829 protein-coding genes, 5 tRNA genes, 5 other RNA genes, 69 pseudogenes and 7 riboswitches (2 of these 915 cut by a window edge) are annotated in these 922,746 nt (G+C 37.6%); of the genes and pseudogenes, 721 read left to right on the top strand and 187 right to left on the bottom strand.

The genetic code is table 11. The features are described 5' to 3' along the window. From QF028_RS15170 to QF028_RS15160, 3 genes and pseudogenes are all read left to right on the top strand, one after another. Positions 1-156: the 3' portion of a hypothetical protein gene (locus QF028_RS15170; protein ID WP_429466601.1), read on the top strand. 870 nt of this gene lie to the left of the window's left edge; only the last 156 of its 1,026 coding nucleotides appear in the window; the start codon falls outside the window, past its left edge; its stop codon occupies positions 154-156. Positions 157-165: 9 nt separating this feature from the next. After that, positions 166-2,738: pseudogene (locus QF028_RS15165) on the top strand (DUF5724 domain-containing protein); the annotation flags it as partial. 57 nt (positions 2,739-2,795) lie between these two features. Then, on the top strand, positions 2,796-4,022 hold the full coding sequence (locus tag QF028_RS15160) for a DUF4132 domain-containing protein (protein WP_429472363.1): 1,227 nt from the start codon (positions 2,796-2,798) through the stop codon (positions 4,020-4,022). A gap of 54 nt (positions 4,023-4,076) precedes the next feature. Here the strand turns inward: QF028_RS15160 and QF028_RS15155 are convergent, their stop codons facing one another. Further along, positions 4,077-4,805 (bottom strand): protein-glutamine gamma-glutamyltransferase, encoded by a 729-nt coding sequence (locus tag QF028_RS15155; RefSeq protein WP_429466599.1) that lies wholly within the window; start codon positions 4,803-4,805, stop codon positions 4,077-4,079. A 2,307-nt stretch (positions 4,806-7,112) separates the two neighbouring features. Between QF028_RS15155 and QF028_RS15150 the strand changes: the two genes are divergently transcribed. The 8 genes from QF028_RS15150 to QF028_RS15115 all read left to right on the top strand — a co-directional run bounded on the left by QF028_RS15150 (position 7,113) and on the right by QF028_RS15115 (position 10,942). Beyond that, entirely contained in the window at positions 7,113-7,622 is a 510-nt protein-coding gene (locus QF028_RS15150; protein WP_429466597.1) for a hypothetical protein, read from the top strand. 17 nt (positions 7,623-7,639) lie between these two features. Continuing rightward, positions 7,640-8,053 (top strand): hypothetical protein, encoded by a 414-nt coding sequence (locus tag QF028_RS15145; RefSeq protein ID WP_429466595.1) that lies wholly within the window; start codon positions 7,640-7,642, stop codon positions 8,051-8,053. A 571-nt stretch (positions 8,054-8,624) separates the two neighbouring features. Next, the gene (locus QF028_RS15140; RefSeq protein ID WP_429466593.1) at positions 8,625-8,774 is read left to right on the top strand and encodes a hypothetical protein; all 150 of its coding nucleotides are present in this window, start codon (positions 8,625-8,627) and stop codon (positions 8,772-8,774) included. A gap of 27 nt (positions 8,775-8,801) precedes the next feature. After that, on the top strand, positions 8,802-8,975 hold the full coding sequence (locus tag QF028_RS15135; RefSeq protein ID WP_429466591.1) for a hypothetical protein: 174 nt from the start codon (positions 8,802-8,804) through the stop codon (positions 8,973-8,975). A 2-nt stretch (positions 8,976-8,977) separates the two neighbouring features. After that, a complete protein-coding gene (locus QF028_RS15130) occupies positions 8,978-9,619 on the top strand; it encodes a hypothetical protein (protein WP_429466589.1) in 642 nt (213 codons plus the stop codon). Beyond that, positions 9,619-9,888, top strand: a complete 270-nt coding sequence (locus tag QF028_RS15125) for a hypothetical protein (protein WP_429466587.1) — start codon at positions 9,619-9,621, stop codon at positions 9,886-9,888. Before QF028_RS15130 ends, QF028_RS15125 begins: the two co-directional genes overlap by 1 nt. 78 nt (positions 9,889-9,966) lie before the next feature. Next, entirely contained in the window at positions 9,967-10,500 is a 534-nt protein-coding gene (locus tag QF028_RS15120; protein WP_429466585.1) for a hypothetical protein, read from the top strand. A gap of 1 nt (position 10,501) precedes the next feature. Continuing rightward, positions 10,502-10,942, top strand: coding sequence for a hypothetical protein (locus tag QF028_RS15115; protein ID WP_429466583.1), 441 nt, complete (start codon positions 10,502-10,504; stop codon positions 10,940-10,942). Between the two features lie 127 nt (positions 10,943-11,069). Here the strand turns inward: QF028_RS15115 and QF028_RS15110 are convergent, their stop codons facing one another. The 5 genes from QF028_RS15110 to QF028_RS15090 all read right to left on the bottom strand — a co-directional run bounded on the left by QF028_RS15110 (position 11,070) and on the right by QF028_RS15090 (position 15,229). After that, positions 11,070-11,627 carry a CBO0543 family protein gene (locus tag QF028_RS15110; RefSeq protein WP_429466581.1) on the bottom strand — a complete coding sequence of 186 codons (558 nt, stop codon included), beginning with the start codon at positions 11,625-11,627 and terminating at the stop codon, positions 11,070-11,072. A 391-nt stretch (positions 11,628-12,018) separates the two neighbouring features. Further along, positions 12,019-13,170, bottom strand: coding sequence for a hypothetical protein (locus tag QF028_RS15105; protein WP_429466579.1), 1,152 nt, complete (start codon positions 13,168-13,170; stop codon positions 12,019-12,021). 187 nt (positions 13,171-13,357) lie between these two features. Then, positions 13,358-14,245, bottom strand: a complete 888-nt coding sequence (locus QF028_RS15100; protein ID WP_429466577.1) for a tyrosine-type recombinase/integrase — start codon at positions 14,243-14,245, stop codon at positions 13,358-13,360. A gap of 108 nt (positions 14,246-14,353) precedes the next feature. Continuing rightward, a complete protein-coding gene (locus QF028_RS15095) occupies positions 14,354-14,539 on the bottom strand; it encodes a hypothetical protein (RefSeq protein WP_429466575.1) in 186 nt (61 codons plus the stop codon). Between the two features lie 162 nt (positions 14,540-14,701). After that, the gene (locus tag QF028_RS15090; protein WP_429472361.1) at positions 14,702-15,229 is read right to left on the bottom strand and encodes an MFS transporter; all 528 of its coding nucleotides are present in this window, start codon (positions 15,227-15,229) and stop codon (positions 14,702-14,704) included. Positions 15,230-15,788: 559 nt separating this feature from the next. Between QF028_RS15090 and QF028_RS15085 the strand changes: the two genes are divergently transcribed. The 6 genes from QF028_RS15085 (at position 15,789) to QF028_RS15060 (ending at position 22,427) form a co-directional block, all read left to right on the top strand. After that, on the top strand, positions 15,789-15,989 hold the full coding sequence (locus QF028_RS15085; protein WP_066253749.1) for a cold-shock protein: 201 nt from the start codon (positions 15,789-15,791) through the stop codon (positions 15,987-15,989). A gap of 179 nt (positions 15,990-16,168) precedes the next feature. Continuing rightward, positions 16,169-16,999 (top strand): hypothetical protein, encoded by an 831-nt coding sequence (locus QF028_RS15080; RefSeq protein WP_429466573.1) that lies wholly within the window; start codon positions 16,169-16,171, stop codon positions 16,997-16,999. A gap of 138 nt (positions 17,000-17,137) precedes the next feature. Next, positions 17,138-18,157, top strand: coding sequence for an MBL fold metallo-hydrolase (locus QF028_RS15075; RefSeq protein ID WP_429472359.1), 1,020 nt, complete (start codon positions 17,138-17,140; stop codon positions 18,155-18,157). Between the two features lie 370 nt (positions 18,158-18,527). Next, positions 18,528-20,006: a SulP family inorganic anion transporter gene (locus QF028_RS15070; protein ID WP_429466571.1), complete on the top strand. Its 1,479-nt coding sequence runs from the start codon at positions 18,528-18,530 to the stop codon at positions 20,004-20,006. 280 nt (positions 20,007-20,286) lie between these two features. Then, on the top strand, positions 20,287-21,645 hold the full coding sequence (locus QF028_RS15065; protein WP_429466569.1) for an MATE family efflux transporter: 1,359 nt from the start codon (positions 20,287-20,289) through the stop codon (positions 21,643-21,645). 413 nt (positions 21,646-22,058) lie between these two features. Then, the gene (locus QF028_RS15060) at positions 22,059-22,427 is read left to right on the top strand and encodes a hypothetical protein (RefSeq protein ID WP_429466567.1); all 369 of its coding nucleotides are present in this window, start codon (positions 22,059-22,061) and stop codon (positions 22,425-22,427) included. A gap of 44 nt (positions 22,428-22,471) precedes the next feature. Here the strand turns inward: QF028_RS15060 and QF028_RS15055 are convergent, their stop codons facing one another. Further along, complete coding sequence (locus QF028_RS15055; RefSeq protein ID WP_429466565.1) at positions 22,472-22,660, bottom strand: hypothetical protein; 189 nt, start codon at positions 22,658-22,660, stop codon at positions 22,472-22,474. 134 nt (positions 22,661-22,794) lie between these two features. After that, positions 22,795-22,992: a hypothetical protein gene (locus QF028_RS15050; protein WP_066253763.1), complete on the bottom strand. Its 198-nt coding sequence runs from the start codon at positions 22,990-22,992 to the stop codon at positions 22,795-22,797. Between the two features lie 197 nt (positions 22,993-23,189). Between QF028_RS15050 and QF028_RS15045 the strand changes: the two genes are divergently transcribed. The 9 genes and pseudogenes from QF028_RS15045 (at position 23,190) to QF028_RS15005 (ending at position 30,698) form a co-directional block, all read left to right on the top strand. Beyond that, positions 23,190-24,176: a LacI family DNA-binding transcriptional regulator gene (locus tag QF028_RS15045; RefSeq protein ID WP_429466563.1), complete on the top strand. Its 987-nt coding sequence runs from the start codon at positions 23,190-23,192 to the stop codon at positions 24,174-24,176. Between the two features lie 156 nt (positions 24,177-24,332). Then, positions 24,333-25,766 carry a sucrose-specific PTS transporter subunit IIBC gene (locus tag QF028_RS15040; RefSeq protein ID WP_429466561.1) on the top strand — a complete coding sequence of 478 codons (1,434 nt, stop codon included), beginning with the start codon at positions 24,333-24,335 and terminating at the stop codon, positions 25,764-25,766. 67 nt (positions 25,767-25,833) lie between these two features. Then, positions 25,834-27,306: a sucrose-6-phosphate hydrolase gene (locus QF028_RS15035; protein ID WP_429466559.1), complete on the top strand. Its 1,473-nt coding sequence runs from the start codon at positions 25,834-25,836 to the stop codon at positions 27,304-27,306. Between the two features lie 190 nt (positions 27,307-27,496). After that, a complete protein-coding gene (locus QF028_RS15030) occupies positions 27,497-28,219 on the top strand; it encodes a sigma-70 family RNA polymerase sigma factor (RefSeq protein WP_429466557.1) in 723 nt (240 codons plus the stop codon). A gap of 27 nt (positions 28,220-28,246) precedes the next feature. Next, positions 28,247-28,828, top strand: coding sequence for an ATP-dependent Clp endopeptidase proteolytic subunit ClpP (clpP, locus tag QF028_RS15025; protein ID WP_088087025.1), 582 nt, complete (start codon positions 28,247-28,249; stop codon positions 28,826-28,828). 184 nt (positions 28,829-29,012) lie between these two features. Beyond that, positions 29,013-29,222, top strand: a complete 210-nt coding sequence (locus QF028_RS15020; RefSeq protein ID WP_429466555.1) for a hypothetical protein — start codon at positions 29,013-29,015, stop codon at positions 29,220-29,222. Positions 29,223-29,273: 51 nt separating this feature from the next. Further along, on the top strand, positions 29,274-29,492 hold the full coding sequence (locus QF028_RS15015; RefSeq protein ID WP_429466553.1) for a COG4315 family predicted lipoprotein: 219 nt from the start codon (positions 29,274-29,276) through the stop codon (positions 29,490-29,492). A 343-nt stretch (positions 29,493-29,835) separates the two neighbouring features. After that, positions 29,836-30,291 carry a GNAT family N-acetyltransferase gene (locus tag QF028_RS15010; protein WP_429466551.1) on the top strand — a complete coding sequence of 152 codons (456 nt, stop codon included), beginning with the start codon at positions 29,836-29,838 and terminating at the stop codon, positions 30,289-30,291. 22 nt (positions 30,292-30,313) lie between these two features. Beyond that, positions 30,314-30,698 (top strand): annotated as a pseudogene (locus QF028_RS15005) (YybH family protein). A gap of 298 nt (positions 30,699-30,996) precedes the next feature. On the opposite strand, the gene QF028_RS15000 reads toward QF028_RS15005, so the two are convergent. After that, positions 30,997-31,215 (bottom strand): hypothetical protein, encoded by a 219-nt coding sequence (locus QF028_RS15000; protein ID WP_168243338.1) that lies wholly within the window; start codon positions 31,213-31,215, stop codon positions 30,997-30,999. 227 nt (positions 31,216-31,442) lie between these two features. Here QF028_RS15000 and QF028_RS14995 point away from each other — a divergent pair, with 227 nt between their 5' ends. After that, positions 31,443-32,264 (top strand): GNAT family N-acetyltransferase, encoded by an 822-nt coding sequence (locus QF028_RS14995; RefSeq protein ID WP_429466549.1) that lies wholly within the window; start codon positions 31,443-31,445, stop codon positions 32,262-32,264. 46 nt (positions 32,265-32,310) lie between these two features. Here the strand turns inward: QF028_RS14995 and QF028_RS14990 are convergent, their stop codons facing one another. Together QF028_RS14990 and QF028_RS14985 are read right to left on the bottom strand one after the other, a co-directional pair. After that, positions 32,311-32,532: a hypothetical protein gene (locus QF028_RS14990; RefSeq protein WP_088087032.1), complete on the bottom strand. Its 222-nt coding sequence runs from the start codon at positions 32,530-32,532 to the stop codon at positions 32,311-32,313. A gap of 136 nt (positions 32,533-32,668) precedes the next feature. Next, positions 32,669-32,986, bottom strand: a complete 318-nt coding sequence (locus QF028_RS14985) for a hypothetical protein (protein WP_088087033.1) — start codon at positions 32,984-32,986, stop codon at positions 32,669-32,671. Positions 32,987-33,222: 236 nt separating this feature from the next. Here QF028_RS14985 and QF028_RS14980 point away from each other — a divergent pair, with 236 nt between their 5' ends. Beyond that, complete coding sequence (locus tag QF028_RS14980; protein ID WP_429466546.1) at positions 33,223-33,816, top strand: DeoR family transcriptional regulator; 594 nt, start codon at positions 33,223-33,225, stop codon at positions 33,814-33,816. 58 nt (positions 33,817-33,874) lie between these two features. Continuing rightward, the gene (locus QF028_RS14975; RefSeq protein WP_410883318.1) at positions 33,875-34,528 is read left to right on the top strand and encodes a YcnI family protein; all 654 of its coding nucleotides are present in this window, start codon (positions 33,875-33,877) and stop codon (positions 34,526-34,528) included. Positions 34,529-34,662: 134 nt separating this feature from the next. On the opposite strand, the gene QF028_RS14970 is transcribed toward QF028_RS14975, so the two are convergent. Both QF028_RS14970 and QF028_RS14965 read right to left on the bottom strand, forming a co-directional pair. Beyond that, complete coding sequence (locus QF028_RS14970; RefSeq protein ID WP_429466544.1) at positions 34,663-35,400, bottom strand: metallophosphoesterase family protein; 738 nt, start codon at positions 35,398-35,400, stop codon at positions 34,663-34,665. Between the two features lie 72 nt (positions 35,401-35,472). Next, a complete protein-coding gene (locus tag QF028_RS14965; RefSeq protein WP_429466542.1) occupies positions 35,473-36,570 on the bottom strand; it encodes an AbrB family transcriptional regulator in 1,098 nt (365 codons plus the stop codon). A 213-nt stretch (positions 36,571-36,783) separates the two neighbouring features. Here QF028_RS14965 and QF028_RS14960 point away from each other — a divergent pair, with 213 nt between their 5' ends. Then, the gene (locus QF028_RS14960; protein ID WP_410882934.1) at positions 36,784-37,296 is read left to right on the top strand and encodes a hypothetical protein; all 513 of its coding nucleotides are present in this window, start codon (positions 36,784-36,786) and stop codon (positions 37,294-37,296) included. Between the two features lie 61 nt (positions 37,297-37,357). Here QF028_RS14960 and QF028_RS14955 read toward each other — a convergent pair whose 3' ends face one another. Next, complete coding sequence (locus QF028_RS14955; protein ID WP_429466539.1) at positions 37,358-38,620, bottom strand: MFS transporter; 1,263 nt, start codon at positions 38,618-38,620, stop codon at positions 37,358-37,360. A gap of 236 nt (positions 38,621-38,856) precedes the next feature. Between QF028_RS14955 and QF028_RS14950 the strand changes: the two genes are divergently transcribed. From QF028_RS14950 to QF028_RS14935, 4 genes are all read left to right on the top strand, one after another. Continuing rightward, positions 38,857-39,663 carry an HAD family hydrolase gene (locus tag QF028_RS14950; RefSeq protein WP_429466537.1) on the top strand — a complete coding sequence of 269 codons (807 nt, stop codon included), beginning with the start codon at positions 38,857-38,859 and terminating at the stop codon, positions 39,661-39,663. Positions 39,664-39,807: 144 nt separating this feature from the next. Next, the gene (locus QF028_RS14945) at positions 39,808-40,371 is read left to right on the top strand and encodes a DUF2062 domain-containing protein (RefSeq protein ID WP_168243346.1); all 564 of its coding nucleotides are present in this window, start codon (positions 39,808-39,810) and stop codon (positions 40,369-40,371) included. A gap of 128 nt (positions 40,372-40,499) precedes the next feature. Further along, the gene (locus QF028_RS14940) at positions 40,500-41,318 is read left to right on the top strand and encodes a histidinol-phosphatase (protein ID WP_429472357.1); all 819 of its coding nucleotides are present in this window, start codon (positions 40,500-40,502) and stop codon (positions 41,316-41,318) included. A gap of 65 nt (positions 41,319-41,383) precedes the next feature. Continuing rightward, positions 41,384-41,563, top strand: a complete 180-nt coding sequence (locus tag QF028_RS14935; protein ID WP_214716784.1) for a hypothetical protein — start codon at positions 41,384-41,386, stop codon at positions 41,561-41,563. Positions 41,564-41,696: 133 nt separating this feature from the next. On the opposite strand, the gene QF028_RS14930 is transcribed toward QF028_RS14935, so the two are convergent. The 3 genes from QF028_RS14930 to QF028_RS14920 all read right to left on the bottom strand — a co-directional run bounded on the left by QF028_RS14930 (position 41,697) and on the right by QF028_RS14920 (position 44,499). After that, a complete protein-coding gene (locus tag QF028_RS14930) occupies positions 41,697-42,518 on the bottom strand; it encodes an SGNH/GDSL hydrolase family protein (protein WP_429466534.1) in 822 nt (273 codons plus the stop codon). A 284-nt stretch (positions 42,519-42,802) separates the two neighbouring features. After that, positions 42,803-43,483, bottom strand: a complete 681-nt coding sequence (locus QF028_RS14925) for a YhcN/YlaJ family sporulation lipoprotein (RefSeq protein WP_429466533.1) — start codon at positions 43,481-43,483, stop codon at positions 42,803-42,805. A 107-nt stretch (positions 43,484-43,590) separates the two neighbouring features. After that, entirely contained in the window at positions 43,591-44,499 is a 909-nt protein-coding gene (locus QF028_RS14920) for an MBL fold metallo-hydrolase (protein ID WP_429466531.1), read from the bottom strand. 249 nt (positions 44,500-44,748) lie between these two features. On the opposite strand from QF028_RS14920, the gene QF028_RS14915 reads away from it, so the two are divergent. From QF028_RS14915 to QF028_RS14895, 5 genes are all read left to right on the top strand, one after another. Then, entirely contained in the window at positions 44,749-46,299 is a 1,551-nt protein-coding gene (locus QF028_RS14915) for an amino acid permease (protein ID WP_429466529.1), read from the top strand. 519 nt (positions 46,300-46,818) lie between these two features. Continuing rightward, a complete protein-coding gene (locus tag QF028_RS14910; protein ID WP_429466527.1) occupies positions 46,819-48,507 on the top strand; it encodes a DUF6044 family protein in 1,689 nt (562 codons plus the stop codon). Positions 48,508-48,530: 23 nt separating this feature from the next. After that, positions 48,531-49,523 (top strand): glycosyltransferase family 2 protein, encoded by a 993-nt coding sequence (locus tag QF028_RS14905; RefSeq protein ID WP_429466525.1) that lies wholly within the window; start codon positions 48,531-48,533, stop codon positions 49,521-49,523. A 9-nt stretch (positions 49,524-49,532) separates the two neighbouring features. Continuing rightward, on the top strand, positions 49,533-49,964 hold the full coding sequence (locus QF028_RS14900; protein WP_410882912.1) for a GtrA family protein: 432 nt from the start codon (positions 49,533-49,535) through the stop codon (positions 49,962-49,964). Positions 49,965-49,988: 24 nt separating this feature from the next. Continuing rightward, complete coding sequence (locus QF028_RS14895; RefSeq protein ID WP_429466522.1) at positions 49,989-50,783, top strand: COG4705 family protein; 795 nt, start codon at positions 49,989-49,991, stop codon at positions 50,781-50,783. Positions 50,784-51,080: 297 nt separating this feature from the next. Here QF028_RS14895 and QF028_RS14890 read toward each other — a convergent pair whose 3' ends face one another. Together QF028_RS14890 and QF028_RS14885 are read right to left on the bottom strand one after the other, a co-directional pair. Beyond that, complete coding sequence (locus QF028_RS14890) at positions 51,081-51,236, bottom strand: hypothetical protein (RefSeq protein WP_429466520.1); 156 nt, start codon at positions 51,234-51,236, stop codon at positions 51,081-51,083. A gap of 142 nt (positions 51,237-51,378) precedes the next feature. After that, positions 51,379-51,564, bottom strand: coding sequence for a hypothetical protein (locus QF028_RS14885; RefSeq protein ID WP_168243354.1), 186 nt, complete (start codon positions 51,562-51,564; stop codon positions 51,379-51,381). Between the two features lie 409 nt (positions 51,565-51,973). Between QF028_RS14885 and QF028_RS14880 the strand changes: the two genes are divergently transcribed. The 3 genes from QF028_RS14880 (at position 51,974) to QF028_RS14870 (ending at position 55,792) form a co-directional block, all read left to right on the top strand. Then, positions 51,974-52,231 (top strand): hypothetical protein, encoded by a 258-nt coding sequence (locus QF028_RS14880; RefSeq protein WP_429466518.1) that lies wholly within the window; start codon positions 51,974-51,976, stop codon positions 52,229-52,231. Between the two features lie 232 nt (positions 52,232-52,463). Continuing rightward, a complete protein-coding gene (htpG, locus tag QF028_RS14875; RefSeq protein WP_429466516.1) occupies positions 52,464-54,344 on the top strand; it encodes a molecular chaperone HtpG in 1,881 nt (626 codons plus the stop codon). Between the two features lie 464 nt (positions 54,345-54,808). Continuing rightward, positions 54,809-55,792, top strand: coding sequence for an aldo/keto reductase (locus tag QF028_RS14870; RefSeq protein WP_429472355.1), 984 nt, complete (start codon positions 54,809-54,811; stop codon positions 55,790-55,792). A gap of 106 nt (positions 55,793-55,898) precedes the next feature. Here the strand turns inward: QF028_RS14870 and QF028_RS14865 are convergent. Continuing rightward, positions 55,899-57,288, bottom strand: a pseudogene (locus QF028_RS14865) (PLP-dependent aminotransferase family protein). A 220-nt stretch (positions 57,289-57,508) separates the two neighbouring features. Here QF028_RS14865 and azlC point away from each other — a divergent pair. The 11 genes and pseudogenes from azlC to QF028_RS14810 all read left to right on the top strand — a co-directional run bounded on the left by azlC (position 57,509) and on the right by QF028_RS14810 (position 65,786). Next, positions 57,509-58,252, top strand: coding sequence for an azaleucine resistance protein AzlC (azlC, locus tag QF028_RS14860; RefSeq protein ID WP_429472353.1), 744 nt, complete (start codon positions 57,509-57,511; stop codon positions 58,250-58,252). Beyond that, positions 58,249-58,581, top strand: a complete 333-nt coding sequence (locus tag QF028_RS14855) for a branched-chain amino acid transporter permease (RefSeq protein WP_098933906.1) — start codon at positions 58,249-58,251, stop codon at positions 58,579-58,581. The genes azlC and QF028_RS14855 overlap by 4 nt, the downstream gene beginning before the upstream one ends. 70 nt (positions 58,582-58,651) lie before the next feature. Continuing rightward, positions 58,652-59,107, top strand: coding sequence for a PaaI family thioesterase (locus tag QF028_RS14850; RefSeq protein WP_429466513.1), 456 nt, complete (start codon positions 58,652-58,654; stop codon positions 59,105-59,107). Between the two features lie 107 nt (positions 59,108-59,214). After that, positions 59,215-59,472, top strand: a pseudogene (locus tag QF028_RS14845) (TrmB family transcriptional regulator); the annotation flags it as partial. A 514-nt stretch (positions 59,473-59,986) separates the two neighbouring features. Beyond that, positions 59,987-60,901 carry a VOC family protein gene (locus QF028_RS14840; RefSeq protein ID WP_429466511.1) on the top strand — a complete coding sequence of 305 codons (915 nt, stop codon included), beginning with the start codon at positions 59,987-59,989 and terminating at the stop codon, positions 60,899-60,901. Between the two features lie 365 nt (positions 60,902-61,266). Further along, positions 61,267-62,292 (top strand): threonine aldolase family protein, encoded by a 1,026-nt coding sequence (locus tag QF028_RS14835; RefSeq protein ID WP_429466509.1) that lies wholly within the window; start codon positions 61,267-61,269, stop codon positions 62,290-62,292. Positions 62,293-62,386: 94 nt separating this feature from the next. Next, positions 62,387-62,467: riboswitch (ZMP/ZTP riboswitch) on the top strand. Between the two features lie 183 nt (positions 62,468-62,650). Next, positions 62,651-63,850 carry a phosphoglycerate dehydrogenase gene (locus tag QF028_RS14830; protein WP_429466507.1) on the top strand — a complete coding sequence of 400 codons (1,200 nt, stop codon included), beginning with the start codon at positions 62,651-62,653 and terminating at the stop codon, positions 63,848-63,850. A 642-nt stretch (positions 63,851-64,492) separates the two neighbouring features. Continuing rightward, positions 64,493-65,053 (top strand): NADPH-dependent FMN reductase, encoded by a 561-nt coding sequence (ssuE, locus tag QF028_RS14825; protein ID WP_429466505.1) that lies wholly within the window; start codon positions 64,493-64,495, stop codon positions 65,051-65,053. A gap of 13 nt (positions 65,054-65,066) precedes the next feature. Further along, positions 65,067-65,174 (top strand): annotated as a pseudogene (locus QF028_RS14820) (peptide ABC transporter ATP-binding protein); the annotation flags it as partial. A 20-nt stretch (positions 65,175-65,194) separates the two neighbouring features. Next, positions 65,195-65,536, top strand: a complete 342-nt coding sequence (locus QF028_RS14815) for a hypothetical protein (RefSeq protein ID WP_429466503.1) — start codon at positions 65,195-65,197, stop codon at positions 65,534-65,536. 103 nt (positions 65,537-65,639) lie between these two features. Further along, a complete protein-coding gene (locus tag QF028_RS14810) occupies positions 65,640-65,786 on the top strand; it encodes a hypothetical protein (protein ID WP_168243364.1) in 147 nt (48 codons plus the stop codon). A gap of 189 nt (positions 65,787-65,975) precedes the next feature. Here the strand turns inward: QF028_RS14810 and QF028_RS14805 are convergent, their stop codons facing one another. After that, positions 65,976-67,577, bottom strand: coding sequence for a PucR family transcriptional regulator (locus QF028_RS14805; RefSeq protein WP_429466498.1), 1,602 nt, complete (start codon positions 67,575-67,577; stop codon positions 65,976-65,978). A gap of 199 nt (positions 67,578-67,776) precedes the next feature. Here QF028_RS14805 and allC point away from each other — a divergent pair, with 199 nt between their 5' ends. The 6 genes from allC (at position 67,777) to QF028_RS14775 (ending at position 74,624) form a co-directional block, all read left to right on the top strand. Further along, positions 67,777-69,024, top strand: coding sequence for an allantoate deiminase (gene allC, locus QF028_RS14800; protein WP_429466496.1), 1,248 nt, complete (start codon positions 67,777-67,779; stop codon positions 69,022-69,024). A gap of 15 nt (positions 69,025-69,039) precedes the next feature. Continuing rightward, positions 69,040-70,293 (top strand): pyridoxal-phosphate-dependent aminotransferase family protein, encoded by a 1,254-nt coding sequence (locus tag QF028_RS14795; protein WP_429466494.1) that lies wholly within the window; start codon positions 69,040-69,042, stop codon positions 70,291-70,293. A gap of 252 nt (positions 70,294-70,545) precedes the next feature. Further along, complete coding sequence (locus tag QF028_RS14790; protein ID WP_429472351.1) at positions 70,546-72,123, top strand: phytoene desaturase family protein; 1,578 nt, start codon at positions 70,546-70,548, stop codon at positions 72,121-72,123. Between the two features lie 251 nt (positions 72,124-72,374). Then, entirely contained in the window at positions 72,375-72,842 is a 468-nt protein-coding gene (locus QF028_RS14785) for a CoxG family protein (protein WP_429466492.1), read from the top strand. Positions 72,843-73,128: 286 nt separating this feature from the next. Then, positions 73,129-73,920 (top strand): hypothetical protein, encoded by a 792-nt coding sequence (locus QF028_RS14780; RefSeq protein ID WP_429466490.1) that lies wholly within the window; start codon positions 73,129-73,131, stop codon positions 73,918-73,920. 11 nt (positions 73,921-73,931) lie between these two features. Beyond that, positions 73,932-74,624 carry an RNA-guided endonuclease TnpB family protein gene (locus QF028_RS14775; RefSeq protein WP_429472349.1) on the top strand — a complete coding sequence of 231 codons (693 nt, stop codon included), beginning with the start codon at positions 73,932-73,934 and terminating at the stop codon, positions 74,622-74,624. 759 nt (positions 74,625-75,383) lie between these two features. Here QF028_RS14775 and QF028_RS14770 read toward each other — a convergent pair. Together QF028_RS14770 and QF028_RS14765 are read right to left on the bottom strand one after the other, a co-directional pair. Continuing rightward, positions 75,384-75,539, bottom strand: a complete 156-nt coding sequence (locus QF028_RS14770) for a hypothetical protein (protein WP_214716742.1) — start codon at positions 75,537-75,539, stop codon at positions 75,384-75,386. An 862-nt stretch (positions 75,540-76,401) separates the two neighbouring features. Next, the gene (locus tag QF028_RS14765; protein ID WP_168243370.1) at positions 76,402-76,530 is read right to left on the bottom strand and encodes a hypothetical protein; all 129 of its coding nucleotides are present in this window, start codon (positions 76,528-76,530) and stop codon (positions 76,402-76,404) included. A 155-nt stretch (positions 76,531-76,685) separates the two neighbouring features. Continuing rightward, a riboswitch (cyclic di-AMP (ydaO/yuaA leader) is annotated at positions 76,686-76,830 on the top strand. 159 nt (positions 76,831-76,989) lie between these two features. Here QF028_RS14765 and QF028_RS14760 point away from each other — a divergent pair. Beyond that, complete coding sequence (locus QF028_RS14760) at positions 76,990-78,816, top strand: APC family permease (protein WP_429466487.1); 1,827 nt, start codon at positions 76,990-76,992, stop codon at positions 78,814-78,816. Positions 78,817-79,297: 481 nt separating this feature from the next. On the opposite strand, the gene QF028_RS14755 is transcribed toward QF028_RS14760, so the two are convergent. After that, positions 79,298-79,573, bottom strand: coding sequence for a hypothetical protein (locus QF028_RS14755; RefSeq protein WP_429472656.1), 276 nt, complete (start codon positions 79,571-79,573; stop codon positions 79,298-79,300). A 237-nt stretch (positions 79,574-79,810) separates the two neighbouring features. On the opposite strand from QF028_RS14755, the gene QF028_RS14750 reads away from it, so the two are divergent. Next, complete coding sequence (locus QF028_RS14750) at positions 79,811-79,948, top strand: hypothetical protein (RefSeq protein ID WP_410882879.1); 138 nt, start codon at positions 79,811-79,813, stop codon at positions 79,946-79,948. A gap of 211 nt (positions 79,949-80,159) precedes the next feature. Here QF028_RS14750 and QF028_RS14745 read toward each other — a convergent pair whose 3' ends face one another. Next, a complete protein-coding gene (locus QF028_RS14745) occupies positions 80,160-81,029 on the bottom strand; it encodes a LysR family transcriptional regulator (protein ID WP_429466485.1) in 870 nt (289 codons plus the stop codon). A gap of 364 nt (positions 81,030-81,393) precedes the next feature. On the opposite strand from QF028_RS14745, the pseudogene QF028_RS14740 reads away from it, so the two are divergent. Then, positions 81,394-82,288 (top strand): annotated as a pseudogene (locus QF028_RS14740) (DMT family transporter). Between the two features lie 181 nt (positions 82,289-82,469). Here QF028_RS14740 and QF028_RS14735 read toward each other — a convergent pair. Beyond that, positions 82,470-83,231, bottom strand: coding sequence for an MBL fold metallo-hydrolase (locus tag QF028_RS14735; RefSeq protein ID WP_429466483.1), 762 nt, complete (start codon positions 83,229-83,231; stop codon positions 82,470-82,472). Between the two features lie 118 nt (positions 83,232-83,349). Between QF028_RS14735 and QF028_RS14730 the strand changes: the two genes are divergently transcribed. The 4 genes from QF028_RS14730 to QF028_RS14715 all read left to right on the top strand — a co-directional run bounded on the left by QF028_RS14730 (position 83,350) and on the right by QF028_RS14715 (position 86,944). Then, positions 83,350-83,760, top strand: a complete 411-nt coding sequence (locus QF028_RS14730; protein ID WP_429466481.1) for an Lrp/AsnC family transcriptional regulator — start codon at positions 83,350-83,352, stop codon at positions 83,758-83,760. Positions 83,761-84,050: 290 nt separating this feature from the next. After that, positions 84,051-85,076 carry an ROK family protein gene (locus QF028_RS14725; protein ID WP_429466479.1) on the top strand — a complete coding sequence of 342 codons (1,026 nt, stop codon included), beginning with the start codon at positions 84,051-84,053 and terminating at the stop codon, positions 85,074-85,076. 44 nt (positions 85,077-85,120) lie between these two features. Continuing rightward, complete coding sequence (locus QF028_RS14720) at positions 85,121-86,350, top strand: MFS transporter (protein WP_429466477.1); 1,230 nt, start codon at positions 85,121-85,123, stop codon at positions 86,348-86,350. Positions 86,351-86,554: 204 nt separating this feature from the next. After that, positions 86,555-86,944 (top strand): cupredoxin domain-containing protein, encoded by a 390-nt coding sequence (locus tag QF028_RS14715; protein WP_429466475.1) that lies wholly within the window; start codon positions 86,555-86,557, stop codon positions 86,942-86,944. Between the two features lie 81 nt (positions 86,945-87,025). Here the strand turns inward: QF028_RS14715 and QF028_RS14710 are convergent, their stop codons facing one another. Continuing rightward, positions 87,026-87,187: a DUF3231 family protein gene (locus QF028_RS14710; protein WP_429466473.1), complete on the bottom strand. Its 162-nt coding sequence runs from the start codon at positions 87,185-87,187 to the stop codon at positions 87,026-87,028. 249 nt (positions 87,188-87,436) lie between these two features. Between QF028_RS14710 and QF028_RS14705 the strand changes: the two genes are divergently transcribed. The 8 genes from QF028_RS14705 (at position 87,437) to queE (QF028_RS14670) (ending at position 97,132) form a co-directional block, all read left to right on the top strand. Further along, positions 87,437-88,144 carry a DNA alkylation repair protein gene (locus QF028_RS14705; RefSeq protein ID WP_429466471.1) on the top strand — a complete coding sequence of 236 codons (708 nt, stop codon included), beginning with the start codon at positions 87,437-87,439 and terminating at the stop codon, positions 88,142-88,144. Positions 88,145-88,476: 332 nt separating this feature from the next. Further along, positions 88,477-89,052, top strand: coding sequence for a hypothetical protein (locus tag QF028_RS14700; protein ID WP_429466469.1), 576 nt, complete (start codon positions 88,477-88,479; stop codon positions 89,050-89,052). Between the two features lie 135 nt (positions 89,053-89,187). Then, positions 89,188-90,246, top strand: coding sequence for a PrsW family intramembrane metalloprotease (locus QF028_RS14695; protein ID WP_429466467.1), 1,059 nt, complete (start codon positions 89,188-89,190; stop codon positions 90,244-90,246). A 368-nt stretch (positions 90,247-90,614) separates the two neighbouring features. Next, positions 90,615-93,797, top strand: a complete 3,183-nt coding sequence (locus tag QF028_RS14690; RefSeq protein ID WP_429466465.1) for a glycoside hydrolase — start codon at positions 90,615-90,617, stop codon at positions 93,795-93,797. Positions 93,798-93,989: 192 nt separating this feature from the next. Next, complete coding sequence (locus QF028_RS14685; protein WP_429466463.1) at positions 93,990-95,021, top strand: LacI family DNA-binding transcriptional regulator; 1,032 nt, start codon at positions 93,990-93,992, stop codon at positions 95,019-95,021. Between the two features lie 252 nt (positions 95,022-95,273). Further along, positions 95,274-95,927, top strand: coding sequence for a 7-cyano-7-deazaguanine synthase QueC (gene queC, locus QF028_RS14680; RefSeq protein WP_215013898.1), 654 nt, complete (start codon positions 95,274-95,276; stop codon positions 95,925-95,927). A gap of 3 nt (positions 95,928-95,930) precedes the next feature. Next, positions 95,931-96,407 (top strand): 6-carboxytetrahydropterin synthase QueD, encoded by a 477-nt coding sequence (gene queD / locus QF028_RS14675; RefSeq protein WP_429466461.1) that lies wholly within the window; start codon positions 95,931-95,933, stop codon positions 96,405-96,407. Continuing rightward, complete coding sequence (gene queE, locus QF028_RS14670; RefSeq protein ID WP_429466459.1) at positions 96,404-97,132, top strand: 7-carboxy-7-deazaguanine synthase QueE; 729 nt, start codon at positions 96,404-96,406, stop codon at positions 97,130-97,132. Before queD (QF028_RS14675) ends, queE (QF028_RS14670) begins: the two co-directional genes overlap by 4 nt. Positions 97,133-97,254: 122 nt before the next feature. Here queE (QF028_RS14670) and QF028_RS14665 read toward each other — a convergent pair whose 3' ends face one another. Beyond that, complete coding sequence (locus QF028_RS14665; RefSeq protein ID WP_429466457.1) at positions 97,255-97,671, bottom strand: DUF1284 domain-containing protein; 417 nt, start codon at positions 97,669-97,671, stop codon at positions 97,255-97,257. Between the two features lie 691 nt (positions 97,672-98,362). On the opposite strand from QF028_RS14665, the gene QF028_RS14660 reads away from it, so the two are divergent. The 22 genes and pseudogenes from QF028_RS14660 to ffs (QF028_RS14555) all read left to right on the top strand — a co-directional run bounded on the left by QF028_RS14660 (position 98,363) and on the right by ffs (QF028_RS14555) (position 113,034). Then, positions 98,363-99,901: an NADH dehydrogenase subunit 5 gene (locus QF028_RS14660; protein ID WP_429466455.1), complete on the top strand. Its 1,539-nt coding sequence runs from the start codon at positions 98,363-98,365 to the stop codon at positions 99,899-99,901. Further along, complete coding sequence (locus QF028_RS14655) at positions 99,898-102,510, top strand: DUF2309 domain-containing protein (protein WP_429466453.1); 2,613 nt, start codon at positions 99,898-99,900, stop codon at positions 102,508-102,510. The genes QF028_RS14660 and QF028_RS14655 overlap by 4 nt, the downstream gene beginning before the upstream one ends. A 190-nt stretch (positions 102,511-102,700) precedes the next feature. Continuing rightward, positions 102,701-103,066, top strand: a complete 366-nt coding sequence (locus QF028_RS14650) for a DUF2294 domain-containing protein (RefSeq protein ID WP_215017825.1) — start codon at positions 102,701-102,703, stop codon at positions 103,064-103,066. 96 nt (positions 103,067-103,162) lie between these two features. Beyond that, on the top strand, positions 103,163-103,657 hold the full coding sequence (locus QF028_RS14645) for a carbonic anhydrase (RefSeq protein WP_429466451.1): 495 nt from the start codon (positions 103,163-103,165) through the stop codon (positions 103,655-103,657). A 514-nt stretch (positions 103,658-104,171) separates the two neighbouring features. Continuing rightward, on the top strand, positions 104,172-104,636 hold the full coding sequence (locus QF028_RS14640) for a CBO0543 family protein (protein ID WP_429466449.1): 465 nt from the start codon (positions 104,172-104,174) through the stop codon (positions 104,634-104,636). 206 nt (positions 104,637-104,842) lie between these two features. After that, positions 104,843-104,974, top strand: coding sequence for an FbpB family small basic protein (locus tag QF028_RS14635; RefSeq protein WP_251033777.1), 132 nt, complete (start codon positions 104,843-104,845; stop codon positions 104,972-104,974). Positions 104,975-104,996: 22 nt separating this feature from the next. After that, positions 104,997-105,176, top strand: a pseudogene (locus QF028_RS14630) (aldehyde dehydrogenase family protein); the annotation flags it as partial. Positions 105,177-105,303: 127 nt separating this feature from the next. After that, a riboswitch (TPP riboswitch) is annotated at positions 105,304-105,412 on the top strand. A gap of 86 nt (positions 105,413-105,498) precedes the next feature. Next, positions 105,499-106,170 carry a thiazole tautomerase TenI gene (gene tenI / locus QF028_RS14625; protein ID WP_429472346.1) on the top strand — a complete coding sequence of 224 codons (672 nt, stop codon included), beginning with the start codon at positions 105,499-105,501 and terminating at the stop codon, positions 106,168-106,170. Then, positions 106,145-107,284 carry a glycine oxidase ThiO gene (gene thiO, locus QF028_RS14620; RefSeq protein ID WP_429466447.1) on the top strand — a complete coding sequence of 380 codons (1,140 nt, stop codon included), beginning with the start codon at positions 106,145-106,147 and terminating at the stop codon, positions 107,282-107,284. Before tenI ends, thiO begins: the two co-directional genes overlap by 26 nt. 10 nt (positions 107,285-107,294) lie before the next feature. Further along, the gene (gene thiS / locus QF028_RS14615; protein ID WP_168243388.1) at positions 107,295-107,498 is read left to right on the top strand and encodes a sulfur carrier protein ThiS; all 204 of its coding nucleotides are present in this window, start codon (positions 107,295-107,297) and stop codon (positions 107,496-107,498) included. A gap of 1 nt (position 107,499) precedes the next feature. After that, positions 107,500-108,267: a thiazole synthase gene (locus QF028_RS14610; protein ID WP_215007014.1), complete on the top strand. Its 768-nt coding sequence runs from the start codon at positions 107,500-107,502 to the stop codon at positions 108,265-108,267. Beyond that, positions 108,264-109,280 (top strand): thiazole biosynthesis adenylyltransferase ThiF, encoded by a 1,017-nt coding sequence (locus tag QF028_RS14605; protein WP_429466444.1) that lies wholly within the window; start codon positions 108,264-108,266, stop codon positions 109,278-109,280. Before QF028_RS14610 ends, QF028_RS14605 begins: the two co-directional genes overlap by 4 nt. An 85-nt stretch (positions 109,281-109,365) precedes the next feature. After that, entirely contained in the window at positions 109,366-110,208 is an 843-nt protein-coding gene (locus tag QF028_RS14600; RefSeq protein ID WP_429472344.1) for an aldo/keto reductase, read from the top strand. Between the two features lie 202 nt (positions 110,209-110,410). After that, positions 110,411-110,501: transfer RNA gene (locus QF028_RS14595), tRNA-Ser, on the top strand. Positions 110,502-110,510: 9 nt separating this feature from the next. Continuing rightward, positions 110,511-110,873: a transfer-messenger RNA gene (gene ssrA, locus QF028_RS14590) on the top strand. Positions 110,874-110,940: 67 nt separating this feature from the next. Beyond that, positions 110,941-111,012: transfer RNA gene (locus tag QF028_RS14585), tRNA-Asn, on the top strand. Beyond that, positions 111,012-111,097, top strand: an RNA gene (gene ffs, locus QF028_RS14580) — signal recognition particle sRNA small type. The genes QF028_RS14585 and ffs (QF028_RS14580) overlap by 1 nt, the downstream gene beginning before the upstream one ends. Positions 111,098-111,460: 363 nt before the next feature. After that, positions 111,461-112,069 carry a DedA family protein gene (locus tag QF028_RS14575; RefSeq protein WP_429466442.1) on the top strand — a complete coding sequence of 203 codons (609 nt, stop codon included), beginning with the start codon at positions 111,461-111,463 and terminating at the stop codon, positions 112,067-112,069. A 306-nt stretch (positions 112,070-112,375) separates the two neighbouring features. After that, positions 112,376-112,463 (top strand) — tRNA-Ser (locus tag QF028_RS14570). A gap of 9 nt (positions 112,464-112,472) precedes the next feature. Then, positions 112,473-112,835, top strand: a transfer-messenger RNA (tmRNA) gene (gene ssrA, locus QF028_RS14565). A gap of 42 nt (positions 112,836-112,877) precedes the next feature. Beyond that, positions 112,878-112,949 (top strand) — tRNA-Asn (locus QF028_RS14560). After that, positions 112,949-113,034: signal recognition particle sRNA small type (ffs, locus tag QF028_RS14555), an RNA gene on the top strand. Before QF028_RS14560 ends, ffs (QF028_RS14555) begins: the two co-directional genes overlap by 1 nt. 123 nt (positions 113,035-113,157) lie before the next feature. Here the strand turns inward: ffs (QF028_RS14555) and QF028_RS14550 are convergent. Further along, a complete protein-coding gene (locus QF028_RS14550) occupies positions 113,158-113,229 on the bottom strand; it encodes a DUF5808 domain-containing protein (protein WP_429472343.1) in 72 nt (23 codons plus the stop codon). Between the two features lie 150 nt (positions 113,230-113,379). Here QF028_RS14550 and QF028_RS14545 point away from each other — a divergent pair, with 150 nt between their 5' ends. The 3 genes from QF028_RS14545 (at position 113,380) to QF028_RS14535 (ending at position 115,871) form a co-directional block, all read left to right on the top strand. Next, positions 113,380-114,144, top strand: a complete 765-nt coding sequence (locus QF028_RS14545; RefSeq protein WP_429466440.1) for a sulfite exporter TauE/SafE family protein — start codon at positions 113,380-113,382, stop codon at positions 114,142-114,144. 401 nt (positions 114,145-114,545) lie between these two features. Then, the gene (locus tag QF028_RS14540) at positions 114,546-115,358 is read left to right on the top strand and encodes a protein phosphatase 2C domain-containing protein (protein WP_429466438.1); all 813 of its coding nucleotides are present in this window, start codon (positions 114,546-114,548) and stop codon (positions 115,356-115,358) included. Between the two features lie 15 nt (positions 115,359-115,373). Next, a complete protein-coding gene (locus tag QF028_RS14535) occupies positions 115,374-115,871 on the top strand; it encodes a peptidoglycan recognition protein family protein (protein WP_429466436.1) in 498 nt (165 codons plus the stop codon). A 210-nt stretch (positions 115,872-116,081) separates the two neighbouring features. Here QF028_RS14535 and QF028_RS14530 read toward each other — a convergent pair whose 3' ends face one another. Beyond that, on the bottom strand, positions 116,082-117,458 hold the full coding sequence (locus tag QF028_RS14530) for a cation:proton antiporter (RefSeq protein WP_429466434.1): 1,377 nt from the start codon (positions 117,456-117,458) through the stop codon (positions 116,082-116,084). A 456-nt stretch (positions 117,459-117,914) separates the two neighbouring features. Here QF028_RS14530 and QF028_RS14525 point away from each other — a divergent pair, with 456 nt between their 5' ends. The 4 genes from QF028_RS14525 to QF028_RS14510 all read left to right on the top strand — a co-directional run bounded on the left by QF028_RS14525 (position 117,915) and on the right by QF028_RS14510 (position 119,502). Continuing rightward, entirely contained in the window at positions 117,915-118,253 is a 339-nt protein-coding gene (locus QF028_RS14525) for a PepSY domain-containing protein (RefSeq protein ID WP_215006994.1), read from the top strand. Between the two features lie 48 nt (positions 118,254-118,301). Next, positions 118,302-118,682 carry a DUF2680 domain-containing protein gene (locus QF028_RS14520; protein WP_429466432.1) on the top strand — a complete coding sequence of 127 codons (381 nt, stop codon included), beginning with the start codon at positions 118,302-118,304 and terminating at the stop codon, positions 118,680-118,682. Between the two features lie 83 nt (positions 118,683-118,765). Further along, positions 118,766-119,140: a fluoride efflux transporter FluC gene (locus QF028_RS14515; RefSeq protein WP_429466430.1), complete on the top strand. Its 375-nt coding sequence runs from the start codon at positions 118,766-118,768 to the stop codon at positions 119,138-119,140. A gap of 5 nt (positions 119,141-119,145) precedes the next feature. Then, on the top strand, positions 119,146-119,502 hold the full coding sequence (locus QF028_RS14510; RefSeq protein WP_410882831.1) for a fluoride efflux transporter FluC: 357 nt from the start codon (positions 119,146-119,148) through the stop codon (positions 119,500-119,502). 32 nt (positions 119,503-119,534) lie between these two features. Here QF028_RS14510 and QF028_RS14505 read toward each other — a convergent pair whose 3' ends face one another. Then, a complete protein-coding gene (locus QF028_RS14505; protein ID WP_215006982.1) occupies positions 119,535-119,939 on the bottom strand; it encodes a hypothetical protein in 405 nt (134 codons plus the stop codon). Positions 119,940-120,070: 131 nt separating this feature from the next. Continuing rightward, positions 120,071-120,178, bottom strand: a pseudogene (locus tag QF028_RS14500) (IS3 family transposase); the annotation flags it as partial. A gap of 508 nt (positions 120,179-120,686) precedes the next feature. Here QF028_RS14500 and QF028_RS14495 point away from each other — a divergent pair. The 7 genes and pseudogenes from QF028_RS14495 to QF028_RS14465 all read left to right on the top strand — a co-directional run bounded on the left by QF028_RS14495 (position 120,687) and on the right by QF028_RS14465 (position 126,824). Continuing rightward, positions 120,687-121,271, top strand: coding sequence for a nucleotidyltransferase family protein (locus QF028_RS14495; protein ID WP_429466427.1), 585 nt, complete (start codon positions 120,687-120,689; stop codon positions 121,269-121,271). Between the two features lie 267 nt (positions 121,272-121,538). Next, on the top strand, positions 121,539-122,021 hold the full coding sequence (locus QF028_RS14490; RefSeq protein ID WP_429466425.1) for a DUF2975 domain-containing protein: 483 nt from the start codon (positions 121,539-121,541) through the stop codon (positions 122,019-122,021). A gap of 115 nt (positions 122,022-122,136) precedes the next feature. Next, entirely contained in the window at positions 122,137-122,616 is a 480-nt protein-coding gene (locus QF028_RS14485) for a DUF2975 domain-containing protein (RefSeq protein ID WP_429466423.1), read from the top strand. Positions 122,617-122,626: 10 nt separating this feature from the next. Continuing rightward, the gene (locus QF028_RS14480) at positions 122,627-122,842 is read left to right on the top strand and encodes a helix-turn-helix domain-containing protein (RefSeq protein WP_098933620.1); all 216 of its coding nucleotides are present in this window, start codon (positions 122,627-122,629) and stop codon (positions 122,840-122,842) included. 239 nt (positions 122,843-123,081) lie between these two features. Beyond that, the gene (gene ppsA, locus QF028_RS14475; protein ID WP_429466421.1) at positions 123,082-125,682 is read left to right on the top strand and encodes a phosphoenolpyruvate synthase; all 2,601 of its coding nucleotides are present in this window, start codon (positions 123,082-123,084) and stop codon (positions 125,680-125,682) included. A gap of 237 nt (positions 125,683-125,919) precedes the next feature. Then, positions 125,920-126,048: pseudogene (locus QF028_RS14470) on the top strand (YnfA family protein); the annotation flags it as partial. A 149-nt stretch (positions 126,049-126,197) separates the two neighbouring features. Beyond that, a complete protein-coding gene (locus tag QF028_RS14465; RefSeq protein ID WP_429466419.1) occupies positions 126,198-126,824 on the top strand; it encodes a class I SAM-dependent methyltransferase in 627 nt (208 codons plus the stop codon). Between the two features lie 261 nt (positions 126,825-127,085). Here QF028_RS14465 and QF028_RS14460 read toward each other — a convergent pair whose 3' ends face one another. Further along, positions 127,086-127,628 carry a TetR-like C-terminal domain-containing protein gene (locus QF028_RS14460; RefSeq protein ID WP_429466417.1) on the bottom strand — a complete coding sequence of 181 codons (543 nt, stop codon included), beginning with the start codon at positions 127,626-127,628 and terminating at the stop codon, positions 127,086-127,088. On the opposite strand from QF028_RS14460, the pseudogene QF028_RS14455 reads away from it, so the two are divergent. The 6 genes and pseudogenes from QF028_RS14455 to QF028_RS14430 all read left to right on the top strand — a co-directional run. Then, positions 127,544-128,514 (top strand): annotated as a pseudogene (locus QF028_RS14455) (YhgE/Pip domain-containing protein); the annotation flags it as partial. The gene QF028_RS14460 and the pseudogene QF028_RS14455 overlap by 85 nt on opposite strands. A 193-nt stretch (positions 128,515-128,707) precedes the next feature. Continuing rightward, positions 128,708-129,034 (top strand): hypothetical protein, encoded by a 327-nt coding sequence (locus QF028_RS14450; RefSeq protein ID WP_168243974.1) that lies wholly within the window; start codon positions 128,708-128,710, stop codon positions 129,032-129,034. A 516-nt stretch (positions 129,035-129,550) separates the two neighbouring features. Beyond that, positions 129,551-131,716 (top strand): xanthine dehydrogenase family protein molybdopterin-binding subunit, encoded by a 2,166-nt coding sequence (locus QF028_RS14445; protein ID WP_429466414.1) that lies wholly within the window; start codon positions 129,551-129,553, stop codon positions 131,714-131,716. Then, the gene (locus QF028_RS14440) at positions 131,709-132,176 is read left to right on the top strand and encodes a (2Fe-2S)-binding protein (RefSeq protein WP_215007276.1); all 468 of its coding nucleotides are present in this window, start codon (positions 131,709-131,711) and stop codon (positions 132,174-132,176) included. Before QF028_RS14445 ends, QF028_RS14440 begins: the two co-directional genes overlap by 8 nt. Continuing rightward, positions 132,170-133,042 (top strand): FAD binding domain-containing protein, encoded by an 873-nt coding sequence (locus QF028_RS14435; protein ID WP_429466412.1) that lies wholly within the window; start codon positions 132,170-132,172, stop codon positions 133,040-133,042. Before QF028_RS14440 ends, QF028_RS14435 begins: the two co-directional genes overlap by 7 nt. Before the next feature lie 178 nt (positions 133,043-133,220). Beyond that, positions 133,221-134,015, top strand: a complete 795-nt coding sequence (locus QF028_RS14430; protein WP_429466410.1) for an XdhC family protein — start codon at positions 133,221-133,223, stop codon at positions 134,013-134,015. Between the two features lie 392 nt (positions 134,016-134,407). On the opposite strand, the gene QF028_RS14425 is transcribed toward QF028_RS14430, so the two are convergent. After that, positions 134,408-134,824, bottom strand: a complete 417-nt coding sequence (locus tag QF028_RS14425; protein ID WP_429472341.1) for a MerR family transcriptional regulator — start codon at positions 134,822-134,824, stop codon at positions 134,408-134,410. Positions 134,825-135,206: 382 nt separating this feature from the next. On the opposite strand from QF028_RS14425, the gene QF028_RS14420 reads away from it, so the two are divergent. Beyond that, positions 135,207-136,247 (top strand): NAD(P)-dependent alcohol dehydrogenase, encoded by a 1,041-nt coding sequence (locus tag QF028_RS14420; RefSeq protein ID WP_429466408.1) that lies wholly within the window; start codon positions 135,207-135,209, stop codon positions 136,245-136,247. 156 nt (positions 136,248-136,403) lie between these two features. Here QF028_RS14420 and QF028_RS14415 read toward each other — a convergent pair whose 3' ends face one another. After that, complete coding sequence (locus QF028_RS14415) at positions 136,404-137,306, bottom strand: LysR family transcriptional regulator (protein ID WP_429466406.1); 903 nt, start codon at positions 137,304-137,306, stop codon at positions 136,404-136,406. 313 nt (positions 137,307-137,619) lie between these two features. Here QF028_RS14415 and QF028_RS14410 point away from each other — a divergent pair, with 313 nt between their 5' ends. The 7 genes from QF028_RS14410 (at position 137,620) to QF028_RS14380 (ending at position 143,861) form a co-directional block, all read left to right on the top strand. Continuing rightward, on the top strand, positions 137,620-138,423 hold the full coding sequence (locus tag QF028_RS14410) for a cytochrome P460 family protein (protein WP_429466404.1): 804 nt from the start codon (positions 137,620-137,622) through the stop codon (positions 138,421-138,423). A gap of 22 nt (positions 138,424-138,445) precedes the next feature. Next, entirely contained in the window at positions 138,446-139,144 is a 699-nt protein-coding gene (locus QF028_RS14405) for a DUF4405 domain-containing protein (RefSeq protein WP_429466402.1), read from the top strand. Positions 139,145-139,276: 132 nt separating this feature from the next. After that, positions 139,277-139,852, top strand: coding sequence for a cyclophilin-like fold protein (locus tag QF028_RS14400; RefSeq protein ID WP_429466400.1), 576 nt, complete (start codon positions 139,277-139,279; stop codon positions 139,850-139,852). Positions 139,853-139,876: 24 nt separating this feature from the next. Then, positions 139,877-141,046, top strand: a complete 1,170-nt coding sequence (locus QF028_RS14395; protein ID WP_429466398.1) for an MFS transporter — start codon at positions 139,877-139,879, stop codon at positions 141,044-141,046. 63 nt (positions 141,047-141,109) lie between these two features. Then, positions 141,110-141,817 (top strand): SDR family NAD(P)-dependent oxidoreductase, encoded by a 708-nt coding sequence (locus tag QF028_RS14390; protein WP_429466396.1) that lies wholly within the window; start codon positions 141,110-141,112, stop codon positions 141,815-141,817. Positions 141,818-142,239: 422 nt separating this feature from the next. After that, complete coding sequence (locus QF028_RS14385) at positions 142,240-142,986, top strand: SDR family oxidoreductase (protein WP_429466394.1); 747 nt, start codon at positions 142,240-142,242, stop codon at positions 142,984-142,986. A 293-nt stretch (positions 142,987-143,279) separates the two neighbouring features. Next, positions 143,280-143,861 carry a sugar O-acetyltransferase gene (locus QF028_RS14380; protein ID WP_429466392.1) on the top strand — a complete coding sequence of 194 codons (582 nt, stop codon included), beginning with the start codon at positions 143,280-143,282 and terminating at the stop codon, positions 143,859-143,861. Positions 143,862-144,418: 557 nt separating this feature from the next. On the opposite strand, the gene QF028_RS14375 is transcribed toward QF028_RS14380, so the two are convergent. Further along, the gene (locus QF028_RS14375) at positions 144,419-144,967 is read right to left on the bottom strand and encodes a TetR/AcrR family transcriptional regulator (RefSeq protein ID WP_429466390.1); all 549 of its coding nucleotides are present in this window, start codon (positions 144,965-144,967) and stop codon (positions 144,419-144,421) included. A 216-nt stretch (positions 144,968-145,183) separates the two neighbouring features. Here QF028_RS14375 and QF028_RS14370 point away from each other — a divergent pair, with 216 nt between their 5' ends. The 19 genes and pseudogenes from QF028_RS14370 to QF028_RS14280 all read left to right on the top strand — a co-directional run bounded on the left by QF028_RS14370 (position 145,184) and on the right by QF028_RS14280 (position 168,126). Continuing rightward, positions 145,184-145,942: a carboxymuconolactone decarboxylase family protein gene (locus QF028_RS14370; protein ID WP_429466388.1), complete on the top strand. Its 759-nt coding sequence runs from the start codon at positions 145,184-145,186 to the stop codon at positions 145,940-145,942. Positions 145,943-145,998: 56 nt separating this feature from the next. Continuing rightward, positions 145,999-147,171 (top strand): MFS transporter, encoded by a 1,173-nt coding sequence (locus QF028_RS14365; RefSeq protein WP_429466386.1) that lies wholly within the window; start codon positions 145,999-146,001, stop codon positions 147,169-147,171. 405 nt (positions 147,172-147,576) lie between these two features. Further along, on the top strand, positions 147,577-148,302 hold the full coding sequence (locus QF028_RS14360; protein WP_429466384.1) for a dihydrofolate reductase family protein: 726 nt from the start codon (positions 147,577-147,579) through the stop codon (positions 148,300-148,302). Between the two features lie 42 nt (positions 148,303-148,344). Further along, positions 148,345-149,322, top strand: coding sequence for an aldo/keto reductase (locus tag QF028_RS14355; protein ID WP_429466382.1), 978 nt, complete (start codon positions 148,345-148,347; stop codon positions 149,320-149,322). A gap of 80 nt (positions 149,323-149,402) precedes the next feature. Then, a pseudogene (locus QF028_RS14350) lies at positions 149,403-149,715 on the top strand (MFS transporter); the annotation flags it as partial. 256 nt (positions 149,716-149,971) lie between these two features. Continuing rightward, entirely contained in the window at positions 149,972-150,154 is a 183-nt protein-coding gene (locus tag QF028_RS14345; RefSeq protein WP_429466380.1) for a Fur-regulated basic protein FbpA, read from the top strand. Positions 150,155-150,523: 369 nt separating this feature from the next. Then, on the top strand, positions 150,524-152,059 hold the full coding sequence (gene argH / locus QF028_RS14340; protein ID WP_429466378.1) for an argininosuccinate lyase: 1,536 nt from the start codon (positions 150,524-150,526) through the stop codon (positions 152,057-152,059). A 695-nt stretch (positions 152,060-152,754) separates the two neighbouring features. Next, positions 152,755-154,587: a helix-turn-helix domain-containing protein gene (locus QF028_RS14335; protein WP_429466376.1), complete on the top strand. Its 1,833-nt coding sequence runs from the start codon at positions 152,755-152,757 to the stop codon at positions 154,585-154,587. Between the two features lie 321 nt (positions 154,588-154,908). Beyond that, entirely contained in the window at positions 154,909-156,111 is a 1,203-nt protein-coding gene (locus tag QF028_RS14330) for an acyl-CoA dehydrogenase family protein (RefSeq protein ID WP_429466374.1), read from the top strand. Between the two features lie 361 nt (positions 156,112-156,472). Beyond that, positions 156,473-157,450, top strand: a complete 978-nt coding sequence (locus QF028_RS14325; RefSeq protein WP_429466372.1) for a catechol 2,3-dioxygenase — start codon at positions 156,473-156,475, stop codon at positions 157,448-157,450. Positions 157,451-157,577: 127 nt separating this feature from the next. Continuing rightward, positions 157,578-158,396, top strand: coding sequence for an alpha/beta fold hydrolase (locus QF028_RS14320; RefSeq protein WP_429466370.1), 819 nt, complete (start codon positions 157,578-157,580; stop codon positions 158,394-158,396). A 109-nt stretch (positions 158,397-158,505) separates the two neighbouring features. Then, positions 158,506-158,970, top strand: coding sequence for a flavin reductase family protein (locus QF028_RS14315; RefSeq protein WP_429466368.1), 465 nt, complete (start codon positions 158,506-158,508; stop codon positions 158,968-158,970). Positions 158,971-159,005: 35 nt separating this feature from the next. Further along, complete coding sequence (locus tag QF028_RS14310; protein WP_429466366.1) at positions 159,006-159,851, top strand: FAD synthetase family protein; 846 nt, start codon at positions 159,006-159,008, stop codon at positions 159,849-159,851. Positions 159,852-159,892: 41 nt separating this feature from the next. After that, complete coding sequence (locus QF028_RS14305) at positions 159,893-160,669, top strand: 2-keto-4-pentenoate hydratase (protein ID WP_429466364.1); 777 nt, start codon at positions 159,893-159,895, stop codon at positions 160,667-160,669. A gap of 531 nt (positions 160,670-161,200) precedes the next feature. Further along, the gene (locus QF028_RS14300) at positions 161,201-162,523 is read left to right on the top strand and encodes a DUF2399 domain-containing protein (protein WP_429466362.1); all 1,323 of its coding nucleotides are present in this window, start codon (positions 161,201-161,203) and stop codon (positions 162,521-162,523) included. Then, complete coding sequence (locus QF028_RS14295; RefSeq protein WP_429466360.1) at positions 162,499-163,923, top strand: hypothetical protein; 1,425 nt, start codon at positions 162,499-162,501, stop codon at positions 163,921-163,923. The genes QF028_RS14300 and QF028_RS14295 overlap by 25 nt, the downstream gene beginning before the upstream one ends. A gap of 1 nt (position 163,924) precedes the next feature. Continuing rightward, on the top strand, positions 163,925-164,599 hold the full coding sequence (locus tag QF028_RS14290) for a hypothetical protein (RefSeq protein ID WP_429472339.1): 675 nt from the start codon (positions 163,925-163,927) through the stop codon (positions 164,597-164,599). Then, complete coding sequence (locus QF028_RS14285; RefSeq protein WP_429466358.1) at positions 164,596-167,802, top strand: chromosome segregation protein SMC; 3,207 nt, start codon at positions 164,596-164,598, stop codon at positions 167,800-167,802. Before QF028_RS14290 ends, QF028_RS14285 begins: the two co-directional genes overlap by 4 nt. A 192-nt stretch (positions 167,803-167,994) precedes the next feature. Continuing rightward, a complete protein-coding gene (locus QF028_RS14280; RefSeq protein WP_429466356.1) occupies positions 167,995-168,126 on the top strand; it encodes a hypothetical protein in 132 nt (43 codons plus the stop codon). A 99-nt stretch (positions 168,127-168,225) separates the two neighbouring features. Here the strand turns inward: QF028_RS14280 and rnpB are convergent. Continuing rightward, positions 168,226-168,611: RNase P RNA component class B (rnpB, locus tag QF028_RS14275), an RNA gene on the bottom strand. Positions 168,612-169,133: 522 nt separating this feature from the next. Between rnpB and spxA (QF028_RS14270) the strand changes: the two genes are divergently transcribed. The 4 genes and pseudogenes from spxA (QF028_RS14270) to QF028_RS14255 all read left to right on the top strand — a co-directional run bounded on the left by spxA (QF028_RS14270) (position 169,134) and on the right by QF028_RS14255 (position 170,463). Continuing rightward, positions 169,134-169,529 (top strand): transcriptional regulator SpxA, encoded by a 396-nt coding sequence (gene spxA / locus QF028_RS14270; protein WP_429466354.1) that lies wholly within the window; start codon positions 169,134-169,136, stop codon positions 169,527-169,529. A 97-nt stretch (positions 169,530-169,626) separates the two neighbouring features. Beyond that, positions 169,627-169,761 (top strand): BA3454 family stress response protein, encoded by a 135-nt coding sequence (locus QF028_RS14265; protein ID WP_429466352.1) that lies wholly within the window; start codon positions 169,627-169,629, stop codon positions 169,759-169,761. Positions 169,762-169,940: 179 nt separating this feature from the next. Further along, a pseudogene (locus QF028_RS14260) lies at positions 169,941-170,025 on the top strand (transcriptional regulator); the annotation flags it as partial. 102 nt (positions 170,026-170,127) lie between these two features. After that, complete coding sequence (locus tag QF028_RS14255) at positions 170,128-170,463, top strand: IDEAL domain-containing protein (RefSeq protein ID WP_429466350.1); 336 nt, start codon at positions 170,128-170,130, stop codon at positions 170,461-170,463. Between the two features lie 295 nt (positions 170,464-170,758). Here QF028_RS14255 and QF028_RS14250 read toward each other — a convergent pair whose 3' ends face one another. Further along, positions 170,759-171,130 carry a VOC family protein gene (locus tag QF028_RS14250; protein ID WP_429466348.1) on the bottom strand — a complete coding sequence of 124 codons (372 nt, stop codon included), beginning with the start codon at positions 171,128-171,130 and terminating at the stop codon, positions 170,759-170,761. Between the two features lie 170 nt (positions 171,131-171,300). On the opposite strand from QF028_RS14250, the gene QF028_RS14245 reads away from it, so the two are divergent. The 7 genes and pseudogenes from QF028_RS14245 (at position 171,301) to QF028_RS14215 (ending at position 176,175) form a co-directional block, all read left to right on the top strand. Further along, entirely contained in the window at positions 171,301-171,471 is a 171-nt protein-coding gene (locus QF028_RS14245; protein WP_429466346.1) for a hypothetical protein, read from the top strand. A 137-nt stretch (positions 171,472-171,608) separates the two neighbouring features. Beyond that, positions 171,609-171,824, top strand: coding sequence for a DNA-binding protein (locus QF028_RS14240; RefSeq protein ID WP_429466344.1), 216 nt, complete (start codon positions 171,609-171,611; stop codon positions 171,822-171,824). Positions 171,825-172,079: 255 nt separating this feature from the next. Then, a pseudogene (locus QF028_RS14235) lies at positions 172,080-172,791 on the top strand (2OG-Fe(II) oxygenase). 88 nt (positions 172,792-172,879) lie between these two features. Further along, the gene (locus tag QF028_RS14230; RefSeq protein WP_429466342.1) at positions 172,880-173,500 is read left to right on the top strand and encodes a bifunctional transcriptional activator/DNA repair enzyme AdaA; all 621 of its coding nucleotides are present in this window, start codon (positions 172,880-172,882) and stop codon (positions 173,498-173,500) included. A 301-nt stretch (positions 173,501-173,801) separates the two neighbouring features. Beyond that, positions 173,802-174,731 (top strand): annotated as a pseudogene (locus QF028_RS14225) (transposase); the annotation flags it as partial. 212 nt (positions 174,732-174,943) lie between these two features. Then, a complete protein-coding gene (locus QF028_RS14220) occupies positions 174,944-175,963 on the top strand; it encodes a patatin-like phospholipase family protein (protein WP_429466340.1) in 1,020 nt (339 codons plus the stop codon). A 47-nt stretch (positions 175,964-176,010) separates the two neighbouring features. Beyond that, positions 176,011-176,175 (top strand): hypothetical protein, encoded by a 165-nt coding sequence (locus QF028_RS14215; RefSeq protein WP_429466338.1) that lies wholly within the window; start codon positions 176,011-176,013, stop codon positions 176,173-176,175. A gap of 322 nt (positions 176,176-176,497) precedes the next feature. Here the strand turns inward: QF028_RS14215 and QF028_RS14210 are convergent, their stop codons facing one another. Next, positions 176,498-176,971 (bottom strand): hypothetical protein, encoded by a 474-nt coding sequence (locus tag QF028_RS14210; protein WP_429466336.1) that lies wholly within the window; start codon positions 176,969-176,971, stop codon positions 176,498-176,500. A gap of 416 nt (positions 176,972-177,387) precedes the next feature. Here QF028_RS14210 and QF028_RS14205 point away from each other — a divergent pair. Then, positions 177,388-178,598: pseudogene (locus QF028_RS14205) on the top strand (cation:proton antiporter). 433 nt (positions 178,599-179,031) lie between these two features. Here the strand turns inward: QF028_RS14205 and QF028_RS14200 are convergent. Both QF028_RS14200 and QF028_RS14195 read right to left on the bottom strand, forming a co-directional pair. Further along, positions 179,032-181,251, bottom strand: coding sequence for a YhgE/Pip family protein (locus QF028_RS14200; RefSeq protein ID WP_429472337.1), 2,220 nt, complete (start codon positions 181,249-181,251; stop codon positions 179,032-179,034). 702 nt (positions 181,252-181,953) lie between these two features. After that, a complete protein-coding gene (locus QF028_RS14195; protein ID WP_429466334.1) occupies positions 181,954-182,490 on the bottom strand; it encodes a hypothetical protein in 537 nt (178 codons plus the stop codon). Positions 182,491-182,852: 362 nt separating this feature from the next. On the opposite strand from QF028_RS14195, the pseudogene QF028_RS14190 reads away from it, so the two are divergent. From QF028_RS14190 to QF028_RS14175, 4 genes and pseudogenes are all read left to right on the top strand, one after another. Then, a pseudogene (locus tag QF028_RS14190) lies at positions 182,853-184,126 on the top strand (IS110 family transposase). Between the two features lie 567 nt (positions 184,127-184,693). Continuing rightward, positions 184,694-184,930, top strand: coding sequence for a hypothetical protein (locus QF028_RS14185; protein ID WP_429466332.1), 237 nt, complete (start codon positions 184,694-184,696; stop codon positions 184,928-184,930). A gap of 403 nt (positions 184,931-185,333) precedes the next feature. Further along, positions 185,334-185,846 (top strand): DinB family protein, encoded by a 513-nt coding sequence (locus QF028_RS14180; RefSeq protein WP_429466330.1) that lies wholly within the window; start codon positions 185,334-185,336, stop codon positions 185,844-185,846. 67 nt (positions 185,847-185,913) lie between these two features. Further along, positions 185,914-186,372, top strand: coding sequence for a hypothetical protein (locus QF028_RS14175; protein WP_429466328.1), 459 nt, complete (start codon positions 185,914-185,916; stop codon positions 186,370-186,372). A gap of 419 nt (positions 186,373-186,791) precedes the next feature. Here QF028_RS14175 and QF028_RS14170 read toward each other — a convergent pair whose 3' ends face one another. The 3 genes from QF028_RS14170 to QF028_RS14160 all read right to left on the bottom strand — a co-directional run bounded on the left by QF028_RS14170 (position 186,792) and on the right by QF028_RS14160 (position 190,687). Further along, complete coding sequence (locus tag QF028_RS14170; RefSeq protein ID WP_429465543.1) at positions 186,792-188,018, bottom strand: IS110 family transposase; 1,227 nt, start codon at positions 188,016-188,018, stop codon at positions 186,792-186,794. 371 nt (positions 188,019-188,389) lie between these two features. After that, complete coding sequence (locus QF028_RS14165) at positions 188,390-189,520, bottom strand: IS110 family transposase (protein ID WP_429466326.1); 1,131 nt, start codon at positions 189,518-189,520, stop codon at positions 188,390-188,392. 915 nt (positions 189,521-190,435) lie between these two features. Then, positions 190,436-190,687, bottom strand: coding sequence for a hypothetical protein (locus QF028_RS14160; RefSeq protein WP_429466324.1), 252 nt, complete (start codon positions 190,685-190,687; stop codon positions 190,436-190,438). 1,112 nt (positions 190,688-191,799) lie between these two features. Between QF028_RS14160 and QF028_RS14155 the strand changes: the two genes are divergently transcribed. From QF028_RS14155 to QF028_RS14115, 9 genes are all read left to right on the top strand, one after another. Next, on the top strand, positions 191,800-191,928 hold the full coding sequence (locus QF028_RS14155; protein WP_429466322.1) for a hypothetical protein: 129 nt from the start codon (positions 191,800-191,802) through the stop codon (positions 191,926-191,928). A gap of 253 nt (positions 191,929-192,181) precedes the next feature. Continuing rightward, complete coding sequence (locus QF028_RS14150) at positions 192,182-192,508, top strand: hypothetical protein (RefSeq protein WP_429466321.1); 327 nt, start codon at positions 192,182-192,184, stop codon at positions 192,506-192,508. A 563-nt stretch (positions 192,509-193,071) separates the two neighbouring features. Next, entirely contained in the window at positions 193,072-193,200 is a 129-nt protein-coding gene (locus QF028_RS14145) for a hypothetical protein (RefSeq protein ID WP_429466319.1), read from the top strand. A 490-nt stretch (positions 193,201-193,690) separates the two neighbouring features. Beyond that, positions 193,691-193,825, top strand: coding sequence for a protein YhfH (yhfH, locus tag QF028_RS14140; protein ID WP_214997704.1), 135 nt, complete (start codon positions 193,691-193,693; stop codon positions 193,823-193,825). A gap of 362 nt (positions 193,826-194,187) precedes the next feature. Next, complete coding sequence (locus tag QF028_RS14135) at positions 194,188-194,682, top strand: DinB family protein (protein ID WP_429466317.1); 495 nt, start codon at positions 194,188-194,190, stop codon at positions 194,680-194,682. 178 nt (positions 194,683-194,860) lie between these two features. After that, the gene (locus QF028_RS14130) at positions 194,861-196,198 is read left to right on the top strand and encodes a DUF5050 domain-containing protein (protein WP_429466315.1); all 1,338 of its coding nucleotides are present in this window, start codon (positions 194,861-194,863) and stop codon (positions 196,196-196,198) included. 240 nt (positions 196,199-196,438) lie between these two features. Further along, complete coding sequence (locus QF028_RS14125; protein WP_214997700.1) at positions 196,439-196,588, top strand: hypothetical protein; 150 nt, start codon at positions 196,439-196,441, stop codon at positions 196,586-196,588. 364 nt (positions 196,589-196,952) lie between these two features. After that, positions 196,953-197,432 (top strand): DUF2975 domain-containing protein, encoded by a 480-nt coding sequence (locus QF028_RS14120; protein WP_429466313.1) that lies wholly within the window; start codon positions 196,953-196,955, stop codon positions 197,430-197,432. Between the two features lie 10 nt (positions 197,433-197,442). Continuing rightward, a complete protein-coding gene (locus tag QF028_RS14115; protein ID WP_429466311.1) occupies positions 197,443-197,667 on the top strand; it encodes a helix-turn-helix domain-containing protein in 225 nt (74 codons plus the stop codon). 219 nt (positions 197,668-197,886) lie between these two features. Here the strand turns inward: QF028_RS14115 and QF028_RS14110 are convergent. After that, positions 197,887-198,180: pseudogene (locus QF028_RS14110) on the bottom strand (GNAT family N-acetyltransferase); the annotation flags it as partial. Between QF028_RS14110 and QF028_RS14105 the strand changes: the two are divergent. The 5 genes and pseudogenes from QF028_RS14105 to QF028_RS14085 all read left to right on the top strand — a co-directional run. Beyond that, positions 198,141-198,272 (top strand): annotated as a pseudogene (locus QF028_RS14105) (hypothetical protein); the annotation flags it as partial. The pseudogenes QF028_RS14110 and QF028_RS14105 overlap by 40 nt on opposite strands. Before the next feature lie 27 nt (positions 198,273-198,299). After that, a complete protein-coding gene (locus QF028_RS14100) occupies positions 198,300-198,866 on the top strand; it encodes a hypothetical protein (protein WP_429466309.1) in 567 nt (188 codons plus the stop codon). A gap of 18 nt (positions 198,867-198,884) precedes the next feature. Beyond that, positions 198,885-199,144 (top strand): annotated as a pseudogene (locus QF028_RS14095) (VOC family protein); the annotation flags it as partial. Positions 199,145-199,880: 736 nt separating this feature from the next. Next, complete coding sequence (locus QF028_RS14090; RefSeq protein WP_429466307.1) at positions 199,881-200,312, top strand: hypothetical protein; 432 nt, start codon at positions 199,881-199,883, stop codon at positions 200,310-200,312. Between the two features lie 143 nt (positions 200,313-200,455). Beyond that, complete coding sequence (locus tag QF028_RS14085) at positions 200,456-200,872, top strand: hypothetical protein (RefSeq protein ID WP_429466305.1); 417 nt, start codon at positions 200,456-200,458, stop codon at positions 200,870-200,872. Positions 200,873-200,960: 88 nt separating this feature from the next. Here the strand turns inward: QF028_RS14085 and QF028_RS14080 are convergent. After that, positions 200,961-201,140 (bottom strand): annotated as a pseudogene (locus QF028_RS14080) (tyrosine-type recombinase/integrase); the annotation flags it as partial. A 190-nt stretch (positions 201,141-201,330) separates the two neighbouring features. Between QF028_RS14080 and QF028_RS14075 the strand changes: the two are divergent. The 3 genes from QF028_RS14075 (at position 201,331) to QF028_RS14065 (ending at position 203,648) form a co-directional block, all read left to right on the top strand. Further along, on the top strand, positions 201,331-201,708 hold the full coding sequence (locus tag QF028_RS14075) for a CBO0543 family protein (protein ID WP_429466303.1): 378 nt from the start codon (positions 201,331-201,333) through the stop codon (positions 201,706-201,708). Positions 201,709-202,051: 343 nt separating this feature from the next. Beyond that, positions 202,052-202,558 (top strand): CBO0543 family protein, encoded by a 507-nt coding sequence (locus QF028_RS14070; RefSeq protein WP_429466301.1) that lies wholly within the window; start codon positions 202,052-202,054, stop codon positions 202,556-202,558. Between the two features lie 268 nt (positions 202,559-202,826). Next, positions 202,827-203,648, top strand: coding sequence for a squalene/phytoene synthase family protein (locus QF028_RS14065; RefSeq protein ID WP_429466299.1), 822 nt, complete (start codon positions 202,827-202,829; stop codon positions 203,646-203,648). Positions 203,649-203,984: 336 nt separating this feature from the next. Here the strand turns inward: QF028_RS14065 and QF028_RS14060 are convergent, their stop codons facing one another. Continuing rightward, positions 203,985-204,707, bottom strand: a complete 723-nt coding sequence (locus QF028_RS14060) for an NADPH-dependent F420 reductase (protein ID WP_429466297.1) — start codon at positions 204,705-204,707, stop codon at positions 203,985-203,987. Positions 204,708-204,938: 231 nt separating this feature from the next. Here QF028_RS14060 and QF028_RS14055 point away from each other — a divergent pair, with 231 nt between their 5' ends. The 11 genes and pseudogenes from QF028_RS14055 to QF028_RS14005 all read left to right on the top strand — a co-directional run bounded on the left by QF028_RS14055 (position 204,939) and on the right by QF028_RS14005 (position 214,976). Next, complete coding sequence (locus tag QF028_RS14055; protein ID WP_101226146.1) at positions 204,939-205,298, top strand: winged helix-turn-helix transcriptional regulator; 360 nt, start codon at positions 204,939-204,941, stop codon at positions 205,296-205,298. Positions 205,299-206,128: 830 nt separating this feature from the next. Then, the gene (ltrA, locus tag QF028_RS14050; RefSeq protein ID WP_429466295.1) at positions 206,129-207,388 is read left to right on the top strand and encodes a group II intron reverse transcriptase/maturase; all 1,260 of its coding nucleotides are present in this window, start codon (positions 206,129-206,131) and stop codon (positions 207,386-207,388) included. A 253-nt stretch (positions 207,389-207,641) separates the two neighbouring features. Beyond that, complete coding sequence (gene ltrA / locus QF028_RS14045; RefSeq protein ID WP_429466293.1) at positions 207,642-208,634, top strand: group II intron reverse transcriptase/maturase; 993 nt, start codon at positions 207,642-207,644, stop codon at positions 208,632-208,634. A 41-nt stretch (positions 208,635-208,675) separates the two neighbouring features. Further along, complete coding sequence (locus tag QF028_RS14040) at positions 208,676-208,912, top strand: reverse transcriptase domain-containing protein (RefSeq protein WP_429466291.1); 237 nt, start codon at positions 208,676-208,678, stop codon at positions 208,910-208,912. Continuing rightward, positions 208,873-209,204 (top strand): annotated as a pseudogene (gene aspA, locus QF028_RS14035) (aspartate ammonia-lyase); the annotation flags it as partial. The gene QF028_RS14040 and the pseudogene aspA, both read left to right, overlap by 40 nt. 35 nt (positions 209,205-209,239) lie before the next feature. Continuing rightward, positions 209,240-209,788 (top strand): annotated as a pseudogene (locus tag QF028_RS14030) (fumarylacetoacetate hydrolase family protein); the annotation flags it as partial. Between the two features lie 104 nt (positions 209,789-209,892). Continuing rightward, complete coding sequence (locus tag QF028_RS14025; RefSeq protein WP_429466289.1) at positions 209,893-211,440, top strand: spore germination protein; 1,548 nt, start codon at positions 209,893-209,895, stop codon at positions 211,438-211,440. A 4-nt stretch (positions 211,441-211,444) separates the two neighbouring features. Next, positions 211,445-212,545 (top strand): GerAB/ArcD/ProY family transporter, encoded by a 1,101-nt coding sequence (locus tag QF028_RS14020; RefSeq protein ID WP_429466287.1) that lies wholly within the window; start codon positions 211,445-211,447, stop codon positions 212,543-212,545. Further along, positions 212,542-213,645, top strand: a complete 1,104-nt coding sequence (locus tag QF028_RS14015; protein WP_429466286.1) for a Ger(x)C family spore germination protein — start codon at positions 212,542-212,544, stop codon at positions 213,643-213,645. The genes QF028_RS14020 and QF028_RS14015 overlap by 4 nt, the downstream gene beginning before the upstream one ends. Before the next feature lie 531 nt (positions 213,646-214,176). Next, the gene (locus QF028_RS14010; protein ID WP_429466284.1) at positions 214,177-214,647 is read left to right on the top strand and encodes a hypothetical protein; all 471 of its coding nucleotides are present in this window, start codon (positions 214,177-214,179) and stop codon (positions 214,645-214,647) included. A 128-nt stretch (positions 214,648-214,775) separates the two neighbouring features. After that, positions 214,776-214,976, top strand: a complete 201-nt coding sequence (locus tag QF028_RS14005) for a hypothetical protein (RefSeq protein WP_429466282.1) — start codon at positions 214,776-214,778, stop codon at positions 214,974-214,976. Positions 214,977-215,512: 536 nt separating this feature from the next. On the opposite strand, the gene QF028_RS14000 is transcribed toward QF028_RS14005, so the two are convergent. The 6 genes and pseudogenes from QF028_RS14000 to QF028_RS13975 all read right to left on the bottom strand — a co-directional run bounded on the left by QF028_RS14000 (position 215,513) and on the right by QF028_RS13975 (position 219,818). After that, on the bottom strand, positions 215,513-216,787 hold the full coding sequence (locus tag QF028_RS14000) for an IS110 family transposase (RefSeq protein WP_429465694.1): 1,275 nt from the start codon (positions 216,785-216,787) through the stop codon (positions 215,513-215,515). Between the two features lie 200 nt (positions 216,788-216,987). Beyond that, a complete protein-coding gene (locus QF028_RS13995; RefSeq protein ID WP_429466280.1) occupies positions 216,988-217,383 on the bottom strand; it encodes a DUF3224 domain-containing protein in 396 nt (131 codons plus the stop codon). Positions 217,384-217,764: 381 nt separating this feature from the next. Continuing rightward, positions 217,765-218,201: pseudogene (locus QF028_RS13990) on the bottom strand (VOC family protein). Positions 218,202-218,425: 224 nt separating this feature from the next. Continuing rightward, positions 218,426-218,806: a DUF6262 family protein gene (locus QF028_RS13985; protein ID WP_429466278.1), complete on the bottom strand. Its 381-nt coding sequence runs from the start codon at positions 218,804-218,806 to the stop codon at positions 218,426-218,428. 1 nt (position 218,807) lies between these two features. Beyond that, positions 218,808-219,417 (bottom strand): annotated as a pseudogene (locus tag QF028_RS13980) (tyrosine-type recombinase/integrase); the annotation flags it as partial. Positions 219,418-219,629: 212 nt separating this feature from the next. Then, entirely contained in the window at positions 219,630-219,818 is a 189-nt protein-coding gene (locus QF028_RS13975; protein ID WP_215006231.1) for a hypothetical protein, read from the bottom strand. Between the two features lie 168 nt (positions 219,819-219,986). Here QF028_RS13975 and QF028_RS13970 point away from each other — a divergent pair, with 168 nt between their 5' ends. The 8 genes from QF028_RS13970 to fabF (QF028_RS13935) all read left to right on the top strand — a co-directional run bounded on the left by QF028_RS13970 (position 219,987) and on the right by fabF (QF028_RS13935) (position 228,463). Continuing rightward, the gene (locus QF028_RS13970; RefSeq protein WP_429466276.1) at positions 219,987-220,364 is read left to right on the top strand and encodes a DoxX family protein; all 378 of its coding nucleotides are present in this window, start codon (positions 219,987-219,989) and stop codon (positions 220,362-220,364) included. A gap of 485 nt (positions 220,365-220,849) precedes the next feature. Next, positions 220,850-221,428: a TetR/AcrR family transcriptional regulator gene (locus QF028_RS13965; protein ID WP_429466274.1), complete on the top strand. Its 579-nt coding sequence runs from the start codon at positions 220,850-220,852 to the stop codon at positions 221,426-221,428. A gap of 373 nt (positions 221,429-221,801) precedes the next feature. Continuing rightward, positions 221,802-222,011, top strand: a complete 210-nt coding sequence (locus QF028_RS13960; RefSeq protein WP_429472335.1) for a hypothetical protein — start codon at positions 221,802-221,804, stop codon at positions 222,009-222,011. Positions 222,012-222,533: 522 nt separating this feature from the next. Then, positions 222,534-223,532, top strand: coding sequence for an NADP-dependent oxidoreductase (locus QF028_RS13955; protein ID WP_429466272.1), 999 nt, complete (start codon positions 222,534-222,536; stop codon positions 223,530-223,532). 345 nt (positions 223,533-223,877) lie between these two features. Beyond that, positions 223,878-224,480 carry a TetR/AcrR family transcriptional regulator gene (locus QF028_RS13950; RefSeq protein ID WP_429466270.1) on the top strand — a complete coding sequence of 201 codons (603 nt, stop codon included), beginning with the start codon at positions 223,878-223,880 and terminating at the stop codon, positions 224,478-224,480. Between the two features lie 170 nt (positions 224,481-224,650). Beyond that, complete coding sequence (locus QF028_RS13945) at positions 224,651-225,370, top strand: SDR family oxidoreductase (protein ID WP_429466268.1); 720 nt, start codon at positions 224,651-224,653, stop codon at positions 225,368-225,370. 152 nt (positions 225,371-225,522) lie between these two features. Continuing rightward, the gene (locus tag QF028_RS13940; RefSeq protein ID WP_429466266.1) at positions 225,523-226,917 is read left to right on the top strand and encodes an MFS transporter; all 1,395 of its coding nucleotides are present in this window, start codon (positions 225,523-225,525) and stop codon (positions 226,915-226,917) included. 310 nt (positions 226,918-227,227) lie between these two features. Then, the gene (gene fabF, locus QF028_RS13935) at positions 227,228-228,463 is read left to right on the top strand and encodes a beta-ketoacyl-ACP synthase II (RefSeq protein ID WP_429472333.1); all 1,236 of its coding nucleotides are present in this window, start codon (positions 227,228-227,230) and stop codon (positions 228,461-228,463) included. 503 nt (positions 228,464-228,966) lie between these two features. Here fabF (QF028_RS13935) and QF028_RS13930 read toward each other — a convergent pair. Then, the gene (locus tag QF028_RS13930) at positions 228,967-229,842 is read right to left on the bottom strand and encodes a DMT family transporter (protein ID WP_429466264.1); all 876 of its coding nucleotides are present in this window, start codon (positions 229,840-229,842) and stop codon (positions 228,967-228,969) included. Between the two features lie 405 nt (positions 229,843-230,247). Next, the gene (locus QF028_RS13925; protein ID WP_429466262.1) at positions 230,248-231,624 is read right to left on the bottom strand and encodes a PLP-dependent aminotransferase family protein; all 1,377 of its coding nucleotides are present in this window, start codon (positions 231,622-231,624) and stop codon (positions 230,248-230,250) included. A gap of 160 nt (positions 231,625-231,784) precedes the next feature. On the opposite strand from QF028_RS13925, the gene QF028_RS13920 reads away from it, so the two are divergent. From QF028_RS13920 to QF028_RS13880, 9 genes and pseudogenes are all read left to right on the top strand, one after another. Further along, positions 231,785-232,690 carry a DMT family transporter gene (locus tag QF028_RS13920; protein WP_429466260.1) on the top strand — a complete coding sequence of 302 codons (906 nt, stop codon included), beginning with the start codon at positions 231,785-231,787 and terminating at the stop codon, positions 232,688-232,690. 122 nt (positions 232,691-232,812) lie between these two features. Next, the gene (locus QF028_RS13915; protein ID WP_429472331.1) at positions 232,813-233,076 is read left to right on the top strand and encodes an MBL fold metallo-hydrolase; all 264 of its coding nucleotides are present in this window, start codon (positions 232,813-232,815) and stop codon (positions 233,074-233,076) included. A 617-nt stretch (positions 233,077-233,693) separates the two neighbouring features. Further along, on the top strand, positions 233,694-234,668 hold the full coding sequence (locus QF028_RS13910; protein ID WP_429466258.1) for an NAD(P)H-dependent flavin oxidoreductase: 975 nt from the start codon (positions 233,694-233,696) through the stop codon (positions 234,666-234,668). Positions 234,669-234,980: 312 nt separating this feature from the next. Then, positions 234,981-235,349, top strand: a complete 369-nt coding sequence (locus tag QF028_RS13905) for a sensor histidine kinase (protein WP_429466256.1) — start codon at positions 234,981-234,983, stop codon at positions 235,347-235,349. Positions 235,350-235,680: 331 nt separating this feature from the next. Continuing rightward, a complete protein-coding gene (gene spxA, locus QF028_RS13900; RefSeq protein ID WP_214998689.1) occupies positions 235,681-236,076 on the top strand; it encodes a transcriptional regulator SpxA in 396 nt (131 codons plus the stop codon). A 114-nt stretch (positions 236,077-236,190) separates the two neighbouring features. Next, positions 236,191-236,325, top strand: a complete 135-nt coding sequence (locus QF028_RS13895) for a BA3454 family stress response protein (protein ID WP_410887300.1) — start codon at positions 236,191-236,193, stop codon at positions 236,323-236,325. 147 nt (positions 236,326-236,472) lie between these two features. Further along, positions 236,473-236,886, top strand: coding sequence for an RrF2 family transcriptional regulator (locus QF028_RS13890; RefSeq protein ID WP_214998692.1), 414 nt, complete (start codon positions 236,473-236,475; stop codon positions 236,884-236,886). A 111-nt stretch (positions 236,887-236,997) separates the two neighbouring features. Then, positions 236,998-237,333: an IDEAL domain-containing protein gene (locus QF028_RS13885; RefSeq protein ID WP_214998694.1), complete on the top strand. Its 336-nt coding sequence runs from the start codon at positions 236,998-237,000 to the stop codon at positions 237,331-237,333. A gap of 327 nt (positions 237,334-237,660) precedes the next feature. Continuing rightward, positions 237,661-238,322 (top strand): annotated as a pseudogene (locus QF028_RS13880) (NAD(P)-dependent alcohol dehydrogenase); the annotation flags it as partial. 228 nt (positions 238,323-238,550) lie between these two features. Here QF028_RS13880 and QF028_RS13875 read toward each other — a convergent pair. Next, positions 238,551-239,399 carry a helix-turn-helix transcriptional regulator gene (locus QF028_RS13875; RefSeq protein WP_429466253.1) on the bottom strand — a complete coding sequence of 283 codons (849 nt, stop codon included), beginning with the start codon at positions 239,397-239,399 and terminating at the stop codon, positions 238,551-238,553. 122 nt (positions 239,400-239,521) lie between these two features. On the opposite strand from QF028_RS13875, the gene fabF (QF028_RS13870) reads away from it, so the two are divergent. Continuing rightward, positions 239,522-240,760: a beta-ketoacyl-ACP synthase II gene (fabF, locus tag QF028_RS13870; RefSeq protein ID WP_429466251.1), complete on the top strand. Its 1,239-nt coding sequence runs from the start codon at positions 239,522-239,524 to the stop codon at positions 240,758-240,760. A 175-nt stretch (positions 240,761-240,935) separates the two neighbouring features. On the opposite strand, the gene QF028_RS13865 is transcribed toward fabF (QF028_RS13870), so the two are convergent. Continuing rightward, the gene (locus QF028_RS13865) at positions 240,936-241,073 is read right to left on the bottom strand and encodes a hypothetical protein (protein ID WP_429466249.1); all 138 of its coding nucleotides are present in this window, start codon (positions 241,071-241,073) and stop codon (positions 240,936-240,938) included. A gap of 512 nt (positions 241,074-241,585) precedes the next feature. On the opposite strand from QF028_RS13865, the gene QF028_RS13860 reads away from it, so the two are divergent. The 5 genes from QF028_RS13860 to QF028_RS13840 all read left to right on the top strand — a co-directional run bounded on the left by QF028_RS13860 (position 241,586) and on the right by QF028_RS13840 (position 254,651). Then, positions 241,586-241,675 carry a YjcZ family sporulation protein gene (locus tag QF028_RS13860; protein ID WP_215014269.1) on the top strand — a complete coding sequence of 30 codons (90 nt, stop codon included), beginning with the start codon at positions 241,586-241,588 and terminating at the stop codon, positions 241,673-241,675. A 263-nt stretch (positions 241,676-241,938) separates the two neighbouring features. Then, on the top strand, positions 241,939-250,281 hold the full coding sequence (locus QF028_RS13855; protein WP_429466246.1) for a GH36-type glycosyl hydrolase domain-containing protein: 8,343 nt from the start codon (positions 241,939-241,941) through the stop codon (positions 250,279-250,281). Positions 250,282-250,703: 422 nt separating this feature from the next. After that, a complete protein-coding gene (locus QF028_RS13850) occupies positions 250,704-252,290 on the top strand; it encodes a spore germination protein (protein ID WP_429466244.1) in 1,587 nt (528 codons plus the stop codon). A gap of 17 nt (positions 252,291-252,307) precedes the next feature. Further along, on the top strand, positions 252,308-253,516 hold the full coding sequence (locus tag QF028_RS13845) for a Ger(x)C family spore germination protein (protein ID WP_429466242.1): 1,209 nt from the start codon (positions 252,308-252,310) through the stop codon (positions 253,514-253,516). A 28-nt stretch (positions 253,517-253,544) separates the two neighbouring features. After that, a complete protein-coding gene (locus tag QF028_RS13840) occupies positions 253,545-254,651 on the top strand; it encodes a GerAB/ArcD/ProY family transporter (protein ID WP_215014257.1) in 1,107 nt (368 codons plus the stop codon). Here the strand turns inward: QF028_RS13840 and QF028_RS13835 are convergent. The 3 genes from QF028_RS13835 to QF028_RS13825 all read right to left on the bottom strand — a co-directional run bounded on the left by QF028_RS13835 (position 254,648) and on the right by QF028_RS13825 (position 256,892). After that, positions 254,648-254,866, bottom strand: coding sequence for a hypothetical protein (locus QF028_RS13835; RefSeq protein WP_429466240.1), 219 nt, complete (start codon positions 254,864-254,866; stop codon positions 254,648-254,650). The two genes, QF028_RS13840 and QF028_RS13835, sit on opposite strands and share 4 nt — an antisense overlap. Before the next feature lie 365 nt (positions 254,867-255,231). Beyond that, the gene (locus QF028_RS13830; protein ID WP_429466238.1) at positions 255,232-255,966 is read right to left on the bottom strand and encodes an SH3 domain-containing protein; all 735 of its coding nucleotides are present in this window, start codon (positions 255,964-255,966) and stop codon (positions 255,232-255,234) included. A 5-nt stretch (positions 255,967-255,971) separates the two neighbouring features. Further along, entirely contained in the window at positions 255,972-256,892 is a 921-nt protein-coding gene (locus QF028_RS13825; RefSeq protein WP_429466236.1) for a hypothetical protein, read from the bottom strand. Between the two features lie 544 nt (positions 256,893-257,436). Then, a riboswitch (cobalamin riboswitch) is annotated at positions 257,437-257,625 on the top strand. A gap of 177 nt (positions 257,626-257,802) precedes the next feature. Beyond that, positions 257,803-257,979, top strand: a riboswitch (cobalamin riboswitch). Between the two features lie 127 nt (positions 257,980-258,106). Here QF028_RS13825 and QF028_RS13820 point away from each other — a divergent pair. From QF028_RS13820 to QF028_RS13710, 23 genes and pseudogenes are all read left to right on the top strand, one after another. Continuing rightward, a complete protein-coding gene (locus QF028_RS13820) occupies positions 258,107-258,490 on the top strand; it encodes a (2Fe-2S) ferredoxin domain-containing protein (protein ID WP_429466234.1) in 384 nt (127 codons plus the stop codon). A 53-nt stretch (positions 258,491-258,543) separates the two neighbouring features. Continuing rightward, the gene (gene cobJ, locus QF028_RS13815) at positions 258,544-260,169 is read left to right on the top strand and encodes a precorrin-3B C(17)-methyltransferase (RefSeq protein ID WP_429466232.1); all 1,626 of its coding nucleotides are present in this window, start codon (positions 258,544-258,546) and stop codon (positions 260,167-260,169) included. 63 nt (positions 260,170-260,232) lie between these two features. Continuing rightward, the gene (locus QF028_RS13810; protein ID WP_429466230.1) at positions 260,233-261,141 is read left to right on the top strand and encodes a sirohydrochlorin chelatase; all 909 of its coding nucleotides are present in this window, start codon (positions 260,233-260,235) and stop codon (positions 261,139-261,141) included. Beyond that, positions 261,138-261,935, top strand: coding sequence for a precorrin-6A reductase (gene cobK, locus QF028_RS13805; RefSeq protein WP_429466228.1), 798 nt, complete (start codon positions 261,138-261,140; stop codon positions 261,933-261,935). Before QF028_RS13810 ends, cobK begins: the two co-directional genes overlap by 4 nt. A gap of 17 nt (positions 261,936-261,952) precedes the next feature. Further along, entirely contained in the window at positions 261,953-262,600 is a 648-nt protein-coding gene (locus QF028_RS13800) for a precorrin-8X methylmutase (RefSeq protein ID WP_168243617.1), read from the top strand. Positions 262,601-262,603: 3 nt separating this feature from the next. After that, a complete protein-coding gene (locus QF028_RS13795) occupies positions 262,604-263,707 on the top strand; it encodes a cobalt-precorrin-5B (C(1))-methyltransferase (RefSeq protein WP_429466226.1) in 1,104 nt (367 codons plus the stop codon). Position 263,708: 1 nt separating this feature from the next. Then, positions 263,709-264,899: a precorrin-6y C5,15-methyltransferase (decarboxylating) subunit CbiE gene (gene cbiE, locus QF028_RS13790; RefSeq protein ID WP_429472329.1), complete on the top strand. Its 1,191-nt coding sequence runs from the start codon at positions 263,709-263,711 to the stop codon at positions 264,897-264,899. A gap of 2 nt (positions 264,900-264,901) precedes the next feature. Then, on the top strand, positions 264,902-265,603 hold the full coding sequence (gene cobI, locus QF028_RS13785; protein ID WP_168243619.1) for a precorrin-2 C(20)-methyltransferase: 702 nt from the start codon (positions 264,902-264,904) through the stop codon (positions 265,601-265,603). After that, positions 265,600-266,373, top strand: a complete 774-nt coding sequence (cobM, locus tag QF028_RS13780) for a precorrin-4 C(11)-methyltransferase (protein WP_214711766.1) — start codon at positions 265,600-265,602, stop codon at positions 266,371-266,373. Before cobI ends, cobM begins: the two co-directional genes overlap by 4 nt. Further along, positions 266,373-267,494 (top strand): cobalt-precorrin 5A hydrolase, encoded by a 1,122-nt coding sequence (locus QF028_RS13775; protein ID WP_429466224.1) that lies wholly within the window; start codon positions 266,373-266,375, stop codon positions 267,492-267,494. Before cobM ends, QF028_RS13775 begins: the two co-directional genes overlap by 1 nt. An 18-nt stretch (positions 267,495-267,512) precedes the next feature. Then, a complete protein-coding gene (locus QF028_RS13770) occupies positions 267,513-268,883 on the top strand; it encodes a cobyrinate a,c-diamide synthase (RefSeq protein WP_429466222.1) in 1,371 nt (456 codons plus the stop codon). After that, on the top strand, positions 268,876-270,393 hold the full coding sequence (locus tag QF028_RS13765) for a cobyric acid synthase (protein ID WP_429466220.1): 1,518 nt from the start codon (positions 268,876-268,878) through the stop codon (positions 270,391-270,393). Before QF028_RS13770 ends, QF028_RS13765 begins: the two co-directional genes overlap by 8 nt. Next, entirely contained in the window at positions 270,390-271,430 is a 1,041-nt protein-coding gene (gene cobT, locus QF028_RS13760; RefSeq protein ID WP_429466218.1) for a nicotinate-nucleotide--dimethylbenzimidazole phosphoribosyltransferase, read from the top strand. The genes QF028_RS13765 and cobT overlap by 4 nt, the downstream gene beginning before the upstream one ends. Before the next feature lie 20 nt (positions 271,431-271,450). Further along, positions 271,451-272,236, top strand: coding sequence for a uroporphyrinogen-III C-methyltransferase (gene cobA / locus QF028_RS13755; protein ID WP_429466216.1), 786 nt, complete (start codon positions 271,451-271,453; stop codon positions 272,234-272,236). A 1-nt stretch (position 272,237) separates the two neighbouring features. Continuing rightward, positions 272,238-272,807 (top strand): nitroreductase family protein, encoded by a 570-nt coding sequence (locus tag QF028_RS13750; RefSeq protein ID WP_335573761.1) that lies wholly within the window; start codon positions 272,238-272,240, stop codon positions 272,805-272,807. Positions 272,808-272,822: 15 nt separating this feature from the next. Further along, positions 272,823-273,380, top strand: coding sequence for a cob(I)yrinic acid a,c-diamide adenosyltransferase (gene cobO / locus QF028_RS13745; RefSeq protein WP_429466214.1), 558 nt, complete (start codon positions 272,823-272,825; stop codon positions 273,378-273,380). Between the two features lie 120 nt (positions 273,381-273,500). Then, positions 273,501-274,376, top strand: a complete 876-nt coding sequence (locus QF028_RS13740; protein ID WP_429466212.1) for a kinase — start codon at positions 273,501-273,503, stop codon at positions 274,374-274,376. 36 nt (positions 274,377-274,412) lie between these two features. Beyond that, a pseudogene (locus QF028_RS13735) lies at positions 274,413-274,631 on the top strand (nitroreductase family protein); the annotation flags it as partial. Positions 274,632-274,748: 117 nt separating this feature from the next. Next, positions 274,749-275,549, top strand: coding sequence for a sodium:proton antiporter (locus tag QF028_RS13730; protein WP_429466210.1), 801 nt, complete (start codon positions 274,749-274,751; stop codon positions 275,547-275,549). A gap of 189 nt (positions 275,550-275,738) precedes the next feature. Continuing rightward, the gene (locus QF028_RS13725) at positions 275,739-276,578 is read left to right on the top strand and encodes a methyltransferase domain-containing protein (protein WP_429466208.1); all 840 of its coding nucleotides are present in this window, start codon (positions 275,739-275,741) and stop codon (positions 276,576-276,578) included. Positions 276,579-276,979: 401 nt separating this feature from the next. Further along, on the top strand, positions 276,980-278,176 hold the full coding sequence (locus QF028_RS13720) for a M20 metallopeptidase family protein (RefSeq protein WP_429466206.1): 1,197 nt from the start codon (positions 276,980-276,982) through the stop codon (positions 278,174-278,176). A 151-nt stretch (positions 278,177-278,327) separates the two neighbouring features. Further along, a complete protein-coding gene (locus QF028_RS13715) occupies positions 278,328-279,605 on the top strand; it encodes a M20 family metallo-hydrolase (protein WP_429466204.1) in 1,278 nt (425 codons plus the stop codon). A gap of 306 nt (positions 279,606-279,911) precedes the next feature. Further along, entirely contained in the window at positions 279,912-280,079 is a 168-nt protein-coding gene (locus QF028_RS13710; RefSeq protein ID WP_214711685.1) for a hypothetical protein, read from the top strand. A 393-nt stretch (positions 280,080-280,472) separates the two neighbouring features. On the opposite strand, the gene QF028_RS13705 is transcribed toward QF028_RS13710, so the two are convergent. Further along, the gene (locus QF028_RS13705) at positions 280,473-280,817 is read right to left on the bottom strand and encodes a hypothetical protein (protein WP_429466202.1); all 345 of its coding nucleotides are present in this window, start codon (positions 280,815-280,817) and stop codon (positions 280,473-280,475) included. Between the two features lie 332 nt (positions 280,818-281,149). On the opposite strand from QF028_RS13705, the gene QF028_RS13700 reads away from it, so the two are divergent. Beyond that, positions 281,150-281,557: a hypothetical protein gene (locus QF028_RS13700; protein WP_429466200.1), complete on the top strand. Its 408-nt coding sequence runs from the start codon at positions 281,150-281,152 to the stop codon at positions 281,555-281,557. Between the two features lie 190 nt (positions 281,558-281,747). Here the strand turns inward: QF028_RS13700 and norA are convergent, their stop codons facing one another. Further along, positions 281,748-282,950, bottom strand: a complete 1,203-nt coding sequence (norA, locus tag QF028_RS13695; protein ID WP_429466198.1) for a multidrug efflux MFS transporter NorA — start codon at positions 282,948-282,950, stop codon at positions 281,748-281,750. Between the two features lie 121 nt (positions 282,951-283,071). On the opposite strand from norA, the gene QF028_RS13690 reads away from it, so the two are divergent. From QF028_RS13690 to QF028_RS13585, 22 genes are all read left to right on the top strand, one after another. After that, positions 283,072-283,902 carry a MerR family transcriptional regulator gene (locus QF028_RS13690; RefSeq protein ID WP_429466196.1) on the top strand — a complete coding sequence of 277 codons (831 nt, stop codon included), beginning with the start codon at positions 283,072-283,074 and terminating at the stop codon, positions 283,900-283,902. 288 nt (positions 283,903-284,190) lie between these two features. Further along, a complete protein-coding gene (locus QF028_RS13685) occupies positions 284,191-285,624 on the top strand; it encodes a histidine kinase N-terminal domain-containing protein (RefSeq protein ID WP_429466194.1) in 1,434 nt (477 codons plus the stop codon). Between the two features lie 3 nt (positions 285,625-285,627). Beyond that, on the top strand, positions 285,628-286,200 hold the full coding sequence (locus QF028_RS13680; protein ID WP_026564955.1) for an ANTAR domain-containing response regulator: 573 nt from the start codon (positions 285,628-285,630) through the stop codon (positions 286,198-286,200). Between the two features lie 105 nt (positions 286,201-286,305). Beyond that, on the top strand, positions 286,306-286,647 hold the full coding sequence (gene eutS / locus QF028_RS13675; protein ID WP_429466192.1) for an ethanolamine utilization microcompartment protein EutS: 342 nt from the start codon (positions 286,306-286,308) through the stop codon (positions 286,645-286,647). Positions 286,648-286,686: 39 nt separating this feature from the next. After that, positions 286,687-287,187 (top strand): EutP/PduV family microcompartment system protein, encoded by a 501-nt coding sequence (locus QF028_RS13670; RefSeq protein WP_429472327.1) that lies wholly within the window; start codon positions 286,687-286,689, stop codon positions 287,185-287,187. Between the two features lie 138 nt (positions 287,188-287,325). Further along, complete coding sequence (locus QF028_RS13665) at positions 287,326-288,771, top strand: ethanolamine ammonia-lyase reactivating factor EutA (protein ID WP_429466190.1); 1,446 nt, start codon at positions 287,326-287,328, stop codon at positions 288,769-288,771. A 17-nt stretch (positions 288,772-288,788) separates the two neighbouring features. Further along, a complete protein-coding gene (locus QF028_RS13660) occupies positions 288,789-290,153 on the top strand; it encodes an ethanolamine ammonia-lyase subunit EutB (protein WP_429466188.1) in 1,365 nt (454 codons plus the stop codon). Between the two features lie 12 nt (positions 290,154-290,165). After that, positions 290,166-291,137, top strand: a complete 972-nt coding sequence (gene eutC, locus QF028_RS13655) for an ethanolamine ammonia-lyase subunit EutC (protein ID WP_429466186.1) — start codon at positions 290,166-290,168, stop codon at positions 291,135-291,137. Between the two features lie 15 nt (positions 291,138-291,152). Then, positions 291,153-291,806 (top strand): ethanolamine utilization microcompartment protein EutL, encoded by a 654-nt coding sequence (eutL, locus tag QF028_RS13650; protein WP_429466184.1) that lies wholly within the window; start codon positions 291,153-291,155, stop codon positions 291,804-291,806. A gap of 79 nt (positions 291,807-291,885) precedes the next feature. Beyond that, positions 291,886-293,409, top strand: a complete 1,524-nt coding sequence (locus QF028_RS13645; protein WP_429466182.1) for an aldehyde dehydrogenase family protein — start codon at positions 291,886-291,888, stop codon at positions 293,407-293,409. Positions 293,410-293,424: 15 nt separating this feature from the next. Then, positions 293,425-293,718, top strand: coding sequence for a BMC domain-containing protein (locus QF028_RS13640; protein WP_144555092.1), 294 nt, complete (start codon positions 293,425-293,427; stop codon positions 293,716-293,718). 19 nt (positions 293,719-293,737) lie between these two features. Next, entirely contained in the window at positions 293,738-294,592 is an 855-nt protein-coding gene (gene pduL / locus QF028_RS13635) for a phosphate propanoyltransferase (protein WP_429466180.1), read from the top strand. A 17-nt stretch (positions 294,593-294,609) separates the two neighbouring features. Continuing rightward, positions 294,610-294,885 carry a EutN/CcmL family microcompartment protein gene (locus QF028_RS13630; RefSeq protein ID WP_168243714.1) on the top strand — a complete coding sequence of 92 codons (276 nt, stop codon included), beginning with the start codon at positions 294,610-294,612 and terminating at the stop codon, positions 294,883-294,885. Between the two features lie 3 nt (positions 294,886-294,888). Continuing rightward, complete coding sequence (locus tag QF028_RS13625) at positions 294,889-295,242, top strand: BMC domain-containing protein (RefSeq protein WP_429466177.1); 354 nt, start codon at positions 294,889-294,891, stop codon at positions 295,240-295,242. 25 nt (positions 295,243-295,267) lie between these two features. Next, a complete protein-coding gene (mdh, locus tag QF028_RS13620) occupies positions 295,268-296,212 on the top strand; it encodes a malate dehydrogenase (protein WP_429466175.1) in 945 nt (314 codons plus the stop codon). A gap of 138 nt (positions 296,213-296,350) precedes the next feature. Continuing rightward, a complete protein-coding gene (gene eat / locus QF028_RS13615) occupies positions 296,351-297,754 on the top strand; it encodes an ethanolamine permease (RefSeq protein WP_429466173.1) in 1,404 nt (467 codons plus the stop codon). 318 nt (positions 297,755-298,072) lie between these two features. Continuing rightward, positions 298,073-298,182, top strand: a riboswitch (TPP riboswitch). Between the two features lie 147 nt (positions 298,183-298,329). Then, positions 298,330-299,325, top strand: a complete 996-nt coding sequence (locus QF028_RS13610; protein WP_429466171.1) for an ABC transporter substrate-binding protein — start codon at positions 298,330-298,332, stop codon at positions 299,323-299,325. Positions 299,326-299,338: 13 nt separating this feature from the next. Continuing rightward, positions 299,339-299,632: a thiamine-binding protein gene (locus QF028_RS13605; protein WP_429466169.1), complete on the top strand. Its 294-nt coding sequence runs from the start codon at positions 299,339-299,341 to the stop codon at positions 299,630-299,632. After that, a complete protein-coding gene (locus tag QF028_RS13600) occupies positions 299,629-300,393 on the top strand; it encodes an ABC transporter permease (RefSeq protein ID WP_429466167.1) in 765 nt (254 codons plus the stop codon). Before QF028_RS13605 ends, QF028_RS13600 begins: the two co-directional genes overlap by 4 nt. After that, positions 300,393-301,133: an ABC transporter ATP-binding protein gene (locus QF028_RS13595; protein WP_429466165.1), complete on the top strand. Its 741-nt coding sequence runs from the start codon at positions 300,393-300,395 to the stop codon at positions 301,131-301,133. Before QF028_RS13600 ends, QF028_RS13595 begins: the two co-directional genes overlap by 1 nt. Further along, a complete protein-coding gene (locus QF028_RS13590; RefSeq protein WP_429466163.1) occupies positions 301,130-301,897 on the top strand; it encodes a TatD family hydrolase in 768 nt (255 codons plus the stop codon). The genes QF028_RS13595 and QF028_RS13590 overlap by 4 nt, the downstream gene beginning before the upstream one ends. 267 nt (positions 301,898-302,164) lie before the next feature. Then, positions 302,165-302,581: a VOC family protein gene (locus QF028_RS13585; RefSeq protein WP_429466161.1), complete on the top strand. Its 417-nt coding sequence runs from the start codon at positions 302,165-302,167 to the stop codon at positions 302,579-302,581. 190 nt (positions 302,582-302,771) lie between these two features. Here QF028_RS13585 and QF028_RS13580 read toward each other — a convergent pair whose 3' ends face one another. Both QF028_RS13580 and QF028_RS13575 read right to left on the bottom strand, forming a co-directional pair. After that, on the bottom strand, positions 302,772-303,263 hold the full coding sequence (locus QF028_RS13580) for an RrF2 family transcriptional regulator (RefSeq protein ID WP_429466159.1): 492 nt from the start codon (positions 303,261-303,263) through the stop codon (positions 302,772-302,774). A gap of 243 nt (positions 303,264-303,506) precedes the next feature. Further along, positions 303,507-303,812 (bottom strand): annotated as a pseudogene (locus QF028_RS13575) (IS110 family transposase); the annotation flags it as partial. A 255-nt stretch (positions 303,813-304,067) separates the two neighbouring features. On the opposite strand from QF028_RS13575, the gene QF028_RS13570 reads away from it, so the two are divergent. Continuing rightward, complete coding sequence (locus tag QF028_RS13570; RefSeq protein WP_429466157.1) at positions 304,068-304,511, top strand: carboxymuconolactone decarboxylase family protein; 444 nt, start codon at positions 304,068-304,070, stop codon at positions 304,509-304,511. A gap of 120 nt (positions 304,512-304,631) precedes the next feature. On the opposite strand, the pseudogene QF028_RS13565 reads toward QF028_RS13570, so the two are convergent. Then, a pseudogene (locus tag QF028_RS13565) lies at positions 304,632-305,018 on the bottom strand (group II intron maturase-specific domain-containing protein); the annotation flags it as partial. A 363-nt stretch (positions 305,019-305,381) separates the two neighbouring features. On the opposite strand from QF028_RS13565, the gene QF028_RS13560 reads away from it, so the two are divergent. The 20 genes and pseudogenes from QF028_RS13560 to QF028_RS13465 all read left to right on the top strand — a co-directional run bounded on the left by QF028_RS13560 (position 305,382) and on the right by QF028_RS13465 (position 325,296). Next, positions 305,382-306,494, top strand: coding sequence for an IS110 family transposase (locus QF028_RS13560; protein ID WP_429465059.1), 1,113 nt, complete (start codon positions 305,382-305,384; stop codon positions 306,492-306,494). 795 nt (positions 306,495-307,289) lie between these two features. Next, on the top strand, positions 307,290-308,441 hold the full coding sequence (locus QF028_RS13555; RefSeq protein ID WP_429466155.1) for an SAM-dependent methyltransferase: 1,152 nt from the start codon (positions 307,290-307,292) through the stop codon (positions 308,439-308,441). 259 nt (positions 308,442-308,700) lie between these two features. Further along, positions 308,701-309,396, top strand: coding sequence for a hypothetical protein (locus QF028_RS13550; RefSeq protein ID WP_429466153.1), 696 nt, complete (start codon positions 308,701-308,703; stop codon positions 309,394-309,396). 528 nt (positions 309,397-309,924) lie between these two features. Further along, the gene (gene aac(6'), locus QF028_RS13545) at positions 309,925-310,356 is read left to right on the top strand and encodes an aminoglycoside 6'-N-acetyltransferase (protein WP_429466151.1); all 432 of its coding nucleotides are present in this window, start codon (positions 309,925-309,927) and stop codon (positions 310,354-310,356) included. Positions 310,357-310,608: 252 nt separating this feature from the next. Further along, on the top strand, positions 310,609-311,013 hold the full coding sequence (gene tnpA, locus QF028_RS13540) for an IS200/IS605 family transposase (RefSeq protein ID WP_429466149.1): 405 nt from the start codon (positions 310,609-310,611) through the stop codon (positions 311,011-311,013). A gap of 4 nt (positions 311,014-311,017) precedes the next feature. Continuing rightward, positions 311,018-312,433, top strand: coding sequence for a zinc ribbon domain-containing protein (locus tag QF028_RS13535; protein ID WP_429466147.1), 1,416 nt, complete (start codon positions 311,018-311,020; stop codon positions 312,431-312,433). A gap of 287 nt (positions 312,434-312,720) precedes the next feature. Next, positions 312,721-313,002, top strand: a pseudogene (gene aac(6') / locus QF028_RS13530) (aminoglycoside 6'-N-acetyltransferase); the annotation flags it as partial. A 410-nt stretch (positions 313,003-313,412) separates the two neighbouring features. After that, the gene (locus tag QF028_RS13525; RefSeq protein ID WP_429466145.1) at positions 313,413-313,592 is read left to right on the top strand and encodes a hypothetical protein; all 180 of its coding nucleotides are present in this window, start codon (positions 313,413-313,415) and stop codon (positions 313,590-313,592) included. Between the two features lie 2 nt (positions 313,593-313,594). Next, positions 313,595-313,747 carry a hypothetical protein gene (locus QF028_RS13520; RefSeq protein WP_429466143.1) on the top strand — a complete coding sequence of 51 codons (153 nt, stop codon included), beginning with the start codon at positions 313,595-313,597 and terminating at the stop codon, positions 313,745-313,747. A gap of 117 nt (positions 313,748-313,864) precedes the next feature. Beyond that, positions 313,865-315,490, top strand: coding sequence for a nickel ABC transporter substrate-binding protein (gene nikA, locus QF028_RS13515; RefSeq protein WP_429466141.1), 1,626 nt, complete (start codon positions 313,865-313,867; stop codon positions 315,488-315,490). Between the two features lie 17 nt (positions 315,491-315,507). Further along, positions 315,508-316,452, top strand: coding sequence for a nickel ABC transporter permease subunit NikB (nikB, locus tag QF028_RS13510; protein ID WP_429466139.1), 945 nt, complete (start codon positions 315,508-315,510; stop codon positions 316,450-316,452). Next, the gene (nikC, locus tag QF028_RS13505; protein ID WP_429466137.1) at positions 316,449-317,282 is read left to right on the top strand and encodes a nickel ABC transporter permease subunit NikC; all 834 of its coding nucleotides are present in this window, start codon (positions 316,449-316,451) and stop codon (positions 317,280-317,282) included. Before nikB ends, nikC begins: the two co-directional genes overlap by 4 nt. A gap of 15 nt (positions 317,283-317,297) precedes the next feature. Continuing rightward, positions 317,298-318,125 (top strand): nickel import ATP-binding protein NikD, encoded by an 828-nt coding sequence (gene nikD / locus QF028_RS13500; RefSeq protein ID WP_429472325.1) that lies wholly within the window; start codon positions 317,298-317,300, stop codon positions 318,123-318,125. A gap of 26 nt (positions 318,126-318,151) precedes the next feature. Then, positions 318,152-318,961, top strand: a complete 810-nt coding sequence (gene nikE / locus QF028_RS13495) for a nickel import ATP-binding protein NikE (protein WP_429466135.1) — start codon at positions 318,152-318,154, stop codon at positions 318,959-318,961. Positions 318,962-319,055: 94 nt separating this feature from the next. Beyond that, on the top strand, positions 319,056-320,372 hold the full coding sequence (locus tag QF028_RS13490) for an MATE family efflux transporter (protein ID WP_429466133.1): 1,317 nt from the start codon (positions 319,056-319,058) through the stop codon (positions 320,370-320,372). Positions 320,373-320,832: 460 nt separating this feature from the next. Then, on the top strand, positions 320,833-321,837 hold the full coding sequence (locus QF028_RS13485; RefSeq protein WP_429472323.1) for a DnaD domain protein: 1,005 nt from the start codon (positions 320,833-320,835) through the stop codon (positions 321,835-321,837). A gap of 2 nt (positions 321,838-321,839) precedes the next feature. Continuing rightward, entirely contained in the window at positions 321,840-323,096 is a 1,257-nt protein-coding gene (locus QF028_RS13480; protein ID WP_429466131.1) for a replicative DNA helicase, read from the top strand. A 43-nt stretch (positions 323,097-323,139) separates the two neighbouring features. Beyond that, on the top strand, positions 323,140-323,565 hold the full coding sequence (locus tag QF028_RS13475; protein ID WP_429466129.1) for a hypothetical protein: 426 nt from the start codon (positions 323,140-323,142) through the stop codon (positions 323,563-323,565). Between the two features lie 774 nt (positions 323,566-324,339). Next, on the top strand, positions 324,340-324,891 hold the full coding sequence (locus tag QF028_RS13470; RefSeq protein ID WP_429466127.1) for a competence protein ComK: 552 nt from the start codon (positions 324,340-324,342) through the stop codon (positions 324,889-324,891). Positions 324,892-325,092: 201 nt separating this feature from the next. Beyond that, on the top strand, positions 325,093-325,296 hold the full coding sequence (locus QF028_RS13465; protein ID WP_429466125.1) for a hypothetical protein: 204 nt from the start codon (positions 325,093-325,095) through the stop codon (positions 325,294-325,296). A gap of 204 nt (positions 325,297-325,500) precedes the next feature. Here the strand turns inward: QF028_RS13465 and QF028_RS13460 are convergent, their stop codons facing one another. Beyond that, the gene (locus QF028_RS13460) at positions 325,501-325,758 is read right to left on the bottom strand and encodes an endonuclease domain-containing protein (RefSeq protein ID WP_429472322.1); all 258 of its coding nucleotides are present in this window, start codon (positions 325,756-325,758) and stop codon (positions 325,501-325,503) included. A gap of 211 nt (positions 325,759-325,969) precedes the next feature. Between QF028_RS13460 and QF028_RS13455 the strand changes: the two genes are divergently transcribed. The 5 genes from QF028_RS13455 (at position 325,970) to QF028_RS13435 (ending at position 328,654) form a co-directional block, all read left to right on the top strand. Continuing rightward, complete coding sequence (locus QF028_RS13455; RefSeq protein WP_429466123.1) at positions 325,970-326,182, top strand: helix-turn-helix transcriptional regulator; 213 nt, start codon at positions 325,970-325,972, stop codon at positions 326,180-326,182. Positions 326,183-326,633: 451 nt separating this feature from the next. Then, positions 326,634-326,834, top strand: a complete 201-nt coding sequence (locus QF028_RS13450; RefSeq protein ID WP_429466121.1) for a hypothetical protein — start codon at positions 326,634-326,636, stop codon at positions 326,832-326,834. 203 nt (positions 326,835-327,037) lie between these two features. Beyond that, a complete protein-coding gene (locus QF028_RS13445) occupies positions 327,038-327,178 on the top strand; it encodes an FtsK/SpoIIIE domain-containing protein (RefSeq protein ID WP_429472320.1) in 141 nt (46 codons plus the stop codon). A gap of 584 nt (positions 327,179-327,762) precedes the next feature. Further along, entirely contained in the window at positions 327,763-327,972 is a 210-nt protein-coding gene (locus QF028_RS13440; RefSeq protein WP_429466119.1) for a hypothetical protein, read from the top strand. A 487-nt stretch (positions 327,973-328,459) separates the two neighbouring features. Next, positions 328,460-328,654, top strand: a complete 195-nt coding sequence (locus QF028_RS13435) for a hypothetical protein (RefSeq protein WP_429466117.1) — start codon at positions 328,460-328,462, stop codon at positions 328,652-328,654. A gap of 646 nt (positions 328,655-329,300) precedes the next feature. On the opposite strand, the gene QF028_RS13430 is transcribed toward QF028_RS13435, so the two are convergent. Then, a complete protein-coding gene (locus QF028_RS13430; RefSeq protein ID WP_429466115.1) occupies positions 329,301-329,810 on the bottom strand; it encodes a hypothetical protein in 510 nt (169 codons plus the stop codon). A gap of 1,766 nt (positions 329,811-331,576) precedes the next feature. On the opposite strand from QF028_RS13430, the gene QF028_RS13425 reads away from it, so the two are divergent. From QF028_RS13425 to QF028_RS13290, 28 genes are all read left to right on the top strand, one after another. After that, entirely contained in the window at positions 331,577-334,420 is a 2,844-nt protein-coding gene (locus QF028_RS13425) for a hypothetical protein (RefSeq protein WP_429466113.1), read from the top strand. Further along, complete coding sequence (locus QF028_RS13420; RefSeq protein ID WP_429466111.1) at positions 334,417-336,672, top strand: UvrD-helicase domain-containing protein; 2,256 nt, start codon at positions 334,417-334,419, stop codon at positions 336,670-336,672. The genes QF028_RS13425 and QF028_RS13420 overlap by 4 nt, the downstream gene beginning before the upstream one ends. A gap of 750 nt (positions 336,673-337,422) precedes the next feature. Next, a complete protein-coding gene (locus QF028_RS13415; RefSeq protein ID WP_429466109.1) occupies positions 337,423-337,836 on the top strand; it encodes a DUF4062 domain-containing protein in 414 nt (137 codons plus the stop codon). After that, complete coding sequence (locus tag QF028_RS13410; RefSeq protein ID WP_429466107.1) at positions 337,787-338,338, top strand: hypothetical protein; 552 nt, start codon at positions 337,787-337,789, stop codon at positions 338,336-338,338. The genes QF028_RS13415 and QF028_RS13410 overlap by 50 nt, the downstream gene beginning before the upstream one ends. Beyond that, positions 338,335-339,099, top strand: a complete 765-nt coding sequence (istB, locus tag QF028_RS13405; RefSeq protein WP_429466105.1) for an IS21-like element helper ATPase IstB — start codon at positions 338,335-338,337, stop codon at positions 339,097-339,099. Before QF028_RS13410 ends, istB (QF028_RS13405) begins: the two co-directional genes overlap by 4 nt. Before the next feature lie 306 nt (positions 339,100-339,405). Beyond that, positions 339,406-342,030: a tRNA-guanine transglycosylase DpdA gene (gene dpdA / locus QF028_RS13400; RefSeq protein WP_429466103.1), complete on the top strand. Its 2,625-nt coding sequence runs from the start codon at positions 339,406-339,408 to the stop codon at positions 342,028-342,030. A gap of 141 nt (positions 342,031-342,171) precedes the next feature. Further along, positions 342,172-342,978: a hypothetical protein gene (locus QF028_RS13395; RefSeq protein ID WP_429466101.1), complete on the top strand. Its 807-nt coding sequence runs from the start codon at positions 342,172-342,174 to the stop codon at positions 342,976-342,978. Positions 342,979-343,172: 194 nt separating this feature from the next. Next, positions 343,173-344,066, top strand: a complete 894-nt coding sequence (locus tag QF028_RS13390; protein WP_429466099.1) for a queuine tRNA-ribosyltransferase — start codon at positions 343,173-343,175, stop codon at positions 344,064-344,066. After that, positions 344,066-344,809 (top strand): hypothetical protein, encoded by a 744-nt coding sequence (locus QF028_RS13385; protein ID WP_429466097.1) that lies wholly within the window; start codon positions 344,066-344,068, stop codon positions 344,807-344,809. Before QF028_RS13390 ends, QF028_RS13385 begins: the two co-directional genes overlap by 1 nt. Further along, a complete protein-coding gene (locus QF028_RS13380) occupies positions 344,806-347,505 on the top strand; it encodes a hypothetical protein (RefSeq protein ID WP_429466095.1) in 2,700 nt (899 codons plus the stop codon). Before QF028_RS13385 ends, QF028_RS13380 begins: the two co-directional genes overlap by 4 nt. Before the next feature lie 160 nt (positions 347,506-347,665). Then, positions 347,666-350,992, top strand: a complete 3,327-nt coding sequence (locus tag QF028_RS13375; RefSeq protein WP_429466093.1) for an SNF2-related protein — start codon at positions 347,666-347,668, stop codon at positions 350,990-350,992. After that, complete coding sequence (gene dpdF / locus QF028_RS13370) at positions 350,976-353,567, top strand: protein DpdF (RefSeq protein ID WP_429466091.1); 2,592 nt, start codon at positions 350,976-350,978, stop codon at positions 353,565-353,567. The genes QF028_RS13375 and dpdF overlap by 17 nt, the downstream gene beginning before the upstream one ends. 69 nt (positions 353,568-353,636) lie before the next feature. Further along, positions 353,637-354,488 (top strand): hypothetical protein, encoded by an 852-nt coding sequence (locus tag QF028_RS13365; RefSeq protein ID WP_429466089.1) that lies wholly within the window; start codon positions 353,637-353,639, stop codon positions 354,486-354,488. 3 nt (positions 354,489-354,491) lie between these two features. Beyond that, positions 354,492-357,713 carry a hypothetical protein gene (locus tag QF028_RS13360; RefSeq protein ID WP_429466087.1) on the top strand — a complete coding sequence of 1,074 codons (3,222 nt, stop codon included), beginning with the start codon at positions 354,492-354,494 and terminating at the stop codon, positions 357,711-357,713. Further along, a complete protein-coding gene (locus tag QF028_RS13355; RefSeq protein WP_429466085.1) occupies positions 357,700-358,356 on the top strand; it encodes a hypothetical protein in 657 nt (218 codons plus the stop codon). Before QF028_RS13360 ends, QF028_RS13355 begins: the two co-directional genes overlap by 14 nt. A 14-nt stretch (positions 358,357-358,370) precedes the next feature. Beyond that, entirely contained in the window at positions 358,371-362,819 is a 4,449-nt protein-coding gene (gene dpdJ, locus QF028_RS13350) for a protein DpdJ (RefSeq protein WP_429466083.1), read from the top strand. Beyond that, complete coding sequence (gene dpdK / locus QF028_RS13345) at positions 362,812-363,318, top strand: phospholipase D-like domain-containing protein DpdK (protein ID WP_429466081.1); 507 nt, start codon at positions 362,812-362,814, stop codon at positions 363,316-363,318. The genes dpdJ and dpdK overlap by 8 nt, the downstream gene beginning before the upstream one ends. Continuing rightward, positions 363,315-365,576: a protein DpdD gene (gene dpdD / locus QF028_RS13340; protein ID WP_429466079.1), complete on the top strand. Its 2,262-nt coding sequence runs from the start codon at positions 363,315-363,317 to the stop codon at positions 365,574-365,576. The genes dpdK and dpdD overlap by 4 nt, the downstream gene beginning before the upstream one ends. 289 nt (positions 365,577-365,865) lie before the next feature. Then, complete coding sequence (locus QF028_RS13335; RefSeq protein ID WP_429466078.1) at positions 365,866-366,063, top strand: hypothetical protein; 198 nt, start codon at positions 365,866-365,868, stop codon at positions 366,061-366,063. 467 nt (positions 366,064-366,530) lie between these two features. After that, the gene (gene queC, locus QF028_RS13330; RefSeq protein ID WP_429466076.1) at positions 366,531-367,187 is read left to right on the top strand and encodes a 7-cyano-7-deazaguanine synthase QueC; all 657 of its coding nucleotides are present in this window, start codon (positions 366,531-366,533) and stop codon (positions 367,185-367,187) included. A gap of 3 nt (positions 367,188-367,190) precedes the next feature. Then, positions 367,191-367,667, top strand: a complete 477-nt coding sequence (gene queD / locus QF028_RS13325) for a 6-carboxytetrahydropterin synthase QueD (RefSeq protein ID WP_429466074.1) — start codon at positions 367,191-367,193, stop codon at positions 367,665-367,667. Next, positions 367,664-368,392: a 7-carboxy-7-deazaguanine synthase QueE gene (gene queE / locus QF028_RS13320; protein ID WP_429466072.1), complete on the top strand. Its 729-nt coding sequence runs from the start codon at positions 367,664-367,666 to the stop codon at positions 368,390-368,392. Before queD (QF028_RS13325) ends, queE (QF028_RS13320) begins: the two co-directional genes overlap by 4 nt. A 34-nt stretch (positions 368,393-368,426) precedes the next feature. After that, positions 368,427-368,966 (top strand): VUT family protein, encoded by a 540-nt coding sequence (locus tag QF028_RS13315; protein ID WP_429466070.1) that lies wholly within the window; start codon positions 368,427-368,429, stop codon positions 368,964-368,966. 167 nt (positions 368,967-369,133) lie between these two features. Beyond that, entirely contained in the window at positions 369,134-369,319 is a 186-nt protein-coding gene (locus tag QF028_RS13310; protein WP_429466068.1) for a zinc ribbon domain-containing protein, read from the top strand. 476 nt (positions 369,320-369,795) lie between these two features. Then, complete coding sequence (locus QF028_RS13305; RefSeq protein WP_429466066.1) at positions 369,796-371,880, top strand: hypothetical protein; 2,085 nt, start codon at positions 369,796-369,798, stop codon at positions 371,878-371,880. A 273-nt stretch (positions 371,881-372,153) separates the two neighbouring features. Continuing rightward, entirely contained in the window at positions 372,154-373,134 is a 981-nt protein-coding gene (locus QF028_RS13300) for a tetratricopeptide repeat protein (protein WP_429466064.1), read from the top strand. A gap of 98 nt (positions 373,135-373,232) precedes the next feature. After that, entirely contained in the window at positions 373,233-374,027 is a 795-nt protein-coding gene (locus QF028_RS13295; RefSeq protein ID WP_429466062.1) for a hypothetical protein, read from the top strand. Between the two features lie 521 nt (positions 374,028-374,548). Next, positions 374,549-374,767 carry a DUF1540 domain-containing protein gene (locus tag QF028_RS13290; RefSeq protein ID WP_429466060.1) on the top strand — a complete coding sequence of 73 codons (219 nt, stop codon included), beginning with the start codon at positions 374,549-374,551 and terminating at the stop codon, positions 374,765-374,767. A 122-nt stretch (positions 374,768-374,889) separates the two neighbouring features. Here QF028_RS13290 and QF028_RS13285 read toward each other — a convergent pair whose 3' ends face one another. Continuing rightward, positions 374,890-375,861, bottom strand: coding sequence for a hypothetical protein (locus QF028_RS13285; protein ID WP_429466058.1), 972 nt, complete (start codon positions 375,859-375,861; stop codon positions 374,890-374,892). A gap of 344 nt (positions 375,862-376,205) precedes the next feature. On the opposite strand from QF028_RS13285, the gene QF028_RS13280 reads away from it, so the two are divergent. Genes QF028_RS13280 through QF028_RS13270 form a run of 3 tightly spaced genes read left to right on the top strand, consistent with a single transcriptional unit; the run spans position 376,206 to position 380,790 of the window. Further along, on the top strand, positions 376,206-377,348 hold the full coding sequence (locus QF028_RS13280) for a TerD family protein (RefSeq protein WP_429466056.1): 1,143 nt from the start codon (positions 376,206-376,208) through the stop codon (positions 377,346-377,348). Continuing rightward, positions 377,338-378,648 carry an ATP-binding protein gene (locus QF028_RS13275; protein WP_429466054.1) on the top strand — a complete coding sequence of 437 codons (1,311 nt, stop codon included), beginning with the start codon at positions 377,338-377,340 and terminating at the stop codon, positions 378,646-378,648. Before QF028_RS13280 ends, QF028_RS13275 begins: the two co-directional genes overlap by 11 nt. Positions 378,649-378,654: 6 nt before the next feature. Then, positions 378,655-380,790: a DEAD/DEAH box helicase gene (locus QF028_RS13270; protein WP_429466052.1), complete on the top strand. Its 2,136-nt coding sequence runs from the start codon at positions 378,655-378,657 to the stop codon at positions 380,788-380,790. A gap of 78 nt (positions 380,791-380,868) precedes the next feature. On the opposite strand, the gene QF028_RS13265 is transcribed toward QF028_RS13270, so the two are convergent. Next, positions 380,869-382,011 carry a helix-turn-helix domain-containing protein gene (locus tag QF028_RS13265; RefSeq protein WP_429466050.1) on the bottom strand — a complete coding sequence of 381 codons (1,143 nt, stop codon included), beginning with the start codon at positions 382,009-382,011 and terminating at the stop codon, positions 380,869-380,871. Positions 382,012-382,192: 181 nt separating this feature from the next. Here QF028_RS13265 and QF028_RS13260 point away from each other — a divergent pair, with 181 nt between their 5' ends. The 4 genes from QF028_RS13260 (at position 382,193) to QF028_RS13245 (ending at position 384,458) form a co-directional block, all read left to right on the top strand. Next, positions 382,193-383,134 carry a hypothetical protein gene (locus tag QF028_RS13260; protein WP_429466048.1) on the top strand — a complete coding sequence of 314 codons (942 nt, stop codon included), beginning with the start codon at positions 382,193-382,195 and terminating at the stop codon, positions 383,132-383,134. 24 nt (positions 383,135-383,158) lie between these two features. Next, positions 383,159-383,371 carry a hypothetical protein gene (locus QF028_RS13255; protein WP_429466046.1) on the top strand — a complete coding sequence of 71 codons (213 nt, stop codon included), beginning with the start codon at positions 383,159-383,161 and terminating at the stop codon, positions 383,369-383,371. Further along, entirely contained in the window at positions 383,358-383,900 is a 543-nt protein-coding gene (locus tag QF028_RS13250) for a DUF6241 domain-containing protein (RefSeq protein ID WP_429466044.1), read from the top strand. Before QF028_RS13255 ends, QF028_RS13250 begins: the two co-directional genes overlap by 14 nt. A gap of 198 nt (positions 383,901-384,098) precedes the next feature. Beyond that, the gene (locus tag QF028_RS13245; RefSeq protein WP_429466042.1) at positions 384,099-384,458 is read left to right on the top strand and encodes a hydrolase; all 360 of its coding nucleotides are present in this window, start codon (positions 384,099-384,101) and stop codon (positions 384,456-384,458) included. 310 nt (positions 384,459-384,768) lie between these two features. Here QF028_RS13245 and QF028_RS13240 read toward each other — a convergent pair whose 3' ends face one another. Together QF028_RS13240 and QF028_RS13235 are read right to left on the bottom strand one after the other, a co-directional pair. Continuing rightward, the gene (locus QF028_RS13240) at positions 384,769-385,953 is read right to left on the bottom strand and encodes an acetyl-CoA C-acetyltransferase (protein ID WP_429466040.1); all 1,185 of its coding nucleotides are present in this window, start codon (positions 385,951-385,953) and stop codon (positions 384,769-384,771) included. 76 nt (positions 385,954-386,029) lie between these two features. Continuing rightward, positions 386,030-386,470, bottom strand: coding sequence for a PaaI family thioesterase (locus QF028_RS13235; protein ID WP_429466038.1), 441 nt, complete (start codon positions 386,468-386,470; stop codon positions 386,030-386,032). Between the two features lie 184 nt (positions 386,471-386,654). Here QF028_RS13235 and QF028_RS13230 point away from each other — a divergent pair, with 184 nt between their 5' ends. Beyond that, entirely contained in the window at positions 386,655-387,257 is a 603-nt protein-coding gene (locus tag QF028_RS13230) for a TetR/AcrR family transcriptional regulator (protein WP_098933701.1), read from the top strand. A gap of 65 nt (positions 387,258-387,322) precedes the next feature. Next, the gene (locus tag QF028_RS13225) at positions 387,323-388,585 is read left to right on the top strand and encodes a glutamate-5-semialdehyde dehydrogenase (RefSeq protein ID WP_429466036.1); all 1,263 of its coding nucleotides are present in this window, start codon (positions 387,323-387,325) and stop codon (positions 388,583-388,585) included. A 160-nt stretch (positions 388,586-388,745) separates the two neighbouring features. On the opposite strand, the pseudogene QF028_RS13220 reads toward QF028_RS13225, so the two are convergent. Beyond that, positions 388,746-390,300: pseudogene (locus tag QF028_RS13220) on the bottom strand (IS3 family transposase). A gap of 281 nt (positions 390,301-390,581) precedes the next feature. Here QF028_RS13220 and QF028_RS13215 point away from each other — a divergent pair. The 4 genes and pseudogenes from QF028_RS13215 to QF028_RS13200 all read left to right on the top strand — a co-directional run bounded on the left by QF028_RS13215 (position 390,582) and on the right by QF028_RS13200 (position 393,965). Then, positions 390,582-391,983 (top strand): annotated as a pseudogene (locus tag QF028_RS13215) (IS4 family transposase). Positions 391,984-392,523: 540 nt separating this feature from the next. Further along, the gene (locus QF028_RS13210) at positions 392,524-392,691 is read left to right on the top strand and encodes a hypothetical protein (protein ID WP_429466034.1); all 168 of its coding nucleotides are present in this window, start codon (positions 392,524-392,526) and stop codon (positions 392,689-392,691) included. 242 nt (positions 392,692-392,933) lie between these two features. Further along, positions 392,934-393,203 (top strand): CD3324 family protein, encoded by a 270-nt coding sequence (locus tag QF028_RS13205; RefSeq protein WP_429466032.1) that lies wholly within the window; start codon positions 392,934-392,936, stop codon positions 393,201-393,203. Positions 393,204-393,302: 99 nt separating this feature from the next. Further along, complete coding sequence (locus QF028_RS13200; RefSeq protein WP_429466030.1) at positions 393,303-393,965, top strand: FusB/FusC family EF-G-binding protein; 663 nt, start codon at positions 393,303-393,305, stop codon at positions 393,963-393,965. Positions 393,966-393,983: 18 nt separating this feature from the next. On the opposite strand, the gene QF028_RS13195 is transcribed toward QF028_RS13200, so the two are convergent. Next, a complete protein-coding gene (locus tag QF028_RS13195; protein ID WP_429466028.1) occupies positions 393,984-394,127 on the bottom strand; it encodes a hypothetical protein in 144 nt (47 codons plus the stop codon). Positions 394,128-394,313: 186 nt separating this feature from the next. Here QF028_RS13195 and QF028_RS13190 point away from each other — a divergent pair, with 186 nt between their 5' ends. The 32 genes and pseudogenes from QF028_RS13190 (at position 394,314) to QF028_RS13035 (ending at position 421,095) form a co-directional block, all read left to right on the top strand. Next, positions 394,314-394,613 (top strand): hypothetical protein, encoded by a 300-nt coding sequence (locus QF028_RS13190; RefSeq protein WP_429466027.1) that lies wholly within the window; start codon positions 394,314-394,316, stop codon positions 394,611-394,613. Between the two features lie 35 nt (positions 394,614-394,648). Continuing rightward, positions 394,649-395,086, top strand: a complete 438-nt coding sequence (locus QF028_RS13185; RefSeq protein WP_429466025.1) for a hypothetical protein — start codon at positions 394,649-394,651, stop codon at positions 395,084-395,086. Next, positions 395,083-395,250, top strand: a complete 168-nt coding sequence (locus QF028_RS13180; protein ID WP_429466023.1) for a hypothetical protein — start codon at positions 395,083-395,085, stop codon at positions 395,248-395,250. Before QF028_RS13185 ends, QF028_RS13180 begins: the two co-directional genes overlap by 4 nt. A 176-nt stretch (positions 395,251-395,426) precedes the next feature. Continuing rightward, positions 395,427-395,945, top strand: a complete 519-nt coding sequence (locus tag QF028_RS13175) for a hypothetical protein (RefSeq protein WP_429466021.1) — start codon at positions 395,427-395,429, stop codon at positions 395,943-395,945. A 12-nt stretch (positions 395,946-395,957) separates the two neighbouring features. Then, positions 395,958-396,278 (top strand): DMT family transporter, encoded by a 321-nt coding sequence (locus tag QF028_RS13170; RefSeq protein ID WP_429466019.1) that lies wholly within the window; start codon positions 395,958-395,960, stop codon positions 396,276-396,278. Between the two features lie 2 nt (positions 396,279-396,280). Beyond that, positions 396,281-396,409, top strand: coding sequence for a hypothetical protein (locus QF028_RS13165; RefSeq protein ID WP_429466017.1), 129 nt, complete (start codon positions 396,281-396,283; stop codon positions 396,407-396,409). 397 nt (positions 396,410-396,806) lie between these two features. Further along, the gene (locus tag QF028_RS13160) at positions 396,807-397,658 is read left to right on the top strand and encodes a DegV family protein (protein WP_429466015.1); all 852 of its coding nucleotides are present in this window, start codon (positions 396,807-396,809) and stop codon (positions 397,656-397,658) included. A 7-nt stretch (positions 397,659-397,665) separates the two neighbouring features. Next, positions 397,666-397,761, top strand: a pseudogene (locus tag QF028_RS13155) (HAD-IB family hydrolase); the annotation flags it as partial. Between the two features lie 380 nt (positions 397,762-398,141). After that, positions 398,142-398,735: a TetR/AcrR family transcriptional regulator gene (locus QF028_RS13150; protein WP_429466013.1), complete on the top strand. Its 594-nt coding sequence runs from the start codon at positions 398,142-398,144 to the stop codon at positions 398,733-398,735. A gap of 754 nt (positions 398,736-399,489) precedes the next feature. Then, a complete protein-coding gene (gene trxA, locus QF028_RS13145; RefSeq protein WP_429472318.1) occupies positions 399,490-399,810 on the top strand; it encodes a thioredoxin in 321 nt (106 codons plus the stop codon). A 39-nt stretch (positions 399,811-399,849) separates the two neighbouring features. Continuing rightward, the gene (trxB, locus tag QF028_RS13140) at positions 399,850-400,776 is read left to right on the top strand and encodes a thioredoxin-disulfide reductase (protein ID WP_429466011.1); all 927 of its coding nucleotides are present in this window, start codon (positions 399,850-399,852) and stop codon (positions 400,774-400,776) included. Between the two features lie 144 nt (positions 400,777-400,920). Next, on the top strand, positions 400,921-401,262 hold the full coding sequence (gene ytxJ, locus QF028_RS13135; protein WP_429466009.1) for a bacillithiol system redox-active protein YtxJ: 342 nt from the start codon (positions 400,921-400,923) through the stop codon (positions 401,260-401,262). A gap of 206 nt (positions 401,263-401,468) precedes the next feature. Beyond that, positions 401,469-402,017 carry a pyridoxamine 5'-phosphate oxidase family protein gene (locus QF028_RS13130; protein ID WP_429466007.1) on the top strand — a complete coding sequence of 183 codons (549 nt, stop codon included), beginning with the start codon at positions 401,469-401,471 and terminating at the stop codon, positions 402,015-402,017. 138 nt (positions 402,018-402,155) lie between these two features. Continuing rightward, a complete protein-coding gene (locus tag QF028_RS13125; protein ID WP_429466005.1) occupies positions 402,156-402,632 on the top strand; it encodes a DinB family protein in 477 nt (158 codons plus the stop codon). 650 nt (positions 402,633-403,282) lie between these two features. Further along, on the top strand, positions 403,283-403,831 hold the full coding sequence (locus QF028_RS13120; protein WP_429466004.1) for a pyridoxamine 5'-phosphate oxidase family protein: 549 nt from the start codon (positions 403,283-403,285) through the stop codon (positions 403,829-403,831). Positions 403,832-403,983: 152 nt separating this feature from the next. After that, positions 403,984-405,498 (top strand): spore germination protein, encoded by a 1,515-nt coding sequence (locus QF028_RS13115; RefSeq protein WP_429466002.1) that lies wholly within the window; start codon positions 403,984-403,986, stop codon positions 405,496-405,498. Further along, entirely contained in the window at positions 405,476-406,603 is a 1,128-nt protein-coding gene (locus QF028_RS13110) for a GerAB/ArcD/ProY family transporter (protein WP_429466000.1), read from the top strand. Before QF028_RS13115 ends, QF028_RS13110 begins: the two co-directional genes overlap by 23 nt. Next, complete coding sequence (locus QF028_RS13105) at positions 406,593-407,699, top strand: Ger(x)C family spore germination protein (RefSeq protein WP_429465998.1); 1,107 nt, start codon at positions 406,593-406,595, stop codon at positions 407,697-407,699. The genes QF028_RS13110 and QF028_RS13105 overlap by 11 nt, the downstream gene beginning before the upstream one ends. Before the next feature lie 332 nt (positions 407,700-408,031). After that, the gene (locus tag QF028_RS13100) at positions 408,032-408,865 is read left to right on the top strand and encodes an MFS transporter (protein ID WP_429465996.1); all 834 of its coding nucleotides are present in this window, start codon (positions 408,032-408,034) and stop codon (positions 408,863-408,865) included. A 304-nt stretch (positions 408,866-409,169) separates the two neighbouring features. Next, positions 409,170-410,888, top strand: a complete 1,719-nt coding sequence (nagZ, locus tag QF028_RS13095; protein ID WP_429465994.1) for a beta-N-acetylhexosaminidase — start codon at positions 409,170-409,172, stop codon at positions 410,886-410,888. A gap of 686 nt (positions 410,889-411,574) precedes the next feature. Continuing rightward, positions 411,575-411,844 (top strand): hypothetical protein, encoded by a 270-nt coding sequence (locus tag QF028_RS13090; RefSeq protein WP_429465992.1) that lies wholly within the window; start codon positions 411,575-411,577, stop codon positions 411,842-411,844. A 179-nt stretch (positions 411,845-412,023) separates the two neighbouring features. Next, positions 412,024-412,740, top strand: coding sequence for a GntR family transcriptional regulator (locus tag QF028_RS13085; RefSeq protein ID WP_215014356.1), 717 nt, complete (start codon positions 412,024-412,026; stop codon positions 412,738-412,740). Between the two features lie 184 nt (positions 412,741-412,924). Further along, the gene (locus QF028_RS13080) at positions 412,925-414,013 is read left to right on the top strand and encodes an ABC transporter substrate-binding protein (protein WP_429465990.1); all 1,089 of its coding nucleotides are present in this window, start codon (positions 412,925-412,927) and stop codon (positions 414,011-414,013) included. 15 nt (positions 414,014-414,028) lie between these two features. Continuing rightward, positions 414,029-415,087 (top strand): ABC transporter ATP-binding protein, encoded by a 1,059-nt coding sequence (locus QF028_RS13075; RefSeq protein ID WP_429472316.1) that lies wholly within the window; start codon positions 414,029-414,031, stop codon positions 415,085-415,087. Positions 415,088-415,101: 14 nt separating this feature from the next. Further along, the gene (locus QF028_RS13070; protein WP_429465988.1) at positions 415,102-416,022 is read left to right on the top strand and encodes an ABC transporter permease; all 921 of its coding nucleotides are present in this window, start codon (positions 415,102-415,104) and stop codon (positions 416,020-416,022) included. Beyond that, positions 416,019-416,822: an ABC transporter permease gene (locus QF028_RS13065; protein ID WP_429465986.1), complete on the top strand. Its 804-nt coding sequence runs from the start codon at positions 416,019-416,021 to the stop codon at positions 416,820-416,822. Before QF028_RS13070 ends, QF028_RS13065 begins: the two co-directional genes overlap by 4 nt. A 12-nt stretch (positions 416,823-416,834) precedes the next feature. Next, positions 416,835-417,158 carry a (2Fe-2S)-binding protein gene (locus QF028_RS13060; protein WP_429465984.1) on the top strand — a complete coding sequence of 108 codons (324 nt, stop codon included), beginning with the start codon at positions 416,835-416,837 and terminating at the stop codon, positions 417,156-417,158. Further along, on the top strand, positions 417,148-418,236 hold the full coding sequence (locus QF028_RS13055) for an NAD(P)/FAD-dependent oxidoreductase (RefSeq protein ID WP_429465982.1): 1,089 nt from the start codon (positions 417,148-417,150) through the stop codon (positions 418,234-418,236). The genes QF028_RS13060 and QF028_RS13055 overlap by 11 nt, the downstream gene beginning before the upstream one ends. A 34-nt stretch (positions 418,237-418,270) precedes the next feature. Beyond that, on the top strand, positions 418,271-418,600 hold the full coding sequence (locus tag QF028_RS13050) for a (2Fe-2S)-binding protein (protein WP_429465980.1): 330 nt from the start codon (positions 418,271-418,273) through the stop codon (positions 418,598-418,600). Next, positions 418,601-419,686, top strand: a complete 1,086-nt coding sequence (locus QF028_RS13045) for an NAD(P)/FAD-dependent oxidoreductase (protein WP_429465978.1) — start codon at positions 418,601-418,603, stop codon at positions 419,684-419,686. A gap of 57 nt (positions 419,687-419,743) precedes the next feature. Then, a complete protein-coding gene (locus QF028_RS13040) occupies positions 419,744-420,079 on the top strand; it encodes a DUF1904 family protein (protein ID WP_214711600.1) in 336 nt (111 codons plus the stop codon). A 236-nt stretch (positions 420,080-420,315) separates the two neighbouring features. Next, positions 420,316-421,095 carry a fumarylacetoacetate hydrolase family protein gene (locus tag QF028_RS13035; RefSeq protein ID WP_429465976.1) on the top strand — a complete coding sequence of 260 codons (780 nt, stop codon included), beginning with the start codon at positions 420,316-420,318 and terminating at the stop codon, positions 421,093-421,095. 16 nt (positions 421,096-421,111) lie between these two features. Here QF028_RS13035 and QF028_RS13030 read toward each other — a convergent pair whose 3' ends face one another. Continuing rightward, complete coding sequence (locus QF028_RS13030) at positions 421,112-422,125, bottom strand: DUF3231 family protein (protein WP_429465974.1); 1,014 nt, start codon at positions 422,123-422,125, stop codon at positions 421,112-421,114. A 357-nt stretch (positions 422,126-422,482) separates the two neighbouring features. Between QF028_RS13030 and gltB the strand changes: the two genes are divergently transcribed. The 7 genes from gltB (at position 422,483) to QF028_RS12995 (ending at position 434,940) form a co-directional block, all read left to right on the top strand. Next, the gene (gene gltB / locus QF028_RS13025; RefSeq protein ID WP_429465972.1) at positions 422,483-427,072 is read left to right on the top strand and encodes a glutamate synthase large subunit; all 4,590 of its coding nucleotides are present in this window, start codon (positions 422,483-422,485) and stop codon (positions 427,070-427,072) included. A 3-nt stretch (positions 427,073-427,075) separates the two neighbouring features. Continuing rightward, the gene (locus tag QF028_RS13020; protein WP_429465970.1) at positions 427,076-428,560 is read left to right on the top strand and encodes a glutamate synthase subunit beta; all 1,485 of its coding nucleotides are present in this window, start codon (positions 427,076-427,078) and stop codon (positions 428,558-428,560) included. 672 nt (positions 428,561-429,232) lie between these two features. Then, entirely contained in the window at positions 429,233-431,647 is a 2,415-nt protein-coding gene (gene nirB, locus QF028_RS13015; RefSeq protein ID WP_429465968.1) for a nitrite reductase large subunit NirB, read from the top strand. Positions 431,648-431,683: 36 nt separating this feature from the next. Beyond that, positions 431,684-432,016, top strand: a complete 333-nt coding sequence (gene nirD / locus QF028_RS13010) for a nitrite reductase small subunit NirD (RefSeq protein WP_429465966.1) — start codon at positions 431,684-431,686, stop codon at positions 432,014-432,016. 57 nt (positions 432,017-432,073) lie between these two features. After that, positions 432,074-432,913, top strand: a complete 840-nt coding sequence (locus tag QF028_RS13005; protein ID WP_429465964.1) for a formate/nitrite transporter family protein — start codon at positions 432,074-432,076, stop codon at positions 432,911-432,913. A gap of 208 nt (positions 432,914-433,121) precedes the next feature. Then, on the top strand, positions 433,122-433,496 hold the full coding sequence (locus tag QF028_RS13000; RefSeq protein WP_429465962.1) for a FixH family protein: 375 nt from the start codon (positions 433,122-433,124) through the stop codon (positions 433,494-433,496). Positions 433,497-433,674: 178 nt separating this feature from the next. Next, positions 433,675-434,940, top strand: a complete 1,266-nt coding sequence (locus tag QF028_RS12995) for a Bcr/CflA family multidrug efflux MFS transporter (protein WP_429465960.1) — start codon at positions 433,675-433,677, stop codon at positions 434,938-434,940. A gap of 147 nt (positions 434,941-435,087) precedes the next feature. On the opposite strand, the gene QF028_RS12990 is transcribed toward QF028_RS12995, so the two are convergent. After that, complete coding sequence (locus tag QF028_RS12990; RefSeq protein ID WP_214999361.1) at positions 435,088-435,261, bottom strand: hypothetical protein; 174 nt, start codon at positions 435,259-435,261, stop codon at positions 435,088-435,090. A gap of 950 nt (positions 435,262-436,211) precedes the next feature. On the opposite strand from QF028_RS12990, the gene QF028_RS12985 reads away from it, so the two are divergent. From QF028_RS12985 to QF028_RS12970, 4 genes are all read left to right on the top strand, one after another. After that, positions 436,212-436,481, top strand: a complete 270-nt coding sequence (locus QF028_RS12985) for a hypothetical protein (RefSeq protein WP_429465957.1) — start codon at positions 436,212-436,214, stop codon at positions 436,479-436,481. 118 nt (positions 436,482-436,599) lie between these two features. Next, positions 436,600-437,430, top strand: coding sequence for an alpha/beta hydrolase (locus QF028_RS12980; RefSeq protein WP_429465955.1), 831 nt, complete (start codon positions 436,600-436,602; stop codon positions 437,428-437,430). A gap of 157 nt (positions 437,431-437,587) precedes the next feature. Continuing rightward, positions 437,588-438,784, top strand: a complete 1,197-nt coding sequence (locus tag QF028_RS12975; RefSeq protein WP_429465953.1) for an ATP-grasp domain-containing protein — start codon at positions 437,588-437,590, stop codon at positions 438,782-438,784. Beyond that, entirely contained in the window at positions 438,775-439,512 is a 738-nt protein-coding gene (locus tag QF028_RS12970) for an esterase family protein (RefSeq protein ID WP_429465951.1), read from the top strand. Before QF028_RS12975 ends, QF028_RS12970 begins: the two co-directional genes overlap by 10 nt. 97 nt (positions 439,513-439,609) lie before the next feature. Here QF028_RS12970 and QF028_RS12965 read toward each other — a convergent pair whose 3' ends face one another. After that, entirely contained in the window at positions 439,610-439,873 is a 264-nt protein-coding gene (locus tag QF028_RS12965) for a hypothetical protein (RefSeq protein WP_429465949.1), read from the bottom strand. Between the two features lie 187 nt (positions 439,874-440,060). Between QF028_RS12965 and QF028_RS12960 the strand changes: the two genes are divergently transcribed. The 4 genes from QF028_RS12960 (at position 440,061) to QF028_RS12945 (ending at position 442,506) form a co-directional block, all read left to right on the top strand. Continuing rightward, on the top strand, positions 440,061-440,339 hold the full coding sequence (locus QF028_RS12960; RefSeq protein ID WP_429465947.1) for a hypothetical protein: 279 nt from the start codon (positions 440,061-440,063) through the stop codon (positions 440,337-440,339). Between the two features lie 497 nt (positions 440,340-440,836). Beyond that, positions 440,837-441,403, top strand: coding sequence for a suppressor of fused domain protein (locus QF028_RS12955; protein WP_429465945.1), 567 nt, complete (start codon positions 440,837-440,839; stop codon positions 441,401-441,403). Between the two features lie 176 nt (positions 441,404-441,579). Further along, positions 441,580-441,813, top strand: a complete 234-nt coding sequence (locus QF028_RS12950; protein ID WP_429465943.1) for a cysteine-rich CWC family protein — start codon at positions 441,580-441,582, stop codon at positions 441,811-441,813. 273 nt (positions 441,814-442,086) lie between these two features. Continuing rightward, complete coding sequence (locus QF028_RS12945; RefSeq protein ID WP_429465941.1) at positions 442,087-442,506, top strand: hypothetical protein; 420 nt, start codon at positions 442,087-442,089, stop codon at positions 442,504-442,506. A gap of 191 nt (positions 442,507-442,697) precedes the next feature. Here the strand turns inward: QF028_RS12945 and QF028_RS12940 are convergent, their stop codons facing one another. Continuing rightward, on the bottom strand, positions 442,698-443,927 hold the full coding sequence (locus tag QF028_RS12940) for an IS110 family transposase (protein WP_429465939.1): 1,230 nt from the start codon (positions 443,925-443,927) through the stop codon (positions 442,698-442,700). 363 nt (positions 443,928-444,290) lie between these two features. On the opposite strand from QF028_RS12940, the gene QF028_RS12935 reads away from it, so the two are divergent. Continuing rightward, positions 444,291-444,848, top strand: a complete 558-nt coding sequence (locus QF028_RS12935) for a type IV secretory system conjugative DNA transfer family protein (protein WP_429465937.1) — start codon at positions 444,291-444,293, stop codon at positions 444,846-444,848. Here the strand turns inward: QF028_RS12935 and QF028_RS12930 are convergent. Beyond that, positions 444,832-445,026: a hypothetical protein gene (locus QF028_RS12930; RefSeq protein ID WP_429465935.1), complete on the bottom strand. Its 195-nt coding sequence runs from the start codon at positions 445,024-445,026 to the stop codon at positions 444,832-444,834. The genes QF028_RS12935 and QF028_RS12930 overlap by 17 nt on opposite strands. Before the next feature lie 63 nt (positions 445,027-445,089). On the opposite strand from QF028_RS12930, the gene QF028_RS12925 reads away from it, so the two are divergent. Both QF028_RS12925 and rpsI read left to right on the top strand, forming a co-directional pair. Continuing rightward, positions 445,090-446,184 (top strand): conjugal transfer protein TrbL family protein, encoded by a 1,095-nt coding sequence (locus QF028_RS12925; protein WP_429472314.1) that lies wholly within the window; start codon positions 445,090-445,092, stop codon positions 446,182-446,184. An 84-nt stretch (positions 446,185-446,268) separates the two neighbouring features. Next, positions 446,269-446,337, top strand: a pseudogene (gene rpsI, locus QF028_RS12920) (30S ribosomal protein S9); the annotation flags it as partial. Positions 446,338-446,573: 236 nt separating this feature from the next. Here the strand turns inward: rpsI and QF028_RS12915 are convergent. The 4 genes from QF028_RS12915 to QF028_RS12900 all read right to left on the bottom strand — a co-directional run bounded on the left by QF028_RS12915 (position 446,574) and on the right by QF028_RS12900 (position 451,693). Next, the gene (locus tag QF028_RS12915; RefSeq protein WP_429465933.1) at positions 446,574-448,253 is read right to left on the bottom strand and encodes a NucA/NucB deoxyribonuclease domain-containing protein; all 1,680 of its coding nucleotides are present in this window, start codon (positions 448,251-448,253) and stop codon (positions 446,574-446,576) included. An 835-nt stretch (positions 448,254-449,088) separates the two neighbouring features. Next, positions 449,089-449,241 (bottom strand): hypothetical protein, encoded by a 153-nt coding sequence (locus tag QF028_RS12910; RefSeq protein ID WP_429465931.1) that lies wholly within the window; start codon positions 449,239-449,241, stop codon positions 449,089-449,091. 470 nt (positions 449,242-449,711) lie between these two features. Further along, the gene (locus QF028_RS12905) at positions 449,712-450,317 is read right to left on the bottom strand and encodes a hypothetical protein (protein WP_429465929.1); all 606 of its coding nucleotides are present in this window, start codon (positions 450,315-450,317) and stop codon (positions 449,712-449,714) included. A gap of 428 nt (positions 450,318-450,745) precedes the next feature. Then, positions 450,746-451,693, bottom strand: a complete 948-nt coding sequence (locus QF028_RS12900) for a DNA-directed RNA polymerase subunit alpha (protein ID WP_429465927.1) — start codon at positions 451,691-451,693, stop codon at positions 450,746-450,748. A gap of 1,755 nt (positions 451,694-453,448) precedes the next feature. Between QF028_RS12900 and QF028_RS12895 the strand changes: the two genes are divergently transcribed. The 3 genes from QF028_RS12895 to QF028_RS12885 all read left to right on the top strand — a co-directional run bounded on the left by QF028_RS12895 (position 453,449) and on the right by QF028_RS12885 (position 457,472). Continuing rightward, positions 453,449-453,709: a hypothetical protein gene (locus QF028_RS12895; RefSeq protein WP_429465925.1), complete on the top strand. Its 261-nt coding sequence runs from the start codon at positions 453,449-453,451 to the stop codon at positions 453,707-453,709. Between the two features lie 126 nt (positions 453,710-453,835). Further along, complete coding sequence (locus QF028_RS12890; RefSeq protein WP_429465923.1) at positions 453,836-455,131, top strand: IS110 family transposase; 1,296 nt, start codon at positions 453,836-453,838, stop codon at positions 455,129-455,131. A gap of 514 nt (positions 455,132-455,645) precedes the next feature. Then, positions 455,646-457,472 carry a GMC family oxidoreductase gene (locus QF028_RS12885; protein ID WP_429465921.1) on the top strand — a complete coding sequence of 609 codons (1,827 nt, stop codon included), beginning with the start codon at positions 455,646-455,648 and terminating at the stop codon, positions 457,470-457,472. 330 nt (positions 457,473-457,802) lie between these two features. Here the strand turns inward: QF028_RS12885 and istB (QF028_RS12880) are convergent, their stop codons facing one another. Together istB (QF028_RS12880) and istA (QF028_RS12875) are read right to left on the bottom strand one after the other, a co-directional pair. Further along, positions 457,803-458,567, bottom strand: a complete 765-nt coding sequence (gene istB / locus QF028_RS12880; protein ID WP_429465747.1) for an IS21-like element helper ATPase IstB — start codon at positions 458,565-458,567, stop codon at positions 457,803-457,805. Further along, a complete protein-coding gene (gene istA, locus QF028_RS12875; protein ID WP_429465749.1) occupies positions 458,564-460,126 on the bottom strand; it encodes an IS21 family transposase in 1,563 nt (520 codons plus the stop codon). Before istA (QF028_RS12875) ends, istB (QF028_RS12880) begins: the two co-directional genes overlap by 4 nt. A gap of 149 nt (positions 460,127-460,275) precedes the next feature. Here istA (QF028_RS12875) and QF028_RS12870 point away from each other — a divergent pair, with 149 nt between their 5' ends. Beyond that, on the top strand, positions 460,276-460,809 hold the full coding sequence (locus QF028_RS12870) for a hypothetical protein (protein WP_429465919.1): 534 nt from the start codon (positions 460,276-460,278) through the stop codon (positions 460,807-460,809). A 228-nt stretch (positions 460,810-461,037) separates the two neighbouring features. Here the strand turns inward: QF028_RS12870 and QF028_RS12865 are convergent. Then, positions 461,038-461,136: pseudogene (locus QF028_RS12865) on the bottom strand (recombinase family protein); the annotation flags it as partial. 125 nt (positions 461,137-461,261) lie between these two features. Here QF028_RS12865 and QF028_RS12860 point away from each other — a divergent pair. Then, positions 461,262-461,894, top strand: a complete 633-nt coding sequence (locus QF028_RS12860; protein WP_429472312.1) for a DUF4352 domain-containing protein — start codon at positions 461,262-461,264, stop codon at positions 461,892-461,894. A 192-nt stretch (positions 461,895-462,086) separates the two neighbouring features. Here the strand turns inward: QF028_RS12860 and QF028_RS12855 are convergent, their stop codons facing one another. Further along, positions 462,087-462,368 carry a YgjP-like metallopeptidase domain-containing protein gene (locus QF028_RS12855; protein WP_429465917.1) on the bottom strand — a complete coding sequence of 94 codons (282 nt, stop codon included), beginning with the start codon at positions 462,366-462,368 and terminating at the stop codon, positions 462,087-462,089. Positions 462,369-462,480: 112 nt separating this feature from the next. Between QF028_RS12855 and QF028_RS12850 the strand changes: the two genes are divergently transcribed. Beyond that, a complete protein-coding gene (locus tag QF028_RS12850) occupies positions 462,481-462,702 on the top strand; it encodes a YdbC family protein (RefSeq protein WP_429465915.1) in 222 nt (73 codons plus the stop codon). Positions 462,703-462,727: 25 nt separating this feature from the next. Continuing rightward, on the top strand, positions 462,728-463,480 hold the full coding sequence (locus QF028_RS12845; RefSeq protein ID WP_429465913.1) for a hypothetical protein: 753 nt from the start codon (positions 462,728-462,730) through the stop codon (positions 463,478-463,480). A 246-nt stretch (positions 463,481-463,726) separates the two neighbouring features. Here QF028_RS12845 and QF028_RS12840 read toward each other — a convergent pair whose 3' ends face one another. Continuing rightward, entirely contained in the window at positions 463,727-464,008 is a 282-nt protein-coding gene (locus QF028_RS12840) for a hypothetical protein (RefSeq protein WP_429465911.1), read from the bottom strand. 83 nt (positions 464,009-464,091) lie between these two features. Then, positions 464,092-464,535 carry a hypothetical protein gene (locus QF028_RS12835; protein WP_429465910.1) on the bottom strand — a complete coding sequence of 148 codons (444 nt, stop codon included), beginning with the start codon at positions 464,533-464,535 and terminating at the stop codon, positions 464,092-464,094. Positions 464,536-464,699: 164 nt separating this feature from the next. Here QF028_RS12835 and QF028_RS12830 point away from each other — a divergent pair, with 164 nt between their 5' ends. The 9 genes from QF028_RS12830 to QF028_RS12790 all read left to right on the top strand — a co-directional run bounded on the left by QF028_RS12830 (position 464,700) and on the right by QF028_RS12790 (position 470,978). Beyond that, positions 464,700-464,966 carry a hypothetical protein gene (locus QF028_RS12830; RefSeq protein WP_429465908.1) on the top strand — a complete coding sequence of 89 codons (267 nt, stop codon included), beginning with the start codon at positions 464,700-464,702 and terminating at the stop codon, positions 464,964-464,966. 105 nt (positions 464,967-465,071) lie between these two features. Then, entirely contained in the window at positions 465,072-465,458 is a 387-nt protein-coding gene (locus QF028_RS12825) for a sigma factor-like helix-turn-helix DNA-binding protein (protein WP_429465907.1), read from the top strand. A 352-nt stretch (positions 465,459-465,810) separates the two neighbouring features. After that, entirely contained in the window at positions 465,811-466,005 is a 195-nt protein-coding gene (locus QF028_RS12820; RefSeq protein WP_429465905.1) for a DNA-binding protein, read from the top strand. Positions 466,006-466,065: 60 nt separating this feature from the next. Continuing rightward, the gene (locus tag QF028_RS12815) at positions 466,066-466,746 is read left to right on the top strand and encodes a hypothetical protein (RefSeq protein WP_429465903.1); all 681 of its coding nucleotides are present in this window, start codon (positions 466,066-466,068) and stop codon (positions 466,744-466,746) included. Beyond that, complete coding sequence (locus QF028_RS12810) at positions 466,730-468,031, top strand: replicative DNA helicase (protein WP_429465901.1); 1,302 nt, start codon at positions 466,730-466,732, stop codon at positions 468,029-468,031. Before QF028_RS12815 ends, QF028_RS12810 begins: the two co-directional genes overlap by 17 nt. A 52-nt stretch (positions 468,032-468,083) precedes the next feature. After that, positions 468,084-468,275: a hypothetical protein gene (locus QF028_RS12805; RefSeq protein WP_429465899.1), complete on the top strand. Its 192-nt coding sequence runs from the start codon at positions 468,084-468,086 to the stop codon at positions 468,273-468,275. Positions 468,276-468,289: 14 nt separating this feature from the next. Beyond that, positions 468,290-468,676 carry a terminase small subunit gene (locus tag QF028_RS12800; protein ID WP_429465897.1) on the top strand — a complete coding sequence of 129 codons (387 nt, stop codon included), beginning with the start codon at positions 468,290-468,292 and terminating at the stop codon, positions 468,674-468,676. 76 nt (positions 468,677-468,752) lie between these two features. After that, positions 468,753-469,145, top strand: a complete 393-nt coding sequence (locus QF028_RS12795; protein ID WP_429465895.1) for a hypothetical protein — start codon at positions 468,753-468,755, stop codon at positions 469,143-469,145. 348 nt (positions 469,146-469,493) lie between these two features. Then, on the top strand, positions 469,494-470,978 hold the full coding sequence (locus tag QF028_RS12790) for a recombinase family protein (protein ID WP_429465893.1): 1,485 nt from the start codon (positions 469,494-469,496) through the stop codon (positions 470,976-470,978). A 764-nt stretch (positions 470,979-471,742) separates the two neighbouring features. Here the strand turns inward: QF028_RS12790 and QF028_RS12785 are convergent. Continuing rightward, on the bottom strand, positions 471,743-472,303 hold the full coding sequence (locus QF028_RS12785; protein WP_429465891.1) for an HPP family protein: 561 nt from the start codon (positions 472,301-472,303) through the stop codon (positions 471,743-471,745). 381 nt (positions 472,304-472,684) lie between these two features. Here QF028_RS12785 and QF028_RS12780 point away from each other — a divergent pair, with 381 nt between their 5' ends. From QF028_RS12780 to QF028_RS12685, 20 genes and pseudogenes are all read left to right on the top strand, one after another. Further along, a complete protein-coding gene (locus QF028_RS12780; RefSeq protein WP_429465889.1) occupies positions 472,685-473,362 on the top strand; it encodes an AAA domain-containing protein in 678 nt (225 codons plus the stop codon). Positions 473,363-473,738: 376 nt separating this feature from the next. After that, complete coding sequence (locus tag QF028_RS12775) at positions 473,739-473,885, top strand: hypothetical protein (RefSeq protein WP_429465887.1); 147 nt, start codon at positions 473,739-473,741, stop codon at positions 473,883-473,885. A gap of 262 nt (positions 473,886-474,147) precedes the next feature. Beyond that, complete coding sequence (locus tag QF028_RS12770) at positions 474,148-474,384, top strand: hypothetical protein (protein WP_429465885.1); 237 nt, start codon at positions 474,148-474,150, stop codon at positions 474,382-474,384. Positions 474,385-475,838: 1,454 nt separating this feature from the next. After that, positions 475,839-476,774, top strand: coding sequence for a 1-phosphofructokinase (gene pfkB, locus QF028_RS12765; protein ID WP_429472310.1), 936 nt, complete (start codon positions 475,839-475,841; stop codon positions 476,772-476,774). Continuing rightward, positions 476,771-478,675: a PTS fructose transporter subunit IIABC gene (locus tag QF028_RS12760; protein ID WP_429465883.1), complete on the top strand. Its 1,905-nt coding sequence runs from the start codon at positions 476,771-476,773 to the stop codon at positions 478,673-478,675. The genes pfkB and QF028_RS12760 overlap by 4 nt, the downstream gene beginning before the upstream one ends. A 213-nt stretch (positions 478,676-478,888) precedes the next feature. After that, a complete protein-coding gene (locus QF028_RS12755; protein ID WP_168243898.1) occupies positions 478,889-479,155 on the top strand; it encodes a phosphocarrier protein HPr in 267 nt (88 codons plus the stop codon). Positions 479,156-479,384: 229 nt separating this feature from the next. Further along, a complete protein-coding gene (locus tag QF028_RS12750; protein ID WP_429465881.1) occupies positions 479,385-480,839 on the top strand; it encodes an NADP-dependent glyceraldehyde-3-phosphate dehydrogenase in 1,455 nt (484 codons plus the stop codon). A 907-nt stretch (positions 480,840-481,746) separates the two neighbouring features. Then, positions 481,747-483,399, top strand: a complete 1,653-nt coding sequence (locus QF028_RS12745) for an ABC transporter substrate-binding protein (protein WP_429465879.1) — start codon at positions 481,747-481,749, stop codon at positions 483,397-483,399. A gap of 72 nt (positions 483,400-483,471) precedes the next feature. After that, positions 483,472-484,362: an ABC transporter permease gene (locus QF028_RS12740; RefSeq protein WP_429465877.1), complete on the top strand. Its 891-nt coding sequence runs from the start codon at positions 483,472-483,474 to the stop codon at positions 484,360-484,362. Between the two features lie 17 nt (positions 484,363-484,379). Further along, the gene (locus tag QF028_RS12735; protein ID WP_429465875.1) at positions 484,380-485,321 is read left to right on the top strand and encodes a carbohydrate ABC transporter permease; all 942 of its coding nucleotides are present in this window, start codon (positions 484,380-484,382) and stop codon (positions 485,319-485,321) included. A 35-nt stretch (positions 485,322-485,356) separates the two neighbouring features. Next, on the top strand, positions 485,357-486,073 hold the full coding sequence (locus QF028_RS12730; RefSeq protein WP_429465873.1) for a YesL family protein: 717 nt from the start codon (positions 485,357-485,359) through the stop codon (positions 486,071-486,073). 139 nt (positions 486,074-486,212) lie between these two features. Then, positions 486,213-488,003: a cache domain-containing sensor histidine kinase gene (locus tag QF028_RS12725; RefSeq protein ID WP_429465871.1), complete on the top strand. Its 1,791-nt coding sequence runs from the start codon at positions 486,213-486,215 to the stop codon at positions 488,001-488,003. Next, entirely contained in the window at positions 487,996-489,534 is a 1,539-nt protein-coding gene (locus QF028_RS12720) for a response regulator transcription factor (protein WP_429465869.1), read from the top strand. Before QF028_RS12725 ends, QF028_RS12720 begins: the two co-directional genes overlap by 8 nt. Positions 489,535-489,583: 49 nt before the next feature. Beyond that, entirely contained in the window at positions 489,584-490,831 is a 1,248-nt protein-coding gene (locus QF028_RS12715; RefSeq protein ID WP_429465867.1) for an extracellular solute-binding protein, read from the top strand. A 3-nt stretch (positions 490,832-490,834) separates the two neighbouring features. After that, positions 490,835-492,511: a glycoside hydrolase family 13 protein gene (locus QF028_RS12710; RefSeq protein WP_429465865.1), complete on the top strand. Its 1,677-nt coding sequence runs from the start codon at positions 490,835-490,837 to the stop codon at positions 492,509-492,511. Positions 492,512-492,838: 327 nt separating this feature from the next. Next, entirely contained in the window at positions 492,839-497,125 is a 4,287-nt protein-coding gene (locus tag QF028_RS12705) for a glycoside hydrolase family 66 protein (protein ID WP_429465863.1), read from the top strand. Positions 497,126-497,394: 269 nt separating this feature from the next. Then, a complete protein-coding gene (locus QF028_RS12700; protein ID WP_429465861.1) occupies positions 497,395-498,411 on the top strand; it encodes an ROK family glucokinase in 1,017 nt (338 codons plus the stop codon). Beyond that, positions 498,408-498,596 (top strand): hypothetical protein, encoded by a 189-nt coding sequence (locus tag QF028_RS12695; protein ID WP_429465859.1) that lies wholly within the window; start codon positions 498,408-498,410, stop codon positions 498,594-498,596. The genes QF028_RS12700 and QF028_RS12695 overlap by 4 nt, the downstream gene beginning before the upstream one ends. Before the next feature lie 1,483 nt (positions 498,597-500,079). After that, entirely contained in the window at positions 500,080-501,672 is a 1,593-nt protein-coding gene (locus tag QF028_RS12690; protein WP_429465857.1) for a glutamate synthase-related protein, read from the top strand. A 1,818-nt stretch (positions 501,673-503,490) separates the two neighbouring features. After that, positions 503,491-503,720, top strand: a pseudogene (locus QF028_RS12685) (cobyrinate a,c-diamide synthase); the annotation flags it as partial. 329 nt (positions 503,721-504,049) lie between these two features. On the opposite strand, the gene QF028_RS12680 reads toward QF028_RS12685, so the two are convergent. From QF028_RS12680 to QF028_RS12670, 3 genes and pseudogenes are all read right to left on the bottom strand, one after another. Continuing rightward, positions 504,050-505,060, bottom strand: a complete 1,011-nt coding sequence (locus QF028_RS12680; RefSeq protein WP_429465856.1) for a 3-hydroxyacyl-CoA dehydrogenase family protein — start codon at positions 505,058-505,060, stop codon at positions 504,050-504,052. A 164-nt stretch (positions 505,061-505,224) separates the two neighbouring features. Further along, positions 505,225-506,679 (bottom strand): gluconate:H+ symporter, encoded by a 1,455-nt coding sequence (locus QF028_RS12675; protein ID WP_429465854.1) that lies wholly within the window; start codon positions 506,677-506,679, stop codon positions 505,225-505,227. 307 nt (positions 506,680-506,986) lie between these two features. After that, positions 506,987-507,139: pseudogene (locus QF028_RS12670) on the bottom strand (IS3 family transposase); the annotation flags it as partial. A gap of 504 nt (positions 507,140-507,643) precedes the next feature. Between QF028_RS12670 and QF028_RS12665 the strand changes: the two are divergent. The 12 genes and pseudogenes from QF028_RS12665 (at position 507,644) to QF028_RS12610 (ending at position 517,570) form a co-directional block, all read left to right on the top strand. Further along, positions 507,644-508,249: pseudogene (locus tag QF028_RS12665) on the top strand (SDR family NAD(P)-dependent oxidoreductase). Positions 508,250-508,274: 25 nt separating this feature from the next. Continuing rightward, the gene (locus QF028_RS12660) at positions 508,275-508,469 is read left to right on the top strand and encodes an aromatic-ring-hydroxylating dioxygenase subunit beta (RefSeq protein WP_429472308.1); all 195 of its coding nucleotides are present in this window, start codon (positions 508,275-508,277) and stop codon (positions 508,467-508,469) included. 280 nt (positions 508,470-508,749) lie between these two features. Then, positions 508,750-508,866: a hypothetical protein gene (locus QF028_RS12655; RefSeq protein WP_429472306.1), complete on the top strand. Its 117-nt coding sequence runs from the start codon at positions 508,750-508,752 to the stop codon at positions 508,864-508,866. Positions 508,867-509,602: 736 nt separating this feature from the next. Then, positions 509,603-509,866: pseudogene (locus QF028_RS12650) on the top strand (transposase); the annotation flags it as partial. A gap of 228 nt (positions 509,867-510,094) precedes the next feature. Beyond that, a pseudogene (locus QF028_RS12645) lies at positions 510,095-510,907 on the top strand (globin domain-containing protein); the annotation flags it as partial. 1,051 nt (positions 510,908-511,958) lie between these two features. Further along, on the top strand, positions 511,959-512,252 hold the full coding sequence (locus QF028_RS12640; protein WP_429465852.1) for a hypothetical protein: 294 nt from the start codon (positions 511,959-511,961) through the stop codon (positions 512,250-512,252). Beyond that, on the top strand, positions 512,249-512,416 hold the full coding sequence (locus tag QF028_RS12635; protein ID WP_168243903.1) for a hypothetical protein: 168 nt from the start codon (positions 512,249-512,251) through the stop codon (positions 512,414-512,416). The genes QF028_RS12640 and QF028_RS12635 overlap by 4 nt, the downstream gene beginning before the upstream one ends. A 449-nt stretch (positions 512,417-512,865) precedes the next feature. Then, positions 512,866-514,353 carry an aldehyde dehydrogenase gene (locus QF028_RS12630; protein WP_429465850.1) on the top strand — a complete coding sequence of 496 codons (1,488 nt, stop codon included), beginning with the start codon at positions 512,866-512,868 and terminating at the stop codon, positions 514,351-514,353. A 125-nt stretch (positions 514,354-514,478) separates the two neighbouring features. Next, positions 514,479-515,258, top strand: coding sequence for a 2-keto-4-pentenoate hydratase (locus tag QF028_RS12625; RefSeq protein WP_214712696.1), 780 nt, complete (start codon positions 514,479-514,481; stop codon positions 515,256-515,258). A 44-nt stretch (positions 515,259-515,302) separates the two neighbouring features. Next, positions 515,303-516,091 carry a 2-keto-4-pentenoate hydratase gene (locus QF028_RS12620; RefSeq protein ID WP_215018377.1) on the top strand — a complete coding sequence of 263 codons (789 nt, stop codon included), beginning with the start codon at positions 515,303-515,305 and terminating at the stop codon, positions 516,089-516,091. 59 nt (positions 516,092-516,150) lie between these two features. Next, positions 516,151-516,339, top strand: a complete 189-nt coding sequence (locus QF028_RS12615; protein ID WP_429465847.1) for a 4-oxalocrotonate tautomerase — start codon at positions 516,151-516,153, stop codon at positions 516,337-516,339. Positions 516,340-517,396: 1,057 nt separating this feature from the next. Next, entirely contained in the window at positions 517,397-517,570 is a 174-nt protein-coding gene (locus QF028_RS12610; protein WP_168243908.1) for a hypothetical protein, read from the top strand. Between the two features lie 103 nt (positions 517,571-517,673). Here QF028_RS12610 and QF028_RS12605 read toward each other — a convergent pair. Both QF028_RS12605 and QF028_RS12600 read right to left on the bottom strand, forming a co-directional pair. Further along, positions 517,674-517,850, bottom strand: a pseudogene (locus QF028_RS12605) (ATP-binding protein); the annotation flags it as partial. After that, positions 517,844-517,951, bottom strand: coding sequence for a sigma factor-like helix-turn-helix DNA-binding protein (locus QF028_RS12600; RefSeq protein ID WP_348982665.1), 108 nt, complete (start codon positions 517,949-517,951; stop codon positions 517,844-517,846). The pseudogene QF028_RS12605 and the gene QF028_RS12600, both read right to left, overlap by 7 nt. Positions 517,952-518,544: 593 nt before the next feature. Here QF028_RS12600 and QF028_RS12595 point away from each other — a divergent pair. The 9 genes and pseudogenes from QF028_RS12595 to QF028_RS12555 all read left to right on the top strand — a co-directional run bounded on the left by QF028_RS12595 (position 518,545) and on the right by QF028_RS12555 (position 524,526). Continuing rightward, positions 518,545-518,691, top strand: coding sequence for a hypothetical protein (locus tag QF028_RS12595; protein ID WP_429465845.1), 147 nt, complete (start codon positions 518,545-518,547; stop codon positions 518,689-518,691). Then, positions 518,661-519,128, top strand: a pseudogene (locus tag QF028_RS12590) (SDR family NAD(P)-dependent oxidoreductase). The gene QF028_RS12595 and the pseudogene QF028_RS12590 overlap by 31 nt, the downstream one beginning before the upstream one ends. After that, positions 519,095-519,340 (top strand): SDR family oxidoreductase, encoded by a 246-nt coding sequence (locus tag QF028_RS12585; RefSeq protein WP_429472304.1) that lies wholly within the window; start codon positions 519,095-519,097, stop codon positions 519,338-519,340. The pseudogene QF028_RS12590 and the gene QF028_RS12585 overlap by 34 nt, the downstream one beginning before the upstream one ends. A 68-nt stretch (positions 519,341-519,408) precedes the next feature. Next, positions 519,409-520,692 carry an aromatic ring-hydroxylating oxygenase subunit alpha gene (locus QF028_RS12580; protein ID WP_429465843.1) on the top strand — a complete coding sequence of 428 codons (1,284 nt, stop codon included), beginning with the start codon at positions 519,409-519,411 and terminating at the stop codon, positions 520,690-520,692. Continuing rightward, positions 520,689-521,168, top strand: a complete 480-nt coding sequence (locus QF028_RS12575) for an aromatic-ring-hydroxylating dioxygenase subunit beta (protein WP_335712201.1) — start codon at positions 520,689-520,691, stop codon at positions 521,166-521,168. The genes QF028_RS12580 and QF028_RS12575 overlap by 4 nt, the downstream gene beginning before the upstream one ends. A gap of 99 nt (positions 521,169-521,267) precedes the next feature. Beyond that, positions 521,268-522,182 carry a VOC family protein gene (locus QF028_RS12570; RefSeq protein ID WP_168243911.1) on the top strand — a complete coding sequence of 305 codons (915 nt, stop codon included), beginning with the start codon at positions 521,268-521,270 and terminating at the stop codon, positions 522,180-522,182. 34 nt (positions 522,183-522,216) lie between these two features. Then, positions 522,217-523,251, top strand: coding sequence for an amidohydrolase family protein (locus QF028_RS12565; protein ID WP_168243912.1), 1,035 nt, complete (start codon positions 522,217-522,219; stop codon positions 523,249-523,251). A gap of 253 nt (positions 523,252-523,504) precedes the next feature. Continuing rightward, on the top strand, positions 523,505-523,738 hold the full coding sequence (locus QF028_RS12560) for a DUF2798 domain-containing protein (RefSeq protein ID WP_429465840.1): 234 nt from the start codon (positions 523,505-523,507) through the stop codon (positions 523,736-523,738). 239 nt (positions 523,739-523,977) lie between these two features. After that, on the top strand, positions 523,978-524,526 hold the full coding sequence (locus tag QF028_RS12555) for an amidohydrolase family protein (protein WP_429465838.1): 549 nt from the start codon (positions 523,978-523,980) through the stop codon (positions 524,524-524,526). A gap of 43 nt (positions 524,527-524,569) precedes the next feature. Here QF028_RS12555 and QF028_RS12550 read toward each other — a convergent pair whose 3' ends face one another. From QF028_RS12550 to QF028_RS12540, 3 genes and pseudogenes are all read right to left on the bottom strand, one after another. Then, entirely contained in the window at positions 524,570-525,463 is an 894-nt protein-coding gene (locus tag QF028_RS12550) for a LysR family transcriptional regulator (protein WP_429465836.1), read from the bottom strand. Positions 525,464-526,016: 553 nt separating this feature from the next. Beyond that, positions 526,017-526,175: a hypothetical protein gene (locus tag QF028_RS12545; RefSeq protein WP_168243915.1), complete on the bottom strand. Its 159-nt coding sequence runs from the start codon at positions 526,173-526,175 to the stop codon at positions 526,017-526,019. A 253-nt stretch (positions 526,176-526,428) separates the two neighbouring features. After that, positions 526,429-526,584 (bottom strand): annotated as a pseudogene (locus QF028_RS12540) (redoxin domain-containing protein); the annotation flags it as partial. Between the two features lie 724 nt (positions 526,585-527,308). Here QF028_RS12540 and QF028_RS12535 point away from each other — a divergent pair. The 8 genes and pseudogenes from QF028_RS12535 (at position 527,309) to QF028_RS12500 (ending at position 537,724) form a co-directional block, all read left to right on the top strand. Beyond that, positions 527,309-527,736, top strand: a pseudogene (locus tag QF028_RS12535) (RbsD/FucU family protein). A 230-nt stretch (positions 527,737-527,966) separates the two neighbouring features. Next, positions 527,967-529,721, top strand: coding sequence for an ABC transporter ATP-binding protein (locus QF028_RS12530; RefSeq protein ID WP_429465834.1), 1,755 nt, complete (start codon positions 527,967-527,969; stop codon positions 529,719-529,721). Positions 529,722-529,729: 8 nt separating this feature from the next. Beyond that, entirely contained in the window at positions 529,730-531,550 is a 1,821-nt protein-coding gene (locus tag QF028_RS12525; protein WP_429465832.1) for an ABC transporter ATP-binding protein, read from the top strand. Between the two features lie 303 nt (positions 531,551-531,853). Then, a complete protein-coding gene (locus QF028_RS12520; RefSeq protein WP_429465830.1) occupies positions 531,854-532,513 on the top strand; it encodes a YesL family protein in 660 nt (219 codons plus the stop codon). 75 nt (positions 532,514-532,588) lie between these two features. Then, entirely contained in the window at positions 532,589-533,560 is a 972-nt protein-coding gene (locus QF028_RS12515) for an ABC transporter permease (RefSeq protein WP_429465828.1), read from the top strand. 24 nt (positions 533,561-533,584) lie between these two features. Beyond that, positions 533,585-534,478: a carbohydrate ABC transporter permease gene (locus QF028_RS12510; protein WP_335454099.1), complete on the top strand. Its 894-nt coding sequence runs from the start codon at positions 533,585-533,587 to the stop codon at positions 534,476-534,478. A gap of 148 nt (positions 534,479-534,626) precedes the next feature. Next, positions 534,627-536,261: an extracellular solute-binding protein gene (locus tag QF028_RS12505; protein ID WP_429465825.1), complete on the top strand. Its 1,635-nt coding sequence runs from the start codon at positions 534,627-534,629 to the stop codon at positions 536,259-536,261. Between the two features lie 89 nt (positions 536,262-536,350). After that, positions 536,351-537,724 (top strand): alpha-L-fucosidase, encoded by a 1,374-nt coding sequence (locus QF028_RS12500; protein ID WP_429465823.1) that lies wholly within the window; start codon positions 536,351-536,353, stop codon positions 537,722-537,724. A 159-nt stretch (positions 537,725-537,883) separates the two neighbouring features. Here QF028_RS12500 and QF028_RS12495 read toward each other — a convergent pair whose 3' ends face one another. After that, positions 537,884-538,894: a LacI family DNA-binding transcriptional regulator gene (locus QF028_RS12495; protein ID WP_429465821.1), complete on the bottom strand. Its 1,011-nt coding sequence runs from the start codon at positions 538,892-538,894 to the stop codon at positions 537,884-537,886. A 224-nt stretch (positions 538,895-539,118) separates the two neighbouring features. Between QF028_RS12495 and QF028_RS12490 the strand changes: the two genes are divergently transcribed. The 37 genes and pseudogenes from QF028_RS12490 (at position 539,119) to QF028_RS12310 (ending at position 586,372) form a co-directional block, all read left to right on the top strand. Next, a complete protein-coding gene (locus QF028_RS12490) occupies positions 539,119-539,952 on the top strand; it encodes an amidohydrolase family protein (RefSeq protein WP_429465819.1) in 834 nt (277 codons plus the stop codon). Between the two features lie 17 nt (positions 539,953-539,969). Beyond that, entirely contained in the window at positions 539,970-540,770 is an 801-nt protein-coding gene (locus QF028_RS12485; protein ID WP_429465817.1) for an SDR family NAD(P)-dependent oxidoreductase, read from the top strand. 27 nt (positions 540,771-540,797) lie between these two features. Beyond that, complete coding sequence (locus tag QF028_RS12480; RefSeq protein ID WP_429465815.1) at positions 540,798-541,133, top strand: UxaA family hydrolase; 336 nt, start codon at positions 540,798-540,800, stop codon at positions 541,131-541,133. Further along, a complete protein-coding gene (locus QF028_RS12475; protein WP_429465813.1) occupies positions 541,130-542,290 on the top strand; it encodes a UxaA family hydrolase in 1,161 nt (386 codons plus the stop codon). The genes QF028_RS12480 and QF028_RS12475 overlap by 4 nt, the downstream gene beginning before the upstream one ends. Positions 542,291-542,335: 45 nt before the next feature. Next, positions 542,336-543,109 (top strand): SDR family NAD(P)-dependent oxidoreductase, encoded by a 774-nt coding sequence (locus QF028_RS12470; protein ID WP_429465811.1) that lies wholly within the window; start codon positions 542,336-542,338, stop codon positions 543,107-543,109. Positions 543,110-543,136: 27 nt separating this feature from the next. Next, complete coding sequence (locus QF028_RS12465; protein WP_429465809.1) at positions 543,137-544,036, top strand: fumarylacetoacetate hydrolase family protein; 900 nt, start codon at positions 543,137-543,139, stop codon at positions 544,034-544,036. Positions 544,037-544,069: 33 nt separating this feature from the next. Further along, a complete protein-coding gene (locus QF028_RS12460; protein ID WP_429465807.1) occupies positions 544,070-545,347 on the top strand; it encodes an alpha-L-fucosidase in 1,278 nt (425 codons plus the stop codon). Between the two features lie 47 nt (positions 545,348-545,394). Then, positions 545,395-546,324 carry a N(4)-(beta-N-acetylglucosaminyl)-L-asparaginase gene (locus QF028_RS12455; protein ID WP_429465805.1) on the top strand — a complete coding sequence of 310 codons (930 nt, stop codon included), beginning with the start codon at positions 545,395-545,397 and terminating at the stop codon, positions 546,322-546,324. A 105-nt stretch (positions 546,325-546,429) separates the two neighbouring features. Continuing rightward, positions 546,430-549,552 (top strand): alpha-mannosidase, encoded by a 3,123-nt coding sequence (locus QF028_RS12450; protein ID WP_429465803.1) that lies wholly within the window; start codon positions 546,430-546,432, stop codon positions 549,550-549,552. A 126-nt stretch (positions 549,553-549,678) separates the two neighbouring features. Further along, positions 549,679-551,961 (top strand): glycoside hydrolase family 3 N-terminal domain-containing protein, encoded by a 2,283-nt coding sequence (locus QF028_RS12445; RefSeq protein ID WP_429472302.1) that lies wholly within the window; start codon positions 549,679-549,681, stop codon positions 551,959-551,961. 28 nt (positions 551,962-551,989) lie between these two features. Further along, positions 551,990-553,654, top strand: coding sequence for a DUF4091 domain-containing protein (locus tag QF028_RS12440; protein WP_429465801.1), 1,665 nt, complete (start codon positions 551,990-551,992; stop codon positions 553,652-553,654). Between the two features lie 8 nt (positions 553,655-553,662). Next, complete coding sequence (locus QF028_RS12435; protein WP_429465799.1) at positions 553,663-554,649, top strand: formylglycine-generating enzyme family protein; 987 nt, start codon at positions 553,663-553,665, stop codon at positions 554,647-554,649. A 34-nt stretch (positions 554,650-554,683) separates the two neighbouring features. Next, positions 554,684-556,204: a sulfatase family protein gene (locus QF028_RS12430; RefSeq protein WP_429465797.1), complete on the top strand. Its 1,521-nt coding sequence runs from the start codon at positions 554,684-554,686 to the stop codon at positions 556,202-556,204. Between the two features lie 173 nt (positions 556,205-556,377). Next, positions 556,378-556,593, top strand: a complete 216-nt coding sequence (locus QF028_RS12425) for a hypothetical protein (protein WP_429465795.1) — start codon at positions 556,378-556,380, stop codon at positions 556,591-556,593. 21 nt (positions 556,594-556,614) lie between these two features. Next, positions 556,615-557,001, top strand: coding sequence for a D-ribose pyranase (rbsD, locus tag QF028_RS12420; RefSeq protein ID WP_429465793.1), 387 nt, complete (start codon positions 556,615-556,617; stop codon positions 556,999-557,001). A gap of 51 nt (positions 557,002-557,052) precedes the next feature. After that, a complete protein-coding gene (locus QF028_RS12415; protein ID WP_429465791.1) occupies positions 557,053-558,300 on the top strand; it encodes an alpha-L-fucosidase in 1,248 nt (415 codons plus the stop codon). 162 nt (positions 558,301-558,462) lie between these two features. Beyond that, the gene (locus QF028_RS12410) at positions 558,463-559,245 is read left to right on the top strand and encodes an endonuclease/exonuclease/phosphatase family protein (protein WP_429465789.1); all 783 of its coding nucleotides are present in this window, start codon (positions 558,463-558,465) and stop codon (positions 559,243-559,245) included. A 479-nt stretch (positions 559,246-559,724) separates the two neighbouring features. Continuing rightward, positions 559,725-561,035 carry an ABC transporter substrate-binding protein gene (locus QF028_RS12405; protein WP_429465786.1) on the top strand — a complete coding sequence of 437 codons (1,311 nt, stop codon included), beginning with the start codon at positions 559,725-559,727 and terminating at the stop codon, positions 561,033-561,035. Between the two features lie 138 nt (positions 561,036-561,173). Further along, a complete protein-coding gene (locus tag QF028_RS12400) occupies positions 561,174-562,055 on the top strand; it encodes a carbohydrate ABC transporter permease (RefSeq protein WP_429465784.1) in 882 nt (293 codons plus the stop codon). Between the two features lie 13 nt (positions 562,056-562,068). Beyond that, entirely contained in the window at positions 562,069-562,884 is an 816-nt protein-coding gene (locus tag QF028_RS12395; RefSeq protein ID WP_429465782.1) for a carbohydrate ABC transporter permease, read from the top strand. A gap of 43 nt (positions 562,885-562,927) precedes the next feature. Then, positions 562,928-563,616 (top strand): annotated as a pseudogene (locus QF028_RS12390) (asparaginase). Between the two features lie 277 nt (positions 563,617-563,893). Continuing rightward, positions 563,894-564,889: a Gfo/Idh/MocA family protein gene (locus QF028_RS12385; RefSeq protein WP_429465780.1), complete on the top strand. Its 996-nt coding sequence runs from the start codon at positions 563,894-563,896 to the stop codon at positions 564,887-564,889. Positions 564,890-564,959: 70 nt separating this feature from the next. Next, entirely contained in the window at positions 564,960-565,823 is an 864-nt protein-coding gene (locus QF028_RS12380) for a sugar phosphate isomerase/epimerase family protein (protein ID WP_429465777.1), read from the top strand. 53 nt (positions 565,824-565,876) lie between these two features. Beyond that, on the top strand, positions 565,877-567,103 hold the full coding sequence (locus QF028_RS12375; protein ID WP_429465774.1) for an MFS transporter: 1,227 nt from the start codon (positions 565,877-565,879) through the stop codon (positions 567,101-567,103). A gap of 15 nt (positions 567,104-567,118) precedes the next feature. After that, complete coding sequence (locus QF028_RS12370) at positions 567,119-567,907, top strand: endonuclease/exonuclease/phosphatase family protein (protein ID WP_429465772.1); 789 nt, start codon at positions 567,119-567,121, stop codon at positions 567,905-567,907. Between the two features lie 13 nt (positions 567,908-567,920). Further along, complete coding sequence (locus QF028_RS12365) at positions 567,921-568,532, top strand: YesL family protein (RefSeq protein ID WP_429465770.1); 612 nt, start codon at positions 567,921-567,923, stop codon at positions 568,530-568,532. Positions 568,533-568,666: 134 nt separating this feature from the next. Further along, entirely contained in the window at positions 568,667-569,746 is a 1,080-nt protein-coding gene (locus tag QF028_RS12360; RefSeq protein WP_429465768.1) for a Gfo/Idh/MocA family protein, read from the top strand. A gap of 228 nt (positions 569,747-569,974) precedes the next feature. Continuing rightward, complete coding sequence (locus QF028_RS12355; protein WP_429465766.1) at positions 569,975-572,254, top strand: AraC family transcriptional regulator; 2,280 nt, start codon at positions 569,975-569,977, stop codon at positions 572,252-572,254. A gap of 295 nt (positions 572,255-572,549) precedes the next feature. After that, entirely contained in the window at positions 572,550-573,479 is a 930-nt protein-coding gene (locus tag QF028_RS12350) for an ABC transporter permease (RefSeq protein WP_429472300.1), read from the top strand. Positions 573,480-573,491: 12 nt separating this feature from the next. Continuing rightward, the gene (locus QF028_RS12345) at positions 573,492-574,403 is read left to right on the top strand and encodes a carbohydrate ABC transporter permease (RefSeq protein WP_429465764.1); all 912 of its coding nucleotides are present in this window, start codon (positions 573,492-573,494) and stop codon (positions 574,401-574,403) included. A gap of 105 nt (positions 574,404-574,508) precedes the next feature. Beyond that, complete coding sequence (locus QF028_RS12340) at positions 574,509-576,104, top strand: extracellular solute-binding protein (RefSeq protein WP_429465762.1); 1,596 nt, start codon at positions 574,509-574,511, stop codon at positions 576,102-576,104. Between the two features lie 203 nt (positions 576,105-576,307). Then, complete coding sequence (locus QF028_RS12335) at positions 576,308-577,333, top strand: family 20 glycosylhydrolase (protein ID WP_429465760.1); 1,026 nt, start codon at positions 576,308-576,310, stop codon at positions 577,331-577,333. A gap of 18 nt (positions 577,334-577,351) precedes the next feature. Further along, on the top strand, positions 577,352-580,444 hold the full coding sequence (locus QF028_RS12330; RefSeq protein WP_429465758.1) for a cellulase family glycosylhydrolase: 3,093 nt from the start codon (positions 577,352-577,354) through the stop codon (positions 580,442-580,444). A gap of 4 nt (positions 580,445-580,448) precedes the next feature. Continuing rightward, on the top strand, positions 580,449-581,342 hold the full coding sequence (locus QF028_RS12325; RefSeq protein WP_429465756.1) for a sugar phosphate isomerase/epimerase family protein: 894 nt from the start codon (positions 580,449-580,451) through the stop codon (positions 581,340-581,342). Next, a pseudogene (locus QF028_RS12320) lies at positions 581,326-582,205 on the top strand (sugar phosphate isomerase/epimerase family protein). The gene QF028_RS12325 and the pseudogene QF028_RS12320 overlap by 17 nt, the downstream one beginning before the upstream one ends. A 134-nt stretch (positions 582,206-582,339) precedes the next feature. Beyond that, a complete protein-coding gene (locus QF028_RS12315) occupies positions 582,340-585,036 on the top strand; it encodes an alpha-mannosidase (protein ID WP_429465755.1) in 2,697 nt (898 codons plus the stop codon). 13 nt (positions 585,037-585,049) lie between these two features. Beyond that, positions 585,050-586,372, top strand: coding sequence for a glycoside hydrolase family 125 protein (locus tag QF028_RS12310; protein ID WP_429465753.1), 1,323 nt, complete (start codon positions 585,050-585,052; stop codon positions 586,370-586,372). A gap of 890 nt (positions 586,373-587,262) precedes the next feature. Here the strand turns inward: QF028_RS12310 and QF028_RS12305 are convergent. Further along, positions 587,263-587,712, bottom strand: coding sequence for a hypothetical protein (locus tag QF028_RS12305; protein WP_429465751.1), 450 nt, complete (start codon positions 587,710-587,712; stop codon positions 587,263-587,265). A gap of 154 nt (positions 587,713-587,866) precedes the next feature. Here QF028_RS12305 and istA (QF028_RS12300) point away from each other — a divergent pair, with 154 nt between their 5' ends. Together istA (QF028_RS12300) and istB (QF028_RS12295) are read left to right on the top strand one after the other, a co-directional pair. Further along, the gene (gene istA, locus QF028_RS12300; protein ID WP_429465749.1) at positions 587,867-589,429 is read left to right on the top strand and encodes an IS21 family transposase; all 1,563 of its coding nucleotides are present in this window, start codon (positions 587,867-587,869) and stop codon (positions 589,427-589,429) included. Further along, positions 589,426-590,190 carry an IS21-like element helper ATPase IstB gene (istB, locus tag QF028_RS12295; protein WP_429465747.1) on the top strand — a complete coding sequence of 255 codons (765 nt, stop codon included), beginning with the start codon at positions 589,426-589,428 and terminating at the stop codon, positions 590,188-590,190. Before istA (QF028_RS12300) ends, istB (QF028_RS12295) begins: the two co-directional genes overlap by 4 nt. Positions 590,191-590,784: 594 nt before the next feature. Here the strand turns inward: istB (QF028_RS12295) and QF028_RS12290 are convergent. Next, complete coding sequence (locus tag QF028_RS12290) at positions 590,785-591,900, bottom strand: tyrosine-type recombinase/integrase (protein ID WP_429465745.1); 1,116 nt, start codon at positions 591,898-591,900, stop codon at positions 590,785-590,787. Between the two features lie 701 nt (positions 591,901-592,601). On the opposite strand from QF028_RS12290, the gene QF028_RS12285 reads away from it, so the two are divergent. The 5 genes and pseudogenes from QF028_RS12285 (at position 592,602) to QF028_RS12265 (ending at position 596,341) form a co-directional block, all read left to right on the top strand. Further along, positions 592,602-593,069 carry a UPF0158 family protein gene (locus QF028_RS12285; RefSeq protein WP_429465743.1) on the top strand — a complete coding sequence of 156 codons (468 nt, stop codon included), beginning with the start codon at positions 592,602-592,604 and terminating at the stop codon, positions 593,067-593,069. Between the two features lie 137 nt (positions 593,070-593,206). Next, entirely contained in the window at positions 593,207-593,482 is a 276-nt protein-coding gene (locus QF028_RS12280; RefSeq protein ID WP_429465741.1) for a DUF3986 family protein, read from the top strand. Between the two features lie 193 nt (positions 593,483-593,675). After that, positions 593,676-594,926, top strand: coding sequence for an IS21 family transposase (istA, locus tag QF028_RS12275; protein ID WP_429465739.1), 1,251 nt, complete (start codon positions 593,676-593,678; stop codon positions 594,924-594,926). Beyond that, positions 594,923-595,681 carry an IS21-like element helper ATPase IstB gene (gene istB, locus QF028_RS12270; protein ID WP_429465737.1) on the top strand — a complete coding sequence of 253 codons (759 nt, stop codon included), beginning with the start codon at positions 594,923-594,925 and terminating at the stop codon, positions 595,679-595,681. The genes istA (QF028_RS12275) and istB (QF028_RS12270) overlap by 4 nt, the downstream gene beginning before the upstream one ends. A gap of 109 nt (positions 595,682-595,790) precedes the next feature. Then, positions 595,791-596,341 (top strand): annotated as a pseudogene (locus tag QF028_RS12265) (GNAT family N-acetyltransferase). A gap of 135 nt (positions 596,342-596,476) precedes the next feature. Here the strand turns inward: QF028_RS12265 and QF028_RS12260 are convergent. The 5 genes from QF028_RS12260 to QF028_RS12240 all read right to left on the bottom strand — a co-directional run bounded on the left by QF028_RS12260 (position 596,477) and on the right by QF028_RS12240 (position 601,118). Beyond that, positions 596,477-598,309: an amidohydrolase gene (locus QF028_RS12260; protein ID WP_429465735.1), complete on the bottom strand. Its 1,833-nt coding sequence runs from the start codon at positions 598,307-598,309 to the stop codon at positions 596,477-596,479. Between the two features lie 13 nt (positions 598,310-598,322). Continuing rightward, entirely contained in the window at positions 598,323-598,916 is a 594-nt protein-coding gene (locus tag QF028_RS12255; protein WP_307268409.1) for an antibiotic biosynthesis monooxygenase, read from the bottom strand. Continuing rightward, positions 598,913-599,557 (bottom strand): hydrolase, encoded by a 645-nt coding sequence (locus QF028_RS12250; protein ID WP_053535280.1) that lies wholly within the window; start codon positions 599,555-599,557, stop codon positions 598,913-598,915. Before QF028_RS12250 ends, QF028_RS12255 begins: the two co-directional genes overlap by 4 nt. A 183-nt stretch (positions 599,558-599,740) precedes the next feature. Then, the gene (gene ycaC / locus QF028_RS12245) at positions 599,741-600,385 is read right to left on the bottom strand and encodes an isochorismate family cysteine hydrolase YcaC (protein WP_429465732.1); all 645 of its coding nucleotides are present in this window, start codon (positions 600,383-600,385) and stop codon (positions 599,741-599,743) included. A gap of 172 nt (positions 600,386-600,557) precedes the next feature. After that, positions 600,558-601,118, bottom strand: coding sequence for an NADPH-dependent FMN reductase (locus tag QF028_RS12240; RefSeq protein ID WP_429465730.1), 561 nt, complete (start codon positions 601,116-601,118; stop codon positions 600,558-600,560). A gap of 265 nt (positions 601,119-601,383) precedes the next feature. Here QF028_RS12240 and QF028_RS12235 point away from each other — a divergent pair, with 265 nt between their 5' ends. The 6 genes and pseudogenes from QF028_RS12235 (at position 601,384) to QF028_RS12210 (ending at position 607,229) form a co-directional block, all read left to right on the top strand. Then, entirely contained in the window at positions 601,384-602,475 is a 1,092-nt protein-coding gene (locus QF028_RS12235) for a low temperature requirement protein A (RefSeq protein WP_429465728.1), read from the top strand. Between the two features lie 127 nt (positions 602,476-602,602). Then, positions 602,603-603,048 (top strand): annotated as a pseudogene (locus tag QF028_RS12230) (MarR family winged helix-turn-helix transcriptional regulator). A gap of 344 nt (positions 603,049-603,392) precedes the next feature. After that, complete coding sequence (locus QF028_RS12225; protein ID WP_429465726.1) at positions 603,393-604,334, top strand: ring-cleaving dioxygenase; 942 nt, start codon at positions 603,393-603,395, stop codon at positions 604,332-604,334. A 105-nt stretch (positions 604,335-604,439) separates the two neighbouring features. After that, positions 604,440-605,387 (top strand): ring-cleaving dioxygenase, encoded by a 948-nt coding sequence (locus QF028_RS12220; RefSeq protein ID WP_429472298.1) that lies wholly within the window; start codon positions 604,440-604,442, stop codon positions 605,385-605,387. Next, entirely contained in the window at positions 605,384-605,995 is a 612-nt protein-coding gene (locus QF028_RS12215; RefSeq protein WP_429465724.1) for an alpha/beta hydrolase, read from the top strand. The genes QF028_RS12220 and QF028_RS12215 overlap by 4 nt, the downstream gene beginning before the upstream one ends. Positions 605,996-606,392: 397 nt before the next feature. Then, the gene (locus QF028_RS12210; RefSeq protein ID WP_429465722.1) at positions 606,393-607,229 is read left to right on the top strand and encodes an alpha/beta fold hydrolase; all 837 of its coding nucleotides are present in this window, start codon (positions 606,393-606,395) and stop codon (positions 607,227-607,229) included. Positions 607,230-608,385: 1,156 nt separating this feature from the next. On the opposite strand, the gene QF028_RS12205 is transcribed toward QF028_RS12210, so the two are convergent. Then, positions 608,386-608,529, bottom strand: coding sequence for a hypothetical protein (locus tag QF028_RS12205; protein WP_429465720.1), 144 nt, complete (start codon positions 608,527-608,529; stop codon positions 608,386-608,388). An 83-nt stretch (positions 608,530-608,612) separates the two neighbouring features. Between QF028_RS12205 and QF028_RS12200 the strand changes: the two are divergent. Beyond that, a pseudogene (locus QF028_RS12200) lies at positions 608,613-609,906 on the top strand (IS110 family transposase). A 493-nt stretch (positions 609,907-610,399) separates the two neighbouring features. Then, on the top strand, positions 610,400-610,612 hold the full coding sequence (locus QF028_RS12195) for a DUF6366 family protein (protein WP_429472296.1): 213 nt from the start codon (positions 610,400-610,402) through the stop codon (positions 610,610-610,612). Between the two features lie 463 nt (positions 610,613-611,075). Here QF028_RS12195 and QF028_RS12190 read toward each other — a convergent pair whose 3' ends face one another. From QF028_RS12190 to QF028_RS12180, 3 genes and pseudogenes are all read right to left on the bottom strand, one after another. Continuing rightward, positions 611,076-612,353 carry an IS110 family transposase gene (locus QF028_RS12190; protein WP_429465718.1) on the bottom strand — a complete coding sequence of 426 codons (1,278 nt, stop codon included), beginning with the start codon at positions 612,351-612,353 and terminating at the stop codon, positions 611,076-611,078. 290 nt (positions 612,354-612,643) lie between these two features. Further along, positions 612,644-613,351, bottom strand: a complete 708-nt coding sequence (locus QF028_RS12185; protein WP_429465716.1) for an SDR family oxidoreductase — start codon at positions 613,349-613,351, stop codon at positions 612,644-612,646. Positions 613,352-613,560: 209 nt separating this feature from the next. Further along, positions 613,561-613,908, bottom strand: a pseudogene (locus QF028_RS12180) (aminotransferase class I/II-fold pyridoxal phosphate-dependent enzyme); the annotation flags it as partial. Between the two features lie 270 nt (positions 613,909-614,178). Here QF028_RS12180 and QF028_RS12175 point away from each other — a divergent pair. From QF028_RS12175 to QF028_RS12150, 6 genes are all read left to right on the top strand, one after another. Continuing rightward, positions 614,179-614,547 (top strand): MerR family transcriptional regulator, encoded by a 369-nt coding sequence (locus QF028_RS12175; RefSeq protein ID WP_429465714.1) that lies wholly within the window; start codon positions 614,179-614,181, stop codon positions 614,545-614,547. A gap of 171 nt (positions 614,548-614,718) precedes the next feature. Beyond that, positions 614,719-615,561, top strand: a complete 843-nt coding sequence (locus QF028_RS12170; RefSeq protein WP_429465712.1) for an SDR family NAD(P)-dependent oxidoreductase — start codon at positions 614,719-614,721, stop codon at positions 615,559-615,561. Between the two features lie 1,422 nt (positions 615,562-616,983). Next, entirely contained in the window at positions 616,984-617,451 is a 468-nt protein-coding gene (locus QF028_RS12165) for a hypothetical protein (protein ID WP_429465710.1), read from the top strand. Positions 617,452-617,603: 152 nt separating this feature from the next. Continuing rightward, entirely contained in the window at positions 617,604-618,428 is an 825-nt protein-coding gene (locus QF028_RS12160) for an ATP-dependent DNA ligase (RefSeq protein ID WP_429465708.1), read from the top strand. Positions 618,429-618,946: 518 nt separating this feature from the next. Next, positions 618,947-619,915, top strand: coding sequence for an ATP-binding protein (locus QF028_RS12155; RefSeq protein WP_429465706.1), 969 nt, complete (start codon positions 618,947-618,949; stop codon positions 619,913-619,915). A 343-nt stretch (positions 619,916-620,258) separates the two neighbouring features. After that, positions 620,259-620,612 carry a hypothetical protein gene (locus QF028_RS12150; protein WP_429465704.1) on the top strand — a complete coding sequence of 118 codons (354 nt, stop codon included), beginning with the start codon at positions 620,259-620,261 and terminating at the stop codon, positions 620,610-620,612. A 504-nt stretch (positions 620,613-621,116) separates the two neighbouring features. Here the strand turns inward: QF028_RS12150 and QF028_RS12145 are convergent. Beyond that, a pseudogene (locus QF028_RS12145) lies at positions 621,117-622,381 on the bottom strand (IS110 family transposase). 261 nt (positions 622,382-622,642) lie between these two features. On the opposite strand from QF028_RS12145, the gene QF028_RS12140 reads away from it, so the two are divergent. The 5 genes from QF028_RS12140 to QF028_RS12120 all read left to right on the top strand — a co-directional run bounded on the left by QF028_RS12140 (position 622,643) and on the right by QF028_RS12120 (position 626,430). Further along, positions 622,643-622,852 carry a hypothetical protein gene (locus QF028_RS12140; protein WP_429465702.1) on the top strand — a complete coding sequence of 70 codons (210 nt, stop codon included), beginning with the start codon at positions 622,643-622,645 and terminating at the stop codon, positions 622,850-622,852. Positions 622,853-622,916: 64 nt separating this feature from the next. After that, positions 622,917-623,477: a hypothetical protein gene (locus QF028_RS12135; RefSeq protein WP_429465700.1), complete on the top strand. Its 561-nt coding sequence runs from the start codon at positions 622,917-622,919 to the stop codon at positions 623,475-623,477. 823 nt (positions 623,478-624,300) lie between these two features. Next, positions 624,301-625,521, top strand: a complete 1,221-nt coding sequence (locus QF028_RS12130) for an ammonium transporter (RefSeq protein WP_429465698.1) — start codon at positions 624,301-624,303, stop codon at positions 625,519-625,521. Positions 625,522-625,542: 21 nt separating this feature from the next. Further along, positions 625,543-625,905: a P-II family nitrogen regulator gene (locus QF028_RS12125; protein WP_214716648.1), complete on the top strand. Its 363-nt coding sequence runs from the start codon at positions 625,543-625,545 to the stop codon at positions 625,903-625,905. Between the two features lie 141 nt (positions 625,906-626,046). Next, positions 626,047-626,430, top strand: a complete 384-nt coding sequence (locus tag QF028_RS12120; RefSeq protein WP_429465696.1) for a YkvA family protein — start codon at positions 626,047-626,049, stop codon at positions 626,428-626,430. 505 nt (positions 626,431-626,935) lie between these two features. Here QF028_RS12120 and QF028_RS12115 read toward each other — a convergent pair. From QF028_RS12115 to QF028_RS12105, 3 genes are all read right to left on the bottom strand, one after another. Beyond that, positions 626,936-628,210, bottom strand: coding sequence for an IS110 family transposase (locus tag QF028_RS12115; RefSeq protein ID WP_429465694.1), 1,275 nt, complete (start codon positions 628,208-628,210; stop codon positions 626,936-626,938). 184 nt (positions 628,211-628,394) lie between these two features. Then, on the bottom strand, positions 628,395-629,480 hold the full coding sequence (locus QF028_RS12110; protein WP_429465692.1) for an NAD(P)H-dependent flavin oxidoreductase: 1,086 nt from the start codon (positions 629,478-629,480) through the stop codon (positions 628,395-628,397). Positions 629,481-629,503: 23 nt separating this feature from the next. Beyond that, complete coding sequence (locus QF028_RS12105; protein ID WP_429472294.1) at positions 629,504-630,685, bottom strand: YbfB/YjiJ family MFS transporter; 1,182 nt, start codon at positions 630,683-630,685, stop codon at positions 629,504-629,506. Positions 630,686-630,811: 126 nt separating this feature from the next. Here QF028_RS12105 and QF028_RS12100 point away from each other — a divergent pair, with 126 nt between their 5' ends. From QF028_RS12100 to QF028_RS12080, 5 genes are all read left to right on the top strand, one after another. After that, positions 630,812-631,672 (top strand): LysR family transcriptional regulator, encoded by an 861-nt coding sequence (locus tag QF028_RS12100; RefSeq protein ID WP_429465690.1) that lies wholly within the window; start codon positions 630,812-630,814, stop codon positions 631,670-631,672. A 264-nt stretch (positions 631,673-631,936) separates the two neighbouring features. Further along, entirely contained in the window at positions 631,937-633,211 is a 1,275-nt protein-coding gene (locus tag QF028_RS12095; protein WP_429465521.1) for an IS110 family transposase, read from the top strand. Positions 633,212-633,726: 515 nt separating this feature from the next. Then, entirely contained in the window at positions 633,727-634,542 is an 816-nt protein-coding gene (locus tag QF028_RS12090; RefSeq protein ID WP_429465688.1) for a lipid II flippase Amj family protein, read from the top strand. 265 nt (positions 634,543-634,807) lie between these two features. After that, entirely contained in the window at positions 634,808-635,083 is a 276-nt protein-coding gene (locus QF028_RS12085) for a DUF3986 family protein (protein WP_429465686.1), read from the top strand. 110 nt (positions 635,084-635,193) lie between these two features. After that, positions 635,194-635,442: a hypothetical protein gene (locus tag QF028_RS12080; protein WP_429465685.1), complete on the top strand. Its 249-nt coding sequence runs from the start codon at positions 635,194-635,196 to the stop codon at positions 635,440-635,442. 260 nt (positions 635,443-635,702) lie between these two features. On the opposite strand, the gene QF028_RS12075 is transcribed toward QF028_RS12080, so the two are convergent. Continuing rightward, a complete protein-coding gene (locus QF028_RS12075; RefSeq protein WP_429465683.1) occupies positions 635,703-636,179 on the bottom strand; it encodes a hypothetical protein in 477 nt (158 codons plus the stop codon). A gap of 275 nt (positions 636,180-636,454) precedes the next feature. Between QF028_RS12075 and QF028_RS12070 the strand changes: the two genes are divergently transcribed. The 3 genes from QF028_RS12070 (at position 636,455) to QF028_RS12060 (ending at position 638,867) form a co-directional block, all read left to right on the top strand. Beyond that, the gene (locus tag QF028_RS12070) at positions 636,455-637,468 is read left to right on the top strand and encodes a DUF3231 family protein (protein ID WP_429465681.1); all 1,014 of its coding nucleotides are present in this window, start codon (positions 636,455-636,457) and stop codon (positions 637,466-637,468) included. A 428-nt stretch (positions 637,469-637,896) separates the two neighbouring features. Continuing rightward, on the top strand, positions 637,897-638,322 hold the full coding sequence (locus tag QF028_RS12065; RefSeq protein ID WP_429465679.1) for a MaoC family dehydratase: 426 nt from the start codon (positions 637,897-637,899) through the stop codon (positions 638,320-638,322). A 344-nt stretch (positions 638,323-638,666) separates the two neighbouring features. After that, complete coding sequence (locus tag QF028_RS12060; RefSeq protein ID WP_042463323.1) at positions 638,667-638,867, top strand: cold-shock protein; 201 nt, start codon at positions 638,667-638,669, stop codon at positions 638,865-638,867. Positions 638,868-639,045: 178 nt separating this feature from the next. Here QF028_RS12060 and QF028_RS12055 read toward each other — a convergent pair whose 3' ends face one another. Beyond that, positions 639,046-639,255: a hypothetical protein gene (locus tag QF028_RS12055; RefSeq protein ID WP_369449401.1), complete on the bottom strand. Its 210-nt coding sequence runs from the start codon at positions 639,253-639,255 to the stop codon at positions 639,046-639,048. Positions 639,256-639,393: 138 nt separating this feature from the next. Next, positions 639,394-639,579: a hypothetical protein gene (locus QF028_RS12050; RefSeq protein ID WP_098935193.1), complete on the bottom strand. Its 186-nt coding sequence runs from the start codon at positions 639,577-639,579 to the stop codon at positions 639,394-639,396. Positions 639,580-639,947: 368 nt separating this feature from the next. Here QF028_RS12050 and QF028_RS12045 point away from each other — a divergent pair, with 368 nt between their 5' ends. From QF028_RS12045 to QF028_RS12015, 7 genes are all read left to right on the top strand, one after another. Continuing rightward, a complete protein-coding gene (locus QF028_RS12045) occupies positions 639,948-640,379 on the top strand; it encodes a DUF4395 domain-containing protein (protein WP_429472292.1) in 432 nt (143 codons plus the stop codon). 542 nt (positions 640,380-640,921) lie between these two features. Further along, positions 640,922-641,110: a hypothetical protein gene (locus QF028_RS12040; protein WP_429465676.1), complete on the top strand. Its 189-nt coding sequence runs from the start codon at positions 640,922-640,924 to the stop codon at positions 641,108-641,110. Between the two features lie 90 nt (positions 641,111-641,200). After that, positions 641,201-642,175: a hypothetical protein gene (locus QF028_RS12035; protein ID WP_429465674.1), complete on the top strand. Its 975-nt coding sequence runs from the start codon at positions 641,201-641,203 to the stop codon at positions 642,173-642,175. Positions 642,176-644,001: 1,826 nt separating this feature from the next. Further along, entirely contained in the window at positions 644,002-645,261 is a 1,260-nt protein-coding gene (ltrA, locus tag QF028_RS12030) for a group II intron reverse transcriptase/maturase (protein WP_429465672.1), read from the top strand. A gap of 187 nt (positions 645,262-645,448) precedes the next feature. Continuing rightward, entirely contained in the window at positions 645,449-646,237 is a 789-nt protein-coding gene (locus QF028_RS12025) for a reverse transcriptase domain-containing protein (RefSeq protein WP_429465670.1), read from the top strand. A 514-nt stretch (positions 646,238-646,751) separates the two neighbouring features. After that, the gene (gene ltrA, locus QF028_RS12020) at positions 646,752-647,996 is read left to right on the top strand and encodes a group II intron reverse transcriptase/maturase (protein WP_429465585.1); all 1,245 of its coding nucleotides are present in this window, start codon (positions 646,752-646,754) and stop codon (positions 647,994-647,996) included. Positions 647,997-648,129: 133 nt separating this feature from the next. Beyond that, the gene (locus QF028_RS12015) at positions 648,130-648,645 is read left to right on the top strand and encodes a group II intron maturase-specific domain-containing protein (RefSeq protein ID WP_429465668.1); all 516 of its coding nucleotides are present in this window, start codon (positions 648,130-648,132) and stop codon (positions 648,643-648,645) included. A gap of 290 nt (positions 648,646-648,935) precedes the next feature. On the opposite strand, the gene QF028_RS12010 is transcribed toward QF028_RS12015, so the two are convergent. The 6 genes from QF028_RS12010 to QF028_RS11985 all read right to left on the bottom strand — a co-directional run bounded on the left by QF028_RS12010 (position 648,936) and on the right by QF028_RS11985 (position 653,878). After that, positions 648,936-649,682 carry an SDR family oxidoreductase gene (locus tag QF028_RS12010; protein WP_429465666.1) on the bottom strand — a complete coding sequence of 249 codons (747 nt, stop codon included), beginning with the start codon at positions 649,680-649,682 and terminating at the stop codon, positions 648,936-648,938. A 62-nt stretch (positions 649,683-649,744) separates the two neighbouring features. Then, the gene (locus QF028_RS12005) at positions 649,745-650,152 is read right to left on the bottom strand and encodes a cupin domain-containing protein (protein WP_429465664.1); all 408 of its coding nucleotides are present in this window, start codon (positions 650,150-650,152) and stop codon (positions 649,745-649,747) included. A 28-nt stretch (positions 650,153-650,180) separates the two neighbouring features. Further along, positions 650,181-650,873, bottom strand: coding sequence for a carboxymuconolactone decarboxylase family protein (locus QF028_RS12000; RefSeq protein WP_429465662.1), 693 nt, complete (start codon positions 650,871-650,873; stop codon positions 650,181-650,183). A 264-nt stretch (positions 650,874-651,137) separates the two neighbouring features. Continuing rightward, entirely contained in the window at positions 651,138-651,788 is a 651-nt protein-coding gene (locus QF028_RS11995) for an SDR family NAD(P)-dependent oxidoreductase (protein WP_429465660.1), read from the bottom strand. Positions 651,789-651,852: 64 nt separating this feature from the next. After that, the gene (locus QF028_RS11990) at positions 651,853-653,052 is read right to left on the bottom strand and encodes an MFS transporter (protein ID WP_429465658.1); all 1,200 of its coding nucleotides are present in this window, start codon (positions 653,050-653,052) and stop codon (positions 651,853-651,855) included. 25 nt (positions 653,053-653,077) lie between these two features. Next, positions 653,078-653,878 carry an aldo/keto reductase gene (locus QF028_RS11985; RefSeq protein ID WP_429472290.1) on the bottom strand — a complete coding sequence of 267 codons (801 nt, stop codon included), beginning with the start codon at positions 653,876-653,878 and terminating at the stop codon, positions 653,078-653,080. A gap of 205 nt (positions 653,879-654,083) precedes the next feature. On the opposite strand from QF028_RS11985, the gene QF028_RS11980 reads away from it, so the two are divergent. The 19 genes and pseudogenes from QF028_RS11980 (at position 654,084) to QF028_RS11890 (ending at position 675,055) form a co-directional block, all read left to right on the top strand. Continuing rightward, complete coding sequence (locus QF028_RS11980) at positions 654,084-654,971, top strand: LysR family transcriptional regulator (RefSeq protein WP_429465655.1); 888 nt, start codon at positions 654,084-654,086, stop codon at positions 654,969-654,971. Between the two features lie 1,064 nt (positions 654,972-656,035). Continuing rightward, positions 656,036-656,788 (top strand): DMT family transporter, encoded by a 753-nt coding sequence (locus QF028_RS11975; RefSeq protein WP_429472288.1) that lies wholly within the window; start codon positions 656,036-656,038, stop codon positions 656,786-656,788. Positions 656,789-657,739: 951 nt separating this feature from the next. Next, positions 657,740-657,979, top strand: coding sequence for a hypothetical protein (locus QF028_RS11970; protein ID WP_088091042.1), 240 nt, complete (start codon positions 657,740-657,742; stop codon positions 657,977-657,979). A gap of 109 nt (positions 657,980-658,088) precedes the next feature. Continuing rightward, positions 658,089-658,652 carry a shikimate kinase gene (locus tag QF028_RS11965; RefSeq protein ID WP_088091041.1) on the top strand — a complete coding sequence of 188 codons (564 nt, stop codon included), beginning with the start codon at positions 658,089-658,091 and terminating at the stop codon, positions 658,650-658,652. 232 nt (positions 658,653-658,884) lie between these two features. Beyond that, positions 658,885-659,103 carry a substrate-binding domain-containing protein gene (locus tag QF028_RS11960; RefSeq protein WP_429465652.1) on the top strand — a complete coding sequence of 73 codons (219 nt, stop codon included), beginning with the start codon at positions 658,885-658,887 and terminating at the stop codon, positions 659,101-659,103. 504 nt (positions 659,104-659,607) lie between these two features. Next, on the top strand, positions 659,608-660,918 hold the full coding sequence (locus tag QF028_RS11955) for an MFS transporter (RefSeq protein WP_429465650.1): 1,311 nt from the start codon (positions 659,608-659,610) through the stop codon (positions 660,916-660,918). Positions 660,919-661,243: 325 nt separating this feature from the next. After that, the gene (locus QF028_RS11950; RefSeq protein WP_429465648.1) at positions 661,244-662,254 is read left to right on the top strand and encodes a LacI family DNA-binding transcriptional regulator; all 1,011 of its coding nucleotides are present in this window, start codon (positions 661,244-661,246) and stop codon (positions 662,252-662,254) included. A gap of 322 nt (positions 662,255-662,576) precedes the next feature. Then, positions 662,577-663,575, top strand: a complete 999-nt coding sequence (locus tag QF028_RS11945; protein ID WP_429465646.1) for a zinc-dependent alcohol dehydrogenase — start codon at positions 662,577-662,579, stop codon at positions 663,573-663,575. Beyond that, a complete protein-coding gene (locus tag QF028_RS11940; protein WP_429465644.1) occupies positions 663,575-665,341 on the top strand; it encodes a thiamine pyrophosphate-binding protein in 1,767 nt (588 codons plus the stop codon). The genes QF028_RS11945 and QF028_RS11940 overlap by 1 nt, the downstream gene beginning before the upstream one ends. A gap of 105 nt (positions 665,342-665,446) precedes the next feature. Further along, positions 665,447-666,403 (top strand): hydroxymethylglutaryl-CoA lyase, encoded by a 957-nt coding sequence (locus QF028_RS11935; RefSeq protein ID WP_429465642.1) that lies wholly within the window; start codon positions 665,447-665,449, stop codon positions 666,401-666,403. Positions 666,404-666,500: 97 nt separating this feature from the next. Continuing rightward, positions 666,501-667,934 carry an aldehyde dehydrogenase family protein gene (locus tag QF028_RS11930; RefSeq protein ID WP_429465641.1) on the top strand — a complete coding sequence of 478 codons (1,434 nt, stop codon included), beginning with the start codon at positions 666,501-666,503 and terminating at the stop codon, positions 667,932-667,934. 102 nt (positions 667,935-668,036) lie between these two features. Beyond that, a complete protein-coding gene (locus tag QF028_RS11925) occupies positions 668,037-668,864 on the top strand; it encodes a sugar phosphate isomerase/epimerase family protein (protein ID WP_429465639.1) in 828 nt (275 codons plus the stop codon). 141 nt (positions 668,865-669,005) lie between these two features. Then, complete coding sequence (locus tag QF028_RS11920) at positions 669,006-669,275, top strand: hypothetical protein (protein ID WP_429465637.1); 270 nt, start codon at positions 669,006-669,008, stop codon at positions 669,273-669,275. Positions 669,276-669,306: 31 nt separating this feature from the next. Continuing rightward, positions 669,307-669,594 (top strand): annotated as a pseudogene (locus tag QF028_RS11915) (PTS transporter subunit IIC); the annotation flags it as partial. 1,186 nt (positions 669,595-670,780) lie between these two features. After that, positions 670,781-671,964, top strand: a pseudogene (locus QF028_RS11910) (acyl-CoA dehydrogenase family protein). Next, complete coding sequence (locus QF028_RS11905) at positions 671,951-672,823, top strand: transporter substrate-binding domain-containing protein (protein ID WP_429465634.1); 873 nt, start codon at positions 671,951-671,953, stop codon at positions 672,821-672,823. Before QF028_RS11910 ends, QF028_RS11905 begins: the two are co-directional and overlap by 14 nt. Positions 672,824-672,844: 21 nt before the next feature. Beyond that, complete coding sequence (locus tag QF028_RS11900; protein WP_429465632.1) at positions 672,845-673,552, top strand: amino acid ABC transporter permease; 708 nt, start codon at positions 672,845-672,847, stop codon at positions 673,550-673,552. A gap of 11 nt (positions 673,553-673,563) precedes the next feature. Further along, complete coding sequence (locus tag QF028_RS11895; protein ID WP_429465630.1) at positions 673,564-674,277, top strand: amino acid ABC transporter permease; 714 nt, start codon at positions 673,564-673,566, stop codon at positions 674,275-674,277. A 22-nt stretch (positions 674,278-674,299) separates the two neighbouring features. Further along, positions 674,300-675,055, top strand: coding sequence for an amino acid ABC transporter ATP-binding protein (locus QF028_RS11890; protein WP_429465627.1), 756 nt, complete (start codon positions 674,300-674,302; stop codon positions 675,053-675,055). Positions 675,056-675,536: 481 nt separating this feature from the next. On the opposite strand, the gene QF028_RS11885 is transcribed toward QF028_RS11890, so the two are convergent. Then, positions 675,537-675,692 (bottom strand): hypothetical protein, encoded by a 156-nt coding sequence (locus tag QF028_RS11885; protein ID WP_429465625.1) that lies wholly within the window; start codon positions 675,690-675,692, stop codon positions 675,537-675,539. Positions 675,693-676,289: 597 nt separating this feature from the next. Here QF028_RS11885 and QF028_RS11880 point away from each other — a divergent pair. From QF028_RS11880 to QF028_RS11860, 5 genes are all read left to right on the top strand, one after another. After that, positions 676,290-676,802 carry a hypothetical protein gene (locus QF028_RS11880; protein WP_429465623.1) on the top strand — a complete coding sequence of 171 codons (513 nt, stop codon included), beginning with the start codon at positions 676,290-676,292 and terminating at the stop codon, positions 676,800-676,802. 956 nt (positions 676,803-677,758) lie between these two features. Further along, a complete protein-coding gene (locus QF028_RS11875; RefSeq protein WP_168243889.1) occupies positions 677,759-678,022 on the top strand; it encodes an ArsR/SmtB family transcription factor in 264 nt (87 codons plus the stop codon). 80 nt (positions 678,023-678,102) lie between these two features. Next, on the top strand, positions 678,103-679,197 hold the full coding sequence (locus QF028_RS11870; protein WP_429465621.1) for an alkene reductase: 1,095 nt from the start codon (positions 678,103-678,105) through the stop codon (positions 679,195-679,197). 127 nt (positions 679,198-679,324) lie between these two features. Beyond that, positions 679,325-680,515, top strand: coding sequence for an MFS transporter (locus QF028_RS11865; protein WP_429465619.1), 1,191 nt, complete (start codon positions 679,325-679,327; stop codon positions 680,513-680,515). A 153-nt stretch (positions 680,516-680,668) separates the two neighbouring features. After that, positions 680,669-680,857 carry a hypothetical protein gene (locus tag QF028_RS11860; protein ID WP_429465617.1) on the top strand — a complete coding sequence of 63 codons (189 nt, stop codon included), beginning with the start codon at positions 680,669-680,671 and terminating at the stop codon, positions 680,855-680,857. 411 nt (positions 680,858-681,268) lie between these two features. Here QF028_RS11860 and QF028_RS11855 read toward each other — a convergent pair whose 3' ends face one another. After that, positions 681,269-681,418 (bottom strand): hypothetical protein, encoded by a 150-nt coding sequence (locus QF028_RS11855; RefSeq protein ID WP_429465615.1) that lies wholly within the window; start codon positions 681,416-681,418, stop codon positions 681,269-681,271. 127 nt (positions 681,419-681,545) lie between these two features. On the opposite strand from QF028_RS11855, the gene QF028_RS11850 reads away from it, so the two are divergent. The 4 genes from QF028_RS11850 (at position 681,546) to QF028_RS11835 (ending at position 685,207) form a co-directional block, all read left to right on the top strand. After that, on the top strand, positions 681,546-681,890 hold the full coding sequence (locus tag QF028_RS11850; RefSeq protein ID WP_429472286.1) for an ATP-binding protein: 345 nt from the start codon (positions 681,546-681,548) through the stop codon (positions 681,888-681,890). 671 nt (positions 681,891-682,561) lie between these two features. Next, a complete protein-coding gene (locus QF028_RS11845) occupies positions 682,562-684,064 on the top strand; it encodes an FTR1 family iron permease (RefSeq protein WP_429465613.1) in 1,503 nt (500 codons plus the stop codon). Further along, positions 684,061-684,435: a hypothetical protein gene (locus QF028_RS11840; protein ID WP_215007217.1), complete on the top strand. Its 375-nt coding sequence runs from the start codon at positions 684,061-684,063 to the stop codon at positions 684,433-684,435. Before QF028_RS11845 ends, QF028_RS11840 begins: the two co-directional genes overlap by 4 nt. Positions 684,436-684,640: 205 nt before the next feature. Further along, positions 684,641-685,207: a YdhK family protein gene (locus tag QF028_RS11835; protein ID WP_429465611.1), complete on the top strand. Its 567-nt coding sequence runs from the start codon at positions 684,641-684,643 to the stop codon at positions 685,205-685,207. Positions 685,208-685,503: 296 nt separating this feature from the next. Here the strand turns inward: QF028_RS11835 and QF028_RS11830 are convergent, their stop codons facing one another. Beyond that, complete coding sequence (locus QF028_RS11830; protein ID WP_429465609.1) at positions 685,504-686,421, bottom strand: AraC family transcriptional regulator; 918 nt, start codon at positions 686,419-686,421, stop codon at positions 685,504-685,506. 207 nt (positions 686,422-686,628) lie between these two features. On the opposite strand from QF028_RS11830, the gene QF028_RS11825 reads away from it, so the two are divergent. The 8 genes from QF028_RS11825 to QF028_RS11790 all read left to right on the top strand — a co-directional run bounded on the left by QF028_RS11825 (position 686,629) and on the right by QF028_RS11790 (position 692,855). Further along, the gene (locus QF028_RS11825; RefSeq protein WP_429465607.1) at positions 686,629-687,024 is read left to right on the top strand and encodes an MFS transporter; all 396 of its coding nucleotides are present in this window, start codon (positions 686,629-686,631) and stop codon (positions 687,022-687,024) included. A gap of 8 nt (positions 687,025-687,032) precedes the next feature. Next, positions 687,033-687,794 (top strand): MFS transporter, encoded by a 762-nt coding sequence (locus QF028_RS11820; RefSeq protein ID WP_429465605.1) that lies wholly within the window; start codon positions 687,033-687,035, stop codon positions 687,792-687,794. Next, positions 687,694-688,530 carry an NAD(P)H-binding protein gene (locus QF028_RS11815; RefSeq protein WP_429465603.1) on the top strand — a complete coding sequence of 279 codons (837 nt, stop codon included), beginning with the start codon at positions 687,694-687,696 and terminating at the stop codon, positions 688,528-688,530. Before QF028_RS11820 ends, QF028_RS11815 begins: the two co-directional genes overlap by 101 nt. Before the next feature lie 26 nt (positions 688,531-688,556). After that, positions 688,557-689,030 (top strand): flavodoxin family protein, encoded by a 474-nt coding sequence (locus tag QF028_RS11810; protein ID WP_429465601.1) that lies wholly within the window; start codon positions 688,557-688,559, stop codon positions 689,028-689,030. A gap of 3 nt (positions 689,031-689,033) precedes the next feature. Beyond that, positions 689,034-690,017: an aldo/keto reductase gene (locus QF028_RS11805; protein ID WP_429465599.1), complete on the top strand. Its 984-nt coding sequence runs from the start codon at positions 689,034-689,036 to the stop codon at positions 690,015-690,017. Positions 690,018-690,054: 37 nt separating this feature from the next. Further along, positions 690,055-690,906: an aldo/keto reductase gene (locus QF028_RS11800; protein WP_429465597.1), complete on the top strand. Its 852-nt coding sequence runs from the start codon at positions 690,055-690,057 to the stop codon at positions 690,904-690,906. 219 nt (positions 690,907-691,125) lie between these two features. Then, on the top strand, positions 691,126-691,869 hold the full coding sequence (locus QF028_RS11795) for an SDR family oxidoreductase (RefSeq protein ID WP_429465595.1): 744 nt from the start codon (positions 691,126-691,128) through the stop codon (positions 691,867-691,869). A 155-nt stretch (positions 691,870-692,024) separates the two neighbouring features. Further along, positions 692,025-692,855, top strand: coding sequence for an SDR family oxidoreductase (locus QF028_RS11790; RefSeq protein WP_429465593.1), 831 nt, complete (start codon positions 692,025-692,027; stop codon positions 692,853-692,855). A 169-nt stretch (positions 692,856-693,024) separates the two neighbouring features. Here the strand turns inward: QF028_RS11790 and QF028_RS11785 are convergent, their stop codons facing one another. The 3 genes from QF028_RS11785 to QF028_RS11775 all read right to left on the bottom strand — a co-directional run bounded on the left by QF028_RS11785 (position 693,025) and on the right by QF028_RS11775 (position 695,231). Further along, on the bottom strand, positions 693,025-693,432 hold the full coding sequence (locus QF028_RS11785; protein ID WP_429465591.1) for a cupin domain-containing protein: 408 nt from the start codon (positions 693,430-693,432) through the stop codon (positions 693,025-693,027). An 82-nt stretch (positions 693,433-693,514) separates the two neighbouring features. Then, entirely contained in the window at positions 693,515-694,378 is an 864-nt protein-coding gene (locus QF028_RS11780) for an aldo/keto reductase (RefSeq protein ID WP_429465589.1), read from the bottom strand. Positions 694,379-694,475: 97 nt separating this feature from the next. Next, the gene (locus QF028_RS11775; RefSeq protein WP_429465587.1) at positions 694,476-695,231 is read right to left on the bottom strand and encodes a carboxymuconolactone decarboxylase family protein; all 756 of its coding nucleotides are present in this window, start codon (positions 695,229-695,231) and stop codon (positions 694,476-694,478) included. A 215-nt stretch (positions 695,232-695,446) separates the two neighbouring features. Here QF028_RS11775 and QF028_RS11770 point away from each other — a divergent pair, with 215 nt between their 5' ends. The 5 genes and pseudogenes from QF028_RS11770 to QF028_RS11750 all read left to right on the top strand — a co-directional run bounded on the left by QF028_RS11770 (position 695,447) and on the right by QF028_RS11750 (position 700,748). Continuing rightward, positions 695,447-695,992: a TetR/AcrR family transcriptional regulator gene (locus QF028_RS11770; RefSeq protein WP_429472284.1), complete on the top strand. Its 546-nt coding sequence runs from the start codon at positions 695,447-695,449 to the stop codon at positions 695,990-695,992. A gap of 1,089 nt (positions 695,993-697,081) precedes the next feature. Further along, positions 697,082-697,924, top strand: a pseudogene (locus QF028_RS11765) (reverse transcriptase domain-containing protein); the annotation flags it as partial. 547 nt (positions 697,925-698,471) lie between these two features. Beyond that, positions 698,472-699,716, top strand: coding sequence for a group II intron reverse transcriptase/maturase (gene ltrA / locus QF028_RS11760; RefSeq protein WP_429465585.1), 1,245 nt, complete (start codon positions 698,472-698,474; stop codon positions 699,714-699,716). 157 nt (positions 699,717-699,873) lie between these two features. Continuing rightward, positions 699,874-700,203 (top strand): hypothetical protein, encoded by a 330-nt coding sequence (locus QF028_RS11755; protein ID WP_429465583.1) that lies wholly within the window; start codon positions 699,874-699,876, stop codon positions 700,201-700,203. A gap of 95 nt (positions 700,204-700,298) precedes the next feature. Then, positions 700,299-700,748 carry an HNH endonuclease signature motif containing protein gene (locus tag QF028_RS11750; protein ID WP_429465581.1) on the top strand — a complete coding sequence of 150 codons (450 nt, stop codon included), beginning with the start codon at positions 700,299-700,301 and terminating at the stop codon, positions 700,746-700,748. Between the two features lie 227 nt (positions 700,749-700,975). Here the strand turns inward: QF028_RS11750 and QF028_RS11745 are convergent, their stop codons facing one another. Both QF028_RS11745 and QF028_RS11740 read right to left on the bottom strand, forming a co-directional pair. Further along, positions 700,976-701,737, bottom strand: coding sequence for an SDR family oxidoreductase (locus QF028_RS11745; protein WP_429465579.1), 762 nt, complete (start codon positions 701,735-701,737; stop codon positions 700,976-700,978). Between the two features lie 46 nt (positions 701,738-701,783). Next, complete coding sequence (locus QF028_RS11740) at positions 701,784-702,158, bottom strand: MerR family transcriptional regulator (protein ID WP_429465577.1); 375 nt, start codon at positions 702,156-702,158, stop codon at positions 701,784-701,786. A gap of 596 nt (positions 702,159-702,754) precedes the next feature. Between QF028_RS11740 and QF028_RS11735 the strand changes: the two genes are divergently transcribed. From QF028_RS11735 to QF028_RS11725, 3 genes are all read left to right on the top strand, one after another. Then, positions 702,755-703,075, top strand: coding sequence for an ArsR/SmtB family transcription factor (locus QF028_RS11735; RefSeq protein ID WP_429465575.1), 321 nt, complete (start codon positions 702,755-702,757; stop codon positions 703,073-703,075). Between the two features lie 14 nt (positions 703,076-703,089). Next, complete coding sequence (locus QF028_RS11730; protein WP_429465573.1) at positions 703,090-705,681, top strand: heavy metal translocating P-type ATPase; 2,592 nt, start codon at positions 703,090-703,092, stop codon at positions 705,679-705,681. A 582-nt stretch (positions 705,682-706,263) separates the two neighbouring features. Then, entirely contained in the window at positions 706,264-706,401 is a 138-nt protein-coding gene (locus tag QF028_RS11725) for a hypothetical protein (RefSeq protein WP_410888038.1), read from the top strand. 784 nt (positions 706,402-707,185) lie between these two features. On the opposite strand, the gene QF028_RS11720 is transcribed toward QF028_RS11725, so the two are convergent. Beyond that, the gene (locus tag QF028_RS11720) at positions 707,186-708,193 is read right to left on the bottom strand and encodes a DUF3231 family protein (RefSeq protein WP_429465571.1); all 1,008 of its coding nucleotides are present in this window, start codon (positions 708,191-708,193) and stop codon (positions 707,186-707,188) included. A 272-nt stretch (positions 708,194-708,465) separates the two neighbouring features. Between QF028_RS11720 and QF028_RS11715 the strand changes: the two genes are divergently transcribed. Beyond that, entirely contained in the window at positions 708,466-708,750 is a 285-nt protein-coding gene (locus tag QF028_RS11715; RefSeq protein WP_429465569.1) for a hypothetical protein, read from the top strand. Positions 708,751-709,043: 293 nt separating this feature from the next. On the opposite strand, the pseudogene QF028_RS11710 reads toward QF028_RS11715, so the two are convergent. Together QF028_RS11710 and QF028_RS11705 are read right to left on the bottom strand one after the other, a co-directional pair. Continuing rightward, positions 709,044-709,226: pseudogene (locus QF028_RS11710) on the bottom strand (DMT family transporter); the annotation flags it as partial. Next, positions 709,227-709,853 carry an isochorismatase family cysteine hydrolase gene (locus QF028_RS11705; protein ID WP_429465567.1) on the bottom strand — a complete coding sequence of 209 codons (627 nt, stop codon included), beginning with the start codon at positions 709,851-709,853 and terminating at the stop codon, positions 709,227-709,229. 439 nt (positions 709,854-710,292) lie between these two features. On the opposite strand from QF028_RS11705, the gene QF028_RS11700 reads away from it, so the two are divergent. Further along, a complete protein-coding gene (locus tag QF028_RS11700) occupies positions 710,293-710,853 on the top strand; it encodes an HPP family protein (RefSeq protein WP_429465565.1) in 561 nt (186 codons plus the stop codon). 301 nt (positions 710,854-711,154) lie between these two features. Here the strand turns inward: QF028_RS11700 and QF028_RS11695 are convergent, their stop codons facing one another. Next, entirely contained in the window at positions 711,155-711,619 is a 465-nt protein-coding gene (locus tag QF028_RS11695) for a low molecular weight protein-tyrosine-phosphatase (protein ID WP_429465563.1), read from the bottom strand. Between the two features lie 597 nt (positions 711,620-712,216). Between QF028_RS11695 and QF028_RS11690 the strand changes: the two genes are divergently transcribed. From QF028_RS11690 to QF028_RS11675, 4 genes are all read left to right on the top strand, one after another. Further along, positions 712,217-713,197, top strand: a complete 981-nt coding sequence (locus QF028_RS11690) for an NADPH:quinone reductase (RefSeq protein ID WP_429465561.1) — start codon at positions 712,217-712,219, stop codon at positions 713,195-713,197. A gap of 210 nt (positions 713,198-713,407) precedes the next feature. After that, positions 713,408-713,710: a hypothetical protein gene (locus tag QF028_RS11685; RefSeq protein ID WP_429465559.1), complete on the top strand. Its 303-nt coding sequence runs from the start codon at positions 713,408-713,410 to the stop codon at positions 713,708-713,710. 427 nt (positions 713,711-714,137) lie between these two features. Then, positions 714,138-714,368 carry a hypothetical protein gene (locus QF028_RS11680; RefSeq protein WP_429465557.1) on the top strand — a complete coding sequence of 77 codons (231 nt, stop codon included), beginning with the start codon at positions 714,138-714,140 and terminating at the stop codon, positions 714,366-714,368. 236 nt (positions 714,369-714,604) lie between these two features. Further along, entirely contained in the window at positions 714,605-715,048 is a 444-nt protein-coding gene (locus QF028_RS11675; protein ID WP_429465555.1) for a carboxymuconolactone decarboxylase family protein, read from the top strand. Positions 715,049-715,169: 121 nt separating this feature from the next. Here QF028_RS11675 and QF028_RS11670 read toward each other — a convergent pair. Then, a pseudogene (locus QF028_RS11670) lies at positions 715,170-715,343 on the bottom strand (integrase); the annotation flags it as partial. A 395-nt stretch (positions 715,344-715,738) separates the two neighbouring features. Here QF028_RS11670 and QF028_RS11665 point away from each other — a divergent pair. Together QF028_RS11665 and QF028_RS11660 are read left to right on the top strand one after the other, a co-directional pair. Next, on the top strand, positions 715,739-716,170 hold the full coding sequence (locus QF028_RS11665) for a DUF192 domain-containing protein (protein WP_429465553.1): 432 nt from the start codon (positions 715,739-715,741) through the stop codon (positions 716,168-716,170). Between the two features lie 201 nt (positions 716,171-716,371). Next, positions 716,372-716,539, top strand: a complete 168-nt coding sequence (locus tag QF028_RS11660) for a hypothetical protein (protein WP_429465551.1) — start codon at positions 716,372-716,374, stop codon at positions 716,537-716,539. A gap of 78 nt (positions 716,540-716,617) precedes the next feature. On the opposite strand, the gene QF028_RS11655 is transcribed toward QF028_RS11660, so the two are convergent. Further along, a complete protein-coding gene (locus QF028_RS11655; RefSeq protein ID WP_429465549.1) occupies positions 716,618-716,800 on the bottom strand; it encodes a hypothetical protein in 183 nt (60 codons plus the stop codon). A 355-nt stretch (positions 716,801-717,155) separates the two neighbouring features. On the opposite strand from QF028_RS11655, the pseudogene QF028_RS11650 reads away from it, so the two are divergent. After that, positions 717,156-718,169, top strand: a pseudogene (locus QF028_RS11650) (IS110 family transposase); the annotation flags it as partial. A 515-nt stretch (positions 718,170-718,684) separates the two neighbouring features. Here the strand turns inward: QF028_RS11650 and QF028_RS11645 are convergent. From QF028_RS11645 to QF028_RS11635, 3 genes are all read right to left on the bottom strand, one after another. Further along, positions 718,685-719,158, bottom strand: a complete 474-nt coding sequence (locus tag QF028_RS11645) for a hypothetical protein (RefSeq protein ID WP_429465547.1) — start codon at positions 719,156-719,158, stop codon at positions 718,685-718,687. A gap of 11 nt (positions 719,159-719,169) precedes the next feature. Then, positions 719,170-720,174: a DUF3231 family protein gene (locus tag QF028_RS11640; protein ID WP_429465545.1), complete on the bottom strand. Its 1,005-nt coding sequence runs from the start codon at positions 720,172-720,174 to the stop codon at positions 719,170-719,172. 448 nt (positions 720,175-720,622) lie between these two features. Then, positions 720,623-721,849 carry an IS110 family transposase gene (locus tag QF028_RS11635; protein WP_429465543.1) on the bottom strand — a complete coding sequence of 409 codons (1,227 nt, stop codon included), beginning with the start codon at positions 721,847-721,849 and terminating at the stop codon, positions 720,623-720,625. A gap of 558 nt (positions 721,850-722,407) precedes the next feature. On the opposite strand from QF028_RS11635, the gene QF028_RS11630 reads away from it, so the two are divergent. The 3 genes from QF028_RS11630 (at position 722,408) to QF028_RS11620 (ending at position 723,429) form a co-directional block, all read left to right on the top strand. Continuing rightward, on the top strand, positions 722,408-722,671 hold the full coding sequence (locus QF028_RS11630) for a hypothetical protein (protein WP_429465541.1): 264 nt from the start codon (positions 722,408-722,410) through the stop codon (positions 722,669-722,671). A gap of 150 nt (positions 722,672-722,821) precedes the next feature. Continuing rightward, the gene (locus QF028_RS11625) at positions 722,822-723,118 is read left to right on the top strand and encodes a hypothetical protein (protein WP_429465539.1); all 297 of its coding nucleotides are present in this window, start codon (positions 722,822-722,824) and stop codon (positions 723,116-723,118) included. Positions 723,119-723,255: 137 nt separating this feature from the next. Further along, a complete protein-coding gene (locus QF028_RS11620) occupies positions 723,256-723,429 on the top strand; it encodes a hypothetical protein (RefSeq protein WP_429465537.1) in 174 nt (57 codons plus the stop codon). 536 nt (positions 723,430-723,965) lie between these two features. Here QF028_RS11620 and QF028_RS11615 read toward each other — a convergent pair. Then, on the bottom strand, positions 723,966-725,240 hold the full coding sequence (locus tag QF028_RS11615) for an IS110 family transposase (RefSeq protein ID WP_429465535.1): 1,275 nt from the start codon (positions 725,238-725,240) through the stop codon (positions 723,966-723,968). Positions 725,241-725,986: 746 nt separating this feature from the next. On the opposite strand from QF028_RS11615, the pseudogene QF028_RS11610 reads away from it, so the two are divergent. Further along, positions 725,987-726,135: pseudogene (locus tag QF028_RS11610) on the top strand (IS3 family transposase); the annotation flags it as partial. Positions 726,136-726,175: 40 nt separating this feature from the next. Here QF028_RS11610 and QF028_RS11605 read toward each other — a convergent pair. The 3 genes from QF028_RS11605 to QF028_RS11595 are packed head-to-tail and all read right to left on the bottom strand — an operon-like array spanning position 726,176 to position 730,334. Beyond that, a complete protein-coding gene (locus QF028_RS11605; protein WP_429465533.1) occupies positions 726,176-727,015 on the bottom strand; it encodes a PRD domain-containing protein in 840 nt (279 codons plus the stop codon). Positions 727,016-727,042: 27 nt separating this feature from the next. Next, the gene (locus QF028_RS11600; RefSeq protein ID WP_429465531.1) at positions 727,043-728,470 is read right to left on the bottom strand and encodes a glycoside hydrolase family 1 protein; all 1,428 of its coding nucleotides are present in this window, start codon (positions 728,468-728,470) and stop codon (positions 727,043-727,045) included. Further along, positions 728,382-730,334, bottom strand: coding sequence for a beta-glucoside-specific PTS transporter subunit IIABC (locus tag QF028_RS11595; protein WP_429465529.1), 1,953 nt, complete (start codon positions 730,332-730,334; stop codon positions 728,382-728,384). Before QF028_RS11595 ends, QF028_RS11600 begins: the two co-directional genes overlap by 89 nt. 375 nt (positions 730,335-730,709) lie before the next feature. Here QF028_RS11595 and QF028_RS11590 point away from each other — a divergent pair, with 375 nt between their 5' ends. Continuing rightward, on the top strand, positions 730,710-730,976 hold the full coding sequence (locus tag QF028_RS11590; protein WP_429465527.1) for a hypothetical protein: 267 nt from the start codon (positions 730,710-730,712) through the stop codon (positions 730,974-730,976). 454 nt (positions 730,977-731,430) lie between these two features. Here the strand turns inward: QF028_RS11590 and QF028_RS11585 are convergent, their stop codons facing one another. After that, positions 731,431-731,823 carry a hypothetical protein gene (locus QF028_RS11585; protein ID WP_429465525.1) on the bottom strand — a complete coding sequence of 131 codons (393 nt, stop codon included), beginning with the start codon at positions 731,821-731,823 and terminating at the stop codon, positions 731,431-731,433. A 436-nt stretch (positions 731,824-732,259) separates the two neighbouring features. Between QF028_RS11585 and QF028_RS11580 the strand changes: the two genes are divergently transcribed. The 4 genes from QF028_RS11580 to QF028_RS11565 all read left to right on the top strand — a co-directional run bounded on the left by QF028_RS11580 (position 732,260) and on the right by QF028_RS11565 (position 736,364). Then, a protein-coding gene (locus QF028_RS11580) for an IS3 family transposase (RefSeq protein ID WP_429465523.1) occupies positions 732,260-733,380 on the top strand; the annotation gives its coding sequence in 2 pieces (ribosomal slippage) (positions 732,260-732,509 and positions 732,509-733,380; 1,122 coding nt in all). Positions 733,381-733,750: 370 nt separating this feature from the next. Further along, positions 733,751-735,025 carry an IS110 family transposase gene (locus tag QF028_RS11575; protein ID WP_429465521.1) on the top strand — a complete coding sequence of 425 codons (1,275 nt, stop codon included), beginning with the start codon at positions 733,751-733,753 and terminating at the stop codon, positions 735,023-735,025. 486 nt (positions 735,026-735,511) lie between these two features. Next, complete coding sequence (locus QF028_RS11570) at positions 735,512-735,745, top strand: hypothetical protein (RefSeq protein ID WP_215007366.1); 234 nt, start codon at positions 735,512-735,514, stop codon at positions 735,743-735,745. A gap of 391 nt (positions 735,746-736,136) precedes the next feature. After that, positions 736,137-736,364, top strand: a complete 228-nt coding sequence (locus QF028_RS11565) for a hypothetical protein (protein ID WP_429465519.1) — start codon at positions 736,137-736,139, stop codon at positions 736,362-736,364. Between the two features lie 378 nt (positions 736,365-736,742). On the opposite strand, the gene QF028_RS11560 is transcribed toward QF028_RS11565, so the two are convergent. Next, positions 736,743-737,006 (bottom strand): hypothetical protein, encoded by a 264-nt coding sequence (locus QF028_RS11560; RefSeq protein ID WP_410889896.1) that lies wholly within the window; start codon positions 737,004-737,006, stop codon positions 736,743-736,745. Between the two features lie 285 nt (positions 737,007-737,291). Here QF028_RS11560 and QF028_RS11555 point away from each other — a divergent pair, with 285 nt between their 5' ends. The 5 genes and pseudogenes from QF028_RS11555 to QF028_RS11535 all read left to right on the top strand — a co-directional run bounded on the left by QF028_RS11555 (position 737,292) and on the right by QF028_RS11535 (position 739,888). Then, positions 737,292-737,444: a hypothetical protein gene (locus QF028_RS11555; protein ID WP_429465517.1), complete on the top strand. Its 153-nt coding sequence runs from the start codon at positions 737,292-737,294 to the stop codon at positions 737,442-737,444. A gap of 57 nt (positions 737,445-737,501) precedes the next feature. Then, positions 737,502-738,080: a recombinase family protein gene (locus tag QF028_RS11550; RefSeq protein ID WP_429465515.1), complete on the top strand. Its 579-nt coding sequence runs from the start codon at positions 737,502-737,504 to the stop codon at positions 738,078-738,080. After that, positions 738,080-738,214: a hypothetical protein gene (locus QF028_RS11545; protein ID WP_255286785.1), complete on the top strand. Its 135-nt coding sequence runs from the start codon at positions 738,080-738,082 to the stop codon at positions 738,212-738,214. Before QF028_RS11550 ends, QF028_RS11545 begins: the two co-directional genes overlap by 1 nt. Before the next feature lie 15 nt (positions 738,215-738,229). Continuing rightward, positions 738,230-738,301, top strand: a tRNA-Ala gene (locus tag QF028_RS11540). A 312-nt stretch (positions 738,302-738,613) separates the two neighbouring features. Continuing rightward, positions 738,614-739,888: pseudogene (locus tag QF028_RS11535) on the top strand (IS110 family transposase). Positions 739,889-740,856: 968 nt separating this feature from the next. On the opposite strand, the gene QF028_RS11530 reads toward QF028_RS11535, so the two are convergent. Next, complete coding sequence (locus QF028_RS11530) at positions 740,857-741,873, bottom strand: extracellular catalytic domain type 1 short-chain-length polyhydroxyalkanoate depolymerase (protein WP_429465512.1); 1,017 nt, start codon at positions 741,871-741,873, stop codon at positions 740,857-740,859. A 532-nt stretch (positions 741,874-742,405) separates the two neighbouring features. After that, positions 742,406-742,657 carry an AraC family transcriptional regulator N-terminal domain-containing protein gene (locus QF028_RS11525; RefSeq protein ID WP_429472282.1) on the bottom strand — a complete coding sequence of 84 codons (252 nt, stop codon included), beginning with the start codon at positions 742,655-742,657 and terminating at the stop codon, positions 742,406-742,408. A gap of 504 nt (positions 742,658-743,161) precedes the next feature. Here QF028_RS11525 and QF028_RS11520 point away from each other — a divergent pair. The 4 genes and pseudogenes from QF028_RS11520 (at position 743,162) to QF028_RS11505 (ending at position 746,469) form a co-directional block, all read left to right on the top strand. After that, positions 743,162-744,310 (top strand): alpha/beta hydrolase, encoded by a 1,149-nt coding sequence (locus QF028_RS11520; RefSeq protein ID WP_429465510.1) that lies wholly within the window; start codon positions 743,162-743,164, stop codon positions 744,308-744,310. A 25-nt stretch (positions 744,311-744,335) separates the two neighbouring features. Continuing rightward, positions 744,336-744,698: a DUF6980 family protein gene (locus QF028_RS11515; RefSeq protein ID WP_429465508.1), complete on the top strand. Its 363-nt coding sequence runs from the start codon at positions 744,336-744,338 to the stop codon at positions 744,696-744,698. Between the two features lie 120 nt (positions 744,699-744,818). Further along, positions 744,819-745,208, top strand: a pseudogene (locus QF028_RS11510) (aldo/keto reductase); the annotation flags it as partial. 184 nt (positions 745,209-745,392) lie between these two features. Beyond that, entirely contained in the window at positions 745,393-746,469 is a 1,077-nt protein-coding gene (locus QF028_RS11505; RefSeq protein ID WP_429465506.1) for an MBL fold metallo-hydrolase, read from the top strand. Between the two features lie 320 nt (positions 746,470-746,789). On the opposite strand, the gene QF028_RS11500 is transcribed toward QF028_RS11505, so the two are convergent. Further along, complete coding sequence (locus QF028_RS11500) at positions 746,790-747,377, bottom strand: class I SAM-dependent methyltransferase (protein WP_429465504.1); 588 nt, start codon at positions 747,375-747,377, stop codon at positions 746,790-746,792. A 172-nt stretch (positions 747,378-747,549) separates the two neighbouring features. Here QF028_RS11500 and QF028_RS11495 point away from each other — a divergent pair, with 172 nt between their 5' ends. The 13 genes from QF028_RS11495 (at position 747,550) to QF028_RS11435 (ending at position 758,654) form a co-directional block, all read left to right on the top strand. Next, the gene (locus QF028_RS11495) at positions 747,550-747,696 is read left to right on the top strand and encodes a hypothetical protein (RefSeq protein ID WP_429465502.1); all 147 of its coding nucleotides are present in this window, start codon (positions 747,550-747,552) and stop codon (positions 747,694-747,696) included. A 449-nt stretch (positions 747,697-748,145) separates the two neighbouring features. Next, complete coding sequence (gene fabF / locus QF028_RS11490) at positions 748,146-749,393, top strand: beta-ketoacyl-ACP synthase II (RefSeq protein ID WP_251438195.1); 1,248 nt, start codon at positions 748,146-748,148, stop codon at positions 749,391-749,393. 795 nt (positions 749,394-750,188) lie between these two features. Further along, a complete protein-coding gene (locus tag QF028_RS11485; RefSeq protein WP_429465500.1) occupies positions 750,189-750,344 on the top strand; it encodes an ArsR/SmtB family transcription factor in 156 nt (51 codons plus the stop codon). Between the two features lie 16 nt (positions 750,345-750,360). Beyond that, positions 750,361-751,029: an NAD(P)H-dependent oxidoreductase gene (locus QF028_RS11480; protein ID WP_429465497.1), complete on the top strand. Its 669-nt coding sequence runs from the start codon at positions 750,361-750,363 to the stop codon at positions 751,027-751,029. A gap of 208 nt (positions 751,030-751,237) precedes the next feature. Continuing rightward, positions 751,238-751,435, top strand: coding sequence for a hypothetical protein (locus QF028_RS11475; protein ID WP_429465495.1), 198 nt, complete (start codon positions 751,238-751,240; stop codon positions 751,433-751,435). A 439-nt stretch (positions 751,436-751,874) separates the two neighbouring features. Continuing rightward, entirely contained in the window at positions 751,875-752,138 is a 264-nt protein-coding gene (locus QF028_RS11470) for an ArsR/SmtB family transcription factor (RefSeq protein ID WP_113754217.1), read from the top strand. 81 nt (positions 752,139-752,219) lie between these two features. Then, positions 752,220-753,320 carry an alkene reductase gene (locus tag QF028_RS11465; protein ID WP_328050652.1) on the top strand — a complete coding sequence of 367 codons (1,101 nt, stop codon included), beginning with the start codon at positions 752,220-752,222 and terminating at the stop codon, positions 753,318-753,320. Between the two features lie 106 nt (positions 753,321-753,426). After that, a complete protein-coding gene (locus QF028_RS11460; protein ID WP_251438190.1) occupies positions 753,427-754,617 on the top strand; it encodes an MFS transporter in 1,191 nt (396 codons plus the stop codon). A 104-nt stretch (positions 754,618-754,721) separates the two neighbouring features. Further along, a complete protein-coding gene (locus tag QF028_RS11455) occupies positions 754,722-755,282 on the top strand; it encodes a DUF3231 family protein (protein ID WP_429472280.1) in 561 nt (186 codons plus the stop codon). Positions 755,283-755,397: 115 nt separating this feature from the next. Next, positions 755,398-755,586 (top strand): DUF3231 family protein, encoded by a 189-nt coding sequence (locus QF028_RS11450; protein WP_375540619.1) that lies wholly within the window; start codon positions 755,398-755,400, stop codon positions 755,584-755,586. A gap of 498 nt (positions 755,587-756,084) precedes the next feature. Continuing rightward, positions 756,085-756,615, top strand: a complete 531-nt coding sequence (locus QF028_RS11445; protein ID WP_429465491.1) for a sigma-70 family RNA polymerase sigma factor — start codon at positions 756,085-756,087, stop codon at positions 756,613-756,615. Next, positions 756,605-757,651, top strand: coding sequence for a DUF4030 domain-containing protein (locus QF028_RS11440; RefSeq protein ID WP_429465489.1), 1,047 nt, complete (start codon positions 756,605-756,607; stop codon positions 757,649-757,651). Before QF028_RS11445 ends, QF028_RS11440 begins: the two co-directional genes overlap by 11 nt. Before the next feature lie 421 nt (positions 757,652-758,072). Next, entirely contained in the window at positions 758,073-758,654 is a 582-nt protein-coding gene (locus tag QF028_RS11435; protein ID WP_429465487.1) for a GNAT family N-acetyltransferase, read from the top strand. Between the two features lie 382 nt (positions 758,655-759,036). On the opposite strand, the gene QF028_RS11430 is transcribed toward QF028_RS11435, so the two are convergent. Beyond that, positions 759,037-759,306, bottom strand: a complete 270-nt coding sequence (locus tag QF028_RS11430) for a YciI family protein (protein ID WP_429465485.1) — start codon at positions 759,304-759,306, stop codon at positions 759,037-759,039. Positions 759,307-759,513: 207 nt separating this feature from the next. Between QF028_RS11430 and QF028_RS11425 the strand changes: the two genes are divergently transcribed. From QF028_RS11425 to QF028_RS11415, 3 genes are all read left to right on the top strand, one after another. Then, positions 759,514-760,680 (top strand): MFS transporter, encoded by a 1,167-nt coding sequence (locus QF028_RS11425; RefSeq protein ID WP_429465483.1) that lies wholly within the window; start codon positions 759,514-759,516, stop codon positions 760,678-760,680. Between the two features lie 384 nt (positions 760,681-761,064). After that, a complete protein-coding gene (locus QF028_RS11420; protein ID WP_429465481.1) occupies positions 761,065-761,523 on the top strand; it encodes a hypothetical protein in 459 nt (152 codons plus the stop codon). A gap of 202 nt (positions 761,524-761,725) precedes the next feature. Then, on the top strand, positions 761,726-762,187 hold the full coding sequence (locus tag QF028_RS11415) for a hypothetical protein (protein WP_218350290.1): 462 nt from the start codon (positions 761,726-761,728) through the stop codon (positions 762,185-762,187). Positions 762,188-762,762: 575 nt separating this feature from the next. Here QF028_RS11415 and QF028_RS11410 read toward each other — a convergent pair. After that, on the bottom strand, positions 762,763-764,037 hold the full coding sequence (locus QF028_RS11410) for an IS110 family transposase (RefSeq protein ID WP_429465479.1): 1,275 nt from the start codon (positions 764,035-764,037) through the stop codon (positions 762,763-762,765). Positions 764,038-764,239: 202 nt separating this feature from the next. Here QF028_RS11410 and QF028_RS11405 point away from each other — a divergent pair, with 202 nt between their 5' ends. The 5 genes and pseudogenes from QF028_RS11405 (at position 764,240) to QF028_RS11385 (ending at position 768,683) form a co-directional block, all read left to right on the top strand. After that, positions 764,240-764,725, top strand: coding sequence for a hypothetical protein (locus QF028_RS11405; protein ID WP_429465477.1), 486 nt, complete (start codon positions 764,240-764,242; stop codon positions 764,723-764,725). A gap of 228 nt (positions 764,726-764,953) precedes the next feature. After that, the gene (locus tag QF028_RS11400) at positions 764,954-765,385 is read left to right on the top strand and encodes a DUF4279 domain-containing protein (RefSeq protein WP_429465475.1); all 432 of its coding nucleotides are present in this window, start codon (positions 764,954-764,956) and stop codon (positions 765,383-765,385) included. Between the two features lie 659 nt (positions 765,386-766,044). Next, entirely contained in the window at positions 766,045-766,173 is a 129-nt protein-coding gene (locus tag QF028_RS11395) for a hypothetical protein (RefSeq protein ID WP_429465473.1), read from the top strand. Between the two features lie 311 nt (positions 766,174-766,484). Continuing rightward, a complete protein-coding gene (locus QF028_RS11390; RefSeq protein ID WP_429465471.1) occupies positions 766,485-768,146 on the top strand; it encodes an ATP-binding protein in 1,662 nt (553 codons plus the stop codon). Positions 768,147-768,193: 47 nt separating this feature from the next. Beyond that, positions 768,194-768,683: pseudogene (locus QF028_RS11385) on the top strand (DinB family protein). Positions 768,684-769,249: 566 nt separating this feature from the next. Here the strand turns inward: QF028_RS11385 and QF028_RS11380 are convergent. Beyond that, positions 769,250-770,473 (bottom strand): IS110 family transposase, encoded by a 1,224-nt coding sequence (locus QF028_RS11380; RefSeq protein WP_429465469.1) that lies wholly within the window; start codon positions 770,471-770,473, stop codon positions 769,250-769,252. Positions 770,474-770,882: 409 nt separating this feature from the next. Between QF028_RS11380 and QF028_RS11375 the strand changes: the two genes are divergently transcribed. The 6 genes from QF028_RS11375 (at position 770,883) to QF028_RS11350 (ending at position 774,038) form a co-directional block, all read left to right on the top strand. Beyond that, the gene (locus QF028_RS11375; RefSeq protein WP_429465467.1) at positions 770,883-771,221 is read left to right on the top strand and encodes a hypothetical protein; all 339 of its coding nucleotides are present in this window, start codon (positions 770,883-770,885) and stop codon (positions 771,219-771,221) included. 153 nt (positions 771,222-771,374) lie between these two features. Next, positions 771,375-771,881, top strand: coding sequence for a hypothetical protein (locus tag QF028_RS11370; protein ID WP_429465465.1), 507 nt, complete (start codon positions 771,375-771,377; stop codon positions 771,879-771,881). A 174-nt stretch (positions 771,882-772,055) separates the two neighbouring features. Beyond that, positions 772,056-772,502 (top strand): hypothetical protein, encoded by a 447-nt coding sequence (locus QF028_RS11365; protein WP_429465463.1) that lies wholly within the window; start codon positions 772,056-772,058, stop codon positions 772,500-772,502. 249 nt (positions 772,503-772,751) lie between these two features. Continuing rightward, positions 772,752-773,087 carry a DUF3916 domain-containing protein gene (locus QF028_RS11360; RefSeq protein ID WP_429465461.1) on the top strand — a complete coding sequence of 112 codons (336 nt, stop codon included), beginning with the start codon at positions 772,752-772,754 and terminating at the stop codon, positions 773,085-773,087. Further along, positions 773,084-773,284, top strand: coding sequence for a DUF3916 domain-containing protein (locus tag QF028_RS11355; protein WP_429465459.1), 201 nt, complete (start codon positions 773,084-773,086; stop codon positions 773,282-773,284). Before QF028_RS11360 ends, QF028_RS11355 begins: the two co-directional genes overlap by 4 nt. Positions 773,285-773,489: 205 nt before the next feature. Next, the gene (locus tag QF028_RS11350) at positions 773,490-774,038 is read left to right on the top strand and encodes an SMI1/KNR4 family protein (protein ID WP_429465457.1); all 549 of its coding nucleotides are present in this window, start codon (positions 773,490-773,492) and stop codon (positions 774,036-774,038) included. A gap of 104 nt (positions 774,039-774,142) precedes the next feature. Here the strand turns inward: QF028_RS11350 and QF028_RS11345 are convergent. After that, a pseudogene (locus QF028_RS11345) lies at positions 774,143-775,308 on the bottom strand (IS110 family transposase). A gap of 517 nt (positions 775,309-775,825) precedes the next feature. Here QF028_RS11345 and QF028_RS11340 point away from each other — a divergent pair. The 3 genes and pseudogenes from QF028_RS11340 to QF028_RS11330 all read left to right on the top strand — a co-directional run. Beyond that, a complete protein-coding gene (locus QF028_RS11340; RefSeq protein WP_429465455.1) occupies positions 775,826-776,341 on the top strand; it encodes a hypothetical protein in 516 nt (171 codons plus the stop codon). Between the two features lie 116 nt (positions 776,342-776,457). Further along, the gene (locus QF028_RS11335; RefSeq protein WP_429465453.1) at positions 776,458-776,796 is read left to right on the top strand and encodes a YmaF family protein; all 339 of its coding nucleotides are present in this window, start codon (positions 776,458-776,460) and stop codon (positions 776,794-776,796) included. 162 nt (positions 776,797-776,958) lie between these two features. Next, positions 776,959-777,518 (top strand): annotated as a pseudogene (locus tag QF028_RS11330) (DUF2935 domain-containing protein); the annotation flags it as partial. A gap of 223 nt (positions 777,519-777,741) precedes the next feature. Here the strand turns inward: QF028_RS11330 and QF028_RS11325 are convergent. From QF028_RS11325 to QF028_RS11310, 4 genes are all read right to left on the bottom strand, one after another. After that, positions 777,742-778,062: a hypothetical protein gene (locus tag QF028_RS11325; protein ID WP_429465451.1), complete on the bottom strand. Its 321-nt coding sequence runs from the start codon at positions 778,060-778,062 to the stop codon at positions 777,742-777,744. A gap of 157 nt (positions 778,063-778,219) precedes the next feature. After that, positions 778,220-779,095 (bottom strand): nuclease-related domain-containing protein, encoded by an 876-nt coding sequence (locus QF028_RS11320; RefSeq protein WP_429465449.1) that lies wholly within the window; start codon positions 779,093-779,095, stop codon positions 778,220-778,222. Positions 779,096-779,124: 29 nt separating this feature from the next. After that, positions 779,125-779,511 carry a hypothetical protein gene (locus QF028_RS11315; RefSeq protein ID WP_429465447.1) on the bottom strand — a complete coding sequence of 129 codons (387 nt, stop codon included), beginning with the start codon at positions 779,509-779,511 and terminating at the stop codon, positions 779,125-779,127. 202 nt (positions 779,512-779,713) lie between these two features. After that, positions 779,714-780,178 (bottom strand): low molecular weight protein-tyrosine-phosphatase, encoded by a 465-nt coding sequence (locus QF028_RS11310; RefSeq protein WP_215014308.1) that lies wholly within the window; start codon positions 780,176-780,178, stop codon positions 779,714-779,716. A 546-nt stretch (positions 780,179-780,724) separates the two neighbouring features. On the opposite strand from QF028_RS11310, the pseudogene QF028_RS11305 reads away from it, so the two are divergent. Then, positions 780,725-780,939 (top strand): annotated as a pseudogene (locus QF028_RS11305) (IS110 family transposase); the annotation flags it as partial. Between the two features lie 316 nt (positions 780,940-781,255). Here QF028_RS11305 and QF028_RS11300 read toward each other — a convergent pair. Next, positions 781,256-781,513: a hypothetical protein gene (locus QF028_RS11300; protein WP_429465445.1), complete on the bottom strand. Its 258-nt coding sequence runs from the start codon at positions 781,511-781,513 to the stop codon at positions 781,256-781,258. Between the two features lie 10 nt (positions 781,514-781,523). Then, the gene (locus QF028_RS11295) at positions 781,524-781,859 is read right to left on the bottom strand and encodes a DUF1980 domain-containing protein (protein ID WP_429465443.1); all 336 of its coding nucleotides are present in this window, start codon (positions 781,857-781,859) and stop codon (positions 781,524-781,526) included. Between the two features lie 352 nt (positions 781,860-782,211). Between QF028_RS11295 and QF028_RS11290 the strand changes: the two genes are divergently transcribed. From QF028_RS11290 to QF028_RS11240, 11 genes are all read left to right on the top strand, one after another. Continuing rightward, the gene (locus QF028_RS11290) at positions 782,212-783,159 is read left to right on the top strand and encodes a metal ABC transporter substrate-binding protein (protein ID WP_429465441.1); all 948 of its coding nucleotides are present in this window, start codon (positions 782,212-782,214) and stop codon (positions 783,157-783,159) included. Positions 783,160-783,742: 583 nt separating this feature from the next. Next, entirely contained in the window at positions 783,743-784,657 is a 915-nt protein-coding gene (locus QF028_RS11285; RefSeq protein ID WP_429465439.1) for a proline dehydrogenase family protein, read from the top strand. Positions 784,658-784,687: 30 nt separating this feature from the next. Next, on the top strand, positions 784,688-786,256 hold the full coding sequence (pruA, locus tag QF028_RS11280) for an L-glutamate gamma-semialdehyde dehydrogenase (protein WP_429465437.1): 1,569 nt from the start codon (positions 784,688-784,690) through the stop codon (positions 786,254-786,256). Between the two features lie 109 nt (positions 786,257-786,365). Next, complete coding sequence (gene putP, locus QF028_RS11275) at positions 786,366-787,844, top strand: sodium/proline symporter PutP (RefSeq protein ID WP_429465435.1); 1,479 nt, start codon at positions 786,366-786,368, stop codon at positions 787,842-787,844. A gap of 240 nt (positions 787,845-788,084) precedes the next feature. Further along, entirely contained in the window at positions 788,085-789,779 is a 1,695-nt protein-coding gene (locus QF028_RS11270; RefSeq protein WP_429465433.1) for a sigma-54 interaction domain-containing protein, read from the top strand. Between the two features lie 704 nt (positions 789,780-790,483). Continuing rightward, positions 790,484-791,938 carry an NADP-dependent glyceraldehyde-3-phosphate dehydrogenase gene (locus QF028_RS11265; RefSeq protein ID WP_429465431.1) on the top strand — a complete coding sequence of 485 codons (1,455 nt, stop codon included), beginning with the start codon at positions 790,484-790,486 and terminating at the stop codon, positions 791,936-791,938. Positions 791,939-792,092: 154 nt separating this feature from the next. Further along, entirely contained in the window at positions 792,093-792,278 is a 186-nt protein-coding gene (locus QF028_RS11260) for a hypothetical protein (protein WP_429465429.1), read from the top strand. A gap of 259 nt (positions 792,279-792,537) precedes the next feature. Beyond that, positions 792,538-792,744, top strand: coding sequence for a hypothetical protein (locus QF028_RS11255; protein WP_429465427.1), 207 nt, complete (start codon positions 792,538-792,540; stop codon positions 792,742-792,744). 168 nt (positions 792,745-792,912) lie between these two features. Beyond that, a complete protein-coding gene (locus QF028_RS11250) occupies positions 792,913-793,044 on the top strand; it encodes an FbpB family small basic protein (RefSeq protein WP_410887980.1) in 132 nt (43 codons plus the stop codon). 89 nt (positions 793,045-793,133) lie between these two features. Beyond that, positions 793,134-794,296 (top strand): IS3 family transposase gene (locus tag QF028_RS11245; RefSeq protein ID WP_429463296.1). Its coding sequence is split into 2 segments (ribosomal slippage): positions 793,134-793,410 and positions 793,410-794,296, totalling 1,164 coding nucleotides; the frame shifts between segments, so codons are not numbered across the junction. Positions 794,297-794,628: 332 nt separating this feature from the next. Next, complete coding sequence (locus tag QF028_RS11240; RefSeq protein WP_429465425.1) at positions 794,629-795,435, top strand: hypothetical protein; 807 nt, start codon at positions 794,629-794,631, stop codon at positions 795,433-795,435. Between the two features lie 239 nt (positions 795,436-795,674). Here QF028_RS11240 and QF028_RS11235 read toward each other — a convergent pair whose 3' ends face one another. Next, positions 795,675-796,856, bottom strand: a complete 1,182-nt coding sequence (locus QF028_RS11235; RefSeq protein WP_429465423.1) for a YsnF/AvaK domain-containing protein — start codon at positions 796,854-796,856, stop codon at positions 795,675-795,677. Positions 796,857-797,107: 251 nt separating this feature from the next. After that, the gene (locus tag QF028_RS11230; protein WP_429465421.1) at positions 797,108-797,587 is read right to left on the bottom strand and encodes a hypothetical protein; all 480 of its coding nucleotides are present in this window, start codon (positions 797,585-797,587) and stop codon (positions 797,108-797,110) included. A gap of 476 nt (positions 797,588-798,063) precedes the next feature. Here QF028_RS11230 and QF028_RS11225 point away from each other — a divergent pair, with 476 nt between their 5' ends. The 4 genes from QF028_RS11225 to QF028_RS11210 all read left to right on the top strand — a co-directional run bounded on the left by QF028_RS11225 (position 798,064) and on the right by QF028_RS11210 (position 801,871). Then, positions 798,064-799,314, top strand: a complete 1,251-nt coding sequence (locus QF028_RS11225; RefSeq protein ID WP_429465419.1) for an ATP-binding protein — start codon at positions 798,064-798,066, stop codon at positions 799,312-799,314. Positions 799,315-799,423: 109 nt separating this feature from the next. Next, positions 799,424-799,786: a group I truncated hemoglobin gene (locus QF028_RS11220; protein WP_168243922.1), complete on the top strand. Its 363-nt coding sequence runs from the start codon at positions 799,424-799,426 to the stop codon at positions 799,784-799,786. Positions 799,787-800,228: 442 nt separating this feature from the next. Then, positions 800,229-800,798: a cupin domain-containing protein gene (locus QF028_RS11215; RefSeq protein WP_429465416.1), complete on the top strand. Its 570-nt coding sequence runs from the start codon at positions 800,229-800,231 to the stop codon at positions 800,796-800,798. 269 nt (positions 800,799-801,067) lie between these two features. Continuing rightward, positions 801,068-801,871: a hypothetical protein gene (locus QF028_RS11210; RefSeq protein WP_429465414.1), complete on the top strand. Its 804-nt coding sequence runs from the start codon at positions 801,068-801,070 to the stop codon at positions 801,869-801,871. 277 nt (positions 801,872-802,148) lie between these two features. On the opposite strand, the gene QF028_RS11205 is transcribed toward QF028_RS11210, so the two are convergent. Further along, complete coding sequence (locus QF028_RS11205) at positions 802,149-803,060, bottom strand: LysR family transcriptional regulator (protein ID WP_429465412.1); 912 nt, start codon at positions 803,058-803,060, stop codon at positions 802,149-802,151. Between the two features lie 147 nt (positions 803,061-803,207). Between QF028_RS11205 and gdhA the strand changes: the two genes are divergently transcribed. The 6 genes from gdhA (at position 803,208) to QF028_RS11175 (ending at position 809,446) form a co-directional block, all read left to right on the top strand. Beyond that, the gene (gdhA, locus tag QF028_RS11200; RefSeq protein ID WP_429465410.1) at positions 803,208-804,590 is read left to right on the top strand and encodes an NADP-specific glutamate dehydrogenase; all 1,383 of its coding nucleotides are present in this window, start codon (positions 803,208-803,210) and stop codon (positions 804,588-804,590) included. A 307-nt stretch (positions 804,591-804,897) separates the two neighbouring features. Further along, positions 804,898-805,617: a PadR family transcriptional regulator gene (locus tag QF028_RS11195; protein WP_429465408.1), complete on the top strand. Its 720-nt coding sequence runs from the start codon at positions 804,898-804,900 to the stop codon at positions 805,615-805,617. Between the two features lie 98 nt (positions 805,618-805,715). Continuing rightward, on the top strand, positions 805,716-806,201 hold the full coding sequence (locus QF028_RS11190) for a nitroreductase family protein (protein WP_429465406.1): 486 nt from the start codon (positions 805,716-805,718) through the stop codon (positions 806,199-806,201). Between the two features lie 607 nt (positions 806,202-806,808). Continuing rightward, complete coding sequence (locus tag QF028_RS11185) at positions 806,809-807,222, top strand: VOC family protein (RefSeq protein WP_429465404.1); 414 nt, start codon at positions 806,809-806,811, stop codon at positions 807,220-807,222. A gap of 484 nt (positions 807,223-807,706) precedes the next feature. Further along, positions 807,707-808,075, top strand: a complete 369-nt coding sequence (locus QF028_RS11180; RefSeq protein ID WP_429465402.1) for a MerR family transcriptional regulator — start codon at positions 807,707-807,709, stop codon at positions 808,073-808,075. 237 nt (positions 808,076-808,312) lie between these two features. Then, positions 808,313-809,446, top strand: a complete 1,134-nt coding sequence (locus QF028_RS11175; protein ID WP_429465400.1) for an NADH-dependent flavin oxidoreductase — start codon at positions 808,313-808,315, stop codon at positions 809,444-809,446. Between the two features lie 180 nt (positions 809,447-809,626). Here QF028_RS11175 and acpP read toward each other — a convergent pair whose 3' ends face one another. From acpP to QF028_RS11155, 4 genes are all read right to left on the bottom strand, one after another. Beyond that, positions 809,627-809,857: an acyl carrier protein gene (acpP, locus tag QF028_RS11170; RefSeq protein ID WP_429465398.1), complete on the bottom strand. Its 231-nt coding sequence runs from the start codon at positions 809,855-809,857 to the stop codon at positions 809,627-809,629. A gap of 129 nt (positions 809,858-809,986) precedes the next feature. Next, positions 809,987-811,096 (bottom strand): Ger(x)C family spore germination protein, encoded by a 1,110-nt coding sequence (locus QF028_RS11165; RefSeq protein ID WP_429465396.1) that lies wholly within the window; start codon positions 811,094-811,096, stop codon positions 809,987-809,989. Then, positions 811,093-812,193, bottom strand: coding sequence for a GerAB/ArcD/ProY family transporter (locus QF028_RS11160; protein ID WP_429465395.1), 1,101 nt, complete (start codon positions 812,191-812,193; stop codon positions 811,093-811,095). The genes QF028_RS11165 and QF028_RS11160 overlap by 4 nt, the downstream gene beginning before the upstream one ends. Then, positions 812,174-813,718, bottom strand: a complete 1,545-nt coding sequence (locus QF028_RS11155) for a spore germination protein (protein WP_429465393.1) — start codon at positions 813,716-813,718, stop codon at positions 812,174-812,176. Before QF028_RS11155 ends, QF028_RS11160 begins: the two co-directional genes overlap by 20 nt. Positions 813,719-814,392: 674 nt before the next feature. Between QF028_RS11155 and QF028_RS11150 the strand changes: the two genes are divergently transcribed. Then, positions 814,393-814,614 (top strand): hypothetical protein, encoded by a 222-nt coding sequence (locus QF028_RS11150; protein WP_429465391.1) that lies wholly within the window; start codon positions 814,393-814,395, stop codon positions 814,612-814,614. Positions 814,615-815,126: 512 nt separating this feature from the next. Here QF028_RS11150 and QF028_RS11145 read toward each other — a convergent pair. Further along, positions 815,127-816,134, bottom strand: a complete 1,008-nt coding sequence (locus tag QF028_RS11145; RefSeq protein ID WP_429465389.1) for a DUF3231 family protein — start codon at positions 816,132-816,134, stop codon at positions 815,127-815,129. Between the two features lie 164 nt (positions 816,135-816,298). On the opposite strand from QF028_RS11145, the gene QF028_RS11140 reads away from it, so the two are divergent. The 10 genes from QF028_RS11140 to QF028_RS11095 all read left to right on the top strand — a co-directional run bounded on the left by QF028_RS11140 (position 816,299) and on the right by QF028_RS11095 (position 826,576). Then, complete coding sequence (locus tag QF028_RS11140) at positions 816,299-817,786, top strand: spore germination protein (RefSeq protein ID WP_429465387.1); 1,488 nt, start codon at positions 816,299-816,301, stop codon at positions 817,784-817,786. 25 nt (positions 817,787-817,811) lie between these two features. Further along, positions 817,812-818,978 (top strand): Ger(x)C family spore germination protein, encoded by a 1,167-nt coding sequence (locus QF028_RS11135; RefSeq protein WP_429465385.1) that lies wholly within the window; start codon positions 817,812-817,814, stop codon positions 818,976-818,978. Between the two features lie 3 nt (positions 818,979-818,981). Further along, a complete protein-coding gene (locus QF028_RS11130) occupies positions 818,982-819,224 on the top strand; it encodes a hypothetical protein (RefSeq protein WP_429465383.1) in 243 nt (80 codons plus the stop codon). A gap of 41 nt (positions 819,225-819,265) precedes the next feature. After that, positions 819,266-820,372: a GerAB/ArcD/ProY family transporter gene (locus QF028_RS11125; protein WP_429472279.1), complete on the top strand. Its 1,107-nt coding sequence runs from the start codon at positions 819,266-819,268 to the stop codon at positions 820,370-820,372. Positions 820,373-820,625: 253 nt separating this feature from the next. Further along, positions 820,626-822,083, top strand: coding sequence for a GMC oxidoreductase (locus QF028_RS11120; protein ID WP_429465381.1), 1,458 nt, complete (start codon positions 820,626-820,628; stop codon positions 822,081-822,083). Next, positions 822,080-824,395, top strand: a complete 2,316-nt coding sequence (locus QF028_RS11115) for a TIM barrel protein (RefSeq protein ID WP_429465379.1) — start codon at positions 822,080-822,082, stop codon at positions 824,393-824,395. The genes QF028_RS11120 and QF028_RS11115 overlap by 4 nt, the downstream gene beginning before the upstream one ends. Positions 824,396-824,775: 380 nt before the next feature. Then, positions 824,776-825,141 carry a GGDEF domain-containing protein gene (locus tag QF028_RS11110; protein WP_429465377.1) on the top strand — a complete coding sequence of 122 codons (366 nt, stop codon included), beginning with the start codon at positions 824,776-824,778 and terminating at the stop codon, positions 825,139-825,141. A gap of 49 nt (positions 825,142-825,190) precedes the next feature. Then, the gene (locus QF028_RS11105) at positions 825,191-825,490 is read left to right on the top strand and encodes a hypothetical protein (protein WP_168243944.1); all 300 of its coding nucleotides are present in this window, start codon (positions 825,191-825,193) and stop codon (positions 825,488-825,490) included. Between the two features lie 311 nt (positions 825,491-825,801). Next, positions 825,802-826,212 carry a hypothetical protein gene (locus QF028_RS11100; RefSeq protein ID WP_429465375.1) on the top strand — a complete coding sequence of 137 codons (411 nt, stop codon included), beginning with the start codon at positions 825,802-825,804 and terminating at the stop codon, positions 826,210-826,212. A gap of 127 nt (positions 826,213-826,339) precedes the next feature. Further along, the gene (locus QF028_RS11095) at positions 826,340-826,576 is read left to right on the top strand and encodes a hypothetical protein (protein WP_429465373.1); all 237 of its coding nucleotides are present in this window, start codon (positions 826,340-826,342) and stop codon (positions 826,574-826,576) included. A gap of 360 nt (positions 826,577-826,936) precedes the next feature. Here the strand turns inward: QF028_RS11095 and QF028_RS11090 are convergent, their stop codons facing one another. Then, on the bottom strand, positions 826,937-827,422 hold the full coding sequence (locus QF028_RS11090) for a YhcN/YlaJ family sporulation lipoprotein (protein WP_215007759.1): 486 nt from the start codon (positions 827,420-827,422) through the stop codon (positions 826,937-826,939). 245 nt (positions 827,423-827,667) lie between these two features. Between QF028_RS11090 and QF028_RS11085 the strand changes: the two genes are divergently transcribed. Then, positions 827,668-828,537: a hypothetical protein gene (locus QF028_RS11085; RefSeq protein WP_429465370.1), complete on the top strand. Its 870-nt coding sequence runs from the start codon at positions 827,668-827,670 to the stop codon at positions 828,535-828,537. A gap of 166 nt (positions 828,538-828,703) precedes the next feature. Here QF028_RS11085 and QF028_RS11080 read toward each other — a convergent pair whose 3' ends face one another. After that, entirely contained in the window at positions 828,704-829,051 is a 348-nt protein-coding gene (locus tag QF028_RS11080; protein WP_429465368.1) for a hypothetical protein, read from the bottom strand. 568 nt (positions 829,052-829,619) lie between these two features. Between QF028_RS11080 and QF028_RS11075 the strand changes: the two genes are divergently transcribed. Beyond that, a complete protein-coding gene (locus QF028_RS11075) occupies positions 829,620-830,888 on the top strand; it encodes an ATP-binding protein (RefSeq protein WP_429465366.1) in 1,269 nt (422 codons plus the stop codon). Between the two features lie 691 nt (positions 830,889-831,579). Further along, the gene (locus tag QF028_RS11070) at positions 831,580-832,959 is read left to right on the top strand and encodes a Mur ligase family protein (RefSeq protein ID WP_429465364.1); all 1,380 of its coding nucleotides are present in this window, start codon (positions 831,580-831,582) and stop codon (positions 832,957-832,959) included. A 162-nt stretch (positions 832,960-833,121) separates the two neighbouring features. Here QF028_RS11070 and QF028_RS11065 read toward each other — a convergent pair whose 3' ends face one another. After that, positions 833,122-834,150, bottom strand: a complete 1,029-nt coding sequence (locus QF028_RS11065) for a YheC/YheD family protein (RefSeq protein WP_429465362.1) — start codon at positions 834,148-834,150, stop codon at positions 833,122-833,124. A 136-nt stretch (positions 834,151-834,286) separates the two neighbouring features. Continuing rightward, positions 834,287-835,504, bottom strand: coding sequence for an ATP-grasp domain-containing protein (locus tag QF028_RS11060; RefSeq protein WP_429465360.1), 1,218 nt, complete (start codon positions 835,502-835,504; stop codon positions 834,287-834,289). Positions 835,505-835,711: 207 nt separating this feature from the next. Between QF028_RS11060 and QF028_RS11055 the strand changes: the two genes are divergently transcribed. Continuing rightward, entirely contained in the window at positions 835,712-835,888 is a 177-nt protein-coding gene (locus QF028_RS11055; RefSeq protein ID WP_429465358.1) for a hypothetical protein, read from the top strand. A 31-nt stretch (positions 835,889-835,919) separates the two neighbouring features. Further along, on the top strand, positions 835,920-836,054 hold the full coding sequence (locus tag QF028_RS11050; RefSeq protein ID WP_429465356.1) for a hypothetical protein: 135 nt from the start codon (positions 835,920-835,922) through the stop codon (positions 836,052-836,054). Between the two features lie 173 nt (positions 836,055-836,227). Here the strand turns inward: QF028_RS11050 and QF028_RS11045 are convergent, their stop codons facing one another. The 3 genes and pseudogenes from QF028_RS11045 to QF028_RS11035 all read right to left on the bottom strand — a co-directional run bounded on the left by QF028_RS11045 (position 836,228) and on the right by QF028_RS11035 (position 839,976). Continuing rightward, positions 836,228-837,655, bottom strand: coding sequence for a PQQ-dependent sugar dehydrogenase (locus tag QF028_RS11045; protein ID WP_429465354.1), 1,428 nt, complete (start codon positions 837,653-837,655; stop codon positions 836,228-836,230). A 358-nt stretch (positions 837,656-838,013) separates the two neighbouring features. After that, a pseudogene (locus tag QF028_RS11040) lies at positions 838,014-839,098 on the bottom strand (transposase). 338 nt (positions 839,099-839,436) lie between these two features. Next, on the bottom strand, positions 839,437-839,976 hold the full coding sequence (locus QF028_RS11035; protein ID WP_429465352.1) for a methylated-DNA--[protein]-cysteine S-methyltransferase: 540 nt from the start codon (positions 839,974-839,976) through the stop codon (positions 839,437-839,439). Between the two features lie 381 nt (positions 839,977-840,357). On the opposite strand from QF028_RS11035, the gene QF028_RS11030 reads away from it, so the two are divergent. The 10 genes and pseudogenes from QF028_RS11030 to QF028_RS10985 all read left to right on the top strand — a co-directional run bounded on the left by QF028_RS11030 (position 840,358) and on the right by QF028_RS10985 (position 851,228). Beyond that, positions 840,358-841,182 carry a formate/nitrite transporter family protein gene (locus QF028_RS11030; protein ID WP_429465350.1) on the top strand — a complete coding sequence of 275 codons (825 nt, stop codon included), beginning with the start codon at positions 840,358-840,360 and terminating at the stop codon, positions 841,180-841,182. 191 nt (positions 841,183-841,373) lie between these two features. Beyond that, the gene (locus tag QF028_RS11025) at positions 841,374-842,372 is read left to right on the top strand and encodes a VanW family protein (protein WP_429465348.1); all 999 of its coding nucleotides are present in this window, start codon (positions 841,374-841,376) and stop codon (positions 842,370-842,372) included. A 103-nt stretch (positions 842,373-842,475) separates the two neighbouring features. Next, positions 842,476-844,233, top strand: a complete 1,758-nt coding sequence (locus tag QF028_RS11020; RefSeq protein ID WP_429465346.1) for a bifunctional metallophosphatase/5'-nucleotidase — start codon at positions 842,476-842,478, stop codon at positions 844,231-844,233. A gap of 149 nt (positions 844,234-844,382) precedes the next feature. Further along, a riboswitch (cobalamin riboswitch) is annotated at positions 844,383-844,584 on the top strand. 145 nt (positions 844,585-844,729) lie between these two features. Beyond that, positions 844,730-847,007: pseudogene (locus tag QF028_RS11015) on the top strand (ribonucleoside-diphosphate reductase subunit alpha). 33 nt (positions 847,008-847,040) lie between these two features. Continuing rightward, positions 847,041-848,087, top strand: coding sequence for a ribonucleotide-diphosphate reductase subunit beta (locus QF028_RS11010; RefSeq protein ID WP_215004437.1), 1,047 nt, complete (start codon positions 847,041-847,043; stop codon positions 848,085-848,087). After that, positions 848,084-848,536, top strand: coding sequence for a flavodoxin domain-containing protein (locus tag QF028_RS11005; protein ID WP_429465343.1), 453 nt, complete (start codon positions 848,084-848,086; stop codon positions 848,534-848,536). Before QF028_RS11010 ends, QF028_RS11005 begins: the two co-directional genes overlap by 4 nt. 278 nt (positions 848,537-848,814) lie before the next feature. Next, on the top strand, positions 848,815-849,294 hold the full coding sequence (locus QF028_RS11000) for a PaaI family thioesterase (protein WP_429465341.1): 480 nt from the start codon (positions 848,815-848,817) through the stop codon (positions 849,292-849,294). 250 nt (positions 849,295-849,544) lie between these two features. Next, entirely contained in the window at positions 849,545-849,925 is a 381-nt protein-coding gene (locus QF028_RS10995) for a CidA/LrgA family protein (protein WP_429465339.1), read from the top strand. After that, positions 849,906-850,601 (top strand): LrgB family protein, encoded by a 696-nt coding sequence (locus QF028_RS10990; RefSeq protein ID WP_429465337.1) that lies wholly within the window; start codon positions 849,906-849,908, stop codon positions 850,599-850,601. Before QF028_RS10995 ends, QF028_RS10990 begins: the two co-directional genes overlap by 20 nt. A 141-nt stretch (positions 850,602-850,742) precedes the next feature. Further along, positions 850,743-851,228 carry a hypothetical protein gene (locus tag QF028_RS10985; RefSeq protein ID WP_429465335.1) on the top strand — a complete coding sequence of 162 codons (486 nt, stop codon included), beginning with the start codon at positions 850,743-850,745 and terminating at the stop codon, positions 851,226-851,228. Here QF028_RS10985 and QF028_RS10980 read toward each other — a convergent pair. Then, the gene (locus QF028_RS10980; RefSeq protein ID WP_429465333.1) at positions 851,170-852,192 is read right to left on the bottom strand and encodes a TetR/AcrR family transcriptional regulator; all 1,023 of its coding nucleotides are present in this window, start codon (positions 852,190-852,192) and stop codon (positions 851,170-851,172) included. The genes QF028_RS10985 and QF028_RS10980 overlap by 59 nt on opposite strands. 81 nt (positions 852,193-852,273) lie before the next feature. On the opposite strand from QF028_RS10980, the gene QF028_RS10975 reads away from it, so the two are divergent. The 3 genes from QF028_RS10975 to QF028_RS10965 all read left to right on the top strand — a co-directional run bounded on the left by QF028_RS10975 (position 852,274) and on the right by QF028_RS10965 (position 855,407). After that, positions 852,274-853,812, top strand: a complete 1,539-nt coding sequence (locus QF028_RS10975; RefSeq protein ID WP_215013224.1) for a DHA2 family efflux MFS transporter permease subunit — start codon at positions 852,274-852,276, stop codon at positions 853,810-853,812. Between the two features lie 130 nt (positions 853,813-853,942). Beyond that, positions 853,943-854,545, top strand: a complete 603-nt coding sequence (locus QF028_RS10970; protein WP_429465331.1) for a branched-chain amino acid aminotransferase — start codon at positions 853,943-853,945, stop codon at positions 854,543-854,545. 88 nt (positions 854,546-854,633) lie between these two features. Next, positions 854,634-855,407, top strand: a complete 774-nt coding sequence (locus QF028_RS10965; protein ID WP_429465329.1) for a cobalamin-binding protein — start codon at positions 854,634-854,636, stop codon at positions 855,405-855,407. Positions 855,408-855,524: 117 nt separating this feature from the next. Here the strand turns inward: QF028_RS10965 and QF028_RS10960 are convergent, their stop codons facing one another. After that, positions 855,525-855,824 carry a hypothetical protein gene (locus tag QF028_RS10960; protein WP_215004417.1) on the bottom strand — a complete coding sequence of 100 codons (300 nt, stop codon included), beginning with the start codon at positions 855,822-855,824 and terminating at the stop codon, positions 855,525-855,527. 267 nt (positions 855,825-856,091) lie between these two features. Here QF028_RS10960 and QF028_RS10955 point away from each other — a divergent pair, with 267 nt between their 5' ends. The 10 genes from QF028_RS10955 to QF028_RS10910 all read left to right on the top strand — a co-directional run bounded on the left by QF028_RS10955 (position 856,092) and on the right by QF028_RS10910 (position 869,286). Continuing rightward, a complete protein-coding gene (locus QF028_RS10955) occupies positions 856,092-856,769 on the top strand; it encodes an NAD-dependent epimerase/dehydratase family protein (RefSeq protein WP_429465327.1) in 678 nt (225 codons plus the stop codon). A gap of 22 nt (positions 856,770-856,791) precedes the next feature. Continuing rightward, positions 856,792-857,598, top strand: coding sequence for a uroporphyrinogen-III synthase (locus QF028_RS10950; RefSeq protein WP_429465325.1), 807 nt, complete (start codon positions 856,792-856,794; stop codon positions 857,596-857,598). 653 nt (positions 857,599-858,251) lie between these two features. Further along, positions 858,252-859,607 carry an NAD(P)-dependent oxidoreductase gene (locus QF028_RS10945; RefSeq protein ID WP_429472277.1) on the top strand — a complete coding sequence of 452 codons (1,356 nt, stop codon included), beginning with the start codon at positions 858,252-858,254 and terminating at the stop codon, positions 859,605-859,607. 32 nt (positions 859,608-859,639) lie between these two features. Continuing rightward, positions 859,640-860,926, top strand: coding sequence for an NAD-dependent dihydropyrimidine dehydrogenase subunit PreA (gene preA / locus QF028_RS10940; RefSeq protein ID WP_429465323.1), 1,287 nt, complete (start codon positions 859,640-859,642; stop codon positions 860,924-860,926). A 21-nt stretch (positions 860,927-860,947) separates the two neighbouring features. After that, a complete protein-coding gene (hydA, locus tag QF028_RS10935) occupies positions 860,948-862,366 on the top strand; it encodes a dihydropyrimidinase (protein WP_410886398.1) in 1,419 nt (472 codons plus the stop codon). 154 nt (positions 862,367-862,520) lie between these two features. Next, positions 862,521-863,993 carry an NCS1 family transporter gene (locus tag QF028_RS10930; RefSeq protein ID WP_429465321.1) on the top strand — a complete coding sequence of 491 codons (1,473 nt, stop codon included), beginning with the start codon at positions 862,521-862,523 and terminating at the stop codon, positions 863,991-863,993. A gap of 50 nt (positions 863,994-864,043) precedes the next feature. After that, the gene (locus tag QF028_RS10925; protein ID WP_429465319.1) at positions 864,044-864,262 is read left to right on the top strand and encodes a hypothetical protein; all 219 of its coding nucleotides are present in this window, start codon (positions 864,044-864,046) and stop codon (positions 864,260-864,262) included. Between the two features lie 355 nt (positions 864,263-864,617). After that, a complete protein-coding gene (locus QF028_RS10920; protein ID WP_429472275.1) occupies positions 864,618-866,246 on the top strand; it encodes a PucR family transcriptional regulator in 1,629 nt (542 codons plus the stop codon). A 157-nt stretch (positions 866,247-866,403) separates the two neighbouring features. Further along, positions 866,404-867,870, top strand: a complete 1,467-nt coding sequence (locus QF028_RS10915) for a CoA-acylating methylmalonate-semialdehyde dehydrogenase (protein ID WP_429465317.1) — start codon at positions 866,404-866,406, stop codon at positions 867,868-867,870. Positions 867,871-867,930: 60 nt separating this feature from the next. Further along, positions 867,931-869,286 (top strand): aspartate aminotransferase family protein, encoded by a 1,356-nt coding sequence (locus tag QF028_RS10910; protein ID WP_429465315.1) that lies wholly within the window; start codon positions 867,931-867,933, stop codon positions 869,284-869,286. A 60-nt stretch (positions 869,287-869,346) separates the two neighbouring features. Here the strand turns inward: QF028_RS10910 and QF028_RS10905 are convergent, their stop codons facing one another. Further along, complete coding sequence (locus tag QF028_RS10905) at positions 869,347-870,252, bottom strand: hypothetical protein (protein WP_429465313.1); 906 nt, start codon at positions 870,250-870,252, stop codon at positions 869,347-869,349. Between the two features lie 108 nt (positions 870,253-870,360). Here QF028_RS10905 and QF028_RS10900 point away from each other — a divergent pair, with 108 nt between their 5' ends. The 10 genes and pseudogenes from QF028_RS10900 to QF028_RS10855 all read left to right on the top strand — a co-directional run bounded on the left by QF028_RS10900 (position 870,361) and on the right by QF028_RS10855 (position 882,328). Beyond that, on the top strand, positions 870,361-872,604 hold the full coding sequence (locus QF028_RS10900) for an AAA domain-containing protein (RefSeq protein ID WP_429465311.1): 2,244 nt from the start codon (positions 870,361-870,363) through the stop codon (positions 872,602-872,604). A 160-nt stretch (positions 872,605-872,764) separates the two neighbouring features. Beyond that, on the top strand, positions 872,765-873,562 hold the full coding sequence (locus QF028_RS10895; RefSeq protein WP_215004396.1) for a hypothetical protein: 798 nt from the start codon (positions 872,765-872,767) through the stop codon (positions 873,560-873,562). A gap of 26 nt (positions 873,563-873,588) precedes the next feature. Beyond that, positions 873,589-874,437 (top strand): DUF3307 domain-containing protein, encoded by an 849-nt coding sequence (locus QF028_RS10890; RefSeq protein WP_429465309.1) that lies wholly within the window; start codon positions 873,589-873,591, stop codon positions 874,435-874,437. Between the two features lie 3 nt (positions 874,438-874,440). Then, a pseudogene (locus QF028_RS10885) lies at positions 874,441-874,665 on the top strand (alpha/beta hydrolase); the annotation flags it as partial. 348 nt (positions 874,666-875,013) lie between these two features. Then, complete coding sequence (proB, locus tag QF028_RS10880; protein WP_088090457.1) at positions 875,014-876,126, top strand: glutamate 5-kinase; 1,113 nt, start codon at positions 875,014-875,016, stop codon at positions 876,124-876,126. A 6-nt stretch (positions 876,127-876,132) separates the two neighbouring features. After that, entirely contained in the window at positions 876,133-877,374 is a 1,242-nt protein-coding gene (locus QF028_RS10875) for a glutamate-5-semialdehyde dehydrogenase (protein ID WP_429465307.1), read from the top strand. Positions 877,375-877,536: 162 nt separating this feature from the next. Further along, positions 877,537-879,843 carry an ATP-dependent DNA helicase gene (locus QF028_RS10870; RefSeq protein ID WP_429465305.1) on the top strand — a complete coding sequence of 769 codons (2,307 nt, stop codon included), beginning with the start codon at positions 877,537-877,539 and terminating at the stop codon, positions 879,841-879,843. Between the two features lie 173 nt (positions 879,844-880,016). Continuing rightward, a complete protein-coding gene (locus tag QF028_RS10865) occupies positions 880,017-880,268 on the top strand; it encodes a FeoA family protein (protein ID WP_168244009.1) in 252 nt (83 codons plus the stop codon). After that, positions 880,261-880,980 carry a FeoB small GTPase domain-containing protein gene (locus tag QF028_RS10860; RefSeq protein ID WP_429465303.1) on the top strand — a complete coding sequence of 240 codons (720 nt, stop codon included), beginning with the start codon at positions 880,261-880,263 and terminating at the stop codon, positions 880,978-880,980. The genes QF028_RS10865 and QF028_RS10860 overlap by 8 nt, the downstream gene beginning before the upstream one ends. Next, the gene (locus tag QF028_RS10855; RefSeq protein ID WP_429465301.1) at positions 880,955-882,328 is read left to right on the top strand and encodes a nucleoside recognition domain-containing protein; all 1,374 of its coding nucleotides are present in this window, start codon (positions 880,955-880,957) and stop codon (positions 882,326-882,328) included. Before QF028_RS10860 ends, QF028_RS10855 begins: the two co-directional genes overlap by 26 nt. Before the next feature lie 54 nt (positions 882,329-882,382). On the opposite strand, the gene QF028_RS10850 is transcribed toward QF028_RS10855, so the two are convergent. Genes QF028_RS10850 through QF028_RS10840 form a run of 3 tightly spaced genes read right to left on the bottom strand, consistent with a single transcriptional unit; the run spans position 882,383 to position 886,062 of the window. Next, positions 882,383-883,468 (bottom strand): Ger(x)C family spore germination protein, encoded by a 1,086-nt coding sequence (locus tag QF028_RS10850; protein ID WP_429465299.1) that lies wholly within the window; start codon positions 883,466-883,468, stop codon positions 882,383-882,385. Then, the gene (locus QF028_RS10845) at positions 883,461-884,546 is read right to left on the bottom strand and encodes a GerAB/ArcD/ProY family transporter (protein WP_429465297.1); all 1,086 of its coding nucleotides are present in this window, start codon (positions 884,544-884,546) and stop codon (positions 883,461-883,463) included. The genes QF028_RS10850 and QF028_RS10845 overlap by 8 nt, the downstream gene beginning before the upstream one ends. 19 nt (positions 884,547-884,565) lie before the next feature. After that, the gene (locus tag QF028_RS10840; protein ID WP_429465295.1) at positions 884,566-886,062 is read right to left on the bottom strand and encodes a spore germination protein; all 1,497 of its coding nucleotides are present in this window, start codon (positions 886,060-886,062) and stop codon (positions 884,566-884,568) included. Positions 886,063-886,261: 199 nt separating this feature from the next. Between QF028_RS10840 and QF028_RS10835 the strand changes: the two genes are divergently transcribed. Next, positions 886,262-887,173, top strand: coding sequence for an LCP family protein (locus tag QF028_RS10835; protein WP_429465293.1), 912 nt, complete (start codon positions 886,262-886,264; stop codon positions 887,171-887,173). Between the two features lie 117 nt (positions 887,174-887,290). On the opposite strand, the gene QF028_RS10830 is transcribed toward QF028_RS10835, so the two are convergent. Further along, complete coding sequence (locus QF028_RS10830) at positions 887,291-887,590, bottom strand: hypothetical protein (RefSeq protein ID WP_429465290.1); 300 nt, start codon at positions 887,588-887,590, stop codon at positions 887,291-887,293. A 148-nt stretch (positions 887,591-887,738) separates the two neighbouring features. Here QF028_RS10830 and QF028_RS10825 point away from each other — a divergent pair, with 148 nt between their 5' ends. The 6 genes from QF028_RS10825 (at position 887,739) to QF028_RS10800 (ending at position 891,487) form a co-directional block, all read left to right on the top strand. Further along, positions 887,739-888,020 (top strand): DUF1292 domain-containing protein, encoded by a 282-nt coding sequence (locus QF028_RS10825; protein ID WP_335712061.1) that lies wholly within the window; start codon positions 887,739-887,741, stop codon positions 888,018-888,020. A 134-nt stretch (positions 888,021-888,154) separates the two neighbouring features. Beyond that, entirely contained in the window at positions 888,155-888,403 is a 249-nt protein-coding gene (locus QF028_RS10820; RefSeq protein WP_429465288.1) for a hypothetical protein, read from the top strand. A 147-nt stretch (positions 888,404-888,550) separates the two neighbouring features. After that, positions 888,551-889,336 carry an alpha/beta fold hydrolase gene (locus QF028_RS10815; RefSeq protein ID WP_429465286.1) on the top strand — a complete coding sequence of 262 codons (786 nt, stop codon included), beginning with the start codon at positions 888,551-888,553 and terminating at the stop codon, positions 889,334-889,336. 239 nt (positions 889,337-889,575) lie between these two features. Next, positions 889,576-890,229 carry an alpha/beta hydrolase gene (locus QF028_RS10810; RefSeq protein WP_429465284.1) on the top strand — a complete coding sequence of 218 codons (654 nt, stop codon included), beginning with the start codon at positions 889,576-889,578 and terminating at the stop codon, positions 890,227-890,229. A gap of 24 nt (positions 890,230-890,253) precedes the next feature. Continuing rightward, a complete protein-coding gene (locus QF028_RS10805; protein WP_429465282.1) occupies positions 890,254-890,694 on the top strand; it encodes a DoxX family protein in 441 nt (146 codons plus the stop codon). Positions 890,695-890,710: 16 nt separating this feature from the next. Further along, positions 890,711-891,487 carry a DODA-type extradiol aromatic ring-opening family dioxygenase gene (locus QF028_RS10800; RefSeq protein ID WP_429465280.1) on the top strand — a complete coding sequence of 259 codons (777 nt, stop codon included), beginning with the start codon at positions 890,711-890,713 and terminating at the stop codon, positions 891,485-891,487. A 68-nt stretch (positions 891,488-891,555) separates the two neighbouring features. On the opposite strand, the gene QF028_RS10795 is transcribed toward QF028_RS10800, so the two are convergent. Beyond that, positions 891,556-891,951, bottom strand: coding sequence for a hypothetical protein (locus QF028_RS10795; protein ID WP_429465278.1), 396 nt, complete (start codon positions 891,949-891,951; stop codon positions 891,556-891,558). A gap of 719 nt (positions 891,952-892,670) precedes the next feature. Here QF028_RS10795 and QF028_RS10790 point away from each other — a divergent pair. The 3 genes from QF028_RS10790 to QF028_RS10780 all read left to right on the top strand — a co-directional run bounded on the left by QF028_RS10790 (position 892,671) and on the right by QF028_RS10780 (position 895,539). Beyond that, a complete protein-coding gene (locus QF028_RS10790; protein ID WP_429465276.1) occupies positions 892,671-893,177 on the top strand; it encodes an RNA polymerase sigma factor in 507 nt (168 codons plus the stop codon). A 1-nt stretch (position 893,178) separates the two neighbouring features. Beyond that, positions 893,179-894,057: an RsiV family protein gene (locus QF028_RS10785; protein ID WP_429465274.1), complete on the top strand. Its 879-nt coding sequence runs from the start codon at positions 893,179-893,181 to the stop codon at positions 894,055-894,057. Positions 894,058-894,417: 360 nt separating this feature from the next. Continuing rightward, on the top strand, positions 894,418-895,539 hold the full coding sequence (locus QF028_RS10780) for a D-alanyl-D-alanine carboxypeptidase family protein (protein ID WP_429465272.1): 1,122 nt from the start codon (positions 894,418-894,420) through the stop codon (positions 895,537-895,539). Between the two features lie 140 nt (positions 895,540-895,679). Here QF028_RS10780 and QF028_RS10775 read toward each other — a convergent pair whose 3' ends face one another. Then, positions 895,680-896,852, bottom strand: coding sequence for a glycosyl hydrolase family 18 protein (locus tag QF028_RS10775; RefSeq protein ID WP_429465270.1), 1,173 nt, complete (start codon positions 896,850-896,852; stop codon positions 895,680-895,682). Between the two features lie 202 nt (positions 896,853-897,054). Here QF028_RS10775 and QF028_RS10770 point away from each other — a divergent pair, with 202 nt between their 5' ends. Both QF028_RS10770 and pepF read left to right on the top strand, forming a co-directional pair. Continuing rightward, the gene (locus QF028_RS10770) at positions 897,055-898,014 is read left to right on the top strand and encodes a rhodanese-related sulfurtransferase (RefSeq protein ID WP_429465268.1); all 960 of its coding nucleotides are present in this window, start codon (positions 897,055-897,057) and stop codon (positions 898,012-898,014) included. Between the two features lie 151 nt (positions 898,015-898,165). Further along, positions 898,166-899,953, top strand: coding sequence for an oligoendopeptidase F (pepF, locus tag QF028_RS10765; protein WP_429465266.1), 1,788 nt, complete (start codon positions 898,166-898,168; stop codon positions 899,951-899,953). Between the two features lie 104 nt (positions 899,954-900,057). Here pepF and QF028_RS10760 read toward each other — a convergent pair whose 3' ends face one another. Then, positions 900,058-901,602, bottom strand: coding sequence for a glycosyltransferase family 2 protein (locus tag QF028_RS10760; RefSeq protein ID WP_429465264.1), 1,545 nt, complete (start codon positions 901,600-901,602; stop codon positions 900,058-900,060). A gap of 235 nt (positions 901,603-901,837) precedes the next feature. On the opposite strand from QF028_RS10760, the gene QF028_RS10755 reads away from it, so the two are divergent. Genes QF028_RS10755 through QF028_RS10735 form a run of 5 tightly spaced genes read left to right on the top strand, consistent with a single transcriptional unit; the run spans position 901,838 to position 906,773 of the window. Then, positions 901,838-902,755, top strand: coding sequence for a hypothetical protein (locus tag QF028_RS10755; protein WP_429465262.1), 918 nt, complete (start codon positions 901,838-901,840; stop codon positions 902,753-902,755). A gap of 26 nt (positions 902,756-902,781) precedes the next feature. Continuing rightward, positions 902,782-903,420 (top strand): DUF4129 domain-containing protein, encoded by a 639-nt coding sequence (locus QF028_RS10750; RefSeq protein WP_429465260.1) that lies wholly within the window; start codon positions 902,782-902,784, stop codon positions 903,418-903,420. Further along, a complete protein-coding gene (locus tag QF028_RS10745; protein WP_429465258.1) occupies positions 903,417-904,538 on the top strand; it encodes a DUF4350 domain-containing protein in 1,122 nt (373 codons plus the stop codon). Before QF028_RS10750 ends, QF028_RS10745 begins: the two co-directional genes overlap by 4 nt. Further along, complete coding sequence (locus tag QF028_RS10740) at positions 904,535-905,464, top strand: AAA family ATPase (RefSeq protein ID WP_410886334.1); 930 nt, start codon at positions 904,535-904,537, stop codon at positions 905,462-905,464. Before QF028_RS10745 ends, QF028_RS10740 begins: the two co-directional genes overlap by 4 nt. Then, complete coding sequence (locus tag QF028_RS10735; RefSeq protein WP_429465256.1) at positions 905,415-906,773, top strand: DUF58 domain-containing protein; 1,359 nt, start codon at positions 905,415-905,417, stop codon at positions 906,771-906,773. Before QF028_RS10740 ends, QF028_RS10735 begins: the two co-directional genes overlap by 50 nt. Here QF028_RS10735 and QF028_RS10730 read toward each other — a convergent pair. Beyond that, entirely contained in the window at positions 906,754-907,725 is a 972-nt protein-coding gene (locus QF028_RS10730) for a stage II sporulation protein M (RefSeq protein WP_429465254.1), read from the bottom strand. The genes QF028_RS10735 and QF028_RS10730 overlap by 20 nt on opposite strands. A 115-nt stretch (positions 907,726-907,840) precedes the next feature. Between QF028_RS10730 and QF028_RS10725 the strand changes: the two genes are divergently transcribed. From QF028_RS10725 to QF028_RS10715, 3 genes are all read left to right on the top strand, one after another. Then, positions 907,841-908,644: an RDD family protein gene (locus QF028_RS10725; protein WP_215004339.1), complete on the top strand. Its 804-nt coding sequence runs from the start codon at positions 907,841-907,843 to the stop codon at positions 908,642-908,644. A gap of 202 nt (positions 908,645-908,846) precedes the next feature. Then, positions 908,847-909,230, top strand: coding sequence for a hypothetical protein (locus QF028_RS10720; RefSeq protein WP_410886326.1), 384 nt, complete (start codon positions 908,847-908,849; stop codon positions 909,228-909,230). Further along, positions 909,220-909,711 (top strand): aminodeoxychorismate lyase, encoded by a 492-nt coding sequence (locus QF028_RS10715; RefSeq protein ID WP_429465251.1) that lies wholly within the window; start codon positions 909,220-909,222, stop codon positions 909,709-909,711. Before QF028_RS10720 ends, QF028_RS10715 begins: the two co-directional genes overlap by 11 nt. Positions 909,712-909,769: 58 nt before the next feature. Here QF028_RS10715 and QF028_RS10710 read toward each other — a convergent pair whose 3' ends face one another. Beyond that, positions 909,770-910,021 (bottom strand): DUF2533 family protein, encoded by a 252-nt coding sequence (locus QF028_RS10710; protein WP_429465250.1) that lies wholly within the window; start codon positions 910,019-910,021, stop codon positions 909,770-909,772. A gap of 270 nt (positions 910,022-910,291) precedes the next feature. Between QF028_RS10710 and QF028_RS10705 the strand changes: the two genes are divergently transcribed. The 13 genes and pseudogenes from QF028_RS10705 (at position 910,292) to QF028_RS10645 (ending at position 921,392) form a co-directional block, all read left to right on the top strand. After that, a complete protein-coding gene (locus QF028_RS10705) occupies positions 910,292-911,725 on the top strand; it encodes an MDR family MFS transporter (RefSeq protein ID WP_429465248.1) in 1,434 nt (477 codons plus the stop codon). 186 nt (positions 911,726-911,911) lie between these two features. Next, on the top strand, positions 911,912-912,733 hold the full coding sequence (locus tag QF028_RS10700; protein WP_429465246.1) for a DUF4405 domain-containing protein: 822 nt from the start codon (positions 911,912-911,914) through the stop codon (positions 912,731-912,733). Between the two features lie 386 nt (positions 912,734-913,119). Next, entirely contained in the window at positions 913,120-913,254 is a 135-nt protein-coding gene (locus QF028_RS10695; RefSeq protein ID WP_429465244.1) for a BA3454 family stress response protein, read from the top strand. A gap of 41 nt (positions 913,255-913,295) precedes the next feature. Beyond that, positions 913,296-913,964, top strand: a complete 669-nt coding sequence (rpiA, locus tag QF028_RS10690) for a ribose-5-phosphate isomerase RpiA (RefSeq protein WP_429465242.1) — start codon at positions 913,296-913,298, stop codon at positions 913,962-913,964. Positions 913,965-914,004: 40 nt separating this feature from the next. Beyond that, positions 914,005-915,507, top strand: a complete 1,503-nt coding sequence (zwf, locus tag QF028_RS10685; protein ID WP_429465240.1) for a glucose-6-phosphate dehydrogenase — start codon at positions 914,005-914,007, stop codon at positions 915,505-915,507. Between the two features lie 22 nt (positions 915,508-915,529). Next, positions 915,530-915,829, top strand: a pseudogene (locus tag QF028_RS10680) (transketolase); the annotation flags it as partial. A 109-nt stretch (positions 915,830-915,938) separates the two neighbouring features. Beyond that, positions 915,939-916,832: a phosphogluconate dehydrogenase (NAD(+)-dependent, decarboxylating) gene (gene gnd, locus QF028_RS10675; protein WP_429465238.1), complete on the top strand. Its 894-nt coding sequence runs from the start codon at positions 915,939-915,941 to the stop codon at positions 916,830-916,832. 33 nt (positions 916,833-916,865) lie between these two features. Beyond that, positions 916,866-917,099, top strand: a pseudogene (locus QF028_RS10670) (transaldolase family protein); the annotation flags it as partial. Continuing rightward, positions 917,100-918,348, top strand: a pseudogene (locus QF028_RS10665) (glucose-6-phosphate isomerase); the annotation flags it as partial. Between the two features lie 169 nt (positions 918,349-918,517). After that, positions 918,518-918,640, top strand: coding sequence for a hypothetical protein (locus tag QF028_RS10660; protein WP_285289252.1), 123 nt, complete (start codon positions 918,518-918,520; stop codon positions 918,638-918,640). Between the two features lie 64 nt (positions 918,641-918,704). Then, the gene (locus QF028_RS10655) at positions 918,705-919,103 is read left to right on the top strand and encodes a DoxX family protein (RefSeq protein WP_215004319.1); all 399 of its coding nucleotides are present in this window, start codon (positions 918,705-918,707) and stop codon (positions 919,101-919,103) included. 97 nt (positions 919,104-919,200) lie between these two features. Continuing rightward, on the top strand, positions 919,201-920,169 hold the full coding sequence (locus tag QF028_RS10650; protein ID WP_429465236.1) for a ring-cleaving dioxygenase: 969 nt from the start codon (positions 919,201-919,203) through the stop codon (positions 920,167-920,169). Positions 920,170-920,378: 209 nt separating this feature from the next. Further along, on the top strand, positions 920,379-921,392 hold the full coding sequence (locus tag QF028_RS10645) for a pirin family protein (protein WP_429465234.1): 1,014 nt from the start codon (positions 920,379-920,381) through the stop codon (positions 921,390-921,392). A 357-nt stretch (positions 921,393-921,749) separates the two neighbouring features. Here the strand turns inward: QF028_RS10645 and QF028_RS10640 are convergent, their stop codons facing one another. Beyond that, positions 921,750-922,286: a hypothetical protein gene (locus QF028_RS10640; protein WP_429465232.1), complete on the bottom strand. Its 537-nt coding sequence runs from the start codon at positions 922,284-922,286 to the stop codon at positions 921,750-921,752. Positions 922,287-922,690: 404 nt separating this feature from the next. Next, positions 922,691-922,746 carry the end of a glycoside hydrolase family 3 N-terminal domain-containing protein gene (locus tag QF028_RS10635; protein WP_429465230.1) on the bottom strand. It continues 2,158 nt past the right edge of the window, so only the last 56 of its 2,214 coding nucleotides appear in the window; its start codon lies beyond the right edge, outside the window; its stop codon occupies positions 922,691-922,693.

Here is a 922,746-nt window from a genome sequence, read left to right as displayed (position 1 = left end):
GGAGTTAGAAGCGAGAATCTGAATACGCTTTACATTAGTCTTTGGGCAACAGCTGTAAATGAAGAAGACGATATAAAAGAACCAATCCAATTCCTGATGGAAAACGGCGAAACCTATCAAAAGGTGATGGCCCAATTCTTTTTAACACAAAGCTAAAATTCGGGTATGAGATTTGAGTTAGCACACCCGTTTTTAAGTGAAAAGAACGTAGAGCTACAATATTATCTTCTCAAAAACTATGTGTATGACTACGATATCCATTGGTCATACGATTCTGAAAAAAGTGAAAGCACCCTGAAATTCAACCAGGTACCATTTTTAGAAAACAAGAAGGAACGATCTCGACAGTTTGAGTTGTTTAAAAACATGTTCTTACAAATGCCCAAAAGAGAACTCGAAATCGAATCAAAAACGAATCAAGGACTTACGCTTATTTTCTCAAGAGACGAAATTGCGAGAAAATTGATGTTCTTGACCGCCTACGACTTGGATAAGGATTGGCTAAGACAATTAATTGAATCGAAGGACAAGCTAAGTGCTGAATTAAGAGAAGATCTGCTATCATTTTTTATCAAGGATGACTCGGATAAAACACAACGCGATTTCCTTTTTGCAAGCCTTGCTGATAAAAGTGTGAACAATCGAGAAATCGCACTCACGAGCATCAAATCAATGGAACTTTTGCCTGAAGAAATTTTAAAGATTGAAGCGATGTTAAAATTAAAAACTGGAGCCCTCCGACAAGGAGCCATTCAGATTTTACTAGGACTCCCAAAGGTTCAACTAGAAACCGCGCTTGACCGTTTATTATCAAGTAAAGCAGAGTTGCAACGAGTGGGTGCGCTTGAAATCTTATCAGAAATTAATGATCAGGAGGAACGTGAAAGACTTATAAAAGCGTTTAATAATACAATCCTTAAAATGAAAGCTGGCTCAAAAGAACAAATATTATTTGATAAATTGTTTCAAACCGAGAAATACAACCTGGAAAATGGGTTTGGATTATATGACCCGAATCATCGAGTAAACCTTGAACTCGAGCATCCTAAACAAGAGTTAAAAAACCTTTTAAAGCAAACCATAGATTCTAGCAAGCAATTTCTTCAAGGTTTAGCCGCATTAATTCATGAACATCGTCGGGTGGAATATGAGGTCGAGTGGTATGATGGCTCAAAGGATACGCTCCATATTGGCGAGGAATTAAGGTGCACTTATCGAGAGGATGAAAAACAGCAAATCGACCAACTTCCAATAGCTGAAGTTTGGAAGGAGTATTTTAATACCCATGTGCTACCAGCATCAGAGCTCATTCAGACTGCCTTCTATCTTCACTCGGACAGGATCTTTAGCTATTACAGTAATAGGCTGGATGTTTGGGAGGTTATGGATAATCCAAAGGTAGAGGGCTGGAGGAAAACATTTTTAGAAGAAATTTATCCAATCGAAAACATCGAAGAAATGAATCGCTTTCTTGATGATTTGAATTATCGTTCCCAAGTAGAAACGCTTTTCGATGCTTATTTTACCATTCAAGATTCAAAAGAGCTTTTCGACAACATCAGTGCTGTGTTAAATTTTCTGGTACATTCGATCCCTGAAGATAAGCTCAAAACCGAATATAAGCTGCTTGATTTTCTTATCGATCCATGGCTAGAATGGGCTGAACACTTTGCCGATATTACTAGTGAATCCTTTGATGTGTATTTCAAGCTTCATTATCAGTTATATACGATGGCTAATTTTGAAAGTTTTCTTCCGTCGATGGAAGATTTAGCAAAAGCTTATGCACGTAAAATGATCGATGAACAAGTCATTTTTCATGAGCTTTTGGGTCGAGAGGATACAAGTAGAGACTATGTATCAGAATTAACCAATCCCAAGGATCATTTTTTAAAAAATTATCCTGATATGATTCCTATTAAAGATCAGCTGGTTCAAAGAATATTAGAAATTGAACTAAAAAGAGGGGATCTCCAAACAGATATAACTACCGTAGCAATGGGAATTGAACGCCATGAAGGCATAGAATCCTTTGTTCAAATCTTATTAGGCCTTGATAAAGAATCGTTCGTGCGCGGCTATATTTATGGTAATGGCAGCGATCTCACTAAAAAAGAAGTGTTCTCCCATTTATTAAAAACAAGTTATCCAAAAGAGGGAGACAGCGACGTACAACTGAAGCGAATTTTAAAGGGGAAGACATTGTCGGAAAAAAGATTATTAGAGGCAGCGATGTATGCCCCGCAATGGCTAGACATTGTTTCAAAGCACTTAAATTGGAATGGTTTGAGGAGTGCCGCCTGGTATTTCCATGCCCATATCAATGAGACATTTTCTGAGGAAAAAGAAACCATTGTCGCGCATTATTCGCCCATCTCACCACAGGAATTTCAAGATGGTGCTTTTGACATCAGGTGGTTTAAAGAGTCTTACGAACAGTTGGGTGAGGAACCTTTCAAATTCTCTATCAATGTGCTAAATACATTTCGGCAGGTGCGAATCATCGCAGATCACAGCTGTTTGCGGATGCGGTCTTGGGGAAATTAGCACTTGAAAATACTAAAAACCTAGTTCAGGAAAAAAGAACAAAGGATCAAGTATTATGTTACAGTTTGATTCCTGTGAAAAATGAACAAGATGTTCTCGAACGGTATGTATTCTTACAAAGATTTTTAAAGGAAAGTAAGAGGTTTGGGGCACAGCGTCGTACCAGTGAATCGAAAACAGTCACAATTTCCCGTGATAACCTTGCCAGAAATGCAGGCTATAAGGATGTAACAAGGCTAAAGTGGGCGATGGAAGCGAAAAAAATGGAAGAAATTGCGCCATTTCTTAAACCAAAAGTGATGGATGATCTGACTGTACAGCTCGTGATTGATGCCAATGGGCGAGGAGATATCAAAGCAGTAAAAGGAGATAAAGCACTAAAAAAACTCCCAGCCAAGTACAATAAACACGAATATATAGTTGTCTTAAAAGGGATCAAATCCGATTTAAGGGAGCAATACAAACGAGCAAAAGAAGAGTTAGAACGCTCGATGGAGCTTGGAAACAGTTTTCTTTTAAGTGAAGTTTATACTATGATGAAAAATCCGGTGTTAACGCCACTCATGACATCATTGGTACTAAAAGTGGGGAACTATTTAGGCTTTTTTGAAGACGGTTGTCTAAATGGTGTTGGGGCGGTTGATAAGTATTCCATTCAGGCCACTGATGAAATTTTCATCGCTCACCCAGTCCATCTCTTTGAGAGTGGGCAATGGAGTGAATTCCAACGGGATTTATTCGCTCGGAAGGTGAAACAGCCGTTTAAGCAGGTGTTTCGAGAACTATATTTACCAAATCAGGATGAACTTGCAGCGGGAACGGGAACACAAAGATACGCGGGTCACCAAATACAGCCGCAAAAAACAGTTGCCTTATTAAAAAATCGCTTGTGGACGACGAGCTATGAAGCGGGACTTCAAAAAGTCTACTACAAGGAAAATATTATCGTGCAACTAAATGCTTTAGCCGATTGGTTCTCTCCATCGGATGTTGAGTGTCCGACCTTGGAAACAATCGAATTTTTCGACCGTCTTACCTATCAACCTCTAGAAATTAAAAATATTCCGAAGGTGATCTTCTCGGAAACGATGCGAGACATTGATTTGGTTGTCAGTATCGCCCATGTCGGCGGGGTGGACCCAGAGGCGAGCTTAACGACGATTGAAATGAGAAAAGTAATAGTGACGGAATCGGTTCGATTAATGAGACTGGAAAATGTAATAATCGAGGGCAATTTTGCCTTGATTAACGGAAGTCTTGGGGATTATAGTGTTCACCTGGGAAGTGCCAATGTGTATAAACAGGCTACAGGTGCCATTTATATCGTTCCCGTCCATTCACAGCAGCGTGGTCGAATCTTCCTGCCATTCATGGACGAGGACCCAAAAACAGCCGAAATTGTTTCAAAAGTCCTTTTGCTCGCGGAAGATAAGAAAATCAAAGATCCGTTTATTTTGGAACAAATAAAAAACTAGCAAAATTTCGTTCATACAAAAGACCGCTATTTCGATGGTAGCGGTCTTTACATTTTATAAAAATGTACGATAAACGGGTCTCGTGATAAGATTCATGAAATATGCAGAGATCCGCGGATTTGGCTTTCTTTTTTTATTTAGGAAGGTAATGATGGTGTCTGCCTTTTTGATCCCTACTCCATGACCATAGAATTGGTCATCGGACATAAAAATTACATTTTCAGCGCGCCAATGTGACTCCTTCGGGTTGACATCCGGATTATTGAAATGCAAGATGTCACCAGGTATGAAATCATACCCATATTTTTGAGTTAGCTTTAGATCGTTATCAAATTGCCAATCCATTAAGAGAAGCCGGTTAAAAAGTAGATCAAACCTTGTGCTTCCAATCGAATAAAGGGTAGCAAGATATAAGACAATCGCGATTCCTGTTGAACAATCAAAGGCATAAAGGGATCCATTTTTTAAAACATCAAGAATGGCGACACTGGGTTTTACATTTGGCTTCAAGAGAAAGCCGCCATTGCTTAGACGATCCCAATACCTTTTATTGCAAAAGGCATACGTAAAGGTTGTAAACTGTACCTTACTTTTATTAAGCTCTCGGGCAGCTTGCAGCGTCTTTGTTCGGAACAGCAGCTCAAATTGGAATTGACTTAAAGTTTGATACTGATAAATTTCCTTGTATTTCTCCATTTTAGTAACGATGTCTTTCTGTTCTTTCGTTGTAAGGGTATGACTAAGATCATCCACGTGAATCGTTTGCTGATTTATTTTAATCATTTTCCCACCTGCTTCCCTAATCCACTCCTTCTAAAAAAATATGAAACTTTTAAACTAATAGTTCCAATTATCTGCTAGTTTTTTATTTTTCATAAATCTAACGTACATTAAGAAGAAGACGATTGCGCTGATGAATCTTAGGATGGATATGATGTTCATTGCTTTTTGTATGCCGGTTACTTCGATAAGCCAAATGCCGAGTTGCGGTGCGATGAAGGCAACAAAGGATAATAGGACATTATAGGTTGTGATGCAAACCACTCCTTGACGATAGCCCTGTCAATCCGTTCTGGATATCCTTAACAAACCCTGTAATAACAATACTTAACCTTCCTCAATGGTAGCATTATTTTCCAACTATGTACAACTATTTATACAATGGAATGTGATGAATTAGGGCTGTTTTTAGATAACATTACAAATTCCAATTTCCTAATTTATGGTAGGAAAAAATAAAGTAGTCCAAGTTCAATTTTTGAAAAAATCTCAAGGAGAACCGCCAATTTTAAAATAGAAATATTAATGATATTGATACCCACCACCAATTTCTTCCATATTTTAACCATCCCCCACCTTTACCAATTACTCCCATAAATTACAATAAAAGTCATTAAATCCATATTTATACCAATGGAAATGATTAACAATTAAATGGTAATCCTCTGGGAAAATTAATTCCATTATATGGCATATATGTTGTTTGCAGGACGTATACCGTTACAGATAATATGGTAAAGACTAACATTATTTGTAAGATAATGGATAATAGAAAGGACATCAATTAATGAATATTATGCACGCAGGAGTGTGTATATCTATGCATCTTAATGTATATGTATGCTATAAACGGTGATAAACCTTGATATATCAATGTATATGACTGCATATACCATACTGCATTATCTAATGTAATGTCCTGTGATATGGTGGGACTACCGTCAAAGTTAACAGACATGGCTTGTTCTAACTAAGTGGAGATTGGTAATTAACTGGTAATCTTAAAAAATGGTAATTAATTGGTAATCCTAACAAATGGTAATTAACTGGCAATGGTGGAATAAATTAGTAGGTTGACAATATGGATTTTTTCTGAAAGTAATTTATTGCAATAAATTCCACAAATGGAAACAAATATACATTGACATATTTCTGGCGAAACGACAGCTAATTCTACCCTCATTGGGACATAAAACGACCCACTAACCTTGCTGTAAAAGGATTCCTCATAATTGGTTACCCGTATCTATCCTATCGCTAACACTGGTAAATATATCGTTATAGACGTGTATTAGGCTAACTGTTATCTCCATAGGGTTAAGGGCTACCTATAGGTTTTTTAGAAGCTGTGATACGGCTATAGGAAGGTTTCTGACGGTGTAGAGATGAGGGTAAGGATGCGGCTACCAGAATTGGGGCGTACAGCTTTCTTCTTCAATCCTCATCTTTCTTATTAAGACCTTTTTCACCGTTATATACTCCTAACTCATTAGTATTAACTGATGGGTTATTTCTACTTCTTTTCTATTATAAGACCTTCTATCTTCGTTACTCCGTAACTTCGATAATTACTTAATTAATAGATAAGTAATAGTCCTGAAAGGACAAGGTCTTAAGTTCTTTTAAGAATAGTTATCTTTAAGGAAGAGGGTAGACCTAAAGATTAAGAGTAAGCATCTCCTTAAATGGTTCTTCACGAATTTCCAACCTCTTCACAATTATCTATCGCCTTTTCTAAAAATAATTTCCAAAACTTTTCAAAAAACTTTTAATTATTTCAAAAGCTGCCTTACAGAATTATCTATCCACCTTTCCTAAAATTAATTTCCAGATAGCTGCCTTTACCCAAGGGTGGCTTTTTTTATTATTTAAATACGAATGTTTGTTCTACATGGGTACTGAAATTGGGTTTGTCTCGTTATTAAAAATATAAGGCTTTTTAAATAACAGGGGTACGGAAGTTTCGGTCATCTTGTTATCAAGAATATAAGGCAAAAAAGCTTTAACAGGGGGGTATGGGTACAGAATCTGGGTTTGACTTTACTTTTCTTATATAAGGACTTTTTATAGCTGTGAAGAGTAATTCCGCTTTAGCGGTGGCGAAGCCAGTTGGTTTTCTTCCTATCAATCATCTATATAACGGTGATAGTTAGGGACGTTCAGTAAGCTTATCAGCCCTTCTCTATTAGGGGCAAGCCTTAAGCCCAGTGATACCAAGGGTTACAGCGTTTTACAGGGTCTCTCAAAATGTCCCATTTGACCGTTTTTTGTCCCAAAATGTCCCATTAGAAAATTGAAGGAGGAACAGAAATGTCATTTGATTACAAAAGATATCATGACGAACGTAAACAGTTAAGTAAATTAGTGGATACCTACGGTCAGCACTTAGGGGAAAAGATTTTTATAGACTGCTTGGTACTAAGCGAACAGCAAGCAATTATCAAACACACACTGGGAGAAAATGCTATGAATCTACTAGATTACAAATTACAGGAAATGGTTACAGGTAACATCGATAAGATGTTAAAGGTAATGGGACTAACGAAGAACACAGTCAAATTATACAAAGTGATGTACCAACTAATGGAACAATCATTGGAAAATGAATTGGCAGACGAGTTAGGAAACGTTTATTTTATCGAATTTGTAAATGGATTAGGTGAACTATTGGAAGTAGACCGTAAAGCCATCCAACGTGCCACTAAGCAGTTAGAGGAAAAGAGTTTGCTATATAAGGATGGCAAGAAGTATTACTTGGACATGGAAGTTGTTAAAAGCGATGAACCGTCAGATTGGTTCACACCGTATCTACCATTTTAAAAAAGGGGGAAAATGAAATGAACGTAGCAACCAATAACGAAATGGCAATGGAAACAGCAATTAAGGATTTACTTAACGGTCTGTACTGGAACAATGAAACTATGACGTTTGAAACTGAGGTTGGCGGTAGGTACACAGACCTGTATGAATCTATGAATAACTTATCCAAGAAACAGCGTGAAGTTATCTACTGGTACTACTTTAGGGGCTATGGCTTTAAGAACTTGGAAGGTAAGATGGAAAACCCGTGTAACGATAAGCACGGCATGGCTTTCCAGTATATCGGTGAGATGATGGGCAAGACAGGGGAATCCGCTAGAAAGTCTACAGAACAGTTACACAACAGGGCTATCGAAAAATTATTCGAGTTACTGAAAACTAGCAAACTAGCAAAAGGTAGGGAAAAACGTTCCGTGCCCTCTGTTAAATAAGTATAGACGGAAAATGTTCCGTGCCGATTTATTTATTAGTATAAGCAGTAGGGAAAGAAAACGTTCCGACCACATCGTTAACTTAATATAGACCTAAGCAAGTCTATAAACTGCCATTTCTGATTTTCTCCTTTGTTCTTCTTAGATACTATCTCCTAGTCCTCCAATCTGGAAGGTAGTATCACTAGAAGTCGAAAGGTACTTCTTAGGTAGCGTATAACTGCCTTAGGTTGAACGAAAGGGAGTTGTGACCTTTTCATCATTCTTAATCCTTAAATAGTATAGGCTTAACCTTTTTGTAGTTCTAGGAAGTCTTCATAAAACTTTCTAAAAGTAGCCGTCTCTTTGGGAAGGGAGACCGTTATCTATCTTTGAGTTTGGAGTTTGGTTCGTGAAGTGTAAGGAACTTTACGGTAAAACCACTCCTATGTATCATCTACGAACACCTTGAAACGAAGTAGATGGTACAAACATTACTGACTTTGACATGATTGAAGTCACTTACTGCTTACCCTTGGGGGTAGGCAGAATTGTTATTTTAATCGACAAATTAAAAGGAGTGTGAGGTGATATGGAATACAACTCTAATATGAGTCGCAACCAGTTACTAGGCAAGCTGATGGAAGATAACAAAAATCTTCGTAAAGAGAACGCTAAACTTGAAGTAGAGTACAAACGGTTAACTGCTATTCTAGCAAGATTAGACCGTGGAAGAATATAAATCCAAACAGGTATGGAGGAAAGCAAGATGAGTAAACACGCTAGAACGATAGAAAGACCTTACATTACAAACAGGGTATTAGGCTTACAGACAACCGTAGTATTTTCAGATGGTACACGGGAAGTCAGTTACAATTTCTTAAAAGATGGTAAAAAACGTGGATTAGAACTACAAAATAAAACTACAAAGGCAGGTAAATAAATATGTTAACAAATTTAAATCCGAACTCCGCAGTGTTTAAGCGTCTAATGAAGGAAAGTCAGCGTTTCGTTGATGCTAAAACAATTGAACTGCAGAACAAACAAGCCCAAGAAAAAATGATTAAAGATACCATTGGACGAGTTCTTACTGGGAGACCTGAACACCGTGAGAAGTCATTTATTAAATATGTTGACGGTGTCCTAATGAATGTGAAAACAGATAACTTTGCTAACATCACGGATGTCAGTCCTATTAAAAAGTTTGACGATTTAAACACTGAACAACGTTCTGCACTAGCTGTGGACAATCCTAGGATGTACAAGATGCTAAAGCATGATGTCTATAGCCCAAATATTAAAGAGTCCCATGTTGACCTGATGATTGAATTAGACATCAAGTTTGAAGAGTGGGAACTGATGTCACAGGTGCCCCAGAAGCCAGACTTAACTGGATTGGCGTTAGGTTCACTGGAAGCATCAGAAGCTACTCGTCAGTACCTAGAAAAGTATGAAAGTGTTACAAGTGATTTAGCCAATATTAGGAACGAACGTGAGTTATATACTTCTGGTAGGATGTCAGAGGATTTACGTGGAGTACAAGAGGAGATTACCTACATCAAAAAAGAGATAAACGGTGACATCTAATGGCATTAACACAAGGACAGATGTCAACTCTTAAAGCGAATAATCCAACACTTAGGATGGGGTTATATCCTCATTCTACAACTGGATTGGCAAACAGCCGCATCATCATATTTGGTAAGAATAGCAGTGTTTCAAATATAACGGTGGTATCAGGTGGAATTGACCTTTCATCAATTCAATTTATGAAAGCCATACACAATGCCAACCCTAATCCTAAGCCCATTGAAGCACCATACTATCCGAAAACGGTAGCCGTGACAATAACCTAACAAGGGTGGCTTAACAGCTACTCTTATTTTTTTATTTAAGTTGCGATATCCCAACTAGACAAAAGGAGATGATTACCAATGGCACTGACAGACAAAAGAACCAAGAGTAACATAGACGGGTTAACAGACAAACAAAGGGCATTCGCTATTGCTTTCAGTGGACAAGGAAAAGGGGTTATAAAGGAATCTTCTTCCATAGTGGGTATCCATGTAAAGACAGGCGAAGGCTACATGAAGAACCAACTGGTAAAAGATTACATTAAGGAACTAGCCACAGTTAACGCTGATGTTATGACAGGGTTGGGGATGCAGGAAAAGTTAACAGAAATGATTACCAACGGTACAGATGAAGTATTAGACTTTAAAAGTGGAAAGATTGTCCAAGTAAAAATGCCTAACCGAGATAAGATAAAAGCTATTGAGTTATTGGCAAAGATGACAGGGAAGTTAATACCTGATAACTTGCATATCCATATTTCGTCGGAAGAACCAAAGGAAATCATAGACTTGAAACGTAGATGGGATTCCATTAACCGTAAAGAAGTTTATTCACCTTCAGAAAATGACCTGCAGGATATCTTTGGAAGCGGTGAAGACAATGAAGGACAATGATATGAGTACCATGGTACTGGAAGAAGACGGGTCTATTCTTATTGATGTTCATGGTGAAATTTGGGATGGTGAAGGTGATGTAACCAGTGGTGAATTTGTCGGTAAATATCGCCATGCAGAACTTCATGCAGTTAATGGAAATCATTACCGTATGATAAAAAAGGAAAATGCTGCTTTTGGATTAAATGCCAATCAATTCCAAACTATGAGATTACCAAATGAATCCAATTGGGTAAAGGCATTAGAAAAGTATCCTATTGGTAAAGTGATAACAATATCCAAGGTTAACTTTGAGATATGCAAGGTAGAGGTTACTTTACCTGTGGAAGCTTTTAACAATGGCAAGGACATTACAGAATGTACAGACTTCTATCTTGATGTTTATTTCAACCTAGAAGGTAGCAAAGTAAATCCGTCAGATATTATCATTCAAATAGGCTAGGTATCCTTAGAGGTATCTAGTCTTTTTTTTGTTTTACTTACATTTAAAAAGCCCCTTTCCTTAATTGGATTGGGGGTATTTTTGTATCTTGTTGTAGAAACGCACCCGTTAGTGAAGGAAGTAATATTTATTCTTTGCCTTTGGAATGTGACTCAATTGAATTAACTTTTTGAAGAACCACTTTTACAAATATTCCAATTAATATATAAAAAGGGACAGAGTATAAGTGATTCCATTTAATAATTTTGTATATCCCAAGCCATTGAAAGATATTTTCTCCTATATATGAAGCAAAAAACGCATAGGTTATAATTGCTAATATGTATTTTTTCCACGTAGGAAATCTCTGATAAATCATCGAGTAAATAAAGGGAACAATAGATAAATCAGCAGGGGTAAACTCATCTCTTTCTAATGGCGTTAAAGTATATGGGTATATCCAAAAACCTAGAGATGTACCAATTTGGTCCAAAATTAAAGCAATTCCTGCTGTAATCAGCCCAACCAGACTCATTTCTTTTAACCGAGTTTTATCGACAAATCTCCACCATAAAAACAATGGAAAAATAACAACAAAAATTTCAAACCACCACTGATATGTAAAAACCACATCTTGAGTCCAGTAATCGAACCACAACTTTCGGAGGTAGTTATAGGTCTTTTCTATTTTTTGAAACCTGTCCATTACTCTCCTCCTCTTTTAATTTAAAAACTGACCGATATACATATATCCCTCGCATCTATAACAATCTTTTTTAATATTCCTCTCAATAAACCCAATTATTACTATTTCTTCTTCCACTAACCTGCCACGTTACTTTAATAAGGGTAAACAAAAGCCCCTTTCCTTAAATGGATTGGGGCTATTTTTCATAAGCACCGTCAATAACTTGAACATAAAATTCTCCTTATAAAACCGATATCATAATAATTCAACTATTTGTCGGTTTTATAATTTCATTTTCTAGCTAAAAAGTTTTAAATAATAAAAGCAGCTATCCAATTTTAGATAACTGCAAAAAGTTTTTATGTTTTTCGGATGAATTTTGAAAAAGACTTGCCTGATTCGAGAAATTTTAAATTATTTCTATAACACCTTTTTGTTCAAACCGTTCCATTTTTTCATAACACTTAGGGCATAACGAAACCTCAATAAATAATGATTCTGATGGTTTCAATGATACATTAGGATAAAATTTATATGGATTTTTAACATCAATCTTAATTTTTTCTTTCAATTGAAAGATATCCTCATAGCAATTTGGACAAGCCTCTGCACTAGGGTTCTCCTTACAAACAAAACAGTACTCTACTACTTCAGTGTTACTTTTGAATTCATGGTAATAGTTAATAATGGAATCTGTATGACATTTCGGGCATGTTGTTGTATTGACTGGACCACAATTAAAACATAAGACTGTTTGTTTTTCATTATCATACCAAGCATAATCCGCTTCATGACAATTAGGGCAATCCATAAAATGCATACCATTTCTATACTTTTCAACAGAAAAAGCATTAAACAACTCTTCTACTAAATCTTTATCATCTAAAGAATTAATCGCATCCATAATATTGTCAAACGTATTACCACAATGTAAACATTCAATTCTGCTATTCTTATTGACTAGTTTTTTGATTGAACAAAATGGACAAGGAACTGCAATTCCGTTAAAAGATATTCCTCTAACCGAATTATAATAAGCATCTTGAATCAGTTCAATATTAACGATGTAATTCCAGTTTGTTACTTCAGATGACAAGGTTAAGCTTTTGAACTCCTTAACAATTCTGTCTAAAGAAAAGAGAGTATTAGCATATATTTTTTGTGGTATTTTCTCATTATCAAATATTATTTCCTTATGGATTATATTATTTCTTATTTCTCGGATAGAGTTTAGATTATCTTCATCTAAGTTTTGAATTCTTTTTTTTGAATCTATAGGCATATACACCCTATTAATCCTACTTACTAGATTCTCCGCTTTAACAGTAATATCAGTAGAACTATCAAGATTGTCTTTTATAAACAATGGATGTATATCTTCAAGCATGCTTTTTAATATTAATTCAGAACCTGTGGCTAAAAGAAGAATTGCGTATTTGTATTCTATTGGTTTATTTCTCTCGGAAGCCAATACAAAAGATTCCATACTTTTGTTAATGAAATCAATCCCATTTTCATATAGTCGTAGTTCTAGAAAAGATTTTTGTTCAGTAGAATTCAATTAGAGTACCCCCCATAAAAATTTGAAATTATATATTTATTATACATAATCTCTAGAATATGGAATCAAAAGATTGGGTTGAAACCAGTATGTTTAAAAAAAAATAAAAATTGACCCCAAGTTTATTTTGAAGAATATATATTACCGTAAAAAAAGGAATGGATATTTAATCCAAACCCTTAATTTTTTATTTACGAATCTTAGATAACGGTGAATTCATTCCGTTCTCTATTAACTTATCATTGGAGATTGATTCCAAATACCTTTGGGTGGTTGAAATATTGGAATGACCGACAAGTCTTGAGACTGTATACAAATCTGTGTTATTTACCATTTGTTGAATATAGCTTCTTCTAAAGTTGTGGATGGTATTGGGAACGTCAATTCCTAAATCCTTACATACCTTTTTAATCATTTGCAGGATACAGGAACGGGAACATTTTTCCCTTGTCTGACTGATGAACAGGAAAGGGGATTCTTGTTTGTTAACGTTTAGGTACCGTTCCCTAACTCTCATGTATCTGATTAGCTGTAATTGTAATTCCTGGGTGATTGGAACGACTCTCCACTTTGAACCTTTACCCAATATTTTAATGGAGTTAGTGCTAATATCTGATAACTTAATGGAACATAATTCACTGTTCCTAAGACCAGTCTCTACCAGTAAGGTAATAATGGTCTTGTTCCGTATGGGCATGAATCCTTTTCCTTTGATACTATCCAACAGTTTGTTTATATGAGACTCAGAATAAGCCATTATGAGTGGTTTTTCCTGCTTTAATAGTGAGATGCTATCCACTGGATTCTTTTCCATGTAGCCTTCTTCTATAGCGTACAGGAACATACTTTTTAGATGCTTTAACCGTAAATTAATAGATACAGCTTTGATTCCTCTTTTTTGTTCATGAATGATAAATTTCTTAAGGTGGGCTTTTCCGATTTCTTTAACGGGTAAATCTCCAACTAGACGGATAAATAAATTCACATTTATTACCATGTTTTTCTGATACGATTCCGATAGGTTTCTTACAGATACTTCTAATTCATATTCCTCTAACAGGTCTTTAATTTGCATAAACTTTTCCAACTCCTACCAAGTATTTGATAGGCTAGGTAATGTTATGTACAGGCTGTTTATACCACCCTAAAGGTATGATAAACCTAATGGTACCAAGGGTTCGTCTTAGGCAACCCAAAGGACATTATAGGTTGTGATGCAATACGTTCTTTTTTCCGGTGGAGATTGCTCCAACAGGAGGTTGAACAATAGCAGCATGGTACCTGAAAGAAAGAACCCTGAAGTCATCGAGACAAAGGTTAAATAGATTAGATTAGTGGACAAAACGGTCAAAAACGATGCAGTTGCCATTCCTGCAGCAACCCAAACGAGCATTAAGGTATTGGATTTTTGTTCCGCCCATCTTTTCCATAAGGGGAAGGTAAATATCTGCACTAATTGATTCGCTACTGAAAATATACTAATCCAAAGAATCGTTGCATGAGCAAATTTCACATTATAAATATTAAATAATCACCAAGCCATTTGCCATGAGAAATTAAAACATAAGGCAGTGATTAGAAACCACTTGTATCCGTTATCCTTAAAAATCGACCAATCCATTGACGCATTCTTTTGCTCATGCTCCTTGTTCGACTTCGGTTGTACCGTTTCCTTGTGCCTCATTAAGAAAAATACTTCTAATAACCCAAATAGAAAGGCCATGAGAAATAAAAGCTGGTAGGCGACCGCATGGTTGGTTTGGTTTTTCATAACGATCCCAATGATCAAAGTTGTGATCATGCCTACAATGGTTAACAGTCGATTTCTATCACTGAAAAACGCTCCTCTTCGGTCTTCGTTAATCATTCCACTAATAAGCGTCTGCCAGCCGATATTTGATATCGTTCCGGGTACATTCATTAAAGCCACGATGATCAAAAACACCCATGCTTGATAATCCGAACGAATAAAAAGGACTCCAGCTAAAAGAACAAATAAGATTCTTGCCCATAAAACGGACATGGCAACGGTCTTTTTTTGCTGTTCTAAACGAAGCAGCTGGAATTGTCATAATTAGTGCAACTAATGGCGGAAGCGAGCTGATCAAACCGACTTGATAGTTGCTTGCGCCGAGAATGGAAATAGCGAAAATAGGAAAAAATTACTGGCAAGGTTCACAGCTATGGTAGATACCATCCCATGATAGATACTAACTTTTTCGTTGTATGTGCGCATGTTCATCCACCATCTTCATAAAAATTCTATAGCTATTATACAACAAGAATACTTGGTTTTTTCAAAATTATTTTAAAATAACTAACCGATGAATCAATTATGAAAGTGTTTTGTGATACCCTTAGAAATATTTCGTTTTGATTGTAGTATTTATGCCTATTAAGGTAAAAAGACAAAAGTATTTCTACAATATTTTTACAAAAGAAATAAAAAATTCCTCAGATTTATTTGCATTATCCAGGACCATCTGTTATAGTTAGGGAGAATTATTTTTGTTAGTCGGTAAGGATCAAAAAGGGAATACTGCTTTTTGTCTAAAAGATCGAACTGAGCAAGGATAGTAATTTTATGTGTGCAAAGCACACAGCAGGAGGAAACACAAATGGAACAAGGTAAAGTAAAATGGTTTAATGCAGAAAAAGGTTTTGGATTCATCGAGCGCGAAGCTGGAGACGACGTATTCGTACACTTCTCTGCTATCCAAGGCGAAGGTTTCAAATCTTTAGACGAAGGTCAAGCAGTGACTTTTGAAGTTGAACAAGGTCAACGTGGACCACAAGCAACTAACGTTCGTAAAGCATAATCTAAACCACATAAATGTGAATGAAAAGGCTCTCTTGTAGAGCCTTTTTTTAATTTCAAACAATTTATAAGCAAATACATAAAAATACCGCGGGGAGAAGAGGAAAAACTCTTTCCCTTTTTTATTAGCAGAAGTTGAAATATAATGAAATCACATACATAGTGGAAGGAAGTGTTAGGATGATCATCCAGCGTCCTCAATTAGAGCAGTCCGAATTGACGAAGTATATTCCGCCCAAAGGTGAATATGAAACATTCCGTGATATGGACCATTACAAAGAGAAACTCAAGGAATGGGGTTTATCCTCAGCGAGAGAAGCAAAAAAAGAATTCTGGTACAAGGATCGAAACTATCAGCGCCAAGTAACTATTAAAGGGTATGAAACTTACGGGAGCGCATTGGATATTAATACGCTAGTGATTGAATTCCAAGACGGAAATCTCACCTGTATCCATCCAGCCTATTTAAAAGAAATGCAGCAATCAAGCTTTGGAAAAGAAAGCTTGTTAACTTTTGATGAAAAAGAAACGGTTGCACCTGAACTTGTGACTGTGGACGAAAGTGAGCCAATAATTGCAGAGGCAATCACAGAACCAGCCGAAAAACCTGCCAAAAAAGAAGCAGCTAAGCCACTAAAAGCAAAGGAACCGAAACCTAAAAAGGAGAAGGCTCCAAAACTTGAACTTCCAGTAGACAAGGTCCATTTTACTGCAAATGTAAAACAGTTCGCGCTCGCTTACAATCCTTTTAATGAGGAAAATGATGAAGTTGTTGTCTTAGAAAATGTTCAGATTGTCCACGAGGAAAATCCACTAGAAATCGGTCTAGCCTGGTGCAGCCATAGCAAGACACTCAAAAAGTTTGAATTGGCGATAGGGGATTCACTTGAATTCGATGGTAAAGTTGCTGCTAAGAAACTTGGAAAAGGAAAAGATGTAGACGAAGAATTCCTAGTAGATGTACCGGTCTTGTATAAAATTAATAACCCTTCAAAAATAGTTAAGAAATAGGACACTCTCACAGAGGTCCTATTTTTGTCAGACAAACATGTCAAAGGGAGAGGCACTTGTATGATCGCACTGATTATTGTTTTAGGCTTAGTTGGACTTACTTATTTATTCTTGAGTTATTATCCTCCATTTGGGAAAATGGCTTCGAAGGAGAGGCTTAGTAAATATGAGCAATCCGAAAACTTCTCTCATAAAAGGAAATTCGTCAACCGCGTTCCAACAATAATGGAAAATAGCTTTAAAGAAACGGTTTCAATATTAATTGATTTCATCAAAGGTAATCCCAATGGAAGACCTAAGAATGCCATCCCAATAGAAAAATTGAAACTTTCGGATCACCCAAATGATACACAACCAAAAATCACCTGGTTTGGGCACTCGGCTCTACTATTAGAATTGGATGAAAAAAGAATACTATTAGATCCGATGTTTGGCGGGGCACCTACACCATTTCCAATCTTCGGCATAAAGCGCTATAGCAAAGGCCTTCCATTTATCATAGAAGATCTTCCAACAATTGATATAGTCATCATCAGTCACGACCATTATGATCATTTAGATTATGGATCGATTAGAAAAATAAAGGAAAAGGTCAAACAATTTATTGTCCCTCTAGGTGTTGGAAGCCACTTAGAAAAATGGGGAGTAAATCCAGAAATCATAATAGAGCTAGATTGGTGGGATGAGCTTCATCATGAAGGACTTAAGATTGCTTCCACACCGGCAAGGCATTTTTCAGGCAGAAGCCTAACAGACCGCGATACGACATTATGGTGTTCATGGGTAATTAAGGGGGAGGATACTAATATTTTTTTTAGTGGGGACAGCGGGTATGGACCACATTTTAAAGAGATTGGTGCTAAATACGGTCCCTTTGATCTGACACTAATGGAATGCGGTCAATACGACAGACGTTGGGCGGCAATTCATATGACGCCAGAAGAAACCGTCCAAGCACATCTCGATGTGAAGGGGAAAATAATGATACCAATTCATTGGGGAGCCTTTACACTAGCCTTACATGACTGGACGGATCCAATTGAAAGAGTAACAAAAGCTGCCCAAAAAGAAAGACTACTTGCCATTTCAACACCCAGAATCGGTGAAACGGTTTATATTGATTCGGAAGATTACCCTCGTAAAGTTTGGTGGAAATAGAGTTACAAAAGCTAAAGATTGATGTCCGCTATTTAAGTGGAATCAATCTTTTTTTGTTCGATCATTTATTACACTTAATTGATAAGAATCCTTTTTATTTAATACATTTTTGCTTCCAACAACTTTTCTCTATATTTTTGGAGATAAGTAGAAATCCAAAGTAAAATGGCGCAAAACAAAGCAAATATAGAATGTGTCCGATTACATTGAGTTTCACAAATTTGTCACAATCCTTTATACTTTGTTCTGTTAATAACGGACCCGACTTTCATGAGAGTTGAAAGTCATTAATAAAAGCAGATGTACCTACACGTGCTAAGGCTGTATTATTTTCAAAAAAATATATATAAACTAAGGGAGAGGTGTAATTTTGGATCTAAATAAAATTAAATATTCATGGTTTGGAAATACAAAGGGCGATATATTATCAGGTATTGTGGTAGCACTTGCATTAGTTCCAGAGGCTATTTCTTTTTCCATTATTGCCGGTGTTGACCCAATGGTCGGATTGTATGCTTCTTTTTGTATTGCCATGACAATCGCGTTTGTTGGTGGAAGGCCGGGGATGATTTCTGCGGCTACGGGTGCCACAGCCTTACTGATGGTGACATTGGTTAAAGACCACGGATTGCAATATTTACTTGCTGCAACGATTCTAACGGGTGTTTTACAAATCATTATGGGAGCTTTAAAGTTAGGGCGATTGATGAAATTTGTTCCCAGGTCCGTAATGACCGGGTTTGTTAATGCACTAGCGATCCTTATTTTTGCCGCTCAATTACCGCATTTCGTCGGGGAGTCATGGCAAATGTATGCCATGGTCGCACTTGCGCTCGTGATCATTTATATCTTACCTCGTTTTACGAAGGCTGTCCCTTCAGCGTTGGTTGCGATTATTGTAGTAACAACGGTTGCTATTTTTACGGGCAGTGATGTTCGGACCGTCGGAGATATGGGAGAATTAACATCCAAATTACCTGTCTTTTTGATTCCGGACATTCCATTCACCTTTGACACACTACAGATTATTTTTCCCTATTCATTATCCATCGCGATTGTAGGGTTAGTTGAATCACTTCTTACGGCAACGATTGTCGATGATCTGACTGATACAGAGAGTGACAAGAACAGGGAAGCCGTTGGACAAGGTATTGCGAACATTGTTTCAGCATTCTTTGGAGGAATGGCTGGATGTGCAATGATTGGTCAGTCTGGTATTAATATCAAATCTGGAGGCAGGGGCAGATTATCCACTTTTGTCGCAGGGGCGTTTTTATTAATCTTGATTGTTTCGTTAAGAGGATTCCTCGTGCAAATTCCAATGGCCGCACTTGTTGGTGTGATGATTATGGTTTCGATTGGAACTTTTGATTGGTCTTGCCTAAAGTCATTCAAAAAGGTGCCAATTACCGATACTATTGTGATGGTTGTGACAGTTGTTACAGTAATACAGACTCATGACCTGTCTAAAGGGGTTTTAGCGGGAATCATCTTAAGTGCGGTATTCTTTGCTTCAAAAATTTCACAAGTGAAAGTATCAAGTCTTTCAGCTAAAGGCTCAAATAAAAAAATATATCATGTTTCAGGGCAACTTTTCTTTGCTTCAGTAACTGACTTTGTAAACAGTTTTGATTATAAAGAAAACATTAGTGAAATTGACCTAGACCTATCCAATGCCCACCTTTGGGATGATTCTGCGATTGGTGCGATTGATAAAGTAGTCATCAAGTACCATCAAAATGGAGTTAAAGTAAACTTAATAGGATTAAACTCTGAAAGCAATAAACTGATTGACAAACTTGCCGTTCACAACAAACCGGGTGGACTGGGAAAAGCAGTTGGCCACTAAATAAATGAACGCTGGATCAATTGAATCCAGCGTTTTTTGCATATTATTTTAGGGAAAAACTCCTCCAAAGACTGTTTTAAGGTGGAGATCAAAGAGATAAGTGAAACTCGCAAGGACACCCAAACTACACACGAAAACTGCTGCACAAATTCAGGAGAACAGAAATCATCTTGCTGCTAAGGAAAACTCTTCTATAGTTCTCCAATTTAATTGAGGAATAATAATCCAATATAGAGTATAATGAAGTTTCGGATTTTTATTTCTCAAGGAGAACCTGTATATGAATCAAACCTATACGTTAAAGGAAAAGACAAAGCAAATTTTTATTTTGTTGATTCCTATCTTAATCACACAGCTTGGCATGTTTTCAATGGTGTTTTTTAATACGATTATGTCAGGGAAGTACCATTCTACCGATTTAGCCGGAGTAGCGATAGGTTCCTCGATTTGGAGTCCGATTTTTACGGGGATCAGCGGAATTCTTCTTGCGGTTTCACCCATTGCCGCTCAACGCTTTGGTGAAAAGAAGAGCAATGAAGTAGCATCAGTGGTGAAGCATGGAATGTATCTTTCCATTTTAATTGCATTAGTGGTCATCATCCTGGGGTTCTTTTTGTTAAACCCGATCCTAGATTTAATGAAACTTGATTCCGGTGTGCATAACACTGCCTTTCATTATCTAGTCGGACTCAGCTATGGAATTCTTCCGCTATTTATTTTTAATGTACTTCGATCATTTATTTATGCACTTGGCAAAACAAGGGTCATTATGGTAATCATGCTTTTGTCGTTACCGTTCAATTTCTTCTTAAACTATGTGCTCATTTTTGGAAACTTAGGTTTCCCAGAGCTTGGTGGTGCAGGGGCAGGGTATGCAACATCGATTACGTATTGGGGGATTATGGGGATGACAGTGTTTATTGTTAAAACCCAAGAACCTTTCTCTACGTACTCCGTTTTCGCTGATTTAAAAGAATTTTCTTGGGATAAATGTAAAGAGATATTAAAGATCGGCGTGCCGATGGGACTCTCTACATTCTTTGAAACTAGTATGTTTGCGGTGGTTACCATCCTACTAAGTAAATTTAATGTCACTACCATTGCTGCCTATCAATCTGCTTTAAATATCGTCTCTTTTCTATATATGATTCCGATTAGTATTTCGACGGCACAAACGGTCCTAGTCGGGTATGAAGTTGGGGCCCGTCGTTATAAAGATGCGAAACAGTATAGCTGGTTAGGAGTTTATCTTGCCATCTTGATTGCCATTGTGACTGGAGTATTAGTAGTGATTTTTCGCTATCAAGTTGCCGGTTTTTACTCCAATGAAACAGCAGTCATAAATTTAACCGCCAATTTTTTAATCTTTGCGCTGTTTTTCCAAATTTGTGATGCCATCCAGGCAACTGCCCAAGCAGCCTTAAGAGGATATAAGGACGTCAACCTTGCCTTTATCATGACACTCATAGCCTATTGGCTCATCTGTCTTCCATCAGGATATCTACTCGCACATTATACGAGTTTAGGAGCAAGAGGCTACTGGATCGGACTAACCATCGGCCTGCTCGCAGCCGGAATAGCCCTATCCATCAGACTCATCTACATCCAAAAGCAGAAATTCGTCAGTAGAGCGGTCTAATGGTCTCATTTATTGGAGTCATTATTTGGTGTCAGGCACCACGAAAAGACAGTATTTGGATTTTGTCCGTATGGAATGGACACTTTGATATTGTTGGAAACAAAAAGGGTTACGTAGATTAGCTACGTGCTCTTTTTTGTTCATTTTCACATTTTAGGGTCACGTAGAGCACGTCTACGTGCCCGTAATTGTATAACTACACCGATTAGGGTCACGTAGAGCACGACTACGTGCCTGTAATTGTATAACTACACCGATTAGGGTCACGTAGAGCACGTCTACGTGCCTGTAATGGTATAATTGCACCGATTAGAGTCACGTAGAAAATTTAATAATTAATTGGCTTACTGAATCTTCCAATGGTAAAATATAGATGATGGTATGTTTCAAATCTGCAGGTGAGGTGACCCTTTATGGGAAGGGAAGTACACTTTAAAGAGGAAGAATTCGTACTGAAATTAACTGGGCTTTTAAGCATTTTTGCATTAAAGTGGCAGTTGAAAATTCCTTACAAATCGATAAAAAGTGTTTATATTGATGACTTTGATCCTCCAATGTGGATGCTCCGCATGCCTGGAACCGCCATTGCACCACTCAACATTTACGAAGGCAGCTTTAAGTTTGGTAATGAATGGTACTTCCTTTCATGTGAACATAAGGTACCACTTATCCATTTTGAATTAGAAAATTTCGGAAAGTATAAATATGTCATTTTTGAAATTGAAAACCCACGAGCTGTAATGATTGAATTAAGAAAGAAATTAAGACATTTGGAAGAGTGAATAATGCGCATGAAAAAGGAAAAAATGTAATGATGATTGCGTCATTACATTTTTTTTCTTTTTACTTTACGTTTTTTAACTAATATTCTAACAATAATAATACCGCTAATTAGAGCAAATAAATTTAATGGATCCCCAAGGTTAATATTCAAAGTGAAATTATTAGTTACCCTGACATCATTTTTATTGTTATTCGAACCTGGTTGATTATTAAATTCCTTCAATTCTTTCAAAAAAAATCACCCCTTTAATAAATATAGTATAATTATATTCACAAAAAATTCCAACTATAAAAGGCTAGGTGTGAATACACTAATAATCTAAAAAATAAATGACGCCATTCTATTAAGAATGGCGTCTGAAAAGATTAATATAATTTTTTTAAGTTAAATAGTTTAGAGAATAAAGTTTGATTTTTATCAGTTACCTTTAATTCTTCCATGATTAATTTTTCTTGATTGGTTGTAATCCAATTCTGTAATTCTTGTTTATCTTTACAAAGCGTATAATATGTTTCCCCACCTTTACCAAGTGCGTTGACAACATATCTACAAGTGTTCGCCATAATGTCCACCTTTAAAAATAAATTATTGTTTTCTATATGGATTATATCAGGCTTATAAAAATAGTCCATCATTATTTTTCAGCAAAAATCAGCAGATAAGGTCGTTAACATCGAATGTAATATCTAATTTCGATTATTGAGTGGAAATTGTGTATAATACATTCATAATAGTGATTGGTGTAAATGGAGTGAAAGATATGATTACAATAGCGGATATAGCAAAACTGTCGGGTGTTGCAAAGAGTACGGTTTCTCGTTACTTAAACGGGGGATCTGTGGGTGAAAAAACGAGTAAAAAAATTGAAAGTGTCATTAAAGAAACGGGATATACACCTAATAAATTTGCCCAAAGCCTAAAAGCCAAGAAAACAAATATTATTGGCACGATTGTCCCAAGATTAGATTCATTCGCCACATCACAGACACTGATTGGGATGGATGACCAGCTAAGGGAACAAGGATATCAATTAGTAATATCCAACTCTAGTCAGGATCTAGATCGAGAAATTGAAAACATATATAGTTTGGCCAAACAAAAGGTAGCAGGAATAATTCTTCTTGCAACCGAAATCACTGAAAGGCATATTGAAGCCTTTGACAATATTCAGGTTCCCATCATATTAGTGGGGCAAGAGCATACTGATTTTCATAGCGTTATCCACGATGATTATCAAGCTGCATACGAGTTAGGCCAATATATTCTGGAAAAAGGACATAGAAGAATTGCCTACTTAGGTGTTTCAGAAAGGGATATAGCAGTAGGTGTCAAACGAAAAGCTGGGTTCATGAAGGCAGTTTCAGAACAACCTGGGTGTGAAGTTCAGTATTTTGAAACAAGCTTTAAAATTGAAGATGCAATCAAAAATGTCCCCAATATTATTAAAAGCTTCCATCCTACTATTATTGCTTGTGCAACCGATAATATCGCTTTAGGTGCTTTAAAAGCAGCAAATATGGAGGGGCTAACGGTGCCTGACCAGCTTTCCATCACTGGATTTGGCGGCTATGATATCACGAAAATCACATTTCCAGGCATCACAACAGCTAAGTTTTTCTATAAAGAGGCAGGACATGTAGCCGCAATGAATATAGTTAAATTGGTTAATGAGGAACAAATAGAAAAAACAACACTTTCAAAATTTAAAATAATGGAGCAAGAAAGCGTTGACAAAGTAATCTATTAATCTTATAATCTAATTGAAACCGGTTCCACTCTAATATATTTATTTTTGGAACCGGTTCCTAAGAAAGCATCTTGGAACTCGTTCTTTTAATTGATTTTTTTTGAATAGTTTCGGAACCGGTTCCACGAAATAACTGATAGGATAGGGTGATTTTTGATGAATTATAAAAAGATTGCTGAAGAGATACTTGATGCAATTGGTGGTAAGGAAAATGTATCGGCAGCAGCACACTGTGCAACAAGATTAAGAATGGTTTTAAACGAAGATGAAAACATTGATAAAGCTAAATTAGAAGAAATGGATGTAGTTAAAGGTACTTTTTCTACTGGTGGTCAATTCCAAATTATCTTGGGGTCAGGAACAGTAAATGAAGTATACAAGGAACTCGCTAAATTAACAGGATTATCTGAAATGTCTACTAAGGAAGTTTCCAAAGCAGGATCAAAGAAGTTAAATCCTATTCAACAATTTGTCAAAATGCTATCGGATATCTTTGTTCCGATTATTCCAGCCATCGTTGCTGGCGGATTATTAATGGGAATCAATAATCTCTTAACTGCTAAGGATTTCTTTATTGCAGGAAAATCATTAATCGAAGCTTATCCAAATATCGCAGATTTGGCGGGACTTATAAATACATTTGCTAATGCAGCCTTTGTATTTTTGCCAATATTAATTGGCTTCTCCGCAACACAGCGTTTTGGTGGTAATCCATATCTTGGTGCTGCACTTGGAATGCTCATGGTCCATCCCGACTTATTAAATGGTTACGGGTATGCTGATGCGGTAGCTAAAGGCGAAGTTCCAATTTGGAAGATTTTTAACTTTGAAATCGAAAAGGTAGGTTATCAGGGCTCTGTGCTTCCTGTCCTTGTTTCATCATTTGTTTTAGCAAAAATTGAAACATTTTTACGAAGAAGAGTCCCTTCTTTCCTTGATAACTTAGTTACACCATTATTATCTATTTTCATCACAGGAATTCTTACGTTCACATTAATCGGACCGATCACTCGTGGAGCGGGTAATCTGTTGACAGACGGTTTAGTTTGGTTATATGACACAACTGGCTTTATCGGCGGGATATTATTTGGTCTTGTTTATGCTCCAATCGTCATCACTGGTATGCATCACAGCTTTATCGCCATTGAAACGCAGCTTTTAGCTGATATTGCAAAAACTGGCGGGTCATTCATTTTTCCAATCGCTGCCATGTCTAACGTGGGTCAAGGTGCGGCAACGCTGGCAGTCCTTGCACTGACTAAGGATGCGAAAGTAAAAGGAGTAGCTTCTGCTGCAGGTATTTCAGCACTTCTTGGTATTACTGAACCAGCCATGTTCGGGGTTAACCTTAAGTTAAAATATCCTTTTATAGGTGCAATCGTTGGTTCTGCCGTAGGTTCCGGCTTTGTTACTTTGTTTAAAGTGAAAGCAATTGCCATGGGGGCTGCTGGTTTACCTGGAATCATTTCTATTAAACCAGGAACAATTACTTTCTATATTATCGGCATGGCACTTTCTTTTGCTGCGGCTTTCCTTGTTACTATTATTCTCGGGAAACGCGATGCGAAAAAACAAGTAGCAGCCAACTAGAGATCTATAAAATCGGAAAGGGAATCATTAATGATTCTCTTCCATTTATTTAAGGAGTAGAAACATTATGGAGTGGACTAAAGAGAAAAGATACCGCCGAATGGAAGATGAAAGCCCTGAAGCAATGCAGGAATTAATGAAAACGGTAAATGCTTGCCCTTGGAGGCAATCGTTTCATATACAGCCTAATACAGGTTTACTAAATGATCCAAATGGCTTTGCTTTTTATAATGGTTACTATCATTTATTTTATCAATGGTTTCCTTTAGGACCTGTCCATGGGTTGAAATATTGGTACCATGTGAAATCAAAGGATCTAGTGCATTGGGAAGACGAGGGAATAGGCATTGCACCGGGGGATTTTTTAGATAGCCATGGAGCATATTCAGGCAGTGCAATTGAACAGGATGGAAATTTATATTTGATGTATACAGGGAATACACGCGATGAAAATTGGCAAAGGCATCCATATCAATGTTTGGCTGTTATGAATGAACAAGGAGATATTGAAAAAGAGAACCTGCCAGTAATCTCAACTGTACCAAGTGGTTATACTGACCATTTTCGTGATCCGAAGGTGTGGAAGTCTGAGGATGGCCAATATTATACGGTTATTGGTGCACAACGTGATAATTTAACCGGTGCAGCTGTCCTTTATCGTTCGTCCAATTTAAAACAATGGAACTTTGAAGGAGAATTAGAAACGGAGCTAAAGGATTTTGGGTACATGTGGGAATGCCCAGATTATTTTGAACTCGCCAATCAAGGCATTTTTGTATTTTCTCCTCAAGGGCTCGAACCCCATGGCGATGATTTCCACAACATTTATCAATCAGGGTATATTCTGGGAAAGAAGCTAAACCTGCCGAATAGAAATTTTGTCCACGGTGATTTTCGTGAGCTTGACCGCGGTTTTGATTTTTATGCCCCCCAAACGACACTTGGACCGGATGGGAGAAGAATTCTTATTGGCTGGATGGGGTTACCGGAAATAGAATATCCAACGGATCCTAACGGCTGGGCTCATTGTTTAACAATTCCTCGCGAACTAAAGGTGAAAAATGATAAATTAATCCAACAGCCAATAGAAGAAATGAAACTGCTTCGTAAAGTTGAACAAAAAATTACGGCCTTTATTGAGAATGATGTGAAAAGCTTCCCAAGTATGAATGGTACAACATTTGAAATGTATTGTGAAATGTCCGATATTTGTGCAGAAGAATGTGGAATCGAGTTTCGGGCGAATAATACGAAAAAAACCGTAATTAAATATCATCTTGCCGAACAAAAGGTGATTTTGGATCGCAGTTATTCTGGTGAAGAGGTTGGGACTGCTTATGGGACAACAAGAGCATGTTACCTTAATAGCAATAAGATTTCGATTCATATGTTCGTAGATACCTCTTCTGTTGAGATATTTATCAATGATGGGGAAGAAGTCTTTACAGCACGGATTTTCCCAGAGTCAGATTGCGACCAAATTAGATTCTTTGCGTCAAAAGGCAATGCTATGTTCAATATAAAGAAATGGGATTATTGAAGAAGTAGGTGTGAATCTTAAATATAAAAGGGGCATTTTTAAAGTTTTTCTTTTGATTTCTAAAATGGTCAAGTTTATATTAAATTCCAACAACATAAAGTAACTTTAAAAAAAGAAAATTTATTGCCCCCGTATCTTTTCATCCCTCTCGAAACGTTTAAAGGGTAGAGAGTGCAAAAGGAGTGAAATCATGTCACAGAAACTTAGAGAGGCCAACTTAATAAGATCACAGAACGAGGATACGTTCGAAAATGAATTTTGGATCGAAAATTATCCAAAACTTCGAAGATATTGTCACTTTCTTGCCCGTAATGGATGGGATGGAGACGAAATCGCACAGGAAACCTTTATTAAGGCCTTAAAATATGGCAATCACTCGCAAAAGCTTACCACTGCATTGCTAAATAAGATTGCCTATAATCATTGGATTGATATGCTTCGAAAAAGAAAAAATGAAACGGTTGAGGCGGATCTCGATTTTTCCACTCATTCTTTAACAAATCAACTTGATAACACAAGGGAATCGGTTGATATACTCCTGAAGAACTTCACTCCCAACCAAGCGATTATCTTTTTGTTAAAAGAGGGATTTCAATATCAGCTGAAGGAAATCGCCTCGATGTTAGATTTTACAGAAATGGCTGTGAAGTCTAATCTTCATCGTGCGAAAAAGCGTCTTGATAAAGCAATCGATGAAGGGCAAGTTCAGTCAGTTGACTTGTTTTGGGAGGAGGAAGAACGGGAGCAACTTTCGGACCTATTTTATGAGGCATTAAAAAATCAAGATCCAACCATCCTCATTCAAGCGCTTCCTTCACGAACAGGTATTAGTAAAGTTCCTAAGCACGTGACAGGTAAATTACGGTCCAAACCAAATTACACTCCTTCAAGCACTCTCTGTATGGCTGCATAGCCAAATTGCTTTCAAGGAGGGATTGGGATGAGTACCATTCCATATGTAATCGAACAATCTAATCGTGGAGAACGTTCTTATGATATCTATTCACGACTTTTAAAGGACAGAATTATTATCATTGGGGATGAAATAAACGAACATACGGCCAATAGTGTTGTTGCCCAATTATTATTTTTAGCTGCAGATGCGCCGGATAAAGAAATTTCGCTCTATATCAACAGCCCAGGAGGTTTGACTACAGCTGGTTTTGCCATTTTTGACACGATGCAATACATTAAGCCAGATGTCAGGACAATCTGCACAGGGATGGCCGCATCATTTGGGGCGATGTTACTGCTTGCTGGAAAAAAAGGAAAACGGTACGCACTGCCAAATAGTGAAATTATGATTCATCAGCCGTTAGGTGGAGCAAAAGGGCAGGCAACGGAAATCGAGATTTCTGCACGAAGAATCTTAAAGCTTAGGGAGCATATCAATAAGATTATTTCAGAACGGACCGGCCAACCGCTTGAAAAGGTAGCAAAGGATACGGATCGAGATTACTTCATGAGTGCCGAAGAAGCGAAAGAGTATGGGATAATCGATGAGATTCTCTACCCAAAATAAGTTTTAATGGAATAGAAAGAGAAAAATAGAGTATAAAAAAAATATATTTAAAGTTCCCTCCATTGGGAGCTTTTTTATGTTGGGATTCTTAAAAATTGAACTAAAAACTTTTATTTTTACATCAAACCGTTTTAAAGCGTTGTCCGTTTCCTTTAATGTAAACACTATTAAAGGAGGAACTTAAATGAAAAAATATGCTTATCTCATTTCCGTTTTCTTATTTATCTTTTTGTTAGCTGCATGCAGTAATGGTACAAAGGAAGTTACGAAAGAGAATAAACCAAAAAGTGAATCCTCAACTACTGACAAAGAGAGTAAAAATGATCGTTTACAATTATTAGAGAATGATAAGATAGGAAAATACTTAGCTGATTCAAAAGGAATGGCGTTATAACATTTCGCTAAGGATCAGCCGGGTGTAACCAATTGTAGTGGAGAATGCTTAGTGAATTGGCCGGCGTTCCCTGCACAAGATTTCGAAGTTCCAGACGGGTTTAATAAAAGTGACTTTGGTACAATCAAGAGGGCAGATGATGGAACCGAACAAGTAACATACAAAGGATATCCACTTTATTATTTCATTAAAGATAAATCAAAAGGTGATGTAACAGGACAGGCAGTAGGAGATGTGTGGTTTATTATTAATGCGGATACCTCTTTCTAATTACATTATTTAATTGTACAATGAATGGAACTAGAACATTCAGATGAAGCAAATAGAGAGTAATAGACCGACTGTCGATGCAGCCGGTCTATTTAGTTTATCTATAAAATTTTTATTGCATATCTGCCAATACTTTTTCCAGTTAGACGAAAGACATTTAACCGAAACTCAAGGAGGTTTTTGTCCATCGGAACCAGGCCGAAGGACAATTTACCGATTATCAAATGAGTTTTTTCAAGAAAGTTGCCGATGGCCTTTTTTTATTAGAAAAGGAATTATTACTGGCACTAATCCTGCTAATAGTTTAATATATTTTCCATAATAAGACCAAAGGGGGATTATATTGGAAATAAAAATAGATGATTTAACTGGAACAGAAGTGACTGAATTAGTAGGGGAGCATCTTCACAGTATGAAACTGAATTCACCACCAGAAAGTATCCATGCACTAAATCTAGAACAATTACGAAAACCAGAGATTACTTTCTGGAGTGCATGGGAAGGCAATAAATTAGTTGGTTGTGGGGCACTTAAAGAACTTGATGATCAACATGGAGAGATCAAATCCATGCGAACCTCTTCCTCACATCTAAGAAAAGGTGTAGCTAAACGGATGCTAAAACACATTATTGAAGAAGCCAAACAGCGTGGCTATCACAGGCTGAGCTTGGAAACAGGATCAATGGATGCTTTTGAACCAGCAAGAAGACTATATGCAAGTTTCGGGTTCCACTATTGTTTGCCGTTTTCGGATTACAGCGAGGACCCAAATAGCGTATTTATGACAATGGAATTATAATTAAGTTTGGGAGGGATAGATGATGGAACACGAATTAAAAGAGGTCATCAAAAAGTGTGATATGGCAATTAAACAGGAAGATTTTGACACGCTGATGAATTACTATACCGATGATGCCATTCTTGTTGTAAGGCCTGGAATGATGCGGAAAAGAGGAAATCAAAAAAGCATTTATTGCGATTGCAAATTATTTCAATAACAGTGTTGTACCAACACAGGGTGAAATTATTATACTAGAAGCTGGAGACACGGCATTAGTCATTTCCCAGACACTACTCGCTGCCGATAAAAAGGATTCGGAATATTCTATGGATAGAAAGGCGACCTATGTATTTAAGAAAAATTTACAAGGTGATTGGCTTTGTGCAATCGATAACTCATATGGGACCGAATTGATCAATAATTAGACATCCGAGGACAAATAAAAAGAGTTGGTTACCTCTCATACTTGGAGGTGAATAATTCACTGACCATGACCATGAGTCATTTAAATTCACCTTCTTTGCAATAAATTAATTCTTTATAGCTTATGCATTGTATATTTTGAAGGACATATTTCCACTAAATTTAGGCTGATTTACCAATAATTCACACTGTCAGAAAATAAAAAAATAGCTGTGAATATATTTCAAGGTTGTGAAAACAGAAATAAAAAAAACGCACATATTAGAGATGAAAATCTAACATGTACGTTCTTTTTCTTGTTTACCGCTTTTTCTTTTTTGAATTATCTACAACAAGTTTATTTTTATTAACGACCACTATGGTAACTTGAACATGAATATTGAGATCATCAATATTCTTAACACTTTCAACTTTTGCCTTTCGACCTTTAATTTTTAACTCTTCACCTTCGGTTGGAACACGATTAAGCAGCTGAGTTAATAAAACGTTATTTTTTTCAATAAAATGAACAGCAAACATTTTGGTCTCACCTATTTCTTATGATATATGATACATAAAAAATGCTCATATAAAATATATGAGTTAAATTTAGACCAAATTACTAATACAAAAAAAAATTGAAAAATGCTGTTTACCTCAATTTTAGCTGGGGGTAATAATCGTAACTTTTCAAAAGAGAAAAACTGTGTTGAATTAATATTGGATATGTTTGTTAAAAAATGAAATACGTTCGGGGGACGACATAGGTGATTTTAAATAATGAAGAATTAGCAAGGAAAATAGAGGATATAAAAATTCAAGGGACCATGGAGTACATTATTAATCGAAAGAAAATGTCACCATCTTATAATGGAGATTATTTGTCATTAGATAGAAAGGGCACTGTGTTTCAAATGGATAATTATTGTTTTGGTGTAGGCCTTGGCTTAAATGGAGCTGTTTTATCCAGTGATATTGAGAGGGTAGAAAACTTCATTCGGGAAAAAGATAATTGTTCAAATATACATTTTGAGTTAACTCCCTTTTCTGATCAAACATTACTAAAAATACTCCAAGAATCAGGATACACTCTAGAACAATTCCTAGCTGTTTGGGTACTCAAATTAGAGGAGTGGAATCCAAACAAAGGAAACCTAAGAAATGACGAGGTTTCAATAGTAAAAGTGGGTGCTGAAGAATCATATGAATGGGCACGAACCGTTGCCCTTGGTTTTTCAAGCGACCAGAACACAACGGAGGATTCAATCGAATCCGTAAGAGGTTTTTTAAATTTATCTCATTCAACTGCTTTTTTATTAAAAGAAAAGGAAGAAAGTGTGGCAGGGGCATTCGTGGCAATATCTGACCAGCTTGGTGAAATGTTCTTAACTAGTACGATTCAAACACACAGAGGAAGAGGCTATCAAAATTTACTAATTGAAGAAAGAATTAATTATGCAAAGTCTAAAGGATGTACTCATTTGACTGTGATGACAAAACCGAATAACACATCCGCCAGGAATATGGAAAGAAACGGTTTTAAATTAGCTTATAACAAGGTAATTATAAAGAGTTCACTATGTAAGTAATCTTGTATAGAGAGGCAAAATATTCCTTCTAAGGCTTGCAGCTTGTTTATTTGACTAATATCCTTTCATTAATTATCCGTACAAAACGAACTAAATAGGAATTTATTATATAATTCCCTTGATCATTTTTCACGATAAAGTATTTGTTACGCTCCATCATTTCAACTACTTCTTGTTCAACATCTTCTTTATTAACATCTAATTCTTTAATCATTTTTTCGGTTATGATCTCATGATCAAACGTATAGCAAACTGTAAATTCCTTCAATCTAATTTTCCTTTCTGTAATTAATTGTGGTTTTGAATAAAAATCACTTCATTTTTTGCAACTGTACTTCTGTAAACAAGAAATCTGCCCCTCGAATGAAGTTGGCAGAAGCCACTCAAGAGGGACCTTATAATATCTATTTCTTCTCCACTTTGACTAAACCTTTTCCTAAATTATTCTTATCAAAATAGCATATGACCACATCATGTACGCGTATTTTATCACCCGAAAGGATGTTCTTTGAAGAAAAGATGATATCTGTTCCGTCATCACTTTTTCCGTAGTATTGCTTCCCTTTAATTTTACTAATCTTGTATTCTACCGTGGTGTACTCAGAGGAACCATTGTTTTTAGTTATAGTATTGTTAACAGGAGCAGAAGTATGATCTTTTACTAATACTAATGCTATTAAAATTGATGAGAGCACCAAAAGGATGATCACTCTTTTAATCATTGTACTCTACCTCCTTCTATGTATTTTAAGAGAAATGATAGGAATGTAAATCCTTCTATTTTCCCTAGTCTTTATACCTATTTCTTAATTCAACCAATGTTAAGTTTTGTGAGAAAATGTGATTTCATTGATAAAATTTCACAAGTTATTCACATTCATACCTTGTTAATATCTTAAAGGTATTCTAATCTTATTATATAAAAGCAATTTCAACAAATCTTGAAGGAGGTGCACAATTGTTACCTATTGAACGTCGACAGCACCTATTAACTTGGTTAAATAATGAAGGAACCCTATCGATTACAGAAATTAGCAATCGTTCACAAGTTTCCGAAATGACCGTTTATCGAGATATAAAGCCATTAATAGAAGACAAAAAGGTCATTAAAACTTCAGGTGGAATCTGCATAACACAAGAAACTAACACATCTTCAAGCGCATGTACATATTGCTTGAAGGAATCAAATAATCGCCACCCAGTTCAAATTATAACCCATGAGTTAAGGGTAGAGCACCTTTGCTGTCCTCATTGTGGCTTATTACGATATAACGACATAGAAAAAGATGTTTCTCAAATCATTTGTCGCGATTTCCTTCAGGATACGACTGTTAGTGCAAAAATGGCGTATTTCTTACTTGACGCAGATTTTAATTTGAATTGCTGCCAGCCACAAGTATTAGCTTTTGATTCATTAAAACATGCCGATCAATTTCAAAAAGGCTTTGGTGGAATTGTTCTCCGATTCGGAGAAGCCATCTTAGAAATACAAAAAAGAATGAATGGTCAATGTGGATGTGGATGCAATAAAAAAGAGAGATTGTTGGAATGAAAGTAAGAAGGAAGCTTTTACTTTTGCAGTAATGAATAAACATTGAGGAGCAAAAATGATGAAACGTACATTGAAAAAGATTTCTAAAGTGTTTTTACCAACAATATTAGGTTTATTATTATTCTCAAGTGTGGCAAGTGCCCATGTGACAGTAGTACCGAAAACGTCGACAACAGGTGCATGGGAAACATATACAGTTAAAGTTCCCGTTGAAAAGGATATAGCCACGACAAAATTCACGTTAAAAGCACCAGCTGGAGTTGAAATTAAGTCTTATCAGCCAGTCCCTGGATGGAAATATTCCGATGAAAAAGATGCGAAAGGTATAGTAAAATCATTTACTTTCGAAGCAACAGGTGACGGGATTTTACCTGGTCAATTCCAGCAATTTACGTTTGTTGGAAAAAACCCTGAAACGGCAACTAAAGCAGCTTGGGATGCTTTTCAATATTATAAAGATGGCAGCATAGTAGAATGGACAGGGGAAGAAGGAGCAGATAGTCCTCATTCCATAACTGACATTGTTGCAGGCGCATCAACGGATGACCACAACGACAATGCTAAAATGGAAGAAACGAAAAAAGAAGAAACAAAAACAGTTGAAGCTAAAAAAACAGACTCTGATAACACTAATTCACTTCCGACCATCTTATCGGTTGTTGCAGCCTTGTTATCATTAGTGGCTCTTGTATTTGCCATTCGTAAAAAGTAATACCTATTAAAAAAATGACGATAAGCTTGGAATGATCAAGCTCATCGTCATTTTTTATGGAAATTATAATCGAGGGCTATTATTTACGTATAAAAAAGTCTGCCCGGGGTTAAACTTAGATGCGGTAAACAGAATTACATAAATTTCAAATGTTGATCGCCATAAAATATCTTTAAAATATAATCCGCATCAGGTACATTCAATCTGTTAAAACCGATCAGAAATTCTTTATTGTCATACGGCACTTCCCTAAAAGTAATAGAAATATCTCCCAGTTCACCAATCGTCACAACAGCGTAAGAGGCCAATGGCTTATAATGACAGCCCAAAGAGCTTGGGTTGAGATAGAGTCGCTCCATGGATTTAAAGTGATGGATCACGTGATGATGGCCAAAACAAACAATATCCGCATTAGATGTCTGATAAAGGGCGTCAAGTTTCTCCTCGGTTGGCTCTTTATCCACTGAGATAAATTTATTTAGTTCACTCAAATGGTAGTGAACAAAAAACAATCTTTTACCATTGTAAATCGATTCTAACGTGACAGGAATCTCGGTTAAAAACGGAATAAACTTATGGTCTAGATGGGCTGCAATCCATTGATGATGTACCTTTTCACTACCCCTGCTATAAGGCTCTCTACCTGCAATAATATCCAAAATAGCTTCATCGTGGTTTCCCATCACATACGAAATATCAGAACGTGAACTTAGGAGCTCAAGAACCTCATTCGTTTCATACCCAATCCCGATCAAATCTCCCAAACAATAGATATGCTCAGTCTTTTCGTCCTTGTCAATCTCATTCAAAACTGCCATTAATGCCGAATAATTACCATGAATATCCGTTATGATTGCTATTTTCTTCTCCATTTTCTAATCTCCGTTTTTCCAATAGTTTACACATCTGCAAGTAATAAAATACAAATATTTCGACCATAGGACCTAAGGGGTCTTTGCTGTTTTCCTCATCCCGACTTTAAAAATCCATCTTAGAAGCGGTGGAACGGCAAAGTAAATAAAAAAGAGTCGAAAAAGTTGATAGCCGGTCACCATCGATAAATCGGCATGGACCTCATGAGCGAGAATTCCCATTTGATCCATTCCTCCAGGAGCCAAAGCTAAAAAACTGGTTGATTGGTCGATAGGGTAGTAAGCAACGAGTAATAAACTTAGCCCGATGGAGACCAAAATCATTACCATCCCACTAAGGAGCGCAAGTGTAATAATTTTTGTTTTGTGCTCCAGTTTCTCAGGCTTTAATAGCAAACCAATGTACCCGCCAATCATAAATTGGGAGGCATCAAGAATCGAAGCTGGTACCGCGGGCCCATGTAAGCCTGATAAATTGATGACTGCTGTTCCTAAAATTGGACCTAACATATAGGGGGTAGGAAATTTTAATTTTCGAGCAAGCAATGCACAAACAACACAAATAATAGCAAACCAAATGATGGTTGGAAAAAGTGGGATAGGGGAGACAGTACCAATATTAACCAAGTCCAAAGCTTTGTTAGTCGTATTTTTAAAAAGAGGTCCCAAAATAAGAAACGGAACAAAGAAAATAATCATAATCAATCTAGCTACCTGTAGAAAGGTTACCGTAGTAATGTTAATTCCTTTCAATTCTTCGGCGAAAATAATCATTTGTGATAGCCCGCCCGGAATACTTCCAATCAACACGGTTGGATAATCGACACCAGTTAACTTAGAAACAACAAAAGCAATTCCAGCACAAATACAAACAAGTAATACTGTCATCAGCAACATGGAAGGCAGTTTAGCCATTATTTCCAAAAGTGCTTCTTTTGTGAACGAGAGGCCAACCGAATATCCGACAATCACTAAACCTATGTCGCGAATGGTACTAGGCCAGTAAAACTGAACTTTTCTAAACCTTGAGCCAATTAAAACAGCTGCCATAGGTCCAAGCAGCCATGGAATAGGTGTATGTAGTGCAGCGAACGCAATTCCTCCTATTAAAGCGATTAACAATGAGACACAAAATTGAATCCTTTTGTCGCCATTTGCAAATTTGATCAAGCAGAACCCTTCTATCTCTATAAATTAGTAGAATATTAACAACCTTGAAGTAAGGAAACACGATATTTATGTAATTCCGCGCTTAAACTATTTTATCATGGTGTGGAAATTTAATCTAAACTGGTGCATTTGAGTGAAGTAATTTTGGGAAGAATTACACATAATAATCGGGAAAGTTTACATGGAAAATATAGCTGAAAAGGAGAGTAATATATGAAAGCACCATTTATTTTAGGACTGGGTATTACCTTCTTCTTATTAGTCCCACTTGGCATGTATACAAATATCTTCCCATTCTGCGCGATTGGCTTAACCGGTGCAGGTTTATCATTTATATTATTTAGTTTAAAAGTAAACAATGTCTGGAAGGGATTCACCAGGGTGCAAGAATTACCTTATATAGGCTCATCGGTCATGTGGATCTATCGCTTAGGGATTCTGGGACTTGGAGCTCTAGCCTTGTTCAGCGCTTCTGCGTATTGGGCAGATTCACCGGCTTACATAAAAAAGAATTACACAATATTAGAAGGGATTCCTTCAAAAATTGTTTATGAGAAACCTTCTAAGGGTGAAATCCAAGGAACTATTACTGTAATAATCCATAACAAACGTTTAAATATATCCCCAAACCCACAATATCCAATCGAAAAAAATGTGGAAGGACGCCGTTTTCTGATTAACTACCTGCCAAACACAGAGTGGGTCATGGATTACAAAATCGAATAATAACAGAAAAAAACTAGGAAGCTTCATATGAGTTCCCTAGTTTTTTGTTTCATTAAGAAAATTAATTTACCTGACTTTGCAAAATTTCTTGTCGTTTCTCCACGATAATCAATCCACCCAATAACCCTAGTAAGGAGAAAATGACAGGAATAATAAAACCATATTGGTAGCCTATACTACTTGCAGATGCGTGGAAATGGTCTAACACTTTCCCAAAAATACTTGGCAAAAGAACAGCACTTAAAAAACCGCCCATATTGGCAAAGCCAGAAACAACCCCGACTTCTTTGATATCGAAGGATTTTCTAACAATCGCAAAGGTTAAAGCACTCGCTCCATTTCCATATCCTATAAGAAAGAAAATAATCGTAAGCATTAAGACTGGCGGCTTTCCATTCATGAAAAGGAATGACGCCCAGCATAAAAACACAATGCAGTGAACAATAACATACGGACGTTTAATCGAGTCTAAGCGGCTGGAAATCCAGCTAGTTAATGGAGCACCAATAATTGCCCCGAAAAGACCTACCATAATCAGTTGACTCGCATCTGAACGAGACAATCCATATACATGCATCCCATAGGGGACAGCCCACGAACCAATAAATCCTACATACGTTCCAACAGTACCAAAGTGACAGAAGAACGTGGCCCATGCTTGGCGGGTGGAAAAAATACGACGTAACAAAATCAGCGTTTTTTCACGAGGCTTTTTCTGTTTTTTAGGTATGGTATCGTTCCATTCAAAATTCTTTGGTTTTTTTACTAGGACATAGTAAAGAAGTACTCCACAGAGAACTACCATAATCCCCGATGTAAAAAAGGGGGCGCGCCAGCCTGATAGAGTAATCCATGCTGAAAAGGGGACGGTCGCTAGCAAAAAGCCTAAACTCCCTGCCATTCCAGCTATGCCCAGTAATCCAACAAACTCCCTCACTTTAAACCATTGACTTAGGATTAACACTAAATTAACCCAAATAGCTGAATCACCCGTACCTACCAATAATCTAGCAAAAAGAAGCACTATTTCATTCGTGGCTAGACTATAAATTAATGTACCTATTCCAGTAAGAAGCGCCCCAATCACTAGAAAAATGTTGGGGCCAAACCGATCAGACAAGATCCCAATAGGAATTTGCAGACCAGCATAGGCAAAAAATTGAATACTTGTCAGTAATCCAATCGTAGAGGCTGTAATGTTGAAATCCTTCATCAATTGATCGGAAATTAAACCTGGAGCTGTTCGTTGACTAACAATTAATAAATACGTTAATAAAATTGATACAAAAACGACCCATCTATACTTGCTATTTTGTTTTTCCAATGATCTCTTCTCCTGTTTGCTATAATTTTCTTATTATACTATATAAATCTTATTTAAGGTCTATCGAGACACTGGCTTTTGTCCGTGTCACTATTATATTGAAAAGTCTATTTCCGCTTTTACATTGTCCGCTAATACTTATGCACTAACTTTTGATGGGAAAGGCTCATTTTATCATGAAAATGATGTTATCTCATATAATTAAGTTACACCACTATTTAAGGGGGGATTGGTTCATGAATCAACAAACCTTAATATTGGATTTAGATGACACCTTGATTCACTGTAATAAATACTTTGTAGAATCTAGAAACAGATTTGCAAATGTGATGAAGAAATGGTTTAAATCCGTACAAAAGCAGGAAATTCTCCAAAAACAATCTGAAATTGATATAAAATCTGTTGAAAATGATGGCTTGCATTCTTCCTTATACACGCAATCCCTAGTGACAACCTATCGGTATTTTTGCGAAAAAACGGGGAGAAAAATGAAAGCGTCTGAACTAAATCAAGTAGAAAAAATTGGTCAAAGTGTTTTTCAAAGAAAGGTGAAACCTTTTCCTTATATGTATGAAATCTTGGATACCTTACAAGCAGAGCGGCATCAATTATATTTATTTACTGGAGGAGATGAAGAGAATCAAAATAGAAAAATTTCCCAATTACGCTTAACGGATTACTTTCAAGAAAGAATCTTTATCTTTGAACATAAAAATACAGAAGCATTGCAACAGGTTTTAAACAAAATAAACGCTGATAAAAAGAATACTTGGCTGATCGGCAATTCACTCAAAACAGACATCAAGCCGGCGATTGAGCTTGGTCTAAATGCCATTCATATCCCAGCGGAGATAGAGTGGAGCTATAATATCGTGGATATTGAAATTGAACCAAGCGGTACCTATGCCGAATTAAAATCACTTGTTCAATTGCCAGAGTATATAAGAGAACAGGCAGATTCTAGTGGCAAAACTAGAAGGGATTCTGTCAAAGAAATCCGGTCTCAAGAATGGGTTCATTTAAATAAAGAGGTTCAAGCGTAAATTAGTGAAGTCCCAGTTAATGCAGAGCTGTTTCCAAGATGGAATCAGCTCTATTTTTATTCAATTAGTTGATTTCTTAGAATAGTAGTTATGGCTCATTTAGAGTATAATAAACTTATCTATTGAAGTAAGGAGATACCCATCATGAGCATAAAACCAAAAAAGTATAATTTTTTGCAGCGATTTGGACGTGCTTTTAAGTTTAATATAACTAAACTTCTTCGGTCTCCTGGTGGAGCAAGAAAAGTATCCTTAGGATTTGCGCTGGGCCTTGGTTTGGAAATGTTGGTTCTCTCAACAGGTTCGCTTATTTATATATTATTTGTACCGATCGTCCGTTTAGCGAAAGGTTCATTACCTGCATCCATTATTGGTAATGTCATCGGGAAACTAACCCTTCTTCCAGTTATTCTGTTACCTTTTGCAAAAAAAATTGGGAAATTGATTTTTCCTATGAAAGTAAATTTAGGCCACAAGTCATCATTTTCTTTTCAAAAGTTGATCCACGGTGATCTTCATAGTCTAATTAGTATCCTTCATGGAGGCTTCCATACTTTAATAGGTATGACCATTTTTGGGATGATCCTAAGCTTTAGTTCTTACTTTATTGTTTATCATTTTTATGAAAAAGAAAAAACGAAAAGGCTTAAAAGAAGACGCAATAAACGAGAGACACCTCTCAATTCAATCAAGCAGAATTATGTTTAATTGTTTCGAAAAAGAAAACGCCGCCACTTAACATCGGAACTAGTGGAAGGTGTTTTCTTTTTTTTTCTTTGATTAATCTTTTCTGATATATGTACATATTAATAGGTGAGGTGATTAACGTGGACAAGTTGAATTCAAATCCCAAATTTGATTTACATACGCATCATGATCGTTGCGGCCATGCTCGCGGAAAGATTCGTGATTATATTGATGCCGCGATTGAACGAGGGCTAAGTGTAATCGGGATTGCCGATCATTCCCCTTACTTTAGTAGTGACGAAGATCATCTCCGTCCCCATATCGCGATGGCAAAAAGTATGTTTCCAGAATACGTCAACGAAGTACTGCAGCTGAAACAAGCTTATAGCGATAAAATCGAGGTTCTTCTTGGAGTGGAATCGGATTTCTTCCCTGAGTCTGTAGAGATTTATCGTTCCTGTTTTGAGCCGTACCCTTTTGATTACATCATTGGTTCGGTTCACCATGTGGACGGGGTGAGTATTTTTAATAAAAAGCGCTGGAATGGGCTCACAGAACAAGAAAAAATCAGAACGAAAGAAAATTACTATTCGCTTATTGAACAATCGGCTCGAAGTGGGATGTTTCAAATCCTCGGCCATATTGATGCCATGAAAGGATTCTATCCTGCCTTTTCATCCATCCAGACAGCTGCAGTTGAAAATACCATTAAGGTGATTGGAGAAAATGATATTGCGATTGAAATCAACACATCCGGAAAAACAAAAGACGTTGGCGGCTGGTATCCGTCGGATGATATTTTAGAGATGGCACTTCACTATGGTGTGAAGGTAACGTTTGGATCGGATGCCCATGATCCACATCGAGTAGGGGACGAGTTTGATCAAGTTCAACGGCACCTTAAAGAAATCGGCTTCAAGGAATGGGTTTATTTTAAAAATAAAGAGAGAGCCACAGTTAGGATTTAGGAAATACATGCTTCGTATATTTATTCTTGAATTACAAACACTATCAGTAAAAAGGCGGTGTAATCATGGATAAAGAGAAAAAGAATGTACCACAAGAGTTTCAAAATAATGTAAATGATCATAAAAATAGCAAAACAAATCTTACAGCTAACTTGGAGGATAATGATATTCAGCCCGACAGCGCTATTATCACTGGTGGCGGAGATCCCAATCTTTCACCTGATGCGGGAAGACCTCTAATATAGTGTTAAGCGATTTATTTTTAATCAAAAAAAACACCTTCTCACATTCATTTTCCTAAAAATGAAACGAGGAAGGTGTTTTTCTAAGCTTGTTTTTATGCTGTTAAAGAGTTCTTTTACCGATCTTCCTTCGGTTCTATACGGAACTTTTTCTATATTGATGTTTAAATTGATAAATTATTTGCTCCGAAATGGCGGTATAACCGGCCAAATTTGGATGGACACCATCAGGGGAAAGATTTTGCAGGTGGTCCCCGTTTATGACCTTTGTTGTTTCGATGACAATCGACCCAGGGACTTTATGAGCAACCTCATATATATTAACATTCCATTTTGGCAGCATTTTATCTGCTATAGGGTACAGTTGGTCATCTGGTGATAATGGATTATACAATTCTAAGAATACAATTGTGACCTTTGGATTTAGCTTGGTAATTCTCGATGTAATATCAGACAAATTTTTCGAGAAGGTGGTTTGCAATTGGTCATAGCTTTGAATGACGGTACGAAAATTTTGTCCGTTTGCCATTCGAAGAATATCATTACCGCCTACATTAATCGTGACAATGTCGGATTGCTTAATTGATTCATCAAATCGACCCTCTTGAACCAAGTCATTTAATTCACTACTGGTGATCCCATTGATCCCTTGATTTTGAAATTCAATTGGTTTTGCGGTTTGTTCTGCTAATTTGCTAGAAAATAGACTGACAAAATTTTCATTCTTTCCGGCACCAACTCCACGTATAATAGAATCACCAATCGCCAAATGGTGAATCTGAGAAGTTTTAGAATTTCGATAATAATTGAGATAAGAGATTTGGTCAGAACTTTTCTTAACCACCGCAACCGCGTGTTTTTTCATTTGGTGTATTTGGTACTGGGGATAATAAAACCACGCAGAAATACCAAAGCCAATGAGCAATACAAAAACTATTAGATATTTTACTATTTTCATACCAACCACTCCTTGAATATTCTATTATATCAAGAATAACAAGTGAAAATAAGTAGGAGTTGATTTCCAGTTAAAGTAAGGTAAATAAGATACAACTGAAAAGTTGGTTTGAACCTAGAGGATTAATTAATGGTGTATTGAAATTATTTCTTTGGGTTTCAAAAAGGACGGGGGAGGAGTCTATGTGCTTCCTTCTAATAGGAAGCAAACCGTGAGCGGTGACTGGAGAGAACAATTCTAAAGAAAAAAAGCTGCCGAAAATTTATCCGGCAGCTGATTTCCTCTTATCTAAACATCCTGTTAACAGAATTCGTAAAATCGTTCCACAGGCCATTTCTGTTTGTTCCAGTACGAATATCATTTGTATAGTTCGTCATTTGGCCGAAAGTATCGGTATCGTAAGAAATATAAACGTTGTCAATATTTCGATCAGCTGCACGGACCTGATCGATTATTTTCTGATCAAGTTTGGTGGTAGTCCCACGTGTTCCAGTTGTAGTTCCGAGATTATTTCTTGTTCCATTGGTAACCGTGTTGTCAAGATTGCCGGTAGTAGCACTCATATTTGTAGAGCCATTGGTTCCTGTTGTGCCGGAGTTATAGCCATTCCCATAAGTAGCATTCATATTTGGCCCTGTCCCAGTTGTGCCTTTATTGGCGCGGGTGCCATTTTGAAAATTATTATTTAATCGAACGGCCACATATGCATCATTATTTCGAATGATTACATTGGCTTGGTCAACTTCTTTCAGGCTTTCTACATTACTAATGGCACGACCTGAAACACGTAAATTTTGGTTCGAAACATTCCTTACGTTAACCCCGTTAATGGCATTGTTTCTAACATTGTTTACTCCCATATTGCCTGCATTATTGTCATTCAATGCATTCTTATTATTATTTGCGCAACCAGTTAATCCTAATAAGGTAGTTGCTAAAACAAAAGTTACCCAACTTTTTTTCACCACAGAAGTCACTCCCCTTTAAAAATGGTCTTACAAATATATAGTGACCAATTAAAGTGGAACTATGCGAGTCAAAGAGCAGGTAATTTAAAATTAGAAGCCCCCAACTAAAATACCGTTTCCCCAAGTAGAAGAACCGTTAACTGTTCCTTGCGCAGCTGATGCTTTTCCCACGCACGGATTAAACGTTCCAAGGCTTCTGGCCCCGTGTCGTCGGCTAACCGATAAGTGCCATAATGCATCGGGACGAAGTTTTTTGCCTTTAATTCAATGAATGCTTTCACACTGTCTTCTGGTGATATATGGGCAGGCGCCATGAACCATTCTGGCTCAAAGGCACCAATCGGCATAAACACCGTATCAATGGTAAATCGTTCGGCTATTTGTTTAAAACCACTAAAATAGCCGGTATCGCCAACAAAATAAAGCGTTTCTTCTCGGGTTTGAAAAATCCAGCCCCCCCAATGGGATGTATTCATATCCTTCAGCGACCTTCTTGTCCAATGCTGAGCGGGGACGAAATGAATAGTTACTCCCTCATGTTCGGTACTTTCCCACCAATTCATTTCAGTTACCTTCTGATAGCCCTTTTTGTTAAAAAGGGACTTCATACCCGCTGGAACAAAGTATTGGGGATTCCCATTTAATTTTTTTAGTGTGGGGAAGTCCAAATGATCGTAATGACCGTGAGAAATTACAACCACATCAATCTCTGGCAGATCTGCTAACGAAAGGCCCGGCTCCGTTAATCTTTTTTCTAGTCCCATCCGCTTGGCCCAAACAGGGTCAGTTATTATGTTCATCCCATTTATTTGAATCAAAAAGGTGGAATGTCCAATCCAAGTATAAGATGTCTGGCTCCTGTTCTCATTTAATTCTCTCACTTTTTTAGAAGGACACTGTTCAATGTTAACGGATAAATCTTTCACTTTCTTCCTTCGTTCACTCTGCCATTTCCTCATGTCCTTAAACGATTTGTAGCTCTTCACATTATCCAAATTAGTATATATCTTCATTAATATTCACCGATTTTCTTTTGAACTTTTTTTATAACCAAATCATTGATATTTAAGTAAAGGATACCATGTATCAAAGCATATAAAAAAAATTTATGATCTATTAAGAAAATTTGTCTTTCGTATATGGCATAACTGGGAGACCATGCATGTCCGACGTTTTTCCATGTCAGAATCTTTTTGTAAAGCTGAGTAAATAATAACCGTTAACTCAGTTTACAAAATAAATGGCAGGGGAGAAAAGCTTTAATGGAGAAAAAGCGCAAAGGACTGTCTGCATGGCAGCTCACCATGATGGCCTTAGGAAGTGTAATTGGCGGGTCCTTTTTTCTAGGCTCATCAGTCGCCATTCATGCAGCAGGGCCCTCAATTTTAATATCCTATATTTTAGCAGGTGGATTGGTATATTTAATTCTATACGCCTTGTCAGAGATGACTGTAGCTAATCCTACAACAGGTTCCTTTAGTAATTTTGCATCACGAGAACTCGGTGAGGGAACAGGATTCGTTGTGGGATGGCTGTATTGGACAGGAACCGTTTTATCCATGTCTAGTGAAGCAACCGCTATTTCCATACTACTCAGGGAATGGTTTCCCCATGTATCAATAGGTTTGATAGGAAGCGCGATAATAATAGGTGTTACACTGCTTAATCTATTAGGGGCAGATAAGATTGGCAAGCTCGCAAGTGGTCTTTCTGGTGTAAAAATCTTTGCGATTATTTTTTTCATCATTACAGCAATAGTACTAATTATCGGAGCACTTCCAAGTTCTCCGCCAGTTGGTGTTGGAGAGTTAAGGACAGAGCCAATCATGCCAGGAGGAATAAAGGGGATTGCGGGAAGTATGCTCCTCGTGATTTTTGCCTATGCAGGTTTTGAAATCATTGGATTAGCCGCGACGGAAGCAGAGAATCCACGAGATACGATTCCTAAAGCCATTCGTTATACGGTGTTTTCTTTGGTCGGATTGTATATCCTCTATGCTGCCGTCCTATTGCCACTCATCCCAACAGCCTCTCTGAATGAAAGTGTAAGTCCGATGGTCTCCTCGCTTGAAAGATGGGGTATCGGTTGGGCTGGGCGGGCCATTAATCTGGTGTTAATTTCGGCCATTCTTTCAGCTATGCTGGCATGCATATTTGGTCTAGGGAGAATGATCAGATCACTAAGAGATGAAGGGCATGCACCGAAATGGCTGCAGGATGATAGGGACGTACCTTATCGAGGGATTTTATTTTCGGGATTTGCGATGCTTGTAGGATTAGGTTTTGGCCTCTTGTTTCCGAGAGTTTACTTGGTTTTAATCACTACTAGCGGCTTCGCTTTAATATTTACTTACGTGGTAATTATGGCCAGTCATATCCGCTTTCGTAAAAGGAATGGCTGTCCCCCAGAAGGAATTTGTCAAATGCGCGGTTATCCTTACACTTCTTGGATTGCGTTAATAAGCATGATCATGGTCCTTATGTGTATGCCGTTTATTCCCGGGCAGGGAGTAGGGCTCGTAGCAGGGATTGTTATGGTTGTGATATATTCCCTGATTTATTATGTGATGAGATTTAGCACTAGGTCTAGAGTACAAAATACGATAAGAAAAGGAAAACCTATTATGAAAAAACAACCAAGTTTTGTGACTGAATTTTCTGAGGAACTGAACGGAAATACCAATGAACAAGAGATTCTCTCGCAAAAAAACGATTCGCATAAATCACAGGATTTGCTCAAGGGCAACCCAATCAAAGATAATGACGAAATGTTTGAGGAAGAAGAGAGAGAAAGGGAACACTACGATGGATGATAGATATAATTAGGTGCGATGCTTCTATTTAAGAAGCATCGCTTTTTCTTATTTAAAGCAGGCGAGTAAAAAAACAAGTATCTGCGGTAAATGAAAGAGCGTTACAAAGAAGGGTACATTGGATACGTTCATAATATGTTTACTTTTAGACCCATGGATTGATGATTACGCCGAGAGCAATAAGGGCTATGCCAGTTACATTTACCAAACTAACCTTTTCCCCGATAATTACCGGGATTTCACCTCCCTTTACTATGGATTTTTTAATTAACTTTTAATATTGCATTAATACAATTTTTAGGTTAACAGACTATACTTTACCTGTATCAATATATTGAAACATTTGGTAAGTGATCATCGAATATAGAAAGATATAAAGTAAAGGAGTAAAAAGGAAATTCATTAAAATTCTTAAACTGTCTGATAATTTGGAGATGCACATAAACAGGTAGCAAATGCCATAAATGAAGCAAACGATGATATTAGTTTACGAAGAAATTTATATAATGCGGTGAAAAAATGTCTAATTTTTGGAAAAACGCTAATCAAGAGAAAAAGCATTTATACTTTGCAACACTTTTATTGATAGTTTACGTTTCGCCCTTATTTATTTTGGGGGAAAACGCCCATATAAGGGTTCATGATAATCTAGATTCTAACATTGCCTGGTATAAAGTGTTGAAGGATAGTGGCCAATTGTTTGGCGGGATCAATAGTACTCTCCCACAAATTATTAATGGCCTGCCTAGAAATGCCTTTGGTACGGAGTTCAGTGGGATACAATGGCTGCATAACTTGTTTCCCTCGATGATTGCGTATTCTATAAGCCAAACAATCACAAGAATGTTTGCTTTTTTAGGCATGTATCTACTACTAAAGAATCATTTTGTAAAAGAAAAAGAGGCTTACCCTATCCGTGTTTGGGTATCGGTGGCTTTTGCCCTGACCCCATTTTGGCCGTCCGGTATGCTAAGTACTTTGGGAATGCCACTTGCATTATGGGCTTTTTTGAATATTAGAGAGGGTAAACATACCTGGAAAGAGTGGCTCACTCTTATATTGTTACCTTTCTATTCTAGTTTAGTGTTAGGATTTTTCTTCTTTTTATTTTTCATGGGATTACTATGGTTAAGAGATTTTCTCGTAAAAAGAAAAAGCAATTGGTTCTTCTTTTCCAGTATCGCACTAATGACAGTTATTTATTTACTGATAGAGTATCGTCTTGTTTACTCGTTAGTGTTTCCCGAAGCACCAACCAGCAGAAATGATTTTGTTAATTCAAAGCTTGGACTTTGGCGCACCATCCGATTAGTTTTTAAAAACTATTTTTTAGGCCATACACATGTATTAACACTTCACACCTTAGTAATCGTCCCTCTTTCTTTTCTAGTTCTATGGATGTTGAAAAATAAAAAAAGAGACTGGTTAGAAAATCGCTATCTTTATCTTTTCATGTTTAATATCGTTTTATCCGTTTGGTATGCTTTTTGGTTTTATAAAGGCTGGGAGCCTCTTAAGGAGCGCGTCTCACTCCTAAATACATTCAACTTTGCAAGATTTCATTTCCTAAGACCTTTAATCATTTATCTTATGTTTGCAGTTGGTTCTTATTTACTTTGGAGGATGGGAAAGAATTGGCGGAGATTTGTTAAAATATGTCTCATTGTTCAGATGTTCGTCTTGTTTGCAGCAAATGATGAAATTGTCTACAGAAGTGCTGGAAAGCCCTCTGTAAAGCAATTCTATGCGACAAGCCAATTTCATGAAATTAAAAAATATATAGGTAAACCCCAAAGTAGTTACAGGGTGGCAAGTATAGGACTCCACCCGGCAATAGCCCAATACAATGGTTTTTATACACTTGATACCTATAATAATTTCTATCCCTTAGCTTATAAACGAGAGTTTCGGAAAATTATTTCAAAAGAATTAGATAAAAATCCTACCTTGAAGGAATACTTCGATGAATGGGGCGGTAGATGCTATCTTTTTGTCGCAAAATTAGGGAAAAAATATGAATTTAAAAAAGATTCAAAGGTAAAGATTGACCATTTACAACTTAATACAAAAGTATATAAAAAGATGGGCGGACAATATATCTTCTCAGCAGTCCCAATCTTAAATGCAGATGAAAATGGACTTGTATTCAAAAAGGCCTTTGAGCAAAGAGATTCTGCTTGGAAAATTTACCTTTACCAAGTCAAATAATGTGGTTACAGGAGTGATTCCATATGAATAAACCGGTGCTAACGATTGTGGTACCTTGTTTTAATGAAGAGGAAGTATTAGCTGAAACTTCGGCACAATTATCTTCTGTTTTATTTGAATTAATGGAGGAGTCGCTTATTTCAATAGACAGCAGGATCCTCTTTGTGGACGATGGCAGCAGGGATCGGACCTGGGAATTAATTGAAGTGGAAAATGAAAGAAATCCAAATATAAGAGGATTGAAGCTTGCTAGAAATGTTGGTCATCAAAATGCACTCTTAGCTGGATTAGAGATAGCCTCAAAGCATTCGGATTGTGTCATTTCAATCGATGCGGATTTGCAGGATGACATAACGGTCATCCATCAATTTATTGAAAAGTTTTGGGAAGGACAGGATATTGTCTATGGTGTAAGGGATAGCCGAGAGACGGATACGTATTTTAAGCGGACAACTGCTTTAGGTTTTTATCGCATGATGGAAAGAATGGGGATTAAACTTGTCCCAAACCATGCAGATTTTCGTCTTATGAGTAAACGTGCTTTAGATGAGCTATTAAACTATAAAGAAACAAACCTATTTCTTCGTGGACTTGTTCCACTTGTAGGTTATAAATCCACAAAGGTCTACTATGACAGAAAAGAGAGGTTTGCTGGAGAATCAAAATACCCACTAAAGAAAATGCTTGCCTTCGCATTTGATGGAATGACATCCTTTAGTGTCGCCCCTATTCGATTTGTCACATTTATTGGATTTTTGGCAGTGTTAATAAGTGCCATAGCAGAGGGCTATGCGATCACCCAAGAAATATTAGGTCACACCGAATCCGGATGGACTTCTTTAATTATTTCCATTTGGTTCGTTGGAGGTTTACAAATGTTGGGTATTGGTATTATTGGAGAATATATCGGTAAAATCTATCATGAGGTTAAAAGACGGCCAAGGTATGCAGTTGAAAAAGATTTGTACACAAATTTATTAGAAGTGAAACAGCAGAGTGAAGCAGTGATAAATTAGGAGTCGGTTATGAAATATTCATTCGTTCGATTTATTATGGTAGGGGTCGTTAATACTGTCGTAGGGTTATCCGTCATGTATCTTCTTTTACATCTACTTGGACAGTCCTATTGGATAGCCACTTTTGTTGGCAATTCGATTGGAGCCTTTGTTAGTTTTATATTAAATAGAAATTTTACGTTCAAAAGCCAAAATTCAATGTCAAAGAGTGCGGTCCGCTTTGTAATTGTTATCTTGTGCTGTTATTTCCTTTCATATGAAATGGGAAGGCGTTTCGTGGTAGACATTTTAAAAAATAATGACTTCATCCCAAAGAATATTCAAACTGATCTCTCTGTCCTAGTGGGTACTTGTTTGTACACGTTGTTAAACTATTTTGGGCAAAAGCTGTTTGTGTTTTCAAAAGAGGGTACCGCTATAGTGAGTGCTGATTCAAAATAAAAAAGAAAAAGAGGAGCATTTCAAATGAGTTATTCAGGGGAGATACAAAATCCATCCAGAGGCCGTCAAATGTTGAATAAGGTTCCAGAAGTTACAATCTTCTTCTGGATCATTAAAATTTTGGCAACCACGGTGGGGGAGACAGCTGCAGACTTTTTGAACTATAACTTGAACCTGGGCTTGACCAATACCACTTATATCATGGCAATCCTGTTAATCATTACGCTGTTCTTCCAGTTTAAGTTGAAGATGTACGTGCCAAGGATTTACTGGCTCGCTGTTGTGCTAATAAGTGTTGTCGGTACGCTAGTCACTGATAACCTTGTCGACAATTTCGGTGTAGCATTAGAAACAACCACCATCATCTTCACCATTACCATGCTGGCAACCTTTGCGGCTTGGTACGCGAGTGAGAAGACATTGTCTATTCACTCCATCTATACATCCAAGCGGGAGGCATTCTACTGGTTGGCCATCTTGTTCACCTTCGCCTTGGGTACAGCAGCCGGGGATCTAATTGCAGAGGGTCTTAACATGGGTTACTGGAAATCTGCACTAATGTTTGCTGTACTGATTGGGTTAGTGGCAATTGCGCACTACAAATTAAAGCTAAATGCAGTGCTGTCCTTCTGGATTGCCTATGTCTTGACCCGTCCATTCGGCGCTTCTCTTGGTGACTTCCTGTCACAGTCTCAAAAAAACGGTGGTCTTGGTTTGGGTACGGTGGGAACCAGCACAATCTTCCTGATAACCATCTTGGGATTGGTTATCTACCTAACTAAGACGAAGATCGACTCTCCGAGTATAGTAGAGAAGTAGAACTTGTCTTGGTACAATATTATAAGTTTATTAGGTAAAGAAAATGGACGTTACGTGATTATATTATTCAAGTGATATTATTGCCGGATATTTAGCGAGCGGATTTTGGTAACAGTGCATTTTGGTTTTTCCAATACTGTGAAAAAAAGGTTACTCCAGGAAATATAAACGAGGAGAATAATGGTGAAAATTATAATGGAGTAGCCATACTCCTTTTCAATTTTGATCTTATTCGCTTTTTCTTCACAGTATTGGAATACTTTATAGAGATCGAACATGTTCTACCCTTAGATTAAATCAGCTAGGATCGTTTTCATCCAGAGACAAAACAGTTACATTTGTTGAATCCCCATTTTCAATTTCTGCTTGAGTGGCATCTCTATTTAGTACATCCTCTGTATCCATACCTTCTGCAATAGTTGGTTCTCCTTTTGAATATGTATCTTTTTTCATTTTAGATTCTCCTTTAAATCGGTTTGAGTAATAAATAACACTATTTTATTGTTTGCAAAAATAATTAATTTATTTTAGTAGGTGGATAACATTTAATTCAAAGAGAAAAGCACCCTATATAGAGTGCTTTCCATAATCATATTTACTTACTGAACAAACTTCTAACTCCTTTATAAATTAAGACGAGTGAGAAGATTAAAACAGTTAGTATACCAATGATATCAGTGACTGGGGAAACGCTTTCAAGAAATGAATCAGCTAAAGGAACTCTAATAAGTGCGAAACCAGATAAGATTGTAGCAAGTAATAAAAAAATTCGATTATCCATTTGGTTTACCCTCCTTCCGATGCGATTGATAAAATATATGTCAATATTGTTACGGATATGTCAATTGCGTAAAAAATATAATTACAAAAGAAATGTGTAGAAGTGAAATGATTTTAGAAATAGGGATGAAGAATGAATCAATACCACTCAATTTAGGTCTAAATGTAAAATTGACATAATATTTTCATAAATTGCACATTTAAAAAGCCAAGTAATATGATATGTTATACAAAAATAGTTCCCAAAATGGTGGGTGTGAATTTGGCAGCCTTTTTTGATATTCCCATCGAATAATAAGCCAAAGTTCGGAGGTTAACCATGTTTATTAAAACCTTAGAAAATACAGAAGTTAGCTCAGTCATTTTTATTAGAGATTATTTGCAATTTTATTTTGAAGGTGAACAGATTAATGGAACCAATGACTACATATTCATTGCCAGTTTCTGTCGTGAATGGCCGATATTTTGAAAGCGCCTCGTTAGGATATCGAGATTCTTTATGTTCGCTTATAAACCATCAAGTAAAGAAGTCGAAAATTATTAGTGATCAAAATATTGTTTTAACATTCGATAATGATGATAGGTTAGAGGTTTCATTAAAAAAAGAAGATCGTAGTGGACATGAGGCAGCAATGCTCCGGGTCAATAACGAGATTGCAGTTTGGTAAAAACGCACTTCATAAAACGGAATGATAAGCTGCCTTTATTGGTGGCTTTTTTTCACTTTGTTAAAAGATTTGTTGAAATAAAAATAGATACATATTGACACGACAACGTGAAATATGATATTTAATTATATGGATTAGCACTCAGGTGGTGAGAGTGCTAATAGGCGCTGATTTACTTTATAGACAATCTAAATCAGTTTTTACATATTAAGAATAGGAAGGGGCTTTTTCTATGTCGAAGATACAGTTTAAAGCAGAATCTAAACGATTACTAGAGATGATGATTAACTCCATTTATACTCACAAAGAGGTATTTTTAAGAGAGTTAATTTCTAATGCCAGTGACGCCATTGATAAAATTTATTACAAAGCCTTAACTGACGATGCTTTAAGTTTTGATCAATCCAATTATTATATTAAATTGGAAGCTGACAAAGAAAACCGTACTCTTAAGATTATCGATACAGGGATCGGGATGACCAAAGAAGAACTGGAAACAAATCTTGGGACGATTGCCAAAAGTGGTTCCCTAGCATTTAAAAAGGAAAACGAATTAAAAGATGGCTATGACATTATCGGTCAGTTTGGAGTAGGTTTTTATGCTGCTTTTATGGTTGCTGACGTAGTTACTGTGATTAGTAAAAATTTAGATGGTGATGAGGCTTTTAAATGGGAATCCACAGGTGCTGATGGATATACGATTGAGCAGGTAGAAAAAGATTCAGTTGGGACAGAAATTATTTTAAAGATTAAAGAAAATAGTGAAGATGAAAACTATGATGAGTATTTAGAGGAATATCGCTTAAAAGCGATTATCAAGAAATATTCTGATTTCATCCGTTATCCAATCAAAATGGATGTTAATAACAGAAGACTCAAGGAAGGCAGTGAGTCCGAATACGAGGATTATCAAGAAGAAGAAATTATCAATAGCATGGTTCCAATTTGGAAAAAGAATAAGAGCGAGCTTACCGATGCAGATTACGAGAACTTTTATAACGAAAAACGCTACGGATTTGACAAGCCGATTAAACATATCCATATCAGCGTCGAAGGGACCATTAGATATAATTCAATCCTATATATTCCTGAAAAAACTCCGTTCGACTTCTATTCGAAAGAATTTGAAAAGGGCTTAGAACTCTATTCCAATGGGGTTCTGATAATGGAAAAATGTGCTGACTTGCTGCCAGACCATTTCAGTTTCGTTAAAGGGATGGTCGATTCCGAAGATTTGTCTCTTAACATTTCAAGAGAAATGCTCCAGCATGATCGCCAATTGAAGCTGATCGCTAAAAACATTAACAAAAACATTAAAAGCGAATTACTAAGCCTTCAAAGGAAAGAACGCGAAAAGTATGAAGAATTTTATCAATCCTTCGGTCGTCAGTTAAAGTACGGAGTTTATAATGATTTTGGTGCAAACAAAGAATTATTACAGGACCTGATCATGTTCTATTCTTCTAAAGAGAAGAAATTGGTCACCTTAGATGAATATGTATCAAGAATGCCAGAAGATCAAAAATATATTTATTACGCTTCCGGTGAATCGATTGAACGAATTGAAAAATTACCACAGGCCGAATTCGTTTCTGAAAAAGGCTATGAAATCCTTTATTTCACTGAGGATATCGATGAATTCGCAATTAAAATGTTAATGACCTACAAAGAAAAAGAATTCAAGTCGATCTCAAGTGGTGACCTGGGAATCGAAGGGGAAGAAAACAAGGACGATTCCGAATCAACAGAGACGGAAAACAAAGAACTCTTTGACTATATGAAAAATATTTTAGCTGATAAAGTGAAGGATGTAAGGATTTCAAAAAGGTTAAAGTCCCACCCGGTCTGCCTGGCAACTGAAGGGGAAATATCGATTGAAATGGAAAAAATTCTTGCTGCGATGCCGAATAACCAAAATATCAAAGCGGATAAGGTCTTAGAAATCAATAACCATCACGAAGTCTTCCAATCATTAAAAGAAGCATTTGAAAATGATAAAGATAAATTAGATCTGTATACCAAGTTATTATACAATCAAGCTCTATTGATTGAAGGATTACCAATTAGTGACCCAGTAGAATTTACGAATTATATTTGCAAAATAATGGTGTAATCTTCAAATGAACTGGCCGTTCTCGCATAAAGTGAGGGCGGCTTTTTAATTTTCATAGGTAAGTATCTAAAATGGAAATATTTAGATCATTGGCGACAGAAATCTAATAAAAATGGCTAATATGGTATCCAATAGGGCTTATTGGCGACAATAATCCGATAAAAAAGGCTAAAATAGTATCCAATAGAGCTCATTGGCGACGTTTTTCAGATAAAAAATCCATGAAATGTATCCAATCAGTGTTTTTAATAACAATAATAGGCGGTTTTCTGAATGTCTACTATTATTGGAGCTAGTTGTTGATTTTATTTATTTTCCTTACAATTTTTAGAGATAATGAACAATTTTAATGGTTTTGTTTAGTAATACACAGATTCCGTTCATTTAACAATTGAATGTGCTTTCCTTCTGGTTATAATAGGAAATAGTTAACTATGTTATTTAAGAAAGCGAGGACAATTCAATTGGATTATATGAAACTTGGAAATACCGGTTTGGATGTATCTCGGCTTTGCCTTGGCTGTATGGGTTTTGGTGAAGCAGAGAGATGGGTACATCCTTGGGTAATAGGTGAGGAACAAACTCGTCCTATTATTAAAAAAGCCCTTGAGTTAGGAATCAATTTTTTTGATACAGCAAATGTATACTCAGATGGAACAAGCGAAGAAATTGTTGGAAAAATTTTAAAGGAATATGCCAATCGAGATGAAATCGTTCTTGCAACAAAAGTATATTTCCCAATGCATGAAGGTCCAAATGGAAAAGGTCTTTCTCGAAAGCATATTATGAGTGAAATTGACAAGAGTCTTAAACGGCTAGGGACAGATTATGTGGATCTTTATCAAATACACCGGTGGGATTATAATACCCCTATAGAAGAGACTATGGAAGCATTGCATGATGTTGTGAAGGCTGGTAAGGCAAGATACATTGGTGCTTCTGCCATGTTGGCATGGCAGTTCCTAAAAGCAAACCATGTCGCTGAAAAAAATGGTTGGACGCGGTTTGTATCCATGCAGAATCACTTAAACCTTTTGTATCGTGAAGAGGAACGTGAGATGCTGCCGTTATGTAAGGAAGAAAAAATCGGAGTGATTCCGTATAGCCCGCTTGCTTCAGGAAGATTGACGCGTGATTGGGCTGAAACAACGCATCGTTCCGAAACGGACCAAGTTCAGAAGTCTAAATATGATGCTACTGCTGATACGGACAGATTGATCGCGAAGCAGGTTGCTGCCATTGCCAAAAAACGCGGCGTACCTCGCGCCCAAATTGCACTTGCTTGGTTGCTGCAAAAGGAACCGGTAACAGCTCCTATTATTGGGGCTACAAAAATATCGCATCTTGAAGATGCAGTACCAGTTCTTTCAATCAAGCTAACACCTGAAGAAATAGCATCACTAGAGGAACCATATGTACCGCACCCTGTAGTTGGTCCCTTAGTTTAGGTCAACTTGAGATATACATTGTGTTTTAACGGTGTATATGATAACAAAGACTATAACAGTAAAGAAACGGATGATTTTTCTCATCCGTTTTTCATTTTTGTTCGAATTAATTGAGATACTGTCTTAATATACTTAATCCTATTTTTAACTCATCTAATGAGTTAGTGGAAGCAAGTGCAATTCGCAAATACTTATCAGGGGTGGTCTGCCCACTTAAAAAACGATCAGAATGAAAGACTCTAATACCTTGTCTTTTTAAATCCGATTCTAGCTGAAAGGCATCGTTAAATCCATGAATTGGAAGCCAACGATAAAAACTAAAAGGGTGTCCAACATTCTTCCTTAAAGGAAAATATTCAAAATAAATATCATTTGCAGTTTGTGCAAGCTGTTTCTTTTGAGAGACAATTTCATGAGCCTTCCCTGATAAGATTAGCTCTGTGATTACCTCTGCATCAAAAGAAGAGGTTTTTACATTGATGTTAAAAATAGCCCGCTGAATTTTCTCACGTAACGCATCCCCGTAGACCATATAGGCAACTCTTAAGCCAGAACAAATGGACTTAGAGGTGCCGCAAATATAAATGCTCTGTTCGGGGAGTGAATTGAACATTGGCTGCTGGTAATCGGAGATTATACCTGCTGTCAGAAATGCATGAATATCATCCTCAATTAAAATTAAACGATGCTTACTGATGACCGTAGCCAATTCTTGCTTTCGAAACTCTGGGACCATCACTGTGGAAGGGTTACAGCAAGAGGGCATTAGGAAAATTCCGTGAATATTTATTTGGCTGCACTGCTTTTCAAGTTCGTCTGGTAACATCCCAAACTCGTCTCCGAGAATGGGGACTAACTGAATATGGAACATTTTTGCTAATTCAATAAAATTCGAATACGTGTATAAATCGGTGGCAATTCTATTGCCAGGCTCAAACAAAGCAGCTAAAGCAATTGCCAATGCATTTTGGGCACCAGAAACGATTGCTATATGCTTATGGTCCGTGTGAATTCCGAAAGACTCCATCCAGTTTAGAGGCTGCTGTTTTTTGATGTAGAATCCCTGTCGGTTCGTTGTAATTTAGTAGCTGTTCTACATAACTTTTGTTCACAACCTTTTGAATAACCTCTGTTACGATAGCATTGGTTTGCTCAAACGATGCCACAAATCCGAGCTCAATGAGGTTTGCTGTTTTATCAGCGGAAATGGTTATAGAACGGGCGGCATTTGGAGCTACAAAGGTTCCACTTCCCGTAACGGCATAAATTAATCCCTTTACCTCACATATTTTGTAGGCACGGGTAATAGTGGTGAAGTTTAAATCAAGAAAGTCCGCTAATTCTCGTTGTGGAGGTAACTTTGTCCCAGGTGCCAAAAAGCCATTAATAACATCCTGTTCAAGTAATAACGCAAGAGATTTATAAAAAGGACGATTTAAGGATTTCTTATCAGGTTTCCAAGACATTGGATAATTTTCAAATGAATTGATTGGCATAGTACACCTCTAATAAATTTGTTCCATACAATCATATCATTTTTGTATGGAATTCTTATAATGAAATCAGATCGTTTGAAAAGGTGAATTCACGAGTTTATTTTATTAGAAAAAAAACATTGTACCCCCGTTATGATAAAAGGGGGTATTTCTATGTAGGGATAATTGTAATCCATACAATTATCTTGTTTTTTGTATGGATTTTGTATGTTAAATTTAAATAAATTTAGCAATCGAGGAAGTGAATCATTTGAAAAAAAGAAATCAAATATGGATTGCATTTCGTGCCGCTTTTCCATATACAGTCCCCATTTTTGCTGGATTTGTATTCTTGGGAATCGCATATGGCATCTATATGAATTCATTAGGGTTTCGTGCAATTTACCCGATTCTGATGAGTCTATTCATATTTGCAGGATCAATGGAGTTTGTGGCAGCCAATTTATTGCTTTTCGCGTTCAATCCGATTAACGCCCTTTTTCTAACTTTAATGGTGAATGCACGACATTTGTTTTACGGCATATCCATGCTGGATAAGTATAAGGGAATTGGGAAAAAGAAGTTCTACATGATTTATGGGCTTTGCGATGAGTCTTTTTCTATCAATTGTACCGTTGATATTCCGAAGAATGTAGACAAGGGCTGGTTTATGTTCTTTGTGACACTACTCAATCACTCTTATTGGGTCATTGGTTCAACAATTGGCGGTATTTTTGGATCTTTTGTCAAGTTCAACACAGAAGGGCTCGATTTTGTTATGACGGCTCTCTTTGTAGTCATTTTCATTGAACAGTGGATGAAAGAGAAAAAGCACCACAGTGCTCTCATCGGTGTTGGGCTTTCAACTGTCAGTCTCTTTATTTTTGGCGGAGACCACTTCATTATCCCTGCGATGTTTGCAATTCTTGGGTTACTGACCCTCATTAGAAAGCCATTGGAGAAAGTTGAGGTTAGCACCATATGACAATGAGTTTAACGCAACAGATTATTACGATTGCTATGGTGGTTTTGGGCACAGTGCTTACAAGGTTTCTTCCATTCATCGTTTTCCCATCGGGTAAGCCTACACCGCAGTATGTACAATATCTCGGTAAAGTGCTGCCAGCAGCAGTAATTGGGCTTTTGGTCATTTATTGTTTTAAGGACGTGAGTTTAGTTTCTGGAAGTCACGGTTTACCCGAATTGATTGGGGTAGTAGTTGTGGCGTTGCTTCACTTATGGAAGAAAAACATGCTCCTGTCTATAGCTGGAGGAACGATTGTATACATGATTTTGGTTCAATTGGTATTTTAATTCATCACGTATTACTATTTCTTCACTCTATGGTGATGGTAGTTTCAATAAATCAAAGGGGTAGGTATTTGTGAAAAAGAAAATTGAAGAGTATCAAATTTATGAAAAACACTACGAAGAAATTTACAAGCAAGTAAAAAACGATCCATATGCTCAATCGTTAGGTATTCAGTTAACAAAATTTGAAGCTGGTTTTGCAGAAGCAATTCTAGAAGTGCAGGACCATATGGTGAATGCGTATGGAACTGTTCATGGAGCAGTTATATACGCTTTAGCAGACCACGCATTTTCGGTAGCTTGTAATGCATATGGAAAAACTTCAGTAGGACTCTCGACAACTATCCAGTTTATTGAAGCAGCAAAACCAGGACACAGAATAGTTGCCCGTGCGACAGAAATAAGACGAAACTTTCGTACAGGATTCTATCGAATTGACATTTTTCATGAGCAAAATCTAATTGCAACCATGGAGGCAGTGTCATATCGTAAAGATCATTATTTTATTGAGCTCGATGAACAAGTTTAAGTATAGGAGTATGATATTGTTTCAATAGGAAACATCTTGTTTGGAGTAAAAAAGGTTAAAAGAGATGGAAAAACCAGAGTATGAAATTTGCTAATATGAGGAGTTTTATGGAAGAAATTTATAAAGAGCTTCAGAGGTTAGGTTTTTCGCAATATGAAATCCAAGTATATACAGAAGTGTTAAAGAACTTTCCTATAACTGGATATGAGATTAGTAAAAGGTCAGATGTACCTAGGGCTATGATATATGAAGTAGTGGCAAAATTATTGAAAAAAGGAGCCGTTTATACAGCCACTCTTGTACCTTTGACTTATGTACCTTTGCCAGCAAAAGAATTAATCAATCGACTACGAAAAAACTTCGATTAATTTTTTTATTATGGGAGAAGAGGTCATGGTTTTGATGAAAAAATACCGCAAGAAATCCTAAACCAGGTACGTGAGCTAGTACAGCCAAAACTGATTTCCATTCTTGGGTCAATGGAAGAATCCGAGAAATAGTCAAAAAACGGCAAGCAAAGGCGGAAGTATATGGGGATGTTATTAAGAAATATAGAAACATTCAAAGAAAACCATTGTTGGAAGCTATGGGACATGATTCATAAAACATTAATAATAAAGAACCAGGAATTACAATTCAAGGAGGTGTAGTCCTGGTACTAAAATCCAATCTTTGCGTCAGGCTAACCAATGGAAGGAATGGTCTGTTGCAAATCGCCGGCCCTAACAGAGCACCGCGGGGTGTCTTGAACAGCAGGTTCATGACAAGGGTTCAATTCCCTTCCTGATGGAATGACGTAAGAATCGTCACGGTATGTCTCTTTTCTTAGTTCGGAGGCGAAGGGTAGATTTTTATAGATTTTAGTAACCAGGAATAACAATGTCAAAAACAAATCAAAAAATCGTTCCGCATTTATGGTATGACAAGGAGGCAAAAGAAGCAGCCGAGTTTTACACTTCGGTATTCCCGGAATCAAAAATTACGAATGTAACCACAATTCACGACACACCATCAGGTGACTCCGATATTGTCTCGTTTGAACTTTGGGGGCAGAAGTTCATGGCAATCAGTGCAGGGCCCTATTTCAATCTCAATCCGTCAGTGTCTATCGTCGTAAATTTTGACCCATCGCGAGAAAAAGAAGCGGGAGAAAAAATAAATGAGGTTTGGAACAAATTGTCCGAAGGAGGCACCGTGTTAATGCCACTTGATAAGTATCCGTTCAGTGAGAAGTTTGGCTGGATTCAGGATAAGTATGGTTTGTCCTGGCAGTTAATCCTTACCAATCCAGATGGTGAAGAGCGGCCTTCATTAGTGCCGTCACTTTTGTTTGTCGGCGATAATTGCGGCAACGCGGAAGAGGCGATTAATTTTTATTTATCCGTATTTAAGAACGCAAAGCAGGGACTTATCGCCCGCTACCCTAAGGGCATGGAACCTGACAAAGAAGGAACCATCATGTTCTCTGATTTCATGCTTGAAAATCAGTGGTTTTCCGCAATGGACAGCGCGCATGAGCACAAATTCAGTTTTAACGAGGCATTCTCATTTATGGTGTACTGCGACACACAAGAAGAGATTGATTACTACTGGGAAAGGCTCTCTGCCGTTCCTGAAGCCGAGCAATGCGGCTGGCTGAAAGATAAGTTTGGCCTATCCTGGCAGATTGTGCCAACTGAGATGGACGAGATGATGAGCAAAGGCACTCCAGAGCAACTTGCGCGCCTAACGGAAGCATTTCTTAAAATGAAGAAATTTGATCTTGTGAAATTACAGAAAGCATACAAGGGATAATGAGAATAACAGCCTACGGAAGATCTGAGTTAGTCGATCAAATGATGAAGAGTTCAGAGAAATGCTTATATGAACCTAAATTTTCCCTTGATGAATGATAATTTTACATAAAAATGTTATTGAATTAACGGGTGCAAGAGTTTAAAATCCGGCTACATAGCCGGATTTTTTGTTCTTCGACTAACGAAGAAGTTTAGCTCAATAAAAAGTATCTTTGTATAAAGGAGTATTTATTTTAGTATAGAATGAATAAATTAAGATAAATATTACCGTTTTTTAATCCTCTAAATACCCATCATTGTTTAAAAAATATGTTAGGATGGACATGAAATTACACTTATAAATAATTAAACGGGGGCAATCTGATGTATAGCTTTAAGAACGATTACAGTGAAGGCGCACATCCTAGAATATTAAATGCTTTAATAGAATCCAACCTTGTCCAAGTGGATGGCTATGGAGAGGATCAATTTTCCCAAAAAGCGGTTGAACTGTTAAAGGAGAGAATGGGACGGACAGACGTTGACATTCACCTCTTATCAGGCGGGACACAAACAAATCTAATTGCGATTTCTGCTTTCTTAAGACCGCACGAAGCAGCAATGGCAGCGAGTACTGGCCATATTTTGGGGCATGAAACAGGAGCCATTGAAGCGACAGGACATAAAGTACTATCAATTGAAACACAGAACGGGAAACTTACCCCATCTGATGTGCAAACGGTACTCGACGGTCATCCAGATGAGCATATGGTCAAACCTAAGCTTGTATACATATCCAACTCCACCGAAATTGGCTCAATTTATAACCGGAGTGAACTCGTGCAGTTAAGTGATTTTTGTAAAAAGAACCATCTCATATTATATATGGATGGTGCAAGGTTAGGCTCAGCGCTTTGTTCAACAGAAAATGATCTTCAGTTAAGCGATCTGCCAACACTTGTGGATGCCTTCTATATCGGGGGAACAAAGAATGGGGCACTTATTGGTGAGGCTTTGGTGATTTGCAAGGATTCTCTTAAGGAGGATTTCCGATACCATATGAAGCAAAAGGGAGCACTGCTCGCGAAAGGGAGACTTTTGGGCACTCAGTTTCTTGAACTGTTCAGGGACAATTTGTTCTTTGATTTGGCCGAGCATGCTAATATGATGGCTACCATTCTTAGAGATGAAATCAGCAAAGCAAATATTCCGTTTCTAACCCATTCTCCATCGAATCAAATCTTTCCGATTTTACCAAATGCGCTGATTACGGAATTAGAGAAACATTATGCCTTTCATATTTGGGAAAAGGTCGATACCGATCATTCGGCGATTCGACTCGTAACATCTTGGGCAACAGAAGAGGAAGAGGTAGCAGCTTTCCTTAAGGATTTGAAAAAATTAATGTAAGAAGCGGAAAATAATTTGAACACAAACTTCAAAAAATAATGCATTTTCTAGCTTGATTATTGTAAGAAAATTTGATATAGTAAGAGAAATTAAAAAGACGATGTGTAACTGGCGAAACACGGATTACCGTGAGGGAGCACATAATGTCTCGTAGCCGTTCGCCTGGGCAGAGGTAGGGATTTATTCCTTACCTCTTTCTGTTTATAGGAGGGGATATTTCAACCGGCTAGGAGCCAAGATTACTTTAATATTTTAAAAATCAAGTAGGTACAGATTTTAATAAAATTTGACCATTTCCGCTTGCTTAATGAATTTAGGAAATTTCAAACTATCATATAAGAATAGAGGAGAATACGAGATGAGCACAACAACACTAGACAAAATGAAAACAATCAAAACTTTAAATAATATCGCTGAGAGCGGGCTAAATGTATTCAATAAGGATAATTTTACGATTGACAATGACAGTGAAAATCCTGATGCGATTGTTGTGCGCAGTTTTAATATGCATTCACTAGAATTAGGTCATAATGTAAAGGCCATTGCACGTGCTGGAGCGGGTGTTAATAACATTCCGGTTGAAAAATGTACAGAACAGGGAATTGTGGTTTTCAATACCCCTGGTGCGAATGCAAATGCTGTAAAAGAAATGGTTCTTACTACATTGATGGCTTCATCCCGAAACCTTTTTGACGGCATAGCATGGACAAAGACATTAGAAGGCCAAGGTGACCAAGTACCGAAGCTAGTTGAAGCAGGTAAGAAACAATTCGTTGGAAAAGAAATTAAGGGGAAAACGCTGGGAGTAATTGGTTTAGGCGCCATCGGAGCACTTGTAGCGAATGATGCCCTAGATTTAGACATGGACGTGATTGGTTTTGACCCGTTTATTTCTGTTGATACAGCTTGGAATTTGTCTAGAAATGTTCAGCGCGCGATGACGATTGAACAGTTGTTTGCTAATTCTGATTATATTACGGTTCACGTTCCATTAACCGATGACACAAGAGGAATGTTTAACCAAGCGACCTTTAGCATTATGAAGTCTGGAGTTCACATTTTGAATTTCTCACGCGGAGAGCTTGTGAATGAAACAGATATGGCAGCAGCGCTTGAAGGCGGCAAGGTTGGTAAGTATATTACAGACTTCCCAAATGAAAATGTATTGAAAATGAAAAATGCAATTCCAATCCCTCATCTAGGTGCATCTACGCAAGAATCAGAGGAAAACTGTGCAATTATGGCTGCTCGCCAGGTGAAGAATTTTCTGGAAACCGGAAATATCAAGAACTCAGTGAATTTTCCGAACGCATCCATACCTTATACAGGAAAGAAACGTGTGGCAGTATTCCATAAAAACGTTCCAAACATGGTTGGACAGCTTACACTAGCTATTTCAAGCTATAATTTAAACATCGCAGACATGATTAATAGAAGCCGTGGGGAATATGCTTATACGATGATTGACATTGACAATAAAGTAAATGGCGATATCATTCCTGGTTTGCAAGAAAAAATCGATCAAATCGGTGGAATCGTAACCGCACGTATTATATAAACAAAAAAGTTCAAGGCCCCATTAATAAAATTAATGGGGCCTTGAACTTTTTTAATTTCTGATGTTTTTTATTTGAGCTGACCGTTGCAGTTGTAATCTTGGAAAGGATCAAAAATCAAAAAGATGAATGATTCCGTTTATCTGAGCCGATTAACCTTGAAAACGCTATAAGTATGAACCGAGAATCAATGAAGGCTTTTAACTCCACTCTTAAAAACAAACAGCAATGGAAAGCTCGCCAACTGGCGAGTTTTTTATTCTAGTGACTAATAAAGATGCAGATCAATTAACTAATCAGAGTCAAGTGGGAATTAATAAAAAAATTTGTCTAAAAAGTCAAAGTAATGGATTGACAACAACACTAATTAAGATTTATAGTGTATTCAACAGTTATTAATACCAAGTAAACAAGTAGGTGAAATGAGAATTAGATAACCAGGCCTCTCCTCAGAAAAAGTATTCTTATGAAAATATGTGAGCTCCGCACTTGTTGGAGCTACACCTAGTATTGTAAAAGCCGATTGGACTACCAAAGGCTCCTGTTATTAACAGGAGTCTTTTTTATTGGTTTTTTGGTGATGAATGATTAGTTGGTTAAGTTTTTCTAGAAAATTATCAATTCACAAAAGAAAGGAAGTAACAATGATGAGTAAAGTAACGATTATTTCGGGAAGTCCTTCAGAACATACGAGATTAAATGGGGCATTGGATTATGTTGTAGAGTTTTTCGAGGGAGTGAATCATTCTCCTGAAATCATCCATATCCGCAATCTTCCTGCAGAGGATTTAATTCAAGCGAGATTTGACAGCAATAAAATAACTGATGCCAATAAAAAAGTCGAAGATTCATCTATTATTGTGATTTTAACGCCGGTTTATAAAGCATCATTTACCGGGGTCTTAAAAACTTATTTGGATCTTCTGCCACAAAATAGTTTGGTGAATAAAACGATTTTACCCATTGCCATTGGAGGATCGATCGGACATCTCCTTATGATTGATTACGCACTAAAACCAGTGCTCGCAGCACTTGGAGCTATCCACATCTTAAAAGGGACTTATATCGTAGATAGCCAAGTAAAAAAACTAGTGAATAATCGTTATGAACTTGATGGAGAAGTTAAAAAACGATTAGACACTGAATTGAATACGTTAAAGCCTTCCTTGTTATCTGATAAAGGAGTGATCAGCTCGATCATTTAACCACATAAGCAACATTTCAGTGTTAGATGTGTCTGTACAGGCTCAAATTGTAAATTTATTACAAGGTTTACAGCGTAAGCGGGATTTAACCTATCTATTTATTGCCCACGGACTAAATATATACTTAAAAGGAGGATATTCATGATGCAAACCTCAAATTCTCGTCCTGTAGGGATTCACTTAAAAACAATAAAACAGAATTCCTTAGAAAAAAGTGAATATCTAAATCTGCCGGACTTACAGTTTTTTCAATGGTGTCATTCACAATTTGGGTTAAATAAGGGAGTTTATAATACGATTGACCAGTGGTTTTATGGAATTGGAATTGAACGCGTTCAATATCGCCGTATCTTCATATTGAAATTTTTAGATTTTAGTAAAGATTATGGGATTGTGAAGGACCAACAGAAATTTATCCGATTTGGAAATGGTGGTCTCATTCGAAGGCTGCAGGGATTTATGCGGGATATTAATAAGGGATAAAATTACTCCTTTGAAATATTACGTAAGATAAGTTAACAAAAATGGAGACTCACAAAGATAATTGTATTAAATTATCTATATATAAATATTAGGGGGGCTTTATATGAGCACGAATGACAAAGTTCTTTTCGCTGGAGATGTATATACGATAATATACGATTATAAAAATGGTCTGTACGAAATTAAAAAAGAAGACGAACGCGGGAAAGTGGTATTGGTTTCTGAAAATGACATAAATAAGTTGTTTTAATTTTTATAAGAGGTGCAATCGATTCTAGAGTCTATTTTCCTTAAGGAAATAGGCTTTTTTATGTTAGATTTTTAGAGTTAGAAAAAGTAACTCTTATTATTCTAAAATTGCGATGTTGTCGCCAAGAGACATGACACAAAAAAACTCAAGCTGCTTGAAGTCACATTTGCTTGAGTCTAAATATTTCTTTTAAGTCTCTAACAAGGATCTAATCCTTAAGGCAAGTCTAATTTGCATGGTTGTTTCTGAATCCTTTAAGCTTTTTCCGAGAATTTCCTCACACTTTTCAATTCGATAAACCACCGTGTTCCTGTGGACAAACAATCTTTTTGCTGTTTCGGAAATTTGACAGTGTGTTTCTAAATAGACAGACAACGTGTCTAGCAGGGTTTGCTCTTCTTCTATTTTTGTCTCTGCAAAGCGGCTAAGGGTAAAAGTATAAAATTTCTTTAAGTCATCTTGGGGAACCATTCGCAATAATTCCATAACGTCTTTCGTATGATAGGTTTGGATATATGCCGTTCTCTTTGAAAGCTGCCCTTGTGATAAGGCATCTAAAGCATCTTTGTAAGCATTTTTAACATCTAAGAAAGTATGGCTTACATTACTAACACCAAAGGAAATCGTATTCCCGAAGTAATTCAATACTTTTTCTTGAAGTTGCAGTAACGCAGATTCACAGTAAGCGCCTGGATTGGAGATATTTTCTTCGACTTCAAATAAAAGAATACAAGATTCACCTTGGGTAAAAAAGTGAATTTTGGGAGTTATAACAGAGACTTCCCCTTCAATAAAATCATAAATATCATCTGCTTTTTCAAGGCGCTCCGTATAGGTAGGGAGATGCTCATCCCTGTCGATTTTACCGACCACACAAATATACTTCTGATCGTTTTTTAATGAAAATTCCGCGGCTCGACCGATGATTTCCTGTTGAGAAGTAAAAGTGCCATCCGAGAAATGAAGGAAGAAATCATTGCGAATACTTCGCTCTTGTTGTCTAAGCGCATTTTCCTTCATGAGTGCAAAAGAAATAACATTGGTAGCTTGTTCAATCATTAAAGAAGTCAAATGATCGGTTTTCTCAATCTCTCCAATAAGCATAAGAAACCCTTTTTTCTTTTCACTGATGTGAACAGGGAATAAAGTCCAGGTTTGTTTAGTGGATCGGACTGATATTGAAATCGGAGAAGTCATCAAAGAAGGAATTTTCAGACCATCCAATAACAAAGGAAAGTCCAGGTTCGTATTTGGTTGATAGATCGGCTTGAAATGGTGATTTATTAGTTGAACCGGACGATGAATCAGTTGAGATAAATCTTGAAGTAATAATCCAATCCCTTTACCTTGCATAATGATATTGGTAAATTGCTTGTGGGTCTCAAGCGCAAGTGTTAATTCGCTAGCTCGTTGGTCGAGTATCGCTCGTAAAGTATGATTGACAATTTCCCCAAGTGATAATTCTAATGGGAGTTCAATGATCGGAATGGCTAACTGGTTTGCCAGAATGATTGCTTCTTCCGGTACTTTATCTAAAAAGCGCTTCGTCTTTATCCCTAATCCGGCACACCCTTGTTCAGCCATGGCTTTAACTAGTACGGTCAACAGATGAGGTTCGTCTTTGAAATGATAAGCGGTTGTGATAAGAAATTCGTTTTGATGTAAGTAGTGAATAATATCGGGTGCATCCATCATATTGACTGATTCCACTTCACGATCTGTTCCAGATTCCCCGGCAATTATAATCATTCCTTCTAAATGTGGGATGGATAAGAGTTCATTTACTTTCATTTGAACCACTCCTTGTAAAGAAACACTACAAATTATGTATTTGCCATCTATATTATCATGATTTGGTTATTTTGCATAAAAGATAATCAGAATTTTTACGAATCGTCTAATGAAGTTCATTTTGATTGAATGTAAACTAGGAATATAACCAGTTTAATGTAAGGAAAGATAATATAACTAATTACGAGGAGTGAAGTGGATGGCCATTCAAGTAGACAAACAGTTTTTAGAAAAAGGTCATGTGGGAGCAATGATTGAATGGCTTGCTTCGATTGGAAAAACGGAGAATGGGGGCGTAACAAGACTTTTGTATTCTCCATCCTGGCTCGATGCGCAGCTGGCGTTAAAGAATAAAATGGACCAAGCGAAACTAGTTACGTATTTTGACAGTGTCGGAAATTTATTTGGAAGATTCCCAGGAACAGAATCCAATGGGAAAACAATCTTGACCGGCTCTCACATCGATACGGTAGTCGATGGTGGGAAATACGATGGTGCCTATGGAATCATCGCCAGTTTCATTGCTGTATTAAGGCTATTTCAAACCTATGGGTACCCAAAGAAAACGATAGAAGTCGTCTCTTTATGCGAAGAAGAAGGAAGTCGTTTTCCGCTTACCTTTTGGGGGTCGAGAAATATCAGTGGTTCCTACAACCTTGAATCGGTAAAAGCTATAAAGGACCCAGAGGGAATTGAATTTTTAGAAGCGATGAATCAAGCGGGTTTTGATCCTGAAAAGTATACTCCTCCAGTTCGGGATGATGTGGAACGCTTTGTGGAGATTCATATTGAACAAGGGATGATTCTTGAGAAAAATCAGAATCAGATTGGGATTGTGACCCATATTGTCGGACAACGCCGCTTTACGGTTCACATCAATGGAGAAAGTAACCACGCGGGGACGACTCCGATGCAGTATCGTAAGGATGCCGTGAGTACAGCCGCCCATTTTATTTCTTTTTTAACAGAAAAAGCGAGGGGTGTTGATCCGCAATTAGTCGCAACGGTTGGAAGGCTAAACGTCAAACCGAATGTTCCGAATGTAATCGCAGGTGAGGTAGAGTTTAGCCTCGATATTCGACATCATCAGGAAGCTGTTATTGATCATTATTGTAACGAGATTTTCACGGAGTTTAATCGAGTAGCTGAAAGCTTAAATATAGAAGTGGCAATTTCCCAGTGGATGGATGTAAAGCCGGTTAAGATGGATGTTGAGATGTACGCGTGGACCCGTGAAATTGCAGAGGAGAGAAACTACCGTTATCAAGAAATGATCTCAGGTGCTGGACATGATGCCCAAGTATTTGGTTCCGTCTGCGCCACCTCATTATTATTTGTACCGAGCCAGAATGGAATCAGCCATTCACCAAAAGAATTTACGAGTTTGGAAGAGTTAGAAACAGGAATTGAACTTTTAACTGAACTATTATATAAACTAGCCTATTAACGGGAGATGTTAGAAATGACTTTTTCAGAGCTGCAAACACCAATGCGAACCATTATGACCCCAGGACCGGTTGAAGTGGACCCCCGTGTCTTACGGGCCATGAGTACACCTATTTTAGGACAATTTGATCCGGCGTTTACGGATATTATGAACCAAGTCATGGAAATGCTTCGCCAAGTTTTTCAAACGAAGAACCAGTGGGCATTTCCGATCGATGGCACTTCGCGCTCCGGAAATGAAGCGATCCTTTGCAGCATCATTGAACCAGGAGATCGGGTGCTTGTACCGATTTATGGGAGATTCGGTCATTTATTAGTAGAGATTTGTGAAAGATATGGTGCGGAAGTATATACAATGGAATGCCCGTGGGGAGAAGTGTTTGATCCGCAAACTGTAATCGATGAATTAGAGAGGGTATCTCCGAAAATTTTAGCGATTGTTCATGGAGAGACGTCCACAGGTAGAATGCAGCCTCTTAAGGAGATTGGAATGGCATGTCGTGAACGGGACGTATTGTTCGTGGTGGATGCTGTTGCTTCAATCGGTGGTGTAGAAGTCAAAACCGATGAATGGTATATTGACGGTTTAATAGGCGGTACCCAAAAATGCTTGTCCGTTCCATCTGGGATGGCACCAATCACTTTTAATGAACGAATTGAACGTATCCTTACTGCTCGTAAAAAGGTCGAACGCGGGATAGCGACAGAGGAGGACCTGCTCTATTCCCGAAGCAGACATCCGATTGCAAGCAATTATTTTGATTTAAGTATGCTTCAAGATTATTGGGGCCCAAGAAGACTCAATCATCATACCGAGGCCACTTCAATGATTTATGCTTTGTACGAGGGACTGAGACTGGTGTTAGCTGAAGGACTAGATGAGCGATTTGACCGCCATAGGTATCATGAAACAGCGTTAGTGGCGGGGCTAGAGGCAATGGGATTGAATCTGTTTGGCGATGAGGAACATAAACTGCCGTGTGTAACCTGTATAGAAATTCCGAGCGGTGTGGATGGTGAATCCGTACGAAAAATGCTCCTCGATGCATTTAGTATTGAAATAGCATCCTCCTTTGGCCCACTTCACGGAAAAATTTGGAGAATAGGAACTATGGGATATAGCTGCCGTAAAGAAAATATTCTTGCTGTTCTAGGTGCACTAGAAGCGGTTTTAATTCGTCACGGAGTAAACGTTAATCGTGGACAAGCATTACAGGCTGCCCTTGATGTATATGCAGTAGAGATTAATCATTTGTTAGCCTTGAAATAGAGGTGTAGTTGAATGACTGGATATGATCTGCTGATTCTTTACACAGGACGAGCTGCTGCCTTTTTTTATTGATTGCATTTCGCAAAAAATTGCACATTCAATCTAACAAAGCAAGGTTTTCTTGAAGTGTCTCACTATTGGTAGTAACTGCTTAAAATTTTTTATAAAAGCACTAGATTTAGTACTTAGTATCCATCCTCCAGAATATCTTTTTACGTAGATATGGCTTGATCCTATTAAAGGAGAGATTTGATGGATAACTTTGATGTCATTATGATTGGAAGCGGCCATAATGCTTTAATTACGGCTACCTATTTAACGCGGGCGGGTCGCAGCGTCCTAGTTTTAGAAAAAAATGATCGCCCGGGCGGATTTCTGCGTACCGAAGAACTGACGCTGCCAGGGTTCAAACATGATGTGTTTGCTGCTGCACATCCTCTCTTTACAACCGGACCAGCCTACGCTGAACTAAGAGGGGATCTAGAAGCACGCGGGCTCCGATACATAAATACGGACCTGCCGACCGGTGTTTCGATGGAAGACGGACGAACTGCTGTCCTGCCTAGTTCATTTGAAGAGCTCATCGCTGAGGCAGAACGGCTTGCTCCCGGAGACGGCGCAGCACTTGCCGGCATGTTTGAACAGTTAAATCCATATGTTAACGATGTATTTGGATTATTCAATATGGATCTCTCCAGTCCTGAAGCTGCACCGATTCTGAAGCGCTTGCTTCACGAAGGGGGCTGGGCGGGCTATTCGACTTTCGCTGCCTCGCTAGTTACAACCGCCCGTAATACGGTCAGTTCTCTTCAGTCACCGGTGACGCGGGCGATGCTGGCTTCCTGGGTCACACACCTTGGCCGCACGCCGGATGAAGTCGGAAGCGGGATTTGGGTACCGCTGACGGTGCTGGCACTGATGGGCGGTGGGATGCCGATACCTGAAGGCGGTAGTGAGAAACTGGTTCAAGCATTATCTCAACTGATAAAGGATCAAGGCGGCGAGATTCTTACCCATACTCATGTTGAGCAGATCCTAGTGGAGAACGGTCGAGCGATTGGCGTCCGAACTTCAAAGGGGAAAAAGTATCGTGCTAAGCAGGCAGTCGTGGCCTCAACCACACCTGATCAGCTCTATCTCTCGCTCTTGGCCGATACAGAGATTTCACCACCACTTCGGGCACAAGCGAAACAATACCGATATGGCCGTGGCTGCGTCCAAATTCATCTAGCACTAAGTGAGCCGCCAAACTGGCCAGATAAACGGTTTAACCGTGTCGGGCAGCCGCATCTAACAGATGGACTGGACGGATTTACTCTAGCGATTGCCCAAGGGGCGGCCAATCTGCTTCCGTCTAATCCTACCTTTACAGTCGATTGTTCTACCAACCTCGATCCAACGAGAGCACCGGAAGGAAAAGCAATCATGCGCATTCAAGTGCTGGAAGTGCCCATCCGTCCACGTAGGGATGCGGCTAACCTTATCGATGTCGGAGATGGTACATGGACGCATGATTTAACCGAGCGGTTCACAGAACGCGTGCTAAATGTGGTGAGTAAGCATATCCCAAACATCCCAAGTGCGGTGATTGGAAAACATGTCGTCACCCCAGATACGATTGCCAGGTTTAACCCGAACGCAGGACCGGGGGATCCCTACGGCGGGGCGCACGATTTGGCGCAAAGCTATCTTTTTAGACCATTACCAGGGCAGCCGGGTCATCAGACAGCTATTCCAAATGTGTATATGCTCGGTGCCGCAACCTGGCCTGGACATGGAGTGAATGGCGGATCAGGTTATATAGTTGCGCAGCAGCTTCTCTCACAATAAAATATCTGAAAAGAGTAAGACCCTATTTCCCAGTGGAAGTAGGCTTTTTTTAATAATAGGAGAATCAGAGATGAATTCTTCATCGTGATAGGCGAAAGACAAATTTATTGTTTTTGCTGCGAGATTTGTCCTTCATACCGTTTAGACGGCCAATCATAAAAAACAGCATATTCAGTTCCTTTTAACCATTTACAATCCAATTGAATACATATAATTGATTGTAATTTTTGTGGTCAATTGGAGGGGGAACAGTGAAATTCGCGTACGAATACACATTCGGGCTTCCAAGGAACATTGTGTGGAAATATATCAAGGATGAAAAGGTGCTGCGGAACTCACTCCCTGGTTGTAAGTCTTTTTCAGAAGTGACCAGAGGTGTATACCAAGCTGAAGTGGAGATAAAAATGGGCCCCATACAAGATCACTTTGTCCTTGAGATTCGACTCCATGAGAAGAAGCCATCCTCCATCCTTCAATTACAAGTAATTGGAACGGGTAATATCGGAGAAATTTCCGGTAAAGCTGAACTTTATTTTAATGATCAACAAGGGGCGACCCAACTAAACTGTAAAGCTGAAGCACAGGTAAAAGGTGCCATCGCTTTGGCAGGTCAGCGGGTATTAGAGGGTGGAGCTAATAAGGGTTTAGAGACGTTTTTTCAAAAAGTAGAAAAGGAAATAAAAAGGAGTCTTTATTATTTGAAAAAAAAGGGCAGGTGAAAAGAGTTCCATTAGTCGAATCGATCTCTATTCCTGTAACCATCATGGCGGGAAATGTAAATTGGCAATAAATAGAACAAGGAGCAGTGGTCTAAGGCCGCTGCTCCTTGTTCTATTTATCAAAAAGCAGCGTAAAACCCCTAGCTTTGGATATGGGGATATATGCTGTATTTTTGTTCGTTTTTTTAGGATAATGCAAGTAATTTTACTATACATTCTTTGAAATTCTTTGGTATAATGGAATTACAAATAGAACACTTGTTCCTGTAAAAAAGGAGTGTACGAAATGTATCGATCCTATAAAATACAAATTCAGCCGGAACATGAATTGTTCGACTACTGTGACTCACTCTGTTTTAAAGCGAAAAACTTGTACAATATCACCAATTACTATATTAGACAGGTTTACACAGCTTTAAAAAAAGAAACTAGAAATGAAAATCAACTTCAAGTTCTAACAGATATTCAAGTCCATTTACCTCAAATGAATAAAATTCGTCTAAAAAGTTTTGAAAGAGCCAAATCTAAGCCTCAAAAAGTCGATAATAATGGTCATGTTTTGGAGCCAAAACCAAAGCTTTTTGAAATGCCCCATCCAGAGAAAGCATTCCTTCCCTATACCTTTGTAGAAGCACTGTTTAAAGTGATGAAACAAACCGATTACCTTTCTATGCCCTCTCAGTCCAATCAACAAACAATAAAAAAGGTATATGATGATTGGAAAAGTTTCTTCGAAGCCTATAAGAAATATAAAACCATGCCTACTAGCTTTTCCGGAAAGCCAAAGATTCCAAAATACAAATCGAAAAATGGACGCACGACCTGTTATTTAACCAATCAAATTACCAAAATTAAAAATGGAAATATGCTTTCATTACCAGGAACTCCTCTTACATTAAAACTGGGAAAAATCGCACATATAGATGGTAAACTACAACAAGTGCGGATTGTCCCGTCCTATGGGCGGTATGTAATGGAAGTCGTTTTTAAAAGTGAACAGGAAAAGGAGATCAAACGATCAGAAAAACAATTAAATGAGTGGGTATTTGAGCCGAACCGAGTAATGGGTATTGATTAGGCGTAGATAACCTGGCAACTATCATCGATAACACGGGGCTAAAGCCTCTGCTTATCAAGGGCAAATGGTTAAAATCGATCAATCAATACTATAACAAATTAAGAGCCAAATACATGAGTATCCTTCGAAATGGAAAAGGACCAAAGGAAGGGAAGTTTCACACGACAAGATTAATTTCATTAGACCGAAAAAGAAATATTCGAGTCATGGATTTTTTACATAAGGCTAGTGCAAAAGTGGTCGAGATTGCTCAAGAAAGAACCATTGATACAATCATCATTGGAAAAAATGAGGGTTGGAAGATGGAGGTTGATATGCAAAAGACTACTAAACAAACCTTCATACAAATCCCCTATACCACTTTCATAGGAATGATTCGATACAAAGCAGAGCGACATGGAATTCAAGTCATTGTTCGAGAAGAAAGCTATACCTCCAAGTCTAGTTTCTTGAATCATGACCCGATTCCAACTTACGGGGAAGAGCACCAAACTAATTTTAGCGGGTATAGAAGCAGTCGAGCTTTTTACAAAATCAAAGGTTCTAAGATTTTGATCCATGCCGATGTGAATGGAGCTTTTAATATTGTCCGTAAACATACCAATGATGTCTTCGAAGGACTGGAGAGAAAACAGTTCCTCCAATCCCCACGAAAAATAATCATCATAAAGAAAAGAAAGGCAAAGCTGAAGACCTCGGTCTGATGTAGTAGCGGGACTTGTGGTAGCCCTCGTAAAGACAATGCGGCTTTAAAGCCTATTCTTTCGAAACCCCTAGCTTCAGCTATGGGGATACTCATATTGGGGCAGCTTTTTTAATTGTTAATCATTGAACTTAAGCTAACGGGGGCGTGTACTTGAAAATCAGGGCTACCAATCGGGTGGCTCTTTTTGTAAATAACCAAAGGAGCAGGCTAGCTGAAAAGATTTGATATAATGTAGAGAATACCTAATATGGAAAAAGGTGGTCTTGTATGGATAAAAGTGTGCAAGCAGATAGTTTAGGTGCCCTATACGGAGAAATTAAACGATAAGACAATAATAGCAGTAGGTGATTAAAGTTTCTTGAATAATCCAATGTGGATTTATGAAGATCCATAACTGGAATTTTTGTAAATGCTGGCAGACTTATAAAAGCAATACAAGTGTTTATATGTCAGATTTAATAAAGATGATGGGGAGTAGCTAGGTAAGATAATGAAGGTATATAAGCTAAAGAATAATTTTAATGGAATAAAAAAGGGAACACAATTCTATTTGATTGCTGAATCTGAATTTATAGGTGTCAAAGATTATGTTTTACGAACTAGTGACTTAGCAATCAGGATATCAATTAATGAAAGGGAGCTGAATAAAAATTTTATTTTATTGAAACATAGCTAAACGGTTTGACAAGTTAATTCAATTAAAGTAACCACGGGTGAAAGAGTGAAGGAAAAATAAAAAACCACTCAGAGTGGTTTTTTAATCTTGCATTGCTCCTGCCTCTCGGGAAGTCATTGCACCTTGTCCTTGGCTTACATCTTTTTGAATTTCTTGTTTTACTTTTTGTGCATCAGTTCCGGCAAATTCTGGTCTCATAATAGAACCCACATTCTCTTTAGCTTGTTCCTGTTGCATAGAATTCCTCCGCATTTTATTATTTAACAATCTTATTATTTACAAAAAAACACTCGGTTTATCCTGAGGAAACAATTCCCTTAGTTGTGTAAGGAAATTGAAGCTGCATATGCCAAAGAAATAGAATGAATTTTTATTTGGTGTTGAAAAATGGAACCTATGCCTTTTTAGTTCCGATAGCTTATTAAAGTAACAGGATAGTTGAAGAAGAAGGTGGCAAAAAAAAGACCCTTATTGCATCAAATAATATATGAACTATGATATTTGTAATTAGATACAAAGGAAATCTACTGTATGTCAATTTAAGAATCCAGAGTGCTGAAAGAAAGAAAGGACCAAATACAAATGCAGTGTCACCGCTTATTTTAGGATTTACTTTTGTATAAAACAACCACCACCTACGTTTTTTACCTATCGTGTATAATATTTTTGAGATGACACTAATAAAAATAGTAGCGGGTAAAAATCTAATTATTGTTCTCCGACCTAATATAGGGAATGAAAGCCAGGGTAGAACAAACAGTAATATTAATAGCATCTTTGGTTTCTTCATTATGCACCTCTAATTTTCTCATTAAGGAAATCAATGAGCGATTAGGTTTTATCCTTTATATCTGATCCGTGAATATTAATTACATACAAACTACAAAAGTCCACCCCTGAGGGTTCAAGGAAGAGTGCAATTAAAGAGCTGCTGCTTGTTAAGCTGACGGGTGCTTATGTTGATAATCCAGCTGCCATCGAAGCAGGTTTTTTCTTCAGCTAACGGTCAGGTTAGTTTAGTAAGCAGAGGACAACAAAAGAACCGCTTCAATGCGGTTTATAGATTCAATATTTAAGTTATTCCGTCTTAGCGTGCAATTTAATCAATATCATTGTTGGTAGGCTCTACATATTGTTCATTTGTAGGACGTCCAAATTGTTTGTTAATTTCTTTAGCTAATTCATCTAAAAAGTCATCAGATAAAAAGGGACTATTTTCTTTGAACATATAATTCCTCATTTCCGTGTGGAATTTTAAAATCTTCTACGAGGTTGAAATAATATCTATATTACTAACATTACCACTGTCCTAAAGTTTTAATCTTTTTACATAAATTTCATTTACTTTTGCTACTTACAGGAGTAATATAATCACAGTTTCAAATTCTTAAGTCGCTGAAACCATATGGTACGGGGGAACCATTTTTGTGGGTTGTTATTTAATCCACGGGGTGAATCCTTTTAAGGTAGGGCTACTCAAAGGTCCGAATCCGACAGCTAACCTCGTAAGCGTTAAATGAGAAGGAAGGTGGAGCTTGTGATACAAGAAAAATGACGTGTCTACAGGTCTATTTACTATGGCTTGTAGGCACTTTTTTTATTTATATAAAAATATTGTTCTTTTTGTGGAAATTACCGTTTAAAGGGTAATATAAAACTATTAACACTATTGGGTGGTGAGTATTTAATGATTTCAGCCTTAAAAAGGTTTTTAATTGGACGTCCTTTAAAATCCAATGAATTAGGAGAACAGAAACTTAACAAAACGAAGGCATTAGCTATACTTTCATCTGATGCTCTATCATCGGTGGCATATGGTCCTGAACAAATACTGATAGTTTTAGTTACAGTTGGTGCAGCTGCATTTTGGTATTCAATTCCTATCGCAGTTGGTGTATTAATACTTTTAACAGCTCTTATCTTGTCTTATAGGCAAATCATCTTCGCGTATCCTCACGGTGGGGGAGCATATGTGGTTTCAAAAAATAACTTAGGTGTAAATCCTGGCTTAATAGCTGGAGGCTCTCTATTGGTAGACTACATACTAACTGTTGCTGTAAGTGTGTCTGCTGGTACTGACGCTATAACATCTGCCTTTCCGAACTTACATAAATTTAATGTCGAAATTGCCATTGTATTCGTCATTTTAATTACAATTTTAAATTTAAGAGGAGTAACGGAGTCCGCATCAATTTTAGCCTACCCCGTGTACTTGTTCGTATTAGCGTTGTTCATATTAATTGGTGTGGGAATTTATAATATTCTAACAGGAGGAGTTTCGCCTGAATTACATCCCCCAATTGGTACACCTGTTACCGGAATCAGTTTGTTTATTCTTTTAAGGGCGTTTGCCTCGGGAAGTTCCGCCTTAACTGGGGTTGAAGCTATATCCAATGCAATTCCTAACTTCAAAGATCCCGCACCTAATAATGCTTCCAAAACGTTAATGATGATGGGCGCATTACTTGCCATATTATTTTCAGGAATTATTTATTTAGCCTACTATTATGGGATTACGCCAAGAGCAGAGGTAACCGTTGTATCACAGATTGCTGAGGAGACTTTCGGTCGCAATTTCATGTACTTTTTTATTCAAGGTACTACAGCATTAATTTTAATCCTTGCTGCAAATACTGGTTATTCTGCTTTCCCATTGCTGGCAGTTAATCTTGCAAAAGATAAGTTTATTCCAAGGATGTTTCTTGTTAGAGGAGACCGATTGGGATACTCAAATGGCATTATCATACTTGCCATCACTTCAATCATTTTAATTATTGCTTTTCAGGCAGAAACAGAGCATCTAATTCCTCTTTATGCTGTTGGAGTGTTTATTCCATTTACCTTGTCCCAAACCGGAATGATCGTTAAATGGATTCGCGAGAAGCCTCAGGGGTGGTTTCCAAAACTAATAATTAATACAATAGGGGCCATTATTAGCTTTATTGTCACAATGATGTTCTTTTTAACTAAATTCACTCAAGTATGGTCGGTATTAGTTTTTTTACCAATTATTCTTTTTGTTTTCTACCGAATTAGAAAGCATTATGAAGCAGTCGGTGCCCAGCTTAGCCTCACAACTTGTGAACCATTGATGCCAATTGAAGGAAATGTACTAATAGTTCCTGTTGCTGGCATGACTAATGTGGTAGCGAATTCGATCAACTATGCAAAATCACTTTCTCAAGATCAAATTATTGCAGTATATGTCTCCTTTGAAAGAGATGACGAGAAAAACTTTGAAGAAAAATGGAAGAAGTGGCAACCAGATGTAAGACTGGTGACGCTGCACTCGCATTACAGAAGTATCATTAATCCTCTTACCAAATTTGTTGATACTATTGAACATAAAGCTAGTGAATCGAATTACCGAGTCACAGTAATCATCCCACAATTTATTACAAAGAAAGGTTGGCACAATATTCTGCATAATCAATCAAGTTTACTGATTCGGGCCTACTTACTGTTTCGGAGAAATGTTATTATCACGACTGTTCCTTATCATTTAAAAAAATAAAGACTATAAAAAATATCAATTCTTTCAGGCAGCTCTACTTTATATAGAGCTGCCTTTTATTATAGACAAGGGTAGCAATAATTACGAATTGAAGTTGCATTTTTACTTTTTGAACAAGGAAATCTCAAAACTGATTTGTCGGTAATATGGTAGGCACCTTCGGTGAATTCCTCGACTGAAGTATCTATAGCAGTAAGATTAGGTAAACTAATGTTGCTTAACAACAATCATTAAATCGCTCTGCTGCAACAGCCTAATTCTTATTTAGCTCCCTCAGTAAGATACAATTATCTCTCGAATACTCACTAATTCGCAGGATTTCAAAACACTTGAAAGGACTATAAGGGTTTGATTGAATGAGATTTTAGACACGAAGGCTGATTGAAGGCGTACTTAAATAAAGGATCAGAAATAAATCCAATGTTTTCCATATAATGTACGTATTCTCCACGCTACCCCTGGAGGTTTTCACTCCCATGTCTCAACGGATCAAATGCCCTATCATTCCTTCGATACACCTATCCAAGTGGTAGAGGCCGGTCTTTCTAACGGAACGGGTCTGAGCCCTTTTGCACAATAAATCCGGTACTCGTACTTTCTTTGAAATCCTACGAATAAGCCAATAACAAGGTGATCCAAACTCTATTCCTCTAAAATCCTGGGCACGTGCCACATGCTTAAATTTTGCAATATCCACCCCTATAATCAGGGTTTGAGAAGTAATTTGAGCAATCTTCTTATTTTGGTTATAATTCATTTTAAATCCTCCTGGTATTTGAGTGGTGTCCTTTTCGCTGGGGAGCTTTAGGACACTCTTATTCTACCAAGAGGTTATTTTTTTGTTCAAACTTCATTTTCACTCATTACAGGAATGCTGTCCCGTTAAATGAACAAGCACCTTCTCTTCTATTGCATTTAATACTCGAAGTATTTATAACGAATAATAATTAAATGTTTAAAACAAACTATACCTAACATAAAGGGAGGAACTGTTATGCGTGATAATACCAACTTTGCTGCTATTGTCTTTTTTTCGATTTTAGGCATTATTGCAACAACAATATTTAGCAATATCATCATATCTCAAAATAACAACATAAAATCAAAACTTGAAAACAAAAAACAAACCTGATTCCTTTCAAGAATACCTGGATTGGAATTTTTTATATCGCTTTCTTGATCAAAAGGGATCTTTCTAAAGCTGTTCTTACTGTACTAAGGGGCAGTTACAGAGGATCTCAATCGGTCCAAGGCCAGGAGCCAGTAAGTCCATCGGACTTCGACAAGGCAAAATGATGTGGTGTTTTAACAATGTGATTAAATGATTTCCCCATCACACTTTTTCACTCTCTGTTCCTAAATGATAAATATTCTAAAAATCTCTTGGACGCAAGGGAAAGTGATTTTTGCTCTCTCGTAGCAATACCAATACTTCTAAAAGCAGGAACTTCAAGCTCTTTCGCTATAATTTTGTGAGGAATACGCTGTAAAATCAATTCTGGTAATATACTGATTCCTAGCCCGTTTTCCACCATAGACATAATTGCATAGTCATCCCATGTTGTAAAATTAACTTGCGGCGAAATATGGTGCTTCTCAAAAATTTCAGAGATTTCTGCTTTTGCTCCCTTTTCCAATAGCATAAACGGACTGTTCAGTAAGTCGTTGATTGGAAACTTTTCGCAATTAGCAAGCGAATGATTTTCCGGAATCACTACCAGCAAACGGTCTTGCTCCAAAAAGATAGTTTCAAGTTCTGCTTTTGTCGGTAGCCGCACAAATCCGAAGTCAACACGTCCATTTAGAATCCAGCTTTCAATTTCAGTATAATCACCAAGCAGAAGTTCAAAATCTATCTTTGGGTAATCCTTCTTAAAAATTCTAATAATGTTAGGGAGCCAATGGGTTGCTACGCTAGAAAATGTCCCAATACGAATCATCCCAGACTGCATATCGTGTAAGTCTTCGATCTGCGTCATTAAGATTTCATGCTCATTACAGATTCGCTTTAATTGGGGCAGTAACTTTAAGCCATCCGAGGTTAAACTGATACCGGCACGTCCTCTTTCGAAAAGGAAAACCCCCCATTCCGTTTCTAAATCGTTAATCATACGGCTGATCCCAGACTGTGTATAGTCCAATGCTTCGGCAGCTTTTGTAAAGCTACCAAATTCTACTGCTTTGACAAATGCCATATATTTTTGGATATTCATATCTCTTTTCCTTTCCCATCTGGTTTCGTCATACATATCATGAGAAACATTCGTTTTTGTAATACACATCAATATGATATGTTATTACTATCAGAAATTCAAGTTAGGAAAGGAAAAGGTATATAAAGATGTTTTTTAGTGAGTGATATTATGGAAAAAGCACCAGACAGCTATAAGTCTCCGCTACTAGAAATGGTCTAAGAATCATAGACAAAGTTACAGATTTCATTTGAACAAGTGAATACAGATGAAGCATTTTCAATGGAGGACTGTATCGAGATCAATCAAAAATTGGATGTGAAAATGGTAAAAACTTAAGAATCTGCGAAATATAAGCTTTTTCGCAGATTCGTAGGAGGAGACGATGAAATCTAAAATTCAGTTTATATTATCAATGATTATTTTCGGTACAATTGGTTTAGTTGTTCGATACATTGATCTATCTTCGAGCGAAAGAGCTTTACTAAGCAGTTTCATAGGATGCTTATTTTTACTGTTAATATTCTTCATGATTAAGAAAAAAATATCATGGAATTTAGTTAAATCTAATGCTTTATTTTTGATTCTTTCAGGTATTGCATTGGGAGGAAATTGGATTTTTCTTTATCAATCGTATGACCATACGACAATTGCCAATGCAACGCTAGGTTATTACTTTGCACCTGTGTTTGTGATGATTCTTTCTCCCTTTGTACTTCGGGAACAATTATCCATTAAAAAAATTGTGTGTATTGGTGTAGCGATCATAGGTATGTTAATGATTGTAGGAGAAGGCGTGAGTGCATCCAAATCGGATGATATACTTGGACTTTCCTTTGGATTAATCGCAGCTGCATTTTATGCTGCGTTATTGCTTTTAAATAAATTTATTAAAGATATGGAAAAGTTAGAGCTGACCATCATTCAGCTTGGAACAACCACTTTACTTCTAATGCCATATGTTTTCTTGACTTCCGGCTTTGGTATCTTTGAAGTATCAAGTTCTTCCATTCCTTTTATTTTAATTTTAAGGGATCATCAATACAGGGATTGGATTTTGGTTATTTTTCTCTGGTATGGAAAAATTAAAAGGACAGAGTATAGCTATGCTAAGTTATTTAGATCCATTTGTAGCTATATTGATTTCTGCAATTTTCCTGCAAGAACAAATGACAATTGTTCAAATGCTTGGTGGTGTATTGCTATTAGGCTCTACATTTGTTAGTGAAATTAGATCAGTCAACTTTTCAAAACAATTAATGAAAACACCAGCTAAATAACGTTAAAAACAGTGGGAAGCATTCGTTTCCCACTGTTTTATAGTTTAGATTTTTTTTAGATTAAGGGTCTAATTTTTATGGATATTTCAATATAAGAATTGTACTTAAAGTTTCTTGTGCTTACGGGAGGTTCGTTGAATCAAAAAAGACAGAAAAAAATTATTTCTGTCTGATCTGATACTTAGAATAAGTATGATTCTCCGTCATCTGGCACCAAAACATTTGATGAGATTTTTTTTTCATTTATGAAACTTTTCAATGCTTCTCTCGATAAGGTCCAATGATTGACAGCTTCCATATGGACAGAAATAATTTTTGCATTAGGGGCAGTTTTGTAAACTTCATAGATGTCTTCTTTCCCCATAACTAGCGAACCACCTTGTAGGAATTGATTATCTCCACCGTTTACAACAATGATTTCTGGGTTATGTGTTGCAATTACTTCTTGGACCGCTTCATACCAAACTGTATCTCCAGCAACATATAAAGTTTTCTCATTTGTGTGCTTGAAGACAACACCACACACTAGACCAGCAAGCTTTAATATTTCTCCTCTTCCGTGCTCGCCTTTTGTTTTGATTAATTGGATCCCTTCAAAAACTGTATCTTCTTTTAGAACCTCTACATTTTGAAACCCATCGTTTCTAACTATTCCAGCATCTTCTTCATTTTGTACAAACATTTTTATATCTTTTGGCAAAACTTCTTTGGCAGCATCATCATAGTGATCTAAGTGTAGATGAGTTACAATAACAGCATCAACATTTTTAATAATATCGTCAATGGAGGTTGGTAAGCAGACTAAAGGATTATTTTGATCTTGCCTTAATGAATTGGGAAAGGGCGGATAAGTACCCTTCTCAGACAAAAATGGATCTATTAAAAACTTCTTCCCTGCATATTGGACAACTAATGTTGCATTACGAATTAATTGTAGATTCATATTCTTTAGCTCCTTTTTTTTAATGTACATATAGTTTATAATAGGACCGCTTTTTACTTACATAGAAAAAATCAAGTCTTTTTGCGGTTTCACTTGATTATTGAAAGGAATTGAATAAATGTTAGATAGCACGGATATACGAATCATAGATGAACTTTCCAAGAACAGCCGTATCACGATGAAGGAATTGGGTGAAAAAGTCCATTTGACTGGACAGGCTGCTTCAGCCAGGGTTGCGAAGTTAGAGGATAAAGGGATTATTGAGGGGTATAGCATAAAAGTCAATCAAGCAAAAATGGGGTATTCTGTTCACGCTATTATACATATTTATACGAAAAGCACGAACCATCAACCTTATTTGTCGTTCGTTAAAAAACAAGAACATTACGTCATAAACAACTACAAAATTAGTGGAGAAAGTTGTTATCTTCTCGAATGCAAATTTCCATCCAATGAAATATTAGATGGTTTTTTGACAAGCCTAAGTAATTTTGTGAGCTATAAACTATCGATTGTTATTAGTAAATAATACATCAATACAAATGAATTTAATAAATTAATTCGCATAAACAAACGGGGTCTTAAGTTTAAAAAATGGTTGCTGCGCAGCCTTTTTTTCTTGTTCCACTGACAGTTCAGGAAGTTTAAAAATGGCACCTGAATTTTGAATACAGAGCTATTCCATTTATAATCTCCATTGTTTCCGGAAAAATTATATGATATATTATCAACACGACTTATTAAAGAGATTTAATAAGTTTTTTGGTTGATACTTATTAAATCTCTTTAATAAGTCCATTTTAATAGGCGGTGACCTTTGTGAATACGACTCCAAAATCGATAGGGAAGGAAATCCTTCGCGGTATTCGTAAATCTCTTTTAGAACTTGGCAGTGCAACAAAAGTTGAACTTAGCAATAAATTAGAAATTAGTTTCCCTACCATAAGTAAATTCTTAACCCAGATGGAAAAGGATGGTGAACTGATTTCAGTTGGTCTTGATGATTCGAGTGGTGGAAGAAGGGCAAAAAGATATACATATAATCCAGAGTATATGTTAGGTATGGCAATCTTTTTAGAGAGGACAGAGACAAATTATATTGTCTTTAACTGTTTAGGTAAAGTGAAGAATGTTGGAAAAACCTCAAGTCTCTTAGCAGATGTAGATTTACGATTATTAACCGACTGTGTTGAAGAGATCAGAGAGAAATATCCAAATATTAGTTGTGTATCCATCGGTGTACCTGGTTCCGTGGATGATGGACGGATTATTTATATACCGGGGTATGAGCACCTTCAAAACTTCGATTTGAAGGGATACTTGGAAAGTCGTTTCTCAATACCTGTTGTAATAGAGAACGATATGAATGCGGCGGTGCTTGGATATTACGATAGTAAGGGAAATAAGAAAAATAAATCTCTTGTTTATTTATATTCAGGTCAAAATGGTCCAGGTGCTGGAATTATGGTAAATGGAGTCGTGGTACGAGGTAACACTAATTTTTCAGGAGAGGTTTCATTCGTTCCACAGTACGATGACCAAAATTTTGGCCAGGCTTTGCAAAATGAAAACAGGCCTATGAAAGCATTTATATGTGAGGACTATGAGGTCGACGCCATTAGCAGGTTAGTAGCTTCCTTTGTAGCTATCATTAATCCTCATACAATTATTTTTTGTGATGATGAAGTCAACCAATTTATCCTAGACCAAATTTTAGACCGAAGTGCAAAGTATATTCCAGCAGAGCATCTTCCAGAACTTATAATGAGTGATTGGAAACAAGATTATTTATTTGGATTACAAAGTCTTGGTCTTGATCTCATGATCACCGGAATAAACAGATAAGACAAATCAATACCTATTACAAAAAATTTAAAGGCGGGGTTATAATGGCTACATTCTTTTTAGTAATTATCTACATGGCTTTTATCAGCTTAGGTTTACCTGATTCATTGTTGGGAGTGTCATGGTCTTTGATGCAATCGGAATTTGGAGCTCACTTTGAGACAGCCGGTTTGCTTTTTATGACAATCGCTGGGGGAACGATCATTTCCAGTTTTGCTAGTGGAGTTGTACTTAAACGCTTCGGAACGGGCATTGTCACATTTTTCAGTTGTTTAATGACTGCTGGAGCACTGCTTGGGTTTCAATTTGCTCCTTCGCTTTTTTGGTTATTTATTTGTGCCATACCACTTGGATTAGGTGCAGGTGCCGTTGATTCGGGATTAAACAATTATGTAGCGACAAATTACAAAGCACACCATATGAGTTGGCTTCATTGTTTTTGGGGAGTTGGGGCTACACTAGGTCCCGTAATTATGGCTCAGTTTATTACAGGGCAACATTCTTGGAGAAACGGGTATCTTGCCATCGCTGGTCTGCAGTTTGTATTAGTTGTCATTCTTTTCTTCACTTTGCCTTTATGGAATAAGGTGAGAGGAAACAGCATTGTGATCTCTAATGAGACAGAAAATACAGATGATGGATTATATGGAGCAGATGCTAAATATCGAAAACCTTTGCAAATTAGGGGAGTTAAGCTAGCTTTGATATCTTTCTTGTTTTATTGTGGTGCGGAGGCAACAATGGGGCTTTGGGGAAGTAGTTTCCTGGTAAATGTTAAAGAATTATCCGTAGATGCAGCGGCAAAATGGGTTTCCTTGTATTACGCGGGTATCACAATCGGAAGATTTATTACAGGCTTTATTACCTTGAAAATAGGTAACCGCACGCTCATTCGGGTGGGGCAAATAATAGCATTAGCTGGTGCCGCATTCCTACTCCTACCATTGCCTCCCACTTTCTCGCTTGTCGGTTTTATTATGGTTGGATTAGGATTGGCACCGATATTTCCGTGTATGTTGCATGAAACGCCAACACGATTTGGGCAGGAACATTCCCAAACTATCATGGGGTATCAAATGGCCGTTGCTTATACAGGTAGTACGTTCCTGCCGCCACTTCTTGGTTTCATTGCAGCACACTCGACAATAGGAATCTTCCCATTTGTCATTGCAGGTTTTATTGCAATAATGCTCTTGGGTTCCGAAAAATTAAATATCAAATTGAATAGAGACAATTTAATAAGTGTAAAAAATAAAAACTCCACGGTAATTTAATGTATAAAGGGGTTTCCGTATTCAGTAACCTGCAATTAATTGAAGTAGAATGGATTCCAGAAGATCGTCATTAGAGGCGATCTTTTTTCTTTGTCGCTGTTTCAGATAAAAGAGTTACTATTTGATACACGTTGGAACTCAAATTAAAGTGATAAAATTGTATCAATTGGAAAACAATAGTGCTTAGGAAAGGAGGGATTGAGAATGTCTGTGAAAAAGTGGTTAACTGGATTGGTCGTTATGTTTGGGATGATTTTGGTTATGACAACTCCAGGCTCACTTGATGTATTCGCTGAATCCGGCGTCGTAACACGGCCTGTTGAGACAGTGAAAGCGATAGAGGTCGAGTTGCATGATGATTCCTTTAATCCGAGTGTCATCACGATTCCGAATGGAAAAACGACAACGCTGATTTTGAAAAACCAAGGTAAGAAAAAGCACACCTTCACAGTGGAAAAGCTCAGTATTGACACCGAAGTCCAGCCGGGAAAAGAAAAAACTATTACCGTGAATCCGAAGAATCCTGGTACATATGACTTGATATGTAGGTACCATTTCCAGGAAGGTATGGTTGGAAAAGTAATTGTCAAATAACAAGCAGGGCCAATCGGCCTTGCTTGTTTACAAGATTAGAAAGTATAAATTTCGACTTTGAAAATTGTCCAGTCCAGCGCCCTAGCGGCTAGTGTCTAATATAGGTTTTATTTCTTTGTCTTCAACAATTTTAAGAAAATATTTATAAACGCATATTGCCATACTATCACCCATATACTGATGCCAAAGAGCAGAAATTTCCGCAGCGGATATGTTTCTCTTTGTTTTCCCGAAAATCCCCAAAAGAAATTCCCTCCTATTACTCTCAAGTTTTGTTTCGTTCGTTATTCCAAAATTATTTTATGGTATTTTTTGCAAAGTATACGAATTCCTTTTTAATCGGAAAAAACACATAGTAGTAGCCTTACTCTATTCACTTCACTTAATTCATAGTAAAATTTATAAAAATGGGTGTAGTTGAATGCCATGATCAAAAGGATAAAAAGTAGGATTGTTCATTTTGATGGATGAAAAGGAAGGAAGTGCAAAACGATGGATTTCGAAATGGTTATGCAGGAACTGGAAGCGCTTGGCAAGGAACGAATGAAAAGGACTTACATAAGCAATGGTGCACATGAGCCGGTTTTTGGGGTGGCTACAGGTGTAATGAAGCCGCTCGCAAAGAAAATCAAGAAAAATCAGCCTTTAGCCGATCAGCTTTACGCCACCGGGAACTATGATGCCATGTATTTTGCCGGCATCATAGCGGACCCAATGGTAATGACTGAGGCAGATTTTGAGCGTTGGATGGATGGGGCGTATTTTTATATGCTTTCCGATTATGTGGTTGCTGTAACGTTGGCTGAAACTGATATTGCGCAAGATGTTGCCGATAAATGGATCGCAAGTGGTGAAGAACTTAGAATGTCGGCAGGCTGGAGCTGTTACTGCTGGCTTTTGGGTAATCGACCGGATAGTGAATTTAGCGCCAGCAAGATTGCCAGTATGCTTGATCAGGTGGAAAATATGATTCACGATTCTCCTGAACGAACAAAATCCGCTATGAATAATTTTATCTACACAGTAGGAATTTCCTATTTGCCACTCCATGATAAGGCGGTTGAAACTGCAAAGGCAGTCGGCCCAGTAGAAATCAAACGGGACAAGAAAAAAAGCAGTATTTTGCTTGCTTCCGAAAATATTCAAAAGGAAATAGATCGAGGGAAACTTGGTTTTAAACGCAAATATGTAAGGTGTTAGCCTAGTTTGTAGTGTAACTAATCTAACTAAGAATGAGAGCTTCATACATAATGTATAGGCTTTAAAGCAATACAATAAAAAATGGCTTAGTATTCACTTTACTGAGCCATTTTTTTATGACGAAAATCTTAAGCAAAATTCGATATCAGTGGAGCTGCATTTTCGAATACACGACAAATTATTCATTCTATTATGGGACTATATAATTAAAAATCCTGAAAGGTGAGGAATTTTGGAAGAATTAGCAGGATTTTTGATTTTAATAAAGGAATATATTATATAATTTCGAATTATTCATTAATTTTATCAAGATATGAAAGAGGGTATACGATATGATTGAAAATTTCTTTGCTGATTATAAAAACTATATTGTTGTACCGGAAGATGAAAGACAAGTTGGAAATAAAGTATTTGATCCCAAAAATTTTGAAGCCTATTATATACTAACACTGTCCATTTTTGATTCCCGTTTATCGACCTGGAAAGATGCAAGTAAATTTGAAATTGATGTTGAAAAAAGTATCAAAATAGTTCTGAGAGATTTCAATCAAATGGAGCGTGAGAAGTACCATCTTCAATTACTAGAATTTGATAAGTATAAAAACTATTTTATCTTGGCCCTTTCTTCTAAAACAAAATTTAATCCAGGGGAAGAAAAGGATCGTATTAATGAGCTCATTGATAAAAAAGTAACGAATCCATTTTATGTTGGGCAAAATTGGTTCAACCTCATTGGTGATAAAGGAAGAGTTGCCCGTAAACTCTTTTGCTGCTCCTTTAAGGAATATATGACCCAGGACCAAAACCATTTAAAAAGGGAAGAAAAATATGAAAACATCAGTGAATTCATCCCTAAAAAAGGAGAAATGAAGCTGATTAAAAGCTCGTTGAAAAAGGATATTCTCTAACTGCACAGGTAACCGGTGACTTGCCTTGGCAGGTCAGCGGATTTTTGTGGATAGAACGTGTATTCAAATAATTTACCTATTATTGGGCATCCTCTATTTGAGGATGTTTTTGCTAACCAAGAGGGGTGAAGTTTTTTGAAATGCCCGCAATGTGTTTATACCAATCCAGATGGTGTGAAATTCTGCTTAAGCTGCGGAGAAAAGTTTATTAAAAATAACACACAAGAGAATGAAAATAGCTTTTTTTATGAGTTTGCCCATTACGTAGATATGGTCCCAAGATTCCAACGATCGATTGAACCAAAATTTCAAAACATATTTTCGCGTGTTTTCCATAATCATAGCGAACTGGAAGCGGACCGGCTGTTTATCGTAGGAACTGCGCTTACGACACCAAAAATTTCGGAAGTGAAGGACACCTGGCCAAAACCATGGCTTTTTGCAAGGGTATTCATCATTTCGCTTCTTGCATTCGCAGGATTTTACCTAGGTGTGAGCTATTTTAGAAATGTGAACTTTATACCCGGACTCATTATTGTTGGTGCTTTTGCTGTTCCGTTTACAACGTTAATCTTCTTCTGGGAGATGAATGCTCCGCAAAATATTGCCTTTTATCGAGTGATATACGTCGTGATGATCGGTGGGATTCTCTCCATGTTAGTCGCACTCGTGTTTTTCGATATTCTGAAAAACATTATTAATCCGATTACGATTGGAATTGCTGAGGAGCTTGCCAAAGCAATAACGGTGATTACGTTTGTTCGATACCGAAAATACAGATATATTTTAAACGGCCTTCTCATCGGTGCAGCAGTCGGAGCAGGTTTTGCAGCGTTCGAAACAGCTGGGTATGCTCTAAGGGCACTGCTTTCTGGAGATGGTGCAACTCTCTACAACACGATCCTATGGCGAGGGATCTTTGCTCCTGGCGGACATATTGCCTGGGCTGCTCTGACTGGTGCATCATTCTGCAGAGTTCAAGGGGACGAGCCATTTAAATTTAACATGCTATTCCGCTTTAGGTTTTTACGCGTCTTTATCTTAGTGGTTTTAATGCATGCAGTATGGGACACCCCTATAACAGGAATGTTCCCCTTCGGACAGATTTTTCTAATGCTAGCTTCATGGGTAGTTGTCTTCCTGCTTATCCGTGCTGGCCTTAAGGAGATTGGAGAAAGAAAAATAAATGTTTAAGGAGCAGAGGAGAGTTCTTCTGTTTCTTTTTTTATATTAAGCAAATGTCTTTGGAGTCCCTAAGTCCTATTTTATATAGGAACAATGAACCGAAATTTTCCTTTCGTATTGACAGCATCCATGGCAAATTTTATATTAATACTCAAGATAAGTATTCAGAATTAACAGACATCTTTTTTATAAAGAAACCGGTTTCTATGTAAAAAAATAACAGCACGTATCCTTATATAAAATTTATTCATACAAAACTACTTGATATATTTTTTTTCGTTAGTATGGAAACCGGTTTCTATACCAATAACCATTTGGGAGGTGATCATAAACGTAACTGTCTTAATCTAGGAAAATAGTAAAAGGGGGATACAAACATGGCAAAAAATAATTTTAAACAAATGGCTAAAAAGGTTTTAACATGCGGCTCGGCCGCTGCCCTTACCTTTAGTCTGCTCGCATCTGCCTCAACTAAGGGATCTGCCGCTGAAGTAAATCCATCGAGCACAGTAACAGAAACGGTGAAATTAGACCCAAGCTACCAACAGGCACCATTTGATGGTTGGGGAACGGCCCTTGTATGGTTTGCCAATATTACGGGCGGCTGGCCCGATGAAATCAAAAACCAAGTAGCTGATGCCCTTTATGGCAAGGATGGACTTAATTTTAATATTGCTCGTTATAATATAGGCGGTGGTGATTCACCAGAAACCACTCCATACATGCGTCTTGGCGGAGCAGTCCCAGGTTATTGGAATCGGCCTGCTGAATTTGGTCCGCCAAATGGAAACACAGAAGGCTGGACAGAGCCGACAAATTGGTGGGACCCAAAAAATCCTGACCATTGGAATTGGAACGCTGATGCCAATCAACGCTGGTGGCTGACGGCAGCTAAGTCTAGAGGAGCAGATACGTTTGAGGCCTTTTCAAACTCGGCACCATACTTTATGACTCAAAGTGGATACGTATCTGGAAACTGGGATTCAAATAAGGATAACCTGAAGCCTGATCAATACACGAATTTTGCCAGCTACTTAACAGGAGTTGTGGACCATATACAGCAAGAAACAGGCATTCAATTTAAAACGCTTTCACCGGTAAATGAACCCAATACTAACTATTGGGGAGCCAAGGGCAGACAGGAAGGATCACACTGGGCACCGGCATCACAAGCGAAAATGATTAATGAGGTGAAAACACAATTAACCGAAAAAGGTTTGAATACCGTTGTCTCGGCAATGGACGAAACCAATCCATCAAAATTTCGATCCAATTGGGATGCCTACAATACGGAAACCCGAAATAATATTGGGCAGTTGAATGTACATACGTACGGAACGGGAGAAAGAAATGGTGCCAGAGATATTGCCAAGGGTGCGGGGAAAAAACTATGGATGTCGGAGGTTGACCTAAGTGTCGGCGGCCAGAACCATGAGGACATCAAGCCAGGGCTTGCTATATCGGAAAGAATCCAGGCGGATATCCAGCAGCTCGAGCCGGAAGCATGGGTGCTTTGGCAAGCAGTGGAAGATGAGGTAAACATGAGGCCTGAGCATGAAAATGGCAACTGGGGTCTGATTCAGGTTGATTTTGCCGCAAAGGATTTCAGCAATTTTAAAATATACAAAAATAAAAAATACTACGCAGTGGGCAACTACAGTAAATTTATCCGCCCTGGCGACCAGTTTATCAACACAAACAACCAAAATACTTTGGCCGCCATTGATACGAAAGATAACTCCGTTGTCGTCGTTTATACCAATTCATCTGCGGAACAAAAAGTAGTCGACTTTGACTTATCTGGATTTGAAACGATAAATGGTACAGCTTCGGCAACGCCATATGTAACATCGGCCACCGATAATTTGCAGAAAAAAGAAGACATCAAGGTAAAAGATGAAAAATTAGCAGCGGTGGTTCCCGCACAATCGATTACAACATTCGTCGTATCCGGTGTTTCTGGAGTCAACAAGGATGACGGTTTCTTAAATAATCATGATAAATACAAAATTAGCAATCTAAATAGTGGAAAGGTCCTGGATATCACTCAGGATGGCAAGATAGTGCAAAAATCCTATGACCGCGATAAAGCGAGCCAGCAATGGAGCCTTCAAAAAGTGACCAATGGATACAGCTCCAAGGAATTATATAAAATCGTCGACACCAACAGTGGCAAAGTAATTGGTGTAGAAAATGGGTCCGCTGTGGAACAAACCTATCAAAACACTGTCAGCCAAAAGTGGATGTTATCCACCTCAGGCAATCAGCAATACACGTTCATTAACGCAGCAAACGGTCAGCTGCTGGAAGTTGGCGGCGCGTCAACAAAAGAAGATGCTGGTGTGGACGTCTGGTCAGCGAATGCTGGAAAGAATCAGAGTTGGAAAATCGACAAGTCCGGAATTGTAGAAATTGAGCCTGCCAATGTCGTTGTAACGAAGAAAAAAATCGCACCGGAACTGCCACAGGAGATAACTGCTATTTACGGTGACGGGAAAAAAGTGCAAAAAGCGGTCCAATGGGAGCCGGTTGACCCTGATCAATATGACAGGGAAACCATTTTTACCGTGAAGGGCAAGGTAGAAGGAACGAACATCTCGGCAGTTGCCAATGTTACCGTCAGCAAAGTGGAAAGTGTCGAACCAATTAAAGTGAAAACTGTACCAGGTAAAGCGCCGGAACTGCCTGATTTTGTTCCTGCTAAACTTGAAATCGGTACAGAAGGAAACGTACGTGTGAATTGGGAAACGATAGACCCAAGCAAGTATGAAACGCTTGCCAAATTTACCGTAAAAGGCTCGATTCCGTATAGTCCGGTTAAAGTAACTGCCAATGTGCAAGTCACCAAACCGGCATTGCAGAACATTGCCTTAAACCTTCCCGGCTCTGGACAAGAGTTTCCAAAGGCAACCGCTTCCTTTACAGGACAGTATGATAAAGCCGCAAATGTTAACGATGGTGATATCTCTTCCATTCGCTGGACGAATTGGGATCCAAACAGCTGGAGGTCAGAAGATTGGGTAGCAATTGATTTTGGGGGTGAAGACACTATTTCTAAACTCGATTTCCATTTTTATGATGATGGGGGTGGAACGAGACCACCAGCATCCCTACAGCTTGAGTACTGGAATGGTACCGAATGGAAGGCCATCGACGGTACCCAATTAGATGTGAATGCGAAAAAGGACTTAACGGTGAACTTTGTACCAGTGACCACATCGAAGGTCCGAGTGGTGATGAAAGCGATGCCGAATACATGCATTGCGATTTCGGAAATTGAGGTATTTGGAAAAGGAGATGTCACGAAGGCTGAACCAAGCATTGGCGATGATTCAACGCTTGAGAGCATCTTAATCGATGGGAAGCCGCTAAAGGACTTCCAATCTGACCAATTTACTTATGATGTGATGGAAAAAGCATCGAAATCTCCTGTTGTTACAGCAGTAACCAACGACCTATTTGCCTCTTATCAGGTATCTGAAGAAGAGGACGCTGCTGTGATCACAGTAAAATCGGAGGATGGGCTCCGGACTGAAACCTATTCTGTTAAATTTAGATAATATAATTAGTCATAGTTGAGGATGCTGTAGTCCGCAACTATGACTTTTTATTGCCGTTTTTCCCCCCCGCCTTCACGTTCACCCTATCGACTACCATTTTTCTATTAAAATAGATTACAATTGGAAGAAAGATACTTAAGATAAAACCGATTAATATATTTAGGTTTATATCTCTAAGAAGGGGGGCTTCAGTTGGACAAAAAAACGTTTACCATCTATGATATTGCCGAAGCCACAAATGTATCTCCGGCAACTGTATCGCGGGTCCTAAATGGTAATTATCCAGTCAGCAAAAAAACAAAAGAGAAGGTGCTGGCGAAAATACAGGAATATAATTTTCAGCCAAACAGTATTGCAAGAAGTTTATCAAAAAAAGAAACAAAGATGATTGGGCTGATTTTGCCAGACATCACGAATCCATTCTTTTCAAGCTTCTGCATGGAATTGGAGAAATACGCTCAAAAAAAGGGATATACGATATTCTTATGTAATTCTATGAATGATAGCAAGATGGAGTCCGTTTACCTAAAGGTTCTCTCGGAACGCCAGGTCGAAGGGATCATCATGATGGGCGGCCGGATTAACAAATCGTTAACGGATGCGGAAGAGGCCTCTGAGGTGCAGGAGGTTATGAAAAAGATCCCTATTTTGATGGTCAACGGAGAGATGGCCGGTGTCGATTGTTATAAAGTGAAATCCGATGAGCTGTTGGGTATGAAGATGATTGTCGAGCATTTAGTCGAAATGGGGCACAAAAAAATTGGCTTGCTGGGAGGAAAGCAGGGGATCACTTCTACCGATATAAAAGTAGAGGGATTCAGGCAGCTCCTGATGGAAAATGGTCTGGTTTATCATCCTGAATGGCATATATACAGCGGTTTTTCAGTAGGAAGCGGTCAAAAGGCGATGAACAAGCTACTGGGAAACAAGGCAATGCCTACGGCCATTATTTGTATAAATGATATGATTGCCTCCGGAGCTTTAGTTGCGTGCAATCATCAAAATATCGACCCCAAGAAATTTGCCTTTGTAGGCTATGATGATTCGTTTGTTGCAGATATCTTGACGCCGAGCCTTACTTCCATAAACCATGATTACGAAAAACTTGGAACGGTGGCACTAGATTTAATTATTAACGCAAAAAATGAGCAAGAAGCACCGGAAGTTACAAAAGAAGTAACCATTGAACCCTTTCTCACCAAGAGGAACTCCACTGATTGGTGACTACCATGCTGCTGGCAGGAAGAATTATGCTGGTGACTTCGTTATACTTCAAGTCATTGACTCGAAAAATGTCGACAAATAGGTGAAAAAATTGAAAAAATGGTTTATAATCATTTAGTCATTTAAAATTATATAGTTCGCATTTTGCGAAAGTGGTTCTAGCCCCCCACATTAAAAAAACTAAGATGAAGCAGCACTTCTATCTTGGGGTGCTGTTTTTTTCTATTTGAAAGGAAGTATTTGATATACATGTTGAAAAATGAAAAGGCAATTGTTGTGTTTAGTGGTGGACAAGACAGCACCACTTGTTTATTTTGGGCATTAAAGCAATTTAAAGAAGTAGAAGTAGTTACGTTTGATTACAATCAACGGCATAGTTTAGAAATTGAATGTGCCAAAAATATAGCCAATGAACTTGGTGTGAAACACCATATTTTAGATATGTCCTTATTAAATCAACTAGCCCCTAATGCATTAACACGTTCAAATATTGAGGTGACTGATGGCGGCGAAGGGGAACTGCCGTCTACATTTGTGCCAGGCCGTAACCTGTTATTCCTGACTTTCGCAGGTGTTTTAGCACGTCAGATCGGTGCTAAGCATTTAGTCACCGGTGTTTGCGAAACAGATTTCAGCGGGTACCCAGATTGTCGTGATATTTTTATCAAATCACTGAATGTCACTTTAAATCTATCGATGGACGATAATTTTGTCATTCATACGCCATTAATGTGGTTAAACAAAGCAGAAACATGGGCGATGGCAGACGATTTAGGCGCGTTTGAATTTGTTCGTGAAAAAACATTAACCTGCTACAATGGTGTGATTTCGGATGGATGTGGAGAGTGCCCAGCTTGCGTCTTAAGAAAAAGAGGGCTTGATGACTTTCTTAATGGGAGGTTTTAAACGATGGGTTTCAGAATCGTTGATAAACTTCAGAAGATAAATGAGGACATTCAACCTCATCAATTAAAATATCATTCAAAGCGTGTACTAGTGAGCAAAGAGTTTACCTTTGATGCTTCACACCACTTGCATTGCTATGAAGGGAAATGCAAGAATTTGCACGGCCATACGTACAGAGTTATTTTTGGATTAAGTGGTTTTGTTGATGAACGCGGCTTAATGATCGACTTTGGCGATATTAAAGACATTTGGAAAAATGAAATCGAAATCTATCTTGATCATCAATACCTAAACGAAACCCTTCCATCGATGAATACAACAGCTGAAAACATGGTTGTCTGGATATATGAGAAAATGAAAGATGCCTTAGCAACAGAAGATCGTAGGGACCAATATCATGGAGCAAGAGTGGAATTTGTCCGTCTGTTTGAAACTCCAACAAGCTATGCAGAAGCGAGAAGGGAGTGGATGGAAGAATGAGTAAGATTCCTGTATTAGAAATTTTTGGCCCAACCATTCAAGGAGAAGGCATGGTCATTGGTCAAAAGACAATGTTTGTTCGGACAGCCGGCTGTGATTATTCATGCAGCTGGTGTGATTCTGCCTTTACATGGGATGGCAGTGCCAAAGAAGATATTCAGCAAATGACCGCTGAAGAAATTTGGGATGAATTGAAAAGAGTCGGTGGGGACAATTTCTCGTTTGTGACGATCTCAGGGGGAAATCCGGCGCTGTTGAAAAACTTAGATGTGTTTATCGATTTATTAAAAGAAAAAGACATCAAAATTGGCATCGAAACACAAGGCAGCAGATGGCAGGACTGGTTCCTAAACGTTAATGAACTGACCATTTCACCAAAGCCGCCGAGCTCCAACATGGTAACCAATTTTGAAATATTAGATTCTATTTTTCAAAATTTAAACGACAATGATTTTAAACATCAAGTGAGTCTAAAAGTAGTCATCTTCGATGATGCCGATCTTGAGTATGCGAAAATGGTTCATAACCGGTATGCGGATATTCCTTTTTATCTCCAGGTTGGGAACGATGATATTACGAATTTCAATAATAATGAATTGATTCAAAAACTACTGTTGAAATATGAGTGGTTAGTCAATTGTGTGGTTGCTGACCCTCAATTGAATGATGTAAAAGTATTACCACAATTGCATGCGCTTCTTTGGGGAAATAAGCGGGGAGTGTAAGGACAGGGACCATGAAGGACCATGGGATCATGGGGACGACGGTTCTACTGGCTTTTTTGGACAAGGAAAGAGATTAAAAAAGGCCAAAAGAACCGTCCCTGTGGGCATTGAATAGATGAAGCTTATTGAATTTTTCTTAAGCCCTTCCCATCATGAATCTCTCGAATACCTTCCTCGCAAACCCCGTAAGAACGCCAAGAACAAGTTTCACAGACAACTTGAATATCGGCGGGGATGACATGTTCTAGGATACGGGACTCAATATCCTCCCATCTAAGAATTTGTCCGATTTTAAGGTTCATTTTGTCTAAAATAACGGCATCTCTTTCATCGATCTGGTCGTCTTGGCAATGGTATTCACCTGAATTAGGGAACTTTTCACACAACTGATCTGGTCCCTTTACAAGCAGAATCAACGTATTTGGGTTGGTTCTCAAGGTTTGATGCAAAAGCGTCATATTTTCCACGTATTCTTGGGAATAGCCCATTCCCCGATAGCCTAGAAGGCAAAAAAGATGATGTCCTCGCAGCTTATACATTATTCTCCCCCAGTTTGTTTACGCCCTTTTGATTTTAAAAGTAAACTATAATTGTTATTTGGTTAACATCTATAGGGTTTATCATACCAAATCAATGTAACCGATCCAATTGAAAATTTATTTGTGGTGGTAACTCCTATTAAAATGAAATAATTAAAAAGAGCAAGTTGCGTTCAGAGGATGCATTAGTTAAGACTTTAAAAGGGCGTATAAAGGCATTGGAAGAAGAGAACAAACAATTAAAGGATCAAGTTCAAAAGTTATATGGCAGAAATTCACAATAAGTAAGTTTGGACCAAATTTTAACTTGACAGAATGTTTGATAAATAGTAACATTACTACCATAAATTAATTGTTTAATTGATTCTCTAAATAAATAGATTACTTTAGCATGAGGTTAATAACTTTCTATTGACTATATGAAAAAGTAAATATATATTAAAGAGGACAAACTGTAATTATACTTCCTTATTGGAAGAAAGAAAATTACATAATTAGGTAGACTATTAAAAGGCCTGGCTGGGCCCGTTAAAAGTAAACCGACAATTTTCAAAGTTTAATGGATTTAACCATTATGCTTAAAAAATTGTCGGTTTTTTTGTTTTTAAAAATAAAACAGAAAGGAATGTAGCGTAATGAAGGAAATCGGTCAAAGTCATATTTTCGGAATGATGGTTTCTTCCATACATCGATGGGGGGAAGTAAAATGTTAATTTCTCTGCCAGAAATATTTTTTGGATTGCTTGCCATATCGGTCCTTAGCGCGCTATTCCTGTTATACCCAAGGGTTCCGCTGTCTTTTGTTCGGCTTCACGTCGGTGTCACATTGCTGCCCCCAATCGCTGCCCTGCTGGCCCTTGTTACGAACAATGAGACCATGATTTATGGCCCTTGGCGGCTTGATTCCTTATCATGGCTGCTGGCCTTGTTTGTCCTTACCATCGGTTTTATCGTGCAGCGCTATTCTGTTCGTTACTTACTCGGTGATCGTTCCTATCGAAAATATTTTGCTCTGCTGACGATTACTACTACTGCTGATTCAGGTGTCTGGCTAAGTAATGACCTTCGCCTGCTGCTGGTTTGCTGGGGGGTTACACTCCTAGGACTGACTTTGCTTATAAGATTAAAAAAAGAGTGGAGTGTTGCTAGAAACGCTGCTAAGCAATCCGGCCGTCTGTTTGCACTAGGCTGGCTTATCCTGTTGGGAGCTGTCGTCTGGATCACCCAAACCACAGGGCATTGGCAGCTGTCGCTCGTCCTCACCAAAAGCAGTCTTGCACAGCTTGATTCATGGGAAAGGACTTGCATTAACCTGCTACTAATCTTGGCTGTCGTGATTCCGGCAGCACAATGGCCTTTCCAACGCTGGCTGTTAGATTCAGTAGTGGCTCCAACGCCTGTCTCCGCGGTAATGCATGCGGGATTAGTGAATGCAGGCGGAATTATCTTGACTCGATTTTCACCGCTTTTTAGCGGAGATATAGCCCAAATTGTTTTGCTTCTATTGTCCAGTGTTTCAGTCATGATAGGGACGGGAATTATGCTGGTCCACGTTGATTATAAACGGCAGCTGGTCGGGTCTACGATTGCACAGATGGGGTTCATGTTAATCCAATGTGCATTAGGTGCTTATTTGGCAGCCATTATCCACGCTGTCTTACATGGTCTATTCAAATCAACCCTTTTCTTACAGGCTGGCTCTGCGCTTCATCACCACGAGGAGCCAACCTCCGGGACGAACCAGCAAACATCATTATTATGGACAATTACTGGCGGGATTTTAGGCCTCCTGGTGGCAATTGGCCTTTGGATGTCTTCTCCTGGAGAGGGTTATCAATTGATAAGCGCTCTTACCTTAGGATGGTCAGTTTCATTTGCCTGGACCCAGCTCGTGGCTTTTGGATCCGGACGTATCGGGCGCATAGCAGGATTTTCTTTGTTTGCAGGAGCGGCAATTGTATACAGTTTGGTACATGATGCTTTTTATGGTGTGTTACAAGATACAATCCCGAAAGGAATTCAACCACCGGCACCAGCAGCCATTTTGCTACTGATTATCTTATTGGCCGGAAGTGCTGCAGGTGTACGGCTGGCTCGTCATCGTTCATCAACTGCCTATGTTCTCATTTATCTTTGGCTTGTACGATTAGGTGAGCCTCAAAATGATTTGGTCGAAAGTCATCCTAAGCATTTGACACAATCATTCTTTAGAGGAGGTCATTTACGATGAATACAACATTAGCAAAAACATTACATTGGGAAAAGCTGCCTGATACCCTCGATTTTGATCTTAATGACTTGGTGAAATCCGCCAGCAGCGTCATTGTACCGCTCGGGCCTATTAACACATTTGCAGCACGCAACCCCTGGGTAGGCTTAGAGGGACAACCGTTTGAAAAAATGGCACGCCGGCTCAAAGATACTTGTGATATAGATATCTACCCCAATGATTCCGTATTTCAGTCTGCACGGAATCGAGGAGAGATTCATCAGGATTTTTTAGAAAAGGGATTTCAACATTGGCTAAACTCACAGTCTTTGGAGTTGCCGCGGGAGGTCGCAGAGCGGTTTTGCCGGGCTGCACTTTTACAGAATCAACCATATTCAAGTACTTTGGAAGCACCTGAGTTAAAAAGCATGGCAAGAAAACTAAACCGTTTTACATCCCAAATGACAGAAAAACATTCGGTCAAAACCTATAGTCAGCGCTTGGAACAACTGGGAAGGGTGAATGCAGCACACGAACTTAACAGCCATATGATCAAGTGGTGTAAATTGTTTTTGGATAAGTCCCAGGCTGTCTGGTCGATGCCTAATCGGGAAGAAGGTTTCTATCATGCGTGGCGGAAACTAGTCCAGCATGACCCGGCACTTAGCCGTAAGGTACGTAAACAACTAAGTGAGTTGCCGGTAGAAGCAGACGCTGCCTTAATGGAAGTTTTGCTCGAATTCGAAATTCCTTTTTCAGAAATTCAAGACTATTTTGAAGCACATTTCCTTGCTTTGCCGGGCTGGGGAGGAATGATGCTTTGGCGCTCACAGCAATCAGCCGAAGAAACTTCACTGCTGCTTGACTATTTAGCTGTACGAATTTCGATGGAATGGGCTTTAGTTAAACCCTGTCTTCCCATGCCTGAAAAAAGAAATGATAAAGTAAATCTAGAACCATTAATTGCAGCTTGGGCGGAATGGGGGAACCTGCCAATCAATGCTTGGTTACAGTTATCCTCTACAGAAATAAAGGCACGTTTGGCCCTTGCGTATCGTTTTGATAAGATTCTACGCAATCGGCTTTTGCTTGAAGCATGGGAAAAAACATATGAAGACCAATTAAAGACGATGATTACATCCCAACAGCCTGCTGTAGCCGCAGAAAATGTAAAGCCGGCACTCGCTCAATTTGTATTTTGTATTGATGTGCGTTCAGAGCCTTTTCGCCGCAAACTTGAAAAAGCAGGAGATTTTGAGACCTTTGGAACAGCAGGCTTTTTCGGATTGCCGATTGAAACCTGCGAGCTTGGCAGTAACCACACGCATAACTCTTTGCCGGTAATGTTTAAACCGCAATACAAAGTAAAAGAGTTTTCACCAGAGTTTGAATCCTTTCAACAACGGCATCAGGTAGTCAGTTCACTCGGTTATACATTTAAAACGATGAAACATAATATGGTTTCCAGCATGGTGCTTCCGGAAATTAGCGGTCCCTGGCTCAGCCTGCAAACGCTGGCTCGCAGCTTTATGCCTCGGAGTGCAGGCCGGACATTAAGTAAATTGCTCGAAACATGGCTGCATAAACCTTCCACGGAACTCTCGCTTGACTATAAGCAAAAATCGGAAACAGATCTGCCAATTGGATTTTCTGTGAAAGAAAAAGTACACTATGTACGGCAAGCACTAAAAATGATGGGACTCACCGATCAATTTGCACCACTAGTGGTTATTTGCGGACATGGAAGTCACAGCACGAACAATCCATATCGTTCCGCACTCGACTGCGGTGCATGCGGAGGAGCATCAAGCGGATTCAATGCACGGGTGCTGGCAGCCTTGTGTAATCTTCCAAACGTAAGGAAGAGCCTCGAAACAGAGGGAATTATCATTCCGAAAGATACCGTTTTTGCAGCCGCCGAGCATATTACCACACTTGATGAATTACGTTGGCTTTATGTTCCGGAACTATCAGTTGAAGCTAAGGAAGCATTTAAACGTGTCCAAGCCGAGTTGCCAAAGGCGAGTGAGGAAGCCAATGCCGAGCGGATTCCGCAATTGCCAAATCTCGGAACCCATCTCAAGAATCCGAAGGCTGAGGCGCAGCGCCTTTCAGAAGATTGGAGTGAGGTCCGTCCGGAATGGGGCTTGGCACGTAACGCTGCGTTTATCATTGGGGAACGCCGGCTGACCCAAGACTGCAATCTGGGAGGAAGAGTTTTCCTCAACAATTATAACTGGAAGAAAGATAAAAACGGTGCTATTCTCGCCAACATTATTTCCGGGCCGGCAACGGTAGCTCAATGGATTAACCTGCAATATTATGCATCTACTGTTGCCCCTCATTATTATGGCAGCGGGAATAAAACAACCCAAACCGTGACAGCCGGTCTCGGGGTCATGCAGGGGAACGCCAGTGACTTATTATCCGGACTTCCCTGGCAGTCTGTTATGAAATCGGATGAAGAGGCATATCATGAGCCACTGCGTTTGCTGGTGGTCATCCAAGCACCGAGGGGCTATGTGAAACGGATGCTGGACCACGATCATGCCTTTCATCAAAAAGTGAAAAACGGATGGATTCGGCTTGCGTCTATTGATCCGGAAGGACACTGGGAGAGTTGGTCTTAACCTCTTTCCCGGTTTATATATATATGTCCTTGTGTGAAGGCTGCTTTTCTTTCCGGCGCTTTTGTAGCAATGGTACAAAGCTTTCCGTAAGAAAGTCGTCACATGGGCGGAAAAGATTGTTTTTTAGAATATTATAGGCAATATTTGGCCATCTATGAATGTAACTATGAAAAAAGGAAAAGGAATCGGTATGGAAAAAACAAAAGGAACACTTGAAGCTGAAATAAGCAAAGCTTTAACACATTGGGAGAAAAATTATCTTGGACGAGGCTCCGTATCTGTTAAATCGGATATCTTACGGGATATGGTGATTGTAATACTCCGCGGTATACTAACTGCTGCTGAATATACAGTATGTCTGGATAAAGAAGGATTGTTATCAGTAAAAGAACATCGCAACAGTTTAGTGGAATCCGGTCTGGATGATTTAAAAGAAATTATCTTAACGATAACAGGGGAAGAAGTAGTAAGTTTTCACACCGATATTAGTACACAAACTGGAGAACGAGTAATGGTCTTTAAACTTTCCAGTGACCTGCAAAGCAAATTATGTTAAAAACAAAAGGATATGTTCGGACTCGCATTTTTCATATAAGAAAGAGTCAGGAAACTTATTTGGAACAAAATTCAAAACATTTATGGGGTGAATTTGATGTCTAGAGATGAAAAGAAAAAAGTACTATTTGTGATTGGAATGGAGCAGAAATTAGAACGATTCATTAAAGAGGAAACCAATGTCAATCCGGAAAACATGATCATCTTACAAACATATCAGCCAGTCGTTTCACACCCCTTCGACGATTTAATGAGGGACATCATTATTGCTGTGTATCAGGATAATGTTGAGGAAATCGTTTTGGTCTCCACAAATGATTATCAAAAGAATACTGGGGATATACTGAACAAAATATATAAAAACAAAGAATTACAGGACAAGATTCAAACATTAGATTATCTTTATAAAAATTGCATGCCGGAATTTCCTGAGGGTACGGTAAGTGTATGGCTACAGGGAGGCAAAACTTTAACGGATAGCGTACAAAAAACTGTCAACATCATACGCAATCATCCGCTGCTGCCGTCACAAGTTAAGGTCAAAGAATTATATATTGATCAGGGGAATGAAAAGCTATCAGAAATTGTCTAAGAAACTATTGCTTATGTATATAATGAAATAAAAGTCTTAATTCCTCCAATTATAGGGATTAAGACTTTTTGTTTTGTATTTTAATTATTGTTACAGTAATTAAACTATTATTGAATTTATTTTGATAGCCAGCTGCTCATACTAACTCATGTGCCTTTTTCACGAATACAGCGGTCTGAATGTATCGACCATAACAGCAAGTTCCTGTGTTTCTTTTTTCCTATACTTGCTTCAATTTTTCCTGGATGTGTAGACCGCTTGGATTGGACAAACAATGATGGATTTACTATAAGTACCAATAAAAGTTTTTTGGATATTGAAGTAATACATAATTTCCTTAGTAACGATTCTTATTGGGTAAAGGGAATTGCTAAAGAATTAGTAGAAGCATCAATCGGGCGCTTTTCCGGAAAGCGTTTTTTTTAATGGGTTTTATGCAATTGATAAAATCTTTTATCTTTACTTTGGTTATACTCATTGATAAGCAAAGTAAAGATAGGGGACTATTTTATCTATGGAAAGAATAATATTGTGGTCACTGCTCATAATCGGGATAACCCTATTGTTTTCTAGTTTAAGAAAACCACCAATCAAAAATTGGATTTTAATTTTTTCAGTGGCCTCTTGTTTTTCAACGTTTTTTGGTGTTCTTGTTGTAGAAGAGAAAATGCTCGAATATCCAGTGAGATTTTTAAGTAACTATTTTAGTTCCAGCCTTCTTTATGAAAATCTTCTATTTCCAGTTGTTTGTATTTACTTTTATCAAACGACTTATCATTCAAGATATCTCAACATTGTTCTACAATGTATTTTGTACACCACTGTTTTAACGATAATTGAGTTTTTTTTTGAAAGATATACCGAATTAATTAAATACCATACATGGACATGGATATACACATTTATAAGCACCTTTCTTCTAATGATGTTCATCCGTTTCCTTATGCAATTGATAAACAGGAATGAAAGATATATTTAAGGAATCTTCATTGCAAGGTTTACCATTTCTTTATCTATCTATCTATTGCTTTTCTTTTAATAACTACGAGCCATTTTTGCTCTTTCGCATTTTTCAAAAATAATATTCTAATTAATTTTTCTATTATTTTTAACTAACAGAATTGTTTTATTATTCAGATATGTTATAATAGACCGATCTAAAAAAGAAAAGAAAAGAGTGTTATAATGCGTAAGCATAAAAAATCATTTGAAGAGTTAATAAAAGAGAATAAGCAAGAATTACTTAAAGATAAACAAGCAATCGAAAAAATTGAAAAGCGTATAGAAAAACGCCATGAGGTTAAAAAGCTAGCTTAATATAGCTAGTTTTTTTATGGCAAGCGAAGCTGTTCGAAAAATTACTTTTACCGGTTCCAATAGAGGTAGGTAAGGTACTTGTGAAACAATCTGCAGATACACTTAAGCGTGTTTCAATGGAGCTGGGAGGTCATGCACCATTTATATATTTGATGATGCCGACATTGATTTGGCAGTTGAAGGGGCGATAAAAAGTAAATTTACTTCAGCAATCTAACAGACAAGTATGCACGTTCAATTTTGAAAAAGAAAAACATTTGACATTTCTGCCTGAAGTGTTAACATTATCCATGCAGGGAAATCATTACATGACAATTAAATAAATGACGCAATTCCGCTAGAGGTGCCTTTTTAAAGGGCTGAGATTGAAGTACTACTTCGGGACTCTATGAACCTGATCTGGGTAATACCAGCGTAGGGAAGTGGAAAACGGGATATTTGAAGAACGTATGTTTCTATTTCGAATTTTCGACCACTTTCTTACCTAAAGAAAGTGGTTTTTTGTTTTTCACTTTAGGCCTTCGATCGACGGAATTGGCTTAAAAGGGGGAACGGGTATTTCAACTAGTGTAAAAGATAAAGAGTTACATATTATCTCCAATGGGAGAATGCCAATCGAACAGTTATGTGAAATTGTAAGCGAAATTCATCCATATATAACCGCGATTCATTTGCGGGAAAAACAAAAAACAGCCAAGGAACTTTTCCAAGCCGTCCAACAGTTAACAAATGAAAACATCCCACTATCAAAGATTATCATTAATGACCGAGTCGATGTTGCCTGCGTTACAAGGGCTAGAGGAGTTCAATTAGCCTTCCATAGTTTAGATGCAGGGCTTGTTAAAGAAAATTTTCCTCAGCTTTTGCTCGGGAACTCCATCCACTCCTACGAGGAAGGACAACATGCAAAAGAGAATGGTGCTGATTACGTGCTATTTGGCCATGTCTTTCCTTCGCAATCAAAACCGGGGAAGACCCCAAAAGGACTAGAGGAATTAGCAAAGCTCACCCAATTAGACATCCCGGTAATAGCCATCGGAGGGATTACAACTGAAAATACGGGGCAGGTACTTCAAGCAGGGTCAAAAGGGATCGCAGTCATGTCAGGAGTTTTAGATGCTCACGATCCATTAGCAGCAGTTAAGGCTTACCTAAATGAATTAAATGGAGATGAACAAAGTGGAAAATTCATTTGATGTGGCCATTATCGGAGGAGGAATTATCGGGTCCTCGATTGCCTATCAGCTCGCAAAAAGGGGAAGAAAAGTTGTCATAATTGAGAAGGAACGAGTCGCTTGCCAAGCTTCCAGTGCGGCTGCCGGAATGTTAGCAGCACAAGCAGAGCTGGAACAAGACGGTCCTTTATTCCAGCTAGCTTTAAAAAGTCAAGCGATGTTTTCAACGCTCGCAAGTGAGTTGTTTGAATATACGGGAATTGATATTGAGTATGTGAATAAAGGAATGGTGAAAATTGCCGAAACCGAAGAAATAGCGATTGAAGTAAAAAAACAAGTCATCTTCCAAAAAAAATGGGATCCAACAATAACCTGGCTCGATCCACAGGAACTACGTGAACTGGAACCATCTCTTTCACCACGTGTAGCTGGAGGGATGTATCTCCCTCATGATGGGCATGTACAACCAGCAAAGTTAACACAAGCTTATGCAAAAGCCTCGGAACATTTTAGTGCCAAAATATGGGAAGAGACGGAGGTTCTGTCTTTTGTCTATGAAAACGGTCAAGTTAAAGGGGTAAACACCAGCAAGGGCGTCATCCATTGTGAACAGGTGGTTGTTGCCACTGGAGCTTGGGCGGCGAAATTAATGCAAGAATCAGGAATCGATATTCCTGTGTATCCGGTTAAAGGAGAATGCTTTTCGATTAGAACAGAAAAGCCGATCATCAACGCGACCATTTTCTCCGACAAACGTTGTTATTTAGTACCCAAACGAAATGGGGAAATTTATATAGGTGCGACTGTGATTGAAAATACCTTTGATACCAAGGTAACTCCTGAAGGGATTGCTACATTGATAGAAAGAGCGACTCAATTAGTTCCACAGATTAAGGAGGCAGCATGGGAGCGAGTATGGGCTGGAGTCAGACCGCAGACAGGCGATGGAATCCCTTATATGGGCGAACATCCAAGCTGGCGTGGGTTGTTCGTGGCAGCAGGCCATTTTCGAAATGGAATTTTATTAAGCCCGATTACAGGGGAACTAGTTGCGGACCTAGTGTCAGGTAGCTTACTAGATCAGGAACTACTCTCTGCTTTTCACCTAGAACGGCACAAAGAAACGGTTAGTTAGGAGGTATACCATGAAGGTAGTAGTTAATGGCGAGTGGATCCAATTACCCGACCATATCGTATCTGTTTCAGATGTTCTCAAACATCATGACATCCAAGATAAGGTCGTTGTTGTGGAAGTGAACGGTGAAATATTAACCAGGTTAGAGCACCAAAGTACGAGAATATCAGATAAAGATCGAATCGAAATAGTCCATTTTGTAGGAGGCGGTTGACATGTTAAAAATAGGTTCATTATCCTTTCAATCTCGTTTGTTACTAGGTACCGGAAAGTATCCAAGCTTTGAAATCCAAAAGGCAGCAGTGGAAGTGTCGAAAGCAGAAATCCTCACGTTTGCGGTGAGACGAATGAATATTTTTGAACCAAGCCAGCCGAATTTTTTAGAACAGCTCGACACTCAAAAATATAAGCTTCTGCCTAATACTGCTGGAGCAAAAACAGCCGCAGAGGCGGTCCGGATCGCAAAACTAGCGAAAGCTTCAGGACTATGCGATATGATTAAAGTGGAAGTGATTGGCTGTGATCACACCTTGCTTCCTGACCCGATTGAAACCCTTAAAGCAACGGAAGAATTAGTGAAGGAAGGATTTATTGTCCTCCCCTATACATCCGATGACGTGGTTTTAGCTCGAAAGCTCCAAGAAGTGGGCTGTCATGCGGTCATGCCTGGGGCCTCGCCCATTGGATCCGGTCAAGGGATCATCAATCCTGTTAATCTAGGCTTTATTATCGAGCAAGCGGTCGTACCTGTGATTGTGGATGCTGGTATTGGCTCCCCAGCTGATGCAGCATTGGCGATGGAATTAGGTGCTGATGGGGTGTTATTAAATACGGCTGTTTCAGCAGCAAACGATCCGGTCAAAATGGCTCGAGCCATGAGTCTAGCGATCGAAGCGGGACGATTAGGCTTTGAAGCCGGCCGAATCGAGAAAAAGAGATATGCGACAGCCAGCAGTCCCAAGGAAGGAATGAGTATCGGGTGAATCGCTACTCACGACAAGAACTATTTTCACCGATTGGGAAAGACGGACAGCAGCTAATTTCCATGAAACATGTACTTATCATCGGAATGGGAGCACTCGGTTCAGGAAGTGCCGAAGCCCTTGTCCGTGCTGGAGTAGGGAAACTAACCATTGTGGATCGGGATTATGTCGAATGGTCGAATTTACAGCGACAGCAGCTCTATGCTGAAGAAGATGCCAAAAACCGAATTCCCAAAGTCATCGCAGCCAAAAACCGCTTAACAGCGATTAACTCTTCGGTGCTGATTGAGGCAATCATTGGTGATGCCTCCGTCACCGAGCTTCTTGACTGGGCTCAAAATGTGGATCTGATGATTGATGCAACCGATAATTTCGAAACAAGAATGATCATGAATGATGTAGCACAAAAGGTGGGCATCCCTTGGATTTACGGGGCATGCGTGGGAAGCTACGGCATATCCTACACGATTATTCCAGAAAAAACACCTTGCCTTGCTTGCTTACTTGAAACCGTTCCGCTAGGCGGATTAACCTGTGACACAGCTGGAATTATAAGTCCAGCTGTGAACATGGTCGTTGCGTATCAAATAAGTGAAGCCTTGAAAATTTTGGTTGGCGATCTGGATTCTCTTCGGAGCAAACTCGTGTCTTTTGACTTGTGGAAAAATCAACATAGTACGATCAAGGTAGATAAATTGAAAAAAGAAGATTGTCCAACCTGTGGGAAAGAACGTTCCTTCCCCTATTTAGCTTTTGAAAATCAAACCAAGACAGCTGTCCTCTGTGGAAGAGATTCTGTTCAGATACGTCCTGCGCTTACCGCCTTGCGTGACTTAGTAGCGTTAGAAAAATTATTGGCAAATCAAGGGGGAACAGTACAGAGAAATCCGTATCTATTATCATATACAGTGGATCCGCTCCGATTAGTCATTTTTAAAGACGGAAGGGTGTTAGTCCACGGAACCAAGGATATTTCCGAAGCAAAGGCACTATACCATCGATACTTAGGGTAATGACAACCACTTGCGATGAAGTCTTTCCATGAAATGTTACCAAAATTATGCTAAACTTGATAATTATGGAATGGAGTGATTAATGATGGATAAATCAATTCCAGAAATTACACTTAATGATGGGCTTACTTTGCCAGTAATCGGTTTGGGTACATATAAGCTAAGAGGGAATGATGGTGTTCATTCGATCTTAAGTGCAATTGATATGGGATATAGACTAATAGATTCTGCTTATAATTATGAAAATGAAGGCACGGTTGGGGAGGCTGTTAGACGCAGTTCTGTTCCAAGAGTAAAATTAAAGATTACATCGAAACTTCCCGGTCGCTATCAAACCTATGGCAGGGCGGTTGCGACCATTCAAGAATCGTTATTTCGAGCAAATCTAGATTATTATGATTTATATCTCATTCATTGGCCAAATCCTAAACAGGACATATACTTGGAAGCTTGGGAAGCATTAATTGATGCTAAAAAATGGGGGCTTATTCGTTCGATCGGTGTCTGTAATTTCTTACCTGAACATATAGAGCGTTTAGAAAAAGAAACAGGTGTGAAACCTAGCATTAACCAAATCGAATTACACCCATTATTCAATCAAGCACCACAAAGAAAATGGCATGAAGAAAATAACATTACAACGGAATCCTGGAGCCCAATAGCTCGAGCAAATGAAGTTTTACAAAATGATACCCTTCAACAGATTGCCGATCATCATAACAAGTCTATTTCACAAATTATTTTACGTTGGCATTATCAACTTGGGGCCATTGCCATTCCTAAATCATCATCTCCTGCAAGGCAGCTTGAAAATATATCTATTTTTGATTTCTCCTTAGATGAAATAGAAATGAGTATCATTTCAGGATTAACTCGCCCTGATGGCAGAATAAACAACCAAGATCCTGCAGAATACGAAGAATTTTAAACCGTATGAACTTGCGGCCTCATCCAATCATAAGAGAGGCCTTATTTTTTTAATACAAATATTCTAATATATGTTAACCAAAAGTTCTAATGATATAACTAGGACTTTTGAACTACCAAAATTTACAGCTATCATCCATTTAGCAGACATGATATATTTCTCTTGTAAGTTCTTAACGGAACTGACGGTAAGCTTTTATTACAGAGAAGTACTCAAGTGGCTGAAGAGGCGCCCCTGCTAAGGGTGTAGGTCGGGTAACCGGCGCGAGGGTTCAAATCCCTTCTTCTCTGCCATTATATAATGGGGATGTCTTGGTATCGACAGGGATAGTTTGAGCTTATATGGCGAGTCGAGGGAATCGTCCTCGTAAAAACGATAAAGCCTTATAACTGGCAAACAAAACAACAACTTCGCTTTCGCTGCCTAATAACAGACGATAGCGGTTCCTCCCTCCATCGTCCATGTGGTAGGGTAAGGGACTTATGATAAGTGGACTACGCCGAATTCCATCGTCTGAGGATGAAGGAAGAGACTAACCAGACTAGCTGCTTCAATGCCTGTCAGTAGGCTAACGAAGTAAGTGAAATCAATTCTACTGACTACACTCGTAGAAGTATAAGTGCCAATATCTTTGCACACGGGTTCAACTCCCGTCATTTCCACTAAGCAACAAAAAACATTTTGAATTAGATTTATCACCCGATGATCATATAACTAGGAAGTTAGAAATTTTCGGCAGTAGCTCAGTGGTAGAGCTATCGGCTGTTAACCGATCGGTCGTAGGTTCGAGTCCTACCTGCGGAGTCATAGTCCAACAAGGACATTAGGAAACGGGTCAGGGCGGGAACGCAGCAGCCATAACTAGTGAAATTGTGTGGGCTATTACATAGGACGATACAAAAACGCTAAAATATATCCTAAAAGTCACATCCAATTTTTATATATTGTTAAAAAATTTGTATATTGGTTTAAAAAGGGACTAGTATAACTAACAGGTGCGATGCTTTAATATAAAGCATCGTCTATTTTTGATTTAATTAACGAAACAGATTTTAAAGAATTGTACTTAAAGTAACGAGTACAAGAGTTGAAGACCAGCCGCCATTTGTTGGCTTTTTTAATAAAGCGGCAGTTTAAGTTGAGCAAACTGTTAGAGTGGAAAGAAAGTACCTTCTTTTTTATTTATTAAAATACTTCTGATAATAAAAAAATACAAGTGATTTTTAGAATTATCTTAAGGTGGAATGAGAAAATGCAGAATCATATTGCGTACCTTCTAGAACATTATGGGTACTTCGGAATAACCTTCGCCTTAATCGGTGGTATTGTTGGACTTCCTATACCCGATGAGGTTCTTCTTACATATATTGGTTACAATGTGTTTCAGGGAAAATTATCATACATAATGTCAATAGTAAGTGCCTTTGTAGGAGCCATGGGGGGGATTTCGCTTAGTTACCTCATCGGTTACAAATTTGGATTGCCTTTATTAGAAAAGTTTGGACCAAAAATTCACATTACTGAGCAAAAAATTAATAGAACAAAGAAATTATTCAGGAAATTCGGACCTTATCTTTTATTACTTGGTTATTTTATTCCTGGGGTTCGTCATCTTACAGCATATATAGCTGCTGTCAATCTCTTCCCCTTTAGAAAATTTGCGGTTTACGCTTTTACGGGTGCATTAATATGGAGTATTACTTTTATCACACTAGGAAGAATATTAGGGGAAAATTGGACTAGTGTGGAACTATATATATCGACATATAGTATTTATTTAATTACGAGCTTATTGGTCCTTTCAATATTGATTTATTTTTTATGGAAGAGAAGAAATTTATTAAAAAGGGATATTTCATAAAAGTGGCTTCCTTTAAAAACTAAAACTAAATAAGGAGTTATTTCTTATGGCGAGGTTAATTGTCAAACTCATTGTTTGTCCACTAACGATAATTAATTTCTTCTGTAATTTTTACAAAACTGTTAATTGTAATGCTTTTTTTCAACCTTAAACGGAATGTTTTACACTAATTGCAAGTGATTGAAGTAGAAAAAACACTGATATAGGACTTTTGAACTACCAAAATTTACAGCTATCATCCAATTAGCAGACATGATATATTTCTCTTGTAAGTTCTTAACGGAACTGACGGTAAGCTTTTATTACAGAGAAGTACTCAAGTGGCTGAAGTGGCGCCCCTGCTAAGGGTGGTCGGGTAACCGGCGCGAGGGTTCAAATCCCTTCTTCTCTGCCATTATATTATGGGGATGTCTTGGTATCGACAGGGATAGTTTGAGCTTATATGGCGAGTCGAGGGAATCGTCCTCGTAAAAACGATAAAGCCTTATAACTGGCAAACAAAACAACAACTTCGCTTTCGCTGCCTAATAACAGACGATAGCGGTTCCTCCCTCCATCGTCCATGTGATAGGGTAAGGGACTCATGATAAGTGGACTACGCCGAATTCCACCGTCTGAGGATGAAGGAAGAGACTAACCAGACTAGCTGCTTCAACGCCTGTCAGTAGGCTAAAGAAGTAAGTGAAATCAATTCTACTGACTACACTCGTAGAAGTATAAGTGCCAATATCTTTGCACACGGGTTCAACTCCCGTCATTTCCACTAAAAGTTGGTTGGGGGGTCAAGTCCTCTAGCCGTCACCATTTTTCCGCAGTAGCTCAGTGGTAGAGCTATCGGCTGTTAACCGATCGGTCGTAGGTTCGAGTCCTACCTGCGGAGTCATAGTCCAACAAGGACGCTAGGAAACGGGTCAGGGCGGGAACGCAGCAGCCATAACTAGTGAAATTGTGTGGGCTATTACATAGGACAAAACAAAATCGCTAAAAGATACCCTAAAACTCACCTCCAATAAACGGATGTGACTTTTTTTATTTCTAAGAAATTTATCCCTATAAATATCGAAACATGATGATTGTTATTAATGGTACTAAAACGATGATCTAACCGATAGAGTTCCAAAATTAAGGGTACAGCCGACGCCGAATCTCTTTTCAACAATGATGGAGGGATCATTTTTTGAAATAAATATGCTTTTGAAATAACCGGGTAGAAAACTCTCAGAATCTAATAAATATTTTGTTATTTACAAGATTCATATAAATGTATATAATCCCTATATAAATACTTGGAATTGTTGGGGCGTGAGCATATGAGTATGGGGATTACATTGATGGGTTTACTTGTAGGTTTTTTGGTAGGGTTAACTGGTGTAGGAGGAGCAGCGCTGCTAACCCCTGTATTAATTCTAATAGGGGTAAATCCTTCAATTGCTGTAGGTACAGACCTTGTATATAACTCAATTACGAAATTCTTCGGACTTTTTCAACATTGGAGACAAAAAACAGTCAATTTACAGATGGTTAAGTTATTAGCGATAGGAAGTATTCCTAGTGCGGTGGTAGCGATTGGTTCCCTTCATTATTTTGAAGCTTATTACCATAATCAAGAACAGATTATTAGGCATTCCCTCGGATACATCCTGATAGTTGTTTCACTGGCTATCATTATCAGAACCTTTGTGGAGAAAAAATTAAGACCGAATCGTTGGCAATTAAAACCTTTGAAAGAAAAGAAAATGCTAACCATTTTAATTGGCTGCCTTTTTGGGTTTATTGTCGGATTAACTTCTTTAGGCTCAGGTTCATTATTCGCTGTGGCAATGATTTATCTGTATCAAATGAAGACATCAGAGATGGTGGGCACTGATATTACTCATGCGTTTCTTTTGGTAACCGTTGCAGGATTGCTACATATTGGTTATGGAAATGTTAACTATATGCTAGTTGGTAATTTACTCATTGGCTCCATTCCAGGAGTATTGATCGGAAGTAGCATTTCTGCTAAGGTCCCAACAAGACCCTTACGAACGGTTGTTGCTGTATTGATCTTTGTAAGTGGACTAAAGCTAATCTAGGATTTGCATGGATAAACCTAAAATGAAATTTTAAGAGAAAGTCAGCATATATATAAAGTGTACCCGATGTAAGGGGAATTCTAAAAAAGGTTATGCCACATGGAGAAGATGATTTCTGTATTCAACGAGAGCACTGAAAAAGTCCAATATTTATAAAAGGCAGTTGAAAGTTCAATTGAATCGAACTTTCAACTGCCTTTTTATTTTATAATTAATAATATTAATTGTATGTAGGTGATTTCCAAAATGATTTCAAACAAAGTGTGTTAGTGAAGGGTGCAGCACCTTATTTAAAGAAACAGAAAATTAGTAACAATAAATTTTCTCATTAAATCATATAATGTCTTTATTTAATTAATCGATTTTCTGTTAATTTTGAAAAAAAAGAAGGTGGACAACCAATGAAAGTTGAGTCTTTTTTATGTGCTGCCCCTCATAAAAGTGTAAGTGAAGATTCAATCGTATTAAATGAAAAGATAAATGTCTATGGGGTTTTTGATGGGGCAACTCCATTAATGCCATTCAAAGATGAAAACGGACGGAACGGTGCATATTTAGCATCAAATATATTTAAAGATTATTTCTTTAGACTCTACCGAAGTAACCTTTCATTAGTTGAAGGAGTCATGGCTGCTAATAGAATGTTGAGAGCACGCATGGAAAAATACAAGGTGAATCAGGAAAAATATGAAAATCTTTGGTCAACATGTGCTGCAATTATAAAGATTGAAAAAGACGGAAAGATTTCTTATGCTCAGCTTGGTGATTGTATGATCATTGCTGAGTATCAAAACGGAACCATAAATGCCTTAACAAGGGATACTGTAAAAGATATAAGTTATAGAGCGAAGGCATGGCGTGAAGAACAAAGAAAGCAAGGAATTAAAATTCCAGATGAGGAGTATTATCAGGATCGTACTCAATTGCTTATCTTTAATCGTTCATTAGCTAATAAGGAATATGGTTACTCTGTAGCTAATGGAAAAAAAGAAGTTTTCAATTTTATTCAGCATGGTCAAGTAAATATCAGTGAAATCAAAACATTATTAATGATAACAGATGGCCTTTTTCATCCAAACTATTCAATTGAAGAAACATTTAAACAGATACATACAATCGGTTTACAAGTATATTCTTGTGTCTTAGAACAATATGAGAAAAGGAATAATCTTCGTTCAGATGATAAGACGGGGATCATGATTAAGCTTATGTGATGAGGAGAAGTCTACATGAAAGTAGAACCGGGAATGATTAAAGATATTAATTTATCGTTTAAAGAACCGCTTATTGCTTTAAAAGATGTCATGTACATCATTGTACACCATACAGAAGAAATAGGTTGGGATATTAAAAAGACGCATCGGTTTCATCAGGATCATCGTCGATGGAATGGAATAGGATACAATTTTTTTATTGAGGAAAATGGTGAAATTATTAAAGGAAGAGGATACCATGTTGGAGCACACGCATATTCATATAATGAAAAATCAATAGGTATTTGTATAGCTGGTAATTTTGATATTCATACTCCATCAATAGAGCAGCTAAAATCATTGAGTAAACTATGCATTTTCCTTTTACATCAATTTAATTTATCAACTACTCACATTCTGGGACATCGTGAATTAAAAGGGGTCACAAAAAGTTGTCCAGGTAAAAACTTTAATATGGGCCAATTCAGAGAATCTATTAAGATGCAGTGGCCAAATTATAAAGATAAAGAGTGAAGTTCAAACAAGACACATTATAAAGTTTATGCGGGTACCTTAAAAGAGAACAGATAATTCACATAAAAATGGCTTTGAGTTTTCTCTAAGCCATTTTTTTAAATATTTATAAAAGTTCTTCATGTTCCAATTCAATAATTTCATAAAAATGGATTGGGTCCTATAAATCAAAAGGGTAATGCTGGATGTTTATTTAAGATTTTAATCTCGTTATGAAAGGGTATTGCTTAAACGTTTCTTTCGGGTTTCATGGTCAATTTGAATCTGTTTTTGTAAATCGATTATATCATTATTGTTATAGGATTTTTCTGGAAGCAGCCCTTCATCCCCCGGCATAAATATCCAGCCTTTATTTAAGACAAAACGAAGCCATGAACCTGCCATCCACGATGTTATTAGGGATAGCATTACAAGAATCCCAAAGAAATCCTGGTTAATAATTCCTTCTGAAAAAGCAACGGTTGACAAAACAATTCCCGGGCCGCCTCTAGCGTTCATTGCCATCGCAAAGTTCATACTTGTTAAAAAATTTTGACGAATAATCTTACAGGCAAAAAACACAATAATGGATTGAGTGAGAGTGGCAAATATCAAATATTTGAGAAAAAAAAGTGTTTGGAAATTTTTTGCAAGATTTAAATTTAAACCAACGACAGCAAAGTATACAGGAATAAACCAAGAAAATGAAATGTGTACAACCGACTGTTTCAAACGCTCAAATAACGTTGAAGGTAAAGTTAATTTTGCTCCAATTCCAGCTAACAGAGCCCCAAAAATGGTTTCTACATTTAGATAACCTGCAATGGCGGAAACGACGAACACGATAAATAAGACATACCCAATATGTGAAGCTCTAAATAAGAAATTCCCTTTTCGAATCGTTAATTTCTTAAATAAAAGATAGAGAGCAAAAATGGTAACGATAACAAACGCTGTCGTAGTGCCGAGACTTTTAAAAACTGCACTAACTGTAACAGGCCCGCCATGCTCGGCAACCGCAGTAGCTATTCCAAGAGCTCCCCAAAGGAAAGTATCATGGACTCCTGCAATTGCTACTACCAGTTTTGCAAACCTTGAATGCATAATTCCTAAGTCATGAAAAATCTTTGAAATGACCGGAATTGAGGTTACTGAAACTGAAATCCCGATGACGATTTTGATTGCAAAATTACTATTAGCCGGACCAAGGAATTGTTTGAAATCAAGTAAATAAGTAGCAAGCCACCCAAGGGCAAACGGGAGAATAGTAGATGCAAGCACAATCACCGTTACGATTTTCCCGTCCCCTCTTTTTAATTTTGTATGCATATTTAACCCCGAACAGAACATGAGTAAAGTTAGACCGATTTGGTACATAAGTCCAAACATTCGATCTTCCTGTGGAAAACCAGCAAACAGCCAAGTAAAGGCATGGGGAAAAAAGTACCCAAGTATTGTTGGCCCTAAAACAAGTCCTGCTGAGACTTCGCCGATGACCCTTGGCACCATTAACCTCTCAGCCAAATAGCCCAGTAAATGTGCCAAACCTAACAAAACAGACATTGCTAACAAAAAATGACTAAGATCGATAGAACTAAAGTTAAACATTGGCCCCCTCCTTTTTTCAGCTTTGTTCAATATACTATGTCCCTTCCCATAAATAGCTCGGGCTAATAACATGGACAAAGGAAATATTCTAAGGGAAAAACCATATGCAAAACGCTTACATTATTTACAAGCATTTCTAACTGCGTTTGTAGTAAACGTTAAAAGGATGATAGAGTTACAAGAAGCCCCCTTTCCCAGTAGGGAAAGGAACATTTGATGAGACTCAAAACAAAAACAGCCCCTAAATTATTTTTTTTCATAATTTAGGGGCTGTTTTATTTAACTTTACTTTGGATTTCTACCCTTTTTGCAATAGCCTCATATGGGGAGTCTTTTTTATTAATAACTAGAAATTGATAAGGCTTCCAAACGCCTAAAAAAAGTAAGAAATCACTAATTACTATGAATAATTTTGGTTTGAATCCACATACTAAAAAAAAATGAGGAGTGAAAATAATGAAAAAATTAGTAGCACTATTTTTAACATTTAATTTCCTGTTTGGAATTAACCTGCTATCTGTCAACGCCCAAGGAGTAAAGCCGCTTGAGGGTATAAGTATGGAAAAAGCAAAACAAATTGCACTGAAAAAGGTAAACGGGAAGATTGTAAGCGCACATGTTGAAAAAGACGACGGAATGGTAAAATATGAAATTATCATTCAAGCTAAAAATGGAAGGTATGAAGTGGAAATTGATAAAGCTACCGGTAAAGTGTTAGAGGTAGAGAAGGAAGGCTCAGGAAGACATAGCGGGGATGACGACGACAATGACGACCATGAAGATCATGATGACTGATTAAGTTTCTATTAAATTAAAAAATTTACGTTAAAGAGGTTCACTAAAATGGCAAAAGTATTCGTGATTTCCTGTATCCTTTTTTGCAGTTTCGTGTTCATATCAGCTGCCACCCAAGCTAAGGGGGCAGTCCATAAACCAACAGAAAATGAAATGTATGATCCAGAGATGAATTGTACAAAAAAAGTGAAGCTGACCCCGGAACAGCAAAAAAAACTTGATCAAATTTATATCAAAATTCATCATGATTATAGTGATTTAATTAAAGTATACTCTGAGGCAGGGGGATTGACGCCAGCGCAAGAAAAGCTAAGACATGTCATGTTGAATAACTATGTGAAAACCTTTTACAAAAGAAATTATCGGTGGTGCTCCGAGCATGAATCGGATGAATGGGAAGAAGAATGGTATAATAATGATAACGATTAAGACCGAATAGGGAAAGAATCAGGGTAGCCCTGATTCTTTTTTATGTTGTCCTGCATAAAATAATTCATAAAGGTGGGATGACCATGTATTTATCCGTAGGTATAGGGGGAATCATCGGTGCTTTACTAAGATTTTCCATCTCCCAGTGGTTTTTAAGTTTGGATTCTTTTCTATTTATTGGGACTATATTTGTAAATTTAACCGGGTGTTTTTTGTTAGGGTACCTTCAGGGGATTTCAAGAGTGTATGAATTACCAGGATGGTTTGTCGTCGGAATGGGTACAGGATTAATTGGAGCTTATACGACTTTTTCCACTTTTAGCATAGAGGTAGTTCATTATTTAAATCAAGGACTTATCATTATTGCATTTACTTATATAATGGTCAGTTCGGTTGGCGGGTATTTCTTAGCATACATCGGATTCTTTCTTTCTACCTACAAAAAAAGGGAAGTGTGAGGGGAATGGTTGTTCAAATTTGGCTTGTGGGCTTAGGCGGCTTTTTCGGTGCAATCGTTAGGCACTTTGTAAACCAGTATTTCTCAAGGTTTCTGCTATTTCCATTGGGAACCTTTATGGTAAACACAACAGGTTCATTTTTAATTGGGCTTCTTATGGGAAGTGATTGGATTACAGACTCCATTCGTGTTTTTTTAAGTGCAGGCTTTTTGGGGGCATACACAACATTTTCTACATTTAATTTTGAACTTTTTATGCTAAAAAGGAATCATAGAGACTTTCAGTTTTTTCTTTATTTGGCTAGCAGCTATTTTCTTGGCATTCTATTGGCTATCCTAGGATATTCGATTGCAAACACATAATATCCGGGATTGACACTCGGCTATTTCCATTTTTACTTAACTTGAAACTGTCCAAATGACATATTAAATCCGTTTAATACCTCTATTTGGTAGTTTTCACCATTTGGGATGTTTTTCATGAATATTTGAAAACCTTTTGAATCTTTATAATCGCCGTGGATATAGCCCTGTCCAAATACCTTTCTTTTCCCCCACCAATTCATGGTTACGAGCGAATAACAAATGGGACTTTTCTTGTCAACAACCTCCTGGAATCCATTAATGGAGATGTATTGATTGGCAACCGTAAAGGGTCGGCTATAAAAGCAGCAACAGTCAACACCCAATCCCCACTGAATCCATTCCTTTCTTTTTTCCTTTATCATTTTTCTAAAATAGAAGCACTTAAAAAGGAAAAATACAGTACAAGCCCCAGTTAATAGTATAAAAATACTCATTTAACACTCCTCACTTCCTTCTTTACTATCTTATTGAGGGTTGTCTATAATTGTAAGGGCGAATGTACATGCTTATCCTTTGGCTATTTACAGTCTTTTTTAAAAGGGATATCTGGATTGTCAACACCAAACTAGACAACTTTTTTAAGGTGTGTAAGTTTGTATTCAATCGGGCTTAAATAGTCTAGCGTACCGTGAATACGAAGAAGATTTAACCAATGTATATAATCATGTAACTCACGGGTCTATTATATATATTAATCAGGCAAAAATTTGCTACAACTCCTGTACTCTCCCCCTTCTAATTTCCATTGTAATAGCAAACTATTTAACTGTATTTCTTCTATTAAAATACCCTACTTTAGCTTACAAACCAATAATGACCAGCTTCATGCCGATAACATTAGTTAAATCTTGCATCTTTATGAGATCTATAAAATCCGTTCATGTATCTATATTGTTCAATGAGGCATAAGTTTCTATCTTCAACTAAATTGCTCCTTTAGTACCATGTAACCAAAGTAGGTAGTTCAAAAGTACACTCCTTTTGTCTAACTTTGCGACTTCTATGAAGTAGATGGCCACTAGAACCTTTCCCGTGACCATTTTCGTGAAAAAGCAAGTGAGGCTTAATCGTCTATTAAAGAATCATATATAATAAGTATTATCAAAGAAAATGTAATTGAAAGGTGGGGTTACAAGACTAATAGAAGATTTAGATAAAACGATAGATAGAGGGGGACATAAATGGAAGCGATCGTCTTAGCTGCTGGATATTCCAGCCGAGCAAATACATTTAAAATGACATTGCCTATGGGGAAAATGTCCATCTTGGAGCATACCTTATCTAAATATGAAGGATTATGCAGCAGGGTCATCGTCGTAGCTGGGTTTCAAGCGGAACTCATCCAAGAGGAAATGGCAAAAATCAGCAGTAAAAATGCCTATTCATTTCAGATCAAGCTTGTTTATAATGAAAACTTTAACCAGGGAATGTTTACTTCCATTCAAAAGGGCTGCAGCGAAGTAAATACCCCAACCTTCTTTATAACACCCGGAGATTGTCCGCATGTTAAAAAAGAGACCGTTCAGCTAATAGCAGAACACAAAGGGAACGTCGTTATTCCCAGCTTTAACTATAAAGGCGGTCACCCTATCAAATTATCAAGCGAAGTGAAACAGAAAATTTTAGAAACCAATTCAGAAAGTAATTTGCGTGCGGTCCTGGGCGGTTACGAAAAAAAATACATGAATGTAGATGATCCGGGAGTATTAATGGATGTAGATACACTGGAGGATTTCCAAAAAGCCATTGATTATTATAAAGGATGATATATTTCGATACAAAATCTAGATTTGATACCTTTAAATGAATTAAAATTATTTTTTTTATATTGAACAAACGGTTAGTTGAACAATTTATAAATTTTATGGTTTAAGTTTCTAGAGCATATCTTTGTAAAAGGAATGCTTTTTATCTTTGTCTAAAATTAACAATTGTTTCACAACAAAAATATTATTAAAATTAATAAAAAATTATTGAAAAACGATAAATAATGTATTAAAATCCAATTGACAATAAATTAGAGAGGTGCTTTTATGAAAAGAGGAACAACATTATTTTTAAAGATAGCTGATATTCTTATTGGAATTCCGGTTCTTGCTTTGTGCAACTTTTTGGTGCCTGAGCTAGGGGATGTTGCAGCAAAATTGCTTCCAGAATTTGCTTATATAAAATATCTCGTTTCCATCGTTTTTTATGCATCGGCGATCCCTTTTTACTTTGCTTTATATCAGGCTTTCAAACTATTACGTTATATTGACAAAAATAAAGCCTTCTCGCAAATTTCTGTAAAAGCTTTAAAGAAAATCAAACACTGTGCCATCACAATCAGTATCTTGCATGTACTAGTCTTGCCGCTCTTCTATCTCTTTGCGGAGAAAGACGACGCCCCAGGAGTCATCTTTGTCGGATTGGTTGTACCTTTTGCTTCCATGGTGATTGCAGTTTTTGCTGCTGTTCTCCAAAAGCTTTTAAAAGAAGCGATTGATATAAAATCAGACAATGATTTAACGGTCTGAGGTGGATAACTAGCAATTATAATCAGGATCAAAGTGGTGCTGACTAAAAGAAAAATAAAGGTAATTGATTTGAAAACGTAAGGAACGCATGGACATTATTAGAGAGGTGTTTTCTATGAACCGAGGGGCAACTTTTTTCCTAAAGGGAGTTATTCTTCTTATTGGAATTGTGGTACTTGCATTGTGTATATTTTGGGTGCCTGAGATAGCCAGTAGAGATGCAGAAGCGCATCCAGAGACTGCTTACTTGCAATATCCCTTTTTACTATCAGCTTATTTATTATCTATTCCATTTTTCATCGGGCTGTATAAAGCATTTAAACTATTAATTTACATTAATAAGAACAAGGCTTTCTCTGAATTATCTGTTAGAGCTTTAAAGGTTATCAAGTGCTGTGCCATCACAATCAGTGCCTTGATTGTTGCAGGAATCATATTTGTTGCTATATATATGGAAGGTGACAGAGCAGGTGTCATAGCAATGGGATTATATTCGACCTTTGCTTTAAGCCTAATCGCAACCTTTGCTGGTGTCCTCCAAAGGCTTGTACATGAAGTCGTAGAAATAAAATCTGAAAATGATTTAATAGTGTGAGGTGGATAACTTGGCAATTATAATCAATATTGATGTGATGCTGGCTAAAAGGAAAATGAGCGTAACTGAACTTTCGGAGAGGGTTGGGATTACAATGGCGAACCTTTCCATTCTGAAAAACGGGAAAGCAAAAGCGATTCGTTTTTCAACATTAGAAGCGATATGTAAGGCTTTGGATTGTCAACCTGGAGATATTTTAGAGTACAAAAGCGATGAAGAGACTTAAAATACTTGGAAAATACGGATTGATTTTGAAATGTTTGCCGGTATGGATATTTTTTTAAGAAAGCCCCTCTAATTAACTCTGAGTGGCTCTTATGGTAAGATCTAGATATTTTTTTGAAAATTGAACTCTTCCTAATTTAATTATAGCATATAAAAAATGGTCAATATAGACTGTTTATTCTCATTTACTACTGCTAAAATGCAATAGAACTTTAATGAGATTTGTTGGAGGGATGTAGAATGGGTTCATTGGTTCTCGGTTTTCAGGAAATGGAAAAAACACAGCTTTTGCTCGTCGGCGGAAAAGGGGTAAATTTAGGGGAATTATCAAAAATTCAAGGAATACAAGTACCAGAAGGATTTTGCGTTACAACAGTGGGATATCAAAAAGCCATCGAACATAACGAAACGTTTCAAGCATTGTTAGATCAACTAACAATGCTAAATGTAGAGGATCGAGATCAAATTGGTGAAATCAGCAGGAAGATTCGACAACTCATTATAGAAGTGGAAATTCCTTCCAATGTTGCGTGCGCAGTTGCTCACTATCTCTCCCAGTTTGGGGATGAACATGCATATGCCGTGCGTTCTAGTGCGAATGCTGAAGATTTACCACATGCCTCTTTTGCTGGTCAACAAGACACCTATTTAAATATCATCGGAAAAGAAGCCATCTTGCAGCATATCAGCAAATGCTGGGCTTCCCTATTTACGGATCGTGCGGTAATCTACCGTATGCAAAACGGATTTGACCACAGCCAAGTGTATTTATCCGTTATCATTCAACGGATGGTTTTCCCACAGGCATCAGGGATTTTATTTACCGCTGATCCGATTACCTCTAACCGAAAGCTGCTATCAATCGAAGCCAGTTTTGGGCTAGGAGAAGCACTGGTCTCTGGCTTGGTATCTGCCGATTGTTATAAAGTACAGGAAGATAAAATCGTCGATAAGAGGATAGCAACCAAAAAATTGGCTATTTATGGACGAAAAGAAGGCGGAACAGAGACCCAGCAGATCGATCCCGATCAGCAACAGGCTCAAACTCTTACCGACCAACAAATTTTACAACTGGCACGCATCGGAAAACAGATCGAAGCTCATTTTGGCTTCCCGCAAGATATCGAGTGGTGTTTGGTTGATGATACTTTTTATATTGTCCAGAGCCGTCCAATCACGACGCTTTTCCCCATCCCTGAAGCGAATGATCAAGAAAATCACGTCTATGTATCTGTTGGTCATCAACAAATGATGACCGCGCCCTTAAAACCATTGGGATTGTCTTTTCACCTGTTAATAACTCCTGCACCTATGCGTAAAGCTGGTGGAAGGTTGTTTGTGGATGTCACACCTATGCTGGCTTCACCTGACAGCAGAAACATGTTATTAAATACCATGGGACAACACGATCCGCTCATGAAAGACGCACTTACGACTGTTGTAGAGCGAGGAGATTTTATAAAATCGTTACCAAATGATCAAAAAGCACCGAGTCCCAACAGAAACAATACAGATATGCCGGAAGAAATCGAAAACAATCCGACCATTGTTCATGAGTTGATTAAGCGCATTCAAACGTCGATAGAAGAGTTAAAACAAAACATTAAAACGAAATCAGGATCGGATCTATTTGATTTTATTTTGGAAGATATCAAAGAGTTAAAGAAGATTTTATTTGACCCACAAAGTACAGCTGTTTTTATGACTGCTATGAATGCTTCATCATGGATCAATGAAAAAATGAACAAGTGGTTAGGTGAAAAAAACGCAGCAGACACGCTTTCTCAATCTGTATCAAACAATATTACTTCAGAAATGGGTCTGGCACTATTGGATGTTGCAGATGTGATTCGTCCATATCCAGAAGTAATTAATTATTTACAACAGGTAAAAGATGATAACTTTTTGGATGAACTGGTTAAGTTTGATGGTGGACAGGAAACCCAAGACGCTATCTATGCTTATCTCAACAAATACGGAATGAGATGTGCCGGAGAAATCGATATGACTAAAACTCGTTGGAGTGAAAAACCAACTACACTTGTCCCCATGATTCTGGGTAACATCAAAGAATTTGAGCCTAATTCCGGCAATCGGAAATTTGAGCAAGGGCGACAGCAAGCTTTGAAAAAAGAACAAGAGTTATTAGATCGATTGAAGCAATTACCGGATGGTAAACAAAAAGCCAAAGAAACAAAACGAATGATCGACCTAATCCGGAATTTCATCGGTTATCGTGAATATCCTAAATACGGCATGGTTAATCGCTACTTCGTTTATAAACAGGCTTTACTGAAAGAAGCCGAACAACTCGTACAGACATGCGTTATTCATGAAAAAGAAGATATATATTATCTCACGTTTGAAGAACTTCACGAAGTCGTACGTACAAACAAACTGGATGACCAGATCATCAGCAAACGAAAAGACGAGTACAAATTATATGAAAAACTAACTCCCCCGCGTGTGATCACGTCTGATGGTGAAATCATTGCAGGTAAGTACAAACGAGAAAATCTCCCAGCCGAAGCGATTGTAGGTCTGCCTGTTTCTTCCGGAGTGATAGAGGGACGAGCACGTGTCATCTTAAACATGGAAGATGCTGATTTAGAAGATGGTGATATATTAGTCACCTCCTTTACTGATCCTGGCTGGACACCTTTATTTGTATCCATAAAAGGTCTAGTTACCGAAGTTGGTGGATTGATGACCCATGGAGCAGTTATCGCACGTGAATATGGATTACCAGCAGTTGTCGGGGTAGAAAATGCTACCAAACTAATAAGAGACGGGCAACGAATTCGCGTGCATGGAACAGAAGGGTATATCGAAATATTGTAATTGCTGAATACCTTACAGTATGACGGATGATATATAGAACTTCTTATCTTTTGTTATAGAATAATCATTTTTATGTTTTAAGGTTTTTTGTTCAACTAATGGGTGCGATCCTTCAACATGAAGGTCGCTTTTTTCTTTTTCCACAGAATATATTGTGAAATGTTGTACTTAATGTAACGAAGCAGGATAATTGAATAAGAGTACGTTTTACTTTGAATATTGATTTATGGTTAGGAAGTGTTTATAGTGCTATCTGTTTTATGGGGATGGGGCATAGATAAAAAAACACCTGATTTTTATGATTGGGTGGGTGCAGGAATATGTTTAATTGGTGCTTCGGTAATCTTGTTCGCACCACTTCAATAAATTTCTTATTAAAGTAACAGTGAAAGAGTTGAAGATTAGCTGCCATAATGGTGGCTTAAAAAGTCATTATGTCTTTAATTAAAATAAACATTAACGTCAAGCAACATAGTAGCCAAACTAAAATAAAACATAAAGGAGATAGAGATATAATGGAATTCTGGGAATCAAGTTTTATAGAAAAACAAACGCTGTGGGGATTTGAACCTACGGACTCCGCAATCTTAACAAAGGACTTTTTCCTTGAAAGGAATGTTAAAGATATACTAGTACCAGGTATTGGATATGGTAGAAATGCAAAGGTTTTTGTTGACAATGGAATAAATGTTACAGGTATTGAGATTTCAAAAACAGCGATTGATTTGGCGAGGAAAAATGGGCTTGATATTAGTATTTTTCATGGTTCAGTAACTGACATGCCTTTTGATAACAAACTCTATGACGGAATATTTTGTTATGCACTTATTCACTTATTGAATAATCGTGAGAGAGATAAGTTTATTAAAGATTGCTATAATCAGTTAAAGCCAAATGGATATATGATTTTTACAACTGTTTCAAGAAAAGCCCCAATGTTTGGTAAGGGCAAACAATTGGATAAAGACTATTTCGAGATAATGGAAGGCGTAAAAATGTTTTTTTATGATACTGACTCCATAAAACAAGAATTTGGAAAATATGGACTTGTAGAGTTTTCAGAAATTGACGAGCCAAGTAAGAACATGAAAAATAAACCTCCAATAAATTTTTTAATCGTAAAATGTAAGAAAGAAATATAAAGATACGGAACGAGCCGAATCTTAGTTGGGCGAATACATAAAAATGCTTCACACAGCATGTTGATCCTGTGCAACAGTCCTTGAGAAAACAGCTTAAAAAAAGATTGTGAAGAAACGTACTTAAAATAACGGGTGCAAGAGGTAGAAATGGAGATCGCTGCGGCGATCTTTTTGCTTGGTGAACTAACGAAGCAGGTTAATTGAATAAGCAAATAAATCAAAAAGGGAGACTACCTGTTTTTCTAAGGTAATCTCCCTTTTTCATCTAAGGATTTGCTTTTTCAAACCAGCTGCAAAGAAGGGTCCATTAACTGTTATGGTTGATAGGATTTGAGCCATTTCTTGAGGAGATTCTTTCCTACCACTATTCAACCATTGTTGAATTACTCCTATATGTGCAGACGAAATGTAAGAAGCTAAATATTGTCCTGGAACAAGTAAATTTTCCTCCTTAATAAGTGCGTTTGGATCATTTCCAAACAGCGTTTTCCACATAAAATCTTTCAGCCTTGTTTGAAAGGTTAAATCGCCTTTTGGACCTAACACAGCTTTCATAAAACCACTATTTTCATTAAGAAACTCAAATATTAAAACTGCAAGGGAAAATGGTGTTGCAGTCGGTGAGTTAGTTTCAAGTGCAGCAATAACACTTGGTAAGTTCTTTTTTGCAAGTCTGGACATCTCAAGCATAATCTCTTCTTCGAATTTGGTGATTAAATGAAGACCCTGCTGTAAAATGGGTTGAAGTAAAAACAGCAGAGAAAGCACAAAAAGGAATGGATAATCAAAAATATTATGCAGCATTGGTAATTCCGACAGATTCCAGTGCTAAGCAGGCATCATTAAGGACACCAGCACCTTCTTCACCTGAAGTTCAAATATATATCAATCAGGGAATGAACACAGCAGCTTCAACGATTGCAGGACAGGTCTTAAATGGAGTAGTTGACAATATGAACAATAAAATTCGTACCCAACTACTTGATGGTTTTGAAAAACAAGGTGCAACTTTAACAGCAAAACAAGCTGCAAGCCTAGCGATTCCTATATCAAAAAAAGTCACAAATGTTAATGAAATTGGTATTAATAGTGCAAACGGAAATTCTCCTGTTTCCTTATTTCAGCCATTATGGATAGGAAGTTTGGCAAGTGCGGCTATTATCTTTTTGGCTGTTAGTAAATTATCAATTACAAATCGGAAAGAGAACCTTATCACAAAGATAGGACAAATTTTAATAGGTGCGATTGTTCCCTTGTCGTTGGATTTGGTTTAACTTGGCTGGCAGGTGATATGGTAGGACTTCATATTCCACAGTCTACGGACACAGCTTTATTCCTATCGATTACTTCCTTTAGCTTTTTCCTAATGATTTCATCTGTACTTTCGTGGTTGGGAATCAGAAGTATCGCTCTTTTTGCCCTATTGTTATTCTTTGGGGCACCATTGCTTTCAATGGCTCCAGAAATGATGTCTCCATTTTATCGAGATTGGATTTATTCTTGGTTACCAATGCGATTTATGATACAAGGCTTGCGTGAATTGTTCTTCTTCGGGAAAGGATTAACCTGGAGTTCACCTGTAACAACTCTTTTATGGATTGGAGTAGTAAGTATGGTAATCATACTAGCTTCTGCTTTAAAACTTAATTCAATAAAAAACAAAACACAAAACCAAAAATTAGAGAGTTAACAATAAACAAGCCGTTTCCTTATGGGAAACGGCTTGTTTTAGCAAAAGTTTGTGAATAAACGCACTTAAACTAACGGGTGCAATAGTTAAGGATCACCAGCTGCTTCGGCGGGTTAAACTTCGGTACCATGTCATGGGTAATACATATAATAACTACAGTTAATCTAATAAATTTATACGAGGAGAAAATCTTATGCTTACCGAAGCCGATGCATTTAGAGTAGGCGGTTTAATAACTGTAGTACTCATTGGTCAATTGCCCACACCATGCGATGAAGTAGAAGAACTCGTACATTACCCGGCAAACGGAATGGGTTCTGCTCAAATTTTTCTTAGAGAAGGCAGAAAACCCGGACTGGAAAATATGTACTGCACACAGGGATTGGGGAGAATATGGAGTATGAATTCAGAGATTCGTGATCAATATTCTAAGACTGTAGAGATTTTTATAAATGACCAATTTGTGAGGAAAATTCGAGTCATAGAAATCACATATGAAGGATGGCATAACATACATTGATTGTAGCTTTACCCCTTTTTCATATATAGTTAACACATCTTATCTACCCGTATGAGTAGTCTTTCTTTGAATTAACTATGTCTATCTTTCTGAAATTTGATTTGATTGTGAAGAAATGTACTTAAGCTAACGGGTGCTTTACTTCAAAAGGAGTAGAGCCTTTTTTTCTGTTGTTCAGTAATGGGTAGCTTTAACATAATAAGGAACAAGATTAAAAAGCCTAAAATATACAAGTTATCATACACAACTTGTATATTTTGGCTTTTTTTAATTAGTGGTTTAAATCTACCTTGACTGATTGAAACGGAAAAGAACAAGCAAGTTAAATGAAAATACTTTGTCAAAAATTCTAACATAAATAGGTAAAGCTGCCCGAAATAAAAATATAATTAAAAACAACGATATTCTTGAATGAAATTAATCATAAAATATCTTTCACATTTATAAAATCGAAAGAAGAGGTTTCTCTATTTATAATGTGTCCGCTATAAAAAATGAGTCGAAGGGTGTTGTGCAATGAGTCTCAAAGACATAAGTACCTCAGTGCCCAAAAAGGATCATACAGGAAAAGTATCGGGCCAGCTGCCCTATATTAGTGACGTAAAAGTGGAAAATATGGTTTATGGTGTTTTGGTTCGGTCTCAGATTGCATATGGAAAAATCATCTCCATCCAATTACCAAACCTTCCGGAAGGATATGAAGCGGTTGGAGCAGAGGATATCCCTGGTCCGAATTATGTCAAAATTATCAAAGAAGATCAGCCCATTTTTGCCAATGAGTGGGTCAATTATATTGGTGAGCCAATTCTGATGCTCGTAGGAGAAGACCTGAATATCTTGTACCGTTTGTTAAATGAAGTAGAGATTGAATTTGAAGAACATTCGCCTATCTATACATTGGACGAAGCGATCAAGCAAAAATCTGTAGCCGGGGTCAATATGGCTAGCTATGAATTTGGGGAAAGCTTAGAGATCATTTCAGCGATCGAGCAGGGAGCCCATCAAATCATCGAAGAAGAATATGATACGGGTTATCAGGAGCATGTCTACCTTGAGCCACAAGGAATGCTCGCTATTTATAAGGACGATGAAATTGAAGTCCAGGGATCGATGCAATGTCTTTATTATATAAAAAATGCCTTGCTAAGCGCTTTAGCCTGTGGTGACGATGATGTCAGAGTGGTTCAAAGCCCTACTGGCGGAGGTTTTGGCGGTAAAGAAGAATTTCCTTCGATGATGGCGTGTCACGTAGCTGTTGCGGCAAAAGCAGTCAAAAAATCGGTGATGCTCGTGTTCGACCGTTCGGAGGATATGGTGGTTACAACGAAAAGGCATCCGGCCAAACTCAACTATCGAACGGCCCTTGATAAGGAAGGAAATATTTTGAGCCTGTGTGTTGACATCTATCTCGATGGCGGAGCGAATGTGGGTTTGAGTTCTGTCGTGCTGCAGCGCGCCTTAATAAACAGTGCCGGTGTTTATCAAATTCCGCATTTTCATGCAAAAGGCTTTGTCTTAAAAACCAATACCGTTCCGAATGGCGCCTTCAGAGGCTTTGGTGCTCCACAAAGTTTTGCCGGAATCGAAAGTCATATCGGACATCTTAGTAAACTGGCAAACTTCGACCCACTTGAATATAAACGAAAATACCTCGTTAAACAAGGAGACCCCACCATCACCAAAGGTATATTCCGTGACCCCATATTAATGGAAGAGATGATTGAGCACCTGCTCAACACGTCGGAATACAAAAAGAAAAAAAAAGAGTTTCAGCGTTTCAATCAACAAAATCAGCGTTATAAAAGAGGCATAGGAACTTCGCTGTTCCTCCACGGCTGTGGATTTACAGGCAGTGGCGAAAGGGACCATATTAAAGCAACGGTGAAGCTGGTTAAATCAAAGAACGACCAAGTATCGCTAAAAATCTCAAATTCTGATATGGGACAAGGCATTTTAACAACGCTGTGTAAAATTGTCGCCAAAGAACTAAACCTCCCGTATGAAGATGTTTTGTACCCTTATCCCGATACAAAAGAGGTTCCAGACTCTGGTCCGACCGTTGCTTCCAGGACGACAATGATTGTCGGGAAATTGCTGGAACGGGCCGCAAAAAACCTTAAGGATAAGTGGCAATCAGGGGTGGAACAGGAAGTAGTGGAGCATTATGTTCACCGTGAAATGATCCCTTGGGACGAGAAAACCTTCACGGGAGATGCTTACCCGGCTTATTCCTGGGGTGTGAATTTCGTTGAGTTGGAAGTGGATACGTTAACAGGAAATGTAAAGTTAGAAAAAGTATACGGCAATTATGAAGTAGGGAAGGTCATCGATGAACGGATTATGAAAGGCCAAATTGACGGTGGTTTGGCTCAAGGATTAGCGTACGGATATTTAGAAAAGATGACGTCAAAGCAAGGCAAGATCCAACAAAAAAGCATTTCGGATTATGGACCGCCGACTTCATTGGACGTTGTTCCAATCGAAAGTAAAGTCTTTGATAACCCTTATGCTGACGGTCCATACGGGGCAAAGGGCGCAGGTGAATTGACGTTAATCGGCGGCGCTCCAGCAGTCCAGGCTGCGATCGAAGATGCACTGCAAACTTCTTTTCAGCAAATTCCGATAACACCGGAAGTCATTATTGAAAGTCTGTGGATGAAAGAAGGTGAAGAGGTTGATTAAATTCACACTAAATGGAAGACCCGTAGAAACAGACGCCCCTGCTACAGCAAGATTACTAGATTTATTAAGAGATGAGTTTGAGTTAATCGGAACAAAGGAAGGCTGTGGTGAAGGCGAGTGCGGAGCATGCAGTGTTTTTGTGAATAACCTCCTGCAAAACAGCTGCCTTATTCCCATTGGCTCGATTACTGGTGCCGATATTCAAACGATAGAAGGTATACTTGAAACGGAACAATTTAAGATTTTAGATGAGAGCTATAGCTTAGCAGGGGGAGTGCAATGCGGCTATTGTATTCCGGGGATGATTATGGCAAGCGCAGCTTTGTTATCGAAAAATCCTCATCCGTCAGAGGCTGAAATCCGTGAAGGTATTTCTGGAAATCTGTGCCGATGTACGGGCTACAATATGATAGTTGATGCGATCAATGAGGCAGCTAAAAAAGGTGATGGCATATGGTAGAGAAAATAACAACTACGTATCGCTTCGATCGCCTAGACCAAACGTTGAGCCAATTGAATAGAGAAGAGTGTACAATCATGGCTGGCGGCACCGATGTCATGGTTCTTCACAAAAGTGGAAGGGGAGTACCTCTGAAACTCCCAAAACCGCTTGTTTTTATTGATCATCTTTCCGAATTAAAAAGGGTGTATCAAAATCAGAAGGATCTCCACATCGGGGCTTGCTGTACCTATAGTGAATTACTTGAACATCCGTTAATCCCGGTACCATTAAAAAACGCCATTAAAACCATTGCGGCCCCGGCAATAAGAAACAGAGGGACATTAGGTGGGAATATTTGCAACGCCTCTCCAGCCGGTGACACACTTCCATTATTATATGTATACAATGCTAAGCTTCTGTTGCGCTCCGTAAAAGGTGATCGAATGGTTGCGATTAGCGATTTTATTCAAGGTCCACGAAGGGTGCAGCGTAATCAAAATGAGATATTGGCTGAAATTATATTGCCGTCCGTATTAGCAGATGGTGCACATGTCGTTTTTGAGAAAGTCGGCAACCGCAATGCAGATGCCATTGCCAAAGTAGGGTTTGCAGGATATATCCGGATAAATGATGCTCGAATCGAAGATGTGCGCTTTGCCTTCGGGGCAGTCGGACCTACAATGGTTCGTTCCATTGATATTGAAAGGAAGCTAGTTGGAAAAACCATACCCTTAGCCGATGCAGACATCGCTCAGGTTGTAGCAGCTTTTGATAAAATCATTCGACCAATCGACGATCAGCGCTCCACGGCGACTTACAGAAAAACCGTTGCGTTAAACCTTTTACGTTATTTCCTTAGCATGAAGCAATATCAAGCGAATTAATGTTTTTTAGGCTATGTTAAAGCTTATTGTTGATTTTGGCACCCTGTTGACCTTCGTTCCAGGCGCGAAGACTCCTGTGGCAGGCTCCCCGGACCGCCCGCGAACCGCACGCGCCTGGAACGGAAATCAACAGGCAAGTTTTACATAGCCAATGTAAAAAAAAGGGGGGAGCTTATTCATGCTACTGATGGAAAAAGTAGCCATACTGAACCGTCAAAACGAAACCTTTGCCTTAGCCATGATTATTGAATCAAAGGGCTCAACTCCCAGGCATGTCGGAAAAATGATTGTATACCGTGATGGGTCAATTGAAGGCACGGTCGGAGGTGGCTTGGCTGAACACTACATCATCGAAGAGAGTGTAAAGGCGCTCCAAATGGGTAAATCGAAAATCGTTGAATACAAATTAAATAGACATGCAAAAGATGGAATTCAAATGAGTTGTGGGGGAACGTTGCGGGTGTTTATTGAGGTCTATACAAGCAGGCCTGAACTCGTTTTGGCCGGAGCCGGTCATTTAGCCTATGCGTTATCCAAGCTTGCTGATTCCCTTGAATATCCTTATTGCATTGTCGATGATCGCGTTGGTTATTGTACGAAGGAACGCTTTCCTAATGCGACGAACCTTTTTGTGAACGAGGATATTGGAAAGGCCATACTCGCAGCCAACTTAAATGAAAAGTCATATGTGGTAATTGTGACAAAAGATGGTGATGATATTGTCTTAAAAACAGCACTGCAATTTCCGATTGCCTATGTTGGGATGGTTGCCAGCAAGCGCAAGGTCATACACATATTTGAAAAATTAAAAAGTGAAGGGGTCACGCAAGAACAGTTGGATCAGGTCCATTCCCCAATCGGTTTGGAAATGGGCTCGGAAACAACAGCAGAAATTGCCATTAGTATTATCGGTGAAATCATCAAGGTAAGCAAGGAAAAAAAGTCTATGAAAGTGAAACAATTAAGTAGATAAGGAAAAAGAAGTAACAGCGGAACGGATTTAATGCATCTTTTTTAAAATAAAAAGCCTTAGGTCAATGCTTTATGTAATTCAAAGCGTTGGCCTTATTTGTTATTTTCCATTTGGTAAATAGTAGGTCTCTATACTTTTCTTAAGATATTAAACAATATGGATTGATTTGTTCAATAATCAACAAATTGCATGAATTTAACGATTGCATGCATTCTGTTGCTATTAATAATTCTAAGTTACGTGTGAAAGAAGGGCCTTTAGGAAAAGGCCCTTCTTAATAAGAGTTAAAGTTAAGTTCAAGTCAAACGAAAGACTCAAATTAAAAAGTTCTCCATTCTTTAATTAAATCATGGCATTATAAATTTTTCTATTTATATACAGGTGACTTTCTGTTAATTAGAAATGGAGATTCCTTTTTTAGTATTTTTATGAATATCTTCCGTTCCGGCATCTAATGCAGTCTTATAATATAAGCATTTATGCTCGATAACTTCCATTGTTTTTTTTAGTTCTTCCATCTGTGCTTCAACATGAGCTTTTCGGTCTAAAAACATGTCATATCTTTGTTGCAACGTAGAATTCCCATCAGAACACCAATCAATAAAAGTTTTAATTTCCTTAATAGGCATCCCGGTTGCTTTCAGACATTCAATTACTTTTAAAGCGTCGATATCGGATTCTTTAAACACTCGTATTCCGCTGGGTGTCCGTTCTACAAAAGGAATTAGACCCTCTTTGTCGTAGTAACGCAAGGTATAAACTGTTAGATTTAATTCTTTTGCAACTTCGCTTATTGAATATGTCTTCATCATTTTTCTCCTATTTTTAATAATATAGACTTCGAGTTAACTCTATGAATGAGGAGATTTTATCATGGTATTTTCATAATGTCAAAGTCACCTTACAGGAGATTATAACTTTTCTCTGTTTTATGGAGAAATACTTATTAATAAAAGAATATAGTAGTTATCGGCCTATTGACAGTTGGTTTGAAACCATTGTGGTCAGGGGATCTTCAAAAATAATCTAAACTAATCTCTTGACCTAGAGTGAACTATAAGGATTAATATTGTTTTGCAGGAGAGAAAAGTAGGGATAGAAGGGAATGAAGGGGAATTTTAACCTGAGTTCTTCATTTATATCCGGTACAAGCCATTCTCTTGAAAAATATAAATTATTGGAGGTTTTTTTATGATAACTGCTAAAGCGCGAGCTGTAGACGGTCCAGACAAACCGTTTCGAGCTGCTGAAATTAAAAGACGAGACCTTGATTTGCATGATGTTCTGATTGAAATTAAATATGCAGGCATATGCCATTCTGACATCCATACTGCTCATGGCGAATGGGGTCCCGTGAACTATCCACTCGTACCTGGACACGAGATTGCGGGTATTGTCACAGCTGTAGGAGCAGAGGTCACAAGGTACAAGCTCGGTGACCGGGTAGGGGTCGGATGTATGGTTGACTCCTGTGGCGATTGTGAAAATTGCCGTAAAGGTGAAGAACAATACTGTCTCAATGGAAATGTACCCACCTACGCTGGTGTTGACAAATACGGCGAGCCAACTCAAGGTGGTTATTCTACCCACATTGTCGTAACCGAGGATTTCGTAGTCAGAATACCTGATAGCATTGAGCTTGATGCGGCAGCACCATTACTTTGCGCAGGTATTACAACATATTCTCCACTAAATCATTGGGGAGCTGGACCAGGTAAGAAAGTAGCGGTTGTTGGAATGGGAGGTCTTGGGCATATGGCTGTTAAAATTGCACATGCCATGGGCGCCGAGGTAACCGTTCTATCACAATCATTGAAGAAAAAGGATGATGGCTTGGAATTCGGCGCTGACAACTACTATGCCACAAACGACCCAGAAACATTCGAGAAACTTGCCGGATCGTTTGACTTAATTATTAACACTGTAAGTGCAAAAATTGACATTAATGCTTATTTCTCACTGCTAACGCTGGATGGTACACTGGTCAATGTCGGTGCACCGGCGGAGCCGTTGTCAGTTAACGTATTCTCACTTATCGGCCATCGCAGATCATTTGCAGGTTCAATGATTGGAGGCATCCGTGAGACTCAGGAGATGTTGAACTTCTGTGCAGAACACAACATTGTTCCTAAGATTGAAGTAATTTCAGCCGACCAAATTGACGAAGCATACGAACGTGTATTAGCTTCGGATGTGAAGTATCGATTTGTGATTGACACCAGCACAATTTGAGTTAAATGATAAATTCTAATGTTATTTTCGAGGGATGTCCAAAAAGCCTAGCTTTTTGGACATCCTTTTATATATGTTGCTTCAAAGTAGTATTCATACTACTCTCTTATTTTTTGAAAATGGATATTACGGACCCAACAGAAGTGGAGGCTTTCGTCAATTTAAGGTATTTGAAAATTTCGACTGAATTACTTTTAAAAACATATCAGCAGCAGCGGAAAAAACCTGATGCTTTTTCCAAACAATATTTAAGCCAGATTCAAGTCTTGGCTCTAGCGGTCTAAAACAAAGGTTACTGTCACTAGACGTATTCACAATTTTATCAAGAGTTATTGCATAACCAATGCCCTCATCAACCATAATGGCAGCATTATAGGCAAGATTGTAGGTAGTCACGACGTTTAATTTATCAAAATCTTCACCAAACCAATCCGCAAATTCATTTTTAGAAAATGTTTGTTTCATAGCCTGTCGTGAACAGATCAGCGGAACATTTAATAAATCCACTGCTTGAATGGAATCTTTGTAGGCAAGAGGACTGTCTTTCCTCATAACAACGCCCCAAACATCTTTACCAGGGATATTGAAATAATTGTATTTTGATAAATCAGCTGGTTGAATTAAAATACCAAAGTCAAGCAATCCCTTATCAAGCCTTTCGGTCACATCGTCTTCGTTTCCGCTGTAGAGGTGATACCGGATATTGGGGTAACTTAACTGTAAATCTTTTACTACCCGTGCAATCTGTCGCATAGCATCTGTTTCCCCACCACCTATGAAGACATCACCACTTATTGTTTCTTCCATAGAACTAAACTCTGTCTCTAATTTATCGACCATATCTATGATTTCTTCTGCTCTTTTTCGCAGAAGCATTCCTTCATCTGTAAGAAAAATACTGTGACTACTCCGAATAAATAATTTTTTTCCTAACTCTTGTTCAAGGTCTTTTAATTGTCTTGACAAGGTTGGCTGTGTAACATGCAAAAATTCAGCAGCAGCCGTCATGCTTCCTTCTCTTGCAACAGTAAGAAAATAGCGCAAAACTCTTAGTTCCAAAAAACACCCTCCTTTATGATGTTTTAGTATATACGTTTTTGAAATACTCATCAAGCATATCATGATATGAGATATGAGCATTGGCTATATCAAAGGGCCACAGCTAGAATAAATAGTAATAACAATAGTAGAAAGGATGATGTCATTCATTACAGTATGCTGAAATTATTTATGCTTGCGAATGTAACGAGATTGAAAGTAATTTCCTACCATCTTAAGACAACGATGTTCAACTTGGATTAGTAGTCAGATAGAGTCCCAGTCACAATGAATTTACGAGACAATAAAACGAAACTTGGAGGAGGTAAACGATTTGAAAAGACGATTAATTAATTCATTTGCATTGCTTCTAACCCTCATCCTTACTGCTTGCAACGACAATGATACTGAAATAAAGGTCATTTCTCAACAAAAAGAAAATTCCTCAGTGGCTAAGTCTGGGGAATACGCTGAGATTGGATCTGGGGCTAATCTTGTTAAATTTCCTAAAGACCTTAAAAAGGGGATCGTGTTTGCCACTTACGATCGAGGAGATATACATGAAGATATCTACGTAAATAGTAAGGAAGCGATTGAAACAGTGCAGAACGGAAAGGAGCTTCCCAGCGGCACCGTTATTACTCTTGTAGGATATAAGGATGGAGAGATTGAACACTATTTAGTGATGGAAAAGCGTACCGGCTGGGGATCCCAATATTCGCCAGAAGAACGAAATGGGGAATGGGAATACCAGCATTTCACTCCTGATAGAGAAGTGGCTGAAGATAATATTGGACGTTGCTTTTCCTGCCACGCAAATCAGGAAAGGGATCAATATATAAATTCGTTAGATCAAATGAAAGAGTTTGATTTAGGAAAAGTTACAAGTTCGAAGAACAGCAGCTCAGAATCCCTAATCGCAGAAATCCCTACAGATCACTGGAAGGTAACTGCTCATATGAAGAATTCTAAAGATGTAAATAAAGAAGAAAGTAAATTAATAGATGATGAGGAAAAAGCGAAAAAAATTCAGGATGTTCTGTTGAAGATGTATTTACAGCAATATGAAGCTAATGGTTGTGTTGCCATTAAAAGATATTTGCATGCTCACAAGGAAACACAATCTAGTGATAAATAGGCAATAGAAAGAGGTGAATGCTTTGAATCGCAAGATGTTATTCAAGCTAGTAAATGACGTTGTTATGACAGTACTCATGTTGATAGCAATGGCTTACTATATTACTGGAAATACAATTCATGAATTCGTTGGAGTTGTCGTTCTTATATTATTTATCGTCCATAATTTTTTAAATGGACGTTGGTATAAGCTGATTTTAAAGGGAACGCATAATTTAAGGCGCATTTTACAAATAGCAATCAATCTACTTTTTCTTGTAACTATGGCGATGATGATGATTAGTGCGGTGCTAATTTCAAGTGATTTATTTCCCTATCCTATAAAAAACGACATGACTCTACGGCAATTACATGTTCAGACAGCCTATTGGGGATTTATCATCATGGCAGTACATGTAGGATTTTCCTGGGGGATGATTATCAATTCAGTGCGGAGGATAACGGGAATTACCGGTACTAGCCGTATTCGCACCATTGGGTTGCGTATTTTGGCGGTGTTAATTGTTGCCTATGGGGTGCATGCTTCCTTCGAAAGAGAAATGGGTTCAAAGCTAATGATTTATAATCCATTTGGTAGTTGGTCCAATGATAATTCTATTATCACTTTTTTAATTGACTACTTATCTATTATGGGAATCTATGTTTGTGGGACACATTATGCTTTGAAATTTATTCAAAAGCAGGAAACACAGAACAGACAATCTAAAATAGCCTTAAAGTGAAGGATTTCAAATGAATTCTTGGACCGGTTTTTCAGGCATAGGTTCATTAAGAGCATTTATAATCACTTTTAGATTTTTGGTTATTCTTCATGTTATTTTCAAACCATTTGTACGAATAAATGAGGAGGAGAAATGTTGGGAAAAGGGTTTAAATTCACACTTTTGTCTATATTGGGGATTTCAACGTTTCTTACAGCTTGCGGAAGTAGTAATAATGGGAGTGAAAACAATGATGATGTTACTCCAAATAAAAATTCAAGTGGTGAACAAATAGTTAAAATCGATGTGCAGGACAAACAAAATAATAAGGATTCAACAATTGATAATGGAGGTTTAGTTATTATGGAAGATGTTAAAGTCAAATTGACATTTAACAATGAGGAAGTAATGGTGAATATGTATGATAATTCAGCAAGTAGAGATTTTTTAGCTCAATTGCCGTTAACGGTAACATTAGAAGATTATGTAGGTAAAGAGAAAATAAGTGTTTTACAAAAAAGATTATCGGCAGACAATGTGCAATCCGGAAACCAACCAAAAAAAGGAGACTTTGCTTATTATTCTCCTTGGGGAAATTTGGCTATTTTTTATAATGGTTTTGGGGATGCCACAAATGATCTTATTATACTAGGTAAGATTGAATCTGGAAAAGAAAACTTTAAAAAAATTCATGGTGATTTCACAGTTCATATTGAAAAAGTCAATTAAAGGAAGAGAGTTGGAGGAATTTTCTTGCAAAAACAAAATAATTTACTCACATTTATATTAACCATCGGAGTCTTCGGCATCTTAAATACAGAAATGGGGGTTATTGGGATATTGCCTTCCATTTCTGATCAATTTCATGTCAGTATAGCAAAAGCAGGATGGCTGGTGAGTTTTTTTGCCCTTGTTGTTGCAGTATCTGGTCCAACGATGCCTTTATTGTTTTCAGGGATCAATCGGAAGAAGGTCATGTTACTTGTACTTGGTGTTTTCGTTTTGGGAAACATTGTATCCATATTTACATCTAACTTTACCATTCTATTAATGGCTCGGATTATTCCAGCCTTTTTTCATCCCATTTATTGTTCGTTGGCATTTACAGTAGCGGCTGCCTCAGTAAGTAAAGAAGAAGCTCCAAAAGCTGTTTCCAAAGTATTTATAGGAGTATCTGCCGGTATGGTGGTCGGTGTACCAATCGCAAGTTTTATTGCTAGTGCAACTTCTTTACAAATGGCGATGGTGTTCTTTGCTATTGTAAATATGTTGGCATTCGTTGCTACCTTACTATTTGTACCCTCTATGCCTGTTAAGGAAAGACTTTCTTTCGGAGCACAAATTTCGGTATTAAAAAAATCTATTACTTGGCTTTCGATTGTGTCTGTCATTTTATTAAACTCAGCCGTATTTGGAGTTTATAGTTATCTTGCAGATTATCTGAAAACTGTTACGAATATGTCTTCCAATACTATTAGTCTAATATTATTCGTATACGGCGGAGCCAATATTATTGGAAGCATTGTCGCAGGGAAGTTACTTACTAAAAATGCGATCAAATCTGTAGTGACATTTCCTTTTGCATTGGGAGTTGTTTACATCCTATTATTCTTTTTTGGACAATTTACCGTACCAATGGCTATCATTACTTTAATTTGGGGAATTTTAGCTGGAATAGGGGGCAATATTAACCAATATTGGATTACGTCTTCAGCTCCCGAAGCTCCTGATTTCGCAAATGGCTTATTTTTAACATCCGTTAATTTAGGAACAACATTTGGCGCAGCTGTAGGCGGGTTAATTATATCGGATATGGGTACACAATACGTCGTATTCGTGGGATTCCTATCATTGATACTAAGTTTGGTAACTATTTTACTTAGAAACTACATGTTTACTCCTACACAACAACTTTCAAAATAAGGAGTATCCCTATTAGGATTTTTAGATGCCACTCTATCGGATAACGGGAACGGGAGGAATTAAATGTCACACGATAAACAAGTTGCACTGGTCACCGGCGGGAATCGCGGTATTGGATATGAGCTGGTTAAACAATTGGCGTTGAATGGTTTTAAGGTCATTTTGGCAAGTCGTGACCCAGAAATGGGTCATGAAGCTGCGCAAAGACTTAAGGAATCAAATCTGGACGTTTCGTTTGTGGTGATGGATGTAGATAATCAAGAAAGCATCCATCAAGCTGCAATTACAGTAAATGAGCGGTATGGAAGATTAGACGTATTGATTAATAATGCTGGCGTGTATCTGGAGGAAAATAAAAAGTTAGTGGCAATGGACCCTTCCGTTCTGGAGAGAACAATGACAACCAATTTCTTCGGCGCTTACCATGTGATCCGTTCCTTTATTCCCCTCATGGAAAAACAAGGCTATGGGAGAATCATTAATGTTTCTTCAGAATATGGGGCGATGAGCGAGATATCTTATCAAGGAGTAGGCGCTTATAAGTTGTCTAAATTTGCCCTAAATGGATTGACACGATTGGTAGCAGCAGAAATCAATGGTGATATCAAAATAAATGCAGTCGATCCGGGATGGGTAAGCTCAGATATGGGTGGATCATCTGCTCCAAGAACTCCTAGGCAAGCAGCTGAGTCTATCCTGTGGTTAGCGACAATTGGACCTGAAGGACCAAACGGGGGGGTCTTCAGAGATGGAAAACGAATCGATTGGTAACAGTAGAAGATCCTTGTAGATCGGTATAAGGCTTAGCTATACGAGGAGCAGATAGAATGAAGAAAATCCTTCCAGTATTTTTTACTCTTGCTGTTATTTTTACTTTTGCAGGATGCAGTAATACTGCAGCAAACAATAGGTATACATCATCTGAGAGATCTGCTGTTTCTAAAAACAACTCAATGATGAACTGATCGGTACCCGCTATTTGACCCCATTTATAGTGTACGGAGTGTGGCAAATGTCCAACGAGCAGCTTGAGCAAAGTGCAAAGGATTACGTGGCTTATGCATTGAACTACGAAATAGAAAAACTCGCTGTACGCTAAATAGGAAAAATAAGTATATTAGCCTGATATTTTAGGTGAAGATAAAACGTTGTATAAAAAAACAGGATATAAATATAAAAAGGAGGAAATAATCATGTCAAATATTAAAGATAAAGTAGTTATTATTATGGGGGCATCAAGCGGAATTGGTGAAGCAACAACTAAGAAACTTGCTCAAGAAGGAGCAAAATTGGTCATTGCTGCTCGCCGTGAAGACCGTTTGAAGGCTCTTGTTGAATTATTACCAAATGCTGAAATCTCATATGCTGTTGCAGATGTAACAAATAAAGAAGAAGTTCAAGCTGTTGTAGATTTGGCAATGGAAAAATACGGTCGTGTAGATGTACTCTACAATAACGCTGGGGTTATGTCAACTGCCCCACTTTCAGAAACACGCTTTGATGAATGGAGACAAATGTTAGACATCAATATCATGGGGGTATTAAATGGTATTTCTGCGGTTTTACCTATCATGAAAAAACAACAATCCGGTCAAATTATTGCGACAGATTCTGTTGCAGGTCATGTCGTCTACCCCGGTTCTGCGGTATATTGCGGAACAAAATTTGCGGTTCGTGCTATCATGGAGGGGCTTCGCCAAGAAGAAAGGGAAAATAATATTCGTTCAACAATTATTTCTCCAGGTGCTGTATCGACTGAACTTTATACTACAATAAATACTCCTGAAGATAGAGAATGGGTAAAGAATCTTATGGAATCAGGAGAAGGTTTTTCTTTGAAACCAAGCGATATTGCTGATGCTGTAGCTTATGCGATCAGTACACCTGAGTCAGTTGCTGTAAGCGAAATTTTGATTCGCCCAACCAAACAAGTTGTTTAATCATTCTTTATTGTAAATTAATCATCACAAAATGGACCAAAAAGAATTCTCTCACCATATGATTGAGAATTCTTTTTGTTTTTATAACAGTAAAATAGATATTCGCTTAAAAGTCACATAATTTTTAACATGTTAGTGAAGTGCAACTGCAAAAATTTTAGAATAAAAGCGGTAAATTAGTATTAGCAGCCCGTAGAGAGGTTAAATTAAAGAAGATTAGTGACCATTATTCGCCCACAAAAACAAGAAGTATAATGAAATTAGTAGCAAAAAAAGATAGGTGATTTTAAAAAATGGAAATGAAAGAATTTATAGAATTTTGTAAAAAAGGAAATCCAATTTCAGGTGAGGATAAGGAATTACATGAACTACTAAAGCAATGTAGTTATGAAGCCCAAAAGATAACAATGACATTGAATACATCCTATCATTCAAGAGAAGAAATAGTAGAGATTTTTAGTGAACTGACAGGTAACAAAGTCGATTCATCGTTTATGTGTTTTCCGCCATTTTATACAGACTTTGGTAAAAATATCACTATTGGAAAAAACGTGTTTTTTAACACAGGGTGTTCATTCCAAGATAGAGGTGGAATTAGTATAGGAAACGGTTCTATGATAGGTATGAATGTTACGATTGCCACACTTAATCATGGGTTATCCATAGAAACAAGAAACATTACATACCCCTCTCCAGTTATGATTGGCGAAAATGTATGGATTGGGTCAAACGCAACAATACTACCTGGTGTGACGATTGGGGACAACTCTGTTGTTGCGGCAGGAGCAGTTGTAACTAAGGATGTCCCGGAAAATACTGTTGTTGCAGGAGTACCAGCAAAAGTTGTAAAAAAAATTAATAATAATTTAGAGTAATTTTTAATTTTGGTCTTGTTGGATAAAAATATGCAATTGTGGAGATGGCATTTTCCTATAAGATATGTTGGATCCAACTTTTCATGTTCATTTGATTGTGAAGAAATGACTAAGCTAATGAGTGCTTTAGCGGTACAGCCAACCTAAAAAGTCGATTTCTAAAATACACAAGAAATCGACTTATTAGGTTGAAAATCTCAAATCTTCAATCGTTTGATGTTGGAGACCAAGTTAGCGTTTCTGGCTTTCTTGACTCGTGGGGAGAATGCGAATACTGTCTCAGCGGTGTAGATGAACTTACTACATTGTTTTATCACCAAACTTTCTTAAAGATTATCAATAATTTGGATCACTTTGTTGAATAAACAACAAAGTGCGCTCAATTAACGATTGAACGCATCTTGTTTCTGTTTATGATTATAAACAGATGTTGATTAAACAACTAATGATGGTTTTCATTTCTGGGTGTAAGAGAATTGTCTTTTAAAAGTGGGAATGGCGGGTGAATATTCTGCTTTACCACTAGGAGTAATTATTTTTGCAACAGTTACTCTTAACTATTCAAGATTCCTATCTAACAATGCCCCCGTTTGTTCTGCCATGACACGAGCTGGCAAAGGCATTCCATTCTTGAACCACCATTCCACTGCCCCAACGATCGCTGAGCCAAAAAATTGAAGAATAACATCTTCATTTAAACCGTGATTTTTTCCTTCTTTTATATCCACTTCACACTTATACTCTTCAATGACTAAATCAAGAAACCGACTACGAAAATAAGGAGCACCTTTACTCGCTAACATGGTAGAAAAGAATAAGTAATTATGCTCAAAGTAGTCGAACCAGACATAATTTCCTTCTTGAAACGTCATTTCAGATGCTGATTGGCAAAGGTCTCGGAGATTGTTTATATGTTCTTCTATCATTTTATCCAGTAGATCATATTTATCCGTGTAATGAAGATAGATTGTACCTCGATTAACATCTGCTCTGTCAGCAATATCCTGAATGGTAATGTCGTCAAAACTTTTTTCAGACATCAGGTCAATAACAGCATTTTTTATAGCTATTTGGCTTTTAGCTATTCTTCTATCTACTTTAGACATTTTCATTCACCAATCTTTCTAAAGATAATTAACAATTATAATTGATTTGTTGAGTAATCAACGAATTGCGTTAATTTAACCATTGAACGCACTAAGAATCTTTTTATAATTATAAACAGATGTTGATTAATCAATCAATATTAATTTTTAAAGCATCATGTTTAGCTAACTTTTAGAATAATAAAAGTAAATTAACTTCATACAGGAGGCTTATTTATGGACCGAGTTGAAAAGAGCAAAGAAAAATACAAACAACTATTTGGTAATGGAGTACCAGCCGCGTACGCTACTGATCCTGATTTTCAGGACATTCTTAGCCGCTTTATTTTTGGAGAAGTTTTTTATCAAGGTAACCTAGATGACAAGCAACGTGAGCTAATCACTCTGGTAGTGCTTGCAACCAACCAAACATTACCTCAACTGAAGGCACATGTCATCGCGGCATTGAATGTTGGGTTGACACCTGTAGAAATCAAAGAGGCCGTTTATCAATGTGCTCCATACATTGGATTTCCCAAAACATTAAACGCCATCAATGAAGTCAATGAGGTTTTCAAAGCAAAGAATATCGCTTTACCAATTGAAAGCCAAAAGACTGTAGATGAAGATAATCGTTTCGAGAAAGGACTTGCTACTCAAGTAGAGATTTTTGGTGAAGTCATTGCAAAAATGCGTGAGGCTGCTCCAGCAAATCAAAAGCATATGCAGGATTATCTTTCCGCTTTTTGCTTCGGAGATTTCTACACTCGTGGCGGACTTGATTTGAAAACACGGGAGTTGTTGACACTCTGTATTATCAGTACGCTGGGTGGTTGTGAAAGCCAAGTTAAGTCACATGTGCTGGGTAATAAAAATGTCGGCAATGACAAGGAAACATTGATCACTGCCATCACCCACTGCCTCCCATATATGGGCTTTCCGAAAACACTAAACGCATTAAGTTGTGTAAATGAAGTGATTCCCGAAAATGAATGAAAAATTAACGATAGGAAGTTGTATCAGGAATCTTTGAGGGGTGAAAAGGAATCAATATGAAAAACACCTCGAAAATTTACATGCTGGCCTTGATTACCTTCATGGTGAGTACATCGGAGTACGTTATTGCAGGTATTTTGGATAAAGTTGCTGCCTCGAATAATGTTTCGGTATCAGTTGCAGGACAACTAATCACCGTATTTGCTCTTGCTAATGCGTTCGGATCCCCACTTGTCGTAATGGCGACGACAAAAATGAATCAGCGAAAGTTAATGATGCTTTCTCTTGCTTTAATGGTGCTCGGCAGTGTGATGACCATCACCCTTCTTGGTTTCGGATTTCTTATCGCATCTCGTATCATACTTGCTCTAGGAAGTGGAGTTTTTGCCATTGCTGCCAAAACTGCCGCAGCAAAATTAGCACCACCCGAAAAACAAGCAGGGGCTATTGGCACAATTATTCTTGGATTTAGTGCTGCCATCATCATCGGTGTACCTATTGGCCGTGTTGTAGCCACCACGTACGATTGGAAGCTAATCTTTGTGGGAATTGGTGTTCTTAGTTTACTAGCAATCTTCGTTATCATGCGTACGATTCCCGCCACAAATAACGGAGTGGCCGTCCCTCTAGGCAAGCAACTCTCTTATTTAAAGAACCCGAAAATCTTAATGGGCCTAGGTGCAACGTTCTTTTGGCAGCTAGGATATGGGGTGATGTATTCCTATATTGCTCCCTTCCTATTAACCGTTACATCCATAAGCGGACGAGAATTGAGTGGTGCCTTGTTTGCCTTCGGTATTGCTACCTTAATAGGTTCCAAGTTTGGGGGATTTATGACGGATCGGATTGGTAACTCCAGAACTCTTGTCGGCGGTTTGGTTGTCCACGTTATAGCTTTAGTGTTGCTATCCACTATCACTAGTTCAACCTTTGTCGCCATTCCATTGCTTATGCTATGGTCCCTCTCGGCGTGGTCGTCAGGCCCAGGGATGCAATATAATCTGGTCTGGCTCGCTCCAGAGGCATCAGGAATTATGCTTAGTCTATATGGCTCTTTTATACAGTTAGGCATAGCAACAGCCGCTGGAATAGGGGGTATTGCCGTAAAAAGCACATCGGTGCTGGCGGTCAGCTGGATCGGAGCTGTATCAGTCGCCATTGCCGCAATTATCGCTGCGGTCTCGTTTAGTCTTAATAGTAAACCCAGGAATTACGAAAGAGCCATTTAATGGAGGGGGTAATATGAGTAGAATCAACAATTTAGAATGATTTGTTCAATAATCAACAAATTGCGTTAAATTAACGATTGAAAGAATTATGTTCCTTTGTATAATTATAAACAGATGTTGTTTAATCAAATGGTATTGATTTTTACAAGAATTTAATTAGCAACTTCGGAATAATAGAGTTTAATTAATTATAGTAGGATTTTTATCTACCGTGTTGAAAGATCACGATATTCTTGAAAATGAGCATTGCTCGTGCGATTTCCTTTGCCAGTGAGCAGCCAGCAGATGTAGGTATTAATGAAATGATTATCCGACCAACGGTTCAAGTAGGTTAAGCTAATCTCTTTAGCTGCCCCATTTACACATTTTTGGGGCAGTATTCTATCACTTAAAGGGGAAAAACACATGGAAAGACCATATATAATCTGCCACATGCTCACTTCATTGGATGGGAAAATCATTGGAGATTATTTGAAAGAAGAACGAGCAGCGTATTATACAGACGAATACGAAAAAATTCATGGACATTATGGATGTAAAGCATGGATGTGTGGCAGGATTACCATGGAGGAACACTTTACTTTCGGACATCAATTAGATTTAAAACAAGATAACGTTCCGACGATCCCCAGAACTGATTATCTAGCAAATAAGGATGCTAAAAGTTATGTCGTAGCAGTAGACCCTTCTGGAAAACTAGGATGGACCAACAACTACATTTCAGAATGGAACGATAATAGAACGAAGGACCATATAGTAGAGGTGCTTACAGAGCAAGTATCTGATGCTTACTTAGCTCATCTGAAAAAAATAGGTATATCTTATATTTTTGGCGGAAAAGAACGATTAAATTTTACTGTCGTAGTGGAAAAACTAAAAAATCTATTTTCAATCGATGAACTAATGCTAGAAGGTGGGGGCTTTTTAAATGGTTCCTTTTTGAATGAAGGATTAATTGATGAATTGAGCCTGATTTTAGTTCCAATTGCGGATGGTGCATCTAATTCAGTGACGCTATTTGAAACGAGCTCTTTTCTAACAAATCAGCATCCAGTAAATTTCTCCTTGAAAGAAGTCGAAAAACTGGACGATGGCGGGCTATGGTTGAAGTATGTAACAAAACGTGATTAACCGCCGTTTAACTAAAGAATGAATAAATATTGGAGGTCCACTATGGAATATCGCACAGTAGGAAAAACAGGAATTCAGGTTTCAAATTTATGTTTTGGGGCCATGTCTTTTGGCGGAGACGCTGATGAAGAAACATCTAAAGCCATGTATAAACGTTGTCGGGAAGCTGGTATCAACTTCTTCGATACTGCCGATGTTTATGGGCGTTCTGAGGAAATTTTAGGTGAATGCATCGCTCATGAGCGTGAATCCATCGTCCTAACAACAAAAGTGTTCTGGAACACGGGTGCTGATGTGAATGCTAGAGGCTTGTCCCGAAAACATATGATGCAAGGTATTGAAAATAGCCTGCGTCGCTTAAAGACGGATTATATTGATTTTTATTTCGTCCATGATTTTGATGAACAAACTCCTATGGAGGAAACGCTACGGACACTCGATGACTTACAGCGTCAAGGAAAGATTCTTTACCCGGCAGTAAGCAATTGGGCAGCATGGCAAATCACTAAAGCATTAGGAATTTCTGCAAAAGAACAACTGGCTCGTTTTGAATTGATCCAACCTATGTATAACCTTGTTAAACGCCAAGCAGAGGTTGAAATCTTACCAATGGCTGCTTCCGAACAAATTGGAGTCATTACTTATAGCCCACTTGGTGCTGGACTTCTTTCAGGAAAATATGGAGTGAATAAACGTCCTGAGCAGGGCCGCCTTGTACAGAATGCCCGCTATGGTGACCGTTACGGTGCCGATGATGATTTTGTTACGGCTGAACAGTTCACCAAATATGCACAAGAACATGATGTGAAACCTGCAACTTTAGCAGTTGCTTGGGTAATGGCTAATCCTGCTGTTACTGCTCCTATCATTGGTGCACGAAATTTAAACCAATTAGAAGATTCATTAGCAGCTGCCGATTTTAAAATGACAGAAGAAATCTATGCTGAAATTACCAATTTATCAAGGACACCTTCACCTGCAACGGATCGAACAGAGGTATTAACTGGTAAATGGAAGTAAGGACGAAAAAGGTCTTTATTAAAATGGTTAAGAAGGATGTATTATGTGTACACTCTTCTTTTTTAACGATTTAAAGATGCCCTCTTTTCATAAAACAGATGGGTGGAAAAGAATCACAGGTCGGGCTTGGGATGGGAGCATTTATGCTTTCAGCCGTAATTTTTCGCCCATTTATCGGTGGGCTACTGGACCAGTTCGGCAGGGGGCCGTTTATCATCTAGGGGGCTGCTTCTCTTTGCCTTGATCATGTATATGTACAATTGGGTCGGCGGAATCGTCTTTTTGATGGGGCTCAGAATTTTGCACGGGGTAAGCTGGGCCGTTACCACAACCTCTATTCTTACGGCCATTACAGATATGATACCTCCCAAAAGGCGCGGAGAAGGCATGGGTTTAGTCGCCTCTACAGGCGTCAATTATTCGTCTTGTACCACCAGTTCGAGCAGGGGTTGACAACCGATTGGGTCCATACCGCTTGTCATTGAAAATCGCGAAGGCACTGTCATGATGATAGTGTCTTCTTTATTTAATTTTAATTCATACTTTACTGATAGGAATTGTAGGTTTATAATAAAATTAATCTAATAAATGAAATTAAAAGTGGTTGTATTCAAGGGAAAGTTTTTGTAAAACTAAGGGAGTGTTTCTGTTGAGAAATAGTGATGAAAAAAAGCGACAAAAACTTATCAATAAATTAATTTTTTTAAACGTCTATAACAAAGGCGATCAAAAGCTTTATGAGTTGCCACTATCGAAATTAGAATATGAGTATAGAAGATTTAAATTACAAAACCATCCGCATGGTGAGTTTGGATCTATTCAGTGGATATAAAATAAATATGGTTACGTTACATTAGACTATATGGTATTTACACACCTGCGGTCTTTTTTTGGCAAGGTGTGCAAAGGAATTTGCTCATTTGGCAAAGATATTACCACCTTTGTATGAAGAAGAAAAGTTGAATTTTTAGTCTATAAAAAAGTATTATTTACTGTCTTCCGGACAACCGGTGGCATGGACATACAATGTTCATGCTTTTTTTATTAACATAAATAGGCTGGAGACATAAAATAAACAAAAGATCGCGAACTTTTTTCTCCTGTTTTATTTTCAAAAGTTTACTAGTCATTTAAGGTTTATTCATTCTTGTAGCCTTTTTTACCGAATTAACCATGATAGGGGAATATTGGGGGTATTGTGATGAATATTAAGGAGAGCATTTTGGAAAAAGAAGGTCGGAAGTTTCCTGGAGCGACCTATTCAGAGGTAGTATTGGCACCTGCTTATGAGCACGCCAAGCAATCTTTACTAGAGCCGATGATAGCAATCCATAAAGCCCACCTGATTATGCTGGTGGAACAAGGGTTGTTGCAGGAGAGTGGGGGTTCCCAAATCCTTGCAGCTATTTGCGCACTTGATAAGGAGAGAATTCTCCAATCCACCTATGATGGACAGTATGAGGATCTCTTTTTCCTTGTAGAAAATCAAATTATGAAAGTTGCCGGCGAAATGGGTGGGAGTTTGCACCTTGCTCGGAGCCGGAACGATATGGGTGTTGCAATGTACAGGATGGTTCTTCGGGACAAGATTCTACTCGCCATCGAGGCGCTGCTTTCCTTTCAAGAAACACTTTTGAGGGTGATCGACACCTATAAGGAAACCATTGTCCTTGGGCATACCCATACGCAGCAAGCCCAGCCGATGACGTTCTCCCATTATCTTCTGGGTATGTACGATGTCGTTGACCGTGACTTAAAAAGATTGAAAGCAGCCTATGATACATGCAATGCTAGTCCTCTCGGCGCGGCGGCCTTCACTACGACCGGATTTCCGATTGACCGAAATACAGTCGCAGAGTTATTAGGATTTCCGAAAATCATCAAGAGTGCCTATGATGCGATTGGCGGTGCCGATTATTTAGGGGAAATTGCAACAGCGATACAATTAACCTTTATCAATCTCGGCCGGTTTTCACAAGACCTTCTCATATGGTCCAGCCAGGAATTTTCAGCGATTCGTGTGGCTGACCCCTATGTTCAAACGAGTTCCATTATGCCGCAAAAAAGAAATCCTGTTTCACTAGAGCATATTCGTGCATTAAGCTCTAGCGGAATTGGGAATGCCCAAACCGTACTTCAAATGTTACATAACACACCATACGGAGATATAAACGATACCGAGGATGACCTTCAGCCGTATTTATGGAAGGGCCTGCACCTTATTGATCAAGTTTTTCGGTTAACAAACGTGGTGATTGGAACACTTGAAGTAAATGAAGCACTGTTAAAAAGAAGGGCCCAAGAAAGTTTTGCGACGATAACGGAATTAGCCGACACCCTGTTTAGGGAAGCAAACATCCCGTTTCGAACCTCTCATTCCATTGCCAGCCAGGTGGTGAAAATTGCCTTGGCCAGAGGACTGAATGCTACTCATGTCACATCTGTACTCGTGGATGAAGCGGCAAAAGCAGTTGTCGGAATTCCGTTGAATTTACCGGAGGAGATCATTCGCACAGCAATGGACCCAGAACACTTTGTTAAAACTCGGTCGCTGCCTGGCGGACCAGCACCGGAGGAAATGAAGCGGGCCATTGTGGAAAGAGAAGCTAGTCTACACCACCATATTTCTATACTCCATACTGAGGTTAATCGAATTAAAGTTTGTATGGAAAGACTTGACCAACTGACAAGCCATTGGGGTAAAACGGATGAAAACGATATCAATACTGGACATTGATGAAGGCGGTAGTTAATTCCAGAAGACAATAGGTGATGATCAGGACCCTACTGTTCTTAAATAGGGGAATGACTAAGTAAAATATAATAAAAAATATTTAACTTTTACTTAACTGGTAGGAATTGTCAGGTATAAGATGTTAGTAAATATTTGCTCAATAATTTATATGCCGACTGGTTAACTAGAGGCTCTCAATTCAAGGTGAGATTATCTTGAAATGAGGGCCTCTTAATTTTTCAATAAAAGAGAAAGGGAATAACGATCTATCATCGGACCATAGGGAAAAAATAACCTTATTTAAGGCAAAAAATATAAAAATAGGAGGGAAATAAATTGTCAAATTCAGTTAATCAGCTAAAAAAAGATACTCAAAAAATTTCATTTCGGGGCAATTAAATCTATTAAATCAAGTCCTCATACTATTTCAGAGCTATAAAATCATCGTTCCTACTATTTAAACAACGTAAATAAAATTCTGAATATTATGTTATAATACTACTAAAATAAATAGTTCTTCTTAGTTGTTTGAATAAATACATAATGAACGTTCAGTTAGTCGCAAAGGAAGTAGAGGATTCTATAGATTCGTATTTAAACGCTAAAAATTAAAAGGTGCCTGTCACTTGTCGAATGCTACAAATATCGAGTGGGACAGGCACTTTTTTCAGGAGCACAGACTAAGGGGTCGAGTAAATATGAGTTTTAACCAAATGCACATAAAAGATGCTTTTGAATTACCTAAAGAAACAGTTTTGAATGAATTTTATGAACGAATTATTTCAATCCCTATTGAGGCAAGAACAAATTTGAAAAATGAGCTCATTACCGTCATTGGCGATGAACGAACAAGGGGCGTGTTTATTCGATACGGCTGGCATTGTGGTGTGAGTGATGCGGAAAAAGCCATGTCGCTGCAATGGGACGATGAGATGGATTTGGTAAATGCAGGTCCTAAATTTCACAGGTTGCATGGTTACTTAGATAAAGTGGAAATTTTGGAAATGAGCTTTGATGAGCAAAAGAAATGCAATTTTATTGAAGTCCTTTGGATTAATACGTTTGAAGCGTCTCAATATTTAAAAGACAAAGGCCTCAGTGAAGGGCCTGTTTGTCACACCTTGTGTGGATATGCAAGCGGTTACCTGTCAAAAGTGTTGCAACAGCCGATCCTTGTTAAGGAAGTAGAATGTCGCGCGATGGGCCACGAGCAATGCAAATGTATTTGTATGCCTATTGAAAAATGGGGAGAAGAAATTACGAGTGACCTGAGTTACTATCAAGCGAATAGCATGATCAAGGAACTCGATGAAATAACAGCGAAATTAAAAATGGAGCGGGACCATTTAAGTAAAGCGAGCGATATACACCGGCAATTAATTGAGGAACTACTGTCGAACCAAGGGTTACAAAAAGTTGTTGATATTTTATTTGAAACGACCGGTTTAACAGTCTTTATTGAAGATGAATATAATCAAATCATTGTAAAATCAGGAAACCTTCCGAATCCGCTTACTTTAAATACATTTAGAGATACCAACACTACATTTGTACGTTATTCAGAAAAGCTTTCATTGTTGTGCACCCCAATTTTTTATGGACAGCAAATTAAAGGCTATTGTTCTTTTGTTTTTACAGGAGAGAATCAGCCGAATGAGCTTGATTATATGATTATTGAAAAGGCAGCAATAACGTCTTCGCTTATATTATTGAATGAAAGTATAAAAGTTACTACGGAGCAAACGATTAAACGGAGCTTTTTAAATGATATCTTGGAAGGTCGATTAGCAAAGGAAGAAATGTATAAGATCGCCTATTATTTAGATTTCAATCCTTCCTCGACCTATTGGATGTTAACGTTTGAACGATTTGTAAAGGAACCAAAAATTGAACATGAAATAGCGTTTAATGAAGAATTGATTCGTCATATTCATCTATTTTTGAAAGAGCGCACGATCAATTCAATCGTTTCACAAAAACTCAACAAAATTATTATATTAATGGAGTACCCAACTTTTGAAAGTTTGCATATATCACAGTCTACGTTTATTGATCAATTGTTAAAGCATTGTTCACGGCGTTTCCCAAAATATAGGATTTCTGTCGGTGTTAGCTCTGTCATCCAGGAGTTTTCACAAACTGTCACGCTATACAATGAAACATTGGCGGCATTACGTGCAACAAACAATCGAAAAAATGTATATTACTTCGAAGAGCTAGGCATTGAAAGTGTTTTATTCCAAATACAGGATGATGTGTTGATTGAGCGCTTTGTGAATCAACATATTGGTAGGTTGTTAGAAGTAGATAGTAATGAATTTGAGTTAATAAAAACGTTATTTGCATATATAGATAATGGAAGCAGTATTAACGATACTGCGAAGGAATTATCCATGTCGATTAGCGGATTACGCTATCGACTGGCCAAAATTAGTGAGATTTTAAACCATGATCTTAATGATACACAATATGCCTTCACACTTTATTTAGCAATCAATATTTTAAAAGCAAAAGGAAAAATTGAGATGTAACTATAAGCCTTGCCCATTAACTTGTTGATGGACAAGGCTTTTTCGTAGATAAATAATGAAAAAAGTTTGTTTGATTCATCATTTTACAATAACTATCTAGCTAACTCCGTTTCTTTTGTAACGGTTAGAAATATAAACTTATCATGATTTACGCAATCCAATTAAATATATAAAGAAAATATTTAATAGGAAACGTGTTAAAAACAATCTAAATTCAGTATCTAATGTAGGTATATTTAAAATATTCTAAATATTATAATTCAAATCAGTAGCAGATGCTTGATAGAAATTGAAAACGTTTACTTAAGAGGAGGAAGGTATATGGCAGTTAATCTTTTAGAAGTTAAAAAGACTCCCAACAAAGAAGAACTTCTTATGAGGGCAAAGGAAGTCGGTTTATTAGCTGAGAAATACGCTTTAAAGGCAGATCGAGATTCAAAGCTTCCAGATGAAGTAATTGAAAAAATAAAAGAAGCTGGGTTTCATAAACTTTTACGGCCAAAAGAATATGGCGGCCAAGATTTAGATTACTTTACTTTTGGTGAAATGATCCGCACAATCGCGAATCATAGTATCGCCGCTGCATGGATAAGTTATTTCTTTGTTATTCATGAAACCTGGGTTGCGTTTTTACCAAAAGAAAGCCGTGATGAATTGTATGGACATGGTGGCTTAATGGCAGATGTATTTGCCCCTGTCGGGAAAGTAACAGAGGATGGCGAAGGCTATCGTCTTTCAGGGCAATGGAACTTCTGTAGTGGAGTGCTTTGGAGTGATTGGATTGGACTAGGCGCAATCACCAAGCTAAAGGATGGGACAGAGCCGGAATATTGTTTATTTATTTTGAATAAAGAGGAAGCGGAAATCGTCCATAACTGGGATGCAATGGGCTTGCGTGGCTCAGGAAGTAACGCGGTGAAAGTTGACAACGTTTACATACCGCCGAGTCGAATTTTCCATGCAACCCGTGTCATTAACGGTGCAGGCCCAGTAGATAGTAATTTTGAGCCTGACTATCAAATTTTCAATGTACCATATATCCCATGGTTCTTAATGGGCTTCCAATTTATTCAGATTGGCGGCATAGAACGATTGATTGATATTTTCCAAGAAAAAACAGAAAATCGGATTCGTATTTTTAACAATAATTCAAATGAAAAAGAAGCAGCTAGTAGTCAACGTGTATTGGCGGAATTAAAACTACAATTAAGTTCTTTAAAAGGCTTAGCAAATGATTATGTTGAAAGGTTAACGTATTATCAACAAAATCGCATTCGGACATTGGATGAAGAAGAGCGTGAAAGATTGTTTGGGATTCGTGGGCATATATCAAAGACGACTTCTGAGATGGCGCTCCGTATTTTACTAACTTTAGGTGGAAACTCCGTATTTAAAGGGCAGCCTACCGAATTGTTTGTGCGTGACATTATGACAGCGGCTTCTCATCCGACGCACCATTACGAAGATGCAATGGCATCATATGGCAAGTCAATCTTTGGCTTTAAAGGAAACCCAATTTGGTAAATGAATCTCCCCATCGCTAAAGCGAGGGGTTTCATAAAGAATACCGCTTAAGTGGCATTGTCTTTATGTGGGTGACCACAAAACCCGCTAATACATCTGGTCTTTATAAAAGACCTTCAGCTTTACTTTATCAAAGCCTATTTGATTCAAACGTGTCATGGCTTTTTAATGGCTTGAACATTTTACGTGGCATAGCTCTTTTACATGCCACAACCTTCTATGTTCAGTTTTCAAAGAACAAATGTTCCTATTTTTTAGTTTATTTCAAATCGATTAAAAGGTCAAGTGATATGCTTATATCCCCATCCCTTAAGTCAGGGGTATTACGCACAGTATGATAAAACTTTGGAGGGAATGTGAAATGATGAAAGAACCTATTTTTGATGTGGCACACCTGGCACATATTGAAATTTATAGTCCTAAAGTAGAAGAGTCTGTTTGGTTTTTTAAAGAAATTTTAGGGATGGAAGAATCGCACCGTCAAGGTGATTCTGTTTATATGCGTGCTTACGAGGATTTTTATCATCATACATTGATTATTACGAAAAATGATGAAGCGGGTCTTGGGCATGTGGCATGGCGTGCCACTTCACCCCAAGCTCTAGAGCGTCGTGTACGAGAAATTGAAGCGACAGGTTATGGTTTGGGTTGGATTAATGGTGATGTCGGTCATGGACCAGCCTATCAATTTACCACACCAGATGGACATAAAATGGAAATTATTTGGGAGGTTGAATATTTCAAAGCGAATGAGGAACAAGCTACACCACTCTTAAACCGTCCACAAAGGCGTCCACGTCGCGGTGTGCCAGTACGTCGATTAGACCATGTGAATGTCCTGGCGAGCGAAACAAATAAAAACGTTGAGTTTTTAGAAAATGCACTTGGATTTAAAGTGCGCGAACGTATTCTAAATGATGATAATACAGATGTAGCAGCATGGTTAAGTTCTAACTCATTAGTGCACGAAGTTGCCATCATGGGAGACGCATTAGCTGAAAAAGGAAGATTACATCATATTTGCTACTGGTACGGCTATCCTCAACATTTAATGGATGTAAGTGAATTATTGGTGGAGCATGGGTTTAAAATTGAAGCTGGTCCTGGCAAGCACGGTGTCTCTCAGGCATACTTCCTATATGTGATCGAACCTGGGGGCAATCGTGTTGAATTATTCGGTGACACGGGTTATCAAATTTTTGACCCAGCCTGGAAAACGGTTGAATGGAAAGGGAAAGATTTAGAGCATGCAATTATTTGGTACGGCTCTAATTTACCACAGGAGTTCTTTGAATATGGAACACCAGTGAAGCAAAAGGCAGTTGCACCAATAAAATAAATGCTGGTGAATAGTTAAAGGTGAGCTTTTCCAATGTACAAGCTCACCAAGTATGGAATGTAAAAGCGAGAGGAAGCTTTCAATAGTTTCCTCTATCTTTAATAATAGATGGAAGGAGCAATGCGTTATGACAATTACCTCAAAATATATGGATGTGAATGGGATTAACACACACTATCATGAGGAAGGGAGAGGAGCAGAAAAAATTATATTAATTCATGGGTCAGGGCCAGGCGTATCTGCCTTTGCAAACTGGCGCTTAATTATCCCATGCTTAAGTGAATCCTATCATGTATTTGCACCAGATATGATTGGTTTTGGCAAAACAGATAAACTCCCCAATCATCAATATACCGTTGAATTGTGGGTACAACATTTAATTAGCTTTATTGAATCGGTGTCGGATCAGCCTGTGTACCTAGTCGGTAACTCAATGGGCGGAGCATTAGCGCTTCATGTTGCCTATCAAAGACCGGACCTTGTGAAAAAATTAATTTTAATGGGTAGTGTTGGCATCAAGTACCAAATTTCAGAAGGGTTAGAACGTGTTTGGGGGTACGAGCCAAGTTTGGAGTCCATGCGAGAATTAATTGAATTATTCTCGTACGATGAAAAAGCAGCGAAAAACGAAGAATTAGTTCGTCTTCGCTATGAAGCTAGCATTCAACCAGATGTAAAAGAAGCATTCTCGGCAATGTTCCCAGAGCCGCGCCAACAAAAGCTCGACGAATTGGCGTTAACCGATGAACAAATTCAAAGTATTAAAGTACAAACACTATTATTCCATGGCTTGAATGACAAGGTTATCCCCATTGCAGACACAAGCTATCGTCTTATTGAATTGCTTCCGCATGCAGAACTACATGTATTTAATGAGTGCGGGCATTGGACACAGATCGAAAAAACCGAGCCGTTCGTGGAGAATATTTTAAGATTTATTAAATGATGAATCTCATAAAGATGAGCCCTAACGCGTGATGGAGGATTTCGAAAAGTAAAGTGGGTAATTTCAATATTCCTACTATTATAAAAATAATCTTGGGAGGTTTATAGAAATGGATGATCGTCAATTTCGAACGGCAATGGGAAAATTCGCAACAGGGGTAAACGTGATTACGACAGAACTTGATGGAGATGTACATGGTATGACGGCAAATGCCTTCATGTCTGTATCCCTTGATCCAAAACTTGTTGTCATTTCTATTGGAGAAAGGGCGAAAATTTTAAATAAAATCAAGGAAAGCAAGATCTTTACGGTGAATATTTTGGCTTCGGATCAACAGGAGCTATCGATGATTTTTGCGGGACAAATCAAGGAACCTCGTGAAGTTGTTTTTGATCGTCTAGATGGCAAACCAGTGTTAGCAGGCGCGATCGTACAGGTGGCTTGCGAAGTATCCGCGGAGCATGTTGAAGGAGATCACACTTTGTTTATTGGAAAAGTAACCGATATTCATCTGGAAGAGAAGGAACCGCTTGTGTTCTTTAACGGAAAATATCGTGCAATTGCAGAAGTATAAGCTGACTTCATTTTTGGAACATGAAAGGAGACTGGATGGAAACGATCTATTTAAGTAAGGAAAATTTGGCTGCTTATCAGGAAATGGCAAGCTCAAATGTTATGGCAATTGGATGTTTTGACGGTCTCCATCATGGGCATGTAAAAGTGATTCAAACTGCATGGCAGGAAGCAAAGGAAAGACAAGTCTCACTGTCAGTAATGAGTTTCTTTCCTCACCCGAAAACGGTCATCGGGGGAAAGGTATGTATTCACTATTTAATGCCGCAGTCCGAAAAAGAAAAGAAGCTTAGTGGACTAGGTGTTGATACTTTTTACCTTGTGGAGTTTGATAAAGACTTTGCAGGGTTGTCACCTCAGGCATTTGTTAAGGAATACCTGATCAATCTGGGTGTTATTCATGCAGTAGCAGGATATGACTTTTCGTATGGCAGCCTTGGTGCAGGGAATATGGATACATTGAAACAAGATTCCGGAGACCGGGTGGATGTAACTACGGTCGACAAGGTGGAGTACAAAGGGGAAAAAATCAGTTCGACTCGTATCAGACAACAACTGTTAAATGGGAATGTCGAGGAGCTGCCCTATCTTATCGGGCACTCTTACGAATTAAAATGCGAAGGCGCTGGATCGGTTTTAATTCCATATTCGCACTATACACTCCCTGCTCCTGGAAGATATGATGTGACATTGAAGAATAAGATCAAATCTTTGCAGACCGAAGTGATGGTAAACGAGAAAAGAGTAACGCTTACTAATATAGATCAGATTCCATCATGGCTCGAAGGAAGCTTGACCATCGTCTGGAATCAGCGGATGAAGGCTGAAAAGGTTCAAACGGGGGAAAAGGATCATACTTTTTGTCGTCCCTTATTTGTATAGATAAAAAATAAACCCATTATAAATAGAAAGAAGGGTTAAAAGTGGCTCAAATTGTAGAAGCCTATAAGCATTTACTTCAAGCTGAAAAATACAAAAAGTCTGTTGCCCCACTTACGGATTTGTATCCTGATATCACTATTCATGATGCTTACCGAGTTCAAATGGAAAGTATTGATCAGAAGGTGAAGGATGGCCAAAAAATCGTTGGGAAAAAGATCGGGTTAACTTCGTTTGCGATGCAGGAGCTATTAGGAGTCGATCAGCCCGATTACGGTCATTTATTGGATGGTATGGATATTCCGAATGGTGGCAGTATTCCAATGGAAACGCTTTTTAACCCTAAGGTAGAGGCCGAGCTTGCTTTTGTGTTGAAAAAAGATTTGATAGGGCCAGCTGTTACAGTGGAAGACGTCCTAGAAGCAACAGAATATATTGTTCCTTCTATTGAGATTGTTGACAGCCGTATTACTGATTGGAAAATTAAATTAGAAGATACGATTGCGGATAATGCTTCTTGTGGACTGTTCACCTTAGGCGGTCAAAGGTTCGATCCAAATGGAATAGATTTAACGAAAATCGAAATGAGTCTTTATAAAAATGGTCAGTTCATGAATAAAGGGACAGGGGCTGATGTGTTAGGTCACCCAGCAACATGTGTTGCATGGCTGGCAAATAAACTTACAGAATACGATGTTACTTTAAAAGCTGGGGAAGTCATTTTATCTGGAGCCCTATCGGCGGCTGTTGTAGCTCAAAAGGGAGATGTCTTTACAGCTGAGTTTAGCCAGTTAGGAAAAGTTGAGGTATCTTTTGGTTAAGTTACGAATGGTTATTTTTTACATAACTGCTAAACATAATGCCGGTGCGGCAGAATTGTCAGAAGCGCACGAATCAAAATCTTGTTCCTCTGGAATTTCGGTTCGACCCAGACAACTGGTATCAGATTGTCTCAGAAAAGATTATTATGAAAACTGTCAGTACCCTGAATGGTTACTGGCACTTTTTATGTTCTAGAAGGCATTATGGTTGGTGCGCACTCGTTAATGATAGTCTAATGAACATAAATATATTAATTAAAATTGCTACCAATAAGATCATAACTATTTTTATAAGCTATATAATACTAACGGTTATATTCTAAGAAATCCTCTGAAAGTTTGTCTTCTTTCACCTCTACCACTTCAACTGTTTCTTGTATTTCCTCTGTCAGCAAAATTTCTTTATCATCTCATCATAAGAGTCAATTGTTGCACTTGTAAACTTGTCAATCTCGATTTCATAATATTTACAATCACCATGACTCTATTACTTTGATAAAATAGAGTTAACTAAATGGATGGAGAAAGCCTATGATAAATCAAGAAGAATTGAGTTATATAAATACCTATCTATTAAAAAGTGGAGAGCGAATCGACTTCACCAACAAGTCAACAAGTGGTGATTCTTTTTTTGAATTAAAAATAATTAAGCAGACTGAAAGAACGTTTCGAGTTGTAGGTTTATTAATAATTGCTGCCCATGAGAAAAAAGAAGAGTCAGCCATTGTCGCCGATGAATTGTTAAGTATAGCCTTTACACCAAAGAAAAAAGTTTCACTAAATGAGCATGAAAAAAACACAATGGAATGGTTTAACCAAGGTTTTATTCTAAAGGAAATTCGGTTTAAAAAGGATGGAAAAACCCCAGATGTGATACATTATCGAATGAGCTATTGGTTGTATAAATACCAACAGAACCAAATCCGAGCAAAAGAATTTAAAATAGAAAAAGAGTTTAGCAGTTGGAAGGGGATGGCACAATCTCTAGTTCAAATTTCCAAAGCTGATATTTCCAATAAGCGGGATAAAGGGTACCATTCATGTCTATCGATTGTAAATGAGATTTGTCAACAAAGCTCCTTCGAACTTAAAGAAATGCCACACTTTCCTTCTGGATGGTCTGTATCAAAGAGAATAAAATTCCTCCATTTTATTTTAGCATTTTTACACATTTGTTTTCACAAAAATGAATTTGACTGGAAGGAAATCGGTGCTAGTTATTATAAAGAAATTGGAGGTTCAAAGGAATTCGATCAGTATAAAGACGTGTATATCAACCAATTAGAGGAATGGACAAATTGTCCAGCCGCACGGTTAGGAATGACGAGTCTTGGAAAAATCACTCCTCTATATTTTTCTGGACAAATAACGGGACTTTTCTCGGACTATCGTTACGGACCCGTTCATTCCCTAACAGACCTATCAATCGCCGAAGAGGAATATACGACAAATTCAACTACTCTATGGCTTGTTGAAAATAGAGCGATTTTAACTAGATTGGCAGCTGCCAAGAATTTTCTTGAAGAAACAGATTCCCTGGTTGTATGTATTGATGGACACCTCAGGTCCTCTCATAAGAATTGTATTCAACAGCTTTTAACAAACGGAATGATTCAGCAGGTTTTGATATGGAGTGATTACGACCTAGATGGGTTCCAAATAGCAAAAGAAGTGTATCTGACGGTTTCGGAAAAATATAACGGTATCATTAAGTGGATTACACACACCAAAGAGGTCCTTGAAAACCTGCAGGATTATGAGGCATATATGCAGATGTTACTGAAAGACAGAAAAATTGAGCAGGAACAGGTTTTAGGAGGTGCAAATGAATGGAAAAAGTGGATAAAACATTAATTTCAATTTTTAAGGTAAATGATTCCAATCCCGAAGTTCACCAGTCGATGAGAGACATTGCCTCCTTATCGGGTGTCTTAAGTGAATTAGGATCACAAAACGCCTTTCAATCACCTGCAGAAATTCTACGTTTTCTTAAGATTATTCAATTGATAAATGAGGAAGCTTTAGGGTTAGATGATCCAATTGAAAATGCTGAAATGGTTTATTTTCGTTATCGGAACCGCTATAACGACCCTGAACCGCTGTCAAAGAAAAAAGTAGAGCAAATTGTCAATGTCCTTGTTAAATATAACTGGATTTCTAAACAATCCAGGCAGCTGAAAATGCGTGATGTTGGGAAACGGATGATGGATGCCTTGATCCGTTTGGCTAATGATTCGTTGGCCTACTATATGCAAGACGATATTGGCCGTTCACTCTTTCAAGCAAGACGAGATGCTGAATTGAGTGAAGCATATGATGACAATGGAATTTCTGGTGGAAATAAAATTGCTAGTATGATTCGTAACGTTGAGAATGCGATTCAAATCATGAAAGAACGTGAGCTTGAATTGTTGGCAGATCGAAATGCACTCCCACAGTTAGAAGTGATTCACCAGTTAATGGAAGAGTTAGAAGTCAAATTACAGGAACGGTTTAGATTGTTTCAAACAGTTGAAGATAGTTTAGTTCTATCAAATCTAATGCAAAAGGGTACCGCAGTACTTGCTGAAGGGACAAATTTAAGCTTAGGAATGATTAATAAATACCTGAGATTCACTCATATGCAAAAAACACCATTGTCCTCTACAATTCAGCCAGAAAAGATCCGTGCTTTTATTATCCAAATGTACGATCCTCCACTGGATTCCGATGTACCAAATGTTTATCAATTATTTAGTTTCATGGAACAAGGACAACATGAGGATGAAGCTATAGATGGTTTGTGGATGCCGATAAAGTTCGCAGCACCAATTGCCCCTGCAGCCATAGATGAGGCCATTCACTATCTAGAAACATATGAACCGTTAGCAATTCCAATTGAGGAAATTGAAGATGATCTTGAATATAGAACTGAAGTTATTTCTGAGGAAGATATGGAAGAGTTACTGGGAGAAACTCAATGGAAGCTGACGAAGTCAATGATTGAAACTGAAGCGATTGAATCCTATTTAATCGAACATGATGAAACACCAATGGAACAACTGGTCATTGAGGCTACTTCCACACAGTGGAGTGATGCTGTTAATGCCATTACAGCAGTTGCAGCTTTAGTCGGAAACAAAAAAATAACCGTAACAAAGCCGACAGAAAGGGTAGAAATACCAAAATATGAACGAAAATGGGAGTGGATGAATCGTGACGATGGATCCAACATTATCAGAAAACGAAACAAGAAAGAAAAACAACCAGAGTGAAATGATAGATGGTAGAAACGAAGTCAATGTGAATCCACTAAATGTGATGCAATCTTTAAAGGGCTTTTTAACAGAAGAAGAGGAATTGACCTTTATGAATATTCTGTTTTCTTCCTCAGCATCCATTCGATCTGGAAACTTTGGTCTTTCTAGAAAAGAGGTGGAAAAGCTGCTCCATATCCAAGGAAACGATGAGAAATTCTTCTCTTTTCTAACTAGGGTAAACCAAGCAATTAACCGATATATCAAAGTGATTTATGATGAACGACGTGACCAAGTAATCATCATGATGAGAGTCCCGGCAAGAGCTGCACGGAATACCTTAACAAAGGAAAGCTTGTCCATCTTACTATATATGTTTTATCAACAGGAAGTTCTACAACATGAATTTACTTTATTTGATCAACTTTTAAATGCCTTTGGTCACGAAACGACTAAGGCGAATCAGCGACTATTGTTAAATATTGACCCACTTAAAAAAATTGGTGCCATAGAAGAATACGATACAAACTCTCAAGAAAAAGCCTACCAACTCACCGCCATTGGTGTTCATATGTTTACAGACTCTTTCTTAAGGCGGACGGCTGAGTTTAGTCAATCTAATCAGCTGAATAAAGAAGAAGTGTTAAAGTTTTTCAAACGATATAATCTCTATCAAAAGGGTGATGAAGAATGATTCCATGGAGACTTACCTTTTCAGGTATCCGTGACTACCCACCAACTCTATTAGATTTATCAGGAGAGAATGACCATGTCATGATTACCGGACCAAATGGTGCCGGGAAGTCCACGATTACTTTTTGTATGGGGGCTGTTTTATATTCTTCGAAAGTTGATGTGGAAGGATTAAAGTCCCGTAATTTACCGACTGACCTGACATGGAAAGCTAGAATTTCCTTATTGTTCAAAAATGAAGGCTGGATGAAAATTGATGCCCCTACTTTTGTGGAATTCAGTTTGAAAATTATCCAGGACCCAGGCCAGCCTATAAAAAAGGAGTTTCTTATTTCTACTGGTGATAATATCGATGAATGGGAAGAAAGCATTAAGTATTCATCAGGGGATAGGTTCTATAACTTCACCGCCTTTAAAAGGGATCTTCAATATAAATACAAAGTTGATCCCGATCTCTTCTATTTGATATGGTACCAACAAGAGGTGAACCAATTCGCTGTCATGAATCCTGAGGAGCGGTTCCGGATTTTTAGTGAAATGCATGGTATTGATCAAGTGCAGCGTGATTGGGAAGAAAGTATGGAGAAGGTAAAAGACACAGAGGAATCTCTCCGAATAGCCGAGTCGAATGTAAAGCTTATGAAAACTGAACTCTCTATGAAAAAGTCTGCATTAGATCGATTTTTGGATAACCAAAAGCGACTATTTGAAGGTGGAAGGCTTTATGCTGAATCCCTATTTCAGTTAGAAGCGCATTATAAGCAGGAAATTGAAGGATTAGAAGATTTGGTTTTGACTCTAGAAGAGGAGATTGCTGAAGAAAAGGATAATATCTCTGTTAATAAAGGCTTAAAAGAACACACGATGGAACAATTAGCTATTTCTAAAGCAGAGTACCAACAAATAGAATTAGAGATTAATCAACAAGAACAAAAGCAGGAAAAAATAACTGAGGAAATTAAACAGTTACAAGCTCGGATTCAAGAACTTGACCAAGAATTAGAATCCATTACAAAAAGACAAAATCAATTAACGAGAACAGAAGAAGAAGTAAAAATAGCACTAAAGAAGCTTTTAGAAGAGCAAGAAAAAACAGATGCTGAATTTATGCACAACCAAGAGCAATTGAGTGATACAAATAATGCTTGGCAAAAGAAGGTAGAATTAGTTACGAGTATCCAACAAGAGATTGAACGGGATGAAAAATTAGAAAAAGTTCATGATGAAAGATTACTACAATATAAAAGCAGTCATGCTGTACATGAAAAGATTCGTTTTCTTGAAGCAAGAGTCACTTCTAATAAAGAAATCTATTTCTCTGATACACAAAAGCTAAAAGTTTTAAAAGAGGAATTAATGCTGCTAAAGGAGAATCGGGATTTATCATTACGGCAAGTAGAGTCAATGAAATTTTTTTCTTCTCAGAAAGTAAAGGCTTTTGCTCTTCGGGAACTGCTAGAGTTAGATGCGACTTCACAACTAAAAGATGAACAATTATACGATGCAATAAAATATACCATCTTTTTCAATGGAAAAGATGTCATACCTCCAAACGATCTCTATCATGTACCGCTAATGAAGGTGGTTCCTGACCGAGTATTGACAAAGTTGCCGGCTCTGCACTTACAAGTTAAGGAAGGGTTAGATGAGGAAGTTCTAACTTATGCGATGAAAGCACTTTGGTGGGTGGAGCAATTTTTTAAACAAAGTTCTTTTTCAATCAGGAATGGAATTTTGATTGATCCAATGGGAATACGTGGCCCACAGGAAAAAGAACGTTATATTTTGAGTGTAAAAGCTTTAAAAATCCGCAAACTGGAAGTGGAGAAGCTTGTAAGGGACCTTTCTCAAAATCTTTCTCAATTGGATGAGCAAATCACTGCTGATACAAAGATTTTTCAAGAGCTTAATAGTATTATTCATCAAGTCAAAGAATCTGAAGCGTTTATGACGAATGAACATGAAAGAATAGTAAGGAAAAAGAAGTTTGAAGATGAATCACATCTAAAAGATATAATAAATGAAAGCATCAAAGAAATGGGTCAAGAAAAAGATCGTTTGATGAGGCTGCAAATACAACAAGAGAATTTGAAAAAGGTATTAATCGACGAAGCAAAAATATATGAAGAACTCGGAAGAATGAAAGATAAGTATGAAGAACGGAATCGATTGCAAAATCAGTTGGGGCAAGAAAAAGAGAACCTTAAAAATCAGAAGAAGCAGCTTGAAGCACATAATGAAAATATTGATCAATTAGAAAGAAATATTAATAGAACAGAACGGGGTCTTAGAAATCTAAATGATGTACTTGAGGATGCCGGGCGAAAGATTTCAAGCATTGAAAAACAAAAGAAGAATTACTTTGACGACAAGGAAACTTGCCAATCCGAATTTGTGAAAATAATTAAGGAATTGGTAGATGTACAAAGGCTAATATCCGAAATATACGATGAATCTGCCAAAGGTAGTGTAACTGAGTCTTTCCTATCTGAATCACAATTAAAGAAAAATCGTGAAAACGGTAAAATTATTTTTGATAATGCCCGCCAGGAAGCGGATATAGACCCGGCTGCCCAGGAAAATTATGATACTGTAAAATCGGAATATGAACGATTGGATAATGAATATAAACGGACGAAAGTACTCCTTGATCAGGATAAAGAAAGAACAGAAAATCTTAAGGATCAATTGGAAACAACGATTAATATGCGTGTTCTTGAGCTTCAGCAGCGGTTTAAATTCTATATGAGTCAGTTCCAATTTGAAGGGGAAATAAGTTGGGAGCCATATGAAGACAGAAGACGTCGGACACATTTTAATTTGTATATCAAGGCTCGGAAAGAAGGTCATCGAGGTGCCTTGGAAGATGTGAGTATTAAAGCGCGCGGAGGTAGAGTTGGTAAAGGGGTATCGGGTGGTGAGGAATCTTTAAGTTCCCTATTATTTGCCCTCTCACTTCTACAAAACCTCCAGACGACACCTGGATTTATTGTCCTTGATGAGTTTGATAGTGCTTTAGACGAACACCGGAAAGTAAAAGTGTTTGATTTATATGTTAGCGAACTAAAACGAAAGCTCATTATTCTCACTCCGAAATCACATGAAGAGACGTATTTAGATCGATTTTCGAAGGCATTTATTGTCCAACATGATCCAACTGTTCCTAAAAGTAAAGTAGTTGGTATTGTCAAAACAATGTCTTAAAGTAAGTATTATTGTAATATCCAATTAGGTTTTTGAGACGTCTAGCTGACATTCTATTATGAATGTCGGTTATTTTTTAATTAACTTTTCCTTTTGATTTTAGTTTATCAGTTACAGGAGTAGAATATTAAAATGAGAACGACTAGTAATGGCTTTTTATTTGGAAGTGGAGGATATTAATGGGAAGACTGATTGTCGACAGAGAGTGGTGCGAATTTATCTGAAGAATTAGCTAACAAACATAACGTCCAAGTGGTCCCAATGCACGGAATCGAAGATGGGCAGGATTATTTAGACAGTTCGTTAACAGTAAGAGATATTTAAAACTAGTATAGGCTAGACTTTTCTTATGTGTAATTATAAGGAATGGAACAATCGAAGGGAATAATATCCCTACCAGTTGATGAATTCGGCGCATGAAATGGCTGTAAGCCAGGTTCTGTTCCTGCGTGCTCAAGCGATGCCAATCTCGCACAACAGGTGTAATCATATGACTATCAGTCTAGAAGACCGATCCATCCCTTTGGTTCATTATTCCCGCAGGATGGTGCCCCTACCAAAGTTTGGGTTGCTCGCTCGTGGGGTTTACCCGTTCCATTTCTTCTGTTTCCAGAAGAATTCGTCACTGTGGCACTTTCAGGTTACTCTCAGCATATCCTTGAGGACTTAGCATGATTTCTCCGCCGTCAGCAGAAACGAAGTCTGCTGCCCACCTTTGCAGATGGCACGAACACTCCGGGCATCTCAGCACCGGGCGAGCCTGGACTTTCCTCAACTCATGTAAACATGAGCCGCGATTACTCACCATTTCATGTTTGTTTGCTCATCGACTACGATAAGAAATATATCATAAAAGAAATGAAATGGTCATTAGGATGCTAGCTCCAGTGGTGGAATATTTAGGAATTTTATTAAATGCAGGTAACTTTTTAACCTCCTTTTTAATATAGCTTCATTTTAATCTATTTCCTTTATAACAGTCTCATCGGAGGATCCCAACAAGACAATTGTTCTTTTGAAGTGCCCATCACTTCTTTATTTTTAACAAAGCCACTTTTTATTTCTGCTTTTGGTTCTTCGCCAAAAGCAGAAATTGGGCAGTTTTTTTCACAAATGGGCGGGATTATGAGTCAAAACCTTAGCGAATCGGTGTTACATAGATATGAAAAACATAGAATTTCGGATCTGTAAGGGGTTTATCATAAATTCAAACCAAAACTTTACAATTGACAAAATGAACTGTATCGATTAAATTTACAGTATAGTAACTGTAAGATTTTTTATTACATTTAAATATACTTGCTAAAATACACGAAGGAGAGTGTAAAAGTATGGTGATTGTGTATACGACACCGAGTTGTGGTTCTTGCCGAAAAGCGAAAGCTTGGCTTGAAGAGCATCAAATTGAGTATATGGAAAGAAACATCTTATCTCAGCCCTTTACAGTCGATGAGATTAAATCGATTCTTCGCATGACAGAAGAGGGGACGAGCGAGATTATTTTAACGAATTCGAAGGCGTTCCAAGAATTAAACGTAAATATTGAATCTCTTCCGCTTAATGAATTGTATAAATTAATAATAGAGCATCCCAAAATGGTGCGCCGGCCAATTATTTTGGACGAAAAAAGATTACAGGTTGGATATAACGAGGACGAAATTCGTAGTTTTCTGCCCCGTAAGATTCGAAACTATTTGTACACCGAATTGCATAAAGAGGCCAATTAAAATGAAATAATAAGGGCTAAATGCTTAGTCTTTACAGTTAAAATTAAAACCTTAATATATTTATTTTATATATGTTTTTTAAAAGGAGGAAAAACTGATGTTTGAAGTTTTTGTGACAGTAAATTATAAAAATCGGAATTACCATACCAATGTCATAGCGGAAAAAGATATGCCATGGGAAAAAATTAAACGGATCGCAGAAGAGCAAGTCAAAAAACATTGGGACATTTAAATAAAACGGCTATCCACGGACTTAGAAAAGCTAAATTCTTGACTAGCCAATCTGTAATGCTTATTAGTATACTACGTAATTAATTTTAAAAAAGATGCAGACAATACATGAAAGAGTAAAAAAAGTGAGAAGTTTTATTGCTAAGGAGGCAAGAACATGAATAGTATTTTACTCTTGCCATTCATAGTTTATCTTTTCTTGCGCTGCAGCCGGACCGAATGTCAACAAGCGATGCCATTTCTGAAAGTGCTGGCGTCCAGAACTGCAGATTTTTTAAAGTAAAATGTAATAAAAAAAATTACAGATCAATTAATGCTGGCATATCTTAGGATAAAACGCAAAAAAATTAAGAAGGTGAAAAAAACTATGTTCTCCAATAATAATACGATTTTAAAAACAGGTGATTGGATTAAGGCAGATTCACCTCAGGGCGAATTAATCATTGGTTATATTGAATCACTGTCAAGTATAGAAGGTATAGTGAAGGTAACCGTTGTTACAAGTGACAATAATCAAACGTTTGGCAAAACAATACCTATTTTAAGTAAACGGGTGAAGAAACTGCCTGTTTCTAATGTAACCAACAAGGCACAAATTGAATTTCTCCTAGACTTGGCATTATCAACAGGGGATAAGGAATGGTTTTTGGCGCTTTCTGCGGAATTAAACGCGATGAAGCAGCTAGTTAATGGAGTACATTAAAACTACACATTGAATTCCGTTTGGTTTGAATTTTGATAAAAGGGATATCCAATGTTTCTAGGAAAGGGTTAGTCCAAATAGTTCAACAAAAAGGTGCATTTAAACCAGAAACGGATTAATGCACCTTTTTTACATAAGCATTTGCTTAAAGGTGTTACCTATTTCATGAAAAACTAATACACGTAATCTCCTAATTTGTCAGATTAAATTTCGGAACAAACAAGTAACAAAAAGGATAAACGTATTTTAGCAGCAAATGCATTTAACTGACTTTCGGCCGTTATTTCCTCTTTTTTCACCGATGCTGATCGACAAGAATTTGATTCCCGTCTGGATCTTCAATGATAAAATGTGCTGGTCCCTCATTTGTTTCAGTTGCTTCAGTCAGCATTTTTATCCCTTCAGCAGTAAGTTGTTTTTGAATGTCTCGAATGTCCGTAAACGATTCGAGATTTTCGGCATTTTCATTCCATCCTGGATTAAAGGTCAGAATGTTTTTTTCAAACATTCCTTGGAATAACCCAATGATGCAATTTTCATTCTTCATAATAAGCCAATTTTGACTAATTTCACCACCAAAAGCCTGAAAACCCAGTTTTTCGTAGAATAACTTGGATTGATGAATGTCCTTTACGTTTAAACTTACAGAAAAAGCACCTAGTTTCATATTTTCTCCTCCATTTATTTTTACTATAAATGAGTGCTTTGAAATTCACAACATTTACCATATTATTAAAGAAGAAGTGGTTTATTTCTCGTGCCAAACAAAAATAAAATGTGCAAAAGTAAACTTTAATAAACGTTAAAAATATAAATAATAGATGGGAGAGGAGTACAGTGAATACATTTAAAGAGAGAAGAAAAGCCCGAAGAGACAAGAGAAAAGAAGAAGGAAAGGAATCCATATGGTGGGAATTCCTTGATATCTTTTTGGATATAGTAGAATTAATCGGACCAAGTCTTATTCGGTCTATTCGGTCAGCCATTAAATTCCTGGAACATCATTAATATGATTATTTAAGGGATTGTATTGGATGTGTGAAAATTGATACCTTAGTTCTTTATTTATATGTTTAGTTTTTTATATTACTGAGAAACGAAGTAAAAAAATAAGGACTTAGTTCATCAATAATGAAGGAGGAAATATGGACAATTTCAATATTGTACCACAAGAAAATGATTTCCCCAATATTGGTAAACCTGCTACAAGAGCTCTTATCAATGCTGGCTACTATAAACTTGATCAATTGACAAAGGTAACAGAGTCAGAAATATTGAAGTTACATGGTGTTGGACCGAAGGCGGTGAGAATACTGAATGAAGCACTTAAAGGTAAACAATTATCATTTGCTGGAAAATAGACAAGCTCTTAACTCTGTTTCCTAAAGAGTCCAGAGCTTGTTTATAGTTTGAAATGCCCCATCCAGAGAAAGCATCCCTTCCCTATAACTTACCGAAGAATGGACCTAAGACTGTTTATTTAACCAATCAAAGTCCACAGGAACCGTCACCATGGCCCTTTGTTATCTTGCTATTACATTCTAAACACCTTATTTTTTTCTATTTATTAGGCTATAGTGTAAGTCATCAAGAAAGCTAAATAGGAGGCGATAAAAATGGTCCAAGATATAAAAACACGTGTAAAAAGTTTAAATTGGGATTCAATTCAAAACGAATTAGATGAGCAAGGGTTTGCAAAGCTTCCAGCAATTTTATCAGAAGAGGAATGCGACTTCTTCATGAAACTTTATAGTAAGGAAGAGTCATACAGAACGACAATCAATATGACGAGATTTCGCTTTGGGAATGGGGAGTATAAATATTTTTCCTATCCATTACCTGAAATCATTCAAAGTTTAAGAGAGTCCTTTTTCCAGAGTTGGCCAAAACAGCAAATCGATGGTTGGGTTATTTAAAGAAACCAGAACAGTTTCCAGATCATCTTCAAGAATTTTTAAGAACATGTGAAGAATATGAACAAACTAGACCGACACCCCTAATTTTAAAGTATGAGACAGGCGGCTTTAATTGTTTGCACCAAGATTTATATGGCGATGTATTTTTCCCATTTCAAGTAGTATTTGTATTAAATCAACGGGATAAAGACTATACGGGTGGAGAGTCCTTATTAGTTGAACAAATTCCTCGTGCTCAGAGCAGGGGGCATGTGATTACTTTAGAACAAGGCAGTGCTCTAATCTTTCCTAGTAACCATAGACCTGCTCTTGGTAAAAAGGGTATTACAAAAATACGGTTCGTCACGGAGTAAGTACGGTTACTTCTGGAGAACGATACGGTCTTGGAATCATTTTTCATGATTCAAAATAAATATTAAATTTTAATAACTTGCTATTTCATTCCTAGAATTGTACATTCTGAATTTATAGGGGGTATATTGAAAGGAAAGGTGAGATAAATGACGGATCGTATCAATAATGAATTACAAGAGAGTGAAGAACATGGAATTTTGACTGACGTGGACATGATGACAAATGAAAAGTGGCAAGCAATTATAGACAATGATGCTTCGTACAATAATCAATTTTTCTATGCTGTAAAGACCACAGGAATCTTCTGTAAACCATCTTGCAAATCTCGCATTCCAAAAAAAGAAAATGTACGTATTTTTTTAAACGCAGAACAAGCTCTCCGTGCAAATTTTCGCCCTTGTAAACGTTGCAAGCCTACTAATGAGAGATTGCCTGATAGTGAGTGGGTGGCACTTATCACTGAATACATTGATAAAAATTTTATAGAAAAATTAACTCTAGAAACATTAGCAAATATTGCTCACGGGAGTCCCTATCATTTGCATCGAACGTTTAAAAAAATTAAAGGCATCACACCAGTTGAATATATCCAACAGGTTAGATTAAAAGCTGCTAAAGAGTATTTGATTCACACAAATAAAGCGATTGCGGATCTCGCCATATGCGTAGGTATGTCTAACGCGTCCTATTTTATTACTTTATTTAAAAAGAAAACCGGACATACACCAGCACAATTTCGTCAAATGAGTAAAATGGAGGAAATGTAAAAGGGAATCAAAGAATGAACCAACTCTTTAAGAATGGATCATTAACCGGCTACCGTGGCGGATTAGAAATGAAGACATTGCTTTTGGATTAGAAAGACAATTCTCATCCAGCAATGAGTGATTATTGCCGGACAATGAATTGAAAGGAGGTTCCCTCATTAAAAGTGAATTGTTCTATAAAAACCCGAAAACCATTCTTAATAAAGGTACAGGCTTTCTTTCTGAATATACTCATTCACTAAATCCTAATACAGGCTGTTCATCTGGGTGTTCCTATTGTTATGTACGTCAAATGCCTGTATCCCTCTTTCGAGAAGGGGAATGGGGAAATTGGGTTGATGTTAAAAACGGAGCTGCGAATTTATTAAGGAAGGAGCTTCATCGTGCAAAAGCCAAAGGGAATGTAACCATTTTTATGTCATCAAGTACAGACCCGTATCAACCCGTAGAGCATAACGAAAAAGTGACACGTTCTTTACTTGACGTTATGTTAGAAGATCCCCCTGACTTCTTATTAGTACAGACGAGAAGCCCACTTGTAAGTCGAGATATCGATTTGCAGCGGCATTTAAAAGATAGAGTCCGGGTAAGTATGACGATTGAAACGGATTCGGAAACGATACGTAAACATTTTACTCCAGAGGCCCCTCCTAAAAGAAAAGCCGTTTCCCGGAGTGTGGGGCTTAATAAGATACGAGAGTTAAAGCAAGCAGCCAGTAAGTCCATTGGATTCCGGCAAGGCTCTGATATGGCTAAACTGGAGCTGAAAACTTTACTAGATAAATATGATTTATTCCAGCTTAAATTCGAAGAATTAGATTCCAAAATAGATATTTTACTTGATGAAATACCAGGTGTACCACAAATGTTGGCTATTAAAGGTGTTGGAAGGGATACGGTTGCCGGTTTCTTTTCGGAAGTAGGTGACCTCAATGATTATACCCATCCCCGACAAATTATTAAGCTAGCTGGCTTAAGTTTAAAAGAAAATACATCCGGTAAGCACAAGGGAAAAACGACGATCACAAAAAGAGGCCGGAAGAAACTGAGGGCTCTGTTGTTCAGGATATGTATGATTCTCGTTGCAAAAAATTCAGCTTTTAAAGCATTACATGTGTACTATACTAAACGTTCTGATAATCCATTAAAGAAGATGCAATCCCTTATTGCCTTGTGTAATAAACTGATCCGTATTTTCTTTAGCATAGGTAAAAAGCAATTTGAATTTACCGGAAGGTACACTACTATGAAAATCAAAGAAAAACGGAGAAATCGTGAGATTTTCCTTTCTTTATTGAGGGAGTTAATTGAAAAAGGACGGAAATCCTTAACTATCTTAACATTAAAAATATGTTAAATATTAATACCTAGAAGGTATCCGCTCCCTTTGTAAAGAATTAGATTTAGATAAGATCAATTTTTTTCAATTGGGAGTGGTTCACTATGTTAGCTTTAGCTCTACAAGGCATTGGGGGAATGAACTCATTTGCGGCTGGGGTACTCCAAACGCTTCGAAAAGAGGGGGTTAAGCCAGATTTGATTTCAGCTACCAGCGGTGCCATATTGTCAGCATATTATTTTTTGCAAAAAGACACTAATGCTATTGAAAAACATTATGATGAGTATTTTAAATCCGAAGAAAATGGAATCCCAACTTTGTTCAAATTCATGCAATACGCATACTTGGGCGTTCCTAACAAATTTTCTCCTAATTACCTCAACATTATTGAAAGATTGTCTGACAATTGGCCTTTCTTGAGATCGGAGGAATGGATCAATTTCTACTTCCCTAACAAAATTTACAAATCTGAATTTCCTCAACAATTTTTTGATGATATCGCCAATTGTTTTTCCACCAATGAGGAAGTGGGAATTATTATGAATGCCTATAATGTTAATAACGATCAGGCAGTTTTGTATGTGAACGAACGTGCTTGGGATACAATGGAATTAACTAAGAGGGGAAATTTTGAGGTCAAACCAATAACTCCGGATGGTGTGAGAGCATGTTTGCAGCTGCTTCAATATGGAGACTTTAAAGGGGAGTATGATGGAGCTTATCAATATAATCCGGTTTTGTCTCCGTTGGTAGTAGCCGACGAGATTATTTTGGTGACAGCAGCGCCACTAGGCAAATCTCTGGACCAAATCGATAACTTTTTTGATATCGAAGACTTTAAATTGAAGATGTTATTTAAAAATGCCCTTTATGCAGAGCTTAATGATATTTCTCGGATCAATAAACTTATTGAATACGGAAATAAGCTGGTTCGTCCAGAATCAGAAAATAAACCGTATAAAGAGTACAAATCGATTAAAGTGCAAACAATTCAGCCTACAATTCATCGTGGATTATTTGAATATTTTGTGGAAACCCGTGAATTTTACGAGGATGGTGTGTCTCGAGCGAAAAATTTTATTGATGATAGTCTAAATAAGCAGATACAGATTGAACGCGGATAAATCCCTCGTATCAATGTTTTAAAGGGTGATACTTTTGTATGGAGTAGATGTTTTTATCAGTAATTTTACTCTTTGATTATGTTTGTGCCGTTTTTGCGCTGCATGAATGGCTAACGGGTGCTTTTGTGAAAGAACGATCCAAGTGGGTGATTAGTTTGCCATTACCTTTTCTCCATGGCAATGACCCCTCATATACGACGGATGATTTTTAATGGCGGGAGCAAGGATTTTTGTAAATTTGGAATCCATTATACCTTTTTTCGTGGGTTCAAAGAAGGTATAGTGATTTGTAATCATGAACTGTCCGAGATGCGTCATGACTTTTACCGTCACCCCATGTGGATCCGGGGTCCCGAATAATCCAAAAAAACGCCTGTTTCCGGTACGCATAATCCATCGCAGGCAGCTATGGCATAACCAGATAAAAGGCTCAAGAGTTAAAGATAGGAAAGATTCCTTTGGCCTTCTTTTTTTAGTGCAACTAACAGAGCAGGTTAAAGGGCATCCTTGAGGTTGCCCTTTTTGTGTTCCCCCTTATCTTTTTTTCTTCTTCAATAAGGCGGCGTAGTTTGCCGCCTTTTCGGGTGGAGCAGTGAGGGATTTCTCATAACCTTTCTGGAAGCTTTTTTCGTACGCCCTTACAAACCTCTGCCCGAGTATTCGCCGGGCTGCCTGTAGCGCACTCATTTCCGGATGGGCATGAAGGTAGGCGTCGAATTTCTCCCCAGAGGAAAAAGAGAGGTACACCTGCCGGAGAAGTCCTATTTTAATGAGGGGCCGAGCTATCTTCCTCTTGTTGTCCAAGCTCAACTGGGAGGGCGGGATCTGCTGCCAAGCACGGGAAATCCTGAAACCATGCCGGTCTTCGAGCCCCGAACGGATTCCTTCATAATATCCTTCTTCCATCCCCATCTGGAAGGGGTCCGGCGGCGCTTGGCCGTCTGTCTGAAGACCGTCGGCGAAAAGAAGGCCGGCAAATAGGAAAAAGGCCATAAGTTTCCGTATCACAGCTTTTCCCCCTTTCTGTGTAATTCGTCTTCTTTAGTTTAACCAGTCATTTCTTTCATATGTAGTGCAGCAGGTAAACAACTCCCAAACGATGTTCAATTTACTATTGCTAACATCCCATCTGTGCCGCTATATAACCAGGATTTAGAAGATGACTTGCCAGAAACTGTTATAAACTTAAAACAAACCACTTTTTTACTAATGGATCAGTTTATTTTAATAAGAATTGAATAGTTTAAATAATAAAAACATAAAAAAATAAATTTCTAATACTATATGTTATAGTAAAACTAAAAAAAACAGAGTGTATTTGGAGGAGCCTGTCACCAAGGGATAATTATGTCCTTTGGTAACAGGCTCTTTTTGTATTTTTATTAAACAAAGACAAATGATAATAACGAAAGGTGGTAATTTAAATGCTAATACTACAATTAGCCATTATTCTAATTGCATCAAAAATAGCAGGAAGCCTTAGTGTTAGATTAGGTCAGCCTTCTGTTCTTGGGAAACTTCTCATTGGAATTGTACTTGGACCATCGGTTCTTGGATTAGTGAATGAAACAGAAACATTAGCTGAATTTAGTCAAATCGGAGTTATATTATTAATGTTTATTGCTGGATTGGAAACAGATATAGATGAATTCAAACGAACTGGTAAAGCCTCAACCTTAGTTGGTTTTGGAGGCATTATTGTTCCGCTTGTATTAGGTTACTTTACTGGAATCGTATTAAACTTACCTACGATGGAATCTTGGTTTTTGGGACTATTACTTTCTGCAACAAGTGTAAGTATATCGGTTCAAGCACTCAAAGAGATGAACCGATTAAAAACACCTGAAGGAGCCACGATCTTAGGAGCAGCCGTAATCGATGATGTGGTAGTAATCATTGCATTAGCATTCTTAATGAGTTTTGCAGGTGGAGATGTAAATTTAACCACTGTTATTTTAAAGAAAGTGATTTTCTTTGCGGGAGCTATTCTTGTTGGATGGAAGGTAATTCCTTGGTTTTTGAAGAAGTTCTCATCATTAAGAGTAACAGAAACAGTCATTTCTTCTGCTCTAATTATTTGTTTTGTTTATGCTTACTTAGCAGAATATACAGGGGTTGCTGCAATCATTGGTGCCTATATTGCGGCGTAGTAATTTGCATAACAGACTTCAAACACGAAGTTTTTGAGAAGATTGAAACGATTAGCTATTCTATATTTGTACCAGTTTTCTTTACCTCGATTGGTGTAACTGCGGAGTTCGTAGGTATTACTGAAAATATAGTTCTTATTGCTATTCTAAGTGTTTTAGCAATTTTAACTAAATTAATTGGTTCTGCTATTGGTGCAAAAGCTGCTGGTTTTGGCTGGAATAGTTCGTTAGGGATAGGTTCAGCAATGGTTTCTCGTGGTGAAGTTGCATTAATTATTGCTGCTATTGGTTTAGAATCCAATCTGCTAAGCCAAGATATATTTGCTGTTATAGTTGTTGTGGTACTTGTGACAACTATCGTTACTCCTCCGATGATGAAATTATTTTTTAAATCAAATACTCAACAACAAACAAATACAATAAAATTTAACAGCTTAAGCGTATGTACTCCACATTTTGCTGGAAGGGCTAAATATTTTAACTAGCGGAAACACTGAAAACTGTTCACCGTTACATTCGTTGTATTTCATTCATTGTTTCGTTTTGTTCCATTTGATTTAATTTACTCCTTGTGTATCTATTGGAGAAAAATAACACTATGATGAAAAAAATCAAGCATCCACCCATCATAACATCATAACCAACAAGAAATATTGCAACCATGAAACGAGAACTGAAAACTCCATTCAAATCCCCCTCGTATAATGACTTGTCTTCTATCAGTTTAATCAGGGATTAAAGGAAAAACCAAGGTGCTGTTAATCTATAATTGGCAATGATTCGATTCCATAGGTGAAACTTTAAATTGGAGGTCAATATTAAGGATTATCAATTAGAAAATAAGTTAATATAAATAAGCCCATTATCTCTATAACAAGAAATAATGGGCCTATTCATTTACATATATATAAGATTTGCCTAAGCGGCAGGGATGTTTTTCTTATGTCTTAATTGAAGAACAAAAAATAAGAAAGTACCAGCATTAAAGACAAATCCAAATACGGCTAACATTAGTGCATGGCTCCATACATCATGCAAATCATTTCCAATCGAGATAAGGTCACGAAATCCTTTAATCGCGTACGTCATTGGAAGGAATGCATGTATGTGTTGGTAAAATGGAGGTGCTAAAGCTATAGGGAATGTGCCAGAGCTGCCGCCAATTTGCAGTAAGAGTAGAATGAATCCAAGCATCTGTCCGATTTTTCCGAAAATGGTACAGAGCATTTGCACCAAAGATAGGAAAGTAAGACTCGTCAATATTGTAAATAGATATAAGCCCCATACATGTTTAACTTCTAGGCCCATGCCTTGGATAAGTATAGTTACTGCTAGAATGGATTGAACTAACCCAACCATAATAACTACACTGTGCTTACTGAGAAACCAAGAAGCCCCAGATGATGGTTTTAACGGTGTTTCCTTCAGTTGATAGGTAGAAGAGAAAAATAATGCACTAGCCATCAAGCCTATAGCCAAAATATAAGGAATTAATCCAGCTCCATAATCATTTACCTCGCTGATTTTGTGAGATTCCAACTTTGTTGGATTAGAAAACATGTCAAAATTTTTATCATTCAATTTCAGTTCATTCGCTTTTGTAGCACCGGATTGTAACGAAGAAAGTAATTGACCTGTTCCGTTAGATAGTTGGGAAGCTCCTTTATATATTGATGCGGAACCTTCTGCAAGTTTTTGAGAGCCTTCACTTAACTGATTTGCACTTGAATTCAGTTTATCAATCCCTTTCACAAATGGCTTGCTTGCATTTTCGATTTTTAAAATACTATCAGAAACAGCGCTAGTTCCATTCGTTAATTTGTTAGCACCACTATGTGCTTCGGCTAACATTTTGTTAAATGCCCCTAGATTTGAACTAAAGGTATGTTGCCCTTCTGCCAATTTTTTAGCGCCTACATACATCGATAGTTGTCCTTTTACAAACTGATCAAGTTGACTCTGCACTTGCTGTGAACCTTGTGAAACGGTTAACAGCCTAGACTCGAATTCAGTGATTCCTTGTTCTAAATCCACCGGCGCTCCTGTGGTGAAAGGAGACATGAAATGATCCAAATTCGAAAGCAACTGTTGTTTTTCTTGCTCTGAAAGACTTTTGCTTGTATTGATAAGCTCTTTTTGTTCTTTAATTAGTTGGTTCTGGCCCTGAATAATTTGTTGTAAGGAGTTCAGTTGGCTTATTATTTCAGGCTTTTTTTCATTTACATCCTCTAACGCGATCAAAAGTGGGTCAATTTTTTCTTGAATCCCAATTGTACCCTGATATGCCTGCTGTAAGTTTCTTTTAAGATCGTTAGCTCCTTGTTCTAATTCTTTAGAACCTTTAGAAAGCATTTCGCCTTTTTTGTTAAGGACTCCCAAGCCATTTTCTAAATTACTCATCCCACTATTAAGTATTTGAACCCCGTTAGACAGTTGGCCAATTTCCGTTTGAAATTGTTGTGTTCCATTGTATATCCTTTGTGTGCCGTCTTTAAATAAGACGGTGCCAACAGCTAAACTCTGCAAATAGTCTTGTAGGGTTTCGGAAGCATTTGTAATTTTGTTGGCAGCCTGGTCAATTTTAGTCGCTCCGTCAGTTGCTTTTTGTAAATTATCACCTACTTGATTTAAACTATTAAATAATGTGATTGCATATTGTTTTGTGATAGAATTTGATATTTTCTCATTGATTTTACTCATTCCAGAGGTTGCTATCTTTGATGCAGTATAGTTTTTCCCTGGATTTGTGTAATATCTCAACCCCATTTTACTAGGATGTTCGTCTAACAAGGATGATCCATTTTTAGAGAAATCATTTGGAATTTCGACTACCATGTAAAAATCTTCATTTTTTAATCCTTTAAACGCTTCTTTATTATTGGTAAATTTCCATTTAAACGAGTGATTCTGTTTCAAATCATGAACCAAGTCTTTTCCCAACTGCAAATTCTGCCCAGCAAATGTTGATCCCAGATCTTTATTTACTACTGCAATTGGAAGGTCCCCAGTTTTAGAATAGGGATTTCTAAAAGCGGATAGAAAAATGCTGCTATAGAGCAACGGTATAAAAAGAATGGCTATCAATGTTAATCCAGTTTTGCGATGGCTGAAAATATTTCTCCACTCGCCCCTTATCATATTCAACTATTTTATCCCCCATTGTTTCCGGGTACCGATTTATTTTGTAGGACCCTTATTTCATAGGCTAATTTTACTATAAGATGTCCTTGGGTGTTAGATACTTTATTTTTCCATTTTGAATACTTTTTATATTGACCCAATTCACCTTCTGGAAACGATTATCCCACATTGTTTAAAATCTTGGCTAAAAACATACCGAACGTACTCTGGGCGGCAGCACTACGGACTGATCAGAAAGGAAAAAGCCCCCTTTCTGTCATTCCGTACGTGTCGCTTCGGCATTAAATGGACCGATAACCACGGTCTGTACGGCTCACGCCTACATGCCGTAGGTTCCTATTCCATTTGCGGCTTACACCGCCATACCGAACGAGCTGAAAATCGGAAAACCGGAAAATCAAAAGATTAAAAGATCAAGAGAATAAATGACAAAAGGAGAGCAGCCGAAACGGCTGCTTTTCTTGTTTATTTATCCCTTTTGGGTTATGAAATCCTGCGAATAAGTGAGCATTCGAGAGATATTCGTATCAAACTGAGGGAGTTAAAAAGGGAAATGACTCATTTATGCGTTTTTGACCGATTTGTACAACAATAATCAAAAGAATACTAAAGTAAAAGAGATGAAAAAGCAGCCTATCTTTCAAAATAAGCTGCCCAATTAATCCTTAAATGAGATTTTGTTTTATGAATTTATGATGCCTAGATAATATCATGAACAATAATTTCACCAAGATATCTTCCAGGGTTTGTACCATATCCAACTTCTACTGGTGCGGTTACAGTCGCGTCAACGACAATACGTACAGTATTGCCAACTAATACACCAGCTCCAAGTAATGTATCTCCCGAAGCCGTCGCAACATTCTGAGGATTTCCTCCATTAGATTCAGTGAATAACGGGATACTTAAGACAACAATTCCTAATAAATTTACGACTTCTAGGGTAGCGGTTACTGTTGCAGTCCCATTTGCTGCGAAAGCATAAAAAGCACTAATTGGTAAAGCGACATTAAGAATTGGTAGACCACCAATAACAAAAGTACTTCGAAAGGTAACAACTTGTCCAGATGCAGAGTTCGGTGACCAAATATAAGCCAGACTCCCATCGATAGCCGGAGAAATTAATGATGGTGGTGTAAATACTGCTGGTGTTGGTAGAGTCCCAGGAGATGCAGCAGTGTCAGCAATTACGAGTGTATTAGCAGGGGTTGTAAATGCTTGTAAAGCTAAAGGCATATCTATATTTCACCTCCTTTTAATTATTTATGCCAGTTAAATGGCATATTGTATACTATGTTTTCTAGTAACCCATGATTGGATATTTGAATCAGTATAAACGTTTGGTTTTTAAATATTTTACATTTGTTAACTAATGGGACAGAATAGCAGCTGATTGCGACATAAAGTACTTCTTCAACAAACGGGTGCTTATGTTAAAGATGGGATGGCTGCGGCTATCCGTTTTCTTATTACACTAACGAAGCAGGTTAGCATTCCTGTAGATCGTTAAATATCAGGTTTGAAAAAAATAGAGCCCCTCAGTAAGATACGAGTATAGAGTCCAATCTAACTCAGAGTCTTAAGGAGGAAGCCCTAATATGAATTTTAAAATGCAAGACAAACAAAATCAACTTATTGAAAGAATTTCCGATACACATCTTATTGTTGGTGTGGATATTGCTCAACAACTACACGTTGCAAGAGCAGTTAATTTTCGTGGAATTGTAATCGGAGACCCTATCACCTTTGAAAATAATGAAGAGGGGTACGTTAAACTATTAAATTGGATTCAAGATTTAAAAAGATTAAAAAATTTAAATGGAGCAATAGTTGGTATGGAGCCTACAGGCCATTACTGGATTAACCTATCAAAATGGTTATATAACCAAAAGATCGAGGTAGTAACAGTCAATCCCCACTTAGTAAAAAGAATAAAGAGAATCGAGATAATACCCAATCTAAGAGTGATAAAAAAGATGCACTAGTGATCGCAGATATGGTCAAAAACGGCTACTATTCCTTTATTCGCCCATCCTCAGAATCATTTGAGAAACTTAGAGTTCTAATGTCTAATCGTGATGTGATTGTAAAACGTCTAGTAATGTCTATTAATCAAATAAATCGATGGGTGGATGTTGTCTTTCCAGAGTTGCGACAAGTGTTTAACGATGTTTCGTGCAAAGGTGCAATCGCAACCCTTCGTTTGTTTCCAACTCCAGCTGAAATATCTTCAATGGAGTCAATAGATGTCCAGAGGGGATGGAAGTCATTAATGAAAAGACAACCAGGACCTAAAAAGGCTCAATTACTGATCAATCTAGCAAAATCTTCTATTGGAACTGGACAAGCACTTGATGCTTATAAATTCCATCTAGAACAATTATTAGAAGAATATGACCTCGCTGTAAAACAACTCGAAAGAGTTGAACAACAAGTAAAAGAAGTTCTCAACAAAATACCATTTGCAAAAAAACTACTTATGATTAAAGGAATAAGTGAAATTTCATTAGCTGGGATACTAGGTGAGTCAGGAGATCTAAGTGGATTCTCTCATGGAAACTCTCTATTACGACATGCGGGATTACATCTAGCTGAAGCCAGTTCAGGCAAATGGAAAGGTCAGATTGTGATTTCAAAGCGTGGAAGGTCAAGACTACGACGCTTCCTCTACTTAGCAACTATGAGCCTTGTGATGAATAACCCTGAATTTAAAGCCCTACATTCCCATAATGTGAAGGTTAAGAAGATAAAGAAAATGAAATCAATAATGAAACTGATCGGTAAACTAGCAAGGATTTTTGTAGGAATAGCACGACGAAACGAGTCTTACTGTCCAAATAAAATACAGGAATTAATCCCTTTAGCAGCTTAGAAATAAAACATTAGTTTATAAAATGTATCAATTAAAATAGTTAACTTTAATTTTGAATGTTGTCTTATTCGTAGAATTTCAAATATGTACGGAGTACCAGGTTTATTCCACAAAAGGGCATCGTGACCCATCAGGTTAGCATAACTGGCCTCCACCCCTTGGATAGGCATGACGAAGGAATGAAAGGGCAATTGACCCGTTGAGACATGGGAGGGAAAGCCTCCAGGGGCGGCGTGGAGATGTTCATTATATGGTAAAATATGGAGTGGTAGCTGACTCCTTTATTTAACTATGCCTTCACGAAGCCAAAATGATCTTAACTCATTTCAATTACCCGTAAATCCAATTACAAGGGTTATGAAATCCTGCGAATAAGTGAGCATTCAAGAGATATTCGTATCAAACTGAGGGAGTGGAACAAGCACCAATGTTCCATTGCAACTTTTTATAAAAAAATTCCTAGATGTATATCCTATAAAAGAACTTAATTTTGTGTTAGAGATTGGGATGTATTCTATGTGGTTTCTTTATGTATCCATTGTTGTGTTTAACCTGGTTGCTTTCCTAATGAAAAAAAATTTACCACCTATTGAATATTACGCCAGCATTTTTTGGGGCTTATTTACTTCCGAGCTAGCTGATAGATTTACGGATAAATATAATATGTACGGATTTTTCGAACCTTATTTTGTTGAGGCAAAGACCTTACTTGTTATTTTAGGGATATATCCAGCTGTAACTATGCTTATTATTAATTGGTATCCCTTTAATCGTCCATTAATTAATAGGGTTATGTATATATGATTTTGGTCTGTTTTTTCTACCTTTTACGAATGGTTATCACTTCAAATGGGATTCTTATATCATAAGAAATGGAGTATGTGGTTTTCAGCTATTTCTTATCCTTTTTCATATGGGCTGTTATTCGGTAATTTAAAATTTATTCGCTGGTTAGAGTATAAAAAAAGGGTGTAAAATCTGTTGTAAAATTAATTAATTCAGTGCTGTATTTTTCAACAAGGGACTTATGCTTAAGGTCGAGCTGCCATACTTGGTGGCTTTTTCTTATTAAAGTAACGTGGCAGTTTAGTTAAAGGAATTTTTTTTAATAAAACAGAATATATAAGTTAATGGTTTTTCCAAAATTTAGATTTTTAAGTGCCGTTTGTCACAAAGGAAGAACAAATAGAAATGGAGGAAAATTAATATGACACACCCCGTATTAAAATTGTACAACTACCACGTTTGGGCAAATGGAGTTATAATGGACCGTTTGAGAGAACTTCCACAGGATATTTATCATCAGGATATTCAGAGTGGTTTTTCTTCGGTATCAAAGGTGTTGTCTCACATTTTTCTCACAGATTATACTTGGTTTGACATTATCTCAGGTAAAAGTATGAATGAAGCAATGGCGACCACGAATCAATTAAGAGAACAGGTGGAAATGAAAAGTATTAAGGAAATGAAAGAAATATTTCTAGACTTATCCGAACGATACAAAGCACTTCTGGACAGTCAAAAAGATATTGAAAAGTTGATTGTAGTTGATAACCCATATGCTGGGTTACTTGAAACTTCTATTTCTGAGACAGTACTACACGTTGTCACTCACGGTTCCTATCACCGTGGCAATATAGCTACTATGTTGCGACAAATGGGGCACACCTCCGTTATGCAAGACTTTGGGCTTTACCTCTATCAAAATAGGACAGAGTAACTCAGCACCAATCCCCCTCTAAATGATTTATTCAAATATAGGGGGAACAATAAAAGGGGTGAGAATTTTGACAGTACAACATTATATAGCTTCGAATAGGGAGATTCCAACTGGTGATTTTGGACAAAACCCTAAGCAGATTGAGAATATGATTATTTATGAGACAGAAGATGACTTTTTTGGCATAACAGTATGGGACTTAGAAGGTTATGATGAAATAAGGGGGAAATTTTCCAATCCTTTTGTGTATCATCTTGATTGTCGTAATACTAGAAAATGTTATAGCGATTTATTTAAGTATATAAATGAAAATCTTTCCGACGGTGAAAGTATAGAATTATATACTTGCTTGGATGGAGATGAACTGAAAGAAAAAAACGATATACTAAATGTTGTTGTTAACTTAAAAACAAAGCATTTCATTAATGATATAGAAAATTTTAGGTTGAACGAAAAACGCTTATTTGATGAATTAAGTGAACGGTTTTCATTTAGAGAGATGCAGTATGTAGTGGTAACTAAATAACAATACTTCTATTTCTCTTATTGAGGCTAGTACAAACCTTTTGATTGGAGAAAATAGATTATGACACTCTTATATGTAGGAATTAGTTGCATTATTGTTGGATTCGGTTTAAGCTCACTTAGTTTTTATGAAGTTAAAGATGGTTTAAAATTTTTATTTGAAGAGCGAAGTAAGATAAACAAGGTAGCCTTTTTCTTTACAATATTTGAATATGTAACAGGGATATTTGTGTTTGGAATACTACTCATATTGTTTGGCATATTTGCTATAATAATGAATTTTTTTTGATACTGGCTTGTTTAACTATCCTGAAAATAAAAACTGCAGTGGGGAATTTTAGGCAATACGAAACTAGACCCATTAAAATCCGTTAAAAAAAAGGATCTGGGCTCTTAATTTACAATGTATGTTGTCCTTCATTAGGCTATAGCTTCAACCGTTACTTTACAACCAAGGATCTCTAGTCGTTTAATAGATTGTTTGATCACTATTTCTTTTTTTCGTCGATCAAAGTAATCTGCACCTAACTCAACATAAAGTTGCCTTTTGTTTAACAAATGATAAACAATCGTTAAAATGGTATGTCCAACCGCAACTGCCGCACGTTTTTTTCCAATTCTTGCTGCCAAGCGCTGATATTGAGAAGAGAGATAAGTGTTTTTGGTTTTTGCCGCCGAATGTGCTGCTTCAACAAGTGCTGCTCGCAACTTTTTATTACCTTTTCTGGTTTTACCGGACTTTTTTTTCCCAGCACTTTCGTTATTACCTGGAACCATCCCAGCCCATGAACATAGATGGGCTGCCGTAGGAAATTGCTTCGCAATTTCTTTTCCTAGTCCTATTTCAGCCAAAAGTTGTTCCGCATGGCTTCTACCTATACCTGGAATTGAATCTAGTAATTCAATATCTTCTTCATATGGTTGCATGCGTTGTTGGACTTCTTCACTTAACATTTTGATTTGTTGATCCAAAAAGTCGATATGTGAAAGCTGAGTTTTTAACATCATCTTTTGATGGAGTCCGACGGATCCGAATAAGGCACGTTCCAAATCATCCTTTTTCTTTTTCATACTTCTTTTTGCCATTCCAGCTAATCCTTGAGGATCATCGATCCCATTGATGAGTCCCTCAATCATTGATCGTCCGGACACACCCATAATGTCTGTTGCAACGGAGGAAAGTTTGATATTAGCACCTTCCAACACTTTCTGAATTCTACTTATTTCTCTTGCTCTTTCTTCAATAAGACTTCGGCGGTATCGAACAAGTTCCCGTAATTCCCTTTGATCTCGATTCGGAATGTAGCTGTGTTGAAGAAGACCATGACGAAGCAATTTTGCGATCCATTCTGCATCTTTAACGTCGGTTTTACGTCCTGGGACAGCCTTGATGTGAGCAGCGTTGACCACCATGGGTTGAATGTCTTCTAATTCGAGAAGGTTGTATATTGGTTTCCAATAAACACCGGTACTTTCCATAGCAGCGTGAGAACAGCATTTACTTTTAATCCAATCTATTAATTGAATCAGATCGTGTGTCATCGTACCAAATGTTTGAATCTCCTTTCCTTTTGGAGTAATGGCACAAGCGGTAATGCTCTTCTTGTGAATATCTAATCCACAACATCGTTCATTAACAACATCCATTATTATTTTCCTTTCTACGGGCTGAAGTAAATTAGGCTGGTGCAACAACCATATAAGATTAATCTATCCTGCGTGCTTCCCGTGAGGGAGCGACAATTTGTGGTGCACCTGGTCGTTAAAAATCAGTCTACCATGCGGGCTCGAGGCACCATAGTTGAACGACCTACCTTCGCCAGCCTATAAAAAGGATTGACAGGTACAATGAAAACTAGACGGGATTATGAACCATTTTCATTCATTTGATGGTGCCGCAGTGCGGCATGGTTGTCTACCATGAAAATAAACTTCTGTAACACAGTGAAAAAGGCAATACTAAAGAGGACGCAGCTCAATCATTTTTTAAAAAAGGGGAGAGCGCCAGATTCATTGATCTATGGTTTAGAAAGTAACTGAATTAAGGAGGCTTTAGGTTCTTCTAACGTAACGGTGTATCCTAAACTTTCGAGTCGTCTCAGTGAATGCCGAACGATAGATTGTTGTCTTTGCTTATCAAAGTAGTCTTCGCCTAAGTCTACATACATTTCTTTTCGGGTTAAGAGATAATAAGAGATACGTAACATTGCGTGAGCAACTGCAATACCAGCACGTTTCTTACCCTTTCGGGATGCTGTACGTCTATACAGTGCTCCGAGATAGTTTTTGGATCCTCTTACTGAATGAGCTGCAGTGGGGAATTGTTTTTTCACATCAGTCCCAATTTCGGATAGAATTTGCTCAGCCATCCTTGTTGCTATGCCTGGAATGGAATCCAGACGTTCTATATCTTCTTGATGGGAGCCCACTCTTGCCGCAACTTCCTGATCCAACATATTGATTTGCTCAGTCAAAAAATCGATATGTCCTAAAATGGTTTTTAACATGAGGCTGTGATGCGAGTTGATATACCCTTTAAGAGCGAGTTCCAATTCTTCTTTCTTTTTTTTCATAGTACGTCGAGCGAAGTTTGCTAGTTTTTCAGGATCCTCTTCACCATCTGCAATGGCGTCAAGCATATCACGGGCTGAAACACCCAACACATCAGAAACAACAGATCCCAACTTAATGTTCGCGCCTTCTAATACCTTTTGGATTCGATTATGTTGTCTGGCACGCTCTTCGATAATACTTCGACGATATCGAACTAGTTCACGCAGTTTACGTTGATTCCGATCTGGAATATAACTTGCTTTGAGCAGTCCGTGACGAAGAAGTTTGGCGATCCATTCAGCATCCTTCACATCTGTTTTACGCCCTGGAACTGCCTTCATATGTTGGGCATTCACAACTAAAAACTCAATATCCTCAGCTTCAAGTAAATTCACAATCGGCTTCCAATAAACACTCGTGCTTTCCATAGCGACATGGGTACAATTATGTTGTTTAATCCAGTCAACCAACTGTAATAGAAATACAGTTTTAGTAGAAAACGTTTGAATCTCCTTGCCTTTAGGTGTCATAATACAGGCAGTAATATTGTCCTTATGGACATCCATACCGCATGCTCTTTCAATGACTACATCCATTGAAAACATCCTCTCTACGGCAATTGTTATAATTAGAGGCTGGTGCATCAACCAGAATAGGATTAATCTACCATGTGTGCTTCCCGTAAGGGAGCGACAGTCAGTGGTGCACCGTGGTCGGTGGAGTCAGACTAACGGATGGGCTCTAACGCACCATAGTTCAGCGACCTTCCTCTCCCAGCCGTAGAATCAGTATTGACGCTTCTAACCCATTTTCATTCTCTGTGGTGAAGCGCTGATTTTTGCGCTTCATGGATGGCTAACGGGTGCCAAGAGTTAAACAAGGTGTTGCTGCGGCAGCATCTTATTTCTTATTGTGCTAACGTAAGCAGGTTAGCTCAATAAGAAATACTAATTATAGGAAAATGAAGAGGACAAAAAAGGATACTGTAATAACAGTACCCTTATAGATAAAAATAATCTGAAATGAAAATTGAAGCGAACATAAAAGATGCTATAAAATTTAAAATAAAGACGACTTTTTCTTCCTTTAATAAATAACTCTCAATTCCAATTAGCAAAAAGGATAACGAAAGAAATAGTGTACCAAATGACCGATTGATGTCTATGAAAAATAATGAAAAAAATCCGATAATTATTACAAGTTGTAAATAAAAAAGGGGTTTTATCCTTTTCTTCTTTTTTTCAAAGAATTTTTCCAAAAGTCCCAATGAAAATCAATCCTAATCTAAAGTGTTAGTCTAATTATAACAAAAGTGAAGGCACTTTAGTAGAACTTTGTTGTTGTTCTAAAAACAGATTGTGAAATGTTGTACTTAAACTATTGGGTGCTTTACCAAAAAGATGGGCAAAAAAAGGTGTTACCTTATCTGGCAGCACCCATTTTTATAATTAAAAGTCAGTTTTATTTATGGAAGTAAATTTAGTTAAATTATAACATTAAACAAATAAGGGCTAGGCAATCTGAGAACTACACCTTGTACCAACTTGTTCTGATTGTACTAAATCATTTAAGGCTTGCTGATTAATCACTTCATTAAAATCAGAAGGTTGGTCTAAGGAAATTCCTTTCCGATTACCAACAGAAATAATTATTCCTATTTCATAATATCTATTTTTCGTAAGAATACCTTTTTCAATATTATTAATAATTTCATAGTAAAAACGAATTAATAACTCTTCAGGTAACTTTTCATAGAAATCCATTTTTTATTCACCTCAAACTCCAATGATTGTAAGCCTTTTCAATAATTATACCATTATTCGTATAATTATTGATGTTAAAGTTGTGTAAAAAAATAAAAACATTATGATTTGTTATAGTAAAATACGGAATGTTTGATAATCGACTTCACCCTAAAACCTAACAATCCACCTTCTTCAACTAAAGGGTGCTTATGTTAAAGATGGGATGGCTGCGGCGATCACATTTTCTTATTGTGCTAACGAAGCAGGATAGTTGTGCGAAATGTTTCTAGCTTAAATGGAGGATGGTCACATCTCTCTGGTAAAGGCTAGACAGTTCCTTCTGGAACTGAAGGGTTATATCGAAGAGTCAAATGATAGTGTAACGACTTGAAGGGCTCTCTCTTAGTCGAATGGCACTTAATTTAGTAAGAATAATAGTGTTATAAGCTCGGTGAAAAGGCGTGAGAATTTACCGTAACAGCTTAGCTTTTAGCTGTCGAAAGCCTACCCGCGGGGGTGGTGTAAATCATGATGCTTGAGTTGAAAGAATATGGTGAGAATGCGAAGAAACCTAAAAAAATTAAGGTTAAGCTGACAAACTTCTGAATGTACGGGTCTAAAACTGCAATACATAGAAATGTGTATATCACCAAATGTGAGGTTAGATGTGGATGAGTAAAACTAACTAATATAAAAATCCATGATACGTTATAGGCGTATGAATGCTAACAGGCTTACAGGAAGCACCTAAGTTCTTTCTATAATAGATATAATTCAACATTGTAAGCTGATAACGTGGAGGGCTTACTCCCGAAGAATCGTTGGCAAGGAAAGCAATGACGATACTAGTTTTTGTATAACTTGTCTTTATATCGGTGAAAGTGGTGGCATAGTACTAATGAAATGTCTAATCAACACGGAGGGATAGCCACTAGACTAATGAAGAATCATTCAACCATGTAAGGCAGATCTTTATCGATTAATAAGGTTCTCGTGAGACTAAAAGAGGTTAACTCCGAAAGGGGTAGCCGACTTATTGAAACGGAAGAAACTGAGACACAATGAGTACTATAATTTACAAGAGTGCTTTGATGCTCTCTACGCTCGAAGTGTCAGTGGTGAAAAGTTCTATGGATCGATTGGTACATCTAAAAGATAATGAAAAGATAAAAGTACTTTTAAAGGGCTTAAATCTTTCCAAAAAGCAAAAAGAAAAACTTAATAAACTTCGAACACAATGTCTTAATAAAGCAATTTGATTTCGGAAAATAATAAAATCAATCTAAGAAGATACATAGAATTGAATGAATTGGATTAGTTGGAGCGCCGTATGCGATTAAAGTCGCACGTACGTTGCGAGCAGGGGGAAAAGGGGTCGATAACTTCAAACCCTTACCTATCTGTCATTAATTAGGAGGGGGGGTGCGGCGGGTTAAACTTCGGTACCATGCCATGGGTAATACATATAATAACTACAGTTAATTTAATAAATTTATACGAGGAGAAAATTTTATGCTTACCGAAGCCGATGCATTTAGAGTAGGCGGTTTAATAACTGTAAGACTCATTGGTCAATTGCCCACACCATGCGATGAAGTAGAAGAACTCGTACATTACCCGGCAAACGGAATTGGTTCTGCTCGAATTTTTCTTAGAGAAGGCAGAAAACCCGGACTGGAAAATATGTACTGCACACAGGGATTGGGGAGAATATGGAGTATAAATTCAGAGATTCGTGACAAATTTTCTAAGACTGTAGAGATTTTTATAAATGACCATTTTGTGAGGAAAATTCGAGTCATAGAAAACACATCAAAAGGATGGCATAACATACATTGATTGATAGCTTTACCCCTTTTTCATATATAGTTAACACATCTTATCTACCCGTATGGGTAGTCTTTCTTTGAATTAACTATTTTGCTATCCTTCTGAAATTTGATTTGATTGTGAAGAAATGTACTTAAGCTAACGGGTGCTTGAGTTAAATAAGTAAGGCTGTTGCGGCAGCGTTTTTCTCATTGGACTAACGGATTACGTTAGTAACATTTATTGAGAGGTGTTTGTATTGTTAGAGATTGAAGAAGTAAGGGAAAAAATTAAACAGTTAGATGAATCATTTGCTTAAAGTCTTTTACTAATCATTTATGCAAGACTTGATACTGCAATAAATGGAACTGGTGGGGATGATGTCATCAAACAAACTATTAAAGATTTATTTGATATGTATTCGAGACTTCCAGACAGTAAAAAATTCAATAAAAAATAAATTCTTTTTGCACTAACGAAGTTCTCGTCTGTCATTATAGCAGGCTTTTTGCTTATTCAGCTAATGGGCAGGTTTGTTCAATAAGGATTTAGAATATAATCTGTAATATTACCTAATTTGGGAGATCGTTTTGGTGGGGATTAAGGAGTTAATCAATTTCCTTAATAAACTGGAAGAAAGTAATATATTTTATAAGCTAAATAAAGTAAGAGATGAAGCTATAATGGTTGAAATTTCTGTTCCAGGGAAAGATACTATCTAACGATTTCAGTGATTAGTTCAAAAGGTTATTAAGCTGTCGGGTGCATTCCTTAAATAAAATCCAGTACAAGGAACAGGTATGAAAGAAGTAATTCGTGTTGAATTATGTGAATTATTGGGTTTGAAATCACAAAATGCTGGAAGAGCATCTAACCTTTTTTGGATTGGTGTTCGGTGATATGATTCAAATAAACAGAAGAGGCAGAACCCAAGAAACACCAGAATATGCATTACATATTCAATGTTCGTGGAGAATTACCTTAGATTACACAATTGTTGTAGCTTCCGAGATTTCTATCTCCTAACTCGGAATGGGATGATGATACTGAGGATTTCGATTGGGATATACAAGGTAAAAATAAATTTGATGAAAATATTAAAACTTTTATTATTTATTTAAAAAAGGTCTATACTTTTTTCTCTTTTTTGCTTATACTGTACTATAACAAGATAAGAAACAACGAACTGTATTAATTAAGGAGGAGATTTAAATGTTAATTAGTCCAGTTGAATTTTTCCGAAATTTGCCAAAAAAGGAATGCCCTGAATGCGGGCAGCATATGCAAGAGCAAGCAGAAAGTTATTTGATGGATTGTGATCGTTGTTTATCCAAAAAAGAAAAGTAAAGTTTGTTAACTCTCCAGCATTGCTGGGGAGTTTTTAATTTCATAAAAATAAATTAGTAGAATTCTTGGAAAGTAGAAAAGCATTTGATACAGCAACAAAAGTAATTAAATTTATCGAAATGAATGTCTAAATATTTGTTAATTTTTATAAATGAGCCATATTAACTAACCTCTTGCATTAATTAAAAGATCGTCTTTTTTTTTACGATCTTTTTTATGAGTAATCAAAATCTGCAAAATATTTACTCCTTGCAGAAGATGTGAAGTAATGTACTTAAAACTAACTGGGCAGGTTCGTGGAAGAGGGTTTATTTTTACATAACTAGAATATGTATTATCATTATAAGAAAGTGGGTGTATTGATGATGTTTCATCAAAACGAATATGAATGGGTTCGTCAGACACGATTAACGGTGCTAGACTATTGTAAGGAACTTAATCAAAATGATTTTACTCGCCAAAATGGATACGGTTGGGAAAGTGTGCGAGACTCATTGGTTCACATAGCAGATTGTTATATTGCGTGGCTCGGCTCATTTGTTTTATTAAAAACAAAGAAGCCAATTACACCAAAGGATGAACGACAGAAATTGAAACTGGACGATATAAAAATACGCTTTGAACAGGTTGATTCTTTTGTAAATGAGGTATTTGAATTACACGGAAAGCAATTATCTGAGCCAATTCAAAGAAGGATTCCTTGGAGAGATGAAACAGAAATTATAACATTTACCCCTGGTAAATTAATAATGCATACTATAACTCACGAATTTCACCACAAGGGACAAATTGTAGCTATGATACGTCAGATGGGTTATGAACCTCCAAATACAGATGTATTAGGAACTAACGATTAATATATGTAAGAGAAAATAGATTTCTTTACCTTTTTCTATTAACAGCTACAAGGGTAATAAGGGGGTGCTGCGGCATCTCCTTTTATATTGAGCTAACGGATGTAAAATCAATTAGGCACTTTTTCTTTTACAGAATAATACGATAAATAATGTAATCTGTCATAAGGAGGGTGCAATAATGAACAGAAACCTTAATCTTAGTTATGTTGTTCAACCAGTTGATAATTTATATTCAATAGCATTGAAGTTCAATACTTCTGTGGAAAGTATTGTTTTCTTAAATCATCTCGTAAGTCCGATCATATATATTGGCCAAACGCTATTGATTCCCGAAACAGCTTCAAAAAAGGGTATTGAAGCTAGGCAATTACAATACAAACCTGTTACAGCGTACACAGCAGATAGACCTATTTTGGTTAATGGTGTAGATATTAATACTGGGCTATATCCTGTATTAAATTTTCAACCTACAGGTGCAACCTACCCTTTTATTTATGTTCCAATTGCCGAGTTTAGCAGGGTTGGGGCCAAGGTTGTATGGGATGAGACAAATCAGGTAATTAGGGTTACTACTGATTATGATGAATTGAAAAATAGAGTCAATGTCCTAACCCAGGAGAATCAATATTTATTATCACTTACTGAAGATTTGTCTATGGAGGGGCTGGGGAATACAGCAGGTAATATATTGAACAGTGGTATTGTTGGTAAAGAAAACGAATGGCTTTATTATAATAAACGGCAAGGTACAGCGTTGTATGGAACATTATCTAAAATTAAAACAGATTTGACAATGGATACACCGTTAATGGCCAATGATGATCCAACCTATATTAATGTTTTAAATGGATGGGTCTATTATCGAAATGGCAGGGATAATGGGAAGATATACAAAATAAAAATTGATAGTACAGAAAGGACAAAATTAACGGATGATAGTTCTACCGATATTATGGTTGCAGGTAATTGGATTTACTATGCAAATCAGTCGGACGGTGCTAAATTATATAAATTAAACGTAGATGGAACAGGAAGGATAAAATTAAATGAAGATCAATCCTCCGCCATTAACCTAATTGGTAATTGGATTTATTACCAAAATGTATCAGATGGCCAAAAACCATACAAAGTAAAAATTGATGGAACGGAAAAAACAAAACTAAATGATACAAGTGCCTACAATATTCAAATAAATGGCTATTGGATTTATTTCAGAAATCCTGCAGATGAAAATAGAATTTATAAGATGACTTTAGATGGATCAAATAAAATCAAATTAAGCGATGTTCCTACTTCAACCTTCAATGTGTCAAATGGTTGGATATACTATACCACTGTAGATGTACCTGGCGGTGATCTCTACAAAATGAAGATTGATGGAACAGGTAAAACTTTTTTAAATGAACATTTTGTAACAAACACAAACATTTTCGACGATTGGATTTATTACACAAGAACGGAGAAAATGGTATATCGAATAAAAACAGATGGGACACAAAAGCAAACTCTGTATTAGTGCTTTCACCTCCCAAAAATCCTTAATTGACAAATTATCGTAAGATGTTGTTTAACTAACGGTTGCAAGAGTTGAAGATTCAGCTGCCATTTTGGTAGCTTTTTATTATTCGACTAACGTAAGCAGGTTAGCTTAAGAAGAAACCATAATGAGCATTTGAATAAAGTTATAAATTAAACACAAAATGAAAAGGGAAATGAATACCCTAATAAAAACAAGATGAAATGTAGGAGTGAAAGTATGGATAAAAACAAAGGGAAAACACCAAATGTTTCAGGAAGTTTTCAAGTGATTGAAGATGACCGAAAAGAAACTATTGAGGAATTGAGAAAAGACAACAAACTAGATGAAGAAACGGAATACTACGCACGAGTTTTTATGGAAGAATAGGCGTTTCTTTCAACAAGTGGATTGAAATACAAGAAGAGCTGGCTGATATTGCTAGCTTTTTTGTTATTAAACTAAAGATGCAGGATAGTTGATGAAGAAGTTTTTATTTAATTTAACACTCTTCGGAACTATATAAAAAAAGACCCCTTGGGTTAACGGGTACAGGTTAATTGAATAAGTTATAAATTGAATAGCTTAGGTTATACAGCATTTCGTTATCATACAGGAATGCTTTTTATTTTTTTAAAAAATTAAAGGATATATCTATAACAATGATAATATAATTAAAACCAATAAGTTTTTATTGATAAACAATAAATTTTGTTTTAGAATCAATTTAAAATTAATTAAGTGAGGTGCTTTTATGAAACAAGTTACGACACTCGTTTTAAAGCTAGCTGTTATTTTTATAGGAATCCCAGTTCTTGCATTGTGCATATTTTTAGTGCCCCATATGGCGAATTTCGCAGCAAAATTGTATCCAAATATTGCCCCAATGAAATATCTCGTTTTCATCGTGATGTATGGAGCGGCTGTGCCTTTTTACTTTGCTCTCTATCAGGCTTTCAATCTTTTACGGTACATTGACGAGAACACAGCGTTCTCGGAATTATCTGTAAAGGCGTTAAAGAACATAAAGTGCTGTGCGATTACAATCAGTGGTTTGTATGTATTAGGTTTGCCACTCTTTCATTTTATAGCGAAGAAAGTTGACCCTCCTATTGGATTAATGGGACTCATCATCATTTTTGCTTCGTTGGTTATCGCCGTTTTTGCTGCTATCCTCCAACGGCTTCTACAAGAAGCGATTAACATTAAATCAGAAAATGATTTGACGGTCTGAGGTGGAGGATATGGCAATTATTATTAATATTGATGTGATGTTAGCAAAACGAAAAATGAGCGTAACGGAGCTTTCTGAGAGGGTTGGAATTACTATGGCGAATCTTTCCATTCTGAAAAATGGGAAAGCAAAAGCGGTTCGTTTTTCAACATTAGAAGCGATATGTAAAGCATTAGATTGTCAGCCAGGTGATATTTTGGAGTATAAAAGTGACGAAGATACTCAAGAATCATAGACAACAAATTTTTCAATTAACGGTTAGCTTTCATTCTATAAGCCAATATAGAAAAATGCTCAGAGTTTTATGCCCTGAGCATTTTTTGTGTCTATTATTGTGTTAATTTGCTTTTTAATTCGAAAGCTAATTTCTCTGTGATTTTATCCTCTAATTGGATTTTTGTACTTCAAAACCAAACCCGTTACCCTTGGGTCTTTTTTTTATCAGAATTTCGGTTTAAAGTCTTTTTAAAAAAACATAGCTGACTTTGTCATATTCCATCTTATTTTCATAAAAGCGATGGGCATCAATTCGTTGTAATCCTGATGAGAGTGAGACAATATCGTAGCCATTTTCCTTTGACCAATTATGTACATAATTTAGAAGTAATTCGCCATAACCTTTCGAACGATTTTCTAAATCTGTAACTAAATCACAAACCCAAATGAACCTTCCATTATATAAAGTAATCATAGGCATAAAGCCTATTACTGCTACCATTTTTTCATTATCATATAAAGCTGCAATTTTTATCTGGAAGAATAAAGCCAACAGAAAAATTACCGTCAAAACGAAATTTATCAATTTACCTTGGATTAAGTTTAAACACAATTCAGTCGGCTTACGAGCAATTATGTGCGGAGGGGTATGTGGAAAGTAAGCCTCGAAAAGGATTATTTGTTACAACCTTTGATAATGATTTAATCATTAACCAAAGAGGTTTAGAAAAATTGGAGTCAAAAACCAAGAAAGTACAAGTAAATACCAAGATTGATTTCAATTCGGGTAAGGTTGATTTAGAACACTTTCCATATGCCATTTGGAGAAAATTAACCGTTCAATCATTATACGAGGATCAGGAAGAATTATTTTATAATGGAAATCCTCAAGGGGAGCAGATCCTTAGTGAACAAATTGCAGCCCATCTTTATGCTTCCAGGGGTGTTAGATGCTCTGCCGAACAAATCATAATTGGTGCAGGTACTCAGGTACTTGTTGGATTATTATGTATGTTAATCGGTAAAGACCATATCTATGCATTTGAAAATCCTGGTTTTCATAGAACGAGAATAACTTTACAAGATATGGGAGTAGATTTGGTTCCCATACCTCTCGATGAGAATGGTATGAGTATAAACCATATCGTTGTTCAACTAACGGTGCTTGAGTTAAAGCAGAGTTGTCTTTTCGGCAACTCTTTTTTCTTATTCAGCTAACGGTCAGAATACTTCATAGATATTCCTCGTAATGAAATTAGCCAATCATACACACATATAGTTTTTCAATAGAAGAAACAGAATTTGATAATATGTACCATAAATTAAAGGAATTGAATGTCAGCATCTTGTCAGGTCGTCCAAGAGACGAAAGAGATAAAAAGTCTATTTACTTTACTGACCCAGACGGTCATAAGTTTGAATTTCATACAGGCACTTTACAAGACAGGTTGGATTATTATAAAAAGGATAAAACACATGTGGAGTTTTACGATTAGACGATTTCCTTGTTCAAGTACCAGGTTCTTGGGGAGATTGTGAAAGATTGTACTTAAAGTAACGGTGCTTTACTGAAAAAAGGAGTAAAGCGTTTTTCTTACGACATGGTTAGCTGAAAGGAGGGATTGATTCCCAATATTTCTGGTGGGTTAAATCGATTATTATAGAGTATAAATGTATCCTATAATAAAGGCGGTTCATTAAACTTGAAAAAATGGGAAAATGTAGCTAGAGGTATTTCGTTTACGTTTATAATCATTTCTCTTAATCATCTTGGGAAAATTGGAACATCATTTTGGCTATCTACCTTGTATAGTATAATATTATTTTTTGGAGTTTCGTTTATTTTGTCTAAAATCCAATTCCTTCAGAAGCCAGTAACAAATAAAATTGGATGGTTAACTTTAATTGCATCATTCATCTTCATAGAAGTTTTGTTTTCTTTATTTTAAAGAACTAATTCAACTAACGGGTAGCAAGAGTTTAAGAAGGGATCGCTACGGCGGTCTTTTCTTGTTGTACGTTTAGTTAAATAAGGATTTACTTTTTTGTGGGTTTATTTGGTAACAAATGAATTGAAACATCATAGGTTCGGGAACGTATAAAAGAAAAATTAAAAATTTAAAAGGATTTAATGTAATGGATCGTAAGCAAGAAAATTCACCTTTGCCCTCTCTTATTAAATAAATTAAACAAATTTGGTACGTTTCGCTTGCTGTGGGAGCTGCGGCAATTTTGTTGCAAGGTAAGTTTATGTTTAAGGAAATGTTTTGGGTCATTTCTATAAGTACATTATTTCTGGCTTTTTCTTGTGTGTTTATGCTCTTTAAAAAGGGTGTTTCGTTAGTAGAGCGTATTCTTTATTCAATTGCTACCCTAGTATTGATGATTGTTAATCCTCACTGGTTAGACATTCCTGTCTATTTAACAAATGATTATAGGGTTGTTGAAGGGGTTCCCACTGAATTTGATCATAGAAGTCCATATAAGGCAGGCAGTTATCTTCATATTGAAGTTAGTAATGTAGAACTTAGATTGCCATCAAGCGTTCCAAACTCAAAATCCGATAGATGGTTTGTCATATACTACCTTCCAAATTCAAAATACATAATGGATTACAAAGTTCTATCGAAAGAAGAAACTCTTCAAAAGCAAAAAAGGAAATAACCTTCTTTGACGATTTTACGGTGATTCAAATTAAGCCAATAGTTCAACAATACGTTCTTTTTGCGACTTATGATAGCCTTAGACTATCGGGATTTTCCAGTTGAAAAATCTATAAAAATAAACAAGGGTATGGGGGGATTAGATTGGATAAAGAGATAGAGAAAATAATTGTAAAAGCATTTTTCACTAAAAGGCTCCAAGACAGGGTTATGTTCGAAATGTCTTCAGCTAAGAAACGCAAAGATGCTCTAAGTCGTCTTTGTCATTCTTATAGAATAACTCTTCGTGAGGAGTATATGTTTGACATACCAAAACCAAATTCAGACCCCGAAGCAATAGCGAAGTTGTTAAAACAAAATGGTGCTGGAGACTCCTGTTATGTAATTTCTTGGGATGAAGAAATTGATGGCAAGGTGCAACCGTTATTAACTGCCTTAGAACACGCTGTTGGGATGGGGATGCCGTCAATCATTTCCTGTATACCAGATAAACTCGCTTATTTTGAAGCTGAGCAAGAAGTTCTTCCTTCTCCAAGATTTTTATTAAAAAGGAAACAATAAATAAGATTATACGCAAAATAGGACTTCCAATTCTGAAGTCCTATTCTTTAATAAAAAATCAACATTATCCTTTAACAGAGCCTAACATTTAAAAATACTTCCTATAAAGTTCTTGCCGTAAACTCCCACTTAACTGTGCATATATCCTAGTAGTTTCGCTTTTCTCATGTCCCAATAAGCTCTGTATGACTTTAAGCGGTGCACCATTATTCAACAAATGAGTGGCATAGCTGTGCCGCAGCTGGTGGGGATGAATGGTTTTATTGATTCAACTAAAGGGTGCTAGAGCTCAAGAAGGATCGCTGCGGCGGTCTTTTCTTATTTGACTAACGGGCAGGTTAGTGGAAGAAGAAATAGTAATAATTGGGTTTATTGAGAGGAATATTAAAAAAGATTGTTATAGATGCGAGGGATATATGTATATCGGTCAGTTTTTAAATTAAAAGAGGAGGAGAGTAATGGACAGGTTTCAAAAAATAGAAAAGACCTATAACTACCTCCGAAAGTTGTGGTTCGATTACTGGACTCAAGATGTGGTTTTTACATATCAGTGGTGGTTTGAAATTTTTGTTGTTATTTTTCCATTGTTTTTATGGTGGAGATTTGTCGATAAAACTCGGTTAAAAGAAATAAGTCTGGTTGGGCTGATTACAGCAGGAATTGCTTTCATTTTGGACCAAATTGGTACATCTCTAGGTTTTTGGATATATCCATATACTTTAACGCCATTAGAAAGAGATGAGTTTACCCCTGCTGATTTATCTATTGTTCCCTTTATTTACTCGATGATTTATCAGAGATTTCCTACGTGGAAAAAATATATATTACAATTATAACCCATGCGTTTTTTGCTTCATATATAGGAGAAAATATCTTTCAATGGCTTGGGATATACAAAATCATTAAATGGAATCACTTATACTCTGTCCCTTTTTATATATTAATTGGAATATTTGTAAAAGTGGTTCTTCAAAAAGTTAATTCAATTGAGTCACATTCCAAAGGCAAAAAATAATTATTACTTCCTTCACTAACGGGTGCGATGCTTCAACAACGAAGGATCGCTTTTCTTCTTCAAGTAACGGGGCAGGTTAATGAAATAAGGCTAAACCAGCTCATTTTAATAATTCACTGTAATCGGGGGGAGTATAGTAATACTCATTTTAAAGGATTGGTCTTATGTATATTTTAATTAATATTTTCTATATGATAGCAGGGTTTAAATGGGGAGATTGGAGGAATTGGAAACGGTATTATCCGACAATTCTTTTCTTCATCATTGGAGATTTTTTATATAACTTTCTACTCTATAAACAATCAATGTGGTTATTTCACGATTTAATCTTACCTAACCATACAACGATTACAATTTTAGCTATGGTCGTATCTTACTCTGCAACCGTATTAGTATACTTAGGGAGGTTCCCTGAAGGTTGGAAAAAACGTTCATTATGGTTTTTGTTATGGGTAGGAATATATTTATGTGCAGAGTATTTTAACAGTAAGTTTGGGTTTATTACATACCATAATGGGTGGAATATGTGGTGGTCTGTGTTATTTACAGGTATTATTTTCTTTATCTTGCCTATTCATCACAAAAGACCTTTGTTAGCTTGGTTATTATCAATAATAATTATAGTATCGTTGTTAAGCATCTTTGATGTGAAAATTAGTGAAATGAAATAAAGCTTAGTTGAAAAATAAGGATTATTGAGGCGACCCTTTTTTTATTATGAAAGAAAAGATTGTGAAAAAATGTACTTAAACTATAGGGTGCAAGAGTTAAAGATGGGGACTGCTTCGGCGAATCCCTTTTTGTTCCACTATCCGGGCAGGTTTATTGAGTAACAAGGGCTTAAATTTTGTTTATTATTAAATATTTTATATAGTGGGGATAATACAATTTAAAATTAAACAAATTTAGCATGTTGACAAAAAAAGGGGACAAAACAAGATGAGTAAAGCACTAAATTTACATAGAAGTGCAATAGACATGTTGATGGCGACAAGCCGGACCTTCTTTATTCCTATTAGTCATCTACCGTCAGGATTACAAGAAGCTGTTACATCCGCTTACTTATGCATGAGAGCTATTGACGAGATTGAAGACCACCCCCAACTCCGATTGGAAACCAAACATAATCTATTACGTTCAATCAGCCTGCTCTTGAAAAAGCCCTTCAATAATAAGGAGCTAATGGCTTTATTTCACCCATACAACTCTCTCCTACCGGAGGTTACCTTACGATTTGGCGATTGGATAAAGCTTTGTCCACCAACAATTGTAGCGAGCATTTCGAATGCCACATCTACTATGGCGAAGGGGATGGCGGACTGGGCTTTAAAAGAGTGGCGGATTCAGGATGAAGAAGATTTGAATGAATACACATTCTACGTTGCAGGTTTGGTAGGAGTCATGCTCTCAGATATTTGGAAGTGGTACGATGCTGTTGAAACGGACAAGGATCTAGCTATAGCCTTCGGTCGTGGCTTGCAGTCTGTAAATATTCTTCGCAATCGTGCTGAAGATATAGAACGAGGTGTGGATTTCTTTCCTGATGGATGGGAGTTAGAAGATATGTTTATGTACGCCCGACGTAACCTAGCATTGGCTAACGTTTATTTGGAGGATATTAAACCCGGTCCGATCCTTAATTTTTGTAAAATCCCGATAGCTCTTGCTCATGGTACACTTGATGCTTTAACAGAGGGGAAGGAAAAAATGAGTAGGGCTACCGTAACTGAAATAGTTAGTCGAGTAGTAGATAGAAAATAAGATTCCACAATTTAGAGATAAATTTTTATATGTGTACTTGTTGCACTAACGGTTGCTAGAGTTAAACATAGGGTTGCTGCGGCAGCCTTTTTTTATTGAGCTAACGGAGCAGTTTAGTGTATCAACAATACATTTTTTTTACGGCGATGAAAATTGTTAACAACGTCTAAATATTTTTAAAGTGTTACATCCAAGGTGGATGAACAGAGAGATTTAAAATATGCAAAAATAGTGATCAAGGTTATTTCGATCACTATTTTTGGTTCCAAAATTCCTATATCTTCTATTCAATTTAAAATTAAATACCAGAGCAATGATCAATATGAGTTTCCTAAATTATGAATGATATGTTTCTCTGTTTAGATTCACAATATCTTTATGTGAAAATCTAGCTGAAAACTTCTCCATTGCCTTATCCCGTAGGAATGGGGCTTTTTCTTTATTTGCCTTTTTCAATGCTTCCGTTAGTTCCTCTTTTGCTAGTTCTGTGCAGTATGCAGGAGTTCCTGGCTGTTGTCTCCATGAATCACTTAAAGAACCACTATCTACTGCGTCGAAGCCTAGCTCGTTTACTACGTCCATGATTATTTGTTTTTGTGATAGGTTATTACCAGCAATCGCCATGGCAATGCGTCCACTAGGACCTTCGGGGGTTCCTTTATTTTCTAAAGTATAATCTAATTGATTGTTGAAAGCTTTAATGATAGGTCTACCTAATTGATTTGAAACCCAAACACTTTCAACCATCCCGTTCTCAATTTCTTCAATTTTATTGTCTCTAAAAGGGTAATAATTTGAAGTGTCTACAACGATTACTTCATCTCCAGCTTTATCTACAATGTTGCGAATGCTTGGAATCACATGAAAAGGGAGAGATATTATAAGAACATCAATATTTTTTATTACATCTTCTACACTCACAGGTGTTCCAGCAATCTTTTTTCCTTCTAAACGATCAATTCCTCGAGCATCTGCAATTTTGACATCATTTCCATTCTTAACTAATTTTTTAGAAATAATTGACCCTATCGTTCCTGCACCTATAATTCCAAATTTCATAATTGTTCCTCCTAAATATAATTTTGTTCGATTATGATTTAATATCAGCTATGGAATTTTCCAATTGCCTCAACACGAAATTGTCTACATTCCTTTTTTGCAAGCATTAAGGTAATTGAGTGTTTTGGTTATAAATAATATAATGAACTCATTACTCTTACTTTTGAAGTAGGCAATAAAAAATGATATAGTACACTTTTTTGTACTTTATGGTAGAAAAGGGATGTAAGTATGGCTAGAATATGCAAGGATGGATTTGAAAAAGAGTTTATTAAGGAGCAAAGAGACGTTTATGGTATTGCGTATACCCAAAATATGCTTTCAGGACGCTGGAAGTATCTTATTCTTTGGTTTTTAAAAACAAAAGAACGTCGTTATAGCGAAATTAAAGCCTTTTTATGGGACATTTCACAAGGTTCTCTTACAAAACAGTTGAGAGAATTAGAAACAGATGGATTAATTAAACGAGAGGTTTTTCCTGAGGTACCTCCACGTGTTGAATATTCATTAACAACTAAAGGGCGTGAATTTATCCCAATACTTGATATGATGGAGAATTTCGGCAAAAAATTCGGGGAGAAACCTGAGTGAAATAATAAAATGATATTTTTTTATTAATTAATCAGATTAGGGGAACTCCAAATTTAGTTAAAAAGTATTTTATTTAGCATTTCCAAGTAAACATACCAATTGTTGATCTTGGAATAATCTCCCTAAATAAGTGCAAGATAATAACGATTAATTGGTGGAGGTTATTAGTGTGCTTAACAAAAAAGAGAAGTTAACATCGTTATTTTGGATTGCTATACTTGGCTTAATTTTAACAACGATATATTCAGTAATCCTTGGTATTTTAGGATATAGGACAATGAGCAGGATTGATTATATTTACAAACAGAATAAACAAAGATCAAAAAATAGTTAATAAAGAGTGACTGAGAAGTCGCTCTTTTTTTTAGTGTGCCAGGCATGGCAACTATCTAGGTGGTGAAAGTCCACTGTGGGGGTACACATCGACCAACCACTAAGGAAGCGCAAGGTACTTACCGTGAGGTAAGGGCTGGAGGAAGCGTGGAATAAAATCTTGGCTCGACGAACAGAAATCTGATACTAAGGCTTTATAAAGGGATGAGGCTCCTAAACAAGTCAAAGTCCAAAAAGATGTGCGTAACTTTATAGAGTAAATCAGGCGAGTTAAAGAGGAAAGATAGTTGTCTTACCCTGGGAGGTCTTGCGGATGTACAGAAGTACAGTCGAAAAAGGTTAGCGGCAAGAAGTCAGCAGAAGCCATAGTGCGTGCGTGGCAGCACGTTCATCAGGTGGGTTAAAGTCCCACTGAATCTCGGACTAGGAGATTCATATCCAAACTTGGGAGTAATGTCTCAAGGGCTGATGATTTATCATCAGAGGGTACGAAACCAATGACGGATAATGGTACAACAAGAAAGATTCATTCTTTAATAGATAAGGTTTACCACCCAACAAATCTATTGATGGCTTGGGAAAAAGTTAAGGAAAACAAAGGTAGCGGAGGAATCGACAATATCAGTATTAGTGATTTTGAAAAGGTACAGTATAAAGAACTAGACATACTACACCAGAGACTGAAAAATGATTCATATAAGCCACTACCGGTCAGGAGAGTTAACATTCCTAAAAGAAATAAACCAAACGAGAAGAGATCTCTTGGAATTCCTGCCATTCGGGACAGAGTTTGTCAACAGGCTTTAAAGAATCGTCTTGAGCCAATATTTGAACCAACTTTTAATGACTGTAGTTTTGGTTATAGGCCAGGAAGGTCTACCCATCAAGCTATGAGGAAGATATATCGGGAGATTATCAATGGTTGCGAATGGGTCCTAGATGCAGACTTAAGAGATTTCTTTGGGAATGTCCAACATGAATTGTTAATAAATAAAATCGCGGAAAAAGTAAGTGATGGACGAGTCTTACGACTCATTAGGCAAATGCTTGAAGCTGGCTATATGGAAAAGGGAAAGAAACATGCGACCACTCAAGGCACACCGCAAGGTGGGGTAATCAGTCCGTTATTCAGTAACATCTATCTAGATTCATTTGACCATGAAATGGTTGATAAAGGGTATCGACTTACAAGATTTGCCGACGATTGGGTAGTACTCTGTAAAACAAGAAATGAAGCAGTGAAAGCATTAAATGATGCAAGACAAATACTATCTAAAATTGGCTTAACACTTCACCCTGAGAAAACCAGAATTACACATATTAAATGGGGTTTTGAATTTTTAGGATATAAGATTAAACAGGGAAAAGGACTTAAACTTCCTCGCCATAAAATCAAAAAGCAACCTAATATCATAAACATCTATGCAAATCCTACTGAGAAATCAGTAAAGCGATTCATGGACACTATACGTAGCCGTACAAAACGAAGAATCCCATTAAGCTTATTTGAGTTAATAGAGAGTATCAATCCTGTTATCAGAGGATGGGGTAACTACTATCGTAAAGCTCACGTTAGAAAACTCTTCAATAAACTCCAACGCTGGATTGTAAGAAGAATATGGAGCCATCGATTTAAAAGATGGCGAAACATGGGTTGGAAGAAACTTCACGAATCCAAACTCTATTCGGATTACAAACTTGTAAACCTTATTTCATTAATTCCAGATTTAGAATCCAAAGTTGCATCTAAAGGATGACATAAAGGAAAGCGGATTACGGGAAAACTGTACGATCCGTTTGATTGAGCGGACGGAGGAAGGCTTTTGCCGACCTCCTTCGACTCTACAGTGAAATTAGTTCATGAAGGGCGGAACAATTTATAGTGTTTCAACACCACGAATGCGTAAGAGACGTACTCCGAATGTATGAATGGTGAAAGTATGAGCGTATCTCAAAGGCTAACCAAAATGGAGCTATCACTTACTACGTGAGAGGGAAGGAGAAACGAGTGTGGAACTTTTAGAACGGATTCTAAGTAATCAAAATATGAATGAAGCCTACCTGCGTGTCTATAAAAATAAAGGTGCAAGTGGGGTCGATGGAGTAACAGTCGAAGAACTAAAGCAATATCTGAGAGAGAACAAAGATGAACTACGTCAGCGCATCAGAACAAGAAAATACCAACCACAAGCTGCCTTAAGAGTGGAAATCCCAAAAGAAAATGGCAAGATGCGCAAGTTGGGAATACCAACAGTAGTGGATAGAGTCGTTCAACAAGCCATTCATCAAGTTCTCAGTCCGATATTTGAAAAGCAATTCAGTGAATTCAGTTACGGTTTTAGACCAAAAAGAAGCTGTGAGATGGCTATTATAAAAAGCTTGGAATTTCTGAATGATGAACACGATTGGGTGGTAGACATTGACCTCGAAAGATTCTTCGATACAGTCCATCACGATAAACTCATGCGAATTATTGCCAATACAATAGATGATGGTGATGTCATCTCGTTAATCAGAAAATACTTAGTCAGTGGAGTCATGGTGAAAGGGAAATATGAAGAAACACCAGTCGGGACTCCGCAAGGAGGAAACCTTAGTCCACTATTGAGTAATATTATGTTAAACGAACTGGATAAGGAACTTGAAAGTAGAGGACTCCAATTCGTGAGATACGCTGATGACGCCCTAATCTTTGTGAAGAGTGAGAAAGCAGCGAATAGAGTGATGGAATCAATCGTGAGATTTATAGAAAATAAATTAGGGTTAATAGTCAATGTAGAAAAGAGTAAAATCTCTCGTCCAAAAGATTTGAAATTCTTGGGATTTGGATATTATTACGATTTTAAGAATGAGAAATACCAAGCAAAACCCCATTTCACATCAATACAAAAATTTCAAAGGAAGCTTCGAAAATTAACAAAGCGAAACGATTGGTCACAATCTTCAGGTAAAGGTCAGGCAGTTTCTTTCGGAACTGAAGGGTTATATCGAAGAATCAAATGATGGGGTAACGCCCTGAAGGGTTCTCTCTTAGCCGAATAGCGATGGCTATTAATCATCCACGAAATCCGTTCGCTAGATATGCAGATGACGCAGTCATCCACTGCAAAACAGAGGAAGAAGCAAAGAGAGTGCTCGAAACCTTAAACCAAAGGATGAACGAATGTAAACTCGAACTTCATCCTTCCAAAACCAAAATTGTATATTGTAAGGATGCAGACAGAAGAGAAGACCATAAAATGTTCTTGTGTTTAATTTGCTTCAGTCAATCGACATTATGAAAAACGCATTTAGAGTATTTACGGAGTATTGTCTACTAGGCATTGAAGCCAACGAAAAACTTTTAAAAAAACATGTAGAAAAAAGTGTAGGGATTATAACAGCTGTAAACCCTCATATCGGATATGAAGTAGCAGCAAGAATTGCACGAGAAGCCATTTTAAGTGGTAAATAGTACGCGAGTTATGCCTACAATATGATGTTTTAACTGAAGAAGAACTTGAGATAATTTTGAATCTATATGAAATGACAAAGCCTGGAATTTCAGGAGCTACTCTATTAGACAAAGATTGAATAAACGTTTATAACCAGATCCCCAGTTTACACGTGGCAAAGGTTTTGACAGTTTTGGACCTTTAGGTCCATGGATTGTAACCGGTATAGATCCAACCAATTTACGCATCATTACAACTTTAAACGGAAAAGTCGTACAAGTGGGTAATACAAATCAAATGTCACTTTCAATTCCTTTCCTTATCAGTTGGATATCACAAGTTATGACTTTGAAGCCGGGTGATGTTTTGGCTACTGGTTCACCTTCTGGTAGTTGTCCAATGAAGTCAGGCGACATCGTATCTGTTGAAGTAGAGAATATCGGTAAGCTATGTAATTATGGGTTTTATTCATTTTTGACTAATTCTAAACGTAAGAAAAATAAAAGGAAGGAAGTGGAGAGAATGAAATATCAAAGGACTTTTTTTATTATTAAAGATCTGATTTTTGAAATCCAGAAACCAGAAATTACACTAAAGCAAATCAGAGTAGCACAGGTTAAAATTGAAAATGAGGAATATAAAGAACTGAGAAAAAAATTCGATGAAGATGTTTTTCATATAGAAAAAAAACCGGAAGGATGGTTTATAACACAGAAAGAGTAAGCCCCACTCTATTTGATGAATCAGGGGAAGGATTAGAATATTTTTCCTTAGACAATGCATACTATAAACATAATTTAAAGCAAATGCAGAAAGGGAAGGAGTTGATGTCTTATTTTCTGAAGTTTTTAAGAGGAAAGCGCTCTTCACGGTTCCATCAAACAAGCAATAATTCTAATCTTCAGAAAAAAAATATGGAAGATGTTGTACTGGACTCTGATTTATCCCAAAATACAGAGAATCTCCAACTGCTATTTTCTCAAGCACCGGATTTAGTGATTCGTCGCTTTCCCATCGCAGCGAGTACAACGGAGGCCGCTTTGGTGTACTTGCCCGGATTGACGGATAAAGATGCGATCCAAAATTATGTTCTAAAGCCATTGATGCATAGCTCCTTCGATCCTAATAAGGAACTGCCAATCACAATAGGAAAGATCGAAATGGTCTATACGTGGGGGCAGATCGAAAATGCGATTCTAGGAGGAGATAGCGTTTTATTGTTAAACGGGCAAATCACCGGGTATCAATTAGATACAAAAGGGTGGCCGCAAAGACAGCTTAATAATCCTCAAAATGAAATATCTCTAAAAGGTGCTAATCAAGGATTTGTGGAAACAGGGAGTCAAAATATTGCCCTAATCCGCAGGTATATTCCCCATCAGGAATTAATCTTAAAAGAGATGACCGTCGGTATTCGAGGGAAAACAAAGGTTTCCCTTTTATATTTGAGTGATGTTGCTTCTGAAGACGTGCTAAGAGAACTGGAAACACGGATTCAAAATATTACAGTGGACGCTATCATTAATACCGGCGAACTTATCGAGTTCATTGAAGACAATCCTTATTCACCCTTTCCGCAAATTATGTTGACTGAAAGACCTGATACAGCGGCATCCCAAATTCTTCAGGGGAGATTTGTGATTATTATGGATCGTTCTCCGAGCGTATTGATTGCTCCGACAAACTTTATGTCCTTTTTTCAGGCTGTGGATGATTACGGTTCCCGTTGGTTAGTTTCTTCCTTTATCCGGGTAATGCGTTTTTTTGCCTTTATGATTGCCTTATTTTTGCCCGCCACTTACGTTGCATTTATTTCCTACAATTTTGAGGTTATCCCTATGGAACTTATGCTTACAATTGCGGAATCAAGGATACAAGTTCCTCTCCCACCCGTGATGGAAGCTGTGATTATGGAAATGACCCTGGAATTGATGAGGGAAGCTGCCTTAAGGCTGCCGACTCCAATCGGTCAGACGATTGGCATTGTGGGCGGCATTATTATTGGTCAGGCGGCTGTTCAAGTGGGAATTGTCAGCAACATTATGATTATAGTCGTTGCCGTTACAGCCATCGCTTCTTATAACATCCCTAATTATGATATGAGTTCGTCCATTAGACTGTTAAGATTTCCTATGATGTTAGCCGCTGCCATGTTTGGAATTGTAGGGATTGTGATCGGATGGATGACCATAGTTGGTCACCTGACTAGTCTTGAATCATTAGGAACACCCTATGGAACTCCTCTAGCTCCTTTCCGATTCGCCGATATGAAGGATGCGTTTCTGCGCTTTCCTTTATGGGTGATGAAAAGTCGCCCTAAAGGCACAGGAGCTATTCCAACTATTCGACAAGGGCGAAATCGCACTAAAAGGTGAAACGATGAAAAAATATGCCTATAATGAAATCACTCTCATGCAGTATATTTTTTTGATAAATGGAACACAGGTCGGGACAGGCGTCCTATCTCTCCCGCGCATACTTGCGGAAAAAGCAGGAACCGACGGATGGATCGCTATCCTAATTGGCTGGTTTTTCTCTGTCGCTGCCAGCATTTTTTTGGTTAAAACGTGCGAAAAATATCCTGATGAAACCCTTATCGAAATTCTTATCCGTTTATTCGGAAAAATTGTGGGAAAAGCAGTCGTCATCGTTTACATGATGTACTTTGCTTTTTACGCATGGTCCATTTTTGTGAACGGCAGTCTATATATCAAGGCATGGTTCCTGCCTAAAACCCCTAATTATATCATTTTACTGTTATTTTCGATTCCTACTTTTGTTGTAGCCCGTAACGGGGTTCGCGTTTTAGCAAGATACTCCGAGCTATCTTTTTACATGGTCATTTGGATTCCTTTGTTTTTCCTGATACCGCTAAGGGACGGAAATTGGCTGCACTTTCTTCCGGTGCTTAAAGAAGGGTGGAGACCAGTATTAAACGCTGTGCCGTCCACTGTTTTTTCCTTTTTGGGATTTGAAGTCGCGTTCTTCCTGTACCCCTTTTTGCAAAAAAAGCAGCATGCCGTTCTCGGAATCACGATTGCGAACACCTTAACGATGTTGTTTTATTTATTTGTGACGATTGCCTGTTTTGCCTATTTTAGCCCCGATGGGATTATCGAATTTAATCAACCCGTCCTGAATTTGCTTAAACTAATTGAATTTCGTTTTTTGGAGCGTTTTGACATGGTATTATTGGCTATTTATCTGATTGTTGTTTCCACAGCCTGGATACCTTGTGTATTCATTACTGCCTTTTGTTCTAGTCAATTGCTGGGAAAACACGATCACAGCCAGCACGTCATTATTTTATTATTGATCATTATTGGATTGGTCTTTTGGCGTGATCCTACTTGGATTGAATCGGAAAAGTGGCAGCAAATGGTTGCCAAAGGAGGGCTGCAATTGGCATTCGTAGCTCCTCCCTTTTTATGGATCTATAGCTGGATATATGAAAAGTTCCGTCGGAGGGTAAGCCATTGAAAAGGAAGATACTACTTTGCCTATCGCTCTTGGCTATGATGATGACCGGATGCGTGGACCAAATAAATGTTGAAGATGTCACTCTGTCACTCATCCTAGGTTTAGACTTGGATGAGGATGACCATTTAGTGGTGTACATGTCAAGTCCGGTGTTTAATAAAGAAGCAAAGGTAAAAGAGGAGAAAGTCGAAGTGAAAGCTGTTACGATTCGCGATTCCAGGGAACTGTTTGATATGACGGTAATGGCTTTAACTTCGGGAAGCAAAACGCAATTAGTCTTAATCGGGAAAAAGCTGCTAAAACGAAAAAATTGGATTGATTATATCGATCCCTTTTACCGGGACCCCAAAAATACGGTAACCACAAGAGTTGTCGCCGTAGATGGGCCTGTTTCGGACGTCATTTTTTTTAGGCCAAAAGACAAGCCACGTCTACCTTTGTATTTGGCAAATTTAGTGGATACGGCATACAGAAGAAATGTCACTGTAAAAACCACCATTCAAGAATTTCATGAGCAAACGACGGAAAAAGGGATGACAGCAAGCATCACCGAAATGAAAAAAGACCACAAAATTATGTTGACCGGCACGGCTCTGCTGGATGAACAGAGCAGATATAAGTTAAGCATAAAACCGCATGAAAACAAATTATTACGCATCCTGCAGGATAAAACAAAAGGTGATTTCCCATTTACCATTTCAGTCCCTTTGGAATCGAATGGACGGGATAAACATTGGATCAGCTTTAGTACGCCGAACGTCAAGGTAAAAACAAAGGTAAGGTATGACGGTCATTTTATTTTTGACACAGACGTAAAAATGAGAATTTTCATTACAGAACGGCTTTTTCCATTCAATGTAAGGAAGGACACAGCGAAACTGCAAAAGAGTATAGAAACGAAACTGCAAGCAGATTTCGAGCGCTTAATAAAGAAAACGCAAAACGTCACCATTGACCCGTTTGGATTTGGGATTTATGCAAGAGCCTATACGTATCCAGAGTGGAAAAAAGTCCAAAATCAATGGGGAAAAGCCTTTTCGAATGCTGATGTAAACGTCAAGGTACGTGTAACCATTGGCGGGATGGGAACGATTAAGTAACACGGGCCAATGATGTTCTACCATGAAATAAGTTTCTTCAAGATAAGAAAAATGACAAAACTTAAAAAGATCCTGCTCAATCGATAAAAAAAGAGGAGAGCGATTTAATAAGTCTATGGATTAGGGTTGACTGGATTAAGGTCAGTAACAGAATTGACACTTCCTAACCATTTTCATTCTCTATGGTGCAGCACTGATTTTGTGTTGCATGGATGGCTAACGGGTGCATTTCTCCAAGATGGAGAAATGCTCTTTTTTGTTAAAGAACAAATTTAACATCACCAATTTTACCGATTAGGTGTTTTAATTTACCTAGACAGCAGGAAAAGAAACAGAAAAAGTTACCTTAATTGAATCACGATAGTTATTGCTTGTTCGACTCACGGTTCATAGAGTTAAAATTCGGAGCTGCTTTTATGGGCGGCTTTTTCTTATTGGACTAACGGATGCGATAGTTTAACAAGAAAAAATAATAATAAGATTTAGTTAGAGGAATGTTATAAAAAACATATCAGAAGGAAGTTGATTTATATGGATAATAAAAAGACATTCGCTTTAGCGATGATAATCGTTCCTTGGCTAACTGTTCCTTTCATGGGGAAAAAATCATTTTTTAGGTTTTTACCTGTAGCAAGTTTTGTTAATTTATTCATAAGTGTGTTAAGTGTAATTGCTAATAAGAAAAAATGGTGGGTAAATAAAAATCCTTTATCTCCCGGTTTTGTTGATTTTACATATATATTAGGTCCTTTTTTTGTAGTCACACTATGGGTATTTAAACTAACATACGGCAGTTTTCTTAAATATTTAATTACAAATATAGTAATAGATGCCATTTGTGCTTATCCTTTTGCGCAAATATGGGAAAAAGCAGGAGTATTTAAATTTAAAAAGTTGAATCATACTATATGGTATTTTATTTGTGTGTCTTTAGCAATTATTATTTATGGATATCAGTATATAGTGGAAAAATCGATTAATAAAAATCAAGACGCGGTTTAAAGAAATACTTTACAGTATGTTTCTACATCTTTTTGTGAAATTAAGGATAAGTAATCTATCTAGGCAAATGACATCAAGAATTGCCTTATTAAATTGAAAACTTAATTTTTATAGGGGGTAAGAAAAATGTGGTGAACCCCAAAGAAAGGTTATTGTGGAGTATAGATGAGGTTGGTGGATTAAAGGTCTTTTTATCAGATGGTTATAAATTAGAAGCATTTCCTGATAGTTCAGAAGACGATGAACAAGGTGAACACTGGAGGTTCTTTCACCGAAAAGATAATAGTCCTTATTTTGTTGTTTCTGGAATAGGAATTGAAAAGGTTTGAACTTCAACATTGTGAAGATATGTACTTAAAGTAACGGGTTCTTTAGTGTAAAAAAGGGTTGCTGCGGCAGCTCTTTTTCTTGTTCCACTCCCTCAGTTAAATACGATTTTCTCCCGAATGCTCGCTAATTCGCAGGATTTCATAACCTTTGGTATAGCTTTAACGATTAAATGAAATGAGTTCAGATTATTAGGCTTCGTGAAGGCATAGGGAAATAGAGGAGAGATTTATAACTCCATATTTTACCATATGATGTACATGCTCCACGCCACCCTTGGAGGCTTTCCCTCCCATGTCTCAACGGGTCAAATGCCCTATCATTCCTTCGTCATGCCTATCCAAGGGGTGGAGGCCAGTTATGCTAACGGGATGGGTCAAAGCCCTTTTGTGGAACAAACCTGGTACTCCGTACATGTTTGAAATCCTACGAATAAGCCAACATTCGATAAGTGCAAGACAACCTCTTTATTGTTATGATTTAAGAAAGTTTATCCTTTTGGAAAAACTAGTAAGTGTTTCTAATAATCTATTAGTTCTTATGCTGCTAGGGAAGATAAAGGTTGTAATTTTTCTGGATAATAGGATTCATTTCGTTTGGCCATTCCAACAAATATCCTAGCCAGTTTACCAACCAATTTCATAATTGATTTCATCTTCTTAATTTTTTTCACCTTAACATTTGAGGTGTGTAAAGCTTTAAACTCAGGGTTGTTCATGACAAGGCTCATCGTCGCTAAGTAGAGAAAACGCCGAAGTCTAGATCTTCCCCGTTTAGAAATGACAATTTGTCCTTTCCACTTTCCCGAACTTGCTTCAGCTAGGTGTAATCCTGCATGACGTAGTAAAGAATTGCCGTGGGCAAAGCCACTTAAATCTCCAGCTTCCCCTAATATACCTGCCAATGAAATCTCACTAATTCCTTTAATGCTAAGCAATTGATTAGCATAAGGAATTTGTTTAAGTACTTCTGCCACTTGTTTTTCAACTCTTTCGAGTTGTGTTGTTGCGAGGTCAAATTCCTCTAGTAATTGTTGTAGATGAAATTTATAAGCATCAAGTGCTTGCTTAGTGCCAATCGAACGATTAGCTAAATGAATAAGTAATTGGGCCTTTTTTAATCCAGGCTGTCTCTTCATCAGTGACTTCCACCCGATAACAACATTTTGAGGTTGCATTGAACGCAATTCCATAGGGGTAGGAAATAAACGAAGAGTTGCGATTGCCCCTTTACCTTTCACGTCTTTAAAAACTTGTCGGAGCTCTGGAAAGACAACATCTACCCAACGATTTAATTGGTTGATCGAACTAACAAGACGCTTAACAATCACATCACGGTTAGACATAAGAACTCGAAGTTCTTCAAATGATTCAGAAGTGGGACGAACAATGGAATAGTAACCGTTTTTCACCATATCAGCGATAACTAGTGCATCTTTTTTATCGCTTTTCGACTGGGTATTATCTCTATTCTCTTTATTCCTTTTTACATGGTATGGATTTACTGTTACTACATCAATATTCTGTTCGAAAAGCCATTTTGATAGATTAATCCAGTAATGTCCCGTAGGTTCCATGCCGACTATAGTGGTAACTAAGTTATTTGTCCTTTTTAATTTGTTAACCCAGTGCAATAAAATAGTAAATCCATCTTCGTTATTTTCAAATGTGAGAGGATCGCCGACTACAATTCCACGGAAATTCACCGCTCGAGCGACGTGAAATTGTTGAGCAATGTCCACACCAACAACGAGATGTTTATCGGAAATTCTTTCTATTAGTTGATTTTGTTTGTCTTGCATTTTAAACTTCATAGTAGGGGTTCCTCCTAGGGTTTTGAGTTAGAGTGGTGTCTATACTCATATCTTACTGAGGAGCTCTTTTTTTATCAAAGTCAATAATTAACTCTCTACAGGAATGCTAACGGACAGGATAGTTAAAAAAGCTCGTTTGACGAAAAGGACATTCCTGGTATTACAGGGATGCCCTTTTTACTAAACTATAGGGGATTTTGTTAGAATTTAAAATCTAGAATCATTTTACTGGTTTGTCCTGTAAACTTATAATTATAGGACCCTTTCAAGCTTTCTAAGTCACCGGTAGCTTTGATGATTGTTGCTGGAGAATCTAGATTTCCTTTATCAAATATTCCTTGCTCTATAGCTGTAAATGTCCCCCGTTTTCCCTTATAAGTTCCTTCGAAATGCAGAAATCCGGAAATTTTAGAAGTGGCCAAGTGACCATCATCTACATTTGATTCTATATAATATAATAAATATTCAACAAAAGCTTTTCCTTTTAATTCACCATCAATATCATATTCGACGTGGGCAATATTAATAGGGAAATCTTTTCTAGTGTCATCTACTGGCTTTTCATCCCATTTGCTTACTGTAAATGTTACCTCCATCGCGTATACCTCCCTATTAGATAGTAATTTACCTCCAGTATACCAAAAAGTACCATCAATAGTGGAATTGGAGTGTTTTTATTTATTGTTCTTGACTAATCTTGTGAAGTATTACACTTAAAGTAACGGGTGCAAGAGTTAAAGAAAAAGATCGCTGCGGCGGTCTTTTTGCTTGTAGTACTAATGAGGCAGCATTCCTGTAATGAAGAAATATGAGGTTTGAATATAAAAAGCCTCTTGGTATGATATAAGTGTCCAAAGCTTGGCGGCAAAAAGGACAACAAACACATATACCAGGAGGCTATTCAAATGAATTAAAACCAAAATAAAAAGATTGCTCAAGTTTGTGAAATCTAAATTATTTAAAGTCCCATTCAATATTTATCTGATTTTCTCCGCCAACTCTAAAATAATACCCTCTGGACCACGAACGTAGCATAACTTATAACTTTCTTCATATTGCTGTATCTCACTAAAGATTTCCGTGCCCCTCTTTTTCAATTTTGCAACAACAGCTTCAATATCTTCAACGGCAAAGCAAATATGTCGGATACCCAGCGTATTTGCAAAAGGTTGCTGAATATCTTTTTCATCTGATGGCGTATAAAATTTGACTAGTTCTATCCATGCCTGACCATCTGGCATCCCCAATCCTACACATGCCGTTTTAACATCATTAAGCCCAACTATTCTGTCCAACTGTTCTCCATCCAATTCCCATTCCGTTGCACTTCAAGTCCTAAATCAAGAAAAAACGCTTTAGCCTCTGAAAGATCATTTACGTTTATACTCACATGATCTATTCTATTGATTTTCATATCTCATACCTCCTATGTTCCTGTTATTTTCAATACCTGTATTCGTGTAAGGTTTGTTTAAATTCTAATTCGCTTAAAACAGGAAATATCCTTCTTCAACAAACCTGCCAGTTAGCTTAAGTGAAGATTTTCACAAACTATTCACTATACCAATTTTCTTTAAACGTTTTATTCCGTAATCTGGCCCTTTATTTAATTGAACAAAAAAGGGAAGGTGCCTCAGCTTATAACTTCCTGTAGACTTCTGCATATGCTACCTTTAATTGATTTCGTAAATCCTTGTTCTCATGCTCTAAACGCTTAATTTTCCTCTTTAATGATTCGATAATCGTGTCTTTACTATTTTCATTCATTTCATACTTAATTTGCTTTGCAGAAGGGCTTTTTATCTGCTGTTGACGTAGTGTCTCAATTCGCTCACGCAATGTCACATTGTTATATAGCGTAGCCTTTGCCACTCTGGCCTCACTGGCTACACTATTAAGATTAATTCCTTGATTAGCTCTAACGAGCCTTTTAATAGCCTCATCAACTTTACTCATGGTAATAGCTTTTCTACTTTCGTGAATTTGCTTTAGGTGTTTTTGGCGATCATATTCGGTCATACTATACCCCTTGCTTATGTTTTATCCTTTCGATTCGTCCAAATATTATATTTCCTTGTTTAATAGTATTATAAATGTCCTGTAGTCTCTCTAAATTCTTCTGATTTTTTTGTACGATTTCTTCACGTCCATATTGTTTCGCTACTTCAACCATTTTAGAAGTGGATTGTATATGAATTTCATATTTTGCTACATCCATTTCTGAAAGTCCTACTGCTAGGTCTTTACAAGGCCTGCCACCATTACATGTTAAACATGGGGGGCTCTTCTGCAGAAGGGCAATTGCCGTTTAATCTTGCTCTACACGATCCGTAAGGATTGTCAATTGCTGTTAATTTGTGGTTTAGCCAAAGCATTTCCTTTATTTCTTCTGGTATCTCTACATGTTTATTAACTTCATAGATATTGCCATTTAAATCGAAACTAAAAACTCCGTCAGTAACTGCCTTTTCAAATGCTTTACGCTTTGTTTCATCCAAAAGTTTAGCATATACCATTGTCATCTCCGGTGAAGAGTGGGCGAGAAACTTTTGCACTGTGAAAATATCTGTACCGTTATTTAACAATTTTAGTGCATAGGTATGGCGAAATTGATGCATTTTAAAATGAAATTTGATCTTCATCGCCTTTATGAAGACCTATTTCTCTGTTTTTCCCAAGGGATTTGGCCTTCATCGGCCTTATAAAGAAAACTCACCAATATGCGGCGAGTTTTTACGTTTTAATATACCTATTGCGATGTCTAAACTTTTGTCATTTCGGCTTTAAATTTCAGAAAAGCACCTCAAAACGGAACCCTTTACAATTTTGCAAGCCCGTTAATTTATGCGAGCCATTTACCTTCTGCAACTAATAACGCCTTAAATGTATTAAATAACTTTTCGTTGTACCGTACACTATTCGGATCACTACTTACACCGCCAATAATTTTGTTATCTAGTGTAACAATTATATTCCCCGCTCTATGTTGGTAAATACTTACGTTAGATAGCTTTAATGTTCTATTCGCCATAAAGCTCCCCCTTTTAACGTATATATATAATGTTTACGTAAAATATTCCCCAAAAATGACCTTGGATTTTTTTCAAGACCACATCTGTCATTAAAATTGACAGGACACCATTTGGAAAGTTTGGAACCTGAATAAGTTCCACTTGAAACAATTATGAGGAGGAAACAAATGAGTAAGATTATCGTTGCGGAAACAACCGCGAAAGTAGAAACCCAGCCCCGAGGAAAAATGATTGCTTATTGGTCAGTCACATTACTACTCGCAGCATCTGTTATGTTAAGTGGTATCGGGCAACTTATGCAATATGGGGGAAACATCGAGTTAGTGACGATTCTTGGCTACCCATTATACGTCTTGACCATTCTCGGGATTTGGAAAGTGCTTGGAGCCATCGCTCGCGTCGTGCCAGGTTTTCCTCGGCTTAAAGAATCCTTGGATTTTCAGTACACGACATCGATTGAGAAGCTTTGGTCCGCCTTAACCGATTCAAGCAAGCTTGCCAAGTGGGTAGTCAACATCCACTTGAAAACCTTCCATTTGAAGTAAACTAGAATTAATACTCTAACAGGAGATTTTGTCATGATTTTAAGTGAGTTGTGACGACTGTAATCGCCAACCAGATGGGATGAAATTGCAGAATATTGTGATGATTACACGGCTGACAAAACCAACCAATTCCACCGAGAACTAATAAGGCAATAAACCGAAAAATTGTTGTATCTTAATACGAATAGTTGGAGTTTTGAATAAAATTTCTGTATTGATTATGTTTTTGTAAGCCTCCAGTTTTTTTATTCCAAAAAAGTATGTTTTCCATAAAAATCAGCCTTTAGTAAGATTTTTGAGATCATATAATCAAGGGATTTAGGTTATGCTGACTGATAAAATGTAGAAGAGAGTGTGGAGTTTCCTTATTTGAGCTATAGGTAGTTTCACTACATTTGATAATATTTGGAATAAGTATTATGAGCTTATTTTATTTACCGATCGTTCTCAAAATGTTATATTGACGATAGGAGGAGGAACTTAGAATGGCAAGAAGTAAAGAATTCGAAGAGAACGTAGTATTAGACAAGGCGATGAAGCTCTTTTGGGCACAAGGTTATGAGAAGACATCCTTGACCGATCTGGTAGAGCATATGGGAATCCATCGCAGAAGTTTGTATGACACGTTTGGCGACAAACATACGCTTTTTTTGAAAGCTATGGATCGATTTCACGATAAAGTCAGTGCTGAGCTTACGGGAGAAGTAAAACGCTCCAAGACTGCAGTGGAGGCTCTTCAGGTTATTTTTAGTTTCATGATATATGGTGAAGAGAACTCACCATCAGGCTGTTTAATGGTGAATTCGGCGGTGGAATTGGCAATGCGCGATGCCGATGTGGATTCAAAGTCCACTGAATCGTTCAAACTATCAGAGCAGCTACTCAAGGATATTATTCTGCGGGGGCAGGAGGAGGGAGAATTTACCTCAGATTACGATGCCGGCGAACTGGCGGAACATCTGCATACTGTATGTGTTGGGTTAAGGGTAATGACAAGAACCTCAATTCCCAAAGAAAAACTACACCGTATAGCCAATTTATCCATAAAACTTTTAGATAAATAATCATTTTTTTCTTAGAATTATAGTTCCTATATGAGTAAGTCTGAGCTGTAGTAAAGCTTACTCCTAAGAAGATATCATTGCTTATGTATTTTTTAGAATGATCGTTCTCGTATGTGAGTCTTTCCTTGCTTAAGCTCTCTCCATGAAGGGATCATTCTTTTGTGTTTTTTAGAATGGTCGTTCTCGTATGTGAGTCTTCCTTACTTAAAGCTCTCTCCATGAAGGGATCATTTTTTTGTGCTTTTTAGAATGACCATTCCCATATAGCGAGACTTGCCTATGTCCAAAACTTCCCCTTAAGGAAATCATTACTTGCGTAGTTTTGAGGAGGAAGACATTTTGTTGTACCAAAGTTAAAAAATAAAAGGAGCACATAAATTCTAATAAACGAACGGATAAATACGGTGGATCAATAGAGAATCGTGCTCGCTTTGCTATCGAAATAACGAAAGCAATCGTTGAAGAAATTGGAGCAGAAAGAACAGGCTTTCGTATCTCACCAGGGACACCTCTTGGTGGGATTAAAGAAGGTGAACAAGGTCCTGAAGTTTATCTCCATCTTGTAAAAGAATTGGCTCCATGAAATTCGTTCAATTTGGTCAAATCCATTATTAGTCAATCGAGCTGGTCGAGCTCTAGTAGATAGTAGTGTAGATATTGATAATGGCGTTGCTGATATGGTACCAGTCGGTGTATGGTCATTAGCTAATCCGGATTTAGTAGAACGTCTCAAAAAAGGGTTCCTTTCAATGAAGCAGACCGTATAACATTCTTGGTGGTAACGGAAGCGTGGGTTAAACGGATTATCCTACGATAAAAAAATTAAAAACTCAATAGGGGTAAGTATAGCTTATAGGGTGAAGAATTAGACATCGTGGGAAACAGCTGTCTTAGTAATTAATATTATAAAAGTTTGTGCCGTTTTTGGGCTCATCCTGAAAATCAGTGCTTGACGCATGAATTACGTGTATTTGCAGGCGTTTGGTGCATTCTTGGGCTTTACCCTTCAAGCACTGGTTTTTGTTTTGAGTCACCTACATTCAAAGCTAAAGATTGCATTTCTTGAAAAGCCACGAAAACATTGTAAAGGAAGAGGATGAAAAAAATGAGAGCTGCTCAAATGCAGAAATATTCAAAAGAAGTTAAAGTGGAATTGAATGATGTTAAAATACCAGAAATTAATAGCCGGGAGGTACTCGTTAAAGTAAAAGCAGCAGGTGTTAATCCATTAGATGTCCTTATTTTAAATGGAAGTATTCGAATGATTTCTGATTATGATTTACCATTAACTTTAGGAAATGAACTATCTGGCGTTATTGAGGCTGTTGGAAAGGATGTTGAGAACTTCCACGTTGGTGACCACATTTATACGATGTTGCCAGTTAATCAAATTGGAGCTTTTGCTGAATATGCGGTCGTCAATGAAGATGTTATATCCATAATGCCTAAAAATCTATCCTTTATTGAAGCAGCAGCTGTTCCTCTCACTGCTTTGACTGCTTATCAAGCATTAAATGACGTACTAAATGCTCAGCCTAACAAAAAGTTATTTATCCCTGGAGGAACTGGTGGTTTTGGTGCTATGGCAATCCCCATCGCCAAATCAATGGGGTTATATGTTATAACAAGCGGCAGTGAAAGAGGTAGATCACGTACACTGTCGATTGGCGCTGATAGATTCATAAATTATCATGAGGAAAACTATGCCAACATTTTATCTGAGATAGATTATGTTATCGACACCTTGGGAACAAAAGAGATAAAAGCAGAACTCGGTATCTTAAAACCTCAAGGAAAGTTAGTATCGTTAAAAGCCGTACCTAATTATCGCTTTGCGGTTGACAATAATTTTCCAATGTGGAAAAAATTATTGTTTGGTTTAGTGGGTGCTCGTGTAGATTTTTTAGCACGTAAACATAAAAATGAATATCACTTTTTATTCGTACACGCCAATGGCAGTCAATTACAAAGAATCACTAATCTTGTTGAAATAGAAAATATCACGCCCTCTATTGATTCAATTTATAATTTTAATGACATTAACAAAGCATTAATAAAAGTTTCTACTGGACACTCACAAGGCAAAGTTATTGTAACATTCTAACCTAAAATTTAAGTACGTGGAAGAATAGTTTTTATCCAAGAATGCAAGATTGTGAAATATTGTACTTAAGCTAACTGGGCAGTCTAGTTAAAGAACGGTGTTTAACTTGTGTTCAACAATCGGGACCTGTTGTTTGAATCGAGAGACGTATTCTGCCTAAAATTGAATTTGTATTCGCCTAAGAAATTGATATGCTCCCATCCAAGGGGTGAAATATAACCATCTATCTATTATGCCGTAGTTGACTGATTTAGATTAATTGCTCTTTCCATAAATTTTTTGTTAAACTGTATCGTAAGCAAAGGGAACAAAGCAATTGCGTAAAAATGAGGGGGGAGAGTAGATATGGCGAGACCAAGAGAGTTTGATCAAAAGGCGGTACTCGATAAAGCTCTGGATCTGTTCTGGGGCAAAGGGTTTGAAAGAACATCTATTCAAGATTTGGTGGAGCATACGGGGGTTCATCGAGGCAGTCTTTACGATACGTTTGGGGATAAAAATCAATTATTTCTAATGTGTTTGGATCGATTCCACAACCTGTATAAGGATCAGGTCTTCCTTATTTTGGAGGAGTCCGGAGAACCAAAAGAAATATTGGAGCGATTTTTTACCGAGTTGATTGATATCGCTATGAGTAATGAAAAGCAACGAAGGGGCTGTTTTATTGCGAATACCGCAATGGAACTTGGTTCTTTTGACCTTATTATCTCTTCACGCATTGAAGCTTATACAATCGAAATGGAGACACATTTTTTTAATTTTCTCCAGCGCGCTCAGCAAGCAGGTGTCATCAACAACAACCTAAGCGTACGCGAACTAGCTCGATTTTTAGTAAATACAAGGCATGGTCTATTTGTACTGGCCAAAACTGCAACTGATCGCAAAGTGTTAGAGGACGTATGTAAGGTAGCTATGTCCGTGATAATGCATAAGAAAAATAATAGTTGACTGGTCGTTCTTAAATGAACTATAGTATATCTGTGCTGTAAAGAATGCATCTAATTATTTAAGAACGGTCATTCTTTATCGTTCTGGCTCTTAGTTTGTATAACACATAAGTAGTTCAGATTTTTTTTCACAGTTTAAGAACGATCATTCAAAAAAAGGAGTAATGAAAAATGGATATTTCTAAACAAGTTGCTCTTGTCAGTGGTTCAAATAGAGGTTTAGGCAAGCATCTAGCTCTTGAACTTCTAGCGAGGGGAGCCAAAGTATATGCCGGAGCGAGGAACCCGGCATCAATCGATCTACCGGGCGCTATTCCGCTGCAGCTCGATATTACAAATCCCCAATCCGTAACTGCTGCGGCTGAAGCGGCTGGGGATGTGACCCTTCTGATCAACAATGCCGGTTCCTCAACGGGTGCTTCTCTCCTTACAGGTAAGCTGGAAGATATACAGTTGGAATTCGACACTCATGTTTTCGGCACACTATCTATGATTCGCGCTATCGCTCCAATTATTGAAAAAAATGGAGGGGGCTCGATACTGAATATCCTATCCGCGTTATCTTGGGCCAGTATAGGTGAGTCAGGTGCGTACTCGGCTGCGAAATCCGCTGCATGGGGAATGACGAATGCATTACGCTTAAATTTAGCCCCTAATAACGTTAGGGTTGCCGGACTACACGTAGCGTACATGGACACGGACATGACAGCCAATATCCAAGCACCTAAGTCAGATCCAAAGGACATCGCAAGAATCGCAATAGATGGAATCGAAGCTGATCTCTACGAGATTGTTGCTGATGATCTAACTCGGAATTTACAACAGGGCCTTGCCGGAGGAGTTTCTTCCCTCTACCCGCAATTAGGTATTAAAAGAAGTAACAACTTATAGAATCGATACTTACACACAGGATATTTGGATACAAAGCAGCTACGAAGGTTAGGAACCAATAATCGAACTTTCGAATTTTATTTATGTATTCTTATGTCTGTCTGTATTCGATCGGAGGGCAAGGACATTATGATATTAAGGAGGTAATATGTATGAAAAACGAATCCACACTCCCCGATTCATCGGCAGATGTCTCCGGAGCTTTCAAGGAAGGATTGGTAATCCCGCTGCTCGGATTCACCGTCATCCTGGTTGTCATGAATACGATGATGTTCAACCTGGCTTTGCCCCAAATTACAAAAGATTTCGACTTGTCGTCGGTTGCGGCATCGTGGATAGTGACAGGCTACTCGATCGTGTTCGCCATTTCCTCCATCACTTATTCTCGATTATCCGATTTCGTCCCTATTAGGAAGCTGTTTACGATCGGATTACTCTCCGTTGGCGCGGCATCAGTTCTTGGTTTTTTCAGCCATCACTATATCCTGCTCCTCATCGCCAGGCTGATACAAGCTTCAGGGGCCGCCTCTGTACCTGCTCTGGGAATCGTGCTGCTCACCCGCTACATTCCATTATCGCGGCGAGGTAAATCGATGGCTACAGTGATGTCTGCAAGCTCTCTCGGCCTTGGCCTCGGTCCAGTCATCGGGGGCTCCATTATTCAATATTTCGGCTGGAACGACTTGTTTCTCGTTACGGGAATTACACTGCTGCTCGTTCCTGTTTTCTATCGGCTACTGCCGAAAGAGAAAGCACAGAAGGGCTCCTTTGACATAGCCGGAGCCGTGTTGATTGGAATGGGCACTACGGGAATGCTGTTGTTTTTGACCAGCAGGTCCTGGGTGATGCTTGTTGTAGGGCTGGTGGCTCTACTCTTGTTCTGGTTGCGAATCCATCGCACGGACAATCCCTTCGTCCAACCGGCGCTGTTTCGCAACAAACCGTATATGAACTTGAACGCGCTCGGAACCATGGCGTATATGAGCAGCTTTGTGACGCTGTTTCTTATTCCGCAAATTTTGGCCCATCTGTTTGCCTTAACTCCGGGCCAATCGGGTCTAGTTCTATTCCCCGGGGCTATCTTGTCGATGCTTGCGTCCAATTGGATCGGCAAAATGATAGACCGTTTCGGCAACAGCATACTATTTCGTTATGCTCCGTGGCTGCTTATTCTGGCTGCCGCCCTGTTCGCCTTAACGGCCGTACATTCAATCTATGCCATTGTCGCAAGCTACATGCTGCTTAGCATCAGCTTCTCCTCGTTGACTACCAGCGTATCCAATGAAATATCGCGAATTGTGCCTAAAGAGCAGACCGGCGCGGGAATGGGCTTGTTCCAGCTATTGCAATTTTTAGGCGGAGCCTTCAGCGTTGCCGTTACTGGCATTTCGATCGCCTTGCAGAAAAATCTCCCGCTCCCGAATGCTTACGCGAATATTTTTTGGGGAATGACGGTCATTGCAGGTATAGCTATTGTCTGCTCGCTGTTTTATAGGTCAAAAAAGCAATCTATGCCGGTACAAATTGACATTAAAGCACGCGTCTAGCGAAGGTGCGGTAAGTCCGAGATAAATCCAAAACGGGTCATATAGAGGCTGCAAACGTCGATTTTGAGTCCATTTGACCAGAAGATGGAAAATGACTTGAGACATCCGTTAGGAAAAACTCAAGTTATTTTTTTTAAAACAAGTTCCGAATTTTATTTTGGACGCATTAGCAGTTCTTCTCATCTCAAGTACCAAAGGCGGATTACAATATAAGCATGTATTAGGAGATAATTTCTTTTCGAAATTATTGAAACAACTTAAAGATCTTTTGAAATAGTATGTGAAAAAGAATGATAGAGGAGTGTTGTTGATGGCACGAAGAGTTGTAGTGACAGGATATGGAGTCGTTTCACCGTTAGGAAATACGGTTCAAGCGTTCTGGGCGAATATTAAAGAAGGTAAGTCAGGAATCAAAAAAATTAATTCTGAAGACTTTAACAATATTAGCACCCAAATTGCAGGTTATATTACCGACTTTGACGCAGCGCAATATCTCGATAAAAAAGAATTAGGAAAATATGACTTATTCGTACAATATGCTGTTGCTGCTGCTCAACAAGCTTTAGAACAGGCGAATTTAGATATACAAAATGTTAATAAGGAGCGATTAGGGGTTTATATTGGTTCCGGTATTGGGGGGATTAATACTACATTAGATAATCATAAAGCTTTAATTGAAAGAGGACCAAGAAAAGTTTCTCCATTTATGGTTCCTATGATGATTAGTAATATGGCGTCGGGAGTTATTTCTATAAAAACGGGTTTTAAGGGACCTAGCTTTTCACCTGTTTCTGCTTGTGCAACAGGGAATCAAGCAATTGGTGAGGCTTTTTTAAATATTCGACATGGATATTCTGATGGCATATTAGCTGGAGGGGCTGAAGCTCCTATTAATCCATTAGCTTTTGCTGGGTTCTCAAGAATGAGAGCAATGTCTACTTTTAATGATTTTCCAGAAAAGGCAAGTCGCCCATTTGACAGCGGGCGTGATGGCTTTGTCATGTCTGAAGGAGCAGGTGTTTTATTCCTGGAAGAGTATGAACACGCGAGAGAACGAGGAGCAACAATTTTAGGAGAAATCGTAGGTTATGGTTCCACAACAGATGCCTATCATATGACTTCCCCTGATTACACCGGAGCAGCAAATGCGATGAGATTGGCTTTAGATATGGGTAATATAAAATCCACTGATGTGGATTATATAAATGCGCATGGGACAAGCACCCCTGAAGGAGATAAATCAGAGACCAAAGCGATTAAAAGTGTTTTTGGTGCTCATGCTTATAACTTAAAGGTAAGTTCCACGAAATCAATGACTGGACATCTTTTTGGGGCAGCTGGTGGGATTGAGGCTGTTATAACACTCAAAAGTATTATGGAAGATATAATTCCTCCAACTATTAATTACGAAACACCAGATGAGGATTGTGATTTAGATTATACTCCAAATCATGCAGCTAAGACAAAAATAAACTATGCTATTTCTAATGGTTTTGGTTTTGGAGGACATAATGCCGTGTTGGTATTTAAAAAGTTTTCGATATAGATAAAACTGTAGTAAAAGGACTAATTGATAGGTTAAATATTATTTTAACGTTTAAACCCTAACTATCTCGATGCTTTAGTAAAATAACTAAGGAGACATTTTTGCAGCTCCTTATATTTTTCGATATTTCACAATCGGGCGCTTTTCTTGAATAAGAAGGCGTCTTTTTGTATTGTACCGTATTCTGGAACAATACTTATTAGGGATTGGAGTTATATTAATGTGTAGAAGTGATTGTGAAGGATTCCACTTAAACTATCGGGTGCTTATGTTGAAGATCGTGCTGCCATCAATGGCACAATAGATTCGTAATACAAAATAACAAATATTGGTATGCAAATGCAAGGTGCAATCACAATGTTCGGAGTGAATCTCAAGCGAATAATTACACTAATGAAGGAGTCTAAATAAAGGAAAAAAGCATCCAATCGTTCCATTGGGACGATTAGATGCTTTTTTTTATCCCTAGCTATACTTCAAACATAAAAAACTGAAGTTTTTCACTATTTTTTCTCAATGATAACGAATAAAACACCTGTGAGAATTAGAAGAGAGCCTATCCAAAATGTTACACCAATGGTCTCTCCTAGAATAAGCCATCCAAGCAATGTTCCAACCACGGGTTGAAAGAAGAAAAATATTCCTCCACTTGAGGCGTTAAGCATTTGTAATCCACGATTCCAAAGTAGAAATCCACCTGCTGTTGAGACAATACCTAAATACAATATTCCTCCCCAAATGGTCGGGTGAGTCAGTTGAGAGATATTAATTTCGTGTAAGCGTGGCATAACAAAAGGGGTCAACACGATTAGGGCTACCAAGGTTGAATAGGTCGTTACCACAATTTGTGAATAATCACTCGGCAAAAGCTTTACAAGTACAGACATGAGTGCCCATGTTAAAGCTGCAATAAGTAGTGCAATACCTCCAAGAGTACTGGACATATTCACATCACTAATTCCAACAATGAGAAGCACTCCAATTGTCGCTAAACAAACGGAGATTCCCTTTTTTATGGTCATCCTTTCTTTAAGGATTAAGCGAGCAAAAATAACCATAAATGCTGGTGTTGAAGAAGTTATAATGGCTCCCATTTGTGCTGTGGATAGCATAGTACCAGTTTCCTGAGCAACAATTGAAATGGCATTACCTATAATTCCAATGGCTATGATTATTAAGACATAACGTTTTTCAATTCGCCATTTTTGTCTTGTTATGAAGCCAATCAAGAGAAGTGCGACAATCGCCACTAAATAACGCATCCACACAAGTTCCAGTGGAGGTATGACCGATACTACAACTTTAACAACAACGTACATACCGCCCCAAATACTTGAAGCTAAAATTAAATATAAAGAACCTAATAAGGTGTTTTTCATTTTTTTGTACCCTCCGTCTTTTGTTTAGGTCGAGAATGCCCCTAACGGAGAGATGTAGTCACCTTCACTCCATTAAGAGCAGAAGAGAGCTACTGGTACATCGTTTTCAAATAATGGAGTCCAAAACATTTTGATTCACCTCAGTCCTACCACAATTATCTGTGTTTTATTATAGCAAAGAATACTAAGCCTGTGGCTATCAAGCTTTTAATAAATTACTATACGGTGAGTAGATTGTGAAATAGTGTACTTAAAGTAAAGGGTGCTTTTGTTGAATAACGGGATTCCGGAGGCAGTCCTTTAGTTAACAAAAACATCCTTTACACGAAAAAGCTTAAAAATATCCTTTTGAAAATTATTTGCTCTATTATCAAGGTTTATAAAGTTAATTTTTCAAGGCTACAACTAAAAGAGTAAAAAGTTATTTGGAGTAATACGATTTTTTCTAATGTTAATTAAAGCAATACAATGAGCCAATCGCTCTACCCCTAGTTTAATTTGACTCTCGTTCACTTGAGAGATACTTAATCGAAGGAGATTTTCCTTTTTATATTCTGGCAAAAACATTCTAGAGGCATCATCAACAAATATATGCTGCTCGTTTAGCATATGAACTACCTGTTTTGCTGTCACATTCTCTGGCAAACTGATGGATAGATAGAATCCTGAAGTCGGTTTTGAAAAATGAGTATTAGCCGGTAGCAATAAATCACAGGCTTCTTGAAGGATTTGCATTTTAGAATGGTATACCTCTTTTATTTTTTTGAGATGTTTATTAAACATACCACTTTTTAAATAGATTTCTAGTGCACCTTGAGAAAGTGCTGAACTATTAAAATCCGAACTAAATTTATATCGTAAAAAATTGTTAATCATTAATGTAGGAAGAACGACTGTAGCAATCCTTAGCCCTGGGAGGAAAATTTTCGAAAAGCTTTTAATATAAATCACTCTCCCGGAAGGATCAAAAGAAAATAAAGGATCTGATTTTGCATTTGGGTCAAGGTCCCCTAAAAAATCATCTTCCACTATATATATATCGTATTTTTTTGCTAACTCAACGATTTTTTTCTTTTCGCCATTCGAGTAACAATGTCCAAGTGGATTGTGAAATCTCGGGATAATATAGAAAAATTTTATATCATTATTTCGAAAAATGTATTCCAAACGATCAAGATCAATGCCTTCCATCGATAACTCAATTCCAAAAGTATTAGCTTGTTGCAGATTGATGGACTCAATGAATCCGAAATATGTAGGCTGCTCAATTAGAATATTGTTTTTTCCATTTGGAAACGGCATTGAAACTAATAAATTAAGGGCTTGCTGCGAGCCAGAAACAACGACTACTCTTTCAGGTTGAGTGAACACCTGTAGATTCTGCAAATATTTCACTAACTGTACGCGTAATGAGTAAAGCCCTTGTTGATCAGAGTATGTAAAAAGCTCTTCTTTATATTGTTCAATTGCTTGATTCATACAATGTTGAAATTCAATATAAGGCATAACGTTTTTATCTGGACCAGCCGATAAGAAATCAATCACGTCATTTTCATTCGTCGTATTTTGAAATTCATTCACAACAAAGTAGCCACTTTTAGGAATAGAATAAATTAAATGCTCTTTTTCTAGTCCTTCGTATGCTTTAATGACCGTATTTTTGCTACATGAAAAATGCTCAGATAGCTGACGAACAGAAGGGAGTTTACTCCCTGCAATAAGCGACCCATCTGCTAGTCGAAGCTTAATTTCTTCCATTATCTCGATATATTTTGTGCTCATACATTTATCCTCCTTCAACTGTACCGGTACAGTTGGGTAAAAAAATGGTTTATTTTTATTGTGTGTACCTATTAATATTTTAATTATATCAGAACTGTTTTTTAAGAAAAGCAGAAAATGGTACAGATATAATACGAAGTTAAAAGGTAGGTAGGATAAGATGCAGAGAGAAACCAGAGAGAAATTTGGATTATTGTTGGGATTAGTAGGTGTTATTTGTTTTAGCTTAACGCTCCCATCTACTAGAATTGCAGTAGAGTATTTTGGGACCACGGTTGTCGGGTTAGGAAGAACAGTTGTTGCCGCTATTTTAGTTGCTGTTGTATTAATTGTTCGAAAAGAAAAACTCCCTTCTCCTCGCCAATTCAAAAGTCTCCTTTTTGTTGCTGTTGGTGCAGTTTTAGGATTTCCTCTCCTCACTTCTTGGGCAATGGAATCCTTGCCTGTGTCTCATGGAGCTGTGGAATTAGCACTGTTACCATTAGCCACAGCCGGATTTGCAATGTTTAGAGCTGGTGAAGTCCCTTCTCTCAAATTCTGGATTTCAAGTATAATCGGCTCTCTAGCTGTTATTGTGTATGCCCTTCATCTAGGGTTCGGTCAATTACAATTTGCCGATTTAGCTTTACTAGCAGCCGTGATTATACTTGGACTTAGTTATGCAGAAGGTGGGAGATTATCGAAAGAATTAGGTAGCTGGCAAGTGATTGCTTGGGCGATTATGATCGGTGCTCCATTTTTCATTATTCCAGTTTGGCTAAGCCTTACAACTGAAATGCTTCATGCTCCTTTACAAGCTTGGGTCAGTTTTATTTATCTTGCAGTTGTTAGTCAATTTCTAGCATATGTTGCTTGGTATAGCGGAATGGCTATGGGCGGAATAGCAAGAGTTAGTCAGATTCAATACTTACAACCAGTTTTGATGATCCTATTTGCAACAGTTTTCCTCCATGAATCCATCACATATTTCACTCTTGTAATAGCAGTGATTGTTGTCTTTTCTGTTATATTAGGCAAAAATGCTACCGTTTCAAAAAAAGATCACTATCAAAGAAAAACTAACTAAATGTTCAGCATTGGGATAGCTAAGGGCCATCGGCTCCAAGAACGAGAAAGCAAGCAAAGGCATTCGTTATCATTTTACAACCGGAAAACAAATTAATTGATGTTATGGAATAATGGCTTTCCATTAAAATATATGGTCATACGCCGGATCATATCAGTCTTTACCATCAGCCCACCAAGACACTGATCTCTGGGGATGCATTGACTGCGAATGATGGCGTGCTAATGCCACCGATTCCAGAGTTTACGCCGGACATGGATTCGGCTCTGAACTCGGTGGCTAAACTGATCGAATTAGACATTGAGACTGTCATTACCTATCATGGTGGTGTCTGTACAGACCGGATTAAGGAGAGACTCACTGCAATTGCAGAGGGAAAAGGATAGACATAAAGAATTAATTGCTTCACTGTCGGCGTTCTCTAGCGGTAAATTATCCTGAACACACTTCAGCAAGTTGCGGGAGCAATTGCCACAGCGATTGCCATTTTCATCCTAACCAGCGGCATGGAGGGGATATTTGCACGGCTCAACCTCGCATACTAAACCGGCCGAAATGGCTAATGCGATGACGAGCGGTTCTCAGAACGTGTTCTTGTTCCATTGACCGAAACGTTAATTGGTCTGGCTATGGCGTTTTTCATCCGTCGCGTTGTAGTCAACCATTCGGCGATAAATTCGATGCATTGATGTTCCAAATTATATTCAACAGCTCTGATTTAGGACGTTGAACTCCCTTCTTTTGGGAAGGGAGTTCGTTAACCGTATGCGGTGAAAGCCGCACATACGGTGTGAACAGGGGGAAAAGGGAGTGATAACTTCAAACCCTTACCTATCTGTATGAAGATGGAGCTGCGGCAGCGGCTCCTTTTCCTATTGTTCTAAAGGGGCAGAATACCCCAACAAGAGCTTCCCTTTTTTAGGAACATTACAGGATTAATTATCTTTTGTGTCGAATTTCTAATCTCATAACATGGAACATCTGAAAAGGAGTGGGAGTATTTATGAAAACACGAGTAACAGAAATTTTTGGAATTAAATATCCAATTGTACAGGGAGGACTTGCTTACCTTGCATACGCTGAATTGGCAGCTGCAGTCTCGAATGCAGGAGGACTTGGACAAATTACTGCGACAACGCTAGGTACACCTGAAAGACTTCGGGAGGAAATCCGTAAAGTGCGTACACTTACCAACAAGCCCTTTGGTGTAAATTTTGCTATTGCAAGACACGACGGTAAATATCAGGACTTGCTAGAAGTTGCCATTGAGGAAAAGGTACCAGCAATTTCTATAACTGGAGCTAACCCGCAACCTGTTTTTGAACGAATTAAAGGAGAAAACATTCGAACACTGGTACTTGTATCAGGGGTTAGACAAGCACAAAAAGCCGAAGAACTAGGAGCTGACGCTTTAATGGCGGTTGGACAAGAAGGCGGAGGACATTTAGGACGTGACGAAATTGGTACAATGGTACTTATTCCTCGTGTCACAGATGCTGTAGCTATACCAGTATTAGCAAGTGGTGGAATTGGCGATGGACGAGGTTTATTGGCAGCTTTTGCACTTGGGGCAGAAGGAATTGAAATGGGGACTCGCTTTATCGCCACTCAAGAGTGCGTACATGCAAACAAGAAATATAAACAGGCAATCGTTAATGCAAAAGAAACGGATACAGTGATTATAAAGAAAACATTGGGTTCACCAGGAAGAGTCCTGAAAAGTGAAGTTACTCTCGATATTATTGAACGTGAAAAGGAAGGAGCAACCTATGAAGACCTGAAAGATATAATCAGCGGAAAAGCTAATTGCAGCTATATCTATGATGGAAATGAAGCAGGTTTCGGATGGGTTGGACAAGTAATCGGACTTATCAACAATATTCCTACAGTACAGGAGTTATTTGATGAGATGATTCTAACAGCAGAAAAAGGATTGAGCCGTATAGGTAATATTATGGGAGAGCGAACCCATAGATAATTTATTACTATATTTATTGACGTTTTATCTGAATCCTGAATGGTTGCTTCGGTAACCATTTTATTATGAAAGCAAAGATTGTGAAGAAATGTACTTAAACTATAGGGGGCGTTTCTGCAAAAAGGAAGGAACGTTTTCTTACTAACAAAGCGGGTTAGTTCAACAAAAAGAAGGAATAGATACCTTTAAAGAAGTAGTGTTTATCAAGAAATAAATGACGGAGGGGATTTTTATGAAGGTAGAAAAAATATATGGTGATTTACCAATAATACCAAATTGAAGATAAATACCGCCGATCAGGTGGTCTTTTTATTGTACGAAAAAACCATTTCAAACATTCTTTATTTTAAAGGGGACACAAAGAGTGAGGTCTTTGTAATAAACAATGCCATTCAATCTATGATGGAAAGTGGAAATATTACGATTCGATTGGTTAATTTTGAGAACAAAGCAGTTGTTGAGGTTAGTGATATGGGTGTAGGTATAGAAGAGGCAGATCTGAAAAAAATCTTTAGTCCATTCTATACAACGAAATCCGATGGAACCGGGCTAGGGCTATCCATCTGTCAGAAAATCATTCAGGATCACGGCGGAACCATTGATGCGGCAAGTATCCTGAACCAAGGAACCACATTTACCATTTGTTTTCCTTTGAAAAGTGGATGTCACCAAAGTAAGTAAGATTGTAGTGAAAGGAACGGGGGGCGTTGATCCAAGAAGGATTAACGCTTTTTTTTGTTGAATTTATTTCGCTAAAAGATAGAATGCCTAAGCCACTTCATATCATGGTTATTAAATTTATTCTCCACATTTTTTACATAGGCATTTACTTAAGGGTGATACAACCTCTTATGAAAAAATAAATGTCTCTTATATAGATATTATATTTAATCCAAAACTTTACAATTGACAAAATGAACTGTAATGATTAAACTTACAGTATAGTAACTGTAAAATTTTTTATTACATTTAAATATGTTTGCCAAAATATACGTAAGGAGTGTGTAAAAGTATGGTGACTCTTTTTACAACACCCAGCTGTGCTTCTTGCCGAAAAGCAAAAGCTTGGCTTGAGGAACATCAAATTGATTATATGGAAAGAAACATAATATCTAATCCCCTTACTGTCGATGAGATTAAATCGATTCTTCGCTTGACAGAAGAGGGGACTAGCGAAATTATTTCAACGAATTCAAAGGTGTTCAAAGAATTAAACGTAAATATTGAATCTCTTCCGCTTAATGAATTGTACAAATTAATAATCGAGCATCCCACGATGGTGCGCCGGCCAATTATCCTGGACGAAAAAAGATTACAAGTGGGATATAACGAGGATGAAATTCGTAGTTTTCTGCCCCGTAGAATTCGCTCATATTTGTACAACGAATTGCAAAAGGCGGCTAATTAATATGGAACAATAAGGAAAAAATTCTAAGTCTTAACAGTTTAAACTAACCCTGGAACTGAAAAGAAGGACGATCATCTTTAATGTGTAAATATGTTTTTAAAGGAGGTAAAACGGATGATTGAAGTATTCGTGACAGTAAATTATAAAGATCGAAATTACCATACCAATGTGATAGTGAAAAAAGATATGGCATGGAAAAAAATTAAACGGATAGCAGAAGAACAAGTCAAAAAGCAGTGGGATATTTAAATAAAAACAGCCTATCACGGACATTGAAAGCTAAATGGTTGACTAGCCAATCTGTAATGTTTAGTATTACAGTTGTTAATTTTAAAAAAAGATGCAGACAATACATGTAATAGTAAAAAGAAGTTATTGTCCTTAGGAGGCAAGCTCATGAATAGTGATTTTACCCTTGCCATTCATAGTTTATCTTTTCTTGCGCTTCAGCCGGACCGCATGTCAACTAGCGATGCCATTTCAGAAAGTGCTGGCGTCCATCCGGTACGCATTCGAAAAGTGCTAAGTTTGTTAAAAAAACATGGATTTATTAAATCAAAAGAGGGAACTGGCGGCGGATTTATTTTTGAGCTAGATCTTAGTGAAGTAAATCTTTGGGATATATATAAGATAACCTCAGAAGGTGCTCTGCAGCCGAAGTGTCCTGAATCAAATGAAAAGTGTATTGTAGGGGCGAATATGCAAAGAGTACTCTGTAGCATTTTCTTCGGTGCGGAAGAACATCTGGGAGAATATTTAAAGGATTATACAATCAAAGAGGTTGTTGATCTTGTTAATAAGCGTCAGTGACCGGTATGTGGCCGTATACTTCTTTAGCTAAAATGTAATAAAAAAATTACAGATTAATTATAACTGGCATATTCTAAAATGAAACAAAAAAATTAAGAAGGTGAAAAAAGTATGTTCTCCAATAATAATACCATTTTAAAAACAGGTGATTGGATTAAGGCAGAATCACGGGATGGCGAATTAATCATTGGTTATATTGAATCACTGTCTAGTATAGAAGGAGTAGTAAAGGTAACCGTTGTTACAAGTGACAATAATCAAACGATTGGCAAAACCATACCTATTTTAAGTAAACAGGTTAAAAAGATGCCTGTTTCTAATGTAACCAACAAGGCACAAATTGAATTTCTACTAGACCTGGCCTTATCAACAGGGGATAAGGAATGGTTTTTGGCGCTTTCTTCGGAGTTAAACGTGATGAAGCAGCTTGTTAATGGAGTACATTAAAACTTACAGATGGAATTCCGATGCTCGTGACAAGTTAAAGATGCTAGGAATATCAAATGTTTAATGGTAAAGGTTAGTCCAAATAGTGGAACGAATAGGTGCATTATTCCGGGAACGGTTTAATGCACTTTTTAATTTATTATAGGACTCCCTATTTTATCTTTTTTATGAATATCTTCCATTCCTGCATCCAATGCAGTCATATAATAGTTGCATTTATGATTTATGAGTTCCATTTTATGGTTTGTGTTGTATTCTGCATATAAACTTTTTGCTTGACCTAGAGTTAACTCTAGGGATTATTCTAGTTTTTGCAAGAGAAAAAGGCAAGGTGGCTATTCCACCCATATTGTTGTAACTGAGGACTTTGTAGTTAGAATTCCAGATAATATTGGGCTTGATGTCGCAGCACCATTACTTTGTGCAGGAATTACGACATATTCTCCATTAAACCATTGGGGAGCTGGACCAGGTAAGAAAGTAGCTGTGGTTGGTATGGGCGGTCTTGGTCATATGGCTGTCAAAATTGCACATGCCATGGGTGCCGAAGTCACCGTTCTATCACAAACATTAAACAAAAGGGACGATGGATTGCAATTCGGCGCGACAACTACTATGCTACAAACGACCCTGAAACATTCGAGAAACTTGCCGGAACCTTTGATTTAATTATTAACACGGTAAGTGCAAAAATCGACATTAATGCTTATTTCTCACTATTAACTCTGGATGGTACACTGGTCAACGTCGGTGCGCCAGCGGAGCCGTTGTCAGTTAACGTATTCTCACTGATCGGACATCGTCGTTCATTTGCAGGTTCAATGATTGGAGGCATCCGCGAGACTCAGGAAATGTTAAATTTCTGTGCAGAACATAATATTGTTCCTAAAATTGAAGTAATCTCGGCTGACCAAATTGACGAAGCCTACGAACGCGTATTAGCTTCAGATGTGAAGTATCGATTTGTGATTGATATCAGCACAATGTAAGTTGTGTAAGCGATAAATATGAAAATATGATCAAGGATGTCCCGAAATCCAGCTTTTGGGACATCCTTTTTAATTGCTTTCCTTAAATATTTTCCTTTACTTTTGAAAATTTCGCCTGAATTTCTTTTAAAAACAGATCAGTTGCAGCGGAAAAAACCTGATGCCAAATAGCACAAAAAAAGGGGGAGGTTTTAGTCCCCCTAATTAGGACTACTTTCAGCTCTAAACTTAACTTTTTTCACCTTTTTTCATCATCTTCTTTAATTTTTCTTCAGTAGAGGAACCCTCGACAGGAGTATAAATGCTACACCAAAAATCAGTATTACCATGAACTTGTAAAGAAGTTAAATTAAAAATCATTTTACCTGCCTTGGAATGTCTAAATTCAATTAATACTTCGGGAGCCATATTTACCTGATTTTCTTGCCATAAGGACTGAAACTCTGGATTAAGATTAGTCATTTCTTCGAGAAATTGAGTGTACCATTCATCCCCCATATGTTGTCCATAATAAACCCGAAAGATGGAAAGAAAGCCTTTCACAAAATGCTCCCAATTGACAGCTAAAGACCTCAATTCTTTCCTAGTAAACACTAAGCGAATTAAGTTTCTCTGTTCAATGGGAATTTGTTCAAAATCCAAAAAAACATAGGCTGCAGCAGGATTCCAACCAACGATTTGGAAATGTCGGTCTGTGATCAGAGTAGGGCAATATTTTAATTCTGTTAAAATTTTTTCTAAAGAAGGGGAAATTTTTGTTTGTAAAACTTCTTGTTTATACACATTTGTGTTTACTTCTAAAGCTAAATCGTATAGATACTTTCGTTCATCGTTATTTAATTTTAGAGCAGATGCTATAGAATCTAGTACAGAAGACGAGACCTTAATATCTCGCCCTTGTTCCAGCCATGTGTACCAGGTAGTGCTAACTCCCGCTAACTGGGCGACTTCCTCCCTCCTTAGACCTGGGGTTCTCCGCCTAGTTCCCGTTGGTATTCCTACTGTATGAGGTTGTATATTTGCACGTTTTGACTTTAAAAATTCGGATAGGGCTTCTAATCTAGTTTTGCTATTCATGTTCACATTACTCCTATCTTAAAACGATTATCATATTACTAATTATACTATGATAAACAACAACTTGTAATAGGATAAATACAGTGTGAAAATATAGATAATCTTTACGAGGGGGAATAGATATGGAACGAGTTGTGATTACAGGAATGGGTGTCGTGTCACCCTTGGGAAACAATGTTGAAAAATTTTGGAGGAATTTAGCCGAAGGCAGATCTGGAATTTCTTACATTAATACATTTGATGTTAGTAAACATAAAACCAAAATTGCTGGACTAGTTAGGGATTTTAGAGCTGAAGATATACTTGGTCAGAAGGAAGCTAGGCGTATGGACAGATTTTGTCAATTCTCTCTAGTTGCAGCTGAACAAGCATGGAACGATTCCAAACTGAACATTACGGAAATCGATTTAGAGCGTCTTAGTGTATATGTTGGTTCAGGAATAGGTGGAATTGAGACTTTGACTAAAAATATTGATATTCTTCGAGAAAGAGGACCGCAAAGGGTAAGCCCCACGTTGGTTCCATCGATGATTGCAAATGCGGCTTCGGCACAAATAAGTATTAAATATGGTGCATTGGGACCTTCCATGGCACCTGTTTCCGCTTGTGCAATTGGAAATACATCTATCGGTGAGGCGTTCAGAATTATTCGGTATGGTATTACTGATATAGCATTTGCTGGAGGGGCTGAAGCAGCCGTAACAGAATTGTCATTAGCCAGTTTTGAAAATGCAACTGCTTTATCTTCAAGGAATGATGACCCAAGTGCGGCTAGTCGTCCTTTTGATTCGAATAGAAATGGATTTGTAATGTCTGAAGGTGCAGGAATCTTAATACTTGAATCATTAACACATGCTTTACGAAGAAATGCACGAATTTATGCTGAAGTAATTGGATACGGTGCTAGTTCTGATGCATATCACATGGTTTCCACTCATCCAGAAGGTAGGGGAGCTTATCTTGCAATGAAAATGGCTTTAAAGGATGCGTCCATTTCTATTGATGATGTTGATATGATTAGTGCTCATGCAACAAGTACAAAGATAGGTGACATATCTGAAACAATAGCTATAAAAAAATTGTTTGGCGAACAGGCATACAGAATACCTGTTACTGCAAATAAGTCGATGACAGGTCATTTATTAGGAGCAGCTGGTGGAGTTGAAGCAATTGCATTAGCAAAAAGCCTGCAGGAGGGTATTATTCCTCCCACTATCAACTTAGAAAAACCCGATCCTTTATGTGATTTAGATTTTGTACCGAACGTAGCCCGACAAACAAATCTCAAAATAGGTCTCTCCAATTCATTTGGGTTCGGCGGGCATAATGCAGTCATTGCTTTGAAAAAATATGAAATGTAAAAATAATTTTAAAAATTGGTTAGAAAATCAACAATACTCTTTAAAAGAAAAATAGCATTATGCGGATTTTAGATTCTTTAGTTATGAAGACAAATGAAACCTGTGGTTAAAGGACGGTTATAAGGGCGATTCATCAACATGAAGGTCGCCTTTTTCTGTGTGCCAGGCATGTTCATTAACTAGGCGGTGCAAGTCCGCTATGGGCGTTGGGATAGTATTTATCGATTAAACGAAGAAGGTGATTGTCAGGAACCAATTCATCAATAGAAACAAATTCATATTCACTTTGGGCAGATACTCTTGGTTTAAACATAGATTTCACCACATAATTTTTTATTGTTTGGTTGTGTTAAGAGCAGTGTATTATTGATTTTACAGCTCTGTTGATTTGCGCGGAAGGCACGCAGACTCCTGCGGGAGTACGGGGCAGGGGAGACCCCGCAGGCGCTTCAGCGCCGAGGAGGCTCCCCGGCACGCCCGCGGAAAGCGAAGTGCCTGGAGCGCAAATCAACAGACATGTTGCAAAGCCTATATATTAATAATATTATAATAAATTAACGCGGTGAATGGTTAAAGTTATTGTAGAAAATAAGAGGCTGTCGAAAGTTTCTCGACAGCCTGAGAGGAATGCAACAAGTTCCTCTCCTTATTTCTATAGACCCTTTCCTAACTGTATGAATAAGCAAAATATCCTCGAACTGTGCAGCAAGCAAATAGCTTTTTTATATGTTAAGTATATGTTAATTTTTGTTCTTGTCCAATTCGATATTTAATGATCTGACATACGATGTTCTATCTAACTATTAATTAAGGTGGTGATATATTATGTCAGATGGTTATGGCGTTAATTTTGCTTTAATCGTGGTGCTTTTCATCCTTTTAATTATTGTCGGTATATCTTTCGTTAAATACTAGTTATCTCTCTCTTGAATTGCAAGTTTGACCTTCTAGAGCTTTTTTTAATAATGGAATCTATTTTGGTTCCTTGTATAATGAAATCCCCAATAAACTTTCAATCAGAAACCATTCCGTCCTGTTCACAAAACCTTCATATTGCACAGTTCAAATGCCAGCTCTTGACATTCTCCTTGGAACCATTTTGCATATTTTCCAGCCAAAATGGGCAATTTTTATCAGTATAAGACCTTGGTAAAAAATGCTTTTTGGGGAGGAAAATAATGATTTTTAATAAAGATCAGTTAAGAGAAGAAGCGCATAAAACTGCATTAACCCACGATCCTTTCATAAGCCGAAAGAAATCAGCGCGCTTTTTACAGTCAAATGAGTCGGACTTTGAGAAATTGCGCATCTTTGTTAACGACTTAAGAGATAATCGTTCATCCTGTTCACAGCCAGCTGAAGAGTGGTTACTAGATAACGCGGAATTTTTGGAAGAGCAGGTACTTGAAGTAAACCAAAATTTAACAAAGAAATTTGCTAACTCTTTACCCCACCTTAAAAAAACGGGGGATTCCAGAGTTTTTTCTATTTGTACAGACTATCTTCAATTTAACGACGGGCATTTGGATATGGATTCATATATTTCCTATCTCCAGTCATATCAGGAAGTTTCCGTATTGACATTGGGTGAAGTTTGGGCTGTACCGCTTATTATGAGGGTGGCTTTGATTCGTCGGCTGGCCGAAATCATGGATACAGTCAAGAAAAGACGCGATGTTTGTGTGTTGGTTGAGAAGTTACTTTCTGGTATCAAGACATCGGAGATCACACCAGAAAAACTGAAGCAAGTAATAGAGGAAGCTGGACATGAAATGCCTCTTTCTGGACCGATGATTGTCCATTTGGTAAAACATCTGCGCGAACGAGCTGATTATACAGCAACAGTCGGTGAATGGCTTATTTGCAAATTGGAGAATGGACCAGAGAGCCTGGATCACATATTGTCATATGAATTTCAGCTCCAAGCAGCATTGCAAGTGACGACAGGTAACCTGATCACAAGCTTGCGTAAGCTTTCTCGCTGGGACTGGAAGGAAACCTTTGAGCAAATTAGCATAGTTGAACAATCACTAAGGAAAGAGAAGACCGGCTTTTATGCGCAATTGGACTTCTCCAGTCGTGAAACTCTCCGAAAGAGGGTCGAGCAGCTAGCGAGACGTTTAAATCTGCCGGAAAACCTTGTGGCATCACAGGCAGTGGAACTTGCGGATAAATATGGAGAGGAACGATCAGTTGAGGCACCGCGAGAACCGGCAAATAGCGAGGTACGAGCCGATAAAAATGGAAAGGAACTTAACGAGAGAAATAGTAAGGAGAAAAATCGGCAATTATTTGTTGCCTATTACTTATTAGATCCCAAGGGCAATATGCTATTGAGACAAGCATTAAAAATGTGTGGTAAACCACGAGCTCTCCCAGAAACAGGGTTAATGCGCCGAGCCACGGGGACGTATTTTAATATGTTAGCAGTATTCTTCGTTGGTTTCTTGATTGGCTTTTCGATCTGGATAGGTTGGGATGGATTTTTTTCACCGCTTCAATGGCTTGCTATTCTAGGAATTCTCTTGTTCCCAGCGACAGAATGGGCAGTTACTTCAGCTCATTGGTTCATTGAACGAGTCAAAGGTCCAGTCCCATTATTGAGATTTGATTTTTCAAAAGGAATTTCCGCTGATGCGAAAACGATGGTTGTGATTCCGGTCATCTGGACATCGATAACAGAAGTAAAGGAGTTGGCGGACCGGCTTGAACTGCATTATTTGGCGAATCGGGATTCCAACCTTCACTTCGGGTTATTGAGCGACTTCAAGGATGCGGAGACAGAGTCTCTCGAACAGGATGAAATCATTTTAACAGCCGCCAAACGAGAAATTGAACGATTACGAAATACCTATTCCAACACAAACTTTCATCTCTTTCAGAGAAAACGGCAATGGAACCCGTCTGAGGGTGTATGGATGGGATGGGAGAGAAAGCGAGGAAAGTTAGTAGAACTTGTAGAGCTGCTAAAAGGGAGAAAGGATACCAGCTTTGCTTTAATAAAAGCCGATTTGAATATACTTCAGGATGTGCGTTATATCATTACTCTCGATTCAGATACGCAACTTCCACTTGAAAGCGCACAGCGAATGATTGGGACGCTGCATCTACCCTATAATCAGCCGGTCCTAAATGATACAAAGACAAGAGTGATAGAGGGCTACGGGGTGCTTCAACCAAGACTCAGTATGAGTCATGAGGCCTCAATGAAATCGCGCTTTGCTGGTCTTTGGTCAACAGATCCAGGTTTTGATCCATATGCGTTTGCAGTTTCTGATCCATATCAAGATGCGCTAGGTCAGGGGATTTTCACCGGAAAAGGAATATTTGATGTTGATACGTTTTATCAAGTGCTATGTGAACGGATTCCGGATAACAGGGTGTTGAGTCATGATTTACTTGAAGGCAGTTTCCTGCGGGCAGGCCTACTTTCCGATATTGAATTAATTGATCATTATCCAACAAAGTTTATCGTCTTTCAAAAGCGGCTGCATCGCTGGGTAAGAGGAGATTGGCAGCTATTACTATGGTTGCTGCCAAGAATGTATAACCGAAGAGGTGAACTGCTGCCAGTCGATTTGTCTGTGCTGACTCGGTGGCAGATCATTGATAATATGCGGCGGAGTCTATTGTCTACGTCATTATTTGTCATCCTTTATTTAGCAGTCACGATCCTTCCGGGTTCACCTTTACGCTGGATCGCTTTGGTGGCTGCAACTTGGTTCTTGCCGGTTCTTCGCCAGTTTGTCACCGTTCAGATCGGTTTCATGAACCTGCGTAGTATTTTAAACACGGGGGCTCAAGTCTTGTTAGGGATTATTATCCTGCCGTTTCAAATGGTCCTTTTGCTCGATGCCATTGCTAGAACGTTGTACCGTTTATTGTTTTCAAAAAAACGATTGCTGGAATGGGTCTCATCAGATGAAGTGAATCGCAATAGCGAACGGAAGGGGACTCCTTTGCTCCAAGGCATGTGGGGAGGGTATGTTCTTTGTATTTTGTTTTTGGCGGCAACATTATTTAATGAAAATATAGTGGTGCAAATCATTGGACTTACCTTAAGTGTGATGTGGGTATGTGCTCCATTAGTAATAAGGTGGCTCGATCAGCCGTCTCCACAGGAACATATGGCTTTTTCGGAAGATGAGCTCGAAGAATTGACGAACCTGGCTCAGCAAATATGGTCTTTTTATGAAGATTTTGTTACCGAAAAAGAGAACTGGCTGCCGCCTGACAATGTGCAAATGGACCCGCCGAACGGGGTGGCGCATCGAACCTCTCCTACCAATATCGGGATGTATCTTACCTGTGCTTTAGCGGCGAGGGATTTTGCGTTTATTGATACCCCTGGATTAATTTTGCGGTTGGAGCGCACATTGGAGACACTTGAGCGAATGGAAAAGTGGGAAGGCCATTTATACAATTGGTATGATACGGAGACACTGAACCCGTTATCGCCAAGGTATATATCAACCGTTGATTCAGGAAATTTAGTCGGCTGTCTTATTACGGTAAAAGAAGGCTTAGCCGAGTGGCTGGAATCCTATGATAAAAAGGAAACTCCGATTTACCACTTTCATAACAATGATAAGCTGCAAACTGCTTTTTCCGAAGAAATCGCACCAGATGTCTCGAGACAACTAAATGGTAAGAAGGCAAGTATTATTTGGCGCGATAGGGGTCAAATGTTGCTTAAACGGATCGAAAAATTGATTGAAGAAACCAATTTCCAGCCACTATTTGATCATAGAGCTAATCTCTTTTCCTTAGGATACCATGCTGATCGAAATATACAGGATGAGGTTCTATATGATTTAATGGCGTCTGAGGCAAGAATTGCTAGCTTTGTCGCGATTGCGCTTGGTCAAGTGTCTGTGTCCCACTGGCATGTACTTGGAAGAACGATGACTAGAGTTGGGAAACAGCCCGTCCTCTTGTCCTGGTCTGGAACCATGTTTGAATTTTTAATGCCATGGCTGTTAATGAGGACCTATCGAAATACATTGTGGGAAAAGACATATGCAGCGGTTGTTGATCGCCAAATTCAATACGCACACCAGCGAGGACTGCCATTCGGGATCTCCGAGTCAGGCTATTATGCGTTTGATTATCAAATGAATTACCAGTATCGGGCCTTCGGTGTTCCGGGTCTCGGATTTAAACGGGGACTTGAACAAGATTTGGTGATTGCACCTTACGCCACGATCATGGCTCTGCCATTTGCAAAGGATCAAGCTTTGGATGCTTTGAAAAAAATAGAACAGTTAAATGGTCGAGGAAAATACGGCTTTTACGAAGCAATGGATTTTACGCAAGAACGGCTGCCTAATGGCAAGCAACATAAGGTGATTCAAAGTTTTATGGCCCATCATCAAGGGATGAGCTTCCTAACCCTTGCGAACCTATTACTGCCAAAAACAATGGTAGAGAGATTCCATCGGAACAAACAAATACGTTCAGCAGAATTGCTCTTACAAGAACGGATTCCTAAAACGCCTAAGTATATTAAGCATCCAGCTCTGGGACGTGTACACAAGCCTTATTCAAAAAGCGCTCAGGATGTTGAAACCGTAAGAGAATATATTTCACCTGACACAAGGGTTCCCGAGGTCAGCGTTCTTTCAAATGGTTCGTTCACAACAGTGGTAACGAATACCGGCAGTGGTTTTAGCCAGTACAAAGGTTTATTAGTCTCTAGATGGCGCGAAGACCCGGTAATGGATCCATGGGGGAGCTATGTTTATATTAGGGATATCTCCCAAGATAAACTATGGTCACCGTCGTACCAACCATGCCGAGTAAATTCTTCGGAACAACGCGTACAATTTGGATTAGATCGTGCAACATATATGCGGGAGGATGGAAAGGTTAAGACAAGTATGGAGATTTGCGTTTCATCAGAATGGAATGCGGAGCTGCGTAGAATAACATTGACAAATAGCGGTGAAGAAGCAAAAGTTTTGGAGGTTACTACTTTTGTTGAGCTAGCTTTGTCCAATCCCATCGCAGATATTGCCCATACTGCCTTTAGCAAGCTGTTTATTCGGACTGCTTTCGATGCGGAATCAGGCTGCCTTATCGCTGGCCGAAGACCTCGTGAAGCGAATGACCAGACACTTTGGTCAGCACATTCACTCATGGTGGACGGTGATACGCTTGGATCGGTTGAATTTGAAACAGACCGCGCTAGCTTTATTGGCCGGGGCTATCGACTCTCCAATCCCCAAGGAATTCGTACTCGCCTTCGTGGTAAGGTTGGTTCGGTGGCAGATCCAGCCTTTGTGATGAGACGGCGGATCTGCATTGAACCCGGTAAGCAAATTCGATTAGTTGCCGTTACTTCGGTTAGTGAGACAAAGGAAGATGCGATCGAAATTGTGCGTAAGTTTGCTCCTAATCAAGCAGTGGAACGGGCGTTTCAATTATCATGGAACCGAGGACAGATTGAAATTCGTAATCTGCATTTAACGAATAAAGAGGCAACTAATTTCCAAAGGCTGGCAGGTCATATTTTATATACTCCCCCGCTCAAGAAGGGCCGAGGGCAAAGTATTTCAATCAATACTAAAGGTCAGTCTGGACTTTGGAGTTTTGGGGTATCTGGGGATCGACCGATCGTCCTCGTCCGAATTGAAGACCGCAGCCAAATGCCGTTCGTGGTTAAAATATTAACAGGTCATGAATACATCAGGCGACTAGGTCTTTTATTCGACCTTGTTCTCCTTAACGAATCGGAGGAAGGCTATCAACAATTCTTGCAAGAAGCACTTCAGCAGTCGGCAGAACATGGAGTGGACCGTTTTGGTGCAGGTTTATCTGGTGTATATGTCATCGCCTCTAATCAATTGGCTGCGGAGGACAAAGCATTGTTAATGGCAGTAGCTCGGGTCGAGTTCCGCGCAGGCGGAGCTAGTTTAGAAACGCAAATGCGCTTGCCTAAGGTTGAAACAGAAAATGGACTGCCTAAGGCTGAAACGGAGAATGGGTTGCCGGAACAACTTAAGCCGGTGCCTTCTGCTAAAAATAAGTACGTTTTTTCTGGGCAAACCATCCAAGAGGAAACGAAGGATTGGTTATTTTTTAACGGTTGGGGCGGGTTTTCCCCCGATGGAAAAGAGTACCGGATCATGATCAAAAATGGAAATCACTTGCCGGCGCCGTGGATTAATGTCCTGGCCAATCCTCGTTTTGGCTGTCTCATTTCCGAGATGGGATCGGGTTATACGTGGTGGGGGAACAGCCGTGAATGCAAGCTTACGCCATGGTCCAATGATCCCGTCCTTGATCCACCCACGGAAACAGCCTATTTAAGAGATGAAGAAAGTGGCCAGGTGTGGTCAGGTGCACCATCCTCAGTCCATTCAAACGAGCCATATAAAATAACGCATGGCAAAGGATTTACAAAGTTTGATCACGAAAGAAACGGCATTAAACACGAAATGCTGGTATACGTACCATTAGAGGATCCTGTGAAAATCATCAGGGTGAAGCTGCAAAACAAGACTGCGGAGCAAAGGCATATTTCTTTTACCTATTATGCCGAATGGGTTTTAGGGGTTCAACGACAAGCGAATGCACCATTTATTGTGACCGAATGGGTTGAGTCTGAGCGGGTCATGATCGCCAAAAACACATATCAAGAAACCTTCCGTGATGCAACCGCATTTTTGGGGATGTATCCGCCGCAAGGTGCTGATACGGGCCCTGACTATTCAAACGATCTTACGTGGACGGCGGACCGCAACGAATTTATTGGACGAAATAGAAGCATGGAACATCCAGCGGGAATGGGTCGTGTTGGTTTGTCATGTCGGACAGGCACGCATTACGAATCTTGTGGTGCGATTCAGACTAAGCTCACGCTAAAGCCAGATGAAGAACAGATTGTCTATATTCTGTTAGGCTGCGACGACTCTAAAAAGAGTGTCTTACAGTTAGCTAAGAAATACAGCCAACCTTCCGCTTGTGATCAAGCGATGGAGGAGCTGACTGCTTTTTGGGATCAGCATTTAGGCCAAATTCAAGTGTCAACCCCGTCAAAGGAAACAGATTTTTTGTTGAACGGGTGGTTATTATATCAGTCACTTGCCTGTCGAATATGGGCAAGAACTGCATTTTATCAAGCTGGAGGAGCATTTGGCTTTCGCGATCAATTGCAGGATTCACTAGCACTCCTGCATACGATGCCAGAAAAAACAAGAGCACAAATTGTGCTCCACGCTTCCCACCAATATATAGAGGGGGATGTGCAGCACTGGTGGCATGAAGAAACTGAACGTGGTATCCGAACGACGTTTTCTGATGATTTATTATGGATGCCGTATGTGGTTTCACGTTACATCGAGCATACTGGTGATCGAACGGTTTTGGACGAAGTCGCACCGTTTCTAATGAGTGAAAAGCTTGCTGAGGGTGAACACGAACGCTATGAACCGACCGTACGATCTTCTGAAACGGGCACGGTATACGACCATTGCCTCCGAGCGATCGATCGGGCATTGGGCCGGATTGGTGAGCATGGTTTGCCATTAATCGGAGTGGGAGATTGGAATGATGGCATGAATCAGGTTGGTGTGAAGGGACGAGGCGAAAGCGTGTGGCTCGGCTGGTTTATTTGTGACGTGCTGAACCGATTTGCCGAACTTTGCGGATTGCGTGGGGATTCTGAACGGGTGGAATCATTCCAGAAAATGCGCAAACAGTTAACAAACTCTCTCAACGAGCAGGGCTGGGATGGTCAGTGGTACCGACGGGCTTTTACCGATGCAGGACAATGGCTCGGTTCCATTCAAAATGAGGAGTGTCGGATCGACGCCATTGCTCAATCATGGTCCGTAATCTCAGGTGCAGCACCAATGGATCGTGCTGTTCAGGCAATGAACTCGTTCGACCGGGAGCTCGTCGAGCGGGACCTTGCTGTTGTTCGGCTGTTGACTCCAGCTTTCGATCAGACCGAACCAAGCCCTGGATATATACAAGGTTATCCACCAGGAATCAGGGAGAATGGTGCCCAATATACTCATGGAGTTATTTGGGGTATCATCGCTTGGTGTCAGCTTGGTAACGGTGAAAAAGCAATGGAGATGTTTACGATGCTTAATCCGATCACGCATACTCGTACCGACCAAGAAGTAAGAAGATATACAGGTGAACCATACGCAATTGCTGCTGATGTGTATACGGCAGAACCGAATCAGGGACATTCAGGATGGACTTGGTATACGGGTGCGTCAGGTTGGTTTTATCAGGCCGGTATCGAATGGATATTAGGGATTCGGCGACGAGAAACTCGACTTTATCTTGATCCTCGTATTCCAAGTGAGTGGCCGGGATTCTCGGCTACGTACCGATTTGGGAAAACTCGTTACCACATTAACGTTAAGAATGGTTCTGGTAACAGTGAAAGTGAGTTGACAGTTGACGGTGTGCAAATTCCGATTTCTAAAAAGGAAAAATCTGCTGGACCATTTGTGGAATTACGAGATGACGGACTCGACCATCATGTGGAATTGAGAATTTAGGAAAAATAAAAACATTGCTAAGCTCCCTTTACTTAATAAAAAAGCTCCTGGATTAATTGAACAGACCTATTAAAGTGAGAAAATGAAAAAGCACCAATTTATGCTCCCTGTTCGAGTGGAATTCTTCCTATCTTATAGTGGAGTGGAGGATTCAATGACGGCATTATCCAAGCATTTTCCTTTCCGGGACATGTTTGTGATAATGCCTTTTTCTTTTGCTATTCTTTGAAAGGAATGGGACGTCTACCCAGATGAAGAAGTTTATAGATCAATTGGGGTCAGAAGGGATTCCTACGGACGACTGTGTTTCCAATTTACTCATACCAGTATGAAAATAAATAGAAAATATTTAATGAATAACCTAAATATGTAAAACTGATAATAGGTTATATGAAAATGATGAATAGGAGTATTCAAATGGTATGAAATTTCTGCGAAATAAAAATAAACATTCCAAGGCAGAGCAAAGAAATAAACTGATATCTGATACAGAAGGATACTCACTCGAGCCTAATTTAGAAACTATGCTGCATAAAATTAAACATGAAATTGGTGATAGCCCTGATCTCGTTATTCGTTCGTTTCAGATTGGGAGCACTCCAAGCATTCCAGTTGGGGTTGTTTATATAAGCGGGTTAACGGATGAGCAATCTGTTAACGAATATGTTATACGATCGTTAATGGTAGATACGGCAGACAGTAAATTAGAAATAGATTCTAATCATGTATTCGATCTTATCTTAAATAATGCTTTAACAATTGGGAATGTAAATATTCTAAAAGATTGGAATGAACTCATTTTTTCCATTTTGTCAGGCGATACAATCATTTTGATAGATGGCTATGCTGAAGCTATATCGGGCAGTACAAGAGGTGGTCAGTGGAGGGCAATTACAGAATCGACTTCGCAAGTTAATATCCGAGGACCTAAGGACAGTTTTAACGAATCCATTACAACTAATATTGCTCTTATCCGGAGACATCTTAAAAGTCCACAGCTACGATTAGAAACGATGAGAATAGGAAAGGTTTCACAGACTAATGTAGTAATTATGTATATAAAAGGAATTGTTAGTGATGAGCTTTTACAGGAGGTTCGACAGAGGCTGACAGATATCCAGATTGATGCTGTTCTTGAATCAGGATACCTTGAAGAACTTATTCAAGATCGAACCTTTACTCCCTTTCCAACTATATATAATACAGAACGGCCGGATGTAGTTTCTGGTAACTTATTGGAAGGAAGAATAGCCGTATTAGTAGATGGTACTCCGTTTATTCTCATCTTACCAACTGTTTTTTCGCAGTTCTTTCAATCATCGGAAGATTATTATCAGCGATATGATATTGCCTTACTAATGAGATTAATTAGATATACAAGCTTTTTTATTTTAATACTGGGACCATCCTTTTACATTGCAGTTACTACCTATCATCCGGAAATGCTTCCAACCTCTCTTCTCATTAATATTATGGCTCAACGAGAAGGAGTTCCTTTCCCTGCCTTGATCGAGGCTGTGATTATGGAAGCTACATTTGAAATATTACGTGAGGCTGGCATTCGTATGCCTCGGGCAGTCGGACAAGCTGTTTCGATTGTAGGAGCGATTGTATTAGGACAAGCCGCTGTGGAAGCAGGGATTGTCACAGGATTAATGGTAATCGTCGTAGCTATAACAGGGATTTCGAGTTTCGCGATACCCGCATACAATTTGACCATTGCCGCGAGAATGATTCGTTTTCCTTTAATGATCATAGCAGCGCTGCTTGGTTTTTACGGACTGACGTTAACGTTGATTTTATTAGTCGCTCATATGAATAGTTTACGTTCCTTTGGTATTCCATATCTGGCCCCTTTCACGCCTTTTTCATGGAAAGGTCAAAAGGATACCGTGATTCGTGCTCCTTTCAAGTCTTACGAAGCGCACTCTCGTTTGGTTAATCAAACAAATGCAGTGAATACAAAAACTGATGAACTCAAATCATCGGCTAGTGAATCGAAGAAATAAAGCAAAGGGGAATGCAGATGAAGCGTACGGTTTTCAGTCTTTTTTGCTTATTATGTGTATGTACAATATTCCTTACGGGTTGTTGGGATCAGCGTGAGTTAAATAAAATAGCTCTTGTAATGGCCATAGGGTTAGATAAAACAAAAGGAAAAGAGGAATATCGCGTCTCGTATGAAGTTGTGAATCCAACAGAAATTTCGGGAAAAACAGGGACAGGAAGAACTACACCTGTTACTGTTTACAATAGTTCTGGTTCTACGGTATTCGAAGCACTTCGCAATGCGGCAGAAGAAACACCTCGACAGCTAATGATTTCCCATATAAACATTATTGTAATCGGAGAAGACCTAGCAAAAGAAGGTATACACGGTATATTAGATTTTTTTGAAAGAGATGATGAAGGTCGTTTAACGTCAAATTTACTCATAGCTAAAGATGCTAAAGCGGAAGAAGTCCTTAAAACACTTACACCTATAGAAAAAGTCCCAGCATTTGCAATAAAAGGGAAGCTCGACACAATGGTCAAAAAATTGTCTAAAGGCTACGATATTGAACTGGATGAGGTGATACGGGGGGCATTAAGAAAAGGTGGCGGGCCTGCTATTAGTGGAGTTCAACTGATTGAACATGCCGAATCAGGATTAAAGGAATCCGATATAAAAAGAACCTCACCAGCCACAATTATAAAAATTAGCGGTCTAGCTATGTTTAAACACGGCAAGCTAGTTGGATGGTTGAATGGTGAAACAGCACGAGGCGCTGCAGTGATTAATAATAAGCTGAGAGGGTCTGCTGTCAGTATCGGCTGTAAACAGAAAAAAAGGGGACTTAGTATTGAAGTTCGAAGGTCCAAAACTAAAATTAAAGCCAGCAGTCGAGATCGTATTCCTACCATTCAGCTGTTTGTTAAACAAGAGGGAAGTATTGGACATATATTGTGTGCCATTGACCTAAAAAAGTCTAAAGAAATTAGAAAGTTAGAAAAAAAATGGGCGAAAGAAACGAAAAAAGAAGTAGAGAACGCAATATCACAAGCACAAAGAAATCACACGGATATTTTTGGTTTTGGAGAAGCATTAGAACGAACAAATAAACAAGAATGGAAAAAAATAGAAAAGAACTGGAGTAACATCTTTGCAAAATCCAAAGTAGAAGTTCATGTCGAAACGAGAATCAGACGTCCTGGGATGAGATCAATCCCTTATCTTTTCAGTGAAAAGGAATAGATAAAAGCGGAATGGAGAAATGTAAACGATGGAAAAAGCAAAAATTAGTGCCGGGGAGTTTTTTTCTCTCATTGTTTTGTTTAACTTTGGTACGGCTCTTGTCGTTAGTTTAGGGCTACAGGCTAAGAAGGATGCTTGGCTGGCCATTTTTTTTGGAGCAGCAGGTGGGATCATCCTTTTTTTTATATACCGTTCTCTTTTTCGGATATATCCGCAGCAACCGCTTATCAGCTATATTCAAACTATTTTAGGGAAATATATAGGATGGCCGTTAAGTTTACTGTATATCCTTTTTTTTATCTATGGTGCAGCTAGAGATGTGAGAGATGGGGGGGAAATTCTCACGAGCGCCATATTAGATCAAACACCATTGCTGATTATAAACCTCTCGATCATTATAACAATCGCGTATGTTCTTTATAAGGGAATTGAAGTATTAGTCAGAACAGCTCAAATCTATTTGGTACTGGTTATATGTTTAGGGCTAATAAGCAACCTTCTTCTCATATATTCTGGAGTTATTGATATAAATAACTTATTACCCATACTTCGTGACGGATGGAAGCCTGTTTTCACAACATTTTATAGTCAAACATTATCTTTCCCCTTTGGAGAAATGATTTGCTTTGCGATGCTATTTCCATTGCTGCAAAGCGACAAGCAAGGGGTAAAAATGGGATTTTGGGCAGTGGTTTTTAGTGGTTTGACATTAAGCTATACAATCGCACTTGATATAGCTGTACTCGGTTCTGACATTGCAGGTCGCTCATCATTTCCATTGTTAACAATGATTAGTAAAATAAACATTGGGGAATTTATACAACATCTGGATTTAATTGTTATTTTAACGTTAATTATTTGCAACTTTTTCAAAATTGCTGTTTTTTATTATGCAGCTGTTATGGGGGCAACAGCTTTATTTAACCTTCAAGATTATAGGAAAATGGTAGCTCCTATCGGAATCATCATTCTCTATTCTTCTAGTATGATCGCATTTGATTTTTCAGGACATCTGGAGGAGGGAAATTTCTCACTCAAAACCATATTTCCTCTTTTTGGAGAAATCATACCCGCATTCCTTCTGCTTATAGCTGTGATTCGAAAAAAATTTAGTCAACGATTACGAGATATTTAATGAATTTTCTTTTTCACAAACATAATCATAGGCTTTAAAAACCATATTGAAATTAAAATCAAAGAGGAGGATAATTCCGTTGAATCCATCAACCAAAACGGGTTATTTAAGTTCTGCAAACATTGAGAAATTGTCTGACCTAAAAACAAGTCCATTGCAACAGCAAAGCCTATACTCAGTATAAGAAGAAAAACAAATATAAAGAATGATTTCATGAAAATGAAACCTCCTGTGTGTAACAACCTTTCCCATAGTATGACTTATTTATGGTATTTTCATTATTGCTGTTGGCAGGAACAATATGTTAAAACCTAATCATGCAGAAAACGGTTCTCCAAATAAGAAGGGGGTTTTTTGTATTGAAGGAAGTTCCCCTGTTATTAAATTATAAAGATGCACTTAAAAAATTTTCTTCTGTTTTGTTTTTGAATTCCTAAGATTTAAAAGGAGAGGGAACTATTCCCATAGGGGTCCACTCTCCTTATTTAGGTTGTTCTATGAACTGGATAAAGGATCAAAAAATCACGGAAATTGTTCCATTCGTTGCGACACTAAGTCGGTAAATATTCCTCTCAATTTATTATTTTTCCCTGACAATCAAGGCTGAAATCCAGCCTTCGATCCCGTTTGCGGTGTGAACTTTTAGCCACTTAATTCCTTTGGAATCTACTTGTTCTTCATTCAAAAAGTGCATGATTTCTCCATTTGTAATAGTGTATAGACGGGGTGCGGTTAGTGTGGGAGCTACACGAATATTTCCGCCTTCTTCGTATTTCTTATTTAAAATTAATTCTTTTGGATCAGGGGAAGCCCCGGATGCTTGTATGTGTACTGGTTCTTGGTTTAACCATATCTCAGCTTTCTTCCATTTTTGTGTATACCACTCATTTGGATTGTTGATCATTGCTGCAGTAAGCAAAATCACTAAAGTTGTCGCAGAATAGAAGGTCCATCTTTTAATCCTTGTCTTATTCCTTTTCCGTTTCATGAAAAGCTGAATCATGTTGTTGAGAAAACTTTCGAACCAGGCAAACATTCCTTCAATGATATCAATCCAAACAGATATGCCAGCTTTTCCTGCTTCTCTCCGACTTCTTTGAATCGTGCAAAGAAGTGCCATGATTGGGTAAGAAATGAGATAAAGCATTTTTTTCAACAAACGGCACAATAAGTTTAAGAAGGGAGGAATAATGTACAACAAAATCAGCCTTGCGAACTGCAGGAGCACAAAGAGAGCCAAAAAAATACGGATCCATTCCGGCAGGACAGAAATAAGTGACCAGATCCAAAACAGCTGATTTAAAATGGATTCCACAATCGCTAATCTCCTTTATTTAAATAGGATAATAGTTCTCTCCTTGGACCAGAAATCTGTTTTTTTCTATTGATGTTTTCCAGATTGACGGGGAGATAGGGGAATAGCTTTTTTAGCTTGGCTAATCTTTGTTCTGCCTCAAACTGGTCAATAGAGTGATCGTTGATCAAATTTAAAAGTTGTTTGTTTACCTCATATTTGAAGGCTTGATTTTGGCTAAACTCCGATTCCACTAACCGCTTTGCCATTTCATTCTTTTCTCCAAGCTTCCCTGCAGTGATAAAATCACCTGCTTGAAGGGCTTCTTTAATCGAGGCCGAAATCCGGCGCGCTTCCTCCAAGTCCAGAGCCTCTTGATAGGCAGATAGTTCTGCGTTCCGGTCTAAATCGGCGATCGCCTCATCATGACGCTGGTCCCGAATACCTTGCCGGATCAAAACACGAACATTTCTAACAACAATACCAGCCTCTCTTAATACCTTGACTAATGGCGAGGTTTGAAAAAATTCTTCAATATGCCGGGCAAAACTCAGATCCTCTTCAATAGGATAAAATCTTGCTTCCGACTCCACCCAGAAGGGTAGATTATTGTTAAAAATGTTGCCAATTTCTCCTGCATTTTGTTGAATTAACCGTTCGGGGTGTTCAACGGCAATATCGATAAATAAATTGACAGAAAACCTTCTTCCTCTTGTAGCCGATGGGACTTCTTCCTTGTAGGTGATGGTTTGCTGCTGCATATTGACTGTATAAACCCTTTTATATTTGCCAATCCGCAATTCACTACGTGACAAACGCTCTCCATTTTTAACTGCATAGTATTCATTGTGATTATTAACATAAACAAAGGCATAGGTCATAGACGACGCCGGCGGCTTTTCCAAAAAACTAAATTTCACGTCTTTAACATCTTCAATAAATTGCATTAGGTTATTCCCTCCAGGTTAACTATTTTCATTGAGAGATCACTTACCCTTGTCTACATTCTATGCAGACAATCGGAAGAAAAGCCCCCAAATCTTTGTAGAAAATGGGGATTGAGGGAGTAACGTATGCTGGCCGTGAATTAATGGATACCTTTGAATATTATTTACGACATGCTTTTGAACACCCATGTAGACAGGATCTTGGAATGCTCCTGTGGATTTGTACATAAATCTATATGGAGAATCATAAGACAGGTGGGTTGCAGATGGACACCAATGATTTTAATAAAGAGCTGCATTAAAGGCTCCTATTAATGGGTGGGTGAATCCCTTGTCTGGTTTATACCCGATTCCTTTCACCACGATTAATAATAACTAATAGGGCATTAATACAGGGAATGGGAATAAAGAAGTTGTTGTAGGTATCCAGCAATCCGATAGCTATGCCGCCCCCCTAAAATAATATAAGGGAATTTAAAAAGCACTTGATATATTCTATTTGTTAGACTAGTATAATTATTATCTCTTAAAATTACATATGAATTTGTTAACAATTGGTTAAGATGCCTTAGGGCTTAATTGGGAATCTGGTGAAAGGCCAGAACTGCCCCCGCAACTGTAAGTGTGGACGAAATAGACAAACCACTGGATCGTTTATTTATTGACGATTCGGGAAGGGTCTAAAGTAGGAAGATACACAAGTCAGGAGACCTGTCTTAGCTTTTTTAGTTTCGATTTCTTCGGGGGTTGAGAAGATGGAACGTTTGGACAAAAAGGATTATTTATTAACTTTCTTTGTGCTGACGTTTTATCCGTTCAACTAATGTTGAACGGATTTTTTCGTTTTGATGATTCTAAATCATTTTTAATTCTCATAGTTTAGCTTTAGAAGGAACAAGCCTTTTTAACAATTGAATAGATTAGGATAGGTGCACGAATATGTGCTTAATTGGGAAGTACGGTTTAAATCCGTCACGGTACCCGCCACTGTATGGGGAGTTCATTGCAAATGTCACTGAAGGAATTCGGGAAGACGCAATGGATGATGAACCTAAGTCAGGAGACCTGCCTTTACCTAATAATCTCAATCAACCTACGGGAACATAGGTAGAAGTGCTGAACATACACCGCTATTTTTTTGTGTGTATATATTCTGCACCCCTATGTCCATAGGGGTGCTTTTTTTACGTAAAAAACGAAAAGGAGAGTGTGACATGACTACTTGGAATTTACAAGGGACGAAACACCATGTTTTCATTTGCAACGGCAGCAGCTGTATGAGAAAGGGTGGGGAGGAAGCGACCCAAGCGATTCGGAATGAAATCACCAATTTAAACTTAGATTCACTCATACATACAACAAGAACGAGATGCAATGGGAGATGTAAGGACGCTCCCGTTGCCATCGTCTATCCTTCAGGGACTTGGTATAAAAACGTAACCCCAGAAGTGGGAACTACGATTGTAAAGCGTCATCTAGCGGAAGGTCATTGCCTTCAGGAGCATGCGATCTATCAATATTCCGAAGAAGGATTCATACAGCCAGAAGGGTCGGAATGCATCGCAGGAGCACAAAAAGCTGTTAAAGAAAAGATTTAACAGCGGATAGTAGCTGGATTCTAGTTTGAAATTTTGGAAGGTGGCGTAATAGTGTGAAAGGAAAATTATTGGTTATTGGTTTTGGCCCCGGTGATGAAAAACATATCACCGGACGGGCAAAAGAAGCCATCGAAGAAAGTGATATCATCATCGGCTACAAAACCTACGTTGATTTAATCAAGGGATTAATAGCTGGAAAGCAAATCATCAGCACAGGAATGACAGAAGAAGTGAGCCGGGCCCAGGAGGCAGTGAAACAGGCCGAACTCGGTTACACAGTAGCCGTCATTTCAAGCGGTGATGCCGGTGTATATGGAATGGCAGGACTTGTTTACGAAGTGCTAATCGAAAAAGGCTGGAAAAAAGACTCAGGGGTAGAAGTGGAGGTGGTCCCTGGCATTTCTGCCATCAACTCCTGTGCTGCTTTATTAGGCGCGCCGGTCATGCATGATGCCTGTACAATCAGCTTAAGTGACCATTTGACACCTTGGAGCATAATCGAGAAACGAATCGAAGCGGCCGCTCAAGCTGATTTTGTGATTGCTTTATATAATCCAAAAAGCGGGAGAAGAACACGGCAGATCATGGAAGCTCAAAAAATTCTACTAAAATATCGCTCGCCAGAAACCCCTGTAGGATTGGTAAAGAGTGCTTACCGTGATAGTCAAAAGATCGTCTTAACCAATTTACAAGAGATGCTCGAACATGAAATTGGTATGTTAACCACCGTTTTAATTGGCAACTCTTCCACATTTTTCTACGACGGCTTGATCATCACTCCGCGCGGTTATCAGCGGAAGTATACATTAAATCAGGCAATACAGCCGTTGAAACCGCATCAGCGTCTGCAAAAGGAAGCCGAACCATGGGCACTGGAGCAAATGGAAGATGCAAAACCGGTAAACAAGGAACTAGTCACCCCAACCTCAGTGAAAGAGTCGCCAAGAGAGCTCGCTGAGGAAGCCTTGCAAATGATCCTTGGCGAGAACGATGGACCATCCCAAGGTTTAATGGTGAAGCAAGACTTTCAATCTATTTTTGAGGTAGCGGTCAGCCCTGGTGTCGCTAATAAAAAATTTACTGCGACTCAGATGGTCATTCTTTCCGAAATTGTCGGAGAAGAAGGTGTCATGGAATACACACAAGACCATTTTATGAAGCTGCAAATTTTAACCTCTAAGCCTGATGAGATTGTTGAAAAACTAACGGAGGCTAACTTTTTGATTGCTCCTGTTGGCGACGTATTAACCGTAAAAGCCTGTGATTTTTGTGACGGAGAAAAGAAGGATTCCATCCCTTATGCCGATGAGCTGCAGGAAAGGCTTGGCGGCATGGAACTCCCCAAAGAATTGAAACTTGGCGTGAATGGCTGCGGCATGGCCTGCTACGGAGCTGTAAAAGAGGATATTGGCATTGTTTACCGAAAAGGAGCGTTTGATTTATTTCTAGGGGCAAAGGTAGCAGGAAGATCGGCACATCCCGGCCAAATCGTAGCGGAAGGAATCGGACCGGACCAAATTGTCGGGGTCATAGAGGGGATTGTTCAAGAGTACAAACAAAAGGCCTATCCAAATGAACGTTTCTATAAATTTTTTAAACGGGTCAAAGAGGTTCAAGGGTTTGTGTACCAGGATATCACACCAAACCTTAAAATCGAAGCGGCTGTTTGCGGGGAGTAAGAGGGAGAAGTCTAGCGGTCAATTGGTAGGTTAGGCATTTACAAACAAAGGGGAGGAAATATTTTGAAAGCAATTTTATTTGTGGGGCATGGGAGCAGAAATCAAGAGGGAAATCAGCAGGTTCGCGAGTTCATCCGTGAGATGAGAAAGACTTGGGACGATTCTTTCCTGGTTGAGACGTGCTTTTTAGAATTTGAACGACCAACCGTTAATCAAGGAATCGATCTGTGTGTGGAGAAAGGGGCCGACCATATTGTCGTGATTCCAATCATGCTCTTACAAGCAGGACACTCCAAAATTCATATTCCAGCAGCTATTGATGAGGCAAAGAATAAATATCCACTTGTTCAATTTACTTATGGCCGGCCAATTGGTGTTCATGAGGAAACATTTGAAATTCTAAAAACGAGATTAATGGAAATTGGCGAGAATTTAGAATCCATCGAAGACGATACGGCTGTCCTTTTGCTAGGACGGGGCGGAAGCGATCCCGATGCGAATAGTGATTTATATAAAATTGCTAGATTACTATGGGAAAAAACAAACTATAAAATCGTCGAACCTGCTTTTATGGGGGTGACCAATCCCCTTGTGAACGAAGGAATTGAGCGCTGTATTAAGCTTGGAGCAAAAAAGGTGGTAATCCTGCCTTACTTTCTATTCACCGGCATCCTGATTAAACGGTTAGAAGATATGATGATTCCTATTCAAAATCAATTTTCCGCGGTTGAATTTCAGTTGGCTGACTATTTTGGTTATCATCCAAAATTACAGACGATTTTAATCGATCGGGTGGAAGAAGCCCTCCGTGATGAGGTGAAGATGAACTGCGATACCTGCCAATACCGTCTCAATGTGATGGAACATATCGATCATCAACACCACCATGATCATGACCATGATCATCATCACGGCCATGACCATCACCATGATCACGAACATGCAGAGCAAAAGGCAGGAGATAGAGGATGATTTTCGTATTAGCCGGTACAAGTGATGCACGAGCCCTTGCTTTAGAAATAAAAAAGGAGGGCTTCGATCTCTTGGCCTCCGTTGTCACAGAAAATGCAGCGGTTGAATTAAGGGAGTCTGGGATACCTGTTCAAGTAGGAAGATTAACGGATGAAGACATGGTGGGGTTGATTGACACAAAAGGAATTCTAGCGGTTGTCGATGCCAGTCATCCGTTTGCGGAAGAAGCTTCGAAAAACGCAATCAAGGCGGCCCAAACGGCGGGAATCCCCTATATCCGGTATGAACGGGAGTCACAAACTTTCCAATATGACAACATGACAGTCGTCGAAAGCTACGAGGAAGCAGCGGGGCTTGCATTGGCCAGAAAAGGCGTAGTGATGCTGACGACCGGCAGCAAGACGCTTCAAATTTTCACAGAAAAACTATTAGGAAACCCGGACATCCGCTTAATCGCCAGAATGCTGCCTCGTGTGGATAATATGGAAAAATGCGAGCAGCTAGGGCTGCCGCAAAAAAATATTGTCGCGATCCAGGGACCATTTTCAAAAGAGTTCGACAAAGCCCTATATAAGCAATATGGCGTGACCTTAATGGTGACGAAAGAGAGCGGGAAAGTCGGATCGGTCGATGAAAAGGTCGAAGCCGCTAAGGAACTGGGGATTGAGGTCATCCTTATTGGCCGCCCGAAACTTAATTATGGCACCGTCTATGCTAATTTTATCGATGTCATCACAGAATTAGATAAAAGGATTGGGTCCACACCAACCGTCACAACAGAACAATCATTTTAAATACAGGAGTGAGAGAAATGGATTTTCGTACCGAATTTAAACCGTTAACCGTCCAACCGGAACAGATCGAAGGCAGAAGTTTTGAAATGATTAATGAAGAAATTGGGGAGCACCCATTTACCGAGGAGCAATATCCGATTGTCCAGCGCATCATCCATGCATCCGCTGATTTTGAACTCGGGAAAAGCGTCCTCTTCCATCCTGACGCTATTCAGTCCGGTATTCGGGCGATTCGGAGCGGGAAAATGGTAGTTGCCGATGTTCAAATGATTCAAAGCGGGGCTAATAAAGCGCGAATTCAAAAATTCGGCGGAGAAATCAAGGTCTATATTTCTGACCCGGATGTGGTACAAGAAGCCAAACGGTTAAATACCACACGGGCAATTATTTCGATGCGAAAAGCGATCAAAGAAGCGGACGGCGGCATTTTTGCCATCGGGAACGCCCCAACCGCCTTACTCGAACTCATCCGCCTGATTAAAGAAGGAGAAACGAAACCAGGTCTTGTCATTGGTCTGCCAGTTGGGTTTGTTTCCGCCGCTGAGTCAAAAGAAGAATTAGCCAAGCTCGATATCCCATTCATCACCAATATTGGCAGGAAAGGCGGCAGTACCGTGACTGTTGCTGCATTAAACGCCATTTCCATTATGGCTGAACGGGGATAACCCATGCAGGAAGTACCAAAAGGAAAGCTGCGGGAAGGATATACGACAGGGGCCTGTGCAACGGCGACAACAAAAGCGGCGCTAACGGCATTAATAACCGGTGAGCCGCAAACAGAATCGACCATTTACTTGCCCGTCAAGCGGTTTGCAACCTTTCAGATAGAAAGCTGTGAGGTGACGGAACAAACGGCTACCGCAAGTACGATTAAAGACGCGGGGGATGACCCGGATGCCACCCACAGGGCCTTAATCGTTTCCACCGTGTCATGGATCGATGAACCAGGTATCGTCCTTGACGGGGGAATTGGGGTTGGCCGGGTCACAAAGGACGGCTTGCCCGTTCCTGTTGGTGAAGCCGCAATTAACCCTGTTCCCCGCAGGATGATCCGTGAGACAGCAGAAGGGGTTTTAAAAGAATTCGGGATTACGAGAGGGATTAAGATCGTCATTTCCGTACCAGCCGGTGAAGAAATCGCCAAAAAAACACTCAATGGACGCTTAGGAATCATTGGCGGGATTTCTATCCTCGGTACCCGAGGGATTGTCGTTCCTTTTTCCACAGCGGCCTATAAGGCCAGCATCATCCAGGCTATTAGTGTTGCCCGGGCCAGTGGCTGCGAGCACGTTGTCATTACAACAGGCGGGCGGAGCGAGAAAAATGCCATGAAGCAATTCCCCGAGCTGTCTGAGGAAGCTTTTATCGAAATGGGTGACTTTGTCGGGTTTACCCTTAAACAATGCAAGAAGCAAGGGGTAAAAAGAGTGTCGATGGTCGGCATGATGGGGAAATTCTCAAAGGTGGCAATGGGGATCATGATGGTTCACTCGAAAAGCGCCCCGGTAGATTTTGATTTTTTAGCGGAGGTGGCAAGCCGTACCGGTGCTGATGCCGCTCTGGTTGAGCAAATTCGAACGGCCAATACGGCATCACAGGTTGGCGATATGATGACAGCACAGGGCCATCTTTCCTTTTTCGAAATGCTAAGCGACCATTGCTGCCTTGCTGCGTTAAAGGAAGTCGATGGCGGGATCGATATAGATACGACCCTTTATACCATGAAGGGGGAATTGTTAGGAAAGGCGGTGTGTAAGAGTGGCATCAATTAAAATGATCGGCATTGGGGATGAAGGCAAAGTGAGCCTGCTCCCGATGTACGAAAAATGGATTTATGAAAGTGAACTATTAATAGGAGGAAAGAGACAGCTTTCTTTTTTTCCTGAATTCGCCGGCGAAAAAATGGCAATTGAAGGCGGGCTTTCTTCACTCGTCGAACAGTTGCAGTCGGAGACGAGAAACGTAGTGATTCTAGCTTCTGGAGACCCGTTGTTCTATGGAATTGGAAGCTATTTATCTTCTAAAATCGATTTGGATATTTATCCATATTTAAGTTCGATCCAGCTTGCTTTTGCCAGAATGAAAGAAAGATGGCAGGATGCTTATTTTACCAGCGTTCACGGCAGGAGTATAAAAGGGCTGGCACAGCGTGTGGATGGAAAAAAAACGGTCGCAATCTTAACCGACACGGAAAATTCTCCAAATAAAATCGCTCAGTATTTGCTTTCCTTTGGCATGACTGAATATGAGACGTTTGTGGGAGAGAACCTTGGCAGTGACAAGGAACGATGCCGCTGGTTTACCCTTGCTGAAATGAAGGATGAAGAGTTTTCACCGCTCAATGTGGTGATTCTCAAGAAAAAGGGGGAAAGCCCGCATTGGCCGATCGGCATTGACGATGCGGAGTTTTTTCAGCGCAAACCGGATAAAGGCTTAATTACCAAAAAGGAAATTCGCACACTAAGCATTAGTGCCCTAAGGTTAATGGATGACAGTACGGTTTGGGATATTGGCACATGCACAGGTTCTGTTGCGATTGAGGCAGCGAAAATTGCCAGGGAAGGACAAGTGTTTGCCATCGAAAAGAACGAGGGCGACCTGGAAAACTGTAAGCAAAATTTAGCTAAGTTTCGTGTGGATGCAACACTTCTTCATGGGAAAGCACCAGAGGGATTAGATACCTTCCCAGATCCGGATGCGGTTTTTATTGGCGGGACGGCAGGCGGGATGGAAGACATTTTGGATATTTGCTGCAGCCGCTTGAAAGCGTGTGGACGCATTGTCTTAAATGCCGTCACGATTGAAAATCTTTCCGAAGCGATGCTTGCGTTTAAAGAACGGGGATATGAGACGAACATTACTCTTGCACAAATATCCAGAAGTAAGCCCATTTTGAATCTGACAAGATTTGATGCATTAAATCCGATTTACATAATAGAAGCATGGCGCAAGGAAGGGGAGTAAACATGTTAGGTACATTATACGGCCTTGGGGTTGGCCCGGGGGATCCAGAGCTCATTACCGTTAAGGCGTTTCGTAAATTAAAGGAATCACCAGTGATTGCCTATCCGAAAAAACAAAAGGGCAGCAAAAGTTATGCCCATCGAATCATTGATGTCTATTTTCAGCCGAACGAAAAAGAAATGCTGGGCCTTGTCTTTCCGATGACAAAGGATCCAGCCACATTGGAAAGAAAATGGACGGAAACCGTGGAAAATGTGTGGGAGAAGCTGCAGGAGGGAAAGGATGTCGCTTTTGTTACTGAAGGGGATCCTCTTTTATACAGCACGTTTATTCATATGATGCGTTTGATGCAGGAAAAGTATCCGCAGGTTCCGATTGAAGTCGTTCCGGGGATCTCATCAATCAATGGGGCGGCTTCTAGGCTGGGAATTCCATTGGCAGATGGGGATGAGCATGTGGCGATTGTTCCAGCACGGGATGACTATGAAACCATGAAAAAAGTCATTCAAGACAATGATTGTGTCATTTTTATAAAAGTGGCGAAAGTCATTGATTTAATGCTTGAAGTATTACGTGATTTAGATTTACTTGACAAGGCTTCAGTCGTCACAAAGGTAACATCGGATGAGGAGATTATTTGGCGGGCAGATGAGCTCGAAGGAGCGGAGCTTGAATACTTAACATTAATGGTGGTGAGAAAATGAAGCTTTATATCATTGGTGCCGGACCAGGCGATCCTGATTTAATCACGGTAAAAGGTCTTCAGCATCTTCAGGAGGCAGATGTCGTTCTTTATGCGGATTCTCTTGTAAACGAAGACCTAATTGCTAAAGCAAAACCTTCTGCCGAAATATTGAAAACCGCCGGGATGCATTTAGAAGAAATGGTTGACGTCATGGCTGACCGAATCCAGCAAGGGAAAAAGGTCGTTCGTGTCCACACGGGCGATCCGGCTGTCTATGGGGCAATTATGGAACAAATCGTCTTGTTAAGGAAGAAAGGAATCGAAGTAGAGATTGTTCCGGGTGTGAGCTCTGTGTTTGCAGCTGCCGCGGCCGCACAAGCCGAGCTGACGATTCCTGATTTAACGCAAACCGTAATCCTGACAAGAGCTGAAGGCAGGACACCTGTGCCAGAATTTGAAAAGCTGGCGGATTTAGCCAAACATCATTGCACGATTGCGCTTTTCTTAAGTGCGACGTTAACGAAAAAGCTTGTCAAGGAATTGACCGGGGCTGGCTGGAGCAAGGATACCCCAGTTGCGGTCGTTTATAAAGCCTCGTGGCCGGATCAAAAAATTGTCCGGACCACACTGGAACGCTTGGACGAAGATATGAGGACGAATGGGATTCGTAAACAGGCGATGATCTTAGCCGGCTGGGCGCTAGATGAAAACATTCACGAACAAGATTACCGTTCCAAGCTGTATGACAAAACATTTACACATGGATTCCGCCGGGGGGTGGACTCGTAATGATCGAGCTTCAGGAAGCGCAAAAGGCGGTCATTCAGCAGAAGGGTGACTATGCCGTTGTTGCGATTACAAAGCATGGGGTCGAACTGGCCCGCAAGCTGGGACATTCTTTTCAACATGCCGATGTGTACTATATGGCGAAGTTTGAAAAAGGAGATGAGCGGAACAAGGATATCCAGTTATTCACCGGAAGCGTTCGCCTTCTTCTGCCCTCTCTTTTCGAGGCCTATAAGGGGCTGATCATCATCATTTCCCTTGGAGCCGTGGTCCGAATGATTGCGCCTATTTTAAAGGATAAAAAAACAGATCCTGCTGTTGTCGTTATCGACGATAAGGGTGAACATGTGATCAGCGTACTGTCAGGCCATATCGGCGGTGCCAATGAACTAACGAAAGAAGTGGCGGCCGCCCTACAGGCCCGTCCCATTATTACCACCGCTTCAGATGTACAGGAAACGATTGCGGTTGATTTGTTCGGAAAACGGTTTGGCTGGATTTGGGACTCGGCTGAAAAGCTGACGCCCGTTAGCGCTTCGGTTGTGAACGAAGAAAAAATCGCCGTGGTTCAGGAGTCAGGTGAAAAAGGTTGGTGGCCATATGGCCGCCCGCTCCCGGGAAATATTCAGCCGTATTCATCAATCCAAGAAGCGCTGGCCGCAAAGCCGGATGCAGCCCTAGTAGTAACCCATCGGAATTTATCCGAGGACGAAACGGAGATTTTACATAATGGTGTTTTATATCGACCAAAGGTGATTGTCCTTGGAATGGGCTGCAACCGCGGGACCACTCGTGCTGAAATCGAAGCAGTGATCGACGAAACGCTTGAGGAATTAGGGTTTTCGAAAAAAAGTGTCAAAGCGGTTTGCACGATTGATCTAAAAAAGGATGAAGCGGGACTGCTCGAAGTGGTGAATAAAAACCGCTGGGAGTTTATTTATTACACACCAGCTGAATTAAATGCCATTGAACTTCAGAACCCTTCTGAAACGGTTTTTAAATATACCGGCTCGTATGGTGTCAGTGAGCCGGCCGCCTTATTGTACAGCGGTGCGGAACAGTTAGCGCTAATGAAGAAGAAATCAGGTAATGTCACCATATCAGTAGCGGTTATTCCCCATTGATGGAGGAGGGAAAAGAAGATGTCAAATCGCAGACTTGTGATTGCAGGAACAGGCAGCGGTGTCGGGAAAACGACTCTGACCATTGGGCTGATGTCTGCTTTAAAGAAAAAAGGTTATACCGTCCAGGGCTTTAAATGTGGTCCAGATTATATTGACCCGACCTATCATACGGCGGTCACAGGAAGAACTTCAAGAAACATTGACAGCTGGATGCTCAACAACGAGATGGTCAAAGAGATTGTCAACCGTGCAAGTGTTGGAGCGGATATTTCCGTTATTGAGGGGGTAATGGGATTCTTTGATGGGAAAAATCCTCTTAATAATACGGGCTCGACAGCTGAAATCAGTCTCATCACCGAAAGTCCGGTCATTTTGGTCGTGAATTGTGCCAGCATGGCCCGGAGTGCAGCGGCCATTGTGAAGGGATTTCAAACGTTTCTGAAGGAAGCCAATATTGTCGGGGTGATCGCCAATCGGGTGGGCAGCGAAGGACATTTTAAAATCGTCCAAACCGCGATTGAGCAAGAATGCGGTATTCCCGTCCTTGGCTATTTGAAAAGAAACGAGGAACTTTCGATTCCAGAACGGCATTTAGGGTTGATTCCCTCTGTTGAACGGGGAGAATTGGATCCATTTTTTGAGCAGCTTGGTGATTTAGTGCTTGAAACCGTCGATGTAGATTCTTTATATGAGCTGGCGAAAGCTTCCCCCTTAAAGGTAAAAGAATCCCAGTTTAAGAGAGCAGAGCAGGCAACTGTAAAAATTGCCATCGCACGAGATGCCGCTTTTAATTTTTACTATCAGGAAAACCTCGACATGTTAGCAGCCGCCGGAGCCGAGCTGATCGAGTTCTCTCCATTAAAGGGTGAATGCCTGCCGGAACAAGTCGATGGCTTGTATATCGGCGGCGGGTTCCCAGAGGAATTTGCCGAGGAGCTGACCAAACAGACAGATGTAAAGGACTCGATTCGATCGGCCATTGAAAAAGGACTGCCAACCTTGGCAGAATGCGGCGGGTTTATGTACCTAACCGAATCGTTGGAAACAACGGATGAAACGAGTTATGAAATGGTCGGGATCATTCCCGGAAAGGTAAAAATGCAGCCAAAACTTGTAGCCTTGGGATACCGTGAAATCACAGCAGATGGGGAAAATTTCTTGTTAGCGGGAAATCTGAGTGCAAGAGGCCATGAATTTCACTACTCTACCTTTCATCCAAGAACGGATTTTGAAGCGGCCTACCAAACGAAAGGAATGCGCGGTTTTAAGCAGGAGGGCTATCGGAAAGGGAATTTAATTGCAGGTTATACCCATTTTCATTTTGGCTCATGCCCCGAGCTTGTGGAAAATTGGGTGAAGAAATGTAAGGAGTTCAAAGAAAATGGCTAAAGCACTTCCACTTATGTTTCAAGGCACCAATTCGGATGTCGGCAAAAGTGTCGTCGTGACAGCCTTTTGTCGGATATTCGCCCAGGACGGATATAAAACGGTTCCGTTTAAATCACAAAATATGGCGTTAAATTCCTATATCACCGTGGACGGAAGAGAAATCGGAAGAGCCCAGGGAGTTCAGGCCGAAGCCGCAGGGATTCAGGCAACCACCGATATGAACCCGATTCTACTAAAGCCGAACCGGGATAACCAATCCCAAATTGTCGTCCATGGTAAACCATACAATAATATGGAAGCAGGAAGGTACCGCCGGGAATTCTTTCAAACGGGATTGACGCTGATTCAACAATCACTCTCCACCCTGTCCCAAAATTATGAACGGATTGTCATTGAAGGGGCAGGCAGTCCGGCCGAGATTAATCTGAATGACCGGGAGATGGTCAATATGCGGGTCGCCAAAATGGCGGATGCCCCTGTGATCTTGATTGGGGATATCGAAAAAGGCGGAGTGTTTGCTAGTTTAGTAGGAACTCTTCAACTGATGGAACCAGCCGACCGCGACCGAGTGATAGGCGTGATTATCAATAAATTCCGCGGCGATATCCGCCTGCTGGAATCCGGATTAACGTGGTTTGAGGAGTATTCAGGTAAACCCGTTCTCGGCGTGATTCCTTACTTGGAGAATCTAAATATTGATGCCGAGGATTCCGTGATTTTAAATCAATATACCTCCACTCAAAATACCGAAAAAGAATTGGATATCGCAGTGATCCAGTATCCGAAAATCTCCAATTTCACCGATATCGACCCGTTTTTTGCCGAGCCCGATTGTCATGTCCGTTTTATAACGAGAGCGGATCAATTACACGACCCAGATTTAGTAATTCTCCCAGGCAGCAAGAATACAATTGAAGATTTGCTGTTTTTAAGAAAGAGCGGTATCGCTCAAAAAATAGCAGAATTACAGAAAAAGAAACACACCGTTCTTTTCGGGATCTGCGGCGGCTATCAAATGCTCGGTGATAAAATTGAGGATCCGTTAGCGATCGAGTCGCTCCATCAAGCAATCGATGGCCTTCAGTTACTGCCAATTGAAACGACCATTACGAAAGAAAAGACGACGATCCTATCAAATGGGATGTTGCATCTTTTCGGAAAAAATTTTCATGTGACAGGTTACGAGATTCATATGGGTGAAACCTTGACGACAGGAGCGTCCCAAGGGCTTATTTTTACGAATGAAAAATGGGATGGCTGTCATTCTTCAGACGAAACCATCATTGGCACTTATTTTCATGGGATATTTCATAATGATGAATTTCGCGAGGAATTGCTTAATCAGATCCGCCGCCAAAAGGGGTTGGAGCCCATCCACAACCGCCCATCTTTTAACCAATTGAGGGAAGAAGCGTTTGACCGGCTGGCAGAACATGTTAGGGATCATGTAAAACTCGATGTCATTGAACAATTAATGAAGGATTACCAGAAAAGGGGGATCACCCAATGAATAGGGTAAAAACAGCCATCCAGCCTCTCGATAGAGAAATGGGGCAGCAAGTTCGTAAGTATATCGATACGTTAACCAAACCTCCGGGCAGTTTGGGGAGATTAGAGGAATTAGCGATTCAACTGGCGGAAATGACATCTGAAGCCTTTCCAGTCGTGTCACCGCCTGGTGTAATCGTGTTTGCCGCTGATCATGGCGTGGTTGAAGAAGGGGTGTCCGCTTTTCCGCAGGAAGTAACCGTGCAAATGGTCATGAACTTTTTAAACAGCGGTGCGGCCATCAATGTCTTTAGCCGGCAAATCGGAGCCAAATTTGAAGTCGTCGATATTGGTGTAGCAGCAGATATAGAGGCAGATGGGTTTGTGAATCGGAAAATTCGCTATGGAACGAATAATTTTTGCCAGCAGGATGCCATGACAAGAGAAGAGGCCGAACAGGCCATCGCCGTTGGCTATGAACGGGCGGAACAGATGATTCAACAGGGAATCAAATGCTTAATTGTTGGTGAAATGGGAATCGGCAATACGACGCCAAGCAGTGCGATCGCAGCGGTTCTAAGCGGGAAGGACATCAGTGCTCTTGTCGGCCGAGGAACAGGGATTGCGCAAGAAAAAATTCGTCATAAGCAAGAGGTCATCACACGGGCACTAAAGGAAAGAAACCCTGACCGGAAGGATCCAATCGATATCCTAGCTAAAATTGGCGGTTTGGAAATAGCCGGTATGACCGGTGCAATGCTCTCCGCCGCTCGGAACCGGATCCCGATATTGGTAGATGGATTTATCTGCACGATAGCAGCTCTTTTGGCAAGGGAAATCTGTGAGACAGCAGCGGATTATATGATGGTCGGCCATCGTTCCGTCGAGCCTGGACATGAAATTGCGCTGCAGTTATTAGGCAAGAAGCCACTACTTGATTTAGATTTGCGGCTAGGCGAAGGTAGCGGGGCAGCAGTGGCCTTTCCTATCTTACAATCAGCGACCTTAATGCTGAAAGAAATGGCCACCTTTGCATCAGCCGGAATATCAAATGAGTAGCGTAGGAAAGGAGCGAGAAGATGACAAATGGAAAAGTGTATCTCGTTGGTGCTGGTCCAGGAGACCCTAAGCTGATCACGGTTTATGGGATGGAGTGTATCCAAGAGGCGGATGTGATTTTATATGACCGCTTAGTAAATGAGGAACTGCTGAAATATGCAAAGGCGGAGGCAGAGCTGATTTTTTGCGGCAAACAGCCAGGAAGACATCAGGTCATTCAAGATCAAATTCACGAGCTGTTAATTGAAAAAGCGGGGCAGGGCAAGATTGTCACCAGATTAAAAGGAGGCGATCCCTGCATTTTCGGCCGTGTCGGTGAAGAAGCGGAAATTCTCGCCAAACATGGGATCCGCTATGAAATGGTGCCCGGAATTACAGCTGGTATTGCAGCGCCTGCGTATGCCGGAATTCCGGTGACCCACCGCGATTATGCATCCTCTTTCGCGATTGTCACTGGCCACAGCCGAGCGGAAAAGGATGAGGATCAATTAAATTGGCCAGCACTCGCTCAAGGAATCGATACGATTGCCTTTTATATGGGAATTGGGAATTTACCCTATATAGTTTCGAGATTAATCGAGAACGGAAAAAGCCCTGATACGAAAGCCGCCATTATCCAATGGGGGACGACGGCCAAGCAGAAGACGGTGACCGGAAGTTTAAAAGATATCGAAGTCCGGGCCCTTGAAGCCGGGATTACTCATCCGGCGATTGTTCTCGTGGGTGATGTGGTCGGCCTGCGCGAGAAATTACGCTGGTTTCAAGAAGCAGAAGAAAAACAAGAAGTAGGAATTGGGAGGGACTAAGATGTCGATTATAGCGGAAATCAAAAATCGAAGAGCAATCCGTGATTATGCGGCGCGAGAGGTCGAAGATGAAAAGATTCACAGCTTATTAGAAGCAGCGACATGGGCACCGAATGACCGGATGCGGGAACCATGGAGCTTTTATGTGATTAAAGGCGAAGCAAAAAAACGCTATGAGGCGTTGGCCAATGAGTATTTACAGGAACGCTTTCCAACCAAACCAAATTTAATCGAAAGCTCCTTAAAAGTGCTGAAAACCACACCGGTCCATATTGTCGTTACAGCTGACATCGTTCCAGGTGATGAAGAGGCCTCTGCCGATAATGAATATGCCGTATGCTGTGCGATCCATTCGATGTGGCTTGCCGCCAAAGAATTGGGATTAGGGCTGGTTTGGCGGACAAGGGGCGTCGGACTTGTTCGCGACCAACGAATGGTTGAGTTTATTGGTTCACCCGAAAACAAGAAAATTATTGGCAATTTGTTTATCGGTTATCCCGATCCAGAAGTATTAAAAAAGGCGAAAGTGCCGGCTCGGACATCCTTTGAAGAAAAAACAGTCTGGCTGTAACAAGGAGTGAAGCGGATGGAAGAGGTAACAGAAAACAAAGCAAAGCGCGGTCTTACATTAGTTTATACCGGTGATGGAAAAGGGAAAACGACGGCAGCCCTTGGGCTCGCCGTTCGTGCCGCAGGCCGGGGAAAACAGGTACTCATGATTCAATTTATTAAATCGCCTGATCGAACGTACGGAGAAAAAATTACGTTCGAGAAATTGGGGATTGAAATCGTACAGACAGGAGTCGGCTTTACGTGGACGAAGACACCAGAGGAACATCGGGGAGCCCTAAAAACAGCGTGGGCGTTAACGAAAGAAAAGGTACTGTTTGGCGGCTACGATGTTGTCATTTTAGATGAACTGAATAATGCGCTCGCGATTGATAAATTCCCGATTGACGATGTCCTTCCGTTGACAGAAGTACTAGAGTTGATTCAGCAGCGCCCCAAGGGGATGCATCTGGTCATTACCGGACGCTCTGCCAAAGAGGAGATCATCACTTGCGCTGATTTAGTAACCGAAATGAGGCCCGTTAAGCACTATTATAATGAAGGAATTCCTGCCGTGAAGGGAATTGAGTTTTAATGGTCTACATTGAAAAATTAGGACATGGCTCGATTTACTGACGGCCCGAAAGTTTCAAAATGAGCCAATGTCCCCGGAAAGTGAGCTAATCCGATTTTAAAGCCTTGGGAGTCTAATTATATGAAACTAGGAAAAGGAAGCTGCAATGGAACATTTGGAGAATTGGTCCAAGGAATCATGGGTGATCGCCCTTATTTAATCACCCTGCCGATATCGAGTTTAAGAAGTGAGGCTAGGTTTACTCCAGATCCAATCGTTAACGGAATAAGAGTGGCAGACTCAAAAGTAAAAGCTCAAAGAGCAGGGGAATGGTTATTCCAACTGTTTGGGGTAAAGGGCGGCGGGGATCTCGAGATACGCTCGAATATCCCAGTTGGTAAAGGTCTGGCCAGCAGTTCAGCAGATATTGTTGCTACATTAAGAGCAATTGCTGACAGCTATAGTCTTCCGCTCACAAATGAAATGATCTCGATGATTGCCGCAAAAGTGGAACCTACCGATGGGGTAATGTATGAGGAAGTCGTGGTCTATGACTATATTCACGGTCAGTTGATTGAAAGCTTTGGGGCCTTACCCCCATTCATCCTCGTTGGTATCGACCTTGGGGGTATGATCAACACAATTGAATTTAATAAAGTTCCGAAAGAGTACAGCCAGAACGATCAACAGCAATTTATGAAAGCGTATGATCTGGTTACAAAAGGGTTTAAGGAGAAAAATTTAACTTATATTGGGGAGGCAGCAACCCTCAGTGCACGGGTGAATCAAAAAATATTGCCAAAGCCTGTTTTTCCTCTATTAGATCAGCTGGCCCATCGCTATCAGGGCGGAATCGTTGTCGCCCACAGTGGAACGGTCGCGGGAATTTTACTAGATGGAAATCTTCCAAACGGTGATGAGGTGGTTTCACACTTATTTAGGGAAATGTCACTCGCTTTCAAGGGTGTTCCTATAAATTTATTTCATTATGAAAGCAAGGAAAAGATCATAATTTGAAAGACTCGCAAAGTTTGATTTCAAAAGGGGGTTAACTTGTTTAGTCAAGAGGAACGAGAAGTGATTTATGATGTCATTTATAAAAGGAGAGATGTCCGCACTTTTCTCCCCGATCCGGTAAGTCCTGAGGTGATTCAACGTGTTCTTTAAGCGGCCCATCATGCGCCTTCCGTAGGATTTATGCAGCCCTGGAATTTTATAATGGTTTCTTCAGACGAAATAAAAGAACGGTTGGCCTGGGCGGCAGAAAAGGAATGAAAAGCATTGGCCATCCACTAAGAGGATGAACGTAAAAAGAAATTTTTAGAACTGTCAAAGGTTTAGGATTGATTTTTTATGTTGCAACTGTTTTTAAAAGGGAGGAATTTTTAAATGGAAACTGTATCACTGTTTTTACTTGTTTTTGTATTGGGGCTTCGGCATGGGTTGGATGCTGATCATCTTGCCTTTATTGATGGACAAACCCGTTATAATTGGAGAATGGGCAATTCGTTTGCACGTTGGGTCGGGACATTATTTTCATTGGGTCACGGAGGAATGGTAGCATTAACAGCAGGTATTTTAGGAATGGTGATAGAGAATTTTTCATTCCCAGCTTATTTTAATAATTTTGCATCATGGGTGTCGATTATTTCTTTATTCCTTATTGGAACGTTAAATACGTATAATCTGTTACGCACTAGAAACAATCACGAAGAGTTTCAACTTAGCGGACTAAAGGGAAAGTTTATTCCAAAAATTGCGAAGGGGACTACAAATCCTTTTCTTATTATCTTAGTAGGGGCTTTGTTTGCCTTGGCTGCCGAGACAGTAAGTCAAACCGCCGTCTGGTCTTTGGCGGCAGGAAATGCAAGTGAATATACCCCTTTATTTTTAGGGCTAGTTTTTATGTTTGGCATGATGATTACAGATACAATTGATTCGATGATTGTCTATAAAATGGTGAACCAGTCCAGCAAAATCGGTCAAGCTGCGTCAAGACTAATGGGTTGGGTGATTGTCGTCTTGGCATACGGGGTTTCCTTCTATCTGGCATTTACTTTCTTTAACCCTTGGGCAGAACTAGATTTCGAAATCGTGGGAGTCATTCTTTTCATTTTTTTAGTCGCATCTTTTATCTTTATAAGCGTTTACTCTAAGAAACAGAATTATGAAATAAATACTACGAATTAATTATAAAAGCTCTGACAATTTTATAGTGTCAGAGCTCTTTTATCCTCTATAATAATCGTCCGTAAAATTAGGTAAATTAAGAATCTACAATCTTTTTTTGCTGTTATAGTTGCTCACAAGCAGTTATATGGAAACAAATAATTCTTTTTTTAAAAATATTTGAATTTTATAGTTCAGGGAGAGGCATGAATGAAGACTGGAATAGAAAAAGATTATGATTACATTGAGTTATGGAAAGAATCTATGATTGATCATAATGGAACTATACCGAAGCGATTAGAAGATGATCAGGCTGAAGAAGCCTTCTGGTCATCAATGCTGGAGAGAAAGATAAGGCATAAACTAGATTCATATGCACAAATTGTAAAAGAGGAACTTCTTCCTCTTTTACATAGTGATGATCATGTATTGGAAATCGGCCCTGGATGGGGGAACTATACCTTTGCAATAGCTGATAAAGTTCGTAAGCTCACATGTATAGACAGTTCAAAAAGTATTGTGCAATTTTTAAAGTCCCAGGCTGCTACTAGAGGTGTCTGTAATTTGCAATTGATTCACGATAAATGGGAAAGTGAAAAACAAGGAGCGAAATATGATGTGGTGTTTGGATTCAATTGTTACTACCGTATGTATGATATAGGAAACGCATTGTTAAAAATGAATGAGTCAGCAAACCGTCTAGTAATTGCAGGAATGACAACAGGTCCAGAAAAGCCTCACTACATGGAACTATATCAAATGGGATATAAAATCAATTTAAGACGCCGAGATTATATTCATATCTTGAATGCACTATACCAGCTTGGAATTCTGGCAAACTGTAAAATCGTAAAATTGCAAAGCAGGAAAAGCTATTCTTCCTATGAGCAATTGATTCGCGATAATACCACCAAGATTTTGAATGAGCACTATAATGGTCATGAAGTGGGGACCGTTATTAATAAATATGTGTTAGAAAAAGACGGTACATATGAGTACGTATATCCGTTTCATGCTGCTTTAATGTATTGGAATCCAACGAATATATGAAAATGGAAGCCACAAAATTAAAAGGTGCTAATTCCTGCAAAGCATATTGCTTTGACAAATAAGAGAGGATTCCATAAGTGGTGATGAAGACCTCTCTATTTAATAATAGAGAGGTCTTTTGTTTTTTCTTATTAAAATTTCATAAATTCATAATAATTGAAAGAATTTCATTAATCGGATATTTCTAGAGGGTATTGTATTTTTTTATGCATAAAATTACAATGAATTACATAATAAAACACTTTACTTCGATAAATAAGTAAAGAGATTAAGTGAGATGCGGAAGCACCTATTTAATTGAAAAAAATGACCAAAGCTGAAACAAAGAAAAAAGGAATTCAGCTTCTTAGGCATGATCGCACAAAGGAATTTTTAGGACATATTAGAAAGGAGGAGCCCTCATGTTTAAAGATTCAAAGGTAGAAATAACCTCAATTATTCATGATAAAGTAGAACAATGGTTTCCTAAATTAGTTGAAATAAGAAGGAATCTTCATATGTATCCTGAAATTAGTAAACAAGAATTTAAAACAACCGAAAAAATAAACGGATGGTTACATGAATTTGGGATTCAACAAATACCACTTAGCTTAGCTACTGGGACCGCTGCAGAAGTAAAGGGAATCGAACAGGGACCAACGGTTGCAATACGAGCGGATATTGATGCTCTCCCCATTCAAGAAGAAGCAGATGTTCCATTTCGTTCAAAAATTGATGGTGTAAGTCATATGTGCGGCCATGATGTTCATACAACGATTGCACTTGGGGCAGCGATTATTTTAGAAGAAATGAAGGATCTAGTCCCTGGAAATGTTCGGATTTTGTTCCAGCCAGCTGAAGAATTTGAAGGTGGGGCAGAATCTATGATCCAGCAAGGATTATTGGAAGGGATAAGTTCAATTATCGGTCTTCATAATGTTCCCGAACTTCCAATTGGTCAGATAGGTGTGAAGGAAGGATTTTTAATGGCAAGTGTAGATGACTTTACCCTAACCATTAAAGGTAAAGGCGGACATGCTGCGCTTCCAGAGAAAACCATTGATCCGATCGTAATTGGCAGTGCAGTTGTGAGTCAGCTGCAAACATTGGTCAGCCGTACGATTTCATCTAAGGAATCTGCAGTTGTCACCATTGGTTCCTTCCAAGCAGGGATGACAAATAATGTCATTCCGGATAAGGCTATTCTCAAAGGAACGGTCAGAACTTCCAACGAACAAGTGAGAAAGAAAATATATGAGGTATTTACAAAACTTGTAACAAATACCGTGGCAGCACATGGTGGGGAAGTAGAGATTCAGTATGAGTTTCTTCTGCCTGCTGTCTATAATGATGCCAAGGTGGCAGAAATTGTTCAGTCAGCAGCTGAGACAATAGTTGGGAAAGAAAATACGATACGGGCAGAACCAACCATGGGTGGTGAGGACTTTTCTTTTTACCAAAAAGAAGTACCTGGCTGCTATGTGTGGCTTGGTTCAGGGAATCAAGAAAAAGGGATTATATATGGGTGGCATCACCCGAAATTTATGGTAGATGAAGATGCCATTAAAATTGGAGTTAAATTAATGGTTCAATCGGTGCTTAAATTATTGGAGAGATAAACCTTTAACTTTGGCAGAACTATCTCATTTTCCTCGCCAATAAAAACATAAAGATTAGGAATCCTGCTTTTTTTCGGAAGGAAACAGCAGGATTTTCTCTATACTGGACATTCAAATGAAGGGAGAATTTTATCCTATGGAAGCAAATTTCATGGAGAGTTTAAATTTAACGATTAATGGAAACCGTCTTTGGAACCAATTAATGGCCCTTGGAAAAATAGGGGAAGAAGACAATGGCGGGGTCACTCGAACATCATTTGATCAAAATGATATCGAAGCACGAAAATTTTTTCTGAAACTACTGGAAGAAGCTGATTTATCCCCTTATATGGACGCAGCTGGGAATATCTTTGGGCAAATAATCGGTAAAAATCCCGAATTACCTGCCATTCTTATTGGTTCTCATCTTGATACAGTAAATTCTGGCGGGCGTTTCGATGGAGCCATGGGTGTTCTAATGGGTGTTGAGGTGCTTTGTACGTTGAAAGAAAAAGGCATTCAACCTGAAAGAACGATAAAGGTTGTATCCTTAACAGATGAGGAAGGGGCTCGTTTTGATTATGCTTTTGTAGGTAGTACCACTTTGGTTGGGATAGAAGGTTCGATGAAATTAAAGAAAAATTTAGCTTCAGCAACAGATAAAGATGGGATCTCCTATCTGGAGGCCATGAAGCAAGCCAGTCTAGAAGGGGAATATTTTAATCAGATTAATCCAGACCTTTTAGAACAAGCTCAGTTAGGTAAAAATGGCGTAAAAGCTTATATTGAAGTACATATTGAGCAGGGAAAAGTGTTAGAAAATAAAGATTTAGCTGTTGGAATAGTTACGGGGATCTCTGGTGGAGAATGGGCGGATGTAACCATCATGGGTGAAGCGGGGCATGCAGGAACGACCTGGATGAAAGAGAGAAAAGATGCTTTAACAGCTGCAGCAGAATGTATAGTAGCCATTGAGAAAATAGCACTGGACAATACCGGAAGTGTTGCGACAGTAGGAAAATTGGAAGTAAAACCTGGCAGTAGTAATGTCATTCCTGGGAGAGTGGATTTTACACTTGATGTTCGGGATATATCTAATGAACGGCGTGAAAATACGGTTACTAAAATCTATCATTCCATTCGGACCATTGCCGCAAACCGTGGTTTAGGGTGTGAAATTAGGCAGGTTCAATCCCTATCTTCTGTGATGAGCTCACCAATCGTGATGAAAGCAGTAAAAGATTCTCTGCAAGAATTACAGTATCCTGTTTATGAATTACCAAGCGGGGCTGCTCATGATGCAATGGTGTTTGGGGAACTTACAGATATTGGAATGATTTTTGTGAGGAGCCGCAATGGCATAAGTCATCATCCAGATGAGTGGAGTTCTTTTGAAGATGTTGCCCTTGGGTGCGAGGTACTATTCAGGACAACGTTAAAACTTTTATAAATGATGAATCACTAAATTGAGAGAAAAAGTGAACCTTTACTTCCTTATATGTAAAAGGAATTATTCATCATACTGTAGTTGGGTATTCTTAAAGGTTCAACTAGATAATAAAATCCCAGATATAAGAGACATAAGGAATATTTATAAGAAAGTGGCAAAAAGTATTAATTAGGTGGAGGAGTACATAGATCAATGATGAATATTGCATTCGGTCTTGTATCATTATTGGCAAATTGGATATACAGTCACTTTATTTGGTAACTATATCAAAGTTTAATTCTAAAAAGATTTTGGAGGTGTCAATACATGGTACATAATGAAGAAAAGGAAAAATTACTTCGTGATTACGGTTATCCAGAGCAGTCCATTCCACGATTAGTACAGGAAATAGATTCGATGAGCCTTGATAAGGTGAAAAAACTGATTCTGCCATTTAACGATATTACAGCTGATAAATCATTTAGACGTGATTAGCACGTAAAGTGGCCCCCCAGGTCTGGTGGGCTCGATTCCCACGCAGCCCCGCCAACCTGGATTTATTAGAACTTAGTCAACTACAAAATGAAATAGCGTGATTACGATTTAAAGCGACCCAACAGGTCGTTTGTTATTACTTCCAATGTCCTTTTATATTCTTGGAAATTCCTAAAATGGATCATCGTTATAGCAATGATTTTGAGTTTTATTTTGATGCAGAATTTATGTCCTCAGTATGAGATTGCCCTTTTTGTTTTCCCCTTATCTGTTTTTCGCCTTCAAAAAGGCCGTATAGTTTGCCGCCTCTTCAGGTGGGGCCGTGAGGGATCTCTCATAGCCTTTCCGGAAGCTTCTTTCGTACGCCCTTACAAACCTCTGCCAGAGTATCCGTCAGGCCGCCTGTTCCGCCGTCAATTCCGGGTGGGCATGAAGGTATGAGTAGAATTTCTTCCCGGAAGAAAAAGAGAGATACACCTGCTTGAGAAGCCCTACTTTCATGAGGGGCAGGACGATTTCCTTCTTGTTTTCCATGAACAGCCGGGATTGTGGCATTTGCTGCCAGGCACGGGAAATCCGGAAATTATGTCGGTCTTCTAGCCCCGAACGGATTCCCTCATAATAGCCCTCTTCCATCCCCATCTGGATGGGGTCGGGCGGGGCTTGGCCGTCTGTCTGGAGACCGCCGGCGAAAGAGAGGACGGCAAACAGAAAAAAGGCTACCAGGTTCCGTGTCACAGCGTTTTCCCCCTTTCTGAGTCAATTCGTCCTCTTTAGTATAACCAGTCATTTCCTTCATATGATAGCGGGGTATTTTAGAGGTGAGGTGAAGAATTCGAGTCTGGTACTGTTATAGTTAACACTACCAGGACAATGTAATCTAAAACATTCAACCATCGTATAAAAGGAAGCACATAGAACGTGTGCTTCCTTTTGTTTTTTATAAAAACCAGCGAACTGTCATCACTATTGGCAATTCTTATACACACCAGGTGATGCCAAGCACCACCCCCTTTTTTTCCTCATATACATGAAAAGATTGACTGATTAAAGAAAGGGGGGAGGCTGCATTGTATCCAAATGATCCTTACCAGTCTATCTATCCATATTACTATGACTACAGACAAGGACTAGTTCAAAAAATTCTTGCTTGTTATCAACAAAAGCGGTGGATCAGATTATCTTTTCGAGATGGAACAACTGTCGAAGGTTTTATAAGGACCTATGATCCTTTAAGGGGAATATTAATTTATGTAGCGATGCAAAGGTATTCAATTTCGTGTGAAGGTGTAAGGGTAGATTCTTTGCAAAAAGCACAAAAATGCATTGGAAAAAGATCCACTTTGTCACTTCCCAACAATATTAGCCTGTCTTTTACCATAGAAGGTGTTGACCAATCTCAAAATATTGGTGGGTGGGTTAACATAAATGAACTTATGTCGGTATCTGGACAGGTAGTAGACGCGAATTGTATTTAGTTGGGATGATGATAAGCATAAAAAAGGGCGATGACAGACAAGGGTGTCATATAGTACAAAAGGAAGCACACGTAGAATGTGTGCTTCCTTTTGTTTTTAAGCCATTTAAAACTCTACTTATTATTCTAGAAGATGATGAAGCATTCTTTTAGGGTCATTTAAGAACTGTTTCATGATTTTCGTCTTTACTTCAATTTGAATGATTAGCTACACTAGCCTTCACCTTGATGGAAGAATCACTTGCTTGCTTCTTCCAGAACAATGTAATCACGATTCCCAGAGAAAGTATCACAGTTGCAAAGTAGTAAGGGTAGTTAATATCTATATCAAATAATATACCCCCTAGAATTGGTCCACTAATGTTCGCTAAACTTGTAAACATGGAGTTCATTCCACCCACGAAACCTTGTTCGTTCCCGGCGATATTTGAAAGGTATGACGTTACTGCTGGTCGGAATAAATCGAATCCTACGAAAACAATAAATGTAACAAGTAAAATAGAGAAATATGAATGAACAACAGTCATTAAAAAGACAAGTAAGGCTGATAAAATTAAGCAATATCGAAGCAGTTTAATTTCACCCCAAATTCGTGTAAGCCGATCAAATAATATGACCTGTGAAACTGCGCCAAAAATTGCACCACCTGTGATAACAATGGCTATATCGGATGGTTTAAATTGAAATTTATGGTCCACAAATAGACTAAAGAACGATTCAAAAGCTGCTAAACCAAATGAGGCGATAAAAATTAAAATAAACGCAAGAAAATATTTTGGGGAAATAATACGCTTAAAGCCAAACTTATCATTTGATATTTGTTCATTATAATCTTCTTTACGATTCGGCTCAGATAATAAAATAATAGAAAGGATAGACGCAATGGTACCAAGTGCTCCTGCAAAGAAGAATGGTATACGTGTTCCAAATTCCGCTAAAAATCCACCAATGCCTGGACCAATAATAAATCCTGTACTAATGGCAGCTGACATATAACCCAGTGCCTTTGGGCGAGTATCCAAATCTGTAATATCAGCAATAAAAGCTGTAACAGCTGGCATGATGAATGCAGCACTAATTCCACCCAAAATACGGGAAATAATTAGCATTTCGATTCCTTTTCCGATCCCAAATAATAATTCTGAAATGCCGAAAATAAATAAGCCAATGACAATCATAATTTTCCTGCCGAATTTATCTACTGCTTTCCCAGCAAATGGTGAAACAATCAATTGAGCGATAGCAAAAGCTGCCGTTAAATAACCCACTGTTTTCCCAGTTATCCCTAATTCATTCATCAGCGTAGGTAAGACTGGAATGATGAGACCAATTCCCAAAAATGCAATGAATAAATTCATTAATAATAAACCTAAAGTGACTTTATGAGTCTTCATCTTTTACATTCTCCTCAAACAAAACTAATATTGCAAACAAACTTAGGGAATTTATCAGTTGTTTACAATTTCCATCCTAGTGTATATAGTTACTATATAGTCAAGGGTGGTGTTGTAAAAAATGAATAAAAAAAATGAAAAATATTTAACCACTGGTGAATTTGCAAAGCTTTGCAAAGTAAACAAACAGACACTTTTTTATTACGATCAAATTGGGCTTTTGTCTCCGGTGTTGAAAAATGAAAAAGGTTACCGTTATTATTCAATTCGCCAAATAGAGCTATTCTTTGTTATTGATTTATTAAAAGAACTTGATATGCCGCTGAACGATATTCAACAATACATGGAGAATAAATCTCCTGAAAGTTTTTTATCGTTAATGTATCAAAAAAAAGAAGAGATTGTGAAAAAGCGTCAGGAGATTGATAGGAAGGAAAAAATGATCAAGGCAAAAATCGCCTTAATGGAAGAAGCGTCACACCTTGATTTTCAACGAATTACGCTTGAACAATTACCAGAAGCAACACTTTATTTAAGTAGAAACATCGAAAATATAACGGATGAAGAATTTGTAGAGGTCATTTCAGATTTTATTAATGAATTAAACGTTTCTCAACTTGATTCAGGATATCCAATAGGTGGTATAACAAAACGAGAACAAGTAATAAAGGGGGAATTCTCTAATTATAGTTATTTATATATTGAGCAACCGAATCCAAAGGTAGGATATCCGTATTTTCAAGCTGTAAAGGGTGATTTTCTGATTGGCTATCATGTTGGGGATGAGAAAACAATTAATGAAACGTATAAGCGACTTTTTTCAGAAATGGAACGTTTAAATTTAACCTTAGGTGATTATGTTTTTGAAGAGTATATTTACGATACAGTTGTAATGAATCATAAGGAACATTACGTCACCAAAATTATGATACAAGTCTATCCAATAGGATAGTTAATTCTTCAATAATTCTTGTTTAGACAAGCTTGGGAAATTTAATCCAAGCTATTATTATTGGTCAAATCGACCAGCTATTGTAGGAAGAAAAGAGGACAAGGAAAGGGAAGTCTTTATTCGATGTGAAATTTAGATAAAACGATAACTGACAAGTTAATAACTTTATTTAACAATTAATACCGGGCACGTTGAATCATTTTTTGTAAAAAACAGAAGATTGACACTATGATAAATGATATATAAAATATTTTTATATATTTAAAGATAAAAGATTGGGGCTATGACATGTTTAAAACTGAGATGAACACCGTAGTAACTCTATGTCAGCTTCACACAGACCTATCGGAACAAGACATACAAAAGATCCAAGAAGTGGTTCAAAACCTGCAATTAATTGCCGATTTAAATCAAGCAAATGTGTTTGTAGATTGCCAAACAAGTGAAAAAAAGCATGCTATTGTGGTGGCAGAAGCAGCACCTGCAACGGCCAATTCTGTCTATAAAAATCCGGTGGTCGGAAAGTTTGCCTACGAAACGTTTGAGCCTGCAGTTTTTTATGCGTTTCGGACGGGTAAGCCGCTTTTTCTCAATCATGCCTTAACCCAGGAAGGGAAAAAAGTCGAACAAAGCGTTGTTCCGATTGTTGGAATTCATAACCGAGTGATTGGCACGTTGATCATGGAGAAAGACAACAGTGATAAGCTCCTAAATCAAAATAAACTGAAAGCGCTAACAGAAGCGAATGAGACGCTTAGCGAACTCTTACTGGGAATGGCTGAAAATCGCCCTTTTATCCCAGATGTGATTGAGGAATCTCTATTCATTATTGACGAGGATTTTCAGATTCAATATTCGAATCCTGCTGCGATGAATCTTGTTTTAGAAATGTGTTCGGAGGAATGTAAAAGCGGCAATCTTTTTACTTCCTATTTTCCTAACCTTGCAGAAATTTGCAGGCTGCCGGATGAACTTGTGGTCCAAGAAATCATCATTCAAAATAAAGTCTTTCAAATGAAAAAAATTGCTCTTGTGCAGCATGAGAAAAATAGCGGATCGTTTATCATTTTTCGTGACTTAACAGAGCTGCGCCAAAAGGAGAGGGAGCTTACCGTAAAGTCTGTGGCCATCCGGGAAATCCATCATCGTGTAAAAAATAACTTGCAAACGGTAGCGAGTCTTCTTCGGCTGCAGATGCGAAGAGGGGTCCCCGAAGAAGGCAAGTTTTATTTTATCGAAAGCCTCAACCGAATTTTAAGTATTGCCTCTGTCTATGAAATCATCTTATCCAATTCTGAAAATCAGGATGATGTAGAGATTGTTAGTTTAATCGAAAAAATTGGGAATATGCTGGTCTTTAGTGAAGATCATGAAGGAAAATTGATTTCGATCGACTATTCCGGCCCAAAGATCCTTATTAATTCGAATCTAGCTGTTTCCGTTGCTCTTGTTATAAATGAATTAATTCAAAATTGTGTGAAGCATGCATTTGCGGAGATGACAGAGGGCCAAATTAATGTAGTCATCCAGGAAGAGGCTTCTGCAGTAAGAGTCCTTGTAAAAGATAATGGAATTGGCTATACTCCTTCTATGAAGCCATCATTAGGGCTTGATATTGTTAAAATGATGATAGAACATGATTTATCGGGCCATTTTTCCATTGAAGGAACAAGTGAAGGAACGGAAGTAACCGTCGAATTTCCCTTTGCGAGGGAGGATTAAGGAATGAAAAAGCGAATTATCGTTGTTGAAGATGAGTCCATCGTCCGATTGGATGTTTCCCTCATGTTAAAGGATGCTGGCTATGATGTTGTGGCTGAAGCAGCTGATGGCGAGAAAGCAATTGAATTGGCTTACAGCCTTAAGCCTGACTTAATGATTATGGATATTAAAATGCCGAAGCTGAACGGTTTAAAGGCCAGTGAGATTATTTCCAACAAATTCAATATCCCGATTTTGCTGTTAACGGCCTATAGTCAAAAGGAATATATAGAAAAAGCGAAGAAGGCAAATATTTTAGGGTATCTTGTAAAGCCGATTTCGGAGGCTAACTTGATTCCTGCGGTTGAAATTGCTTTGAAGCAGGCAGAAAATGCTATTCTTTATAAAGAAAAAGTAGAAGAAATGAATCGGGAACTGAAAAACCGAAAGATTGTTGAAAAAGCAAAAGGAATTTTAATGAAACAATTGAATTTACCGGAGGAAACGGCTTACAATAAGATTAGAGACCTTAGCATGAAAAAACAAATGCCATTGGAAAAAGTGGCAAAGTACATTATTTTGAAGTACCCAAGTTAGTTTACAAGTGAATAGATGAAGCAAAGGTGCTTAGTAGGTTTTATTTTTTATAAAAATAAAGTCTATTAGGCTTTTTTTTTTATTAATTTGAGAGGCGGGTTTGTCGTGAACGAAGAGAAAAAGAGGTTTATACAGGAGTTTGTCCCAGGGAAACAGGTAACTTTAAGCCATATTATTGCCAATCCGGACCCGGATATGATTGAAAAACTGGGGATCCAGGAGGCTGGGGCATTAGGGATTTTGACGCTGACCCCAAGTGAGACGGTGATTATTGCCGGAGATTTAGCCACCAAATCGGCTAATGTCAAGTTAGGATTTTTGGATCGCTTTACCGGAAGTCTTGTGATTGTCGGCAATGTTTCAGAGGTGGAAATGGCGATGCAGGAAATCAACCGTTTTTTGCAGGATACGCTGAAATATACCCCGGCGGAGATCACGAAGTCATAGAATCAGAAAATAGAATTTTTCAAGAAAGGAGGAAATATGATGACGAAAAAGAACCGAGCCATGCTGATCGGTTCCATTGGGGCCGGAAAATCGACGTTAACAAATGCATTGCTTGACCGGGACGTGCCTGCTGTCAAAACGCAGTCGCTGAATTACTATGATTGGATTGTTGATACCCCAGGAGAATATTGTGAAAACCCGTTCTACTATAAAAATATCATGGCAACGGCATTAGAAGTGACACATGTCCTGTATTTACAGGATGCGACCAAGAAGAAAATGATTTTCCCGCCAGGATTCAGCAGCGGAATCAATAAAATCCCCATTGGGGTGGTCACAAAAAGTGATTCAGACCAGGCTGACGTTGAACTAGCCATTTCTTTGTTAAAAAAGGTAATCGTAACCAAAGGTCCGATTGTCATTACCTCTTCCCTAAAAAATGAAGGAATAGAGGAGATCCGGAATCTGGTAAACCACCGTTCGACACAGGAAATGAAGAAGTATCTTGAAGGAAATCCATCCCCATTTGTAATTTTTTAAATGAAAGCCTTTACAATATCCAGAAAATAATTTATATTATGAATAACAAATGAATTTAATGGCAATGGCGCCTCTTTTAAACTATCTAATTTGGGATAGTTTACAAGGGGCGCTTTTTGTTTTGTTGGGGGAGTTGAGATGAAGTTCAAAGGCCCGCAAAAAGAAGAAATGATCAGTGCGGGAATCGATATAGGCACAAGTACAACAAAGCTGGTAATCAGCCGGTTCACGTTAATGAATATGGCTGGCGGGGCACATGTGCCGCGAATTGAAATCATTGACAAACAGGTCATCCATCGCAGCCCGATTTACCGGACACCGCTGCTTTCACCAACCACCATTGATATTGAAAAAATTGAAGACTTTGTCAGAAAGGAATATCAGAAAGCAGGTATTGAGCCAAAGGATATTCGAACGGGAGCAGTGATCATTACGGGTGAAACAGCCACAAAGTCAAATGCAGAAGTAATGCTGCATCAGCTGTCTGACCAGGCTGGGGAGTTTCTAGTTGCAACAGCTGGTCCTGACTTAGAAGGAATTATTGCCGCTAAGGGATCGGGCGCCTATGAATATTCGAAAGATACGAGGAAGGTTATCGCCAATATCGATATCGGCGGGGGTACAGCCAATGTGGCCGTTTATAAATCTGGCAGACTTTGTGGAACCTGTACGCTTCATGTAGGCGGCAGATTAATTGAATGTAACGATAATAAAATCCAGAGTATTTCTCCGCCTGTTAAAAATTTACTGCGACAATGGGATTCTAGGATGGTGGAGGGGCAAACCCAAAATCCATCAGCGATAAAACAAGTAACCGATTTTATGGCAGATGTCATTGCGCGGATGTTAAAAAAGGCACTCACAAACGAGGATCTAACTTTGCTGCTAGGGCATGAACCTAACTGGGTGGAAGATATTGAGGCGATTATGTTCTCAGGCGGGATAAGTGAATGCATTTATCAGCATGAGACCGGAATCGTACAGTCGGCCAAATACGATGATATCGGGTTGATGTTAGCCGCCTCCTTAAAGGAAAGCTCAAGTCTTGCTCAATGGACTTGGGTAAAGCCGCAGGAAACGGTTCGGGCCACAGTGCTGGGCGCCGGAATGCAAACGACTGAAATCAGCGGCGCAACCATTGAAGTTGATCATCGTAAATTGCCGATGAAAAACTTGCCGGTTTACCAGATTCGATTCGAGGGTGATTTTAAAACGGAAATAAACCAATTATCCAAGCGGATTGAGGAAGCACTCGATCTCTATGACCCACAGCGTGAGGGACAGAATTTTGCGGTTTATTTTTCAGAATTGCCTTACTTAAAATTCCGTGAAATCGATGAATTTGCTGAATCCATCCTCAAAGCAATGAAACAAAAACCGAATCAAGCTCAGCCATTGGTCCTTGTGCTTGACCGGGATTATGCAAAAGTTCTTGGGCAAACACTTAAGCGGAAGGCTCCGGTGCAATCCGTCATTTGTATTGATCAAATTAAAGTTGAAAATGGGGACTATTTGGATATAGGCCAAGTGCTCGAAACCGATGTTGTTCCTGTCATCATAAAAACATTAACATTCCAGAAATGACGAAAGGGGGCATTCTTATGAGATTAAAGTCCACCTATTTAGGTACCGTCTATCAATTTTCCTCACTAAAGGATTTATTTGCGAAAGCAAATGAAGAAAAATCCGGCGACCGCTTAGCAGGGATCGCTGCTGAGACCGTTCAGGAAAGAATCGCAGCAAAACAAGTGTTGAGCTATTTAACACTACAAGATATTAGGGAAAATCCCATGCTATCTCCTGAAGAGGATGAGGTTTCAAGGATTATCGAGGGTCAGATCAACGAACCCATCTATCAATCGATTAAAAATTGGTCTGTTTCGGAACTTCGCGAGTATATCCTGAACGATTCAACTACCGGTGAAGACTTGAAACGCCTCAGCCGAGGTCTGAATAGTGAAATGATTGCAGCGGTGGCAAAGATCATGTCCAACCTCGATTTAGTCCATGCCGCCAATAAAATTGAAGTTTTATCCAAATGCAATATTACGATTGGTCAAAAAGGAGTGTTAGCCTCTAGGCTGCAGCCAAACCATCCGACGGATAATGTCGACGGGATGATGGCCTCAATGAAAGAAGGGCTTGCGTATGGGATTGGAGATGCAGTAATTGGAATAAACCCGGTAGATGACTCCTGTGAAAGTGTAAAACGGTTATTGCATGCGACACATGACTTTATTCAAAAATGGGAAATTCCAACGCAAAACTGTGTGCTTGCCCATGTGACAGCTCAAATGAAAGCGGTCCAGCAGGGGGCGCCGGCAGATATGATTTTCCAGAGTATTGCCGGAACCGAAGCGGCGAATCGTTCTTTCGGGATTACCGCTTCCCTCTTGGAGGAAGCCAATGAAATGGCGAAAGTATACGGTACAGGAACTGGTCCACAACGTTTGTATTTTGAGACAGGTCAAGGCTCGGAATTATCCGCCGAAGCTCATTATGATATCGACCAATTGACAATGGAATCCCGGAATTATGGCTTTGCCCGCTACTATGACCCGTATATTGTCAATACGGTAGTCGGCTTTATCGGACCAGAGTACTTGTACAACAACAAACAAGTGATTCGAGCCGGTCTTGAAGATCATTTTATGGGAAAAATGCATGGCATTCCAATGGGCGTTGATATTTGCTATACGAACCATATTAAAGCAGACCAGAATGACATTGAAGATCTTGGCGTGCTGCTTTCCGCGGCAGGGGTGAATTTTATTATCGCTGCGCCAATGGGTGATGATTGTATGCTCAATTACCAGAGCTTAAGTTATCACGATGTTGCGACATTAAGACAGACGCTGAATAAACGGCCGGCACCATCATTTGAAGCATGGCTGGAGAAAATGGGGATTTTTGAAAACGGGAAATTAAGTAAATATGCAGGTGACCCGACGATTTTTTCGCGATAGGAGGTGTAAGGAGTGAATCCTGAGTTAGTGGAACAAATCACGAAAATGGTGGTTGAAAAATTGCAGACGAGGACCGCTGCTGGCGGTGCGGCGGTGGAAGAAGTTAAGAAAAAGACGAACGATGATACATCGGCAAAAGTGGAAGTGAAATTTTGGAGCCACCGGACGAATCATGTTGAAACAGAGTGTAATCAAAGTCCGGGCTGCACGGTGTCAGCCCATGAAAAAGAAATACTTCTTGAACCAAAGCCGCCTGTAGGACTTGAAAATCCGATTAATAAGGAAGAGCTGGATCTTTTAATTAGCAAAACACCGGCAAGAATTGGCGTCGGCCGTGCGGGATTAAGGCCCAAAACGGACACTTGGCTGAAGTTTCGCTTTGACCATGCGGCAGCAGTCGATGCCGTTTATGGTGATGTCGATCCGAAAATACTTGAAAGCTTATCCTTATTAAAAGTTAACACGAAGGTTACCGACAAAGAGGTCTATGTCCGCCGTCCTGACTTCGGCCGAAAGCTCTCTGATGAGGCAAAACAATTAATTGATCAAAAATGTAAAAAGTCTCCGACGGTTCAAATTATTGTTTCTGACGGCTTAAGTTCGAAAGCGGTCGAGGAAAATTTAGAGGATGTCTATTTATCTCTTAATCAATCGCTTCAAAGCTTAGGGCTCGATGTCGGAACACCATTTTTTATCGAAAAAGGCCGGGTGGCGGCAATGGATGATGTTGGGGAGATCCTAAAACCGAAAGTGATTATTTACTTGATTGGTGAACGTCCAGGTCTCGTGAGTGCGGAATCGTTAAGTGCGTATCTCTGCTACGAACCACGCCACGGCACCATTGAGGCCGACCGGATGGTCATCTCCAATATTCATAAAGGCGGCATTCCACCGGTGGAGGCCGGCGCCTATATCGGAACGATCGTGCAAAAAATATTAAAATATGAAGCTAGCGGTGTTTCGCTGGTACAAAAAGAGCAATAAGGGGAGGGTTAATAAATGGCATTAGAACGAATTCATGCAAATATCTTGGCTGTTCGGATTATTCCAAACGTTGACCCTGCCTTAGCAGCTCAGTTTCAGTTAAAACCCCATCAACGGAGTTTAGCGATTTTTACCTCAACGATTGACGATGTCGGCTATACAGCTCTTGATGAAGCAACGAAACGCGCAGATGTTGATGTTGTCTATGCAAAGTCCTTCTACGCAGGTTCCGCGCATACATCAGGGCCATTGTCTGGGGAAATGATCGGCGTGTTGGCCGGTCCAAGTCCAGATGAAGTAAAAAGCGGGATGGATGCGGTGATTCAAACCGCAGAAAATGAAGCGTATTTTGAGGCAATCAATGAGGAAAAAAGCCATGCATTGTATGCCCATGTCGTGGCAAGAACCGGTTCTTATCTATCAGCTGAGGCAGGGATTAATCAAGGAGAAGCACTAGCCTATTTGATTGCTCCGCCGCTTGAGGCGGTGTATGGAATGGATGCGGCGTTAAAGGCTGCTGATGTAGAGCTGGTTAAGTTTTTTGGACCGCCTTCGGAAACAAACTTTGGAGGTGGGCTATTGACCGGGTCGCAATCGGCATGCCAGGCGGCAGCGGATGCTTTTCGTGCTGTGATTATCGAAATTGCGAGAAATCCACGACAGTATTAAGATTCCTATTTAATAGGCGGATAATGCTGCATACGTGTAATTTTTTACACAAAAAACAAGAGAGAAAGGAGTGTCCCTGTTGCCATTTGATTTAGATTTACAATCCATTCAGGAAATGCGGGATGCAGTTCAGAAAGCTAAAGAAGCACAGCAAAAGTACTTGGCGTTTTCCCAAGAACAAGTCGACAAAATTGTGAAACGGGCAGCCGAAGCGGCTGCTGCCAAATCACTTGAATTAGCCCAGATGGCGGTCGAAGAAACCGGAATGGGTGTAGTCGAACATAAAAAAATGAAAAATGACGTCGGTTCAAATGCTGTCTATGAATCTATTAAAAACGAGAAGACAGTTGGAATTATTAACGAGGACCGTACAAAGAAAATAGTCGAAGTCGCCTCACCTTTTGGGGTGATTGCCGGGATCATTCCAACGACAAATCCAACTTCGAGTGCGATTTTTAAAGCATTAATCGCCCTAAAAACAAGAAATGGAATCGTATTTAGTCCGCACCCACGGGCAGTGAAATGCTCAGTCGCCGCTTTAAAGATTTGTTTGGAGGCAGCCGTTGATGCGGGAGCGCCGGACGGAATTATTGGCTGGATCTCAAAACCAACAATGGCAGCAACCACTGAATTAATGCACCATCGTGATATTAATTTGATTTTAGCAACTGGCGGAAAAGATTTAGTCCGTGCTGCCTACAGTTCAGGTAAGCCTGCATATGGTGTCGGTCCTGGAAACGTGCCCGTCTATATCGAAAAAACCGCCAATATCGAAAAAGCGGTCAAAATGATTGTTCAAAGCAAAACGTTTGATAACGGCACGATTTGTGCAACGGAACAAGCCATTGTGGTTGACCATAATGTCAAAGAAATGGCCGTAAGGGAGCTTAAAAATAATGGTGCCTATTTCTTAAATGAGCAGGAGAAATCACTTTTAGAAAAGGTGATTTCACCATTGCCAGGAAAGCTGAATCCGGCAATTGTTGGTCAAAGTGCTGTCAAGATTGCGGAATTGGCGGGTATTTCCGTTCCAGCCGACACAACGATTTTAATTGCGGAAGAAACGCGGATAGGGAAGGACGTTCCTTTTTCCATTGAAAAATTGTCGCCGATCTTTCCGATTTATACAGCTGAAAGCTATGAAAGTGCAAAAGAGCTGTGTGTGAAAATCTTAAATTTAGGCGGGATGGGACATAGCTTATCCCTTCACACCAATGATGACAATGTAGCCCGTGAATTTGCGCTATTCATGCCAGTATCACGACTGATGGTGAATACTCTTTCTTCCATTGGTGCGGTTGGAGCCACAACGGAATTGATGCCATCGCTGACACTTGGCTGTGGATCATTTGGCGGTAATATTACTTCAGACAATCTAACGGCCCGCCATTTAATCAATATCAAAAGAATGGCCTATGGAACAAAAGAGGTTAACGTTCCAAAACCATCCAGCAAAAGTCCTGCTCCACAATGGGGTGCCAGTAACCATGTAGACGAGATTGTGAATCAGGTTTTAAGCAATGTGAATGTATCGGGCCAGCTAGATTCGCAGGTCATTTCTGAATTGGTAAATCAAGTATTAAAAAAATATCAAATGAATTAATAGGAGGAATTTACAATGGCTAGAGAATTAACAGCATTAGGAATGGTGGAAACAAAAGGTTTGGTAGCATCCGTAGAAGCAGCAGATGCAATGGTAAAGGCAGCAAACGTACATTTAGTCGGTAAAGTACATGTTGGCGGCGGGCTTGTAACGGTTCTTGTCCGCGGAGATGTAGGTGCGGTTAAAGCGGCAACTGAAGCAGGTGCGGCAGCAGCAGAACGTGTTGGTGAACTATTATCTGTTCATGTCATCCCACGTCCGCACAACGAATTGGAGAGCATTTTACCTAAATTAGAAGTGGAAGTGTAAGAAGTAAGGAGCCAATTCGATGAATGAACAATCTATTCGAACGGTTGTTGAAGAAGTGATTCAGCAATTGTTAAAAAAGGACTTCAGACCCAATACAATCCCGTTGGCTGTCTCTGCACGCCATTGCCACTTAAGTCAAGCTGATTTAGAAACGCTTTTTGGCAAAGGGTATGAGTTAACGAAAAAAGCGGACTTGTCTCAGCCCGGTCAATTTGCAGCTAATGAAACGGTGGTCATTGTCGGACCAAGAGGAAGCATTGAAAAAGTGCGAATCCTCGGTCCGGCCCGTTCTTTAACACAAGTGGAAGTCAGCAGAACAGATGCAGTAAAGCTTGGGTTGAACCCGCCGCTAAGGGAATCGGGCAATATTGCTGGTTCTGCACCGATTACTCTGGCAGGGCCCAAAGGAAGTATTTTCAAAAATGAAGGACTGATCATTGCCCAGGCTCATATTCATATGAACCCTGAGGATGCCGCTTATTTTGGCGTTGAAAACGGCGAGTATGTACGAATCCGAACAGAAGGGGAACGCCCGGTTTCGTTTGAAAAAGTACTTATAAGGGTTTCACCGAGATATCAGCTTGAGATGCATATTGATACCGATGAAGCTAATGCCGGGTTCATTACAAGCGGTCAGGCTGGTTTCTTTGTTAAGGATGGGGAGCCTTTAGTAAAACCCCAGTCTGTGACAAATCAGGTATCACCTGAACAAAACAAACCAAAAGAAGTTCATTTTCAAAAAAATCTCTTAACCAAAAGAGATGTGCAGGCATGTCAGTACGAAATGATATCGGTTCGGAAAGGCACAATTGTGACACCATTGGCACGAGATGCAGCAAGAGAGTTGAAAAAAAGCATCCAGGTTATGGATTAGTTTAAGGGGATGATTTTTTGTTAGTTGGAACGGTGATAGGAAATGTATGGGCGACAAGGAAGGAAGAGAATCTAACAGGATTAAAATATTTATTTGTCCAGCCGGAGCTTCCATCCGGGGCGCCTATCCTTTCACCGTTTATTGCGGTGGATCGGATTGGTGCCGGAGTCGGAGATAAAGTGATGGTCACAACGGGAAGTGCGGCAGCAAATATTATCGGTGATCATAGAATGCCGATTGATGCTGTCATTATCGGAATTATCGATTCTATTGATGTTGAAGGAGGTGCGTAAGTGATGTCAAAAGCCTTAGGAATGATTGAAACTAGAGGGCTGATTGCCTCGATCGTTGCCGCAGATGCAATGGTTAAAGCAGCGGATGTACGTTTAGTTAAAAAAGAAAAAGTGGACGCCGGACTCGTTTCGATTTTAGTAGAAGGAGATGTCGGGGCTGTCCAGGCGGCGGTCGATGCTGGCAAGTATGCTGCTCAAAGTGTCGGGGTGCTGGTAACCGCGCATGTGATCCCGCGTCCGGATGAGGGAGTAGGGCAAATGTTGGCACAGACGCCGAAAAAGGGCGAGGAGAAACCAAAACCTGCAAAAAAAGGTCAAAGAGCAAAACAAGATGAGCCTCCAGCACAAACAGAATAATTTTAAAAAGAATGGAGGAAGAAACATGGTTTTCAAACGTAAAAAAATTGCAGTGATTGGTGCAGGATTTACTGGTGCAACAGCGGCGCTGATGATTGCGCAAAAAGAATTAGGAGATGTCATTCTGGTTGATATCCCGTCTCAAAACGATCCAACCAAAGGGAAGGCACTGGATATGCTGGAAGCAAGCCCTGTCCAAGGCTTTAATGCAAATATAACGGGTACCTCAGATTATGCGGATATACAGGATGCTGATTTGGTGTTAATCACTGCAGGACTGCCGCGGAAACCAGGGATGAGCCGGGATGATTTGGTTTCGACCAATGCAAAAATTATCGAGCAAGTCTCTGAAAATATTAAAAAATATGCGCCGAATAGCTACATTATCGTTTTAAGTAATCCTGTTGATGCGATGACCCATGTTTGCTATAAAACAACAGGGTTTCCTAAAAATAGGATTATCGGTCAGTCCGGAGTCTTAGATACTGCGCGTTTCAACACTTTTGTTGCACAGGAATTGAATGTGTCAGTGGAAGATATTTCAGGTTTTGTCCTTGGCGGGCATGGTGATGATATGGTCCCATTGGTTCGATTCTCTTATGCCGGCGGAATCCCGCTTGATAAAATTCTCCCGCCTCACCGAATTGAAGCGATTGTGGAAAGAACGCGTAAAGGCGGCGGCGAGATTGTCAGTTTGCTAGGTCAAGGCAGTGCCTACTACGCCCCGGCAGCCTCGATGGTCCAAATGGCTGAAGCCATATTAAAAGACAAAAAACGAATCTTGCCATGTATTGCCTATCTGGAAGGGGAATATGGCTATCAGGATTTATATCTAGGGGTTCCAACGATCCTTGGCGGCGATGGGATTGAAACGGTAATAGAAATTGCGTTAACCCCTGAAGAAAAAACAGCCCTTGATCAATCAGCCCAATCTGTTCGGAATGTTATGTCGGTTTTGAAGACACGATAATATTTGGATAATATATCCTGTGAATCCTTCTACAATTCTATATTAAACTAGTAGCACCTAGTTTTGGAAATAGTCGTGTATGGGATATGGTTTTACTTTTATATTTCCAGGAGATTTACTTTGAAAGGGGAAGGGTTTATGGAGCAGGGAAACAACCATTTACAAAAAGCGCTTAAACCAATTCATCTCTGGGGTATTGCTGTAGGGATGGTCATATCCGGCCAATATTTTGGCTGGAACTATGGTTTTGAATCAGGCGGCACCATTGGCCTCGGCATTGCCGCACTGATTATTATTGTCTTTTATACGACCTTTATTTTTAGTTATTCAGAGCTTTCAACTTCCATCCCTCATGCCGGCGGACCGTCTGCCTACGCCCGAAAGGCAATGGGGCCGTTTATGGGCTTTATAACCGGTTTAGCCTGTTTACTGGAATTCGTATTTGCCCCTCCAGCGATTGCGGTTTCTGTTGGAGCGTATATCAATTTCTTAATCCCAAGTATTAATCCCGTTTATGCAACGGTCGGAATGTTTATTTTATTTATTTTGGTCAACCTCATCGGCGTAAAAGGTGCCGCTATCATTGAGTTAGTGGCAACGGTATTGGCACTGATCGGTCTCGCGATTTATTATGTGGCCGGTTTACCTCATGTTCAATCATCCAATATATTTAATGATATGGCTTTTAGTCATGGCTGGTCCGGTGTTTTGGCAGCGATTCCATTTGCCATTTGGTTCTTCCTTGCGATTGAAGGGGGAGCGATGGCAGCAGAAGAGGTGCGCGACCCGAAGAAGGATATTCCAAAAGGCTTTATTTCCGGAATTTTAACGCTTGGTGTGGCAACGATTTTAACCTTAGTCGTAACGGCAGGACTTGGCGGCGGTAACGGTAAACCGGCGGATTATCCACTTCCACAGGCATTGGAAAGTATTTATGGAGAAGGCAGCTTTATTCCAAAATCAGTTGCCATTATCGGTTTATTTGGTTTAATTGCCAGCTTGCACGGTATTATTATTGGTTATTCCCGTCAAACGTTTGCCCTGGCTCGTGCAGGATACCTGCCTAAGTTTTTGTCTAATCTTTCGAAACGCGGGGTGCCGCATTGGGGCTTGATTGTTCCTGGAGCGATTGGAGTGATCGCAGCAGGCTCAGCAAACTTTGCTAATGCGTTGATTATCCTATCCGTTTTTGGTGCGATTACGATGTACTGCTTAAGTATGGTTTCGTTGTTTGTGCTGCGGAAAAAGGAGCCGAATTTGGAAAGACCATTTAAGGTGAGCTATCCTGTGGTACCGGCGATTGCATTAGTATTGGGTGTTTTCTCTTTCTTCTGCGTGGTAAAATACAGCGTGTTAACGACAACTCTTCCTTTGTTTGGAGTGGAGCTGCCTTTGGCGGGTGTGATTCTGACGATTTTTGGTGTGGCGATTGTCTACTATTTCTTAGTAGGATCCAAGAATCTTCGTCCAATGTCGGAGGAGTTTGTTTTAATTGAGGATGTGACTTCTGGAGAAACAGGGACAGATGAGAAAATAGGATAACGTTCAATAGAAAAAGATGTTCCATTGGGGTGGGGCATCTTTTTTGTATTCGTTGAATGGATTGGATACAGACGGTCCTCAAATAATGCCCCTGTTCGTATAAGTTATCATGAACGAAACTAGCTCCTTACTCGTAACACCGTAGGTTAACTAGCAAAGTTATTTCGTGCAGGTGAATTAACCTCTGTTTACGTGCCAACAGAAGATGAGAACTGGATGTTTCATGATAGGAAGTATTTGTTAACAAGCATTAATAGATAAAAGCAGTTGGCTTTGTCTGCCTTGACTGATATAATAGTAGGATATGAAGTGGAATACGATGTAATGTGGGGGAACCGGTGATGCCGGTTGAGATTTAGTCCGTGAGACGATGACCCTTGGAACCTGATCTGGTTGATACCGGCGGAGGGAACATATTCTTAAACAATTAATTGTTTGCTGATATGCACTCAGGTTTCTTTGCCTGGGTGCTTTATTTTGTTTAAGCAAGTTTTTGCCTTCTAACCAACACTGAGGTTTCAGCCAATTTATTTTGTTTCACTTTAGATATTATTTTTACATATGGGGGATTCTACATGAAGAAATGGCTAGTACTAGTCCTTTCAGTCCTTTTAGTGACTGGATGCAGCAGCAAAAAAGAAACAGAAAACGCAAAAGAAAAAAAACAGCCGCTTAAAAAGGTCTCGATTGTACTGGATTGGACGCCAAATACCAATCATACTGGATTATATGTAGCAAAAGAAAAAGGATTCTTTAAAAAAGAAGGCTTGGATGTGGATATTATCATGCCGGGTGAGACCGGTGCTGACCAACTTGTAGCTTCTGGCAAGGCGCAGTTTGGTGTTGGCTACCAAGAAGCGATTACCCAGGCACGTATTCAAGGGGTACCGCTCGTATCGATCGCTGCAGTGATTCAACACAATACATCAGGATTCGCTTCACCAGCTGGCAAACAGATTCAATCTCCGAAAGATTTTCAAGGAAAAACATATGGTGGATGGGGCTCGCCAGTCGAAAAATCTGTCATCACTTCTCTCATGAAAAAGGAAAACGCCGATGCCAATAAGGTGAAAATCGTGAACATGGGGGATACGGACTTTTTTACGGCTGTGAAACGAGACATCGATTTCGCTTGGATTTACTATGGGTGGACTGGTGTAGAAGCAGAGCTTCGTAATGAAAAAATTAATATGGTTTACTTAACAGATTACTCTGACAAACTGGACTACTATACACCTGTTTTAGAAACAAACGAGAAAATGATCAAAGAGGACCCTGAAACGGTTAAGGCGTTCGTAAATGCCGCTGCCAAGGGGTATGAATTTGCCATTAAAAACCCTGATCAAGCTGCAGATATCCTGATTAAAGCAGCACCGGATTTAGATCCAAAGCTTGTAAAGAAGAGTCAAGAATGGTTGTCTCCAAAATATCAGGATGATGCAAAGGAATGGGGAATTCAAAAGCAAGAGGTTTGGGAAAATTATGCCCAATGGATGTATGATAATAAGCTTCTTGACAAGAAATTAGATGCGAAAAAAGCATTTACAAATGAATTTTTACCAAAACACTAGGGGGTAGAAAAACATGGCGAATTCATTAATCAGCATTCAAATCATACCGAAAACAAAGGATGGAGAAGACGTCATTCCATACGTTGATTCAGCCATTAAAGTCATTGCTGAATCTGGTGTGAAATATGAGGTACACCCGTTAGAAACAACCATGGAAGGCGAACTGCACGAATTATTTACTGTGATTTCAAAAATGAATGAACGAATGATTGAAATGGGAAGCAAAAATGTCATTTCTCAAGTGAAAATCCTTTATCAGCCAACAGGCATTTCCATGGATGACTTAACGGAGAAATATCGATCATGAGGAAGAATCTTGTAAAAGGGTGGAGACCGATTTTGGTTCTCCTCCTTTTGTTTGTCATTTGGGAGATTGTCGTTAAAATATCAGAAGTGCCGGAATGGCTTCTTCCGCCGCCATCAAAGATTTTCACAGAGGCCATTGCCGGTTGGCGTGATTTTTATCCAGATGTGTTTTCAACGGTTAAAATTTCATTATTTGGATTTGTAGTTGGAGCATTCATTGGACTGGCAGTCGCCGTTTTATTCCATCTTGTACCTGTTTTAAGGGATTCCTTCTATCCATTGTTGATTTTATCACAAAATGTTCCCATTATCGTTCTGGCTCCACTGTTGGTGATTTGGTTTGGGTTTGGCTTATTGCCCAAAATGATTGTCATCACCCTTGTTTGTTTCTTTCCCATTACAGTGGCCGCCTTGGATGGATTTAGCCAAACCCCTTCAGAGTTGAAGCATTATATGAGGATGGCAGGTGCATCCAAAACACAGCTTTTTTGGAAATTGGAGCTGCCGTTTTCGTTGCCCTCGATTTTTTCAGGCTTTAAGGTTTCTGCCACGTATAGTGTAATGGGTGCCGTTATTTCTGAATGGCTTGGTGCTAAGCAGGGGATTGGTGTCTTTATGACATTCGCATCGTCGTCTTTTCGAACGGACCGGGTGTTCGTTGCCATTTTTACCATCATGTTCTTAAGCCTCTTATTTTTCTTTTTAATCGTTTTTATGGAGCGAAGAGTGGTTCGCTGGCAGCTGAAAGGGGATGAGAAATAATGAGCTATCTTCGTTTTCAAAACGTTTCGAAACGTTTCGGGCAAAATGAAGTACTGAATGGCCTTGATTTTTCCATTAATAAAGATGAATTTGTTTCTATTATTGGCCCTTCAGGTAGTGGGAAAAGCACCATTTTCAATTTAATAGGAGGAATTCTTTCACCAGATGAAGGGGAGATCCTATTAGACAACCAGTGCGTTAATGGAAAGCGTGGTTTTATTAGCTATATGCCTCAAACTTCTTCTCTTTTCCCGTGGAGGACGATACTTGAAAATGTCCTTCTTGGCCAAGAACTTCAGGGAAAAAAAGAGGTAAAAGCAGCACGAGAAATGCTGGCGATTGCAGGACTCTCTGATTATGAAAACGCCTATCCTCACATGCTATCTGGAGGAATGAAGCAGCGGGCTGCTTTTATCCGTGCCTTATTGAGCCCGCAAGAGGTGATCTGTCTTGATGAGCCTTTTTCAGCATTAGATGAGCTAACCCGGTTTGAAATGCAGAAATGGTTATTGGAAATGTGGGAATCACATCGAAGGACTATTCTTTTTATTACTCATCATATTGAGGAAGCACTGTTTCTATCCGATCGAGTGATGATGCTGTCTGGTAAGCAAGCAAAGGTCGTTTCAAACATAGAGGTTCCATTTGAAAGGCCGCGGCACGAAGGTATTCTACTAGATGAAAGCTTTATTCACCGGAAAAGGGATGTATATTACCAATTAGTAGGTGAAATCAAATGAACATGATCGACGCTCATATACATTTGGATCGCTATCAGGATGAGGAAATCAAAAGGATTGTATTGGATTCTGCCCATATCGAAGCCTTGATTTCTGTATCCTTTCATTTGGATTCCAGTAAAAGAAACCTTTTGCTCTCACAAAAATATCAAAAGGTAAAACCTGCATTTGGCTACCATCCAGAACAAACATTGCCTTCTGAAAACGAGCTGAACGTGCTGCTAAATTGGATGGACGACCACCGTGATGAAATGATTGCTGTAGGAGAGGTGGGGCTGCCATACTACTTAAGGCAAGAGCAGGGGATTTCGATTGCTCCTTATCTTGAAGTAATAGAAGCTTTTATAAGTAAGGCGAAAATATGGGACAAACCGATTGTTCTTCATGCTGTTTACGATGATGCGCCTCTCGTTTGTGACCTTCTCGAAAAATATTCTGTTTCCAAAGCGCATTTTCATTGGTTTAAAGGGGATCAGAAAACAATAGACCGAATGATACGAAACGGCTACCATATTTCTATTACCCCGGATGTGGTGTATGAACAAGAAATCCAGCAGCTTGTCAATGTCTATCCTCTCGAGCTCATGATGGTTGAAACAGATGGACCTTGGCCATTTGAAGGTCCATTTGCGGGGAAAATGACCCATCCGAATATGATGGAGGAGTCCATAAGAAAAATTGCACTGCTTAAGAAGCTTTCCGCTGCGGAAGTTTCAGATGTCTTACATCAAAACACAAAAGGGTTTTATCAATTAACATCTTGAAGCTGCCGATCAAACATTGGCAGCTTTCTTTATTTGTAAAAGTTTTTTATCTTCCCTGATTTCCGCACTAGAGTAACATGCATGTTCTAGCAATAGACGGTCCATCAATGGGGGGTTCCTCCGAAATAACTTCTTATCTAAGGGGTTTACTTCTTAGCTTTTTCTTGAATAAGAGAAGGGGTTATTTGTAAGTAAATCGAAGTTAAGCAGAAGATGTTATTTTGTTTACCATCTGGATGTACTACTCAACATTAAGGAGGAACAATTATGAGCGAAACAAAGACATTACGAGGACTCGCTACAGTCAGTTTTTGGACGGATGACCTAGCAGCTGCAAAGAAGTGGTACACCGAGATATTGGGGATCGAACCATACTTCGAACGTCCAGGTTATGCTGAGTTTCGACTCGGCGACTACCGACACGAGCTGGGCCTGATCGATAGCCGTTACGCGCCTGATGGTTTAACGACCGGCCCGGCAGGTGCTGTAGTGTACTGGCACGTTGACAATGTAACAGCAATTTTCAAGAAGCTGCTTTCAATGGGAGCGAAAGAGTACGAGGCACCCACAGAGCGTGGCGAGGGGTTCATCACTGCTTCCGTGGTCGATCCCTTTGGGAACATCCTGGGTATTATGTACAATCAGCACTATTTGGAGGTTCTGAGCTCGATCAGAAAAGCGTGACCCTCAGCTTACCCCAACTGCTAGGTATTCAACTACTAAACTCGAGACAAAAAGCACAAGAAATGTGAAAAGTGAAAAGTGAAAAGGGCTTCACGAAGTAATAATACACAATTGAAAGATAAGTTTACCTTGAACTAAGACAAAACCTCTCTAAATTCCTTTTAATTAAGGAAATTCACGAGAGGTTTTTTTATAAGTTGCTCTTCGAGAAATATTTCTGAGTATCTTCACGTATTTGATTAGGTAAGACACGATCAAGCTCTTTATTTAACCATGAAAGTGTTTTACTACGTAAGTATTCACGCATTTTTTCTTCCGCAGAGAGCATAACTAAATTGATGGTGCAAGAGGAAGGAGCTGAACAGCAGTTTTCTCTATACAAATAACCATTATCTTTTATATTTTTACATTGAAAAATAGGCTTAGGACCTTCAACTGCTTCAACCACATCCCAAAAGGAAATATCTTCTGGGGATTTCGATAACCTATATCCTCCCTTTACACCAGGGACAGAATTTACAATTCCAGCCTTAGATAATTTACCGAAAACTTTTGAAAGAAAGGTTTCAGAAAGTCCTTGGAATTCTGCCAAATCCTTAATTCCAATACTTTCATTGGGAGGAACATCAATTAAATAAACCAGACAATGCAACGCATATTCAACTCCGACACTATACTGCATATAAACTCACCTGCTTTTGATTTTAAGGGTTATCACATTGTATCTTAGGAGTATTTAGAGTGTTAGTCAATGTAAATCATATTCATTCACAAAAATAATTATAGTCTTTCTATTAGAGATATATTCAATCAACGATTAAATCAGTCTCCAATTCATAATATAAAATTCATTATAAAGAAGAAATCCAAATGAATAAAACACTTTAACATTAACGCACGTAGTCAGGAAAAAAATGTAACTATTCGGGATAACCTGTTCCAGAATTGCTTGAAATTCAAGCTTTGTCTGGACCAATACCCCCGTTATATTCTCGTGCTGTTTTGTAAGATTCCGAAGGTTTAAAAGTTTAATTCCTCTACGTCTCTAATTCCTCTTTGTGCAGAGATGGTAAGCATCGACCGCATCTGTCTTTACTTTCCTAAGACATGAACTTTTAACCTGATAAGAAATTAAAGGATTAATGATTATCAATAAATATCCACGGTCCTCCAAGTATTGAACAACAGAGGATTGATAATGTCCTGTTTCTTCTAGGGCGATAGGTGGTTTCTTGCTATTGTCTTTATTAAGATCATCTCGCCTTTGTTATTTCTCTAATTTTATTATGGTTGGATCTTTATTAAGTTAATCTAAATGGAATTTCGTGGATGTTGTTTCAATTATCAAATTATAAGAGGGTTGACATAATAAAACAAATAATATATTATAGACAATATTAATCGACGATTAATACTGTCTATAATTGTTGTTTAAATCTTTAGTTCAATTATTTATTGAATAAACTTTTTTAGGGAGGTAATTAAATTGGAACAACGAATTGATTATAACAATGTAGCACCTGAGGCACTTAAAATAATGATGGAAATGGAAAAGTATACGAAAACTACAGGTATAGAACGTAAACTTCGTGATCTGATTAAAATTCGTGCTTCTCAAATTAACGGCTGTGCATATTGTTTGAATATGCACACAGCAGATGCTCGGAAAATGGGTGAAACAGAACAAAGAATATATTGTGTTAGTGCTTGGGAAGAGTGTGAATTCTACACAGAAGCAGAAAAAGTAGCTTTAGAGTTGACAGAGTACGTGACATTAATCCCGACAAAACGTGTGCCAAATGAGCTTTATCAACGAGTGCGTAAACACTATGACGAAAAACAGTATGTTGACCTTGTTTTAATAATTAATCAAATTAACAGTTGGAATAGAATTTCTATTGCAATGGGGAATACTGCAACTGAAAAATAATTACAATCAACGAACATTTTAGAATATAGATCTCAGATAGATTGTAATCGAGTAGGAGGGGGTGACTAACCCCCGACCTCTCACACCACCATACGTACCGTTCGGTATACGGCGGTTCAACTAAGTTTGACGTAAAAATTCATATCTGTGATATAGACTTTTCAACACTCGGTTACTCCAAAAAGAGTTATCGAGGGTTTTGTGTAGAATCGGACTACTTGCTATTCTCCAGTATTTCTTTCTGTAGTTTCCCCATTCGTAAGCCTTGTTTGGTGATACTCCCAGACCTATGAGTTTTCTCACTCTTGTTTTGGGTGTTTTCCATTGTTTCCATTCAATCATACGGAGTCTTCTTCTTATCCACTCATCAAATTCTTTAAACTTACTTGGTGTATCCGCTAAAGCAAAGTAACCACACCACCCCGTTAGGTATTGATTTAGTTTCTCAATTCTTGTTTCCATTGGGATGGATTTTGAACGTGAAGTTAGTTCCCGTATTTTCGACCTTTTAATCCAGCCAATGCTTGTTGTACTTGTTTTCCAACGGTCATATAAAGATCCCTCTTTTCGTGATAGAAGTTAAATTACAAAATTAGTATGCTGAATGAATAATTATTTACTTATGTATTTATTTTTTTGGCTGTGTTAAACGGTATTGTTGATTTTGCTATTCTGTTGATTGGAGCTGAAGGCGCGAAGACTCCTGCGGGAGCACGGGGCAGGTGAGACCCCGCAGGCGCTAAAGCGCCGAGTTATCATGAACGAAACTAGCTCCTTACTCGTAAATTCGTAGGTTAATTTGGTAAGAATGTTTAATGTTGAAAAACAAAAAACCAAATTAGAGCTACATTACGAAAGGAGCTAGTCATTATGCAGGATGCCATAAAATTTGTAGGTTTAGACGTATCAAAGGAAAAAATTGCTGTAGCTATTGCTGAAGAGGGCCGCGGAGAGCCTAGATACTTTGGAATGATTCCTCATACACCTGAAGCAATTAGGAAATTAATAAAAAAACTTGGAGAACCTAACACTCTTCGAGTGTGTTATGAAGCAGGTCCAACTGGGTACCCACTATTTAGACTATTACTTACTTTGGGAGTTCATTGCGATGTGATAGCTCCATCCTTAATACCTAAAAGACCAGGTGAGCGTATCAAGACAGATCGTAGGGATTCTATCCGACTTGCTCAGTTATATCGAGCAGGTGAATTAACACCTATTTATGTTCCTGATACGGAAGATGAAGCTCTCCGTGATTTAGTAAGAGCACGTGAAGACGCAAAAGAAGATGAACTAAGAGCTAAGCATCGTTTATCTAAATTTTTATTACGTAATAATCTTCACCCACCAGCTGGAGTTAATAAATGGACTAAAAAGTATCGTGAATGGCTAAATGTATTAAAATTTGAAAACTCATCTTTACGAGTGGTTTTTCAGGAATATTATCATCAATTAAAAGAGTTAGAACAACGAATTCTAAGACTCGAAGAGGAAATAAAATTACAAGCAGCCGAAGGTGTTCATGCTCCAATGATTCAAGCCTTACAAGCATTAAGAGGTGTTGCGCTTATAACTGCGACTAGTCTTGTCGCAGAAATTGGTTCTTTTAAACGTTTTCCAACCCCGAAACAATTTATGGCTTATGTTGGTTTAGTACCGAGCGAATCCTCTAGTGGTGAGAAAAGGAGACAAGGAGAAATTACTAAAACTGGAAATCGCCATGTTCGCCGTCTATTAATTGAGTCTGCTTGGAGTTATCGATATCAACCTTCAGTTAAAGGTGAATTAAAGAGACGGCAAGACGGCTTATCTCCAATAGTTCAAGGTATATCCTGGAAAGCTCAAAATAGGCTTCATAAAAGATATTTTCAACTACTATCCAGAGGAAAAACAGGTGGTAAAGCAATCACTGCAGTAGCAAGAGAGTTGGCAGGTTTTATTTGGGCTATTACGCAAGAGATAAATGATACTTCCAAAATTTGATTGTAAATATTGAAAATAAAATGCTTTTATATTGATTTAAAAATAGAAGATGAGAATAGGGCTCGAAGGCAAAGAGTAATACCGGAAAGGAAAATCCACGTGCCTCCTCTGTGCTATACCTTATAAGGGTTAACGCACGCGCCGAGTTAGTGGAAAAGTCCTTTAAACGGAAAGATAAAATGTGAAAACCCACGAATATCAGAATGCTAACCGCAGTAGAGATTTTTGCTTTCGTGCCGTGTTCTTAACATCTATTCAAATAAATAAGGAGCGGACATGTGATCATTTCTTCTTTAGCTTAAAATAGTGTCTCATCTCTTAGAATGGCAGTCAAGGAGAGCACTTGACAGCCATTCTAAGAGATGAGAATAGGTTGGTAAGCTAAAGAAGGAGATAATCTAGCCAGAAGGCTAATAAGACAACAATGAAAAGAAGCCAAAATTAGCTTCTCTTCTTAAAATTGCCCAAAAATAATACAAATACTAATTTAGAGTGGGGGCCTTGACAGTTTCGTTCATATCAGGAGGCTCACCGGCACGCCCGCGGTAAGCGAGGCACCTGGAGTGGAAATCAACAGACAGGTTTAACACAGTTTTTTAATTTCTAAGCTCTTTTTGATACAACCTACCATCTAATGGAGGAATATTACGATAAAACCGTTGAGCAAAACACTTTATCTAGTAAAAAACAAAAATTTTTTGAAAAAATAGCAAATTCCTATTATAATAAAACCAACCATTTTTAAGACCAAGTCCTAATATGTAGTAATAATTTCAAATAAACTGGAGATAAAACATGTCAATCGAAACGAAACAAAGGAAACCAAGAATTTCTGCTTATTTTAAGACACTCGGAATCAAGGACTGTAAAAGCAAGCGGGGCTTTTGGAAGCACGTTACTGGAGTAGATTCAGTCTTGGCAGAGGAACTTGAACCACTTATATGCCGCAAAAAGAAGGGAAATATTTATGAGGTAAAGAATGGTACTCTGCCTTTCAGCTTGGCAGTGGAATCATGGACGAAGTCATTTCATAAGTCTTTCCTGACTTGGATAAATCAGCAAAAACAACTAAAGCCACAGCGAATTTTGGAAATCGGATGTGATAATGGATTGTTGGCATGCTGGTACGCCACACGGTTTCCGGATGCGGAGATAATTGGAATCGATCAGTCAGGGAACGGAATCCGGTGTGCCAAAGAGTTGGCTAAGCAGCTAGGTCTTACTAATGTGAGCTTTTATCGAATCGATTTTATGGATTTAAGAGAGCATTTTTTGCTGAACTCTTTTGATCTCATTATTTCTGTGCGGGCCTTTCATGAGATTATGGGACCTCTTTTCTTCCCAAAGTATTGGTCACTACCAGATTACTTGAAGGAAAATCCAACATATGGAGATAGTAAGTATTTACAAATAGTCGATGATTTGTTAACCGAGGACGGAACCTATCTCTCTTGTGAGCGATTGGAAAACCCCGCAGATGTCGGGAAGTGGGCAAATTCGCTGTCACAAGCCAATCTCCAAGTCCAGTGGGATGACTGCGACATCATAGATTATCATGAGTTAGGAGCAAATAAGCGTTCTCCTATTATTGTAGCGACAAAAAGGCAGACTGGGATCATAACCTTAGAAGGTATGGAACACCTTTATACGAAAGATCATCCAATCGTATTAGAGTCCGGGAAATGCTACAGCGGGGCGAAAGCTGAGTTTGCCTATCACCGCTTGGGGGAGAAAACATTCAAATCAGGCCACTATCTGGATGTGCCCAACCACTGGCATATGTTTCGATTTGAAATTTGGGAGACCAGCAGTTTTCTGATTGTCTATAATTACGGTAATATGGGGCATCGTCATTTGGACATACTTTCTGCCGGTGCATATTTAGAGGCACAACTGCTGATAGAGGAGGCAAAGGAAAAGTCCAGTCATCTCGGACCAATTGTATAATACAACAGCCTGGAAGCACGTCCAGAAAGCTATTTTATTCTTAATTCAAAGGCAATAAAGAAACTATTGGGTTTAAATATAAAATTAATTTGCAGAATTAGAGAGTCTACATGAAATTGTAGGCTTTTTTTCTCTCTAAAAATTCAAAAGGGGCAAATGTTTATTCCCGATAGCAGGAAATATGAATAAAATAGATCCCATCGGTCAACGTTTCACGATATTTTTACAATCATTTTATAAGAAATAGAGGGAAGTCATTATGTCAACCTTAACAGGGTTTCTGCCCAGCACATCCGCTTTTAAATTTGGAAACAGCTTTCCACAAGTTCCATTATGGAAAATGGATGTTTTGGGTCTGCGGATTCCAATCGGTAATGCATCATATGGCCTTTGTGGCGGAATGATTTATGCAGTCATAGATTACTTTGAAGCAAAAATGCCGATCCCGTCCAATCCGACAGCCCCTCCATCTGGTCCATTGTTCAAATATATCGTTAATCGGCAGATGGAAAGCTTTCATTTGCCCTTTGGTCTTATTAAATATATGGTTTTGATGAATCCTGTCCTCCAGGATCATGAAACAACCACTAGTAAACTAGGAGATGCTCCGCACGGAAGAACGTGGAGAATGATTAATGAGGAATGGCCGAGAATAAAAAATGATCTTGATAACGGAAAGCTATCACCGCTTGGTTTAGTCAGAGTAAAATCCCTTAATCCTTTTCAGATTAGACAAAACCATCAAGTTCTTGCATATGGGTATGACTTCAATGAAAATAATCTGTCCATTCATATCTATGACCCTAATTTACCAAACGATGATCATGTAACTATATCTTTAAGTATTGATAATCCCGAATCGCCAACAACTGTTGTTCATTCAAAATCATCTGAACCGATTTATTGTTTCTTTAGAACGAATTACAACTTTACAAGGCCGATAGATTTAAACTAGATTTCAAGCGGCTCGTTTACGGAAAAAACCTTTTTTAGTCATAATCTCCCCTTCAAAAGGTATACATTTATCCCAAATATACATTTTATTAAAAATTCTTCTAACTGCAATATTTATCCGGTTAGAAAAATAGTATATCAAGCAATAATTTTTGGCACTAACAGATTCTTTTGAGCTCTTTTATACTAATGAAGAAGTTTTTGCGAAGCACTATCCATAACACACTCTAAGCAATCCATGTATTCTCTAAAGAGAAGTAACTAAATGCTGAAATGTCAGGCTCCCGTTAAGGTGTCTAACATTTTTTTAGCCGCAAGACCAATCCAAATAACTGGACGGAGTCTAAAAACGATACTAAATGTAAGTATATATTTGATACCCCATTTAACCGCATTATATTTACATAACATTAAGAATCTGATTTTTTTTTATGGAATGGAAAAAGTCAGCAATTTAATAAAGCTATAATTAATAAATTGTAGAAGAGAAATCAAATAAGAAAAGCAGTTCGTTAGGAGGAATAGATATATGGTAAAAGCCACGCAGAAGGAATTGGAGGTAATTGTAAAATTTGCATTGATGCTTTGGCCGGCATGTAATTCAAATGAGTTGAAGGAAGAATTTAGTGAACTATTACATGACCAAGATGCTGCAATTTTTTTAGCAAAAGAAGGAACGGAATTTGTTGGATTTGTTCAATGTCAGCTTCGAAAGGACTATGTGGAAGGAACGGAAAGTAGTCCAGTGGGATATCTCGAAGGAATTTTTGTACAGGAGGGCTTTCGAAGAAAAGGGATGGGAAAACAGCTTTTGGCAGCCTGTGAAATTTGGGCAAAGGAACGGGGCTGTAAAGAATTTGCAAGTGATCTGGAACTAGATAACCTAGAGAGTTTAAGATTTCATCTGAAGAGTGGATTTCAGGAAGCCAACCGAATTATTTGTTTAACGAAAAAATTATAAAAATCGAACCTTCTTCCACAGAGACTCTCAAATGATACTACAACAAATAGCTCTCCCTAAAATTAAGATAGCTAGGTAAAGTTTTGTAATTTCACTTCCAACCGATGAAATACTTTGAACAACTGACCAAAACAAACAACCGCAAGCCCCTGCATTCATGTATGGGGTAAGGTTGTTTGTTTTTATTTATTTTTTCAGAACAAATGTTCCTAAAAATTGGCGTTAGATAAAAATAATTGATATAATTAAGATATGAAAAGCCTAATTCAATATAAAAGTAATAATAATGTAGTATATTCTTGTAAATACCATGTGGTTTGGTGTCCTAAATATAGAAGAAATGTATTGATAGATGGAGTAGATGAGAGACTTAAATCTATTCTATTAGAGGTTGCGGAAGAGACAAAGTCTGAAGTAATCGAAATGGAAATTATGCCAGACCATGTTCATCTACTTGTGGAGTGCGATCCACAGTTTGGTATTAATAAACTCATTAGAATGATGAAAGGAAGAAGTTCTCGCTATTTACGCAGCGAATTCCCATGGTTAAAAAGTAGAATTCCTTCTCTATGGACCAATAGCTATTTTGTATCAACTGTTGGCGGTACAAGGTTTGATGTTGTAAAACAGTACATAGAAAATCAAAAAGGAGTGTAAAACCATGGCTGCATCAAAAGTAAAATCGCCTTCTTTTATCGCAACGATTCGATTAAGAACGAATGCACAGGAAGATAAGTTAATTTTGATGTTATCTGATTGTGGAAGACAGCTTTATAATGCTTGTTTAGGGGAAGGTTTGAAGCGGATTAGGGCAATTCAAAACACCAAATTGTATAAGGAGACTGTCGAATTATCTAAAACTTCGGAAACAGATATAGAGCAGCGTAGAGCTAACTTTATATACCTTAATGCGACTTTTGGGTTTACTGATTATTCGATTCAATCTTTCGGGACAAAAACGAAGAATGCATCAAAGTTTATTGCGGAACATTTAGGGACTCACGTCTGTCAAAAACTTTCGACAAGAGCCTTTAAGGCCGTGCAAAAATTCGCTTTTAAGAAAGCGAAAAAGGTAAAGTTTAAACGAAAGGGAGAATTTGTTTCCTTAGAAAGCAAAAACAACAAAACATTTCTTACTTATTCGAATGGTTATGTTTTCATCGGAAAAACACTTTCGTTAAAATGCCTATCCGATCCCAAAGATCTATGGATGCAGCATGCCTTAAAGCATAGAATAAAATATTGTCGAATCATAAAAAAAGAGGTAAAGGGGAAAAATCGTTTTTATGTTCAGTTGATTCTTGAAGGGTACCCTTATCGTAAATATGAATTAGGTAAAGAAGAGATTGGACTAGATATTGGTCCTTCCACGATTGCGATGGTAGGGGAGTCGAAAGCCGAATTAAAGGAATTTTGTGAAGAAGTGGTAGGAATCGATAAGGAAAAAAGACGAATCAATCGTAAAATGGACCGGCAGCGACGAGCCAATAACCCCAATCATTATCAAAGCAATGGCGTGATGAAAAAAGGTAAAAAGAAGTGGGTCAACTCCAAAAGATACATAAAGACGCGTTCAGATCACAGAGAATTGGAACGTAAGATGAAAGAAGTAAGAAAACAACTCCATGGTCGAGATACCAATCAAATCCTACAACTAGCCTCCTCCATTCTAACAGAGAAACTCTCCTATAAAGCTTTTCAAAAAATGTTCGGAAAAAGTATCGGTAGAAAAGCACCCAGTATGTTTTTGAAAATGTTAAAACGAAAAGTGGAATCACAAGGTGGAAGGTTCCGAGAGTTTCCAACCTACTCGACAAAGTTATCTCAAACCTGCCATTGTGGTGCTATTAAGAAAAAAAGACTTAAGGACCGCTGGCATAGTTGTGAATGCGGGGTCCTGGCACAACGTGATTTATACAGTGCATTTTTAGCTAGATATGTATCAAAATCAAATCAAGTAGATTTTCAAAAGGCTGAAAAAGAGTGGCCTCAACTTTCTATTATTTTAAATGAGTGCATCATGAATTTGAAAAACATGAGATTAGAAAGAAAATTCATCTCAACATTTGGTATATAAATTCCTAAGAGATTAATAGGTTAAATCTCTCGGTGCAGACATACCCCGAAACAGTCAATAAGTTGTGAGTGGCAAGGGAATCCGAGCCCATGTAGATAGTCATATTTCGATTATGTGCATTAGAACGATTTCGGCTGTCGAAGCCTTTTAGACCAAAGTGAAGTCCATCTTGTATAGTAATTATAGATTTTGGAAGAGCCAAGGTTGTTTAAAGGTGGAACCCCCTCCATTTATGGAGGGGGGAGTGTCAGCAAGATGCTGCTATTTTTTTAGCAAAAGAATGAACGGAATTTGTTGGATTTGCTCAATGTCAGCTTCGAAAGGATTATGTGGAAGGAACGGAATGTAGTCCAGTGGGATATCTCGAAGGAATTTTTGTATAGGAGAGCTTTCGAAGAAAAGGTATGGGAAAACAGCTTTTGGCAGCCCGTGAAATTTGGGCAAAGGAACGGGGCTGTAAGGAATTTGCAAGTGATCTGGAACTAGATAACCTAGATAGTTTAAGATTTCATCTGAAGAGTGGATTCCAGGAAGCCAACCGAATTATTTGTTTAACGAAAAAATTATAAAAATCGAACCTTCTTCCACAGAGACTCTCAAACTCCAATGATACTACAACAAATAGAAATTCCTAAAATTAGGATAGATTGGTAAAGTTTTGTAATTTCACTTCCAACCGATGAAATACTTTGAACAAGTGACTTCGTGGGTTTATTTCAAGAGGAGAATATCCAATGTTCAAAGTGCCTGACACCTTCCAGTTTTTAGTTGGTGCTTAGGTGCTTTTTTCTTTTTTTTGAACTCCAAGGGTACTCCAACAGGGAAGGTTCTATGTGGTCAAAATTGATGGCACTTGGGTCTTTTCTCCGTTAAAATAAAACCGTATTAATGGTCAAAGGGGAAATTATCTTGAAAAAATATCAAACTTTTAAAAGCGATGAAAATTGCCTGTGCCAACAACAAGCGAAGGCTGAGTTATGTGGTTGGGATTTTGAAAAACTGGGTAAATGACTCCTTACTGACCGTAGAAGAAATTGATTCTTTTTATGAGAGTCAAAATTCTGCACCAAAGCATAGGCAATCAACCGAATCGTTTCCTGCCGGAAGAGTATTTCAAAGTGGATTTAAACTTGACCTTACGGCAGGTGAAGAGGGATGAGTATGGCAGAAAAAGCGTTTTTAGGAAGCTTGATGAAGGCGGAGTACTTACTCCCAGATCCCGTCATTCACCCTGAACAGTTAGAAAGTACACGGCATAAAGAATTAATGCGAAAGCTGTGTTTGCCTCAACAGCATACTTGCTATTTAAATTAATTTTATCTATGGGAGCTAGTCGGTTTAAAAAAATAAAATAGCCAACATTACATTGACAAGACTATGTAATGCTCTTACAATTGAAAATGATTATCAACATCAATTGGGGGAAGTTATATGTTTTATGCAATTAATAGTCGGAATATTTTATTAACATTTATTTTTATTTTTTTATTATCATCAGTATTACTTGGTTGTACAAATGCTAGTGATAAGGATACAACGTCAAAGAATGTAAAAGATAATATGCTTACGATTGCATGGGCGAGGGATGTGGGCGAAATGAATCCCCATGTTTATAATCCTTCACAATTATTTGCTCAGTCAATGGTATATGAACCGTTAGTAAGTTACGGAGTTGGAGGAGAGCTAAAACCGCATCTTGCTGAGTCATGGGAAATTTCTGAAGACGGAAAAGTATATACATTTCATCTGCGTAAAGATGTGAAATTTTCTGATGGAACAAGTTTTAATGCAGAAATTGTGAAAAAGAATTTTGATACAATTTTGAATCACATGGAATTACATAGTTGGTTGGGTTTCCTTTCTAAAATTAAAAATATGGAAGTTATCGACGAAAATACGTTTAAAATGACATTAACTGAAGCCTATTATCCAACGATCCAGGAGTTAGCTGTTGTTCGACCTGTTCGTTTCTTAGGTGAAGCTGGATTCCCTGAAAATGGTGATACCTCAAAAGGAATTGTGAAACCAGTTGGTACAGGCCCATGGATTTTGGAAGAGTATAAAGCGGATGAATATGCGATTTTCAAACGAAACGAAAACTATTGGGGTGAGCTTCCAAAAGTAGAAAAAATTCAAGTGAAAGTCATTCCTGATGCAGAAACGAGAGTACTAGCGTTTGAAAAAGGTGAGCTAGATTTAATTTACGGAGAAGGTGTTATCAGTTTAGACGCTTTCAAACAATTAGAATCAACTGATAAATATGAAACTAGCATTTCTGAGCCAGTCGCGACAAGACAGCTTGTTATGAATACAAACAGAAAACAGCTTTCCGATGAACGTGTTCGCCAAGCGTTACATTATGGATTTAATAAAGAGGCAATGGTGAAAGGAATCACTTCTGGACTAGAAGAAGCAGCAGATTTTATTTTACCGACAAACTTGCCTTATACTTCCGAAATTGATGTTAAGAAGATTGGATATGATGTTAAGAAAGCAGAAGCGTTATTAGACGAAGCAGGCTGGACACTTCCTAAGGGGAAAACGGTTCGGGAAAAAAATGGACAGCCACTTGAAATTGAAATGATGTATGATTCAGCAGAATCTATTCAAAAAGCAATGGCAGAAACGCTACAATCAGAATGGGCTGCCATTGGTGTGAAATTAAATATTGTTGGGGTAGAGCTTGCTGTTCAAGTTCAAAGATTTAAAGATAATAAGTTTGATATTAATTTCTTTAGTAACTACGGTGCTCCATATGATCCGCATACATTTATAAACATTGTCGCAAAAGAAGGATTTGGATTTAATGAAGCCATTTCAGCCTATCCAAACAAAGAGGAATTACTCCAACAAATGGCCCGAGTACCTCAGACAACTGACGAAAATGAACGTCAACAGCTGTACACATCTATATTAACATCACTGCAGGACCAAGGAGCAATTCTTCCTATCTCTTATATTAAGAAAACAGCGATTTATCAAAAAGATGTCAAGAACTTCAATTTTTCTGCGAATCGTGACGAAAATCCATTCACAGGAATTATCATCGAGCAGTAGGCAAGTAGGAGGCTATTATGGGCAATTATATTATAAAACGAATAATGTCCATTATTCCGGTTTTTCTTTTGGCCGCACTTCTAACAACTGGAATGATTCACTTTTCACCGGTGGATCCGGCTGAGGCTTATTTAACAGCAGCACATATCGAACCGACCGATGAGATTTTGGCCCAGAAAAGACATGAGTTTGGTTTAGATCAACCATTCTTCATTCAATATGTAAAGTCTATTATGAAGATATGCCAACTTGATTTTGGCATATCTTATGTTTCGAATAAGCCCGTTTGGGACGAGGTGATCTACCGAATTCCAGCAACCCTCCAGCTAGCGCTAGGGAGTTTATTCATCGCGGTGCTTGTCAGTGTCCCTCTTGGCTTTCTAGCAGGAGTAAAGAAAAACAGCGCGATTGATCATTTCAGTCGCATACTTTCCTTTTTCGGGGCATCCATTCCTTCTTTTTGGCTAGGTTATTTATTGATTTTTTTCTTTTCTGTAAAATTGGATCTTTTCCCAGTTGAAGGGTTTGGAACATGGCAACATCTTGTATTGCCTTCCATTACGCTTGCTCTTCCTTTAATAGCGATGTACACAAGATTGTTGCGTGCTAGCATTCTTGAAAATTTACAAGAGCCCTATGTGCTATTTGCAAGGACAAGGGGGATAAAAGAAAAAACCATTATGGCCAAGCATGTCTTAAGAATTGCCATTTCCCCGATGATTACTGGTCTGGGGGTGAATCTTGGGAAACTGCTGACAGGAACGATTATCGTGGAGACCGTTTTTTCTTGGCCTGGATTTGGACGTTATTTTATTGAAGCGATTTTTAACCGTGACATACCTATCATTCAATGCTATGTACTAATAGCTGCTAGTTTATTTATATTTAGCAACCTAATGGTGGATCTGATTCAAATGTTTATTGACCCGCGCATATCCAGGAAAGAAGGGCAACAACGATGATAACCAGTATACGCAGGATATTAATAAGTCAAAAAGTGATTCCTATATGTACCATGATATTAGGGATTCTTTTTATCATCACGTTATTGGCTCCCTGGATCTCACCCAATGATCCGATTGCGGTCAATTTAGTTTATAAACTACAGCCTCCCTCCTGGGAATTCCCATTAGGAACGGATCATTTAGGAAGATGTAACTTATCACGCCTTTTATATGGGGGACGAATATCTTTAGGCTTTGCCATGCTCATTTTCATTTCATCTTTAACGATTGGTTTAATAATTGGAACCTTTTCTGGATATAAAGGCGGCTGGGTGGATCAGGTTTTGATGAGATTTTGTGATGGTGTGATGGCTTTTCCTAGTCTTATCCTTATACTTGGACTGGTTGGTATTTTCGGTCCTGGACTTTCGCAGGTCATTTTAGCGCTGATGCTTGTGCAATGGGTATATTACGCGAGAATGTTCCGAGGAATGGTTCTAAGTCTGAAGGAACAGAACTTTATTGCAGCGGCGAAAATAAGCGGCTCATCGCAATGGAAGATTATTAAAAATCATATTGTCCCAAATGTACTCCCTCCACTTGTGGTCATGGGTACATTAGAAATGGGTTGGGCCATCATGGATATATCCGCCATGTCGTTTCTTGGTTTAGGAGTACAACCGCCTACAGCTGAATGGGGAGCGATGATTCACGAAGGAAAGTCGTATATTCGGACGAATCCTGAATTAATGCTTTTTCCAGGTTTGATGATTATGCTCGTAATTGTGAACTTCAATTTATTGGGCGAAGCGTTATCCGAACGTTACGGTGTCAAACGTCGATCATAAAAAGGAATGAGAATGTTGGGTACAGAACTGTCGTATGTGTTACAAGTGAGAGATTTACATGTACAGGTAAAAACAAAAACTGGTGCTACCACGCTTGTTGAGAATATCAATTTTGAACTGAAGCGTGGGGAGGTACTGGGTCTTGTTGGGGAAAGTGGATGCGGTAAAACCGTTACGAGTATGTCCATTCTACAGCTTCTCAATCGGAAAACGACAACGATTGAAGGCAGTATCGTATTAAAAGGACGCGAATTGAACGGTTTAGGAGAGAAAGAAATGCGTATGATTCGTGGTAAGGATATCGCTTTTATTATGCAAAATCCGATGAATGCATTTACGCCTGTTTTTACAATTGGCCACCAATTTATTGAAACCATTCGATCGCATACACAATGGAATAAAAAACAAGCAAAAGAGCTTGCCATTGAGGCGATGCATCATGTGAACTTACCAGATCCTGTTAAACTATTAAAATACTTTCCTTCTCAATTGAGTGGTGGTATGCTTCAACGGGTGATGATTGCAATTGCAGCATGCTTACATCCAGCCGTCATTATTGCCGATGAACCCACAACTGCTCTTGATGTAAATAATCAAAAGAAAGTGCTGTACCACTTAGATAAAATTCGTTCTGAATATGGTTCAGCCATATTATTAATATCCCATGATCTCGGTGTCATTTCTGAAATGGCTGATGAAGTTGCCGTTATGCAAAATGGTCGAATAGTAGAAAAGGCTGGTGTATTCCAACTATTTGATGAGCCACAACATGAGTATACAAAAAAACTTTTAAATGCACGGTCCATATTACATTTAGATGAACCTGTCATCCATTTGGCTTGACTTAGGCATTTATAAGGGGTGAAAAAATGAGTTTATTACAAGTAAATGAAGTAACCCATAGCTTTCGATCTCCAACGTTTTTCAACTGGAAAGATCGTTCTAAAAAAATACTCTGCGACATATCTCTCTCTATTGAGGAAGGAACCTGTTTAGGTTTGCTTGGTACAAGCGGAGCTGGTAAAAGTACCTTAGGAAGAGTGATTCTTGGTCTGGAACGGCCGCAATGTGGAAAGGTTCTGTTTCAAGGGCATGATATTTATACCGCAGATAAGCATAGTCGTCAAAAAATCCGTCGTGATCTTCAAGCTGTATTTCAGGACTCATACTCATCGGTTAACCCTCGAATGACGGCTGAACGAATTATTGCAGAGCCTCTAGAAAACTATGAAAAGCTAACAATAGCTGAGCAAAAACGAACCGTTATTGATTTATTAGAAAGGGTGGGGTTAAGTGAAGAGGACTTAAAAAAATACCCTAATCAATTTAGCGGTGGGCAATTGCAAAGAATCAATATTGCAAGAGCTATCTCACTCAAGCCAAAGCTGATTGTCTTAGACGAATCTGTCAGTAGTCTAGATATGGTGAATCAAACCCTTATTTTAGAATTACTCAAGGAGTTAAAAGCAGATTTCGGGTTATCATTTCTCTTTATTACCCATGATATTAAAGCTGCCTATACGATTAGTGATAGATTAGGTGTACTAGAAAAAGGAAAATTGGTCGAGCTTTATGATGAAAAATCACAGTTTTTTACTTCAGAACATCCTGTAGTAAATGAGATGAGAGATTCCATGCTGGCTGAGCACCCACGTTTTCGTTCGGTTAGACGTGCTTAATTTAAACAGTATATACACTTTTCGAATGCCTCGATTTCATTTGCATAATCGGGGCTATTGTTCTATTTGAATGGATAGGAGGAGGAAATTCCTAATGAATCATCGTGCGTACCTCACCTTGGCGATTCCCCTAACGATCTCGACGATGACAACGCCCTTGTTAGGTGCTGTAGACACAGCCGTTGTAGGGCAGCTTCCCGATGCGGCATATATTGGAGGAGTTGCAGTCGGGACTCTTATTTTTAATACTTTGTATTGGGTATTCGGTTTTTTACGGGTGAGTACATCTGCTTTTGCCGCACAAGCGAATGGGGCAAGCGATCAAGCCCAAGGAATACTTGCTTTATCGCGTCCATTTTTATTAGCTATTGTGGTTGGGGTGTGTTTTATTCTCTTACAATGGCCGATTGAATATGTAGCTTTGATATTGTTTTCAAATGATTCTGATGTCAGTCAGTTTGCAGCTGAATATTTTCGAATTAGAATTTGGGGAGCACCCTTTACATTGCTGAACTATGTTATCCTTGGCTGGCTAATGGGGATGGCAAAGATAAAAGAATCTTTATGCTTACAGGTGTTAATGAATGTTTTGAATATGATTTTGGCCATTCTTTTTGTCCATGTCTTTTCTTTTGCTGTAAAAGGGGTCGCTGCTGCCGCTTTGATTGCTGAAGTGACTGCCTTTATATTAGGGATGGTCATTGTGAAGAAGGCATCCCAGTTTGAATGGAGGTTACCATCCTTTCAAGAAGTTATAGATACACAGTCTATGAAAAAGATGTTTAACGTTAATAAGGATTTGTTTATTCGAACGATTTGTTTATTAGTTGTTTTTAATATGTTTACAGCAAAGGGTGCTTCGTTTGGAACAAACTTTTTAGCTGCCAATGCTGTTCTATTTCAAATTCATTACATTATGGCTTATTTCTTTGAGGGGTTTGCTAACGCTACGAGTATTCTCGTCGGCAAAGCGGTAGGAGCAAACGACAAGGAATTATATAAACAAACACTTACTTTATCAAAGCAATGGTCGGTGATTACGGCTTTTGTGATAGCTTGTATATATGGTTTATTTCAAAAACAAATTATTGCGCTTTTTACCAATCTACCAAGTGTAATCGAACTTTCAACTACATATGGAACATGGCTTATCCTTTACCCGTTTGCCGCGTGTTTTGGCCTTGTCATTTATGGTGCCTTCACAGGTGCAACTGAAATCGCTCCCGTTCGTAACTCTATGATTTACGCAATGATCGTCTATATCCTTATACAAATTACGGCAACGCCTATCTGGCATAATCATGGCCTATGGCTGGCTTTCATTCTATACACGTTTGGGCGTTCTGGATTCTTGATCATGTATACTCCTAGATTAAATAAAAGATTATTATCTATAAACAAAGGAATCTGAAAATTACAGCTACTTTTGAAATGAATCATTTGTCATGTAACAAGGAGGAATAAAAATAGCCAGGTATACAAATGAAATATCTATTGAGGAAGGATCAATTCTTAACATTTCTTTAAATACATTAACCTAATAAAGAAATCGCCTTCGCACAAAAATATCTAGAAAATCACTCAAAAATGCAAAAAACGCCTTCAAAAATCAAATTTGAAGGCGTTTTTTGACGTTTACGCTCAAAAAATGCCCTCAAATTTGAAAATTGGACATTCGCTTTACCCCGCCAATCTCGATATCGTAGAAGTGCAGAGGATGCGGGCTTTCACCTAAATCCTGCGCAAAGGACAAGGTGATGAAAAGGTGTCATAAAGTATTCACATATTATTGAAAAACATATGACCATTTTCTTCATTTATTTCTATATCAAGTATTAAGGAATTCTTTAGGAGAAAGGTAGTGGTTGAAGATGGCAAAGTTTAGAATGGTACGTACTGATTTTTGGAAGAATCCAATGGTATCAGAGGAGATGACTCCAGAGGACAAATTCTTCTGTCTTTATCTTCTTACGAATCCACAAACGACTCAAATTGGAATCTATAAGATTACCCAAAAACAAATGGCATTTGATTTGGGTTATTCGATTGAGAGTGTTCACTCGTTAATGGAACGATTCATCGTTCATCACAAGCTGATTCGTTACAATCCTGAAACGAGAGAACTCGCGATTCAAAACTGGGGGAAATATAACCTGGATAAAGGTGGGAAACCGTTCATGGATTGTATATCTTCCGAGTTAAAGGATGTGGAGGATCTCACACTGATTCAATATGTTTCGAAGGCGATTCAAAAACAGGAAATTCGTAGTCTATTTGAATCATTTTGTGAACAAGAAGAGCTGGTTTTCGGCAAGGAAGTTAGCGGCCAAGATGAAAATTATACATATCTAGAACCTGAATGTGGAGAGCTTGACGATACGTTGACGCATCGTGAGACGAGAAGGGGGCAAAAAGAAGAAGAAAATAAAAAAGATAATAAAAAAGAAAAACAACAACAACAAGAAGCTTTTAATCCAAATATAGAGAAAAATCCAGACACAGAAAATAATCAAAAAGTTGTAGATGTAAAAGAAATTATTGAGTTTTGGGACAACAATGGATTTGGTTTTTCGAACGTGAATGCGAAAGAGCAGCTGTTAGTTTGGTTAGATGATTCTAGCTTTTTACAGCCGAAAGAGGTGATTTTAAAAGCGATGAATATTGCCTGTGCCAATAACAAGCGAAGGCTGAGTTATGTGGTTGGGATTCTGAAAAACTGGGTAAATGACTCCTTACTGACCGTAGAAGAAATTGATTCCTTTTATGAGAGTCAAAATTCCACACCAAAGCATAGGCAATCAACCGAATCGTTTCCTGCCGGAAGAGCAATTCCAAGTGGATTTAAACTTGACCTTACGGCAGGTGAAGAGGGATGAGTATGGCAGAAAAAGCGTTCTTAGGAAGCTTGATGAAGGCGGAGTACTTGCTCCAAGATACCATCATTCAACCTGAACAGCTAGAAAGTACACGGCATAAAGAAATCATGCGAAAAATGGTGAAATTAAAACGGGCGGGTAAGAATGTTGATTTAATCACATGGACAACCTTACCAGACCTCGTTTCATTAGGTGGAATGTCCTACCTATCGGAGCTGTTATCGTACGCGGATCTGGAGAAATTTGACGGTACGGAGAAGCTCATTCTCGATCTGTGGAAGGAACGAGAAAAGAGAAACATCTTGACGCTTGCAGCCATGAATGATTGGGAGATTGCGAAAGTCATTGCCGAATTGGATAAAATTAACCAAATGAAAATGGAGGATCACACGTCCTTACAACAAGCATTGGTAGATATCTATGAGGCACCCTGGGAAGATCGAATAAGCCAGAAAAGTGCAACAACGGGTATCAACAAGCTCGACGAAGTGAAGGGAGGCTTCCAGGGCGGGGAAGTGACGATTCTAGCAGCAAGACCATCGATGGGAAAAACCGACGTGATGCTTCATTTTGCGAAAATGTCGGGTTGGGCCGGGTTCCTGCCACTCGTCTTTTCCTTAGAAATGCCTGAAAAGCTGATAACTTCGCGATTAATGGCTTCGACTGGGGGCTTTAACCGTGCAAAAATGCGGGATCCAAAAAGAATGCTTAATGAAAATCAAAAAAATAAATGGTCAGATGTAATTGGTGATCTCACGGAAACCCATATGCAAATTTTTGATGGGGCGGGACAAACCATTGCCGAAATGAGAGCGAAAACGCGAAAAATGATCAATCAATTTCCATACAAGAAACCGATCCTTTTTATCGATTACTTAACACTGATCCATTCCGGACAATTTTACGGAGGGAATTCCCATTTACAAGTAACGGAAATATCCAAATCCCTGAAAACGATGGCGAAGGATTTTGATTGCCCCGTCATTTGTTTGGCGCAGCTTAATCGATCGGTGGAATCAAGAGCCAATAAACGGCCGATGATGTCTGATATTCGGGAATCGGGCAGTGTGGAACAGGACGCCGATGTCATTTTGTTCTTTTATCGTGAAGCGTATTATGACAAGGAAACGGACAATCATTCCCTTGAAATCATTGTCTCGAAAAACAGAAATGGTCCAGTTGGAAGCATCGCTGTAAATTACAACGAGCACACAGGAAGGATTGAGGACCAGAAGGAATCGAGTCCTACCATTGTATAACCTATATTTAGCCGAAAAAACTCTTAAATCGAGGTGTGATCACATGATTGTGAAAGATCTTTACATGGATTGTTTCCGTAATGAAGAATCCTCATTGGCCTATTGCATCTACCATTTACTAGCAGAGCAGAAAATTACATTAGATGACGACATATCCAAGATAGACTTAGAACAAGCAGACCATCAGAAAGTAAGGGAATTGGTTCAAAACAATGTATTAGGTATTCATAAAGTTGGCATCTACTCACTGAAGATGAACCAGAAGGATTTTGTATTTATTTTTGCTGGCAGCCCCAAAGAAGCCATCCAATTCTATACCGAAACATTTCATCAAAACCCATTGAACTGTCACGTTTATTCGCTAGATTACCAGCTCGTTAGAGGAAATGATGTGATTTCGTTTCGGGACATGAGGAAGGAATTCATGAGTATTACAGCTATAGCGGGGTATTTTAAGAGGGAGATATAAAAGTGAGAGAGAAGGGAACAAACCCAAAACTAGGCAAGAGGTATTAAATAATTTTTCTTACATGGAAAGTTTATGGAAAATAAAAAGGGCGTGGGAACGGAGGAGTTTGGATGAGTAAATTAATTAATGAATCGCAGGTTATACCATTATTGGGAGTTAAGATTGGCTTAAACAAAGCGGTGGTTTTGCAGAATATGTATAATTCTTGAAGTTTGAACATTTAGTTAACAATACAGTATGTCTATATTAAATCTAGATTTTATGATTTAAAAAAACAAAATATCATAAAAAATAATATATTTTATTAAAAAATCATTCGGAAAAAGTATTAAATATTCCTAAAGTCATTTATTATACTTAAATAATAAAAAATTGTAAAGATTCTGCTAGAATTGAGAAAATCCATCAATAACTTGGGATAGAATTAAATGAATAGAACTCTAAAATAACAATTTACATTCATATGTCGAATTACCTATAATATTGTTGAGTGGGATATTGTGGAACTTTCGAAAAAAGGTATTAAACATTAATTAGTAGAACCGGTGGTTACAAAATATGAATTCTACATCATTTAATAATTAAAGAAAAATAGAGAATCTAGTAAAATAGGTGCAGAAGAAAGGAGGTGTGGGAAATATAAAATAAAAACACTCGGGCAGTAGTCCGGCAAGACAGTTCCCGAGTATTAATTCTGTTGGGTATACCAACATTATGTTAGTATACCCTTTTTCTAAAAAAATCAATATTTAACCTTAGAAAGAGGGATTACCTATGGAAATAAGAGAAGAATATTTGATCAATGAAAAGACAGTCTTGTTGACAGGAGAGTATGATTCTAATGGTAAACTTATAACTAGAGTGATAGATGGGGGAGAAACTTTCCTGGTAGATTTGACTCCATCGCAGGTAATTGATGCAAATTTATTACTAGTAGGTTCAAATCTTTGTGGGTCATTACATAGTTCTAAAAATCTCCTGGGTCAATTGTATATGTATCCACTTACCATTAATTCACGACTAGGTATTTATCTACTTCCAACAAAATCTTTGAAAAAGAGAAATTGTGTCTGGTTTTCATTAATACATATAAAAAATACACAATCTCTTGGAATTCGAAAAACAAAAGTGTATACAAGCTACGGACATATCGTCGAGATAGATATGAGGAAAAGTGCATTTATCAACAGGGTTCAAATAGCGAAGGATTTAAGAGATATGATTATAAAAAACAGCAGTAGCCCTTTAATATATTATATAGAATCTCAAAATGGGTTTTATATTAGTGAGGATTCTAGTACTAATAAATATACATTTATTAAATAAAATAATTTATTACCATTTGGAGGACTCATTTTGAAGTGAAGCCTTCCTTCTTTTATTTTTCCAACCAATTATTTATTCAGAGCTGGATAATACGATTAAAACGAATCAAGTTAATTTGAGGATCAAAATAATGAAAAAACCATTTTTACTTCATTTACGGATCAGGCCGTTCTTGTAACGAGCACTGGCGAACAAATTGATATGCCGGAGATGTTTGTATCCGATCAACTTGGCGGTGAAATCGATAAAGGTGTTATTAAAGAGGGCAACGTTAAATGGTACCTAAAACGCGGTCATGCTGAGGATATTCAGTGGATTAAGTTGAAATTTTCCGGACATGTTGGCGGAGAAGATCAGATTGATGGAGAATCGAAAGATTTTGAATTTGAAATTAAGTTGAAGTAAAAAATAGCCTTGGCGAATTTGCCAGGGCTTTACGTTTGAATATCGCTAACCTTCACGTCATGCTCATCGATATACCCAACGATTCTCAGCATCCGCTTAATCGCGTAATCCTTATCGGCAGAAGCATCCGCAATAAGTTCGCCATTGAGGTCGAGGAGCTGAGTTTTAATGCGAGCAATGGATATTTCGCCTCGAGTAAATCGTTCACTTTACGGCCTCCTCTATCTTCGTTAATACCTGCGGCAATTTATATGTTATTTTCCGACCGCTAAACCGCAACACTTCCCAGCCATTCTTCCGTAAATAATCATTCTTGCGTCGATCATGCGCCTTTTGCTGCGGTGAAGAGTGATACGCCTTACCATGGCATTCAATCGCAATTCTAGGACCCACAAACGCTATACCGATGCGATAGTTACCGCATGGAACTTGAGTGGAAACCGAATGGCCACGGAATGCCAGGGCATCATAAAGGCGACGCTCGATGGGACTTTCGCATATAATCCTCTTGGCACCTACTGGACTTAATATCTAATCCACCTTAGGTCGAAATATGTACGCTAATTAAGGCTGCAGCTATCAAGCTGAAAAATACGATATACTCGATCAATCAAAACACCTCCATAGGAGGAAATCGCGCTATTTATCGAATTATTAGACGAGGTGACAATCAATGCCAGTAAACAACAGGCTTAAAGACCTTCGCCACGATCACCGAATGAATCAAACGGAATTTGCAGATTTTCTAGGGATCAACATTTACCAATACAATCGCTATGAAAATGGAGCGCGTCAGCCAACGCTTGAGGTAGCGCTGCAAATTAGCGAAAAGGTGAAACGGACAGTCAACGACATTTTTTACTTTGCGGAAGAGGCGTCAGAATAGGACGTCTACTTCGTAGCTCGCCTTATGCCAATTTGGTAAATAATTAGTCGGTGTAGGCAATATTGCCGCAGTAGATACATAGGTTATTAGCAATTAACTGCTTATTAGCATTACCGCAGTGTAGACTTCTCAAACATTGCCAAGACGAAAAAAAGATAATCTTTTAAGAATGAGCGAAGCGGGGGAAAGGGGAAGAGTCCGGGAGAAACCAGAAGATTCGAATAATTAGATAATTGAATTGTCAGAATAGTTATGAGGAGAAATTTTCCATTGTTGGACCTGAAATGCTATTCGCAGACGGTAGCTTTATCGCAATTACTATACTAGATAAGGTCGCAGAGGACTGCGGCATCACCTGGCTAAGTACGGCGCTAAAACTATTAGTACCGATTGCAGCATTTGCGGTAAGCGACTATTTTCTCGATACTAACTCGCTATTGAGGTGGCTACGATGAGCAAATGGGCGAAATTATTGACGCAAAAGAAACTAATCAAGGCATTCCGATCTGACGATTTGCACATTAGCTATAAAATGAACGACGGCAATGAACACTTAATCTTCCATAAGATCCGCAATGTAAATATCAGTGACGCCTCTACTACAATCACTTTTACTCTCCCTAACGGACTTGATCCCAAACTTCTAAAGTAGAATTACTTTGTATTCTAACAATATTTCGGTCAAAACGTCGAGCTTGATGGCGATGTCAAACTCTTTACCTTAACGGTCAACAGAGGAGAGCTACCGAAAGAGCTCACCTATAATTATGCAAAGATAGAGCTGGAACTCGATGGCCTCGAAATGCCAATTGTATGCGGTAAGGATAACGCAGGGAAGTGGATGATATATAACACATTACCGAGCCGAATTGTCTTATCTCGGGAGAACCTGCCGCTGGTAAATCGACTCAACTCCGCAATATCCTGGCGACTCTCATTCAACGCAAAACACCGGACGAATTGCATATATATCTCTGGGATCTGAAAATGTCGTAGTTTTTCTTATTCAAAGGTGTAAAGCACGTCAAAAGTTTATGTGTCTATCCGGAAGATATGGCGCGGATGCTAGTGCTCGTACACAAGAAACGAAACGTCGATGTGAGCTCCTTAATTAGCACTGCGTCACACATACAACGAAGTTACCAAAAGTCGAGCCGTATATCCTTCTATGTATCGACGAAATTGTATTGATAATGGACGACAAGGAAATGAAAAAGCAAATCGTCCAGATTAATCGTTAGGGAGGGCGCTGGGTATTTATTGCATCCTTTCGCTACAACGTCCTAGTCACGACATACTTGATACGTAGATTCACGGATTGCTGACCGTTCGATAAGGAGTTCGGACAACTGACGCCTCAAACTTAAAGATTATCGGAACGCCCGGCAGCGAACGCATCAGCAAAGCAACGCCAGGTAGATTGCTTATTAAACGCGATGAACTAACGGAGCTGCAAGCTGCGTATCGGACGGATGACTGGAAGGATATGTTTGCGAGGACAAACGTTCCGACGTAGCAACAAATGGACAGCGAAGAAGTTGCGCATACGCATCCCATAGCCGAGAAGGATGTGTTTCTCGATGTTGACTAAACGTGATAAAGCGATTATTCGCGATTTAAATAAATTCCGTGTGATGGATAGAGACTCTATTGCCAAATTACATTTCGCGGGCTTAAAGAATCCAATAACGGCAGCGAACTCGGTATCATTGAGATTATTATACGACGGTGAAATCCTTCGATTTTCTAGTTTTCAGCCGTTTGTCTATTTCGCGCGGAAACGCAGATAAAAAAGAATAGTGCTAATATTGGCAATTTCCTAGTAATCTTGAACGTTTTTAAAGAAATGAGGTAACTAGGTCGGCTAGATAAGTTTCTTGTGGAGCCGAAGTACGGCAGCAAAAGAAATGCGGAGCCTGACATCTTTGCTATGTATCGCAATACGCCATTTTTTATCGAGGTGCAAATAACAGTCTATTCCGAAAAACAAATGGCGGAGAAAATGGGGCGGTATGTTGATCTATTCAACACTTGGATTATGTCGAAGCCGTTCTGGCACGTTCTAATATTATCCGATCAGCGTTATGCAATAGACGGTGAGTAATGGTTTAAGGTATTCCATGCGAAATCATTTACATGGTTTGTTAAATCATTGATGCAGGAGATTCAAGATTCACAACAAATTCAATCGGTAGGTGTAAAGTTAATTGTTAATAGTAGTACTAATAGTAAGTGCCACATAATATTATTTAAAATAATAACAAAGGGGGATGAAGAATGTTAGGTAAAGCTGGACAAATTAGGACTGTTTTCTTTGAGTCTAAATTTATTGCAAGTGTTCGAAGCTTGGACCTTTTGATAAACACTTGGTGTGAAGAAAATAGTGAAGCAGAAATTTTGGATATTAAATATAATTCTCATACGGAGGTAGATTCCGGCTACTATAATGCTTTAATAATATATAAAATATAACAAAGAGCGGCTCCTACTCGGAGTCGCTTTACTCTGTTTCCGATAAGTTTCCAATGTCGCAAACTATCCACAGATAAAGACTTCATTTAAGGTTATCATAGTTAAAAAGTCATAGGATGTGTGTTGTGGGAAAAATACAAGTTATTTTTGTAGGTAGGATTATATAAAGTTATATCAATATGCTTCTGGATACAGTGAAATAGTAGAGGATGGGGCCCGAAATGATTTTAAAAGAAGATAAAATATCGTAATAAATTAAGATGCGACCTTATTGGTCGCTTTCTTCGTTTCATCGTGGTAAACTCTCCGCAATTTAATAAACTGCAATCCTCTCATTTCAGCAAATGCCCGAGTGATATTTACTTTCTTCTAAAATAGCCTAATCGTCCGTCGTTATTCGCAGGAATCGTTCGGTAAGACGCCAACAATCGAATGACTTCTCGTGGAGCCTTAACACCTCGGCAAAGGTTCGAATTTGCGCCAGGAGTCATCGGTAAAACTGTTTTCAGGGCAATTAGGCGGGTGCGGGAGAGCCGTTTTTTTAGTTTCATCTGGGATAATGTGGTAAGTTTCCGGAGTTCTGATCGTATTAAAAAAGCGCTGCTTCTGAACGAGAACAGCGCTTCGCAATATTATTTTTCTTTACCTAAAAGGTTGATCCAGCTGTATTTGCTACTGTAAATGTTACAGTTTTTTTAGTTGTGTTGATACTTTTCACTGTAATATACGTATGTAACTCCCAAGCAGTTCTAGAGACATATTTGATAGGATTATACTTTATATTAACACCTTTCATATAATACACATCAAAGTTACCCAAGGTATGAGCTGTCTGGGTGCTCTTACTTGATGATTTTGTAACAATTCTTGTCCCTTTTTTAGTAGTATAATAGGGCCAGTAATCTGATGAACTTTGTGTTACTTTGTTGATAGTAACACCTGTTGTACCAATTGTTATTTCCGTGTTTATTTTTAATGGTGCATAGCCGAAGTTAGCTGCCTTTGTATAAAAGTTTTCAATAGTCCTTTTACCATAAGGCAAAGTGTAAGTAGCCGTTCCGTTTGAGGCAGCGCTTGCGGTAGTAGTTCCAAACGGAGCAATAGTACTTACTATTAAAACTAAACTCATAAATAAAACAGCAAGTAATTTTTTCATAAAAATCCCCCTTGGTAAATTGTGGTACCGGTATCGCACTTTCATATTTTAGTATATTAAGACTATTTTAACAAGTAATTTTTTAGTAATTTTATCCTATATTTACCTCTACATTAATCTGAATGAATAACGGTAACTTATAAAAAGCACCGTTATTTTTTTTTTTTGTCCGAAAAATGATTCCTGCGAGACAAAATTAGTGAACATTTGTCCGAAAAATGATTCCTGCGAGACAAAATTAGTGAACATTTGTCAGAAAATAGATTATCACAAGGCATAAAGGGCAGAAGGGTCCGCTGTTATCTTAGTTCGTGCGACATACGCAGTGAAATGGCTGCGCCACTTTCCGTTCTCAACCTTATGGTAAGGTAAAGGAATTTATTTTTGCTGTCCCAAATTGCTTTCTATTGCGTCAATTAAATTAGGAGGTATTTTATTTGTCCTAAAAAGTATTCTCGCGTAACAGAATAATTGATGGAATTTTGCGCGGATTTGTCTGCAGAAACGTTTGGTAGAAGGGAAGGTGTTTTTTCCGCGGCCAGTCCGCTTCACATAAATCAAAATTAACGGAGGGGATGGAAATGGAGGGACGAAAGGTTTACGACAAAACGAAGAAACGGGAGGACGCTCATCTAATCAAGATGCCCAGCGAATTAAGACATTACGTTTATTTACCGGACTAAAAGGCGGAAATGAATTTTCTTAATGCGCTGGCCGTTGACTAATGGAATAAAGAGTTGGGCTATGCTTACCCATCGCAAGAAAAGCTCGCTATGTATTAAGGTAAAGCGCTAAACACTACTAAGGAGCATCTTAAAATCCTTAAAAAATACCGATTAATAAAAACCGAATCCAACTCACTTGGAAAAACGTATGTGCCGCTTGAGCCGTTATCGGAGCATGACTTTTTCGTTAAATACCGCGAGGCTGGCCAGCGATATAGAGATAGGTTGCGACAAATTGAGGTCGATAGGGAAGCATGATCATAGCCTCCAGTGGTAAAAAAAGTGGATCCGAAGTTACCATGTCAAATTAGCATCTTAATGATCAATCTTCAGGATTGTTAGAAATACCGCCATTGATACAATTAAATGTTGTTTTCGTTTTGATGATATCTTATACGTCTATGCCTAGTTTTTCAACATCTGCATGATTACGTTCTTCCGAGACAAAATCAATCCAAGAAGTATCATCTATTTGAAATTAACGACAGCCTGCATCATAGAAAGCCTGAATCGCCTTACGGTAAGTCGCTACAGTATCTTGAAATAAATAGCTCTCTGTTGCGTTTTAATGTGTCTATATGTTTTCCGTTTTAGGAATTAAACTCCATGTAATATAATATTGCCCATATTATATTTAGATACTTTTACTTCCATTTGTCCACCAATATATTTATGTTTATAGTATAATGGTCACATATAATTGCTCTAACACTGTAAAAACATTTACTATCATAAGAAGTAATAAAATCCAGTTACAAAGTTAGAAGATACTAACTTTAATAAACTTTCCTTATTGATACAAGTATACGATGGATTTATTAATCCCAATAAAAGGAACACATTTTGAAAGGAGTTCAGTCGGTCCTATTCAACTAAATGGAACTTTAGTGAATCAACACTTTTAGATTATGAATGATTGGACACGTATGACAAAAGATTTTGCGAAACTGAGGGTATAATATTGAATTTTTCTTTGCCTAAATAAACAATTGCTTGTTTTTGGTACATCTAGACAGCTATAAAAGGGGGATCAACACTGATATGTGTACATTGTACCAGTATCAAAACCGTAGGCCAGATGATAATCAAATCTTAAATGAATTAGGTTTGAAGAAAGTACCATTTATATACCTTACTGCAACTAAAAAGATGTCGAAAATAAGAGAAGGGATAATTCCTGAAGTTCAAACATTCCGTAGCAGACAGACTGAAAAGCCAAAGAAACAAGCCCTTTTTGGTGATGTTATTAAAGGATGGGTTAAGCAGGAATATCGTAGCGAAGTTGCAGGGGGATTAGAAGAAAACACTATACTAGTTCGAACATTAGAAGAAATTGTAACAAAGGATGAAAAACTATTAGAAGTGTTAAAAAAAGACCGGGCATCCATTTTACAAACGCTTAAGGAACTTGCTGTAAAAAAAATAGACCTTACAATTGGATTCCCGCAAGACTTGCAAGAAACTTTTTTAGATCCTGCACTTGAAAATCTCCTTCCGGATATTCAAAAACAATTTTATTATAATTTACGTTCAGAGGGTAAATTTTTGTTTGAGGAACTTGCTCTAGAGTTTATAGATAACAAGTTTATTAATAAATTTGGAGAGTCAATAAAAATTGTAATGGAAGGGTTCACATTCTTCACTCCATTACAAAAACATTTTGTTAAAGTTTGCTTGAAAAATAGAGTTGAAGTATCCTTTTTGGTTCCAAACAATCCTGAACAAATGAAAGGGTTTGAAATAATACAAAGAACTTACTCAGGGTTACCAGGATTGAAGAGGATATTTATAGTTACAAAGGTTATCTCAGATTATGTAGATTTACAACATCTTCAAAAACAAATATTTAGTACCCAACATGTACCATTCAGTTCCGAAACGAATCACGTGTCTCTCCAGCAGTATCCTAATCGTGAGCAAGAGTTATTAGCTATTTTAAAAATGATAGATAAATGCCTAATAGAAGGTTATGCCCCTTCGGACATCGCTATTGTTATGCGACGTAAAAGTGAATTTCTTTTTCGTCTAAGCGATTTGTTACAAATGCACCCAATCAACTATAATGGAGAACAAATTAAATTACCAGTTTCACCACGAATGCTATTACTTACTCCGGTAGGTAGATTTGTACTCACATTATATGAAATTTGGAAAGATAACCAATTGTACCTTGAGGCAGACCAATTTGAAACTCTTATTGGTTCTGGTTGGTTAGGTGCGAAACATCAAGATCTAACTCCCAAGTTCCGTGCAGTTAAATATCAGTTTTTTAATGAGTGCAATTCAAAAGAAGACTGGATGGGAGTCTTAGATTCGTTAATTCCGCTATGTCGGAATAGAAGATCTCATGGGCGGCTTTCAATTGGCATTCTTGATCAGCGCATGATAAAAGCGTGGAAAGAAGTAATTAACCTACTAGATCAGGTTTGCTCTAAATTGTTCAGTACAGAAGATGGTGCAATAGGTGAACATATCGATCGTCTTCAAGAACAATTAAAAGGTATTATCCCTGATGACCTTCGACAATCAGAAAGATTTATATTAGAAAAAATAATGGATGTCTTTCAACAACTTGTGGATGAGTACACCATTGATTTAAACTCTGAAGAGTTTAGCCGTACTCTTCATGCACTAGTGTCTGATAAAAATAAGGATGACGTTGATGACACAGATAACAACGATCCATTAGAGTTAAAGGTTTATAGCCCAGAAACTATTGATGGTGTTCACGAAAAGGTTGTAATTTACCTGGGCGTAGATAATCAACATGTTCCAGCTATGTATTCGGAGTCATGGCCATTTTATAAAGATGATCGGGACGAACATCTAGAAAAAGAGCGTTACATGTTTCTGACTGTTTTGAGAGCAGCCAAAGAACACTTATATCTAACATTTTCCTTACAAGACGCTAATCGTTCTTTTCAACCAAGTGCTTATTTGAAAAGGATTTTGGAAATTACTAACTCAAATTTAGTAAAGTTCACTGTTGAAGATATTCTTGATATGGAAAATGCTCCGACAATTCCAAATATGCCGGCTGCTATCCCAGCTACTCGTAGTGTATATGATCTTATTGAATTGGCTCACTATGGCCTCTGCCCCGCAAGGTATCGTCTTGAGTTGTTACATCTAGAAGCCCGTTTATATCGGATGGAGTGGCAATTACAATTTGTAGCCCAGGGAGAATGGTTGAATCAGATTTTTCAGAGGTTACAGCAGGAAAGTGATAAAATACGGAAAAAAAATGAACGCGAGATTAAACAGTATCTCATTGAAACAATTAGTGTAGTTGAGCCTGATGTAAGGGGATTATTTCCTGCTCTATCTCCTATAACTTGGCATGGAATTAAGAATAAGGTTAGAAAGCAGTTAATAGATTACCATTTCAAAATTCGTGGCCCACATTTAACAGGAGTGCGTGGATCCTCATTAGAAGTGTTTACTGTTATGAACGATGAAGAGGAAACAATTGATATTGAATTTGAAGTACCAAATTACTGGGAAACTACAAGGTTTGATGTTCCTATTCTTGATGCAGAATTACACAGTGAATGGCTCCTACCCTCAGATCCTGAGAACAATGAAGAAGGATTTCTGTCGATTGATGATATTCAACTTTTCCCTTCTTTAGGATCAGCAGTTTCCTGGTGGCGTAGTACAATTAGTGGATATTTCCATAAACAAAATGGAGTGAATATTAAACAAAAGCACATTCAAGAGGCTTTAGCAGTTTTTGACGATGCTCCTGAATATATTCTTGAATGGATTTCTGGAATTGAAAACAATAAGTTTCCGAAAAACCCTGGGACTCACTGTAATAAGTGTCCAGTTCGTCTTGAGTGCCTTGGTATTGTAATAGAAAATGAAGAGGTGTCGGACATATGATAAAACGTGGTGGAATTTCACTGTCCCAAGAACAAGCAAATATTGTGGATCATGTATTGGCAACTAGTTTTACTATTCCAACTGTAGTATCAGCTGGTGCTGGTTCGGGAAAAACTCGCACTATGGTTGCAACTGTTTTGGAAATAATAAAATTAAGGGACGATGTGAATATAGATGATTTCGCATTAATTACCTTTACAAATAAAGCAACAGATGAAATGCGTTCACGATTAGAAGAGGAATTAGATGAGCTCATTAAAGAATCGGTTGATAAAGTAGAGCAGGATATGTGGTTTGAACAAAAGGAACGACTCGCTAATGCTTTTATAGGGACGATTCATCGTTTCTGTTCAATGATATTACGTCAGCATGGCTATGACGAACATGTTTCTCATGAAACAGAGATGATCATGGCAAAGGGGTATTTTATACAGGCTACGAAAATAGCTCTAAATACAAGTGTCGCAGATCCTGAAACACAATTCTTATTTAATGATACACTTATTCCTTGGGCACCTTTTCAATGGGATCAATTTCTAACTAAACTATATGAACATATACGTAATAATGGGCGTTCTATCGAACATGTTGTTCAAAGAACATTTGATCAACAAGTAGATGAGGGATTAAAGTACCGTCGAGCAGTGGCAATAATGTTGCAAAGGATTGAAGAAAACTACTCAAGGATAAAACTAGAACGAGGAGGTCAAGATTCACATGATTTATTACAAAAATGCGCTAACTTAATAGAGAAAAATGAGAAGCATATTGGGAAAGCAATGCAACGTAGGTATAAATATTTATTTGTGGATGAATTTCAGGATACGGATAGAACCCAAAAACAAATCATTAAGTTGTTGCTTGAATATATGAATCATGTTCTAGTTGTAGGGGATCGTAAACAAGCAATTTATGGATGGAGAGGTTCAGATGTTTCAGTTTTATGGGAATTGGCAAATGACTATAAGATCGAACCAATGCCTTTACTCGCATCTAGACGACCTACACGCAACTTATTTAGAGCCCAAGAAGTATTATTTTCAGGTATGAGCAACCGTTATGAGTTTTTAAAAGAAGAACTCACTATTCCGGTAGATGCGCATGACCCTCAAGATGAAATTATCCCAATGGAGTATATTCATTTAACAGAACGTGGAAGTGAAGCCTATATATTAAAGACAATCGAAAAGGTTAGGGAATACCTTAATCAAGAGATTCATAGGCCAAAGAAAGCTGCCCGTTCAGTAAGATTCGGAGATATATGTATATTATTCAGAACTAATAGGCAAATGGCAGAATACGAGGTGTTATTTAAAGAAGCCGATATTCCTGTTGTTACCGATATAGGTGGGGGCTTCTTTCAAAAACCAGAAATACTTTATTGCTATTACATGTTAAATGCAATTTTAAGCTATCCCAATGATACAACTATTGACTTAGTAATGGGTACACCTTTCTTTCCGGTAAAGGCTCCAATCACTATCCATCGTACCGATCATTCAAGCACGCAGTTAGCAACCTGGTTAAAGAATGAACAATCTGTGAAACGTTGGTATGATGGCATGATGGAGGTTCGAAAGAGTATTAAATCAGACCTTGTTCCACAATTATTGACGAAGATTTATGAATTTTCCGGAGTAAGAGAGTGGTATGCGCAGCAAGGTGATATAAAAGCTATAGCAAATCTTGAAAAGCTAGTCGCTTGGTCAAGAGATATATTTGACAATGCCGAAGCCTTAACAATGCAGAGCTTTTTTGAACGTTTCCAAAGAGCTATACTTTCAGGTGAAAAGATGGATGAAGCCGACGTTGGTGAAGATGAACCAAATGCTGTAGTTTTTTCTACGGTTCATTCCTCTAAAGGGTTAGAGTACCCTATAATTATTATTCCTAACCTTGATCGTCCATTATTAAATGATTATAAAATTCCTAATTTCTTCGATATTGTAAGCAAAGTGGAGGATTGGGGACTAGATCTAAATTTAAACGGATTCGGCAGATCCCCTAGATTCGATGAATGGATGGAAAAGTATCGAAAAAATCTTTTTGAGGAAGAAGCAAGAGTGTTTTATGTTGCTGTTACACGTGCTCAACATGCAGTTTGTTTTATAGCAAGTGGAAAGGTTCAGCCCGTTCCATTACATTCGGAAAAGTGGTCTTGGAAGGATGAAGTTCTATTGGGATTGCGTTCTTTAGTAGAACTAGGGGAGCAGTACGTGAAGATAGACATACCAAGAACAATTCGCGGTTAAAAGAACACAAGAAAGATGAGAGGATTCTCTCATCTTTCAACTTTAAAATAGATATACTCTCACAGTTTAAAACTGATTTAGAAATTTGAGGAATTTAACTGGAATGATTCCCTTCTTGATCGAGTGATGTTGAGAAATAAAGGTATTGGTGCACATGAACAAAACTTATGGGTAAAATTTTACTTGTAAAAAACAGTGTAATTTTATTATTGGTCACATTTTGGTCACTGGGAAAAATAATATTAAGGTTCTATTTACTATTTAATGATTGAATGTGTAAGTCGTATCGAGGTAATGAAATAGTTGCGCACCTTATATTTACGTAATTCCGAGATTGTTTAATATTTATACTTTTCTATTAATCGACTGTTTAACAGTTGATGGAAAGTAAAACCTGGTTTAAAAATTAAAGGTTAATAGTCACAATTATAGAGGGTTAAAGATGACAAGACGACACCAAAGATTTGGGTAAGGTGGTTGAAGGAAATACTACCAAACAACTGGTCAATCTCGGAAGGAGTAAATCTTAAATTAATAGCACTTGTTATCCCAAAATAATTCTAATTAAGACTTAGTAAGAAAAGGAGGGTGCTTACGTGGGATTAAGGTACTCTCAAAATCATATCAAAAAGATTTAAATAAGGGGAATATTGGAATTTAACCCAATGCCACAAACATTGCATTACTTCAATTGTTATTAGCAGTTTTTTGCTTTAATTAAAATTATTATTTTTGGTAGGTTTTAACTATATGATAATACGAATCTTTGTTAGTTCAACCTTTAATGATTTTCAACAAGAAAGAGATGCTTTACAAGAGTGTGTGTTTCCAATGGTCCAACAATTTTGTCAGGAAAATAATATTACATTTCAAGGGGTCGATCTTCGATGGGGAGTAAGTCAGGAAGACGCTTTAAAGCAACAAACAATGGAAATTTGTTTAAAAGAATTAAACAGGTGTCAAGAAGTATCTCCTAAACCTAATTTCCTTGTATTAGTAGGAGATAGGTATGGATGGCAACCAGTACCGGAAAGGATTTTAGTTGAAGAATTGGATCTAATAGAAACCTATTTAAAAGTAGATGAGAAGGAACTGATACATAAGTGGTATAACATTGATCATAATTCCGTACCTAAATGTTATAGTATGTTTAAAGGAATCTGAGGATCAACATCTATTAATCTATATCCCTGAAACAGGAGAAGTGATTGCAAAACATAAGATACCTGATGGGAAAGGTCAATTGATGAAAGATAGAAATCACACACGCGATCGAACAAAAGGCATAGATGCATATCTTGATACTGTTGCGAACCAATTTAAGGACAAGGAAGTCGTAAATCACTATCTAAATACCCTTCGGGAGAAGTATCCTCGATATATTCGAGATCAATTACAAATCATATTAAGAGAAACAAAACAAAATAGCGATGACCTATTATCAGCAGCACTACAAGAATGTGTCAGAAGAAAATTATATAGTGCGACAGACTTCAGCGACATCGTTCAGTACCTTAAACGACAACGCCAAGTTCATGATACAGTGAATGACAACACTGAGAATGTAACGCCACTAAATAGTCTTACAGGTTGGATTATGGAGACAGAAGCCCCAAAAAGAGAAGTGGATACCTACACGGTTTTATTGGAAGGTGATTCAAATTGAGTCAGCTCCAACAGCTACAAGAATTCATGAGAACCTTGCGTTTGTCTGAAACAGCAAACCACTTACCTTCCATAATCAGAGAGGCTGAGCAAAAGGATTTATCCTTTACTCAGTTTCTCCTTGATGTGGTGACCTATGAGCAGAGTTGCAGGGAGGAAAAACAACTAGAGAAGCGATTTAAATGGGCGACATTTCCCTTTTATAGCACAGTCGATGAATACGACTTAAAAGAGCAAAAATCATTAAGTAGTAAGAAGTTAAACCAGTTAAAGGATTTAACATGGATTGAGCAACTTTATAATATTATCTTTCTTGGACCGCCAGGTGTGGGTAAAACCCATCTTTCGATCGGGTTAGGAATTGAAGCTTTAAACCATGGCTATAAAGTGATTTTCACAACCATGGGCGATTTAATTCATGTATTAAAAACAGAAGAAATTACTAGAAAATCGAAAACAAGAATGAAACGAATTAGAGAAGCAGATTTAGTAATTATAGATGATCTAATGTTTATGGCAATGGATAAGCAAGAAGCTAATATGTTTTTTCATCTAATAAATAATCTTTATAATCAAACATCTATAATTTTAACTTCAAATAAAGGACCAAAAGAATGGGGTGAGTTATTGGGGGACCAAGCAATCACTACTGCTATATTGGATAGAATTTTGCATCGAGTGGAGATCATTCATTTAAACGAAGATAGTTGGCGAATGAAACATCGAAAAACAATATTTGGTGGCCAAAGTGTTTCAAATTAATCAGCAGAAATTGTGTCATTCTACTTGACGGTCACAACAGGCTAGGAGAAAAAATTAGGTCTTTAGTTTTTTAGAAATATCATAGATAGCAAATAGTTACTAATGTTTTCTTTCCATTGTTATTGTACAATATAAAAGAAGGTGCAATTATTATAAGTGCTTTTTATACGTTGTTTTATTTCAATTTGAATGATATATATATTAAGGTCTAATTTATATATTAGGTATGGAAATTATATTTTTGCAGCATAGGAAATTTTTTAAAATCATTAATTATAAAACTTGTATTACTTGAGGTGGAAGAACATGAAACTATTAATTATTACCTCGTGTACTAATTCAAAAATATATAGTCCTGAACAGCAACTAAATAAATCGGATTTTTTAGATACCAGTATCCTTTTTGAAAGAGAAAAGCAACTTGGATCTTTTAAGGCTAAAGCTAAAGATATGTATACAGGCCAACAGCATTTATGGGTTATTGATGGGATAAATAACCTTAGAGAAAAATATGGAGATAGTGTAGTTGATTTGGCGATTGTCTCAGCTGGTTATGGTTTATTAAATGAAGATCAAGAAATTTTTCCTTATAATGTAACATTTTCTAAAATGAAAAAAGACGAATTGACGGATTGGTCAAATAATTTAAAAATTAATAAAGATACCAGTGAAAAGATTAAATCCTATGATATGGTATTTTTTCTATTAGGTGAAGAATACCTTAATAGTCTTCAATTACCTTTTGTGGAAACAAGGCAAGATCAAAGGTTGGTATTTCTTGGTAGTAAGGCAAGTGGAAATTTAATACCTAATAATAATCCATATTATTATGTTGAAGTTGGTAACAAGGATGCTAAAGAATTTGGAAAGATGTCAATTAGTTTAAAAGGGTACTTATTCAAGGTCTTGGTAAAAGAAATAGTTGAAAATGGGTTAACTGTTCTTGATAAGATATATAATGATCCCCAATTTTTTCTTCAAACATTAGAAAAGTATCGAATAGAGGATAGTCAGCAACTAACACTCTTCGAGGAAGAACGTAAGGAGAAAAGATCAGGAAAAGTTGTGAAAACAAAGATAAAAAAGTCAAGTGATATGGTAATTCCTGAAAATATGTATGCTAAGAACTACGGCATTCATAAATTAAAGTACTTTATGCCAGAAAATGATGATCGAGTTGACCCTAACTTTAATTGGATAACGGAAGAGCATTCAAAGGACAGAAACCCACTCGAAGATTTTTATGCACATGAATTTTATGATAAGCCAAACTATGATGGTGTTCTTATTTCTAAAATAAATATAGACCAGAGCCAAACCCGTAAAGAATTGATTTTAAATGCAGGTGGATTACATAAATTTTTGAGACTACCTAATCATATTCCTTTATACGGGGATTGTGGTGCCTTTAGCTATATTACTGAAGAAGAACCAATATATAAAACGAATGAAATTCTTGAATATTATGAACAAATGGGCTTCGATATTGGTACAAGTATAGACCATTTAATCATTGGAAAAATTGCTGAAAATGAAGAAATGAGAAACTTCCGTTATAATTTAACATTGAAAAATGCATATGATTTTTTAAAAAAACACACTGAACGTAATTATAAATTTACTCCATCTGGTGTTGCTCAAGGATGGGATGTTGAATCTTATAAAAACTCATTTGCAGAACTAATCAAAATGGGTTATAAACATATTTCTCTTGGTGGTCTTGCACTCGCAAAATCCGAGGAAATTTTAGAAATCTTAAAAGCAATAGCACCAATTGTTCCAGAATATCTAGAAATTCATTTATTTGGCGCTGCAAGATTGGAATATATCGACGTATTCCATAAACTAGGGGTTACTTCTTTCGATTCAACAACTTTCTTAAAGAAAGCTTGGGGAAGTGCTTCTGGGGGCAATTATTTTACTGAAAATAAAAACAAGTATGCAGCAATTCGTATACCACAATCTGATGTACACCCAAAAGTAAAAGAACTTGTTAATAGAGGAATTAACACTGTTGAGGCCTTTAAAGATCTTGAACAAAAAACATTGAAAATTGTTAGAGAATTTGACCAAGGAAAAATTGAAATAACTAATACAGTTGAAACGGTCCTTGAATATGATTCATATCTCGAAACATTAAAGGATTATAATGTTAAATATAAAAAGGAAAAGGAAGTAAAAAATAAATTTATTTCAGAAAAACTAGGTCTAAGAGAAGCTGAAGTGTTCCAAATTGAAAAGGACATAGTAACTATATTAAATAAATTTAATAAAAAGAAAGAACTTAAGGGTATGAATGAATTCCTTTTAAGGGATTTAAGTTTTAACGAGCTCATGAGTAAAAATGAAAGTATTATAAAAAATACTGGTAGGGACCTATTACTTACAGTAAAGGAAATTGCTGAAAGTAATCTGAAAAAAGCTTTTGCTGAAAAAAAAGTAAACCAACAAGTATTGGATATTAAAGAGAAAGTATTACAATTAGACGAGAAGGAAATTGAAAAAAAGGTAAAAATCAGCAAATTTCTAATTGGAACCTTGAGTTTTAAAACACTAATTCTTGATTTTGATAACTTACATCAAGATATTGTTTGCAATGTTGTTTTTGAGCAACTAGATAAATTCCAAGCTGCGGAATCTGAAGCTATCAAAGAAAAGAACTTGGCCTTATTTGAGATAACATTAAAAGATTTCTTTGAAGCTAATTACGATCTGATATATTCTGCTAATAAACTAAGACCGATGTATCATAAAGTATTAAACGACAAACCTTGGAAAGATTGTTCTTGTTCGATTTGTAAAGATGTAGGTGTTGAAGTGATAATTTTTAGGGGGAATAATAGAAACCGGAGAAGAGGATTTCATAATACCTATGTCTTCTATAATCAATTAAAAGAAATTCAATCAGAAAAGGAAAGGTCATTATCTTGACCTTTTCTTTTTTTTTACCCTGACTTTATAATAGTATATGGAAGATAAATATTAAGTAAATATTGTATATTTAAAATAGGACATCCTATTAAGATGCATTAGTCTTAAATAAAAATAAACTTGGTGATGGAATTGATTAATTTGAACATTAATGATGTACAGAAAATCGTAATTAAAGAGAATAAGTCAATTTATAGTTATGTTGCTACAAAGGAGGAAGTTTTAAGTTGGAATGTTAAAGTCTCAGAAACTCCTTCATATTTTTTAAATGATATTTTAATTATTATTAGCAAAAGTATAAAGGAAAAAAAAAAGAGTAAAAATTTATCAATTGAAATTATTGATCCAATAATAATAAGTAAATTTAGTAATATCCAAAGTAATGAAAAACAGTTCGTGATTTTTAAGGTTGAAAATTTACCAGAACTCCTTCTTAATTCTTTATTAAGTAGTAGAAAACTGAATAATCTAGTTGAAATGAGAAGTACTAATTTGAGTAAAAAAACATTAAAATCTATTACATATTCTTCACTTGAAAAATTAATAAATGAACTTTTCGAGACCAGTAATTTTGAAAATACTACTGAAGTTGTTGTTTTATTACAAAATTATTTGGAGCAGCTAATTGAAGTGAATGCTGTGTATTTTCCTAATAATTTACGGGAAGTTTTGAAGATAAAAGAGAAAACAATTATACACAATATCAATTCATGGTTTATTTATATATGTTTTTTAAAAGAGCAAATAGAAGATGATGTAGTCGATATCGTGGCACCAGACTTATCAAGAAAAATAAAATATAAAAATTGGATTGGATCTTTTTTTGATCGAGATAATCCAATTTGGCAGGAAATTTATTCAAATACAAGGAAACATTACCCATCTAAGAAAAATAGGATAGAAATATACAACTTGTGGAAAAAATTAACGGAATCGTCTTCAGAGTAAGACGATTTTTTTATTGTTTAAGACATTTGTATTTATTGGAGAATTTATAAAACATTATAAAGATGGCAATATTTGTAGTGCCGATAATTTTATAATCTTTTTGTTATAATTTACTTTACTACCATGAAATTCCAATGATATAATTCAAATGTATTCACGTATCTTCACGTATCTATTTAAGAAGGAGGATAGTAATGGAATTTTATATAAGTTGGTCACATAGTGATGCAGTATTTTGTGATTATTTTGATGACTGCTGTATGTTAATCTCCGCTGTGCCTGATAACAAATATGGGATAAAAAAATTCAGAAAAAAACCAAAAAAACTAATTATTGATTCAGGTGCTCTTTACTACTCGAAAAACCCAGGAAAATATAAATTAAGAGATATATTGGATTTTCAAAAATACATCATAGATTCTGCTCCTTCAAATATTCCGATAAAATTAGTCCACCTAGATGAACCTCTACTAAATAAAAACACACTTTCAGAAAAGTTTTCCTCCGTCGAAAAAACATTATTTAATGCCTATGAATATTTACATTTAATGAATGAAAGTAATCTACCCAAAAATGTTTCTCTGATGGGAGTCATTCAAGGATTTGATATGCCAAGTACTAATTACTGTATTCATGAATTAAAGAAAATGGGGTTTAAAAATTTCGGATTGGGTTCAATGTTAACCAGACCTCCAGCAGAGCAGGTGAAATACATGAAGGCTGTTACAGAAATAGTGGGTCCGGATCATCTACATATTTTCGGGGTAACAGGTATTCAACAAATTAAGGAAATGGCAAAGTTGAATATATCATCATTTGATTCAAGCCGGCCGACTATGGTTGCAGCTTTTCATCAAGTCTTTTATAGTAATCCGTTCCGCACATACGTTATTTCAGAATCAAAGGTAAAGAGAAGGAATTTTCTAATAAGTAAACCACTTTCCTGTCAATGTCCTGTATGTATTGATGATCCAGGAGATATCTTAAACATTGCTCATCGTGATTATATGAAGTTGAGATCGATTCATAATTACTATCATTTAGCAAAAACGATTGACGAAATAAAAATCAATGAAGGAGTGATATAGTGTCTTTATTTCAAATTTGCTATGGCCCAGAAATTGGATCAATTCTTCAAACGGTACAAAAGTATCCTGGAATTGCAAGAACGGAGTTAATAGCAAAGTATCAGTACCAACCAGAAGGGGATATTTCCTCTTTGATGGATGCAGCACTTATTTTTTTGATGAATCTACACTTTATTAAAATGGATGATTTAAAACATATTTGGCCACTCAATCATTCTGAAGTAAAGGACTTTCATTATCTACAACGATTAAAAGAAATAGCAGAAGAATCCAATAATCCTGCAGATTCCAATTATATTTTTTCAACAATGCACTATTCTTTGTTTGTTGTGCCCAATCAACTTTACATAATAGATTTGCACTATGAAGCTAACCTGAAATTTGACAAACTAGCGATCAGTCAGGAAAAAGTAAATGCATGGAAAAGGATAATGGAGTACTTTGGTTTAGGTTATCGAGTATATGGAGGTTTTTATGCTCTTCCACGATTGGAATTAATGGAAAGCGTTGTTAAAGATATTGGACAATGGGAAGGTCCATTGCAGCTTTTCTTTGAGAAAAAAATAAACCCGATTATTCCATGTGTTCATAATGGAAATGTATTTAATGGCATAGTATATGCAGTCTTGAACCTAGGCAAAGATTCTATCCTGAAACTTTCCAAGAAACAAGATTTACCTTATACATCTTTTGGAGAAAAGAAGGAATGGAACTGGGTGAAAATAGGTGGTGAAACGGCATGATACCATGTATATCAACAAAAAATATCAGCTATTTATATGGTACAGCGGACGAAAGATACAATTTTTCGAAGGAATTTTACCGAAAAACTCATTTTCCACAAACTTTGAATCGATATTATAAAGATAAATTAATTGAAAGTGTCACAGAAAATGAGTTAATGCAAGAGTTGGAGGAGAATCACCCCTTTGGGAATCGGGTATATATTATATTTGGCTCAACGGGATCGGGAAAGTCTGAACTTCTCTGCTGGATACGTGATCAATGGGAACTTTCCCTAAATCGAAGGCCTATTATTAGAATTTCTAGAAATGAATTAAATCCTCAAGTGCTTGTAAAAAAATGTTATGAATCCATCGGTGTTGAATTAGGGGATTTAATTATTGATGAGAATAAATGGAATCTGTTGCTCAGTAAGCCGATTACTATAATAAATCAAATGGTATGGTCCACCATGTCTGAATTGTTCGAATGTGACGAAGATATCGTCCCTGCCACCTTGTTACTTAGACCTGTAATTGAAAAAAATATCCTAGAGTTTACAAAGCAAATAAGGCATGGTCAAATTAACAAACCATTAGAAATCATCAAAAAAGAGGAGTATGAGAAACTGCTCGAAAGCACCGCCATAAGCATTGATATTAACTACAATAAGTTTCGTTTTTCACTACTAAATAAGTTAGATCAATTTCTCTTTCAAGGAACAGATATTAAAACCATCTTTAAACAGTTATCAAATATATTAGTAGAGAAAAAAATTCGTCCCGTACTGTTAATTGATGATTTGGTCCAGTCCATTAATCTTTATGCTGCTGATTTGTTGGATTATTTTATTACATTAGAAGAAGGAAACTGGGATGTCGTTATTGGCTTAACTCCTGGTGTAGAACAGGGTGAAGCCTTCAATCTAGAATTAATGAATCGTATCCGGAATTTAGATACCATAGATGATCGCGTAAAAAAACTATGGTTATCAGATGAATCAGGGTCCAATTTCTTTTCATTAGAAAAAGAGCAGGCACAAGGCTATATGCACAATTATTTAGTCGCTTTAAAAGAAGCTAATGGCTATACCTGTTCAACCACATGTCCACATGCAACTTCTTGCATAAATTTATTAAGAGACTCACAAAATCAGTTGGAAATCTTACCTTTTAATGTTCCGCTCATAAATAGAATTTACGATGGTATACCTAATGGGAAGGGAACATTAAGGTATCTCATTCTTCACTCAAGAGAAATATTACGCTTTCTAATTAAGGGAGATGCCAAAGCAGCAAATAAGGTCTTTAATCTTGTAAACAGAGAAGTATTTATTGAACACGAGAACAAAACCGTTAAATTTTTGGCTGAAATGTACGCTCACCCTAAGGAAGACGATTATACATTGTCCGAGTCTTTATTGAAGCATTTTAGGAATGATTCAGGTGATATTACAGTAAACGTAAGAAATCTTGAACTGTATAAAGAAGTTGCTAATATTGAACCAATTCATGTTAAAAAAGAAGTGGTGAATACACATATCCGGGATTGGATTGAAGGAAATAAAGTAAAGGAAGAACTGTTGGAGCCAGTCCGTTCCGGGGTCGCAACAATTGTTCATGAAATCGTAAAAGGAACATCACTTATTCGATCAAATACTTCCAGGGCTACAAAATCAACGGCAATGATTCAACGAAGTGAAGTAGTCAATCGTTATAAATATCCTATATCATTTACCGAGACTGAAAACACTCAAATTGTGATTGACAAGAAGATCAATCTTCTCCAAATTGCCAATTTCCAACAATTGAAAATGCAAGATCGAGGAAATAGGTTTGAAAAAGTCGCAAATGATTGGAATATTACCGAATGGATTTATACGTCTGAGCGATTAAAAAAACAATGGAAGACCGAACTTGAAGAAAGTTTAGGATATAAAATTGTAGATTTCGCTTATTATCTAAAACTGTTTCTATACAAAATAAATATTATTGGTGAAAGTGATTGGACATCAGCGATAAATAATCCAATTAAAAAAGAATGGTTAGAAATAGCAGAAGATTTGTTTTTAGATTGGTTTGCTTTACGCGACAATATCATTGATGTGAATGAGATGAAGGAAAAAGGTGATCAATTTGACTTGCAATTCCTATCTTATAAACCAGTAAAGTCATTAAATAAATTCCAGATTAGGAATTACCCATTCATGTATTTCATCGCTGATCTGCAAAAAGGGATTAAAAGTTACGTGGATTCTTTAGAACCATTAATTGTTGAAAAAGCATCTGAAATCCAGAATCTGGTCAGATTTTCGCGCTATTTCTCTCGTGAAATGGTGGAGAAAGTGAAACAGGTAAACATGCTTATTCAAAAAGAAAATCGCACGATTAATGACCTTTACGAAATCAATGATATTATTACATGGCTATCTACAGAAGTTAATAGTGAAATCATTGCTAAAATTCAAAATGAGCAAACGTATTTATTCAATATCAATAAGTTTATTCCCACCATTGATATTAATATGGATTTTGATGAATACTTAAAAGATAAATTAAAATTGCGGAGCCAAGTGAGGAAACATCTACTGAAATTAATGGAAAAAGGGGAAACACAGCTTCCAAGGAAACAATGGAAAGGGATCTTAAGGGATATTGAAGAGGTTAACCCAGAATTCTTTGATCATCTTAATGTGAATGTAAATATAAGGAAATAAACTTAGATAAAGCTGGTATTTATACTAGCTTTTTATTTTTTTATCAAAAATTAACTAATCAGGTCTTTTATACTAAAAATAATATAAATTCGTGGGAAGCAGTATAAAACTATTATATAATAGAAACATGTCATTATTCGTAATAAGGTGTTGATAATCTGTGTTGGAAGAACTTAGAGTAGGCATGTATGTAAGATGTAACGTGGATTTAGAACATCCAGATACACCTAGGCGATTTGCACTAGGTCAAGCAGATATGATCAATAAAAATGAAGAACAGGTATCTGTTGAGTTTTACAACCTAGATAAAAAATTTGATTATTTTTCCCTTTATAAAGTCCCAAAGCAGGAAAAGTATCATGTGACTCAAGTGGAACATGTGAAAATTCTCCCTGATTCTAAAGTAGAAGTGAAAAATCAAAATCAAGAAGCCAAAATTATCGAATTTTCACATCAAGATGAAAAGGGTTATTTCTGGTACTATGTCGAAATCCAGGTAGGGAAAGAGAAGCAAATTAAGGTATTCTGTGAATCAGGACTAACCGTTTCCTTTAACCGGGCAGATGTCAATCCAGTTAAACAAATCGCAAATTATGAGTTAAATAATCCTAAATGGTATTTAAAACGGGAAATCGTCACCAACTCGCTGCACACGCTCAAAAATGCAACTTTTGGCTTTGATACATTAGTTGGGTCTCGTGTCTATTTGTTAAAACACCAAGTAGATACGATTGTACGGGCAATTTCCGAGCGACCTTGCCGGTTCATGCTGGCGGATGAAGTAGGTCTTGGGAAAACGATCGAAGCGATCGTCATTATGAAAGGGTTACAAAAACGAATTGGTGAAATAAGGATCTTAATCATTACCCCGGAATCATTACTTTACCAGTGGAAAAATGAATTATCCTTTAAATTCTGGTCGGATTTTCAAGTCTACGGTGAAAAATCTTTCCGTGAGGAAAACCCATTTATCCTCTTTCCGTTAGAAAAGGTAAATACACCTGCTGGTGACAAGATTACCGCGGGCAATTGGGACTTAGTCATTGTCGATGAAACGCACCGCTTGCTCTTTTTGGATGACGAATACAAAAAGTTACTCCAAGTGAGCCAACGAGTGGAAAATCTATTACTTTTAAGTGCGACTCCAATTCAATCCCGTCCGAATGAATTTTTGAAATTGGTACGTTTACTTGAACCGAAAAAATATCTGAAAATGTCTGAAAGAATCTTCGATGAATTATTAGAGAAGCAATCCTACATCCGCAAGCGTGTATATCAAATGATGCAGGAGATCCCTGAATATCTCGAAGATGAATTAGCCGATGATTTTATCGATAACTGTGAAAAGATTGCCAAAAGACTGAAAGATGATATCTTTGACCAGATCGTTAACAAGATTGATCCCGATTCTGAGGATCAAGGACTGGATCAAGTGAAATTAGCCCTAGCCTATTTAGCTGAAAATTATCAAATCGAACGAAAGGTGATTCGTCACCGCCGAAAAGAATTAGAACAACAATTGCCGAAACGATTTAAAGAGATCGTGACGTATCAAATGCAAGGCTCAGATATGCTTTATTATGAGGCTGATGTCAACGATACCCTTTTAACCTATTTAGATTATATGAATCGTCAAGGGTATGACTCCGGCCTAACAGGTGCGTATCACCGCGTCTTTTTATCAAGCATGTTCAGTTCACCTTGGGCGCTTGAATCGTTGATTACAAAACGACTGGAGTTCTTAAAAAGCAACAAATTAACGGTGGAAATGGAATCTATGAAGCCGTTAATTAATTTGCCTGGTGCCAATGATGAGGAAAGTTATCTTCAGGACTTGTTAGAAATGAACAAAAGATGGAAAAAGGCAGCCGAATCAGAGTTTAACAAGATGGAAGAACTTTACAATGATCCTGATTTAATCAAAGGTCGGCTAATGTTTGTTTTAGATTATATAACAGAAAATACAGAACAGGAAAAGCTTGTAATCTTCTCACAATGGAAAGAAACAATCGTTCAGTTTGAGCGCCTGCTTGTCGCAAGGTTTGGTGAGGGCAGTGTCCGAAGTTTTTATCATGGCAAAAATGAAGAAGAACTCCAACAAGCTGTTGACGATTTCCAAAGCAATCCAGCTTGTCGGTTCATGGTTTGTGATCCACTAGGCGGGGAAGGCAGAAATTTTCAAATGGCGGATTTTCTTGTCCATATTGATTTACCATGGTCACCGACAGATCTGGAACAACGGATTGGTCGTCTTGACCGTTTGAACCGGGATAAAGATGTACTGTCTGTAGTATTTTCTTCAGAAGAGACGATCGAAGAAGAACTCTTTCGTTTATGGGACGAGGGCTTACATGTATTCGATGAGAGTTTAAGTGGCATCGAAATAGCCCTTTATGAAATTCAAAACTCGATAACGGAAGCGTTAATATCGGATTTACAAAACGGCTTAAGCAATAAATTAGAGGAAATCAATTCTAGCCTTCTGAAAATGAGGGAAAAGGTAGAAGAAGAACGTTTCTTCGATGTTGCACGACAATTAGATCAATCGGTAGAACAACAATTGTTATATTTAATTGATCAATTTGACAAAAATGATGGCGGCGTTCTTGCTGAAACAATGATGACCTGGTCACATTTATGTGGTTTACACGGAATGAGTGTCGAAAATGGGACAGCAGTCATGTATTCGCCAAAATCCTTTAATTTTAAATCAATGAATAATGCCCAATATTTCGTCCCAGATTTGGAAGAAGCCCGAAAAAGAGCATTACGTTCGCAGCAATTACGAGGTACCTTCATTCGCAGAAAAGCAATTGAACGGGAAGATTTAATGTTTTATGCCCCTGGTGATTTACTATTTGATTCAATTGTTAACAATGCCTATGAACTTTCGGCTGGACGGTCAACAGCACTTGAAATTCGGACAAACAATGTGGACTGGGAAGGGCTAGTCTTTACTTGGTCGATCACTTTGAATCCGAAGCCATTAATCAAAATGGGTGAGTCGCTAGATCATCTTTACCATGCGCAAGGCTATTTGCCGCTCCAACATTTTAAAACCGTAGAACAAGTTGGCGGGGATAATCTCGATGACCGAACGATTTTATCGGTATTGGCTGGAAATATTCCAGATAAAGTGCTCAGACATATGGGTCGCAGAGAAGGCGGCATCTTTAAACATTTTGTGGAAGAGTACCCGAGAGATATTTGGGAAAACATGATTGAAACGAGCTATGAAAAAAGCGAAGCCAAAGTTGAAGACTATTTCAAATCCGAAGTTCATGTAGAGCAGGCACGTGAAGATTTTCAGCAAAGAATTAACTCGATGAAAGCATCAAACCTCTATTATGGGTACAAAGATGATGCCAATGTAAAGTATTTATCGACAATCTTTGATGCAGTTCAAAAAGGAATCGAGAATCCGGTCTTCCGTTTAGAATCTGTGGCCTTCGTAAGGATGGTGAAAGTGGTTGGAAAGAATTTATGATCTAGCACAGAAGGTCTTGCTAGAAGAGATCGATGTGGTCGAAGGTATAGAAGCCTTGAACAGCATCCTTGAGGATGCGGACATCATGTTATTGTCCAAGGCAAGCTGTGTGAAGCGCTTATTCCGTTGTTTAAATGACATGTCGACCCATTCCAAACAATCATCCATTTTAGACTTTGCAGGACATTTGCGCCAGTTTATCCTTATGTTTCAGGCGAAGGTGCACGTTTCCACATTATTAAGTAATCAACTTATGAACATTGCGGATACAGCTGGTTTGTACGTTAGGTCAGATGGGGAAGTAAATGCGATAACAGAAATTCCTGTAAATATTCCGGACATTGACAAAATCAAAGAGATTTTTCGTTTACCGGAACGTAGAGTAGTCAAAGCACCGATTGGAGATGGGGTTCTACATCACATGGCGGGTTTTACAAACTATCGCTCTGAAGCGCAAAAAGTGATGGTCAAGGCATGTATGAACATGGAAGATGGAGAAACTCTTATTGCTGCCTTACCTACTGGTGGTGGTAAAAGTTTAGTCTTTTTGTTACCATCCTTTTATGAAACAGAGGGCGGTACCATTTTAGGGTCTTTAAGAGAATCGGTGGGAACAACAATTGTGGTTGTTCCTACGGTAGCGTTAGCGATCGATCAAAAGATGTCAGCAAGAAAGTTCTTCCCTAATGCTCTTGAAGATAAATACAAGCCGCAAGCCTATTACGGAGGAATGTCTTCTGAAGAAAAGCAAAACATTTTTGACGGCCTAGAAGATGGCTCCTTGCCGATTTTATATACGAATCCAGAGTCGATTGTGAATGGAAGGTTAGCAAAACCGATTGAAGATGCAGCGTGGAGAGGGAATATTACCCGTTTTGTCATTGATGAAGCTCATATCGTTCTTGACTGGGGAAGCCACTTTCGACCGGATTTTCAACTTTTAACCGTTTTTCAAAAGCGACTGCTTAAAGCAACCAGAGGGAAACTTAAAACCATTCTTTTATCGGCGACATTGACAGATGATGCGACTAGTCTGCTGAAGCACCTCTTTAGTCATGATGATAAGTACACGGAAATTCGTGGTGACGAATTGCGGTTAGAACCAACTTACTTTATTGATGAATGCAAATCTGTTTCGGAGAGAACAAGAAAAATCATCAATGTAATTCCCTTTCTGCCGAGACCGATTATTCTTTATGTCTCAACGCTCGAAGACGCGCCGAAATGGAAAAAAATGCTGATAGAAAAAGGGTATAAAAGTGTTGAATCGTTTTCTGGCTCTACAAGCGCTGCAAAGCGTGAACGGATCATCCGCCAATGGAACAAGGATAAAATTGATATCATTGTCGCTACTTCGGCCTTTGGAATGGGTGTTGACAAACGAGATATCCGTACGGTCATTCATTGTTGTCTTCCTGAAAGTGTCAATCGTTTTTACCAGGAAGTAGGTAGAGGCGGTCGTGACGGCTTTGCTTCCATCAGTTTACTGAGTTATGTTTATGATGAAGATACTGCTGTTCAAAATCATTTAACAAAGTCATCTGTGTTAACTATAGATATGCTTTGGAGCCGTTGGAAAGGCATGTTTGATCGAAGAGAGGCAGCTAAATCTGCTGATGAGTTTTTGCTTCACATGAATTCTCAACGAGAAGGACTGACAGGTCAATCAGGAAAAAGCAATGCAGGTTGGAATGAAGCAGTGTGCCTAATGCTTACACGATATGGTGTGATCAAAATTTTGAATACCTCATTTATGGAAAATGAATCCTTTAGAACATTCTTGGTGAAAATCCTTAAAAATTTCTCCAGTATAAATGATGAGGAACAGTTTGTTAAAATTCTTGAATCTGAACGAGATAAGGAAAGAAAAAGAGTGAATAAAGACCTTAGACAAATCAGGAAACTGGTGAATGAAAGAGAAGAAGAATGTGTATCTGAATATTTTATCAACACCTATCCGTATGCATCGGAAGCATGTGGCGGATGTCCTGCTTGCCGCTCGCAAGAGATTGATTTGAGGTATCACCGTCCAAAACTTACAATCCCGTTCAATAATCGAGAAATTGAAGTGAAATCTGATCTAACAGGAAGTCTAGAAGAATTATCCGGAGGATTCCAGGAGATTATTCTCAAACCTAACGAAAATAGATGGAATCAAGAGTTATTGATCAATGTAATACAACAATTGACTGATTGCAACATCGGTACAATTGTTATGCCTGATGAAAATGGAATTAATTTAACCGATTTGGTAAAAGAAGCTCCAACAGGAGTCGGATCGATCAATTATAATTTTTTAACAAGTGAAGAGTTACTCACTTATCCCTTGGATTTGTTAAAAGGCTCTATCGCTATTTTCTATCGCCAGGATGAAAAGCAAAATGATCATTTATTTCGTTGGTCAAGAACGTTTCTCAAAAGACATTCGCTTGGAAAAATTGTCCACGTGTCGATACCAGAAATATTTATCACTTCAGAAGGAAAAACACTTAATAGTGTAATAGATTATATAACTGTTGATCTTAATGAATTTCTTGAACGTCAAAATGATATGTTCACACTGGAAATGTTTTAAAAATGTATCCTTAGCTTTCAACTTTATTTAACGAGGTTTGATAAAGTTAAACTAAGGATATTCGAATTCATGTTGAAGACAGAGAAAGGATGGTGGAAAATGCCGTTTGATAACAGTTTAATAAATATGCAAACACCAGGTCGGGTTTATGCATTGTGTAAACTTTTGCTCTTAGATTCTTATACACAAGACAAACTAATGGAACTGTTGCAGCCTGAATCTCCAGAGAAAACTCAAGCAAAATCGGTATATAAACTTGCACTAGATGGTGGATTAATTCAATTAGGTAATGATAAAAAAGTTAAATTGCAAGTGCCAGAAAAGGATGTAATCGAACCAAAGAGATTTGAGCAATATATAGTTCACCTTGCATTTGATGACACACGATTTATTTTTGGACGCTTTACGGCATGGGTCATGTCGAGAGGAGAGAAAGTGCTAAACGAAACAAAAGAAGAACTCGCAGATCAATTTTTCAACCAAGTATCAAGAAACTATACAGTAAATCGTGAGTTTAATTCAACTAATATTTTAGGCTGGTTGACATGGGCAAATTACTTTGGTTTGGGACATACTATGAATGGTGTATTTGTAGCTAATCCATCGCGAAGAATTCAAAGTGTGGTAGAAAATGACAATGATTTACCACGTGGAGAATTTATTCCATTTAAAAAATTCATGAATTGGCTAGCTATTAAATGTCCTGAGTTAGATGGCGGGAAATTAAATCAGGAATTTAACAATCAATTTCTTAGCACTCAACAACTCTCATTTGCTCTTTCACTTGGACTCAGAACACTGCATGACTTAAATGTCATCACCTTAAAGTATACAAGGGACGTGGAAGATATTTGGTATTTGCAGGATATCTCTACTCATGAAATAGCAAATCAAGTAACCGAAATAATGGTGAAAGGTTGATAGATGATGGATATAAAAAAATATAAGCAGAAGCTTTCTGATGTTTTTCAAATCAATGCAATAACAGTCGATAAAGATTACTTTATGTTAACGCATAAACCATTTAAAAACATAAGAATGGTGAGTAAACGTTTATTTTTAGACGGAGAAAATTTTCATGAAAATCAGCTCTATCGGACAATTATGGATAATCGTGATCAACATCAATTCCATGTTGTTAAAGGAGATAATGGATCAGGTAAATCACATTTAATCCGTTGGATTAAGGAGCATTATGAACATGAAGCTAAAAACGAGGCCGTTATCTTTATTTCCCGTATGCAAAGCACGCTTAAAGGCGCCCTGCAACAAATCATTCATGCAGAAGTGATTCAAAATCATGAAACATCACATCGATTAAAAAAATTAATTGATGCCAATGAACATCTGGATAACAAACATTTAAAGAATATTATCTTGGCCCATTTTATGGTTGCCGTGCGTGAAGATGATAATACAAAGGAAATCAAACTTAGAGAAAACCAACGGAAAACCCTATATGATTTCCTGTCAAGCCAAGAAACACTTGAATTTTTACTAAGAGAAAATGGCCCAATTGACCGGATTCAAAAGAAGTTGGCACCAGGAGTACATAATGAAATTATGAACGATATCGAGCCACATTTTCTTCCCGAGGATTTTTTTATAACATCCTCACAGGCTTTAGAATTCCAAAAAATGGATTTGAGCAAAAAAGCGTTGCGTTTTATTTCAGAAATTAAGGAATCGACAGATCTTGAAGAGCAGGAAGAGGTAGAAAAATATCGAGAAAATATAGCAAAGTATTTGAATCAATTCCTCGATAAAGTCGTACAAGAATGCCTTAGTTTACGTGGAACTGACTTGAAAGACATTTTTATTTTACTTCGTCAAGAATTAAAAAAAGAAGGAAAAGGTTTAACCCTCTTTATTGAAGATATTACCTCTTTTACAGGTGTGGATAAAGATTTAGTCGAAGTATTGATTTCAGATCACAAAGAGGATCAATCACTATGCCGTTTAATATCAATAGTGGGAATCACAAATGGTTATTATAACACCTCTCTTCCAGAGAATATTAAAGACCGAATTACCAATCACATTGAGATCGATTATGTGGTTATTCAAAATGAGAATGAATCGGCAGAATTAGCAGCACGCTATATTAATGCAGTTTATCTAGACAACGAGCAAATCCAAGAATGGAAAAATAACGGCTATCGGATGGAAGAATTTCCAATCGCAACCGTTTTTAAAAATCATAAATGGGCAAATTTCAAGATAGACAAAGAACTAGAACTATCGATCTTTCCGTTTACCAAAAGGGCTTTGTGGAATTTCTATCAACAATTAGATCCAAAAACACCACGAAACTTCTTGCAAACTGTGCTTTTACAATATATTCAAAAGTACACCATGGATGGACCAAGTGGCAACTTCCCACCAGTGATTGATAAGATAATTGCCGATTTCAAGATAGCGCCAAACTGGAAAGTTCCAGGTACCGACCAATTGTTATCTAGAAAAGTTCCAGATGATGATTTAAAAGGACGCTATGAAACATTGTTCCGTATATGGGGGAATGGAACAATGGATGAACAAAACATAGATGGAAAAATGGTTGTAGGTGGATTAGAAGAGGATGTGTTTGAGGTTTTTGGGTTAAAGCCGGTTTCGGGGATTCAAGGCTCAGCTTCCACGAAAACTGCCACAACTGCCACAACTACCACAACCACCACTTCAACAGGCAAAAATGGTCAGAATTCTAATGGTGCCGTTAATGTGACAACAAAAAGAACAGATAACCCAAACGGAGATGGAACGAAGCCTGATGGTCAGGGGAATGGGGGAACAACGGTAACACCACCAACACCTCCTGTCCAACCAAAAAGAAACCGACAACTCGAAGAAGTAATAATAGAAGTTGAAAAATGGGCAAAAGGAGAACCACTCAATAACAGCTGGATGATGCCCGAATTATTAGAGATTATTCGTGAATATATTGCATGGGATTTAGAAGGCATTCCAGCGTTTATTGTCAAAGACTTCTTAACGAATAATTATGTTTTAATTGAGGGACAGCCAAAAACAGTAAAACTTGAAGGACTTAAATTTAAGAGAAGTAATCAGTTGCGGTATGCATTAGAAGCACTTGTGCGTTATAAATATGAAGGAAAAGGAAGTTGGAATATTGAGAATGCCAATCTTGCTATTCTTTCCTTGCATACTTGGCTGGAAACGGTAAGAGATGACATACTGGCCTTTTTGAGCAAGCCTTTTGATTACGACGGTGATAATTGGCTAATGGACGAATACGTTACCGCGGCCGAGTTTTGTACTACTTCTTTAATGGATGGATTTACAGGTGATGAGAAAACAGCAGAGGATGTTTATCTACAACTTTTAAAAGACAAGCAAAAAGAAACACACCATGAACATAGTAAATCTTGGGAAACAATTAAAAATCATTTGAATTTTGAACATACAGACCTTTACAAACGTTACTTTAATCTCATTCAAGGAAGTGTAAGAAGTGTCCCTAAGGTTTTATTTTATGATTCCTATGAAATGATTAATCAGATTAAAGGATTAATGTCACGAGGATTTGATTTGAACCTAGAAGAAATACCAAAGGGACGGATGAGCAGTTGGTACACTTCTGTAAATATTTTAGTTAAACTTCTATCAGAAAATAAGTTGAATAAAGCGATTGAAGAAGAGCGTAAGCATTCATTAAGATTTGTCGATAATTTCCACGATATCATCGGTGAAAGAATTACTAAAGAATCGATTGCCAAGATCATTAAAGAAATGAAAGGGCTACTTGATTATTTAAAAGAGATGAATGAACCGTACCCGCCTTCATTGTTTGAGGTACTGTATAAGAACGTGATAAATGAACAGCAAATTGTTGAAATCTTCGATGAGCTTCAGTCGTTAGCCGATTCAAATTCTTTAACGGAACAATTGATGATTTTGTCAAATAATCCCACCTTTCAAGTTCAGCCATTTTACATGGTATTAGAGAATATGAGTAATCTAATTGAGGCGAAAAATAAGACGTATACAAAAAAAATTTCTTCTTCTGAACAGGAGTTATCTTTATTAATAGGTAATCCTCTTGAAGATTTGAACCAAGACATTGAACAGATAAGAGAGTATTTGACGGAATTGGATGAAAGGAGTGTTAATAATGCTGTTAAATAAAATAGCAGACACCCGAAAGACGTTTGAAGAATACAACCAACTTGACAGCAGATTGCAGCAAGTTAAAAAGGTTCATTCCTTCAGCCAGTTTACAAAAAAAGAATTGAATACAATAAAATCCATACTTGGAAGCTATCATGCACTACATGAAATGGATCCTCCATCCTTCCCAAAAAGGGATATGTCTTATGAGTTTAAACGATTAAACGCAGTGATTCAAAATGGGTTGGAAAAATATAATAAAGATGAAATTTCTGGGTTTACATTTGTATTTAAAAAACTAGACCAAGACTTAAAGACGCGCTGGACATTTTATGTTCGTACAATAAATCAAGACATCATTGGATTGCTGGAAAGAATGCAACACATTGCTGGTAATCCACAAGATATAAAACAACTAATTAGTGACTTGAATAAGTTTGAAACCAAATGGCCAGTTAATACTTTAACGTTATCTAATTACAATAATCACCTTGAAAAAGCAAGAAAAGTAATGTCTGACATGAATGCAAGTAAAGGTGTTCAAGATTTTATAGGAAAAGTTGCCTCAAATAACGCAACGATAGATGATTTGTCTGATGAAGTGATCCAATGGCTTCGCGAGCAGCAATTAACAAACAAACTTGTTATTAAATTCAAGTAAGGAGAATTCCCGGAATGAAGCGAAATGATTTTGACATTCTTGCAGAAGAAGTCTTAACGCAAATTGAGATGAAGGAAAACCAGTTACTTGAATGGGGCTTTATTGGGGGTGGAATTGACGTAGAAGAGGAAGTGCGAACTCTTCTTCGTCAACCACCTACATCCTTTTTAGAAGAGTTAATTGCAAAACATGAATTGAACGAAGATAATGCCATTTCGATAGTAAAAAATCTAGAGGCACGGAAACTCATATTTCAATTAAATCCGAAACATTTGTATCGGTCACGATTTGCAGAAACGATTCGAATGCTTTATTTATTGAAACAGCGCTTTACCTTTGAAGATTGGCAATCTGGTAAGAATTTAGTCAGCAATATTAAACCGATTCTTTCGTATCGAAAATACCCTCGGCGGGATATCAGATTAGATATCATTAATGAAAACTTAAATTTTGTCATTGGAAAATCCCATATACATAGAAAAGTCGTCTCAAAATTACTTAAGGATGGAGAATTATTACTCTCTCAATTCCAAATGGATTCGTTGTCGCGAATTTTAAACCAATCGCGAAGTAAGTTTGATTCTGGTACTGTGATTGGCGCAGGAACAGGATCGGGGAAAACAAAATCTTTTTATATTCCCGCTTTTGCAACACTAATCGAAACCCTCTCCAAGGATCAATCCAACTGGACAAAGGTAATTGGTCTTTATCCGCGTGTAGAGTTGTTAAAGGACCAATACCGAGAAGCACTATCAGAAATCTTGACGTTAAATTCACTTTGTGCTGACTTAGGCATTCGCCCACTGACGATTGGCGGACTTTATGGTGACACACCAAAAAGGGCTTCTGATGTCCACGCACACAAGGATCGAAACTGGAAAAAAACAGCGGATGGATACGAATCTCCGTTTTTTTCTTGTCCAGAATGTTCGCGTGTAATGATATGGCTTGAAGAAGACGTGGCAGAGGAAAGAGAAAGATTACATTGTTCACATTGTCACACCATTATTAATGAGGAAAATATTATCCTGACACGGGATCGAATGAACAAATCAGCTCCTGACATCCTATTTACGACAACAGAAATGATTAACAGAAAGCTGCCGAATTCGTTCGAAAATGATTTATTTGGTGTTTATTCATCGCGGCCGCCTATGTTTGTTCTTTTAGATGAGGTTCATGTCTATGAAGGCGTTACCGGTGCACATGTCGCCTATTTACTTAGAAGACTTAAACATTTACTGAAGCAATTTAATCCAAATCGAGGAATACAGTTTGTTGGTCTATCAGCGACCTTGTCAAACCCAAGTACCTTCTTCTCGCAACTAATAGGATTAGAGGAAAGATATATTGAATATATCACACCACTTGAGAAGGATCTGGTGTCTGAAGGCGTGGAATATAATTTAGTGGTTCGCGGCGACCCATTTTCCGCTGCAGCCCTTTTATCTACATCGGTTCAAACGTCGATGTTGCTGGGACGGATGTTAGATCCGATTAAAACGGATATATCAAAAGGAGCCTATGGCTCAAAGGTGTTTGGGTTTACCGATAAACTTGATGTCATTAATCGCTGGTTCCATATCGAGTTAGATGCCGAGCGCAAGCAAATATTGAGTAAGTATCGTGATGCGGGTGAGATTAGAAGGAATTCTAAACAAAAAAATAATTTGCAAGAACAATACAAAGCGGGACAAGTCTGGCTTGCCCCTGTTCAAATTGATGAAACGTCCTTAAAGACTCCATTAGAGGTCGATATTACATCTTCCCAACACAAAGGTGTGAATGAAAATGCGAAACTAGTGATTGCCACCAGTACATTAGAGGTAGGATACAACGATCCAAAGGTTGGGGCGGTCATTCAGCACAAGGCACCGCGTAATTTAGCCTCCTTTTTGCAAAGGAAGGGACGTGCTGGACGTGTGCGGGGGATGAGGCCGTGGATGGTCGTTGTTTCTTCTGCCTATGGGCGAGACCGATTTGTCTATGATTACCCCGAATTATATTTTCAACCGAACTTAAATGAAATGTTTTTGCCGATTCAAAATTCGAATATTCTTCGGATCCAAATGGCTTTTGCCTTTATGGAATGGTTAATGGACCGTCTTTATAAACAATCAAAGCGTCTTGATGTTCGTGACAAATTGAGTGCTGTGGGAAATATTCGAAATAGTAATTATTCTGATCTTATTTTAGCTGCAATCCGGGACGTATTGGAAGGACACGATCAGGATCTCATCGACTATTGGAAAAACGCACTTCAAGTCGATGAAGAAATGATTAAGCGGATTGCCTGGAGTGAACCACGTTCGTTCTTTTTTGATGTATTGCCAACCATTTACACGCAATTAAAGGAACATTTTTCATTTATTTCTGAAGAAGACCGTTCCAATAATCCCTTGGTTGGTTATATTCCGAGGACATTATTTTCATCCCTTGATATTTCGGAATTGGCACTGCACATCCCTAGAGCAGAGAAGGTCAGTTACCAGCCGCTCGTCCAAGGGATCATGGAGTTTGCCCCAGGGAATGTTTCCAAGCGCTATGTCAATGCGTATAGAACGAGAGAAGCGCATTGGCTGCCTGTCAACGATCAAGGAATCGTAGATGTTAAATCAGAGGTAATGAATTCTCATTGGATCGAAACGGTGGAAGATACCATCGGTGTCTATGAACCAATATCCGTTACATTAGCAACGATTCCGCCAGACATTTCAGACCGTTCGTCAGGAAGGTATCTGTGGAATTTAGACATTCAACCAATCCAGCACACATCGCAAAACAAAATTGACTTTCCTGTTCAAAGTTCATTAAAGGCTGTTTTCGAAGAGATTGAGTATTTTACAAGCGATGAACATAACTCCATCAAAATGACCAGATATACAGTCAAAGGAGAAGGAGTCAAAAAGACTAGTAAAGGAGAGGAATTTCCTTTCGAATCCAAATTTGTTCATCAAGGAAAGGATTGTGCGATTGGGTTTCAACGCTATGTCGACGCGATTCGCTTTGATGTCCAGGAGGTCTATACATTAGAGTTAATAGAATCATATTTCGGACAACAAATTATTTCCGTCTCTAAACCGGATTTCTTTGATTATTTGTTAAAGACCGACGAGGATGTTTCCAGCCGAGTAAACGTCTTTCAGCGTCAGTGGCTCGCACAAATTGTGTTATCCTCCGTCACGGCGATCAGTATCAGCAAAAATGTAACACTACACGAGGCAATTAAGGAGTATAAGAAGGACATTGTCAGGATTTCGTTGCGGACATTAGAAGCCATCTTCCTTTCAACGATCGTAACCGATGAAGATAATAACGGGACGACAGATGAGTCCAAAGTGAAAAAGACTCTGCAAGGATTTATTGAGGATCCTTCGTTAATGAATCGGATTTTACAGCACTTAGAGTCATTAGAAGGTGATTTAGGGAAGAACCAGCAATTCCATCATTGGATGAAGCTAACGATTATTGATTCACTGGCGGCGACCATCAAAGCAGCGCTCGAAGAAATGCTCCCAGATGTTAACACGGAAGATACAAATGTAGATATCGTCGAAAACAGTATTTGGATTTCGGAAACAGAATCAGGCGGGTTAGGGATTATTACGAAAATCGTTTCATCGCTAAAACACAACCCATCTCTGTTTGAAGAACTTATTTCCAGCAATATCAACAATTGTCCAAGAAATACGATTGCTTCTTCGCTTAAATCGGTGTTAAATCATATCGAAAAAGAGGAACTTTCGGATGTAATCGGGAAAATCCGTCAGGAACAAAGAATCGAATATCAACAAAAATATTTGAGTCAATTACAATCGGTATTAGACCATCTCGGAATCCCGCCGAAACGAGATTTAATTATCGGGATGTCGGGTAAATTTTTCCGTAGTAATCGCTCGAAGCAAACGGATAAGTTTATGAAAGAAATTCATGAATTTTGGGAGCATGAGCAAGAACGGCTGCAATTTCAAATTTCTCCGAATGTATTTTCGGTTGCGAGTCTGCGGCGCGATGAACTAAGCAGTAAATTAAAGAGCCTGATGCAGGATGTTAATTTGCAGTTAAACGCTGAAAAACAAACCTTTTTATTCTTGGAGTCGTTTTTATTACATGATTGTCATGATTCATGCCCAGAATGTCTTAATCTATATAGTCCGTATCAATCCTTTTTGAAACCATCAAGGCTTTTATTACGGGCGTTAGTGAAACCAACTCATGAAATTCATCACTACCCGAGTACGAATTTTCTATCGAAAGCAACCAAGACATTGGAATCGGAGAAACGTCTCCGTGTGGTCGTTTCGACAGCGGAAAGGGATTCTTTGCAATCGGAATTGTTCGAACTCTTCCATACCCCGATTGAATTTAAATTCCAATTGTATTATCCATTTTTAGAAAGAGTCACGAACAATGGGGACAATTGGTATTATGATGTCAGTGTTAGGGAGGTCTCGTATGTCTAATCGAATCATCCGCTCTTTCGGTGGAAGTTATGTACTGCGGGATTATCTCGTGTCCTTATTTGTAGCCGAGGCGATGAACCCGAGTAAGGAACTCTATTTGATCTCACCGTATTTAAGCAACTCACCATTAATTGAAAATCGACATAATCAATATACCGATGTATTTCCGATGATAAAGGCAAAAACGATTTATCTATCAGACATCCTTTCGACACTGGCTTGGAAAGGGATATCTGTCCGGATCATTTGTGACCAGGATCGGGAAGAGACTAAACCGTTAATTGACTTGCTTTATAATCAAGTTTCTTTTCGGAAATTGGAACAAAATCATGACAAGGGTTTAGTCACCGATCATGTGTTTGTCCATGGATCGATGAATTTTACGTATAGCGGCATTTACTTAAATAAAGAGAGCATTCGGACGACGAATGATAGTTCTGATGTTAACGGGGCTCTGATTGCCTTTCGGCAGCGTTGGGAGGAGGCGGATAGTATATGACGACGACATCAAAGGAATTCCTTCAATTCTTGTTGAAAAAGAACGGTGCCAAGTATAAAGTAACGGAAATCAACGATCAGCTGTTTGTCGATCACCCCGTATGCCAAGAAATGATCGATAGGTTCGTGAAGGGAGAAACGTCGATATTACCGTTTCCAACTAGAGATGAAATATTATGGCTCTGCCTACAGGCGGATGAACAAAAGCTAACGGTGGAGTATTCATCGTTAAAGAAGTTCATTTCACCCTATCGAACCGATGAGCAGGACCAAAAACGTTTTTTTGATAAAAAATCCTCTGAATTAGGGAGATTAGGCAGTGAGGTATTTCCGAACGGATACTATATGTTTACGACGCCCACTGATAAAGATGGGCAAATTTGGGATTTATTAAAGTTGTGGATCACGGTAATAAACCGAAAACCAGTGATTATCTGGCAAGAATCGGTCATTAATGCGTTTACCCTTAGAAGTAAATTTCGCCAACACCTTGAATTGAAAGAGTGGGGGGAAGCGGAAAAGACACTAGGGGTAATCCGTGAAGGACATTATGTCTCGGATGAAAATTACTTATTTCTTCAAGTCGAATTATGGTCTGCTCAAAATAAATGGAAAGATATCTGGTTTTGGAAGGAATTCGAAGCCCTGTCAGGACTGCAGCGAATTCCAAAGGACGTGAAGGTCTCCCTTTTAACCGCTTTTTATTTTGTCAAACTCGCAGATTTGGAAGTAAAGGGTGAATTCGAGGCAAGTTACGAAAACTTTAAGGCCAATCGCTTTCAGTTGAGGTCTTTACTCGATAGTCATCTTGGCATTGATGAAGACCATATTTTCCGGATTTTTGCCCATGAATCGGCGTTCGAACAGAATCGTGAGAAACTTTCCTTTATTAAAAGTCAAGTCAGCCAAGAAGAGACGTTACCATTAATCGCATTCTTAGAAACCAAGTTTACCGTTCAGGTGGAACCGGTTGTTCAACCAACTGGTTCGCCAGAAGAGAGGGCAAAAGAACATCTGTTAAATGGACAAATTGATGATGCCTATTTAATTCTTCAGGACTGCAGCCTCTCGAAAGAAAAAGTAGGGATGTTGTCTGTTATTGCGTTTGAAACCTTATCGGGTGAAATTCAGAAAGAGGCCTATCAATTACTTTTAGAATTACCGCAAAAAGCCCAAGATGAATTAATGGACGATAGTCATACGAAGAAATATATTATTTTCATTAAAATGGCTAATGAAGGAATCCAAAAGACACCGCGTCAAGACGACATGAAGTATACATGGAATCATTGGTTTAAAAAGGTATTGGAAGTGGAAAACGAATCACTCGATCCTTTGTTTGAAGTGTTATATGTCGAAGATAGGCTGCCTGTCTTTGTATGGTCACCTTCGATGATTGCTGAATTAGGAAACTTAATTGTCGAAGTGGCCCTAGAATCTTTTGACGCGAAGAAATCATCTGTCATGAAGGAAGGGATCGCGATCTTTATTTCAGAGTTGATTCGTGATAAGGAATTCCCGCGCACAATGACAGCAGAGTTGTACGGGTATTCCGTCGAGTTGTTATTGTTGCATCTGAACAAGAATAAGATCCACACCAATTACCTGAATCGACTGCTGGAAGGCTTACTGCAGTTAGATATGCTTGAAATCAATAAGTACTGGGAATGGGCCAAGGAATGGTATTCAATCAAGCCAATGAAGGCGATGATCCCGAACTTATTATTTACATTGGAGTTATTTTATGATTATGGCCAAGATCTTGAGGATTTATGGAATGTCTGGAACCAATGGACATCTACTCTCTTAAACGGAATCGCTACCGTTTCGTTGGCTGAAATCCAAGACTGGATCAAACTCGGTGAAAACATTGGCGGAGAAGCGTTCCTCATCAAAACCGTAGGTGAACTGATTAAAGTAGAGAATGAAGAGCAAGATGACGTTGCCGCTGCACCAGAATCTTCAATTGCAATCTTTACATTGAGGGAGAATTCTGCAAGACGTGCGGTCGAGCAGTTGTCGAAGCGAAATCCTAAATTAAAGTTCCGCATTAATGTCGATACCCATCTGACGACACAAGCCAAGAATCTTGCCAGCAACTCGGATATCGTGGTAATGGTAACAACAGCGATGAAGCATGCCTTATCGTATGGGATCACACCTTATTTGAACAGTGATCCGATCTATCCAAGTTCATCTGGGACCTCAAGTATTGTCGCTGAGATTGAGAAGTATTTTAATAACGTTGTTGCAGTATAGCTGCAAACCAAAACGGTCACGTAGAATTCACTACGTGACTTTTTCGTGATTTTCCAATCTATAGGGTAACGTAGAAGGTCCAAATAACAATAATTCCCCTGAGAAATGGGGCTCGATTAGGGGGGGGATGAATTTCGGTTGGCGGTAGCCAAAATGGTTCTTATTATGATATAATCAGAACAAACGTTCCTTTGGAAGTGAGGTGAATGAAATGGTTGCTAAACAAAGCCTATTATTTTCGTATTTACCCCAAAAATAAACCTGTTTAGTCTTTCAGTAAAGCATACAAATGGAAGTAGTCAATCATGTACTGGATCATAAAATTACCGTTGGTTCAGTTGGAGTTTGGACAGGGAAAACTCAAACGATGATTGTGACGGACCTGCATATTCTTGAAATAAATAATGATAAAACAACTAAAGATGTTAATATCGATGATTGTGTCCTGATTACGTTCACGGACGCTGCTAATGAAATGAGGAACTGATTAGGAGAAAATCTAGAAAAGAAGTTAAAAAAACAATTGAAGAAAGAACGATCAAAATGCTACTTTTTGGTTTGAACACAACAATTACTTGAAGAAGGAACTCGTTTCTTATATGTTGCGGTTACCCGAGCAAAGAATGCAGTTGTTTAACCCGAGGTGGAAGAAAACGGCTATCAAATTCCCGAATGCAGGTCGTGGCAAGATGAAGTCATGCCTGCTTATCAAATTATGCTAACTGAATAAAGCTGGGAATTTTGGTATAACTGAAGAGACATAAGCTCGAAAATTGTCGACAAATAGGTGAAAAGATTGTAAAATTGGTTTATATCTATTGAGTCATTGAAAAGAATAAACAATCGCATGATGCGAACGAGGTTCTAGCCCCCCTCATTAAAAAAACTAAGATGAAGCAGTACTTCTATCTTGGGGTGCTGTTTTTTCTATTTGAAAGGAAGTATAGAGATAAAATGTTAAAAAATGAGAAGGCAATTGTTGTGTTTAGTGGTGGGCAAGATAGCACCACTTGTTTATTTTGGGCATTAAAACAATTTAAAGAAGTAGAAGTCGTTACGTTCGATTACAATCAAAGGCATAGTTTAGAAATTGAATGTGCCAAAAATATAGCCAAAGAACTTGGCGTGAAACACCATATTTTAGATATGGCATTATTAAATCAACTTGCACCTAATGCATTAACACGTTCAGATATAGAAGTTTCAGATGGCGGTGAAAGGGAACTTCCGTCGACATTTGTGCCAGGCCGTAATCTATTATTCCTTACTTTCGCAGGTGTTTTAGCACGTCAGATCGGTGCCAAGCATTTAGTCACTGGGGTTTGTGAAACAGATTTCAGCGGGTACCCTGATTGTCGTGATATTTTTATTAAATCACTGAATGTCACCTTGAATTTATCCATGGACGATAATTTTGTCATCCATACACCATTAATGTGGATCAACAAAGCACAAACATGGGCTTTAGCGGATGAATTAGGAGCATTGGAATTTGTACGTAAAAAAACATTAACTTGCTATAATGGTGTGATTGCGGATGGGTGTGGCGAATGCCCAGCATGCGTATTAAGAAAAAGAGGGCTTGAAGACTTTTTAAATGGGAGGTTTTAAGCGATGGGTTTTAGAATCGTCGATAAACTTCAGAAAATAGATGAGGACATTCATCCTCACGAGTTAAAATATCATACAAAACGTGTACTAGTGAGCAAAGAATTTACCTTCGATGCTTCGCACCACTTGCATTGCTATGAAGGGAAATGCAAGAACTTGCACGGTCACACGTACCACGTTATTTTTGGAATCAGTGGTTTTGTCGATGAACGCGGCTTAATGATTGACTTTGGCGATATTAAAGAGATTTGGAAAAATGAAATTGAAATATTCCTGGATCATCAATACTTGAATGAAACCCTTCCATCGATGAATACAACAGCCGAAAACATGGTTGTCTGGATATATGAGAAAATGAAAGATGCCTTAGCAACAGAAGAACGTAGGGACCAATATCATGGAGCGAGAGTGGAATTTGTCCGTCTGTTTGAAACCCTAACAAGCTACGCAGAAGCGAGAAGGGAGTGGATGGAGGAATGAGTAAGATTCCTGTATTAGAAATTTTTGGCCCAACCATTCAAGGAGAAGGCATGGTCATTGGTCAAAAGACGATGTTCGTTCGGACCGCCGGCTGTGATTATTCATGCAGCTGGTGTGATTCTGCCTTTACATGGGATGGCAGCGCGAAAGATGATATCCAGCAAATGACTGCTGAAGAAATTTGGGAAGAATTAAAAAGAGTCGGTGGCGATAATTTTTCATTTGTAACGATCTCTGGGGGAAATCCAGCGCTGTTAAAAAATTTAGATGTGTTTATTGATTTATTAAAAGAAAAAGATATAAAAATTGGCATCGAAACACAAGGAAGCAGATGGCAAGACTGGTTTGTAAACGTCGATGAACTGACGATTTCACCAAAACCGCCAAGTTCGAACATGAAAACCAATTTTGAAATCTTAGATTCTATTTTTAAAAATTTAAACGAAAATGATTTCGAACATCAAGTGAGTCTAAAAGTGGTAATCTTTGATGAAAACGATCTTGAGTATGCGAAAATGGTCCATAAACGGTATGCGGATATTCCATTTTATCTTCAGGTTGGTAACGATGAAATCACCAACTTCAATAACGAAGAATTGATTCAGAAACTACTATTGAAATATGAATGGTTAGTTAATTGTGTGGTTGCGGACCCTCAATTGAATAATGTAAAAGTTTTACCACAATTACATGCGCTTCTTTGGGGAAATAAGCGAGGAGTATAAATACGAATGGTGGAACAAAGGGAGTTGAGATAGAATGAGAATCCTATTGTATTTAATATCAATCGTTACAGCGAACGTGGTGACAGCAGCTTTCGCGCCATTGCAACTGGGAGCATTTATTGTTCCAATGGGAACATTGTTTATTGGAGCAACGTTTATATTTAGAGATTTGGTCCAAAACAATTATGGAAGAAAGAAAACTTATATTTTCATAGCAACAGCCTTATTCTTGTCAGCTCTTGTGTCATTTATACTAGGTGATACCCTGATCATAGTGTTAGCTTCTGCGCTCTCGTTTGCCGTGGCAGAAACGACAGATACCGAAATTTATACAAGATTGAATCTACCTATGAGTTGGAGAGTTTTTTATAGTGGTATCGTTGGCGGCTTATTAGATTCCGTCATCTTCGTTATCATCGGACTTAGCCCAGTGGGAGCAAATTTCTTACCATGGGAAGCCGTTCCAGCGGCTATCCTCGGACAAGTCATTGTAAAAACGATCATTCAGGCGATTGCAGCAGTAATATTAAGTCTTGTATATAAATCAACGGATACGAATACCGTATCAAATTAATGATAGAAAAAGCACTTACCAGGGAAAGGGAGAAAATCACGATTCCAGGGAAGTGCTTTTTCTTATATGCATTTAGTTGATTTGTTAAACTATACTGGTATACATAAAATTGGCATCTACTCACTGAAGATGAACCAGAAGGATTTTGTCTTTATCTTTGTCAACAATTGTCCAATTGGAGTTTTGGGCAATTAATCGAAAAAATAAGATACAAACTAAAACTTCGAGGAGCCAAAGTCCAACTTGTGGAAGAATCCTATACTTCCGGCACGTGCCCGTCATGTGGAGAATTCCGTAAACAAAGGAATCGAAACTTCGACTGTCATTGTGCTCTGAAGGACATCGGGATGTAGTAGGTGCCATGAATATTTTGGACAAGTCTGTCCATAAACAGCAAACGAAAAATCGGGAATTACCTAAAATAGAAGATTCAAAGTATCGCCGAGTCCTTTTAGCTCCCATTGTTTCGCACAATGAGGCTAAAAGGTCAGTGGCGTAGTGCCTATGATTGGGCTGCGGTATGTGGTTTTAACTACATGTCGTAATGAACTGGAGAAGTAGTAAGACCTGGAAGCCCCGGCCGAAATGCGGCTTTGATGAAGGTTTAAAAAAGAATCCCCTGGATTTATCCATGGGGCGAAGTCAATTACCTATAGCTTTGCCTAACGGTCAGTGCTTTGGTATTGACACGATCAAATCTGAATGACTGATGCATTTTGTTTATAAAGATAGATTTGTCTATACTAAAGAAGAAAATAATAGTATCTACAATTGTTTAGAATATTTATTGCGATATGAAGGAAATATTGACAGTCAAGGGAGTATTCCGATGAAAGGTTCTGACAAAATCACCTATCAATTCCAAGGAACATTTACAAACCAGGAGTTTCAGAATGTCCAGTATGAAATCGAGTTGTGCGGCGGGACGTTGATTTATAAGGGTTTACATACGGACAAAGCGTTTATTGTGGTAAAAGTGGAGGATGATGAAGCAAGACTAGCGTTTGAAAGGAAATTCAAACGAACGCGATCCTATGAACGTTCAAAACAATACGAGGAGGAACAGAAGGAGTTTGTGTTCTTCTCAGCTGTAAATGAAGGATTTATGCACTGGACCGAGGAACGGTTACAGTTACTTTTTGGAAAGCAAGGTTCCAATTTAGATGAGACATGGGGCCTTATGGCAATCCTGTTGAATGAGGGATTAATTCAAGTTCGTGCAGAAGAGTACTCTCATGTGGCAGAACCACCGGAAGGTACAAAAGAAAGAGAAGCATTTTACCATTGCTATAACAATATGACAAATTTACCCATGGGTTATATAAGTTGGTGCGGGTGGAATTGGTTGAGAAGCAAGGGTGAGGTTAAACCGATTTTCACCGATTCACGAGCATCTCTCTATTCTCCAGTTCTACATATGTTTGTCCAGGTAGAGGAAGGGAATCCGTTCCAAATTATCTATAAGATATTAGCGGAACGTTCCAATGTTTACGTTCATATGCCATCTCACCCATTACATAAACTGTACATTTTTGAAACGACCGAGATGTTCCATTATTGGTTGGAGCAGCATCGGTACGGATCACAAGTGGAGGAACCCTCAGATATCCAACAACTTCTATCAACCTTTATTTATTATTTAAGAGGAACGGAAGAATATCGTCAGAGGTTAAAGGATTATGATAAAAAGCGAGCGGCACAGGCATCAAAGGAAACTCCGCCAGGTAAGCTTCTTGATGAGTACGATGATGATACGTTGTTTGATTTAATAGATGCATCTTCCATAATCCATCGTCTAAATGGAGCAGAGATGACTGCGGACCTTCTTGAAATCTTAATCATGCAAAGAGAAATCAAGGCCCAGCGATTAAAAGACTTGTGGGTGATTTCGAAACAAAGTTTATTGGATTACCTATATACCGCTCAAATTCATCCAGAGAATGATCTTAACAGTATACAAGAACCAAAACCGAAGGAAACGGTTAAGATTCCCATTCCAACCAAGGAAGATAGGGATCAAATATATACAAACACGGAAGATGAAGACTTTAATTTATTTGATGTCGGTCTGTTTATCAAAAATGATCCGACTTATGGAATCGGTGTTAGTCCTCGAATTGGGCAATTAAAGAAATTGATTCAGAGCGGAGAATTAAAAGCCCATCATGAAAAGAATATATGGACCGTGAGGAAGAATAATTTAATACAATATTTACAAAAACAGAAAAATGAATCAGATTCTTATCCGACAACAGATAAAAGAATGTCAAAAGAAGAGAAAGCACCTGAACCATTACCAAATAAAAAACTGTTCCCAGTTGAGTGGACAGACGAAAAAGACCAACAGTTAATCAGGTATGTTTTAGATAGTTTGAAAAAAGGAAAGAAATTCGATGAAATCTTCGCTACCGGCATAAAAGAGACTGGAATGAACAGTACGCAATGCAAATGCAGATGGTACAGCAAGTGGTCAAACCAATATAAGGATGAGATTGCTCAAATAAAAGCCAAGATTAATCCGACTACTGAAAATAATCCATTTGTTTGGGACGAAGAAAAGGAAAATATCCTTTTTTCATCGATTATTGAAGGTACACGAGAAGGACGTACAATAAAAGAGATCACAGAGGAGGTTAGTAAAATAATTGGACTTCCACCCAATACCCTTCGTTCCTATTGGGGAAGTAAGGCACCGAAACATTTAAAAGAAGAATTCAAACAAATTAAACTAGATCAAGAAAAGAACTGGTCTGAAGAAGCCTTGCAAATGCTTGAACATATGATAACCGTTGAATTTGCCCATCTTACACCGTTTGATATCCTACCTATTGCGAGTAAAAGGCTTAAAAGGCATATAGACATTGTACGGAAAAAATTATTTGAATTACAGAGAGCTAAACGAGTGAGAAGGTAAGACGAGTAATAGTGGAAAATTAGCCCCTAACTCCAACGAGTAGGGGTATTTTTTTAAAAGGTTTCTTGACCTGATATTCAAGGAATTATAATCTTAATAAGTAAACAGGTAGACAAGATTCGAAAGACATAGTAATCCAATATATTGTAATGGGGACAAACAACATCATTGATACATAAGGGATAGCACGGTTCTATAAAGTTTGGGGTAATAATGGTAAAAGTTTTTTATATTAATAGAGTACAAGTATGACTCAAGAGAAGGTGAAATATTATGGTGCGAATGAATTACGACCGATATCCACTTGAAAAGTTAGAATTTCTCCAAGAACAATGGGAAATTAGAGACGAATCTGAAGACGATCCAGACTTCAGACAGGAATGGGTTTCGGATGGGATTGAAATTCATAAAGCGTTAGTGAGGAAAAAATTGCCGGATGAGAAAAAGTCTTCTTATTATCATAGCCTGGCAAGGTTGTATTTAGAATATGGCCGGTCTGAGAAAATGATTCAGGGGAATGATCGAATAGCATTCCGTTATTTACAAATGGCTGCCAGTTATATGCCAGATAAAGGGGATACATTTTATCACCTTGCTTTTTTGGCAGAAAAAATGACTCAAGGAAATGAAAAATGGGAATCAGCTGCTTTTTACGCCAAGGAAGCACTTGAGAGAGGGTTAACCGATGAGAAAAAGATCAAAATTTGGTGTTTACTCGGTAAAGCCTATCTTGAATTAGGATTGACGAAAAATGCAGAGGAATGCTATAGTAACTCGAAAAAGCTTGATCAAGATGATGAGTTTACTAGGTTTCGATTGAAATATAGTAAAAAGGCAGATCAGCCATCATCCTTCTCGAGATTAAATGACTCTGGCGTTCGCGTGAGCAAGCGTGCAGAACGGGAATCCTGGATTGAAAAAAGCCGTTATGGCAAATGTTTTTTCCTTGAAAATGGCCGGTACGGCATGGTGTTACATGGAAATGGCTGCTCAATGGTATTAAATGCAACTCAGGGAGAACTCTTAAAATTATTGTTTGAGACAAAATATGGAATAACAAAGCGAGAAATCCTAATCAATCTAAATAGCATCAAAGAAAAAAATGCTGAATCGATTAAAACGGACATAAGAAGGTTACGTCTGGCTATTCAGAAAGGATTAGATGTGGAGGTTAATGATCTCATACAGACTGTGGGGGAAGTGAGAAATAAGAGGTATATCCTAAATCCAGAGGTTGAGACCTATTCGATGTAATACTGATTGGACCGTTCCATTCGGTTACAAAGAGTGTAACCGTAACTTGGTATATTAACCACAGATAGAAATTAACGATCTACCAAGGAGGAATGGAAATGAAAAAATCAGTTTATGTATCGATGGAAATGCAAACGGGGACAGAAAAACTAGCAGAGGCAATTGTATTAAGAGGTTTTCCAGTGAAAGTGGAAAATGACTTTATCACTCTGCCAAATGGAAGTCCACAGGATTATCATCAACTTAAGATCTTCCTTGAAAAAATGCAAGTTCCCGTCTTCTGGAACGGAGACCGGTTTCAATTACTAACCAATCGTTTTCCATTACAAAAAATGAGAGAAATCATTCATTTTCATGGCCGTGAGCATTCAGTCCATATGGAGGGGTACCATTTTAAATGGAGAAGTTTTGTAACTCGCCGCTATGGGATTCGCACGAACACTATTAATCTCTGTCCATTTACAACCATTATGGTAAAAGCTCTAAATGAAGCGGGAATTGTAACTCTAACAGGGTGTAATGGCCATGGGAACCATAAGCCCAACTTTCAATTATCAGGTGTTTATTATGGTGTTTGGTTTAGCATTATTCAAGAAAAATATATGAAAAACCTATCCTTACATTACAATTGGAAAGTGAACTATAGTCCTGGAGGATGTAATGCCGTAATTATGGCGAATAAGTCATCAGAGAAAAATTGGGATATGAAAAAGGTTTTAGCTGATTGTTACCAAATGGCTGTTGTGCTAACCGACCATGCAGCAGAATTACGTGAGTGGAAAAAACGCTCATTTAAAAGAAGCATGAAACAAAATGCAGAAACTTTAAAACAATCTGGAGATATTCAACCACTGATTCATTGGATGAAAAACATGGCGGGAAAACTAAGTTAAGTTACTAATCTCACAATTTATAAATGGTTCATAGGCAAATATGTAAGAGTATGGAGCACTATTTGTTATGATAGTGCTTTTTCTCATTTCCACTAATAAATTCCTCGAAGTAAGCAGAAAATCAAAAGATCAACAATAAAATTGATTTAAATCATAATCCGTTTATTTCAAGAGCCATCCGTGTAATCATGATTGCCATCAGTACCACCAAAGAACAAATTCATGGTCCAATTACATCTTAGTAAGGGTGTTATCGCATCTATTGTTCTGTCCCTTGTCATTTTGGGCCGGTGGAATCCAATGGTTTTATTCAATAACATAACCAAACACTGGTGATTTCATGCAGGAACAAATGCAACAAAGTGGGCTGCCATCATTCCTATTTATTATTTGGAAAAACGAATCTTAAGGAATAAACGGAAATCAAGAGATGTTCAACCTATAGTATCTGGATAACTAATAATTCAATGAATGAAAAAATTGTTTTTGATGCAACAGGTCATTAACTAGGAGGTATGACAATGCCTAAAGTTGAAGTATCTTGTGCGATCTCCAATTGTTCGTTTTATGGAGAAGGAAATGTTTGTACTGCTGAAAAAATTATGGTTGAACTAGATAACCATGCAAGGTATGATACAGAAATGTCTGCCGAATTAGGTGAAAAGAATCACATCGATACGGCAGGTCATTCAGCCGAAACCTGTTATAAAACCTTTAAACCAAAACGAAGCAGAACGTAGTTAAACTGATTCTGCGGGAAAAGAAAAGGGACGGGTCTTGCACTTCCTTGGAAGGATGAACAAGATCCGTCCTTTTTTACATTTTATCCTTTTTATTTTTTATTGGCTCTTGAACATTTTGCCTATTGATTCATTAATTCGAGCCAGTTTAAAAACTTCGGACGCTGTAGCTCACTCCAGCTATGACAAATTAGATATTTTTCACCATTTACGATATAAACTATATTCCAATATCGTCTAAGGCCATTAACCGTCGTTTGTTCAACTAATGGTTGATCTTCTACCACTTTCTTGAGTACAGGGAAGTTGATACCGAATGTTTCTTGCGAGTATCTTTCATCTGCTAAATTTTGAATCATTTCATTTGAAAGTTGGTTATTTCTTGCTAGTTTCCCAATTTCATTTCGGACCAGGATTCCTATTCTTAGTTGGTCATTCTTGTCAGCAACTTTTTTATGATTTTGCTTCGTTCCTGCTGCGTCTTTTGTATCCTTCGCTGTTACTCGTTTACCTTTTAATGGTATAGCTCCAGGGTTCAGTACATGTTCTGTAAATTCTTCATTTATATATAATATAAAGGTAAATTGAAAGCCGTAAACTTTGAAAATTTCATTTAGTACTCCAACAGCAACAGTGAGTTGTTCATTTATGGATGGATCTATTGAAGGTGTTGCAAAGATAATCGTGCCATCGGATTGGTTATAATAACCATGGATTAGCAATGCAGTTCGGATCATTTCATTAAGAATGTTTTCGATTTTATCCGTAGTGGTTCCATATTTACTAACATCTGCGTCTATAGTAGTGATGATCCCATAAATATTCGAAACTATACCAGAACCGATTTCAATTCCCAACACATTAATTTTACCCTGCTCCAAAAATTGTAATGAGGAACTAGTGTTTTTGAAGATGTTATATGTGAATCTTTCATAAAAAAAATCCTTTGCAGAGGTCATCACTTCTTCTATTGTATCTTCATTTTGTAATTCCCATGAACGGGTCGAAACCTTCCAGTTTACTTGGGTAATTTGACATTTCTTTATTTCCATCAACCATGAAACGATCGATGATACTGCACTTCTCATACTCATTCTTTCATCTCCTAGTGCCATTGCATTCTCTTAGAAAAGTATAACAAACTTTAGATACCCGTCCAATCTAAACAATCATGCCGGCAACCACTTTGAGTAGGGAACATTACATTAAACAAGGAAAAAAGACGTGCTAAAATATAGGTATTATTGCATAATGATAGTAAAGAAATTACATAATTCGCCAATAAACTCCCTTACGTATAAATTTCGACTTATTATATATAGTCATGACATTTTGATATAGGATTGACTACCATATTTTGATAAAGGGGAACACTAGCACAATAACGATTAGAAGTGTTAAAAATTGAAACAAGTAATCTAAAAAGGAGTGGTTTGGCATGGTCTTATCCTTGGTAAAAGGCCAAAAGGTTGATTTGACAAAAAACAATTCGAACATGAATGTATTACATATTGGCTTAGATTGGCAAGCACCAAAACACTTTGATGTGGATGTGTCCGCTTTCTTGCTTGGACATGATGAGAAAATTGTGCGTGAAGAGGACTTTGTCTTTTACGGTCAACCTGTTTCGAGTAACGGTTCAGTAAGTTTAGAGGAATCGATTTCAACGATAGAAAAACAGCACTTCATAATCAATCTATCCAATATTCCGGAAGAAGCTCAAAAAATTTCATTTACCCTTACGATTTATGAATCAGATCTTAATGGTCAAACGTTTCAAGATGTGTCCGATATCAAGCTGAGGATTGTGGATAGTAGAATTCAGCAGGAAGTCATTATATTTCCAATCGATTACTCATTTACTAAAGAGAGTGCATTAGTATTAGGGACACTTTACCGATATTCAGGTGAATGGAAATTTCATGCGGTTGGTTCTGGCTTCTTTGGAGGTCTTGCAGATTTATGTGCTGATTACGGTGTTGCGGTCGATCCACCATTAAATGAATCTCAGAATCTGGTTCCTACAAATCAAACACCAACAGATCCTAATCAGCGCTTTCAAACAGTTCAGGAAAGAGAAGGGACAAGCCATGGTGAAGCGATACCAACGCCACCAACAGAACTTGTCCAGTTAAAACGATCATCCGTCGTTCAGTTTAATGAGGGTCGGATTGAAACTTTATCCAATCAGAGCACGGAGCTTATCCATCTATTTGGTGACCAACAAGAAGATGCAGCACAAACACCTCTGCCCAATCGAATAGAAACCCCACTTACTTCGAACTTTTTACTGACTGGGGCTGAAGAGCAGGATACAGATGTCTTTTTCCATTCCTTATCCGGAAAAGAAAAGACGTTCCTATTAATGATTGATCATGGAAAAACCTCTGTAAATGAGGCAAAGGATTATTTGAAACCCCATGGTCTTATGTTGGCTTTATTTGTTAATACCATTAATGAGAAAGCCAATAAACACCTCGATGATAATCTATTACAAATCGAAAATGAATCGATCAAAGTATATGAAGAGTTCGAACCTCTAGTTGAAAAGATTAAGGAGCGAATAAGAAATGAATATTAAGAAACGAGATTCAACAGCAATCCTGAATTCTCTTTCAGGTGGGGTTGTTCCAAGCAGAGGGTTACAATATATATTAGTGGGTAGAACTCAGGAAGCAACTCAAATCCTAAAGGACCTCAATGAAGTGAAAAAAGGATCGTCTGTGGTTAAATTCTTTATTGGTTCTTTCGGGAGCGGTAAAAGTTTTATTCAGGCCATAATTCAGCAAATTGCCTTTAAAGAAAACTTTGTGGTCACAAAAGCGGATTTTACCCCTGAGAGAAGACTTTACGGGAGTGACCAAAAGGCGGTTGCCCTTTACACAGAATTAATGAAGAACCTTTCCATTTCTACTGTACCTGAGGGTGGTGCCTTGAGCACGATTATCGATAAATGGATCAATGACGTCCAGGAGCAAGTCGTAGAAATGATAGGGTACCAATCGATAGAGTTGGATAATCCTACTTTTATCGAAGATGTTGAACTAGAGATTACTCGGATCGTGGCGAAAATGGATGTGTATACCGGTGGATATGACTTTGCTCGAATATTAACGCGCTATTACCAAGGCTTTATTCAAGACGACTCTGAACTTCAGCGAAAGGCGTTAAGATGGATCCGTGGTGAATACCGTACCAAAATGGAAGCAAGAGCTGACTTGGGTGTTCGGGATAATATCAATGATGATAATTATTATAACTATATTAAGATTCTTTCCCAGTTTGTCCGACAAATCGGCTATTCTGGATTGGTCATCAACTTTGATGAGGCCATTAACCTTTACAAAATTACACATCCACATACAAGAGATAAAAATTATGAAACGATTTTAAAAATATATAATGATACGCTTCAAGGGAATATGGAGGGTATATATATCAATTTTGGCGGGACGTTAGAATTTTTAGAGGATGAACGAAGAGGTCTTTTCAGTTATGGTGCATTAAAGCGAAGGCTGGAGACCAATCGGTTTGAAACTACTGAATTCAGGGATCTTTCACAACCAGTGATTAAACTAAAGCCACTAAAGCATGAAGAAACGTACGTCCTCCTTCAAAAATTGAGAGATATTCATGCAGCACATTATGGCTATCAAAGTACAGTAACAGATGAAGAGATGAAACAATTTATCCAGAAAGAGTACGCAAGACCTGGTGCATTAGAAAATTTGACTGTCGGAGATGTCGTTAGAGGATTCTTAGGTGCGTTAAATATTCTTCATCAAAACCCACACTATGATCGTTCGCAAATTTTCGATGAAACTCAAACTCCTTCAACCGCTGTTAGTGTAAACAGTCGATTTTCTAGGTTGGAGGGTTAACCAATTGTGAGTTCTTTTGAAATACTATCAGCTAATATGAAGAAAAAAATATGGGATATGAAATGGGATCGCTTTACACCTATTCAGGAAAAGACGATCCCAATTATCATCCATACGAAAAAAGATGTGATTATCTCATCTGGAACAGCATCAGGAAAAACGGAAGCGGCAATGTTACCCGTACTTTCATTAATTGAAAAGGAAGCACGGAATGCCTTAAAGGTGATCTATATATCACCTTTAAAAGCCTTGATCAATAATCAATTTGAAAGAATTGATAAACTTTGTGAGTATAGCGATATCGCCATTCATCGCTGGCACGGAGATGTTTCACAAAGTAAAAAGGAAAAATTCTTAAAGAATCCAACGGGGATCTTACAAATTACTCCAGAATCAATCGAGAGCTTATTTGTCAACCGAACGAATCAGTTAAAGGCGTCGTTTAAAGAGGTGGAATTTATTGTGATTGATGAAATTCACTCTTTTTTCGATAATGCTCGGGGCGTCCATTTACGCTCTTTATTATCGCGATTAACCAACTATACAACCGTGCCCCCTAGAATTGTCGGTTTGTCCGCTACAATCGAAAATTTTGATTTAGTGAAGAACTGGGTGAACTATGCCAATCCAGGCAATGTCGATATCGTTGAAGTTAAAGGAAGCGATAAGGAACTCATGTTTCATCTCATGCATATTCCAAGTGATACCAGCCTCTTACCATTGGAGCTGTTTGAAGATATCAGAGAATTAATCCGCCATCAAAAATCGATCATTTTTTGCAACAATCGAGGACAAGTAGAAGAAACAACCGTTGCATTAAATCGGTTAGCAGCAAGGGAAGGAATGGGCGAGACATATTACCCTCACCATTCCTCGATTGACAAAAAAGAGCGGGAATACGTCGAGAAGGTCATGAGTGAATCTACCCATCCCAAAAGTGTGGTTGCTACCAGTTCATTAGAATTAGGGATTGATATTGGAAATATTGAAGTAGTGATTCAAATCGATAGTACCTATTCCGTTTCTTCACTAAAACAACGACTTGGTCGTTCAGGAAGGAAGAGGGATGCAGCTCAAATGCTGCAACTGTACTCTACTGATGATGATAGCCTTGTCCAGTCTCTGGCGGTAATGGAGCTAATTATTGAAAAATGGGTGGAACCGTCAAAAGGATATTTGTATCCATTTGACGTGTTGTTTCAACAGTTGATATCAATCTCTCAAGAGCACAATGGGATCCCGCTTGAGGAGCTCATGGGGAAAATTAAGAGAAACGATATTTTCCACGAGCTACCGTTAGATGACGTTGAACACCTTATCCAACATATGATTGATAAAGAATTTTTGGAGATTGTGAGAGGTAGTCAGGAAATTATTGTTGGACTTGAGGGCGAACGAATTTTACGAAGCAAGGACTTTTATGCTGTTTTTCTATCTACTGAAGAATATGAAGTGATGGAAGGTATCAAAAAGATTGGCCGTCTTGATAAGGCATTTATCATCAACATTGGTGATCATATCATTTTGGGTGGTAGGTTATGGTCCATTAAGGACATTGATTACGACCGTAACAAGGTTTATGTAACGAAAGCCGCGAGCGGAAAGAAGCCCGCCTATACTGGAGGACCCGGCTCGATTCATAAAAAAATAGCTGAAAAAATGATGGAGATTCTTTGTTCTGAAAAAGTATTTACTTATGTCAATGCAAGCGCCATGATTGCTTTGAATGAAATTAGCAAGAAATATTGGATGAACAAAGTCACATCAGAGCAAAGAGTGATTTGGATCGATAAAGATGAAGGCATTTTTGAGTCCTATACTGGTACGACCATTACGAAGACACTTGTTTGGATGCTTCGTTATTTTGGTGTGGGCGCAAAGGTCAAAGATGGAATTGGAAGAATAGCGATTACGAAACCAAACGCCACAACTGATATTCTACATCAAATAAAGAATAAGCAATGGACAGCCGAAGAGTTACTTCCATATATAGAAGAGCATGAATTATTCCAATCAAAATATACAGAACAAATTGGACCACACCTCCAAGTCAAAATGCACATCGCAAATGAAATAAATATTGAGGAAACAGTGGAGTACTTGAAACAATACCAATTTAGGACTATTTTAGTTGGAAATTAAACTAGTAAGTCCCCCCCGAGCAATGTACGGGGGGACTTACTAGTTTTTGATAATCTTTTAGCATTGCTTATCAATTGATCACTCATTAATGGTTAATAGAGTCAAAACTTTTCGTAAATCAGGATTATAAACAGATTGTTCAAAAACCGTCTCATTTTCCTTGGCATCCACAAACCAGCAAGATGCAGGCACGTCACCTTCTCTAATCTCTTCCTTCACGCTTGGGTTCGTAAAAAAACTCGCTGCTATACTCCTATCGTTCACTTTTTCAAATGAAACTAGATTACGACTCCCTGGAAAACTTTTAATAATTTTAGAATTTTGTGACTGGACAACGGCATATTTTTCATCTGCAAAATCGACTAATCTGTTTAAAAGTACGAACAAAGACACATTATACTTTTTATCAGCAAGTTCTTTTAATGTTTCAATCGTAGCATCTTTTTCAATAAAATCGGTTGTTAGTTCTTTTGTAGGCATTAAAATGTTGAAAGCAAATTGATTAGCCTCCATTCCTTCCACTTCTTCAACTAAAAGGGTGGAGTGGCCAAACAGCAATTCGTCTCGATCCTTTTTCTTAACCTCTTCATGATCGTATTTTCTAGAAATATAGCTTGATTTTAAATGCCATGGGAGAATGTAATGTCCAATTAACGCGGCTAACGTAAATTTTTTTCTAGTCTCAATTGTAATTTTCCGATCCAAGAGGATGATTGGGTGGTCCACTTGAATCAGAATTCCCTCACCCTCGTCTAAATTATCTTCAAATACCTTTATACCTAATTCTTTTGCAAAACCGAAGATATCTATAGGTAAACGATGATCTAATTTTTCTTCGAGATAATATTTAGCATATTCTGAGGGTGTTTCAAAAAGAGTATCGATTTTTACTTTTCTGCCCGTTGCTAAAAAAGCAGCATACTCAACTAATTTTTCTTTATCCTGCTGCGACAGTGAATTCACAATTCGAAGGATCACCCGGTCAGAATGTTCAAGGGGCTCTTGCGTTTGTTCTTTGGTTATACCAGAAAGTAAATATTCAGTGGATACCTTCAAGGCAAAGGATAATTTCCTCAAAGCTTCAAAGGAAGGCCGCCTCGCACCAGACTCATATTGGCTAATTGCTGGGGGTTTAAGACCCACTTGATTTGCCAGTTCAGCCTGTGACATATTTAATTCCTTCCGTCTATTTTTAATTCGTTCATAAATCGAGTTGGGCATGTATAGAACCCTTTCTTAACATTTGTTAAGTAAATAATAACATATAGAAATGTTTATTGACAACGTTGTTAACATGAGTTATCTTAAGGTTAACAGATTGTTATTGTTGTTATCACACTTAGTAAAGTGGATAACCCACGCTAATAACTCTATACCGCTAAACCATTGAGGAGGAATAGAAATGTATTATAAAAAATATGAGGATAGCCTACGAAAGCTGCCATTAAAAGGGATATACAAGAAAGAGGATTTACAAACAGAAGAGTTTCTGTATGCGAGGGATGGAAAAGTAGAAGTTTACTGGGCTCCTTTTGAATTTATCAACAAAGATGCGAAAGTCATCATTCTAGGAATTACTCCTGGTTGGACTCAAATGGAGCTGGCCTTTAATTACGTACGACACCATATTGATGAAGAGGATTATGAACACCTAATTTCTAACGCTAAGAATCATGCTAGCTTTGGCGGGACCACCATGAGAAGAAACCTCATTGATATGCTCGATGGGATCGAGTTACATAAATTTTTAAATATTACTAGATGTGAACAGCTATTTAATGACGAGCATTCTTTATTACATACTACTTCGGTCCTGAGATATCCTGTGTTTATAGATGGTGAAAATTATAGTGGCAGCAGCCCAAAGCTTTTTAGTCAAGAAATTTTCTTGAAAATGATCAATGAGTTATTAGTTCCAGAATTAAATCAGGTAAAAAATGCTGTTATTATTCCTACAGGTAAGGTAGTCTCTGATGTGCTTAGATATCTAGTTGACGAGGGGAAAATCGCCCATGAATTGATTCTTTTTAATTTCCCGCATCCCTCTGGGGCTAACGGTCATCGTAAAGAGCAGTATGAAAATAATAAAAATACCTTTAAAGAGCTGTTAATAGCAGCTGGAAAAAGGGGCCAATTTCAGGAAACTATCAATCAGTTAAAACCATCCGAGAACCAAATGTCTGAATTAATTAAGCACTTAAAAATCATTGGTGAGGAGTTAAAAAGAGGGAATGACCTTAGAGAAAGAGATTCCTATTATGAAAAAAGATTGACACATCTTGCCGATGAGATTGAACCATACGATCACAAAATTGCATTGGTCATTGAACATCTGTTGAGATAACGACGAAAGGGAGTGGGAGTGAACATGGAAAAGAGGCTTAAAAATATATACAAGAAGACATTATTTGTTGAGTTAGTGAAACTTGGCAATGATTTTCACCATAGCATGAGAAACAAAAACAATCCCAAATATCAAGTGTACGTTATGGTGGATACTCCAAAGTTAAGGAAAGATTTGGTGCAGTTATCAGGTCAAACCTGCATTGAAGGGTATGAAGGGTATTATGGGGAAATATAGAAGTGCCATTGTTATCGTTATTGCCACTCTAGTCTTGGGTATTGGGTACTATGTATCTACTAGTTTACTAGGATCAAAGGAAGCGGTTAAACACGTTGAAAAAAACGAAGAAAAGGAAGTGATTGAAACATGGACCCCTACTGATGAAGCTTCGGAAGTGGATGAAGTAATTGAAACGCAAGTGGAAACAGAATTTCCAGAAGGTATCACTGAAGCAGAAGTTCAAGACGCGATCCATTCCATGAGTCATTCTAAGGTATATGCTTCGGAGAAATGGAGTGATTTAGAACCAACTCAAGAAAGAATTGATCAATTACTTGATGCGGTTAAACGAGATCAGAACGGTTTAGATTACAGTGATCTATACATTGGCATCCTAGAGAAATGGCAAGTGGGTGATTTTAGTAAAGCTGTTTCAGACCATAATAAAATTTGGGAGATTCAAGGAGGTACAGTAGGAGAAGCAACTAGATTGCTTACTAAAGAAGAGGAGGCTGAGTATAGAAAAGAGCGCTTTAACGAGTTTTAAGATGTCGATTTAGACTTGGATATCCCTTTGTTGTACCAATCTTATCTCATTCAATTGAAAAAAGACATTCACCTGTAAAATAAAAAAAGCTTGTAGGAACAGTCCAAATGGAAATGTTGATTTGAAATACTATAACTCATAACTGTTTTGGACTTTCAAAGTTGTGGTATACATCCAAAAAGGATTGGAGATGATCTGATGGATGAACCAAAACACAGCTATTTTATTAACATTCAATCTCACGAAATTATTAGTGAATCTAATGGAGTGGAGTGGGATTTTAAGATTAACGCAACGGAAAGTCAAGTTGCTGTCTTAGAACGGTTGTTTGATAAAACCGATGAAACAGATTGGGAAAGTTATTTCCGAGCCCACATTCCTTTTCTTGAATATCATCATCAGCCCCAAAATAAAGAATATGACCTACGAATTCTGCTGATCTATTCCTTACTATATTATTTGGGTGATGAAAAAACGCGTGCACATATTCGCAAAATGGGAATATTAAGTGAAGACTTTGTAAACGAACAGGCCATACTGGGGTACCGAGAATTTTGATTAATTAAAAAATAGAGGTTATTTCAAAGTAATGGGGGTCTGACCCCATGCCCATCAAGTTAAAATTTTGCAGCACCTCCAGAACGAAATTTTAGACCTTCTTGTAACAAAGAAGATTGGGGGTGACCTTGTTTTCTTGGCTTGATAGGCATGCGTCAGGACCCCTTATAACATTTTCATAGAAAAGCGAAAGCGGCCGTTTAGTGACCTATGGACTTACTCTTGTGCAGTTGGACAAATAGAAAAAAACAGACTGGAAATCCAGCCTGTTTTCAATAAATACGCACATTTAATTTTAAAAAGGAGCAAATTACTCCAATTTAACAATTGTAGCAACAGCTTGGCCGCCGCCAATGCAAAGTGTAGCTAAACCAGTTTTGGCATTTCTGCGTTTCATTTCATGGATTAAGCTAACAAGAATACGTGCTCCGCTGGCACCAATCGGATGTCCAAGTGCAATAGCACCGCCATTGACATTTAAAATTTCATCTTTAAAGCCTAATTCTTTTCCTACTGCAAGGGCTTGAGATGCAAATGCTTCATTCGCTTCGATTAAATCAATATCCTCGATTGAAATTGCTGCTTTTTCCAATGCCTTTTTCACTGCTGGTACTGGACCAACTCCCATAATGCTTGGGTCTACCCCAGCATTTGCAGTTGCTTTAATCGTAACTAATGGCGTAAGGCCCAATTCTTCTGCCTTTTTCTTGCTCATAATAACTAATGCTGCTGCTCCGTCATTAAGCCCTGGAGCGTTACCTGCTGTTACAGTTCCGTCCTTTTTAAATGCAGGGCGCAGCTTCGCTAATATTTCTACAGTGGTACCTTTTCTAGGAGACTCGTCTGTATCAAAAACGATCGGATCACCTTTACGCTGTGGAATAACAACCGGAACAATTTCATCTTTGAATTTTCCTGTTTCGATTGCTTCAACTGCTTTTTGCTGGCTCCATGCTGCAAACTCATCCTGCTGCTCTCTGGTCAGCTCATATTTCTCTGCAACGTTTTCACCTGTAATCCCCATATGGTAATCATTAAACGCACACCATAGACCATCACTGATCATGCTGTCGATTAATTTTTGATCTCCCATTTTAAAGCCACCGCGGGCATTTTTCAATAAGTATGGTGCCTGACTCATACTTTCCATTCCGCCTGCTACAACGATTTCAGCATCTCCTGCAAGGATCGACTGCATGGCAAGATGAACGGCCTTCATACCAGAACCACAAACCTTATTAATTGTAAGAGCCGAAGACGTCACTGGAATACCTGATTTTATCTGTGCTTGACGAGCTGGATTTTGACCAATACCTGCTTGAAGAACGTTACCCATTATGACTTCGTCTACCTGCTCCGGTTTTACTCCTGCTTTTTCAAGTGCTCCTTTGATAGTGACTGCGCCCAGTTCAGTTGCAGATACATTTTTTAAACTTCCATTAAAATTTCCAATTGCTGTACGAACGGCACTTACAATTACAATCTCTTGACTCATATTCTTTACTCCTTTTTTTCTGCTTATATAATACATAATTCTCCGTCTAATTCTAAAATCTCTATTTGGTACTTTTTTATCTTCCTACTGATTTTTCACCACGAAGGATCATACACGTACTTAAAGCATGGGCAACTAATGAACCGCCATCATCAAAAACATCGCACTTGATTAGCCCAATAGTCTTTCCTTTCTTTATAACCTCACCTTTTGCTGTAATTTTTTCATTCCAAATCGGTTTCAAATAATTAATTTTAAGTTCAACAGTCGTAAAGGTTTCATTCATTTCTAACAAACTTGAAAAGGCCACGCCCATTGCCATATCGGCTATATCACATAGTATTCCTCCATGGATTGTTCCCATAGGATTTGCATGTTTCTCTGTATTACACTCTAATTCAAAAACTGCTTTACCCTTCTCGATTTGTAACAACTCTGCACCAATTAACTTAGCGATAGGTGGTGGCGGAACCTCGCGATTAAATATTTTTTGCATATTTAAAATTCTCTCGTTCATATAAACCCCCTCTAATAAAAAACACAAACCGGTCTGTTTTTTATTATACGTTAAACCAAGTTACAGTTGTCAATATGATTTTAATATTCTAACAAAAAAGGGCTGATTTAAATTACATAAAAGGTTATACTTATATTAATAAGACCGTTCGGTTTGAAAATTCTAATGAAAATGAGGGTTGAAAATGCGTAAAGGAGAACGAACAAAACAGTTGATTATTGAAAAGGCCTCTGGACTTCTAAATACCCAGGGATACTTAGCAACTTCCATTACAGATATTATGGAAAAGGCTGGTATGGAAAAAGGAGGGATTTATAATCACTTTAAAAGCAAACAAGAACTTTCTTTGGATGCATTTTCATTTTCTATTGAAACGATGTCCACAACCTACCAAGAAGCAATTAGGAGCAAAAATGCTTCCATCGAAAAATTGAACGCAATTCTTGAAGTCTTTTTGTTATTAGCAGAAGGCAAGCCAATTCCTGGCGGCTGCCCAATTCTTAATGCAGCAATCGAGTCCGATGATGCGCATCCAGCCTTACGTGATGCGACTAGAAAAGCAATGAATGACCTTTATGATATGATACTTCGTATTATTCGGAATGGGATAAAAAACGGTGAAGTAAACTCTACAATAGATTCAGAGACATTCACAACGATCTTTATATCTACAATAGAAGGGTCTCTAATGTTGACAAAGCTTTATAACGACACCATTTATATAAATCGAGCCATTGGCTTTTTAAAAGACTATCTAGCTAAGTTTGAAACTAGAGACAAGAATTAAAAAGGTGACAAGAACATAAAAAATTTAAGATCAACTACTTATTAAATGTATAGGAGGTAAAATCAATGAGTACAGCTATTGAGAATGAAGTCATTTATAAAGCAAAGCTTGCAAAAGAAGCAAGTTTAGAAATGCAAAATAAAACAACTGAAGAAAAAAATACAGCACTATTAGCAATTGCAGATCAATTACTAATAGATCAAGCGTTTATACTAAAAGAAAATGCAAAAGACATTAAATATGGTCATAAATTAGGGTTATCTGAGTCCATAATCGATCGTCTTATGCTGAATCCAGAACGGGTTAAAGCCATGAGTGATGCAATTCATTTAGTAATTAATTTGCCCGATCCAATAGGAGAAGAATTGGAACGCATAAATAAGGATAATGGACTGATTATTAGTAAGCGACGTGTGCCACTCGGTGTCCTCGGTATGATTTATGAAGCCCGTCCGAATGTAACCATTGATGCAGCTACGCTGTCTTTAAAAACAGGAAATACAGTTCTACTGCGTGGCTCTAGTTCAGCAAAACACTCAAATATGGCTTTAGTTACGTCTATACATCAAGCATTGAAACGTATGCAATTCCCTCAAAATGCGGTACTTTTAATCGAGGATACGTCACGCGAAACTGCTAAAACATTATTTAACTTAACAGAGTATTTGGACCTTTTAATTCCTCGTGGAGGCAAAGATTTAATTGATTTAGTGGTACGTGAAGCAATTGTTCCTGTTATTGAAACAGGGGCTGGTAACTGCCATGTTTTTGTTGATGCAACCGCAAAATACGATATTGTAAGACCAATCGTACTAAATGCTAAAACTCAGCGTCCATCAGTATGTAATGCGATTGAAAGTTTGTTAATCCATGATGAATTCTTTAATAATTATGGGAAAGAACTACTTGAAACGGTATCAATTGCTGGAGTTAAAATTTATGGAGATAAAAAAGTTTGTAAAGTATTTCCAACAGCCATCAAAGCAACAGAGGAACATTATGCAAAAGAATTTTCAGATTTAATCATCAGTGTGAAAACTGTAAATAGTGTTGAAGAAGCCATTGCTCATATTAATCAATATGGTACAAAACATTCCGAGTGTATTGTGTCGGAAACGCCAAAGAATGTTGAACAATTCTTAAATGATATTGATGCAGCAGTTGTCTATCATAATGCCTCAACACGCTTTACAGATGGCTTTGAATTTGGATATGGTGCCGAAATTGGCATTTCAACACAAAAGCTACATGTAAGAGGACCAATGGGGTTACCAGCTTTAACGACGACAAAATATTATGTCAATGGAGACGGACAAATTCGACTTTAATTAGTCACAATGTTATTTAAAATTTCTTTAAATATCTTATAGATTGTTACGATGTTATCTAGAATAAAGTAAATTGAAAAGATAAAAATAGCCAAAAGGCATCTAAGGGAAAAACTGAAGTGCCACCCGTCAAGTAGACAGATGAAATAAATAAATGACACTAAGCGTCTTGAGCCCTGTATTCCAAGGGGCTTAGGCCGTTTAGTCTTTTTTGTAATCGTTCATAATTATAAAATTTTATGTACCCCTCAATGTCTTTCTTCAGCTCTTCAAAGGTGCTGTACTTGTTCAGATAATACTTTTCACTTTTCAATGTTCCCCAAAAAGCCTCCATTGGTCCGTTATCGATACACCTTCCGACCCTCGACATACTTTGAACCATCTCTGCTTTATCTATTTTCCTTTTAAAAGTAGGGGAAGTGTATTGAAATCCTCGATCACTATGGAGGAGGGGTTTTGCTCCTGGGTTGGTTTCCAAAGCTAAATCGAGTGTTTTAAATACCAATGGATTATTATTTGAATTGCCTAATACATAACTGACAATGGATCCATCGTACAAATCTAAAATCGCACTTAAATAAGCCTTTTGTGAGACTCCATACTTCAATTCAGTCACATCTGTTAACCATTTTTCATTTTGCATCTCTGCGTGGAACTCTCTGTTCAAGATGTTCTCAGCTACATGTTGTGGAGTGCTTGGCTTATACTTTTTCCTTTTGCGTCGAATTACCGATTGTATTCCAGCTATTCTCATTAATCGATACACTCGTTTATGATTAATGGACTTTGGTAAGGTACGATTTAGGTTCATCGTAATGCGGTGGTATCCATAAATACGTCCACTTTCTCATATAGACGTTTTATCTCCTCCAGGATTTCCTCATTCCTCTTTTCATTCTCAGGAGGGGTGCGATTAAGCCATTTATAATAAGAAGAGCGTTGAATTCTCGCAATTTCACATAATAGCACAATGGAGAATTTCTCTTTCTCATGAAGTTCTTGAATAGCTGTATATTTATCGGCCAAACGGATCTGGCTTATCTCTTTAACCGCCTCCTTTCGAGTTCCTCCAACTTTTTTAAGAATGCATTCTCCGCCCGAAGGCGTTCATTTTCCTGCTCTAACTGCTTCATTTCGCGCTGTATCTTCTCTTCAGGGGTTAACTCTGATTCCGTTTTACGCTTCCCCCTCTTATCTTCTAGACCGTCCGCTCCTTCTTTCTCAAACTTCTTTACCCATTGATACACCTGTTGATAGGAAACATTAAAGTGATCAGATGTCTGTTGATAGTTTTTCCCGTTCTGTAAGCAATACATAACAATTTCAAATCGTTCTTCTAATGTCGTGGATCGGCCTTTAATCATAGAGTTCTTCTCCCTTTTCGTCTCTTCTAATTCTCTATGATCATTATAAATCCTAATCCATCTTTGTAACACTGAACGACTGGATATTTCATACTTACGTACTATCTCAACTTGAGAGTATTGACCCGAAAGAAAGTCATTAACCGCAGCTGTTTTTACTTTCTTCGAATACCGCTTCCATTCCCCCGAACCCTGAAGCCCCTCCGTTCCATATGTCTGAAATTGATAAATCCAATCATTCAGAGTTCTAGGAGATATGTGGTGTTGTTTACAAAAGTCTGAAATTGAGATTTTTCTGTTTTCATAAGCCGTTATTATCTCAAACTTTTCTTGTGCTGAATATTTCCCCATAGAAAAAGCCCCCAATAAAGTAAACAGATTTTTATTATTTCATCTGTCTACTTTATCGGGAGCATATCAAAACCTTGATGCCTTTTTAATACCCATTAAAAAGGTGAAAACATATGAATAGATTAATCTCTATCTCTATGTTTTGTGTGTGGTAGTGTCTGCTGCTTTTCTTGTTATTAGGGTATCACCACATGCCCATCAAGCGAAGTTAAAATCATACCCTCAAAATGAAAAAACGCTATGCTTATCGTAAGAAGTTTACGAGAAAGGATGGCGTTTTGATGAATCCTATCATTTCAAATGAACTAAATCTTTTCGCACAAGAGCTACAATACTTTTTATCTCCAGTAGTCCTACAAGATATCGCCAAACAAGTTGGCTTTGTACAGCGAACGAACTTATTGCCCTTTGCGTATGGCTCAGTCAAGAAATCGCTAGCACATCACTTATACAATTGTGCAGTCAGTTAGAAGCTTCCACTGGGGTACTGATGAGCTCAGAAGGGTTGAATCAACGCTTTAATCCAGCAGCTGTCGCATTTCTTCGAGAAGTCTTTACTTCTCTTCTCACACAAAAACTCTGTTCAAATCAATCGCTTTCTGCACACATGATCTCTACTTTCAATCGTATCCGTATTTTAGATGCGACAGTGTTTCAACTGCCTGATCATTTCGCCACTGACTATCAAGGTTCAGGTGGGAGTAGTAATACGGCAGGCGTGAAAATCCAATTGGAATATGATTTACTGAGTGGTCAATTTCTTAACGTGCAGCTTGGACCAGGAAAGAATAATGATAAAACATACGGTACCACCTGCCTTGAAACCGTAGAGGCGGGCGATTTGTGTTTGCGTGATCTTGGTTACTTCGATTTAGGAGACTTACAAGCCATTCATGATAAAGAGGCTTACTATATCTCGCGGTTGAAGCTGAATACACGCATATATACCAAGAATCCTGAGCCAGAATACTTCAACAATGGAACGTTAAAAAAGCAAACAGAATACATCCAGCTTGATATGACACAAATGATGTCTGGTCTAACCCCTGGTGAAACGATGGAAATCCCCGTGGCATACATTGGCCAAAATCAGAAGCTTCCAGCACGTGTCATTATCCATCGTTTAACCGATAATCAAACGCAAACACGCTTAAAAACCAAGCGATACGTGAAAAGAAGAAAGGCATTGTCATGAAGGATAAAAGTAAACGTTTAATGGGCATGAATGTATATATCACGAACACGTCGCTAGAAGAAGTACCGACGAACTACGTGTATTCATTGTATTCACTTCGTTGGCAGATTGAGATTTTGTTTAAAACTTGGAAGTCATTCTTTGAAATTGATGAATGTAAAAATATGAAAAGAGAACGCCTAGAGTGCCATTTATATGGACAACTCATTGGCATTCTCCTCTGTTCTTCTACGATGTTTCAAATGCGACAGCTTCTGCTTAAAAAGAAAAAGCAGGAGCTGAGTGAATACAAAGCGATTTATATGATTAAAGATTACTTTCCGTTACTGTTTCAAGCGATAGCAGTTGGCACAGAAGAACTTTTGAAAATTCTGCATCGACTTTATCAGCTGCTAAAAAAGAACGGTCGTAAATGTCATCGGTATAAGAAGATGACCGTCTTTGATATTCTAGGAGTTGTGTACGAAACGACGGTGAAGCATAGATAAGCTGCCTAGCGAAAAAATCACGTTTTAATAGGCTTCTTTGGCATGCTTACTTTTCCATCACTCGCTAGTTTTGAAACTAGGATCATTTCGTATCTAGTAATTTACTTTGTTAGCTTGATGGGCATGGGGTCTGACCCCCATTACTTTGTTTCCTCACGGAGATTACTCTTAAATTCTCGCAAACTTAAATATAATGAACGTTTTCGATAAGATGCTTTATATTTTGAAGCTGAAAATCTCCATATATTCTATTTTTGGATGTAAGTTCATTTATAAAAAACTGTTGTAACTGCTCTTTATTCGTAATCCGTTTTACTATGCTGTTTATCCGACCAATCGTGAACCTCTTTTTCATCGTAATTAAAGAATAGCAAGGTGTTTATCCATGTTGTAATATCTTGATTTTGTAAATAATTTGATGGATGACAGCTGTCTGTTTAACCTGGCTCATTGGGTTTTCATAAGTCTGGTAAACCAGTAAAAGGTGCGAAGGTAAGCGCAGATTTGGATATGTAAGGGATGAGTCATGGAGGTATTTCTATGAAAATGCAAGAAACCGGGAATAGTGTGTATGTTGGACAAGATAAATTTGAAATGGAAGGGGATTATACTGCTACCATTAAAATAGATTGCAACGGAGAAAAAGATTTTCGATTGTTTACACTGCACAATAGTTTTCGTAAAACCATTAAATGTGGCAGGTTCTAACAATAAATTAACAAAAGTAATATTCATCACCCTGATTGCATTTGTTATAATAGTGTCAAGAAGGGGGTGCTTAACATTGGAGAATCCTTCGAGATTGTCTGGTACTTCTGCCACTCATGCAAAGCCTAATATGGAAAAGGCGATACTTTGCATGGGGCAAAACTAAATTAAATTCTTATCGCCTATTTCATCTCTTGGCTTTGCACCTTATTTAATCATTAAAAAATAAGGGGCTGGCAGTCATGAAATATGTAAATGCAAGCAACATTTTACCTGAGAAACTTATTAGAGAAATTCAAAAATATGTACAGGGGGAAACTATTTATATCCCTAAGCCGGAAACGACTTATCGAAAATGGGGTAGCCTTAGCGGTGGAAGAAAGCTCCTTAATCAGCGCAATTCCAATATAAAAAGCGCCTTTACTAGCGGCACAAGTATTCAGGAATTAGCGCATGAATATTTCCTTTCAATAGAAACAATCAAAAAAATAGTGTATTCAAAGCACGGATGATTTCTCCGTGCTTTTTTATGTTAAGAACATTTCTAAGTTGAATTTTACATTTTCCCAGCCAGAGTTATTATTTAAAATAAATCTAAGGATGGTGAAAGTATGACCGAAAAATATATAAAGAACGCTGACTTTAATTTTATTCATAATCAGGTAGCCCTGATTAAAGATAGCTACAAAAAAAATGCGTCCCCAAATGTAATTCAGGCCGTTAAGGATATAGCAAACTTGAAAATAATGGCACTCTTTCCAAATGCAATGGATGAGCAAAAGGAAATGTTAGATCTTTCTACACTTAAAACCGACCAGGAATATAACAAATACATTCAGCAACTTCATGTCTATTTGCTACCATTTCCAAAGATCTCTGAAGCACAAATGAAAAAGATGTTTCCCAAAAATAAAAAATTAAAACTCCCTGATTTAGACAAAATGAATCTACATCAGCTTACATATTTAAGCTGGGTGGATATCAGCACTAATAAGAAGTTTATTATGTTTGAATTAGAGGGGAAAATGGTTGGAATTGAATGCAAATATACATTGCTAAATAAGGATAATATCTGTTCCTTCTGTAATCGATTTGGCCAGGTTGCCTATATCTCCACTGTTACAAAAGAAAAAAAGGCTAAAAATCCTGATTACTATAAAGCGATCGGAAACTATATTTGCTTTGATAGCACAGAATGTAACAAGAACATTACCAATGTCGATTATTTAACCACTTTCCTTAAAGAATCGTTGGGAGAAAAAACTGTCCTGTAAGAAATATGGGACAGTTTTTTATTTTCCTTTATTTTTTAGTTTCTCGACAGCAGCTACTTCTGAAATCGTATCGACGAAACCAAGTACCTGAAAGTTATCATTCATTACGTCTGTTGGTGAAGTAGTAATACCTTCTGGAGTTATGATAATCCAATAATTCATTTTCCAACTCAACTCCTTTGAAATTTTATCCGGATCAGCTTTTACCAATTCATATGTATACATACTTGATTAATAAAAAAGATCTTAAACTAGTGATTTGATCTATTACTAAAATTAAAGGAATAGGTATGGTTTTGTTGAATTTAATTAAAATGGTGTTTTAAATTCGGATAGGAGTTGATAAGATTGCTTGATCAATTAGCTCATGCCCTAAGTTTGAGAGGGTTTTTAATTACAAAAATGGATGATCATATTTATTTTAGTAGAGGAAATCATGAAGAGGAACTAAGTGAATTAGAAGAGATGTTTAAGAAGGTAAACATAGCTGTCAGAGTGGACGGGAGAAAAATATATTTATTAGATGGTGATATAACTAAAAAGACCTGGATCAACTCATTTGGTATAGTGTTCAGCAAGAAGCAGGTGGAGGCAATGCATGGAGGAGCTGGAGATATTTCACAACTAGAAATCACGGACCTAAAGTGAATACGTTTATCCTTGAAACAGGTGTTGCATTATTTGTGAAAGCGTTAAGTGCAGCAGGCATCGTCACAATCATGAGCTGTGATGGCCATGGGAAGGGTAGACCATGTATTACTTTTTGTGGTAAACAAAATGCCATCTGGTTTTGTATTCTATTCAATGAAATTAAGGATAACTTGAAATTAAATTATGAATGGTATTTTCATGACGTTGACGGACTAGACATTCATTTTGTTGCGAGAAGGAGACAAAATGAGTGGAACCTAGAAAAAGTACTTGAAGATACTATGCAGATGGCAGAATACTTTTTAAAAGAAGCTGAAAAACTATCAAAACTGAAGAAAGATATTTTTGGCAGGAAATACAAAAGCACCCGCAGACTGGTTCATCAAATGGATTATGCACAGATGAACAAATGGATGAGAACTAAATATAAAAACTATATACGTAGCCAAGTAGAGGTGAAAATCCATTGAATTTCTGGAAAGAAACTGAGTGGTCTGAAATGCTATTTTCCTATTTAACCGCGGGCTGGTATGATTGGACCGTGTCTGAAGATTTATATAAAAACAATACACACTGCTGGTCCGTAACCGCAGGATATTACTCTCATTATATTTTAACGGGTGCGTTGATGTAGATCTATTTAGCCGACGAAGAAGGATATAGAGAACAGGCACAGTCAGGGATATTTCTGAGTCACATGCAAAGCTTTGCAATTTTTTACGCGAAAGACTCGAACCCGATCTAAGGAAAAAATTTGTAGAATTTCTCGAAAAGGTTACTGGCCAGCAATCAACTTTCTATGATAAGAAATTGCTTCAAATCGGTGATGCCCTCTATAATGCAAAAAAATCACGGGAATCTCATACGTACCATGTGCTAGTTGTTTCTCATCAAACTCTAGCAAAAGTAACTAGCAATAGAGGCCAAACGATTAATGTAAGTAAAACGGTAGAGGATATTAATGGATACATATTAGAACTATCCGCTATTATTAATAAATTTGTTTTAGATTTAGTCCTCAAAGTTCTAATGAATCTAGATGAGTCTATTAAACACTACCATTTAAAGCATTTTATTGAGGAAATAGAAGACTATCATTTACTTGTAGAAAAGGAAAACGTAGGACCGGTACCTACGAAATTATTAAAGTCCTTGGAACAAGTGAGATTCGAAATTGAAATGGAGCTTGATGAAAGAAAAGTATTTGATTATCGAAGATTCAAGGAAACGATTTCTTCTTTCGGGGAAAAATGGAGTTCATACAATAATTTAAAAAGAAACCTTCGAAATTTGGAAGACACCCTAAGAATTTTAACTAGTGATCAATAAGGTGGTATAAAGATGTACATGTTTATTTATTTATTATTAGCCATAATCGGCGGGACTTTAATAGGAACACAAGCAGGAATAAATGGTGTGTTGGGAAAAAGGATTGGCGTTATCGAAGGTAGTTTTGTTTCGTTTTTTATCGGAACAATCATTCTCTTATTACTTGCTATTTTTCTAGGTAAAGGAGATTTATTAAAAGTAACAACCGTTCCGAAATGGCAACTAATAGGTGGAGCCCTTGGTGTTGGATATGTAACGATTATGGTAGCCGTAGTACCTAAAATTGGAGTGGCTTCAGCGATTACAGCTGAAATGTTGGACAGTTATTTATAAGTGTGACACTTGATCACTTTGGGATCTTCATCAAACAACCAATACCAATTGATTCGTACCGCATCAGAGGTCTAATCTTATTACTCATCTCGTTGTTTTTGATATTTAAAGGGAATAGTAAATGGTTTTGAGTTATTGAATTAAAGCTCGGTGAAAGAAAAACATTGAAATAAATCCCTGAAACAATCGCGGTAATTCAGGGATTATTTATTTTAATTAACTAAATTTACGATATAAAAGCCGCCAGAACCGTCCCCTTGGTCTGGAAAGCCATCTACATCACTGAACAAGGTAACATTGTTCAGCAGTAGTCGCTTTATAGTGAGGGTTAATTAAACTTATTCGCTTTGAAAAAGTCATTTTTCAGTTTTCCGTAAATAGACGTTAAGCAGCGCTTAACGTCTATTTTTATGTTAGTGTGTGAAGAATTACTTCCCTACTAGTGATAATCTTTGATGTATAGTAGAGTAGAACTTAAAAATGCAGAACGAATAGTAACGGCTTTTTATATAGAAGTGGAGGACATTTATGAAAAGACTGATTTTGTCGACAGAGAGTGGTGCGGATTTACCAGAGGAATTAGCTGAAAAACATAATGTTCAAGTGGTCCCGATGCACGTGATCATGGATGGGCAGGATTATTTTGATGGTACGTTACCTGTTACGGATATTTATGAGTATTACGAGCGGACAAAAACAATACCCTCTACAACGTCCACAAACTCCCATGAATATCTTGAATTTTTCACGAAGATAAAAGATGATTTTCCTGATTGCATCATCATACATATTGGTTATACGTCAAAGGCATCTTCTTCTTTCCAAAATGCGATCATCGCAGCGGAAGAATTGAATGATATCTATTTAATTGATGCTTTGAACGTTACAGGTGGATTAACTGCGATTGTGATGTATGCGGTTAACTTGTTAGAGAATGAACCCTTGATTGAACCGGTTCGCTTAGTAGAGAAGATTGAATCAAAGATTCCTAAATCAAAACTGGCTTTCGTTCCCGGCAGCTTAGAATTTTTAAGAGCAGGAGGACGTGTAAGTAATCTAGCATATCTAGGAGGGGCTTTGTTAAAAATAAAGCCGCGTATTGAACTAATTGATGGAAAACTTGTTTCAACAAAAAAATATCGTGGGAAAATGGAAGCTGTTTCAGAAAAACTCATCCGAGATTATTTAAATCAATATGACATTGATAGAGGACAACTTTATCTTATTTACTCTATCGGACTCGATGAAACGATCAAGCAGAGGATGGATGAAATCGTAAAAGAATCTGGTTTCAAAAATGTAAAGTGGATTCAAGCCGGTGCAATGATCTCTACTCATGCTGGACCTGGCGGCATCGGAATTGCAGGCTTAGAAGTGTAGGGACAGTGGGGACAGTTACACGGATTTAAATGTTCTTGAATTAGTAGGAAATCCTGTTGCTGTTAACCCAGAACCTCGACTTTTAGAAGTAGCTAATCATTAGAAATGGTAAATAATTAAGTAACGAATTTAGTAGATTGGGTTGTTGAAAATGTTTGGTGGCTTTTTGCCTTTGTCTAAATAATAATATCCCTCAAGGTGGTCGCTAGCGGTACAGAAGTTATGTTAATAAAGCTTTTCTTCTTCAACTAACGAAGCAGGATAGTAGAATAATACTTAATAATTTATTTATGGTATTATATTTATAACTATCGATTGTAAAAAAATAACAAAAATAATTAATTTTCAAATAATTAGATAAGTTTTCCATTTTTTTATTATAAGAATCATTCGTAGACGCAGGTTAGGGGACTTAGAGATCCTCATATATATTTTGATGGTGTCAGTTACACTGGTACCACATATTAAGGAGGTAGAATTGAGATGGCACGGAAAAAGGAATTCGATGAAGATGCCGCTCTGCTTAAAGCCATGCGGTTATTCTGGGAACAAGGTTATGAGAAGACATCCATGCAGGAACTGGTCTCACATATGGGGGTTCATAAAGGGAGCATTTATGATACTTTTGGCGATAAACAATCCTTGTACTTCAAAACATTGAAACGCTATAGTGAAATGTTGGAGCAATCGGTTAAGCGACGTATGGCTGATACCCGTTCTGCCAAGGAAGCAATCCGAGTGTTTTTTGAAATGGCAATCCAACAGCAAGAAGATTTTCCTGGTATCGCAACAAACTCACAGGGCTGCTTCTTAGTGAATACCGCGGTTGAGTTGGCAAAACATGATTCTGAGGCCATAGATTGGGTTCATCTGAGATGGACCAATACAGAACAGTTTATACGTGACCTGATTGTGGAAGGCCAACAATCGGGAGAATTCTCCAAGACACTCAATGCGGAAGGGCTGTCTTATTATTTTATAAATGCATTAATAGGACTTCGTGTTATGGTTAAGACTATTTCGGACAGGGAAAAATTACGCCAAATTATTGATATGAATATGTCGGTATTGGAATGAATGGTTCGTGGGGAGCAGGGTAATTTGGAACGGTATGTTTCCCCCAGAGGTAGTAAAACCGCCATCTATAAATTAATCGCATTACGAATGGGAAACATCATATTCATCTCTTTTTACGTGGTTTATGATAAAACTATGAGCGTGTCCTTAAAGCTTGGTTGAAATTTAAGGAGGTCTGAGTATAATTTAAAGTTCTTCATATTCGAGCAACGAAAGCCTTTATTTATTATTAAAATGCGGCCCTAACTTTTATAGGGGCTGCATTTCTTTCTTTTTTGTTCATTTTTCATTTCCCTTTAGTTGAACAAATTAATGAATGCATGATAGTGAATAGACCCTAAAAAAATCGTGAGGCGCACACGCCTTACGATTTTTTCTCTAAATGTAAGATATCGACTTTCCATTACATTAACTATCGATTCTAATATCGAAGTCGCTAATCTTTATCAATGATTATCCCCTCTGTAAGTGTGGAAAACCTTCTAAACTTTGATACTCAACTCCGCTTTTAGCATCAATTTTAAATATAATATTTCACCATCTACTTTCTTTACACCAACAAGGTAGTTCATATTCATACCAATACAGGTGTCAGTTACACTGGTTCTACACATTTAAGAACGGTCGTTCAAAAATAATTCTTGACCGATCGTTCTTAAATGTGTTAAATTTGTTTTGCGAAGGGAGGGATCATGAAATGGTTTTCAAAGGGGAAATGATTAACATAGCTAATATAATTAAGAAGGATATATTTATGGGTGCGATAGAACTAACAAAAGAGACTTTTCAAAACCACGTTCAAACAGGAGTGACATTGGTTGATTTTTGGGCTCCGTGGTGTGGACCATGTAAAGTTCAACTTCCTATAGTAGAAGAATTAGGGGGAGAAATGAAAGTTCAAGCGACAATTGCAAAAGTAAATGCAGACGAAGAACATGAATTAACTTCACAATTTGGCATAAGAAGTATTCCGACATTGCTACTGTTTAAGGATGGCAAGGTGGTCGATACGATGGTAGGAGTAAATCAAAAGGATGTACTAAAAGAAAAAATATTAAAACTTGTTAATAATTAAATCGAAGGCTTATAGAAATTCATAATAGGAGGAATAAAAATGTATAAATCAGTTATCGTTGGTACAGGCCCTGCTGGATTGACTGCAGCAATCTACTTAGCTCGTGCCAATATGAGGCCCCTTGTGATTGAAGGACCTGAACCAGGAGGACAGTTAACAACAACGACTGAAGTTGAAAATTTTCCGGGTTTTCCTGAAGGAATCACGGGTACTGAATTAATGGAAAATATGCGAAAACAAGCAGAGCGCTTCGGAGCTGAATTTTATACAGGTTGGGTGAAAAGTGTGGATTTGTCGAAGCGTCCATTTAAATTACAAGTAGAGGGTAAGGGAGAAATTGTAAGTGAAACCCTTATTATCTCAACAGGAGCAAGCGCTAAATATTTAGGAATTCCAAATGAAAAAGAAAATATTGGTCGAGGCATTAGCACTTGTGCAACATGTGATGGTTTCTTCTTTAGAGACAAAGAAATAATAGTAGTTGGAGGTGGGGATTCTGCATTGGAAGAAGCAAACTTTTTGACGCGTTTTGCATCCAAAGTAACCTTAGTTCACCGACGTAAAGAATTAAGAGCTTCAAAAATCATGCAGGATCGCGCTCGCTCTAACGAAAAAATCAGATGGTCATTAGATAAGACCCCAGTTGAAGTAGTCATTGATGAAAGTGGTGTAACTGGATTGAAAGTGTTAAATAATTCAACAGGTAAAGTAGAAGTTATCCAAGCAAATGGGATTTTTGTAGCAGTTGGTCATCATCCCAATACAAGTTTCCTTATTGGACAAATTAATACGGATGATAATGGATATATCTTAACTAAACCCGGCACAACCGAGACAAATATTCCAGGAGTATTTGCATGTGGCGATGTACAGGACAGCCGTTACCGACAAGCTATCACTGCAGCAGGAAGTGGTAGCATGGCAGCGATTGATAGTGAAAAATTCATGGAATCATTAGAACAATGATATCTGCAATGGGCATTCATAAAAAATGTCAGTCCAGTCAGTGTAGTGAAGAAGAAGCTGACTATTCAAGGAAATAAGATAACATGTTGTAGTTCGCTTTGTAACCATCGTATTAATTTAGTTAATCATAGAGGAGGAATTTATATGTTGAATTGGAAAGAATTAACGACACTCGAAGAATGGGAAGAGGTATTTAATCGTTCTGCTGAGAAACCGGCGGTGGTTCTGAAATATAGTACAACTTGTCCAGTAAGCGCGAGTGCAATGGAAGAATATGAGGAATACCTGGCAGATAAGCCAAATAGTGATGTTGATTACTACATGGTGAAAGTCATTGAATCGCGTCCAGTATCTAATCGGATTGAGGAAGATCTTGCCATTAAGCATGCCTCGCCACAAATAATATTTTTCAAAAATAAAAAATCCATTTGGAATACTTCGCATTGGTCGGCAACGAAAAAACATATGACAGCTGTATTGGATTAATCTTAGAAACCTTTAAAAATAAATAATTACAGAATATGGAGAAGTTTGAACTGAGTGGATATTTTACTAAATGGGCGGGATTGTAGTTTAGTGTTGCAGTATAAAATCAATTGTTTTATGTAACGCGCCCTATGAAGTTGATTTGTGAAGTAATGAAATACAACACTCATAGTTATATCAAACCACTAAAAAAGGAGAAGATTACTATGTTTCCGATTCGCAATCAAAAACGCAATTGTACTGATACTGATAAAATCCAGCACTTTCTAGAGCATGCCGATACTGGATTTCTAGGCTTATCTTCAGAAGACGTCCCATATGTCATTCCACTCAATTTTGTTTGGCTGAACGACGCCATCTATTTTCATGGGGCAGATGAAGGAAGAAAAGTGACTTACATCGAGAAAAACCCTATGGCCTGCTTCACTGTAAGCGCGAATTATGGGACAATTACCAGTCCGATTCCTGCAAAAACGGATACAGCATATATGAGCGTTATAATCGAAGGATCCCTACTTCGAGTAACTGATATAAATGAGGCAACGGAAGCAATGCAGGTCATGCTGAATAAATATGTGCCAGGTTATTATGAACGATCGCTAGGGAAGAGTCATTTGGAGCGATATGTTTCCCCTTTAGGTAGTAAAACCGCTATCTACAAGTTAAACGCAGATTCTCTTTCGGCTAAGGAGAAAGAAGTGATACTAGATCGTATGTTTTATGAAGGTAGGACCATTCATACCGATCGGGCGTAAGAGAGTTGAGGAATACAATTAAACTTTTGGCTAAATCATTTTTCAAGTAATAATTTAATGTTGAAAAGCAAACGTTTAATTTCTGTACCATAAATTGAATTTCAAATTGAGCATATAAAATTTTTAGGAGGAATTGAAATGGAAAAAAATCTATTTGACCACTTAGCATTCAACAGAACTCAAACATTAAAAGCTATGGAGGGCGTAACGGAGGAGTTAGCAGATCGAATTCCTGCAAATTTCCGCAATAATATCCGTTGGCAACTAGGACACATCTATACTGCTACTGAAATATTGGCGTTTTTACAATTAAAGCTTCCTATGAATCTGCCGGAAGGGTTTATGGAGCGTTTTATAACCGGTACATCGCCACTGGACGATCTTGACAAGATGGTCCCAATGCCGACATTACCGGAGCTCGAGAGCCTTTTAAAGGAGCAGTATGAGCGAGTTCGCGAGGTACTGACTGGCCGCTTGGACGAAAGCACACCTGTTCTTACAACGTCAACGGGACTTGATTTGCATAGTCCAAAGGAATTACTCACTTATAATTTGTATCATGAAGGATTACATTTTGGAATCATCACAGCTTACAAAAAAATGTTATCCCAGTAACAACCGAAAGTGAGAAAAACCTCTCTATGGGAGGTTATCGAAAGTGTTAGATAAATAGGAAAAGGTACAATCTCTTCTAAATCGGAATCAGGTGGAATCCCGCTCACATGGCGATGTTCTACGTGAACGGCTGTTTTCAGAACTAGGCTAAAGTACCAACAAGATCACTGTCAAAGTCACTCGACGGTCCGCCAGGGGCTGGCCAAAGGATGTCGGTCCCAATCGCTCCTGACGACTCGGGATGGCTGGATCGTCGAGCCAAGTGAATCGTTTTAGATTTCCTTTTTAGACAGTAGGATATGCCGATGCAGTGCATTGCTGTTCACTTTCAGATAATTATTGGATACCGTGTTCATCATGTTCGAAAACACCTTGTACAATTGAAATCGGACAAGGTATAGAATTCGTATAGCAGAGTCTAGGGTAATATGAGCATTGATTAATTTTGTTAACAAAAGGGAAATTTATGCTGAATTAAAAATGAACAAGTGAAAGTAACGCAGCCCCTATAAAGGTGGGGCTGCATTTTTATTCTTTCGTTTCACAAATATGGAGAACTTTAAATCATACTCAAACTTCCTTGAATTTTTATCAAGCTTTAAATACACCCTAATAGTTATTTCATAAATCTTTAAGAGGAGATAATTAAGATGTTTCTCATTCGCAATCAGAAACGCAATTGTACTGATACCGACAAAATCCAGCACTTTCTAGAAAATGCCCAAACTGGATTTCTCGGCTTATCTTCAGAAGATGTCCCATATGTCATTCCACTCAATTTTGTTTGGCTGAATGACGCCATCTATTTTCATGGATCAGAAGAAGGAAGAAAAGCAACTTACATCGAGAATAACCCTCTGGCCTGTTTCACCGTAAGCGCGAATTATGGGACAATTACCAGTCCGATACCCGCCAAAACAGATACAGCCTATATGAGTGTTATCATCGAAGGATCCTTGCTTCGTGTAACCGATATAAACGAGGCAACAGAAGCCATGCAGGTCATGCTGAACAAATATGTGCCAGGTTATTATGATCGACCGCTGGGAAAGAGTCATTTGGAACGATATGTTTCCCCCTTAGGTAGTAAAACTTTCATCTATAAATTAACCGCATCTTCCGTTTCTGCCAAAGAGAAAGAAGTGATTCTAGATCGTATGTTCTATGAAGGTAGGACCATTCATACCGACCGGGCGTAACGGAACGAGGTACAATTTCAGGCGATACTTGAATCCCGTTCAGGTGGTGACCGAATAACCAGATTATCTATTTTGCAAGGTGTCTAAATACATATTTGTAGAATAATGGTAAATGTTATAAATAATATTGGTTTAAAAAGGAAGGAACTTGAATGGGTCGCTTTCGGACAATTGTAAAAAAGATTTTTTTACAAAAGGATACAGATTTTGTTAATTTACATAATACGCATCATTTGAATAGTAATAAACAAGCTTCTAATGAAGAAACAATTTCAGAAGCAACTTTTGAAAAGACACTTGCAGAATTAGAGGATTGTTTCGACCTTGTCCATCGTTCATTTAATCAGGATGAAATTCACATTATATATTTAAACTCATTAGTAGATTCAAAAACATTAGAGTGGGAAATACTTTCACCCTTAAGAGAAATGTCATTCGATAATTTAGAAAAATCTTTTCAACAATCACTGTTTAAACGAGAAAATAATCAAGAAGATGTAATAAATGGAATATTAGATGGTAATGTGTCTATGTTCGCTGGGGAGAATATCTATTTAATAAATGTATCTGGATTCGAGGAACGTTCCATTTCACAATCTGAAACGGAAACTGTAATAAATGGGCCTCATGATTCCTTTAATGAGGCATTAAAAACGAACGTTTCGTTGATTAGAAGAAGAGTCAGAAGTCCTCGCTTAAAAATGATTAAGTTATCTGTTGGGGAAATTTCAAAAACAAAAGTTCTTTTAATCTATATTGAGGGTATTGCAAATATGGACATTGTGAATCATCTAAAAGAGAGGATTCAGTCAGTTAAAGTTGATTCCATAACTGACACCAATGTTTTGATTCAAATAATTGATGATCATCAACTTTCACCATTCCCGCAATTTTATACCACTGAAAGACCAGATATAGCTGTGACAAAACTATATGCTGGAAAGATAATCGGACTTGTCGATGATAGTCCAAACATTTTTTGTACTCCTTCTAATTTCTTTGATTTTTTTGAGTCACCAGATGACTATAATCAGCGTTGGATTATAGGAACAGGGGTTAGGATTCTTCGATATTTAGCCTTATTTATTACATTAATACTCACGGCTTTTTATGTCTCTATATGTACATATCATTACGAAATGATTCCTCAATCCCTACTTCAAAGCATTATGCAATCTAGGAGTAGAGTACCTTTTCCGCCTATCTTTGAAGCTATATTGTTAGAAATAGTAATTGAACTCCTAAGGGAGGCGGGTGCGAGACTGCCTACCAAAATTGGTCAAACAATTGGAATTGTTGGAGGTATTGTGATTGGCCAAGCAGCTGTTGATGCTGGAATTACAAGTAATATCTTAATAATAGTTGTAGCTGTATCGGCCATTTCTTCATTTATAGTCCCAAGTTACATTATGAGTGCTTCTATTAGAATCGTTCGGTTCCTATTTATTTTAATGGCAGGTTTTTTGGGGAATGTTGGGATTTTTTTTACTTTAGGAATATTAACCATCCACTTAACTGGGTTAACAAATTTATCTTCACCTTATTTTATGCCAATTTCTCCTACCTTTTTCAAAGATTGGATGGATAGTATTGTGAGAGGGCCTTTTTATAAAATAAAGAAGGGACAACCAACGATGCAAAACGATGGTGAAAAAGAGAGGAATTAAAGGTGATCATATGAAGGAACGACTCCATCCACTTCAACTATCTATACTACTCCATATGTGTCAAATTGGTCTCGTCGTGTATAGTTTACCTCGACTGTCTGCTGAATATTTCGGAACAAATGGCTGGTTAAGTTTTATTTTCATTTTCGTACTCGTTAATATTAATCTTATGATGATTGCGTTCATTTATAAGCTGGGTAAAGGAAGGTCAATTTTTCAAATCATTGAGGCGACGGTTCCCAAATGGGTAATGGTGCCCATCTATTTGTTTATCATTGGTGTTTGGATCGGAATAGCAAGCATGACTATGAGGGAATATATCTTCATTATGAAATTGTTTTTTTTTCCAGCTTTACCAGTCTCTATTTTTATCATTTTATTTACTTTTCTTGGTTTTCAATTATTAAGAGGTGGAATCTACAACATCGCTAAAGCAATTGCGGTTTTATTCTGCTTCGTGACTCCGATGATTTTTTTGATTTTTTATCTTTTTCCAGAATTTGATTTTGCACGTTTTACTACTTTCTTTTTTAAAGGAAAAACAGATTATTTCAAGGGGGCACTTCAGGTTTATTCAGCTTTTTTGGGTATTGAAGTTTCCATTCTATTTTTCCCTATGGTAGAAAAAAAATGGACAAAGGCTCTTTTTATTGGAAATTTTTTGTCCATGTCAGCCAATTTCATTATCCTCTTTATGTGCTTTGGATTTTTTAGTTTCGATCAAATATTAAATGATAAATACCCAGTTATGACATTGTTTGAATATACAGAAGTTGCTTTCCTTTCGCGAGCCGAAAATCTCTGCTTTTCCGTTTTTGCATTCAAGATATTATCAATGATGGTAATATATTTCTGGGGATCTCAGCAAATTTTTGGAAATATGATTAAAAGTATTAAGCCTAATTTTTGGATATTCATAATACTAGCAAGTGGTTTTATCCTTGCATTGGTCCCAGATTCCGTGGTGGGTGTCGAAAAGTGGTTAAAGTGGCTGAGTTATTGTGCAATTGGTATAGCTTGGGCATTACCTATTTTTGTGCTATGCATCCTTTTTATTCAAATTCCGAAGAACCATATTAATAGGGAGACAGATAATGCAAATTAAAATTACTGTATTGATCGCATTATGTTGTTTGTTTTTAACAGGTTGTGCAGCAAGTAATATTATTGAAGATTTAGGAATTCTTCAATCTGTTGCTTTCGATGTGTCGGAAAGTAAAGAAAACCCATTAAAAATAACTGTCTTATTTCCCAATGTTTCTAAAGAAGGAAGGTATGAAACTCAGACTCTAACTGCTAATGGAAAATCAACTCATGACACCTTCATCAAACTTCAAAATTTAACAAATTTAAAGCTAGTTGGAGGGCAGAGTACGATTCTCTTTGGGGAGGAACTCTCAAAAAAAGGACTTATAAATGTTGTTAAGACGTTTACAAGGGATCCAGAATTCGGAACTCGCGTTAAATTTGCTATTGTGGAGGGAAAAGGAGAAGAACTTCTTAAAAAAAAGATACCCTCTATTCCAGATAATGCTGCATATCTTTATACATTCATGGAGAAATTAGGCAATCAAAATAGAATATTAAATACTGATAAATATCGTTTTTTAAGAGATTATTACGACGATGGTATTGATCCGGTTTTACCAGTTTTCTCATATAAAGGCGAGAACATTGAATTAAAAGGATTGGGTACTTTTAAAGGAGATCAATATGTTACACGCCTAACTTTAAGTGAAACACTAATCCTTAATTTTTTAAGCGGAGACATCAAAAATGGCAGTTTAATGATTAGTATTAAAGATAAAGAGTCAGGAAAAAATGAACAGCTTTTCTTAAGTAGTATCAATTCTGATAATGATAAAAAAGTGAACACAGGAAAAAGAAAGAATATGACGGTCGAAGTAATATTAGATTTAAAAGGAAGCGTCCTTGAATATACAGGTACAATGGATTTAAGTAAAGAAAAGTATCAAAGACAATTGGAAAAACAGGTTGAAAATTATTTAATAACCAAGTCAAAAAAGCTGTTAATCAAATTACAAAAATTTCAGACAGATCCTATTGGAATAGGAACGGTGGTACGTAATCTTTTATCATATGAAAGATGGAACAAGATGAAATGGAATGAGATTTACTCAAACTTGAATTTTAAAGTTAAAGTAAAAGTAGATCTGATTAATACAGGAAAATCAAAATGAACAACGAAAAAAGACATTCAGTTTTCAAGAATGTCTTTTATTTAATTTATTATTGTATTTAAATTTTTCTTTTAGCTACACTGGTTCCACATATTTAAGAATGAACGTTCAAAAATAATTATTGACCGAACGTTCTTGAATGTGCTAAATTTGTTTTGAAAGGAGGAATCATTAAGATATCATGGACAAACCGATTGCTCGAACGGGCATTCTTTTGTTAGTTATTTCAACTACTGGATTTACTGCCTAATAATCACTTGCTTTGCAAGTAAAAATATATTGGAACAATATTAATTAAACAATTTATAAAATTTGTGAAAGTAGGAAACGTAATGAAAAGAATGCTTTGGGTTATTCTTATGATGTCATGTTGTGCAACGTTTATTTCATCGTTATTTCCTATATACAGTGAGTATTATCAGCTAAATAGTCTCCAAATTACGATCCTATTTGCAATCTATGCTGCTTTCTTGCTACCTACTTTGCTAATAGTAGGAGCCAGGGGGAGCGATTGGGGATTAAAAAGAGTCGTTCGTTACAGTATATGGATCTCGATTGTATCGACATTGATGTTTCTTCTGAGTTTTGATGTCTGGATGCTCTATGTAGCAAGGATTTTAGAAGGCATCGCATATGACGCTTTTACAGGTACTGCTAGCGCTTTATTATTAAAACAAACCTCTCACAATAAAGTGAGTACGGCAATCAAGTTGTCAGGAATAACGGTAAACATTGGTTTTGGCCTGGGTCCAGCTATTTCAGGTTTAATCGTGCAATATATGCATTTTCAGCCGCTTCATTTGCCGTATTGGTTTCTGCTCGTCATGTTATTAAGTTCCTTGGTATTTCTTGAAATGTTACCGAAACACGAGGGTTCCCAAGCGCAAAGACCGGCGAAAGCTAAGATTTCGCTCGGTGTTCCAGACGATATTCGTTCCCATTTTTGGTCTTTTATCGGACTTCCGATCTTTACTGTGTTTACGTTAGGCGGAATTGTGTTTTCTCTTATTCCTTCATTCACCAAGAACGTCATTCACACCGCCAATCTCTCTATTTCCGGATTGCTAATATTGTTGCTTTTAGGCGGGGGGGCCTTGGTGCAGTTCTCTCCATGGCCGCGTAATCCCGTTACAAGGATGCGTAAGAAAAAGCCAGTAACAATCTAATTCAATTAACGAATTAATACAAACTTTCTAGTAAAACTATATAAGCGAAATAATGCTAACGATTTTGTTATGGGGAATATTATTTGCTATAGGAAATAATGTTAGTCAATATTGGATTACCTTTTCGGCTCCAGAAGCTCCTGATATCGCTAACGGATTATTTTTAACTGGCGGTAACTTAAGGGGATAATTGGTACAATAGTAGGTGGATTATTTATTTCAAAAATATGGAGATACGGTACAAAATAGTGTCTAAATCGAATAGAAAAACAATCATTAGATTTTTACTGGAAGGAGCAACACTATGAAAAAGATGATGATGAAAATGCTGTTCATTTTGAGTACATTAACACTTATTAATGGTTGTTCACAGAATAATACAAATAATAATAGTAATAAAATGGATAAACAAAAAGAGATGAATACTAGCCAAACTAAAGATAGCAAAAAGACAACTTTACCACCTAAGATAGATCCCATACAAGAGCAATTAAAAAAGATGACTTTAAATGAGAAAATCGGGCAAATGATAATCGCAGGTTTTGATGGTACAACTGTTAACACAAATACACAAACCCTTATTAATAAATACAAGCTGGGCGGGTTAATCCTATATCAAACGAATGTTAAGGATGCTCCTCAATTAGTAAACTTAACAAATAATATTAAAGCTACAAACAGCAAGAATAAGATTCCATTATTTATATCCGTCGATCAAGAAGGTGGAAGGGTAAACCGAATGCCATCATCAATCAAAAACACACCCAGTGCAAGAATCATTGGAAATAAAAATGATGAAAAATACGCATTTAATATCGGTAAGGTAATCGCAACTGAATTGCAAGCTTTCGGATTTAACACAGATTTCGCTCCCGTTCTAGATATCCAAAGTAATCCTAAAAATGCAGTTATTGGGGATCGTTCATTTGGATCAAATTCCAGTGTTGTTTCAAAACTAGGAGTTAGCATGATGAAAGGTATCGGTTCTGGGAAAATCATTCCGGTTGTAAAACATTTCCCTGGACACGGAGACACTTCCGTTGATTCTCATTTGGAACTACCATTAGTAAAGAATGATCTTACAAGACTAAAAAAGGTTGAATTAGTTCCTTTTAACAATGCTTTCAAAAATCACGCTGATATGGTGATGGTTGCTCACATATTAGTTCAAAAAATTGATCCTAATTATCCGGCATCTATGTCCAAAACCATTATTACAAATCTATTGCGTATTCAATATGGATTTGGGGGGGTTGTCATTTCAGATGATATGACAATGGGTGCTATTGTAAAGCACTACAAGTTGAAAGATGCAGCTGTAAGGGCTGTAAATGCGGGGAGCGACATTATTTTAGTTGGTCATGGAATGGAAAATGTGGCTACTGTCTACAACAGTATTTATTCAGCAGTGACAAATCATACTATTTCAGAAGATACTATAAATAAGAGTGTATACAGGATTTTAACTTTGAAACATAAATATCATATTAATAATAATAAAGTTTCACCTGTAAATGTAAATAATCTAAATTATCAACTAACAACAACTATTTCAAATACTACGACAACGAATATAGCAAAGAGTAAATTACTTTTAAATATAGCAACTAAAGCAAAGGATGGTTCGATACTAAACTCTGATTTTCATCTAAAAAGCACCACAATTGATGAAGTAAGAAAGATCTGGGGAAAAGAAGATAAATGTGATTATGTTGATACAGCTAAAGGCACTTATTGCACATATAGCAAAAAAAATGTTGTTGTGGCTTATAATAAAGGGCAGCAATTGTTTGAGATTCGATCTTATGATCCGAGTTTAAAAACCTTAACCAAAGAGGATATAAAGAAATATTTTGGTTCTCCGAAATCAGATGTTAAAACAAGTAACAAGGAAGAAATTATCAGCTATACAGTTGGAACCCATACCTTAAAGTTTGTTTTTTCTACTAGGACTCAAATCTTGTCTCTTGATCATTACTCTATATATAACTCAGCCCTAGCTAAAAATAATATGGCAAGTTAAATTAAATGTAATAAAACATTTTTTAAAAGTAAGGTAATTTTAGAAAAATATTTTTAACAATTAGCAGAAAATATAAAACTGACCGTTTTCATTAAATTTAAGATAGCCCAGCCAATTCAAAGAAAAAAGAAAAATGCTTATTTCCTTTGAATTGGCTGGGCTTTTTGCATTGTATAAATAAGCTGGGAATGATATCAATGCAAAAAGTAAAAAGTGTGGGAGTAATCATTACAAAGGTTAAATCAGTTTACAGGTACTGCTAGCATTCTATTATTAAATCAAACCTCTCACGATAAAATGAGTTCGGCAATCAAGTTGTCAGGAGAAACAGTAAACATTGGTTTTGGCCTGGGTCCAGCTATTTCAGGTTTAATCGTGCAATATGTGCATTTTCAGCCGCTTCATTTGTATTGGTTTTTGCTCGTCATGTTATTGAGTTCCTTGGTATTTTTATATCTCCATTCCCCTTTACTTCTCTAAAAAGGCAGCCCAGCACGCCAATGAATCGGTTTAAGTAACTCAAACCGCTAAACTCTAATCCTATTTAAGTTTAGCGGTTTTTCTTTTGTTATGAGAATTCGAAAAAGTACAAAGTTGTTCCTTTTTTTGAATCCAATTAATATCTTTATGGCACTATAATATAAATAAATAAGAAATAAACTTATATTGTATTGGAGTGACCATAATTGGAAATTGAAAATACGCAAAAAGTCACATTTAAGTTGGAGAATGGCAAAGGGAAGCTTGAAGTAAAAGGGGAAATTATCGGGGAAAGCCGAATCCCATTTTTTGATGATTTAAAGTTTAAAGGGGTAATTACTTTACTTAATTCCATCGATAAACAAAACTTTAATGAATCAGGGAACCCTCAACTATTTGATCATTTTATTAGGGAAATAGAAGAGACAATCGATGAGATGAAAAAATATGACCAATTTCAGGGGAAACTTAGCTGATCCAAGTATTTTCATAATCATCTTAAAATAGAGCGGGGAAACCATTCATAATTAAAATTTTAATGTACAAAATATTCAAAAAATATTGACAACGAAGGGAAATCACGGTAAATTATGTATTAATAGTAAATATAGTATAAGGTTATAAAGTTATAATATTATAAATTAGGTGTGATTTTATGAAAATAGATAAACATAATCATGTTCCTCTCTATCGCCAAGTGGAACTGGTATTAGAGGAAAAAATTAAATCCAAGCAGTGGGATATAGGTTATCAGCTGCCAACTGAACAGGAATTAGCTGATCTGTTTGATGTGAGTACCATTACGGTCAAACGGGCGGTCATTGAATTGGTAAACAAAGGGTATCTTTACCGGCAAAGAGGGAAAGGTACTTTTGTAGCGGGTTCCACTAATGAACAAGATATTAATGTGTTCTTCTCCAAAACAACAGAAGAAGAGGAACATCCGCATGAATTACTCGGTTTTTCGATTGAAAATGCGGAAAACGAGGTGGCAGAAAAACTAGAATTGCAGCCTGAAGCAAAAATCATTAAGATCAAGCGTTTAAAAATTGAGAATGATGTACCAGTTGCACTTGAGTACTCGTATCTGCCCTATGATCAATGTCCTGGCCTGACGCCAAATGATATAAATAATGAACTTATCTACAATATTCTGAGAAATAAGTTTCATATTTTGTTAGGAAGGGCTAGGCTATTAATTAAGCCGTATATTGCTTTAGGTGAAATGGCAGAATGGCTTCAGGTTGAACCAGGTACGCCTGTGTTTGAATGGGAGAGGTTTACGTATACCAAGCAGGGAAAGGTAATTGAATACTCGAAATTTTATGTACGCCATGATCAAGTTACCTATTATACTGAGATTCATTTTTAGATAAGAATAAATATATAATATTATAACTTAATAGATTATAATATTATATTTTTTTGTAAGCGCTTATCTGAAAATTTAAATAATTACATCAATGATTACTAAAATAATTTAAAAGGAAAGGGAGGAAAGTCGAGTAGCTAAAGTATTGCCGAATATAAGAGATATCTATATTTGAGGAGGAGTAATGATGAAAAAAAGAAACGTGTCGTTAGCTCTATTAATTATTCTTGTTCTGGGTATTATTTCTGCGTGCAGCAGCCAAACGGGCAATTCGTCTGAAAAATCAGCAGGTGAAGGCGGAAAAACATTAGTATTTGCTGCCTATGGTGGAAGCTATGAAAAAAAGATGAAAGAGACACTTATTCCAAAGTTTGAAAAGGAATACGGTGTGAAAGTGAAGTATATTACCGGAAGTTCTGTTGATACACTGTCAAAACTTCAGGCACAAAAGGATAAGCCGCAAATCGATGTCGCTTTCATGGATGATGGACCGCAGGCTCAGGCAAAAGCTTTTGGTTTACTAGCACCATTAGATGAGAGTATTGTGACAAACCTGAAAGATGTCTATGATATTGCCAAAGATAAGGACAAGATTGGAGTTGGTTTTGGGATTATTACGACGGGATTAGCTTATAACAAAGATACCTTTAAACAAAATGGCTGGGAGCCGGTTAAATCCTGGAATGACTTAGCAGATCCTAAGTTTAAAGATAAATTAGTTCTGCCATCCATTTCCAATACGTACGGAGTGCATATGCTTCTCATGTCAGCTATAGCAAATGGCGGAAGCGCGCAGGATATTGAACCTGGATTTGAAAAAATGAAGGAAATTGCTAAAAACGCAGTGACATTTGATAAAACCGCTGATGTTTCTAACTACTTCTTACAAGGTCAAACAGTTGCAAGTGCGTGGGGAAGCAGCCGCGTGTACACCCTGCAAGATACAGGATTCCCAATTGAGTATGTAATACCAGAGGAGGGTGCCCCTGCACTTATGGCAACGGTTAGTGTGGTAAAAGGCGCTCCAAATGAAGAGCTGGCCCAAAAGTTTGTTAATTTTATATTAAGTGAAGATACCCAAGTGGAATTTGCAAACGCTTTATTTGACGGTCCTGTCAATAAAAACGTGAAACTAGATGGGGATATTACCAAGAAAATCGTTTACGGTGAAGATGAAATTGCAAAGCTTGTTAAAGTAGATTGGGAGTATGTCAATACAAAGAGAGCTGAATGGACAGAGAGAGCAAATAAAGAAATTGAAGTGACCCACTAATGAAGGGGTGAAATGATGAGCTATTTATGCCTTGAAAACGTAGTAAAAACCTTTAATAAAACAGAAGTTGTAAAAAAGATGAACCTTGAAATCAAGCAGGGAGAGCTTGTTTCTTTCCTTGGGCCATCAGGCTGCGGAAAAACAACTACCTTAAATATGATTGCTGGGTTTCTAGATGTAGACGGCGGAAGAATCGTGGTGGATGGGAAGCCTGTTCACCTGCTTCCTCCTAATAAAAGAGAAATGGGCATGGTTTTTCAAAACTATGCTCTCTTTCCCCACATGACCGTATTTGATAATGTTGCCTATGGTTTAAAGCTTCGCAAGGTTAGTAAAAGCGAGATTCATACCCGTGTTACAGAAGCGCTTGAGATGGTCCGGCTGGCAGGCTATGAAAAACGCTATCCAAAGGAGCTGTCCGGTGGTCAGCAGCAGCGTGTTTCACTAGCAAGAGCACTCGTGATCAAGCCGAAAGTTTTGCTTCTTGATGAACCATTAAGCAATTTGGATGCCAAACTCCGTCAAGAAATGCGTGAAGAAATCGTGGAAATTCAAAAAAAGGTTGGGATTACCACCATTTTTGTAACCCATGATCAGGAAGAGGCACTTGCGATTTCAGACAGAATAGCGGTTATGTATGAAGGCAGAATTGAACAGGTCGATACTCCAGTGGCCATTTACAACCACCCTCAGACTGATTTCGTCTCAAGGTTTATTGGCGAAGTAAACCAGATTCAAGGTCAGGTGCTCGAGGCACTGAGTGATAATCAATGCTTAGTGTCTTTGGACGGCTATGAGCAGGTTCTATCGGTTCACCAGCCGAAGGATTCTGTGATTGACTTTTATATTAGGCCTGAAAAAATACAAATTTCGATAGAAACTAGTGATGGTCTTCAGGTTAGCGTGGAAAGGAAAATGTTTTTGGGGGCGAAAACCCGGTACATTTTAGTAAACAAGGAGAAACAATTCATTGCTGATATTTCCAATGTTGCGTTAAATCCAGATCTGGTTCAAGAGGGGAAACATGTATGTATTAAATGGAATCCAGAGGATTTATTAGCTACCAAAAAGTGAGGTGACTTGATCCAATGCAGGCTGAAACAGCGTATCAGGAACAGGAACTGCTATTCAGGGAGAAAAAAAAGCATTTAACGAAGAAAAAGCTTGATTATTTGCTTTTATTACTTCCGACCCTCGGTATTTTTATTTTCTTCTTTTTGCTTCCGTTGTTCTTCCTTTTTATCACAAGCTTTAAGACTTTTGACGCAGCTAGCGGGATTGGCAATGAATGGACGCTACAGAATTATATTAAATTTATTACAGATAAATTCTATCTTGGGGTTGTATGGCGGACGGTCAAAATAGCGCTGATTACTACACTGGCTGCGATTGTTATTTCGTTCCCAGTAGCCTATCAAATTACAAAAGCAAAGGGAAGGATTAAGAATTATTTAACCCTTTTAGTTCTGTCACCCCTGTTAATCAGCATGGTCATCCGTTGTTATGGCTGGGTCATTTTGTTGTCCAATAATGGAGTGGTCAATCATACGTTAATGAAATTTGGGTTGATTGATAAACCATTAACCTTGCTCTATACGGAGTTTAGCGTGGTCATAGGAATGGTGCACGTGTTATTTCCTTATATGGTGTTAAGTATTATGGGTTCGCTTGAAAGAATCGACCCTTCTGTGATCCGAGCTTCACAAAATTTAGGTGCCAGCTCGATTCGAACCTTCTTTTCCGTCATCTTGCCTTTAACGCTGCCTGGAATATTTGCTGGTTCCGTTATGGTTTTTAGTTTAGGCGTGAGTTCCTTTGTTACTCCTGCGATTCTAGGGGGGCCTCAGGTAAAAGTGATGTCATTCCTTACCTATGAACAGGTTGGTATCATGCTGAATTGGCCTTATGGGTCGGCTATTGGGTTCCTATTAATCTTTATTGCCACTATTACCATCATTATTTATAGCAAATTGCTAACTAGTTCCAAAAAAGGGGTGGCCATTCAATGAGGAAGGCATTACCAAAATTCGGCTTACATTTCTTTTGTCTGATCGTCTACATCTTTTTGGCTGCCCCGATTGTCGTTGTTTTATTGTCTTCCTTGACAACCACTGAGTTTATCGTGTTTCCTCCCAAAGGGATCACATTAAGGTGGTATGTCGAATTAATCAATCATCCTGAATTTATGCAGTCCTTTATGCTCAGTATTAGCGTTGCATTTGGTACGGCAATCATTTCAACGATTATCGGAACGATGGCTTCTATTGCTGTTGTCAGATATCAATTTAGAGGGAAGACAGCTATCATGCAATTAGTCGGTTCACCTCTCTTAATCCCCTCCGTTGTATTTGGGGTGGCTCTTTTGCAGTTTTATTCCTGGATTGGATTGGCCGCGAGCCCGGCAGCTTTAATTATTGGTCATATCATCTTAACCATCCCCTTTGTCATGCGCCTGGTTGTTGCCAGTTTAGTAGGCTTCGACCGCACGATCGAGCAAGCGGCTATGAATCTAGGGGCGGGAAGCCTCAGGGTATTTTTTCAAATTACACTTCCAATCATTAAATCGGGTGTGATTGCAGGAGCTATTTTTGCATTCATTACCTCTTTCGACGACTTAACCGTTGCCCTATTTATTGTCAGTACCGATGTGGTAACGCTGCCAGTTCGGATTTATACCTATATGCAGTATCAGTATGATCCTATCATCACCTCTGTTTCTAGTATCATGATTCTTTTAACAGTCGTATTAATGGTCGTTATCGAAAGAGTATTAGGCGTAGGAAAAGTATTTGAGTCGAAAAATTCATAAGAAGGTGTTTTTATGCACATTAAACATCATCCCGTATTAGGGGAACAGCTTCAAAAACAAGTAAAAATCTTTTTTAAAGATGAACCGCTAGCAGCCTATGAACACCAATCCGTGGCTGCAGCCTTGATGGCCAATGATATAAAAAAATTAGGTTTGAGTAGGAATTTAATTCAGCCAAGAGGCTTGTTTTGCTCGCGGGGCAGGTGCTGCAGCTGCTATATGACGGTAAATGGGGAGGATCATGTACGAACGTGCATGACGAAGGTCGAAGAAGGCATGAAGATTTATCCGAATGATGGAGATCCATATGTAAGGAGTGAATGCCGTGGAGACTGATGTTCTTATTATTGGTGCTGGTCCCGCAGGTCTTACCGCTGCTTTGGAAACAGCATCAAGAGGCTTAGATGTAACCATAGTAGAAGAATCTTTTTCTATGGGCGGACAATTACTTCAACAGACCCAAGTCCTTCATTCGCTGCCTTCTTCCTATCAACCTATGCGCGGGTTTGAGTTGGCCGATCTTTTAACGAAACAATTAGAAGATTACTCTATTCGTTGTTTGCTAGGTCATCGAGTGATTGGATTTTACAAGGATGGAAGTGTTGGTATTTCAGATGAGGTCAATGTATTCCCTCTTAAAGCGAAAAAAATAATCGTGGCTACGGGTGCGGCTGAAAATGCCCTTGCTTTTCCGAAATGGACGCTTCCGGGAGTCATGACCATAGGTGCAGCCCAAACCCTAATGAATCGGGATTTTGTGATACCTGGTAAACATGCCGTTATCGTAGGATCCAGTGACTTTGCGATGGATGTTGCGCTCCAGCTTTCTGAGCTAGGTGTACAGATTAAGGGGATAATTGAAAAAACTCAAAGCTTAACGGCACGGGATGCAGAAAAAGGGGAAGAGGTTCGAAAAAAAGGTATTCCCGTTTATGTCAATTCCTCCATCAAGGAAGCCAGGGGAATTGGTAAGGTAGAGGAAATTGATATCGAGAACGGAGAACAGATTCTTACCGTAAGTGTTGATGTCGTATGTATAGATGGCGGCCGGTCGCCTATTCTCGATGTTTTTTACCAGCTTGGCTGTTCATTCAGTTATCAAAAAGAACTAGGAGGCTGGATCCCACAATACAACAAATCTTTACAAACAGACCGGGAAGATGTTTTTTTAGCGGGGAACGCTGCCGGGGTCAGTTCTCAGGGAGTTTTACTAACAACAGGTATGATAGCCGGGGTTCATGTTTCTGAATCCCTGGGAGCTATCAGTAAGCAAGAGGCCGATATCGAGACCATGTCTCTATGGAGAGAACTCGAAATTCTTGAGACGAAGCTTCATCCAGATGCATGGAAAGCAAGAATGCAGCATGTTGAAAACTTTGAACATCCCGTCCTTAAGGACCAATTTAACTCTTAGTTCGAAGAGATTAAGAGACTAGAAGGTGAATAAATTGGATAAAACCACGATTATTTGTCGATGTGAAGAAATCAGTTACGAAGAAATCGAGGAAGTCATTTCGAATGGCGCCAAGAGATTTGATGATATTAAAAGAATGACACGCTGCGGCATGGGACCATGCCAGTCAAAAATATGCAATAGCCTGGTGGGCACTATCATTCATGAGAAAACAGGCATATCTATTCATGAGATTCCACTGCCGCGTATGAGGATGCCGATAAGTCCAATTAAGCTTGAAACCCTAGCAACGAATAGTACCTCATTTTCCACGGTGAAATCTGTTTTAGATGAGGTGGAGCTAGAGGATGGGAAGGTGAAATAAATGGAAACTAGTTATGAAACGATCATTATCGGGGGAGGGGTCGTCGGAAGCAGCATCGCTTATCACCTTTCGGAACGAAAAAAGGAAGGAATTCTGGTACTGGATCAAAAATTCCCTCTGTCGGGAACTTCAGGTTCCACACAAGCGTGGGTATGGGTTCATAATAAAACACCGTCTTGGTATGCAGAGTTTAATATGTACAGTGCCGAACTTTATCCTTATTTATCAAAAAAAATTGGGGATGTAGAATATAAACGGACTGGCGGACTTTCCCCCTTTTTTAATGAAGCCGATCGTGAAAAAGCGTTACGGCTTGCGGAGGCCTACAAAAATATTGGCATCAAAATTAAGGTTTTATCCCGTGAGGAGGCCTTAGAAAAGGAACCATCGCTCAATCCGGAGGTTGCAGGCGCTACGTATAGTTCCATTGATGGCAACGTCAATCCTTTTCGGTTAGTCGATAGGTATATGAGGGCGGCCCAGAAAAATGGAGTTCAATACTCTACTTATAATAAAGTAACGGACATTCAAAAGCTTCCTGGGAAATTCATTGTTGTCTCACAAAAGGGAACGTTCGTTTGTAAGAATCTTATTCTTGCTGGCGGCACCTGGTCAAGAGAATTAGGAAAATTAGTAGATATCAACATTCCGGTCAAACAGTTAAGAGGGCAGATTCTTGTTACCGAACCCCTCAAACCATTTTTACATTATACCATCAGCGGGTTAAGACAGGCCTTTAATGGCGAGGTATTAATCGGTTATTCAATGGAAGAAGAAGGATTTAACAGAGCAACCACATTGGATGTCATTCAAGAAACGGCTAATATGGCTGTTCACTATGTTCCGCAATTAAAAAAAGCAAAGGTTGTTCGCGCTTTTTCAGGAATTCGAGCCATGCCGGAAGATGGTTTTCCCATTCTGGGGAATATCCCGGGTATTGAAAACCTTTATGTGGCAGCTACGCATAGCGGCGTAACTCTATCGCCGCTAATAGGGACACTTATGACTGAGTTAATTCTGGATGGGGAAACTTCAATCCCAATTGATCGCTATTCCATCGGCAGATTTGATTTGTCCCTTAGATAAATTAGTGTCATAATTTATATAGTAAAAATTTATCAAACCCTTACAGGAGAGATTTGTATGCCACATTTAATCATTAGAGGAGTTTCAGTAGATCAGGTAAAAACGGTTAGTACTTCATTAGTACAAGATTTGGCGGATTTATGTGCATGTGGAACGGACAATTTCACCTTAGAAATTGTCCATTCTACCTATGTATTTGATGGCAATGAAGTGCCGGGTTACCCATTAATTGAAGTAAAATGGTTCAATCGCGGTCAGGAAATTCAAGATCAATTTGCCAGCATTGTAACCAAACATATTCAAGCACTCGAATTTCCAGAAGTAGAAGTCGCTTTCAGCACATTTCAGGAGTCCGCTTATTATCTGAACGGAAAGAGTTTTGCTTCATCGTGACGTAAAAGATTTTTATTTATTAGAAATAACTTTTAGTAAAAAAATGGCGTTCCTAAACTATTATCAATTTGGGCACGCCATTTTTATAAAATTCTTGAAATCAATTGGATCATCATGCTATTTTTTTAAAACATTAACACCGGGTTCCTTAACAGAACCGGTGAGGCTGCCATCAAAACGGAAGTGGCTCGAAAGAAGATTGAACTAGAATACACTGTTTGAGAGGGAGTATCGCAATGAAATTTACTAGATTTACTAAAGGTTCGTCCGTTTACACAGGTGTGATGTCTGAAAACACGATACAAGAAATTAATGGCGATATTTTTGGCGATAATTGGGAGTATACAGGACAAATATTTTCTATAACTGATGTAACACTGCTGGCGCCTATAAAGCCAAACCAAATTATTGGAATTGGAGCAAACTATGTTTCTAAACTTGAAGACCGACCTTCAGAGTTTCCAAAAATTCCGGTATTCTTCTTTAAACCAATATCCTCCGTTATTGGGCCTGAGGAAGATATCATCATTCCGGAAGGGATCGAAAAGGTGAAGTTCGAATCTGAGTTAGCCATTGTCATTGGTAAGGAAGCTAAAAATGTTCCTGAATCAGAAGTGTTGGATTACGTGTTCGGATACACGGTTGGAAACGATGTAACAGCTCCTCAATTTTTTCATCAGGACGGGCATTGGACCATTGGTAAGTCCTTTGATACCTTCACACCACTAGGGCCAGTTATTGAGACAGAATTAGATCCATTTGCTGTGAAAGTGGAAGCAAGACTGAATGGTGTGGAGAAGCAAAATAGTGCAACCGAGCTAATGATTATTCCTATCCGAAGAATGGTATCCTATCTGACAAAAGTGATGACACTTCAGCCGGGGGATGTCATCCTGACTGGTAGTCCGGTTGGAGCAGAGTTTGTCGGTGCTGGAGATACAATTGAATGTAAAATTAAAGAGATTGGGACATTAAGCAATTCATTTGTATTGGCAAAAGAGCAAGTTAAATCTTAATCCAACTAAATAAGTACTAATCATTCTTATTAGCTAACTGATCACGATCCGGTGCCTGTGGCGGTTGCTCTAACCAACCGTTATCAATCATTATATTGGCTCCATCTTCTGCATATTGTACAATTTCCGCCATTAATCGAGAATAAAGAGCTCCTAAATCGCGTCTTGCACTTGTCCCAAGACTAGCCCCATAATGGCTAACTCCTATCGAACCTAACGCTGTAACATGAAACATCATCAGTTTATCGGAAAATGGGGCAACCGTTGAATCTGTTGCTTCAGCATCCCATTTACTAGCTGGAGGCAAGTGATCCTCACTTAATACAGAGCCGAAAATTTCAATATGTTTGGCTGAAATGTCTCTTCCTCTTATCATAAAGTTACGAACCCCTTGAGACCTCGCCACTTGACTAAATCCCGTGACCAATGCTTCTCCTAATATATTACGAATCATACTAAAATAGATATTCGCTATTTCAATTGCATTAAGAGGTCTACGCTTGCCAAACCAACCTGTTAAATAACTTTGTTTTTGAACGTATTGAACCTGTTTTGGTTTTGGAATATGCGGAGATCTCGTATGGTTTCCCTTTGATAATAATACTTGTAATGCTTGGTTAAATAGTTGAGTGTATTCAGTTAGACAGTTGGTGAAATGTTGACTTTGGTCTGTTCGAGAAGAATTAGCTAGAGCCATCCCATATGATTCAATTCCGATTTTGGCCATGTTGTGAATGTATGTCAGATAGAACGTATCCGTAAATAAAGGAGGGGCTTGTAAATTAAGATCCTCATTTTCGTTAAATCCATCCGGAATCGGAATTTGTTCTTCGTTAAATATAGTAGTTATTTGTTGAACATGTGATTGAGATAACTGTAACGCAAATTCTAAAACGCTACGAATTTCTGTATCTTGAACGGTAGCTAGAGCATATTTAACAACACAAATGATCATCGTATCATTTAGGTACGCCGTCCAAAGATTTGCCATTTCTGCAGATGTTAAATCAATATGATGTTTTGTTTCCATGAATTTGTTTCCTCCAACTATTTATTCTCTAGCAATAATATCTCCTGTGTTAAATTAATTATGTATAATTGAGCTGACTAAACCTTCGTAAATCTTATCTACGAGGGTTTTTTATGAATCCTAAAGAGCATATTGAATACGAATTACGAAAAACTTGGGCTTTGACAGGCACGACTTTTATTGGAGATAGAATTAAATGGAAATGGAAAGTATACACTATTTTTATGTGAAAGGTATTAACGTTACCATCATTATTTCAATATTGATGGGGATATCTAAGTACATTATTTGAATGGAAGTAGTTGCACTGGCTTCAGAAGATATCATAGGCCTATTTTTTTAAGAAGGGATGTTGTCATGAAAAAGCTTGGGTATCCGAGTGCACAAGGTTTATATCTGCCTGAATATGAACATGAAGCTTGTGGAATCGGAATGGTCGCTAATATAAATGGAAAAAAGTCACACGACATCGTGGAACATGCGATAACAATTTTATGTAATTTAGAACACAGGGGCGGACAATCTGCAGACATTAGCACTGGTGACGGCGCTGGTATTCTGACCCAAATTCCACATTCTTTTTTTGAGAAACAATGTGAAAAAGAAAATATTGAACTCCCTGAAGCAGGGAGGTATGGGATTGGTATGGTCTTTTTACCGCAAGACCCAGAGATTAGGAAAAGGGTCCAAAAATTAGTTAAAAACGTCATTGAAGAGGAAGGACAGACATTTCTAGGCTGGAGGACCGTACCAGTTAATGATTCTTATGTCGGTGACCTTGCCAAAAAATCAAAACCGTTTATTCGTCAAATGTTTATAGCTCCTTCTGGCGACCTTAAAGATAGAAGTGATTTCGAAAGAAAATTATATGTGATCCGAAAACGATTAGAAAACGAAGTTTCCCCTTCTGATCTTGAACATCAAGAAGGTCTATACGTTTGTAGTTTATCATCAAAAACCATTGTGTATAAAGGCATGCTAATTCCAGAACAACTCGATTCCTTTTATATTGATTTGAATCACCGTGACTTTAAGTCGGCATTAGCCCTTGTTCATTCGCGATTTAGTACCAATACATTTCCAAGTTGGGAAAGGTCCCATCCAAATCGATTTACCATCCATAATGGAGAATTTAATACCATTAAAGGAAACGTGAAATGGATGCAGGCTAGAGAAGCCCTCTGTGAATCTGAATTGTTTCGAGATAACGATTATCAAAAGCTATTTCCGGTCATTGATACAGATGGCAGCGATTCTTCGATGTTTGATAATTGTTTTGAATTTCTGCATCTTTCTGGGCGTTCACTAGCTCATACGGCCATGATGATGATTCCTGAGCCATGGGCAAATGACGTCACAATGGATGATGAAAAGAAAGCATTCTATGAATTTCATAGCTGTTTAATGGAACCATGGGATGGGCCTGCGGCCATTGTATTTACGGATGGGAAACAAATAGGAGCATGTCTTGACCGAAATGGGCTGCGGCCTGCCCGGTATTATGTAACAAAAGACGGGATGATTGTTTTGGGGTCTGAAGTAGGTGCCTTAGATATTTTTGTTGATGATATTGAATATAAAGGCAGACTTCACCCTGGAAAAATGCTTCTTGTTGATTTAGAAAAGGGCAAAATTATTCCAGATGAAGAAATTAAAGCGGAAATAGCGTCTGAACAACCATATAAAGATTGGTTGGCTAAGCATCTAGTTCGTATAGATGACCTGCCTGAAACGAGCAATCATAAAAAAGTTTTTAATATGGATGACCGAATGAAACAACAACTTGCCTTTGGGTATACAAACGAAGAACTAAATAAAGTATTGAAGCCTATGGTAACGGATGGGAAAGATCCTGTTGGTTCTATGGGGTATGATTCGCCGCTTGCGGTCTTATCTAAAAAACCACAGCTGCTTTATAACTATTTCAAACAGCTGTTTGCTCAAGTAACAAATCCACCAATTGATGCGATTCGGGAGGAAATTATTACTTCCGTTGTCACAACAATTGGACCAGAAAGAAACCTTATCAAACCTGAGCCTGAGAGCTGTAAGCAAATTCAAATTCAAACCCCGATTTTGACGAATAGTCAGCTAGGCAAGCTGTATAAATCTAGTTTTAAGTGTGAAACTCTGTCTATAAATTTTTCTGTAAAAGCTCCTAATTATGAACAGATTTTAGACGATTTATTTTCGAAAGCTGACAACGCGATTGACAATGGGGCTTCATTCCTCGTTTTATCTGATCGCGGAGTCAATGCCGAATATGCAGCGTTGCCTGCCTTACTCGCCGTTTCTGGCTTGCATCATCACCTGATCCGAAAAGGGACACGTTCTAAGGTAAGTATCATCCTTGAATCAGCAGAACCTAGAGAGGTCCATCATTTCGCAGCATTACTTGGTTTTGGGGCAGAAGCCATTCATCCGTATTTAGCATTTGAGTCCATCCGAGGTTTGATTGAAATCGATGATATACGTGAAATGCAGGTTGAGGATGCTATTGATGTTTACATAAAAGCATCGACAGACGGAATCGTTAAAGTGCTATCGAAAATGGGGATTTCGACCATTCAGAGTTATCGCGGTGCACAAATCTTTGAGGCAATCGGAATTGACAAGGACGTTATTGATAAATACTTTACTCGAACTGCCACGCGAATCGGCGGAATCGGGTTAGATATTATTGCCGAAGAAGTGATGATGAGGCATAAAAGAGCCTTTGATAAGTCAAGAGGTGAGGAGAGGACATTGGAAACAGGTGATGATTTTCAGTGGCGCCATGACGGGGAAGATCATCAATACAATCCTCGGACCATTCACCTGTTACAACAAGCTTGCCGAACAAATAATTACAAGCTGTTTAAAGAATATTCATCCTTACTGACAGATCCGAAGCATAATCTTCAATCCATTCGAGGCATGCTATCGTTTAAAAAACGAGAAGCGATACCGATTGAAGAAGTGGAGTCCATTGAAGAAATTTGTAAACGGTTTAAAACGGGAGCGATGTCTTACGGCTCCATAAGTAGTGAAGCCCACGAATCGCTTGCGATTGCAATGAATAAAATTGGTGCCAAAAGTAATTCTGGAGAAGGGGGAGAAGACCCTAACAGATTTACACCTGATCCAAATGGCGATTTGCGTCGTAGTGCGATTAAACAAGTTGCTTCTGGTCGATTCGGAGTGAATAGTCATTATCTTGTAAACGCCGATGAGATCCAAATTAAAGTGGCCCAAGGTGCTAAACCAGGAGAAGGGGGACATCTTCCGGGGAAAAAAGTATATCCATGGATTGCAGAGGTTAGAGGTTCAACACCAGGTGTAGATTTGATTTCACCACCGCCGCACCATGATATTTATTCCATAGAAGATTTAGCTGAATTAATCCATAACTTAAAAAATGCAAATCCTTCCGCAAGAGTGAGTGTCAAGCTTGTATCTGAAGTTGGTGTAGGAACCATTGCTGCTGGTGTTGCTAAAGGGAGAGCAGATCTTGTTCTTATCAGTGGATATGACGGCGGAACTGGGGCAGCGCCTAGAACAAGCTTGAAGCATGCTGGGTTACCATGGGAAATAGGGCTGGCAGAGACACATCAAACATTGCTCTTAAATCGTTTGCGTGACCGGATTGTTGTGGAAACAGATGGAAAAATGATGACAGGCCGGGATGTTGTCATTGCTTCATTACTTGGGGCGGAGGAATACGGATTTTCAACCGCACCGTTAGTCGTACTAGGATGTATTTTAATGCGTGTTTGTCACCTTGATACCTGTCCAGTAGGGATTGCCACTCAAAACCCGGAGCTACGAAAAAAGTTTACTGGTGAACCTGAGCATGTTGCTAATTTTATGAGATTCATTGCAATGGAAGTGAGGGAACTCATGGCAGAACTTGGGTTCCGGACCATAAATGAAATGATCGGAAGGACAGATGTTTTAGAGACGAATAAAGCCATTACCCATTGGAAAACCAAAGGGATTGACCTATCGGCTCTTCTCTATCAGCCTGAGGTACCTAAACATGTTAGTCGTTATGCAACCGTTGAACAGGTTCACGGACTCGATAAAACATTAGACAAACAAGAATTAATCCCGTTATGTAAAGAAGCGCTTGAAAACCAAGAACCAATAGAGGCGACTTTATCGATACGGAACATTAACCGAGTTGCAGGTACCATGTTAGGCAGTGAAATTACGAAACGGTATGGTGCCAAGGGGTTACCTGAGGACACGATTCGCCTAACTTTTACAGGCTCTGCCGGTCAAAGCTTTGGTGCATTTATTCCACCTGGATTAACCATGAGACTAGTTGGAGATGCCAATGATTTTATCGGAAAGGGATTATCAGGGGGGAAAATTATCGTGCGCCCTTCTCGAAAGGCTACCTTTACCTGGGAAAATAATATCATCGTCGGAAACGTTTCATTTTACGGGGCAACTGCAGGCGAAGCCTATATTAGCGGAATTGCTGGAGAGCGCTTTTGTGTGAGGAACAGTGGTGCAAATGTGGTTGTAGAAGGTGTTGGTGACCATGGTTGTGAATACATGACAGGTGGAAAAGTGATTGTATTAGGAACAACCGGGAGAAACTTCGCAGCTGGTATGTCAGGCGGAGTTGCCTATGTATTGGATGTAACAAAGGATTTCCGTGTGAAATGTAATCAAGAGCAAGTGTATCTTGATTCAATCCAAGATGAGACAGAGCTCCAAACAGTCTATCAATTAATCGAAAACCATGTTCATTATACACATAGTCCATATGGTAAGAGAGTGTTAAATAGCTGGGAAGATATGAGTAAGAATTTTGTACGAGTTATTCCGAAAGATTATTTAGAGATGCAAGAGCGAATTAAAACCTTGCGAGAAGGCGGGTTGAGTGAACCTCAAGCAGCACTCCTGGCATTTGAAGAAAGCAAAAAAGCTGTGAATTCGATGAAAGATGGAGGGTGAACGATGGGAAAACCAACTGGTTTTATGGATTACGAACGTCAATCAAGACCCGAACGTGACCCTGTAACACGAACGGATGATTGGGACATTTATACGTTACCTCTTGAAGAAAATGAATTAAAACAACAAGGTGCTCGTTGCATGGATTGTGGGATTCCCACTTGTCATACAGGAACGATCATAAACGGGATGACTTCTGGTTGTCCCGTCCATCACTTAATCCCGGAGTGGAATGATTTAGTTCTTCAAGGCCAATGGGAAGAAGCCCTGAAACGAGAACATAAAATGAATAACTTTCCTGAATTTACAGGATTGGCTTGTCCGGCTCCGTGTGAAGGAGCTTGCGTACTTGGAATTAATGAACCACCGGTTGCCATCAGGTCAATCGAGTTAGAAATTATTAGTAAAGGCTTTAAGGAAGGGTGGGTGAAACCGGAGCCGCCAGAAATCCGAACGGATAAAAAGGTGGCCGTTGTTGGCTCTGGTCCAGCAGGTTTGGCTTGTGCTGCCCAGCTTAATAAAGCAGGTCACCATGTTACTATTTTTGAACGTCATGATCGAATTGGGGGCCTGTTAACGTATGGGATACCTGAAATGAAGCTTCCTTATTCTGTAGTAGAGAGAAGAGTCAATCTGCTTAAAGCAGAGGGGATTACGTTTATGACAAATACAGAAGTGGGCAAGGATTACCCAATTTCTGCGTTACAATCAGAATTTGATGCGATCGTTCTTTGTGGTGGTGCAACAAAGCAACGAGATATAAACGTAGAAGGCAGAGAGTTAAAAGGCATCCATTACGCAATGGATTTTCTTCATGCGAATACAAAAAGTTTATTAGATTCTAACCTTGAGAACGGTGATTATATATCCGCCAAAGATAAAGATGTGGTTGTCATTGGCGGCGGGGATACAGGTGTAGATTGTTTGGCTACTGCTGTCAGACATAAATGCAAAAGCTTAACACAGTTTGATATTTATCAGAAAAAGGGTGAAGTTCGGGCTGATGATAATCCATGGCCGCAATGGCCGGTCATTCATCGGGTTGAATATGGTCAAAAAGAAGCAGCAGCTGTCTTTGGAGAGGATCCCCGCGCCTATGCCGTGATGACGAAAAAGTTTGTAGGCGATGAAAACGGTCATGTCAAAGAGGTTCACACCATTAACGTTGAAACGGCAACCGATGAAAATGGTCAGCGAATTCGAAAAGAGATTCCAGGTACAGAAAAAATCTGGCCTGCTCAGTTAGTATTACTAGCGATCGGATTTAGTGGTCCAGAGCCAAGCTTCCTTCAAAAAATGAATGTCGAAACAGATGAACGAACAAATGTAATGGCTGAGTATGGAAAATATAAAACAAATATCGAAGGAGTTTATGCAGCGGGTGATATGCGTCGAGGTCAAAGTCTAATTGTCTGGGCCATAAATGAAGGTAGAGAGGCTGCAAGGGAATGTGACAGATATTTAATGGGTGAAACTAATTTACCTTAGAACAATCCATCAAATTAGATATAAAATGTCTGATAACAGTAGCCACTGAAGGGTAATAAACAATAACATTTATTTTAAGCAACTACTGAGGATTGAACTCTGTATTGTACAGGGCTCAATCCTTTTCGTTCTAAAGTAAACATCCATGTATGTTTACAGTTTAATCATTGTTCTTTTTACTTAAAGGTTAAACTAAGACCAACCGATATTGTTTTTTTTAGAAAACATGACTCTCCCAATCAGTATTAAGAAAGAAAATAGATTCATATTTTTATGCTTTTTCATAATGCATCCTCCTTATTTTGCAACGCCCGTTTGTTTTTCTATTTTGATCATAACACTGCACATTCATTTTTTCGCGTTTTATGTAAGGAGTTCTAACATGGTATTTTACAAGTTATATAATCAATAATTTTTTAAATTTTTTTTATTTTTTTAAACCTTTTTAAATCAATTGATAAAGCGTTTGCAACATGTTTGTAATGTGAGAGCAGTAAAAAAATTTGGAAATTAAGTATTTTATTTAACATTTTCATGTGATAAAATCTGACACATATTAAAAAATAGAATTTTAATTATTTTTGAGCAATTCAAAAATGTTGATTATTTTAGTAACTTTCAGTGAAGTTCACTGATTTTTTCATTTAACCAAAACTTTGAGGGGGATTTTACATGATGAAAAAGAAGTTGATGCTCGTTGGTAATGGAATGGCAGGTGTAAAAACAATTGAGGAGATCTTGAAAATCTCAAAAGAGCATTTTGAAATTACGATTATCGGAAAAGAACCTTATCCGAACTACAATCGAATTCTGTTATCAAAAGTACTGCAAGGAGACACGGAGGTAAGAGACATTACCTTAAATGATTGGGATTGGTATAAAGAAAATTCGATTACTTTACATACGGGAGAAACAGTTATAAAGGTGGATCCCCTTCAAAAAATAGTAACCACTGATTCAGGCAGAACCGAGCCATATGATGAATTAATATTAGCTACAGGGTCCTTGCCATTTATCCTTCCTATACCAGGAGCAGATAAAAAAGGAGTGACAACCTTCCGGGATATTAAAGATACGGACGAAATGGTTGAAGCCTCAAAAAAATACAAAAAGGCTGCCGTCATTGGCGGAGGATTACTAGGACTAGAAGCAGCGAGAGGATTATTGAATTTAGGGATGGATGTGTCTGTTATTCATCTCCCATCCTACTTAATGGAGCGTCAGCTGGATCCAACCGCTGCTAATCTATTAAAAGAGGAATTAGAAAATCAAGGGATGAAATTTTTATTAGATAAGAATACGGAAGCGATCATTGGTGGAGAACGCGTTGAGGGTGTTACCTTTAAAGATGGTACACAAATTGAGGCAGATTTAGTCGTCATGTCAGTAGGAATTAAGCCAAACATTGCTCTTGCAAAAGAAACCGGTGTTACCGTTAATAGAGGAATTGTAGTCAATGATTATTTACAAACGGACCTTCCTCATATTTATGCAGTGGGGGAGTGTGCTGAACATAACGGTATTCCATACGGACTTGTCGCTCCATTGTATGAACAAGGAAAAGTGTTGGCTAAACATATTTGCCGTGTATATACAGAGCCTTATAAAGGGTCGATTTTGTCCACTCAATTGAAGGTGTCAGGTGTCGAAGTATTTTCAGCAGGTGATTTTATAGAAGGCGAAGATAAAAAAGCATTAAAGGTCTTTGATGAACAGGATGGGATCTATAAGAAAATTGTCCTTCGCGGCAATCAAATTGTTGGAGCTGTATTATTCGGTGACAGCAGCGAAGGGAACCGGCTGTTTTCAATGATTAATAAACAGGCAGACATTTCGGATACAGCTAAAATATCGATTCTGCAGCCTATGGGTCAACAGGCTGGAGAAAGTTTAGTCGCCAGTATGTCTGCAGATGAAATCATTTGTGGATGTAATGGCATCTCAAAAGGGACCATTGTTCAGGCCATTTTAGAACAAGGCTGTACGACCGTTGATGGGATAAAGGCTTGTACAAGTGCATCTCGCTCTTGTGGAGGATGTAAACCATTGGTTGCGGATGTCCTTCAGCTTACTCTGGGATCCGAATTTAATGCCTCTGCACAAAAAGAAGCGATTTGTGGCTGTACAACCTTATCAAGAGACGAAGTAGTCAAAGCCATTAAAGTAAAAGGCTTAACACATGTTAAAGAGGTGATGAATGTTCTTGAATGGGAAACGGAAGAAGGCTGTTCAAAATGCCGCCCAGCCCTTAACTACTATTTAGGGATGGTCCATCCAACAGAATATCAAGATGAAAGAGAATCACGTTTTGTCAATGAGCGTATGCATGCCAATATTCAAAAGGATGGAACGTATTCCGTTGTACCTAGAATGTATGGCGGAGTGACAAATGCAAACGATCTGCGCCGGATTGCTGATGTCGTTGATAAATATGAGATTCCATTAGTAAAAGTAACAGGCGGACAGCGTATCGACCTTTTTGGTGTGAAAAAAGATGATTTGCCGAAGGTATGGGAAGATTTAGATATGAATTCAGGATATGCCTATGGCAAATCACTTCGTACCGTTAAAACATGTGTTGGTGAGCAATTCTGCCGCTTTGGAACACAGGATTCCATGGGATTAGGCATTCGCCTTGAAAAGAAATTTGAAGGATTGCAAACTCCTCATAAAGTAAAAATGGCTGTCTCAGCATGCCCTAGAAGCTGTGCTGAATCTGGTTTTAAAGATATTGGTTTTATCGGTATTGATGGCGGCTGGGAAATCTATGTTGGCGGAAACGGCGGTACTCACGTACGTGGAGGAGATTTACTTTACAAAGTAAAAACAGATGATGAAGCAATGGAAATTACAGGTGCTTATCTTCAATATTATCGTGAAACGGCAAATTATTTAGAACGTACATCCGCTTGGATTGAACGAGTTGACTTAAAACATGTCAAAGAAGTACTTGATGATGAAAACAAGCGCAAGGAGTTAAACTCACGTATGGATGAAACATTGTCTGTATATAGAGATCCTTGGAAAGAGATTATTGAGAATGAAAAGACAACGAAGGAACTGTTTGAAACCGTGGGAATGTCTTAATTTTTTTAAATGCCAAAATATTTCGTTGAGGAGGAAATGGATATGCAGAAGACAAAAATGAAGGTATGTGTTGGTCTAATCTCAGAATTACCGGAGCGCGTGGGAAAAACGGTTCGGCTGGAAGAGGGTACAGAAGTTGCGGTATTTAAGCTATCGAGCGGAAAGATAAAGGCTGTTGAAAATAAATGCCCTCATAAAGCTGGGGTCTTAAGTGAAGGGATTGTAAGTGGGGAGCATGTTTTTTGCCCCATGCATGATTGGAAAATTTGTTTGGAGGACGGTCAGGTGCAAGCACCAGACCATGGATGTGTCAAAACCTATCAAACATTAGTGGAAAATGAAATGGTCTATTTAATCGTAGAGGAATAACTTGGTGTCTATTCAAAAAGCTATGAAAGCTGAATCCTACGGAAGGAAGTGGTAGTAATGGATTATGTTATTCCAAGTAAAGTTTTAGAAAGTATGATTGATGCGGGTGCAAAGAAAGCAAAGTTATCTATTTCACAATTACTAATGCGTGGATTTTTAGGAGCAGCATTGTTAGGTTTCGCTACAACTTTAGCCTTTTTATTCGAACTTCAAACGAACATTGGGATGTTGGGAGCTATTATATTTCCTGTCGGCTTTGTTATGATCATTCTGTTAGGTTTTGAGCTAGTCACTGGGAATTTTGCCCTTATACCTGTAGCAGTTTTAGAGAAAAAAGCTACCGTCCGAGAAATGCTTAATAACTGGTTTTGGGTAATTGTTGGGCATCTAATTGGAGGAATTGTCTATGCAGCCTTGTGTTATGTTGCGTTCACAAATGATGGTCAAACGTTTGAACATCCGTTAGTGCAAAAGATTATCAAAGTAGCTGAAGCTAAAACAACAGCATATGAAGCTATGGGATCTAATGGAATACTGGTTGTCTTTGTAAAGGCGATGCTTTGTAACTGGATGGTAACAATGGGGGCAATTATGGCTATGTCTACGACAAGTACGCTTGGAAAAATTATCGCCATGTGGTTACCGATTACAACTTTCTTTGGTCAAGGGTTTGAGCATGCTGTTGTTAATATGTTTGTCATCCCAGCTGGTATGATGTTTGGTGCGGATGTTAGTTTAGCAGATTGGTGGCTTTGGAACCAAATTCCTGTATTAGTTGGCAACTTAGCAAGTGGATTTATCTTTACTGGACTAGCAATGTATTTGATTTATAAAAAAGATATTACAAAAGAAAAAGTATCTACATTTTCTAGTAATTTAAAGAGAGTTTCTTCCTAACTGTAGGTTTAAAATAAAAACAACCGATTATAAGAGGGTGCCCTAAAAATTATTTTAGGCACTTTCTTTTTGTGAAACAAGAAAATTGCTAACGAGGCAGGTTAGTGAATTAAATATTTGTATCTGTCATGGTTTTGGATGATAATCTTATAGGTTGAGTGCCTCATTTAATTTTATTAATATAAAACTAAAGAAAGGATGGGGAGTAATGAACAAATGTACGAGTTTAATTATTAGCCTCATATTAATTTTGATAACAGGCTGCAGTTCAAATAATTTTGAGATCAAGCTAGTTACACCCAAATCATTTACACCAGATCAATCTACTCCTATTAAAATAAAGATCCTAGATCGAGAAGGAAAACCAGTAAAAGGTGCGAAGGTTAGCGCAGATTTGGATATGCAAGGGATGAGTCATGGAGATATTTCTATGAAAATGCAGGAAACAGAAAATGGTGTGTATGTTGGACAAGCTACATTTGAAATGGAAGGCGATTATACGGCTACCATTAAAATAGATGACAACGGAGAAAAATGGAAGGGCGAAAAAAGATTTTCGATTGTTTACAATCATGCACAATAGGTGATGGTAACAGGATTTTTTATTTTATACAAAAAAGGGGGACGGAGCAGAAAAACCGTCCCTCTGTTTCTTTTTCACCTATGCTCGAAAATTGAAACCGCTTCCATATAATTTAATTGTTTACCCCTGAGCAAGGCTCAGGTTATAATAAAATTTATTATTTTGGATTTCGAAATAAATGGAACGAGCAAAAAATACTTCTTTTATAGAAAGGCGATGGACATTGAATAAACCTAGTGGAAAAAAACGAATACAGCTTGCAATACTTCTTGGATCACTTGGATTGTTAGGACCCTTTACAATCGATACGTATTTACCGTCTTTTCCAACGATTGTAAAAGATTTTGATACGACGGCTTCACTTGTACAGATCAGTTTAACTTCCTGTTTATTAGGCTTGGGATTGGGGCAATTGGTTATTGGTCCTTTAAGTGATGTGAAAGGCCGCCGACAACCCTTGCTCATCTTTATTACCTTATACCTACTTGCTTCTATAACATGCGCGTTGGCGCCGAATATCTATTTCCTTATCATTGCTCGATTAGTCCAGGGCTTTGCTGCTGCCGGAGGACTTGTGATTTCTAGAGCGATTGTTCGAGACCTCTTTAGTGGGAGGGAACTGACCAAGTTCTTTACGATGATGGTGTTAGTGGGGAACCTCGGGCCGATCGTTGCACCGATTGCTGGAGGGGGGATTCTGGCTTTTACCAATTGGCATGGTGTTTTTATTGTATTGGCTTGTGTAGGTGCGGTACTGCTCTTCACGGTTGCTTTAAAATTAGAAGAAACGCTGCCAACAGAAAACCGTGTTCCAAGCAATTTACCACAAATCATGAACAACTTCGGTTCTTTATTCAGAGATCGAACGTTCATGGGGTACGCACTGACTCAAGGATTTACTGTTGCAGGAATCTTTGCCTATGTATCTGGGATTCCATTTGTCTATCAGAATATTTATGAAGTCACCCCGCAGCAATTTAGTTTATTATTTGGGACAAATGGATTAGCATTAATTATTGGAAGTCAGTTGGTCGGCCGCTTGGCAGACACTATTTCGGAGCGGACTTTCTTAAAAATAGGTTTAGCCCTCGCTAATATAGCGGGTGCCGGTTTACTCATCGCTCTACTATTAAACGCACCACTTCTCGCAGTTGCGATTCCGATTTTCTTTTTTGTATCTTCCATCAGTATTATTGGAACCACGTCGTTTACTTTAGCGATTGAAAACCAAGGACATATTGCGGGTAGTGCCTCTGCATTATTAGGTTTATTGCCATTTGTACTTGGGTCATTAAGTGCTCCACTTGTGGGAATAGCAGGGGCGTATACAGGCGTTCCTATGGGCGTCATCATCTTTTGCTCAAGTTTTCTGGCTTTCCTTTCCTATTTTGTATTGGTACGAAAAGCAACGCTAGGGATACAACTATCCAATGACCAGTGCTAAGTAAAGAAACCTAGTATCTAAAAATATAAATATAAAGGAGAACACATTTCGTTAACCAGCGAATGTGTTCTCCTTTATTTATCTACTATTAATTTAAATAAGAACATATAGTTAGGATTTTTCCTTTCAATATATTTTCATTTAAGGTTAATCCGTATATCTAACACCTTTTAAGATCATATTGACCTTTAATTTCGTATCTTGGACAATATTTTTTCGAAATTCCTTTGCCTTTTTGAAGGCATCCATCATTCCTGATGCTAAAATCTTAATTTCTTTAGTATCCACTGGTTCTTCTAGAAGAAAAATATATTCTTTCATGCTGTTTCACCTCCCAAGTTGTAATTTTAATATAATTATATACGATTTTGTAAGCGATTACTAGATATTTTTGTGAACGTTTTCACTTATTTAAAGCTGTTCTTATTGAACAAACGGGCAGCTTTCCTATAATGAAGAAATAAGAGGTTTGAACATAAAAAAGCCTTGGTATGATATGTGTGTCCAATGCTTGGCGGCAAAAAGGACAACAAACACATATACCAGGAGGGTATTTAAATAAACTATAACCAAAATGAAAGGATTGCTCATATTACTTCTCAAACATTAATTAAAGGGAGGGTTGACCTCCATGAGAAATGTGGAGATCCACCAGTGCAACCATACTTTAACTAGTTATCCATTTTTTTGGATAAGTGGGGTTTGGTAGCTATCAGTCGCTTTTTCACTTTGTTCCCAAAATTATCCTTGAATACACCATTATTCCAATCCTCAAATGAATATTAAAACAAACTACCACCTAATTTTAAGAAAATGAGAGAAATCAAGAGATTTTCCTTTCTTTATAGAGGGAAGGTTGCATTAAGCTAATCGAAAAGCAACCAAAAATAGCGAGTGTATAATTATTTAATGTGTTGAATAAATATTCATTATATGTTAATATAATAATAGTTTAAATTCTTCTGAGTTTAGACCTCCTAAAATGGACTTAGCCTAGACCACTAAGTTCAACTTTGACCTTTGATTTTATAGATCAAAGGTATTTTTTTGTTTGGATATAGTTGTAAATTGTCACTCAATCTACATAATTGTTGATTTAAATTGAAAATAGTTGTGAAATTTTGTACTTAAACTAACGAAGCAGGTTAGTGGAAGAAGGAATCGTGATTTTAATGTAGAATATTTCTCTGAGGAGTGATTCTATGGATATAAGATTTTCGTTTGTTTTAGACACAGATGTACCAACTGGACCAGTATACTATGGATCTTAAATGAATGGTTATATAACAGGTAATTTAAATATTTATATAGAAGAAAAATTATTTTTCGAAGAACCATTTACCAACCTAGCAGAACTAGGATGGAAACTGGGCAAATGGTTACAAAAGATTCGTAGTGGTGTTAGAGAGAATATGGACTTTGATACCATTGACCATGACGAGGCTATAATTAACTTTCTATATGAGAGTGAAGATAATTGGAGAATTTATTCAATTTGGCAAGAGTTTGAAACAGACAAATACATTTCCACAACTGTATAAGTAAAAGCTGTAACACATTATCTTCACGAATTGAATAAGGAACTTCACTCAATTGATTACTTTGTTACTCTGGATAAGTACCTTTAGTAAGTAATATCAAAGGAGTGAGGATGGTAAAATGAATCAATCCTATTTTTATTTAAAACTAGAAACACATCAATTACATATGTCTTATAAAAATGAAAAACGTCGCGTGCGTGTTTTATTGCCGAAAAGTTATGATAAAGATGAGGCTAAAAATTATCCAGTTGTCTATATGCATGATGGACAAAATGTTTTCTACAGTAGTGAAGCTTATAGCGGGTATTCATGGAAAGTTATTCCGGCAATTAAACAAAACCCCGATTTTCCGAAGATGATTGTTGTTGGGATAGATAACGCTGAACAAGATCGAATTAATGAATATACGCCTTGGAAAATTACTGAAAGCCCACTTCCTGAAGATATTGAAATAGGCGGAAGAGGCGCGGAGTTTGCTGAGTTTGTCATGACAGTCGTGAAGCCGTTTATCGATAAGCATTACCGAACTAAATCGGATAAATATCATACAGCGATGATTGGCAGTTCACTTGGAGGAAATATTTCGGCTTTTATGGGTATTGAATATAAAGATCAAATTGGTGGTTTAGGCATTTTTTCTTTAGCCAATTGGATTACAAGTAAAGCCTTTGACAGTTATATTGCTAGAATAGAGTTGGATCCTGAACAACGCGTGTACATTCAAGTTGGGACTCAGGAAGGCGATGATGCCGATCGACAATTGATGTATGGTAATATGAAGCAGGCATATATCGATTGCTCGCTTAAGTATTATAAACAACTGATAAAAGGCTCTGTTCCAATTGATAGCATTCGTTTAAATATTTTTGCGGATGAAGAACATAATGAAAAATCTTGGGCAAAACACTTGCCAGAATGTTTACGTTTCTTAAGTAAGAAGTGGTCTTGAATGAACTGAATAATTATATTTGACTGAATGTGATCTTGGGAGGAATCTATCACTTTTTTTGAATATTTTTGGAAGTTTGTTTGATTATAAATTGAAATAATTGTACCTTAGTCGTGAAAATAATGAATTTTTTGATTCTGAGAAAGGAGCTTTTTTTATGAATTATATTTTGATATCACCATATTATCCAGGTAATTTTCAGTCATTTGCTCATCGTTTAAAAGACGCAGGTGTCAATGTTTTAGGAATTGGCGAAGAGCCATATGACCAATTAGGTTCCGAATTACAAAACTCTTTAACAGAATATTATCGTGTGAATAATTTAGAAGATGTAGATGAAGTGAAACGTGCTGTTGCATTTTTATTTTATAAACATGGTCCAATTGACCGCATTGAATCCAATAACGAATACTGGTTAGAACTTGATGCGCAGTTGCGTGAGCAATTTAACGTGTACGGCAATAAAACGAATGACTTGAAAAAAGTTAAGTATAAATCTGAAATGAAGAAGTTGTTTAAAAAAGCAGATGTGCCTGTTGTAGAAGGAAGAATCGTTAAAACTAAAAAGGAGTTATCTAATGCCATTGATGAATTAGGATTGCCAGTTATCGCTAAACCGGATAATGGAGTTGGATCAGCTGCAACCTTTAAATTAAGTTCAGAAGAGGCTGTACGTCATTTTGAAGAAGAATGGGAAGAAGCACAAGTGTACTTCTTAGAACCATATGTCGAAGGAGGCGTGCTTTGTACATTTGATGGTTTAGTGGATCAGAAAGGGGACATTGTTTTCCAAACAAGCTTTACATATAATGTGCCAACTTTGGAACTCGTTAATGGTCAGTTGGATTTAGCTTATGTGATTCAAAAAGAAATTGATCCTAAGCTCGAAACTTATGGAAAGGCGATTGTGAAAGCTTTTGGCATGAAAGAACGCTTTTTCCATATTGAGTTTTTTAAATTAGAAAATGGGGATTATGTTGCACTTGAATACAATAACCGCTTGGCTGGCGGCTACACGATTGATATGTACAATTTCGCGTACTCCATTGATTTATTTGCTCAGTATGCTTCTCTTGTGACAGGAGGAGAATTTAAGAAGTCCGATGCCAAAAACAAGTTTTGTGTCGGTGTAACACAACGTGATGCGTATGAGTATAAACATGATACGAATGCTATTTATGAACGATTTGGCGACCGTGTGAAGTTTGAACAGCGCATGCCAGATGCGTTTGCGGAACTCCAAGGAAATCAATTTTATGCGATTAATGCAGATTCGCATAAAGAAGTGGATGACATTATCCGTTTTGTACATGAACGAAAAAATTTGGGAAAGGAGATTTTTCTATGCATATAGAACAGTTAAACCATTGGAGTGGCGAATTAGGACGTGAAATGCTGTTAAACAGATATGGACACAGTGGCATGCCAATCGTAGTTTTTCCTTCATCTGGAGGGACGCATTCTGAATACTATGATTTTGGAATGATTGATGTGTGTCATGACTTTATTGAATCCGGAAAAGTTCAATTTTTTACATTGGCTAGTATAGATAGCGAAAGTTGGATGCACGACTCAAAACCGGCGCATGACCGTGCCTTAGCTCATGAGGCATATGACCGTTATGTGATTTCAGAAGCTATTCCATTTATTAAACATAAAACAGGTTGGTTTGATCCAATGATGACAACGGGGTGTAGTATGGGGGCATATCATGCGTTGAACTTTTTCTTGAGACATCCGGATGTCTTCCAAACCACCGTTGCACTAAGTGGTGTTTACGATGTGCGTTTCTTTTTTGGGGATTACGGAAATGATCCGCTTGTATACGAAAATTCACCGAGTGATTACATATGGAATCAAAATGACGGCTGGTTTATTGATCGATATCGTTCAGCAAATATCATTATTTGTACCGGGCTGGGTGATTGGGAACAGGATGGGCTGCATTCATACTATACATTAAAAGAAGCCTTTGAAGAAAAACAAATTCCAGCATGGTTTGATGAGTGGGGCGAAGATGTTTCGCATGATTGGATTTGGTGGCGACGCCAAATGCCGTATTATTTAGGAAAATTACTTTAATAAAATGTCAAAAAAACATCAGTACGGTTGAGTCGCTGGTGTTTTTTGATAGGGGATTTTTTGATTTTTAGGTAATAAATAAATGAAATAAATTAGATTATTCTCCTGCACCATCGCCATCAATGTCTTCATTATCATCAATATTTTCATCTTCGGTACTATCCTTAAAGAAATCATTTATTGAATCAATTAATGATTTCTTTTGTTCAATTGATTCATTATCAAGTTGGTTATAGGGACCGCTACCTAAAAAAGTTTGAATGGAGTAGATTTGTATAGCTTGGTTTCTTTTTTTAATAAAAATAATAAATAGAATGGAAATTATCAAAATCATTAAAATTACAAATAAGAAAATTTTCAATACACACACCACCACATCTCTTGTCCTATATCTATAGTTATGTGGTAACTGCCGAGGTATACTCTCTTTTATTCTAAATTTAATATTAATCAATATCCTACTTCTACTAACAGACAGGATAGCTGAAGAAGAAAATCCCTTCTTTATAGGTGAATTATAGTGGTAGAAACTTTATGAGGAGAATGTTATGAAAAAAAATGTTCAGGTAATTGACGGTGCAATTAACAGTACCTTTGAGATTTATGAGGTGGATGTTGAACTGTTTGATATTCTTTTTCCAAATGGCAATGATATTGCATTTGCAAGTGATTTTCCAAACCTTGAGGATACTGACTTCTATAAAAGTTTTTACTCAAAAATGTTGGATAAGATAAAAGTTAATGGTATTCACGGAACACTTCATCTTGAGGATATAGCAAAGGAAAGTTTTCCGAATAGAAGAGAAACGGACTCTGGCAATTTTTAATAAATTTCATTAGTGCTTATTCAGCTAACGGGTGCTTATGTTAAAGATGGGATGGCTGCGGCGATCCCGTTTTATTATTGTGCTAACTGACAGGATAGTTGATGAAGGATTTATGAATATGTGGATAGAATCAATAAGTATTAAATCCAATTTATCTTGTTACTTCAGGAGGAAAATTGTGTTAAATATAAATAAGAAACTTAGTATCCCCTAAATATTATTTACTGCGTTTTTTGTTGCCACGTCAATTACTGTTTCAGATTATTTCATAGAATGGGATAAACCGATATATCACGGTATATATGCTGGTGTACTATTTATTGTTGGTGTAGTATTCGCTAAGGTGATCTTTAAGGATAAATAGTCAATTGGAACAAGGGGTTGCGTTAGCAATCCTTTTTCACTAACGATGCAGGTTACTTGAAGAAGGGATTCAAACAATATAGACAGAATAATAAGAGGAGAATTATTTTAGTTTACATTATGAAGGTGGAATAATGGATAAATTCATACAGTTTTTAGAGAAGCATCTTGGTACAATTGAATGTGGGTGGTCTGAAGATGATAATGGAGAACCACTACCAGTTCAAATTGTAAAATACACTAAAGGACCGTTTTCGGGCACGAAAACTTATTCTACTTTAGGCTTAAATAAAGTTCCATTGACCTCCTCTGTTTCTGGCAAACCGATTTGGCAAGAACTAATTTTCGTTTCATACTTCAATATTGGAAATTTAAACATACCTGGATTATTGGCACAAGTTAGCCAAATGGCTTTAGATTCTAAGACCGCATTCTTAAGAGGAGATGTGATTGGAACTTATGGACCAATTTTTGATGATTCAAATTTAGAAGCCCTTTATGTTTCTATACCAGGTTACTTTCCCGATTCATTTGATTCTTTTAAAGTAGATGATGAAAAAACCATAATAATGGCTTGGGTAATTCCAATTACTTCAAACGAAGCAGAATTTATTAGACAAAATGGTTGGGAAGAATACGAAGATAAACTTGAAGAATTAGACCCTGATTTGATTGATTTTAAGAGGGAAAGTATTATCTAAAGTTATTTGTCCATCTTCAGCTAACGGGTGCAAGAGTTGAAGTTTGAGCTGCCATTCCTGGTAGCTTTTTTCTTGTTCCACTAAAGGAGCAGGTTAGTGGAAGAACAGGGATGAAAATATAAATGTTTTTATTTTTTATTTGACCGGAATAATGAAAGATTAAGGAGTGGTTGCCATTGGCTAATAAATATTGTCCTATATGTGAAGAAGAAAACGGATGTATGATAGGTGCTGGAGAACAAGGTAACTGCTGGTGTAACCTAGAAAAATTTCCAAATGAAATCTTTGAATTGGTGCCTTCGGAAAGTAAAAGAAAACATTGTATATGTAAAAAATGTTTAAATAAATTTAGAGAAGAGCAGAAAATGAACAAAAATAGAAGTGAACTCTACAAGGATCAAACGCAATAGAAGACAATCTGCTTATTGAACTGATATGAAAGAAACAGTCAACCCACCACACCCAAATGTTTTTAATTGGTGCTTTATTCAATATGAATAGAGTTATTCCTTGTTCAACTTATAGACCAAATATCCTTAACTAGGGCAAGAGTTAAAGATCGGAGCTGTCATTTTGGCGGCTTTTCTTTTTGTGCTAACGGGGAAGGTTGGTTGAGTAAGGGATTAGTTAGTACAGGAAGCAGTGATATAATGAGCAAGTACATTTATTTGGGGTGAGAAAATTTGAAAGCAAATTATAATTACCTAGGATTCTCAAGCAGTATGGGACCTAAATTAAGAATGTTAGTAGAACAACAACTATGTGACGACCTAAAAGTGTATGGCATAATGGGGAATAAGTTTAAATTTGACTGGTCTGAAAGTTGTATAGAAGGACACGATTCTGTTTTTTTAGATGGGGAAGTGGAAAACTTCTCAGGAATTAATGTATTCAATGAAAAAGATGAACATATTGCAGAGGGGTGGATGGAGTTTATTCACGAACCAACATATAACTTCTTTATTCCATATTGGGAATTTCTTAGATTTTTCGATTTGGGAAAAGAAATAAATATTAAAGATGAAGTTGGAATCCCCCTTCATATTTTTAATGAAATTCCTGAAAATGTACGCTTTAAGTATAAAGCTGAGTTATTAAAATAATGACTTCTTCTTCGACTAACGGGTGCTTGAGTTCAAGAAAGTAAGACTGTTGCGGCAGCCCTTTTCTTATTCCACTATCCTGAAAATAAAAACGGCAGTGGGGGATTTTAGGCAATACGAAACTAGACCCATTAAAATCCGTTTAAAAAAAAGGATCTGGGCTCTTAATTAACAATGTATGTTGTCCTTCATTAGGCTATAGCTTCTTCAACCGTTACTTTACAACCAAGGATCTCTAGTCGTTTAATAGATTGTTTGATCACTATTTCTTTTTTTCGTCGATCAAAGTAATCTGCACCTAACTCAACATAAAGTTGCCTTTTGTTTAACAATTGATAAACAATCGTTAAAATGGTATGTCCAACCGCAACTGCCGCACGTTTTTTTCCAATTCTCGCTGCCAATCGTTGATATTGAGAAGAGAGATAAGTGTTTTTCGTTTTAGCCGCTGAATGTGCTGCTTCAACAAGTGCCGCTCGCAACTTTTTATTACCTTTTCTGGTTTTACCGGACTTTTTTTTTCCAGCACTTTCGTTATTACCTGGAACCATCCCAGCCCGTGAACATAGATGGGCGGATGTAGGAAATTGCTTCGCAATTTCTTTTCCTAGTCCTATTTCAGCCAAAAGTTGTTCCGCATGGCTTCTACCTATACCTGGAATTGAATCTAGTAATTCAATATCTTCTTCATATGGTTGCATACGTTGTTGGACTTCTTCACTTAACATTTTAATTTGTTGATCCAAAAAGTCGATATGTGAAAGCTGAGTTTTTAACATCATCTTTTGATGGAGTCCGACGGATCCGAATAAGGCACGTTCCAAATCATCCTTTTTCTTTTTCATACTTCTTTTTGCCATTCCAGCTAACACTTGTGGATCATCGATCCCATTGATGATTCCGTCAATCATTGATCGTCCGGACACACCCATAATGTCTGTTGCAACGGAGGAAAGTTTGATATTAGCACCTTCCAACACTTTCTGAATTCTACTTATTTCTCTTGCTCTTTCTTCAATAAGACTTCGGCGGTATCGAACGAGTTCCCGTAATTCCTTTTGATCTCGATTCGGAATGTAGCTGTGTTGAAGAAGACCATGACGGAGCAATTTTGCGATCCATTCTGCATCTTTAACATCGGTTTTACGTCCTGGAACAGCCTTGATGTGAGCAGCGTTGACAACCATGGGTTGAATGTCTTCTAATTCGAGAAGGTTGTATATTGGTTTCCAATAAACACCGGTACTTTCCATAGCAACGTGAGAACAGCATTTACTTTTAATCCAATCTATTAATTTAATCAGATCGTGAGTCATAGTACCAAATGTTTGAATCTCCTTTCCTTTTGGAGTAATGGCACAAGCGGTAATGCTCTTCTTGTGAATATCTAATCCACAACATCGTTCATTAACAACATCCATTATTATCTTCCTTTCTAAGGGCTGAAGTAAATTAAGGCTGGTGCAACAACCATATAAGATTAATCTATCCTGCGTGCTTCCCGTGAGGGAGCGACAATTTGTGGTGCACCTGGTCGTTAAAAATCAGTCTACCATGCGGGCTCGAGGCACCATAGTTGAACGACCTTCCTTCGCCAGCCTATAAAAAGGATTGACAGGGATAATGAAAACTAGACGGGATTATGAACCATTTTCATTCATTTGATGGTGCCGCAGCGCGGCATGGTTGTCTACCATGAAAATAAGTTCCTTCAAGATTAGAAAAAGAAGAAGACCCTGCTTGTAGCCGGTGGTCCAGGATCCTCCAAAACACAAGGGTATGTGGTGACGAATGTGTTACACGAAAAAGAGTGTTCCTTAGTCGTTACAGATCCCAAAGGTGAGGTCTATGAAATGACGTCTGAGGTTAAACGAAGGCAAGGCTATGAAGTTCATGTGGTGAATTTTTCAGAAATGGAGTACTCAGATCGCTATAATCCTTTTGATTATGTCAGGGAGGAAATCCAGGCATCCACGGTGGCCAATGCGATTGTTGCATCTAAAAATGATCCTAAACGAAAAGATTTTTGGTACAATGCTCAATTTAGCTTGTTAAAAGCATTAATCTTGTATGCGGTTCACGAGTTGCCGCCCAATCAACGGAACATGAAAGGTGTTTTGGATTTTTTACAAGAATTTGATCCAGAGGAAAGCAATGATGGTGCTAGTGAATTAGATGAGCAATTTTTAAGACTAGATAAATCGCATCCAGCAAGAAGAGCATATGAGTTAGGATTTAAAAAGTCCCAAGAAAAAACTCGCGCCAACATTATCATTTCTTTGCTGACAACAATTGGAGACTTTACTTCCAGTTCGGTTTCACGGTTTACGAGTTTCTCTTGATTTTTTCCTTGCTAACCTTACTTCCTTCTCCAATCATCCAGTTTCCCATATTATAAGCGACTTGTTCTAACAAGATCTTTTGAATAAAAGGCATTGCAGGTAACAGTAAGGCGCTTTTTAAGGTATTTACTATAACAGGTCCGTATGAAACGGCATCTCCTGCAGCATTCCTTGACATAACCTCTATAATCTTATATAAAATAATGGTTACAGCTATTGTGGAGGTTAAGGCTAGCAAGAAATTATTGACTGTAAATCAAAGTTATTTGGATCAAACATATCATTAGATTTCTTCTTAGGAGATGTGGGAAAAAGGAAAATAGCTTTATATGTCATTATTCCTGTAATGGATTCTACATGGGAAGGTCTAATTAATTTGTTTTTTAATCAAATGTTTCAGGAGTTGTATAAAGTAGGTGCTAAAAACAGGGCAAAACTCCCTCATCCAGTGGTTTTTATCTTAGACGAATTCCCGAACTTAGGGAAGTTTCCGGACTATGAAAGGTTCTTAGCAACCTGCCGGGGGTATGGAATTGGGGTTCTAACAATTGTTCAAAACATTACTCAATTGCAAGAAAGGTATGGGCGGGAACAAGCTGAATCCATTTTAGGTAACTGTGGAACAAAAATTTGCTTAGGTAATGTAAACGAAACAACCGCAAAATACTTTTCACAGTTAATGGGGAAAACAACCGCCAAAGTAGAAACGGGATCATCCTCAGAATCAAAAGGGAAATCATCAAGTTCCTCTTCTTCATCTAGTTACTCATATGCAGCACGGAACCTAATGAATGAAGATGAGATTCTAACCATGCATAAAGATGATTGTATTATTATCATTACTGGAAAACACCCAATAAAGGCGAAAAAAGCTTATCAATATCTCTTGTTTCCAAATGTTAGTACACTCCATTTTCAAGGTGCTGCACTTCTTATCTTATTAGCCGTATTTGCAGTCGCATTTATAGCATTCTTGTTCTCAGTTGCTGTATTCCATGCAGACATCATGTTCCTATATTTACTATCTCCCTTGGCTTGTGTATCAGTCATTGCTGATGATAATGAATACTTGGGTGTCTGGTGGAGAGAATTATTAAGTCAGATTGTAACAATTATAGCAAAAATCTTTTTATTTGTTGTAGCTCTAAGTATTTTAATCAATGAAAATATAACGTTTCTCAATTTTCTTTTACTCATGGGATGTTGTATTCTCCTTATTAAGAGTCCATCAGTACTAAGGAGCATGTGGTATTCAACGGGTTCTGGAAGAGGAATGATGGGGGCGATGGGTGGCACAACAAAACTGGTAGCTAGGAGATTTCTATTAAAAAGATAATGAAAAAACATTTCCAGCTTTTAAAGATTGATGCAGTAAGTAGCGATGAAGGAACTTCCTAACAAAAACCTTAACGATTAGCGTCGTATGACTGAACGTAAAAAATACGGTCTTAAAGGTGCTCGTCGTGCGCCTCAGTTCTCAAAACGTTAATTATCAACGTTTCGAAGGCTCTCAAACCTTTTGGTTTGGGGGTCTTTTTTATGTCTAATAATGCTCTTGAGGATTTAGTGCCGCCGTATAAAGGGAGGGTCCCTCCTGCCCATTAAGCAGGAAGGACCCCAAAACTTAGAATAGAAAGTTGATGCTTAGTTTAGCATGGTTCTTAGCTTTGAATATTAGATAAGTGTAATTTACGGATATAAGTTTAGACTATTTTAACCAAACGCTTAAGGGATCGCGGTGACGTGTACGGTGAAGCTTTTTCCGCCGGTATTGGTTGGGTTTGCGGTGTAGAGGTCGTCACTCTTTTTAATCTCAGTAATTGATCCATTATGAAGGTCATAGAAAATTGTTTCATCAATTCCGAAGCTGTCGTCATGCATAACATCAAAATGGGCATCGGCCGGTCCATCTGTAATGGTCCATTTTAGCTTAGTTGCATATGGCGGGATGTTGTCGATTTTAAAGTTGCCGCTTGAACGATGATCCTGCCCGTCTTGAGGTGCTCCCTCTGAACGAATCGAGGCAACTTCGACCGGTGCTTCAACCTCGACATAGAACGGATCTCGATCGAGAATGCGGTCATAGGCATACCAAGAGCCCAGCCAAGACCCTGCTGCTTGATTGGAATCGGCGGAAATCAGACGAATCGAGAACCAGTCCTGTCCGTTCATCGCCGAACCTTCCCAGGTCGAAGCAAAAGGAAATTCATCGCATTGCTTGCCGGTCAGGTCTTCATTTTTAAATTCCCTATCGCACGTGGATCGTGTTTTATTCCTGTTTTTCGCATACTCTTCAGGATGCCTTCTCGTATACAAACGGGTCAGCGGCCTGTCACCTAAAGCACCGGGGATTTTTTTCCCCAGAACGGTAGGTATCGTTTGTTCCGGATGATCCATCGCAAACTTCCAATGCTCTCCTGCTTCCTCGAGAATCGAAAAATCAGGATCTGTAATTGGAACCTTTAATACAGCATCTGTTTTGCTGAATATTGCTCCATTTCGAAAATACTGGTCAGGAAAGGCAAACATGTAAGTAGCCGAATCGAATCGTACGGTTTGTTTAATGCCATCGATTGATTTCTTAAATTTTCTTGGTGCATGCGTAACGGTGAGTTTTGGCCAGAATTCCATATATCCGATTCGATCAGGATTGTTATCATCTGCCGGGGGTGCATCTGAGAGAAAGTTCTTGATACCATAGTTGTTATTTTTCCATTGAGCAATCGTTCGTTCAACAGCAGGTGTGTCCGGGTCTTCTTTGCAGTCCCCCGGATTAATTTTGGAATCACAGCTAAAATCGATTTTCAGCTTTGCTCCATTTAATGCCGGGTTTGTAATCAGGATATCGTCAAGGTAATAAACGACGCGCATTTTTCGGTCGTGATTGGAACCATACCCGATTTCCGTGAATTGGAACTGGACACCGTCGTAGGAACAAATTCCCAAATAGCACTTTCTCGGTACTTGATAAGTAGCGCCATGGGACCAGCAGAACGCATAATGGTTTTTAATCCAGCCTGTTTCAGATCCGCTGGCTTTATTTTGACGGCACTCATCGGTTGTCGTAATATAATCATACTCGAATTTTGGCGGGCTCCATCCCTCTGCTGTGAGCTGTGGTGCACCTGGCTGTGATTGGTACGATACAGAACTATTTTGATCCTCTTTTCTCATTTCTTGTAACGTCTTATATCCTTGGCTGGCTTGTGGCTGTGCAGGTCTCACACCGGCTCCTTCTATTGACTTCCCTTGTTGCATAAGCTGGGCAGCCTGCTTCACCTTACTTTCTTGTAGCCAATAACCACCACCCTGTGGATTGGATTGAGCCTCAACCGGAGTTAAAATCCCCATCGCCAAGAACGTTGTAAAAACCATGGATAGAACATACCTAAATGATCTATACATTAAATCCCCCCTGTATTTTTTTACCATTTCAATATACACCACTTTCAAAAATATATATAATGTCTTATGAACTAACTTGATTCCCAATTAATTTGAAGCTTTTTGTAAAGGAATCGTTTGGAATAATTAGGAAAAATGTGGCTAAACTCGTTTATTCCTTATCGAGAGCAGGGATAACAGGTGTTAAAAAAGTGGAATTTTCAATGCTTCAGGATTATACATAAAAATTAATTAGGGGAATTTTAACATGTAGAAATTCCTACTAAAAATCTACGTCTCGGACGGTGGAGTAATCGTTTTTCTTCAGAAGAGTGATGGGCGGGATGATGTAATCTTTGACCACGAAACATATAGAATGGTTAAATTTTCATTTGTAAAATTAACATAAAAAAGCCTGCTTCACAGGCTTTTTAAAAAATGCTTTAATTCGTTTTTTCTTATATTGAATATATAAATGAAAGAACGTAAAAAATACGGTTAGTTTTGAAAAGTATAAAAAGGTTAACATTGCTTCATCCGTCAATTCCAGACATTGAAATGCAGAAATATAAGTGGTCAACTGGTGGTAAAGCTGGTCTTATTGCCACCAGTTTCATAAGTAAAGAACGTAAATTAACGAAAATAAAAACTTAATATTGGAAAAAGCATGAACATAAAAAAGTAAACTTTCTTCTTCTGTTCCAACTTTAAAATACCTTATTCTGGATGTTTGTTTTTTTACCCGTTTTCCCGTATCTTATCGGCTTTCTAACTCTAACAAGTAGAGTTCACTAAGAGATTTTATTATTTCTTCTTTTACCTATTTGCTGTCTAACTCCCGATATACATCCCACCATTACCGCAATCCTTCTGTGTTTTCATGTAGATACCCGATGTCAATCTCTGCTACCTGATTATCCGATAAATATCTCTTAACGGCACCCAATAAACGGCTGAGGCGCATTTTTTCGTCTTCACTTTTTCTGTCAAATTGGGGTTGAACTTTCATGTTTCATCTATGTTCTCTTCGTTAGCTGGTTCGCTTCGACGTGGAGTGTCATTTCCCTCCCAAAATTTTAATAATAGTTTTAAAATATATTGCAACATATATGCTATTTTATATTATATCTTATCATATAAGTTATCTTTAATTTCGTTTACCATATCATGATTACTATTAAATAATACATATAATGATATTAACCATTGGAAAAAGTTAACGTTATTGGTTATAAACAAATTTATTTTTGATCTATAGTGTCAACCTCGCTTTTCTTAGTGAATTTATTAGCAAGAGCTGAGATACCTGGTGTACCAAGTCCCATAGCCTGGTTATAAACCGTACCAGGAGTCCCAGTGTATAATCCGTTATCGTTAGTATTTTCAGATGTCTTTAACGGATATAATGGTGAATCGGATTGCCATGCAAAACGGTAAATTTGAGTGTTCCAGAATCCAACTTTCGTATAATTATGACTATTAATTAAGGCAGATAAGCAGCATAACTGTGGTGAAATAAAGGAGGTTTCCCCGTATGTTGCATACTGAATTCGAACCAGGAGCACCTGGATCACTAAACCATACCTTGTATCCTGTATAAGGATCTGTATACATTGAAAGATTCGGCATTTTCCCTCCCTTTCCTATACCTGCTACAATCGATGCACAATCGTTAGGAGTCCATTGGTCCACCACTGTATATCTGTTTACACCTGAAACCCCAAGTTGGTATTCTGGGGTTTCAAACAACTGGCTAAAGCCACTGTCTCCTCCTCCTGCAAGGTATCTACGCGACCGGTTGTCAGGATAGTTTAATCCTCGTGCATCAAAATAATTATAAAGGTAATCCCAGCTCCATTCTCGTCTTGTCGTTGTTAACATCCGTATTATACGCACTAGAATGGAAGTGGAAAGAAAAGAAGAACCATCTGCTGCTGTAATGAAAGGACTATCAGCAGGGCTATCTACTGATAAAGAAGCTGCATCAGTAATTCCATAGTTTAGCCCGAATTCTCTTGCTGCATCATAAACACCATCGTCTCCGGCTGATGTACACATGGAGATGCCTTGAGATGCTGCTTGCATATACAAAGTCCAACTGAGTTCCGTCACCCCACCGCCGCATATCCATCCAGCATGTGAAGAAGGTTTTAAGTATTGGAGAACAGATTGAGTTTAAAGTTCAAGGAGAAGTAATACGTGCTGAAACTGGGACCTTCATTATGGCTCCCATCGGTGTTCCTTATGCGTTTTATATTCCAACTGACAATCCTGCCCAGTTTCTTATTACTATCGGCAACACAGTCCATCCATTATTAAGAAAGTTAGGAAACCAAGATGTTGTATACTGTTAAAAGATAGCAAGAGCAGAACAACCACAGCCCCTCATTACGTGGATAGTATATAAAGCTATGAAACAGTATCGGATAATTGAAAAGAGCTGTCATGATTCCATATAGGATCATGACAGCTCTTTTTAGTTAAAGTATTCACAAGGAAAACGATGAGGGATTTTAATCATCATTGCGTACGGCTATACCCATACTTTCTAATTTATCTATGACCTCTTTTAAAGATTTTTGTCCTAAGTTACGTAATTTTCTTAAATCTTCTTCGGACTTATTAGTTAAGTCATGAATTGTATTAATCCCATTGCGTTTTAGACTGTTGAAAGAACGAACAGAAAGGTCTAAATCCTCAATAGTCAGGTTAAGCATTTCTTTTTCTTTTGATACAAATTCCCTTTCCATCATAATTTGGTTATCTTGTGATTCAGGATTAAGTGCTACTAAAATAGAAAGATGGTCATTAAACATTTTTGCACTTTCTGAAATGGCTTCGCTGGGTCCTAAACTCCCATCTGTCCAAAGTTCCAAAGATAACCTTTCAAAACTAACCAATTGACCGACACGAGTGTTTTCAACCAAATAACTGGCGCGTGAAACCGGTGTATAGATTGAATCGATTGGTATGCTTCCTACTTGAAGGGCTTCACGTTTGTTTTGCTCTGCAGGAACATAACCACGTCCACGTTTTGCGGTTAGGCGCATTCTAAAATGAACATTTTCTCCAAGTGTAGCAAGATGTAAGTCGGGATTTAAGATCTCTACATCACTATCATGAGAAATATCAGCAGCTGTTATTGTACCGGTTCTATGTACATCAACCATCAATTCTTTCTCATCGTCAGAGAAAATATTCATAGATAATTTTTTTATGTTCAAAATGATGGTTGCTACATCTTCTTCTATCCCTTCAATAGTTGAATATTCATTCTGTACCCCATCTATTTGTATGGAAGTGACAGCGGCACCGGGGAGTGAAGATAAAAGGATGCGACGTAATGTGTTGCCAAGTGTCGTTCCAAATCCTCGCATGAGAGGTTGTACGACAAACTTTCCATAATTGTTATCCTTGTTAATCATAACCCTTTCAATTCTCGGCACTTCAATTTTTAACATCCGAATTATACACTCCTTTTAGTCATAAACTCAAAAAACAACCTATTATATTTAGTTAATATACTCCTAGTACTATAATGAATGCTAATTTTACGGGTAAAAAATGTATTTAACGATTGTTTTTCCTGTTCAGCTGCAGGGAAGTTAGAGAGAGATCGTGAGTTAAGAGTGGATGTGATGGTCGCTCTTCTTTTTATCCCTCAAATACTACTCTTTGAAGTCAAGTTATCGGAAAAGCAAGTAAAAATAGTTAGATAGGGGATAAATGAGGAGTGACAAAAATTATCGCTCTTTTTTAATTCTATAACACTCTGGACATTTGTAATGAACGAACATTGGTTGTTATAAACATCGGTCCTGACCTAGTACTCTGTACATGTTTTCCGATTCCTAAAATTAAACAATTATTTAAAATATAATTCAACATATATGTCAATTTTAACTTATGATAAATAATATAAGTTGTCTTTTATTTCATTGATAATAATATATGATTTTTTGAACAACGTTTTCTTTTAGTAACAGGATATGCGATATGCACTTTTACTGGGAAAGAAGTCCTTTGAAAAGGGTCTCTTTACCTTTTATTTATTTAAAATGTAACATTGGTTTGTTACCAAATCATTTTTCATCATGACGATTCATAGAACATAAGTCATTCCCGTAGTATGACAGAGTAACTTTAGGTGCTATGGGAGGCAGCAAACTAGTAACTCGAAGATTTTTATAAAAAGTTACATAAAGAGTACATTTTCATATTTGTGTACAAGACATTAAAGATATTAGTGATATATAAGAACCATCAGTTTTGTTCAAATTATTCAATGAACCCAAAGAAAAAGGCCATTCGTTTTAGAAGCAAATGGCTTTTTAAATAAAAATTGTATATTCCTTGATTTTGTGCCAATCGCTTTGGTAGGTATATTTTTGGAGAAGAGGCCCAAACAATTTATTTACTAAAATACATTGGACTCCCGTTATTGGGAGTCCACAGCATGTAGTAATCTTATTTGGAGAGCAAGAAAATAACGCCTTTTTATTTTAGCTTCTTTTATTGCTGCTAAAAAGAGGGAGTAGGACTAAATTACACCACACCTATTATATAAACTGACTTAATAAAAGCAGTTTATAAATGCCTTTTAAAATAACTGGTCGAAGTACAAATTTTTTGTTTGATTTATATTATGTCGAAGGTGTGAAAGTTTCTTGGGTTAATGCCTCAGAAATAGAAATGTTTGGCTGGCGGCCTTACGGCTAATAAAACAACGACTTCTGGGCCAAGCCTCTCAATGAATTTGTAGATTATAACAATATTTATATAGGCTAGGAGAATTATTCGGAGATTACCATTCAGTATAATGGTCATTGTTATTAGGCACGCCACTCGAAAGATGATTGATCTTAATCCTTCCGTTTAAGATTCCTTGACTTTTTCCGAGGCATTTGGTTCCCAAAATGCATTCATTTTCAAATATGCTTCTATCTTCCTCTGTTCACATATTTGCTGTTAGAGCCGTTACGGTGAACCGTACCATAAGTAAATATAGGTTTCTGGTCAATTCTATTGGTTAGTTAGATTTGAGTATTTGTTTCCACACTCTACACATGTGGAGTGTTGTTCACTACTAGTATTAAAAGATTCAAAAATATAATTGAGATGTTCCGTGTGCTTAAGCCTTCCTTTTTGGAAGGTTTTTTATTTTGAATCGAACAATGAGAACGTATATTTGCATATAATGTATGTGAGGTGTTTTCATGTCATATCACATAATGCTTACAAAAAGGGTTTTTGATATAAAAGGTCAAACCCAAATTCAAGTCCAAGTAATGGATACAGCTGCTCCACAAATTATTTATTTCACGCTTGACGAGCTAGAAAAGAATGAGCTGCCGGGAGCACTAAAAGAATACATAAGGGGGATTTTGCCGGATATTGAGAACGGAAGATGGCATTATACCGGGAATATCATAAATGAAGATATAATAGAAGGTTGTGAAGGATTGCACTTAAACTAACGGGGCAGCATTCCTGTAATGAGTGAAAATGAGGTTTGAACAAAAAAATAACCTCTTGGTAGAATAAGAGTGTCCTGAAGCTGGCCAGCGAAAAAGGACAACACTCAAATACCAGGAGGCTTTAAAATGAATTATAACCAAAATAAGAAGATTGCTCAAATTACTTCCCAAACTCTTATTATAGGAGTCGATATTGCTAAATTCAAGCATGTGGCACGTGCTCAGGACTTTAGAGGAATGGAGTTCGGATCACCTTGTTATTTTGAAAACACAAAAGAGGGGTTCGGGCATTTTCTTACATGGATTTCTGAACTGAAGAGAGAACAAGACATGGAAAAAGTGATGGTTGGAATGGAACCAACTGGCCACTATTGGTTCAACCTCGCACATATTCTGAAAGAAAATGAGATTAAGTTTGTAGTAGTCAATCCCTTGCATGTAAAGAAAAGCAAGGAACTCGATGATAATTCGCCAACTAAAAATGATGTAAAGGACGCCAAAGTAATAGCTCAGCTGGTCAAAGACGGAAGATACGCCGAACCTACTATCCCACAAGGAGTTTATGCAGAGCTCCGGGTGGCAAAGAAAATTCGCGATCTTCTAACTGATGACCTCCAAACCGTCCAAGGACAGGTTCATAACTGGATTGATCGGTACTTTCCAGAATTTCTAACGGTCTTTAAGAAGTGGGAAGGCAAGGCAGCATTACAATTCTTAAAACTATATGCTTTACCGCATGAGATAGTAAAATTCTCTGAAGTAGAACTGCTTGCCCACTTAAGAAAAGCAGTTTCCCGGAGTGTGGGGCTTAATAAGATACGAGAGTTAAAGCAAGCAGCTAGTAAGTCCATTGGACTTCGGCAAGGCTCTGATATGGCTAAACTGGAGCTGAAAACTTTACTAGATAAATATGATTTAATCCAGCTTAAATTCGAAGAATTAGATTCAAAAATAGATATTTTACTTGATGAAATACCAGGTGTACCACAAATGTTGGCCATTAAAGGTGTTGGAAGGGATACGGTTGCCGGTTTCTTTGCGGAAGTAGGTGACCTCAATGACTATACTCATCCCCGACAAATTATTAAGCTGGCTGGCTTAAGTTTAAAAGAAAATACATCCGGTAAGCACAAGGGGAAAACGACCATCACAAAAAGGGGACGTAAGAAACTAAGGGCCCTGTTGTTTAGAGTATGTATGATACTAGTAGCTAAGAATTCAGCTTTTAAAGAATTACATGCCTACTATACTCAACGTTCTGATAATCCATTAAAGAAGATGCAATCCCTTATTGCTTTATGTAATAAGCTGATCCGTATTTTCTTTAGCATAGGTAAAAAGCAATTTGAATTTAGCGAAGAAAAGATGTTAAAGGATATTCCTCATGTGTCAGTAACAAAGAAGGCAGAACTGGCTGCTTAATTCTGTTTTAATTTAGATTAAATAGTAATTGCATTATAGATTTGGGTACATTTGAAGCACGGATTAGTCGGCAAAGCAACTAAATTACGGGCAAGGACCCTGTGGGGCAGCATGGCTGACATCCACCTCATGGAAAGGTTGGACGAAGGAATTTGAGAGCGAAGACTCTGTGAGGCATGGGAGGGTTGACCTCCATGAGAAATGTGGACATCCACCAGTGCGATCATATTTTGACTCAACAACCAATTTCTTCCAAGTGATTGGTTAGTGGGCTATAAGTCTTTTTTCTCAAAGGGTCCAGTTTTATCCTTTTCAGTAATGTTCACCCAACTATTAAGTGATTACCGGAAGGTAAACTACTATGAAAATCTAAGAAAAACAGAGAAATCGTGAGATTTTGCTTTCTTTATTGAGGGAGTTTAGTTGAAGAAAAATAGGTTGTTTAACGGATATACTTGCCCTTACTTTTATTAATCAAATTTCATCTAATGGTATAAAAGGAGATGATGAAATTTTGTCAAAAGATAAAAAGAAAAAAAAAGATAACAATAAATTTGATTATATTGTCATTGGTGCCGGAACTGCCGGAGGGGTAATTGCTAAAAAATTAACAGATGACAAAAAAACTTCCTTACTAGTCCTTGAAGCAGGAACAAATTTGACACACGAACTAAGTAGTCCTTCTGTTTTAGATTCAGTTACTTTTTCATTTGATAATAAGTTTTCATTTAATTTTCTTTCTAAACTGGAGTTAAACATTGGACGTCAGCTTCGATTATCAGGTGGCAGAGTAATTGGGGGAAGCTCAGAACATAATGCGATGTATGCAGATCGTGGAAGCAGTAACCTTTATGATGAGTGGGCAAATCTCGTCGGAGATCAATGGAGTTACGAGAATGTTCGTCCTTTATTCATAAAAAATGAAACTTATACAGGAACGACAAAAGACCCAAACGAACGAGGAACAAAAGGTCCGATTTTTGTTAGACAACAAATCATTCCTGATGGTGGTGGGATTATAAAAACTTTAGCTGAAGCAACATCAGCTGTTTTGGGTATCCCAATTGTTAAAGATTACAATACAGGTATAAGAGATTGTACATTTTTTAAATCGCAATTTACCCAACAAAAAGTAGATGGAATGTTTGTCCGTTCATCTACTGCAACTGGGTATTTAAATAAAAATATTGTTACACAGGGGACTGAAGTCCACCCAGATGAGTTTGGGGTCGGTCAGAGAAAATTGGTCATTTTCTCAAAAACTACAGTGAATAAAATTCTATTTAAAGAAAAAAAGGGGGTTAACATTGCTGTTGGAGTTGAATATGTCAGAGACGGAGTGTCAGAAAGATCTTTTGCCCGAAAAGGAATCATTGTCTCTGCAGGTAATTTCTCATCGGTCATTCTACAACGTTCAGGAATCGGAAGACCGACTGAGATGGCTGAAGCAGGGATATCAACTTTGGTAGAGAGCCCAAATGTTGGTCACAATTTTCAGGCTCATTCTTTTGTTGGAATGGGAGTAAGAGTAGAAACAAGCCGACTTCTGCAGGTATTGGCTGCTGATCCTAACCAGCCATTTGCACTAGGTGCGTTTAAAAAGGATAATGGAGATGGACGCCGCCTTCATCTATTAGGGGTTCCACTAACATTTTTTGTCCCGATTCAAGATGTGTTTATTAATCAATGGCAATTTGATGACAAAAAATCGAGCAATATCATGAGTTTTGCGATAGTAGACCTTAACCCCAAAAGCAGGGGCACTATAACGGTAGCACACAGCGACCCCGAAGCTTATCCATCGGTTACCTTGAATCCACTCGAAAATCCGGATGACTTAAATTTTATGGTGGATCAATATATTGAAACGTTCAATATTATGATGAAGGCTCGTGAACTAGACCCAAGTGGCATTTATAATGTGGTATACCCTCCTGAGAATATCTTCCTGAACCCGAATGAAGAAGAAAAACGAAATCAACTTGCATCTTTTGTCAGGGCTTCATATACAAGTTTCGATCACTTTGGAGGACAATGTAAAATGGGGAGGAATATTCAACAAGGAGTTGTTGATGGACTCCTGAATGTTTTTGGTACCAAAAATCTTAAAGTCGCTGATCTTTCCGTCTCTCCTATTTTACCAGATGCTAATACTTGCATGCCTGCTCAGATGATCGGTTTAAATGCAGTGAGGTTCATTCAAAACGATTCCCATTCTTACGTTTTTGATGATGATGAAATTGAGGATAGTTATGAAGAAAGTAGCGACAATCATAATCAAAGTCACCATAATTCACACCAAAGACATCATGATGAAAGTAGTGACGAGAGCAGTAGTTAGAATTTAAAAGTACAAGGAAAGACCGTTTCGACGGTAGGGGCGGTCTTTTGGATTTGGCTTTTATGAGTGTTTGTGAAGAATTACACTTAAACTATCGGGTGCTTATGTGAAAGATGGGATGGCTGAGGCGATCCCGTTTTCTTATTGTGCAAACGGAGCAGGTTAGCTAAAGAAACGGTACCATATAAAACCATTGAAATTCATATGATTTTTTCTATACAATGAAGCAAAAATATACTCTGAGAGAGTGACAACGTTGAAAGAAAATCGATTGTTTTTCTTGTCGTTAGCAAGCTGTGAGCGTCAAGTAGAAATGAACAATTTTGCTGATTATTTTTGAACACTTTCTTCATTAAAGATCCTTTGTCTGTTTCTCATTCTGTGGCTATCTTCATTGAAGCTCACAATCTCTGCACGATGAATCAGACGGTCTAATATGGCTGTAGCTACACCCACATCCCCAAGCAATTCTGTCCACTCCTTCGGAGATCGGTTGGACGTAAGGATGATTGATGAATGGTTATATAAATCATTGACTAGCTGAAAGAAAAGGTTGGCTTCTCTTGGGTCCATAGCTGCGTACATTAAGTCGTCAATGATGACTAGATGAGAGTCCTTAATTCTTTTTATCCTAGTTTGTGATTTCCTCGTGATGTCCAGAGTTTTTAACGTGTGGACCAATTCTCCCATTGATATAAATGAAACCTTATAGCCCTTTTGTATAGCTTCAAGTCCTAGTCCAACTGCCAAGTGGGTCTTACCGACTCCTGGAGGCCCCAATAGGATTAGGTTAAAGAGCTGCTCCACCCATGCCAATTCCTTTAATTGATTAAATTCCTTTTGGCTCATCGATTCCTGTTCCTCTAAATTAAAATCATCCAAAGGGGCTATACATGGAAAAGAGGCAAGTTTAAGCCTTTTTTCCATGTTCTTTTCATCTCTTTTGTTTCGTTCGTACTCTACCAGATTATTTAAGAAAGAAAGGTAGCTAACTTGATCTTTCTCAGCTTTGGCCAGAATAGCGGGAAGCTCTTTTGAAGCTTCCGAGAGTCGGAGAGATACGAGGGCATCCTGAAGTTTCTGGATCTGTCTCATTTAACTCCCTCCATGATTGCGACATATTGATCAAATGGACGCTGCTTAGCTTCTTCGTTAAGTAACGGCAATTCCTCTATATCGGCAGATGTTGGTTTAGTTTCAGCGATAGCGTTTAGACTGTTCAAGTTAACTTGGCGCTGGCGTTTCAATAACTGGACCACATCCTGAAAATCGTTAGCGCTAAAAAGTTGTCTTTCCATACATAACGCAAGTGAATCATCAAGTACTTCGACAGAACTTACATCAATACACTTTTTTATGATACTCAACTGATCACGGAGATATCTTGGATATCTTTTTCGTAACTCCTGAAAATACATCTGGGCCATCTCACCGTTTGTAAAGTGGCTACCCACAGCCTCCATTAATTCATTAAGTCCTCTAGAGCGGTCACGCTGATGGGATGTATTACGAATCAGTTGACCTTTATCGGGGCTGATTGAATGACTTGCCAATACTTCTCCTGTCTCTTTGACATAAATGATTAGTTTATTTTCTTTATTTCTCATTATCTGAACTTCTGGGTGTTTCTGATAGGTGCCGAGAGGCACCGTATAACGGTTCGAAAGGAATAATACCGTGTTGTCCTTCCGTACACTTCTTGTTATACTATTATTACTATTATGATTTAATAGGCTGACCTGCCTCATGTGTTGCTTTTCCAGGAGAAACACATCGGCGGGTCTTCTTTTTGTCCCATTGTGGATTTTACCGTTTCCTGTTCTGCCCAGCCAGTGCTGGCACTGCTCATTCCAGGAATCAATATTGTTAAAAACTCTATGTAGTACAAAGTTTTTCTTGATGAACCCCACGGCGTTCTCGACCCTTCCTTTGCTTTCAGGATCTGCCTTCCGGCATAAAACCACCTTAAACTTTACTTCGTTGACAAACTGCTGAAATTCCTCAGTCAGTAGGAGATCGCCTTCATTTTCGGAGACCACCAACAAACGATCCTGATCATATAGAATTTCCTTAGAGACTCCACCAAAAGCAACAAACGCTTTTTTATGGGCTTCAACTACATCCTTGGTAGTAAAGGGACGATTTTGAAACCAAACATATTTGTATCTCGAGTGAGCAAGCACAAATACGATAAACATGAGTTTGACCGGCTTTCCAACTTTATTTCTTACGGTGACAAATCCAAAGTCAGCCTGTATTTGTTCACCCATTGGAGGATCAGGTATTGCCTCATAGTTTCGTTTCTGAGCCTCTTTAGGGATAGAAAACTCCTCTCGAAGTTCCTTCACATAATTCCGTACGGTACTTTCACCAACTTTGAAGGTGGGGAATTTATCTTTCAGCCAATCATTTACCTGTGCTGCGGAAATGTCCGGGTATTCCCTTAGCCATTTCAAGATCAATTCTTTATGTATATCTAATTTCTTCGTTCTGATCATAGTTGATGCCGTCCATTCTGCCATTTCATCTGGTGACTTCTTAAGGTACTTATATACTGTATTTCTTGATAGCTCTAACTTTCTCGCGATAGCTGAAACGCTGTAGCGCTGATTAACCAGTCCTCTAATCTGTATGTACATTTCAAACTTATCCACCTTCCAAATCCTCCTGCCTTTATCTTAGAACCTAAAAATCTATGATAAAGGCAATAGGTATTCTAGTAAATAAGTGTTCATATTTATTTGGCGTAAACTGTTCACTTTATTCTAGCAGTCACACAAGCAGCATATTAGTTATTTTAGTTATGTTTTTTCAATGGAATTTGGTTGAAATAATTACCGAATTTTTAATGTTACCTATTTGGTTAGTGGTATTTGGATTTTTTATTTTCATTACAGCTAAGACAATTATCAATTTATTCAAAAAGAAGGATTGGCAACCCTTCGTCATACAGTTATTGACTATTTTACTATGGTGGTTCTTTCCTTTCACTCAAGTTATGTTAGATTTGGATTTTAAAATGAATAAATCAGAAAGAGAAGAAGTGGTGCAATTGGTGGAAACGGGTGCATTAAAACCAAACGTGCCAAATAGCCCTTCTACTATTCATTTACCTGAAAAATATGAACAATTATCTAAGGGCGGTGGGGAAATATTCATCGAAAAAAAGGATAATCAATATTCCATTTTATTTTTAACTCACCGTGGAGTATTAGATGGATTTTCTGGTTTTGTTTATTCCCCTGAAGATAAAAAGCCAAATCACAATGACTTTGATGGAGATATTAAAGAGATAGATAAATTAGATAAAAATTGGTTTTTTGTAGTTTCTTATTAACCTAACAGGTGCGATTCTTCAGTAACGAAGGTCGCTCTTTTCTTATTCAGCTAACGAAGCAGGTTAGCTTAATAAAAAGGAAACAAACGAATATGGCGAGTATTTCCCAACAATGGAAATTGAAGAAAGATTAAAATGATAAAAAAGCATCCCTTTAAGGGTGCTTTTTCTTTTGCTAAGCTCTTTCAATATGAACTGAACCCTTGGACTCTGCAGGGTGACTTAGTATTATCTTAAACCTTGCTCCTTAGATTTAGCGTATATAGTTGATCGGGGAACGCCCGTAATTTTTGTAATATCATTTATGCTCAGACCGTTTGATTCTCTTTTTATAGTTTTAAAGCCTTTTTTACTTTCTTCTTAGTCATTCCAATTTACCTTTCCATAGAATAAAATCTCGTTTTTGCTCTACACTAACATTATCCTACGATTGACAAAAAAAGGAGAATATAATTATGGCTAATTTAGTTAAATGTAAAGCGTGTGGAAAAGAAATTGCAAAAGGCGTAAAAAAATGCCCACATTGTGGTAAAGATCAACGCAACTGGTTTATGAGACATAAGATTATGACATTTATTGGAGCGATCATTTTATTAGCTATCATTGGATCTGCATTATCTGGTGGTGATGATACAGCTAAAGATTCTAATAATAAACAAGGAACAAAAGAAACAGTTTATAAGGTTGGAGAAGTTGTTAAAACCGACAATCTGGAAATAACAGTCACTAAATCCGAAGAGAAGGATGTAATTGGAGATCCTGAGTTCCTTGGCAAAAAAGCTTCGGAAGGTGCGACTCTTGTCGCTATTCAATATAAAATGAAAAATATATCTGACAAGCCTGTAGGGGCATTTGATTATCCAACTATTAATTTAATCGATGAAAAAGGCACTAAGTATGATCCGGATGTGGATGCTAGTGCTGCATATGCAACAGAAACAGGTATTGATAATTCAAAGATTATGTCTGACCTAAATCCAGGGATTACTGTAACAGGCACAGATGTATATGAGATATCTAAAGATCAGTTTGCTAAAGGTAAATGGTTTATTCAAATAGGAGATGATAAAGTTCAAATTAAGTAATTGTTATTGGTCGTGTTAAAAAGGTAAAGTATAGGTTAGATAAGCCTAGAGGTAAGATGTCTCTAGGCTTTTTTTATACGATATTATTATTGGGATTTATATCGGAATAGGAATACACATCCCAAGCTTTTTTTGATAATTTTTCTACAATAGAACAGGATTCATTTATTTGAGGTGCGATTCAATGTTAAGTTAAACCTTGCTCTTTAGCCTTAGCGTAAATAGTAATTTCTCACCACTAACAAACTCCTTTGGTAGTGGTGCGTCTGCAACCTCATCAAGTTCAGATTTTTTCTTTAATATCCACGGAGCTTTTTTATAAAGAATGGTTTCCAACCTTCCAGTATCGAACCCTTCCGGAGCAACTAGCTTTACCCCTTCGCTTAAACATACCGAAAGCGAAACATCTTTCTTTCCTTTTATGTATTCAACCGAATAATCAATTTTTGTTTTTCCATACTGAAAGCTTTGCATGATGTTAAAGTCCTCCTGTCACTACCAATATTATTTTATTGTTTTTAATAGGCTGGGTCAAACCAGTATGGTAGAGTGAAATGTACATACTAGTATTGAAGGGGGCATTTTAATGGCAAACATGAAATTCGAAATAAGAGAAAATTTAGGGGTAGTTTCCGAGGGAGCAAAGGGTTGGAAAAAGGAAATTAATCTTATCAGCTGGAATGAACGTGAACCTAAATATGACATAAGAGATTGGGATCCATCACATGAAAAGATGGGTAAAGGCGTTACTTTATCAAAGGAAGAGTTATTGCAACTAAAGAAAATTCTAAATCAAATGGAATTATAAGTGTTTTTTTAGAGGGAGAAGGCAAATGAACAATTATACAGTGTTAATATCCGGGTTATTTGCTTTAACCGGGGCATTAGTTGGTCAAGCGTATAATAATTTTCTTACTAATAAACGGGAAAGAAAAAAATATGAAAAAGAAATTTACCAAGAATTATTTTCACCGATATTGTTAGATATTATTGCATTTTACGATATTAAAACCAACTGGCGACGAGGTCATGATATAAGAGATCATGTCAAAGAGGATGACTTAGTTCTCCATATTAAAGAGAAAATTAGTTCTAATATCAAATATGCAAATTCTCCAATTATTTCTGCCTATCACGATTTAAAACGATTTGATTATTACGAGGATTTCACTGGTTTTATCCAAGAGCAAAAGTGGTTGAAGCTTTGCCTAACTCTTCTTGATGAGACCTACAAATTTGTAAAAAAAGAAAAATTATTACATGAAAATCAATTAGTGCTAATTAATAATTACCGAATAAAATACTTTATCTGGTACTTATTAATAGAACATATAGGGGATCAAGACCAAGCTACTGAGATAATTTCAGCATTCTGGTGTATATCACCCGAAACCTTTACGGAATCGTTTTATGAACACCTTTTGGTAAGATTTGAGCATGTAAAAAGGGAATACTTTGCAACGGTTTTTGAAAGCGAATTGAAACATCTTGTCATTGATGGCTGTGAGGGTTTGTTTCAAGAAATGGTGGAAAGAATTGAAAATAATATATCTGGATCCACGGTGATTTCAGATACTGATAGTTAAAGTTAATAAAAAAATAAAAAACATATGCAAGATAAAAAGGTGAAAAGAAGAATATTACACGCTGTTAGAGATAATTTACGAAGAATGCCAAGCCGGAAAAACCGATATTACGAGTAATCCAGGGGAATAAAGAGGAGAACTCCCCGAAAAAGAAGTGACTATCTACTTTCATTACTAAGTTGAGAAAAAAAGAACAAGCTGCCATTATTGGCAGCTATTTTTTAATAAAACTAAGGAGTAATTTCTTTAAAGTATTTTTTTTAGGTTTTCCCTAAACTCTTTTGAGAAAACTCCTTTATTCACACCATCTTTTAACAATTCCAGAAGTTCCTCTTCTGTTAGATCCAGCGGTCTAGGAATGAAACGTCTTGACCCATTCTTCTCCTCCTTGTACCAAGCGAACCTAATTTCCTCACGTTTGATGTCTTTAATAAATATTTTCTCAACTGCAGAAATATCTTCTCCTTCTTGGGTTGTACCTTGAGCTAATAAATCACAATATTGCGTACTTTTTATAAATGTACTCATGTTAACCAATCCCTCCATTATATTTAAACACCCATGTTAATAAATAGAAAATTCCTAAATAATAGCAACTTTAATGTCCTGGATTAACTTATCAAACATGTAAGGATAGTTGGTAAACGAAAAGCAATTGATTGTGCTTTTTTATTAGTGCATTCTTTATCATCTAATCCATCTTTTCTATAGGGTCCCATTACTTTTTCTAGCTTGTCTTTCCAAAGCTTATTTAGCTTTTCAAGTTGTTTTCGTTCGAACCGAAGGCTAACAGTTTCGGGCATATTCTCTGATAGATGTATATGATTATGACCTTCATATTGAATTGCACCAATTCGGACGTTGTCATAATGAATTTGTAATGCTTGTGGGGTAAGTGGTGCTTTTTCGGTTTTATTTCTTGGTATAAAGACTAAATCAAAACCTAATGTTTTCATTTCCAAACAAGTACGGTTGAAAACACTAGCAATTTTCCCAAATTGTAAACGGCGTGGATCATCTGGATTTAAGTTAATTAAATCAGTTTTACCTATCATAAAGAACCCCCATTCGTTAATAGCAATTCATAATATTCATATTTCTAGTTTTTTTTGTAAATACCTCTAAATTTTATAAGTTCCGGAAAAATTCACATTTCGTATCGTTATCCTATTCCAAAATAATATATGCTTAAGCAGAATTCATATAGGAGGTGCTCTAATTGTATAAACTGCAATTCTGTAATGCTTTTACGCAAGAACTTCTAAGGGAAGCCACATACGGCAAAGTAGATGTAATTCAAAGTTTAATTGAATCTGCACAAAAGAATGTTGGTTCCGGACTAGACTCATTTATCATTGACAACGAACTGAGGACATTAAGAGCTGAATATGTTACTCATTCAATGATACATCAAGGAAATGAAACCGTTTACAAACTATTCTTTAAGGTGAAGTTGTCTGAAGTACAGGCGAGGATAACAAAATAGGATAAATAAGGAGTTCCGACAGCTACTGCTAGTGGTACTTATCCAAGTTGAATGTAACCAGCTGGATTGGACAGGTATGTAAAAAATAAGAAGGGAAATTGTTTTGTGGAATATAAAACTAAATTGACCAAAGATGACGCCATTTTTTTCATGGATATGGTCGGCTCTGTGAGGAGCCCTAATTTTGTACCTAGGCTGCATAAAAGGAAACCGTATTATAAAATATTAAATGAAAGAAATTCAGAAGATTACCAACGATTTATTAGGCTATATGAAACTATGAAACATATCCTAACACAAAGAGAGCAGACCATACTTAATGAAATGTATGGTTTAAACCAAGAAAGGGCTCGATTAACAACAGTTGGGGAATTGTTAAACATTTCGCGTGATCGAGTAAGGCAGCTAAGAAATGGAGCTGAAAACAAGATAGTAAAGGAACTCTTGGTGAAAACCAACATTACCCCACCAGGTAGACGGGAACGCACGTAAAACTGCTGCAATTCGATCTATACTATCATGATATTTAAATCAAGGAAAAAAATGAAAGACCACAAATAGTGGTCTTTTTCTTATGTTTTCCTAAGCTCATGGTCCAGCACTTACTGTTCTAATCTGAACAAACTGGTGAAAGCTTATGGGTGAATGGTCCCTAGGATTTTAAATGATGCTAGTTCAATAGTATTTTGTTGTTGCTATTATTACTATTTTTTTCTAGGAAAATATTATTATTTTTTTATCTGCTCGTATACAATCCCAATAACATTAATAGATTATAACAAATGCTTAACAAGTATGTATATGCATTTAAAACACAAATATTACTAAAAAAGGTGGGATTAATATGAGTAAACAAATTGAAGATTACCCAATAGTGTTTGACGCAAAAATCATTGCCGAAATAATGGGACTTTCCTTAAGAACTGCTTACCTAGTAATGGATCATCCAGAATTTCCTCTCATTAAAATTGGTAGGTGCAAAAGAGTGGAACGTGACGGGTTCTTTGTATGGCTAGAAAAACAATCAATGAATTCTTAATAAGGAAAATAATACTCCGGGTTCCGGCTAAAACAAAGAGGTGCTGATATTGGGAATCGATTGTTAGATGAATACCCTTTGCTAGTGTTCCCGACATTAGCAAAAACCATTGGTCTTAATGAAGCTATAGTGCTGCAACAGATACATTATTGGCTTCAAAAGAGCACTCATGTAAAGGAAGGCAAGAAATGGATTTATAACAGCTACCCGGAATGGCAAAAACAATTCCCATTTTGGACAAAGCGAACTCTGATTCGAATTGTTAAATCGCTGGACGAGCAAGGGTTAATTACAATAGGGCATTTTAACAAACTTAAAGCTGATAAGACCAATTGGTACACGATTAACTATGAAAAGTTGTATTCCCTAGTGACAAGTTGTCACCATGATAGTGACAACTTGTCACTACCAATACCAGAGATTACTACAGATAAAAATAAATATGCTAGTGGTGTCTATCTTTTCAAAGACGAATTTAATCAGCTTGTTAAAAAATATGGTTCCAAAAATACAGCAAAAATGATAGAGCTACTAAACAATTATAAAGAAGCACACGGAAAAAAGTATAAGTCTGACTATCATGCGATCCTTCAGTGGGTAGCTGACGAAGTAACAGGTTCCAAAAAGAAAAATGTTCAGCTAAATGAAAGGCATGATAAAGAAAAATCTTCACAACAACGAGAAATTGCTTTTAATCGCTGGGTTGAAGGAGGGAATGATCCAGATGAATTTACCTACTAGTCAAACATTTTCGCTGGAAGCAGAAATGTCTGTTATTGGTTCGATACTTTATCAGCCGGAAATTATTGATGAGGTCGTCCCAAGATTAGAAGAGCGTGATTTCTATAATTCGGTTCACCGTCATATTTGGTCCGGGATATTAAAGCTTTATCGAAAGAATAAACCTATTGATTTAATAACAATTACAGAGCAGCTAAATCAACTGGGGGTCCTTGAGGATGTTGGCGGCGTGTCTTACCTAAGTCAACTAGCGGGCCCCATCCCTTCTACTGCTAATACAGGCTACTACTGTGACCTAGTAAAATCCAAAGCTTTAAGAAGACGGGGGATCGAAGTAGGGGAAAAAATAAGGCACTTATCGGAGCAAAAAGATTTTGAGGATGACGATACCTTTTTGAATGAAATTGAGACAGAGGCTGCAAAGATTAGACCTAAAGTATCCGGCAATATTAAGCATATAAAGGAAAGTCGCTACGATTACCTTGAGTATTTGCTGGAAAGGGATAATTTCATCTTTACCGGTTTTAAAGGATTTGATAAATGGCTAGGAGGTTTGGGGCGAGGATGGCTTTGTATTCTTGCTGCCAGACCGAGTGTAGGTAAAACTGCTAAGGCGTTACAAATGGCTTTAGGAATAGCTGGACAGGACGTAGGAAACGTCCTTTTCTTTTCACAGGAGATGAATCGAAATCAATTGTTTAATAGAATGATAGCTTCCATGACTGGAATATCTGCAAACAGAATAAGGCGTAAGGAACTTGAGATTGAAGAGTATGGCAAAGTCGAAGAAACTTTCAAATCATTAGAAAATTTACCTTTATTCATTGAAGATGCAAGTAATATCAGCATTAACCATGTCCGTTCAACTGCAAGGCAAATAAGGCGGAAGCATGGTGAACTAGCTGCGATCATTGTTGATTACCTAACCATAATGAATATACCTCATTTACCAGGACAAACCCGTTCTCAAGCAGTAGGTGAAGTAACACGAACGGCTAAGAAAATAGCTATGGAATTGAATGTGCCATTTATAATGTTAGCCCAGCTAAGCAGGGACGGTGCTGGAACAGAACCAAAGCTGGAGCATTTAAGGGATTCTGGAGAAATTGAACAGGACGCTGATATAGTCGAGTTTTTATGGCATGACCCGAATGATACACACCCTAGCGGAAAAGTTATTCAAAGTTTTATTGCAAAAGGAAGGGATGTTGGTATTAATAAATTCCGGTATTTGTTTAAGGGCTGGATACAGAAGTTTGAGGAGCTTGACGAAGAGCGGAGATAAAAAATCACGCCTAAATATTTCTAAATATTTTGAAAAGGAAAAGGTGAAAATTATGAACCAATACCATTTATATGAGTATCTAAAAAAACAGTATATCGATTTTGGGTTCACTTATACGTTGAAACAAGTAAGAGAAATGGCTGAAGACACTGAACTACGTTATGACGAGATTAGGGAAGCATATGAGGATTATAAAGTTGCCCTTCCAAATCTTCAACCTGGCAGTTTCCTAGATTTTAATTAATGAGGTGATAAAGGATGGCAGAACTAACTGTTAAACAACGGCGTTTTGTCCAAGAGTATATGAAGGATTCATGTGCAACCAGGGCGGCAGTTAGAGCCGGATATAGTGAACGTGCAGCCTCTGAAATAGGGTACCAGCTCCTTCAGAAAACTTCAGTTTTGGAAGCTATTCAAAGCCTTCAAGACAAAATTCAGCAGCAGTTAAGATTGCAATTCGTTTCGGACGCTTTAAAAGCACGGGATGTTCTGAGAGAAATATTGGATAACCCGAACAGCTCTGACCGGGACAAAATTACAGCTGCCCGTGATTTGCTCGATAGAGCAGGATTTAAACCAACTGAGAAAAAGGAATTTAGTGGTCCTGACCAAGGTGCAATTGAAATAGTGTTTGTTAATGAATGATTTTGCTTTTAGTACTGATTGTTTAAAAAGACCAATAAAATCACTAAACATCTTAAAACGAAAAGGAGTCAACAAAATGAATAAACAAGAAAAACAACAATTAAAAACTATTAATTTAGTTCAAAAATATGAGCTCGATAAAATGGAGGAATTAGTACTAATAGAAGCAATAAAGCATGACTATCCGTTTGATGTCACGGAAATAGATTTAGAAAAAGAGCTAGAACGACTTAATATTGATAGCACTATTAAGTTGAAAAAATTATATAAAGGTCTGAGAGTTCAAGTTTTGATATGTGATACTGGATACTTCGAGGGTACAATTTTAACAATAAATCAGGGTGAAATTTATCTTGAAGTTGATGACTTTTTTGGTGCAGCTTACGATTGCGTGGATTATTCAGATTGTTATCAAGGTGTTCATACTTTTGGAATAGATGATATTTATCAATTATCTATAAAAGAATAAGTTCTTAAGAAAAAACTTATCACCTATAACACATTTGTTATCTGAATGGTACTGGCACGGATTAGGAAGGGTTATAAAATTACTCGTCCGTGCCTGTTTTGATTCAACTGAAATTACAATTTCATTATGCAATAACTATTAATTTAAATCTTGATGTTGGACACCAAATTGATTTTAGGATGAGGTAAAGTATATGAAAGTTAATATTCATTATGGTACCTGTGACTTTACAGTTTTGATAGAATCATATATTAATAGCGAAATGGAAAAAAGAGCTAATGCAGGAATCAAAAAACCAATTTATAATGAGTATACACACGGTGACATCTCTTGAGGAGGAAACAAATCTTGAGATGTGCAGTATATGTCAGAGTTTCAACTGATCATTTGGAGCAAAAAACAAGTTTAGAAAATCAAAAACACCTATTTTACTCCTATATTGAACAGCAAGGATGGGAACTTGCTGAAATTTATCTAGATATTGAAAGTGGTACCACCGACAAGAGGGAAAACTTCCAAAGGATGATTCAAGATGCTGAAAAGGGAAAGTTTGACTGCATTTTAGCTAAAGAACTTTCCCGTTTAGCTAGGAATGGTGAGTTAGCCTATAAAATCAAAAGGGTCCTCCAATCTAGTAAAATTCAACTAATAACATTGGATGGAGCAATTAATACTCCGGAAGATAATACAGACAAATTTGGTTTGTATGCTTGGCTATATGAAGAAGAAAGCCAACGTATTTCTAAAAGGATACAAATTGCTCTTAAAGAAAAGGCAAAAAGGGGAGAATTTAAAGGTTCAAATGCCCCCTATGGTTATGAAGTAAAAGATAAACAGCTGGTTGCCCGAAAAGATGATACTGTTGATGTAATTAAATTAATTTTTTATCTATACCTCCAAGGCAAGGGCATTGAGACAATTGCAAGACACCTTGATAGTTTGGGATATCCAACCCCAGCACAAGTTGCTGGTAAGAAAAATGCTGGTCAGTTTTGGCAAGGAACTTCTGTTAAATTAATCTTACAAAATCCACATTATGTGGGGGATTTGGTACAGGGTAGAAGTAAGGTTAGAAGCTTAGTTGATAAAATTAGGGATGACATACCCGAAGGAGAATGGATTGTTATTCCCAATTCTCATGAGCCCATTATTTCGAGAGAAGATTTTGAAGCAGTACAAAACATGATGAAAAGTAGGTATAAAAAACGCCCGAAAGCCAAAAAACACTTATTTACTAACGTTATTTACTGTTCTGATTGTGGAACAGCAATGTGGTATATGCAAGACAGAAAAGGATATGTTTGTGGACGTTACCGAAAGCATGGCAAGAATGCTTGTACTAGTCATTTTGTTAAAGAAATTGGGCTTGTAAATGCAATTCTTAGTGAGTTACGTATCTTGGTAAATAAAGTTATTGATGGCAAAGGTATGGTTGAGAATCTAGTAGAGAAGGTTAATAAAACCATAACGGGCGAAAAGAAAAAACTCAAAAAAATCGAAGATGAAATTTTGCAACTTAAAGAGGAAAATAAAGAACTTATAAAGTTACTTGCCAGAAAAATTATAAGTGAAAGTGAATACAAAGAAACAACAGAATCAAATAGAAAAAGAGTTATCCAGCTACAAGAAAACATGCTTGGTATTACTGATCTTCTACAAGACCATAAAGAAGGTAATAACAAACTTGATAAATATCAAAAGGTTATTGAACAAATTCTACAATTAAACGACTTGAATGAAGGGCTACTACATAGGGTAATTGAACGAATCGAAATAACACAAGAAAAGGAAGTAAATGTACATTTTCGATTCGCAAGCCCTATTACTTTTTAGAAAAAATGTAGTCACCGACACTCTACACATATCGAATGCAGGAACATTCTAGTGGTAAGTTGGTGGCATGGTGGTGGCAAAATCCAACATCCTGCCACCAATTTAATCTGCCTTAACCTAATTAAACGGAAACTGTAGCCTATTAAATCAGGCATTTCATAACAAAACTGTTATAATCAGATTCGTTTTTCTTCCTTGACAGGGAAGGGGGCGTGGGTTCGAATCCCTCACAGGTCATCAAACAAAGCCTTGGTAACGTTAAGTTATCAAGGCTTTTTCTATTATTATAGATTCAATTTTTGAATAGTTCAGGTGAAATGGTGGCAGAAATCTGATAAACTAAAAAGAGGTTTTTTGAAACCCGGCATTCATATTAGCCGGCCAGTAAACCGTAGCACCGTCAGCCGTTCTTCCTTAAATAAGCGTTCTTTTTATAATCATGAGCTTTCTGTTTTGGAGAAGAATGAAAATCCTTTCCGTCGTACTCAATAGCAATCCGCGGCCCTACAAATGTAATATCAATCCGATATTTACCACAAGGCACTTGCTAGTAACCGCATACCCTGAAATCTCAGGGTATCATATAAACGCTGTTCAATCGGACTTTCAGATTTATATCGCTGCACAATAGCTGGATTGGTCTCTGGATCGGGTCGAATGCCCCCCTTAGATTCCTGAATTTAAGTATTTTCACACGAGGATAAGGGTTGGGTTTATGAACATATAAAAACGCCAGTTTTGTTAGCTTCTATAGTTTCTTAGTTTTACAACCAGCGCTGTGGGTATTGTCTTGTTTGAAACAAGTTATTATAGATGATTGATATAATAATTAATAGGAAAGTACCCATTACAACCGAAATAAGGAATCCCCATCCTGCTTGGGAGTTAACAGCAACAAAAGCACTAGCAGCTGCAGGAGGGTGAAGCGTTTTGGTAAGGATCATTAAAATTAGTACGATAGCTAATACTAGGCCAATAGTGAATAGACTCTTACCTAATATACTCCAAGTGATAAGTGCTATAGTGGTAGAAAATAAATGTCCTCCAAAAACGTGGCGAGGTTGAGACAGTTGACCTTTATGAGCACAAAATACAAGCAGACAACTTGCACCAAGAGGACCCAAGGCCATGGGATATCCTAAATTAACCGCTACTAAACCAATGATGATTATAGCAATGAGTCCACCTGTAGCTGAAATAAGAGAATCAATATAATCAATTCTGTCTTTTTTTGTAGCTTCGCCCTTCATTTTCTTTAAATATGCTGTTAAACCTATAATTAGTTGATTACTCCAAATTTTCTCCAAACTTTTTTCAGGATTCATAACTTTTTTCCTCTGGCTTTCAAACTAAATTTGGCAAGGGTTTTGTCAGAGTTTTTGCCATAAAAGTTATTTTATACGAAAACTATGAATATTTAAAGAAAAATATATATTCGAATTTTTCGATTACGACCGTTTTTTATCCGCTTCTCATTCTACACACTCTATACAACATCAGTTAACATTACCGCTTGTGACCTGAGTGCCAGGTTAGCTGAGCGTTGTCCGATATGGGTTCTAAGGCGGGACCGTCTGGGAATCGGCTGCCAAGGTGGATTTCCTCGAGCCACTAGGCCCCACTAGCCAGAGTACAAATGCAGGTTCTATTCCAGCTGTGCTAAGCGGCTCAACCAAATTGATCGGATGAGACGGAATAAACCTTCCATGGAACAATTTTTTAAAGAAGGCAAGCAGGATGAATTCTTTGTGAAGAGTCTGGAGAATGTACAAGGGGACGAACGGGACGTCATCTTCTTCAGTATCGGTTATGGAAAAGCTCCTGATGGCAGCCTTCATATGAACTTTGGGCCGTTAAGTAAAAACGGGGGAGAGCGCCACTTAAATGTAGCCATTACTCGGGCGAAATACCATGTTAAATTAATCAGCTCATTGTTGCCGCAAGACATTCCATTGGAGCGGACTCAGAGCATTGGCGTTCACCGCTTACGAGATTATATGGAAATGGCTATGAATGGCCATTTGCTAGTATATACATCTTCAAATACCGTAAAAATGTATGATTCCCCTTTTGAAGAAGATGTTTACGATGTTCTTGTCGATATGGGGTATGAAGTAAACACTCAAGTAGGCGCTTCTGGTTACAAAATTGATTTGGCCGTTGTTGATCCTCGTAAACCGGATTCGTATCTTTGCGCGATTGAGTGTGACGGCAAGACTTATCACAGCTCGAAAGTAGCCCGCGACCGAGACCGCTTACGTCAGCAGGTCCTTGAAAATCTCGGTTGGAAAATTCACCGAATTTGGTCGCAGGAGTGGTTCAAGAAACGTAATTTTGAAATAACACGACTTAAGAATTTATTTTGTAATCTTGAAAATAGATAAAACTCTTTGCGATTGAAAAGACAGGATTCTCATGGGGGAAAAATAGAAATAGTGGATTGATTATTGTTAAGTGAGAGGACTATCTAATATGGATAGTCCTTTTTTGCTTAGGAATATTATTCCTTCTCAAAGCCTGGAAGCCTTGAATTGAAAGTGAAACCAAGAGATCTATACCATTAGGAAGTTACCTTAATAGGTAATAGTATATTTACTATTAAATCCGATTGGCCATGAAGGCTCTATTACGCTAATTAGCAAGCTGACTCTTGTCGAAACGACTCAACCAATAGAGGTCTTATTTCTTTTGTCATAATAAAAAGCTTTGATTGAAACAAAATAACAGTGAACATTATGTATCAGAATGGAGACGATGTGAATGAGAAATAGAGCCAAGGCGACTGGACTCATCCTTGCTCTAATATTAGGCGGTATCATTGGAGGGTGCAACCCAGGTGTAACAAGGCAACAAATCGATACTACCAAATCAAGGTGTACATCTTGGGCAAAACAAGGATTTAACTGACGCAATCGCGGGTATCAAGGCGGCTATTGATAAAAACACGGCTGACATCGCCACCAACAAGACTGAATTAGCTCGTCAAGAAAAGGCGGCTAACGATAGAAACGTTTTTCAAGATGGTGAAATTAACGCACTCAAGCAAGAGAACACGGCTCAGAAAGCTCGTCTGGATGCGCTGGAAGCCAAACCAGCACCAGCAGTTGACAAAAATGAGGAAATCTGCAAGAACATCAAGTACGACATTGCCGCAACTGGTTACGCAACGGTGCTTGACGTAAAGATGGCTAAGACTCTTGACGGTAAAACAGTGGTTAAGGTAATGACTGATACAGATCACGAAGCGTGGGTGTTAGGTGACTCACTCAATCCACCACGTTCACACGGCAAAGAAATCGGAGCGATTATTGAGAAGCACACTGGTCTGACGTATGAGAATTCGACTTGGACTCCTATTGGCAGTGGTATCGAGGCTAGTGGTATAGCTACGTTCGTATTGAAGTAAGCTGATCTAACTGGTATTGTACGCTCTTTTATCCGGAAGTTCTGGAATTATTAAAGCCCTTCAATTTTGAAGGGCGTTTTTAATTTGAGTAGGTAAGATACACTCCTTTTATTTAGGTAAGGTAGTATTAAAATTTTATTAGTATGGGGTTTAATACACATTTTCCAAATATAAAGAAAAAGGTCAAAAATTCAGTCGACAATTTTTTTACTGGTATTTAGGAAAAAATCTATTATTAATAAGAATAGCGGTAATGTTAATCAAACGATTGATTAACAAGAGAAAAGAGGAAAAAGGGTCGAAGAATGTAAGATTACTAGGTTTTTATACTAATTTTTGAAGATTAAGAAAAAAATCCATACCACGGCAACAATCTTTTCACATGCTAGGATGGAAAAGTCCTTTATAAACAAGGGTCCATTTGAAATCTAAACAAACGTTTGATTAAGAAGAGAAAGGTAGAAATGAATCGAAAATGCAAGCTTGCCAGTTTTAATACTGTTTTATGAAGATTAAAAAGAAAATCCCAATCCGCAGCGACAATCCCGTGTACCGCGGCCAGCCAAGCACGGCCTTGATATGAATTTGCTCTGTAAACATCAACAGAACTTTTTGGTACAGTAATATTTATTTCATATTCCTTTAGTATGGTTAAGGGTGTGTCAATAAAAGATAGGTATTGAGAGATTCTATGAACCAAGTAATACTCAAGTTCAACTGACATTATCTTGGGTTGGCAGCGATCCTATTATTTTCCGATATTCTTAATTTCTATAAGTTAGGACAGGAGGATATGGAAATCCTTATTAATCTGCAGCAGTAAAAAGCATGCTGGAGAGTTGGCACAACTTTAGATATGTTAAATAATGAACATGATTTTTGAATGTCCTATTTTAAAGATATGTTGAATCAAAACAAATAGAATGTCACTAAATGTAAAAAACTGAAGAATTAATAGTTTAACTTTTTAAAGTATAGGACTTTGAAAGGTTTTGGATGTTTTTGAAAGATTTTGAATGAAAGTGATTGATTTTTGTTAATCTCTAAGATAGAATTTAATTATAGAAATTGAAGTGATTTCTCTGGAAGAATAAGTTTAATGGATAGCTTTAAAAGGGAGATGCTGTTTTTAGGATCTAAAAACTGTGCAAACATAGGGAATTTTTAAAAAAACAGATACTTCATGAATCATATTGTTATCGAGATTTAGGCGTTGAAGACATTTGTTATGAATACATATGTGAAATTAGGGATTATTAATATCTAGAAAAATACTTTAAAAACAATCAAAAACATTCAACGAAAAAGGGCAATACCTATATATAACAAATTTTAAAGGTATGAGATTGATTTCAAACATCGTCACTTTTAAGGTCATTTCTTAGCTACTGAAATTTTCTAAAATGACAACACAATAAGAAAAACAGAAAAACAATAATGAAGGTTGTGAAATGATGATTTATACGTGCACATTAAATCCATCTGTCGATTACGTCGTACATGTACAAGATTTTCAATTAGGTGAATTAAATCGAATGTCATTTGATGTAAAATATCCAGGTGGGAAAGGCATTAACGTTTCCCGGGTTTTAAAACGTGCGGGAGTTGAAAGTAAAGCCCTTGGGTTTATTGGTGGATTTACAGGTTCATATGTCGAAGAATTTTTAAATGAAGAGGGCATTTCCACAAATTTTATTCATGTAAATGGTGATTCCCGTATTAATATCAAATTGAAAACAGATGAAACAGAAACAGAGATTAACGGGCAAGGCCCTGAGGTTAGCAATGACCAATTCAGGCAGCTTATCAAACAAGTAGAAAGCTTACAAAATGACGATGTTCTTGTACTGGCTGGAAGCATTCCAAGCTCGCTGCCTAGTGATTTTTATTCAAAGCTTACAAAAATCGCAAAAAAGCAAGGGGCAAAAGTGGTGGTGGATGCGAGCGGCAAAGTACTTCTTGATATCGTTGAACAAGGGCCTTTTTTCATTAAACCGAATCATCATGAACTCGGTGAGTTGTTTGACGTTACGATTAAGACACCAGAAGAGGCGATTCCTTACGGTCAAAGATTGCTTGAATTAGGTGCTGAAAATGTGGCCATTTCGATGGCTGGAAAAGGGGCGCTCCTGATTACGAAGGAAGCGATCTATCAAGCATCTGTTCCAAAAGGAACCGTAAAAAATTCAGTTGGTGCGGGGGACTCTCTTGTGGCTGGTTATCTAGCAGATTATTTACAAAAAGGGGATGTTGTGGAAGCGTTTCGAACGGGTGTTGCTACTGGAAGTGCGACTGCGTTCTCACTAGAGCTATGTACGCAGGAAGATGTGGAGCGTCTTATTCCGAAGGTTGAAATCAAAAAAATTGGATTGGGAGTAGTTCTAGCATGAAAATTACAGACTTATTAAAAAAAGATACGATTATCCTTGATTTGCAGAGTACCTCAAAAGTTGATGTAATTGAAGAACTTGTAGGAAAGCTAGATGCCGCAGGCCGTTTAGAAAGCCGTGAAAATTATAAGGAAGCGATTTTAAAACGGGAATCTCAAAGTACAACTGGAATTGGTGAAGGAATTGCAATACCACATGCGAAAACAAGTGCAGTCAAAACACCAGCAATTGCATTTGGGCGTGCAGTTAACGGAATTGATTATGAATCACTTGACGGTCAGCCAGCACGTTTATTCTTTATGATTGCTGCTAGTGACGGGGCAAATAATACCCACTTAGAGACACTTTCTCGTTTATCAATGTTATTGATGGATGCAGATTTCCGTCAAGTGTTGCTTAAAGCAGATTCCATTGATTTTGTCCTTAAGGCGATTGATGCAAAGGAGCGTGAAGGGGAAGAAGAGGATGAAGTTGTGGAAGATAGCAACGAGAATCTCATCCTTGCTGTTACTGCTTGTCCTACAGGAATCGCCCATACATACATGGCAGCTGATAGTTTAAAAGCAAAAGCAAAAGAAATGAATGTCAACTTGAAGGTTGAAACAAATGGTTCCAGCGGAATAAAGGGAAAGTTAACAGCAGAAGAAATTGAAAGCGCAGTCGCGATTATCGTTGCAGCAGATAAACAAGTAGAAATAGACCGTTTCAAGGGTAAACATGTCATTCAAGTACCGGTAGCACATGGGATTCGCCGCCCTCAAGAACTAATTGAACAGGCATTGAAACAAGATGCACCTGTTTATAAAGTTGGCGGTGGTTCCGCATCGAGAGAGGAAGTAAAAACAGACTCAACAGAACGCCGCGGCTTTTATAAACATTTAATGAACGGTGTATCCAACATGCTGCCATTCGTTGTTGCTGGTGGGATTTTAATTGCCATTTCATTTATTTTTGGGGTCCATGCGTCAGATCCAAACTCCCCATCTTATAATCCAATTGCCGCGACCTTAAAGACTATTGGAAGTAAATATGTATTTTCGTTAATGATTCCTGTATTAGCTGGTTTTATTGCTATGAGTATTGCGGATCGCCCTGGTTTTGTTGCTGGTATGGTAGGCGGTTTAATGGCATCATTGGGCGGGGCAGGATTTTTAGGAGGTATAATTGCTGGTTTTCTTGGAGGATATATTGTCGTTGGCTTAAAAAAAGCGCTTATTCGTCTGCCGCACTCATTAGATGGTATTAAGCCAGTTTTATTATACCCGTTATTTGGTGTATTACTGACAAGTCTTATCATGATGTACATCATTATTAATCCTGTAAAAGCGTTTAATGATGGATTAACAACATGGTTACAAGGATTAGGGTCAACAAATTTGTTATTTTTAGGTTTAATTCTTGGTGGGATGATGGCGATCGATATGGGAGGACCAATTAATAAAGCAGCACTCACATTCGGAATTGCGATGATTGATGCAGGTAACTATGCTCCCCATGCAGCAATTATGGCGGGTGGTATGGTTTCACCATTAGGCCTTGCGTTTGCAACGACATTTTTTCGTAACAAATTTACAGAACAAGAACGTGAAGCAGGAAAAACGAGCTATATTATGGGGTTATCCTTTATTACTGAAGGTGCGATACCATTTGCGGTAGCAGACCCAGCCCGTGTCATTCCAGCATGTGTAATCGGTTCAGCGATAGCGGGTGCCTTAACAATGTTATTTAAAATTGGCTTGCCTGCCCCGCACGGTGGAGTGTTTGTCATTCCAATTGTCATAGGTAATCCATTTCTTTATGCATTGGCCATTTTAATTGGATCAATTGTAACTGCGCTCATAGTTGGTTTCTTGAAACCTATCAAAATAGAAAACAATATTGAAGGTGAAAGGGCCGCATAAAGTGAGGATTGACTGGTCCTTTGACAGTAAGGCATTTAAAACTTGGGCGTCTTGTAGTTATGTATGATCAATAGTTATTTCATATTTTGGAGATCTGTTTGTGTAGACCGATGGCATGAGGAATATGGTTTTACAGTTGGAAATATTGTTCCTAGATACAAAAAGAAAGCCAATAAACCTAGTTAAGTTTTTACAATATAGGGGGAGTATTAAATGACTGAGCAAATTTTTACAATAATTGATGAAGCGGGGATTCACGCACGTCCAGCAACTGTTCTAGTTCAAGCTGCAACTAAATTTAAATCGGATGTAAACCTTGAGTATAAAGGGAGAAGGGTAAACTTAGAGTCAATTTTGGGAGTTTTGTCATTAGGTGTCGTTAAAGGTGCCCAAATAAAAATTTCTGCTTCTGGCTCAGATGAGAATGATGTGTTATCGGAATTAACTGAGACATTAAAAAACCATAAATTAATTGATTAATGACTTGCACATTGAAAATTGAATAAGCAACAAAAATAGAGGATGATTCCAAAGTTTATGTTAATGATTTTTATGGATGAAAGAGCTTTGTAATAAATGTGAATTGGACGATATTTAATGATGAAATCTGTTTTTTAATAATACTATTATGTTTTTTTTATAATTAAGAGACTGAAAATTATACCTATTCAATCATATTGGTATTCACCTACTTAAAGGAGGATTTATTATGTCGATAAACGTATTATCTTTAAAAGCTTACAATTTTTATATAAATGGGGAGTGGAGAGAAAGTAAGTCTGGTGAAACTATTAAAATCACTTCACCTTATCTTTATGAAGTTATTGGAAAAGTACAGGCGGTTACGATAGAAGAGATAGATAAGACAATTAATTTTGCTCATGAGGCACAAAAAATTTGGGCAGAAACTTCCCTTCAAAAACGAGCAAAGTTTTTGTATAAATGGGCAGATGAATTAGTGAACATGCAAGATGAAATTGCTGAAATCATTATGAAAGAAGTAGGAAAAAGTTTGAAAGATGCAAAGAATGAAGTCGTACGTACTGCGGATTTCATTCGTTATACGGTCGAAGAAGCAATGCATATGCATGGTGAAAGTATGAAGGGAGATAGCTTCCCAGGCGGATCTAAATCTAAGATTGCTATTGTTGAACGTGTTCCACTAGGAGTAATACTAGCAATCCCTCCGTTTAACTATCCCGTAAATTTAGCTGCTGCTAAATTAGCACCGGCACTCATTTCAGGTAATGCAGTTATCTTTAAACCAGCTACACAAGGAGCTATTAGTGGTATTAAAATGATTGAGGCTCTTCACAAAGCAGACTTTCCAAAAGGTCTTGTCAATATCGTGACAGGTCGTGGTTCTGTCATTGGTGATTACTTAGTTGAGCATAAAGGTATTAATATGATCTCCTTTACAGGCGGGACAAATACTGGTATTAGTTTAGCGAAAAAAGCAGGAATGATTCCACTTGTACTTGAGCTTGGCGGGAAAGACCCTGGTATTGTGCGTGAAGACGCTGATTTACACGAGGCGGCGAAACATATTATCAGCGGTGCGTTTTCTTATTCCGGTCAACGTTGCACAGCTATTAAACGTGTATTAGTGCATGAAAGTGTAGCAGACGAGATAGTATCCATTTTAAAAGAAGAAATCGAAAAATTAGCTGTAGGTTCTCCGGAAGAAGGCAACACAGTTGTCCCGTTAATTGATGATCAATCCGCTGACTTTGTTCAAGGATTAATTGAGGATGCCATTGAAAAAGGTGCAACTCTTGTAACAGGAAATAAGCGTGAACGCAATTTAATTTACCCTACTCTTCTTGATCATGTGACAGAAGACATGGCCGTAGCTTGGGAGGAACCGTTCGGACCTGTGCTGCCAATAATCCGTGTATCCTCTGATGAAGAAGCGATCAATATTGCGAATGAATCTGAATTTGGTTTACAGGCAAGTGTCTTTACCAAAGATATTAATAAAGCATTTGCGATTGCGAATAAAATTGAAACAGGCTCAGTTCAAATAAACGGACGTACCGAACGCGGCCCGGATCATTTCCCATTTATTGGTGTAAAAGGATCCGGTATGGGAGCGCAAGGTATCCGTAAGAGTATTGAATCGATGACGCGTGAAAAAGTAACTGTATTAAACCTTGCTGAGTAATCTCAAAAGTAATTTTATTCTCTCAAAAGAGGGGTCCCAATTAGTCCCCTCTTTGTTACATTTCCTTTTAAAGATGCTGAAGCATTGACATAATTTCACTTAGGGTAACGAAGTTCTGAAGAAAAACAAGACACAGACAACCAAGGCCATCCCAATCATTTATAAAGGCAATTTTAACACAATTAATTTTAGTTTAGTTAGTCATGGACTTCTCATTACATTGTAGAACTAGCCACACCTTAGAAGTAGGATTCTCTTATTGTGTTTTTTTGTAGTTAGTTCGTAATTAGTATACCTAATTTCATACCTTACTACTTAAAAGGGTGGTACAAATTTTTATAAAAAAACAAAATATCACCCCTATTTTCTTGAAATTAAATAGTACTAGTGCGATTGATTTTAGGTGTACTAGTATGTTAAATCCACCAAACTCGTGAAAGAGGGGTGGTTTTTTTTATGCAAAAAAAACCTTGAGTAAAGTTTTGAGAAGTTCTCTGTGTATAAATCGCTGTAAACCAACAGATGAATAAAAAACAAACTGTAATACAAGTAAAATTTTTAAACAAATTTCAAAAATGGTGTAATTTATCTCTCTTTAATAACAATATAGAACACCTTATCAATCAGCAGGAAATCGGTGGTGAGATATTTGTAATATAAGACACCATCCTAGTAATGGAAACGGTTTCTAGAAAGGGTCTTTAGAATCATAATAGAGTTATAAATAGATAAGGGGGAAAAAATGAAGAAATCGTAACAGTTTAATTGTACCAATTATTTTTTTTGCTTTGTAAGCGTTGTATTTACAGAACAATAATCTATTAGATTTATTGTTGTAGGAAGCATTAGCTATGAAATTATGATTCTGGTTAAAAAAATAAAACCTAAAAATTTGGAGGGAACATTCATGAAGAAAATTTTCTCAATTGCTGCTGTAACGATAATGTCATTTGGTGTTTTGGCAGGATGTTCAGTAGGCTCAAACTCCTCGGAAGATTTACAAACAAAAACCGTGGCAACTAAAGAGGAACTAAAACCTTTCGGTAACTATAAGGAAACTGTTACTTATACCGTTGGGAAGGCTACTCCAGGTATTGCCAAATTACCTCCGGGGCAAACGTATGAAGACAATGCTTATACAAGTTACTTAAAGGAAACGCTTAATATTCAAAGTAAAAATAAGTTTGAAGCTCAAGATGGAGATGCATATAAGCAGAAGGTTTCAATGGCAGTGGCGTCAGGAGATATACCTGATATTATGGCTGTCGATGCGACAACATTACGCCAATTGGTCGACAATGACTTGGTTGCCGATTTATCAGATGTTTATAAATCAAGTGCATCTGATTATGTTAAAAAAATGTATGATTCCTACGATGGGCGTGCATTAGAGGCAGCAACAATTGATGGGAAATTAATGGCATTACCTTCTACTTCTAATGCTAATATTCCAACTATGCTTTGGTTACGTAAAGATTGGTTGGATAAGCTTGGTTTAGAAGGACCTAAGACTGTTGATGATATGGAAAAAGTTTTAACAGAATTTATTCAAAAAGATCCGGGTGGAAACGGTAAAGGAAAAACGGTTGGTTTAGCATTATCTCCTAGCATTGGAGGGATGTATGGATCTTTATTCCAAGCTGATAATATCCTTCAAACCTATAATTCTTTCCCTCGTCAATGGATTGAACAAGATGGCAAGGTAGTTTATGGATCTATTACCGATGAAACCAAACAAGGATTAGGTAAACTAACAGATTGGTACAAAAAAGGTCTGATTGATCCACAGTTAGCTGTCCGTAAAAGCATTGAAGATTTAATTATTGGTGGTCAAACTGGTGCATACTTTGGTCCTTGGTGGACACCAGACTATCCATTGAACTCTGCAAAACAGAAGAATCCTATGGCAGATTGGGCACCATACATTATCTCTAAAGATGGTAGCGGTACAATCACAGCTTATACACAAAATCCTGCCTCTGAATTCTATGTGGTAAGAAAAGGTTTTAAACATCCAGAAGTTCTACCAAAATTAGTTAGTGCATTAGATGATAAATTACGCCAAGAAGATAGAAATTATCAGCCAGTCGTAGATTTTATTAAATTTGGCGGTGACCGTGGGGCACCAGTAAATATCATGGTTAACTTTAATGATGCAACCGCACAAATGTATCAAAATATTAATGCAGCAATTGAAGGTAAAAAACAACCAAATACCTTATCGCTTGATGATCAATCATCCTATCAAAAGATCGCAGGTTATTTAAAAGATCCCGCTAAATCAGATGCAAACCAATGGAGTGCCTATAAATCTAGAATAGTAGCTGGAAAGTTAATGGCTGAAACTAAGATTAATGAAGTAGATCCTGTTTTCTTTGGTCAGACCAAGAGTATGAAATTGAAATGGGCAAACTTAACGAAATTAGAGGATGAAGCATTCTTGAAGATTGTGACTGGAGAAAAGGACTTAGATTATTTCGACAAGTTTGTTGAAAACTGGAAGAGAACAGGTGGTAGTGATATTACAAAAGAAGTATCTGATGCCATTAAAGAAAAATAAAACCAAATGGGTACAAATGTAAAATTTGTACCCATTTATACAATTTATACTTGAAAGAAGGTAGCATGTGAAATGAAAAAACGTGGAGGGCAACTGGAGTATCATCTCTTGATGGCACCGGGCATGATTTTTTTAATTATTTTCAGTTTAATACCAATGTTTGGGATTATCATGGCGTTTGAAGATTATGTCCCTGCTAAAGGTATTTTAGGATCAGACTGGGTCGGTTTGGAAAACTTTAAATACATGCTGGAAATTCCGGATAGTATGAAGATATTAAGGAATACCGTTGTGATTGCGGTTGGTAAGATTGTTCTAGGAACGCTGGTACCTATTATTTTTGCTCTATTGCTAAACGAAATTAGATTGAAATGGGCGAAAAAATCCATCCAAACCATTGTTTATTTACCTAACTTCTTATCTTGGGCGATCTTGGCTGCAGTATTCATTAACATCTTTGACTACCATGGACCAGTGAATAACTTTTTACAGGCACTAGGACATGACCCGATTTTGTTTCTAGGAAGCAATGATTGGTTTAGAAGTATCATTATATCAACTGATGTGTGGAAAGGCTTTGGTTATGGCGCGATTGTTTATTTAGCCGCATTAACAGGGATTGACCCAGGTCTTTATGAGGCATCTTCAATTGATGGTGCTAATCGCTATAAGCAATTACTGCATGTCACTTTACCAGGAATTTTGCCAACTATTATGCTGATTACAGCACTGAATTTGGGAAACATTCTAAACGCTGGTTTTGACCAAATCTTTGCCTTATATAATCCTATTGTGTATGAAACCGGGGATGTTATTGACACTTATGTGTACCGTGTAGGTCTGTTAGGACAACAATACAGTTTTGCAACGGCAATTGGCTTATTGAAATCAATCGTAAGTTGCGTATTAATTTTATCAGCTAACCAATTGTCCAAGAAACTTGCAAACATGAGGATCTTTTAAAAGGGGAGAAAGAGTCAATGAAATCAAAAACAGTTGGCAGTCAGTTTGCCGTTGTATGGGGGAAAGAGTTTATAAAATCCAAACGTTCTAAACCCTTTGGAAGTCGAATCGCCGATGTATGTATATGGGCAATCCTATTGCTGATGACGGCCCTATGTGTATTACCATTACTTAATATGGTATCAATCTCTTTTAGTGACAGAGTTGCGGCTCAAGCGAATGAGGTGGGCTTGTTGCCAGTAAATTTCAATGTAAGTGCTTATCAGGTTTTACTTGGAGATGCACAATTTTGGCGTTCCTTTATGATTTCTGTGGAAAGAGTTGTTTTAGGGACTTCTTTGAACATGTTGTTAACGATTTTAATGGCCTATCCGTTGTCTAAAAATAAGCGGGAATTTGGTGCACGCAATATTTATATGAATCTTTTGATTTTCGCGATGCTCTTTTCCGGTGGGATGATTCCAACGTTCCTAGTTGTAAAGAACTTAGGTTTGATTGATTCTATTTGGTCACTTATTTTACCGGGGGCAGTGCCGATTTTTAACGTTATTTTATTAATGAACTTTTTCAAGAGTATTCCAGGTTCGTTGGAAGAAGCCGCTATTATGGATGGTGCGACAAAATTAAAAGTTTTGTTTAAAGTTTACTTGCCCATTTCACTGCCGGCTTTGGCAACTATTTCACTTTTTTCTATTGTAGGGCATTGGAATGATTATTTTAGTGGTTTGCTTTACATTAACAAAGCTGCTAACTATCCGCTGCAAACGTATATTCAACAATTGAACATTGACGTTACTAAAATTACGGATGTGTCACAATTAAAAGCTGTTGCGGCCATTTCAAACCAAACACTGAATGCAGCTAAGATTGTGGTCTCTACGATACCAGTGTTATTAATCTATCCGTTTTTGCAAAAATATTTTACAAGTGGGTTAGTGATCGGTTCTGTTAAAGAATAGGTATAATTTCCTATTTGTATTTAGGAGGATACAAAATGAACTTGTTTAAATACAGTGATCAGTTGATGAAGGGGCTCTATATGATTCTAAAACTGACGGGTATTTGGTGGCTATTTAATCTTCCATATGTTTTTTTAGGGGTGAATCTTTTGGGGGCACCCGATGTAACCATTGTACACACGATGGTCATCGTCGGTATAGTTCTCTTACCCTTTGTTGCAGTACCGACAACGGTAGCTACCTTGGCTTTGGCAAGAAGATATGTGAAGGGTGACGACGGGTTTCCATTCCTTAAAATATTCTGGAATTATTACAAAAGAGAGTATGTAAAAAGTATGGTTTTAGGCTGTCTCAATGCCACTGCGTTGATCGTTTTTTATCTATCACTAAGGTATTATTCAGGGCTGTCCTCACTATTGGCAATTGTCTTTTACGTATTAGTCATTGTGACACCATTTTTCTTTTTATTTGTATACAGTTTCCTTGTCGATCAGGAACTGCCTTTGAAGGCGTATCTGACTAATGCCATGTATCTATTGTTCCTGCATCCTTTGAATACAGTTCTGATGATTCTGGATGCAGTGGTCGCGGCTTATATCATGTGGATGGTATTTCCGGCTTTTCTACTCTTTATTCTCCCAGGATTAATAGCACTGATAGTGACTTATTTCTATCAAAAGAGTATGGGCAATGAAATCAAAAAAAGGAAACCAGTTCATAACCTTAATGCAAATTCATTAAAAGGAAGTTGAAAAAAGCGTTTTGTCCATTCTGACCATGGAAATAAAACAGTAAAGGCAAATCCGTGAAAGTATAAAATAGCTTGAACCATTCCAGGTGAATGGGTAACATGAAATACAGATGTATGACGTAAAGAAGGGGATCTCACTGATGAAGAAGATGCTGGTAAACAAGTTTTCAACAAAGGTCATCATAGCCATATTCATTAGTATATTGATTCCTAGTTCGTTCATCAGTGTATTCTATTTTGTTTCTTCATCTAACATTGTGAAAGAGAATGTAAGGGAATCTTCACTTCAAACAGCTAAACAGGCAGCTGACTCCCTATCTTTCGTTTTATCAGTAGGAAGTGATATGTCGGATCTTCTATACAGTAATAGGCAGCTTCGGGATATTGTCAAAATGGATGAGGATCCCGTGCTCTCTTCGATAGATAAAGAACAGAATGGTGCCGAATTGACTTCATTTTTAAACTCACAAATTTATTCGAGTTCCTTTGTCAGAATCCTCTATATTTTAAAGGATGAAGGAACAAGCTGGGGAAGCGGTTCCTTTTCTTATGTCAAATTGGGCAGATATCGACTCCATGATTTCAACTGGATCCAGGAATCGATAAAGAAAGATGGCGATCTGGTTTGGCGAGGGCTTCAATATGATCTTTTTAGCGGGGCCGGTGAGAATACCGAACTTGTCCTGCCTGTCACTAGGGTAATGAAAGACCTTGAAACTATGGAAAATATCGCTTTTATTCAGGTGAATTTGGATGGAAGGTCCATTTTGAATAAAATCGAACAGTTGAAGCTAGGCAAAACGGGCCATTTTTTCGTTGTGGATGATCAGGGGCGAATCATGATTGATTCCAATATGGATAAAATCAACAAGCCTGTTGAAAATCCCGATTTACACAAGCACATCCGAAATAATAAGGTTGATGAATTTGAATATAAAGAGAATGGGGATTTCTTTTACGGAGTGAAACAACCGCTTTCAAATGGCTGGAACATTGTGGGGATTGTTCCAATTGACGAAATCACCGGTGAACTGGCAAAGGTACAGCGAATTACGATTCTCTCCTCCATCTTGTTTACTCTGTTTGCTGTTGTATTTGGTTTGTTTGCAGCCAATAAAGTGACAAAGCCGATTATGACTCTGACGGAGCATATGAGGCAGGTTGGGAAAGGGAATTTTAAAGTCCGAACCCATATTAAATCAAATGATGAAATTGGTTTGATGAGTGACACCTTTAATCAAATGACGAAACAAGTTGACCAGTTGATGGAACAGGTAAAAGAGGAACAAAGCCTTAAGACAGAAGCGGAACTTCGGGCGATTAAACATCGAATCAATCCTCATTTTCTGTTTAATACATTAAGTACGATTCGCTGGCTTGTAAAATTCAAGCAAACAGAAAAGGCAAATACAGCTTTATCTGCTTTAAGCCGGTTACTTGAAGCAAGCATGGGGAAAAGTGGTACCTTTGTAACGCTTCAGCAAGAGTTAGAAATCATTGAAAGATTCCTTGTTATACTACAAATTCGCTACGAGCAGTCCTTCCACCTGAAACTGGAAATGGAAGCTGGGACAGAAGAGTTTATAATTCCAAGAATGCTTATTCAGCCTATAGTTGAAAATGCAGTTTTTCATGGCTTAGTCCCTACAGGAAAATCAGGGGTGATATCCATGAAAGCTTATTCCATTGGCAAGGGTGTAAAAATCGAAATCCAGGATAATGGAGTCGGGATCAACAAAGAAAGATTAGACCAAATCTTGCCATCGGAAGAATCCAAAAATTCTTTCATAGGAATCGGGTTAAATCATGTGTATGATTCGGTACGGCTTTATTTTTCTCATACATCGAGCGTGGATATTAAAAGTGGAGAACATGGAACCCTGGTTACATTAGAATTATTCCCGAAGGATGGAGGTGAAAATCATGTATAACGTAATGATTGTAGATGATGAACCAGTCATTCGGTTTGGTTTAAAGGCTTCTGTTGAATGGGCCGAGGAGGGCCTCCATTATCTGGGAGATTATCCGAATGGAGAGGAAGCCCTCAAAGCGGCTGAGGGTCGACTAGTTGATTTGTTAATCACGGATATCAAAATGCCTGTCATGGATGGCATCACTTTAATGAAGAAAATGCTTCAGAGGTTTCCTAATTTAAAAGTAATTTTAGTCAGTAGTTATACCGATTTTGACTATGTTCGGGAAGGCTTAAAGCTTGGCGCCGTGGATTATGTTTTGAAACCAACATTGGAACCTGAAGAATTTGTGAAACTTATCCAAAAAACTGTGGAAATGATAAAAAAAGAGCGGCTAGTTGAAGAGAAACTACAGTTGGCCAATCAGACCACTTTTTTAAGTGAACGTAAAAAACTAGAACAAGCCATCAAAAAAGTCATTCTTGAGGATTCTAATCTTAATGAGCTTCATCAGAAATTCGGATGGCTGCAAGAGCCCTTCCTTATGTTAACAATGAGCCTAAATCATGTGGATAAACTGGAGGAACAGCATGGCTTTTTATTTAAGACAATGCTTTTGGAAGACGTCCAAAATTATTTCTACAAGAATATAGACGAAGGAATATGTTTTCCAGTTAATGAGAACCAAATGCTTTTCCTACTATACACATCATTAGATCCGTATGCTGTCATAGAAAAATTGAAAAAGGAAATTGAGCTCGAAACAAACTCCAGCTTTACTGTTGGTTTTGAGGTAATTCGAGATCTATCTTTTGTAAAGCAAGGATTTAAAAGAAGTGGCTCAGCCCGCGAACGAAGATTTTTTAATCCAGGTGCATCCATTTTCCGCTATGAGCCCTTTCCAGAGGGAAAATTACCTCTTTTAGATACGGCTTCGCTTCACCAGATTTTATTGCCCTATGATAAACAAAGTCTTACAGATTTCCTCAGCAGAAGATTTCAAGAATGGGAATCGGTGGTTATTTCCCCAGTGGACATTAAAAACGATGCCTGTGAGATTATTAGATATTTATTTATAAAGCAATTGAATGCTGATGAATTAATGGAAAAATACGAGCAGTTAAAAAAGATTGAAACGCTCGATGAATTAAAAAAGACCTTGTTGTTGCAAATAAGAGAGTATTCAGAGTTAATTCAACATAATCAGCAACTCCCGCTGGGTGAAAATGTGATCATGAAAAAAGCACTTGATTTTATTCATGGTCATTATACGGAAGAACTGACATTGCAACTCGTTTCCGGTCACGTCCATATCAGCCGTAATTATTTTAGTGTCTTGTTTAAAAGGCTTGTCGGTCAAAATTTTATCGACTATGTCATGGATTTACGTATTCGAAAGGCAAAAGAATTATTGGAAAATACCTCATTAAAGGTGTATGAAGTAGCAGAACAATCGGGGTTTAAGGATGTAAAGTATTTTAGCAAGCTTTTTAAGAAATTAATGGGCTCTTCTCCCATTGATTTCCGGACGAAGAATCAGAGTCCATAATAATGTTGCAGCTATGAACATACCTGTTGTGGAAGGGGGGATGATGGCTTTGAACAGATGGCTTTTGGCTATTGTCTTAGCAGGATTGATTTTGACCTCGGGATGTAATAATCAATCGATTATGGATGGCAATCATTCTCTTCAGAAACCTGATAATAAAAAAGACGAGATTATTGTCTGGCATACCTATAGTGATGAAGAAACAGATGTTTTCGAAAACGAGGTCATACCTCTATTTGAAAAACAGCATCCTAATCTTGATGTCAAGCCTGTCCGCCAGCCCTATGGTGAACAGTTGAAGTGGACTCTTCTCGCTAGAGCTTCTGCCAAGAAGCCTCCTGATGTCGTACGGATGGATATTTCCTGGGTTCCATTTTTCGCTAAAATGGGACAAATCTCTTCTGTTAGTGATTTCAAGGATTTTCACTTTGTAAAGGAAGGTTTACTGGAACCTCCGTTAAAATCGAATCTTTTTAACGGAAAATATTATGGCCTTCCTCTTAATACCAATACGAAGGCTGCCATTTACAATCGCGAGTTGCTGAAGGACGCTGGATACACCAGGCCTCCCGGAAATATGGATGAACTGCTGGATTTAATCGTTAAGCACCATTACCAACTAGGTCTGACTGGATATACAATCTGGGAAAGTCTGCCGTACTTTTATGGCTTTGGCGGGACAATATTAAGTCCTGATCATACAAAGGCAGATGGATTTTTAAACAGCCCAAAAAGTATTCAAGCGGTTGAGAATTTACGGATCCTCTATAACTCCTCGGGGAAAACGGATACGTGGCAGGGAGTCGTTGATGGAAAGTATTTTATGATTGATGAAGGACCTTGGTTCTATAGTGTCCAAACTCCTCAAAAGCTGGAAGAAATTATCAAGAATACTATCTCTGCTCCGTTTCCGGTTACAAATGGAAAAGGGTCTGTGCTTGGCGGGGAAAACCTTGTTATCATGAAAGGGGCTAGGAATCTAGAAGCGAGTTGGACATTTATTAAATGGATGGCTAGTCCTGAACCACAAAAGCTTCTAATGAAAACCGGCTTAATGCCAACGGTAAAAGGAATCAAAATAAAAGAATCGACTAAGGAATCAGGCTACTTAAGCAGTTATATAGAAGGTCTAGAGAATTCCTTTTCACTACCGCCTATGGTTAATTGGGCCGAGATTGAAGAAATTTATATAAAATATTTAAGGATGATAATCCTAGAACAAATCGGTGTAAAAGAAGGATTGTCGCTTGCAGCAAAAGAAATTGATAGCTTACTTTTGATAGAGAAAGGAAGATAAAAAATGGAGAAACAATGGTGGAAAGAAAGTGTAGTGTATCAAATTTATCCGCGAAGCTTTATGGATAGCAATGGAGACGGAATCGGCGATCTTCGTGGAATTATTTCAAAGCTTGATTATTTAAATGAATTGGGAGTAGATGTGATCTGGCTGTCGCCAGTTTACAAGTCGCCAAATGATGATAATGGTTATGATATTAGTGATTATCAAAATATCATGGATGAGTTTGGATCAATGGTAGATATGGACGAATTATTAAAACAGATACATGACCGCGGAATGAAGTTGATGATGGATCTCGTAGTAAATCATTCATCAGATGAGCACCACTGGTTTGTCGAGTCCCGTAAATCGAAGGATAATCCGTATCGTGACTATTATATTTGGCGGCCGGGAAAGGATGGGACAGAACCAAATAACTGGACCTCTTTTTTCAGCGGTTCGGCGTGGCAATATGATGAAGCAACCGAAGAATATTTCCTTCATCTTTTTAGTAAAAAACAGCCGGACCTGAACTGGGATAATCCAACCTTAAGAAAAGAAATTTATGACATGATGAAATGGTGGCTGGATAAAGGAATTGATGGTTTCCGAATGGATGTTATTAACTTGATTTCCAAAGTAGATGGACTCCCAAGTGCTCCTGGAGGGAAACAGTACGACTGGGGCGGCGATTTCTTCATGAACGGTCCGCGTGTCCATGAGTACCTGCAGGAAATGAATCGTGAAGTTCTATCGAAATATGACATCATGACAGTGGGTGAAAGTCCGGGTGCATCTACTGATGATGCCGTAAAATATGCTAACAATGAAGGTACAGAATTGAATATGATTTTCACCTTTGAGCACATGGATCTAGATTCAGGTCCTGGCGGCAAATGGAATGTAAAACCATGGAAGTTGGCCGATCTGAAGGACGTCATGTCAAAATGGCAGAACGATCTGGACGGCAAGGGGTGGAACAGTCTTTATTTAAATAACCATGATCAGCCGCGGATGGTTTCCCGATTCGGAAATGACAAGGAATACAGGGGTGAATCAGGTAAAATGCTCGGAACCTTCCTTCATATGATGAAAGGAACCCCATACATCTATCAAGGTGAAGAGTTTGGAATGACAAACGTCCGTTTTGAAAATTTGGAAGATTACAATGATATTGAAATCCACAATATGTATATGGAAACAGTGGTAAAAGGCGATGCAGACCACAATACAATAATGGAGGCAATCTATAAAAAGGGCCGCGACAATGCAAGAACGCCAATGCAATGGGATAGCAGTGAAAATGGAGGTTTTACAAGAGGTATTCCGTGGCTAAAGTTGAATCCGAATTATAAGGAAATCAATGCGGCAAAAGCTATTGCTGATCCAGACTCCATCTTTCATTACTATCAGCAGCTTATTAAACTGCGTAAAGAAAACGAAATAATTGTATATGGAAAATATGAATTGATTTTGGAAGACGATGAAAAGATTTATGCATATACGCGAACGTTAGAGAATGAAAAATTAGTTGTTTTGTGCAATTTCTCTGCTGAGGAATCGCCATTTGAATTGCCAAAAGATTTTGAGCTTGATACAGCTGAGTTGTTAATTGGCAACTATAAAGTGGAAGCAGGAGATTCTGTTAATTTATTTATTTTGAAGCCTTATGAAGCTAGAGTATATTGGCTTAAATAATGTTTATTTGTTTGGCCCTGTCTTAATTGGCAGGGTCTTTTTTGGGGGGATGAAGGACAATTTTAATAGAAATTTGTACAGTTTTTTTGTTCCGATAAAACCAAGTCTTTTGGTGTTTTTTATCTCTCAACTAGTAATAATAAAACACTCCCTCTAACATGCTTCTATTTTTCATGAACAAAATATAAGACACCAACAAAGTAATGTTAACGGTTACAAATTTTCGTAATCTAAATGAAAATGAACCTAACATACTTTTCCGAAAGGAGATACAAGATTAGTTTTGACGAGCGCTTACATAAATCTTAAGAAACTAAGGAGGAAATCATGAAAATTTTCAAACGTAAACGAAAAAAGTTATCACTTGTCAGTTTAGTAGCATTAAATTTGGCATTAACGTCGGTGCCGTTTACACCAGTGATCAAAGCTCACGCCACTAGCGAGCAAATATCTCAGGCAGCTAAAAAGCAACTGCCTGCAGAACCTATTCAAGCATTTTTGGTAGACAAAGCACGTTATAATCCGGGAGAAAAAGTAACGATGTCGCTGTTGTTTGATTCATCCCAAGAGTGGAAAGGCACGCTTAATTTGGAAGTCTATCATTTAAATGAGAAGGTCGCGGAAGGTAAGAAAAATATTCAGGTCAAGAAGGATCTAAAGGGCGTCGAAATCGTATGGACTCCTTCTGATGAAGACTTTCGAGGCTATCTGGTAAAAGCATCCATTGAGGGTTCCAATCAAGTTCTTACAGCAGCAATTGATGTCTCCAGTGATTGGACTCATTTTCCACGGTACGGCTATACAACGGAGTTTCCTAAAGAGACAACAGCTGAAAGTGATAAGAAGATGAAGCAGCTTACACAAGAGTACTATTTAAATGGATTTCAATTTTATGATTGGATGTGGCGGCACGATGTATCTGTTTATTCCAAAACGGATAGCAGCGGGAAAGCACTTTTAGACGAAAAAGGAAATTTTATTACACAAGAGATCGGACCAAATACTGCTTATAATGATTTATTAGGCCGTAAACTTTTTCCGTTGTCCGTTAAACAGCAAGTTCAAGCATCGCAAAAATATAATGCAGCAGCCTTAGCTTACCAAATGAATTATGCAGCTAGGGAAAATTACGAGGATTTTGGAGTGAAAAAAGAATGGGGGCTGTATCGGAAGAATGCTCAATTCCCAAATCCTAAACTGGCTGATCAGGAAGGTTTTTTCTTTGACTGGGCGAATACAGGGCTATACCTGCAGGATCCAGGCAATCCACTATGGCAAAAATACATTAACAAAGAGTTTACTAGAAGTGTAAACGAATTTGGCTTTGACGGCATACACCTAGATCAGTGGGGCGCGAATGATAATGATTATTTATATGATTACAGTGGTGAGAAACGTTATTTTTCAAAGGACTATGATTCGCTGATTAATTCAGTAAAAGATTCTCTTGTAAAGAATGATAATAAGAAAAATTTTGTTACCTTCAATATGGTTGGTGGAAATGAAGGTTACAAGGATGTTCCGATTCCATCTACAAACACAGATTTTGATTATAGTGAAATTTGGCAGGATAAAGACAACTATCGAGATTTAGTAAAAGTAGTTGAGGAAACCCGTAAGACAAATGGTGGAAAAGCTGTTGTCATTGCTGGATATATGAATTATAAGCAGGCTACCGGAGACCACTATGAGGTGGCAGATGTGAAAGGTGTTCCTAAATCAGAGCAATTTGTATCGCGTATTCAAAAAACTCCTGGTTGGGTTGGGGACTTTGGAAAAAAAGACGAAGATCAAATTATATGGACAGTAGATGTTCCTGATGCAGGAACCTACAATGTTTCTCTCAAATACGGACATGATAATGGCGATAACCCTGAAGGGAAATTATCTGTCAATAATCAAATCGTTAATAATGCGATAAATTTTAATGAAAAAACAGGATGGGGAAATCCTGTGGCGATTAAAAATTTATCATTAGATTTAGAAAAAGGAATAAATCAAATAAAACTTCAACTCAATACTAATGATCTCTGGTTAAACGTAGATAGTATAGTTGTTAAAAAGGATTTGTTAAAAAAGGAATATGAGGCAGAAGATGCAGAACTAATCAGTTGTAAAGTAGATAAAATTGGACATGTATATAACTTTGATACAGACGGAGACTTTATTAAATTTACAGTGAATGAAGATCAGGCAGGAACATACCCAATTAAATTTGGATATGGTGTTGAAAGCGTGGCTGTAAATCGTCATATGTATGTCAATGATGAACTCGTTTTTGATTCTATTAAGTTCGAACCTACTGGTGGCTGGGAAGCTTTTGAAAATTCTAAAGAAATTCAAGTGCCGTTAAAAGCAGGAGAAAACAAAGTTGTTCTAAAAGTAGAAGGTGCCAACGATACAGGGGGGAAAGTTGATTACATGATGGTTGGGGATACGCGATTCCAAGCTGAAAGAGCAGAAATCGGCTGGGAGCCAACACGGCAACCAATTATGGAAAAATCAACTAATTCTATAAGTAACTTTAAACAACAGGGAGATTATGTATCTTTTAAAGTAGATGCTGATGAGTCAAAAGAATATGCAATCTCCGTTGCGTATAAAAATGCTGGCAGGGTAACACAACGAAGCTTTTTCGTTAATGGTAAAAAAGCTGGAGTGGTTAACTTCTCCAAAACAAGCGGCGATGGCTGGAATAAAGTTGAAATACCAATCTATCTATATAAAGGAACAAATGAGATACAACTGAAGATGGAAGGACAAACCGCTGAAACAGGAATAGAAGTCGACAATTTTGAAGTGAGTAATAGACTGATAGAAGCTGAACAAGCCGACCTTGGATGGAATCTCCTTGTGGAAAGAACTAGTAGTATTGCTGTTTCTCCTGGTAAGACTGATAACTTTGGAAGCGCAGGCCAACGTGCTATTTTCACTGTCAATAATCAAAGGGAAACTGATACACTAAGATTTAAATATAAAACAGGCAATAATCCAAAAGTAAATATCTATGTCGACGGAAAATTAATTCCAGCAAACAACAGTTATGTTGATGGAAAAACAGTTTCTGAAAATATATTTTCCAGTACACCAGGTGGTTGGGATGGTGCGATGGTTGAGAAGTCGATAAAAGCAACTGTTCCTGCTGGCCAGCATGAGGTTGTGTTTGAACTGGCTTCAAATGGTGAGTATATCAATTTAGATAGTTTACTGGTTGGTGATGAAGAATATCAAGTCGAAGAAGCAGCATTTGCGCCGGAGGGTAATGGAATTACAACTTCAATAGGAAATGTGTATGATTTTAATGATGATGGGGATTTCTTAACTTTTGAGGTAAATGCTCCACATACCGGAAACTTTGATTTAGTCTGGAGATATAACAACGACTCTTCATCGAAAAGAACTGCAAATCGTTCTGTCTATGTAAATGATGAGAAAATGAAAAACAATAGCTTTACTTATAGTAACAGTTGGAAAGATGAAACAATGACTGGAATTCCTTTGAAAGAAGGAAAAAATAAGATAACCATTAGAGTGGAAAACCTCGATGATGACGGAGTGAAGTTGGATTATTTGCAAATAGGAAGTAAAAAATATCAAGCAGAATCAACCAATTCTCTTCCTCCAATGCATATCTACAAAGATACATTGTTAAATTTCGGGCATGCAGGGGACGAAGTAACGTTTGACGTAAATTTAGCTCAAAAGGGAGAGACTAGTTTTATCTTCACTTATGCTAATGCAGGAGCAGATACAGTAAGAAAAATTTATGTAGATGGAAAACCGATATTAGATGACAACGGGAAACCTTATACGGTTGTATTTAAGAGTACAGGAAGTAAGGATTCCTATAGTGAGGATGGATACGTTGTTTTACCAGGTTTAGACTCAGGGAAACATAAAATAACATTGAAACAAGAGGAGGATCAAAAAGGATCTATTGATTTACGCAGAATGACAGTAGGCCTATTTGATGAACCATCTGTACGTTTAATGGATGCGGGATTAGCGGCTCTGGGTGCAACACATATTGAATTGGGTACTGCAGAAAAATATGAAGAAGGACCTAACATGTTGGCCCATGAATATTATCCAAATCGTAGCAAAAAAATGACAAGTCCTCTCAAAGGATCGATGAAGGATTACTATAAGTTCTTCGCTGCTTACGAAAATCTTCTGTTTGATAGTAAAGAGACGGATCGATTGATAAAGGTGGAAGAAAAAGGGCAGCCACTTAAAGTTAGCAGAAATGGAGAGAAAAATTCCATTTGGTCGATTGTCAGGGAAAATAGGAATAATAAAGGATTTGAGGATTACGATGTTGTTCATCTTATCAATCTCTTAAATAATGATTCAAACTGGAGAAATGCCGCTTTAACACCGAATAAGTATAATGATATAACGGTACGCTATCCGATTGGAAAGAGCCAACAAGAACTGCCTGACTTAAAAGTTTATACGGCAAGCCCGGATGCAGATCAGGGACAATTAAAAGAAATTCAATATAAATGGGAAAATAAAGAGATAGTTATTACTCTTCCAAGTCTGGAATATTGGGAAATGATTGTCATTGACCGCGACGGAACTGAAAATATAAAACCGACGAAAATAAAATAGTTAAAGAGATAAGTAATAGAGTTATAGGACTTTGATGGAACGCATTGAATCCCCAATGCGTTTCATCTTTATTTAGGTGTAGTCTAGTAGGACTAAGCTGCGGAATACCGTTTGAAAGCTTTAAAATCAGCATAGATTAATTTATAAAAAGTGTTGCTATCTGTAGAAATAAAAAAGAGATACAAATAAAACTAAGTAGATTTCAAGGGCTTTTTTGGAACGCTGAAGTAGGAAAATCACAAATATAATACAGAAAAAGAGTGATGGGTATGGATGAAAAATGGTTAGTTGGTGTTGATTTAGGTGGCACCACGATTAAAATGGCATTTATTAGTTTGCATGGTGAAATCATTTATAGCTGGGAGATAGATACTGACAAAAGAGAAAGGGGTCAGTTTATTCCAATAGCGATTGCAAGATCGATTGATCAAAAGTTGGAGGAATTAAATCAAACAAAAAATCGGCTAATCGGTATTGGAATCGGAGCGCCGGGGCCTGTTAATGAGGATGATGGTTCCATAGAGGTAGCTGTTAATTTGGGATGGGAGAACTTTCCTTTACAGGATATCCTCGAGCGAGAAACCTCATTGCCAGTTGTTGTTGACAATGATGCTAATATTGCAGCCATCGGTGAAATGTGGAAAGGTGCTGGCAAAGGAGCTAAGAGCTTAATCTGTGTAACATTAGGAACGGGTGTAGGTGGTGGAATTATCGTTAATGGGGAGATTGTACATGGTGTAAATGGAGCTGGAGGTGAAATTGGTCATATTACATCTGTTGCTAAAGGAGGTTCACCTTGTAATTGTGGGAAATCGGGGTGTTTAGAAACTGTTGCGTCAGCAACAGGAATTGTCAGTTTAGCACAAAAGGAACTATCTTTTACTGATTGTACTAGTAAATTAAGGGACTTTTACGAGGAAAATAAAACCCTAACAGCCAAGAAAGTTTTTGATGCTGCAAACGAAGGGGATGAAATTGCTAAGAAAATCATCCAACAGGTTGTATATCACTTAGGACTGGCTCTTGCCAATTTAGCTAATGGCTTAAATCCAGAAAAAATTGTACTAGGAGGCGGAGTTTCAAAAGCAGGTGGCACACTTTTGGGACCTTTGAAACAGGAATTTATTTCTTTTGCTTTTCCAAGAGTGGCTCAAGGTGTTGAGATTGTTACTGCAACACTAGGAAATAATGCAGGCGTAATTGGAGGAGCGTGGCTGGTAAAAGAGAAACTGTTGATAAATGAAATGTGCATTCCTTTGAAAAAATTAGGGGGGCGGTTTTGTTGAAATCAAATCAAGAAACCCTTGAAGATTTAAAAAAAGAATTGCTTCGAATCGGTTCAACGAATCAAAGTGATTATGATTTAATGAAGAGGAAAAACCAAGTATTTAGTACAACTATTTGTCGAAGATTAAAATTATGTTGGCCAAGGGTTGTCGAGAAAACAGGGCTAATATCTTCAAAGAGATAATGGTACAATCGTCCGTATTCTTTTTTATTGTTTACGCTTTAACTGGTGAATATGAAAATAGACATAAAAAGGAAATGACGAGGAATTTGGATTTTTATCATTCAAAACCTCGTCATATTTTTCTTCATTTTGTTCAATTAAGTAATCTTAATAAAAATTGGTAAATCATATTCCATTAGTTCAAATACATTTATAATTTTGTAATGTGCCGTGATTTACATAAAATAAGTAAAAATAAGTTTTCGTGTGTAGTAAAAATATTAAGATTACTTTTTACAAAGTGCCTTATATTTAGGTTGGCATCCAACTTAAAATAATCAGCGATAATTTTTGATTATTAGGAAATACAATAGGTAGCAAACCACTTGATAAATAAACATTTATAGAAACTGTCGGTAACAATAAATAACTAGAAAGAATACAAGACTCGTCCTTTACAGGGTTGAGGTCATTTACAATAACGCAGATTAATGGTCAATTTCGTAATATGCTAAACAGTAAAAATTTAATAAAGTAATTAAAATAATCTGCAGACCACTTAAAACAGGATCTGCAGATGATGTCGGTAACATAGGGTTTGGTGCCGAATAGAAATAAAGTGGTAACATTTTGGTCACGAACTCAAAATAGCTAACGATAATAATTAATAACAAAATTAATAAAATTGACGTAAAACCCTTTAAGAATAAGGATTGCTAATAACTATTGATACTTAAAAATAACTTTAAATAACACTTTCCCTCAAACTTCAAAACTGCTTGAGAGGCGCGTGTCGTCTCTGCAAGGTTCGATTTCTAGACAATCCCGCCAAACTGAATAACATAGTGGATTCCTTATAAATAAAGATCAAGCAATACCTGGTCTTTTTTTTCGTATTAATAATGACACTGATATTATGAAGACAAACAAAAGGCAGGTCGCATTGAATTGAACATAGGCCTCCTAACTCGACGCCCTCTGATTATCTATGGGAGAAGAAAGGCATTGTGCCTTTTCTGAAAGTCGATCGATGCTGTCCAAATCCATCCACAAAATTTATGAAGCATCGATCAAATAAAGGACAACCGAAAAACGACCACGAGCTTGATTAAGAGCTTGCGGTCGTTTTTCGTATGAGTGGAACAAATTATTAACTATTAAAAAGGGCTAAAAGAGAGTGGAAATAAACTTGAGCAGAAGTAAAAGAATTAAAAGTGACTATTTTTCTTGATGCATACGATATTTTGTGGTGCAGAAGAATGCTCATCACTCAGTATTGATGGAACTTTAAGTCCAAGAAATGCCAGTAGGACAGTAAAAAGAAATCTTCGAGTAAAATATCTTGCTAATTATCTCTAGCTTGAGAAAATACAATCTGAGATAAATATCAGGTAACATAAAGGATAGTTTTAAATAAACATATTAGTAATGAAAAAATAACCGCCCAGAAAATCAGAATTGCGGATCTTGTCTCAATATTAATTAGAAAAGGAGGGATTGTTTGATGGTATGGACTATTTTTATCTTTCTATTGATTGTGTTTATTGTAGGACCGATTGCCTTGCTTTTGTGGTTAAATTTTTTAGCAAAGAAACCACAGCATTCGATTATCAGAGCACACCCTTATTTGGGATGGATGCGCTACTTGTTAGAAAAGATTGGCCCGGAATTCAGGCAATATTGGTTTGATGATGACAATAGTGGCAAACCATTTTCACGAACAGAATTTTTAGGGATTGTTTTTTCTGCCAAATATCGAAGTGACCTTTTAAGCTTCGGTTCCAAACGTGACTTTGATAAGCCTGGTTATTATATTGCGAATGGTTTGTTTCCCCTATTAAATGAAGAATTAAGGGTTGACAATCAAGAAAAAGTCCATTCCATGAAATATAAAATTGATCATGAAGGATTGTTTACTCGTCACGAACAGCTTGAAAAGGACCAAACAACACGTTGGCTTTACCATGAGGAAGATGCCATAATCGTTGGCGGTGATCGGAAATTTCCATGGAGACTTCGCGGTCCATTTGGTGCCTCTGCCACATCTTACGGAGCAGTCGGCGAAAACTATATACTTTCAACAGGTCATGGCAGCCGTTTGGCAGGCGGTTCATGGATTAATACGGGGGAGGGCGGAGTTGCACCAGAGCATTTAGAAAGTGGTGTAGATGTGGTCGCTCAAATTGGCCCTGGTTTATTTGGTTTTCGCGATGATGAGGGGAATTTTTCTATTGATGAATTTAAGTTTAAAGCCCAGGAGCCGAATATAAAAGCATTTGAGCTTAAATTCGGCCAAGGAGCAAAAATCCGTGGCGGACATCTGGAGGGGTCAAAGGTTACAACGAAGGTAGCAAACATTCGTAAAGTTCCAGTGGGGAAAACCATTAATTCACCAAATCGCTTTCCATTTTTGCAAAATGGGCTCGAAACGTTGCAGTTTATCAAAATGCTGCAAGATGAAGGTGGAAAACCTGTCGGAATCAAAATTGTCGTTGGATATCCATCCAGCTTGGATGAATTTTTCGAGGCCATGAATAATCTTAGGATTTATCCGGACTTTATTACGGTTGATGGCGGAGAAGGTGGAACAGGCGCCACTTACAAATCAATGGCAGATACAATGGGGCTTCCTTTATATCCTGCTTTAATTGCGGTTGTTGATAAGGCCTATCAGTTTGGTCTACGAAATAAGCTGAAAATTTTTGCTTCAGGAAAGTTAATTTCAGCCGATAAAATTGCTATTGCCCTTGCGATCGGTGCAGATGCCGTGAACTCTGCGCGAGGATTTATGATTGCTAACGGCTGTATTATGGCTCTTCAATGCCATACTGGTAAATGCCCTACGGGCGTAACGACCACCGATCCAAAATATCAAGAAGCACTTGTGCTAGAGGAAAAGAAATGGCGAGTCATGAACTACATCATTAATGTACGTCAAGGTTTGTTTGCCTTAGCTGCGGCTTGTAGCATTGATAGCCCCCGTAAATTCACTCGTGATCACATTGTATTTAAAGATGTCGATGGAAAAATAAAAAGGTTATCAGAACTGTTTCCAATTCCTGATTCTTCGGATGAATTATTAAAAAGAACTTTATAGTTTAAAAGAAAATGAACGGGATAAGTTAACCCTGTATTTATATTATCTGTTGATGGATAAACAATAGAGGTTTATCAAAAGGTGACAAAAATATTTGGATACCTCCAAGAAGACCTGCAAGATAAGTATTTCAAAGCTATTATTGTTCCCATACAGATAGAAGAAGTCCGTTACCATTTTAACCAGTTTATTATATCAACATTTTCAAACCTATCATTTGTAATCGCTTGACTTTACAACTTTGACGGGATAGGGGTAGAGTCCCACATATAGCATCATAACATAGCCTTGGTAACGTTTATCAAGGCTTTTTTTAGTGGTTTCCTAGCATAGGTGCTATTTCAGGATGCAAGTCAGAATAATCTTTATGGAGAATTTTTCCCAAACCATAACTGAAATGCGAATTAAATTGACTTGTAAGTTAATAAATTAAATAAAAACAATATTTGGAAGTTAGTTGAAAAGAAGAATCTGCTTCTTATACGGAAAAGGAATAGATTATTGTGATGATAATGAAAAGGAACTAGTAGGAAATGAACTTATCCAATTTTTATATTAAAATAGAAAGTATATAACACCGAATTGAGAAATAAAAAGTCTGTGAGACATGGATAAAACTTGGGAGCAATTTTTAAGGATACTATATAAAGAAATGATAGAATCAGATATACTAAAACTAGTGGATTTGATATCAATACAAGTGATGTAATTAGATAAATACTAGTGATACTTCTCATTAAAAACATTTGATGTTGATTTGGCGGGCATTCTTCTGATTTTTCAAACAGCCATTCATTTGCAATTAGGGCATGGAGTCTTCAAAACTGTGTGTTTCTATAAAATTTTACTCATTCATAATAGATCAAAAAAGTCTCGAAAATTATTTTCGAGACTTTTTGTATTTGCGAAGAAATTTTATTCCTTGCAATGGATTGACTTTGATCTGTTCAAGCTAGGGAACGATTGAATATTAATTTTCTTCAAAAAATTAATAACATATATTTTGACATATATGTTATTAATCTCATAAATTATATAATTGTTTATTATTAATGTTATTGAATATGGCATTATTATTATTAAATATAACATTATTTTAATATGAATATTAAAACTCAGAGATATTAGTTAAGCCGATAGTATATCTTTAACAATAAAGAATCTTTTTTAAAGAATAGAAAAATATTTTATATATACTCTTTTCTTCAACTCTCAAATAATTAACCTACAACGAAATTACATGTAGGTTTGTACATAAAGGAAAAGATAAATGTGCGAGAACGCAAATCTCCAGCATCCTAATAATAGGGATTTTCTGATAAAAATCTATAATTTGAACTATCAGGTGTGAGAATTAAAGTAAAGCAATGCTTTATGGCATTGCTTTTTCCTGTTTTGCAAATTAATAAATAATATCTATCAACTAAATCTGTATTTTTTTGAAAGAGTGAGAGGATACTACTTCTTTGTTTATATTATTCCATTTAAACTCATTACTGCTATAGTTTAACGATATATTGGGGAGAGTGAGCATACAACATGAGAAAAAAATATCCCCTAAGAACAGTACTTAAGAGCTTCAAAAAATATATAAAAGGGGGTCAGTGAAAAAGTCTTTCACTTTATGTTTATTACCTTAAATTATCAACCTTAACTAATTTTTATTTTTAATGGAATTAGGAACCCCATTTGAATGTAAGGCTTGCTTCTGATGTAGTTCCGAAAAGGTGGAGAACTTATTGCGTGAATCAAGAAAATTAACTCTTGTCTTAAATACTGATGATCAAGAGCAAAGTTTCAGATGATTTAATATCAAGCGCAATTTTGGGATATCGGGAAATTACAGCAATAGAAGGAAATTTTCTATTAGCTAAAAACCTAAAAGCGAAAGGGCATGAGTTTCACTATTCCACCTTTGTTCCAAAAACGGAAATTCCGTATGCTTACTATACGAAGGGCATGCAAGGATTAAAAAAGAGGGCTATATGAAAGAAAATTTAATCGCGGGTTATACACACTTTCATTTTGGTTCTTGCCCTAATCGTTAAAGGGAGTAACTAATACAGTGGAGGAATTAAGTTTAGAAGAGGAAAAAGAGATATTAGAAAATAAGATTAAATTTTATTCAGCAACAGGTGCATTGGCAGAACTAGAAGGACTAAAGAAAGCGCTAAACAATAAATAGCTTTTGAACTAAGAAGGGAATTCGCCTTCGAAGGAAATGTTTCTTCAGTAGACTTTTTCTTCTTCAAGTAACAGGAGAGTTGAACTTAAAATAAGTGTTTCTTGGGTCCGAGGGTAAATCTAAGTTAATCAACAAAAGCTTTTTCTATCCCAGAATCGGAGACGCTGTACGGAGCAAAAAAAAAGAAGCCGGCTAAACCAACTTCTTTCTCACTATTTTTAAACTGTCACATTGCTTATTTTTAACTGCTGATGCTGTTTTTTCCTTCTTTGCTTCTTTGTCTTGAATTAATTTTAGAAGATCTAGGAAATTATCATCACGTGTATAAATTGCTTTTGCCCCATTATCATCGTATTCATAGAAACCTTTATTTGAACGAATACCATGTTCACTTTTTTCGACCATTTCTTTTAAGAATTTAGGAACTTCTCTTGTATTCGATAAATCCTGCTCGATGTTGTATACCATAGCTTGTGTTGTTTGCAGACCTGCTAAATCCTGACTTTCCATTGGTCCGCAAAAAGCCCATTTAAAGCCCATGCTTCCTCTTACAGCGATATCAATATCTTCTGCCGTACATACTCCCAATTCAATTAAGTTGAAGCATTCCCGTAGAAAAGCTACTTGTATGCGGTTAACGATAAAGCCGGTAATCTCTTTTTTCAGTACCACTGGAGTTTTACCGATTTCTTTCATTAGGTCATAAGTTACTTTTACGACATTTTCATCTGTCTTCTCAAATTTAGCAATTTCTACAATTGGTACAAGTTGTGGAGGGTTAAAGTAGTGTGTAATGATAAATCTTCCTGGATGTTTTGCTCTTTGTGTTAATTCTTTTAATGGGAAAGTAGATGTATTAGATGCAATAATCGTTTTTTCAGAGACAATGCTTTCAATAATCTCGTAAGTATCTAATTTTGTCTCAAGCACTTCTGGAATAGATTCTAGAATAAAATCAGTATCCTGGATCGCTTCAAGTAAATCTGTTGTATATTTAATATTATCCAAAGTCTGCTCCATTTTTTCTTGTGACAGCATTCCTTTATCAACCATAATTTTCAAGCTGTTCGTAATCATTTTTTTTGCTGTTTCCAATGATGTCTCGCGTCTAGCTTGAATACGTACAATATATCCTGCTTGTGCAAGTAATTGAGCAACGCCATGACCCATAATACCTGCTCCAAGTACTGTGATGATCTTCATTTAAAAACCTCATTTCGTATTATATTTTCTTTATTTTTCATAATTAGAATAGAAAGTCTATTAAAAATAGGAAGCATCTTGCTATTTATTTTTATAATAGTAACGTCATTGTGAAAGGAAATTATCAGATAGCTTTCTCTTGGTGTTATGTTAATATATAAAGATTAAACAGAAATATTTTTAATTTGCTTCTTCTTGTTTCCAGCCCCTTCAATCGTGTGAATAACAACTGCAGCAACTAGGATAGCTGCAATGGTTACACCAGCTAATATGACAGAAGTATCCATTAAGAGGACAAGAATAATTCCAACAATTGATGCTACTGATGAAAGAATCGTATATGTCGCAAATGTTTCTTTCATTGATAAGCCAAAAAATTCTTTTACCATCCAGAAGCCAGGATCATTTACGTGTGAAGCAAAAGCTGTTCCCGCTCCAGTAGCAAGAGCAACAAGTGCTAAGTTTGCCTCAGGATATGATTCTAGCATTGGAAGCACCAATCCGGCAGTTGATAATGCTGCAACAGTTCCTGAACCTAAACAAATACGGAAAATTACGGCAATAAACCACGAAAGAAGAACTGGAGAAATGGAAACATCAGTAAACAGACTAGCAATATATTCCCCAACTCCGCCATCTATAATAACTTGTTTGAATGCACCACCACCACCAGTAATTAAGATTAGCAAACCAATCGCGTTGATGGATGCCCCTGCAGAGGACGTTAAGTCTTTCATTGGAGTTTTCCTGGCAATTCCCATTGTATACATAGCTAATAATAGTGAGATTAACAAAGCTACTGGAGCGTTTCCGACAAAACGAATAATTACAACTAAAAGATTATCGGCAAATCCCAATTGTTTTTGGAAAATATCTAAAAAAGCTTCTGCAAACATCAATAGAATCGGGAATACCGCTGTTAAGACACTGATTCCAAATCCAGGTGTTTCTTCTAATTTCCATAGTTTTTGATCTCCTATTGCTTCCGCATTGCCTGTTTTTTCAAAAGCACTTGGGATCCACTTTTTGTTGATTTTAGGGAACCAAACTCCCGCAACTACAATTGTTGGTATCCCAATAATGATTCCGTATATTAATACCATGGCGAGGTCTGCTCCGTACTCCTGTGTAACGGCAGTGATTCCTGGATGAGGTGGCAAGAAGCTGTGTGCGACAACTAAAGCACCTGCTAACGTAAGGCCAAAGTGTGTAATGGAAATCTTTAGTTCCTTTGAAATCATATAGATGATTGGAATTAATAGAATAAAGGCAACGTCCCAGAATAAAGCAATTCCTACGATAAAGGAAGAAGCAGCAATTGCCCATTGCACATTCCTTCTTCCAAACTTATCGATTAATGTCATTGAAATTCGATAGGCTCCACCTGCATCAGCGATCAAACGACCAATCATCGCTCCGAAACCTAAGATTAGCGCTATATGTCCTAAAGTACCGCCTAATCCAGTTTCTACTGAAGTGACTATGTCACCTAGCGGCATCCCTAATGCCAGCGCCACAACAAACGAGGAAATAATCAATGAGATGAAAGCGTTTAATTTGAAGACCGTGATTAAAATAATTAATAGAATAACTCCAAGTGCAACCATTAATAATGGCATTTTCATTGCCCCCCTTTTTTATATAACCCTAAATCTTCCATTAACCTAAAGAATTCCCTTTGTCTTAAACATTCAGAAAATAAATATTTTAGATATATGAGAATTTTCCGAATGTTTATATTGTAATAAAAAGCTATTGAAATATCTAATAGAATATAATTTATAAAAAGGCGGTTTTTTATAAATATTTTTTTTAGTTGTAACGGGATCTATAAGGAGAAAATATTACTGTATTGATTAATAATTCTTATTTAGAAAATCAGAGCCATATTAGGAGGAGAAAACAAGATGGTACAAACAGCAACAAAATTTCTATTGCGAATTTGCCCTTCTCTTTTTCCACAATAAATATACGCTTAAATTGATCAGTATAGGTGATTCCTTTTGAGCTTACAGATTTAACGTAATTATTAGCTGATTGCAACTTGATCTCTTTCTCTGTGAAGATCTTTTTACTCATAATTACTCCGTCTCCATGTTTAGTTCGCTGAGTTGTATTTCTTTATTATACAAAAATGTACCCTCTAGGTAGACTTTTTTTAAGTACTCTATTAGGGTACATTTTATAGGGAGAACGGCTTTTTTTTTTGGAAAAAAATAAATTTGGAAGGATTTAAATAGAAAGATGTCTTTTTGTTTATTCTTGGTTTTATTTTTGATTTCCAACTCCCCTTACCCTTTTTTAATTAAATGTTTTTTAGAACTCACTCAGGACAACGAAGTCTAGTCATTATTCCTATTAAAACATTTCCTTGCACTAGAATTAACAATGTATTCATTGTGTTTATATATTAATAAAATCTTGAATTTTGGCTCTAGAAGAAAGATTATTTCGATTAGAATTACATGGGGAAAAGATTTAAAATTAAATTAATCATAATCAAGATAATATTCCGATATATTAACATTTTTAGACCATAGCACACTAAGTTAAGTTTTGGATGCGATTACATTTGGCTGAGGTATCCGGATCGATGTTAGTTTTTGTGCATTTGATAGTCACGACAAAAAGGAAACAGACCTTTTTCTTTACAAACCAAAAAAGAGATTACAAGGAAAAGAGGAGATTTTAGCATGTCGAGTCGTCGAGTCAATCACAAGCCTATCTTTTGGAAGGGAGAGTAGCCAAGTAACAGGTTCTTCACAAGGAATTGGGAAAGCGGTTGCAATTGGTTTATCACAAGCAGGTGCGACTGTATTGGTTACAGGAACCAATCCGGAACGTACGAAGAAAGTCACCGAGGAAGTGGCCCAATTAACAGAGCGGGAAACAGACTACTTTATTGGTGATCTATCAAAAGATGAAAACGTTATCTAGATGGTTGAAAAAGCCATACATAAATGGGACAAAATCGACATTCTTGTCAATAATGCCGGCTGAGGCGTGATTCTCCAGTTTATTGAACAAACACCGGAAACCTTAAAAACAACAATTGACCGCAACCTCTGGACTATGCTGTGGTCATGTTACAGAGTGTTGCCGCATATGGTGAAACAAAATTACGGACGGATTATTAACATAGGGGCAGATTCAGTTCGCAATGGGTTTATAGGACCATGCAGCCTATAATGCTGCAAAGGGCGGGGTCTATGCCATTGTTTCCGGATTAGGAAGAGAATTCGCCAAAAATTTAGAACAGCGGGCGTTACGATTACTGAAAAGAGAAGCCCATGTAGAATACCCGCACTCCACTACTCTTCACAATGTGACGAATGTAAGAATCGTTAATAATGAAGAGGATGCCGTAAAAGTTAGATGCATTTTTCTCTACCTACCGTACGAAGCGTGAAGTACTTGACAATTTGTCGTGGTCAACGAATACATCATTGTAAAAGAAAATGGAGAATTAAAGATTGAATCCAAGAAAGTCATTCTCAAATTGGACAGTCTCCGCCCCCACGGAAAAGTAAGTATCATCTTTTAATTTGTAGACAAATTTTGGAGCTGACCCACGCTGGATTACCGCGGTGAACCAGTGGGTGTCAGACCCCCTAAAATATTAGGAGGTTTCGAATGATTCGCTATTAAAAGTTGGGGTATGTTGTGTTAAGCGTGACGGATCTTAATAAATCGTTAGATTAGGAAAACGTAAGTTTATTGGCGGTCAAGAAGACATGATTTGGGTATGGCTGCAGAAATTGCAAAAGCCAAGAGCCTCGCAACAGAAAAATAACAGTGGAAATTAGTTTAATTTCATTATTCTTTATGGGGTAAGGGAGCCTAAGGTCTTGTCACTTCTTCCTTATTTGGTGCCCAGCAAGCCGTTAATTGCTAGTTGGTTTAAGTCCAACTGCCAAGACTTCTCGGTAGCTGACAGGTAACTGGTGGCTAAGGTTGAATCCCTGTGACAAAGTAACTCTTTGAGAGTGCTAGCAAATTAACAGACAGGTTGTAACCTAAAGTGAATCCTGTCGCCTCGTCAGAAGAAATACGGGTTTTGCCTATCCTATTCCAAGTCAAATTACAGAATTTTCCTAGGAGGATTAAAATAACTGTTTCATCAGGTGGGGGGAGAACCAACCTATTTACTTATTTTGCTCGAGTAGAGTCTAATTAGAAGGGAGCATTCATTATGGTAATGGTTTGTAAAGAACATCTCACAAAAGGATTGGAATTACTTCCTGTTCCACATGTAAAAAAAATGCCTGCCCAAACAAAAAAAACATGTTCCTTTTGTGGCAAACAGGCGGAACTAAAATTATTTCTTCTTCTTAGCGTTAGAGAAAAAATATCATTTAACCTGATTCATTCATAGTAATTTAAGATTTAAGCTTATAGCCTTGTATAAAAACTTTCTCACCCAATTTGGTTTGCGCTAAAAAAATGAAAAAAGAATCCACTTCTATTAGAGTTTAAGTAACCACACAAAAACCACACAGAAAGGATTCTTTAACGCAAGTAACTCTTGATCTCAACCGGAAAATTAAATTGTCAAGTGATGGAGGATCTCTTTCCTCCCGATACAGGTGAATTTCTCTTTAGAGAATTCGATGAAAAATCGGATTTTCGAAGACTTTAGGAGAGCACATAAAACTGAATGATTCAAGGGCCTATTAACTTCATTCAGATGAAACCCTTAAATGCCAAAAGATTTATCAAATCATTGCTGGGTATTCCGAAGATGACGCTGCAGATCAATTAACTAAAGATCCTGTTTACACACAAATTGTTGGAACACCTACATTGCTTCCTTAATCGTAACGTTAAGGATAAGAGAAACAATAGAGGAAGAACTTGTTCTTGTTCCCCTCCAATTTTGAAATTAATATTAACAAATTAGCTAATAAGCCCATTTGTGGCTCTTACGACTATATTCGAAAATATGTGATTTATATCACATAGTCCCTGAATGAAGTGTTTTAAAATAACACCTTGTAAATAGTAATAACTTAAAGGGAGTGTTTAATTTGTTAGATCAAAAAAATAGAGCTTGTAAAATCAACTGTTCCAGTGTTAGAGAAGAAAAAAATTACAACCCGTTTTTATCAATTAATGTTTGGAGCACCCCCAGAACTCCTTAATATATTTAATCATGCAAACCAAAAACAAAGAAAACAGCAAAAGGCACTTGCAAGCGCAGTATATGCTGCAGCCAAATACATCGATAACCTCTCTGCCATTCTTCCTGTTGTGAACCAAATTGTCCACAAACACCGCAGTCTCGGGATTAAACCGGAACATTATCCAATCATCGTAGGAAAATTCTTGCTATTAGCAATCAAGGATGTGCTGGGTTATGCAGCAACAGACGAAATTATCGATGCATGGACAGACGCTTATAAAGAAATTGCCGTTACCTTTATTAATGTAGAAGCTGAATTGTACAAACAAGCGTCTAATCAAAATGGCGGATGGGACGGGTTCTGACCTTTCATCGTTGAGCGGAAAGTAGTGGAAAGCGACCTTATCACCTCTTTTTATTTAAAACCCGAAGATTATAAGGAATTTGTCAGCTTCCAGCCAGGGCAATATATTAGCATAAAGTTAAAAATCGAAGGTGAAAAGTATACACATATTCGTCAATATAGCCTTTCTGATGCTCCGGGAAAAGACTATTATCGAATCAACGTCAAACGTGAGGCGGGAACCACAAATCCTGACGGCCAGGTATCAAATTATCTTCATGACCATGTGGAGGAGGGAGACATTCTTCAAGTAAGTGCACCTGCCGGGGATTTTGTCATGGATTTGGATAAAAAATCACCTGTTGTCCTGTTAAGCGGCGGTGGAGACTAATATTCTGAAGAGTATTTTTTTCGATCAACATCAACATTGGGAAAAATTCTAAGCTTGATAAATTCAACCGCAGAGATAACTATATTGAAGGCTTGCATACAAATTCAACCTATATAACTATAGCATTTGTTTTGTAATGGCATCTGTTCGTGTCGTCCAAAAATTCTAAGTATCTGCGATAAACCCATTCCAATTTACTATAATAAGTTTTTACCCCAATACCTAGAACATCAATAGTTTTTGAAACTGACATTTTATTTACCAATAGCTTGATGAATAACGGCAGGATGCCATTTCATTTTTGGTTAAAGGTGGATGTTTTCTTCTGGTCGGCATCATATTTCCCACACTCTTTAAACTGCCATCGCTGCGTGCAAGTTTTGCTTTTTTCTCTTTTGTAGAAATAGGAAGGATGTTCAACTGGATTTTTATCTAAATTTACACACGTTTCCTTATGAAATTGGTATTCAGACACAACATCCTTCACAGAATTAATACGGATTCAGTGTTCTCTTCCTGTGCGATGCTCTAATTAGAATAGGGTGTGGTGGCGCAATCGAATGTCATACCTTGATTAGGATATATAGCGTCACAAGTTACATTGAATTGATTTGTGTCCCGCTTTCCGGATGAGCTTGTACCGATAAGGTTTGTTCTTGACCGCAGTAAATCGTGTATGTGGCTTTCCGAACGAATTGCAAAACGGATTGATACAAAAATTATATTGAATGGTATGTTTAATCCCATTTAATCGAAATGTAACTGGAAGAAACAATGGTTTACTATATTATTAACAGCGTATTCATTGTGTTTATATATAAATAAAATCTTGAATTCGGGCGCTAGAAGAAAGATAATTTCGATTAGAATTACATGGTCAAAAGATTTAAAATTAAATTAATCAAGATAATATTCCGATATATTTAAATATTAACATTTTAAAATATTGATATTATCTGAAAAATACATTAGACGCTGATTACCTTAGCACGTTGGGTTAACTTTTGGATGCGATTACATTTGGCTGAGGTGCCCGGGTTCGATGCTAGTTTTCGTGCATTTGATAGTCTCGACAAGAAGGAATCAGACCAGCTATTTAGAGTTTTTAGGGCCAGGCGGTTTTGCGACTCCGGGTGATAATGAAGCACTTGAACTATGCCAGGAAGGCTTTTTAAATACTAAAGAAGTCGGATGGAATGATATTTCCAAAGGAATGAACAGGGAAATTCTCCAAGCAACGGATGAAGAACAAATGCATTCCTTTTGGCGTGAATGGGATAAACGGAGGACAGCAGCGGAAAGCAAAAATGAAGAAGCTGGGAAGGTGAAAGTATGAACATAACACGTCAGGAAATTGAGGATCTTTTAGTCCATGAGGCGGAACCTCTTGATGAGTTTAAGCTAAAGGAGTGGGCTACATTATTAGCAAGCAATGGAACGTATGTGATTCCGACCATCGGAAATCCTGATGCGGACTTTAAAAAATTTCTTCGTTCATGATGATCGAGCCCGTCTAGAACAGGGGCGTTACGATTATTGAAAAAAGAGGCCCATGTAGAATATCCACACTCGACCACTCTTCACAATATCACGAATGTAAGAATCGTTAGTAATGAAGGGGATGCCGTAAGGTAAGCTGCATTTACTCAACCTATCCCACAAAACGTGAAGTGCTCGACAATTACGTCGGAGTCAACGAATACATCTTGGTAAAAGAAAAAGAAGAATTAAAGATTCAATCCAAGAAAGTCATCCTAAAACAAGACAGTCTCCGTCCGCACGGAAAAGTAAGCATTATCTTATAATTTAGGTTGGGTCAGACGCACACTTTTTTAACTCTTTTAAGTGAAGTGGAAAGTTCCATAAACAAATAAGCATTAACATAAAACATGTAAGCATTAACGCTATATTTAGAAAATATTAAAATCAAAACCAAGGAGGAATTATGAATGGTGCAAGTCGAAACTAAAAAAGTAGTTGAACCTATCGTAAACCCATTTGATTGTTTACATTATATCGACGGTAAATTTATTGAATCTGTAGATGGAAAAACGTTTAATAACGTGAACCCTGTAACCGAGGAAGTTTATGGTACAGTTGCAGAAGGAAGCGCGGCAGATATTGATTTAGCTGTTAAAGCTGCTAAACGTGCTTTTGAAGAAGGCCCATGGGGAAAAATGACTGTAAATGAACGTTCAAGAATTATCCGCAAAGTTGGTGACATTCTTGAAGCAAGACAAGAAGAAATCGCACAATTAGAATCATTAGATACTGGTAAGCACCTTAAATTCTCACGTCATGTTGATGCTCCTCGTGCAGCAGCAAACTTCCATTTTTTTGCTGATTACATGATTTCTATAGGAACAGAGGCATACCAAGATGAAACTCACAATGCGCTTAACTACGGATATCGCCGCCCGATTGGAGTAGTTGGATTAATCCAGCCATGGAATCTTCCATTATTCTTATTAACATGGAAATTAGCTCCAGCTTTGGCTGCAGGATGTACAGTAGTGATTAAGCCATCTGAATTAACCCCAATGACTGCAACAAGATTAATGGAAATTCTTAAAGAAGCTGGTGTTCCGGATGGAGTTGTAAACTTGGTTCACGGTTTTGGACCTGGTGCTGGAAGTGCAATCAACAAACATCCTGACATTGCAGGTATCGGTTTTATCGGGCAAGTATCTACAGGTGCTAAAATCATGGCAGAAGCTGCGCCTACACTAAAAAAGCTTTCTTTCGAATTAGGCGGTAAAAACCCTAACATTATATTTGCAGATGTGGATATTGATGAAGTAGTGGCAACAACCATTAGATCAAGTTTTACAAATCAAGGGGAAGTTTGTGTCTGCGGTTCAAGAATCTATGTTGAACGCCAAATTTTTGATGAATTCGTAGAAAGATTTGCATCTAAAACAAGAGAATTAAAAGTTGGCGATCCATTTGATATGAGCAATGATCAAGGCGCATTAGTCGCCAAAGTACACTATGATAAAGTAATGAGCTACCTGAAAATTGCTGAAGAAGAAGGCGGTACTTTCGTTACAGGAGGTAAGCGCCCTGATGGTTTGGATAAAGGATATTTCATAGAACCAACCATCATTACTGGTCTAGATGACAGATCTCGTTGTGTTCGTGAAGAAATCTTTGGACCGGTTGTTACAGTTATTCCATTTGACACAGAAGAAGAAGTGATTGCGGCAGCAAACGATACTCGGATGGGCTTAAGTAACACAATCTGGACTAACGATATCCGTCGTGCACACCGTGTAGCCCAAAAAATTGTATCAGGTTTATCTTACATCAACTGCTGGTTTGTACGTGATCTTAGAACTCCATTCGGAGGTACGAAAGACAGTGGACTAGGTCGTGTTGGCGGTAGTCACAGTTGGGAATTCTACACTGAAATAACTAATATTTGTGTTAAACTTTAATTTTAGTTTTTAACATGGATATGTTGCACGGTTTAAATAAGATATACCGTGCAACTTTTTTGAATGTTTCTCAGCTTATACTAAACAGTGTCAAAATACATTTATAATAGAAAGGATATATTCAATTGACTTGTAAAATTGAAAAGTTTGCTGCTAAATTATTAGAAGCTGAAAAAAGCCGCGTTGGAATTAATCCGCTATCTGTAGTAGATCCAGAAATTACTGTCGATGAGGCATATTATATTCAATTGGAAAATATTAAAAAGAAGCTAGCTGAAGGACAGAAAATTGTTGGCAAAAAAATTGGATTAACCTCTGTTGCTGTACAAAAAATGTTGGGTGTTGATGAGCCTGACTATGGACATCTATTAGACAGCATGGTCGTTGAAAATGGCGGTACTATTTTTTGTGAAACCATGCTTCAGCCGAAAGTAGAAGGTGAAATTGCATTTATTTTAAAGAAAGATTTAAAAGGTCCGAATGTGACTGTTCTTGATGTGCTGCAAGCAACAGATTATGTTGTTCCTGCTTTAGAAATTGTTGATAGTCGGATACAAGATTGGAAAATTAAGCTACCAGACACGGTCGCTGATAATGCTTCATCCGGATTATTTGTATTGGGTGGTAAGCCTACAAAAATTAAAGATATTAATCTGGAATTAATGGGCATGGTACTTTTGCAAAATGGTGAAGTTGCCAATACAGGTGTTGGAGCCGCTGCACTTGGAAATCCGGCAACTTGTGTTGCATGGCTGGCGAATCGTTTAGCAGATTATGATATTACTCTTAAAGCAGGTGAAGTAATCCTTTCGGGTGCACTTTCCGGCATGGTTGTCGTTAATCCGGGCGACAATTTTACAGCAAGATTTGCTTATCTTGGTCAAGTAAGCGTTAACTTTAAATAATTGGCTTAAATAGATACTGAATCTGGATCAAAGGAGGAAAAGGAATGGCAAGTGATATTATTAAACAAATTGCTGATTACTTGGTTGCTGCGGAAGTAGAAAAACGTGAAGTTGTAAAGGTAACTAAGACGTTTAAACCTGATTTAACAGTTGAGGAAGCTTATCAGGCACAGGAACTGCTTGTTCAAAAAAAATTAGACGAGGGCCGAAGAATCATTGGCCCTAAGATGGGATTAACAAGCAAGGCGAAGTGGGAACAAATGGGCGTTACTGAGCCAATTTACGGATATGTGTTTGATTATATGTTGATCGATAACGGTGGTGTTCTTCCATTTTCTGATTTGATCCATCCAAAAGTGGAAGCAGAAATTGCGTTTTTGATTGGCGAAGATATTGAAGGACCTGGAATTACCGGCTCACAAGTGTTAGCTAAAACAGAGTATGTTTTACCTGCACTTGAAATTATTGACAGCCGTTATGAAAATTTTAACTTTACCCACACAGATGTAATTGCTGATAATGCATCTACTTCAAGGGTCGTATTCGGTAATACACTTCGAAAACCAAATGACTTTGAACTTGAATTAGTAGGGGCAACTTTATCGATTAATGGCCAAATTAAAGAATTGGGCGCTGGCGCTGCCGTTTTAGGACATCCTGCCAATGCCATTGCAGTATTGGCAAACATGCTCGCCAGAAAAGGAGATAAAATTAAAAAAGGCGAAATCATTTTATCGGGAGCATTAACAAGTGCAATATTGTTAAAAGTTGGCGACGTTGTTTCAGGTAAATTTGATGGCCTGGGCGAAGTAACTTTCTCTGTTGGTGAATAAATGAGCAATTTTAAAACATATTACAATAGGAAAATATAATTTATGAAAGGGGAATTATCATGCCACTTATTCAAGTAAATATTATGGAAGGCAGACCACCTGAAAAAATAAAAGCATTAATTGAAAATATTACTGATATTGTTGTTGAAACATTAGTTGCACCAAGAACTAGCGTTCGAGTATTGGTAAATGAAATGCCAAAAACTCATTGGGGAGTTGCCGGTGTACCGGTTTCTGAAAGAAAATAAACGAATAAGCATGAGTCTAGTAACTGTATTCTGGAAAATTGACAAACTATTAGTTGTTTTTATAAAGGTAATTTTTCACAACCTTAGAAATAAAAAATTAAAACTCCCTATATTTTTTGAAAGGGAGTTCAGACTGTCGACAAATTCGAAAATATTCGGGTTTGTCGATATTCCTGAGGTACTGACATCCCCTTAAGGGAGGTTCGCTACACCTCTTCTTGTTATTCACTCATATCGTTATGATTAGCCATAGTAGAAATAGCTTTAAAGGCATACCCATTCATCTTGTTGAATTGGTATTTTTTATATCTGTCTGATTTAATCATTTCATTAACGAATTTTTTAATCATGATAATCCATTGTTTTCAGGTCTATCTTCCAGGTGCAAACTCATTATAAAAACATTGCAGACATCGGTGAAGGTTTCTTTAAAAGATTTTACAAATATGAAGTGAACCAAGGGTAAATTGCTTAATTGGTTACCCACTAAGAGAAAATTTACATTAAAATGAAAAGATTCCTTTGGAAATTTGCTGACAATTGGGGTTTCTAGCATGATTGGAACTCAAGTTATTATCAACCCTGCCGGGAATTCCGGATGGGGGTTCCGCTTTTAAGTGAAACCAGGTGAAATTGAGCTAGTGGCATTTGCTGACGTAGTTGGAGTGCTTGGCGTTGATTAGGAAGATATTCAAATATACCAATATGGAGTATTTCATAGAAGAAAAGAGTAAAATTTCGTATAATTTACAATGGACTATTTTATCAGATCTAAGATTATATATTTCCTAAATTTAAAAGGGAATAACATATTGACTGTATGGGATATTTATACTAATTTGAGAGATGTTTTATCTTAAACTATCATAATTAGGAAAAATAGGTTTTGCATTTGTAGCACTAAATTGACGATGAACTTGATTACCTTGTTATGCAATAAATTGTCCCAACATAAAAAAAGCTGCAGACTCCTGTTTGATTTCTAAGGGTAATTTATACGATAAATAGGGTCTGTGGTAATTTTATTTTATAAAATAAATATGGAGGAAAATAAAAAATGACAGTATCTGAACTCATTGAAAAACTAGAGAAATTGGATATTCAAGATGCACAGATAGTGCTTAAAGATTCATCAGATGAATATTTAGACATACGAGAAATTGAAAGTATTTTAGGATTCTATTATGTAATTCATCCAGTTTCAGCAAAAAGGAGCCAGGAGGAAAAGTAACGGGTTCTCTTTTCGAAGGGAAGGTAACTTTTTTAGCAGTAAATAACACTGTAATAAACAATATTTTAGCATTAGAAAAAGGTAACTTAATGAAGTTACCCCCTTAAGTTGGACTAATAATCCAACTTAAGGGGGTTTTTAATATGGTAAAGTTTTCAAGTGATTTAAGTAAATAGATTGTATCAGAGTTGGTTAGTCGATCTAGAAGGGCTGCGGTCATTTTTTTATCTCCAAATATAGACGTCCATTCCGTAAATTCTAGATTCGTAGTTATCATAACGTATCATTTTTAAGATATTTGCTAACAGTGTTACGTGAAATCCCAAGTTTTGCCGCAATTTGTCTTTGCGATAAACCTTCAACCTCTTTTAAGAATTTGATATTTTGAAATTAAGCCATTTCGATCATCCTATTCGTCCTCTCATATGAATCATATGGCTCATTTTTTATGTAATCAAATCGTATAAAAGTGCCTCAAATCTAGATTATAAAAACAAATATAAAGATTCTTTTAGTTTATTCAATTTATAATTTCGAGCACCCCTTACCCTTTTTTTATTATGTCATGCCCATTAAATGTCTTTAGAATTTACTCAGGACAAACGAAATCTTTTAATTATTCCTCTTAAATCATCTCTTTGCACGCGAATTAAAAGCGTATTCATAATGATTATATATAAATATAATCTTGAATTTAGGCGCTAAAAGTAAGAATATTTCGATTAGATTTTCACAAAAAAAAGATTTAAAATTAAATCAATTAAGATAATATTCTGATATTTTAAATGTCAATATGTTCAGATATTATCTGGAAAAATGCATTAAACGCTGTTTACCTAAGCACACTGTGTTAAGTTTTGGATGCGATTACATTTAGCTGAGGTATCCGGATCGATGTTAGTTTTTGTGCAATGGACAGTTGCACGACAAAAAGGAAACAGACCATTTTTACAAGGAAAGGAGGAGATTTTAGCTTGTCGATTCAATCACAAGCCTATCTATTGGAAGGGAGAGTAGCCGTTGTAACAGGTTCTCCACAGGAATTTAGAAAGCGGTTGCAATTGGTTTATCACAAGCAGGTGCGACTGTATTGGTTACAGGAACCAATCCTGAACGTTTGAAGAAAGTCTCCGAGGAAGTGGACCAATTAACAGGGCGGGAAACAGACTACTTTAATGTTGATCTATCAAAAGATGAAAACGTTATCCAGATGGTTGAAAAAGCCATACATAAATGGGACAAAATCGACATTCTTGTCAATAATGCCGGCGGAGGCGTGATTCTCCCGTTCCTTGAACAAACACCGTAAACCTTAAAAACAACAATCGACCGTAACCCCTGGACCATGCTGTGGTCATGTTACAGCGTGTTGCCGCATATGGTGAAACAAAATTACGGACGGATTATTAACATAGGAGCAGATTCTGTCCGCAATGGTTTATGGGACCATGCAGCCTATAATGCTGCAAAGGGCGGGGGCCATGCCATTTTTCCGGATCAGGAAGAGAATTCGCCAAAAATAATATTACCGCGAATGTCATCGCTCCCCCGGCAGTAGAGGGGGAACTGCTGGATGAGATCAGAAAGAGAGATACGGGGTTGGTAGATTGCTATATTAACATCATTCCAAAAGGAAGAGGGGCGTATCCGGAAGAGGTGGCGGATGCCGTCGTATTCCTTGCTTCCGATAAGGCGACTTTTATTACGGGCCAAGTGATTAGTGTAAATGCGGAAGCACGATGCAATAAAAATGATTTTAAGGTTTTCTAAAACCTCTTTCAGAACCGACACAGATGATGAGCAGGTTTACTAAAAAAACTTATTTAGGGGGAGAGCCAATGAGCAATTATCTTAAGGATGATCAACAGAAGTGTTTATTCAAAGTAAATCGTGAAGTTTTTATTAATCCGGAAATTTTAGAAAGCGAACGCAATGAAATTTTTGATAAATGCTGGTTATATATCGGGCATGAATCAGAAGTACTGAATAAAGGCGATTTTCATAGAAGAAAAGTTGGTGGACGAAACCTTTTATTTACCCGCGGTAGTGATGGGGTAATAAGGGCATTATATAACTCCTGTCCACACCGGGGTGCGCTCGTATGCCGTGAAGGAAAAGGAAACTCAAAAGTATTCCGCTGCTTCTATCATGCGTGGAGCTTTAATACGCAAGGGGAATTAGTCGGATTACCTGATAAATTTGGTTTCTTGGAAGACCATAACTGCGATGGCTCCAAAAATATGCTGGCTGTCAAACGACTTGACAGTTACCGCGGTTTCGTATTCGTTAACTTTGATGACAACGCCATATCATTAGAGGAATACCTGGCAGGTGCCAAAGAGTATCTCGACTTGGTGGCAGATCAAACAGAAGTTGGAATGGAAGTTTTGCAGGATCCCCAAGAATATAGCGTACGAGCGAACTGGAAATTACTTTGTGAAAATAGTTTTGATTTATACCACGGGGTACCAACCCATAAAACCTATTTTGATATTGTTGCGACCCGCGGCGGAATAATGGAAAAAGACAGTCTTGCAGGGGAAGCGCGCGCTCTGGGGAATGGACATGCCGTAATGGAATATTATGCCCCGTGGCCAAGACCAATCGGAAAATGGATTGAAGGTTACGGTGAAGAAGCGAAAGAAATTATCGATAAAATCAATGCCCGCTTAGTAGAAAAATTTGGCGAAGAAAGAGCCCACCGCATTTCGAAAAAGAACCGTAATATTTTAATTTTCCCTAACCTGGTCATCAATGATATCATGGCGATTGCAATCAGAACCTTTTATCCGATTGAACCGGGTTATATGCAAGTAACCGCCTATGCTTTATCTCCTATAAATGAAACAGACGGTTTCAGAGAGGTACGGAATGACAGCTACTTAGAGTTTTTAGGGCCAGGCGGTTTTGCGACTCCGGATGATAATGAAGCACTTGAACTATGCCAGGAAGGCTTTTTAAATACTAAAGAAGTCGGATGGAATGATATTTCCAAAGGAATGAACAGGGAAATTCCCCAAGCGACGGATGAAGAACAAATGCGTGCCTTCTGGCGTGAATGGGATAAACGGATGACAGCAGAGGAAAACAAAAAAGAAGAAGCTGGGAAGGTGGAAGTATGAACATAACACGTCAGGAAATTGAAGATTTTTTATTCCATGAGGCGGAGCTTCTTGATGAGTTTAAGTTAAAGGAGTGGTCTGCATTATTCGCAAGCAATGGAACGTATGTGATTCCGCCCATCGGAAATCCTGATGCTGATTTTAAAAAATCGCTTTTCTTTGTTCATGATGATCGTGCCCGTTTAGAACAGCGGGCGTTACGATTACTGAAAAGAGAAGCCCATGTTGAATACCCGCACTCCACTACTCTTCACAATGTGACGAATGTAAGAATCGTTAATAATGGAGAGGATGCCGTAAAAGTCAGATGCAATTTCTCTACCTACCGTACGAAACGTGAAGTATTGGACAATTATGTCGGGGTCAACGAATACATCTTGGTAAAAGAAAATGGAGAATTAAAGATTCAATCCAAGAAAGTCATTCTCAAATTGGACAGTCTCCGCCCGCATGGAAAAGTAAGTATCATTTTATAAAATGAAGTCAGATTTTGATTGGGGTTCATACGAATTAACACATTAACGTGGTTAAGCTATGAGGGTCAGACCCTCTAGTATAATATAGGAGGTTTTTGAATGATTCGTTATAAAAAGTTGGGATATGTTGTGTTAAGCGTGACTGATCTTAATAAATCGGTAGATTTTTATGAAAATATTGTTGGTATGGAATTTGTTGAACGGGTTCTTGATGCGGCATACCTTCGATGCAGCGGGGACCATCACAATTTAATCCTTGAACAAGGAGAAGAACCTGGGTTAAAAAGAGTAGCATTTGAGCTTGAAAAGGCAGACCAATTTCAAGCAGTGTTTGACCATTTAACGAAACAAGGTGTAAATCCTGTCGAATTAAGCGCAGAGGAGTGCCAAAATTTGGCCCAAGGTAGAACATTGCGTTTTAAAGATCCATATTTAGGGGTAACGTATGAATTCTATGTGCAAATTATGCAAATGGGTACACCATTTGTTCCTAAGAAGGCCAGAATTACGAGACTTCTTCATGTCGTTTATGAAACTAATAAATTTGACGAATTATTTGATTTCTTTACGAAAGTTTTGAACTTCAACATTTCAGATATCCAAGGAAGGGAAACGGGATGGGCCTGGTTAAGGGCAGCTGGAACTCCATTTCACCATAATTTTGCCCTGACAAAAGGAAAAGAAAATAAATTGAATCACCTTGCATATCAAGCTCAACGTGTAGATGATGTGGGGATTCAAGTTAATAGATTAAAGGATAACAATGTTCCGATTCTATTTGGGCCAGGAAAACATCACCCATCGGGCAGCATTTTCCTATATTTTGCGGATCCTGACGGCTTAACGATTGAGTATAGTCAAGGAATGGAAGAATTTCCGGAGGAAAATCCAAGAGAGCCTCGCCGTCTAGAACCAACCATGCATACACTTGATGAATGGGGAGGAAGACCTAAACCAGGATGGGGAAAAGTTGGTAAATTGATAAAGGAAGACCTGGAAAAAGTTAATCAATAATCAATCAACAATTATCATTTAAGGAGGCAGCATCGTGTCAAAAGGTGAGAATTTCCGTGTTGACTTTCACACCCATATTATTCCTGAGAATTTTCCTGATTTTGCGGAAAAATATGCGGATGATCGTTTTCCGATTTTAAAGCATACGTGCAGCTGTGGAGCTGAAATTTACAAGGATGGAAAGTCATTCCGAAAAGTTGACGAGAATGCCTGGAATCCTGAAAAACGCATCGCTGAAATGGATGCAGAAGGTGTCAATGTCCAAGTTTTATCTCCGATTCCGGTTACGTTTACATATTGGGCAGATGTAGAAAAGTGTTTAGAGCTGTCGAAAGCACAAAATGATTTTATAGCTTCGGTAGTAGCCCAATATCCTGATCGTTTTGTCGGCCTTGGAACGGTACCATTGCAGAATTCGGATTTGGCGATTGCAGAAATGGAGAGAGCAGTTAACGAGCTGGGGCTGATCGGGATTGAAATCGGTAGCAACGCAAATGGAAAAACCCTCGATGATCCGGAGATTCAAAGATTTCTGGAAGCGGCGGCAAAAATGGATGTACCCATTTTAGTTCATCCATGGGCCACGGTCGGAGTAGAGAGAATGCCAAACCATAACTTTATGTATTCGATCGGAATGCCGTCCGAAACAGCTCTTGCGGCAGGAAGCCTAATCTTCAGCGGTATTCTTGATAAATTTCCAAAATTAAAAATCTGCTTTGCCCATGGCGGAGGGTCCCTGCCGTATTTATTACCGCGAATCGACCAAGCCTGGGAAGTATGGCCGCATATCCGCACAACGGAACGGCCGCCAAGCTTTTATGCGAAGAAGCTCTATTACGATACGCTCGTTTACGATCCGTGCAATCTCCAATTTATGCTTGGAAAATTTGGTGCTGATCATATTATCATGGGTACAGATTATCCATTCATGTTGCGGGAAGCACCGCCGGGAAAAATAGTTGAAATGTTGGAAAATGTTTCGGATGTGGAAAAGAAACAAATGCTTGGAGAAAATGCGATTAAGTTTCTTGGATTAAGTAAAGAGAGTTTTATTAAAGAATCGGAATAGGCCAAATAAAAGAACATTCCATTTTGATAGGAATGTTCTTTTATCTTGACCTATAGGTTCTATAGATCATATATAGCTAGTGTTAATAAAAAAACATAAAGGTTAGGGAACATCTGTTATTTGTTCTGTTCTTACTCGAAACAATATGTATGTAGGTATTCGTAATATAAAAATGTAGTTAAATTAAATGATGAGGAGATGAGTAATAATAAATATTAATATTAAATATAAAAATATCATTTTTGCATTTTTAATGGCTTTTAGTATGTCCTTTTTTATTTCATTAATATTAATCTTAATAAATAGGGATTATGATGGAACATTTTTACATGCATGGTTAAAAACTTGGTCACAGGCTTTTATTTGCGCTTTTTTTGGGGCTTACTTTTTTCCGAAAGTAATACAAAAAATAGTGAAAAAGATTAATTTTGTAGAAAAACCATTAATAAATGAGAATGATATTTTAGTGAGAGAACAAAACGATTAATAATAAAATTTAAAGCAAAGTACAGAGTCCAAAGTCATTATGGAAAAAGCATAACAAAGAAGATTGAAAACGAACTAACTCAAACAAATAATTTAAAAAAGACCGTCGAGATATATCTGACGGTCTTTTGATTTTTTATAAGTTTGTGTAACATTTAATAACCTTATGAATATAACTAAAATCTTGAATTAAGGCGCAAAAACAAAGATTATTTCGATTAGAAATCAGCAGCGGCAAAAATGGATGTTCCGATTTTAGTCCATCCTTTGGCGACAGTTGGCGAAGAGAGAATGCCTAAACATAATTTTATGTACTCAATAGGGATGCCTTCGGAGACAGCGCTTGCTGCAGGGAACTTAATCTTCAGAGGCATTTTTGATAAGTATCCAGATTTAAAAATCTGTTTTGCCCATGGCGGAGGAACCCTGCCTTATTTATTACCGAGAATCGATCAAGCTTGGGAAGTATGGCCGCATATCCGCACAACGGAACAGCCGCCAAGCTATTATGCGAAGAAATTTTATTACGATAAACTAGTCTATGATCCCCGCAATCTTCAATTAATGCTTGAAAAATTGGGGGCTGATCACATAATCATGGGTACTGACTATCCATTTCTGCTGCGAGAAGCACCACCAGGAAATGTAGTCGAAATGTTAGAAAACGTGTTGGATGAGGAAAAGAAAATAATGCTTGGAGAAAATGCTATAGAGTTTCTGGGGTTAAATAAAGCCACAGTGTTATTAAAGAAATGGTATAGATTTACAACAAAGGACATTTCTGTTTAAATGGAATGCCCTTTGTTCTTACTAATCCATAGCTTAAACCTATTTAAATAGATTTTAAATTTTTTAAAATAGTTTCAAAAGTATGAAGAAACAGATGAAGCCTTTCTAATTTTGGAGAATCCTTTTTATATAATCCAACAACATTATAAGTGAGATCTTTAAATTCATCAAAAGGGACGGTACATAAATCTTTATTGAGTGTATTTGTGTGATTAGCTAGAATTAGTTCTGGTACGACACTAAAACCCCAGTTATTTTTAATCATCGATATTACCATTTCGAATCCGCCAACTTCAATTCGTTTTAGATTTCTTACTCCGATTAATCTTTCATCAATTTTTCGCCATAAGGCTGTTTCCCTACGATAGCAAATCATCGTTTGGTCAATAAGATCGTCTTTTAAAATTTCAGCTTTTCCAACTAATGGATGGTCTTTTCCAACAATAAAAACAAGTTTTTCATGAAAAATATATTCTGATTCTAGATTTGTAAATGGGATTACATCTCTTACAAGCCCTAAATCGATTGACCCATCTTTAATCATCTTAGAAACTTCTACAGAGTCCGCTGCTTCCACTAGTTCAAAAGAAAACTCACTTGTTCTGCGCAGATGTGATAAAACCTCTAAGACAATTGAAACTGAGATGGCAGGTGATAATCCAATGGTAATTGTTGGAGTTTTAATACCTTCAATCACCTGTCTTGCTTCTTTTACATAGTTTAATATTTTACGTGCATATGGAAGCAGGGCAGTTCCTTCCTTAGTCAATAGGATTTTTTTTCCTTCTCGGTAAAATAATTTACAGTCCAGCTCATTTTCTAATTTTTGAATTCTTGCCGTTACCGCGGGCTGTGTTAAATTCAAGTGCTCTGCTGTACGCGAATAATTATTTAACTCAAAAACAGTAATAAAGGTTAAAAGTTGTTCATCATCCATAACATCACTTCCTTATTTAAAAAAATGAGCTCCATTTATATTATGATATCAAAAAAAACATTCCGTGCGGCCGAATTAATGCGCTTTCATTTTTATGTAAAAATTACAACTAACCAATAATTTAAACTAATTATAGATTTTAATGATGTTAAATTCTAATCAATAAAATCTTCTTTTTACGGCTAAAATCCAAAATATTTTTTATAATACCGAGGCTTCAATAAATTGTGTATAATCATTCATTAATAAAAATAATGTTTTTGAGATTAAGTCATATACATAGTTTCTAAGATGCGGACAACTTCTTCAGATGGAATTTTCATATCATTATTGATACATTTTCGTACGATATCAATCGCTCCTCCTGTTGTATAAGTGAAATAATATTCTAATTGAGTCTCATTAGCATGTGGAAACTGTCTTTTTTGTTATTCGATAGTTCTTACATACGTATATTTCAAAATGGTATTTAGCACTTGAGAGTCATTTTTTTCGATATTGGGCCGGAGTCATCTACTAGTTGCATAAAAAAGTCTTTTTTAAACTGTCCACTTTATCCTGAAACGCGGCTTCCTCTCATCGTGTTCCAGATTACTTCGATTTTTTGATTTTTCGGTAACCCGCTTGCCTTCATCGATACCGTTTCTCCTACGACACCTGAAATCTTATCCATGCTTCCACTTACACCTGATTCATTCTTAAGCTTCGGCATGACCACTCCGCTTTCCTCAGCTGTTGGTACAGGTTCAACACGCGGGGTCAGGTCGGCTTTGCCGTCCGTGACGTTAAAGGTGAATTTTGGTCTGGCCTGGTGCAGCCGAGCGAAATCCCATTAAAGGGATCATTATTTCAAGAAAAATTAGGCTACCGAACCCCCATTGAATTTGGGAGTATGGCAGCCTAATAAGGGTGTTTTATCTCTGTCTCAAATGACTAGGACAGTCTACTTAATTACTGGATTTTGATTCTAATTCAGTAGGGCATACGAATGTGAAATCTGCTGGGTAGAAGCAAACGACACTCCATTTACCCTTAAAATTTGCTTCACTAACATAGATAAAATCTCCGTTAAAATAAGCTTTTTCTCTGAATGCTGCTACGCATTTTCCAATTAATGACATTGCCGTAATTACTAGGGGATGTCTTTTACAATAAGGGTTCTGTTCAAGGGTTAAGAAGATTATAAACATTTCGGCATTATGAAAGACAGTTTCCTAGATTTTTAGTAGAGAAATGTCTTTCATCGCCCCTATGAGGGTCCCATCCTTTTTCGGAGAGAAATGTCTTTTATCGTCCTAATGAAAGATATTTCCTTTACTTTTTTACAGCGTCTTGTCTTTTAAGATAGACAGTTCTTTCAACAACCATCTACCTCCAGCTTATTTATTTTTAACCCAAGATGCTCTAATATGGAATTCTGCTGGCAGTACAATTTTTCTAGTTTCTTTTGGAGCTGTTTTTTCAATTCGTTCAATGAGCTATCTCCTTATGATAAATTGATTGACAGGTTCATTCTTGCTTTGTTATATTTTTGTTATCGATAACACGATAATATCAAAGATTCAAAGGAGGGAATACTCTATAGCTGAACAAACATTTTAAAAAGGTCTTTCAAGTATTGTCATGCACAACCGAAATAATGTTGCCACGCTTCTGAAGGAAGTTAAGAAAAGAGCATGGAAGACAAAAATTAGGTGTTCAAACAGAGCAATGCATCATTGATATTGCTGCTACTGCAGAGAAGAATTCAAAATACGACATCCAGACAGACGTGATGTCTGTCATTTCTAGTAATAAAGAAGAACTATCCAATCTTCAGAAGTAAAGAAGCGAGTGTGATACAGGATGCTTAAGGGGATACCTTCGATTATTTCACCGAAATTAATGAAGGCTTTAATGGAAATAAGGCACGGGGATGAAATTGTACTGGCAGATGGAAATTTTCCAGCTGCCAGTCACGCTGAGCGCCTTATTTGATGTGATGGACATGGAATATCTGAATTATTAAAAGCAATATTAGAATTTCTACCGTAGACACGTATGTGGAAAATCCCATTGCATTCATGGCTGTTGTTCCTGGTGATTCCGTACAACCAACGATATGGAAAGACTACGAAGAAATTATTCATCATCAGTTTAACTATTCATTTCCATTTGAGTTTATGGAACGATCTGAATTTTATTATCGTACAAGAAAGGCTTTTGCGGTAGTGGCCACTAGTGAAACGGCACAATACGCCAATATTATTTTGAAAAAAGGTGTTATAAAATAAGAAAATAAAAAGGTGTGAACAATTGGAAAAAGTAAAACTCGCTCTGCCTACAGAAAGTCAATTACATGGCAGAATTTAGATCTGGGGATTTTTTTCCACTAAGGAATCAATACCTATAGAGACTTTTATATCAATCATGCCGCATGACAATTTTTGCAAATTTCACATATTTACTCGAAGTCCTTTTCACAGTATGCTAAGAGAAATTTTGATACCCAAAGGAGGAAGTAATGTTAATTTTTAAAAAACTAAAGTCGTTTTATCTTCCTTATAAAAAGGATTTCATTTTGTCGATGATTTTCCTGATGGTGATCGCTGCAATTACGGTTGTTTACCCGATGATTTTGCAGCTGACCATTGATGAAGTGGTCCTCGGGAGGAAATATGATTTGGTGCCATGGATTTCTCTAGGATTCATTGCGATTATGGCGGTAAAAGGACTGTCGGCCTATATTCAACATTATTTGGCGGATATGTTCGGTATTAAATCCGTTTTCAATCTTCGCAATACCTTATATGAAAAACTGCAGCGGCTGCCGTTCAGCTATTATGATAATGCGAAGACAGGCGACCTGATGTCACGCTTGACCGCAGATGTAGAAGGGTTTCGCATTTTTGTATCCTTCGGCTTTAGTGAGGTTCTCCGTTTTGTTATTGTTGTCACAGCTAGTTTATGTGTGATGTTTAATTATTCTGTTTCTCTCACACTTGTGACGATTGTGGCATTGCCATTCATTAGCATTGTCGTCTATAAATTCGATAAAGACGTACACCCGGTTTTTCGCAAGGTCCGCGAATCGTTTGGGCGGTTAAATACAAAGGTACAAGAAAATATCAGCGGAATACATACAGTAAAAGCCCTTTCCAAAGAAGCAGTGGAGATTGAGCGGTTTACAAAGACAAACCAAGACTATCGAAAGAAACAGCTGGATACCGCAGCAGTTTGGTCCAAATATTTTCCGCTAATGGAGCTGATTGGAAATATTTCGGTTGTTGTTTTAATAGGTTATGGTGGCTATCAAGTCATCAATGGCGCCCTAAAACCAGGTGAGCTTGTCGCCTTTTATAGCCTTATTTGGTATATTTTGTGGCCGATCATGCAACTTGGTTTCACCATTAATATGTTCTCTCAGGCAAAAGCTTCTGGTGAGCGCCTGCTGGAAATTCTAGAGGTCGGCGAAACCATTTATGATCAAGATGATATCAGGAATATCCAAAAAATCGAAGGAAGTGTGGTCTTCGATCATGTGACGTTCCAGTATCAAACAGAGGGAACAGTAGCTCTTCAGGATATTAGCTTTGAAGCACCTCTGGGTAAAACGATTGGTTTGATTGGTGCAACGGGTTCAGGGAAAACAAGTATTATCCAACTTCTTTCCCGTCTTTATGAACCAACGGAAGGGAAGATTCTCATCGATGGCCGTCCGCTAAGGGAATATCGCTTGAAAACGCTGCGTTCCGAGATTGGGGTTGTCTTACAGGAAACCTTCCTTTTTTCATCGACGATCAAAGCAAATATTGCTTACGGAAGACCGGATGCGACGATGGAAGAAATTATTGCTGCCGCTAAATGCGCAGAGGCCCATGATTTTATCATGGAGCTACCGGATGGATATAACACGATGCTTGGGGAGCGGGGAATGGGCCTTTCCGGGGGACAAAAACAGCGGATTGCGATTGCCCGTGCGATCTGTACCGATCCTGCGATTCTCATTTTAGATGATTCGACAAGTGCGGTCGATATGGAAACAGAATTTCAAATTCAACAGGCTCTCCGGGAAGTGATGAAGGGGAGAACAACCTTTATTATTGCGCACCGAATTTCTTCGTTGAAGCATGCAGATGAAATCTTAGTGCTGGATAATGGAATAGTTATTGAACGCGGAACACATGATCAGTTGGTGAACAATCATGGATCATACGAAAGAATTTATCGCATTCAATATCAAGATCATGCAGTGATTATGGAAAAGGCAGTAAGGTAGGAGGAAATATGGAAGAAAAACGTAAGAAACAATTGATATTAGAGCGGTTCCACTACTCAAATGAGCAAGTGATAGATAAAGCGTTTAACTGGAAGCAAATATGGCGATTATTGCAGTATGTAAGGCCATATGCAAAAACGTACCTGCCGCTTTCGTTTCTGGCAGTAATCCTTTCAACGGCGATCCGGTTAATCATTCCAATTTTGATTGGTGTTTATACACTTGACCGGGCGATTATTGAAAAAGATACCGGACTGCTATTGAATCTGGTTTTTATCATTTCAGGATTATATTTGCTGTCTTATTTAGTCAATTCCTTGAGAATTCGCTGGATGAATAAGCTTGGTCAAAATGTCATTTATGATTTACGCAAGCATTTATTTACCCATGTTCAGTCGTTATCCCATCGATTCTTTGACCAGCGTTCGGCCGGATCCATTCTAGTGCGGATTATGAACGACATAAACTCGCTGCAGGAGCTGTTTACAAGCGGTGTTATTAATCTATTAACCGATTTTCTGCTGTTGTTTGCGACGATTTTTATCTTATTCTCCTTAAATGCAAAACTCACGATTGCGATAATGGTCATTTTGCCCATTATGTTTTTTATCTCGACTAGCTTACGAAAAAAGATTCGGTTATCGTGGCAGATGGTCCGGCTGAAACAGTCCAAGATCAACTCTCATTTAAATGAAAGTATTCAAGGAATTCGAGTGACGCAGATATTTACTCAAGAAGATGAAAACATTGAATTTTTTAAGGGACTCAACCAGGAAAACTTTGATACGTGGAAGCAAGCGGTTAAGAAGAATGCAATGTTTGGTCCGTTTGTGGAAATGACAAATGCCGTCGGGACGGCGATTCTGATTTGGTATGGTGCTTTTCTTGTGTCGAACGGCGAAAGCACCATCGGGGAATTTGTTTCTTTTGCCTTTTATTTAGGGATGTTCTGGGAGCCGATTTCCCGGTTGGGGCAATTATATAATCAGCTCCTGATTGGAATGGCGTCTTCCGAGCGTATTTTTGAGTTTTTAGATGAACGGCCGCTTGTGGCAGAAGCTCAAAACGCACGGGTTCTTCCTTCGTTGAATGGCACGATTGAGTTTGAAGACGTAAAGTTTTCCTATGATGAAAAAAGAACTGCGTTAAATGGTATTTCTTTTTCGATTAAGGCAGGCGAGACTGCTGCACTTGTCGGGCACACGGGATCAGGGAAGACGACCATTGCGAATTTAGTCAGCCGATTTTATGATGCCACCGGAGGCGTGGTTAAAATCGACGGCTACCCGATTCAAGATATTTCCATTGCTAGTTTGCGTTCACAAATTAGTATCGTGCTCCAAGATACGTTTATTTTTTCAGGTACAATCATGGAAAACATCCGCTTTGGTAACCCAGTTACAAGCGACGAGGAAGTAGTAGCAGCCGCGAAAGCCGTTGGGGCGGATGCGTTCATTACGCAGCTTCCAAATGGGTATCAAACCGAAGTGGAAGAGCGCGGAAATGTTTTGTCTGTAGGACAGCGCCAACTGCTTTCTTTCGCAAGGGCGCTCCTCGCTGATCCAAAAATTCTTATTCTTGATGAGGCTACGGCAAGTATTGATACGGAGACTGAAGTTAAGATTCAGCGGGCATTAAAAACATTATTAAAAGGAAGAACGGCCATTATGATTGCCCATAGGCTCTCGACGATTCGAGAGGCAGACAAGATTATTGTTATGGATCATGGTACTATCCTTGAGCAAGGAAACCACGAGATGTTAATGGGCAAACAAGGAGTTTATTACGAATTGGTAAAAGCTCAATACAAAATGCTTGGTGTTGGTTAATTAATTAAAGGAGAAATACGATGAAAAAGGCTGAAAAAGTGTAAATTAAGATTCTATCAGCCTTTTTTAATCATAAAATTCAAAAAATTTGATAATATCAAAAAATTATTGACGATATTATTTTCTGGATGTTACAATTGAATTACCGATAACATTAATTTACAAGGTTAATAAAAAGATGATTACAAATGAAAGGCACCATTGCGGTTGTTAAAACGGTTGATACTTGTCCATATACTATATTTAATAGTTGTTCGGGTTAAAAAACTAAAATGTAGATAAAATTTTTGGGGGTGAATGCCATTGAATGGCTTAGGGAAGGTTTTGTATAAAGTAGGCGATTTACTTGTGAAAGCTATGTATGTCCATTTTTTGTGGGTCGTATTTACCCTTGCTGGTTTAGTAATATTCGGTGTGATGCCAGCAACAGCATCCGTGTTTTCAGTTATTCGAAAATGGCTTATGAAGGAGAATGATGTCCCGATTTTTCGTACATTTGTAGACTCCTATAAGTCATATTTTATAGAAACAAATCTATTAGGTCTCTTTTATTTCTTAATAGGTCTATTTCTTTATTTCGACCTTCGTATATTAAATACCGAATTACATATGAATATTATTCGTATCTTCGTATTGATCGCAGGTTTTCTCTACCTACTTATAGGGCTATTTTTACTTCCTGTTTATGTTCATTTCAACCTGTCGAAACTAAACTATATGAAACAAAGCTTTTTAATCGTTTTCGCCCGACCACTTGAAACGTTCTTAATGTTGGTAAGTTTAGTAGTTTCATATTATCTCTTCCTCTATCTCCCGGTTATGTTTATCTTTGCCGGTTCAACCATTGTTTCCTTTCCATTGATGTGGATTGGAATGCGGTCGTTTAAAAAAATACAAATAAACCAAACAGCATACTTAACACCCAGTACTGACATGAAAAAAATATATGGATTTAAAATTTAATTGATTATTCGCATTTATGTTTGTTATCGGTAACAAAATATATAAATAAATAATATAAAAAGGGAGTGTTAGTCATTGAATGTTACTGGGGTAGTTGAGAATAAATCAACCATTTCTGAAGTAAAGCGTAAAACTAAGAAAAACCTTTTGACAAAAATTAAAAAAAGCTGGCAACTATATGTCCTTTTTATCCTGCCACTGATGTATATCTTAGTTTTCCATTACTACCCTATGTATGGCGCTTCGATCGCGTTTAAAAACTTTGACCCTGTATTAGGGATTGGAGGAAGTCCTTGGGTAGGATTTGAACATTTTAAAAAGTTCTTTGAATCATACGACTTTGTAAGGGTATTAAAAAATACGCTAGTCCTAAGTCTTTATAGTTTAATAGCAGGTTTTCCTCTTCCTATTTTATTAGCTTTAAGCCTTAACTATGTATACTCAAAAAGATTTAAGAAGGCTGCACAGTTAATCACATATGCTCCTCACTTTATATCGGTTGTTGTTATGGTTGGGATTATTTTTATGATTTTAGATCCCCGCGGTCCAATAAATAATCTTCTTTCCCTCTTCGGGGTTAAAGAGGGAATTAACTTTATGGGTGAGGCGGATTATTTTAAATCGATTTTTGTTTTCAGTGGCATCTGGCAGAATGTTGGTTTCGGCTGCATTATTTATTTGGCCGCATTGACAAGCGTCAGCCCTGAACTTCATGAAGCTGCCATAGTAGACGGTGCTTCGAAGATCCGCAGAATCTGGCATGTCGATATTCCGGGTATCATGCAGACAGCTGTATTGGTCCTCATTCTTTATATGGGAAGCTTCCTGGATACTGGGTTTGAAAAAGTTTTATTAATGCAAAATCCATTAAATCTTTCATCATCTCAAGTAATTGACACCTATGTGTATAATGTCGGTCTTGTCTCTGCACTTCCGCAGTATTCGTATGCAGCTGCTATAGGAATTTTTAAATCACTAGTAGCATTCATTCTTATTATTGGGTCCAACAAGTTGGCGAAGAAGGTTGGACAGGATGGGCTATGGTAAACCAATTAAAAGAGGGGGATTCTTATGAACACAAAGATTGGCGAGTCAAGGGGTGACCGCATTTTCACTATTTGCAACTACATTTTCCTATCACTCCTCGTCCTTTCAGTCTTGTATCCGCTTATTTATGTACTTAGTGCATCCTTAAGTTCGACAAAAGCTGTAGCAAGCGGGCGGGTCTGGTTATTTCCGGTAGAGTTCAGTTTGTTAGGATATAAGACAATCTTTGAATATAGCAAAATTTGGGTCGGATATGGAAATTCAATGTTTTATATGATTGTTGGAACAACCGTGAATGTTATTTTAACCATTTTAGCAGCATATCCGCTTTCACGCAGGGACTTTTATGGGCGCGGAATCTTCATGTTCCTGTTTGTGTTCACCATGATGTTTAATGGTGGATTGATTCCAAACTATCTTCTAGTACAAGATTTGGGTTTATTAAATTCCCGCTGGGCTCTTATTATTCCAAATGCTTTATCGGTGTTTAATGTCATTATTACGATGAGTTTCTTTAAATCAACCATTCCAAATGAATTGCTCGAATCGGCTCAACTTGATGGGTGTAATGATTTTAAATTTCTATTTAAAATTGTGTTACCGCTTTCAGCGCCTATCATTGCGGTTATTTCTCTCTTTTATGCCGTTGGGCATTGGAATTCTTATTTCGGTGCATTAATTTATTTGCGCGATGCAAGTTTATTCCCGCTGCAGCTCATCTTAAGAGACATTCTTGTTCAAAACAGTGTAGACCCTTCGATGATGGGTGATGCAACACAATTGGCAAATAAAATTGGGCTTCAACAGCTGCTAAAATATTCACTTATTGTTGTCTCCTCCCTTCCGGTTTTAATTGCCTATCCTTTTGTCCAAAGGTTCTTTGTAAAGGGTGTTATGATTGGATCTTTAAAAGGATAACCAGGCAAGTAATCTTTTTCATTTCCACTGGGAGGGGGTGATAGCATTTATTGACCCTATAAATTTCTTCGTTTAACGGTATGGAATCAAATTGCTTTAAAAAGCTATTATGTTTTTTCAATGAAACTTTATTAAGGGGGATGAAACCATGAAAAGAAAGTTTAATATGCTTCTGTCTTTAGTAATAGCAATGTTACTGCTATTGGTTGGCTGTTCCGATAATGCCTCCACAACCCAAAAGAAAGACAAAGAATACAAAGATATTGTCACGGAAGCAGGTACATTTCCAATTGTTAAGAAAAAAGAGACCTTAACTGTCCTGACCCATTCGAACACTGGAGTAAAGGATTTTGCAACCAATGAGTTTACTAAGTGGTACGAAGAGAAAACCGGAGTACATATAAAGTGGGAGGTTCTTCCAGAGGAGGGTGCTGCGGAAAAGTTGAATCTTATGCTGGCTAGCGGTGAATATCCAGATGTCATTATGGATATGACTCTTACACCAGCGCAATTACGCGTGTATGGGGAAAAAGGTATCTTTCTTAAGTTAAATGATTTGATTGACAAGTATGGTGTTCAAACGAAGAAAATGTTTCAAGAAATGCCATTAGTAGAAGATGCAGTAAAAACCCCGGATGGCGATATTTTTGCCCTGCCGCAGGTAAATGAATGTTTTCACTGTACTACGTCTCAAAAAATGTGGATATATAAACCATGGTTGGACAAGCTTGGACTTGATGTACCAACTACCACAGAAGAATTTTACGATGTCATGATGGCATTCAAAACACAGGATCCAAATGGCAATGGAAAGGCGGATGAGATCCCGCTTTCAGGCATGAAGAATTATTGGCATGAAGAGATTGCTGGATTTCTTATGAACCCTTTTAGCTATAGTGATAAACATATTGAAGATGGAAAATTTGTTGTACCATGGGATAAGCCTGAATGGAGAGAAGGCTTAAAATTTTTAAATAAGATGTACAATGATGGTTTGATTTATTCTGGCTCATTTACACAAGACCCTGAACAATATAAAAAACTTGGTGAAAACCCTGACATCCCAATTTTAGGTGCTGCAGCATCATCGGTTCCTTCATTTTTTACAGATGTTTCAGAAAAGGGAAGAGCGAAGGATTACGTTGCCGTTCCGCCTTTAAAAGGCCCAAATGGTCAACAAATAACACTTTACGAACCATCTCCGGTTACCCGGCCTGCTGAGTTTATCATTACGAATAAAGCAAAACATCCGGATGTTGCTTTTAGATGGGCAGAGGCAATGTATGAATACGAAGTCACGAACAATTCCGTTTTTGGAATGGGTCAGTTCCTTGATGCGAAAGAGGGTGAACTTGGTTTGGATGGAAAACCAGCCGTATGGACATTAGAGGAGCAGGATCCAAACAATGTTAACAATAATATAGGTTGGAATCAAACCGGTCCATCTCTAAGAACAAACGCATTCCGTGCTGGACAAGCAGTACCTCCGGGGGATCAGGAACAGCTTTTATGGAAGGCTACAGAACAACATGTACCATACATCTCAAAGACAATCCAGCCGGTTCCGAAATTATTCTTTAGTGAGGAAGAATCAAACAAATTAGCTATGCTTGAACAGTCGATCAAGGACTACGTTGATGAAATGACAGCTGCGTTTATTACTGGAAAAACAAAACTTGATGATAAGTCTTGGAAAGAGTATGTCAAGAATTTAGAGAATGCCGGTCTTAAAGATTACAATCAAGTCTATCAAAAAGCTTACGATGAAAAATACAAAAAATAATTTACTACTTTCATTGCTCTGTGCGAAAAGGGGAAGAGATGTGTCTTCTCTTTTTCGTTTCTCATTCAACTATTAGGGGAGATGATTTTATGGCTAATGAGGTTAAAGAAAAGGAAATTACGGAAGGTGTTCATAACTACAGCTCTGAAAAGGAATGGGTTAAACCTGAAGATCCGCTTCTATTGGAGAGGTTAGAGTGGTTTAAGGACCAGAAGCTTGCGCTAATGATGCATTGGGGGCCTTATTCTCAGCTGGGGCTAGTAGAATCATGGGCATTAAGTGATAAGGATGCAGAATGGTCACGGACCGATATTGACTGGACCTCCGATGGTGAGGAATTCAAACGGCAATACTTCAATCTGAACCAAACCTTTAATCCGCTTCGATTTCAGCCTGAAGAATGGGCAGATTTGGCTTCAGAAAATGGCTTCAAATATTTAATTTTTACGACTAAACACCATGATGGCTTTAGTATGTGGGATACAAAAGAGACTGATTATCGAATTACAGGTCCGGATTGCCCTTTCCATACCCATAAATATGCGGATATATGCAAGCATGTTTTCGATGCCTTTCGCAATAAAGGTTTAGGGATTGCTTCCTACTTCTCTAAAGCCGATTGGAATACCGATTATTATTGGGCCCCTGGAATGGAAAGAGGCAGGGATATGTGGCGCGGCCCATCCTATGACCCTGAAGAATATCCATGGCTGTGGGATCAGTTTGTAAACTTTACCCATAATCAAATTATGGAGCTGATTTCCAATTACGGAAAGATTGATATTTTGTGGTTGGATGCTGGTTGGGTTGGGAAAGGAAAACAGGACATCCGCCTTGGGGAAGTAGTGGAAAAAGCTCGCAAATTACAGCCGTGGCTGCTGACAGCGGACAGAACAATTGGCGGACCGTTTGAAAATTATGTTACACCTGAACAGACCATCCCTAAACGGGCACTGCATGTACCTTGGGAAAGCTGTATCACGATGGGAACTGCTTTTTCATTTAGATATGAAGATGATTATAAGTCTACACGTGAACTTGTAAATATTTTGGTTGAAGTTGTATCAAAAGGCGGAAACCTGGCTCTTAATGTGGCGCCACAGCCTGATGGTCGCCTGCCTAGAAGGGCCATCGAGAGAATGAAGGAACTGGGTGAGTGGTTAAAGGTTTATGGTGAGGCCATTTACGGTACACGTATTTGTGCTCCTTACTTCACAGAAGATTTCGCTTTTACATGCAAAGGAGACACTACCTATTGTTTCCGCCTATTTAAAAATGAAGCTGATTATTCTTTTGAAGAATCTTTGACGATCCCATATACCCAAAAGGTTAATCAAGTGGAAATGCTCGGTGGAAAAGGTTTTGTCGAATTTGAACAGACGGATGCCGGATTAATGGTTAAGGTTCCAAGATTGGGAGAGGGAGAAAAGGCTCCTATTGCCTATGTCTTTAAATTGACTTAAACCCATCGAAGGTTGGTGGGGAATTCTTGCGATTCTTTAAAACAATGTTGAAAAATTCAGTTAACTAAAAGGGTCTGACCTCATAACCACAATATGCCGCTCATTCTTTTAAAGATCGGGTATGATTGTGTGTGAAGCTGAGGTCAGATCTTTTTAGTTTTATTTTTTTAACGAAGAACTTCGAATGATGATTTCTGGTGGTAGAATGACCTTTTGCTTTTCCGCCGGGCCATTGCCTTCAATTCGTTCAATTAATAACTGAATTCCCATATACCCGAAATTGTATGCCGGCTGTGCAGCAATCGTTAGAAATGGATTGAAATCCGGAATCGGATCAGGATCATCGAAACAAACAACCGCCATGTCTTCAGGTACCCGGACATTTAATTGGCGCAGGCTTTTAATCGTGTTAATCGCAATAAAGTTGTTCGCTGCAAAAATCGCTGTCGGCCTTCTGGACTCCGGCAGGGAGATAAGATTTTTAACGAATTTATAGGAATCATTCTGCGTATAGGAAATATTGGCGGCAAGTTTTTTGTCTGCTTCGATGCCGGCTAAGCGCAATATTTCAAAATACGCTTTTTCCCTTTCACGTGCTGTTGAAACATTAGTCGGACCATTGATGAGCGCAATTTTTGAATGGCCCTGCCCAATTAAATGTTCTAACAGCTGTCTCGTCCCCTGGTAACTGTCACCCATGACTAAGTCACAGTCAATTCCCTTTACATGCCGGTCGATTAATACGAACGGTATTCTATTTTTTATCAGGGTTTTAAGATTTTTTTGTGATTCATCCCCGGATGGTGCCATGAGTACGCCGTCAACGCCTGATGAAATAAGCATATCAACATATTCAGATTCTTTTTCGAAGCTTTCATCACTATTGCTTAAAAGTAAACGATACCCCATTTGCTTTGCTTTATCCTCAGCACCGCGGGCAACTTTTGTATAAAAAGGGTTGGTTATATCCGTTATTACCAATGACAATATTTTTGATTGTTTAAGCGTTAAGCTCCTTGCAGCATTATTAGGGATATAATTTAGCTCCTCAATAATCTTTTCAACTTTCTCTCTTGTTTTTTCACTAATTTTCCCTGAATTATTCACTACTCTTGAAACGGTCATAGGAGAGACATTTGCTTTTTTTGCTATGTCGTAAATAGTGGCCATATCATTTCTCCTTCTAAAAATATTCCTTACTATAAATATATGGCATTCCTTGATTGACAGCAACCCCCTTCCGTGATATTTTTATGTTATGGGTAACATTTATAATTTTCTAACAACAAAGTGACAGAGTTTAGGTTAAATGACAAAATTATCCATTACCGATTACACTCAACTACCCACTCCCAGGGCAAAATGGGGCGTGGCTGCTGAAAGGGATTAAAGCTATGAGAATTGATTCCCACCAACATTTTTGGAAGTTAGCTCGGGGTGATTATGATTGGTTGACTCCTGAATTTTCGATATTATATCAGGATTATTTACCAGAGGATTTGTCCCAACATTTACAGCCATTTCGCATTGATAAGACCATTCTGGTTCAAGCGGCACCTACCATAGCAGAAACGGAGTTTTTACTGGAATTGTATGAACAGAATGAGTTTATAGCCGGTGTGGTTGGCTGGCTGGACATGGAATCTCCAAGTTTTGCAAGCGAATACAGGAGGCTTAGAAGTCATAAGGGATTCGTTGGGATCAGGCCGATGTTACAGGATTTAGAGGATGACAAATGGATCCTTAGAAAAAGTGTCTTAAAGAATATCGAACTACTTGTTGAAGATGACTTTCCAATCGATATATTAATTTATCCGCACCATCTTCCTACCATCATTCAGCTATTAGAAATTTTTCCAAGTTTACGGGCTGTTATTGATCATTTGGGAAAGCCAAGGATAGCCGAGCAAATCATCAAGCCGTGGAAGGAGCAAATCTCCGAAATTGCCAGTTACAAAAATGTCATGTGCAAGCTGTCAGGAATGGTGACAGAAGCGGGTCAAGAAATCCAGACATCGGAAATTGAGCCTTATGTCCAACATGTCATCAATGTCTTCGGGCCCCATTCCGTGATGTTTGGGAGTGATTGGCCTGTTTGTCTCTTAATAGCAAGCTATCAGGATGTAGTTGAACTATTGCTTTCCACATTTCCGGACCATTTAACGGATAGCGATAAGGCAGCAATTTTTGGAGGAAATGCCATTAGGTTTTATAAACTAAATTTATAAATTGGAGGAGGAATGACATGAGATTACATAATAAAACAGCCATCATTACCGGGAGTGGCAGTGGAATTGGGAAAGCTGCTGCTGAGGTTTTTGCATCTGAAGGAGCGAAAATTGCTCTGGTTGATATTAATAAGGAAAAACTTAATGAGACTGTTCAGGAATTACAGCAACAGGGCTGTGAAGCAATCGGGATTTGCTGCGATCTTTCCAATGAAGACCAAGTAAAAGATTTGATCACTTCTGTGATTCAAAGATTTGGTGGAATTGATATTTTATTCAACAATGCCGGTACCATATTACCGAAGAAGATTGAAGAAATTCAGGAGCATGAATGGAATAGGCTTTTTGATGTGAATGTAAAAAGTATGTTTCTTACCATTAAATATGGATTAGAACATTTAAAGGCGAGCAAAGGCAGCATCGTAAATATGGGTTCCATGACAGGGGTTGTCGGTCAGCAATTTAATCCGGCCTATTCTGCAACTAAGGGTGCCGTTATTGCCTTAACTAAAGCACTGGCGATTGACCTTGCACCGCTTGGAATTAGAGTTAATTCGATTAGTCCCGCGGGTGTCAAAACACCTTTGCTTTCGGATTGGCTACAAAAACAGGAAAATCCGGAGCAGGCAAGTCTGGCCCAGGACCGTTCCCATTTATTAGGGAGAACAGCAACCTCAAAAGAAATTGCCAATGTTGCGTTGTTTCTGGCAAGTGATGATTCCTCCTTTGTAACCGGTGAAAATATTGTCGTGGATGGCGGCGCCACCATTGGGTATGCAGCTGGACCTAAGCCAGAATGGGATCGTGCAGTAGTTTAATAAAATGATAGGAAAGAGGGGTAAATCATGGCGGCATATGACTTCAATTCTGAAATGTCGAGTATTGTTTTGAATAGAAAAGACACTGTAGCGACACTGCTCCGTGATGTGATAGCAGGCGAAAATATTACCTACACATTTGAAGGGAAACCACAGACATTAGTGGTAAAAAGTGATATTCGCTTTGGACATAAAGTGGCATTATACCCGATTCCAAAAGGGGAACGAATCCTGAAGTACGGGGAATCAATTGGCGCTGCCACGGAGTTTATTGATAGTGGTGAACATGTGCATGTTCATAATATCGAAGGCATTCGCGGCCGGGGGGATGCTCATATACAAAAAGAGGTGAAGAATTCATGACCATCATAAAGGGGTATAAAAGACCAGACGGCAGGGTAGGGATTCGAAATCATGTGCTGCTAATGCCAACTGTTATTTGTTCTAATCAAGTGGTGAACCGAATTCAACAGCAGGTGGCTGGAACCGTTGCGATTCCCCACCAGCATGGCTGCAGCCAGGTGGGAAAAGACAAGGAAAGAACACATCAAGTATTAGTCGGTATGGGGAAAAACCCCAATGTCGGTGCCGTATTAATCATCAGTCTTGGCTGCGAGGTTATGAATGCTGAACAAATCCGTAATGAAATCATGGAAACAGGCAAACCGGTGATCTGGCTTGATATCCAAGATGAAGGCGGGACGATTAAGACGATCCAAAAAGGAATCGAAGCGGCTAAGGAAATGGTTAAACAAGTTCAGGATGTACAAAGAGTAGATATTGACCTGTCTGAATTGATAGTCGGGGTGAAATGCGGGGGATCGGATGCAACGTCGGGCTTATGCAGTAACCCGGCACTGGGAAAGGCGTCTGACTTACTTGTTGCTGAAAATGGCACAATTGTAATGGGAGAAACAACAGAAATCATCGGGGCGGAACATATTTTAGCGGAAAAAGCGGTATCGGCCGAAGTGAATCATAAACTTTACAACTTTATTAGAAATTTTGAAATGGAAATTGACCGTATGGGAGTAGACATGCGCGGCGGGAATCCAAGTCCAGGCAATATTGACGGCGGATTGTCGACCATTGAAGAGAAATCCTTAGGTTGTATTAGTAAAGCAGGCTCTTCATCGCTGCAAGGCGTTGTCGAGTATGCAGAACCGATAAAAGGAAAAGGCTTTTATTTCATGGACTCTCCCGGAAATGATATTGAATGTGTTTCCGGCATGGCTGCTGCGGGAGTACATCTTGTATGTTTTACGACAGGAGTTGGAACTCCAACCGGAAATCCAATTATTCCTGTCATCAAGATTACTGGGAACGAACGAACAGCCAAACGCATGGAGGACAATATTGATATTGATAATAGCGCGGTCTTGCAAGGGAAAGAAACGCTCGAACAAGCAGGAAAGAGGATTTTTGATGAAATTGTCAGTGTAGCTTCTGGCAGCCTAACGAAGGCAGAAGTTTTAGGCCATCAAGAATTTAGCATCAATAGAATCGGAATAAGTTTATAAGAAAATACAGGTTGCAGATTCTTTTTTATGAAAGGAATAAAGGTAATGAGATTAAAGGATAAAGTTGCGTTAATTACTGGTGCAGGGTCAGGAATCGGAAAGTGCACGGCCATTCAGTTTGCTAAAGAAGGAGCAATGGTTGTTATCAATGATTTAAATTCGGAAAAAGGAAATGAGACTGTTCAGGAAATCATTCAATCAGGTGGAGATGCGATTTTTATTCAGGCTGATGTAACAGACCCGGAATCTGTCCGCGGCATGATTGAACAAATCATAGAGAAATTTTCACGAATTGACGTTCTCTTTAATAATGCAGGGATCAGCGGGGTAGGACGTTTACATGAAATTGAACCCGAGATGTGGGATAAGGTCATCAATGTGAACATTAAAGGGGTATATCTGCCAAGCAAGTATACGATTCCGTATATGATGGAGCAAAGAAGCGGTTCGATTATTAATATGTCATCCTGTATTGCCGAAATCGGGCTTTTAAACAGGGCATCCTATGCGGCCACGAAAGGAGCTGTACTTGCCCTGACAAAATCGATGCAGGTTGATTATGCGCCGTACAATATCCGTGTAAATGCCTTACTTCCAGGGACGATTTTGACACCATTTGTAGAAAACTATTTAAAAACCTCCTATGATGATCCGGAGGAAGCTATCAAGACAATTAAAACAAGACAATTAAGCGGTGACCTTGGCAGGCCGGAAGATGTGGCACAGGCAGCCTTGTTCTTAGCATCCGATGAGTCGAAATTTATGATGGGTTCGCCTCTTTATATTGACGGCGGGGTCGTATTTGGGAAAAATGCTTGATTTTATTATTGAAATGGAGGAAGTACATTGAAATTCTTAACTCTTGAAAAAGAAGGACGAAAAACATTAGGGGTCAAAACCGAAGCGGGTATTATTGATGTTGAAGCAGCTTTGAACGGCGGGAATGATGAAAAGATCCCCACAACCATTACAGAGGTTATTGAGTATGGGGTAGAAGCAGTGGAAAAAGTTAGGGATTTTATTAACCAGCTGGATACAACGGACAATCCTCCTTATTTAGTGAATGAGAAAAATTGTACATATGGGCCTTGTGTCGTTCAGCCGAATAAAATCATCTGTGTCGGCTTAAATTACCGCAAGCATGCAGATGAAACGAACGCACCGTATCCACAGGTACCGATTCTCTTTAATAAATTTAATAACACCTTAACGGGCCATAAGCGGGATATTGCAGTTCCAAACGTAACCGAGAAACTTGATTATGAAGTAGAATTAGGGGTTGTGATTGGCAAAAAGGCAAAATATGTATTAAAAGCGGAAGCACTCGATTATGTGTTTGGCTATTGTACAGTAAATGATTTATCGGCACGGGATCTTCAGTTAAAAACACCTCAATGGCTATTAGGGAAAACATGTGATGATTTCAGTCCTGTCGGTCCCTATCTTGTGACGGCAGATGAGGTAGGGGATCCGCAAAAATTAAATTTAAAGACCATTGTCAATGGCGAAGTACGGCAAAATTCAAATACAGAGGATATGATTTTTTCCGTTGCGGAAATTGTCAGCTATATCTCCCAGCATATGACATTGGTTCCCGGTGACCTGATTTTAACAGGGACCCCAGAAGGCGTTGTTTTAGGAAGACCTGAAGCTGAGCAGGTTTATCTTCAAGCCGGCGACGTGGTAACTGTTGAAATTGAAAATTTAGGCGCATTAACGAATACCTTTGTTAAAGAAACGATTTAAATAAAAATTGACCTAAAAGAGGGAGTGTAAGAAATGAAGACAAGAGAAGAGCGTGTGAAGTGGTTTATGGAGGACCGCTTCGGCTTATTTATCCATTGGGGACTTTATTCCATCCCTGCTAGAGGAGAATGGGTACGAAGTTTTGAACGTTTAAGTGTTGAAGACTATCAGCCTTTTTTTGAGGAATTTAATCCAACCAGTTATAACCCGCGGGAATGGGCAAAAGCAGCTAGGGCTGCAGGACAGAAATATGTTGTCCTTACAGCGAAACACCATGACGGTTTCTGCTTGTTTGATAGTCAGCTGACTGACTACAAAGCAACCAATACACCAGCCGGGCGCGACCTTATTAAGGAATATGTTGAGGCTTTCAGCGAGGAAGGAATAAAGGTCGGACTCTACTATTCTATCATTGATTGGCATCATCCGGATTTCCCTAAATACGGGGACCGCCAGCACCCAATGCGGGACAACGAGGAATATAAGGATGAAGTGACCGATTTTTCACGTTATGTGAATTATTTTCACGGGCAAGTGAAGGAGCTTTTAACCAATTACGGCAAGATTGATATTCTCTGGTTTGACTTTTCTTATGACGACATGACCGGAGAGAAATGGGAAGCAACGAAACTAGTGGAAATGATTCGTTCCATCCAGCCTGATGTCCTGATTGATAATCGTCTTGGCGGCAATATAAAGCTCGCTGAACCGGAAGTTTATGCCGGTGATTTTTACTCACCTGAACAGATTATTCCAGTCGGCGGCATTGTGAATGGAAACGGGGAGCCGATTCCATGGGAGGCGTGCATTACTTTAAATGATCATTGGGGCTATCATTCGAAGGATTTAAACTATAAATCTCCGAAGCAGGTTATTCGCACATTAGTGGAATGTGTCAGCAAGGGCGGGAATTTGCTGCTAAATGTGGGTCCGAATGCGAAGGGAGTTATTCCAGAGCAGTCCTTGGCCATTTTGGATGAAGTCGGGAAGTGGCTTGAGAAAAACGGCGACAGCATCTATGGCTGTACGGCAACATCCATGGCGAAGCCGGAGTGGGGACGTTATACGCAAAAAGGCCGCTTTTTATATGCGCATGTGTTTGACCGCGGCATTGGGCCGATTTACTTCCAAGGCTTAAAGGGCCGAATTAAAAAGGCTCGTCTGCTTTCGGATGGCAGCGAATTGAAGGTAGAAGTTCCGTGGATGGCTGAGCAGTATTCTGATATTGAGAGCGGAGCCTTTATCCATTTGGCAGGGGCAGCGCTGCCGGATGAAATGGATACGGTGATTGAATTAGAATTAATTGATTAATTGGTTTTTTATACTTACAAGCAATTGTTTAGAAGGCGGGATAGTGAATGAAATGGGGAATTATTGCAACCTGGGCTATGGCGTATGAAGGAATAAGCAAGGCAGCAAAGGAATTAGCGGAAGATTCGATTGCCGGAGATGCTTTGGAGCACTCCATAAAAATCGTTGAGGACAATCCTCTTTATCGTTCGGTAGGCTATGGCGGCCTGCCAAATGAGCAAGGGATTGTCGAATTGGATGCCGCCTTTATGGACGGGGATCAGTTCAATATTGGCGCGGTTGCCGGAATACAAGATGTGAAAAATCCAATCTCTGTTGCACGAAAACTTAGTAATCACCAGTTTAACCGTTTCCTCGTGGGGCAGGGAGCTACCGCTTTTGCGCAAAAGAACGGGTTTGAACGAATGAATATGCTGACAGATGAATCTCGAACTATTTGGGAAAAACGGGTAGAAGAGATGAAAACGAAGGACTTAAGCCCTTATGATGGTCATGATACTGTCGGCGTTGTTTGTTTGGATCACAGGAAGTCGATGGCAGCAGGCACCTCTAGTTCAGGATTGTTTATGAAAAAGCAAGGCCGGGTGGGCGATTCGCCATTGTCCGGTTCAGGCTTTTATGTTGATAGTGAAATTGGCGGAGCTACTGCCACCGGTCTTGGTGAGGATTTGATGAAAGGCTGTCTTAGTTACGAAATCGTCCAATTAATGGGCGAGGGTCTTTCCCCTCAGGAGGCGGCAAATAAGGCACTTTATGATTTCGAGGAGAAATTAATAAGAAGAAAAGGCAAGGCTGGTGCCATGTCGTTGATTTGTATGAATAACGAAGGTCAGTGGGGTGTGGCAACAAATGTAGAATTTCCGTTTGTTGTTGCAACTGAGGAGGAGGAGCCGACCGTTTATATCGCTAATAAAGGCGAAGGCTATTCCACGATTATTGATAAGGCAACCAAGGAACAGATCGAGAAGTGTGAGTAAAAGCTTCTGTTATATCTCTATTAAATCGTTGAAGCATGGCAGATATTGGGAATATTTGCCGTGCTTTTTTTAAAGTTTGAGAGCTAATGCCTGGAGGGATACAGTTTGCAGAGAATCCAACGATTGATTCAGTATTTACTAAATCACCGAGTCTTAAAGTCTATTCAAATCCCCGATTGGAGTGCAAAACGCGGTTTTTACGTGGAGCCAATAAAGTATGAATTTGAATCTGGAGAAACCACCCTTGTTAATGAAGGGGACTGGTTAATCCATTCAGGAACCACGATGTTTTTGGAAAAAGAAGTGTCTATACCACAAGAATGGAGAAATCGGCCATTTGGATTAACCTTTTTAGTTGGAGCAAAGGGACGCCCAACCAACCATGAGGGATTAGTTTCTTTAGATGGACAGGCCTATCATGGAATTGACCGGAACCGAAGTTATGTGCCTTTTCCAGAGCATGTACGGGGAAAGGAAAAGATTCATATAAAGATTGAATTATTTAATCCTGCTGCCCAATCAATCGATGAGTTAAATTTTCAAAATGAACCAGCAGAATTTGACCCGCCTCCCCTTACCTTTCTAAAAGGGAGTTTAGAACTGCCGAATACAGCTGTACAAAGTCTTTTGGCAACCGTGAAATGTTACTATGAAGCAGCCAGGCTGCTGCCGGAGGATGACTTAGAAAAATATAAGATTATTGAAGAATTGACCGAGGTGCATCACAAGATTCTTTTTGAAAAACCGGAGGCTTTAACAGATCAATCATGGGTTGCTGAGATAGAAGACGACTTAAAGACAAAGCTAACAGATTTAGCGGGAAGTTCGCTGGGACAAATAGTAATGGTCGGCCAGTCCCATATTGATTTAGCTTGGCTTTGGCCGATGAAGGAAGCTGTTCGCAAGTGTAGCCGCACCTTTTCAACAATGAGCACGCTGCTTGATGAAAACCCGAACTTTACCTATGCTCAGAGCCAGCCGCAAGCTTACGCTTTTGTAAATGAGCATTACCCTGAAATCTACCAGAGGGTTAAAAAACATATTGCTGACGGCCGTTGGGAAGTAGTCGGAGGCATGTGGGTGGAACCTGATTTAAATATGCCATCTGGTGAATCATTGGTACGCCAGCTCTTATATGGCATGAAATTTTATAAGGCCGAATTCGGTCTTCAACCAAGAATTGAGTGGCTTCCGGATACGTTTGGGTATTGCGCCTCTCTGCCGCAATTGTTAAAGAAAGCCGGATTGGATTACTTCATGACAACGAAAATGAATTGGAATGATACGAATCCATTTCCTTATGATTTATTTTACTGGGAAGGCATTGACGGGACACGAGTTCTATCTTATTTGAATCATGGACTCAATGAATATACTCATCCGAAAGAAATTAGGAATCACTGGGATAGTTTTAAGCAAAAGAAGGATTATCCAAAACAAATGCTGCTATATGGACATGGGGATGGCGGCGGCGGCGTCACACAGGAAATGATTGACTATGTAGATCGTTCTGCTTCCCTCCCCGGTCTGCCGACCGTTATAAATAGTACAGCACACGAATTCTTTGATGGCATTGGCGAAGCTGATCCCCATTTGCCTACATGGGTCGGGGATATGTATTTAGAGCTTCATCGGGGAACTTATACGACACATGCTAGGAATAAGAAATGGAATCGGAAAGCGGAAGTCCTGTACCGGGAGGCAGAAATTTGGAGCAGTATCGCTTCAACCTTCGCAGGCGCAAACCTTCCTCAGTCATTGGAAGAAGGGTGGAAATTACTTCTTTTAAACCAATTTCATGATATTATTCCGGGGTCTTCTATCCCCGAAGTGTATGTAAAGTCTGAATCCGATTACAATGAAATTTTTAAATTTGGTGAAAATGTGAAACAGGATGCCTTACGTTCTCTGGAAAAGCAGGTTGTCACGGAAGGTGATGGGGATCCGATTATCCTATTTAATAGTTTATCCTGGAAGCGGTCTGAAACGGTTAGGATTGTTGGCGGGGCTGAATTAGCAGGAAAGGCAGCTGTGAATCAGAATGGTGACATCCTTCCAACGGATATCCTTCCAATGGAAAATGGTCAACTAGAATTATCTGTTTATGTTCCCAATATTCCAGAAATGGGATACACGACAGTATGGTTAAAAGATATGGGGAAACAGCCTATCCAAAATCTAGAGGAAATCAATGGCGAGTGGGAAACAGCGTTTTATTTAGTGGAATGGAATAAAAAAGGGGAAATTTCCCGCTTGTATGACAAATGGGCCCGTCGTGATGTCTTGTGTAATGGTGCGGCTGCCAATCAGTTTCAACTATTCCATGACCGCCCGCTTTATTGGGATGCATGGGATATTGACCCTAAATTTGAAGACCAGCCTGCTGAAACGGTAGTCCTTTTAGAGCAAGGTATTCTAAAAGGAGACACAAAGGACGTGATTCGTTTTAAATGGCAGCTCTCAGAATCCGTTATCGAACAAGAAATGATTCTATACCATCACAGTAAACGAATCGATTTCCAAACGAAAGTCGATTGGCAGGAGCAGCATAAATTATTAAAAGTTGCCTTCCCTGTCGATGTAATAAGTAATAAAGCGACGTTTGAAATTCCATTCGGATCGGTGGAGAGAGCAACCCACACCAATACTAGTTGGGAAAAGGCGCAGTTTGAGGTTTGCGGTCACCGCTTTGCTGACCTATCGGAAGCGGGCTATGGTGTTAGTTTGTTAAATGATTGTAAGTATGGATATGACGTGAAAAAAAACGTACTGCGGCTCTCTTTGTTACGGGCACCGAAATGGCCAGATCCAGGGGCGGACTTGGGGCATCATGAATTTACCTACTCTCTTTTACCACATGAAGGTGACTTCCGGGAGGCGGAAGTGGTGAAGCGGGGGTATGAGTTAAATCACCCTGTTGTTATTGTAAGCGCTTCTTCCCATCAAGGGAATCTTCCAAGTTCAAATTCCTTTATCGAGACAAGGTCTAAACATGTCATTCTTGATACCGTGAAAATCTCAGAGGATGGCACGGGGCTCACGCTTAGAATGTATGAAACAGGCGGCGGCAGAGAAGAAATGCAGCTAAAATTGGCTAAGCTAGTTCATTCTGCAGATGAAACGAATCTGTTAGAGGAGAGACAGGCGGTTGTTCCAGTCCAAGGGAACAAACTATGCGCCGCTCTTAAGCCATTTGAAGTGAAAACAATTTTAGTAACCATCCAATAACGATTGACATAGATACGTTGTTTCAGCTGCCCCGTAAGTCGTTACGGTTGAAAAACTAATTTACCTGGGGCAGCACTCTGTTTTTAATCAAAAAATGACTATAGGAGTCAGAGCGCGATGGAAAAAATGTTAGATTCAAATAACGAAATAGAGACGATAGCTGATCGGGTGGAAACATTACTGGCTAAAATGACCTTAAAGGAAAAAGTTGGCCAGGTGAACCAGAGGATGTATGGCTGGGAGGCTTTTAGAAAAACGGAAACGGGCTATGAATTGACGGGAAAATTTAAGGAACATGTCACTTTCGGCGATGGAATCGGTGTTCTTTATGGCCTGTTTCGTTCAGACCCATGGTCAGGGATTCACCATGAAAACGGTATTTCTGAAAGCGAAAGTGCAGAAGTTGCCAATATGATTCAACAATATATAAGGGACCATACCAGATTAGGGATTCCCGTACTGCTTTCAGAAGAATGTTCCCACGGTCATCAGGGGCTGGACAGCCTGATTACTCCCGTTAATTTAGGAGTGGGAGCCACTTGGAACCCGGACTTACATGAAGATCTGATGTCTGCTGTAGCGGAACAAGTACGGGCAAAAGGCGCTCATTTGGCACTCGTATCGACACTTGACATCCTGCGCGACCCTAGATGGGGGAGATCAGAGGAATGCTTCAGTGAGGATCCTTATCTTGCTGCCCGGTTAACCGAAGCCGTTATAAAAGGGATGCAGGGCGAAGCAAGCAACCTCATTCCAGAAGGTAAAATGATTGCGGTATTAAAACATTTTGCTGCACAAGGAAATGGAACAGGGGGCCATAATGCTGCTCCAGCCTCGATAGGTGAAAGAGAACTAAGAGAAATTCATCTGCCGCCGATGGTTTCAGCTATTAAATCAGGAGCCATTGCTTGTATGGCGGCCTATAATGAAATTGACGGAATCCCATGCCATGCCAATGGCTATCTTCTCAATCAAATTCTACGAGAGGAGTTAGGGTTTAAGGGGGCTGTTATGGCAGATGGCTGTGCTCTAGACCTGTTGGTCCATTTAACCCAAAGCCAGGAAAAGGCTGCAGCTTTAGCGCTTGAAAGTGGAGTAGATATAAGCCTCTGGGATAATGTGTATACCAGATTGGAAAAGGCGATTGAGGAAGGTTTTGTTCGTGAAGAAAAGCTTAATGAGGCGGTAAGAAGGGTTTTGACGCTTAAGTTCAAAATGGGATTGTTTGATTATCCTTTTGTAGAAGCCAAACCGTCCAAAAATCAGGAATCAGCAGACAAAACCAATCTAGAATCAGCCCGGCAATCAATCGTATTGTTAAAAAATGAAGGAATTCTCCCGTTAAAAAAGGATACTAAAAAAATTTCTGTCATTGGTCCAAATGCCGATGCCATCTATAATCAGCTTGGCGATTATACGCCGTTCCAACATGAGTACAAAGTCATTACGGTTCTTCAGGGGATCACCACTCTAGCAGGAGAGGCAGAAGTTGCTTATGAAAAAGGCTGCGGTATTCGTTCCCTTGATACAGAAGGAATCGAGAAGGCAGTTCGACTCGCTGGCAGTTCCGATGTGGCGATCGTGGTTTTAGGGGGTTCAAGTGCAAGGAATTTCGACACCCAATTTGACCTAAACGGAGCCGTAGTCCATGCATCTGGGGAAGAGGAAATGGATTGCGGTGAAAATGTGGACGTAGCCGACCTAGAGTTGGGTGGTCATCAGCTGCAATTGCTACAGGAAATCATGAAAACCGGAACACCAACCGTTGTGGTCCTGATACAGGGACGACCCCATGCCATACCATGGATAGCAGAACACGCTCCGGCAATCTTAAGTGCTTGGTATCCCGGCCAAATGGGTGGACAGGCCATAGCAGAGGTGTTATTTGGACATGTCAATCCAAGTGGGAAATTACCTGTTTCTATCCCAAGGTCTTCTATACAGCTCCCTGTTTTTTATAATCACAAGGAGGGGGGATTTAAGAAAGACTATCTTGATATGTCTGGAAAGGCATTATTCCCATTTGGATTTGGACTTTCTTATACTGAGTTTAAATATGAAAATCTTCGATACTCCGATCAAACCATCCAATCGGACAAACTGTTAGAAGGTGAAAAGTTCAAAATAATCGTTGATGTCACGAATAGCGGGGATCACGATGGCTTCGATGTTATTCAGCTATACGTAAAAGGCAAGTGCTCTAGTATAACAAGAAGAGTGAAGGAACTAAAAGGATTTAAGAAGGTATGGATTGCTGCTTGCGAAACCAAAGAAGTGATATTGGAATTAGCGGCGGAGGAATTACAAGTATTTAGCAGCCAAAATAAATACGAGCTTGAGAAGGGATATTTTGAAATAGAAGTTGGAAATCCTGTCAACTATTTAAAAGCCATTCTGGAGATTGGCTAGGTTCTAAAAAAAGTGAGGAGTGTTTAAGATGGATGTTAGTCAAGCTTTTACGTCAAGAAGTTTAAGCTCATTAACGAAGGTGTTTCCGGATGCTGAATTAACTGAAAAACCTGTCAATTCGGGCTCAGCCCTGTTACAGGAAACTTATTCCTTCCAGGTTGCCTACAAAGGAAACCAATTAATGAAACATATTCGAGTAAGGATATCCTCGGATATGAACGAAAATATTACCGTCCGCTCTACTGGGTTAGTTCCTTCAGAGCTGCCAACGTATCCCGACCATGATGATATCATACTAAGATCAACACCTGGACTTTACCCTGATCCGCTTTATCCGATTGATGAGATAGAAGGAATTACTGTGTTTCCAGGCCAATGGCGTTCTATTTGGGTTACCGTAAACGTTGATGAAGCTGCAATTCCAGGTATCCATAATATTAAAATAGTATTTGAAACGGACAATGGTGATGTTCTTGGAGAGGAGATTTATGAACTAGAGGTTATTCCCGCGAAACTCCCTGAGCAAACATTGATTCATACGCAATGGTTCCATTCTGACTGTATTGCCACACATTACGATGTGGAAGTCTTCAGTGAAGATCATTGGGAACTAATTGGCCAATTTGTTAAAACGGCAGTAAATCATGGCGTCAACATGATTCTAACTCCATTATTTACGCCTCCTTTAGATACCGAGGTGGGCGGTGAACGTCCAACCGTTCAGCTTGTTGAAGTAGAAAAGTCAGGGCAGCACTACCGCTTCAACTTTGAAAAACTCAAGAGGTGGATCGAGCTTTGTAGAAATCAGGGTGTCGAGTACTTTGAATTCTCACACCTGTTTACACAGTGGGGGGCAAAGCATGCTCCGAAAATAATGGGCAATGATCATGGCGGGTATAAACGATTGTTTGGCTGGGAGACGGATGCCGCTGGCGAAGAGTATCGTCAATTCCTTGGACAATTCTTACCGGAGCTGGTCAAGTTTATTCGACAGAATCAGTTGGAACATCAAAGTTATTTCCATGTGTCAGATGAACCGGGGCTGAGAGATTTAGAGTCTTATCAAAAAGCAAGTGAAATCATTCAGCAGTATTTAAATGAATTTCCAATCATTGATGCCCTTTCTGATTATCAATTTTACGAAAACGGATTCGTGAAAAACCCAATTCCGGCGAATAATTACATTGAACCCTTTTTGGAACATGGAGTGGAAAATCTCTGGACGTATTATTGCTGTGGGCAATACAAAAAGGTTTCTAATCGTTTCTTCTCGATGCCATCCTTTCGCAACCGTGTACATGGGATACAATTGTATAAGTATAATTTAGCGGGCTTTCTTCATTGGGGGTATAACTTTTGGTACTCGCAGTTTTCAAAAAAGCCGATTGACCCATTTAAAAATACCGATGCCAATTATTCATTTCCTTCCGGAGATGCGTTCATAGTCTATCCGGGAGAACACGGTCCGATTGAGTCGATTAGACTTGAGGTTTTATATGAAGCCCTTCAAGACGTAAGGGCACTGCGTTTGCTAGAAGGCTATATTGGTAGAGACAATGTAATTGAGCTATTGGAGGAAAAACTGGAGCAGGAAATTACTTTTAATGAATATCCGCTGGATGCTGATTGGTATGTTCAGAAAAGAGAGCAGATCAACAGAGAAATCAAGAAATGGGTTTGTTCAAAGGTGTAGTAATGAGAATGGAATTCGAAAATAGTAGAGAATCTATGTCTCATGAGAATAAAACTTGTTGTTGTGCGAGCAGACCAAATTCACCTGAACATGAGGGTAAACAAATCTATAATGCAAAAATAAAGAGTGATAAACCTGTGACTAATGGAATGATTTATCTCTCTGGTGGTGAATTTTTAATGGGAACTGATAGCAATGAAGGTTTTCCTAAAGACGGTGAAGGCCCTGTTAGAAATGTAAAGGTTAATCCGTTCTATATTGATCCGTGTACCGTTTCGAATTCAGAGTTTATGGAATTTGTCTCTCATACGGGTTACAAAACAGAAGCCGAACTATTTGGATGGTCTTTTGTGTTTAACGGTTTTGTTTCAGAAGAAGTAGCAAAAATGGTGACGGAAGTGGTTCAGAATGCCCCCTGGTGGTGGGCAGTTAATGGGGCGTATTGGAAAAAACCTGAAGGCCCTTATTCAGAAATTAAAGATCGAATGGATCATCCAGTTGTCCATGTATCCTGGAATGATGCTTTGGCCTATTGCATCTGGTCTGGAAAGCGGTTACTAACCGAGGCGGAATGGGAATATGCTGCCCTTGGTGGTCTAGTTCAAAAAAGGTATCCTTGGGGGGACCGGTTGACTCCTGGTGGTGAACATATGTGTAACATTTGGCAAGGAACATTTTCAACTAAAAATACGGGTAAGGATGGGTATTTAGGTACTGCTCCAGCAAAGTCCTTTCCTGCCAATGACTATGGTCTGTACAATGTTTCCGGAAATGTTTGGGAATGGTGTTCGGATTGGTTCAGCCCGACCTATTATAAGGAGGGTACCAGTGATAATCCGAAAGGACCAGCAAATGGTAAAGCAAGAGTAACACGTGGTGGGTCATATCTATGCCATAAATCTTATTGTAATCGCTATCGTGTGGCTGCTCGCAGTTCTAATACGCCTGATAGTTCAACAGGAAATATTGGGTTTCGTTGTGCAGCGGATGCATGAATTTAAAACAATTTAGGGGAAAGAGGTTTTCGCAATGAGAATGCTTATATTAGATTTAGATTCATTACGACCTGATCATTTGGGATGTTATGGATATAGTCGTAACACGTCACCAAATATTGATAATATCGCCGGTGAGGGTGTTCGGTTTACAAATTACTATACTTCCGATGCCCCATGCTTTCCTTCACGGAGTGCGTTAATGACAGGGCGTACCGGTATTCACACTGGTGCGGTTGGGCATGGGGGAACAGCGGGATACGTTCGACAGGAAGGGGCAAGTCGTTCGTTCAATGATCGTCATACCACTGAAAATTTTCCAGCTTTCATGCGATCAGTAGGGTTTAAAACAGCACTCGTAAGTCCATTTCCTGAAAGACATTCGGCATGGACTTTCTATGCTGGATTCAATGAAATGCATAATACAGGAAGTAGCGGAATGGAATCAGCTGAAGAAGTGACTCCAACTGTTTTAAAGTGGGTAGAGGACAATGCCAAAGAGGATAATTGGATGTTGTATGTGAATTATTGGGACCCACATACACCGTACCGAGCTCCAGAAGATTTTGGTAATCCATTTGAAAATGAACCTCTTCCCGATTGGATTACGCCAGATGTACTAGAGCGTCATAAGAAAAAAGTTGGACCTCACAGTGCACAGGAATTGAATATGTATGATAATCAAACATCACCAAAGTATCCTCGTTATCCAGGGGAAATTTCAGATTATAGTGATTTACGCCAAGTGATCGATGGATATGATTGCGGTGTACGTCACATGGATGAAAACATCGGTCAAATATTCAAAGCTTTACTTAAACAAGGCGTCATGGATGACCTCATTGTGATTATTACAGCTGACCATGGGGAAAACCTTGGAGAACTTGGTATATATAGTGAACATGGGACGGCTGACAATGCTACATGCCGAATTCCTATGATTATCCGTTGGCCAGGAAGGAAACAGGGGTATGTCGATCATGGCTTACATTACCATCTCGATTTATTACCAACTCTTGCGGAACTATTTGGAAAAGATCCAATACCAAGCTGGGATGGATTAAGCTATGCTCCAGTATTAACAGAAGGCCAAGAGTGCGGCAGAGACTATTTGGTCATTTCTCAATGTGCTCATGTGTGTCAACGAAGTGTTCGTTTTGACAATTGGTTATACATTCGTACCTATCATGACGGGTTCCATTTGTTTGATGATGAAATGTTATTTGATCTTGAAAATGATCCTTATGAACAACATAACTTGGCAAGGTTAAAGCCAGATGTTTGTAAAGAGGCAGTATATCTTCTTAACAAATGGCATGACGATATGATGAAATCGATGGATTTTGATGTAGATCCTCTATGGACTGTTATAAAGGAAGGTGGCCCATACCACGCGCAAGCAAAGGATCTAAAGAAGTATGTAAAACGTTTGGAAGAAACAGGACGCAGTTGGGCAATTCCAGAACTTCAATGGAGACACCCACGAGCATTTCAAGATTCACCTTCCGATTTAGATACTGTTTATAAAAGAACATCTGAACAATTTAAAATTTAATCTTCACTGTTTTATGAAAGGCGCATGAGAAATCTTGCGCCCTATATGCAATGCTTTCAACTTACTTTATAAAATATTTAGAATTGACAGTAAATATCAATTATGTTAATGTTGTGTTATCGGTAACATAATAATATCATAAAACTTGAATGAAAGGAGCGAGCACGATTTAGATGAAGTGGGAGTATTTATTTACAAATGAAGAAGAGAAAATTTCAAGGTTAGGTAGGGAAGGGTGGGAGCTTGTTACAGTTATCCAGCACATCACCGGCTTAACATTTTATTTAAAACGACCTGTAAGAAGTTTTGTGGACCGCCTTACACAGGAACAGAAGGAAGAAGTGTATAAACAGTACTTTGGGCAAGAAGAATCCAGAAAAACATCATAATTGTAAAGGCGGACGAAAAATATGAAGAAAAAGGGCATCCTTCATCCAGAACTTGCACATTTAGCTACAAGCCTTGGGCATACTGATTATCTCGTCATAGCAGATAAAGGTTACCCAATCCCCAATCATGTTACAAGAATAAATCTCGGATATACAAATAACCAACCGACAGTCCTACAGGTACTTGAACCATTAGTAGAGGAAATATCGATTGATCGAATCATCGTTACGCAAGAGATGGAAGATATTAGTCCTGATAGATTAGAAGAATTAAAGAACCGTTACCCTCATTTTCTTTTTGAGAAAGTAAGCCACCATGAAATGAAAGAGCTGACAAACCATGCAAAAGGCGCGGTAAAAACAGGCGATGCCTGTCCTTATGCAAATTTAATCATTGTTTCGGGCTAACAAGGAGTCGAAGTTAGTGCTATCCATATAAAAAAATAGGAGGCAAGGGAGATGGCAACCATACATAAGGTTCTACCGACTGAGAAACAGCTTGCTTATCAAGACTGGGAATTCGGGCTATTTTTGCATTTTGGCTTAAGGACATTTTATGAGGGATACGTTGATTTTGATGAAAGACCGATGTCACCTTCCAAATTTAATCCAACGAATTTAGATTGTGAACAATGGGTTAGAACCGCCAAAGAAGCCGGAATGAACTATGCGGTGCTCACGGCGAAGCATCATGATGGCTTTTCTAACTGGCCATCAGCCTATACAAGTTTTTCAATTGCAGAGTCAGAGTGGAAGGACGGCAAAGGCGACGTCATTCGGGAATTTGTCGATGCCTGCCGTAAGTATGGAATCAAACCAGGTTTATACTATTCTCCATATGACGGATCCGTCGATTTTTACACGAAAGACGCGAAGGCGTACGATGATTACTTTGTGAATCAAATCACTGAACTGTTAAGCAATTATGGGGAAATCGATATTCTTTGGCTGGATGGCTGTGGTTCTGAGGGACATGAATACGACTGGCCGCGCATTATCGGAGAAGTCCGGCGATTGCAGCCCAATATCCTCCTGAACATGGGTGATCCTGACTTTCGCTGGGTTGGCAACGAGGATGGAGTTGCACCTATGCCAAGCTGGAATGTTGTGGCAGCAACGGAATTCTCAATCCTTACAGAGGAGAAAAATCAATTGGGGGAACCGCGCTGGCTGCCGGCAGAGGCAGACGTGCAAATGCGTACCAATTGGTTTTATAGCGATAATGATGAACACACAATAAAAAGTATCCAAGAATTAATGGGACTTTATTATCATTCTGTTGGCCGCGGTGTCAATTTACTCCTGAATATTGGTCCGAATCGAGAAGGTGTTCTGCCGCGGAAGGATACAGAGCAGCTACTTGCAATGGGGATGGAAATCCGCCGTCGCTTTGATCATCCAATTGGTACCTTTAATCAATGTAAGAATGAGGATAAAAAGTGGATTTACAAGCCTGAAGAGCCTCAAATACTTGATCATGTAGTCATCAGGGAAGATTTGAGTAAGGGTGAAAACGTCTTACAATTTAAAATCAGCGTCATCACGGCCAAATCCCATCAACTTTTAACTATTTATGAAGGTAAAAATATTGGCCATAAGTCAATTATCCGGTTTCCAGCAGTGAAAGTACGCGGAGTTATCCTTGAAATTACGGAAAGTGACGGAACTCCTGTCATTAAGGACATGTCGTTCTATAAATGTTGGTGAATAGATTAGATTAATAGGTAAGTATTTATAGATAAACAGGTAGAACTCGAAAGGAGTTCTACCTGTTTATCTAACATTAACGCCACAGAAAGGTTTTTCCCATTGGTTTGTCCATCAAGGTAAGGGGAGAATGCCGAATTCCTTATAAGGAAGTGAGAGGATATGAAAGAGAGATACAGTAGAGGGAAAGAGACTGACATTAAAGTTATGACTTTTAATATTCATCATGGAGGAACAGAACCCATTTTGGATTTGAAAAGAATTGCAGACATTATTAAAACATCGGGTGCTGATATCATTGGTCTGCAAGAAGTAGATAATCATTTTTCCGAGCGCAGTAATTTCGAAGATCAAGCGAAATGGCTGGCAAATTACTTAGGAATGCATTATGCATATGGCGCAAATCTTAACTATGATTCTATACACGAAGGAGAGCACCGAAGCCAATACGGAACGGCCGTTTTAAGCAAATATCCTATCCTTTCTGCCGAAAATCATCTACTCACTACTATTCCATATCCAGAAAACCCTACAGAGCAGCGCGGTCTTTTGGAAACGGTGATTAACGTGAGAGGAAATCATGTTCACTTTTACAATACGCATCTTGACGATCAAAGAGCCGAACAGAGGGAACTACAAATCAAAGAGATACATGACCTTGTAAACCAAAAAGAAGGAACGAGCATCTTTGTAGGAGACTTCAATGCAACTCCTGAAAGTTCAGAAATACTAAAGATGACTGCACAATATAAAGATGGGTTTGCTGAACTCGGTCAAAATAATGACTTTACCTTTCCTGCAGATAAACCAGATAGTCGTATCGATTATATTTTCATTTCTGAAGATGTCAAAATTTGTACTGGGGAAGTTATAAACACGAATGTATCTGATCATTTGCCCATTACGGCAGAGTTAGTACTGAAAAAAATGACATTTAATAAATAGGGTAGGCGATAATTAATCCCTCAAAATGATGAAAACTACGACACTTACAATTTAATAGATATTCGCTTAAAAAGATCTTAAAGTTGTAAAATCCTATTCTACCCCATAAAAACAAGATAAAAAAGGTTCTGTTATGAGAGCATCGATTATAAGAAAATTCTAAATTATTTTTTAAGAAATTATTGTAAACGTTTACGGGCCAAGCTTTAATTTAAAAATATTAAGTTAAAAGCAATTTTGGTCAAAAAAACACCTTTATTATTAAGTGTGATGTTAATAATTAGATATTAATTTTTTATCGATGATTCTGTAAAAAACAGAGGAGATAAGAAAATTTTTATATTAAATCTTCCAAAGGAGTTGAGGTACTTAATTTATAAGTTAGTTTAATTTCCGGGGGTTCAAGTCGAAAAAATGAGGATTAAGATTAAACTTAAAATGCTGGATTCAAAAATTTCATCTATCAAGGGGGAGAAGTAATGAAAACAAAGATGGCCTTAATATTGATGGTTATTTTCAGTATGCTATTGGCAGCTTGTAGTGGTGCTAGTGAATCATCAAGCAAAGAAGATGGAAAAGTGGAAATAAGACTGTTAACCCGGATGGCAGGTACAACGAAGCAGGTAGAAATTTATAAGGATATTATTAAAGAATTTAAGAAAAAACATCCGGATGTCGTTATTGTCGATGAATCTCAAGGGGATGAATCTGCATTTAATAATAAATTAAAAACAGACCTTGCCTCTGGAACGCTACCTAATATCTTCAGAATCCAAGGGGTTGCTAATCTTGGAGAGTATATTGAAACCGGTCTATTGATGGATATGGATCCCATTCTTAAAGAGGATCCTAGCTGGGGAGAAGGTTTTACCGAAGGAGCTCTTAAGTACTACCAAGTTCAGAGCTATGAAGGTACTTATGGAATACCAATGGAATCAGGTCTAATTGGGGTTTATTATAACGAAGAAGTATTTAAAAAAGCTGGTATTGATAAGTTTCCAGAAACTTGGAAGGAATTGTTAACTGCAATTGAAAAACTTAAGGACATTGATGTAACACCGATTGCCCTTGGCGCAAAGTCGACTTTTATGGCAGGACATTTACATGATCAAATTTTTTATAAATGGGCAGGAACCGAAGCTGCTAAAAAACTTGGATCTAGAGAATTAAAGTGGACTGATAAGGAAGTAGTTGAAACACTTCAGTTAGTCAAAGATTTAAATGATATGGATGCCTTTGGTAAAGATGCTGCAGGTCTTAACGATGAAATTGTGTTAACAAATTTCCTTGAAGGAAAAGCTGGAATGATCATTACAGGACCATGGAATATTGGAAACTTTACTGATTCAAGCAAAACAAAATTTACTGAATCTATTAAAGTAGCAAAATTCCCTTATTTTGAAGAAAAACCTGAATTTAAAAACGAAGACATGCAAGTGTTAAGTCCGTACATGGTTAATGGAAAATTAAAAGGCAAAGAAAAAGAATATACGATTGAACTGCTTAAAATGCTGACTTCCAGTGAGGCTGCAAAGAGATTTGCTGAGGAATCACAGTTCCTTATTCCAAGAAGTGATATTGAAATTGATGAATCTAAAGTTTCAAAAATATTCTTGAAAAATATTGAACTTGGTTCTACTTCAACAGGAATCGCTGTCGATGTGTTTGACTTTGATCCGCTGCCATCCATGCAAGATCGAACAAGAAATTCAATCGTTAGTATGTTCATCAATGCGACACCTAAGCAGGCAGCTGAGGAAATTCAAAAGGAAATCGATGACTCCAAATAATCAATTTACTTAGAAAAAAGGTATAGAGCCTTTCGTATTGCCAATTCATTTTACGGAGGCTCTATACTGTAGATTACATAGTTATTCCCTATAACTACTAGAATAAGAGAGATGGAATTTTTGAAAGGAGGGGAATCGATGAATGTAAAAACAAAGAAAGAAAAATCAAAGGTTCTTCTATTTACTTTACCGGCTTTAGTCATTTATGTCTTTTTTCTTATTATTCCAATGATTGGCGCCATTTATTTTTCTGTTGTTGATTGGAATGGGATTAAGGGATCCCCATTGGAATATGTGGGGCTGAAAAATTATTTAGATGTTCTTGAAGATAAGGACTTTATCATTTCATTAAAAAACATGTTTAGTATGGTGTTTTTTAGTGTTCTGTTCCATACTCCGATCGCTTTACTATTAGCGGTGGCAATTAATACAAAATTTAAGGGTTATCGGTTTTTTAAAGTTGTATACTTTGTTCCGACCATCTTCCCTTTAACAGCAATTGGATTACTTTGGTATTTTATTTTTATGCCAAATGGTTCATTAAATAAATTATTAGAACTCATCGGATTAGCAGATATGGCCAAAGGATGGTTAATCGACCCTTCCACAGCCATGAATACGATTATTTTTGTCAATATTTGGGCTGGGATTGGTTATTATATGGTTATTTTGTTAGCCGGACTAACAACGATTCCTAGTGAAATTTATGAGGCAGCAGAAATGGATGGGGCATCGCCAGCGAAAAAGTTCTTTCACATAACCGTTCCGATGTTAAAACCAATTATAACTCTCTGTATTTTAATGGATATTATCGGGACAGTAAAAGTTTTTGATTTAATTTTTGTTATGACAGAAGGCGGCCCGAATGGCTTAACCAACCTTCCAACAACATTAATGTACTACGAAGCGTTTAGATATGACAATTATGGGGTTGGCAGTGCAATCGGAGTTATCATTCTTATCATTGCATTAGTGCTGACGGTCGGAAGTGAATTACTCATGAATCGAAAAAAGGAATAGAAAGGGGAAGTATATGAAAAATAAAATAGTATTATACAGTTTTATTATTATCATGGCGTTTTTATTTATTGAGCCGATGATTTTTACATTAATTTCCTCTTTTAAAGGGAATACTGAAATATTTGGCTCCCCATTTAGTCTGCCTGAAGTATTTAGGTTTGAAAATTATGTCATTGCCTGGCAGGAAGCGAATATGAGCAGGTATTTCCTAAACAGTATTTTGATTTCAATGTCAACGGTTATCGTCCTGGCGGTCGTCTCATCGATGGCGTCATTTGCACTATCCCGTTTTAATCTAAGAGTAAACAAGTTTTTAGCCTTGTTTTTCTTACTTGGGATGATGATACCAATGCACACTGTTCTTGTACCTGTTGCATATATCATCGGTGCTTTCGGACTTAAGAATAACTTAGTCGCGTTAGTCTTACTTTACGTTGCCTTTTCATTGTCTTTTAGCATTTTGGTTTTAACCCGCTTTATGAAAGGGATTAGTGCATCATTAGAAGAAGCAGCTATTATGGATGGGGCCAATTACTTTCAAATCTATTATAAGATCATGCTCCCGATGTCTGTTCCCGCGATTGCCACTGTTTCCATTTTTAACTTTTTAGGTGCGTGGAACAACATTCTTTTCCCTCTTCTTTTTATAAATGATGACCGGTTAAAACCAATTGCCCTGGGTCTCTTAAACTTTAGTGGTGAAAGAGGTTCTGAATATGGGCCATTAATGGCAGCGATCGTTATAACCATTGTCGTTCCGCTAGCTGTCTACCTTCTATTCCAGGAAAAGGTTGAAGGCGGCTTAGCAGCAGGAGCTGTAAAAGAATAACCTAGTATTTTGAGAGTATAGGAGCAAGTTTGGAGTAAAACTAATGGAGTATGATAGATTGATTGAAGAAACTAGGGCTGGACTGTTAGAAAACGTCCATTTTGGAATGATTTGTGGTGTTAACGATCAAAAGAATCAAATTGATCATGTTGGCAATTCCGATAATCTCATTTATTTTCGCAGTGCGGCAAAGCCCATTCAAGCCTTACCAATATTTCTAACAAACATCATCTAAAAAATATGGACTCACTGAGCAGGAGGCAGCTTTGTTTGCTGCATCCCACCGGGGGGATGGCACTCACTTATTTAAAATTGGCTTGCCTAGATTTAATAACTGACCCTCAGTTGAAACAAGCGGTAGGCAAATTAACGACAATCATGAATCACGAATACAACTTGATTGCATCAGAACGCTTTATTTGCTCTGTTTTATTACAAGATCGAAATATTGTAGCAAAAGGCGGGGCACAAGGAGTCTATTGCTTTGGCTTACGGAATGAGAGACTTGGTTTTGCCTTAAAGGTAATAAATGGTTCAGAGGATGTGTGGCCCAACATTGTTGCAGCAATTCTTGAACAAATTGATTACAAGAATAAAGAAACGATTTTAAATTTAAGAGCATTAAAGCCGTCGGTAGTTAAAAATGATAGTGGGATTGAAGTGGGTACGATTAAGGAGAAATTTTCCCTTCAAAAAATAGGAGTTTCGAAACGTATGTCTCCTGATTTTTAAACATTTTAATTAAAGCAAAGAAGCCTTACATAAAATATAAGGGCATCTTCGCTCTTTTGTTTGCTTATGAAGGTTCAATGATTTTGATTAAACAATTATAAATTTTAACTAGTTTGTAAGAAATGACATACTGTACAAGAATGACATATCATTTTTCAATGCTTTACCGCCTGTTAGATTGCTTAAGACAACTACGACAAATCTTACATATTTACGTTCGATTACAGGCGGTTTTAAGCTAGAGAAAATAGCGTATGTTCACAGTAGGAGGGAACCCATGAAAAAAGTAAGAGTTGGATTTGTCGGAGCAGGCGGAATTGCCAATGTTCATTTACAGCATATCAGTAAAAATGACATGGCCGAGGTTACCGCGATTTGTGATGTCCATGAGGAAACAGCGCTTCAAAAAGCGAAGGATTATGGAGGGGCCGCATACACGAATGTGGATGAAATGCTTGAGAAAGAACCGTTAGATGCATTATTTATTTCCGTCCCGCCATTTGCTCATGGGGAGATTGAAGAAAAAGCGGCAAGAAAAGGGATTCACATAATGGTTGAAAAACCATTGGGTCTAGACTATCAAACGGTTGCCAAAAAGGCAGAGGTGATCAAACAATCTGGAATTATCAACGGAGTAGGCTATTGCTTGCGTTATTGGGAAACGGTGGCGAAGGCAAAGGAATATTTAAGGGATAAAAAACCGGCCATGGTTCGCGGCTATTATTTATCATCGTTTGTTCCTACACCTTGGTACCGGGAATGGGAGAAATCCGGCGGCCAGCTTGTCGAGCAATCTACTCATATCGTTGACTTAGCAAGATATTTAGGCGGCGAGATCGAACAAGTCTATGCCGATATGAGCCTGCAGGTTCATCGCAATGTTCCCAATATTAATATCCCGGACGTGACCTCTTTAAATTTCGTGTATGATTCAGGGGCTGTCGGGCATATCGACAGCACTTTTGCTCAGTTTGACCACCGAATGGGAATTGAATTGTTTGGGGAAGATTTTCGGGTTGTCATCGATGGAGGGAATTTGACAATCATCGAAAAAGGGGCTGCTGCCATGAACTTCAAGTCAGAGTTGGATGTTTATGGGTATCAAGATCGCATGTTTATCGAGGCTGTTATTAAAGGGGATCAAGATTTAATTTTATCCTCCTACGAGGATGGATTAAAGACACTTGCAGTAACGTTAGCAGCCAATCAGTCACATAAAACTGGTCTGCCAGTGAAAGTTGCTGATTTAGGTAAGCTTGCTATTAAAAACTAATTTATAAATAAAGGTATTCGACTCTAATAATTGTGAACTTTACTGAATAAATTTATGGAGGTTCTATCAAATGAAGCTTGGTATCAGTTCTTACAGCTTACAAGGTGCAATCAATTCAAAAGAAATGACGATTTTGGATGTCGTCCAATGGGTCGCAGACCAGGGCGGGGAGCATGTTGAAATTGTTCCGATGGGTTTTAGTTTAGTAGATGATTTGTCCTTGGCCGATGCCATCCGGCAAAAAGCGGAAGAAGTTGGAATCGAGATTTCTAATTACGCCATCGGGGCCAATTTCCTCACTTCGAGTTTAGAAGACTATGAAAAAGAAATTGAACGTGTCAAAAAAGAAGTAGATGTTGCACATCGCTTAGGTGTAAAGCTGATGAGACATGATGTAGCATGGAAGTCGCTAAATGAAATCTCAATCCGTGATTTTGAACAAGACCTGCCAAAAATGGCTGACGCCTGCTCAAAGATCGCCGACTATGCGGCACAATATGGCATTGTAACAAGTGTTGAAAACCATGGTTACTATGTTCAGGCAAGTGACCGGGTTCAGCGTCTGATCCATGCCGTCGATAAGGAAAACTTTAATACCACATTAGATACAGGGAATTTCCTTTGCGTCGATGAAGACCCAGTAGCAGCTGTAAAGAATAATATCTCTTACGCATCGATGGTACATGTAAAGGATTTTTACCGCAGAACTTCTGCTCTTGGTCTTGGTGAAGGCTGGTTCCCATCAAGCTCCGGCAATTACTTAAGAGGAGCCATTACAGGGCATGGGGATATCAATCTGCCTGAAGTCTTAAAAGTTATCAAACAATCAGGCTATAACGGCTATATTTCTATAGAATTTGAAGGAATAGAAGAATGCAAAAAGGCCGCAAAAATCAGCTTAGATAACGTAAAAGGAATTTGGGAAGCAGTATAAATTAGGTTTGCGATCATCATACGAGATTCTTATTTTAGAAGGGATCGACACATGTGAGTAATCCTTCGAGAAAGCCAATTATTGTCATTGCCATTGTCACCGCTGTTTGTTTGCTGGGAAACGAAATGCTGTTTATTGTGCTCCCATTATATTGGAAGTTTTTTGGACTGACATCGCTCTGGCAGGTTGGGGTGTTATTATCGGCTAATCGAATTATCAGGATCCCGATTAATTCGCTTGTAGGTTGGTGTTACAACCGGATTGGGAAACAATCGTGCATCATGGCAGCCGTTGTATTAGCTGCTGCCTCCACGTTTTCCTATGGCATTGTAAAGGGTTTTTGGCTGCTCTTAATCGCCCGATGTTTATGGGGAATTGCGTGGTCTTTTTTCCGGATCGGTGGATATTTAACGATTCTTTCTTCCAGCAATCCAGAAATGAGAGGTCAGTCTGTTGGCTTATATAACGGGCTATGGGGCCTTGGTACCTTATTTGGAATGCTGTTCGGCGGATTTCTCGCAGAACTTATTGGCATCCAAACAGTTACTACTCTTTTCTCCATCCTGGCTGCCAGCAGTATTCCATTTATTATCCGATTTATCGAGAACACGAAGGCCCAGGAACACAGCCCCCAAATGAAGAAAAAGAAGGATTTCTCGATTTGGAAAAGTAAACGTATTGTATCCGCTTTTATAACAGGGTTAATAGTTGCTTTTGTCGTTTATGGAGTTTTTGCTTCAACATTAAGTAAATTAATAGAATTGCGAATGAATAATACTTTGATCGTCCTAGGTTTATCCATGGGTGCAGGCTCCATAACGGGTATCGTTCAAGCTTTACGAACAGGATGGGATCCATTCCTTGCACCGTATCTTGGCAGATGCTCTGATCAAAAATGGGGGAGAATTCCCATTTTAATCATCGCTTTACTTGCTGCAGCTTTTTGCATGAGCCTTTTTCCTTTAAAATTGCCGATGGCTCTTTTTATAGCGATGTTATTGTTATTTCAACTGACAACAACCGTATTAATAACGATGAGTGATTCAATCGCTGCCGATCTCGCAGCAGGTCCTAGGCAAGTTTCTGTCATTGCTTTTTATACATTATTTTCTGATATTGGTGCCGCTCTAGGACCATTATTAGGGTTTGTTATGATTGATGTCTTTGGAATTCAATCGCTTTATTGGTTAACTAGTTTCATCATCGTCCCTCTTGCCGTTTATTGGATCATTATTTTTAAGAAGGAAGCAAGGATGATCGGTCTAATGAAAGGTCAGTAAAAAAAGGAGGTAAATATGACTGGAAATAATCAACTTCGAATGATGACTTACAATGTTAAATATGCAACAGATGTACCACCCCATTCGTGGGAAGAACGTAAAGGAACGATAAGAGACTTAATTCAGCGTGAATCTCCGGATTTAATAGGCACACAGGAATGTTTGTATGGTCAAGTGTGTGACATGTTAACTATGCTGCCAGAATATGACTGGATTGGTCTAGGTAGAGACGGGGGAAGTAAGGGCGAGTACGCAGCAATTTTTTTTAAAAAGGACCGCTTTAAAATTTTGGAGTACGATCATTTCTGGCTTTCCGAAACTCCATACGTCATTGCTTCCACTGCTTGGGGGAATAACGTAACTCGGATGGTGACCTGGGCACGATTTGTTGATGTGCAAACAAATCGACAATTCTATCATATGAATACACATTTTGACCATGAGTCGCCCGATTCCAGGGTGAGAAGTGCAAAATTAATTATCGAAAAAATAGGCATATTTGATACCAACCTACCTATTGTCTTAACAGGTGATTTTAACGAGGATATCAACTCGAAGCCGTATGAAGTCTTATTAAAAAAAGGGGCATTATCGGATACATGGAATTTGACAAATTTGCGGTTTAACGAAGAGTTAGGAACGTTCAATGATTTTCACGATCCACATGGCGGCAAAGAGCGTATTGATTGGATTTTCGTTCGAGGTAACATGGTCGTTGAGTCAGTTGGAATTATAGCGGATCATTCAAATGGTTGTTTTCCAAGTGACCACTATCCCGTCGTCGCAAATTTGTACATGAAATAGTGGAGGGTTAGTCATGAATTGGGTGTGGGAACAATTTAATGAAAAAGGGGCATGGTTATATAGGATTATGCTGTTAAATCTTATGTGGATAGGGTTTACTTTGCTGGGAGGTATCATTTTTGGCCTATTTCCTGCTACCGTTTCGCTATTTTCAGTTATGCGAAAATGGTTACGAGGTGAAGCGGATATCAGTGTAGTCAGCCATTTTATCGAGACATATAAAGAAAGTTTCGTAAAATCGAATATGGCTGGTCTTGTCATTCTAGGAATCGGTATCTTTCTATCCGTAGATTTATATATTTCTCAAAAATATTTAGGGAATTTTTTTGTCCATCTGGTTTTACTATTTCTCTGTTTTTTATATGGATTGACGGTGCTTTTCTTTTTCCCTACATTTGTTTATTTTGAGATGAAATCATTATCTTATCTTAAACAATCCTTTTTCATGACTTTCATTAGACCGCTTCAAAGTTTGCTTATTTCCGTGATCTTTATGATGATAGTGGTAATCGTGTCTGTTTTTCCTTTTCTAATGGTTTTTTTCGCTGGTCCAATGCTGGCCTATCCCATTATGTGGATTGGAAATAAAGTCTTTAAGACTTTGGAGAGCATGGAAGGGAAATAAGAATCACTTCAAATTGACTATATAATAATAGAAACTAGGTAAAAATCACTGAATGGTAATAAAAAACATAACGAAGTAAAAAATGACATATCAACAAACTGAAATATGTACGAATGAAATGGAGGATGGAAATTATGGGTAAATTAAAAATTGGTGTAATAGGGGCCGGTTCAATTTCAGATTTACACTTTCAGTCTTATGCTAACAATGAAAAGGTCGAAATCTTTGCCGTTTGCGATCTTAATGAGCAGAGGGCGGTAGAAAAGAAGAATAAATATCATGCTGAAGCGACTTATACGAACTATGAAGACTTGTTGAAAGACCCTCAAATTGATGCCGTGAGTATTTGTACATGGAATAATACGCATGCAGAAATTGCCATTGCTGCTCTGAATGCAGGCAAGCATGTTTTGGTTGAAAAACCATTATGTAAAACAGTGGAAGAAGCGCTAAAGGTAGAAGAGGCGGTAAAAAGAAGCGGAAAAGTGCTTCAGGTAGGCTTTGTCCGCCGGTTTGGAACCAATACAAACGTTTTGAAATCTTTTATTGATTCTGGTGATCTTGGAGAAATTTATTATGCAAAAGCCTCAATTTTGCGACGTTTAGGAAACCCTGGCGGCTGGTTTGCTGATATTGAAAGATCCGGCGGCGGTCCTCTTATCGATATCGGTGTTCATATCATTGATTTATGCTGGTACCTAATGGGGAAACCAAAAGTGAAATCCATTAGTGGAAACACCTATTCCAAGCTTGGAAATCGAGCCAATATTAAAAACCTTTCTTTCTACCAAGCAGCGGATTATGATCCTAGCATTAATAAAGTAGAAGACCTTGCAAATGCTCTAATTCGTTTTGAAAATGGAGCTTCGTTAATAATCGATGTTAGCTTTACCCTTCACGTTAAGAAGGATGAAACATATGTTAAGATTTTTGGCGATAAGGGCGGGGCTGAGATTGAACCTGAGCTAGTGATTGTCACAGAAAAAAATAATACGATATTAAATGCACAACCGCAAATTGATTCTCTGTCGTTTGATTTCAACAATGCTTTCCAAAATGAAATTAACCATTTTGTTACGTGCTGTCAGGGTGAAAATCAAACCATCAGCCCAGTGGAAGACGGTGTAGAATTGATGAAAATATTATGCGGTATCTATGAATCAAGTGAAACAGGTAAAGAAATTTCCTTTGAACGATCCAATGTAACAATTTAAACGAAAAAAGGAATCGTTTCTTGCATGTCGAGAATAGACTATTTTTATGGAAAAATCATAGAAATAGTCTATTTTTCTTTTATTCTATTGTTACAAAGATTGACTTTATTTTGATTATTTTATATCTTTAAAAATATGCATTAATTATTTGAAAGCGCTATCTTTTTGTATATGTTACATTCCTATCAAGTCTTCTGTTCAAAATATTTTTGTAAGGAGGTCATTTATTTGTTTGGTTTACGAAGGATACAATCGAGATTATTGTACAAATACATCCTGTCGTATATGCTTATGTTTTTCATTCCGTTAGTGATTATGGGGATTATTATCTATAAAAATTCCGTTGTCAGCTTAAGAGAAGGTATTGAACAATCGAATATTGACAAGTTAAACCAAGTGAAAAATATGACCGATGAGCGGATGGAGGAATTAGAAAAGCTTGCATTAAAGATTTCCTATGATTATCGTTTAACGCCCTACATGGTTAATGATGGTTTTTATGGAAAAGAAGCGATAGAAGAGCTCAATAAATATAAGGCAAACAGTTCCATTATTAAGGAATTATTTCTTTATTATCGCGGAGATCGTAATATTTACTCTGCAAACGGGGCGTATTCACTAGATACTTTTAACAAAATGTATCATTTTGATCAATCAGACAAAAAAATGAAGGACCAATTAGAAAGTAATCTGCCAGTCGTTTATCCTGCTGCATCGATGAGAGTCAATAATAATAAAGAGGATCGATTGATCACCTATTTGTATCCGATTACACGAAACACTGTTACTCCATACGGCACTGTAATGTATTTGATTGAAGAATCTGCGATAACGAGTTTGATTAAGGATACTCTTGGTGATTTCCAAGGAAACGCCTACATATTTGATCAGAATAATCATGTCTTTACATCTAGTATCAATGATAAGGAGTTTACTCATAACGACATTAAGGAACTCGCTGAAATCAAAAACGGTGTATCAAGTATTCAATTGCAAAGCAGAGAGTACTCCGTTGTTTCAGTAAAGTCTAATGTAAGTGGATGGACATTTGTCACCCTTATGCCAACGGATCAGTTTTTCGACAAGGTGGTCAATTTACAAAGGTTTTTAATGATGATCATTATTTCCATTCTCCTCTCGGGTATCGGAGTTTCGATTCTATTGGGAAGAAAACAATACCTGCCAATCCACAATCTTTTAGATTTTCTTAATAAGAACGATAATCCTGTAACAAACAGTGAGGAATTTAATGAGCTTGATCGGATAAAAGTGACAATGGCAAGAGTGTTTAAGGATCATGAAAGTTTAAGTGAAAAAGTTGATATCCAAGCTCCTATTGTAAGAGATCAATATTTAATGAGGATGTTAAATGGCAGTTTAGTTGATGAGGGAGAGATAAATAAATTACTAGAATCCATTAATCTGCCAATGAAAAAGGATCAATTTTTTGTGGCGGTTGTCTCATTAAAAAATGAAATGCTGCAAAAAAGAGAGGAAATGATCCGCACTCTTTCGGTCATAACCTTCAATAAGACAATCTCCTATGGGGTGGAAATAGGTTATAAAGACTGCATTGCCTTAATCGTCAGCCTTAAGGATCCTTATCCAGGAGAAGCTAAAAAGGTTGTTGAGGAGTTGAGACAGCTGATTCAGGATCGATTGAACGTTGATCCGATTATTTCTGCAGGGACTTGTGTTTCGGAAAAAAGTAAAATTAACCGCTCGTTTATCGAGGCTTTAGCTGCATTAGAGTATCGGTTTATGAATGAACGCACATACATTACGTATTTTGAAGACATCAGCAATCAATCTGAAAAGACGATTGGCTATCCAAAAGAAGAACATATTAAATTTGTTCAAAGCCTAAAACAAGGAGATCAGATTGTCGCCATCGAGACACTAAACCATATATTTGAAGTGGTAATCAATAAAGATTTTTCCGTCCAGATGGTCAAGTGTATTTGCTTTGATATCATTAATACCGTTTTAAAAGTGGCTGTAGAAATGGGATTGGGTGAAAAAAACTATGAAATGAATAAAGTTGTCGATTTCAACTCTATCGGTGAATTAGAAAAACATCTGCATCCACTGATTATCGATATTTGTCATGAGGTTAGCAGGAAAAATGAAAAAAGCAACAGTCAGCTTTGTAATGAAATTTTAGCCTATATCCGCGAAAACTATGCTAAATATGATCTAAGTCTAGAAAATATCGCTCAAAAATATAAACTGTCCACTTCCTACTTAAGCCGATTTTTAAAAGAACAAACAGGAGTAAACTTTACCCAATTTGTCTGGCATTTACGTATCGAAGAAGTAAAGAGGAAATTAACAGACACACATGAAACGATTAAAGAAATCGTCATCGAAGCGGGATATATGGATGTAGCTAATTTTACGAGGAAATTTAAAAAAGCAGAAGGAGTGACACCGGGTAAATATCGACTGCTTTATGCACCGGAACGAAGTCAAATCCAAGCTAATATGGAAAACGATTCAGCTCTTTAGAGGATGGCTATTAAGCCATCCTCTATTCTTTTATTCTAGTAAATACTCACATAGTAGGACAAAAAAGACATATTTGTCGGATGAAACGACTAGTGAAAACGTTACCAACCCTATCTTTTCCTTGTTTTTACAACGATAAACAAAAAAGACATATTTATTAAACCGCTTTCTTTCGTGTAGTTTAATAGTATACAGAGAACAACAAGAGGAGGAGATGTGAGTGCAGGAGAGCAAAGTCACTGCTAGTCAGAGTCAGGGGCTATTAAATGTAGAAATAAGCTCAAGTAGCAGCCCGCTGTTAGATGCGAAAAAGAATATACGAAAGAAAAAGGTAAAGAAGATTTTACGAAATTGGGAGTTATACCTTTTCCTGCTGCCAACATTGGCTTACTTTATTATCTTCCATTACATTCCAATGTATGGGGTTCAAATTGCCTTTAAAGATTTTGTTCCTTCTAACGGAATATGGGGAAGTGAATGGGTCGGTTTTAAACACTTTACCCATTTTTTTGAATCCTATTACTTTTGGGATCTAATAAAAAACACACTGGGAATAAGCATCTATGAGTTGTTAGTCGGATTTCCACTGCCTATCATCTTAGCCCTTGCGATAAATGAAGCAAAGGATGGACTGTTTAAACGTAGTGTCCAAACTATTACCTATGCGCCCCATTTTATTTCCGTCGTCGTTATGGCAGGGATGATTATCGCCTTTTTGTCACCTGCGACAGGTGTCATAAACCATTTGATTGTTGCGCTCGGTTTTGAACCAATCCCATTCATGAGTGATCCTGCTTGGTTTAAATCGGTATATGTATTTTCAGGTGTTTGGCAGGGAACTGGCTGGGGAACGATTATTTATCTCGCAGCCCTAGCAGGAGTCGATCAGCAGCAGCATGAAGCAGCGATTGTTGATGGTGCGAGCCGATTGCAGAGAATTTGGCATATTAATATCCCTTCACTTGTTCCGACGATGATTATCTTATTAATCTTAAATGTTGGCAGCATTCTATCTGTTAGTTTTGAAAAAATCTTATTGCTGCAAAATCCGCTCAATATGGATTCTTCGAATGTCATTGCGACCTTTGTTTATAAAGCAGGGCTGCTGGATGCCCAGTACAGTTTTGCTGCAGCAGTGGGATTATTTAATTCTGTGATAAGTGCGATTCTATTAGTCGTTGTTAATCAAATTGCGAAAAAGAAAAGTGAAACGAGTCTATGGTAAGGAGGAAAGTCAATGAATTCAGCAATAAACGAAACAAAAACCGATAAAATCTTCAAAGTCTTCAACTATACTTTTTTACTGCTGGCAATGGTCATTGTCTTGTACCCCTTGATTTATATTATCAGCGCATCGGTCAGTGATCCCTCTGCTGTTAACTCGGGTGAAATGTGGTTATTTCCTAAAGGGTTTACGTTAGAAGGGTACGAGCTTATTTTTCAAAATGATCTCATTTGGAAGGGTTACTTAAATACGATTTTTTATACTGTGCTTGGCACTTCTATCAATTTATTGTTTACTCTGCCAGCAGCTTACGCATTATCCCGAAAGGATTTAGTCGGAAGAAATATTTTTATGGGGATTTTCGTCTTTACGATGTTTTTTGGCGGGGGATTAGTTCCTTCGTACCTATTAATTAAAAGTCTTGGATTAATCGATACCATTTGGGCGATGGTTTTACCTAATGCTGTCGCGGTTTGGAATTTAATTGTTGCCCGCGTCTTTTTCCAAGTAACCATTCCGAAGGAACTAGAAGAAGCAGCAGAGATAGATGGCTGTACGAATATGAAATTATTTGTGAAAGTGATTTTACCTTTATCTACGCCGATTATCGCAGTTATGGCCTTATTTTATGGGGTCGGACATTGGAATGGGTATTTCAATGCGATGATCTATCTTTCCAGTAAAGAACTATACCCACTTCAATTAGTCCTGCGAGAAATCCTTGTGCTCCAGTCGATGACATCCGATATGGCTGGTGGAGCCATTTCAGGTTCAGTGGCTGAAGCGCAGAATTCAAAGGAAGAACTGGCACAAATTATCAAATATGGTGTCATGATTGTTTCCACACTGCCAATTATTATCGTGTATCCATTCTTGCAGCGATTTTTTGTAAAAGGAGTCATGATTGGGTCTGTAAAAGGGTGATCATAACCTGTTTTTAATTGACTTTTAGGAGGTGGTTGCGAAAGGTTTCGTATAAAATAAGAATTAAAAGCAAATTTTTTATAATTCGAAAGGGGTCAAGAGATAATGAGAAAAGCTTTTCTTATGATGCTATCACTTATTTTAGTTGTGTCGATGCTAGCTGCGTGTACTTCTAAATCTAATTCTAAAGAGAATGCCAAGAGCAAAGTAGAAATTAACAAAGAAGGTTATCCGATAGTTGATAAAAAATTAACGATGTCCATGATGGGCCCAGATGTTGGTCTAGCAAAGTGGAAGGATATGGCTTTCTTTAAAGAAATGGAAAAAATGACAAATGTGAAGTATAAATTTACAACACCTCCAAGCAGTGATTTTTCAACAAAGTTAAATCTTGCTTTTGCCAGCGGGGAAATTCCTGATGTTCTATTTGGAGCTTCTTTAACATCCGAGCAAGAAGTTAAGTATGGAAAAGAGGGAGTATTAATTCCTTTAGAGCATTTAATTGAAAAATATGCTCCAAATATCCAAAAGGTTTTGGAAGAAAATCCTGATGTAAAAAATTCGATTACAACTGTTGATGGTCATATTTATGCACTGCCAATGGTGGACAAGAATGCCGTATGGTATATGGGTCCATTATGGTTTAACGGTAAATGGCTAAATGCTTTGGGAGTTAAGGAACTGCCTAAAACGACTGATGAACTATACACATTATTAAAACGATTTAAAACAGAGGATCCGAATGGAAATGGTAAAGCGGATGAAATTCCTTTCACATCTATGAAAAATTCCTCTAATCAATTAGATGGTGCTAGACAATGGCTTCTAGGGGCTTTTGGATTTACGACCTGGGGTATTGAAGAAATTGATGACAAAGTTGTCTATACGCCAGCTGAAGATGGCTACCTAGAATACCTTACATTTATGAATAAGCTATATAGTGAAAAATTAATGGACCCAGAAACCTTCTCACAATCCGGTGAACAGAAGAAAGCAAAAGGACAAGCTAATCAACTTGGATTATTCACAGACTGGTTCTCCTATTTCACCACTGGAGATAAGGAAGAAGAGGCACTTGATGATCCAATGTATCAGCCAATCACTAGTTCTATCACTGATAAACCAGTGATACCATTAAGCCCAGGTATCTACCGCGGCCAATTCGCGATTACCAATAAAGCAGCGAATCCAGAAGCAGCGATTCGCTGGGTCGATTATCTCTATTCTAAAGAAGGAAATGAACTTCTAAATATTGGTAAGGCAGGAGACGTTTGGGATTGGGAAGATGAAGCAAGCGGCACGAGAAAAATGCTAGAATCACCAATTGAAGGGAAAACAATTGAAGACTACCGTGGAACAACGACACCTGACTATGGTATCAATGTTCCGGCATTACGACATAAAATTGAAGGCTTCCCTGAATCAAAATTTACGAAGTTCATCAATGCCGAAACAGATGCAAAAATTAAGCCATATGCAAAGGTTCCATATCCACTTGTTTATTTAACGCCGGAAGAACAAGAGGAAGTAGGACGAATCCGTGCTGATTTGGATACTTACATTGAACAAATGGAAGCGAAATTTATCACGGGTGCCGAGCCTTTGTCCAATTGGGACAAGTATATTAAAACAATGAATGATATGGGTGTTGATAAATTGGTTAACATTTATCAAGATGCCTACGATCGCTGGAATAAGTAAAAGCAGAAGAAGGAAAAGACTAACTGTCTCTTTCCTTCTTTTTTGTAAGAAACTACATAGTGTGCAAAAATTACACATCATAATAAACGGCTATATGGCTGGCCAAAGTGCTTGTGACAACGCTAACAAATTTCACATATTTACGGTAGGACGAGGGAGGAAGTAAGCTTTAATTAAATTAACCAAAAGGGGTGTAAGAACGAGTGAAGAAAGCTGAACCTGTAAAAGCGTTTCATCTGCGTTTTGGATCACATGAACTTGTAGAACCATTCAAACAGTTTATTGAAAAGGTCTTGGCACCAAAGGGAATTAATCATTTAATTATCGAGTGTAATACGTCGTTTGTATTTGAGAAACATCCAGAGGTTACTGGGGGAACACTGACCAAAAATGATGCGCGGGAAATTGCTAGCGTATGCAAACAACATGGGATTCGTGTTATTCCATTATTTCAATGCCTCGGTCACCAAGGCTGGGGAGGAGCGCCAAATACGCTTTTAAAAGCTTATCCTGAATTTGATGAAACTCCATATGTCCCATTAGATGCAAAATGGCCAGAGTTTTTCTGCAGAAGCTGGTGCCCGTTACACCCTGAGATAAATGAACTTGCATTTGAATTACTCGGCGAGATCATTGATGCGTTTGAAGCGGATGCGTTTCATATTGGCATGGATGAGGTGTATGCGATTGCCGATGATCATTGTCCACGCTGTAAAGGGAAGGATCGGGCAGAGCTTTTTGCAAAGGCTGTCAATGACCTGCATGGCTATTTGGTTAAAGAACGTGGTGTTCAGCTATTTATGTGGGCGGACCGCTTCAATGACTGCGAGGCAACCGGTTATAACCAATGGGAAGGTGATACGTTCGGCACCCACCGAGCGCTTTCAGCTATTCCGACTGATATAGTTTTGATGGATTGGCATTACGATAAGCTAGATTCCTATCCTTCGATTGGTATTTTTTTAGAAAAGGGCTTCTCGGTGATTCCGTCATGCTGGTATAAAACAGATGCAGCTCTTGATTTTCTTGAAGCGAGCGAGCAGCAGGCAATTCAAACAGCTAACCCGGAACGTATGCTTGGAATGGCTGTTACATCCTGGAATGGCTGGGATCAACAAAGCTTTGAAAAATTGATCAGCATGAATTCTACCCAAATTACTAGAGATGATGAATTGGAAGAGTTAGATGAGCTTTATCGTACGCTCGTTCTCATTACTAGTAAACTATAAAAGTGGAGGTCCTTTAGCTTGAACTCTAAAGTGGTTATTTTTTATGACGAGACCTTCCCTTATGAGGGTCAAAGGCCAACGAAAGAATTACTGAAGAAATTACAAGAGCAAGCCGAGTTCGTCAAGGCTGATGAATTAATCAATGCTCTTGAGCGTGAAATAGAATGCTTCATTCATTTACATGGTTCCTATTTTCCAAAAAGCGCATGGGGTTCCATTACTGCTTATTTAAAAAAGGGGAAAGGGTTTGTCGGGATAGGAGGAGCCCCTTTTAGAAAACCATGTAATCTAGTGAATGGCGAATGGGTCCCCGAGCGGGAGCAAACGGCATACCATGCGGAGCTTACTATCCATGAAGTATTAAAGGTTGATAGAAAACCGATTGAAAAATTGATTCATTCCAATGAATTTCCGATTTTTAAAGATTATGAGGAACTATTTACCGTTTTGGATACTGCTAATTTTATTCTACATCCAACGAAGTCCTCTTCGATTGAACACGAAATGGGATCATGCGGTCCGATGGATGCAAGAGTATACCCGTTACTGAAGGGAATATCAGAGAGCGGGCGGGAGGTTGCTGCACCATCGGTATTAATCGAAAACTATAAGGGGAAATTTACCGGTGGAAGATGGATTTTTATCAACCAGTCACTAACGAGTGAGTTTTGGAATGATAAGGGATGCCGCTTTTTACGGGAGTTAGCAGATTTTGCTGCAAGTGGTGTGACAGAGCTATGGCTGAAAACCAACTATGCTTCATATGAGTATCATGAGGTCCCTATGATTACTTTTCTGGCACAGTCCTTATGGAAAGAGCAAGCTAATTGGGGGTTAGAACTTACCCTTACAAAAGAAGGGAAGACCCTTGAGAAACATTGCTTAAAGGCTGATATTACAAAAGAGCTTTATATCCAGAAAATCTATTTAGATAAGAAGGAATTTGAGCCTGGTTTTTATGAGCTTACCTGCCGGTTAACCAGTGATGTTGGAGAAGAACGAGTCCTTCACCAAGGATTTTGGTTTAGGGATCAAGCGCTGCTTGAAGGCGGGCAGCCGCTTGTCTGCGGAAGAGACTACTTCTTGAAAAATAATCAGCCATTCCCGGTTGTTGGCATGACATACATGACGTCAGATGTTGCCAGGTATTTTCTGTTTCTCCCTAATCCAAGTGTTTGGAATAAAGATTTTTCCGCGATGAAAGCAGCTGGAATCAATTATGTGAGGACAGGAATTTGGACGGCGTGGCGCAACATGATGTTTGTGGATGGCCATATGGACGAGAGTGTACTAAGAGCCATCGACGCCTTTATACTTACTGCGAAGCAATATGACATCGAATTAACGTTTAACTTTTTCTCGTTTACCCCGGAAGAATGGGAAGGGGAAAACCCTTATCTTGATCCAAGAAGTATCGAGGCGCAAAAACGATTTATTACATCAATTGTTACGAGACACCAGACCACGACGAATGTTCATTGGGACCTTATTAACGAACCATCGCTTTTTGATCCGAAACAAACTTTTTCTGGTCCAAGGACGCTTCAAGACAGCTATGACGTAAGTGAATATCGAGAGTGGATCAAGAAAAGACATGGTGATATTGCCAAGCTTCAAGAGCGCTGGAATCTAACACCGAATGAGCTTCCATCCTTTGATCATGTAAGGCCGCCAATGATTCGGGAAATTAATACCCATATTCAGGATATGGCAGCCGGCAAACGAGGGTTGAAATGGTTAGATTACACGTTATATACGATGGATAAGCATAATGATTGGATTCACAAGCTTTCGAGTACGATCAGAAAATTAGCAGCCGATCAGTTAATCACTGTGGGACAGGATGAAGCATTAATGGGTCAGCGTCCTTCACCATTCTTTTATGGTGAAGCTGTTGACTATACCTCGAACCACACTTGGTGGGCGATGGACCATTTACTCTGGGATGGTATTTTTGCAAAGACCGTTGATAAACCTAATTTGATTCAAGAAACCGGAATCATGTATGTAGAAAAACCAAATAATCAGGCGAAACGGTCGGAGGAAGAGCTCCGCAATATTCTGGAAAGAAAGTATGCCTATTCCTTTGCATCTGGCGGTGCGGGTGCGGTTCAATGGCTTTGGAATACCAATTATTTTATGAACAATATTAATGAATCGAATATTGGAGCGCTCCGTGCCGACGGGACCGAAAAGCCGGAAGCCAATGTTTCTTATGATTTTGGCCGCTTTATCAAAGAAGTTGGGCATTTATTTGAAAACCGGAAGCTTGAAGATATTGTTGTCATTTTCCCCTATTCCAATGATTTTTCTAATCGCAGGCTTGCCTTTGATGCAACAACGAAATTAACGAGGATACTAGCCTATGAGCTTAACCAGCCATTCAGGGCGTTAAGTGAGTATGATTTATCGAGCTTAGCTTGTGAACCTCCAAAGGTGATCATGGTTCCAAGTCCACATAATTTTCAATCAGAGGCTTTAGCGGAACTACTAGACTTTGTAAAAACGCACGATGTTACGCTGCTTTTTACTGGACCAATGAGTCTTGATGAATACTGGAATGAAACCGATCGGATGAAAGAAATAGCGGGCCCATCCCAACTTGTCAATGTCCTGCGCGAAGAACTGCTGGTGGTTGATAACATGACCCTGCCTTTCTCATTTGGTGATAAGCGGATTGCGGAAGTGGTTAAGGAAATCTCCGGAACTGGAAATTTAGAAGTAAAGGAATATGACTATGGCAAGGGAAAAATCATCTGGTCCCCGCTTCCTGTTGAACTGAATGAACGGAATGAATCGATTCAATGTTTATATCAATATAGCTTAAATCGTGCTGGTGTTAAGGAACATTTAATCTGGCATGAAGGGGACTTTCCAGGTGTTTATGGCCGGAAACTAGAATTTGAGAATGGGAACCTGTTTATCTTTGTTTCTGAGTTTGGAGTTACAACGAATGTGAAGATTACCGATCCTGAAACAGACCAGACGTATGAATTTTTACTAGAATCCGAAAGAAGTGTTTTATTCGCTACTGCCAAGACGGGAGAAATTGTTGGTACGTATCGGGAAGATGAAGTGAAGATTAAAAATATGCAGATAAAAGGAGTGTAGTAACATGAAAGTAGGAATTAGTTCTTATAGTCTTTTGAAGGATATTAATGCCGGGAAACTTGATATTTTAGGTGCCGTACAATGGGTTGCCGATAACGGCGGTGAGCACCTTGAGCTTGTACCTTATGGCTTTACGGTTGTTGATCAGCCAGAATTGGCCGATCAAATCAGGGAAAAAGCAAAAGCAGTTGGCATTGAACTGTCTGCCTATTCTCTGCCAGCTAATTTCATTCAGCCGACAGAAGAAGCGTTTGATGCGGAACTGGAGCGCCTTAAGCAGCATGTAGACACCGTAAATCGGATGGGAATCAAAATCATGCGCCATGATGTTACTGCATTTACACTTACACCAGAAGAAATGACGATTCATCATTTTGAAAAGCATTTTGATCAAATGGTGCGCGGCAGTCAACTGCTTGCAGACTATGCCGCCCAATTTGGAATCACGACTACAATCGAAAACCATGGATTCAATGTGCAATCAAGCGATCGGGTGCAGCGGGTAATCCATGCCGTAAACCGCGCTAATTTCAAAAGTTCAGTGGATGTTGGGAATTTCCTTTGTGCTGATGAAGATCCGCTTGTTGGCGTAAAGAAAAATATTAAATATGCTGCCACTGTCCATTTTAAAGATTTTTATATTCGTCCTTATTATGAGAATCCTGGCGGCGGGGATTGGTTCCGTACGGTCAATGGCAATTATTTGCGCGGCGCTATTGTTGGACATGGTGATATAAATATCCGTGAAATCATGAAGCTCGTTAAAGGATCTGGATATGACGGCTATCTTACCATCGAATTTGAGGGAATGGAAGATTGTCAGGTTGGTACGAAGATTGGGATGGAAAATGTAAAAAGAATCTGGGATGAGGTGAAGGTTTATGAAGTTGTCAAATAGTATCGGGATTATTGTGGACAGCCTAAGGCTTCCACTCCGTGAAGGTTTAAAGACAGCTAAAGAGCTAGGAGCTGACGGCGTCCAAATTTATGCTGTTGATGGTGAGATGGCTCCTGAAAATTTAACTTCTGCTGCGAGGAAGGATTTAAAAGATTACATCTCTTCATTAGGGTTAGAGATATCTGCTCTTTGCGGAGATCTCGGGGGACATGGATTTCAGGATCAGGAAATGAATCCGCAAAAAATTGAGAAATCAAAGAGAATCCTAGATTTGGCCGTTGAACTAGGAACGAATATTGTTACGACCCATATTGGGATTATCCCTGAAGATCCTGCAACTCGTGTGTATGAGTCGATGCAAAAGGCATGTGATGAATTAGGGGTCTATGCTAAAAGTTTAGATGCTTATTTTGCGATTGAAACTGGCCCGGAAACTTCCTTAAGACTGAAGACGTTCTTGGATACACTTAGTACCAATGGTGTTTCCGTCAATTTTGACCCTGCGAATATGGTCATGGTGACGGGAGATGATCCAGTTGAAGGTGTTAAGCTGCTTAAGGATTATATCGTCCATACCCATGTGAAGGATGGAATCAGATATAAACCGGTAGACCCGCGTGATGTTTATGGGGCGCTGGGATACGGCGGCGGAGTGGATCATGAACTACTTGCCAAGATGGTAACCCGAAGGGGAATATTTCCGTGAGCTAGCTTTAGGTGAAGGCAGTGTTGACTTCCCAAGCTATTTCGTAGCCCTAGAAGAGATTGGTTATCAAGGTTACTTAACCATTGAAAGAGAAGTAGGGACCAATCCTGTTCATGATATTCGTGAGGCCATAAGCTTTCTTCGTACATTCAAATAAAATGGGAAAAATTGATAAAAAGTAGCCGAATTCCTTTAGACTTGGCTACTTTTTTTAGACGAATATAGGGAAATAGATGAAGGCCAGACCGGGGAAGAAAACGCGCGTCGAATAATTGGAGGAGGGGGAGTCACTTGAAGAAGACAGCCCATATTATCTCCCATTCACATTGGGATAGAGAGTGGTATTTACCTTTTGAAAAACATCGCTACTACTATATTAAACTAATGAATGAACTGATTCTACAGTTCCAAAAGGAAGGAAATGCGTTTCAGTCGTTTCATCTGGATGGTCAAACCGTTTTATTAGAGGATTATTTCGCGGTTCACCCAGAAAAACGTGAAATGGTTAAACAATTAATCGAAGAGGAAAAGCTCTATATTGGACCATGGTATGTGCTCCAGGATGCTTTTTTAACAAGCTCTGAAGCCAATGTAAGAAATTTACTCATTGGCATGAATGATGCAAAGGCCTATGGACATGTCTCAAAAATTGGCTATTTTCCTGATACATTCGGTATTTATGGGCAGGCGCCCCAGCTTTTAACACAAGCGCATATTGATACTGCGGCCTTCGGAAGAGGGGTTAAACCGACAGGCTTTAATAATACAGTATCAGACTCCCCTAGCTTTGAATCACCCTTTTCTGAGATGATCTGGAAATCGCCGGACGGTTCAAGTGTATTAGGGATATTATTTGCGAATTGGTATTCGAACGGGAATGAAATTCCCGTTGATGAAGTGGAAGCGAAAGCGTTTTGGAAGCAAAAGCTACAAGATGCTGAAAGATATGCATCGACGAATCAATTATTATTCATGAATGGCTGCGATCACCAGCCGCTGCAAAAAACGATTCCAGCGGCAATTGAAACAGCCTCCGCCCTTTATCCTGATTACAATTTCAAACATTCCAGCTTTGACGAATATACAGAATCACTAAAAAATAATCTGCCGGAAAAGCTGCAAGTTATTGAAGGGGAATTGCGTAATCAGCGGACAGACGGATGGTCGACACTCGTCAATACCGCCTCTGCCCGTATTTACTTAAAGCAATGGAATCACCGTTGTCAAACGCTTTTGGAAAAGGTGGCAGAACCGCTTGGTGCATTTGGCTTCTTAGCCAATGGAACGTATCCGCGGGAATATATCCGTTTTATGTGGAAATCACTAATGAAAAATCATCCCCATGACAGCATTTGCGGCTGCAGTGTCGATGATGTTCACCGCGAAATGGTTACCCGCTTTGAAAGTGTCCTTCAAATGGGAGAAGTGTTTGTAAAAGAACAAGCAGCAGAGCTTGCAACGGCGATTGATACATCACAGACCCCGGATGGCGGCATTCCATTGGTTGTTATCAATACCACAGGATGGGACAAATTTGAAGTGGTAACCAAAAAGGTGGATCTTGAAAAAGTGTACTTTTCCCAGATGCCTCTTGGAAAAATTCCAATGTATTTAGAGGAAAAAGAGCTGCCAGGATACAAACTTATTGATGATCAGGGGAGGATTTGCGAATTTCAGCTAGAGAGTCCTGCGGTGGAATTTGGCTACGATTTACCAGGTGATAAATTTCGACAGCCGTTTTATGCGAAAAGGGCCGTTCTATCATTCTATGCGGAGGATATACCTGCCTTCGGATATAAGACCTTCTATTTAATACCTGACGAGCAGGCGCCAGTACAGCCAGTGATAGAGTCTCCTGCTGGTTGGCTTGAAATGGAAAATGAATTTGTCCATCTCCAGTTCCATGAGGATGGCACTTATGATTTGACCTCAAAGGAAACGGACCAAACGTTCCAAGGTCTCGGAATTTACGAGGACACAGGAGATATCGGTAACGAATATATGTTCAAGGAAGCGACTGGGCTTAATCCAATCACGACTAAAGGGGTTCCTGCAGAATTTAGATTCGTAGAAAGAGGCGCACTTCGAACGGTCCTTGAGTTCCAGCACAAGTTAACGGTTCCGGTTTCTGCGGACGACCGTTTAGCGATTGAACGTCATAACCTGGTTTGGCATACGGGAAGAACAGCGGGCAGATCGAGTGAACCGACCACCATTTCTTTTCGAACTGTTGTTACACTTGAAAAAGGAATGAAAGGACCATCCTTTATGCTTACAATCGACAATCAAGCAATGGATCACCGCCTGCGTGTTCTGTTCCCAACTGGGCTGAAAACGGAAACACATCAAGCGGATAGTATTTTTGAAATTGTAAATCGTCCGAACAGGCCGGAAAAGGAATGGAAGAATCCTAGTTTTTGCCACCATCTGCAGCGATTTGCCAGTTTATCAGATGACAATGCGGGGCTGACCGTTGCAACCGATGGTCTGCAGGAATACGAGATACTGCCAGAGGACGGAACGATTGCGGTCACCGTGCTTCGTTCGGTAGCAGAGCTTGGGGACTGGGGATACTTCCCGACTCCTGAAGCACAATGCTTAGGAATCCAGACAGCAGAATGGCTTGTTTTGCCACATAAAAAAGATGTGATTACTGCAAAGGCATTTGTTGAAGCGTATCAATATAAAGTTCCTCTCAACACTGTACAGACATACTGTCATGAAGGAACACTGCCAGCTTCTCATCAGTTTGTTACTTCTGAACCTGGCGGACTTGTATGGACATCGATGAAGGTGGCAGAGGAGAATGATGATGTGATGATTCGCTGGTTTAATCCGGCAGGAGCAAGCGAGAGCCTTAAGGCTTCGATAGACATGAATTTCACATCCTATAAAAGTACGATTCTTGAAGAAAAAACAAAAGAATCAAAGGATTTATATGACGTTAAAAGTCATGAAATAATCACACTTGGTTTCCAAAAACAATGATAGGAGCGAAAAAATGACCGTTACAATCCCGCAATCTTTAATCAAGCTTATTAATCATGTAAAGGAATACTTTCCTCAGGATGAAAAACTGCAGCTAACGTTCGAAAAATGTTTTGTTAATACGTACGAAACAACGATGAAAAAACAAGAGGATGGAAAAACATTCGTGGTTACCGGAGACATTCCAGCGATGTGGTTACGAGACTCTGCTGCACAGGTAAGACCTTATTTACTTGCAGCTGAAGAGGATGAAGAAATCGCTGATTTGCTGGAAGGGGTTATTCGCCAGCAATTTGCTTTTATCTTACACGATCCTTATGCCAACGCCTTTAATGAAACAGCAAATTGCAGAGGATATCAAAACGATGATACAAAAATGACACCACATATTTGGGAGCGGAAATACGAGATTGACTCCCTGTGCTATCCCGTTCAGTTAGCCTATTTATTCTGGAAATCGACAGGACGTACCACGCATCTGGATGAAACGTTCCAAAATGTCATTGAAACGATTATCCAGGTTTGGCGGACAGAGCAGGATCATGAAAGTCTTTCTTCCTATCGGTTTAAGCGTTCCGATTGCCGTCAATCCGATACATTAATTCGCGATGGAAAAGGCGGTCGTGTTGTTCCAACTGGGATGACCTGGAGTGCTTTTCGTCCGAGTGATGATGCCTGTACCTATGGATACCTTGTTCCGGCTAATATGTTTGCGGTTGTTATTTTAGGATATGCAGCAGAAATGTGTAAGGAAGTTCTTCACCATGCTTCATTAAATGAGGAATGCTTAAAGCTTCGTGATGAGATTCAAGAGGGGATTGAACAATATGCGAGGTTTGACCACCCGATTTACGGTGACATGTATGTGTATGAAACCGATGGTGAAGGGAGGATCAATTTAATGGATGATGCCAATGTACCGAGCCTCCTTGCGGCACCCTATTTAGGCTATCTTCCATTTGATGATTCAACGTATTTAAATACTCGCTCTTTCCTTTTAAGCAGGGATAATCCTTACTATTACGAAGGGAAATATGCGAAGGGGATCGGCAGTCCGCATACCCCTGATCACTACATTTGGCATATTGCCCTTGCGATTCAAGGTATGACAACTACTGATGAAGCACAAAAGCAAAAGATATTGTCGTATTTTAAAAATACAGACGGCGGCACAAATTTTATGCATGAAGGCTTTAATGCCGATTGCCCTGAAGAGTTTACTAGGGATTGGTTTGCATGGTCTAACACGATGTTTAGCGAGTTTGTGTTAAGTCTTACAGGGAAAGCCGTTAAAGGAAGTCCACTATATTATCATCTACTGAAAAAAAGGTCGTAGGAAAGACTGCGTATGCATTAAGTCTTAGGGTTAGTAATTCTGATAAACTCGAAAACTATGCATAGGTCAGCTATCCATTTATGATACTCGAATTTTGAAGACGCATGATTACAGTTTTATCTTTAAAGTAACTTTACTACTCCTGTTTTCAACGAAAGGTAGTGGTTCGTCCGGTAAGAACCTATAACAAATTACGTCACCTTAATGGGTGACGTTTTTCTTTTCACTGTTAAAAAGTGTTTTTGATATATTATATAGTCCAAAAATTGACGAAATTAGATGTCCGTAATTTGATGGATTTACTGTCCAAACCGAATTTTAAATAAGGGAGAATTACGAAAATTCTCCCTCAATCACCCGTTTAACCATGTGGTCATCTGTCTTTTCCTTTCTCCGGAATTATACGTGGACATTATACTCGTCAACTTCCGGACAGGCAATACCGTCAACTATGGGTAAATTATGGGTGTCAAAAACACTATAACACTAATACCATATAAATATATATTGAAATATATAATATAAACATTAATATATGTTATTGTTATAAACGTTTTCAAAATCATTAATGTTATTAAGTTTACATAATTTATTTCACTGTAAGGATAAAGGAAAGTGTAAGGTTATTTTTGAGTAAGGGTATCTTTTAAAAAGATAAGACAAATATAACAAACAAAATAACTGAATTTTCAATCAATTGACATACGGCGTAATTAGTTGAGGGGTAATACATAAATAAAAAGATAAATTCGTTAGAATGCAAATCTACAACATCCTAAATTAAGGAAAAATGCAAATTATAATTCTATGAACTATTTTATTATTTACTTATATTTCCTTCTATAATGTATTTTAAATAATTAGAAGCGGAATTTTCCTCAATTCCAAGTTCAATGTAAGGCAAATGCTCTACGAATAGATATTAGAGTTAAAGCGGGAAAGTTTTCATCTAGATAATATTGCGATATTGCTCTTAAATGGTTAAGAATAGACATAACCTGAATGGGTCCACCATTTTGCTTACCATGCGGTGTTGTAGTGAAAACATATTCATTTTCACTATATACTGTTTCATGATAAAACTCCCGAAAGTAGGTGGCCTCAGCATCCTTTAAGGAAATGGAACGATTCCTGAGTTGAATGATAATTTTATTATCTTCGATGCTATCCGAAACATCATCCTTTGTAAAACGAAAATCTGCTGTCTTCAATCCCTTTACCGCTAAGAGGAATATTGCTTTTCTTAATTTAGAATACTCCGAGTTCGACAGAACTTTTTCCAATATAGTTAGTAATTCATCATAGGTGACTAATACTTTAAGCTCCTTTTCAACTTTCAAACGTTTTATCTTTACAGCTGGATCAATCGGTTGTGACTGCTAGAATAAAGTGAACAGTTTACGCCAAATAAATATGAACACTTATTTACTAGAATACCTATTGCCTTTATCATAGATTTTTAGGTTCTAAGATAAAGGCAGGAGGATTTGGAAGGTGGATAAGTTTGAAATGTACATACAGATTAGAGGACTGGTTAATCAGCGCTACAGCGTTTCAGCTATCGCGAGAAAGTTAGAGCTATCAAGAAATACAGTATATAAGTACCTTAAGAAGTCACCAGATGAAATGGCAGAATGGACGGCATCAACTATGATCAGAACGAAGAAATTAGATATACATAAAGAATTGATCTTGAAATGGCTAAGGGAATACCCGGACATTTCCGCAGCACAGGTAAATGATTGGCTGAAAGATAAATTCCCCACCTTCAAAGTTGGTGAAAGTACCGTACGGAATTATGTGAAGGAACTTCGAGAGGAGTTTTCTATCCCTAAAGAGGCTCAGAAACGAAACTATGAGGCAATACCTGATCCTCCAATGGGTGAACAAATACAGGCTGACTTTGGATTTGTCACCGTAAGAAATAAAGTTGGAAAGCCGGTCAAACTCATGTTTATCGTATTTGTGCTTGCTCACTCGAGATACAAATATGTTTGGTTTCAAAATCGTCCCTTTACTACCAAGGATGTAGTTGAAGCCCATAAAAAAGCGTTTGTTGCTTTTGGTGGAGTCTCTAAGGAAATTCTATATGATCAGGATCGTTTGTTGGTGGTCTCCGAAAATGAAGGCGATCTCCTACTGACTGAGGAATTTCAGCAGTTTGTCAACGAAGTAAAGTTTAAGGTGGTTTTATGCCGGAAGGCAGATCCTGAAAGCAAAGGAAGGGTCGAGAACGCCGTGGGGTTCATCAAGAAAAACTTTGTACTACATAGAGTTTTTAACAATATTGATTCCTGGAATGAGCAGTGCCAGCACTGGCTGGGCAGAACAGGAAACGGTAAAATCCACAATGGGACAAAAAGAAGACCCGCCGATGTGTTTCTCCTGGAAAAGCAACACATGAGGCAGGTCAGCCTATTAAATCATAATAGTAATAATAGTATAACAAGAAGTGTACGGAAGGACAACACGGTATTATTCCTTTCGAACCGTTATACGGTGCCTCTCGGCACCTATCAGAAACACCCAGAAGTTCAGATAATGAGAAATAAAGAAAATAAACTAATCATTTATGTCAAAGAGACAGGAGAAGTATTGGCAAGTCATTCAATCAGCCCCGATAAAGGTCAACTGATTCGTAATACATCCCATCAGCGTGACCGCTCTAGAGGACTTAATGAATTAATGGAGGCTGTGGGTAGCCACTTTACAAACGGTGAGATGGCCCAGATGTATTTTCAGGAGTTACGAAAAAGATATCCAAGATATCTCCGTGATCAGTTGAGTATCATAAAAAAGTGTATTGATGTAAGTTCTGTCGAAGTACTTGATGATTCACTTGCGTTATGTATGGAAAGACAACTTTTTAGCGCTAACGATTTTCAGGATGTGGTCCAGTTATTGAAACGCCAGCGCCAAGTTAACTTGAACAGTCTAAACGCTATCGCTGAAACTAAACCAACATCTGCCGATATAGAGGAATTGCCGTTACTTAACGAAGAAGCTAAGCAGCGTCCATTTGATCAATATGTCGCAATCATGGAGGGAGTTAAATGAGACAGATCCAGAAACTTCAGGATGCCCTCGTATCTCTCCGACTCTCGGAAGCTTCAAAAGAGCTTCCCGCTATTCTGGCCAAAGCTGAGAAAGATCAAGTTAGCTACCTTTCTTTCTTAAATAATCTGGTAGAGTACGAACGAAACAAAAGAGATGAAAAGAACATGGAAAAAAGGCTTAAACTTGCCTCTTTTCCATGTATAGCCCCTTTGGATGATTTTAATTTAGAGGAACAGGAATCGATGAGCCAAAAGGAATTTAATCAATTAAAGGAATTGGCATGGGTGGAGCAGCTCTTTAACCTAATCCTATTGGGGCCTCCAGGAGTCGGTAAGACCCACTTGGCAGTTGGACTAGGACTTGAAGCTATACAAAAGGGCTATAAGGTTTCATTTATATCAATGGGAGAATTGGTCCACACGTTAAAAACTCTGGACATCACGAGGAAATCACAAACTAGGATAAAAAGAATTAAGGACTCTCATCTAGTCATCATTGACGACTTAATGTACGCAGCTATGGACCCAAGAGAAGCCAACCTTTTCTTTCAGCTAGTCAATGATTTATATAACCATTCATCAATCATCCTTACGTCCAACCGATCTCCGAAGGAGTGGACAGAATTGCTTGGGGATGTGGGTGTAGCTACAGCCATATTAGACCGTCTGATTCATCGTGCAGAGATTGTGAGCTTCAATGAAGATAGCCACAGAATGAGAAACAGACAAAGGATCTTTAATGAAGAAAGTGTTCAAAAATAATCAGCAAAATTGTTCATTTCTACTTGACGCTCACATCGGTACTTTGTTAATCTCCCAAAGGTAATGGAAAAATGTCTTTATAATTGCTAATTCTTTGTTGATCGTAGAAATGCTCTAATCCCGTTCTAATTGCTCATCCAAATAATTTTTAATATCAGTTGGAGAAATTTGAAATGGCTCCTTACTGAAAGGATAAGAGCTCATTATATATTTAAAAAATTGATTAACCATTTTCTCATAACTTTTTACAGTCTCTGAACTGTATCCTTTGTCCTCAATATGTCTAATAAATCCATAAGGCATCATTTTCATCCCCAGTCACTTTTTAAAAGAAGTTCATCAAAGGGTGATTCCCCAATATTGATTTAGGGTACGTATGTACCCTAATATTCTGAAGATTGTTACAAACCGGCCGCTAAGGAATAACATACTACCGTACATACATACAAGCTTTAGAATCATAAAAAAATTAAAAAAACAGTCTAAAAATATTCCTTTTGTGGCGCTTCCTACCATGTAAAAACACTTTTATTACAATTGAATATTTTTAAACAACAAAGGAATGCTTTTATGTTAATAAAATAAATAATTTCATTAAAACAAGTTAACCTTATTTAAATGAAGATATGAGTTATCCTGGTTGACTCGTTCTAAGTATAGATTCGTAGTGGAAATATCAGAATGGCCTGCCCAATCCTTAACCACCGCAAGAGGAACATCATTCTCCAGAAGTAGAGTCACAAATGTATGACGGAACCAGTGAGGGGTAACTCTCAAATTTTTTCCAGTAAGCTGGACCGCTTCCTTTACGATCTTATATAAGGCTGGGTATGTTAATCGCTTTTTATTTACAAGAGGTTCATTTTTATTGTACAAAGCAAAAAAAAGCGGGCTTGTATCTTGCATGTTTATTTCAACTGATTCACCAATGCTTTTTCGATAACTAAATAGAATTTGTTCTGTTTCTTCTCTAATAGGAATCGATCGAGGCTTATCCCCTTTTCCAATCACATCTACAAATAGATACCCTTTTCGATTATATCGAAAACTTCCCCAATTTAAGCTTAAAAGTTCACTTGCACGAAGTCCTGTCGTATAGAGGAGGTAGCCAATGAGTAAATTTCTCTTCTCCAATTGTTCGCGATTTCGTGTTGCCTTCACAATCTTAGTAAAGAAGGAGAGAAGAAATTCAGCATCCCTCTGATTCAATTCCCTGACTTGCACACGGGTTTGAGCTTCTTCGCGACGAGTTTCTTCTATTATATAGTGACCTTTTTTAGATGCTGGTTTGGATATCCATGTGGATAGATGTGCCTTGTAAAATTCCGATTCATAACCAAAGTCCAATAACCTTCTGAAAAACTCTAATTTCCTGATAGCTGATTTTGCTGCATATTTTTCTTTGATAAATTTGTTATACGCTTTTACTTCTGGAAATCCTATATCCCGAAAGGATAGGGAATGATCCGTTAAAAAATTGAGCAGCGTTTTTGCATCCGAGCGGTATGCTTTAACCGTGTGAGAAGAAAGTTTTTTATCTTGTGGAAACAATTTCTCTAAAAAAAACAATTCAAGAAAATCCTGTTCGGAACTATTTTCTAGAGTAAGGTTTCTATTTTCATCTAGTAGGTGTCTATTTTTTAAATTCTCTTGCAAACGTGATAAGTACTGTTCACCATTCAAATTTTGAAGAAGAGTCAAGTAATTCAATTTTTTGACCTCCTAGGATTTAGTTTAAAATAATCATATTATGTATAGTAAAGATAATACCTAATTATCTTTACTTACATTTTATCACAGAATGCTTGTTCTATCTATGTTCTTCCTCCAAGTTCTTTGATTAAAAAATACAAAAACATTTTATAGAATTAAAGTGTGGGACCTGTCTGAGATTCGCTCTCAGACGAAATTAATTTTCTTTTTTAATACAATTGCCCATTCATTTCATTACAGAGCTTCTCAAAACAACAGACAAAATTTATTTAAAAACAATATTATAATACTTGGTGAGATTTTTTTATAAACAATATAAAGACCATATCTGATCCCTTGAGTAGGGAAGCAGTTTAGTTGATCATGGATATGGAATAAGAAGTTCAAAGGAATATTCTTTATTTGGCTTCTCATCGCAGTTTAGTTTAATAAGAAATTGAAAAAACTGAATTTAATGACTTATAAGCACAAACTGCTCAATAAGGAGTAAAGAAGTTGTTACTTAGTTTATGGATAAAAGGCGGTCTTTTGTTTTTGAATTTTGCATCCACCTTCCTAATAATATTGGCTGCCTATTATTATGTGAAATGGAAACAGCGAAAAAATGAATGAACAGTTCGTGGAAACTAAAAAAAGTAGATTGCACCTTTTTATGAATTAACGGGTGCATTATTAAAAAAACAAAGGGTGATCAATAATTGAATAATCCAGTAAAGCTCCAATCTATTGTTGAAGAATTGAAAATGCAGTTTGAAGAATCTCGTACATTTCTAAGTATTAAAGCGGGTGAAATTATTTCAGTAACTTCGGAAAATTTAAGAGCTGCTGAAGAGGAAGAACCGTTCGATCATTTACCTGAATGGGAACAAGAAGATAGAAAAGTTGCTATTGATGTAGTTGAAAACTTTGAGAATTACAAAGAACTACCTACTAAATATGAAGTGAATGAATATGAAATAATGGAAAACTTTTGCTTAACAGTAAGTGATCAAAGTAAACAGGAATCCTTATTAAGGGCAATTAAGGAAAAGGGTGCCTTTAGAAGGTTTAAGGACAAAATAATAGATTTTGAAATGGAAGAACAATGGTATTCATACCGTGACGAGTGTTTTAAACAAATTGCGATTGAATGGTGTCAGGAAAATAAAATAAACTTTATTAAATAGAAATGACAGGGGTGATTACTGAACCAAAGGGTAATCACCTTTTCTTATTAAACTAAAGGGGCAGGTTACTTGAAGAAGGATTGTTGATTCTATCTGCCTAATTGTTTGATTTAAATGATAAAAATAAGAGGTGCTTAATGGATATTTTGTATGATGATAAATATCATCTTCATTTAGGTTATTATGAGGATAATCGTGATTATGAGTCGATAGCATTTAAAAGACACTCTGAGGATATATGGGATATATTCTTTGATTTTAAAGGGTACGGGATTAAAAATATCAGCCCAGAAAACGAATTAACATTAGAACCTTTTGGAACACGAATTTTTTCCATTTACAATAAAGAAATTGATTATGATTTAGGAGTACAGCAGTTTAAACAATGGTTATTTATTAATAAAATAATTTAAATTGTTGCTTAATGAAGATGACCGCTGTGACATTTTGTTATTGTGCTAACTGGCAGTTTAGTTGAATAAGAACTTTTGGATAATTATAGTGTTAACAACGGTGATAAAATCCCCAATATAAACGGTTAAAAATTCCCCAAAAATAACGGATAATTGTCTCGTTACATCAAAATTTTTTGAGTGGAGAGACAATATGTTAAAGGACGGGGAATTTTTTATGATCAGAGAGTTACATCAGAAAGGATGGACTCAAACTGCAATTTCAGAAGAAACAGGGTTTGATAGAAAGACCATTAGGAAGTACATAAACCAAAATCAACTTCCTAAGAGAAAAGGGGATAAAAAAAGTAAAGGAAGTAAATTAGATGACTATAAAGAGTATTTGTTAAAGAGACTTAAAGAAGGAACCACAAATTGTGTTGTTTTGTTAGAAGAGATACAGGCAATGGGCTATGATGGCCAAATGACAATACTGAGGGAGTTTATTAGTCCCTTTCGTGAAAAACCTAATAAGCAGTCAAGTATCCGATTTGAAACTCCTCCAGGTAAACAAGCTCAAATGGATTGGGGTGAATTAGGGGAACGCGAGATTGACGGTAAGAAACAAAAACTTTATGTATTCGTCATCGTCCTTGGATATTCAAGAATGAAATACATGGAGATTACAACAACCATGAACATGGAACAACTGATGAAATGCCACATGAATGCTTTCTCGTATTTTAATGGTGTTCCATCACAAATTCTTTATGACAACATGAAAACTGTAGTAATTAAGCATAGTCCAACTGAAATTAGATTCAATAGAAAGTTTGAAGAATTTTTAGCTTACTATGGCATTGTTCCAAAAGCTTGTAAACCTGCTCGTCCTCAATCAAAAGGTAAAGTGGAAAGCGCAGTTGGTTATGTGAAGAAAAACTTTATGCAGCGAAAGTTGGAGCCATCCTTAGTTAAGATGAATGAGAGTCTAATAGAATGGTTGGACAAAATAGCTAATAAGAAGCCTAATCAAACAACCAGGGAATCACCGTTTGAACGTTTTGAAGTGGAACAAGAGAAATTACTAAATTGGAACCAACGCCCGCTATTCCCAATGAGTAGATGGACAACTACTAAAGTTGATCAACAGGGCTATATCTCTTACGAGAATAAACTATACTCTGTCCCCTACCGTTATAAGGGAGCAGAAGTGAAGATTAAAGAGACCTTAGAACACCATATCGAAATTTACTATGAACTTGATTGTATTGCGACACATCCAATAATCAAAGGGAATACCAAATCAATCGCTCAATTGAAACATTACAAAGAAAACAAAAAAGAAGAGAAGAAAGTGACACCTAAAGGTTTGGCGACCGGTCACAATCCTCTCTCTGGTCCAAAAGTGGAACAACGTTCCCTCTTGGTGTATGAAGAACAGTCAAAGGTTGGTGAATATGAATGAACACTAACCTTCTAACTGAACGTCTTAAAAGTGTAGGTTTTCATCTAACCTCAAATCGAATAGAAGGCATTTTAGAGGATGCCTCTAAAGATAATGTATCATATTCTGACTTTCTTAACATCGTTTTATTACAAGAAATTGAAAGTAAAGAGAGACAAAACCTTGAAAGAAGGCTTAAAAAGTCTAAACTACCATTTTATAAAAAAATTGAGGACTTTGATTTTGAATTTCAAACAAGTGTAAACGAACGTAGAGTAAAGGAGGTAATGACTTGTCGTTTCATCCAAAATGGAGAAAATATCTTACTCCTGGGTCCGCCAGGAGTAGGGAAAACACACCTAGCAATTGGTCTAACAATTGAAGCAATAGAACAAGGAAATACGGCCTATTACACCAGATGTGATGATTTTATATTATCTTGTAAAAAGGCCGAGCAGCGTGGAACTACTGCCCGCTTAGTTAATAAATTGTGTGTTCCTGATGTATTAATTATTGATGAAATGGGATATTTTCCATTTGATGAGCTTAGCGCTAACCTATTGTTTCAAATCATCTCAAAAAGATATGAGCATGGATCTATAATTATTACGTCCAATAAATCCTATGTTGAATGGGGAAAAATATTTGGAGATGATGTGTTAGCTACGGCCGTTCTCGATCGTTTATTGCATCATTCAATAACGTTTAATATTAAAGGACAATCCTATAGATTAAGAGAAAAACAACGGGCTGGCGTTCAACCTATACAAGGTTGAACGCTGAAATCGGGGATTTTTTGACCGTTGGAAATGGGGAAAAATAAACCGTTGTTGACAATAGTAAATATATGCAAGAATAAGTATCCAAAATTAGGGGGGATTTCTTATGATATATGATAATCTAAATAAAACAATTACCACTAAAAGGCTAGTACTAAGACTGTTTCAAAAATCTGATGCAGTAGCTGTTACTAAACTTTGTAATAATTATAATATTAAAAAAATACATTGTACCTACCTTATCCATACTCTATAGATGATGCTTTATCATGGATTGAGCATCATCTTGATAATTTTAATGCTAATAAATCATATGAATTTGCTATAACAGATAAGGAAAGTGGAGAATTATATGGAGCTATAGCGCTATCTAACAACCAAAAGTTTAATAATGGTGAATTAGCCTATTGGATTGGTGAAAAATTTTGGGGAAATGGATATGCTACAGAGGCAGCTCAAACTATATTAAATTTTGCATTTGAAGAAAAGCAATACCACAAAGTATTTGCTCGTTACTTTAATTCAAATCCAGCTTCAGGAAAAGTGATGCAAAAATTAGGATTGAAAAAAGAAGGGATATTAATTGACCATGTGAGGAAAGAAAATCGATTTGAAGATCTGGTGTATTTTGGAATTATTAACTCAGTAGGATTATAGATTATACTGCTTATTTGTATTGGTTTCGTGTTTTGCTTTATTTAAATAATATAAAAAGCCTAACTTTCTCTTTAAAGAGAAAGTTAGGCTTTTTTCATTTTTTATGTTTGGGTCCGACCTCGGCCCAAACCCTTATTAGAAAGCAAAGCAAGTACAACCAATACCCCATTTAGTTCCATCTTTTCCTATTACGGTATGAGTGTGTTGATGGAGAGGGTTACTGCAACTATGTTTGTGATCATGGGCATCGTGAGAAAGTATATTGTGGGCTAGGTTAGCACCACCATAACCATAAACTCCCGTCGGTGACCAATCAGGTGATGCTGGTGGCAATTCAGGTGATAAATTTTTAAATTCATCATTTCCATAAACAACCTGCCCACCCATAATGGTGAGTAATGATTCAAGGTCTTTGATTTCTTCTTCTGGCACAGTAAAGTAGTCAGCAGACAATACAGCAATATCAGCAAACTGACCTACTACAAGGGTACCCTTTTTATCTTCATCGCCGGAGAACCATGCACTTCCTTTGGAATATAGTTCCAGAGCTACTTTTCTGTCAAGTTTATTCTTTTCATCGTATATCGAAAGACCACCAATGGTTTTTCCTGCAACCATCCAGTAAAGAGCAACCCAAGGGTTATAGCTGGAAACCCTCGTTGCATCACTACCGGCGCCAACAGGTATACCCAGGTCTAGCATACGATAAATCGGAGGAGTATGCTTTGCAGCTTCCTTTCCGTATAAATCAACAAAGTATTCACCTTGGAAAGCCATGCGGTCTTGGATGGCAATACCGCCATTTAAAGCCTTAACACGTTCCATACTACGATCTGAGATTGTTTCTGCATGGTCAAACCACCAGCGTAGACCATTAAAAGGAATTTCTCTGTTGACTTCCTCAAAAACATTTAAGAAACGTGTTATTGACTCGTCATAAGTTGCATGTAAACGGAATGGCCAACGGTTTTCCACCAATAGAGAAATTACTTTCTTTAAGTCAGCTTCCATCACCGTAGCTAGGTCGGGCCGCGGCATTTGAAATTTTTCAAAATCGGCTGCCGAGAATACTAACATTTCTCCGGCACCATTCATTTTATACTTATCATTTCCTTGACCCGGAGAAACAATTTTTGCCCATGAAGCAAAGTCTTCATATTCATGATTTGGATTTTGCGTAAATAGATTATAAGCAATACGCAAAGTTAATTGATCATTCTCGGCTAAATGTTCAACAACTTTGTAATCATCAGGATAATTTTGGAATCCACCACCTGCGTCAATGGCACTTGTGATACCTAATCTATTTAATTCGCGCATAAAATGGCGAGTAGAGTTAATCTGGTCGTCAATATTAAGTACTGGAGCTCTACCCAAACTTGAATATAGAATAGAAGCGTTAGGATTGGCAATTAAAAGACCCGTTGGATTACCTCGTTTATCTCGCTGAATTAAACAGCCCGGAGGGTCTGGGGTATCTTTTGTGTATCCCAGTGCACGCAGCCCTGCACGATTTACAAGTGCTCTATCGTAAAGATGTAGCACAAAGACAGGCGTGTCTTCAGAAACAGTATTAATCTCTTCCAAAGTTGGCATCCGTCTTTCTTTAAATTGAAATTCAGACCAACCTCCAACTACTCTTACCCACTGGGGAGCAGGTGTCCGCCTTGCCTGCTCTCTAAGCATTTCCAGAGCAATAGCAAGTGATGGCACACCTTCCCAGCGCAATTCCATATTATAATGAAGACCGCCACGAATAACGTGTATATGAGAGTCATTCAAGCCCGGAATAGCTCTCTTTCTTTTAAGGTCTATTTTTTTGGTTTTTTCTGTGGCACTATCTAGAAGCTCATCTCCACCTACTGCAGTGATTAAACCATCAGTTATGGCAATAGCCGATACCTCAGGATGAGATGGGTCAAGGGTAGTGATTTTTCCGTTATATAAGATCATATCCGGTAAATTCATGTTCACACCTCGTCTACTTCCTATTATTCTGTAACCATGGATGAAATATTTTACCGAGAATCGGCATTACTACCCATGATAGCAAGGACACTATACATACTGAACCAAAAAAGGCTGACATAATAGGATTCATATTTTTTATAATAGGTCCTATCACTATAGGAACCAACATGCTAAGAGGCCATACACCAAGAACGGTAACAATAGACATTTTCCATTTTGGGGGTGGAACTGGCGTTTTCGGAGTAACAAACCAATAAGCCAAACTGCTTTCAGTTTTGTAAGTTGGATTAGTAGCTTGAAATGGTTCTGCCTTTTTTAACAAATCTCGACGAATATCTGATTCTTGCCAAGCACGTAGATGCTCATACGTATCAAAGCGAAAAACAACAGTATACTCTCTGGATCCGTTATTGGGGACTATTAGATTTACGCCTAAATGCCCTGGAAATTCAGTAGCGGCAGCTTCGATTTCATGTCTCCACGTTTCAAACTGCTTTTCTCTACCTTCTTGAATTTCCCATGTAACAATTGTTGTTACTGGACCGCCAGCATCCATAGTGTTCCCTGTTTGATTTTCTCCGGCAGTTACTGTTTCTTGATTCATATTTTCCTGCTTGGAGGCGCGCCATGTACCATAGTATATGCGTATTCCACGCCTTGACCATAAGCGCCAGTGTGTTCTTTTACAATTTCCATAACAGCATCATAAGTGTCTTTGCGTGCCCAGTCACGTTGGTATTCAAGTAAAACTTGAATTGCTGTCACTGGAATTGCTCCAGCTTGTTCTACACGACGCATAGCAGCGTTATGTGCTGTCAAACTAGTGCCACCTGAAGCATCATCAACTGCATAAACTTCATAGCCAGCTTTAATTGCTTCAAGCACAGGGAATGCAAGGCAAACTTCAGTCCAAAGAGCTGCAAATATCAATTTCTTTCTACCTGTTGCTTTAACTGCCTCAACAAATTTTGAATCTTCCCAAGAGTTCATTGAACTACGTTCTATAATTTCATGGTTTGGGAATATGTCAAGAATTTGTGGCCAAAAATAACCAGAAAAGCTTTGTGTTTCAACTGTAGTAAGAATAGTAGGTACGTTAAAAGCTTTTGCTGATTTAGCAAGCAGCATAACGTTATTCATTAATGTTTGTCTGTCAATGCTTGCAACTCCAAAAGTCATTTGGGGCTGAAAATCGATCAAAATTAATGCACTGTTCTCCGGAGTTAACAATTCTAAATTACTCATAATAAAACACTCCTTTTTTAAAATTGTTTCATCTTAAAGGCAATTATTAGTTTCAGCTGTAATCGAAAAAATAAAAGCCTTGCTATACTTCTTATTTAAAAAGGAGCGCTGATTAAATCAGCGCTAAATTTATGCTATCCACTTTTTAAAAAAGTGATTTATAGCTATTTCTTAGGAATAAATTTATGCATTTTGTTTACTGAGATCTCGCTGAGCTCCCATATAGCTTCCAATTATATTTTGATAACCTGGAAGATTACTAGCAAGCAAATTGCCAAAACCTTCGACATCGTTGCGCCAATCGCGTTGTAATTCGCACGCTACGCTAAACCAGTTCATAAGTTGCACGCCACTATGTGCCATACGCGTATTGGCGGCATCTGCAACTTGTTTGCTGAAAGTTCCTGAAGCATCAGTAACAGCAAATACTTCATACCCAGCTTTTATAGCGGAAAGTGCCGGGAAAGCAACGCAAACATCCGTAACTACGCCCGCGATGATAAGTTGTTTTTTTTCAGTTTTTTCGATTGCTTTTACAAAATCATCATTATCCCATGCGTTAATTTGTCCAGGACGAGCTATTTTTGGCGCGTTAGGAAAGAGATCAACCAATTCTTGCATTAGTGGTCCATTAGGTCCGTTTTCAAAGCTTGTTGTTAAAATAACTGGTAAATCAAAAAACTTAGCAGTGTGAGCAAGAGCCAAAACATTGTTTTTGAATTCATCAACACCATAGTCACGAACTAGTCCAGCCATAAGGCCAGTTTGATGATCCACTAAAAGAACGACAGCATCATCTTTGGAAATACGAGAATAGAGATCAGACATTATGTATTCCTCCTAAAATTAAAGTAATGAAGAAAGTTTAAACATTGGAATATTTACCATAAGTTCCTTCATTTGCCACAATCAGTTTATAGCTAAACTTATATTAACGTCAATAATTTTCTTGAAATCAGAAAAAACGTCAGATTTATTTTTAAAAATGCTTGCTCTACTTCTATTTATCTAAAACAAGGGTTTTATCTATCCAATTTATAAATTGTTGTAAATAACGCTGAAGATAACGTTTTGTTTGTTCGTCAGTAAGCACTTTCTGATCGGAATCAATCTTTTCATGTACTTGAGAAATCAGCACTTTTTGAAATGGAAGAACATGAACTTGCATAGTTTCTAGTATTTCTCTGATTTGCATCTGAGCATAAACAGTACCTAACCCCCCAGGAGTTGCTCCAATTAGGCCAACCGGTTTTCTGCTAAGAACAGCGGATTCCCGAGGTCTTGATGCCCAGTCCAATGCATTCTTTAATACGCCTGGAATTCCAGAATTGTACTCTGGACTTACAATAATGATACCGTCAACGTCCTGGATAGCAGATTTAAATGATGTCACTGTTTCTGGAACACTTATTTCTAAGTCTTCATTAAAAAAAGGTAGATTATTTATCTCGATCCAACGAAATTGATGGGAATCATCCATCTCTGTTAATGATTGAGCAATGATTCGATTATAAGAGTTTATTCGTAAACTACCACAAATAAGGCCTATGGTCTTTGTCATATATTTCCTCCCTTGTTAAAATCACCTCATATTACCATGATATACCAATATAAAAAAGTGGCTTTATGCCTAATCTTCAAACTGTTTAATTTAATGAAGTGTTTAGTACAAAAAAATAGGATGTAAGGATTTCTCATTAGTTTTCTTATTATTGGCTTGTGTTTGCAAGCTTTGGCAAATAGACTATGTCTATTTATTTTCTCTTCCAATCACTATATATTTCCAGCATACTAGTAACTATAAAAAAATTGGAGGGAGTGCAGAAATGGAAGAAAAGAAAGTCACGTGGTTAGAACTCTTTTATGATTTGTTATTTGTGGCGGCGGTTGCGGCTGCAACTCATGTTTTACTTCATGTTGAAGATGGTCATATCCATGTAGAGTATTTAGTAAAGTTTGTCTTAATTTTCATTCCGATCTGGTGGGCTTGGGTAGGGCAAACCATCTTTGTTAACCGTTTTGGAAAAGATTTATTTTATCAACGAATCTTTTTGATCCTGCAAATGTTTTTTGTCCTAATAATGACATCAAGCTTATCAGCTGATTTTGATCCTTATTATCTTTCTTTTTTAATAGGTTATATTGGGTTAAGGGCCGTGACTGCGATCCAATATCTTATTGTCCAGCGGATAGAAGCAGGAGTTCGTAAGCAAGCAGCACTCTTTCTAGGAAGATATTTTTGGATTGGAATCGTTATTTCATTATTATCCGTCTTTTTTGATTCTTGGATTCGGTATGCTGTGTTGTATTTCGGAATTCTTATCGATATTATTATCCCACTGCTTGGAAGAAAGTGTTTAGAAAAGGTTCCGACAAATACAGCCCACTTGTTAGAGAGATTTGGTCTATTTTCCATTATTCTCTTTGGGGAAGCTCTTATAAGCACTCTTGCGGTCATTCAACCTAAACAAGGAAATTGGGATTCAATAAGCTTTGCGATCATTTCATTTATCCTCATAATTTCGATGTGGTGGCAATATTTCGATAACATGGAGAAGAAACTCAACAAGTCTAGACAAACTTCCGGTCAAATTATTATTTACGGTCATCTGTTTATTTTAATGTCTTTGAGTATGGTTGCAGCATCCATTAGGCTATTATTTTTACATGAGGTCCAATATTCTTTTATCCTATATTTTGTTTTTGGTTCTGTATTGCTCTATTTCCTGTCAACTACAATTGTTTTTCATCAATACAGGTTTGAACAACACCGTTTGAAAATTTATCATTTATGCTTGTTTTTAGGGATTTTAGCAGTCTTTTTTGTTATTGATTTGATTGTAGTAGTACCAAATATTATGATAATAGGACAATTAACCCTGTTTTTTATCATCTATGCTAAATTAACAACTACATAAATAAAAGCATCAAATAAACCAGTATCAAACTATAGTACTGGTTTATTTGTATATATTGATATTACATTTGACATTAAATCAGTTTATCCATAAATCGATTGTAACAAAATAAGAATAGGTGACATCCATGAAAGATAATATAACGAATCGCTCCTCAACTAAAAAAGAGGAACGACTAGGATTAATGTTATGGTTTCGAATAACACGAATATATAACCAGAGTATTCGGGAATTCAATCAACATTTAAAAAAATGGAATCTAACTGCAGCTCAATTCGATATCTTGGTTCAAGTGGGTTCTCATGAACGATTGTCACAACAAGAACTAGCAAACAAGCTTTTTGTTACGAAAGGCAATATTACTCAACTGTTAAGGAAAATGGAAGATTTGGGATTGATTAATCGGGAGCAGGAATGGAAAACAAAATACCTTTCATTGACTGAGGTTGGAAAAGAGTTTTTTTATGAAGTTGTTTCAAAACAAGAACAATTTCAGGCATCACAATTTTCCAACTTAAATTACAAGGAAAAAAACAGCTTCTAGATTTACTTAGGAAAATTCAAAAACCATAGGAGGTAATGACATATCAGCACTAGTGGTAGAGTGCCTGTAAACCTCAACTATATCTCCTTCTGACCTTCATATGAATCATTGGAAATCATATATCATCAATATCACTTTGATATCGAAAATGTTGGGCGATACCCCTTTATTTAACCAACTTAATAATGGGTATTGTGAATAATTTCCATGCTTCTTTTTTTAATAAAATTAAAGATCCAATATTTATAGACAATAAAAAACTTCGGACAAAGGAAAAAACACCCATAAAGTCGTATATACAATTATCGACAAATTGGCGATGCTTCTTTAAGGTTAGTGTCTAACCAGAAATAAAAATGGGAGTGAAAATAAAATGAGTAAAAAAACGATGGGTATTCACCACATTACTGCAATTGTTGGTCATCCTCAAGAGAATGTTGATTTCTATGCAGGTGTATTAGGTTTACGTTTAGTGAAAAAAACTGTCAATTTTGATGACCCAGGTACCTACCATCTTTATTTTGGTAATGAGGGTGGAAAACCAGGAACAATCATGACATTTTTTCCATGGGCAGGAGCTAGTCAAGGAAAAATTGGTGATGGTCAAGTAGGCGTTACATCTTATGTTGTTCCAAAAGGAGCTATGAAGTTCTGGAAAAAAAGACTGGAATCCTTCAATATTCCTTTTACTGTAAGGGAGCGCTTTAGCGAGGAATACTTGGAATTTGATGACCCTCATGGGCTACACTTGGAAATTGTTGAAAGGGAAGAAGGGGAAGTAAATACATGGACCTTTGGCGGGGTAACACCTGAGGTAGCTATTAAAGGCTTTGGCGGTGCTACTTTATTATCGACCTATCCTGACAAAACGGCTGTATTGTTAGAAAACATATTGGGACTAGAATTAATCGGCAAGGAAGGCGACTTTGCACGTTACCGTTCTTCAGCAGAAATTGGCAATGTCATTGACTTAAAATTAACGCCAATAGGACGCGGGACAATGGGTGCTGGAACCGTACATCACATTGCATGGCGGGCAAAGGATGATCAAGACCAATTGGAATGGCAAAAATATGTTGAGGAAAACGGATATGGGGTAACTCCTGTACGAGATCGAAACTATTTTAATGCGATTTACTTTAAAGAACACGGGGAAATTCTCTTTGAGATTGCAACAGATCCTCCAGGATTTGCTCACGATGAATCTGAAGCGACGATGGGAGAAAAATTAATGTTGCCAGAGCAGTATGAACAGTCTAGAGGGCAGATTAAACAAAGTTTATTACCATTTGAGGTAAGAGAATTAGAGTTGTGAGCTGTTTAGCTGGTACAAATTATGCAAAATCAGGTAAGATTTTTTCCATATAGAGACCTAATTAATTTCTTGATCAAAGTAATGAAAAGAATGGGAATGGTGAGGTTGCAAAAAACAACAGGGATCCATCATATAACAGCAATGGTGAACGATGCCCAAAGAAGTATTGATTTTTATGCTGGCATACTGGGGTTAAGACTTGTAAAAAAGACGATAAACTTTGATCGTCCAGAAGTCTATCATCTTTATTTTGGAAATGAAACTGGTCAACCCGGATCTGTTATAACTTTTTTTCCGTGGCCAAAGCAGTTAAAAGGTCGAATTGGAACAGGACAGGTTGGGGTAACCAGTTTTATCATCCCGAATCAATCGATTAAATTTTGGGAAAATCGTTTGAAAAAATTTAGAATTAGGTTTATTCAATCAGTACGTTTTGGAGAAAAATATTTACAATTTCAAGATCCAGATGGTCTCGAAATTGAATTAGTGGAACGAAATGAAGGGCCAAAAAATAATTGGAGTTTTGGAGAAGTCGATTCAGAGGTTGCAATTAAAGGGTTTGGTGGTGCTATTTTAATTTCAACTCAGCCTAATAAAACTGCGAATGTGCTTGAAAACGTATTAGGGCTCGAATGTCTTGGGCAAGAAGCGAGCTTCCTTAGGTTTAAATCGGATTGTCAGTTTGGAAATACAATTGATATTAAGCTAACACCTTCGGTTCGCGGGTTAAAAGGGGCTGGAACTGTTCACCATATCGCATGGAGGGCAAAGGATGACCAAGATCTTTTGAGATGGAGAACACTTCTTCAAGATAAGGATTATTATCCGACTGAGATTCGTGATCGAAACTACTTCAAGGCTGTGTATTTCCATGAACAAGGCGGTATCCTTTTTGAAATAGCGACCGATCCGCCAGGCTTTTCCGTTGATGAAGCTGTCGCTGAGCTTGGAAATAAACTGATGTTACCATCTTGGCTGGAGCCAAAACGAGAAGAATTAGAAGAAGCCTTACCTACTGTGGAAGTTCGCGTTCTGGAGGGAGATCAATCATGAAACATATATTTAATAAGGGTAAAGATATAACAAAACCGACGTTATTATTACTACATGGTACTGGCGGAAATGAATTAGATTTATTACCTATAGCGGGAAGAATTGATGACGAAGCTTCAGTGCTAAGTGTCCGCGGAAATGTATTGGAAAATGGAATGCCTCGATTCTTTCGAAGATTAGCTGAAGGTGTATTCGATGAAGAAGATCTGATTTTCCGTACGGAAGAATTAAATCTGTTTCTTGATGATTCTGCTGCAAAGTATAATTTTGATCGAGAAAACATCATTGCTATTGGCTACTCAAATGGAGCTAATATAGCTGCTAGTTTATTATTTCACTATCAAAATGCATTAAAGGGAGCAATTCTCTATCACCCGATGGTACCGAGAAAAGGAATTGTTCTTCCTGATTTGTTGGGAAAGTCAGTATTTATTGCTGCTGGTAAAAATGATCCCATATGTTCGCCGATGGAATCTACCGAACTTCAATCTTTATTGGAGAAGGCTAATGCAAAAGTTGAAATTCATTGGGAAAATAGGGGGCATCAATTGACTGCTGATGAAGTTGAAGCTGCGGCTCACTGGTATCGTAGGTCTTTTAAACTTTAGTAATACAAATTAAATTTTTTGTAAATAACTTAAAATTTACAGAGTGAAATCGACAAATTAGCCTTGATGTAATTAGGGAGGGCTGTGATTCCTCATTTCAACTTTTTGGAGTTGCTTAGAAATCTCTAATTCGATTTTCCAGTTTAAGTTCTACAATATTTTTCAATAATTTATACACCTTGATTTAAATGTTTTTTACAAATAAATTATAATCTAATATATTAATTGATTTAATGTTTATTTTTACAGAATTTTACATTTTTGATAGTATGGAATATTATTATCCTATAAACACTATTCAAAATAATATATTTTAAATGTTTTGAGTAAAGAGTTTTTTGATCAGAGAGGCAAGAATATAGGTTTAATAATGAAAATTAATGGGGAGGAAATTTATATGGCAAAAGTTACTGTAGGTAATGAAAATCAAGCTCCAGTTGAACTCTATTATGAGGACCATGGTTCAGGAAAACCCGTTGTCTTAATACATGGTTGGCCTTTAAGTGGGCGCTCTTGGGAATATCAGGTACCAGCTCTTATTGAAGCTGGTTACAGAGTCATAACATATGATCGTCGAGGCTTTGGAAAATCATCTCAGCCGTGGGAAGGATATGAATATGATACATTTGCTTCTGATTTACATCAACTTTTAGAACATTTAGATCTTCAAAATGTCACACTTGTTGGTTTTTCTATGGGTGGAGGTGAGGTAGCTAGATACATTAGTACGTATGGAACAGATCGTATTGAAAAGGCTGTTTTTGCTGGAGCAGTTCCTCCTTATTTATACAAATCAGAGGAACATCCCGAAGGGGCATTAGATGATGCAGCAATTGAAGAATTCAAAAGTGGCGTGATAAATGACCGCCTTGCATTTCTTGAAGAATTTACGAAGGGATTTTTCGCGGCTGGCAATCGAACAGATTTAGTTAGTGAGCCATTCCGTTTATATAATCGGGATATTGCAGCTAGTGCATCACCTAAGGGAACGCTCGATTGTATTACTGCCTTTAGTAAGACAGATTTTAGAAAGGACTTGGAAAAGTTCAATATACCTACGCTTATTATTCACGGTGACTCTGATGCAACCGTACCTTTTGAGTTAAGTGGAAAACGTACATATGATTCCATTCCTGGTAGTAAGCTCGTTCTAATAAAGGGTGGTCCGCATGGATTAAACGCAACTCATGCAAAAGAATTTAATGAAGGGTTACTAACATTTTTAAAAGATTAATAAGATGGAGTAGCAGTCTTCTTTCTTTTTTATAAGTTTCTTTTTTATAAGGTTGTAGAAAAACTCTTAATTTTATCGTATGAGACGGTGTGGAGGGTTTACTAGAAGTGACCATAATAACAAAAGACAAAATGTTAAAGCAGTAAAATAACTCCTTAGTCACATGCACTTTAGTTGAAAAAGCATCACAAAAGGATCTTCGTTTGATTTGAACCCAAAAAGTTAGGCACGAAATTTAAGCAACTTCCTTGGCATGAGTTCGGTGTCAAGCTAGACTAAATAAATATAAAAGAAGATACTGGTTAGGAGAAAAACATTACTTGAATATAGAGAAACCAATTAGAAATGCAGATATAATATATAATGTATGAATATTTTTTCGTGAACTCTAGGATTATTTTCCTTCTACGGCTCTTTTTGGTTGTTCCACAAAACCAGCTAATAGTTGGTAACTACTTATTCAAGAATCGGGCACGATTGCGGAGTAAAACTTAGATTTTTAAACGACTTTAATGCTAAAGCATACTTTATAAAAAATTTAACAACTTTAATTTACCCCCATCTAAAACAGGACGGGGGTATGCCTGTTTGAAGTATTAAATTTAAATAACTTATTGTAATCTTGACATTTCCTTATTGCTGGTGGTGACAGCTTCACTGGTACTACCCCTACTAAGCTTATGATTTAGTTCTCCATATATAAAGCTTCGTAATTGGTGGAGATATGATGAATTATTCGCCAAATAGTGGACCGACAGTGAATTAGTGGGTTCAACCAAAAATATCTGGCTGAACTTATTTTACTAAAAGGTGCGTTAGCGATGATCAAAGCTGTCTTTAAGGCAGCTTTTTTTGCTTGTTCCACTCCCATGAAAATTCAAAAAGCTAAAAATCTAAAAAAGAGCATAACAAAATAGACTCAGAAAATATCTTTTTTAAAAAAAGGCTGAGCCTTTAGATAAGTAAATCATATATTCAATTTGTGTAAATAAAATCAGCGGATCATTCCTTCAAGTGGTATAAAAAAGGCTTGGCTGGTGCAACAACCAGAAAAGGGTTAATCTCCCATACGTGCTACCCATATAGGGTGCGACAGTCAGTGGTGCACCGTGGTCGCTGTAGTCAGACTAACGGACGGGCTCTATGGCACCATAGTTCATCGACCTTCCTCGCCAGCCATTAAAACAGTATCGACCGCATAATCCATTTTCATTCTCTGTGGTGCAGCGCCGATTTTTGCGCTGCATGGATGGCTAACGGGGCAGCATTCCTGTAATGAGTGAAAATGAGGTTTGAACAAAAAAATAACCTCTTGGTAGAATAAGAGTGTCCTGAAGCTGGCCAGCGAAAAAGGACAACACTCAAATACCAGGAGGCTTTAAAATGAATTATAACCAAAATAAGAAGATTGCTCAAATTACTTCCCAAACTCTTATTATAGGAGTCGATATTGCTAAATTCAAGCATGTGGCACGTGCCCAGGACTTTAGAGGAATGGAGTTCGGATCACCTTGTTATTTTGAAAATACAAAAGAGGGGTTCGGGCATTTTCTTACATGGATTTCTGAACTGAAGAGAGAACAAGACATGGAAAAAGTGATGGTTGGAATGGAACCAACTGGCCACTATTGGTTCAACCTCGCACATATTCTGAAAGAAAATGAGATTAAGTTTGTAGTAGTCAATCCCTTGCATGTAAAGAAAAGCAAGGAACTCGATGATAATGCCAACTAAAAATGATGTAAAGGACGCCAAAGTAATAGCTCAGCTGGTCAAAGACGGAAGATACGCCGAACCTACTATCCCACAAGGAGTTTATGCCGAGCTCCGAGTGGCAAAGAAAATTCGCGATCTTCTAACTGATGACCTCCAAACCGTCCAAGGACAGGTTCATAACTGGATTGATCGGTACTTTCCAGAATTTCTAACGGTCTTTAAGAAGTGGGAAGGCAAGGCAGCATTACAATTCTTAAAACTATATGCTTTACCGCATGAGATAGTAAAATTCTCTGAAGTAGAACTGCTTGCCCACTTAAGAAAAGCAGTTTCCCGGAGTGTGGGGCTTAATAAGATACGAGAGTTAAAGCAAGCAGCCAGTAAGTCCATTGGACTTCGGCAAGGCTCTGATATGGCTAAACTGGAGCTGAAAACTTTACTAGATAAATATGATTTAATCCAGCTTAAATTCGAAGAATTAGATTCAAAAATAGATATTTTACTTGATGAAATACCAGGTGTACCACAAATGTTGGCCATTAAAGGTGTTGGAAGGGATACGGTTGCCGGTTTCTTTGCGGAAGTAGGTGACCTCAATGATTATACTCATCCCCGACAAATTATTAAGCTGGCTGGCTTAAGTTTAAAAGAAAATACATCCGGTAAGCACAAGGGGAAAACGACCATCACAAAGAGGGGACGTAAGAAACTAAGGGCCCTGTTGTTTAGAGTATGTATGATACTAGTAGCTAAGAATTCAGCTTTTAAAGAATTACATGCCTACTATACTCAACGTTCTGATAATCCATTAAAGAAGATGCAATCCCTTATTGCTTTATGTAATAAGCTGATCCGTATTTTCTTTAGCATAGGTAAAAAGCAATTTGAATTTAGCGAAGAAAAGATGTTAAAGGATATTCCTCATGTGTCAGTAACAAAGAAGGCAGAACTGGCTGCTTAATTCTGTTTTAAATTAGATTAAATAGTAATTGCATTATAGATTTGGGTACATTTGAAGCACGGATTAGTCGGCAAAGCAACTAAATTACGGGCAAGGACCCTGTGGGGCAGCATGGCTGACATCCACCTCATGGAAAGGTTGGACGAAGGAATTTGAGAGCGAAGACTCTGTGAGGCATGGGAGGGTTGACCTCCATGAGAAATGTGGACATCCACCAGTGCGATCATATTTTGACTCAACAACCAATTTCTTCCAGGTTATTGGTTGGTGGGCTATAAGTCTTTTTTCTCAAAGGGTCCAGTTTTATCCTTTTCAGTAATGTTCACCCAACTATTAAGTGATTACCGGAAGGTAAACTACTATGAAAATCTAAGAAAAACGGAGAAATCGTGAGATTTTGCTTTCTTTATTGAGGGAGGTTAGTGTAAGAAGGTATAGACGATAAAATATAGAATATATTCATAATAGAAACTATTCGTAGGGGGTATTTAGTATAAATAAACACGATGAAACGCCTGAAGAAAAAAGAGAACGATTAAGACAAAGTGAAATAAAAAATAATCCAACTGGTTCTTTAAACGATTCATTAAATAGAGGAAGTAATGGGAATTTAACTGATTTAACTGGTGGTATGGGTTGGAAAAGGACAGGAATACTAATTATTGTAATAATAATTGGATTTGTTTTATATAAACTGATTTTTTGAAGAGGAGTGCTGCCATCAATCGAAGGCGGCTTTTCTTATTGTGCTCCCTCAGTTAGATACGATTATCTCTCGAATACTCACTTATTCGCAGGATTTCAAATCACTTGTAATAATTTTAGGGGACTGAAGAAATGCGTTGTTAGCATTTAGGCTACATGAAGGCGTACTTAAATAAAGGAGGTAGTAATATCTCCATTAATTTCCATTATACTGTACGTTTCTCCACGCCACCCTTGGAGGTTTTCGCTCCCATGTCTCAACGGGTCAAATGCCCTTTCATTCCTTCGTCATACCTATCCAAGTGGTAGATGCCGGTCTTTCTAACGGAACGGGTCAGAGCCCTTATGCACAATAAATCCGGTCCTTCGTACTTTCTTTGAAATCCTACGAATAAGCCAATATTCGAAATGTATTAATGTATTAGCTTAGTTAATTTTCCTGTAATTGAAGATCTGTTGAAAAATTATATTAAGCAGCCATTGAAAAAAGGTTGTACTTTTTCGGAACTATAAGATTCATTCTTTCTTGCCATTCCTACTAGAATTCTTGCGAATTTATTAATTAGTTTCATGATAGACTTCATTTTCTTCATTTTTTTTACCTTAACATTGTTAGAATGGAGTTCTTTAAAATCTTTGTTGTTCATGACAAGGCTCATTGTGGCTAGGTACAAAAATCGTCTCAAACGGGACCTTCCTCGTTTTGAGAGGACAATTTGTCCTTTCCATTTACCTGAACTAGCCTCTGCTAAGTGTAACCCAGCATGGCGTAATAAAGAATTACCATGAGCGAAGCTACTGAGGTCTCCTGCTTCTCCTAAAATCCCGGCAAGTGCAATTTCGCTAATACCTTTAATGGCAAGCAATTTTCTAGAGAAAGGTATTTGTTTAAGAACTTCAGTGACTTCCTTTTCAACTCTTTCTAGCTGGGCTGTAGCCAAATCAAATTCTTCAAGTAATTGTTCCAGATGTAATTTATAAGCGTCCAGTGCTTGTGGTGTACCAACAGAATGAGCAGCTAATTCTATAATTAGTTGTGCTTTTCTTAATCCAGCTTGTCGTTTCATTAAGGTTTTCCAGCCATTAACGATTTCCTGTGGTTTCATTGAACTAATTTCATGTGGGGTAGGGAATAAGCGAAGTGTGGCGATTGCCCCTTTACCTTTAACATCTTTGAACACTTGCCGAAGTTCTGGAAAAACAATATCTACCCAACGATTTATCTGATTTACAGCACTTACCAATCTTTTCACGGTCATGTCACGATTAGACATTAAGACTCGCAGTTTTTCAAAGGTTTCTGAGGAAGGGCGAATAAACGAATAGTAACCATTCTTCACCATATCAGCAATAACTAAGGCATCTTTTTTATCGCTTTTCGATTGAGTGTTATCTCGATTTTCCTTATTTCTTTTTACTAGGTGGGGGTTTACTGTTACGACTTCAATATTTCTTTCATAGAGCCATTTAGAAAGGTTTACCCAGTAATGTCCGGTGGGTTCCATTCCAACGATCGTTGTATCTAAGCCCTTTAAGGCTTTTAAACGGTTAATCCATTGTATCAATCTAGCAAATCCATCTTCATTATTTTCGAAAGTTAGAGGGTCACCAATAACAATTCCACGGAAGTTAACAGCACGAGCAACGTGAAACTGTTGAGCTATATCAATTCCGACAATAAGATGTCTGATCGAAATTCTTTCAATTAGTTGATTTTGTTTGTCTTGCATTTTAAACTTCATAGTAGAGCTTCCTCCTAAGAGATGATTTTGTGTTGTGTGTGTATAATCATCTTACTGAGGGGCTCTATTTTTTTCTAACGTAAAAAATAGCTCTCTACAGGAATTCTAACGGGGCAGTTTACTTTAAGTACAATTCTTCACAAAGTTATAAAAAAAGCCGAATATCTTAGTTGAAATAGGATATTCGGCTTTTTCTATTTAATTGGTTTTTAAACAATAACAATTGCAGAAGACGGTTTAATCGAAGCACACACTTAAGCAGCAAATCTTTTGCTCTCATAGGTGTATTATTACCAATCGATTCGTATTCCATCTCTGAAGAATCCTCCGTTAGGTCCTTCAGGTCCAATCGTCGCTAACCAAAGGATAGACTCAGCAGCTTGCTTAGGAGATTTTGGTGCAGATGGTCCGCCCATATCTGTACTGACCCACCCCGGACATACCGCGTTTATTTTGATATCTCCTTTGATTTCTGCAGCTACCAATTGTGTCAAACCATTCAAGGCAAGTTTAGACAACTTATAGGCGCCTACTCCTTGATGAGACATTTCTCTCATTTCTCCATATCCTGATGAAACATTAATGATTCTTCCATAGCCATGCTTTTCCATGATCGGAATAAAGGAATGAATGACATAGTAAGCGCCGAAGAAATTAGTTGCCATCGTTTTCTCTAGAATGGAAGCGTCCATAGTCAATAACTTTTCATTCTCATCCAAATACACGCCAGCATTATTAATCAATACATCTAATCTTCCATATCGCTCATTTACAGTAATCGCAGCTTGACGGATGCTTTCTTGATTGTCTACATCCATTACCACAAACGAAACGTCCAGATTTAACTCCTTAAGTTTTTGCGTAGCTTCATGACCCATCTCTGGATCTCGACTTGCCAAAATGACCTTAAAACCTTTCTGAGCTAATTGTTTGACAAGATTATATCCAATTCCTCGATTCCCGCCAGTGACAAGTGCAACTTTTATATCCTTTGACATTTAATATCCTCCTTTATTTGGCTACTAATCCTGAGCTAGAGTAAATTTTTCCCACTCTAGAAATTTAATAAAAAAAGTAGGACAGGAAATACAAATCAATAATGAACAGAGAGCTCTTAAAGAATGTTGAATTTATTCCCTATCTGGAAAGTTGTTGTATAGGAGTAAACATGTAATTTCTAAGTAAGATAGTTATCAAACTTAGTATAAATGATACCAATTATACAACCCAGTGCAAGTGATTTACTTAACCTTTTAAGTAAATCACATAACCGTTATTATCCATATCTTTAATAGAAGCGGGTGGCTTTTTATAAAAGTATATCTCACTACATGGAAAGTCCTCGATGATAAGGCACGGGATACTTTGAGCTATATCGAGAAGCGTCTACGACGTTTTAAAGACATAACTGAACCTGTTGGATTATGAAAAGTAGGTATTGTATAAATTATCTTGGGTTTATGTTTGTCACATAAGCATTACGGCAAGGATTTTAGCCCCCTCTGCCTCGAAAAACATCAATCGCTTCTGGATACGTAGGAGCTTCCATCACCAACCAAATCCCCTGGTTCAACGATTTCTATGTAGCTGCATTAAGAGACCAGCATTATTAGAATTTGAACTTGAAAACGGTGAACAACGGGAAGTAATATCTGGACTTGGTTGAATTTTAGATAAAATTGAATGGAGTAACGATAAGTGCAAAATACCGTGACTGATTGAGATTTCTTGACTTAGAGTAAACTCTAAGTATTACTCTTGGTTTGTGTCGTAAATTAAAAGAGAGTGAAGAAATAGACATATCAGATTTATGGAGGCGGTTATATTGACATATTCTATTGGAGAATTTTCTAATATTGTTGGTGTGAGTGAACATACATTGAGATATTACGAAAAAGAAGGATTAATAAAAGTAAACAGAGACGAGAATAATGTCAGAGTTTACTCGGATAAAGACAAATTATGGGTTGAAACTTTGCTCCACTTAAAAAAATCGGGGATGTCACTAAAAGACATGAAACAATTTATCATGTGGGGGTATATGGGGGATGAAACAATGGAAGAAAGGTTAGCACTACTTAAAAATCATCGCAAAAAAGTAGTGGAAGAATTCGAGAAGATTCGTCAAAGCCTAGAGTTTCTTGATACTAAAATAAATTTTTATGAAAATGAATTAGGAAACTGTTTCTCTTGAAATTAAGTAGCCAGTTGTTTTTTCATTTGCGTCTGACAGCTTTCTAAATTTTTTTCGAAAAAAAACTTGCTTTAGAGTGTACTCTAAGGAGTAACCTATTCTTGTTCCAATCAAATACGAAGGTTGATAAACCTTTGAAAAATAAAGTAGACAATTTAGGAGGAAAAAAATATGACTAACAATAAAGTTTGGTTTATTACTGGTGCCGGACGTGGCATGGGTGTTGATATTGCAAAGGCTGCTCTTGCCGCAGGTCATCAGGTCGTCGCTACAGGTCGTAATACCGATAAAGTAGCCAAAGTCCTCGGTGATGATGAAAATCTGCTGATCGTACAGCTGGATGTAACTAATCCTTCGGATGCCGAAGCTGCCGTCAAGTTGGCAGTTAATCGATTTGGACGTATTGATGTATTGGTTAATAATGCAGGTAACTTTTATGGCGGATTCTTCGAGGAACTAACCCCACAACAGATGGAACGCCAAATCAGTACCAACCTATACGGTCCTATGAACGTCACCCGTTCCGTGTTGCCTTTGATGCGTAAGGTTCGGTCTGGACACATTATTTCAATTTCTTCTCTTGCAGGCTTGGTCGGAGGTGCGGGTGGTTCCGCTTATTCTGCTTCGAAGTTTGGTCTTGAGGGTTGGATGGAGTCGTTACGTGATGAAGTCGCTCCATACGGTATCAGAACAACCATCGTTGAACCAGGTTTCTTCCGTACCGAACTTTTAGAGCCTGAATCAACATTCTGGGGTGACCTGTCTATCGATGACTACGCTGAGGGTAATGCACAAATCAAGGCTTTCTTTAAAGAAAAAAATAGAAAACAGGAAGGCGATCCTGTCAAACTTGCAAAGGCTCTAATTACCATTGTAAGCCAGGAAGAACCACCGTTCCGCTGGATTGCTGGTGCAGATGCGATTGCTGGTGCAGAGCAAAAAGTCGCCGAGCTCCAGCAACAGATCAACGCTCACCGTGAGTTATCAACTTCTCTTGCGTATGAGGATGCATAATCACGAGCATCGAGTTGGTAATCGTGTACCACCACTAAGTCAACCGTCTTGGTTGTTTTGTATTGCTTATGTAATTCCAAGAATTTGAAGAATACCACCTCTTTTGTTGCAACTGTCCCAATTTTTTATTGATTTTGGGACAGTTTTTTTGAGTAAATAAATGATTGTGAGGAATTGTACTTAAACTATAGGGTGCGATAGTTGAACAAGACCACCCAAAGACTAAAACAAAGGTTACTTTTGTAGTGGATTTCAAAAAACGGGTATATTTCCAATAGTTTAAAAAAATCTTAATAAATATTTTACCCAATAAAAAAGAGCCAACTAGCTCTTGCTTTAGTTCGTATCAGCCCCACCTACGCTAAATACTATGATGGCCACACTTACCATCCAACCCAGTATAATTATACATTAAAACGTTTATATATACAATGTATATACATGTACTAATATATTCCATTTTAAGTTCCAGTTTTGTTCAATAAGTCCTGGATGATTGCTGAGTTTATTCACAGATCATCTACAGACAAGGATGCAAAAATAATATAATTTTAGATAAAAACTTTTAGGATGTGTTAATTGTGAAAAGTATTCCTGTAATTTTTGAAGGCAAAGAATATATTATTCTTATTCAGTACGCATCTGGCTACTGTGAAATTATGAAACAGGGAGAACCCAATCATAAAATCGTCTAAGGGACGGTCATTTTTTTGTTATTGTGCTAACGTGGCAGGTTACTTTAAGAATGATTATAATTGAATAAAGAACTTAACTCAGAGGTGTTGCTGTTTCTTAATTAAGGAGGTATATGATGAAGTTTTTTATAAAGTTAAATATTATTAGTGCCTTATACGCTATAGCGTTGTTTATAGCAATCGAACTCATAATAAATGTATCTCATATTAGTATGTTAACTGGCTGGGAATGGGATAATGTTTACATTGTAATTGCTGCTATTAATGTTATTGGACTTCTACTTTCGACAATTTTATTCATTTACTTAACAAAAAAATGGACTATAAGTAGAAAATACAGCTATTTGTCACTCCTTTTGTGGGTACCATATTTTATTCTTTTTTTCTCTTTTTTCCCTGTTGTTTTTCCTATTAATGTAGGAGTAACACTATTTCCGAGATTTAGCCTTCTGATTTATGGGTCTGTCATTCTGTATCCAGTTTACATATTATTTATTAATCTATATGCTTCACCTCTAAGTACAGATTATGAGGAAATAAGGCATTAATAATGCAGGTCACTTTTTGCAACTTATTCATCTCGCTTATTGAATTAAAGGGGTGCTTTAGCTCAAGAACGCTTTTGCTGCTTCAGCAGCCTTTTTTTCGTTGTTCCACTAACGAAGCAGGATAGTTGAAGAATGGTATTTGAGTTATAATTGTATTGGTAGTGGATGGAGGTACCGAAATGAAACTTATTTTATTAGAACCTGAAGTGGCAGGCGAAATTGGAGAGAAAACTATTTTTTCAACTAATACATATACAAATGGAATGAAGGAAATATCTTATCTCAATTATGAGTTCCAAGGTTGGCTAGGTGATGAATTACTCGAATCAACCCCCTGTTTCATTGTTACAGAAAACCTTGCAAACTCGATTCAAAGCAGTGAATTGAATGGATATTTGTTTAATGAAGTTGAGGTAACTGTTTCTGATTTGTTTAAAGAACTTTATCCTAACGAAATCCTCCCTAATTTTAAACGGTTAATACCGATAGGCAAAGTTTTTGTTGAGAACCATAAATATTCTGGCTGGTCCCAAGAAGACTTCTGTTTGTCACAAAATTTAGAATTAGTAGTATCTACGAATGCGTTTGAAGTTACAAACAATCACAAGTTAAATTATTGTGATGTATTTGAACTCAACAAAGATTAAGCATTTCCTTATTAAGCTAACGGGTGCTTTACTTAAATACAGAATTACTTTAAACAGTATAAACAATACTAGTAAGGGTTGATCTAATTTACATTTAATTTCCACCTAGAACAGAATAAATATCATGTTAAAATTATCATGAGGTGGTATGTATGTTTGTTTCACCAATGTTATTACACAAAACAGATCATCCTTTTGACGATGATAACTATATAACCGAATTAAAATTAGATGGTTTCCGTACTATTTGGGCTAAATTTGATAATAAAGTCAGAATTTATACAAGACACAAGAATGAAATTACATCTAAGTTTCCTGAGTTAGTTAATCTTCCTATACCAGATGGGGTAGTTTTAGATGGTGAAATTATAGTAACAGATGCTCAAGGTAAACCTGACTTTGAAGCTGTAATGGAGAGGTTTATGTCTAAGAAGTCAGAACACCAAATATCGTTTAGTGTGTTTGATGTTATTTATCATAATGGAAAGAAGATTACTAACTTACCTCTTTTTGAACGTAAAGTGATACTTGAGGAAATCGTACCTTCAGACACACCATTATTAAATAAAGTAAAGTGGATAGAAGGAAACGCAGAACAATATTTTGATTTAATTCAGCAGCATGGACTTGAGGGAATAGTACAGAAAAAAGCAGAGTCAAAATATCAAATTAATAAACGTTCCCATGATTGGTTGAAGGTTATTAATTATCAATATGAGAATGTTTATATCTCAGGTTTACGTAAAGATGATTTTGGGTTACTTCTTAGCTTTGAGGATGGCAATTTCGCTGGATTAATGGAGTTCATGTCTACACAAAATCGTAAAGAGTTCTATATGCAATATAAAGATTTTATTATTGAAGAGAATGATAAGTTCATATATATTGACCCTAAATTGAAGGCAAAAGTAAAATATCGTAACCTTACGAAAAAGGGACTACTTAGAATCCCTAGTTTTGTTGAGTGGGCTAATTAGGCCCACTTTTTTTGTCTCCATAATAATTCTCCAATTCTTAAATAAACCATTAATATTTATTATTATCCTCTTGTTATATATCCATATATTTAGATACTACTACTTATTTCATAGTAATATTGTTATAATTTATATTCTAATGTTAATACAACCTTTCCTAATCCAATTAGTTGATCTCTATGCAGCTTACTAATTCCTTAATTTAGAAAATAATATAACGTGGAGGATTAAAGGTGACTAGCACTTCACATTTTCTTATAAATCTCATAGGCATTCTGATTTTAATTCTTGTACTTCAATTTTGGTTGAACAGGCTTCACCAGAATCCATTAGTTACTGAAATAGTGATGGGTTTGTCTCTTTCAGCAACCGTTGTAATCTGTATGCTGTTTCCATTTCATATGAATAGCGGGGTAATCTTTAACTTACGCTTTATTCCATTTGTACTAGGTTGCTTGTATTCACATAAGATAACCAGCATGTGGCTTACCTTTTTAATTATCTTTTTACGAGTTGTTATGCATGGATTAGAAGTTTCGTGGTTTGCCTGTATAAGCCTTCTCATTTTTTTTCTAATTACTACTAAACTTAAACCTTTTTATAATAATTTACCAATGATAAAAAAGATTATCTTTTCAGGTGTTTTAATTTTATTTATGTCTGTTTGGATAATGGCGGGAGTTAAACTTTTATTTCATGTCCCGATTACAATTGAGTTATTTTTATCTTATAGTTTAATTCAATCATTTGGCATTGTTTTAATTGTTTATATTATGGAATCTAATAAGGAAAAACAATCGCTACTCAGCAAAATTATCCAAATGGAAAAAGTAGAAGTGGTTAGTCATTTGGCAGCAAGTATTTCTCATGAAGTCCGAAATCCATTGACAACTACTCGAGGATTTCTACAGTTAGTTAATGAGTCAGATGATATTCCTGCAGTGGAAAAAAGGTACATAAAGATAGCAATGCAGGAGCTTGATCAAGCAGAAAGTATTATTCGAAATTACCTAACTTTTGCAAAACCTGCACCAGAAGTAATAGAAATCCTTAATTTAAAAAAGGAAATCGATAAAGCAATAAATATAATTGTACCCTTAGCTAACATGAACATTGTAAAATTATCTTCAGAATCTGAAACATGCTACATTAAAGGTAATACCGGATTATTTCAACAAGTGCTCGTTAACATCTTGAAAAATGCAATTGAGGCGATGCCCTCAGGAGGAACTCTTTCAATTGAAGGGACTGTAGAGAAATCTCTTGCTAAAGTAACCATAACAGATAATGGGGTAGGGATGAATGATTTTCAAAGAAAACGTCTCGGTGTGCCTTACTTTTCAACAAAAGAAATAAAAGGTACTGGGCTTGGAATGATGGTTGTTTTTCGTATTGTAGAAAGCATGAATGGATCACTTAATGTTGAAAGTAAACCAGGAAAAGGTACAAAGATTACACTTATTTTTCCATTAAACTCATCGGGTTAGTCTTATTCTCGAATTTGTAATGTAGCGTAACTATAAAAAAAAAATAAGATATATAAAAAGAGAAAGTAATTCATGAGTGGCTGATATGGTCACTCTTTTTTTATTCGAAAAATTTGTCGATATATTCTAAATAATACAAATAGATTTTGGAGTAAAATTTACCTATAAAGATAGTGGGGGGATGCGTTTTGAGCGTTGAAAATATTAATACAATTTCGGGAAAAAAGAAATTCAATAATTATTTTAGGTACTTTCTTTTTATACTTGGAGGATTTTTAATTTATTACTTCTATTTTAGGCTAGATGAAAGGTAACTAAATAAATTAGAAAGTGGGAGTCTATTATGGGGAATCCAGTGGGCAAAGCGTTAAGAGTAATTGGAATAGTTGATATTATTGCAGGGGTTATACTAGGATTAATTTTAGATAATAATGATGAGATTTATGGATCATCATTTAATTTTTCAGTTTTCATACTCTGGTCTGTAACTGGGTTCGTTTCAGGTTTGATTTTTGTTGGATTCTCAGAAATAATTGAGTTATTACATAATATTAATATTAAATTAGGTAAATCAAATAATACAATTTCTGAAAATAATTTAAATGAGGTCTCCAAGAAAGACGATTATTCACCAACAAAGAATAAATATAACATCTATCGCTCAATAATGTCAGATAAAGAGAACATGAAAAGTTAGTACAACACATTAAGAGTGGCTTAAATAGTCATTCTTTTTTATTTTTAAAATTGTTTAACGATTTTCTTCTTCAACTCCCTCAGTTAGATACATTTATCTCTCGAATGCTCACTTATTCGCAGGATTTCAAACCACTTGATAGAACAATAATGGATGAATGAAGTGAGTTTTAATAGTTTTGGCTACATGAAGGCGTGCGGAAATAGAGGAATAAGCATTAGACTCCAACTTTTACCATATAATGCACGTATTCTCCACGCCGCCCTTGGAGGCTATCCCTCCCATGTCTCAACGGGTCTAAGCCCTCTCATTCCTTCGTCATGCCTATCCAAGGGGTGGAGGCCGGTTTTGCTAACGGAACGGGTCGATGCCCTTTGGTTGAACACATCCAGTACTCCGTGCTTTCTTTGAGATCCTACGAATAAGCCAACATTCGATAAAATACTAATCTAAATAGTAACTACTTGATATATTCGCTTTTTAGAGGACATAGTAAAGGCTACTTTATGCTGCTATTGGTGTTAAAGGTTGTACTTTTACAGGACAATAGGACTCATTACGTCGTGCCATTACAACCAGTATTCTTGCGAGCTTACCAACCAGTTTCATAATTGATTTCATTTTCTTCATTTTTTTCACTTTAACATTGTTGGAGTGAAGCCCCTTGAACTCAGGGTTGTTCATGATAAGACTCATTGTTGCTAAGAACAAGAAACGCCGAAGACGAGATCTCCCACGTTTAGAGAGGACAATTTGCCCTTTCCATTTACCCGAGCTTGCCTCTGCTAGATGTAATCCCGCATGTCGTAATAGAGAGTTACCGTGGGCGAAGCCGCTTAAATCTCCTGCCTCTCCTAAAATGCCTGCCAGTGTAATCTCACTAATTCCTTTAATGGCAAGTAATTTCCTTGCGAAAGGTATTTGTTGAAGTATGTCAGTGACTTCTTTTTCAACTCTTTCGAGTTGGGCTGTAGCGAGATCAAATTCTTCAAGTAATTGTTCCAGGTGTAGTTTATAAGCATCATGTGCTTGTTGGTTACCAACAGAACGTTTAGCGAATTCAATTAATGATTTTGCTTTTATAAATCCAGCGTGTCGCTTCATCAGTGTTTTCCACCCCTTTACGATATCCTGGGCTTCCATGGAACGTAATTCGACTGGTGTAGGGAATAAGCGAAGGGTTGCGATTGCCCCTTTCCCTTTTACGTCTTTAAACACTTGTCGGTTCAGGGAAGACAATATCTACCCAACGATTTATTTGGTTAATCGAACTGACGAGTCGTTTAACGATCACGTCACGGTTAGACATGAGTACCCGAAGTTTTTCGAAAGCCTCTGAAGGTGGGCGAATAAAGGCGTAGTAGCCATTCTTCACCATATCAGCGATGACGAGAGCGTCTTTTTTATCACTTTTGGATTGGGTATTATCTCGATTTTCTTTATTCCTTTTTACAAGATGAGGGTTAACCGTTACTACATCAATGTTTTGTTCGTAAAGCCATTTTGATAGGTTAATCCAGTAATGTCCGGTAGGTTCCATACCAACGATAGCTGTATTCAAATTTTTTGTAGCTTTTAACCCGTTGATCCATTCTAGCAAAGCCCTCTTCATTATTTTCAAAAGAGAGAGGATCACCGACCACAATACCACGGTAGTTTACAGCTCGAGCGACATGGACTTGTTGTGCAATATCAACTCCGACAACGAGATGGCGGTCTGAGATTCTTTCAATAAGTTGATTTTGTTTTTCTTGCATTTTATACTTCATAGTAGAGCTTCCTCCTAAAGCGTTCTCTTCGGGGTGTTCAGCTGTAACAGGTGTTGAAGCGATTTCGAATGGAGTAACCATCATTTCAAGAGCCTATGATATTCATCCAGACCCAACAGAACCAAAACGGTTCTATCTATGGTGGCAGAAGATGCTTTTGGACGGGGAATTTTTTAATATATTATTCAGTTTGCTACGATGGCAATATTAATACTAGCTGCTAATACAGCCTTTAATGGGTTTCCGATTCTGGGGTCACTCATGGCACAAGATAAAAATATGCCCCGAATGTTTGCCAACAGAGGAGACCGTTTAGCTTTTAACTATGGAATAATTACACTGGGAATATTAGCGAGTTTTTTACTTATTGTTTTTGGTGGGAGAACTGAAGCATTAATTCCCCTTTATTGGTGTTTTCTTATCCTTTACGATGGCACAAGTAGGTCTCGTCTTGAAATGGTGAAGAGATAAATCACAGGGATGGCAAAGGAAAGCAATTATAAATGGAATAGGTGCAGTAGTAACTTTTTTTGTAGTGGTTATATTCAGTGTTACCAAATTTGAAGAAGGGGCTTGGATTGTTGTTGTTATTACTCCTATAATGTTATGGGTAATCACCAAAATTAGTAAACATTATGACAGTGTAGGTAAGCAATTAAAATTTGATTTAACTGAGCCAATACCAAGTACGGATACAGTTATAATCATTCCGGTTGCAGGTATTAATAAGGTAATTGTATCACCAATTTCGTATGCCAAATCACTCACTACAAATGTTGTAGCATTTTATGTTGCATTTTCTCCTGAAGATGCTAAAAAGATGGAAGAAAGATGGGACGAATGGAATCCAGGTGTTCGATTAGTTGTGGTCACGTCACGTTACCGTACATTAATAAAGCCACTAATTGAATTTATAGAGCGTATTGACCACCACTATAAACATCAGAAGAAATTAACTGTCCTATTACCTGAATTTATTACCCATAAGTGGTGGCACCGCCTATTACACAATCAATCATCATTTCGTATCCGTACCTTACTGTTAAATAGAAAAGACGTTGTGGTTTCGACAGTTCCTTTTCATTTAAAGGATTAATACCATATTACTTAATTCAAAAGTTCAATGATTTATTCATTGGGCTTTTTTATTATTTTTAGATGTTATCGAAAAAGATTAAAAAATAGGGGATAGGAAAAAATATCAATATAAATGTAATTAAGGAGTGTTTCATATGGAACAGGTATGTAAAATTTGTGGGAATCGTAATGAAGATAATGAAAAAGATACTGAATTATCAGTTCTAATATTGTGTGAAAGTTGTTTAAAAAGTGATAATTTCTATTCTCTACTAGATCAAATTTTTCTTAATTTTAATTGATACTTGGAAGGAATTCTTTACCCTAACTAATGTAAGGTGTAAGTCGGAGTCTATTAAAAGGTGATTCTTGTTTTTGTTTAACAAACGGGTTTTTGAGTTTAAGAAAGAACGGTCGTCAACAGGCAATCTTTTTTTATTCCATTACTTTTTGAAAATCAGAACGTACACCTTGACGATACTCGAACATTAACAACAAAATCTCTAAACCTTGACTAACCGCAATCTATACTTGGGACTTTATTACTTTAAATTTGACGTTAAGGTGAGTCATTCATCCACTGTACAAAAAGGCGTTAAGGAAATGCCTCCGCCTTATCAAACCAATCGATCGGTCTACTCAATTTTTGCACCGGGTTAGCAATCAGATGCATTTCTGGTTCCTGGATATACAATCAAAGGAATATAAACTAATATGGATTAATTTAACAATACGAATTAAAAATTTTGTTGAAAATTAAGAAGTTATGCAATATGATATTTTTATTAACGAAACCATGTAAGGAAATATAACATAAGAATTTTAAAGAGGAGATGAAAAACATGCAGATGGCGGATACAGTATTTATGTTTTTGTCAACCATTATGGTTTGGATTATGACACCGGGAATAGCACTATTTTACGGAGGTATGGTAAAGAGTAAAAACGTGTTAAGCACGGCGATGTACAGCTTTGGTTCAATTGCAATTGTTTCTATTATTTGGATTCTTTTTGGTTATTCGCTTGCTTTTTCAACACATGGAAATCCGTTTATTGGTGGTTTAGATTGGGTAGGATTAAAAGGTGTAACCTTTAAACCTAATAATGATTACAGTGCAACAATTCCTCATAATCTGTTTATGATGTACCAGCTAACCTTTGCCGTTTTAACGGCAGCGCTTATTTCAGGTGCCTTCGCAGAGCGTATGCGTTTCTCTGCATTTGCTATCTTCACAGTCCTATGGTCCATTTTGGTATACTCTCCTGTAGCCCACTGGGTTTGGGGAGTAGGAGGATGGATTCGTAATCTCGGAGCGCTCGATTTTGCCGGAGGAAACGTCGTGCATATTACATCCGGTGTTACCGGACTGGTGCTTGCGATCGTTCTTGGGAAAAGAAAAGATGCTGTCACCACGACTCCTCACAACCTGCCACTTACTATATTGGGAGGAGCCTTAGTCTGGTTTGGATGGTTTGGCTTTAATGTTGGGAGTGCTTTAACCCTTAATGATGTGGCGATGTACGCTTTTATCAATACGAATACGGCAGCAGCTGCCGGAATCATTGGCTGGTTAGTAATAGAATGGCTGATAAATAAAAAACCTACGATGCTTGGAGCTATCTCAGGTGCAGTGGCAGGACTTGTTGCGATCACCCCTGCTGCAGGATTTGTTACACCGGCTTCCGCTATTCTTATTGGATTCCTTGGAGGTTCGATTTGTTATTGGGGAGTCTTCTGGGTAAAAGAAAAATTCGGATATGATGATGCTCTAGATGCGTTTGGATTGCATGGAATTGGCGGAACATGGGGCGGTATTGCGACTGGTTTGTTTGCCACAAAATCCGTGAATGCAGGTGGAGCAGATGGATTATTTTATGGAGATCCAAGCTTAGTATTAAAGCAGTTAATTGCAATTGTTGCAACATATCTATTTGTTGGGATAGTATCATATATAATTATTAAAGTTGTAAAAGTCTTCGTCCCTGTCCGGGCAAATGAACATGAAGAATCTCTCGGATTAGATATTACACTGCATGGAGAAAAAGCCTATCACGAAGCATAATTTTCCTAAAAGGGTGATCGTATGAGCGAAGTTCTAACAAAAATCGAAATTATTACACGTCCAACAAAATTTGAAGAATTGAAACAAGCCCTGGCTCAAATCGAAGTGAGTGGAATTACAGTAACCCATGCTCTTGGTGCAGGTTTTCAAAAAGGGTATACCGAAACATACCGGGGCAGGAAATTCGATGTTAATATGTACGAACGGATAAAGGTTGAAATCGTCGTTTGCAAGGTTCCTGTACAGTTAGTAATTGATACGGCACGAAAAGTGTTAAATACCGGACAGCCAGGTGACGGGAAAATTTTTGTATATGAAATTGCCAATGTTATTAAAATACGTACCGGTGAAGAAGGCTATGATGCACTACAAAACACGAAATAGAATGTTTTCTACCTACAAAGTCGCCATATTAGGCGGCTTTATTTATTGTATTAACGAAGCAAATTAGTGAAATAAACAAAATCCTTTGAAATCTTTTTTGTTATAATGGAAATAAAATCTTAACTGTTATTAGGAGATAAAATGCTTAAGAAAATTAAGGCTTGGGCGAGGAATTTAAAACGACATATATTTATTCTTTACTGTGCTTGTAAAGACGAAAGAGTACCTTGGTATGCTAAATTATATACTGCTTGTGTTGTAACTTATGCATTCAGTCCGATTGACCTAATACCTGATTTTATACCCATTCTTGGCTATTTAGACGATGTAATTCTCGTTCCAATAGGGATAAGGATTGCGTTAAAGATGATACCAAAGAGTGTAATATCTGACTGTGAAGTTAAGGCAGAAGAAATGATGAAAAACGGTAAGCCGACGAATTGGATAGTCGGTTCAATAATAGTATTGATTTGGGGTTTAATTATAATAGAGGCTATTATAAAAGTTTATCGCTTCTTCAGCTAACGGGTGCAAGAGTTTAAGACCGGTAGCTACTTCGCCAGCTTTTTTTGCTTGTTCCACTCCCTCAGTTAAATACGATTTTCTCCCGAATGCTCGCTAATTCGCAGGATTTCATAACCTTTGGTATAGCTTTAACGATTAAATGAAATGAGTTCAGATTATTAGGCTTCGTGAAGGCATAGGGAAATAGAGGAGAGATTTATAACTCCATATTTTACCATATGATGTACATGCTCCACGCCACCCTTGGAGGCTTTCCCTCCCATGTCTCAACGGGTCAAATGCCCTATCATTCCTTCGTCATGCCTATCCAAGGGGTGGAGGCCAGTTATGCTAACGGGATGGGTCAAAGCCCTTTTGTGGAACAAACCTGGTACTCCGTACATGTTTGAAATCCTACGAATAAGCCAACATTCGATAAGTGCAAGACAACCTCTTTATTGTTATGATTTAAGAAAGTTTATCCTTTTGGAAAAACTAGTAAGTGTTTCTAATAATCTATTAGTTCTTATGCTGCTAGGGAAGATAAAGGTTGTAATTTTTCTGGATAATAGGATTCATTTCGTTTGGCCATTCCAACAAATATCCTAGCCAGTTTACCAACCAATTTCATAATTGATTTCATCTTCTTAATTTTTTTCACCTTAACATTTGAGGTGTGTAAAGCTTTAAACTCAGGGTTGTTCATGACAAGGCTCATCGTCGCTAAGTAGAGAAAACGCCGAAGTCTAGATCTTCCCCGTTTAGAAATGACAATTTGTCCTTTCCACTTTCCCGAACTTGCTTCAGCTAGGTGTAATCCTGCATGACGTAGTAAAGAATTGCCGTGGGCAAAGCCACTTAAATCTCCAGCTTCCCCTAATATACCTGCCAATGAAATCTCACTAATTCCTTTAATGCTAAGCAATTGATTAGCATAAGGAATTTGTTTAAGTACTTCTGCCACTTGTTTTTCAACTCTTTCGAGTTGTGTTGTTGCGAGGTCAAATTCCTCTAGTAATTGTTGTAGATGAAATTTATAAGCATCAAGTGCTTGCTTAGTGCCAATCGAACGATTAGCTAAATGAATAAGTAATTGGGCCTTTTTTAATCCAGGCTGTCTCTTCATCAGTGACTTCCACCCGATAACAACATTTTGAGGTTGCATTGAACGCAATTCCATAGGGGTAGGAAATAAACGAAGAGTTGCGATTGCCCCTTTACCTTTCACGTCTTTAAAAACTTGTCGGAGCTCTGGAAAGACAACATCTACCCAACGATTTAATTGGTTGATCGAACTAACAAGACGCTTAACAATCACATCACGGTTAGACATAAGAACTCGAAGTTCTTCAAATGATTCAGAAGTGGGACGAACAATGGAATAGTAACCGTTTTTCACCATATCAGCGATAACTAGTGCATCTTTTTTATCGCTTTTCGACTGGGTATTATCTCTATTCTCTTTATTCCTTTTTACATGGTATGGATTTACTGTTACTACATCAATATTCTGTTCGAAAAGCCATTTTGATAGATTAATCCAGTAATGTCCCGTAGGTTCCATGCCGACTATAGTGGTAACTAAGTTATTTGTCCTTTTTAATTTGTTAACCCAGTGCAATAAAATAGTAAATCCATCTTCGTTATTTTCAAATGTGAGAGGATCGCCGACTACAATTCCACGGAAATTCACCGCTCGAGCGACGTGAAATTGTTGAGCAATGTCCACACCAACAACGAGATGTTTATCGGAAATTCTTTCTATTAGTTGATTTTGTTTGTCTTGCATTTTAAACTTCATAGTAGGGGTTCCTCCTAGGGTTTTGAGTTAGAGTGGTGTCTATACTCATATCTTACTGAGGAGCTCTTTTTTTATCAAAGTCAATAATTAACTCTCTACAGGAATGCTAACGTAAGCAGGTTAGCTCAATAAGGTATACATAAAAACCTAGTTTTTTTGGCTAGGCTTTTATGTACATTAGAATTTACCTCGCTTCCATTGAACTTAATTTTTTTGCTTCTGTAATAATATTTTTAATTAATGATTCAACGGTTTGACTTTTGGCTAATCTTGGACTTTGACCAGACCAAAGTGAAATGAAATCTTGATTGTTTTGTGCAGCAGAAGTTTTTCTAATATCTTGAGTTAATGTGTTTTGAACAGGATAATCTGGTAAAAGTGGTTCGTGCTTCTGCATTTCTAAAATAAATTTATTTTTAATTCCTCTTGCCCATTTTCCAGAAAATGAACGAGTGAAAACAGTTTGGTCTTCGTTCGCATTAAGAATTGCTTCTTTATATACCTTTTGTGCTCCACTTTCCATACAAGTCAAGAAAGCTGTCCCCATTTGCACGCCCATTGCTCCTAAACATATAGAAGCTATTAATCCTCTTCCATCCATAATTCCTCCAGCAGCGACAACAGGAATGCTTACATTGTCCACAACTTGTGGAATTAATGACATTAAACCAATCAAACTTTCTTGTGAACTATTAATAAAGTTCCCACGATGCCCACCAGCTTCACTGCCTTGTGCCACAACAATATCCATTCCTGCTTTTTCATTTTCAACTGCTTCTGTAACAGTAGTAGCCGTTCCCATCAGAATAATGTTTGATTGTTTTAATTCAGCAATCACTTCTTCAGAAGGAATGCCAAATGTAAAAGAACAAATAGGAACCTTTTCTTCCATTACAACCTTAATTTGTTCAACAAATTTTTCAAAAACATCATTAAAATGAGAAATTTCAAATTGCTCTTTTGAGTGCAGATTTAATTGCTGACGGATGGGGTTTAAGAACTGGTTAGCTGATTGAATTTCATTCTCTGTAACTTGAAATTCGTTCGGAACAAATAGGTTAACACCAAAAGGGTTGGACGTTAATTCCTTTATTTCCCTAACTTGTTCCCGTAATTGAACAGGGGTCATATAGCCAGCCCCGATCATGCCTAGACCCCCAGAATTTGAAACCTCAGCTACTAATTTCGAAGTTGTTACTCCTCCAGCCATAGGAGCTTGTATAATCGGATATTTAATTTTCAATAGTTTGGTCATTTCATTATTTAACATAATTACACACCTCGTTTTTAATTTTACTTACTGATTAATTTTCCTTTAGGTTTCCTCTCAAACTGAATTCCATTTAAAAGCAAACCTGCCCCAATTAAAACGACAATAGATGCTCCTATCAAAGCAGCATTAAAATTATGAGTGGATGATGATAAGATTCCAGCAAGAGTTGGTCCTATCAATTGTCCAATAGCATAAATAGCGGTTAATATGCCAATCGTTCGGCTGCTATTAGATGGATTAATTTGCCGCCCCAACGTTGTAGCAAGTGTAGTGATACCCATAAACGTGGCTCCGAATAATAAAGCACTTACGATAAAACTAGTTTTCGAAATCCAAAAGGCTGGCATCGCCATACCCAGGGATTGCAATGCCATTGCAAGAACTAAGGATTTAACGAAGCCCCATTTTTTAGCTAGTATAGACCAAATAAGGCAGGATGGAATCGCAGCCAAACCAACCATCATCCAAACTAAGGTTGCATCTTTTTGAAAGTATGAGGTCTTTTCAGCGATAGATACGATAAACGTTCCTGTAACAATGTAACCCAATCCTTCTAAACCATAGGCAATAGTCAACCATAGGAGCCATTTAGTTGGGGGGACCAGTGCAAAAGATTCTTGTTTATTTTTCATCTCAACAGTGTTGGGGGCTTCATCGAGCCAGATCCATACGAAGATGGCTAGGATTCCACTCACAACAGCTAGTCCTATCCATGTACCTTCCCACTGAAATAAATGGTTTAAACTCGGAATAATTAAACTGGATAAAAAAATTCCAAATCCTACCCCTCCATAGAATAAACCCGACCAACTGGTTTTGCTTATAACAGCAAGTTTATCTAATACGATACCAGAGGCTAGGACCAACACAAACGCACTTGAAACCCCTGAAATAAACCGAAGTACATACCAAAGTAAATAAGAGTATGTTAAACCCATTAGGGCTGTGGTTATAATGCTGATGATTAGACTAATTCTTAGGGGAATCCCTCTATACCCCTTTAAGGGAATAACGCCTGCTAAAATTGCTCCAAGCAAATATCCAGCATAATTACTTGATGCTATATAACCAGCAACTGTATTTGAAAAAGAAAGATCTTTTTGCATAAGTGGAAGAATGGGAGTATAGGCAAATCTTCCAATCCCCATAGCAATAATTAAAGACAGTATTCCCCCTATTAAAAAAAGAAAAAATTGTTTCATCAAATAAAAACCTCCAATAGAATGATGATATTTAAATCATATCTCTTTTCTGGTATATTGAATAATACATAATATTGATACTTGCTATCATCTATTTAGATGGCAAAAAAGAGGTGAGAATAATTTATGGATTTGCATAAATTAAAAATTTTCCAAACGGTTGCAAAGCTGGGGAGTATTTCACAAGCAGCAAGAGAACTTCAATATGCACAATCGAATATCACATTGAAAATACAACAATTAGAAACGGAACTTCAAACAACCTTATTTTATAGGCATAATCGTGGTACTGCTTTAACAGCCAAAGGAAGTATGTTATTAACATACACGGAAAAAATATTTCATCTTATTGAAGAAACAAAAAACGTGATGAATGATGATCAAACACCAAAAGGTCCTTTAATGATTGGTTCTATGGAAACAACTGCCGCAGTTCGCTTACCAGCCCTATTTTCAAAGTACCTTAAAGACTATCCCGACGTTGACCTAACCCTAAAAACAGGTTCTACAGAAGAAAATATTCATGGCGTTCTTCAGTATGAGCTGGATGGAGCATTTGTAGCTGGACCTATTGAACACCCTGAACTAATTCAAAAGGAAGTATTTGAAGAGAAATTGGTACTCGTAACGGATACAATTCATCCACCAATATCTTCTATCAAAGATATTCAAACAAGGACACTACTTGTTTTTCGTACTGGATGTTCTTATCGGGAAAGGCTTGAACAATGGTTTCATCAAGAGAGGGTGATTCCTAAAAAGATAATGGAATTTGGAACCCTGGATGCAATCATTGGGTGTGTATCTGCTGGTCTAGGTATAAGTATGGTTCCACAAAGCGTTGTTGCAAAACAAATACAAGATGGAACTCTTAGACATCATTCACTTCCGAATCCATTTGGAAAAGTCAAAACAGTATTCATTTATAGAAAAGATAAGTATACACCTTCATCATTATTAAAATTCATAAATATGTTAAGTAATTAAATGAGATTGTTAAATATAAGAGCTGAAATTAAAGAGTTAGAGGGTATCTTAATCAAAAAGTTTGTGAATAAATACACTTAAAGTAATGGGTGCAAGAGTTGAAGATCCAGCTGACATTTAGGCGGCTTTTTCTTATTGAAGTAACGGAGCAGATTAGCATTCCTGTAGATCGTTAAATATCAGGTTTGAAAAAAATAGAGCCCCTCAGTAAGATACGAGTATAGAGACCAATCTAACTCAAAGTCTTAAGGAGGAAGCCCTACTATGAATTTTAAAATGCAAGACAAACAAAATCAACTAATCGAAAGAATTTCCGATACACATCTTATTGTTGGTGTGGATATCGCTCAACAATTACACGTTGCAAGAGCAGTTAACTTCCGTGGAATTGTAGTGGGAGACCCTATTACATTTGAAAATAATGAAGAGGGGTTTGTTAAACTACTAAACTGGATTCATGATTTAAAAAGATTAAAAAACTTAGATGCAGCAATAGTAGGTATGGAGCCTACAGGCCATTACTGGATTAACCTTTCAAAATGGTTATTTAACCAAAAAATTGAGGTAGCAACTGTCAATCCTCACTTAGTAAAAAGGAATAAAGAGAATCGTGATAATACTCAATCTAAGAGTGATAAAAAAGATGCATTAGTTATCGCAGATATGGTCAAAAACGGATACTATTCTTTTATTCGCCCATCCTCAGAATCATTTGAGAAACTTAGAGTTCTTATGTCTAACCGTGATGTGATTGTAAAACGTCTTGTAATGTCTCTAAATCAAATAAATCGATGGGTGGATATTGTCTTTCCAGAGCTGCGACAAGTGTTTAACGATGTTTCGTGCAAAGGAGCCATCGCAACCCTTCGTTTGTTTCCAACTCCAGATGAAATATCTTCAATGGAGTCACTAGATGTCCAGAGGGGATGGAAGTCATTAATGAAAAGACAACCAGGACCTAAAAAAGCTCAATTATTGATCAACCTAGCAAAAACTTCTATTGGAACTGGACAAGCTCTTGATGCTTATAAATTCCACCTAGAACAATTATTAGAAGAATATGACCTCGCTATAAAACAACTCGAAAGAGTTGAACAACAAGTTAAAGAAGTTCTCAATAAAATACCATTTGCAAAAAAACTACTTATGATTAAAGGAATAAGTGAAATTTCATTAGCTGGGATACTAGGTGAGTCAGGTGATCTAAGTGGATTCTCTCACGGAAACTCTCTATTACGTCATGCAGGATTACATCTAGCTGAAGCAAGTTCTGGAAAGTGGAAAGGTCAGATTGTTATTTCGAAGCGTGGAAGGTCAAGACTACGACGTTTCCTATACTTAGCAACCATGAGCCTTGTGATGAATAATCCTGAATTTAAAGCAATGCATTCCCATAATGTGAAGGTTAAGAAGCTAAAGAAAATGAAATCAATAATGAAACTGATAGGTAAATTAGCAAGGATTTTTGTAGGAATAGCACGACGAAACGAGTCTTACTGTCCAAATAAAATAAAAGAATTAATCCCTTTAGCAGCCTAGAAATAAATCATTAGTTTATAATATGTATCAATTAAAATAGTTAACCTTAATTTTGAATGTTGTCTTATTCGTAGGATTTCAAATATGTACGGAGTACCAGGTTTGTTCAACAAAAGGGCACTGCGACCCATCAGGTTAGCATAACTGGCCTCCACCCCTTGGATAGGCATGACGAAGGAATGAGAGGGCAATTGACCCGTTGAGACATGGGAGGGAAAGCCTCCAGGGGCGGCGTGGAGATGTACATTATATGGTAAAATATGGAGTATTAGCTAACTCCTTTATTTAACTATGCCTTCACGAAGCCAAAATGATCTGATCTCATTTCAATGACCCGTAAATTCAATTACAAGGGTTATGAAATCCTGCGAATAAGTGAGCATTCGAGAGATATTCGTATCAAACTGAGGGAGTTGAATAAGGAAATCAATATTATTAGAATTTTTAGCACTTCTAAATAATTCCAAAACAATATAATTTAATTTATAGCTATCATTATTTTTAAGGAGATATTTATGGAACTAATTACAGGCAAGGTCTTATTAATTTCTCTGTTCATATTGATAATTACAATGATTGAAACATTAGCTTATTCAACTAGAATTTCAGGAGCACGAGTAAAATTAATTGCAACAGCATTATCCTTGTTTAGTACACTGGTGATTGTTTCAAGGTTTTCTACGATGTTTCAACAACCTTTGACAGCTAAACTGATTGCAGAAGCACCAGATATAAACAAATTACACTACATTGAGGAACAATATAGAATTTTAATCGGTGTAACTACAATTGGCGTATTGTTCGGCATTCTGTTGTTTCCGACCTTCATTAATATCTTTTCAAGAGCTATTGTGCAGCTTTCAAATCAACGAGGTTCAATAATTGGTTTGTTTGCTAATCAATTCAATCGAAATGGCATAAGAAAAATTTTTATGTGTTTTAGGCTACCTAGATTTACATATCTAAAGGGAATTACCTGGAAAACTATTCCGAAACGACTCTTCGTGATTAATGTTATCATTTCAGCTGTTTTTACAATTGGGGTACTATCCTCAATATATGCATCTATGTTAGTACCTAAAGGTTATGCTCAGGCTGCATCAATGTCTTCTGGGATTATAAATGGTATAGCAACAATTTTATTATCATTGTTTATTGACCCTAAAGCTTCCGTATTAGCTGATAAAGTAATGAAAAAACAAACTAATTATATATATTTAAAAAGTTATTCTTTGACAATGATCAGTTCTAAATTTTTGGGTACTGTTGTGGCTCAATTACTGTTTATTCCTGCCGCATATTATGTAGCTTGGTTTGCTAAGTTGATTTAATGGGTTATTGCTAAATTAACGTGTGCTAGAGTAAAACACTAGGAGTTGCTTCGGCAACTCTTTTTGTTGTGTCAACTAAAGGGATGAATTGACATCCTTTTTTTCAGGATTTTGAAAAGATACACTTAAGCTAACGGGTGCGATGCTTCAATTACGAAGGATCACTTTTCCCTTATTCAAGTAACGTAAGCAGTTTACTTGAAGAAGGATTGTTGATTCAATCTGCCGAATTGTTTAATTTAAATGATAAAAATAGAGGTGCTTAATGGAAATTTTGTATGATGATAAAAATCATCTGCATTTAGGTTATTACGAGGATAATTGTGATTATGAGTCGATAGCATTTAAAAGACAATTTGAGGATATATGGGATATATTCTTTGATTTTAAAGGGTATGGGATTAAAAATATTACATCAGAAAACGAATTAACATTAGAACCATTTGGAACAAGAATTTTTTCCGTTTACAATAAAGAAATTGATTATGATATTGGAGTACAGCAGTTTAAGCAATGGTTATGCATTAATAAGATAATTTAAATTGGGTTGAAGAAATGACTGCTGCGGCGTTGTGTTGTTGTGTTAACGTTCAAGATAGTCCAATAAGAATCGGGCATATTAGGGTAACACAAAATTGAGGGAGTGGAAAAATGAAAAAATATTATATCGCAGTGACGTATGAAGTTTGTGAACATAATAATCTTTATTTAGATATGAACGAATATAATATAGAGGCTTCCGAGGATATGGATAAACAAATAAGGGAATTGGCAAAAGTGGATGTTGCTCCCGTGGTTAAGGTTTATGAATCGGATACAAGTGATTTTAAAGAATTTAGGCTTTACAAAGAATATAAATTCAAGGAATATGAGTGTGGTTGTAATAGTAGTGAATATTAGTGTTATTCAATCTGAAGGGTGCAATACTTTAAGAAGGCATTCTTTTTTTTGTTCAGCTAACGGGGCAGGTTAGCCAAAATGATCTGATCTCATTTCAATTACCCGGAAATCCAATAACAAGGGTTATGAAATCCTGCGAATAAGTGAGCATTCGAGAGATATTCGTATCAAACTGAGGGAGTTCAATAAAAATAAACGCCCAAGGATTCCATTGGCGTTTATTTTATTGAAGACACGCTAATTTCTTTGATCTAGTGTTCCTAAGTTTCCTCGGCATCATATATAAATTGCAAAAGTGTATATCTCAAAAAAAATCCAATCCCTATTCCGATGGGTAAAGACAACATTGGTAGCCAAATTGGTCCGAGTAATATTCCTTTTACTTTAAATGTTGCTGAGTAAATAAGCCCTAATGTAACTAAATAAGCGGAAAACACAAACGGAAGAAACGCTAAGGATGCTTTTTTACCGTTTGCATCACTGTAAGCATCCCAAATCGCAAAAAAATAAAGACAAGGATAAAACATCAACCATTGGTAATTCGTTTGTCCAATGGCTTTTTCAATTTCCCCATTAAAACTCAGAATAATTACATCATTAAAGTTGGATTGGACATTAATCAATATTTCTAATCCAATGAAAAGTAATCCCTTAAAAAATTTCTTGTTCAGAATTTGAGCAAACCCAGGTAAAGCAATACTCCAAAGTATTTTTTCAAGCTCATCTTTTGTTATCATTGATATTCACTTCTATCACTTTTCTTTTACTATTCGTATTTATTTGGAGATGGGGTGGTTCTTCCATCCCTCCATCAAAATTTCCTCCAATTTTCTTCTTCGAATTTTTCAAGCAAATTTATTTTCCTTAATACAGTATTGAAATATTCTAGCTAAAGGAAAAAATATTATTTTCTATAATTCATTTAACGAGGTAAAGTAGGTAAATTTTTTTAGGATATTGTATTATTTGTAGAGCAAAATAAAAGAAGAAAAAATATAGGAGGAATTCCAGTATGCCTGAGAAACCTGCAATAACGTCATCCGAACTTGGAGTTCTATGGATTACATACCAAGAGAAAACGATGATTTTGCGAATGCTAGAATACTTTATTGAAAAAGCTGATGACAAAAAAGCCAAAAAAATCATGACTGATTTATACAATGAAATAGACATTTATGTTGGCAAAATAACACATATTTTTAAAAGTGAAGGGGCTGCAATCCCAGTCGGATTTTCTTCTCAAGATGTCAATAAAGATGTTCCAAAGCTATATGAGAATGGTTTTGATATCCTGTTTGTACGGTTACTACAAGAAATTAGTATGGGGTTGCATACTCTAAATATAAACATGGCTTATCGTGAAGACATTATCATGCTTTTTAAGGAGCTTACCGCCATTACCCAAGAGTATTATAATTCTTGCACACAATATTTGATTGAAAAAGGAATGATTGCTCGCTCTCCTTATGTTTCTATGCCCAACTCAACTGAGTTTGTAAAAGACAAAGACTATTTGGCTGGAATGAATCCATTTACTAAACTTGGTAAAAAACGAACATTAAACACGATAGAAGTTGCTTATATTTATCATGGCATTGAATCAAATGTTACTGGTTTACAAATGATTATTGGTTTTGCTCAATGTGCAAATAGTACAGAAGTAAAGAAATTTTTTGCAAAAGGAGCAGAACTCTCCAAAAGTGTTATTAAAGAAATGAGTGAAACATTTCTCGAAGATGGTATTCAAATACCTGCTACTTCGGGCGGAAATGCAACACGTTCAACAGTTGCTCCGTTTTCTGATAAGCTCATGATGTATTGTACCAGTATGTTTTGCAGTTTTTCTATGGGGGGCAATGCTGTAGGAACTGCTTTTAGTTTACGGAATGACTTGGCAGCAAAAAATACTGCTTTTACTAAAGATATTTTCGAATATGCCCATGAAGGTGCAAAGATTATGATTAATAACGGATGGATGGAAGAACCACCTCAAATGGTAGAACGAAAAGAAATAATTAAAAAATAAAAAGTTATGGAAAAGTCACGAATTGCTCATGACCTTCATGCAAATAGTTAATAAGAACAAGCATTAGGTAGTGCGTATTGCAAATAACATCTGAGTTTCTTCTTCAACTAAAGGGTGCGATGCTTTGACAAGGCATCGCCTATTTTGGTTTGATTAACGAAGCAGATTGTGAAGTGTTGTACTTAAAGTAACGGGGTGCAAGAGTTAAACAAGAGGTTGCTGCAGCAGCGTCTTTTTTTCTTATTGAACTTACGAAACAGGATAGTTAAATAAGGTATTTACAATTGCAAAGATGAATTATATATATCCCCAAAAAAGTATCTTTTCTATTGATTTTAGAGGATTTTGAGTATTTTTTTAACTTGATGTGCATTTGATGCTACCTTAATATAAACAAGTGCAAAAGTTTCTAAATAAGAGGTGTAATTATGAAGTTTGATGAGTTTACAGTTGGACAGGTGTTTGAAACTAAGTCCTTCAAAATGACAAAAGCGGATATTATGAGATTTGCAGGAGAATTTGATCCTCAATATATGCATTTAGATGAGGAAAAAGCAAAGCAGGGGAGATTTGATGGAATCATCGCTTCCGGACTACATACATTAAGCATTTCAGTAAGGCTTTGGATTGAACAAGGTATCTATGGTGATGATATCATCGCTGGAACAGGGATGAATAATATGAAATTTATAAAACCGGTGTATCCTGGTGATGAATTGTATACCATCGCCGAGGTTATCGATAAGAAAGAGACGAAGAATGAATCGGGAATCATTACTGTATTGTTATCTACTTACAACGATAAAGAAGATAAAGTATTAGAAGTAGACCTGTCGGCATTGATTAAGCGATGATGTGTTGTAATTGAAAATAAGTGAAATAATCTACACAAGTCAATTACGGCTTATGGGTTGAGTATTTTCATAATTTCATTTTTGGAAAGGGTCTTATTCCACTAACGGGTGCTTTACTTGAATAAGAACAACATAATAATCTAAAACCAAGTGTGAAATTTGAGAGTAGCAAAAATGGTTGTGTTTATGTTTTCTTGCAAATACTTTTATAAAATGTTAAACTTTAGTAGAATTATTTTTGTTCGGTGTAAAGGATAGTATAAGATTAACTTTTCGTCTTGATGATCACTGAGTGCAAGGATAGTAACACATTGTGTGCAATGCACACAGCAGGAGGAAACAAAATGGAACAAGGTAAAGTAAAATGGTTTAACGCAGAAAAAGGTTTCGGATTCATCGAGCGTGAAGGCGGAGAAGACGTATTCGTTCATTTCTCAGCGATCCAAGGCGAAGGTTTCAAATCTTTAGACGAAGGTCAAACAGTTACTTTTGACGTTGAGCAAGGTCAACGTGGAGCTCAAGCAGCTAACGTGCGTAAAGCTTAATAATAAGAACAAAATTAAGCAGGCTCTTCAGAGAGTCTGTTTTTTATTTTTTCTTTTAAAACAAGAAGCCCCACTCACGAATGAGTAGGGCACATGTAAACAAGTAAATCAAATGGTAAACAAAGTGTATCACATAATCAAAAATTCTCCTAATTATCAAATAAAAATAAGCATCCGATTATTCGGATGCATACTTAATTATTCCATGTAAATAAACTGAGTATTCTCTCTGTACATATTCTCTTAATTTAATTTTTTGTTCTGTTTCTAAAACTCTAACCAATTCTTGAATCTTTTTTTCATCTTCTTTTGTAGTAGGAATCTCTAATGAAAACATATTACCTCGACTACCATTTAATAATCTTTTTAATAACTCAACTTTATTCATTGGGTCATCCCCTTTAGTTGTTATATTCGACATAAAGTGGACTTTTTCCTTGGAATATCTTATATTGTTTCAAGTTTCACCGACTTTCCACTAAAAGCATCTGATTACAGGTACCCTGACAGAAATGGGTAGCTTTTTTTATTTGCTTTTTTTATACCCACCTTCTACCAATCTAATCATATCACGCCCTGAGGTCTTTTCTGTTTCATGATAACCTTCTTCATCACGCAAACTCAAGTACCAGTTGCTATCGCCATCTTCATTTAGCCTATATAACTTATTGGTAAAAACATTAGTATAAAAATCTCCATTTCTTAGCCTCATAATATCCCACCTCTAATGTATATAAACTGTATTATGCCCAAGATAACCACCTGGAGCCATTAGACATATACAGTCCAAAAATCCCATAGATATACAAGGAAAAGACGTGACAATCAAGGGCTTAGGGACAGAACATGGAAAGTATGTAAAGTAAGGAATGCCTGCAGCTGAATTTTTCCTTATTCAGCTAACGGAGCAGGTTAGTCGAAGAAGTAGTGCTAAAATAAGGTTAAATTTTACCCTGTTGGAGGTCTTAAAAATGAAGAAACCAGTTGGAGTTCAATCATTTTCTCTTTTTTTCATAATAAAATAGAAAAAAGTGAAAAATCAAAGTAAATTAAAAAAATCGATAAGGAAGGTTGGATTTGATGGGAAGTCAAGTACGTTCAGTTCCTCGTCCGCTTGTGCGAACAAATCAGTGGTTTATAGTGGGGTCTGTATTGTTTACATGGATAACTAAGCAAGAATGGATCCTTGCTATTCCTATCTTAGCAGGTTTAATGGGCTTATTTTTTGAATTTAATCCTGTAATGCGTTTAGCTAAGCTGTTTTTTAGAAAGCACCCTTCACAATATATTCCTGAGGAATGGGATCAGCAGCAATTCAATCAGACAATTGCGGTCATTTGTCTAGCAGGGGGATTAATAAGTTTTCTAATGAATTGGACCATTTTAGGTTATGTCTTCACCATTATGGTTGCTGCAGCCGCATTTATTGCAATTTTAGGTTTTTGTGTTGGTTGTTATATAAGATTTCATTGGAAACAATACCAATACAGAAAATCTTTAAATAAACAATAAATAAATGTTATGGTTGAGGCAGGAAATTAGAAATACAAAAAGGTGCAATTGTTAAAGATCACTAGGTGCTTCGGCAGTTTTTTTGTTTTTCAACTACCATGAAAATAAGTTTCTTCAAGATTAGAAAATGACATTACTTAAGAAGACCCTGCTCAATCGTTAAAAAAAAGAGGAGAGCGATAATTAATGAGTCTATGGATTAGGGTTGACTGGATTAAGGTCAGTATCAGTATTGACACTTCCTAACCATTTTCATTCTCTGTGGTGAAGCGCCGATTTTTGCGCTTCATGGATGGCTAACGGGTGCAATAGTGGAAGATTGGGGCTGCTGCGGCAGCTCCTTTTCTAGTTTCACTAACGGAGCAGAATAATTGTGAGAAATGTTTCTAGCTTAAATTGAGAATGGCTACATTACTCAGGTAAAGGCTAGACAGTTCCTGTCGGAACTGAAGGATTATATCTAGTATCATCCTCCTCATTTTTTCATTTACCTTATTCGCACTGTTCTAGGGCATAATAACATCAAAAAGGAGAGTCGTTTTATGAAGAAGTTACTTAAATGCCTTTTGATAGCACCTTTATCAATCGGATTGTTGCCTGCCTGCGGAATAAATATGAAAGACGAGATAAACGAATACAATACGGTCATCACCGTTAAGCTGATGGTGATAGCAGAAGGCACGAAAGACCTTTCAATTTTGCTCCCGATTGAAGGGACAATAGCAGATTAAAGGTAAGAATGCATAAAAAGATTATTCGAGCTATACACTTAAACTCTAATATCCAGAATTTATTAATCGAAATCAGAAAGGAATATGGAATTGAAAAAATTTTATATAATTTTTGTGTGTATTGTATTGGTTTTGGCTATTGGAGGGATCTCCTACTACAAGCACCAAAAAAGGATGGAAGTAAAAGAAGAACAAAGAGTTGAACAATTAAATCAAGAAGCCAAAACAATTGAAAAAAGTGTAGACCAAGGGGAATATACTAAAACTTCGACCTTGCTGAAAAACCCAAAAATCGGTGAGATTCAACCATATTCTCAATATGATTTCCACTTAATCAAAGATGAATTAAAGTCAGCCATTCAGCTCCAGAATCTTTTTAACAAAGGGGAATATAAGGAATATTTATCACAATATAATTTAAATCCGATTCAAGAATCCCATTTAGATTCCTATGCAAAAGACCACTATGTTACATCCGTAAGTGAATTGCTTAAAAACGGAAGCAATCAAGAAAAAATGGCATTAGGTGACCTAATCAATTATGAGTATTTATCGCTTGGTGACGCAAATAAAATTCGAGAAGAAATTACGATTGCATCGGCTATCGAATATTATAATGAAGGTAATTTAGAAGAAATTACTTATATAACTGCAGACCCAGAATCTGAAGGAACGGTAGTAGAGGGGATTTATCATGTAGTTGAGGCAAAATTATCTCAACAGCAAGGAGCTCCTGCCGATACTATTTCCTTGGACCTAGTTAAAGTTCCAGAATTCGCCACTCTTCCAGAACCGTTTAATTCCGTTTACGTAAAATTGATGAACCAATATGAAGACACGGAAGACTTTGAAATCGCAAAACAAGTAGTCGAAGAAAGTGAAGCAAAAGAAGGTTTACCTTCTCGACCTGCAATCGGAATGACGGCTGATGAGGTTAGGTCCATTTGGGGCATCCCTACTGATGTAAATCGCACCGAAACCGTTAATGGAGTCTCGGAACAATGGGTGTATACAAATGGATACGTATATTTGGATAATGGTGTCGTGACAGCCATTCAAGATTGAACTTTGAAACCAAATGTTGTTTTGCGGTTTTTTAATGAAAGAATCTGTTAATAGGCAATGTTGATATTAAAAAAAGTTCAACAAGGTTCTAGCCTAACATTGTTTGATTCAGAAAATGTTTATAAAAATTTAACATCTCAAAGCAAAAAAAATAGTAAAGTGTTCTTCTTTAATGTATTTAGGATTGCTTTTAATTATTTATGCAACATAGAAGTTATAGACATATATCACCAAGTAAGTTTGTGAAGAAACGTACTTAAACTCCCATGAAAATAAAAACTGAAAAAAAGCATAGAAAAATAGACCCAGCAATACTAAAAAAAGGCTGAGCCTCTTGCGATCTGTTTAAGATTGGTCTGATAAATCAAATGTGAGTTAGTACCCTTCAAATTAAGTTAAAATAAGGTGTAGCCGGCGCAACAACCAGAAAAAGGATTAATCTCCCATGAGTGCTACCCATAATGGGCGCGACAGTCGGTGGTACACCGGGTCGTTGGAGTCAGACTAACGGATGGGCTCAAAGGCACCATAGTTCAAAGACCTTCTTCGCCAGCATTAAAACAGTATAGACGGTCTTAGCCATTTTCATTCTCTGTGGTGCAGCGCTGATTTTGCGCTGCATGGATGGCTAACGGGTGCGATACTTCAAGAAGGAGGTCGCCTTTTTTGCAAAGAAAGATTGTGAAATGATGTACTTAAACTATCGAAGCAGTTGTGCGGCCGAGCCTAGGTCGTATCATATAACGGGTGGGATTCCCGTCGAGTAAGAACTAGCCATTCGCTCGTAGCGAGTCTTGGAGGACTAAAGGTAACTTTAGTTTTTAAGCGTAGACAGTTAGGTGGCGGGCCGAAAGCCAAATGGTTGAAGGGATTGAGCTCCATAATGTTAGTAAACCGAGAGGGCTGATGCCTTAACTGCGGCAGAAAGCTACATTATCTTCATCGCTAAAGGCAAGATGGATATAACCTCTCTGGGGTCAGAGACCTTGGCACGTTACACATTGATATGATACGGCAACTCGGGAGACCCTACCGGTCTTTTCTTTTTAGAAGAGTATGGTGTACAAGCGATAAAAAGTAAGGAAACCAAATGCCGATGTAGGGAGTCGGATAGCAGCGTAGTGCGTGCGTGGCAGCACGTTCATCAGGTGGGTTAAAGTCCCACTGAATCTCGGACTAGGAGATTCATATCCAAACTTGGGAGTAATGTCTCAAGGGCTGATGATTTATCATCAGAGGGCAGGGCGTCCACCGCGAGGTGGAGTCTGAAGGGCTTGAGGAGAAATACCAGGCCGTAGTGAAACGGGGCTACCCGAAATGCGAACCGGTCGGCCAAAGATGGGGCAAGGTCGAGCCTGCACTATGGAGGCGAAGGCACCACTAGTCCACCCATCGTACCAAGGTGTGTGCGGGCGGTATGGTATGGAAGATGAATGTAGCGACCCATGGAGATCTCGTAGTGTCTGGAACAATAACACTTATTAGGGACAAGTGGTTAAATAAAGTCGGGGTAATTGTTTCTGTGACAGTTATCCGGTAAAGAAATTCACAGAACTCCAGTAATGTGAACTATAAGGAAACCCCGAAATGGACACAAATGCACTGCGAGAAGTCGGAGAGCTGAATAGTACTTAAACAGACGAACAACAAAAACGTCTGGAACATCTATATAGATGTCATTTATTTATTCAAAAGGTAAATAAATGGGGAAGGCAGCTTGCTTTATGGAACCAAAATCCGAAATTAGTTTTGCGAGTAAAACGAACAAGAACGGAAAGTTCCCTTTGTGAAAGACCCTAAACTTGTATGTGGAGAATACGAAACCAATGACGGATAATGGTACAACAAGAAAGATTCATTCTTTAATAGATAAGGTTTACCACCCAACAAATCTATTGATGGCTTGGGAAAAAGTTAAGGAAAACAAAGGTAGCGGAGGAATCGACAATATCAGTATTAGTGATTTTGAAAAGGTACAGTATAAAGAACTAGACATACTACACCAGAGACTGAAAAATGATTCATATAAGCCACTACCGGTCAGGAGAGTTAACATTCCTAAAAGAAATAAACCAAACGAGAAGAGATCTCTTGGAATTCCTGCCATTCGGGACAGAGTTTGTCAACAGGCTTTAAAGAATCGTCTTGAGCCAATATTTGAACCAACTTTTAATGACTGTAGTTTTGGTTATAGGCCAGGAAGGTCTACCCATCAAGCTATGAGGAAGATATATCGGGAGATTATCAATGGTTGCGAATGGGTCCTAGATGCAGACTTAAGAGATTTCTTTGGGAATGTCCAACATGAATTGTTAATAAATAAAATCGCGGAAAAAGTAAGTGATGGACGAGTCTTACGACTCATTAGGCAAATGCTTGAAGCTGGCTATATGGAAAAGGGAAAGAAACATGCGACCACTCAAGGCACACCGCAAGGTGGGGTAATCAGTCCGTTATTCAGTAACATCTATCTAGATTCATTTGACCATGAAATGGTTGATAAAGGGTATCGACTTACAAGATTTGCCGACGATTGGGTAGTACTCTGTAAAACAAGAAATGAAGCAGTGAAAGCATTAAATGATGCAAGACAAATACTATCTAAAATTGGCTTAACACTTCACCCTGAGAAAACCAGAATTACACATATTAAATGGGGTTTTGAATTTTTAGGATATAAGATTAAACAGGGAAAAGGACTTAAACTTCCTCGCCATAAAATCAAAAAGCAACCTAATATCATAAACATCTATGCAATTCCTACTGAGAAATCAGTAAAGCGATTCATGGACACTATACGTAGCCGTACAAAACGAAGAATCCCATTAAGCTTATTTGAGTTAATAGAGAGTATCAATCCTGTTATCAGAGGATGGGGTAACTACTATCGTAAAGCTCACGTTAGAAAACTCTTCAATAAACTCCAACGCTGGATTGTAAGAAGAATATGGAGCCATCGATTTAAAAGATGGCGAAACATGGGTTGGAAGAAACTTCACGAATCCAAACTCTATTCGGATTACAAACTTGTAAACCTTATTTCATTAATTCCAGATTTAGAATCCAAAGTTGCATCTAAAGGATGACATAAAGGAAAGCGGATTACGGGAAAACTGTACGATCCGTTTGATTGAGCGGACGGAGGAAGGCTTTTGCCGACCTCCTTCGACTCTACACCAATGAAGTTGGGTAATGCCAATGGAGGAAAGGCTAGCTACCAGTTATCACCCTTGCTAGGGAAACATTTACTACACGCAGAGGTAGGAATAATAAATGGAAACAAAACTACTAAGGATAGCAGAACTAGCAAAATCTGATCCTAAAATGAAATTTACGTCTCTTGCACATTTACTAAATGAGCAATCACTAGTTCAATGTCATTTCGAACTTCCTAATAAGAAGGCAACCGGGGTTAATGGTACAACCAAAGAACAATACAGTGAAAATCTAGAAGAAAATATCATGGACTTAGTAAGTAGTCTTAAAAGCAAAAGATATCGTCCTGTTCCAGTAAGGAGAATGTATATCCCGAAACTTAACTCTAACAAGAAAAGACCATTAGGGATACCGGAACATGAAGATAAGATTGTACAGAAAGGTATTACGAAAATATTAAATACCATCTATGAAAATGATTTTCTAGATTGCTCTTTTGGATTTCGTCCAAACCGTAACTGCCATGATACTTTGAAGATATTGAATTATTATATTGAAAAGAAATCAGTAAATTATGTTGTAGATGTAGATATTAAAGGATTCTTCGACAACGTTGACCACAGATGGATGATTGAGTTCCTAAAACTTCGAATTGCTGACCCTAACTTACTAAGAATAATTGGTAGGTTTCTTAAAGGTGGGTACATGGAGGAAGGTAAGAAATACAAGACAGATAATGGAACACCGCAAGGTGGAGTTATATCTCCTGTACTAGCTAATGTTTACCTACACTATGTCCTCGACCTATGGTTTGAGAAAAGAGTTAGGAAACAGTGTAAGGGACAAGCATACATGGTAAGGTATGCAGATGATTGTGTGCCACGAAAGCAACCAAAGTGTGCGTAAGCACATAAGGAAGCTATGCTGCACTCAAGATGAGAGTTGGCCTCTCGTAATCGCTATACAGGTAGAGATTACAAACCACCTTAAGGTGCTGTAGTCAAAAGCTATGGTATTGAGCGTTAAGGAAAAGGCAGAGCCAGACTTTGTCAGGTACATATTAAGGAGACGAAAACCATTGAACCGCTGAAGAAGTATCGAAAGCGTAGGGATGTCATCAAAACTGAGGGGGAGTCGTTAACTCAGGAGAAGTTCGGAGGAAACCTGTTTACTGTCCGTTCGGTGACCGGTATAAAGGCGGCGTGAACTTAATATAGGCTTGAGTGTGGAACGTGGGAACCTACGACATGGATGTTAAGGGAGAAATTCAAGTGGAAGCCCCACAAGAATCAGAGTACCAATGCCATGTATAGGGGCGGAATAACCCGTAGTAGTAATGAAACCTCCTAACGGAGGTGGAACAAAGGGGTTATGTTATTCAGTTTTATGAGCAAGTCAACCATTTTAGTGGGAGGAACTTATGAGTAAAACAAAGCCATATGCGATATCTAAAAAGGTAGTTTATGAAGCTTTTCTAAGAGTAAAGGCAAATAAAGGGTCAGCTGGAAGTGATGAAGAGTCAATAGAAGAATTCGAAATGAATCTAAAAGATAATCTCTATAAACTATGGAATAGAATGTCCTCAGGAAGTTACTTTCCCCCAGCAGTAAAGGCTGTAGAGATACCGAAGAAAGCTGGGGGTACTAGGACATTAGGGATTCCAACTGTTGCAGATAGAATTGCACAAATGGTTGCGAAACTGTACTTTGAACCTTCCGTAGAACCTTTCTTTCATGAGGACTCTTATGGTTATAGACCTAACAAAAGTGCCATTCAAGCTTTAGAGATAACACGTAAAAGGTGTTGGAAATACAACTGGGTTCTAGAATTTGATATTAAAGGCTTATTCGACAACATTGATCATGGATTACTAATAAAAGCAGTGGAAAAACACACAAATATTAAATGGGTAAAATTATATATTAATAGATGGCTAAAGGCACCTTTTCAAACGAAAGAAGGAGTAATAGAACGCACTTCTGGTACACCGCAAGGTGGAGTCATAAGTCCTGTTCTTGCAAACCTTTTTCTACATTACACATTTGATAAATGGATGACTATTAACCATCCTAATAATCCATTTGCGAGATATGCGGATGACGCAGTCATTCACTGTAAGTCAGAAGCAGAAGCAATGAGATTGCTTGAATCTCTAAACAATAGGATGAACGATTGTAAGCTTGAACTGCATCCAACCAAAACACGAATTGTATATTGTAAAGATGAAGATAGGAAAGAAAATTACGAAAATACTTCATTTGATTTTCTTGGATACACGTTCAGACCAAGACGTTCGAAGAATAGATGGGGAAAGCATTTTATTAACTTTACACCTGCGATTAGTAACAAAGCTAAGAAATCAATTAGGCAAAAAGTGAGGGACTGGAAACTACAGCTGAAAGCTGAAAAGGACCTTACGGACCTATCGAATATGTTTAACTCTAAAATCATAGGCTGGATTAATTTCTATGGCAAGTTCTACAAATCTGAAATGTACTCAACGTTAAGGCATATTAACAAAGCCTTAATAATGTGGGCGAGGAAGAAATACAAAAGATTGGCTCGTCACAAGAAGAGAGCAGAATATTTCTTAGGTAGAATTGCAAAACAAAACCCCAAGCTCTTTAAACACTGGGAAATGGGTATTAAGCCTACGGCTGAATAATGGGAGCCGGATGAGCTGAGAGGTTCACGTCCGGTTCTGAGAGGGACTACTGGGGAGGTTCCAGTGGTCTACTTGCCTTGTATGCTGTTTTCAATATAAGAGCGAAGCTCAAGATTTCTTCCATTCCTTAAAGATGAGATTAAAGAAGTTTAACTTAGAAATAGCTGAGGATAAAACCAAAATTATTCCCTTCGGGAGGTTTGCGGAGAAAAATGCAAATCAAACGGGAGAGGGTAAACCAGCAACCTTTGATTTCTTAGGTTTTACACACTACTGTGGTAAGAGTAAACAAGGAAACTTCCGAGTAAAGAGGAAATCAAGTAGGAAAAAGGTCCAAGGCAAACTTAAGGAAACGAAAGAATGGTTAAAGAAAAATAGAAATAAAGATATTCATATGATTATGGATAGATTTAAGCGCTCACTAACAGGTTATTACAACTATTACTGCATCACAGATAATACCCAAAGTGTTAACAACTTTAAAGACAAAATCCAATACTTACTGTTTAAATGGCTCAATAGAAGAAGTCAAAGGAAATCCTTTACTTGGGATAAGTACAGACTCTTTCTTGATAAAAATCCACTACCTTCACCAAAGGTCAAGGTTAATATATATAACTTAAGAAAAGAGATTAGCTACATTTTGTGAATGGTAACTAGGAGGAGCCGTGTGCGTAAATAGCGCAAGCACGGTTCTGTGAGGGGGGAGAACACAATCTACCGCAAGGTAGAGAGGTTCTCTTCTACTCGACTAGTTTAAGTGTATTCCTTCACAAAGTTACAGAAAAAGCCGATTATCCCAAATAAAAAAAGGAAAATCGGCTTACTTATAAACTGTATAAAATCTGAGATGAAATTAAAAGTCTGTCGAGATCTTCTCGACAGCGTAAGCATAGAAAATGAATAGCTCTTAGTTTTATTTATTTTATCTTGCCATTATTACCAAGGTTGACGTGTTGGTCCAATTGTAAATTCATTAACGTTCGTATCTTCCGGTTGATCAATCGCGAATGCCACAACATTGGCAACTCGATCAGGTGAAATACCATATTGTTCGTACAACGCAGTCATACCTTCTGAAACATTTTTATCGGTAATCGTATCCAACAATTCTGTGTTGATCGCTGCTGGATATATAGTTGCAGTGCGAATGTTGGTACCTTCTTGGGCAGATTCCATACGCAATACTTCCATTAAATCACGAACAGCCCACTTTGTTGCGCCATAAACTGCACCGCCTGGGTAAGCCTTAAGCCCAGCTACTGATGAAGTAGTGATGATATGTCCAGACTTTTGCGCTGTAAATGTTGGCAATACGGCGGCGATACCATTCAATACACCTTTAATATTAACATCAACCATACTGTTCCACTCGTCAGTTTTTAATGCGGATAGGGGGGAACTAGGCATAAGTCCGGCGTTCAAAAAGATAACATCGACACCACCAAAAGTGTCTTTAGCTAGTTGAACAAGCTGCTTACTATCATCTGGATCAACTACATCTGTGACGCGGTAAACCGCTTGACCGCCATTCGCTCTAATCTCTTCAGCTAATTTTGCGAGACGTTCTTCACGTCTCGCACCAAGTACAACTTTTGCACCTTTTTCAGCTAACAGCTTAGCTGAGGTTTCCCCAATTCCTGAACTTGCGCCTGTAATTATAATCACTTTGTTTTCAATTGTCATTTCGGTTTTTCATCCTTTCAAACAATGTCATTTCGGAATTTATCCTTGGTAATAAACTAAAATTATAATTGATTATACGTTTCATCATCGACAGGCTCTAACCATTCCGGCGTACCTGCAGTGATTGCAATGTGTTCAAACCAGCTGTCTTTTGTAGCACCATGCCAGTGTTTTACACCATCATGGGTGACAACAACAGCACCTGCTTTTAAGAATTGAGCAGGTTTTCCTTCTTCTTGGTACCAACCTTCGCCACCAGTTACTAATAAAAGTTGAAATCCATCACGATGGATATGCCAGTTATTTCTACATCCTGGTTCAAAGGTCACATTCCCAACACCAACACTCACTTTAGGATCAGCAATCAATGTTTTAAGATAACTTTGACCCACAAAATATTGTGCATATGCTTCATTTTTCTCTCCTACTGGGAAAATAACGCCATTTTTTACTTCTTCATGTTTTGCCATTTTTAATTCCTCCACTAAACTTTAATTTTTAATTTTCAGGAATAATTTCATTAACGCAAGCTAATGCGTTTAGTGTTCTTGGAAACCCCATGTATGGAAGGCAATGGGTAATGGCAGTAATCAATGTTTTCTTATCATTGCCCACATTTAGGTTACCCTGGACATGTGCCTTTACTTGACTTTCAGTGCCGCCCAAGCTACTTACGATGCAGAAGGTCAACAACTCCCGTGTTTTCAAATCAAGTCCGCCACGGGTATAGAAGTCTCCGAAGCAAAAAGCCGAAAGATAATCCTGAATATGCTTTTGGTTTGTAGGTGCATTTTCCCGCATTTTTGCGATTACATCACCAAATATCTCTTTCTGAACGGCAAGTCCTTTATCAAAACGATTATCTTCATCTACAGTCTTTGGGCTTTCAATCGGTAAATCAATATTCTGCCCTATGAAAACCTCAATGACTTCATTGATGGCATTTAGCGTTTTTGGGAATCCAATGTATGGAGCACATTGATAAACTGCCTCTTTGATTTCTACAGCTGTCAGCCCAACGTTTAGTGCAGCACTAACATGTGCTTTTAGTTGGGGCAACGTCTGGTTGGTAGCAAGAACGACTAGGGTAATCAACTCACGTTTTTTGTCATCAAGATCACCTTGATAGAAAACTTCCCCAAAAATGAAAATGCTCAGAATGAATGTCCTGAAAGTCAGGGTCGGTAGCATATGTTGCAGGTACTCCGTCTCCAAATAGTTGTTTGAATTTTTTCTTGCTCTTTTCTACACGGTTCATAATTTAACCTCCGCCTTGTCATTAACTCTTCATTTAAAATGATTCCGTTTGATGCATTAAATAAAAATGTTAAGTTAAATCTTAATTAGTGTTGCTTTGAGCTCTGTGAACCAACAGAGATTATTTGTTCCAAGACATACAAGTCATACTTTTATGTTCAATAACACAAAGGTTTCTAAATCAGAACAACATCAGCCTTAACTGTATACAATTTCGTGTTCTTCACGTTTTTGATATAGCTCCCAATATTTCTCTGCAATTAGTTCAGGCGCAAAATGAGTGCCCGGAGCGACAGCGCCAGCAATTGTAACCGTGCCGACAAAAACGCCTTGAGGCTTAAGTTCTTCAGCCAGAGTAAAGGCTAGGTTGCGTAGCGCAGCTTTGCCTATGCCCAAAGCGGTGTAGTCTGCTGAAGGGTAAAGCGCCAATCCGCCACCCGTGAAGAGGATTGTTCCTGATTTTTGTGCTACTTGATCCGGAATAACTTGTAGTGCACAATGCAAGGCACCGGCTACGTCCACCTGAAAATGAGACACAAGGGATTCTGCTGTCAAAGAAGTTGGTTTTCCGCCTTTCAAAACTCCAGCGTTGTACACCAGAACATCAGTGGTACCGTACTTTTTCTTGATTTGGTCAAAAGCTTCTGTTAGCGATGCCTGACTTGACGCATCCGCAGCTACGGCGTAAGCTTCTATTCCCTCCGAGCTCAACTCCTGCACATATTGATCCAGCGCTTCCTGATTACGGGAAACTAGAACAATACGGAAGTTATTGGCACCGAATTTCTTTGCGACATGATTTCCGACACCAGGACCTGCTCCAACAACGACGATAAGTTTTTTATTCATTTTTTATCCTCCTAAGATTTTAGTAAACTCAACAAACAAGACCAATATTATCCTTTTTCCTTCGTTATACCTGGTCTCTCCTTTTAATAAGAGTTGAGGAGATTAATCCTATTCCTAACAAAAGTGCTAACAATTCAAATGTTAAAAGATTGCTACTTATATTCAATATACCCATAGCTACAATCGGTCCAAGAGTTGCACCCATAAATAGAATAAATGAGAACAATGAAATCGCAGAACCCCTTGCAGTTCCTCCTAATTGTCCGACAAGTGAGATTAGGGTAGAAATGGTTATGGAGACGCCAGCCACAAAAACAACACTCATCACGATAAGGAAGACCAAATTAGAGCTAATTCCCAAAATCGCAAGACCTAAAACGGCTAAAGATAAGCCAACTCTAATAACGGGTTGAATACCAAACTTTGTGACCAGTGTTCCAGAAAACGGAGAAACTAACATACCTAAAATCCCGACACATCGCACATACAGAATATCTTGACTATTGAGACCGAATGTTCCACTTAAATAACTTCCTAGCGTTGTATACATACCAACAAAAGAAAGTAAAAGCGTTATAGTGATGATGTAACACAAAATTAAGGATTTTTGTGTAAAAACCTTTCCCATTTGTTTAAAAGAGTCAAGCATACTGCCTTTTATTTGTGGAGCATCACTCATTGGGATAAAAAACGTTACTAATATTGCAGTGATTAGATAAACCACTCCAAGGATATAGAACACAAAGTTCCAACCAAAGTTCTCACTTATTAGACTGCTAAACACCTGACCAACAATTCCAGACATTAAAAATCCTGTGCTAACAAATCCAGTTGTAGTAATCCGTTTTTCTGCTGGAAAATGTTCTACTACATACGAAAGTGCAGCTGGAGCAAACGTTGCAGCAGCAATTCCTTGTATCGCCCGAAGAGCAATCAACCAAGACAAATTATCAAGCAATGCAATTACAGGTGAAACAATGGTTAACACAATTAGTCCAATTAAAATAATTTGCTTTCGTCCATAGCGATCTGATAAGGGACCGATAAATAAAAAACCCACAGCATAACAAAATGAAAATGCACTGCCGATCCAGGCTGCTTGTGACGTTGATACTTTAAACGCTTCTGCAAATACTGAAACCAAGGGAATGGTGATATATAGGCTAGATACAACAACTAAACCACACCAAAAAAGTATTGCTGTTATGAGAGAATAACTTCTTTCCGAAGTTTCATGATTAACTTTTAAATCTGCTTCTTTCAAAGAAAGGACCTCCTTATTGACTTAGTTAATACCATGAAAACAGACTTCTACCTCCATCCAACAGGGCAATCTTTGCCATATCATCGGAAGATAACGTAAAATCAAAGATATCCATATTTTCTATCATCCGTTCCCTATGAGTGGATTTTGGTATTACAACGATTCCTCGTTGGATTAAATAGCGAAGACCCACCTTTGCGTTCGACTTATCATATTTTTTCCCAATCTCTCTTAATGTCTCATTAGAAAAGAAGTGATTCTTTCCCTCTGCAAAAGGCGCCCAAGATTCAATTTGTGTACCATACTGTTTCATCATTTCCTGTGCCTGCGCTTGCTTTCGAAATACGTGTGTCTCCACCTGATTGACCGCAGGAATGATATTGCAAGATTCTACCAGATTCACGAACACATCCGGATTAAAATTAGAAACTCCAATTGCTCTGACTTTTCCGCTTTGATAGGCTTCCTCCATGGCACGATAAATCCCGTGATAGTCATGAAAAGGCTCGTGCATCAAAAGCAGATCAATATAATCAAGCTTCATAGTCCGCAACGATTCATCAATCGCATTGACTGCTTTTCGGTAACCGCCAGACGGTATATACAATTTGGTTGTAATAAACAGTTTTTCGCGCAGCACACCAGATTTTCGGACTGCATTCCCAACAGCTTTCTCATTGCCATATACCTGTGCTGTATCAATCGAACGATATCCAACATCGATTGCATCCAAAACGCATCGCTCGCATTCTCTGGCACTGATTTGATAAACACCATATCCCAAAATCGGCATTTTCACACCATTATTCAAAGTGATAGATTCCACCATTTTCCCTCCTTACTGAAAAACATCTCTTGCCCTATGTTCTAACCTTTAAGATTATTCCTCAATGTTAAACCAAGGACTGGAAGCTTGAATCACAGTCCAAAGTTTTAACATTAATACTCTTGAATTTTAATCCATAGCTACTTGACAGTGAATACACCAAAAAGCTAACATAGCTTTAACTTAAAGTTAAAGCAGGTGTTGCATGTACAATAGACAAATCTATACATTTATTCAAGTAGCAGACTGTGGGAGCTTTTCCAAAGCAGCAGAAAAACTGTTTATCTCTACCGTATCCGTAATGAAACAGATCAATGCTCTTGAGAGTGATATAGGAGTGAAACTACTGGAGCGAACAAACCAAGGCGTATTTTTGACCGCAGCCGGAAGCTCTATTTATCAAGATGCAAAGCAGATGATTCAAGCTTCCGACAGCGCCATCCAGCGTGCCAGACATATTGCAGGTGAAGAACAATACGTCATCCGAGTTGGAACTTCTTTGCTGCGTCCATGCAAGATACTGATTGATTTATGGTCAAAAATTGATGGCGGCAATTTACCTTTCCAGATAAAAATTGTCCCCTTTGAAGACGATATGATCTCCACTGTTGCCTCTTTAGGCAAGGAGATCGACTGTTTTGTAGGTCCCTGCGGCTCTATTCAGTGGATGAAGCAATACAATGTCCAATTGCTTGGAATGAATCAATGCTGCATAGCTGTTTCACGCAAACACCGACTAGCAAAGAAAAAGCTATTGAAATGGGAAGATTTATACGGAGAAACTCTTATGCTTGTAAAACGTGGCGAAGCTCTGGTTTTAGACCGCCTGCGGGATGAGATTGAAGCAAAACATCCAGAAATCCATATCATAGACACACCAAATTTCTATGATGCAGATGTTTTCAATAAATGTGAGCAGATGAACTATGTCATGGAAACACTGGATATCTGGGCAGAGGTACATCCTTCCCTTGTGACGATTCCTGTAGAATGGGATTATGAGATTCCCTTTGGGATTGTATATGCCAATGAGCCATCCAAAGCTTTCATGGCTTTTATTGATACAATCAAAAAGGCAAACGTTTTGAAATAATTCGTGTCCCAATTGTGTATTTGGTATTTAAAACATACTGTTTATGGCAGTATGTTTTTTGAATGTAAAAAAAGCTGAAAATATGCAAGAAGTGAATAAAAACTTGCATATCTTCAATTAAAAATAAACGGAATTACTATAATAAAAGGCAAAGCGATTTGGAAATGTGTCGGAGCCAATTTTGAATAAATATCACTATTGATAAATTTATATAACACAATCTTATCTCAAACAGTCCCCAAAAGGCTGGTATTTAGCCGGGGCAGCATTTTTGAAATAACCGCAATAAAGAAACAGAATAAGTTTGTGAAGAAATACACTTAAAGTAACTGGGTGCTTTACTTCAATAAGAACCGTCGAAAGACGGCTTTTATATTGATAATATGTATCATTACAACATACAGGTGTATCCCATTCGACTGCTGCCTTATATAGTCTTGAGCTGAAAATTTATGAGCAAATGAAAAAGAACCCCACAGATTGTAGTCTGGGAGTTCTCTTTTAATCCTCATTCCACCAGGAGCAAATTACTCTGCCGATAATTGCATTTTTAAAGCCCTGAAAACCCTTATTTATGGGATTCAGTACATGCCAAGTCCGTGCCAAGTCTATGCCAAGTTGAAATTATAATCCATTTTAAACCATTTGAAGAAATGGCTTTATATCAAAGGTTTGACCGGATTTATTGGTAATAAGTTCGTGCCATTTCAAGCAAAATTAATCAAGTTCGAAATGGATGGTTCTGTTAAATTACTAAAGAGAAAAAACATTTTCTTAAAATGATATTTGGGGTCTTGGGTTCCGCTGTACAGCTGATTGGATAATATTTCAAATTGTCTTAAGTAAATATTTATTTTAGAATTGAGACTGTAGAGGTTGAGGGAAAACGGTCTAAAAAACTATCAAGAGACTGCCGAGACCCCTTGATATTACTAAGGAAACTGAAGTTGATTTGACCACTAGTCCCATACACAGTCTTCAAAACTGCTTGAGACCTGCTTGCCAGGTCTGGTGGGTTCGATTCCCACGCAGTCCCGCCAAATTAAGATTCTTGAGGCAAAAAAATTGAACGAAAAGATTATAAATATATTTTTTTGATTGGTTTTACTGGCTATTTTGTTTCAACTGGAGCACAGCTTCTCGGAATAAAGTTATCTAGATCTTCACTCGCATCACTTGTAAATTCAATGAACCCAGTTGCCATTTCAGTATTCGCCGCCATCTTTTTAAAAGAAAAGCTCACTTTAAAAAAAGGAATGGGCATTATATTATCCATCTTTGGAATATATATGACAATTGGCGGTGGTGATAGCAATGGGCATTTATTGGGAATATTAGTGTCCACTTTTTCGGTTTTAACCTGGGCAGCAGTATCCATTTTAGTAAGCAAGATGGCGAGTAAGTACGACGCTCTTCAAATCACGGCATATGGAATTTTTATTGCTGCAGTATGCAATTTTCCCTTTTATTTCTATGAGCTTAGTTTGACGCAAAATGTTCATTTCAATTGGATTATTATTCTCTCATTTCTGTATATGGGACTTATTTGCACTGCATTAGCCTATGTGTTTTGGAATAAAAGCTTATCCTTAATTGAGGCAGGAACTTGTTCAATGTTTTATCCGGTCCAGCCTCTTGTTTCCGTTTTGCTCGGATGGATGTTATTAGATGAAAATATTAATCTGAATTTTTTTATTGGCACCATTCTCGTTTTATCCGGATTATTGCTCAGTATTATTAACATAAAACAGGCAACACGATTCTTTGCACTAATTGAAAACCATAATACCGTTAAAGGTCTATTCAGGCATCGATAAAAAAGTACAAATTAAAATTGTTATTAATGTGTCTTTTCAAACAGTTGATTTAGTCAATAGTTTACCAGCATTAGAAATTAAAGAATAAGGAGAAAAAGTTGGTAATAGTTACATCTAGTTAAATTTTTATTTGCAATCCATAATCGGTTGTAAAAGTATGCTTTATTTTCTAATGTAATCCCATTATTTATTCAACCATCTTAGAGAAGATATCTCACCATAAAAATGACTACAATTTCCTATTCCTTTATCATCATCAATCCCTCGGAGTTGTTAAATATTTTGAGCTTAATTCAGAATGAATCATTCATTTGCTGGGATTGGATTACGAGTCTCATAGACCGAGCACAAAATAATAACATCTAGTTTACAATAGGGACACGGGTGCGACTCCATCAGTCGGCAGGTGCAAAATCTGCACGCTGCGACTGTATATTATCGGATGAGGGTGACCACATGTCATAGTGCCTAAAAGAAAAGTTTCGCTGATCGTTCATGGCTATCTTTGAAGATCATCACTTGAATTAATAAGTATTGGTGGATCAAACATATTATTATATTAATGGGATTTCAGAGAGAAGGAATTTTTAGGCGATATATTCATCAAAATAGAGTATCATATGCACACATTTGTAGTTAAGAAAAAATAATATAAATATTCTTATAAATACATTGAAGGCATAAACATTATTTAATAAAATAAACCTAAACAATTCGGGAGGACCTAACGCTAAAAATTGTATCGATCTAACAAAACAGGACTACATGACGGAAAAACAATTTTCGTTAGCTTACCTTACTGTTTTTGGTTGTCCACCACCCCAAATACTTACATCTCTGCAAGTACTGGCTAAAACCTTGTTAGCTTTAGACAAACACCTGCGAGATAAAAGTAACATTTGTTCGCTTTAAAATTAGATCAATCTAAAAAAACAATGGGAGGTTACTGGGATGTCATTTTATGATAAGATGTTCAGCACGTTTGGGTATATGGCATTGGAGTTAATATTCGGAGTTGATGAAGCATCTTTAAAGGAAGAAGAAAAAAGACAATTGATTCATCTAAGTATTATGTTGGAAAAAAATGCAGCTCTAGGAAGTAAGGTAAGTGAAATTATGAATAGTAATTTGGAAAATGAAGAAAAGTTGGCTTTGTTTTTTAAACTTAAAAATAGTGTAGGAATAGAATAAATTTTAGACAATAATTCTTTAGAATATTACGTAAATTTAAACTATATTTAAAGAAATATTTGTTATGATCGTGTAAAGAAAATTACCTTTAGAAAGAGTGTTTTAATTTATGAACAATAGAGGATCAATAAGGGAGAAAAGTATTGTTATTATAGGATTTATGGGAGTGGGAAAAACTACCGTTGGAAAATTGGTTGCGAAGAAGCTCTATAGGGATTTTATTGATATAGATAAGGTTATTGAAAATAGTTTTAATATTCCTATTGTGGATGTTTTTAAACTCATCGGTGAGCAATCATTTCGTGAAAAGGAAAAAGAAATAATTAAGGAAAACTGTACCCAAAAACTAAAGGTAATTTCTTTAGGCGGAGGAGCGTACCTTCAAGAAGAAGTTCGTAAAGTTACATTAGAAAATTGTATTGTAATTTTTTTAGATATTACATGGGAATCATGGAAAGAAAGGCTAAATATTATAATTGATACTAGGCCAGTATTGCACGGGAAAACCACCGAAGAAATCGAAAAGTTGTTTTATCAGAGACAAGCATTATACAATATTCATCATTCCAAACTTGAAACCGACAATCTTAATCCTAACGATATAGCAGACTTTATTGTTGAATCGTTGAAAGTTGCTTATGATATCTATGATCGAAGTTCAAATGGCATTTAACCAAGAATTAAGGCTAGTTGTATGATCACAAATGGCTGTAAACCATTTAATTCCAAAGGAACATGCTGGTATCGAGGTAGACGAATCATTAATTATCATGAACGATGTAACCCGGGAGGGAGGAGCGAATGCTATCCGCCAGGTTCTCTTGCGGATGCACCTCCTACTACCGTGCAGATGATCCCGAGGAACGCCAAGAAATGCGATTCCTCGTTTCGTGGCCCATGGTGTCATGTTGGGATTGATTGATGGAGGAAAAATACCAGGGAAAGATATTACAGTCCTCAGATTTGATAATGTATCAGAATCATATTTATATAATCCTCCCTTGACAACTGTTTCTTCTTTTGCCCTGCAGATCGGTTTTGAAGCTGCCAATCTTTTGCATCAAAGAATTATCGGCCTTGATCGAGTCTGCAAAGAATCATCATTAAGCCGGAATTGGTTGTAAGGAGTTCTTCTTAAATGTATATCTGGAGTGAATTCAAAAATATCACCGCAGGATATACATTTCGTTGCTCCTAAAGTTGTTTAATGCCTTGAAATTTAAAATGAGAAAATAGTCACAAAAATTTAAAAAATATGTTCAAACTAATTCTTTTATTATATAATTAAATTATAGATTAAGTAGATCGATCTACTAAAAAAATTAGATCGGTCTAATTTTTAAACGGGGGGTGAAAAACAAAAGTGAAAGGTTTTATTCTTGGGTAGTGAGCGTAATTTAAAAGATTGGATATATCAAATAAATATCTATGAAAGTTATCATTGAATTTTGTAAGCGTTATCCGAGTCTTTGATATTCTAGTTTACAAAATTTATAAATTTGATCCCTTTACTATTTTATTTGAGATTCAGTCTAATTACAGTTTAATTTTAATTAAAATGTAATCGCTATCATGTTGTGTATTAGCAAGAGGACAAAAAAGTAGGGAAACCGATAAGGGGGATTTAAATGGCACAAGTAGCACGGAAATCAATGACAATACCATTGAAGAAACCAACGCGCGCTCGCTTCTCAATTTTGGCACTTCTTTTTATCATTACAGCAATCAACTATCTTGATAGAACTAACCTCTCAGTTGCAGCATCTTCCATTCAGAAGGATTTAGGCTTAAATCAGGTTACACTCGGTTTGATCTTTTCGGCTTTTGGCTGGTCCTATGCCTTTATGCAGATTCCAGGCGGCTGGATTTTAGATCGATTTGGTCCTAGGTTAACGTATGCCGTATCGCTTTGTACATGGTCAATCACTACCCTATGCTTAGGGTTTGCAAAAAATTTTGCAGGATTCTTTGGGCTCCGTCTGGCATTAGGTATCACGGAAGCACCTGCATTTCCGACTAACAGTCGTGTTGTAGCTGCTTGGTTTCCAAAACAGGAACGTGCAATAGCTACGGGTGTTTACACTGCAGGTGAATACGTAGGCTTAGCATTCGCGACACCAATTCTATTTTGGCTATTATCGAATTTTGGCTGGCAAATGATCTTTATTGTAACGGGTATTGTGGGAATTCTATTTACATTTGTCTGGGTAAAGTACTATCGTGATCCAAAATACAGCAAAGCTATTAATAAAGAAGAGATGGATTACATACGTGAAGGCGGTGGACTAGCTGAAAATGCTGTTGAGAAACACAAGATCACATGGTCAGAAGTTAAACAACTGCTAAAATACCGTCAAATCTGGGGAATAAGTTTTACACAATTCTCTGTGGCGTCAATGCTGTACTTTTTCTTAACATGGTTCCCAACCTATCTTGTTCAAGAAAAACATATGTCCTTTATCAAAGCCGGCTTTATGGGGTCTCTACCGTATATCGCCGCATGTGTTGGTGTTTTACTGGCGGGAGCTTGGTCGGATAAAATGGTCAAAAGTGGTAAATCCTTAACAGTTGCTAGAAAAACGCCAATCATTACGGGAGCATTAGGTGCATGTTTAATCGTTCTGGCCAACTACACCCAAGTACCTGGCTTAGTAATAGCAATCATGTCTGTTGCCTTTTTCTCACAAGGTATGGCAGCAACTGGGTGGGTTATGGTTTCTGACCTGGCTCCAACTAAACTAGTAGGTTTGGCAGGTGGTATTTTTAACGTCGCCGCTAACCTTTCAGGGATCCTAACTCCAATTATTATCGGTATCATTGTCCAAAAAACACATTCATTTACAGGTGCTTTAATCTATATGGCCGTTCTTGCACTTTCTGGTGCATTATCACTTCTGTTTGTTGTTGGTAAGATCCAGCGTCTGGAGTTAAAAGAATAGTTATTAAGTGGTGAAGAGGATTTATCTACATGTTTTTTCGATAACATTCTTTTAACCAGCATAAAAAGGACTTCCCTCTTGATGGATATGGATTACAATCCTTATCTGATAAGTTGGTGAAGTTCTTTTTTTCGATATTCCTTCATGGTGTCTATAGAATTGCCACCATGAAGTTATACCCTCATATGATTGACATTATTTCTATTTCAAAATTATAATTTAGTTGTCTTTTATTTTTTAAAATTTTTTAGAGAATGTGTAGTTGCTTTTTTCAAGTCATAACTTGTTAGTACACATTTTATAAATAGTTAGAGGGTGATTTTTCATGGAGGAAAAAAAACGTGTTACCCTGATGGATGTTGCCAAACATGCAGGTGTATCCCGAGCAACCGCTTCACTTATAGTTCGAGGAAGTCCCAAGATAGCTGAAAAAACGAGGAAAAAGGTTTTAGCGTCAATGCGGGAACTGGGATATGTTTATGATCGTGTTGCTGCAAATATGAGATCCCAAAAAAGTTCGTCCACTGTTGGACTAATTATTACCGATATCGCCAACCCTTTTTATACTGAGCTGTTAAGGGGGGTTCATAATGCGTTGGAAGAGGCGGGTTACGATGTCTTCCTTGGCACTACGTTTGATTCAGATACCAGGCAAGAGCAGCTGATATCGAGAATGCTAGAGCATCGGGTAGGGGGAATCATTCTATGCCCTGTGTCAGACAGTTCAAAAGCAACAATAGAACGAATAAAACAAATTGACATTCCTATCGTTCTTGCCGTTCGAGAATTGGAAAATGTGATGTGTGATTATGTAGGAATTGATTATGCTGCAGGAGCACAAATGGCAGTAAACCATTTAATTCAAAAAGGACATAGAAGAATTGCTTTTTTAGGAGGAACGTCAGAATCATCCGCCTGGAAAGAAAGAAGGCGAGGGTATTGTAGGGCATTAACACGAGCAGGGATTGAAATTGATGAGTCGTTGATAATTCAAAGCGCTGTCTCACGAGACGGTGGAACAGAAGCAGTTCAACAAGTACTTAATAATCCTAAACCACCCTCTGCCGCTTTTTGCTTTAACGACTTTGTCGCACATGGGGTACTGCAGGGTTTGAAAGTGAATGGAATAGAACCCGGAAAAGATATTGCGGTTGTCGGATTTGATAATAATAATGAAGCCCCTTTATATAATCCACCCCTAACTACTGTGTCTTCTTTTGCAAGACTTATCGGATCACAGGCGGCAAATCTCTTGCATCACAGAATTTTAGATCAGAATCGCGAAAAGCAACGAATCATTTTACAACCAGAACTCGTCGTCCGAAAATCATCATAAAGGCTAACACCTTTGAAAAGAGAGAGCACTTGAATGCTCTCTTTTATTTTAAGATGAATTAATTTTTAGATCGATCTATTTTTTTGAAGGAAATGTATTGCAAATATCAAAATTGTAAGATAATATAGTGATAACGCTTACTTAGCATGTTTTTTAAATTCTCAAGAAATGGGGTGGTGTTCAATATTCTTTAAAGCTTGGCTATTTTTTAGATCGATCTATTTTGTTCGAAAAAATTTTTTAACGATAATTAGATCGATCTACAAAACTATAAACTAGGTAATTATTTTTAAATCAATTAAATAGATTGGCGGTGAAGAGAATGTTGGGGCTATATATAAAAAATCCTGGTGAATTAGAATTAAAGAAACTTCCTTCCGTAACAGATATTAAGGAAGATGATGTAAAAATCAAATTAATATATGGTGGGATTTGCGGTTCCGACATTGGTGTATTTAAAGGAAAACTTGGTCACGCCAAGTACCCTCTAGTTCCTGGTCATGAATTAGTCGGCGAAATTATCGAAGTTGGTGAACATGTACCATTTACTGTAGGAACTAGAGTTGTAGTTACACCAAATACATTCTGTGATGAATGTGAAAATTGTTTAAACGGTAGAAAAAATATTTGTATGAATAAACTTTCCCTTGGTGTTAATATTTCTGGAATTTTCTCTGAAGAAATTACCATTTCATCAAAGTATGTGTTACCAATTCCTGAATCATTACCAAATAAAAAAGCAGTACTGATTGAACCTTTTGCAGTAATTGTTCATGCCTTTCAAAAAGTTAAAATATCAAAAGATACTTCTGTTTGTGTGATTGGGTGCGGGACGGAAGGTATGCTTTCAATTGCATTAGAAAAATATTTAGGGGCACAAGTTACTGCTGTTGATATTAACGAAAAGAAACTTGAGAAAGTACGTAATGGGTTTGCAGGAGTTAAAATAGCCCTCCCTCAAGAAATACAGGGAGAAGCGTTTAATATTGTAATTGAAGCTGCTGGAGCAAGAGCTTCTGCCGAACAAGCGTTACAAATTATTAAACCAGGCGGAACAATTGTATACATAGGGTTGGCTCCTGAAGCTACTTTCCCAATTATGCATATTGTTCGAAACGAAATTACTATAAAAGGTTCGATTATTTATAGTTTTCCTGAGGATTTCGAAAAATGTGTTGAATACCTAATGGATGAAGATTTTAATATTAAACCAATAGTTTCAAATATTTTTCCATTAAGCCATTTTGAAAGGGCTTATGGTGACGCTATTTCAGGTCAATATGGCAAAATTTTAATTGATTTTAGGGAGGAGCAAAATTAATGAAAGAACTTATTTCTCGCCAATTAGTAAAGTACCTCGAAGATAGAGGAATCGAACACATCTTTGGACTATGTGGACATACCAACATTGCTGTCTTATCAGCATTGGAAACGAGCTCCATTAAATTTGTAAATGTAAGACACGAGCAAATTTCCGCCCATATGGCAGATGGATATGCACGAGTAAAAAAACAAGCAGCTGTTGTTTTAAGTCACGTAGGTCCGGGTCTAACTAATGCATCAACAGGGGTGGCTAATGCTGCTTTGGATTCCATCCCAATGGTTGTTATTGCCGGGGATATACCAACCCATTATTACGGAAAACATCCACACCAAGAGATAAACTTACATGCTGATGCAACGCAATATGAGATTTATCGTCCATTTGTAAAGCGTGCATGGCGTGTGGATAGTCCACATTTATTCCCTGAAATCTTAGAAAAAGCATTTCAATTATCGGAAAGCGGAAATCCTGGTCCAGTTTTAGTATCTGTTCCAATGGATATTTTTTCAAAAGAACTCGAAACTTCTTGGTTTGAAAAAGTAAAGCATAATACAAAAGCGTTGCACAAGCCTTCAATTGACGATGAAACAGCTAAGAAAATTATTCAAACATTAGCAGCTGCAAAAAATCCTGTGTTCTATGTTGGCGGCGGGATCATGCTTGCAGACGCCTCCGAAGAGTTAAGAGAGCTTGTTGATCACTTAAATATCCCAGTCGCTCATTCTTTAATGGGAAAAGGTGCTGTTTCAGATGACCATCCATTAACATTAGGTATGACCGGCTTCTGGGGAACGAAATTCATCAATAATAAATGCAAAGAAGCTGATTATATTTTAGCATTAGGAACTCGGTTTGGCGAAGCAGACAGCAGTTCTTGGGAACCAGAATATACGTTCAATTTCCCGCCAACAAAACTTATTCAAATTGATATCGATCCAACTGAGATTGGTAGAAACTACCCTGTTGATATCGGTGTTGTTGCAGATTTAAAAAAAGCATTGGCTGTATTAAATCGTGTTGCTAAAGAAATGTATCCACATGAGTTGCAGCCGGTATACCTGGAATCTCTAAAAGCAGAGATTGAAGCTTATCGAAAAGAGTTCAAGGAGAACAACCAACAATATATTCACGAAAATTGCTTCCCAATGATGCCTCAACGAATCTTGGAAGAGGTACGTGAGGTGCTTCCAAAGGATGCAATTATTACGACTGACGTTGGCTGGAATAAAAACGGTGTCGGACAGCAATTCCCAATTTATGAAGCTGGCTCGATTCTTACACCTGGTGGCTTCTGTACCATGGGATTTGGGGCACCAGCAGCCTTAGGGGCAAAAATTGCTGCTCCTGACAAAGTTGTAGTTTCTTTAGTTGGTGATGGAGGATTTGGTCAAAATCCAGCATTGCTTGCCACAGCGTTTGAGGAAGATATCCCGGTTGTATGGGTAATTATGAATAACTTCGCGTTTGGAACAATTGCAGGCCTGCAAAAGGCTCATTTCGGAACTACTTTAGGGACAGTGTTTACAAAAGATGATCAGCCATACTCACCAGACTTTGCAGCCATTGCAAGAGCATATGGAATTGAAGGAATTAAAATTCAAGCTGCTGAAGAATTTAAGCCGGCTTTAGAAAGAGCCATCAAGGCTAATAAGCCAGTCGTTATTGATGTTGCAATGTTGAATAATCCTGTACCAACAGATGGGCATTGGAATATCATGGATATCTATTCGCCAGGTAAGAAAGTACACCACGTTACTGTGTGACCATGGAATAATCATTCCACTATTGCTGTTCTCTATAAAGAGAGAAGTGAAATAGATTAATAGAAAACTTGGTTTTATATGTGATTCTAAAATGGAAGTGATAAGATGAGTTTTTCAACTGACCTGAAGCTGCCTTCAAAAGTGATTGTTTGTGAAGTGGCACCACGAGATGGCTTTCAAGCTGAAAAGGAATGGATTCAAACCGAGAATAAGATTGCAATTATTAAAAAATTAGCAACAACAGGAATCCAATCGATGGAAATCACTTCTTTTGTTCATCCAAAGGCGATCCCGCAGTTAAAGGATGCAGAAGAAGTAGTAAGACATTCACAAGAGTTGACCGGAATTAAATTTCGGGCTCTAGTTCCTAATGTTCGGGGGGCAGAGCGAGCAATTGAATCAGGAATTAAAAAGTTGAAGCTGATGTTATCTGCATCGGATTCACACAGCTTATCTAATGCTAACTGCTTAACGAAAGAGGCACTGGATGGCTTTGCTCCAATTATTGAATTAGCCAGTAAACATGATGTCAAAGTTGGAGGATCTATTTCAGTTGCTTTCGGCTGCCCTTTTGAGGGAAAAGTTCCAATCGACCGGCTCGACACTATTATTGAACGATACATTGGTTATGGAATTGAAGAAATCTCTCTAGCCGATTCAACAGGAATGGCGAATCCAAGACAGGTTTACAACACTGTTGGTCATCTTCGAAATAAATTTCCGGATATAACTTTTACAATGCACCTCCATAACACAAGAGGAATGGCGATTGCCAATGCAGTTGCTGCAATGCAGCAGGGAATCATCAATTTTGATAGTTCAATTACAGGCTTAGGGGGCTGTCCATATGCTCCTGGTGCAACAGGAAATGTTGCAACTGAAGACCTTGTTCATACATTGTCTGAGATGGGGATTGAAACTGGTATTAATTTAGAAGCACTCATTAATGTTGCAAAGGAAGTTAAGCACATAATAGGCCATGATGGTGGCAGTTATATGCTGCAGGCTGGACCATGTTCACAATTATATGCGGCACCAAAATCACAACTAAAGCTTGGATAATAATTAGATCGATCTACCAATCTCTTTGTATCTACAATTCTTCTAGATCCTTTTTGGATATTTAAAATTCATTTTAAAATTTTAGGAGGTAATTATTTTGTCAATTACTGCTGTTAAAAAAACAAAAGAAATAACACCAGAACAAGAAGAACTACTGGATGAAGCGTTTGAAAGAGCTCAAAAAGCATTCGAAGTTATTAAAAGCTACAGCCAGGAACAAGTAGACCGCTTAATCCGAGTTGTTGCTTGGGCTGTTGCAAATAAAAAGACTTTTGAACGTATTGCAGTTATGGGCGTTGAAGAAAGCGGCTTAGGTGATCCTGTTAATCGTGTCGGAAAACGCATGAAAATTCGTGGGGTACTTAGAGATGCATTACGTGAAAAGAGTGTTGGTGTTATCGAAGAAATCCCTGAAAAAGGTATCAAAAAATATGGGAAACCAGCAGGTATTATTGCTTCACTCATTCCAACAACCAACCCGGAATTAACACCGGTAGTTACAGCCATTTATGCGATTAAAGCTCGTGATGTTGTGATCTTCAGTCCACATCCACGTTCAAAAGGTACTTCGAACGAAGTAGTTCGTTTAATGAGAGAAGCTCTTCAAAGAGAAGGCGCGACGGCTGATATTCTGCAATGCTTACCAACTGTAAGCAAAACCCTAACAACCGAATTAATGTCTCGTGCTGACTTAGTTATGGCAACAGGCGGTCAAGATATGGTTCGTGCAGCTTATAGTTCCGGCACTCCTGCATATGGCGTAGGTAAAGGTAACGCGACAGTTATCATTGATGAAACTGCGGATGTAAAAGATGCAGCTCACAATACCATGTTAAGTAAAACAAAAGACTTTGGCTCCGGTTGTTCCGCAGATGGTAACTTAATCATCCATGAATCTATTTATGATCAAATGGTAGAACAGCTTCAAGCAGAAGGCGGATATTTAGTAAGCAATGAAGAAAGAGAAAAACTTCGCGTAGTCATTTGGGATGAAGAAGGACATCGTTTACCAGATACGGTTGCGATTTCTCCACAAAAACTTGCTGAAGCTGCTGGCTTTAGCATTCCGGAAGACCGCAAATTCATCATGGTAATCAGTGATGGTGTAGGAAAAGGTAAAGTATTCGCAGATGAAAAATTAACTACTTTACTAACTCTTCACAAATATGATGGCGAATTTGAAAATTCATTGAAAGTGGCTGAAGGTGTATTTGAAAACGGAGGGATTGGTCACTCTTGCGGGATCTACTCATTTAACGACGAACATATTAATCGTTTAGGTGAGTGGGGTCCATTTAGCCGGATCATGGTTCGTCAACCTAATTCAATCGGTAATGCGGGCTCATTTACTAATGGTATGCCCCAAACCTCTTCAATGGGCTGTGGTACTTGGGGCGGAAATGCTACATCTGAAAATGTTTCTCTAAAACATTATATGAATACAACTTGGGTTTCTAGTCCAATTCCGGAAGACAGACCATCAGATGAAGAATTATTTGGCGAATTCTACGATCCAGAATTAGAAAAATAATAACTAGCTACTGGCAAACGTTATCACTATTATTTTCATATAAAAAGACACAAAAGGATAAGAATATCGCCTTCTGTGTCTTTTTTATAAGGGAGAGGTACGATGAAAAAACAATATTCTTTAGCCTATCTTACAGTACTTGGTTGTCCGCCACCTGAGATGATTTATATCGCTAGTCGAGTTGGATATGATTATGTTAGCTTACGTCCTATTTATATGAGTCTACCTGGAGAGCCAAACTTTTCACTTGAAAATAAGGAATTAATGAGGAAAACGAAAAAGGCGCTTGCTGAGACAGGTGTTAAGCTTCTTGATATTGAACTAGCGAAGATTTACGATGGCGTGGATTTGAGAAATTATCTTTCTGCTATGGAAGCAGCTGCGGAGCTGGGTGGAAAACATGTTCTCAGCAGCATCTGGTCGGACGATCACAACTATGGTATCGAGCGATTTGCTGAACTGTGTGAATTGGCAAAACCATTCGGGCTTACAGTCGAATTAGAGTTTGTTCCAATCGCAAGCGTCCACAATCTTGCAGGTGCCCACGACGTTCTTCGAACTGCAAAACAGGAGAATGCTGGTCTTATGATCGATATCCACCACTTTCATCGTTCAGGTGATAAAGTGGAGGACCTGGATTCTGTACCACGGGAATGGTTCAGATTTCTCCATCTTTGCGATGCTGTTAAGGAAATTCCTACTTCAATGGAAGAAATGACACGAATTCTTCGGGAAGAACGCCTATATGTTGGAGAAGGTGGTATTGATGTTGCAAGTATTATAGATCGAATTCCAGAAATTCCATGTTCGATAGAATTGCCAAACATCAAGCGTGTTAAAGCATTTGGCTATGAAGAACATGCGCGGCGATGCTTACAATCAGCAAACAAATATTTTGATCAACATTCTAGTTTAGAGTTATGCAGTTAAGAATACGAAGACAGAAAATCTTCCAACTATAATCATTACTTACCGCGCGGTGATTTTTTTCACTGATGCGTTTTTTTGTACGGCTTTTTTTTAGAGTTAACCTATCATTATGTTGTTACGAAAAGTAAGTGGTGCCATGCTTTGTGCCCAAATTTTACAAATCAAGTATCCTCTAAAATTCCTGTTTCGGAACCTATAGAAGGGAAAGTCCGATTTAATGGCTCATTAGATGGGAAGGTCGTTTTTGATGGTGACTGGTGGTATGGTTCAGCAACGAATCTTACAGTTGGGAAATATTATAGTGTAAAATATGACGCTGCTGCAGGTTCTCAATATTTAATTATAATAAATGACGCTGGAGAAGAAGTTAACTTTAGAAAATCTACAATAGAGGCATCGTTATCTGGATAAATAGATTGTAATCAAGCGTGGAACGTCTAGGGTATCGATGTTTATTCTCCCTATCGTTGGTTTAAAGGTAATAGTTCCAGGTCTAGTACCACACTTTTTTACAGGTGCAGCTTCAGGGGTATTTGGAAATGTTACAGGCGGTCGACGTGGTGCTATGATTGGATCGTTCGCCAATGGACTCATCATTAGTTTTATACCAGCTGTTTTATTAGTCTTCTTAGGGAATGTTGGTTTTGAAGGAACTACATTTGGTGATTCAGACTTTGGAGTAGTTGGAATTTTAATAGTAAGTATTATGAAATTATTTGGACTAGCTTAATAGAAATAAAGTAGCGGTAAAGACATAATCACTTTCACTATACATCGTTTCAACAAATATTCTCGAAAGCATGTGGCTTCCATATCTCTTAAGGTAATGGAACGAATCTTAAGTTGTATGATAGTATCATTATCATCGAAACGATCTAAAGCATCTTCCTTTTTAAAACGAAACTTCACAACTATTAAAATAGAAAAACTCGGAACTAAGCTAGGTTCACTACTTTGGATTACTTTAACATGTAAACTATATTTTTATCGAGCCAATTAAGTGCAGAGTAAGTATAGGAACCTTACCAAAGGTGGATTGCTTCGGATACCGTCATTTGTGGAATGGAATAAAGTGAAAGAACTTTTAGGATGGGATCGTAATGGTTCCATCCCTTTATTATTATATACAAAACGATAATGAAGGAATGCACTTAAAGTAACCGGCAGTAGTTCAATCATAAGAATAAAATTCTACCATTTGCAAAAAGTAAAAAAGTGGTAGTAATTATATTTATCAAAACAGAACCCTGTGAGGACGACTGTTTGACATAAGGATTGATACTTAATGTTCTGTATAGCAGTGTGTATAATGGATGTTTTAGTAGCGTGGTTATGGGGAGATTGGAGAAATTGGAAGAAATATCAGTCAACCATATTATATATCATTACATGTGATTTGCTTTATAACTTTCTAACATATCTTCACCCTTTATGGGAGTATGAACCAACAAATATTTACCCGAACCACACGATAAGAAGTATTATTACTATGTTTGTTGCTTACCCAAGCGTAATTCTCGTCTTTTAGGGCGTTACCCCTTAAGTCTACTTTTTTCTCTAGTAATAGTTTTTATATCAACATCAAATTTAATTGCTAAGTCATTTAGGCTCATTTGGTGAATTTTCCTTAAAACAAATACCAGTAACCCATAGAAAACAAATTTTAAAGTCTCTTTACGGTGCAGATCTTCTTGATGATTCATATGAATCTGGAGTATGTAAATTAGTTAATGGAAATACAAATTTAAATTCCTAGTTGACACATTGGATTAATGTACTTATTATAATGTAATAGATACATAATATTCCAAAAAATTATTTAAACTTATGAGCTTAGCTTATCAGTCAACTGAAGGCTGCTTCCATTCTAAATGGGAGCAGTCTTTTTTATTAATTATTAGGAGGGAGCAAAGAGCATGCAGGACTTATTTGTAAAAAATAGCAAGCAGCGTAAGTGGCTTGAACGGCTGTACCCATTAGAAGCGGACTTTAAAGCACAAGCCTCGCAAATCGACAAGGAGGGCAGCTTCCCTAGAGAGAATATCCAGGCGTTAAGAAAAATCGGTTATACAAAATTGACCTTACCAGAGGAATTTGGCGGGTCAGGATTTTCTCTATACGATACCATTCTTTTACAAGAAAAGCTGGGAAGCTATGATGGCAGCACCGCGTTATCGATTGGATGGACATTAATGACCGTTGGAGAATTATTTGAAAATCGGTATTGGGATCCAGAAAAGTTAGACTTTTTTGCTGAAGAAGTGAACAATGGGGCCATCATTAACCGAGCAGTAAGCGAAATGGCTACAGGCAGTCCCATTCGCGGGGGCAGGCCCGGAACAAGCGCTAAGCGGGCAGCTGGCAAATGGGTGATTAATGGGCGGAAGAGCATACAACCTGCTCACCGGAACTGGATTATTTTTTAACTTCTGCTTGGATCGAAGAAAAAGGAACGGTAGGCTTTTTGCTGATTCCAAAAGAAGCGGAAGGACTAACCATCGAGGAAAATTGGAATGTAATCGCGATGCGTGGTACCGGCAGCCATGATCTAGTATTAGTAAATGTGGTAGTGGATGAGTCGGACTTGGTCGAAATCCCCAGTTATCATACGGGGTTTAAACTGAATGGCTGGGGTCTGCTGATCCCTGCCACCTATTTAGGGATCGCGCAGGCGGCCAGGGACTTTGCACTCGAATTTGCCAATACCCATTCGCCCAATAGTATTAAGGGTCCAATCGCTCAGCTGCCGAACGTGCAGGCTTTATTAGGCGAGATGGACTTGGAATTATACAAAGCAAGATTTGCCCTATATGGTACGGCAGAGGCTTACATTGATGAGGATCGTCAAGGGGATATCACAAATGAAGCACTTGTAGCCAAACATCTTGTGACCAACTCCGCGATTACCGTGGTCGACAAAGCTATGCGACTAGTCGGAGCAAAAAGCTTACAGCTGACCAATCCACTGCAGCGTTATTACCGAGATGTCCGGGCAGGCCTGCATAATCCGCCAATGGATGATCTAACCATTTTAAAATTAGCTCAAACAGCTATTCAACAATATGAATCTAAGGGAGGAAAAGACAATGAAAATGAATAAGTTTATTAAAATCGCCGCTACAGGAATCGCTTTAGTAACCCTCATCGCAGGCTGCGGCTCAACGGCAACAACTGGGGCAAAATCGGATGCGGGAGCTACTAAGAAAGAAGTCAGAAAAGTAAAAGTAGCGTTTGATCAAGGCGGTAAACCAATCGGATACCTAGATGAAAAGGGCAACCCAACCGGATATGAAATTGAAGTCATGGAATTAGTGGATAAGGCATTGCCAGAATATGAATTCGAATATGTGCCAACATCCAGTGAAGACTTATTGGTAGGGGTGCAGCAAGGCAAATATCAAGTAGGGGTAAAAAATGCCTGGTTCACAGAGGAAAGAACGAAGAGTTATATTTTTCCGAAAGAATTCCTCGGACTCAGCGGCGTTGGCATTTTGTTAAAAAAGAAAAACGAAAATATAAAAGACTTATCAGACTTTGCTAAAGCTAAGCTTTCGTTAGCACCTATTGCGGCAAGTAATGCTCAATATACCATTGTGGATGAATATAACCAAGCCAATCCAGACAATAAAGTTAAACTGGAAGCCGGAGATGCATTCTCAGTGGATGTCGTTCAATGGGTAAATGAAGGACGTGTAGATGGAGGCATTTATTTGGGAGCAACGTATGAAAAGCAAGTTCTTGCAAAGGATGGTCCTTACCATAATTTAGCAAATGGCCTTATTTATAATGAGTTTGCGGTCGTCAAAACGTGGCCATTATTCAACAAAAAAGAACAAGAATTTGCAGATGCCTATGATCAAGCCATCAAGAAAATAAAAGAGGAAAAGAAGACAAACAAACTGATGGTTAAGTTCTATAATACTGATTTATTTAAACTATTGGATACTGTAAAAAGGTAACCATCTAAAAAGAGGTGGAATATGCAAACGTATTTTGATAGTACCTACATTTGGGGAGCATTGCCACAACTTCTTTCGTTTTTACACGTAACCTTTATGGTTGCAGGTCTATCGGTTTTGTTCGGTACGATTCTAGGATTTATCTTAGCCGTAATGAAACTCGGAACGAGTACAGCTGCCAGAAAAATCGCCAATGGGTATACCACCATTTTAAGGTGTACCCCCTCTATTGTTCTTTTATTTTTAGTGTATTACGGGCTTCCGGCAATAGCCAGTAACTTTGGTACAGAACTGAATCATCTTCACACTTCGATATATGTTGTGATTACCTTTTCGCTGCAATTTGGGGCCTTCATGTCTGAGGTGATGAGAACGGCCTATGAAGCGATCGACCGGGGACAATATGAGGCAGCGGTTAGTGTCGGGCTTAGTCCTTCCCAGGCATTTCGGAGAATTGTGTTGCCGCAAGCATTTGTTGTCGCATTGCCCAATTTCGGCAACAGCCTCCTTGAATTAATGAAAGAAGGATCATTAGCGTATACCATTGGTTTGGTTGATATTATGGGGAAAGCAAGCCTTATTATTTCAAATAACTATAATTCTCATTCGTTAGAAATTTATCTTGCCTTATCTCTTATATACTGGGTTTTATCCATTTTGATTGAACAGTTATTTTCAAAGTTAGAAAAGATTTTTAGTAAAGGTAAACTGGTTATAAAAACGACATAGGGGGTGACAGCATGTCGGTCGGATTGGATGTCTCATTTTTAGTAAAAACCTTTTTTGTTGCATTATCTGGAGTGCCTATAGCCTTACTCATTACGATTGTCTCCTTACTCATTGCTCTGCCTTTAGGATTTTTGCTCGCCTTATCGCGGATTAATCGAATTCCAGTGATAAGCCAGTTGGCACGAGTCTATGTCTCGTTTGTGAGAGGGACTCCTGTCATTGTTCAAATTTTTATTATTTTTACAAGTGTTCCTCTACTATTGGCTCCCATATTCGAGAAGTATCATGTTAAAACGAGTATCTACGATATCAATCCGATTTGGTACGCATTTATTGTTTTCTCGTTGAATACAACGGCTATTTTAATAGAAGTATTTCGTTCTGCTATTAGCACGGTCAGTAAGGGGCAGCTGGAAGCAGCTTATTCCGTTGGGTTGAACAATGTGCAAGCGTTTAGAAGAATACTCATTCCACAAATATTAGTGGTGGCATTGCCCAATATTTGTACAGCAACGGTCAATCTCATTAAAGCTACCTCTTTGGGTTATGCTTTGTCATTGAGAGAGATTACGTTAAAAGCTCAAGTGGCAGCCAATGTTGGCTACAATTTTATTGAAGCGTACATCGATATCTTTCTTGTCTATCTCATTTTATGCAGCTTAGTGGAAACCTTATTTAAGTTGTATGAAAAACGGTTAAGAAAGTATAAAGCAGCCGCTGCCTAAGATCATGATTGGAGGCAAAGTCATGTTAGAGATTAAAAATATCCACAAGTCCTTTGGTAAGAATGAGATTTTAAAAGGAGTAGATTTACAGATTGATAGGGGTGATGTGGTTGTCATTCTTGGCCCGAGTGGCTCTGGTAAGACCACATTGCTTCGGTGCATTAACTTTCTTGAACGAGCCGATCAGGGGCAAGCCATTTTTGGTGATATTGATGTAAACCTTAAATCAGCAACCAAAAAACAAATACATCAAATCAGGCAAAAGATTGCTTTTGTGTTTCAGAATTATAATCTGTTTACGAATAAAACAGTATTAGAGAATGTGACAGAAGGTCTTATCATTGGAAGAAAGGTTCCGAAAGCAGAAGCCAATGAGCTGGGGCAACAGGCCTTGGCGAAGGTCGGATTGGCAGATAAATTGAATTCCTACCCTATTGAACTGTCTGGCGGGCAGCAGCAGCGGGTTGGCATTGCAAGAGCGATTGCGTTAAATCCAGATATTATTTTATTTGATGAACCAACGTCTGCACTGGATCCAGAATTAGTCGGTGAAGTCTTAACCGTCATGAAAAATATTGCAAAAGAAGGAACAACCATGTTAGTGGTGACGCATGAAATGTCTTTTGCAAAGGATGTAGCCAACCGAGTCATCTTTATGGATGGCGGTGTGATTGTAGAAGAGAATTCTCCAAAGGAAATTTTCTCACGACCAAAAGAAGAAAGAACGCAGCATTTCTTAAGACGGGTCATACCTGAGGATTTTATTTATAATATTTAATGAATGAGAAACCTCTAGAAATGGAGGTTTTTCTTCATTGCTCCCATCGCAATGTCTTGTAACTAATACTTTAATCTGATTTTGTATAAAAAGATTAATGTTTATTGATTTAGTTATAATTATATTTATTGGTTAAAATTAACTTTCATGTAAACGTGGATTAGAAAAAAACAAATTAGATGCATGGTTCTGGTTAATCCATTGGGATAAAAAAATCTAATAGATTATTAATCATCTATATTTAAGAGCTGTAAATTATAGTGGGCACAGAATGCCATCTGGTAAAGCTATTTCAACAATAACGTTGTTTAATATGATATCATCAACATATATGTATATGATATTCTTGTTATATTTGATATTGTATTAATTATCCTTATTTTTATTTTCAATATCCTCATTGTTTTTAATTTATTATTTAATGAAATGTAAACTATATAATGAACCAAGAAAAAACCATTTGATCCCTTTGGAGAAAATGCTAAAATTTATTTTTGTTTTCTTTAAAGGTAGAGACTAGCCTTAAAATAGTGGTATAACTTAGTTCTGGACATCTGTGGGAGTTTTGTATTTTGCCAGTAAGTGCTCTTTTTATTTCCGTGCTTAAATTATAATTCTCAAAACCTTTTTCACTCATGTGATTAACCTCTTTTTTTATATTATCCGACTATACATAGGATTCTCTTAGAGAAATATCATATTCAAAATCTGAATATGGTTCATTATATTTGAAATGCCAAAAAAATCGGCTTTTATTTTAGATTATAAAAAATAACATACTGAGTTGTTGGCATTATGCACTTTCGTAATCGAAAAGCCCTTTATTACATTATGGTAAATTGCCTTTATAAACCTGTCTGTTTCTTATTGGTTAGCATTAGTTCCAAAAGTGTTGGCTGCTGTTTTTTGGTAAGAGTACTTATTATTTTTAATGATTGCACCCATCATTCCTTTTTTTAAAACCGTAGTGGCAATCGAATAGTTGGGACAGCCGCGGTGATTTTTGTCGCTTCTTTGTTATTGGTAGCAGTGGTAATCTCTTCTACTGTGGTCATAAACTATAATAGCCGGAGGGAACTGGCCCTGTCTCTTGTAATCCCTGCATTATTAACAAGGATATCTAGTCTGCCAAAATGATTAAAAAGAAATACTTTAAATAATATTTATTTGACAAGCTTCTCACATAGGTGTAATTTACATATATGGTTATATATTAAAAAGGTGGTTTTTTATAATGGAATTAAACAATGAGTTCATTACTAATTTTGGTGAATCCCTATTAAACATTTGGAAAAACAGTTTGGACAAGGTGACCGCTTCTCAAGAAGAAATAGAAAATCTTTTGCTTCAAGCATTTACAACACAAAAAGAATCATTGGAGAAAATTGCTGGCGGCATGGACTTTATCCAAGAACAACAGAAAAAATTAATTGAAGAAGTTCGCGATTATGTAAATAAAAATGTTGAAACAGTTTCCGGTGAACAAGCAAGCCAAACTTTCGAAAAGTGGAATGCTCAACTAGATGAAATAAATAACCGTGTTCAACAGTTAACCTCTACTCCATACAAAGAAAGTTTAAATTTATTAAATCAGTCACAAGAGCAGTTCCAACAAACATATAAAAATCATATCGAACAGCAAAAAAAGATTCGTGATGAGGCTTTAAATCAATTTAAAACTGCACAAAAAGGATTTACGGATTTATTTGAATCCAACACAAAAATGGCATTTAATTTGTTTAAGTAGAACAAACGGATTTTCGCTGTTCTTTTTTACAATGTACAAATAATATTTATATCCTACCACTAAAGGGGCACAGAGCTGCCTTCGAACGGGGAATTATCGGCATTTATTCGGATGCATGGAATAATGGTTCTCCCTTGAATACATCGAATTCTGACCGTCTGTGGAAAGGAAACTCTTATACGTTTGATCAAGGTGGAGAAGTACACTTTTTGTTGATTACGGATGATAAAGTCGTTTCTCTACCTTTTGAAAACCCGATACCGACGATTACGATAAATGTTCAGCCTTAAGATGGTATGTTGAATGTTTGACAGTTATAATGAGGATGAAGTCAAAATGGCTTCATCCTTTCATATAATTATGAGCAAGTTTGTGAAGAGATGTATTGATATGAACGAAACTGTCAATGCTCCATACCCAATTTGATTTTGGTTTTAGTTTTTGGGTAACTCTAAGAAGAGAAGCATTTTTCGGCTTCTTGTTGTTAACGGTGGAGGGTGGTACGGAATTAGAAAAAAGCGGAATGGTGAAAAGAAGGTCAACTAATCTAGAATAATAATAAACAGCCCTTCATTTCCTGAGGGGCCTTTTAGTAATTAATAAATTAATTTTAATATTAACATTAGCATTATTATCAATTTGTTTGATGTAACCTAATTTCAAAAAAAGAGGTAATTCATTCTAAGTCTTTATAATGATAAATCTACCTTTCAAGGAAAAAAAGTAACCAACACCTTCACTCGTTAAGTATCCTTTGTAGGGAACTTTCCGGTTGGATGAGGGGTTCATTAAATGTTTACTCAAATATATACATAAAACAAAGGGGCATTAATTCAAGAACTTTAAGTGGTCAACCAAAAAAATTATTTTTCTTGACATGGGATTTCTATTTAATTACAATATTTCTATAAATACTGAAATATGTATTTATTTTTTTTGGAAGGGGGTCATCCTTGGTGAATGATGATATTGCAGTAAAAGTCTATAAGGCACTGGGTGAAACAACACGTTTACAAATTGTTAAAGTTTTAGCAAAACAACCGGAATTAGCTTGCCATGAAATGAAAAATCAAATAAAAGTGTCGGCCAATTCAACTTTGACACATCATTTAAAACCATTACTCGATTGCGGATTGCTTTCCGTTCGCAAAGAGGGTACCTTCCGATATTATAGTTTACAACGAGAAGTCCTTGAACAATACGCTCCCGCTTTACTTTAAACAGAAAGCGGAATATTTTTAATCTTTATTTCATTATTTATAGAAATACCGAATAATAGAATTGAATGGGGGAAAATCATATGAGTCAACTAAGCAAAGATCATAATGGGAATCTGAAAAATGGTTTAGAAAGTAAACTTTTTGAACCTATAAAAATGGGAGCATGGAATTTACGCTCTCGTACGGCGATGGCTCCTTTAACTAGATGTTTTGCTGATAATCAAACTGGCGTAGTTGGAGATGATGTGGTGGAATATTATCGAAAACGTGCTGCTGACGGAATCGGATTAATTATTTCAGAAGGAACAGTAATTAGTCCTAGAGGAAAAGGCTATCCTGGAATTCCTGGAATTTATTCTGAGGAACAAATTAAAGGGTGGAAAAAAGTAACTGATGCTGTGCATAAAGAAGGCGGTACGATAATTACACAAATTTGGCATGTAGGACGCTTATCACATCATGAACTTGCAGGAAACTTGCCACCGCAAGCCCCCTCGGCCATTCCTGCTGAAGGATTAGTATCTCGTTTTCGTAAGCCATATGATATCCCTGAAGAGATGACAATTGCGGATATAAGGGAAGTTGTAAGTCAATATGCGCAGGCGGCAAAAAATGCAATCGAAGCTGGATTTGATGGGGTAGAAATTCATGCTGCACACGGATATTTAATCGATCAATTTAATTCAGACATAACGAATCATCGCACTGATCAATATGGAGGTATTCTAGCACTAAGATTAACATTCATGAAAGAAGTAATAAGAGCAGTTATAGATGCCATTGGTACTGAGAGAACGATGATTCGATTCTCTGCTCATAAAGCTGATGTTCCAAACTATATGTGGGAAGATCCAGAAACGGCCATTCGTACATTTGTTGAAGCATTTAATGAAGTTGGCGCTACTTTACTACATCCATCAATCATGCAATTTAATAGAGTACTTGCTGATGGAAAAACAATGCATCAATTAGTACGCAAATATTGGGATGGAGTGATTGTTGGGGTTGGCAGTCTAGATCCAGAAATGGCTGAACAAGCTTTAGAAGAAGGGACAATTGACGTTGCAGCATTTGGACGTCCATTAATTTCAAATCCGAACTTTCTTCATTGTTTGAAAAATGGTGAAGAATTAGAAGAATACGATGCAAAGAAACATCTAAATATTTTAGTATAAATAGTGAATCCATATGAAAATGGAAAAATAAAGGAAGCTTTTGATTGAGCTTCTTTTTATCAATTTGATATTTCTGTATTTATAGAAATATTAAATTAATGTAAAAAAATGGAGAGGGAAATTATACATGTCAAATAACGGGAAGATTTATATTTTAGCAATGATTAGTTTTTTAGTCGGTACATCCCAATATATCATTACAGGTATTTTAGATAAAATGGCAGATGCTTTAAGCATTTCTATTGAAGCTGCTGGTCAGCTTATTACCGTTTATTCGCTAGCTTATGCCATAGGTACACCTATTCTAATGGCATTATTGGCTAAAATGGAAAGACGTAGGTTACTTATTTATTCTTTGAGTTTCTTTATACTAGGGAATATACTCTCAGTAATCATGCCTGGTTATGGCTTGTTTATGATTGCTCGAATTATTATGGCTTTAAGTACAGGGGTAGCAGTTGTTACTGTTTTAAGTTTAGCAGCAAAAATTGCACCTGCAGATAAAAAAGCGAGTTCAATTGCAACTGTTGTTATGGGATTTACAACTTCGTTAATAATTGGTGTACCTATTGGTAGATTTATTACATCTGCTTATGGGTGGAAATTTGTCTTTCTTGGTGTTGCTCTATTAGTGTTTATTGCAATATTTATCATTTTAAATTCAATCCCACGAATAATGGGGGATGAACCAATTCCTTTAACTAAACAAATTGTAATGTTGAAAAAACCTAAAATTACACTAGGTTTATCAATAACGTTCTTCTTAATGACAGGTTATGGAGTTGTATTTACTTATTTATCTCCTTATCTTATCAATACTGTTGGAATGAGTGATCACCTTTTAAGTATAGCTTTACTTGCTCTTGGAATCGCTAGCTTATTTGGATCTAAATTCGGAGGCTTCAGTGCAGATAGATGGGGTATAGTGACTACCTTAAAAAGAGGATTAGTACTTAATATCATTTCGATGATCTTGCTTTCATTCGCATCAAGTTCTTTAATCGCAGTTTTTATGATTCTTATCATTTGGTCATTTGCAGGGTGGTCTTCAGGTGCTACACAACAATATAATTTAGCAACAATTCATCCAGAATCTTCTGATGTCTTACTAGGTCTGAATCAGTCAATGATGCAATTAGGATTCGCAGTTGGGGCAGGTCTAGGAGGGCTAGTAGTTGGGCAATTATCAGTATCATCGATCACTTGGTTTGGAGCTTTAGGAGTTGTGTTTGCTCTAGTTACAACCTTTGGCTTATCACGTTTCTTGATTCGTGAAAATGTAGTTAATCAAAATTTTAGAGTTCATAAAAGAGCGTAATTTAATTTCGAATAAATGAACTTACTCCTGCACAAATAAGTAAAATCACTACTGGAGCGTTGTTTCGTTCAATTGATCGGCATGGAAGTATCAAGGAAAGGTTAAGTGATAAATCCGTAGCTCATTATAAAGAAATATATCGGAGAACTTGGGATGGATGCAAACGACTTTGCAGCACATAGTTTAAGAAGTGGATTATCAACAAGCGCAGCAATGATGGGAATGACAGAAATAGCAATTATGAAACAAACAGGTCATAAAACTAGGGAAATGGTTGATCGATATGTTCAGGCAGGTCTACGTTATAAAAACAATGCAAGCAGCATTTTAAAAAACTTATAATTTCCGGATTTTCAGTGTGTTGGAGATTTGCATTTAAACGAAATTATCTTTTCTTTTATGTACAACTACCCACCTAATTTGCGCTACTGACTAATTGTCAGATAATTGTATTAAACTACAAAATTTGCTCCTTATTTATTAAGGAAAGATGAAAAACATTGTGATTTGGAAGAAGCGCTCATGATAGGGGTGTTTGTTTTGATTTCTATTTAAATCGCCGGCGGGCCATTTAGGAATAATAACCTTGATAATATTAGAATACTTTATGAGGTATTTTGTCTTTTTAAATTCATAAAACATACTGCCATAAACATAAACTGCATTTTTACTTTCTAAATACACAGAAAACAGGCATAACATCGTTATGCCTGTTTTATAAATAAATTCTCTCCTTAATGAAGGAGCATTTTACTAATTTTTTATTCCATTTTCTTGCTGTTCTGTTGTGCATTGTATCGGAAAGTATTCTCTAATTTGATTAAATAAACTTATTAGATACTCATTAAGTGCAAATCTATCTTCCTTAACAAATTCACTGAACAGAATTTGACTTTTTTTCAATTTTCTCTCCCCTTAATTAATATTTCTATGGATTTTGCAGTACGGTAATTAATTTAATTTTAATGTACTAGCCTGCCTTCGCTAAATATAATGATGGAAACTTATGCCATTCACCTGATTTGATCATATCAGAAAGCGCTTTCATTTTCAAAGATTTCCAATATTCAAGTTTCGACGGCAATTTATTTTAATATATACCAAGATTGTTTTAGGTGAACGAAGAAAATTCGAGCAATGCCTGTTCAATATATTAAAAAATGGCATTGAATCGATGCCTGGAGGAGGGGAAATACAAATTGCTTTAAACTACGAACAGTCATCCAATATAAGGGTAACCATAAAAGATGAAGGTAAAGGTATGACGCAGCATCAAATAGACCGCCTAGGTGAACCTTATTTTTCGACAAAAGAAAACGGGACTGGATTGGGAATGATGGTTTCATTTAGTGTAATTAAAGGAATGGGTGGGTAAATTGAAGTAAAAAGTGAACAGGGAAAAGGCACTTATTTCTTTATAACTCTACCACAATATATACAGCATGTTAGTTCCGCGAATTAAATGTTCTACCGTGATTTTGGTGAAAATAAGTAATAAACAATAGATGTTTTCTAATTATTCATTTAATCACGATTTTCTGTCATCGCTTACCATAAAAGGTAAGCGTAAATGGCTGATTCGTCATGAGGGTGTTCTTCGTTTTCCAGCTGAATAGTGGATTGCCCGATTCCTTGATGTTTCAAGTTTACTTGAGTGTTTATTGATAAGGCAAAGGGGAATAGGCTTATTGTGGAGGAGCGATAAATCAGGTGTAAGAGGAAGCATTACCTGTTCTTGTTTTATAAATAAGAGTCCTTTACAGATATTTTATTAGGAAAATATCTGTAAAGTAAACTAATAAATAAATAATAACCTTGCCTTCAAATGGCAAGGTTTTTTAATACAATTTTTGCGGTACATCCGAGGGTTTGGCATCTTAGCCAAAGCATTCCCCTTTTTATTTATGTTTTAAAAGTTAATATTCAAATTAGTGTAACTAATAAAAAAATCTCTAATTGACAATTATTATCAATGGAAATACAATAGTAAATATAAATGATATTGAAATTCGTTATCAATTGGGTGACTTTTCCAGGGGGATTGTTATGAGAAAAAATCTACTACTTATATTATCTATTATTGTATTAATATTAGGATTTGGCATACATAATCCTGTACTAGCAGCTGGAAGCTCCAGCGAGGATATTAAGAAAGCTGAAGTATCAATTGATCAAGCCATCGATTTTGCTTCTAAAGGGAACCTTTCGGATGCTCAAAAGTCTTATGATGAATTTAACAAAACTTGGAGACAAATTGAAGAAGGGATAAAAGGTGATTCAGCTACTGCTTACCGAGATATTGAGTCGAATATGGGAAAGGTAGTCTATGCTTTTACTCTTAAAAAACAAGACCAAGTTTTACAGGGTTTACAAGATTTAAAGGCTGTAAATGAAAAAGTTGCAAGTGGTGGATATTCAAAAGAAAGTGGTTTTAAGAAAGAAGATATTTCTTTAGATGATTTTATCTTGCTTCTCCAAGAAACAAAAAAGGAAGTTAAAGAGCAAAATCAAAATCAAGCACTTGAAGGCATTAAAAAGGCAAGTAGTAGCTGGTTAAGTGTAGAAGGAGTAGTGGTTGCACAATCTGCCTCCGTTTATAGTGATTCTGAAAGAGATTTGGTTACCATTCAAGCTATGCTTGCAGCTAATCCACCAAATTATAAAGCAGCTAATAAAACAATTGATAACATGGTAAAATACCTAACTCCTTTAGCTGATAAATCGAAGTACACCTACTGGGATGCAGCAATGATCCTTATACGTGAAGGTTTAGAAGCTTTACTTGTAGTAATTGCGCTTATGTCTTTTGTAAAGAAATCAGGAGAAGGTAAGGGAAAAGGTTGGATATGGACAGGGGTTTTATCGGGTCTAGGCATTAGTTTGATACTTGCAATCATTGTAAAATTTGTTATTTCATCTGGAGCGTTTGGTAATAATAATGCCCTTATTGGTGGATGGACAGGGGTATTTGCGGCAGTAATGTTGTTATATATGAGCTATTGGCTTCATAGCCAATCCAATATTGCTGATTGGAATCGGTATATTCGTGAAAAAAGCCAAACTGCATTAACAACAGGTAAACTTGTTTCGTTAGGGGTTCTTGCCTTTCTTGCTGTGTTTCGTGAAGGGACGGAAACCGTATTGTTTTATATTGGAATGGCAAGTCAAATAAAACTTCAGTCATTATTAATTGGTTTCCTCATTGGAGCAGCAATACTTGGGATCTTAGCCTATTTGATGATATATGTGGGATTGAAATTACCACTTCGCCCATTCTTTATGGTGTCTAGTGTTATCGTATTTTACCTCTGTATTAAGTTTACAGGAATGGGGATTCACAGCCTTCAATTAGCTGGATTAATCCAAACGACCAATTCCCAAAGCATACCAAGCATAGACTTTTTTGCACTCTACCCATCATGGGAAAGCACCATTCCTCAAATATTTCTAGTTCTTGGTGCAGTTATGATACTTTTATTAAAAAAATTTAAAAATAAAAAACTTATTGCGTTGAACAATAATAATATGGAAAGTAGGAAACTATCATGAAAAAGTTAACATCAATGGTCTTAGCAATCGGTCTTGGAAGTGCTTTAGTATTAGCGGGTTGTAGTTCAACTGATAGTAAAGTTTCTGATGGTGTAAATGAAATGTTAGATACAACGGAACAGTTATCAAAAGCTATTGATAGTAGAGACCAAGCAAAGGTAAAGGAAGTTGGACCAAAATTAGAAGATCAATGGTCTTCTTTTGAAGATGATGTTAAAAAGGATAACAAAGATTTATATGAGAAAATTGAAAAATACCTTGACCCAACAATAGCGGGTTCTGAAGCGGCAACTCTTGATAAAGAGGCGTTAGGTACCTTAAATGACCAACTGACTGATTCCTTGAAGGAATTAGCCGATAAAACCAAATAATTAATTTAAAAAACACCAACTTTCAGAAGTTGGTGTTTTTCTATTAAATTGCAAGACTCAGACAATGCATTTACAAGTAGTTTTTTTTATAATTCGTAATACTTAGGTCCCGAATTTATTTAAAAACATCGAAATAGTGTAAATGCATATTTTCTGCACATTTTTGTTGTAAACTCTTGTTGAAAATAATTTAAGGAGGATAAAAATGAAAAGTAAAAAATTTGTTGTAGGAATTGTTACCTTAGTATTAGCGTTTTTGTTATCTGCTTGTACCAGTAATAGTAATCAGAACAGCAGTGATAAAAATATGAACATGGACCATAAAAATATGACTGAAATGAATCACTCTAGTTCGGGTGAAGTTCCTAAAGGGTTAAAAGAGGAAAAGAATCCAACCTATAAAGTTGGAAGTGAAGCAATTGTTCATAGTGAACACATGGTGGGCATGAACGGTGCAAAAGCAACGATTGTTGGTGCTTATGATACGATAGCATATGCAGTTACCTATACGCCCACAACTGAGGGAGAAAAAGTGAAAAACCATAAATGGGTTATTCAAGAGGAAATAAAAAATGCTGGTGATGAAGTTTTAAAACCTGGAACTGAAGTTACATTAGAAGCAGATCATATGGAAGGTATGATGGGAGCAACTGGTACCATCGATTCAGCAGTAAAAACCACAGTTTATATGATTGATTACACTCCAACTACTGGTGGAAAAAAGGTTAAAAATCATCAATGGGTAACGGAAAGTGAACTTTCAACCAAATAACAGGCTGTTTACTGGGGAATAGGGGTTGCGACGCAATCCCTATTTTTAACTACAAACGTTAAACCAGATTGCTATTCATCATCAGAACTCCATTTATACCCTACTCCCCAAATCGATTTCAAATAACTTTTCTATTGAAGTTCTTATTAAGCTAACGCGGCAGTTTAGTTTAAGTAAAATGATTCACAATGTGTATTTTATTGTGTTAGTTACGACATATTTTCCGCTTTAATGCTCTCTATAGAGTGTTATCCCTTTTTTCTACACAAAAGGACCCCCACCATAAGGAAGGGGATTCACAGGATTATCGTTTTGTCTTGGTTATCTCTCAACCGCTTTACATCTTCTTTAGGTGGTAAGCCAAACATACGCGAATATTCACGGCTAAACTGTGATGGACTTTCATAGCCAACCCGGAATGCAACATCTGCTGCATCCTCTGATTCGGATAATAACAGGCTCCGAGCTTCTTGTAGTCTCAGTTGTTTTTGGAATTGAATTGGGCTCATTGCTGTTATCTCTTTAAAGTGCCGATGGAGTGAAGAAACACTCATATTTGCTATTTCCGCAAGTTCCTCAATCTTAAAAGACTTTTCATAGTTGTTCATGATATGTTCAATCACGTCACTGATTTGATGGGTAGAACTTCCTTCTATTGCTATTTGTTTCAGCATACCGCCATGTTCTCCTTGCAGAACCCTATAGATGATTTCTTTCGTGATTAGAGGAGCAAGTACCTTGATGTCTTTCGGAGTATCTAGTAAACGAGCTAATCTTGTTACCGCGTCTAGCAAAGATGGCTCTATTTTACTGACATACATACCTCGTTTAGCATTTTCCTTCTTGTCAACTCCCATTTGGAATTCACGTAAGACCTCCAATATTTCACTTGGCGTAAATTCAAGTTTGAAAGCCAAATAAGGAACTTCGGAAGAGGCTTCGGTGACTTGTCCGGTAATTGGCAGCTTAACGGATGCAACTAGGTAATCGGCAGGACCATACTGAAAACGCTCCTGTGACAGCAGTACCTCCTTCAGCCCTTGAACGACAATGCATAAGGAAGGCTTGTTAACTCCGTAATTTGGTCCAGTATCATTAGAATAACGGGAGAAAAATAAAGACGGAATAGCAGTCATTTGAGTTCCGTCCCGTCCTGTGTGACCCTCTATGATTTTTGCGAGCTCAATTCTTTGTCTATATAATTGTTCAAACATAAAATCCCTCCTCTGTCTGCGATGGTCCTATTATAAAGCTAATTAACTTTATGCGTAAATGGGTGTGAGAGGATTAGGCAATTATTTGATACGATTGTGATACCAGTCGTTTTTTCATTTGTTGCATAATGAGGATGCAAGTTATTGTACATCTTTATTTTCAACGTAAAGAGATCAAATTATTGATAAGGGAGTAGATAGATCACCATGAATAATACATGGAAAATATACATGCTAACCCTCATCAGCTTCTTGGTTGGCACCTCACAATTCGTCATCTCTGGCATTCTAGATAAAGTCGCTTCTTCCGTAGGTGTTTCCGTATCGGCTGCGGGGCAGCTTATTACAGTATTCGCTCTTGCTAACGCAATCGGCACGCCCCTCTTCATGTTGGCGACCGCAAAGATGGATCGGCGAAACCAGCTGCTCTTGGCTCTAGCCATTATATTTTTCGGAAGCGTTTCGACACTTGATCTTCCGGGCTTTGACTTTCTGATGGTTTCACGGATCATACTCGGAGTCGGAACGGGTATCTTCGTCGTCACCTCCTATTCCACTGCAGCTAATTTGGCACTTCCGGGACGACAGGCTGGAGCAATGTAAATATCGCATTGGGCTATAGTGTTTCCCTTGTTCTCGGTGTACCCATCGGGCGTGTAATTGCTTCCGCATATGACTGGAAGGTGATTTTTGGGGGCATTGGAATCTTTACCGTGCTGGGATTCATTGCTATTGCAATAACAATCCCATCTATGCAAAGTGAAGCACCTATCCCTCTGGGGGAGCAACTCGCCCTGTTAAAGAATCCAAAGGTCGCTTTCGCCCTTGGTGTGTCGTTATTCGTATTTATCGGCTACTCAGTGGTCAATACGTATATCACTCCCTTCTTGACCTCTGCTATATCAATAAGTGGAAAGGAAGTTAGCGTCATTCTCTTCGCATTGGGCATAGCGAGCTTGTTCGGGTCCAAACTTGGTGGCTTCCTGGCGGATCGGATTGATACTACTCGAACACTCATTGTCAGCATAGTATTACAAACCCTAAGTCTTGCAATGGTGTCTGCCCTTTCTGGTTTTGCAGTTGTCGTCATTGTGTTACTCATGATTTGGTCGGTTGCTGTTTGGATGTTCGGACCGACCCAGAACTTTAACCTACTGTCGATTGCACCTGAAGCGTCGGGTATCATGCTTAGTTTAAACAGCACATTTGTACAGCTTGGTTTTGCAGCAGGCGCAGGTATCGGGGGAATCGCCGTGGGTGGCTCATCGATACTTGCCATTTGTTGGATTGGTACTGCTGCGGTTGCAGTCGCATTATTTATCACTGTCGCCTCATTGGGGCTTACCCGTTCGCTATCAAGTGAACGAGGATGATGCTTCTAACGCTGGTAATGAACTTTCAAGACGCAAACAGCAAGGATTACGGCAACTTAAGGGACAAAATTTATTAGGAGGAGTAGTTACTTTGAAAATTTTGATTTTAGGTGCAGCAGGTCAAATAGCCCGTATGCTAAGAAATGAATTGATTAATAAAACTGATCATTCAATCGTTCTTTATGCCAGAAACGGTCATAAGCGTTTAAGCATTAATGATGAAAACCGAGAAGTTATCCTTGACGGTGATTTTAAAGACAAAGATAAACTGATTGATGCAATGAAAGATGTTGACCTTGTATATATCAACGATATGGGTGACGATAAATCAACAAAAACAATCATTGATACCATGCATGATGCAGGAGTAAGAAGAGTAATTGCGGCATCGGTTCTTGGAATTTACGATGAAGTTCCCGGAGCTTTCGGTAAATGGAATAAGAGTATGATTGGTGGAAGTCCCAGAATGCAGTCCCAGATTGATTCAGCATATTTATTAGAAAATTGTAATCTGGATTATACGCTTTTAAGATTGACTTGGCTTTACAACGAAAATGGAAATACTAAATATATGATTACCCAAAAAGGAGAGCCATTTATTGGTGCACAAGTTACGCGTCAAGCTGTAACTCAAATAATCATGGATATCATTGAAGAAAAAAGTGATAAATATCTTCAAACCAGTCTAGGAGTGAGTGAACCAGATACAGATTGGGCGAAGCCATCATTTTATTAAGATATTAAGTAGCAGGGGTAATATTTTTGAGACGTATATTTCTAAACGGCAGTATGAATATTGATGGAAATACTGCTAGATTAGCTAAAGAAGTTTATCAAGGTCTTGATTATACTCATATCAATTTAGCTGAGCATCATATTAATCAAATCGGACAAGACTCCGGCGGTCAGCAAGATGATTTTCAAAAAGTCATTGAACAATTAATAATGGCAGATGTTATTGTCATCGGTACTCCAGTTTATTGGTCAAGTATGACTGGTTATTTAAAGACTTTCATCGATCGTTTTGCAGACGCTTTGGATGCCCCATTAGCAGGTAAACGTGTTTTTCTATTAATTCAAGGTACGGCACCTGATGATGCTATTCCGTATATTACAAATGTAATACAACATCTCTGTCGCCGTTTCCGCATGAATTATATGGGATTAGCAACTAATTCTAAGGAAACAACCAAATTGCACAATCTAATGGTTAATAAAAAGGAGAAAGGAAGATAAATTGTGAAAAAACGCCAATTAGGAAAAAGTGGGCTAGAAGTTTCCGCTATCGGGCTTGGTTGCATGGGAATGAGTCATGGTTATGGTCCGGCATCGGACAAGAAAGAGATGATTTCGCTGATTCATGCAGCAATTGATCAAGGCGTCACTTTCTTCGACACCGCCGAAGTTTATGGTCCATATGTGAATGAAGAGTTGGTTGGTGAAGCGCTTAAACCTTTCAAGGGGAAAGTGGTCATTGCCACCAAATTCGGTATCCAAATGGAAAATGGCAAGCAGGTGCTTGACAGCAAGCCGGAAACTATTAGGCAGTCGGTCGAAGGCTCCCTCAAACGCCTAAAGATTGATACCATTGACCTCTACTATCAGCATCGTGTTGACCCAAATATCCCAATTGAAGAAGTCGCTGGAGTAGTACAAGACCTAATTAAGGAGGGTAAGGTTAAACATTGGGGGCTTTCTGAAGCAGGTGTGGAAACGATACGCCGCGCACATGCCGTTCAGCCTTTGACTGCGATTCAAAGTGAATACTCCATGATGTGGAGAAGTCCTGAAGAACAACTTCTGCCTACCCTTGAAGAACTTGGAATCGGCTTTGTGCCGTTCAGTCCTCTGGGCAAAGGCTTCCTTACCGGAAAAATTGATAAAAATGTAACATTTGATAGCTCCGATTTTCGCAGTATTGTTCCTCGCTTCAAGCCGGAAAATATCGAAGCTAATCAGATATTGGTCGAACTGATAAAGAAGATTGCAGAAGAGAAAGATGCTTCACCGGCTCAAATCGCACTAGCATGGGTCCTTGCTCAGAAGCCATGGATTGTTCCGATTCCTGGTACAAGGAAACTGGAACGTCTGGAAGAAAATCTAGGCGCAGCGGAAGTTAAGCTGACTCCTGAAGAACTAGATGATTTGAACGACGCACTATCAAAGATTGAAATTTCAGGAGAGCGCTACCCGGCAAAATACGCAAATAGAGTCGGAAAATAAAAGACACTCAAAATTTAATTAACAGGAGGAATTTTTTATGCAAAAAGTAACTTTTAACAATGGTGTTGAAATGCCAATTCTTGGCTTTGGGGTTTTTCAGATGCAGGATGAAAATGAATGTGAACAAGCTGTTTACGATGCGATTATGGCAGGATATCGTCTAATCGATACGGCTGCCTCTTATCTAAATGAAGAAGCAGTCGGCAGAGCAATCAAGCGGAGCGGTGTGCCAAGAGAGGAATTGTTCATCACAACAAAACTTTGGGTTCAGGATACTGGTTATGAGAGCACAAAGAAAGCATTTGCCAATTCACTAAAAAGACTTCAATTGGATTATTTAGACTTGTATTTGATTCATCAGCCATTCGGCGATGTATATGGTTCTTGGCGAGCTATGGAGGAATTATACAGGGAGGGAAAAATCAGAGCAATCGGAGTAAGTAACTTCTATTCAGACCGCCTAATTGATTTAATCATTCATAATGAAGTTATTCCTGCGGTAAATCAGGTCGAAACACATGTTTTCAATCAACAAATTGAAAGTCATAACTTTATGAAAGAGAACAATGTTCAGATTGAGTCTTGGGGACCGTTTGCTGAAGGAAAAAATAACATGTTCCAGAACGAAATTTTGGTATCAATTGCTGAAAATTATAATAAATCCGTTGCCCAGGTGGTTTTACGTTGGTTAACACAAAGAGGTGTCGTTGCGATTCCAAAATCTGTTCGTAAGGAAAGAATCATCGAAAACTTCAATATCTTTGACTTTGAATTAAGCCAAGAAGATATGGAGAAAATTGCTACCTTAGATACTAAACAAAGCTTGTTCTTTTCACATCAAGACCCTGAAATGGTGAAATGGATCGGTACACGTAAACTTGATATTTAATGTTCTTTCTAATTTCGAGCTGAATCTCCCCACCTAAATACTATTGTGCATTAAGGTGTTGAATCCATAAAAAAGCGTGTGAATTCTACACACGCTTTTCAATTATAGGTGTGTGTTGTATGGACTAGCAGTTTTGAGCGAAGGCAATGTCAGCCATGACAGTTGCAAAAGAAGTATTTTCAAAAGAAAAATAAAAATAACGAAAGGATGTTGTTTAATATGTCTAATATTCAAGATAAAGTTGTAATTATTACAGGTGCCTCTAGTGGGATTGGGGAGGCGACTGCAAAAGAACTTGCATCTAAAGGTGCAAAGTTAGTTTTAGCCGCTCGTCGTGAAGACCGTTTAAAGAAATTACAAGAAGGTATTCAAAATAATGGCAGTCAAGCAGTTTATAAAGTAACTGATGTAACTTCCCATGAACAAATGGAGGAACTCGCTGAGGTTGCTCTTAAAGAGTTTGGAAAAATCGATATATTAGTCAATAATGCCGGAGTGATGCCACATTCATTTCTTTATAAGAAAAAGATTGATGATTGGAACAAGATGATTGATGTAAATATTAAAGGAGTGCTTTATGGAATTGCTGCTGTTCTTCCAACAATGAGAGAATGTAAATCCGGTCATATTATTAATCTTTCTTCTGTAGCAGGTCACTTTGTCGGTCCTGGGAGCACCGTTTATGCTGGAACTAAGTTCGCCGTGCGTGCTATTTCCGAAGGACTACGTAAAGAAGAGGCAGGAAACAATATTCGTTCAACTATTATCTCACCAGGCGCTGTTCAGTCTGAATTAATTAATTTGATCACCGATATGGATTTAAAACCGGGGATTGAAAAACTTTATGAAGATGTTGCCATTGATGCTGAAAGTATTGCTCATGCCATTGCTTTTGCAATTGAACAACCATCTGACGTAGCAATAAATGAGATGATTATTCGACCTACTAGTCAAGAGCGTTAGGAAATATGGCTATATCAAAAGATTCCGTCAGCAATATTAAAGATTCAAAACGGGGTTAGTATGAGAATGTGGAAGACTAACAGAAACTAAAGAAGCGGGCTGTTAAAATAACAAAAAAGTAGATTGACCCTAGAATAAATTAAGGAGGATGTACAATGAAAGAAGTTATTCTTTGGACCGGTGCTGGACAGATTGGCATGGCGATAGTAAGAAGAATTGGCTTTGGTAAGAAAATTATTGTTGGTGATAAGAACCTAGATAATGCCAAGGCTATTGCAAAATTTATGGAAGAAGCCGGATTTGATGTGGTGCCTTTCGAAACGGACATTTCTTCCAGAGAATCTATTTTAAAATTGATTGCAGAAGGTCAGAATTACGGTGAAATCACTGCTCTTATCAATGCAGCTGGTGTGTCACCTAGTCAGGCACCTATTGAAATGATTTTGAAGGTGGATTTGTATGGAACCGCAGTATTGCTGGAGGAAGTAGGTAAGGTCATAGCTCCTGGAGGCGTTGGTGTAACAATTTCCAGTCAGTCTGGACATAGAATGCCTCAATTGGGGACTGAAATTGACGAACAGCTGGCAACGACACCAACTGAAGAACTCCTTAGTTTAGAGGTCCTTCGACCAGAAAACATCAAGGACACGTTGCACGCTTATCAAATGGCGAAACGGTGCAATGTGAAACGGGTGATGTTTGAATCTATACGTTGGGGGGAAAAAAACGCTCGTATCAATTCCATTTCTCCAGGGATTATCGTAACGCCATTGGCTATAGACGAATTCAATGGTCCAAGAGGAGAATTCTATAAGAATATGTTTGCCAAGTGCCCTGCCAGACGCCCAGGAACAGCTGATGAGGTTGCAAATGTGGCTGAGCTGCTGATGATGCCGCAGGGAGCATTCATCACTGGGTCTGATTTCCTAATTGACGGTGGAGCGACTGCTTCATATTTTTACGGACCACTTAAACCAATAGAATAATGAAAGGAATCTAAAAAATGCTGTCTCAATTAGAAATGAGGCAATTTTTTTTGATAAATATAGTTGAACTGGGAATTAATAGACAGAACATCTTTTATCCAAAAACTTCAATGCTTAGGATTGGTATTAAAAAAGCCCTGTATAACAGGGCAATTCTTACACTCAACTATTATTTTACTTTGTTATATTCCTCATCTGATACTGGTTCCAACCATTCAGGAGTACCTGCGGTGATTGCAATGTGTACAAACCAGCTATCTTTTGTCGCTCCATGCCAGTGTTTCACGCCATCATGGGTGACAATAACATCACCAGCTTTTAATAATTGAGCAGGTTTTCCCTCTTCTTGGTACCAACCTTCTCCACCAGTTACCAATAAAATTTGAAATCCATCATGATGAATATGCCAGTTATTTCTGCATCCTGGTTCAAAAGTCACATTTCCTACACCAATGTTGACTTCAGGATCAGACACTAATCCTTTAAGATAACTTTGTCCCACAAAAAATTGTGAAAAAGGATTTTTTTCGCCTGCTGGGAAAATAACACCATTTTTTACTTCTTCATGTTTTGCCATTTTATTTCCTCCAATAAATATCATTAATATTTGTATCCTCGAGATGATCAATTGCTATAAAAAGTCCCCATTCATTACTTGTTTATTTCAATTTCCCGCCAAATACCGGAAAGAAGCTATGCTCGCCATAATTCTGGATGTGCTCTACATTCTTCAAAGTCTCCATATCTGCATCGCTGATAACAAAATCAAGTTCTGCATTGATTCTCATGTGATCTGGATTTGCCGTCTTAGGAATTACTACAAGACCAAGCTGGATATCATAACGTAGGCAAAGCTGAGCAACAGATACTCCATACTTATCAGCTATTACCTTAACCTCTGCATTATCGAGAACTGCACCGTGTGCAATAGGTGAATATGCCTCTACCAGGATGTCATTCTTCTGGCAGAATTCAATTAGTTCCAAAGGAGTATTGCTCACATGTGCCAATATCTGATTTACCATAGGCTTGATCTCACAGCTTGCAAGAATGTTCTCTACATCATCCTGAAGGAAGTTGGAAAGACCGATTGCCTTTACCTTGCCTGTCTTATAAGCATCCTCTATTGCTTTCCATACTTCTTTGTTTTCCTCGAAGTAACGGTTCTCCTCACGGAACTCCGTCCAAGGCTGTGGGCTGTGGATAATCAGAAGATCAATGTAATCCAGTCCCAACTTTGCTAAAGACTCATCAATGGACTGCTTAACTGCATCATAGCTTTTTAGTTCTGCAGCAACCTTTGTCGTAATGAAAAGTTCTTCTCTTGCGACACCGCAGGAACGGATTCCTTCGCCCACACCAGCTTCATTCATATAAGCTTGAGCAGTATCAATATGGCGATATCCGATAGATACCGCATCATGCACTGCCTGTGCTGCCTGTGCATCGTCAAGCAGCCAGGTACCAAGACCTAATTTTGGAATTTCTACAGCATTTGATAATTTGTAAGTTTCGTTAAACATGTTTTTGTCTCCTTTATCAGTAAGTTCTTTCATTTATTCTTCAGTTCTGCCGGGTAAAAGTTTTACAATAATATGTGGAATCCCCTATTCTCATTTCTTAATTTTCAGGAATAATTTCATTAACGCATGCTAATGCGTTCAGCGTTCTCGGAAAGCCCATATATGGAAGGCAGTGGGTAATAGCCGTAATCAATGTTTCCTTGTCATTGCCCACATTTACGTTTCCCTGCACATGTGCCTTCACTTGACCTTCAGCACCGCCTAACGCACTAATGATACAAAACGTCAACAACTCCCGTGTTTTCAAATCAAGCCCGCCACGGGTATAGAAATCTCCGAAGCAAAAAGCGGAAAGATAATCCTGTATATGCTTTTGATTTGACGGGGCATTTTCCCGCATTTTTGCAATAACATCACCAAATATCTCTACTTGTACGGCAAGCCCTTTATCAAAACGATTATCTTCATCTACAGTCTTTTGACTTTCAACAGGTAAAGCGATATTCTTGGCTTTAAAAACCTCATTGACTACATTGATAGCATTTAATGTTTTTGGGAATCCAATATATGGAGCACACTGGTAAACAGCCTCTTTGATTTCTATAGGTGTTAACCCAACATTTAGAGTCGCACTAACATGTGCTTTTAGTTGAGGCAACGTCTGGTTGGTCGAAAGAACCACCAGGGTAATCAACTCACGGATCTTATCGTCAAGTTTACCTTGATAAAATACTTCCCCAAAAATGAAATGACTCAGAATATCTTGAAAATCAGGATCTGTAGCATGTGCGGCAGTTACACCCTCACCAAATAGCTGTTTGAACTTTTCCTTGCTCTTTTCAACACGGTCCATAATTATACCTCCTCTATTAACTCCAATATTATTCACAAGTTAATAAAATTTGATGTGTTACTAAGACGCATGTTGATACGTTATCGCACATCTGTGTATAATATAAAATGAAAAGAGGATGTCTGCAATAATCAAAATGCCATGATTTGTGCGTTATTGCACAAGTTAATTAAAATTGTACGGTAAGTTCTAAGGAAAGTTAGGTGATTACTACAATGTCTAGGGTGGATAGAAGAGTACAAAAATCTCAAGAAGCAATAAAAAATGCTTTTATTGAACTGATGTCTGAAAAAAACTTTGATCAGATTACGATACAAGATATTTCCGACCGAGCAAATGTCGGTCGAAGAACTATTTATGATCATTATATGGATAAATTTGATCTCCTGGAAAAGCTGATTGAAGAACATATTAACGAACTAAGGAAATTGTGCGAATCGGCAGCTGAATTAAGTTTTGTTGAGGGAAATTTGATTTGGTTTGAATATTTTGAACGTAATTATCAATTTTTTTCAACCATGTTAACGAGTAAAGGAGCCCCGGCTTTTCGTAGTCATTTCCTGAAATTTGTAATCGAGGAGTTAGAGGGGGAAATAGATGTAACCAAAGGAAAAAATCAAGGATTAAGTAAGGATATAGTTCTAAAATTTTTTGGTGCTGCCATCGTAGAGACAGTAATAGCTTGGATCACTAATGGATTATCTGAACCAACTCAAGTCGTGGCAGAACAAGTGGGGATTTTGCTAGATAGGAATTTGTAATTATAGGATAGTTCTTACAGATAAAAAGAGATTGTGAAGAAATATACTTAAACTATATGAATGCTTTTGTTGAACAATCGGGTTGATGCTGCAACCCCTTTTCTTATTCGACTACCATGAAAATAAGTTTCTTCAAGATTAGAAAATGACATTACTTAAGAAGACCCTGCTCAATCGTTAAAAAAAGAGGAGAGCGATAATTAATGAGTCTATGGATTAGGGTTGACTGGATTAAGGTCAGTATCAGTATTGACACTTCCTAACCATTTTCATTCTCTGTGGTGAAGCGCCGATTTTTGCGCTTCATGGATGGCTAACGGGCAGGTTTGTTGTGCGAAATGTTTCTGGCTTAAATTGAGATTGGTCACAATACTCAGGTAAAGGTCGGACAGCTCCTCTCGGAACTGAAGGGTTATATCGAAGAATCAAATGATGGGGTAACGCCCTGAAGGGTTCTCTCTTAGTCGAATAGCATTTGATTTAGTAAGAATGAGAGTGTTATAAGCTCGGCAAAAAGGCGTGAGAAATTACCGTAGCAGTTCGGCTGCCGAAAGCCTACTCGATGGAGTGGTGTAATTCATGATGCTTGAGTTGAATGAATATGGTGAGGATGCGAATACATCTAAAAGAAAAAGGTTAAGCTGACGAACTTCTGAATGTACGGGTCTAAACCTGCAATACATAGAAATGTGTATTATCACCAAATTGTGAGGTTAGCTGTGGGTGAGTAAGAATAACAAATATGAAAATCCATGATACGTTATAGGCGTTTGAATGCTAACAGGCTTACAGGAAGCACCTAAGTTCATTCCATAATAGATATAATTCAACGTTGTAAACTGATAACGTGGAGGGCTTACTCCCTGAGAATCGTTGGCAAGGAAAGCAATAATGATATTAGTTACCGTATAACTTGCCTTTATATCAGTGAAAGTGGTGGCACAGTACCAATGAAATGTTTAATCAACATGGAGGGATAGCCACTATACTAATGAAGAATCATTCAACCATGTAAGGCAGATTTTTATCGATTAATAAGGTTCTTGTGAGACTAAAAGAGGTTTAACTCCGAAAGGAGTTGCCGACTTATTGAAACGGAAAAAGCTGAGGCACAATGAGTATTATAATTTACAGGAGTGCTTTGACTCTTTGTACGCTCAAAGTGTCAGTGGTAAAAAGTTTTATGGATTAATAGAATTGATGAGTTCTAATGAAAATATTCGTCTTGCCTACCGTAATATCAAAAGAAATACAGGTAGTAAAACGGCAGGAACTGATAATCTTACGATTAAAGATATTTGTCATTTATCTGTGGAAGATGTAATAAACACTGTTCAAATCATGTTTAAAAACTACAAACCTAAAATGGTTAGACGAATGTTTATTGAAAAAGGAAACGGAAAATTTAGACCCTTAGGGATTCCAACCATCTGGGATAGAATTTTCCAACAGTGTATTCTACAAGTATTGGAACCCATTTGTGAAGCCAAATTCCATAAACATAGCTATGGATTTCGACCAAATAGAAGCACCCATCATGCCAAAGCAAGGTTCGAATTTCTTGTCAATCAAGCTGGGCTTCATCATTGTGTGGGTGTCGATATAAAGGGCTTCTTTGATAATGTGAATCACGGAAAACTTTTGAAACAGCTTTGGTCATTGGGGATCAGGGATAAGGTATTACTCTCAATTATCTCAAGATTATTAAAAGCGGAGATTGATGGAGAAGGAATACCAGCCAAAGGAACACCGCAAGGTGGAATTTTATCACCCCTATTATCAAATGTCGCTCTTAATGAACTTGATTGGTGGATAAGTAATCAGTGGGAAACATTCGAAAGCAACTTTAAATATAAGACTAGTGGAATCAAGTATCAAGGACTTAAAAAATCTGGGTTAAAAGAATGCTTTATCGTCCGCTATGCGGACGATTGTGTGCCACGAAAGCAACCAAAGTGTGCGTAAGCACATAAGGAAGCTATGCTGCACTCAAGATGAGAGTTGGCCTCTCGTAATCGCTATACAGGTAGAGATTACAAACCACCTTAAGGTGCTGTAGTCAAAAGCTATGGTATTGAGCGTTAAGGAAAAGGCAGAGCCAGACTTTGTCAGGTACATATTAAGGAGACGAAAACCATTGAACCGCTGAAGAAGTATCGAAAGCGTAGGGATGTCATCAAAACTGAGGGGGAGTCGTTAACTCAGGAGAAGTTCGGAGGAAACCTGTTTACTGTCCGTTCGGTGACCGGTATAAAGGCGGCGTGAACTTAATATAGGCTTGAGTGTGGAACGTGGGAACCTACGACATGGATGTTAAGGGAGAAATTCAAGTGGAAGCCCCACAAGAATCAGAGTACCAATGCCATGTATAGGGGCGGAATAACCCGTAGTAGTAATGAAACCTCCTAACGGAGGTGGAACAAAGGGGTTATGTTATTCAGTTTTATGAGCAAGTCAACCATTTTAGTGGGAGGAACTTATGAGTAAAACAAAGCCATATGCGATATCTAAAAAGGTAGTTTATGAAGCTTTTCTAAGAGTAAAGGCAAATAAAGGGTCAGCTGGAAGTGATGAAGAGTCAATAGAAGAATTCGAAATGAATCTAAAAGATAATCTCTATAAACTATGGAATAGAATGTCCTCAGGAAGTTACTTTCCCCCAGCAGTAAAGGCTGTAGAGATACCGAAGAAAGCTGGGGGTACTAGGACATTAGGGATTCCAACTGTTGCAGATAGAATTGCACAAATGGTTGCGAAACTGTACTTTGAACCTTCCGTAGAACCTTTCTTTCATGAGGACTCTTATGGTTATAGACCTAACAAAAGTGCCATTCAAGCTTTAGAGATAACACGTAAAAGGTGTTGGAAATACAACTGGGTTCTAGAATTTGATATTAAAGGCTTATTCGACAACATTGATCATGGATTACTAATAAAAGCAGTGGAAAAACACACAAATATTAAATGGGTAAAATTATATATTAATAGATGGCTAAAGGCACCTTTTCAAACGAAAGAAGGAGTAATAGAACGCACTTCTGGTACACCGCAAGGTGGAGTCATAAGTCCTGTTCTTGCAAACCTTTTTCTACATTACACATTTGATAAATGGATGACTATTAACCATCCTAATAATCCATTTGCGAGATATGCGGATGACGCAGTCATTCACTGTAAGTCAGAAGCAGAAGCAATGAGATTGCTTGAATCTCTAAACAATAGGATGAACGATTGTAAGCTTGAACTGCATCCAACCAAAACACGAATTGTATATTGTAAAGATGAAGATAGGAAAGAAAATTACGAAAATACTTCATTTGATTTTCTTGGATACACGTTCAGACCAAGACGTTCGAAGAATAGATGGGGAAAGCATTTTATTAACTTTACACCTGCGATTAGTAACAAAGCTAAGAAATCAATTAGGCAAAAAGTGAGGGACTGGAAACTACAGCTGAAAGCTGAAAAGGACCTTACGGACCTATCGAATATGTTTAACTCTAAAATCATAGGCTGGATTAATTTCTATGGCAAGTTCTACAAATCTGAAATGTACTCAACGTTAAGGCATATTAACAAAGCCTTAATAATGTGGGCGAGGAAGAAATACAAAAGATTGGCTCGTCACAAGAAGAGAGCAGAATATTTCTTAGGTAGAATTGCAAAACAAAACCCCAAGCTCTTTAAACACTGGGAAATGGGTATTAAGCCTACGGCTGAATAATGGGAGCCGGATGAGCTGAGAGGTTCACGTCCGGTTCTGAGAGGGACTACTGGGGAGGTTCCAGTGGTCTACTTGCCTCAAGGTCCTGTGTCGAACACGTTCTCAAGCGATTAAAATGAATTATGCCATCAGAGACTTTTTGAAGACTAGACTACATTTGGAAACAAGTGAAGAAAAATCTAAGGTAATTATCCTAAAGAAAAACTCTTCCGAGTTTCTAGGTTTCTCAATTAAAGCAGTAAATAAAGGTAAAACGAGATTTGGTTATGTAGCCAAGTCCAATATGACTAGAAAAGCAAAAGTAAACGCCTCTAACAAAATTAAAGAGGCTATCAAAATAGTGCAGAAAAAACCTAGTGCCAAAACAGTATGGAATTTTAACACCATCGTAATGGGGATACAGAATTATTATTCGGCAGCCACTCGAATTACAATCAATCTTAATGAGTTAAACTCTTGTCTTAGGAAAACGTTATACAATCGCTAAAGAAGCTTAGAAAAGACGCAAATTTTCAAGATATGACAAAGACTTTACAAAAGAGGTACAAGGGATACAAATCACAATTATATAAGATACAGACCATGGTGTTTGTCCCTATCTATGCCCAACGGCATAAAACAAGCCTATGTTTCTCGCAGGTTACGTGTAACTACACTACCGAAGGTAGAGAAAAGATACATAAAAATCTAAAAGCGATTAACAAAACTGTCTTATCCTCTTTTATTCCAAATCGGACAATTGAATATAACGACAATCGAATTAGTAAGTTCATTGCTCAGTATGGTAAATGCGCTATATCAGGGGTGGAACTAGGCATTAATGATTGGCACTGTCATCATATGAATCCTTATCATCTTTCAAAAGACGATACCTATTCAAATCTAGTAATCCTGCATGAAGCAGTCCATCGATTGGTACATCTAAAAGATAATGAAAAGATAAAAGTACTTTTAAAGGGCTTAAATCTTTCCAAAAAGCAAAAAGAAAAACTTAATAAACTTCGAACACAATGTCTTAATAAAGCAATTTGATTTCGGAAAATAATAAAATCAATCTAAGAAGATACATAGAATTGAATGAATTGGATTAGTTGGAGCGCCGTATGCGATTAAAGTCGCACGTACGTTGCGAGCAGGGGGAAAAGGGGTCGATAACTTCAAACCCTTACCTATCTGTCATGAAAAAGCAATGGCTAATAAAAAAAACTCGCTACTGTAGCGAGTTTTGCCCTTCATGTCCCAACATGAAGCAAAGATAGTTATTCAATTGTATTTTTCATTGCATTGTACATATTTGCTACGTGTTCATCGACTTTATCTCGTGACATGCGTAGTCGTTCCACTGAAGTACCATATCCAATTTCATGTTTTCCCTCTTCTAATCCTTTAAAAATCCCATCTGCGAATTCATCTAACGGTTCTCCATGAGTATGCAACCCTGCTCCGCCTAAATCTGTATTCACTGCTGGAGGAGCAACTTCAATTACTTCTACAGATGAATCAGAAAGTTGGTGTCGTAGACTCATTGTAAATGAATGAAGTGCCGCTTTCGTTGCTGAATAGATGGGAGCAATGGCAAACGGAGTAAAAGCTAACCCAGATGTGACGTTAATGATAGTCGCTTCTTCTTTTGTAGCAAAAAATGGAGCAAATAGCATAGACAGATGGAAAGGTGCTTCAATGTTTGTTGTGATTTCGTTATTGAAATAATTCCAATTGTTCTTCGCATCTGCTTTTAACACATTAAAACGTTGTTGAATCCCTGCGTTGTTCACTAACACATTCACTTCTGGATAGTTCTCAGTTACCCAATCAAACAATGATACACGCTCAGATTCAGTGCTCAAATCACTTACATTGGTAATAAGGTCTGGGAATTTTTCTTTTGCATTTTGAAGTACATTTTCACGTCGTCCAGTAACGATGACTTTATTTCCAGCTTTTATAAAGCGTTCTGCGAAAGCTAATCCTATCCCAGCACTTCCACCTGTAATAAGTATTGTATTTCCTGAAAGTTTCATTTTAGTTCCTCTTTTCTAATTATTTCTTCACTTAATAAAAACAAATTTATACCTTTTCTGGAACAGAGCGTTTTGTATAACGCGTAATTTTCAAGTCAATCCTCTTTAAAGATTCTGTCATTAACGAAATTTCATCTAGCACTGACAGCTTGTGGTTCCTCATTATTTCAAGTCGGAGTTCAATGGTTTTGTCTCCTTCTACTACCCAATCAATATATTGCTTAATACCACTAATGGGCATGTGCGTATTTTTTAAACAAATAACGGTTTCAAGGAGTGAAATTTGATCTTCTGAAAATAACCTCCTACCTGCTTCATCACGCTCAATTAGTGGCAGTAGTCCCTTTTTTTCATAATAACGTAACGTTGATTCTGTAATATTGAATTTTGCTGCAGCTTCGCTAATTGAACAATATTTCATCGGGAGACCTCCAAATTTTATCTTTCCTTGTCGACAGGATTATGATACGACTTAAACCGTGGTTTAAGTCAACAAAAAAACTAAAAAAAATTTGATTCTGTACCAGTTAATGAATTCAGACATATGGTACAAAAGGAAAATCAAAGAAAAATAACATTTCTTTGAATAGAGATATAATGTGGACCACAACAGTTAAATCATTAATAATTCCACACTAGAAACAAAAATGTGAAAAGGTGAACTTAAATTAACGGGTGCAAGAGTAAAATAAAAGGATCGCTGCGTTCCTTTTGCTTGTTCCACTAAAAGGGCAGGTTAGTTGACGAAGCATTCAAAAATTTTTATTAAAAGGATACATATAAATAAAAGCACTCACAATTTTGTGTGTGCTTTTTTGCTTGTTATTCTTTTGGCACCAGAGAAGGTAGTTTTCTAATTATTATATTTCTTATCACCCCAACCTTCTCCTGCTACTGTAATCGAACTAACATTTATCCCAATTTTTATTAATAATTGACACACATATTAGTGCTTGCTAATATGATAACATCAGAACATATTAGTGCTGTCTAATATGATTGGAGGTAAAGTTACCGATGGCAAAAACAGATGTTGATTTGAAGGTAAAGTTTCTAAGGGGATTTTCAGATAAAACAAGGATTCAAATTCTTGAATCAATTAAAGAACAAGAAAAAACTGTTTCAGAGATTGTAGAGGACCTCAATGGTAAGCAATCAAATATATCCCAACATCTAGCCTGTTTAAAAGGCTGTGGGCTTATTGTTGGCAGACAAGACGGTAAATTCATTAAATATAGTTTACGAAATCAACAAGTAAGTGAGTTACTAACAATGTTTCACACAGTGTTCGAAGAAGTACAAACTGATATAGCTTGTTGTGAGAATCATATCGACTAAGGTGGTGAAATAATTTGGCTGATAAATGTTGCAGTTCTAAAGAAATACAGAAAAATGATAAAGATGAAAATAAAAGTTGTTGCAACGATAAATTAAAAACATTAGAAAATGTTGTGGAAATAAAGACTTCTTGCTGTAGCAGTGAATCTCTTGCTTTAGAAAAGCCTAATGCGGAAAAAAGCTCTTGCTGTAGCAGTGATTCAATTGCCTTAGAAAAACCTAACGGTCCAAAAAGCTCTTGTTGTAGCAGCAAGGTTGAAGAACTATTAAAGGACATTCCTCTTTCGTCAGCTACTTCTGAAGAAAAAGTTGTATATCGTGTACACGGAATGGATTGTCCAGCTTGTGGTGTCACAATAGAAAAAGGGTTAAGTGCTTTAAAAGGGATTAGAGATGTAACAGTGAACTACAGCACAGCAAAACTACAGGTGGTTGGAGATGTCGGTTCGTTTGATCAAATTGAAAACCAAGTTCAAAAACTTGGTTATAAGGTTGAATCGCTTGAACGGAACACAAATATGAGGACGTACAATGTCGAAGGAATGGATTGTGGTAGTTGTGCGAAAAGTATCGAAAACCATTTGAATACTTTACCTTCAGTGCGAAATATAAGTGTGAATTTTTCTACAGGAAAAATGAAGATTGATCACGACAATAGCGTTGATGATATCGTTTCAGAAGTAGCTAAAATCGGTTATAAAGCGTCCTTACTTGCAAAGAGAAGTAAAGTTACCGAAACTCCTAAAAACAACCAAGGAAATGGTTTAATCATCTTTTCAGGGGTTTTAATAGCTCTTGGGTTTATTGGGTCATACAATGGTATCTCAACATTAATGAGTAATATTTTGTACGCGATAGTCATCGTTTTAACTGGATATAAGCCTGTGAAGAGTGCTTACTATGCTTTAAAAAGTCGTTCACTTGATATGAATGTATTAATGTCAGCTGCGGCAATTGGTGCTGCATTTATTGGTGAATGGTTAGAAGGGGCAACCGTAGTTTGGCTATTTGCTTTGGGTATTGTTCTACAGAATCGTTCAATCGAAAAGACTAGAAATTCAATTCGAAATTTAATGGATTTAGCTCCACCAGAAGCGTGGGTGTTAATTGGCACTGAATTGGTTAAAAAGCCTGTTGAGGAGATTTCCCTTGGTCAGATAATCATTGTTAAACCAGGAGATAAAATTCCATTAGACGGAGAAATCGTTCAAGGTGTATCCAGCGTAAACCAAGCTCCTATAACAGGAGAATCTATTCCAGTTGATAAGGCAATTGGTGATACTGTTTATGCCGGTACGATAAATGAGAGTGGCTCACTTGAAATCAAAGTAACGAAGTTAGTTGAAGATACAACCATATCAAAGATTATTCACTTGGTAGAAGAGGCACAAGAACAAAAAGCACCAACCCAAGCGTTTGTTGATAAATTTGCAAGTATTTATACACCAATTGTTTTCATATTAGCTATAGCTATTATGGTCATACCTTCCATTCTTGGATTAGGTACTTGGGCAGAATGGTTTTATAAGGCTCTTGAACTATTAGTAGTGGCTTGTCCTTGTGCTTTGGTTATTTCCACTCCTGTAGCGATTGTTTCTGCTATTGGTAATGCGGCTAAAAATGGTGTTTTAATTAAAGGTGGATCATTTTTAGAAGTCACAGGATCTATAAATACTATTGCTTTCGACAAAACAGGTACATTAACTGAAGGAAAGCCAACAGTTTCTGAAATAAGAGCACTAGCCACTTCAGAAGAAGAGTTATTATCATTTGCTCTGACATTAGAGGATTATTCAACTCACCCAATTGCTAAAACCATAGTAAACTACGCAAAAGAAAAGGGCATTCAATCAAAAAATGGCCAGTTATTTAAAAGTAATGTTGGTAAAGGGGTTCAAGCTACTATTGATGGAGTTATTCATTATGCTGGGAATCTCAAACTGTTTGAAGAAATGAATGTTTCATTAGGTAATGTAAAAACAATAGCAGAAGAGGTTCAAAGTAAAGGGAAAACAGTAGTTATTATCGGTACGGAACAAAAGATAATGGGTATAATTACTGTCTCTGATGCTATACGTAAGACAACGATTAATGCCTTAAATGGTTTAAAACAAGTTGGTATAAATCAAACCTTAATGTTGACTGGAGATAATGAGGGAACAGCTAAAATGATTGCCTCTGAAGCTTCAATTGACCGTTATTTTGCTGAATTAATGCCAGAGGATAAAGTAGATTCTATTCAGCAATTACAAAAAGAAGGTTATAAGGTAGCAATGGTTGGAGACGGCATAAATGATGCACCAGCACTTGCAACGGCCGATTTAGGGATTGCAATGGGTGGTGCTGGAACAGATACAGCGATGGAAACTGCTGATATTGTTTTAATGGCAGACAATCTCGAAAAGCTGCCTCATACAATCAATCTCAGCAGAAAGGCATTAAAAATAATTAAACAAAACATTTGGTTTTCATTAATTGTAAAGTTTATTGCCCTATCTTTAATCTTCCCTGGATGGCTAACATTATGGATAGCCGTGTTAAGTGATACCGGTGCTGCCATAATTGTAATTTTAAATGCACTACGCCTATTGAAAGTTAAAGGTTAAAAAAGATACGATATTTATATCCCAAGATTAATCTAGTTTTGGTGAATTTACTTATTCCATTATTCAGTGCGATGCTTTAACAAGGCATCGTCCTTTTCTGGTTTGATCCACAAAGCAGATTGTGAAGAATTGTACTTAAAGTAACGGGTGCTTTAGTTGAAGAACCGCTCGCTGGTCCTGCGAAGTAATTCAAGACTAATAACCACCGGTTCTTAAATTATGGCATCCATCCTGGATGGCTTTTTCGTTCGTTTACAAATGTATACGGAAGTTTTCGAGTGTAATCATTAAATTTGTCGGGTTTTAATTTCCCTAAATCATTCATAAGCCACGATTTCCTTCGGCTTTCCCCTTAGCGGAAATGATCCGTGCTGCGTCACTGAATTTTCATTTGTAATGTAAAAGATTTGAAGATATACGTCCTTCATAATAATCATCCTCGATGTTTTTTGCTGTAATAACTATGCCATATAAAGACACCCTGTGGCAAAGCATGCGGGTCTGACTAAGCGGGCATAAAATCTTGGTTACTGCTACATACTATATTTATCAAAATATTTTAATGAATTGAGGTTTTTCAAAATGGATGAAATGAGAACTACTAATCAAGTAGAAGAAGTAAATAAACACCTTAAAGAAATTCCCAAAGAAGCCGAAGCAAGAAGAATTGAAAATCAGCCTCAAACTGGTAAAAACGAGAAAGCCATCGAGCCGTTTTAAGCACATAAGACCTGTAGGAAAGCCGCAGGTCTGATCTGACGTGGATAACAATAAAACAGAGTAAGGGAAATTTCCCATACTCTGTTTTATTTTATGGAATTGTTTGCTTTACACTGCAGGAGCTCTGAAAAGGAGGCTTTTATCTGAATCATAATAAAAAAACTGGTGCATTTTTCCTAGTTGAGGCTAAAAGAAGTATGACCGTCAATGTGACGGTCACTTTTTGTTGTTGAACTAACTGGCAGTTATCTACATTATTCTCATCAAAAAGTTGATAGAATAGCTCTTTTATCTTTGACTATATGTAGCCATTGATAAGGCGTTTAAGGACTTGACTTGGAGCCTCTGTGGGTACGATTTGTCTTGAAAGGCTGAAGCAATTGTTTCATCAGGCAAACGAGCCTATCATACCCAACTCTCCAAGTAAAGTCCTATGTTTGTATACGTTGAATACTATAAATAATTACTGAATATAACCATTCCACAAAGTTAAAAATCTGCTTTTTTTATATCATAAAATACGTTGAATACGATAGAAAATTATACTGTAGATAATGGCAGGTTAGTTAAACAAGAAACATATTAATTAATGGAATTATTTATTAACACTTTGCTAAAGTTAGTCTTGGATATTTACAAGAAGTTCTAAAATTTATGATTTAAGGTCGTCCAATAACTGGTAGAGCTAATGACCATAATAATGTTCCGATTGCATCTTTATCCACATCGATAAATCCTACTTTCTTTCATAGTTTTAAAGTTGTATCACACCCCCTTAAACACTCTAATCCTTTGCCAAACCTTTATGGTTTGGGGCTTGCGGAGGTTGTTCCAACCATTCGTTTTCAATCATTAAGTTTACACCATCTTTAGCGTATTGAGCATTTTCTACTGTTAAACGAACATAAGATGCTGCAATATCCATTCTTAAACTTGCTGCTGAAGCAGTTGCATAGTTCGAAATACTTGATGCAATTAACAATGTAATATGAAACATGATTAATTTATCAGAAAAAGGTGTGAAAGTTGAATCTGTGACTTCAAGGTCCCATGCTGCCGGTGATGGAATGTCATCCTCAGTTAACATGGATGAAAACAGTTGAATATGTTTTTTAGATATTTCTTTACCTCTATTACAATAATCACTAACCTTTTCAGACTTCGCTACTTGGGCAAAACCTTCTAAAAGAGCTCTACCAACTTCATTTGCCTCAATATTTGCTGCAATATGAGTAATTTCGATTACATTTAGAGGTCTATTATTTAAATTTAAAAAACCCCCTAAATACTTCTTTTTATCAATGAAATCAACACTATCAGAAGTTGAAACATAAGGTGGTCTTACAAATAATCCCTTTGATAATAAAACGTTGGCTGTTTTATTATATAGTTCTATTGAGGCTTGTATTGCTTGACTTAGGAAATCACGGACATCAGAATGTGCGGAAGTTGCCAAAGCCACACCATATATAGATAAACCAACTTTTGACATATTTTTAATATAATATAAGTAAAAAGCATCTGAATATAGACGTGGAGAACTTGGACTTACATCTTCGTCAGTAAAGCCAAATGGAATTGGTTGATTATCTTTTTTTAGTATTTCTTTGCTCATATTTAATATTTTTTGTGATATATTAAGTGCAAATTCTAAAATTGATTTTATATCTGGTTCATCCACGTTAGCCAAAAAATATTCCATAATACATTTAGAAAAACTGTTGTTCACATAGCTACTCCACATAATTGAAATTTCAGAAGATGTCAATCTTGGATTATGTTCTCTCTCCATTTTATTCCCTCCCATAAATCGATAATTATAATATCCACTAGTAACTGGTAGTATATTCAAATTCCAAGAAAATTATAGTAACCGACTAAGTCTTTATAAAATCAGAGAATCTGATTAATTATAGAATAAAAATCTTATTCAAGTAACGGGGGCTTGAGTTAAGCAAGGGGTACCACGGTACCCTCTTTTTTCTTATTCAGCTACGGGGCAGGATAATTGAAGAACATATTTGTTAATCTAAAGAAAAAAGAAGATAAATTGAGGTAATAAAAATGTATGAATTTAAAGAAGAGTTCGATAAAAAAGAAAAAAAATATAAGATTTACCTATTTTTATTTATTATCTCTGTTTTAATAAATACATTCATTGACATTTTTGATTTGGGAATTGAAAAAGTTTCTGGAGTTCGCATAGTTATTAGCCTTTTAATATACAGTGTAATCCTTTATTTTGGATTGCGTAGAAAGTTTTGGGCTGAGCTTATGATTAAATTTTTTGTCTGGCTAAATATTATTTTATTGTTCCTCATTATTACTGTTAAGATTTTAGGGTTGTAGTTCAAATTAAATTTTAATGATCTTCAACTAACTGGTGCTTGAGTTGAACAATCAGCTGCTATTCTTGGTGGCTTTTTCTTATTGTGCAACGGGCAGGTTAATGGAAGAAGGGATGGTATTATAATTGTAAAAGATGGAAAATGAGGAATAGTGGGAGGGGAAATTGCACTTGAATAAAACGCAAGTAAAGGCTTAGTAGTTTTATTTAATAAGAAAGAGCCTAATTTTAGCTTAAAATTAGGCTTTTTATAATCCAAGACATTGTAAATCAATAGTTTATTATCTCTTTTTTATTATGAAACAAGTTTTAGTCCTATCGCTGCACCTAAAACCATAGCTATGAATACTAACCTTTTCCAATCTTTTGATTCACCATAAAAAAGCATTCCCAATATTGCTCCCCCTCACGCACCAATTCCTGTCCATATCGCATAAGCTGTCCCCATAGGGATCCTCGGAAGAGTTACTGGATAGAATTATAATTGAGAGATCGCATGTTGAGTGGACCACGTAGCACTGCTAAATGCCTGATAATTTGTCATTGCTGCTTGAAAGTCTTTATCACTTATAGTAGCAGTGGCATCATAAACAACAGCTGTTTGGAATCCATTTTCGATTAAGTCTCTCATATGCGATTCCACACAAACGTTTGATAGGGTGCCTGCCAAAATAACCTTTTCTTTCCTTTGCTGACGTAATTGGTAAACTAAATCATTTGTCTGTGGGCTAGCAATTTTATGGGCGGTCGCAATGATTGTTCGCTTATCTAAAATGTAAGGCTTAAGTGATGGAACCCAGTCAGCTCCTACAGTAGGAGGAGTATAAGCATTTTGTTTTTGATATACCTGAAGCTTTAATAACATTTTTTGTTCAGTTCCAGTAAATTGCCAACTATAATCATGCGGATAAATATAATGGGGGGAAATAAAAAGTTGATATCCTTTACTTATAGCTGTACTTATTAGAAGTTCAAGGTTACCAAGTGTGTTGTACTGCTCAATAATTTTTTTTGTTAAATGGTATCCTTTACCTCCAGGGGACAGAAAGTCATTTTGTGGGTCCGTTATGACAATTGCTGTATTACCGGGATTAGGTATAAACATTCTTTTTTCCTCCAATTCACATAAGTAAATATCCTGTCTTTTATATTCAACTATTGTTCTTTCATGAATATATATTGATGGAGGCTTGGACACATTCTGGTTTTAATGTAGCTTTGGTATTATATTAATACAGTTCCCTTCAATGATCGGTCTAGGCGTAACGTAAAGCGCTTGTTCAACTAAAGGGTGCTAATGTTGAAGATCCAGCTGCCATTTGGCGGCTTTTTCTTATTGAACTAAAGAAGCAGGTTAGTGGAGTAAGAGTCTCTTCAAAGTCTATAGACACGCCAAAGAAATTTGTTGAGTTGAATCGAAATTATTTAATGAAAATTCGGATATATCTTTAAATATTCATGATTTTCCTATAAAATAATTTGGTATGGTAGAAATCCTGACATTCCTTGTCAAATAGTTAGAAAGCTGGAGGAAAGAATTAGTTATGGTTCTTGAAAGAAGTCTTAGGAAAAATTGGAATAATCCAATAATGATAGGTATAGCTGCGTATTTGAAGAAAATGAAGGGGGAGGCTAGAAAAGAATCAAACATTGATTATATTGATTCTATTATTTCAGCTTTAGGTGGACTCATTGCTATTATTGCGATTGGTTTTGTAGCTGTTTATTCAGGATATCCCATGGTACTAGCTCCTCTTGGTGCAAGTTGTGTACTTGTATTTGGCGCCCATAAAGGACCCTTGTCCCAGCCTCGACCTGTGATTGGAGGACATTTATTCTCTACCACTTCAGCACTTATAATTTGGAGAATACTAGGTAATAGTTTATTCACTATTGGTCTAGTATTAGCTATTGTATTAATTATAATGACCATTACAAAAACTGTTCATCCTCCCGCAGCAGCTAGTGCTTTTGTTGCTGTCAATTCTCAAGCAGGATGGGGACTCCTTATTTCAGTTGTGATTTGTACTGTACTGTTAGTTCTTTTATCAACCATCTTTAATAACTTATTTCAAACAAGGCAATATCCAAAGCACTGGTTATAACATTAGGAAATGAAATATCTAATGAGTTTCGGATTAGTCTCCTTGATCATTGTATAACTAACATCTTAATCTCCGAAATCGGAAAGGAAGACATCACTGACTTTGGCAGAATAGTAGCTCCCATCCCAGGGACTACTAACGCGATAATGATCGAACATTTAAGCATTTACAAACAATATTCGGCTCGAAGCCGGTGTTGTGTTGGAATTTTTGTTTAGTAAACAGACTTTACAATTTCAAAAAATTGCTTCAGTGAAATAGAAATTGTTTTGATCGTCGGATTAAGATGGATGCCTTGTTGTTATAAGTTTTGTTCGCTGCGTATTTTATTGAGTAATACCTGGCAGCCTGCTGAAACAAGACGATAGGTTTCATCAAAATCACCTGTATAAAATGGATCGGGGACATCTTTCCTGTATTTGGTCAGGTCAAGCAGCCTAATGATCTTTGGATGATTAGGCTTGCCGGTTATCCTGTAAATATTTTTTATGTTGCTTTCGTCCATACCGATAATATAGTCGAATTTCCAAAAGTCTTCTTTCTTTAGTCGGCGTCCAACAATCCCATTAGAAGAGATATTGTATTTCTTCAGAATATCAAGAGTTCCTTCGTGCGGAGGGAAGCCGATTTGCCATGAACTGGTTGCAGCGGAATCAACTGCGATTTTGTTTGTCAAATTTTCTTTTTTGACTAAGTTGCGAAACAAAGCTTCAGCCATCGGTGAACGGCAAATATTCCCCAGGCATACAAATAAAACGTTGATCATGTACTTAACCCCTTTAATTGATCTTATTTTTTTATTTTAATAGTCTTTTTTGAATTGAATTATGTATATACAAAATAGTGGATTGGAAGGTGTGTTGTTTTGCACACTCCAGCCGTTATTGGGGTCTTTTAATACCAAGCTGCTCCAGCGATGATAAGAAATATAAACATACAAAGATTAGAGCAAACCAGCTTCCTAAGCACCATCTGCCATGTACAGTGCCTTCTTTTCGTTCGTAATCACAAAGTATGTACAAAACAGAAAAATGGAACGGCGCTAGTGCTATTTTTAGAGACTGTTTCCCAAGAAATCCTTGTGTTTTGTCTTTTAGTGTTAAAATAACTCTTTTTTGTGTAACAGCTGAATTGTAAAGAACTTCACTTAAGCTAAAGGGGGCTTTCCTTAAAATCTGGCTGCTAATTACGGCAGCCTTTTCTTATTGAACTAAAGTGGCAGGTTAGCCGAATAAGTAATCGTTTTTTAAGAGTAGGAAGTTGTAATTTAATGTACGAATTTGTGGGAACTAATAATTCAAACCTATATATTACTGTGAATTCTAATCTTTCGATATATAATAACTACGAGGAGGTTGGTAACATGAAAGCAATTCAAGTTACACAATTTGGTGGACCTGAGAAATTAGTATATACAGAAGTTGGGGATGTAGTAGCAGGAAAGGGAGAGGTATGTGTTCGATTATATGCGGCGGGCGTCAATCCGAGTGATACTTACACATTAACAGGTACATATGCGTTTTGTATACCTCAGTTGCCTTATACCCCAGGCTTAGACGGTGCTGGGATTGTGGAGGCAATTGGAGAAGAAGTCACAAATGTTCGTGTTGGTGATCGTGTATTTATTGCGTCCTTAATGCGAAGTTATAGTACAGGCACATTTGCACAAAAAGTAGTATGTGATGCAACTTTGGTTCATCCATTACCAGACCATCTATCTTTTGAACAAGGTGCAGCATTAGGGGTACCTGCATTAACAGCATATCGTGCACTATTTCAACGTGCCTGTCTGAAGCCTGGTCAAACCGTGTTTATTCATGGAGCCAGTGGTGGGGTTGGATTACAGGTTGTGCAAATGGCGAAATCTCACGGTGCTAAAGTGATTGGAACAGCAAGTAAGCCAGAGGGTAAAAAAATGGTTCAGCAAGCTGGTGCTGATTTTGTCATTGATCATGTGACAGAAGCAACGATTGAAGATGTGCTAGACTTAACAGATGGCAATGGACCTGATGTAATTATTGAGTTTTTAGCAAATAAGAATTTAGAAACAGATTTTAAGCTGATTGCACCATTTGGTAAAATTGTAATTATTGGAAATCGTGGTTCAATAGAAATAAATCCACGACTTGCAATGCAAAAGGAATGTGATATTTTAGCAACATCTCTTTGGAACGCACCAAAAGATGAATATGAACAAAGCATTCATGGTGTAATTGGCATGCTAACAAGTGGTGCACTTCGTCCAATTATTGGTACAACTTTGCCGCTCCAGCAAGCGTCGCAGGGCTTTGAACAGCTAGCAAAAGGTATAGGGAATGGTAAACTTGTTTTGATAATTGACTAATTATTCTACATAATTAAAAGCACTCACTCAATAATTTTTATTAAAAGGCAACTATTTTGAAACATTGTGAAAAATTTAAAGGGTGCTTATGTTAAAGGTGGGATGGCTGCGGCGATCCCGTTTTCTTATTGTGCTATCGGGGCAGTTTAATTGAAGAGGAACAACTGATAAAATAGCTATAAATCAAATTTAAAAAGGTGTTGTTATTTTGTGGGACAAGTAAGAATGTACAGAATATCTCTGCTATCAATATTGGTTTTTATGGTAGCAGGAATATTATTGTTTCTATTGTCCATTATGGCTTTAAGAGCTGCCCCAATTGTGTCAATTTTGATGGTTATTTTTTCAACTTTCACGATAGGCTCTTCAATTTATCTTTGGCGAAAAAGAAATGAAGGCAAAGGATTTTATTGGGATGATGAAGGAATTGTAATTGACTTAAAAAGTAATAAGGTTTATTGGGATGAAATTGAAGACATTCAATTGTTTAAAAGTAGTACCACCAGTTTTTGAAAGGCTACTGTAATTTACCCTCACTATACAAATCATGAAAAAATAAAAATGCGTCGTAAGAAATTACTGCCAACACCTGCACATTCAATTGATTGGATTTTAATCGAAAAGCCAAAGGAATTTCATAATAATTTAATGAAAGTTTGGGAGGAAAAAAATAGTTTGCAAAAATAATGTCAAACTTTTATTGCATTCCTTCTTATGGGAAACCCTCTATTTCTTAATTGAACTTTATAGTCTTGCTGATACCACCCAAACACATCCACTCCTCGAAAGTAATTGGTCTAATTTAACACAACATATTAAGAAATATGTGGATTCTTATGCTACTCCATTTAAAGAACTTATAAGACAACTTAGAATAAAAGAATGAGGCTAGTACTCTATCCAACCAACGGGTGCTTTAATAAACTTATGGAGGCTTATTTTGAAAATAGAAGTAAAAGATGACGACAAAGTAATAATTGATGACTTTGAATTTTATGGTCATATTGACCAAAAACAACGTTGTTCAAATTGCAAGTTTAATTTAGTATACTATGAAGATTTTGATGCTTATTTTTGTCCTAAATGTAATTATTGGACTGAATCTAAATGCAGTGACCTTGTTTGTGAATACTGTCCTAATCGCCCTGAAAAACCATTACCACTCAAATAGAATTCTTCAACTAACGGGTGCTTGTGTTTAAAAGGGAATGCTGTGGCGATCCCTTTTTGGATTCAACTAAAATCAGCTTTCTTCAACAACGGAGAGAATCAAATAAAAAGGTAAAATTAGGATTGATGGCGAATGGATAATGTTAATCGGCGATTAATATTATCCATAATTGTTGTTAAAAGTTCTATTTTTAGTTCAATTATTTATTGTATAAACTTTTTTAGGAGGTAATTAAATTGGAACAACAAATTGATTATTACAAGGTAGCACCAGAGGCACTTAATATAATGATGGAAATGGAGAAGTTTACAAAAACTACAGGTATAGACCGTAAACTTCGTGAACTTATAAAAATTCGGGCTTCCCAAATAAATGGGTGTGCATATTGTTTGAGTATGCACACAGCAGATGCTAGAAAAATGGGAGAAACGGAACAACGTTTATATTGTATTAGTGCTTGGAAAGAGTGCACATTTTACACAGATGCAGAAAAAGTAGCTTTAGAGTTAACTGAACATGTGACATTAATACCGACAAAACGTGTTCCAGATGAGCTTTATCAACGAGTACGTGAACACTATGACGAGAAACAGTATGTTGACCTTGTTCTAATTATTAATCAAATTAATAGTTGGAATAGAATTTCTATTGCAATGGGGAATACAGCAACTGAAAAATAATTATTCTCGGGCGATCATCATTTGGGTGTTCGTTACAGGTTGTAAACAAAAGGCATCCAAATGAACCAAGTTGGATGCTTTTTTCCATTTTATACTTATATAGAGTATCAAAATCCCCCCTTCTATCTAAGGAAACAATTTCTCCTAATCGGCATCCTGTGGAGAACATGAATTCAAACAGAGCCTTTTCCATTGGGAAGCAGCAGGCTTCCCGTAAATGCTCAATTTCCACTTCGGTCAAAAATTTAGGGATTCGTTTCCCGGTTTTAGGTTCTTTTATTTTAGCTGCAGGGTAAGCGTATAAGTAAGGCGGATTGTAGTTTATATGCTTTTATTGTTTATGGCGAAAAGCCCTCAATACGTTTATCAGATTCTACGTTTCCCATGCTTTAGATAATAACAAATTTCATCTCTCCCAAAAAAATTCTTTTTTTCAGGAGTTATCGACCTGATTCTAAAAATTGAAACGGGCAGTTCTTATTAAGCTAAAGGCTCATTTAGTTTAATAAAACTGACAATCATTTTATATATTGTAGATGTGGTTATTGAAAATAAAGTATTAAATGGAAAACCATATCATAAGTATTGGAAATGAAAAGGAGTTTTTCTCGGTTTTTTTTCTTCTTGTTTTCGTTTTATCTCCAACTTTCTTCCTTTTTATTATAAAGGGAAAATACAAGGTGAGTGACTATGTTGAAAAATAGAATAAAATTAATCGGTTTTCTTTTTGGTCAAGAAAAAGAAAGAGATCTTCAAACAAAAATGATTAAAGTATCCAGTGGAGAAAGGACAATCAAATTAACCGTTCAAGTTGCAGATACTCAAAAAAAAAGAGAAAAGGGCTTAATGTTTGTTGGAAAATTATCCGAAAACGAGGGGATGCTATTTGTGTTTTCAGGAAAAACATATGGCGGTTTTTGGATGAAAAACACCTTAATTCCTTTATCTGTTGCTTTTCTTGATTCAGATGGGAAAATTCTAAAAATATTAGATATGGTGCCTTGTAAATCAGATGAATGTCCTACTTATGATCCGAAACTTTCTTATCATTATGCTCTCGAAGTCAATCTTGGATGGTTTGAAAAGAATCAAATCAAAGAAGGGGATTTTGTAAAGTTTTAAAAAAATCATCTCACCTCTATGAGTTCGTAGAGGTGAGATGATTTTTTTATGGCGGCTAATTCCCCCTAAGGATTAGCTACTCCATTCTTTCGAGATAACCCTCCCAGGGACCCTTCGTTAGAATGGATTTTTTATGTTATTTAAGTCTAAGGGGTTAATTTTTTTAAAATTTGCACACTCTATAAATCGGAGGTGAGCAAAATGGAAAACCAAAATAATCGTCAAGGAAATAATAATCGTGAAAATAACAATAACAACGGCGGAGTTATGAACAATATTGGCAAGGCAATTGAAAATGTTGTTGACGCAGTTACTGGTGATAATCAAAATAATCAACAAAAAGGTCGTAACAATAACAACAATCGTTAATATTTAAACTAAAACGCCAAATAATGGCGTTTTTTTAAGTCTTAGAGGACATCATTCAATCGCTTCATCTGTTTTGTCTTAATGTTCTGGTGGAGCAATAACCGGGTTAGTGGGGGCATTTGAGTTTGTTGAAACATGAGCGGTTGCTCCTGGTGATTCACCACCGCCTGAAATGGAGCCTGCAAAAGATGGTATACCTTCCCCGTTTTTAGTCGGTTGAGCTGCTGTTTTTAAACCTGTTATATTTTTCATGTCTGGCATGTTTTCACCTCCTTTAAAATAGTTTGCACTTTTAAATTATTTTCTATTATGAATGTAACAATCTAGATATAAGGTTACATTCGCGGAAATTAGGAGAACCCTTGAGCCATAAGAGATTGAAGTATAAATTTAGTTTACGCGCGACCAATAAAAAATACTTGTCCCTGTCTTTTCGAAGCGGAACAAGGCTTGCGACATACCATCCACTATATCATCATGTTTGTAATTCGGAAAACTGACCACTTCTTCAACGAAATCATAATATGTACCGTTATTTTTCTTTTCTTATTGAGGATACGACTAATAAATCTTTAATTGGTTTATCCGATACTATAAATGACTTTTTATATTGAGGATTAAGTTTGTGGCAGTAAACCCTTTGCACGTTAAGAAAAGCAAGGAACTCGGTGATAATTCGCCAACTAAAAACGATGTAAAGGACGCCAAAGTAATAGCTCAGCTGGTCAAAGACGGAAGATACGCCGAACCTACGATCCCACAAGGAGTTTATGCCGAGCTCCGAGTGGCAAAGAAAATTCGCGATCATTTAACTGATGATCTTCAAACTGTCCAAGGGCAGGTTCACAACTGGATTGATCGGTACTTTCCAGAATTTCTAACGGTCTTTAAAAAGTGGGAAGGCAAGGCAGCATTGCAATTTTTAAAACTATATGCTTTACCACGTGAGAGAGTAAAATTCTCTGAAGAAGAACTGCTTACCCACTTAAGAAAAGCCGTTTCCCGGAGTGTGGGGCTTAATAAGATACGAGAGTTAAAGCAAGCAGCCAGTAAGTCCATTGGATTCCGGCAAGGCTCTGATATGGCTAAACTGGAGCTGAAAACTTTACTAGATAAATATGATTTATTCCAGCTTAAATTCGAAGAATTAGATTCCAAAATAGATATTTTACTTGATGAAATACCAGGTGTACCACAAATGTTGGCCATTAAAGGTGTTGGAAGGGATACGGTTGCCGGTTTCTTTGCGGAAGTAGGTGACCTCAATGACTATACTCATCCCCGACAAATTATTAAGCTGGCCGGCTTAAGTTTAAAAGAAAATACATCCGGTAAGCACAAGTGGAAAACGACCATCACAAAGAGGGGACGTAAGAAACTAAGGGCCCTCTTGTTTAGAGTATGTATGATACTAGTAGCTAAGAATTCAGCTTTTAAAGAATTACATGCCTACTATACTCAACGTTCTGATAATCCATTAAAGAAGATGCAATCCCTTATTGCTTTATGTAATAAGCTGATCCGTATTTTCTTTAGCATAGGTAAAAAGCAATTTGAATTTAGCGAAGAAAAGATGTTAAAGGATATTCCTCATGTGTCAGTAACAAAGAAGGCAGAACTGGCTGCTTAATTCTGTTTTAAATTAGATTAAATAGTAATTGCATTATAGATTTGGGTACATTTGAAGCACGGATTAGTCGGCAAAGCAACTAAATTACGGGCAAGGACCCTGTGGGGCAGCATGGCTGACATCCACCTCATGGAAAGGTTGGACGAAGGAATTTGAGAGCGAAGACTCTGTGAGGCATGGGAGGGTTGACCTCCATGAGAAATGTGGACATCCACCAGTGCGATCATATTTTAACTCATCAACCAATTTCTTCCAAGTGATTGGTTAGTGGGCTATAAGTCTTTTTTCTCAAATGGTCCAGTTTTATCCTTTTCAGTAATGTTCACCCAACTATTAAGTGATTACCGGAAGGTAAACTACTATGAAAATCTAAGAAAAACGGAGAAATCGTGAGATTTTGCTTTCTTTATTGAGGGAGCATTCCTGTATTAAAGCTAAGATTGTGAAAAAATGCACTTAAACTAATGGGTGCATTAGTGGAAGATCAACTAAAGGAACATTACATTAGAAAACCATCAGATTTTATTGAATCTGATGGTTTTTTGAAAGATAGTTTTAAAAAATGTACCAATAAATAACCCAATAATTAAAAATAACATTGGTAACCAAACCGGTCCGAAGAGTATTCCCATTATCCTCAATGTCGGGGAATAGATTAGACCAACTGTTATAAAATAAGCAGAAAACACAAACGGCAAAAATGAAAAAGATTCTTTTCCACCGCCAGCATCTTTATAAGCATCCCACATGGCAAACATATATAAACAAGGGTAAAACATCAGCCATTGATAATTCGTTCTATCAATGGCTGATTGGATATGACCATGAAAGCTTAACATGATTACTTCGTTAAAATTTGATTGAATGTTAATTAATAATTCTAAAGAAATGAAAAGTAATCCTTTAAGAAACTTTGCATTTAAGATTTGAGAAAATCCTGGTAATGCAATACTCCAAAGGACGCTTTCAAGTTGATTTGTTTTCTTCATTTTATTTCCCTCTAAGTATTAGCTAATTTATCATGATCCACTAATTTTGGTGGTTGTTCCATCCAACCATAATCGATCATTATGTTTGCAGCGTCTTCTGTATATTTTAGAACTTCCCCTAATATTCGGAGGTAATTTGTAGATAAATCACGTCTAGAACTTGTTGACAAGCTTGTTCCGTAATATCCAATAGCGCCTGCGGCTAGTGCATTTACATGAAACATCATTAGTTTATCGGAAAAAGGGGAAACGGTTGAGTTTGAAACTTGGATATCCCAGGGCACGGAAGCAGGAAGATCATTTTCATTTAATACGGAACTATAAATATCAATATGCTTTGAAGCGATTTCTTTTCCTCTTGCTATAAAACGACCCACTTCTTTTGACTTTGCCACTTGACTGAAACCGGTGAACGTTGTCATAGCTAACACATTTCTTTGAAGATTAGCATACAGATTCGTTATTTCTAACGTAGTAAATGATCTTCTTTCTCCAAACCAACCAGTTAAGAAGCTCTGTTTTCGAATAAAATCAACCTTTTCAGGAATCGTAACATATGGTGCTCGTATATAGAGACCTTTAGATAGTAAAACATTTCCTGTTTTTTTGAGAAGATTCTTCGAATCATCAATACATTCTGAAAAATATTGAAATACATCAGAACGTGTTGCTAAAGACAACGAGATGCCATAAGCTTCTAACCCTATTGAACTCCATTGTTGAAGATAATAAAGAAAGTAAGGATCCGAAAATAATCGTGGAGCTGTAATATCGACATCTTCTTCTTTAAATCCGTATGGAATGGGAAATTTCTCTCTGTTAAAGATTAATATAAGTTTTTTTACGTGTGCGTGTGCTAACTCTAGTGCAAATTCTACTACAGGACGAATCTCAGGATCCTCTGCTTTTTCCAAAAAGTATGTAAGTACACAAATTGACAGGCTATCATTCATGTAGGCAGACCATAGCTGTGAAATTTCAGCAGACGTTAGTTTAATGTTATTTTCACTTTGCATAAGAGGCTTCCTCCATTAATTTGAAATGCAATCCTCATGTTATGTTTCCTAATACTGTAATAAATATTTATCCGTATTATGAATTCAAATATGATGAGAGAAAAAAGTCTTGAACACTTTTATTACAAAGTTAAGATTTCATGGAAAAATAAAAATTAAATTCCTAACCTTAAATCAAAGAAAAAGTCATATTCCGAATAAACATTTTTTATATACGAGATAATGAACAGTACGCCCTTATTATGGAATAAAAGCGTATTTGCTTGTTCAAATAACGGGTGCTTGAGTTCAACAATATTTGGCTGCTAAGGCAGCCTTTTTTCGTTGTTCCACTATCCTGAAAATAAAAACTGCAGTGGGGAATTTTAGGCAATACGAAACTAGACCCATTAAAATCCGTTAAAAAAAAGGATCTGGGCTCTTAATTTACAATGTATGTTGTCCTTCATTAGGCTATAGCTTCAACCGTTACTTTACAACCAAGGATCTCTAGTCGTTTAATAGATTGTTTGATCACTATTTCTTTTTTTCGTCGATCAAAGTAATCTGCACCTAACTCAACATAAAGTTGCCTTTTGTTTAACAAATGATAAACAATCGTTAAAATGGTATGTCCAACCGCAACTGCCGCACGTTTTTTTCCAATTCTTGCTGCCAAGCGCTGATATTGAGAAGAGAGATAAGTGTTTTTGGTTTTTGCCGCCGAATGTGCTGCTTCAACAAGTGCTGCTCGCAACTTTTTATTACCTTTTCTGGTTTTACCGGACTTTTTTTTCCCAGCACTTTCGTTATTACCTGGAACCATCCCAGCCCATGAACATAGATGGGCTGCCGTAGGAAATTGCTTCGCAATTTCTTTTCCTAGTCCTATTTCAGCCAAAAGTTGTTCCGCATGGCTTCTACCTATACCTGGAATTGAATCTAGTAATTCAATATCTTCTTCATATGGTTGCATGCGTTGTTGGACTTCTTCACTTAACATTTTGATTTGTTGATCCAAAAAGTCGATATGTGAAAGCTGAGTTTTTAACATCATCTTTTGATGGAGTCCGACGGATCCGAATAAGGCACGTTCCAAATCATCCTTTTTCTTTTTCATACTTCTTTTTGCCATTCCAGCTAATCCTTGAGGATCATCGATCCCATTGATGAGTCCCTCAATCATTGATCGTCCGGACACACCCATAATGTCTGTTGCAACGGAGGAAAGTTTGATATTAGCACCTTCCAACACTTTCTGAATTCTACTTATTTCTCTTGCTCTTTCTTCAATAAGACTTCGGCGGTATCGAACAAGTTCCCGTAATTCCCTTTGATCTCGATTCGGAATGTAGCTGTGTTGAAGAAGACCATGACGAAGCAATTTTGCGATCCATTCTGCATCTTTAACGTCGGTTTTACGTCCTGGGACAGCCTTGATGTGAGCAGCGTTGACCACCATGGGTTGAATGTCTTCTAATTCGAGAAGGTTGTATATTGGTTTCCAATAAACACCGGTACTTTCCATAGCAGCGTGAGAACAGCATTTACTTTTAATCCAATCTATTAATTGAATCAGATCGTGTGTCATCGTACCAAATGTTTGAATCTCCTTTCCTTTTGGAGTAATGGCACAAGCGGTAATGCTCTTCTTGTGAATATCTAATCCACAACATCGTTCATTAACAACATCCATTATTATTTTCCTTTCTACGGGCTGAAGTAAATTAGGCTGGTGCAACAACCATATAAGATTAATCTATCCTGCGTGCTTCCCGTGAGGGAGCGACAATTTGTGGTGCACCTGGTCGTTAAAAATCAGTCTACCATGCGGGCTCGAGGCACCATAGTTGAACGACCTACCTTCGCCAGCCTATAAAAAGGATTGACAGGTACAATGAAAACTAGACGGGATTATGAACCATTTTCATTCATTTGATGGTGCCGCAGTGCGGCATGGTTGTCTACCATGAAAATAAGTTTCTTCAAGATTAGAAAATGACATTACTTAAGAAGACCCTGCTCAATCGTTAAAAAAAAGAGGAGAGCGATAATTAATGAGTCTATGGATTAGGGTTGACTGGATTAAGGTCAGTATCAGTATTGACACTTCCTAACCATTTTCATTCTCTGTGGTGAAGCGCCGATTTTTGCGCTTCATGGATGGCTAACGGGCAGGATAGTGGAAGAAGAAAGAATAAAAAGTTGGTATCCATAAACACTAAAATATAAAAGAGATATGGAAGGTAATATAATGCAAAAGATTATAAAAGTAGTGTGCCTTTCTTTAATTTATTTGTTATTTATTTTGCGTTTTTTTACTAATGTTTTTGTAGGAAACCCAATTATAGCAATGCTTTTAGGGATACTCTTTCTACTGATAGGAATTGTTGAACGCAAACAAAACAATGCTATGTCTAAAGTTTATATGGGGGTATCAGGAATAGTTTTTCTATTAGCAGTTTTTATGCTTTTGTTTCCACATTCCCCTTTATTTAGTAAAGGCTTATTAAAGTAACGGGTGCTTGAGTTGTACAAGGGGTTGTTGCGGCAACCCTTTTTTTGTTCAACTAATGGGCAGTTTAGTTGAAGAAAAGCATTTCCAAAATATGAATAAATTGTTATAATTAGTGTAAAATTACACATTTATTAAAAAGGGGTGACATACTTGTCTTCAGGATTAGAAGGTCTACTCTACTTTGGAGTTATGGGAACAGTGTTCTTAATTAGCCTAACATTTGCGATTATTAGAATTAAAAAATCAAGTAACCTCATAAAAACAATGGCACAATTCATTGGTTTAAGTTTTTTGTTATATTCCTTAGCTTGTTTTTGGTGGTTTTACCAAGCAAGTGATGGGTTTAGTCAAGTGCTTGGTGGATTATTATACGGAATTGCTTTTGTTCTAAGTGGGTTATTAAACACTGGGGTAGTAATCTTTATAAAGAAAAAAATTAGCTTATAATTATATGTTTGTTCAGCTAACGGGGTGCTTTACTTCAATAAGGGGTAAGGCTTTTTTCTTGTTCAACTAAAGGACAGGTTACTTCAAGAAGGATTTTCTAAATAGAGTATAGAAAGGATTAAACAGGGAGTGGTTTTATGAACTATGAATATAAAGAGAAAGAAAAGAAAAATGGTCTATATGTTTCAATTAGGGATAAAGGTGAGAATTCATTATTAGAAGTAGAAAGAAAAGGGAATCAGGTAGAAATGGTAACATATGTACGTAACGAGAAAACGACCAAATTTACAATACCAGTGGAATTTTTTTGAAAAAATGTCCAAAGGAATGATTCAAGATTAACACAATGTGTTATTGCATTAACGGGGTACAATAGTTGTAGGTCGGGGCTGTCATTTAGGCAGCTTTTTTGTCTTATTGAGCTCCCTCAGTTAGATACGATTATCTCTCGAATACTCACTTATTCGCAGGATTTCAAATCACTTGTAATAATTTTAGGGGACTGAAGAAATGCGTTGTTAGCATTTAGGCTACATGAAGGCGTACTTAAATAAAGGAGGTAGTAATATCTCCATTAATTTCCATTATACTGTACGTTTCTCCACGCCACCCTTGGAGGTTTTCGCTCCCATGTCTCAACGGGTCAAATGCCCTTTCATTCCTTCGTCATACCTATCCAAGTGGTAGATGCCGGTCTTTCTAACGGAACGGGTCAGAGCCCTTATGCACAATAAATCCGGTCCTTCGTACTTTCTTTGAAATCCTACGAATAAGCCAATATTCGAAATGTATTAATGTATTAGCTTAGTTAATTTTCCTGTAATTAAAGATCTGTTGAAAAATTATATTAAGCAGCCATTGAAATAAAAGGTTGTACTTTTTCGGAACTATAAGATTCATTCTTTCTTGCCATTCCTACTAGAATTCTTGCGAATTTATTAATTAGTTTCATGATAGACTTCATTTTCTTCATTTTTTTTACCTTAACATTATTAGAATGGAGTTCTTTAAAATCTTTGTTGTTCATGACAAGGCTCATTGTGGCTAGGTACAAAAATCGTCTCAAACGGGACCTTCCTCGTTTTGAGAGGACAATTTGTCCTTTCCATTTACCTGAACTAGCCTCTGCTAAGTGTAACCCAGCATGGCGTAATAAAGAATTACCATGAGCGAAGCTACTGAGGTCTCCTGCTTCTCCTAAAATGCCGCCAAGTGCAATTTCGCTAATACCTTTAATGGCAAGCAATTTTCTAGCGAAAGGTATTTGTTTAAGAACTTCAGTGACTTCCTTTTCAACTCTTTCTAGCTGGGCTGTAGCCAAATCAAATTCTTCAAGTAATTGTTCCAGATGTAATTTATAAGCGTCCAGTGCTTGTGGTGTACCAACAGAATGGGCAGCTAATTCTATAAGTAGTTGTGCTTTTCTTAATCCAGCTTGTCGTTTCATTAAGGTTTTCCAGCCATTAACGATTTCCTGTGGTTTCATTGAACTAATTTCATGTGGGGTAGGGAATAAGCGAAGTGTAGCGATTGCCCCTTTACCTTTAACATCTTTGAACACTTGCCGAAGTTCTGGAAAAACAATATCTACCCAACGATTTATCTGATTTACAGCACTTACCAATCTTTTCACGGTCATGTCACGATTAGACATTAAGACTCGCAGTTTTTCAAAGGTTTCTGAGGAAGGGCGAATAAACGAATAGTAACCATTCTTCACCATATCAGCAATAACTAAGGCATCTTTTTTATCGCTTTTCGATTGAGTGTTATCTCGATTTTCCTTATTTCTTTTTACTAGGTGAGGGTTTACTGTTACGACTTCAATATTTCTTTCATAGAGCCATTTAGAAAGGTTTAACCAGTAATGTCCGGTGGGTTCCATTCCAACGATCGTTGTATCTAAGCCCTTTAAGGCTTTTAAACGGTTAATCCATTGTATCAATCTAGCAAATCCATCTTCATTATTTTCGAAAGTTAGAGGGTCACCAATAACAATTCCACGGAAGTTAACAGCACGAGCAACGTGAAACTGTTGAGCTATATCAATTCCGACAATAAGATGTCTGATCGAAATTCTTTCAATTAGTTGATTTTGTTTGTCTTGCATTTTAAACTTCATAGTAGAGCTTCCTCCTAAAAGATGATTTTGTGTTGTGTGTGTATAATCATCTTACTGAGGGGCTCTATTTTTTTCAAACGTGAAAAATAGCTCTCTACAGGAATTCTAAAGGGCAGACGGCGGTATCAAACTCTGAATAGGAATTTGGCAAAGTTTAATCAATTTTGATTTCAGTAACGAATAATAGCCCTTATGGTACAACTATAAGCAAGGGCTTTTTTTGGCATGATTTAATTCGAAGCGGTGGAAAAAACTATTATTATCATGATTGCTAACACAAAATAACCAAATCCAATCTCTTTATTTTTGTCTCCTAATATTTTACATAGCAGACTTTCAATCAATTGGTTAAGAATTAGTAAAGCAATAAATAAAGGAATAAGTATCAATGGGTTATTTCTCACGAGATTATTATCGAAAAACTGAATTGCCATAAAAACAAAAATATAAGATATTAATCCACTAATATTTCTGGAACCACGTTTAAAAAGCCATCTAACGAACTGTTTTATTTGATTCAAAAGACAAACCTCATTTCGACTATTCTGAATTTATTAATATTTGTATTTTTTTATTAACTCATTTCCATGAAAGAGGATATACCTTCCAGGTAACTGCCTGTTCCCCATGCCTTATTTCGATGCGGAAAGATTATGCACGAACTGTAAAAAGTAAGAGTGATTTAATGGATGAGCGTGTACTTAAAAAGTTTGAAATAGAACGCTTCTTTTGGGAGGCTTAATTTTCAAGAGTTCAAGAGCATGGATCATTTCATTGAGGAGTAAAGAGCTACATGACGTATTATAACCACAAACGAATCAAGGCAAAGTTAAAGGGCATGAGTCCGGTTCAATACGGATTCATGCCCAGAAAGCTGCTTGATATTTGTGTCTAACTTTTTGGGTTCAGATCAACGAGGTCTCTTTTTTGGGTAATTAGGTTTCATTGGTTGTAAATCGGACGAGGTGAATAATTAGATAAAAGACTTCTTCGTTGGTACTGTATTTGCCAGTCATGCTTTCGCAGTAGGTAGCGATGGATTGGGCGCATTTGAATTCGTTTGGATATTTGGTTTTGTGGTGTTCGTATAGGAATGAGTCCTTGGAATTCAGTTGTTTGTTGTCGAAGATTCGTCGGATAAAGTATTGCAGGTGGGTGACGAATCGGTTGTATCGCATGGATTGGTGGTCGAGTTGGACGTTTAGTTGGTACCGTACGATGTTGAGTATATCTTTGATCATAGTGATCGCGAGTACGGTGTTTTCAAAGTTTTCTTCCTCGTTTTTGGCGTTGACGAGGTGAAAGGCGATATTGCCGGCTTCTTCTTCGGGTAAGTTGATGTGCAGGTGCTCGTTTAGGTGTGTGATGACGATCATGCCTGCTGCGTACTCTTCCGGGTAGTGAATGCGTACGTCGTTTAAGAGTTTGTTTTGTAAGATTACGCCTTTTTCGACGCGTTCGATGGCGAAGGCGATGTGGTCAAGCAGCATTAGGAAGTAGCGGTCGTCGAGTTCGTTACGCCAAGCGGATTTCATTTCTTCGAGTGCGCTATTGATTGTGTCCAAGTAGTCTCGTGGGATGCTTTCGAGTAGGTGGACGTATTCTTGTTTTGTGCGCTGATCGTTTGGCGTGAAGATTTTTTCGACAGAGCTTTCCTGAATGAGGTCGCCTTCTTTGCTATTGAAGCCAAGTCCTTTTCCCATAACAATGATTTCTTGTCCGTTTTCATCGCTTGAGAGCACAAGGCTGTTATTTAATACTTTTTCTACCTTCATTAATCATCACCATCTTTATCGTGACATTTACGTGCGTTGGCATAGCCTTTCACTTCCGTTGGATGTAATGACATGTTGATACCAGTAAAAACTGTCTTTTTTGATTCGGCTCATGTCTTTTAAGTCAAATTCTCCTCGGTTTACATAAATGAATCCGTATCGTTTGGCGTAGCCTTGGTGCGTGCTGACAACGTCCATCGCAGCCCATGGGCAGTAACCGAACACTTCAACGCCGTCAGAAAGAGCCCATTGAATTTGTTCAAGATGTGCTTGAATAAAGTCAATTCGGTAATCGTCGTGAACAGCGCCATCTTCTGTGAGTTCATCGGGTGCGCCGATGCCGTTTTCGGTAATGATGATCGGCAACTGGTACCGTTCGTATACTTTTCTCAGGGTGAGGCGTAAGCCAACCGGATCGATGACCCAGCCGTATTTTGTTTTATCGACGTATGGATTTTCCTCTGGTCGATAGACGCCGGGTTCGCCTAGCATAATTTGCTGGTCACCAGCTCGTGGGCTTACGTCACTTGCGTCTCCCGTACTCTCTGCAATCGTTGCGGTTGAATAATAATTGATGGCAATAAAATCAGGTTGCCCTTGTTGGATTTCAAGCAAGTCGCCTTCTTCAATCGCAGGTGTCCAGCCGCGCTCTTCTAGGTAACTCCATAATAATCGATTGTACCGTCCGTGTACAGCAAGATCGAGAAAACTCCAGCCGCGGAGCGTTTCCCAGTTATGAGCAGCAATCGCGTCTGCTGGTTTGCTGGTTGCTTGGTACATGGATGTCATGTTTAGTGCTGGTCCGATTTTTGCATGTGGACAGAGTTCATGGCAGAGTGACATCGCTTTTCCTTGCGCAACGAGCATATGGTGGTTTTGCTGATAGAGCTCTTTTTTGGATGGCAACGATCCGCCTTTTGGAATGCCGACTGCGCCAGGATGTAAAATAAGCGTGTTTTGTTCATTGATCGTGAGCCAGTGCGTGACTTTGCCGCCAAAGCGTTCAAATAAAATACGGGCATAGTTCGCGAAGGCATCGATCGTCTCGCGGTTGTTCCATCCGCCTTTTTCTTCAAGTGCATACGGGAGGTCAAAATGGTACAGTGTGACGATGGGTTCGATTCCGTAATGAAGCAATTCGTCGATAACACGCTCGTAGTGGACGAGTCCTTTTTCATTAATGGTGCCGGTGCCTTCTGGTAAAATGCGCGTCCAAGCGATGGAAAAACGGTACGCTTTTAGTCCGAGCTCATGGAACAGTTTGATGTCTTCTTTGTAGTGATTGTAGTGGTCGCTCGCTACGGTGAAGCCGGCGGTGCCTTCTGGATGATCCATCATATCAATGACGGATTTTCCTTTGCCTTCTTCATTCCAAGCACCTTCGGCTTGATAAGCAGATGTGGAAGCCCCCCAAAGGAAATCCTTTGGGAATGGCTTCAGGTTTGTGTAATGCATGATTTATGCCTCCAGTTTCGTAATGTGTATCAATGGTTCGCCTGAAGAAATGCGTTTTTCCTGTAATTAGATTCAATGCGTTAAATTCGTCATGGTTAGTGATGATGATCGGTGTGACAGTTTCATATCCTTTTGCCTGAATGGCTTGACGGTCAAACGTGACAAGTTTATCACCCTGTTCTACGTGGTCTCCTTGTTTTACGTGCGTCTCAAAGTATTCCCCTTTTAGACTGACGGTGTCAATCCCCACGTGGATCAATAATTCAATGCCATTGTCGCTTCGAAGACCAACGGCGTGCTTGGATTCCATCATTGTCACGATCTCACCGGCAAACGGTGCTTTCACTTCATTTTGATCCGGTAGAATCGCAATTCCTTTTCCAATAAGTTCATTTGAAAAGACATGATCGTTTACAGTGTTTAGCGGAATGACTTTTCCGGATAGCGGGCTAGCGATGACCTCTGTTTGGTTCGTTGTTTCCGTTTTTGCATGTGTTTGTGTTATTTCTACTACTGGATCCTCAAAGCCTAAAATCCATGTTGCGGCAAATGCGACAACAAACGCAATGGCAATGGTAATGAGTGCGTGTACGATATTCATTGGATTCTCCCCGATAAAGGCAGGGATAGCCGCAAGTCCTGGTGAAACGAATGCGTAGCGGACAAGACCAGAAAGACCGGCATAAATTCCCCCACATGCCCCACCAATCATCGCCGCGATTAATGGTTTCTTTAATTTAAGCGTAACACCGTAAAGCGAAGGCTCTGTAATCCCAATTAAGGCAGTGAAACCAGCAGAACCAGCTAATTGTTTTAGCTCTTTGTTTTTTGTTTTCATCGCAACCGCAAGCGTAGCGGCACCTTGTGCGATGTTGGATGCAAGCATTCCTGGTCCATTAATCATTTCTTCTCCATTATTGGATAGCTGCGTTGTAGCAATAGGGGTCATTGCCCAAGCAGTTCCAGTGATAATTAGGAACGGCTGTAGTCCACCCATCAGCATTGGGATTAACCAGCTTGCACGGTTGTTGATTGTATCAGCGCCAAGGGCAACGAGATCATTTAAATACGTGCCGATTGGTCCAATGACGACTAACGCGAGAGGAGCGGTAATGATTAGGATTAACATTGGTTTCAAAAAGAACTTAATAATCGATGGTGAAACACGTTCCGCAAAGCGTTCAATATACGACATAATCCATACGGTAATAATTATCGGTAAAACAGAACCAGCATAATCCGTTAAGCGCACTGGTACGCCCATAAAGAAAAGGGCTTCTTTAGAGGCTAAAACCGATGACCAGTTCGGGTGTAGTAACACGCCTGCGATGGTCATGGATAACACCGGATTGGTTCCGAACTTAATCGATGCTCCGTATGCAAGTAGTACAGGCATAAAGAAGAATGCTGCATCCGCGACAGTGTTTAAGATAAAGAAGGTTTGGCTTTCATCGGTTAATACGCCTGTTAACACAAGCACCGCCAACACGGCTTTGATCATCCCGGCACCAATAATGGCAGGGATAAATGGTGCGAATGTGGTAGAGATGACGCTAATTAAACGAGAAATGACGCTCTTTTTTTCTTTTTTGACGGTATTAGCATTTCCACTCGGTTGCTCGCCCATTTCTTTTTTGATGGCACGGAAGGCTTGTTGGACTTCGTTTCCTACGATGACTTGGAATTGTCCGCCTTTATTGACGACTGAGATGACGCCCGGTAACTTTTCGATTTTAGCGGCTTCGACTTTAGAAGAGTCATAGAATTCAAATCGAAGTCGGGTCGCACAATGGGTTATCATCGCTACATTTTCTTTTCCACCTACAAGTTTTAATATGTCTTTGCCTAGCTGTTTATAATCCATATCTTCATCCCCTTTACGCATTACTGATATAAGTAAACATAAAAAAGACCAAAATAAGATGCACCTATCCCGTTAAGAAATAGAGCAAATTATTTTGGTCTTGCCTGCTTTACCAGTAACACGCCAATTTAATTTGTTGATTATAATGAAACGCTTACAAAAATATTATCATAACTATTTGTGTATTACAAGAGTTTTTCAAAAAAAGGTAGCATATCAAAGCCACCGTTTTTGTTTGCTATTATTTTTATATTTATCATTCATCACAAGCAGTTAATGAAAGTTCAATAACTTCGTGGGTCTATTTCACACAATTTAAACGAAGCTACACCAGTCTATCAATATGGGAATTCACCTTCTGAAAAGCAAAATTGGATGTTGATTGATTTAGGTTATGATTTAAACAGCACTAATTGGTATGTACAAATAGAATCAAAAAAACTGTTTGCTTTTATCCCTTTTATTTCATTTATTGGTTTTGCTATTTATGCAACGTTGTTCACGATTTGGGCAACAATTAATGCTTATCATCATAGACGATTAAATGCTGGTTGGGTTCTTTCTTTTGCTATATTAAATGTTGTAGGTTATCTTCTTTATTTTTTAGTTGGAAACAGGGTTCAAACAAAAACAATTAGTTGATTTCTTCTTGAACTCTCCCATGAAAATTCAAAAAGCTAAAAATCTAAAAAAGAGCATAACAAAATAGACTCAGAAAATAGCTTTTTTAAAAAAAGGCTGAGCCTTTAGATAAGTAAATCATATATTCAATTTGTGTAAATAAAATTAGCGGATCATTCCTTCAAGTGGTATAAAAAAGGCTTGGCTGGTGCAACAACCAGAAAAGGGTTAATCTCCCATACGTGCTACCCATATAGGGTGCGACAGTCAGTGGTGCACCGTGGTCGTTGGAGTCAGACTAACGGATGGGCTCAAAGGCACCATAGTTCAAAGACCTTCTTCGCCAGCATTAAACAGTATAGACGTTCTTAACCATTTTCATTCTCTGTGGTGAAGGCGCTGATTTTTGCGCTTCATGGATGGCTAACGGGTGCAATAGTCCTCATTTGGTAAAAAGCTCCCACTTGGGAGCTTTTTATGAAAGACCATTCCGGTCATCCCAGCAAATGACGCCTGGTATTACATTTTGGATCGCTTTAACAGGTACTCTAATGAACAAAGAATGTCCTTTCCCCTGTGAATTTGGGTAATAAGGTAGAGATCCGTTGATAACAGCAGAGATGAGCAGGGAAGCGTGAGGAACCCAGACCCATCTTTTAAGGTCTGTTTTATTTGGATCTATAATTAGTGTCAGGAACGATTGAGCACAAAACTTAAAAAATTCTGATGGTTCTGCATAGTCGTTTAGTACTCGGATACTTAAATACGTACTGTCGAGGGTAGCGAAGCGTTCCTGAACCGTGTGAAGAGATGGCGCAGAAATGCCACAAAATTTGGATCGAACTTTCACCAATGTGTCAATTGCCATTTCATAATCCAAAATTTGATTACGTGTATTTAACGCCGTTTTTTTCTTTACTTCCTCCAACTTTACCTGGAAATACACAAAATCGTTTTATACGCCCTGATCAGGCGCTTTTATTTTTAGGTTGTGAAAGATTACACTTAAACTAACGTAAGCAGGTTAGTTTAATAAGAATAACGAGGAAAATAATACCAAATACCAAATCCTGTGCTATTATGAATATAAGATGGTAGACAATGTAGTAGGATGTGTTGGAAATGATTGAGTATAAAAATGGTAAAGAATATTGGGACGGAACCGAGTGTGATCGAAATTTTGTATTTCGTACATTAGCAGATATGTATCCTCAAGATTATGAGAGATGGATAGGTTACAGTTAACTGGACAGAAATATTAAGGTCAAGTAGACTACAGTTACTATTACTGAGGAGAATCTATTATGACCAAAAGAGAGCGAAGAAAGTTCACAGAAGAATTCAAGAATCAGATGGTTCAGCTTTATTTGAACGGCAAGCCTAGACAAGAAATTATTCGTGAATATGAATTGACCCCTTCATCACTGGATAAGTGGGTGGGTCAAAGTCAGACAAGTGGATCATTCAAAGAAAAAGACAATCAAACACCGGAAGAAACGGAACTGATTAAACTCCGTAAGGAAAACAAGCAGTTACTGATGGAGAACGACATTTTAAAGCAAGCAGCGCTGATACTAGGACGAAAGTAAATGTGATTCGAAATAACCAACACAAATACTCGATATCAGCAATGTGCAAAGTCCTTCAACTTCACAGAAGCACTTATTATTACGAAGCGAAAGAAAGAGCAAATGAGGATGATATTACCTCCGACGTTATCGAGATTTTTCAAGCGAGCCGTCAAAATTATGGAACTCGCAAAATCAAAGTAGAATTAAAAAAACGTGGACTCATCGTTTCTAGACGAAGAATTGGGCGAATTATGAAAGAGCATGGTCTTGTCTCTTCTTACACCGTAGCTCAATTTAAGCCTCACACGAAATCATGTAATGAATCAGAACAGAAGAACGAACTAAACCGCGAGTTTAACCAGGAAGAAGAAATGACAGCGATAGTAAGCGATTTGACATACGTAAGAGTCAATCAAAAATGGCACTATGTATGTGTATTCGTCGACCTCTTTAATCGGGAAATCGTAGGCTGCAGTGCAGGTCCAAATAAAGATGCATTACTCGTCTATCGAGCATTCGCCTCCATGAAAGGGGACCTCCGTAAAATACAGCTTTTTCATACGGATCGTGGAAATGAGTTCAAAAATAAACTGATTGACGATGCTTTAGAGACGTTTGAAATTCAACGATCATTAAGCATGAAGGGCTGCCCGTATGACAATGCCGTAGCTGAAGCAACGTACAAAATCATTAAAACAGAGTTTGTTAAAGGACGACATTTTGATAGTTTAGAAGAATTAACAAGGGAATTACATGACTATGTCCACTGGTTTAATCACATACGAATTCACGGAACACTTGGTTATGTAAGTCCTGTTGATTATAAACTTGAACACCTTAATAAAGTTGTCTAGTTTAGTGTTGACAATCCAAGATATATGAAAGAATCAATAGAGTTCAAGAAAAAACATACAGTTCTACACTGCTCTAGTTGTCATTATGAATGGGTACATAAAGAAATCCGTATATCTAACGCTCAATGTCCTTCCTGCAAATCGAAGGATCTTCAAAGATTGTAAAGTCTTTAGGTGATTTTTAAACAAAATAGGAAGCAAGTGGTAAGGAAGCGGCTGCCATTGTAGCGGCTTTTTCTTATTTTGCTAACGGGGCAGGTTAGCATTCCTGTAGATCGTTAAATATCAGGTTTGAAAAAAATAGAGCCCCTCAGTAAGATACGAGTATAGAGACCAATCTAACTCAAAGTCTTAAGGAGGAAGCCCTACTATGAATTTTAAAATGCAAGACAAACAAAATCAACTAATCGAAAGAATTTCCGATACACATCTTATTGTTGGTGTGGATATCGCTCAACAATTACACGTTGCAAGAGCAGTTAACTTCCGTGGAATTGTAGTGGGAGACCCTATTACATTTGAAAATAATGAAGAGGGGTTTGTTAAACTACTAAACTGGATTCATGATTTAAAAAGATTAAAAAACTTAGATGCAGCAATAGTAGGTATGGAGCCTACAGGCCATTACTGGATTAACCTTTCAAAATGGTTATTTAACCAAAAAATTGAGGTAGCAACTGTCAATCCTCACTTAGTAAAAAGGAATAAAGAGAATCGTGATAATACTCAATCTAAGAGTGATAAAAAAGATGCATTAGTTATCGCAGATATGGTCAAAAACGGATACTATTCTTTTATTCGCCCATCCTCAGAATCATTTGAGAAACTTAGAGTTCTTATGTCTAACCGTGATGTGATTGTAAAACGTCTTGTAATGTCTCTAAATCAAATAAATCGATGGGTGGATATTGTCTTTCCAGAGCTGCGACAAGTGTTTAACGATGTTTCGTGCAAAGGAGCCATCGCAACCCTTCGTTTGTTTCCAACTCCAGATGAAATATCTTCAATGGAGTCACTAGATGTCCAGAGGGGATGGAAGTCATTAATGAAAAGACAACCAGGACCTAAAAAAGCTCAATTATTGATCAACCTAGCAAAAACTTCTATTGGAACTGGACAAGCTCTTGATGCTTATAAATTCCACCTAGAACAATTATTAGAAGAATATGACCTCGCTATAAAACAACTCGAAAGAGTTGAACAACAAGTTAAAGAAGTTCTCAATAAAATACCATTTGCAAAAAAACTACTTATGATTAAAGGAATAAGTGAAATTTCATTAGCTGGGATACTAGGTGAGTCAGGTGATCTAAGTGGATTCTCTCACGGAAACTCTCTATTACGTCATGCAGGATTACATCTAGCTGAAGCAAGTTCTGGAAAGTGGAAAGGTCAGATTGTTATTTCGAAGCGTGGAAGGTCAAGACTACGACGTTTCCTATACTTAGCAACCATGAGCCTTGTGATGAATAATCCTGAATTTAAAGCAATGCATTCCCATAATGTGAAGGTTAAGAAGCTAAAGAAAATGAAATCAATAATGAAACTGATAGGTAAATTAGCAAGGATTTTTGTAGGAATAGCACGACGAAACGAGTCTTACTGTCCAAATAAAATAAAAGAATTAATCCCTTTAGCAGCCTAGAAATAAATCATTAGTTTATAATATGTATCAATTAAAATAGTTAACCTTAATTTTGAATGTTGTCTTATTCGTAGGATTTCAAATATGTACGGAGTACCAGGTTTGTTCAACAAAAGGGCACTGCGACCCATCAGGTTAGCATAACTGGCCTCCACCCCTTGGATAGGCATGACGAAGGAATGAGAGGGCAATTGACCCGTTGAGACATGGGAGGGAAAGCCTCCAGGGGCGGCGTGGAGATGTACATTATATGGTAAAATATGGAGTATTAGCTAACTCCTTTATTTAACTATGCCTTCACGAAGCCAAAATGATCTGATCTCATTTCAATGACCCGTAAATTCAATTACAAGGGTTATGAAATCCTGCGAATAAGTGAGCATTCGAGAGATATTCGTATCAAACTGAGGGAGTTAAAGAAGGAATATTCAATACTCTAAACGAATGATACAATATATCTATCCGTTTTTATTTGGAGGGAACTGATTGTTTCGTAAAATGACTTCAAAAAAGGAATTTTTGTATCTAGGTGTTGTGGTAGGTATATCAGTAGGGCTGTTTTCTGTAACACATTCTATAATATGGCTTTATTTAATGGCTTTATTGATTTTTTTACAAGGCTTTATTTTTGGAAAACCAACAAAGAAGGATATTATAGTAGACGGTGTTGGATTAGTATTGCTAATCCTGGTTTTTACAATTGGACAACATTCCTTCTAAAAAAGTTATATAAACAAAAAGAGAAATATATAATAGTGTACTTAAAGTAACGGGTACAAAAGTACAAATTGGGTTGCTACGGCAGCCCTTTTCTTGTTCCACTAACGTGGCAGGATAGTTGAAGAAGAAGTCGGGAACTTTAATGGAAAATATTTAACAAATGTAGTACAAAAGAGGTAATAGTATGGGGCAAATAAGGTTACTGATTTCAGCAATTTTATCTTTGATTGTATCAATTTTGAATTTTACAGACCACAGATATGTATACGGTACATCTGGAGCAATTATTTTTGTTTTTGTGGTAATTGAACTGATAAAACAATTAAGAAGCAAAACTAAAAGATAAGTTCATAAGCTAACGGGTGCGATGGTAAAAAACAATGGAGGACTTATGAAAATAGAAGAAAAAGATGACCTAGTTATTATAGATGGATTTGAAATAGAAGGTTTTATTGATAAATCACAACGTTGTTCTATTTGTAATTTCAACTTGGTGTACTATGAAGATTTTGATGCTTATTTTTGCCCGCATTGTAACTATTGGACTGAATCTCAATGCAGTGACCCAAACTGTCATTATTGTCCTAACCGACCTGAAAAACCTTTACCAGTCAAATAAAGTTCTTGAACTAACGGGGTGCTTTATTAAAACAAAAATGAACTGCTGAAGAACATCAACACTAATATACTTTTTGTATTAGTTAGTCTCGTTCAAAGATAACTGCTGTTACTGTTTCTCAAGTACAATCACATAAAATTTAGAGTAACGCTAGAACAACTAAATTTATTCAATTAGGCTTTGCACTTTTTGTTTTTGTAATTAGTCTTGGACAAACAACATTAATTTTAACAAAAATGAAATCTCAAAAGAAATCTAGACAAACATTTTACATATAAGCTGAGTGTTTCCTCAAAAGTAATGGAAATGTTACCAAATTGTCCCTGTCCATTAACTAAACTGTAAACAAGCAATGTTATATTTATTACGGTCCTAGATCTACCAATCTCTAACGAATGACATAGTTGTAAACCCTAGCAAAAAGCCCGGTTTTCCTATTCCTAGATACCGGGCTTTTTGACGTTTGCTCTCACAATATGCAAACTTAATCAGTTTTTTTGCTTTTAATATCATCAAGTTCTCTTTAAGTTTTTCAAGTTCATTTTTGAGATCTAAATTTTGTAGCTTTGATCCATAAAGTCGTTCAAACAAACATCCTGATACCCAAGCCTGTTTGTCAAATCCAGCATCAAAAAAACTCAATTGTCACTTTTTCTAATTCAACTTTTTTCGCCAAGTGATTTCCCCCTAAAATTTCTAAAATATGCACTGTATTATTTTTCCATCAAAAATGGTGGATTTCAAGGGGGAGGTAAAAATATTTTTTCTACTGTTCCAAAAAGTCTACCCCGTGAAACGAATTGTCTGATAATTTAAGAGGACGCAAGATTAATATTTTAGCGTGTCCCAAAAAGGTTGTTCCAAAACTTAAGCGGATAGGATACAATTTTGTAGTATAAGAGATTACATAAAAGGAAGGAAACGTCAATGAAGAAGAAGAAGAAAAGAGTTATAACATTATTGTGTGTAGGGCTCACCATAGGGGCTATTGTATGGGTGGCTAGTGTGGCCCATGAACTTAAAAGTATGATTACAGATTTGAATATTGATTATTATGGTGATAACTATAAATCTAAATAGGAAATAAGGAAAGGCAGCATGAACAAGGTAGAGTAAGTGAAACATGGGGGGAAGAAAATGATTTACGGATATGCTAGGGTCAGTTCCAAGGATCAGAATTTGGACACTCAGTTTGCAGCCCTTTCTAAATTCGGAGTCGATGAAATTGTACACGAAAAAATTTCTGGTGTATCCAAACAAAGACCAGAATTAGACAAGCTATTAGACAAGTTGGAATCTGGAGACACGATTGTAGTAATCCGGATGGACCGATTAGGAAGAAGCTCCAGACAACTAATAGAATTGGTTGAGGATTTTGAAGCTAGGAATATTAATCTTGTGATTCTTGATATGAACATAGATACCAGGACGCCAACAGGAAAGTTCTTTTTAACAATCATGGCTGGCTTTGCTGAAATGGAAAGGACCATTTTAAAAGAGAAACAGCGGAATGGAATCGAGATTGCTAAAAGTAAAGGTGTTTATGAAGGAAGACCGAAGAAATACCACAAGAAACACGCTGGTCTTAAACACGCCATTGAGCTTTATAAATTGAACAAATACACGGTTAAAGAAATCACGGGAATGACTTCCGTCTCTAGATCTGCCTTGTATCGTGCTTTGAAGGAACAGGAAGAAAAGGTGCCGGTATTATAATGGACCATATTTGGAATGGTTTAAAAGAATGGGAAAGCATTTGGGAAGAACAGTTGCAAGCTGACAAGAATGGACCAGAGCATGAACATAAACAGCATAATCCTGTCTTCCCGACCAGTCGAACTGGATATTAACACTATGGGGCCTTGGGGCCTTAGCTCAGCTGGGAGAGCACCTGCTTTGCACGCAGGAGGTCAGCGGTTCGAATCCTCTAAGGCGCGTAAATGTAAAATTGGATAAAGATAACGAAAATAAGCCCACTCGTTAATGAGTAGGCTTTTATTGTTTTAATGCTGTAGCTTTAAAATAAAGTTTGATTAAATTCCTGTATTAATTAGAGTTTTTCTTTTTATGTTCTTACCGATGTTGTAAGGTAATGGTGAATAGATTGTGAATATTTTCACTTAAACTAACTGGGCAGGTTAGCATTCCTGTAGATCGTTAAATATCAGGTTTGAAAAAAATAGAGCCCCTCAGTAAGATACGAGTATAGAGACCAATCTAACTCAAAGTCTTAAGGAGGAAGCCCTACTATGAATTTTAAAATGCAAGACAAACAAAATCAACTAATCGAAAGAATTTCCGATACACATCTTATTGTTGGTGTGGATATCGCTCAACAATTACACGTTGCAAGAGCAGTTAACTTCCGTGGAATTGTAGTGGGAGACCCTATTACATTTGAAAATAATGAAGAGGGGTTTGTTAAACTACTAAACTGGATTCATGATTTAAAAAGATTAAAAAACTTAGATGCAGCAATAGTAGGTATGGAGCCTACAGGCCATTACTGGATTAACCTTTCAAAATGGTTATTTAACCAAAAAATTGAGGTAGTAACTGTCAATCCTCACTTAGTAAAAAGGAATAAAGAGAATCGTGATAATACTCAATCTAAGAGTGATAAAAAAGATGCATTAGTTATCGCAGATATGGTCAAAAACGGATACTATTCTTTTATTCGCCCATCCTCAGAATCATTTGAGAAACTTAGAGTTCTTATGTCTAACCGTGATGTGATTGTAAAACGTCTTGTAATGTCTCTAAATCAAATAAATCGATGGGTGGATATTGTCTTTCCAGAGCTGCGACAAGTGTTTAACGATGTTTCGTGCAAAGGAGCCATCGCAACCCTTCGTTTGTTTCCAACTCCAGATGAAATATCTTCAATGGAGTCACTAGATGTCCAGAGGGGATGGAAGTCATTAATGAAAAGATAACCAGGACCTAAAAAAGCTCAATTATTGATCAACCTAGCAAAAACTTCTATTGGAACTGGACAAGCTCTTGATGCTTATAAATTCCACCTAGAACAATTATTAGAAGAATATGACCTCGCTATAAAACAACTCGAAAGAGTTGAACAACAAGTTAAAGAAGTTCTCAATAAAATACCATTTGCAAAAAAACTACTTATGATTAAAGGAATAAGTGAAATTTCATTAGCTGGGATACTAGGTGAGTCAGGTGATCTAAGTGGATTCTCTCACGGAAACTCTCTATTACGTCATGCAGGATTACATCTAGCTGAAGCAAGTTCTGGAAAGTGGAAAGGTCAGATTGTTATTTCGAAGCGTGGAAGGTCAAGACTACGACGTTTCCTATACTTAGTAACCATGAGCCTTGTGATGAATAATCCTGAATTTAAAGCAATGCATTCCCATAATGTGAAGGTTAAGAAGCTAAAGAAAATGAAATCAATAATGAAACTGATAGGTAAATTAGCAAGGATTTTTGTAGGAATAGCACGACGAAACGAGTCTTACTGTCCAAATAAAATAAAAGAATTAATCCCTTTAGCAGCCTAGAAATAAATCATTAGTTTATAATATGTATCAATTAAAATAGTTAACCTTAATTTTGAATGTTGTCTTATTCGTAGGATTTCAAATATGTACGGAGTACCAGGTTTGTTCAACAAAAGGGCACTGCGACCCATCAGGTTATCATAACTGGCCTCCACCCCTTGGATAGGCATGACGAAGGAATGAGAGGGCAATTGACCCGTTGAGACATGGGAGGGAAAGCCTCCAGGGGCGGCGTGGAGATGTACATTATATGGTAAAATATGGAGTATTAGCTAACTCCTTTATTTAACTATGCCTTCACGAAGCCAAAATGATCTGATCTCATTTCAATGACCCGTAAATTCAATTACAAGGGTTATGAAATCCTGCGAATAAGTGAGCATTCGAGAGATATTCGTATCAAACTGAGGGAGTTGAACAAGAAAAGTGACAAACTAACAGGTATATGAAGAAAATTATTTTATAACCGAGGGACGTTTATGAAAATAATGACTATTGGTATTATATTGGTTGTTGTGGGATGTAGCATTTTAGGGTGGTTAATTAAAGAATCTTATAAAAATTATAAAAATGAAAGTACAAAAATTAAAATTTTCTATTTCTTATGGGCGGTAATAGGTGTCCTCCTAGACACAAGTGGTTTAATCATTCTTTTTGGATTTATATTTTTAGGGATTCTTTTAATTATCTATCATTAACTCTTCAATTAACGGGTGCTTTAGTTGAAGAACGCCATTAATGAAATGGAGGAGTTCGACCAGAAGATGGCTACGCAAAGGCGGAAAACTTATCGGTAAAGCTGACAATATAGGATGACGGATTTACCAAGGAAGTAACTTGTCTAATTCATTACGCTGATCCAATTACTCATCAACTTCGTGAAGCAGTAAAGCCATGCGAGTTTAAAGCGGGTGGCATTCGAGGATGTGGTTGGAGTAGGTGGACCTAAGAGAATAAGATGAATAGTTTTATCCTCTTTTCTTAAAAAGCTTTGTAAAAAGGTCACGAAAAAAGTTCTTTTTAGGTGTTTCGACCAGATTTTCAACAGTGTGCTGATGATGTTTGGTGAAAAAATTCCAAATGATTTCTGTTGCATTTGGCCCTAATGGGTCGGTATATGAACCATTTGAGCTCCCGCCAGACCATGCGTGCCCCATTTGATCGATCATCCATAGTTCCATTAAAAGTTCACCGCCCCCATCACCGTATACATGTTTAGTACAACTTTTTCCATTGATAAGATCTGATTTGACCTGGTGGGGTGTAATATTAGCTCTTCCTGTACCACCTTCTACAAGAAAATTAGTTTGTGCCCACTGTATGATAACCTGTTGTCCATTAATGGGATGTACAACCGTATCGCAGATACCATGGAAAACAATAACAGGCATTTTCTTCTTGAACTTTCCCATTTCCTGAAAGGCGCTGTTACCGCATGCATAGGGGTCCGAAACGCCTTTTTGCATGCTTTCTTTAGCAGCCTTAGCCATTGGATCGGTTAGAAAAAATACATTCGCAGCATCATAGGGAAGTCCCGCACACACTCCGATACCGCTAAATACATCTGGATAGGTAACTCCAAGAATGCAAGCGAGTGCCGCACCTGCAGATAAGCCAACTGCGTACACCTTACTTGAATCAATGCTGTATTTACCTTTAATCTGATTAATGATCGCATTAATTAACCTGGGATGTCCCTCTCCACGGTGCTGATTTTTATCCAAAAACCAGTTCCAGCAGCCAAAAGGGTTATAAGCAGCCGGATTCGAAGGATTAAACAGGTGATTCATGTCAGGATAGAGTACGAGAAAGTTTTCTTTTTCTGCAAGCTCGTTCATATTTGTTCCAGCAGCAAAATCATCCGGATCTTGTTCACATCCATGAAGCATCACCATCAACGGAGTATCTTTTTCCGCTTGATATTCGCTAGGAACATAAAGTTTGTACCTAAAATCCTTATATGAAAAATTTAGAAATTCCCCCAACTTTATCAACCTTTCTTAACTTAAACTACATGTTTCCATTATACTTCTACATGTTCCTATTTTTATCGAAAAATAGCATTCCATCCAATATTTGAAGCAATAGCATGATGCTCAACCTCCTACTTTGTATTTTAAGAGACGAAAGAGGAAAGTAAATCCTTCTATTTTCCTTTAGCCTTTATATCTAAAGTAGTAATATTGGATTATCGTATAAATATTTAGAAGAAGATTGGCATGAAATTCCATTAGAAATAATGACTAACTTCTTTCAAAAAGATACGTTTTTAATTCAAAAACCTTCCTTTTCCATTCTTCGAGAACCGAAGGAAAGAATATGTGAACTTTGTCGAGCGAAATGAAAATGAGTTATTGGACAAAACGAACATAATACCACTAGAAGAGAAGGTGCTTGTTGAACTAACGGGTGCTTTACTTTCACAACAATTGGACTGTTTCGGCAGTCCTTTTTCATTTTCGTTATTCAACTAAAGTGGCAGATTAGTTTAAGTGTAATTATTCACAATCTGATTTTTTATTGTAAGTAAAAGACACCGTACAGACGGGATTTATCCTTTCCACTATAAAAATTAACCCCCGCCATTTGGCACGGGAAAGATAACTCCATTCGGCTGACAAACATACCTCGCTTAGCATTTTCTTTCGATCCTACTCGAATTTCAGAATAACTTAAAACCTCCAAGATTTGACTCGGTGTATATTCAAGTTTAAATCCCAAATACTGAACGTCAGAAGAGGCTTCCATGACCTGGGCGGTAACCGGCAAATCCAGATTAGCAGAGGAGCGCTTCAAGTACAGCTCTGTGAATTACCTCTTTTCATCAGACCATTCCTCCTTCGCCCCTTGAACCACAATGATAAGGAAAGCTCGTAAACTCCGAACGAGGTTCGCCCATATCCGAGAGACACAAGAAAAATAAAAAAAGGAATTTTGTGAACACCGTCTCCAACTACGTGACAGTCAATTAGTGTGGCGATCTCATCTTGCTGTTTAAAGATATATTCAAACATAAGATAAGATCCTCCTTTAACCCTGATAGTCCCATTATAATGCTTATTAGTTGATTGCATAAATGAAGGCGAGAGGATTAGGCAAACATTTGATAGGATTGGGATACCGGTCGTTTTCCATTTTATTGAATAATAAGGTTACCCGCACTGCTTTATTACTTCAATGTGCTTTCCCGTGGAATTGAAAGCCAAGACCGCCGATTCTAACCCCACTGATTTACTTAGAAATTCATTAATTTATAGGAGGATTCTAAGAGTTATGAAGTATAAAAAAATCTTTTCCGCACTCCTACTGTCAGCTGGACTTATTGTGTCAGGGAGTGCATTAGCTGCCAAAATAGACAAGCCAGAACCGCTGAACAGTCAAGAACAAGCTGCCAAAAACGGCAAGCAAAAACCGCTGATCATTCAGGAGCAAGGATCCTTTGCTGCGGGTGGTACTGTTCGGACAAATGCCGGAAAGTTTGATCCGGATAAGGCTTATGAAACAACAGACGGGCAAACTGTCCATGGCGATCACGCATCGGTTCTTTATCAAATTCCTCAAAATGCAAAGCAATATCCCATGATTTTTTTGCATGGATACGGTCAATCAGGTAGAAGCTGGAGTACAACTCCCGATGGGCGGGATGGATTTCAGAATATATTTCTGAGAAAAGGATATGGCGTATACTTGGTAGACCAACCGCGCCGTGGTCAAGCGGGTCAGAGTACGGAGGATGCAACGGTTCCTTCTGCGTCACAGGATCAAATGTGGTTTGACCAGTTCCGTATTGGTAAGTATCCTGATTTTTATGATGGAGTACAGTTTCCGCGGGATGAGAAATCCATTGACCAGTTTTTCCGTCAGATGACCCCAAATATCGGAGCGTTTGACGCAGATGTGATTACAAATGCGATGACAACTGTATTTGAGAAAACAGGACCAGGTATTCTTTTAACACATTCTCAAAGCGGCGGATTTGGATGGACTACTGCAATCAAAAGCGATTATGTCCGTGCAATCGTCGCCCTTGAGCCGGCAACCTATATGTTCCCGAAAGGTGAGGCACCAGAGGCAATTCCTAATCGTTATAATGGTCTAATGGGTGGAAAGTTTGAACCTGTTATTGTATCGGATAAGGACTTTGAAAAGCTGGCTAAGATTCCAATAATCATTTATTTTGGCGATAACATCCCAAAAGAAGCCTCTACGTCTATTCCACAGGATTTCTGGAGAGCTTCCAGAGAGATGGCATACGAATGGGCAGATGTTGTAAATAAGCACGGCGGAGATGTAACTGTTGTTGATCTTCCGTCTGAAGGATTTCGTGGAAATACCCACTTTATTATGTCAGATTTGAACAATGCAGAAGTTGCAGATCACATTTCCACATGGCTTGCCAAAAAGAAGCTTGATAAAAAATAGGAGATATATTGGTGCTTCTGTATGCATGGCAGTTCCAAAAAAATATAAACTGTCATATCAACCTGACTATATAATCGATGAATGCCTATATTTTGAGGATGACGAAAAAGTCATAAACCGACTTAAAAAAATGGCGATGACATCGACGTTGTTAGTTACAAGTGATCAAGTCCGAGAAGGAATCTTTGATGAATATGGGATAGTAATGCAGGAGGCTAGTCGTACTTCAACTATCTATATAATATATTGTCCTTGGTGTGGTACAAAATTGCCTAACTCGAAAAGGAGATTATGGTTGGAGTCTCTAGAAAAATTAGGGTATAGTAATCCGTTTGAGCAAAGTATCCCTAAAAAATATATGTCTGGTGAGTGGTACAAGGATAAGTGAATGTTATATTTATAATTTTTATGATGTAATAGTTTTAACTTAACTATCGAACTTCTTTCAATATTTCAAGTTTGGGTGCGATGTTTAAAGAAGCATCGACTTTCCAAGTCTAAATAGTGGGAGATGTTGCCATTTTGTAAGGAGGAAAGAATCGGGGTGACTCCAAACAGCCCGCATGCGTCAGGTAGATTGACTCGTAATTGGTCGGAAACCACACTTCGTTCCGAAACCGACTAAACGCAGAAATCTAAGTACGATGCAACTTCAGCACTGACCGATTGATCGCAGAGCGGGTTGGAGAACTGGCTGAAATACACGGTGTTCTTCGTAGTACAAGTCGCAATTGCTTGGCTTCTACAAAAGGAACCGGTAACAGCTTCTATTATCGGGGCGACGAAAATCCCCCATCTTGAAGATGCAGTGGGTGCTTTATCAGTTACATTAACATCTGAAGAAATTACATACCTAGAGGAACCGTATGTACCACATCCAGTATGTGGTGCAATTTAGATAAATGAAAGAAATCTGATGTAGCAATTAATGAGATGATTATTCGTCCTACAAGTCAAGAACTCTAAAAAAACATTATGTTACAAGGATGCCCCACTTTTTCTTTTAGAAGGGGCATTTCTTCTTTCCGTTAAAAGGGCGGCTTATCTTTTTTATTTATTCATAATGTAAGGAGGGTGGAAGAATGTCGAAATTCGAAGAACTTACTACAACACCACAGAAAATGAACGAATATGTTGCGCCAAAGCCAAAGAAAAGAATTATAAAGAAGATATTGATTTATTTATTGGTTTTATTAGTTGTATTAGGAGTTGTCATTTCATTGTTAATAAATATTCATCCAGCTTTCGGAGGTAACCCAAGTAAGGAACAAAAAGAGGTATATAATACGTTTGATAATTATGATAACGGGAAATTTGTCTACCGGGCATCAACAAAGATGAACGGGAGTGCATATAATAGCCCCTCCACATTTAAGGACTCTAATTCAGTTGTAGAAACCAATCCTTCTGGTCAAATTCCTGTTTCTGAGATTAATTGGAACAAAATTAATAGTAAAGAAGATAGTTTAACCTGGTTTGGGCATTCTGCTTTTTTACTTAGTATCGATAATAAAAAGATACTCATTGATCCCATGTTAGGTCCAATAGCATCTCCCGTTTCCTTTGTAGGACCTAAACGATACAGTGATGATATGTTGGATATGATAAAAGAAATGCCTCCTATTGATGCTGTCTTTATTACGCATGATCATTATGATCACTTAGATTATCAATCTATAAAGAAGCTAAAGAGCAAGGTCGGTCATTTCTTCGTTCCTTACGGTGTAAGTAATCATTTGATTCGATGGGGTGTTGCAAAAGAAAAAATTACAGAACTTAATTGGTGGGATGAAACTGAGTTTCAAGGTTTAACGATTGCATTAACTCCATCCAAACATTTCTCTGGAAGAAGGATTTTTAATCGAGATACGACCCTTTGGGGTGGTTGGGTCATTCTTGGAAAACAAACACGTTTCTATACCAGTGGAGATGGTGGTTATGATGCACATTTTAAGAAAATTGGCGATAAATACGGACCTTTTGATATTGCATTAATAGAAGGTGGTCAATATGATAGACGCTGGTCTTGGGCTCATATGTTTCCGGAAGAATCTGTACAGGCTAATATAGATGTAAAAGGCAAGCATATGATGTTAATGCATTGGGGTGCATTTACACTTGCCTCCCCTGTTAAACAATTAAACCAAAAGAAGGCATAAAAGAGTTTTTTATTTTGTCCCCATATTGTCCCCAAATTTACTGTATTATTTATTTTACCTTTAACTGTACTAATCAAAAACCAGAAAAAACCTTGGTATACAAGGGTTTTTTCTTTTCTGTGTTAATGACCTGTGAGGGGTTCGAACCCCCGACCTCAACCCTGTCAATGATGGATATACTTTATGATTATAACAGTTTAATTATGAAAGTATTGTTATAACAAGGATTTCAATAAGTCTTATTATGATTGAGATTTTGCTATAGGAAACAGTTTGCTCAAATTTGTCCCCAAAGTGTCCCCTTGCCTCAGCAGCCTTATTTATTTTAGGGCGGATATTTTCCAAAGAGCCATGGTCTTGATTGAAGTCGTCTCTTTCATCAAAAGAATGGGATCCGGATAAGAGAACGGTGCGAGGCAGAGATTCAAAGGGCGCCAGTCTCCGGTATCGATATCCTTATTTTCGGTCCAACCTGGAAAATGGGTTGCAAGAAGGTATTTGATTCCGCTTTTTCGGAAATTTTCGACCGCTTTTTTGACGTCGGTGAACGACAGATGGACGAAAACATCCCGGCAGATGGCAATATCAGCAGCTGGAAGCTCGTCTTCGACGATGTTCTTCACCATGAAACGGACGTTTTCGCCCGCATAACGCTCGTTGTTCTTTTGAATTATTTCGTCGACGATGTCCACGCCGATGTAGCTAATGTTTCCTTTCGGAACATGTTTCATCCAGTTGAAATCCCCACAAGGGGCGTCCAAAATCGATGTAATCTCGAAAAGATCGAACAGCATGGGGAGTTTTTCAATCAGCTTTTGCGATTCGAAGACGGACGAACCGGGTCCTGAAACTGATTCAGTCCCTCCCCACATGTTGTGCTTGTAAATTTCTGAAAAAATCTCTTTCACCGATATTCCTCCTTTTGTGGTGTCCATACATAATATGTTATAGCCGTTGGAATGCAATAAAAAAGGGTTGTCCGAAAAACTCGGCATGGACTAACCTAAATTATTGAGACAATATAAAACACCTTCGAAAATGTTACACTGTAGTTAGTACATTTATCGGGGGTGTTTTTGCGTGGGCAAAAACGTGTATACAAGTGAAATTAAATGGGCGGCTGTGAGAGATAAACTTGAAGGGAAATTGACCACCAGAGAAATTATGGAGAAGTATGACATTAAGAATAAATCTCAGGTTGAGACCTGGGATGACGCAAATAGTTAAATTATTACTTGGTTTTATTGCATTAATTATTGCTTCTGTAATTTTTAAAAAGATTTTTTCCAAAAAATAATAATTTTCTTCTTGAGCTAACGGGTGCTAGAGTTGAAGGTCAGAGCTGTCATTAAGGCAGCTTTTTCTTGTTGAACTAACGTGGCAGGTTAGTTGAAGAAGAATTTTTTTTATGTATAATTAGTATCAGGTATTAATACCAAGTATAAAATTCATAAAACGAGGTGATTATTCTATGTTCAAATCCAAAACAGTGTGATAGATTCGCATGTTCCAGGAAAGAATCATTAGCTGTCCTTCTGATTTCAAGCACAAAAGGCGGACTACAATATAGCGTGTTTTGGGGGAATACATTATTTTCAAATGTAATCGAACTTTTTAGAAGTCTTTTGAAATAATCGTTTTAAGTATAGTGTGAAGAATTAAGAGGAGTGTTGATTATGCCACGTAGAGTTGTAGTGACTGGATATGGAGTAGTTTCACCGTTAGGAAATAACGTAGAAGAGTTTTGGAATAATATTAAAGAAGGTAAATCAGGGATCAAAAAAATTCAATCTGATGACTTCAAAGATATAGGCACTCAAATTGGTGGTTTTATAACCGACTTTAATGCAGAGCAATATCTTGATAAAAAAGAATTAGGGAAATATGATTTGTTTGTGCAATATGGTTATGCTGCTGCTAAACAAGCCTTAGACCAAGCAAATATTGATGTAGATAATATAAATAAGGAGCGATTCGGGGTATATATTGGCTCAGGTATTGGAGGAATTAATACCATATTAGATAATCATAAATTCTTAATTGAAAAAGGACCAAGAAGAGTTTCTCCATTTATGGTTCCTATGATGATTAGTAATATGGCTTCTGGTATTATTTCCATAAAAACAGGATTTAAGGGACCTAGCTATTCTCCTGTTTCTGCTTGTGCAACAGGGAATCAAGCGATTGGGGAGGCTTTTTTAAATATTCGGCATGGTTACTCTGATGGAATATTAGCTGGAGGGGCTGAAGCTCCTATTAATCCTTTAGCTTTTGCTGGATTTTCAAGAATGAGAGCAATGTCCACTTTTAATGATATTCCTGAAAGGGCAAGCCGTCCATTTGACAGTCAACGTGATGGCTTTGTTATGTCAGAAGGAGCAGGTGTATTATTCCTTGAAGAGTATGAGCACGCTAAAGAAAGAGGAGCGACAATTTTAGGAGAAATTGTTGGATATGGTTCCACAACGGATGCCTATCATATTACTTCCCCTGATTATAACGGTGCAGCAAATGCTATGAAATTAGCTTTAGAAATGGGTGAAATCAACCTTACTGATGTAAATTATATAAATGCCCATGGAACTAGTACCCCTGAAGGAGATAAATCAGAAACTAAAGCAATTAAAAGTGTTTTTGGTATTCATGCTTATAATTTAAAGGTGAGTTCTACCAAATCAATGACTGGACACCTTTTCGGAGCTGCAGGGGGAATTGAGTCCATTATAGCACTCAAAAGTATCATGGAAGATATAGCTCCTCCCACTATTAATTACGAAATACCAGATGAAAATTGTGATTTAGATTACGTTCCAAACCATGCAGTTAAGACAGAAATAAACTATGCTATTTCTAATGGTTTTGGTTTTGGAGGACATAATGCAGTCTTGGCATTTAAGAAGTTTTCGATAGTTAAGACTAAATAAAAGGATTAATCGGTAAGTCATATATTATCTTATCGATTAAATGCTAATTAATTAGATGCTTCTTCAACTACCATGAAAATAAGTTTCTTCATGATAAGAAAAATGACAAAACTTAAAAAGACCCTGCTCAATCGTTAAAAAAAAGAGGAGAGCGATAATTAATAAGTCTATGGATTAGGGTTGACTGGATTAAGGTCAGTAACAGTATTGACACTTCCTAACCATTTTCATTCTCTGTGGTGAAGCGCTGATTTTTGCGATTCATGGATGGCTAACGGGGGCGATGGTAAAATAACGAATATTAAAATAGCCTGTATCAATGATTACTTGGTAATCAATGAAACAGGCTTTATGTTTTGGTGACTATTTGTTCTTATATTTATTTAACCTGATGTGCGTTATTTTATTTTAGTGAAAAACTCTAAAGAAATAAATTTATTTTGAAAAGAAAAAGATTGAAAATTATTGTTAAAAAAGATAGTTAGACTAAAGTACGGAAGACTAAAGGTTATTTTAATATAATTTTTTTATTTAGAAGAGGGCATCATGAAGTGGAAATCACAATCACATTCTTAAATTAAGAAAACAGCCTTTGAATTAAAAAATGGAAAAGCACATTCTTGACAGAGCATCTCTAATTAATTACAATATTTCTAGAAATACTGAAATAAGAATAACTGAAAGGAGGTTTTTAACGGTGAATAATGATATTGCAGTAAAAGTCTATAAGGCACTAGGTGAATCGACTCGTTTACAAATCGTAAAATTACTTGCTCAACAATCAGAGTAGCTTGCATGGAAATGGTAAATCAATTAAAAGTCCCTGCCAATTCAACATTGACGCATCATTTAAAACCATTAATCGATTGCGGATTATTAGCAGTTCGCAGAGAGGGAACCTTCAGATATTACAGTTTACAACGAGAAGTCCTTGCACAATACGATTTTTAGAAAGGTGTGTATATAGATGAACAACATAGATAAAAAACAAGAAATTCTAAAGGCATATCAATTTCGTTATGCTACAAAAGAATTCGATCCGACAAAACGGATTTCCGATGAAGATTTTGAATTCATTTTAGAAACTGGCCGCTTATCTCCAAGTTCAATCGGGTCTGAGCCGTGGAAATTTTTAGTGGTCGAAAATGAGGAATTGAAACAAAAATTAAAAGCCGTTTCTTGGGGTGCACAAAGACAGCTGCCAACAGCAAGCCATTTCGTCATCCTTCTTGCTCGTACAGATGTGCGCTACGACTCTGACTATATTTTAGACATTTATAAAAATGTCCAACAAATGCCGGAAGACGTTTTAGAACAAATGATTCATGGACTGAAAACGTTCCAAGAGGATTTCCGTCTATTGGAAAACGAGCGTTACTTATTTGACTGGGCAAGTAAACAAACGTATATCCCCCTCGGTAATATGATGACAGCTGCAGCTCAAATCGGAATTGATTCCTGCCCAATTGAAGGTTTCAACTACAATCAGGTGCATGACATTTTGAAAAATGAAGGATTGCTTGAAGATGGCAAGTTTGATGTCTCCGTTATGGTGGCATTCGGCTATAGAATTCATGAGCCAAAACGTGAAAAAACAAGAAGAAGCCTCGACCAAGTGGTTCAATGGGTAAGGTAAATAGGTAAGGTAAATAGGTAAGGTAAATAGGATGGTTGACTAACCATCCTATTTTTTATAAAAACAGCGAAAACCTCAGTCTGCTTCCACATTTTTATTTCCCCTAAAATTGTTGACCCTAACCCATCTTATCACGGGAGCTGCAATTTTGACTCCGTAATCCAACAATTCGCTTTCTTGATAAACCCGTCAGGGTTTTTAACTTTGGTTGCTGATTTTCGCATTATGTGGAGTAAATCAGTGGAAAACAGAAGCTGCAAATAAACCAGCGAATCAAGATTTAATCATTATTAACAAGTACTACAACAAGCTTGCGTATTTTTATAATGGTTATATTAAAATGGTTGATCCAGTAGCAACAGGAAAACGTGGGATAAAACATCTGTTGGCATTTTTAAAATCGTGAACAAAATTAAAAGTCGCCCTTACTATACGGGACATATTCCTGGGGGCGATCCTCGCACCCCATTAGGAAAACGTTGGTTAGGATTAAATGCTAACGGTACGTATGGTGGTGATACATACGGCATTCACGACAATAACAATGAAAGCAGTATTGGAAAATACGTTAGTTAAGGTTAATTGTATTCGAAAAGAAAAAGATTGAAAATTATTGTTAAAAAAGATAATTAGACTAAAGTGCAGAAGACTAAAAAATATTTTAATATAATTATTTTATTTAGAAGCGAGCATCATGAAGTGGAAATCACAATCACATTCTTAAATTAAGAAAACAGCCTTTGAATTAAAAAATGGAAAAGCATTCTATTGACAGAGCATCTCTGATTAATTACAATATTTCTATAAATACTAAAGTAAGAATTGCTGAAAGGAGGTTTTTAGCGGTGAATGATGATATTGCAGTAAAAGTCTATAAGGCACTAGGTGAATCGACTCGTTTACAAATCGTAAAATTACTTGCTCAACAATCAGAGTTAGCTTGCCTGGAAATGGCAAATCAATTAAAAGTCCCTGCCAATTCAACATTGACGCATCATTTAAAACCATTACTCGAATGCGGATTATTAGCAGTTCGTAGAGAGGGAACCTTCAGATATTACAGTTTACAACGAGAAGTCCTTGCACAATACGCTCCCGCTTTGTTTTAAATTTCAAAGCGGAATAATTTTAATTTAAATTTCAGTATTTATAGAAATAACGAATAACAGAAATGAACGGAGGAAAAATGTATGGGTAAAATTAGCAAAGAAACAAATTCTTGGGGAAATTTAAAAAATGGTTTAGAAAGTAAATTGTTTGAACCGATAAAAATCGGAGCTTGGAATTTACGCTCTCGTATCGCAATGGCACCATTAACAAGAACCTTTGCAGACGATCAAACGGGGGTAGTAGGAGAGGATATTGTTGAATATTACCGAAAACGTGCTGCCGATGGAGTTGGTTTAATCATTTCAGAAGGAACGATCATTAGTCCTCGTGGAAAAGGCTATCCTGGAATTCCAGGCATTTATTCAGATGAACAAATAAAGGGATGGAAAAAAGTGACTGATGCTGTGCATAAAGAGGGAGGAACAATGATCGCTCAAATATGGCATGTTGGTCGTTTATCTCATAACGATCTTGCTGGAAATCTGCCTCCTCAAGCACCATCAGCTATTCCCGCTGAAGGCCTTGTCTCTCGTTTCCGTAAGCCATATGATGTTCCTGAAGAAATGACAATTGAAGATATTAATGAAGTAATCAATCAATTTGCGCAAGCTGCGAAAAATGCAATAGCAGCAGGTTTTGACGGTGTGGAAATTAACGGTGCCCACGGATACTTAATTGACCAATTTAATTCAGATATAACAAATCATCGTACAGACGAATATGGTGGTGACCTTGCTCAAAGATTAACGTTCATGAAGGAAGTAATTAAAGCAGTTATCGACGCAATCGGTACAGAACGAACAATGATCCGATTCTCTGCTCATAAAACAGATATACCAAATTACATGTGGGAAGATCCAGAAATGGCTATTCGTACATTTGTTGAGGCATTTAAGGAAGCGGGTGCAACAATGGTTCACCCATCTATTATGCAATTTGATCGAGTGCTTGCAAATGGAAAAACGATGCATCAATTAGTCCGAAAATACTGGGACGGTGTCATTATTGGGGTAGGTACATTAAATCCAGAAATGGCGAATCAGGCGATTGAAGAAGGAATAATTGATGTCGCTGCTTTCGGACGTCCATTAATTTCTAATCCTGATTTTATTCATCGTTTAAAAAATGGTAAAGAATTGGAAGAATACGATAGTAAGAAGCATCTTAGTACATTAATTTAAAGCACTAGAATAGAATGAAGCTCATATAGATTCTTTCATTTTGTATATTATTTCAGTTTTTATAGAAATATAGAAATTAATAGTGATATTGAGGAGAAAATTTCACATGTCAAATACAGCAAAGATTTATATTTTAGCATTGATAAGTTTTTTAGTTGGTACTTCACAATACATCATCTCAGGTATTTTGGATAAAATGGCAGATGCTCTAGGAGTGTCAATTGGAGCGGCTGGTCAATTAATTACAGTCTTTTCATTAGCCTATGCAATCGGTACACCTATATTAATGGTATTAACGTCTAAAATGGAAAGACGTAAATTACTGATCTATACGTTATTTGTTTTTATTGTAGGAAATTTACTTTCAGTGATTGTACCAGGGTATGGATTATTTATGATTGCTCGCATTATTATGGCTTTAAGTACAGGTGTAGCGGTCGTTACAGTTTTAAGTATCGCAGCAAAGATTGCCCCTGCTAATAAAAAGGCAAGTTCAATTGCAACAGTTGTCATGGGATTTACCGCATCATTAATCATTGGCGTTCCTATTGGACGTTTTATTACATCTACGTATGGCTGGAAATTTGTATTTATCGGTATCGCATTATTAGTTTTATTTGTCATTTTTATTGTTATAAATACAATACCAAAAATGAATGGTGATGCTTCAATCCCTTTAACGAGACAAATTGCTATGTTCAAAAAACCAAAAATTGCTTTAGCATTATCAATCACCTTCTTTTTAATGACAGGGTACGCGATTATTTTTACTTATTTATCTCCATTCCTTGTAAATACTGTAGGTATGAGTGATCATCTTTTAAGCATTACTTTTCTTGTTCTTGGAGTTGCAAGCTTATTTGGTTCTAAACTAGGTGGCTTAAGTGCAGATAAAAAAGGCGTAATTTTCACATTAAAAAGAGGGTTGCTTGTAAACGTAACATCTTTAGTCGTGCTTTCATTCATATCACATTCAAATATTGCAGTATTTATTATATTGACAGTCTGGTCATTTGCAGCCTGGTCATCAGGTGCAACTCAGCAATATAATTTAGCAACGATATCACCTGAATCCTCAGATGTGTTGCTAGGTCTAAACCAATCCATGATGCAATTAGGTTTTGCTTTTGGTGCAGGTTTAGGTGGAGTAATTGTGGGACAAATATCATTATCTTCAATTACATGGTTCAGTGCGTTAAGTGTTGTGTTTGCAAGTATTACAACATTTGGATTTTCACGTTTCTTAAATAATAAAAAGGTAGTCAACCAAAATTTTACGGCACAAGAGCGAGCTTGATCAAATTGGGAGTCTTAAATAATTTAAAGAACTCTTGGTCAACCAACGGGTGCAAGAGTTAAAGATGGGGACGCTGCGGCGATCTCCATTTCTTGTTGAACTAACTGATAGCAGTTGAAGATGTAGAAATAAGAGCTGTCTTAGAATATGCATTACAAAGTACACAATCTCATATTCCAAAATTGACAGCCCTTTTTAATAAAGAGAACTTCCCTATTCCGCATGGTTTTAGTGAAGATGAAGACGTTGATATAGATTGCCCACGTCTTTTTTCTGACAGTTATTATCTACGCTTTTTATTACGACAAAGCAACATAGGTTTAAATACTTGTGGTACTGTTCTTGCTTTATCTGTTCGTTCTGATGTAATTAATTTTTATACGGGATGCTTAATGGAAACAACAAAGTTACTTACCACGACAACGGAAGTGTTATTATCCAAAGGCTTATATGTTCGCTCTCCGAATATTCCCATGCCTAAAAATGTGGAATTTGTGAAGGAGAAAAGTTTTTTGGCAGGATTTTTTGGTGAAGTGAGACCGTTATCCGCATTAGAAATAACCAACCTTTATTCAAATACCCAACGGAATGCACTCGGAGCTGAAACTCTCATTGGTTACAGTCAAGTTGCTCAGCATCCCAAAGTAAAAGAATATTTTCATTAGAGGCAGGGATATTTCAAAAAAGCATGTTGATGTGTTTAGCCAAAAACTAATGAAAAATAATTTACCCTCCCTTCTGATAAGTTAATGATGTTTCAAGTTACATCTTTAACAGCATTTGGAATGGCTTTTTATTGGGGCTAGTATCTCTACGAATCCTCGAACAGATATAGCTGCTGAATATAGCCGTTTAATGGCTGAAGTCGGGCAATATGCCTCAGATGGTTCAAAAATAATGATTGAAAATGAATGGTTAGAACAACCACCACTAGCAAGTGACAGAGATGAGGTAGCAAACAATCGATAAAAATAAGGCTTTACAGTGTTCTAACCGAATTGCAGCTTGGTAATTTCACTGCAATGCTTGACCAAGTGATTGTTTGGAGCGGGGAATTAAAAACCTTAAGAAAGTAGAAAAATAAATAACTGAACTGTGGGCCGAATATCAGACACTAAAAAATAAAGTGTTTAATATTCGGCTTTTTGGTTCAAGAAAAATAGGACAAGTTTCCAAAATGGTCTTTACAATAAAAAGTTTGTGAAACATTGTACTTAAACAAACGGGGTGCTTTACTTTAATAAGAAGTAAAAAAGGATCTTCCAATCGAAGATTCTTTTTTCATTGCCTATAAGGTCACAATTGCTTAGTATTTTTGCTAAGGTTCTGTCTGATAGTAGAACTACTTTTCTGCTATTAAACAAATTCTTATCAAAAATGACTAAGTATTTTAGGATATATTAAAAAACCTTCGGCTAAAAAAGGAAGTTTTCCGTCTAATAGGTATACACAAAAAAACAAAGGAAGGTGAACAACATCATTGGGTCTAATCACAGAATTCCAGAGGATAACGATGAAGTTTTTTTAGGGCTATTTCGGCAATACGAACAGTTTATTTATAGGATGGCGTATGTTTACGTGAAAAATAAAGATGATGCACTAGACGTGGTTCAGGAAACAGCATACCAGTCCTACCTAAAATTTAATACTTTGAATGACTTGAAGCTTTTTAAAACTTGGATCATTAAAATTACAATAAATTGTGCTATTGATTTATTAAGAAAAAAAAAGAAAGTGATTCCTTTAAACAAGGAAGTTGTTGAATTTGTATCTAAAAGTACGGAAGATATCCCTTTGACACTAACACTACAAGATTTGTTAGACGCACTAAATGAAGATGAAAAAACTGTTCTATTACTAAAATACTATCAAGGATACACTTTTAGTGAGATTTCGGAGATTTTGAATACACCATTAAGCACGGTGAAATCCGTTTTATATCGAGCATTACAAAACCTTCGTAAAAAAACTAGGAGGGCTGATATGTATGGACAATAAGATAAGACAAGAGTTAGATAAAATAGAGATCCCAGAGGAATTAAATAGCAGAGTAATATTAGGGATGGAGAATGCAAAAAGAGATTACGAAAGGCAACTTAAACCTGAAAGCAAGAGTGATAGAAAAATATGGAGTCTTAGAAGAAAAATAATGTTTTTCAGCAGTGTTGCTGTATTATTACTTGGTTTGTTTATAAGTTCTGCTTTTGTTTCTCCTGCAATGGCAAAAGTGATTTCAACCATTCCATATTTAAGTTCAATTTTTAAATCAGAACCCATAGGTAGCCTAATTTTTGACGAATTGAAGGAAAAGGGGTACAAAATTAGTGGAATAGGAACGGGTTACTCGCCACAAAAAACATTCTATGTAACAGTAGAAGGAACAGACGATTATTATAGCGAAGTCAAAGATGAAGTTAAAAAGATAGTAGGAGAGATTTTAGAATCAAAAGGCTATGATGCCTTTTCCGTAGAAGTCAAAAAAGAGCGAAAAGAAGATTATGTCCCTAGTGAAGAAGAATTGAATGAAAAAAGTATCATCGAAAATGAGGTCACAAAAAAATTAAAAGAACTAAACTATAAATTTGATAGGGTACAAACTGACCCAACGGAGAAAACAATTTTTATTAATATAGTCGGTTCCAAGGAGTATTACCATTCCGTTCAAGATGGTGTTAAGAAAGTGGCATTAGAAGTTGCGGACGGAAATAAATATTCAGGTTATAAAATTAATGTAACTAGAGTAACAACGGAGGTAAGACCAACCGGTAAAGGAGGTCAAATTACACCTACGATTGCTGATGGGCTTATGGCAAAAAAAGAGTTTAAAGTTACAGGGGTAGGTTATAAGGATAAACCGTTGAGCTTTATAATAAGTACCTCTGTCTTAAGTTCTGATCCAACAGCTAAAGCACTTGGAACTAAAATCGAATCAATGATTGTTGAATTTCTACAAGCCGAGGAAATATCGCCAATAGTAGGTAACGAGCCTTATGAAATTACTGTAAATAGTAAAGACAATAGGAAGATAAACTGAAGAGCAAAGGCTGCCAAGCTTGACCTAACCAAGAACGGAGAGGTAACTGTGTGTGACCGCTTGAAAGAGATGACACAGTTTTTGATTGATAAATTGGGACACTTTTTTCCAGTTAGAGAAGTGCGTTTTTATATGGAGGGGCGTGTATGATAGCCTTGGTCAATCAAGCAGACCCTTGTTTGGCTGTTTCTAGCAATTAATTTATGTATTTCTTTGCAGTATCTTTATTAATCTTTATGAATCAACACTCAAGAAAAAATGTATATAAGCTAATATTTATACAAATTTGTGAAGTAATGCTTGCTGCACTAACGTGCAGATTAGTGGAAGAAGAGTTGCTTTACCTCCCTCTTTTATTTGACCCTGATACTGGACAGTTTGTTTAAATAATTCTACCATAGAAGAAAAGGAGAGAAGAATTATGGAGATAACACCAGTAGTATTAATAGGAGATAGAGTAAAGATACAACCTATGGAAGTTTATCACATACAGGAATTATTTGATGTGGGAAACAATCCAGATATATGGGCACACATGCCGATGAAGGTTCAATCGATTGAAGATATGAAGCACCTTGTGAATGGAGCGCTTCAAGCGAGAGAGCAAGGAAGTGAATTTCCTTTTGTTATCTTCGATAAGGATTCGGGGAAAATTGTGGGAAGCACTCGTTTTCTTAATATATCGATACCAAACCGTAACTTAGAAATTGGTTGGACATGGCTGGCTCCAACTGTTTGGCGAACTAGAATAAATACAGAATGTAAGTATCTTCTTTTGAAACACTGCTTTGAGACACTTGGGACAATTCGAGTTCAGTTGAAAACAGATGGTCGAAATGTGCGGTCTCAGCAGGCAATTGAACGGTTGGGTGCGATAAAAGAAGGGGTGCTTCGGAATCATATGGTTATGCCTGACGGTTATTTAAGAGACTCTGTGTTTTACAGTGTAATTGACAAAGAATGGGTGCTAGTGAAGAATAAATTGGAGAGTATGCTACGATAATCGCGTATTATCAAAGTGTTGATTATTAAATTAATGTGGCAAGAGTGGAACAAGAGTTGCTGGTGACAGCAACTCTATTCTTGTTAAAGTAAAGAGGCAGATTCGTTGAATAAAGGCAGAGTAACAAAAAGTAGGGAACCCCTACCTTTTGTCTATCTTGGCAAGTTCATCTCGGTCAGCCTTTATAGGAGTCTACAACTCACCTTAAACTTAATACAATAGCTTTTTGCCATTCCAACTTCATTAGTGGCTTGAACATGAAATATCATGGGTTTGTCTGAGAAAGGGGTATGGGGTGGAATTGGTTACCTCTATACCCCACCATATTATAGATGCAGGTACTGTAACACTATCATTATATCCACATGCTCCAAAAATATGGTTACTCAGTAACTTTAAGAGGAAACGGCGAGACATCCCAAGATTCAATTTCAAAGTCTCTCACCCCATTAACGATATAAGGGTCTTTCTCAATCAATGCTTGCGTTTCTTCATAAGACTCTGTTCTAAACAAAAGATACCCTCCAACCTTACCTATAAACAATCCTGCCGTCAGTAATGTTCCTTCATCATATAGTTTTTTTAAATAATCAACATGAATAGGCTTTAAATGTGCCCCTTTTAAAGTATATTTTACTAAGTATAACAACATATTTAATCTTCCTCTCTAAAAGTGTCTTTTTATAAAAAACGAAATATTATGAATATTATTTTTTTCTATCATACAGGAATTAAGACATGCCCGCAATTGTAAATTCAAAAATTTGGAAATAAATGGCGTTTTATAGTGGTAATTTTTTATCATCATAACTCCTTTTCTTTCTCCTTTGAGAATATACATATCATATGGGGGGATTTAATGGAACTACGAGGGAAACTCAGTTTAAGTGTTGGTTGGATAACTTTATTTCTTATGGGTATTGACTTATTTGTAGTGTCTCCGTTACTACCGTTCATTTCGGAAGCCTATAATGTTAGTTCAGCGATGACTGGATGGATGGTAACTGTTTTTGCGGTTACATATGCTTTTTTCGCTCCTTTCTTTGGGTGGCTTTCAGATAAAAATGGACGGAGAACATTTATTACATTTGGCTTATTGTTGTTCGTTATTTCTAACATATTAACTGCTTTTGCCCCTTCATTTTTTTTGTTAATTGTTAGTCGTATTTTAGCTGGTTTGTCCGTTGCTTCAATTACCCCTTTGATATACGCAATCATTGGAGATACTGCGCCACCAAATCGGAGAGGGACATGGCTTTCAATTGTTGTTTCAGGGCACTTAACAGCTCTTTGGGCGGGAGCGCCATTCGGTACGTTACTAGAGCATTTTCTTGGTTGGCGTTCAGTATTTGTTGTAATGGCTATTATAGGGGGTATATTGGCGGTAGTAAATTTCAAAACATGGAAAAATGTTCCTAAAAGCGATATAACAAGGAATCTATTAGAAGGAAATCTGCTAAGAATACTTGGTTCGGTAAGTGTTACAACCACTTGGGCGATTTCAATGTATGCTCTTTATGTTTACTTAGGTGCGGCTCTTTATTCTGAAAATAGATTCTCATCATCAGAAATCGCATTAGCTATTACCTTTTATGGTATTGGTGCTGTTTTAGGAAGTCTTATAAGTGGACAATTAACAGATAGATTTGGAGAAAGGAAGATTTCGAAAGTAACGCTCATTTTCTTGACTTTAATATTCATTTGTTTAGGTATATTCTTCTCATCTGGTGCTTGGATTTATTTCTTCTTGTTCATATGGGCTTTGGTTGGGTATGCAGGATTTACATCATACCAAGCAAGATTAGCGGTCGAATATTCAAACGAACGTGGAATTGTTATGGCGTGGAATAATACGGCTTTGTATATTGGTATTACTATCGGTTCAATGATTGGTGGTTTTGTTGTTTCTAATTGGGGATACACTTTCCTTCCTTATGTTTGTAGCATTGCAGCAATTCTTAGTTTTGTCCTTAGTACCCAGAAAGTCCAAGAAACAAAAAAGAAATCAGCTTTTTCAGATACATGACCTCAGTAATGAAGCTTTTTGTTGAACTAATGGAGTGCTTTACTGAAACAAGGAATAAACTAAAAAGAGCCTAAATTATTCAAGTTTTTATACACTACTTGTATATTTAGGCTCTTTTATATTCATAAAATATACTGCCTTTTTATTTGCCAAAAACAGTTGGAATCATGTTCATAGAGGCTCCATGTCAAACGACATTGGTTTTAATCTAATTTCCATTTAAGTGTGTCACTTAAATGAGCAAAAACTGTGTCATTTTACTAGACGGTCACACTGTGGCAGCTTTTCTTATTGAACTAACGTAAGCAGGTTAGCTTAACAAGGACTAATGCCAGAATAATTTAACAATGATAAGAGAAAAATAGTTAAAAAAGGACATTTTTTATGATTGGACTTATTTTTGCTGTTATTCTTTTTAATTTAATTGCTTTTAAAACTAACAAGCGACTTACTAAAAATCAAATTGTTCATATTTGGTCATTCACCATTATTTTGCAGGCGATTGCTGATTTGTATATTGATCAAAAATACCATGGTTATTGGTATTTTACACGACATGTTGATTTCGCAGCTTTACCTACTCTTACAATGCTTTTACCACCTGTAAATATGATGTTTTTGAATTGGTATCCATTTAACTCTCCATTATTAATAAGAATTCTTTATTATATTTGCTGGTTAGTATTTATGTTGATTTATGAAGTAATAGCATTACTTCCAGAACCTTGGGGGTACTTTAATTATGGGTGGTGGAAACTGGAGTATTCTATTCTTGTTGACCCTATTTTGTTAGTTATTTTACTGAATTATTATAAGTGGATTTGTAAGATTGAAAAAAGATAACAGGAACAAGCGTTGAAGTTCTAGCTGCCATATTGGTGGCTTTTTCTTATTCGACTAACGGGCAGTTTAACTTAAGAAGAAGTAGGCAGACAAGAAAAGCGTTTTTTGTGGTGGTGGTGGGAGATTAGCGAAGAACAACTTACGACATAAAATGAATACTTAGAAAATGAATAGAGAACGCTAAGAAAGAGGAGGGCTAAAGATGTCAAATAAAAATCAGTGGCTACTTAATGCTCCTATGGTTTTATTAGTATGGTTAACACTCCCTTTTTTAGGGGTACGTAATATTAAGAAATTCCTTCCTGCATCCATTTTTATTGTAATTGTAGAAATTCTTCTTGCCCAAATTGGGAAGGAACGCAAATGGTGGGTTTTTTATAAAAAAAATTCATTTATTTCAGTGGCATTACCTTTTTATATTGGACCTTTTTTAATAGGTTCAATGTGGATTTTAAAATGGACATATGGAAATTTTAAACGTTTTATTACACTCAATGCAATAGTAGATGGTATGTTTGCCATTTTAATGATGGGTTTATTAAAAAAATTAAAATTAGTTACACTCGTCCGGTTTAATAAAATTCAATTTTTTCTTTATTTGTTTCTTAAGTCGTTCTTGTTATATGGATTTCAATACCTCATTGAAAAGAGAAATGCTGACTAGATTTGGTTAAAGGGATAAAATTGTTAGTTATGTTAAATTGATGGCATATGTGAAATTTTGCACTTAAGCTAACGGGTGCAATAGTTGAAGATTGGGGTTGCTGCGGCAGCTCCTTTTCTTGTTCCACTCCCTCAGTTAAATACGATTTTCTCCCGAATGCTCGCTAATTCGCAGGATTTCATAACCTTTGGTATAGCTTTAACGATTAAATGAAATGAGTTCAGATTATTAGGCTTCGTGAAGGCATAGGGAAATAGAGGAGAGATTTATAACTCCATATTTTACCATATGATGTACATGCTCCACGCCACCCTTGGAGGCTTTCCCTCCCATGTCTCAACGGGTCAAATGCCCTATCATTCCTTCGTCATGCCTATCCAAGGGGTGGAGGCCAGTTATGCTAACGGGATGGGTCAAAGCCCTTTTGTGGAACAAACCTGGTACTCCGTACATGTTTGAAATCCTACGAATAAGCCAACATTCGATAAGTGCAAGACAACCTCTTTATTGTTATGATTTAAGAAAGTTTATCCTTTTGGAAAAACTAGTAAGTGTTTCTAATAATCTATTAGTTCTTATGCTGCTAGGGAAGATAAAGGTTGTAATTTTTCTGGATAATAGGATTCATTTCGTTTGGCCATTCCAACAAATATCCTAGCCAGTTTACCAACCAATTTCATAATTGATTTCATCTTCTTAATTTTTTTCACCTTAACATTTGAGGTGTGTAAAGCTTTAAACTCAGGGTTGTTCATGACAAGGCTCATCGTCGCTAAGTAGAGAAAACGCCGAAGTCTAGATCTTCCCCGTTTAGAAATGACAATTTGTCCTTTCCACTTTCCCGAACTTGCTTCAGCTAGGTGTAATCCTGCATGACGTAGTAAAGAATTGCCGTGGGCAAAGCCACTTAAATCTCCAGCTTCCCCTAATATACCTGCCAATGAAATCTCACTAATTCCTTTAATGCTAAGCAATTGATTAGCATAAGGAATTTGTTTAAGTACTTCTGCCACTTGTTTTTCAACTCTTTCGAGTTGTGTTGTTGCGAGGTCAAATTCCTCTAGTAATTGTTGTAGATGAAATTTATAAGCATCAAGTGCTTGCTTAGTGCCAATCGAACGATTAGCTAAATGAATAAGTAATTGGGCCTTTTTTAATCCAGGCTGTCTCTTCATCAGTGACTTCCACCCGATAACAACATTTTGAGGTTGCATTGAACGCAATTCCATAGGGGTAGGAAATAAACGAAGAGTTGCGATTGCCCCTTTACCTTTCACGTCTTTAAAAACTTGTCGGAGCTCTGGAAAGACAACATCTACCCAACGATTTAATTGGTTGATCGAACTAACAAGACGCTTAACAATCACATCACGGTTAGACATAAGAACTCGAAGTTCTTCAAATGATTCAGAAGTGGGACGAACAATGGAATAGTAACCGTTTTTCACCATATCAGCGATAACTAGTACATCTTTTTTATCGCTTTTCGACTGGGTATTATCTCTATTCTCTTTATTCCTTTTTACATGGTATGGATTTACTGTTACTACATCAATATTCTGTTCGAAAAGCCATTTTGATAGATTAATCCAGTAATGTCCCGTAGGTTCCATGCCGACTATAGTGGTAACTAAGTTATTTGTCCTTTTTAATTTGTTAACCCAGTGCAATAAAATAGTAAATCCATCTTCGTTATTTTCAAATGTGAGAGGATCGCCGACTACAATTCCACGGAAATTCACCGCTCGAGCGACGTGAAATTGTTGAGCAATGTCCACACCAACAACGAGATGTTTATCGGAAATTCTTTCTATTAGTTGATTTTGTTTGTCTTGCATTTTAAACTTCATAGTAGGGGTTCCTCCTAGGGTTTTGAGTTAGAGTGGTGTCTATACTCATATCTTACTGAGGAGCTCTTTTTTTATCAAAGTCAATAATTAACTCTCTACAGGAATGCTAACGGGGCAGGTTATTGGAAGAAGGATAATGCAGGGATTATGCGAACAAATTAGGAATAAATTATTGGGAGTATACCTGCGGGAGGTAGTGGTTATGGATTATTACCCTTTTGTATTTATAATCAATAAAAAAGAATACTACTGTGCTTGGTATAGTAACGATAGAGACGGATTCTTAACTGAATGCAACAAAATAAAGGTTTTTAATACCAAAGATTTGCTTTTTGATTACGCTAAAGAAAGCAACATCCAATTTAATGATGAAGAGGGAATCGCCCGTTTTTCAATAGACTATGCCTTGAACTGGTTAAAAGATAAAAATTTAGATATTGATTGCGATTATTTTCTGAATTTCTGGAATAACATATCGGATTTAGCCTATTCAGTAGGAGAAAATTTTTATGGAGATTTGAAAAAGGCTCAAATAAATAAGGTTTATGACAAATTGTTTTTCGGTAACAACCTACCTGCAATAACACCAAAAAATAAAAACTATTACCCGACTTGGGATACAGCAGAAAAAATTATATTAGTTAAAATGGTACAAGATGGAATTAGAATTATAGATGTCTGTTTATAAACAAGTGATTGAAAATGAAGGATTCCTATTAGAGTTATAAATGAGTATAAATCCTAAATCATAACAGTTAGATTGTGAAGTTATGTACTTAAACTATCGGGTGCTTGAGTTGAAGAAAATAAGTCTGTTCCGACAACTTTTTCTTATTCCACTAACGGTCAGTTTAGTTGAAGATGGATGATATAATAAAAAATGGAAAATAGAACTATATGGAGGAGAAAATTAAATTTGAACAAAACTCAAGTAATGGTTTACTTCAGCTTGTATGGAGATGAGTTTTCAATAGATGAAGTAACGGAAAAGCTAGAAGTAACACCTACTAAAACTTATAAAAAAGGTGATTTAATTCCAAACCGTTCAACTGTTTGTTATAGAAAAGAGACAAGTTGGGATTTAGGAACAGGCTACCAGGTTTCGCTTGATGTAAATAACCAACTCCAACAAATTATAGATAAACTACAAAATAAGTCATCAATCATTAACGAAATAAAAGAGGCTTACTCCGTGGAGTGTAAATTCTTTATCGTCGTTATAATACAAGAGGGAAATGCCCCTGCTTTATATCTGGATAAAGACATTATAAAGTTTGCTGCAAGCATTGAAGCTGAATTTGATGTAGATTTGTACGCTAATCCTTATGAAAATGATTTTGGCGACTAAAAGATACAAATTTTGTTGAACTAACGGGTGCAAGAGTTTAAGAGCGTAGCTGTCATTATGGCAGCTTTTCTTGTTCCACTAAAGTGGTAGATTAGTTTAACAAGGACTATTTAGATAGAATCGCGAATTTAAGATTTATAAGTCTTTATATTATCGATTGTTTGGAATTACAATGTAGATAATGGTGTTAAAATTACGAATTACTAATATTGCAGTGAAGTATACTTATACTGGAATGGTCACTATACGGGGGAATTGATATGCACTTGATATTTAATATTTTAATCGGTGTGTTCATGTGTGTCTGTTTGATATTTATTAAAACAAAGGGTCGACAAAATAAGACTTTATTAATTGTCCTAAAAGTATTAATTGTAATAATTTCAATCCTTCTTATTTGGATTAACATCCAAGTATAGATAGGGTTATAGATTTAGAAAACTATTCCTTATTGAACTCGTGCTACTAACCGCACCCCACTTTGTGAACTAATTCACTTACACTAACGGGTGCGATGCTTTAAGAAGGCATCACCTTTTCCTAGTTCCACTAACGGGGCAGTACAGTTGAATAAGGAGATTGTGAAAATAAATATTCCAAAATATTCATTTAAAGTTAAAATAGAGAAAAATGATTGCTAATTGAGGAGGTTGTGTCAAGTGGAGAATAAAGATAAGGTATCATTAGTGGTAAATGTCTTAATATTAGTTGCTTTGGTTTACATAGGATTGAAGCTTAACGACATAGGAGGACTACTAAAAGAAATTGTATTACAAGGAAATAGGTAGGGCAAATTTTTCAAGAAACTAATGATAGTGTTAATAGTTACTCTAATTGCCTTATACTAATTAAATTGAAGAAAATATGTAAAAGTAAGATTGTGAATAATTGTACTTAAAGTAACGGGTGCTTATGCTAAAGATGAGATGGCTGTGGCGATCCCTTTTTAATGCACTAACTGTCAGGTTAGCTGAACAAGGTAAAAAGTATCTTTAAATTTTTGCACCAGAACTAATTCATCTAATATCTTTATTTATATTTGCCAGCTAAAATTTAGTAATCTAATATATAAAGAGGAGAAATATAGGAGGATTTACTAATGAGCACTCATGAATTTGAAATGAACATAGATGGAGAAATAATCAGATGGGCAGAAAAATCACACGCACAAATCTTCCGCAACTTCTGGCAGTTCTTCATGGAAAAAGATTTACAAAAAACAATTGAAACAATCGAGTTTGCAGGAATCCGTACTTCCAAATCTGAATACTTCGTAGCTAAAAATGGAAGTAAAAAGAAAAACATCTTTGTAAAAGACAATTACTACGTTTACACCCACTTAACGCCATCCGCAATGCAAAAAGTATATGAGAAATTCATTAAAGGCTGGGAGGATATATATAAACAACCGAAGGGCGAAATGCTTAACATAGAACAGGAGGAAACGCCTGGGGAACTGCAAACGGAAGAAAAGCCAAATTTGAAAAATATTTATGAAAAAAGCCATGCAATTGCTTCGGTTCAGGCGAATCATGACTTACATCATAGTTCTCTAGTTATAGAACCTTCCGTTACAAAATTGCCTGAAGAAACAGAACCATTAAGAATTCTTTTTGGTCATTCCTCCAACAGCAATGAACCATTGTATTGGTATCCAACTACAACGAGTAAAATCATGCATACGAATACAGGTATTATTGGAACGATGGGGACGGGGAAAACTCAGTTTACTAAATCGCTCATTAAACAGATACATGATGGTGCTCTATCTAATGTAAATGGAACACCTATTGATATTCTCATCTTTGATTATAAAGGTGACTATATCAAAGATGACTTTATAGAAGCGACAAACGCTACAGTGTATCATCCATATCACCTTCCGTATAATCCGTTAGCTTTATATAGGGGAAAACAGCTAAAGCCGCTATTGCCTTTGCATACAGCTAGTACCATTAAAGAAACAATTGCTAATGCTTTTAATTTAGGTATAAAGCAACAGCAGTTATTAAATTATTTAATCATTGAAGCTTATTCACAAGCTGGTATTCATAAGGCTGATATGGCTACATGGGATCTGGTGCCACCTACATTAAATAATGTATTTGAACGATTGATGAATCGGGAGGATGTAAAAGAAGATAGTCTTTATGCAGCACTAAAACAAATATATGATTTTGAAATCTTTTCTCCAAATAGTGAGAATACAAAGTCCTTATACGACATGATACAAGGAGTAACTGTTGTACATCTGGCTGGTTATGATCCAAGTGTTCAGAACCTAATAGTAGGAATCACTTTGGACACCTTCTATTCCCAGATGTCTACAAAGGGGCACAGTACAATTCAAGGAGATTATCGTGAATTAACGAAAATGATACTTTTTGATGAGGCGGATAATTTCTTGAGTCAAAACTTCTCTTCTTTAAAGAAAATTATGAAAGAAGGAAGAGAATATGGCGTTGGTGTAATCCTATCAACCCAATTCTTAGACCACTTTGCAACCACAGATAATGACTATGCTCAGTATATATTGACTTGGATTATACATAGAGTACCTACCATTAAAAAGAAGGAAGTAAAAGCTATCTTCAGTCCAGAAAATCAGGCTGAGGGTGAGCAGATAGTTAATAAGATAGCGCGACTTCAAAAACACTATAGCTTAGTCACGTCTGTTACCAATAATAGATACGAAATTATGGAGGATATGGCATTCTGGAAGCTTCTAAATAAAAATACTAAATTTATTAAAGCTTTCTAATAAAAAACCCTTTGAATTTAATAATAATTAAATTCAAAGGGTTTCTCATTTACGCTCTATCTGAATTCCTCCTTCATGATAATTATCATCTATGGGCAAACCAAAGGGTTTTTGAGCACTTAAAAGAACTGCCAAAGGATATTTACCATAAGGAGATTCAAAGCGTTTTTTCTTCCATCTCAGAAGTATTAGTACATATTTACATTACCGACACTTATGGTTGGGCGTCATGTCAAGTGACAGTTTTGATGAAATTGTAATGACAAGGAATCAACTTGGAAAGAAAACAAAATGAAGAAGTATGTAGGAAATGGAAACGATGTTTGTTCACTTGTCCAGACAATTTAAAGCAATCTTTGATCGGCAAGGGAATCTAGATCAAGCAGTTTTCCGGAACATCCTAATTTTGGCCGACTAGAAACCAACCTTTTTGAGTTGTTACAGCATATTGTCAATCATGGAACGTACCATCGTGGGGATGTAACTGCTATGCTACGACAGTTAGGGCATCCCGGTGTTATACAGCTTCTAAAATAGCTTGGGATGCTTTTTAATATTAAAAAGATAGCAGTGTAGTTGAATGGACAGGAAATGAAGGTTCAGATTCACCGCACTCTATTACCGATATTGTTAAAGGAACTTCAACAGATGGTCATGATGATACGGCTACAACTGAAGGTACTAAAACGGATGACACAACAACAGGCGTTGCTAAAACAACAGACTCTGAAAAATCGAATTCTCTTCCTTTAATTTTATCCATTGTTGCTGTCGTCCTATCATTAATTGCTGTTGTACTTGGATTCCGTAAAAGATAATCTATTACACAAGTGACTTATTCATTGCTGAATAGGTCACTTTCTTTTTTAAGTTAATATCGTCTTCTGTTTGCCAAAGTGAGTATGTAAAGAGATGTACTTAAGCTAAATGTGTGCTTGAGTTTAAGAATCAGAGCTGTCATCAAGGCAGCTTTTCTTGTTTCACTACCATGAAAATAAACTTCTGTAGTTCAGAAAAAAAGGCAATACTAAAGAAGACGCAGCTCATTCGTTTTTTAAAAAAGGGGAGAGCGCCTAATTCATTGATCTTAGAAATTGAATAGATTAAGATGCTTCTGATTCTTGTAAAGTAACTGTGTATCCTAAACTTTCAAGTCTTCGTAGTGAATGCCGAACAATGGATTGCTGTCTCTGTTTATCAAAGTAGTCTTCGCCTAAGTCTACATACATTTCTTTCCGTGTTAAGAGATAATAAGAGATACGTAACATGGCATGTGCGACCACTATTCCGGCTCGTTTTTTGCCTTTTCGTGATGCTGTTCGTCGATACAGTGCTCCGAGATAGTTCTTCGAACCTTTAACTGAATGAGCTGCTTCAGTTAATGCTGATCTCAAATACTTATTTCCTTTTTTGGTTTTAGCTGATTTCCTTTTCCCGGCACTTTCGTTTTGTCCAGGAACCAAACCTGCCCAGGAACACATATGGGCTGCACTTGGGAATTGTTTCTTGATATCAGTTCCGATTTCAGCTAAAATTTGCTCAGCCATCCTGGTGGCTATACCAGGAATAGAATCTAATCGTTCCACATCTTCTTGGTTGGTACGTACTCTATTCGCTACTTCTTGATCGAGCATCTCAATCTCTTCAGTCAAAAAGTCGATATGTCTTAAAATCGTTTTTAACATTAGACGTTGATGGGATTGAATATAACCTTCAAGTGCGAGTTCCAGTTCATCTTTCTTCTTTTTCATTGAGCGACGTGCAAAGTTTGCTAGTTTTTCAGGATCCTCTTCTCCTTCGGCAATAGCGTCAAGCATATCTCGAGCTGAAACACCCAAAACGTCTGAAACAACTGAACCCAATTTAATGTTCGCTCCTTCTAATACCTTTTGGATTCGATTGATTTGTCTTGCACGTTCCTCAATAATACTCCGACGATATCGAACGAGTTCACGTAGTTCCCGTTGATTACGATCAGGAATGTAACTAGCTTTCAACAGTCCATGACGAAGAAGTTTCGCAATCCATTCTGCATCCTTAACATCTGTTTTACGTCCGGGGACTGCCTTCATATGTTGGGCATTCACCACTAAAAACTCAATATCCTCAGCTTCTAGTAAATTCACAATAGGCTTCCAATAAACACTCGTGCTCTCCATGGCGACATGGGTACAATTATGTTGTTTAATCCAGTCAACCAACTGTAATAGAAATACAGTTTTAGTAGAGAACGTGTGAATCTCCTTTCCTTCAGGTGTCAAAATACAGGCAGTAATATTGTCCTTATGGACATCCATACCGCATGCTCTTTCAATGACTACTTCCATTGAAAACATCCTTTCTACGGCTCACAATAATATTGGAGGCTGGTGCAGCAACCAGAATAGGATTAATCTACCATGTGTGCTTCCCGTAAGGGAGCGACAGTCAGTGGTGCACCGTGGTCGTTGAAGTCAGACTAACGGATGGGCTCTAACGCACCATAGTTCATCGACCTTCCTCTCCCAGCCGTAGAATCAGTATTGACGGTTTAAACCCATTTTCATTCTCTGTGGTGAAGTGCTGATTTTTGCGCTTCATGGATGGCTAACGGGTGCTTTAGTTTCACAACAAATGGACTATTTTGGCAGTGTCCTATTTCATATGGTTATTTAACTAAAGGGGCAGGATTGTTTAAGAAGGATTAATAAAATTTATAATAATTTCAGTTATTAGGTTTTAAGGGATGTGATAGCATTGTGTGGAATAGACTTTGCAATTGGAGTAACCGATAAAGAAGCATCAAAGGCAGATAATTATGTTCATTTTAACGAAAGAATACACTCTTACCTAATAAAAAAGGAAAAGGATTATGGCAATGACTTTAATCTTCTTTTAAATCTTGACCCTTATCGTCAATCAATAATTTATAGAGATAGGATTCCAGATTTAGTAGAAATATGCGAAGCCTTAATTAATAAATATAATTTGATTGGTGAAAAAGAACGAGAAATAAAGACCTTTGCAAAAGAATTAAAGGAACTTTGCGAAGACGCGATAAAACAAAAGAAACATATATACGCTATTGGAGATTAGTTAATTTTTTCTTCTCAGTCTCGGTCTCCACGTTGTTCAGCTATAGGGTGCAAGACTTTAAGATCCAGCTGCCACATTCTTGGTGGCTTTTTGATTATTCGACTAAAAGGGAAGGTTAGTAAATTAGGGTTACAAATAGAGGTGATTCATTGTATGTTGGAAAAAAGCGAAGGCACAATCAATGAAATTGTTTATGAATTCACCGCCTATCGTAATGGAAAGTATATAATCTATCCTACCATTTCAGATTTGTATTTACTTTTGTTTAAAATTATACGTTCCAATGCGACAACCGAATATATAAGAATCAACCCATTTTATATAAATGAAAAGGTTAATTTACAACGTGAATTTGATGAATATATGTTCTATTTGGAATGTAGGGAACAGTTTACTGTTCAAGATGAGGAATTACATATTTTAGAAAATTTAGGCAGAGAAGCTAACACTGTAACATCAGAAGAATTTGAAACAGGGAAAATACTTACCCCTTTGTGCAGATATGATGACCCTAAAACTTATAAATCCTTACTTGAAGGATACCGTAAGTTTTTAAATATGATGTTACCTAGTTTATTTGAATCTGCTAAGGTTGACTTGGACCTTACGGAAGAAGACTTGGCATTCGGTTATTTTTGTTTTGAAATCCATAGTGAATAACTGTTTGTGAAATGTTGTACTTAAGCTAACGGGTGCTTTCCTTAAAGAACTGGCTGCAAAAAGCAGCCTTTTTCTTATTCGAATAACGGTCAGGTTTAGGTTAATAAGACCTTGAGTATGATAATTACTTAATAAGGATATTGTAAGAAGAAAAAGGAAAAAGGAAAAATAATAATGATTGGACTTTTTATGGCAATTATCATATTTAATGTTCTTGCTTTCAAAACTAATAAGAATTTAACGGCAAAACAAATTGCCCATATCTGGTCATTTACAACTGCATTTCAAATGTCTTGTGATGCTTACATAGATTTGAAATATCATGCATACTGGTATTTTACAAAAAATGTGGATTGGGCAGCATTACCAGCCAATACTATGTTACTTCCACCTGTAAATATGATGTTTTTGAATTGGTATCCTTTTAAAAGTTCCTTAATTAAACAAATACGTTATTTTATCTATTGGGAAGTATGTTTGTTAACCTATGAATCCATCACCCTATTGCCCGAACCTTGGGGATATTTTCATTACGGATGGTGGAATTTAGGATATTCAGCAATTATTAATCCTATCTTGCTTGTTATTTTAATGGTTTATTACAAGAGGTTTGTAAACTAGAATAGCATGCATGTTAAACTAAAGGGTGCGATGCTTTAACAAGGCATCACCTTTTTTGGGTTTGATTAACGAAGCAGATTGTGAAAGATTGTACTTAAAGTAACGGGTGCAATAGTTAAAGAAAGAGATCGCTGCGGCGATCTTTTTGCTTGTTGTACTAACCGTCGTTTAGTTAAAGAAGGGATTATTCCCCTTAGCAAAGAAATATTGTACTAAACCATTTCCAAATCCCCTGGAGGAATTTTTAAGATGAAACAATGGAATGTTTATAACTATTCAAAACAGAAAGCCAGAGGTTTAAGAAGAAGATGCAGTACCTTTTCGAGATATATTTATGAACATACAGAATCTTTGATTACCATAGGTGGTTCACATCTTGGACTTAACTTCCATAAATTTTTTGGTGATACTTCAAAGGTACCGAATTCGGTAAGAAAATTCTTTGTACAGACAATTATTAACAGAGTTCAGCATTTAATTTCATTAAAAACTGAAGCAGAAAAAGAGTATCGTGTCATTTGTGTTTTTACACTTCCAGAATTAGACAACACTCTAATTATTACCCCCTACCCAAAGAGCATATGAACGTTTTTTTTGAAGGTTTCTTTAGTGCAGAGAAATATGGAAGGAAAGCTATCCCAATACATCAAGACGACTACTTAGAATCAGAATGGGGATTTATAGTACCACAAGGCTTAGATGTTCAAGGATATAGAATTGAAATTTATGAAGATGAAAATTGGGCTCAAGAAGAAGTATGGTTCATAGGAGAATTACAGTAAATCTTTATAAAATTATGGGATCCGTTGCTGTCTTTTTCTTTTTCTAAAGCAAGTTTGTGAAAAATTGTACTTAAGCTAACGGGTGCAAGAGTTGAAGATCGGAGCTGTCATTTTGACGGCTTTTCTTTTTGTGCTAACGTAAGCAGGATAGTTGAAGAGGAAGACCGAATTATTGTAAGTACATTGTTAAAAAAAGGTGGTATTTATGTTTGAATTTCATAGTAAAGAACTAAGTGAGATATACGGGGAGGATAAGAAAAGATTTCGAACTGACAGTATCCTTTATGGACATCTAGGAGAAGATCGTTGGCATAGTACACTTCAAACTCCATTTACAAATGAGTCTATTATTCAGTTTGAAAAAGATTTAAAAAAAGAGTTTCCTCCTCAGTATAAAAAGTTCTTGTCAACTCACAATGGATGTTATTTATTTGATTTATTAAGAATTGCAGGGAAAAGACCTGATACATATAAGGGCTTGAGTATAGAGGAACAGAATGGCACACCCTTCCCTTTAGATACTATGCAGAACCTATATCAAAGAAAACGCACACCAAAAACCCATTTCATTTTTGCTGATTCAATTGTAAAAAACACTTATTACGTCATTGATAGTGATGAAAAAATATTAGAAATAGACTATCGAACAAAAAAAATTATCAATTCTTACGAAGAACTTAAAATTTTTATTGACGAATTCATATACGAAGGAAAAGAAAATTTAGAAAATGGAATATTTTTTGAATTTGAGTGATGAAAGATGTTTATCTTCTTCAACTATCCTGAAAATAAAAACTGCAGTGGGGAATTTTAGGCAATACGAAACTAGACCCATTAAAATCCGTATGTTGTCCTTCATTAGGCTATAGCTTCAACCGTTACTTTACAACCAAGGATCTCTAGTCGTTTAATAGATTGTTTGATCACTATTTCTTTTTTTCGTCGATCAAAGTAATCTGCACCTAACTCAACATAAAGTTGCCTTTTGTTTAACAAATGATAAACAATCGTTAAAATGGTATGTCCAACCGCAACTGCCGCACGTTTTTTTCCAATTCTTGCTGCCAAGCGCTGATATTGAGAAGAGAGATAAGTGTTTTTGGTTTTTGCCGCCGAATGTGCTGCTTCAACAAGTGCTGCTCGCAACTTTTTATTACCTTTTCTGGTTTTACCGGACTTTTTTTTCCCAGCACTTTCGTTATTACCTGGAACCATCCCAGCCCATGAACATAGATGGGCTGCCGTAGGAAATTGCTTCGCAATTTCTTTTCCTAGTCCTATTTCAGCCAAAAGTTGTTCCGCATGGCTTCTACCTATACCTGGAATTGAATCTAGTAATTCAATATCTTCTTCATATGGTTGCATGCGTTGTTGGACTTCTTCACTTAACATTTTGATTTGTTGATCCAAAAAGTCGATATGTGAAAGCTGAGTTTTTAACATCATCTTTTGATGGAGTCCGACGGATCCGAATAAGGCACGTTCCAAATCATCCTTTTTCTTTTTCATACTTCTTTTTGCCATTCCAGCTAATCCTTGAGGATCATCGATCCCATTGATGAGTCCCTCAATCATTGATCGTCCGGACACACCCATAATGTCTGTTGCAACGGAGGAAAGTTTGATATTAGCACCTTCCAACACTTTCTGAATTCTACTTATTTCTCTTGCTCTTTCTTCAATAAGACTTCGGCGGTATCGAACAAGTTCCCGTAATTCCCTTTGATCTCGATTCGGAATGTAGCTGTGTTGACTGGGACAGCCTTGATGTGAGCAGCGTTGACCACCATGGGTTGAATGTCTTCTAATTCGAGAAGGTTGTATATTGGTTTCCAATAAACACCGGTACTTTCCATAGCAGCGTGAGAACAGCATTTACTTTTAATCCAATCTATTAATTGAATCAGATCGTGTGTCATCGTACCAAATGTTTGAATCTCCTTTCCTTTTGGAGTAATGGCACAAGCGGTAATGCTCTTCTTGTGAATATCTAATCCACAACATCGTTCATTAACAACATCCATTATTATTTTCCTTTCTACGGGCTGAAGTAAATTAGGCTGGTGCAACAACCATATAAGATTAATCTATCCTGCGTGCTTCCCGTGAGGGAGCGACAATTTGTGGTGCACCTGGTCGTTAAAAATCAGTCTACCATGCGGGCTCGAGGCACCATAGTTGAACGACCTACCTTCGCCAGCCTATAAAAAGGATTGACAGGTACAATGAAAACTAGACGGGATTATGAACCATTTTCATTCATTTGATGGTGCCGCAGTGCGGCATGGTTGTCTACCATGAAAATAAGTTTCTTCAAGATTAGAAAATGACATTACTTAAGAAGACCCTGCTCAATCGTTAAAAAAAAGAGGAGAGCGATAATTAATGAGTCTATGGATTAGGGTTGACTGGATTAAGGTCAGTATCAGTATTGACACTTCCTAACCATTTTCATTCTCTGTGGTGAAGCGCCGATTTTTGCGCTTCATGGATGGCTAACGGGGTGCTTTCCTAAGTATTAATCCAAGCAAAGAGACGTGTATGAAAGAAGACATTATTGCTGAATTAGGCAAATTAGTGGGATTAAAATTACAGGATGCAGGAAGAGCATCTAACCTATTTTGGCTGGGTTTTGGGGATATGATTCCAATCATTCGGAGAGGAAAAACCCAAGTATCAGCAGAATACGCACTTCATATTCAATGTTCTTGGAGAATTACCTTAAATAATAAAATTCTTGTAGCATCACGGGATTTCTATTCTCCAAGCTCGGAATGGGGTGGAGACATTGAGGACTTCGATTGGGATATGCTAGGTAAGAATAGATTTGATGAACGAATTAAAACTTTTATAAAGGACAAAGGACGATTACAGGTAAAGAACATTGAATCTGATGATATAGGTGGATTAAAGGTCTTTTTATCAGATGGTTATAAACTAGAAGCATTTCCAGATAGTTCGGAAGATGATGATCAAGGCGAACACTGGAGGTTCTTTAACCGAAAAGATAATAGTCCACATTTTGTTGTTTCTGGAATGGGAATTGAAAAGGTTTAAAGTTTAACTTTGTGAAGAGATATCATTCAAATATTTTAACTTGTTTCACGAACATATTTTGTTTAATTAATAAATATCCTTAGTAATATAGTTGTAGAAAAGAAGGGGTGGAGGCAATGGTTAAGGTAGGAAAAGATGATTTTGTAAAAGGGATGGTACCTCACCATAATCATGGCTCTGTTGATTATACTTCGATGGAGGCAGGGCATGTTCATCAGTGTTTAGATGTTACTTCTCCTGCGATTCCAACTCAGGAAGGTAGCCATATTCATTATACGGAAGGATATGTGGTCTTTGAAAACGGGCATACCCATCATTATAAGGCTCGTTCAGGACCCGCTATTCCAGTGGGTAATGGAATGCATGTTCATTATTATGATTTTTATACAACGGAAGACGATGGACATAGACACCATATTAAAGGTGTTGGCCAGCCAGCTCCAGGTAATAAGTAGAAAATAAAATAATTCTATATTTAGCAATAAAACAGTAAACCAACCTAAACTTTGATAGGTTGGTTATTTATTTTTACTTAACAAAATAAGTAGGCGGGCTTCATTTTTCTAAACAGTAATATCAATGTCAGATGAAGATCGTTTTTTTTAGATTATGAAAAAATGCACAATTTAACTGAGCTTTTGCTCTATGTATATTTAAATGACTTTGTTAATAAGAATAGAACAAGTGCAGTAAATAGGGGGGCTTCCAAAAGAACGGGGATGAAACCATATTTCATGCTGATACAGGTGGTACATTTGGATTGTTTGTTGAACGCTCTTTAAATGAAATACGTTTTTGGGCTAGGATCATGAAAGAACATTCTTTATTTCTTCGATTGGGTTTTAGAGCAGAGGATACTCAACTAATTCAAGAGGCGAATCAATTTTACCGAACATTTGAACACATCGAACAAGCTGCACATACCTATACTAATCAAACAGATCCTGAACAAATTAGAAGATTTAATTCAGTAGTACAACAAGCTGCAACCAATATATTTGTATTTAAACGAAAAGTGTTAGGGCTAATTCTCACATGTAAGTTGCCAGGAGCAAATAATTTTCCATTGCTCATTGATCATACAAGTAGGGAAGCTAATTACTTTAGAAAACGATTAATTGAATTAAATGAAGGTAAATTGAATGCCCTTCCAGACGCCATTATTAAAGAGAAATTAATCATAAACTCTTTAACATAGTTAGTATTCCCTTGTGTATAACATCGCTTTTAATTTTGAATGAGTGTTTGTGAATTAATGTACTTAAACTATTGGGTGCTTTAGTTCAAAAAGAAATTTTTAAAAAAAGCCTGTATTAATGATTACTTGGTAATCACTGATACAGGCTTTATCTATCAAATTTTAATTGTCCATATATATTTAACTTTAGGGTCCTTCTTTTTTAAAATTTAAACTCTATCCCGTTTTCTATATAGATTGTGTTTTGTAATCCAGTTTGGTTTACCAGATATTCAAATACATTTTTTGCTGCGCTTCTGATCATTACGCTCAGACCTAAGTTGTCAAACACGCGTGCATAGCAGCGGATTATCAACGTATCATTTTCTCTTAACAAATGATAATAGACGGTTTCTTTCTGTATTTTCGAAAAACAGTGGATAAATAGATATTCATCTGTTGGTTCTATTCCTTTTATGAAAAGTTCTTTTTGAACTATTCGTTTTATTTCCGCCATTTGATTCTCTGATAAATTTATTCTCATACCAGCTTCACCATCTTATTTTTTATCGGTATTCCATCCATTTTCATTATACGAAAGTGCAAGTTCGCCTGTCACAAGCGCAATCGAATTAGTTAATGGGGGTCTGACCCCCATTACTATATTTCCTCACTTGAACCCCTCTTAAATTCTTGCAAACTTAAATGTAATTAGCGTTTTCGATCAGATGCTTAATATTTTGAAGCTGAAAAGCACCATATATTCTATCTTTGGAGGTAAGCTCATGGATAAAATACTGTTGTAACTGCTCTTTATCTGAAACCCGTTTTACAATGCTGTTATCCGACCAATCGTGAACCTCTTTTTCATTTTCATCGTAATTAAAGAATACCAAGGTGTTGATCCATGTTATAATATCTTGACCTTGTAAATAATTGGATAGGATGACGGCTGTCTCCTGAACCTGACTAATTGGATTTTCATAAGTCTTCACAGTTAATGCTCCCGACTCATCCTTATCAAATACGAGCGTTTCCTCTTTTTCACTGTCTATTATCTCTGTTAAGAACGAAAACTTGTGGCTGCCCATTCTTTTTAATCCCAAAACGATGTGGCCTTTCCAGTGTTTTGTTTCTATTACATAAATACCGGTTGATAAAAGGACGATGTGATCGATCTGCCGCGTATTACCGTTTATCTCAGGAATAAAAATGTTCGGCATAATAATCATTTCATCTGGTGAAATAAGTGTTTTTCTAACTAGATCTGATTTAAAATTTTCTAGTAACTGATGGGTAATGATTTCCTCACCGTTTCGATAATTTTTCCGAATCACTTCATTTTCGATCAACAGTTTTTCTATTTCACGTTGGAATGATTCGTTCAAAAGCATGACCTTCTCATCGAATTTAGTTGCTGCTGTTTCCATCGAAGCCTTTTGCCATTCTTTAATGGCTGTTACCTCTTGGAAATGGTTGCTTCTCATTTCTTTTTGTTTCGCCTTTTCCTTTTTTACGATAAAAATAAGCCAAGCGACAGATGCAGCTAGTACTGTGGAAATAATTAACCAGGTCATTTCATTTCTCCTTGTCTACCAGATCATATTTAATAGTTTTTTAATAGCATTTTATCTAATTCACGGACTTTATCATAGGAATTTACTAATTTTTCAGGTACCAATGTTCTGCCAGAATCCCAAGCATTCTTTTCTATTTTAGCTAGAAGCTGTGCTTTTTCTTCATCCTCGAAATATTTTAATACCCTTAAATCATGTTTGTTATTCTTAAATTCTAAATAATAACCGAGTTGACGATATAGAATAATTTTAACACAATCTTCATCTGTCTCTTTAATTTTAAAGTTAATATTTGCAATATATCCATTAATTTGTAAATAGTTAAACTTAATCGTATTCGTCGTTACATTAAAGCTCATAGGTGAAAGTAGTTTATTGTTCATTTCATAATCAATAGTTAATTGGTGCTCTTGCAAAGTATTTTCAATTATTTCCTCAATATCTCTTATATAAAGCATTTTATCAATCGCTACCTTTCAAAATCTACTACTCTTATTTTTAAGAAATGATAGGAGAAAGTAAATCCATCTATTTTCCTTTAGACTTTATTCCTATCGTATTTGAGTTGATTAACATTAAAAGAAAACCCGCTAATCAAAATATTAGCGGGATATCGTATTATAAGGTCTGTTCGATGCGTATTTTCTCGAGTAATGCTTGGCAACCCTGTGAAATAAGATCATAGGTTTCCTGAAAATCACCTGTGTAATAAGGATCAGGGACATCTTTATTATGTTCAGATAAATCAAGCAGACGAATGATTTTTGGATGATTAGGCTTGCCGGTTATCTCGGAAATATTCTTTGTGTTGCTTTCATCCATGCCGATGAGATAATCGAATTTTTCAAAGTCTTCCCTTGTTAATTGACGTCCGACCAGACCATCTGATGAGATGTTGTATGTTTTTAAAATGGCTAGGGTTCCTTTATGTGGAGGAGATCCAATATGCCATGCACTTGTAGCAGCGGAATCGCAGGCTACTTTATTGGTCAAATTTTCTTTTTTCAGTAAGTCGCGAAACAAAGCTTCAGCCATCGGAGAACGGCAAATGTTTCCTAAGCAGACAAATAAGACATTGATCATGTTAATAACTCCTTTTTCCTTATCTAACAAATAGTTTACTTAATTTGATTACTTTAAGTAAAGTGGAAACCTATAGTGGTTTTGATTTGACTAAAGTGTAGACATTAGGGTTTTCCACTACGATGTATTTATAATACACAATTGATATTGAGGGAATAATTACGGAACCCAACGATTTGATATATGTAGCATATTCGATGTTTTTAATTAACGCCTTTTCTGTGGAAGTTATTGTACAAATGGGTCAGTTTAATTGAAGAAGGAATTTGTAATTCCTTCAGAATATACTTAATTAGAAATATAAAGGAGGAGTAAAAATAAGAGATGGCAGTTATCGTAGCATTAACGATTGCAATACTGGGTTCAGGATTGGCTCACCAATTAAGCAAAGGAAAGTCGTAAAAAAGAAAATATGTCGTTTGGGGCATCACTACAATGGTAGCAATCGCACCTTTCGATCATTTTCAATAGGTTTAACATATGCAATTATTGTTAGAAATGGTTGGGTAGGAATGATTATGTGGTACTTGTTTCCAATAATAAACAATGAATCTAGTAGATGGTCTGGATGTTTCAAAAGGGGAAAGTCAGGTTCAAGCATTTTTAAATAAAGGAAAGCCATATCGAAAAAGTTTCACTGTACGCACACTACTGAGAAATTGACTACTTTACTTCACTTTTTGGAAGAGGTGGAAAAGGAGGCTAAGGTTAAGCCGACAGTAATATTAGAATCCACAGGACATTACCATACACCTATGATGATTATGTACGTGATATAAAATTGGATGGGTTTCGACTCAATTTTTTCCTAAATAAAAGAAAAAATCGTCTGGTAAGTGAACTTTTAGCGAAAATAGACACATATAAAACACCATTAGGCTGCCATCATTCCAATTTCTTTGGGAGTGAGGTAGCCTACTTTTTCTTGTATTTCTCTCTTCATTATAGTGATACATATAGTTATCGATTTTCGATACAACGTAAAGATTTATAAAATTAAATTTGCAGTAATGAATAATAGGTGACTAAGTAAAAAAAAGAAGCTGAAGAATTCTTTTTTAGCTTCTTTTTTAATTCTTACAAAATTTTTATACTGATCGGATAAAGATAGGGCTTTTCAGGTTCATTGATTTTCTTCAAGCCTGTAATTTTAATAAGGGGTAGTTCAGTCCCGTTAAATGTTGTGATATCTAATACGCCTTCTGCTTCGACCCATGTATCCTTTTCAAGGGAAGGAGAAGGTTCCGAGAACTCAGAAACAAATCCGATTATGCTAGCATCAGCGACACAGTGTGTAATCAAAAACCTTGAAATCACTAGCTGGTTTTGGGACAAACCAGCTTCTTTATATATGAATCCCTTTAAATTTATTGATATCCTTACTGATCTCTTCATAATAAGCCGCATATACGTAATCGTTCATCACGATATTGGATTTTTGTTCTAACTTTTTAATCAGATGCGCATATTCTTCCTGTCTATTGATTTTAGTATCTTCCCCTTGTTGAGTAGGCTTGCTGTCTAATTGATTTTTATCTTCTTGAGGGGCTTGTTTCTGGTTAGACAGAATTAGCATAGCTCCTTTTTTATTAGCAATGGAGGCATCAAGCACTTTGGCAGGAATCAGAAACCCAGTTAACAATGGTAAAGCAATAACAAAACAGGAAAATGGTATTAACATTAAAAAAGGAACTTGGAATTCTAGTAAAAATGGGGAGGTCTTTAATCTCCTCTGCAAAGAGGAATAGAAACAAGAATAAACAAAATATTAGTAGAATTAAATAATCTTTTAGAAATTTATTAATATAGGTCACAACAAAATCTACCTCCTCGAATCTATCATTCCTATCATATGGATATGCTGTCCTAGTGAATTAATTCATTAAAAATGGGTTGACGAAATTAAAATCTCATTATAAAATACAATTCGTAATAGTTACGATTTACGAAGATCTAACAAACTTTGATTATAAGAAATAAGTATTTTATTTAAATCGTAATGATTCCTAATTAATAATATGCTGGAGGTATACATGAAAAAGCTTTTTGGTACATTTATTATTTTTCTTCTGTTCTTAAGCGGTTGCTCCAACGCAGTATCGACGAAAAATGAAAAGACTATTGAAGGATCCAAAAAAATGCAAATTGTTACTACATTTTATCCGATGTACTTTTTTGCCCAAAAAGTGGCTGGCAATTCAGCAAACGTTGAACTATTAGTTCCGAACGGTGCAGAACCGCATGATTGGGAGCCCACTGCAAAGGATATGGCTAAAATTCAAGATGCAGATATGTTTATCTACAATAGCCGTTATTTTGAAACCTGGACTGAAAAAGTTTTAAAGAGTATTAATGATTCAAATTTAAAAGTAATTGAGGCTTCAAATGGGATTGAATTGATGGATGCACTAGAATCAGAAGATGAGGAAGAAGAGGGTCACTCTGAGCATGCATCTTCCAAAGACCCGCATGTTTGGTTATCTCCGGTTTTAGCTCAGCAAGAGGTTAACAATATCGCTAAGGCTTTAGAACAAGCAGATCCTAAAAATAAAGACCAGTTTGAAGAAAATGCTGCAGCTTTAAATTCTCAGCTTACCGATTTAGATCGCTTATATAAAGAGACCATTGGTAAAGCACAGAAAAAGGAATTTGTTACACAACATGCTGCTTTTGGTTATTTGGCAAAACAATATGGCTTAACTCAAATTCCTATAGCAGGTTTATCACCTGATGTGGAACCTACATTAGGGAAATTGGCTGCATTAACGGAATTAACAAAGAAGGATAATGTGAAAATTATTTATTTTGAGGAACTAACCTCTTCAAAAGTAGCTCAGACGTTAGCCAGTGAAATAGGTGCTAAAACTGAAGTTTTAAATCCATTGGAAGGATTAACAAAAGAAGAGCAAGAAAAAGGTTTAGACTATATAGATGTTATGAAAAAAAATCTTGAGGCATTAAAACTATCTATTTTAGAGTAATACTTATATGAGGCTAGGATTATTAATCCTAGCTTTTTTTATCCTAAAAACGTCATTGGTCTGAGAATGTTAATAAATAAAAATATCTTTCATTAACAATAGACCCAGCAAAACCATTTCTGAAAAAAGGGCTGGTCTTGTGCGATCTGTTTAAGATGAGTTTTAGTCAACAAGTGAAAAGTACCAAGCTTATTCGATAAAATAGACCAATATCCCTATTCATTCTTCACCTAAAGATTCAGGTTACTTCAGGAGTAAAGACTAAATTTGTTGTTTATTTTTTCTAGAAAAGTATGTTTGTGCATTTTCCTTAAGTTAAGGTCCTCTCGGAGGGCCTTTTTTGTACCCTAAGTTTGTCCAAATGTAGTGTTGAAGTTTAATCAATTTATAAAAAACTATGTCTGATTTCCTTACAATATTGTTCAAAACTCACTGAACAAAGAGTATATCCAGGTTAACAAGTTAACAAATATGTTTAAATTTTAAAAATATATAGACACTTATGTATAATCTGTTATAAGATTAGGTAAAGGCATTACATAATAAACAATAATGTTCATTCTATGAAGGAGGTTTGATGGCAATGGAATTATTAATGAGAAATATGTTTCAATCGCTTGGGAAGAATACCTCAGCTAACAAACTAGCAAAAAAATACGGCTTGCGTTTTGGAGCAGGGCGATTTGTAGCAGGGGAATCCATCCAAACAGCGATTGATTCCGTGAAAAAATTGAATCGTGATGGGAAAATGGTCACCTTAGACCACCTGGGGGAATTTGTTTATACAGAAGAAGAAGCACAGGAATCAACGGCCATGTGCGTTCAAACCCTCGATGCTATTGCCGAAGCAGGGGTCAATTCCAATCTTTCTCTTAAAATGACTTCGCTTGGCCTAGATATTAGCAGAGAGTTATGTATGAAGAATATGCGTAAAATTCTTAACCGGGCTAAACTCCATCGTAATTTTGTCAGAATCGATATGGAAGATTATGATCACTGTCAAGTATCATTGGATATTTATAAAGAGCTTCGGAAGGAATATGACAATGTAGGACTTGTTATTCAAGCCTACCTTTTTAGAACAGAACAGGATATCGACGACTTAAATCAACTGAATGCAAACCTGCGTCTCGTTAAAGGGGCATACAAAGAGTCTCCCACCGTTGCTTTTCCGGAGAAAAAGGATGTAGATGAAAATTTTAAAAAAATTATTAAGCAGCATCTATTAAACGGCAACTATACAGCGGTAGCCACCCATGATGAAGCGATGATTGACTATACAAAAACGCTAGTCAGTGAACACCGAATAGCTAAAGAGCAATTTGAGTTCCAAATGCTCTATGGAATTTGTGAGGATATTCAAGCAAAACTAGTAAAAGAAGGTTTTAATGTCCGTGTGTATGTGCCTTACGGGGTAGACTGGTTTGGTTATTTTATGAGACGGTTGGCTGAAAGACCAGCCAATGTCTGGTTTGTTCTTAAAAATCTATTAAAATAGCAATTTTATATAAAAAGGAGTCGGAAGATTATGACAACTGCAACACAACAAGCACCTTACAAAAATGAGCCTTTTACGAATTTTACTTTGGAAGAAAATAAGCAATCGATGACTGCAGCTCTTGCAAAAGTGAAAACGGAGCTAGGCAGGAAGTATCCGCTCGTGATCGGCAATGAAAAGTTATTTACCGAAGAACAAACCATTTCCATTAATCCAGGAAATGTAGATGAAGTCATCGGGTCTGTTAGTAAAGGGAACAAGGAATTAGCTGAACAAGCGATGCAGGAAGCGTTGAAAACCTTAGAAACCTGGAAAAAGGTTGCTCCGGCTGAGCGTGCGGAATATCTATTCAAAGCAGCAGATTTAATGAGACAGCGTAAGCACGAGTTTTCTTCTTACCTTGTCTATGAATCTGGGAAAAACTGGGTTGAAGCTGACGCTGATACAGCAGAAGCCATCGATTTTATGGAATTCTATGCAAGAGAAATGATACGCCTTAGCGAGACAAGCATTCATCAGCCGCTTGTAAAAATTGAAGGGGAAGACAATCAAATTTCTTATATTCCTCTTGGTGTTGGGATAATCATTTCTCCGTTTAACTTCCCACTAGCGATCATGGCAGGAACCACTGTCGCAGCGATTGTCTCAGGGAATACGGTTATTTTGAAACCAGCTGATGCTACTCCTGTGGTTGCCGCCAAATTTGTGGAATTAATGGAAGAGGTCGGTCTTCCTTCAGGCGTCCTCAACTATTTGCCAGGGGATGGAATCGATGTGGGTGAGTATTTGGTCGAGCATCCAAGCACTCGGTTTATCTCTTTTACAGGCTCACGGGCAGTAGGATGCCGTATTTATGAACGAGCATCAAAGGTACAGCCTGGCCAATTGTGGTTAAAGCGTGTCATTGCTGAGATGGGCGGCAAGGACGGGGTTGTTGTCGATGAAACAGCCGACTTAGATGCAGCAGCAGCGGCGATTGTCGCTTCCGCTTTTGGCTTCCAAGGACAAAAGTGTTCCGCGGGCTCTAGAGCGATTATTGTGGAATCGGTTTATGATGAAGTGGTTGAGAAAGTAACGGAGTTAACGAAAAATTTAACGGTTGGTCTTCCTGAAGAGAACTATCCGATTGGACCGGTAATCGACCAAAAATCAGTGGATAAAATCATCGGCTATATCGAAATTGGCAAAACAGAAGGCCGATTGCTTACAGGCGGCTCAAGAGCAGATGGGAACGGCTTCTACATTGAGCCAACCGTGATTGCGGATGTTCAACCAAAAGCCCGGATCATGCAGGAGGAAATCTTTGGCCCGGTCCTTGCCCTAGCAAAAGCAGCTGACTGGCAGGAAGCGATTGAAATCTATAATGATACGGACTATGGTTTGACGGGCGCTTATCATTCCCAGGATGAAGAACGCATTCAGTATGCCCTTGAAAACATGTATTGCGGAAATCTTTATATTAATAAAAAGTGTACGGGTGCATTAGTTGGTGCTCATCCATTTGGCGGATTCAACATGTCAGGCACCGATTCAAAAGCTGGCGGATACGATTACCTGCTGTTGTTTACGCAAGCGAAACTGAAATCTAGAAAACGTTAATCACATCCTAAACAGGGAACCCCCTCTACAGGGGGGGATTCCCCAAAAAACAACCGTGTTTAAACTTTTATTGTAAGCGCTTCATATGATTTTTGGAATCAAAAACAGAATGGGGGATGGGCTTTTGAATACACAGATTCTTATTTCTATCGGTATTTATATGGTGGGTATGCTGATCATTGGTTATTTTGCTTACAAGCGAACGTCTAATCTAGAAGATTATATGTTAGGCGGAAGAGGGCTGGGGCCTGCTGTCACAGCACTAAGTGCTGGGGCATCTGATATGAGCGGCTGGCTGCTCATGGGTCTTCCCGGGGCGATGTTTTCTCAAGGAGTGAGTGCCTCATGGATTGCGATTGGTTTAACCATAGGGGCCTATTTAAACTGGCTTTATGTAGCACCACAGTTAAGAACTTATACAGAGAACGCCAACAACTCGATGACGATTCCTGCGTTCCTGGAAAACCGTTTTGGTGATCGTTCGAATATGCTGCGTTTGACCTCTGGACTCATTATTATTGTCTTTTTTACTTTCTATGTATCGTCGGGAATGGTTTCAGGCGGGGTTCTTTTTGAAACCACTTTTAATCTGCATTACCAGGCAGGACTTTGGATTATCGCTGCAGTTGTGATTGCCTATACCTTATTTGGCGGATTTCTAGCGGTGAGCTGGACCGATTTTGTACAAGGTTTAATTATGGTAACTGCACTTATATTAGTTCCAGCTGTGACCATTATGGAAGTAGGCGGATTTGGGTCCGCATTTCAAGAAATTAAGGGGATCGATCCTAAGTTATTTGATATTTTTAAAGGGACCACTTTTTTAGGAATTGTTTCGTTGATGGCATGGGGCTTGGGCTACTTTGGCCAGCCGCATATCATTGTCCGCTTTATGGCTATTTCGTCCGTTAAAGAAATTAAAAAAGCAAGACAAATTGGTATGGGCTGGATGATTTTTTCTGTCGGTGGTGCGATGTTTACCGGTTTCATCGGCTTGGCCTTTTATTCGAAACAAGGTCTCACACTATCTGATCCTGAGACCGTCTTTATTGAACTTAGCAGAATTTTATTTCATCCATTAATTACTGGATTTTTACTAGCCGCATTATTAGCAGCGGTGATGAGTACGATCTCTTCCCAGCTGCTTGTGACAGCAAGCTCACTGACTGAAGATGTGTATAAGACGTTCTTCCGCCGCTCAGCATCAGATAAAGAACTACTGTTTATCAGCAGACTATCGGTGTTAGTCGTTGCCACTATTTCAGTTGTGATTGCCTTTGATAAAAATGGAACCATTTTATCACTGGTCGGATATGCTTGGGCTGGCTTTGGAGCCTCTTTTGGGCCTGTCATTCTGCTGAGCCTTTACTGGAAACGGATGAACAGATGGGGCGCTCTTGCCGGAATGGTTGGCGGTGCCGTCACGGTCATCATTTGGGCCAGTGTACCGGTATTAAAAAATAGTTTATACGAAATCATTCCAGGATTCATCGTAGGCTTGACTGCCATCTGGATTGTCAGCTTAATGACACCCGAACCGAGTGCGCAATTACAAAGAGAATTTGATCAGTATAAACACTCGGCATGACCATAATCCTGTTGACTCTGAAACAGGTGGTTGAACCAAAAGAGTAGGTTTATAGAATATTTTTGTGAAAATGCTGATACCCGAATAATCATTCGGGTTCAGCTTTTTTTATTAATGTTCATTCATATTAGGATAGTCCTAATGTTGGGCTATTACGATATCAGACCTAAAAGGGCTGGTTCGCTAGAATAGCCGTTAAATTTATGTTAAAGTGAAGAAAAAGCATGAAAGGATTTTAGTATGTTCAAAAGTGCACCATTTATACTGGATGACTCCTTTACAATAGTAAATTATCATATACCCTTACTAGAAATAAAAAAGAAACTTAACGAGTACAATTTTGTTATTGTGTCTGGTGGAACCTACTTTATCATTACTCATTATGAAAACAGTCTGATGGCCTTAGGCGACGACTCCATACCCATTATTGATTGGCTTGAACAGCTCCATTGGCTGAAATCCACTGTCATTTCTGATGTCAATGAAATCAATACCGCTGTTGATTGGCGCAGACCGGTTCTTGTTAAAAACGAAAAGGGAATGATCGGTGTTCTTTCAGCTGAAAAGCGGATTGAAATGCTAGAGGTTGAAAACCGCCAAGTTTCAGCTTATTTTCAGACATTAGCGGAGACGATTAATGAATCGGTTACAGCAGTTGATCATGCTGGACATGTCGTCTATTGGAATACGACAGCGGAAGAAACCTACAAGATTAAAAAAGAGTACATTCTCGGAAAAAAAATAGGGGAACACTTTCGTGATGAATCGATTGTCCTTCACCGAATTTTAAATGAAGGGCGCCCGGTAAGAGGACAATATCATCGGCCTGATAAGGATACACATGTTCTCATTAACGCTTCACCCATCATGATCGAAAATAAGATTATTGGCGGCGTCGCGACCGAACATAATATCACGAATATTATCCGGCTTAACGAAGAATTGGATTCAAACTCAACCTTACTTGTTCAAAAGTCCAATCCCTTTTCAACCCTGGTAAGCGGGAGTCCTAAATTTCAGGAAACCTTGAAGATTGCGCAAAAGGTCGCCCATGCCGATATCCCCATTCATTTAACAGGGGAACCTGGGTCTGGAAAGGAAATGCTGGCACAAGCGATTCATTATGGGGGCACAAAAGCCGAAGGTCCTTTTATCACCCTCAATTGTTCGGTCATCCCTCCTGCCTTGTTGGAAATGGAACTTTTCGGATTTCAAAAGGAAACCTTTACAGCGGAACAACAAACCTTACAAATCGGCCGGATCGAGCAAGCATTAGAAGGTACGTTATTCATAGAAGATATTGATAAGATGCCGCTTCAGGTCCAAGGGAAACTATTAAATTATATGGTTGATCAAGGTTTTTACCGGGTGGGTGGGGTTGAGAAAATTACCTCGCCCACACGAATTATTACTTCCACCTCAGAATCGATTGAGGTTCTCGTGAAACAAGGAAATTTTAACGAGCAGCTTTATTTTCATTTATCCGTTATTACCATCGATATCCCGCCATTAAGAACCAGAAAAGAGGATATCATTGCTCATGCCCAGAATTATATTCAAGAATTCAGCTCTAAGTATAAAAAGCCTGTCCCGGAGATCTCTTCTGAAACGATGAACCAGTTAGTGAACTATGATTGGCCAGGAAACATCCGTGAGCTTAGAAACACGATGGAACGGTTGGTTCTCCTTAATGATAAATCAGTTATTACCGAGGAACATTTGCCTGATACTATGAAGAGTAAGTTGATAGTGAAACAAACGAACAGCCTAATAGGGGAAAGCGATCAACAGGAAGATGTTGTAATAAATTCTGAAGTGTTAGAGATTGAGGAAGCATTACGGAAAACGTATGGAAATAAAAGTGCAGCTGCCAACCTTTTAGGGATTTCAAGAGGGACATTATATAACAAAATAAAAGAATTTGGATTAAATTAAACGGAAAATACACCCAAAAATTATATTTAGGTTATTAAGTAAACCACTTGAAATTAAAAGGACCACACATTTTAGATAGTGTGGTGTGAATTTAAAATATGTTTGATTAAAATCCTGTATTCATTTAAACAGGATTTTTCTTTTTATGTTCTTGTCGATGTTGTAATACTCCAGTATGATACTCCACTAAAGGCCATTAAATGGAAGAATTCCTCAATTTTAGTGCAAAGGAATTGGGCTTTTTAATATCGGAATTCCCTTAACGTTGTAAATCCGCATTTTCCTGACGCTACCCTGAAGGTCCCCCCTACTTTGAGAAACATGGCTACGTTTCGATATAAATTCGTACCATAGATAAATTATCTAAGATAAAGGGGAAAGAATATTTATGAATTAAGGATCTATGAATGGTTAGGATTTATAATGAATGAATTTTGTCTATTTTTGTAATGTTTTGATATCTTTTGTAGAAACTATGTTTATTTTTCTTAATATGATCCATAATATTTTTTGTGGAATTAAAAAATATAATCTAAAGTGGTCCAAATGAAGGAGTGACGGATCTTGAAAGAATAAAAAAGTAACAAGAAGAAATTTTTTTATACAAATCGGGACATTTTATGTCTATACGGGACAAATTAAGTCCCTATACATTATGTATCAATTTATTCAAAATAAATTAAAAACTTCAAGGAGGATTTATTATGCCAACAAACGTATTATCCTTAACAGCTTATCCTTTTTATATAAATGGGGAATGGAGAGAAAGTAAGTCTAGTGAAACAATTAAAATCACGTCACCTTATCTTTATGAAAAGATTGGAGAAGTACAGGCGATTACAACTGAAGAGGTAGATGAGGCAATTTATTATGCTTATATAGCCCAAAAAAGTTGGGCAGAAACTTCCCTTCAAGAACGAGCAAAGTTTTTGTATAAATGGGCAGATGAATTAGTGAATATGCAAGATGAAATTGCTGAAATCATTATGAAAGAAGTAGGAAAAAGTTTGAAAGATGCAAAGAGTGAAGTCGTACGTACTGCCGGTTTCATTCGTTACACGGTTGAAGAAGCAATGCATATGCATGGTGAAAGTATGAAGGGAGATAGCTTCCCGGGCGGTTCTAAGTCTAAGATTGCAATTGTTGATCGTGTTCCACTGGGAGTAGTCCTAGCCATCCCTCCATTTAACTATCCGGTCAATTTAGCTGCTGCTAAACTGGCACCTGCACTTATTACAGGGAATGCAGTCATCTTTAAACCTGCTACACAAGGCGCGATCAGCGGTATTAAAATGATTGAGGCTCTTCACAAAGCAAACTTTCCAAAAGGTCTTGTCAATATCGTGACAGGTCGTGGTTCGGTTATTGGTGATTACTTAGTGGAGCATAAAGGAATTAATATGATTTCCTTTACAGGTGGAACAAATACCGGAACTCGCTTAGCGAAAAAAGCGGGCATGATTCCACTTGTCCTTGAGCTTGGCGGGAAAGATCCTGGTATTGTGCGTGAAGATGCTGATTTAAATGAAGCGGCGAAACATATTATCAGCGGTGCATTTTCTTATTCTGGTCAGCGTTGCACAGCGATTAAACGCGTATTAGTTCATGACAGTGTTGCGGACGAGCTTGCTTCGATTTTAAAAGAAGAAATTGAAAAACTGGTGGTAGGCTCCCCGGAAGACGGCAGCACGGTTGTCCCGTTAATTGATAAACAGTCTGCTGACTTTGTTCAAGGATTAATTGAGGATGCCATTGAAAAAGGTGCAACTCTTGTAACAGGAAATAAGCGTGAACGCAATTTAATTTACCCTACTCTTCTTGATCATGTAACAGAAGACATGACCGTAGCTTGGGAGGAACCGTTCGGACCTGTGCTGCCAATAATCCGTGTATCTTCTGATGAAGAAGCGATCAATATTGCGAATGAATCTGAATTTGGTTTACAGGCAAGTGTCTTTACCAAAGATATTAATAAAGCATTTGCAATTGCGAATAAAATTGAAACAGGCTCAGTTCAAATAAACGGACGTACCGAACGCGGACCGGATCATTTCCCATTTATCGGTGTAAAAGGATCTGGAATGGGTGCGCAAGGTATCCGTAAGAGCCTTGAATCGATGACGCGTGAAAAAGTAACTGTATTAAATCTTGCTGAGTAATATAAATTTGTAAAATTGTAACTTTAATTCCTAATAGAGGGGTCCTTGTTGGCCCTTCTTTGTTAATTCCCTTTGGAAGATTTAAAAGCAAATTGCGTTGCATTGGCCCCAGCAAGTCCAGGGGTCCCACCAAATAAAAGGAGTTGGAAGATTTATGAAGAATACTAATAGACTTACTATAGAGGAGTTAGAAAGACGAATTGCTCATTTTGAGGATCGTCTTAAGGATTTTATTATTACCGAGGAACAAATTGAGTTTATCAAAGAAAGGTTAAGGGAACTAAAAAACGCTAAAGAGTGTTTATCATGGGAATCGGTCCGGTACCTGCCAGTCAAGTAGCGTTACAGAAAGAAGGGCTTAGTGACCTTTTTTAATTTAGAGTTCGCTTTAAGGGTGCACTAAACCTTGCTCTTTAGCTTAAATTGTAACCGGGGCACTCCTGCCTATACATATCTCCACATTTTCCGGTGAGAGATATATAGTCACCAATAAATACATCAGGTGTTAAATAACGCTCCTAAAAAACATTTTAAAGCGGAAACATGCATTATCAATCTTTCTGGCTCGATTTTTTGTAAATCAAAAAGAGGTGAGTAGATTGAAAACAAAACAAGAAATACTTGAAGAGTTGAAAACAGAATTGCTACGGATTGGTTCAACCAACCAAAGGGATTATGATTTGTTGAAGAAGAAAGGACAAGTTTTTAGTACAACCATTTGTCGCAGGTTAAAGTTAAGCTGGCCTGAAGTCGTCAATCAAACTGGATTAAAGTTTTTTTACATAGACAGAATTCGTAAAAAATAAACTTTGTTTAACGAGATCAAAACCTTAATTTATATAATTAAGCTTGTCGGTAATTAATTAGGAAAAATAATATTCTAAATAATTTTTCTATTATTTTTAACTAACAGAATTGTTTTATTATTCAGATATGTTATAATAGACCGATCTAAAAAAGAAAAGAGTGTTATAATGCGTAAGCATAAAAAATCATTTGAAGAGTTAATAAAAGAGAATAAGCTAGAATTACTTAAAGATAAACAAGCAATCGAAACAATTGAAAAGCGTATAGAAAAACGCCATGAGGTTAAAAAGCTAGCTTAATATTAGACTAACCTAATAAAATGAGACACGATAAAACACCTTCGAAATGGTACACTGAAATTAAGTACTAAAATCGGAGGTGTTTTTGCATGGGCAAAAACGTATATTCTAGTGAAACAAAATGGGCAGTGGTGAGGGATAAGATGTCAGGGGAGTTAACTAATCAAGAGATTATGGAGAAGTACGGAATTAAAAATGTTTCTCAGATAAAGACATGGATGAAATGGTACCGAGAGAATGAGATACATCGTTTTGATCAGCCGATTGGCAAACAATATTCGTACGGGCTTGGACCAGATAATGTGAGTGAAGAGGAAAAGAAAGATCGGCAATTTACTCACTTGAAACAGGAGAATGAAATCTTAAAAAAGTATTTGGAGATGGTAAAGGAGTTGAAAAACAAGTAGTCCTGCAGATAGTTGAAAAGTTCCGTAAGAAGTACACGGTTACGGCGATTTTATCTGCCCTATCCTTGCCGCGAGCTACCTACTATCGGTGGGCAAAAGCGGGAAAGGACGTATTAACTAAAGAGGAAGAAATCATCATTACTATATGCCAGGAAACAAAATATCGATACGGGCACCGTAAAATAAAGGCTATGTTATATCGTGACTATAAGATTAAATTGAATCGTAATACTGTTCAACGTATTATGCAAAAACATTATTTGCAATGTCGTGTAAAGCCGAAACGAAAGTGGAAATCGCAGGGAGAATCCGTTGTTATTGCACCCAATATTTTAGAACGAGATTTCACAGCCAGTGCTCCAAATCAAAAGTGGGTCACCGATATTACTTACCTACAATATGGTCCATCTACGTTGTATTTGTCGACTATTGTGGACTTGTATAACAATCAAATTGTGGCATATAAGATATATGATCATCAACAGACTCCACTTGTGTTGGATACACTTAAAGCAGCATTAAGTGCACGTAGAAACCCATCCGGAGTCATCCTTCATTCTGATCAAGGAAGTGTATATACATCATATGCCTTTCAAAAGTTTGTGAAAGAGAGTAACCTGATTAGTAGTATGTCAAGACGTGGAAATTGTTGGGATAATGCAGTTATTGAGTCGTTTCACTCCAACTTGAAATCAGAGGAGTTCCAATATATTAAGTTCAACTCAATAAGCTTAAAGGACGTACGAAATCATGTAAATGATTACGTTAAACATTATAATGAAGAACGCATTCAAGAAAAATTAGGCTACCGAACCCCCATTGAATTTGGGAGTATGGCAGCCTAATAAGGGTGTTTTATCTCTGTCTCAAATGACTAGGACAGTCTATATAGCTAGCTTTTTTATGTTTTATGAACTATTTTACATAATCAGTGAATTTTTAGGAACTGGATAGATTTTAAAAACGTTAATAAACCAACCTTTCGTTCGCTTCACAATTTTCTCTATTATGTATGATTTTATACATCGTTAATAAATCAGTTTAATTTCTGAATTAAGAAAAAGTTTAAGTTCAACAGAAAACTTATTGAGTGTTTTTGGAACATTAATGATACGATTGAATTTGCCAGACTAATCGTTGCAGTCATGTCATTTACATAAAAATAGGAGGTAATGTTTTGACATTTATTCCAAAGCAACAGCGTGATAAGGTGAGTTCTTATAAAAATTTACGTTCTTTATACGAGCAAAACATCACTGTGAACAGTATTTCAGAAACTATGGATACTTGTAATCTTCATGACGATGCCGAAATGATTCAAAGTATGATGGTTATAAAAGACTATGATGTTTTGGGTGTTGAAGAAAACGGAATCGTCATTGGTTATGTAGTAAGAAATGAATTGAAGGAAGGATCCTGTAAAGAATATTATCGGAGTTTTAGTCCGACGGAACTCGTCTCAGAATCAACACCACTGATCGATACGTTATTTTTTTTAAAAGATATAGATAGAATATTTATACTAGAAGGAAATAGGGTAACAAAAGTTGTAACACTAGCCGATCTCCAGAAACCTCCGATTCGAATGTTATTATTTGGGTTGATTTCATTATTAGAGATGCACCTTTATCGGATTATTAATCATTATTTTCCTGAAGATACCTGGAAGATACATTTAAGTACCAATCGAATTAGCTTAGCTGAGGAATTATTTTCTCTTAGAAAGTCACAAAATGAAGCGATTCAATTAAGTGATTGTCTACAGATTTGTGATAAAAGAGACATTGTCCTTAATGAGAAACCATTAAGGGAACGTTTGGGTATTGAAACAAAAAGCAAGGGGAACCATTATTTCAAACAATTAGAAAAATTAAGAAACAACTTGGCGCATTCCCAGAATATTAATACCCAAAATTCTTGGGATGAAATGTTCTTGTTAATTGAACAGACTGAGAAATTATTAGGAGCATGTGAAAAGATGTGATTATGAATTTCTACAGATAGTGTTTCAAGTGGAAGGTAAAAGATTAATTAATACAAGGTGAAGGGAATGGGTTAAGTTGTGACAACTTCAATATTAGTGGAAAAACTGTAGGTAAGAATCCTACAGTTTTTTATTTTAAATCCTTCAGAAAAAAGCTGACTTCAAAAGATCACATTTTAGTGATTTGAAATCAGCTTTTTTTATCGTATTTAAGAATTTCATATTCTATCCAATCCTATTTACTGAGTAGTATTTTTTCTTCTTTTCATTTGATTTTTATTATTTTTATTTTCCTCATCTAAGGAAGAATTTTCATTATTGTGAGAAGCTTCTTCTTTTACAGTAGCTGCTGAAACCGGTACATATCTTTCACTTTCATTTTCCTTAAGAACAGGAGAATCTGCTAGCGTTCCGCTCACTTTTTCATTTTTACTGGCAGATGATTCTGGTTTGTTTTTCTCTCCTTGAATTGCGAGTGAACCTGTGCGTTTTTCGCGGGTTTCTTGCTTTTTATCCTCATTCATTTTGGTTGCAATACCAGGATTTCCTTCCACAATCAAAATATTGGGACTTTCCGTATTAACTTCATCTTGCCCTACAACGGCCAATTGGGTGACCAGTTTCTTTTCTTCCATTGGCGAGGGGATAGAACGCTCAATCCGCGCTTCTTCTTTTCTTATGATATCCTGTACCTGCTTTGTTTCTTGAATTTTTCGCTTGCCTACAATTACTTCTTCAACGACTACCGGTCTTTTCGTTACTTCTATTCGTTCTTCCATAATGGGGATACGAATCATTTCATCCGCTGTAAACGGGCTGCCCTCAACCTTTCCATCAATGACAGGACGGCGCTCTACATATATTTCTTCTCGAATAAGTGGAACATGCACTGTTCGCTGCTCTTCAACTACTTCTTTATGGAGTTGTAATTCGCCGACTTGAACACGCTCTTTTATGATATCAAGCTGTTCTTCACGGAGTTGGACGGCGCTTGTTTTTTCAGTCTCATATCTTTCAGTCTCATATTGTGCTTTATTAACAGAGCTGTTGTAAGTTCCATTCGTATCAACCAGCAAAATCATTTTCCCTTTATTAATTTCCTCTTCACACAGTTTTGCCGTAAATACTGGTAGTCCTCTTTCAATAAGCCTGTTCGACAGAGTGTTTACCTTTCCTCCGCCCATTCCTGCAGTCATTATGGTAAAAAAGCTATCCATCATAACACCTGCTAAGGTACTCACTTGTATATCCGCTTCTACCATGACTCCAGTGTGTGAAATGACCAATGGAATGCGACTTCTATTTTCTGCCACAACCATCATATCTGTTTCACGATGCCCCTGACGTTTCAATTCATCAATCGCATACAAGACTTCTTGCTCTGAATTAAAGGTTCCAACAATTCTTTTTTCCATACTCATTCTATCGTACCTCCTAAAATATAGTTAATGTGGAATATAAAGTACATCCGCATTTATAGTATATCTACCCGAGAGGTATCCACTTGAAACATGTAAAAATAGAAATGAAGTATAATATTTTGTTAAAAAAAATGAGTTTTACCGAAAAAACAAGTCAAATAGGCATATTTCTAGAGCTAAACTTGTTTAATTTAAGATTAAAAAAGGAAGAAAAAACCATCCCAATAAATCCATTAACAAATAGATATTTATTAGATATTTTTATTATAAACCGTTTCTTGCCATCTTTGATAACCATAAATAATTATCGATAAAGAGACAAAGAGAACAAATCTGCCCCAAGGAGTAATGTTTATTAGTTGGTAAATTTTTAATTTATCTTGAAACAAATAATGAATGGGGAAAATCGCAAACATAAAGTCTAATATTAGATTTGTTATTAAATATACCCAAAATTTCCCATATGTATAATAAAAAATCCAAAGAGTTATTATCAAAAAAGCTCCTAAAATTCCAGGCATAAAAAAATGTTTGAACCATGGTACTATTGTGACTTTTACAATCCAATGCTTTTGATTGTATGCTATAACATTATAAAGAAGCATTAAAAAAGACGAAAAAATAGATACAGGCATAAATCGCTTTATATCGTCCTTCTTTAGAAAAAATAAAGAGAACCAAGGAGCAATAAGAATAGTCCATAATACAATTTTATTTATCATATTGTTCATTGCAGCTCCTTCTAGAAGTATGAAGTTAATATTTGTTTTTTTAGAAGTTATATTCAATAAATTTCTTAAGTTATGAAAAGAATGCTTAACGTCACACTTCGAAGAAATTGTGAAGTAACAAAGAACGTGCTTTTTTTACAAATGGGTGGAAGACGGAATATCACGGTTTTTCTCAAAAGTTACTATTTAAATGTGCATGTGGTAGCAATGATAAAACATTTACGAAATTGAAAAATAATAACCAACGTAAATGTGACGTTTGCCAACCGCAAAAAGCGACACGATAACGTATAGCGAATAAACGAAGTGCCGATTTCTATAAAGAGAAGTTGGCACTATTTTTATTTTATAGGGGGAATTATGATAACTTTAAAGTATAATATGAAATATGTTTGTATGGAATAGTAACAAACATATTGAAAATGAATATCTTCTGCTCGAATCAGGTATTGAACAGATTATGAAAGGTAACAAAAATGAGTATAATAAAGGATTTTTTGCTACAACTAACGTTTATGGTAATACCCATTTTTATTTACTTTACATTTATTACAGAGAGGGTAAAAAGTGATAAAAATAGAAACGTAATAATGTCCATTTTGTGGGGCATATCAATATTATTTTGCATGTCCTTTCCAGTGAGTTTTGGCCAAAATGCTCGTTTGGAGTTAAGAATTATTCCTCTATTATTTGGCAGCTTATACGGCGGATTTTGGCCAGGCATCTTCCTTTCAGTGCTAATTATACTTTATCGACTTTATTCTGGAATCAGTTTAGGATTTTATAATACTTTTCTTGTCTTAATATTTACATTGCCTGTTATATTGTTTTTTCAAAAATCATTTGCAAGTTCGCATAAAGATAAAAGGATTAAAATTGCTGTTGGTCTTTCCTTTTACTACTGTCTTATTGGCCTTACTTTTTTTGGTATTCTAAGAGGTTTTTCCGTAGCTCATCTTAAAGTACCGATTATTCATCTTATCTTTGTAGTGGTAGTTACTTGGTTCTTCACTATGTTAAATGAAACGATTAGGGAGATTCATCAGCTTCGATCAGAAATGCAGAACTCAGAGAAATTACGAGTGATAAGTGAGTTAACAAGTGTTTTCGCTCATGAAATTAGAAATCCGATGCAAGTGACTCGTGGCTTTCTGCAACTTCTAAATGAGCCTGATTTGCCTAAGAAAAAGAAGGAATATATCCAAATATCCATTGAAGAATTAGATCGTGCAAATGAAATTATTAATGATTTTTTATCTTTTGGAAAACCCACAATGAATAACAGCGATAGAATCGACGTAGGTTATCAGTTACAACGTGTAGTAAATATCATTCAAGGTTACTCCCTGAACCAAAATGTTGAGATTAAAACTGATTTTTTGGATAACTGTTGGATTTATGCTAATCCTCAAAAATTGAACCAGTTTTTGATTAATATTTTGAAAAATGCGATAGAGTCTATGCCGAATGGTGGAATGATTTGGATTACATGTACTTCAACAAATGATGGGTATATAAAGATTACCATTAAGGACCAAGGAATTGGTATGACAAAAAAGCAAATAGATAGGCTTGGATCTCCGTTTTATTCCTTAAAGGAAAGTGGGACAGGACTTGGAATGATGGTAAGTTTTCAAATTGTCCATTCTTTCAATGGTAAAATACAAGTGAACAGTGAAAAGGATATGGGGACAGAATTTATTATTCTTTTACCCCAGATAACCTGATGATTAACCAATAATGTGAGAATGCTGCACAATCCCTTTTTTTACTAAGGAATAATAACATTTTTTCTGCAGAAAATACTTCTATTAAATTCAAAATAGGAGTGTATATATGGAACAAACACTTTATGAAAAAGTTGGCGGAGAAGAAGCGATTGCAAAAGTTGTGGACTATTTTTACTCCGAGTTGGTTCTTAAGGATGAGACTGTTAATCATTTCTTTAAAGAAACGGATATGGAAAAACAACGCCGTCATCAGTCAAAATTTATTAGTTTTGCATTAGGCGGTCCAAATCAATATTCTGGTCAATCTATGGCAAAAGCTCATCAAGGAATGAATCTCCAACCAGCCCATTATAATGCTATTGTAAAACATCTTCACGATGCTCTTGCTCACTTTGGAGTGAATGAAAGAGACATAGATACAGCTTTAACTCAAGTAGCTTCACTAAGAGACGATATATTATATCAATAACTGTTATTCTGCTAACGGATCATAGTAGGGAAGAACGAGCTGCCAAAAATAAAGGTAGCTTTTTCTTTTTCAAGTAGCCTTTATTTTGTTAACAATTGAGTACATAATTAATTATGATAATGTAAATGAGGTAGAGGAAGAATTGCGCCGTGAGCTTGAAGTAATCGAATAATTGAATATAGATAAAGAATAAACAGGCTCGATTGTAAGCCTGTTTTTCTTATATCCCTACTCTTTCGTAAAGCTTCTTTATCACCGGAAACAGGTAATAAATATGGTTCATCAAACTCAAATAGTGATTTAGGATGTCCTTAGTGTTGTACCTCAATCCGGTATCAATAGAAACACGATTTCTGGATTCATGCATATCTATATGTATCTATGTATGTGGGCTTAACGATTGAATCCATAATCATCCAATTAAGGAAGGCGTGAGTATCCGATGTATACCACCAGTGATATATTAAGCTCCTCTTCATTAAATTTATCCTTTGACTTAAAAAGTGCTCCATACTTTCAGAAAAACAGTCAAAACTTCATTCTTCAGCAAACCGCTAAACAGTTTCCCGTCTTGCAAAACTTAAGCATCTTTGACGTTTATTTGAGTAGAGAACATAGCGTAGAGGCTCATTGGCACCCGAACGCGAATGAACTCGCCTATATGATACAAGGTGAAGCTGACGTTTCTATGCTCAATCCATTTACCCTGCAAGTACTCAGTTACCGTGTTAAGCCACCCCAAACGGTGTATATCCCTATGGGTTGGTGGCATTGGGCTTTCGCGATAACGGATCACACCCACTTGTTGGCTATTTTCGACAATAATTCCACGCAGGTCGTATATGGGTCCGACATCTTAAGAAAGACACCTCCTGAGGTGTTCCAGGCAATTTATGGTGTTAATGCTGCCCAATTAGCTGAAGTTCTCAAGCCTATCGATCAAACAGTTACCATAGGTCCACCTAGATCTAACGAAATACGATGGCGTATTGGAGAGAGAGGCAATTATTGAATTTTTCTAAGTAAAAAGAAAAACGTAATCCTTAATCGTTCGTGCGTTAACATAACGGCAAGTTAAAAGGCCATTCCACGAAATGAATGGCCTTTTAACTTGCCGTTACAGGCTCAGAGTGGAATAGGTGAAGAAAAAATTGCATAACGCCTATGTATGAATCGTTGTGTATATTGGAAATATAAACATGGCTATAAAAACCGGGGGAGTTCATAAATGTTGTATTCCCATTCCCGGGAGGTACCGCGGATTTACAGGAGGATCGACCTATGCCAAATATATACTGGTACTACGGTTTAATAGTTATCGGGGCGGTAATTACCGTCTATACAATGTATAAAAAAAGAAACGTATTTGATTTGTTTTCATATTTTGTATTCGCAACTGCTTGGTCATGGATTGGTGAAGCTGTTGTCCTCTTTGCACTAAATGCTTACGCATATAAACCCGGACTTTATTCAGATCCTTTTGCCGAAAATATCATAGGGCATATAATAGCCACTACAGGATTATGGTCTTCAACAGCGATTAGTGTAATGGTTTTTCAGCTCTCATACCGCTGGATTGGATTAATATCCATCGTTTTCATGCTGGTAGAGGTTTTGTTTCTTAAAGAGGGTGTCTACACTCATCATTGGTGGCACACATATATGACTGGCATTGTAACATTTATCTATATGATGACTATGAAAAAGTGGTATTCCATAGTAAATGGAAAAAGACATAAATCCCCACGAATCATAACATTCTGGACAATCTCATGGATCATTCTACAAACTCCATCAAGCGTACTTATGCTTTTTGGAAAACAGTTCTTTCATGTAAATTGGGTTGAAAACATTTACCGGGACAGTACATTATTTAGTGGTTTTTTGTATCACGTATGTATGGCCGTAATTGTTATTTTTTGTATTTACATACCAAAAAAGAAATATTGGAATGTGGTTCCTTTTTTTATTTTGCTTTTAGGCGATGTGATCCTTTTGAACATGAAAATATTAGTTTTTCATGACGATTGGAAATTGAGTTACCTGATCTGCATCCGAGCAGCAAGTTTACTTTTTTTATACTAATTGAAAAATACACGTTAAGACTTGATAATGTTGGAAATTCGACATAATAGGCCTGCAATCCGGTTTTTTGAAAATTTATGCACAGTTCGAACAAAATGTGCAATAAAAGTTAGTAGGGCTTTTTCACGGCAAAGAGCATACATTCATGCAACTACCTACTAATGGATATAGTAGGTAACAATTCTTCAATGAGTAGTCGATGTGGCTACTCATTTAATTTTCCTCATCCAGCCAATATATACTTATTTTTAAAAATCGTATGTTCTTTAAGAAATTTTTACTTTCTAAACTCATTTAATCTTTCGTAGGTTTCAAGTAAGAAATTATAAAACAATGCTTCGGTTGGGAGCAGTTGACGTTGTGTCGGGTAGATGACACCGACTGTGCGTGTGAGACTGGCATCTGATATGGGAATCACGACAGTGGACCGAGGTGTGTTATCTACCAATGTCATCTCTGGCATCAATGCTACTCCTAAGCCAGCAGACACTAACCCTTTTAATGCATCAATATCTTTCCCTTCGAATGCGATTTGTGGTGAAAAACCTGCATCCTTACATCCTTGAACAACCTGTTCGCGAAATACAAATCCTTCAGGCAGGACACAAAATGGGTCATTTCTTAAATCCCGTAACCGAATCGATTCCCGATCAGATAATGGATGATGAAGAGGGATTAGAGCAACGATATTTTCTGTAAATAACGTAGCTCCTTTAATTTTTTTTTCCTTTTCCGGATTGGGCATGGGTGCCATCATGGCCAAATTAAATTCCCCATTTACCACACCATCAATTAAATCATAATAAAGGGCATTGCTCATTTGAAATTTCGCATCCGGGTACCGAATGCGAAAAGCATAAATGATGGAAGGCAATGTATGGGCGGCCATGCTAATAGGGAATGCAATTCGAACGGTTCCTTTTTCCGGATTTAAATTTTCTTCTACTTCTCTCTTTGCGTCCTCCATCAAATACCACACTTGTTTCATCCGTTCATAAAAGATTCTTCCTATAGGGGTTAACTTTACGCTTCTTCCCTCACGAATAAAAAGTTTCACACCTAATTCGTCTTCTAAATTGAAGATTTGCCTGCTAACGGAAGACTGGGCAACATGCAAGACATCTGCTGCCTCTGTTACATGCTCTCTTTTAGCCACTTCTAGGAAATATTGAATTTGCCTCGTCTCCATTTTTTAATCACTCCAGATTCATGCGTTAAATGCATTAATTTCATCGGAAATTAAGATTGAAACTATTAATTATAAAATTATAAAATGAAAATACATTTAAGAAAAGTAATTTTTCAATGTTTTTAATAAATTTTAGGGGCGAACGTTATGAAAATGCTGGACAAAATAGAAGAAAATCAAACGCAAATCGTGAAAGATTACGTAAATCGTTTATTTGAAAGTGTTCAAATGCGGAATCCAAATGAATGGGAGTTCCAGCAGGCAGTTAAAGAAGTACTTGATTCTTTAGTACCTGTCCTTGTGAAAAATCCGATATATATTAAACAGGCCGTTCTAGAAAGAATGGTCGAACCAGAGCGAATGATTACCTTTCGGGTTCCATGGGTAGATGATAAAGGGAATGTAAAAGTGAATCGTGGATATCGTGTCCAGTTTAGTAGCGCGATTGGACCTTATAAGGGGGGACTAAGATTTCACCCGTCTGTTAACGCAAGTATTATCAAGTTTCTCGGGTTTGAGCAAATCTTCAAAAACTCATTAACAGGTCAGCCGATAGGCGGTGGAAAAGGCGGTTCTGACTTTGATCCAAAAGGTAAATCTGATTTAGAAATTATGCGCTTTTGTCAGAGCTTTATGACAGAGCTTAGCAGACATATCGGGCCGGATATCGATGTTCCCGCTGGGGATATAGGAGTAGGGGCAAAAGAGATCGGTTATATGTTCGGGCAATATAAAAAATTAAAAGGTGCTTATGAAGCAGGTGTGCTAACTGGAAAAGGCATTGGTTATGGAGGAAGCTTAGGCCGGAAAGAAGCGACAGGATATGGATTGGTTTATTTTGTAGAAGAAATGCTGAAACATCAGGGATTAAGCTTTCAAGGAAGTACCGTTGTGGTATCTGGTTCAGGAAATGTTTCGATTTATGCAATGGAAAAAGCGATGCAGTTTGGTGCAAAAGTGGTAGCATGCAGTGATTCAAACGGCTATGTTTATGATCGAAATGGAATTAACCTAGATACGGTTAAACGATTAAAAGAAGTAGAGAATAAAAGAATAATCGAATATGTCAAAGAACATCCAGATGCTATCTTTCAAGAAGGGTGTTCAGGCATCTGGGCGATCCCGTGCGATATTGCTTTACCGTGTGCAACGCAAAATGAGGTAAATAAGGAAGCGGCAGAAATGCTAGTTTCAAATGGGGTAAAGGCAGTGGGAGAAGGTGCAAACATGCCTTCTACGCTAGAAGCCATCGATACGTATTTGGAGCATCATGTTTTATTTGCACCTGCAAAAGCAGCAAATGCAGGCGGGGTTGCAGTCTCCGCGTTAGAAATGGCGCAAAATAGTGCAAGGCTGTCTTGGACACAAGGAGAAGTGGATATGAAATTACAAGACATCATGAAAGATATTTATAGTAAGAGTATGAAGGCATCAGAAGATTATGATGCTCGAGGAAATCTTGTAGTCGGTGCTAATATCGCTGGATTCGTAAAAGTAGCTAATGCCATGATCGAACAGGGTGTTATATAAAATATACTATCTTGTTATGATAATAATAGAATATAGATACCGTTCAAAACAACGATGAAAGGTCACAGTTTGGTGGCCTTTCATCGTTGTTTTTTCTTTTCTATCAATCGTTTACTTATCTGTTATTTTAAGTAAATAGGAAGCAATAGTCGTTTGATTTTTGTTAATTGAACAAACTGAGAACATATTAGGAAAATGTGAAAAGATAGGAAATTTTTATATCGAAAAAAATAATCGATATATCTATTGCTTTATCTATGTATATCGATTAGAATTTATCGTAATAGTGAAAGAATGGAGGGCTGGCATGTCAGGTATAAAAAAACAAGACATTCTAACAATCCTTACATTTGTGAGTCGTAAGGATATATGCAGGGAAGACTTGCTTGGGGAACTTAGTGAGGAAATCTCTAATTTCGATACAATCATTGAGCATTTGCTTAACGAAGAAATGATTGTGAATAGAAAAGGGATGCTTTCAATTACAGAAAAAGGCTTAAACCAAGCACGCCACTTTTACGAAAAAAAATCTCATCATAGGAAGCAAGGAAAAAAGAAGCCTGGAAAACGAAGGGGACTTATTCAGATAGCAGTCCTCCAGCTGCTTAAGGAGGAGCCGCGACATGGCTATGAAGTGATGAAGCTGCTGGAAGAGCGGAGTAAAGGTGTGTATTCTCCAAGTGCAGGAACAATTTATCCAGCTTTGCAGGATTTATCCGAAAGAGGTTTGATCTCAATTGATGAACAAACAGATAAAAAAGTATGTACGTTAACTCCTGATGGTTTGGAATTTCTGTCAGAGACGGTTCACGATGAGGATCAGGTGTTTTGGGAGGAATGGCGGCTTCATTTATTGTGGAAGCAATCGAAGGAAGCTGGATTACTGCGCGAAGAGATGGATAAATTTCAATTGGAGTTTCAATACGCAGTAAGTAGAGTATTGCACGAGCCTTCACTTGCACCAGAACTTGCCGAAATCATTAAGAGCGGAAGGGCTCACTTGATTCAGTGGTCAAACAAGAAGTGAGAAAACATATCACACGAATGCCTAAGTAGAAAGTTTTCAGCGTTACAAGGTGCAGGACAGATTTAGGGAAAAGATTAAAACTAATAGGAGGAATTTTCTTGGATATCATCGATATTATCTATTCTCGACGTAATATAAAAAATTTCAAATCAGATCCGGTCACTATAGAGCAAATCAGCAAATGGCTGGAAGCCGGCTCAATGGCTCCCAATCATAAAATGACCGAACCATGGGAAGTGTATATGGTTGGTGTGGAGACAAGAGAAAAGTTAAACCACAAAACCAATTTCTTCCATGCGCCTGTTGTACTTGCCATTTTATCCAAACACGGTGCCAATGAAATTGAAAAAATAGAAAACGCACATGCTACAGCCTGCTTTGTACAAAATTTTAATTTAGCCGCTTGGGCAGAAGGGGTTGGAACATTCTGGTCATCGATGGGGGGTGCTCCGAAAAACCGTGAAATTCTAAGTGTTCCGGATGGGTATGATGTGATTGGGATCTTTGGTGTTGGGTATCCAGAAGAAATCAATGAACCAAAAGAAAGGACTCCTATTCAAGAAAAAATAAAGTATCTTTCTTGAAAAAATACGAAGCAGAGAAAATCACGTTTCTCTGCTTCTATTTTTTATTGATAACAAAAAACCGGCCCTAAGGTAACCCTGGGACCCAATCCGATTTTGTTAGCTTCATGAAATATTCCTCATAATCCCCCAACAGCAAAGATAAATAGACTTACAAAACTAACTGCCTTTCAATTGACGAGATCTTTATTACTCATTTGAGTGGATAATGTTGCCAATAAGCTCTATTGGAAACATTTTTGGTCATTTTTTACCGAGATAATGTCGCCAATAAGTCTGATTGGAAGCATTTTTGGCCCTTTTTACCGAGATAATGTCGACAATAAGCTTGATTGGAAACATTTTTGGCCCTTATTATTGGAGTATTGTCGCCAATGAGGTAATTATTACCATTAAAGAAGCGCGCTTGTTCATAATAAATCAACAACGTAATTTAACAAAGCCTTTCTTTAAAGAAGCCCCACATAAAATAGAATCTTTTGTGAGTTTTACATAATATGGTATAATTACAATTAATAGAGTAATAAATAGTTGCTGTTTAAATACCAATCAAAAATATTCGAATAACCATGCAAATCGGATGAATATTAAAAAAGGAGTAATTACGATGCCAAAACAATTTTGGATTAACTTACCGGTAAAAGACATCAATAAATCAAAAGAGTTTTATAGCAAAGTAGGATTTATTGTTAATGAGCAACATGGCAATAGCGATCAAGCACAATTAATCATCGGGGATCATAATGCTACTGTCATGCTTTTTCCAGTGTCTACTTTCGAAAACTTTACCAGACAGGCAATTGTTGATACAAAGCAAGCTACGGAAGTATTGCTATCCGTTGATGCCGACAGCAGAGAAGAAGTAGATGTAATGGCAAAGAATGCAGTAGAGGCTGGCGGTACAATTTTTGGAGAGCCTTCAGAGAACCAAGGATGGATGTACGGCTGCGGTTTTACTGATTTGGATGGTCATCGGTGGAATGTGTTGTATATGGATATGAGCAAAATGCCAAAAGAATGAGATAGGATATGTAAGTTAACGGGTGCTTGAGTTCCAGAAGGGTTGCTGCGGCGATCCTTTTTTTCTTATTCCACTATAGGGTTTTTATAAATAATCATTTCTTCTATAAACCAAAAAATACCATAGACCGGAATTATGTTGGATTGTCTAGCCTTTTTATAATCATCCATCCGAAGATATTCTTTTGCACAATATCTGCTTGTAATACAATGATAATAAAACCCAGATAATTTTAATAAAAACAGCGACAATTGTTTTATGATTTGTCGCTGTTTTTAATGCATATAAATAATATCTTTCAAAAACATGTTTCCTTTTTAAAATTATTCTAACGAAATATATCTAAAAGATCGTTAGTTTGTCATATGCAGAGGAATTATAATTTCTTGACTTAGAGTAAGCTCTAAGTATTACTCTTTCGTTATGTCACAAATTAAAAAAGAAAGAAGAAATAGAACTATCAGATTTAAAGGAGTCGGTTATATTGACATATTCTATTGGAGAATTTTCTAAAATCGTTGGGTTAAGCGAGCATACATTGAGGTTTTATGAAAAAGAAGGGTTAATAAAAGTAAACAGAGACCATAACAACGTAAGAATCTACTCGGATGAAAATAAATTATGGATTGAATCATTGCTCCACCTAAAAAATACGGGGATGTCTCTAAAAGACATGAAGCAATTTGCCATGTGGGGGCATATCGGGGATGGAACAATGGAAGAAAGGTTAGCTCTACTTAAAAATCATCGAAAAAAAGTAGTGGAAGAAATGGAGAAGATTCGTCAAAGTTTAGAGCATCTGGATAATAAAATAAATTTTTATGAAAATGAATTAGGAGATTGTTTCTCTTGAAACTAAGCAACGAGTTGTTTTTTCCATTTGCTCCTTTTTGAAAAACCTCGTACAGACAGCTTTCGAAATCGTGTTTTTATCAAAAAAAATAAAAATAAAAAAAACTTGCTCTAGAGTGCACTCTAAGGATTAATCTAGTCTTGCACCATTTATAAAAATGAAGGTTTGATTAACCTTTACAAAATAGTGATAAATGAACAAGAACATATAAATAAACCAATAGAAAGAGGGTAAAAAATGAATACAAAATATAGCAACTTATTTGAATCCTTCACATTAAAAAATGGAGTCACCATTAAAAATAGAGTCGTTATGGCACCAATGACAACTTGGTCAAGTAATGATGATTACACCATTTCAGAGGAAGAAGTAAATTATTATAAAAGAAGAGTCAATGGAGTAGGACTTGTTATAACTGGCTGTACGCATGTGCAACCAAACGGTATAGGTTTCACACATGAGTTCGCAGCCTATGACGATAAATTTATTCCAAGTCTACGGAAATTAGCTGATGCTGCGAAAATCGGTGGAGCACCTGCGTTACTTCAGATTTTCCATGCAGGTAACAAAGCACTTCCATCTTTAATTCCAGATGGTGAGGTGGTTAGTTCCAGTGCTGTAGAGACGGAAGCTACTGCATTTGCTCCTTCAGTATTACCTAGAGAACTTTCACAAGATGAAATAATGGAAGTGATTCATGCGTTTGGAGAAACAACAAGACGGGCCATTGATGCAGGGTATGATGGTGTTGAAGTTCATGGTGCACACGGATTTTTACTTCAAAACTTCTTCTCTCCTTTCTTCAATAGACGTGAGGATCAATGGGGTGGCTCTCTAGAAAATCGCTTGCGTTTCCCATTGGCAGTAGTACAAGAAATTAAAAATGTGATTAAGAAGCATACAACAAAACCTTTTATTTTCGGCTACAGAATTTCTCCTGACGAACATGAAGAAGGCGGTTTGAGAATGAAGGATACCTATCAATTAATTAATCGTCTTATTGAAGCAGATGTTGATTATGTACATGCTTCATTGGCTGATGCCCTTTCCTCAAAGCCAGTCGATAGTCAAGATGAAAAAACATATCTTGAATTAATTGTTGAACATGTAAACGGCAGAGTTCCTGTAATCGCTGCTGGTTCTATGGTAACTGCTGATGATGTTGTAACAGCATTAGATAAGGGTCTATCCCTAGCAGCAATTGGACATACGTTGATCATGAATCCAGACTGGGTAGAAAAGGTCCAGAATGGAAAAGAAACTGAAATTGAGACAACAATTAAGACTTCAAAAGTAAGCGAACTTGAGCTTCCTGAAAAACTTTGGAATATCATTCAAGCTTCAGGTCCATGGTTTAATATCGAAGAATAAAATTAGATCTGATTAGTTGTTAGAATATAAAGCTTTGTACTTATGGGGTCTTTAATTGAGGAGGGATTCTGCGGCGATAAGAGCATTTCTGTATAATCCATTGTAGCGGATGCCTTCTGCGATACGTTCACCTGCGTTCAAGTGTCCGTCAGCGTTGGGCCATCCGCCTTTCCTTATTTGTTAACGGGAATTTTCAATATAGTTTACGACATCTCCCACTGTTTGAAGCGTCTCTGCAACTTTGTCACTAATTTCGATTGCGAATTCATCTTCAATTTCCATTGTCAGGTTCACCATATCAAGCGAATCAGCTTCGAAGTCATCTTTGAATGAGGCTTCCGGTTTGATATTCTCCATTTTCACACCCAGTTGGTCTGCAATAATAGGTTTTAACTTTTCAAATGTGGTCATTGTGACATCCCCCTAAGTATTTCATAACCTCCATTATAACAACCAATATCAGAACGGAAAACATAAAAGTATTACCAATATCCGGCGAACAGCTCCCTTTCTTCGTGCTCATGGTTGATTACTTAAACATTACAAGACAATACCTTGTTTGGTGATTTCAACTTTTACATTCGTTTTAATCTTTATATTTTTAAAATAATCCTTCTTATCTAGCATTTCCCAAGTTTTGGGGTGAAACGCGATCAATCTCCTCCCAATTCCAAATGCATCACAATTCGCCTGCTGTAATTTTGTTATAACCTGTTTCGCGTCTTCTGTAAGCTCCTTTGATAATACCTTGTTTAATCGTTCTATATCTTTTGGAACATCCCCTTTAGGATATTCTTCCACGTTTAGCTTTAAATGTAATTTTAATTGAACAGAAACCTCTCCATTTTTTACATGAACATTTAATTTTCTTTTCATATTTTGGACATTAAATGAAATATAATTTTTTATTTTCTGCTGCTCTTCTTTATTTACTCGTTTTGTAAATCGTGCGTATTTTCCTTTTTTGTTATTCAATAAAAGAAGGAGGCATGAATCTTGCGGGGATAAATTTCCCGAATATTTCTTTTCATCCATTAGGGCTAGGCCGACCACTACTGCGCTTTTCTTTTTATTCATTTTAAGATAAGGGAGGACGATATCTTCTCCCGGGTCAAGCATTTCTGAGGCTAATGTCTGGATGGTTTGAATCGGAACGATCGAGTTTTCTTCTGCGCTAGTAAGAGCTTCTTGTATATACTCGCTAACGTTTGGCTCATGTTTCGGATTAATTTCAAGCAGATCCACCGCTTCTCCAGCCACTACCCCTAGTGTCGCCCCCAGTGAATTGCGCGGATCTCTCCAAATGACATCTAATGGTGGATAAATACCTGCAGCCGCCATCCGCTCACCGAACAAAATCAGTTTATTTTTAGATGAATCTAATATTCCAGATACTTCCCGATCGATTTTAAGCCGACAATCCCTTGGTGTATGACCTTTTGCAGAAAGTGTTTCACTTTTCACCCTAGCTTGCGGTCCCTCGGAGGACTCCTCGACTATGGGAATGGAAACCCCTAATAACATTTCGTCGTTATCTGCTAAATCAAAACTTAATATCTGTACCAATACGGCATTTTTCATCAGGTGCTGGTCCCAGCATCCAGTAAGTAATAAACATAAAAGTACAAGGATAGGCTTTTTGCTTTTCATGGTTTATTCACCACTTCTTTTTTCGATAAAACCCACGAGAGAATGAGTAGTAGTACAGGTATGATACCGATAAAAATATAGTGCGTCGGCCCAAGAAAGTGATTAAAATTTTCAAAGTCTCTTCCTTGATCAGGAAGAAGGGCCAAAATTAAATTGACTCCTGCAACAATGGGCAGAAAGCGGGCATAGTGTCTTTTTCTAAAAAGGCTGGCCAACCCCATTGAAGATAATAATAGCCAGTTCGCGATCGAAGTTGCAACGACTACAAGCCAGAGCGATAAGAAAAATAAATCCGTCCTTTCGAGAACCTGAAACGAATAGGCTTTTATCATATATAATAATGGCTCTGGAGTCAGTCCGATATCTATATTGGGCTCGAAATAGACAAGGGCTGCAAACACCAAAAAGGTATAAAAGAAGGTGACAAAAATGTTCGCTGTAGTGGTGGCGATCAGCTTCTCTTTTCCGGAAGCTTGCACATAGGGATGGATAAAAAGAAACAGTTCAAAGCCCAACATAGAGAAAGCAGCTTCTTTTGAACCTTTTAATATCGTTAGAATGCTATGGTCCCCTACTGGAAAGATATACAGGAAGTTCGCATCCTTCATTGCATACACAATCAACACTAATAATACAAACAGAATGGGGGATACTAGTACATAAAATCTCGCAATACTGGTTAAACCTGCACTGACGATGTAAATGCAGGTGATGAGGATTAAAACCATTGGAATCCAATTAGGGGTACGCGGTAAGATCCATTTATCCAGGATATCACTATATCTTGCTAAAACTAAGCTCCCTGTTACCATAAAATAGAGTGCATAACTGAGAATGAATAGCTTCCCGACAACTTTCCCCAGTAATTTTGGGAGTATTTCGTACAAAGACGACGAAGGAAATCTTCTGCTTAGTCCCCAAAAGGCAAAAATAATCGCCTGCGAGATGACTCCTGCAAGTAGAGTGGAAATCCAGCCATCCTGTTTGGCTAATAATGCCACATCATGGGGCAACGATAATATTCCTACACCAATTTGGGCCTGGATAATCATAAAAACAAGCTGTTTGTTCGTAATGCTATTCTTGTTTTGTTTCATTACTATCCCAGCCCCTTGCCAAAGATTGCTTTTTCAGTCTGTTCGGTTTTGAATCAAGCGGACGTGTATTAAATTTCCATAGGGGCAAACGGATAAACGTATCTTTAATATCTTTTAATCGAAATGGTGCCCAAGGTGCAAAGTAGGCTGTGCCAAATGATTCTAACCTGCATAAATGAGCTAAAGTAAACATAAACCCAAAGGTAATCCCTACAAATCCAAAGGTTGACGCCAAAATCATATGGGGAAAACGTAAAAAGCGTACAGCATCACTCATTTCTGTGGTCGGGATGCTGTAGGCTGCAATGGCCGTAATCGCCACAACCACAATCATGGTATTCGAAATGAGGCCGGCACGGACAACTGCATCACCAATAACCAAACCTCCGACAATACCGATGGTTTGGCCAATCCTTGACGGAAGGCGTACCCCCGCTTCACGAATCAGTTCAATGGTCAACTCCATGACAAGTGCTTCAATTAACGGAGGAAAAGGTATATTTTTGATGGAACTTACAACAGGGAGAACTAAATCATCCGGCAGTACTTCAAAATGAAAACCAATTACCGCGATATAAATAGCAGGCAAATTAACCGCAATGAAAATGCTTACGAGCCTCATGGAACGGATAAAGGTTCCGATCATCCAGCGTGAATTATAATCATCAGGTGAATGGAAAAATGCAAAAAAAGTGACGGGAATAATTAAACAAGCAGGAGACCCTTCCATCAACACAGCCACTCTTCCTTCATTCAGATGACTTACAACACGATCTACTCTCTCTGTACTTAAAACCTGAGGAAAGGGGGACCATGTGGAATCTTCGATCAATTCCTGAAGAGCTCCCGTACTGGGGATATAATCCATTGGAATATGATGGACCCTCCGTTTGAATTCTGTGACCATTTCATTATTGGCAAGGTCTTTCATATAAACCATGGCTATTTTGGATTTAATCTGGTCACCCACTGTTATATGTTCCATGGTAAGGTTTGCGGTTCTACAAGATTTCCTAATTAAATGAAGATTGGTTGAAATATTTTCGATAAAACCTTCATGAGATCCCTGAATGACTTGTTCATTACTAGGTTCTATAATGGTCCTCTCTTTGGAGAGGCCAACTTCCACCATGTAGAATTCTTTAACACCATCCAAGAACATGATACAGGATCCATTCAAAAGTGCTTCTTTAGCTTTGAATAAGTTATCTGATTTAAGAAAGTTAGAATAAAGTACACTTTCGAACGGGGCACGATCGGCTTCCATCATCGGTTTAACAATATCTCTTTGAATCTTATCCTTATCTGCCATCGTATCTAAGAAAATCAAAATTCTCCGATTATTTCTTTCATATAATTCCTTAATCATTAAATCAGCTGAATCAGAAAATATATGCTTAAAAAAAGAAGTATTTTCATCGATTGTATGGAAAACCTCTTTAAACGATATAGAGTCCTGATTTGAAGCAACTGGTTGGATATCCCTTTTCATGAACTTTTTTAAAGTGAGGTAAATGAATTTCATTTTTTTACTCCATTATCAAAATGTTTCCATTATCTTCCCCAAAATATGGTATAACTATGTATTTGTTTGTGGCATGAAGGAAGTATCAGTAAATACGCATTCCTATTCTTTATATGGAGCAGATTAACATATGAAAAATAAAGGATTTTTCATATGTAACTACCATGAAAATAGGTTTCTTCAAGATTAGAAAAATGACAATACTTAAGAAGACCCTGCTCGATCGTTAAAAAAAAGGAGAGCGAAAATTAATAAGTCTATGGATTAGGGTTGACTGGATTAAGGTCAGTATCAGTATTGACACTTCCTAACCATTTTCATTCTCTGTGGTGAAGCGCCGATTTTTGCGCTTAAATGGATGGCAACCAGTGGAATAAAAAAAAGACCCACCATAACAAGTGGGTCTCACTCCTTAATAAAAATTATTATAATCTCATTTTCACAAATAGGTGTCTTTTTTAAATGGTATAGCTTTACATGTATATGCAGATAATACCTTTAGAAAAAATCCAGAGGTGGGAAAATGTTTAATAATAATGGCAAAAATCTTTTTTTATCCATATTAGTTGAAGTTCTTTCTAATGTTGTATATTCAGTTTTAATTTCTTCAAAACCATATGGTAAATGAAATAATTATTCGGTTCCCTTTCAAAGACCGAACAGAAGAGATAAAAATGAAAGTCACTTTGACATCTGAAGACATGAATAAAATTAAGGATGCTGCAGGAATGAGTATAAAAATAAAAGTAAAGCAGTCAGAAACAGGTACAGAAAAAGTATTTACTGTGGCAATAGAACGTTTCAATCAAATAGATGGAAAAGTGATAGCTATTCCTAGTGAATCATCTGTAAACGAGATTGAAGACTTCGTGTACGGGAGAAACAAAGGGTTATAGCGTATCGTAAAAAAGAGATTATATGTACTAACGAACTGCGACATAAAGTCCTTGTTTATTTCTTTTCGGGTTAAGAGATAATAAGAGATACGTAACATTGCGTGAGCGACTACAATACCAGTACGTTTCTTACCTTCGGGATGCTGTACGTCTATACAGTGCTCCGAGATAGTTTTTGGATCCTCTTACTGAATGAGCTGCTTCTGTTAACGCCGATCTTAATTACTTATTTCCTTTTTTAGTTTTGGCTCATTTTCTTTATCCAGCGCTTTCATTTTGCCCAGGAACTAATCCTGCCCAATTCTTCTTTTTTCTTCTTCATACTACGTCTAAAGGCACCTAATTTTGGCGAGCCGAAAACGAAGAAGAAAAGGAATCATGGAGAGATTCGCAGTCTTTCACCAGAGACACGAGCAAGTTAAATGATCGCTATAAAAAAAGAGGCAACGAACCCAATCGGGGGCGTTGCCTTTTCTTTTATCTGGTAAAATGCAGGTAGAAAACAAATTGATTCAATTACCTTTTATTATTTGAGCCCTATCCTCCATTTGTGGAGGTTCTTCAAACCACCTATGCTTAATCTTAATTTCAATTCCTTCTTGTCCATAGAAAAATATATCTTTAGCAATTAATGAAAATTTTATAGATATATCATTTCTTAAGCTAAAAAAGGTTCCAAAACTACCTCCTACAAGTCCAAATCCATTGAGAAGGTAGACGCAATGCATCATGAGCTTATCCGAAAATGGAGCGATTGTTGAAGTAGTTACCGTGCTTCCAGATGTAGCAGAGAAATGAACATTGCTTTCTAAAAGCATTTCCTCACATGTTTTGATTTGTTTCTTACAAAGTTCAATTCCTTTTACAAAATATTGTTTAACATCTTTGTTCACTGCACATTGTGCGAAACCAGTAATCAATTGCATTCCAATATTATTTGTCTCAATTCCATGGTGAAGAATACCAAGCTCAAGGTCATTTAAAGTCCTCTTGTCACCAAAAGGGTTAAATCCTTGCATGTACCTTTTGTTTTTAATAAATTCATTTGTTTTTGGCATAGTAACTTTTGGGGGCAGGGTTAGAATCCCTCTTTCCAGCAGATAAAGGGTAGACAATTTATAAATTTTTTGAGTAACAGAAGTAAGACCCTCATAAATCTGCATAACTTTATCGTTATATGCCATATTCATATTAATGGTGTACATACCCATGCTAACTTCTTTTAAAATACGGACGAACATAATATCAAATCCATTATCGAATAACTTAGGAGCTTCTACGTTGACGTCTTCTTTTGTGTATCCAACAGGTTTCACCATTTTTTGGTCTCTAAATATCTCTTCCATTTGCAAAAGAAAATAATTCAGTTCTTGCCACAAACCGCCCATAATATTCCTAGCTTCTTGGTCATCCGATTTCTCAATAAAGTATTCCAACATTCTCATAATAAGGGTTTTTTCTATGTATGTAAGCCAAAGTGTTCCCACCTCTGGTGCACTTATAGGGTTTGTTAGAATCAAATCTATAACCTCCATGACTTTTTAATTTTAGTGTGTTCAAAGGGAGGGAAATTAGTCAATTTTAAAACGTTACTTCAATAAGGAGTCGATCCTTCTTCTTTTTCGGAATAATTTTTAACCTTTATACCATAATAAGACAATAAAAGAAAAAAGAGGTTACTGTAATGTTTTTTAAAGAATCTACAACAATCTCTAAAAATTCAAACGAAAATCTTGAGAAATTAAAAGCTGTTCTTTCTAACTGCGAAGATCTAAAAATCTTTCCGTGGCAATATGGGCCGGATTTAATCTATAACGCTTTCTCGGTTTATTTCGAGACATTGGTTCAAGAGAAAAGCGTAAATTATATGAAAGAATCCATGCAGGATTTGGTACCACATGAAGTTGGTCCAGCAACGATGATTACACCGAGAGATGTCATAAAATTTTTCAGTCAACATGGAATATCTGGTCAAAACGCTGTTCTAGTTGATAGCTTTGACCAGGCTGTGGACAACATTTTACAAGGACACATTGTGATCTTTTTTGATGGTTGGAACAAAGTGTTGTCTTATGCGCAAGCGAGTCAAATTAACTCACGACAAGTCTCTGAACCTGTCACTGAATCTGTGGTACAAGGCCCCCGTGAAGGAACCGTTGAAGATCTGCAAAGAAATATCGGGTTGCTTCGAACACGATTACAGAACCCTCATTTTAAAATTGAGAAATTTAGAGCAGGAGGAGCTACTAAAACCGAGATCGCCTTTGGTTATTTAGAGGGAACGGTTAACGCGGAAATGTTAGCTGAATTTAAAAACAGGATTGAAGTTGCTAAAAAAGGAGACGTTTTAGAAACAGCATATATTGAGGAGTTAATTGAAGATTCAACTTATTCACCATTTCCCCAATATCGGTCTACTGAACGACCTGATGTAGCTATTTCTGGTTTATTAGAAGGGAAAATAATTGTAATGGTACAAGGTACCGGAACCATATTAATTTGCCCCGGATTATTAACGGAATTCTTCCAAGCAAGTGAGGATTATTATCATCGTGTCGTGTTTTCATCATGTATTCGTCTATTAAGAATTGCTGCCTTTTTTATCGCTCTATCATTACCGAGTATTTATGTTGCTTTAACGACTTTTCATCCTGAACTCATACCAACCACCCTTTTAATGGCCATTCTTGATACTCGGGAAGGGCTTCCTTTTCCGGCGTTTGTTGAAGCAATCATAATGATTTTTTTCTTTGAATTACTCCGAGAAGCCGGCATTCGTTTGCCAAGGCCAGTTGGTTCGGCGGTAAGTATTGTTGGAGCCTTAATAGTTGGTGATGCAGCCATTACTGCCAACATCGCTTCTCCTATTATTGTTATTTTAGTCGCATTAACTGGAATTGCTTCATTTTCTATCCCTCACTACAGCATCTCTATCAGTTTACGGATTCTCCAATTCCCTTTAATGGTTTTAGCTGCTGTATTGGGGGGATTTGGGATTATGATCGGTTACCTGCTCATTATGTTACATATAACACAGTTAAGGTCATTAGGACAGCCATACTTTAGTCCACTAACTCCATTCAGACCGAGGCTGTTACTCGATGTATTAATTCGTGCACCACTTAAAACATTGTGGAAGTCCCCACGAGTACGTGGTATCCGTAAAAATTAAATCACCTAAGAAAGTATGGTAGACAATGAATTCAATCGCCATGAAAGCTTTGCCTATTATGTTTTTATTACTATCTTTAACAGGGTGTTGGGACAGTAGGGAGTTAACGGAATTTGGATTTATCATGGGGATTAGTTTAGACCAAACAGAAGAAGGCAGTATTGAAATAAACGCTCAATCCTATTCACCGACACAAACGACAGGAGGAATGGGCGGCGGGGAAAAACAAGCCTATACCAATATAAAAGCGATAAATGAAAGTGTCTTTGACGGAGTTCGTGACATAAATCGATATTTAGGACGTTTACCCCGTTGGAGTCATATGCGTGTCATATTAATTGGAGAAGAGTTTGCAAAGGAACACGATATTGGGGAGATTCTTGACTTTTTTAATCGTAATGAAGATGTTCGCCTCACTACCTTGGTTATTGTTACTAATGGAAAAGCTGCTGACTATTTGACAATAAAGCCGTTTATTGAAAAAACAGTAAGTCAGCAATTGCAAACTATTATCGAAAGTTCTACCATATATGCAGGTAAGACAATTAAAGCTAGCATGTTAGATATAGATTTGCAATTAAAAAGTAAAGCGAAAACGGCTTTAATCCCGTATTTTAAAATAAAGGAAGATCAACAAAAAGCTCCCTATAGCAGCGGGGTGGCAATTATTAGTAAAGGGAAAATGGCAGAACTCCTAGAACCGAGTGACGTTCAAGAAGTTCTTATGTTAATGAATAAATTTAAAAGCGGGATAATTGAGTTTCCTTGTTTGGATGAAGGGAGTCAAGATTCTTCGAAAATGGAAGCGTTAGAAACTTCCTTTATTAAAACAAAAATAACTCCCAAATTCACCATGAAACCACCCACTATTCACATGTTGACTAAAATAGAAGGAACGATTGGTGAACTAAGTTGTACTACTATAACCAATGTTGGCGAAGAAAAAAAATTAGAAGATCATATAAAAAAAATAATAGAAAAGAAGATCGAATCCGTGATTGAACGTATGCAGGAAGAGAAAGTGGATGTGTTGGGAATGGGGAATAAACTGTATCAACAAGACCCTGCCTTATGGAAAAAATGGGAAAAGGATTGGGACGACATTTTTGCTGACATCCAATTTATCATTGATGTTGAAGTGAATATTAGAAGTACGGGCATGCCTATTGGCGAAAAAGTAACGGGGGAATAGACATTGTTTGAGAAAACTGTTTTTCTTGTTATCGTGTGCTTAGGTATTTTGTTTTGCGACGCTCCAAAATTAAAGCAATCAAATCGTAGAGATCGTATCGTTTATGGACTATTGGCGCTGCCCATCCTATACCTTAGTGGCGTTTATGTGTTGGATTTAGCATGGCCAAATTTAGATGAACTCGTTCACTTCTTTTTTTCAAAACCTGCCCATAGAATTGTCGAAGCTATCAAGGTACCCATATAAGCTCTAAATGGGATAGGAAAGGAGGGAATAAATTGAATAAAGTGGAAACAGTAAGTTCTGGACAAATGGCGTGTTTATTTCTCTCTTTTATGCTTGGATCTTCCTATATTAATATCCCACAGCCTTTGACGTTAGCTGCTAATAATGGAGCGTGGCTATCAGTAATTATTGCTAATGGTTATGGATTACTTTTATTGGCATGTGTTTTATATTTATATGGTAAAAATCCAAATTGGACTATAATCGATTATAGCAGGAAATTACTTGGAAAATGGATTGCGCTATGTATTTGTATTCCAATACTGATCGTGCTTTTTTTAATTATTTCTTACATTATCATTGATATAGGTGGATTTTTCACTACTGCAATGATGACAGAAACACCCGCTTATGTATTTCATGTTCTCATATTGCTGGTAGCTGCGTTAACGGTCAAAGCAGGTATCGAGGTAATGGCCAGAATGTTTATTTTGCTTCTTTGCTATTCAATCTTTTTTGCATTGATAGTAATAATATTGAATTTACCAAATTATCACGTAGGAAATCTCCTACCTGTTTTTCCAGAAGGAATGAAACCGGTTATACATGGTACTTATTCCATACTGGGTTTCCCATATGGTGAAATAGTCCTTTTTTCATTTTTACTTCCATTTGTTAATAAGGAACAGGCCAAGTCATTAAAAAAATATATGTTCTCAGCTCTTTTGCTTCAAGGGTTTTTAATCATTACCTCTATTCTTTGCACGATTATGGCTTTAGGACCACTTTCAGGTACATATAAATTTTCACTTTTTGAATTGGCACGTTTGGTTAATATTAAGGAAATTATTACAAGGAATGAGTCTTTCATTGGTATCGCCTTGATTGTTGGTTCCTATATGAAAGCAACCATCATGCTGTTTGTTTTAAAAGTGATCCTATCAAGATTATTAAAATTAAAGGATGAACAGATTATTATCTTTCCTGTTACGTTTATTACCCTCCTTCTCACACTTACCATGTTCAAGTCAGATATGGAGCATTTTGAAGCAACATTTATTATTTGGCCATTAATTGTTACTACCCTTGTCGTTCTTCCATTCCTTTTTATTACCATCATGGCATTTTTCAGGGGAGAGAAAATAGAAGTGAAAGACGATCGCTTTTAGTTGTAGCCGTATGTTGGTTTCCCTAGGGAAATCAAGTACATTCATTTTTCATCTGTATATGATAAGCAGCCTATGCTTTTTTAAAGCACTTGGCTGCTTCTTTTTATGCCTAACTTCTAGGAATAACTAGGTATCTTAAATAATATGAATGAGGAGACGGTATCTGTAATTGTATCTTTTTAATATAGATCACTTTTGCTTACGGTCAGATTCAGATTATAGTTAAGCATCAATAAAGGGATGTGAGAAGCCATTGAGGAATAATTGGATTCCTTCTACTCCTTTAGAACAGATGGCCAATACCGAATACGATGTTTTGATTATTGGCACTGGTGCAGGCGGGGGAGCAGTTACCTGGAGAATATGCGAACAATGGGGGAAAAATGAAAAAAAAGTAGGTGTCGTTGAATCTGGTGATTTTTTGCTCCCAACACAAGCAGCCAATATTCCTACTATGAATAGTGAACGTATGAACAAACTTCATGAGTATGTATCAAAACCATTAGGTAGATTTAATCCCGAATTTCAGGGGGCTAAACAAGTTTTTGCCTTTGGTGGAAGAACTTTATTTTGGAATGCAATCACCCCTCGGTTGAATCAGTTAGAACTTAGACAATGGCCTGTCACGGTCCAAGAGATGGAATCGTATTATACAATTGCAGAAAGGATAATGAATGTATCAAGAGAATACACAAAGGGTTCCCAAATCACAGAAATATTGTTGAATAGATTGCAGTGGAAGGGTATTACAGAAGCTGCTCCTGCTCCTATAGCCGCCGAACTTGGTCCTGGAATTTATGGACAGGAGGGTTCAGATGTATTTTTTGGAGCAATCGATTTCTTTGCAAATGCATTAAATCACCGCCCATTCGATTTAACTGTAAAAACTCGTGCCGTTCAAGTACTTGTTGAAAGTGGAGAAGTAGTTGGCGTAAAGGTCCTATCTTCAGAAAAAAAACCTTATATTTTAAAAGCAAAGACCGTTGTATTGTCAGCTAGTACATTTGAAACACCTCGATTGCTTCTTCACTCGGGAATTAAAGGGAAAGCCATCGGACATTATTTAATGAATCATTCTTTTGTGTTAGCCACTGGAACAATGAGCCGTGAGGAATTTCCGGAACCTTTAGGAACTTTAAGCATTTTAATTCCTTCAACATCTGATAGGCACTATCAAATACAGCTAAGAGGACCAAATGGATACTTTTGGTACCAACCATACCAAACAAAACCTTTTCTAAAGGAACTAGAAATAAATTTTGTTTGTTCTGGTGAGGTTGATCCTAGATTTGAAAATAAAGTTACATTAGATCCCTATAAAACGGATGAATTCGGGGTGCCAGAAGTACAAATACATTTTTCCTATAGTGAAAAGGATCAAGCCATCATCCGTGAAATTGCTGGTGCAATTGAACAGATATCTTCTTTTTGTGGTATAAGTATGCATTCGAAACCGGGCCAGCCTTCCATCTGTCTAATGCCGCCGGGTGATCAAAATCATGACTCAGGAACCTGCCGAATGGGTATGGATCCATCAACCTCTGCAGTTAACAAGTATGGGCAAATACATGGTGTGAAGGGACTATATGTTGCTGATAACAGTGTCATTCCCTCCATCGGTTCGGCAAACCTGACACTGTCGACAGTTGCCTTAGCCATTCGAACAGCAGATTATATCATCCATCAGGATCAGGAGCGTGCCTTCACATGATTACATTAACAGCTTTTGGTGATGAAATTTCACCCGATTCGGAAATTCAAATGGATACTTTGGCCTCCGAAGGGATTTATTATATTGATTTACGTGGTGTAGGAGGAAAAAATGTTTTACAACTCAATGATGAGGAAGTAGCAGAAGTAAAAAAACGCCTGGATGCTCGAGGTTTTCGCATTTCCTCCATTGCTTCACCGATCGGGATTATTCCTATAACAGATGATTTTACTCCACAGCTTAATGATATGAGGCGGGCTATTTATTTAGCCAAATATTTTGGTACACCCTACATTCGGATTCGCTCTTTTATCATTCCTCAAGGAGAAAATCCTTTAAAGTATAGAGATGAAGTTTTAAGGCGAATAAAAGATCTGACTCATATCGCTGAACATGAAAGTGTCATCCTTCTTCTTGAGAACGATACGACAATGTATGGGGATACCGGGGAACGCACACTTGATATTCTTCAATGTATCAACTCCACTAATCTTCGTTTTGCGTTTGATCCGGTTAATTTTTTACGCTCCTCCGTGCTGCCAATGACCCATGCCTATCCTCTTGTAGAGCCTTATATTTCTTACATTCATCTGAAGGATGCTCAAATAGATACTGGTAAAGTGGTTCCGCCTGGAAAAGGAGACGCTGAAATTGTAAAATTACTTACTTCATTAAAAGAGAAAAGATATTCCGGATTTATATCGATTGAACCAAAGGGTATGCCAGGTATCGCTGATCGGGATTTCTTCTTGGTTGCAGCAAAAGCCTTGAAAACACTTTTAAATAAAATAGGATTAAAATGGGATAAAAATAATCCCGATCTGGATACTTTCAGTAACTTTTCTACTTCATCTGCCATTAAACCGAAACAAGCCTCTTTTCCCCCGGCTTGCCCTCAGGTGATCTCACCGGAAACTGTTGATTCCTGGATTCCACTCACCCCGTTAGAAAAAATGGCGCAAACAGATTATGATGTGTTGGTTATAGGGAGTGGAGCAGGAGGAGGAGCTGCCTTATGGCGGCTTTGTGATCAATGGAGAAATAAAGGAAAACGAGTTGGTATGATTGAAGCAGGAGACCTATTGTTGCCAACACATGTTGAAAATCTCGGATTATTCTCCCGAGAACGAGCATTACAATATATTTCTTCTATAACAAGACCACTTGGGAAAAGACTTCCTGAATTTTCAGGTGCAAAACAAGTTTTTGGTCTAGGGGGCCGGACTATACAGTGGGCAGGAGCTTGTCCTCGAATTCCTTCCTATCTTATTTCACAATGGCCTATCCCAATAAAAGAGATGAAAATTTACTACAAAATCGCTGAACTGGTCATGAATGTGAATAAATCTTTTTCGAAATCGAGTTTACCCACTCGAATCATTCTAAACCGACTTTGGGCAAATGGATTTTTTAATGCGACAAGTATTCCTTTTGCTGTCGACATAACACCTACTAAATATGGCGCGATCCATTCCAATGTTGTATTTAGTTCCATCCTATTCCTTGCAGAAGCTTTAAATTACAGGCCATTTGATCTTGCTGTCAATGCTCGTGCCGTTCAACTGCTTATTGAAAAAGGAAAAACAGCGGGTGTTAAGGTCGTATCTCCGGATTTGAAATCATACTGGATCAAAGCAAAAACGATTGTTTTGTCGGCAAGTACTTTTGAAACTCCACGCCTGCTCCTTCATTCAGGAATTTCTGGTCCAGCCATTGGCCACTTTCTTATCGATCATTCTGCTTTAGCTGCAAATCCAATAATCAACCGTAAGTTGTTACTAGAGGATTTGGGGAGGATTGGTATTTTGATTCCAAATACGAAGGACAATCCTTATCAAATCGAATTTGGCATGCTTGAAAAACCGCTTCAAGATGAGTTAGAGATGATCTTCCATGGTTATGGAAATGTAGAACCACGATTTGAAAACAGGATCTTTCTTGATCCCTATGAGAGAGACAAATATGGTGTACCAAAGATCCAGGTTCATTTCAATTTTAGTAATCGGGATCGAGTTGTCATTCAGCAATTGGCAGCAGGAATGGAAAGGGTTCTTACGTCCTTAGGCATCATTGACGGGCAGCCCAAGATTTATCTGCGTGCACCCGGGGATGATAATCATGAATCAGGAACTTGCCGCATGGGTAATGACCCTTACAATTCTGCAGTTAATAAATTCGGTCAAATTCACGGCATTTCAGGACTTTATGTAGCGGATAACAGTATCTTACCGACTTTAGGGGCCAATCCTACACTTACAACAGTTGCCTTGGCCATTCGAACAGCGGATTATATTATTCATCAAAACAAATAAATATGGTTGCTGAAAAGCTTCATGGATGGTTAACTGGTGCTTATAGTAAAGAACCAGCTGCCATTGATGCGGCTTTTCTTATTGAACAAATTTACATTACGATTAATGTAAAAACATCAGGATGTGGTATATTAGGGGAATATACAGATTATTTATAATGGAAAATAATATAAATAAAAAGTAGGTTTTAATTCGGAAAGAAAGAGTGATACATCCCTTGAAATACAAAGGAAGAATAGTAACAACCTTAATTAGTATAATTGTTGGAATACCTTATGTTGCTTATAATTATAAAACACTTCAAAGTTCGATTCGGACATTCATAGATACAACCGTTTTGATTGTAACTACCGTGACACTCTGGTGGCTGGGAAAACAATATGACAAGGCTAAAACAAATAAATGATACATATGGTCATAAATATGGAGATCTGGTACTTGAAAATATTTCGACTATACTTCTAAAAAGCACTAGCGTCAGTGACATTATCGCAAGATGGGGAGGAGATGAATTTTTAATCATTTCCCCCTTCTCAGATCAAACTGAAACTGAAGCAATGATTAAGAGGATTGAAAACAGATTGAGAGAGCTATCCCAAAAGACAGAAAAAAAAATTTCAGTTTCTGCTGGATTTGCTATTTATCCAATTGATGGAAAAGATATGGACAGTCTAATTAAGATTGCTGATAAAAATATGTATAAATTAAAAACCTTAAGTAAAAAAGCTACCCTTACAAAAATATGAAACAATGAAAAATTATCATTCAATTAATGAGAGTAGAAAGGAGTTCTACATGAAGATGATTGATGAGTACTTCGAAACAGCGATGGAAGCCTGGAGTATGATGCAAAAGACTTCTGGTGATGAAGGGGCAGAATGGGCAGAAAGATTTGAACGCTACTTTTATGAATTTATCGATGAATTGAAGAAATGGTGGGCAACTCTTCATCCAAAACCAACGAATATAGATGAGGCTGAGGAGTTACCAGAAATAAAAAAGTGGATGGAGCAAATCCCTGCACCTGTACAACTAAATTTTCTTACAGAATTAGAGGATATTTTGGATGGAATAGATACAGAACGTTTTGATTAGGTAGTAGAGTATGGTGGAGATGTGTTGTTGTACTAAAGAAGTAATTTAGTTGAAGAAAGAGAAATGACTCCTTTCTGTCGCTTTTGACATATATTGCGACAGAAAGGTGGCTTATGAAATCCCTCCTTTACCGAAGGATGTGGCAAAAATTACTTTAAGCAACTCAGTGGATTGTAAGTAACCTTGGAGGTTTATCCATTGTTATTCAAGACAGTACATCAATAAAAGTGCGTAGAATGAGCAAAATTGGCTACACAATACCATTTGATTCACATAAAATAAAGCAAATTTTAGTTTTGGGGTTGGTAATAATGGAACTTCCAAAAAATATGAGCAATAACAGAAAAGAATTCAGCGAGAAAAAAAGTAATAAAATTTTAGGACTGGAAAAAGAGGTTGCATTAGGGCTTTGGATTCAAGTAATAGGTCAGATCATTGAAATTAAAGGTTTATCAGGGCTTTTGCATATTGAGGAAGATGCAAATACAATAGGTGAACAACAAATACTAACTGGTGTTTGGATTAAGACGATTGGACAAATATTAGAGGCTATTTCTGTATCAAGTCAAATAGGAGAAACAGATTTAATTAAACTGCTGCAAGAACAAAAACTCGCCATCACAGGAGATATGCTTGTGTCAATTGGTTCAGCTTATGAAGTAATCGGAGGAATTCATGTACTTGAAGAGGAAACAGACAAAATTTCTCGCATAGTTCCATAACGAAAAAGATCGGACATTTGCAAAAAAAGGAAAGTTTAGCTAAGAAAGAAAAATTTGTGCCGCAATACTGTTATAAGTTACAGATGTGTTTATAAAAAAGTAATTCCTCTCAATAATATTGGTAATTATGACTGAACTTGCAATTGTGGAAGAATTTATTTTCTTTCAGATTGGTAAAATTCAAACAAATTTAGAGTTAATGTTATTGCGTAGTACGACGATTATATGCAATGGAGAGACTCAAGAGGCAATAAACTCAAAAGGTAATGTACTTCATTCTAACCGGTTGTTAAATGGGTTAGGTTTTGGTATTGGTTCAAGTTATTTTTCGATTTTTAACGCTTTTGACGAAACAGGCTTTTGATATTTGAGGGATGATAATCTTATATATACTAAGCTTTAAATAATTCTAACCCTTCTTCAAGTAACGGGTGCTTTAGTTGATCAAGGGAGCTGACCCCCCATAACGAAGAGAACTCGCCAATACTGTGGCGAGTTTTGCTTTTATGTACATCAATTGCTATGTCAAAATGAATGTCATTCCACTTATAGTTCCAAGAAAGTAACCTTAAAAAGAACTCAATAAAGTATAAATCAATAACTTTTTTCTCTAGCTATTTATGTCAAGACCTTATTCAACATCATAACAAATCTAAAGGTGGATAAATTATCCTAAGAACATCATCAAAAATGCTTAGCATATTGCCAAGATTTTTTATTCACCTTATTTGGCTTTAGGGAATACTCTACGAATTGTTTCAGTAAACTCATTAAAGAAACCTGAGATTGGTCTACCATTACGAATATCAGAGGCATATGTGTTCATGCGATCATAAAAGTCAGGGTTTTCCGATACATATACGTTATCAATATCTCGATCAGTGGATTTCACTCTTTGTGAAATCTTATGTTCAATACTATTAGTATCCTCATTTTGGGATGTAGGTGAGAGCTTTACGGCTACATATGCATTATTTTCTGTAACAATGACATTTGCCGTGTCCACTTCTTTCAGGTCGGTTACTTTTTTAGCTGCATCATCAGCAACTCTCATTCTGGAATCATTATTGTCCCTGACGTTGTTGATGTTGTTCCTTGTTACATTTTGATCACGATTTACAAGATCATTTTTATTTACGTTATTTCTGGCACACCCTGTTAAATCAAGGCTAAATATAAGGATTGCAATTAAGATTAGGATCTTTTTCATGGTGTATTCCTCCGTGAATTTAGTTAACAAGATTAAGTTCTCCATTTCCTTTAAAGATTAGTCATATGATGGTTTAGTTATTCAAATAATTTATTTACTTTGAATTGGAATCATTTTTTATGAAATCGAAAAATACGCAGTAAAACAAAAGGTATTTTTAAAAAACATCGTAACCGAAATAAATGCATATTTTCTGCACATTTTTGTTGTAGGATTTGTATGATTCTATTTTTAGGAGGATTACGATGAAGCGAAGATTTCTTACATTGGTTGTTTTTTCACTAATTATATCAGTATTCTTAGCGGCTTGTTCAAAAGATGATTCAATGGATCATGGAGATATGGACCATAACTCAAATAAAAAACAAACGGAAACAAGCCATGAAGGGATGAATCACGGTGATATGACATCCACTCCTCAAAAGGATAATACCAAAGTAGAGTTTTCCTTTAATGAAAAACCTGAAAGTGGAAAACAAATCCCTTTAAACATTCAGGTAAATAATAAGAATGGTCAACCAATAAAGGATTTTGATTTCGAACATGAAAAACTCATGCACTTAATTGTTGTAAGTAAAGATTTATCCTATTTTGACCATATTCATCCTGAATATAAAGGGAACGGATTATTTACAATTAATTCAAATTTTCCTTCCGGAGGAAAATATAAGCTCTTTGCCGATTTTGTACCTAAAGGAGCAGAAAAAATGGTAAAAACTTATGACGTAACAGTAGCAGGAAACAAAGTAAAGACTACACCTTTAATAGAAGAAAAGGAATTAACAAAAGTAGTGGATGGAAAAGAGGTGACGTTGAAATTTGACCATTTGATGACTGAAATGGACTTGACGATGACATTCACGATTAAAGATGCTAATACAAAGCAGCCTATTACTAATTTACAACCATATTTAGGTGCAGTAGGACATGTTGTAGCAATTAGTGGTGATACAGAAACTTATTTACATGTTCATCCAATAGACGAAAAAGCAACAGGTCCAGATGCGAAATTTATGACAAGTTTCCCTGAGGGTGGTCTCTATAAAATTTGGGGACAATTCCAACAAAACGGAAAAGTAATTACTGTGCCATTTACCATAAATGTACCAAAATAAAAAATAACTTTATTATTAAGCATTTGATAGAAGTTATTAGTAATCATTGTGATATTAAACAACATACATAACACCATTCATATAATTCTGAACGGTGTTATGTATTTTTGCAGCTTTAATTGGAAATGCCGCTATCCTCCAATAGGAAGAAACGCATTTTTATCTTTCACTTTAACTTTGAAATCCAATACCCTACGATGACAATAGCTAAACCGAGCAACGTCTTCCAATTCGGAACTTCCTTCATGAATAAAAACCCCATCAATACACAAACCAATATTTCAATTCCTTTCGAAAAAGTAAGGGCGAAAGTTAAGTTCCCGAAAACCTTGTATGTAAATTTCACCCCGAATCCGATCATCAAATTTGCAGTAAACAGAACTGGCAGAAGCTTCGTTTGATACCAAACTGTTGTCCAAAAAGCCGGATCGATGTGTTTGCTTTGATAAGCGAAAATGGCATTTACCGCTAATAGCCCTCCGAGCAGTAAAGCAATAGCATATACAAGCAACATTCTGCTACCCCCATTTCAAATAGACTGTTCCAACGATATGTTTCCCAGGGGTAACTTTTTTAACCGTACTCAAAAGATAGAATGCGGAATAAAGCGGTATCATCTAAATTGCTATAGTGTACAAGCCCGTATAAAAAGACGCATTCGAAAAAATGCGCTCCGGAAGCCAGAAAGTGGCTCCTGAAGTGCATTTTTTTAAGAGGTATTCTAGAAAATAGTACTATTTAATTCATCAAATTCGGTTTAGTTTTATCACAAACCAATATTAGGGATATCCAATCACACACAATGTAGGGGTAGTCCAGTGTAGCTGACATCACCCCTATATCAAAGGAAGTATTGGGCGTACCAATTTACATTATTTGTCTTAGCGTATAAAATCCGCGAAATGCCGTCAGTACCCCATACTGATCATACCCCTTTTTTAGAGTAATAGTATCAGTATGTCCAAGCTTTAAAGATTAATTGCGATTGTTTTGAGTTTTTGCACCAGAACCCATTTTTTTCTTCTATTTTTATATTCGGTTTTCTTTTATACTAGAATGAGCCTAACAATGAGGTAAACTGTATGGAACATACTAAAAACTTGCTCTTACAAGTTATGATTATTTTGATCCCTGTCTTTTTTTATTCTATGTATTTAACCAATCGTCATCAATTCATCGAAACGAAACGTCAAAAATTAATTTTCAGTTTCTTGGCAACGATTACGTTAGTATTGTGCATGTCCTTCCCGATCTATTCGGATGTAAACGAGCGAAATGACCTACGGTTTGTAGCTCTTATGATAGGTATATTTTATGGGGGTGGATACGCAACAGGTATTGTTCTCACGATCATCTTATTGTTGTATCGTTGGTATTTCGGGGGGGCAGGTTTTTATTCAACGGCATACGAAGTCCTTTTCTTCTTACCCATGTTTTTTTTAGCATATCCACGTTTCATCCAACAGGATCGAGCAGGTCGAATGAAACTGGCTTGGATGATAACATCGGGGATGTCCTTAATCTTCATCCTCGTGGATTTTCAAGAGATCGATTTTTTTAACCACACACTTCAGGAAATTTTAGCGATATGTGTTGCCACTATCGTAACCGTCTTTTTGATTGAAACCTTAAGGGAAAATGCCCAGTTACACATGGAAGCTCAACAGGCGGAAAAATATAAGATACTCGGAGAATTGGCCAGTTCCTTTGCTCATGAAGTTCGAAATCCCATGCAGACCAATCGAGGATTTCTCCAGTTACTTCTACAATCGCCAATTTCAGAGACGTATAAAAGGTATGTTCAAATTTGTATAGAAGAAGTGGATCGAACGAATGACGTCATTACCGAATATCTTTCGCTTGCCAAGCCAGAAGCGGATACGAAAGAGTCCGTCGATGTTTGCCAAAAAATACAAACAGTTGTCAAGATTCTCTACTCCTATGCTTTAGAACGAAAAGTAAGCATAGACGTCCGACTTCCGGAGCAAGAGTGTGCGATATTGGGTCATCCCCCAAAAATGAAACAAGCCTTCCTCAATATCATCAAAAATGGCATCGAAGCGATGCCTCAAGGTGGTGCGGTTTCCATTTGCGTGAAACAGGAGTCACAGCATGTGATGATCCAAATCCAAGATGAGGGAGTGGGGATGGATGAAGACGAAGTGAAACGTCTTGGACAACCATTTTATTCCCTGAAAGAAAAAGGAACCGGTATAGGACTCATGGTGAGCTATCGCATTATCGACTCGCTTCATGGAAAAATCACCGTCCAAAGCCAAAAAGGAAAAGGAACCACGTTTACCATTCGGTTCCCTCTCCATAATAGTAAAAATATCATCGCCATTAACTGACAAACATGAGCGTTAGCTAAAAATAAAAGTATATGAACCGACAGGAGTTAAAGGGTATTGGATCGTAAGTAAGACAAGTTGGACATGAAAGCGATAATGGTTATATCCAAACATGCGAGGGCATTCCAATCCCTTGTCTTTCAAAGTATGAAACAAGCGTTCAATCTTGTTTCTCAGATTGAAAAGTGTGGTACCTAAAGTAGTTTGTAAAAAAGCTGGCATGACTCTGCCATATGCTCCGAAGGAAATACCATTGATTTTTATCTAAGTGAATCAAGAGATTAACAAGCAGCCAAGCGCTTTCTCAAGAAAGCCTTGGCTTTTTTCGTATGTTTCAAATGAATAAATTCTGTAACAATGATTACTAAGTAATTATCGATCCAGGCTTTATTATTAAATTTTATAACGGCTAAATATATTTAAGTATTAAAAGTCCCTTTTACAATTAGTGAAAAATGCCCAGGTTTAGGGACGATCCAGAAATTAAGTGAAACTTTTCCATTTCAAATTCTCAGGTGAATACAGCGGAAAATAAAGCATTGTTTGGTAATTATCACACACCTGCAATAGGGGACACGTCATATGATACATTAGCTTTTGAATTTAAAAGTGATTCAATCACTACTACCATAAAGAACCGTATTATGGGGGGAAAGGCTTTTTTCAAAAAAGGTACTTCAGGAGGGACATTTTGAAGACATTATTATTGGAGAACATTTTAACTGCAATGAACATTCAACCTAATGAAAAGCAAAAAGGGATACGAATCAAGAACGTCACTTATAACAGATTTGAAATTAGGAGTCATACGTTATTTTTTCGTTGGAACAATAGAGCGGTGCCTGTTGAATCTATACAGAAATACAAAAATGTATTCATCGTTACCGATACACCATTTTCTCATATGGAAAGATTAAATCCTAATCAAATCATTATGGTAAAGGATCTCAAAGACAGTTTCTTTAAATTTACTTCGTATTACAGGCATCTGTTTAACATTCCTGTAGTCGCCATTACTGGGACATGTGGAAAGTCTACTACGAAAGAAATGCTAAAACACATTTTGGAAGAAACACACAAGGTGCAGGCAACAATATCAAGCAAGAATGCCAATTGTAACAACCTTCCTTATTTAATGGGAATTGATAAAGATACGGATGTAGCAGTATTTGAAACAGCCGTATCTTCAAAAGGGGATATGACGGAGTCCTGTAAGTATTTTTACCCAACGATTGGGATAATGACAATGATTGATGTGGATCATACGGATAAAATTCGATCATTTGATCATTATCTAGCAGAAAAGGCAAAAATAATGCAAGGTATGAACAATAAAGGAATTCTCATCCTAAATTCGGACGACCCCTATCTTTCCACCATTGATACTTCAAAATTTATGGGAGAGATTATAACGTTCGGAAAAAACAAGGATGCTATTTTTAGGATTAAGGAGTATCAATATCATTCATCTGGCATGACTTTTTGGATGGAATATAAGCAAAGTAAATTTAAAGGATATATACCGGGTCTTGGTGAGCATAGTGTATATAATGCAGCCGCTTCATTAGCAGCCGCTTCAATCTTAGGAGTGGATATTCACTATGCTATAAAGAGATTATCTTCTTATCAACACATGAGATCCCATTTTCAAATCATCGAAGGACGAAATCAAATTACGTTGGTGGATGATACTTGGAAGTCAAATCCTGCTTCCTTAAGAAAAGGCTTAGAAACATTAAGCAGGATTGCATTGCCATCCCAAAGAAAAATTGCTGTTCTGGGAAGAATGGCAGCACTGGGAAAATATGCAGATGAAGAATACGAAAAGGCAGGACATCTAATCGGTGCCTCGGGGGTCGATATTCTCATCACCAAAGGGTTTATTGCAAGAGATTTTGAAAAGCCAGCTATAGAGGCAGGAGTAAATCCGCATAATGTTTATCATTTTTCAGATGCAGATGAAATAAAGAGGTTTTTTGATTCATTTTTAATCCCAAATGACATTGTTTATTTCAAAACGGGCGGGGATGACTCAGACTTCGATGATGTCATCGAATATTTAAGAAGTTAAAATGGTAGAAACTTTTCTCATAAAAAGGCAGCTTTCCTTTAATGAACGGCAACTCAATTGTCCACAATTGAAGGTCTGTTCATGAGCGGCAAGCTCCCTTTTGGGGATTAAATATTTGTTCCATGATGAAAACCTGTAATAACTGGCTAATCTGGCTTTAGTTTATTTCCCGTTTGTATCAGCTAAATATTTAGCATACAAAATCGTATTTTTGGCTACATCCAATTCAAGATTATAAATATTAGGTGGGCCTGGTCTCCAATTTACTTCAAAAAGCCATAGTTTTTGGTTGGCATCAATTCCGACGTCAATTCCTAATTCGTCCAATTCACTGTCATATAAAGAATCAAAATGATTTGAGAAACTTATCGCAAACTGTTCAAGATACCTTTGAATATCATACCAGGAGTTACCAAACTCTGTTTTTAAAAAAATATCCAGGTAAGTACTATAACCACCACTCTTCATATTAGATGTGATGGTCCCTAAACGCCCGATCCGTGGATAAATAGAAGTAATAACCCATTTTCCTTCTCCATTTTTTTGTACATGCAACCGGAAATCAAAAACATGACCAGATTTTGTTTGACTTGTAATAAACTGTTGAACTACGTAATCTTGTTCTTGTATTTTAAGGGATAACAAGTCTAACAATTGTTTTTCATTTAAGGTTAATACTAGGCCTGCATCATTCATTTTGTAATGATTTGCCCCATATTTTTCAATAAAAACAACGCCCCCTCCTTGATGCCCCGTTAACGGTTTGATAATCACTTTTTTATAACGACGGATCATGTCAAAAAAAATCTGAACGTCAGTTAATTCATAAAAAGGTATAAGGTAATGATTAAATTTATTTGCCTTTTTAATTCTGTTATATACCGATAATTTGTCCCCAATTGAATGACTTGTAAACGGAATCCTATCAAACAAATAATCAAAGATTTGTTTAGCTTTCTCACTTGCAACATAACTTGCATTATAAATGACATCAGGGAAAGGAAATTCCTTTTCAATCCATTGTCCATTTTCATAGGCTTTTCCTAAAATCTTTTGCTGTTTTATATTCACCTTCCCTAGGGTAAAGTAAAAAAAGGTTACACCTTCTGCTTTTGCTACAGCGGCATAAGCATATGCTTTCTTTACATTACTTGGATCACTGCGATGATGAAGCATGCCAATTAACGTCATTTTACTTCTTTTCCACCTCTCCACATTCTTTTTCTAATAAAAAGACTAGAATTTTTGTTCATTCATTAATAGCTCATCTAATCTCTTAAAACCTCTGTTTTTATAGATCATACTCATTATTTGTCACTTGAAATTTTTAAATTGGGTCAAGGAAGAAACGTACTTCGCTAGCTGCTTCCATAGCAATTCTTTTCGCTTCGAATTTATTCTCTGAGGATGCCAAAATGTATCCGCAACGGTCTCCCATTGATAAAGGCGGACGTACTATCTGTCCTTGTCGGGGTTTTATATACACCTCTTCTACACCGGGATATTGAGAGACCCGTTCTTTCCCCGTTACCTTCATTAATTTTCCTTTAGAATCAACTGTTAAATAATGTGCATATACATACTTCCTGTGTTTTTTAGTAAGGCAAGGCTCATTTCCTAACATTAATTGAATGGTTTCCTCTACTAAATTAATCCCAAATCCGACTTCAATGATTCGATTCATCGCTCCACCTGAGATTCTCGGGTTAATTTCAATTAATTTCCAAACTCCATTTACTAAACGCATTTCAAGGTGACAGGCACCGTTTTTCATTTGAAAAGCCTTTAAGATGGAACTTACTGTCTCAAGGATACTATTGTATGTCCTTTGATTGACATCTGTTAGTAAACAATATCCGGTTACGATAAATCGTTGTAAAAAAGTAATCTGTTGTTCGATTATCGCGACAATATGAACTTTTCCATTGTGTACTAAAACTTCAATTAAATATTGGGGTCCTATTAGATACTCTTCCAATAAAATCTGTTCATTTTTTTTTAGTAATTCTTGTAATGCCAGCCTTAACTGATTCTCGTTATTTGCCAAATGGACATCTTTTGAGCCGGCAGATGTGGGAGACTTTACAATAAGAGGTAAATAGTTATTGGCTTGACCAATAAAATTCTCTAAGGAAAAATCATCTGGTTTATAAAGGGCATAATAAGGAGAATTTGGGTGTCCTTTGAGAAGCTCACGAGTTAAAACTTTATTTTCCATTTTTAATATTGAATCAGTAGAGACTACACTTGAACAAAATTCTTCTGATAAGGCGGCTGCTACATGAACGTAAGAATGTACAAAACTCAAAATGCCTTTTATTCGTTTACCTTGTCTTTGTAGTTTGCTGAGGGTTTTTTTTATTTCACCATTATTGGATAATTCTACTAAAATCATTTGATGGACTTCGGGAAATTCTGTTCTTTGGTGAATGTATTTTTGCCTATTGGTTAATAACACCGTAAAATATCCGAGTCTCTCTGCAGCTTTTATTGCTTCTCTACTGGATCCGGATTTGTTAGTTTCAATAAATACAATGGTTTGCATAAGCTTTGTCATCCTATCTTTGGCGGTTTTTTATTGAAGGATTTAGCTTTACCAGTTTTACTTGAATAAACTGATAAGTACAATTTATTATATTGTTATAAGACAACAGTGGTATGGACAATCGTCATCATTCTTAAGACAATTAAATTAGAATTTGAACAGAGTTCATAAAAAGACAAAACTACCGTATGTAGAAAGGTGATATACATGAAGATGATTGATGAGTACTTCGAAACAGCGATGGAAGCCTGGAGTATGATGCAAAAGACTTCTGGTGATGAAGGGGCAGAAGGGGCAGAAAGATTTGAACGCTACTTTTATGAATTTATCGATGAATTGAAGAAATGGTGGGCAACACTTCATCCAAAACCAACGAATAGATGAGGCTGAGGAGTTACCTCAAATAAAAAAGTGGATGGAGCAAATCCCTGCACCTGTACAACTAAATTTTCTTACAGAATTAGAGGATATTTTGGATGGATTAGATACAGAACGTTTTGATAAAGAAGTAGAGTATGGTGGAGATGTGTTATTGTCCGGTGAAGTTTAATGGAAGAAGGGGTTTGTGTATTATTTGTGGAAGTTTAAAAGTTACAAACGAATGGGTTTACGCATAAAAGAACAATGGGACTGCTGAAACAGCAGTCCCATTGTTCTTTTACGTTTCAAATAAATGACAGGTTAGTTCAAAAACAATATCAGTTGTACCATATACATCTGCATTTAAAATGTAGTAGATGGTACAATTTCAAAAATAGTACCTTGGTTAAAATCAGTCACTTTCATAGAACCATAAACCCCTAAATATAGTCTAGTTTGATCCAGATTCGTTCCCAAAGTAACATAATAAGCTGATTGAGACCCAAAATTATAATCGGTTTCAATCACACTAAAATCATTTTGTTTACCATCTGTTCTAACCCTGCTATAAGCTAAAACCCCTCTAACTGGAGGTCGAGATTCTTCAACACGGGAAAGGTCGGTAAACACAACACTTCCCGTTAAATTGGGGATTCCATTCCCCATAAAGGCTTGCACTCCTGTAAGTGCCGTTCCTCCAAACTTATCGGGGCGGGGATCTTTATGAAAATAACTAGTTAGAGGATGAAGACGTTTCGAGGAAGTGTTTATAGCTTCATTGTAATAAGCAATTGTTTTCTCATCTAAAGTCGGATTTGCAGAACAGCCCCTTTTAATTGACGTAGGAAAAGCACCTTCCCACCCTCGCCAGCCAAAGTTAATAAATCCCTCTTGGTCAGGTTCGGTGTTTCTTAAAGAAGCTTGAATCAGCTGAGTAACCGGAATTGGTTTATAATGAACGAATGAAAAAATCGACTCTACCAAATCCTGTCCGACATTTCCCACATATTTGATATACTGTTTATTAAACTTTTGAAATGAAATGCCTGGTATATTACGAACCCCTTTGGCCATTACCGTGAGCGTTTCCTGAATAGTTGCAGGAAGTTCATTAAAACGTGTGACTACAGGTGGATTGTTGATAAATGTATTCTTACCTACATCAATTTCAATGATTTTACCGGCGATTTCCATATCGTTCTGGCTTAAATTAAATGGATCATAGCCTGATCCACCATCTCCGGTTGTTAAAACAAGTTTTCCTATTTCAGGTGAAAAGTTTAAGCTATTGACACCATTATGATTTAAAAATGGTCTTCTTAAGTTAAGTAAACTCCGTCGTCTTTGAGGTTGACCATTCGATTGTAAGATCCATTCTTCAACTGTATCAATATGATCATATTGAGTTTCTCTATTTATCCACCTTAGGTTTAAAGTGCTGGGATCACACGGGTTAGGATTAAAAGGTTCAGGAAGAGCACCTGGACCTTGTGTTCCAGCTACTGAATAATGAAGATAAAACAGACCGTTATAATAAAATTCGGGATGAAACGCTAGCCCTAGCAATCCCCGTTCATCATATCCACCACCAGAAACACCTAGTTTTAGGACTCGCGGGCGAATATCTAAAAAAGTCTTTAAACTTGAGTTTCCTATGTAAAAGATCTCTCCTACCTGGGTTGCAATAAATAATCTTTCAATTGAGTCACCCGGAAGTATAGTTGATTTCAAAACAGTGGGTAAATTTATCTTACTTACCATGGGCCGTAAACTAACCTTAATTTTTATCAACTAACTTTACCTCCTTCTTAATAGTTTTCTTTTTTAAGAATATGATTAGAACTGTTCTATTAGTACCAAATTAGGGCAGGGGAGTCTGACAACTATCCTGCTTACTTTAATAGAAAAAGAGATCGTCTATCGACGATCTCAGATTGTCGAGAAAGGGTATTTTTCTCGGCAATTTTTTATTCTCAGCATTTAATTATTCATTGTACCTGCTAATGGGCCTGTTGATTTCCGCTCTAGGCACTTCGCTTTCCGCGGGCTGTCAGGGGAGCCTCCTCGGCGCTAGCGCCTGCGGGGTCTCCCCAGCCCCGTCCTCCCGCAGGAGTCTGCGTGCCTTCCGCGGAAATCAACAGGGAGGTAATCAACCTAAAGAATTGCAACACACTTTTTCTAGCCTTGCTAATTGTGTTGCAATCTTTTTCATATGTTGGCAGGCTGCCGTAAGGAGAGCCTGTTCGCTTGCTTTCTTCAATCCCCGTAACCGGCAATAGCGAAGCCCCTGCAGCTCTTTTGAGTCTGCGAAGCTTCGCTCAATTTTTTCCTTTCTAAATTTATAAAGTATTTTTCCAGATTTAGATAAGCGATTTTCCCTTACCTTTTCCTTGTGCTCTTCCCAAACATGACGTGTCACTACTTTTACCTTATTTTTGGAGCGTGTACATTGGGAAAGAAGTGGGGAGTTTTCACATTTCTTCGAATCAGACTTATATTCTTTATAACCCTCACGGTTTGTTGTACTGTAGGGTAATTCTTGATTATTAGGACAAACGTATAGATCTCGTTCTTTATCATATGAACATTTCCAGGAGTAACATATACATCGGTAATAATGTTAAATTTCATATCAGTAGTCCGGTGATCGAGATAACAAAACATTTCCTGCTTTTTTCCGTGAACTAATCTGTCCTCTTCTACGGCTTTATTCAATTCATCAAAATATTCACGAGTCTCAACTTCAATTTCTTGTTTTGTGAATTTATGTTTATTAGCGTTAGCCTTTAAATGAGTAGAATCCGAAAATAAGACACGACCACCTACCATTTTGTGATTCATTGCCTGGAGAACCATCTCATCAAATATTTCCTGAAAGATATCGGTACCTTTAAAACGATGTTGGCGATTCCAACTAATCGTTGAGTGGTGTGGAACAGGATCCTTAAATTTCAGGCCTAAAAACCAGCGGTAGGCAACATTCATTTCAATTTCTCTTTGTAATTGTCGCTCGGATCGCATGCCATATATATAACCAATAAACATCATTTTAAATAGAATAGTGGGATCGGAAGGGCGTCCGTTATCATCACTATAATAAGGACGTACCTTTTCAAGAAGGAATGAAAGATCAATATATTTATCGATTAAACGAAAAAGGTGATTGTCAGGAACCAATTCATCAATAGAAACAAATTCATATTCACTTTGGGTAGATACTCTTGGTTTAAACATAGATTTCACCACTTAATTTTTTATTGTTTGGTTGTGTTAAGAGCAGTGTATTATTGATTTTACAGCTCTGTTGATTTGCGCGGAAGGCACGCAGACTCCTGCGGGAGTACGGGGCAGGGGAGACCCCGCAGGCGCTTCAGCGCCGAGGAGGCTCCCCGGAACGCCCGCGGAAAGCGAAGTGCCTGGAGCGCAAATCAACAGACATGTTGCAAAGCCTATATATTAATAATATTATAATAAAATACGCGGTGAATGGTTAAAGTTATTGTAGAAAATAAGAGGCTGTCGAAAGTTTCTCGACAGCCTTAAGGCAGAGACTTCTCTCTGCCTTTTTTGGTTTATTTAACATGTGTGATTACACCTTTCAAAGTGGAGGGTTCTTTTTCCAAATCTAACAGTTTTTCCTTCATATCTAAACCTCCGCGAAAACCAGTTAACTTTCCGTTCTTACCAACCACACGATGACAAGGAACAGTAATTAATATCGGGTTTGCCCCAATTGCAGCGGCAACGGCACGTACTGATTTAGGTTTCTGCAGGAGTTCCGCGATTTCTGAGTAAGTATGTGTACATCCATAGGGAATTTCATTTAATACGTTCCAAACAGATTGTTGAAAGGGAGTCCCGTGAAAATCGATTGGAAAGGTAAAAGACGTGAGCTTTTCTTGAAAATATTCGGTGAATTCGTCTACAAAAGGTTGTAATTTTCTATCATCACGCTCCAAAAGGTGATGCGGGAGTTTTCTTTGAACCCAAGTCACCAGTTCTTCGAAGCCCTTATGATTGGACCCAACATAACAAAGTCCATCTACCGTTGCTGCGAGATACATTTTCCATGGACCATATATAAACAAACTCCAATAAATTTTCTTTTCCATTGTATAAACCTCCATTCTTTATTCCTTTCGATCATTTGGCGATACTCTGATGGAGTATCGCTGGTTATTTTTTAAAAAGTGTAGCAAAATGGGTCGGGTTTGGGATACCGACTAACATACTGATTTATCAGACCATTCGTCTCCGTTCGTAACTCCTGTGTATTTCTATACTCTTTACCATAACACCTTGGAATCAGTATACCTCTATTAAGTAAGGGAAGTAAGATATTTTGAATATAAAAGCAAGATTCCAAAGGTAAATGTAAGCGCTCTAAAATAGTTAAAGAAATATTCACAGGATTTTAAAAGAATTTGTTATAAAATAGAAGTATGTTAAACATTTCACATACTAAATGGTTCAATTAAAAAGGAGTATATTATATGGGATATAGTAAACCCGAAACAATCATGGAAATTACCGTTGAAAATGGAGTAAAAAAATCAAAATACCCTCCTTTACAGACCCTGATATTAGGTTTTGAAGCAGGTGCCTTCATTGCTTTAGGTTATTTACTTTTCATCCGTGTCACAGCAACTTTAACAGGAAATTTAGAGGGGTTAAGCAGTTTGATTGGTGCGTCTGTCTTCCCAATCGGCCTTATCCTCACCTTGCTTGCAGGTGGTGAGCTATTAACAGGAAATATGATGGCTGTGCCTCTAGCTCGAATGGCGAACAAGATTAGCACTAGACAGGTTTTCTATAACTGGTTTCTTGTTACGGTTAGTAACTTTATCGGGGCCATTTTTGTAGCATACTTTTTTGGACATCTGGTTGGACTTACCGAATCAGGCACCTTCTTGGAAAGAACGATTAGTATTGCTGACCATAAATTAGAAGCAACCTTTCTCCAAGCATTCGTTTCGGGGATTGGCTGTAATTGGCTGGTGGCAGCGGCAGTGTGGCTTTGTTATGGAGCAAACGATATGGTCGGAAAAATTGCGGGTATTTGGTTTCCAACGATGGCATTTGTCGCAATCGGATTCCAACACGTTGTAGCGAATATGTTTGTGATTCCTGCAGCGATATTTGCCGGCCATTTTACTTGGCTAGGATATATTGAAAATTTTATCCCTGTCTTTCTAGGCAATGCGGTTGGCGGATCTGTCTTTATCGCACTCGCATATTGGCACGCCTATAAGAAAAATGAACGCACATATTCGGAACCAAAAGTGGTTCAACCAATGATGAAAAGCAGCGAAAGATAATTTACAGATCAAAAAAATCATATATCTTCACTGATCAAGCTCCTTACACCTAACCTAAGGGGCTTTTTGCATATTAATCAATACTTATAAGTCATATTGACATGCAAACGGGAATAAAATCCAAGAATGAATGTACTTCGTTGGAGGTCAGCATTTACTGCATGAAAATAAAGGATAAGAGGTTGGGGGAAATGACAAAGAGTTCGTGGCTAGTATCAATTTTATTAATCTGTAGCTTAATACTTATTGCCGGATGTACAGAAAAAACGAATACAGTAAAGAAAGTTGAAGAAAAAGTATCTGAACCAGGACAACAAAAGCCCAATAAAACACCACCAGAACCACAGAATGAAGAAAAACCAAAACCAATTACGGTAAATGTCATTGATCCGAATACAAATGCTATTTTGGAAACCTTTTTACCGGTGGAAATGGGTTTTGGAACCGATAATGAAACCTATAAAAAAGAACTTGAAAAATGGGCAAAGGATTTAGCAAGAGGGACGGAAAGTACCAAAGGATATGACCAACGAATGGTTCTTGATAAGATTGGCTCCAATGGTCGAATCATTAAAGGCAAACCAAGAATTATCTTAGAGGAATCAGAGTTAGTTGAAAAGGTCATAACAGCATCGGCAACGGGTGGAGATATTGAACTACCTTTATATGTGACCGAGAGCGGTTATAAGCCTGAGGATGTTGACCAGTTAGGGGAAGTTGTCGTGGCAAGCTTTACAACGAGATTTAATAGCGGAGTTGTAGGCCGTTCAAAGAATATTCAGCTGTCGGCACAGGCCATTAATAATATCATTGTCGGAGCGGGAGATATTTTCTCATTTAATACCACTGTAGGTCCAAGTGATGCTGCCCACGGATATCAAAAGGCGAAGGAAATTGTAAATAAGCAATTAGTCGACGGTATCGGCGGAGGAATTTGCCAGACGTCATCAACCCTGTTCAATGCAGTGGATCAGGTAGGTGTTAGTTATATTGAAAAACATCACCATTCCTTGTCGGTTGGGTATGTACCTGCTGGCAGAGATGCAACCGTATCTTATGGTGGACCGGACTTTCAATTTCAGAATACCACCGGTGCCCCATTTATCATTAAATCCATCTATAAAAAGGGAACCTTAACCATCGAAGTAAGGACATCATCAACCTACCAAAGTCTGATAGTCAAACAATAATGAGTGTCAGGCACCAAACTTCTTTGGTGCCTTTTCTGCATATTCCTAACCTACAAGGAGAAAAATACCTTTGGTTCTTTTAGAAAATTGTAGGAGGAATAGTATGAAATTGTTTCAAAAAACGTTTCTTTCCTTATCGATCCTAGCACTGGTGGCGATAACGGGATATCAAAGTGCTTCAGCTCGTGCCCTAAGGGATATGGATAATCAATTTCAAACTGTTACTAAGCCTCAAGTTGTAGAGGTTAGCAGACAGAAACCAACTATAGGAAAAGATCAAGGGTTATCTGAAGAATATCATGGACATAAATCCAACCGTCCAGAAACGGTCAATCCCAAAAAGGGAAAGCCACCGGCCGCAAATAATCGTTTCATTCAGGTCCAACTATTAGGGATAAATGACTTGCATGGCCAATTAAATGTGACTCGGAAAGTAAACGGGAAACCGGCCGGTCGGGTCGATTATTTAGCAGCCTATTTAAAACAGCGTGAAGCAGAAAATAAAAATACGCTATTGGTTGAAGATGGAGACATGGTTGGGGCCAGCCCTCCAATTTCGGCCCTTTTACAGGATGAACCAACAATCGAGATCTTGAACAAACTGGGTTTTGACATCGGTACTGTTGGTAATCATGAATTTGATGAAGGCTTAACAGAACTGATGCGCCTCATAAAAGGGGGAACACATCCGAAAACAGGCAATTTTGCAGGTTCAAACTTCCTCTGGATTGTTGCTAATGTGGTCAATGAGAAAACAGGAAAAACGATTCTGCCTCCTTATAAAGTGATCAAAGTAAATGGGATGCCCATTGGTTTTATCGGTGTAGTAACTACTGAGACTCCAACGCTTGTTGTCCCTAGCGGTGTGGCAGGATTAAAATTCACGGATGAAGTAGAAGCAATTAATCAGAATGTAGCGGAATTGAAAAAACAAGGGGTAAAAGCGATTGTCGTTTTAGCCCATAACCCAGGCACTTCAGGTCCAAACGGAGAAAATCCAGCAGGGCAGCTTGTCGATATCGCAAACCGGGTCGACGATGAAGTGGATATCATTTTCGGCGGCCATAATCATGCCTATATGAACGCAACGATTGACAATAAACTAGTTGTTCAATCCTATTCCTATGGAACTGCCTTCTCTGATATTGATCTTGAGATAGATCCTAAAACAAAGGATATTGTCTCAAAAAGAGCTGAGATTGTAACTACCTTTCAAGAAGGAATCGAGCCCGATCCCGAAATAAAGAAAATGATAGAAGGATATGAAACAAAAATAGAACCGATAGTTAATCAAGTTGTTGGCTCTTCATCTGAAAGTCTGACGGCCAAGCAAAATGAAAATGGTGAGTCAGTGCTTGGCGATTTCATTGCGGATGCACAAAGGAAAGCGTTGAATACCGAATTTGCCTTTATGAATCCTGGCGGCATTCGAGCCGATATTGATCCTGGCGATATCACCTGGGGAGAAATTTACACGGTACAGCCCTTTAATAATGACCTTGTCAAAATGTCGATGACGGGACAGCAAATCCGAGAATTGCTCAACCAGCAGTGGGGAGCAACAAAAACGAACATGTTGCAGATTTCTGGCATAAGCTATACTTGGGATCCAAATAAACCAGCAGCGCAAAGGGTAGTGAGCACCAAGCTTCCAGATGGCACGGAAATGGATCCTAATAAATCCTATTCTGTGACAGCGAATATTTTTCTTTCTGGTGGCGGAGATGGATTTACTGTATTTACACAAGCTAAAAATAAAGAAGTCGGACCTGTTGACCTTGATGCATTAGTTAACTTCAGTAAAGCCCAGCCAAAACTGTTCACTTATGGCATTCAAAATAGAATACAAAGGGTTCAGTGACATCCTTGGTGTTTTAAAAAAAGGTGTCAGCCCAGATAGGTTTCATTTTTATTTAATAATAGACTTGAATTATTTTGGTGACTATACTATTATTTAAATTAATTGATTTACTATATATTGTTTCAATAAATAATAATCAAACTATATATTGTGTTAGCCTTAAGAGACGATGCCATTGTGGCTTAATAGGGAATCTGGTGTAAATCCAGAACTGCCCCCGCAACTGTAAATGCTGACGAAATGAGCAAACCACTGTATAAGAAGTGTCTAATCTATTAGGTACTTATATGGGAAGGGTTCAAAGTAGGAAGAAGCATGAGTCAGGAGACCTATCTTTCTTAAGATGTTTCAACTTCTTCGGGGATTGAGAAGATGAACGGTGGCGACAGGAGGCATTGGATTTTTTTATTCCTTTTGTAGTGTATCGTTTCATCCGCTCAATTACCGTTGAGCGGATTTTTTTATTATAGGGGGAAATGGATTGATAACTAAGGAGATTCAAACAGAACTTAATTACGTATTAGAATCTATTAATCAAGTTTCAGAAAAATATCAGATAGATACTACGGAGCTTAAAGAGCAAATTAGTAAACTGGATGAAACAGAGGGGGAAGCTAATCACCAAGCTTTATTATATGCTGTGAATCAAATTGCAATAGACCAACCAAATTGGACATTTGTCGCTGCCCGTTTATATCTAAATGAATTATATGGAAAGTCAGCAAAAAATCGAGGATATAATCGTTCTTTAAAATATGGAGATTTTTATAGATTAATAAAAGAATTGACTGATACCGGGATATATTCTCATAATTTACTTAGCTTATATAGTAAAGATGAAATCGAACAACTAGCAAAAGAGATAATTCCAGATAAAGATTTATTATTTAATTACATAGGGTTATTTTTACTGGCGGATCGCTATCTTGCTCAAGATCATAATAGAAATGTATATGAACTCCCGCAGGAGCGGTTCATGATTATTGCCATGACGATTATGAAGGATGAAAAGGAGTCCATCCGCTTACAACTTGTAAAGGAAGCGTATTGGGCACTTAGTAATTTATATATGACGGTTGCTACCCCCACTTTAGCGAATGCAGGCAAAAGCTTTGGTCAGCTTTCCTCCTGCTTTATTGATACAGTAGATGATTCCCTTGATAGCATCTATTTAAATAATTGGGATATTGCTCGGCTAAGCAAGGATGGCGGAGGTATAGGGATTTATTATGGTAAAGTTCGTGCCCTTGGTTCCGATATTAAGAAATTCAAAGGAAACTCTTCCGGAATTGTGCCATGGATTAAATTGTTAAATAATACAGCTGTCAGTGTTGATCAGTTAGGTCAACGTCAAGGTGCCATTGCGGTTTATCTAGATTTATTTCATAAAGATATCATGAACGGTTTTCTCGATTTAAAAACCAATAATGGGGATGAACGCCGTAAGGCCCATGACATTTTTACGGGTGTCACCATACCAGACCTATTTATGAAAAAATTAGAAGAGAAAGATGAGGATGGAAGAAGTATTGGGCAGTGGCATACATTTTGTCCCCATCAAGTAAAACAATTTATGGGCTGGAAGGATGAAAAAGGGAACCTTCTCGGACTTGAGGATTTTTATGATGAAACGGATGTTAAATTCTTTACCGAGAAATATGAAGAGGCCGCAGGTAACCCGCTTCTTCCTCGTAAAACATATCGTGCCATGGATATTATGACACGAATCATGGTTGCTCAATTAGAAACAGGAACACCATACATGTTCTATCGTGATGAAGTAAACAGGCAAAATCCCGAATAAGCATATATTGGGTAAGGGCCGAACTTCTATTTACTGCAGTAATTTATGTACAGAAATTGCTCAAAATATGTCCGCAACGACGATTGTAAACGAATACCAGAATGAAGAGGGCAATATCGTGATAATTCGGAAACCTGGTGATTTCGTTGTTTGTAATTTATCGTCTATTAATCTGGCAAAAGCAGTCCCTGCAGATGTTTTAGAGCGTTTAATTAGGATCCAAGTACGAATGCTCGATAACGTGATAGATTTAAATACAATCTCTGTTGGACAGGCTCAACTTACAAATAAAAAGTACAGAGCCGTGGGTCTTGGTACATTTGGATGGCACCACCTACTAGCTCTTAAAGGGATTTACTGGGAGTCTGAAGCAGCGGTAAATTATGCAGATCATCTGTATGAGGACATTGCATTTTATACGATCCGTTCATCAATGGAACTAGCAAAGGAGAAAGGGTCTTATAGTCTATTTAAGGATTCAGAATGGCATTCAGGAAGTTATTTTGAACGGAAAAATTACCAATCGAAGAGATGGATCGCACTAAAAAGGGATGTCGTTAATCATGGCATTCGGAACGGCTGGTTAATGGCTATCGCTCCCAATTCATCCACAGCGAAAATTGGAGGTTCCACTGACGGAATCGATCCTATCTATTCTGTTGAATATGCAGAGGAAAAGAAGAATTTTAAATTTAAAGTTACTGCACCGGATTTAAACCATATCACATATGACTATTATCGCCGATCAAGACATGAATTAGATCAAGTGTGGAGTATTAAACAGAATGCGGCACGTGGGCGCCATATTGATCAGGGCATTAGCTTTAATTTATACGTTAGGCACGATATAAAAGCAAAGGACTTGCTCAACCTGCATATGGAAGCTTGGAAGCAAGGACTAAAGACAACGTACTATGTTAGAAGCACATCTCAAACAGAAATTGACGAATGTGATGCTTGCCATAGCTAACATCTTTTAGAATAGATTGGAGAAGATTATTTTATGGGTATTCATTTACCGCTATCAAGAATAAAACTGTTAAACCCCGAGTTTCCCAATAAATCAACTGGTATTATTAATGGAAAATCATCAGGCTTGCTCAACTGGAATGATATTGCTTATCCACAGATATACGATTTATATCAGACTTTATTGTCAAACTTTTGGAAAGCTCAAGAGATTAATATGCAAGATGATATAAAACAGTGGGACTTTCTCAGTTCAACGGAGAAAGATGTCTTTTTACGAATAAATACACAACTTGCTTCTTTAGACAGCCTGCAAACACCAACAATGTGTCAAGTAATGGATTATGTGACAGATTCTAGCTTTAAAGCAATATTTGCTGTCATCGCCCAGCAGGAAGCGGTGCATAATGAATCGTATTCCTATATATTAAGTTCTCTTGTACCTTTAAATGAACAAAAGGATTGGTTCAATCAAGCCAAAAATGATCCAATCGTTCAAAAAAGAAACCAACTGATATTAGATGCATATGAAAGTTTCCGTGAGAATCCTACACCACAAAATTTATTTCAACTAGGTGTGAATTCTATTAATCTAGAGGGTATTTATTTTTATGCTGGCTTTGCTTTTTTCTATCATCTTGCCCGCCAGCAAAAAATGCTTAAAACTAGTACAATGATTAGCTATATACAACGGGATGAAATGCAGCATGCTTATTTTATGGCACAGTTTCTGCGAATTCTTTTAACAGAAAATCCGGATTTACATACTGAGGCTAACATTGATTATGTGTATAAAGTGGTTGGACAAGCTGTCCAACTTGAAAAAGAGTGGGCACATATGATTTTGAAGGATATAGATGGTATTGAATTGAGCGAGTACGAAAGATACACCGAATATCTTGCAAATAAGCGGCTTAGACAGCTAGGTTTACAGAACTTATATAAAGAAAGGGTAAACCCTATGCCTTGGATCCATGTTTTCAGTGATGAAATGATGAATGGAACAAAATCCGATTTTTTTGAACAGAAGTCAAGAAGCTATGCAAAGGTAACACAATCAAACGGTTTCGATGAATTATGAAAATTGCCATCGTATATTCTTCTAAAACAGGAAATACTGAAGAATTAGCTCAACGAATTTTTCATTTATTTTTAAAGAAGAATGTAATGGCTTCTCTCTTTCGGATCGAGCAATTTCGAGTTAGGGATTTATCCCAGTTTGCGGCTATTGTGATCGGAACCTATACTTGGGGAAATGGCGAAATTCCTCAAGAAATGATGGAGCTATATCGTGCATTCGAAACTCAGGACGTAAAAAAGGTACTTGCAGGTGTAATCGGCACAGGGGATAGTGGTTACCCGAAGTTTTGTGGAGCTGTTGATGAATTTAAGGATATGCTTTACGTACACACAAATTTAATTGCCACCCTAAAAATCGAGGTTAGCCTCCAAATGAAGGATATTGATCGGTGTAGTAGATTCGTGACTATCTTTTTGGATCAATTAAGCCGGAAGCAAGGTATAGGGTAATTGCAGGGAAGTTTGGAATTAGTAGTCAAATTCGGTTTTTTTGCTCCAAATAGAGTCTAAATGTGATTATTTCCGAAAAATTCAGAAGAAAACCCTTGTAGTACAAGGGTTTTTCTTTCCTATATTATTAATAAGACCGTTCCAATTCCTCAATTAAAGATACGAAATACTCCAAAGCTCTAAATATTTCATCTATTGATTGACTGGTTATTTTTTGGGATGGTATTATTTAACTGTTAGAGATTGAAAGCGTTTTCTGAGTATAGGGGGAAAGACAAATGAACGAAAAGGTTGTTAAAGCAATACAAGATGAGTATCCAGATGATTTTGCCTGGTGTTATGGCTGTGGTCGATTGAACGAAGGGGGACATCATTTTCGAACGGGCTGGCAGGGTGAACAAACAGTAACTATATTCACACCAGAAGCAGAGCATTTAGCACTTCCAGGTTTTGTTTATGGCGGCATTGTTGCCTCGTTAATAGATTGTCATGGAACAGGGTCTGCTGCATTGGCGCTTCATCGAAAAAATGGACATGAAACTGGTGATGGATCGGAGCCCCCAAGATTCGTAACGGCTTCCTTAAATGTGAACTTTCTCAAGCCCACTCCACATGGTATACCATTAAAAGCAATCGGAACTGTACATGAAATACACCCTAAAAAGTTTAAGGTTGAGACAGAAGTTTATGCGAATGATATTCTCTGTGCTCGTGGAGAGGTCGTCGCAGTTGTCATGCCTAAATCCTTTCTTAAATAGGTATTTAATATTCAGTTTTAGCCGGTCCTACTATTAGGAATCGGCTTTTTTTGCTTTATGAAGGTAACTCGAAATAAAAGTAAGTTATTCTACCATGTATTAAATCAAATTTAAAAAATTTATGTTAGATACCATTCCACATTTACAGAAAAACACAAAAAGGTATGCAATACTGACTTTAGAGTAATAAATTGTGACCCGATTTGTTAAAAAAAAGGGTAATTAATCTTAAAACAGAGGGGGGAGCCGAATGGTTCGTACAATTGCTCAGTTTCTCACAATCCTAGTAATATATTTGACTGGAACAAGGCTCGTTACTTGGCTTGATCTTCCTGTCCCAGGAAGTATTATTGGTATGGCGCTCCTATTCATTGCATTAATGTCAGGTGTTTGTAAGCTCAAATGGGTCGAAGCAGCCGCCCAGCTGCATATCAAACATATAACTCTTCTTTTTATTCCATTTATCGTTGGTGTTTGGCATTTTGCAGGGATTTTTAGAGTAGAAGGAATAAAATTAGCAATCATCCTAGCAGCAAGCAGCCTGGTTGTCCTACTTGTTACAGCTTTTATTGCTGAGTATTTAGAAACTAAAAGAAAAAGGAGTAAACAAAATGGGAACAATGATTTCTAATATATTGTTATGTACCAGCATTACTGTTATGAGTTATGCAGTAGGAAATAAGGTGTTTAAAACTTATAACAAGTCATGGTTAAATCCGTTATATACTGTAACAGTGTTCATCATTGGTTTATTGACGCTTTCTCATATACAAGTGGCCCAATATTCTTCAGGAACAGGTATATTTTCACTTTTATTAGGAACTGCCACTGTGTCCCTCGCTGTTCCCTTATATAGACATGTAAGAATTATTAGAAAAAATTTCGTAATTATTTTCTGGGCGGTTATGCCAGGCACATTAACTGGTGTAATTTCAATTGTCTTGTTGACGAAGTATTTGCACATGAATAAGGAAATTATGTTGTCGCTTATTCCAAAATCGGTCACTGCTCCCATTGCCTTATCAGTATCCCAGTCATTAGGGGGGATACCGTCACTAACGATTTTGTTTGTTTGTATTTCTGCCGTTTTTTCTTTAATGGTTGGGCCATTTCTTTTAAATATTACTCGGATTAGAAGCAGAATTGCTAAGGGATTAGCGTTAGGAACCTCAGCCCAGGCAATTGGTGCCAACCGTGCATTTGAATGGGGAGAAATAGAAGGGGTCATGGGGAGCATAGCGATGATTACCTCTGCATTGATCATGTCTATTATGATACCCCTATTATTGCAGCTTTCCCTTTCTTAAACTAACTCGAAATACAAATTAATAAGTTCATTACCGACATCTTAAAAAAATTTTAATGAAAATGAAATATTTCTATCTGAAACCAAAAATACCCATCCGTCGTCAAATTAAATAGTAGCAGATAAATAAGGAGGCGAACGGGTGGAGGGGATTAGAAAAATGGCCGTTACCCTAGTGATTGTTTTGGTCATAGGATTTGGTCTAGTTGTCAGCAGATTTGGTTCCGCGCTTTTTCAGGAGGGAAATCCAATACCATTAATTATTTCTGCAATGAAGCTTCACTTATCCGATTCAGAATTTGAGCTGTTCTCAAAAACAGATAAACGAAGCAGATACTTATCCGAAAGTAGTCAAGATAGCAGTTATAATGTTGTAAAAAAATATATGAAATTAAAAGGGTGGAAGTTTCAAGAACAAATGGGTACAGGGTTAATATTTACAAAACATGGCGAAGATGCAATCGTGGTGGTAAAACAATATTCAAGGAATTACTTTATTTGGGAAATTCAGCAACGCTTTTCAAATAATAAAAGCCTTACATACTCAAAACAAACCCCTAATCCTTGGATTAGGGGTTTGTGTCTTCCGACTCTGTCACACTATAAAAAGCCTCGATCAATTCATTAAGCTGCCCTAGTTCTTTTTTCCAAAGTGATTCGGGGTTTTGCTTTAAGGATAATAGGGCACTTTGAATAAGAAACTTTCTTGGTGATTTTGTATGGATGATTTCTTCTTGAATAAAATCCAGAAGTTCATTGTATTTGTTTTGTTCTTCTACATCCTGAATGCTTTTCGTTATCGATGCCTTTAACGTTACCGCTATTTTCATCAACTGGGTGATTATCTCGTGATTGTTTTTTTGGCAGCCAGGGACCCATTTTTCTAAAGTATTTGGTTCTATTAATTGATCCCCTGATTCAGAAACCTCATCAACTATTTTAACCAATCGCGCGACGCTGTAGCGGACAACACTGCTTACTTTTTCTCCAGATTCATGGGCCATTCTATTGTATTGAACATTATATTGTAATATCCCTTGAAACATAATTGCACAATCTAATAGGAATGGTTTTTTCTGTTCGCCGAAGATGTCGATAAACCGATTGTAATACCAACGAAGTGAATTTAAACGACTCCGTTGGACAAATTGTTTAAGGTCAGCATCATTAGAGGACAATACTTCCTCGTATAGGGTAATTAATTTATTTTTCCGATTAGTAATCATTTGCATTTCCACTTGCTTAATAAAAATCTCAATACTAGAAGGGTTTTGACCGATTAATAAATCGTTTCGATCCTTTTCGAGCCTCTTATAAATTGTTTTATAAATCGCGATTAATAATTCGCTTTTAGATGAAAAATAATTATAAAACGTTCCTTTAGAAATCCCGCTATAGTCTAAAATATCTTGAATAGATGTCGCTTGGAATCCTTTTTCGATGAATAATTGATGAGCCATATTTACTACATGCTGCTTTCGGTCATTCATAAAATCACCTTTATTTCCATTTGTACTATCAGTATAAAAGTATAGTACATTATTTAAAGCATGATTACAAACCCATAATTTTGCAGGTTTTTTTAATTGCAAAAATTGAACTCTGCGTATATTATTATGTAAGTGTGAAACAGGTGTATAAAAAAATGAACATATATTATAGGGGGAAATTCAATGGATCAAACCATAAAAAAGACTGCTGGCCCACCGTATGGCGTTCTTGCCATACTGATAATCGGAGCTTTTATTGCATTCTTAAATAATACATTATTAAATATAGCACTACCTTCAATCATGACTGACTTAAAAATTGACCCATCAACTGGTCAATGGTTGATAACCGGTTTTATGTTAGTAAATGGGATTCTGATCCCATTATCAGCATTTTTAATTCAAAAATTTTCTGTACGGCAATTATTCCTAGCAGCCATGCTTTTATTTACGTTAGGAACTGTATTAGCTGGCTTTGCTCATGCCTTTCCACTATTATTATCTGGTCGGATGATTCAGGCTTCTGGGTCAGCGATTATGATGCCCTTGTTAATGAATGTAATGTTAACCAGTTTTCCAGTTGAAAAACGTGGATTAGCAATGGGGGTTTTCGGGTTAGTATTAATGTTTGCTCCGGCAATTGGACCGACTTTATCGGGTTGGATTATTGAACACTATGACTGGAGAATGCTCTTCCATTTTGTTACACCAATCGCGATTCTCGTCGTATTGCTTGGCTTTTTCTTACTTAAAGATAAAAAAGGTAAGGTTGATATTCGTCTTGATTTCTTATCTGTGGTGTTATCAAGCGTAGGTTTCGGTGGAATCCTTTATGGATTCAGTTCAGCTGGTAAAGAAGGATGGGATAGTCCGCAAGTTTATGGGACGCTTGCAGTTGGGCTCATTTCATTGGTAACATTTATTTTGCGTCAATTAAGACAAGAACGGCCACTTCTTAACTTCCGGATTTATAAATATCCAATGTTTGCATTATCTTCTGCTATATCCATGGTAGTTACAATGGCGATGTTTTCAGGGATGCTTCTTCTACCAATTTATGTCCAAAATGTTCGCGGGATTTCCCCGATTGATGCGGGTTTATTGTTGTTGCCAGGGGCAATTCTAATGGCCATTATGATGCCGATTACAGGTAAACTTTTTGATAAGTTCGGTGGTCGTGCTTTAGCTATTATTGGTTTAGCTATTACAGTGATAACAAGTTATTTATTTAGTAAATTAACACTGGAAACCACCTATACTCATTTAATTATTTTATACACGATCCGTATGTTTGGTTTTTCGATGGTAAATATGCCAATAACGACAAATGGCTTAAACCAGTTACCAGCACGCTTTTATCCACACGGGACAGCGATGAACAATACGATGTCGCAGGTATCCGGTGCGATTGGTACAGCATTGTTGGTAACGGTGATGACAACCCGTGCAAAAACACATGCAACTGAACTAATTGAAGCAGCGAAAAAAGTTGTACCTAATCCGTCAGTAAAAATAACGGAAGCGATGCAATTAAAAATGCAGCATGATATTCAGATGAAAGCAATGCTAGAAGGTATTAATGATGCTTTCTTTGTAAGTGTATTTATCGCTGGTCTCGCTTTGGTTCTTGCCTTATTTATTAAACGGGCAAAACAAGCAGAAGATCCAGGTGAGGTAAAACAGACCTCTCATAAGGTAAAAACGAAATTAGCGGAAAATTAAATAGCAATTAGAGGGGTGGCTTTTATATAGTCACCTCTTTTTTTGGCAAAATAACATTATCACATTTGCTTTTTTACACATAAACACTCAATATTAAAATAGAAAAGTGAATCATAGGAGGACATTCCTGATGTTAAAAGACCAAATCAAACAGTACATATCTGAACAGCAAAATAACTCAAACAGCAATAGTATTACCATTTTTAAAGAAGAAAAAGAGTATCTCGAAAAAAATCAGCTGGGTAATAATATCCAATTTTCGGAGAAGGATGTTAGTGTGCGCTTTGCAGACGCCTACATTGAACGTTGTGATAAAGAAACAGAAAATATGCTAAAGAATGAATCGTCTTCATTCTTGACTCAGCCTCTCGATTACTTAAAAATGCATAAAAATGAATTTATTTATTTAGAATCCAATTGGTTTGATTTAATTGGTGTTGAGGCTGTTTCATTAGAAGCGGATGATGTATTTGGGACATACGATGTAATGTTGGGATTAAAACTGCAAAAGAAATTTGAAAAAGCGTTAAAGGAAAATTTAAATAACCAATTACATGGGGATGAAGCAAAATTCGACTTAATGTTCAGCTTGGAAGATGGATTATGGAATTTGAATTTTGCCCTAAACTATGTGGAAGGTTTTAACGAAGAAATATCCATAGGTGAGGCGTTCCAGCTCATTTATCGCTTTTTATTTCAGTTGGTTGAGGCCGTAGAAGGGGAAAGGAAATAGAAATACCCAAAAGCGCATGGATGATTTTCCATCCATGCGTTTTATGATTCCTTTGCTTTAACTATATCGAGAGGAGAGATGGTAGAACATGCGAGTCATTTCCTTGTGCCCTAGTAATACTGAAGTCATGGAATATCTGGGTTTAACACACTTATTAGTAGGAGTTGATGACTTTTCCGATTGGCCAGCCTCAATCAAAAATCTACCAAAGTTAGGTCCTGATTTATCGATTAACATGGATCTAGTTGAACAATTGCAGCCTGATATGGTCCTTGCTTCTTTAAGTGTTCCAGGGATGGAAAAAAATATTGAGGCTCTAAAGAAACGAGATATCCCCCATCTTGTTTTAAATCCACAATCATTAACTGATATTGAAACCGATTTAATCACAACCGCTGGAATTCTTGGCAAACAAGAATGGGGAGTGGAGGCGGCTCGGCAATTTCGTTCCAGGCTTGAAAAAGTAAAACAGCAGAGTGTTAATCAAATTTACCGACCACGTTTGTACTGGGAATGGTGGCCGAAGCCGATTTTTACACCAGGAAAAATAAATTGGCTCACGGAGATATCCGAAGCTGCTGGGGCAATGAACATCTTTCACGATATTGAATTGGCCAGTGTCCAAACGGAGTGGGAAGATGTAATAAGTCGCAAGCCCGATTTTATTTGTCTTGCTTGGGTAGGAGTGAGGAAAGATAAGATTCAAAAAAGCCTTGTTAAAAAGAGAACTGGATTTGAAGAACTAGGATTTAAAAGTGATGACCAGATTCTCATTCTTGAGGAAGAACTGTACTGCCGCCCCTCACCAAGACTACTCGATGGATTAGAAAGGTTAGTAGATTTGATTCATAGATTTAAATGACCACAGAAGCACTTTTTTTATTTTTGGATAAATGAAACAGACTTCCATTTTACAAAGGGATCGTAAATTTTCTCTGTACGTAAATGAAAAGGGAGGGTTTTACTCCCTCCCTAAGAATCAACTAAAATCCTGCTCTGTAATCGAAATTGCTGAACCCGTTGATGTGTGCTGGTTTACCCAGCCTAGCGAGGTTTCCGAGACATTAGTCCAATTGGGTATTTCTTCCTTATGCTGTTCAACCCAACTCATGCAGTACTGTGGGTCAATATTATAATCGAGGCACTGGGCTAGGAAAGATTGAATCGTTTCTTGGTTACAATTCTCCCATGAACCACAAGTATTACTCCACACATTCTCCATTTTCGTTTGCAGCGATACATCATTAATAAAATTACTAAATTGGAAATCGTTAGGCATCCTTGTTCCTCCTTAAAAAAATTTTCACTTCCTCAGTATGTCCAAGGAAAAAATAATTGAACAAAAATAATTTATAATATTGACAACTTTATCGTGATCTTCCTTATTTACCTTATTGAATTTTGTATCTTCCTTTTTAGGGTAGGATACAAAGTCAAAAGTATACAACTAAGGATTAATATTCTTCATTATTCACGAGTATTGTGTAATAATCTTAATGATACCGATTTAATGAGATAAAAGGTTGGATCGTAGAGGGGATTAAATATGAAAAAAAGCAAAAAAACGGCACTTGTTCTAGGTGCTAGCGGACTAGTAGGAAATGAATTAGTAAAAATCCTCATTCAACAAAAAAATTATGAAAAGATCCATATGTTAGTCCGAAGACCAATTGAAAGCAATCATCCCTCCTGTGAAGTGCATGTCGTTGATTTTGACAAGCTAGATACATACTCGAAATTATTTCAGGTAACAGATGTTTTTTGTTGTTTAGGGACTACTATTAAAAAGGCAAAAAGCAAGGAAGCTTTTCGAAAAGTAGACTATGAATATACGGTCGAGGCAGCAAAAATATCATCAAAAAGTGGTGTAGAGAAATTTCTCATAATAACAGCGATGGGGTCAAATTCTAAATCATTGATTTTCTACAATCAAGTGAAGGGACAAGTGGAGGAAGCTCTACGTAAGTTAATTATACCATCTGTTCATATTTTCAGGCCATCACTATTGTTAGGAGAGCGGACAGAGTTTCGTTTTGGGGAAAGAATTGCGGAAAAAGCAAGTGCCTTTTTAAATTTACTCATGGTTGGCGCATTACGGCCTTATAAAGCGATTGAAGCAAGGAACGTCGCAGCAGCAATGGCAGCCGTCGCCCAGACTGATAAAAGTGGTGTGAACATTTATCCTTCACATGAGATTGAAAGAATTGCAAGAGAAAAAAATTAATACGATTTGAGAGGTTAGTGCAATGGAAAAGGGTTTAACTGGAAAGCGAGTCGTCATTTGCGGTTCGCGAAAAATAGAAGAAATAAGTACGATAATTGGAAAACAAGGAGGTGTTCCTCTAATCCGTACCCTTCAAGGGACTGTATTTCTAGCAGAAAAGGAAGTGGAACCTGATTTACGCGAATTTGTACAGAAAGGTGCCGATTGGGTGATCTTCACAACGGGGATTGGTTTTGAGACACTCGTGGAATTAGCAACAAAGCTTGGATTAAAAGAGTCCTTTTTAAAGAACCTTCGTGAAGCACAGATAGCATCTAGAGGCTATAAAACCCTATCTGCATTAAAGAAATATGAGATTAAACCAATCGTGGTCGATGAGGATGGAACAACAAAGGGATTAGCTCAATCACTCGATACCGTAGATCTCTCTGGAAAAAGAGTTATGTTGCAACTTCACGGGGAAACAGCACCAGTATTAACAAGATTTCTCGAAGATCGCGGTGCTATTGTTCAGAAGTTACTCCCATACCTGCACATAGCACCTGAAAAAGAGATGGTGGCAAGGTTATGCTATGAACTTCAGTCCGGTGAATGTGACGCGGTATGTTTTACAACGGCAACCCAGGTTCACTCGCTTTTTGACTATGCAAGAGAACATGAAATCTTGACAGACATCATTGATTCCTTCAAACAAAAAACAGTAGCTGCAGCCGTGGGAAAAGTAACCGCAGCAGCATTAAAAGAGCAAGGGGTAGAACGGATCCTTGTTCCTGAAAATGAGAGAATGGGAGCAATGGTTATCGAGTTGTCTAAATATTTTCAAAGTTAAACATAGCTGGGTGTACCTTCTAAAAAGGGTACACTTTTTTTATTAAAAGAGGTTCATTTCCTCCACATTCGTAGAAAATGTCGAGAAGTTTTTTACGATTATTTTATAATAAGTCAGTTTTCCTTAGATGGAAGATGCATTGTTAGGTAAGTAATACTTTACTGATTAGACATTTGAAATTGAACAAATAAAGCTTGTAAGATTAATTGACAATTCGATTTCTTTTTACAATATTTTTGGTATTATTGTGTTAAATTGAAAAAGGATTCAGAAAAGTGTACAAGAAATCTGCCCTCTGATATAACTATATCCAAAATTCCTTATCATTTCCAATTTTTATCCAACATAAATACTCCCCTAGGGTTGCATTCATAGTAAACTACTTTCTTTTTACATAATGATTAATTAAATGCTTGCATTAATTTACAGATTGTTAGGTGAAATGTCTAAAATCAGTCAGTAAAATTATAATAAGATGCAGAATTTTCTGCAAATAGATAATTGACTAAAGGAGTTGGTCCCTTTTTGGTAATATCAGTTTATTAAAGCGCTTACATTTTTAAGAACAGCACTTAAATAATTTATTTATTCCATATGTATTGGCCATAAACCATTCATATAAGAAGGAGGGCTTCTCTTTGGCGAATGAAAAAATGCAGCGTATATCCTTATCCAATCTTGAAAAGAACTTTCTTGAGGTGGAGCAGGGACTGACAAACCAAGAAGCTGTTGAAGAATCCAATCGATGCCTCTATTGCTATGATGCTCCATGTATAAAGGCCTGCCCGACAGGTATTGATATTCCAACCTTTATTAAAAAAATTGCCTCAGGAAACTTACTAGGTTCTGCTAAAACAATCATGTCCTCAAATCCAGTTGGTGCAAGCTGTTCTAGGGTTTGTCCAACGGATGAACTATGTGAAGGAGCTTGCGTCCTAAATCATTCAACCAAGCCAATTATGATAGGCAATCTACAAAGATATGCTACGGATTGGGCAATGACAAATGAACAAGTACTTTTTCGACCAGGTCAAGCGAATGGACGAACAGTTGCTGTCATCGGCGGTGGTCCGGCTGGACTATCGGCGGCAAGGGAACTGGCAAGATTAGGTTACGAGGTTACTATATTTGAGGGGGCCGAGAAAGCAGGCGGCTTAAATACGTATGGAATTGTCTCTTTCCGCTTACCTCAAAGAATATCCTTCTGGGAAGTAGAGCAAGTTGAGAAATTGAATGTAACCATTAAAACGAACACAATAGTCGGCAAGGATATTTCAGCGGAAGAAATTACTGAAAATTTTGATTATGTAGTATTGGCAGTAGGTATGGCACATGTTCCAAACCTGGGTGTTGAAGGCGAAAACTTAGCGGGTGTATTTGATGCGATTGAATTTGTCAAGGCAACAAAAAGTGGCCAGTTATCCGATGAGTTTGTTGGAAAACGGGTTGTCGTAATTGGTGCTGGGAATACCGCGATTGATGGTGCGACTTGTTCCGTTCGGTTAGGAGCTGAAAATGTCAAAATCTTATACCGGAGAACGGAAGAAGAAATGACGGCCTATGAATTTGAATATGATTTTGCCAAACAAGACGGTGTGGAATTCCGCTGGTTAACAGCACCAAAAAGGATTATCGGTGATGAAACCGGGAAGGTAACCGGAATAGAGTGTATCAAAATGAAACTTGGGGACCCAGAAAAAGATGGACGGCGCAGACCTGTAGCAATCGAGGGTTCCGAATATGTGCTTCCTGTCGATGCTGTGGTAAAAGCAATCGGTCAAACCAGACACCTGAAGTTAATTGAAGGGTTCGATCTAAGCCATGATGGCGGGGTTGTCAAGGTAGATAAAGAAACCTTCCAAACCTCCAATCCCAAAGTGTTTGCATGCGGTGATGTTGTGTTTGGTAAAGGGAATGGGGACGCCATGGTCGTAACCGCTGCGCAACAGGGAAAGGATGTGGCCTATTCCATTCATAAACAATATTCTTTTGTCGGAACGGCAAAATAACTTCTTATTTGATAAAAAGGGGAGAAAAATAGATGGCTGATTTACGTATTAATCTTGCAGGGATTAAATCTCCTAACCCGTTCTGGCTGGCATCAGCACCGCCTACCAACTCTGGCTATCAGGTACAGAAAGCCTTTGAAGCAGGTTGGGGTGGGGCAGTCTGGAAAACCTTGGGCGATCCTATTTTGAATGTATCATCAAGGTTTGCTGCAATTAGTTTTAACGGACAAAGGGTGGCCGGTTTCAATAATATTGAACTAATCACCGACCGACCTTTAGATGTCAACTTAAAAGAAATCTATGAAACCAAAAAGCGATTTCCTAACCATGCGATCATTGCTTCGTTAATGGTGGAACCAAAGCAGGAAAAGTGGCATGAAATCGTTAAGCGTGTGGAGGATGTCGGTGTTGATGGACTTGAGTTGAATTTTGGCTGTCCCCACGGGATGGCAGAGCGCGGCATGGGTTCGGCTTCGGGCCAGGTCCCTGCACTTGTTGAGCGTCAGACTTTTTGGGTGAAAGAAGTTGCTAAGACACCTGTTATTGTAAAATTAACACCAAATATCACTGATATTACTGCAACAGCTGAAGCTGCTTGCAACGGTGGTGCTGATGCGATCAGTATGATTAATACGATTAATAGCCTCATGGGCGTCGACCTAGATTCTTGGAATACCATTCCACATGTGGCCGGGAAGGGAGCACACGGCGGCTATTGCGGACCTGCAGTTAAGCCGATTGCCTTAAATATGGTCGCTGAATGTGCTAGACATCCGCATATTAATGTGCCAATTTCGGGGATTGGCGGCATTTCCAATTGGAGGGATGCCGTTGAATTTATGTTGATGGGAGCGACAGGCGTTCAAATTTGTACAGCCGCCATGCACCATGGTTTCCGAATTGTTGAGGACATGATTGAAGGATTAAGCAATTATCTAGATAGTAAAGGGATTGATTCTGTTTCTGAAATCATTGGGAAATCCGTCCCTAAATACTCCGATTGGGGCAACTTGGATTTAAATTACAATATCGTCGCAAAAATCAATACCGAGGTTTGTATCAATTGCAATAAGTGCCATATTGCCTGCGAAGATACCTCGCATCAATGTATCGATATGTTGACGGACGCAAATGGAAAGAGCTTCCTCAAAGTGAGGGAAGAGGATTGTGTCGGTTGTAATTTATGTTCGATTGTATGTCCTGTAGATGGGGCGATTGATATGGTCGAAGCAGCAAGAGAATTGCCGCCGATGACTTGGAATGAACGACAGGCTGCCTTAAGTGGAGTTGTAGAATGTAAAGCAGATCTAACCAAGTAGAAGATTTGGAGGGAACAATTGATGAAAAAAATTATCAAAAACGGGACCATTGTCACGGCTGCAGACACATACCAAGCAGAAATTTTAATCGAAGATGGTAAAATAATACAAATCGGTACGAATCTATCAGCGATTGGCGCGGAAATAATCGATGCGAAAGGCTGTTTTGTTTTTCCAGGAGGGATCGATCCACACACCCATCTCGATATGCCATTTGGTGGAACGGTGACAAAGGATGATTTCGAATCAGGGACCATAGCTGCTGCCTTTGGCGGAACGACAACGGTTATTGATTTTTGCTTAACCAATAAGGGGGAGCCGCTGAAAAATGCGATTCAGACATGGCATGATAAATCACGAGAAAAAGCTGTTATTGATTATGGTTTCCACTTAATGATCTCAGAAATCAACGAGAATGTTCTCAGTGAGCTCCCTCAAGTTATTACTGAAGAAGGAATTACCTCTTTTAAGGTATTTATGGCTTACAAAAATGTATTTCAAGCGGATGATGAAACATTGTTCAAGACACTTATCTCTGCAAAAGAACACGGAGCCTTGGTCATGGTCCATGCGGAAAATGGGGATGTCATTGATTACTTAACGAAAAAAGCCCTTGATGAAGGGAAAACGGCCCCGATTTATCACGCACTAACCAGACCACAGGAATTAGAGGGCGAAGCTACAGGCCGTGCAGCAAAATTCACGGGACTTGCCAATTCACAGTTATATGTAGTCCATGTCTCCTGTGCAGATGCAGTAGAACAAATAGCGATAGCCCGAAGCAAGGGCTTTGATGTCTGGGGAGAAACCTGTCCTCAATATTTAGTCCTTGATCAAAGCTATTTAGAAAAGCCTAATTTTGAAGGGGCTAAATATGTTTGGTCACCGCCATTAAGAGAGAAGTGGAATCAGGATGTTCTTTGGAATGCTTTGAAGAGTGGTCAATTGCAAACGATTGGTTCTGACCAATGTTCCTTTGATTTTAAAGGGCAAAAGGATTTAGGAAGAGATGATTTTACTAAAATACCGAACGGCGGTCCAATAATTGAAGATCGTTTGTCGGTTTTATTCTCAGAGGGGGTGAAGAAGGGACGGATTAGTCTGAATCAATTTGTTGATATTACCTCAACCCGCAGCGCAAAGCTTTTTGGCTTATTCCCGAAAAAAGGGACAATCACCATCGGTGCAGATGCAGACCTTGTTATCTTTGATCCGAATATCGAACGTGTGATTTCGGCCGAAACACATCATATGGCTGTTGACTACAATGCGTTTGAAGGTATGAAGGTAACCGGCGAGCCTGTTTCGGTGTTGTCTCGTGGGGAATTTGTTATTCGCGACAAGCAATTTGTTGGAAAACCAGGTTCTGGCCAATATTTGAAGAGGGAGAAATATAATAAAAATACACTAGTAAACCAAAATGAAACACTATCTATCTAGCTAATTATCTTAGCTTCACTTAAACACTAATCGAACTACTCCTATTTGCAATTGCTCAGATTTGCTGGGCAATTGCCTTATTAATTGTATGTTGACCGTTTGTTGAAATTGTCTAGGATTCTAGAAAATCAAACCGAAAACAAGGAGTGTTCACATGAAAAAAAGCCACTTAAAATCACCAGATTTATTACCGATTCACCATAAGGACAGGACAATCACCAAATTAGGATACTCGTTTATGTGGGTGGGAATGGTGGTCGTTCTTGCCACCTTTGCGATTGGTGGAGCAGGGGTTAAGAGTTTATCTTTACCATGGGTCATTCTAGCAACGGTCATTGGAAGTCTTGCGATTGGATTTTTCATTTCATTGATCTCAGATATCGGAATTGAACATGGCTTGTCCTTCCCAGTTTATATGAGAGCACCGTTTGGAATAATCGGAACCCATATCCCTTCTATTACCCGAGGAATAACGGCATCGATGTGGTTCGGCGTAAATACTTACTTTGGCTCGACGGCGATGAATGGTATCTTAAATATTTTATTTGGCTTTGATAATTGGTTTGTTTGCTTCCTAATCTTTGCGGCGGTTCAACTGATTAATACTGCACTTGGTATAAAATCGATTGAGCGATTTGCCGATTTAGCCGCACCTATTATTCTGATCATTTCACTATGGATGTATGTGTCATTATCAGATCAGGCAACAGCTGCAGGCAGAGAGGTCTGGAGTTGGGTCGAGTCCCCTGTAACCGGCGGAGCTGCTTTTTCAGCCTTTTTAGTTGTTATTTTTAGTAATATGGGTTTTTGGGCGACATTAAGTGCAGATATTCCCACTATTTCACGCTTCATCAAGGCACCAAAAAATGAAAAGAACTGGTTTAAGCGAAATAGAGCTTCTTTAATAGGGAACCTTGTCGCAATGCCACTTACACAAACATTTATGATTGTCATTGGTGCGGTTTCCTATATTGCCGTATTAAACGCTGATCCAGTGGTCGCACTCCAAAAGGCAGCAAGCGGCTTTATCCTTGCTATATTACTGTTAATGATTGTCCTAGCCCAGTGGTCGACCAATACGGCAGCAAATGTTGTGCCAGCAGCAACCATTTTTTCAAACGTGGGCGGTCCGAAGTTCCCATTTTGGGCAGGGGTCATCACTGCTGGAATTGTCGGGACTATTGTTCAGCCATGGCAGTTGTTTGATGTTATTATTCAAGTTCTTCTCTTTGTTGGAGGTATTCTAGCAGCAATAGTCGGTATATTGTTTGCTGATTATTATCTGCTTCGGAAAAGACGTGTAAATGTAACAGAATTATACGAGAACCATGGCCAATTTAAATATATGGGCGGAGTAAATTTAGCTGGATTTATTGCCTGGATTATTGGGGCAGTAGCATCTTACTTTGTTCCGAATTATGGGTTTTTAGTTGGTTTTATCATTGGTGCTGGGGTGTATTATGTCCTCGCCAAATACTGGTGGTTCCAAAAGTATCCTCAGGCAGAAATCGTGGATCCGAGCGACGAGAAATATTTAGGTATTTCCGTAGGCCGGGATTGGGTAATTGAAGAAAACACATATGAAACAGTTATGGAAGAAATTCCAAATAATGTAGATTTATATTAAGCTAAACAGGATATAACAAATAGTTTATGAAATTAAAAGGGGGAGATTGGATGTCAGATTATCAGCAATTTCTAAATGAAAGAGACAAAATTGATTACTTTATTCAGAAAGGCTATCGAATTAATGGGGTTAAAGAACATTTAAATGGGGCTACTGTTGAATTTTTACATCCCAAAGGAAATGTATTTGAAACACTTTTGATTGGAACAGCAAATGCACGAAAATATTTTACTAGTCTTTTATTGAAGCAGAATCACACAAGTTCGTGAGTGCTAAGTGTTACAAGATAATATTAGGGGGTGGGAAGTTTGGAATTCTATTTAAGATCAAAGGATAATGCGTACCCTTGTGTAGTCACAATAGATGAAGACAATGGACGTTATACGATACGAAAATCTGATTCTAGCGGTGAGTACTTCAACTCTCCTAAAGAATTAGTGGCCTGGATCATGGAAAATTGGCAGTCTGAAGACTTTCTAGATCGTAATGAATTTGAGTCAATGCTTAGTAAAATAAAAGTATACTTCCCGATAATACTCTAGATATATAGTGAAAGGATTGGTTGCAGGACCAATCCTTTTTCACCTATTATTCTGTTTTCACTTTTGCGAGGAGAGCCAAATGATGAAAGAACATTTTCAATTAACGGTGGCAGATATTTTAAATCGAAAGCATTTTGAAAATGCACGCGTTATTGCTGGGGAAGACGGTATTCATCGATTCGTCAAATGGGTTCATATCGTCGAGGTCACCAGTATTCGAAATCTTCTTAATGGAGATGAACTTATTCTAGCAACAGGTGTTGCCTGGAAAGATAATACCGATTTATTTGTTTCGATGGTAATGGAATTTCTTGAAAACAATGCAGCTGGTTTATGTATTGAAATGGGGACATACATGACAGCCATCCCAGAGGAAGTCATAGATATTGCTAATGAACATCAATTTCCGATTATTATTTTTACACAGGAAGTTCCGTTTGTGAAAATTACTCAAGACATCCACTCAATCATTATTAACCAGCAATACCAGAAGATTTCAGATTTAGAGCATTACTCGCAAAGCTTAAATAAACGACTTCTAACGATGGAGAGTTATGGTGATATTCTTCAATGCATTTTTTCTGCATTGGATTTACAAATTATTTTCCGCTTAAAGAATCTGGACTATGAATTTGTCCCGGAAATTAGTCAAGCAGAACAAAAAAAACTAATGACCCAGCTTGAAGAGACCGAATTACACCCATGTGATCATATAGCGTCTGCCCCTATATTCTTATTTGGTCAAGAATATGCAGAGTTATTTATTTATTCAGAGGATATCCCTATAAGTGAATACGATTTTTTGATTTTGGATCGTACCGCAACAGCACTGGCCCAGCATTTATTAAGGGAAATGTATGTCGAAGAAAAAAAGCGCGTCGAGGAGTTTGAGTGGCTTTACGGCTGGCTTGAGGGTGAACATTCACTCGAAAGCATTAGTGAATATTTTACACAGAACGGGATTAAAACAAAAACGAATGAAGCAGTGGTCTTAATCACAAAGCTTATTCCTCTAAAAGAAAAAATAATCCAAGATGTTACCTATTTAAAGTTATTATTTCGCTCGGTATTTGAACAGAATGGCTTCACTGTGTTTCCTGTTGAAAAAAGGAATGAGCTTACATTCATTCTTGTGAATAATCGGACGAAAAAGAATGCAAAGGAACGGATTAAGAAGGCAATTGAATCCATTACAGAATCAGAGTTTATTAGAAAACAGTGCTCAGCAAAAATCTTGATTGCGGTAGGAAGTTTTATTGGAAATTTAAATGAAGTACATAGAAGTTATCTCACAGCGAAGGAAACTCAGCGAATACAGCAAAAGATGACCAATAAAGCGACTTATTATTTTTATGAGGATCTGCATTTATATCGTCTTATTTCACAAATGAGTAGACACGTTAACCTAAAAGAGATTGCAGCAGAGTATTTACAGCCTGTTATTCAATATGATCAAAAATATAATGGCAAGCTGCTAGAGACATTAAAGGTCTATTTAGAATGTAATGGATCAAAACAAGAAGCCGCAAGTAAGCTTTTTATTGTCAGGCAAACACTGTACCATCGCCTGCAAAAGCTTGAAAACATTCTGGGAGAAGACTTTATGGATCATGAAAAACGAGTAGCTATCGAATTCATGCTTCTTGTCCAAGATTACTTATCAGCTTCCCAACAAAATACAAGCAATACCAGTTTCAGAAAAACAGAATAAATGTCCAATTACTATTCAAATCGTCAAAGAATTGGTTCGCCTCAATTAACATTTTGTCTAATGAAAGCATGGTTTAGATACGAGATAATGAGATTATAAGGCTATCAAGGTTGAAAATTCAAAACACTATTTATAAAAAAATTAGGAGGTTATATATATGAGTGTAACAAAAAAAGATACGGCCATTTTAAAGAATTTCATTAACGGTGAATGGGTGAACTCGAACAGCGTCCAAACACTAGATGTACCCAATCCTGCTACGAATGAGCTGTTAACAAAGGTACCTGTGTCAACGAAAGAGGATGTAAATCTAGCAGTAGCAGCGGCTAAGGCTGCTTTTAAGGAGTGGAAAAATGTCCCGGTTCCAAAAAGAGCCAGAATTCTTTTTAAATACCACCATCTGTTAACTGAAAACCATAAAGAATTAGCAAGATTAATTGTGCTAGAAAATGGAAAGGCATACAAAGAAGCTTACGGTGAGGTCCAGCGCGGGATTGAGTGTGTTGAATTTGCATCAGGTGCTCCAACGTTAATGATGGGAGAAACGTTATCAGGTATTGCTGAAGATATTGATTCCGAAATGTTCCGATACCCTGTAGGGATTGTCGGCGGGATTACACCCTTTAACTTCCCTATGATGGTCCCGCTATGGATGTTCCCGCTAGCGATCGCTTGTGGTAATACGTTTGTGCTAAAGCCATCAGAACGTACACCAATATTAGCTAATAGATTAGCAGAGTTGTTCATGGAAGCTGGTGCACCAAAAGGCGTGTTAAATGTGGTCCACGGTGCTCATGATGTTGTCAATGGCTTACTCGAGCATAAGGACATCGCGGCCATTTCATTTGTTGGCTCACAACCTGTTGCAAAGTATGTTTATCAGCGAGCTGCTGCAGAAGGAAAGAGAGTTCAAGCCCTATCTGGAGCTAAAAATCATCATATTGTCATGCCTGATGCAGATATGGATAAGGCTGTCCAACATGTGATAACTTCTACGTTTGGAAGTGCGGGACAACGTTGTATGGCCTGCAGTGCAGTTGTTGTTGTCGGTGATAATGAGCCGTTTGTAGCCACATTAAAGAAAAAGGCAGATGAACTAATCATTGGTAACGGAATGGATGATGAAGTGTTATTAACACCGATTATCCGGAGGGAACACCGTGAAAAAGTACTTGGCTATATTGAAAAAGGGCTTGCGGAAGGCGCTGATTTAATTAGGGATGGACGCAGAGAAATGGATGAGCTCCCAGAAGGAAATTTCTTGGGACCTACTATTTTTGATCACGTCACACCTGAAATGACAATTGCCAAGGAGGAACTCTTTGCCCCGGTATTAAGTCTCCTACGTGCCAATGATTTAGACGAAGGGTTGGAATATATTCGAAAGTCCAGGTATGGCAACGGCGCAACCATCTATACGAACAATGCGAAAGCGATCCGTCAATTCCGTGAAGAAGCAGAAGCAGGTATGCTTGGCATTAATGTTGGCGTACCGGCAACAATGGCATTCTTCCCATTTTCGGGCTGGAAGGATTCCTTCTATGGTGACATGCATGTAAACGGGAAAGACGGTTTAAATTTCTATACGCGCAAAAAAATGATTACCTCTCGTTTTGACGGTTAAGTTAGTGGCAAGATTACTTTTGGTGTCAGGCACCAATATTTTGAAATGGAGGGAAGCGCGATGGTTCAAACAAGTCGTCCTCAGGAAACTTTATTGGAACAGGATGATAAATATGTATGGCACTCAATGAAGCCTTATAACCCTAAAGCCACAATCGTTGCAGCCAAGGCGGAAGGGTCATGGGTGACTGATTCAGACGGGAAACGTTACTTAGATGCGATGGCAGGCCTTTGGTGTGTGAACGTCGGTTATGGCAGGACCGAGCTTGCCGAAGCGGCCTATGAACAACTGAAGGAAATGGCCTATTTTCCACTTTCACAAAGCCATGTTCCAGCAATTAAACTAGCAGAAAAGCTGAATCAGATGTTAGGTGATGAATATGTCATCTTTTTCTCAAACAGCGGCTCTGAGGCAAACGAAACCGCCTTTAAAATAGTAAGACAGTACCATCAGCAAAAGGGTGAACATAATCGTTACAAAATTGTCTCCCGCTATCGAGCGTATCACGGGAATTCTATGGGGGCCTTGGCTGCCACCGGGCAAGCGCAAAGAAAATACAAGTACGAACCGCTTGCACCAGGTTTTATTCATGTTTCACCACCGGATTCCTACAGGGATGATACGAATGTAGGAGATCCGAAGGAATTGTCTTCCGTCAAAGAAGTAGACCGGACCATGACATGGGAGTTGAGTGAAACAATCGCAGCAATGATTATGGAACCGATTATTACCGGAGGTGGTGTCCTCATTCCGCCCGATGGCTATATGAAAGCTGCAAAAGAGGTATGTGAAAAACACGGGGCACTGCTCATTGTCGATGAGGTTATTTGTGGCTTCGGCCGTACAGGAAAGCCATTCGGGTATATGAACTATGGCGTGAAGCCAGACATCATAACGATGGCAAAAGGGATTACCAGTGCGTACCTGCCCCTTTCCGCTACAGCTGTCCGTAGAGACATTTACGAAGCATTTAAAGGCACTGAGGAGTATGATTACTTCCGCCATGTCAATACGTTTGGAGGAAATCCAGCTGCTTGTGCACTCGCCTTAAAAAACCTTGAAATTATGGAAAATGAAAAATTATTTGATCGTTCCCGTGATTTAGGGGAGCAACTCTTAAATGATTTGAAGAATCTTTTACAAGATCATCCCCATGTTGGCGATGTCCGTGGAAAAGGGTTATTGATCGGAATTGAATTAGTAAAGGATAAGCGGACCAAGGAACCATTGGAGAATGACCTTGTCAATCAGGTTATCGCCAGTTGTAAGCAGGAAGGAATTATCATCGGAAAAAATGGCGCAACAGTAGCGGGATATAACAATGTATTAACATTGGCACCGCCATTAACAATTAAGCAGGTAGATTTAACCTTCCTGATCAAAACACTTACGGAGTCACTTCAGAAAATTAGATAAAAATAAAAAAGAACCCATGTATTTACAAATGTAAATTTCATGGGTTCTTTTTTTCAGAGGTTATCTATTTTTTCTCCTTCTAGGTCGAAACCGGAAATCGTCACTACTTTCATAATCGGTAAAGGTATTAAGAACTGGGGCAGCATCCACAAAATTATTTTTCACTTTTTTAGGCATCACAGGCGCCACTTTAACCTCCTTAACTACATCAGCTACTACCACTTCAATATCCTGTTGCGGCTTTTTGTTCTTAGCATTTCCAGTTTTATCTTGGACACCTTCAACGTTAGTACTCAAATTTTCTAGAGCAGTACTAAAAGTTTTAACCTCAGTACTTAGTGTTTCAACCTCAGGACTTAGAGTTTCATCATCAGTACTAAAACTTTTTAATTCAGTATTAAAAGTTTTTAATTCAGTATTAAAAGTTTTTAATTCAGAACTAAGAGTTCTAACTTCAGGTATTTCCTCTTTAATTTCATCAATTACTTCGATCACCTCAACCACCACTTCTTCATCAGCAACATTGTCCTCATTATCATTACTTAATTCCGCTTCATCCTCAGTTACTTCATCCATTTCGTCATCTTCGACTAAAGATTGTTGTTTTACTTTTATAATTTTTCCAAGTGCATTTGTCCTCATAACAGCAATTCCAATTATTTCATCAATTAGAGCAGTGAATTGATCAAAGTCCACATTATTTTCACCGCTAGTTTGGATGACTTTTAGAAAATCCTGATGAAATAGATTAAATTCTTGTTCGAACTGTTCGCTGTCCATTTCTCTAAAAGATGTCCCTTTAATACGAATAAATCCATAAATTAATTTACTCAATACCTTAGAAACGGCTTGCAATTCCTCTTCGCTTAAATCAGAATCATTAGTTAGATAATAATGGACATCCCGTAGGGTTTGATAATAACTCTTAAAATTCCGGCTTATTTCTAGGAAATCAAAATTATTCATTAGAAATATCCCTCCATATATATTTGATGTATAATATTCGGTTATCAGCACAATGCTCTTTTTTATTAAAGATATGTAGGGAATATGCATATAGAAGGGATTATTTTTATGAAAGTGATAAATTTTATTAAAGAGTGGCAGCAGGCAATTCAAAATGAAATATTCCATTTAAAAAAATTTGGCAGTAATAAATTTCAAGTTTCAAATGGCAGGTTGCTTTCAACGGAAGGTTCCTATACATACTACTTTGATACCGCTATTTCTATCCGTATACCGATTGGGTCTCAGGTTCGACTTGAATGGGGAAGCATGAAACTGAGTGGACGAGTCCTTTCTTCAGAAGGTAAAGGCGTGATGCTTTCCTTGGAGCAATCTTTCGGAGATTTAATCCATGAAGCGCAGCTTTTTCACGATCCTTGGGAGCTCCTTGAACAGCTCATTGAACGTCTCGATGAGATGAAAAAAAATAAGCAAAAACGAATCAGAGTGAAACGGTTGATGGACCCTTCGATGCCTGCTAAGCATCCGATGGAAAAAAGTAAAAGCAATGTTCATGAGTTAGTTCTACGTTCCAAATACAACCCCGTTACCTTCGTTTGGGGCCCACCTGGAACAGGTAAAACCTACACCTTGGCTCGTGTAGCTGCTAATAAGTATTTTCAGGAAAAAAAAGTGTTGATTTTATCACACAGTAACCAAGCAGTTGATGTTCTAATTAGTGAGATTTCGAACTTTATTAATAAGAAGGGACGTTTCCAAGAAGGGGATGTGCTCCGCTATGGTTTCAATACAGGAGAGCAACTCGCCAATCATGAAGCGGTTACAACAAGTCAACTCCTTTTGAAAGAGGATCCTCAGCTTGCGGAAGATAAAGAAACTTTAATAGAGGAAAGACGGAAATTAAAACAGGATATCGCCCGTTCTTTTAGCAAAAGGGACACAAATCAATTGCTAGAGCTTGAGACCAAGATTGCCAGGGTCCTCGAAAAGATTCGCCATAAGGAACTTGAATTTATCAAGGATGCGTTTATTGTCGGGACAACATTGGCAAAGGCAGCGGGTGATGCAGCCATCTATGAAAAAGAATTTGAGATTGTAATCCTTGATGAGGCAAGCATGGCTTATGTTCCTCAGGCGGCATTCGCTGCTTCACTCGGAAAGCGTGTCATTATTTGTGGCGATTTTAAACAATTACCACCAATTGCCTCCTCTCGAGATCCGTTAGTCACGATGTGGCTAAAAGAGGACATCTTCCATCGGGCAGGCGTTGTCGATTGGGTAAAGGATGGGATGCTTCATCCGCACTTATTTTTATTAAAAGAGCAACGGAGAATGCACCCGGATATTTCTGCGTTTACGAATCAGACCATTTATCATTCGCTTGTGGGGGATCATGAAAGTGTTCTAAAAAGTAGAAAAAGAATCGTCGACCTTGCGCCTTTTCCAGGAATGGCAGCGGTACTTCTTGATACAAGTCATCTTGGGGCACATTGCATGACAGAAAAGGGGTCAAATTCACGGTTGAATTTGTGGCAGGTATTATTGTCTTTTCAATTAATCCATGAATCCTACAAGGCTGGTTCAAGATCGATTGGATATGTCACACCATACCGTGCTCAAGCCAATTTAATGGAGCTGATTCTAACAGATTTATATGAACAAGAACTCTTAGCAGCCGATATTGTTGCTGCGACCGTACACAGATTCCAAGGCAGTGAGCGTGATGTCATGGTTTTTGACACCGTTGACAGTGAGCCACAAACACGGGCTGGGATGCTTCTAACTGGCAAGGATAGTGAACGATTGATCAATGTTGCGATCACAAGAACGAAGGGAAAGTTCATTCATGTCAGCAATCAATCCTTTATCCGGAAACATGTCTATAATCGTAAAACAATGCGTCAGCTTGTAGAACATCAAGAAAGAAATCAGCAAACTATCGGGACAAAAGATATTGGAAAATGGATAAAGGATCAACACCCCAGATTGCAATGGATCCATGCACTTAAGTTAGAGAAAGTATTCAGAGACATTGATTCTGCTAGATCATCGATCATTATTTCTTTACCAGAACAAACACTTCTTTCCGCACAATGGAATGATAAGCTGAAAAATAGGAGCCATTCTGTAAAATTAACTGTCTTTTCAGGAGAGCCTTGGACGGAGTTGCAACCAAATCAATTGCTGAACGAAAGCCTGTCGTTTCCATTTATCATGATTGATGAGCAGCTTTTGTGGTTAGGTTTACCGGTGGAGGCGGCAAAAGTAGTACAACCGCCTTATATTGCAGCCAGACTCAATTCAGAGAAGGTATGTGAGTATTTTATGGGACAGCTTCAGGCTCGGGAGTAGTTGTATTATAAGTTTGAGTGGAGGGGAGTCCCTCCACTTTTAAATAACCAGAATGATAATTTCACTAAATGAACTAATTTGTCTATAGTTTGACATAATAACCTAATTTAATTAAAATTAGATTATATAATCTAATTAATTTGGTTAAAGGGGATAAAAAATGAATTATCCTATATCTATTTTTATTCTGGATGTAAGCAATTCCTCATCAGAAAAAATGGGGGAGGAACTCACTGTATATTTGGATGAGTTAGTCGACAGGATCACTTGTTGGACAAAGAATATTGGTCCTACCAAAATAAAGCATCGTGCTGGAGATGAAATTATTTTTGTTGGACCTGGTTATTCAACCGCTTATACGATTGCATTTTTTGTAAGCAGGGTATGGAGATACAAGGATCATATGCCTTATTTTGGCTTGGCTTTTGGTGATATTGAAAAAGAGTTAAAGGAAGTGGATCTTGAAAAATGGATCCATCCATTAGTCAAACAGGCAAGATATGCAAACGATTTAATAAAACAAGAAAAGCACAGAACGCTATTTAAGTTTGAACTGGACCAGTTTTACCCAAGTGATATGAATTACTCGTTACCTTATCACCAGTTCAGAAATGAATTTGAGAAACTGATGAATACGTTATTAAATTTGCAGCTCAAATTTATTAGGAGTCAAACGGAAATTCAGGAGCTCGTATGTTCGCTCTACCTTATTTTAAATCAGCAAAAGGCGATTGGTAAGCTTCTAGGGAGAACGGCTCCTACAATATCGAGCCATTTTAAAAAGGGAAATAGTGAAGAAATCCTAGATACTTTTTCAAAAATTATTAGTATACTGCATTCATTACAGGAAAAGGCCTACCCTGAATGTACAAACAATCCACAACAGATAAATGAAAAATTAACCAAAAGCATCCGGAATGATTTGAAGGGAAGAATAAATACACTCATTGATTCTTAGATTCCAGCATAGAGAGGGGAGAAACCATGTTATTTTTCTGTCTAGTTATTGCACACTTAATTGCTGATTTTTATTTACAAACAGATGACATGGTCATTGAAAAACGAAAGAATTTACGAAAGCATGTCGTTCACCATTTTTTCATGACTGCACTTGTCCTTATCAGTTTCTGGATTTTCCAGTTCAATGTTGAGAATGTACTTACAAACCTATTAATCCCCTTGATTGTTATCGTGCTGACGCATCTTTTGGTGGATTTATTAAAGATTAAACTGCTTGAAAATATAAAAATGATTAACGAAGAAAACATGAAGCAGTTAGGTTTCTTCGTTCTAGATCAGTTACTGCATCTAGGAGTAATTATTTTAGTTTGTGAGTTGTGTTTTGATTTTAAAATTGAACGTTTTTTTCAGAAGCAATCGGACCTGAATTTTATTGATTCTGTGCTATTTATAGTCATCATTGTCATCTTAGCAACAAGTGTAAGCGGGCATATGATCAAAATTCTCCTAGGAACCTTACCCAACCAGCTTTTAACCTTTGAGGGGAAATATACATTTAAAAATGAACGAAATGAAGCAGAGTTTGTACATAAGGGTAAAAACGGATTAACTGAGGTATACAATTATACTATTTTTAGTAAGCATGAACTTTCGCGTGGCAAATTAATCGGCTATATTGAGAGATTACTAGTTTTATTGCTAACGTTTTATAGTGCCTATCCAGCTATAGGATTTATTGTCACAGCCAAATCGATTGCCCGGTTTAAACAAATGGATGACAGGGACTGGGCAGAATATTTTCTGCTGGGAACACTTTCCTCGATGTTTCTAGGAATCACACTTGGCATTTTGTTAAAAGTATTGATTACGTAAGCAATGGTTCCTTTACGAGGGATTTCTTTGCCTGATTTATCAGGAACATCCGTATTTATTGGTGCGGGAACAAATGATCCTATTTGTTCACCATTGGAATCAGGTGAACTCGAAAAGATGTTAGAGCAGGCTCAGGCGAAGGTCCATCTTCATTGGGAGCATAATGGACATCAATTAACCTTTGATGAAGTTGAGGCAGCAGCGGAATGGTATAAAAAACTCAATTAACAGAGCTAATCTATTTAGCTCTTTTTTCAATAATTTAAAATATTCTATTGACATTTATCCAATTTCTAAGGATAATCAAAGAAATATAAATCGAAAACAGTTTGGGATTAGTAAATCTTTGGAACGTGATAGAGAGTGAAACCCGTTGGCTGAAAGGTTTCTCACGGAAAAAAGTCTGAACCTGCCCTCACACGCTGCTTATGCAAACATAAGCCGTCACCCTCGTTACGGGTTCAAAGTGGGTGCATGGCATCAATAAAGGTGGTACCGCGGAAACGACTTTCCGTCCTTTTTTTTAGGACAGAAGAGTCGTTTTTTTATTTTACAAAAAGAAAGGTTCGGAATGCTATGAAAAAACAGCTGGTGGTTGTAAAGATTGGGAGCAGCTCGCTCACAAATGCCTCAGGAACAATTTCTGAAGAGAAAATACGAGACCATGTAGAGGCACTTGCCTTTTTGAAAGAGCAAGGGCATGATGTTCTCCTTATTTCATCCGGAGCAGTTGCAGCAGGATTTGGCTCACTTGGATATCCATCTCGTCCAAAGACAGTCGCTGGGAAACAAGCGGCCGCAGCTGTGGGGCAGGGGTTGTTGATGCAGAATTATATTCAGTTATTTAAAGAGTTTGCGATAGTGCCAGCCCAAATCCTATTAACTCGTGAAGATTTTTACAGCCAGGTTCGGTTTCATAACCTCTTTAATACCATTCATGAGTTACTTCAAAAAGGTGTATTACCGATCATTAATGAAAATGATTCGGTTGCGATTGAGGAATTGACTTTCGGTGACAATGATATGTTGTCAGCGCTCGTTAGTGGGTTTTTACATGCGAATGCATTAATTATTTTAACAGATGTGAATGGTTTATATGATGGCAATCCAAAATCATCGAAAGAGGCAAAAAAATATCATTTTATCCCTGAAATATCTGAAAAACTCCTCGGTGTTGCCGGAGAAAGCGGTTCTTCTGTTGGAACAGGTGGAATGAAATCAAAATTACTAGCTTCAAAAAAAGCTCTTTCCCTTGGTGTCAGTGTTTTCGTCGGCACTGGTGCTGGAAAGGAAAAACTGGTTGATATTTTAACTGGTAAGGGAGATGGAACGTATATCGGCGGACCATTCCAGACGCAAATGCAAATGAGAAAGCAATGGATTGCTTACCACTCTCAGGTCGGTGGTGTGATCGAAATTGATGATGGAGCGGAAAAGGCCGTTGTGTTCCAGGGCAAAAGTTTACTTCCAGTGGGTGTCACAAATGTCATTGGTGAGTTTAACGCCTTAGATGTAGTCGTTGTCCAGAATCAAAAAGGAAAAATTGTCGGGAAAGGACAAATTTATTATTCTTCTAAGAATTTACTAAAAGTAAAAGGATTGCCAAGTGAGCAATCGAAGGATTATTCCATTAATAAAAAAGCAGAAGTCATTCATCGTGACAATTGGGTCACAATGCCAAAGGAGTGAAACGGAATGAGTGAGTTGATAGAAAAAGCCAGTAAATTAAAGAAAGCTGCTAAACAATTGGGAATGCTGTCAGCGGAAGAAAAAAACAATGCGTTATTGATGATGGCTGACCATTTATTAACTGAAAAAGAATGGTTAATTACTGAAAATTCCAAGGATATTGAAGCGGGAAAAGAAAATGGATTTTCCGCTTCACTGTTGGATCGACTTATGTTAACAGAAGAAAGAATCGAGCAGATCGTGGATGGAGTTCGCCAGTTAATTGATTTGAAGGATCCAATTGGTGAAATAATCGAAGCATGGGACCGTCCGAATGGTTTACAAATAGAGATGATCCGTGTCCCGCTCGGGGTGGTTGGAATGGTCTATGAAGCACGACCCAATGTTACCGTTGATGCGGGAAGTCTTTGCTTAAAAGCTGGAAATGCAGTTCTTTTAAGAGGGAGCTCTTCCGCCATTCATTCCAATAAGGCACTTGTCCATGTAATGCGCAAGGCACTTGCAGAAACGGCTATACCTGTCGATGCCGTTCAACTATTGGAGGACACGAGCCGTGAAACAGCTTCAGAAATGTTTAAATTGAATCAATATCTAGATGTTCTCATACCACGCGGCGGAGCGGGGTTAATTCAATCAGTGATCCAAAACGCTACGGTTCCAGTTTTGGAGACGGGTGTAGGCAACTGTCATGTTTTCATTGATGAAACAGCAAATGAAACGATGGCAATAGATATCGCAATTAATGCAAAATTGCACCGTCCATCTGTTTGTAATGCAGCCGAAACTGTAATTATTCACAAAAAGTGGCCTTTTGCATCTGAATTATTAGGTTCGCTTCATGACCATGGGGTGGAGTTGCGTGGAGATGAAGAATTAGCTTCTGCCTATTCATTTGTAAAACAAGCAACAGAAGAGGATTGGTGCTCAGAATTTTTAGCACCAATTTTGGCAGTAAAACTGGTAAGTGATGTGAAGGAAGCAATTGACCATATTGATCAATATGGAACAAAACATTCTGAGGCAATTATCAGTGAAAATTCTGAAAATGTTGGTTTGTTTTTTCAGGCAGTTGATGCAGCGGTGTTATACCATAATGCATCGACTCGGTTCACCGATGGTGAGCAGTTTGGATATGGGGCAGAAATTGGAATCAGCACACAAAAGCTTCATGCTCGTGGACCAATGGGGCTACGTGCACTCACAACGACAAAAGCGATTGTCCGTGGTACTGGACAAATTCGGTCATAATCATTTCAAGAAAAAAACAAGTAAGGAGGCTGGTTAGTCCTTACTTGTTTTTTATTTGAATTGTCTTTCGTTCGATGCTGTCAGATGGTTATGAAAATATGGTATACTTTAAGTAGCAAACATATATTCTCATGATTGATTTTCTAGTAAGTTGGTGGGCCAATGTCAGAGGCTATTCATATATCGGTAAGAACGCTCGTTGAACATGTTTTCAAGAGCGGCAGTATTGATTCACGTTTCCGCTCTCAATCGACGCTTCTGGATGGGACAAGGATTCATCAAAAGATTCAAAAAACGTATCAAGAAGATGATCAAAAAGAAGTGTATCTCCGTGCGGAAGTCCAATTTAAAGCGCTTTCCTTCATTATTGATGGCAGGTGTGATGGGTTATTGTTTCGTGAGGATGGAGTGATCATCGACGAAATCAAATCATTCTCACAGATGTCAGAGCAGATACAACAAGGCGGATACCCTGTTCACTGGGCACAAGCAAAGCTCTATGCCTATATGCATGCCAAGGATAATGATTTACATGAAATCTTTGTCCAACTTACCTATGTCCACGTTGAAACAGAAGTGAAAACATATTTTAAAAAGAAGTGTCAGATTTCAGAACTAGAAGCATTTGTTGGTCAGGTAATAGAAGACTATGCACCATACGCTAAGCTGCTGCATGAGCATCGGGAAAAACGAAATGGAAGCTGTAAAGAGCTAGCCTTCCCATTTGATTCCTATCGCGAGGGACAGCGGAAATTAGCTGGAGTGGTTTATAAGACGATTTTAGATGAAAAAAATCTGTTCGCTAAAGCCCCAACAGGAATCGGCAAGACGATATCGACAGTCTTTCCTTCAGTAAAGGCAATCGGGGAGGGGCTTCTGAATCGAGTTTTCTACCTTACGGCTAAAACGATTACCCGTACAACTGCCGAGGAGGCATTTAAAAAAATGCGCTCTTCAGGTCTTTGTATGAACACGCTGACCATTACGGCCAAGGACAAGGTTTGTTTTAAAGAGGAAACTGTTTGCCAAAAGGATTATTGTGAATTTGCAAATGGCTATTATGATCGGATCAATGACGCGATTTATGATATCCTAACAAATGAAACCGGCATGACCCGTGAAGTAATTGAAATATATGCAAGGAAACATACGGTCTGTCCATTTGAATTTTCGATTGACCTTGCCTATTCAGTGGACTGTATCATCTGTGACTACAATTATATTTTCGACCCGCGGGTAACGCTAAAACGTCTGTTTGAAGAGCAAAAAAAGCAAACCGCACTCCTAGTCGATGAGGCACATAATCTAGTGGACCGGGGGCGTGAGATGTTTTCAGCAACCTTAAACAAAGAATTATTTCTCCTATTGAAAAAGGATTTTAAGGGTATCAATAAAGCAATATATGAGTCTGCAACCAAGCTAAATGCTTGGTTTATTTCCCTCAAAAAAGAAAATCTAGATAAATATCAATTCACCATTGATCATTTGGATGAAGAATTAATTGAACAACTGATTCAATTTGTAGAAAGCGCAGAACAGGTTCTTCAAACAGAAACGTCCCAAACTCTTTTGGAAGCATACTTTGTGGTAAATAATTTTTTAAAAATTACCGAGTTGCTTGATGAACATTATATCGTTTATGCCGAAAAAATTAAAAACGATTTACTCGTGAAGCTTTTTTGCATTGATCCTTCAAAGCTTCTTAAACAAATGGGGAAGGGCTATCGATCAAAACTATTCTTTTCGGCCACATTGTCTCCTTTATCCTATTATCAAGATATCCTTGGTGGGCAGGACGATGATTATGTAATATCCATCCCTTCACCATTTTCAAGCGATCAAGTCGACGTCTTTATCAATCCATTATCTACTCGTTACCGAGACAGGGAACAGACAAAGAGTTCAATTGTATCTGCAATCCAAGCCTTGATTAAAAACCGGCCTGGGAATTACTTTATCTTTTTCCCATCCTATCAGTATTTACTTTCTGTTTATGACCAGTTCAAGCAACAAGACCAAGAAACCAATACGATCATCCAAGCATCAGGGATGACCGAAACTGAAAGGGAAGCTTTCTTGGCGGCATTTAAACCCAATCAAACAGAAACATTACTGGGCTTCGCTGTCCTTGGCGGTATTTTTTCGGAGGGCGTTGATTTAATCGGAGATCGTTTAAATGGGGTTGTCGTTTTAGGTGTAGGATTGCCACAGCTGTGCTTTGAACGGAACCTCATTAAGGAACATTTTTATCAAAAAGACAAAAACGGTTATGACTATGCCTACGTATATCCTGGCATGAATAAAGTGCTGCAAGCAGGGGGAAGGTTGATTCGCTCGGAGGAGGACCACGGAACCATCGTATTGATTGATGACCGATTCCTGGAGCGGCAGTATCAAATGCTCATGCCGCTGGAATGGCAGCAGTATACAGTTGGTTCTCCACAAACACCTCTATTAAAAGGCAAATAAACCCTTATGGAAAATATCCATAAGGGCTTTTTTAGTTAAATTTTTGATAAAATCCTAGTTTCCAACACGCAGATAATATTTATTTTTACAAATAAGGTGACAATTTTGGAAATTAAACATATAATTAATAAAAAGTTGCACAAGGTAAAAACTTTGAAGGTGGGGAAAGAGAGATGGATAACCCTAAAATTATCAAACTTGTAAATGGTCAAAAAGGAAATTTAATAAAAATAACTGATATAAATCTAGAAGGTGTCATGAGAAGAAGATTATTAGATTTAGGATTTGTGAATGGAGCGCTCGTAGAGGTTATCCGAAAAAGTCCGTTGGGAGATCCAATTGCTTTTCGTGTCAGTCAAACAACCATCGCACTACGAAGAGAGGAAAGCTCAAAAATAGAGGGGGAGTTGGTATCTAATGGGTAAAGAATATCGAATTGCCTTAGCTGGAAATCCGAATACGGGGAAAAGTACCTTGTTCAATGCCTTAACCGGCCTCAGACAACATACAGGGAATTGGGCAGGAAAAACCGTTTCACTTGCACACGGGACTGTTCAGTATAAAGATAAAACGTTTAATCTTATTGACCTTCCTGGCACCTACTCACTTTTCTCGAATTCAACGGATGAAGAAGTAGCGCGAAATTATATCGTTTTTGAAAAACCAGATGTGACGGTTGTGGTATTAGATGCGACTTCATTAGAGCGTAATTTAAATCTAGCGTTGCAGGTATTAGAGATGGCAACAAATGTTGTCATTTGTATCAATTTAATTGATATTGCGGAAGAACAAGGAATTCAGATTAATGAGCGATTGTTGACCAATCGGTTGGGGGTTCCCGTCATCAAGATTTCTGCTAGGAACAAAAAGGGATTCCCTTTGCTCTTAGATACCATTGACCGCATTGTGACAGGAGTGATTGAATGCAACCCGGTTCAAGTGTCCTATCCTGCTGAGATCGAAGCCAAGATTAAAATAATTGAACCTAAAGTACGTGAATTTGTTGGAGATCAACTATCCGCTCGTTGGGTTTCTTTGAGATTGCTAGATGGAGATGAAACATTACTGAATGAAATTAGTAACCGAGTAGTTGCAGGAGGTGGTTTAGAGAATGAGTATTCAAAAGCTTTATGCTGAAGCTCAGGAGCTGTCGACACCAAAGCTGAGAGATGACATTGTTCAAAACCTTTACGATCGCAGTCATAAATTATGTCATGAAGGAATTACCTATACAAAATCGAAAAGGGACACAAGGACGGAAAAACTGGATGCGGTTTTTACTTCACCTATATTTGGCTTTCCCATCATGATTATCATGTTAGGAGTACTATTTTATTTAACAATCGCAGGAGCAAATATCCCCTCCTCCATGATAGCTGAGTTTTTTGGATTTTTAGAGGGGTATATTACATCATTTTTTACCTTCCTGCATGCACCAGATTGGTTGCACGGGGTCCTTGTTCTCGGTTTATACCGAGGAACAACATGGGTGATTAGCGTTATGCTCCCGCCGATGGCGATCTTTTTTCCAACATTTGCACTATTGGAGAATTATGGTTATCTTCCTAGAGTAGCCTTTAACATGGATCGGCTGTTTAAAAGGGTAGGTGCCCATGGTAAGCAATCGTTAACAATGGCGATGGGTTTTGGCTGTAATGCTGCAGCTGTTATTTCTACCAGAATTATCGAATCGCCGCGAGAGCGGATGCTGGCCATCCTTACAAACAACTTTGTTCCATGTAATGGTCGATGGGGAACTTTAATTGTTTTAGCTTCGTTATTCATGGCTGCCAATTTTACAGGTGGGGTAGCATCACTTATTACCACAGGAGTCGTTGTCGGTATTGTTTTATTTGGTATAGTGGTTACCTTTTTTGTTTCTTGGGTTCTGTCGAAAACGGCCCTTAAAGGAGTACCAACTCACTACACGTTAGAACTACCGCCTTACCGTAAACCGAAGATATTAGATACCGTTATACGGTCGTCTCTAACAAAATCTTGGTCTGTATTGATGCGTGCTGTTAAAGTGGCTGCACCTGCCGCAATTCTTACCTGGGTGTTCGCGAATATTTACATTGGTGATACCAGTATTTTGATGTATGCTGTTGAGTTTTTGGACCCATTTGGAAAAATGCTTGGTCTTGACGGTTATATCATGATGGCGTTTATTTTGGGGTTACCTGCAAACGAAATTGTCCTTCCAATCCTATTGATGGGTTATTTATCAACAGGATCTTTAACCGAAGTTGATAGCATGGTAGATTTGAAGAAAATCTTTCTTGATCACGGTTGGACGTGGCTCACAGCATTGAATATGATGTTATTTTCGCTGCTTCATTATCCTTGCGGCACGACCTTGCTTAATATTTATAAAGAAACGAAGAGTAAGAAATGGACCTTTCTTGCCTTCCTTATTCCGACAGTGATCGCTATTATTGTTCCTTTCATTATTACCCAAACGGTGAGATATTTTGGCTGGATCTAAAATTGAACAACAGAACCAAAAACCCATCAATAGATGGGTTTTTAATATGGCATGTTATTCAACAATCCCAGTTTGTTTTATATCTACCCTTACATTTACATGCACTTTTGCAGTTGGATAGAATCTATTCCATTGTTTTTCGTTAAAACCTCTATAATGCTCTTTATATTTTGCGCCTAGACCTAAAGGGTCCACTCCACGCTTTTTAAATTTTGTGATAATTTTTAAGGCATTTCCTTCTAATTGCTTGCCAATTTCTTTTTGAATTTTTTTCCTATCAATGGCCACTCTTTTTTTCTTTGGAGAAGTAAATTCCTGAAGTCTTGTTTTCAGCTTAAGATTAATCGTAAATTCCGGTCTGCCGTTTATTATTTTCACCTTGTATCGTGATTTTGAACGAAGATTATCTAGGACGACCTTTTCTCCATTTTTTAATGTAAATTGATGTAAACCATGCTTATATTTATCAACCAAACCTTTAAAAATGAATAAATCCTCCATCAAAAGAGGAAAGACATATCGATCATCTTTTAATATTGCGACGCCAATAATTTTAATATTATCTTCTACCTGTTTGATTAATGGCAAGTAGGGATCCTGTCCTTTTTGATTATATTGAAAGGAGAATGTTTCTAAATTAGATTCAGGTAGATTTCCTGATTTCATGGTTTGATCCAGCATTTCTTGTAAGTACAATGAAACATTTTCCGTTTTGAATTTCTCTATCTTGAGCAATTCACTAGAATCGCCATCGACGATTGCCATTTGCACGCTACTACCAATAGATGGATCACGGTTTAGGGTATCGACAATATCATAAATCCCTTTTTTTGCTAGTGATTTTCCATAAAGTGCAACCCGTAGCTGCCCGCTGACTAATGGATAGCGTGATTCATTATTTATGTTGATGCGAATTTCTTTACTCGTTTCACCTATGGTTGTTTTGACTTCCGTGGTAGAGGATTGATTCTTCTTATAAATTGGAAAAGTAATGGTTCCTTTTATCGTTTTCTTTCCCGCCCAATCATATCCTACACCTTGGATCATATTTATTTGATTTACGATATTGGTCGGAATCATGGAACAACCTGACAATAAGAAAATAATAACCCATATTCCTAGTGAAGTTCGATTAACCATTCTGTTTACTCCTCTTTAGCAAGATGAAAATAATCAGGAGGATTGGGATGTAACCATAAAAAATCCATAAATTCATTTGGGTAACGTATTTATCTAGAGTTTCTTTATATTGTTCGTTTATTAATTGAGATAGGACCACGCTAAGTATGCTTATAACGATTAAAAAGTACTTTTGTTTCTTTTTAAAAATTCTCTTTAGCCCTCTTGTCGAACACCATAATAGGAGGGAAAGCAATGATGAAACAATAACGAGATACATCGAGATATATATGTACTCAAAGCGCTCCAAATAAGATAGACGGATAATTTTTATTAAAGATAATTCTGGCCAGATTTTTTCTTTTAACTGACTTTCACTATAAAACGTAAATGATACAATCGCAGAAACCGTATATAAAAAGGTAGTAAACAATACAGCCAGATGCGCGAACTTTTTTGACGATTTAGGATCTCTTATAAATGGATAGAACATCAGGAACGCTTCTGTTCCCGCTAAGGTATACATTGAACTTTTGACAGCATCGAATAGTTCCTTATAAGAATGATTCATAATTGGCAGCAAATTTGAGAAGTGGGCAGTCTTTAATGGAAATATATAAAGGACAATCAACGTTATTTGTGGAAAAAGAAATGATAAAAAAGAAACACCGACAACAACTCGAAATCCTCCAGACACACAATAATAAACTAATACTAGGATTAATGAACAAAGAATCCATGAAGGTAAGGTAGGGAACATCCAAACTTGAATAATCTCAATAAATCCCAGTAAGACTGAGACGCTTGCCAGCCAATAATAAATCATAATGATAAAGCTCAAAACATTACCGAGAATGTTCCCAAACACTTTTGAATGAACATCAACAATATCTCCATCAGCTTTTCCAAGCAGCTTATACATAATCCATATGAACACTTGAACGAAACACCCTGCCACGATTACACCCATCCATGCATCATAACCTGCTTTAGCGGCAATGGTTCTTTGAAATCCTAAAATGCCAACCCCAACCTGTGAATTGTAAACAATAAAGAAAACTAAATAGGGAGAAACTTGATGCCTTTTATTCACTTGCACTGGAATACCCCTTTACGATTTATTCATAAAAATCGTTCACTGGCTCTGGGTTTTCGCGATTCCCAGTTGCTTTTCTTTTCTTTTGTGGTCTAAGGGTGGAAGGGTTTTCTTTTTGCTTCGAAAAAGGTAGTCTGAACCAAAGATCTTGAAAGGATGTTGATCGGATTGGATACATGCTTAAATAAGGACGCCCGAGCGACGTTAATCGTAATAAATGGATGATTGTAAAATTGTATCCCAAAATTACCCCAAACAATCCAAACCATTGGGAAAGAATAATTATTGGAAACTTAATAAACCGAACCGTGTTGCTAAATTTATAGACTGGCGATGTATAGGAAGCTAAGGTTCCGAGTCCTACTAAAATAAGCAATACATTACTAGTTAACCCTGCTTCAACCACTGCCTGTCCGATAACAATACCACCCACTACACCAAGTGATTGTCCGATTTTAATTGGTAATCTAATACCTGCCTCTTTTACCATTTCAATCATGATTTCTAAAAAAAAAGCCTCTAAAAACGGAGGAAAGGGAACTAATGCCCTAGAACCAACCAGAGTTTCTAGTAATGGGGCGGGGATCAATTCATAATGATAAGTCATGATTGCTACATACATTGGACTAACAAGCGTAGAAATGTATACAGCAACATAGCGTATGAGTCGAAAGAAATTTCCAATAATCCAGGAATAGCTATAATCTTCCATCGCACTAAACGCTTCAAAAAAGGTAATAGGAACAAGGACTAGATTAGGGGAACCATCCACTGCAATGATAATTTTCCCTTCCGTTAACCCTGCAGCTACACGATCTACTCTCTCTGTTGATATGGATTGGGGAAACAAAGAATTCGTATTGTCCTCAATCATAGAAGAGAGATAAGCACTGTCCTGGATATGATCATATTGAACATTGTTTATTCTTTGAACAACCGTGTTCACATTTTCCGGATCGGCAATCCCATCCATATAGATAACGGCAACCTTTGTTTTTGAAAGTTCGCCGACCTTCATTTCGATTACAAGCAGTTCAGGGACAGGTAATCGTTTTCGAATAAGATTAAGATTGGTGTCTAATTCTTCAATAAAACCCACTTGTGGTCCAATAGCAGAGGATTCCATCATTGCTACGCTAACATCTCGAAATTTACTGTTAGCAATATTTATTAATAGACATTCTTCATCTTTTTCATGCTTTTGTATCGCCAAGAATCCCAGCATCAGGTTTTGGATGATTTCCTTTGGTTCTTTAGTAAAAATAATTTCTTGGACAGGAATGATGCTTTTTAATTCCTGTAATGATAGATGCTCCTGCAAAAACGGTAAAACATCCTGATGGAGGATGTCAGATGAAATCAGTGTCCTATAATAAGAAAGCCAAAAAGGATTCCCAGCTTTTAAGGATGTATGCTCGTGAACGAAGTCATTGGATTTTGATAGTCGCTTAAGCCAATTTTCCTCGTCGGATTTATGTGAATTTGTTCCCATATCAGGTTGTTCTTCCTTAGGTGTCATTGATATCCCTCAAAATACTTTTTTCTAATTATGTGTAGCATGGGAAATTTTATGCAAATTATCCATGATCATTAGGGTAATGCAAGGAAAGATTAACAAAAGGAGGAATAACAAAAGGAAAAAATGAGAAATTAAGTATATGTAATGATTATCTTTGAGCGAATATTATTGAAAGTTGGTGAAAAGCTTGAGAATATTCATGATAATTCTATTTTCTATTTTATTAGGAGGCTGTTCAGCTGGAAATTTAAGTAACCAAAATCAAGTCCAACCCACTTCACCATCAAAAATTGAAGATAGTACAAACCATAAAGACAAAAAAGGAACCATGAATTTTCTGTTGATTGGGAGTGATTCAAGAGGCGAACCTCATTCCTTCTCAGATGCAATCATTATAGCCCAATATGTTCCTAAAGAAGGTAATATCAAGTTAATTTCTTTAATGAGAGACAGTTATGTCAAAATTCCTGGACATCGAAAAGGTTATGATAAGCTCAACATGGCCTATTTTATTGGTGGAAATGAATTATTAAAAAAGACTATTTATCAAAATTTCGGAATTAAAGTGGACCACTCCGTTTCCATTGATTTTGAAGGGTTTGCGAACTTCATTGACCTGATTGCTCCAGAAGGTATAACTGTGAATGTTAGTCAAAAGATGATTGACGATTTCAAAATGGACGTAAAGCCTGGAGAAAATGCGCTGAAAGGAAGAGAATTGTTAAAATATGTCCGGTTTAGACATGATGACGAAAGTGATTTTGGCCGAGTGAAACGACAACAGGAAGTCATTGTCAAGGTAAAAGAACAATTAAAAAATAAGTTTAGTCATATTGAGTCGTTAGCAGCTCTTCCAGATTTTGTGGAGGAGAGTTTAAATCATGTAGAGTCAGATATGGACAAAGGAGAGATATTATCAGTTTTATCTAAACTGGTCTTTTATCCAATCAAGAATATCGATAGGTTACGGATCCCAATCCAAAATAGCTATGTAAATAAAACCTATCCTCATTCTGGAGCTGTTCTTGAAATAAACATGGAGGCAAATAGAGAGGCTTTAAAGGATTTCTTACTGAAGCCTTCACCAGTTAACAGAGAGTATCATTATTAATGACAAAAAGCAGACAAAAGCTCGGGAGTATGTCTGCTTTTTTTGTTGTATCAGCCGTGAAATTCTGCACAAAAACCTTTCTAATCTGCACAAAACCACCCGAAAATCACACAAAACTTATTTTTTCAGTTTGTTTAACTCCTCCGTAACAACAAAAGCCAGATCATCATTGCCAAACAACGCTAATACACCGAGCAACGTCTGGTCACCTACTTCTCCCGCTTCTTCTTTCGAAACGGTTAGCTCAATGGCTTCTTTTAAGGTAGGATTGGAGGACTGATTCGGATAGGCTCGCAAATATAACTCTTCCGGATCAAGATCATGATTCACGCACCATTGAGCAAATACAAGAATCATCATTTTCTCTTCACCGCGATAATTTTCGATAATCTTTTCTTCTAACTGTTTTTGATTCATTTGAATTCTCCTTAGAATGCATTATGAACTAATTATATAAGATTTTTATCGAATAAACAGTGGTAATACATGTTTTCGAATTAAACCTTTTCCTTTTAGGGGATACTGTGTTAAGAATATACTTTTTATATGAAAGGGGAACGTATAGATGAGTAAAGTTGAAGTAGGCGAAATTTTTACTATCAGTGATGAGAATGATGAGGAACAAGAAGTTGAAGTGCTAGGGGTAATGAATATTGAAGGAAATGACTATGTTGCAGTTGGATTTGCCGAAGATGTTAGACAGGAATCGGATGAAGATATTGATATTTTTTTTCTAAAGGTAGATGAAGATGGGGATTTTTCGGCCATTGAAAGTGATGAAGAGTTCGACAAAGTTTCAACTGCGTTTGATGAAATGATGGACGAGGAGGAAGGAATGGAAGAGTAAAATACTTGGGGTCAATTGGAGGGATTAATGAATCTCTCTTTTTATTTTCAATGACTTGAATTGGAAAAATTATGTATGTATATGAACTTCCATGGCATACTACTTATGATGAATACCTATAAAGGAGCAATGTAATGTTAATAGAAGAAGGCATGAAATATCAAATTTCTCAAGGTATTAAAGGTTTTTTCAATTCCGCTGAATCATTGACGGTCAAAAGTTATAACGGAGTCACCGTCCAATTCACTCTAGCTGATAGCAAAGGTCATGGCTCCATGCCAATAGAACACTTAAGTTATTTATTGAAAAAATCAAACTTAACGCAAATTCCAAATAAAAGAATGCTATTAAGCACGGATAATAATGAAGAGCAAATTAGCTGAAAATTAGCGCCCATTATAGAAATAAGTAGAGAGGGGATAATGCCCTCTCTTTTTGAAATTGGACATTTTTAAAGGAGATTACAGGGAAGTCTCGAATATATTAGTAATTGAGATTTTTTAATGAATATGATTGGAGTGGAAACCTAATTGGATACTAAGAAACTTACTCTCCAAGATACATCGATCGCATACATAGATAAAGGTGAAGGGAAACCTATTATTCTTCTGCATGGTTTTTGTGGAAGCTCCGGTTATTGGGAACATGTCATACCTGCGTTGTCAGCAGACTACCGGGTGATTGCCCCTGATCTTCCAGGACATGGACAGTCAGATCCTCTTACAGGTAACAGCACGATTGAAAATATTGCGGATCAAATGAAAAACCTTTTGGATGAATTAAATTTACCAGAAGTAACAATGTTTGGTCACTCCTTAGGCGGCTATATCACACTTGCCTTCGCAGAAAAGTATAGCGGTCGATTAAATGGGTATTCGCTTATTCATTCAACGGCCTTTCCAGATTCGGAAGAGGCGAAAAAAGGCAGGCTAGCTAATATTGAAAAAGTAAACCGGTCGGGAATCTACTCGCTAATAGACGGCTTGGTACCAAAACTTTTCTCGCCGGAAAACCAGGATGAGAATTATGTCAGTGAAGCAATGGAGATAGGCTATTCTACTTCAGCAGAGGGTGCGATAGATGCATTAAATGCGATGAAGGACCGGCCTGACCGTAATCATGTTTTAGAAGCTTCTACATTGCCCATCCTTTTAATCGCGGGGGAACAAGATCAAATTATCCCTTCAGAAAAGACCTTTTCGGTTAGCAAAGCAAATATTAAACATTCATTAATAAAAGACTCGGGCCATATGAGTATGTATGAAAATCCCATGGAACTTATTTCAGAGATACAGGGTTATTTATCGACTATATAAGTTTATTTTAGAGGAACCAATCCGGTTCCTTGTTTTTTTATATAATATCGCTTTATTGTTTACTAATAAAAAACATATTTATATATTAGAGAAAAAATAATTGACAATCTAAGTGATAAATTGTTATCCTATAAACAACAAAAGTTCATATATAAAAACAAAAGAGATAAGCGAAGTATTCACATAATCAGCCACACTAATGATATTAGGAGTGTAATAAATTATTCGCAATAGAAGGGATGAGGAAATTGAATTCACCGATGATTTATGAACTTCGTAAACCAACACAAACGGAACCAGGTAAAACATATCCTGCATTATTTCTAATGCACGGAATCGGCAGTAATGAGCAGAATATGCTGTCATTAGTTAATGGACTAGAAGATCGCTTTTACATTTTCAGTGTTCGCGGGCATCTTCCACAACCACCAGGATTTGCGTATTTTACGATTCAAGGATATGGAAAACCACATCGAGAAGTGTTCGATGAAGGAATCAGTAAACTTACTACCTTTATTGATTATGCATGCAGCGAATACCCTATTGATGAGAGTCAATTGTTCTTACTTGGCTTCAGCCAGGGGGCAATCCTATCGATGACCCTAGGATTAACACTGGGAAATCGAATCAAGGGCATTATTGCATTAAGTGGCTACATTCCTGCTTTTGTAAAAGAAGAATACAACATAAAGCCAGTCGATAAACTATCGTTATTTATTTCCCATGGCGAGATGGATCAGGTTCTTCCATTCGAATGGGGTTTGGCAAATAATGAGTATTTTCATGAGTTGGGGGCAGATGTCACCTTTAAGACTTATCAAGAAGGACATACAGTTTCATTGGAAAACCACAAGGATTTTATGAACTGGTTATTGGAAAAAGTAGAATCTTAAAAAACAACTAAGGGGAAATGAAAAATGTTAAATAAATTCGAAGCTAGTACATTAATTTTAAGAGTTATGTTAGGAATTACGTTCTTTGTTCATGGGTTCGTTAAATTCCAAGGCGGAATTGAAAATATCGTTGGCTGGTTTGACAGTATCGGGTTACCAGGAGCCTTAGCATATGTTGTTGCTTCAGTAGAAATGATCGGTGGGGCTGCATTAGTTTTAGGTTTAGGCAGTAGAATCGTTTCAGCTTTATTGGCTTTGTTAATGATTGGTGCAACAATCAAAGTGAAACTAGCTATAGGCTTTTTAGGGAATGGACAAATGGCTGGTTATGAATTAGATTTAGCTTTATTGGCAATGGCTGTGTTTATTGCGACTAATGGAAGTAAAATGTTTGCGTTGGATCAACTTATTTTCAAAAGTCAAAAGGAAGAAACTAAATCTTCTTCGAAAAGTTATAATAACTAAATAGGGGGGAAGCAATATGTTGCCATCTTTTTTTATTGCTCATGGAGCACCGCTATTAGCGATTGAGAATAATGAATATACGCAGTTTCTAAATCATCTTGGGCAAACGCTGCCCAACCCAAAAGCGATAATCTTGTTTTCGGCCCATTGGGAATCATCTATGCAAAAAGTAAGTCAGGTCGACAACTATGACACCATTTATGATTTCGGTGGATTTGACCCGGAATTATACCGGATCAAATATCCAGCTCAGGGTAATCAACAGATTTCTCAAGAAATTAAAGATTTGTTCACAGAAAACGGTGTACCATTCGAAGTTGAAACGAAACGCGGACTTGACCATGGAGCATGGGTGGTTCTTCGTCTACTTTATCCTAATGCCGATATTCCGGTTATTTCGATGTCCGTCAATCCAAAACTTAAACCAGAAGAACAATATAAAATCGGGAAGAGTTTATCTGCATTAAGAGCCAATGATATTTTAATTATTGCGAGTGGGGGAACCGTGCATAATCTCAGAGCAGTGAAATGGGCAGATAACGATGTCGATCAATGGGCACTTGAGTTTGATGATTGGTTGGCAACCCATCTGAATAATTGGGATTTGGATTCCTTATTTAAGTATGATTCACTTGCTCCAAATGCTGAATATGCTGTACCTCGTTATGGCAATGAACACTTCATTCCGATTTTCTATGCGATGGGAGCAGCCGACGATAGTCAAAAAGCTACATTGCTGCATCGCAGTTTTCGATATGGAAACCTCAGTCATAGTGTTTGGCAGTTTGGGTGAGCTGAGTTTAGTGTATTAAATTAAAAATCCTTCCGAGATTGGAAGGATTTTTTTATTTACCTTGTTAATTAATAATTATCAAACGAGAAAGGATTCATTAAAATCCCATTAATAAAAAACGCAATCTCAATAGATCCATCTTGTGTATAAAAAGGGACAACGATTAATACTGCATCACCCTGGGAATGATTGACCTCTACTTCGATGTTATCTATTCCTCTCCAGCTATATCCTTCATTTGTTATTAATTGTTTTGCGTTCTTAAACTCTTGACTACTTAATAAATCAGCAATAATTTTATTCTTTTCAGCTCCTAAAACTGTTGAAACAACGCAACCGCATTCATGGTCTCCCTCTGGTGATGGTAGACTTGGTTTCGGTGCTGCTTTTGCCGTATTCCCAGTAGTAACAAACAATGATAATGCAATAATGATTCCACATAAAACTGTTAGCAATTTCTTCATATCTATTTCCTCCTTTATTTAACCTCCTTAACTTGATTCTCTCTTTTTCGACAATCTCCTTCAAAAAGTTTGGAAAAATATACGACAAATACCAATATTTATTACAATTTCGTGTCAAAATGGGATTAAGAACCATTTTCATTCATTTGATGGTGCCTCAGCGCGGCATGGTTGTCTACCATGAAAATAAGTTTCTTCAAGATTAGAAAAATGACAAAACTTAAAAAGACCCTGCTCATTCGTTAAAAAAAAGAGGAGAGCGATAATTAATAAGTCTATGGATTAGGGTTGACTGGATTAAGGTCAGTATCAGTATTGACACTTTTTTTTATTGCACTAAAGGGGCAGGATAGTTGTACAAGAAAAGGTAAGGTTCTTCTAAGGAAGGACCTTTTTTATATATCACTTCTAAACAAAAAAGACTTACACGTTAGCATGTAGCCTATTAAAATATTCAAAATAAAAGTTAAAGCATTACAGAAAATAATGCTTGAGAGTAGACTTTATAATGGGGTTTGGGAACATGCGAGCATCTCAGTGAAAGTGACAATAAAACCAATGATATTAATTTTTATTTGAAATATTCAATAAATGTTTATTTATTAAATAAATTTGCACTCATAAGAAGAATAATAAGCATGTAACAAACTTTTTGCTGTGCTCACGAGTCTTTCTTTTGTAACAGTAAAGGATACGTATCAAAAAGGAGCTCTACAGCTATGAAGAATCTTAATAAAGAACAAGCGCTTGTTCAATTGATCATAGAAAATAAGGAGAATTTTTATAGGTTAGCTTTTAGTTATGTGAAGAATAAAGATGATGCATTAGATATTGTACAGGAATCTATTCATAAGGCGCTTTTATCACTTGGCAATCTAAAAGAAGAACAGAAACTAAAAAGCTGGTTTTATAGGATTGTTGTTAATAAATCTTTGGACTTCTTAAGAAAACACAGAAGAGTCAATGTGATGGATGATGCAACTCTGGAGCTTTATAGTAATGGAAATCATGATGTCTATCAGGATATTGATCTTGAAAGATGTTTAGACGATTTGCCAGAAAAGTTTCGAACAGTGATAGTACTTCGCTATTTTGAGGATTTGAAAATTGAGGAAATTGCTGAGATATTGAAGGAAAATCAAAATACTATAAAAACTCGATTATATAGAGCATTATCTATGTTAAGAATTCAGATGGAACAAACCAAGTTATTAGAGGAGAGATAGAATGGATAAAAATCTAGAAAGGTTAAAATCTAAATATATGGATATAGAAATTCCAGCAGAACTCGATGATGTAGTTAATAAAGCTTTAAATAGTCCTCGCAAAAAGAACAGAACACCTATAAAAATACTTGTCGGCTCAGGAGCTGCTGCTGCACTACTAATGGTAGTATTAAATACCAATCCAGTACTGGCTAAAAGTTTATCAGATGTTCCAGTGATTGGGAATGTAATTAATGTCATGACTTTCGTAGAATTTAAGGTGGACGATGTAAAACATCATGCAAACATAAAAGTGCCCGGTATTTCGAATTTAAAGGATAAAGATTTGGAAAAAAGCCTAAATGAAAAATATTTAAAAGAGAACAAACAGCTTTATCAAGAATTTATGCAAGAAGTGGAATCCTTGAAGAAACAAGGAGATGGCCATATTGGAGTGGAAAGCGGCTATGTAGTAAAGACAGACAATGAAAAAATATTGTCTATAGGCAGATATGTCGTAAATACTGTAGGATCTTCTTCAACCACATTTAAATACGATACAATTGATAAGAAAAAACAAGTGATATTAACATTACCTATTTTATTTAAAAATCAAAATTACATAGAAACTATTAGTGAAAATATTAAAGATCAAATGAAACAGCAAATGAAGGAAGATAAAACTAAGGTATACTGGATCCTTGATGCAGGAGTGGAAAATCCTCCAGACCCGTTTGAAAAAATAACAGCAAACCATAACTTTTATATAAACCAGGATAACAAATTAGTTATTTCCTTTGATAAATATGAGGTGGCACCCGGGTATATGGGGGTTGTAGAATTTATTATTCCTACGGAATTACTTTCTGATGACTTAGTAGGTAGTGAGTATATAAAGTAAAAATATTGGTATTTAAATTTAATAAGGGAAAAGGGCGCTTTACTCATTATTAACTGCCTTTTTCCCTTATTCATGTTTCTTACTAATCGTTAAAGGGCTTCGGTTCATTTAAAAATTCTTTAAGAACCTGTCGTTGAATAGGGAACTAATTATATAAGTCGAAAATATTCAAGTAATTTATTCAAAAATTGTATATTTTCGGCTTAATAGAAGGTTCATTTTTGAAAAAAAAAAAAAGGGATTTCCGAAACAGAGTTAAAGAATTGAAATATTACTCATTTATTGCAAACTTTTCTCATCCTTTGGTACGTCTAGGTATGGAGAGACAACAATATAGACTACAAAAGGGGAGAATTAGGGATGCAACAATTTAAAAAGAAGTTTTCTTTATTATTCATTGTTTTTATTCTATCGTACGCCGGTTTTAGTGAAACGTCCTTTATTCAAAAAGCACTCGCAGTAGAAAAAGACTATGCAACAACCGCTAATTTGAATGTACGAACAGGGCCTTCTACGAAATACGCCATTTTAGGGGTTATCAAAAAAGGTGAACGAGTAGACGTAAAGAGTGCAGCAGGAACAGGATGGTACCAAATCCTTTATAAAGAGAAAAAAGCGTATGTAAGCAGTCAGTTCGTGAAAATCATGATAAAAGAACAATCGGAAGAAAAAAAATATGCATCAACCGCTAATTTAAATGTACGAACAGGACCTTCCACCAAATACGCTATTTTAGGGGTTATCAAAGAAGGCGAACGAGTTGACGTAAAAAGTGTAATAGGGACAGGATGGTACCAAATCCTCTATAAAGAGAAAAAAGCGTATGTAAGCAGTCAGTACGTGAAAATCATGAAAAAGGAACAATGGGAAGAAAAAGTGATTCCTGTGGTGGCAAAACCGGATGATCTTGCCGTATTAATTAATAAACAGAACAAATTGCCGGTAAATTTTGTGCCGAAAAACTTAATCGATTCAGGAATCTCGTTTCCGTTTACGAATAGCACAGAAAAAAAGAAATTACGAAAAGAAGCGGCCGTCGCCATTCAATCATTAGTGCGTGACGCAAAAAAAGCAGGGTACACGATTGTTGGCGTTTCTGGTTACCGTTCGTACAAGACACAAGTTTCGTTATTTGAATCATACATAAAACAAGAGGGGTATGAAAAAGCTCGTATGTATAGTGCTATCCCTGGCACAAGTGAACATCAAACCGGACTCGCAATTGACGTGGGAAACAGTAGTGCAACATGTGCAGCAACATCTTGTTTTCAGAACACAAAAGAAGCGAAATGGTTGCAACTTCATGTAGCAGAATATGGGTTCATTATTCGGTACCCAAAAGGAAAAGAATCCATAACTGGGTATCAATATGAACCATGGCATCTTCGATATGTCGAAAAAGTTGTCGCAACAGATATAATGAAACAGGGAATCACATTAGAAGAGTTCCACAAGGGACTATTGGTAAAACAAGGTTCATAAAAAAAGTCCTTTCAATCGATAATTTATCAATAAAAAACGCAATGCGATTTTTTATTCGAAATGCATTGCGTTTATATATGTTTTTATAGCTGAGGGTACTCCAAAAGAGAACAGCTTACCCAATGAACAGCCTTTTATATTTAATATCCTTTTGCTGTATAGTATTTTACTGGTTCTTTACTTGAATTCTTTAATTCTGTAAAAATTGTCCCTGTCAGACTATGTGACCCTTGTGCATCATGACCAATTTCCCACATCATCATGCCGCCAAAGCCGTGATCGAGGGCCAGACGTGTTTTTTTTATCATCGTAACACCGCCATTATAATGATAGGTCGTACCATTCATCTGAACAGTGTCCTTTCCAGCATTGGCAGGATTATTGTTAATTATTGCCGAAAAGGATACCTGTTTGATTTTAGGATCTTCCGGTGTGGCGTAAGACGGGACGCCCAATACTAATTTTTCCTTTGAAAGTTTCTGAGTTTCAAATAGGTTCGTCCAATAGTTTACGATTTTCTCTGTATAGGGATAGGGCGATAAATTTGCGGCATTGTAACTGCCGTCATACTGACCATCATACGCCATAATATTAACATGGTCTACCGTTTTGAACATAGTTGGATCATACTGAATAAAGGCTACTTCCGTTAACGTCACCGCATGAATCTTTGAATAAACAGCAATGGATAGCTCTTTCTTTTTTGGATGAAGCTGGGCACTTAACTCTTTCGCAAAAGCAGAGAGATTTTGTGCATCCTCTGTTGAACGAGGGTGTTCAAAATCGATATCAATCCCATCCAGCTTTTCACGGACTGCAATATTAGTAAGCTCTTTAACTAGCTTTGCTCTAGATTTAGGATCAGAAATCGCCGGTTTAAAATAATTATAGGATTCTCCGCCCTTGATGTGGTACCATCCACCAATCGCCAGCATCACCTTCGTGTCATGCTTTTTTGCATTTTTAACAACAGCTCTAAGGTTTTTTAAAGCTGGATCACCATTAAATAAAATTCCTCCATCCTTAGTAGGATGAACAAAGGAGAAAATGACATGTGTTAATTTGGAATAATCAACCATGTTTGGATCACGAAAATCCTGAACATAGCCGATCAGCACCTTTGAGGATGCCTTCTTCAATTTAGGGAGTTCTTTTGAATTTGGCTTAATGGCCGATTTAGGTGCATCTTCTAATATTAGCGTATTGGGACGATCTTGCTTTTCATTATTTTTAGTGAAAATGACTCCAGTTAGTATTCCTCCAATGAAGGTCACCGCAATTACCAGACCAAGGAGGAGATGACGTTTATTCATAGATATTCCTCCTAATTATTTCTCATATAAAAAATTGTAACAGAAAAAACGAGGAAGAACGGTTGGTAATATCAACCTATGTAGGTACAGCAGCCTTCGGAGAGTAAAATAATTTGAATTTATTTGATGGTTTTTGCTATAATTATAAGGTTAATGTTAAAAACTAAGTATTTAATATATATAAAATTGTAAGGTGGTAAACATGAATCAAGACTATAGAGTGTTATTGTATTATAAATATGTCTCAATAGAGAATCCTGAAGAAGTGACCCAGGAACATCTTCACTACTGTAATGAACTAGGTCTCAAGGGTCGAATTATCATTGCGGCGGAAGGAATTAACGGAACGGTGTCAGGCACCATTGAACAAACTGACGCTTACATGAAATATATGGATGAGCATCCACTTTTTGCAGGAACTATTTTTAAAATTGACGAAGTGTCCGAGCATGCTTTCAAAAAAATGAAGGTACGGTTTAGACCGGAGCTTGTTACTTTGCGTTTGGAAGATGACGTGAACCCCAATTTGCAAACCGGTAAGCATTTGAAACCAAAAGAATTTTTTGCGGAAATGCAAAAGGAAGATACGGTTGTCATCGATGCCAGAAATGATTATGAATATGATTTAGGTCACTTTAGAGGGGCTGTAAGACCGGATATTCTTAACTTCCGTGACCTCCCACAATGGATAAGAGAAAATAAGCAGGAGTTTGAAGGCAAAAAGATTCTTACCTATTGTACGGGTGGCATTCGTTGTGAAAAATTCTCAGGCTGGTTATTGAAAGAAGGCTTTGAGGATGTATCGCAACTAGAGGGCGGAATTGTTACCTACGGAAAAGACCCAGAAGTTAAAGGGGATTTATGGGATGGTCAGCTCTATGTCTTTGATGAGCGAATAAGTGTTCCTGTTAACCAAAAAGAGCATGTAATTGTTGGGAAGGATTATTACACTGGTGAGCCTTGCGAGCGCTACGTAAATTGTGCCAACCCAGCATGTAATCGAAAAATCCTTTGCTCTGAAGAAAACGAGCACAAACACTTACGAAGCTGTTCTCATGAGTGCCGGGTTCATCCACGCAACCGTTATGTTGCACAGCACGGTTTAAGCGAAGATGAGGTAAAAGAAAGATTAGCGGTGATTGAGAAAGAATTAACCCTATAAGTATTATTTAAGAAGTAGGTCAAAATTAATGGCCTGCTTTTTTTGTTCTTCTTTTTTAAGGTTTGCGAATAGGAATTTAAGAATAGATTTATTATGATAGAGAGTATAAGCTGATTGTAATTTTTTACATTGAGAGGAGCGGATTGGACAAATGGTAACCTATACAAACCGAAAAGAAGTCCCAGCACATGAAAAGTGGAACTTAACTGATATCTATTCGGATATCAAGAAATGGGAAGAAGATTACCTGCTAATTGAAAAGATGGCAGCTAACCTAAAACATTATGATGGAACGATTCAAGACGGACACTCACTTTACCAATATCTTAAGCAAAGAGAAGAGTTATCTTTTCTATTCAACAAAGTTTATGCCTATGCCATGTTGAGTGTAGATGAAAATACAAGGGATACCCAGGCACAGTCCCACTTGGACAGAGCAAAACAACTGAGTGTTAAGGTTAGTGCTGCTACCTCTTTCTTTATGCCTTATTTATTAAGCCTGGATGAAGAAACATTAAAAGCATACATATCAGCAGAAAAGGAGCTAGAATACTTTGCAGAGGATTTATGGGAGTCGTTTCGATACAAGCAGCATGTATTAACCAAGGAACAGGAAGCAGTTCTCTCACAACTAGGTGAAGCACTCTCGGCCCCAGGAAATATCTTTGGAATGATGAATAACGCTGATATTAAGTTTGGGGAAGTAACCAGTGATAACGGGGAACGGGTGGAATTAACAAGGGGCATGTATTCAAAATTAATCGAAGAAAAAGATCGTGAAAAGCGAAGAGAGGCCTATAAGGCGTATTATCAACCATACTTGCAATTGAAAAATTCGATTGCCGCCACCCTATCCGCCGCCATTAAAAATAATGTGACAACTGCTAAAATCCGTCAATATCCTTCTGCATTAGAAAAGGCATTATTTGGGGATAAGGTACCAAAAGAGGTCTATGAGAATCTAATCAAAACAACCAAACAAAATATCGGTCCGCTCCATCAATATTCACGCATCCGCAAGGAAAAGTTGGAGCTAGATGAACTACGTCAATATGATATGAGTGTCCCGCTTATCAGTGGAGTTAAACAGGTGATTTCATATGATGAAGCCTATGACACGATGTGTAAGGCTTTAGCTCCACTCGGAGAGGATTACATCAATATCCTGAAGGAGTTTAAAAACGCTCGTTATCTAGATGTCAGAGAAACACCCGGGAAGCGGTCAGGTGCCTACAATCTTGGTGTCTATGGGGTCCATCCCTATATCCTTTTAAATCATCAGGATGATTTGGACAGTTTATTCACATTGGTACATGAATGCGGGCATGGTGTCCACAGCCGGTGGAGTTCGCAGTTCCAGCCGCAAATTACCGCTCGGTACAGTATATTCGTTGCAGAAGTGGCATCAACCGTCAATGAAGTTCTGTTAATTAACTATTTACTAAACAATGAGAAAGATCCTGATGTTCGAAAACATTTAGTTAATCATTTTATCGATCAATTTAAGGGGACATTTTTCACACAAGTCATGTTTGCCGAGTTTGAGATGAAGACCCATGAAATGGCTGAAAAGGGGCTGCCTTTAAATGTGGAAGTATTTAATCAAACCTATGAGACACTATTCCGGGAATACAACGGGGATGAGGTTGTCTTTGATGAGGAAGTAAAATTTGGATGGTCAAGAATCCCTCATTTCTACCGCCCATTTTATGTTTACAAGTATGCCACAGGATTTGCATCTGCGATTCATTTGGCGACTAAGATTCTTGAAGGCGACCAAGAAACGCTAACTTCCTATTTGGAATTCTTAAAGAGCGGTAGTTCGGATTATCCGCTTGAACTGTTAAAAAAGACCGGCGTCGACCTAACTACTCCATATCCAATTGAAAATTCAATGAAACGGTTCGGTGAATTAGTAGAAGAATTCTCGCGATTGTAAAAATAACTACTCCAAAAAAACCCATGTTCTTCCTAATGGAGACAACATGGGTCTTTTTCTAGTGCTTAATAATAAAGTTTAAAGGGACAGTAACCACTGTCCCTTTATTTTATGGAAGATATTTTTAAGCCAACGTTCGAGTAGGTGGTATTGTAAAAAGTAAAATCACGATTCTTATATTGATATTGGTTCTTACTTTGAATCTGTTTTCTGATATTAATTTTTAAATAATCATTGAAACGTAGAAAGATAGCATAATTTGATGACGGATATTGGTTTAGTAATTCTAAATCCAGCTCTAATATCCCATTCCCACTCTCATCAACGTTCACAGGCAGGGAAGATTCAAGCAGGCCATTGTTTGTATCACGAATCAGTCCATGTGTAAGTGAATCCAGATGATCACCAAATACCTTAAATTTAAGATAATATTTATTCTTATCAACATATTCTTCTTCAAATGTCGAATGCATTGGAATTCTTATATATTTGTATGGGTCTTCTAGAAAGGGGACAACAACATAGGGAAGATTATCTTTAATGATAACATCCTTTATTTTTTCATTCTTATCCCACGCAAAAAGGTTCTCAAGTTGCTTATATTTTCGATCAGTGTACAAGTTATATACGACTTTGTTCATTGGCTGAAAGAATTCCCCTGAAAACTCATAATTTAACTTTTTCGTTGTTTTTAACACTTGATTAAACTTATAGTAGTAGACGCGCTTAAGCCTTGTTTTTTGAAAATGAGGTGTAGTGAAAAATCTCGTAATTGAATCAAATTCATATAATCGATTTAAAACCATCTTCTTTTTTTCTATTTCTAAATTTTTGTTGATAATATGGTTAATCACTTTAAGATTACAATTTGTCTTTTGGATAATGTTGGTTTGATTTGACAAACGAGTGTTTTGATTATCGATTCGATTCAAATAATAAATTGGATGTTGCGTCGTGGAAATTGACTGACAATGCGTTAAAACGTCAATGAAAAATTGTTTGTCTTCAGCAAATTTCATTTCAGGAAAAAAAATCTGATTGTCCTTTATTACACTCGTTTTTATCATTCGTGCCCTAGGTCCTAAATGATGAAAGATATGTGGGATCGAAAATGGTGATTCACTTCTTCTTTCTTTACATGATTCATGCTCTCCGATAATAATTGACTTACCTTTTGCTTGAATCTGAATGGTTTTCCCAACTGCATAATCATCACTTGTTTCCTCTAAAATGGTCGATAATACTTCGAGTCCATTGGGTTCAAGCCAATCATCGGCATCTAAAAAAGTCATATATTTGGAGCTAGCCAATTGAATACCGATATTACGCGGACGGCCAGGTGTACCAGTATTTCTCTTAAGAAAAACGACAATGATGTTATCAAATTTTGAAGAGTATTCTAATAAAATATCTCTTGAGGAATCGGTAGAACCATCATCGATTAATATATATTCCAAATTTTCCATGCCAAGGGATTGATTTAGGACAGAGTTAATCGTTTTTCTCAGATATTTTTCAGCATTATAAACGGGGGTAATGACAGAAACTAATGTGGGATTCCGCTGGGTGTTTAATTTTTGATCAACGATATAATATCCTTCAGCGTTATAATTCATTATTTGCTGCTTTTGTTTCCATTTCCATAGCATGTTTTATACCTCAACTTTCTGTCCCTCTTTTTTCTTACTTTAATTAATATGTAAAAAGCAAAACTATATTTATTCTTTGACAAAATTACAATATTATTCGAAAAACAGATCTCCTACGTAAAATTACTTTGGAAGCAGTCCATAAATAACGTTCTTTGGCAACTTTTTACACTAAATATATCTGAATAATGTTAAAATAATTCTTATTGATAATGATTCTAGGAGGATATTACCTGTGGATAAAAAGTTTTCTAGCCCAAAAGGTTTTGGAGAAATACTCGATCATACTTTTCATTTAACAAAAAATCACTTTAAGGACTTTTTTATGATTTTACTGATTTTCATGGGACCGGTTTACTTGCTTCAAGCGATACTCCAGCTCATGGCTGGAACCAGCTTTTTTCGAGAGGTTGGCAGCGATGGTGCTTGGTTTGAGCAAATACTTACGAGCTTTGAAGAATCAGGGACCTTCGATTCCAGCAGTTTAAGCGCAGACATCGGATTAATCGTAGTGGGCTTGATTAGCGCCATTTTGGCACCTGTTGCGGAGGCAGCGATCCTATTTACTATCAATCATGTTCGAAAAAATGAAGAATATACCGTCGGTTCCGTAATTAAACAAGCCTTTTCACGATTTTGGCCGATGATTGGCAGCAGTATCTTATTCTTTCTTATTACCATGGGGATTATCATTATTCCACTCGCGATCGTCGGTGTCACCGGTGGTGTGGTTGCAACGACAGTGAATCCGGTTTTAGGGATCCTTTTAGGAGTTGTCCTATTTCTGGGGTTTGCCCTTGGAATTGGACTATTATTAACCCGCTGGAGCTTTTATTTTGGCTCTGTCGTGCTGGATAAAGATTCACCAGGTTTAGGAAGAAGCTGGAGATTGTCAAAAAAGCGTACATGGGTGTTGATGGGTCTCTATATCGTGTTTTATTTTATTATTTCAAGTATCAGCTTTGGTGTCCAAGTAACGTTTGGAATGGTTTTAGGTAATAGTGTGTTATTAACCTTGATTTCAAACCTTGTCACTTTAGTTACGACAATGATTTTCTCCGTGGGCTATGGGGTTATGTATATTGATTTAAAAACAAGACACGATGCGGATGATATCAAAGAGATGCTAGAAGACTATAAGACTGTACAATAAAAAACCTATTATGTTAGGTGATGATTATGTTAGATGCAAACAAGGCACGCGATGACCTTGAAGAAATATTAAAAACAAAAGAATATACAGTTTATTACGAATCAAAGGGTTTCATTGCAACATGGTGGGATCATGCCAAAGACTGGATCGCAGCACAGCTCGAAAAATTGTTTCCTGCCATCGATTCAGCAAGCGGAGCTTCAGGTCCGATTCTTATTTCAATCATAGTGATTATCATCAGCCTGTTAGCTTTATCTACTTTTTTTCTCATCCGTCATACTCGCCGAACTCGGCTCCTTCGCAAACAAAAGCCGCTTCAATCGATGAAGGAAATGAATTGGACGTATCAAAAACATCTGGAAGAGGCAGAAAAACAAGAGGCGTTAGGAGCATATACACTTTCCACCCGCCATTTGTTTTTAGCACTGCTTCTTTACTTTCATGAAAAGGGATTGCTGGAGGCTAGAATTTGGAAAACGAATTGGGAATATTATGATGAACTAAGGAAAGTAGATTTACAAAAGGCAGAACTCTTTTTTAAGCTTGCACACTTCTTTGAGGAAGTGACCTATGGGGAACGCAACGTACAGAAAGAAGAATACTCCCAGTTTCATAATGAAGCAAGAAAAGTACTTGGCGATACAGGGGAGGAGAATATTTTATGAAATCTCTTTCCAAAATACGCACTTGGATCGGGCTGGTGATCATGCTCAGTTTATTTCTAGTCTTCAGCTATTTTAGCTATTCACCTAAACCGCAAGTTTTCCCAGCATATGTTACTGATTCACCTTCGCCGACTGGAGTGAAGGCATTTTATACATATGTAAAAAAAGATAAAGCAGGGGAAATCTGGAGTCAATCACCAGATTTACTAAAAGCAACAGCTGACCACCAATTACTAGTTATGGCTGAACCCGCTTTTATTCCTGAAAAGGAAGAAATGAACGCTTATATCAATTTTATGAAGGCCGGAAACACCATCTTGTTATTACAAAACGATCCACAAGGGATGTTTGACGTAAAAACAGTATCAGTTGATACAGAAGAAACAATGAAGGTTTACACTCAAGGTCATACTTCTTACCGTGCTCAAATCGATTCAGTCATCCGTTTGCAGACCAAGAAGGAAGAGGAAGTATTAATATATGATGAGGCTGGTCCCATTGCAGTTAAACAATTATATGGAAATGGTCAATTAATTGTGGCGATAACCCCTGGGTGGATGACAAATGGAGATCTATTAAAAAAAGACCATTTACGACTTCTTCTCTATCTGATCAATGAAGGGTCCACGGACAAGATTCTGTTTGATGAATACATTCATGGTGGAGAAAATGCGTCTACTTTTTTGAATGTGTACCCGATGTGGTTTTTACTCCTTGTTTTGCAAGGGGGACTATTAATGATTCTCTGGTTATGGTCAAAGGGAAAGCGTTTCGGACCTATTTTCGTCCCAAGGGAAGAGTCGGTTCGTTTTAGTGATGAGGGAATCCAAGCAGTTGCTGCCTGGTTTCTCCGCGGCAAACGCTATCGTGATTCAATAATCATCCAAGCAGACTATGTCAAACTGCTTCTCCAGGAACGATGGCAAATTCCATATAATCGGGAATGGAAGGATTTATCGAGTTATTTTGAAAGAAAATGGACTAAAGTGCCTGCAAATGAGATTAGACCTTTTCTTTTAGGGTTAGTAAACATCCTCGAAAAAGAAAAAATCACAAAACAGGAATACTTATTATGGTCGAAAAAGCTTGAGCTGCTAAGGAGAGAGGTTGAAGAATGAAAACAGAATTAACATCCTTTTTGGAAAAATATGAAGAGAGGATTTTAGGTCAGAGTCTAAATTTAAGACTCCTTTTATCCGCTATTTTAGCAGGGGGGCATGTCCTTCTAGAAGGAGTGCCTGGCACCGGAAAAACTCAAATGGTACGTACTCTAGCTAATCTTTTAGGAGGTACCTTTAACCGGATCCAGTTTACACCTGACTTATTGCCAAGTGATATTACCGGAAGCACGATTTACAATATGAAGGAAAACACTTTTCAAACGTTAAAGGGACCAATTTTTACAAATATCCTTTTAGCTGATGAAATAAATCGGACACCTGCAAAGACCCAGGCTGCCCTTTTAGAAGCAATGGAAGAAAAACAGGTGACGATTCAAGGTGAAACGTATCCGTTACCCGAGGTGTTTTTTGTGGTCGCCACTCAAAATCCGATTGAATTTGAAGGTACCTACCCGCTCCCAGAAGCACAACAGGATCGATTCCTTTTTAAACTGAGAATTGAATTTCCAAGCTATGAGGACGAGAAAAATGTCTTAAAACAAGTAATTGAAAACAGCTTTGACGAAAAGGTTGTTTCACCCATCTTAGAAATGGAAGATTTTTTAAGGATTAGAAAAGAAATTGAAAAAGTTACTGTTAGTGAGAATGTATTAGATTACATGATGAAAGTTGTCAGAAAAACGCGTGATGCAGATGCCATCCGATTTGGTGCCAGTACCCGAGCCGGAATATCGATAGGAAAAGCAGCACAAGCATGGGCCTACCTTTCCGGACGGGATTATGTGACGCCAGACGATATCAAATTAGTCGCCAAACCGGCCCTGCGCCATCGCATTCAGTTATCCCCGCATGTAGAATTGGAGGGAGCAACCGTTGACCAAATCATTGAAGAGCTGGTGGGCTCGGTTCCTGTTCCAAGATAGAGGGATTTTACCAACTAAACGATTACTGCTTGTTTTCCTAATCCTATCTTTAGGTTTAGGTCTCGGTACGATCTGGGAAATTCCTTGGGGTTTCGTTATTTCTGCAAATATCATTGTACTTTTCATCAGTCTAGTGGATTTGTTTTTTTCGCCAAAAAAGAAGCAACTCTTCTTTCAACGATTGATGGCGGAAGAGTTTGAAAGAGGAATTTCATATACAGTAAAGATTGAGGTTCAGAATGACTCTCCTTATCCTTTTTCATACCGCATGGTCGATGGTTTGCCGCAGACCTTTGAAAGGCCGTTTCCTATCATTGGATCAATATCTAAGGAATCAACGGTCGAGATTTCGTATAGTACGAGTGCGTTGATGCGGGGAAAATATGAAATCAAGAAGCTTTATTTTCGATATGCGAGTTTGCTAGGTTTGTGGGAAAAGCAAGTGACCGTGGAATTAGCGGATTCTGTGAAAGTCATTCCTGATTTAACCGAGACCAAACAGTATTTAGAAAATGCACAGAAGTATTTGGTTTACGAAGGGTTAAAGATTCGGAGACAGCGAAGTGGAGTTGGCGAATTTTCCAAGATTAGAAATTATGTCGTCGGGGATGATCCGCGTAAAATCAACTGGCGCCAAACAGCGAAGCTTCGTGAAGTGATGACGAATGAATATGAACCGGAGCATGGAAAGTATATTACGATCTTAATGGATTGCGGAAGAATGATGGGGGCAGAATTATTGAAGGGGAATCGCTTAGAAAAAGCATTAGAAGCTGCATTAACCGTTACAGCGGCAGCACTCCAAAAGGGAGATTATGTGTCGGTACTTGCCTTTTCAAAGGACATAAAAGTCTTTGTGCCCCCTGCCAAAGGGATAGCCCATCTACAGACCATCCTTCAAGCAATCTATTCATTAAAAGTGGATGCAGCTGAGTCTAATTATGCAGCCATCCTGCAATATTTAGAAATGGTTCAAAAGAAACGAAGTCTGCTCCTATTATTTAGTGATGTCCGTACCTTTCTTCATGAGGAAAGTGATCTTATGCTATTAAGACGTCTAAGACAACGGCATTTATTTTTAATGATTGGAATTGAGGATCAGACACTTTTAAGAAGAGTCAAAGAGGAGCCGAATACGGTCCAAGCAGCGATGCGAAAAAGTATTGCACAGCAGCAAATTCTTGTTAAGAAAAGAGAAAAAATCAAATGGGAAAAACAAGGCCTCCAAATGATTGAGGCCCGTGAGGAAAAGTTGGCGATTACAGCTGTTTCGCATTATATTGACATTATCAATCAGAATCTTTTATAACCTTTGTAAGTTTTAGCTTTCCAATCACAATATAAAGGAGCAACCCGATTACCGTTAAGAAAGCAACACTATACTTTGCTTCTAATGAAATATCTGCTGGTGTGATAAACCCTTCAATGATGCCAGCAATAACAAACAAAGGAATCGTTCCAAGCAGAAGTTGAACGGAGCGCATCGCTTGCTGCTTTAATTGAAAACTCCTTGAATAATGCCCTGGGACAAACAGCTTATAGCCCATTAAAAGACCAGCTCCCCCGGCAATAAATATGGCTGTTAGCTCAATCATCCCATGGGGAACAATAAATGCCCAAAAGTCATACGATTTACTGTGATGCCAAAATAGGGCAGCGAGCGCACCAATGATGATGCCATTGTAGACCATCAAATAAACGGTCACAAGCCCAAATGTAATACCACCGGCAAAAGCAAAGATCGCGACCTTGATATTATTTGTCATAATGCTTGCCGACATGAGGGATGAGTCCACCGCATCATGGCCCTTCCCAAGTTGTTCCGGGTCTACACCTTTAGCGATTTCCGCTGGGAGTATGGAATAGATATGCAGAGGGTCATTCATGACTGAAAGAAAGCTCCCCAAAGCACCAATCATAAATAAGATCATTGCAAACATGACAAATTTCCATTGCTCTAATAAGAGCCCAATAAATTTTTCACTAAAAAAATGACGGATTTGTTTGAAGCTTGATACCTGGTCTTTATACAATAGATTATGTGATTTAGCTACAAGTCCGTTCAAATATTGGGTGACTTCATCATTAGGAAAATAAGTTTGACTGTAGGAAAGATGTTGGGCCGCCTTTTGATAGAGACAATGGTATTGAGTGATTCGGTCACCTGTTATATTATTTCTGTGCTTGCTTATCGTTGTGATTAACTGTTCGAGCTGTTTCCATTCTTCACGATGTATTTTTACAAATTGTTTTACATTCATCCTGACACCTACTTTAATGGGGCTATGTATTAATTTTGTATTTATTCTCCTTATTATAGTAATATTGTAGAAAAATAGAAATAAAAATAATCAACCATGTGACAGGGGGAAGCTTATGAATGAAGATCATGTAGATATAAAAACACCCGAATTCGTGTCGATTCAGTTTCAAATCGCTGGTTTAGGCAGCAGGTCTGCAGCCTTTATCATTGACCAGTTATTATTAATGGCTTTTAACATTTTGTCCTTGATTGTCCTTTTTTTCATACTGGACGGGATGTCAAAAATGGAATTTGTTTTGATCGGGAATTCACTGCCTATTGCAATAACGATTATCATGTTGTTTCTCGTTAATTGGGGCTACTTTTTTGCGTTTGAGTTTTTCTCGGGGGGGAGAACGCTTGGGAAGAAGTTAATGGGAATCCGGGTCATTCAGGAAAACGGTCATAGCATCACGTTGCTTTCCAGCTTTATCCGGAATCTGATCCGAATCATTGATTCCTTGCCGACAGCTTATTTTCTAGGTATTATTATGATCTTTTTCCATTCTAAACATAAACGGCTCGGCGATCTTGTCGCTGGGACGATTGTCGTTCATGAGCGCAAGGTAAAACGGAATAAGAAACAATCACCTCTCGAAGAAGAAATCAACAACAGAGGGCTTACCAAGGAAGATCTCACTATTGATGAATGGACGCTGAAATCATTGGGAATAAAGGATTGGAAGCTCGTCAGTACATATGCCAGCCGTTTTCAGCAAATCCCATTAGTTGAAAGAAAACAACTAACGGAACAAATCGCCTTACTGTTATTTCCGAAAATCGGACTGGATCCGGCAGGGGAAAAAACTTCTGATCTCGAAAACACCCTTCTTGTCCTTTATTTAATTCTAAAGGATGAATGGGAGTTTGAACTGTGAGAATGAATATAAAACCACGGAAAAAGTAATGCATTCGTACCTGCATTGCTTTTTTTCGTGTAGTAATTTTATAGAAAAGGAGGTTCGATTTGTCAAATCCATCCGACTTGTGTCTTATTTAGTCGCTTTTAATCGAAATATTTATATTTAGGATGTATAATAGGGAATTGTGGATTGCTATGTAAAAAAGGAGGAAACTAATATGATGGAATGGACAATAATTCTGTTGATTGCGATATCAGCTGTGTTGCTAATCGTTTCAATTATATCGAATCGCAACTTAGAAAAACAAAAACATAAGGAAATTGATATGGTTCATGTGGCTGTAATGAAGGATATCAATAACGTGCACGAGCAAATTCGCAATTTGGAACTTGATATAGAAGTGGTCACAAAGGAAGCAGGCGTTCAACTGACTCCAGAAGAAATGATATTTAAGCGTGAAGTACTAGATTTATATAAACGCAAATATTCGATTGAAACCATTGCTCAGAAAAAACAAGTTTCAGAGAGTGAAATTAACCAATTCCTTGCACCTTATCTAGCAGCAAAGGATGAAAGGAGCAAATTAGCAAATGAAATTTAATGTAGTGAGCAGCTTTGCGGCCGGAATTCTTCTAGCTTCGACCATTTGTGGTGCTGTTTACTTCACTGAAGATCCTGCAGTCACAAAAGCAGCTCCCAAACCGACCAAAAGCGAGCAGAAAACAGTCGTTCAACCAACTGAAGCAGAGATGAAAGATAAGCTTTTAACAGCTGGGTATATTGTTCAACCGAAGGCAGACTATGATAAGACAATAGAAGCAACTAAAAAAGCGGCTACAGCGGCTTCAGCCAATAATAATTCTAAAAAGATCGTCTATCGAGCAGTTATTTCAGTAACACAAGGGATGACCAGCATCGATGTCGGTAGAATGCTTGAAAAAGCAAAAATCGTACCTGATGATTTTAAATTCTCAAGAGATGTAGAGAAAAAAGGTGTCGAGAAAAATTTGCGTCCGGGTACATTCACAGTCGATACAGAAATGACCTATGATCAAGTCATCGCGACTATTTTTAAAAAGTAACCATCTATATAACAAAGACGGACAGGATCTAACGATTCTGTCCGTTCTTTATTTATTATTAGTTTTTTTTCACGAATTCCTGGACCATTTCACCCGTAACGGTTTGCCTCGTTGGAATAAAGCGTAGGTTGATTTTATTAATACTATTGGTGACTGCATTGATTTTATCGGTTGAAAAAGGTTTGCCTTGTTTACATAACTCAATCGCTTCTTCGATAAATTGTTCGCGTTGTTGATCGAGCGCTAAGAATTTTTGATAGGTTTCATGTTGATTTGACGCGTGTTTAATTAAATCTTTATGTACACTCATGATTTCACTCCTTAAATAATTAACTTATACAATCATACCATAATTGATAATTTTTATCTGTTCAATAAGATTTTATGTTGAAGCTCCAGGAGAGAAGTATGGTAAAATATTAGACTCACATCGAAAGTCAGCATCGAAACGTGGGAGTGAACAAACCCGAAGACGGAGGGAGATAAATCAGTTTTATTAAGGATATGTTAATGTTAAAATCGAAAATAATCTTTATAAAGATTTAGATGTACATTTTAGTAGAGGGAAGTGGAGTCGAAAATGAAACAATACAATACGCGAGCTATTATGGCGTCGCTGCTTATCTGCGGTTTCGTTGGCATGTTCAGCGAGACGGCGCTCAACATTGCGATTAGTAATTTAATGGATGTGTTCCAAATTTCAGCTGCAACCGCACAGTGGCTGACAACAGGGTTCTTACTTACACTCGGCATTCTGATGCCGATGACTGGGTTACTGCTACAATGGTTTACGACAAGGCAATTGTTTACTGGTTCTCTAACGAGCTTGATTGTCGGCACTTTAATTGCGGCGCTCGCATTCAATTTCGAAATTCTTATGGTCGCTCGTGTTTTACAGGCGGTCGGAATGGGCCTGTTGATTCCGCTCATGTTCAATACGATCCTCGTCGTGTATCCACCTGAGAAACGTGGGGCGGCGATGGGTTTTGTCGGACTTGTCATCATGTTCGCACCGGCGACCGGCCCGACTGTAGCTGGTCTCCTAATTGAATACTTAACATGGCATTATATATTTTGGCTATCACTGCCATTTTTGGTGATAGGTCTTTTGGTAGGGTTGAAGTATTTGGAAAACGTCACAGAGGTGACGAAACCTCGCATTGATATATTATCAGTTGCATTATCAACGATCGGCTTCGGTGGCGTCGTCTTCGGCTTCAGCAAGGCAGGAGAAGGCACCGAAGGCTGGACCAGCCCGGTCGTGGTCACTTCAATTATCATCGGGCTAGTCGCACTCGTGTTGTTCACGCGGCGGCAGACGGTTATGCGTGAACCTATGATGAACTTGCGCGTCTTCAAGTACCCGATGTACAACGTGGGGCTGCTTTTGGTACTGTCATCGATGATGATCATATTGTCTAGCATGATTATTCTGCCAATGTTTCTTCAGAATGGAATGAGCCTGTCACCGTTTGCCGCTGGACTTATGCTGTTGCCGGGCAGCGCGTTGAACGGTATCCTGTCGCCGCGCATGGGGAGTTTGTTTGATAAATATGGGCCAAAGTGGCTGGTTATTCCAGGTCTCATCGTCGTCGCGATATCGATATGGTTTCTTTCCGACATATCGTCTGCATCTTCGATTGCTTTTATCGTCTCGTTGCATATCGGATTAATGGTCGGTATCTCAATGGTTTGGATGCCGGCGCAGACTAACGGGCTGAACGAGCTGCCACCGGAGCTTTACCCACATGGTACGGCAGTCATGAACACGCTTCAGCAGGTCGCAGGAGCAATTGGAACAGCGATTGCCATTATCATCCTTACAAGCGGTATGGATAAGTATTTGCACAACTCCCCAACGCCAACGAAACAGTCTGAGATGGCTAACGCGATGACGTTCGGCTCACAGAACGTGTTCTTGTTCACGTTGACCGTTACGCTAATCGGTCTTGCTATGGCGTTCTTCATCCGCCGCGTTGTCGTCAAACATGCGTCGATGAATTCGATCCATTAATGTTCAAAAAGGGAGCCTAGGGGCTCCCTTTTCAGTTAACTGGGACTTTCACTAATTACAGTTTTACTAGAAGGGTCCGTTGTTGTTTCTTTGTTTTCTACCTTAAGAACTTAAGGTTTTCTTAAGGTTATCCAAATAAAATGGGAACCAGTTAAGGTTAATGTTGAATTTGGAGGTATTTATTATATGAAAAAGAATTATACAAAAATTATACTGGATTTGATGATGGCTATTACGTTTGTGCTGCTAATGAATCCGAGAGTATTAAACGGTTTACCGTTTCATGAAATCGCTGGTCTGATAATAGGAGTAGCTATTCTTATACACATTGGATTGAACTATCGCTGGGTCGTAAATACAACCAAAAAGATATTGGACCCCAAACTCCCTAAAAAAACTCGATTTAGTTATCTGATCAATATACTGCTATTAATTTCAATGGCTACTGTCATTATAACTGGTATATTAATTTCGAGAGTAGTTCTTCCAAGTTTCGCAGTTCAAGAGGGTCACTCGATTCGAGGTATCCACGGTTTCTCTGCTGATGCAACACTTGCATTCGTTGGTCTTCATATTGCTGTAAATTGGCAATGGGTATTGGGTATTTGCAAAAAGGCTTTTAAGTCGAAAGAAGGAAAACTTAGGAAGGGTGTTCTTGTATCAGTGATTCTATCAATCGCCATTTTGGCAGGTGGGATTCAATGGTTTTCCTCAACCGCTTCTTCAAATACTGTTGATTTTAAGCAGGAACAAATGCAACAAAGTGGGCAGTCATCAAATGTGAACACAGGGAATACAACAAATACACTTCAAGGACCGCCTAACGGAGATTTTCGTGAGGGAAAAATTCATGGAAAAGATGGACATGGAGGTAGCAGTAACCCGTTTCTTGTTGTTCTTAACTATTTTGTGATTTGGGCAGCAATCATAATTCCTACTTATTATCTGGAAAAGAGAATCTTAAGGAATAAGCGTAAATCAAGAGATTTTAAACCACAAGTATCATGATTGCTTATAAAGTACATTTGTGAAATTTAGTGATTTCCTTCAATACAAACAGGGCGATGCTTTATGAAGGCATCGCCTTTTTTTAATTAAAAAAGTTAAAGTACACATGATTGTTTATCATCAACCTAAGCAAGAATGCCTTGAACAAATAGAAAATGAGCAAATGAGGTACTTCAAAATTAATTGGAGCGGGAATCAACAGTCAGTTTAACATTGCCTATTTAATAAGGAATTGGCAGAGTGGTATTAAAAAGTATCTTTAATTTGAGATACTTTACTGGACGACATTCGACATTAAGATATATTATGGTTACATAAAGTTACCTAGGTTAATAAAGATAACCTTAATAATTCACAAATAATAAAATGATTAGGAAATGAAGACTATGATCGAAGTAACTGTAAAACTTAATTTTAAGGGAAGGAATTACCAAACGAATATCATTGCAAGAAAGGACACTCCTGAAACACAAATCTTGCAGCTGGCATGGGAACAAGTTGTAAAACAATGGACAAATTAATAGTGGAGAAATCCCAACTTTAGTTGAAGGGAGATAAAGCCTTGAATGAAAAGAAAGAAGTAGGAGAAAAAGCTGTAGAATATGTGAAAGACGGCATGGTGGTTGGACTCGGTACAGGTTCTACTGTATTTTATACCATCACTAAGCTCGGTCAGTTAGTCCAGCAGGGACTTTCCATTAAAGGAGTTCCGACTTCGGAACATACGAAACAATTAGCGTTAGAACTTGGTATTCCACTTGTTTCGTTAGATGAGATTGAGCAAATTGATGTCGCAATTGATGGAGCAGATCAGGTAGATCCTGAGTTAAATCTCATTAAAGGAGGCGGCGGCGCTCTTTTAAGAGAGAAAATCATCGCTACAGCAGCTGAAACTTTCATTGTCGTTGCCGACTCTGATAAAAATGTAGATACATTAGGAACTTTTCCATTGCCAATAGAAGTGGTCCCATTTGGATACGAAATGACAGTAAAACATATCAGGGAACTTGGAGGCAGTCCGAAGCTGAGACAAAAGGATGGGACCCCTTATCTAACAGATAACGGTAATTTTATTATAGACAGCAGTTTTCAAGAAATTACACATCCAAGAGAGTTAGAGAAAAACCTGAACCTCATACCAGGTGTAGTTGATAACGGATTATTTGTAGGAATGGCAGATATTGTTATTACTATTAAAGATAAAAAGCTTGCAACGAAAGTCCGAAGCTAGAAAATGGGAGAAATCAGAATACGAACTTGGGGGATTAATAATGGAATCAATGACCTTTGTCTTATTTGGAGCAACTGGGGATTTAGCAAAGAGAAAGATTTTCCCAGCTATATACAACTTGTATGTTGATCAAAAGTTACCACAGTCCATATCTATTATTGGGCTCGGTAGAGGGGACCTTTCTCATTCAGATTTCCAAGAAAAAGTGAAAGACTCTATATTAGACTTTTCACGCCGCCTAGAACATGAGGCAGCAAATATGGGGGAATTTTTAGAATACTTCCGCTACAGTAGATTGGATGTAACCCGTAAAGAAGATTATCAACAACTACTTCAATTAGTGAAGCAGCGTGAAGAAGATCTTGATTTAGAAGAAAACCGTATGTTTTATCTTTCAGTGGCACCAGAATTTTTTGACACGATTGCCCTAAACATAAAAAATAGCGGCCTTGGTCAGGCAGCCGGCTGGAAACGTTTAATCATAGAAAAGCCTTTTGGTCATGACCTCAAATCTGCACGCGAACTCAATAAAAAACTCAGCCGTGCTTTTGAGGAAGAGGAAATTTACCGAATCGACCATTACTTAGGCAAACCAATGGTTCAGAACCTGGAAGCCTTGGCTTTCGCAAACCCCATTCTACAGTCGGTATGGAATAAAGACCATATTGCAAATGTCCAGATAACTGCGAGTGAAACCGTTGGGGTTGAGAAGAGAGCGGGTTATTACGACCAAGCTGGAGCAATCCGTGATATGGTTCAAAACCATATGCTGCAAATTTTGATGATGACAGCCATGGATAAGCCTGAAAAAATTAACGCAGCGGAAATTAGACATGAAAAGCGGAAGGTCATGGAGTCACTTCGGCCCGTAAAAGAAGAAGATGTCCCATACGATATTGTCCGCGGCCAATACATTTCAGGAGAGGTAAATGATCAAAAAGTTCCAAGTTATATAGAAGAGCCTGGAGTAAATCCTTTTTCCACGACTGATACATTTGTCGCTGCCCGTTTGTGGATTGATCATCCATCATGGACTGGAGTTCCCTTTTACATTCGTACAGGAAAAAGAATGAAGGAAAAATCAACGCGGATTGTCATCGAATTTAAAAATAAGGAAAACCAACCATATAAAAATAATCAAATCGATCCTAATTTATTAATTATTGAAATTAATCCTAATGAAAATATCTCCTTCCAATTAAACAGCAAAAACCCATTAAAAAATGGAAAGGTTACTCCTATTAGAATTAATTTTTCAAATGATCAAATAGGATTGGGAGTACCTGAAGCGTATGAAAGACTTATCTATGATGCTGTTAACGGGGATTCTACCTTCTTTGCTCATTGGAAAGAAGTTGAATTGTCATGGGAATGGGTACAGCCAATTCTTAATGCATTTGAGGGAAATATAGTTCCGCTCCATAAATATCAGTCAGGTTCATATGGTCCTGCAGCTTCTGATTCCTTGCTATTGGAAAATGGTTTTAAATGGTGGCTTGATGAAAAGCTTCAAGAAAACAAGGACACTGTACTACACATCTAAGTTAATCTGGAGGGAAAAAATGATGTCTCAAAACATTGATAATTTATCAGTAACTACGATTCGAACGCTTTCTATTGATGCGATTAATGCAGCTAATTCAGGTCATCCAGGTCTCCCAATGGGGGCAGCACCAATGACGTATACATTATGGGCAAAACATCTTAATCACAACCCTGAAAACCCAAAATGGTTTAACCGCGACCGATTCGTTTTATCTGCAGGACATGGATCCAGTTTGCTGTATAGCATGCTTCATTTAGCTGGCTATGCTGTCACAATTGATGATTTGAAAAACTTTCGAAAATTAAATAGCAGAACTCCGGATACCGCTGATAATGTAGTACGTATTGCGAAAAGTGTCTTACAACATTCTTAGGTAGATCAGTAAAGAAACAGATTAAAATTATTATACAACATTGGAGGAGAACATAATGAAGGTAGGACTTATTGGTTTAGGAAAAATGGGATTAAACTTAGGGCAAAATTTATTGGATCACCAGCATGAAGTGGTTGCATTTGATGTTAATCCAAGTGCAGTAGAAAGTATGAAGGAATATGGAGCAACTGGTGTATCCAGTTATAAAGAACTCATTCAGTCCTTGGAACATCCAAGAATTGTCTGGATTATGGTCCCTCATGCAGTGGTTGATTCAGTTATTGGTGAGATCTTACCCTATTTGGAAAAAGGTGATATTGTCGTTGAAGCAGGTAATTCTCACTATAAAGAATCGATTCAACGCTACAACGAATTAAAGGAAATAGGCGTGAGATTTATGGATGCGGGTACTTCAGGCGGTATGGAAGGTGCTCGAAATGGCGCTTGTTATATGATTGGCGGTGATCCAGAAGCTTGGGAAGTGGTTGAACCCCTTTTCAAGGATACAGCAGTAGAAAATGGCTTCTTATATGCTGGCAAGGCTGGAAGCGGGCACTTCTTAAAAATGGTTCATAATGGAATCGAGTATGCCATGATGGCAGCCATTGGCGAAGGTTTTGAAGTGCTTGAGAAAAGCGAATTTGATTTTGATTACGAAAAGGTCGCACGTGTTTGGAATAATGGATCCGTTATTCGTTCATGGCTGATGGAATTAACAGAAAATGCATTTTCAAAATATCCAAATTTGGAAGAAATTAAAGGAATTATGCATTCTTCAGGTGAAGGAAAATGGACTGTAGAGGCAGCCTTAGACCTCAAAACAGCAACACCAGTCATTGCCATGTCATTATTAATGCGTTATCGCTCTCTAGAAGATGATACCTTTACAGGAAAAGTTGTAGCAGCACTAAGAAATGAATTTGGCGGACATACTGTCGAAAATAACTAAAATATTATTTAATAAAAATTGGAGGAATACATTATGGAATTTTTTATCGATACGGCAAACCTAGATGAAATCAAAAAGGCCTATAAAATTGGGGTGTTATCTGGTGTCACGACCAACCCATCCTTAGTGGCTAAAGAAGGCGTGAAATTCGAAGATCGTATCGCAGAAATCTTAAATGCTGTTCCAGAAGTGGAGTCAGTTTCTGCCGAAGTAACACCTAATGCTTTAACTGCTGACCAAATGATTGCAGAAGCAGATGAGCTTATTCATGAGATGCTTCTCGGTAAAAAAGGACCGGGATCTGATTATCTTGGATGCGTCGATTTACCGAATAACTACGATAAAGAAGAATTTGCAAGAATCAAAGCTGCTTCTGAAAGAATTCGGAGTAATTCTGATGCTTTAATCGTAATCGGAATCGGGGGCTCTTATCTTGGTGCAAGAGCTGCCATTGAAGCGCTGTCTCATACGTTTCATAACCAAATTGACGGCAAAACAGAGATTTATTTTGCTGGACAAAATATCAGTGCCACATATCTAACCCATTTATTTGATGATTAAGGACAAAGATATTTCGGTCAATGCCATCTCAAAATCAGGTACAACAACAGAGCCTGCTATTGCGTTACGTATTTTCCGGGATTATTTGGAGAAAAAGTATGGTAAAGAAGAGGCGAAAAAACGTATTTATGCGACAACAGATCGTGCTAAAGGTGCCTTAAAAACACTTGCTGATGAAGAAGGATATGAAACCTTTGTCATTCCTGATGACGTGGGCGGCAGATATTCCGTGTTGACCCCAGTAGGTTTATTACCTATTGCAACAGCCGGGTTAGAGATTGATAAAATGATGGCAGGTGCCGCAGTTGCTGCGGATAAGTATAATAATCCGAACTTGGCAGAAAACCAAAGTTATCAGTACGCTGCAGTCAGAAATGCCCTTTACAGAAAAGGAAAATCAATTGAACTATTGGTAAACTTTGAACCATCTCTTCATTATGTATCTGAATGGTGGAAACAATTATTTGGTGAGAGTGAAGGAAAGGACCAAAAGGGTCTTTATCCTGCTTCTGTCGATTTCACTACCGATCTTCACTCCATGGGACAATATGTGCAAGAAGGACGCCGGGACCTTATTGAAACCGTGGTATCTGTAAAAGAACCTAAAGTAGACATTACCCTTGGGGTAGAAGAGGCAGATCTTGATGGATTAAATTATTTAGCTGGGAAGACAATGGATTATGTGAATAAGAATGCTGCACAGGGTACGGTTCTAGCTCATGTGGATGGAGGAGTTCCAAACTTATCCGTGGAGTTGGATCAATTAAATGAATATACCTTCGGTGAAATGGTGTATTTCTTTGAGAAAGCATGTGGAATCAGCGGCTTGCTCATGGGAGTAAATCCTTTTGACCAGCCAGGTGTAGAGGCATATAAGAAGAACATGTTTGCACTCCTAGGAAAACCAGGATATGAAGCAGAAAGAGAAGAATTACAAAAACGCATATCAAAATAGTAGTAAATGGAAGCACTATTGTATTAGAATAACGGGTTCTATTATCGATTACAAAAATAAAATAAAAGGTTATTGACAAAAAAGTTTACAAGTATTATTATTATCTCATATTCAAGATAAATTAATACGAGATAATATAATTCGAGACTTTTTTAGGGAGGTGAAAATAATGGAGAGGAAATGCAATAATCTGCCCTTTCTAATATTAATGCAAACATCTAAAGCAATTCATGATCGAATAAAGGAAGAAATGGCAATGAACAAGCTTGGTATTATGGAATTATCATTTTAGACTTTTATTTTTTTTAATAATTTATCTCGAATTCGAGATAAATAACATTTAGGAGGATTTTAAGATGATAAACATTGGTTTATTAATCATTCGTTTGGTAATTGGTTTACTATTTGTGGGTCACGGTGCTCAAAAATTGTTTGGCTGGTTCGGTGGCTATGGATTGAAAGGAACCGGTGGCTGGTTTGAATCCATTGGCATGAAACCAGGAGTGACCATGGCTATTTTCGCAGGTTTAGCAGAACTTATTGGTGGACTTTTGTTTGCTTTAGGACTATTAACACCACTTGCAGGAATAATAATTGCAGGAACTATGTTAATGGCTATCGTAAAAGTGCATGCTCCAAATGGATTATGGGCAACAGCTAATGGTTATGAATACAACTTAACTTTGCTTTCAGTTGCTATTGGTATAGCTCTGATTGGTCCCGGTCAATATGCTTTAGATTCATTATTATTCTAAAATATCTGGTCTTTGTATGACACTTTTTACTATTACAGACGATCTTCAATTTCGAACAAAAGAATTAAATTAATATTGTGACAGGAGTGATTTGGAGATGGAACTCTTAGGACTACATCATGTATCAATTTTAACAGGGAAAGCGGAAAAAAATTATGAATTTTATACAAAAATTTTAGGAATGAGATTGGTAAAGAAAACTGTTAACCAAGATAATACAGAATCCTATCATCTTTTCTATGCTGACGCGGAAGGAACTCCAGGAACGGAAGTGACGTTCTTTGACATTCCTCATCTTGGGCAAACATATAGGGGAACCTCAGATATTTCTACTGTATCACTAAGGGTTAGAAGTTCAGATTCATTGTTATTTTGGAAAGAACGTTTTAAACAATTTGGGATTGAACATGATGATATTCAAAAAAGAGCAAGTCGTGATACATTGGCTTTCAGAGATTTCGAGGGGACTCGCATAATACTGGTAGCCGATAACGGTGAAAAAGGTGTGAGAGCTGGGATTCCTTGGCAAAGGGATGACATTTCACTGGAACATGCCATTATTGGTTTAGGACCTGTAACTCTCACAGTCGCAATTGCAGAACCAACAATCGGTGTTTTAACAGAAGTTATGGGTTTTCGATTTGCCGGTGCTTATCCTTCACTTGAAGGGGATTATCCAGATATATTGATTTATGTAACTGGAGAAGGCGGCAGCGGTGCGGAAGTTCATATTGAAACAAGACCCGATTTGCCAAGAGCCCGCTTAGGTCGTGGAGGTGTTCACCATGTTGCCTTCCGTGTTCCGAATGAGAAAGAATATGATCAATGGGCAGTGCGTTTGAAAGAATACAGGTTACCGAATTCAGGGAAAGTGGAACGGTATTATTTCAAGGCATTATATTTTAGGGAACCCAATGGTATATTATTTGAATTATCAACAGATACACCGGGATTTGCGACAGATGAACCAATGGAAACAATGGGGGAAAAACTATCACTTCCATCATTTTTGGAACCCAATCGAAAAGAGATCGAAGAAAAATTACGACCATTGATTTTAAATTAAATCTTGGAGGAATATATAATGAACCATCTAAAAGGAATACACCATGTAACAGCTATTGTGGAAAAAATATGCTAAGTAACTTCGACATGAAGAAAGACGATGTTTTCTTAGATTTTTATAATTAGGCCCGACTAAATAGGCTGTTGTTTGATTATCACGTTACTTCAGATTATCCACAACAGGGTGACTTTTAAAGGAGAGAAAAAGAAGTGAATAGCAAAATCATGAAAATACAAAAATTAGGATTTCCATGGGAGACAGAAGACCCGTTCCTTATGACAGTACATCATAAAGATGCGTATCCATCAGGAAATGACCAGCAGGGTCCTAACGTTTCATTGGAAGGCAGAAATCTTGGAGAGGATTTTACGTTGCGTGATGGTTTTAGAATGTATCATGGCACAACGGTTCCGGGATTTCCTGTACATCCCCACAGAGGTTTTGAAACGGTAACAGTCGTTCTTGAAGGTTTTGTTGATCATTTTGATTCATATGGGTCCGTAGGACGATTTGGGAATGGGGATGTTCAATGGATGACAGCAGGAAAGGGCTGCCAGCATACTGAAATGTTTCCTCTCGTCCATCAGGACAAAGGTAATCCACTTGAATTCTTTCAGATATGGCTGAATCTACCTGCAAAAGATAAATTCGCTGATCCTGAATATAAAATGTTATGGGCTGAGGATATACCGGAAGTACAATCGGCGGCTGCTAGTGGACAGAATACGACCGTAAGACTGATTGCCGGGAGTGTGATGGGCAAGTCTAGTTTAGAATCAAACTCTGCTTCTTGGGCAAACGATAAAAATCATCATGTGGGGATCTACCTTATTCATATGGAGCCGGAAGCAGTCTTCACCCTGCCGTCATTTTCAGCGACAATGACGAGAAATATATACTATTATCAGGGAGATAAACTAAATATAGACGAAACAGCGATTGAAACTTACCATCGTGTAAAGCTTGCTGGTGATCAGGAAATCACGATTACAAATGGATCATCTGAGAGTTATATGCTGCTCCTAGAGGGTGAGCCGATACAAGAACCTGTCGTATCCTATGGACCGTTTGTGATGAATACTGAGCAGGAAATTCGCGATGCATTCAGGGAATATCAAAATACACAATTTGGAGGCTGGCCGTGGGACCGTCCAGATCCTGTAAATAAGCGTGAGTCAGGAAGATTCGCACGCCATGCGGATGGAAGAGTTGAAAATAGGTAACCACTATTCATTAAATGTAAGGTTAGTATTATAATCTTCCATAATCGGGCGCTTTAATGGAGCAATGAAAAAGCCTAATTTCTCAATTTAATGTTTGAGAAATTAGGCTTTTTAATATTGAAATTTCCTTAACGTTGTAAATCCCCATTTTCCTGACGCTACCCCATGCCCATCAAGCTAAGAAAATAAGTTGACCCAAAACGATAAAATGAGTTTTTTTATTACAAGTAAGTCTAAAATTTCGTTCTGGGGAAGCTATAAAATTTTAAATTGATGGCGATTGGCATGTGACGGTACCCTAATACAGTATTTTTGAATAAATATTTCTGTTTGGCAGATGCTAGATTTGTTCATTGTTTATTGAGAAATTTTTAGGAGTGAGTGGATTGGAAAAAATACTAGTTGTTTTTTTTCCATTCTAATCATGAATTTTATATCCTCATTACTAACGTTTAATAATCTTTCTAGCACAGCCAGCTTAGCGTGTGCTTCCTTGACTTCAAATACATTAACAACATTCTCTCTCTTTAGGGTACCTATCATTTCTGAGAGAACTTGTTTAAAAGTTTGTGAATCAACCAATAAATAATGAATTAATTCGATTGCTGCTTCTTTTTCTTGTTTGTTTTTGATGGCAAAAATGCTTTGAACATCAGGTTCTATTACAAAAAGAGATTGTAAATCTTCTGAAATTTTTATATTAACGTAACTTTTTTTATTTCCATAATACTCATTATTCCTAATTCGAATTAAATCAAGTCCTACCATAAATTCATAAAAAGAAGTGTTCTTATCAAGAGTACGAAACTCGTTAATTTCAATGTTTGATTTTTCTTCTATAAATATTTCTTTTTCAAATCTAGTTTGAATTACTTTTGATTCTAACATATTCATTTTCCTTACCTCGCTTCTAATATTTTTGTATATAAAAAGTAACGTGTATACTTTAAGTAACTTAAATACATTATAGTAAATTTAGGCGAATAAATCAATCAAAGTTGCATGAAAATTTTCAGTAAATGTCCATCTATAATGTTTAAACACCAAACTATTACTATTTCTAATGTAATAGTAAATAAAAATATAGGAATAAGTCTTTAGCCAAAAAATATTTGGAGGAATTTCTGCATGGAGAGTAATTGTGATTTTTCACCATTGAAGCAAAATCCGACTCAATGATAAATCTATTAAGTTGAATAAAATATAAAAAATCTGATGGGATGATAATCCCACCAGACTTTTTATATGGGTCAAACTATTTAGCTTTTGCAATTAATTGTAATATATTTTTACCTTTTTTATTCTTTGGAGGATTTTTCGGCATGAGCAGGTTTTCCTGTTTCGCCACCATGAT

The organism is Neobacillus sp. B4I6, from assembly GCF_050434045.1.
Classification (GTDB): domain Bacteria; phylum Bacillota; class Bacilli; order Bacillales; family Cytobacillaceae; genus Neobacillus.
Note: the sequence above shows the minus strand (reverse complement) of the source record. Positions and strands in the feature narration are given on the sequence as shown.

What these genes read in the sequence shown, in the direction of transcription:
- QF028_RS15150 (WP_429466597.1), top strand. Translation starts at nt 7,113, where the DNA reads ATGTCATTTGATTACAAAAGATATCATGACGAACGTAAACAGTTAAGT.
- QF028_RS12365 (WP_429465770.1), top strand. Translation starts at nt 567,921, where the DNA reads ATGAATTGGGTGTGGGAACAATTTAATGAAAAAGGGGCATGGTTATAT.
- QF028_RS10855 (WP_429465301.1), top strand. Translation starts at nt 880,955, where the DNA reads ATGAGTATTCAAAAGCTTTATGCTGAAGCTCAGGAGCTGTCGACACCA.
- thiO (WP_429466447.1), top strand. Translation starts at nt 106,145, where the DNA reads ATGAACAAAGTGGAAAATTCATTTGATGTGGCCATTATCGGAGGAGGA.
- QF028_RS14300 (WP_429466362.1), top strand. Translation starts at nt 161,201, where the DNA reads ATGATAAATCAAGAAGAATTGAGTTATATAAATACCTATCTATTAAAA.
- QF028_RS14450 (WP_168243974.1), top strand. Translation starts at nt 128,708, where the DNA reads ATGCTTACCGAAGCCGATGCATTTAGAGTAGGCGGTTTAATAACTGTA.
- QF028_RS12620 (WP_215018377.1), top strand. Translation starts at nt 515,303, where the DNA reads ATGGCAAGTGATATTATTAAACAAATTGCTGATTACTTGGTTGCTGCG.
- QF028_RS14285 (WP_429466358.1), top strand. Translation starts at nt 164,596, where the DNA reads ATGATTCCATGGAGACTTACCTTTTCAGGTATCCGTGACTACCCACCA.
- QF028_RS14165 (WP_429466326.1), bottom strand. Translation starts at nt 189,520, where the DNA reads ATGGATGTAGTCATTGAAAGAGCATGCGGTATGGATGTCCATAAGGAC.
- QF028_RS14665 (WP_429466457.1), bottom strand. Translation starts at nt 97,671, where the DNA reads ATGTATAAGCTGCGAGGACATCATCTTTTTTGCCTTCTAGGCTATCGG.
- QF028_RS14325 (WP_429466372.1), top strand. Translation starts at nt 156,473, where the DNA reads ATGATGAAAGAACCTATTTTTGATGTGGCACACCTGGCACATATTGAA.
- QF028_RS12970 (WP_429465951.1), top strand. Translation starts at nt 438,775, where the DNA reads ATGCATATAGAACAGTTAAACCATTGGAGTGGCGAATTAGGACGTGAA.
- QF028_RS13285 (WP_429466058.1), bottom strand. Translation starts at nt 375,861, where the DNA reads ATGAGTATGAGAAGTGCAGTATCATCGATCGTTTCATGGTTGATGGAA.
- QF028_RS14610 (WP_215007014.1), top strand. Translation starts at nt 107,500, where the DNA reads ATGTTAAAAATAGGTTCATTATCCTTTCAATCTCGTTTGTTACTAGGT.
- QF028_RS11025 (WP_429465348.1), top strand. Translation starts at nt 841,374, where the DNA reads ATGACAAAGAGTTCGTGGCTAGTATCAATTTTATTAATCTGTAGCTTA.
- QF028_RS13430 (WP_429466115.1), bottom strand. Translation starts at nt 329,810, where the DNA reads ATGAAAAAATTACTTGCTGTTTTATTTATGAGTTTAGTTTTAATAGTA.
- QF028_RS11420 (WP_429465481.1), top strand. Translation starts at nt 761,065, where the DNA reads ATGATTGGACTTATTTTTGCTGTTATTCTTTTTAATTTAATTGCTTTT.
- QF028_RS12340 (WP_429465762.1), top strand. Translation starts at nt 574,509, where the DNA reads ATGAGAAAAGCTTTTCTTATGATGCTATCACTTATTTTAGTTGTGTCG.
- QF028_RS15040 (WP_429466561.1), top strand. Translation starts at nt 24,333, where the DNA reads ATGAATTATAAAAAGATTGCTGAAGAGATACTTGATGCAATTGGTGGT.
- QF028_RS13820 (WP_429466234.1), top strand. Translation starts at nt 258,107, where the DNA reads ATGACTACTTGGAATTTACAAGGGACGAAACACCATGTTTTCATTTGC.
- queE (WP_429466072.1), top strand. Translation starts at nt 367,664, where the DNA reads ATGAGTAAGATTCCTGTATTAGAAATTTTTGGCCCAACCATTCAAGGA.
- QF028_RS11600 (WP_429465531.1), bottom strand. Translation starts at nt 728,470, where the DNA reads ATGCATTACACAAACCTGAAGCCATTCCCAAAGGATTTCCTTTGGGGG.
- QF028_RS12010 (WP_429465666.1), bottom strand. Translation starts at nt 649,682, where the DNA reads ATGACAATTGAAAACAAAGTGATTATAATTACAGGCGCAAGTTCAGGA.
- dpdA (WP_429466103.1), top strand. Translation starts at nt 339,406, where the DNA reads ATGAAACTATTAATTATTACCTCGTGTACTAATTCAAAAATATATAGT.
- QF028_RS14130 (WP_429466315.1), top strand. Translation starts at nt 194,861, where the DNA reads ATGAACAGAAACCTTAATCTTAGTTATGTTGTTCAACCAGTTGATAAT.
- QF028_RS12325 (WP_429465756.1), top strand. Translation starts at nt 580,449, where the DNA reads ATGAAAGTAGGAATTAGTTCTTATAGTCTTTTGAAGGATATTAATGCC.
- QF028_RS11060 (WP_429465360.1), bottom strand. Translation starts at nt 835,504, where the DNA reads ATGCAAACCATTGTATTTATTGAAACTAACAAATCCGGATCCAGTAGA.
- QF028_RS11410 (WP_429465479.1), bottom strand. Translation starts at nt 764,037, where the DNA reads ATGAAGTTTAAAATGCAAGACAAACAAAATCAACTAATAGAAAGAATT.
- QF028_RS10870 (WP_429465305.1), top strand. Translation starts at nt 877,537, where the DNA reads ATGTCAGAGGCTATTCATATATCGGTAAGAACGCTCGTTGAACATGTT.
- QF028_RS12735 (WP_429465875.1), top strand. Translation starts at nt 484,380, where the DNA reads ATGAAATCAAAAACAGTTGGCAGTCAGTTTGCCGTTGTATGGGGGAAA.
- QF028_RS13550 (WP_429466153.1), top strand. Translation starts at nt 308,701, where the DNA reads ATGTCAACCTTAACAGGGTTTCTGCCCAGCACATCCGCTTTTAAATTT.
- thiS (WP_168243388.1), top strand. Translation starts at nt 107,295, where the DNA reads ATGAAGGTAGTAGTTAATGGCGAGTGGATCCAATTACCCGACCATATC.
- QF028_RS14400 (WP_429466400.1), top strand. Translation starts at nt 139,277, where the DNA reads ATGTTGGGAAAAGGGTTTAAATTCACACTTTTGTCTATATTGGGGATT.
- QF028_RS14810 (WP_168243364.1), top strand. Translation starts at nt 65,640, where the DNA reads ATGAGCACGAATGACAAAGTTCTTTTCGCTGGAGATGTATATACGATA.
- cobA (WP_429466216.1), top strand. Translation starts at nt 271,451, where the DNA reads ATGACAAATGGAAAAGTGTATCTCGTTGGTGCTGGTCCAGGAGACCCT.
- QF028_RS10830 (WP_429465290.1), bottom strand. Translation starts at nt 887,590, where the DNA reads ATGAATCAAAAACAGTTAGAAGAAAAGATTATCGAAAATTATCGCGGT.
- QF028_RS14895 (WP_429466522.1), top strand. Translation starts at nt 49,989, where the DNA reads ATGAGTTATTCAGGGGAGATACAAAATCCATCCAGAGGCCGTCAAATG.
- QF028_RS13860 (WP_215014269.1), top strand. Translation starts at nt 241,586, where the DNA reads ATGTCAGATGGTTATGGCGTTAATTTTGCTTTAATCGTGGTGCTTTTC.
- QF028_RS13660 (WP_429466188.1), top strand. Translation starts at nt 288,789, where the DNA reads ATGAGATTAAAGTCCACCTATTTAGGTACCGTCTATCAATTTTCCTCA.
- QF028_RS11435 (WP_429465487.1), top strand. Translation starts at nt 758,073, where the DNA reads ATGGAGATAACACCAGTAGTATTAATAGGAGATAGAGTAAAGATACAA.
- QF028_RS14575 (WP_429466442.1), top strand. Translation starts at nt 111,461, where the DNA reads ATGCAGAATCATATTGCGTACCTTCTAGAACATTATGGGTACTTCGGA.
- QF028_RS11295 (WP_429465443.1), bottom strand. Translation starts at nt 781,859, where the DNA reads ATGTTAATACCATTTTCCTGTTTTGTTATTGCTTTACCATTGTTAACT.
- QF028_RS10920 (WP_429472275.1), top strand. Translation starts at nt 864,618, where the DNA reads ATGAAAGAACATTTTCAATTAACGGTGGCAGATATTTTAAATCGAAAG.
- QF028_RS14715 (WP_429466475.1), top strand. Translation starts at nt 86,555, where the DNA reads ATGTCTGTGAAAAAGTGGTTAACTGGATTGGTCGTTATGTTTGGGATG.
- QF028_RS12630 (WP_429465850.1), top strand. Translation starts at nt 512,866, where the DNA reads ATGGTGCAAGTCGAAACTAAAAAAGTAGTTGAACCTATCGTAAACCCA.
- QF028_RS14690 (WP_429466465.1), top strand. Translation starts at nt 90,615, where the DNA reads ATGGCAAAAAATAATTTTAAACAAATGGCTAAAAAGGTTTTAACATGC.
- QF028_RS11485 (WP_429465500.1), top strand. Translation starts at nt 750,189, where the DNA reads ATGGAAATGGTAAATCAATTAAAAGTCCCTGCCAATTCAACATTGACG.
- QF028_RS12850 (WP_429465915.1), top strand. Translation starts at nt 462,481, where the DNA reads ATGGCAAACATGAAATTCGAAATAAGAGAAAATTTAGGGGTAGTTTCC.
- QF028_RS12480 (WP_429465815.1), top strand. Translation starts at nt 540,798, where the DNA reads ATGGCGGCATATGACTTCAATTCTGAAATGTCGAGTATTGTTTTGAAT.
- QF028_RS10730 (WP_429465254.1), bottom strand. Translation starts at nt 907,725, where the DNA reads ATGAATGTAAAACAATTTGTAAAAATACATCGTGAAGAATGGAAACAG.
- QF028_RS11325 (WP_429465451.1), bottom strand. Translation starts at nt 778,062, where the DNA reads ATGAGAATAAATTTATCAGAGAATCAAATGGCGGAAATAAAACGAATA.
- norA (WP_429466198.1), bottom strand. Translation starts at nt 282,950, where the DNA reads ATGAAGACTCATAAAGTCACTTTAGGTTTATTATTAATGAATTTATTC.
- QF028_RS11285 (WP_429465439.1), top strand. Translation starts at nt 783,743, where the DNA reads ATGGAATTATTAATGAGAAATATGTTTCAATCGCTTGGGAAGAATACC.
- QF028_RS14730 (WP_429466481.1), top strand. Translation starts at nt 83,350, where the DNA reads ATGTTAGATAGCACGGATATACGAATCATAGATGAACTTTCCAAGAAC.
- QF028_RS12640 (WP_429465852.1), top strand. Translation starts at nt 511,959, where the DNA reads ATGCTAGTTTTCGTGCATTTGATAGTCTCGACAAGAAGGAATCAGACC.
- QF028_RS13130 (WP_429466007.1), top strand. Translation starts at nt 401,469, where the DNA reads ATGTTTCCGATTCGCAATCAAAAACGCAATTGTACTGATACTGATAAA.
- QF028_RS14330 (WP_429466374.1), top strand. Translation starts at nt 154,909, where the DNA reads ATGGCAGTTAATCTTTTAGAAGTTAAAAAGACTCCCAACAAAGAAGAA.
- nikC (WP_429466137.1), top strand. Translation starts at nt 316,449, where the DNA reads ATGATAACCAGTATACGCAGGATATTAATAAGTCAAAAAGTGATTCCT.
- QF028_RS14295 (WP_429466360.1), top strand. Translation starts at nt 162,499, where the DNA reads ATGGAAAAAGTGGATAAAACATTAATTTCAATTTTTAAGGTAAATGAT.
- QF028_RS12680 (WP_429465856.1), bottom strand. Translation starts at nt 505,060, where the DNA reads ATGAAGATCATCACAGTACTTGGAGCAGGTATTATGGGTCATGGCGTT.
- QF028_RS14720 (WP_429466477.1), top strand. Translation starts at nt 85,121, where the DNA reads ATGGCTACATTCTTTTTAGTAATTATCTACATGGCTTTTATCAGCTTA.
- QF028_RS12445 (WP_429472302.1), top strand. Translation starts at nt 549,679, where the DNA reads ATGTTAGATTCAAATAACGAAATAGAGACGATAGCTGATCGGGTGGAA.
- QF028_RS12470 (WP_429465811.1), top strand. Translation starts at nt 542,336, where the DNA reads ATGAGATTAAAGGATAAAGTTGCGTTAATTACTGGTGCAGGGTCAGGA.
- QF028_RS14855 (WP_098933906.1), top strand. Translation starts at nt 58,249, where the DNA reads ATGACAATGAGTTTAACGCAACAGATTATTACGATTGCTATGGTGGTT.
- QF028_RS10650 (WP_429465236.1), top strand. Translation starts at nt 919,201, where the DNA reads ATGGAACTCTTAGGACTACATCATGTATCAATTTTAACAGGGAAAGCG.
- proB (WP_088090457.1), top strand. Translation starts at nt 875,014, where the DNA reads ATGAAAAAACAGCTGGTGGTTGTAAAGATTGGGAGCAGCTCGCTCACA.
- QF028_RS11595 (WP_429465529.1), bottom strand. Translation starts at nt 730,334, where the DNA reads ATGGATTATAAACAGCTAGGCAAAGACATATTAAAACTTGTAGGTGGA.
- spxA (WP_214998689.1), top strand. Translation starts at nt 235,681, where the DNA reads ATGGTGACTCTTTTTACAACACCCAGCTGTGCTTCTTGCCGAAAAGCA.
- QF028_RS11080 (WP_429465368.1), bottom strand. Translation starts at nt 829,051, where the DNA reads ATGTTGCTTGTATATGCTATTGCTTTACTGCTCGGAGGGCTATTAGCG.
- QF028_RS13600 (WP_429466167.1), top strand. Translation starts at nt 299,629, where the DNA reads ATGAGGAAGAATCTTGTAAAAGGGTGGAGACCGATTTTGGTTCTCCTC.
- QF028_RS12100 (WP_429465690.1), top strand. Translation starts at nt 630,812, where the DNA reads ATGGATTTGCATAAATTAAAAATTTTCCAAACGGTTGCAAAGCTGGGG.
- QF028_RS15135 (WP_429466591.1), top strand. Translation starts at nt 8,802, where the DNA reads ATGAGTAAACACGCTAGAACGATAGAAAGACCTTACATTACAAACAGG.
- QF028_RS14465 (WP_429466419.1), top strand. Translation starts at nt 126,198, where the DNA reads ATGGAATTCTGGGAATCAAGTTTTATAGAAAAACAAACGCTGTGGGGA.
- QF028_RS14055 (WP_101226146.1), top strand. Translation starts at nt 204,939, where the DNA reads ATGGCTAGAATATGCAAGGATGGATTTGAAAAAGAGTTTATTAAGGAG.
- QF028_RS11900 (WP_429465632.1), top strand. Translation starts at nt 672,845, where the DNA reads ATGCAAACGTATTTTGATAGTACCTACATTTGGGGAGCATTGCCACAA.
- QF028_RS13365 (WP_429466089.1), top strand. Translation starts at nt 353,637, where the DNA reads ATGTTGAAGACAGAGAAAGGATGGTGGAAAATGCCGTTTGATAACAGT.
- QF028_RS12485 (WP_429465817.1), top strand. Translation starts at nt 539,970, where the DNA reads ATGAGATTACATAATAAAACAGCCATCATTACCGGGAGTGGCAGTGGA.
- argH (WP_429466378.1), top strand. Translation starts at nt 150,524, where the DNA reads ATGAATATTAAGGAGAGCATTTTGGAAAAAGAAGGTCGGAAGTTTCCT.
- clpP (WP_088087025.1), top strand. Translation starts at nt 28,247, where the DNA reads ATGAGTACCATTCCATATGTAATCGAACAATCTAATCGTGGAGAACGT.
- QF028_RS11980 (WP_429465655.1), top strand. Translation starts at nt 654,084, where the DNA reads ATGTACAATAGACAAATCTATACATTTATTCAAGTAGCAGACTGTGGG.
- QF028_RS13245 (WP_429466042.1), top strand. Translation starts at nt 384,099, where the DNA reads ATGGATGAACCAAAACACAGCTATTTTATTAACATTCAATCTCACGAA.
- QF028_RS11735 (WP_429465575.1), top strand. Translation starts at nt 702,755, where the DNA reads ATGGCAAAAACAGATGTTGATTTGAAGGTAAAGTTTCTAAGGGGATTT.
- QF028_RS13940 (WP_429466266.1), top strand. Translation starts at nt 225,523, where the DNA reads ATGAAAAACGAATCCACACTCCCCGATTCATCGGCAGATGTCTCCGGA.
- pduL (WP_429466180.1), top strand. Translation starts at nt 293,738, where the DNA reads ATGAATGAACAATCTATTCGAACGGTTGTTGAAGAAGTGATTCAGCAA.
- QF028_RS12615 (WP_429465847.1), top strand. Translation starts at nt 516,151, where the DNA reads ATGCCACTTATTCAAGTAAATATTATGGAAGGCAGACCACCTGAAAAA.
- QF028_RS12500 (WP_429465823.1), top strand. Translation starts at nt 536,351, where the DNA reads ATGGCTAATGAGGTTAAAGAAAAGGAAATTACGGAAGGTGTTCATAAC.
- QF028_RS12720 (WP_429465869.1), top strand. Translation starts at nt 487,996, where the DNA reads ATGTATAACGTAATGATTGTAGATGATGAACCAGTCATTCGGTTTGGT.
- QF028_RS13825 (WP_429466236.1), bottom strand. Translation starts at nt 256,892, where the DNA reads ATGCAATTTATTGAAGATGTTAAAGACGTGAAATTTAGTTTTTTGGAA.
- eutL (WP_429466184.1), top strand. Translation starts at nt 291,153, where the DNA reads ATGGCATTAGAACGAATTCATGCAAATATCTTGGCTGTTCGGATTATT.
- QF028_RS12405 (WP_429465786.1), top strand. Translation starts at nt 559,725, where the DNA reads ATGAAAACAAAGATGGCCTTAATATTGATGGTTATTTTCAGTATGCTA.
- QF028_RS12400 (WP_429465784.1), top strand. Translation starts at nt 561,174, where the DNA reads ATGAATGTAAAAACAAAGAAAGAAAAATCAAAGGTTCTTCTATTTACT.
- QF028_RS11695 (WP_429465563.1), bottom strand. Translation starts at nt 711,619, where the DNA reads ATGATCAACGTTTTATTTGTATGCCTGGGGAATATTTGCCGTTCACCG.
- QF028_RS14155 (WP_429466322.1), top strand. Translation starts at nt 191,800, where the DNA reads ATGGATCGATTGGTACATCTAAAAGATAATGAAAAGATAAAAGTACTT.
- QF028_RS11210 (WP_429465414.1), top strand. Translation starts at nt 801,068, where the DNA reads ATGCCAAATATATACTGGTACTACGGTTTAATAGTTATCGGGGCGGTA.
- QF028_RS14930 (WP_429466534.1), bottom strand. Translation starts at nt 42,518, where the DNA reads ATGAAAATAGTAAAATATCTAATAGTTTTTGTATTGCTCATTGGCTTT.
- QF028_RS13380 (WP_429466095.1), top strand. Translation starts at nt 344,806, where the DNA reads ATGATACCATGTATATCAACAAAAAATATCAGCTATTTATATGGTACA.
- QF028_RS10835 (WP_429465293.1), top strand. Translation starts at nt 886,262, where the DNA reads ATGATAATTCTATTTTCTATTTTATTAGGAGGCTGTTCAGCTGGAAAT.
- QF028_RS15145 (WP_429466595.1), top strand. Translation starts at nt 7,640, where the DNA reads ATGAACGTAGCAACCAATAACGAAATGGCAATGGAAACAGCAATTAAG.
- QF028_RS13255 (WP_429466046.1), top strand. Translation starts at nt 383,159, where the DNA reads ATGGAAAAGAGGCTTAAAAATATATACAAGAAGACATTATTTGTTGAG.
- QF028_RS10715 (WP_429465251.1), top strand. Translation starts at nt 909,220, where the DNA reads ATGAAATTTAATGTAGTGAGCAGCTTTGCGGCCGGAATTCTTCTAGCT.
- QF028_RS11370 (WP_429465465.1), top strand. Translation starts at nt 771,375, where the DNA reads ATGTTGGAAAAAAGCGAAGGCACAATCAATGAAATTGTTTATGAATTC.
- ppsA (WP_429466421.1), top strand. Translation starts at nt 123,082, where the DNA reads ATGGGTTCATTGGTTCTCGGTTTTCAGGAAATGGAAAAAACACAGCTT.
- QF028_RS10720 (WP_410886326.1), top strand. Translation starts at nt 908,847, where the DNA reads ATGATGGAATGGACAATAATTCTGTTGATTGCGATATCAGCTGTGTTG.
- QF028_RS12610 (WP_168243908.1), top strand. Translation starts at nt 517,397, where the DNA reads ATGACAGTATCTGAACTCATTGAAAAACTAGAGAAATTGGATATTCAA.
- QF028_RS13490 (WP_429466133.1), top strand. Translation starts at nt 319,056, where the DNA reads ATGAATCATCGTGCGTACCTCACCTTGGCGATTCCCCTAACGATCTCG.
- QF028_RS10705 (WP_429465248.1), top strand. Translation starts at nt 910,292, where the DNA reads ATGAAACAATACAATACGCGAGCTATTATGGCGTCGCTGCTTATCTGC.
- QF028_RS14230 (WP_429466342.1), top strand. Translation starts at nt 172,880, where the DNA reads ATGACGGATCGTATCAATAATGAATTACAAGAGAGTGAAGAACATGGA.
- pepF (WP_429465266.1), top strand. Translation starts at nt 898,166, where the DNA reads ATGGTAACCTATACAAACCGAAAAGAAGTCCCAGCACATGAAAAGTGG.
- QF028_RS12025 (WP_429465670.1), top strand. Translation starts at nt 645,449, where the DNA reads ATGGAAACAAAACTACTAAGGATAGCAGAACTAGCAAAATCTGATCCT.
- QF028_RS10805 (WP_429465282.1), top strand. Translation starts at nt 890,254, where the DNA reads ATGTTAAATAAATTCGAAGCTAGTACATTAATTTTAAGAGTTATGTTA.
- trxA (WP_429472318.1), top strand. Translation starts at nt 399,490, where the DNA reads ATGGGTGCGATAGAACTAACAAAAGAGACTTTTCAAAACCACGTTCAA.
- eat (WP_429466173.1), top strand. Translation starts at nt 296,351, where the DNA reads ATGGAGCAGGGAAACAACCATTTACAAAAAGCGCTTAAACCAATTCAT.
- QF028_RS12050 (WP_098935193.1), bottom strand. Translation starts at nt 639,579, where the DNA reads ATGAGGCTAAGAAATGGAGATTTTTATACTAATGTTTTTACCAATAAG.
- QF028_RS12435 (WP_429465799.1), top strand. Translation starts at nt 553,663, where the DNA reads ATGGAATTCGAAAATAGTAGAGAATCTATGTCTCATGAGAATAAAACT.
- QF028_RS12835 (WP_429465910.1), bottom strand. Translation starts at nt 464,535, where the DNA reads ATGATAGGTAAAACTGATTTAATTAACTTAAATCCAGATGATCCACGC.
- QF028_RS11640 (WP_429465545.1), bottom strand. Translation starts at nt 720,174, where the DNA reads ATGCAAAGTGAAAATAACATTAAACTAACGTCTGCTGAAATTTCACAG.
- QF028_RS11050 (WP_429465356.1), top strand. Translation starts at nt 835,920, where the DNA reads ATGGAGCAAATCCCTGCACCTGTACAACTAAATTTTCTTACAGAATTA.
- QF028_RS15020 (WP_429466555.1), top strand. Translation starts at nt 29,013, where the DNA reads ATGAAAAAATATGCTTATCTCATTTCCGTTTTCTTATTTATCTTTTTG.
- QF028_RS13685 (WP_429466194.1), top strand. Translation starts at nt 284,191, where the DNA reads ATGTTTAAAACTGAGATGAACACCGTAGTAACTCTATGTCAGCTTCAC.
- QF028_RS12740 (WP_429465877.1), top strand. Translation starts at nt 483,472, where the DNA reads ATGAAAAAACGTGGAGGGCAACTGGAGTATCATCTCTTGATGGCACCG.
- QF028_RS13300 (WP_429466064.1), top strand. Translation starts at nt 372,154, where the DNA reads ATGGTGCGAATGAATTACGACCGATATCCACTTGAAAAGTTAGAATTT.
- acpP (WP_429465398.1), bottom strand. Translation starts at nt 809,857, where the DNA reads ATGACCACATTTGAAAAGTTAAAACCTATTATTGCAGACCAACTGGGT.
- QF028_RS11955 (WP_429465650.1), top strand. Translation starts at nt 659,608, where the DNA reads ATGGCACAAGTAGCACGGAAATCAATGACAATACCATTGAAGAAACCA.
- QF028_RS13580 (WP_429466159.1), bottom strand. Translation starts at nt 303,263, where the DNA reads ATGCAGTATAGTGTCGGAGTTGAATATGCGTTGCATTGTCTGGTTTAT.
- QF028_RS10965 (WP_429465329.1), top strand. Translation starts at nt 854,634, where the DNA reads ATGCGAGTCATTTCCTTGTGCCCTAGTAATACTGAAGTCATGGAATAT.
- QF028_RS13730 (WP_429466210.1), top strand. Translation starts at nt 274,749, where the DNA reads ATGGAAACTGTATCACTGTTTTTACTTGTTTTTGTATTGGGGCTTCGG.
- QF028_RS13715 (WP_429466204.1), top strand. Translation starts at nt 278,328, where the DNA reads ATGGAGAGTTTAAATTTAACGATTAATGGAAACCGTCTTTGGAACCAA.
- tnpA (WP_429466149.1), top strand. Translation starts at nt 310,609, where the DNA reads ATGAAAAGCCTAATTCAATATAAAAGTAATAATAATGTAGTATATTCT.
- QF028_RS13930 (WP_429466264.1), bottom strand. Translation starts at nt 229,842, where the DNA reads ATGAAAAACACCTTATTAGGTTCTTTATATTTAATTTTAGCTTCAAGT.
- QF028_RS14075 (WP_429466303.1), top strand. Translation starts at nt 201,331, where the DNA reads ATGGACAGGTTTCAAAAAATAGAAAAGACCTATAACTACCTCCGAAAG.
- QF028_RS14815 (WP_429466503.1), top strand. Translation starts at nt 65,195, where the DNA reads ATGATGCAAACCTCAAATTCTCGTCCTGTAGGGATTCACTTAAAAACA.
- QF028_RS13100 (WP_429465996.1), top strand. Translation starts at nt 408,032, where the DNA reads ATGAAAAGAATGCTTTGGGTTATTCTTATGATGTCATGTTGTGCAACG.
- QF028_RS11630 (WP_429465541.1), top strand. Translation starts at nt 722,408, where the DNA reads ATGCAAAAGATTATAAAAGTAGTGTGCCTTTCTTTAATTTATTTGTTA.
- QF028_RS12120 (WP_429465696.1), top strand. Translation starts at nt 626,047, where the DNA reads ATGCTTAAGAAAATTAAGGCTTGGGCGAGGAATTTAAAACGACATATA.
- QF028_RS15155 (WP_429466599.1), bottom strand. Translation starts at nt 4,805, where the DNA reads ATGATTAAAATAAATCAGCAAACGATTCACGTGGATGATCTTAGTCAT.
- QF028_RS12235 (WP_429465728.1), top strand. Translation starts at nt 601,384, where the DNA reads ATGGAAGAAAAGAAAGTCACGTGGTTAGAACTCTTTTATGATTTGTTA.
- QF028_RS12985 (WP_429465957.1), top strand. Translation starts at nt 436,212, where the DNA reads ATGAATGGTTATATAACAGGTAATTTAAATATTTATATAGAAGAAAAA.
- QF028_RS11460 (WP_251438190.1), top strand. Translation starts at nt 753,427, where the DNA reads ATGTCAAATACAGCAAAGATTTATATTTTAGCATTGATAAGTTTTTTA.
- QF028_RS13455 (WP_429466123.1), top strand. Translation starts at nt 325,970, where the DNA reads ATGCCAGTAAACAACAGGCTTAAAGACCTTCGCCACGATCACCGAATG.
- QF028_RS10850 (WP_429465299.1), bottom strand. Translation starts at nt 883,468, where the DNA reads ATGGTTAATCGAACTTCACTAGGAATATGGGTTATTATTTTCTTATTG.
- fabF (WP_429472333.1), top strand. Translation starts at nt 227,228, where the DNA reads ATGGCACGAAGAGTTGTAGTGACAGGATATGGAGTCGTTTCACCGTTA.
- QF028_RS10795 (WP_429465278.1), bottom strand. Translation starts at nt 891,951, where the DNA reads ATGAAGAAATTGCTAACAGTTTTATGTGGAATCATTATTGCATTATCA.
- QF028_RS11175 (WP_429465400.1), top strand. Translation starts at nt 808,313, where the DNA reads ATGAATACAAAATATAGCAACTTATTTGAATCCTTCACATTAAAAAAT.
- QF028_RS11750 (WP_429465581.1), top strand. Translation starts at nt 700,299, where the DNA reads ATGGTGTTTGTCCCTATCTATGCCCAACGGCATAAAACAAGCCTATGT.
- QF028_RS10840 (WP_429465295.1), bottom strand. Translation starts at nt 886,062, where the DNA reads ATGACACCTAAGGAAGAACAACCTGATATGGGAACAAATTCACATAAA.
- QF028_RS11355 (WP_429465459.1), top strand. Translation starts at nt 773,084, where the DNA reads ATGAACGTTTTTTTTGAAGGTTTCTTTAGTGCAGAGAAATATGGAAGG.
- QF028_RS11800 (WP_429465597.1), top strand. Translation starts at nt 690,055, where the DNA reads ATGCAAAAAGTAACTTTTAACAATGGTGTTGAAATGCCAATTCTTGGC.
- QF028_RS12870 (WP_429465919.1), top strand. Translation starts at nt 460,276, where the DNA reads ATGTTTTTTCAATGGAATTTGGTTGAAATAATTACCGAATTTTTAATG.
- QF028_RS11465 (WP_328050652.1), top strand. Translation starts at nt 752,220, where the DNA reads ATGGGTAAAATTAGCAAAGAAACAAATTCTTGGGGAAATTTAAAAAAT.
- QF028_RS12410 (WP_429465789.1), top strand. Translation starts at nt 558,463, where the DNA reads ATGAAAGAGAGATACAGTAGAGGGAAAGAGACTGACATTAAAGTTATG.
- QF028_RS12125 (WP_214716648.1), top strand. Translation starts at nt 625,543, where the DNA reads ATGAGCGAAGTTCTAACAAAAATCGAAATTATTACACGTCCAACAAAA.
- QF028_RS12370 (WP_429465772.1), top strand. Translation starts at nt 567,119, where the DNA reads ATGACTGGAAATAATCAACTTCGAATGATGACTTACAATGTTAAATAT.
- QF028_RS13740 (WP_429466212.1), top strand. Translation starts at nt 273,501, where the DNA reads ATGAAACTAGGAAAAGGAAGCTGCAATGGAACATTTGGAGAATTGGTC.
- QF028_RS13000 (WP_429465962.1), top strand. Translation starts at nt 433,122, where the DNA reads ATGAACAAATGTACGAGTTTAATTATTAGCCTCATATTAATTTTGATA.
- QF028_RS14755 (WP_429472656.1), bottom strand. Translation starts at nt 79,573, where the DNA reads ATGAATTATAACCAAAATAAGAAGATTGCTCAAATTACTTCTCAAACC.
- QF028_RS12190 (WP_429465718.1), bottom strand. Translation starts at nt 612,353, where the DNA reads ATGAAGTTTAAAATGCAAGACAAACAAAATCAACTAATTGAAAGAATT.
- QF028_RS13415 (WP_429466109.1), top strand. Translation starts at nt 337,423, where the DNA reads ATGATAATACGAATCTTTGTTAGTTCAACCTTTAATGATTTTCAACAA.
- QF028_RS10895 (WP_215004396.1), top strand. Translation starts at nt 872,765, where the DNA reads ATGAATTATCCTATATCTATTTTTATTCTGGATGTAAGCAATTCCTCA.
- QF028_RS15000 (WP_168243338.1), bottom strand. Translation starts at nt 31,215, where the DNA reads ATGTTTGCTGTTCATTTTATTGAAAAAAATAACGTTTTATTAACTCAG.
- QF028_RS11425 (WP_429465483.1), top strand. Translation starts at nt 759,514, where the DNA reads ATGGAACTACGAGGGAAACTCAGTTTAAGTGTTGGTTGGATAACTTTA.
- QF028_RS14535 (WP_429466436.1), top strand. Translation starts at nt 115,374, where the DNA reads ATGAAAGTAGAACCGGGAATGATTAAAGATATTAATTTATCGTTTAAA.
- QF028_RS11895 (WP_429465630.1), top strand. Translation starts at nt 673,564, where the DNA reads ATGTCGGTCGGATTGGATGTCTCATTTTTAGTAAAAACCTTTTTTGTT.
- cobK (WP_429466228.1), top strand. Translation starts at nt 261,138, where the DNA reads ATGATTTTCGTATTAGCCGGTACAAGTGATGCACGAGCCCTTGCTTTA.
- QF028_RS12185 (WP_429465716.1), bottom strand. Translation starts at nt 613,351, where the DNA reads ATGTCAAAGGATATAAAAGTTGCACTTGTCACTGGCGGGAATCGAGGA.
- QF028_RS12525 (WP_429465832.1), top strand. Translation starts at nt 529,730, where the DNA reads ATGGAAGAAAAACGTAAGAAACAATTGATATTAGAGCGGTTCCACTAC.
- QF028_RS14125 (WP_214997700.1), top strand. Translation starts at nt 196,439, where the DNA reads ATGGATAAAAACAAAGGGAAAACACCAAATGTTTCAGGAAGTTTTCAA.
- QF028_RS14600 (WP_429472344.1), top strand. Translation starts at nt 109,366, where the DNA reads ATGGATAAATCAATTCCAGAAATTACACTTAATGATGGGCTTACTTTG.
- QF028_RS14520 (WP_429466432.1), top strand. Translation starts at nt 118,302, where the DNA reads ATGGCAAAAGTATTCGTGATTTCCTGTATCCTTTTTTGCAGTTTCGTG.
- QF028_RS11350 (WP_429465457.1), top strand. Translation starts at nt 773,490, where the DNA reads ATGTTTGAATTTCATAGTAAAGAACTAAGTGAGATATACGGGGAGGAT.
- QF028_RS13450 (WP_429466121.1), top strand. Translation starts at nt 326,634, where the DNA reads ATGAGCAAATGGGCGAAATTATTGACGCAAAAGAAACTAATCAAGGCA.
- QF028_RS12805 (WP_429465899.1), top strand. Translation starts at nt 468,084, where the DNA reads ATGAACCAATACCATTTATATGAGTATCTAAAAAAACAGTATATCGAT.
- QF028_RS11105 (WP_168243944.1), top strand. Translation starts at nt 825,191, where the DNA reads ATGAAGATGATTGATGAGTACTTCGAAACAGCGATGGAAGCCTGGAGT.
- QF028_RS14495 (WP_429466427.1), top strand. Translation starts at nt 120,687, where the DNA reads ATGGAAGCGATCGTCTTAGCTGCTGGATATTCCAGCCGAGCAAATACA.
- QF028_RS10960 (WP_215004417.1), bottom strand. Translation starts at nt 855,824, where the DNA reads ATGCCTAACGATTTCCAATTTAGTAATTTTATTAATGATGTATCGCTG.
- QF028_RS14365 (WP_429466386.1), top strand. Translation starts at nt 145,999, where the DNA reads ATGAAAAACACCTCGAAAATTTACATGCTGGCCTTGATTACCTTCATG.
- QF028_RS14485 (WP_429466423.1), top strand. Translation starts at nt 122,137, where the DNA reads ATGAACCGAGGGGCAACTTTTTTCCTAAAGGGAGTTATTCTTCTTATT.
- QF028_RS14060 (WP_429466297.1), bottom strand. Translation starts at nt 204,707, where the DNA reads ATGAAATTTGGAATTATAGGTGCAGGAACGATAGGGTCAATTATTTCT.
- QF028_RS12140 (WP_429465702.1), top strand. Translation starts at nt 622,643, where the DNA reads ATGGCACAAGATAAAAATATGCCCCGAATGTTTGCCAACAGAGGAGAC.
- QF028_RS10900 (WP_429465311.1), top strand. Translation starts at nt 870,361, where the DNA reads ATGAAAGTGATAAATTTTATTAAAGAGTGGCAGCAGGCAATTCAAAAT.
- QF028_RS12755 (WP_168243898.1), top strand. Translation starts at nt 478,889, where the DNA reads ATGACTGAGCAAATTTTTACAATAATTGATGAAGCGGGGATTCACGCA.
- QF028_RS10800 (WP_429465280.1), top strand. Translation starts at nt 890,711, where the DNA reads ATGTTGCCATCTTTTTTTATTGCTCATGGAGCACCGCTATTAGCGATT.
- QF028_RS11770 (WP_429472284.1), top strand. Translation starts at nt 695,447, where the DNA reads ATGTCTAGGGTGGATAGAAGAGTACAAAAATCTCAAGAAGCAATAAAA.
- QF028_RS10775 (WP_429465270.1), bottom strand. Translation starts at nt 896,852, where the DNA reads ATGAATAAACGTCATCTCCTCCTTGGTCTGGTAATTGCGGTGACCTTC.
- QF028_RS13225 (WP_429466036.1), top strand. Translation starts at nt 387,323, where the DNA reads ATGAGTACAGCTATTGAGAATGAAGTCATTTATAAAGCAAAGCTTGCA.
- QF028_RS12960 (WP_429465947.1), top strand. Translation starts at nt 440,061, where the DNA reads ATGAAAAAAAATGTTCAGGTAATTGACGGTGCAATTAACAGTACCTTT.
- QF028_RS12775 (WP_429465887.1), top strand. Translation starts at nt 473,739, where the DNA reads ATGAGAAATAGAGCCAAGGCGACTGGACTCATCCTTGCTCTAATATTA.
- ssuE (WP_429466505.1), top strand. Translation starts at nt 64,493, where the DNA reads ATGATGAGTAAAGTAACGATTATTTCGGGAAGTCCTTCAGAACATACG.
- QF028_RS12940 (WP_429465939.1), bottom strand. Translation starts at nt 443,927, where the DNA reads ATGGATGTTGTTAATGAACGATGTTGTGGATTAGATATTCACAAGAAG.
- QF028_RS12905 (WP_429465929.1), bottom strand. Translation starts at nt 450,317, where the DNA reads ATGCAAGCAGCATCTCAAGGCATCTCCATGTGTACATCAGCCGGAGAC.
- QF028_RS11885 (WP_429465625.1), bottom strand. Translation starts at nt 675,692, where the DNA reads ATGAGTGAAAAAGGTTTTGAGAATTATAATTTAAGCACGGAAATAAAA.
- QF028_RS14760 (WP_429466487.1), top strand. Translation starts at nt 76,990, where the DNA reads ATGATTTCAGCCTTAAAAAGGTTTTTAATTGGACGTCCTTTAAAATCC.
- QF028_RS13275 (WP_429466054.1), top strand. Translation starts at nt 377,338, where the DNA reads ATGAATATTAAGAAACGAGATTCAACAGCAATCCTGAATTCTCTTTCA.
- QF028_RS14890 (WP_429466520.1), bottom strand. Translation starts at nt 51,236, where the DNA reads ATGAAAAAAGATACATATTCAAAAGGAGAACCAACTATTGCAGAAGGT.
- QF028_RS12635 (WP_168243903.1), top strand. Translation starts at nt 512,249, where the DNA reads ATGAACATAACACGTCAGGAAATTGAGGATCTTTTAGTCCATGAGGCG.
- QF028_RS11090 (WP_215007759.1), bottom strand. Translation starts at nt 827,422, where the DNA reads ATGAAAAAGATCCTAATCTTAATTGCAATCCTTATATTTAGCCTTGAT.
- QF028_RS14310 (WP_429466366.1), top strand. Translation starts at nt 159,006, where the DNA reads ATGGAAACGATCTATTTAAGTAAGGAAAATTTGGCTGCTTATCAGGAA.
- QF028_RS10725 (WP_215004339.1), top strand. Translation starts at nt 907,841, where the DNA reads ATGAATGAAGATCATGTAGATATAAAAACACCCGAATTCGTGTCGATT.
- QF028_RS10860 (WP_429465303.1), top strand. Translation starts at nt 880,261, where the DNA reads ATGGGTAAAGAATATCGAATTGCCTTAGCTGGAAATCCGAATACGGGG.
- QF028_RS11700 (WP_429465565.1), top strand. Translation starts at nt 710,293, where the DNA reads ATGGTTCTTGAAAGAAGTCTTAGGAAAAATTGGAATAATCCAATAATG.
- nagZ (WP_429465994.1), top strand. Translation starts at nt 409,170, where the DNA reads ATGAAAAAGATGATGATGAAAATGCTGTTCATTTTGAGTACATTAACA.
- QF028_RS14745 (WP_429466485.1), bottom strand. Translation starts at nt 81,029, where the DNA reads ATGAATATCCAAAAATATATGGCATTTGTCAAAGCAGTAGAATTTGGT.
- QF028_RS12800 (WP_429465897.1), top strand. Translation starts at nt 468,290, where the DNA reads ATGGCAGAACTAACTGTTAAACAACGGCGTTTTGTCCAAGAGTATATG.
- QF028_RS13065 (WP_429465986.1), top strand. Translation starts at nt 416,019, where the DNA reads ATGAGGAAGGCATTACCAAAATTCGGCTTACATTTCTTTTGTCTGATC.
- QF028_RS13845 (WP_429466242.1), top strand. Translation starts at nt 252,308, where the DNA reads ATGAAGCGTACGGTTTTCAGTCTTTTTTGCTTATTATGTGTATGTACA.
- QF028_RS13465 (WP_429466125.1), top strand. Translation starts at nt 325,093, where the DNA reads ATGCCGGAGATGTTTGTATCCGATCAACTTGGCGGTGAAATCGATAAA.
- QF028_RS14255 (WP_429466350.1), top strand. Translation starts at nt 170,128, where the DNA reads ATGTTCTCCAATAATAATACGATTTTAAAAACAGGTGATTGGATTAAG.
- QF028_RS13070 (WP_429465988.1), top strand. Translation starts at nt 415,102, where the DNA reads ATGCAGGCTGAAACAGCGTATCAGGAACAGGAACTGCTATTCAGGGAG.
- QF028_RS10660 (WP_285289252.1), top strand. Translation starts at nt 918,518, where the DNA reads ATGGAGAGGAAATGCAATAATCTGCCCTTTCTAATATTAATGCAAACA.
- cbiE (WP_429472329.1), top strand. Translation starts at nt 263,709, where the DNA reads ATGATCGGCATTGGGGATGAAGGCAAAGTGAGCCTGCTCCCGATGTAC.
- QF028_RS13680 (WP_026564955.1), top strand. Translation starts at nt 285,628, where the DNA reads ATGAAAAAGCGAATTATCGTTGTTGAAGATGAGTCCATCGTCCGATTG.
- QF028_RS15045 (WP_429466563.1), top strand. Translation starts at nt 23,190, where the DNA reads ATGATTACAATAGCGGATATAGCAAAACTGTCGGGTGTTGCAAAGAGT.
- QF028_RS13110 (WP_429466000.1), top strand. Translation starts at nt 405,476, where the DNA reads ATGGTGAAAAAGAGAGGAATTAAAGGTGATCATATGAAGGAACGACTC.
- QF028_RS15095 (WP_429466575.1), bottom strand. Translation starts at nt 14,539, where the DNA reads ATGGCAACTGCATCGTTTTTGACCGTTTTGTCCACTAATCTAATCTAT.
- QF028_RS14780 (WP_429466490.1), top strand. Translation starts at nt 73,129, where the DNA reads ATGTATCGATCCTATAAAATACAAATTCAGCCGGAACATGAATTGTTC.
- QF028_RS11215 (WP_429465416.1), top strand. Translation starts at nt 800,229, where the DNA reads ATGTATACCACCAGTGATATATTAAGCTCCTCTTCATTAAATTTATCC.
- QF028_RS13595 (WP_429466165.1), top strand. Translation starts at nt 300,393, where the DNA reads ATGAGCTATCTTCGTTTTCAAAACGTTTCGAAACGTTTCGGGCAAAAT.
- QF028_RS11100 (WP_429465375.1), top strand. Translation starts at nt 825,802, where the DNA reads ATGGAACTTCCAAAAAATATGAGCAATAACAGAAAAGAATTCAGCGAG.
- QF028_RS10655 (WP_215004319.1), top strand. Translation starts at nt 918,705, where the DNA reads ATGATAAACATTGGTTTATTAATCATTCGTTTGGTAATTGGTTTACTA.
- QF028_RS14945 (WP_168243346.1), top strand. Translation starts at nt 39,808, where the DNA reads ATGAGCATAAAACCAAAAAAGTATAATTTTTTGCAGCGATTTGGACGT.
- QF028_RS11865 (WP_429465619.1), top strand. Translation starts at nt 679,325, where the DNA reads ATGTCAAATAACGGGAAGATTTATATTTTAGCAATGATTAGTTTTTTA.
- QF028_RS12530 (WP_429465834.1), top strand. Translation starts at nt 527,967, where the DNA reads ATGTTAATTTTTAAAAAACTAAAGTCGTTTTATCTTCCTTATAAAAAG.
- QF028_RS12505 (WP_429465825.1), top strand. Translation starts at nt 534,627, where the DNA reads ATGAAAAGAAAGTTTAATATGCTTCTGTCTTTAGTAATAGCAATGTTA.
- QF028_RS12560 (WP_429465840.1), top strand. Translation starts at nt 523,505, where the DNA reads ATGGCTTTTAGTATGTCCTTTTTTATTTCATTAATATTAATCTTAATA.
- cobM (WP_214711766.1), top strand. Translation starts at nt 265,600, where the DNA reads ATGAAGCTTTATATCATTGGTGCCGGACCAGGCGATCCTGATTTAATC.
- QF028_RS13670 (WP_429472327.1), top strand. Translation starts at nt 286,687, where the DNA reads ATGACGAAAAAGAACCGAGCCATGCTGATCGGTTCCATTGGGGCCGGA.
- QF028_RS11225 (WP_429465419.1), top strand. Translation starts at nt 798,064, where the DNA reads ATGAGTATAATAAAGGATTTTTTGCTACAACTAACGTTTATGGTAATA.
- QF028_RS15100 (WP_429466577.1), bottom strand. Translation starts at nt 14,245, where the DNA reads ATGCAAATTAAAGACCTGTTAGAGGAATATGAATTAGAAGTATCTGTA.
- QF028_RS14770 (WP_214716742.1), bottom strand. Translation starts at nt 75,539, where the DNA reads ATGCAACAGGAACAAGCTAAAGAGAATGTGGGTTCTATTATGAGACCA.
- QF028_RS10915 (WP_429465317.1), top strand. Translation starts at nt 866,404, where the DNA reads ATGAGTGTAACAAAAAAAGATACGGCCATTTTAAAGAATTTCATTAAC.
- QF028_RS12070 (WP_429465681.1), top strand. Translation starts at nt 636,455, where the DNA reads ATGCCTGAGAAACCTGCAATAACGTCATCCGAACTTGGAGTTCTATGG.
- QF028_RS13855 (WP_429466246.1), top strand. Translation starts at nt 241,939, where the DNA reads ATGATTTTTAATAAAGATCAGTTAAGAGAAGAAGCGCATAAAACTGCA.
- QF028_RS14010 (WP_429466284.1), top strand. Translation starts at nt 214,177, where the DNA reads ATGGATAATAAAAAGACATTCGCTTTAGCGATGATAATCGTTCCTTGG.
- QF028_RS10955 (WP_429465327.1), top strand. Translation starts at nt 856,092, where the DNA reads ATGAAAAAAAGCAAAAAAACGGCACTTGTTCTAGGTGCTAGCGGACTA.
- QF028_RS15115 (WP_429466583.1), top strand. Translation starts at nt 10,502, where the DNA reads ATGAGTACCATGGTACTGGAAGAAGACGGGTCTATTCTTATTGATGTT.
- QF028_RS13875 (WP_429466253.1), bottom strand. Translation starts at nt 239,399, where the DNA reads ATGAATAGCAAAACTAGATTAGAAGCCCTATCCGAATTTTTAAAGTCA.
- QF028_RS12130 (WP_429465698.1), top strand. Translation starts at nt 624,301, where the DNA reads ATGCAGATGGCGGATACAGTATTTATGTTTTTGTCAACCATTATGGTT.
- QF028_RS14070 (WP_429466301.1), top strand. Translation starts at nt 202,052, where the DNA reads ATGTATATTTTAATTAATATTTTCTATATGATAGCAGGGTTTAAATGG.
- QF028_RS11480 (WP_429465497.1), top strand. Translation starts at nt 750,361, where the DNA reads ATGAACAACATAGATAAAAAACAAGAAATTCTAAAGGCATATCAATTT.
- QF028_RS15035 (WP_429466559.1), top strand. Translation starts at nt 25,834, where the DNA reads ATGGAGTGGACTAAAGAGAAAAGATACCGCCGAATGGAAGATGAAAGC.
- cobT (WP_429466218.1), top strand. Translation starts at nt 270,390, where the DNA reads ATGAATAGGGTAAAAACAGCCATCCAGCCTCTCGATAGAGAAATGGGG.
- QF028_RS11645 (WP_429465547.1), bottom strand. Translation starts at nt 719,158, where the DNA reads ATGAAGAAAACAAATCAACTTGAAAGCGTCCTTTGGAGTATTGCATTA.
- QF028_RS11055 (WP_429465358.1), top strand. Translation starts at nt 835,712, where the DNA reads ATGAAGATGATTGATGAGTACTTCGAAACAGCGATGGAAGCCTGGAGT.
- QF028_RS13610 (WP_429466171.1), top strand. Translation starts at nt 298,330, where the DNA reads ATGAAGAAATGGCTAGTACTAGTCCTTTCAGTCCTTTTAGTGACTGGA.
- QF028_RS11555 (WP_429465517.1), top strand. Translation starts at nt 737,292, where the DNA reads ATGAAGAAGAAGAAGAAAAGAGTTATAACATTATTGTGTGTAGGGCTC.
- nirD (WP_429465966.1), top strand. Translation starts at nt 431,684, where the DNA reads ATGGATATGCAGAAGACAAAAATGAAGGTATGTGTTGGTCTAATCTCA.
- QF028_RS13590 (WP_429466163.1), top strand. Translation starts at nt 301,130, where the DNA reads ATGAACATGATCGACGCTCATATACATTTGGATCGCTATCAGGATGAG.
- QF028_RS12915 (WP_429465933.1), bottom strand. Translation starts at nt 448,253, where the DNA reads ATGTATAGATCATTTAGGTATGTTCTATCCATGGTTTTTACAACGTTC.
- QF028_RS14660 (WP_429466455.1), top strand. Translation starts at nt 98,363, where the DNA reads ATGGGGGGAAGTAAAATGTTAATTTCTCTGCCAGAAATATTTTTTGGA.
- QF028_RS12995 (WP_429465960.1), top strand. Translation starts at nt 433,675, where the DNA reads ATGGAACGAGCAAAAAATACTTCTTTTATAGAAAGGCGATGGACATTG.
- QF028_RS13305 (WP_429466066.1), top strand. Translation starts at nt 369,796, where the DNA reads ATGAAAGGTTCTGACAAAATCACCTATCAATTCCAAGGAACATTTACA.
- QF028_RS14545 (WP_429466440.1), top strand. Translation starts at nt 113,380, where the DNA reads ATGAGTATGGGGATTACATTGATGGGTTTACTTGTAGGTTTTTTGGTA.
- QF028_RS14515 (WP_429466430.1), top strand. Translation starts at nt 118,766, where the DNA reads ATGTATTTATCCGTAGGTATAGGGGGAATCATCGGTGCTTTACTAAGA.
- QF028_RS10905 (WP_429465313.1), bottom strand. Translation starts at nt 870,252, where the DNA reads ATGAATAATTTTGATTTCCTAGAAATAAGCCGGAATTTTAAGAGTTAT.
- QF028_RS11195 (WP_429465408.1), top strand. Translation starts at nt 804,898, where the DNA reads ATGTCAGGTATAAAAAAACAAGACATTCTAACAATCCTTACATTTGTG.
- QF028_RS14840 (WP_429466511.1), top strand. Translation starts at nt 59,987, where the DNA reads ATGTCAAAAACAAATCAAAAAATCGTTCCGCATTTATGGTATGACAAG.
- QF028_RS14920 (WP_429466531.1), bottom strand. Translation starts at nt 44,499, where the DNA reads ATGAAGATATATACTAATTTGGATAATGTGAAGAGCTACAAATCGTTT.
- QF028_RS11290 (WP_429465441.1), top strand. Translation starts at nt 782,212, where the DNA reads ATGAAAAAGCTTTTTGGTACATTTATTATTTTTCTTCTGTTCTTAAGC.
- QF028_RS11845 (WP_429465613.1), top strand. Translation starts at nt 682,562, where the DNA reads ATGAGAAAAAATCTACTACTTATATTATCTATTATTGTATTAATATTA.
- QF028_RS15120 (WP_429466585.1), top strand. Translation starts at nt 9,967, where the DNA reads ATGGCACTGACAGACAAAAGAACCAAGAGTAACATAGACGGGTTAACA.
- QF028_RS11720 (WP_429465571.1), bottom strand. Translation starts at nt 708,193, where the DNA reads ATGGAGAGAGAACATAATCCAAGATTGACATCTTCTGAAATTTCAATT.
- QF028_RS11030 (WP_429465350.1), top strand. Translation starts at nt 840,358, where the DNA reads ATGGGATATAGTAAACCCGAAACAATCATGGAAATTACCGTTGAAAAT.
- queD (WP_429466074.1), top strand. Translation starts at nt 367,191, where the DNA reads ATGGGTTTTAGAATCGTCGATAAACTTCAGAAAATAGATGAGGACATT.
- hydA (WP_410886398.1), top strand. Translation starts at nt 860,948, where the DNA reads ATGAAAAAAATTATCAAAAACGGGACCATTGTCACGGCTGCAGACACA.
- QF028_RS12360 (WP_429465768.1), top strand. Translation starts at nt 568,667, where the DNA reads ATGGGTAAATTAAAAATTGGTGTAATAGGGGCCGGTTCAATTTCAGAT.
- QF028_RS13105 (WP_429465998.1), top strand. Translation starts at nt 406,593, where the DNA reads ATGCAAATTAAAATTACTGTATTGATCGCATTATGTTGTTTGTTTTTA.
- QF028_RS11095 (WP_429465373.1), top strand. Translation starts at nt 826,340, where the DNA reads ATGACTGAACTTGCAATTGTGGAAGAATTTATTTTCTTTCAGATTGGT.
- QF028_RS14380 (WP_429466392.1), top strand. Translation starts at nt 143,280, where the DNA reads ATGGAAATGAAAGAATTTATAGAATTTTGTAAAAAAGGAAATCCAATT.
- QF028_RS13910 (WP_429466258.1), top strand. Translation starts at nt 233,694, where the DNA reads ATGAAAACACGAGTAACAGAAATTTTTGGAATTAAATATCCAATTGTA.
- QF028_RS11000 (WP_429465341.1), top strand. Translation starts at nt 848,815, where the DNA reads ATGAACGAAAAGGTTGTTAAAGCAATACAAGATGAGTATCCAGATGAT.
- queC (WP_429466076.1), top strand. Translation starts at nt 366,531, where the DNA reads ATGTTAAAAAATGAGAAGGCAATTGTTGTGTTTAGTGGTGGGCAAGAT.
- QF028_RS11605 (WP_429465533.1), bottom strand. Translation starts at nt 727,015, where the DNA reads ATGAAGGTAGAAAAAGTATTAAATAACAGCCTTGTGCTCTCAAGCGAT.
- ytxJ (WP_429466009.1), top strand. Translation starts at nt 400,921, where the DNA reads ATGTTGAATTGGAAAGAATTAACGACACTCGAAGAATGGGAAGAGGTA.
- QF028_RS11590 (WP_429465527.1), top strand. Translation starts at nt 730,710, where the DNA reads ATGTTGATTGATTTAGGTTATGATTTAAACAGCACTAATTGGTATGTA.
- QF028_RS13265 (WP_429466050.1), bottom strand. Translation starts at nt 382,011, where the DNA reads ATGCCCAACTCGATTTATGAACGAATTAAAAATAGACGGAAGGAATTA.
- QF028_RS13115 (WP_429466002.1), top strand. Translation starts at nt 403,984, where the DNA reads ATGGGTCGCTTTCGGACAATTGTAAAAAAGATTTTTTTACAAAAGGAT.
- pruA (WP_429465437.1), top strand. Translation starts at nt 784,688, where the DNA reads ATGACAACTGCAACACAACAAGCACCTTACAAAAATGAGCCTTTTACG.
- QF028_RS12575 (WP_335712201.1), top strand. Translation starts at nt 520,689, where the DNA reads ATGAACATAACACGTCAGGAAATTGAAGATTTTTTATTCCATGAGGCG.
- mdh (WP_429466175.1), top strand. Translation starts at nt 295,268, where the DNA reads ATGGTTTTCAAACGTAAAAAAATTGCAGTGATTGGTGCAGGATTTACT.
- QF028_RS12745 (WP_429465879.1), top strand. Translation starts at nt 481,747, where the DNA reads ATGAAGAAAATTTTCTCAATTGCTGCTGTAACGATAATGTCATTTGGT.
- QF028_RS12095 (WP_429465521.1), top strand. Translation starts at nt 631,937, where the DNA reads ATGAATTTTAAAATGCAAGACAAACAAAATCAACTAATCGAAAGAATT.
- queD (WP_429466461.1), top strand. Translation starts at nt 95,931, where the DNA reads ATGGGTTTCAGAATCGTTGATAAACTTCAGAAGATAAATGAGGACATT.
- QF028_RS13085 (WP_215014356.1), top strand. Translation starts at nt 412,024, where the DNA reads ATGAAAATAGATAAACATAATCATGTTCCTCTCTATCGCCAAGTGGAA.
- QF028_RS12785 (WP_429465891.1), bottom strand. Translation starts at nt 472,303, where the DNA reads ATGAATCCTGAAAAAAGTTTGGAGAAAATTTGGAGTAATCAACTAATT.
- QF028_RS14290 (WP_429472339.1), top strand. Translation starts at nt 163,925, where the DNA reads ATGATAGATGGTAGAAACGAAGTCAATGTGAATCCACTAAATGTGATG.
- QF028_RS11825 (WP_429465607.1), top strand. Translation starts at nt 686,629, where the DNA reads ATGAATAATACATGGAAAATATACATGCTAACCCTCATCAGCTTCTTG.
- QF028_RS11550 (WP_429465515.1), top strand. Translation starts at nt 737,502, where the DNA reads ATGATTTACGGATATGCTAGGGTCAGTTCCAAGGATCAGAATTTGGAC.
- QF028_RS10925 (WP_429465319.1), top strand. Translation starts at nt 864,044, where the DNA reads ATGTCAGATTATCAGCAATTTCTAAATGAAAGAGACAAAATTGATTAC.
- ltrA (WP_429465585.1), top strand. Translation starts at nt 698,472, where the DNA reads ATGAGTAAAACAAAGCCATATGCGATATCTAAAAAGGTAGTTTATGAA.
- QF028_RS12760 (WP_429465883.1), top strand. Translation starts at nt 476,771, where the DNA reads ATGAAAATTACAGACTTATTAAAAAAAGATACGATTATCCTTGATTTG.
- ltrA (WP_429466295.1), top strand. Translation starts at nt 206,129, where the DNA reads ATGACGGATAATGGTACAACAAGAAAGATTCATTCTTTAATAGATAAG.
- QF028_RS13355 (WP_429466085.1), top strand. Translation starts at nt 357,700, where the DNA reads ATGCTGTTAAATAAAATAGCAGACACCCGAAAGACGTTTGAAGAATAC.
- QF028_RS10810 (WP_429465284.1), top strand. Translation starts at nt 889,576, where the DNA reads ATGAGGAAATTGAATTCACCGATGATTTATGAACTTCGTAAACCAACA.
- QF028_RS12795 (WP_429465895.1), top strand. Translation starts at nt 468,753, where the DNA reads ATGAATAAACAAGAAAAACAACAATTAAAAACTATTAATTTAGTTCAA.
- QF028_RS14445 (WP_429466414.1), top strand. Translation starts at nt 129,551, where the DNA reads ATGAGTCTCAAAGACATAAGTACCTCAGTGCCCAAAAAGGATCATACA.
- QF028_RS13040 (WP_214711600.1), top strand. Translation starts at nt 419,744, where the DNA reads ATGCCACATTTAATCATTAGAGGAGTTTCAGTAGATCAGGTAAAAACG.
- QF028_RS12415 (WP_429465791.1), top strand. Translation starts at nt 557,053, where the DNA reads ATGGCAACCATACATAAGGTTCTACCGACTGAGAAACAGCTTGCTTAT.
- QF028_RS11715 (WP_429465569.1), top strand. Translation starts at nt 708,466, where the DNA reads ATGTATGAATTTAAAGAAGAGTTCGATAAAAAAGAAAAAAAATATAAG.
- QF028_RS11390 (WP_429465471.1), top strand. Translation starts at nt 766,485, where the DNA reads ATGAGCACTCATGAATTTGAAATGAACATAGATGGAGAAATAATCAGA.
- QF028_RS13885 (WP_214998694.1), top strand. Translation starts at nt 236,998, where the DNA reads ATGTTCTCCAATAATAATACCATTTTAAAAACAGGTGATTGGATTAAG.
- QF028_RS11515 (WP_429465508.1), top strand. Translation starts at nt 744,336, where the DNA reads ATGGCAGTTCCAAAAAAATATAAACTGTCATATCAACCTGACTATATA.
- QF028_RS13925 (WP_429466262.1), bottom strand. Translation starts at nt 231,624, where the DNA reads ATGAGCACAAAATATATCGAGATAATGGAAGAAATTAAGCTTCGACTA.
- QF028_RS11160 (WP_429465395.1), bottom strand. Translation starts at nt 812,193, where the DNA reads ATGAAACAAAACAAGAATAGCATTACGAACAAACAGCTTGTTTTTATG.
- QF028_RS11950 (WP_429465648.1), top strand. Translation starts at nt 661,244, where the DNA reads ATGGAGGAAAAAAAACGTGTTACCCTGATGGATGTTGCCAAACATGCA.
- QF028_RS14180 (WP_429466330.1), top strand. Translation starts at nt 185,334, where the DNA reads ATGACACACCCCGTATTAAAATTGTACAACTACCACGTTTGGGCAAAT.
- QF028_RS12075 (WP_429465683.1), bottom strand. Translation starts at nt 636,179, where the DNA reads ATGATAACAAAAGATGAGCTTGAAAAAATACTTTGGAGTATTGCTTTA.
- QF028_RS14525 (WP_215006994.1), top strand. Translation starts at nt 117,915, where the DNA reads ATGAAAAAATTAGTAGCACTATTTTTAACATTTAATTTCCTGTTTGGA.
- preA (WP_429465323.1), top strand. Translation starts at nt 859,640, where the DNA reads ATGGCTGATTTACGTATTAATCTTGCAGGGATTAAATCTCCTAACCCG.
- QF028_RS12345 (WP_429465764.1), top strand. Translation starts at nt 573,492, where the DNA reads ATGAATTCAGCAATAAACGAAACAAAAACCGATAAAATCTTCAAAGTC.
- QF028_RS14000 (WP_429465694.1), bottom strand. Translation starts at nt 216,787, where the DNA reads ATGAAGTTTAAAATGCAAGACAAACAAAATCAACTAATAGAAAGAATT.
- gltB (WP_429465972.1), top strand. Translation starts at nt 422,483, where the DNA reads ATGAAAAAGCTTGGGTATCCGAGTGCACAAGGTTTATATCTGCCTGAA.
- nirB (WP_429465968.1), top strand. Translation starts at nt 429,233, where the DNA reads ATGATGAAAAAGAAGTTGATGCTCGTTGGTAATGGAATGGCAGGTGTA.
- QF028_RS12380 (WP_429465777.1), top strand. Translation starts at nt 564,960, where the DNA reads ATGAAGCTTGGTATCAGTTCTTACAGCTTACAAGGTGCAATCAATTCA.
- QF028_RS13470 (WP_429466127.1), top strand. Translation starts at nt 324,340, where the DNA reads ATGGAAATAAGAGAAGAATATTTGATCAATGAAAAGACAGTCTTGTTG.
- QF028_RS11230 (WP_429465421.1), bottom strand. Translation starts at nt 797,587, where the DNA reads ATGAACAATATGATAAATAAAATTGTATTATGGACTATTCTTATTGCT.
- QF028_RS13335 (WP_429466078.1), top strand. Translation starts at nt 365,866, where the DNA reads ATGGAAGTAGTCAATCATGTACTGGATCATAAAATTACCGTTGGTTCA.
- QF028_RS13200 (WP_429466030.1), top strand. Translation starts at nt 393,303, where the DNA reads ATGACCGAAAAATATATAAAGAACGCTGACTTTAATTTTATTCATAAT.
- QF028_RS12690 (WP_429465857.1), top strand. Translation starts at nt 500,080, where the DNA reads ATGGTATGGACTATTTTTATCTTTCTATTGATTGTGTTTATTGTAGGA.
- QF028_RS11575 (WP_429465521.1), top strand. Translation starts at nt 733,751, where the DNA reads ATGAATTTTAAAATGCAAGACAAACAAAATCAACTAATCGAAAGAATT.
- QF028_RS14985 (WP_088087033.1), bottom strand. Translation starts at nt 32,986, where the DNA reads ATGATTAAAAGAGTGATCATCCTTTTGGTGCTCTCATCAATTTTAATA.
- QF028_RS11935 (WP_429465642.1), top strand. Translation starts at nt 665,447, where the DNA reads ATGAGTTTTTCAACTGACCTGAAGCTGCCTTCAAAAGTGATTGTTTGT.
- QF028_RS13945 (WP_429466268.1), top strand. Translation starts at nt 224,651, where the DNA reads ATGGATATTTCTAAACAAGTTGCTCTTGTCAGTGGTTCAAATAGAGGT.
- QF028_RS11365 (WP_429465463.1), top strand. Translation starts at nt 772,056, where the DNA reads ATGATTGGACTTTTTATGGCAATTATCATATTTAATGTTCTTGCTTTC.
- QF028_RS12710 (WP_429465865.1), top strand. Translation starts at nt 490,835, where the DNA reads ATGGAGAAACAATGGTGGAAAGAAAGTGTAGTGTATCAAATTTATCCG.
- QF028_RS11155 (WP_429465393.1), bottom strand. Translation starts at nt 813,718, where the DNA reads ATGAAATTCATTTACCTCACTTTAAAAAAGTTCATGAAAAGGGATATC.
- cobI (WP_168243619.1), top strand. Translation starts at nt 264,902, where the DNA reads ATGTTAGGTACATTATACGGCCTTGGGGTTGGCCCGGGGGATCCAGAG.
- QF028_RS13230 (WP_098933701.1), top strand. Translation starts at nt 386,655, where the DNA reads ATGCGTAAAGGAGAACGAACAAAACAGTTGATTATTGAAAAGGCCTCT.
- QF028_RS14960 (WP_410882934.1), top strand. Translation starts at nt 36,784, where the DNA reads ATGAAAGCACCATTTATTTTAGGACTGGGTATTACCTTCTTCTTATTA.
- QF028_RS14185 (WP_429466332.1), top strand. Translation starts at nt 184,694, where the DNA reads ATGAAAAAAAATTTACCACCTATTGAATATTACGCCAGCATTTTTTGG.
- QF028_RS11995 (WP_429465660.1), bottom strand. Translation starts at nt 651,788, where the DNA reads ATGAATAAAAAACTTATCGTCGTTGTTGGAGCAGGTCCTGGTGTCGGA.
- QF028_RS13710 (WP_214711685.1), top strand. Translation starts at nt 279,912, where the DNA reads ATGGTACATAATGAAGAAAAGGAAAAATTACTTCGTGATTACGGTTAT.
- queE (WP_429466459.1), top strand. Translation starts at nt 96,404, where the DNA reads ATGAGTAAGATTCCTGTATTAGAAATTTTTGGCCCAACCATTCAAGGA.
- QF028_RS11835 (WP_429465611.1), top strand. Translation starts at nt 684,641, where the DNA reads ATGAAAAGTAAAAAATTTGTTGTAGGAATTGTTACCTTAGTATTAGCG.
- QF028_RS10910 (WP_429465315.1), top strand. Translation starts at nt 867,931, where the DNA reads ATGGTTCAAACAAGTCGTCCTCAGGAAACTTTATTGGAACAGGATGAT.
- QF028_RS13850 (WP_429466244.1), top strand. Translation starts at nt 250,704, where the DNA reads ATGAAATTTCTGCGAAATAAAAATAAACATTCCAAGGCAGAGCAAAGA.
- QF028_RS13360 (WP_429466087.1), top strand. Translation starts at nt 354,492, where the DNA reads ATGATGGATATAAAAAAATATAAGCAGAAGCTTTCTGATGTTTTTCAA.
- QF028_RS13665 (WP_429466190.1), top strand. Translation starts at nt 287,326, where the DNA reads ATGAAGTTCAAAGGCCCGCAAAAAGAAGAAATGATCAGTGCGGGAATC.
- QF028_RS11250 (WP_410887980.1), top strand. Translation starts at nt 792,913, where the DNA reads ATGCGTAAGCATAAAAAATCATTTGAAGAGTTAATAAAAGAGAATAAG.
- QF028_RS13420 (WP_429466111.1), top strand. Translation starts at nt 334,417, where the DNA reads ATGATAAAACGTGGTGGAATTTCACTGTCCCAAGAACAAGCAAATATT.
- QF028_RS14425 (WP_429472341.1), bottom strand. Translation starts at nt 134,824, where the DNA reads ATGAAGACATATTCAATAAGCGAAGTTGCAAAAGAATTAAATCTAACA.
- rbsD (WP_429465793.1), top strand. Translation starts at nt 556,615, where the DNA reads ATGAAGAAAAAGGGCATCCTTCATCCAGAACTTGCACATTTAGCTACA.
- QF028_RS11745 (WP_429465579.1), bottom strand. Translation starts at nt 701,737, where the DNA reads ATGAAACTTTCAGGAAATACAATACTTATTACAGGTGGAAGTGCTGGG.
- QF028_RS12155 (WP_429465706.1), top strand. Translation starts at nt 618,947, where the DNA reads ATGCATGGATTAGAAGTTTCGTGGTTTGCCTGTATAAGCCTTCTCATT.
- QF028_RS13020 (WP_429465970.1), top strand. Translation starts at nt 427,076, where the DNA reads ATGGGAAAACCAACTGGTTTTATGGATTACGAACGTCAATCAAGACCC.
- QF028_RS13770 (WP_429466222.1), top strand. Translation starts at nt 267,513, where the DNA reads ATGTCAAATCGCAGACTTGTGATTGCAGGAACAGGCAGCGGTGTCGGG.
- QF028_RS11335 (WP_429465453.1), top strand. Translation starts at nt 776,458, where the DNA reads ATGGTTAAGGTAGGAAAAGATGATTTTGTAAAAGGGATGGTACCTCAC.
- QF028_RS13895 (WP_410887300.1), top strand. Translation starts at nt 236,191, where the DNA reads ATGATTGAAGTATTCGTGACAGTAAATTATAAAGATCGAAATTACCAT.
- QF028_RS12225 (WP_429465726.1), top strand. Translation starts at nt 603,393, where the DNA reads ATGAGTAAAAAAACGATGGGTATTCACCACATTACTGCAATTGTTGGT.
- QF028_RS12170 (WP_429465712.1), top strand. Translation starts at nt 614,719, where the DNA reads ATGACTAACAATAAAGTTTGGTTTATTACTGGTGCCGGACGTGGCATG.
- QF028_RS11320 (WP_429465449.1), bottom strand. Translation starts at nt 779,095, where the DNA reads ATGACCTGGTTAATTATTTCCACAGTACTAGCTGCATCTGTCGCTTGG.
- QF028_RS14975 (WP_410883318.1), top strand. Translation starts at nt 33,875, where the DNA reads ATGAAACGTACATTGAAAAAGATTTCTAAAGTGTTTTTACCAACAATA.
- QF028_RS13985 (WP_429466278.1), bottom strand. Translation starts at nt 218,806, where the DNA reads ATGACCGAATATGATCGCCAAAAACACCTAAAGCAAATTCACGAAAGT.
- QF028_RS12080 (WP_429465685.1), top strand. Translation starts at nt 635,194, where the DNA reads ATGAAAAAATATTATATCGCAGTGACGTATGAAGTTTGTGAACATAAT.
- QF028_RS10865 (WP_168244009.1), top strand. Translation starts at nt 880,017, where the DNA reads ATGGATAACCCTAAAATTATCAAACTTGTAAATGGTCAAAAAGGAAAT.
- ltrA (WP_429465672.1), top strand. Translation starts at nt 644,002, where the DNA reads ATGACGGATAATGGTACAACAAGAAAGATTCATTCTTTAATAGATAAG.
- QF028_RS12425 (WP_429465795.1), top strand. Translation starts at nt 556,378, where the DNA reads ATGAAGTGGGAGTATTTATTTACAAATGAAGAAGAGAAAATTTCAAGG.
- QF028_RS11380 (WP_429465469.1), bottom strand. Translation starts at nt 770,473, where the DNA reads ATGGAAGTAGTCATTGAAAGAGCATGCGGTATGGATGTCCATAAGGAC.
- QF028_RS14540 (WP_429466438.1), top strand. Translation starts at nt 114,546, where the DNA reads ATGAAAGTTGAGTCTTTTTTATGTGCTGCCCCTCATAAAAGTGTAAGT.
- QF028_RS14135 (WP_429466317.1), top strand. Translation starts at nt 194,188, where the DNA reads ATGATGTTTCATCAAAACGAATATGAATGGGTTCGTCAGACACGATTA.
- QF028_RS10740 (WP_410886334.1), top strand. Translation starts at nt 904,535, where the DNA reads ATGAAAACAGAATTAACATCCTTTTTGGAAAAATATGAAGAGAGGATT.
- QF028_RS12165 (WP_429465710.1), top strand. Translation starts at nt 616,984, where the DNA reads ATGAAACTTATTTTATTAGAACCTGAAGTGGCAGGCGAAATTGGAGAG.
- QF028_RS12240 (WP_429465730.1), bottom strand. Translation starts at nt 601,118, where the DNA reads ATGACAAAGACCATAGGCCTTATTTGTGGTAGTTTACGAATAAACTCT.
- QF028_RS14635 (WP_251033777.1), top strand. Translation starts at nt 104,843, where the DNA reads ATGCGTAAGCATAAAAAATCATTTGAAGAGTTAATAAAAGAGAATAAG.
- QF028_RS12750 (WP_429465881.1), top strand. Translation starts at nt 479,385, where the DNA reads ATGTCGATAAACGTATTATCTTTAAAAGCTTACAATTTTTATATAAAT.
- QF028_RS11880 (WP_429465623.1), top strand. Translation starts at nt 676,290, where the DNA reads ATGGAATTAAACAATGAGTTCATTACTAATTTTGGTGAATCCCTATTA.
- QF028_RS13480 (WP_429466131.1), top strand. Translation starts at nt 321,840, where the DNA reads ATGGCAGAAAAAGCGTTCTTAGGAAGCTTGATGAAGGCGGAGTACTTG.
- QF028_RS11415 (WP_218350290.1), top strand. Translation starts at nt 761,726, where the DNA reads ATGTCAAATAAAAATCAGTGGCTACTTAATGCTCCTATGGTTTTATTA.
- QF028_RS14835 (WP_429466509.1), top strand. Translation starts at nt 61,267, where the DNA reads ATGTATAGCTTTAAGAACGATTACAGTGAAGGCGCACATCCTAGAATA.
- QF028_RS12780 (WP_429465889.1), top strand. Translation starts at nt 472,685, where the DNA reads ATGGAACAATTTTTTAAAGAAGGCAAGCAGGATGAATTCTTTGTGAAG.
- QF028_RS11545 (WP_255286785.1), top strand. Translation starts at nt 738,080, where the DNA reads ATGGACCATATTTGGAATGGTTTAAAAGAATGGGAAAGCATTTGGGAA.
- QF028_RS12005 (WP_429465664.1), bottom strand. Translation starts at nt 650,152, where the DNA reads ATGGCAAAACATGAAGAAGTAAAAAATGGCGTTATTTTCCCAGTAGGA.
- QF028_RS13995 (WP_429466280.1), bottom strand. Translation starts at nt 217,383, where the DNA reads ATGGAGGTAACATTTACAGTAAGCAAATGGGATGAAAAGCCAGTAGAT.
- QF028_RS11780 (WP_429465589.1), bottom strand. Translation starts at nt 694,378, where the DNA reads ATGTTTAACGAAACTTACAAATTATCAAATGCTGTAGAAATTCCAAAA.
- QF028_RS14900 (WP_410882912.1), top strand. Translation starts at nt 49,533, where the DNA reads ATGAAATATTCATTCGTTCGATTTATTATGGTAGGGGTCGTTAATACT.
- QF028_RS14950 (WP_429466537.1), top strand. Translation starts at nt 38,857, where the DNA reads ATGAATCAACAAACCTTAATATTGGATTTAGATGACACCTTGATTCAC.
- QF028_RS13210 (WP_429466034.1), top strand. Translation starts at nt 392,524, where the DNA reads ATGAAAATGCAAGAAACCGGGAATAGTGTGTATGTTGGACAAGATAAA.
- QF028_RS10820 (WP_429465288.1), top strand. Translation starts at nt 888,155, where the DNA reads ATGTTAATAGAAGAAGGCATGAAATATCAAATTTCTCAAGGTATTAAA.
- QF028_RS11775 (WP_429465587.1), bottom strand. Translation starts at nt 695,231, where the DNA reads ATGGACCGTGTTGAAAAGAGCAAGGAAAAGTTCAAACAGCTATTTGGT.
- gnd (WP_429465238.1), top strand. Translation starts at nt 915,939, where the DNA reads ATGAAGGTAGGACTTATTGGTTTAGGAAAAATGGGATTAAACTTAGGG.
- QF028_RS13535 (WP_429466147.1), top strand. Translation starts at nt 311,018, where the DNA reads ATGGCTGCATCAAAAGTAAAATCGCCTTCTTTTATCGCAACGATTCGA.
- QF028_RS11405 (WP_429465477.1), top strand. Translation starts at nt 764,240, where the DNA reads ATGGATTATTACCCTTTTGTATTTATAATCAATAAAAAAGAATACTAC.
- QF028_RS11135 (WP_429465385.1), top strand. Translation starts at nt 817,812, where the DNA reads ATGAATTCAATCGCCATGAAAGCTTTGCCTATTATGTTTTTATTACTA.
- QF028_RS14320 (WP_429466370.1), top strand. Translation starts at nt 157,578, where the DNA reads ATGACAATTACCTCAAAATATATGGATGTGAATGGGATTAACACACAC.
- QF028_RS13975 (WP_215006231.1), bottom strand. Translation starts at nt 219,818, where the DNA reads ATGGCGAATAGAACATTAAAGCTATCTAACGTAAGTATTTACCAACAT.
- QF028_RS11505 (WP_429465506.1), top strand. Translation starts at nt 745,393, where the DNA reads ATGTCGAAATTCGAAGAACTTACTACAACACCACAGAAAATGAACGAA.
- QF028_RS12510 (WP_335454099.1), top strand. Translation starts at nt 533,585, where the DNA reads ATGAACACAAAGATTGGCGAGTCAAGGGGTGACCGCATTTTCACTATT.
- yhfH (WP_214997704.1), top strand. Translation starts at nt 193,691, where the DNA reads ATGTTAATTAGTCCAGTTGAATTTTTCCGAAATTTGCCAAAAAAGGAA.
- QF028_RS13240 (WP_429466040.1), bottom strand. Translation starts at nt 385,953, where the DNA reads ATGAGTCAAGAGATTGTAATTGTAAGTGCCGTTCGTACAGCAATTGGA.
- QF028_RS13965 (WP_429466274.1), top strand. Translation starts at nt 220,850, where the DNA reads ATGGCAAGAAGTAAAGAATTCGAAGAGAACGTAGTATTAGACAAGGCG.
- QF028_RS12310 (WP_429465753.1), top strand. Translation starts at nt 585,050, where the DNA reads ATGACCGTTACAATCCCGCAATCTTTAATCAAGCTTATTAATCATGTA.
- QF028_RS14655 (WP_429466453.1), top strand. Translation starts at nt 99,898, where the DNA reads ATGAATACAACATTAGCAAAAACATTACATTGGGAAAAGCTGCCTGAT.
- QF028_RS11795 (WP_429465595.1), top strand. Translation starts at nt 691,126, where the DNA reads ATGTCTAATATTCAAGATAAAGTTGTAATTATTACAGGTGCCTCTAGT.
- QF028_RS10750 (WP_429465260.1), top strand. Translation starts at nt 902,782, where the DNA reads ATGTTAGATGCAAACAAGGCACGCGATGACCTTGAAGAAATATTAAAA.
- QF028_RS10700 (WP_429465246.1), top strand. Translation starts at nt 911,912, where the DNA reads ATGAAAAAGAATTATACAAAAATTATACTGGATTTGATGATGGCTATT.
- QF028_RS12725 (WP_429465871.1), top strand. Translation starts at nt 486,213, where the DNA reads ATGAAGAAGATGCTGGTAAACAAGTTTTCAACAAAGGTCATCATAGCC.
- QF028_RS15050 (WP_066253763.1), bottom strand. Translation starts at nt 22,992, where the DNA reads ATGGCGAACACTTGTAGATATGTTGTCAACGCACTTGGTAAAGGTGGG.
- QF028_RS13950 (WP_429466270.1), top strand. Translation starts at nt 223,878, where the DNA reads ATGGCGAGACCAAGAGAGTTTGATCAAAAGGCGGTACTCGATAAAGCT.
- QF028_RS11830 (WP_429465609.1), bottom strand. Translation starts at nt 686,421, where the DNA reads ATGTTTGAACAATTATATAGACAAAGAATTGAGCTCGCAAAAATCATA.
- QF028_RS12215 (WP_429465724.1), top strand. Translation starts at nt 605,384, where the DNA reads ATGAAACATATATTTAATAAGGGTAAAGATATAACAAAACCGACGTTA.
- QF028_RS14705 (WP_429466471.1), top strand. Translation starts at nt 87,437, where the DNA reads ATGGATTTCGAAATGGTTATGCAGGAACTGGAAGCGCTTGGCAAGGAA.
- QF028_RS13290 (WP_429466060.1), top strand. Translation starts at nt 374,549, where the DNA reads ATGCCTAAAGTTGAAGTATCTTGTGCGATCTCCAATTGTTCGTTTTAT.
- QF028_RS12475 (WP_429465813.1), top strand. Translation starts at nt 541,130, where the DNA reads ATGACCATCATAAAGGGGTATAAAAGACCAGACGGCAGGGTAGGGATT.
- QF028_RS13170 (WP_429466019.1), top strand. Translation starts at nt 395,958, where the DNA reads ATGTACATGTTTATTTATTTATTATTAGCCATAATCGGCGGGACTTTA.
- istB (WP_429465737.1), top strand. Translation starts at nt 594,923, where the DNA reads ATGAACACTAACCTTCTAACTGAACGTCTTAAAAGTGTAGGTTTTCAT.
- QF028_RS13045 (WP_429465978.1), top strand. Translation starts at nt 418,601, where the DNA reads ATGGAAACTAGTTATGAAACGATCATTATCGGGGGAGGGGTCGTCGGA.
- QF028_RS12045 (WP_429472292.1), top strand. Translation starts at nt 639,948, where the DNA reads ATGGGAAGTCAAGTACGTTCAGTTCCTCGTCCGCTTGTGCGAACAAAT.
- QF028_RS12260 (WP_429465735.1), bottom strand. Translation starts at nt 598,309, where the DNA reads ATGAATTTACCGGATATGATCTTATATAACGGAAAAATCACTACCCTT.
- QF028_RS14240 (WP_429466344.1), top strand. Translation starts at nt 171,609, where the DNA reads ATGGACAATTTCAATATTGTACCACAAGAAAATGATTTCCCCAATATT.
- QF028_RS13520 (WP_429466143.1), top strand. Translation starts at nt 313,595, where the DNA reads ATGGCAGAAAAAGCGTTTTTAGGAAGCTTGATGAAGGCGGAGTACTTA.
- QF028_RS13195 (WP_429466028.1), bottom strand. Translation starts at nt 394,127, where the DNA reads ATGAATTATTGGATTATCATAACTCCAGAAGGTATTACTACTTCACCA.
- dpdJ (WP_429466083.1), top strand. Translation starts at nt 358,371, where the DNA reads ATGAAGCGAAATGATTTTGACATTCTTGCAGAAGAAGTCTTAACGCAA.
- QF028_RS10785 (WP_429465274.1), top strand. Translation starts at nt 893,179, where the DNA reads ATGGATAAAAATCTAGAAAGGTTAAAATCTAAATATATGGATATAGAA.
- QF028_RS15075 (WP_429472359.1), top strand. Translation starts at nt 17,138, where the DNA reads ATGGCTTCGAAGGAGAGGCTTAGTAAATATGAGCAATCCGAAAACTTC.
- QF028_RS13605 (WP_429466169.1), top strand. Translation starts at nt 299,339, where the DNA reads ATGGCGAATTCATTAATCAGCATTCAAATCATACCGAAAACAAAGGAT.
- QF028_RS12730 (WP_429465873.1), top strand. Translation starts at nt 485,357, where the DNA reads ATGAACTTGTTTAAATACAGTGATCAGTTGATGAAGGGGCTCTATATG.
- QF028_RS13440 (WP_429466119.1), top strand. Translation starts at nt 327,763, where the DNA reads ATGTTGACTAAACGTGATAAAGCGATTATTCGCGATTTAAATAAATTC.
- QF028_RS12160 (WP_429465708.1), top strand. Translation starts at nt 617,604, where the DNA reads ATGTTTGTTTCACCAATGTTATTACACAAAACAGATCATCCTTTTGAC.
- QF028_RS13205 (WP_429466032.1), top strand. Translation starts at nt 392,934, where the DNA reads ATGAAATATGTAAATGCAAGCAACATTTTACCTGAGAAACTTATTAGA.
- QF028_RS14645 (WP_429466451.1), top strand. Translation starts at nt 103,163, where the DNA reads ATGTCTAGAGATGAAAAGAAAAAAGTACTATTTGTGATTGGAATGGAG.
- QF028_RS10770 (WP_429465268.1), top strand. Translation starts at nt 897,055, where the DNA reads ATGAATCAAGACTATAGAGTGTTATTGTATTATAAATATGTCTCAATA.
- QF028_RS12580 (WP_429465843.1), top strand. Translation starts at nt 519,409, where the DNA reads ATGAGCAATTATCTTAAGGATGATCAACAGAAGTGTTTATTCAAAGTA.
- QF028_RS14505 (WP_215006982.1), bottom strand. Translation starts at nt 119,939, where the DNA reads ATGAGTATTTTTATACTATTAACTGGGGCTTGTACTGTATTTTTCCTT.
- QF028_RS12855 (WP_429465917.1), bottom strand. Translation starts at nt 462,368, where the DNA reads ATGCAAAGCTTTCAGTATGGAAAAACAAAAATTGATTATTCGGTTGAA.
- pfkB (WP_429472310.1), top strand. Translation starts at nt 475,839, where the DNA reads ATGATTTATACGTGCACATTAAATCCATCTGTCGATTACGTCGTACAT.
- QF028_RS13725 (WP_429466208.1), top strand. Translation starts at nt 275,739, where the DNA reads ATGAAGACTGGAATAGAAAAAGATTATGATTACATTGAGTTATGGAAA.
- istB (WP_429465747.1), top strand. Translation starts at nt 589,426, where the DNA reads ATGAGACAGATCCAGAAACTTCAGGATGCCCTCGTATCTCTCCGACTC.
- QF028_RS11440 (WP_429465489.1), top strand. Translation starts at nt 756,605, where the DNA reads ATGGACAATAAGATAAGACAAGAGTTAGATAAAATAGAGATCCCAGAG.
- QF028_RS11905 (WP_429465634.1), top strand. Translation starts at nt 671,951, where the DNA reads ATGAAAATGAATAAGTTTATTAAAATCGCCGCTACAGGAATCGCTTTA.
- QF028_RS11960 (WP_429465652.1), top strand. Translation starts at nt 658,885, where the DNA reads ATGTTGGGATTGATTGATGGAGGAAAAATACCAGGGAAAGATATTACA.
- QF028_RS14490 (WP_429466425.1), top strand. Translation starts at nt 121,539, where the DNA reads ATGAAAAGAGGAACAACATTATTTTTAAAGATAGCTGATATTCTTATT.
- QF028_RS12105 (WP_429472294.1), bottom strand. Translation starts at nt 630,685, where the DNA reads ATGAAACAATTTTTTCTTTTTTTAATAGGGGGAATACTGTCTTTAATT.
- QF028_RS14435 (WP_429466412.1), top strand. Translation starts at nt 132,170, where the DNA reads ATGGTAGAGAAAATAACAACTACGTATCGCTTCGATCGCCTAGACCAA.
- QF028_RS11635 (WP_429465543.1), bottom strand. Translation starts at nt 721,849, where the DNA reads ATGGATGTTGTTAATGAACGATGTTGTGGATTAGATATTCACAAGAAG.
- QF028_RS11075 (WP_429465366.1), top strand. Translation starts at nt 829,620, where the DNA reads ATGGAACATACTAAAAACTTGCTCTTACAAGTTATGATTATTTTGATC.
- QF028_RS12495 (WP_429465821.1), bottom strand. Translation starts at nt 538,894, where the DNA reads ATGGCCACTATTTACGACATAGCAAAAAAAGCAAATGTCTCTCCTATG.
- QF028_RS11150 (WP_429465391.1), top strand. Translation starts at nt 814,393, where the DNA reads ATGAAAGTCACTTTGACATCTGAAGACATGAATAAAATTAAGGATGCT.
- QF028_RS12890 (WP_429465923.1), top strand. Translation starts at nt 453,836, where the DNA reads ATGAATTATAACCAAAATAAGAAGATTGCTCAAATTACTTCCCAAACT.
- dpdD (WP_429466079.1), top strand. Translation starts at nt 363,315, where the DNA reads ATGACGACGACATCAAAGGAATTCCTTCAATTCTTGTTGAAAAAGAAC.
- QF028_RS11785 (WP_429465591.1), bottom strand. Translation starts at nt 693,432, where the DNA reads ATGGCAAAACATGAAGAAGTAAAAAATGGTGTTATTTTCCCAGCAGGC.
- QF028_RS14700 (WP_429466469.1), top strand. Translation starts at nt 88,477, where the DNA reads ATGATTGAAAATTTCTTTGCTGATTATAAAAACTATATTGTTGTACCG.
- QF028_RS14195 (WP_429466334.1), bottom strand. Translation starts at nt 182,490, where the DNA reads ATGCCTTTAGCTTTACAAGCATTTACAACCCCTGCTAATACACTCGTA.
- QF028_RS13750 (WP_335573761.1), top strand. Translation starts at nt 272,238, where the DNA reads ATGTCGATTATAGCGGAAATCAAAAATCGAAGAGCAATCCGTGATTAT.
- QF028_RS10995 (WP_429465339.1), top strand. Translation starts at nt 849,545, where the DNA reads ATGGTTCGTACAATTGCTCAGTTTCTCACAATCCTAGTAATATATTTG.
- QF028_RS14200 (WP_429472337.1), bottom strand. Translation starts at nt 181,251, where the DNA reads ATGATAAGGGGCGAGTGGAGAAATATTTTCAGCCATCGCAAAACTGGA.
- QF028_RS11140 (WP_429465387.1), top strand. Translation starts at nt 816,299, where the DNA reads ATGTTTTTTAAAGAATCTACAACAATCTCTAAAAATTCAAACGAAAAT.
- QF028_RS11520 (WP_429465510.1), top strand. Translation starts at nt 743,162, where the DNA reads ATGAAGTATAAAAAAATCTTTTCCGCACTCCTACTGTCAGCTGGACTT.
- QF028_RS11270 (WP_429465433.1), top strand. Translation starts at nt 788,085, where the DNA reads ATGTTCAAAAGTGCACCATTTATACTGGATGACTCCTTTACAATAGTA.
- nikE (WP_429466135.1), top strand. Translation starts at nt 318,152, where the DNA reads ATGAGTTTATTACAAGTAAATGAAGTAACCCATAGCTTTCGATCTCCA.
- QF028_RS14025 (WP_429466289.1), top strand. Translation starts at nt 209,893, where the DNA reads ATGTCTTATTTTCTGAAGTTTTTAAGAGGAAAGCGCTCTTCACGGTTC.
- QF028_RS12385 (WP_429465780.1), top strand. Translation starts at nt 563,894, where the DNA reads ATGAAAAAAGTAAGAGTTGGATTTGTCGGAGCAGGCGGAATTGCCAAT.
- QF028_RS12705 (WP_429465863.1), top strand. Translation starts at nt 492,839, where the DNA reads ATGAAAATTTTCAAACGTAAACGAAAAAAGTTATCACTTGTCAGTTTA.
- QF028_RS14355 (WP_429466382.1), top strand. Translation starts at nt 148,345, where the DNA reads ATGGAATATCGCACAGTAGGAAAAACAGGAATTCAGGTTTCAAATTTA.
- QF028_RS11265 (WP_429465431.1), top strand. Translation starts at nt 790,484, where the DNA reads ATGCCAACAAACGTATTATCCTTAACAGCTTATCCTTTTTATATAAAT.
- QF028_RS12110 (WP_429465692.1), bottom strand. Translation starts at nt 629,480, where the DNA reads ATGTTAAATAATGAAATGACCAAACTATTGAAAATTAAATATCCGATT.
- QF028_RS10945 (WP_429472277.1), top strand. Translation starts at nt 858,252, where the DNA reads ATGCAGCGTATATCCTTATCCAATCTTGAAAAGAACTTTCTTGAGGTG.
- QF028_RS11235 (WP_429465423.1), bottom strand. Translation starts at nt 796,856, where the DNA reads ATGAGTATGGAAAAAAGAATTGTTGGAACCTTTAATTCAGAGCAAGAA.
- QF028_RS14220 (WP_429466340.1), top strand. Translation starts at nt 174,944, where the DNA reads ATGTTAGCTTTAGCTCTACAAGGCATTGGGGGAATGAACTCATTTGCG.
- QF028_RS11035 (WP_429465352.1), bottom strand. Translation starts at nt 839,976, where the DNA reads ATGGAAAAGAAAATTTATTGGAGTTTGTTTATATATGGTCCATGGAAA.
- QF028_RS14215 (WP_429466338.1), top strand. Translation starts at nt 176,011, where the DNA reads ATGTTTTTATCAGTAATTTTACTCTTTGATTATGTTTGTGCCGTTTTT.
- QF028_RS11890 (WP_429465627.1), top strand. Translation starts at nt 674,300, where the DNA reads ATGTTAGAGATTAAAAATATCCACAAGTCCTTTGGTAAGAATGAGATT.
- QF028_RS14795 (WP_429466494.1), top strand. Translation starts at nt 69,040, where the DNA reads ATGACTTTTTCAGAGCTGCAAACACCAATGCGAACCATTATGACCCCA.
- QF028_RS11925 (WP_429465639.1), top strand. Translation starts at nt 668,037, where the DNA reads ATGAAAAAACAATATTCTTTAGCCTATCTTACAGTACTTGGTTGTCCG.
- QF028_RS10970 (WP_429465331.1), top strand. Translation starts at nt 853,943, where the DNA reads ATGTTAAAAGACCAAATCAAACAGTACATATCTGAACAGCAAAATAAC.
- QF028_RS13800 (WP_168243617.1), top strand. Translation starts at nt 261,953, where the DNA reads ATGGATTTTCGTACCGAATTTAAACCGTTAACCGTCCAACCGGAACAG.
- QF028_RS10930 (WP_429465321.1), top strand. Translation starts at nt 862,521, where the DNA reads ATGAAAAAAAGCCACTTAAAATCACCAGATTTATTACCGATTCACCAT.
- QF028_RS10890 (WP_429465309.1), top strand. Translation starts at nt 873,589, where the DNA reads ATGTTATTTTTCTGTCTAGTTATTGCACACTTAATTGCTGATTTTTAT.
- QF028_RS13555 (WP_429466155.1), top strand. Translation starts at nt 307,290, where the DNA reads ATGTCAATCGAAACGAAACAAAGGAAACCAAGAATTTCTGCTTATTTT.
- QF028_RS14640 (WP_429466449.1), top strand. Translation starts at nt 104,172, where the DNA reads ATGGAAAGAATAATATTGTGGTCACTGCTCATAATCGGGATAACCCTA.
- QF028_RS12115 (WP_429465694.1), bottom strand. Translation starts at nt 628,210, where the DNA reads ATGAAGTTTAAAATGCAAGACAAACAAAATCAACTAATAGAAAGAATT.
- istA (WP_429465739.1), top strand. Translation starts at nt 593,676, where the DNA reads ATGTTAAAGGACGGGGAATTTTTTATGATCAGAGAGTTACATCAGAAA.
- QF028_RS13585 (WP_429466161.1), top strand. Translation starts at nt 302,165, where the DNA reads ATGAGCGAAACAAAGACATTACGAGGACTCGCTACAGTCAGTTTTTGG.
- QF028_RS13160 (WP_429466015.1), top strand. Translation starts at nt 396,807, where the DNA reads ATGAAAAGACTGATTTTGTCGACAGAGAGTGGTGCGGATTTACCAGAG.
- QF028_RS13890 (WP_214998692.1), top strand. Translation starts at nt 236,473, where the DNA reads ATGAATAGTGATTTTACCCTTGCCATTCATAGTTTATCTTTTCTTGCG.
- QF028_RS11085 (WP_429465370.1), top strand. Translation starts at nt 827,668, where the DNA reads ATGAAGCGAAGATTTCTTACATTGGTTGTTTTTTCACTAATTATATCA.
- istB (WP_429465747.1), bottom strand. Translation starts at nt 458,567, where the DNA reads ATGAGACAGATCCAGAAACTTCAGGATGCCCTCGTATCTCTCCGACTC.
- QF028_RS12460 (WP_429465807.1), top strand. Translation starts at nt 544,070, where the DNA reads ATGAAGACAAGAGAAGAGCGTGTGAAGTGGTTTATGGAGGACCGCTTC.
- QF028_RS11660 (WP_429465551.1), top strand. Translation starts at nt 716,372, where the DNA reads ATGGAAAACCAAAATAATCGTCAAGGAAATAATAATCGTGAAAATAAC.
- cobO (WP_429466214.1), top strand. Translation starts at nt 272,823, where the DNA reads ATGGAAGAGGTAACAGAAAACAAAGCAAAGCGCGGTCTTACATTAGTT.
- QF028_RS15030 (WP_429466557.1), top strand. Translation starts at nt 27,497, where the DNA reads ATGTCACAGAAACTTAGAGAGGCCAACTTAATAAGATCACAGAACGAG.
- QF028_RS12255 (WP_307268409.1), bottom strand. Translation starts at nt 598,916, where the DNA reads ATGAATCAAGAAACAGTAACTGCCGGAGAAAATCAAACAGGGAACACT.
- QF028_RS12065 (WP_429465679.1), top strand. Translation starts at nt 637,897, where the DNA reads ATGAAGTTTGATGAGTTTACAGTTGGACAGGTGTTTGAAACTAAGTCC.
- QF028_RS12550 (WP_429465836.1), bottom strand. Translation starts at nt 525,463, where the DNA reads ATGGATGATGAACAACTTTTAACCTTTATTACTGTTTTTGAGTTAAAT.
- QF028_RS12490 (WP_429465819.1), top strand. Translation starts at nt 539,119, where the DNA reads ATGAGAATTGATTCCCACCAACATTTTTGGAAGTTAGCTCGGGGTGAT.
- QF028_RS10780 (WP_429465272.1), top strand. Translation starts at nt 894,418, where the DNA reads ATGCAACAATTTAAAAAGAAGTTTTCTTTATTATTCATTGTTTTTATT.
- QF028_RS12085 (WP_429465686.1), top strand. Translation starts at nt 634,808, where the DNA reads ATGGAAATTTTGTATGATGATAAAAATCATCTGCATTTAGGTTATTAC.
- QF028_RS14420 (WP_429466408.1), top strand. Translation starts at nt 135,207, where the DNA reads ATGATAACTGCTAAAGCGCGAGCTGTAGACGGTCCAGACAAACCGTTT.
- QF028_RS11260 (WP_429465429.1), top strand. Translation starts at nt 792,093, where the DNA reads ATGAAGAATACTAATAGACTTACTATAGAGGAGTTAGAAAGACGAATT.
- QF028_RS11110 (WP_429465377.1), top strand. Translation starts at nt 824,776, where the DNA reads ATGACAAGGCTAAAACAAATAAATGATACATATGGTCATAAATATGGA.
- QF028_RS14460 (WP_429466417.1), bottom strand. Translation starts at nt 127,628, where the DNA reads ATGCTGCATAATATTTTTGATTATCCATTCCTTTTTGTGCTTTCTCTG.
- QF028_RS10990 (WP_429465337.1), top strand. Translation starts at nt 849,906, where the DNA reads ATGGGAACAATGATTTCTAATATATTGTTATGTACCAGCATTACTGTT.
- QF028_RS12015 (WP_429465668.1), top strand. Translation starts at nt 648,130, where the DNA reads ATGAGATTAAAGAAGTTTAACTTAGAAATAGCTGAGGATAAAACCAAA.
- QF028_RS12930 (WP_429465935.1), bottom strand. Translation starts at nt 445,026, where the DNA reads ATGTCAAGGAATGCTGCAGGAGATGCCGTTTCATACGGACCTGTTATA.
- QF028_RS12820 (WP_429465905.1), top strand. Translation starts at nt 465,811, where the DNA reads ATGAGTAAACAAATTGAAGATTACCCAATAGTGTTTGACGCAAAAATC.
- QF028_RS11705 (WP_429465567.1), bottom strand. Translation starts at nt 709,853, where the DNA reads ATGTTTATACCTAATCCCGGTAATACAGCAATTGTCATAACGGACCCA.
- QF028_RS11430 (WP_429465485.1), bottom strand. Translation starts at nt 759,306, where the DNA reads ATGTTGTTATACTTAGTAAAATATACTTTAAAAGGGGCACATTTAAAG.
- QF028_RS13060 (WP_429465984.1), top strand. Translation starts at nt 416,835, where the DNA reads ATGCACATTAAACATCATCCCGTATTAGGGGAACAGCTTCAAAAACAA.
- QF028_RS13435 (WP_429466117.1), top strand. Translation starts at nt 328,460, where the DNA reads ATGTTAGGTAAAGCTGGACAAATTAGGACTGTTTTCTTTGAGTCTAAA.
- QF028_RS10640 (WP_429465232.1), bottom strand. Translation starts at nt 922,286, where the DNA reads ATGAATATGTTAGAATCAAAAGTAATTCAAACTAGATTTGAAAAAGAA.
- QF028_RS14910 (WP_429466527.1), top strand. Translation starts at nt 46,819, where the DNA reads ATGTCTAATTTTTGGAAAAACGCTAATCAAGAGAAAAAGCATTTATAC.
- QF028_RS12955 (WP_429465945.1), top strand. Translation starts at nt 440,837, where the DNA reads ATGGATAAATTCATACAGTTTTTAGAGAAGCATCTTGGTACAATTGAA.
- QF028_RS10745 (WP_429465258.1), top strand. Translation starts at nt 903,417, where the DNA reads ATGAAATCTCTTTCCAAAATACGCACTTGGATCGGGCTGGTGATCATG.
- QF028_RS11115 (WP_429465379.1), top strand. Translation starts at nt 822,080, where the DNA reads ATGATTACATTAACAGCTTTTGGTGATGAAATTTCACCCGATTCGGAA.
- QF028_RS12555 (WP_429465838.1), top strand. Translation starts at nt 523,978, where the DNA reads ATGGATGTTCCGATTTTAGTCCATCCTTTGGCGACAGTTGGCGAAGAG.
- QF028_RS10875 (WP_429465307.1), top strand. Translation starts at nt 876,133, where the DNA reads ATGAGTGAGTTGATAGAAAAAGCCAGTAAATTAAAGAAAGCTGCTAAA.
- QF028_RS14530 (WP_429466434.1), bottom strand. Translation starts at nt 117,458, where the DNA reads ATGTTTAACTTTAGTTCTATCGATCTTAGTCATTTTTTGTTAGCAATG.
- QF028_RS15160 (WP_429472363.1), top strand. Translation starts at nt 2,796, where the DNA reads ATGGAAGCGAAAAAAATGGAAGAAATTGCGCCATTTCTTAAACCAAAA.
- trxB (WP_429466011.1), top strand. Translation starts at nt 399,850, where the DNA reads ATGTATAAATCAGTTATCGTTGGTACAGGCCCTGCTGGATTGACTGCA.
- QF028_RS13835 (WP_429466240.1), bottom strand. Translation starts at nt 254,866, where the DNA reads ATGAAATCATTCTTTATATTTGTTTTTCTTCTTATACTGAGTATAGGC.
- QF028_RS12150 (WP_429465704.1), top strand. Translation starts at nt 620,259, where the DNA reads ATGGGGAATCCAGTGGGCAAAGCGTTAAGAGTAATTGGAATAGTTGAT.
- QF028_RS14510 (WP_410882831.1), top strand. Translation starts at nt 119,146, where the DNA reads ATGGTTGTTCAAATTTGGCTTGTGGGCTTAGGCGGCTTTTTCGGTGCA.
- QF028_RS13035 (WP_429465976.1), top strand. Translation starts at nt 420,316, where the DNA reads ATGAAATTTACTAGATTTACTAAAGGTTCGTCCGTTTACACAGGTGTG.
- QF028_RS13075 (WP_429472316.1), top strand. Translation starts at nt 414,029, where the DNA reads ATGAGCTATTTATGCCTTGAAAACGTAGTAAAAACCTTTAATAAAACA.
- QF028_RS12975 (WP_429465953.1), top strand. Translation starts at nt 437,588, where the DNA reads ATGAATTATATTTTGATATCACCATATTATCCAGGTAATTTTCAGTCA.
- QF028_RS12675 (WP_429465854.1), bottom strand. Translation starts at nt 506,679, where the DNA reads ATGCCATTATTAATGGTTGCACTTGGAGTTATTCTATTAATTATTTTA.
- QF028_RS14765 (WP_168243370.1), bottom strand. Translation starts at nt 76,530, where the DNA reads ATGTTCAAAGAAAATAGTCCCTTTTTATCTGATGACTTTTTAGATGAA.
- QF028_RS14885 (WP_168243354.1), bottom strand. Translation starts at nt 51,564, where the DNA reads ATGGATAATCGAATTTTTTTATTACTTGCTACAATCTTATCTGGTTTC.
- QF028_RS13390 (WP_429466099.1), top strand. Translation starts at nt 343,173, where the DNA reads ATGGAATTTTATATAAGTTGGTCACATAGTGATGCAGTATTTTGTGAT.
- QF028_RS15085 (WP_066253749.1), top strand. Translation starts at nt 15,789, where the DNA reads ATGGAACAAGGTAAAGTAAAATGGTTTAATGCAGAAAAAGGTTTTGGA.
- QF028_RS12900 (WP_429465927.1), bottom strand. Translation starts at nt 451,693, where the DNA reads ATGTTAAAAATTGAAGTGCCGAGAATTGAAAGGGTTATGATTAACAAG.
- nikB (WP_429466139.1), top strand. Translation starts at nt 315,508, where the DNA reads ATGGGCAATTATATTATAAAACGAATAATGTCCATTATTCCGGTTTTT.
- QF028_RS11790 (WP_429465593.1), top strand. Translation starts at nt 692,025, where the DNA reads ATGAAAGAAGTTATTCTTTGGACCGGTGCTGGACAGATTGGCATGGCG.
- QF028_RS10825 (WP_335712061.1), top strand. Translation starts at nt 887,739, where the DNA reads ATGAGTAAAGTTGAAGTAGGCGAAATTTTTACTATCAGTGATGAGAAT.
- QF028_RS14735 (WP_429466483.1), bottom strand. Translation starts at nt 83,231, where the DNA reads ATGAATCTACAATTAATTCGTAATGCAACATTAGTTGTCCAATATGCA.
- QF028_RS11665 (WP_429465553.1), top strand. Translation starts at nt 715,739, where the DNA reads ATGTTGAAAAATAGAATAAAATTAATCGGTTTTCTTTTTGGTCAAGAA.
- QF028_RS15140 (WP_429466593.1), top strand. Translation starts at nt 8,625, where the DNA reads ATGGAATACAACTCTAATATGAGTCGCAACCAGTTACTAGGCAAGCTG.
- QF028_RS14790 (WP_429472351.1), top strand. Translation starts at nt 70,546, where the DNA reads ATGGATAACTTTGATGTCATTATGATTGGAAGCGGCCATAATGCTTTA.
- QF028_RS14360 (WP_429466384.1), top strand. Translation starts at nt 147,577, where the DNA reads ATGGAAAGACCATATATAATCTGCCACATGCTCACTTCATTGGATGGG.
- QF028_RS12250 (WP_053535280.1), bottom strand. Translation starts at nt 599,557, where the DNA reads ATGAGTAATTTAGAATTGTTAACTCCGGAGAACAGTGCATTAATTTTG.
- QF028_RS14805 (WP_429466498.1), bottom strand. Translation starts at nt 67,577, where the DNA reads ATGAAAGTAAATGAACTCTTATCCATCCCACATTTAGAAGGAATGATT.
- QF028_RS13625 (WP_429466177.1), top strand. Translation starts at nt 294,889, where the DNA reads ATGTCAAAAGCCTTAGGAATGATTGAAACTAGAGGGCTGATTGCCTCG.
- QF028_RS11740 (WP_429465577.1), bottom strand. Translation starts at nt 702,158, where the DNA reads ATGAAATATTGTTCAATTAGCGAAGCTGCAGCAAAATTCAATATTACA.
- QF028_RS13840 (WP_215014257.1), top strand. Translation starts at nt 253,545, where the DNA reads ATGGAAAAAGCAAAAATTAGTGCCGGGGAGTTTTTTTCTCTCATTGTT.
- QF028_RS13475 (WP_429466129.1), top strand. Translation starts at nt 323,140, where the DNA reads ATGATTGTGAAAGATCTTTACATGGATTGTTTCCGTAATGAAGAATCC.
- QF028_RS14160 (WP_429466324.1), bottom strand. Translation starts at nt 190,687, where the DNA reads ATGGATTTCTATGAAAAGTTACCTGAAGAGTTATTAATTCGTTTTTAC.
- QF028_RS12845 (WP_429465913.1), top strand. Translation starts at nt 462,728, where the DNA reads ATGAACAATTATACAGTGTTAATATCCGGGTTATTTGCTTTAACCGGG.
- QF028_RS13260 (WP_429466048.1), top strand. Translation starts at nt 382,193, where the DNA reads ATGTATTATAAAAAATATGAGGATAGCCTACGAAAGCTGCCATTAAAA.
- QF028_RS15110 (WP_429466581.1), bottom strand. Translation starts at nt 11,627, where the DNA reads ATGGACAGGTTTCAAAAAATAGAAAAGACCTATAACTACCTCCGAAAG.
- fabF (WP_429466251.1), top strand. Translation starts at nt 239,522, where the DNA reads ATGGAACGAGTTGTGATTACAGGAATGGGTGTCGTGTCACCCTTGGGA.
- QF028_RS12990 (WP_214999361.1), bottom strand. Translation starts at nt 435,261, where the DNA reads ATGAAAGAATATATTTTTCTTCTAGAAGAACCAGTGGATACTAAAGAA.
- QF028_RS10790 (WP_429465276.1), top strand. Translation starts at nt 892,671, where the DNA reads ATGAAGAATCTTAATAAAGAACAAGCGCTTGTTCAATTGATCATAGAA.
- QF028_RS11340 (WP_429465455.1), top strand. Translation starts at nt 775,826, where the DNA reads ATGAAAGAAGACATTATTGCTGAATTAGGCAAATTAGTGGGATTAAAA.
- QF028_RS11010 (WP_215004437.1), top strand. Translation starts at nt 847,041, where the DNA reads ATGGGTATTCATTTACCGCTATCAAGAATAAAACTGTTAAACCCCGAG.
- QF028_RS14040 (WP_429466291.1), top strand. Translation starts at nt 208,676, where the DNA reads ATGGCTATTAATCATCCACGAAATCCGTTCGCTAGATATGCAGATGAC.
- QF028_RS15130 (WP_429466589.1), top strand. Translation starts at nt 8,978, where the DNA reads ATGTTAACAAATTTAAATCCGAACTCCGCAGTGTTTAAGCGTCTAATG.
- QF028_RS11615 (WP_429465535.1), bottom strand. Translation starts at nt 725,240, where the DNA reads ATGAAGTTTAAAATGCAAGACAAACAAAATCAACTAATTGAAAGAATT.
- htpG (WP_429466516.1), top strand. Translation starts at nt 52,464, where the DNA reads ATGTCGAAGATACAGTTTAAAGCAGAATCTAAACGATTACTAGAGATG.
- QF028_RS12455 (WP_429465805.1), top strand. Translation starts at nt 545,395, where the DNA reads ATGAAATGGGGAATTATTGCAACCTGGGCTATGGCGTATGAAGGAATA.
- QF028_RS12980 (WP_429465955.1), top strand. Translation starts at nt 436,600, where the DNA reads ATGAATCAATCCTATTTTTATTTAAAACTAGAAACACATCAATTACAT.
- QF028_RS13720 (WP_429466206.1), top strand. Translation starts at nt 276,980, where the DNA reads ATGTTTAAAGATTCAAAGGTAGAAATAACCTCAATTATTCATGATAAA.
- QF028_RS12000 (WP_429465662.1), bottom strand. Translation starts at nt 650,873, where the DNA reads ATGCTACCGACCCTGACTTTCAGGACATTCATTCTGAGCATTTTCATT.
- QF028_RS11940 (WP_429465644.1), top strand. Translation starts at nt 663,575, where the DNA reads ATGAAAGAACTTATTTCTCGCCAATTAGTAAAGTACCTCGAAGATAGA.
- gdhA (WP_429465410.1), top strand. Translation starts at nt 803,208, where the DNA reads ATGAAAATGCTGGACAAAATAGAAGAAAATCAAACGCAAATCGTGAAA.
- QF028_RS15060 (WP_429466567.1), top strand. Translation starts at nt 22,059, where the DNA reads ATGGGAAGGGAAGTACACTTTAAAGAGGAAGAATTCGTACTGAAATTA.
- QF028_RS11945 (WP_429465646.1), top strand. Translation starts at nt 662,577, where the DNA reads ATGTTGGGGCTATATATAAAAAATCCTGGTGAATTAGAATTAAAGAAA.
- QF028_RS13640 (WP_144555092.1), top strand. Translation starts at nt 293,425, where the DNA reads ATGGCTAGAGAATTAACAGCATTAGGAATGGTGGAAACAAAAGGTTTG.
- QF028_RS12040 (WP_429465676.1), top strand. Translation starts at nt 640,922, where the DNA reads ATGAAGAAGTTACTTAAATGCCTTTTGATAGCACCTTTATCAATCGGA.
- QF028_RS14250 (WP_429466348.1), bottom strand. Translation starts at nt 171,130, where the DNA reads ATGAAACTAGGTGCTTTTTCTGTAAGTTTAAACGTAAAGGACATTCAT.
- QF028_RS13920 (WP_429466260.1), top strand. Translation starts at nt 231,785, where the DNA reads ATGCAGAGAGAAACCAGAGAGAAATTTGGATTATTGTTGGGATTAGTA.
- QF028_RS14265 (WP_429466352.1), top strand. Translation starts at nt 169,627, where the DNA reads ATGTTTGAAGTTTTTGTGACAGTAAATTATAAAAATCGGAATTACCAT.
- QF028_RS10710 (WP_429465250.1), bottom strand. Translation starts at nt 910,021, where the DNA reads ATGAGTGTACATAAAGATTTAATTAAACACGCGTCAAATCAACATGAA.
- QF028_RS12840 (WP_429465911.1), bottom strand. Translation starts at nt 464,008, where the DNA reads ATGAGTACATTTATAAAAAGTACGCAATATTGTGATTTATTAGCTCAA.
- QF028_RS14970 (WP_429466544.1), bottom strand. Translation starts at nt 35,400, where the DNA reads ATGGAGAAGAAAATAGCAATCATAACGGATATTCATGGTAATTATTCG.
- QF028_RS12895 (WP_429465925.1), top strand. Translation starts at nt 453,449, where the DNA reads ATGTCATATCACATAATGCTTACAAAAAGGGTTTTTGATATAAAAGGT.
- QF028_RS13970 (WP_429466276.1), top strand. Translation starts at nt 219,987, where the DNA reads ATGAGTAAGATTATCGTTGCGGAAACAACCGCGAAAGTAGAAACCCAG.
- QF028_RS13425 (WP_429466113.1), top strand. Translation starts at nt 331,577, where the DNA reads ATGTGTACATTGTACCAGTATCAAAACCGTAGGCCAGATGATAATCAA.
- QF028_RS14375 (WP_429466390.1), bottom strand. Translation starts at nt 144,967, where the DNA reads ATGTCTAAAGTAGATAGAAGAATAGCTAAAAGCCAAATAGCTATAAAA.
- QF028_RS13030 (WP_429465974.1), bottom strand. Translation starts at nt 422,125, where the DNA reads ATGGAAACAAAACATCATATTGATTTAACATCTGCAGAAATGGCAAAT.
- QF028_RS13560 (WP_429465059.1), top strand. Translation starts at nt 305,382, where the DNA reads ATGCAGGATGCCATAAAATTTGTAGGTTTAGACGTATCAAAGGAAAAA.
- QF028_RS12055 (WP_369449401.1), bottom strand. Translation starts at nt 639,255, where the DNA reads ATGAATAAAGTTGAGTTATTAAAAAGATTATTAAATGGTAGTCGAGGT.
- QF028_RS12570 (WP_168243911.1), top strand. Translation starts at nt 521,268, where the DNA reads ATGATTCGTTATAAAAAGTTGGGATATGTTGTGTTAAGCGTGACTGAT.
- QF028_RS11655 (WP_429465549.1), bottom strand. Translation starts at nt 716,800, where the DNA reads ATGCCAGACATGAAAAATATAACAGGTTTAAAAACAGCAGCTCAACCG.
- QF028_RS12545 (WP_168243915.1), bottom strand. Translation starts at nt 526,175, where the DNA reads ATGCCGAAGCTTAAGAATGAATCAGGTGTAAGTGGAAGCATGGATAAG.
- QF028_RS14650 (WP_215017825.1), top strand. Translation starts at nt 102,701, where the DNA reads ATGGAAAAAACAAAAGGAACACTTGAAGCTGAAATAAGCAAAGCTTTA.
- QF028_RS13690 (WP_429466196.1), top strand. Translation starts at nt 283,072, where the DNA reads ATGAATAAAAAAAATGAAAAATATTTAACCACTGGTGAATTTGCAAAG.
- QF028_RS12440 (WP_429465801.1), top strand. Translation starts at nt 551,990, where the DNA reads ATGGATGTTAGTCAAGCTTTTACGTCAAGAAGTTTAAGCTCATTAACG.
- QF028_RS13125 (WP_429466005.1), top strand. Translation starts at nt 402,156, where the DNA reads ATGGAAAAAAATCTATTTGACCACTTAGCATTCAACAGAACTCAAACA.
- QF028_RS10975 (WP_215013224.1), top strand. Translation starts at nt 852,274, where the DNA reads ATGGATCAAACCATAAAAAAGACTGCTGGCCCACCGTATGGCGTTCTT.
- QF028_RS12210 (WP_429465722.1), top strand. Translation starts at nt 606,393, where the DNA reads ATGGCAAAAGTTACTGTAGGTAATGAAAATCAAGCTCCAGTTGAACTC.
- QF028_RS13250 (WP_429466044.1), top strand. Translation starts at nt 383,358, where the DNA reads ATGGGGAAATATAGAAGTGCCATTGTTATCGTTATTGCCACTCTAGTC.
- QF028_RS11690 (WP_429465561.1), top strand. Translation starts at nt 712,217, where the DNA reads ATGAAAGCAATTCAAGTTACACAATTTGGTGGACCTGAGAAATTAGTA.
- QF028_RS14915 (WP_429466529.1), top strand. Translation starts at nt 44,749, where the DNA reads ATGGAGAAAAAGCGCAAAGGACTGTCTGCATGGCAGCTCACCATGATG.
- QF028_RS12810 (WP_429465901.1), top strand. Translation starts at nt 466,730, where the DNA reads ATGAATTTACCTACTAGTCAAACATTTTCGCTGGAAGCAGAAATGTCT.
- QF028_RS11725 (WP_410888038.1), top strand. Translation starts at nt 706,264, where the DNA reads ATGGATGAAATGAGAACTACTAATCAAGTAGAAGAAGTAAATAAACAC.
- QF028_RS10760 (WP_429465264.1), bottom strand. Translation starts at nt 901,602, where the DNA reads ATGCTATGGAAATGGAAACAAAAGCAGCAAATAATGAATTATAACGCT.
- QF028_RS10695 (WP_429465244.1), top strand. Translation starts at nt 913,120, where the DNA reads ATGATCGAAGTAACTGTAAAACTTAATTTTAAGGGAAGGAATTACCAA.
- QF028_RS13955 (WP_429466272.1), top strand. Translation starts at nt 222,534, where the DNA reads ATGAGAGCTGCTCAAATGCAGAAATATTCAAAAGAAGTTAAAGTGGAA.
- QF028_RS14370 (WP_429466388.1), top strand. Translation starts at nt 145,184, where the DNA reads ATGGACCGAGTTGAAAAGAGCAAAGAAAAATACAAACAACTATTTGGT.
- QF028_RS14750 (WP_410882879.1), top strand. Translation starts at nt 79,811, where the DNA reads ATGCGTGATAATACCAACTTTGCTGCTATTGTCTTTTTTTCGATTTTA.
- QF028_RS14385 (WP_429466394.1), top strand. Translation starts at nt 142,240, where the DNA reads ATGTCAAATATTAAAGATAAAGTAGTTATTATTATGGGGGCATCAAGC.
- putP (WP_429465435.1), top strand. Translation starts at nt 786,366, where the DNA reads ATGGGGGATGGGCTTTTGAATACACAGATTCTTATTTCTATCGGTATT.
- QF028_RS13765 (WP_429466220.1), top strand. Translation starts at nt 268,876, where the DNA reads ATGGCTAAAGCACTTCCACTTATGTTTCAAGGCACCAATTCGGATGTC.
- QF028_RS11620 (WP_429465537.1), top strand. Translation starts at nt 723,256, where the DNA reads ATGAACTATGAATATAAAGAGAAAGAAAAGAAAAATGGTCTATATGTT.
- dpdK (WP_429466081.1), top strand. Translation starts at nt 362,812, where the DNA reads ATGTCTAATCGAATCATCCGCTCTTTCGGTGGAAGTTATGTACTGCGG.
- QF028_RS11065 (WP_429465362.1), bottom strand. Translation starts at nt 834,150, where the DNA reads ATGACGTTAATTGGCATGCTTCATCATCGCAGTGATCCAAGTAATGTA.
- QF028_RS14020 (WP_429466287.1), top strand. Translation starts at nt 211,445, where the DNA reads ATGAAAAAATATGCCTATAATGAAATCACTCTCATGCAGTATATTTTT.
- fabF (WP_251438195.1), top strand. Translation starts at nt 748,146, where the DNA reads ATGCCACGTAGAGTTGTAGTGACTGGATATGGAGTAGTTTCACCGTTA.
- QF028_RS13150 (WP_429466013.1), top strand. Translation starts at nt 398,142, where the DNA reads ATGGCACGGAAAAAGGAATTCGATGAAGATGCCGCTCTGCTTAAAGCC.
- QF028_RS11970 (WP_088091042.1), top strand. Translation starts at nt 657,740, where the DNA reads ATGTCATTTTATGATAAGATGTTCAGCACGTTTGGGTATATGGCATTG.
- QF028_RS14335 (WP_429466376.1), top strand. Translation starts at nt 152,755, where the DNA reads ATGAGTTTTAACCAAATGCACATAAAAGATGCTTTTGAATTACCTAAA.
- QF028_RS13005 (WP_429465964.1), top strand. Translation starts at nt 432,074, where the DNA reads ATGGATTATGTTATTCCAAGTAAAGTTTTAGAAAGTATGATTGATGCG.
- QF028_RS15065 (WP_429466569.1), top strand. Translation starts at nt 20,287, where the DNA reads ATGAATCAAACCTATACGTTAAAGGAAAAGACAAAGCAAATTTTTATT.
- QF028_RS11565 (WP_429465519.1), top strand. Translation starts at nt 736,137, where the DNA reads ATGAAAATAGAAGAAAAAGATGACCTAGTTATTATAGATGGATTTGAA.
- QF028_RS13235 (WP_429466038.1), bottom strand. Translation starts at nt 386,470, where the DNA reads ATGAACGAGAGAATTTTAAATATGCAAAAAATATTTAATCGCGAGGTT.
- QF028_RS14390 (WP_429466396.1), top strand. Translation starts at nt 141,110, where the DNA reads ATGTCACACGATAAACAAGTTGCACTGGTCACCGGCGGGAATCGCGGT.
- QF028_RS13080 (WP_429465990.1), top strand. Translation starts at nt 412,925, where the DNA reads ATGATGAAAAAAAGAAACGTGTCGTTAGCTCTATTAATTATTCTTGTT.
- QF028_RS12090 (WP_429465688.1), top strand. Translation starts at nt 633,727, where the DNA reads ATGGAACTAATTACAGGCAAGGTCTTATTAATTTCTCTGTTCATATTG.
- QF028_RS14120 (WP_429466313.1), top strand. Translation starts at nt 196,953, where the DNA reads ATGAAACAAGTTACGACACTCGTTTTAAAGCTAGCTGTTATTTTTATA.
- QF028_RS13485 (WP_429472323.1), top strand. Translation starts at nt 320,833, where the DNA reads ATGGCAAAGTTTAGAATGGTACGTACTGATTTTTGGAAGAATCCAATG.
- QF028_RS11870 (WP_429465621.1), top strand. Translation starts at nt 678,103, where the DNA reads ATGAGTCAACTAAGCAAAGATCATAATGGGAATCTGAAAAATGGTTTA.
- QF028_RS13120 (WP_429466004.1), top strand. Translation starts at nt 403,283, where the DNA reads ATGTTTCTCATTCGCAATCAGAAACGCAATTGTACTGATACCGACAAA.
- QF028_RS12430 (WP_429465797.1), top strand. Translation starts at nt 554,684, where the DNA reads ATGAGAATGCTTATATTAGATTTAGATTCATTACGACCTGATCATTTG.
- QF028_RS13280 (WP_429466056.1), top strand. Translation starts at nt 376,206, where the DNA reads ATGGTCTTATCCTTGGTAAAAGGCCAAAAGGTTGATTTGACAAAAAAC.
- QF028_RS11360 (WP_429465461.1), top strand. Translation starts at nt 772,752, where the DNA reads ATGAAACAATGGAATGTTTATAACTATTCAAAACAGAAAGCCAGAGGT.
- QF028_RS15080 (WP_429466573.1), top strand. Translation starts at nt 16,169, where the DNA reads ATGATCATCCAGCGTCCTCAATTAGAGCAGTCCGAATTGACGAAGTAT.
- QF028_RS11005 (WP_429465343.1), top strand. Translation starts at nt 848,084, where the DNA reads ATGAAAATTGCCATCGTATATTCTTCTAAAACAGGAAATACTGAAGAA.
- QF028_RS14430 (WP_429466410.1), top strand. Translation starts at nt 133,221, where the DNA reads ATGCTACTGATGGAAAAAGTAGCCATACTGAACCGTCAAAACGAAACC.
- QF028_RS12060 (WP_042463323.1), top strand. Translation starts at nt 638,667, where the DNA reads ATGGAACAAGGTAAAGTAAAATGGTTTAACGCAGAAAAAGGTTTCGGA.
- QF028_RS10950 (WP_429465325.1), top strand. Translation starts at nt 856,792, where the DNA reads ATGGAAAAGGGTTTAACTGGAAAGCGAGTCGTCATTTGCGGTTCGCGA.
- ycaC (WP_429465732.1), bottom strand. Translation starts at nt 600,385, where the DNA reads ATGTCTGATCTCTATTCTCGTATTTCCAAAGATGATGCTGTCGTTCTT.
- QF028_RS11965 (WP_088091041.1), top strand. Translation starts at nt 658,089, where the DNA reads ATGAACAATAGAGGATCAATAAGGGAGAAAAGTATTGTTATTATAGGA.
- QF028_RS12280 (WP_429465741.1), top strand. Translation starts at nt 593,207, where the DNA reads ATGGATATTTTGTATGATGATAAATATCATCTTCATTTAGGTTATTAT.
- QF028_RS11310 (WP_215014308.1), bottom strand. Translation starts at nt 780,178, where the DNA reads ATGATCAATGTCTTATTTGTCTGCTTAGGAAACATTTGCCGTTCTCCG.
- nikA (WP_429466141.1), top strand. Translation starts at nt 313,865, where the DNA reads ATGTTTTATGCAATTAATAGTCGGAATATTTTATTAACATTTATTTTT.
- spxA (WP_429466354.1), top strand. Translation starts at nt 169,134, where the DNA reads ATGGTGATTGTGTATACGACACCGAGTTGTGGTTCTTGCCGAAAAGCG.
- QF028_RS14905 (WP_429466525.1), top strand. Translation starts at nt 48,531, where the DNA reads ATGAATAAACCGGTGCTAACGATTGTGGTACCTTGTTTTAATGAAGAG.
- QF028_RS11020 (WP_429465346.1), top strand. Translation starts at nt 842,476, where the DNA reads ATGAAATTGTTTCAAAAAACGTTTCTTTCCTTATCGATCCTAGCACTG.
- QF028_RS13315 (WP_429466070.1), top strand. Translation starts at nt 368,427, where the DNA reads ATGAGAATCCTATTGTATTTAATATCAATCGTTACAGCGAACGTGGTG.
- QF028_RS12395 (WP_429465782.1), top strand. Translation starts at nt 562,069, where the DNA reads ATGAAAAATAAAATAGTATTATACAGTTTTATTATTATCATGGCGTTT.
- QF028_RS13865 (WP_429466249.1), bottom strand. Translation starts at nt 241,073, where the DNA reads ATGTTTAAACCAAGAGTATCTGCCCAAAGTGAATATGAATTTGTTTCT.
- zwf (WP_429465240.1), top strand. Translation starts at nt 914,005, where the DNA reads ATGGAATCAATGACCTTTGTCTTATTTGGAGCAACTGGGGATTTAGCA.
- QF028_RS12910 (WP_429465931.1), bottom strand. Translation starts at nt 449,241, where the DNA reads ATGAAAGTTCAACCCCAATTTGACAGAAAAAGTGAAGACGAAAAAATG.
- QF028_RS11205 (WP_429465412.1), bottom strand. Translation starts at nt 803,060, where the DNA reads ATGGAGACGAGGCAAATTCAATATTTCCTAGAAGTGGCTAAAAGAGAG.
- QF028_RS14935 (WP_214716784.1), top strand. Translation starts at nt 41,384, where the DNA reads ATGGATAAAGAGAAAAAGAATGTACCACAAGAGTTTCAAAATAATGTA.
- QF028_RS13795 (WP_429466226.1), top strand. Translation starts at nt 262,604, where the DNA reads ATGCAGGAAGTACCAAAAGGAAAGCTGCGGGAAGGATATACGACAGGG.
- QF028_RS13295 (WP_429466062.1), top strand. Translation starts at nt 373,233, where the DNA reads ATGAAAAAATCAGTTTATGTATCGATGGAAATGCAAACGGGGACAGAA.
- QF028_RS14880 (WP_429466518.1), top strand. Translation starts at nt 51,974, where the DNA reads ATGGAACCAATGACTACATATTCATTGCCAGTTTCTGTCGTGAATGGC.
- QF028_RS11860 (WP_429465617.1), top strand. Translation starts at nt 680,669, where the DNA reads ATGGATGCAAACGACTTTGCAGCACATAGTTTAAGAAGTGGATTATCA.
- QF028_RS14830 (WP_429466507.1), top strand. Translation starts at nt 62,651, where the DNA reads ATGAGCACAACAACACTAGACAAAATGAAAACAATCAAAACTTTAAAT.
- QF028_RS11220 (WP_168243922.1), top strand. Translation starts at nt 799,424, where the DNA reads ATGGAACAAACACTTTATGAAAAAGTTGGCGGAGAAGAAGCGATTGCA.
- allC (WP_429466496.1), top strand. Translation starts at nt 67,777, where the DNA reads ATGGCCATTCAAGTAGACAAACAGTTTTTAGAAAAAGGTCATGTGGGA.
- QF028_RS13775 (WP_429466224.1), top strand. Translation starts at nt 266,373, where the DNA reads ATGATCGAGCTTCAGGAAGCGCAAAAGGCGGTCATTCAGCAGAAGGGT.
- QF028_RS14115 (WP_429466311.1), top strand. Translation starts at nt 197,443, where the DNA reads ATGGCAATTATTATTAATATTGATGTGATGTTAGCAAAACGAAAAATG.
- QF028_RS14065 (WP_429466299.1), top strand. Translation starts at nt 202,827, where the DNA reads ATGAGTAAAGCACTAAATTTACATAGAAGTGCAATAGACATGTTGATG.
- QF028_RS11185 (WP_429465404.1), top strand. Translation starts at nt 806,809, where the DNA reads ATGCCAAAACAATTTTGGATTAACTTACCGGTAAAAGACATCAATAAA.
- QF028_RS14150 (WP_429466321.1), top strand. Translation starts at nt 192,182, where the DNA reads ATGCTTACCGAAGCCGATGCATTTAGAGTAGGCGGTTTAATAACTGTA.
- QF028_RS11165 (WP_429465396.1), bottom strand. Translation starts at nt 811,096, where the DNA reads ATGAAAAGCAAAAAGCCTATCCTTGTACTTTTATGTTTATTACTTACT.
- QF028_RS11585 (WP_429465525.1), bottom strand. Translation starts at nt 731,823, where the DNA reads ATGGCAATTGACACATTGGTGAAAGTTCGATCCAAATTTTGTGGCATT.
- QF028_RS15125 (WP_429466587.1), top strand. Translation starts at nt 9,619, where the DNA reads ATGGCATTAACACAAGGACAGATGTCAACTCTTAAAGCGAATAATCCA.
- QF028_RS14170 (WP_429465543.1), bottom strand. Translation starts at nt 188,018, where the DNA reads ATGGATGTTGTTAATGAACGATGTTGTGGATTAGATATTCACAAGAAG.
- QF028_RS14315 (WP_429466368.1), top strand. Translation starts at nt 158,506, where the DNA reads ATGGATGATCGTCAATTTCGAACGGCAATGGGAAAATTCGCAACAGGG.
- QF028_RS12700 (WP_429465861.1), top strand. Translation starts at nt 497,395, where the DNA reads ATGGATGAAAAATGGTTAGTTGGTGTTGATTTAGGTGGCACCACGATT.
- ltrA (WP_429465585.1), top strand. Translation starts at nt 646,752, where the DNA reads ATGAGTAAAACAAAGCCATATGCGATATCTAAAAAGGTAGTTTATGAA.
- QF028_RS11840 (WP_215007217.1), top strand. Translation starts at nt 684,061, where the DNA reads ATGAAAAAGTTAACATCAATGGTCTTAGCAATCGGTCTTGGAAGTGCT.